Consider the following 915,060-nt stretch of genomic DNA (forward strand, 5'->3'; position numbering starts at 1 on the left):
GATTGCAGCGCGTTGGCGAGTCCGTGCTTCGTCACCAGGAAGTCCACGAAGAGGTCGACCCACTGGCGGAGTGCCGTGAGCGGGGAGTCGGCACCGGCCAGCAGGCTCGGGCCGGCCTCGGCGCATGCCTCGACCTGGTGGCGGTAGACGGCGACGACGAGATCCGCCCGGGTCGGGAAGTGGCGGTAGATCGTCCCCATCCCGACGCCCGCTCTGGCCGCGATCTCGCGGATCGGCGCATCCACGCCGGAGGTGACGAACACCGCGGCGGCGGCGGTGAGCAGCGTCTGACGGTTGCGCTGCGCGTCGGCCCGCTTGCCTCGGGCCGGCACCTCCCCGGAGGGGCTTGTCGTGGGCACCACGCTCTCCTTCCGGCCGCCGTTGACAAAACGGAACACCGCTCCGTATATTAATCGGAACGTCGCTCCGTTTTCAGTGTAGCTGAATCGGACGCTCCCGACCGCCTCCCCCGCCGCTGTCCGAAGAGACCGGCGGCAAAGGCCATTGAAGGGACCTACGCAGCATGAACGCATCGGCTCACCCCACCGACACCCTCAGCTCACCCACTCCGGTCCTCTCGGTCGCCCCGGTGGTGCTGCCGGCTCCCGGCCGGGTCGTGGACCTGGAACTGCGCGTCTCCGCGCCCGTGACCGGGAGCGAGCTGCCGGTCATCCTCCTCTCCCACGGCCAGGGCTACTCGAACCACCTCTCCTCGCTCAACGGCTACGCCCCCCTCGTCAACTTCTGGGCGGCGCACGGCTTCGTCGTGATCCAGCCCACCCATCTGAGCTCCAGGACGCTGACCCTGGATCCCGCCACCCCCGGCGCACCGCTGTTCTGGCGATCGCGCGCCGAGGACATGAAGCTCGTCCTCGACCGGCTCGACGCGATCGAGGCCGCCGTCCCGCAGCTCCGCGGGCGCCTGGACCACAGCAAGGTCGCCGTTGCCGGGCACTCGATGGGCGGGCACACCGCGAGCCTGCTGCTGGGCGCCCGGCTCACCGATCCACAGGACGGAACGGAGGTGAACCTGGCCGAACCCCGGATCAAGGCCGGTGTGCTGCTTGCCGCGCCCGGCCGGGGCGGCGATGCCCTCACCGAGTCCGTGGCCGAGAATCTCTCCTTCTTCGTGACCACGGACTTCTCCGCGATGACGACGCCCACACTGGTCGTCGCCGGTGACAAGGACGCCTCTGCCCACCTGACGGTCCGGGGCCCGGACTGGCACGCCGATCCGTACGTCCTCTCCCCCGGCCCCAAGGCCCTGCTCACCCTGTTCGATGCGGAGCACGGGCTCGGCGGGGTCTCCGGATACGACGTCGCCGAGACCACGGACGAGAACCCCGAGCGCGTGGCCGCGGTCCAGCGGCTCACCTGGGCCTATCTCCGCACCGAGCTCTACCCCGGGGATTCCGCCTGGAAGACGGCGTGCGACGAGCTGACGGCCGGCCCCGACCCGCTCGGCCGCGTCGAATCCAAATGAACGGCCACGGCACGAAGCCGTCAGTGGCCGGACAGCGCGGCGCTGAGTGCGGCGTCGAGCTGGGCGGCGGTCGCATCGACATCGGGTCGGTCCGCGGTGAGCCAGGCGTGGACGGACGACTGGAGAACCTGGGTGAACGCGCCGTAGTACGGGGTCCGGGGCCGCTGGACCGCGCCCTGCAGCGCCTTGAGCACGGTCGCCCGGTACGCGGCTCTGTCCTGCGTCGACGGGGTGCGCGCCGGGTCCTCGCCCGCCGTCGCCGCGCGGTGCAACGTCTCGGCGACCTTCGGCCAGCAAGGGCGGGCGCTTCCGTCGTAGGCGGAGACGCGGGTGGCGGCGAACCCGGCGTCGAGCAGGCAGCTTTCGCTTTCCGGGGAGGTCAGGAAGTCGATCAGCGCGCGGGCGTGCGCCGCGCGCGGGGAGTCCGCCGTGACAGCGAGGTTCTGGCCGCCCAGGACCGCATTCCCGGGCAGGCGCGTCACGCCGTACGAGGTGGGCGGCAGCAGCGCGGCCAGTGAACCGTAGCCGTACGGCCAGAAACGCAGGAAAGCCGTCTGGCCCGCGCCGAACTGGGTGAGGCTGGCGCTCTCGTCCGAGGACCTTGCCGCGGGCAGTACGTGCCCCACGCGGGCACCGAGTTCGACGAGCCCGGCCTTGAGCTGCTGCTGGTCCGCCGTGTAATGCCCCTCTTCGTCGGTGAGATGGACACCCACCGACTCGAACGCCTCGATGACGTTGACGGTCAGCCCTTCGTACGCGGCGAGCTGGGTGGTCCAGCCGCCGAGGTACCCGCTCTTGCGGGGGCCGGAGGGCGAGGCACTGTCGAGCTCCTCGATGATGGCGCCGAGGGTGGACCACTGCCATGTCGACACGGCCGACGGGGACAGGTCCACCCCGGCCTGCCGCAGGTAGTCGGGCCGGTAGAAGAGCAGTCCGACGTCGCTGTTGAAGGGTTCGGCGTAGGTACGGCCCTTCCAGTCGGCGGTCTTGGCGACCTGCCCGATCAGGTCCGGGTCCTTGGCCTCCGTCGCGGGGACGGCCCGGATCAGACCGGCCGCCGCGAACTCCGGTATCCAGGTGATGTCCAGGTTCACCACGTCGTAGTGGGCGCTGCCGGACTGCAGCGCGCCGAGCAGCTGGCTGCGCTGCTGATCGGCGGCGCCCGGCAGTTCGACCAGCTCGGCCTGGAGGTCGGCGGAACCCGCGTGCCGCCGATTCCACTCCTCGATGAGGTGCTGGCGCACCCCGCCGGATCCGGTCACGTCCAGACCTGAGGCGACGACGATCGGACCGCTCGCCCCCACGGCGTCGTCGTCGGGCGGCGGTCCTGGTGATCCTCCGGACGAGCAGGCGGCGGCCGCACAGACGAGTAGGGGAAGGAGTGCGGCGAGGGCGCGCCGCCCGGTCCGGCTCATTCGGCGTCTCCTGTCCCGGTCTTCGCGACCTCGGCCGGCAGCTCCGTCGCGAGTTCGACGGCCGGGTCCAAACAGCGGCCACCGGTGGCCGCCGTGATCTGCTGGTTGAGCGGGACCGCGGTGCAACCGCCGCTGTGCAGCGAGACGGTGACGACGCGGCTGGGGGCGCCGGCCACCGCGTCCTGGACCAGCGATGTCAACGCGGCGGGCGGGATGCCCGTCGAGTCCTCGTCGTCCGTGATGAGGACGATCAGCTGGGGCCGGTCGCCGTCCTTCGCCCGGCCGCGCAGTTCGGCCAGTGCCTCGTGCAGCGCGAGGTCCGGTCTGGCGTCCTGGGGGACGGTTCCGGCCTCCGCCACCTTTGCTTCGGCGGCTTTCCGGTCGTGGGTGCCGAACGACAGCAGCTCGCGATGGTGCGCGCTGCCGTCCTCCACGACGGACCAGACCCCGTACTCGTCCTTCGCCCCCAGCGAGCGCAGCGACCGGGCGAGCAGATCCTTGGCGCGGCCCGGGCCGGTCCAGAAACCGTCCATGGACGAGGAGCTGTCGAGCAGGTACAGGACACGGCCGGGACCCAGCGCCTGGCGATACCTCTGCAAGGTCTTGTCGAGCGCGGCGGTGGAGACCTCCGGCGCGACCGACGGCAGGAGGTCGGTGCGGACGGCACGGGAGTTGGCGGGGTCGGTGAGCAGCGATCCGGGGCCGGGGGTGGCGGGATGCCCGTCGCTGACGCCGCGATAGCCGTCGCCGGTGAAGAGTTTCTGGGCGTCGGGCCGTGTCAGCCAGGTGTAGAGATCTCGTACCGCCTGGGCCCGCTCGTCGCTGTGCCGGTCGGCGCCCTTCCATGTGACGTGGATGAACGGCAGATCGGCCATGGGCAGGTCGGCGGGATAGTTGGCGATCCGCTTCGACAGCGTGGCGGACGTGCACGTGGGGTGTCCGGGGTCGGCCGGTCCGAGGTTGAACTGGGCCATGGTCTGCTCGGGGACCAGCACGGCGGCCCGGTCCTCCAGGGCGTTGTTCGTCCCCCGCGCCAGGGCGCACATCAGGTCGTGGGCCGTCGAGGGGGACGGGCTGAGCGCCTGCACCATGCCCTGCTCGATCTCCGCGGGGGACTGTCCCGAGCCGCCGAGCGATGTGTACAGCGCGACCGTGCCGAGCAGTGCGGCGTCGGTGTACTCGGGGTCGGGGCGCAGCAGCGCCGCCTGGGACTGGGGCGCGCGCAGATGGCCGATGATCGCGCTGAGCGCCGTGCCGGTCTGGTCGGCGGCCGGCAGCGAGACGGTCCCGGGGACGGCGAGCACCAGCGGGGAGTAAGCGACCGGGCCGAGCCGGTCCAGGGTGACGGCCTGTCTGCCTGCCTCCCTGGCGCGCTCCCAGGTGCTGCTCGCACCCGGAATCCAGATGTCGGGCTGCGCCCCGAGGTCGCGCTGCGGGCGCAGGCAGTCGCCGGTCGCGGGACAGATGGCGGGCGGGGACTGCCAGACCGCGGAGTTGCGGAAAGCCGTGACGGCGTCCGTGCCCTTCCCCGCGTACACCGTGATGCCGACCGCCCGGCAGCCCCCGGGCCGTTGGAGGTACGCGTCGACGGCCTTCTGGACGGTGGGCAGCGCGTCCGGGTCGGCGAGCAGTCGCAGCTCCGTCGGGGGCGCGCAGGCAGCCGCCTGACCGGAGGTGAGGGCGTACACACCGCCCGCGGCGGCCAGGGCGAGAACCGTGAGGACGACGGCCGCGGTGCGGGTGAACGCACGGTTCTTCAGCCGGTGCCTCAATCGACCGCCGGACCGGGCAGGCGCCGGGACCGGAGGCGGGCCCTGCACCGGCGGCGGGGTGGCCGGGGGCGCAGCTGCCGGGAGATTCGCGGACGCGGCGTGGGAGAGCACCACGTCGTCACCGCGGCGGCGCTCGTCAGGGAGCCAGCGGTGTTCGTCCACCGCGCGGACCGGTTCCATCGCCTCCCGGACGGCGGCCACCAGTCCGGTGAAGGTGACCATCGGCTGCCCGGGAATGCCGTTGGTCAGCAGCCGGTGCACTTCACGGGTGAAGGGGGTGCCGTCCGCCGGACTGCCCTCGGGGATCTCCACCCCGGCCTCGGCGGCGGTGAGCACCGCGAAGTTCTGTTCGCCGTCCGGGGTGAAGTCGCGCAGGGCGTTGCCCGCGTAACAGCAGTCCAGGATGACGACGACCCAGTCGGCCTTGGCGTGGATGAGCGAGCCCATGACGTCGTGCTGCCAGGAGATGGCGTCCACGAAGGGGTGCTCACGGTTATGGGTGACGCGCGAGCCGCTGACCATCAGGTGCAGGTCCGTACCGTTGCTGCGGACCAGGCCGTGCCCCGCGAAGTAGACCAGCAGCAGTCCCTCGGCCTGGTCCCTGGCATCCGAGAGCGCGGCCCGGAACGCGGTATGGCCCAACTCCCCCTCGGGCACGATGAGATCACCCGGATCCAGTACCCCGGTGTCTCCGGCCGTGAGCGCCTGCCGCATCAACTGCACACTGCGCGCAACGGGAAGCAGCGGAGGCAGGTGCTCGTAGGTGTCGACGCCGAGCAGTACGGCACGGTGCCGTTTTCCGCCGGCCCCAGCGTCGTTCCCCCGGCCGCGCGGATCGTACGGCGGCACAGCGGCTACGCCTCCTCCACCTCGTCGGTCGCACCGGAGGTATCAGGATTCTGGTCGCTGTCCAGGCGGATCTCCCGGCCGGGGCCGAGGTCGCCGCCGTCCAGGGTGACACGGGGCTCCTCACGACGGTCCGCGAGCCGGCGGCGGTTGCGTACCCAGGTCAGCACGGACCGCCAGGCGCTCTCGGCGACCGGGCGCACGGCCTCGGCGACCACGACCAGGATGATGTCCTGCAGGATCTCGCCCGCCATGGAGTCGCGCTGGTCACGGGAGGCTCTTCGCACGACGGTGAACTCGCCCCGGTCACGGGCCTCCTTGAGGGAGGAGGACGTGTCCAGCCACTCCTGGAGCGCTTCGAGGTCGAGGTGCCGGTTATGGGTACCGGTGACGCTGATGCGCAGTTCCGTCCGCTCCGCGCCGCCGGAACCGTCCGCGTCACGGGAACCGTCCGCGTCACGGGAACCGTCCGCGATACCGTCTGCCATTGCTCTGCCTCCGTCGGGCGCCGTTGCCCATCACCGCAGTGCCGCTCCCTGCCGAAGTGCCCATTCTTTCATGGTCGTTGGCGCCCGGTGGGGGATTGCCGAGGATCCCGGTCACCGCCGGAGACTGTGCGCGCACCGTACGGAGCGCAACCGTCTGTGGCAGCGGGTATGCGAGGGGGTCGCGGGATGGTGCCTGAGGAACCGGAACCGGCGCCGCGGCGGCGGCTCTCGGTTCGGCCCGCGCCGACACTCCACTGCTCCTGGTCACCGCTGTCGCGCTCGGCTGTCTGATCCCGCTGTGGTACCGGTCCACCGTGGTCGCCGTCGACGAATGGGCCGCAGCCGTACGCGCCCTGGTCAACGTCGGGCGCAAGCCGCTCGCGGAATCGCTCGGGCTGGCGCCGCCCTCCGGCCTCGAGGCGGAGCGCACCATGTGGGGGCTGGTCACCAAGCTCTCCCGGCTGCCCTGCAACGAACGCCGCGCCGCCCTGGACCCCTACCGGAGCGGCGGCGGCCCCGGCGCATGACCGGCATCCCGCCGGTCACCCGAGGAGTGGCTGGGGGCAGCCGGTTCGCGGCGACGCCGAGCCGAAGTGCAATCTGCGGGTTGCACGTCATGAGATGTCGTGCAACCCTGGAGTTGCAAGTCAATGGCAGCGATGCAGCGATGAACGGAGTCACCTCATGAGCGAGGACCGGATCGAGCGCGAAACCCTGATCTCGGCACCACTGGGGCGCGTCTGGTCGCTGGTGGCACAACCTGGTTTCTGGGTGGCCGACAAGGCGAGCCTGCCCGGCACCGTGGCCAAGGAAGGTGAGTCGATGGTGGCGAAGAACTCCGAGCACGGCGACTTCCCGGTCCGGGTGGAGAAGGTCCAGCCGCCGACTTACCTGGCGTACCGCTGGACCAGCGCTTTTCCCGGAGAGGAACTGCGCGAGGACAACAGCACCCTTGTGGAGTTCACCCTCACCACGGAAGGCGACCAGACACGGCTGCGCGTCGTCGAGAGCGGGTTCGCGACGCTCGCCGGGTCCGAGGAGCTGCGCAGTGAGAACCACAAGGACCACAGCCAGGGCTGGCCCCTGGAACTCGACGCGCTCAAGAAGCGCGCCGAAGAGCCCTCCGCATGACAGAAGGACCTCCCGGCGCCGCCGAGGTCGTCGACAGCGTCCTCGGGGCGCTGGCCGACCCGACACGGCGGCAGCTGCTCGATCTGCTCGCCGCGCGAGGAGAGGCCACCGCGACGACGCTCGCCGAACGCCTTCCCGTCTCACGGCAGGCCGTGGTCAAGCACCTCGCCGTCCTCGACGCCGCCGGGCTGGTTTCCGGCGGCCGCGTCGGACGCGAGGTGCGGTACACGGTGCGGCCGGCCGCGCTCAACGCGACGGCGCGGTGGATGTCCGCGCTCGCGGCCGACTGGGACCACCGGCTGGCGAACATCAAGCGCGTCGCAGAAGCAGCGGAACGGGATGCGGATTCGGCACGACCCGACTGACGCGGACGACGCCCTCTGTTGTCCGTCGGTCAGTTGTCGACCTGTTGCCCGTCGATCAGCGGTCGACGTTCCGGTAGTGCGTCGTCAACCGTCCGTCGTCGTCCAGGACATGGAAGGCGAGGGCGGGCGGCTGGTCCAGGTGGACGTGGTCCTGGGGGTGCGACCGGTGCTCCCAGGGGAGGCGCAGCGTGGAGACGACTCCTGGTGCCACCAGTACCGGGCGCCCGGCGAAGGTGGTCGCCGCCGGTGTGTGGGCGTGCCCGCACAGGAACGCCGTGATGCCGGGGTGCCGGTCCGTCAGCGCGGCCAGCCGCTCTGCACCGAACTGGCGGATGCCGTCGACGAAGGGGACGTGCAAGGTGGTCGGTGGGTGGTGGAACCCCACCAGGACCGGCACCCCGTCCGGGGTCAGGGTCAGGGTCTCCTCCAGCCACGCCAGCGTCCCGTCGTCCAGGAAGCCCTCGTCCTTGCCGGGCACCGAGGAGTCGCACAGGGCGATGACGACACCGGCGGCGCGGCTCACCTGGTTGACCGGTGCCGCCGAGCCGGGTTGCCCGAGCAGGTGCTGCCGGAACGCGGTGCGCTCGTCGTGGTTTCCGGGGCAGACCATGACGGGGTGCCGGGAGGTCAGCAGCCGGCGGGCCTGCTCGTACTCGGCGGGCAGGGCATGGTCGGCGATGTCCCCGGTGACCAGGACCGCATCGAGGTCGTACGGCAGCTCCTCGAGATAGTCCATGACAGCCCTGGTGCGCTCGACGCTCCGCTGTCCGCTGTCGATGTGGATATCGCTGAGGTGGGCGATCACGATCACGGCTGTGGTCCCTTCGTCGCTGCGTACCGGAGAGGAACGAGAACGGCCAGGGGGTGCTGGCCGGCCCGCCCCTCGAACCTAGAGCGCCATCGGACCAGGAATAAGATCCGGTCTCATGCCGAATTCTTGGTCCAGTTCCCGGCTCGATCTGCACATCGACCTCGACGCCGCCGGTGGGCGGCGCGCCGGCCTGGAGTCGGCTCTCCGGACGGCGATCCGGCAGGGGCGGCTGCCCGCCGGGGCGCTCCTGCCGTCGACCCGCGGGCTGGCCCAGGAACTCGGGATCGCCCGGGGCACCGTCAGCGCCGCCTACGACCAACTGGTCGAGGAGGGCCACCTGACCACCCGCCCGGGATCGGGCACCATCGTCGCCGACACGCCGCACCACACCCCGGCCCCCCACGCGCCCCGAACCGGCGCCCACGGCCCCCGCCACGACCTCCGCCCCGGGCTCCCCCGACATCAGCGCCTTCCCCACCCGGGCCTGGCTCGCCGCCACCCGCCGGGTTCTGACCCACGCCCGCCCCGACGTCTTCGGCGCCGGCGACCCGCAGGGCCGGATCGAACTCCGTAGCGCGCTCGCCGAGTACCTGGGGCGCACCCGTGGGGTGATCACCACCCCGGAGCGCATCGTGATCACCTCCGGGTACTACCAGGGCCTGGGTCTGCTCTGCCGGGTGCTGGCCGCGTCCGGCATCACCACCGCGGCCGTCGAGGACCCGGGCCACAACGTCTTCCGCGCAGTCGTGCAGCGCGCCGGGCTCGCCACTCTCCCGCTGCGCGTCGATGCCCACGGCGCCCGCGTGGAGGCGCTGACATCGCACATCGGGGCCGCGGTTCTCACCCCCTCGCACCAGTACCCGACCGGCGTCCCGCTGCATCCCGGCCGCCGCCAGCAGCTGTGCGGATGGGCCCGCTCCACCGGTGGTCTGATCGTGGAGGACGACTACGACGGTGAGTACCGCTACGACCGCCAACCCATCGGCGCCCTCCAGGGCATCGCCCCCGACCAGGTCGTCCACTGCGGTACCGCGTCCAAGACCCTCGGGCCCGCGCTCCGCCTGGCCTGGATCGTCCTACCGCCCCATCTCGTGTCACCGGTGGTGCGGGCCAAACAGGAAGCCGACCTGTACACCGAGACGCTCGGCCAACTCGTCCTGGCCGACCTGATCACCACCCACGCCTACGACCGCCACGTCCGGGCCACCCGGCTGCGCTACCGGCGCCGACGCGAACTCCTCCTCGACCGGCTGACCGCCACCCCCGGCCTCACGGCCCACGGCGTCCCGGCCGGCCTGCACACCCTCCTCACCCTCCCGTCCGAGGGCCCCACCGAACACGAGCTCCTGACCCACTGCGCCCGCCACGGCCTCGCCCTGCGCGGGCTCACCGAACTCCACCACGAACCGGCCGACCGCCCCCAGGGCCTCCTGATCGGCTTCGCCGCCCCGTCCGAACACACCTACCCGGCCGCCCTCGACGCCCTGTTCACCCACCTGACCACGAGTCGTGGTTCCAGCTGACCCACCGCGTCGGTGAGAGTGCCGCCGGTATCCTGCACGGCATGATCAACTCATCCGCGAGCCTTGACGATGCCGAAGTCGCGATAGCCGCGGCACGCGCCGGCGCGGACGTGGTGCGTGACATGTACGGCCAACGGCTCACCCGCGTCGACAAGGGCGCCGGGGACTTTGCCACCGCCGCCGACATCGAGGCCGAGAAGGCGATTCTCCACGTCATCCGGTCCGCCCGACCCGAGGACGCGGTACTGGGCGAGGAAGGCGGGCAGCAGGGGGCCGCCGAGGCTGCGCGCCAGTGGCTGGTTGATCCCTTGTGCGGGACGCTGAACTACGCCGTCGGCAACATGCTGGTGGCCGTCAACGTGGCGCTGCGTGACGGGGCGGCCGCGGTGGCCGATCCGTTCAGTGGCGAGGTCTTCTTCACCGACGGTGAGACGGCCAGGGTGCGGCACGACGGCGCCGATGTGCGGCTGGCGCCCACGTCCGCCACGCAGTTGGTGGACGTCAACCTGGATCCGCCGTTCCCGAGCGCGCCCGGCTTCCGGGCCGTGGACCTGCTGGCCCACGCCGGGTTCGTCGAGCGGTTCCGGCCGCGGGTCGTGTCCACGACGCTGGCGCTGGCCTGGGTCGTCGCCGGCAAGCGTGCCGCGTACGTCACCGATGGCGGCGACCTGTCGGGGAGCGTGCACTTCGCCGCCGGCATCGCTCTGTGCCGTGCCGCCGGTTGTGTGGTCACCGGGATCGACGGCGCCCCGATCGGTGAGGCGGGCCGCGGACTTGTCGTGGCTGCCGACGCCGGGACCCACGGGCTGCTGATGTCGATGATCCGGAGCCGGGCCGGGGATGCCGGGCAGCGTCCCACCGGCCGGCCGGAGGCCGGGTCATGAGTGTCCACCGCACGCCGTCAGGGTCCGGCCGAGCCCCGACGCCGCAAGCCGCTCCCCCATTCGACCCTGAACTGAGCGTCGCACTGGCCGCCTTGGGCAAGGGGCCGAGGGAGCCGGTCACTCCGGACAATCTTGCGGCCCGGCAGGAGCGGGATGCCGTGACCCGGCCCAGACCGACGGCCGAGGACCTGCGCGCCGACGGCCGTTTCGAGGTGACCGAGTTCTCCGTGCCGGGACCGCCGGACGGACCGGACGTCACGCTCGTGAGCGCGCGGCCGTCCGGACTCGTCGGACCCCTGCCGCTGCTGTACTACCTGCACGGCGGCGCGATGGTCATGGGCAACGCGTGGTCCGTGCTTCCACGGATTCTCCGCGAGTGGGCACTCCCGCTGGAGCTGGCCGTCATCTCGGTGGAGTACCGGTTGGCGCCCATGACGCGCTACCCGGGACCGCTGGAGGACTGCTACGCCGGCCTCGTCTGGGCAGCCGCGCACGCGGCAGAACTGGACATCGACGCGGACCGCATCATCATCGGAGGGAAGAGCGCCGGCGGCGGACTCGCCGCGGCCCTCGCCCTGCTGGCCCGTGACCGGAGCGGCCCCGGGGCACTCGGACAACTGCTGCTGTCCCCGATGCTCGACGACCGCGGCAGCACCTTCTCCAGCCATCAGATGACGGGCCTGGGCGTATGGGACCTCACCTCCAACGCGACCGTGTGGAAGGCGCTGCTGGGTGACCGCTACGGCGCCGCGGACCTGCCGCCCTACGCGGCCCCCTCCCGCGCCACGGACCTCTCCGGACTCCCCCCGGCCTATGTCGAGGTCGGCTCGGCCGAGATGTTCCGGGACGAGGACGTGGCGTACGCGAATGCGATCTGGCAGGCCGGCGGCCAGGCCGAACTGCATGTATGGCCCGGCGCCTACCACGGCTTCGACGGCTTGGCACCGCGAGCGGCCCTCAGTCAGGACGCCCGCAACGCCCGCACCCGCTGGCTCCAGCGTCTTCTCACGCAGTCCGGCACGAGAAACCCGCGGTCAGGGGCGTAACCGGAGGGTGCGGGAACCTCCGGTGGCACGGTTGGACCGAGCGGTTGACCATGGAAGAGGAGCCGGCTGGACGATTCGACTGGATCGGCACGCGAAGGACCCCGGTTCGCAGTCCCGGAACGTCGGACAACGGAGGTTCTGATGACAGCCCAGCCGTCGGGTGGAGTACCCCGCACCAGCGGGCGAACGGACCACGCCAGGGCGCCGGCACCGCGAGGAGCGGCGTTCGCCGGGGTGGTCCTGGCGATCAGCGGCGTCCTCGGCATTCTGCAGGGTGCCTCCGCCATCGCGAAGAACGACCCCTACACAGCGGTCGTCAACTACGCCTACGGGTTCAATGTCACCGCCTGGGGATGGATCCACCTGCTCTTCGGCGCGGCTCTCGTCGTGGTCGGCCTGTGCCTGCTGATCGGGATGCCATGGGCCAAGGGCGCCGGTGTGCTCCTCGCGGCCACGACCATGGCGCTGCAGTTCATCTTCCTGCCGTACTACCCGGTATGGGCGCTGGTTGCGATCGCACTGGATGTCCTCGTGCTGTGGGCGCTGCTCGTCTACTCGAACGAAACCGCCGGCTGACGAGCTGGGCCTTGTGCCGGTAGACGATCAGGTAGGGCACATTGCCCTCTGTGTGGGCGAAGACACCGACCCCGCCGAAGTCCGCGATCGGTACTGACCACTACTGGTGCAGGTCGGCCCGTGGGCGGGATCCCGTCGGGCGTAGGCCACTTGAACCGGGCGGGTCGATGGAGGCGGGCTTCCGCCTGTCCCGGACCGGTTCCATGATCTCGATGTAGCCGCCCTCCGGGGTTCTGACGATCCGTCCGGTCTCGCGGCCGTGCGCGGCCTCGTCGCCTGCTCGCTCCAGCAGTCCGAGGCAGAACCAGCGGGTGAGAACGAACGCGAGTACCGGTCCGGCCAGAACGGCTACCCGGAAGAACTGGGTGACGTCGTTGAGGGACAGATGGAAGTGGACAGCGATCTGGTCGTTGGCAGCGGCAGCCCACAGGAGTCCGTAGAAGGCGAGGGCCCCCGCCCCGACCGCCGTGCGGGTCGCCGCGTCGCGGGGGCGATCCAGCTCGTCGTGCAGTTCCCTGTCACCGGTCAGACGACGTTCGATCAGCGGGTACGCCGCCAGGAAGGTGAAGAACGCGCCGGGGATGATCAGCGCGGGCACCAGCACCGCGAGGGTCAGCGTGCGGCCCGCCACCTCGAACTCCCAGCCCGGCATGAGCCGCACCGCGCCGTCCAGGAAGCCCAGGTACCAGTCCGGAACCGCCCCCGCGGTGATCTCTCCGGGACGATAAGGGCCGAGCAGCCAGATCGGGTTGATCTGGGCAAGTGCGCCGAGCAGCACCAGCACCCCGCAGGTTCCGAAGAACAGCGCCGGTCCGGCGGTCACCGGGAGCGGCCCCAGCCACCGAGGACGGCGGGTGGCTGCCGCCGGCAGCCGGGGGTGGCCGTGCTTCCGCACGAGCCGGTGCCGCAGGACGAACAGGCCGATGATCGCGACCGGCAGCACCACCGCGTGCAGCCAGTAGAAGCGGGGAATGATGGCCTCGCCCGGGAACTCGCCGTCGAACAGCCAGAAGGTCAGACGGGTTCCGATCAGCGGGATCGACTGGAGGATGCCCTGGACGAGCCCCAGGCTGCCGCCGGACAGCATGTCGTCCGGCAGGATCGTGCCGGTCAGTCCGGTTGCCATGGCCAGCACGAGCAGCATCACCCAGATCGACCAGAGCGGCAGGCGTGGCCTGCGGAACGCCCCGGTGAAGAACATGCGAACCAGCTTGAGGCAGATCGCGGCGACGAATATCAGCGTGGCCCAGTGGTGCACCTGCCGCAGCAGGAGGCCGCCGCGCACCTCGAGACTGAGGCGAAGGGTCGACGCGTAGGCGTGGCTCACGACCACCCCGTGCAGCGGGCGGTAGGAACCTTCGTAGCGACTGCGCGCCATGTCCGGCCGGTAGAACAGGGCCAGAAGGATGCCGGTGACGACGAGTACGACGAACGTGTAGGCGGCGATCTTGCCGAACAGCGTCGACCAGGGGTCCGCCGGTGTACGCCGCCGCGACCACCGCCGCGCCGGCCCGGCCGGGGATACCGCAGCGAGCAGTCTCGTCATGGTGCGTCCTCCGGCGGGTGTCCGCTTGCCCATGCCAGCGCCCTCCTTGGCGGTCGCCGGGCGCCGGCCTCCCGGTCGGCAGCGTCGGCTGTTTTCATGCCTGCGCTACTAAGACACCGGGGGACGAAGAAATGTGACACGACGGCCCGTGAGAAATTCTCGAGTTCTCACGGGCCGATGTCGTGGGTGGCGCGGGGGCTCACTACCGTTCCTGGTGCCGCCCGAAGACCCCGGCCTTCATGGCGTGGGCAGGACGCTGTTCAGCGGCCTTCGCAGGGCGCTGCGGTTGCCGCGCCAAGCGTGCAGGAGGTGGGCGCCGAGGCGGTCCTCCAGGAACTTCGTGCTCTCGATACCGAAGGCGATGTCGGCTTCGAGCTGGGGTTCATCGGCCAGCAGACCGCCGATCACGTCGCGGCGCACGATTTGTTCGTGGACGGCGTCGGCTTCGACGTGCTCGTCGTAGAACCGTTCCGCGGCCGGTCCCGCCCCCGTTCGCCGCATCGCCTGGGCCAGGCGGCGGGAGCCCGGTGACGAGGTCGCCTCGACCGCGGCGAAGTGACCTACCAGAGCTCCGCGCAGGCTTCGGTGCAGGCCGAACAGCGACATCTGGTTGACCGTCGCGAGTGCCTCGGCGGGGGCCGCGTCGAGGTAGCGCCCGTATCCGATGTCCAGGGAGAGGTCCTCCATGAGATCGGCATAGAGCCGGGCATGGAGGTCCTGCGCGCGGCCGGCGCCGAACTCGTCGAACTCGACGGCGGCCATCGCTGCCTTGGCACGGCCGTACAACCGGGGAAGCACCCAGGCGTGCGGGTCCGCCTCCTTGAGGTGGTAGAGGGAGCGCAGGGCCGCGTACTCCCGCAGGTTCTCCAGCGAGCCCTCGCGCTGCAGATGGTGGCTGACCCCGGCATCCTCGTGGTCTGCGACGACAGGCTCGACCAGGAGGGCGGCCAACGCTTCCTCCAGGCTGGATGCGGAACGGACCTGGCAGCGAAGGGATTCGAGGAAACGCTGTTCGAGCACGCGCCGGAACTCCAGCAGTTCCGGGTCCCATTCCCGCTCATCGTCCACGCCCGCGAAGCCCTGGTAGTGCAGTTCGTACAGGACGTAGAGGGCGAGTTGCAGATCGTCGCCATAGGGATCCGCCCGCACGGTCTCCGTACCGGCCGCCAGAGGTCGCCCCCCGGCCAACGCCGCGATCACCGCATGGGACAGTTCACCTCGCCCTACCGGCAGGACGGGCCGCACGCTCCGCGACTCCTGATAGGCGGTCATCGCCCGACCCCGCCGGCGGCGGGTTCAGCCGCACCCTCTTGGTCGACCTTCTCGTCCGGCCTGGTGCGGCGCCGGTGACTGGTGTCGCACCAGGGGTAGATCCGGCTGCGCCGACAGGTACAGATCGCGGCGACGAAACGATGTGACGTGGAGACGCTGCCGTCGTCCGCGACGACCTCCACCGGCCCCTCCACCAGGAGTGGTCCTTCCGGGTCGACGGTGATGCGGCGGGGCCGTTCAGGCGTGTTCGGCACGGATGATCACCAGCTCTTCCCGGTCCTGGCTGTCGGCTATCAGTCCCCGTTCGCGCAGCCACGGCAACCGGGAACGCAGCACCGGCCCGAAGGGCACGAGCGCGCGCTCGCTCACCGTTGCCCGCATTCCCGCCAGCGACAGGCGCCGCAAGGTGGCCTCGGTGCCGCACAGATCCGAATGCACCAGGAGCAGCACGCCCTGGGGACGCACGACAGCGGGTGCCACGTCGCAGATGCGGTCCACAAGGGCCCGGCCGTCGCCCCCGGCGTCCCAGGAGCGCGCCTGCCCGCGCCCGGGCGGCAGCCCGCTGGGAGCGGGCACGTAGGGAGGGTTGCTGAGCACGATGTCGTAGGAGCGTCGGGATACCGACGCTGTGAGATCTCCACGCCGGACGGTGACCCGCTGTCGGCAGAGGAAGGCGTTCAGCCGTGCGGTGATCACCGCACGCCAGGCGATGTCGACAGCCGTGACACGCCCGCCCAGTTGTGCGGCCCGCACCGCGAGCGCCCCACTGCCCGTGCCCAGATCCAGGACGTCGCTGCCAGGGCGCATCTCTTCCTGGTCCAGCGCCGCCATCAGGAACTGTGTGTCGTACTGGGGGACGTAGACGCCCGGCAGGGTCAGCATGCGTGCAGGAGGGCCCTGGGCCGGCCGTGGCATTTCGACAGTCATGAATATCCTCCGCTCAGGGAGACCACGAGAGCGAAATCCAACTCGCCATCAACTCTCCGCGCACTCATCCCGGACCGCCATGGGAGCCATGACACTCCGTGACGATATGGTGCGCTCGTGCTACGGCGGGGCTCGTGGCCACCGTGATTCCCGGCGCGGAACCCGCGCGGAACCGGCGCGGGGCGGGCCGCCGCCGATCCGGGAGGTTCTCATCCCGGGTACGACGGGAAGGCTCCCCGTGGAGAGGGTGTTCCGTGACGCGGTCCTCGACGTGCGGAGGAGCACCGGCACTGCCCTGTCGGCAGGGCCCGCTCGGCTACCCAAGGGAGTGATCACCATGAGCGTCGCAGAAGAGTCCAACGGCCGGATACGGCAGATGCGAACAAAGGCGCAGGAGCTGGAACAGGCCGCGGAGCGGGCCACTGATCCGGAGCACCGCCAGCGGCTGAAGGACAAGGCCCGTCGGCTGAAGGATCAGAGCGAGCAGGAAAGCAGCATCGCCCGCAGGGACAGCGACCCGATGATGTAGCGCAAGAACAGCGCCTTGCGGCGGCGGCCCCGGACGCGCGGCCACTTCGCCGAAGGCCAGTTCGGTCGGCGGCGTGACGAGCCGGGCTCCCGCCGCGAGGACCTTGTCGACCGCCTCCTGGGCGTCCATGGTGCAGATTCGCAGGCGCGACGGCACGACGAACTCGTTCGTAACGAACATGTTCGTTACATGGTCGGGTGACCCCGCGAACCCCCGCACCCCGCAGCCGCCGCGAGCGGCCCGCCAAGCCCGCCCTCACCTACGAAGGCATCGTCGAGACCGCGGTCCGTCTGATGGAAGCCGAAGGGCTGCAGCGCGTCACGATGCGACGTCTTGCCCAGGAGCTCGACACCGGCCCTGCGTCGCTCTACGTGTACGTGGCCAACACCGCCGAGCCGCACGCGGCGATCCTGGACGAACTGCTGGGCTCCGTGGACCTCTCGCCCACTGCCGGCGAAGGCGATGGCGATGGCGACTGGCGCGACCGGCTGACGCAGGTGCTGATCTCCTACACCCGCGTGCTTCTCGAGAATTCCGCGCTGGCCCACTCCGCCCTGGTCGCCCGGCCCTCAGGCAGCAATAACCTGGCCCTGGTCGAGGCCATCCTCACCCTGCTGCACGAAGGCCGGGTGCCCGGACCGCAGGCCGCCTGGGGAGTGGACGTGCTGCTCCAGACAGCCACTGCCACCGCCGCCGAACACTCCACCCGAGCCCACGCCGTCGACAGCGCGGACGAACACAACGCCCTGGTCACCGCAGTGCGGGGGGCCTCCCCGGGCACGCATCCGCGCATTGCCGCACTTGCCGACGACCTCGTCTCCGGAACCCCGGAACAGCGCCTCACCTGGATCTTCCACTCCGTCATCAACGGCACCCTCACCACGGAGCGGCCCGCGCCCTGACCGGCCCGACCGTCCGGCCTCACCCCTCCCCCGAAGAGAATCGAGCTCCGCCATGAGCACCCCTCCGCACCACCCCATCGCCATCATCGGCGCCGGTCTCGGTGGCCTCCCCCTCGCCCGTGTCCTGCACGTCCACGGCATCGAAACGGCCGTCTTCGACCTCGAAGCCTCCTCCCGGACCCGCGCCCAGGGCGGCATGCTCGACATCCACGAGGAGACCGGACAGGCCGCATTGCACGCCGCGCACCTGCACGACGCGTTCCTCGCCAAAGTCCACCGGGGCGGCGAGGCCACACGCGTCTTCGACAAGAACGCCCGCCTCCGGCGCGACGAGGCGGACAACGGCACGAACGGCCGGCCCGAGATCGACCGCGGCGACCTTCGCGACCTGCTGCTCGGCTCCCTCCCGGCGGGCACCGTCCGCTGGGGCACCAAGGTCGCCTCGACCCGCTCCCTGGGCGACGGGCGGCACGAGGTCACCCTCGCCGACGGAACCCTGTTCACCACCGGCCTGCTCATCGGCGCCGACGGCGCCTGGTCCCGCACCCGCCACCTGCTCTCCGACGCGACCCCCGCGTACACCGGGATCTCCTTCGTCGAGGTGGACCTCCTGGACGCCGACGCCCGCCACCCCGGGGCCGCGCAGCTGATCGGCGGCGGCATGTTCTTCGCGCTGGGCGACGACAAGGGCTTCCTCGGTCACCGGGAGACCGACGGCAGCCTGCACATCTACACCGCGCTGCGTGCCGCCGAGGACTGGCTGTCGACCATCGACTTCACCGACACGGCCCCCGCCAAAGCAGCCGTGCTGGAACACTTCGCCGACTGGGCACCCGAGCTGCGACAGCTGGTCGCCGACGCGGACGGCTCACTGATCCCCCGGCTGATCCATGCCCTGCCCATCGGCCACCACTGGAAGCGGGTGCCGGGAGTGACCCCGCTCGGCGACGCGGCCCACCTGATGTCGCCGTTCGCCGGCGAAGGAGCCAACCTCGCCATGATCGACGGCGCGGATCTGGGGCGCTTCCTGGCCGCACATCCGGACGACGTCGAGACAGCTCTCGCCGCCTACGAGGAGGTCCTCTTCCCCCGCAGCGAAGAGACGGCTCAGCAGTCCGCGGAAGGCCTGGACGTCATCTTCAACGACCGCGCCCCGCAGCCGCTGGTGGACATGTTCGCCTCTTTCGACGTACGGACGGCATGAGCGCCGCCGGTCGCGCCGCCCCGCGGAACCCGTGCCCGGCGATGGCCGGTCCCCGCTCGTAGAGAAGTCGGCGGCGTGGCCCCGTCCGCCGTGGCAGTGTGGTGTCGTGACCATCGAGGTGCGCCCGGCTTCGGCCTTCGACGATGTCCGCGCCGTGATCGGCCCGAAGTCGCCGACAGCGAACGTCTGCTGGTGCCTGAGCTACCGGATTCCGTCCAAGCTCAACAGCGAGCTGCGCGGGCCCGCGCGCGGTGAGTACGTCGCCGAGCTGTGCCGGGCCGAACCCCCGCCCGGTGTCCTCGCCTATGACGATGACGAGCCGGTCGGCTGGGCCGCCGTGGCACCGCGCTCCGACACCTCCTTCGCGCGCAACCGCAAGATCCCGCACGTCGACGAACTGCCGGTCTGGGCGCTGTGGTGCGTCCGGGTCCGCCCCGGCCACCGGAAGAAGGGGATCTCGCACTCCCTCATCGCCGGCGCGGTCGAGTTCGCCCGCGCCCACGGCGCACCGGCTATCGAGGCATACCCTCTCGACAACGGGGATGCCAGGGTCGACCTGACCATGGCGTACGCGGGGATCCGGAAGAACTTCGAACGCGCGGGATTCGCCCACGCCGCCGACACCACCTCGGTACTGGCCGGCCATCCCCGGATCCTGATGCGGCTCGACCTGCGCTGACACGACACGCTCGGCGTCCTCGACGCCGGGCGTGGGTAGGACACCCACCTGGTGACGACCCCCGTACGTCACCAGGTGGGTAGCTTGTGTGTGCTGTGCCGTGCTGAGCCGTGGACGCGGCGCCGTTCAGGGCGGGCCGGGACCACGCCGGCGACGCCCGGACGAGAGGTCGCCCCCTCGCTCGGTTCGTCGAATCGAAGTTATCTTGATTCAATGAACGGATCAAGTGGTTAAGGTTTTCCTGTCCACGACAACCAGCAGCCGGGGAGCAGCTGAATGCCTTCGCGTCACTTCGACGGCCGCCGCGTCCGCGCGGTGCGCCGTGCTGCCGATCTGACGCAGAGCCAGGTCGCGAAGGCCCTCGGCATAGCCGATCCGACCGTGGCCAGTTGGGAGACCGAACAGTCCTCCCCGGACGGGGACAAGCTGCCCTCCCTGGCCACCGCCCTCAGGGCGGATCTGGACGAGCTGTTCCCGCGTGAGGGGCTGCCCGATCTCGCCGACCTGCGGTGCGATGCCGGCTACTCCCAGTACCAGACCAAGGACATCCTGGGGACCAAGAGCGCCGGGCCCGTCGCCAACGCCGAACGGGGCGTACGCCGCCTTCAGACGGCCTTCGCCGAGGCCCTGGCCGCCGCGTACGGGGTGAGCGTCCAGGAGTTGCTGGCGGCACAGGAACGGTCCTTCGGCAACGACGCCCCCCTCCCCCAGCCGCCGTCGGACGATCGTCGCCGCGACCCGCGCACCCTGTCCGAGAAGATCAGCTTCATGGTCGAGCACACGTACCAGGGTGGGCAGACACCGCCCACCGACGCGGAGATCGCCCGGGTCATCAACGCGCAGGCCGGCAGCACGGTGGTCTCGGAGAGCAGCGTGCGCGACCTGCGCACCGGCGCCCGCACGGACGCGTCACCGCAGATCCTGGACGGCCTCGCGGCGGCCTATCACGCTCCGCCGCAGTTCTTCCGGCCCGACGACGAAGCCGTGCGCGAGCTCGCCGCGAACCTGGAGCTGATCGCCTCGTTCCGGTGCGGCGAAGTCGGCAACATGGCGACACGCGGTGGCGGGGGTGCCCTGAACACCCGGCTGGTGTCCTTCCTCAACGATCTGCTGGACGACATCGAGGACGGCAAACTGCCGGGCGTGGGCACCGACACGGATCTGGACTGACCCGCCGGGCCGACAACGGAAGGGGGGTGACACGGACCCCCGTGGCACCACCCCCTCCGGAATCCGGCCACCGGTCAGACGCTGACCTCCAGGTACGCCACGCCGCCCTCGGTGCGGGCGCGCAGGGCACTCTGCAGGAGGCCGAGCAGGTGCGGCGGAGCCACAGCCGGATCGATGTCATCCGTGGGGAAGAAGGCGTGCTCGCTGAGTTCGCTCTCCTGGACGGTGATCGCCGCCTGCTGTTCGGGGCTGAGTTCCCCACCGTCGAAGACGAAGAGCACCTGCTCGCCGCGGCCGGGGACGGTGATCCAGGCGGTGGCGAGCAGCGGCCCGAGCTCCACGTCGATGCCGAGTTCTTCCCGGCCCTCCCGTACCGCCGCGATTGCCGGGGTCTCGCCCTGCTCGACGTGCCCGCCGGGCAGGTTCCAGAACGGCTTGTAGGTCGGGTTCACGAACAGGGCGTGCCCGTGCTCGTTGAAGCACAGCAGACCAGCGGAAACGGTGGGGCGGGCGTTGTTGTCGGTCATGTCGGTGCTGTTCACGCTTTCTCTGACGGTCGGAAGGTCGGCTACACGGTCACGTCGGTCTGGAGCAGGTCCCGGGCGGTCTCCGGGTCGGTCCGGCCGTAGGCCGCCTGGGCCCGCACGAACCGTTCCACCTGGATGTCGAAGTCGTCATCGGCGGGAGGTACGTCGACCGGAGCGCTGTGGGCCACCGCACCGGAGGCCATGGCAACCAGCGCGCTCTTGATCCAGTAGGCGTCGGCGACGGCGCGGGCCTCGTCCTCGGTGTGGCCCTGACCGTCGGCGAGTGCCTTGGCCCGCGTGTACAGACCCGGCGACGCGTAGTGGCTCAAGGTGCGCTGCACGTCGCTGATCTCCGTGATGTAGCGCTCCAGCAGCAGGTAGGGCGGCGGGGAGAGCTTCATGAGGTCCCGGGCCCGGTTCAGACGCGCGGCGAAGCGGTGGCCGGGCAGCAGGTTGCTGGGGGCGCGGAGAACGACCGAGGGGACGGCCAGGGCCAGTTCGCGCCACAGGGGGTAGAGCGCGGTCAGCGTCCGCTTCGCCCTCCTGCGGTCGATGACGGACTGGGTGGCCGGCGCGATCGCGCCCAGGACCCACAGCAGGAACACCAGGTACAGCACGGTGTCCGTCACGTTCTCCTGCAGGTCGACGAAGCTCATGGAGACCGTGTGGACCGTGATGAACGCGCAGTAGGCGGTGCGCAGGAAGGCGTACAGCACGGCCAGGGCCATCGCGACGGCCATCATCGTCAGGCCGATCCTGAGCGTCCAGCGCTGCGCCCGGCGGGCGGAACTGCCCCACTGGTAGGCGCAGACCGCGGCTGCCGCGGCCGTGTAGAGGTAGAACAGGCCCATGTAGAGCGCCAGTCCCACCTCACCGGCATGGCGGGCCATGAAGTACGGGCTCTCGGTGCGCGTGCGGTCCAGGACGATGAAGAACACCGCGGCCATGACCAGCATGGTTGCTATGGAAGCTCTGGTGGCGATGCGGTGCACGGCCGCGGTGATGCGGACGCGTCGCAGGACGGCGCCGTCGGACGCGGCTACGTCGCCGTCGACCGCCGTGACGTATCGGAGCAGCACACAGATACCGGCGATCGTGATGACGTGCTTGAGCAGGGTCGCGAGGTCGACGACACCGAGACGGTCGATGACGGCCCTGCCCAGGCCGGTGCGCAGCAGCCACGCGACGGCGAGCGCCGCGAACGCGCCCCACAGCGACCGTTCCCGGGACTGCCCGCGCAGTGCGGCCGGTACCCGCCACACCGCCTGGAAGAGCAGCAGAGCGATGATTGCGTAAGCGATGACGTCAGTCATGAGGCAGCACCTTCTTGCGGCGCGGGCCCGCGATGGGCCGCGACAGGCTTTCGTCGAGATTTCGCAGGGTCACGTCACCGGTGATCCGGGCGTGCCGGGTCTCGTGATGCAGCAGATCAGCCAGCGTTTCGGCCCGGGCCTCGGCGTGCGTGGCATAGCCGCTGCGGGCCATGACCTGACCGGTGGACAGCAGCCTGTCGATCATTTCCGGGGGCATGCCGGGGAAGAGCAGCGTGAGCTGCTCCCGCTCCGCGCCGGAGCCGTCCTCGCACCACAGATGGCACAGCTCATGGAAGATGATCTTTTTTCGGTGGAACTTCGTCGTCCCCTGCACGTGCAGAATCAGGTCCAGCGGACGCTGACGGTGCTTCACCCACAGGCCGCAGGCTCCGGTCTGGCCCGGCACATCTGCGGGCAACTCGACCAGGCGGATCTCACGGCCGCGCTCCGCCTCGATGTTCTTGATGAACCCGGCCACGGTGAAGGGGTCCGGCACCGGCATCTCCCGCAGGATGCGACGGCACTCCCGGCGCAGCGCGCCCGGCGCCATGGGATCGCGGCGATGCCACCGCATGGCTGCTCCTCCTCGCATGTGCCGTGGGCAGGAGTGGTCGGATCCTGTCGGCGGGCACGCTCAGGTCGCAGCGGCCGTTCGGTTCGCCTGTTCGAGCAGTAACGGTACGCCACCCCACGGACACCCCACGCACCGGCCGCCCTTGCGGCGACTCGGGGATGCGACCCGTCGCGTTCAGATCTTCGGGAAGGCCGGTGCGATCCCCAGCGCGGCGGCGATCGCCCGCCAGACGGCGTCCAGCGCGCTGTCGGAGGTTACCTTCGGATCGCTGAGCATGAGGCGGATGCCGTAGCCGTCGCACAGGGCGAGGACGTGGGTGCTGAGCGCGGCGACGTCGGTGTCGGTGAATTCGCCCGCCTGGATTCCCCGGTTCAACGCGCCGGAGACCCACTCCTGGAGCTGGTCGTACAGGTCGACGGCGAACCGCTGCGTCTCCTCGTCGCGCAGCGCCCGCACCCACAGTTCCCGCCACAGCCGCCAGTCCTGGCGCAGCTCGGGGTCCATGGGGAGCAGACTCCGCACGATGCGGGCCAGGATGACCGACGGTGCCACCGAGTCCGCGTCACGCTCGAGGTCCACAGTGGTGGTGGCGAACGAATGGGTCAGGGCGGACGCCTTTCCGAGCGCGAGTGCGGCCAGGGCGCCGGCGAGCGCCTGCGTACCGGAGACGCAGACGCCGCACTGGCGCGTGCTCTGCGCGGCGAGGAAACCGGCGGCGTCCGCCGCCGCTCCGACCGGGCAGTCCTCTGGGAACAGGAACCGGATCGCGCCGCAGCCGAGCGCCGTGCCCGCTGCCGCGAGTTCGTCGTGGTCGAGCCGCAGGTCCTGCCAGCCGTCGCCGTACAGCCCGCCGAACAGGCCGCCCCAGCCCCGGGCCGCCAGGTCACCGCCTCGCCGGCCCGGGGAGCGCGCGGGCCGCTGAGCCCTGACTCGCCTTCTGAGCGCCGGGTGAACGGGAAACGAACGTTCGTCGCTCAAGGGCGGGTATCCCGCGCGGATGTCGTTCCCGGGCCGTCATCGGCTCCTAAGCTCACGCATGGCCGGCGCCGAAAGCCGCCCTCTACCCGCCGCCAGGAAAAGGTCACTCCCCATGCAACTGCGAAGCGCCGTCGCCACTTCGCCCGTGGGGCTGCAGCCGGAATCGCAGAGAGCGCCGTCGGCCAGGGGGACCGCCGACCGGCTCGCGCGACTGGTGCGGGCGAGCTGGTTCTGGCCGGTCGCCGTCGCGGCCGGCTACGTCGGGCAGGTGGTCTTCCGGCTGGCACTCGTCACCGGCCAGAACTATCCGACGGTGGGCCCCGACGAGCACATGTACCTCGTTCTGGCGCGGCTCCTGGCGGGCGGCTCCGCGACCGAGATCCCCAGCGACATGGTGATCCCCGGCGGCTACCCGCTGTTGATCTCGCCGGCACTGCGGATCACCCACGATCCCGTCCACGCGTACCACCTCGTCCTGGGGATCAACGCGCTGCTGAGCTGCCTGGTACTGCCGCTTGCCTACGTCGCGCTGCGAAAGCTGGACGTACCGCGTCCGGTGTCGTACGTGCTGGCGACCGTGGTGGTGATGCTGCCTCCGGTGGTCTTCTACTCGCAGTTCGCACTGGCCGACACACCGCTCCCGGCGCTGGTCCTGGCCTGGCTGATCGGTGTTCACGGGCTGCTCTCGGAGGGTCCGTTCCGCCGCAGGTGCGGCTCGGGGATCCTCGCCGGAAGCGCGGCCGGATTCAGCATGATGGTCCACGACCGTGGTGGTGTGGTCGTCGCGCTCACGTGCCTGGTGCTGCTGGTGGCCTTCGCGCGGAACTGGGCGCCGCGCCCGGCGACCGCCGCGGCGCTGTCGGCCCTCGCGCTCATGTACGCCACGCAGCGGGAGTTGGACCGGTGGCTGCTGTCCCGCCTCGACGGCACCCACCCCAGCCAGGTGGGAAACGCCGTATGGCAGACGCTGCGCACCCCGGAGCTGTACCAGCGCACCGTCATGCGGTGGATCGGTCACACCTGGTACTTCGTCACCTCGACCTGGGGCATGGGCGCCCTGGGGCTGGTTGTCTGCTGCGCCTGCCTGGCCGGCACCAAGGCACCGCGCGCGGACCGCGTGGTCGCCTTCCTGACCGTGGCACTGCTGCTCGGCGTATCGCTGGCCGCCGCGGCCGCCCTGCCCACGGACCGCCGTATCGACACGATCGTCAACGCCCGCTATCTGTCACCCCTGGTTCCGGCACTGTTCCTGGCCGGCACCGTTGCTCTCCACCGGATCAAGGGCCGCAGAGCGCTCGTTCGGGCCACGGTGGCGGCGATCGCGCTGACCGTGGCGCTCACCGCGGCGCTGACCGTCCTCGCGGGAGATCGCTTCCACAAGCTGAACTTCATTCTGTGGGCCCTTCCGGACACCACGTTCCTGTCCAGTCGCTGGTCCGGCGACTGGGGTGCCTTCTCGGTGCCGTTGACCACCGCGACAGCCCTGGCGGTCTTCACCGCCACCGTCCTGCTGAGAGGGTTGCTGAGCACTCGGCGTCCCGCTGTGGCGATGATCGCGGTCGGCATGGCGCTGACGCTGTTCGCCGGATGGGCGACGGTGACGATCGCCCAGCACGTCTCCCGGCCGACTGCCGCACACGGGTACCCGGACGCCACCGGCTTCATGGAACAGGCACGGATCCGGCCGGGCGACCGGCTGGTGATGGATCTGGGCCTGGGATGGCGCACCCGGTTCACGATGGCGTACATGGTTCTCGACGGCCGGGTCTGGACGCGCGACCTGACCGGCCCCGACACCCCGCCGGACGGCGCGAACGTCGCCGTGACGACCGTTCGCACGGCGTCCGCCCCCGCTACGGACAGCTGGCCGAAGGCTCCATCGGGCTGGCATGTCGCGGTGGTGATCCCTCAGCGCGACCTGGTCATCTGGCGCCGCGACGGCTGACCCTCCACTCGTCCGCCCCACCGATGGCCGTTCAGCTCCGGGGGTAACCGGGTAGTCAGCCGTCCATGAGACGTTTCGAGGGATACGGAGCACTGATCACGGGTGCGGGCCGCGGCATCGGCGCGGCCACCGCCCGCCGGCTGGCCGATGAGGGCGCACAGGTGCTGGTCACCGATCTGGAGGGGGACCGTGCCGAGAAGGTGGCGGCCGGGATCCGGGAGTCCGCAGGCTTGGCCGAGGCGCTGCCCTGCGACGTGGCCGACCGCGCCTCGGTCGAGGCGGCCGTCGCCTACGCGGTCCGGCGCTTCGGCACGCTGGACGTGCTGGTCAACAACGCCTGCGCCTGCCACCCGGACGCCCCGTTCTTCGAGGACGAGACGGACGAGGCCTGGCACCAGGACCTCGACATCACCCTCACCGGCGCCTATCGCTGCGCCCGCGCGGCCCTCCCCCACCTCGCGGCCGCCCCCGACCGCCGGGGCGCGATCGTCAGCATCGGATCGGTCAACGGCGAGCAGGATTTCGGCAACCACGCCTACAGCGCGGCCAAGGCGGGCCTGGCCAGCCTGACCCGCACCCTCGCCGGTCACGCGGCACCCCGTGGCGTCCGTGTGAACCTGGTCGTCCCCGGCACGGTCCACACCGAGGCCTGGGCGGGGCGCGAGTCCGCCTTGCGGGCCGTCGCCCCCCACTACCCGCTCGGCAGGGTCGGTCTGCCCGATGACATCGCGGCCGCTGTAGCGTTCCTGGCGTCCTCGGACGCCGCCTGGATCACGGGCGTGACGCTCCCGGTCGACGGGGGCATCCTCATCGGCCAAGTGGGCCTGCGCCGCGCGCTGAGCGGGGAATGACAGGTCCGCGAGATGGACGTGGCCGGCCGAAATCCAGTTTCGTTGAACGGGTGTGGTGATGATTGACGTGATCGTGGTCGGCGCCGGGCCGACCGGTTTGATGCTGGCCTGCGAGTTGCGGCTGCACGGCGTGCATGTGGTCGTGCTGGAGAAGTTGACCGAGCCGACCAAGGAGTCCCGCGGACAGGGCCTGCACACGCGCAGCGTCGAGATCATGGACCAGCGCGGCCTTCTGGACCGGTTTCGCGCGGTCAGTGAGACGTTCCAGGCCGGCGGTCTCTTCGGCGGCATCATGAAGCCGTGGCCGCACGGGCTGGACACGGCACACCCGTACGGCCTGGCTACTCCGCAGCCGGTCAGCGAGCGGCTGCTCAGCGAGCGTGCCGTCGAACTCGGCACCGACATCCGACGCGGTTGCGAAGTGGTCGGGCTGAGCCAGGACGAGGACGGCGTGACCGTCGAGATGGCCGGTCGGGGCGCGCACCTTCGCTCGCGCTACGTCGTCGGGTGCGACGGCGGCCGCAGCGCGGTGCGCAAGCTGCTCGGCGTCGGTTTCCCCGGCGAGCCCGCCACGATCGAGACGCTGATCGGTCAAATGGAGGTGACCGAGGATCCGGCCACGATCGCCGCCGCCGTCGAGGAGGTCCGCAGGACCCAACTGCGATTCGGTGTCAGCGCCCCCGACGAGGACGGAGTGTGCCGCATTGTCGTGCCCGCCGACGGAGTGTCCGAGGACCGTGCGACCGGTCCGACCCTCGACGAGTTCCAGCAGCAGCTGCGGGCCATCGCCGGCACCGACTTCGGCGTGCACTCGCCGCGTTGGCTCTCCCGGTTCGGCAACGCCACCCGGCAGGCCGAGCGCTACCGGGTCGGCCGGGTGCTGCTGGCCGGCGACGCGGCGCACATCCACCCGCCGGCCGGCGGGCAGGGGATGAATCTCGGCGTGCAGGACGCGTTCAACCTGGGCTGGAAACTGGCTGCCGCGGCCAACGGCTGGGCTCCGGAGGATCTGTTGGACAGCTATCACACCGAACGGCACCCGGTGGGCGCCCGCGTGCTGAACAACACCCGCGCGGGGATCACGCTCCTGGGGACCGATCCGGGTACAACCGCGTTGCGGGAGCTGTTCGGGAAGCTGATGGACTTCGAGGAGGTGAACCGGTACGTGACCGGGCTCATCACCGCCGTCGACATCCGCTACGACTTCGGCGAGGGCCACGAACTGCTCGGCCGCCGGATGCGGGACGTCGAGCTGAAGCAGGGGCGCCTGTACGAGCTGATGCACGACGGCCGCGGGCTGCTGCTCGACCGGACCGGCCGGCTCTCGGTGGCGGGCTGGGCGGATCGGGTCGACCACGTGGTCGACGTCAGCGAGGAACTGGACGTGCCTGCGGTGCTGTTGCGGCCCGACGGCCATGTGGCGTGGGTCGGAGACGATCAGCAGGCTCTGCTCGGCCCGCTGGCCGAATGGTTCGGCACCGCCGCCGACTGAGCGACCGGTTGCGGCTCGATGGAAAGTGGGCCGGCCGCTCGACGAGCGGCCGCTGAACGCCGTCGGCCGGAGGCGCGTGGGGCATCCTCGGCCCGAAGTCCAGCGCGGCCCTGGCCAACACCCGGTGAGCGAAACGGTAGTGGTGCGCCCGTCACCCGATGCGCAGCGTCGCGGCGGCCTTGTAGGTGCGCAGGACCGGCGCGGTCTCGATCCGTGCGATCGCGTCCAACGCCACCTTGCGGGTCAGGTAGTGGTGCAGTTCCTCCGCGTCCCGGCACAGCGCGTGCGCGACCAGGTTCGTCGGTCCGGTCGTCGCCGCGACCACCGCCAGCTCCCGGTGTCCGGCCAGCTCGGTGGCGACCGCGTCCAGCTGCGAAGGGGCGACCTGCATCCAGAGAAACGCCGAGACGGTCACGCCCAGCAGCGACGGGTCGATGTCCACGTCGAAGAACAGCGCGCCGCGAGACCGCAGTTCGGCAAGCCGGCGGGACACCGTGGACGCCGTCGAACCGGTCGCCGCGGCCAGCTCGGCGTAGCTGAGGCGGGCGTCGTCGCGTAGCGCGTCCAGCAGGAGGCGGTCCGCGTCGGTGAGCAGATACGCGGGGTCCTCCGATGCGGTTCCCGTCGTGCTCGTGTCCCTGCCCGGCCCTGTTCCGGTGGCGCTTTCTGCGCGCAGTCGTGCCTGCTGGGCGGCGTCGAGGGTGTCGACGCGTCCGCGCCACGCGGTCGGTCCGCCGAGGTAGGTGTGCAACAGGTAGTGCGCGGACACGGCGGTGATCCCGGCGGTGCGCGGGATGTCGCGCAGCAGCAGCGCGTGCGCGTCGGGGCCGGTGGGCGTGGTGTGGATGATCGCGACGATCTCGGTGCCACCCGAGGTCAGCCGCACCCACGACGTGTCGGGGCGGCGGGCGAGCGCGACCGCGATGTCGTGCGCGGTGCGCGTCGCGGCGGTCAGCCGCACGAACCACTGGTGCGTGCCGGAGCTGCGCGGCGCGGGCAGCGCGACCACGCGAAGGCCCGCTCGTGCGGACAGCCGGCGGTAACGGCGCACCACGGTCTGGGTGGAGGAGCCGAGGATGTCGGCGACGAGCGTGAACGACGCCCGTGCGTCCACTTGCAGGGCATGGATCAGGCCACGATCCAGATCGTCCAGTACGAGCATATTCACCACGCTAGCCCACCTCGATGGCAGTAATCAGCGAATCCTGCCGCAGGAATGGAACCCAGCACTGGACGAGCGGGACCTTGGTCACAGGTCGCCCGCTCGGCGGGCCCCACACCCCAAGCCGCACACCGCACATCCAGGGGGAGACTCATGTCCCACAACACCGGCCACAGCACGCCGATCGACACCGACCCGAATCAGCCGGCGGGCGGGTCCGCGGCGCCGCCCGCATACCGATGGCGGTGGCCCGCGTTGGCCGCGCTGCTGGTCGCCGAGGCGATGAACCTGCTGGACGCCACGATCGTTCAGGTCGCGGGCCCGGTCATCCACACCGATCTGGGCGGCTCGGCCGCCGCCATCCCGTGGTTCAGCGCCTCCTACACGCTCATGTTCGCGCTCGGGCTGCTGACCGGCGCCCGGCTCGGTGACATCGCGGGACGCCGCCGTGTCTTCCGCATCGGCGTCGCGGCGTTCGCCGTCACGTCCCTGGCGTGCGCGCTCGCGCCGACGGCCGAGACGCTGATCGGGCTGCGCGCGCTGCAGGGCGCCGCGGCGGCGCTGGTCATCCCGCAGACGTTCGGTCTGATCCGGGCGATGTTCGACGGTGACGAACTGCCCAAGGCGCTGGGCACGATCGGCCCGGTCATGGGCCTGTCGGCGGTCCTGGGCCCGGTGCTCGGCGGGGTCCTGACGCACGCCGACCTGTTCGGCTCGTCGTGGCGCGCATGCCTGCTGGTCAACCTCCCCCTCGCCGTCGTCGTCCTGGTCGTCGCACGGCGGCTGCGCGAGGACCGCGCGCCGGTCCGGCCACGGCTGGACCCGGTGGGGACGGCGCTGGCGATGGCCGGCACCGCACTGGTGGTGTGCCCGATGGCGACCGGCACGCCGGGACCGGCGGGTTGGGCGGCGGCGGGCGCGGGTGCGGCCGTCCTGGTGCTGTTCGTCGCCCACCAGCGCCGCACCGCGCGCCGCGGGCGGGCTCCGCTGATCGAACCGGCTCTGCTGCGCGGCCGCGCGTTCCCCGCCGCGCTGGCCACGTCCACGCTGTTCTTCGCGGTCATGAACGGCGTCATGATCACCGTGGTCCTGCATCTGGAACTGGGCCTGCACCGCGGCCCGCTCACCGCGGGTCTGACCCTGCTGCCGTGGTCCGCCGGACTGGCCGCCGGGTCGTGGGCCGCGGGCGCATACCTCGTGCCGCGACTGGGGACCCGTGTCATGCACGCCGGGATCGCCGCCCTCGCCGTCGGGCTCGCCGCCGCGGTCCTCGCCTACCGCTCCGCCGCGCCCGACGTGTATCCGACGGCGCTGCCGTTCGCGCTCGTCGTCGCGGGCCTGGGCACCGGTCTGTTCACCCCGCCGTTCTTCACCACCGCGCTGCGCGGTATCGGCCCCCAGGAGACCGGCTCGGCGGCCGGGCTCCTCAACGCCGTCCAGCAACTCGGCGGCACGCTCGGCGTCGCGGTGATCGGCGGCGTCTACCTCGCCGGAGACGGCACCCCGCGCGGCGCCGCTCAGGCCGCGCTCGGCACGGCCGGGGCGATCCTGGTGGCGACCGCGATCGCCGCGGCCGCAATGACGGCACGGCCCCAGGATCGGGACCGGGACCGGACGTGAAACCGACAGGCGTGACGCGATGGGCCGCCGGTGCCGCTCCCCCGGTCGACCGCTACGGGCGGCGGCCCCCCGCGGACACCAGCGGGGCCGTTGCCAGGTCCAGAAGTCCGGTGTTGACGTTGGCCAAGTGACGGTCGATTTCCTCATCGGTCGCGAGGCCGGCCGCCACGAGCTGACCGCGGATCTGCCGCAGGTCGAAGCCGCCGGCGGGTGGCGGGTCGGCCGCGACGTCGTGGCGCAGTACCTCGACGACGTCGCCGGCGATGCCTTGGGCCCAGGACACGTCGATGTCGGTGGCGACGACCGTTCCGCCGGGCCCGACCCGCCCGGCGAGCCCGGCGGCAACGGAGGGGCCACCGGCACCGATTCCTCATCGCCTTTCGCCGGTGCCGGCGCGTGCCGCCTGGTCGTCAGCATGCCGACCGCACCACGGTCAGCGGTTGTCGCCGCCCTCGGCCACCCAGCGTCCCAAGGAGACCAGCGTGGTCTCCACGCTGTCCGCCATACGCGCGAGCAGCGTCTCGAGGTCTGCGCGATTGCTGCCCAGCACCGGGTCCAGGCCCAGCAATTGCCAGGTCTGCTCCGCCACGGTGCCGGTGCCGAGCGGACGGAACGTCCAGCACCACCGAACGAGCCCGTCCACGACGAAGGCGAACGTGTCGCCGGGCTCGGCCCGCACCACCTGCGAGCGGCTGGTCCACTCCCGATCGCCGCGCCGGTTGCGTCCCGTGAACCAGGCGCCGGCCTGTGGGCCGGCGCCGTCGTCATAGCGCACGTCGCTCACGTTCGGACTCCAGGCGCTGATCATCGACACGTCGCTCACCAGGTCGTAGACCTCCGGTGGGGTGGCCGCGATCCAGGCCTTCCTGCTGAAGTGGAAGTCCTCGGGGTTGAGGTGTTCGAGGGTGTTCTGGTTCGGGGTGGTCATGGAATCTCCCTTGGCGCTGGGGGCCCGGCGACTGCCGGACCCCCAGCTGTGACGGATCGTCAGCAGTGCGGCTGAATGCGCGCGGTGAGCAGGTTGGGGTCCTGCTGAGTGAGGTAAGCGGCCGAGGTCACGTACACGGTGTCACCGCGTACGGCGACGGCCGTGGGGTTCTGCAGGCCGTCCTGAGCACTGAGCACGATGGTGTGAGTACCGTCGGGCTCCACCAGGGCGACCTGGTCGGACTGGTCGAGGGCGGCGAGAATCCGGTCGCTGCGCCCGATGAAGGCGAAGTCGTCGATTCCGGGCAGCTGATCGGCCATGATCTCGGCAGGACCCGCCGTGCCGTTCTTCTTCAGCGGGAAGCGGAGCACGGTGCCCTTGTCCATGTTGGACGCCCAGACGGCGCCGTTGTGCACCTTCAGGCCGTTGGCGCCGAGGAAGCCGGTCGAGGCCAGCTCATTGCCGCTCGCCCAGACCGTCGCGTCACCACCGCTGGTCGGTACGCGCCAGATGACACCACGGACCGAGTCGGTGACGTAGAGCCTGCGGTCGTCCAGAGCCAGCCCGTTGGGCAGGCCGTCGGCCGGCAGCGCGGCGATCCGCTCAGGGGTGCCGCCCGGGGTGAGCCGCCAGACACCGGTGAGATCGCTGGTGCCGGTGGCGTACAGGAAGTACAGCGTGCCGTGTGCGTCCCTGACCAGGCCGGTGACCAGCGGAAAGCCAAGAACCGGAGTGTGCACGCCGCCGTCGGCCGGTGCGGGCAGGGTTGCCAGCACACGGACCGCGCCGTGGCGGGTGACCTGGGCTATCTGGCGAGCGGCGGAGAACGACACGTCGACGCTGCCGTTCGGTTCCCAGGCGATGTTCTCCGGCATCTGGCCGCCGGCCAGATCGAAGTGCTGAGCGATCCGGGCGTGGGACAACGGCGCTGTGGCCGCTGTCGCCGAGCCGGGCCAGCCGACGGAGAGGGAGGCCACCGCGATGGCGGCGACCAGGATGTTCCTTGCGAACTTCTTCGACACGTTCTTCCCTGCGTCGTGGGTGGTGTTGCAGGTCTGCCCTGCACCAGGCCTCACTGTGGGTGCGGTCGGCAGTGGGCAACCAGCCCCGGCTCTGCCTATCCCTGGCTGGGGCAGGCTGCTTGTGGCGTAGGCGCCGCATACTCGGGGCCATGGACGCACACGGACAGCTCGGCACCTTCCTGCAGGCGCGTCGGGCCCAGCTGCAACCGCAGGACGTCGGCCTGCCGACCTACGGCGACCGCCGCCGGGTTCCGGGCCTGCGACGTGAGGAACTGGCGCTTCTGGCGGGCGTGAGCTCCTCCTACTACACGCGTCTGGAGCAAGGGGCCTCCTGCCACGCCTCCGTGGAGGTGCTGGACGCCATCGCCCGCGCGCTGCGCCTGGAGGAGACGGAGCGGCTTCACCTGCGTGACCTGGCCACTGCCTGCCGACACCGGCGCACGGTCCGCCGCCCTCCCGCCGAGCGGCTCGCCCCGGCCGTCCGCGACCTGGTGAGTGCCCTGGACGAAGTACCCGTCGTCGTCACCGGGCGCCGCAGTGACGTGCTGGCCTGGAACACGCTGGGACACGCACTGCTGGCCGGGCATGTGGACCCGACCGGTCCCGAGCGCCCGGCGGACCGTCCGAACATGGCGCGGCTGGTCTTCCTGGACGCTCACATCCGCGAGCTGTACGTCGACTGGCCGGCGAAGGCCCGAGCCGTGGTCGGCAATCTCCGGCTGGTGGCGGGACGGCATCCGCAGGACACCCGGCTCACCTCGCTCATCGGTGAGCTGACCACGCGGAGCACCGAGTTCGCGGGCATGTGGGCCGACCACCGGGTGCGCGCCTGCGACACCGCCGAGTACGAGCTACGGCATCCGCTGGTCGGCACCCTGACGGTCAGACAGCAGACCCTGACCGGGGCATCCGAACCCGAGCAGTCCGTGGTCATGGTCACCACCGCCCCGGCTCGGCCTCCCAGGCCGCCCTGAAGCTCCTCGCCCAGGCCACCGCGGCCGAAGCCAGGGAAGTACCCTCACGGCGAAGCGCCCTCGCGAGCTACCGGCCGGATCCGGACGCCAACAGGTTGGACCCGTAGCCGATTCCGAACTCCCGAAACCAGGCCCCCCACCTGGGTCCGGGTCAGCCCTCCGAGGCCAGGCGGTCCAGCCACTCGCTCAGGAGATGCTGTTCCCCGCTGCTGAGGGTCGTCTGTTCGGGGAGCGCGGCGCGCAGGGCGCGGGCGGCGCCGGCTGGGCCGGCGTCCTGCACGGCCGGCTCCTGGTTGGTCACGGCGGCGACCACGGACTCCCGCAGGGTGGTCAACAGAGCGGGATTGCGCCGGTCTTCGGGCAGGGAGAGCCACGTCAGAACAGCTCCGCGTGCCGTGGCGTGGATGAGTGTGGCCGCGAGTTCCTCATCGACGCGCAGCCAGCCGCCGGCGGCGAGCCGGCGGATCCGGCCCATGAGGATCTCCATACCGGCCTTGAAGGCGGCCGACGTGGCTCTGGTGGGCTCGCTGTACATCAGCGTGTACAGCGCGGGATTGTCCAGACCGAACTCCACCGCCAGGTCCCAGCCGGACCGCAGGTCCTCGATGAGGTCCGGCGGATCGGGGTCGACGTGCTTGGTCGCGAGGAACGCGGCGAAGCCGTGCTCGGCCACCGCCTCGAGCAGCCCGTCCTTGTCGCCGAACAGCCGATAGATGGCCGGTGGCTGCAAGCCTGCCGCGACCGCGACCGCGCGGGTGGTGACCGCGTCGCGGCCCTCGCGCGCCAGCAGGTCGGCGGCGGCCTCGATGACCCGCTGCCGGGGCTCCGCTGCGGCTGCGGTGTCGGGTTCGACGGCGGGAGCGCTGTTCCGGGCGCGTGGAGGCGGTGGCATATATCAACGATACACCACTGATGGTTCCGTCGTTATTATCAGTGATACGCTCAGTGTGATTCCACTGGAACCACATCACACTGGGAGTGCATCATGATCATCGTGACCGGAGCCACCGGACAGCTCGGCCGTCAGATCGTCGAGAGGCTGTTGACGCGCGTGCCGGCGGCCCGGATCGGCGTCAGCGTCCGCGATCCGCAGAAGGCACAGACGTTCGCCGACCAAGGGGTACGGGTACGGCACGGCAGCTTCACCGACGCCGACAGCCTCGCCCACGCCTTCGAGGGCGCCACCCAGGTACTGATCGTCTCCGTCGACAAGATGGGAGAGGAGGCCGTGCGGCAGCACCGCGCCGCGATAGACGGGGCCGTCGCGGCCGGTGCCCGCCGCATCCTCTACACCAGCCACATGGGCGCCGGCGCCGGATCGCAGTTCCAGCCCTGCCGCGACCACGCCGCCACCGAGGAAGCACTGCGCGCCTCCGGCGTGCCGTTCACCTCGCTGCGCAACGGCTTCTACACCGCCAATGCGTTGCAGTTCCTCGGCCAGGCGCTGGAATCCGGCCGCGTCGAACTCCCGGCGGACGGGCCGGTCAGCTGGACCGCGCACGCCGACCTCGCCGACGCGGCCGCCGCGATCCTGGCTGACGAAGGCTGCTTCGACGGCCCGACGCCGCCGCTCACCGCGGCCCAGGCGCTCACCTTCGACGACATCGCCGGCATCGCCACCGATGGCACGGGCCGCACCTTCACCAGGATCACCGCGACCGATGACCAGTTCCGGGAGCAGTTGTCGGGGCACGGCGTCCCCGCCGAGGCGGCGGACCAACTCCTGGGCGTCTTCACCGCCAGCCGCGCCGGCGAATTCGCCGCCGTCGACCCCACATTGGCCACCTTGCTCGGCCGCGAACCCGTCGCCCTGAGCACGGTCCTGCACGAGCAACTGGCCGCCACCGCGCGCTGAGCGCTTCGACGGCCAACGCGAGCCCCTCCGGGTCAGCTCGTGGCCGGGACGGATCCGTCCAGGCCGCCAACGTTGATCGTGCAACTGTTATCGACCGGAAATCTTGTGGCTCATCGCGAGCACCGGGGCACGTCGGTCGGCGACCCCGCCACCGCGCTCTCGCCGCCCGAGCCCTCCTCGGGGCCCGACGTCGTACTCTGCGCTACGAACCCGACTCCCCAGGTTCGCTCTTGGTCCGATCGTCTGAGGTGGACACCATGGGACCGCTCCTCCCCCGGCTTCCGGCCCACTTCTGGACGGTTCCGTACGTGGGCTCCCGCTTCCCGGGATCGACGGCCGTCGCCCGCGAGCCCGGCCTCGCGGCCGGCGCCAACTGCCAGTTGTTCGCCTACGAGGTACTCCGGCACTTCGGCCTGACCCCGCCTGCGCTGCGCTCCAGCGACCTCTGGGACGACACGGAATCCACCGTGCGCGCCCAGATCGTCAAACCGCTCGACCTGCTCCTCTTCAACGGGACCGACGATCCCTACGGCGCCCACGTCGGCGTCTGGATGGACGAGGACACGGTCCTGCACCTCTGCGCGGAGGTCGGCCGTCCGGCCGTTTGGAGCCTGGCCGACTTCGCGGCCCGGGAGCGCTACCGAATCCTCATCGGGGCCAAGTCGGTGACCGCCCCGCACCGCGCTTGAGACCGCTGCACGGCGTTCTTGATGCGACGCGCCGGCAATCGTCGTCGAGTCGGCAAGACACCGTCACCAAGCTGTGAAGGTTCTGCGGGAGGGTTGTTCTCAGCCAAGCGCACACTCGCGCTTCTCATCGGGGGGAACACCACATGAGCACCGTTCGCAGAGCCGCCGTCGTCCTCGTCGCCGTATCCGCGCTGGCTCTGACCGCCTGTGGGCCCAGCGACGACGACGCGGCGGGTGGAGCCGACGGGCCCAGCGCGAGCCCGACGAAGGCCGCGAGCCCGACGAAGCCCGCGACGCCGTCCAAGCCGGCGAAGCCCGTTGCGTCCCCGAGCAAGGGCTCGACCGGCGGCGGCTCGTCGTCCGACCCCGATTACGACGTCTTCCCGTGCAGCACGCACGACCTCAAGTTCACCGCGACCCTGGCGGAGCCCACGACCAGCAGCTACCTGCTGAAGATCACCAACAAGGGCACCAAGGCCTGCAAGGCACTCGGTCACCCGAGCGTGACCTTCGGCGAGCTGGACGGGCAGGCCAACCAGCGCGGCACGGCCCCCGCCATCGAGAAGGCGATCCGGCTCGAGCCGGGCAAGTCCGCCTACGCCGGGCTCATGGGCGGCGCGAACGACGGCAAGGGCAAGACCGTCAACTCGATCGCGATGACCATGGACACCGAGTCGGATGTGGCACAGACGCCGCTCAAGGCAGCGACTCCCAAGCTGTACGTCTCACCCAAGAACTCCGTGACCGCGTGGATGGACAACGCGGAGGACGCGCTCAGTCTGTAAGCACGCCGCGCTCAGGGAAACTCTGTGCGGCGGTGGATTCCACGAGCGGCCGCACCCAACAGCACGCGGCCGGAGCCCCCCGTTGGGGCTCCGGCCGCCGGCCTTCGCGCTGACCGGTCCCGGCCAGGCAGTCCCGACTATCCGAACTGGCCGGGCTGGTAGTCGCCGGCGGGCTGCTGGACGAGCACGTTCACGCGGTTGTAGGCGTTGATGAGGGCGATGAGGCACACCAGTGCGGCGAGCTGGTCCTCGTCGAAGTGCTTGGCGGCATTCGCCCACGCGTCGTCCGGCACGCCTCCGGCCGCGTCGGCGATGCGGGTGCCCTGCTCCGTCAGCTCCAGGGCGGCGCGCTCGGCATCAGTGAACACCTTCGCCTCCCTCCAGGCCGCGACCAGGTTGAGACGGGTCGAGGTCTCCCCGGCGTGCGTGGCGTCCTTGGTGTGCATGTCGGTGCAGAAACCGCAGCCATTGATCTGACTGGCACGGATCTTCACCAGTTCCTGCGTCGCGCCCGGCAGCGTCGAGTCCGAGATCGCCTTGCCGGCCGAGTTGATGTACTTGAAGAACTTGGCCGCGCCCGGGTTGCCGTAAAGGTTCAAGCGAGCATCCATGATGCACTCCTATGCCGTTCCTGCTGGTGACAACTACTTGACGGATCAGCTCGGCCGGATGTGACAGGGCCGAACGTGACGTGCGTCACTTACCTTGTGCGCGGCGAGGGGGCGGCGATGACAGGGGGCCGGCATGCGGTTCAGAGCGCCTGGAGCTGAGTGAGCCAGAGCAGGGTGTCGGTATTGACCCAGTACTCCACGAACTTGCCGTCCTGCATGCGGAGCGTGTCGGTGCCGGTGAAGGTCACCACCGTTCCGGGTTTGGCCTTGGCCCCGGGGAAGCCGCCGGCATAGGTGCCCGTGGCCTTCCAACGCACGGAACCGTAGCGGCCGTCGACCAGCGGGCCGACCTCCGTGGTGAAGCGCAGATCCGGGAACGCCGCGCGCGTCTGCGTGATCCAGTTCACCAGGCCGTCGACGCCTCTGATGGAACTGCCGTCACCGCCGTCGAGCAGGGCGGCGTGCACCCGGAGGCGAGGAGAGATGATGCGCGGCGCCTGTGCGAGATCGCCGTTCCAGAGGCGCAGCCATGCGTCGAGCATCACCTGTGGCTTGTTCGCGGCCCCCCGGTGGTCCTGGGCGGAGACGGTCCGCTCGGCCGCGGTTGTCGGCGAGCTGTCCGCGGCGGCGGCCGTGGCGGTGAAGGCCAGCGCGGCGACCGCCGCGGGTATGAGCAGCCGCGCCCGGCGGAGCCTGGTGGTGGAGATGTGCGTGCGGGTCGGCGTGGTGGTCATGGCGGTTCCTCGCGTTCTCTCTTGGGTCTGCAGGGACGGCGGCGTGCGATCAGTGGCGGCGGACCGGATGCGTCAGGGGTTCAGCACGATCTTTCCGGCGACGGTGCCGGATTCGGCCAGCCGCATCGCGTCGGCGGCCCGGGAGAGGGGCAGTTGGGCGGCGATCTGAGCGGTGATGTCGCCGCGCTGCAGGGCGGCGAAGACCTGAGTGAGGTCGGTGTGCAGCCGGGCCCGGAACCGGTTCTTGGACAGGGCCCGGCCGGCCCAGACGTTGAAGAAGTAGGCGCGGCGGCGGTTCGGCAGCGCGTTCCACAGCCACACCCGGCCGAGCAGCTTGAGCACGGGCCACTGCTTGGATCCCTCGTCGTCCCGGGTGGAGGCACTGCCGTAGGCGACCAGCGTGCCGCCGGGTGCGAGAAGGCTCCAGGAGTCGACAACGCTGCGGCCGCCGATGTGGTCGAAGACGGCGTCGACCCCGCCGGGAGCGAGTGCGCGGACCCGCGTCGCGACGTCCTGGTCGCGGTAGTCGATGGGGGTGACGCCGCGTTCCCGCAGGGCGTCGTGGTGGCGCGCGGAGGCCGTACCGATCACCTTCACGCCTGCGGCGAGGGCGAGTTGGACCAGGACCGAGCCGACACCGCCGTTGGCGCCGTGCACCAGGACGGTCTGTCCTGAGCGGATGCGTGCCGTGCGGTGCAGCATCTGCCAGGCGGTGATGCCGTTGACCACCACGGTCTCCGCCTCCGCCGCGTCGATCCCGTCGGGCACCGGCACCGCGTCCGCCGCGTCGACGAGCACGTGACTGGCCCAGCCGCCGACCTTGACCAGTGCGGCCACCCGGGTGCCGGCCAGGCCCGGCTCGACGCCTTCGCCGGTCGCGAGGACGGTGCCGACCAGGTCGTAACCGGGCACGAACGGGAAGGGAGGCTGGTCGTAGTACCGGCCGCGGCGCATCTGCTGCTCGGCGAAGGAGATCCCGGTGGCCTCCATCCGGATCAGGACCTGGCCCGGACCCACGGTGGGGACGGCTCCGTGCCGGATCTGCAGCCCTTCCGGCTCGACCTTGCCCGGCAGCACTACTTCGACGAGTCCCTGAGCGTTCATGACGACCTCCACTGCGCTTCGGTTGGTTACGCTGTTTCGCGTTCGTTAGAAGTTGTAACGCAGATCGAGAGGGAACGTCAAGAGCTTTCATGATAGGTTCTAACTAAACATTGAACATATAACCTCGGCAGACAGTGCGGACGGTGGCAGGCATGACGGAAACGAGCACGACGACCCCGCGCGAGCGCTACCGCGCCCAAGTGCGTGCGGACATCAAGAAGCACGCGTGGGAACAGATCGCCACGTCAGGCGCGACCGCGCTCTCGCTCAACGCGATCTCCAAACAGATGGGCATGAGCGGACCCGCGCTCTACCGGTACTTCGCCAGCCGCGACGAGCTGATCACCGAGCTCATCCGGGACGCGTACCAAAGCCTCGCGGACACCCTCCGCACGGCCTCCCGCCCCGGCCCCGACGCGGCCACGCTGGCCCAGGTCCTCCGCGGATGGGCGCTCGACGACCCCCACCGGTACTTCCTCATCTACGGCACACCCGTGCCGGGCTACCACGCGCCCGACGACATCACCGCGATCGCGGCTCTCACGATGACGATGGTGCTCGACGCCGTCAGCGCGCTGCCCGCGAACGGCCCCGCGACCTCGTTCGACACGCACCTCGAAGAGCACCGGCAGTGGGCCGACGGCCACCCCGCCCCCGCCGCCGCCCTCCACCGCGGCATGAGGTTCTGGACGCGGCTGCACGGCGTCCTGTCCCTCGAACTCGCCGGCCACTTCACCGGAATGGGATTCGACCCCGCGCTGCTCTACGCCGCCGAGCTGGACGACCTGCTGAACCGCTGAGCACGCCTCCTACCGGCGCGGTCCCGAGCAGAGCGATCCGGTGCGCTGCTCAGTGGGACGACGCGGCGATCCGTACCCGGTCGCTGTCGTCGTCGGAGAGGAACGACGCCAGCGCCTGCCCCTGTTCGGCGACGGCGGTGCGGTCCGCTCGGGCGAAGCGGCCCAGCGGGGTGACGACCACGGTGCCGGCCTCGACGCCCCAGGTCGCTGCGGCCCGGCCGTCGACCAGGACGACGCGAGCGCCGGTGACCGACAAGCCGCGATGGACGTCATCGATGATCCGGCTGCGGTCGTGGTAGCCGAGGATCACGTTGTCGAACGCCGGCAGGAACCGTACCGGGGCCGGTGTGCCGGGATCGGGGAAACGGCACCGACGCGGCGCCCCCGTGGTCAAATGAGTGATCATTTCACTCAGGGGGCAGCTCGATGACCACGTTGCGGACGGATGCCACCGCATCCGCACCCGGCCTGCTCCTGCGCCCCTGGAACGACGGTGACGTCACCTCCCGCGACGCGAACCGAGCACGAGACCGCCCGCAAGAGCGGACCAGCTCACAACGAACGGACACCCCGTGCCCCAGTACCGGCGCCGACGTACCCCCGCCACAGTGGCGCTGCTCCTGAGCGTGCTTGCCCTGGCCTCCTGCTCCGCCGGCCCTGACAAGCCCGCAACTCCCATACCAGCGGCCACCAGCACCGGTGCAGGGACAACCTCGACTCCCCCGGATTCACCGGCCCAGCAGCCGGCCGATCCGGGCACCGCCTCATCGGAACCACAGGCCGAGAAGGTTCGCGACGCCTTCGCGGGACTCCAAGCCACCTTCCAGGACGGCTGCACGCCAGGGAACTGCGCCTACTTCCTGGGCCGCGTGAACGACGAACTCACCCGCATGGAAAAGGCCATGAAGGCGGACCCCCAGGGCCCCGGCCATTTCACCGCACCGCTCGCCCGGACCAAGGAACTCTGGGACACGCTGGGCACGGACCGCTCCTACGCCAACCTCAAGAAGCACCAGGCCCTCCTCCTGGCCACCCGCGACAAGATCAACACCTGGATGCAGGGCCACCCCGAGGACTACCGATAACCCCACTTCCCCACCATCCGGCGGCCCTTCTCAGCGCGGCGCTCCGACCAGTAGGTTCGTTCCCAAGTGTGAGTCGGCAGGTCCTGGACCGGGCGCGACTCCCAACGTCGACTCCAGGGGGATCCCATGCAGCAGCACCATCTCCGACCGGACGGTCTGCCACCGGTCAACGGGTACAGCCACGCCGTCTCTTTCAGCGGGCGCATGGTCGTCATCTCCGGTCAGGTGCCGCTGGACGGGAAGGGGCAACTGGTCGGGGACGGCGACCCGGAGGCCCAGGTACGGCAGGTTTTCGAGAACCTCAGGACGGCTCTCGCTGCGGCCGGCGCCGATATGGAGCAGCTCGTCAAGCTGACGTACTTCTTGACCGATCTCGCGGACCTGGACGTTGTGAGGCGGGTGCGTGACGAGTACATCTCGCTGGAGAATCCGCCGGCCAGCTCGCTGGTACAGGTCAGCGGTCTGGTGAATCCGGCATTCCGGGTCGAGATCGAGGCACTGGCGGCGGCCTGATCAGGCGGGGCCGCCGAGGTTGAGGCCCAGCGCCTGCGACCCTTCCTCGCCACAAGGGCACGCACAACGGGACAGGCCGGCCCGACGCCCTTGGCGCCTGGCCGGCCTGTCCGGTGGTGCGTGCCCCTCACGTGCCGAGCCTTCGGCTCGACGGCCCTCCGCTCGACCGGACCGGTTAGTCCGTGCCGAACTCCATCGCGGCGCGGTCCAGCATCTCGTCGTCGTCGGAGACCTCGCCGCGGGAGGCGATGGCCTCGGCGCCGCCCTCCGGCATGCTGCCGATCAGCCCGGTCGCGGCCGCCTGGGCGGCACCGATGGCGGGATTCGCCGTACCGATCAGACCGAGCGCGGCGTACTGCTCCAGCTTGGCGCGCGAGTCGGCGATGTCGAGGTTACGCATGGTGAGCTGGCCGATCCGGTCCACCGGGCCGAACGCGGAGTCCTCGGTGCGCTCCATGGACAGCTTGTCCGGGTGGTAACTGAACGCCGGTCCCGTGGTGTTGAGGATCGAGTAGTCCTCACCGCGCCGCAGTCGCAGCGTCACCTCACCGGTGACGGCCGTGCCGACCCAGCGTTGCAGGGACTCACGCACCATCAGCGCCTGCGGGTCCAGCCAGCGGCCCTCGTACATCAGCCGGCCGAGGCGCCGTCCCTCGTTGTGGTACTGGGCGACGGTGTCCTCGTTGTGGATCGCGTTCACGAGGCGCTCGTACGCCGCGTGCAGCAGCGCCATGCCGGGCGCCTCGTAGATACCGCGGCTCTTGGCCTCGATGATCCGGTTCTCGATCTGGTCCGACATACCCATGCCGTGCCGGCCGCCGATGGCGTTCGCCTCCATGACCAGGTCGACAGCGGAGGTGAACTCCTTGCCGTTGACCGTCACCGGGCGGCCCTGGTCGAAGCCGATCGTCACGTCCTCGGTGGCGATCTCGACCGTCGGGTCCCAGAACCGCACGCCCATGATGGGCTCCACGGTCTCCACACCGGTGTCCAGGTGCTCCAGCGTCTTGGCCTCGTGGGTGGCACCCCAGATGTTGGCGTCGGTGGAGTACGCCTTCTCCGTGCTGTCGCGGTAGGGCAGGTCGTGGGCGACGAGCCACTCCGACATTTCCTTACGACCGCCGAGCTCGGTCACGAAGTCCGCGTCCAGCCAGGGCTTGTAGATCCGCAGGTGCGGGTTGGCGAGCAGGCCGTAGCGGTAGAACCGCTCGATGTCATTGCCCTTGAAGGTCGAGCCGTCGCCCCAGATCTGCACGTTGTCGTCGAGCATCGCCCGGACCAGGAGCGTGCCCGTGACGGCGCGGCCCAGCGGCGTGGTGTTGAAGTAGGCACGCCCGCCCGAGCGGATGTGGAACGCCCCGCAGGTGAGCGCGGCCAGGCCCTCCTCGACCAGCGCGGCGCGGCAGTCGACCAGGCGCGCGATCTCGGCACCGTAGGTCTTCGCACGACCGGGCACCGAGGCGATGTCCGGCTCGTCGTACTGACCGATGTCGGCGGTATAGGTGCAGGGGACGGCGCCCCTGTCGCGCATCCACGCGACCGCGACCGAGGTATCGAGGCCGCCCGAGAAGGCGATGCCGACGCGCTCGCCGGCGGGGAGAGAGGTGAGGACCTTAGACATAGGAAGATTATGCATCATCACGCATGGTCATGCAAGAACGGCCAGGATCCCGTCTCCCCAACCGGTGTGGTGGCGGGCCGGCGGGCCGGCGGGCCGGCCATGGGGGTCGGACGAAGATCACCTTCGCAACATTCCCCGCGGGGCGCACGCCCGACCCGAGGGCCGGCGCTCGCCAGGCGCGACCTGGGAGGCAACCGCACAATGGGAAACTGAGCCGAGGAGTGATCATGGTTGTTTCCGGTGCCACGAACGGCGGCAGAAGCAAGAATCTCGTTCTCACAGCGATGATTTTCGCTGTGGCGATGACGTTCATCGACCAGACCATCGTGTCCATCGCGGTGCCCGAGATCCAGAGCGAACTGGGGCTGACCAGCACCGGGGTGCAATGGGCCGTCAACGCCTATCTGCTCTCCCTCGCGGCGCTGTTCGCCTTCGGCGGCCGGCTGGCGGACACTCTGGGCCACCGCAAGATGGTCGTGCTCGGCGTGATCATCTTCGCCGGTGCGTCGGCCATGTGCGGGCTCACGCCGAAGGGCGGGGCGGCCCAGGCGTGGATCGTCGTCTTCCGGGCCCTGCAGGCCGCGGGCGGAGCGATCATGTTCCCTGCCGCGCTCGCGATCGTCGTCCAGACGTTCCCGCTGCGCGAGCGCGGGCGCGCGCTCGCGTTGTTCTTCGGCATCGCCGGCGGGCTGACGGCCATCGGGCCGATCCTGGGCGGATACCTCACCGAATGGACCTGGCGGGCGATCTTCTGGGTCAACATTCCGGTGGCGCTGATCGCCCTCCTGCTGATCCTGTGGTCCCGCCCGCAGACCGATCACCGCCCGGCGCCGATGGACTACCGCGGCCTGGTGCTGATCGCGAGCGGTGTGGCCCTGAGCGTGTTCGGCTTCCAGCAGGCGCCTATCTGGGGCTGGGGCAATCCCGGCATCTGGCTGTGCATCGTCGGTGGCGCCGCACTGCTGGTGATCTTCGTCCAGGTGGAGCGTCGGACCGAGTCGCCGCTGATGCAGGTGCGGATCTTCCGCATCCGGGCGTTCCTGGTGGAGAACCTCGTTCTGGGCATCTCGATGCTGGTGTTCGTCCCGGTGTTCTTCTTCGCCAGTGAGTACGCCCAGATCTCGCTGGGAGAGTCGTCGCAGCAGACGGGTCTGTACCTGCTCTACTTCTTCCTCGGCTTCGCGGTCGCCGCACAGCTCGGCGGGCGGATGCTGGACCGGGGCGGCGCCAAGCGCCCGGTGGTCCTGGGGTGCGTGCTGGCCGCTGTCGGCTTCTACTGGTGGGCCGGAAAGGTCGTCGACCTGCACTTCGGCTCGCAGGTGTGGAGCGTGGTCCTGGCGGGCGCGGGCATGGGATTCATGCTCGGCCCGGCCAGTACGGACGCGGTGAACCGCGCATCACGCCTTTCGTACGGCGAGGCGACCGGCATCACGCAGACCGTGCGGAACTACGCCGCCAGCCTGGGCCTCGCCATCCTCGGCACGACCCAGGTCTCCCAGTTCCGCTCGCACATCACGTCCTCCCTCGTCGCGCAGGGCACGCCGCACGATCAGGCGACGGCGCTAGCAACGAAGTACTCGCAGTCCCAGGGCCCGGGCACCGGAACCATCCCGGCCTTCATCCGTCTGGACTTCGCCTACTCCATTCGCACGGTCCTCTACTCCATGTCCGAGATCATGGCCGTCGCGGCAGTCGTCGCCATCCTGGGTCTGCAGCGCGGCCTGCAGCACGACCCGGACGAGGACGTGGCGGCCACGGAGACCTCGAAGACGCCACTGTCCTGACGAACCGCACGGGCGCGGTTCCGGGATGTCTCGTATCGGCGGTGCTGGCAATTCAGTGACCTAGCTTGCTAGCATACTCATGTGGGAGACGAGGATGTGAAGCAGTTCAACGTGTACCTGCCCATCGGGTTGATCAAGCAGGTCAAGCACCGCGCCATCGAGTCGGAGCTGTCGCTGTCGGCGCTGGTGGCCGAGGCACTGCGCGCCTACCTCGATGGCCCCGATCCACGGCAAGAGCGACCGCCCGACAAGGAGAGCTGACATGACGACCGAAGGCATCGAAGCCGTGTTCATCGAGACCCACAACTGGGGCAGGTCGGCGAAGTTCTTCCAGGGACTGGGCTACGAGTTGGACTTCGAGACGGATCACAACTCCGGCCAGCTGCGCAACGGCGACGGTCCCTACCTGTTCATCGCCGAGGTCCCCCAGGACAAGGAGCCCGAGACGCGGCTCGTGCTGAAGGTGCCCGACGCGGAGGCGTTCCAGCCCGCCCCCGGTGTCGAGGTGGTCACCCCGTTCGAGGACACCCACTTCGGGACCAGGGAGATGACCGTCCGCGACCCCGACGGGCGCCTGTGGAGCCTCCAGGCCCCGGCCCAGCAGTGATCATGGGACACGGAGCGGGAGTGCGTCATGGCTGACGAACAGACGGCGGCGCCGGACAGCACGGCAGTGCGGGTGGCCTTGTGGCGGGCCCTGCACGTCCAGGTCGATCCGCCGCCTCATGTCCTGGAGGACGAGATCGGCCTGCAGTTGGCCGACCCCGGAGACGGGTGGCGCCACCGCGGGGACATGGACGCCGACGCGACCAGCTGGTTCCGGGCGTCGATCGTGGCCCGGGCCCGCTTCATCGAGGATCTGGTCGTCGAGCAGGCCGGCAACGGCGTCGGGCAGTACATCGTCCTGGGTGCCGGCCTGGACACCTTCGCCCAGCGCCGGCCGGAGATAGCCTCCCGCTTGCGGGTGTTCGAGGTCGACCGGCCCGAGCCCCAGGCCTGGAAGCGCCGACGTCTGACCGAGCTCGGCTTCGGCGTCCCGGACTGGCTGCGACTCGTGCCGTTCGACTTCGAGGCGGGCGGGTCATGGTGGGACCGGCTGACAGCCGCCGGATTCGACCCGGACCAACCCGCGGTGGTCGCCTCCACCGGAGTCGCCCTGTACCTGACGAAGGAGGCGAACGCGGCCACGCTGCGCCGGCTCGCGTCGCTCGCCCCGGGCTCCACGCTGGCCATGACGTTCCAACTGCCCCTGGAGCTCCTCGAAGAGGAGAACCGCCCAGGACTCCAGGTTGCGGTGAACGGGGCCAGAGCTGCCGGGACGCCGTTCCTCAGCTTCTACGCGCCGCAGGAAATGCTGGCGCTGGCCCATGACTCCGGATTCACCGAAGCCCGGCACGTGTCGGCGTCCCAGCTCAACCAGCGGTACTTCGCCGGCCGGGAAGACGGCCTTCACACGTCGAGCGGGGAGGAGCTGCTGGTGGCGACCACCTGACCCGGCCCCTGACCCTTACCCTTCTCAGCCGGGGCCGGGGCCGGAGCCGGGGCCGGAGCCCGGTCCCAGGTGCCTCAGGCGGTCCGGTCCCGGACGGCCGAGGCAGTCCCCATGCGCCGATCCGAGGGCCACCGATAATGGATGCATGGGTGTCCGGCACTGGTCGGGGAACCGCCTGCTGGTGGAGCCATGGAGCCGCTGCCTGGTGGCGATTCCACTCGCGCTGATCTTCGTGATCACCGTGGTGGACCTCCAGGCTCCGACGGAAGTCCATCTGGGCCCGCTGCTGGTGATCGCCCCCGCCCTCACCGCCTCCCTGGCCGGGGCCCGGCTCACCGCGGTGGCCGGGGTCCTCGCGGTGGCCGCTCAGATCGTCATCGCCGTGTTCCACGGCGGACTGACCACTACGAACCACATCGCCCAGCTCATCGCCCTGACGGCCCTTTCCACCCTGGTGGTCTTCCTCCGCCACATTCGCGAGCGGCAGGAACGTGCGCTGGTCCAGGCGCGCTCGGTGGCGGAGACAGCGCAGCGGGTTCTCCTGCGGCCCCCGCCACGCCGGGTCGGGCCCTTGCGGATCGCGTGGCTGTATCTGTCCGCCGAGGAGGAGACGGAGATCGGGGGCGACCTGTTCGCCGTCGCCCGCGCCGGACATGCCGCGACCCGGGTGGTGATCGGCGATGTCCGAGGCAGCGGTCTGGCCGCCATCGGTGAGGCGTCACTGGTGCTCGGTGCCTTCCGTGAGGGAGCCCACCGCTACGGCACCCTGCCCGAGCTGGTGGCCGTCCTCGAGGACAGCGTGTACCGCAACGTGGACGACGTCGCGGACACCGAGCACGATCCCGGCGAGCACTTCATCACCTGCCTGGTCCTGGAGATCCCCGACGAAGGACCGCAGGGCGAGATGATCAACTGCGGGCATCCCCCGCCGCTGCTGCTGCACGGCGGGCAGGTCACCGCGATGTACGCCCGCCACTCAGCACCCCCGCTGGGCATGTGCGAACCGCCGGTCCCGGTCCACCCCACCGACCCCTTGACCTTCGAGGCCGGCGACATCCTCGTCCTGTACACCGACGGGGTGATCGAGGCCCGCTCACCGGCCGGAGCGTTCTATCCGCTCGCCGAACGCGTCGCCTCCTTCCCCGCCGGCAGCCCCGACGCACTGTTGGACCGCATCCATCGCGATCTGCTCAGCCACGTCGGCGGTAACCCCCTCGACGACGCGGCCATCCTGGTCATCGAACACACCGCGTCCCACCACCCCCACTTCGCCCCCGGAAGCATCAACGGCTTCTCCAGGCTGCATCCCGGCGAGACACGTCGGCCCCAGCCCCAGTCCCAGCCTCCGGTGAGCTAGGCCGAGTTCGTCCGTTCCACCGGCGCAGCGGGGACACGGGGACGCGGGGACGCGGCCGGAACCCGTAACCGGGCGCCAAGAAGACGGCCGAGACGCGTCGGGAGCACCAACACTTTACCTACGCCTGATGGCATGCTCCGGTCACATCTGCCAAGATTCCCGCAGTTGTCGTCCTGACCCCAGAGGTGACAGCCGCAATCCCATCTCAGCGATGGTGCAAGCTCTGCGCACAGCCCGCGGCTTCCCTCCGGCGAACCCAAGCCGGCCGGGCGGCCACCGAGCAGGCCGGAATCCCGGCCGCCTCAAAGGAGTTTCGTGTGAGACCCTCCCCCCACAAGGCCCTCACCGCGACCGCATTCGCCGTCGCCGCGTTGGCCGCCGCTTCGTTCCCCGCCACGCCGGCAGCCGCCGCGCCGCCCACGGCTCAGCCGGCCGCCGCCTGCACTCCGGCCCAGGTGGTCACCAACGGCGGCTTCGAAAGCGGTACTTCGCCCTGGACCCAGTCGCAGACCAGCGTGATCACCAACCGCGCCGGCGAGACCGCCCACGGCGGCACCCACTTCGCCTGGCTGAACGGTGTCGGCAGTACACACACCGACACCCTCTCCCAGAGCGTCACGATCCCTGCCGGATGCAGCACCGCCACCCTCACCTTCTGGCTGCACATCGACACCGCCGAGACGACCTCGTCCACCAAGTACGACAAGCTGACGGCGAAGATCGGCACCACGACGCTGGCGACGTACTCGAACCTCGACAAGAACACCGGCTACGCGCAGAAGTCCTTCGACGTGTCGGCGTTCGCGGGCCAGACCGTGAGCGTCGCCTTCACCGGCACGGAGGACTCCAGCCTCCAGACGAGCTTCGTCGTCGACGACGTCGCCCTCGACACCTCCGGCGGCACCACCCCGCCCGCGGACTCCACCCGCACCCCGGCCTCGCCCTCGTACACCGTCAGCCTGAGCAGCAACACGAGCGGCACCGTCTGGACCGGTCACGAGAGCGCGACCTTCACCAACGCCTCCTCCACTGCGTTGAGCGAGGTGTACCTGAGGCTGTGGGACAACTACCACGGCACCTGCTCCGCCATGCCGATCACGGTCAGCAACGTCACCGGTGGCACCGCCGGCGCGCTCTCGGTGGCCTGCACGGCCCTCAAGATCGACCTGCCGGCGCCCCTGACCCAGGGTCAGACCGCCACGATCGGCTTCGACCTGGGCATCACCGTGCCCAGCGGCGCCGACCGTTTCGGGCACGACGGTGCCTTCAACATGATCGGCAACGCCCTGCCCGTACTCGCGGTCAAGGACGGAGCCGGCTGGCACCTGGACCCGTACACCAACAACGGGGAGTCGTTCTACTCGCTGGCCGCGGACTTCAAGGTGACCCTGGACCACCCGAGCACCCTGCTGGCACCGGCCACCGGCGCCTCGGTCGACACCCCCGGTTCGAGCGGGCGCACTATCACCACGGCGACCGCGTCCAAGGTCCGTGACTTCGCCTGGGCGGCGGGCCCGTTCAGCAAGATCTCCGGCACCTCCGCCGCCGGCACCCCGATCAACATCTACTCCGTCTCCGGCATCAGCTCGGCCAACTCGCAGTCGATGCTCACCACCGCGAAGAACGCCGTGGACGCCCACGCGGGCCGGTTCGGCGCCTACCCGTACGGCGAGCTGGACGCGGTGATCGACAACAACTTCTGGTTCGGCGGCATGGAGTACCCCGGGTTCGTCCTCGACCTGGTCAGCACCACCGCGCTCACCCACGAGATCGGCCACCAGTGGTTCTACGGCATCGTCGGCGACGACGAGTACAACAGCCCCTGGCTGGATGAGGCGTTCACCGACTACGCCACCGACCTGGCACAGAACCTGACCGGCACGAACTGCTGGAACAGCGTCTCCTGGGCCTCGACGGCGGAGAAGATCACCAACTCGATGGCCTACTGGGACGCCCATTCGTCCCGGTACTCCACCGTCGTCTACGGCTACGGCAAGTGCGCCCTGCACGACCTGCGGCGCACCCTCGGCGACAGCGTCATGAGCAAGCTCCTCAAGGACTACGCCACGTCGCACTGGTACGGCGTCTCGACCACGGCCGAGTTCAAGGCGGCCGCCCAGGCGGCCACCGCCACGGACCTGACCTCGTTCTGGACCCAGCACCGCATCGACGGCTGACCTGACATCGGTTCGCCGCGGCGGGCGCCACCCAGGCGTCCCCGCGGCGACCCGGCCACCTCGACACCCACCTCACCGCACCGTGACAGCGGGATCACCGCCGTCCCGGGGCCGCTCCGGCCGCCTCGACGATCACCTCGGCGATACGCGCGGGCTGTTCCACCAGCGCCATGTGCCCCGCGTCCGGCACCGTGACCATCGTGATCCGGGGGCAGGCTCGCAGCCCCCGGAGCTCCTCGTCCGTGAGCCCGATGTCGTCGCGGTCACCTCGCACGACCCACGCCGACGCCCCTGAGTCGCACAGACGGGCCACCAGGGACCCGTGCCGGTCCAGGTACGCGAAATAGCTCCGCACGATCCGACGGCAGAATCCCGGATCGTTCCTGCCCATGGCGGCCGCCAATGCCTCCGCACGGTCCGGCGCGAACTCGCCTTTCATCGCCCTCGGCAGCAGCTTCACCATCGCGGCCCACAGCAGCGTCCGCACTCCCGGCACCCGGCCCAGCCGATCCATCATCCGGATGAACGTCGCCTCGTCGCCGCTGGAGAACGTCGGTGACAGCAGCACCACCGGCCCGGCGAACACCCCGGCCGCCACCATCTCGATGGCCACGTTCGCCCCCAGGCTGTGTCCGACCAGCACATCACAGCCGGCCTCGGCGGCGAACTCCCCCATCAGCCGCGCGTAGTTCTCCATCGTGAGGTCCTTCGGCGGCGGGGTGCGCCCGAACCCCGGCAGCGTCACCGCGACCATGCCGAGGCCGGCCTCCGCCATCCCGGGGTCCGCCATCACATCCGCGTAGAACTCCGTGGTGCACAACCCACCTGGGAGCAGGAGCAGCCGGTGCTCGGCCTCATCCGGGCCGGCCCTCCTGATGTCCCAACCCGCGTGCCCACTCTGCGTGCTCATGTGGCACAGCCTGAGGCCCCCGCCAGGGCCGGGCCATCATCTGCCCCGGACACGGCGTGTCGCCGGGACTCCGTTGAGGTCATCAGTTCGCGAGGCGAGGAACTGATCAACTGACCAGCGGCTGACGCGCCCGGAGGCACACACCCGAACGTCGATTTGCCGAAGTGGCAACAACCCTCGCTTCGGCCGCGCCGTTCTCGGCATGCTGGTGACGCAATCTTCGCGCAGATGGGTGGGAGCGAGGAGTTCTACGTCTCCTACTTCCAGCAGGCCGGGCGCGCCGAAGCCGAGATCGAGCCCGACGTGCGCGGCTGGCTCACCGGCTTCTACGCCGCCATGTCCGCCGACACCATGCCCGCGCCCGACGCGCCGGACCCGCACTTCGTCCACCCCGGTGGGACGCTCCGAGACCGGTTTCCGGCCGGATCGCGGCCCGGCTGGCTCAGCGAGCGGGACCTCGACGTGTACGCGGGGGAATTCGAGCGGACCGGCATGACGGGAGCGCTCAACCGCTACCGGAACATGGACCGGGACTGGAAGGACCTCGCCTCCTTCGACGGCGCGCCCATCACCCAGCCGTCGCTGTTCGCCGGAGGCGGCCTGGACGCCTCCACCACCTGGATGAGCGAGGCGATCAAGGCGTATCCCACCACGCTGCCCGGCCTGCTCTCCTCGCACATCCTCGACGACTGCGGCCACTGGATCCAGCAGGAGCGCCCCGCCGAGATCAACCGGCTCCTGACCGACTGGCTCGCCGCCCTCCCCGTCTGAAGCCCCCGGGGCGTGACGAAACAGGCTGACCGGACCGATCAGGAATCGAGAAGCGCCGGTCAACGAGGCCACCTAGTGTGCCGGTCAAGGGCGATGCCGGGGCTTCCCGTCCGTCCCCCTTGCCCGGCACATCCCGGGTCACTGTGACCCACGGCTTCAGGAGCGACGATGACCGACTCTTCCACTCAGGGAATCAAGACCGTGCTGCACCCCGTGTCCGACCTGGCGAAGGCCAAGGCGGTCTACGCCGCGCTGCTCGGTGTGGAGCCGACCTCCGACGCGCCCTACTACGTCGGCTTCGAGGCGGCGGGCCAGCACATCGGTCTCGTGCCGGGCGGCGGGCCGCAGGCCGCGACCGCACCGGTGTCCTACTGGCACGTGCAGGACATCGAGGCGAAGCTGGCCGAGGTGACCGCCGCGGGTGCCACCGTGAAGGAGGCCGCGCACGACGTCGGTGGCGGCCGCCTCGTGGCCACCTTCACCGACCCCGACGGCAACGTCCTCGGGCTGCTCCAGGACAGCTGAGTTCCGGCTCCACGAGCCACGGGGGCGTGGATACTTGGGTACTTGCGCCCCCGGCCGGGCTGGTCGGATCGAGCCAGGCGACGCCGACGGAGACCGCGAGAGCGGCCCGCCTCACAGATGGAGACACGAACAGCATGGCCAAGAGGACGGACAAGCAGTCGCCTGCGCCGCACGTCGCCGACAGCCACGACCTGATCCGCGTGCACGGTGCGCGCGTGAACAACCTCAAGGACGTCAGCATCGAGATCCCGAAGCGCCGGCTGACGGTGTTCACCGGTGTCTCCGGCTCGGGCAAGAGCTCGCTGGTGTTCAACACGATCGCCGCGGAGTCGCAGCGGCTGATCAACGAGACCTACAGCGCCTTCGTGCAGGGCTTCATGCCGACGCTGGCACGGCCGGAGGTCGACGTCCTCGACGGGCTGACCACAGCGATCATCGTCGACCAGCAGCGGATGGGGGCCGACCCCCGTTCCACCGTCGGCACCGCCACCGACGCCAACGCGATGCTGCGCATCCTCTTCAGCCGGCTCGGGAAGCCGCACATCGGCCCGCCCAGCGCGTACGCCTTCAACGTCCCCTCGGTCCGGGCCAGCGGTGCCATCACCGTCGAGCGCGGTGCCAAGAAGGCCGTGAAGGCAACCTTCAACCGCACCGGCGGCATGTGTACCCGCTGCGAGGGCCGGGGCAGCGTCTCCGACATCGACCTGACCCAGCTCTACGACGACTCCAAGTCGATCGCCGAGGGCGCGTTCACCATCCCCGGCTGGAAGTCCGACAGCTTCTGGACCGTGCGGGTCTATGCCGAGTCGGGCCTCCTCGACCCGAACAAGCCGATCCGCAAGTTCACCAAGAAGGAGATGCAGGACTTCCTCTACCGGGAGCCGACCAAGGTGAAGGTCGAGGGCGTCAACCTCACCTACGAGGGGCTGATCCCCAAGATCCAGAAGTCGTTCCTGTCCAAGGACAAGGAAGCGCTGCAACCGCACATCCGGGCGTTCGTGGACCGGGCGGTCACGTTCACCGTCTGCCCCGAGTGCGACGGCACCCGGCTGAGCGAAGGGGCCCGGTCGTCGAAGATCAAGCGGATCAGCATCGCCGACGCCTGCGCGATGCAGATCAGCGACCTGGCCGAATGGGTCCGCGGCCTCAAGGAGCCGTCGGTGGCGCCGCTGCTCACCGCGCTGGGGCAGACCCTCGACTCGTTCGTGGAGATCGGCCTCGGCTATCTCGCGCTCGACCGGCCGGCGGGCACCCTGTCGGGCGGCGAGGCGCAGCGCGTCAAGATGATCCGCCACCTCGGCTCCTCGCTCACCGACACCACGTACGTCTTCGACGAGCCCACCGCGGGCCTGCACCCCCATGACATCCAGCGGATGAACGACCTGCTGCTGCGGCTGCGGGACAAGGGCAACACGGTGCTCGTCGTGGAGCACAAGCCGGAGACGATCGTGGTCGCCGACCACGTCGTCGACCTCGGCCCCGGCGCCGGTACGGCGGGCGGCACCGTCTGCTTCGAGGGCACCGTCGAGGGGCTGCGCACCAGCGGCACCATCACCGGCCGGCATTTCGACGACCGGTCCGCCCTCCGGGAGTCGGTGCGGAAGCCCACCGGCACGCTGGAGATCCGCGGCGCGACGGCGAACAACCTGCGGAAGGTCGACGTCGACATCCCGCTCGGGGTGCTGGTCGTCGTCACCGGCGTCGCCGGCTCCGGCAAGAGCTCGCTCGTGCACGGGTCGATCCCGGCCGGTGAGGGTGTGGTGGCGATCGGCCAGGGCGCGATCCGCGGCTCGCGACGCAGCAATCCGGCGACGTACACCGGGCTGCTCGACCCGATCCGCTCGGCGTTCGCCAAGGCCAACGGCGTGAAGCCGGCCCTGTTCAGCGCCAACTCCGAGGGCGCCTGCCCCGGCTGCAACGGTGCCGGTGTCATCTACACCGACCTGGCGATGATGGCCGGTGTCGCCACCACCTGTGAGGAGTGCGAGGGCAAGCGGTACCAGGCGTCGGTGCTCGAGTACCACCTCGGCGGCCGCGACATCAGCGAGGTGCTGGCGATGCCGGTGACCGAGGCCGAGGAGTTCTTCGGCTCCGGCGAGGCGCACACCCCCGCCGCGCACCGGATCCTCGACCGGCTCTCCGATGTCGGGCTGGGCTATCTCAGCCTGGGGCAGCCGCTCACCACGCTGTCCGGCGGCGAGCGGCAGCGGCTCAAGCTGGCCACCCACATGGCGGAGAAGGGTGGTGTCTACGTCCTCGACGAGCCGACCACCGGCCTGCACCTCGCCGACGTGGAGCAGCTGCTCGGCCTGCTCGACCGTCTCGTCGACTCCGGTAAGTCGGTCATCGTCGTCGAGCACCACCAGGCGGTCATGGCGCACGCCGACTGGATCGTCGACCTCGGCCCGGGCGCCGGGCACGACGGCGGCCGGATCGTCTTCGAGGGCACACCGGCCGACCTCGTGGCCGCCCGCTCCACCCTCACCGGCGAGCACCTCGCGGCGTACATCGGGGCCTGACCGGGGCCCTCGCGGACACGTGGTCTGTGGCACGATCGTTCATGTGACCAGCAGACCCACCGCGGCGCAGCGGCTGCGCGACCTCGCGCTGCTGCGCCGCGTCCGTGACCGGATCGACCGCGAGTACGCGCAGCCGCTGGACGTCCTGGCGCTCGCCCGCGGCGTGAACCTGTCGGCCGGGCACCTCAGCCGCGAGTTCCGGCTCGCCTACGGCGAGTCTCCCTACTCCTATCTGATGACGCGGCGTATCGAGCGGGCGATGGCGCTGCTGCGGCGGGGCGACCTCAGTGTCACCGAGGTCTGTTTCGCGGTCGGCTGCTCGTCGCTGGGCACCTTCAGCACGCGGTTCACCGAGTTGGTCGGTGTGCCGCCCAGCACCTACCGGCGCGATGCGGCGCGCGCGACGGCGGGGATGCCGTCGTGCGTGGTGAAGCAGGTGACCCGGCCCATCCGGAATCGGGAAGCGGGCTCCGCGGACCGCAGCTAGCGTGACTGCCATGGACATCACGATTCACTCGAGCTTCCTCCCGCACGACGACCCGGACGCGTCCCTGGCGTTCTATCGCGACCTCCTCGGCTTCGAGGTCCGCAACGATGTCGGATACTCCGGGATGCGCTGGATCACGGTCGGCCCGGTCGGCCAGCCCGGTACGTCCATCGTGCTGCACCCACCGGCCGCCGACCCGGGCATCACCGACGACGAGCGCCGCACCATCACCGAGATGATGGCCAAGGGCACCTACGCCATCATCACGCTGGCCACCCCCGACCTCGACGCCACCTTCGAGCGGCTGCAGGCCGGCGCCGAGATCATCCAGGAGCCCACCGAGCAGCCGTACGGCGTGCGCGACTGCGCGATCCGCGATCCTGCGGGCAACCTGATCCGCATCAACGAGATCCGCTGAGCCGTCCGGCCATCTCCGCCATGACACGGCCCGCAGAGGAAGCGGACAGGTCCTAGTCGAGCCGGGAGACCTGGTAGTGGCTGATGAGCCAGCCCTCCTCCGAGCGCTTCACCAGGACACCGAGGTTGACGCTGATGGTGGCCCGGTCGGTGAACGCGAAGTCGACACTCAGGTAACCGAGGACGAGGTCGTCGGCGGGGTGTCTGCTCTCAAGAATCCGGTAGGCGGCCGTCATCCCGATGGGCTGGGACTCGTAGTAGTCGGCGATGCCCGGCCTTCCGACGCTGTAGGGGTGCAGCCCCTGGAAGATCGCGTCGTCGGTGAACTGGGCGGCGACCTGCTGCGGTTCGTGCCGGTCGACGGCGTCCTTCCACCGGTCGAGGACGCCGCGCAGGATCGCTTCACTCTCTGTCGTGCTGTTCATCAGGGCTCTCCTCTCGAGGGAAGCGAGTCAGTGGCCGGCGCTGACGCCGCCGTCGACGTGGAGGATCTCGCCGGTGACGAACGGGGCGTTCTCCAAGTAGATCACCGCGTCGACGATGTCGCCCGGCTCGCCCAGCCGGCCGACCGGCTGCAGCGCGGCGAGGCCCGCATAGGACTCCTCCGGGTGCATGGAGGTCCTGATGGTGCCCGGTGAGACGGCGTTGGCACGGATGTTGCGCGTCGCGTACTCGATGGCGAGGGACTTGGTGGCGGACTGCAGGCCGCCCTTGGTCAGCGAGGCGAGCACGGAAGGCACGTTGGCGTCGGCGTTGTCGACCAGGCTGGTGGTGATGTTGACGATGTGGCCGCTTCCCTGGACGAGCATGTGCTCGACGGCCAGCTGGGTGATGCGGAAGAAGCCGACGAGGTTCACACCGGTCACGGCGGCGTAGTCCTCCTGGGTGTATTCGGTGAAGGGCTTGGCCGTGAACAGCCCGGCGTTGTTGACGAGGGTGTCGATGCGGCCGAACCGCTCGACACCGGCGGCGATGACGCGTTCTGCGGTGGCGGTGTCGGCGATGTCGCCCTGGACGCTCAAAATGCCAGCGTCGGTGGAGGGAGCGATCGTGCGCGAGGTGGCGACGACGGCGTAGCCGAGCTTGCGGTAGGCGTCGACGAGTCCGGCACCGATGCCCTGCGAGGCGCCGGTGATGACTGCGACCTTCTGGTCGTGCGTGCTCATGATGACCTTCTCCGCGATGAGGTGGGATTCCTCGACCCGATCGTACTAGCCGACCGGTCGACTATTTGGAGCGTAGGTGGGTCGGCGAGAAGGAGTCAAAGGTCCACGCGGCCCAGGCCAGGACCGGTTTTCTCCCTCCTGATAGGCGCAGCCTTCCAGCGCATGTCAGGAGGGACAGCTCCCGCGAAGCCGAGGCGCTCAGAGGCGCGACTAGGGCGTGTTGCGAAAGTCCCGCCTGGCCCACGGGGCGAACGGCGCTACTTTCGAAACACGCCCTGGTGCCGGTGCGGGTCTCCCTCGGGCAGCCAGGCGTCCTCGGTGCGGATGCCGAGGTCGCCCACGCCGTCGCAGAGGGCGTCGATGAGGGCGAGAACCGCGGGGCGGTCCTCGCGCTCGCGCCGGACCAGGGACCATGTCCAGTAGATCTCCGGGGTGACGACCGGGCGTTGGACCAGGTCGGGCGGCAGCGCGGTGGTCTGGCCCTTGGGGCAGTTGATGACCGGACGGCCGCTGCGGCGGACGTGGTCGAAGAACGCGGGCCCGGTGATGCCGCCGTCGGAGATGCGCACCGCACGGGCCCCGGTGTCCCGGGCCAGTAGCTCGGCATAGATGTTCCAGGACCACCAGGCGGTCATGTCGTCGTCGAGGAGGACGACGGTGTCACGGGCGTCCACGGTGCTCGTGTCGTCACCGGTTGCGACGGCGTAGAGCCGGTCGGCGCCGATGAGCCGGGCGCTCAGGCCACGTTGTTCGAGGTCATCGGTTCGCACCCAGCACACCGCGAGATCCAGACTGCCGTCGGCGACCCGGGCGGCCTGGGTGTGCGACGGCGCGATCCACGCGTCGATGTGGAGCTGGGCCACCGCGGCGGCACGGCCGGTCAGATCGGGCGGGAGCCAGTTGACGTAGCCGAGCCGTACCGGTTCGGAGCCGGACAGCTGACCTGCGCGCCGCTGGAGGTCCGTGGCGCGCGTTCCAGCAGGGCGCGGGTGTGCGGGAGCAGGGCCGAACCGGCCGGGGTGAGGGACACCGAGCGGCGGTCGCGGTCGAACAGCCGCACCCCCAGGTCCCGTTCGAGGGTCTTGATCTGCTGCGACAGGGAGGGGCCGGCGATCAGCAGACGCTCGGCGGCCCGGCCGAAGTTCAGCTCCTCGGCGACCGCTAGGAAGTACCGCAATTGGCGCAGCTCCATGCCCGTCATGCTACGCCGGTGGGAGTCCAGGCCTCCCAGCAGGGAGGCCGCCGGTTATGGCGGTGCCCTGGTGGCTGACGGAGGACATGGACATGGACATGCGAAAGTTCCTCGTCGAGATCACCACCACCATCCCCGAGGGCACCGGTCAGGACGAGGTCGACCGGCGGCGCGCCGCCGAGGCCGTTCGCGCCCGGGAACTGGCCGCCACCGGCAACCTGGCGCGGCTGTGGCGCCCGGTCGGCGAGCTGCGCAGCGTCGGGATCTGGCGGGCCGCCGACGAGGACGAGCTCCACGAGAAGGTGCTCGGCACTCTGCCCCTGCGCCCGTGGATGACTCTCACCGTCACCGCGCTCGAGCCTCACCCCAACGACCCGGGCCGGACAGACGCCACACGGTGACGGGCCTGGCTCGGGCGCCGCCGCATTGCGCAGCGGTTTCCCCGCACGACCCGGTGCTGGTACGACATGCCGCCCCCGTAAGACTTTCGCAACGGTGAAACCGGCGCGGACCCGGGCAGACTCGGTGGGTGAGGGAGCGCAGCAGCGGCCGGCGGGCCGTTCTCGCCCCTGATGCCAGGCCGGCCCTCCGGCGACGTACCGCCAGCGAAGCCACCGATGCTTCTGATGTGGAGCCCGTCATGACCACTCCGCGGGACCTGTTGATCATCACCATGGACGTCACGTCCAGCCGTCCCGTCGAGCAGGGCGAACTTTCGCTGGCGCTCGCGGGAGCCGAGCTGATCGACCTTGTCGACGCCGAGGTCATCGCCTTGGACGGGGAGCGCATCCTGCCCGGCCCGCAGCGGACCTTGGACGATCGCCTGTTGGACGATGCGGCCTCGTCGCTCACCCTTCAGGAGCCGTACGAGACCGTCGAGGACTGGCTGTGGCGCCGGGGCCGTGGCCTCGCCACGACCTACCGCGCTGTCCTGGAGGCCGAAGGCGATGTCGCCCGGCCGCGCCATCACTGGATTCCCCTCAGAACCGGCCCGGCGGCACTGACCGACTCACCCGCCCGTCGCCACGCGGCCGAGCGCTGGACGTCGGGCGAGCCCGTCCTCGCCGGCCTCGCGGCGGCCGTGGGCATCCAGGACAAGCCGACCGAGGAGATCGCCGACCTCACCGACGACGCGGTCGTGACGGTGCTGGCCGCCGTCCACGGCGCGGCGACGGAGCTGGAAGGCGTACGGCAACGGCGGCGCGTCGAAGAGGCGGCCTTCGACAACATCTGGCGCGGCCAGTGACGGCGTCACGGGCGGACAGCGAGCCACGCCCCGACCCCCGCCCCGGCACCTCCGGCCGCGGGCATCAGATGCCGGCCATGGACTCCTGCGGCGCACGGGCGCCGAGCAGGGCCAGGCAGTTCGCCCACAGGGGGCCGAGCCGGTGGGTGTTGTTGTAGAGCTTGGCGAACAGCACCTGCCCCTCGAGCTGGGCGACCACCGACCGTGCGGCTTCCCGGGTGTCGATCACGGTGACCTCCTTGCGCTCGAGAGCCTCGGCGATGACCGAGGCGACCATCCCGACCTGAGCGTCGAAGATCTCCTGCAGTCGCGCGCGGATGGCCTCGGTCTGGTTGCTCATCTCCAGCGTGAGATTGCCGAACAGGCAGCCTGAGACGGTGCCGCAGCTCTGCTGCCCGGCGAGCTGGCCGGCCTCCGTCTCCTCGAAGAGCCGGCGCAGCCGTTGCAGTGGTTCTGCGGCGCTGTTCAGGATGCGCGTCCAGGTCGCCTGCCGGCTCGCCCAGTGCTCGTCGAGCACGGCCAGGGCGAGCGCTTCCTTGGATTCGAAGAAGTAGTAGAAACTGCCCTTGGGCACGCCGGCCGTCTTGCAGATCTCGGCCACGCCCAAGGCCGAGTAGCCGCGCAGCTCGATGAGCGATTGTGCGGCACCGAGGATCTTCTCCCTGGCGTCGCTGGTCCGTCCCATACAGCGAGTGTACGACCGGTCGACTATCTCTTACTAGACCGGTCGGCGATGCCGGGCTCGTCCGCGCGCAGCGCTCTGACAGCCGCCTCCACCTGCCGCAACGGCTCGGGGCCGACCGCCTGCAGCACCACCGTGTCGGCTCCCGCCGCCCACGCACCCGGGCGGCGGCCCCGGCGGCAGGGCCGGTCGCGGCGAACACCTGCTCGACCGGACGGCCCAGCCACTCGGCGTGACCCGCCAGTGCCGGGCCGACCGTGGCCTGAAGCAGTGCCGGATCGCCCTCGACGCGGAGGAACGCGAACACGGTCAGACTCTGCTGGGCATCGGTCTGCCTCCCTTTCTCCATGTGCCCGAGTGCGGCCACCAGGTCGGCGGGACCATGCCCTTCCGCGATGATCGCGCCGTCCGCGACCCGCCCCGCGAGCTCCAGCGAACGTGGCCGGACCACCCCTGCCACCACCGGCGGCACCACCGCGGGCGGATGCACCAGCCGCGCCGCGTCCAGCCGGACCTCCCGGCCGCCGACGCTCACCTCCTCGCCGCGCAGCAGTCCGCGCACGGCCGTCGCCGTCTCCTCCAGCAGCGCCAGCGGGCTGCGCGGTGCGACCCCGACCTTCACCATCCACTCGCGCACCCCATGGCCGACCCCCGCCGTGAAATGATCGGATGGAGCTAGTCTCCGATGAACCACAGATAGCTGCCCGGCGTTGCCGCACACACCGCGAGCAGCTCCGCGAGGTCCTGCAGAGCAGCCCTCTGAGGCCCGTCTGCGCACTCCTGCAACAGGACGGCGACTTCCCGGAGCGCGACCTCCGCCTCCTGCTCGTTGAACAGCGTGTCGCCGTAGGGGTCCACCCAGGCCAGCTTGCCCGGACCAGTCGGGTCGTACGGGCCCAGCGCCCGCGCCAACGCTTCGCCGTGCTCGTGGGACCGTCGAAGAACAGTGGTCCTGGACGACTTGCCCCCCGGAGGCCGCCCGGAGTGCAGTTGCAACTCGATCCCCATGATCGCCCCCTGAAGGTCGTACAACGGCGCCTGTCGGGCAACCTCTGGTCCACCGCCGGAGTCCGGACGACGGCCAGGGTACCGCTGACCCCGTCGCCAACTGCCCGTTGTCACGCTGGTGACGACAGGCGGTTCCGGCGAATCCCAGCTCCATCAGCTCTCCGCGAGCAGGATCACCCAGTCGTCCGGCGTGAAGCGCACGCGTTGTCGCTTGTCGGGGTTGATCCGGACCCCGTACGTCGGACCCGTCGCGGCCTGCGCGCGCAACCGGTCGTGGACCGCGGCGACCACGATGGCGTCGCCGGTTCCGGGTGTGAGCGCGTTGAGGGCGAGAAGGGTGGGTGCTGCGGGACACGAGGTTGTCGAACCGGTACTGCAGGCGCCGCCACGGCGACGCTGTGTACTGCACCACGCACCCCCTGCAGGAGACAGCGCCACTGTCCGCCGACGACCCGCCGTCGTGCAGGTCACGTTGGAGAAGTCCGGCCGTTGGACTGCCCGAAGGCCGTCCCCCTCACCCGGAGGTATGAACCGGGTGCCCAAGGGGTGTGAACGGGCATCCGAGTACCGCCGGCCGGCTCGTCGACCAGTGTCTCCGGATCCGCCGGGAACGACAGCCCAACGTTTAAGCGGGGAAAGCGGGGTATCCGGTCAACAGGGGCAACGCGGCGGCCGGCAAGGGCGGCTGCGGCCCATCGTTCGTCACAGGGAAGAGGAATCTCGCATGTACATAGGTCTCGGTACCGTCGTGCTTATCGTGATCGTCGTCGCTGTCGTGATGTTCCTGCGGCGCGGCTGATCCCACCACACCGGGCGTGTACGTGCGCGCCCGCGGAGTACGCTCCGCGGGCCGTCCGGCCGTCCGACTCACCCCGGATCCGGCAGGCCGGCCGGTGCCGGCTGCTAGAATGACCGTGTTGGCCTTCGGCGGCGCCCAGTGCGCGCGCCCGGAGGCTTTTTTCATGCCTTCTGACACCTCCGCGCCCACGGCGCCTGCCACCACCAGCTATCTCGCACTGCTCCGCAACGGCGAGTTCGCCGGCCTCTACGTCAGCTTCACCTTGTCGGTCGCCGCGAGCACCGTGTCGGGCTTCGCGCTCGGCACCCTGGTCGACCAGCAAACCCGCTCCCCGTTCCTGACCGCCGTCAGCATGTACGGCGCCACCTTCGCGACCGTGTTCGGTGCGCTGACGCTGATGTCGGTCGCGGACGGCCGCCGACCCCGCCGGACCCTCGTCGCGCTCCAGTGCCTCTCCCTCCTGGGTGTTGCCTCGCAGGCCGTACCGGGGCTGCCACTGGCCGCCCGGTTCGCCCTGCTCCTGGTGCTCGGGTTCTTCCAGTCCCTCGGGACCGGCACGCGGATGGGGCTGCTCGCCGAGGTCGTGCCGACCTCCGCCTACGCGCCGGCCCGTTCCCTGATGAACATCACCTCGGGTGGCATGGCCGTCCTCGGCTACGCCCTGGGCGCCGTCCTTGTGCGATACCTGAGCCCGCAAGGGGTCTTCGCGGTCGCCGCGGTCCTGACCGGACTCGGTCTGGCCGTGGTGGCGACGACCGTCCGGGAACACTCGATCCGGCTGACCCGCCGCCCCGGACTGCGCCAGACCTGGACGACCAACGCCGCGCTCTTCTCCCGCCCCGGGCGGCGGGCGCTGCTGGTGAACCTGTGGGTTCCCAACGGCCTGATCGTCGGCTGCGAGGCCCTGTTCATCTCCTACGACCCGGACCACGCCGGCACCCTCCTGGCCGCCGGATCGGCCGGCATGCTCCTCGGGGACCTGACCGTCGGACGCCTCCTCACCGCCGGGCAGCGACGCCGATACGCCTTCCCCCTGCGACTGCTGCTCGCCGTCCCCTACCTGCTGTTCGCGATCGACCCGCCCGTTCTGGTCGCGGCAGCGGCGGTGTTCCTCGCCGGCACAGGATTCGCCGCCACTCTGCCCCTGCAGGAACAGCTGCTCGCGCTGACCCCTGATCCCGTCCGCGGCCAGGTCCAGGGCGTTGAATCCGCCGGGCGGATGACGTGGCAGGGCATCGGTGCGGCGATCGCCGGTGGCGTCGCCCAGCACCTCGCCGCCGGCCCCACGATCGCCGCCATCGCCGCGGTCTCCGTTGTCGTCACCGTTGTCTCCCGGCCGTTCATGGTTGGTGACCGCAGTCGCGGCCGCAAGCACGGCGAGGCGTCGTGCGAGCCGCGTCCCTCGAACGGCTGAGCGGACGCAAGCCGGGCCCTGGGCCCGGTCGGCCCTCCCGTGCTGCGGAGAAGCCTCCGGAGAGGAAGGATGGAGGTCCCGCCGCCAGGAGACGTCATGGGACGCACCACCATCCGACGATCCGGGCTCCGTGCGCCCGGGCCACCTCCCCCGCCCGAACCGGGGCTCGCGGGCCCGGTTCCCCGGGGGCCGGGAGCGCCATGAGTTCTCCCCGGAGCGGCGTGGACGTCGTCACCGAGGCCCTGGCGGAGCTGCACGGCCGCTACGGGTCCCTGTCCGACGGCCGGGTCGCCGACTACATCCCGCAGCTGGCCTTCGCGGACCGTGACTGTTTCGGGCTGGCGCTGATGAGCATGGAAGGCCACGGCTACCGCGCCGGACGGTGCGGCGTGTCGTTCACGCTCCAGTCCTTGACGAAGCCCTTCGTCCTCGCCCTCGCGCTGGCAGAGCTGGGTCCCGACGATGTGGGGCGCAGTGTCGGAGCCGAGCCCAGTGGTGAGGCGTTCAACGCCATCAGCCTCGACGCGGTGACGGGCCGGCCCGCGAACCCGATGATCAATGCCGGTGCCATCGCGGTCACGGCCCTGGTCCCGGCCACCGGCCCCGCCGAGCGGTTCTCGCGGATCCTGGAGTGTCTCGGACGGTTCGCCGGCCGCACCCTGTACGTGGACGAGGACGTCTACCGTTCCGAGGTCGAGACGGGTCACCGCAATCGGGCGCTGGCGTATCTGATGCGCGGTACCGGCGTGCTGCGGGGTGATCCGGTCCAGGCGGTCGACACCTACTTCCGGCAGTGCTCGGTCCGGGCCACGGTGACCGACCTGGCGGTGATGGGAGCCACGCTGGCCAACGGGGGCACGAACCCGGTGACGGGAGAGCGTGTCGTTCCCGAGCCGGTGGCCCTTCAGGTGTTGTCGGTGATGGCCATGTGCGGGATGTACGACGCCGCCGGGAGTTGGATGCTGCACGTGGGACTACCGGCCAAGAGCGGAGTCTCCGGAGGGCTGGTCGCCGTCAGTCCGGCCCGCTTCGGGATCGCCCTCCACAGCCCGCCGCTGGATGCTGCCGGCAATCCCGTCCGGGGCGTCGCGGCGCTCCGGGAGCTGTCCGAGCGCTTCGGGCTCCACCTGATGCACAACGCCGCGCCGGGCGCCCCGACCGTGATGCTCTCGACGACCACGAGCGGCGGGCGGATCGCCCTGATCGCGGCTCAGGGCAAGCTGGACTTCACCGCGGCCGAGCGGGTGCTGTTCGCCCTGGAGCAGCGGAGGGTGGGCGCGCCGGGCGGGGTCGTCCTCGACCTCGAACGCGTCACCGGCATGGACACCACGGCCAAGGCGATGCTGGAGCGCGCGCTGACACTGCTCATCGAGGGCGGGCACGATGTGACCGTGGTCGGGGACCTACCCTTCAGGGCCCGGGGTACCTGGAGGCGGTCGACGGACCGCGCACAGGCCCTCGCGGACGCCGAGCACGCACTGACCGCTGCCCACGACCCGAACCCGGACCCCGGCCGGCACACCGGCTAGTACGCCGGCACATGCACGGACACCCGCACCGGGCTCTGCCGCCCACGGACACCCGCAAGGAAGAGGCCGATGACGACAACGGCTCACGCGACCGTGCAGCACGAGGACCAGCGGGTACGCGTCACCCGCTGGGACTTCGAGCCGGGCACCCGCACCGGGCACCACGTCCACGCGTACGACTACGTCGTCGTCCCGGTGGTCGACGGCCGGATCAGCGCGCTGTCACCCGACGGATCGGCGATCGAGTCACAGCTGCGGGCGGGAGAGTCGTACGCCCGCCCCGCCGGCACCGAGCACGATGTCGTCAACGCCGGCGGCGCATGGCTGGCCTTCGTCGAGATCGAACTCAAGGACCCCGCCCGGCCCACTCCGCCGCCGGCGCCCTGACTTCTGCCGAGCGGCGTGCCTCGGTCGTCCGGCGGCGGGGGTGTGCGGGGGTGAGGAACTGACGGTCAGCGCAATGGGGCGAGAGAGCGGGCGAGGTCCAGCCAGCGCTCCAATGTCCCGGCGGCCGCGCCGGAGTCGATCGCCTGGCGGGCCTCCTGCAAACCGGCGGCGAACGCGTCGTGCAGGCCGAGTTCTGTCATGTTCCGGTGGGCGGCCAGAGCTCCGGCGGCGTTGGCCAGTACGGCGTCGCGGACCGGTCCGGTCCCACCGTTGATGACCCGGTGGACCGCGAGCGCATTGTACGCGGCGTCGCCGCCGCGCAGTGCGTCCTGCCCGCTGCGGGCAAGTCCGAAGTCCGCGGTGTCCAGACGCTCTTGGCGGACACGGTGTGCGCGCCGTCTCCGCCCGTACCGACGATGTCCACGACGTCGGAGCCGTCCACCGGAATCGGGATGACGCGCTCCATCAGGGCGTCGACCAGTCCGTGGACCTCCTCGGCGCACTCGCCCTTCGCGCGCAGGGCAACCAGGAAGCCGGCGAGCTGCGCCGGCTCTGCGGCATCGTCCATCACCTGTCGCATGGCCCAGCGGGTGTCGTCCGCGCTCAGGTTCTCGCCGCGCAGGAGTACGGCCAGCATCTGCCGCCAGGAGCGGTCGGGGTCGGTCACGGGGCTCCCCTTGATACGGGCGCGGCCGGGAGCGTCGGTCCGCGCGTTGTCCCCCGGCACACTGGCTCTGACGTCCTCGGTGGGTTCATTCGGCCCGTCGTGGCCATGGCCTGCCGTGGCCCGCGATCTCAGACCACCTCACAGGCTCGGTCGAAGTCGGCCGACGCGGTCGTAGCGAGGTCGGACGTAGCGGGCCACGCCTGGGACGAGCAGTCGACGACCCGGTCGGGGCGGGTCACGGTGTGCCCCAGGCGCGCCACGAGTTCGCTGCCCACCTTCGGCCGCGGGACGTCCTGCGGCACGAAGAGGACGGAGACCTGCAGGTGCGGCGGCTCCGCGAACCAGCGCCGCCTGCCCGCCCAGACGAAGGGCGAGAGGTGGTGATTGGCGGTGGCCAGACCGAGGCGGGCCACGTTCTTGGCCCGGGGCACCACACCGTGCAGGTCCTTCGGGGCTTCCAGGCCCACCCCGTGCGAGGTACCGCCCGTGACGACCACCAGACAGCCGTCGGAGGGCACCTTGCCCTGCAGGAAACCGAAGCGCTCTCCCTTCACGACCGGCCTGACCTCCAGGACCGACGCGCGGAATTGAGTGGCCTCCTGGTCGCCCAGCCACAGCTGGGTCCCGATGCGGGCGCGGATGCGCGTGTGGGGGAACTGCCTCTGCACCTGGTCGAGTTCCCCGGCCTCCAGATGGCTGACGAACATGGTGTGCAAGGGCAGGCCCGCGGCGCGGAGTTGCTCCATGCACGCCATGACCTCCCCGGCGGCGTCCGGGCCGCCGATCCGGTTCAGCGGCAGGTGGATGGCGAACCCCTCCAGAATGACGTCCTCGAGAGCGGACCGCAGCAGGTGCAGGTCGTGCACACTGACGCCCGGCGACTTCATGCTGCTCACCACCTCGACGACGACACGGGCTCCCCTCAGACCGCGCAGGCTCTCGACGCAGGACACCGACCTGATCACCCGCCCCGGCAGCGCGGGGGCCTGCTCACCGCGCCAGGACGGCGACAGGACCAGAACCCGTCCGCTGTAGACGTCCTTCATCCGGGTTGCCTCGTAGGTCGTACCGACGGCGATGACGTCCGCCTTCAGGCGCTTGGCCTCCTCGGCCAGCGCCTCGTGGCCGAAGCCGAATCCGTTGCCCCTGACGACCGGGACCATCCCGGGGAACTGCCGGGTCACCACATCCTGATGCGCCCTCCAGCGCACGGGGTCGACGTAGAGCGTGAGCGCCATGACCGGTGACCTCCCTCTCCCGACTGCGCGACGCGCAGCAGTGAAACTGTCGGCAAGTACGGGCACCGTCCGACGTCCGTTCAGAACCGGCCGGAATGCAGCGAGAAACGGCCCGCCGTGCCTGCGGTGGACTCCCCTGCCGCTACGAGGCGATGGGACGATCGGAGAGGTGGGCGAGCTCGGTGAAGAAGGCGCGGTAGAGGGGCTCGTCGGTGGTGGGGAGGTCGACGGTGATCAGCAGACGCCGGGAACTCGTCGTGCTGGCGTAGATCGGTTCGTCGAGCTGCTCGACATTGCCGAAATGCAGCCGGGTCACGCCGCCCTTGCGCGCCTCGGCACGCACCTTCACCCAGCTCAGCGGGGACCGGTACGACCCGATGATGTGATTGCGCCGGAACACCTCGAAGATGCCGTGGTCGACCCGCAGATGCACGTCACCGTGCTCGAAGACCCTTGATTCCATGTCAGCCCATCCGTCGGTCGGCGAGCGTGGCCACGTCGGTGAAGTACGTGCGGAACAACATCTCGTCGTCGGGCGGCACCTGGACCGCCGGCGAACTGGCGAACCTGAAGGCGAGCCGGTCGGTGCCGTAGAGCGCAGCGCTCGGATCGCGGACGACACCGAAGAGCAACTGACCGGGTTTCTCCGGCTTCTTGTAGTGGACCAGGGCCCCGAGCCAGCGCAGCGGAACCCGGAACGTGTGCTCGGCGGAGGCCAGGTTGAAGAGCTCGAACACCCCCCGGTCCACGCGCAGGTGCAAATCCCCGTAGTCGAACGTGAGCGGATCCATGCCGGAGAAGGTATCGCGGGGCCCTGCGGTTGCGCGCAGCGGACCGAACGGGCGTCTCCTGCCGGTGTGGCACGGCGCGGCACGGCGCGGCGCGGAGGCGGCCGCCTCGGCCTGGGCGCCGCTCCGGGTGCACCGGCCCTCTGGCCGGACGCCCACACGGGCTCGAATCTGCTGGACGCTGCCCACCGTCCCGGCCCTGCCACCAGAAGCTCTCTTCGGGCGGCAGGGCCGAGACCGGTGGGAATCCGGTCGTCCGGTCAGTACTGCTCGGTCTCCTGGAACCCGGTGTTCCCGTCCTCGTCGGCGCTGAAAGCGTCGGCGGCGGCGGTCGGGTCGAACCCGGGCGGGCTGTCCCTCAGGGTCAGACCCATACCGGCCAGCTTCATCTTGACCTCGACGATCGACTTCCCGCCGAAGTTGCGGATGTCGAGCAGGTCCGCCTCGGAACGCGCCGTGAGCTCGCCCACCGAGTGGACGCCCTCACGCTTGAGACAGTTGTACGAGCGGACGGTGAGATCCAGCTCCTCGATCGGCAGCGCCAGATCGGCGGCCAGGGCCGCAACCGTCGGGGACGGGCCCATGTCGATGCCCTCGGCATCGGCATTGAGCTCGCTGGCCAGGCCGAACAGCTCGACCAGGGTCTTGCCGGCCGACGCCAGGGCGTCACGCGGCAGCACCGCCTGCTTGGTCTCGATGTCGACGATCAGCTTGTCGAAGTCGGTGCGCTGCTCGACACGGGTCGCCTCCACCGTGCAGGTGGCCTTGAGCACCGGGCTGTAGATGGAGTCGACCGGGATACGGCCGATCTCCTGGCCCTGCTGCTTGTTCTGGACGGCGGAGACGTAGCCGCGACCACGCTCGACGGTCAGCTCCACCTCCAGCTTGCCCTGGGCGTTCAGGGTGGCCAGCACCAGGTCGGGATTGTGCACCGTGACACCGGCCGGAGGCGTGATGTCGGCGGCGGTCACGACACCCGGGCCCTGCTTGCGCAGGTACATCACCACCGGCTCGTCCTCCTCCGAGGACACCACGAGCTGCTTGATGTTCAGGACGATGTCGGTCACGTCCTCCTTGACGCCCGGCACGGTGGTGAACTCATGGAGAACGCCATCGATGCGGATACTGGTGACAGCGGCACCGGGGATCGACGACAACAGCGCCCGGCGCAGCGAGTTCCCCAGGGTGTAGCCGAATCCCGGCTCCAGCGGTTCGATGACGAACCGTGAACGCCACACCTCGACGACCTCTTCGGTCAACGACGGACGCTGAGCGATCAGCACAGGAAAAATCCTCCATACTCCGGCGCCCCGACGTGGCGCCACCACCCGTGACTTTACTGGCGTCAGCGCTCCGCCGAGCCGCGCCGTGCTGGCGTCGGCGGCTCCGGAAGGTTTATCCCTCTTCTTCCGGCTTCTTCCGGCCAGGCGCTCGGGACGGCCGCCAGGCTCCGGACCGGCCATGTAAGGGCCGCCAGGACTCGAATGTCGGTGCGATACGGCAGGGTGGTCGGGTGAGGCGGTCGGGGTCGAACCGCACGACGGGCTGAGGGAGGCCGCGGAACTCCGCGCGGCCGCGGCCGGCAACGCCGCCCGGTTCGTCGCGGGTGACGCGGTGGCGCTGCCGCTCGACGATGCCGGCACCGATGTGGTGTGGTGCGAGCGCGTCTTCCAGCACCTCACCGAGCCCGCGAAGGCGGTCGGGGAGATCGTCCGCGTCCTGCGGCCGGGCGGGCGCGTCGTCCTGCTCGACACGGACTGGGCGACCGCGCTCCTGCACCCCGGCGACCCCGAGGTCGTCGCCGCGCTGATGCGCCGCGCGCTGACGGCCTCCGCGAATCCGCACGCCGGACGGCAACTCGTCGGCCAACTGGCCACGGCGGGGCTGGAGATCACCGACGTCGGCTCCCAGGCACTGATCCAGAGCAACACCAAGGTCAACTGGCAGCTCATCCGCATGCTCGGCGAGTCCGCGCTGCGCGAGGAGCTGATCTCCGAGCAGCAGCGGGACGCGCTGTACGCCGATCTCACCGCAGCTGCCGATGAGGGCGCGCTGCACATGTCCGTGACCATGTTCGGAGTGGCCGCGAGGCTTCCGTCCTCGTGATCCGAACCCGGCGGGCCGACGGGCCCGCCGGTGATCCCGCCGGCCGCTCTCCGGATCAACGGCGCCATCAACCGTCGCTCCTGCCGGCCACCCCCGCTCCTACCGCGGCTCTTGCGAAGCCGCGCCTTTCCCTTGACCTTCCGCATTGCCAGCCCGGCCGCGCCGATGATCAGCGCGGTCGGCAACTGCGTAAGGATTCCCTGCACCACGTAGTTCATTTTCTGGCCGCGTGCAGGCAACCCTGTTGAGCCTCTCGGACGAGTCCAGCCAGGTGAATGAACGGCGCGCGGACTGCGGCAACGAGTGGGCCCGTACGGAGGAGTACCGGGCCATCGTCCTCGGCCGCCAACTCAGCGGTGAACGGGCGCACCGAGAAGCATTGGAGCGCCGGCTGCGGCAGTACGAAGGCGGCCGGTAACCACCTGGCGACCAATACGCCCGCCAGGCCCGCGTCCTCGTCAGGCGGCCGCCGGCCGGGCGTCGAGGACGTGCTCGGCGAGCCGTCGGGCGGAGGCCGCGGGATGCGTTGCGGGGCGGGTGACCCCCGCCGCCAGTGCGCCGTCGATGAGCAGCAGAAGCTCGCCGGCCGCAGCCACGGGCCGCGGGTGTCCGAGCGCGAGGAGCTCGTGCTCCAGGAGCTGCTGCACCCGCATGCGGTACGCACGAGTGATGGCGTGTCCCGGGTGGTCGGGGTCGGTCAGGGCGAGATCGGCGGCGAGATAGCGGCAGCCGCGGAAGTCGGGCCGGTCAATGGCGGCGGCGATGCCGTCGAAGACGCCCAGCAGACGGGTACGAGGGTCATCGCCCGCCGCCTCGATGGCCTGGTGGTAGGCGGCCTCGTCCTCGGCAGTGCTCCGCCGCAGGACCTCGGCGATCAGTCCGTCCTTGCCGCCGAAGTGCTCGTAGAGGGAGCGCCGGGCCACGTTCGCCTCCTTCAGCAGTGCGTCGACGCCCACGGCCATGCCTTGGCTGTAGGTCAGCCGCTGGGCGGCTTCCAGGAGGCGTTCGCGAGGTCCCGGTGCGGTGCGAGTCGTCATAAGTGCCAGCCTGCCACCCATTGACGAGTAGATCAACCGGTCTATATGGTCCGGGTAGATCAATCGTTCTACTTCTGAGGGGTTACGGCATGTCGTTCCGCACCACCGCCGAAGTCATCGACCGCCTCAACCACTCCTTCATCCACCACGACGGGTCCGTACTCGCCGACCTGATCGACGACCACTGCGTGATGGAGGCCAACCAGCCGGCCCCCGACGGCGCCCGCTACGAAGGCCGCGCCGCATGCCTGGAGTTCTGGCAGACCGTCGCCGAGGACCGCACCACCCAGTTCGAGCCCGAAGACGTCGTCATCGCCGGTGAACGGGCGACGATCCGCTGGCGCTACCGCTTCGGCGACGGACCGGCCGACTCCGTCCGCGGCGTCAACCTCATGCACGTACGGAACGGCCTGATCGTCGAGGCCCTCGGCTACAGCAAGACCACCGGCGACGTACCACTCGCCGTCGACGGGCTCGACGGGCCCGCCGCACTCGACCGACTCGCCGGCTGAGCCCCACCTGCCGACGACCGGGACCGACAGACCGAGACCGACAGCTGAGCTCCGCAAGCCACAGAACGAATGGATGGATGGAGAACACCATGCGCAGTTACCACGTGAACAGCGGGGCCGGCATAGAAGGCCTGTCGATCAAGGAGCACGCGGACCCGGTCCCCGGCACCGGACAGGTCCTGGTGGCCGTCAAGGCCGTCTCGCTGAGCAACCGCGAGCTGATGGTGTTGCGAGGCAACTACGTCCTACCGGTGAAACCGGACGTGATCCCGGTGTCGGACGGTGCCGGCGAAGTCGTGGCGCTCGGTCCGGGAGTACACGGAGTGAAGATCGGCGACCGCGTCGCGGCGACGCTCTTCCCGAGCTGGCAGGACGGCCCGTTCGGCCTTCAGCATCTGCCACAGCGCGGCGGCTCCCTCGACGGCATGCTCACCGAGCTCGCGCTGATCAGCGAGGACTCACTCGTCCCGGTCCCCGATCACCTCTCCTACCAGGAAGCGGCGGCACTCCCCTGTGTCGGGGTCACCGCCTGGAACGCGCTGACAGGTGACGGCATCGGCCTGCGGGCGGGCGAGACCCTGGTGACCCAGGGGTCGGGCGGCGTGTCGCTGTTCGCGCTCCAGTTCGCCAAGGCACTCGGAGCCCGCGTGATCGCGACGACGAGCAGCCCGGACAAGGCGCGGCGCCTCATCGAACTCGGCGCGGACGAGGTCATCGACTACCGGTCCACGCCCGACTGGGCCTCCAAGGTCGTGGAGCTGACCGGCGGCCGGGGCGCCGACCGCGTGGTCGACGTGGCGGGCCTGTTGGAGCAGTCGCTCAAGGCGGTGGCGGTGGCGGGTCACGTCGCCTGCGTGGGCTTCGTCTCCGGCACGGCACAACCCCTGGACCCCGGCGTACTGTTCGCCTCCGGCGCCGTCCTGCGGACCGTGGCCGTCGGCAGCCGCAACCAGTTCCTCGCGATGAACCGCGCACTGCAGGTCAACCGGATCCATCCGGTCATCGACCGGGAGTTCACCTTCGAGGAAGCCCCCGACGCCTACCGGTTCTACGCCTCGGGCAAGGCCTTCGGCAAGGTCGTCATCACTCTTTGAGACAACCCGCGACAACCTGACGCCAACCGCACTCACCTCCCGGCAACGGGAGGTGAGTGCGGTGCGTCCGCGTGTGCGTCCGGGTGCTCGAAATTCTTCTCATGAGGAGGTAGAACAAGGCCTCTTGGGGCAGGCGACGCACACAACACCGATCGAGGAGGCCCCCATGCCCATCACCTTCCGCAAGTCGTTCCGGATCTTCCCCGGCGTCCGCCTCAACGTGAACCGCAAGTCGCTCTCCCTGACCCTCGGTTCGAAGGGCGGCCATCGCACCTGGTCGACCACCGGCAGAAGGACCACGTCCACGGACCTCCCGGGTCCCTTCGGCTACCGCCACACCGACACGCGCGACTGAACCGGGCGGCGCGGCGGCGTTCGCCGGCGCGGTGACCACGCAGGGTCAGAGCTCGTGAGCTCGTTCGTGACGGGGTTCGTACAGCCCGACCTCGCCACCTCCGGGCAGTTGCAGAATGCTCATCAGACCCCAGCCCTGGTCGGTCACCGGCTGGATGAACGTGACGCCCTTCGCCGTCAGTTCCTCCACGCTGGCGGTGACGTCGTCGCACATCAGGAAGAGCTCGTGGCGCTCCGGGCCGTCGGTGGGGTGCACGGCGATTTCGGCGGGCGGCAGCTTGAAGATGAGCCATCCGCCGCCCGCATCCACGTGCGGATAACCCAGCACATCGCGGAAGAACACGCGATCGGCTTCGGCATCCCGGCTGTAGATCACCACATGAACACCATTGATCATGATCAGATCCTCACTTGGCGGCCTTCGCTGCCGCCTTCATTTCCTGCTTGTGTGCCCGTACTTTCGCCAGTGACTCCGGTCCGGTGATGTCGGCGGCGGACCGGTAGACCCCGGCGGGCCCGTACTTGCCCGCCGCCTCCCGCCACCCCTTCGGCCGTACGCCCAGCCGCTTGCCCAGCAGTGCCAGGAAGATCTGCGCTTTCTGCTCCCCGAAGCCGGGCAGCGCCTTCAGCCGCCCCAACAGCTCCGCGCCCGTATCCGCGCCCGTCCACACGGACGAGGCGTCCCCCTCGTAGTGCTCGACCAGGTACGCGCACAGCTGCCGGACCCGTTTCGCCATCGATCCCGGATAACGGTGCACGGCCGGCTTCTCCGACAGCAGCGCCGCGAAGGCGTCCGGGTCGTACGCGGCAATGGCATGCGCGTCCAGGTCATCGGCCCCCAGCCGCTGGGCGATGGTGTACGGCCCCGAGAAGGCCCACTCCATCGGCACCTGCTGGTCCAGCAGCATGCCGACCAGCGCCGCCAGCGGACTGCGGCCGAGCAGCTCGTCGGCCTCCGGCTGCTGGGCCAGCCGCATCGTGATCTCCATATCTCCAGCTTCGCCCCCACCCGGGCATTCCGCACGGTCGGCGCACCGGGCAAGCCCAGGGGCGGCGGCAGGCGGGGACTGTTTTCCCCCCGGGGCCGGCCGGTGTCAGGGCCGGCCGGCCCCGGAGTGCGGGCGCCGCACACCGTCGGGCGCGCCGGGTCCGGTGGTCGGTGTCAGTTCTTCGACAGCCGCAGGAAGCGGATTCCCGGCATCGGGAGCATGACGGTGACCGTGTCGGTCCCGTGCTCGGATGCGGTCAGTCCGGCCAATTTCTCGGTGGTCAGCTCGTCCGCGGCGCGCAGCGTCCGCCACTGGGCCTCGTCCGGCCATTCGCCGCCGCCGAGGCCGTCCCAGACCTTGCGGATTTTCGCGTGGTTCTCGTCCAGTCGGCGGGAATCGACGGTGTAGCGGGCGCCCGGCGTCAGTCCGGCAGACCCGCAGCATCCCTGCCCGCAGAACCGGCGGGATAAGGTTCCGGGCATGAGAAACACACGTTCAACAGGGCCGGCGGGCTTCAAGTAGCCCGCCAGGAGATACCTGGCGGTTGCTGCGAACGGAGCCCCGTGGCACGCACCGCCCACCACCACGTTCCCCTGCACCACAGCGGGAAGTCACCCGACTGCCGGCCTGAACACCCGTGGCGTTCCGTGGTTCTCCACGACCTCAGGTACAGCGCCCGCACCTTCAGCGATGCGACGCATGAGTCCAGAAGGCCCCACCCGCGCATGGTCCGGCGCACGGTGGAGGTCTACTCGTGGGCTCGAAGCTGTCGGGACCCTTCCGTCGCTCGGTGGTCCGCGGAGGAGGAACGCCGGGCACGACAGCGGCTGCGAGCCCAAGTAGGGACTCTCCTGGGACTGGTGAACTCCACCACCGGCGAACTCGCACTCGACGCCGCGGATGCGGTGGACATACCGCCGGCGCGTCACCGGCGCAGCTCTCTCTGGCTCGCATAGCCGGCAGTCCATGTGCCCTTTTCGGCCCGACCAGTTGGGTGCTCTCCCAGGAACACGCCTGGGAGAGGCCGGCGACGACCGGTTCGGGCCGGCCTCGGCCGAGTGGGCCGAGGGGGCTGGTGATCTGGTGGAGCTGGGTGAGCTGGGTTGATCAGTACGCGGAGTTCACGTTGTCGATCGAACCGTAGCGGTGCGCCGCGTAGTTGGCGGCGGCGGTGATGTTGGCGACCGGGTCGGTGAGGCGATTGGCGGTGCCGGCGACGTGGTAGGTGTCGAAGGTCGGCTGGATCACCTGGAGCAGGCCCTTGGACGGGATGCCGTTGATCGCGTTGATGTCCCAGTCGTTGACGGCGTTCGGGTTGCCGCTGGACTCGCGCATGATGTTGCGGTGCAGGCCGGAGTAGCTACCCGGGATGCCCTTGGACTTCATGATGGCCAGCGACTCGCGGATCCAACCGTCCAGGTTGTTCGAGTACTTCGGGGCAGACACGGCAACCGGCTTGCGCACGGTCGACCGGTTAGCGGCCGGCTTGGCCTTGTGCTGGGCGGCGGCGACCGGCTTGGCCTTCGCGGGTCCCTTGGTGAGGTCGCGCGAGGCGTCCTTCGCAGCGGCGGGCTTGCCGACGTAGGCCGGGTAGGAGCTGACAGCCGCTCCCTTGGTGAGCGCCTGGACCTTGGTGCCGGCCTGGCCGTCGGCGGAGACCTTCGCGACGTTGATGGCGGGGAGCGCGGAGGTGCTCTGGGTGGCGGTGCCGGCGAGGGCGAGGGCCGTGGTGCAGCCGGCGGCGGTGAGCGCGACAGCGGAGATCTTGAAGCGCTTGGAGGGGCGGAAGGTGCGCAGGGAGGAGAGCTGAGTGGGTGCGGGCATGCGGTATGAACCTCTTCCAGACGGGATCAGGGGACGGCCGGCCGTAGCGGCGGCGTGCGGAGCAGGTGGCGGGCCCGGTCTCGCTGATGTGTCGAGAGGGCGCTGCGCTCATGTTCGTGCTGCTCGAACCATGGTTAACGCGGCCCGCCGGCGATGGCAAAGACCTCGCTTACTACCCGTCTTAGTAAGCAGAGCCGAAAGGCACCCGTCGGGGCTGTGCGCGGCCCGAAAGGGAAGGGAAATACGTCCACTAAGCGGCTTCGGACGTGACGTAGGTCCTGTGCCCGGGCTCACTCGATGCGGGGTTTCCAGGCCACCGAAACAGCCTCTATTCGGCGATGGCCTGCCCTCGCCCGCCCATCCCGATCCCCTTTGATCCAGGCATTGCGTACGCCGGGCGCGAAAGATCCGGCCGGCTCAAGGCCGGCCCCTTCTGTTTTTCGGGACCGGACAGCCGGCCAGCCGGTCGGACCGAACAAAGACGAGTAATAGGAGGAGCGATAGCGGGGCGACGTGACTTTCGGTGCCCACTGGCTCACTCATGCGGACGGGCTGTCCCCGGCGCGGTGGCGCACTCCGGGAAACAGCCCGCGATCAGGGAAGGTCTCTCACCAGGGAAGAGTCCCCTCGGCGTCGAAATACCCGCCGGTCGGGCCGTCAGGGCTCAGCTGGGCCATGCGCACGATGATCTCGGCGCCCTGCTCAACGCTCTGAATGCCGCTGTGCGCATTCAGGTCGGTCTTGGTGAAGCCGGGCTCCACTGCATTGATCCGCATGTCCGGGAACGCCTTCGCGTACTGCACCGTGATCATGTTGACCGTGGCTTTCGACGCCGGATAGGCCACGCCCGGGTAGGCGTGCGTCGGGGTTCCCGGGGTGGTGACCAGGGAAAGCGAGGCCAGGCCGCTGCTGACGTTGACCATGACCGGGGCGGCGGAACGCTGCAGCAGCGGGAGAAAAGCGTGGATGACGCGCACCGTGCCGAAGACGTTCGTTTCGAATGTCTTCCGCATCACGTCCGCGGTCAGACCCAATGCATCGATCACGACGGTGCCGTCCCGCATTTCCTCCTGGATACCGGCGTTGTTGATCAGTACGTCCAGCCCTCCGTCGGCCTCGACGGCCTTCACCGCGGCCTGCACGGACGCGTCGTCGGTGACGTCGAGCTGCATCGCGCGCGCACCGAGCTGCTCGGCGGCCCGGCGGCCGCGTTCGGCGTCCCGGCTGCCGAGGTAGACGGTGTGTCCCGCGGCGATGAGCCGGCGGGCGGCCTCGAAGCCGAGACCCTTGTTCGCTCCGGTGATCAGTGTTGTTGTCATGCCTCCACGCTGCGGCACAGCCGCACGGGCGAGCCAGGAGTCCCGTTTTCCTGGGACTCCCAGTACCAGGACGATCCGGGCCGGGCGGTGCACAGTGGGGTTCATGGCGACCACGGAGTTCGGGCACACGTTGCGGCGCTGGCGCGACCGGGTCTCCCCGGAGGCGGCAGGGCTGGCGGCCGGCGGCCATCGGCGCGCGGCCGGGCTGCGCCGGGAGGAGCTCGCCCTGCTGGCCGGGGTCTCGGTCGACTACGTCACCCGCCTCGAACAGGGCCGGGCGACCAACCCTTCGGAACAGGTCGTCGAGGCCCTGGGCCGGGCGCTGCGCCTGTCCGTGGCCGAGCGCGAGCATCTGTTCCACGCCGCCGGGCTGGTGCCACCGGGCCAGGGCACGGTGCCCGCCTACATCACACCCAGCGTCCAGCGGATGCTGGACCGGCTGACCGGGACGCCCGTCGCGGTCTCGGACGCGGCGTGGACCCTGCTGCTCGCCAACCCTCTGTACGTGGCCTTGATGGGCGAGCTGCACGGCAACGAGCGCAACGCGGTGTGGCGCACCTTCCTCGGCCCGCCCGGCCGCGTCCGCCACACACCGCAGTCCCAGCGCGCACTCGAAATCGCGCAGGTCACGGCGTTGCGGGCGACCGCGGGCCGGTATCCGGCGGACCTACGGGTACGGCGGCTGGTCGCGGAGCTGCGCGCGAAGAGTGACCGGTTCGCCGAGCTGTGGGACGGCGGAGCCGTCGGCCGGCACGAGGCCGCGCGCAAGACCATCGATCACCCGCAGGTGGGTGCCCTGACGCTCGACTGCGACATCCTCAGCGTCGCGGGAAGCGATCTGCGCATCATGATCTACACCGCCGAGCCCGGCACCCCGGACGCCGAACGCCTTGCCCTCCTCGCCGTGCTCGGCACCCAGACACTCACCGGATAGCGGCTCCGCACCGGTCCTCACCCGCCCCCACCGGCCTTTCGGCGGACGCGGCGTCAGAAACGTATGTCCGGCGCCTGGAGGACGATACGCAGGAGCTCGTCGGCACGCTCGGCGTCGACTTCGTGGCGTAGCCAGACGTTCTGCTTGGGGTCGGCGGCCGGATCCTCGCTGACCGTCACCCAGAGCAGCAGGCCCCACAGCACCGTGAGGGAATGCCCGGCCATTTGAGCGCCGAAGCCCACCGGGACGGCGACGCCGATGCGCGGCGGCGGGGTGCCGTCGAAGTCGGGCGGGGCGAAGTCCGAGACGTCGTGGCCGGCGAGGACCAGCGGTGTTCCGGTGACCTGGAGCCAGTGCACCTCGATGCCCTCGCCGATCCGGTCGAGCGCGACCGACAGCCAGCCGCGCACCGTCGCCTCCGGGTCGGGGAGCCAGCTCAGCGGGCCGTCGGGGTCGGTCGCGCGGCGCAGGTCGTTCTGCGGGGGCCCGAAGTTCTCGTTCTCCACGGGCCCTTCGAGCTCGTTACCGTCACGGTCCACCCGCCACCAGCGGCGGATCGACTCCCGTGGCGCCCAGGTCTCCGACGAGTACTCCCCCGCGACCTCGTAGATCCAGCGGGACCCGTCGTCGTCATCACCGCCGGGCATGGGTGCGTCCTGCGGCCCCACCGGCCGCAGCGCCCCCTGGGGCCGGGTGTCCTGCGACATCGACTGAGGGCGTGCGTCCTGGGGCCCGTCCTGCGGTGTGTCCCGTGGTGCGTCCTGCGGTGTGTCCAGCGGCCGTGTGTCCGCAGGCCGTCCCTTGCGCCCGAAGATCCCCATTCTCCGTCCTCCCCCTCGACCCGTGCGGTTGTGCGACATCCTTCCCCGGGCGGGGGGCGGTCAGGCGGGAAACGAGACTTTCCGCCTGGCGCCGTCGAGATCAACTCCGGGTACACGGACCCCGGTTGCCGACGTATCAGCGACGGTAGGCGTCGATCAGCGCGAAGGTGGCTGCCGGCTGCTCCAGCTGCGGCAGGTGACCTGCTTCGGGGATGATCTGGAGCCGGCCGTTGCCGAAGGCTTCGGCGTACGCCTCGCCGTAGGCAGGGGTGACGACGCGGTCGCTCTCTCCCCAGAGCAGAAGCGTGGGGACGTCGACGCGCCGCAGGCGGCGGAGCAGTTTGGGGTCGTGCATGTAGGGGTCGCCCGCGAGTTCGCGCATGGTGGCCATGTTGGCCTGCTGAAGCGCGAGTCGCTCGGCTGGGACGTCGGCGGGGTCGACGTAGAAGCGGTCCGAGTCGTGCCAGGCGTATTCGGCGACGCCGGCGGCGTCGAGCGCGAAGAAGTCGACTATCGGCTCGGCTTCGACGTGCACTCCGGCGGCGTCGATCAGGACCAGTCCGGTGATGAGTCCCGCGGTGTCGCGCACGGCCATTTCGGCGGCGGTCCAGCCGCCGAGCGAGGAGCCGATGACGAGCACGTCGCGGAGCTTGAGGTCCTGGAGGCAGTGCAGGTAGGCGAGGGCGAGATCGTCGATACCGGTCAGCCACGCGGGGCGAGGGGCACCGTTCCAGCCGGGGTGGGTGGGCGTGATGGTGTGCATGGTCGGTGCGAGGTGGTCCGCGAGTCCGGCGACCGTGGCCGGCCCCCCGCCACCGTGCAGGATCAGGCAGGGGCGGCCGGAGCCGGCCTCGGCGAGGGTGATGGACAGGTCGGGGTACACGGCAACCGTGTGGTTCGTTGGCATGCTCTCACTCTAACTAAGGATGTTTATATAAACAAGCTTGGTCATGCTCTAGACTGAGTCCATGCCCGATGAACTGCAGGTCCTTGGAAGAGCGGTGAAGCAGGCCCAGTACAAGCAGCACCGGGCACTCGAGAGCCGGCTCGCCGCCGCCGGTACGACGCTGGCCCAGTGGGACGCCCTCCGCGCGATCAGCCGCACGCCCGGAGCCGCGGCCCGGCCACTGGCCGCGGCGACGTTCCAGAGCGAGCAGGCGTTCGGGACGCTCGCCGGCCGGCTGGCGGCCCTCGGCCTGATCGAGCGCAGGCCGGGCCACGGCCGGCGCATCGAGCACTACCTCACCCCCGCCGGCGAAGAGACCCTGGCGGCAGGGCATCGGATCGCCGACGAAGTCCTCGCCACGTGCTTCGCCGCCCTGTCCCCCACCGACCGCACCACCCTGCTCGACCTGCTGGGGCGCATCGACAGCGATCCGGGCGCGTAGCCCCAGCCGCTCCACGGACGCCGGACGGCCGACGCCTCGAACCGACGCCTCGACCGGTCACTGCCGATCAGCCGTCCTGGTCCGGCAGTTCGAGGGTGGCGACGGCTCCGTGCGGGTCGGCGTTGGCCAGGGTGAGGCGGGCACCGATGACGCGCGCCTGGCCGAGGGCGATGGTGAGGCCGAGCCCGTGGCCGTGCCCGCGCTCCGCGGCTCCTGTACGGAAGCGCTGTGGTCCGTGGGCGATGAGCTCCGGGGGGAAGCCGGGACCCTGGTCGCGTACGACGATCGTCGTGCCGTCGACCGTGACCTCGACCGGCGGTCCACCGTGCCGGTGCGCGTTGAGGATCAGGTTGGTGACGATCCGGTCGAGGCGGCGCGGATCGGTCGCGGTGACCGGATCACCCGTCACCGAGACCCGCGTCTCCAAACCCGTACGTCGCAGGGAATCGGTCACCAGCTCGCCGAGCGGCACCGGTTGGGCGTCCGCCCGCTCCGCTCCCGCGTCCAGCCGGGAGATCTCCAGGAGGTCGTCCACCAGGGCGCGGAGCACCTGGACGCGGTCGCGCACCAGGTCGGTGGGCTCGCTCTCCGGGAGGAGGGAGGCGGAGGTGACGAGGCCGGTGAGCGGGGTGCGCAGTTCATGGGCGACGTCCGCGGTGAAGCGCTGTTCGCCACGCAGCCGTTCCCGCAGGGCATCCGCCATGAGGTCGACGGCCGAGGAGATCTCGCTGATCTCGTCATGACCGCGGCCCGCGGTCCGCGCGTCGAGGTCGCCGCGCTTGATGCGGCGGGCGGTGCCGGCGATGCGGCGCAGCCGGCGCAGCAGCAGTTCGGCGGCGAGGAGTGTGAGGGGCACGACGACGGCGAGCATGGCCAGGGCCGCGTACCGCATGTGCCGGTCGAGTGCCTCCAGGCTGCGCTGCTCGGCGCCCATGTCCACGCTGACGGCCAGCAGCGTGCCGTTGACGCGGCTTCCGGCCCACATCGCGTACCCCCGGAGCGGGTGCCGGGTGTCGTACCAGATGACCGGGCCTGCACCGGAACCGATCCGGTCCCGCAGCTCGTCCGGTACTTCGTCACCCATCCGGTAGTAGGCGCCCGTCGCCGGATGGCTCTGCGGGGGCTGCCCGGCCCGGAACGCGGTCTCGGCCTTGCCCAGGTCCTCCACGGCGCCGGCGCGCGCGATGCCCAGGGAGCGGTTCTGGGTTGTCTGGTGCACCAGGATCCCGATGCCCAGCGCCATCGCGCAGGCCGCCGCGGCGACCTTCCAGCGCAGGGATCGCGGATCGGCGAAGCGTCGCAGCGCACTGCGAACGGGGGCGGGGTCGGAAAGGGTGTCGGGGGCGGCGGGGTCCGTCGTCTGTCTCATGTCAGCGCCGGAACTTGTAGCCGAAGCCGCGGACGGTCTCGATGTGATCGGCGCCGATCTTCTTGCGCAGCCGCTGTACCGCGAGGTCGACCACCCGGATGTCGCCGTCCCAGCCGTAGTCCCACACCTCGCGCAGCAGGGTCTGCCGTTGCAGAGCGACGCCCGGCGCGGCCACGAACTCCAGGAGCAGCCGCAGTTCGGTGGGTGTGAGGGCGAGCGGACGGCCGTCGACGTGCACGTCCAGGCCGCGGGTGTTCACGGTGAGATTCCGGAAGGTGAGGACGCTGTCGTCGACGGACCGGTCGTCGCTCGTGGGGTGACCGGTGAAAGTGGCCCGGCGCAGCAGGGTGCGGATCCGCGCCACCAGGACGGTGGTGTCGACGGGTTTGACGATGTAGTCGTCGGCGCCCGCCTCCAGTCCCGCCACCACGTCCATCGAGTCGCCGCGGGCGGACATCATCAGGATGGGCGCCTGGCTCGTCTCGCGGATCCTGCGGCACAGTCCGATGCCGTCGAGGTGCGGCAGCATGATGTCGAGGAGCAACAGGTCGTGCTCCCCGTCCCGGAACATCTCCAGGCCCGTCAGGCCGTCAGGAGCCGCCGACACCTCGTATCCGTAGCGGTCCAGCGCCATACCGACGGACCTGCGGATCGATTCGTCGTCCTCCACCAGCAGAACACGCACCGTGGCAGGGGAGCCGCCGTGGTGTCCCGCCGGTGTGCTGTCGCGCTGTCGCATCACGTCACCTGAAGATCGATTCGTGCCGGGCGGCCTGCCCGCGCGCTCATCCAGCCGGTCAAGGCTCTGCGTCCGGCACCGCGCGGATTTGTGTCAGCCACGTATCAGAGGTGGTTCCGCCCCCCTGGCCGCTCCGCTCGTCGCCCCGGAGGAGCCGGCTGCCCGCACTTCCGGCGGCCGGCACGGCGTCGCGTCACATCAGCGTTATTCGAAAGGTCGTTCCCTTACCCGGTCTGTCCGGGTTACTGTGCTTCTCTCACCATGATCACCAGCGAGGGAGGGCGCGCGGACCATGGACAACCGCAAGACAGCAGGGCGCCCCGGCCGACCGCCGGGCGCCCCGGGCAACTACGACGGACTCACCACCCGGCAGGCCGACATCGTCGCCACCATCCGCGACTTCATCGACAGCACCGGCTACCCGCCGTCGATGCGGGAGATCGGCCAGGCCGTGGGCCTGTCGAGTACCTCTTCGGTCGCCCATCAGCTGATGGTGCTGGAGCGCAAAGGCGCCCTGCGCAGAGACCCCCACACACCACGCGCCTACGTGCTCCCGGAGGACTCCCGCACCACGCGGCCGGCCGGCCGTACGGCGACCGCACGCGTGCCGCTCATCGGCAGGATCGCGGCCGGGATTCCGATCACCGCGCAGGAGGACATCCAGGACGTGCTCGATCTGCCCCGGCTCCTGGTGGGCGAGGGGGAGCTGTTCGCCCTGGAAGTCGTCGGCGACTCCATGATCGACGCGGCCATCGTCACCGGGGACTGGGTCACCGTCCGCCGTCAGAGCTCGGCCGCCAGCGGCGACATCGTCGCCGCGATGATCGACGGCGAAGCCACCGTCAAGCGGTTCAAGCGCGACGAGGCCGGGCACGCGTGGCTCCATCCCCACAACGACGCCTACTCCCCCATCGCGGGCGACGACGCGACGATCCTCGGCCGCGTGGTGGCCGTGATGCGCCGTATGTAGTGCCGCAGTTGCGCCTGCACCCGCACCGCGTCGATCGTCCGCCGAGCTGGACGCGGTCTGTCCGGTCTCCGGCTGTCGGTGCCCTCCCCTAGGGTCGTCCCCGTGACCGAATCCTCCTACCTCGCCGCGGTCCGGGAGTCGTACAACACCGTCGCCGCCGACTACGCGGAGATCGTCAAGACCCCGGCGGAGCTCGATCCGTTGTCCCGCGCCATGCTGACCGCGTTCGCCGAAGTCGCGCGGGCGGCCGGCCTCGGGCCGGTCGCGGACCTCGGATGCGGCCCGGGCAAGGTCACGGCGCACCTGGCGGAGCTGGGAGTGCCCGCCTTCGGTCTCGACCTCTCCCCGAAGATGATCGAGCTCGCCCGGCAGGCATACCCGAGGCTGCAGTTCACGGTGGGGTCGATGACCGCGCTGCCCGTCCGGGATCACGAGCTCGGCGGCATCCTGGCCTACTACTCCACCCATCACACGCCACCGGCGTTGCTGCCCGTCGTGTTCGCCGAGTTCCGGCGCACACTCGCGCCCGGCGGCCGGCTGATGGTGGCCGGCCATGTGGGCGAGGACGAGGAGCTACGGCCGACGCGGGCGTACGGAGGCCATCCGGTGTCCTACGCCTCCCACTTGCTGCCGCCGGATCGGATCGCCGCGCTGCTGGGCCGGGCCGGACTCGACGTCACCGCACGCCTGGTGCAGGAGCTGATGCAGGGGTGAAGCGGACGATCGCGACCTTCATGGCCAAGACCCGAATGATCGAGGGCGGCGCCTTCGGTCTCCGACCTGCGGACGCCGCCCACCGTTGGCGCAAACCCCGCGGGAGGCGGCCCGTGTCACGTGCCGTTGGTGCGGGCCTCGTACGCGGTGATCATGTCCTGAACGGCAGCGGGGCCGGGGGCGATGCCGACCCAGGCTCCGGCGTCGGTCCACATCTGGACCGGGTCGGCGCCGGTGCTGTGGGTGCTGCCGCTGACGATGACGTACGGGCCATACCGGTCGACCGTGTCGGGCTCGATCTCGCGTATCGGGGCGGGCGACAGCACCTCAAGAGCTTCCACCCGCAGCCGCAGCACGCCGTCGGGGCTCCCGCCGGGCAGCATCAGCACGCCCTCGACCCGCAGCAGGTCGCCCTCTTCCAGATCCTCCAGGGCGGTCCTGACCAGGGCGGGATCCGTCACCAGGCACGGGAGCACCATCTCGTCCGCCGCGTGGTCGGTGGGCGAGTGGATCAGCCGGAACGCCGCCGTCGCCCCGTACTCGTCACCGGGCGCCGGGACGGGGGCGTCTTCGATATAGCCGTCGAGCACCAGGGCGACGGGTTCCAGCGCGCCCATCAGCGGCCGGTGGTGGTAGCGGCGACCGGGGTCGGGGTCGTCATGGTCTCTCCGATGGATCAGTGGCCCGGTGCTGGGTCGACGGTCAGGCAGCGCGCGAGTACGAGGCTGTCAGCCCCCATTATCCCAGCGCCACCGGTGTACCTCTGCCAGCCCTGCCCCACGCAGCTGTTGGCGGCGATCTTCAGCGGGCGCGGATGGTGCCGCGAGGTCGGCGGGGGAGGCCGGATACGACGGGATAGTCGCTGGTGGCAGCCGTGCCGATGGGTCGGCGTTGGCCGGTCGCCGTCCATGACATCGGCGGCGGAATCCGGCGACCCGGCCTGCACTCCCGGCCGTCAGGGGCTCGGCGGGGCGGCGTTGATGGTGCGGAGGTAGTGGATGACGTGACGGCGGCGGGCTGCGACGAGGCGCTCCCGCAGCTCGGCGTCCAGGCGCTGCCGGGCGGCCGGGTCCGCCGACCACCACAGGTCAGCGGGGTCCGGGCGGGCACCCAGCCGGGCGCGGACGCACCGGCACGGGTTGATGAACTCACGGAAGGCGTCCTGTGGATCAGGGAGCCAGCGCGCCACCCAGTCACCGACCGCGGCATCGTGGTGTTCTTCGGCCAATTCTCTCACGCGTTCGGCCTGTTCGAACAGGCGCAGTTCCCAGAGCATCGCGCAGTGCGAGCAGCCCGGCACCGGTTCCGCATCGGCTTGTACGAGATCGTCGACGGCCTCCCGCAACGGCGCGGGCAGGGTGCGGCCGTCGCCAGGACCGGCGAGCGGGCTGGCACCGGCGGGAGCGGGATCCGTCCAGGTGACCGCGATCCGCCCGTGCTCCAGGACCTGGGTGTCGCCCTGGCGGTCCTCGGCGAGGAGGCGGACGAGGAAGAGCACCCGTTCCTCCGGCGCGTCTCCGACCGCCGGTCCCGCCGGATCCTGTGCCCAGGTGAGGTGGTACTCCAGCGCACCCGCGGTGGGCCACGGGGGCAGCAGGTAGCGGTGCTCGCGCGGTTCGTCCGGCAGTACCACGGCTTGAACGTCTTCGAGGGGATGTTCCGCCGAGGACGTGCGGAGCCGCATCGAGGTGAGAGGGCAGGCGTAGCGGCGCACCTGCAGGATGTAGGCCGGTGCGGGGGCGGAGAGGAGATCGGCCGGAGGGGTCACGGCGATCACAGCGTGCCCTTCACGGACGCCTGCGGTCAGCTCGGCCTCGTAGTGCAGCGTGAGTTGGCCGGTGGAGTTGAACACGATCACTGCTGGCACGCCCCCTCGAACGACGCGGTCCGCGAACTGCCTCTGCCCGCACCCCTGCCGACACACCGCAGATCGATTCTGCCCTCTACAGAGCCCTCGTGGGGCCGGGTGGACGCGCACGCCGGCTGCCGTCGCCGACGAGGGTCCGGGCCGGCGCGCGACGGTCGGACGCGCCGGCCCGGCGGGGTGGGCTCAGACGCGCCGGGTCCGCGGTGCGCCCGTCACCGACATCACCAGCGAGTACAACGTCGTGGTCGCGGTGATGAACAGCCGGTTGTTCTTGGGGCCGCCGAAGGCGATGTTGGAGACCGCCTCGGGGACCGCGATCCTGCCGATCAGCGTCCCGTCCGGGTCGTAGCAGTGCACTCCGCCGTCCATGGCCGCGGCCCACAGACGGCCCTCGCCGTCGAAGCGGATGTTGTCGAAGCGGCTGATGCCGTCGGTCGCCTCGGCGAAGACCTTGCCGTCCGAGAGGGTGCCGTTCTCGCGGACGTCGAACACGCGGATCTGGCCCGCGCGGGTGTCGGAGACGTACAGCTGCCGTTCGTCGAGCGAGAAGACGAGACCGTTCGGGCCGCCGAAGCCGTCGGCGACCAGGCGGACCTCCCCGGTCACCGGGTCCACCCGGTAGACGTTGCACGCACCGATCTCGCTGTCCGCCCGGTGGCCCTCGTAGTCGCTGGTGATGCCGAAGTCGGGGTCGGAGAACCAGATCGAGTCGTCGGATTTCACGGTCGCGTCGTTCGGGCTGTTCAGCCGCTTGCCCTCGAAGCGCTCCGCGAGGACGGTCAGCGTCCCGTCCGGCTCGGTCCGGCTGACACGGCGGTTGCCTTGCTCACAGCTGATCAGGCGGCCCTGGCGGTCGAGCGTGTTGCCGTTGCTGTGGCCGGCCGGCGAGCGGAAGAGGCTGATCGCGCCCGTCGCCTCGTCCCAGCGCAGCATGCGGTCGTTGGGGATGTCGCTCCAGATCAGCTGCCGCCAGGCGGGCAGATAGAGCGGGCCCTCGGCCCAACGGCAGTCCTCGTACAGCTTCTCGAGCCGTTCGTCGCCGTTCGCACAGCGTCCGGTGCGGAAGCGATCATCCAGAATCTCGTATATCGACGGGCGGGCGATAGAAGACATGATCACACCTTTGAGGCTTGAGACCGAACTACATCCTGTCTCGTATGAATATCGCAGAATGAGGTATGGTGGCAAGCGTGGATGACATTGATCGTGAACTCGTCGCACTGCTCCAGCAGGACGCCACGCAGGCCTATGCCGCCCTCGGCAAGGCCGTCGGCCTGTCGGCCGGCGCCGCGCACGAGCGGGTGCGGAAACTGCGCGAGCGCGGCATCATCCGGCGGACGACGGTGGACGTGGACCCGGCGGCCCTCGGGCAGGGTGTGCTCGCCTTCGTCATGGTCGAGTCGTCGGCCTGGATGGGCGAGTCGGGCGCGGCGTTCGCCGCCATCGCCGAGATCCAGGAGGCGCACATCATCGCGGGCAGCGCCTCGGTGCTGGTGAAGGTGCGCACCGCCACCACGGTGCACCTCCAGGACGTGCTCCGACGGCTCTACGCCATCGAAGGCGTCAGCGGCACCCAGGCCACGGTCTCGCTGGAGACCTTCTTCGAGCGGCCGGTCTCACCGCTGGTGAACTGACGGCCGCCGAAGGGCCTCAGACGTGTTCGGGAACGATCTCAGGCGTGTTCGGGAACGATGCGGTGCAGGCCCTTGCGGTCGTAGTAGCCGGTCATGGCGAACCCGAAGGCCAGGGCCGCGATCGAGCCGACCGCGATCATGATCCACGCACGCGTGAGTCCGGCGTCGGCCTGGGCGCCGAAATACATGATCGCCCTTACACCGTCGGCGAGTTGCCGCATGGGTTCGAACTCGGACAGCACGCGGTAGAAGCTGGGGAGCGCCTGCAGTGGAATGGTCGCGCCCGAGGACGGCAGGGCCAGCGCGATGAACACGAACATGCTGACCAGCTGTCCGATCCCACCGAAGGCGGCAAGCAGGGCCTGGACCCCGAGCCCCACCGCGGCGGTCGCGCAGAACGAGAAGACCCACAGCAGCGGCAGATGGGACGCGTCCATACCCAGGATCACCACCGTCGCCAGCATGATCAGACTCGACGTCAGCGCGGAGAGCCCCAGCGACATCACACACGTGACGATGAACGTCCGGGTCCGGGTGATCGGCACGGTGGGCCGCTGGGTGCGCACCGGCCCGAGCTCGCTGGCCGCGTAACCGAGGGCGACGTCGACACTGTTGCTGATCACGCTCGCCCCGAGGAACCCGGACAGGACCAGGAGCAGGGTGTAGTAGAAGGCGGTCAGGCCCAGCCCGCTGTGCGAGCCGATGGCATGCCCGACCGAGACCTTGACCGTCACGGGGTCCTGCAGGAGAAGCCGTTCGGCGTTGGTCATCGCGCCGCCCCCGGGGCGCGGCCGCTCGATGAGCGACGCGCCGAGCTGCGCCGATGCCGCGTGCGCCGTCTGCTGGGAGATGGAACTCGCCAGTGAGGAGGCCAGACTGCCTGCCCCTGGGTTGGTCAGCACCGACATCGTCGGCCGGGCCGGCTGCTGCCCGGTCGGTGCCCCCAGCGCGCCGACGGCCGCGGTGAAGCCGTCCGGCACCTCGAGGACGCCGTAGAGCTTCCCGGAGGCGAGTCCGTCCCGGGCGCCCGCCGCGTCGAGCTGCCGCCACGACGCCTGCTGCTGCGACTTGGCCGCTTCGGCGATCCCGTCGGTGACCTGCCGGCCCAGGTTCATCGGCTGCCCCGCCACCACGGCGCCCCGGTCGGCGTTGACCAGGCCGATGGGCATGTGGTGCAGATTGCCGCTGGGGTCGAGGATGCCGCCCATGTAGACCAGGGAGAGCAGCAGGGCGACGAGCCCGATGATGGTCGCCGGGAAGGCCCAGATCTTGGGATTCCCCACGACCTGCCGCACGGTCGCGCCGGTGGTGCGCTGATTCGCTGGCATCGCTCTCCATCGGTAGCAGTCCTGGTGCCATCCGAGGGGAGAGTATCCCTTTATAGGGTGCTTTGGTCCGCTTCTGACGTCCCGTCGATCAAGTTCCGTGACACGACGTCGGAGGAGCACCCCGCCCGGGTGAGGCGGGGTCCGTCACAGCCTGATCGTCACAACCTGGTCGTCACCGCCTCGAGACCGCCCTCCTGAAGCAGTTGCCACATATGACGGCGGCGCAGCTTGCCGCTGGTGGTGCGCTTGAGCAGCCCGCGGCGGCCGGCGACGAGGGTGAGGGCGGGCTCGGGACCGAGTTCGGCCCGCAGCATCTCGGTCACCTTCTCCGTCCAGGGGCCGGGGGCGGCTTCCACGAAGACGGCGACCCCGGCCCGGCCGCGATCGTTGAGAGCCACCACCGCCGCGCGGTCCCGGTCCAGCCCGGCGGCCGCCGCGACCTTCGCGTCGAGGTCGTCGACGTAGACGCTGCGCCCGCGGAGTTTCAGGCTGTCGCCCATCCGGCCCAGGACGAAGAGCTGGCCGTCGTGCAGGAAACCGGCGTCCGCGGTGCGGAGTTCACCCTCGAGGAAGCGGGTGGAATCCGGACCGCCCTCCCGTCCCGCGTGATAACCCGGCGCCACCGAGGCGCCGGACACGGCGATCTCCCCGAGATGGCCTGCCGGGACCGGGGCGCCGTCCTCGTCGAGGATCCGGACGGCGACGCCGTCCCCGTCCTGGGGGAAGCCGTGGCCGACCAGCCAGCCGGAGCCCGGCTCGACCTCCCCGTCACCCAAGCGGGCGGTGTCTTCGACGGTCACCTCCCGGCCCATCCGCAGCGCGGCCCAGTCGGGACGCACGATCACGAGCGGTGCCGCGGCGCCCGTCACCGCGAGCGTGTTCTCGGCCAGGCCGTAGGACGGCACATACGCGTCCGGGGAGAACCCGGCCGGTGCGGCGAACCGGGCGAAGGCGGAGAGCGCCGCCGGGTCGACCGCCTCGGCGCCGACGCAGACACTGCGCCAGCCGGACAGGTCCAGTTCGTCCAGCCGCCGCGGCCGGACACGCCGGGCCGCGTAGGCGAACGCGAACGACGGCGCCGCCGAGTGCGCCGCCCGGCCGGGCGCGAAGCAGTCCAGCCAGCGGGCCGGGTCGCGGATGAACTGGTCCGGGCGCATCAGCCACAGGTCGCTCTGCGAGGCGACCGGGAAGAGGCAGCAGCCGATCAGGCCCATGTCGTGGTGGAGCGGCAGCCAGGAGGCGAATCCGTCGCCGTCCTTCCATCCGATCAGACGGCTCTGCAGGGCACGGTTCGCCGTGAGGTTCCGCCAGGAGACCCGCACCCCGCGTGGCCGGCCGGTGGAGCCCGAGGTGAACTGGAGCAGGGCGATGGACTCGGCGGGCGGAGCCACCGGCCGGTGCGCCTCGGATCCGGGCCCTTCGGGTACGACCCCATCGGGTACGGCCTCGGCTGTGATCTCCTGCGGCGTCCACGGCCGGCCGGGAAGCCCCGCCCGGGTCATCGCGCGGGCGGCCAGATCACCGAACTCCCCGCTCGCGATCACCAGGGCGGGTGCGGCCTGTTCCAGGACGGCGACGATGTGCTCGACGTACGCGTCATCGGTCTGGAACGAGGGCGGTGGCAGCGGGGAGATCGTCGCGCCGACCGCCCAGACGCCGAAGAGCGCGGCCAGGCAGGGCAGGCCGGTGGGCATCAGCAGGCACACGACGTCACCGGGGCGGACGCCGGCCGACCGCATCCCGGCGGCGGCCCGGCGGGCGGCGGCCGCGAGCTCCGGATAGGGGACGTAGGTCCAGCCGCCCGAGTCGTCGGCCAAGCGCACACCCCGCCCGGCGTGAGGGTCGGTCAGCCAGGCGGTGAGCGGCGGGAGGACGGCCACGGCTAGCCCCCGACCCGGCCGGTCTCCGCCGGCGCGGACCTGCCCGGACGAGGCACGAAGCGCCCCGTCATCGCGACGTACCTCCGGTACTCCGGCCCGAACTCCGACCCGCTGAGCCGTTGTTCCTCCTGAGCGGCCGTCGCATTGAGCGCGGCGAACCCGTAGCAGAACAGCGCCAGAGTGATCACGTGCGGGAAGAGCACGGCCCCGCTGAGGAACGCCAGGAGGAACGCGGCGTAGAACGGGTGCCGGATCATGCCGTAGGCACCGTGGGTGACGATGTGGCGCGGGTCGTCGTTCTCCTGGTGCCACAGCGCGACGGGGATCCGGTGGGTGCCCAGGGTCAGGAAGATCAGGGCGATCGAGACGGCGTTCAGCGCCACCGCCACAAGAGTCAGCCCCGTGCGCCAGGAGTCCGGGGTGATCGGTTCCCAGCCGAGAGCCGTGGACCCGGCGACGAACAGCGGGCTGAGGCCGAAGGGCAGCGCTGTCAGCCACCACTTCAGGTTGAAGCGGCCGTCGGACCGGAAGAAGACTCTGGGGAGCGCTCCGATGACGGCGAAGTTCAGCAGGAGGAGGAAGAGGGCGGGTTTGTCCACGGGTTAGGTGTCCTTTCGAAGAACAGCACAGGGGCACAAGGGCAGATAGGGATCGGGTTCACGCGCGGCCCGACGGCTCCGAGGCGTCCGAGGGTTCGGGCGCTCTTGCGGATGCGGATGCGGATGCGGTGGCCGGGGTCGGGCGCCGGCCCGGCAGCCACCAGTTCCACCGGCCCATCAGCCGCATGGCGGCGGGCACGACGATGAGCCGGATGACGGTGGCGTCCAGGGCGATCGCCAGTGCGAGACCGAGGCCGAGCTGCTGGATCGGCATGATGCCGGTCAGCGCGAAGGCCCCGAACACCGCGACCATCAGCAGTGCGGCCCCGGAGATCAGAGGCGCGGTGCGGGCCATTCCGGTGGCCACGGCAGTCGTGTTGTCCGCGCCCGCGTCGTGCTCCTCGCGGATGCGGCGGAGCAGGAAGACCTCGTAGTCGGTACTGAGACTGAACAGGATCGCCAGCAGCAGGATCGGGACGAAGTTCTGGAGATGGTCCGACTGGTCGAAGCCGAAGAGGGCGGCGCCCAGGCCACGTTGGAAGACCAGGACCAGCACACCGTAGGTTGCGCCGAGCGACAGCATGTTGATCGCGATGGCCTTCACCGGGAGCAGCAGGGACCGGAAGGTGACCAGCAGCATCAGGTAGAGGACCGCCAGCATCACCGCGACGACCTCGGGCAGGGCGTCCCCGATCGCCGTGTTGGCGTCGGCGCCTTCGGCGGTCTCGCCGCCGACCACCGCATGCAGGCCGGGGGCATTGGTCCCGGCCGCGGCCGAGCGGACGGCAGCCAGCAGCGCGCGGGACCGGTCGGCGGAGGCGTAGTCGTCCCCGACGACCTCCAGCACGATCGTCCGGCGGTCGGCGGAGACGTAGTGGTCGACGGTGCCGCGGGCGTCGCCGGGCAGCCGCGAGAACACCGCCGGGTCCAGCCCCGCCAGCGGGCGCTGGGGACTGACGGTGCGCAGGACGTCCAGCGGGGAGCTGACCGCGGTGACGTGGGGCAGCCGGAGAAGCTGCTCCTGGAGCGCGGTGACCCTCCCGGCGTCGGGTGACGCGGACAGCGCGGTCCGCGAGGTGATGACGATCTGGTGGGGTGAGGCCCTGCCCGGCCCGAACTGCTCCCGCACGGCGTCGAACCCCTGGCGGACGGGGGACGAGGCGGGCGCGATCCGCGCGTCGGGGGTGAAGGTGTGCAGGTCCATCGAGGGGACGGCCAGCGCCAGCAGGGCGGCGCTCGCCAGCGTCAGGAACAGCACGGGGCGGCGCATGATCTGGCGCGCCACACTCCCCCAGCGGTGCCCCCGTTCCCCCGCCGTCCGGCGATGCTCCCCCGTCGACCGGCCCTTCTCCCCTGATGTGCGCCGCTGCATGGGCAGCCGCCCCCACAGGATGCGGTCGCCGATCAGGTGCAGGACGACGGGCAGGACCACGACGCTCGCCAGGGTGGCGAAGGCGACCACGACGACGATGCCCAGCGCGATGGACCGTATGACGTTGAGGTCCACCAGGAAGAGGCTGGACATGGCGAGAACGACGATCAGCCCCGAGAAGAGGACGGTTCGTCCGCTGGTGCGCAGGGCTGTCGCCAGCGCTGTGGTGCGATCGCGTCCCGCGGTCAGCTCGTCGACGTACCGGGAGATGATGAAGAGCGAGTAGTCGACACTGACCCCGAGGCCGATCATGGTCGCCGCGTTCTGGACGAAGATCGACAGTTCGATGTGCGCGGCGAGTACGGACATCACCCCGAAGGTCAGGACGATCGCGGTCACCGAGACCACGAACGAGACCACGGCCGCGACGACACCGCGATAGAGCAGCAGCAGGATGAGCAGCACCAGCGGGAAGGTGATGAGCTCGGCCTTCTGCAGACCTTCCGCGCTCAGCTTGTTGATCTCGCCCCAGAACGTTCCGGCGCTGACCATCGACACCCGCAGCCCTTGGGGCGCGTAGCGGTGGTCGATCTCCTGCTGCACATCCGGCAGGACGCGACGGGCCGTCCCGTCGTCCAGCGCCAGCCCGACCATGGTGACGGCGGTCCGGCGGTCCTTGCCCACGAACTCCTGCCGGGAGTGTCCGGACAGGGTGAGCCAGCCGTAACTGCCCGTCGTCTCCAGCCGCTTGTCAGCGGTGACCTCTCGCATGACCTGGCTCATCCGCCGGTCGAACTCCGGGCTGCCGGCGACGTTCCGTTCGTCCGTCACGACCAGCGTGAGGTTGCTGGCGCCGCGGTCGGCGAATCCCGACCGCATCGACTGCACCGCCTTCGACGAGTCCGATCCGGGTACGTACCACCCGCCGCCGCTCAGCCGGTCGGCCAGCGGCAGCGCCGCGATGGCGGCGGCGACGAGCGCCACCAGCCAGAGGGCCAGCAGGGGTCCGCGGAACCGGTGGAGGGCTTGGCTCAGACGCTGCGACATGGCGCACTCCGGTGGGTCGGATGGTCAGGAGGGTTCGGGCGGGTGGGGCGGGCGAGCGGGGGCCGCCTGCGTGCCGGCCGGAGAAGTACGCGGTTGCTCCGGGTCAGGGCTGCGCGCCCACGAGCCCCGCCAGTTGCCCCAGGGTGGTCACCTCCCGCAGGTCGGCCTGGGTGAACAGCGCGTCGAACTCCTCCTGCAGGTCGACGGCCATCTCGACGAGCAGGAAGCTGTCGGCGGCGAGGTCCCGCAGGTTCGTCTCGGGCGTCAGGGTGTCGACGGGAACGGAAAGCGTCGCGCTGATGCGGTGGGCGACGTCCTCGAAGGTGACGGAGGGCACGGTTGAGGTCCTTACGGAGGTGATCGGGGGACGGTGGAAGGCCGCGGCCACGGCCACGGACAGCCGGGCATCACCGAACCGGGCGGCGGTGTAGCCGAAGGCGGTGTCGTGCGGCGGACGCCGCCGGGCACGGCCGGAGCCGGCCGCGGGGTCGTCGGTGGTGTAGTCGAGAAGGACGGTGTGCCGGTTGGCCGGATCTGCCTTGTACAGCGCCTCCTTGACCGTCCACAGCCGTACGTGTTCTGCGGCGCGGGCGCTCTCGGGAACGGTGTCGAGCCAGGAGCGTTCGCGTTCGTCGAGAAAGAAGCGCGCGGTCTCCCGGCGCGCGTCGCGGGCCGTTTCGAGATCGACCCCGACCCCCACCACACCCCCGGCCGGAACCGCCAGACCCGCGGCCACGGCTGCTCCCCCGATGTGGGAGAGCGACAGACGGCGGTGCGGAAAGGCGTAGGCGGTCGTGTCGGCCGGCAGCCCCAGTACCCCGAGCAGGGTGCGCAGGGCATGCCGGGAGATCAGCCACTGCTCCCGCTGCACCCGGCCGGTGAGTGCGGCGAACCGCGCGCTCTCCGGCCCGGTCAGCGCGGCGGGAGCCAGCGGTCGCCGGGTCCATACGGCAAGCACCGTCGTTCCGCCTCGGACCGGGTTCGCCGCGGGGCTGGTCACGGCGTGCCCTCGGCGAAGGGCGGATCTTCGAAGGGCAGCTCGGGGCCGCCCAGGAACGAGATGCGTTCGCCGTACTCCGCGAGGGTCTTCGCGTAGACCTCCTCGTCGGCCGCGGTGAAGCGAGCCAGGGTGGAGTCGATGTACTCCTGGCCGTACCGGCCCGCCATCTCCTCCAGGGCGTCCCTGACGTACTTCACGTGCCAGCGCTCGTCCTCCATGATCGTCTCGATGGTCCGCCGGACCCGCGGATGGGTGTCCCCGGCCCGCAGATGGCGGCGGTACTGGGCGATCACCCGCTTCTCGAAGACCTGGGTGACCGCCATGACCTCCATGAGGTTGGCGGGCAGGCCGACGGCCTCCAGATACTGGTCCTGGTAACTGCCGGACAACTTCGTCGCCGGGTGACCGAGGTCTTCGATGCAACGGGTCCAGTACTTCGCGTGGTTGGCCTCGTCGGCGAAGTGGTGGGTCACGTTCGCCTGGAGCGGGCCGCCGCGCAGGGTGCGGGCGACCCGGCCGAAGAACAGGGCACCGTTGATCTCGGACGAGCGGTAGTAGCTCAGCAGCCACAGGTCGTTCTCGGAAAGGGTCACGATGTCTCCTCGGGCCGGCGGCCCCACTTCGAGGTGACCAGCCGGGTGCAGGTGGCCTCGGTCAGCGCGTACGGATCGGGGGCCGCGTACGCGGGCCAGGCCGCGCGCAGCGCTTCGTTGCGGAACGTCTTCGGCAGATAGAGCTGGGCGGCGAAGGGTGAGACCGACGCGAGTGACTGGTGGAGCGGCCCGGCGCGCAGCCCGGTGGCGGCGTGCAGCAGGTCGTCGAAGCTCTCCCGGTCGCAGGGGACGGGCCGGATCAGGCCCCGCCGCCGGAATCCCGAGTCTCGTTCGAAGACGCTGAAGGCGAGGTCGACGAGCTCCCCGAGGGTCGGCGTCCGCGCCGGGTCGGGGCAGACGTGGTAGACACCGTCGGCGACCGCGGGATCGAGCAGGCGGGTGACCGCGGAGACGGTGAAGGCGGCCGTCGCGAGGGAGAGCGGGGTCTTCTCGTCCCCCGGCAGCAGCGACAGCAGCCCGTAGTGGAAGAGCTTGAGCGTGTTGTGGAAGACGTTGTACTGCGTGACGTGCCCGCTGTCGTCGTCGGCGATGACCGTGGGCAGCCGCAGTACGGAGACCGGCATCTCCCCTGCCGCGCCCAGGAGTTGTTCCTCGGCCGCCCACTTCGACCACTCGTAGTGGTTGACGAAGCCGGCGTCCGGGAGCCGCTCCTCCGCGATGTCGCCCTGATGGCTGCCTGCGGCGTACAGCGTGGACAGCAGGGCGAACCGCTGCAGGTTCTCGCACCGTCCCGCGAAGGCCCGCAGCCGAACGGCGCCCGCCACGTTGATGTCGGCGGCGATATCGCGCTCGACGTTGAAGCGGGTGACGGCTGCCCCGTGGACGATGCGGGTGACCACACCCGGATCGACGTCGGACAGCAGGCTGTCGTGGCGGACGTCCGCCGCCACACACCGGGTACGCCCTGCGGCGTCCGGTCCCAGTTCCTCCGCCAGCCGCTCCCACTTGCTGTCGAGTTCGATTGCGGAGGCGGCACGGACGGCCAGGATCAGGTCGTCGTCCCCGTCGTCGAGCAGTGCGGCGGCAAGCCGGCGGCCCAGGTAGCCGTCCGCGCCGGTGATGACCGTGGTTCCCCTCACTCCGCCCCTCCCCGCAGCTTCGCCAGGACCGTCGTCGCCGCGTCCTCCAGGGCGGGCCAGGAAGCGGGGTCGAGGCCGTGGCGGTCGGTGAGGGCGAACAGCCAGCGTTCGAGGCCGAAGGCGAGGCAGCTGCTGTCGCCGGCCCGGCCGTCGCGGGTGATGCCGAAGCCGGACCCGAAGTGGTCGTGGTGCCGGTTGACCGAGGCGATGGCCAGGTCACCGCCGTACGTGGCCTCGTACTTCACCGGCTGGACGCGCTGCAGCAGATGGCGCGGGTTGTCCTCGGGCCGGAAGAACGGGTCGGTCGCCGTGAGCCACTCCAGGTCCAGGTCGATCAGCCCGAAGAACAGGTCGAGGGCGGTCCTGGCCCGGTCGAGGAAGGCGACCGTCTCGGCGGCGGTGCCGACGCAGACGATCTCCCGCATCGTGAAGCTGCTCAGCCGCCGCAGCGGCACGTAGTGCGTCTCCTGCCGGAAACAGATGTTACGTGTCGTCAGGTACAGCGCCTGGTCGAGCACTTCGCCCTGATGGCCGCTGTAGAGGTGATAGCAGGCCGCAGGGGTCAGGACCTCGGTGACCGGTGAGAGCCCGGACAGTTCGACCCGCCCGTCCTCGTCCATGACGGGGCCGGTGAGGAAGGCGTCGATGTTCGGCTCCTCGGGGCTCAGCCGGGCCACGAAGGTCGCCTGGTGCGGGAAGGAGCGGAGGTAGCCGACCTGCTGCAGCCGTTCGGCGGGCAGTGACGCGGGGTGCCGCTCCTCCTCCGCGTCCCAGAGGGAGGCGAGCCGCACGAAGGCGCGGTCGCACTCCTCGGCGAGCCGCAACAGCGGGCCGCGCAGGGCCGCCTGCCCGGACGGCTGCCAGGAAAGGCCGATACCGTGCAGAGCGGCGAGCCGTTCGGAGCCGGCCGCGCCCGCTGCCGCGCGCTTCACGGCGTCACCCCCGCTCCGCCGAACCGGTCCACCATCGTGTGGATGTCACGGAAGTCCCCGGGCCGCAGGTCCTCCACTTCGATCGGTGCGGCGCGCAGCCGTTCCAGGAGCAGCAGGAGTTCCGGCAGGTGCACGGACCTCAGATGCCGCTCCTCGAACAGCGGCGTCCGGTCCGTCAGGCCGTCGGCGGACAACTCGGGGGCCTTGGTGAGGACCCAGGACCTGAGCAGGTCCCGGATCTCCTGGTCAGAACGCATCGGCCGGCTCCTTGTCGAGAATCCCCGCCTCGGTGAGGAAGGACAGCACCTTTGTCGACACCGCACGCCGGTGGGCACGCTGCGCCGGTGCGGACCAGGCCCGCTCGGCGACCTCCCAGGGATCGTCGAGCCCGGCGTCGGCGTAGACGTCGGGGTTGTAGTACTCGCGCCAGCTGACGACGAAGAACTGCTCCAGCTGACGGCGCAGGTCGGCCACCGTGTCGTCGCCCCATGAGGGGACGCAGGCTCCCCACAGCGCGGTGACCAGCTGACGGCCGAAGACCAGGTGCCGTGATTCCTCGACGTGATGGTTGTCGTTGATGAACCGCGCCACGGGGTGCAACCGGGCGTCCCGGGCCTGGACCCAGTTGTAGCGGTCCACGATCTCCTCGAAGATCATGGTCTTGGCGAAGAAGAGGAAGTCCTCGACGCTCTGCGAACGGGTCTCCTCCAGTGCGAACTGACGGCTCCGGTACACCTTCGCGTACCGGGTGCAGAAGCCGCCGAAGTAGATGCTGTGCTTGTTCTCCTCGTCGAGGAAGTGGTGCAGATACTCCGAGACGTCCACCAGGTCCTTGCGGTACAGCCGCTGCGCCAGGCCCTGCATCAGGCCCTTCTCGCCGTGGATGTTGAGGCTGTAGAAGTTGACGGCCTCGTGAAAGGCCAGCCGCCGCCTGGCGGGCTCGTCGAGCGTGTCCCACAACGGGGTGCCGTACAGGCTCACGTACTCCGGTGAGCTGAACCAGTCATCCTCGGGCCGGACCTCCGCCGGCCACTGCCGCAGCGTGATGTAGGGGTTCTGGTAGGAGCGCTTCGAGAGGTGGCTGAGCCTGCTCACGGTGTCACCGAGCGAGGCGATGGCCTCGGCGAGCCGGGGCTTCGGAGCATTCGCTGTACTACTCACACTGTCCTCATCTGACGTGTCGTGTCGGTTCGCGTACCGGTGGCAGGCGGTCCGGGCGGATCCGCCCGGACGCTGCGGCCGCGGGCGTTGCGGCCGCGGACGCTCCTCCGGCTCACGCTGCGAAGGACTCGGTGGCCTGCAGGATCACGCACTGCCAGTTCAGACCGAATCCGGCCATGACGAGCGCGACGTACTGACCGGGCCGCAGCCGGCCGGAAGCGATGAGTTCCGCGAGGTTGATGATGTTGTCGGCGGAGATGACGTGCCCCACGTCCCGCATGGACGAGAAGAAGACCTTCCCGGCGTCCACCCCGAGCAGCCGGGCCAGGATCTGCCAGGCCTTGTCGTTGGTGTTCTGGGTGACGACCCAGTCGAGGTCCGCGGCCGACAGCCCGGCGCGGGTCAGGGTCTCGCGCACCAGCCGGTGGGTGTACGCGAAGTACATGCCGACCGTCTCGTCGTCATCCGCCTGTCCGAGGCCGCCGTTGGTGATCTGGTGTGCTGTCACCAGGCGGAACGCGGCGGGTTCCCGGCTGACGACGCACGCTGCGGCGCCGTCGGAGATGAGGTTGTAGGCCTGCTCGTAACGGGCTCCCTCCGGGAAGCGGTCGGCCGTCACGCACAGCACCCGCTCCCAGTCCTCCTCGGCCCGGAGCATCGCCCCGGCCAGCCGCAGGGAGCCCAGCATCGCCGTGCACGCCTGCTGGTTGAGCCCGATGACGACGGCCTTCCCGAGCCCGAAGTCGGCCTGCAGCCGGCCGGCGGGAAAGTCCATGAGGTGCTTCACGTCCCGGCTGCGCTCCCACGCGGCCGGGTCTCCGGCGTTGCCGTTGCCGGGCAGGCACGTCGCGTAGACGATCGCGTCCACGTCGCCCAGCCGGCCGGAGTCGGCGAGTTGCGCGGTGACGTTCCTCGCCAGGTCGTAGGCGCCGGTCGTCGGTTCACAGACGTGGTGCCAGCGGAAACCGGCCGACTCCAGGTCCTGCGCCGAGGACATCAGGTGCCCCGCGGCGCCGGTCTCGCTGACATGGGCTTTGCGTTCGCCCAGTGCGTGGACGAACGAGTCGACGAATACGTCGGTCACAGCATCTCTCCCAGCAGGCACTCGGGGACCATGGGCCGTGCCGGGGTCCTTGCCGTCTGCCGCGTTGCGGACGGGACCGTCGGCCCGAGAGGGTCGGCCGCTCATCTGGAAGCCGGGCCATGAACCGGCGGTGAAGCCGGCCACGTGTGCGTGTTCCCCCGCCTCCAGGGTCGCGTGCGCCGATGCCGGAGTCGATGGCCGCCTGCTGCGGATTTCCGCGACCCGGCTGTGCGCCGAGCACAACGCACCAGGTCAGGAGCGGTTCACCAGATCGGAAAGGTCAGGAGCGGCGCATCGCGTCCGGGCGCTCAGGGGCAGCGCACGGCCACCAGTGCCATCCGGCAGGCGAGTTGGTGCCGGTCGTCGTCGAGCATGCTGCCGGTGAGCGTCTCGATGCGGCGCAGCCGGTTGAGCACGGTGTTGCGATGGCAGTGCAGCTCGTCGGCGGCCCTGGCTGCCGAGCAGCCGCCGCGGAACCAGGCGTCCAGGGTCGCGAGCAGCAGGTCGCGTTCCTCCTGAGGGCAGTCGAGCAGCCTTCCGAAGGTGTGGCGGGCCAGCCGCTGGGCGACGTGCGGACTGGTCACCACGAGGGCTTCCAGCAGGTGGTCGTCGAAGGCAGCGACGCCATCGGTGGCCGCGGGCAGGGTCTGCAGTGCGGTCTCGGCGCAGTGGTAGGCGGTGGCGATGTCGGAGAGACTGTCGACCTCGCAGGAGATTCCCACCCGCCGGCCCACGCCGGACGAGAGCGCTTCGACCAGCCGCCCCAGCGAGGTGCTGCCCAGTTCCAGCAGTCCGATGTGCCGGTCGGTGCGCCTGCGCCAGACGGCCAGGACCGTATGGGAGGGCAGGGCGTGACGCAGCGCGCGCGGCGTCCCGCTCCCGAAGCCGTCGGCGTCGTGTTGCCCGTTCGGCGCCGTCTCGTCGGCCATGGTGATCACGACGAACCGGCCGCGCGCGGGAAGGCCGAGAGTCACCTGCGCCTCGGCCGCGACCACCGGCTCGACGCCGCGGCCCTCGATCAGCGCGTCGATCACCGTCTCACGGCGTGCGCTGCTGCGGCGCTGGGCGTCGGCCTCCGCCACGCGGTGCCCCTCGACGAAAGCCTGCGAGTAGCTGTCGAGCGCATCCCACACGGGGCCGCTCTCGTCGAGGAGCCGCTGCAGCACTTCCGGGGACAGCGCCCGGGCCTCGTCGAACAGCTTCTCCCAGAGCAGTTGGGTGGCCAGCCGGTGGACGCGGAGCAGGGACTCGACCGACACGCCTTCCTGGGCGCGGTAGTGTCCCCACGCCATCGGGACGGCCAGCGGATTGCTGTCGGCGGGCGGCTTCCCCGCGAGGATCCGCAGGAACCCGAGGACGTTCTCGTGGAGGGAACGGCGTATTTCGGACCCTGGTACGAGCTCCAGATGCCGTACTCCCCTGCCCACGGTCAGTTCCATGAGCTCTTCCACCAGGTGGGGAAGCTGTCGCAGCAGACCCTCGGCGAGGCCGCGCACCACCGGGGTGGGGCCGCTCCTGTCCCCCTGCGGAGAAGGGAGCCGCAGTATCTCCCCCTGACCTCCGGCCGGGGTGGCGCCGTGGACGGCGCTCTGCACGGCGCTCCGGGCGGATGCGAAATCCGCGTCGACGGCCGGATGCGCGCGGCCCGGTAACTCCTCCAGCCGGCCGTCCCGGGTCCTGCCCGGCGGTCCCGCCGCGATCCGGACTTCCGGGGAGCCGGACGCCTCCGGCGCGGCCGTGTCCCGCGAGCCGGGATACGACCTGTGCCCCAAGTGCTGCTTCCCCACGGACGCGGTACCCCTGGTGGACATCGACATGGCCCTTCCGGTCGTTCAGCGGACGGCGACGGCGCCTTCGCGCACGCGCCTCGGACGACTGCCGGCCGGCGGGCCCGGTCGCGCGATGCTCGGCGCGGCGCCCACCAGGGCTGCACCGCCGTGCCCACCAGCGGCGGCCGGGATCACCGGGCCGCTGACCGCTTTGTCGGGAAACGCAACGGGGGCACAAGGCTGTACGGCGTCCGGCCGGGCGGTTCCCACCCCCGGACGCCCGAGCAGTCTCGCAGCATGTTTATCACCCTCTGGAACAACCAAGTTACCGAACGGTATCGAACCAGCCGCATCCTGCGGCGCGATGCGCTACGTTCAACTGACGCCCGGTGCGCGTGGGGTGACGTTCCCTCCGCCGATCGCACTCACGCCACTCCGCGGTCGCGGTTTCGGCGGAGCATAAGGATTCCTAAAGCCGACCTCATGTTCCTGTGAAGGTTCCGCCGCCGAAATGTCGCCGGGATTCGGTTTCCAGAGGTCTAGACCTCCAGTGCAATGTCACTGCAATACCGAGGCGCAGCAGAGACTCCTCGTCCGTGACCGTGCGTCAGTTCGGCCATTCGGCGCCCCATCGGCACCTTTCGCCCCTCCTATAGCAACGAAATCCGTGTGGATGAACGGGCGTTCGATGTGGCAGTGTCCCGCCGCAACGCAGTCCAGACCCAAGGATGGGATGAACTTGTTGCAGCTCAATGATCGAGGCGAGCACCGGCGCCGCTCGGCGGCCAAGAGACGGACGCTCCTCGCCATCGCGCTGGCCTCCGCCACGCTCGTCGCCGGTGGCGTCACCGCACTCGCCACCACGGGCGGCATCGGCGGCACGACCCAGCAGGTGGACTCCGCATCCCCGCAGGCGCTGGACGACGTTCCGCCCGACGAGCCGCGCAAGGGCATGGTGTACAAGGGCCTGGAAGCCGCCCCCGAGGACAGTGCGTGTGTCGGCGGCTTCGAGGTCGAGGGCGTCAAGCAGTGCACGCACGGCCCCGACTCACCGCCCAAGGGCGTGGACATCACCAAGGACACGCCTCCTGCCGTCAAGGCGGCCGTGGTGTCCTCCATACCCAAGGCCGGTGGCGGCAAGGCCCCGGGCGGCGCCGAGTTGCTCTCGGACGTGCCCGCGACGCTGGACGCCGCCCACCCCGGCAAGGCCATCGCCTCGGCGCCGCCCGCCTCGACGGGCACCACGGGAACCGCCGCCAAGAGCGCCGCGGCGCAGGACGCGGCGTCGGCCGTGATCTGTGACGGCGACGGGTCGACCGGCAACCGCGTCCAGGTCGTCTACGCGCACGGCCCCGGCGCGAACCGGTTCGCCGAGTACCTTCCCTCGTTCAAGAAATGGGCGCACGACTCCGACGTCATCTACAACGCGAGCGCGACGGAGACCGGCGGTGTGCGGCACATCCGCTACGTCACCGAGTCCGACTGCACCGTCGCGGTACTCAACCTCGAAGTGCCGGCTTCCGCGATGCAGGACTTCAGCGCCACCAACCAGGCGCTGGCGGCCCAGGGCCTGAACCGCCGCGACCGCAAGTACATGATCTTCGCGGACTCCAACGTCTACTGCGGCATCGGCAGCTTCGCGGGCGACGAGCGTCCCGGCCCGGAGAACTCCAGCAACTTCGGCCCCTCCTACGGCCGGACGGACTCCGGCTGCTGGGGAGGTTCGACGCCCGCCCACGAACTCGGCCACAACCTCGGCGCGGTCAACAACAGCGCCCCGCACACCAGCCGTGGCGGCCACTGCGTGGACGAGTGGGACATCATGTGCTACTCGGACACGCCGTACTACCCGCAGATGCAGATCCACTGCCCGAACCGCAGCAGCGACGACCGGCTCGACTGCAATCACGACGACTACTTCAACACCAACCCGCAGCCGGGCAGCTATCTGACGACGCACTGGAACATCGCCAACAACCAGTTCCTGCTCAGCAACGGCGGCAGCAACCCCAATCCCAACCCGACGCCGAGCCCGACGCCTTCCCCCACCAGGACGACCGGGCCGACGCCGAACCCGACCACCACGACGCCCGACCCGAACCCGACGACCGGTCCTGATGTCGTCGTGAGCCAGGTGACGCAGAACTCCGCGGTGCTCACCTGGAAGCCGGCCTCCGGCGCCACCGGGTACGACCTGCTGCTGGACCAGAAGGCCATCGGCAACGTCAAGGCCACCACCGTGCGCGTGGTCAGCCTGAAGCCCGGCACGCAGTACAAGGTCGCCGTAGCCGTGCACGGCGCGGACGGCAAGGTCTCCGCGCCCGGTCGCCAGGCGGCGTTCCGTACCCAGCCGGCCGGCGGAACCACGGCCGGCCCGGTCGAGCCCGGCAAGCGCTACCTGATGCTGAACAGCTTCACCGGACAGGCCGCCGACATGTACGGCGCCTCCCGTGCCAACGGTGCGGTGCTCATCGGCTACCAGCGCCACGGCTACACCAACCAGCAGTGGCTGTTCGAGAACGTCGGCGGCGGTTACGTCCGGGTCAAGTCCGCGGTCTCCGGCAAGTGCCTGCAGATCGGCGGGAAGCCGGTCGCGGGTCAGTGGATCGCCCAGCAGCCGTGCGGCACCGCCGCGTCGCAAGCGTGGAAGATCACTGCCAACGCCACCGGCTACACGCTCGGCGTCAAGGGCTCCCCGCTCGTCCTCGGCGTGAGCAACCGCGACTACTACGGCGGGGCGTTGCTGGAACTGCAGCAGCCCGGCAACCAGGCCTGGCAGCGCTGGACGTTCCAGCAGTCCACGTCCTGACGACGGCCGGAACCACATGAACTGACGGGCCCGCCCCACCGGGCGGGCCCGTCGGCACTCCTGTGGGCCCTCCCGCCGCCCGTCCCGCCGTGTCTCCCGATCCTCCCGAAAGCCGGTCCCCGATGCCCCTCCCGTCCCTCCGCCTGCTCCGGCCGCTCACGGCCGCACTGCTGATCGCCCTCACCACCCTGCTGTCGCTGCTGCCCACGGGCCCGGCGTCCGCCCACGGGGACACCATCCACCTGGAGATCACCGGCAATGCGGAGGGCCGCCTGACGGTCACGGCCACCTGGGACGAGGACCACCACCCCGTGGACGAGAAGGTCGCCGCGACGCTGCAGGCGACGGCGGCGGACGGCCGGCAGGTCGGGCCGTGGGCCCTCACCCCGCTGGACATGGCGCAGGGCACCTACACCGTCGCCGTACCGCTGCCGCCCGGCACCTGGCAGATCGCGGCGGAGTCCGCGTTCCCGGCCATCGGCGCCGGTAGGACCACCCTCAAGGTCACAGCCGTTCCGGGCCGCCCGGCGCCCAGCACGTCCGCCACCACGCCTGCTCCGCCGGTCTCCGCCTCCGCAGCCCCGGCCCCCGGCCACCCCACCGCGGCCGCCGGCACCGGCGATGACGGATCGTCGTCCGCCCTGCTGACAGCGGCCATCGCCGCAGCGGTCATCGCGGCGGTCATCGCCGCCCTCCTGATCACCCGTCGTCGCCGATCGGGTCCCCAGGAGTAACAACGGGAACCTGTCTGGCGGGACGAGGCATCAGACAGGTTGCAGCGAAGGCGTTGCAGGCGAGGCGTTGAAGCGCTTCGACTGAACTCTGGACACCAGCTTGGGCCGCGTCTAGTGTCGATACGCGGCAGCTGTCACAGGACAGGGTCGCGAATGTTGTCGAAGCGCTTCAATCGATAGGTTGTCCTGTGCAACCCCTTCGCCCTCGTCGGATGGAGACCCTCCATGGCCACGCTCGCCGAGGTCGCCCGGCACGCCGGTGTCTCCGCCAGCACGGTGTCGTACGTTCTCAGCGGCAAGCGCTCGATCTCGGAGGGGACCCGCGACCGCGTCGAGCGCAGCATCCAGGAACTCGGCTACCACCCCAACGCGGGAGCCAGGGCGCTCGCCAGCAACCGGTCGCACATCGTGGCGCTCATGGTGCCGCTGCGGACGGACATGTACGTGCCGGTGATGATGGAGATCGCCATCGCCGTGGCCACCACGGCACGTCAGTACGGCCATGACGTGCTGCTGCTGACCGGCGAGGAGGGCCCCGCCGCCGTGCGACGGGTGATCGGGAGCGGGCTGGCGGACGCCATGATCGTGATGGATGTCGAGCTGGAGGACGAACGCGTCCCGCTGCTGCGGGATTCGGTCCACCCGTCGGTCCTGATCGGGCTGCCGGCCGATCCCTCCGGACTGACCTGCGTCGACCTGGACTTCACCGCCACCGGAGAACTGTGCGGGGATCATCTCGCCGACCTCGGGTACCGCGACATCGCGGTGATCGGCGAGGCTCCCGCGGTCTACCAGCGGCACACCGGATTCGCCGAGCGCACGATGGAGGGGTTGCGCCGGCGCGCCCGTGAGCGGGACCTGCGGCTCATCCACCGCCCCTGCGACGGCAGCTACGAGTCCACCGCCGGGGTCCTGTCGCGCATCTTCGAGGAGCGGCCCCGCACCAGCGCCCTCGTGGTGCAGAACGAGTCGTCCGTCGGCCCCCTGCTCAGCCTGCTCCAGCAGCAGGGCCGGGCGGTCCCCGAGGACGTGTCGGTGATCGCGATCTGTCCCGACCAGGTCGCCGAGCAGGCTTCCGTACGGCTCACGTCGGTGGCCATCCCCGCCCAGGACATGGGGCGCCGGGCCGTCGAGCTGGTGATGGGCAAGCTGGAGGGCCGCGAGCCGCGACCGCTCACGCTGCTCCCGCCGCAGCTCACCGTGCGCGGCAGCACCGGGCCCGCACCCGCCGTCTGAGATCTTCCACTCTCCTCCCGGGTCCCGCAGCCCACGGCGCCGGACCGCGATGCCGCACGCCCTGAGATCCCTCGCGCTCTGAAGGAGACCCCACCGTGAGTCAGACTCCGCCCGCCGTGTCCCTCGCCCAGTCCTCACCCACGGCCGGCACGTTCAGCGAACGCGCGGGCGGCCTGGAGTGGACCGGACGCCAGGAGACACTGCGCGTCGAAGCCTGGGGCCCGGACGCGATAAGGGTACGGGCCCGGCTCGGCGGCCCGCTGCTCGACGATCTGCCCGGAGCCCTCCTGGACGAGCCGCCGTCCGCCCCGTCCGTGGCTATCAAGATCGAGGACGGCCACGCACTGCTGGTCAACGGCGCGATCACCGCGACCGTCGACGCGGAGGGCATGCTGCGCTTCCTGCGCACCGACAGCGGCGAGGAACTCCTCGCCGAGGAGCGGGCGCACTTCTGGTGGCCAGGACCGCGGCTGCGCACCGCGACCGGCAACGGCTACCACCGCATCGAGCAGCGCTTCCGCGCCTACGACGGTGAGCGGTTGTACGGGCTGGGCCAGCACCAGCACGGCCTGCTCGACCAGAAGGGCGCCGTCATCGACCTGGTGCAGCGCAACTCCGAGGTGACGATCCCCGTCCTCACCTCCAGCCGGGGATACACCTTCCTGTGGAACAATCCGGCGATCGGCCGCGTCGAACTGGCCGCCACCGGCACCCGCTGGGTCGCCGACAGCGCACGGCAGACCGACTACTGGATCACGGCGGGAGTTCCGGCCGCCGCGCAGCGCCGCTACACCGCGGTCACCGGCCGCACCCCGATGCTCCCCGAATGGGCCGCCGGTTTCTGGCAGTGCAAACTGCGTTACCGCACCCAGGACGAACTGCTCGGCGTCGCCCGCGAGTACCGGCGGCGCGGCCTGCCGCTCGCCGTGATCGTCTGCGACTTCTTCCACTGGACGCACCTGGGCGAGTGGAAGTTCGACCCCGCCGAGTGGCCGGACCCCGCCGCGATGACCCGCGAACTCGCCGAGATGGGCGTGCAGCTGGCCGTCTCCGTCTGGCCGTCCGTCTCGCCGCTCAGCGAGACCCACCAGCCGATGGAGCAGGCCGGGCACTTCATCGGCACCGAGTACGGTCCGATGGCGCATGCCGACTGGCCGGACAAACAGGTCGCGGAGCCGGTCCAGGTGGCCTTCTACGACGCCACCAATCCGCATGCCCGTGCATACGTGTGGCAGCGGATCAAGGACAACTACCTCACCCCTTACGGCATCAAGGCGTTCTGGCTGGACGCCTGCGAGCCCGAGCTCAAGCCCGGACACGCCGCCAACCTCCGCTACCACGCGGGCCCCGGCCTGGAGGTCGGCAACCTGTATCCGCGCGAGAACTCCCGCACCTTCCACGAGGGCCTGCTCGCGGCCGGGGACGAGGAGGTGGTGACCCTCAACCGTTCCGCGTGGGCCGGCAGCCAGCGCTACGGCGCCGCCCTGTGGTCGGGCGACATCGGCACCGACTTCCCCACACTGCGCGACCAGGTGACGGCCGGACTGCATGTCGCGCTGTCCGGCATCCCCTGGTGGAACACTGACATCGGCGGCTTCCACGGCGGCGACCCGGACGACGGCGCCTACCGGGAGGTGCTGGTGCGCTGGTTCCAGTACGGCGCCTTCAGCCCGCTCTTCCGGCTGCACGGCTTCCGCGACCCCGGCATGCCGCTCGGACCCGACATGACCGGCGGCCCCAACGAGGTCTGGTCGTACGGCGAGGAGGCGTACGGGATCCTCACCGGCTACCTGCGGTTGCGTGAGCGCCTCAAGCCGTACCTGCTGGCGCAGATGCGCACCGCGCACGAGGACGGCGTCCCGCCGATGCGCCCGCTGTTCCTGGAATTCCCCGAGGACGAGACGGCCTGGGGCGTCGGTGACGCCTTCCTCCTCGGTCCCGACCTGCTGGTCGCCCCCGTGCTGGAGGCGGGTGCGCGCGAGCGCACCGTGTACCTCCCGCGCGGCGCGCGGTGGACCGATGCCTGGACCGGCGACGCGTACGAGGGCGGGCGGTCCGTGACGGTGCCCGCACCCCTGGAACGCATTCCGCTCTTCCTGCGGGACGGGGCGGAGCTCCCGATTCGCCCGTAGGGCCGCAGCGCAGCGCCCCCGGCGGTCGGGCCGGGGGCGTTCTCGCGTCCGCGGGATCAGCGGGATCAGCTGGATCAGCGGGAGAAGTCCAGCCGGTCCAGGCGTACCGGGCCGCGCAGACTCAGGTGCAGGTCGTGGACGCCTGCCGGAACGGCGTCGAGCGGTACCCGCACGTCCGCGTAGGCGTAACGACTGCCGGTCACCGGCACGTCGACGGTCGCCAGCGCCGTGCCGTCGCCCAGGCGCAGTTCGAGCGATGCCCCGCTCGGAGCGGCCTCTTCCCGGGAGACCCGCACCACCACCGTGTCCGGCCCCTCCCTGCCGAAGTCGCAGCCGCGGAAGAGCAGCCAGCCCGGCTCCGTACCGCCCGGAGTGACCGCGTCGCCGCGCTCCTTCGACCGATCGACCAGCACCACGCCGCCCTGCTCGTCGAAGTCCGCGCCCGCGAGGCCGCGCCCGCGCACCTGGCGCGGGGCGGGTGGCTCGCCACCGACCGTGAGGATGCGCGTCACGCGGATGTCGGCACTGGACGCGCCGGCCTGGATCTCGTACGCGCCCGGGCCGACGGTCCACAGCCCGTGGGCCACGTCCCAGAAGCCGAGCCGGTCGAGCGGCACGGTGAAGGCGAGGGTGCCGGACTCACCGGGCGGCAGGGACAGCCGGCCGTACCCGATGAGGGTGCGGGCGGGCCGCCGCACCCCGGTGTCGGGCGCCCCGGCGTACAGCTGGACGGTCTCGGTGCCGGCGGTACGGCCGGTGTTGGTGACCGTGAGCGTGCCGGAGACCATGTCGCCCTCGAGTGACAGGTCCAGTTCGCGGTAGTCGAAGGACGCGTACGACAGCCCGTGGCCGAAGGGGTAGAGGGGCGTTCCCCGGAAGTAGAGGTAGGTGGCGCCCGCGCTGATGATGTCGTAGTCGAGCAGGTCCGGCAGGTGCTCGTCGGCGGCGTACCAGGTCTGGGGCAGGCGTCCGGACGGGGAGACGTCGCCGAACAGCACGCGGGCGAGGGCGGTGCCCGCCGACTGGCCGCCGTGCGCGGTCCACAGCAGCGCGGGAAGCGCGGCATCGGCCTCAGCGACGGCGTAGGGGTAGCTGGAGGTCAGGGCCAGGACCGTGCGCGGGTTGGCGGCGTGGGCGGCGCGCCAGAGGGCGTCCTGCCGCTCCGGCAGGGCCAGCGTCCGGCGGTCCTCGGTCTCACGGCCGTTGATGTGCGGGTCGTTGCCCGCCACGACGATCACGGTGTCGGCGGCGCCAGCGGCGTGCGCCACCTCCTCCAGGCCGCGCCTGGTGATCTCCACTGTGAACGCGGTGCCCTGGTCGGCAACCTTCAGCCCGTCGGCGGTGACTTGGATGTACCGGCCCGTACCCGGGTGTTCGAGGAGGTGAGCGTCGCCGTGCTGCTCCAGCCTGAACGTCTCCTGCACGATCCAGCCGCCGGGCTGGTCGGCGGCGGCGCGCACACAGCCGTCCTCGGCAACGGTCAGGTGGCGGCCGGAGGGCGCCCGCAGCGTCAGCAGGCCCTCGCCCCACTCCGTCAGGGTCAGTTCGGTGGGCCGGTCGCCAAGGCGCACGGGCGGCAGGTCCGTGCGGCCGGTGAGGTGTGCCGGGTTCAGGGAGGCCTCGCCCGCGCGGGAGGCGACGTCCGCGGCGGGCTCCGGCACCTGCACCCAGCCGTCGGCCGTCCGCAACCGGACCCGGTCCGCGCCCTCGGCGAAGATCACCCGGTCGGCGCCCAGGCGCTCGCGCAACGCGTCCACCAGCGAGGCGCGCCGGATCAGGCTGCCGCTGTACCAGTCCGTCTTCACCTCGTCGGCGAGCGGGCCGACCACCGCGACCGTTCGCGTACCGCTCCCGTCCAGCGGCAGCAGCCCGTCGTTCTTGAGCAGCACCACGTCGGCCTCCGCCGCCCGCAGCGCGAGCGCGCGATGGGCAGGGGTGTCGTAGGAGCTCAGGTCGGTGGCCGCGTACGGACCCCGGTCCGGGTCGAACTCACCGAGCCGGACGCGCAGGGCCAGCAGCCGGCGTACCGCGGTGTCGATGTCCTTCTGGTCGATCAGGCCGCGCCGCAGCGCACCGTTCAGCCTGTCGGTGATCTTCGACGAGTCCTGGTCGTGGTCGGTGAAGCTGTCCACTCCGGCGCGCAGCGCGGCGGCCGTCGCCTCCTCGTGCGAGTCGAAGTAGTGCTCGGAGTCGACCAGGTTCGACGGGGCGCCGGCATCAGAGCAGACGATGAGATCCTGGCCGGTCCACCGGCGCAGCTGCTCGTCGAGCAGCGGGGAGACGTGGTTCGGGCGGCCGTTGACCAGGTTGTACGCGGGCATCACTCCGGCGACGGTGCCCGCCTCGATGGGTCCGCGGAAGGCGGGCAGGTCGTATTCGTGCAGCACGCGGGGGCGCACGGAGGAGGAAGTGGTGTCGCGGGCGGTCTCGTTGTTGTGCGCCAGCCAGTGCTTGAGGACCGGCGCGGTGCGCCAGTGGTCCGGGTCGTCGCCCCGCAGCCCGGAGGTGTAGGCGGTGGCGAGATCGGAGGTGAGTCGCGGGTCCTCCGAGTACCCCTCCTCGTTGCGGCCCCATCGCGGGTCCCGCAGCAGGTTGACAGTCGGCGCCCAGACGTTGAGCCCCACGCGGGAGTCGCGCGAGCGCATCGCCCGCACCTCGGTGCCGACGGCCTCCCCGACCGCGCGCACCAGCTCCGCGTCCCAGCTCGCACCGAGACCGACGGCCTGGGGGAACACGGTGGCCGGGCCGCTCCAGGCGACGCCGTGCAGCGCTTCCTGTCCGGTACGGAAGGCGTCCAGGCCCAGCCGCGGCACCGCGGGGGCGAACTGGTGCAGCATCGCGATCCGCTCGTCGGGTGTGAGCCGTCCGATCAGGTCCTCGACCCTGTCGGCCAGGGGGAGTCGCGGATCGCGGAACGGCAGGTCGTCGGTGGTCACACAGGCCCCTTCGAGTGGAACAGGCGCGGAACGACTATGGGCTTCGAAGCGCTTCGATGCTGGTGTGAGGGGTCGGCACTGTCAAGGCATACGACGGTAACGGCCCAAAGTCCCCAGTCCCTTGCCGGTGCGGTCGGCGATTCCGCGCACTGCGGACTCTTGCGCGGCCCGCCACACACACTTAACCTCATCGCAACATCGAAGCGCTTCGACCGATGGTTCCCCATCTTCTGCCAGACCCCATTGAGATGCCGGCCGGCGTGCTCCGCCACGTGTCCTGGTGCCGCCACGAAGGGTTGACGCAATGCCGAACTCCCAGGCCCCGGCTCCGGCCGAACCAGCCACTCCCAGCCGGAGAACCTTCCTCACCGGCGCGATAGCCGTAGCCGCGATCACCGCGGGCGGCCCCCTGTTCACCGCGTGCTCGTCCTCGAAGAGCACGAGCAACAAGGGAAGCGTCGCCACCGGCGACGCGCTGAAGAAGGTGCTGCCCGCCTACATACCCTCGACGCTGGTCGCCCCGGACATCCCCGGCGTGAACGGCTCGAGCCCCGGCTTCACCAAGCTCCCCGACCCGCTGGTCGTCTCGGTCAAGGCCAAACCCGGCAAGGGAAGCACCTTCAAGGCGATGACCCCGATCTGGGGGACCGTCCCGAAGAAGGACAACGCCTACTACAAGGCGGTCGACGAAGCGCTCGGAGCCACGGTGGAGTTCGACCCGCTGGACGGCACCACCTACCAGGAGAAGATCGGCGCGGTGCTCGCGTCGAGCGGCATCCCCGACCTGGTCACCATCCCCGGCTGGAACATGCAGGGCCAGATCCGCAACGCCATCGAGAACAGGTTCGCCGATCTGGGCCCGTACCTGTCCGGTGACGCCGTCAAGAAGTACCCGAACCTCGCGGCCATCCCCACCGGCGCCTGGCAGATGGCGGTCTTCGGCGGCAAACTGCGCGGCCTGCCCAACTCCGGCGGCGTGCTCGGCAACGCGATCTTCTACCGCAAGGACCTCGTCGACGCCGCCGGCGTGGCGCTGCCGAAGACGGCGGACGAGATCGTCTCCTTCGGCAAGTCGGTCACCGACGCGAAGAACAAGCGGTGGGCCTTCGACGACCTGTGGACATGCATCCAGAAGCTCTACGGCGTCCTCCCGGACGCGCCGCACTACTGGCAGCTCAAGGACGGCAAGCTCGTCCACAAGATAGAGACCCAGGAGTACCGCGAAGCGCTCGCCTTCGCCCGCAAGCTCCACGACCAGAAACTGGTCCACCCCGACGCCGACGCGGGCAAGGACGGCGACGCGAAGATCCGCTTCACCTCCGGCCAGACCGTCATGTACCAGGACGGCACCGGCGGCTGGTACGGCATGGTCTCGGAACAGTCCAAGCAGAACCCGAAGTTCGACATGCAGGCGCTGGACTACTTCGCGGCCGACGGCGGTACCCCGCTGCTGTGGCAGGACGACCAGGCCGGGATCTTCAGCTTCCTCAACAGGAACCTCCCCAAGGAGAAGATCGAGGAACTGCTCGCGATAGCCGACTACGCGGCCGCCCCGTTCGGCTCGAAGGAGTTCCAGCTCGTCAACTACGGCGTCGAGGGCACGCACTACCACCTCAAGGACGGCGCCCCGGCCTTCACCGACCAGGGCGTCCAGGAGGCCCAGCCCGCCACGCTCTACTTCCTCGCCGCCCCGCCGCCCTCCATCGCGCACCCCGACCAGCCGCAGATGGTCAAGGACTACGCGGGCTGGATGGCACGCCAGGCACCCCATCTGAAGAAGCCGATGTTCTACGGCATGCAGGTCGTCGAACCCACCCGCTACGCCTCCCTCTACACGGGCTTCGACGACCTGCAGAAGGACATCCGGCGCGGCCGCAAGCCCGTCAGCGCCGTCGAGGACGCCGTCAGCACCTGGAAGAAGAGCGGCGGCGAGCAGTTGCGCGCCTTCTACCAGGACATCCTCGACAAGAACGGCAGCGGGGCGTGAGGACGAGGGTCCGTGTCGCCGCGGGGCTGCCCCGGCACCCCGGCACCGACGGCACGGCCCGGCAGGAGCACGCCGCCCCGGCGGCGGCTCCGACGCCGAAGCCGCCCGCCCCCGGCATCACCCGCCGGCAGCGCTTCCGGCGCGACCGCACCCTGCTGCTGATGACGGTGCCGGCCGTCGTCCTGCTGCTGATCTTCAACTACGTGCCGCTGCTCGGCAACGTGGTGGCGTTCCAGGAGTACGACGTCTACGGCGCCGGCATCACCGGCAGCCCCTTCGTCGGCTTCGAGAACTTCCAGCGGCTCTTCGAGGACTACCGCTTCTGGGAGGTGATCGGCAACACCCTCAGCATCACCTTCACCCAGCTGATCCTCTTCTTCCCGATCCCCATCGCGCTGGCCCTGCTGCTTAACAGCGTCTTCAACGACCGCGTCCGCGCCTGGGTTCAGGGGATCGTGTACCTGCCGCACTTCTTCTCCTGGGTGCTGGTCATCACCGTCTTCCAGCAGATGTTCGGCGGCGCCGGACTCATCGCCCAGCACCTGCGGCAGCACGGCGTGGACGGCTTCGACCTGATGACGAACCCGGGGCTGTTCAAGTTCCTCGTGACCTGGCAGGCGGTCTGGAAGGACGCGGGCTGGGGCGTGATCGTCTTCCTCGCCGCGCTGAGCGCCGTCAACCCGGACCTGTACGAGGCCGCCGCCGTCGACGGCGCCAACCGCTGGCGCCGCATGTGGCACATCACGCTGCCCGCGCTGCGCCCGGTGATCGCACTGCTGCTGGTGCTGCGCGTCGGCGACTCGCTCAACGCGGGCTTCGAGCAGATCCTCCTCCAGCGGGACGCGGTCGGACCCGGTGCCTCGGAGATCCTCGACACCTACGTCTGGTGGACGGGCATCAAGACCGGCGACTTCGGCTACGCGGCCGCCGCCGGAATCTTCAAGGGCGTGTTCAGCGTGCTCCTCGTGCTGCTCGCCAACCGGGCCGCCCACTTGCTGGGCGAGCAGGGGGTGTACTCCAAGAAATGACCGCCATACTCACCGACCCGGACAGCCGGGGCGCCACGCCCCTGGAGAAGATCGACAGGACCGGCGGACGACCGGTGTGGGAGGAGCAACCCAGCGCGATCGGCCAGGGGATCAAGGGGCTCTCCCTCGTCGTCGTCTGCCTGTCCATCCTGGCGCCGCTGTGGGTGGTGGTCGTCACCAGCCTGTCCGACAGCAGGAACATCACCGAGGCCGGCGGCCTGGTGCTCTGGCCCAAGACGATCACCTTCCGGTCGTACACCGAACTGCTGAGCGGCGGGATCGTCACCCGCGCCGCCCTGGTCAGCATCGTGGTCACGCTGGTCGGCACGGCGTTCAGCATGGCGGTCTCCATCCTGTGCGCCTACGGGCTGTCCCGTACCGGCTCCTTCGCCCACCGCCCGATCCTGATGACGCTGATGCTGACCATGTTCTTCGGCGCCGGACTGATCCCCACCTACCTGCTGGTGACCGGTATCGGACTCCAGGACAGCTACTGGTCGATGATCCTGCCCAGCGCGATCAGCGTCTTCAACATCCTGGTCCTACGCTCCTTCTTCATGGGCGTGGCACCGGAACTCATCGACAGCGCCCGCATCGACGGGGCCGGCGAGTGGCGGATCCTGTTCCGGATCATCATGCCGCTGTCCCGAGCGGTGATCGCCGTCGTCTCGCTCTTCTACGCGGTCGGCTACTGGAGCCAGTGGTTCAACGCCAGCATCTACATCAACGACAGCGAGAAGTACCCGTTGCAGATGATCCTGCGGCAGATCGTGCTGAAGCAGGAAGTCCCGCCCGGCGCCATGGGACAGGCGGTCAGCAGCGGCGCGATCTCCAGCCTGTCGGTGCAGATGGCGGTGATGGTACTGGCGCTGGTGCCCGTCGCCGTGCTCTCGCCGTTCGTCCAGAAGCACTTCCACAAGGGCATGCTCATCGGCGCCGTCAAGGGCTGACGCCCCGTCCGACCCTCCGCTCACTCCCCCAGCACAGTGAGGTCTTCGTCATGCCCCTGCCCAGCCGACGCGGTGTGCTGCTCGGATCGGTCGCCGGTGCGGCCGCCGCCGCCCTGCCCGCGGTCCCGGCCCGTGCCGCGCAGCCCGACACACACCCGGCACGGCCCCACCGCTGGCGCACCGTGGCCATCGGCGGCGCCGGCTTCGTGACCGGCGTGCTGTTCCACCCGGCCGTGCGCGGCCTCGCCTACGCCCGCACCGACATCGGCGGCGCCTACCGGTGGGAGGAGCGCACCGCGCGGTGGACCGCGCTGAACGACTCGCTGGGCTGGGACGACTGGAACCTCCTCGGCGTCGAAGCGATGGCCGTCGACCCGTCGCACCCCGACCGCCTGTACCTGGCGGTCGGTACCTATGCGCAGTCATGGGCCTCCCCCGGCGCCGTACTGCGGTCCGACGACCGGGGCGCCACCTGGTCGCGCACGGATCTCACGGTGCGGCTCGGCGCCAACGAGGACGGGCGGGGAACGGGCGAACGCCTCCTCGTCGACCCGCGGAACAGCAGTGTGCTGTGGCTGGGGACCCGGCACGACGGACTGTGGAAGTCGTCCGACCGCGGCGCGAGCTGGGCCCGCGCCGAAGCCTTCCCCGGCGCGCCCTCCGCCACCGGGCAGGGCGTCACCTTCCTCGCCGCGGCCGGACGCGTCCTCTACGCGGGCTGGGGCGACGGAGGCAGCGCGCTGTACCGGACGACCGACGGCATGACCTGGGAAGCCGTACCCGGTCAGCCCACCGGGGCCAACGTCCGTACCCCACAGCGCGCTGTCCACTCCTGCGGCATTCTGTACGTCACCTACGCCGACGCTCCCGGGCCCAACGGCATGGCCGACGGCTCGGTGTGGAGGCTCGACACCGCCGCGGGCACCTGGCGCGACATCACTCCGGTGCAGCCCGCCGAGGGAGACCGGTTCGGCTATGCGGGCCTGGCCGCCGACGCCCGCCGCCCCGGCACGGTGATCGCTTCCACCAACAACCGCTGGGGTTCGGTCGACACCCTGTTCCGCACCACCGACGGCGGTCTGACCTGGACTTCGCTCAAGGACACCGCCGTCCTCGACGTAACCGGAACACCGTATCTCCGGTGGGGCGAGGCCGCGCCGAAGTTCGGCTGGTGGATCCAGACCGTCGGCATCGACCCGCACGACTCCCGCCACGTCGTCTACGGCACCGGCGCCACCGTGTTCGGCACCCGCGACCTGGTCCATTGGGCCCCGCAGATCCGCGGGCTGGAGGAGACCGCCGTCACCAAGCTCATCTCCCCTCCTACCGGAGCCGCCCACCTGCTGTCCGCTCTCGGCGACATCGGCGGCTTCTACCACGACTCCCTCGACTTCTCCCCCGCCGCCGGCATGTACACCGGCCCCGTCTTCGGCTCAACCACCGGCCTGGACCAGGCGGCGCTCAAGCCCTCGTACGTGGTCCGCACCGGCTGGTCGTCGACCCGGAACGGCGCCTACTCCGAGGACGGCGGCCGCAGTTGGACGCCTTTCGCCGCCCAGCCCGAGCAGGCCGCGAGCGCGCCCGGCCCCGTCTGCGTCAGCGCCGACGGCCGCACGCTGCTGTGGTCGCTGATCCACTGGAGCGGCACCACCTATCCGACGCAGCGTTCCACCGACGACGGCGCCCACTGGACCGAGGTGGGCACCTTCCCCCAGGGCGCCACCCCGGTGGCCGACCCCGTCGACCCGGCCCGCTGCTACGCCTACGACACCGGCTCCGGGACGCTGTTCGTCTCCACGGACGCCAGCGCGGTCTTCACAGCCGCCGCCACCGGACTGCCCGCCGGCGACACCCAGTACCGCATCGGCGCCGCTCCCGGACGCTGCGGCGATCTGTGGCTGTCGGCCAAGGACAGCGGTCTGCTGCGGTCCACCGACGGCGGCGCCACCTTCGTGCGCGTCCCGGGCGTGGAGGCCTCCTACACCCTCGGATTCGGCAGGTCCCTCACCCCGCGGGGATATCCGGCGCTCTTCCACGTCGCCCGGATCAACGGGGTCACGGGTGTCTTCCGCTCCGACGACGCGGGCGCCAGCTGGCTGCGGATCAACGATGACGCCCACCAGTGGGGCTGGACCGGACAGACGATCACCGGCGACCCCCGTATCCACGGCCGTGTCTACCTCGGCACCAACGGCCGCGGCATCCAGTACGCAGACGCCCTCTGACCTCCCGACGAAGCGAGTGTCCTCCATGCCCGATCTGAACGACGCCGCCCGCGGCCGGATCCTGTTCGGCGGCGACTACAACCCCGAGCAATGGCCCGAAGAGGTGTGGCAGGAGGACGTCCGCCTGATGCGTGACGCGGGGGTCAACACCGCGACCGTCGGGGTCTTCTCCTGGGCGCGACTCGAACCCCGCCCGGGAGCACGCGACTTCAGCTGGCTCGACCGCGTGCTGGACCTGCTGGACGCGAACGGCATCGGCGCGGTGCTGGCCACCCCCACCGCCTCGCCGCCGCCCTGGATGGGTGCCCGTCACCCCGAGACGCTGCCCCGCTCCGAGGACGGCTCGGTGATCTGGTACGGGTCGCGCAACCAGTTCTGCGCGAGCTCGCCCGTCTACCGCGACTGCGCCCGCCGGATCACCGAGGACCTCGCCGAGCGCTACCGCGATCACCCGGCACTGCGGATGTGGCACATCAACAACGAGTACTGCACCAGTTGCTGGTGCGACGAGACCGCCCGCCACTTCCGCCGCTGGCTGAGCGCGCGTTACGGATCGCTGGAAGCCCTCAACGAAGCCTGGGGCACCGCCTTCTGGAGCCAGCGCTATGACTCCTGGGAGGAGATCGTCCCGCCGCGCAAGGTCCAGTACATCGTCAACCCGACCCAGGGCCTGGACTTCCGCCGCTTCACCTCCGACGCGCTGCTGGAGTGCTTCACCGCAGAACGGGACATCGTCGCCCGGCACAGCCCCGGGGTACCGGTCACCACCAATTTCATGCCGATGTGGATCGGCCAGGACGGCTGGACCTGGGCGAGCCGCGAGGACGTCGTCTCGGTCGACATCTACCCGGATCCCAAGGACCCGCACGGCGGTGCGTACGGCGCGATGGTCCAGGACCTGACCCGCTCGCAGGCCGACGGCCCGTGGATGCTCATGGAACAGGCGGCGGGCCCGGTCAACTGGCGGGGGGTAAACCACCCCAAACCGCCCGGCCTGATGCGGCTGTGGTCGCTGCAGGCCGTCGCGCGCGGCGCCGACGCCGTGTGCTTCTTCCAGTGGCGGCAGTCCCGCCAGGGCAGCGAGAAGTTCCACTCCGGGATGCTCACGCACACCGGTGCGGGCGGCCGCACCTTCCAGGAGGTCAAGGGCCTCGGCGCGGACCTGGTCCGGCTGGCGGCCGCCGTGGGCGGCCGCGTCGAGTCGCAGGCCGCGATCCTGCACGACTGGAACGCCTGGTGGGCCGGCCAGCAGCCCGGCCGCCCCTCCACCCGTCTCGACTACGAGCAGGTCCTGCGCTCCTGGCACCAGGCGCTGTGGGAGAGCGGAATCACCACCGACTTCGCCCACCCCGAGACGGATCTGAGCCACTACCCGCTCCTGCTCGTCCCCCACCTCTACCTGCTCACCGATGCCGCCCTGGACAACCTGGCCGGCTACGTCCGCGGGGGCGGCACCCTGGTCTGCGGCTTCTTCACCGGAGTCGCCGACCAGGACGACCGCATCCGTGCCGGCGGCGTGGACGTCCGGCTGCGCGAACTCCTCGGCCTGGCCGCGGTCCACGAATGGTGGCCGCTCGACGACGGGGAGACGGTCACCCTCGAGGACGCCGCCCTGGGCACCTTCCTCGGCACGCTCTGGTCGGAAGACCTCGAAGTCTCCACCGCGCACCCGGTGGCCGTCCACAAAGGCGGCGTCCTGGACGGCCGCCCCGCCGTGACCCGCCACCCCTACGGAGACGGCACCGCCTGGTACGTGTCGGTCCTCCCCGAACCCGCGGCGCTGCGGGCCCTCCTCACCCGCGCCGCCGACGAGCCCGGTGTAAGGCCCCCACTGCCTGCCCTCCCCACAGCAGTGGAGGCCGTACACCGCGGCGACCTGCTCTTCCTCCTCAACCACGGGCGGCACCCGGCCACGGTGCCCGTCCCGGGCGCCCACACCGACCTGCTCACCGGCCGCGACCTCACGGACGAGATCCACCTCGACCGTTACGGCGTCGCCGTCCTGCGGCGGGCCGGATCGTGACCGCGATCCGCCGGCGCGGCAACTGGGATCCGCTCCCCGCCGCCCGCTGGGAGGACGCCTTCCTCACCGGCAACGGACGGCACGGTGCGATGGTGCACGGCGACCCGGCCGACGAGCAGGTGGTCGTCAACCACCACCTGCTCGTCCGGCCCAACGGCGCCGAGGACCGCCGCGCGCCGCACCTGGCCGACGGACTGGAGCGACTGCGCGACGACATCCTGGCGGGGCGCGCCGCCGAAGCCGTCCACCGCACCGTCGGCGACCGGCCCCTGCAGTGGGTCCGCCCCTTCCACCCCGCCTTCGCCGTCCGCGTCCGGCGACCGCGCACACCAATCACCGGCTACCGCCGCGCGATCGACTACCGCACCGGCACCGTCCGCACCACCTGGACCCAGGACGGCGGCCGCTGGACCGCCGAATGCTTCGTCTCGCGCGCCGACGACGTGATCGTCCATCGCCTCACCCCGCCCCCGTACGGCACGATCACCGCGGAGATCCGCCACGACGTACGGCTGCCCGGAGCCCCTGACGAGCTCCACGTGCAGAGCACCGCCGCCGACTGCGGAGAGCGGGTGGCCGAGGCGCTGATCTCCACCTCCGTGCGCTACCCGCACAGCGACCTCGGGTACTCCGGCTGGACCCGGGTCATCGCTCGCGCGGGCACACTGCGCACGTCGGGCGGCACGACGTCCGCCGAAGGCTGCACGGAGCTCACCCTCCTCACCCGCGTCGCCCCCTGGAGCGCCCCCGGCGCGCCCGCGGCGCGGCGGTCCTTTGAGTCGCTGTTCGCCCGCCACCGGCCCCTCCACCAGGAACCGTACGACCGCGTGGAGCTCGATCTCGACGCCCCGGAGGGGCATCGCGCGCTGCCCGCCTCGACGCTGCTCGCCGATCCCGTGGCACACCGACTCGCGCTGCTGGAGCGGCTGTTCGACGCGGGCCGCCACCATCTGCTGTCCTCCTCGGGCCTGCTGCCGCCCCGCCTCACCGGGATCTGGACCGGTGACTGGGAGACGGCCTGGCAGGGCGCGTTCACCTGCGACGCCAACCTCAATCTGCAGATGTCCTCCGCCGCGGTGGCGGCACTGCCGGAGGTCTCCCTCGCCCTGGCCGCACTCATCCGCTCGCAGCTCGACGACTGGCGCGACAACGCGACCCGCCTCTTCGGCACGCGTGGCATCGTCGCCCCCGCCCACAGCGACGGCCTGTCCGGTCGCGCCTACCACTACTCCGACGCCTATCCGCTGCATCTGTGGACCGCCGGAGCCGACTGGCTACTGCACCCACTCCTGGACCACGCCGCCGTCACCGGCGACCGCTTCTTCGCGCACGAGGTCCTCGCCCCGCTGCTCGCCGAGACCGCCGCGTTCTACGAGGACTTCCTGACCCGCACCGGCCCCGGCGGAGCGCTCGTCCTCGTCCCCTCCTACTCCCCGGAGAACACCCCGGCCGGCGCCGACAGCCCCGTCACGGCCAACGCCACCATGGATATCGCTGCCGCCCGGCACGCTCTGCGAGCCACCGGTGAGCCCGCGCACGCCGCGCTCGCCGACCGGCTGCCGCCCTACCGGACCAACCGTGACGGCGCACTCGCGGAATGGTCCTGGCCGGGCGATCCGGAGCGTGCCCCAGACGCCTACGACCACCGGCACATCAGCCACCTCTACCCCGTGTGGCCGCTCGACGAGATCAACCCGTGCGACACCCCCGAACTGGCCCGGGCGGCACGCCGCGCCCTCGAACTGCGAGGCGCCGAGAACGACTCCGCCCACGGCCACCTGCACACGGCGCTCGTCGCGGCCCGGCTCGGGGACGCACAGCGCGTGGCGGGCGCCCTGCTCTCCGTGCTCGACCAGGACTTCTTCCACGCCGGCCTGATGAGCTCGCATTACCCGGGACGCGCGGTGTACAACGCCGACGCGGCGCACACCCTGCCCTCCGTGCTCATCGAGGCGCTGCTGCACTCGACCCGCGACCGCCTCGTGCTCCTTCCCGCGCTGCCGGTCTTCCTCCCCACCGGCACCCTGCGCGGCATCCGCACCCGCTGCGGCGTCACCGTCACCGAGCTGTCCTGGTCGGTGCCCGCCCGCCGGCTGCGGGTCGTCCTGCGGGCGGCCACCGACCTCACGGTGCGCCTGCAGACCGGAGCCGACGGTAAGCCGCACCCCCACCGTCTCCCCGCCGACCGGGACCTGGTCCTGAACCTCCCCTCGGCGGGGGTTCCCCCACCAACCCCCCACTCAGCAAGGGAGTCCCCCCATGCGCAGAACCGCGCGCCCGTTCCTGAGGACGACGCTACTGACGCCGATCCTGGCGTTCCTCGCCGTCCTCGGCCTGCTCGCCGCGCCCGCCCAGGCCGCCACCTGGTCGTCCTCCGACCAGTGGGCCACCTGGTCCAACGGTGGCTACACCCTCTACAACGACGTCTGGGGCGGCGGAGCCGGCGCCCAGACCATCTGGGCCAACTCGTACAGCAACTGGGGTGTCTGGGCGAACCATCCCAACACCGGCGGCATCAAGTCCTACCCCAACGTCACCAAGTACGTCGGGAAGCCGCTGTCCTCGCTCTCCAGCGTGAAGAGCAGCTTCAACGTCACGGTCCCGAGCACTGGCGCGTACGAGACCGCGTACGACGTGTGGGACTCCGCCAACGCCTACGAGATCATGCTCTGGATGAACAGGACCGGCGCGGTCGGACCCCTCGGGACCTCCCAGGGCAACATAACGCTCGGCGGCCACACCTGGACCGTCTACAAGGGCAGCAACGGCTCCAACGCGGTCTTCTCCTTCGTCCGCACCGGCAACACCGGCTCCGGCACGGTCGACATCCTCGCCATCCTCAACTGGATCAAGAACACCAAGGGTTGGTTCTCCAACATCACCCTCGGCAACGTCCAGTTCGGCTACGAGATCACCTCGTCCTCCGGCGGCCTGAACTTCAACACCAACAGCTACAGCGTCACCTCGTCCTGATGGTCGCCACGCGGCCGAGCCTGCACAGGCTCCGCCGCGTGGCCGGCGGTGCGCAAGCCGCGTCAGACCTCCAGTTCGGCCTCGATCTTCTTGAGTTGATGCCTGGCCATCGCCAGGTTGGCCCGCCCCTTGTCCAGGGCCAGGTAGAGGAAGAGGCCGTTCTTGCCGCGCCCCTTGATCAGCCGGATCAGGTGGTACTGGCCGCCGAGGGTGATGAGGATGTCCTCGATCTCGTCCTTGAGGCCGAGCATCTCCATGGTGCGCACCTTGGCGCGCACCACGTCGGTGTTCCCGGCGGCGGCGACCGTCAGGTCGAGGTCCTTGCCGCCGCCCAGAGTGCCCAGTGCCATGCCGCTGGTGTAGTCGACGAGGGCGACACCCAGCGTGCCCTCGATCGATGTCGTCGCTTCCTTGAGGCAGATCTCGATGTTCGCCATGAGCGGGTACTTCCTTCCGGTCTTTCGGTGGTGTGCGGTAGGTGACGCGTCGGAACGGTGGTGCGGTCAGGTGGTCTCGGGCCGGATCAGCGTGCCGTCGGTCAGTTCGGCGATGCGGGCACTGCACCGGCGGGCCTCCAAATGGAGTCGGCCCACGTTGGCGTCCGTCCCTGCCCATGCGGTCAGAACGACGGAGACGCCCGCCGCATAGGTGGCGACATAGCCCTGCTCACCCCGGACCAGCAGCTCCCGGAACGCGCCCCGGTCGGTCCCGTCCGCCAGGCGGAGGGCGACCGAGAGCACGGCCGCGCTGAGCGCCGCGACGGTCTCGGACTCCGGGGTGGCAAGGTCCTGGGCCAGCACCAGACCGTCGGTACTCGCCGCGAGTACGCCGGTGAGATGCGGAACGCGGGCCCGTAACCTTCGGAGCTCTTCCAGGACATCGGCTTCCGTCGCCATCAGCTGTCTCCTCTCGGCGCGCTGTCTCATTGCGCGTCTCATGACGGCGTTGCCGGTGCCTCATGGGCGGGCCGGAAGATCACAGGGTTGCCTCCAATGCGTCACGCAGTCGGCGCAGCAGGGATATGTCGGGGTCCGCGGACAGGTCCGCGACCCAGGCCGGGATGGGGGAAGGCTCGGCCGCCGCCGCTCTGCGGGGGGTCCGCAGGTGCCCGGCGGCGGCCAGCCGGCGCACGTCGACGAGGGTGTGGAAGGCGGGACGGCCCAGCAGCCGGGCCATCGCGAACGGGGTCCGTATGCCGTCCGCCAGATCGAGGACGGCGCGCTGCCGCCGGGTGACCGCGGGGTTGTCGGCCGCCCGGTCGCGGACGACGGGCGCGCTGTCGACCTCGGGGTGCGGCCAGATCCGGTCCAGCAGCTCCTGCCGCCGCCGGGTCTCACGCTCGACGACTTCGGCGCGCAGCGGGCGCACGGGCCCGAACCAGTGGGTGGCTCCGTAGCGGAAGCGGGTCGGGCCGGTTCTGGGGGCGAGCGCGAAGAACGCGGCGTCGAAGACCGCACCGAGATGGCAGATCTCCAACTCCCCGCTGGTGAGCAGATTGCTCTCGACGAGGCTGCGCCCGACCCGGCACCGTGCCCCTGCCCGGTCGATCGTCTCCTGCCACTCCGCCGAGGAGAGCCGGCGGCGGGCGAGCAGCAGAACGTCGACGCCGGGTGCGGCGGGACTCTCGGCGTGGACGACCTCTCCGTCGAGAAGATAGACCGTGCCCGTCTCCCGCAGCAGGGCACCGGTGGCCCGGTCTCCGGCCATGCGGACGAGCATCGAGGGGTTCAGCGCTCTCATCCGAGCACCAGACGCTCGGCCAGTCCCTGGAGCCGGATCCGGGCAAGGGCGAGATTCCCCTCGTCGCGGTCGAGCCAGAGATGGAAGAACACGCTGCTGTCGAAGGTGGTGTCGACGAAGCGCAGCAGGTGATAGCTGGTGAGGGTCGTGACGATGACGTCCTCGACGGGCGATCCCTTGGCGGCCTCGGCGTCCCCGTGGTTCCCAGCCGTTGCGAAGGCGGTGTGTTCGGCGGCCATCCGGGCCAGTTCGGCCGTCTCGACCGCCGTGGTCTCGTAGTCGTTCGTGGGGGATACACCGAGAGTGCCGAGTGCCAGTCCCGTGGTCCACTCGACGACGGCGGCTCCCCGTGCACCGGGCAGACCCATCGCTTCGAGTAAGCACTCATCGATTCCGGGCACGCGGATTCCCTCTCGGTTCGCGGCAGTTGAGGACCTCAGCCGCACTGCGGTGACCGTGAGACTACGCACGGCGATGCGCCGGATGCGGACGTAAGATGATTTCCCGCGAAAACACGCAGCGTTGGACTATGCTCCGCCCTTGCCAGGTGCATAGTCGGTCGCGGGCGGGCCGGTCGTGTCGGCCCGCCCGGCGATCAAAAGTGCTGTCCCGCTACAGCCGCCCTGCGCCCGCGCCGCAGTCGACGATGTGCGGAACCGCGGTGGGGCTGTCGACGCGGGTGCGCAGGGTGGGAGTCCAGCCCGCGTCACCGGCGATGACCGTGGTGGGGTGGCTGGCGTTGAACGCGCCGAGAAGGTCGGTTTCCTTGCCGTTGACGGCGTTGCGCTCCTCCGTCATCGCGGTGCCCTTCCAGTACGCGATGACCCGGTCGGCGCCGACCGACCCGGGCAGCGTGAACGCGTTGGCCTCCGCGACGAGTTGGGACCGGTAGCCGGCTCCGAGGCTGTAGACGTATTCCTGGCCCGGCGTTACGACGTAGTGGTTGTTGTAGGCGTCGACCTGTCCGAAGCGGACCCGCGGCGCTCGTTCGGTGATGCCCTGGAGAAGGTTGTGGTGAAGGGTCACGCGCAGCTTGCCTTCGTCGGTGGCACCGGCGCTGTCGCTGTTGCCGAAGAGCAGCGTCTTGTCGTGGTCGGTGAAGGCGTTCCAGGAGGCGGTGACGAGGTCGGCGCCTTTGACGATGTCGAGTTCACCGTCGTGCTGCTGGTAGATCCGTCCGAAGTAGAACGGCTGGGCGGCGTCGGGGCGGCGGCCGTCGGTGAACGTGTTGTGGTCGATCCAGACGTGGGTGGCGCCGTAGACGACGAGGTTGTCGTACTCGGAGTTCCAGTTGCCGGTGGCGCCGTCGGTGGGGTCCCACTGGGGGAAGCAGTCGAAGGCGTCCTCGAAGGTGAGATTGCGGACGATGACGTTGTCCGCGTTCTTGATCTGAAGATCGAGGGCGAGCAGCCCGGCGTGGTTGCCGAGGCCCACGATGGTGGTGTTGGAGCCGACCGCGAGCTCGACCCGCGCGGCCTGACGGGCGGCGGAGGCGCCGCGGGCGTCCTCCTGCGCACCGGCGGGCAGGGTGCCGGTGCCCCAGGTGGCCGGGTCGTACGCAGCGAGGTAGGAGTCGAGGGAGTAGCCGTCGGTGGCGTAGTCCGCGCAGGTCAGCGGCTGCCCGGCGTCGTCGGTGTTGCCGTCGATGGTGCCCTTGACCTGGATGATCTTGGGCGTGGCGTCGCCGCCGTGGAGAGCGGCGGCGAGCTGTGCGCGGGTGCTGACGGTGAACGTGTGGGCGGCGTCGGCCACCGCGCCGCCGGTGGTCCCGGTGCCCGAGGACGCCCAGCCGTCCCCTGCGGGCAGTACGGCACGGGCGGGTGACGTGGGGTGGGCGGCCTGCGCGGGCACGGCCAGCGCCAGCGAGGCGCAGCCGATCAGTGCGGCAATTACATGGGCATGACACATTCTTCTCATTGCGGCTCCCGCTGAAAGGAAGTGAACGGGTGGAAGGACCAGGTGCGGTGAAGGGGGTGGGGCCGCTGCGGGGCGGCGGTCGGAGCGTCCGCCCCGCCGCGGACGTCAGCTCTTGTGCTTCTTGTAGTCCGCCTGCGCGGCGTTGAGCTTGTCCGCGAGCTTGTCGGCGAAGTCCTTGGCCGAGGTCTTGCCGAGCAGCAGCTTCTGGAAGTCCGGCTCGGAGTCGGCCTTGGTGATGCTGTTCCAGTCCGGCAGGTAGTAGGGGAACTGCACGATCTTGGTCTTGGGGTCGTTGAGTGAGTCCATCGCGGCTTTGGTCGGCTTGGCGTCAGTGATCCACTTGTCCCCCGCGGTGCCGGTGTTGGCCGGGATTGCGCCCGCCGACTCGTTCCAGAGGCTGTTCATCTCGGCGGAGGCGGCGAACTCGATGAACTTCCAGGCGGCGGCCTTGTTCGTGCCTGACTTGAACAGCCCGAGCCCGTCGACCGGGTTGGACACGACCGTCCGCACCCCGCCGTCGGTGGACGGCGGCAACGGGATGCCGTCGATCCTGTCCTTCCCGAACGCCTTCACATGGTCGGTGTACGAACCGAGGTTGTGCTGCAGCATCCCGATGCTGCCCTGGTCGAACTCGGCGACCATCTTCACGAAGTCGTTGTTGAGATCGGCCTCGGGAGTCGCCTTCTTGTACAGGCCGGCGTACTTCTCCAACGCGGCGATGTTCCTGGGGTCGTTGACCGTGGTCCGGTCGCCGTTCCAGAAGGTGTCGATCCCCGACTGGGCGTACATCATCTCCAGCGCCTGCGCGATCGAGCCCTTCCCACCGCGCAACGTGAAGCCGAACTTGTTGCTCTCGACGTCCGTCAGCTTGTCCGCCGCCGCGTACAGACCAGCCCAGGTGGTGGGCGGCTGCAGGCCGGCGGCGGTGAACAGATCCGTGCGGTACCACAGCGTGCCCTGGTTGGCGGAGGTCGGCACCTCATAGAGCTGCTTGGCATCGCCACCGGCAGCCAGAACGCTGGTGACCATGCCGGTGACGAGCTTGCCCTTCAGAGCGCTGCCGTCGATCCGGTCGGTGAGCGGCTCCAGGGCGTTCTGCGCGACCATGTTGGCCAGATACGCCGTGCCCACGCCGCCCACGTCGGGCAGCCCACCGCCCGCGATGGCGGTGTCGTACTTCTTCTGCACATCGGCGATCGGGATGCCGACGTACTCGACCTTGATGTCCGGGTTCTTCTTCTCGAAAGCGGCGATGATCTGCTTCCAGACGGCGGTGCGCACACCACCATTGTTGTCCCAGAAGACGATCTTCCCCTGGCCCTTGCCCTCGTCACCGGACTTGGTGCCGGAGTCGCCGCACGCGGTGGCGGTGAGTGCGAGGGTGGCGATGAGCGCAGTGGCGGCGATCAGACGGGATCTGCGGTGTGGGTTCGTCGGTTCTGACATGGCGGCTCTTTCGGTTGTGGGATTCAGTCGTGGGCTGCGGTTGTGGAATTCAGGGGGCGGGTTACAGGGAGCTGGGTTTGGAGAGATCGATGCGGGAAGCCGGTCATCGCGCGGGCCAGAGCCGCGGCCTCGTCACGGCCGAGCCGCCCGTCCGCGATACCGGTCACGATGCGCCGGGTGACGGTGGCCGCCGCCGGCATCGTCAGCCGCCCCCGCGCGGCGAGCGAGGAGCCGACGCCGGGGTACTCGTCGGTGCGCACGAACCACGGATCCGGTCCGCTGAACACCAGCGTCCAGTCGTCGCCGGCGAGCGCGAGCCAGTCGGCCGGGCGGCCGTGCACCGCCTCCTCACCGTCCGCATCCGCGCTGAAGACCCGCGGGAGGCGGCCGTTCTTCGGTGCCCGCCAGAAGAAGCCGCCGTATCCCGCGCCGGGCCGGCCGTTGGTGGTCGGGCTGCCGATGCTCAGCGGACGGCCGGTGGTGTTGGTGAGCATGAAGGCGAAGTCGAGTACCCAGGCGGTGTCGTCGATCTGCCGGACGCCGACGGTGCGCCGCTCGTACAGCAGCTCACGATCGTCGGCCGTCCAGGACAGTTCCTCGGCGAAGCCGGCGGCCGTCCGCCGGAGCCAACCGCCATGCCGCTGCACACCGTGGTTGTCCAGCCCGGTGGGTCCCCGGCCGCGGACGAAGGTCCGGCCGCCCCAGAAGTTGCGGCCTTCCACGTCCGGGACCGCGACGCTCACCCCCAGATGGTGACGGTGGTCCTCGGGCATCAGCTCGGTGACCGCCACTCCGCCCAGGGTTCGGACCGGGTGCAGATACGGGCGCGGGGACAACTCCTGTTCCAGTTCGGGCCGGTGGACATAGCGGCCGACGACGCGGCCGCCGCACCGCAGTACGAGGGGAGGTGTCATCAGCAGCGCACCTCCCGGGACTGCTGCGATACGGCCCAGGGCGCGCCGAGTTCCGAGAAGAGCGCGAGCCTCTGCGCGGCGGCTTCGACCAGGCCGTCGACACCCGGGACCACACGCCGCTGGGAGCGCTCCCCCGCAACGGCACGCCACAGGCGGCCGGGGACCGGCACCGGATCGGCGGCGGTACGGATCGCCTCGACGACCTTCATGAAAGCGCCCGTGGCGCGCGGCGGGACGAGCAGTTCCTCGCTGTGCGCGATGTGGGCCAACAGGTTCTCCAGCAGGTCGGTACGCGCGAAGACGCGCTCCTCGGGGCCGCGGGAGGCACGCTGCAGCAGCACTCGGTCCTGCTTATACCAGAAGGTGATGCGGCCCCTTGTGCCGTGCACGGCGATGTACGGTTCGGCGGCGGTCTCGGCGCACAGCGTGGCGGCGACGGTGACCCGGGTGCCGCGCGCGGTCCTGATCCGGACGCAGGAGGTGTCATCGGACTCGATGTCGTTGGCGCGGAAGAGTTCGGTCTCGATCGCGGCCACATCTGTGGCACGATCACTGCCGTCCAGCCGCAGTGCGGTGGCCACGGCGTGCGCCAGCGGGTTGGTGAGCACGCCGTCGACCACGTCGACACCCCGTAGGGTGCGGCGCCCCGACCAGGCGGCACGTGCGAAGTACTGCTCGTCACGCACCCAGTTGCCTGCCGCTCCGATACCCCGTACGCGGCCGATCGCGCCGTCGGCGATCAGTTCGCGCACCGCGGTCACGCCCTGCGAACCGAGCGACTGGAAGCCGACCTGGCAGGCCCTGCCACTCGCTTCGAGACCGGCGACCAGTCGTTCGTACTCGGCGTACGACGGCGTCGGGGGCTTCTCCAGCAGCACGTGCGCGCCATGGGCGGCGGCGGTCAGTGCCAGGTCGGCATGGGTGTGGATCGGTGTGCAGACGATCGCGACGACGGCGCCCGTCCGGTCGATCAGCTCCCCCAGGTCGGCTCCTTGCGCCGGAGTGCCGAGACCGGCCAGCCGGTCCTTCTCCGGCGGCCGCACGTCGCACACCCCGGCCAGCCGTACGGTCCCGGCGGCGGTGAGTCTGCGCAGGTTGTCCAGATGCCAGTGCCCGTGGCCGTGCGCGCCGGCCAGTACGACGGGTATCGCCCGTATGCCGTTCACCCCTTGACCGCGCCGGCGCTGAAGCCTGTGATCAGCCACTTCTGGATGAAGGCGAAGACGATCACGACCGGCACGGCGGCCACGACGCCGCCCGCGGCCAGCGCTCCGAGATCGACGCTGTCGGCGCCGATCAGGGTGTTGAGGCCGACCGGGATCGTCTGCTTGTCCTGCGAGCTGAGGAACATCAGCGCGAACAGGAAGTGGTTCCAGCTGTGGACGAACGCGAAGGAGCCGACCGCGATCAGACCGGGCCGCAGCACCGGCAGCACCACCGCGCAGAACCCCCGGAAGCGCGAGCAGCCGTCCACCCAGGCGGCCTCCTCCAGCGCCATGGGTACGTTCTTGATGAAGCCGCTGATCAGGATGATGGACAGCGGCAGTTGGAACACGGTCTCCGCGATGATCACGCTCCACAGTGAGTTGATCAGCTGCAGGTTCCTGAAGATCTCGAAGAGCGGGACGAGCATCAGCGCGCCGGGGATGAACTGCGAACACAACAGCCCCAGCATGAAGGCGCTCTTGCCCCGGAACCGGAAGCGGGCGAGCGCGTAGCCGCCGCACAGCGCCACCACAGTGGTGGTGATCAGGGTGGCGACACCGACCAGCATGCTGTTCTGGAAGTACATGCCGAACGACCGCTCGTTCCACACCTTCGCGAAGTGCTCGCCCGTGGCGGGCCAGGGCACCAGCGACGTCGACCCTGCCGGCCGCACCGCGAACAGCAGCATCCAGTAGAACGGGACGAGCGTGAACAGCAGGTACAGGCCGAGCGGCAGATAGATCTGCCAGCGAGGCGTGCCGTCGTCCACCGCGCGGCGCCGCCGCCGGGCGGTACGCGGCGGAGTGATACCAGCGGGAGGCACCGCTCGGATGCCCTTCTCCGCGAGTGCGGCGGTCATGTGCGGTCGCCTCCGAACTTGCTCAGGCGCAGATAGAGGATCGAGCAGAAGAGGAGGATCACGAAGGCGACGGTGGTCAGCGCCGACGCGTAGCCGAAGTCGTGTCCGTCGACTCCGGTGTTGGCGACGTACAGCGGCAGCGTGGTGGTCTGGCCGGCCGGTCCGCCGCCGGTGAGGGTGTACAGGAGGTCGACGTTGTTGAACTCCCAGACCCCGCGCAGCAGCGTCGACAGGACGATCGCGTCCCTCAGGTGCGGCAGGGTGATGTGGAGGAGCTTCCGGTACCGGTTCGCGCCGTCGACCAAGGCCGCCTCGTACAGCTCCTTGGGGATGGACTGGAGGTCGGCGAGGATGAGGATCGCGAAGAAGGGGACGCCGCGCCAGAGTTCGGCAAGGACCGCCGCCCAGAACACGGTGCCGGTGTCGGAGAGCACCGAGGTGCCGTAGGTGCCGATCCCGGCGTCGGCGAGATAGCGGCTGAACCCGGTGGACGGGTTGTAGAGCAGCATCCAGATGGTGGTCGTCAGAACGCCGGAGACCGCCCAGGGTGAGAAGACCAGGGCGCGGGCGATGCCCCGGCCGATGAAGGTCTGGTTGACCAGCAGTGCCAGCACCAGTCCGAGGGCGAGTTGCAGACCCACCTCGACGACGACCCATCGGGCGCTGAAGGCCAGGCTCTGCCAGAACAGCGGGTCGTCGGTGAAGATCCTGGTGAAGTTGGAGAAACCGGCGAAGCCGTTCCGCCAGGGCTTGGTGACGTTGTAGTCCTGCAGGCTGTAGTAGAGAACGCTGATCATCGGGTAGGCGATGAACCCGAGCATCAGCAAGGCTGCCGGGGCTATCAGCAGATACGGGAGGCGCCGGTCGCGCCGCCGGGATGGTTTCGCCACGGCGATGGCCATGACTGGGACTCCTTCACTACGGGGTAAGCGCTTGCTGAATGGTGTGCGGCGTCCCGGACGGCGAACGTCAGGGGCAGTTGCGATGCGGAAGGGGGCTGCGGCGGGCGCTCAGCCCGCGTAGGGCTCGGGCACTTCGCCGGGCCTGGCCAGGAAACGGAAGTCGCAGCCGGTGTCGGCCTGGGTGATCTGTTCCTGGTAGAGGGCGCCGTAGCCGCGTGAGAAGCGGGGCGGTGGCGGCTGCCACTCTGCGCGGCGGCGCTCCAACTCGGGTTCGTCCAGCTCCAGGTGGAGCCGTCGGGCCTCCACGTCGAGGGTGATCAGATCACCGGTGCGGACGAGCGCGAGCGGGCCGCCGACGTACGACTCGGGTGCGATGTGCAGCACGCAGGCCCCGTAACTGGTGCCGCTCATCCGGGCGTCGGAGATCCGGACCATGTCCCGCACGCCCTCTTTGAGAAGGTGATCGGGAATCGGCAGCATCCCGTACTCGGGCATCCCGGGGCCGCCGAGCGGGCCGGAGCCGCGCAGGACCAGGACGCTGTCGGCGGTGATGCCCAGCCCCGGGTCGTTGATGGTGGACTGCATCGCCCGGTAGTCGTCGAAGACCACGGCCGGGCCGGTGTGCTTGAGCAGCTGGGGATCGGCGGCGATGTGCTTGATGACGGCGCCGTCGGGACAGAGGTTGCCGCGCAGCACCGCGAGCCCGCCTTCGTCCGCCAGCGGGTTGCCACGGGGACGGATGACGTCCGGGTTGTGGACGAGCGCGCCCGCGAGCTGCTCGCGCAGCGTGGGGTGGGCCACCGTCGGGCGCTCCAGATGCAGTACGTCCGTCAGCTGTGCGAGGAAGCCGGGCAGGCCGCCGGCGAAATGGAAGTCCTCCATCAGATACCGGCCGCCCGGGCGCAGGTTCGCCAGCACCGGTACTGTGCGGGCGATGCGGTCGAAGTCGTCGAGGGTCAGTTCGACACCGGAGCGGCCGGCCATCGCGATCAGATGGATCACGGCATTGGTGGAGCCGCCCAGGGCGAGGACGGTGGCGACCGCGTCCTCGTAGGCGTCACGGGTGAGAATCCGCGACAGCCTCAGGTCCTGCCACACCAGCTCGACGATGCGCGCTCCCGAGGCGGCCGCCATCCGCTCGTGACCCGAGTCGACCGCGGGGATCGAGGACGCGCCGGGCATCGTGACACCCAGCGCCTCGGCGGCCGCCGTCAGCGTCGAGGCGGTGCCCATCGTCATGCAGTGGCCGGGGGAACGCGCGAGCCCGTTCTCCAGTTCTGCCAATTCGCCGTCGCCGATCAGCCCGGCGCGCCGGTCGTCCCAGTACTTCCACATGTCCGTGCCGGAGCCCAGCACTTCATTGCGCCAGTGTCCCGGCAGCATGGGTCCGGCCGGGACGAAGACGGCCGGCAGGTCCATGCTGGCCGCGCCCATCAGCAGCGCCGGGGTGGACTTGTCGCAGCCGCCCATCAGGACGGCGCCGTCCACCGGGTACGAGCGCAGCAGTTCCTCGGTCTCCATGGCGAGGAGGTTGCGGTAGAGCATCGGCGTCGGCTTCTGGAAGGTCTCCGAGAGCGTGGACACTGGGAACTCCAGTGGGAAACCGCCCGCCTGCCACACCCCGCGCTTGACCGCCTGAGCACGTTCCCGCAGGTGGGAGTGGCAGGGGTTGATGTCGGACCAGGTGTTGAGAATCGCGATCACCGGCTTGCCGAGGTGCTCCTCGGGGAGATAGCCGAGTTGCCGGGTGCGGGCCCGGTGGCTGAACGAGCGCAGCCCGTCCGTGCCGTACCACCGGTGGCTGCGCAGCTCATCGGGAGACTTCCTCATAGCGCCCAGTCCTTGATGAGCGCCGCGACCTCGGCGCGCTGCGCGTCGGGCAGCTGACGGCTCGGCGGCCGCACCTCGCGGCGGCACAGGCCGAGTGCGGCGAGCGCCTCCTTGACGACGGTGACGTTGTTGGCGGACTGCTGCGCGGCGCGCAGGTCCTCGAAGGGGCGGATCTGTTCCCAGACCTTCATCGCTCCCGGATGGTCCCCGGCGCGCAGGGCCGTCAGCATGCCCAGCGACACGGACGGGGCGACGTTGACCAGGCCGGAGGTGAAACCGGTGGCGCCCATCGCCCAGTAGGCGGGCGCGTACAGCTCCGCGAGCCCTGCCACCCAGACGAAGCGGTCGAGCCCGGCGTCGCGCGCGAAGGCCGCGAAGCGGGCGGCGTCCGGCACCGCGTACTTCGCGCCGATCACGTTGGGGCACAGGTCGCCGAGCAGTGCCATCCGGTCGCCGCCGAGGAGCGGGTTGCGGATGTAGGGCACTACACCCAGTTCGGGGACGGACTCGGCGATGGCCCGGTGGTAGTCCACCCACCCGTCGGGCGAGACATAGGGATGGACGGGCTGGTGCACCATCACCATCCGCGCACCGTGGTCACGCGCGTGCCGGGCGGCGGCGACGGCGGTCGGCACGTCGTGGCCGACACCCACCAGGACGACGGCCGGTCGCTGCGCGGTCTCGGCGAGCGTGTCCTCGACGACCGTGAGGCGCTCCTCGGGGGCCAGCGCGTAGAACTCGCCGGTGTTCCCGTTGGGCGTGAGCGTCCGGACGCCGCCGTCCAGCAGCCTGCGCAGCAGAAGCCGGTACGCGGTCCGGTCGATCGCACCGTCGGCGTCGAACGGGGTCACCGGAATCGCGACGACATCGGCGAGCGCGGCCCGCAGCGCGGCACGGTCCATCGGTTCGGAGCGGGGCGTCGGTTCGGAGCGGGGCGTCGGTTCGGAGCGGGGCGTCGGTTCGGAGCGGTCCATCAGGCGCCCGTCTCTTCGTGGTCGGGGAACGCGCGGCGGACGAAGTCCGAGATGTGGGCGTGCAGCAGCCCGGCCGCGCCGTCCGCGTCGCCGGCGAGCGCCGTCCGGAGGATCTCCTGGTGCTCGCGGGCCTCCTGCTCCCAGGAGGGGGAGGCCGCCCAGGCGACGGTCGACACCAGGGCCGCCTGGTCACGCACCTCGTCGAGCATCCGCGTCAGGAGCGGGTTGCCGCAGGGCAGATAGAGCGCCCGGTGGAAGTCACGGTTGGCGAGGCTCCGGTCGGCCCGGTCCTCCGCGCCCTCGGCCCGTACGAGCGCGTCCCGCGCCGCCGCGAGCGACTCCTTCCTGACGATGCTGCGGCGCAGCGCCTCGGGCTCCAGCAGCAGCCGCACGTCGTAGATCTCCCGCGCCATGGCCGCATCCACGGTCCGCACCGTGACGCCCTTGTACTGGCTCATCACGACGAGCCCGGTACCGGCCAGCGTCTTGAGCGCCTCGCGCACGGGGGTCTTCGAGACACCGAACTGCGCCGCCAGATCGGCCTCGACGAGTGGCTGTCCAGGACTCAACTGCCCGGTGAGGATGCCGTGCTTGATCGCCTCCAGCACGTACTGCGTCCGGGAGGGGATCGGGGCGGGAGCAAAGGTCATGTGCGCTCTCAGATCTCAGGTATCGCGTCTCATATATGACGTACGAAGTACGACGCGATGAAAGGTAGAGCCGCGCCGGAGGTCCGTCAATGCTTTGAACAGAACTGATCCCGCACCCGGGCGTCGGCCGGCCGGGGAAGGCCGGCCGACGCCGCGCTGACGTTCGGCCGGTCAGCCGATGGTGAGTTGGGTGACCGAGTTGGCGGGGAAAGTGCGGGTGAAGGTGGCTCCCAGGCCGGTCACCGCGGTCGTGACCGGGGCGACGTGCCGGGGGTCGGTGATGGTGTTGGTGTCGGACGGATGGGCGGAGGTCAGCGTGACGGCGGTGCCGGTGGTCGGGACGGCCGCGCCGGCGCCCGTCAGGCGGACGGTGATCGACTGCGGATTGCCGCCCGGGTTCACGACCGTGACGTAGTACTTCCCGGTGCTGGACGAGCGGCTGACCACCTGGTTGACGGTGCTGGTGCCGCTGTACGAGGCGGCCAGGATCTGGTCGCCGTGGGCGGCGGCCATCATCTGCTGGACGTAGGCGCTGGGAGAGCTGTAGCTGGTCGAGGCGTCGAAGGCGATCAGGTTGGTGTTCCACTGCACGCTGTTCACATTGGCCAGCAGCGGGGCGTACGCCTCCATCGCCACCACATCGGAATTGCGCTGCAGATTGGTGAGCCAGGAGGCGTCACCGATCGCGCCCGCCAGTGTCGGGGTCGGCCGGCCGACCTGGGAGGCCCACTCCCCCTCGAACACCTTCGGGCCGCTCCGCGAGTAGGTGTCGTAGGCGTTGGCGTTCGCGTTGAACCAGCCGGGCGAGCGGTAGTTGTGCAGGTCCAGGACATCGGGAGTGCGCGCGGAGACGGCGGTGGTGGCGATCAGCTTGAGCGCCGGGTAGGCGGCCCTGATGGCATCGTGGAACTGTGCGTAGCGGCCGTTGGCGCCGTCGTAACTGCCGGTGGTGTCGAACCAGTCCTCGTTGCCGACCTCGACGTACTGGAGGGAGAACGGCGCGGGATGCCCGTCGGCGGCGCGCCTGGCACCCCACTTCGTCGTCACGTCGCCGGTGATGTACTGGATCTCGTCCAGGGCGTCCTGGACGTACGGGGTGAGCTGGTCCAGCGGGACGACGTCGTGCTGCAGGGAGTAGCCGGCGTAGACCCCGAGGACGGGCCGGGCGCCGAGGTCCTCGCACCACTCGAGGTATTCCAGTAGGCCGAGGCCGTCCGTGGACCAGTAGCCCCAAGGGTCCTGGTGGCCCGGCCGGCTCTCGGTCGCGCCGAGGGTCTTCTTCCAGTCGAAGCGTTCGGCGACCGTGTTGCCCTCGAGGTAGTTGCCGCCCGGCAGCCGGATGAAGGAGGGCTTGAGGGCCTTCATCCTCTCCATCAGATCGACCCGCAGGCCGTTGGGGCGGTTGTTGTAGGTGGGCGGGAAGAGCGAGACGTTGCTCAGCCACAAGGTGGCTCCCGTCGCGCTCTCCGAGGAGAGCACGAAGCGGTTGGTGGAGCTGGTGGGAGCGCCGGCCGCGGTCTTCAGGGTGACGGTGTACTTCTTCCAGCCGCTCGTCAGGGCGGGGATGGTGGCCGTCGCGTACGGCGTGCCCGCGGTGCTCTCCAGGGAGAGCTTGAGCGGACCGGTGAAGCCGGGGGCGGCCTTGGCGTACAGCGAGGCGGTGTAGATGGTGGACGGCTTGACGGGGATGCCCCAGAAGCCGCCGTTGGCGACCCCGGCCCGGTTGCCGGCCGTGGCCTTGGCCAGGGAGACCTTCAGCGAGCGGGTCAGCGCGGTGTTGAGCGGGTTCGCCGTGTCCAGCGCGATGCTCGCCGAGCCGACGGTGGAGCTGACGGCGGACCACGAGTCCGGGTTGCTACTGGCCATCAGGGAGCGGTTCTGCAGCAGTTCGCCGTACAGGCCGCCCTCGCCCGAGTGGTTGATGTCCTCGGTCATCAGGCCGAAGAAGTCACTGGGCAGTGCGTGCGCGGCGGTGCCCGCGTCGACGGAGAGGGTGCCGTTGCCCTGGCCGAGGATCGTCTCCAGCTCGGGAGCGGTGACCGGATGGTCGTGGATCACCACGTCGTCGATGGTGGCGTCGGCGAAGTCGGCCGGGTTGCCGTTGAACCTGCCGCGGCCGACCGCTGTGCCCGCGGACGCCTTCCACGGAGTGGCGTAGGCGACCGTGGACTGCAGGATGCCGTTGACGTACAGCCTCAGTTGACCGGACGCGTTGTCGCTGACGCCGGTGAGGTGGTACCAGGTGCCGGTGCTGGGCGCGGCCGTCGCGTCGGCGTGGCGCGCGGTGGCCGTGGAGCTGTCCGACGCCAACCGAGTGAAGGCGAACTTTCCGGTGTCGCCCCGCAGTTGTAGATAGAAGCCGGAGACGGCGGTCCCGTCCGCGCTCACGAAGGTCTGATACCCGGTGAGGGTGTTGAGCTTGACCCAGGCCGAGACCGAGAACGGCTGCGAGGTGTCCGTCGCGGCGGTGGCGGCGGTCGCGGACGAGGCGGCGGTCCCGTTGGACCGCAGCGCATGGCCACCGGTCCTGCCGGTGGTCCACGCGGCCGTCGCGCCCAGGGTGAGGGGGTGGCCGTGGCCGGAGTCGTCCGCGGCGGTGGTTCCGGTGCCCGCTTCGAACGCCCAGTGCGCGCGCTGGTCCAGTGCGGTCACCGCGGACGCGGCGAGCGCCCCCGTGTAGAACCGCAGGTCGTCCACGCCTCCGTTGAGGAAGTCCACCGGAGTGCCGGCGTATTTGCCGCGACCGACCACCGCGTGCCCGGCGGCCTTCCACGGGGCGGTGTACGCGACGGTCGTCTGCAACGTGCCGTTGACGTAGAGCGCGAGCGTGCCGGCCGCGGCGTCCTGGACCCCGGTGAGGTGGTACCAGGTACCGACGGCCGGAGTGTCGACGGCGGCTGCGACGGCGGCCGCCCCGGGGGTGTCGGAGGGCAGCCGGGCGAAGGCGAACGTCCCGGTGTCGCCACGCAGTCCGAGGTAGAAGCCGCTGACCTCACTGCCGTCGATGCTGACGGCGGTCTGGTAACCGTCGGTGTTATTGAGCTTCACCCAGGCGGAGACACTGAACGAGGCGGAGGTGTCGACGATCGGGGCACCGAGGTCGATGGTGCCGGTGCCGGTGCCGTTCGTCGCGACGCTCCCGGCTCCCACCTGTCCAGCCACGTGGGTGGCTCCGGCCCCGAGGCTGCCCGGGTGGGCGCCACTCGAGTCGTCGGCCGCCGTGCTGCCGGTGGCCTCGTCCAGGGCCCAGTGTCCGGCGAGGGCGGTGTCGGCTGCCGCGGGGGTGGCCGCGAGGGGGACGAACGCGACGGTGAGGAGCGCCGCGCTCGTGGCGAGGACGGCAGCGGTACGCAGCCGTTGCCGGTGATGGCGGCGTGGCAGAAGGGATCTGGTGAAGTGCATGGGTCTCCCTTGAACGGTGGGGAAGGGTGGATTCCATGGCGCGGGACGTGCTGGTGGGGTCTGGGCCCGACGGGGTGGCGGGCGGATGTTCGTCCCCGTGCCGCACGACCGCGCGGGCCAGGACCGCGCGGCCGTGCGGCCACTCGTCGTCCGGCCGCTCAAGCGCGCTGACGAAATGTCAGGCGCGTCGGCGGGACGTCATCAGGCGCTGCAGCAGGACGAAGGCGAACAGCAGCGTGCCGACCGCGATCTTCGTCCACCAGGAGCTGAGCGTGCCTTCAAAGGTGATGATGGTCTTGATGACGCCGAGGACGAGGACGCCCAGCAGGGTGCCCAGGACGTAGCCGGAGCCGCCGGCCAGGATCGTCCCGCCGATCACCACGGCGGCGATCGCGTCGAGCTCCGTGCCGACCAGGTGCAGGCTGTACCCGGACAGCGTGTAGAGCGTGAACAGCACTCCGCCCAGGGCCGAGCACAGCCCGCTGACGGTGTAGGCGCGGATCACCGTCCGGCCGACCGGGACCCCCATCAGCAGCGCCGACTGGGCGTTGCCGCCGACCGCGTACACCGCGCGGCCGAACCCCGTGTAGTGCAGCGTCAGGAACGCGACGGCGACGACGGCCAGCGCGATGACCACCGACCAGGAGATGAACACGCCGCCGGGGAAGGTGACATGGGACTGCGCCAGGGTGGTGAAGACCGGGTCGTCGATCGGGATCGCGTTGGTGCTGATCAGGTAGCACAGGCCCCGGGCGAAGAACATCCCGGCCAGTGTCGCGATGAAGGGCTGCACCTCGAAGTGGTGGATGGCGTAGCCCATGGCGCCACCGATCAGGCCGCCGGCCGCCAGGACCAGTGGGATGACCAGGGCCGGCGGCCATCCGTGCTGCTCGACGAGCGTGGCGCACAGCATCGTGGAGAGCGCGGCGACGGCTCCGACCGAGAGATCGATGCCGCCGGTGAGGATCACGAACGTCATGCCGACGGCGATGACCAGCAGGAACGCGTTGTCCACGAAGAGGTTGGCGATGGTCTGGCCGGCCAGGAAGTCCAGGTAGCGGTAGTTGCCCGCTTCGAGGGTCAGCGCGAACAGGACTGCGGTGGCCATGACCGGGACGTAGTCGCGGTGCTGGGCCAGAAGGGTGCGGACGCCGCGCCCGGCGGCGGGGGACTGGGTCGTACTCATAGGGTGGTCGCCTCCTTCGGGTTCTGGGCGGCGCCGGCCGGTGTGCTGCTCCGGGAGCTGCCGGTGCTCGTCGCGGTGCCGGCCGCAGGTGCGCCGACGCCCGTGTCCGAGCGGCGGGGCAGTTTGCGCGACAGCACCTTGGCGCGGAACGCCGGGGACTGCAGCAGACAGACCGCCATGACGACCAGCGCCTTGAACACCAGCGTCGACTCGGGCGGCACCCCGACGGTGTAGACCGTGGTGGAGAGCGTCTGGATGACGAGGGCGCCGATGGCGGTCCCGCCGAGGTGGAAACGGCCCCCGGTGAGTGAGGTCCCGCCGATGACCACGGCGAGGATCGCGTCGAGCTCGATCCACAGGCCCGCGTTGTTCCCGTCGGCGGCGGCCACGTTGGAGCTGACCATCAGTCCGGCGCCGGCCGCGCACAGCGCACAGAACGCGTAGACCGCGATCGTGAGGCCGCGGGCCCGGATGCCGACCAGCCGGCTGGCCTCCCGGTTTCCGCCGACCGATTCGAGCAGCAGCCCGAGTGCGGTGCGCCGGACGACGAGGCCGGTCAGTACGAGCACCGCCGCGGCGATCACCACGGAGAGGGGGAGACCGAGTTCGTACCCGCCCCCGATCAGGTGGTAGGGCTCGCTGTTGACGGTGACGATCCGGCCGCTGGTGATCATCTGTGCGACGCCGCGCCCCGCCACCATCAGGATCAGGGTGGCGATGATCGGCTGCATGCCGATCCCGGCGACCAGCACGCCGTTCCACACCCCCAGAGCGACGCACACGCCGAGCGCCAGCAGTACCGCGACGACGACACCACCCACACTCTGCTGGTCGGCGAGGTCGCTGATGTTCAGGCAGGCGACGGCTCCGGAGATGGCGACCACGGCGCCGACCGACAGGTCGATCCCGCCGATGGCGATGACCAGGGTCATACCGAGGGCGACCAGCAGCAGCGGGGAGCCGAGCCGCAGGATGTCGACAAGACTGCCGAAGAGATGGCCGTCACGGATCTGGATCGAGAAGAAGTCGGGGGTATAGGCGACGTTGGTCACCAGCAGGGCGGCCAGCAGCGCGAGAGGCCAGAACAGCCGGTGGCCGGCCAGCCTGGCGACGGTGGGCGGCATCAGTGGGTCCCTCCGGTCGCGATGGTCTCCATCAGCCGGTCCAGGGTGAGTTCGGCGGTGTTGGGCAGGGTCGCCACGAGCTCGCGGTCGCGCAGAACCGCGACGGTGTCGGACAGGCTCAGCACCTCTTCGAGTTCGGCGGAGACATAGACGACCGCCATGCCGTCCGCCGCGAGTGAGGCCACCAGGCGCTGGATCTCTGCCTTGGCACCGATGTCGATGCCCCGGGTCGGTTCGTCGAGGATCAGCAGTTTCGGTTCGGTGATCAGCCAGCGGGCGAGCAGCACCTTCTGCTGATTGCCGCCGCTCAGATTGCGGACGACCGCCTCCGGGTCGGCCGGGTGGATGTGCAGCGCCGATATCCAGTGCGTTACCAGCTCCTCCGTCCGGCGGGCGGGGAGCGCTCTGACCCAGCCGCGGGCGGCCTGCAGGGCCAGGACGATGTTCTCCCGGACCGTCAGATCGGGGATGATGCCCTCGCGCCTGCGGTTCTCCGAACAGAACGCGATGCCCCGCCGGCTGGCGGCGCGCGGGCTGCGCAGGGTGGCGGTCCGGCCGTCGACGGTGAGCCTCCCGGTGTCGGCGCGGTCCGCGCCGGCCAGCAGCCGGGCGGTCTCCGAGCGCCCCGCGCCGAGCAGCCCGGCCAGGCCCAGTACCTCCCCCGGGCGCACAGCGAGGTCGAACGGAGCGATGGCGCCCTTACGTCCGAGTCCGTGCGCCTCGGCGAACGGGGTCCCGGCCGGGCGCTCGCGGTCGCCCCGTCCCCGGTCGGTGAGTTCACCGAGTTCCTGCCCGAGCATCGCCGACACCAGCTCGATCTGCGGCAGGCGCGCGGTGCGGTACTCACCGACGAGACGGCCGTCACGCAGCACGGTGATCCGGTCGGAGACGTCGTAGACCTGGTCCAGGAAGTGCGTCACGAACAGGATCGCCACGCCCTCGCCGCGCAGCCGGCGGATCACCGTGAACAGCTGGGCCACCTCCTCGCGGTCCAGGCTGGAGGTGGGTTCGTCGAGGATCAGCACCTTCGCCCGGATGTCCACGGCGCGGGCGATGGCGACCATCTGCTGCAGGGCGAGCGGGAGGGTGTCCAGCGGTGCGCGGACGTCGATCTCCAGGTCGAGCCCGGACAGCAGGTCACGGGCCCGCCGGCGCAGTTCCGACCACATGATGCGGCCGAGCCTGCGGGGCTCGCGGCCGAGGAAGATGTTCTCCGCGACCGACAGGTTGGGGCAGAGGTTGACCTCCTGGTACACGGTGCTGATCCCGGCCTGCTGCGCCTGTAGCGGCCCGGCGAACCGGACCGGGACACCGTCCAGCGTGACGGTCCCGGCTTCGGCCTCGTGCACTCCGGTCAGCACCTTGATGAGGGTGGACTTCCCGGCGCCGTTCTCGCCCATCAGGGCGTGCACCTCACCGGGATACAGGTCGAGGCCGACTCCGGAAAGGGCCCGGACGCCGGCGAACTCCTTGGTGATGCCGGTCATCCGGAGGACGGGTTGAGCGGGGTTGAGCTGCGGCGTCGACATGGGAGCTCCTCTCCTCGGGCCGCTGGTCGGCTCCGGCCGGGTCCGGGGCGCCCGCCTGGGGCGCCCCCGTCCCGGATCGCCGGAGCAGTACTGGCAGATCAGTACTGGCGGTTGGGGAGTTCGGCAGCTGCCTTGTCCTTGGTGAAGACGCCTTCCTTGGACTCGACCCGGGCCGGCACCTCGGCCTTGTCCTTGAGCTTCCGCACGAGATCCATGACCTGCGGGCCGATCAGCGGATTGCACTCGACGACGACCTCGATCTTGCCGTCGACCATCGCCTGGAAGGCGTCCTTGACCCCGTCGATCGAGACGATGCGGATGTCCTTGCCGGGCTTGAGACCCGCCTCCTCGATCGCCTGGATGGCGCCCATCGCCATGTCGTCGTTGTGCGCGAAGAGGATGTTGATGTCCTTGTGCGCCTTCAGGAAGGCCGTCATGACCTCCTTGCCCTTGGCCCGGGTGAAGTCACCGGTCTGGTCCGCGACCAGCTTGAACCGGGGGTCCTTCAGGACCAGGTCCTCGAACCCCTTCTTGCGGTCGATCGCCGGGGCGGAGCCGGTGGTGCCTTCGAGCTCCGCTATGTTCACCGTGCCGGTCCCGCTCTTCTCCGCGTCGACCAGCCACTGGCCGGCGGCGGTCCCCTCCTTGACGAAATCCGACCCGATGAAGGTCTTGTAGAGGGTCTTGTCCTGGGTGTCGATCGCCCGGTCGGTGAGTATCACCGGGATGCCGGCGGCCTTGGCTTCCTTCAGTACGGTGTCCCAGCCCGTGACGACCACCGGTGAGAAGCCGATGACGTCCACCTTCTGCTGGATGAAGGTGCGGATCGCGGCGATCTGGTTCTCCTGCTTCTGCTGCGCGTCGGAGAACTTGAGCTCGAAGCCGGCGGCCTTCGCCGCGTCCTGGATGGACTTGGTGTTGGCGGCACGCCAGCCGCTCTCGGATCCGACCTGGGAGAATCCGAAGACCAGCTTCTTGGCGCCGTTCGCGTCCGTGCCGCTGCCGGCGGGTGCCTTCTTGCCCGCCCCGCCGCAGGCGGCGAGGGACATGCACAGCGCGACGGCCAGAAGGGTCGCGGCGGTCTTGCGCGTACGGGGTCTTGCTGGGGTGGTGGCAGTGAGGGACATCGTGCACTCTCCTTTGAGGCGGGAAAAACCCTGCGATGTATGACCTGGGTGGTACGCCTGCGATGTCGGCCGAAGCCGCTCAGAAACCTCGCGCCAGACGGTGGTACGCCTGGTTCCAGCGGATCTCCTTGGTGAACTGGCGGATCGTGGTCTCCGCGTCGATGACCAGGAGTTCCGCTCCGGCCATCTCCGAAAAGTCCTCGAGCTCCTCCGTGCCGACGGCGCTGGAGAGCACGGTGTGGTGCGGGCCGCCGGCCGTGAGCCACGCCTCGGTCGAGGTCCGCAGGTCGGGCTGCGGCTTCCACACCGCGTGCGCCACGGGGAGATTCGGCAGCGGCTCGGCGGCGGTGACCACGTCGATCTCGTTGGCGACCAGCCGGAACCGGTCCCCCATGTCGGCGAGGCCGACGACCACCGCCGGGCCCGGGGCGGCTTCGAAGACCAGCCGGACCGGGTCCTCCCGGCCGCCGATGCCCAAGGGATGGATCTCGCACGAGGGGACCTCGGCGGCGATCGACGGACAGACCTCGAGCATGTGCGCGCCGAGGATGACCTCCTGCCCCGCCTCCAGGTGGTACGTGTAGTCCTCCATGAACGAGGTCCCTCCGGGCAGACCGGCGGACATCGCCTTCAGCGTGCGCAGCAGCGCCGCGGTCTTCCAGTCCCCCTCGCCGCCGAAGCCATAGCCGTCCGCCATCAGGCGCTGCACGGCCAGACCGGGCAGCTGGCGCAGCCCTCCGAGGTCCTCGAAGTTGGTGGTGAACGCCTGGAAACCGCCGTCGGTGAGGAACTCGCGCATGCCGAGTTCGATCCGCGCCGCGTACCGCAGCGCGTCGTGCCGCTCCGCTCCTGAGCGCAGCTCAGGCGCGACCCGGTAGGTCTCCTGGTACTCCTTGGTCAGCTCGGTGACATCAGCGTCGGTCACCGCGTCGACCACGGCGACCAGGTCGTTGACGCCGTAGGTGTTGACCGAGACGCCGAACCGCAGCTGCGCCTCGACCTTGTCGCCCTCGGTGACCGCGACGTCCCGCATGTTGTCGCCGAACCGTGCCACCCGCAGGCTGCGCAGCGCCGCATGACCGACCGCGGCACGGGCCCAGGACCCGATCCGCAGGGCCACCGACGGGTCGCTGACGTGCCCGGCGACTGTCTTGCGGGCCACCCCGAGACGGGACTGGATGTACCCGAACTCACGGTCCCCGTGCGCCGCTTGGTTGAGGTTCATGAAGTCCATGTCGATGGAGCCCCACGGCAGCGCCCTGTTGGCCTGGGTGTGCAGGTGCAGCATCGGCTTGCGGAGGGCGTCGAGGCCGGCGATCCACATCTTGGCCGGGGAGAACGTGTGCATCCAGGCGACCACCCCGACGCAGTCGTCGGCGGCGTTGGCGTCGAGGCAGACCCGCCGGATCGCTTCCGCGTCGGTGAGTACAGGCAGCCACACCACCCGGACCGCTATGTCCGGGCCGTCGTTGAGTGCCTCGGCGATCTGCTGGGACTGTTCGGCGACCTGCCGGAGGGTGTCCTGCCCGTAGAGTCCCTGGCTTCCGGTGAGGAACCAGACTTCGCGGCCTTCGAGCGACTTCATTCCTGGACTCCTTCGCGGCCGGCGGGCTGCTGGCCGTATACGTTCTGATAGCGGTCGTAGAGCGAGTCGATGTCCGGTGCGGCGATGCCCACCGGTTCCCCGAGCTGTCGGGAGATGTGAACGGTGCGGGCCACGTCCTCGCACATCACGGCCGCCTTGACGGCTGCCTTCGCGTCCTTGCCGATGGTGAACACGCCGTGGCTCTGCATCAGCACGGCGGGCGATCGGTGGCCCTTGAGGGTGGCGACGATGCCCTGGCCGATCGAGTCGTCGCCGATCAGCGCGAACGGGCCGACGGGTATCTCCGCGCCGAACTCGTCCGCCATCGCGGTGACGACGCAGGGCACCGCCTCACCGCGGGCCGCCCAGCCGGTGGCGTACGTGGAGTGCGTGTGCACCACGCCCCCCACCTCGGGCATGTTGCGGTAGACGTAGGCGTGGGCGGCGGTGTCCGAGGACGGGTTGTGCGTACCTTCGACGACCTGGCCGTACAGATCGCAGACGATCATGTTCTCGGGGGTCAGGTCCTCGTAGGAGACACCGCTGGGTTTGATGACCATCAGGTCGTGTCCCGGCACGCGGGCCGAGACGTTTCCGGCGGTCCACACCACGAGCCGGTACCGGACGAGTTCCTGGTGCAGGTCGCTGACCTGCTGCCGAATCAGCTGGATCGCGGCGGCGGTCGCGGGGTCGATCGTGGGGTCGGTCATGATGGCGGCCTTCCGTACGGGTCAGTTGGCGACAGAGGTGCTGGTCTCGTTGCGCAACTCGCGCAGTCGGTGCAGCACGCCCCTGTGCTCGCCGCCGAGCAGGTCGTGCAGGGCGAGGTACTCGGCGAACAGCCGGTCGTACGCGTCGGCGCGGGCCGCGTCCGGGAGGTACTGGTCCCGGTGCACGCGCCCCATCTGCTCGGCCGCGGCCTGCACGTTCTCGTACGCCCCGGCCGCCACCGCCGCGTGGATGGCGGAGCCCAGCGCCGGCGCCTGCTCGGAGGCGGCGACGCTCAGCGGACGGCGCAGCACGTCCGCGTAGATCTGCATCAGCAGCGCGTTCCTGGTGAGGCCTCCGGCCACCGTGAAGCGGGTGACGGGGACGCCGGACTTCTCGAAGGCCTCGACGATGACCCGGGTGCCGAAGGCGGTCGACTCGAGCAGCGCGCGGTAGATGTCCGGCGGTCGGGTGGCCAGCGTGGCACCGACCAGCACTCCGGAGAGCCGGTGGTCGACCAGCACCGAGCGGTTGCCGTTCCACCAGTCGAGCGCCACCAGGCCGTGCCCGCCGACCGGTTGACCGGCGGCCAGCCGGGTCAGGTGCTCGTGCAGGCTGATGCCTTCGGCGGCGGCCTGCGCGTGGTAGATCGGCGGGACGCCGTGCTCGACGAACCAGCCGAAGATGTCGCCGACGCCGCTCTGCCCGGCCTCGAATCCCCACAGGCCCTCGACCACTCCCCCGTCGACCACCCCGCACATGCCGGGGACCTCGGCCACCTGCTCGCCGTTGAGGATGTGGCAGGTGGAAGTGCCCATGACGGCGAGCAGCTCGCCGGGTCCGGCCGACCGCGCCGCCGGGGCGGTGACATGGGCGTCCACGTTGCCGACCGCGACGGCGATGCCTTCGGGCAGTCCCGTCCAGGCGGCGGCCCGGGCCGTCAGGCCGCCGGCCCGGCCGCCCAGCGGGGAGAGCGGGTGCTCCAGCCTGGTCCGCGCGAAGTCCGCGAAGCCGGGGTTGAGAGCGGCCAGGTACCCGGTCGACGGGTAGCCACCGTTCTGGTGGATCCCCTTGTATCCGGCCGTACAGGTGTTGCGGGTCTCGACGCCGGTGAGCTGCCAGACGATCCAGTCCGCCGCCTCGATCCAGCGGTCCGTGCGTCCGTAGGTGTCCGGGTCCTCCTCCAGCACCTGGAGGGCCTTGGCATACTGCCACTCGGAGGAGATCAGACCGCCGTAACGGGCGATCCAGTCCTCACCGCGCTCATGGGCCAGCGCGGTGATCCGGTCGGCCTGGGGCTGGGCCGCATGGTGCTTCCATAGCTTCGGCCAGGCGTGCGGCCGGGATCCCAGCTCCGGACGGAGGCAGAGCGGGGTGCCGTCGGCGCTGGTGGGAAGGCAGGTGGAGGCCGTGAAGTCGGTGCCGATGCCGATCACCGTGGCGGGGTCGATCCCGGCGGCGGCGATGGCCTCGGGGACGGCTCGCCGGATCACGTCCAGCCAGTCCTCGGGATGCTGGAGCGCCCAGTCCGGTGGAAGCGGGGCGTCGGTACCGGGCAACCGGTCGTCGATCACCGCGTGTGCGTACGCATGGACGGCGCTGCCGACTTCGGCACCGTCCGAGACGCGGATGACGACGGCGCGGCCGGAGAGCGTGCCGTAGTCGATCCCCAGGACATAGCCGGGCCGAGAGGAATTGTTAGCGTTAACACTCATGGGTCGCGCTTTCCGTTCAAGATGGTGGAGCCGTGGGGTACAACGAGTGGGGCTGGTCTCCGACGCGCAGCCGACCACCCCGGAATGTTGCACCGAGGTTACCGACCCCCAGAGTGTGAGCGTTAACAAGAGGTGGCGTCAATGCTCCGCGCTGGTCACAAATCGACAACGGCCGGGGTTCCGCGACGGCTCCGGTTCAGCCATCGGGCATCTCCGGCGAAGAAATCTCCTGATCGGCGGCAACCTTCCGGGCAGCCGTGGCAACTGAAGAGCCGAACCCTCACTTCGCACCGGAGGAACGACTTCACGTGTCTGCCCCCTTGCACCGCCGCAAGCCGTCCCGACGCCTGATGGCACTGATCGGCGTCGCCTCCCTGGCGGCCGCCGGCCTCGCCGTCGTGCCCCTGACCACGGGCGCCGGCGCCGCCGCCGTCGACCTCGCGCATGCGGCCCTGCCCGCCGACGACGGCTGGGCCGCCACCGGCTCGGGCACCACCGGCGGCCAGACCGCCGACACCGCTCACACCTTCACCGTCTCCACCAGGGCCCAACTGGCCAAGGCTCTCAAGGCCGGCCCCATCGGCGCGCCACGGATCATCCAGGTCAAGGGCGTCGTCGACGCCAACACCGACGACTCGGGCAAGACCCTCGGCTGCGCGGACTACGCCGCCGGCACCGGCTACTCGCTCAGCGCCTACCTCAAGGCCTACGACCCGGCGACCTGGGGCCGCGGCAAACTGCCCACCGGCCAGCAGGAGTCGGCACGCGACGCGGCGCAGGACCGGCAGGCCGCGCGCGTGGTCCTGACCGTCCCCTCCCGCACCACGATCGTCGGCGTGCCCGGCTCGGGTGCGGCGATCGTCGGCGGCAGCCTCCAGGTGAAGAACGCGGACAACGTCATCATCCGCAACCTCAACCTCACCGACACTCGTGACTGCTTCCCCCAGTGGGACCCGACCGACGGCTCGACCGGGAACTGGAACTCCCAGTACGACGCGGTCACGGTGCGCGGCTCCACGCACGTGTGGGCCGACCACAACACCTTCGGCGACGGCCCGCACTACGACAGGGCGAACCCGTCCTACTTCGGGCGCGAGTACCAGGTCCACGACGGCGCCCTGGACATCACCAACGCCTCCGACCTCGTCACCGTCGAGTACAACCGGTTCGCCAACCACGACAAGACCATGCTCATCGGCAGCAGCGACAAGGACACCAGGCTGCGGGTGACGCTCCACCACAACGTCTTCCAGGGCATCGTCCAGCGCGCCCCGCTCGCCCGGGTCGGCCAGATACACCTGTACGACAACTACTACGACACGGCGACGCTCAACAACTACACCCACGGCTACAGCGTCAACGCACGCGCCAAGGCCCAGGTCGTCGCCCAGAACAACTACTGGGCCCTGTCCGGCGACCGGAAGGCCTCACAACTGCTCAGCGGGGACGGGACCGGCTCGGTGGCGGGCAGCGGCAACCTGGTCAACGGCACCGTGACCGACCTCGTCGCCGCATACAACGCCGAGCACTCCGCCAAGAAGATCAAGACGTCCGTGAACTGGACACCCAAGCTGACGGCGGGCCTGGAGCCCGCCGCCGGGCTGCCCGCCGCACTCGCCAAGAAGGCGGGCGCGGGCGTCATCACCGCCGCAGGCGGCACCTCCTGACTCCGCACCGGACGTCCCGTACCCCTGGGGCCCGTCGTCGACCAGCGGTTGCTAAGCTGCCGCCTCCCTGTATGTGAACGCTCACATTCCTGGAGAGGTCGCAACGGACATGCTTCTCGAGGACGCATCTGCCGAGTTCCACGACTTCTTCGAGCGCCACTACGCCGAGCTCGCCCGCCTCGCCCATCTCCTGACGGGCGAGGCGGACGCGGCGGACGACCTCGCCGCGGACGCGCTGACCGCGCTCTGGCACCGCTGGGACCGCGTGCGACAGGCCGACCACCCCGTCGCCTACGCCCGGGGTGTGGTGTCGAACATGGCGCGCAACCGCATCCGCGGCGCGGTCCGTGAGCGCCGCCGCGTCGCGTTGTTCTGGAGCCGGCACGGCGACGGTGCGGAGGACCCGGACGTCGCGGCCGTCCTGGACGTCCGCACGGCGCTCGGCCGGCTCCCCTTCCGCAAACGCGCGTGCGTGGTGCTGCGGCACGCCTTCGACCTCTCGGAGAAGGACACCGCGCTCGCCCTGGGGATATCGGTCGGTACGGTGAAGAGCCAGACCTCCAAGGGCCTGGCGGAGCTGGAACGCACCCTCAGCGGACAGGCCGCCGAGGAACTCGCGGGGAGGAGGAACTGATGGACGACATAGGCAACCAGCTGCGGCGGGCCGCCGCTGCCCATCAACCGGATCGCGCGCGCATGCTCGCCCGCGTTCAGCGCGGCATGCTCTCCTCGTCCGCCACCGATACCGCCGACTTCGACTCTCCCGGTGCCCGCACCGCACGGCACCGCAACCGGATCGCCCAGTCCTGGCCGAAGGTCGTGCTCACCACACTCGCGACCGCCGCGACCCTGGCCGTCGGAGGGTTCGCCGTCGGTGCCGTCGTCCACGGTCATGAACCGCGGCAGGAGTCCGCCGCAGGCCCCGGGACATCGCTGGCACCCGGTTCCCCGTCCCCGCACGCCGCCGGCCCCGGTCAGCAGGACCCCACCACACCGCCGCCCGCCGGGACCGGCCGCCCATCGGCGCCGCCCACCACACCCGGACCCGGCCACACGTCCGCAACGCCGCCGAGCCGTCCGCACACCGAGGACGGACCCCTGTGGGCGGACGGATCCGTCGATCCCCACAGCAACAGCTTCTGGGCCCAGAGCAACGTCACCCTCAAGGCGCGGAAGCCCCTCACCGCGCTGAGCGTGGAGCTCCGCATCGCCCAGACCGGCGGTGTCCACAGCGCCGGCAGCTGGCAGACGCTGCCCGCCGCCGACTTCACCCTCTCCGTACGGGAGGAGGGCGACGCGCTCATCTACCGCTGGACCCTCAGAGCGGGCAGAACCGTCCCCGCGGGACAGCACGTCTTCGCCGGCCAGTACGACCACACCGCGGGGGGTCGGAACGCCAGGGCCGACAGCTACCGGGTGAACGCCGGCACGTCGGACGCGAAACCCGCGGTCTGGGGCGACTTCGCCCGCAGCACCTGAGCGGCAGCGGGAGGCAAGAGAGCCCGTCGGCGGGACGCCCGCCCTCGGGGCGGCATCCGCGCCTTAGAAGGCGCGGCAACCTTTTCGCCTGCGGTGGTGACTGGTGGGTGCGACAACCACCAACCGCCCCCAGGTAGATGAGGTCACGAAAACCACTCAGCACACAACACGCCACCGCCGGCGCCGGGGCGCCGTACAGGCGGCGGCCGCCCCCGCGGCGCCCTGCGATGCGAAACGGTGACCCTCGGGCCCTTGACGCCCATTCTGTTAGCGTTAACACTCTTGTAACGCCAGGCCAGCGACATGGTCGGGCCGGGCACCGGCGGGCTTGTCAGCAGCCACCGGGCCCCTGTCGGCCGAGCCCGATCCGTGCGCGACCCCCGCGCCGTCATCGCACCCCGCCATCCACGGGGACTCGACCGGTCCGAGGACACCGGGGTCACGCGGAGGCCGTACGCGAATCTCGCTGACCGCGGCACATCACTGGAGGAAGTGTGCGGAAAATATCGACAGGCCTCGCCCTGGTTGCGCTAACAATGGTGTTGGCCGCCTGCGGACAAGCCGCCAACGGCGTCGGCCCCCACGCAAAACACGCTGATGCCAAGGGCGGCCTGGTGGGTATCGCGATGCCCACCAAATCCTCGGAACGCTGGATCAACGACGGCGCCAACATGGTGAAGCAGTTCCAGGCCAAGGGGTACAAGACCGATCTCCAGTACGGCGACAACGTCGTGGAGAACCAGGTGTCCCAGATCGAGAACATGATCACCAAGGGCGCCCGGCTGCTGGTCATCGCCGCGGTCGACGGCTCGTCGCTCACCGATGTGCTGCAGAAGGCCGCCGACGCCGACATCCCGGTGATCTCCTACGACCGGCTCATCCTCGGCACCAAGAACGTCGACTACTACGCGACCTTCGACAACTACAAGGTCGGTGTCCTCCAGGGCACCTATATCGCCGACAAGCTCGGCCTCAAGGACGGCAAGGGGCCGTTCAACGTCGAGCTGTTCGGCGGCTCACCGGACGACAACAACTCCCCGTTCTTCTTCCAGGGCGCGATGAGTGTGCTCAAGCCGTACATGGCCGACAAGAAGCTCGTCGTCCGCAGCGGCCAGACCAACTTCAACCAGGTCGCCACCCTGCGCTGGGACGGCGGACTCGCGCAGTCCCGGATGGACAACCTGCTCAGCAAGTCCTACACGACGGCCCGGGTCGACGCTGTGCTCTCCCCCTACGACGGCATCTCGATCGGTATCCTCTCCTCGCTCAAGGGCGTCGGTTACGGCGAGCCGGGTAAGGAACTGCCCATCGTCACCGGGCAGGACGCCGAGCTGGCGTCGGTGAAGTCCATCCTGGCCGGCGAGCAGACCCAGACCGTGTCCAAGGACACCCGCGCCCTCGCCAAGGTGGCCGTGCAGATGGGCGACGCGCTGCTCAGCGGCGGCAAGCCCCAGGTCAACGACACCAAGCAGTACAACAACGGCGCCAAGGTCGTGCCGGCCTTCCTGCTGCAGCCGGTCAGTGTCGACAAGGACAACTACCGCAAGGTGCTGGTCGACAGCGGGCAGCTTTCCGCCGCTCAGCTCAAGTAGGGCGCCCTGGGCCGCTGTTTCCCACCGGCCGCCGAACTTCCCCGACCCGACCCGTCCCCGACCCGAACGGATGCCCATCATGGCCGGACCCGTCCTGGAGATGCGTTCGATCAGCAAGTCCTTCCCCGGCGTCAAAGCGCTCTCCGACGTCAATCTGAGCGTCGCACCCGGCGAAGTCCACGCCGTCTGCGGCGAGAACGGCGCCGGCAAGTCCACTCTGATGAAGGTGCTCAGCGGGGTGTACCCGCACGGCACGTACGAGGGCGACATCCTCTTCGAGGGTGAGCCGTGCGCGTTCAAGGACATCCGGGCGAGCGAGCAGCACGGCATCGTGATCATCCACCAGGAACTCGCCCTGGTGCCCTACCTCTCCATCGCGGAGAACATCTTCCTCGGCAACGAGCACGCCTCGCGCGGCATCATCAGCTGGCACCGCACCCTCACCCACGCGAAGAAGCTGCTCCAGCGGGTCGGTCTGCACGAGAACCCGCAGACCCGGATCGCGGACATCGGGGTGGGCAAACAGCAGTTGGTCGAGATCGCCAAGGCCCTCGCCAAGGAGGTCAAGCTCCTGATCCTGGACGAGCCGACAGCCGCGCTGAACGACGAGGACAGCCGCAAGCTGCTCGATCTCATCCTCGAACTCAAGGCGCAGGGGATCTCCTGCATCATCATCTCGCACAAGCTCAACGAGATCGCCCGCGTCGCCGACTCCGTCACCATCCTGCGGGACGGCCGGACCATCGAGACCGTCGCCGTCGGCACCGAGGGCATCTCCGAGGACCGCATCATCCGGGGTATGGTCGGCCGCGACCTCGACCACCGCTACCCCGAGCGCACTCCCGACATCGGCGACGTCGCATTCGCCATCGAGGACTGGACCGTCCTCCATCCGATCGACCACCAGCGCAAGGTGGTCGACGACGTCTCGGTTCATGTGCGGCGCGGCGAGATCGTGGGCGTCGCCGGCCTGATGGGCGCAGGCCGCACCGAGCTCGCGATGAGCGTCTTCGGCCGCTCCTACGGCCGCTACACCGGCGGCCGGGTGCTGTTGAACGGGGTGGAGATCAGGACGCGTACGGTTCCGGAGGCTATCGGGCACGGCCTCGCGTACGTCACCGAGGACCGCAAGCAGCTCGGGCTCAACCTGACCGAGGACATCAGCCGCAACATCTCGCTGAGCGCGCTCGGCAAGGTCTCCCGGCACGGCTGGGTCAACGAGCACGAGGAGATGCGGGTCGCGGAGAAGTTCCGCGCGTCGATGAACATCAAGGCGCCCTCGGTCTTCGCGGAGACCGGCAAGCTCAGCGGCGGCAACCAGCAGAAGGTCGTCCTCAGCAAGTGGATCTTCTCCGAGCCCGACGTGCTGATCCTCGACGAGCCCACCCGAGGCATCGACGTCGGCGCGAAGGCCGAGATCTACTCGGTGATCGCCGATCTGGCCGCTCAGGGCAAGGCGGTGCTGGTCATCTCCTCGGAGCTGCCCGAGCTGCTCGGCCTGTGCGACCGCATCTACACGATGGCCGAGGGCCGGCTCACCGGCGAGGTGGACCGCACCGACGCCACCCAGGAATCACTCATGCGCCTCATGACCGTGAGCGCGGCAACCCAGAACGAGCAGGTGTGACGCATGGCCCAGACACAGACCTCCGGTATCGAGGCGAGCACACCCACCGACGGTAAGCCGAGCGGCCCCACGGGCTCCGGCGGCGGGGTGGGACAGCAGCTGGTCCAGGCTCTGCGCGGCAACATCCGCCAGTACGGCATGCTGGTCGCGCTGGCGCTGATCATCCTGCTCTTCCAGATCTGGACCGACGGCACGCTCCTCAAGCCGCTCAACGTCACCAACCTGATCCAGCAGAACAGCTACATCCTGATCCTGGCCATCGGCATGATGATCGTCATCATCGCGGGCCACATCGACCTGTCGGTCGGCTCGCTCGCCGCCTTCGTCGGCGCGGCGGCCGCGGTGATGATGGTCAAACACCAGGTGCCCTGGCCGGTGGCGCTCGTCGCCGCACTGCTGATCGGCGCGGTCGCCGGCGCCTGGCAGGGGTTCTGGATCGCCTACGTGGGCATCCCGTCCTTCATCGTCACGCTGGCAGGCATGCTGCTGTTCCGCGGCGGCACGCAGATCCTGCTCCAGGGCCAGTCGGTGGCCCCGTTCCCGCGCGGTTTCCAGAAGATCAGCAGCGGTTTCATGCCGGAGGTCGGCCCGTACACCGACTACCACAACCTGACGCTGCTGCTCGGGATCGGAGTGCTCGCGATCGCGGTGCTCCAGGAGGTCCGCGGCCGACGGCAGGCCGCCGCCTTCGGGCTCGAACTGCTTCCGCTGGGCTTCTTCCTCGCCAAGCTGGCCGCCATCACCGCCGCGGTGACCGTGTTCACCCTGCTGCTCGCCAGCTATCACGGCTTCCCGATCGTCCTGCTCATCCTGGGCGCCCTGCTGGTCGGCTTCGGCTATCTGATGCGCAACTCGATCCTCGGCCGTCACACCTACGCGATCGGCGGGAACGAACCGGCCGCCCGGCTGTCCGGCGTGAAGAGCAAGCGCGTCGTCTTCCTGGCCTTCGTGAACATGGGCGTCCTGGCCGCGCTGGCCGGCATGGTCTTCGCCGCCCGGCTCAACGCCGGTACGCCGCAGGCCGGTATCAACTTCGAACTGGAGGCGATCGCGGCGGCCTTCATCGGCGGCGCCTCGGCCGCCGGCGGCGTCGGCACCGTCCTCGGCGCGATCATCGGCGGGCTGGTGCTCGGCGTGCTCAACAACGGCATGTCGCTGGTGGGCATAGGCACCGACTACCAGCAGGTCATCAAGGGCCTGGTGCTGTTGGCGGCCGTCGGCTTCGACGTCTACAACAAGCGCAAGGTCGGCTCCTGACCCGACCCCTTCGCCCCGCGGTACGCCGCCGGCCCCCGGAGCTGATCCCGGGGCCGGCGGCGTATCGGGGTCGGCCGGGTGGCCGGGCCGTTCAGACCACCGGGGTCGTCGTGCTGCCGCGCACGATGAGCTGCGGTTCGATCACATGGTGCGGGATGGCCGTACGGTCGCGGTCGCCGCCCTCGATCCGGTCCAGGAGCAGCCGGATGCTGGCCCGGCCGACCGCGGCGAAGTCCTGCCGGACGGTGGTCAGCGGAGGTGCGAAGAACTCCGCCTCGGGGATGTCGTCGAATCCGGCGATCGCCACGTCCACGGGGATCCGCACTCCGGCCTCCCGGAAGGCGCGCATGATGCCCAGTGCCATCTGGTCGTTGGCGGCGAACACCGCCGTCAGGTCGGAGCCGCTGGCTCCCCGGCGCCCGACGCGGCCGGCGAGTTCCTGGCCGGCACGGTAGCCGGAGAGCGGGCTCCAGTCGCCGATCAGCGGCGGTGGCACGTCGGCGCCCGCCTCGTGCAGGGCCGCACGCCAGCCCGCCATGCGGGCCGCCGCCTCCAGCCAGTCCTGCGGTCCGGCCACGTGCCAGACGGTGCGATGGCCGCACCCCAGCAGATGGTCGGTGACCAGCCGGGCACCGAGGTTCTGGTCCACCGACACACTGGGAATCTCCAGGTCGTGGCCGCCCTCGACGGTCACCACCGGGAAGGGGTGCCGCAGCTCGAAGAGCGCGGCCGCCGCCTCGCGCTGCGGGGTGATGACCACGGCCCCCTCGACGCCCCATTCACCGAGGTGCTTCAGCGCCTCGGTGAGGCTGAGCCGGCTGAGCGCCCGCCCGCTCACCGTCGAGACCATGTACCCCTCGGCCCGGGCCGACTCCGCCAGCCCCGCGACCGTGCTGGCCGGGCCGAACAGCGTGGTGTCCGCCGCGACCACGCCGAGCGTGCGGGTGCGACGGGTGGCCAGGGCCCGCGCGGTGGAGTTACGGCGGTACCCCAGCTCGTCGATCGCCTTCTGCACCCCCGCCCGCGTCACCTCGCGCACGTTCGGATGGCCGCTGAGCACCCGGGAGACGGTCTGGTGCGAGACCCCCGCCAGTTGGGCGACGTCCGCCATGGTGGGGAGACGGGTCTCTTCGGCAGGCCGCGGCACAGACCCTCCTGGAGCTGACACGATACGAGCGGGTGTAATTGTTAACGATAACAAAGTTGTCGGATCAGGAAGACAAGCGATGACGACAAGCACGCCGACCAACTGGGCCGGCAATGTCACTTTCACGGCCCGCCAGGTGCACAGCCCGACCTCGGTCGAGGAGCTGCGGCACCTCGTGGCCTCGGCGGAGAGCATCCGCGCGCTCGGGACCGGACACTCCTTCAACCTCGTCGCGGACACCGACGGTGATCTCGTGCGCCTGGACGGCCTGCCGCCACGGATCGACATCGACCGCCGCGCGTCGACCGTGACCGTCGCGGGCGGACTACGGTACGCGCAGGTCGCCCAGCGGCTGCACCAGGAGGGCTTCGCCCTGGCGAACATGGCGTCGCTGCCGCAGATCTCGGTCGCGGGCGCCGTCGCCACCGGCACGCACGGCTCGGGCAACGGCCTGCGCGGCCTGGCCTCGGCGGTGGCAGGGCTGCGCCTGGTCGGTCCCGGCGGCCGGCTGACCGAGCTGCGCCGGGAGAATCCGCGGGACCGGCTGCCCGGCGCCGTGATCGGGCTGGGCGCCCTCGGCATCGTCACCGATGTCACCCTGGACATCGAGCCGACCTACGACGTCGCGCAGTGGGTCTACGACGGGCTCTCGCTGGAACGGCTGTCGGACGGTTTCGACGAGGTCTCCGGCGCCGGCCACAGCGTCAGCGTGTTCACCGACTGGCACGCGGACACCGCCCAGGTCTGGCTCAAAACGCGGACGGACCAGCCGGGCGCCGGGCACCCCGGCGAGCGGTGGCTGGGAGCCCGGCACGCCGACGGCCCGCGCCACCCGATCCCCACCATGCCGGGCACCTGGTGCACCGTGCAGTCGGGCGTCCCCGGACCCTGGCATGAACGGCTCCCCCACTTCCGTCCCGACTTCACGCCGAGCAGCGGCGCGGAGCTGCAGTCCGAGCTGATCCTCCCCCGCGCGGCGGCCCGCGAAGCCTTCGCGGCGCTGCGCGACCTCGGCAACCGCATACGGCCCTGCCTGCAGATCGCGGAGGTCCGCACCGTCGCGGCGGACGATCTCTGGCTCAGCCCCGCCTATCGGCAGGACTCGGTCGCCCTGCACTTCACCTGGCACGAGGAGACAGCGGCGATCCTGCCGGTCCTGGCCGCCGTCGAGAACCGGCTCGTACCGCTCGGTGCCCGGCCCCACTGGGGGAAACTGACCACCCTCGCACCGGAGGACGTCATCGCCCGCTACGAACGGGCCGCTGATTTCGAACGGTTGATGGCCCTGCACGATCCCGCCGGGGTCTTCCGCAACACCTTCGTGGACGACCTGTTCCCCCGCCGGTCGTAGCCCGCTCCGCCCTCCCCCGGGCGAGCCGTGGCGCCCGGCGGGAAGGGGGGGTCCGATTCAGCGGGACGGGGCCGGGCCCGTGCTCCGGCGCAGCACCATTTCCGGTGGCACCAGGATGTGGTGCCGGGAGTGGCCGGCGCCGGTCAGCTCCTCCACCAGAAGCTCCAGCGCGCGGCGGCCCAGCTCGCCGAAGTCCTGGCGCACGGTGGTCAGGGGCGGGGAGAAGTAGGCGGCCTCGGAGATGTCGTCGAACCCGACGACGCTGATGTCGCCGGGGATCGCGCGGCCCGACTCGTGGAGCGCTCGGAGCAGCCCCAGTGCCATGTGGTCGTTGGCGCAGAACACCGCCGTGACCGCGGGGTCCGCCGCGAGCCCCAGCCCCGCCTCGTATCCCGAGCGGGCACTCCAGTCCCCGCTCCGCACCGGAGGCACCGGCGCTCCCGCCGCCTTGAGCGCCTTGCGCCAGCCGTCCTGGCGGGCCGTGGTCTCCAACCAGCCGGGCGGGCCCGCGACATGGTGCACCGTGGTGTGCCCGAGGTCGAGCAGGTGCCGGGTGGCGGCCAGCGCGCCGGACTCGTTGTCGATCGCCACCACCGGTACGCGGGACTCGCTGCCGGACCCGACCGCGACCACCGGCACAACGGTCGACAGCTTCCCGATCGCGCTCACCGCCGACGTCTGCGGCGCGATCACCGCGATGCCCTCCACGCCCTGGTCACGAAGCCGGTCCACCGCTTCCTGCACCGAGCGGCTGTCCAGGGACCGCAGACTCGCCACACTGACGAAGTAGCCCGCGCTGCGCGCCGCCTGCTCGATCCCGTCCAGCATCGAGGCCGGGCCGTAGAGCACACTGCCGAAACTCACGACACCGAGCGTCTGGGAGCGCCGGGTGACCAGGGCCCGCGCCGCCGAATTGGGCCGGTAGTCCAGCTGCCGGATCGCGGCGAGCACCCGGTCCCGGGTCTCCTCGCGTACGTGCGAGGCCCCATTGAGGACCCGCGACACGGTCTGATGGGACACGCCCGCGACCCGCGCCACATCCGCCATCACCGGCGGACGCGCATCAGGATCCATCCGTCCGCTTCCCACGTGTCGGCCCTCTCATCGGCGAGTACCTGCGGCTGCACGCCCTGGGGCGACCTTCGCACGGGCATGGGGAAGAGTCTATTTGTTCACGATCACAGAACAAGGCACGGCCCGTCGGCGGCCCCAGAGTGACGGCCTGCTTCGTCGGCCGCTGCGCAACGGCCTAGGTCAGGACCATCCAGCGGCGGCCGTCCAGCAACTCTCGGGCCGCGTCGAGGTGGCCGGCGTGGCAGGCGGTTTCTGTGATGACGTGCAGCAGGACGTCCCGGAGGGTGTGGAGGTGGGGTTCGCCGAAGAGGTGGTGGGGCCACCAGGCCAGGGGTGCGTCCGCGGCCGTGCCGGTGATGACCGCGTTCGCGAGGTCCGTCTCCCGGCGGTACTGCTGGAGGACGTCGGCGGCCGCGGTGTCGGGTCCCACCACCCACGCGTCGTCGATCTCGTCCAGGCTGCGGATGACGTCCTTGTCCCCGGTGAGGACGGCACGGAACCAGAATCGCTCGACGTCCAGGGCGAGATGTTGGACGAGCCCCAGGCAGTTCCATCCCGACGGCAGCACGACGCGGCGCAGCGCGTCCGCGTCCAGCCCGTCGAGGATTCCCAGAACGTGCCGTCGCTGTCCGTCCAGGGACGTCAGGAGTGCCCTGATCTCGGCATCCGGTGTCGGTTCCTGAGTCACTGCGCTCTCTCCCGGATATGGCCGCCGGTCCCGGTGGCCGCCGGTCCCGGCAGCTTCTGTCGGTTACAGCTCCAGAGGATCTCCGAAGCGGCGGTGCCGTGTACAGGGGGTGGCGGCAGACGTGACGAAGCTGCCGCGCCCGGACTCCGCTGTGCTCCGCTCGCGCGGCCTCAGGGCGGCAGCCCGATGGGCGATCGCCCGGCTGGGGCGCGCGGCACCTCGCGACACCTCCCCCGCATAGAGACACGAGAGCAGACACGGAGCCGGCAGGCCAGCAGATTCGGTGGCTGCGGCGGCCGGCCGCTCTCCTACCGGCGGACTCAGTGGTGCGAGCGGCTGACCGCCCAGCCCGCGAGGCCGGCAGCCAGGCTCAGCGCGGCGCCGACCGTCAGCCTCCGGGGCCAGCGGACAGTGCCACCCGGCGACTCACCCGACTCCCCCGGCTCCGCCTCGCGCTCGCCGGCCCCGCCGTCCCCTTCGAAAGGTGAGTCGGTCGACGTCAGCCGGGCCACCACGTACTCCGGGAGCGCTTCCCAGCGCACCGCACCGCCCTGCGTCCGCGCGGCGGCGAACGCCGCCGACGGGTGGGGCGCCCGCGAGCCGTCGCCGCTCTCCCAGAACTCCCGGAACCGCTGCCGGCAGCGGCGGCGGCCCTCGTCCAGCACGCCGGCACCCGTCGTCGGATCGAAGCGCCGGACGCGCTCCACCACCCCGTCGATCACGGGAATCCGCCGGCCGTGCTCGTCCCGTAGCGGTGCTCCAGGCTGTCCCGCGCTGCCCTCCAACTCGCCCAGCTGGACCCGGAACATCAGCACGAAGTCACCGGCGGCCGTGCCGCGCACGACCCGGTATCTGCCATGGCCCGGCGGTGTGGGTTCACCCCCCGCAAGGTCGTACAACAGGCCCGCCAGATCGGCCTCGCAGAGGAACTGCGGGGCCACGACCACCCGGTAGGTCGTCACGTGGCCGCGGCTGATCAGGAACGGCCAGAACTCCTCAGCTGAGGACCGTGCCGTCATTCTCCGGACTCCTCTCGAAGGCCTGCAGCTCCTCGACGAGCCGGTGCAGGACGAACTGCGCCGCGGCGGCGTCATCGGTGACCGCGTTGACGCTCCGCTTGCGGAAGGACCTCTGCAGACGGCGGGCCTTGCGCAGTTCACTGGGCGGAATGTTCACGGCGTTCGCGACCGCGCCCGTGCCGGAGGACAGGAAAGCGGCGATCAGGTGCACGGGCACCTGGATGCCACGGGTCGCCAGCACCGTCGACACGGGGGCCGCCACCGTCGAGGCGACGACCCGGGTGAAGTCGGCGAACCAACCCCGCCACTGACCCCGCGCCTCCCGCCGCGCCCGCTCCTGATCCGCTTTCGCGGCATCGTAGGCGCGCGCGACGAGGTCGGGAAGCACCGCCGCGAAGGCCACGTCCACGTTGAGCGGCCTCGGCCGGGCGTTGGCCCGCTTGTGCATCCCGCCGTCGGCGCCGAGGACCGCGAACTCACGGCCCACGGAGCTGACGGGTATCAGCCGCATCCGGCCCGGCGGGACCGGCATCCCCCTGATGTGCCAGTCGCTCCTGCTCGTGGCCAGCACCGCGAAGTCCGGGTGCTCCATGAGGCGTTCGCGGATCTGTCGCAGCGAGTAGTGACCCGCCAGCAGATCCCACTTGGTGATGACGAAGTGGATCGGGCCGTCGCAGTCCTGCATGAGCGAGAACACCTGCGTCATGTCCCGGTCCAGGAACTCCCCGTTGCCGCGCATGAGCTTCAGGACCTTGCGCCCGTCCAGCAGGCCCAGCAGGGCATCGGCGTTCCGCAGCGTCTCCTCCAGCCGGTCCTGCTCGGTGCTCCCCGACTGGGGATCGGTGAGCCGGTCGCCGGCGTAGTCGATGTAGCGGACCTTCAACGCGGTGTACGTGCCGTGCTGGCTCTTCACCTTGCACGAGAACGTCCACTCGGGAAAGACGTTGCCGTCGGTGGGAAGCGGCCACTCCCCCGGGCCCGCGACCTCGTTGTAGATCTGGCCGAGCTTGTACTCCTGCTGCCGGCTCTCCGGCTTCAAATAGCATTTGAGCCGCGGATGTTCGAGCTTCAGCATGTGCCACAGCGCCGCGAGATAGACCGTCTTGCCCGCCCCTGACGGCCCCAGCGTGACAATCGTGTACATCGTCGGCTCTTCCATCGCATCCCCCGAAAGCCTTGTGCCGGGCGCCGCCTTCCCCGGACCGCGTCCCCGGACCGCGTCCCCGGACCGCGTCCTCAGCCTTCCCTCGGGACCCTGCTGTGACACCGGTTGCACCGATTGCACCGCTCCGCGCGACAGCGGGCCCAGTGCCGCTACCATGATCATCTCGGATCAACCGAGCTCAATCTCTGGGGGAATCTTGCGTTTCCAGCACACCATCGTGGCGGGCGCCGCGGCTCTCGCCGCCCTGATCGTCCCGCTCGCCGCGACGCCCGCCGCAGCCGCCACGCCGACCACCTCGGACACCGTGGGCGACAACTCGTTCTCCGGGCGCATGGACATCGGGTGGCGGATCCAGCCGTACCGACTGGACCCCATTCAGATCACCTTGAAGGACACGGCGACGGACGGCTACGCCATCGGCACCCGGCTGATCACGTACGGTGAGAACGGCAAGATCACCTGGAAGATGCGGACCATCCCGTCGGGCCAGGACACCGCCTCCTGGACGACGTACGCCGCTCCGGGCGGTTACATCAACTACGCCTACTTCGAGGTCTGCAAGATCAAGGTGAGCACGGGTGTCATCTCGTCCTGCTGGTCCTCGAAGGTGATGAACGCCCCCTTCGACGACTCCTCGATGAGTCACTTCCAGGGCTGAGCAGCGCGACTGCCATCACGGCGGAGGGGGCACCCGATCATCCGGGCGCCCCCTCCGCCGCCCCTGCGGGCGTCAGTTCACCGCACAGGAGACGCCGTCCCTCCGCCCGCGAACCCGGGTGACGGCGGCCGTACGCCCCGGCCTGCTATGGACGCTTCCTCATGACGGCGCGCTGTCGGTGAGCCTGCGCAGGGAGGCCACCAGTTGGTCCACCTCCTCGGATGTGTTGTAGAGCGCGAGTGAAGCGCGCGCCGCGGTTTCGAGGCCGTAGTGGGCCAGCGCGGGCTGAGCGCAGTGGTGGCCCGCGCGGATGGCGATACCGTCGCGGTCCAACCAGTCGGCCACCGTGGCCGGGTCCTGGCCCGCGAGCGTGAAGGTCAGGACGGCGATCCTGTCGGGTGCGGCGCCCACCGTCTCGAGGCCGGGGACCATGGACAGAGCCTGTTGCGCGTAGGACATCAGCCCTTGCTCGTAGGCGGCGACCGCGCCCCGGTCGAAGGAGGTCAGCCAGTTCAGCGCGGCCAACAGCCCGACCACCCCGGAGATGTGGCCGGTGCCGGCCTCCAGCCGTTGCGGAACGGGCGCGTAGGTGGTGTGGGCGAAGCTGACCGAGTCGATCATGTTGCCGCCGCCCTGCCACGGCGGCATGCTCTCCAGCACTTCCGGCTTCCCGTACAGCACCCCGATGCCCGTGGGAGCGAAGATCTTGTGGCCGGAGAACACATAGAAGTCGGCATCCATCTCCTGGACGTCGACCGGGAAATGGGCGACCGCCTGTGCCCCGTCCACCAGCACCTTGGCGCCGTAGCGGTGTGCCAGCGCCGTCATCTCCCGCACCGGCGGAACGGTACCCAGTACGTTCGACGCATGGCTGATCGCCACGAGCTGGGTCCGCGACGAGAGCAGGTCGGCATAGGCGGTCCGGTCGATCTGCCCGTCAGGTCCGAGGGGGACCGGAACCACTCGGGCCCGGGTCTCCTTGGCGATGAGCTGCCAGGGCACGATGTCCGAGTGGTGCTCCAGGACCGGCACCAGGATGTCGTCCCCCGGCCCGAGGTTGGCTCGCCCCCAGCTCTGCGCGACGAGGTTGATCGCCTCAGTGGTGCCGCGGACGAACACGATGTTCTCCGGAGAGGCCGCACCCAGGAACTCGGCGACCGCGGCCCGGCCCGCCTCGTACGCCTCGGTGGCCTCGCGCGCCAGGGTGTGCGCACCGCGGTGGATGTTGGAGTTGGTCGCGCTGTAGTAGGCGGCGAGGGCTTCGATCACCTGGCGCGGTTTCTGCGTCGTGGCGGCGTTGTCGAGCCAGACCAGCGGATGGCCGTTGACGAGACGCTGCAGTATCGGGAAGTCCTTCCGAGCCGTCTCGGGAGAGAAGCCACCGCTCTGCCGGCCCATTGACGATCCCGGAGCCGCTCCCGGAACCAGAGCCGGAGCCGGAGCGGTAGATGCGCCAGGGACCACGCTCGGGGTTGAGCCCGGGGCCATGTTCGGGACCGCGTTCGGGGTGAGGCCGCCCGGGGTGAGGCCGCCCGGGGCCGCGCGCTCCGTAACGTCAGGAGTAGTCATGGTAGTTGTGCGCCTCGACGTTCCGGAGGACGGCGGTGGCGTCCTCCACCAGCACCGCGGTGTTGAAGTAGGCCGTCATCAGATACGAGGTGATGCCCTTCTGGTCGACGCCCATGTTCCGCATGGACAGCGCCGGTTCGACCTCGTCCTGCACCTTCGTCGGCCGCAGCCCCACCACGCCCTGCTCGGCCTCGCCCACCCGCATCAGCAGGATCGAGGTGGTGCTGGCGCCGTTGTGACCCGTGAACCCCACCTTGTCGGAGGGGAGCAGCGGTACTCCCCGCCACGTCAGCAGGGGGCTGCCGAATCTGCTGTCCGTCACCGGGGGCACACCCCGCCGCGTACATTCCCGTCCGAAGGCGGCTATCGCCCTGGGGTGCGCGACGAAGAAGCCGGGCTGCTTCCAGACCTTCGCCAGCAGCTCGTCCAGGTCATCGGGTGTCGGCGATCCGGTCCGCGACTGCACCCGCTGCCCCGGTGCGACCGTGTTGAGCAGCCCGAACTCCGGGTGGTTCAGCATCGACGACTCCTGGCGCTCCCGCAGCGCCTGGATGGTCAGATTGGCCTGGGCGCGGGTCTGGTCGATGGGCCCGTTGTAGAGATCGGCGACGCGGGTGTGCACCCGCAGCACCGTCTGCGCGAGGCTCATGTGGTACTCCCGCGGAGTGTCCTCGTAGTCGACGAACGTGCCCGGGAGTTCCGGTTCTCCGACGTGGCCGGAGGTGAGATCCACCGGCACCTCGGAGCCCGGCACCGGCATGTCCCCGGCGAGGTAAGCGTCGAGTGCCGTCTGCAGGTCTTCGCTGCGGGTGGTCAGTCCGGCCAGCGCGCTGCGGTCGGCGCAGAGCGCGACCCCGGGGGTGAGGGCCTTGACCCGGTAGGGCATCGGCTCGGCACGGGTCCAGGCGTCGAGGTCGAAGAGCTGGCCGTCCCCGATCACTTCGAGCAGTGCGTCCTCGCCGTATCGGCCCGTCACGCGCTTCTCGGCCCGGCCCTCGACGAGCACCCATATCTGATCGGAGGCATCGCCCTCCGAGGCCAGTAACTGTCCGGACTCGAAGCCGACCTCGGTGAAGGCGGCGGCCAGTTCGGTGAGGAGCGCTTCGTCGGTGTCGCGCAGGTACGGCACCTCCCGCAGGTCCTCCGGGACGATGTGGTGGGTGCCGTCCTCGCTGTAGCTGCTGATCAGGTCGTCGCCCAGGACGAAGGTCCGACGGCGGTTGACCCGGTAGACACCCGATTCGACGTCCACCCAGGGCAGTGCGCGCAGCAGATAGCGCGGGGTGATGCCGCGCATCTGCGGGCTGGTCTTGGTGGCGGTGGCCAGCTGCCGTGCCGCGTCCGGACCGAGACTGAGTCGATCGTTCACAAAAACCTCCTCGAAGACGGGCGTCATATCCGGGATGTGGCCAGTGATGACGCCGGAACGAGGTGATCGTGGTCTCCGGCATCCGCTGAGAACAAGGCGGCATTGTTCGTATCAGGCCAGAAATATGCGACTCACGAAACGTGCACCCTCGCGGCCTCGGAAATCCCAGCTGAGCGCACGGTTCCGGCGCCCATACATGACGTAATTTTTTCCCTTATTGAAGCTTTGTGATACCCAAAGAAGCACTTGGGGGGAATTTCGCTCACTTGGGTGCCTAGGGGGCTCTGGCGATGGCTCTACGGGGCCTCCGGCGGACACCCTGTCTCCCGCTCGCCGGGATCCGCCGGAAGTGTGACAGTGGAGAGATGAGCTGGGCGTCATGGACAACCACAGGTGTCTTCGCCGGGCGTGGCGGGGTGCGCACCGACGAGGTCGGAATCCTGACGGGCGACCTCACCGTGCACACCACCTGGACCGGTGGTGAGGCACGTGTCGCCGTGCAGTACAGCGGCTCATCGGACTGGTTCACGATGACCGGCAGCCCCATCCCCTGCCCGTCGGAGGCAGAGAGCCGGACCCTGCACGAGGAAGTGGTCCACGCGGTGCGTGCGGGCACGGCCGCCACCGTTCCACCCCACTGAACGCCGGTCTCCGCAACACGGACGCGCGCCTCTCCGGAAGCCGACGGGAGACGGGGGCGGGACCGGCCGTCGGCCAGACCCCGGCGCGCCGAGGGCCGGCGCCGCGATCCGGACCGGTGGGCGTGTCCACGTCGCGGTCGGACGGTTGCTCATGCCCGGCCGGCGTACGGTCCCGCACCCGGCCCTGCGCCATGACGGTGCGGTCGGTGACCACGATGAGCAGCCGCAGGGCGCTGACGATGACCATGATCAGGGCGATCACGTGCAGACCGTGATCGTCAACGTTGGTGTGGCTTCCCGCCCACCGGCTGGGCGATCGCGCTGGCGAGGTACAGCATGGAGACCAGGACCTCGGTCCGCCCCACCGAGACGTGGACGGCGGCCGCGATCGGCACCAGCGCGGTCGCGATGAGCGAGCTGTTGATCGCGTTGATCGCCGATCCCGTGTACAGCGGCGTCACGAACCGCCAGGAGAACGCGTTCGCGGTGCGGGAAGCGTCCCCCGGCGAACGCCTTGAACCTGGCGCGTCCTCCGAGCCCGGCGCACTCTGCGCGGGAATCACAGACTCTCGCCCAACCGCTCGATCAGCGGCGCCGCCGCCATCAGGGTCTTCAACTCCGCCCGGGTGAACCCACCGGCGACGAGTGCCTTCGCCAGTTGCTCGGACCGGGCGCTGCGCCTGTCCCGGAGCGACCGCTGCCCGGCCTTGGTCATCGACATGACCACGCGGCGCCCGTCGGAGGGATCGGGGCGCCGCTCCACCAGGTCGCGCTCCTCGAGCCCGGCGAGCGTGACTCCCATCGCCTGCGGAGTGATCTGCTCGACCCTGGCCAGGTCGCTCGTCGTGGCCGATCCGGCCCGCTCCAGGCGCGACAGGGCCGACACTTCGGGAAGGGTGAGTTCGCCCTGGACGGGCTGGCGTAGCCGTCGCACTAACAGACCGAGGCTCATCTGCAACGCCGAACCGACCGCACTCACATCAAGATCATTCACCATAGTAGGAAGTCTAACTTTCACAGTTGAGACTTTCAATCCAGCTTTCATAAATAGCCGGAACCCGGACAGACGACCTCCTCGCGAAGCGGCGTTTCGCCGCGTACGGCGGTACATCGGGCAACCAGCGCGCATCGCCGCTATTCGATTCGGAAACGCTGCACTCCCCGCTGCCCCACGCGTCACAAATGGATAACTGATCGTGCGTCAATACCCATACGAACTACGGGCCTTGGCCAGGTCGCCTATTCTCCTGTCAATGCTGCTGCGCACCATTGAGGCGGGCGACCGGGGGGATCATGTCGAGGCTGTACGGGGGGACGGTCTTGCTGGAAACCGTGGTGCCCTCGCTGGTCGGGCTCAAGCCGAGCGGCACGGGGCGCATCGACCCACCACGCCGGGGTCATCCGCTGCTGATCAGATGCGTCGGCGGGCGGGGCTCGGGCAAGAGCGCCACTCTTGCGGCCCTCGCGGAACAGTACGCACAGCGCATACCCCAGGCACACGCGGATCTCGCGGCGATCGATTTCGGCCAACCGGGACTCGCCGCATTGGCCGAGGACACCACGGCGAATGCCTCCCGTACGTCTGATCTGCTCTTCTATCTCAATTTCCGGCTGAGCCGGAAACCCGCGGAATTCGGCAAGAAGATGTCTTTCCCCCGGCTGACGCAGGGACTCCTCGCGGTGAGCGGGTGGCAGGCGGAGAGCGCCGACAACCCCGGGCACGCGGTACGGCCGGAGGAACTGGCCGCAGCGAAGCGGCGGCTCGCGGAACTGCTCAGAGCGAGCCAGCCCGACCAGCAAAGGCGCAGGGACAAGGCCGCGGCCTGGGTCGACGAGGTCATCCAGGCGGTCGGCCCGCTGCCGCTGCCCGCGGGGATGGACGCGATGGTGCGGGCCCTGCTGCGGATCGTCGCCGCCGAGCTGTTCAGCCCGCGCGCGCACCGGGGCGGTCTGACGTGGTGGGCGAGCCGACAGGTGGCGCAGCAGGGCGATGCCCACGACCAGCTGACGGAACTGGCGATGAAGTTCCGCGGTGACGCGGAGGACCGGCAGCTGGCCGAACGGTTCCTGATCGCCGCGCTGCTTGCGGACATCGCGGACCACTACGGCTTCCTGCAGGTGGCCAACGGCGTGCCGCGTCCGCTGCTGCTCCTGGACAACGTCCACAGCCCGCTGGGCCGGGTGTTCCTGGACGAGCTGGTGCGGGTGTGGCACGAGGAGGCGGCCGGGTCCCGCAGGGTGATGCGGCCGGTCGTCGTCGCCACGGCGTTGCAGGAGGTCGCGCCGGTGCGGGACGACGACACAGCGCCGTCGACACGGCGCGTGATCCGGTCCTTCTGGCAGGAGGACCGGCCGAACGCGGCGGCCGACTGGATCGTGCCGCTGCGGCTGGCGCAACTGGATCTCGACGAGGTCAAGGACATGTTCGAGGAGGACCACCCGCCACCGGGTGCCGCCCGGCTCATCCTGCGCCTCAGCGGCGGGCGGGCGGGCGTCGCCCACCGTCTGGTCCAGGCCGTCGCGCGACGTGTCCGGCTGCGCGAGGACATCAGCCTCGTGGGGCTCCTCGACATTCCGGCCGCCGCCGACCCGGGACCGTCCGTGAACGGCAGGCTGCTGGAGGGGTTGATCCCGGACGAGGTGGCCCGCGAGCGGCTCACCTACTACGCGCCGGCGCTGGACGACACGGCCGCGTACCGGCTCAGCACGGTCTACCCGCCGCAGGACCCGGGCGGTGTCCCGGTCCAGGAGGCGCTGGCCCATCTGCGCGACAACCAGTGGTCCCACGTGCCCTGGGCCGGTGTCGAGGGACCGTTCGTCGGCGACGCCCCCCTGCGGCTTCTGCTGCTGCACGAACTGAGTGCCCGCACCGGCCGGGTCCCCGGCGCCGAGCCGTGGAAGACCATCCACCGGCGCTGCCGGTCCCTGTACGACCCGTACGACCAGGGCGGTGCCGCCCATCGCCCCGACACGCGCTATCTGCACCACTCGCTCGCGCTGGGCGAGACGGACCTCGTCGTGCGCTGTCTGCACCGGCGGTTCACCGAGCAGGACGCCACGGGGTGGCTGTCCGCCCTGAACCTCGTCTGCGCGGCACCCGCTCCCCCGGACACCCTGCCCGCCCCCGCCGACGACACCGTGCCGTGTCCGGGCTGCGCGGCCGAAGCCGATCATCCCGTCCACCAGGCCGTCCGGCTCCTCGTGAACCAGCTGTGGCACCTGTCCCAGCCGCTGTCGATCCCCACGGCTGCCGCGATCAACAGCATCGGGCTGCAACTGCTCACCCTCGCCCAGAACAGCGGGCCGGAGGCTCAGAAGATCTTCTTCCGTGCCCATGAGGAGTGGCCGCAAGAACTGCACCACTGGACCCAGGCGCCCAACCTGCAGACCTACGGAGTGTCCGGCACATGAAGCTACTGCCCGACGGAAGGCTCTACCGCGCCCTGGTACTCGGTGCCGCGGCCGTCGTACTCGGCCTGGGCGGCTACTTCCTCGTGGCCTGGCTGGTGACGGATGACACGGGTTGCGCGCACGGCGTCGAGAAGCGCGGCACGAAGAGCGAATGCACCGGGGTCACCGACGGAGGCTTCCACTTCACCGAAGCGCTGGCTCCGGTCTTCGGGCGCATCAAGGCCGAGAACGACAGCATCGCCGACAAGTCGCCGGCCACCGTCGCCCTGATGATCCCGATGATCTCCGACAACCCGGCCGAGCAGCACGAGTTCACCGAGCAGGTCCAGGGCGCCTATCTCGCCCAGTACCGCGCCAACCACCAGGCCAACGGGCAGCGGCCGCCCATCCGGCTGCTGCTCGCGAACCCGGGCCGCAACTACGAGTTCTGGGAGCCGGTGGCCCAGCAGCTCGCCGACGCCGCCGCCTCACCGACCGAGAACCTCCGCGCCGTCACGGGCATCAACATCAGCCTCAAGGAGACCGAGAAGGCCATCGCCTTCCTCACCGCGGGCAAGGGCATTCCGGTGGTCGCCGGGCCCATGACCGCGGACGACATCATGAACAGCGCCGCCCGCCCGCACGCCTACCCCGGCCTGGCCCGCGTGGCGCCCAGCAACTCCGACCAGGCAGCCGCCCTGGGCTCCTTCGGATCGGACATCAAACCCGCCGAGACCATGGTGGTGGAGGACGTCCGGCAGGACGACAACTACCTCACGACCCTGCGCCAGGCCTTCGAGAAGCTCGCCAAGGGCGCACCGCACGCTCCGGAGACCTTCCGGTCACCCGCCGACTTCAACGACGAGGGCAACCTCTCCAACGACTTCCACCAGATGGTCCCGGACATCTGCTCCTCCGACGCCAAGACCATCTACTTCGCCGGGCGTCCGGTGCAGCTGCGGCAGTTCCTCATCGAGCTCGGACGCCGCAACTGCGCCAAGCACTACACGGTCATCAGCGGTTCGCACGCCTCCACCCTGACCGTGGACACCAAGTTCCAGGACCAGTGGGGCTCGCTCACCGCGGGCTCCGGAATCACCGTCCGCTATGCCGCCCTCGCGCACCCCGACTCCTGGAGCGGCGACGGTCCCGAGACGCCGGGCGGCTCCAGGAGGGCGTACAAGGAACTCGCCGATCTCGCCACGCTGTTCGGCAACACCTCGGCCACCGGCATCGGCCGGACCTCGCTTTCGGACTCGCGCACCATCATCACGTACGACTCCGTCACCACGGCCATCAGCGGCATCCGCAACGACACCGTGGGCAAGGTGGAGATGCCCACCCTGGACGAGGTGGCCAACAGCTGGCTCCGGCTGCACGGCGGCAACCGCGTCAACGGCGCCGGCGGCTGGATCTGCCTGGACCAGTACGGCAACCCCTACAACAAGGCGGTCGCCATCGTGCATCTGGACCCGGTGACCAAGTCCGCCGCCTTCGACCGGCTGGCCTGGCCCGCCGGTCGCGCCCCGGACGCCAACTGCTCGATCCGCACCGGCGGCTGAGCGGTCCTGCCGAGCAGTCCACGGCTCCGGGCGGGGGCCGTGAGCGCCATGCGGGATCAGAGCGCGCGGCTGAACTCCAGCCGGCCTGCGAAGTTCTCGTACCCGGCGCTCCGGAACGCCTTGGCCATGGCCACATTGGCCCGGTCGCAGTCGCCACGGATCTCGGTCGCGCCGTTCGCCGCGAGAATGCGGGTGCTCCGGCTGACGACCGAGGCCGCGTACCCCTTGCCCCGGTGGGCCGGTGTGACGCCGACGAATCCGATCACCGGCACGCTGGGGTTCTCGGCCGGCAGGCTGACCACGGCAGGAGTGCCGTCCGCGGCGTAGCCGACCTCCCACCACTCCGGTTCGTGCCGCAGCCCGGAGGTCTCCTCGAAGAGCAGCTCGGCCGCGGGCCGCAGCCCGTGTTTCGCCACGTCGGCTGCCAGGCGCGCATCAGCGGTGTCCGCGAGGAGCTCCTCCAGTGCGTCGATGAACGGCTCCCGGCCGATGACGGCGAGCGAACGGAAGTCCAGCCGGTCGTCATCCGCGGGCAGCTCCCCGGAAAGCGTGCGGCGAAAGCGCAGCCCGTCACGGATGAGCTCGAACCCCGCGCCCCGCAGGAGCTCCTCCCGGCGCTGGGGGTCGCGCTGGAACTGCGGGGCCTGGGCGGGCGAGTCCAGGACGTGTTCCAGTTCGGTCGCTCCGAGCTCCCTGGCCTGCGCGGCCACCGCGTCGAGCAGTGCCGTGCCTGTCTCGGGTGAGCCCTCAGGCGCTTCGAACAGCACCATCGCGAGGGGGACTTCGTGGCCCGGTATGGTCCACAGCACCGCGCTGCCGGCCGGCTGCCCGTCGCCGCCCTCGGCGACCAGGCACCACTGCGGCCGCGTGCACCCGCTGTCGAGGAGCCCGCCGAGATACTCGCGGGTCGCGGCGTTACGCTCGGCATCACCGGGATGCTCGACCAGGGCGGGGAGTTCATCGGCGCGGGCGATGCGAATGAGCGTCACAGGGAGCCTTGTCCGTTCGGGGGCGCGGTGGGCGGCGCGGTGATCGATGCCGCCCGGCGAACCTATAGCGCGCAACCGGTCCCGGACCACCTTCTTTCGCGCGATGTTGGGGCTGCGGCCACTCCCGCGTTCACCCGCGCTGTCACGCTGCGCCCGTGGACGTCACGACATTGGCTCGCGCGCTGCTGGAACCGATACCGGCCCACCGGGCGGCGGGGCTCGAAGTCCTGCGCGCCGCCGACGGCGCCGCCGAGGTCGCCATGGTGACGCTGCCGGAGATGACGAGCGTCATCGGTTCCCTGCACTCCAGCGGTCTCATCACGCTCGTCGACGCCGCGGGGCTGGCGGCGATCATCGCCGCGTGCGAGGCCGCGGACGATTTCCAGCACGTCGTTCCGCTCGGGGCGACCGCGTCACTCGACTTCCGGGCGCCGGCCCGCGGCAAGCTCCTGGCGTCCTGCCGGCTCGACGCCGAGGCCCGCCGTGTGCTGCGACCGGTGCTGTCGGGCAAGGCGACCCGGGCCCGCATCACCACCGTCGCCGACGTCACCGATGCGGCGGGAACCCTGGTGTGCCGGGGCACGTTCAGCTGGAGCATCCGCCGCAGTCCCACAACGGGCTGACAGGGATCGGTGACTCCGACCCGGGCCGCCCGGCCCGGCAGCGCTCCGCCACCCGCCGCCGCGCACGGCTTCGCCTACGACATCCGCACCAGGGTCTGGACCGACCTCGGCGACCACTTGATCGCCCACCTCCAGGTCAGCGGACACACCGCCGCCGGCACGGACGGCCACACCGCCGACCAGCTCGCCGTGCTCGCCAAGCACCGCTGGCAGCGCAGCTTCTACGCCTGACGACCGGTGACCGACAGGTCCTGTCGGGCGATGCTCCCGGTGGTGGGGGCGCCCGGCCCTATTCGCTGAGCCCCACGACGCCCCAGCCCCGCCGGGCGGCCTCGGCGAGGACGCGGCCCCAGTCCTCCAACAGGTCGGTGAACGCGTCGAAGTCGCCGACCCAGGCCTCGGGGGCGGCGGCATGCTCGGAGAAGGCCGCGCGCAACCCGCCGAGCCTGGGCCGTACCTGCTCCCAGGTCACGGCCAGCTCCCGCACGCTCTCCGGTGACCGGGCGAGCAGCAGGCCATAGGTGATGCCCGGGTCGTCGGGGAAGAACCCCGGATCCGTGTGCTGCGCCGCACCGTCCGGCCCCTCCCAGATCAAGCCGAGCAGCAGGGCGTCCAACCCGGTCCGCAGCAGTGGATCGGCATGGTCACGCACGGACTCCCACCGCTGCCCCGCCCAGAAGTGCGCCTTGAACGAGCCGCAGGTGCGCCGGAACTCATGGACGGCGAAGAAGGCAGCGTCGGGCCCGCCCGGCCGCACCCAGTCGCCCTCGACCGCCGGCGCCCCGTGGTCCCACAGCCCTGTCTCGTCGGCGTACCAGCCATCCCTCAACCGCGACAACCGCTCCTGGGGCGGCGCCTCCCCCAGCCATGACCAGGCGGCGATCATCACGTTGATGTCCAGTCCCATACCGGGCGAGACTACCGATCGCACGTACCCGGGCCGCCCTGCCGGCACTCAGCAACGCGCCTGAAGCTCTCAGGTGACGTCCCCGTAGAGCCGGAAGATCCGCGGCCCGGCCTCGCCGCGGTCCCGTTCACGGAGCAACGACCAGCAGCGGGCGACGAGTTCTCTGGCCTGGCTGCCGGCCCAAGGCTGCGGCAACAGCTCCGGTGGGAGCAGCGGGTCGGGTTCCATGGCGCGGGTGAACTCCGCGGCGATCTCCACCGCGATGGTGAGCAGTTCGGGTGCGGTGAGTTCCACCGGGTCGTTGAGACGCTCCAGCCGGGGCCTGGCCACCGCGCCGAGGCGGTGGTAGCGGTCGGCGATGGTCTGCTGGGGCCAGAGTTCACGGGCGAGTGCGACGGGTTCCCGCAGGTCGCCCCTGCGCAGGTCGTTCGAGGTGAGAAAGGTGACGCGGTCGAGCACGCCGAGGCGGCGGGCTTCGTCCTCGACGTAGGGCTCCCACGCGTTCGCGCTGACGTACAGGCCGCCCTGCAGGACCGCTCCGCCCAGGCGCAGGAGCGCTTCCCGCAGGGCGTCCCTGGCCGTACGGGACGCTTCGGGTACCGCGAAGGCGGCCAGGTGCCAGGTGCCGCCCCAGGGCGCGAGCCCGGCGTCCTGCTGGAAGGCGTAGCGGACGAACTCGATGTCGGGTGCGATCGCGCGGACGGTGTCGGCGGTGGCCCGCAGCAGTGCCTTGCGGCCACGGCCTTCGTGGGTGAAGGCGCCCTCGGCGACGAGCCGCTTGATGCACAGCCGTACCTGTTGGTCGCTCATGGCGAGTGCGCCGGCGACGTCGTACAGTTCGCCGGCGTCCACGGTGCCGTCCTCGCGGAGCAACGCGTCGACGAGCATGCGGGTCGGGACCTCGACGGGTCCGGCCGCCCCGGCGTCGGGCGGGGGCCCGGTGCGGTGCGACGGGGACGGCGGCGGCTGATGATCGGTCACGGTGTCCCATCCTGACAGGCCGGGACGGCGCGCAGCATGGTGGCCACGGAGCCGAAGCCGAGGAGCGAGCGCAAGTAGGGTGTGTGTTCGGTCCGGACGACCGAGAAGCTCCGCCGCTCGTACAGTTCCCTGGCGCGCGGATTGGTGTCGATCACGTCCAGCCTGATCTCGCGGCAGCCGCGCTCCGCCGCCACTGCGGCCACCTCCTCGATGAGGAGGCTGCCGACGCCCCGGCTTCTGACCTGGGAGTCCACGGCGATGCCGTCCATGACGAGCTGACCGGAGTCCGTGGGCCGGCGTTCGAACAGGGCGAGGATCAGCACCCCCCTGAGGCCCTTGAGGACGCCGTATGCGCGCAGGACGTCCCAGGCCGTTCCCCCGGTGAGCGCCCGGCCGCCGTGCTGATAGCCGGCGAGACCCACGAGCCGCCCGTCGAGGTACGCGCACACGGCACGGTCGGCGTTCAGGTGGTCCGCGATGAACCGCACCGCCCGGTCCTGCGGGTTCAGCGCGGGGCCGAGCTTGCGGCCGAACGCTTCCCAGTACAGCTCGGCCGCCCGCCGCTCCGAGCCGGCGGCAACCCCCCGCCGGACCACGATTCCTGTCCGCGCATCAGCTCCCATGTCGTCCCCGCACCCCTGTCGTCATCGTCATCGCCGACCCTCTGTATCTATCATCCTTCTCACGATCGTATCTTATGCGATAGTTATGATCTCGTTCGATACCCAGGAGGCAATTCATGCGGTCAGGGAACACGCCCCCACGTCGACGGCTGCGCGCAGCCGTCTGGTCGCTCGTCGCGGTGCTGCTGGTGGCCGCGGGTCTCGGCGGCGTGGTGCTGTGGCAGAACTCCTACGACATGGACGAGCACCGTGTCGTCGTCCGCCAGGGCGGCCATACGCTCAGCGGCGTCCTCAGCACGCCCCGGGACGGCCGCACCCGGCACGGGCTGGTCGTGTTCGTCCACGGCGACGGTCCCGTCGATGCCACCCACGAAGGCGGGTACGAACCCCTGTGGGAGGCGTACGCGCGCAGCGGCTACGCCTCCCTGTCCTGGGACAAGCCCGGCGTCGGCGGCACGCCCGGGGACTGGCTCGGCCAGTCGATGGACGACCGGGCGGACGAGGCCGCGGCCGCCATCGCCTGGGCCCGCTCCCGTCCGGACATCGACACCGGGCGGATCGGGCTGTGGGGTGCCAGCCAGGCCGGCTGGGTGCTCCCGAAGATCGCCGCGCGGACAGCCGTGGCCTTCGTCATCGCCCTCTCCCCCGCGATCAACTGGCTGCGGCAGGGCCGCTTCAACCTCCTCGCCGAACTGCGCGCGGAAGGCGCCACCCCCGCGCGCATCCAGCGGGAGACCGTCAGGAGCGACACCACACGCCGCCTGCTGGAACGGCGGGCGACCTTCGAGGAGTACGTGCGGACCATGGGCGGCCCGGACGCGATGACCGCCGGCCGCTGGGGGTTCATCACCAGGAACTACACCTCGGACGCGACAGCCGATCTGCCCGCACTGCGCGGCATACCGGTGCTGCTCGCCCTCGCGGGCCAGGACGTCAATGTGGACACCGCCGACACGGAGTCCGTCTACCGCGCCGTGCTGGCGCCCGCCGGCCGGCTCACCGTCCAGCACTACGCCGACGCGAATCACTCGCTGGTCAAGCACTCCGTCGAGGAGTCGGACCTCAGGATCACCCTCACCGCCCTCTTCGCCCCGCGATCCCTCTTCGCGGACGGCTTCCTCGACGACCAACGGCAGTTCCTGCGGGAGCTCCGCGCCCCCGGCGGGACGGCCCGGTGATCCGCGCCTCCCGCCGGTCGCGGCCGTGTCTCACGCGGGATGTTCCGAGCAGAGGCAGCTGACGCCCTTCTCGATCCACTCCTGACCGGCCCAGTCCGGGTGCCGCTCGATCATCAGCGCCGATATCTCGTCGATGATCGTCTGCTCGCCGACGGCGGAATCGCGGCGGATCCACGTCTCGTCGCGCAGGAGCCGCAGATAGTCGCGGACGTCCGCCAGCAGTTGCGGCCCGCCGACGTCACCGTGACCGGGAACCACGACCTTCGCGCCCTCGGCGGCCAGCCGCTGCATCACGGCAAGCCAGCGGGTGCCCGAGACGTCGGCGTCGTACGGCGGGAACCACGGGAAGATGGCGAACTGGCCGGCCTCCACGAGGTCGCCCGTGAACAGGACATCGGCGTCCGGCACTCTCACCACCTGATCCCCCTTGCTGTGCGCCCGCCCGGTGGCCCGCAGCTGGACCACCCGGCCTCCCAGGTCCAGGTCGTACGCCTCGTCGTAGACGACATCGGGTTCCACCGGTTCGACTCCCCGCAGCCGGCGCGCCACCGGCTCCCCGAGCCCCTTGAACATCTCCAGATAGCCGGCGCCCTTCACCTTCAGGTCCTCGGCCTGGGCCCGGTTGACCAGGAACGTCGCCTCGCCGGCGAAGACCTGTGCCCCGAAGGAGTGCTCGGGGTGGAAGTGCGTCGTGGTCAGGAACAGCCGGCGGCCCCTGGCGTAGTCCGCCGCGAACTCCAGCACCTTCGCGGCATTGGCGGGGCCCAGGCCCGTCTCGACGACCAGAACGGATTCCTGACCGCCGATGATGCCGATGTTCGGGACGAGCTGGACCCGCCGATCCGGGATGACCACCAGGTCACGGGCGAGTTCCCGCACCTCCGTGACCTGTACGACGGGGTCCTGCAGGACGTGTTCGGCCATCGTGGCTCCTGGGTCTTGTCGGCGATCGAACCGAGCCGGCAGTGCCGTGACGACACCCGGCGGTCCGTCCGGTGCCTGTCGTGGCAGGCCCCGTGGTCCCAGTCAGCCGCGGGATGCGCCAGGTGTCCAAGACCGATTCCTGCCCGCCGATACTGAGCGGGTATCGTTGCTGTTCATGGACTTGCGGACGCTGCGCTACTTCGTGGCGGTCGCCGAAGAGCTCCACTTCGGCCGGGCCGCCGCACGACTGCACATGACCCAGCCACCCCTGAGCCGGGCCGTCCAGCAACTGGAGTCCGATCTCGGCTGCGCACTGCTGCACCGCACCCCCACCGGTGTCTCGCTCACCGACGCCGGGGCCGTGCTCTACGACGAGACACGCACCCTGCTGTCCCAGGTCGAACAGCTCCGTAACCGGGTAGCGGCCGCGGGCGGCACCGCCACCCTCACCATCGGGACCCTCGCCGACAGCGCCGAACAGGTCGACACCCGGCTGGCCGCCGCCTACCGGAAACGCCACCCCAGCGCCCGGGTCCGCATCCGCGAGGCCGACTTCACCGACCCGACCGCCGGACTGCGGGCCGGCCTGGTGGACGTGGCCCTGACCCGGGCACCCTTCGACGACACCGGCATCACGGTCCGCGTGCTGCGCTCCGACCCTGTCGGCGTGGTCCTGCGAACCGACGACCCGCTCGCCGACCGTGAGAGCCTGCGACCGGACGATCTCGCGGACCGGCGATGGTTCCAGCTGCCCGAAGGGACCGATCCCGCGTGGCGGGCCTTCTGGAACGGCCCGCCGGCCACCGCCCACCGACGGGACGGGACGGTCGTGCGCACCGTGCACGAGTGCCTGCAGTCCGTCCTGTGGGACGGCGCCGTGGGACTGGCGCCACTCGCCCACGCCCTCCCCGAGGGCCTGACCTCCGTGCCCTTGATCGACATGCCGTCCAGCGATCTCGTCATCGCCTGGAACAGCAGCGACACCAACCCGTTGATCCGCTCCTTCGTCCACCTCGCCGCAACCGTCTACCGACCGGCCTGAACCGCAAACTGCCGTCGGCAGGCAACTCGGCCCGGCTACTCCCGGCCGCTCCCTTGATCGATCGCGAACGCGATGATCATGCAGCGGGCTTTCGCTTGCGTCCCCCATGGAACGTGCTGGTCTTCCGGCAACGGCGGGGGTCGCGTGCTCCGTTGCGGTGAGATGCCGTTCTCGTCCGTGCAAAGTCGGCGTGTTGGGGCGGTTTTCGTGGTGAATGTGTGGTGTTGATCGTGGGGTATGTGCCGCAACCCGTGCGGCACTTCCTCCACAAGGAGTTGTTGATGTCGCGTTTCACCAAGGCCACTACGGTCATCGCCGTCATGGGATCCGCCCTGTTCGCCGGTGCGGGCATGGCCTCCGCCGACGCGGGTGCGCACGGGGCGGCCGTCGGTTCGCCCGGTGTCCTGTCCGGCAATCTGATCCAGGTGCCCGTGCACATCCCGGTCAACCTCTGTGGCAACACGGTCAACGTGATCGGTCTGCTGAACCCCGCGTTCGGCAACACCTGTGAGAACTCCTCGGATCACCACATGACCGGCGACGACGGCCGCGGCGGCGACACCCACGGCCGCCCGCAGGGCACCCACCACGAGAGCGGACAGCAGGGCAGCAAGGGTCACGGCGGCAAGGACGACTGCGACCACTGATTCGCGGCCTGCTCGACGGTGTGCCGGACATCCCCCCGAGGAAGGTTCGGCTCGCCACAGGGCACACGCTGATCAGAAGATGCCGATGGGCCCGCCGGACGACCGCCGGACCCATCGGCATCGGCATTCCCGCGCATCCTCTGCATGAGGCGCTGTCCGCCGCGGCTCCCCAAAAAAGCGACGTCGGCACGGAAATCAGGCGTCCGCCAACGCCGCCACCACCGACGCACGCGCGGCACGGCTGCCCGGCAGCAGGGCCGCACACAGGCTCGCCCCCGTGGCGATCAGCGCATACGCGACCAGCTTCGCGATCGGGACGCTGAGTACGGCGCCGCCCTGGCTGTGGCCGATGAGATGCTCGAACGCCCCGGCGAACGACACCCCGAGCAGCAGCCCGATGAGGGTGCCCAGCAGGGCCGTCAGCACGGCCTCCACCCAGAGCATCTTCATCATCCCGCCGCGCGAGAGCCCCAGGGCGCGCAGCAGTGCGGACTCCCGGGAGCGTTCCACGGCTGACAGGGAAAGGGTGTTGGCGATGCCGAGGACGGCTATCACGATCGCCATGGCCAGCATCACGGTGAACAGGGTCAGGGTCGACTGCGCACTGCCGGACAGGTCCGATTTCTTCTCCGCGAGACTGCCGATGTGGAGCAGCTGGAGCGCGGAGACGACGTCCTGGACGGCCGTGCGCGATTCGACGATGTTCACGCCTTCCCTGGCCAGGATCCGCACTTGGCTGTCACCGGCGGGTGCGAAGCCGCGGAGGAAGTCGTCGCGGGGCAGGAGGACGTCGAACCAGTCGATTCCGTGCCCGGTGTAGACCTGGTAGATCAGGGTGAGCCGGGCCGCGACCGTGCCGGCCCGCGGGGTCGCGACCTTCACCGTGTCACCGAGCTTCAGGTGCAGCGTGGCGGCGAGCTCGTTGGAGACGGCGGCCGTGCCGGCGGTGAAGTCGGCGAGGGAGCCGTTGCGCACGTTCGGCCGGAAGAGCGAGCCGTAGGCGCTCGATTCGACGGCACCCACATCCGACGGCCGCCCGTTCACATCGGTCTTCGTACCGTCGACCGCGGCGACATGGGCCAGTTGAGGTTTCTTGCGCAGCTCCGCCGCCACGGCGAACGGCACACTCTGGTCGGAACCGGCGAGCGGGTCGACCGAGTAGTCGTAAGGATTGTGGGACTCGATCCACTGCGACTGGGTGACCATGGCCGAATCCTGGATCACGGTGAACAGACTCATCAGCATGACGCCGACGGAGAGCGCCGCCATCGTCGTCGCGGTCCGCCGCGGGTTGCGCCGCGCATTGGCGGCCGCCAGTTTCGCCGGGGTGCCGAGCAATTTGGCCGGCAGCCAGCCCAGGATCCGCGTCAGTGGTCCCACGACGTCCGGCCCGATCGCCAGGACCGCGAGGAAGACCAACGCGCACCCCGTACCGATCACCTTGATGCCGGCGTAAAGATCCGTCGAGCGGGTGCCGATCGCGATGACGGCCATCCCTGTGAAGCCCAGCACGGTCGCCGTCCAGAGCCGCAACGCGCCGACCCGGCCGTGGGAAGCAGTCGTGTCCGGCTGTTGGCGTACGGCGGATATCGGCGCCACCGTCGTCGCGGCGCGCGCCGGTACCGCCGCGGCGACCACCGTCACGACGATCCCGGCTGTCAGGGCGGCGACAACCGTGGTGCTGTGCACCACGACACCGCCCGCGGGCACCGTGGCGGTGGACAGGGCACTGACCACGGACCGCAGCCCCGCCGCTATGCCGATCCCCGCGAAGAGTCCCGCCACCGAGGCGAGCAACCCGACCACCGCCGCCTCCAGCAGGGTGCTGACGAACACCTGGTTCCGGGTCGCGCCCACACAGCGCAGCAACGCCAGTTGCCGCATCCGCTGGGTGACCAGGATCGTGAACGTGTTGTAGATGACGAACGCCGCGACGAGCAGGGCCGTGACGCTGAAGACCAGGAGGATCTGCGGGAGGTTTCCGGCGATCTTCGCGCGGTGCAGCAGCGTGGCCCGGGTGAACTGCTGCCCGGTCAGGACCGAGAGGTCGGCGGACGGACCGAGCACCGCACGGATGCGCTCTGCCAGTTGGGACTGCGAGACCCCGGCGGCGGCACGTACATCGATCTGGTCGTAGCCGGTATGCCCGGTGACGGACAATGCCACGCCGGGCTGCAGGCCCACGACCGTGAAGCCGTTGGCCCGGTTGTCCACCCCGAACTCCATGACCCCGACCAGCCGGAACCGCCGCACCTGCTGATCGTGCGCGACGACCTGAACATCCTGACCGATCGTCAGATGCCGTTCCGCGACGGTGTCCTTGTCGACCACCGCCTCATCGGGCCGGTGCGGCGGTGTTCCCTCGACGACCGTGCCGCCGCTGAGTGCGACGTCGTCCGGGATCGCCAGCGCGCTGCCGGCGATCCCGTCGGTCGTCATCACCTGCCCGTCGATGTCCCGCATCGGTGCCGGCGCCTTGAGCCGCCCGGCCACCGCGGCCACCCCGTCGACACGGCGCACGGCGTTCAGCACTTCCGGGGTGAGGACCGTGACACCGGGCTGTGCCGCGAGCCGCTGCTTCGCGGCGTCCGACGGTTGCACGGCCGCGTCCACGTTCTCCGCGGCACGGGCGTAGCTGTGGTCGAAAACCTGATGGATCGAGTCGGTCATCATGAACGTGCCCGCGATGAACGCGACCCCGAGCACTATCGACACCGATGACAGCAACAGCCGTACTTTGTACGCCCTGAGTCCGGCCAACGTCACACGCAGCACAGCTACCCACCCCCGTGGTTCGGGAGCGTCGGCCGCTCCCGTCCCACCAGGGTAACCGGGCCCCACTCACCCCAGAGCGTCGAGCAGTTCCCGCTCCCGCTCGCTGCTCAACCCGGCCCGGCGCGGCCGGTCCAGACCCTCCTGGCGCTCCCAGCGCAAGGTGTCCGCCAGCAGCTCGGCCCGAGGCCGGTGTCGCAGGCCGGCCGCGCTCGCCGCGTCGCCGTTGCGAGCGCTGAAGCCGAGCCAGTCCTGGTCGGTCATCCACATCGCGAGTGACTCCGGACCCATGAACTCGCCGACCTTCTGCGCGAGCAGCCAGCCGGGATCGGCTTTCACCACCCGGCCGGTGTGCCCGCCGATCTCCCGTGACAGCGCGATCCACTCCCCGAAGGGCACGATCGGTCCGACCGCGTTGTACGTCCCGGTCGTCCTCTTCTCCGCGCAGTCGAGCAGCCATGCCGCGAGGTCCCGGGCGTCGACCGCCTGCGTCGGGATCCCGGGGGAATCGGGTACGAGCATCGGAGCCAACGGTTCGCGGGCCGCCCGCCCGACCCAGTACCCGGTGCGGCCGCTGTGGTCACCGGGGCCGCCGATCAGTCCTGCCCGGGCGATGAGGAGCCGGCCCCCCACCGCGGCCGTCGAGGCCTGCTCGCACGCCACCTTGGCTTCCCCGTACTCCTCACGCCCGACTTCGTCCCCCTCGGCAGCCGGGAGCAACTCGGCCGACTCGTCCGCGTCCGGCTGCGCATGCGACGCGTACGCACTGACCGACGACACGTACGACCAGTGCCCCGCCCGCTCGCCGAGTGCCGTCAGCGCCCCACGGACGAAGCCCGGCTGCCAGGACACCTCGACCACGGCGTCCCAGTCCTGGCCCGCCAGAATCTCGTAGGCCGACGCGTCGCGCCGGTCCGCGGCCACCAGGGTCGCGCCCTCGGCGACTTGGCCGCTCTCCCCGCGGGCCAGGCACGTCACCCGGTGCCCACGCTCCAGCGCCAGTCGCGAGACCTCGCGCCCCAGCCATGCCGTTCCACCCAATACCAGGATCTCCATCCGCCCACTCAAACACCGACGGCGACCCCGCGCGCCCCCACTTCACCGACAGCTGAGAGGTTCGCCGAGAGCGGAGCGGCCCTCGTAGCGAGGTCCCGGGCGGGGCGGAGTCCGCTGTGGCTCGGGCGGGTGACACGCGGCGCAATCACCGCGCAACAAGCTCCCGATAGGAGAGGCTTATCCCGTTCGTCCCCTGTTGCGGGGGTCATCACTGTGGGATCCGGGCTGTGCCGGCCTGATCCGACAACCTGTCGAGAGGACCGCGGATGTCAGTGTTCAAGCGCCGGATCGCCGCCGGAATCGGTGCCATCGCCCTCATCGGGGGCGGGTTGCTCACCCTGGCCCCCGCCGCCGACGCGGCATCGAGCGCACCGGTGGTGTGCGACACGAGCAGCGCGGTGAGCAAGAAGACCGCACACAACGGAAACATGATCATCGAGCTGCGCTACAACGCGTCCACCCGCTGCGCGTGGGGTCGGATCAGCCGGTCGAAGCTGGGCAACCAGGTGTGGGTGGACCGGTCGTCCAACGGCGGAGCGACGTGGACGGGCCCGATGGGGATGACGTACCTGCGGTCCGGCACAGGCACGTTCACACCCGCCTTCAACGACGCCGGTTACGTCATGAGGGCCTGCGGCTACAACGGCACGGTCATCTGCACCGGCTGGTACTAGGGCACCGGACTGGAGTCCCCCGGGCCCCTCAGTGACCTGCGGGGTGTTCCGTGGCCGCCCCGTCGAGGATCTCCCGGTCCCGGCCGGCCCGGGAGCGGTCCTGGTCCGAGGCGTGGGTGATGTCGAGGAAGACGTGGTCGGCCGTCGGCCACTTCTCCCGCATCTCGCTCTTGATCCGCCCGGAGATCTCCTCGACCTCCTCGCTGTCCAGCCCGCCCACCAGGTCCACCCGCGCGGCGACCAGTGTGGAGTCCATGCCCAGCCGCATGGTCAGCAGCGAGGTGACGGCGTCGATCTCGGGCTGTTCTGCCAGGAAGGACCGTATCCGCAGTTGCAGCCCGGGATCGACGGCCTCACCGATCAGCTGCCCTCGGGCGTCCTTGCCGAGCCGGTAGGCGACGTAGATGAGCAGAACGCCGATGGCCAGGGACGCGCCGGCCTCCCACTGCACCTGCCCGGTGGCCATGTGCAGCGCCATTCCGGCGATGGCCAGCAACACACCGATCACGGCGGTGCCGTCCTCGGCCATGACTGTCCGCAGCGCCGGATCGTCGGCCACCCGGATCTGCTGCAGCAGGCCCCGGCCCGCCTCGCGGGCCTGCCCGCGCACCTGCAGCAGCGCCTTCGCCAGCGACGCCCCCTCGGCGAGCAGCGCGACGACCAGGACGCCGAGTCCCACCAGATAGCCGGAACGGCTCTCCTCACCGCTCGAATGCAGCGCTTCGACACCCTGGAAGACCGAGAAGCAGCCACCCATCGTGAAGATTCCGACCGCGGCGAGCAGCGACCAGAAGAACCGGTCCTTGCCGTAGCCGAACGGGTGCTCGTTGTCCGGGGCACGCTTGCTGCGCTTGAGCGAGGCCAGCAGGAAGACCTCGTTCATGCTGTCCGCCACCGAGTGGGCGGCCTCGGACAGCAGGGCGGGAGATCCCGCGAAGAGCCCTCCGACGGCCTTGGCGACGGCGATGACCAGATTGGCACCGAGCGCCATGATGATCGTGACCTTGGTTTTGCTGTCCTCTTCCGACCGGGACCCGGCCGCTTTCTCGGACTGCTGTGTCATCAGCGGACTGCCCTCCCGATCGCTACTGTCGGCTTCGCCTACCCGTACCGACCGATGGAACACCCGCACACCCGGCTCCGTCCGGTGACGCGCCGTCACCGGTCGGAGACCCACGGGAGCCGCGTCAGGGCGGTCCGAGCCAGGTCCGCAGCGCCCACCACCAGTGCAGGGTGTCCATGACGGCCGCCCGGCTCTCCACGGTGACGGCCTCCAGCGACGTCCCGACGGTTTCCTCGAAGCGGGTGAGCCGGTAGCGGATGGTGTTCGGGTGGACGTGCAGGGCCGTCGCGGTGCGGTCGAAGCGCTGCCCGTGATCGAGGTAGGCGAGCACGGTCGCCGCGAGTTGCCGGTGGAAGGAATCCGCCGGGTCGAGGGCTCCGAGGAGGGTCCGGCTCAGTAGGTCCGCCATGGCCGGCTGGGTGGACAGCGCGCTCTGCCCGGCGAGGTCGGTGACGTGGTGCAGGCCGCGCAGGCCGAGCTCTTCCGCGGCTCCAAGAGCGTTCAGGCACAGTGCGTACAGGGGGCGGATCCGGTCCAGCGGGGCCTGCGGTGCGACCACCACCAGCGCCTGGGCGTCGGGCGGTCCGGACGCGGGGAGCCGGCCGGCGATTCCGGTCAGCTTGCCGTCGACCAGGCCGAACAGGCCGGGGTTGGTCGCGAGCTGCCGCTCCATAGCGCGGGCGCGCAGCGGGTCGGTCACATCCGACACGACACAGTGGTACTGCCCGTGCGGTTGCAGCCCGGTCTCGGCCAGCTCGTCGGCGGTCAGCGTGCGGGCGTCGTCGAGCAGCAGCCGGCGCAACACCTGGGTGCGGGCGTCGCGCGCCGTACGGGCCAGCTCCAACTCGGCATCGTGGTAGCCGGTGATGACGTGAATCTCCAGCGCGCCGGTGTAGCGGTCCGACTCCAGCAGAACCTCCAGCATGAGCTCCGCGGGCACGCCTGCCGCCCGGGCCCGTTCCATGGCGATCTGCACCGCGCGGCTGCGGCCCGCCTGGACGCCGCGCAGCAGGGCGGTGATCGGCACGCCCTGCGCGGCCCGGTCGGCACCCAGCAGGGCGGCCGCCTCGAAGTCCGGATCGACATCCGGCCGGACCTGGGGGTGGATCTCGGGGCCGGAGTCGGGTCCGAGCTCCGGTCCGCGTTCCGGTCCGCGTTCCGGATCGCCGGGTTGCCCGGGTCGTACGAATGCGGCCAGCCCGGCAGCCAGCATCACCTCGACGTGCCGCCGGTTCTCCGCGGGCGGAAGCCTGGCCACCTCAGCGGACTCGGCACGCGCCGCCGCGACGACCTCGTCGACGACGGCCGGGTCGCCTGCCATGGCCCGGAACACCGCGGTGAGAGCGCTACGACCCGGTTCAGCCACCACGTCTTACCGCCTCCGCCCGGTATCCAGGGACGCTTGGTGCCGATTCACAACCGAAGGCCAGGTCATTGGGGACCGCTGCCTATCGGTGGTGCGAGCCGCCTTGGTTTCCTTTGGACTACCGAAAAGTAACACCGGTGTGCCGTGCTGGAGACCCCGCCGTCCGGCACGGCGCCGCGCCGTCTCCGCCCGGGCCGCTGTGAACTCCCGGTCATCCAGCCCCCGTTCGATGCATCCGACCCCCGGAGTTTCCATGACCGCAGTCAAGCGCCCGAGGACTTCCCTCGTGCTGCTCGCCGCAACCCTGGCCCTCGCCGCCCTGTGCACCGCTCCGGCCGGCGCCGAGCCCAGAGCCGCCGACCCCCTCAAGGAGGTGCTGTTCGTCGGCAACAACTGGGACGGCACCGCCGATGTGGTCCGCTCCACCGGCACGTTCGCGAAGGTCGGGCACATCAACGTGATCCCCGACAAGGTCCAGCGGCTCACCGAGATCTACCTCAACCCGGTACGGCTCGCCATCTACCTCGCCATCCAGCAAGGCCCCGGCGAGGGCCACGACCAGTACGTCGACGACATGTACACAACGCCGGACGGAAAGTCCGTGGTCGTCTCCCGACCCAGCTTCGGGGACGTGGTCTCGCTCGACCTCGCCACGGGGAAGGTCAACTGGCGCTACGGGGTCGCTGGTTACCGATCCGACCACATGGCGCTCTCCCCCGACGGCCGCCGCGTCGTCGTCTCCGCCTCCCTGGCGAACGCAGCCTTTGTGATCGACATCCAGACCGGCCGGCAGCTCGGCTCGTTCCCGACCGGCGACAAGCCGCACGAGAACGTCTTCACCGAGGACGGAAAGTATCTGTGGAACATGTCGATCGGTGAGGTCCAGACGAACCTCGACGCCCCACTGTGGGACTGGACCAAGGGCGACCGGCACATCACCGTCGTCGACGGCGCCACCTACCGGCCGATCCGGACCATCGACATGCGGGCCCGCCTCAACGCGTTCGGCCGCTCGGACCTCTCCAATGCCGTCCGCCCGGTGGCGTTCTCCCCGGACTGGTCGAAGCTGTACTTCCAGGTGTCCTTCTTCAACGGCTTCGTCGAGTACTCGGTCGCCACGGACACGATCACCCGGGTCAAGACCCTGCCGGAGAACCCGGCCACCGATCCGGACCGGACCACCTGGCCCAACGACTCCCGCGACCACGGCCTGTCGATGAGTCCGGACGGTGCCAAGCTCTGCGTCGCCGGCACCGTGGACGACTACGCGACGGTCGTCGACCGGACGACACTGCAGGAGGGCCCGCTCATTCCGGCGTCGAAACCGTACTGGGCCACGCTGAGCGGGGACGGCAAGTCCTGCATCATCTCCGAGAGCGGAGCGAACCAGATCACCGCGATCGACTTCGCCACCGGACAGAAGATCCTCTCCGTCCCCGTCGGCTACCACCCGCAGCGCGTCCGCCTCGGCCACGTGGCCGCCGACTGGACCGGACCGGCCACCGGCTGACGGTACGGGACGACGATGCGGCGGAGGTGGCTGCCGCGGGTCGGTCACTCCGGGGCGAGGTTGGCGGCGAGGGTGAGGAAGAGGTGGAGGTTCGCGACGTCGCCGACCGGGTCACTGGACCAGGGGGTGGCTGCTCCCGTCCTCATGACATGAACCCTGCCTGCGGTGACGCGGCATTCCTGGACATGGGACCAGGGCAGCTGGCCCTTGGCACGGGCGCCCAGGCCCGTGCGGGAGAGCGTGAACGAACCGAAGTTCACGGTCCCGCCCTCGAGGACCGCTTCGAGGGCTGCCTGGCCCTGGGCGCGGACCACGGCGTTCTGCATCCACGGCCCCCAGGTCTGGGGGCCGTCGTAGAACTCGGTGATCGTCGCGCTCGTCCTGCCCGGGCCGACCGCGGAGTAGGTGTAGGTGGTGGGGCCGGGAACACCGTTGATGAACGTCTGGGTGATGTTCTGGTAGAGCCGGACGGACTCCCAGCGGAGGGCGACGATGCCGTCGCCGAACTGCGGGTGGACGATGAGTCCGTGCTCGAACAAGTGCAGACGCTTCGCCGCCTGTCTGCGGCTGAAGTTCGGCAGCCGGCTCAACCACCAGTAGTACAGCAGGCCCGGGATCACGAACATCGCCAGGAGGTTGACGGTCGCGAAGAGGTGGAGCGCAACGAGCCCCTTGCCGATCGGCTTGGGGGTGAACGAGCCCTGCAGCGCGCCGAGATGATGCTGCGCTGCCAGTTCGCGGGCTTCGGGCGGCAGAGTGTTCGCTGCTGTCATGGACGTCTTCTTCGATCGCTCAGGGATCATCGCTGTTTCCGCGCGATCAGTTGGGCCAGCAGCCGGGTGCGGGGAATGATCCGGTCGACCACGACGTGTTCGGAGTCCGCGTGGGCGCCGCTGCCGACACCGCCGAGGCCGTCCAGCGTGGGGCAGCCCACGCCCGCGGTGTAATTGCCGTCCGACGCACCGCCGACGGCGATCCCCCGCAGTGGCTCCTGACCCAGTTCCGTGGTGACTCTCGCGGCGAGGGCGAACAGCTCGGCTGACGACTCCGGTTCCATGGGTGGTCGTCTCCTGCCGCCCAGCACCTCCAGCCGCGCCCCGTCCGTTCTGGCGGTCAGCCCCCGCATCAGAGCGTCCGTCCGGTCCTGCGCCTCCGGACTCGGCACCCGGACGTCCACCGATATCTTCGCGAGCGCGGGCACCGTGTTCAGGGTGCTGCCGGCCGAGAGGAGCGTGGGCGTGATGGTCGCGGCTCCCAGGGCGGAGCCGGCATTACTCACGCCGGACCCATTGACGGAGGCCGCCAAGTCAGCGATGGCCAGGACCTGGTGGGCCGCCTCGACCGCGGCGTTGACTCCCTTGTGCGGCTCCCGACCGGCGTGCGCGGCCTTGCCGTGCACCACCACCTCGTAGCGTGACGTGCCCTTGCGGGCCGTCTTCAGCGCACCCTGTTCCTTCGCGGAAGCCTCCAGGACGAACGCGGCCGCGCACCCACGCGCGGACTGCTCGATCAGCTCCCGCGAGGTCGGCGATCCCACTTCCTCGTCGCCGTTGACCAGCACGCACACACCCTCCAGGGACGGCAGCGACGCCAATGCGTGGAACATCTGCACCAGCCCTGCCTTCATGTCCAGGACCCCCGGCCCCTGGCCAACCCGTCCACCACCGACCAGGGATGGCTTCGCAGCGACCCCGTCGGCCACACCGTGTCGTGATGCCCCACCAGCAGCACCCGCGGCGTGCCGAACACCCATCGCAGGTGTGTCACGCCCTCGATCACGATCCGCTCCGGCTCGACGCCCAGCAGCCGTGCGCCCAGCGCGCCGACCACTTCGGCGCTGCGGGCCAGAGCCGCATGGTCGGCGGAGAAGGACTCACAGACGACGAGTTCCTCCAGGTCGGCCAGCATCGCCGTCAGCTCGGTCACCGCTCCCGCGGTCACCGGCCCGGCTCCATCTCGACCCGCAGTAACAACAGCACGCTGCCTCCTCGGATGTGATCTCAGGAGTGGCGGTATCGCTGCGTTCCGGTCCGACGGACGCGACCACGGCCACGGATGTGACGTTAGGACGGGGCAAGGCATTCCACCAGCGACTACAATGCATCGCAGCCATGCATGGGGGGAATGTGTTTGAGATCGACGCACTGCGTCTGCTTGTCACCGTCGCCGACACGGGGTCGTTCACCCAGGCCGCGGTCCGGCTCAGCTACACACAATCCGCGGTGTCCCGCCGGATCGCCACGCTCGAACAGCGGGCGGGCGGGCCGCTGTTCGAGCGGCTCCCCCGTGGTGTACGGCTGAACCCCGCAGGCCACGCGCTGCATCGCCACGCAGTGGACGTGCTCGATCGCCTGGCGCGGGCGGAACGGGAGGTCGCCGCCATCCACGCGGGGCACGGCGGGACGCTGCGTGTTGGTGCGTTCGCGACCGCGAACATCTCCCTGGTGCCCGCCGCCCTGCGGGCGTTCCATCAGGCACGGCCCGACATCGAAGTCATCGCCGTGGAAGGCCGCAGCAACGCGTTGGTGCAGCGCCTCGCGGACGGAGCTCTCGACCTTGCCGTGGTCAGCGACTACCCGTCCGGCCTCCCGACGGCCGAGGGCGTTACGACGACCCAACTGCTGCAGGACGAGCTGCTCGTCGTTCTCCCCCGCGAGCACCGGCTGGCCGCGACCGCGACGATCGACCTGCGCGACCTGCGCGACGAGACGTGGCTCCAGGACCCACCCGCCGGCCGGCCCACCCTCCTCGACGACGCCTGTGCCCGGGCGGGTTTCACTCCCCGGAAGCTCATCAGAATCGCCGAGTGGACCGGGAAGTTCGGCTACGCCGCCGCCGGCCTGGGCGTCGCGCTGGTCCCTGCGCTGGCCGCGTGGGCAGTCCCGGCCGAACTCGTACTGCGCCCGCTCGACAGCCCTCTCCCCCGCCGGACCATCCACACCGCGCTACCCGCCGCCCCGCTGCCCGCGGCGCTCACCCTGCGGGATCAGCTGCACGAGATCGCGGGCGGAGCCGCCACCCGCTGAGAGCCGCCCGACCGGACGTCGGAGGCCCCGCGTCAGAGCCCCTGGTCAGCGGCCGCCGCGCTGGGTGACCCGGCCCAGCGCGTCCGCGAGCAGGAAGGCCGACCGGTGAGCGTCCGTTACCGTCACACGGATGAGCAACGCCTTGGTCTTCGGGTCGTGGTCGACATCGATGTGCCAGGTGCCGGCGTCGCTGATCCCGAGCGTGGTGCGCGCCTCGTGGACCAGGCCGGGGAGCCGTTCGTACGGCAGGGTCCGCAGGTCGATGGGTGGGTGAGCAGCGGTCGCATCAGCCGGGCCGACGCCGCGGGCCGACATCCGGTGGTCCTCGATGGTGAATTCGACGGCCATCGGCGAGTGGGCCGCGATCATCGCGTCGGCGGTACGGCGCATCCGTCCGTCCTGCAGCATCGACTCCGAGGTCTGTGCGGTCGTCGTGCTCGACGAGGAGGTGGTCGTGGAGGACGAAGAGCTGCCCGTTCCAGCGGACTTCACCCCGTCCCCGCCCTCATCGCGGAACAGTTCCGCGCGGAACAGCAGAACGACGATCGCCGCACCGATGAGAATCCCCGCGACGCCGATCAGGCAGCACGAACCCCACTTGGTCGGATCCTTCACCAGACTGGACTCGGGCGCGGAGTCGAGCAACGCCTCCGCCGCCCTGGCCGCCCACTCCTGGTCCGGTTCGGTGATGATCCTGACAGCCCATGGTTCGTCGGCGGGGTATTCGACCACCACGATGCCGCGCGGCCGGTAGTCGGGAACGTCGACCAGGTTGATCGGCTGGGAGAACTCGACCCGGTAGGCGGCCCGGTCGTCCGGCGCCACCGTCAGGACGAACCTGATCGGAACGTCCGCCGACTCACCGCTGGTGGCGCGCCGGCTCTCGATCATGGCCAGCGCCCGGCGCTTCTCCTGAGGTGGCGTCCGCGCACGCTTCAACCGCCCCGCGACGGTCATGACCACGACCGTCAGAACGAGGAGCCCGCCGCCGACACACCACAGGGCCACGTTCCCGATCACGATCCCGACGACGACGCACGCCACCGCGGCACCGGCCACCCCGGCGGCCAGGAATCCGCGGACCAGGGCGACCGGTCCTGCGCGATGGGGACCGGGGGTTTCAGTGATCGTCACGGAGCGATTGTGCCGTGAACCGGCATACACCGAAAGATCTTTCCGCGGACCGCCGGCAGAACAGTCGATTTCCTCCCGGCAACCGCATCGACCGCATCGAACGAATCGGCCGCATCGACGGTACCGACCGCACGGCAACGCAGCGAACGGAAAGGCTAGGCAAGCGTGAGGACATGGCGCGTGGAGAATTCCGCACAGATTCCCTCGCCGTCCGGGCCGTACACGAACTCGGCCAGAAAGGGATTGCGGTTGGCGGTGGCCAGCGGCAGCCACGCCAACAGGTTGCCATAGCCCCCGCAGACCGCCTCCCCGCCGTCACCACCGTGAACGGCGGTCACATCACTGCTCAGTTCCGTGCGGTAGACGTCGTAGGCGATGCGCAGCCCGAAGGCGCTCAGCTCATGCTGGGGTCCGGTGCCGTCCTCGTACGGCGTCCGGTCGAGGGAGCACTCGTCGCCCCACCGGAACAGCGTGGCCGCCCCTGCTCCGCAGGCGTACTCCCACTCGTCGGCGCTCGGCATCCGCGCACCGCTCTCCGCGAGCAGGGCCGGCATGTCGGCAGGCAGCTCGGTGAGATCCACGTCCTCGACGCTCATGAGCACCGTGGCCAACGTGACGGTCCGCCGCGGACCGACCAGCTCGGCGAGATGCGCCTTCAGGTCCGATCCGTAGCCGAAGCCCTCTTCCAAGCTCTCCGCGTAGTCGGCGAGTTGCCCCGCAGTCGGCTGCCAGGCGTCGACGTCGAATCCGAGCGTCACTTCGCCGCCGGGTATCAGGGCGAACTCCCGCCCGTCCTTCTCGATGCGGGCGCGGTGCCACGGCGCGCCAAGGTGCTCGACGGCGCCGACCAGGGACACGCGGCCGCCGACCCGGTCGGCGGCCAGCTGCGCGAAACATCGGGCGGCCGGCAGGTCGAGCGACCGCCACTGGTCAAGAGTGAGATCGGCGAGAGACATGTGACGCAGTCTCACACGGACCACTGACACAGCCCCCGCCAGGCCGGCCGGACCCCCGTTGCGCTGCTGATTCCGCATCGTTCAGTAGGTTCGCAATTCATGTCCGGGACACCGGACCTTTCGTCCGGAGACTTCTGCGGCCGACGTCACCGTCGTAGAGTTGCCCAATTCCCAGCCAGGAATCCGGGCGAGGATTTCTCACCCCATATGCATTGCTATGGAGTTGATGTGCGCAGCATGCTGTCGTCGACGACAATCCCCGGGAAAGCGGCGATCCGCCGTCCGACGCGTCCGGGAAGGTTCCGCCGGTCCGCGCTCGCAAGTGTCCTCAGCGCGGCGGCTCTGGTGATGATGGTCCCCACCGACGCGAGCGCCTCCATCCTCCAGTCGCTGCCGCAGAACGCCGACGGTCTCGAGCAGTCCTTCTCCCCGGCCTTCGACTACGACGGGGACGGCTGCTACGCGACCGCCGCCATCGGCACCGACGGCACCCTCAACCCCGGCCTGAAACCGGGCGGGGATGTGAACGGCCACTGCCACGACTACCCCCAGCTGGCGAACTCCAACACGTACTCGCGCGAGAAGTGCAACAACGGCTGGTGCGCGGTCGTGTACGCCGGCTACTTCGAGAAGGACCAGGCCACCCTCGGACCCGCGGCCATCGGACACCGGCACGACTGGGAACACGTCGTGGTGTGGATCAACGACAACCAGGTCCAGTACGTCTCGACGTCGCAGCACAGCGGCTGGAAGTGGTATCCGCGCTCGTCGGTGCGCTTCGACGGCACCCACCCGAAGGTCGTCTACAACAAGGACGGCGCCTCGACCCACTTCTACCGCCTCGCGAACAACAACGACGAGCCGCCGGAGAACGTCACCGGTGGCTGGTTCTATCCGCGCCTCGTCGGCTGGAACGGCTACCCGACGGGTCTGCGCGACAAGCTCATGAACGCGAACTTCGGCGCTGCCACGATCAAGATTTCGGACAGCACCTTCAACGACGCCCTCAACAACTCCAAGCCTGCCGGCATCCCGTTCGACCCCTACGCCTGACATCGATCGGCCGTCCGGTGGCGTAGGTCCGACGGCTGCGCGCGCTGCGCAGGTGTTCGACTCTTTTCGGTTGATTCTCGGCCACATTCCCCCGGCACGGTAGCCGTGCGTAGAGCGCTCGCGTACGTTCAGTTCTCGTTGCACATGGCCAGCAGCGACAGCGGGGGTCCGGCCGTCGTCCCGTGGGGGGAACGACGGCTGGACCTCCGGTTCTCTCTTCGCGCCCACCCGCCTCTCCGGCGACGGTCCCACGCCACGCTTGCGGCGCGGACGACCAGGCGCTTTAATAAATGAACGTGCATTTACTAACTGGAGGGGGTCATGGTGACAGGACGCCCTCGCGGAGTGGATGACGCGGTGATTCTTCGTACGACGGCCGAGGTGGTCGGCCGGGTGGGTCCCGCGGGGCTCACTCTGGCGGTCGTGGCCCGGGAGGTGGGGATGGTCCCCGCCACGCTCGTGCAGCGGTTCGGTTCCAAGCGCGGTCTGCTGCTGGCGCTCGCCGAGCAGTCCGCGAAGGACGCCGGAGCACTCTTCGGACGCACGCGATCCGAGCACGAGCCGGCCCTCGATGCCCTCGTGACGCTGACGGTGGAGTCGATGGCCCCCATGGCCTCGCCCGAGATGTACGCCAACCACCTGGCCTTTCTGTGCATCGACCTGACCGATCCGCAGTTCCACCAGCACGCCCTGGCCGTTCACCAGGCCCAGGGGCAGGCGGTGGAGAGCCTGCTGGCGGAAGCGGTGTCCACCGGCGCGCTGCGCGCGGGAACGGACACCGTCGCTCTGGCCCGGTCCGTACAGGCAGCCACCGCCGGCACGGGCCTGATGTGGGCGCTCGACCGCCAGGGCACCCTCGCCCAGCGGCTCCGGCAAGGGATCGACGCCGCGCTCTCGCCCCACCTCCAGCCACCCGACCGGTCAATCCTGGAGAAGCAGTGAACAACGATGAGATCCGGCCACTGACCGGCAAAGTGGCCCTGGTCGCCGGAGGCACCCGGGGCGGTGGGCGGGGTGTCGCCGTCGCCCTCGGCGCCGCGGGCGCGACGGTGTACGTCACCGGCCGCAGCAGCGCGGCCGGACCCTCCGACCTGGACCGGCCGGAGACCATCGAGGCCACCGCGCAGGCGGTCACCGCCGCCGGAGGCCTCGGCATCCCGGTGCGCACCGACCACAGCCGGCCGGCGGAGGTCCGCGCCCTGGTCGACCGGATCGCGGCCGAGCAGAGCGGGCAGTTGGACATCCTGGTCAACTCCGTGTGGGGCGGCGATCCGCTCACCGACTGGGAACACCCGCTGTGGGAGCAGGACCTGGACACCGGGATCCGGCTGCTGCGGCAGGCGGTCGAGACGCACGTGATCACCAGCCGTTTCGCCCTGCCGCTGATGGTCGCCCGCAAGAGCGGCCTGGTGGTGGAAGTCACCGACGGCAACACCGCCCGCTATCGCGGATCGTTCTTCTACGATCTGGCGAAGTCCTCCGTGATCCGCCTCGCCGTCGCGCAGGCGGCCGAACTGAAACCGCACGGCGTCGCCGCGGTCGCGATCACGCCCGGCTTCCTGCGCTCGGAGGCCATGCTGGAGACCTTCGGCGTCACCGAGGACAACTGGCGCGACGGGGTGGCCAAGGACCCGAACTTCGCACACTCCGAGACCCCGGCCTATCTGGGACGGGCGATCGCCGCACTGGCCGCCGACCCCGGCATCATGACCAAGAGCGGTCGGGCGCTGGCCACCTGGGGCCTGTACGAGGAGTACGGATTCACCGACGCGGACGGCACACAGCCGGACTTCGCCGCCCACTGGGCCGCGTCCCTGGAGAAGGAGTACGGGCCGCTCGGAGAGCCGCTCTGACAGCACCGGGTGGCCATAACGGCGTCCGCCGAGCAGTTCTCCGTCCATGGATATGAACTCCGTGCGATACGCGGCGAGTTCATACGGCCGCGAAGCAGTCCGGCCGAAACCGGGGGAAGCACAGCTCCCGGCACGCTTCTCTTCTCCAATGATGAAGCCCTGAACTGCAGCGATGAACTCTACGCGCGGAGACTGTCGTTGACGGCGCAACGAGGCCGTGCTATTCAGATCTGGCGCCACGTTGGACTAGACCTAGTTCACGTTCTTGAACAAGCGCTGGAAGGCCCCCCACATGAAACTTCGTTCCAAAGTCCTCGCTCTGGCGACCGCAGCGGGCATAGCCGGCACGCTCGGCCTGCTGGGCGCCAACGCCGACGCGGCGTCCCCCTCCGTCGCGCCCGGTGGCAACTTCAACCTGTCCGTATGGCAGTTGCAGGAGCCGGTCGGCTCCCCCGGCTCGCCGACCACCATCTCGTCGTCCCGGCTCCAGGGCCCGAACGGGTTCCAGGACTCGTACTTCTACACCGACACCCGCGACGGGGCCATGACCTTCTGGGCGCCGGAGAAGGGCGTCACCACCCCCAACTCCAACTACGCCCGCTCCGAACTCCGTGAGATGAACGCCAACGGCAGCTCCGCGAACTGGTCGCTCAGCGGCGCCCACAAGCTCAACGCGACGCTGCGCGTGGTGTCCGTGACGTCGAACGTCTGCGTCGGACAGATCCACCTCGGCACCGGCGGATCCTCCACGAAGCCGCTGATCGAGCTCTACTACCACTCCAACGGCGACATCGTCGCGGGCCTCGAGAACTCGCCCTCCGGCGGCCAGACGCCGCACACCGTCGGCCACGTGGCGGTCGGCAAGACGTGGAGCTACACGATCGCCGTCTCCGGCGGTCACACGATCGACCTGACGGTCAACGGCAGCACGACGCACTACGCGATCCCGTCGTCCTTCAACCCGTACAAGCAGTACTTCAAGGCCGGCTCGTACAACCAGTCGTCCTCCGACAGCACCACCAAGGGCGCGCGAGTCGCCTTCTACGGGCTGACCGTCTCCCACAGCTGAGCGGTCCCCGCAGAGCACACGGAAGGCCCGGTGCCCAGGCGCATTCCCCTGGGTCGTTGCCCCACGCAACGCGGCACCGGGCCTTTCGCGGGTGCACGGAGGCGGGCCTGACCGGATCACGCCGCTCGGCCCGCGGCACCGTGGACGGGCAATCCCGCGCTCACCTACGGTAGCGACGACACCGGGGAGGGCGACGTGACGGTCAGGATCATCCGCGGCGCGGGCAGGTACGCCTGTCCGGAGGACTACTGGGCGCTGTACGACGACGCCGGCTTCAACGAGGGGAACAGATCCGGCGAGATCCTGATCTCCGACCAGAGCATCGCCGATCTCCAGGACCACGGCTTCAACGACCGCGCCTCGTCGATCGTGAACCACACGCGGTACTACGTCGGCTGCTTCGACCATGCGGACTACGGGGGCCGGGAGATCGGCCTGGACCCGGGGCAGGGCCTGACCGGTGTCAGGAGAAGCGGGTCAAGGGGTGCGGGCCTCCTCGACGACTGTCCGATCGAGGACCTGAACGACGCGGTCTCCTCTGTGCGGCTCGAGGAACCCGCCCCGCAGCTCGCCTCGCTCACCGCCGGGATCTACACCCTGGCCAACGTCAACAGCGGCAAGGCACTCGACGTGGTGAACGCCGCCTCGGCCTCCGGCGCCAACGTCCAGCAGTACCAACCCAACGGTTCCAAGGCCCAGTTGTGGCGGATCAACCCGCTCGGCGATGGCGTCCACATCGTGATCAGCGCCAACAGCGGCAAGGCTCTGGACGTGAGCGGCGCCGGCACGCACAACGGCGCCAACGTCCAGCAGTGGGAGGCCAACGGCTCCAACGCCCAGAAGTGGCTGATCCACCGACTGGCGTGCGGCAGCTACACCCTGACGAACGTCAACAGCGGCAAGGTCCTCGACGTCGACAACGCCAGCACGGCCAACCACGCCAACGTCCAGCAGTGGGAGAGCAACCAGACCGACGCCCAGAAGTGGCTGCTGAACAGGGTCGGCTGACGGCCTAGAAGGCCGGCGGACCCTGTTCGATGCGGCGCAGCACCGGTGCGAGCCGGTCGAGTTCATCGCTGGTCTGGAGCTGACGTTCGTCCCACCAGGTGGCACCGGCGTCGAGCAGCGGCCCGATCAGGTCGTGCGCCTTGGCGCTGTCGGCGGGGCTGGCGCCACCGAGGACGAACTCGAAGGGCACCTCGTGCCGGTCCTCGCGATGCCGCCGGACATAGGCGACCAGGTCCACGACCTCCTCGACATGCGGTACGTGGCCGTGTTTGGCGGAGGTGAACAGCGGAACCGCGCCGTCCCAGCGGGCGGCCCGCCGCATCGGCGGACGGTTCGGCCAGAATCCGGCGATCCAGACGGGCGGGCGGGGGCGTTGCACCGTGGCGGGGAGCAGGGTCACGTCCCGCACTTCGTAGTGCTTCCCGTGATGGTTCACCGGGTCGCCCGACCAGTAGCGCCCCAGCAGGTCCAGTCCCTCGTCCAGCCGCTCGGCCAGCACGACCGGGTCGGTCGGCTCGCCGAAGCTGCCGTACTCGTCCTCGATCGGCCCGCCCAGTCCCGCACCGAAGATCACCCGTCCGCCGCTGAGTGCGTCCAGGGTGGCCACCTGACGGGCGAGCTGCTGGGGACGCCGGCGCGCCACCGGAGTGACCAGCGTGCCCAGTTTGATCCGGGAGGTCGCCAACGCCGCGGCGGTGAGCAGCATCCATGGATCCCCGAAGGCCTGGCCGCGTCGCTGGATCTTGTCGTGGACCACGTGATCCCAGACGAACAGCCCGTCCCAGCCCGCCTGCTCAGCCGCTGCGGCAACCGTCGCCACCGCCCTTGCGTCGGCGAAGTCCCCGAAGTTCGGAATGTTGATCGAGAAGCGCATCCCCGCATCCTGCCCCCTCGCGGCAGGCGCGGCAATCATGCCGCCCGAGGTCTCACGATCAGTCGCGGGTGGGATCGGCGGGCCGCGGGAGCGGGGGCGCGAAGGTCACATCCGAGGCGTGGGCGATGACCTCGGCCTCGTTGCCGAGGGCCCATTCGGCGACCCGTGACACCGTGGCGGCCGGGATCCCGTCGCTGATTCCGGGTGCCGCCGGGATGTCCTGCGTCGCGTGGGCGTCGTGCGGCAGAACGACCCGGTATCCCAGCGCCAGAGCCGTGCGGGCCGTCGCCTGGACGCACATCTCGGACATCACCCCGCAGACGGCGAGCGCGTGCACCCCCGATGCGGTCAACAGGGTGCCCAGTGACGTTCCGTTGAAGCCATCGTCCTTGGGCTTGCGGATCACGACTTCCGCGGGGCCGGCCTCGATGGGGTGGTGGAGTTCCCAGCCGGGCGTGTGGGGCTCGTCCTCCGCTCCGGCCGGACCGTCGTTCTGGAGATGGACGATGAGCGCACCGCTCTTCCGGGCCCGTGCGATCAGATCCGTCGTCCGGTCCACGAGCCGGTCCGCCGCGGGCACCGCCCCCGCACCGGAGACGAAGGCCGACTGGACGTCGACGACGATCAGGCTCTGGACGGGAGGTACACGATTGCTCATGGCGCCCATCATGACCGGGGACGTTGCGCACCTCCACCGGATTCCGAGCGGCCTGCGGCGCCGGGCTCGGGGCGGCGGACCGGTAAATCATGTGCGGACCCGGTAACCGGTTGACAAGGTGGGATCATGACCTCTCAGCACGACCCCGTCGCCGGCTCCGCCATCCCGTCCCAGGACACGGAGCCCCCGGGCACAGAGCCTCAGGGCACGGACTGGACCACCACGCCCGTCACCGCGGACCTCGTCCGCGGCGCGCTCGAGCTGGAGTTCACCGAGCACGGGGTGCTGCCGCACCGGCTGCCCGCGCGGACCCGCGCGCAGTGCTCCGACGGGCAGCTGGCCATGGTGGAGGCGCAGCCTTCCGGCGTTCGGCTGGTTTTCCGCACCCGGGCCACCGCGGTCGAGCTGGACACCCTCCGCACCAAGATGGCCTACCAGGGCGCCCCGCCACGTCCGGACGGCGTGTACGACCTGCTCGTCGATGGCCGCCTCGCCGGGCAGGCCGGTGTGACCGGCGGCAATGTGCTGCTGGTGGACATGACCACCGGGTCGGTGGAGAACCGGCCAGGACCGGTCGGCACCGTCCGGTTCCCCGGTCTGCCCGACCGGATGAAGAACGTCGAGATCTGGCTGCCCTACAACGAGATCACCCAGCTGGTGGCGCTGCGCACGGACGCCCCGGTGGAGGCGGCGGAGGAGGACGGCCGTGTGTGGTTGCACCACGGCAGTTCGATCAGCCATGGTTCCGACGCCGCGAGCCCCACCACGACCTGGCCGGCGCTGGCCGCCTCCCTCGGTGGCGTGGCGCTGATCAACCTCGGTCTGGGCGGCAGCGCGCTGCTCGATCCGTTCACCGCCCGCGCCCTGCGGGACACCCCGGCGGACCTCATCAGCGTCAAGATCGGCATCAACCTGGTCAACACCGACGTGATGCGGCTGCGCGCCTTCACCCCGGCCGTGCACGGTTTCCTCGACACCATCCGCGAGGGGCATCCCACCGTTCCGCTGCTGGTCGTCTCCCCCGTCCTGTGCCCCATCCACGAGGACACTCCCGGCCCCAGCGCACCCGACTTCAGCAACCTGAGTGAAGGGAAGATCCGGTTCCTGGCCGCGGGCGACCCGGCGGAACGCGCCGCGGGGAAGCTGACGCTCAACGTCATCCGGGACGAACTGGCCCGTGTCGTGAAGCAGCGGTCGGCCGACGATCCGAACCTGCACTACCTCGACGGCCGTGAACTCTACGGTGAGGCGGACTTCGCCGAGCTGCCGCTGCCCGACCAGCTCCACCCGGACGCGGCCACGCACCGCCGCATGGGCGACCGCTTCGGCGCCCTGGCCTTCGGCGCCGGCCGGCCGTTCGCCGCCGAGCGTGCCTGAGACGTTCGCCCCGCACCGGAGGGTGCACGGGGCAGCAACGGAATGCACGGGTCGCCGTGCGAAGATCCATGGACCGCGCACGATCGCCGAGGAGGACGAGAATGTTCGCGATATCGCTGGGTGACGGAGCCGAACTGCGGCCGCTGGAACCTTGGCGGGCCGAGGAGTTCCTCGCCCACATGGACCGCGGCCGCGAATACATCGGCCAGCACGTCGGGCTCCCCGACGTGACCGCCGACCTCGACTCGGCGCGGAACTGGCTCCAGTCGTACGCGGACAAGACCGCCGCCGACGCCGGACGGCTGTACGGCATCTGGCTCGACGGGCTCCTCGTGGGCGGCGTCCTGTTCCGGGTCTTCGACGCGAAGGCCGAGACCTGCGAGGCCGGTTGCTGGCTGGAGCCGGCCGCCGCCGGCCGCGGGCTGGTCACCCGCGCGGTGCGTGTGATCATCGACTGGGCGGTCGAGGAGCGCGGAATTCACCGGGTGGAGTGGCTGGTGTCCTCGAAGAACACACCGAGCATCAACGTGGCCAAGCGGCTCGGCATGAGCCGGGACGGGGTCCAGCGCGAGAGTTCCCTCTATCGGGGCATCCGGCAGGACACCGAGATCTGGTCGGTGCTCGCCCCCGAGTGGCGTGCCGCGCGTGCCGCCGATCCCTCCCGGTCCCAGGCCTGACGCCGCCGCCCGATCGGGGCCACGACCTGCGTACTGGCCGGGCGGAGAACGCCCGGCCAGTACGTACGCCATCCCGCTACGGACCGGTCGAGCGCCTCAGTACTGCTCCGCCACCCAGTCGTACCAGTCATCCATCCCCTCACCCGTCGTCGCCGACACCGTCAGCACCCGCACCTTCGGATTCACCGACCGCGCGTACTCCGCGCAGCGGTCGACGTCGAAGTCGACGTAGGGCAGCAGATCGATCTTGTTGATGATGACCAGATCCGCGGCGGCGAACATGTACGGGTATTTCAGTGGCTTGTCCGTGCCCTCGGTGACCGAGATGATGACGACCTTGCTGCGCTCACCCAGGTCGAACATCGCGGGACACACCAGGTTGCCCACGTTCTCCACCAGGATCAGCGAACCGGGGGCGGGAGACAGGGACCCGAGGGCGGTGTGCATCATCTCCGCGTCGAGATGGCATCCCGCACCGGTGTTCACCTGAACCACCGCGCATCCGGCCCGCTTGATCCGGTCGGCGTCGAGCGTGGTCTCCTGGTCGCCCTCGATGACCGACACCGCACGTCTGCCCGCGAGATCACCGATCGTTCGTTCCAGCAGCGTGGTCTTTCCGGCTCCCGGTGAACTCATCAGATTCACCGCCACGATCCCCTGGCCGGCCAGCCAGTCGCGGTTGCGCGACGCGACATCCTCGTTCTTGGCGAGCACCCTCTGCTCAAGGGTGATCGTCTCGCCGTTCACCGGATGGCTGTGCCCGCCCCCGGTACCGCCGTCGGCGTGGCAGCCACAAGTACCGCACATACGTCAGCCCACTTTCATCGAGATGATCTGGAGCTCCTGACCCGAGGTGATGTCCACGTCGGCGCTGCCGCACGGACACAGGAGGATCAGATCGGCCAGGGTGAATTCGGTGTCACATGCACGGCAGTGTCCAGCGCCGGCGGGCTGGTCGATCTCGAGGCGCGCGCCCTCGGCCACTGTTCCCGCGGTGACCAGATCGAAGCAGAAACGCATCGCGTCGGCCACCACCGCGGTCAGCATTCCCACCCGGACGGTCACCACCCGTACCGGCCGCCCGGCAGCGCGTTCACATACCGCGTCGACGACGCTCTGCGTGATCGACAATTCATGCATCAGCGCCTCGCTCCAGCGTCACCGTCTAATGGCACATTCCGTGACCGGCCGGATCGCATACGACCGGTGGCCTCTCGCGCGTGAATCACTCGTTCGGCCCAATACGAGCCACGGATGATTGTCGATAAGCCCGCGGCCATCGAGCGGATTCCCGTGTTGACAGCGCGCTCTGACGGAGTCTAGATGGTACCAATGTGAGCGACACCACACGTGCGATCCGAAGGCGATCCCCGTAGCACGGCGGATCTGCCTCCGGCCCCGGAAGGCGGCGGCATTATGCCGACAGAGGCTGCAATAAAAGCGGAAGAAACATTGATCCATGTTCTGTGGATCAATGCGGGTCTCAGCTGTGACGGCGATTCAGTGGCACTGACCGCCGCCACCCAGCCCAGCATCGAGGAGATCGCCCTCGGCGCCCTGCCCGGCCTCCCCCAGGTGGCCGTGCACTGGCCGCTCATCGATTTCGAATGCGGCCCCACCGGCGGCGCCGACGACTTCCTCGAGTGGTTCTTCAAGGCCGACAGAGGCGAACTGGAACCGTTCGTGCTGGTCGTCGAGGGGTCGATCCCCAACGAACAGCTGCACGACGAGGGCTACTGGTCGGGCTTCGGCAACGATCCCGCCACCGGTCAGCCGATGACCACCAGTGAGTGGCTCGACCGGCTGGCCCCGAAGGCCACCGCCATCGTCGCGGTCGGCACCTGCGCGACCTACGGCGGCATCCACGCCATGGCGGGCAATCCGACCGGGGCCATGGGAGTGCCGGACTATCTGGGCTGGGACTGGAAGTCCAAGGCCGGAATCCCGATCGTGTGTGTCCCCGGCTGCCCCATCCAGCCGGACAACCTTTCGGAAACCCTGACGTATCTGCTGTACATGGCCACCGACCAGGCCCCGATGATTCCCCTCGACGACGCACTGCGTCCGGCCTGGCTGTTCGGCCAGACCGTGCACGAGGGCTGCGACCGGGCCGGCTACTACGAGCAGGGCGACTTCGCGACCGAATACGGTTCGCCGAAATGCATCGTCAAGCTCGGCTGCTGGGGCCCCACCGTGAAATGCAACGTGCCGAAGCGCGGCTGGATGAACGGTATCGGCGGCTGCCCCAACGTCGGTGGAATCTGTATCGGCTGCACCATGCCGGGATTCCCGGACAAGTTCATGCCGTTCATGGACGAGCCCCCCGGCGGAAAGCTCTCCACGAACACCGTCGGACTGTACGGCGCGACCATGCGGCGGCTGCGCCACATCACGACGCACACGCTCGACCGGGAGCCCAAGTGGCGCAAGCCCGGAAAAGACCTCACGACCGGTGCCACCCGCACTTGGTGACCCACCGCAACAGACAGAAAGATGAGGCGGCGCAATGACCGCGACGCAACGCAAGGGTGGCAGCGGGACCCAGGGCAAGGACGGCCTGGTGGAGATGGCGTGGGACCCCATCACCCGCATCGTCGGCAGCCTGGGCATCTACACGAAGATCGACTTCAAGCAGCGCGTGGTCGCGGAATGCCACAGCACGAGCTCCATCTTCCGCGGCTACTCGGTCTTCATGAAGGGCAAGGACCCTCGCGACGCGCACTTCATCACCAGCCGGATCTGCGGGATCTGCGGTGACAACCACGCCACGTGTTCCTGTTACGCGCAGAACATGGCGTACGGGGTGAAGCCGCCGCACCTCGGCGAATGGATCGTCAACCTCGGCGAAGCCGCGGAGTACATGTTCGACCACAACATCTTCCAGGAGAACCTGGTGGGGGTCGACTACTGCGAGAAGATGGTCGCCGAGACCAACCCCGGAGTGCTGGAGAAGGCCAATCGGACCGACTCCCCGCACGCGGAAGCCCATGGGTACAAGACCATCGGCGACATCATGCGCTCGCTCAACCCGTTCACCGGTGAGTTCTACCGTGAGGCACTCCAGGTGAGCCGGATGACCCGGGAGATGTTCTGTCTGATGGAGGGCCGCCACGTGCACCCCTCCACGCTCTATCCCGGCGGTGTGGGCACCGTCGCGACGATCCAGCTGATGACCGACTACATCACCCGGCTCCAGCGGTACGTCGAGTTCATGAAGAAGGTCGTGCCCATGCACGACGATCTCTTCGACTTCTTCTACGAGGCGCTGCCCGGGTACGAGATGGTCGGCAACCGCCGCATCCTGCTCGGCTGCTGGGGCTCCTTCCAGGATCCCGAACACTGCAACTTCGAGTACAAGGACATGACCGACTGGGGCCGGAAGATGTACGTGACCCCGGGCGTCGTCGTCGACGGCAAACTGGTCACCACCGACCTGGTCGAGATCAACCTCGGCATCCGCATCCTGCTCGGCTCGTCGTACTACAACGACTGGGAAGAGCAGGAGATGTTCGTGACCCACGACCCGCTCGGCAATCCGGTCGACCGCCGGCACCCGTGGAACCAGCACACCAACCCGCAGCCGCAGAAGCGGGACCTGGGCGACAAGTACAGCTGGGTGATGTCACCGCGGTGGTTCGACGGCAAGGACTATCTCGCCCTCGACACCGGTGGCGGACCGCTGGCCCGGCTGTGGACCACGGCGCTGGCCGGGCTGGTCGACATCGGCTACATCAAGGCCACCGGCCACAGCGTGCAGATCAATCTCCCCAAGACAGCGCTCAAGGGTCCGGTGGAGCTGGAATGGCGCATCCCGCAGTGGAGCAACACCATCGAGCGCAACCGGGCGCGCACCTACTTCCAGGCGTACGCGGCCGCCTGCGCGCTGCACTTCGCGGAGAAGGCGCTCGTGGAGATCCGCGCGGGACGCACCAAGACCTGGGAGAAGTTCGAGGTCCCGGAAGAGGCGGTCGGCTGCGGGTTCACCGAGGCGGTGCGCGGCGTCCTCTCGCATCACCTGGTGATCCGCGACGGCAAGATCGCCAACTACCACCCGTACCCGCCGACTCCGTGGAACGCGAGCCCGCGCGACTCCTACGGCACACCGGGACCCTACGAGGACGCGGTGCAGGGCCAGCCGATCTTCGAGGAGAACGACCGGGAGAACTTCAAGGGCATCGACATCATGCGCACGGTGCGCAGCTTCGACCCCTGTCTGCCGTGCGGCGTGCACATGTACCTCGGCGAGGGCAAGAAGATCGAGCGGCTGCACTCCCCCACCCAGTCCGCGGGCAGTGAATGACGTGGCGGAGCACAGCGCGTCCCCCGCGCCCGAAGTGACAACGGCCGGCTCCGCGCCGTCCGCCTCCGCGCCGTCCGACTGGCGGGTGACCGGTGAGCGCATCGACACCCTGATCGCCGCCAGTGCGTCCGGGGGTGCCATCGCGCGCGAACGCAGCGAGGAACTGGTCCGGCTCGTCACCGATTTCTACGGTGCCGGGCTGGAACGGCTGCTCGACCTGCTGTACGAGCAGGGTCGTCTCAGCGGCGACGTCCTGGCCTCCTTCGCCGCGGACGAGCTGGTGACGAGTCTGCTGCTCGTGCACGGCCTGCACCCGTACAGCGTGGAGACGCGCGTCGAGCAGGCGCTGGAGAGCGTACGGCCCTATCTGGGCTCGCACGGCGGCGACGTGGAGCTGCTCGGTGTGTCCGACGACGGCGTGGTCCGGCTGCGGCTGCTCGGCAGCTGCGACGGCTGCCCGTCCTCCTCGGCCACCCTCAAGCTCGCCGTGCAGGGCGCCGTCGAGGCGGCAGCTCCGGAGATCATCACGATCGAGGTCGAGACCACCACGGACGGGGAGTCCGGAGCCTCCGGGCCGATGGTCCCGGTCGAGGCGCTGTTCTCCCGCCTCCACGAGACGGTTCCCGCTCCTGACGACTCCGGCTCGTCCTGGGAGCTCGTCCCCGAACTGGCCGGCCTCGAACCCGGTGCCGTCACCCGGTTCACCGCCGGGCTCGTCCCGGTGCTGGCCTGCCGTATCGGCTCGGACCTCTTCGCCTTCCGGGACCGCTGTGCCCGGTGCGACCGGCCGCTGGAGGGCGCCGTACTGGCCCGGCGGCTGGGCGGCGCCTCCGATGACGGGGTGCTGCGGTGCCCCGCCTGCCTTGCGCACTACGACGTGCGGCGGGCCGGTGCCTGCGTCGAGGCGGCGGACCTGCACCTGGACCCGCTGCCGCTGCTCGCGGACGGCGCGACCGTCTCGCTCGCCGTACCCACCCCGGCGGCGACATGATCAGCGGAAGCCGCTCGACGTCACCCGTGGCCTCCCTGCTCCGGGTGACGCGCAACCGCCCGCAACCGGTTGCCGGGGAACGCTGCGAGATGTGCGCGGAGTCGATCGACCCGGGTCACTCGCATGTGGTGAACCTGGAGAGCCGGGCCCTGATGTGCAGTTGCCGGGCCTGCTACCTGCTGTTCAGCGATCAGGACGCGCATCTGCGCTATCGCGCGGTCCCCGAGCGGTATCTGTCCTTCGACGGTCCGACCGTCGACGAACGGACCTGGGACTCCCTGCAGATCCCGGTCGGGCTGGCCTTCCTGTTCCGCAATTCCGTCCAGGGCCGCACCATCGCGTTCTATCCGGGCCCCGCGGGCGCCACCGAGTCCGAACTGCCGCTGGACGCCTGGGACACCATCGTCGAGGCCAACCCCGAACTGGACGTCCTGCTCCCCGATGTGGAGGCACTGCTGGTGCGCCGCGGGGACGGCTCCGGCGGGTCCTGTCATCTGGTGCCCATCGACGCCTGTTACGAACTGGTCGGCAGGCTGCGGACCCTGTGGCGCGGCTTCGACGGCGGCCGCGAGGCGCACGACGCGATGGACGCGTTCTTCGCCCACGTGGCGGAGCGCAGCCGGCCCGCGACCCTGGACGACCGGTCGTGACCGGCCTCGGCTTCTCCGTGCTCGACGTCGTCGCCGAGCCGTACGCCGTCGCGCCGCAACTCACCGCGCGGCTGCGGATCGAGGAGGACAGCGGCGAGCGGATCCACGCGATCGTGCTGCGCTGCCAGGTCCGCATCGAGCCGCAGCGACGGCATTACGACGCCACCGAACAGGACGGGCTGCGCGGGCTGTTCGGCGATCGGGAGCGCTGGTCCGACACCCTCAAGCCCTTCCTCTGGATGCAGTGCAACACGACGGTGCAGGGGTTCACCGGTACCACCGAGGTCGACCTCGCCCTGCCCTGCACGTACGACTTCGACGTGATCGGCTCCCGCTATCTGCACGCACTCGGCGAGGGCTCGGTGCCGCTGACGCTGCTCTTCTCCGGCACGGTGTTCACCAAGGGGACCGCAGGGTTCGGCGTACGGCAGGTGCCCTGGGACTGCGAGGCCCGCCATCAGATGCCGGTCACGGTGTGGCGGCAGATGATCGCGTCCTACTTCCCGAACTCCGGCTGGATCAGATTGGACCAGGACGTGCTCGACCGCATCGCCGACTTCCGCGCCCGGCGCGGGCTGATCAGTTGGGACGAGACCGTGCACACCCTGCTGGCCGACATCGGCGAGGTGGTCCTGTGAACGCGCTGAGCCCCGCCGGCCCGGTGAGCCTCGACCACGTCCGCACGATCGCCGACGCGGTGCTCTACGAGGGATATCTGCTCTACCCGTACCGGGCGAGTTCGCACAAGAACCGGTCACGCTGGCAGTTCGGAGTCCTCGGGCCGCCGTCCGCGTCCGCGGCGAGCTTCAGTGAGGACCCGGGCATGGAGATGCAGTGCCTCCTCACGGCCCCGCACGAGCCGCCCGGTGGCGTCACGATCCATCTGCGCTTCCTCCAGCTGCAGGTCCGCGAGGTGCAACGGCGCGACGAGGACGGCGGCTACACCCCGGTCGAGCAGCTCACCGTGGACGGCGTGTCGGTGCTGAGCTGGGACGAGGCGGTGGAGCGGGAAGTCATCCTGCCCGCACTCGCCTGGAACGAGGAACTCGATCAACTGCACCGCATCACCGGCGGATCGGAGACCGAACCGCTGACGGATCCGAACGGCGCCGAGGTGGGCCGCATCGTGCGACGCCGCGAACCACTGGCGGCCCGGATCCGTACCCGCTGGACGGCCGACGACGGGTTCGTACGGCTGTCGGTGTCGGTGGACAACGAGCACCCGGACACGGCCGCCGACAAGGACGCCGCGATCCGCGCGTCACTGATCGGCTCGCATCTGCTCCTGCAGGCGCACGGGGCCGGGTTCGTCTCGCTGCTCGAACCCCCCGACGAGGCGGCCGGTGCGGCCGGCCGCTGTCAGCAGCGGCGGTGCTGGCCGGTGCTGGCGGGACCGAGCGGGACCACCGACACCGTGCTGGGCGCGCCCATCATCCTGTACGACCACCCTGAGGTGGCGGAACAGAGCGCGGGCGCCCTGTTCGACTCCACCGAGATCGACGAGATCCTGACGCTGCGCGTGATGACCATGACGGACGAGGAGAAGGCGGAGGCCCGGGCCACCGACCCCCGGGCGCGGGAGATCATCGATCGTTGCGACGGCATGTCGCCCGCGGACCTGCAACAGCTCCACGGCCTGCTCCGCGATCCGCATGCGCCGCAGGCGGGTCCCGCCGGTCCTTCTCCTGCCGACACGCCGAGACCCTTCGACGCCGATCCCTTCGACACCGGTGGCGTCCCGTGGTGGGATCCCGCGACCGACGCCGCGGTGCAGCCCGAGTCCGACGCGGTCGTCATCAACGGCGTCCGGGTGGCCAAGGGCAGCCTCGTCCGGGTGCACCCGTCCCGCCGCGCGGACGCGCAGGACCTGTTCTTCGCCGGCCAGGTGGCGCGGGTGACCGCGGTGCTCTCGGATGTCGACGGAGCGGTGCATGTCGCCCTGGTCCTCGTGGACGATCCGGCGTCGGACCTGCACGACTGGTACGGCCGTTACTTCTACTTCGCCCCCGACGAGCTGGAGCCCCTGGCCGTCGAGAGCTCCAAGGAACACCGAGAGGAGACCCCATGAGAACCCTGGGCGTGATCACCACAGGCGTGGCCGCGGCCGTGGCGCTGGTCGCCGTGGCTGTGGGAGTGAAGTCGATCCCCGACATCCGCCGGTATCTGAGAATGCGTTCGATGTGAGCGAGGGAGCAGGTCCTGACGTGGCCGGCGGTGTGCTGGTCGCGGGCGTCGGCAATCTCTTTCTCGGCGATGACGGCTTCGGACCCGAGGTGGTGCGCCGACTGGCCGGACCCGGCGGCCTCCCGTCACGGGTCCAGGTGGTCGACTACGGGATCCGCGGTATGCATCTCGCCTATGACCTGCTCAACGGGTACGACGCCCTGGTGCTGGTCGACACCTACCCCGGGGGCGGTCCTCCCGGGGAGGTGACGGTGCTGGAGATCACCGCGGAGCACCTCGGTACGGGTGAATTCGACGCGCATGGCATGAATCCGGTGTCAGTTCTGGCAAATCTGGATCAATTGGGCGGTACTCTTCCCGTCACCTACCTCGTGGGCTGCACTCCCGCCGGAATCGACGAAGGCATCGGGCTCAGTGAGGCTGTCTGCGCCGCGGTACCCGACGCGATCGAGGCGGTGCATCAGCTGATCCGTCGTCTGCTGCCGCCCGAACCCACCGAGACCGTCCCGTCCGCCGTTCCCCGGAGGTCCTGATCATGTGCCTTGGCATTCCTGGTCAAGTGGTGGAGATCGTGGACGGGTTTGCCGGGCAGCTCGCACTGGTCGATGTGGAGGGCGCACAGCGGCGGATCAACATCGGCATGCTCGACGAAGCCCCCGACCCCGGCGACTGGGTCCTGCTGCACATGGGCTTCGCGATGGAGATCATCGACCAGGACAAGGCCCGCGAGGCGCTCTCGGGTCTGGAGATGATGGGGCAGGCCCGCACCCGCCGGGTCCGGCGCAGGTTCGAGGTGCGCGGTGTCGTCCAGGGTGTGGGGTTCCGGCCCTTCGTCTACGTCACCGCCTCGGAGCTGGCCCTCGCCGGCTCGGTGGCGAACACCAGCGCCGGCGTGGTCGTCGAGGTCGAGGGCGACGCGGAGGCGGTGGCGGAGTTCGGGCGGCGGCTGTGCACGGACGCCCCTCCGCTCGCCATCGTGGAGAGCGTGCGGGATTCCGAGCGGCCGACACGTGGCGGTACGGAGTTCACCATCGAGGACTCCAGCGACGGCGGCCGCGCCCGTACGCTCGTCTCCCCCGATGTCGCCACCTGCCAGGAGTGCCTGACCGAGCTCAGTGACCCGGCGAATCGCCGGTACCGCCATCCGTTCATCACGTGCACCCACTGCGGCCCCCGGTTCACGATCGTCACCGGTACCCCGTACGACCGGGCCGCCACGACCATGGCGGCGTTCGACATGTGCGATGACTGCCGGGCGGAGTACGACGATCCGGCGGACCGCCGGTTCCACGCCCAGCCGATCGCCTGTCACACCTGCGGACCCCGGCTCGAACTGGTCCGCAAGGACGACGGTCGCCCGGAGCACGGCGAGGACGCCCTGCGCGCCGCACGGGAACTGCTCGCCGACGGCAGGATCCTCGCGATCAAGGGGCTCGGCGGCTACCACCTCGCGTGCGACGCCCGCAACGACGCGGCCGTCGCCGAGCTGCGACGCCGTAAGCAGCGCGGTGGCAAGCCGTTCGCGGTCATGGTCGCCGGTCCCGGGGTCGCCGAACAGCTGGTGACGATGACCGGGGAGGAGCGGGAGCTGCTCTCCGGCATCCGTAAGCCGATCGTGCTCCTGCCGCGGCTCCGGGCGGAGCCGGCGGCCGGCGTGTCCGACGCTGTGGCGCCGGGCAACCCCGACCTCGGACTGCTGCTGCCCTACACCCCGTTGCACGTTCTGCTCTTCGGGGTCGGGGACGACCGGCCGGGCCCGGACGCGCTGGTGATGACCTCCGCGAATCTGTCCGGCGAGCCCATCGTCACCGACGACGCGGAAGCCCTCGCCACCCTGGCTCCGCTGGTCGACGGCTGGCTGCGGCACGACCGGGCCATCCATGTCCCGTGCGACGACTCGGTCAGCCGGTTCGTCGCGGGTGCGGAGCTCCCGATCCGCAGATCCCGCGGCTACGCGCCGCTGCCCCTCGCCCTGCCGTTCGACGTACCGCCGACACTCGCGGTCGGCGCGGACCTGAAGAACACCTGCGCGCTCGGGGAAGGCCGCTACGCCTGGGTCAGTCAGCACATCGGCGACATGGACGACCTGTCCACCGTCGAAGCACTGACCAGGACCGAGAGACACCTCGAACGCCTCACCGGCGTCGAGCCCCGTCAGCTGGTGGCCGACCGGCATCCCGACTACCGGTCCGGCGTCTGGGCCCGCACCCACGCGAACGGCAGGCCGGTGCGGACGGTGCAGCACCACCACGCGCACATCGCGTCCGTGATGGGCGAGCACGGGCTCGGCGCCGGCGAGAGCGTGATCGGGGTCGCCTTCGACGGCACCGGCCACGGAACCGACGGGGCCGTCTGGGGCGGCGAGGTACTGATCGCCGACTACACGTCGTTCCGCAGGGCGGCGCACCTCGGCTACGTGCCCCTGGCGGGCGGCGACGCCAGTGTGCTGCGCCCCTACCGGATGGCGCTCGCCCACCTCCGCGCCGCCGGGGTCGCCTGGGACGACGACCTGCCGGCCGTCGCCGCCTGCCCCGTCAGGGAGCGCGACGTCCTGGCTCACCAGTTGGAGAGCGGGTTCGGCTGTGTGCCCACCTCGAGCATGGGCCGGCTCTTCGACGCCGTCGCCTCGCTGGCCGGTGTCCGGCATCAGGTGGAGTACGAGGCCGAAGCCGCCATCGAGCTGGAGGGCCTGGCCCGCGCCTCAGCGGCGGACGGCGACGGGACGGCGAGCCGCTACGCCTTCGCCGTCCGGTCCGCGAACGCCACGTATCCAGCCGTCGCCGACCCGGGGCCGGTGATCCGCGCGGTGGTGCACGACGTCCGCGCCGGGATCTCCCCGGAACACATCGCCGCCCGCTTCCACGCCGCCGTCGCCGTACTCGTCGTCGACCTCGCGGAGATCTGCCGTGCGCAGTCCGGCCTGGAGGTGGTGGCGCTCGGTGGCGGTGTCTTCCAGAACGCCGTGCTGCTGGAGGAGGCGCAGCGCATGCTGACCGGCCGGGGGTTCACCGTCCTGCGGCCCCGGCTGCTCCCCCCGAACGACGGTGGCATCGCCCTCGGCCAGCTGCTGATCGCCGCGTCGGGCTGACCCCCGGGGCCCGGACGCATCCACCGGGCTCCCCACGGATACCCAGGGATTCAGGAATTCAGGATTCACAGAGAAGAGGGACCATGTGTCTGGCAGTTCCGGGGCGTGTCCTCAGTACCGCCGAAGTCGACGGCACCTTGATGGCCCAGGTCGATTTCGGCGGGGTGCGCAAAGAGGTGTGCCTGCAGTACGTCCCCGACGTGACGATCGGTGAGTACGTCGTCGTGCATGTCGGGTTCGCCATCCAGCGCCTCGACGAACGGTCGGCGCAGGACACGCTGGCCAACTTCGAGCGGCTCGGAATCCTGGCGGAGGAATTCGGCGACGGGTTCGAACTCGCGGCCAAGCACAAGGAAACCCCAGAAGGAGCCGGCAGATGAAGTATCTCGACGAGTTCAGCGACCCTGACCTGGCGAAGAAACTCCTGGACCAGATCCATGCCGCCACCACCCGGCAGTGGGCCATGATGGAGGTCTGCGGGGGCCAGACCCATTCGATCATCCGGCACGGCATCGACCAACTGCTGCCCGAGGGCGTCGAGTTGATCCATGGGCCGGGTTGCCCCGTCTGTGTGACACCGCTGGAGATCATCGACCGCGCTCTGGCCATCGCCGCCCGCCCGGGAGTCATCTTCTGCTCCTTCGGCGACATGCTGCGCGTGCCGGGCAGCAGCCAGGACCTGTTCTCCGTCAAGAGCGCCGGCGGCGACGTCCGGGTCGTTTACTCGCCGCTGGACGCGCTGAAACTGGCCCGCGAGAACCCGGACCGGGAAGTCGTCTTCTTCGGGATCGGCTTCGAGACGACCGCGCCGGCCAACGCGATGACCGTGTACCAGGCCAAGCGACTGGGGGTGCGGAACTTCTCCCTGCTGGTCTCCCATGTCCTGGTGCCGCCGGCCATCGCGGCCATCATGGAGTCCTCCACCTGCCGGGTGCAGGCCTTCCTCGCCGCCGGGCATGTGTGCAGCGTGATGGGCACCTCCGAATACCCGCCGCTGGCGGAGAAGTACCAGGTCCCCATCGTGGTCACCGGCTTCGAGCCGCTGGACATCCTCGAAGGCATCCGCCGGACGGTCATCCAGCTCGAAGCGGGCCGCCACGAACTGGAGAACGCCTACCCCCGCGCGGTACGCGACGAGGGCAACCTCCCCGCCATGGAGATGCTGCGCGATGTGTTCGAGGTGACCGACCGGACCTGGCGGGGCATCGGGATGATCCCCCAGAGCGGCTGGAAACTCTCCGGGAAGTACCGCGAGTTCGATGCCGAGCTCCGGTTCGACGTGACCGGCATCCATACCGCCGAGTCGGCACTGTGCAGGTCGGGCGAGGTCCTGCAGGGCCTGATCAAGCCGCACGAGTGCGCGGCGTTCGGCAAGGAGTGCACCCCGCGCAACCCGCTGGGCGCGACGATGGTGTCGTCCGAGGGCGCCTGTGCCGCGTACTACACCTACCGCCGACTGGAACTGGTCGATGCCAAGTGACTGATGCGATGCAACGCGTGGGCGACCTCGATTTCGAGAGCTGGGTCTGCCCCGTCCCGCTGCGGGACACCCCGACCGTCGTGATGGGGCACGGGGGCGGCGGGGTGATGTCCGGGGAACTGATCGAGCATCTGTTCCTACCCGCATACGGCACGGCGGCGGCAGCGGAGCTGGGTGACTCGGCCGTCCTGTCCATCGGCGGCACCCGGCTCGCCTTCTCCACGGACTCGTTCGTGGTGAAGCCGATGTTCTTCCCCGGCGGGTCGATCGGTGACCTGGCGGTGAACGGAACCGTCAACGACCTGGCGATGGCGGGCGCGACGCCGCTGTTCCTCTCCACCGCCTTCATCCTCCAGGAGGGCACCGAACTGAGCGAACTCGGCCGGATCGCCGAGGCGATGGGAACGGCCGCGCGGGCCGCGGGCGTCCGCCTGGTCACCGGGGACACCAAGGTCGTCGACAGTGCCAGCGGTGACGGCGTCTACATCAACACCGCGGGTATCGGGGTGATCGCCGACGGGGTCGACATCGACCCGCGTCGCGCGCGGCCCGGCGACGCCGTGCTCATCAGCGGCGACATCGGGGTGCACGGCGTGGCGGTGATGAGCTGCCGCGAGGGCCTGGAGTTCGGCACCACCGTCGAAAGCGACACCGCCCCCCTGCACGGCCTGGTCGCCGGCATGATCGCCACGGGCGCGGATCTGCACGTCCTGCGTGACCCGACCCGCGGCGGGGTCGCGGCCTCGCTGAACGAGATCGCCCGTGCGTCGGCGGTCGGCATCGACCTCGTGGAGCGGGACCTGCCCGTCCCGCAGACGGTGCGGGACGCCTGCAGTCTCCTCGGGCTCGATCCGCTGCAGGTGGCGAACGAGGGCAAGCTGCTCGCCATCGTGCCCGCCGAATGGGCGGATCAGGTGCTGGAGGCGCTGCGGGCACACCCGCTGGGCCGGTCGGCGCGCCGGATCGGCACCTGTGTACCGGATCACCCCGGGATGGTGGTCGCCAGGACCGGACTGGGCGGAACCCGGGTGATCGGCCTTCCCATCGGCGAGCAGCTCCCGAGGATCTGCTGAATGAGCGCCCGGGGCGCGCTCCTCTTCGCGCGATACGCCTACCCGCCCAACGAGCTCGGCTACTGCGGTCCGGCCGATGCGTCCGCCCTGCTCGATTCCGGCGCGACCGCCGGAATCGAGCGGCGGGCGCGGCAGTTCGAGGGCGCCTGGTGCTACCTCGAATTCCTCGCGGAAGCGGCAGGAATTCCTGACCCGCTCGACGAGCGGGTGGTCGAGGCCTACTGGATCGGCAACGACCTGCTGGAGCAGGCCGGTTCCGCGGCACTGGTGGACCGCATGCTGGACCGGTTCCGTGGCCAGATCGGCGGCACCTGGCGCGAGGCGGCACACCGCGCCCTCGCCCACCACAGCTTCCAGGTCTTCGACGTCTACCCGTGGGCGCATCTGCTCCGCACGACCGACAACCTGACCGCTCTGACCGTTCTCGATCAATGCCGCATCCGCACCGGGATCGTCCTGGACGTCGCCGGTGAGTCGGCGACCGTCACGTCCAGCCCGCTGAGCTGGAGCGGGACGGCGGTGGAGACCGGGCCGCAGCGGCAGGAGGTGGTCCGCTGGTCGACCGGCGGCAGGACGCTGCTCGACGGGCTCTCCCCCGGCGACCGGGTCGCCCTGCACTGGGACTGGGTGTGCGACGTGCTCACCGAGGACCAGGTCGCCCGCGTCGAGTCCCTGGAAGCCCGACAACGCAACGCGCACAGCAGCATGGCGCGGTGAGGGCGGAACCGGGCGGGCGACGGGGCCATATGGCGCCGTCGTTCGGGTGACCTTACGGACGCGCGTCGGTCGTGAGTGCGGGCCGGCGCGCAAGGATTTCCGGTCAGGGTCCCTCCCCCCGGGACTCGCTGGAGGTCACCATGAACATCCTGCTGCTCGCCAGTGCGTTCAACAGCTTGACGCAGCGCGTGTACGTCGAACTGTCGGACCGGGGCCACACCGTGGCGGTGGAACTCTCCTGCGAGGAAGAGGTTCTGCTCGATGCGCTGGAACGGCACCGGCCCGCGCTGATCGTGGCGCCGATGCTCAGGGAGGCGATCCCGGAGCAGGTGTGGTCCGCGCACACCTGCCTGATCGTGCACCCGGGCCCGCTGGGCGACCGTGGGCCGTCCTCGCTCGACTGGGCCGTGCAGGAAGGCCTCGACCAGTGGGGCGTGACCGTTCTGCGCGCCAACGCCGAGATGGACGCCGGGGACGTATGGGCTTCGGTGTCCTGTTCGCTTCCCGCGGTGGGCAAGAGCGATCTGTACCGCAACGAGGTCTCCGACGCGGCGCTCGAAGCCGTGCTGCTGGCCGTGGAACGCTTCGCCTCGGGCACGTTCGTCCCCCGCTCGCAGAACAGCCCGGACGAGCGGATCACCGTCACCGCCCGGCCCTACCTGCGCCAGGAGACCCGGCGTATCGACTGGGACGCGGACAGCACCGAGACGGTGGCCCGCAAGCTGCGGTCGGCCGACTCGCAGCCAGGGGTCCTCGATGATCTCCTCGGCGCTCAGTGGTTCCTGCACGGCGGCCACCCCGAGGACGCCCTGACAGGCGCCCCCGGCGAGGTACTGGCCACCCGCGCGGGCGCGATCTGCCGCGGGACCCGCGACGGCGCCGTGTGGATCCCGCGGCTGCGACCTCGCCGTGTTCCGGGGCAGCCGCCGACGTTCTCGCTCCCCGCGGCCACCGCTCTGGGGGAACGGCTGCCGCCGGTGCCGGAACTGCCCTTCCCCCTCGACGGCGCACCCGACGGCAGCCGCACCTGGACCGACATCCACTACCGCGAGGACGGGGAGGCCGGATTCCTCGGATTCTCGTTCCCCGGCGGCGCGATGAGCACGACCCACTGTGAACGTCTGCTCGCCGCCTACCGCTACGCGTGCACACGGCCGACGTCGGTGCTGGTCCTGGGGGGCGGCCGGGACTTCTTCTCCAACGGCATCCATCTCAACGTCATCGAGGCCGCACCCGATCCGGCCGCGGAGTCCTGGGCCAACATCAACGCGATCGACGACGTGGTCCAGGCGATCCTGACCACCACGGACCGTTTGGTGATCTCCGCGCTGGGCGGCAACGCGGCGGCGGGCGGGGTGATGCTGGCCCTGGCCGCGGACGAGGTCTGGTGCAGGACCGGCGTCGTACTCAACCCGCACTACCGGCGGATGGGACTGTACGGCTCGGAGTACTGGACGTACTCCCTGCCGCGCCGGGTCGGCGCCTCGGTCGCCGAGCAGCTCACCGAGCGGGCGGTGCCGGTCAGCGCCGCGACCGGGCAGCGGCTCGGGCTGGTGGACCGGCTGTTCGACACCGGCCCGGGGGAATTCGCCGGGCAGGTCGGCGAATTCGCCGTGCGGCTGGCCTCCATGCCCTCGACCCCTGGCCGGATCGCGGTGAAGAAGGCGGAGCGCGAGGCCTCGGAGGCCGCCAAGCCGCTGGCCGCGTATCGCGAGGAAGAGCTCAGCCGGATGCGGCAGATCTTCGACGACCCCGGCCGGCCGTACCACGCCCTCCGCCGGGCCTTCGTCCACAAGACGTAACGCCGCCTACGCCCCGCCCTGGTGGAAGACGTCCAGGGCGGCCAGCTCGTCCTCGGACAGGCGCAGCGCGCCCGCGGCCACGTTCTCGGCGACGTGGTCCGGGTTTCCGGTGCCCGGGATGGCCAGCACATGCGGACCGCGGTGCAGCGTCCACGCGAGCCGGACCTGCGCCGCGCTCGCCCCGTGGGCGCGCGCCACGGCGAGCACCGCCTCGCCGTCGGCGCCGCTCGCACCGGCCTCGCGCCCGGCGCCGGCGATCGAGTAGAACGGCACGAACGCGACGCCCTGCTCACCGCACACCCGCACGAACTCGTCCTGGTCGGGCCGTACACCGAGGCCGTACAGGTTCTGTACGCACACCACCGGCGCGATGGCCTGGGCCTCGGCGAGGTGTTCGGGGCGCACGTTGGACAGGCCCAGGTGACGGATGAGCCCGGCGTCGCGCAGCCGGGCCAGTGCGCCGAAGCGATCGGCGATGGAATCCGTGCCGACGATCCGCAGGTTCACCACGTCGAGGTGGTCACGGCCGAGCTGGCGCAGGTTCTCCTCGACCTGGCCGCGGAGTCGCTCAGGTGTGGCGTGCGGCTGCCACACACCCGACGCGTCCCGGCTCGGTCCGACCTTGGTGGTGATGACGAGATCGTCCGGATAGGGGGCCAGCGCCTGGTTGATCAGCTCGTTGGCGGAGCGCAACGGCGAGAAGTAGAACGCGGCGGTGTCGATGTGGTTCACCCCGAGCTCAACCGCGCGGCGCAGCACGCCGATCGCGCGGCCGCGATCGCTGGGGGCGGCACCGGCCTCGAACGCCGCACCGTTCTGCGTCAGACGCATCGCGCCGAAGCCGATCCGGTTGACGGTGAGGTCACCGAGCTCCCACGTGCCCCCGGCCGTTGGCGGCGTCATGGTCGTTGCGGTCATCGTCTGTGAGGTCATGCCGGGATGATGACCGCCCGGTAAGCTGCCGACCACTGATTAAGGTATGTCTGAATCATGGGAGCGGCCGTGTTGGCGGAGCTGGCGTTTTCCGCGAGCGATCTGGCGCAGATGCGCTTCTCCATCTCACCGATGTGGGAGGCCGGAACGAGCTTCCGGCTGCTGCGCACCGGCTCCACGCATCCGGTGCACCAGCCCTGGATCGACCAGGTCAGGCCCCGGGTGGCGGCCGCCGGACTGGACCGGGGCTGGCTCGCCGAGCTGATCCAGCCCACTGGCTACGTTCCCGACTTCCTCAACCCGGCACCTGTAGGACCGGCCCCCACGCTGGCGGAGGAGCTGGCCGGCGTCCTGGCCGCACCGGTCGACCGGGTGCGCCAGGAAATTGAGCGCATCCAGGATGACCAGGGGTCCCTCGGCCCCCGGCTGCGGGCCCTGTACGCCGAACCGCAGGCCCGCATGGTCCGGGTCGCGGAAGAGATCGAGACCTATTGGGAAGTGGCGCTCGCCCCCTACTGGGCACGGATCCGGGCCGTGCTCGACGCCGATGTCTTCCACCGGGCCCGGCAGGTCGCCGAACACGGCGTGGGCCGTCTCTTCAACGATCTTCACACGTCCGTGAGTTGGGACGAGAACGCGCTACGACTGGCTCGCCGGCAGCGGACGCTGTCCCGGCAGACCGCCGGGGCGGGACTGCTACTGATTCCCTCGGCCTTCACCGGCCCCGGCCTGCTCACCCGGGTCACACCGCCGGAGCCGCCACAACTGGCCTACCCGGCGCGCGGCATCGGCTCGCTGTGGGAGTCCCGGCCCATCCCCCGGACCGACGCCCTCGCCGCCGTACTCGGCCGCTCGCGGACCCTGCTGCTGACCGAACTGGAGACTCCGGCCTCCACCACCGAACTGGCCCGCCGCACGGGGCTCACCGCACCCGCGGCGTCCCAGCACCTCACCGCCCTGCGCGACGCGGGACTGGTCAGCGCCCACCGGGCCGGCCGCTCGGTGCTCTACGCCCGCACGTCCGTGGCAGAAGCCGTCCTCGCCGCCGCCCCGTAGATCCGGAGCCCTCAGGCGACTGCCGCCCCGTGGATCCGGAGCACTCGGACGACCGGCACCCCGTAGATCCCGATCCTCAGGTGACCGGCGCGCTCAGCCACGCGCCGATGCCGGCCAACGCGCCGGGGCCGTAGTCGGAGCCGACGTCCTGGACCAGATCGGCGATCGAGACGTCCCGCAACGCCGCCCGCCAGGCCGCGTCCGCCCCGGCCATCGCGCGGGCGATCGCGCAGGGCGCGGTGCACTGCTCGGCCAGGGTGGGCAGCGGACCCCGCTGGCGGATCTCCGTGCAGGTGAAGGCCTGCTCAGGACCGTCCACGGCTTCGACCACATCGAGCACGGTGATCGAGGCGGGTTCCCGGGTGAGCACGTAGCCGCCCGCCTTGCCCTGTACGGAACGTACGAGACCGGCACGGGAAAGTGCCTGCAGCTGCTTGGCCAGATAGCTCGCCGACACGTCGTGCAGCTCCGCCAGCCGGGTCGCGGGCACGGGCTCCTCGGCCGTCGTGAGCACGACGCAGCAATGCAGGGCCCACTCGACTCCGCCGGACATCTTCATTCGGCCACCCGGGCGCCGTCAAGGGCGATGTCCTCACCGACAAGGACGCCCATCTCGCCCCCACCCGCTACGCCGACCGGCTCTCCTGAGCCACTCGCGCCCTCCCCTGCTCGCGGCCGGCGTCGTTCGAGGTCAGCCCGTGCGCGTCCAGCCAGCGGCCGATCGCCCTGCCGATCGCGTCGGGCTGGTCCTCGGGGGCGTGGTGCCCGGCCGGGCCGCAGTGCTCGATCTCCAGGGCGGCGATGTTCTCCCGGCTCCAGGCGATCATGTCCTCGCCGATCAGCAGGGTGGGTGAGGAGTCGAAGGTCAGGAGCAGCTTGGGGACGTCGGCGCTGTCGGCGAGCCAGATGTCGTAGTCGGTGATGCGGGCCACGACATCGGCCGGTCCGCCGTCGATCGGCATCATGCGCGGCCAGGCCAGCAGGGGGCGGCGGCTGCGCGGGGTCGGGTAGGGCGCCCGATAGGGCTGGACGTCCGCCTCACTGAGCGGGTTCAGGACGCCGCCCTTGAAGGCGGTCTCGATGAAGATGTTCTCCTCGAGCACCAGTTGCTCGCCGACTCCGGGAGTGCGGAACGCCTCGAACCGGGAGCGCGCGGGGGGCGGCATCTCCTCGGAGGACAGCGGCTTGAGCATGGTCTCCAGCAGGGCGACACCGCGCACCCGTGCCGGGTGCCGGGCGGCCCGGTCCAGGGCCAGGGCGCCGCCCCAGTCGTGGCCGACCAGAACGACCTCGCGCAGATCCAGCGCCTCGAACCAGGCGTCCAGGTAGCGGGCCTGGTCGGCGAAGCTGTAGTCGATGTCGGGCTTGCCCGAGGCGCCCATGCCGATCAGGTCCGGCGCCAGGGCACGGGCCTGCCCGGCGATGTGCGGGGTCACGTTGCGCCACAGGTGCGAGGAGGTCGGGTTGCCGTGCAGGAACACCACGGGCAGGCCGCCTTCGCCGCTTTCGGCGTAGGCGATGTGGGAATCGATGACGTTGACGGTGGCCATGGGACGACGCTATACCGTTAGTGCCACTAACGTAAAGGGGAGGAGAAGTGGCCCCGAACGGTGCGGGCACGGTGACCGGCCGCGAAAAGCGGTCGGTCACCGGTGCCCAGGTCATACGGCCGGACGGCCTCGTCAGTGCGCGAACTGGAACCAGTTCAGATTGACCAGGTCGCCGGAACCACTGGTGGTGAACGTGACGTAGACGGCGTGGACCCCCGTCGCCGACCCGGTCAGGGCGGTCGTTCTGCTCGTCCAGTTCTGCCACCCGCCCGTGCTGCTGACCGGCACGCTCGCGATCACCGGACCCGTCGTGCTGTCGAGCCGGTACTGCACCGTGCCCGTGACTCCCGCACCCGAGGCCAGCCGTGTGGTGACGGAGGCCGCGCCGGTCGCGCCGAAGTCGAGACTGCCGTAGTTGATCCAGTCGCCGGCCGCGATGTAGCCGACATCGGTGCCGCCGCCGGTGTCGGTGCAGGCCTCGCTCTGCGTACCCGACTGGGAGGCGAAAGCCTCCGCCTGCGTCAGCTGGTACGCGCTCGGCGCCGGAACGGCACCGTAGGTGAGACCGAAGCCGTACGGGAACAGCGCGGGCTTGCCGTCACCGTCGTTGATCGGCTGCTGGCTCGCGGACTGCATCCAGGTGTCGGGCAGCTTGCCGGTGGGCGCGTAGTCGCCGAAGAGCACATCCGAGACGCCGTTGCCCTCGGTTCCCGGCAGCCATGCCTCGACGAGCGCGTTCCAGTTCGGCAGCTGGCCCGCGAGATCCATCGGCCGTCCCGAGACGATCACGACGACGACCGGGACTCCCGTCGCCCGCAGTTTGGCGATGGTGTTCAGGTCGGCGGTGCTCAGGCCCATGCCACCCGGGCGGTCACCGGCCCCCTCGGCGTACGGGGTCTCGCCGACGACGGCGATCGCGACCTTGTACGAGCTGTCGATCCCGGTACCGGCCTGGTTGTAGGTGACGGTGCTGCCGGTGCCCGCCTGGGCACGGATGCCCTGCAGGATCGTCGTACCCGTCGTCGTCGCACCGCTTGCGCCCTGCCATGAGATCGTCCAGCCGCCGCTCTGGTTGCCGATGTTGTCGGCGTTCGAGCCGGCCACGAAGATCTTGTTGTTCGTCTTCGCCAGGGGCAGGACGTTGCCGGCGTTCTTCAGCAGCACCTGGGACTCACGGACGGCCTGGCGGGCGGTGGCCCGGTGCGCCGCGTTGCCGACGGTCGAGGTGTAGCCGCGATCGGTCAGCGGGTGCTCGAACAGACCCAGCTCGAACTTCTTGGTCAGGATGCGGCGGTTCGCGTCGTCGATTCTCGACATGGGCACGCGCCCGGCCTGCACCTCGCCGCGCAGCATGCTGATGAACGACTTCCAGGCGGTGGGCACCATGACCATGTCGATCCCGGCGTTGACCGCCTGGGCGACCTCTGCCGCGGTGAACCCCGCCTGGCCGTCGATCTGGTCGATGCCGTTCCAGTCCGACACGACGAACCCGGAGAAGCCCAGCTCGCCCTTGAGCAACGTCGTGATCAGGTACTGGTTGCCGTGGTCCTTGACCCCGTTCCAGCTGTTGTACGAGATCATGACCGAGCCGACACCCTTCTGCACCGCGGCCTGGAACGGCGGCAGGTGGATCGCCCGCAGCTCGGCCTCGCTGATCTGGGTGTTGCCCTGGTCGGTGCCGTTGGTCGTACCGCCGTCGCCGATGAAGTGCTTCGCCGTTGCGAGCACCGACGCCGCGCCGCCGAGCGCGCCACCCTGCAGACCGGTGATGTAGGTGCTCATGGACGTGGCGATCTCCGGCTTCTCGCCGAACGATTCGTAGGTGCGGCCCCACCGGTCGTTACGCGCCACGCAGAGGCAGGGTGAGAAGTCCCAGTCGATGCCGGTGCCCGAGACCTCCTCGGCCGTCGCACGTCCGATCTGCTGCACGAGAGCCGGGTCGCGGGTCGCGCCCAGTCCGATGTTGTGCGGGAAGATCGTGGCGCCGGCCACGTTGTTGTGACCGTGCACCGCGTCCACGCCGTAGATCAGTGGGATGCCGAGGCGGCTGGCCACCGACGCGTTCTGGAAGCCGTCGTACATGTCGGCCCAGCTCGTCGCGTTGTTCGGCGACGGGGCCGAGCCACCGCCGGACAGCAGCGAGCCGAGGGAGTAGTTGGTGATGTCGGCGTTGCTGACGCTCGCCCGCTCGGCCTGGGTCATCTGGCCGATCTTCTCGTCCAGCGTCATCGTCGCCAGCAGTTTGCTGACGCGGGTCGCGACGGGAAGGGAAGGGTCCGGGTAGGGCTCATGCGCCGAGGCGCCTTGCGGAACGGCGAGGATGGTGGCCACCAGCGCGAACGTGACCGCGACCGGAACCCGGTGACGCAGCGCCGACATCATCCTGGATCTGCGTAACCCGCCCGTTGCATACGTCAATTCGGGTCTTCCTCCACTTTTGCCGTTCACCATACGGATCGTGGTTCAGCTGCCCGTAAGCCGCCCGCAACAGAATTGCGTCTGCGAGGAACGCGGTCAATGGTTCAGACCTTGAAGTGCGGAGCGGAATCAGGCCATTCGGACGACGCCAGGAGCCACCGGACGCGACCCGCGGTCGCGCCTCAGGGTCACGGGGCCGCTCCGGCGTCTACGCTACGGTCGGCGGATTCACGTACAGCGGCAGTGCACCGCGGAAAGAGGGCGAGGACTGCGATGCCGGTCGGCAGATCCGACGGTCTGGGCAGAGCGCTGGAGGCAGCGGAGGCCGCGCCTCCGGTGGAGTCCGTCGATGTCATCGCCTCGGCACTGCGCGAGCAGCTCGGCGCCCGTTCGGTCTCCTTCCTGATCACCGACTTCACGGGCGGTTCCGTGGTGCGGCTCGGGGCCGTGGACAGCATCGACGTCGACCGTCCCGCCGACCCGATCGCCGTGCCGGGTACCGTGTACGAAGAGGTGATCAGGACCCAGCGCCCACGTGTGGAGCAGCTGGGCGACGGAATCTGGACCCGGGTGATCGCGCCGGTGACCAACCGGGGAGACGCCATCGGCCTCCTGGAGCTGTACCTTCCCGGTCACCCGGGCTCCGAGGTCATACAGGAGATCAGCCAGAGCGCGCACGCCCTCGCCTACATCATCATCGCGAACCGTCCGTTCACCGACCTGTACCAGTGGGGCCGGCGCACCACCCCGCTGAGCCTGGCCGCCGAGATCCAGCACCGGCTCCTTCCCGCGTCACTGGCGTGCGAGGCAGCGCAGTTCTCCGTGGCCGGCGCCCTGGAACCGGCCGAGTTCGTCGGCGGGGACACCTTCGACTACGTCATGGACCGCGACTACGTGCAGCTGTCGGTCACCGACGCGATGGGCCACGACGTACAGGCGGCACTGCTGGCCACCCTCCTGGTCGGCGCCCTGCGCCGGGCCCGCCGACAGGGCGCGGACCTTGCCGAGCAGGCGCGACAGGCCGACCGGGCCGTGGTCGAGCACAGCGGCGGCCGCTACGTCACCGGACAACTGCTGCGCATCAGTCTGCTCGACGGGCGCAACGAGTTCATCAACGCCGGCCACCCCTGGCCGCTGCGCCTGCGCAACGGCAAGGTCGAACAGCTGCAGCCGGTCGTGGACATGCCTTTCGGGTTCCAGAACCCTCACACCTACACCATGCAGTCCCTGGACATCCGGGCGGGCGACCGGCTGGTGATGCTCACCGACGGGGTGATGGAACGCAGTGCCACCGACATCGACCTCCCCGAGCTCATCGAACGTACCCAGGACCTCCACCCCCGCGAGGCCGCCCGCATCCTGATCGAACACGTCATCCACGCCCACGATGGGCATCTGGAGGACGACGCGACGGTCATGTGCCTGGACTGGCGCGGCATCGGCGACACCCTGCGCGACGCCGATCACGGCGCCGACCTCGGCGAGGCCTCCCCGGTCGCCGGCCCGTCCCGCTAGCCCCCAGGAGCTGGGGCACTGACGGGAAAGCCATCGGGAGCGTGGCCGGTCGTGTACCCCGCACGGCCGGCACGCTGCCTCCGGCCGCCCTCAGGGCGATCGCAGGTGTCTGCCCTGGCTCAGGTAGGTGTAGATCTCCCACGACGCCGTGGTGGCGACGGAGAGGGTGAACGAGAGGGGCAGGCCGAACGGTGTGACATCGGCGGGACGGACGGCGCTCAACCGGCTGGCGTCGAGGGCCTGCTCGTCCATTGAGTTCTCACCGCTGCGCAGGATCTGGGTGCGGACTTCCTCCACCGCCGCCAGGGCATGGCTCCCGATGGGTACGTCGTCCTGCTGTTCACCGTCCGACGGCGCGATGAGCCGGCTCGACGGGATCGACAGGGCCGCGCGCAACCGGCCGAGCATGGGTTCCTGGCAGAGCTGGTGAACGGTGTCCGCGTCGAGTGGCGGTTTTTTGCTCACCAGCCGGTCCAGAAGCGTGATGCTCAGTACCGCGTACGCACTGGCGTAGCGCCAGATGAGGGCTTCCACCTGGCGCTCGTACTCCAGCGCGGCCTCGCCGAGCTCGTTCAGGGCGCGCGGGTGGTACTGAAAGCCCATCCCCCTTACGTAGTCCTCGACGACGGCGGCCGACTCGCGCAGATGCAGGACATGGGACAACGCCGAACCCCGCTCACGCTCCAGATGGGTACAAGCGTTGTGCAGTGAGCGCAAGGCCTCCGCCTCGGTCTCGCTCAGCGGTGACAATTTCGTCCCGGATAATCCGGTCAATGGGAAATGCATGAAGCCCCCCTGCTCCCGCGGTCCCGACGACACCACGGTACCCGCGGTCCGGGCAGCGCGGCATCGTCGGATCCCTCGAGGACCACGGGTACGGCCGGGAACTACACCGCCGGGGCCCACTCGGGGTCGCGGCCGGTGAACGCGAGCAACTTCTGCGCGGCGGTCGCCCCCTCCGGGGCCGGAAGGGCGGGCCCGAACTTGTGGAAGTTGTCCCGGATGAAATCGACGATCAGATCGGCGATCACCTGCAGTCCCTCTGCCAGGTCAGCCGTGAGCGGCAGGTCCTGGCCCGTGGCCTTGGCGATGTCCCAGGCGTGAACAGCGGCATCCAGTGCGGCCGTCCCGGTTCCCTGCCACGCGGGGATCGGGCCGAAGGGTGTCGGTACGTTCTCGGCGTCCCGACCGACCGAGACCCAGGCGGCGGTCGCCGCGGCCAGCACCTCGTCGAGCTGCCCGACCGGGTCGGCGCCGAGCGCGTCCTCCGGCTCGAAGGGGTCTGCCGGCGGGCCCACTTCGGCGATCTGCATGACGAGCGCCTGCTGGTCGAGCCGTGCGTGGTTGAGGACCTGACGAACCGTCCATTCGGCGCAGGGAGTCGGGTTCCCCCAGGCGTCCTCCGGCACTCCGAGCACGGCCGTGCGCAGGTAACTGTGTGCCTCGGCAAGCAGCTTGAATCCGTCGACGGAAGTCATGTCATGCCCCTTCGGATCAGCATTGGGATCTAGGGATCGCACACTAGCCGGGCCGGGCCGACGTGTCAGGAGACTTCGTTCGACCGCGCGGCGCGCACCGGGAGCCGGATCCCGGAGAATCGCGGTTGCCGCCTTTGTCCGTTCGATGATGGACTGAGCCGATGGATCACGAAGCGGTACTCGCCCTGTTCGACCGGCAGATGCGACGGGACGCGCGGCCGGACGATCCCGCTGCGCGGATCGAGCGGACCGGCGACGTGGTGCGACAGGTCGGCGCCGGGAACGAGGACTGGAACGGCGTCGTCTGGTCCGATCTCGACGGGACCACGGCGGACGAGGCGATCGCGGCACAGGTCCGGCACTTCACCACGCTGGGGCGCGAGTTCGAATGGAAACTGTACGGCCATGACCGACCCGGTGACCTTCCCGGGCGGCTGCTGGCTGCGGGGTTCTCCCCCGAGTCCGAGGAGACCGTGATGGTCGCCCGGACCGACGACCTCTCCACCGTCGTCGCACTACCGGAGGGGATCCGGTTGCGGCCGGTCACCGATGCGCCCGGCGTGGATCTCGCGGCAGACGTCCACGAACAGGCCTTCGGGACGAGCGCCGACCGGCTTCGGCACCGCCTGCACTCCCAGCTGGCGGGAAGGCCCGAGACCTTCAGCATGGTCCTCGCGATGGCCGGTGACCTGCCGGTGTGCGCCGCGCGGATGGAACTGCATCCGGGCACCGACTTCGCCGGGCTCTGGGGCGGGGGCACGGTGGCCGCGTGGCGGGGCCGGGGCATCTACCGGGCGCTGGTCGCCCATCGGGCCCACATCGCCGCCGAGCTCGGCTATCGCTATCTGCAGGTCGATGCCTCCGACCAGAGCCGCCCGATCCTGCGGAACCTCGGGTTCACGGCCCTGACCACCACCACGCCGTACGTGTACCAGCCTTAGCGGTCACCGGATCGCGGTCCCGCGCCGGACTACGGAGGCCGACGGACTACGGGAGGTCGACGGACTCCCCCAGCGGGATGCGCGCATAGTCGGTCCCGCCCTTCGTGGCCATCCACCAGTCGAAGCTCTCCAGGCCGATGGCGCTCAGATGGGCTTCGTGGATGGGGAACGCGCGCGCCGGCGCCACCGCCCGGGCGAACTCGACGGCCTCGGCGAGTTTCACCCACGGGCCGGAAATCGGCACCAGCAGGGTGTCGACCGCTTCCGCGGGGACGAACATCGAGTCCCCCGGGTGGTAGAGGCCGTCGACGATGAAGCCGATGTTGGTGCAGCCGGGCAGACCGTCGACGATCTCGGCGTGCTCGCCGCCGACGGCGCGCACACTGAATCCGGCCGCGGTGAAGGTGTCCCCGACGGCGACTCCGGTCACGCCGGCCCCGAGGCTCGCGGCCAGGGCGGCGTGGGTGTGGACGGTCAGCTCAGGGTTGCTCTCACGGGCCGCTTTGAGCTTGTCGACGTCGATGTGGTCCTCGTGCTCATGGGTGATGAGCACGGCCGTGGCGCCGGTCAGTGCCTCCCCCTCGGACAAGGTGCCCGGGTCGATCACGAGCACTCGGTCACCGATTTCGAGGCGCACACAGGCGTGGCCGTATTTCGTCAGACGCATCTGATCAACTTACTGGCAGGTGGGGCGCGGGATCCAGGGACTTCCGGACGCCCGAGGTGCGCATCGCCCGGCGAAGGCGCAGCCTGGATGCATGGACCCGGGCGCGCGGCTCGCGACGCCGTCGGTCATCGTGTGGGATGTCCACCATGCCGACAGGCCCTTCCGTCGTGTCTGGATCAACAAGGTGAACGTCGGCAAGGCGTACTCCGTCGCGGATGTCGTCGAGTTCGCCCGGCGCGCGGGTTTCGACGACCTGGACACCGCGGACGAGTCACAGGTGAGCTGGCGCGGGGGCGGCTCGGAGGAGTGGGGCTAGGTGTATTGACCCGCAGGGTTGTTTGCGCGGGTGATGGGTGGGTTTCCGCCGAGTGCGGTGTGGCCGCGGTGGTGGTTGTAGGTGTGGAGGAAGTCTGGCAGAGCGGCTGTTCGCTCGTCGTTGCTGGTGTAGGGCCGTAGGTAGGCCCATTCGTCGGCGAGGGTGCGGTTGAAGCGCTCGACTTTGCCGTTGGTCTGAGGTCGGTAGGGGCGGGTGAGTTTTCCGGTCGCGCCGAGGTCGGCCAGGACGGCCTTCCAGGCCAGGCCCTTGCGGTAGGACCAGGCGTTGTCGGTCAGAACCCGTTCGATCCGGTCGATGCCGTGCTGGTGGAAGAACGCGGCCGCGCGGGCCAGAAAGCCCGCGCAGGTCGCGACTTTCTCGTCGGGGTGGATCTCGCTGTAAGCCAGGCGTGAGTGGTCGTCGACGGCGGAGTGGACGTAGTCGAAGCCCATGCCGCGGATGGGTCGCCCAGCCTCACGGCCCCGGACCTTGTGACCGCCGCCGTCGGGAATCCGGCCGAGCTTCTTGACATCGATGTGGATGAGTTCGCCGGGCCGTTCGCGTTCGTAGCGGCGGATGAGGGTGCCGGTGGGCCGGTCGAGCCACGCGAGGCGGTGCAGGTGGTGACGGGTCAGGATCCGGTGGACGGTCGAGGCGGGCAGGCCCAGGATCGGTCCGATCCGGGCCGGTCCCAGCTTGCGGGCCTGCCGCAGTGCACACACCCTCGCCTCGACCGCGGCCGGCGTGCGGTGCGGGGTCGTGTGCGGGCGGCTGGAGCGGTCGTGCAGCCCCGCCTCGCCCTCCGCGCGCCACCGGCGGACCCACTTGTGGGCCGTGGCCCGCGAGATCCCCATCTCCGCCGCGACATGAGCGACCGGACGGCCGGATACGACACGTTCGATGAGAAGCCGTCTGCCATGAACGGTCAGCCGGGCATTACGGTGGGACACGAAGACCTCCGAGTGGTGCAGTCCTAGACAGCTCCACCACACCGGAGGTCTTCGCCATGTTCAAGACCCACCACTGTCAACAACGCTCGTGATCAATACAGCTAGGTCCTGTCCGGCCTTGGTGCTGCACCGTAGGCCGGAGGGTTGGGGCGCGCCTACGGAGTGGCTGAGTATTCGGACCGATGTCCGATTTCCGTCCGTGTTCCTCTCCCACGTGCCCTGACCGGGTGTTCCTCCGCAGACGGCCCACGGACTCAACCCGCGTGCACCCGTTCCGCGGACAGTCCCGAACGCGCCGTGCATCGGCGAACCATGCCCCGGCGATGCTCACCGACCCGGTGGCCCGCGCCGCGTCCACCACCGCGACCGCCGCTGCCGTCACCGCCTGCGCCGCCGCCTGACCCTCCGCCGCATCAGGTGGTCGAACCGTGTCGGTCGCCGTCGCCAACGCGCGGCTGCGACCGACACGGCACCATTTCAGGCGGTCACGCCGGAAGCGCGTGCACGCCGGAACGGGCGACGCGGAACCCCACGTCGTCGACCTGGAAGGTCGGGTGGCTGCGGCGGCGCGCGGAGGCGCGGCAGCTCCAGTGCTCGTCGAACCAGCCACCGCCGCGAAGCACGCGGTACGTGCCGTAGACCTCGGGGTCGTAGACGTCCCAGCACCAGTCCCAGACATTGCCGAGCATGTCGTGGAGTCCCCACGGGTTGGGCTGTTTACCGCCCACGTCATGGACCCGCTCGTCCGAGTTGCCGCGGTACCAGGCGATCTCGTCGAACGGACCGTAACGGGGTCCTTCCGTACCCGCGCGGCAGGCGTGTTCCCACTCGGCCTCGGTCGGCAGCCGGTAACCGTCGGCGGATGCGTCCCATTCGATGCCCTCGCCGTCGGCGTGGAGGTGGTAGGCGGGGGTGAAACCGTCGCGCTGGGACAGGGCGTTGCAGAACCGGACCGCGTCCCACCAGGAGACGCTCTCGACGGGCAGCCGGTCACCCTGGGCGGCGCTCGGACGCCGGTCGGTGATCTCTGCGTACAGCGCCTGGGTGACGGGGAACGCCGCCAGCTCGTACGGCGCGACCTCCACCGACCAACTGCGCTGTGTCCGCCGGTCCGACAGCGTCACCCGTCCCGGCGGGATGGCGACCAACTCGGTTCCTGCACTCGGGTCCATGGTCAGGTGATCTTACGGGACGCCGTCCTCGCCGATCGGACGGCACCGGCTCCGGGCCGACCTGATCACCTCCCGCTGTTCAGGTCGAAGAGCGGGACGCCGCCGCACGCCGTCTGGCGCACAGCCCCATGGGCGCGCTTATGGTGAGCCGTCATATGCGTACGACCGGAGGGGAACTGATGGTGCGTAGGACCCGAGTCATCCGAAACGCCGCCGCGTCCGTGGCAGCGCTGCTGCTCTGCGGCGGGCTGGCCCCGTCGGCGTCCGCCACGGGCGGCCCGGCACGGCCGAACCCGGCCGCCGTCCAGCTCGACGCGTACTGGAGCCCGGCCCGGATGGCGGACGCGCTGCGCGGCGAACCGGGCAACGGTCCCGGGACCGGCTCGTCGACCCATAGCGTCTCCCCCACCGTGGACGGGCCCCGGCCGGGTGAGTACATTCCGCCCAGCCGGAGCTTCGACGGCATTCCCCAGGCGGGCACCTTCTTCTGGACCGACGCCACCGGTACCGGACGTACCTGCAGCGGATCCGTGGTGCGCAGTCCCGGGCGTGACCTGGTACTCAGTGCCGGACACTGTCTGAAGGGCTACTCCGGCACCTCCCCCCGGCGCAACCTGGCCTTCGTGCCGCAGTACCACGACGGGCTCAAGCCGTTCGGTGTCTTCCCCGTCGCGAGCAACGGCGTCTACGTCGCGCAGCAGTACTACGACCTGGGCGAGCACGCGGGAGCCGCGTACGACTTCGGCTTCGCGGTCACCGAGCCCAACCAGGACGGGACGCGACTGCAGGACGCGGTGGGCGGGGTGCGGCTGCTCACCGGGACCGGGTACTACCACGCCCCGGTACGGATGATCGGGTATCCGGCGGGTGCGACCAAGCCGCTGCAGTGCTGGAGCTGGACCACCAAGTGGGTCAGCGATGATCCGGCCGACCCCGGTACCTTCCCGCGCATCGCGTGCGACGCGTTCGTGGGCGGAACCAGCGGCGGGCCGATGCTGGTGCCGTGGCCGGGCGGCTGGGCGGTGATCGGGGTCATCGGCGGTTACCACACCGGCGGCAACACCCCCAAGGTCTCCTACAGCGCCTACTTCGGCGCCGCGACCCAGGACCTCTACCGCGCGGCGATCACCGGCACCCCGCCCGCCGGCCCGGCCTCCTGAGGACTCAGCGCTTCAGCGCCGGGAGATGACGGCACAGGGCCTCGGGAAAGGCCGGGCTCATCCGCAGAACGCCCGCGCATCCGGCTGCATCGGAAGTGCCCAGGGCGTGCCATCCGTCGGGCGCGGCCCGGAAGGACCACCGGGTGGTCAGCGCACTCTCGGTGCAGCCCGAGGACACGTCACCGCAGGCGGGTCCCATACGGGTGGAGAGTTCGAGGACGAGCCAGTGGCCGTCGCAGCCGAGGTCGTCCCAGTAGGTGTGCTGCGGGGTGTCGGCGGTGAGCATCGCCTGCTGGTACGAGGCGCTCGTGCAGCCGGTGGGTGCCGGATCGCAGCCGAGCTTGCCGCACTTGCGCAGGGCCGGGCGGGTGGCGCCGGACAGGGTGAAGACGTCGGAGCTGTTGACCATGACCCGGTGCCCGACGACGGACACCGGCAGCCGAACGGACGTCAGCGCCCGCTCGTCGTGCGTACATCCCGAGCGACGGTCCATGCTGCTGGACTCGAAGATCACCTTCACATAGATGACGCCGTTCTCCACGGTGTCGACGGCGGCCTTGAGCCCGCGGGTGCAGTTCGTCCCGGCCGGCACCTGGACATCCAGCTGGAGGGTACGGTCGTCGGCGGCGACGCTCACCCCGTTCACGGCCATCGGGGCCGCCAGCGTCCAGGAAATGGGGGATTCCGCGGTGGAAGGTTCTCGTGTGCTGGTCGCGCCGCCGTCGGCGCGCATCGTGCCGCAGCCACTCAGCAACCAGCACATTACTATGAGGACCCCTGCGAGAGCGATGCTCGAGGGCCCTGTCGACGACCAACTCGACGGCCTGCCGCGCGACACTCGTCCTCATCCGCTGATCGTTCCGATGGTCAGTGCGGCCGCTGCTCTGTCGAGCGTCTGCGGATGGCCGTAGAGGCCCGGCAGGCCGCCCGAGTGCAGGAAGACCGTGCGGTGTCCGGGGACGATGTCGCCGTCCCGGACCGCCGCGATCAGGCCGGCCATCGCCCGTCCCGTGTAGATGGGATCGAGCACCATGCCTTCGGTCCTGGCGGCCAGCAGCAGGGCTTCCATGACCTCATCGGTCAGTGTGCCGTAGCCGTCGCCGACCTGGTCGAGCCGTACCCGCAGGGTCCCCGGCGCACAGCGTTCCCCGCTCAGTCCTGAGACGAGCTCGGCCACGGTGCCGGACGGATCCGCGACGGCGCCGCAGTGGACGCCCAGCACTCGCGCGGAGCCCAGGGAATCGACGAGGCCGGCCATCGTGCCGCCGGAGCCGAGTGCGGTGACGACGGTCGACAGGTCGGGGGCCTGTGCGAGGAGTTCGCGCCCGCATTCGACGTAGCCGCGCGCACCCACCACGCTGGAACCCCCGAAGGGGATGAGTGCCGGAACGGCGCCCCTCCCCCGCAATTTCTCGGCCACCTGCTCGGCCGCGGCCTTGAGCGCCTCGGCGCCGACATCACCGGCCCATACGACGGTCGCGCCGAACAGGGCGTCGAGTACGAGGTTGCCGGACCCCGGCGATCGGGGTGTGCCGACGAGGACGAGGACGGCGTCGAGCCCCAGCCTGGCGGCGGCAGCCGCGGTCAGCCGCGCGTGGTTGCTCTGCGGAGCGCCCGTGGTCACCAGCACCGTCGCCCCGGCGTCGTGTGCCGCGCCGCAGAGCCACTCCAGCTTGCGCACCTTGTTCCCGCCGCCGCCCAGGCCGATGAGATCGTCCCGTTTGACCCACAGGTCGTCCGGGCCGAGGCCCAGTGCGGCGGCCAGCCGCGGCATGGGTTCGAGCGGGGTGGGCCACGTAGCCAGCACGGCCCGCGAGGCGTTACCGCTGCCCGATGTCATCATGCTGTCCTTCGTTCGCGGTGCCGTCCTGCGCTCGTGCCGGACATCCTGCCACGGCGACGATCACCCCGTCCGAACGGCGGTAGCCGGGCCGCCGGCGGAGCACCCCGAGCTGCCGGCCCGCCTCACGAACTGAGCGCTCCACCGACGAACGGTGGCGCGCCGGAACGTGGTTCGGTGCTGCCACATGTGGAAGGTCGGTGCCGCGTTCTCGTCCTGGGCGGGGACGCCCCGGCGGTAGAGGAGCACGCTGATGAGCAGCCCGGCGGCGAAGAAGCCCGCCGACCACCAGTAGGCGGTGGAGTAGCTCTCCAGCAAGGCCTGTCCGCGCACTGCCGGGTCGGCGGGGTTCCTGCCGGCGAGGTAGCCGGTGGCGGCGCTGGCGGCGAGGGTGTTGAGCAATGCGGTACCGATAGAGCCGCCGATCTGCTGCATGGCGTTGACGGCGGCGGAGGCGACTCCGGCATCGTGTGCGGCGACACCCGAGGTGGCAAGACTCATCGCCGGTGCCATCACCAGACCGATGCCGAGCCCGAGGACGACGAGCGGGGGCAGGATGTGGGCGGCGTAGGTGCTGTCCATGCTCAGAGGGCCCGGTGGCTGGCTAGGCTGCCTGCTATGAATACGGCCATGACCGACGACGGGGCCGCCGAGCCCGTCGTCCTCGACGTGACGGAACTGGCGTCCGATCCGGAGCGGGACGCCCGGTTCGCCGAGTCGGCCCATCGGATTCTGGCCGATCTCGTCCGTGGAGGTGCCGCACTCGGCTGGGTCGAACCTCCGTCGCGCGACGAAGTGGCCGAACTCCTCCATCACGTGGTCGCCGCGGTGCACGCCGGTGACGGGGCACTGCGTGCGGCCTATCTCGGCCATCGGCTCGTCGGGTTGGGGTACTGGCTGCGCTACGTGCGACCGACCCACCGGCCGCACGCCGACCTGGAGAAGCTCGCGGTGGATGCAGCCGCCCACGGCCGTGGCGTCGGCCGGACGCTGACCGCCGCCCTGATCTCCGACGCCCGGCGGGCGGGAATCGAGGTCCTCACCCTGGACGCCCGCGGCGACAACAGCGGTGCCCTGCACCTCTACCGGTCGCTGGGCTTCACGGAGTACGGCCGCCTCCCTGGCTTCGTCGCCGTCGGTGAACGCCGCTACGACAAGGTCTTCTACATGCTGGACCTCCGCCACCGCAGCTGAGGCTCCTGCCCGCTCGACCTGTCATGCGCCGGGGTGGCGCCGCCTGTGTCGCTCGCGGCTACCGGCTATTTCTTCGGCGACGGAGCCGGTTGCGGGCCGGCCAGTTGCTGGCTGAGCCAGCCGATCGCTGCCGGGTACTCGCTGATCCAGGTGCCGTAGTTGTGACCACCGGTCGCGAGCAGCATGGTCTTCACCCGCACCTTGCTGCCCTGAGCCGCACGGACGAACTGCTCGATGGAGGCCGGCGGGCTGTCGCGGTCCTGCGCCGAGGTCGCGAGGAAGATCCCCACGTCCGCTCCGGAGCCCGCGACCAGGTGGGTCGGGCTGTTGCGCTCCCGCAGGGCCGGGTCGGGCAGGACGGACGGGTCGCCGGTCAGCGGGTCGGGATCGAGCGCGGCGCCGGCGCCGAACACCCGTGGGTACTGCAGCGGGAGCTTCGCGGCGCAGTAACCGCCGGTGGAGAACCCCATCACCCCCCAGCCGTGGGGACCGGGCACCGTACGGAACTTCTCCCGCAGCAACTCAGGGACGTCCGCCGCGAGCCAGGTGGCGACCTTGCGGTCCGGCGCATCGCTGCAGTCCGTATCGACGCTGCCCGGGTTGATCACCGGCATGGCCAGGATGAACGGATGTGACTGGTGGGCGTCCACCATCTTCTGGAAGGCGTCGGGCATACCGCCGTGCTCCAGCCACGACTGAGGTGATCCCGGCACTCCGTGCAGCAGCATCAGGACGGGGAAGCGGGTGGAGCGGAACGTGGGATCGTCGTACTGCGGAGGGGTCCAGACGATGACCTGCCCGGAGAGTTTGGAGTGCGTTCCATGGAAGTAGGTGTCCAGAATCCCGTTGTCGCTGCGGTTGAACTGGGCGCGGGTCACGGGCGGGCCGGGCATCGCGATGGTGTTGCTGTTGTCGGGGGTGCCGAGCAGGTCGTCCCAGGACGAGTAGAGGCCGTAGCTGTTGTTCATCCATACGGCCACCACCGAGATCGCGGTGAGCTGGCACAGCAGAATCATGACCAGCCGGGTGAGTGCCCGCACCAGGCGCGGTCCGGGAATCCTCGCCCACAGGAGCATCGTGCCGATGACCATCAGCAGCGTCACGATGATGAGCACGACCCAGAACGATGTCCCCGTCAGACTCACGTCAAGCCCTCCTGCCCTGGTGCGCCGGCGCGATGCTGCAACCGCCGGTCCGGTCCCCCTGATCCGGGTTCCGGTGCTCGTTGTCAACGTCTCACACGCATCCGGCAGACGGCTGTGCGGCATGCCCGAACCTGGCCGGGCATACCGCACTTGGGGGCGCGCTCGCGCCGTCGCTCGCCTGTCCGACCAGATCCGAGCCTGGCCGATCCGAGCCGACCTTGCGCTACCGCCCGGCAACCGGCCGGTAGGTGCACACGTGCACGCCCGCGTCACTGATGGCGGTGGACACCAACTCGAGCGTGCGCAGTACACCGTCGTCAAGGAAGATCTTCTTACCTCCGCCGAGAAGCACCGGCATGATCATGAGGCGGAGTTCGTCGATCAGGCCCTCACCCAGAAGGGTGCGCGCGAGCGTCGGGCTCCCCATGACCAGCAGGTCGCCACCCTCGGCGTCCCGCAGCTCCCGGATACGGGAGACCGCCTGATCGCCGGGGATGAGTGTGGTGTTGCTCCATGTCAGGTCGTCGTCCTTGAGCGTCCCGGACACGACGTGCTTCGGAATGGCATTCATCTGATCGGCGAACGGGTCGCCCGCCCGCTCGGGCCACGCCGCGGCCATGGTCTGCCACGTGCTGCGCCCGAACAGCAGCGCCTCAGCCTTGGTCAACGCGTCGGAGAAGGCACCCCCCACCACCTCCGGATCGAAGAACGGGTGCGACCAGCCGCCGTGCGCGAACCCGCCGTCGGTGTCCTCCTCGGGACCGCCGGGCGCCTGTACGACGCCGTCCAGGCTCATGAACTCACTGATGACGATGCGCATGGGACTCGCTCCTCTTCCTCGCTCCGGGTGTACGGCAATGAAGACTGCGGCGCCGCTCCGGAATCATCGCTCCCATCGGGACCATGTTGATCCCTCGCCACACGACAGAGTCAGGTCCCTTGCCATGAGAGAGTGGGCGTTTCGGATTTGCCGGGCATTCTCCCGCCAGCCCGGCACCAGAAGGGCGAACGGATGAGCGCGCGTTTCGAGGAGATCGACTGGCAGCCCACGCCGATGGGCGACATCAGTCTGCGGCGCCGACGTGACCCTGTGTCCGGCGAGGAGGTGTACGAGGTGAAGCTCGGCGACGAGTTCCTGATGTCCAGCCTCTTCACCGCGGGCGAGATCGCGCTCACCCGGCTCGGACTCGCACCCCTTCCGGACGACGCCCAACTGGATGTCGTCGTGGGCGGCCTCGGCCTCGGGTACACCGCTCGGGCGGCGCTGGACGACCCGCGGGTGCGTTCACTCATCGTCGTCGACACGCTCGGCGAGGTGATCGACTGGCACCGGCGCGGCTTGGTCCCGCTGGGTGCCGGGCTGGCATCCGACCCCCGCTGCCGTCTGGTCCAGGGCGACTTCTTCGCGATGGTCGGCGACTCCACCGGCCTGGACCCCCGCACACCGGACCGCCGCTTCCACGCCATCCTGCTGGACGTCGACCACTCACCGCGCCACGTCCTGCACCCGCGGCACGCGGCGCTCTACCGGCCTGCCGGACTGCGTTCCCTCGCCAATCGGCTCCACCCCGACGGTGTCTTCGCCCTCTGGTCGAACGACCCGCCGGACGAGGAGTTCAACTCCGTCCTCGCGGAGGTCTTCGCGGAACCGGAGGCCCACGTCGTCCACTTCGACAATCCGCTGCAGGAAGGAACGGCGACCAACACCATCTACGTGGCGAGGAAAGCGCAGCAGTAGACCGAAGGGGTCGAAGGTTCGCGTCGGTGGGACTGCCGGCAGTCCCGCGGGGCGGACCGAAGTGCGTGCCGCGCCGATATCGGCTGGCTGTCCGGACACCGGCCTGTCATCGTCCAGGGATGTCCGGTCAGCAGCATCACCAAGCCGTGGCGTCGGTTCCCTACGTCCGCGGCGCCCTGGAGACACACATCACGGTGGCATGCCCGGCTGCCGGGACCGGGATCGCCCGGCTGGCGGACTGGGCCGCGTACCGCGGATTGAGTTTCGCCCATATCGTGCTCGCCCGTGGCCGGACCCGCTCCCAGCCCATGCTGAACCTCCGGGGCGAGGGATCGGCCACGGAACACGTGGAGAACGCCACCGGCGTCGCGTCCGAACTGGCGGCGGACGGCTACCGGGCCGTCCGGATCAAGACGGAGGCCGTCCCCTGGGCCGCCGGGGTGCCGCAGGACGACGTCGCGGCCGCCGCTCTCGAACCCGACCTGTACTTCGAGCACCATGTGAAGTTGCTGCTTCCCACCCGGCACGACCGGCTGCTGCTGGAGCGGCTGGCCCGCCCCCACATCGCGCACGTCTCATGGAACGCCCGACGTGTTCGCGAGGACGGCCTGGAGGAGCGCTTCATCACTCAGCGGTGCCGGGGCGTCGGTCGAGGCACTGCCGAACGGCGGCTGACCGCGCTGCTCCACGATCTGAACGCAGCCGACTCCCATGTGCTCGAGGTGGAGCGGGAGTTCGTCCTGCACGACACCAACCTCTCTCTGGACGACGGTTGGATATCTCAGGAGGTCTCACGTTGATGTCACCGACGGACAGCGCCGACGACTGGGCACAGCTGCGGGGCAGCCCTGTCGATATTCCGCACTCCCCTCTCGACGAGGAGACCCGGCTCCGCGGGGACTTCCCCCGAACCTTGCTGGCGTCGCCCGACGGAATGAGCCAGTCGTTGGTCTTCGAGCCCGCTCTGAAGCAGTTCTCCAACGCGTACCGGGCGGGCGAGCCGCGGTTCGCGGACGAGGAGGCGGGGCGGATCTGGCATCAGGCGCGCAGGACCGTGCTCGATGTCGTGCTCGCCTCGATCGCGAACGGTCCCTGGACACAGCATCTGGTGCTGCGCGGCAGCGTGTTGATGGCCACGTGGTTCAAGGAAGCGGCCCGCGACCCGGGCGACCTGGACTTCGTCGTCGTCCCTCAGGACTGGCGGCTGGACGAACCGCGCACCACGGAACTGTTCTTCGGAATCGCGCGGGACGCGGCGGCCGCCGGCGCCGACAGCGCCGTCCGCATCCATGCGGACAGCATGATCACCGAGGAGATCTGGACCTACGACCGGGTGCCCGGTCGTCGCATGCTCCTGCCCTGGACGGCGCCCGGATGCGCCGGCGGGACCGTTCAGCTCGACCTGGTGTTCAACGAGACCCTGCCGGCCCCGGCGGAGCTCACCGAGCTCCTGCCGCTGGGAGACGGTCCCGGCTGCCGTCTCTGGGCCGCGTCGCCGGCTCTGTCACTTGCGTGGAAGCTCCTGTGGCTCATCACCGACCTCCACCCGCAGGGCAAGGACCTGTACGACGCCGTGTTGCTGGCCGAGAGCGCTCCTCCGCCGTACGAACTGGTTCGGAACACCTTCGTCCTGACCGGCGTCGAGGGATTGCGGCCTCCCAGCTCCTCGTGGACCGAGACACTGGCCGTCGAGCAGGGCTGGGAGCACTTCACGGCCGAGTATGCACAGGTGGCGGGAACCGCCGCGGAGTACCGGGACCGGCTCCTGCGGGCTCTGACGCCGTTGCTCACCGCCTCGGAACCACCCGGCGAGGACACGTACGACCGATGGGTCCGCTGGCTGGGACCACTGATCGAGTCGACCCGTGCGACCGCCGGCAACGACCCTGCGCCGGCCCTCGGGCACCTCGCGGGAGGCGGCTGGGACGGCCTGATGGCGGCTGTCGTGATCGTGCGGGAGGTCGCCGGGCGGCAGGCACTCGACCTTGAAGGGGCCCTGCATGCGGTCCTGGACAGTGGTGACAGCTGGCGGACCTGGCGGGAGAGGCCCGAATGGTGGCCCGACGTTCTCGACCGACTGAGCTGAGCGCGCCGGCCGCGGCGGGGTCGCCGAGCACCAGCGCCACGGGTTCGGCGCGGTCCGCCTGACCATGGAGGGTGACCGTTTCGCCCCCGCGCGGCGCCGGCGACGATAGGCGCCCAGGCCGGGCGAACCGTTCGCCAACCAGGCCGGACCTTGCGCGAGAACCAGCGTTCTCCTAAGCTGCGAAGTGAGGAGAACGCTGGTTCTCCCATGGGAAGGGATACATCATGTCCGAGCAGAGGCCGCCACTGCCGCCGTTCACCGCCGAGAGCGCCCAGCAGAAAGTAAGGGCCGCCGAGGACGCCTGGAACAGCCGTGATCCGGAGCGGGTCTCGCTCGGGTACACCGAGGATTCCGAGTGGCGCAATCGCGACGTGTTCATCACCGGCCGGGCCGAGATCGTGGAGTTCCTGCGCGCCAAGTGGGAGCGGGAGCTGGACTACCGGCTCCGCAAGGAACTCTGGGCCTACACCGACCACCGCATCGCGGTGCGCTTCGAGTACGAATGGCACACCGACCAGGGCCAGTGGTACCGCAGTTACGGCAATGAGAACTGGGACTTCGACGAGAACGGCCTGATGCGGCGCCGCTACGCGAGCATCAACGACCTCGCCATCACCGCCGACGAGCGCCGCATCTCTCTCTGACGCCGCCCGCCCGGACGGCCTTCACCGTCCGAGGAGGGCCCCGCCGAGCCCCGGCGGGGCCACTCGCCGTCGCCGGTCAGGCGGGGCGGGGGCCGCCGGTGGATTCGAGGATGATGCGCACCGCGTCCTTTGCCTGGCGGGCGGGCTGGGGAGAGCCGGAGATCGCGGCCGTGGTGATGGCGCCCTCGGCCAGCAGGGCGACGTGATCGGCGACCCAGGCCGGTTCGCCGGCGGCGGCCACGAGATCGGCGAGATACCGCCGGAAGGCGTCCTTGTGGGCGCGGGCGATGGCGGCCACTTCCGGCGAGGTCGCGCCGAGTTCACCGAACGAGTTGATGAAGGCGCAACCGCGGAAGTCCGGCTCGTCGAACCAGTCGTGGAGCCAGTCGAAGACCGCCAGCAGGCTCTCGCGCGGCGACGGCCGGGCATCGGCGTACTCGGCCAGCCGGCGCCGCCAGGCCTCGTCCCGCCGCCGCAGGTACGCCTCGACCAGGTCCCCCTTGGAGGGGTACAGCTGATACAGGCGCTTCAGGGAGACACCGGAGGTGGACCGGATCTCGTCCATCCCCACCAGCTGGATCCCGCGGTCGTAGAACAGCGCCTCGGCCGCGTCCAGGACACGCGCCTCGGCCAGCTCGGGACTCAGCACTTCCACCCATCTCCCCGCATATCGAGAACCATCGTTCTCCTATGGTAGCAACAACCCGGGAGACCTCCGGAAATACCGGCAGGCGGCGCAATCCGTTCCCGCCCCGCCCTCCCGTGGCCGGGAATCGACAGGGTCACGTCATTGAACGACCGCCATGGCCCGACCACCCCGGAGGTGACGCCCCATCAATCGGAGAATCCTCAGCAATTCACCGCCCCTCATGGTGTGTTGATACAAGGCGACGTCATGTCCCATTCATGTTCATCTCGCGAACCGGATCCCCCGTTGACACTCTCCGTGGCCGGGCACTAACTTCTCGCATTGTCGCCACACCAGGAGCACAAGGCTCCCCGGGACTAGCGACACCGAAGGACGCTCTCCAGTTGACGACAGCGACCGAAATCTTCGAGATTCAGTCCTGCACACCGGTTGCGACAGCGGCCGAAGTCTTCGAGGTGCAGCCCTACACCTCCCACTGCCAGGTGATCCGCGCCGAGGGCGACCATGCCGTTATCGGTGTGTCGCCGGGAAACAGTTACTTCTCTGCGCAGCGCATCACGGATCTCGCCCGATGGGGCATCGACAACTTCCGGCAGGTCGATTTCGTCTATACCGACCTCCATGTCGCCGAGATGTACGAGGCATCCGGCTATACGCCCGATGATGCCCGGCGCAAAGCCGTCAAGAATCTGCGCGGCGTGCGGGCCAAGGTGACCAATGCCGTGGAAGCCGCCTCCTACGGGGGGAGGCTCAGAGCCCACGCCATGTCGGATTTCCTGGACATCCCGGCCTACCGGAGAATCCACGACCGCCTCTGGGCTCTTCTGGACACCGATCCGGAGTTCCGCAGGACCTGCGACACGCTCGTGGACTCGTTCCTCACGTCCAAAGTCCTGGACGGGAAGGCCAGCACCGAGCGGCAGCGCGAAGTATGCCTCAAGTACGTATGCGCGGAGGCCCCCTTGTTCCTGGACACCCCCGCCATCCTGGAGGTTCCCTCCTCCCTCAACTGCTACCACCAGCTCCTGCCGATGGCCGAACTTCTCTACTCGCGCGGATTCGGACTGCGAGCCTCCCGCAACCAGGGCCATGCCATCGTCACACCCGCACAAGGAGACCCCGATGTCCGTTGAGACGCTGCTCGACCCGCAGGCCGGGACGCTGCTCGACTTCCCGTTCTCCTGGCGCGGCGATCAACTGCCGCACGAGATCGACGCCTTGCGCAAGGAGCCCGTCAAGCGGGTCCGGACGATCGCCGGCGACGAGGCGTGGCTGGTCTCCTCCCATGCCCTGTGCAAGCAGGTGCTGGAGGACACCCGGTTCAGCCTCAAGGACACCTCGATGCCGGGTGCGCCGAGGCAGTACGCCCTGACGATCCCGCCCGAGGTCGTCAACAACATGGGCAACATCACGGGGGCGGGGCTTCGCAAAGCGGTGCTCAAGGCCATCAACCCGAAGGCCGACGGCCTGCTGGACTGGATGCGTTCGCACGCGGCCGGGCTGGTCGACGGGCTGCGGGCGCAGGGCGCTCCGGTGGATCTGCGGGCGCAGTTCTCCAATCCGTACTCGGAGGCGATGCACTGCCGCATCCTGGGCATTCCGCAGGCCGACGCTCCCCGGCTGGCCGCGAGTCTGGACATCGCGTTCATGAACTCCGCCTGCCCCGTCAGCGGTGCGAAGCTCAACTGGGACCGCGACATGGCGTACATGGTGGAGCGCCTGGACGACCCGGCGACGACCGGGCTGATGGCCGATATCGCCGCGCTGCGCAAGGACCCGGAGTACGACCACCTCACGGACGAGATGCTCGCCACGGTCGGCGTGACGATGTTCGGCGCGGGGGTGATCTCGACCTCGGCGTTCCTGACGATGGCGGTGTTCTCCCTCATCCAGCACCCCGAGACCTGGGCCGAACTGCGCGAGGACCCCAGCAGGATCCCTGCGGCGGTCGACGAGTTGCTGCGGATCAACCTGTCGATCGGTGACGGTCTGCCGCGGCTGGCCCTCGAGGACGTCCTGCTCGGGGATGTGGAGGTCAAGAAGGGCGAACTGGTCCTGGTGCTCGTCGAAGGCGCCAACTTCGACCCCGAGGTGTTCGCCGATCCGCACCGACTGGATCTCGGCCGTGAGAACACCGCGGCGCATCTGTCGTTCGGCGGCGGCCAGCACTACTGCCCGGCCACCGCGCTGGGCAAGAAGCACACCGAGATCGCCCTGGAAGTCCTGCTGGAGCGGATGCCGGACCTGCAGCTCGCCGTCCCCGTCGAACAGCTCGTATGGCGGACCGGGTTCATGAAGCGGATGCCCGAGCGGCTCCCCGTCATGTGGTAGCAGCCGACGGTCCTCGCCCGTCCTGGAAGAGCCGGGGCGGGCGAGAACCTCTTTACAGTGGCGCTCCTTACTGACACGGTCGGGCCATCGCCGGGTTCAATTGGGGGGCACGGCGGTCGCTGACGTGTCTGGGGGGACCGTTGTGCCGTTTCTGACCTCGCGTTTGCCGTGGCTGCTCCGCCGGCGCTCGCGGTGGCTGATCCTGACGTCGCTCACCGCGGTCGCCGCCGCGTTCGTGCCGTTCCTGGCGGCGGGCGGGCCTGCCGTCGCGGACGGCCGTCCCGCCGTCCCCGTGGTGGGCGGTACGGCTCCGCCACCCGCTCCGCACCACGGTGTCGCACCGGCGTCCGCCATGGTGCCGATCGCTCCGGTCCTGTCCAGGGCCGGCTGGACGGCGGCCGCGAGCGACGAGGAGACGGTCGGGGAGAACGGGCGGGCGGCCAACGTCCTGGACGGCGACGCCGCCACGTTGTGGCACAGCAAGTGGACGGCGCCCGCCACCGCGCTGCCGCACAGCCTCACCATCGACATGCACCGCACCGCCGTGGTGTCCGCACTCGTCTACCGGCCGCGCAGCAGCGGTGCCAACGGCCGGGTCGGGGTCTATGCCATCGCGCTCAGCGCGGACGGGCTGACGTGGACGCGGCCCGTGGCCACCGGCACCCTGCCCGACGACGGCACCATCAAGACGCTGAACTTCGCCGCCCAGGGAACCAGGTTCGTCCGGCTGACCGCCTCGACGGAGGCCGGAAACCGTGGCCCGTGGACCTCGGCCTCCGAGATCAACCTGCTGGGCGATCCCGGTCTGCCCGCCTCCGTCGTCGAACTTCCCGTCACGGGCTGGACGGCCACGGCCAGCGACGAGGAGACCGCCGCGCAGAACAACCGCGCCGGCAACGTCCTGGACGGCGACGCCACCACCCTGTGGCACAGCAAGTGGTCCGGCACTCCGACCGCGCTGCCGCACTCCATCACGCTGGACATGCACGCCAACCAGCGGGTCTCCGCACTGAGTTACACGCCGCGCGTCTCGGGGGCCAACGGCCGGATCGGCGCCTACACCGTGACCGCCGGTCTCGACGGGGTCACCTTCGGGGCTCCGCTGGCCACCGGGACGTGGAAGGACGACGACACGGTCAAGAGCGCCACCTTCACGGCGCCGACCACCGCCAGGTTCGTGCGTCTGACCGCCACCAGCGAGGCGGGCGGCCGCGGACCGTGGTCCTCCGCGGCCGAGATCCGCCTCAGCGGGCCCGCGGACCCGGCCGTCGCGGGCCTGTGGAGCCCGGTCACCGGCTTCCCGCTCGTACCGGTGGCCACCGCGCTGCTGCCGAACAACAAGCTGCTCGCCTGGTCGGCGTACGCCACCGACCGCTTCGGCGGCAGCAACGGCTACACCCAGACCGCCATCATGGATCTCACCACCGGCCAGGTCACCCAGCGGCGCGTCGACAACACCGGTCACGACATGTTCTGCCCCGGCATCGCGATGCTCGCCGACGGCCGGGTGATGGTCACCGGTGGCAGCAACGCCGCCCGCGCCAGCATCTACGACCCCCGCACCGATACCTGGAACGCGACCGCGGACATGAACATCCCCCGCGGCTACCAGGCCATGACGCTGCTCTCCAACGGCGACGCCTTCGTCATCGGCGGATCCTGGAACGGCGGCCAGGGAGGCAAGGACGGCGAGGTCTGGTCCGCCGCGACCGGCAGCTGGCGCAAACTCCCCGGCGTACCGGTCACGACCACGATGACGGCGGACCCCGCCGGGCCCTACCGGGCCGACAACCACCAGTGGCTGTACGGCACGTCCAACGGCCGGGTGCTCCAGCTCGGGCCCGGCAAGCAGCTCAACTGGATCGACACCACCGGCAAAGGCACCATCACCCCGGCCGGCGTGCGCGCCGACAGCCCGGACGCGATGAACGGCAACGCCGTCGCCTACGACATCGGCAAGCTCCTCACGCTCGGCGGTGCCACCGCGTACGAGAACGTCAACGCCACCAACCGCGCCTACACCGTAGATCTCACCGCCGGCCCGCAGCCCGTCAGCGCCCGCACCGGCGACATGGCCTTCGCCCGCTCCTTCAGCAACAGCGTCGTCATGCCGGACGGCAAGGTCGCCGTCTTCGGCGGCCAGTCCCGGCCCGTTCCCTTCTCCGACGCCACCTCGGCCATGACCCCGGAGATCTGGAACCCGGCCACCGGCGCCTTCACCCGCATGGCGACGATGGCCGTACCCCGCAACTACCACAGCGTCGCTAACCTGCTCCCCGACGGCCGGATCTTCTCCGGCGGCGGCGGACTGTGCGGCGACTGCGCCACCAACCACTTCGACGGGGCGATCTTCACCCCGCCGTATCTCCTCAACCCCGACGGCACGCAACGGCCGCGGCCGGCCATCACCAACACCCCGCCCGCGACAGCCGGCTACGGCGCCATGCTGACCGTCACGACCAGCACGCCGGTCACGGCCTTCGCCCTCGTCCGCACCGGAGCGGCCACCCACTCCACGGACAACGACCAACGACGTGTGCCACTGACGTCCCATCAGGTATCGGCAGGGCTCTACGAACTGTCCGTCCCCACCGACCCCGGCGTGGCACTGCCCGGCACCTATCTGCTGTTCGCCCTGAACGCCGCCGGAGTACCCAGCATCGCCAAGACCATCACCATCGGCTGACGGGACCGGACCGACCGCTGGGGGCACCCGGCGGCCGGCCCCGTGCCGGCTACAACCAGCCGCGCTTGGCCGCCTGCAGGCCGGCCTGGAAGCGGGTCTTCGCGTCCAGTGCGTCCATCAGGTGGGCCACGCGGCGGGTCATCGTCCGCTGGGTGATGCCGAGCGCGCGGGTGATCGTGGCGTCCTTCATGCCGGCCGCCAGCATGGACAGCAGCTCGTGGTCCGCGGGAGCCAGTCCCCCTGCCGCGCCCTTCTTGTCGACCGCCAGCGGGGTCGCCCGTTCCCACAGCAGGTCGAAACAGGTGACCAGGGCCGTCAGGAGCGGAGAGGGGTGGACGAACAGGGCCGCCATCGACTCGGTCGCCTCGAAGTTCAGCGGGATCATCGCGGCGCGCCGGTCCGCGATGAGCATCTTCATCCGCACCGCCGGCAGGCTCCGGGCCTGCTCACCCGCGTCGATGCAGTCCTGGACGAAGTGCATGCGCCCTTCGAGCGACACCGAGTCGTAGATCACCCGGCAGCTGATCCCGCGCCGCAGCAGCTGGAATTCGATCGGGTTGAACGTCGGGCTGCTGAAGTACGGAGGGCAGTCGATGACCTGCATCTCCTCCGCCGAGCCGAGCTGCATCTGCTCGACGCGGTTCAGCTGCGCCTCACGGCCCTCCACCAGTTCGACCAGCTCGCTGGGGTGGCCCGCGTCGGCGCCCTGGAACCGCAGGGCGAGCGAGCGGACGTGCGCGCGGAGCTCTTCCAGTTCCTGCTGCCGACGGGAAGCGAGTGAGCCGACGGCCGCTTCGGGAGGTGACGCGACGTAGCGCACGGGTGAGCCCGTCAGCCGGGTGATCAGGCCGGCGTCCGCCAGGCGGCCCAGGGCCGGACGGATGCGGGCCGCGGTCGAGCCGTCCAGTACGGCCAGCTGTGCGGCGGTGCTGCGGGGTGCGGAGAGAAGATGCAGGTAGAGGGCGCTTTCGACCTCGCCGAGCCCCACGGGCGCCAGGAAACCGTCGGACACCGGACCCCCAAATGGGTGCGTCTACTTATGGTCAATGTCTACTATCCGGCATTCCCCTCAGGAAGAGGTCGGTTTACGGTGGGTTTCAGCCAGTCCGTTCGAACCACTGGACCGGCCTCCCCAGCGGCAACATTCCGAAACGGCCCCGCTCGGCCTACGGACACGTCACCCGGGTTCGATGCCGCCCCACCGGAAGGATCCGCGCTGTGCCGGTCTCCATCCAGTCCCAGCTCCGCCAACGCATCTTCACCGTGCCCACCGTCGCGCTGTCGGTGCCCACCGCCCGGCGCCGCGCCCGGGCGCACTTCGCAGCGTGGGATCTGGACGTGGAGCACCCGGTGGTGGAGACGGCCCTGTTCATCCTGACCGAACTGCTCACCAACAGCGTTCAGCACACCGCGCACCGGTCGCCGACCGCCGACATCATCCTGGCGCTGGGCCCGCGCAGTCTCATCGTCGCCGTGCACGACCGCCATCCCCACTGCCCCCGCCCGACTCCCGAACCACATGCCGACGGAAGCGGCGGCTGGGGACTGCGGCTGGTGGCGGAGCTCGCCGCCGAGGCTCTGGGCAGTACCCACACGCACACCGACGCCGACGAGCAGGGGAAGACGCTCCTCGTCCGGCTGCCCCGCCCCGACCGGACCCTGCCGTGCACCCGTGACGTCCGCGTCGACGTTGCCGTCGGTTCAGGCGGCGGAACGGCGGAACGAGGACCGGTAGCCGTACGGAGTCACGCCGACGACCCGTTTGAATCGCTCGCGGAACGCGGTCGGTGACCCGAAACCCGCTTGCGTCGCGATCCGTTCCACCGCGTAGTCGGTGGTCTCCAGCAGGAACTGTGCCCGGCGCACGCGTGCTCGCAGCAGCCACTGCAGCGGCGTGGTGCCGGTCTGCTCCCGGAACCGCCGGCTGAAGGTCCGCTCACTCATCCCACCGCATGCCGCCATGGCTTCCAGGGTGATGTCCTGTCCGAGGTTGTCCTCGATCCAGGAGAGCACCGGTTCCAGGAGCGATCCCCGCGGTACGGGTGGCTGCTCGTGGACGATGAACTGGGCCTGACCGCCTTCCCGTTCCAGCGGCACGACCGCCAGCCGGGCGGCGTCGGCCGCCACGGCGGAACCCAGGTCCCGGCGGATCATGTACAGGCACAGGTCCAGGCCGGCCGCCGCTCCGGCGGAGGTGAGGAGCCGGCCGTTGTCGACGTACAGGACATCGGGCTGCACGTCGACGAGAGGAAACAGCTCGGCGAACCGGTCCGCCGCCACCCAGTGGGTCGTCGCGCGCAGTCCGTCCAGCAGGCCTGTCGCCGCGAGGATGAAAGCGCCGCTGCAGATCGAGGCGATGCGGGTGCCCGCAGCGGCCGCGGCGCGCAGCGCGTCGAGAACCTCGGGCCCCGGCGGCGGGGCGTCTTCCGAGCAGCCCGGGACGATGATCGTGTCCGCGTCCGCCAGCGCCTCCAGACCCCAGGGAACGCGCAGGGTGAACGTCTCGCTGGCCACCTCCGGCGTGGCGCCGCAGACCCGCACGCGGTACGGGCGGCGCCCGTCGGGAAGGCGGGTACGCCCGAACACCTCGATGGGCGTCGCCATGTCGAACGGCACCACCTGATCCAGGACAAGGACTGCGACCGTATGCATGCAGTACACGATAGATGAGTTCTCGCCACAGGATTCAAGCAGTGGTCAAGTTCTTCTACCGTGGGATTGAGCATGTCAGGAGCGTGGCGAGAACCCGTTGGCATTTGTCGTTCCAGCCCATGGGAAGCCTCCGGCGGTCCGCCTAGCGTGTGGTGCGGCACCGCTGAGAAGGACGAAGGAGAGACCGCCCGTGCTTGCCCAGATCGTGTTGTTCGCTGCAGACCGGCCTGCCCGGTCCGATGGAGGAGGCACTGCGTCGCGAGGACACCATCGTCGCGACGGTCTGCGGCGGTTCGCTGATCCTGGCCCTGGCCGGCCTGATCGAAGGCCGTCACGCGACCACCCACCATCTGGGCCTCGAACTGCTGGAGGCCACCGGAACCCGGCCCGTACAGACCCGGGTCGTCGACGACGGAGACCTCGTCACCGGGGCCGGCGTCACGTCCGGTCTCGATCTCGCCCTGTACCTCCTCGATCGCGAGATCGACCCGCGCGTCGCCCACAGCGTGGAGCGGCTCTTCGCCCACGAGCGACGCGGCGTCGTCTGGTCCACCCGCGGACAGGCCCCCGCTCTCGCCCTCCGAACCACCCTTTCCCACTCCGCGACCGAAAGCGCATCTGCAACGTGACTGCCGAAGGCATCGGGAATCCGACGATCGACACCCCACTGGGCAAACAACATGTCAGGACGGAAGGGGTCCTGCGGCCGGACGGGTCCTGGCACGGAACGGCCCGCGACCGGCGATCCGGCGAAGAGGTACCGCTGACCGACATCGCCGTCGACGGCGGCAGGTTGACGTGGAAGCAATCCATCCCCAAGCCCTTGCGGCTCCACCTCGTGTACGCCCTTGTCGTCGACGGCGACCGGCTCACCGGCAAGGCCAAGGCAGGACGTCTGCCCGCCGCCACGGTGACCGGTGAGCGGGCGGACGCAGCAGAGCCGGAGCCCGGCGTCCTGTCATGACGAAATTCCTCCTCGCCGTCCACGTCCTGGTCGCCATCGTTGCGATCGGTCCGGTGACCGTCGCCGCCAGCATGCTGCCCGCCGCGGCTCGCCGTGCCCAGGCGGCGGGCCCGGACGCGCCGTCCATCGCCACGGTCCGGCTCCTGCACCGCATCTGCCGCGTGTACGCCGCGATCGCGCTGGCGGTCCCGGTCTTCGGGTTCGCCACCGCCAGCAGCATGGGTGTCCTCGGCGACACCTGGCTCATCGTCTCCATCGTGCTCACCGCGGTGGCCGCCGGCGTCCTGGCGCTCCTGGTGCTGCCGCGCCAGGACGCCCTGCTGACCCAGCTCGACGAGGGGTCGCCACCCGTCGACCGCAGCGCGACAGCGCGGCTGGCGATGTTCACCGGGATCTTCAACCTGCTGTGGGCCGCGGTGACCGTCCTGATGATCGTCCGCCCCGGTTCCACCACAGGAGCATGACCATGAACCGCACCCGGCAGCCGCTGCGCGTCTCCGCCGCCGTCGAACTGGCCTCCCTCGTGATCCTGTTGGCCAATCTGTTCACCGCGCACCTGCCCGCGATCTCGTCGCTGGCCGGCCCTGTCCACGGCTGCGCCTATCTGTTCACCATCGTCGCCGGCGCCCGTGACCCGGACAGAACCCCGCGCACCACGGCCCTGACACTGATCCCCGGCATCGGCGGCCTCCTCGCCCTGCGCCGGCTGGGCATCCGGCCCACGCGCCCGACCCCTTCCGAGCTAACGGATACAAGCCCATCCAGCCATTTGCCATGAGCGGGCATCCGTGGCATTGTACTAATGGATGGAGCTTTTTCTATCCATTAGTACCGGTGAGTGCTCCCACGGAAGGCGTTCACGATGTCCCAGCTCCCGCAGACCGGCGCAGCCGCCAGGACAACTCCCACGACCGCCCCCACCGGATTCCACGACGGAGAACTCGCGGTCCAGCGCCGCGCCGGATCGCTCGGCGCGGCCGCCCGGCTGTCGGGCATGCTCGCGCCACCGGACCTCACCGGGGGTGCGAGCCGCTTCCTGGAAGCGCGTGACCTGGCCGTCCTCACCGCCCGGGACCACGACGGAACGCTGTGGACCTCACCCCTGCGCGGCGCCCCGGGCTTTCTCGACGGCCACGACACGACCCTGCGGGTCCACGCGCTGCCCTCGCCGGGCGATCCGCTGGCCGCACCGGGGCCGGCACCCGCGCAGCCGGTCGGCCTCGTCGCGATCGACTTCGCGAACCGTCGCAGGCTGCGCGTCAACGGCACCCTGGACGCCCTCGACGACACCGGCTTCACCGTGTCGGTCGACCAGGCGTACGGCAACTGCCCGCAGTACATCCAGCAGCGCCGTCTCCGCCCTGGATCCGGAGCGGGCTCCGGGGCGGGGACGGGCACGGACGGACGCCACACGACCCTGGACGCCGACGACCTGCGGTTGATCGAACGGGCCGACACGTTCTTCCTGGGCACCACCCATCCGACCCGCGGTGCGGACGCCTCCCACCGCGGTGGCTCGCCCGGCTTCGTCCGTGTCCGGCCCGACGGACTGTGGTGGCCGGACTACCCGGGCAACAACATGTTCAACAGCCTGGGCAACCTCGCCGTCGACGACACCGCCGCCCTGCTGTTCGTGGACTTCGCCACCGGCGCCACCCTTCACCTCTCCGGCTCGGCCGAGGTCCGGTGGGCGGAACCGGGCACTCCCGGAGACGACGGCGGGACCGGACGCCGGGTGCAGTTCACCCCGCACCACATCGTGACCGGCGAAGCCCCGCTGCGGGCCGACGCCTTCAGCGCCTATCCGCGCAATCCGCGGCTCACCGCCTGACCTGCGCCGTGGCAACCCGCTGCAGAGCCTCCTCGGGCGGATACTGGTCGCGCCCTGACGCCGCCTCGTCCGAGGAGCCGCAAATGGCCACGCCTCCCGCCCGCCCCGCTGCCGGTCCTGTCGGACGCCGGTCGCTGTTGTGGGGCGCGTCGTCCGTACTGGTGTGGGCGACGGGGTGTTCGAACGGCACGACGGCGCCGTCGTCCACCGGCACCTCGCGCAGCTCCGGGCCGCAGACACCGTCCACCACAGCCACACCGTCCACCTCGACCACATCGACCACCGCGACCGCCGCGACCGCCGCACCCGCGTCGTCCGCCGCGACGTCCGTACGTCCCAGCGCGACGCTGCCCGTAGCCGCGCCCTGGCGGCCGGGTCCGGGCGAGATCGAACCCGCGGCCAAACGGAGTGCCGTGGCGCTGATCGAGGCGCTCGGATCGTGGCGGGCCGGGCAGGCCGGGGAGCGCCGGGCCGCGGCGCGGGCCGCCGCGCTGGGCATTCCCGCCGCGCTCGCGGGCCAACTCGCGTCGCAGGCCGGCAGCCTGCTGGGATCGGGGGACGAAGCGAGTCTGCAGGTGATCGACGCGCAGTACGGCGGCCTCCTGGCCGACACCGCGAGCGTCCTGGTGGTGTGCCGCCAGTGGAGCAGGAACGGCACCGGAGCCGTCATCAACGGCGGCACCACGGTGGACGTACGGCTGAGCCGGACGGGCTCCGGCTGGAGCGTCACCGCGCTGCACCCGGCGGTCGCGGAGCCTGCCGCCACGTCACCGAGCGCGGCGACGCGCGCGGTGCTGGCCCGCTCGACCATCGAACTGCCGCCCGCGTCGGCCGCTGACATCCGCAGCGGCACCGTGCACGACAGCGTGCTCCAGGCGATGCTGCGGCTGGCCGACACCTACCGGATGTCGGTGAGCGTGGTGCGGTCCGGCCATCCGCTGGACGTGTTCGGCACCAGCCGTCCCAGTGACCATCCGGTCGGCAGGGCCTTCGACGTCTGGCGCATCGACGGCCACCCGGTGGTCGACCCGGCCACCCCACGCGCACTGATCACCGCGTTCATGCGGGCCGCCGCGGCGGCGGGCTCGTACAACGTCGGCGGGCCCGTGCTGCTGTCGGGAGGTGTGACGTCGAATCAGTTCTTCTCCGACGACACGCATCACGACCATGTGCACATCGGCTTCTCGTCATGACGTTTCACCGTCGTCCTGTGCGAAGTCGTCGCCCTCGTCCGCCTGCGCGTTGGCCCGCTTCGTGACGACGGCGGCGGCCATCAGCACACTGCCGACGAAGGCCACCGCGACCACCCACGGCCGGTCGAAACGGTGGCCGGTGGCGTGGTCCAGGGCGTAACGGCCCGCCCCCGCGATACCTACCGTGGCGGCGGTGAACCCGAGGAACGCGGGGTATTCGAACCCGCCGCCCTGGGCGAAGAATCCGGCCGGCGCGTGGACCGCCACGGCACCCGCCATGGCACCCGCCGCTGCCGCCCCGGCGGCGGGGGTGCCCAGGCCCAGTGCGAGCAGCGCTCCACCGCCCGCCTCACCGAGACCGGCGGCGAGCGCGCTCTCCCGGCCGGGCGTGAACCCCATGTGCTCCATCGCGGCCGCGGTCCCGTCCAGGCCCCCTCCGCCGAACCAGCCGAACAGCTTCTGCGTCCCGTGGGCCATCAGCACCGCCCCGGTGCCGACCCGGAGGGTGAGCAGACCGAGGTCCCGTCGGTTGATGCACGTCATCGCTGTCTCCAGGTGGGTGGCTGCGCTCGAACGGCTACGGACATACGTCTCCACTGTCCGTGTCACGAGCCGTGTCCGCCCACGGCCATGGGCCATCCGGGCTCCGTCATGCGCTGGGCTTGGCGCGGACGTGCATGCGCTCCCCCTGCCTCCCGAAGAGGCTGAGGATCTCCACGGGCCGCCCGTCCGCGCTGCCGAACCAGTGGGGCAGCCGGGTGTCCCACTCGGCGACCTCGCCGGGGCCGAGGACCAGATCGTGCTCGGCGAGGACGAGCCGTAGCCGGCCGTCCAGCACATACAGCCACTCATAGCCCTCGTGCGTACGGAGAACCGGCTCGGCACCCCGGTCGGGGATGACCATCTTGTACGCCTGAAGGCGGCCCGGACTCCGGGACAGGGCTACGGACGTACCGCCGTTGGGCAAGGCACGGGGGGTCAACCGCACCCGGGGATCACCCACTTCGGGAGCGCCGACCAGCTCGTCCAGAGCCACGTGGTAGGCGCCGGCGAGCGGCAGCAGCAGTTCCAGGCTGGGGCGGCGCTGTCCGGACTCCAGCCGGGAAAGGGTGCTCTTGGAGATGCCGGTCGCCTCGGCGAGCGCGGCCAGGGTCAGGCCGTGCTCGGCGCGCAGCCGTCTGAGCCGGGGTGCGACCTCGTCGAGGACCGCTTGGTGGGGCGGCGGGGTGTCCATGCGGGCATTCCATCCCGCTGTCCCGGAATTGGCAACAAGAGTTGCCGCTGCGTTCCCGGCAGGTGCACGCTCCTCGCCATGAACCCACACAGCGCCTCCGGCCACACACACGCCCACGCCCACGGGCACCACCACACCGACATCGACTGGGAGGTCATGGCCGCCCAGCTGGAGACCAGCGGCGAGTTGCAGCTCCCGGTCCTCCGGCGGATCGCGGCCGTTCTGAGCGAGCGGCTCGGGCCGGAGAAGGAGGTCCGGCGCGTCCTCGACATCGGCAGCGGACCGGGCGTGATGACCTGTGTGCTCGCCGAGACCTTCGCGAACGCCGAGGTGGTCGCCGTGGACGGCACACCCGGGCTGCTGGACCGTGCCCTGGCCCGTGCCGGGCGGCTCGGCCTCGGCGGCCGGGTGGCCGTCCGGCACGCGGAGCTTCCCGAAGGTCTGGACGGTGGTGACGAGCACGGGGAGGGCGGACTCGGCACCGCGGACGTGATCTGGAGCAGCAAGGCCGTGCACCACCTCGGCGATCAGCAGGGCGCGCTGGACGCGCTTGCCGGGCTGCTGCGGCCCGGCGGGCTGCTCGCCGTGGCGGAGGGCGGCCTGCCGGCGCGTTTCCTCCCGCGCGACATCGGCATCGGCCGGCCGGGTCTCCAGGCCCGGCTCGACGCCGCCCAGGAGCAGTGGTTCGAGACGATGCGGGCCGAGTTGCCCGGCAGCATCTCCGTGGCCGAGGACTGGCCCGCGATGCTCGGCCGCGCCGGGCTCGTCCGCACCGGCGGTTTCACGTCGCTGCTCGACCTGCCGGCACCTCTCGGCGAGGCGGCCCGCACCTTCCTGCACACGCATCTGAACCGGCTGCGGGAATCGATGAGTGACCACCTGGACGCGGACGACCGCTCGACGCTCGACGTGCTGATCGATCCCCAGGCACCGGAAGGCATCCTGCGCCGGCCGGACGCCTTCCTGCTCTCCGCCACCACGGTCTTCACGGGCGTGCGCCCTGCTGCCTGACCTTGCCGGGCCTACCGAGTGCGCGAGTTCGCGAGTTCACGAGTCACCAGGAGACGGAGTTCACCGTGAAAATCATCAGTGCGGGACCAGACGCGACAGCGGCCGGGCATACGGTGCCGACGCCTTCGGTCAGGTGGGCGCTCGCCGGGCTCTCGCTGTCCATGTTGCTGTCCTCGCTCGGCACCAGCGTCGCCAATGTCGCCCTGCCGACACTGGCGCAGGCATTCACCGCCTCGTTCCAGCAGGTCCAGTGGATCGTCCTCGCGTATCTGCTGGCCATCACCACCGTGATCGTCAGCGTCGGACGGCTCGGTGACCTCATCGGCCGCCGACGGCTGCTGCTGGGCGGAATCCTCCTGTTCACGGCGGCCTCGGTGCTGTGCGGTCTCGCGCCCACGCTCTGGTCGCTGATCGCCGCCCGGGCGGCGCAGGGGCTCGGAGCGGCCATCATGATGGCGCTCACCATGGCGTTCGTCGGTGAGACGGTGCCGAAAGCACGAACCGGCAGCGCCATGGGGCTGCTCGGAACGATGTCCGCGGTCGGCACCGCCCTCGGTCCGTCGCTGGGCGGCGCTCTGATCGCGGGACCCGGCTGGCGGGCGATCTTCCTTGTCAACGCACCGCTGGGCATCCTGGCTCTCCTCCTCGCGCACCGTCATCTGCCCGTCGACCGGCAGAGACCCAGGACCGACCGGGCGGCCTTCGACCGGGTGGGAACGCTGCTGCTCGCGCTGACCCTCGCGGCCTATGCGCTCGCCATGACCATGGGGCGCGGAAGTTTCGGTTCGCTCAACGTGGCTCTGCTGGTGGCTGCCGCCATCGGTGTCGGTCTCTTCGTCCGCGCGGAGACCACGGCGGCATCACCTCTGATCCGCTTGGCGATGTTCCGCGATCCCGCGCTGAGCGCGAGCCTCGCCATGAGTACGCTCGTCTCGACGGTCATGATGGCCACGCTGGTGGTCGGGCCGTTCTATCTCGCCCGTGCGCTCGGGCTCCATGAGGCACTGGTCGGACTGGTGCTGTCCGTCGGTCCGCTGGTCGCCGCGCTCACCGGAGTACCCGCCGGCCGGATCGCGGACCGTTTCGGCGCCCACCGTATGACCGTCCTCGGACTCGTCGCCATGACGGCCGGCTCGTTGATCCTGTCCCTCACACCGGCGGGCCTCGGCATCGCCGGCTACCTCGTCCCCATCGTCGTCATCACCGCCGGCTACGCGGTGTTCCAGACGGCCAACAACACCGCCGTCATGACAGATGTCCCGCCGGACCGGCGGGGCGTCATCTCCGGCATGCTCAATCTCTCGCGCAATCTCGGTCTCATCACCGGCGCCTCCGTCATGGGCGCCGTGTTCGCCCTCGCGGCGGCGACGAACGACATCACCACAGCGGCCCCCGACGCCGTTGCCACCGGTATGCGGATCACGTTCGCGGTGGCGGCGGCCCTGATCGCCGGCGCACTCGTCATCGCAGTGGGAGGCCGCGCGCTCACCCGGCGGATCTCCCCCGCGGAGGACCCGGTCAGATGATCGCCGCACCGCGGCCCACGAGCAGGGCCACGTCCAGCGCCGCCACCACGACGGCCGCGGCGAAGGCCGCCCGCTCCCACTGACGGCCCACCACCGATCCGGCAACGGCGACGAGTACGGCGGCGAGAAGTGCCGCCGCGCTCCGAGCGCCGGGTGGACCGGGGGGTCCGAGGACCAGCAGCGCGGTCGCGGCCACCAACGGCAGCGGGAGCAACAGGCGGGTGGCGGAGGTGCCCAGTCGCTGCGGCCACCCCCGGACACCGGCCGCGAGGTCGTCGCGGATGTCCGGCAGTACATCGCCCAAGTGGGCGCCCACTCCCAACAGCGCTCCCGCGCAGACGAGCCACCAGGCCGGCCACGGGTGCCCCGGCAGGCTCAGCGCAACGAAGGCCGGCAGGCTCGCGAAGCCCGCCGCGTAGGGCAGCCAGGACCAGGCCGTCGACTTGAGGCGCAGGTCGTACGCCCAGGCTGCGGCGACCCCCGCCAGATGGACGGTCCCCGCGAGCGGACCGCAGGCGAGCGACAGCGGCACGCACAGGGCCAGGGCGCACCACGCGGCCGTCCACACGGTCCTGACGCCGACCGCGCCGGCCGCGATCGGCTTGTCGCGGCGGCCGGCGGCGATGTCACGGCGCGCGTCGAACGCGTCGTTGCACCAGCCCACCGACAACTGGCCGGTCAGGACGGCCGCGGCGATCAGCGCGGTGCTCACGGCGTTGTGGCCCGCGGCCCGGGCCAGGACGGTCAACAGCACCGTGACAGCCGCCGTCGGCCCGGGGTGGCAGGACCCCGCGAGGGCCCGCGCCCGGAACCACGTCGAGCCGGTGCCCCCTCCGCCCCGACGGGCGGAGGGGGCACCGGCGGTCGGCTGCTCGGGGGTGGCCATGGGGCGATCCTAGGCACCTCCGGCCGTGTCGCAGCGTGTCCTGGCGATCACCGGGTGTTGAATGCCTGTCCCGGGCGAAGTTCCCGAGCAGGCCCCGCCCCCACGTCGGGAGTCCCATGACCCGTATCGCAGCCGTTCACGGCGCCCTGGCGCCCCACCGTCACGAGCAGGCCGAGATCACGGACATAGTGGCGCGCACCTGTCTGCCAGCGAACTCCGACCGCCGGGTGCTGGACCGGCTCCATCAGGGATCCCAGGTCCGTTCGCGCCATATGACGCTGCCGCTCGACCGGTACGCGGAACTCGACGGCTTCGGCGCCGCCAACGACGCCTTCATCGCCGGGGCCACGACGCTGGGCTCCCAGGTGATCCGCGGGGCGCTGCGCACGGCGGGGCTCGTCCCCTCCGACGTCGATCTCCTGATGTTCACCTCGGTCACCGGGATCGCCACCCCGTCGATCGACGCACGGCTCGTCGGACGGCTCGGACTGCGCGAGGACGTCAAGCGCATGCCGCTGTTCGGCCTCGGCTGTGTCGGGGGAGCCGCCGGACTGGCCCGGGTGCACGACTACCTGCTCGGGCGGCCGGACCACGTGGCGGTGCTGCTGTCGGTCGAGCTCTGCTCGCTCACCTTCCAGCGCAACGACGACTCCATGGCCAACCTGGTGGCGACGGCCCTGTTCGGCGACGGCGCCGCCGCCGTCGTGGCCTGCGGCGCCGAGCGCGCCGCCGAGCCGTCCGCCGGGGCGCCCGTACCGTCGGGGCCGACGATCGTGGCGACCCGCAGCCGGCTGTACCCCGACACCGAACAGGTCATGGGCTGGAGCATCACCAACTCCGGTTTCAAGGTCGTGCTGGATCCCGCCGTCCCCGACGTGGTGCGCCGCCACCTCGCGGACGACGTCACGGGATTCCTGAGCGAGCACGGGCTGAAACCGAAGGACGTGACCACCTGGGTGTGCCACCCGGGTGGGCCCAGGGTTCTGGAGGCGGTCTCGGAGAGCCTCGAACTACGGGACGGGGCGCTGGACGTGACGTGGCGGCACCTGGCCGCCGTCGGGAACCTCTCCTCGTCGTCGGTCCTGCACGTACTGCGCGATACCTGGGCGGAGAGCCGCCCAGCGGCGGGCGCCCCGGGGCTGCTGTTGGCGATGGGGCCCGGTTTCTGCTGCGAACTGGTGCTGCTGCGCTGGTAGGTCGGAGGACTGCATGATCTGGTACGCACTGTTGGTGGCGGCGGTCGCCGCCGAGCGGATCGCCGAACTCGTCGTCGCCCGGCGCAACGAGCGGTGGAGCATGTCCCGCGGCGCGGTCGTGGCAGGACAGGGTCACTACCCGGCCATGGTCGCCCTGCACACCGCGCTCCTCGCGGGGTGCCTGATCGAGGCGGGGCTCGCCGACCGCCCCTTCGTACCCGCCCTGGGATGGCCGATGCTGGCCGTGGTGGTGGCGGCACAAGGCCTTCGGTGGTGGTGCATCAGCACCCTGGGGCCACGCTGGAACACCCGCGTGATCGTCATTCCCGGGATGCCGTTGGTGACCGGCGGGCCCTACCGGTGGCTCGGCCACCCCAACTACGTCGCCGTCGTCGCCGAAGGCCTGGCCCTTCCCCTGGCGCACACCGCCTGGGTCACCGCCGTCGCCTTCACCGTCCTGAACGCCGCGCTGCTCGCCGTGCGGGTCCGCTGCGAGAACGAGGCCCTGGCCGGGGCCGCCGGACCGCGGCCCGAACCGGCCGGAGTGCCGGGATCCGCCGGCCTGGACGCGACGGCGTGATCGACCTCCTGGTGGCCGGTGGAGGGCCCGCGGGGCTGGCCGCCGCCATGCACGCCGCTCTCGCCGGGATGCGCGCCGTCGTCGTGGAGCCCAGGACCGCTCCCGTGGACAAGGCCTGCGGGGAAGGCGTCATGCCGGGCGGTGTCGCCGCCTTGCGGGCGCTGGGCATCGACGTCGCCGGCCGCGAACTGCGCGGTATCCGCTACCTCGACGCCACCCGCCGGGCCGAGGCCGGTTTCCGTGACGGCACCGGGCTCGGGATCCGCCGCACCACCCTCCACGCGGCACTGCACCAACGCGCCCGGGATCTCGGGGTGGAGATGGTGACCGGCAAGGTGTCCGAGGTGCGCCAGTCGGCGGACCAGGTGGTCGCCGCGGGGATGACAGCACGGTGGCTGATCGCCGCCGATGGACTGCACTCCCCCGTGCGCCGCGGCCTGGGGTTGGCCCTTCCGGATCGCGCGGAGGGACGGTACGGGCTGCGCCGGCACTACCGGGTGGAACCGTGGACGGACTTCGTCGAGGTGCACTGGTCCTCGCACGGCGAGGCCTACGTGACGCCGGTCGCCGACGACCTGGTGGGCGTGGCCGTACTGAGCCGGAGCCGGCGCGGTTACGACGACCAGCTCGCCGCCTTTCCCGCGCTGTCCGCGCGGCTTCGGGACGCCGCCGCGACCGCGGTGCGCGGCGCCGGGCCGCTGCGCCAGCGGGTACGCCGCCGGGTCGCCGGCCGGGTTCTGCTCGTCGGCGATGCCGCGGGATACACCGATGCGCTCACCGGCGAGGGCATCGCACTGGGTCTGCAGAGCGCCGAGGCCGCGGTGCGGAGTCTGCTCGGCGGACGGCCGGAAGCGTACGAGGCGGCATGGACGCGGCTGACACGGCGCCACCGCCTCCTGACCGGTGCGCTGCTGACGGCCGGCCGCCACCCGCGCACCGCGCGCCTCGTCGTCCCGGCCGCCTCCCGCCTGCCCGCCGTCTTCTCCGCCGCGGTGCACGTGCTGCGGTAGGTCGCTTCGTCGAAGTCCCGTCCGAACGCCCCTGGCTCACAGCTCCAGAGTGATCGTCCGGATCCCGGCCGCGGGTTCCGCGGACTGCACCAGCCGGGCGAACGCGCCGAGCAGCCGCAGCAGTTCCGCGCCGTAGCCCAGGAGGCCGTCGGTCTGGCTCAACCCGTCGACCAGCAGGACGCTCTCGCGCACGCCGTCCGCACCCACGGAGGACCTGAGGACGCACTCCCAGAACCACATCTTGTCCGCGCTGGTCAGCACCACTGTTTCCACATCCGCGACACCCGTGTGGGCGTACCGCAGATACGGCAGCCGGTTCCCGTCCCGGGTGAGGAACGCCGGCCGGCGCATCGAGTAGACCCTGTTGTTCCGGCGGGAGGCCGCCCGCATCCCGTGGGTCCAGGTGCGTTCTCTGACCACCAGCCAGGTCTGGGCCGCTGCCAGGCAGTCCATCAGCGAATCCCCGTGACCGCGGACGCAGAGCGCGACCGGAAGCGAGGTTCCTGGTCGCAGTGGGACCACGCCGAGGGGCAGGTCCGGATTCCAGGTGGGCCGGAACACGGCCTGGCGATCGGGATCGGAGCGGTCGACGCCGCAGTCCTCCAGATACCCGACGAGGGTCTGCACCGTCCGCGGGCACACGACGCGGCCGCGGTCCGCGATGCGCCACAACAGACAGACCGTGGCGCGGAAGGTGCGCCGGCGGCCCAGCTCCGACTCCTGCGGGAGTTCGATGACGAGTTCGTCGCTGTCCATGCCGGGCAGGCCGCCGACCAGGCGCAGCCGCGCGGCCGGTCCCGGACGGCCGCCGTCCAGGTCCACCGCGCAGAGGCCCTGGTCCGTGCCCGGCCCGGATTCGACCGGCAGCCCGCACGCGTGCAGCAGCGTCACGAGCGGTTCCCGCTCCGTCGCCGGGACGGGGATGCGGACTCCGTCCCGGAACGCGCTCGGCAGCGGCATCACGTAGTCGTCGGCGAACGGTGAGGCGTCGTGGAAGAGCGTCGGCGCCCGCAGCGCCTGCGACTCGACCAGGCCGTCGAGCCGGGGCGGCCCGTCGGTGAGGCGCAGCGGCGGGCCGTCGGAAAGGGTCTGCGCGTGCGCGGAGCGGACCCAGGCGAACAGGTCTGCGTTGACCAGGGCATCCTCCCTGGTCCGGCAGGACGGCACGGCGAGCCGCACGCCGGCCGCCTCCGGAGTGGCCTGGAGCGACCAGTCGCCGGTGAACCCGCCGACCGGGTCGACCGCGCCCAGCACGAACCTGCAGCCGCCCTCGACCCCGCCCTCGACACGGAGCAGGGACCGCAGGCTCTTGCCCGCCACCTCGCCCGTGTTGACCTTGCCGCCCGCCGCGGCCCAGGTGGAGGTGGCGTCCTCGACGTCGATCTGGGTCAGCGTGTGGAGCGCCGCCAGGGTGAGCAGATCGGCCCGGTCGACAGCGGGCCAGTCGGACGGCAGCTTCAGCCAGTTGCCCGTTGGTGCGAGGTCGGCTTCGATGAGTCGCTTGGTGGCCCGCGCGGCGAAGATCCCCATGTCCTCGCCTACCAGTCCTGTGACGGCGACGGCCGGTCGTCCGAGGGCGGATCCGTGGGACGTGGGGCCACGGGCGCCTGTCCTGCGGGGCGGCCCCCGCCCTCCGTCTGCACCGAACGGCCCAGCGCGCTGCCCATCAGATAGAGCAGTGCGGCGACGGGAACCACGAAGACCGCGACCGGGAACGTAAAGGTCCCGGACGTCTGCTGCGCGACGTAGATGCCGTAGCCGAGGAAGAACGCCCCTCCGGCAAAGGACCAGAACCGGTCCGTCATCGATGAGCCCGGTATGAACAACGCGCTGAGGATCAGTAGGACCCCCGAGAGAACCGAGAAAACCTCGTAGGCCCCCCACTGCATGACACGCCCCCTCCCGAGCCCCCCTGGCGCGAACCGCTGTCAGCGAGGCCGGCTGGAGGGCTTGGGGCCAGCGTAGGGTTCAGCGCCGAATGATGTACCACCAATCGGTAAAACCATGGCCAATACGGAGTTAGCGCCCGTCAGCGGGACATCGCGTCCCTGCCCCGGCATCGAACGGCGGGCGCACGGGGGTCCGGGTGGACCCGTGTGAGAGACGGCACGCTTGCCCGGATGCCCGCTCGGACCGGGTCCCGGATGTCTAGGGTGTGGATCATGAGTACACACTTTGACGTCGTGGTCCTCGGCGCCGGCCCGGGCGGATACACCGCCGCCGTCCGCGCGACCCAGCTCGGACTGCGCGCGGCGGTCATCGAGGAGAAGTACTGGGGCGGGGTGTGCCTGAACGTCGGTTGTATCCCGTCGAAGGCGCTGCTGCGCAACGCCGAACTGGCGCACATCTTCACCCATGAGGCGAAGACCTTCGGCATCAAGGTCGAGGGCAAGGTCAGCTTCGACTACCGGGAGGCGTACCTGCGCAGCCGGAAGGTCGCCGACGGCCGCGTCGCGGGCGTGCACTATCTGATGAAGAAGAACGGCATCACCGAGTACGACGGGCGGGGCACCTTCGTCGACGACCACACGCTGCAGGTGGCGCTGCGGGCGGGTGGGACCGAGACGGTGACGTTCGATCACTGCGTCGTCGCGGCCGGGGCCACGACGCGACTGCTGCCGGGCACCTCGCTGAGCGACCGGGTCGTGACCTACGAGGAGCAGATCCTCACCGACACGCTGCCGGAGAGCATCGTCATCGCCGGGGCCGGCGCGATCGGCGTCGAGTTCGCGTATGTGCTGCACAACTACGGGGTGAAGGTCACGATCGTCGAGTTCCTCGACCGGGTCGTGCCGCTGGAGGACGCCGAGATCTCCGCCGAGCTCGCCAAGCGCTACCGGCGGCTGGGCATCGAGATCCTGACGTCCACCCGTGTCGAGTCCATCGACGACAGCGACCCGGCGGCCAAGGTGCGGGTCACCGTCACCCGCGACGGGCAGCAGCAGATCCTGGAGGCCGACAAGGTCCTGCAGGCGATCGGCTTCGCGCCGCGCGTCACCGGCTACGGCCTGGAGGCCACCGGTGTACGGCTGACCGAGCGCGGCGCGATCGACGTGGACGCCCGCGGCCGCACGAACGTGCCGCACATCTTCGCGATCGGCGACGTCACCGCGAAGCTGATGCTGGCGCACGCGGCGGAGTCGATGGCGGTGATCGCGGTCGAGACCATCGCCGGCGCCGAGACCATGGAACTCGACTTCACCATGATTCCGCGGGCCACCTACTGCCAGCCGCAGATCGCCAGCTTCGGCTGGACCGAGGCCCAGGCCCGGGAGAAGGGCTTCGACGTCAACGTGGTGAAGTTCCCCTTCACCGCGAACGGCAAGGCCCACGGTCTCGGCGACCCGGTCGGCTTCGTGAAGGTGATCAGCGACCGGACGCACGGCGAGCTGCTCGGCGCGCACCTGATCGGTCCCGAAGTCACCGAGCTGCTGCCGGAGCTGACCTTGGCGCAGCAGTGGGATCTCACGGTCCACGAGGTGGCGCGCAACGTGCACGCCCACCCGACGCTGGGCGAGGCGGTCAAGGAGGCCATCCACGGCCTGGCAGGGCACATGATCAACTTCTGATCGCGGCGGTCGCGGAGGGTCCGGCGGGGCGGGCCGGGCTTCCGCGACACCCGGTCAGCTGCGGCCGAACGGCGTAGCGCGGCTCCACTCCGCGCGCTTCGCCGCCGGGTGGCGCACGATGAGATCGTGATGACGGTACTGCTCATGGAGCACGACAGCGACACGTCCAGCGACATGCGCTCTGCGATCCACGCCAACCGGCACTTCCGCGTCATCGCGCACGGGACGGACGACGCCACCGTGCTGGCGCTGGCACGGACCCTGCTGACCGACGTCGTGATCATCGACGCCCGGCTCGACGGCATCGACCCGCTCGCCCTGTGCCAGGAGCTCCGCGCCCTGAGCCCGCCACCGGCGGTCGTGATCGTCGCCGCCCATCTCACCGGCGCCGAACCCGCCCACCACCTTGCCGCGAAGGGTTCCGTCCATCTGCTGCGCGGCTCCGAGCCGTCCGACGTCGTGAACGCCCTGCGGGCGATCGGCGTCCGCCGGAGCAACTGCGATCCCGACGCTCTGTAGACCCCGGCAACCACTTGCCGCGGGCGTCACGGGGCGATGAGGATGGGGCCATGCCCACTTTCACCGCCCCCGACGGGACAGAGCTCGCCTATCACGTCGTGGGGGAGGGCGAACCGCTGCTCTGTCTGCCGGGTGGACCGATGCGTGCGTCCGCGTACCTCGGTGATCTCGGCGGACTGTCGAAGCTGCGCCGGCTGATCATGCTCGACGCGCGCGGCACCGGCGACTCCGCTGTCCCTGCCGATCCGGCCACCTACCGCTGCGACCGGCAGGTCGTCGATGTCGAGGCCTTCCGCGACCATCTCGGCCTGGAACGCGTCGACCTTCTCGCGCACTCGGCAGCCGGCGACCTGGCCATCCTCTATGCCGCCCGGCACCCGCGGCGCGTCCGTAGCCTCACTCTGATCACCGCCCGTGCTCGCGCCCTCGGCGTCGACTTCACGGAAGAGCACCGCCGGGAAGCCGCCGCCCTGCGCAGCGCCGAGCCGTGGTTCCCGGCCGCGCACGAGGCCTACGAACGGGTCTGGGCCGGGTCCGCGACCGACGCCGACTGGGACGCCGTCAGCCCGTTCTTCTACGGCCGTTGGGACACCGCCGCTCAGGTGCACGCCGCAGCCGAGGTGGAGCAGAGCAATGACGACGCCGCGGACCGTTACGCCTCCGCCGGCGCCTTCGACCCTGCCGCGACCCGCGCCGCCATCGCCGCGTCGGACGCGAGGGTCCTTCTCCTCGCAGGCGAACGGGACAGCGGTCCGCTCCCCCGTGTCGCCGCGGACATCGCGGAGTTGTTCCCCCGGGCCGAAGTGGCCGTCCAACCGGCCGCCGGCCACTTCCCCTGGCTGGACGACCCGCAGCGCTTCACTTCGACCGTCGAAACGTTCCTGGCCCAGGGGTGTGTCGCGCCGACCCGCTGAACACGATCGGGGGGCCGTCGGCGCCGGTGACCGTGTATGCGACGGTCCCGGCGGACCGTTCGATCGTCTTCACGCCGGCCGGTGCGACGTAGCGACCGCGCCGGGTTCCATGATCACGCGGCCGCCGTTGCTCCCCGGACAGTGCCAGGCGGCACACTCCGTACCGCCGCTGACGAAGCGGACCTTCTCCCACTCCGCGGACATCTCCATCGGCGAACGCCTTCGCGATCCGCTGTTCCCGCAGTTGGACGATCGCCTGGACGAGCAGGTCGTCGGCTCCGTCGAAGTGGTGGAGCAGCACCTTGTGGGTGGCCCCGGCCGCTCGCGCGGCACGGCGCAGCGAGAAGTCCACGAGTCCGTTGACCGCGAGGTCCTCGGTGACGCTGTCGAGCAGTTCCTGGCGTCTGGCCTCGCCGCGCGGCGAGCCCGCCGATCGCCGGTAGCCCGTTCGTTCCGGTGAGCCGTCGTCAGCAGTGGCGTTCACAGCGACAGTTTCCACGATCTCCGGCGGCCGCAGCGGTCCGCGGCACCGGCCGCCGGGCACGGCGGCAGCTTCCGATTACGCAGTGGACGCGCGCCGCCGACCCCAAGTCACAGCTGGGTGATCGGCGAGAAGTTACCAATAAGTATGGCGTGACTTCACAAGCTGGTAACAGTAGAACTTGTTCCCATTCGACCGAGAGTGAGGAACGTCACATGAGCGACTCTACCATGCGCGGTAACGGTTCTGGGGGCGTTTCACGCCGTCGGTTCATCGCAGGAACAGGTTCTATTCTGGGAGCCGTGACGCTCTCCGCGCGCGTCACCGCAGCCCAGGCAGCTGCCGCCCCCGCGGCTGCCGTGATCGACAACGGCGCCCACGTTCCGGTTCTGGTGATCGGGACCGGCTACGGCGGCTCCGTAGCCGCCCTACGTCTCGCGCAGGCGGGCGTCAACGTACAGATGGTCGAGATGGGCATGGCCTGGGACACGCCAGGCTCGGACGGCAAGATCTTCTGCAACACGACCTCGCCGGACAACCGCTCCTACTGGCTGCGCACCAAGACCAAACAGCCCCTCAGCAACTTCTTCGGCATTCCGATCGACAAGAGCATCCCCCGCTACACCGGGATCCTGGACGCCGAGGACTTCAGCGGCATCACCGTCTACCAGGGCCGCGGCGTCGGCGGCGGTTCGCTGGTCAACGGCGGTATGGCCGTCACCCCGAAGCGCGAGAACTTCGGCGCCATCCTCCCGTCCGTGAACGCCGACGAGATGTACAACACCTACTACCCGCGCGCCAACGCCGGGCTCGGCGTCGGCACCATCGACCCGGCCTGGTTCGACACGACCGACTGCTACCAGTACGCCCGGGTCGGCCGCAAGCAGGCCCAGCGCTCCGGCTTCCCGTTCGTCTTCGTGCCGGACGTATACGACTGGGACTACATGAAGCAGGAGGCGGCGGGCACCGCGACCAAGTCGGCGCTGGTGGGCGAGATCCTGTACGGCAACAACTACGGCAAGAAGTCGCTCCAGAAGACGTACATCGCACAGATCAAGGCGACCGGCAAGGTCACCATCTCGCCACTGCACAAGGTCACCTCGGTCTCCCCGGCCTCCGGCGGCGGCTACACGGTCCTCATCGACCAGATCAACACCAACGGCGACACCACCGTCACCAAGACCGTGACAGCGGACAAGGTGTTCTTCGCGGCGGGCAGCGTCGGCACCAGCAAGCTGCTGACCAAGCTGAAGGCCACCGGCGCACTGCCCAACCTCAACAGCGAGATCGGCAAGGGCTGGGGCGACAACGGCAACGTGATGTGCGGCCGAGCCAACCACATCTGGGACCCGACCGGCTCGCTCCAGGCGACCATCCCCTGCGGAGGCATCGACAACTGGGCCGCCGGCGGCGCGTTCGCCGAGGTCGCGCCGCTGCCCACCGGGATCGAGACGTTCGCGTCGTTCTATCTGTCGATCACCAAGAACCCGAACCGCGGCACGTTCACCTGGAACGCCGGCGCCAACCGGGTCGACCTGGACTGGCAGACCGCCTGGAAGCAGCCGTCCATCGACATGGCCAAGACGATCTTCGACAAGATCAACGCGAAAGAGGGGACGATCTACCGGACCGACCTGTTCGGCGTCTACAAGATCTGGAACGACACCCTCACGTACCACCCGCTCGGCGGCGCGGTGCTGAACAAGGCCACCGACAACTACGGCCGGCTGTACGGCTACTCCGGCCTGTACGTCATCGACGGCGCGCTGATCCCCGGCAACACCAGCGTCAACCCGTTCGTCACCATCACGGCACTCGCCGAACGCAATATCGAGAAGATCATCGCCACCGACCTGTAGGTCCAGTGGCGACAGCCTGATGCGCCGGCCTGATGCGACCGGCCGGCGCGACGGCCAACTGCGGCGGCCGACCTCGTAGGAGACGACGGAAGGTGCCTCCTACGGGGGGAGCCCGAACCCGGGGCCCGGCCGGTCGTACCGGGCGGCCCCGGAACACCTCAACCCGTGGGCAGCACGCACACCGCGTCGAGGCCCAGTACGTGGTTGAGCCGGCCGAACGCCAGCCAGGAGCCGATGCTCATGCTCAGCTCCACGATCTCGACCTGGGTGTAGTGCGCGGTCATCCGGTCCCAGAACTCGTCGTCGAGGCCGTGGTGGTCCAGGGCGTAGCGCTCGGCGTACTCGGCGGCGAGGCGGGTGCGGTCGTCGAACGCGTCGGTGGTGCGCCATTCGGTGACCGCGTCGGGGAACTCCTCCTCGACCTTCTCGCCGTCCCGGTCGGTGCGCCAGTCGAGGCAGAACAGGCACCCGTTGATCTGCGCGATCCGCAGCCTGGCGGCCTCGAACTCGCGCAGTCCCAGGGTCGTGTGGGCGTACACCGACAGCGAGAAGTTCGCGGCGGCCATCCCGATGCCGGGGACCATGTCGCCCCACACGTACCCGATCGGCTCCTGGCCCTCGGGGATGTCGATGTTCATCGTTGCTTCCTTCCGAGTTTGCCGACTGCGGGACGCAGCGGGACGTCGAGTGCGTCGTAGAGTCCGGGCTCCGCGTCCACGAGCCAGTCGATGGCGCCCACCAGCCGGCCGACCGCGGTGGCGTTCCCGCCCGCGGACCGGTTCTCGCCCTCGTCACTTGCCTCGATGGTGACCTCGATACGCGGCCGGCCCTCGATGATCACCCGGTGTGCGCCGGTGCCGTCGGGCGGCGTCGGCCAGTCCGGTGCGCAGGACGGGTGGATACGGGTGACGTGCTCGATGACGATGCGGGCCTCGCCCTCGACGATGCCCTGTACCTCGAACCGCACCGCGCCCTGGGTGCCGGCTTCGAACTCGCCCATCGTCCTGGTGGTCACGGTGGTCTCGAGCGGCCGCCGGGCCATCGTCTCGCGGATCTCGTCGAGTTCGACGCCGAGCGCCCGGGCCATCATCCGTATCTGACCGCCCCACACCATGGTGGGGATCGTCTCCATCAGCATCAGCGGCTCGTAGTCCATCGGCTGGCCCATGCCGACGAGGTACCGGACGGATTCCGGCTGCTCGTAGGTGGAGTAGTCGAAGATCTCCTGACAGCGGATCACATCGACGGTGGTGCCGAGTCCACTGATCAACAGGGGCAGTACGTCGTTGCCCCAGCCCGGGTCGACCCCGGAGGCGAACAGCGAGCCGCCGCCCTCCGCGATGGCGGCCAGCACCGGTTCGCGGAACTCCGCCGGGGCGTTGCGGTGGTCGTAGAGCGGGTACAGCGCTGGGCTGACGACCACGGCCCCGGCCCGGAGCGCCCTGACGATGTCGGCGAGTGCCTCGTCGGGACGGATGTCACCGGATGCCGCGTACACCACTGCTCGGGGACCGGCGGCCAGCACCGCGTCGATGTCATCGGTCGCCGCGACACCCAACGGGTAGTCGAGCCCGCTGAGATCGCCCGCGTCACGGCCGACCTTCTCGGGGTTGTGGACAAGCACGTTCACGAGTTTCAGCGCCGGGTGAGCCTCGACGGCACGGACGGCAGCGCGCCCGACATTTCCGGTGCCCCAGACAACCGTGGAAATCATGCGGCGGAGGGTAGCAAGGGCCATCAACAGTTCATAGGGTCACGCGATCCCGGCCGTGATCAGTACTCCTGCGGCGGCGGCCTGCGGTGCGCGCCCTCCGGGGTGAAGGTGAACGTGTCGGAAAACGGGCCGTCGCCACCGTCGGCGCGGCGCACCGCCATCACGACGGGCTGGCCGTACATCGGCGCACCCCCCGGCGGGTTTCCCGGCCGGGTCCCGTTCCAGAGGTGGAAGAAGACCATCGGATCCCCGGGGCGCTCGGTGGCGTAGCCCAGCGTCTTCGGGAACTGCGGATTCGTACCGCCGATGAGCAGCGAGGGCGGCCCGAACGACTCGACCACATCGGTGAACCACTTGTTCTCCGAGCACCAGCCGGGCACCTCGCCGAGCAGCGCCTGGTACTCCTCGGGCGTGAGCGCCCGGTCCAGCTCCAGCCAGCCGTTGCGATGGGCGAACTCGGCGTAGACGGAGGCCGCGGCCTTCTGGTCGCGGTGGTCCGGCAGCATAAGGGCGAATCCGCCGATGACACCGGTTGCCTGGAACGCCCCACTCGCCCGCAGCGCCTCGTTCTCATCCCCCCAGGCCTGTTCGCGGTTGTCCACGAAGGCCAGGTGATCGATGAGGGTCCGCAGGGCGATCTCCCCGCCGAACATCTCCGGCCGGGGCAGGGCGGCGTTCAGCCGTCCGACCAGGTACGCGCGGATCTCTTCCCCGGAGCGCGGGGCCGTGATCGTGGCACCGGTGGTGGCATCGGTTGGCTTCATGTCCGAAGTTTCCCAGATGAACGGGGTGCGTGATCACGGCGACGTGCCCGGGGGTCGGACAGGCATGGGCCGTCAGCCGTCGTCCCCGGTGGGGGCGAGCCGGTTCACGACGCGTTCTCCGATACCGGCGAACGCGTCGATCTGCTCGGGGTCCAGCAGATCGATGAAGTGTCTGCGCACGGACTCCACATGCAACGGCGCGGCCTGGTCGAGCGTCAGCAAGCCGTCCTCGGTCAGCGCGACGATCGCGCCGCGGCCGTCGGTGTCGCATTCCTCGCGCACCACCAGACCCCGCTTCTCCATCCGCGCCAGATGGTGCGAGAGACGGCTGCGCGACCAGAGCATGTGGTCGGCGAGGTCGCTGATCCGCCGCCGGTGGCGGGGGCCGGCGCCGAGGGAGGACAGCACGTCGTAGTCGGGCTCCGAGAGGCCGCTGTCCTGCCCGAGATCACGAGCGAGCTGGGCGTTGAGCAGCAGGAACATCCTTCGGTACGCCTGCCATGCCCGTTGTTCACGGTCGGTCAGCCAGCGGGGTTCCTCGGTCATCGCCCCAGCCTACCGGGCCATGGTTGACGTGTCATCTACTTGCCTCTAGCGTTATGCGTGACACGTCAACTACTTGGGAGGCACCGTGACCCGGCTGCACATCATCTCCGCCAGTACCCGACCCACCTCCTCGGGCCGCGCCCTCGCCCGCTGGGTCACCGAACTCGCCACCGCCCAGGGCCCGTTCGACTCCACCCTGATCGACCTGGGCGAGGTCGCCCTGCCGTTCCTGGACGAACCCGGCCTGCCGTCCGACGGTCACTACGTGCACCAGCACACCAAGGACTGGAGCGCGGTGATCGGCGCCGCCGAGTGCTTCGTCTTCGTCTTGCCGATGTACAACGGCGGCTTCACCGCCCCCCTCAAGAACGCCATCGACTCCCTCTACCAGGAGTGGCAGGGCAAACCGGTGGGACTCATCAGCTACAGCACTGGAGCGTCGGGCGGCGCCCCGGCCGTCGAGATGATCCGGCCGGTCCTCTCACGTGTGGGCCTCCGCCCCGCCGCGCACACGCTCTCGATCCCGGCCATCGAGGACCACCTCGACGAAGCGGGCCACTTCCGGGCCGCTCCCGGCCTCACGGGCGAGGCGCGGGCGGTCCTGGCCGGGGTGGCGCGGCTGGTCGGCCCGCAGAAACGGGAACACGCGGTGGCCTGAGCCGCTCCCATCACGGACCACTGACTACTGGAGCGACTCCAGGATGGTGGCGTTGGCGAGTCCGCCGGCCTCGCACATCGTCTGCAGGGCGTACCGCGCGCCGCGCTGTCCCATGGCGTTGACGAGCGTGGTCATGAGTCGGGTGCCGCTGGCGCCGAGCGGGTGGCCGAGTGCGATGGCGCCACCGTTGACGTTCACCTTGGCGGGGTCGGCTCCGGTCTCCTGGAGCCAGGCCAGGACCACACTCGCGAAGGCCTCGTTGACCTCGAACAGATCGATGTCGTCCAGTCCGAGTCCGGCCCGGCGCAGCACTTCCTCTGTGGCGGGGACGACTCCGGTCAGCATCATGAGCGGGTCCGAGCCCGTGACGGCGAAACTGTGCAGCCGGGCCTTGGGCCGCAGCCCCAGCTTGGCGGCCGTTTCGCTGGACGTGATCAGGACGGCGGAGGCGCCGTCGTTGACCGGGCTGCTGTTTCCGGCCGTCACCGACCAGTTGATCTGCGGGTACCGCTCGGCGAAGGCGGGGTCGGCGAACGACGGGCGGAGGCCGGCGAGCACCTCCGGCGTGGTGCCGGGACGGACGGATTCGTCGGTGTCGACCACACCGGCATCCGTGGTCACGGGGGCGATTTCGGCGACGAAGCGACCGTCCGCGTGGGCGGCGGCCGCGCGGCGGTGGGACGTGGTGGCGAAGTCGTCCATCCGATCGCGGGTGATGGACCACTTGGCGGCGATCAGCTCGGCGCTGATGCCCTGCGGGACGAGCCCGTCGGGGTAGCGGGCCGCGATCCCCGGGCCGAACGGGTCGGCGCCCGCCGGGACGTTGGACCACATCGGCACCCGGCTCATCGACTCGACGCCACACGCCACGACCAGGTCGTAGGCCCCGGCGATGACTCCCTGGGCCGCGAAGTGGACGGCCTGCTGCGAGGAGCCGCACTGACGGTCCACCGTGGTCGCCGGCACGGAGTCCGGGAACCCGGCCGACAGCCAGGCGTAACGAGTGGTGTTCATGGCCTGCTCACCCACCTGGTCGACACAGCCGCCGACCACGTCGTCGACGAGCGCCGGATCCATGCCGGCCCGGTCGATGAGGGTGCGCAGGGTGTGGGCGAGCAGCTCGACCGGGTGCACGCCGGCGAGCGTGCCCGTCGGCCGGCCCTTTCCGATCGGGGTACGGACGGCTTCGACGATGACGGCGTCGCGCATGGCGGTCGCCTCCTCAACTCTCGAAAGCTCTCGCAGCTCTCGAACGCGATCAGTAAGTTGGAAAACTGGATTCACCATAGCGCCGTAGGTTGGATATGCAAACCCACCTGGTCTACGGTGGAGGTATGACCACATCGCGCCCCTGCTCGATCGCCGACGCGCTCGGCATGATCGGCGAGAAGTACTCCCTGCTGGTGCTGCGCGAGGTCTTCTTCGGCGTCCGGCGCTTCGATGCCATCGCGCGTAACACCGGAGCCCCGCGCGACATCCTCGCCGCCCGGCTGCGCCGCCTGGTGGAGGTGGGAGTCCTGGAGAAGAGCCTCTACAACGAGCGGCCGCCCCGGTTCGAGTACGTCGCGACCGCGGCCGGCCGCGACCTGCGCCCGGTGCTCCTCATGCTGATGCACTGGGGCGACCAGCATCTGACGGATCTGCCGCCGACCGTCTTCGAGCACTCCTGCGGCGCCGACCTCGATCCCGCCGTCGTCTGCCGCGACTGCGGCGAGGAGGTCCGCAGCACGGACCTCACTGCCCGGTTCCAGGTCCCGGGCTGGAGCACCGAGGGCGCAGCCTGATCCACACCCCGTACGGGCCGGCTTCCGCGACCGCGGGGGCTGGCCCGTGCACGTACTGTTCCGGCCAACGTGCGGCGGCGTCCGGGCGTGGTCCACTGCGCTGAGCGCCCGCTGGACTGGCGGGAGGCGAGCCCATCCGGATATTGGTCTAGTCCTATCTTGGTCCAGACCATTGACATGCTACCTGCTCAAGGGATCCCATACTCAAAGCCGCCCCGCACCAAGGGAATTGGCGGCCACCCCCCTCACAGCTTGGACAAGCATGAGAAGCATGCGCTCCCTCCGCGCGGTCCTCACCGCGACCGTCACCGCTGTGGCCGCCGTTGGCCTGGCCGCGCTCAGCGGCGGCACGGCTCAGGCGGCCACCCCCCTGCCGGCCCACGTCTTCGCCCCCTACTTCGAGGCATGGACCGGCGAGAGCCCCGCCGCCCTGGCCGCCCAGTCCGGTGCGAAGCACCTGACGATGGCGTTCATCCAGGCGGCGACCAAGGGCTCCTGCACGGTGTACTGGAACGGCGACAGCGGGATGCCGATCGCCGCCGCCAACTTCGGCGCCGACATCAAGACCATTCAGGGCAGGGGCGGGGACGTCATCCCCTCGTTCGGCGGCTACACCGCGGACAGCACCGGCACCGAGATCGCCGACAGCTGTACCGACGTCAACCAGATCGCCGCCGCGTACGAGAAGGTCATCACGACCTACGACATCTCGCGGCTCGACATGGACGTCGAGGTCGACTCGCTGGACAACACCGCGGGCATCGACCGGCGGAACAAGGCCATCAAGCTCGTCCAGGACTGGGCGGCGGCCAACGGCCGCAAGGTCGAGGTCTCCTACACGCTCCCGACGACCACCAGCGGCCTCGGCGCGACCGGGCTCGCGGTGCTGCAGAACGCCGTCGCCAACGGCGCGCGGGTCGACGTCGCGAACCTCATGACGTTCGACTACTACGACAACGCCACCCACAACATGGCGAACGACACCCAGACCGCCGCAACGGGCCTGTACAACCAGCTCGGGCAGCTCTATCCCGGTAAGACCTCCGCCCAGCGCTGGGCCATGGTCGGCATCACCGAGATGCCGGGCGTCGACGACTTCGGGCCGGCCGAGACCTTCACGGTGGCCAACGCCACCCAGGTCTACAATTGGGCGGTCTCCAAGGGCGTCAACACCCTCTCGTTCTGGGCACTGCAGCGTGACAACGGCGGCTGCCCGGGCGGCGCGGCCGCCGACAACTGCTCCGGTATCCAGCAGAACACCTGGGACTTCACCCACATCTTCGCGCCCTTCACCAGCGGAACCACGACCCCGACCAACGACTTCTCGGTGACGGCCACCCCCGCCTCCGGGTCCGTGGTCGCGGGCAGCTCGGCCACCAGCAGCGTGAAGACCGCGGTGACGGCGGGCCAGGCGCAGACGGTCGGCCTCACCGTCAGCGGAGCCCCCGCAGGCGTCACCGCCTCGCTGAGTCCCACCTCGGTGACGGCGGGCGGCTCCTCGACGCTCACCCTCGCCACGACCGCGGCGACCATATCGGGTTCCTACACCATCAGCGTCACCGGCTCGGGTACCTCCGGCAGCCACACGGCGACCTACACCCTGACCGTCACCGGCGGGACGGGCCACCAGTGCACCGCCGCCGCCTGGGCGAGCGGCGCCGTGTACACCAACGGCATGCAGGTCTCCCACAAGGGCCACACCTGGAAGGCCAAGTGGTGGACCACGGGCGAGGAGCCCGGCACCACCGGTGAGTGGGGCGTCTGGCAGGACCTCGGCGCCTGCTGACCCGACCCTGAGCCACCCACTCCCACGCGGTGCTGCCCGGCGGATGTCACATCCCGCCGGGCAGCACCGCGTCCGCGTCCCCGGAGCTCAACCCTTCCGGCCCCGAGGCCCGTTATCGGTTGACGCCCGGCGACGCGTGCGATTCTCTGTTCCGATGCCCAACCTCCGCATCGAGCAGGTCGACGGCGAGGCCGCCGTCAAGGACTGGCAGCACGTCCACAACCTGATCATCCCGACCGACCCCCTGTCCCTCGACGACGTGCGCGAACGCGTGCGGCGCAACCGGTTGGACGTCGCGTATCTCGGCGACGTTCTGGTGGGTTGCTCGACGGTGCGCCCGCCCACGGACGACACCTCGACGGCCACGTTGATCGCCCGGGTGCTGCCCGCTCACCGCGGGCAGGGGTTCGGCGGCGAGATCTATGCGGAGGGGCTGGCACAAGCGCGGAAGCTGGGCGCCGAGGTGATCGAGACGATCGTCCTGGCATCCAACACGGACGGGCTGCGGTTCGCGCTGGCGCACGGATTCGTCGAATTCGAGAGGTACGTGCTGCCGGGCGACACCATCGCCTACATCACGCTGCGGCTGGCCTGAGCAGGCGTCAATGCTTTCGGGCGCACGGCCCGGCTTCGGCGGAGTGGTCCGTTCCGGCCCGGGCAACCGGCTCCGTTCACGCCACCGAGCGCCGTCGACGGAGTCGGCCTACAACAGAGACATGAGGACAGACGAGCTTCCCGACGGATACGGCAACGTCAGCATCGAGGCGGCCGACGAAGCGACGGTCTCCGCGATCGAGGAACTGCTGCGCCTGCACTTCCGTGCGGGTCCCGCGGTGCGTTACAGCGAGTACCACGCCATCTCGGTCCCCCACCGCGCGGTGCACCACCTCACGCTGACGCTCGACACCCGGCTCTCCACGCAGCCGTGACCGGATCCCGGGTCATGCCGGGGCTTGCGCCGGCGCGGTGTGTGAACAGAATCAGCAGGTGCAGATCCTGTCGTTCCCCGAAGAGGCCACTCCGTCCGAGCTGCGGGTCCAGGTGCTGGAGATCCAGCACCAGGCATGGCCGCCCGGGAAGGGCCGGCCGGTCCCTGACGAGGCGCCGACCCATGATCCGGCGCTTCGTCCGCTGTCGATGCTCCTCGTGGAGGACGGCACGGTGTTGTCCGCGCTGGACATCCTGTCCAAGGAGATCGTCCACGCCGGGCGGCGCTATGCCGTGGGCGGGCTGAGCACCGTGGTGACGCGCCAGGACACACGTGGTCACGGATATGGCCGACAGCTGGTGGCCGCCGCCCGGGAGGCGATGCCCGCACGAGACCTGGACCTGGGGTTGTTCACCTGCGACCGGCCGCTCCAGACGTTCTACGAGAGCGCCGGCTGGCAGCTGCTTCCCGGGGCCGTGCTCATCGGGGGAACGCCGCAGACTCCCTTTCCGAGCGACCAGCCGGGCTTCGGCAAGGTCACCATGGCGGACTTCTTCTCCACCGCGGGACGCGAGGGGCGGGAGGCGTTCGCCCACGCCCGTATCGAGCTGTATCCGGGCGAGATCGACAAGCTCTGGTGACGATCCCCCGGATCGGCCGGAGGCACGCATGCGGGCTATGCGGCACATCAGGCGCACACTGGAACCATGCCCCTACCCGCAACGCACCAATGCCGTACCTGTTCCACCGACGCCACCGACGGAGCGACGCTGCACGAGGACCTCGTCGTGGGCGCTCCCCTGTCCATGGAAGCACTCGACGAGGCACAGCGCCTGGACCGGTTCGCCCGCAAGTACGCCCATGACGGCTGCCGGGTGACGGAAGTCCGCCAGGTCCCTTCCAGTAGCACCAGCGGCTACGCATGGTCCGTCCGCTTCCTCGATCAGGCCTGAGAAAGCCTCCGGCCCACCCCGGACCGGTCGACTCCGTACCCGGTCCATCCCGAACCCGGTCCTCCTCGTACCCGGTCCACCCCGTACCGGCCCGGCCTTCGCACGGTCCGGCCGGTGGCGCGGGTTTTCGACGTCATGACGGCTGCCGGGCCTGCCGGACACGGGCGTGAAGATGCATGTCATGCCAACCGTCGGCGTGCAGCGCCGCTCCGCGACGGGTTCCCTCCTCCTCGAAACCGGCCTTGACCGCCACCCGGCATGACGCCTGATTGGCGGTCGAGTGTTCCAGCTCGATGCGGTGGAACCCGCCCTCCCCCAGCGCCCAACGCGTCAGCGCCGTGACCGCGCGAGGGCACAATCCATGACCGCGTGCCGACGGCACCGTCCAGTAGGCGAGTTCGGCCTTGCCGTCCGCCAAGGACAGGGACTTCAGGGCCATACGGCCCAGCAGCGCGTCACTCGCGGCATCGACGATCGCCCAGTGCCCTTCCGTCTCGTCCCGCCAACCGCTCCGCCACCCTCTGATCCACTCCCGCGCCTCGTCCACGGAATCCGCTCTCCGCACATGCCAGCGCTGGATCGCCGGATCCTGGAACGCCTCCCGCACGGCCTCGGCGTCGGACAGCAGCCAGGGGCGGAGCGACGCATCGGCTCCGACCGGCAGAACAGGCTGGCCGGAGGCGGCGAGAGCACCGGTGGATATCGCGGGAGCGACCAGGAAGGGCATGGGCGGCATCCTTCCAGCGCCGTGCGCGGTGCACAGGACCCGGCGCCGAATCCACCGAAGGCGCAGCCACCGAATCGGCGGAGATCCCTCAGCAGGCCCTTGCGATCCGCCGCCCGGTCACGGCATCACGGCCGGCCCGCCCCCGGTACCCCGACCTCGATGCTCAGCACCTGACCGCTGCCGGGAGCCACCAGTTCTGACATGCCCCGCCACTCCGCCGCCACCACGAACAGCGTCGTCCCGTCCTGTCCGCCGAGCGCGCAGGCGAAGCCGCCGCGGTCCAGCTCGACGACCTGCAGCACCTCACCGCCTTCGGCGACGCGTACGCACCGCTTGTTGGGCACGTCGGCGTACCAGACCGCGCCCTCGGCGTCGGTGCAGATGCCGTCGGGGGTGCCCTCGCCGAGGTCGGCCCAGACGCGCCGGCCGGACAGCCCGCCGTCGGCGCCGATGGCGAAGGCCACCAGGCTGTGCCGGTACGAGTCCGCGACGATCAGGGTGGAGTTGTCGGGGGTCACCGCCATCCCGTTGGGGAACAGGATGTCGTCGGCCACCTGGCGCACCGATCCGTCCGCCGCCGCCAGATATACGAATCCGGGCCTGACCGCCTCGCCGGCCATCGGGTCGAAGCCGGCGCGGTTGACGTAGGCGTTGCCGCGGCCGTCCACCACGATGTCGTTCCATCCCGGCATGCCCAGTTCCGCGTGGACGACCAGCGACTCATCACGCTCCCGGCGCAGCAGCCGTCCGTCGAGGGACGAGACGATCACCAGCCGGCCGTCCGGGAGCCAGTCCGTACACAGCGGCAGCGACTTCACCCGGGCGATCACCTCGCTGCGGCCCTGGAGGTCCACGGCGACGACCTCGCCCGCGGACCAGTCGGAGAAGTACAACCGGTCACCGTGCCAGCGCGGCGACTCGAGCAGCCCCCGCCCGGAAAGCAACGTCCGCATCTCGTTCATCCGTCTCACAGCCCTTCTGCCGCGCCGACACAGCCTGCCGGCGTCCCACCCTCTGTACGAACGGGGCCCGGCCATATCGACACCCCCGACAAGTCTGGTGCGGCGCTCGCGTCACCGGCCGTAGCGTCAGGGCATGAGCAGCTTCGCGACGCACCGGCGGCGGGTCCATGACGAGGGTCTGTCCGCGCGCGTCCGGCACTCGCATCTGCGCCATTGCCTCCAGAACTTCGCGCCCTACGGCTTCCGGGCCACGTACCACCATCTGAGCTGGAGCGCCCGGATACCCAGGGAGCCGGAGAGGGATCCGGGATCGCTCGTAAGGGCTGTCGAGGAACTGCATCTGGCCCGGCAGCTCTGGCTCGCCGACGAGCGCGCCTACGCTTCCCGGCGGCGGCATGAAAAGGCGCGGGGCGAACGGCAGCCGGTCGACGCCGGCAGCTGGCGGGGCGGGCGATCCCGGCCGGGAATCCTCGTCCACTGCCCCGACCCGGTGCGGCACCCCACCGAGGCGCTGCCCGTCGTGGTCGAACGGGTCCTGCGTTCATCCGTGCGGCGCGACGGCGACCGGATCCCCGCGTGCCGTGTGTGTGGAACGAGGAACGGCACCACGGCATGGCATGACGGCGGCTACTGGGTGCACCAGCTCTGCGCCGTCTGCGGAGCAGGTCTGGCGAGCACGCGAGCGCCCTAGTACTGCAACGGCGTTTGGCGTGACTGGTGGCCAGGGCCGTCGTTGATTTGACTATGGGTGGGGAACTCAGTGACATCAGGACGTGGGCGGCCGGTCTGGGCGAGTTGCACGAGCGGTTTGTGCACCGATTTGCCCGGTCGGAGCCGCGGGAGTCGGCGCTGGCTTATATGCAGGGGCTGATCGCTCCGTTGGAGCGGAAGAACGGCTGGACGCTCGCGGAGGAGGCCGGGCACGCGGCCCCCGATCGCATGCACCGGCTGTTGAACCGGTGCGACTGGGACGCCGATGAAGTCCTCGACGACGTCCGCGACTACGTCGTGGAACATCTCGGCGACCCGGACGCGGTGCTGATCGTGGACGACACCGGGTTTCTGAAAAAGGGCGTCCGCTCGGCCGGAGTCCAGCGCCAATATTCCGGAACCGCCGGGCGAACAGAAAATTGTCAGGTGGGTGTCTTCCTCGCCTATGCCGGCGCCCGGGGCCGCACGCTGATCGACCGCCGCCTGTATCTGCCCACGTCATGGACCGATGACCGCGAACGCTGCCGGGCCGCGGGGATCGAGGACACGGTCGCCTTCGAGACGAAAGTGGTGACCGCCAAGGCCATGGTCCGCCGGGCGATCACCGACAACATCCCGTTCCGGTGGGTGACGGCGGATGCCGCCTACGGCTTCTCCAAAGGCTGGCGGACCGAGCTCGAGCAGGCCGATGTCTTCCACGTCATGGCCACCACCCGCCACGACACCGTCGTCACCCGCTGGGCTATGGACCACCCGGTCCACGACCTGTTTCCCTCACTGCCCCGACAGAAGTGGAAACGCCGTTCGTGCGGCAACGGCGCCCACGGGCCCCGGATCTACGACTGGGCGAGGGTCGAAGTCCGTCCTTGGCATCGTGAAGACCTTACACTGGGTCATCGCCCGCCGCAGCGTGAGCCGACCACAGGAGATCTCCTACTACATCGCCTACTGCCCGGCCGAGACCACACTCGATGAGCTGATCCGCGTCGTAAGCAGCCGGTGGGCTGTTGAAGAGTGCTTCCAAACCGCGAAGCAGGAATGCGGCCTGGACGACTACCAGGTCCGCCGCTACCCCGGCTGGCACCGCCACATCACCCTCGCTATGGCCGCCCACGCCTGCCTGACCGTCCTGCGGGCCCGCGCCCTCGATACGGAGAAAGCAGAAACGGATCCTCCCAGCTCATCCCCTGACCCTGCCCGAAATCCGGCGACTGACCACCCGCCTGACACGGCCCCGAGCCCACCTCACCGACCACGTCCTGCACTGGTCACACTGGCGCCGCCGCCGACAATTCCAAGCCCGCTTCAGCCACTACAAACGACGCGGCACACACACCACCAGAAACTGCCCACACATCAGAACAAAGACCGTTGCAGTACTAGCCCGACCCGATCACGCACCGTTACCTTCGATCGGTCGTGGACGCTCCCCCGGCCAGGTCCTCGCCGGGCCGACCCCAGGCCGCGCGGGTACCGTTCAAGATGTGTTCAGTTCCCGTGCAGGACGACACGCGGATGTTTGGCGCCATCCAGCCGGGACGCCATGAGCTGGGCGCTCATGGCGGTCGACCCGACGAGCGGGGCTTCCCTGCTCGCGGCCTTCGGCGCGCTGGCCGTGCTGGTGGTGGTCTTCGCCGAATCGGGTCTGCTGGTGGTCGGCTTCTTCCTGCCCGGGGACACCCTGCTCTTCCCCGCCGGAGTGCTCTGCGCCGGCGGCGTCGAATCGGGTCCGCACCTGTCCCTGTGGCAGGTGCTCCTCTGCGCGGCCGTCGGGTCGGTCGCCGGCGCGCAGGTCGGCTTCCTCCTGGGGCGGCACGGCGGCCGTGCGGCGCTGGCCCGCGGCCGGAACGAACGGCTGAAGTCGGCGGTGACCCGCTCGGACGAACTGCTGCGCCGCTACGGATACCGCAAGGTGATCGTGATCGGCCGCTTCATCCCCGTGGTCCGTACGGTGCTGAGCCCCCTGGCGGGCGCGCTGAACGTGCCGGTGCGCACGTTCACCCTCTGGCAGATCGTCGGAGGGCTGGCCTGGTCGCAGAGCCTCGTGCTGGCCGGCTACTGGCTGGGGAACGCCGTACCGGGCATCGAGCGGTACCTGCTGCTGATCGTCGCGTTGATCGTCGCCGTCTCGCTCCTTCCGCTGCTGTTCGAGGCCCGTGGACGTTCCCGGTCCCGGTGACCGGTCCCGACGACCGGTCGCGGTGACCCGCCGTGGTGACCTGTCGCAGCCCGGCCCACGGCGCCGCCACGCCACGAAGGTGAAGATCGCTGCGGTCCGCCGACGGTGCCCGGCTCGGCACGGGGTCTGTCGAATCTGTTGACAGTGTTCGGGCATTGGAAGAAACTCCCCCCGGGAGAGCGCTCTCCAGCACCCTTGGCGTCATTGCCCGAACCCATAACAGCCCGCAGTAGCAAGCCGAACCAGCCCACAGCCGCCGCACCGTCGTCGGGCTCATGACGGCGTGGCGGTGGCAAGAGGCAGCACACCCCACCCCACGGAGATGTGCATGAGCCTCCTGTCTCTCCTCCTCCAACACCTCGCACGGCGTCGACGACTGATCGCGGTGTTACTCGCGGCAGTCCTCGCGACCGGTGGCGCTCTCGGCGCCATGAACGTCACCGCGAACGCGGCCACCACCCTGCTGTCGCAGGGCAAGCCCGCGACCGCGTCCTCGACGGAGAACGCGGGCACCCCGGCATCGGCGGCGGTCGACGGCGACGCCGGAACCCGCTGGTCCAGCGCGGCCACCGACCCGCAGTGGCTGCAGGTCGACCTCGGCTCCACCCAGGACATCACCCAGGTCGCCCTGACCTGGGAGACGGCGTACGCCACGGGCTTCCGGATCCAGGTCTCCGACACCGGAACCGGCAACTGGACCACCGTCTACGCCACCGCTGCCGGCGGCGGAGGAACCCAGAACCTCACCGTCAGCGGGGCCGGCCGCTACGTCCGGATGTACGGCACGGCGCGCGCCACCGGATACGGCTACTCCCTGTGGGAGTTCGCGGTCCACACCGGCGGCTCCGGAGGCCCCGGCGATCCGGGCGACCCGGGCGGCGCGGTCATCTCCGCGTACAAGCAGGTCTCGGCCTCCTCATGGGAAGGTGCCAACGCTCCAGCGGCGGCGCTGGACGGGCGCACCAACACCCGTTGGTCCAGCCTGTACACCGACAGCCAGTGGCTGCAGGTCGACCTCGGCGGCCGGGCCACGGTCACCGGTGTCTCGCTGAACTGGGAGTCCGCCTACGCCACGGGTTACCACCTCGACGTGTCCGACGACGCCACCACCTGGTCGCCCCTCTACAGCACCACCAGCGGCAAGGGCGGCGTCGAGAACCTCACCGTCAACGGCAAGGGCCGCTACGTCCGGCTGACCGGCACCGCTCGGGCCACCGGCTACGGCTACTCCCTGTGGGAGTTCCAGGTCCTGGGCACCGTCGACACGTCCACCGCCACCCCGCCCCTGCTCTCCGGACCCACCAAGGCACCGGCCACGGTGAACCAGTTCGCGCTGTCGGCACCCGCGGACAAGGCCATGGTCACGAACACCCGCAGGCCGGCGCTCTCCTGGGCCGGCGTCGCGGGGACCGCCCACTACGAGGTCTGGCTCAACATCAGCCGCACCGACTACGACTTCGCGGCCCCGGGCAACCTGCTCGACCTCTACACCAAGGTCGCCGAACCCACCGGCACGACGTACACCCCGGCCTGGGACATCAGCGACCGGTGGACCTACAAGTGGTACGTCGTCGCGGTGAGCGGCTCCGGCGCGCGCACCACCTCCGACATCCGCACCTTCAGCCTCTACCTGCCCGACATCGAGACCGTGAACGACGGCGTCGCCATCGTCAACGGTGCCCGGGACCTCAACAAGAACGGCACCATCGAGCCGTACGAGGACTGGCGGCAGCCGATCACCACCCGGACCGCCGATCTCCTGGGCCGGATGACGCTGGAGGAGAAGGCCTTCCAGATGTTCTACAACGTCCAGTCCTACCCGATGTCGGGCTGGCACTTCGGACCCGCCCAACCGGCCGACCTGAACAACGTACTGATCTCCACGGCAGCCACCCGGCTGGGCATCCCGCCCGTGTCCGCGGGCGACACCACCGCCGGCTACCAGACCACGTACCCGCTGCAGAGTGCGCTGGCCGCGGGCAAGGACTATCCACTCGACTACCGACTGGGGGACATGCAGCGCAAGGAGGAGCTGGAGGTCGGCGCGCGCGGCACGCTCTCACCGCTCGCCGAGGTCGGCACCAAGGTGCTCTACCCGCGCATCCAGGAGGGCGGCGGCGAGAACGCCGACGTCGCGGCGGCCCAACTGCGGGCACAGGTAGCCGGGTTGCAGGGCGGCCCGGAACTCAACCCCGGCTCCGTCCTCGCCACCGTCAAGCACTGGCCCGGCGAAGGCGCGGGCGGCGAGGCCGGCATCGTCTACGACGCGGTGACGATCAAGTACCACATGATCCCGTTCCGGGCCGCGATCGAAGCCGGCGCGGTCAACATCATGCCGGGGTACGCGGGCAGCTCCTATCTCGACCCGGGCGGCTCCGGCGCCGGCGACAGCGCCAAGATCCTCAACTACCTGCGGCAGAACATCGGTTACACCGGTCTGATCACCACGGACTGGCTGCCCTCCGGCGCGTGGGTGAACGCGGCCAACGCCGGGTCCGACGTGATGGGCGGCGCCGACCCGGGCGCCGTCGGGTTCACCATGGCCGGCTTCGAAGCCCAGGTACCGCTCGCGCGGATCAACGACGCGGTGACCCGGATCCTGCGGCTGAAGTTCGAACTCGGCATCTTCGACCACCCCTACGGCGACCCGGTCAACGGCCCCTACCGGTTCCACCAGCCGTCCTACACCGCCCTCGCCAACCAGGCCGCGCGCGAGTCCAACACCCTGCTCAAGAACAACGGCGTGCTCCCGGTCAAGCTCAACGCGGGCGACAACATCGTCGTCGCCGGCGCCCGCGCCACCGACGGCGCCGCGTGCTGCATCTGGTCCAGCTACTTCCACCCCGACTACGGCTCACTCACCCCGCTGGAGGCCATCCGGGCCAGGGCCGCCAAGTCCGGGGTCAACGTCTACCAGGACACCGGCCCCTCCCCCAAGCTCGCCGTCGTAGCCGTCGGAGAGCCGTCCTACACCCACGCCACCGCGTGGGTGGACACCCAGCCCTATCTGCCGCCGGATCAGCTCGCCGTCATCCAGAACTTCAAGAACCAGGGGATTCCGGTGGTGGTCGTCCTGACGCTGCCCCGGCCGATCGTGATCAGCGACTGGAACGGTCTGGCGGACGCCATCGTGGTGACCTATCGCGGTGGTGAGGAGACCGGTCCGGCGACGGCCGGTCTCCTCTTCGGGGACTACACCCCCAGGGGGAAGCTGCCCTGGCAGCTGCCCCGGAGCCTGGACCAGGTCCTCAAGCCCGGCGGCACCGACACGGTCGCGGACGCGAACGAGAGCTGGGACCTGCCCTACGACCTCGGCGCCACGGACGCCCAACGCGCCGAGATCCGAGCGAAGATCAACGCCGGACAACCGGTACCGACCACGTACGGAAACCCGCTCTATCCCTACGGCGCCGGACTGACCGGCTGGAATTAGCACAGAACCGCGACGGCCGTACCGCTCCCTGCGGTGCGGCCGTCGCGGTGTGCCGATCGCAGCCGGCCTACTCCTCGATGGCACCGCCGATCCGCCGCAGATGCCGGCGGAAGGTGAGTGAGGGATCGTCGGCGCGGCGCGCCAGGTACTCGTCGAAGTTCGTCTGCCGGCGCAGTGTCTCGCCCGCGCGGATCCGGCGGGCCTGTTCCCGTTCGGTCCGCCAGATGGCGTGCGCCGTCGTCAGCACTTCCTCGGCACGGTCCGCGGCGACGAACAACACGCCGTCGGCGTCACCGAACACGATGTCGGCGTCCGACACCACATGCGGCCCGAACCGCGCGGTGACCAACGCCTCGGGCTCCCGCTCGTCCAGCCGTACCGGACCGGGCGGGTAGCTGCCGTAGCTGAACACCGGCAACCCGATCTCGGCCAGCTCCGGTGTGTCGCGGTGCAGCCCCCACACCACCAGGCCCGCCAGCCCGGCCGCTTCGGCCTCCAGCACCGCGAGGTCACCGACACAGGCCTCGTCCGACCGGCCACCGTTGTCGATGACCAGCACGTCACCTTCGGCCGCCTGACCGAACGCCTCAAGGAACACATCCACACTGCCGTAATGCCGAACCGGCAGCGCCCGTCCCGCGATGCGGTGTCCCGGGACCACGGCACCGATCCCCGGTGGTGCGACACGCAACGGCACATCGGTGCGGACGCAGGCATCGGCCACCAGCGGCGTGGACAGGTCGGCGAAAGCCTTCAACATGACGTTTCTCCCTGGCTCGGACCCGCCCACGGTACGCGGCGCCCGTAGGCAGAGGGGGCCCGGTTCCGGTCGGTGACGCGGGCCCGCGGTGCTGCCCGGGCCGTCCCATTTCTCGGCCGCCGGAGTTATGACACACCCATCATGACAGGTCAGAGGGCATTTTCGTAGGACGAACAGCACGTCCCGGGAACCTTGTCCGGCCCCCTCGAAAACTCCCACAATCGCCCTCATGAATCACTCCGAGAACGTCGATCACGAATCGGTCCTACGAGCACGCGCGATCCTGCTCGGCTCCGGCAGAATCGGCCTTCACGAGGAGATCCGGGCGTACCGAGTGCTCGCCCAAGTGGGACCGCTGACCTATCTGCCGAAGCTGGCCCGGGCACTTCTGATGCTCAGTCACCAGGAGTTCCGGAACCAGCCGGAGATCCGGCTGAACCTGACCGCTGAGGCACTCGCCGCCGTGCGCAAGCTGGACGCGTCGGAACCGAAGCGAACCGAGCTGCTGATCGACACCCTGAACGACTACCAGAGGCAGCTGTACACGCTCGGCCGGCGGGCGGAGGGCTTCGCCGTTCGCGAGGAGATGGCTCTGACCGGACGCCGGGCGTTCGAGGACGGCAAGGTGGCCAGCCCCGTGTTCGGGTGCGCGCCCCTGGCAGCCGGGCTGGCCGAGGAGGGCCGCCACCTCGAGGCGGCACAGCTGTACGGGGAGATGCTGGAGGCCCTTCGGTCGGCCGACGATGCCTCGGGCAGCGGACTCTGGTGGTCCATGGTCGAGTGGTCGGCCGAGCTGGACGCGGCCGGTCTGCACGATGCGGCGATCGATGCGTTCACCGAACTCTCGGCCGCCACCCGCGGAGAACTGGAAGGCGTCCGCACGTCGCTGTCCATCAGGTTGTGGGAGCTGGTCCATCTCTCCCAGATGCTCGACGCCCGGGCGCGGCGCGACGAGGCCCGCGCAGCGCGAGGTGAAATCGGCACGCTGCTCGCCGAGTTGGCGGCGAGCGGCGAACGGAAGAGCTGGGGCAACATCCTCGACCGGTGGACGGTCCTGTTGGGCCTGTCGGGACGAGCGGACGAACAGCCGGCTCCGGGCCGGCCGGCACCGCCGTTCGGCTCCCTCGACTGGTCGCCCGACATCAGGCACGCGTACGTCGAGGGGCGGGCCACGCTGGAGGAGGAAGTCGCCGTCCTCACTCCCCTGGCCGAACGCGATCCGCACCGCCACCTGGCTGAACTGGTCACCGTTCAGCGCAGGTTGACCATCCGGTCGGCGCTCCACCAGCAGTGGCATCACTACCGGTTCCTGGAGAACCTGCGGCCGCTGTTCGACGAGGGAGTGGTACTGGCCCGCCGGTCGGCCGGGCTGGGCGAGGACCATGGCCCTGCCGTTCTCGCCAGAGCCCTGACCGACCGGTCGACCCTGCTCGTCGCGGGCCAGCAGTACGTCGAGGCGTACGACGACTTCCAGGAGGCCGCCGCCCTGCTGGGATGAGCTCCGCGGGGTGAATCACCGGCTCGATCGCGCTCGCTGATGCTGGATCGCGCTCGGTGAGGCGGATTCAGTCGTAGTCCGGGTAGTCCCATTCCAGATCGATGTCCGCCGAGGGCGCGACGGCACGGACCGCCTCCGTGACGTCGCGCTCGAAGGTGGCACTCCACTGCCCGAAGCGTCTGACGCTCAACGGACCGTCCTCACTCGTCACCTTGACCCAGTGCGGACTCAGGAAGACGCCGACCCTCACCTCCTTCTCGATCGAGTGGTCCCGCAGGACCGTTCTCAGCGCGGTCTCCACGGCGTCGGCCTCGTCGGAGGAGGAGAGGTCGTTGATGTGCAGCGAGAGGTGAATGTTCACGGACATACGCTGGACCCTACTGCGGGTCGCGGAGGCCGAACAAAGCCCGGTCCCGCGTCCGTTGCACCGTCGGTATCAGGACGCCGGTTTCACGGGGAAGCGGATGATGGGCCGCATCGCGTCCGGGGCCGTCCGGTTCGGGTTCGACAGTTAGATCTCGTGGTGGTGGCCGGCCACGGTGTGACCGCCGGTGTCGGGGAACGAGCGGAGCCGGTCGATCGTCCCGGTCTGTGCCGCAGTTGCTTCACGCTCAGCCGGCACAGTCGGGCGAAGCGGCCGATGGTCAGTAGTTCGTCCTGCACGGCACCATCGTGGACCCTCCCCCGTGGGGAGGGTCCAGTCACCGCGGGCGCGGACTGCCGTCAGTCCGTGGTGTGCGGGCGGGTGAGGCCCAGGTCGTAGGCGAAGATGACGGCTTGGATCCTGTCGCGGGCGCCGATCTTCGCGAGCACCCGTCCGACGTGGGTCTTCACGGTGGACTCCGCCAGCACCAGCCGCTCGGCGATCTCCGCGTTGGTCCAGCCCCGCCCGATGGCGACCAGGATCTCCCGTTCGCGTCCGGTGAGGGTGCGCAGCTTGGGATCGTCCTGCGGCTCGTGGTCCTGGAGGTGGCCGGGCAGATGGTGGGCGTAGGCGTCGAGCAGGCGCCGGGTGAGGGCCGGGGCGATGACGGCGTCGCCCGCGGCGACCGCCCGGATGCCCGCCAGCAGTTCTTCGGGGCGCGCGTCCTTGAGGAGGAAGCCGCTGGCGCCGGCGCGCAGCGCGGTGTGGGCGTATTCGTCCAGGTCGAAGGTGGTCATGACCAGGACGCGGGAGCGTCCGCCGGTGGCGACGATGCGGCGGGTCGCCTCGATACCGTCCATGCCGGGCATCCGTACGTCCATGAGGACGACGTCGGGGCGCAGTTCGGCGGCCTGGCGTACGGCGTCGGCTCCGTGCGCGGCTTCCCCGACCACGTCGGTGTCCGGGACGGATTCCAGCAGCATGCGGAAGCCCAGACGCTGCATGGGCTGGTCGTCCACGATGAGGACGGTGGTCATGAGGTCTCCGGGAGGACGGTGGTCATGAGGACTCTCCGATGAGGACGGTGGTCACGAGGTCTCTCCCGGGGGGCCGGTGAGCGGGGTGAGGTCGAGGGTGACCTGTACGCTCCACCCTCCGCCGGGCCGTGGTCCGGCGATGATGCTCCCGCCGTACAGCGCTGCGCGTTCGGCCATGCCCGCCAGGCCGTGCCCCTCCTGGTTCTCCGGTGCGGGCCGTCCGGTCCCGGTGGGCGGACCGGTGTCGTCGGCGGTGATGCGCAGCTGTGCGCCGTCGACGGTGAGGGCGAGTTGCACCTGGGTTTCGGCACCGGCGTGCCGGAGCGAGTTGGTGAGCGCCTCCTGGACGATCCGGTAGGCCGTCAGCTGCACACCGCGGTCCAGGGCGTCCAGCTCTCCGATCGTGCGGTAGCGGACCTTGGGGCCGGCGGCACGGATACGCGCGCACAGGGCGTCGATGTCCGCGATGCCGGGCTGCGGACTGAGCTCGGGAGCGTCCGTCCGATCGCGCAGCACACCGAGCATGCGCCTTAGTTCTCCCAGGGCCTGACGGCCGGTCTCGCCGATGAGTTCCAGCGCTTCCTTGCCCCGCTCAGGAGCGATGAGAGCCGCGTACGCACCACCGTCGGCAAGCGTGATCATGACGGACAGGTTGTGTCCGACGATGTCGTGCATCTCGCGTGCCACCCGGGTGCGTTCGCCGGCGGCGGCCAGTTTGCTGCGCTGGTCCCGTTCGATCTCCAGGCGGGCCGCGCGCTCGCGCAGGCCGGCGAGCTGGGACCGGCGGATGCGCACCGCAAGGCCCAGGGCCAGCGCCGCGGTCACCGCGCTGAACAGGAAGAACAGCGCGTCCCCCACGGACACCGCCTCCGAGACGCGCACCGACACCAGCCCCAGAACGCCGGCCATGGCCGCGCAGGCCCAGGGCAGATGCCGCAGTCGCCCGTGCAGTGCCAGGCTGTACAGGGCGATGAGCAGCGCCACGTCGGCGCGCAGCCAGGCCCCCAGCAGCCACTGGATCAGGAACACGGCCAGCACGGCGGCGAACGTCGCCGACGGCATACGGCGCCGCCACAGCAGGGGCACCACCAGCCCGGCCTGCAGGGCCAGCACCCCGGCCACCGGCAGGTGTGTGAACCTCACGGCCATCTCGTGCCGGTCGCCGTCGTGCACCAGGTCCGCCGCGCCGAACAGCAGGAATACTCCGACCGCCACGGCCGTGTCCAGCACCCATGGGCGCCGCAGGTCGGCCGCGCGCAGGCGCTGGACGACCCGGTTCAGCGCGATCACCAGCGGGTGTCCCCACAGCAGATCGGGTTCCGCGGGCGGGAGCGGGCGCGCGGAGGGGTCAGCTCCGGCGGGGATGTCGGTGGTCACGGGGGTCACCTGCCCATCGTGGGCCAACGGCGTCGGCACGGCACCCGAGCTGTCCGGGCGACGCGCCGACGCCGTGATCCCGGGTCGTCGGTTTCGGCAGTGTCAGGCGTCGGTGCGCATCAGGCGCCAGGAGGCCCCTGCCATCGCCAGTCCGGTCCAGGCCAGGAAGACCAGCAGTCCGGCCGTTGGAGTCAGAGTGTGTGCCTCATGGTGCAGGGCGAACATCGATGCTCCGGCCTCGCTGGGCAGATAGGGCCTCACGTGGTCCTGCCAGGAGCTGGGCAGCAGCGAGATGAGTCCGGGGACCAGCATCAGCGAACCGACCAGGACCGAGATACCGCCGGCCACCGATCGCAGCAGCGCGCCCAGGGCCGTTCCCAGAACACCGATCAGACCGAGGTAGAGACCGGCCGCCAGCAGGCTGCGCACCACACCCGGGTCCGAGATCGAGAGGGCCGCAGGCGTTCCCGAGACGATTCCGCTGCCGAAGAGGAAGGCGACGAACGCTCCCACGGTGCCGACCACCAGGGCGACCGCGCCGAAGACGGCCGACTTGGACCAGAGCACCGGCAGCCGGCGCGGTACCGCGGCCAGCGTGGAGCGGATCATGCCGGTGGAGTACTCGCCCGCGGTCACCAGCACGCCCAGCACACCGAGTGCCAACTGCGCGAAGTTCGTGCCGAACAGGGACAGGCTCACCGCGGTGGAGCTGGCGAAGTCGCCGTCCATGTGCCGGCCGGAGGTGATCCTGGACTTGAACTGCCACGAGGCGATCAGGCCGAAGGCCACCAGGAACAGCAGGCCCAGGCCCAGGGTGATCCAGGTGGAGCGCAGGGACCACAGCTTGGCCCACTCCGAGCGCAGCACGCGCCGCGCGGTCACCCGGTAGACCGGACGGCCGCCCTGCACGGGGCTCGGGACGGGGGTGCGGGTCGACGTGATGGTGCTCATGCTGCGCTCCCGGAGGTCTCGGTGGTGCCGTGGTACTCGACCGCGTCCCGTGTCAGTTCCATGAACGCCTCCTCCAGGGACAGCGCCTTCGCGGTGAGCTGGAACAGCGCGATGCCGGCCTCGGCGGCCTTCAGTCCGATCGCGCGGGCCTCCATGCCCGTCACCTGGAGTTCCTCGGAGCCGACCCGGCCGGTGATCTCGATGCCGGGTCCCGCCAGGACCTCGCGCAGCCGGGCGGGATCCGCCGTGGCGACCTGCACCGTGTCCCCGCCAGCCTGGCTGATCAGTTCCTCGACGGTGGTGTCGGCCAGCATCCGGCCCCGTCCGACGACGATCAGATGGTCCGCGACCAGGGCCATCTCGCTCATCAGGTGCGAGGACACGAACACCGTGCGGCCCTCACTCGCCAGCCCCGTGAGCAGATTGCGGATCCACAGCACGCCCTCGGGGTCCAGCCCGTTGACCGGCTCGTCGAGCATGACGGTGGCCGGATCGCCGAGCAGCGCGGCCGCGATGCCCAGCCGCTGGCCCATCCCCAGGGAGAAGGCCCCGGCGCGCTTCTTCGCCACCGAGTCCAGACCCGTCATCCCGATGACCTCCTCCACCCGGCGGCGCGGAATGCCATGGGTGTACGCCTGGGCCATCAGGTGGTCGAACGCCGACCGGCCCGGGTGGATCGACTTCGCCTCCAGCAGGGCCCCTACCTCCTGCAGCGGGGCGGTGTGCTCGGCGTAGCGGCGGCCGTTGACGGTGACCGTGCCGTGGGTGGGGGCGTCCAGACCGACGATCATCCGCATCGTGGTCGACTTGCCCGCGCCATTGGGTCCGAGGAACCCGGTGACGGTGCCGGGCCTGACCGTGAAGTCCAGCCGGTCGACCGCCGTCGTCTCCCCGTACCTCTTCGTCAGCTGCTGCGCCTCGATCATCGCGTCTTCCCTCGCTCAGGGGCGCCGGTCCTGCCCGACCGCCTCACCAGCAACGCTAGAAGCCGCGGACCCCGGAACCGTGGTACCCCGGACTGATCCACAAACGGACGGTAGTACCCCGGTACCACCCCCGCCTGCACTTCACAACCTATCGGTTGTGAAAATAGCTGGTTGTGGGTACGGTCGAGGTATGGCAGTCGTCGAAGACGAATTGAGCCTGGTGTTCTCGGCGCTGGCCGATCCCACCAGGCGCGCGATCCTGGAGCAGCTGGCACGCGGCGACGCGACGGTGAACGAGCTCGCCGAGCCGTTCGCGATGACGCAGCAGGCGGTCTCGAAGCACCTGAGAGTGCTCGAGCGCGCCCGGCTCATCTCACGGACCCGCAGCGCGCAGTCACGGCCGTGCGCTCTGGAGACGGTGCGCCTCGACACGGCCGCCGACTGGATCACACGGCACCGGCAGGTCTGGGCCGACCGTCATGATCGTCTCGACGAGCATCTGGCGGCGCTTCGGACCCAGCGGCGCGACGACGAAGGGACGCCACAATGACCGCGACAGGTGAGCTCACGTATCGGCGCGTGCACCGGGCGTCGCCCGAGTTGCTGTTCGACTGCATGACCATGCCGGAGCACCTCACTCACTTCTGGGGGCCGACCGGTACGACCACCCCGGTCGGCAACATCGTCATCGATCCGCGGCCGGGCGGGGTCTTCGAGACCACCATCGTCAGCGATACCGACGGCAGCACGCACACCATGCGGGCGGTCTTCGTCGAGGTCCGCCGGCCCGAGCGCCTGGTGTGGATCGAGGCGGATGTCGAGGGCGGCATGCGCACCACGATCTCCTTCGTCGATCTGAAGGACGGGCGCACCGAGGTGGTGACCCATCAGACCAACGTGCCGGCCGCGTACCTCAGTGCAGAGGCGAGAGCCGGTTTCAGCACCAGCCTCGACCGCCTCGACGTCTACCTGGCCGGTCTCGACCCCGAGCAGGGACAGCAGGAGTAAGGAGCACGTCATGTCTGTACTCACATCAGCCGACGGCACCGAGATCGCCTATGAGCACACCGGCAGCGGGCCGGCGCTCGTCCTCGTCGACGGCGCCATGTGCCACCGCGCCGCGGGGCCGATGCGGCCGCTCGCCGCGCTGCTGCGGGAGAGCTTCACCGTCCACACGTACGACCGTCGTGGCCGGGGCGACAGCTCGGACACCACCCCGTACGCGGTCGCCCGCGAGATCGAGGACCTGCAGGCCGTCATCGCGCGGGCCGGTGGCCGGGCGTACGTCTACGGAATCTCCTCCGGTGCGGCGCTCACTCTGGCGGCTGCGGCGGCCGGCTCCGGGATCGCCAGGATGGCGCTCTACGAACCCCCGTTCATGGCTGAGAGCGAAGACGGCACCCGGATCAAGAGGTACACCGAGCAGCTCCACGAGTTGCTCGACGCCGGGCGCAAGGGCGACGCCGTGGCGCTGTTCATGACGCACGTCGGTATGCCCGCGCAGGCCGTGGACGGTATGCGGTCGCAGCCGGGGTGGGCCCCGTTGGAGGCGATCGCGCCGACGCTCGCCTACGACGACGAGGTGCTCGGCGACGGCCACGTGCCGCGCGCCCTGGCATCGACGATCGTCATTCCCGCGCTGGTCCTCGCCGGTGGCGCCAGCCCGGAGGGCCTGCAGCAGGCGGCGAAGGCCACCGCGGACGCCCTCCCGACCGCCGGGCACCGGACGCTCGACGGCCAGACGCACGACGTGGCCCCGGACGCGCTCGCCCCGGTGCTGGCCGAGTTCTTCGGCGCCTGACGACACGACGGGAGCGGCGCAGGGCTCCGGGAACGACCCACGTCACGTCATGGCATGTCAGCCTGGGTCGGCGGGTCGGCGCCCTCCCTGGTGCAGGTCAGAGCGGCCGAGCGGGTGGCCAGGCGGAGGGCTCGGAGGACGTCCTGGTACGGGTCGGTGGTGGAGGTCGCGGTGCGGAGTCGCGTCCGCGGCGCGGATGCGTCGGGCTGCCCGGCCGTTCCTCCCGCGCCGAGCAGCCCGGCCCGGAGCAGGCCGCTAAGGAGTCCCGACATGAAGGCGTCGCCGGCTCCCACGGTGTCGACGACCTCGACCGACGGCGCCGGCAGTGCGTACCGGCCCTGTCGCCACCAGACCTGTGAGCCGCCTGCGCCGAAGGTGAGGACCACGAGTGAGGGTCCGCTTCGCGACCAGCGGAGGGCCACTTCGTGGATGTCCTGCCCGGGGTAGAGCCAGGCCAGATCTTCCTGACTGGCCTTCACCACATCACTGACCGAGACCAGGTGCTCGACCCGAGGACGCTCGTCGTCGGGCTTTCCGAGCAGTGCGGGCCTAAGGTTCGGGTCGTACGAGACGGTGGACGTGTCCCGTGCGGCCTCGACGGCGGCGAGCACCTGATCGGCACCTGGCGCGAGCGCCGTGGCGATCGATCCGGTGTGCAGGTGGCCCGCCGTACCGGAGCGGGCGGTCTCCAGGGCCTTGGGAGGCAGCTCCCACGAGATGTCGAAGGTGTACTCGGCCGCCCCGGCCGCATCGAGACGGGCGGCGGCCGTCGACGTCGGGACATCGAGGACGGACCCGTCCGTGAGCACCACCCCGCTTCGGCCCAGATGGGTCCGCAGCACCTGGCCGAAGGGATCGCGGCCGATCCGGGTGGCGAGCCGGACCGGGTGGCCGAGCCGGGCCAGGCCCAGCGCCACGTTCGCCGGGCTGCCGCCCGGACGGCAGCGCCGCGACCCGTCCGGGCCGGTGAGGATGTCGGTGAGTGCCTCGCCGATGACGAGCGTCGGCGTTTCGGATGCCGGAGTTTCCGGCGTCGGCAGGGGCGGTGGCATGGACAGCTCCGGGGAAGAGGGTTCGTCTGGGGGCGGTCGGAACGACGTCCTGGTCAGGGAGTGACCAGGATCTTCCGGCCCTTGCCGTCCCGGAACTGCTGGAGGGCCGCGGCGTAGTCGGTCAGCGGCAGCCGGTCGCTGATGAAGACCTGCGGGTCGAGGACACCGGCGGCGAACAGCCGGGCAGCGCGTTCATAGCTGTGGAGGACCGCCATGGAGCCGGTGATGGTGATCTCCTGGTTGTAGATCCGGTACGGCTCGATCGTGGCGCGCGCCGCGTAGTCCGCCACGCCGAACTGGAGGTACGTACCGCCCTTGCCGACGCGGCCGATGGCTTCCTGGATGGCCTTGGCGTTTCCGGTGGCGTCGATGACGACGTCCCAGCCGCGGGGTCGCTCGATCTCGTCGGCGGAGGTGACGGCATGGGTGCAGCCCAGGGTCCGGGCGGTTTCCAGCCGGTCGGGGTTGATGTCGACGATGTCGACGGTGGCGGCGCCGGTGCGCTTGGCGAGCTCCATCATCATCAGGCCCATGGTGCCGGATCCGTAGATCAGGACGTTGGTGGCCAGTTGGCTGCGGAGGATGTCGTAGCCGCGGACGGCGCAGGAGAGGGGTTCGATCAGCGCGGCGTCCTCGGTGCGGATGTGCTCGGGCAGTTTCACGCAGTTGGCGACGGGGGCGAGGGCGTACTCGGCCGCGCCTCCGGGGTTGGTGACGCCGATCGCGGCCCACCGTTCGCAGAGGTTGTTGCGCCCGATACGGCAGTAGTGGCATTCGTGGCAGTACAGGGAAGGGTCGACGGCGACCTGGTCGCCGAGCGCCACCTCGTGGACCTGGCTGCCGACGGCGACGATCTCTCCGGCGAACTCATGCCCGGGGGTGATCGGCAGGGTGGGTGCGAACTCGCCCTGCAGGATGTGCAGATCGGTGCCGCACAGGCCGACGGCGGCGACGCGGACCACCACGTCCCGGGGGCCGGGGGACGGATCCTCGACGTTCTCGATCGCGACGACGCCGGGGGCGCTGATGACGGCTGCTTTCACTTGACTGCTCCAAGGGACAGGCCCTGGACGAGTTTGTCCTGGGCGGCGAAGCCGGCGATGAGTACGGGCAGGGAGACGCAGACGGCGGCGGCGCACACCTTCGCCAGGAACAGGCCCTGGCTGGTGACGAACCCGGTGAGGAAGACCGGTGCGGTCCCCGCCACGACACCGGTCAGCACCCGGGCGAACAGCAGCTCGTTCCAGCTGAAGATGAAGGAGATCAGCGCGGTGGCCGCGATACCGGGCGCGGCGACCGGGGCCACGATCCGCAGGAGGATGGTCAGCAGCCCCGCTCCGTCGATGGAGGCCGCTTCCAGGATCTCCTTGGGGACTTCCGCGAGGAAGGAGCGCATCATCCATACCGCGATCGGCAGGTTCATCGAGGTGTAGAGGATGACCAGCAGCCAGATGTTGTCGAGCATGCCGGCGTGCTGGGCGATGAGGTACACGGGCAGCAGCCCGGCCACCGTGGGGAGCATCTTGGTGGACAGGAAGAAGAACATCACGTCGGTCCACTTGCGGACCGGCTTGATGGACAGCGCATAGGCGGCGGGCACGGCCAGGACCAGCACCAGGACGGTGGAGGCGATGCTCGCCGTCAGCGAGTTGATCAGCGGGGGCCAGGGGCTGACCCCCGTGCTCTCGCCGAAGAACTCGCGGAAGCCCTGGAGGGTGAGGCCCGCGCCGATGTTGGGCGGGTTGGTCGCGGCGGCCGGTTCGCTGTGCAGCGAGGTGAGCAGCATCCAGCCGAACGGCAGGAAGAACAGCAGACCGCAGACCCAGGCCAGCAGACCCCAGATGCTGCCTCGATGGCGGAACGGGCCGGTGCGGCGGCTCGGCCGGCCGGCCGGGGCGGTGGTCGAGGTGCTCGTCATGACGTCTCCTCTCGGAACAGGGACGAGACGGTGCGCAGGGCGAAGGTGGCGATGAGGATCGAGCAGGCGACGACGATGACGCCCTGCGCGGACGCCAGGCCGTAGTCATGGGCCTGGTAGAAGGTCTGGTAGACGGAGTAGGGCAGGTTGGCGGTGCCCAGGCCGCCGGAGGTGAGGGTGAAGACCGCGTCGAAGTTCTGGACGACGTAGATGCTGCCGAGCAGCGAGGCCAGTTCCAGGTAGCGGCGCAGGTGGGGGAAGGTCAGATAGCGGAAGACCTGCCACGTGCCGGCGCCGTCGACGCGGGCGGCCTCGACGATGTCCAGCGGTCGGCTCTGCAGGCCGGCGAGCAGGATCAGCATCATGAACGGTGTCCACTGCCAGGCCAGTGAGGCTTCGACGGCTATCAGGGGGTTGGTGGACAGCCAGTCGAACTGCGGGGCGTCGGAGCTGCCGAACAGGCTCCAGATCCAGGTCAGAGTGCCGTTGATCAGCCCGTAGGAGGCGTTGTACAGGGCGTGCTTCCACAGCAGGGCGGAACCCACCGGCACTACGAGGAAGGGGGTGATGAGCATCGTGCGGACGATGCCGCGACCGCGGAACTGCCGGTCGAGCAGCAGGGCCAGCCCCAGGCCGAACAGCAGGCTCACCAGGACCACCGAGGCCGTCAGGATCACGGTGGTGGTGATGGACGAGCGCAGCGTCGGATCGGTCAGTGCGGTCCGGTAGTTGGCCAGGCCGCCGAAGCCCCGGTTGTCGGGGTCGAGGGCGTTCCAGCGCATGAACGAGATGCCCAGGGTGCCCAGGAACGGCAGCTGGGTGACCACGATCAGGAAGACCAGCGCCGGGAGCAGCGGTGCCCGGCGGGCCCAGGCGCCACGCGGCCGGTTGGCGGGACGGGTCGACGACTCCCGCACTCCCTGGCGCAGGAGTCGCGGGCGTTTTGCGGTCAGGGGGACGGTCATGGTGTCTCTCCGCTTCGCGCGGGTGGCCTCCCGACCCGCGGAGGGCGGCGGGTCGGGAGTGGGTCGGCGAGGGTGGGTCGGCGGGCGGTTCCGCGGGTGCGGAGCCCGGTCACTGGCCGGCGTGTTTGGCGGCGACCGTCTCGGCCCGGGACTGGCTGGTCCTCAGGGCGCTCTCGACGCTGCTCCGGCCGGCGATGGCGGAGCTGATCTCCTGGGATACCTGGGTTCCGAGATCGGTGAACTCGGGGATGCCGACGAACTGGATGCCGGGGGCGGGTCGTGGCTGTACACCGGGGTTCAGGGGGTCGGCGTTGGTCAGCGCGGTCTTGGTGGCCGCCGCGAACGCCGATGCGGCGGTGAGGTACTGGGCGTTGGTGTAGGTCGAGGTGCGCTTGCCGGCCGGGACCTTGGACCAGCCCAGCTTGGTGCCGACGAGGTTCTCGTAGTTCTTGCCCGACGCCCAGGAGATGAACTTCCATGCGTCGTCCTGGTGCTTGCTGGCCTTCTGCAGACCCCAGGCCCAGGTGTAGAGCCAGCCCGAGCTCTTCGTCCGGTCGACCGGCGCGGGCACGTAACCCATCTTCCCGGCGACCGGTGAGCCCGTGCCGTCCAGCAGGCCGGCGGCCGAGGTGGCGTCGTACCACATGGCGACCTTGCCCTGCTCCATGTTGTTCAGGCACTCGGTGAAGCCGGCCTGCGGGGCGCCCGCCTCACCGTGCGCACGCACCAGGTCGACATAGAACTTCGTCGCCTTGGTGAACTCCGGACTGTTGACCTGGGCCTTCCAGTCCTTGTCGAACCAGGTGCCGCCCATGGTGTTCACGAGCGTGGTCAACGGCGCGATCAGCTCACCCCATCCGGGCTGGCCACGCAGGCAGATGCCCTTCATGCCGGGCTGCGCCCCGTCGGCCTTCGCCGCCAGGTCCGCGACCTGGGTCCAGGTCGGGTTGGCGGGCATCGTCAGGTTCTTGGCGGCGAAGACGTCCTTGCGGTACATCAGGAACGACGACTCGCCGTAGAACGGCTCGGCGTAGATCTGTCCGCCCGAGGTCAGGGACTCCTGGATGCTGGGCAGGATGTCGCTCTGCTCGAAGGCGGTGTCGGCCTTGGACTGGGCGGTCAGCGGTGACAGCCAGCCGTTCTTGGCGTAGATCGGGGTCTCGTAGTTGCTGATGGTCGCCACGTCGTACTGTCCGGCCTGGCTGGCGAAGTCCTGACTGATCTTGTCCCGGACGTCGTTCTCCGGCAGCACGGTGAAATTGACCTTGATGCCGGTGGACTTGGTGAAGTTGTCCGCGGTCAGCTTCTGCAGATCAACCATCTGCGGGTTGTTGACCATCAGCACGTTGATGGAGTGCGCCTGGGAACCGCCGCCCCCGCCGCCGGCGCCCGAACAGGCGGCGAGCAGGCTGGTGCAGAGGACCACGGCGACCGTCGCGACGGTGCGCGGCGTGTTCTTCGGTCTTGTCGTCACGCTGGATCCCTTCGTTGGTGATCCGGCCGGGTGGGACCGGGTGTCAGCTGATTTCGCCCACGCCACAGCTGCCCGCGGCCGGGGGCCGCGGATCGAGGGGGTGGAAGGGCCGTCGGGTCAGACGCGGATGACCTGAGGCCCCAGGAGGGTGTAGCGGTGCGCTTCCGCGCTGGACAGTCCGGTGTCGGTGACGATGGCCTCGAAGTCGGCGACCTCCGCGAACCGGCAGAAGCTGCTCGCCCCGAACTTGCCGTGGTGCCCCAGGAAGATCCGTCTGCGGGAGACCTCGATCGCCTTGGCCTTGACGTCCGCGACGACGGGGTCGGGCGTTGTGAGCCCGAACTCCCGGGAGATCCCGTTCGAGCCCATGAACGCCAGGTCGATGACGAAGCCCGAGAGCATGGCGCAGGCCCAGGAGCCCACGGTGGCGAGCGTCCGGGCGCGGACCCGGCCGCCGAGGAGGAGGACGGTGGTGTTGTCCGACTCGGCGACCGCCGCGGCCGTCGACAGCGATGCGGTCACCACGGTCAGGGGCTGGTCGGTGGGCAGCAGTGCGGCGAGGATCTGCGGTGTGTAGCCCTCGTCCACAAAGATCGTTTCTGCGCCGTCGAGGAGCTTGACGCCTTCCGCGGCGATCCGCCGTTTGCTCTCGACGTGCAGCGTGACGCGCTGGGCCAGATTGGTCTCGAAACCCGCGCTCTCGACGGGGTAGGCACCGCCATGGGTGCGGCGGACCAGTCCCCTGCGCTCCAGCGCGCTCAGGTCCCGCCGGATGGTCTCCGGGGCGACCCTGAAGTCGGCGGCCGCGACAGCGACCTCGACGCGGCCCGCCTGGCGCGCCAGAGCCAGCAGCCGGTGATGCCTCTCTTCCGACCTCAACACCGCCACCCGCCCTTCTCCGCCCGTTCGGGCATCCGGGGCCCGAATGGGCCCGTCCATGAGTTATACCGTCGCGGCGGAGCCGTGCGCCGCCCCGTTCCGGATCGGACGTTGCCCGATCTCGCCCGGATCGCGATCCATGAATGCGCAGGCCAGCGGCGTCCACCGGATCAACTGCCGCGGCCCGGATGCCCGGCTGCCGCCGATGAGCTGCCGAAACCGGTGGTTCCGGAGTGGCTGGCGGCCGACGCCTTCGGCCCGCACGTCCTGGACACCCTGGACAACGGCGGCGGGACCGGGACGACCTGCTGGATCGAACCGGCCTGGAAGATGCTGCTGTCGAACAAGGCGCTGCTCGCGATCCTGTGGGAGCTGAACCCCGGCCATCCGAACCTGCTGCCCGCTTACCTGGACGGACCGCGTGAGCTCGCGACCGGCCCGGGGTACGTGATGAAGCCGCTGCTGGGCCGTGAAGGCGCGGGGGTCACCCTGCACGAGCCGGGCACGCCGCCGGCCGTACCCGACGAGGCGTCCTGCTTCCAGGAGCTGGCACCGCTGCCCGACTTCGACGGCAATCGCGTCGTGCTGGGCGCGTGGGTGGTCGAGGACGAGGCGGCCGGGCTCGGCATCCGCGAATCGGTGGGGCCCGTCACGGACGAGTACGCGCGCTTCGTGCCGCACATCATCGAGTGACAACCGGACGGCCGCCCCGCATGGCGGGCGACTACGTCCGGACGGTGTCCTTCGCACCGGACGTCCGCGCGGCCGCCTCGTTCCACCGGGTGCGCTCGGCGGCCGGCTCGTAGCGGCGCAGTGGCTGGGTGGCCCGCAGCAGGGACCGGATGTCCGCGAGGCCGCCCCCGATCACTCCCGCGGCCCGCGCCTGCACCAGGACGTTGCCCAGCGCCGCCGCCTCGGCGGGACCGGCCACGACCGGCAGCCCGCAGGCGTCCGCCGTCAGTTGGCAGAGCAGCTCGTTGCGCGCGCCGCCGCCGACGATGTGGACGACGTCGACATGCCGTCCAGACAGGCGCTGGGCGTCCTCGATCGCCGAGCGGTGCGCCAGCGCGAGGGAGTCCAGGATGCAGCGCACCGTCTCCGCCTGATCACGCGGTACCGGCTGCCCGGTCCTGCGGCAGGACTCGGCGATACGGTCCGGCATGCTGTCCGGGGCGAGGAATGCCGGGTCCGCGGCGTCCACGACCGAGCGCAGCGGCGGGACCTGCGCGGCCTGGGCCAGCAGCCGGCCGAGGTCGTGCGGAAGGCCCGCGGCCAGCCAGCTGCGAAGGCACTCCTGCAGCAGCCAAAGGCCCATGATGTTGCGCAGATAGCGGACGGTGCCGTCGACGCCCAGTTCGTTGGTGAAGTTCGCGGCGCGCGAGTCCTCGGTGAGGACCGGTGCGTCCAGTTCCACGCCGGCCAGCGACCACGTGCCGCAGGAGATGTACGCGAAGCGCTCGGTGTCCGCCGGCACCCCGGCGACCGCCGACGCGGTGTCGTGCGAGCCGACCGTCACCACCGGCACCGGGTGCTCAAGGCCGGTAGCCTCCAGGACCTCCGGCAGCAGCTCGCCGGCCGGGTCGCCTGGCCTGCGCAGCGGCGGGAAGAGCGACAGGTCGATCCCGAGCCGCCCGGCCAGTGCGTACGCCCAGTCGCCGGTGCGCGGGTCCAGGAGCTGGGTGGTGGAGGCGTTGGTCAGCTCCGTGCCGGCAACACCGGTGAGCCAGTACGACATGAGGTCCGGCATCAGCAGCAGCCGCGCGGCGGCGTCCAGTTGAGGCGTCCCCTGTGCCGCGGCCAGCTGGTAGAGGGTGTTGAACGGTGCGTGCTGCACACCCGTGGCCGCGTACAGCTCCGCCTGCGGCACGGTCCGCCGGATCCGTTCCGGCACGCCCTCGGTCCGGGCGTCGCGGTAGTGGACGGGGTTGCCGAGCAGCGAACCGTCGGCTGCCAGCAGCCCGTAGTCCACGGCCCAGGTGTCGATGCCGACGGACGTCACCGGGCCCGCCGTCCGCAGACCGTCGAGGACCCCGCGGTACAGCGCCAGCACGTCCCAATGCAGGGTGCCGCCGACGCGGACCGGGAGGTTGGGGAAGCGGTGGACCTCGTCCAGGCCGACCGAACGCGCGGTCACCCGGCCGACGATGACGCGCCCGCTGGAAGCGCCGAGATCGACGGCGGCGAAGGCACGGGGGTCGCTCGGTGGCATGAAGAGCCTCACAGGAAGGGATGGGAACGGGGAGGATCCCGCCGGCCGGCGGGGGTCACCGCCGGCCGGGACCCGCTAGCGCAGGAACGCGGCTGCCACTCCGGCGTCGACGGGGATGTGCAGGCCCGTCGTATGACTGAGGTCCCCGCCGGCCAGCGCGAAGACGGCGTTGGCCACGTGCTCGGGCAGCACCTCGCGCTTGAGCAGGGTGCGCTGGGCGTAGAACGCGCCGAGGTTCTCCTCGCTCACCCCGTACACTGCGGCGCGCTGGGCGCCCCAGCCGCCCGCGAAGATCCCGGAGCCCTGGACCACCCCGTCGGGGTTGATGCCGTTCACCCGGATGCCGTGCTCCCCCAGCTCGGCGGCGAGCAGCCGCACCTGGTGGGCCTGGTCGGCCTTGGTGGCACCGTAGGCGATGTTGTTGGGGCCGGCGAAGACCCCGTTCTTGCTGGAGATGTAGACGATGTCACCGCCCAGACCCTGCTGGATCATGATCCGTGCGGCCTCGCGCGAGGCGAGGAAGGATCCGCGGGCCATGATCGCGTGCTGCAGGTCCCAGTCCGCGGCGGTGGTCTCCAGCAGCGGCTTGGAGATGGAGATACCCGCGTTGTTGACCACCAGGTCCACTCCGCCGAAGGCGAGGACCGCCGCGTCGAACGCCGCCCGGATCTCTTCCTCGGAGGTGACGTCGGCCGGCACCGCGACCGCGCGGTCCGCCCCGCCGAGCTCTTCGACGACGGCCGCCGCACTGGTCGCGTTGATGTCCGCCACGACCACGCAGGCTCCCTCGGCGGCGAGCCGGTGGGCGATCGCCCTGCCGATGCCGGAACCGGCGCCGGTCACCAGCGCGATCCGGGTCGCGAGCGGCTGCGCCGGGGGCATCCGGCGCAGTTTCGCCTCCTCCAGTTCCCAGTACTCGATACGGAACTTCTCGGACTCCTCGATCGGCAGGTACGACGAGACCGCCTCGGCGCCGCGCATGACGTTGATCGCGTTGAGGTAGAACTCCCCCGCGACGCGCGCGGTCTGCTTGTCCTTGCCGTAGGAGAACATCCCGACGCCCGGGACCAGGACGATCGCCGGATCAGCGCCGCGCATCGGCGGCGAGTCGGGCGTCGCGTGCCGTGCGTAGTAGGCGGCGTACTCCTCGCGGTACTCGGTGTGCAGCTGCCGCAGCCGCCGCACCGCTTCGTCGAGCGGCGCGTCGCCGGGCAGGTCCAGCACCAGCGGGCGGACCTTGGTGCGCAGGAAGTGGTCGGGGCAGGAGGTGCCGAGCGCGGCCAGCCGCGGGTGTTCGGTGCGCGAGAGGAAGTCGAGCACCGCCTCGGAGTCGCTGAAGTGGCCGATCTGCGGACGGTCGGCGGAGGCGACGGACCGCAGGACGGGGGCCAGTGCGGCCGCTCTGGCCCGGCGTTCCGCCGAGGGCAGCGGCTCGTAGCCGGGCAGGACCGGTCCGAACGGTGTGCTCCTGCCGCGCCGGTCGAGGAACTCGGCGGCGGTGCGGATGATGTCGAGGGAGTTCCGCTCGCACTCCTGCGAGGTCGCACCCCAGGCGGTGATGCCATGGCCGCCGAGTACGCAGCCGACGGCCTGCGGGTTCGCGTCCCTGACGGCGGCGATGTCCAGGCCCAGTTGGAATCCCGGGCGGCGCCACGGCACCCAGGCCACCCGGTCGCCGAAGCACTCCTTGGTCAGCGCCTCGCCGTCGGCGGCACAGGCGAGCGCGATACCGGAGTCCGGGTGCAGATGATCGACGTGCTCGGCGCCGACCAGGGCGTGCATCGCGGTGTCGATGGAGGGCGCCGCCCCGCCCTTGCCATGCAGGCAGTAGTCGAAGGCGGCCACCATCTCGTCCTCGCGGTCGACGCCCGGATAGACGTCCACGAGGGCGCGCAGCCGGTCGAGCCGCAGCGCGGCGAGCCCCGACGCCCGCAGGGTGCCCAGGTCGCCCCCGGAGCCCTTGACCCACATCAGCTCGGTGTCCTGCCCGGTCACCGGGTCGGTGGCGGTGCCCTTGGCGGACGTGTTGCCGCCCGCGTAGTTGGTGTTGCGGGGATCGGCGCCGAGCCGGTGGCTGCGCGCCAGCAGCTCCGCCGCCTGCGGGTGCAGTTCTGCGGTCATCGTGGAATCCCTTGCGGATGGGAGCGGAAGCGGGAATCGGTGGCGGCAATCGTCCGAGGCGTCACGCCCCCCAGCCCGCCTGGGTCCCGCCGACCCGCTCCGCGACGATGTGATCGGCCCAGCCGGACCGCTTGTAGGCGGCGATCGGGTCCGGGTCGATGCCCTGCTCCTCGCGGACCTCGCGCAGCAGCGGACGGACGTCGGTGTTGTACGCGTCCATCAGCACGGCGTTCGCCTCCAGCACCTCACCGGCCTGCTGGGCGGCGCGCAGTGCGACGGGGTCGACCAACAGCGCCTTGGCGGTGGCTTCCTGCACATTCATCACCGACCGGATGATCGCCGGGATCTTCGCCTCGATGTTGTGGCACTGGTCGAGCATGAAGGCCACTCCGGTCTCGGCCGCGAGCCCCCCGCCGCGCACCACTTCGTACATGATCCGGAAGAGCTGGAACGGGTCCGCCGCGCCGGCCATCAGGTCGTCGTCGGCGTAGAAGCGCGAGTTGAAGTCGAAGCCGCCGAGCTTCCCCTCCCGCAGCAGCGTCGCCACGATGAACTCGATGTTGGTGCCGGGGGCGTGGTGGCCGGTGTCGACGACGACCTGCGCCTTGGGGCCGAGCTTGAGGCAGTGGGCGTACGCGGTGCCCCAGTCCGGCACGTCCGTGGCGTAGAAGGCGGGCTCGAAGAGCTTGTACTCCAACAGCATCCGCTGGTCGTCGCCGAGCCGCTCGTAGACCTCGGTCAGCGCGTCGCCCAGCCGACCCTGGCGATCGGCGATATCGTCCTGTCCGGGGTAGTTCGTCCCGTCGGAGAACCACAGTTTCAGATCGCGCGAGCCGGTGGCGTCCATGATGTCGACGCATTCCAGCAGATGGTCGGTGGCCTTGCGCCGGATCTTGGGATCGGGGTGGGTGACTGAACCGAGTTTGTAGTCGTCGTCCTGGAAGACATTGGAGTTGATCACCCCGAGCCGTACACCCCGCCCGGCCGCGTGGGCCGCCAGCGCCGGGTAGTCGTCGGTCCTGTCCCAGGGGATGTGCAGCGCCACCGAGGGCGCGGCCGCGGTGAATTCGTGGACGCGCGCCGCGTCGTCGATCTTCTCCTGCGGGGTGCGGGGCACGCCCGCCTGCGCGAACACCTTGAAGCGCGTGCCGGAGTTGCCGTACGCCCAGGACGGCGTCTCGATGGACTGGGCCTTCAGCGCGGCCTTCACCGTGGACAGGTCGGTCATGTTCATCGCTCCCGCCATGAATCGTTTCACTGAGGGGAAGCTAGGTGCCCGAAGAGGGAGTGTCAACCTCCTGGTTACGGGAGTTCAACCGACTGCGGACACCGGAGCGGAAAACTTGAAACGAAAGCATTGACGCGTCATGTCGCACTGGCCTAACGTCCGTGCAACTCAGTTGAAACCTTTCATGTGAGGCCCCACCATGGACCAGCCGAAGTCGGCGGAACGGCCCGTACTCTCGCTGGAGGACGCCAGCAAGTCCTTCGGTGCGGTCCGGGCTCTGCAGGGTGTGTCCCTGGCCCTCTTCGCCGGGGAGGCGCACGCGCTCGCCGGTGAGAACGGGGCCGGGAAGTCCACCCTGATCAAAGTGCTCGCGGGAGTGCACCGTCCCGATGCCGGGCGGGTGCTGGTGGACGGCGAGCCCGTCACCTTCCACGGACCCTCCGACGCCCGGGACGCCGGCATCGCGGTCATCTACCAGGAACCGACGCTCTTTCCCGATCTCACCGTCGCCGAGAACATCTTCATGGGCCGCCAACCGCGCCGCTCCTTCGGCCGGGTCGACCACCGGTCGGTGCGGGACGCGACGCAGGCCCTCATCGAACGGCTGGGGGTCGATCTCGACCCCGGGCAGCTCTGCCGCGGCCTGTCCATCGCCGACCAGCAGCTCGTCGAGATCGCCAAGGCGCTCTCCTTCGACGCCCGGGTCCTGATCATGGACGAACCCACCGCGGCCCTGACCGGAGCCGAAGTGGCCCGGCTGTTCGGCGTGGTGCGGACGCTGCGCGAACAGGGCACGGCCGTGCTGTTCATCTCGCACCGGCTGGAGGAGATCTTCGCCCTCTGCCAGCGCGTCACCACCCTGCGGGACGGCCGGCTGATCTCCAGCGATCCGGTCGACGGCCTGACCGAGGACGACCTGGTACGCCGGATGGTCGGCCGTGATCTGGACGAGCTCTACCCCAAACAGCCCGCGCGGATCGGCGAAACGGCCCTGGCCGTGCGCCGGCTCACCCGGGAGGGCGTCTTCACCGATGTCTCGTTCGACGTCCGCCGCGGCGAGATCGTCGCACTGGCCGGGCTGGTGGGCGCCGGCCGCAGCGAGGTCGTGCGCGCCGTCTTCGGCGTCGACCGCGCCGACGCGGGCGACGTGCACGTGGCCGGGAACAAGCTGCCGGCCGGCTCGCCCACGGCCGCGATGGCCGCCGGTGTCGCCCTGGTGCCGGAGGACCGGCGCCAACAGGGCCTGGTGATGGAGCTGTCCATCGAACGGAACATCGGTCTGACCGGACTCGACCGGCTCGGCCGCGGCGGCCTGGTCCGCAGAACCCTGGAGCGCGGCCGGGCGGCGGACTGGGCGGTGCGGCTCCAGTTGAAGTACAACCGGCTCTCCGACCCGGTCGGCGTGCTCTCCGGCGGCAACCAGCAGAAGGTCGTGCTGGCCAAGTGGCTGGCCACCGAACCCGGTGTACTGATCGTCGACGAACCGACCCGGGGCATCGACATCGGCACCAAGGCCGAGGTCCACCGGCTGCTGTCCTCGCTCGCCGCGGAAGGACTCGCCGTCCTCATGGTCTCCTCCGACCTGCCGGAGGTCCTCGCCATGGCGGACCGGGTGCTGGTCATGCACGAAGGACGCATCACCGCGGAACTCCCGCGCGCACTGGCCACCGAGGAATCGGTCATGGCCGCGGCCACCGGCCGGACCGCCGGCGGAGAGAAGGCAGCCTGATGACAGCGACAGTGGAACAGCCCACGGCGCCGCCCGGCGCGCGCAAGGTGACGGCGCGTTCGCTCACCGAGACCGTCTTCCGGGCCCGGGAGATCAGCATCGCCGGGTGTCTGGTGCTGCTCGTCCTCGGCACCTGGGCGGCCAACCACCGCTTCCTGTCGGAGCAGGGCATCAAGGACCTGCTCCTCAACGCGTCGATCCTGATCCTGCTGGCAGTCGGCCAGTCGGTCGTGGTCCTCACCCGCAACATCGACCTCTCGGTCGGCTCGGTGGTGGGACTGTCCGCCTTCGCCTGCGGGAAGTTCGTCTCCGGCACCGACCGCAACGCCGTTCTGGCCCTGCTGCTCGGCATCGGCGTCGGCGCGCTCTGCGGCCTCGTCAGCGGACTGCTGGTCAGCTTCGGGCGGGTGCCGGCGCTCGTGGTCACGCTGGGGATGCTCTACATCATCCAGGGCACCGACTACTGGTGGGCGCACGGTCAGCAGATCAACGCCGCCGACGTCCCCGCCTCCGTCCTCGACCTGGGCAGCGGCAGCGTCCTCGGCGTCCCGTACCTGGCGCTGATCGCCGTCGCCGTACTCGCCGCCGCCTCCTACTACCTGCGGTCCTACCGCAGCGGCCGGGAGCTGTACGCCATCGGCTCCAGCCCGGAGGCCGCCCGGCTCGCGGGCATCCCGATCCGCCGCCGGATCCTGGCCGCCTACGTCTTCTCCGGCGCGGTCGCGGGCTTCGCCGGCGCCCTGTGGCTGGCCCGCTTCGGCACCGTCGTCGCCGACAACGCCCACGGCTGGGAACTGACGGTGGTCAGTGCGGTGGTGGTCGGCGGCGTCGCCATCACCGGCGGCACCGGCAGCGTCTGGGGCGCGGCGCTCGGCGCGCTGCTCCTCACCACCGTCGGCAGCGTCCTGGTCGTCCTGAAGGTCGACTCCTTCTGGCAGAGCGCCATCACCGGAGCCCTGCTGCTCGCGGCCATCAGCGTCGACCGGATCGTGACCCTGCGCATGACCAGCGCCCTGAGGAAGAGGAACGCGCGCCATGTCCACCAAGTCTGACCTGAGCCGGTTCCTGCGCTGGGACGTCGCGGTCGGCATCCTGCTCGTGGCCGTCTTCGCCACCGGAGCCGGTACCACCGAGGGGTTCGCCACCACCGGCAACCTGTCCTTCGCCCTCAACGACATCGCCGAGGTCGCGATCATCGCGCTGCCGATGACGCTGCTGGTGGTGGCGGGCGAGATCGATCTGTCGGTCGCCTCCATGCTGGGGCTGGCCAGCGCGGTCAGCGGCAAACTGTGGGAATCGGGCTGGGCGTTCGAAACCATCGTTCCGGTGGTCCTGGCCATCGGCGTCCTCGGCGGTCTGCTCAACGGCTGGCTCGTCACCCGGGTCGGACTGCCGTCGCTGGCCGTCACCATCGGCACGCTGACGCTCTACCGGGGCCTGGCGTCGGTGGCGCTGGGCAGCAACGCGGTCACCGACTTCCCCGAGACGTACGCCCGGTGGACGTCGGACACCAACACCGTGCTCGGGATCCTGCCCTACCCCTTCGCCCTGTTCATCGTCCTGGCGGCCGTCACCGGTGTGGTGCTGCACGCCACCGGGTTCGGCCGCTCCCTGTTCGCCACCGGCGCCCAGGAGGAGGCCGCCTACTTCTCCGGCATCCGGGTCAAGCGGATCAAGCTGCTGCTGTTCGTCCTCACCGGACTGCTGTCGGCCTTCGCGGGCATCGTCTTCACCCTGCGCTACGGCAGCGCCCGTGCCGACAACGGCCAGGGCTTCGAGATGCTCGTCATCGCCTCCGTGCTGCTGGGGGGCGTCGACTTCGACGGCGGCAAGGGCACACTCGGCGGCGCCATCGCCGGAGTGCTGCTGATCGGCCTGCTCAAGAACCTGCTCATCCTCAATGACGTGGCCAACGAGGTCCAGGTGATCGTCACCGGACTCCTGCTGGTGGCCTCGGTACTGACCCCGCGGGTGATCGCCGCGGCACTCGAACGGCGCCACCGGCGCGCAGCCGCAGCTGTCTGACGGCGCGCACCGCCCCCTCCGCACCACCGTCACCCGACGAACTCCCCGAGGAATTCCCCGAAGAAGGGCTTCGCCATGTCCCTCCCCACCACCGTCCCGGTGCGCGCGCTCACCGCGGTGACCGCCGTCTGCGCTCTCGCCCTCACCGCGACCGCCTGCGGTGGCACGACGAAGAAGTCCAGCTCCGACCAGGGCCCGGCCACGGCCGCGACGGCCTCCGCCGACCCCGCTGCCGCGCTCAAGAAGGGTCTGAAACTCGCCTTCCTGCCCAAGCAGATCAACAACCCCTACGAGACGATCGTCGACAACTCCGGTATCGCGACGGCGAAGGAGATCGGCAGCACCGCCAAGGAGGTCGGCCCCTCCGACGCCAGCGCGTCCTCGCAGGTCTCCTACATCAACACGCTCATCCAGCAGCAGCAGGACGCGATCCTGCTGGCGGCCAACGACCCCAACGCGGTCTGCGGTCCGCTCAAGCAGGCGATGACCAAGGGCATCAAGGTCGTGGCGTACGACTCCGACACCGCCAAGGACTGCCGGCAGCTGTTCATCAACCAGGCGAGCTCCGAGCAGATCGGCCGCAGCCTGGTGCAGAACCTCGGCAAGCAGCTCGGCTTGCAGGGGAAGATCGCGATCCTGTCCGCCACCCAGAACGCCACGAACCAGAACACCTGGATCGAGTTCATGAAGAAGGAGCTGGCGCTGCCGGCGTACAAGGGGATGGAGCTGGTGAAGGTCGCCTACGGGGACGACGACGACCAGAAGTCCTTCCAGCAGACCCAGGGACTGCTGCAGGCCTACCCGGATCTGAAGGGCATCATCGCGCCGACCACCGTCGGCATCGCGGCGTCCGCCCGCTACATCAGCTCCTCGTCCTACAAGGGCAAGGTCGTGGTGAACGGGCTGGGCACCCCCAACCAGATGCGCAAGTACGTCAAGGACGGCACCGTCGCGCAGTTCTCCCTGTGGGACCCCAAGAAGCTCGGCCGACTCGCCGCGTACGCCGCAGCCGCGCTGTGCTCCGGTCAGATCACCGGCGCGGAGGGGCAGACGTTCAAGGCCGGTGACCTGGGCAGCTTCACCGTCGGCAAGAACGGTGAGGTCATCCTCGGCAAGCCCACCGTCTTCGACACGTCCAACATCGACGGCTTCGACTTCTGAGCGTGACCCGCATCCCGGCCCGCCGCCCGCCGGCGGCGCGGCCGGCCGTCGACGGCGAAAGGCCCGGGAACATGCGGCGTGTCTGCTTCCTGCTTCAGGTCCGCCAGGACCGGATCGACGCATACCGCCGCCGGCACGAAGCCGTGTGGCCGGAGATGACCGCCGCGCTGTCCGCCACCGGCTGGCACAACTACTCCCTCTTCCTCCGCGAGGACGGGCTGCTGGTGGGCTATCTGGAGACCGAGGACTTCGCCGCGGCGCAGAGCGCGATGGCCGCCACCGAGGTCAACACCCGCTGGCAGACGGAGATGGCCGAGTTCTTCGAAGCCCCCGACGACGACCGGCCCGACCGGGCCATACGCCCCCTCACCGAGATATTCCACCTCATGTGACGGCCGGCGACCCGGCCGGCCCGCTCCCCGGCCGACCCCACGAACGGAGACATCCGCCATGACCCGCACCCCCGCCACCGCGCGCAGGCCGAAGATCGGTCTCGTGGCGGGGGGACTGGGCGCCTACTGGCCCCAGTTCCCCGACCTGCTCCCCCAGTTGCGCCGCTCCGCCGCACGCGTCACCGAACGCATGAAGGACTTCGACGCCGATGTCGTCGACGTCGGGTTCATCTCGGACGCACAGGAGGGCGCGGTGGCCGCGGAGAAGCTGCGTGCCGCCGGATGCGACCTGATCGTCGGATTCCTCACCACGTACATGACCGCCACGATGCTGGCGCCGGTGGCCCAGCGCTCGGGCGCTCCGGTCCTGCTGATCAATCTGCAGCCGACCGAGGCGATGGACCACGCCACGTTCGACACCGGTCAGTGGCTGGCGTACTGCGGCGCCTGCCCGCTGCCCGAGATGGCCAACTCCTTCGAGCGGGCCGGCGTCCCGTTCCGCTCCGTCTCCGGCTATCTGGAGGACGACCGGGCCTGGGCCCGGATCGGCCGGTGGATCCGGGCGGCCGGGGTGCGATCGGTGCTGCGCAACGGCCGGCACGGCCTGATGGGCCACCTGTACCCGGGCATGTACGACGTCTCGACCGACCTGGCCATGGTCTCGGGCAACCTCGGCGGCCATGTGGAGGTGCTGGAGTTCGACGATCTGCGGGTGCGGGTGGACGACGTCACCGACGCGGAGGTCGCCGACAAGCTCGCCGAGGCCAGGGAGACCTTCGCGTTCGACGATTCCGTCGTCGCGGACGATGTGGAGTGGGCGGCCCGGGTGTCGGTCGGACTCGACCGGCTGGTGACCGACTTCGACCTCGACAGCCTCGCGTACTACCACCGGGGTCTGGCCGGGGAGATCCACGAGCGGCTGGGCGCCGGCATGATCCTCGGCGCGTCGCTGCTCACCGCGCGTGGTGTGCCGGCGGCGGGCGAGTACGAGTTGCGTACGTCGCTGGCGATGCTGATCGCCGACCGGCTCGGCGCGGGCGGATCCTTCACCGAGCTGCAGGCGCTCAACTTCCGGGACGGCGTGGTGGAGATGGGCCACGACGGGCCCGCGCACCTCGGCATCAGCCGGCACCGGCCGCTCCTGCGCGGCCTGGGTGTCTTCCACGGCAAGCGCGGCTGGGGCGTGTCCGTCGAGTTCGACGTTCGGCACGGCCCGGTCACCCTGGTCGGTCTCGGCCAGACCCGCGACGGCCGCTACAAGCTGGTCACCTCGCAGGGCGAGGTGGTCGGCGGCCCGCTGCTGAAGATCGGCAACACCACGTCCCGGGTGGACTTCGGCACCGATCCCGGCGAGTGGACCGACGCCTGGAGCGCCACGGGCGTCGCCCATCACTGGGCACTGGCCACCGGTCACATCGTGCCCGAACTGCGCGCGGTGGCCGACCTCACGGGCCTGGAACTGGTCGAGGTCTCTTGACCGGGGAACGTTCGCTCTCCCGCCGCGCGGACGGCGCCGGCGGACCCGGCCGGCTTCCCGGCCGCGCGCCGGGCAGCCGGGTGAAGCGCAGCGCGATCGGCATCAAGGACGTCGCCGAGCAGTCGGGGGTCTCGCTCGGCACGGTCTCGAACGTCCTCAACCGGCCGGACACAGTGTCGGAACCCACCCGGCGGCGGGTGCTCGCGGTGATCGAGCGGCTCGGGTACGTCCGCAGTGAGACGGCCCGCCAGTTGCGGGCCGGTCGCAGCAGAATGCTCGCCCTCCTGGTGCTGGACCTGGCCAATCCGTTCTTCGTCGAGCTGGCCCGTGGCGCCCAGCAGGCCGCCCGCGAGGCGGGACTCGCCGTCATGGTGTGCACCAGTGCGGGCGATCCGGCGCAGGAGGCCGAGTACCTGGGCATGTTCGCCGAACAGCGGGTGCGCGGTGTGCTGGTCACTCCCACCGACGGCACCGGCCAGGATCTGCGGGCGCTGCGGAGCCGCGGCATATCCTTCGTCGTCGCCGACCGGGAATGGGCCGGTGACGAGGCGTGCTCGGTGTCGGTCGACGACGTGGCAGGCGGCCGGCTCGCCGTACGGCATCTGCTCGCGTCGGGCCACCGCCGGATCGTCTACGTCAGCGGTTCCCCGCGCCTGGCCCAGTCCCGGGACCGGCATCAGGGCGCACTGTCCGCCCTCGACGAGGCGCGGGTCGCGCGGGAGACGCTGACGGTGGTCGAGGCGGAGCGGTTCGACGTCGCCTCCGGCCGGGCGGCGGGCGCCCGGCTGCTGGCCGCCGCGGACCGCCCGTCCGCCGTGTTCTGCGCGAACGACCTGCTGGCTCTGGGCGTGCTGCAGACCCTGTTCGCGGCCGGGATCCGGGTGCCGGACGACATGGCGCTCGTCGGCTACGACGACATCGAGTTCGCCGCGGGCGCCGCCGTCCCGCTCAGCTCCGTGCGCCAGCCCTCGTTCCGCATCGGCCGCACCGCCGCGGAACTGCTGATCGAGGAGACGGACGGGCGCCCCGACGCACACGAGCATCAGAAGATCGTCTTCCAGCCGGAGCTGGTCGTCAGGGCATCGTCGCTCGGTGTCCGCGGCGGAGGCTGATCACACAAGATGTGCGTAGCATGAGACCGCGGCCGCGGAGAGCCGCGGGAGACGGTGGTTCGGAGCTCGTGGCGCGCATGATGGGCATCAAGGACGTGGCACGGCAGGCCGGGGTCTCCGTCGGCACCGTGTCGAACGTGATCAACCGCCCGGACATGGTCTCCGAGCAGACCCGCACCCGGGTGCTCGAGGTGATAGACCAACTCGGCTATGTGCGCAGCGAGTCGGCCCGCCAGCTGCGCGCCGGCCACAGCCGCATCATCGCCCTGCTGGTCCTGGACATGGCCAATCCCTTCTTCGTCGACGTCGCGTCGGGCGCCGAGCGGGCCGCCCGCGAGGCCGGACTCGGCGTCATGCTCTGCAACAGCGCCGGCAGCGCGACCGAGGAAGCGGAGTACCTGAGCCTGTTCGCCGAGCACCGCGTACGCGGAGTGCTGGTCACCCCCGCCGACGCCACGGGGCGCAACCTCGACGCGTTCCGGCGCCATGACATCCCCTTCGTCTTCGTCGACCGCGTCGTGCCCAGCGCGTCGGCGTGCTCGGTGTCGGTCGACGACATCGCCGGCGGGCGGCTGGCCGCCGGCCATCTGCTGGACCAGGGCCACCGGCGGCTCGTCTACGTCAGCGGACCCATGCATCTGACCCAGTGCCGTGACCGGCGGACCGGGGCCCTCGACGCGCTGGCCGCGGCGGGACTCCCCCCGGAGGCGCTGTCCCACATCGAGACGGACCGGCTGGACGTCGCCGCGGGGCGGGACGCGGGCGCGCGGCTGCTGGGCATGGCCGGCCGCCCCACCGCGGTGTTCTGCGCGAACGACCTGCTCGCCCTGGGCGTGCTGCAGGCGCTGTACGCGGCGGGGGTCGCCGTGCCGCAGGAGCTCGCGCTCGTCGGCTACGACGACATCGAGTTCGCGGCGGCGGCCGCGGTCCCGCTGACCTCGGTGCGCCAGCCCGCCCACCGCATGGGCCGGACCGCCGCCGAGCTGCTCATCGCGGAGACCGGCGACCACGCCGGCGAGCACCGGCACCATCAGATCGTGCTGCAGCCGGAGCTGGTGGTCCGGGGTTCGACACTGGGCAAGCAGCGCTGAAGGCGTAGGAACCTCCCTGCCGGGCCGGCCTCACCCGCGCCGCTCCCGCCTCCCGCCTAGGTCGTACCGGGTGGGTCTGACAGACCTACCCTGGGCCCCGGAAAGCGCTCCGGGCGCGGCAATACTTGAGTCATGGGTCTGGACCACAATGTCGAACTGGGTGAGTTCCTCCGTTCCCGCAGGGCCCGGCTGGGCCCTGGGGACGCGGGGGTCGCCGTCAATGGATCCGCCCGCCGGGTGCCCGGGCTGCGCCGGGAGGAGCTGGCCCGGCTGGCCGGGGTCAGCACCGACTACTACGCGCGGCTGGAGCAGGGGCGGCACCGCAACGTCTCCGCGAGCGTCCTGGACTCCGTCTCCCGCGCGCTGCGGCTCAACGAGGTGGAGCACATCTACCTCATACAGCTCGCCCGTCCGCAGCCACGCGCCGCACGGCGTCCGACGGCCCGCCCCCAGCGGGTCCGGCCGGGGCTGCACCGGATGCTGGAGACGCTGGACGGACTGACGCCGGCCTTCATCGTCGGCCGCGGGATGCAGGTGCTGGCCAGCAACCGGCTGGCCCGCTCGCTGATCTCCGATTTCGAGGCGCTGCCGCACCGGGAGCGGAATCTGGCCCGGTTCATCTTCCTCGACGAGTCCGCCCGGCAGCTGTACCCGGACTGGGAGCAGATCGCCGCGGAGACCGCCGCGGTGCTGCGTCTCGACGCTGGGCGCAACTGCGAGGACCGGGCCTTCTGCGAGCTGATCGGCGAGCTCGCGGTCAAGAGCGAGGAGTTCCGTACGGCGTGGGCGGCACACGACGTGAGCCGCCGCTCGCACGGAACCAAGCGCTACCGGCACCCCCAGGTCGGGGAGATCACCGTCGCGTACGAGGCCCTCAGCCCGCCGGGCGACACGGACCAGACCCTCTTCGTCTACACCACCGAGTCAGGTTCGCCCTCCGAGACCGCGCTGCAGTTGCTGGCCAACCTCACCGCGTCCCTGACCTCACCGAGTCCGGCCGCGCCACGGCCCGTGCTCACCGATCCCGACGATTTCCTGGAGATCCACGCACGATGACGACCACCGTCCCCGCTTACGCCGCTCCCGCTGCCGACGCACCGCTGGAGCGCACCACGATTCCCCGACGCGCCGTGCGTGAGCACGACGTGCTGATCGACATCAAGTTCGCCGGCATCTGCCACTCCGACATCCACCAGGCCCGGGACGAGTGGGGTGGCGCGAAGTTCCCCATGGTGCCGGGCCACGAGATCGCCGGCATCGTCACCGAGGTCGGCCCGGGCGTCACCAAGTACGCCGTGGGTGACCGGGTCGGCGTGGGCTGCTTCGTCGACTCCTGCCGGGAGTGCGAGAACTGCCTGGCCGGTGACGAGCAGTACTGCCTGAACGGCGGCACCGGCACCTACAACGCCACCGGCCGGGACGGCGAGCCCACCTACGGCGGCTACAGCACCCACATCGTCGTGGACGAGCACTTCGTCCTGCGCATCCCGGAGGGCGTCGAGCTCGATGTCGCCGCTCCGCTGCTGTGCGCCGGGATCACCCTCTACTCACCGCTGAAGCACTGGAACGCCGGCCCCGGCAAGAAGGTCGCCATCGTCGGCATGGGCGGCCTCGGTCACATGGGCGTGAAGATCGCCGCCGCTCTGGGCGCCGAGGTCACCGTTCTGAGCCAGAGCCTGCGCAAGCAGGACGACGCGAAGAGGTTCGGCGCCGAGCACTACTACGCCACCAGCGACGAGTCGACGTTCGAGCAGCTCGCCGGGACGTTCGACCTGATCGTGAACACCGTCTCGGCCAATCTCGACCTGGACGCCTACCTCGGGCTGCTGCGGGTGGACGGCACCCTGGTCAATGTGGGCGCGCCCGAGCACCCGGTCTCGCTGAACGTGTTCTCGCTGATCGGGGGCCGGCGCAGCCTGGCCGGCTCGATGATCGGCGGCATCCGGCAGACCCAGGAGATGCTGGACTTCTGCGCCGAGCACGGCCTGGGCGCCGAGATCGAGGTGATCTCCGCCGACCGGATCAACGAGGCGTACGAACGCGTCGTCGCCAGCGACGTCCGGTACCGCTTCGTCATCGACACGGCCACCATCTGACGGCAGCCCCGGGCTGCCGAAAGGCCCTGCCCTCCCGCGGAAGCGGGGTGGCAGGGCCTTCGGCGTCGACGCCCGGACATCAGTCCGGGTGTCGTGCCCGGTCAGCGCTTCGCGTACTCCGCCTCCCGGACGGCGGCCTTGCGCAGCTCGGGGACGCTGCCGGTCACCACGACGGACTCCGTGGTCACCGTTCCCCGACGCGGTATCGCCAGTCCCAGCAGCGCGAGCGCCCCGAGGGCCATCACGGCGATCCCGTACTCCCGGGTCGTCGGCAGCAGTCCCCCGCCGTGCACGACCAGGAAGCCGCCGATGACCGCGGGCAGTCCCATGGCCAGGTACGACAGCACGTAGATGGTGGAGAGCAGCCCGGACCGCTCGTGCGGCGCGGCCAGCGGGACGATGGTGCGGATCGCGCCCTGGAAGCCGCCGCCGAAGCCGACGCCCGCGATGACCGTTCCGATGAAGAAGCCGGTAGCGGAGTTGTGGTCGATCGCGAGCAGGGTGAGGCCGACGCCCACGATGAGGGCCACGGTGCCGAGCAGCATGACCCGGCCCGGGGCGGCGTTGCGGAGCAGCAGCACCGACACCGCGCCGCTGCCGGCCAGGGCGAACAGCGCCAGGCCGCCGAGCAGCAGGGAGTCGGAACCGACCACGCTGCGGATGACCGCCGGGATGACGGAGCCGTAGAGCCCGGCCAGTGCCCAGACCGCGACCAGGACCGGGGCGGCCACCAGCAGCGGTCCGCGTGCCGCCTTCGGGACACCGAAGCGGGGCCGCAGCGAGGCGAGCGCGCCCGGCTTGGGCTCGGAGGTCTCGCGCATGAGGGCGACACCGATTCCCTGCAGGACGAACACGGCGAGGAGGGTCAGGTAGACGAGGTGGGTGGGCTCGGGCAGGAACTGGACCAGCAGCCCGGAGGCGAGCGCCCCGGTGGCGGTGCCGGTCATGGGGGCGATCGCGTTGGCGATGGTGCCCTTGACCTTGTCGAGGTCGAGCATCCCCGCGCCGACCGCGCCGACGGCCGCGCCGGTCGACAGGCCCTGGACGACCCGGGCGATCATCAGCTCGGGCACCCCGCCCGCCGTGGTGAGCACGACCATCGCCACGACCTGCAGCACGATCGCCGCGAGCAGCACCGGACGGCGTCCGATGTGGTCCGACAGCGACCCGACGGTGAGCAGTGCGGCGAGCACGGCGAGGGCGTAGATACCGAAGACCATGGTCGTGGTGATCGGCGAGAAGCCCCATTCGCCCTGGTAGACGGCGTAGAGGGGGGTGGGAGCGCTGGAGGCGGCGAGGAAGGCCACCACGATCGACGCCTGGAGGTAGAAGGCGGCACCCGAGCCGAGCCGCCGGCTTCTGCGGACGAAGGGGTCGGTCACGGGGAACGTCGGCGGCAAGGACATCGGCTGGCTTCTTTCGCCTAGCGGGAGCCGGTCCGATCAGACCGGTCTGTCTAGTGGCCCTTACGGTAGACAGACCGGTCTGGTACTGTCAAGTCATGGCTACGAAAGCGATCGCAGACCGGCCCGCCGCCCCGGGGCGCCCCACCGCACGTGAGCGTCTGCTGGCCGCCGCCAACGAGCTCTTCTACGAGGAGGGCATCCATGTCGTCGGCATCGACCGGGTGATCGAACGCGCCGGCGTCGCCAAAGCGACCCTCTACAGCGCGTACGGGAACAAGGACGGGCTCATCAGCGCCTATCTGGCCGGCCGGCACGAGATCCGCCGCCGCCGGGTGACCGCTGCCGTCGACCGCCACGAAGCGCCGCGGGAGAAGCTGCTCGCCGTCTTCGACGCACTCGGCGAGGCGTTCGCCGAGCCGAACTACCGCGGCTGCGCCTTCCTCAACGCCAGCGCGGAGGTCGGCCCCGACAGCCCGGTCATGCAGGCCACCGACACGTACCGCGGCTGGGTCCGCTCACTGTTCACCGACCTCTCCCGGGCCGCCGGCGCGCCCGATCCGGAGCAGCTGGCGAGCCGGCTGGTGCTGCTCTACGACGGCGCGGGCGTCGCCGCCAGGATGGACCGCAACCCCGGTGCCGCCGACATGGCGAAGACGGTCGCCGCCACACTCATCGACGCGGCGACCGCGCAGCACTAAGGCCTCGCGTTCCGGGGCAGGTCAAGCCGTCACACACCAGCGACCGCGCAGCGAAGAGGGGCGGGCCTCCTGGGAGGTCCGCCCCTCGGTCACACACTGACGGGTGTCAGCCGATCTGCGCGCCGTACTCGGTGAGTGCGGCCGTCACCGGCTGGAAGAACGTCTCCCCGCCGTTGGTGCAGTCACCGCTGCCGCCGGAGGTGAGGCCGACCGCGGTGTCGCCGGAGAAGAGCGCGCCGCCGCTGTCGCCGGGCTCGGCGCAGACGTTGGTCTGGATCAGTCCGGTGACCGACCCTTCCTGGTAGTTGACGGTGGCGTCGAGTCCGGTGACCGTGCCGTCGTGCACCTGGGTGGTGCTGCCGCTGCGCTGCACCGTCTGGCCGACCGTCGGATCGCCGGCCTTGGTGATCGCCTGCGTGCTGCCGTTGTACAGGTCCACCGAGCTCGGGTGGGCCACGCTCGTGTCGGTGTACTTGACCAGCGCGAAGTCATGGCCGGGGAAGGTGGCGGCCTCGACGTTGCCGATCTCCTGGCCGCCGGACGAGCCGGACCAGCTCTTGAACGCCACACCGCAGTGACCCGCGGTCAGGAAGTACGGCTGCCCGTCCTTCACCACGTTGAAGCCGAGGGAGCAGCGCGCACCATCGGCGAAGATCGCGTCCCCGCCGGCGACGAACGGCTTGAAGCGGCCCGCCGAGCGGTGCAGTTGCGCGGTGCCGCCGAGCGCCTTGACGCTCTTGGTGAGGCTGTCGAGCTGCGCACCCTTCACGGTGCTGTCGGCGGTCACCACCACCTGGTTAGTGCGGGGGTCGATGGACCATGCGGTGCCCGGGATACGCGGCTGCGCCCGCAGGGTCTCTGCCGAGCGGTGCAGTTCGGCCATGGTGTGCTGGACGGTCCGGGCAACTGCTCCCGCGTCCTTCACCTTCTGGTCCGCGGTGGCGTCAAGAACGTTGACGACGAGCTGCTTGGTCTTCGCGTCGTAGTACGAACCCGCGGTGCGGTCACCCAGCCGGGAGGTGAGGTCGCCCGCGAGCTGAGCCGCGGCGGCGGGGGCAAATGCCTGGGGGGACGGTGCGGTCGGCTGGGCGGCGTTGGCGTGGGGAAGGAGAACGCCCGCTGCGACGACGGCGGCGGCGCTCGCCCCGGCGATCGCGATACGACGCCTGGTTATCCGACGGTGCTTCAACTCAGTGCCTCCTGTGGGGGGTGGGCCCGCCGGGTCAACGGTGGGCCCGCAGGATGTGCGGTCACGAACGGGCGGAACAGCAAGGTCTGCCCGTCCGTGCCAGTTGGTGCGGCTGAGTATCCCGATACCGGCCAGTACCCTGCAAGGTCATGATCAAGCCCCGCCTGCACATCTGTGAACAGGGCGGAGATACCTCGCAACCCTCGCCATTGACGGCCCCGATCGGGGTTTCCGGACCACGGTGCGACGACCTGTGCGCCCGGGGTGAGGACTACACCTGTCCGAGAACCGACGCTCGAATTCCGTTTGTGGAGCCCGGTTTCTCCCGGTACGTACAGGCGCGGAACGCGCCGTTCACGCCGCCCGTGCGCAGTCAGCCCCCTGGTCTTTGTTCTTCCTCATGGATCAGTTCAACGAGTTGTCCCGTAGAGGTTTTGTCAAAGCCGGAGTGGGCGGACTGGGGGTCGCCGCCCTGTCGCTCCCCGCGGGGAACGCCCTCGCTTCCCCCTGCTGACTCCCACCACCGGGCCGTCCGCGGACGCCGCCGGGATCCGGACCCTCCATTTCATCGGCCGGCACCAACGCCTCGGTGACCGCCTCCCCCGCCGGCGACCGGCTGATCGTCGAGGTCCAGGGGGGCGGTCGCGGCCGGACGCACGGCCGGGCCCCGGCTGTTCACGACCGGTGAACTGCTCGACGGCAGCCGGGTCGCCTACAGCATGAGCCGGGCGCACCGCACCGAGGCCGGGGTGAAGCGCTCCCTGCTGCTCGGAGCACGCGTTCCATCTGTAGCGGGCCGGCGGTCACCAGTGGTTCATGCCGCTGGTGACCGCCCGCCGCGGCCCGCGTCCGTGCGGCTTGGACGCGGGCCGTGGCTTCGAGGGCAGGGCTCCGTTCAGAAGGCTTTGTTCAGTTCAGCAGGCGCCGAGGTCCTGCCAGACGCCCCACTGGCCGGTGGTGCCGGGCTCCTCTCCGGTGGTCCACCACTTGGCCCGCCAGTTGTGGCTCTTCCAGCTGACCTGGTTGCCGCCGACGTAGATGGCGTTCGGGTCCCAGGTCGTACCGGTGCAGCCGCCGCCCCCGCCGGTGACCGTCAGCGAGTAGGTGGTGCTGTGGGTGGCGGTGCCCGTGCCGGTGACGGTCACGGTGTAGGTGCCCGCGGTCACCGACGCTCCGACGGCCACGGTCATGGTCGCGGAGGAACCGGACTGCACGGAGGCCGGGGCGAACGAGACGTTCACACCGGTCGGAGCGCCGGACGCCGTCAGGTTGACGGTCTGGGCGCTGCCGCTGGTGGTGGCGGTGGAGACCGTCGCGGTGGTGGTGCCGCCCGGCTGGACGCTGCCGGAGACGGGGTTCACCGCGACCGAGAAGTCGTTGGCCGGGGTCGTGGTGCCGACCGCGGTCTTCCACAGCGTGTAGGCGACTCCGTCGGCACTGCGGTCGAGTGCCGTCGCGTTGATGTTGGCGGTGGTGTCACAGGACTGGTGGTAGCAGGAGTCGTACGACCGGTTGGCCGTGCCGCCCCACTTGGTGGCCTGGGCCGCGGTCTTGATGGCGTCGGCGCCCGTGGCGTAGGCCGAGGTGGGAATGCCCGCCTGCTGGAAGGAGTAGTCGTCGGACCGTCCCTGGCCCTCGATGTTCTCCTCCGGACGGAGGTTCAGCGAGTCCCAGTACTCCTTCATCGGGGCCGCCGCGGACGAGGTGATGTTGTTGATGAAGTAGCCGGCGTTGGTGGAGCCGACCATGTCGAGGTTGTAGTACGCCTTGATGGCGCCGCGCTGGGCGGAGCCGAGCTGACTCACATAGAACTGCGAGCCCTGCATGCCCTGTTCCTCGCCGTTCCACCAGGCGAAGCGGGCGTGCTTGGCCATCGTCGGGTTCTGCTGGGCCAGGACGAGGGCGTTCTCCAGCAGGGAGGACGAGCCGGAGCCGTTGTCGTTGATGCCGGGACCGGCCGACACGCTGTCCAGGTGCGCGCCGAACATGATGACCTGGTCGGTGGGCCCGCCCGGCCAGTCCGCGATCAGGTTGTTCCCGCGGTTGGTGCAGCCGGTGCAGGACTGCTCGGTGACGCTGTAGCCGGCCGCCTGCAGCTTGCCCTTGACGTAGGCCAGCGACGCCGTGTAGCCGCCGGTGCCGGCCTGCCGGGTGCCGCCGTTCTGCTGGGCGATCGTGTACAGCTGCGCCAGGTGCGCCTGGACGTTCGCCACGCTGATGTCCGGCGCTGTGCCGCCGGGATCGGTCCCGCCAGGAGTGACGGTGAGGGTGTACTGAGCGGTGTGGCTCTGGGTTCCGCTGCCGGTCACGGTGATGACGTACGAGCCCACCGCGACCGCCGACCCGACGGTGACCTTCATCGTCGAGGAGGCGCCGGACTGCACCGAGGCCGGGGTGAACCCGACCGTCACACCGGTCGGGGCGCCGGACGCCGTCAGGTTCACGGTCTGCGTGCTGCCCGAGGTGATGGTGGTGTTGACCGTGACGTTGGCCGAAGCACCCTGCTGCACCGACCCGGCGGTCGGGCTCAGCGACATCGAGTAGTCACTGTTGCCGCTGGGAGTACAGGTGGGTTCGCCGCTCTGCGCGGGGATGGTGATGGCGTCCCAGGCGGCCTTGGTCCTGGTGTACAGCACACAGCTGGGGTCGAGGTTCTTGGCCGCGGTCAGGGTCGTGGTGCGGTACCGCTTGTAGGTCATACCGCTGGTCTTGAGCAGCATCCCGCCGTAGAAGACCTTGCCGGCCTGCTGGATGCCGACGCCGGTGACGGTGGAGTTGTTGCAGGTCGGACTGGTCGGCTTGCCGCCGCCGGGGTTCGAGCCCTCGGCCAGCAGATAGAACCAGTGGTTCAGCGGGCCGGCCGCCGCGTGCTCCTCGGTGCTGGGTATCGAGGAGCTGTAACAGTTCGGGTCGCCGAGCTGGGAGGGGTTGTACATGATGCGGATCGGACCGCTGCCGGTGAGGTTGATCTTCTCGCCGACGGTGTAGTCGGGGTTGTCGTACGGTGCCGGCTCATTGGTGTACGCCTCGGTGAGGGCGCCCATGATGTCGCCGGTCGCCTCGCCGAGACCCGACTCGTTGTTGGCTCCGCCGGGGGTGTACTGGTCGATGCCGTGGCCGAACTCATGGCCCACGACGTCGATCGCGCCGATCCACTGGTTGGCCGTGTTGTGGCCGATGGAGACGGACGAGCCGTCCCAGTAGGCGTTGACGTCGTTGAGGCCGACCTTCACCGGCCAGCTGCCGCCGTTGCCGTTGTGACCGTTGCGGCCGAGCCAGTCCCGCAGCATGTCCCACTCGTGCTGCGCCGCCCACATGACGTCGACGCAGCCGGTCTCCTTCGAGGTGGCGCTGCCGGTGCCCCAGGAGTCGGTGGACTTGGTGAAGACGCCGCCGGTGGTGTAGTCGGCGCAGGTCAGGCCGGGGCGTCCCGGGTCGCGCAGTGAGTAACTGCCGCCCGAGTTGGTGGTCGCGATGGTCAGCGGGTTCGGGCCGTTCCACTGGCTGTTGCCGGTGCCGGCCTTGACATCGTCGTAGCTGTCGAGCACCGATCCGGTGGTCGCGTTCACGTAGACGTGCAGATGACTGGGGGCCTTCGCGGTGCGGCCGGTGAGCACCGTCTCCCAGGCCAGCTGGTCGCTGCCGTCCTTGACGCGCACCACGAGGCGGTGCGAGTCGACCTTGTCCACCGTGGCCAGCGCGCGGCGTGCGGTGGTCTCGGCGGTGGTGGCCGGGACCGTCGGTGTGGTCGGGACGTTGATCCGTGTCGAGTCGGCGGACCGGGTGGCCTGCACCCGGCCCTGGCCGTCGGCCAGGACCACCGCGTCCCCGCCGACCACCGGCAGGCCACGGTAGGTGCGCTCGTAGGCGACCGAGTAGAGGCCGTTGACCCAGGGCGTCACCTGACGCCGTTCGTAGCTCTCGCCCGGCCCGTTCATCAGCGTGTCGAAGCCGCTGGCGGCGGCCCGGTCGGCCGCCGACACCGCCAGCGCCAGCGGCCCTGGGGAGACGGTCGGGGCGGGGGCCGCGGCGGCCGGCGGGCCGCTGATGGCGACCATCATCCCGGCGAGGACGGCCAGGGTTGTCCCGGCCGTCACTGCTCTGTGTTTCATCGGAGGCTCCTTGACTAGGGGCATGCCTCGACCACGAAGTCGCCACTCAGCGGCAGGACGATCGGCCCGGACCGGTGAGCGAGGGGCGAGACTTTCGCGTTTCGAGTGAGCGAGCGAAACGTTCACATCGCGCCATGACCCCGTCAATGGACTAGTCCAACTCCGGCAACATCCGGCAACTTCTGGCAACCCGCGAGCTCGATCGCACCGCTCATCGGACACCGAACGGATGACGGAAGAGGGGTCGCCGAAGGCAGACGCCCCCGTCAACACTCAGACGCGGTAGGGCAGTTGCTCCAGCAGACTCCGTGCCTCCCGGGCGCCGGGGTATCGCGTCGTCAGCCTCGTCCGCAGTCCGTCGAGCTCGCGGTTCACACTCGTCCGGTCCGCGGCGACCGCCTCCGGGAGCACCGACGCGGCGGCTGCCACGGCGGCGTCCAGCTGTCCGGAGCACACGAACGCGTCGGCCAGTCGCAGCGTGAGCAGCAGAACGGTCGGCCGGTGCGTGGCGGGCAGACAGCTGAGCGACGCCTCGGTGGCCTTGACGGCCTGCCGGGCGACCCACAGATCCCCGGTGATCGCGGCGGCATCGCGCAGCGTCCCGCCGATCGACGCCTCCACCTGTAAGCGGCCCGTGGCGCCGGCGAGCCAGGGCGCCTCGAGGAAGTCCCGCCCGTCGAGGCGGTCCAGCGCCCGGCGGGAGAGCACGACGCGCTTGCGGCACTCCGCGAGGTCGCCGCCCAGCGCCCGCGCCCGCGCCTGGTGCAGATGCGACATGGCCACCATCCAGACCCGGCGCGGGTCCACCGCCTCCAACTCCTGTGCGTAGGCCAGCGCGGACGCGCCGTCCCCGTCGAGCCGGACCAGGGTGCAGACGTCGCACAGCAAGGTAGCCCGGGCCACCACGTCATCGGCGACGTCCGCCCAGGTCAGGCCGCGCGCGAACCAAGCCATCCCGAGGATGCGCTGCCCTCGCTCCACCCGGAGCCAGCCCGCGATCTGCGCGCATTCGGCGGCGAGCCGCAACTGCGGCACCGGCAGCGTCCCGTGCCGGTTCAGCGTCTCGGCCCACCGCACCACGACGCGCAGCACCCGCTCGACCGAGCCGACGGTTTCGGTGGAGACGCTCTCCAGGCCGTCCTGGGTGTACCCGACGATCAGGGCGGTCAGAGCGTGCATGGCGTCGGCGTCCGTGCCGGGCCACATCGCCGTCCGGCCGTGGTCGCCGTCGGCGGCGGTCAGGAGCGTGAGCGCGTCGGCGAGCGGTGGCACCTCGCAGTCGCCACCACCGTGCAGCGGGCAGGACACCAGCCGGGTGGGCCAGTGGTGGACGGGCTGCGGCGGGGCCGGGTCGGCGGCTCCTTGGGGCGTGGTCGAGAACAGTGTCGCGGGCAGCATCGGCACGGCGTGGTGGACGTCCGGCCGGCCGGCGAGGATCGCGAGGAGTTCGCCCCGGCTTCCCAGTAACGAGTCGAGCCGCAGCGGCAACCCGGCGGGCGGCTCCCGCACGCCGCCCTCCAACTTGCTGATCAGCGTGTGGTGATACCCGACCCGCAGCGCCAGTTGACGCTGGGTCAGCCCGGCCGACCTGCGCAGCGTGCGCAGCCGTCGCCCGAACTCCGCCCACGACTGCCGCGCTGCGACCGTGTCGGCGCTCATGGACCCTCCCGGCCGGAAGTCGTCGTACCGCCACTGCCGTCCCCGACACCGGCGTACACCGATCGGCGCTGGATCCTACTAGAAGATTGCGTTCGTCGACGTCGCGAATTCCGGCCGCGGGCGGTCATGACGGGGGTCAGGAGAGGCCGGCGATGAGTTCCTCGCGGCCGGCGACGCCGGTCTTGCGGTAGATGGCCTTCATATGGTCGTTGACCGTGTGGTGGGACAGCTCCGGACGGCGGGCGATGTGCTTGACCGGCAGGCCTTCCAGCACCTGCTCGACCACCGCCTGTTCCCGGGAGGTGACCCCGTACCAGGCGGAGACCGCCGGGAGCAGCGGGGCGGCCAAGGCGGACCGGATCGTGACCGCCACGTCCCGGGCTGCCGATCCTGATGCTCGCGATCATCTTCGGGCTCTCCAGCGACTACGAAGTGTTCGTCGTGCCCCGTATCGCCTCGACATCGAGGGCGACCGTCTCCAGCACCAGCACCAGCACGGGCCGAGCGGCCCCGCCAGGACCCCTGACGAGCAGCCTGTCCGAGGCCGGGCGGTGCCGGGGTTCCGGGCCCGATCGGCCATGGTCGATGATGTCGGCCATGACCAGCCCACGAAGAAGAGCAGAGATGTTCATCGGCCCCGAGCACGACCTCCGGTTCCGCGCTCCCGCCACCGGTGACGAGCGACGCATGCTCGTCGATTTCCTCACGTCGCAGCGCACGACGCTGGAGCTGAAGTGCGCGGGCCTGGACGCCGAGTTGTCCCGTCGTTCCGTGGAACCGTCCACGCTCTCGCTGCTCGGCCTCCTCCGCCATCTCGCAGATGTGGAACGCCGTTGGTTCCGGGTGGTCCTGGCCGGGCAGGACGTGCCGCTCCGCTTCTCGTCGCAGGACAACCCCGACCAGGACTTCGACGGCGCGGTGCCGGATCCCGCGGTCGCCGCCGCGGCCTGGGAGGCCTGGCGCGCCGAGGTGACGTTCGCCGACGCCTTCGTCGCCGATGCGCCCGACCTCGACATCGAGGGCGACGACGCGTGGCGCGGGACGGTGTCCCTGCGCTGGGTCCTCGTCCACATGGTCGAGGAGTACGCCCGGCACAACGGCCACGCCGACCTGCTCCGTGAGCGGATCGACGGAGCGCGGGGGATCTGAAGGCGAGCCGCTCCGGCTCCCGTCCGCCCGCCCCCGGAGCCGGCGGGAGCCATGGTGGCGCGATACGGGGGCTTGTCAGTTCCCGTCGGGTGCGGCGGTCGCCGCGGCGGTGGCCAGCGGGATGGGTTCCTCGGAGACCCAGGGCATGACCCAGGCGGCGTCCTCGTTGGTGATCCCGGTGTCACAGACGTCGCAGTAGCTTCCGTCGGCGGTGGGCAGGCCGCACGGCAGGTGCACGATCCGCACGGCGATCGTGGGCTCCGCGGGATTCGCGTAGGTGTGGCCCCAGGCGGCGAGTGCTTCCAGGACGGGGCGCAGGGCGACCCCCGCCTGTGTGATCCGGTAGTGCGAGCGGATCCGGTTGCCGTCCTCGTAGGGCTCCTTGGTGAGAACCCCGGCATCGACCAGCTTGCCCAGCCGGTTGGACAGGATGTTGTCCGCGATTCCCAGGCCGGTACGGAACTGCTCGAAGCGCGTCGCGCCGAGCGTGGCGTTCCGCATGATCAGCAGCGTCCAGCGGTCACCGAAGATGCCGGCGGCGCGTCCCAGCGGGCAGGGCCCGGAGGCGAGATCTGCGCTGTTCATGTCGGGTTCCCTCTTCACTTGCTCTACGACTTGCAGCTTGCAAGCCACAAGCCCCCATGTTAGCTTCCTTTATGCAAGCTTGCAATTTGCAAGCTTGGTCCGAGGCTCCATGAGAAGAGTTCCGTCATGAACATCTCCGAACAGACTGCCCTGGTCACCGGCGCCAATCGCGGCCTCGGCCGGCTTCTGGCCACCGAGCTCGTGGCCCGCGGCGCCACCGTCTACGCCGGAGCGCGCAACCCCGACACCATCGACGTGCCCGGCGTGATTCCGATCAGCCTCGACGTCACCGACCCCGAGTCCGTCGCGGCAGCCGCCAAGACGGCCGGCGCGGTGACCCTGCTCATCAACAACGCGGGGTCCTCCACCGGGGCCGACCTGCTCACCGGCGACCTCGGTGACCTGCAGCTGGAAATCGATACGCACTATTTCGGTTCCCTGTCGATGATCCGCGCCTTCGCACCGGGGATCACGGCCAACGGCGGCGGGACGATCCTGAACATCCTGTCCGTCCTGTCGTGGATCTCCCTGCCCACCGTCGGCGGGTACTCGGCCGCGAAGTCGGCCGCCTGGTCGATGACCAACACCCTCCGGGTCCAGCTCGCCGAGCAGAACATCCGGGTCGCCGGACTCCACGTCGGATTCATGGACACCGACATGGCCGCGCAGGTCACCGCTCCGAAGATGGACCCCGCCGCTGTCGCCGCCCTCGCGATCGACGGCATCGAAGCCGACGCGTACGAGATCCTCGCCGACGACCTCAGCCGACAGGTGCAAGCGGGCTTCGCCGGGGGCGTGGGCGCCCTCTACCCGGCCCTGACCTGATCCACCCGGCCCGCGACACGAAGCGCGAACGGACGGCAAGCGGGTGCCCCCGCCCGGCGCGCACGATGCCCGGGCGCGCGAACAACGCCGGACTCACGTACCTGCTGGGCGGGGGCGGTTCGGGTCGTCCCGCGGCATTCCGTCCCCGGGCAGGGAGTGCGGGCAACCCCTGAGCAGCTGGCGAGGCGTCAGCCCGCTGCCCGGAAGTTCTGGTTCACGCGATCAGTTGTGCATCGCGGAGAAGCGCCAGGCCTGACCGTTGAATCCACCGCAGGTGGACTGGTCGAGAGGCTGACCGCTGTTGGTCATACCCCAGGCCGCCGTCAGGCACAGGCCGCTGGAGCGGTTCCTGAGCCGGTAGCTGTCGTTGCCGAGCGACTCGGCCACCCACACCTGCGCGTCGTTGTTGGAACAGTACGACTGGACGACCAGGGCATGGTTGGCCGGGCCCTGCGGGGTGACGCACTGACCGGTCGAACGGACCCGGAGGAAGTAGGCGCTGGTGCCCGCCCAGCCCGACGAGAACTGCTTGTTGTACTTGTTGTCGCACGGAAACTGGATCAGGCCGGCGCCGGGCTGCGTGGAGTTGTTGCCCACCGCGGCGCACATGCCGGAGTTCAGATTGGTCAGCTTGTTGAAGAAGCCGTTGTCGGGGCTGTCCGCCTGGGCGGAGTTGGCAGCGCCGAGCGACAGGAGCGCCGCGGAGGAGAGTGCGGCTAAGACCCTGGTCACGTGTCTCACGAAAGACCCCAGTTCCTGATACCGGATGGATGACAGGGCATGCCCGTGCACCGGTGAGCGAACACCCGGCGCCGAATATGCGATCACCCACGGTGCCCGACCGTGCGCCGTCCGTCCAGGGGCGATTCGGCCCACTCAAGCGCCGTTCCACGACGGCGTTCCGGCGCGCGGTTCCGCCCGCGCCGCGAGCGGGCCGCTACTCCGGCCCCATCACCGGGTGCGGACTGTAGTCCGCCTCCAGACGCGCCATGTGCGTCGGTGAAAGGGTGACGTCCAGTGCCGCAACGGCGTCCTGGAGGTGGGCGAGCTTGGTCGCACCGACGATCGGGGCGCTCACACCCTCCTTGTTCAGCAGCCAGGCGAGGGCAACCCGGGCCGGTGGCACACCGAGCTCGGAGGCGACGGCACGGAGCGTGTCGACGACGTCGAAGTCGGCTTCCGTGTAGAGCTGGTCGGCGAGCGGATCGGCGCCGCCGCGGGTGGTGGTGCGCTCGCCGCCGCGCCCCCGGCCACCCGCGAGGAGTCCGCGCGCGAGCGGGCTGTACGGCAGGACGCCGACGCCCTGGTCGAGGCAGAGCGGGATCATCTCCCGTTCCTCCTCGCGGTAGACGAGGTTGTAGTGGTTCTGCATGGACACGAAGCGCGTGCCGCCCGCGAGCACGGCGGTGTGCTGCGCCTTGGCGAACTGCCATGCGTACATGCTCGATGCGCCGATGTAGCGGACCTTCCCGGCCCGTACGACGGTGTCGAGCGCGTCCATCGTCTCCTCGATGGTCGTCTCCTGATCCCAGCGATGGATCTGGTAGAGGTCGATGTGGTCGGTGCCGAGACGGCGCAGGGAGCCGTCCACCGAGGCGAGGATGTGTTTGCGCGACAGACCCCGGTCGCCCGGTTTCTCGCTCATCGGGTAGTACACCTTGGTGGCGAGGACGTAGTCGTCGCGGTCGTCGAAGAGCCGCGCGAGCAGCCGTCCGGTGACCTCTTCACTGGCGCCCCGGTCGTACATGTCGGCGGTGTCGAACAACGTCACGCCCTGCTCCACCGCATGCCGCACGATCGGCTCCGCCTCCTCCTCGGAGAGGTGCCAGGCACGCCGGCTGGTGTCGCCGTAACTCATCATGCCGAGACCCAGCCGGGACACGACGAGCCCTGAAGCACCCAGGCGGGTGTATTGCATCGCATTTCTCCTTCAGAACCGCTGGGATAACGCACCGGTTCGGATCGGCTCGGGTTCCCGGACCGATTCAACGCCGAACGGGCCCGGATTCCCATCCGAATAAACGGTTCCGCCGGTCCGCCCCATCAGGCACCATCAACCGATGGGCATGTCGGACACACTCCCCGACCGGGATCGGAAGCCAGGACGGTGAATCCCACGATCAGAACCGCGGCCATCGGCACGGAGCGTCTGGAACTGCTGCCCCTCCTCGTGGATCACGCCGGGGAGATGGCCGCCACGCTGGCCGACCCGGCCCTGCACACTTTCATCGGTGGCGCCCCGGACACTCCGCAGGACCTGCGGGCCCGCTACGAACGCATGGTCGCCGGCGCACCCGACCCTGCGGTCTCGTGGTGCAACTGGGTGATCCGGCTGCGCGAGGAGACCTCCCTGGCAGGCACGGTCCAGGCGACGATCGGCCCTTCCGGAGACGGCCTGACCGCCGAGATCGCCTGGGTCGTCGGCACCCCGTGGCAAGGGCGCGGCATCGCCACGGAGGCGGCGCTGGGCCTGGTCGGCTGGCTGGAGCGCCAACCCGTGGACACCCTCGTCGCCCATGTCCATCCGGACCACCGGGCGTCGGCCGCCGTCGCCGCCGCCTGCGGACTGGCGCCCACCGGCCAATGGCACGACGGCGAGATCAGGTGGCAGCGAAACCTGCGGTGAGGCCTTCGGGCCACGGCTGTGCCGGCCTCACGCAGCAGTGTTGGCACCCCTTCGACTGCGCCCCGCATCGCGCGCGTCCGCCCGCTGTGCTCCGTGCGTGCTTCTGTCCATCGGTCCGCCGAGCGGTGATGCGGACCGGAGGTGGGCAGGTCTAGATGCTTCCGGGCCTTCGCACGGCATCAGCGAGTGCCGTGCGCGGTCCGAACCGTCGAACCGTCGAAGGACGCCGCCATGACTCGCGCCATACTCACCTGCCGCACGACGCCGCACACCCACCCCGCAGACGCCTGGGCGGTGCGGCGATGAGGAGGTGGTTACGACGGCCACGACCCGTCGAGAGGGTCGTGTCCGACAGCGAACAGCTGCTGTTCGGCGGGGCACTGCACTACGACTACGGATGGGCCCGGCACGATTTCACGATGCTGGAGCAGTCGGCGCTGTCCATGGCCCGCTCGGCACCGCGGCTGGTGGGCAGCACCGTCCGGCTGGCCTGGCGGGCCGACCGGACCGCCATGCTGACGATGGTCCTCGCCGAGATCTACCAGGGTGCGGCTCATGCCGTCGGTCTGCTCGTCACCAACGAGGTGCTGCAGTCGCTGTTCGGGAGCGGGGACACGGTCGCGCGGGTGCGCGCGGCGGTGCCGGCGCTGATCGTGGGCATGGTCATCGCCGTGACCAGCGCGGTGGCGGCGTCGCTGTCGACGGCCAGCACCGGCCGGCTGGAGCCGAAGGTCGAGCGGCTGGCCACCCAGGAGTATCTGCGGCACGCCGAGCGGGTGGAACTGGAAGCCGTCGAGGACGGGGCGTTCCGCAAGCTGCTGGACTCCGCGCAGTTCGGCGCCCAGTCCTCCCGCCAGATGATCAGCGCCATGGTGGCGACGCTGAACGGCACGTTCTCCCTGGTCGCCGCGGCCGGGGTGCTCACCGTGCTGCACCCGGTGCTCCTGTTCCTGCTGATGCTGATCGCGGCGCCGCGCGGGTGGGGCGCGCTGCATGTGGCCCAGCGCCGCTACGCCTCCACCATGGCCTGGATCGAGCACGAGCGTGCCGCCCGGGTCATCGGAGAGTCGATCACCGGCCGCAGCGCCGCCCAGGAGACCCGCGTGCACGGCGTCGGGAGCTTCCTGCTGCGGCACTTCGGCCAGATGGCCAGAACCGCGGAGACGGAGCAGACGCGGCTGGCCAAGGAGAAGGCCGCCACCGAGCTCCTGGCCGCCTCCCTGTCGGGCGCCGCGTCGTTGCTGGCGTACGTCACGCTGGCGTGGCTGCTGCTGTCGGGCCGGATGAGCATGGCGGTCGCCGGTACCGCGGTCATGGCGGTACGGACCGGATCGGCGAATCTCGGTCAACCGGCTCCATGAGGAGTCCCTGTACGCCGGTGACCTGGAGCGGTACATCGTGGAGGCGACCGCCCGCGCCATTCCCGTCGGCGGCGTTCCGGTACCCGGGCACCCGGCCGAGATCCGCTTCGAGCACGTCACCTACCACTATCCGGATCGTGAGCGGCCCGCCCTGGACGACATCTCGCTCACCCTTTCCGCCGGCACCGTGGTGGCGCTGGTGGGAACGAACGGATCCGGCAAGAGCACGCTGGTGAAGCTGCTCGCCGGCCTCCACAAGGCCCAGGCCGGCCGGATCCTGTGGGACAAGGTCGATCTGGCGGAGGCCGACCGGGACCAGGTCTTCTCGCACATCGCGCTGCTCGACCAGTCCTTCGCGAGGTGGCCCTTCACCGCGGAGACCAATCTGGCGATCGGCAAGCCCGCTCGGGTCCCTGAGCCTGAGCAGCTGGCCGCGGCGGCCGCGTTCTCCGGCGCGGACGCGGTCATCAACGCCCTCCCCCACGGCATGAAGACCCTCCTGGCCCTGCAGTTCCGCGGCGGATCGGAACTGTCCGGCGGCCAGTGGCAGACCATCGGGCTCAGCCGTACCCGGTATCGCGACGCGTCTCTGATCATCGTCGACGAGCCGACCTCGGCGCTGGATCCTGAGGCGGAGATCGCCTGCTTCGAGAAGATCCGCCGGCTCCGCTCGCCGACCACCACGGTCGTCCTGGTGACGCACCGCATGGCAGCCGTCCAGCACGCCGACCTGATCTACGTCCTCCACGAGGGCCTCCTGGTGGAACAGGGCACCCACCAGGAACTCCTGGCCGACAAGGCCGGTCGTTACCACCGCATGTTCCAGTCCCAGGCGGACCAGTACATCTCCGGCACCGACGGAACCGTCCCCGGCCAGCAGAACCACCCGGCCACGGCCGACCAGCAGGGCCCGGTCGATCGCTGAGTCGGGTGCCGTGGACCGATGGCCTGGAGGGGCGTGGCGGATCGCCGTGGGAAGATCCAGGTAGGTCGGCAGTGAGCCGGTCCAGTGAAGGGGCGCCCTCGCATGGCAGCAGGATTTTCGGACTGGAAAGTCAAGAAGCAGTATTCGGCGAATGACCGGGTGTCGTATTTGGGAAAGGAATACCGCTGCCTGGCCACACACACCTCGAATTCGGCGTGGAATCCCAAAGCGGCCGTCACGAAATGGCAGGAATACAAGCCGTAGCCTCCGCATTGCCGTCCCCGACGGGGAGCAGCGACGGGCTGCGGTCGCGTGCCGCCTGCGGCGGTCGTAGCGTCGAAGTATCGCTCACCGTTGGGAGTACGCCATGTCCGAGCGCGCGGGCTTCGAGCTCACCTTCACCAACCCTCTTCCGGTGGACGGCGCACCCGCCCAGCAGGTCGTCGAGGTCTTCGCGACGACCGCGATCGGGTCGGGCGGATATCCGATCTATGTCGACGCAAGCAAGATCATCCGCGCCGAGATCAGCGATGCGGGCCAGGTCCGCATGATCGCGAGCGGTGGCGGACAGCGCCCGCAGTCCCCCTCCGCGGTCCATCGTCTGCCGCCGGCCGACGACCGATAAGGTCAGGCCGCCGGACGAGGCGACCTGGGCGATCCGGAACGCGGCGGCGGTCGCCGACCTGGTGACCGGCCGACAACGCTGTTCACCCTGCCGAGTCCCCATCTGCACCCGCGACCGCGTCCATGGCCTCGGACAGCCTTTCCAGGACGCGAAGCGTCGCCGCGAAATCCTCCGGGCCGAGTTCGTCGGCCAGTCGCGCGGCCACGTCCGCGTGAGCCGGGCCGATCCGCTGCACCGCGGCTCGTCCCTGCTCGGTCGGGCGCAGCAGTTTCGCCGTGCGGTGGGCCGGATTCGGCACGTACTCGGCGAGGCCCTTGCCGGCCAGCAGGTCGGCGATGCGCTGAACACCCTGCCGGGTCACGCCCATCGCCCTGGCGATACCGGAGACCGGCAGCGGCTCGCGCAGCACGGCGCCCAGCACCTGCCACCATGCCGCGGTCAGGCCCACCGGCCGGGCCATCCGTTCGGAGACCTCGAGGAACTGGCCGTTGAGCCGGAAGACGGCCAGCGCCGTCCCGGACAGCAGCTCGCCGTCCTTCACGATCCGGCCGCCATCAGCACGGGGAACGCGCTCGGGTCGGAGTGCGCGAACAGCCGGTACCAGGCGTCCAGGACGTGCGGCTCGTAGAGGTCGAGCCTGGCGAAGATCTCGCGGGCGAACGCGACCGGTTCGGTCGGCCCGGCCGTGATCAGGTCGCCGGTCGTCACCGCCGGCGCTTCCAGGTAGCGGTCGCCGCCCTTGTAGCCGGTCGCGGCGAGGTACTCGGCCGCGGCGCTGGTGTGTTCACGGTCGTCGAGCAGCCCTTCACGGGCCAGACCGGCGGTCGCACCGCAGATCGCGGCGACGGGGACACCGGCCGCGAGGAAATCACGCGCCGCGCGCCCGAAGGCGGCGAGATCGTCCGACAGGTCCCACAGGCCGGCGCCCGGCAGGATGAGCAGCGCGGCCTCCTGCGGCGAGATCCCGGCCAGCGCGACGTCGGGGACGATCCGCACACCTCCCGCTGTGGTCACCGGCTCCGTGCTCGTACCCACCGTCCGCACCTGGTACCGGCCGGGCCGGCGCTGCCACTGCGTGCTGTTGATGTGCGCGATCGCATGCCCGACCTCCCAGTCGGACCATGTGTCGTACACCGCCACGTACACCGTCTTCGTCTCGTGCTCTCTCGTCTCCATACGCAACATGTTGTCATATCGACAGCATGTTGTCGAGTGCTGGCCCCCGCTGGCCCCGCTGTCGTGTCCGCTGCCTGTCGTGACACGGCGCACCCCTGCCGCCCACTTCGGTCCACGTCAGAACGCGTGCGGTTCCCGGAGTGAACCGCCGTGGCCCGCCAGGGAGATGGCGCGGCCGTCGAGAAGCTGGAGCCCCAGCGGCGTCACCGAGTGCAGTTGGTGCTTTCCTTCGCGTCTGCTGACGATCAGCCCCGCGTCACGCAGCACGGCGAGTTGCTGGCTGGCGGTGGGCACCGACACCCTGATCGCCGCCGAGAGATGCGTGGTGGACCGGCAGTTGCCGACGGCGACCGATGCCAGGAGCGCGGCCCGGGTCCGTCCCAGCAGGCCCGCCAGGTTCTCCGCGGACACGTCCTGCGCCGGGCCGGCGGACCGGTCCACCGGATAGACGAGAGTCGGCGGCAACCCCGGGTCCGCCAGAGTGACGGGTTCGCGCCGGCAGAAGAAGGACGGCACGAGCCGCAGGCCACGGCCCTGCAGATGGAGGTCCTTGTCGACGGGGTAGCGGACCCGCAGGACCGGCGACTCCCATTGCGCCATCGGACGCAGACTGTCGAGCAGTCCTTCCGTACCGCCCGTCATCAACGCCCTGGCCCGCAGCGCGATGTCCGCGCTCACCGTCGAGGAGAGCCGCTCCCAGACGGGGGCGATGAGCGTCTTCTCATAGGTGACCAGAGCCCATTTCAGAGCGGCCAGCGCGCCGGCACCGGCATGCGCGAGATCCGCCAGGAAGGGAGATGTCGCCGGTGTGGCCGCACCGAGCATCTGCAGTTCCGCGGTGATGCGGCGTTGCGGTGTCGAGAGCACCCGGTCGACCGAGGTGGCCAGATCGGGCGACGAGATCGCGGGAGTCAGGAAGTCGGGGAAGTACGGGCCCAGCGGGACCAGCGTCCGCAGCATGGAGGCGGCCCGGTGCGCCGCCCCGTGCCGCTGCATCTCACCGGCCGACGAGCGGCGCCAGGCGCCGAACGTTCCGGCACCGCCGCGGTCCTGCAGGCGGCAGATACTGCAGACGATCTCCCAGAGCGGATCAGGATGCTGGACCAGCGTTATCCGCTGGAGGTCCTCCGTCGTGAAATGAATGCGCAGCATAGGGTCCCCCCGGAATCCCGTACGGGGCCGCCGCCCCAGGGGCGCAGCAAGCCCGTTGCCGACGTTGCTCACGGCCCCACCGGCGTCCGCTGTCAGCGCCCGCCTTGGCGCCCGCCGGACCCGCACTCGGACTGCGGCGACGCGGATCAGGCCGAGGTGAACAGTACGTCCCGCAGGGCCGCGTCAGGCCGCACAGGCGGCGAAACGGCTCAATCCTTCCCCTGGCCGGCATCGATCGGCGGCGATCCGGCCGGTCAGAGCAACCGCAGCACTTCGGGTGTCCTGCCACCCTCCGTCATGATGTCCACCAGCCAGTCGAAGACCGTCCTGCCCTGTTCCGCCTCGGCGCGCTCCAGGTCCCGTTGGACCAGCTCCCGGTTGGTGGGGTGGCAGCGCCCCAGCCGGATGCGGAGCTGCCGCACGGTCTCCGGGTAGCCGAGGGCCTGCCGGGAGAGCTGGTGGTCGCGCCACTCGATGACGAAGTCGTCGTCATCGGGTGTTCCGAACCCACCGCGCAGGCAGTCGTTGAACGCGTCGAGGTTGCGGCCGAAGTACCCGCCGGGGCCGTTCACCGCCTCGCCGATCAGCTGCCAGAAGCGCTCCAGGTCCGTGACCTCGCCGCCGTCGATCACATAGCTCACCGTCATGGGCCGAGCATACGAAACCTCTCGTGCGGCCGGCTCCCGCGGGGGAACTCCGGTCGGATAATCAGCCGCAATGCCGGCGGGATTTTTCGACACCGAATCCAAAACCTTTTCCAGAATTCCTTTCATGGGACCCGCGTGGAATACTCCACGCCAGCCGTGGATCACTGATGGGTCGTCACCCCGACCGGCCCCTGCCGAATTGCGGGCGCGAGCGCCGCCACTCCTGTGCGGCCCTGCGACGCCGCCGCTGCCATCGCCACCGTCGCGCTCCGAAAGGCCGATCGATGACTCCGCTCAGCCGCCGTACCTTCCTGTCGGCCACCGCCGCCGGCGCGGCCACCATGGTCGGTCTCGCCCAGGACGCGGCCGCGGCCCCCACCGGCACCGTGGCCGACGTGAAGCACGTGGTCATCCTGATGCAGGAGAACCGCTCCTTCGACCACTACTTCGGAACCCTGAACGGCGTCCGCGGCTTCGATGACAAGCAGGCCCTGCAGTTCCCCGGCGGCGGCGACGTCTTCCGCCAGCCCGACCCGGCCCGCACCGACGGCGGCGTCATGCTCCCGTACCGGATGGACACGTCGAAGTACAACGCGCAGAACGCCGCCGGCCTCCCGCACGACTTCTCCACCGGGCACCAGGCCGTCAACAACGGCGCGATGAACGCCTGGATCGCCGCCAAGGGCGAGCGCACCATGGGCTACTTCACCCGCGCGGACATCCCGTACCAGTACGCGCTGGCCGACGCGTTCACCCTCTGCGACGCGTACTTCTGTTCGCTGGCCGGCCCCACGATCCCGAACCGGCTCTATCTGTGGAGCGGCACCTCAGGACCGGGCCGGGACGGCACCACCGGTCCCTGGACCGACAACACGGCGAGCGCCGACAATCCCGTCACCGACTGGACGACCTATGCGGAACGGCTGGAGGCCGCCAAGGTCAGCTGGCGCGTCTACCACAATCCGACCGAGGACGATCTGACCGGGGACTACGGCGACAACGCCCTCGCGTACTTCAAGCAGTTCCACACCTACGCCAAGAACGATCCGCGGTACATCAACGCGATGACGAAGTTCGATCTCACCGTCTTCGACCAGCACTGCAAGGACGGCTCGCTGCCCACCGTCTCCTGGCTGGTCGCGCCGTACGTGTACTGCGAACACCCCACCGCGAGTCCGGACTACGGCGCCTGGTGGGTCAACTCCGCCCTGCAGTCGCTGATGTCGAATCCGCAGCTGTGGAAGGAGACCGTGTTCCTGGTGATGTACGACGAGAACGACGGCTACTTCGACCACATGATCCCGCCTACCCCCGAGCCCGGCACCCCTGAGGAGTTCGCCCAGGGCCGGCCGGTCGGGCTGGGCAGCCGGGTGCCGCTGTGGGTGGTCTCCCCCTGGTCGCGTGGCGGGTACGTCAATTCCCAGGTCTCCGACCACACCTCCGTACTGCGCTTCCTGGAGAAGGTGACGGGTGTCCAGGAGCCGAACATCAGCGCCTGGCGCCGGACCGTGTGCGGCGACCTCACCAGTTGCTTCGACTTCACCACACCGGACTACAGCATCCCCGAACTGCCCGACACCGTCGCGCTGATGGCCAAGGCCGACGCCGGAACGCAACTCCCCGCCGTCGCCCTGCCCGCCCCCGGCACCCAGTACGTACCCGCGCAGGAGACCGCGGCGCGGCCGCATCGCCGACTGCCCTACGCCCCGGGCGCCGAAGTCGCGGTCGACCGCGCGACCGGTGTACTGACCTGCACCATGACCAACGCCGGTGCGGCCGGCTTCCACTACACCGTCTACCCGAACATCACGTACACCTTCGCCGGCACCCCGTTCACGGTCGCCCCGGGCGCCTCGAAGACCTACACGTGGGTCACGTCGGAGGCCGACGCACGCTACGACTTCACCGTGCACGGCCCCGACGGCTTCGTCCGCCGCTTCGCCGGAACGGTCGTCCCCGCCGGCCGGAACGACGCCGCGGTGCCGTCGGTGACGGCGTCCCTCGGCACATCCCTCAGCCTGAACCTCGTCAACGACGGACTGACCGGAGTCTCCTTCGCCATCACCCCGAACGACTACGCCGGCACCGCGCAGACCGTTACGGTGGCCCCCAACTCCCGCACCACCCTCACCTGGCCGCTGGACGGCGGCCGCTACGACGTCACTGTCACGGCCGGCACCGGCACCGGGCTCGTCCAGCGGTACGCCGGAACCGTGCACTGACGCGACGCAGCCGCCGGACCCGCGGCTCCGGGCTGATCGGAAAGTCACCTGAGGGTGCCGGGGAATGCCTCCGTCACGGGCTTCGGCGGAGGCGTGGGCGACCGGGTGCGCGGGGTCGGGGGTGAGGGGCGCCAGGCCCCCGGCGCGGGCCCGCAGAGCATCCCCTGGCGCCTCCGCAAAACCCCATCTGACCTGGCCTTTCACCGTCTTCTGGCATAGGATTGCCCTTCGCGAAAGGGGGTCCGGATGGACCGGAACATACGCACGGTCGACGACGTTCTGCAGCTCCTGGACGGCCTGTTCGCGCCCGGGGCCGATCGCTGGACGGCCGGCGCGGCCGACTGGTGGGACGGCTTCTACGCGGACCGCTCCAGGCCGGTGCCGTTCTTCGTCGCGAGGCCGGACGAGAGCCTGGCCTCCTACCTCGACCGGGGCCTGATCGCTCCGGGCCGCGCCCTCGATCTGGGCTGCGGCCCTGGCCGTAACGCCCTCCACCTCGCCTCGCTGGGCTTCGAGGTGGACGCCGTCGACCTCTCCCCCGCCGCCATCACGTGGGCCGAGGACCGCGCCCGCGAGGCAGGGGCCGACATCCGGTTCCACTGCGCCGACGCCTTCGCCCTCACGGATGCCGAACTGAACGGCCCGTACGACCTCATCCACGACTCGGGCTGTTTCCACCACCTGCCGCCCCACCGCCGCATCAGCTACCTCGCCCTCCTCGACCGTGCCCTCGCCCCCGGCGGACATCTCGCCCTGACGTGCTTCGCGGCCGGCGAGGCCGGCATGGGCTCCGAACTCCCCGACACGGACTTCTACCGCGAATCCGGCCTCCAGGGCGGACTCGCCTACACCCCGGAGTCCCTGCGCTGGATCTTCTCCGACCTGACGGAGATCGAACTGCGCCGCATGCACGACGAACCGCCGGAGTCCGCGTACTTCGGCGAGCCCTTCCTGTGGACGGCCCTGTTCCGCCGCGACACCGGGGCCCGGTAGTCCGGCCGGCAGCCCGGACCGGATTGCCCTGTCCGAACATCGCCCTCGGCCTGAGGGCGGGCGGGCCCTAGGCTCAGGCGCATGCCGATACCGAACTGCTACGCGTGCGCCAAGGAGTCCGGGTTCGACGACCTGCCGCCGCGCGAGCGCATCGTCGCCGACGAGCACTGGCGCGTGGTCCACGCACTCGACACCGCGCTGCCCGGCTGGCTGGTGCTCCTGCCCCGCCGCCACGTCACCGCGGTGCACGAGCTCACCGACGCGGAGGCCGCCGCCCTCGGAAGCTGGCAGGTCAGGCTCTCCCGGGCCCTGCACCGGGTGACGGGGTGCGCGAAGACCTACGTCGTACAGTTCGCCGAGGCCGAGGGCTTCGCGCACGTCCACTTCCACATCGTGCCGCGGATGCCGGACCTGCCCCGGGAACTGCGTGGCCCCCACGTGTTCGGCCTGCTCCAACGCCCTGAGCGGGAGTGTGTGCCGGCCGACCAGGCCGACGGGATCGCCCACGCCCTCCGTCGTGAACTCACCTCGTGACCAGCCATCATGACCAGCACCCCGGGTCACCCGTCAGCGGAGGAGACAACCCCATGCGCATACCGCGATTCCCTGAGGCCGCAGCGACCGGCACGGTGACCATCCGGGTGCCCCCGACCGAGGCGTACCGCATCATCAGCGATCCACCTGTCATGATCCGCTTCGCCGAGGAGGCGCACCGCGCCCGTTGGCTGAACGGCGCGGGGACCCCGGCCGTCGGCGCACGCTTCCAGGGCTACAACCGGAACGGTCTCCGGCGCTGGGCGACCACGTGCCGCATCACGGACGCCGACCCCGCACGGCGCTTCGCCTACGAGGTGACGGCGCCGCTCAGGATCCCCATCTCCCGCTGGCAGTACGACATCGAACCCAGCGCCGAGGGCTGTACCGTCACCGAGACCAACTGGCTGCGGGTCCCGCTGTGGTTCATCCCCTTCGCCATCGTGATCACCGGCGTGTTCGACCGTATCGGCGCCAACAACTCCAACATCACCACCACGCTGCAGCGCCTCAAGGCACACCTGGAGTCAGCCCCGGTCTCCTGAGGGATCCGGGCCTTCATCCGGGACGGTCGGCCTGGAGCGGTTCGCCGGGGTTCATGAGGTGGCGGTCGTCCGGAGCGTGGCCACCAGCCCCGGGCCGAACTCCGCGAGCAGCAGCCCGGACGCGGCCATCAGCAGGACGCCGGACCCGGCGAGTGTCCAGCGGAAGCCCCGCGTTCCGATCCGGTGCCGGGCGCGGGCGATGACGAGGGCCAGCGACGCCTTGCTACCCACCAGCAGGAGGTAGAACCCGAACAGGAACGACCCGGCCTCCAGGGACCCGTGCCGCCAGGCCGCGACGAGCAACGGCGCGCCCGTGGTGAGCCAGAACATCCACGGGTGCGGGCTGAGGAGGTTGGCCAGCGCCCCCTGCCACAGGGCCCGCTTCGCCTGGTCCCCGGCATCCGACCCGTCACGGCTGGGCAGTTGCGCGGTCCGGGCCTCGCGCAGCGTGGACAGCGCCAGGTACAGGAGGAAGAACCCTCCGACGACGCCGCCCATGGAGATCGCCGCGTCCGGCAACATGGCCAGTACCGTCACGGCCGACACGATCACCGGCAGGTCGGTGAGGAGCGGAACGGCGGCGACCCTCAACCCGATCCCCAGACCGCCCCGCAGCGTCCCGGTCAGCACCAGCGCCAGCAGCGGTCCCGGGCTGATGCCGGCGCTGAAACCCAGAGCGATCCCCAAAGCGAGCTCTCGCACAGCGCTATGTCTCCTCGAGATCGTGCGGCGTCGTCGTGCGGCCGCCCCGTGCCCGGTCGCCCCCGTCGCCAAGGTAGCGGGTCGGCCGTGGCGCGCCGGACGGTCCCGCCGTCACTCCCACAGCCGGTCGGCGGCCGCGCGCACCGCTTCCCCCCTGAGCAGCGGCGCGAAGGCCAGCCAGACCAGCAGGCCGGTGCCGGCGCCGGCCAGCAGCCCCGCGACGGTGTCGCTGAGCCACTGCGCGTGCAGCCAGGTACGGCTCCACATCATCGCGGCGACATAGGAGCCGCCGATCAGCCACCACCAGCGCCGCGCGCGGGGCCGGAACGCTACCACCGCGACCGCGATCACCAGCGTCGTCGCGGTGAAGACCTCCCCGGAGGGGAACGAGCCGCTGTTCACCAGAACCCACGGCCGGGGCGGACGCGGCCGGTCGACCACCTGCTTCAGCGGCAGAATCACCAGGATGTTCGCGAGTACGGCGGATGTGAAGACGAAGATCGCGGACCTCCAACGCCCGTACACACACAGACAGCCGATCAGGCCGAGGGGGAAGACGAGGCCCAACGGCCCGCCCAGCCGGTCGAGATCGCGGGCCAGGTCGGAGGCCGTACCCGTACGCTCCCCGGTCATCCACACCAGCCAGCGGTCGTCGAGACCTTCGAAGAACGGGGGCCGGTCACCGCGGAGCATCAGTCCGATGCCCGCGGCCAGCGACAGCAGGGTGATGCCCGCAACCAGAGCGCCCCGGGGCGGGATGGCGGGGAGATGGTGCCGAAGCGGCGCCACCGGTGGTGGTGGCGGTGGATCGGACAGGTGAGTCGCGTTCTGCATGATCGGCCTTTCACGGTCGGCTCACCGGGCGGACGGGCCCGGGGCACGTGGCGAGGGGACGGACGGCTGTACGCAGTGCTGTGCTCAGGGGTCCGCGCAGGATGTGCGCAGGGGGTATCGCCGCCGCGCGGCCGGCTCGTGGCGGCCCCCGGTGCGGAGCGAAGGGATGCGGAGCGGGCGGGTTCGGGGCGGTGCGGGCCGAGGGTGTCCCCGCGCGTTCGCGTCTGGGGAGCACCCGGCTCCCGGGCGGTCTCGCGCCGCCGGTAGGCATTGCGCATTTTTGACCGTCGCAACGAAGACGATACACATCGAAGCGCTTCCCGCCGACCCCGAGGCGGTACGAGATCCGCCCCCATCCGACCGGGGAGCGTGGAATCCCAGGCCCGCCCGGGCCGAGAGTGCGGATTCTCGGGCCCACCCCAGCACAGCGGCTCACGTCTGCACAGTGCCGCGACCGGATTAGTTACACGTGAATATCTTCCGGCCCAACCGATCATCACGATCCGTATCGCGGTTCGGAAACAGATCTGGTGCGGGAAGCGGAAGGGTGCTACACAGTGCTTACCGCGTTGGATAACACGTGTAACCAATCATGGCGATGACGTGTCCGCACCGCCCGGGTCACCCCGCCACCACCGCTCGAACCCGGGCCCCTTTCCCTCCCCCGCTCCCGATCCACGCCACCGCTCCGTCCCTCAAGGAGTCGACATGTACGCCCTCAGCATCCGCCGCGCCCCGGCCGCGGCCCTCGGACTCCGGAGGACGCATTGACCGCGACCGAAGTGCTCCAGCCGCCCACCCGCCCGGCACCGGAGACGCCACGACACCGTGGACTCCTGACACTGCTGCTGGTGGCCAACGCATCCATGCTGGCTGTGTACATGGGTGTCGGCGCGGTTCTGCTGCCGACCCAGATCGAGTCGATCGATCCCGCCCACAAGGTCGCCATCCTGGGCGTGGTGGGCGGCATCAGCGCGGTCTTCGCCACCGCGTTCAACCCGATCGCCGGCGCGTTGTCGGACCGGACCGGCCGACGCAACCCCTGGATCCTGGGCGGCGCCTTCGCCTCGCTCGCGGGCCTCGCGTTCATCGGCAGTGTGCACACCGCGCTGCTGGTGGGCATCGGATGGTGCTTGGTGCAGGCGACGATGAACGTCTACCAGGCCGCGGTCACCGCCGTGGTGCCCGACCGCATTCCCGCCGCCCGCCGCGGAACGGCGTCCGCACTCGTCGGGCTGGCGCTGCCGATCGGCGGCACGGTCGGCGTGCTGATCGGCTCACAGACCGCACACCATCTGCGCACCGGCTACCTGGTGTTCGGGGTGCTCGTCGCCGGCGCCGCGGTCCTGCTGACGACGCTCTGCCGCGATGTGCCCCGGCGCGAGCCCGCACCGGCCGTACCGCGCCGCGAACAGCTGGCCGCGTTCCTGTCGGCGCTGTCCCATCACGACTTCCGCTGGGCCTTCATCGGCCGGGCCCTGATGGTGCTCGGATACTTCTCGGTCGCCGGATACCAGCTGTACATCCTGGACGATCACATCGCGCTGCCCGCCGGTCTGGAACCGGCCACGGCGATGGCGATCCTCACCCCGGTCTCGATGGTCGCGATGGCCGTCTCGACCGTGGTCGGCGGTCTGCTCTCCGACCGCTGGAACCGGCGCAAGGTGTTCGTCGCCGTCTCGGCCACCCTCGCGGGACTGGTCATGGCCGTCCCCGTGATCAGCCCCACCTGGACCGGGATGATCGTCTTCAGCGCGCTCAACGGTCTGGCCTTCGGCTGCTTCATGGCGGTGGACACCGCTCTCGTCACGCTCGTCCTGCCCAGGGCGGAGGACGCCGCCCGGGACATGGGCGTGCTCAACATCGCCAACGCCGGGCCGCAGATCATCGCCCCGTTCGTCGCGTCCGCGATCGTCACCACCCTCGGCGGCTATACCCCGCTGTTCCTGGTCGGCGGCGCCCTGTCGCTGCTGGGCGCGCTGGCGATCCTCCCGATCCGCAGCGTCCGCTGACCGGCTGACCCGGCTGCCACCGCTCACTCCGGCATCCACGGCATCACCCCTGTTCCCGGTATCCGCGTCGTCCGCCGGATCCGGAGACCTGATCCGACAAGAACTCCGGCGGGTCGCGGACCGTCCACCGGTCCGCCACCCGCCGGTCCCACCGCTGCCCCGACTCAAAGGAGCAACACCGTGAGACGTCAGCACGTGCTGTCCTCGGCCGCCCTGCTGTTGTGCTTGTCCGCCGCCTCTGTGACACTGCCCGCGGCCGCGGCCCAACCCGCCGCGCCCTCCGGCCCGCTGCGCATCCTGCTCACCAACGACGACGGCTACAACGCGCCCGGTATCCGGGCCGAGTACGACCGGCTGACCGCCGCCGGCCATCAGGTCACCATCGTCGCCCCGCTGCAGAACCAGAGCGGCGCCGGAACGAAGATGATGAGCGCGACCAGCGTCGTGGTGCAGCACCCCGAGGCCCAGGTGTGGGCCGTGGACGGCACCCCGGGCGACGCGGTGGCCTTCGGGCTCTCCCAGGTGTTCGCCGACCGGGCCCCCGACCTGGTGATCTCGGGCACCAACTTCGGGACCAACGTGGCGGGCTTCGCCACCCACTCCGGCACCGTCGGAGGCGCCATCGCCGCCCTGGAACGGGGCATCCCCGCCATCGCGGTGAGCACCGGCAGTTTCTCCGTGCCCGCCCCCGGGCCCACCCTCAACGCCATGCGCGTCACCGCCGACTTCACCGTCAAGCTCATCGACCGGCTCCAGGCCCGCGCGAAGTCCGGGCACCTGCTGCCCGACGGTGTCGGTCTGAACGTCAACCACCCCATCGTCGGCACGGACGGCACCGGCACCGCGCGCGGTGTCTCCCTCACCTTCCAGGACGCCCAGACGGTGCTCACCCCGCACTACGCCGACGCGGGCGACGGCACGTGGAAGGTCACGGTCTCCTTCGACCCGCTCACTCCCGCGAAGGGCTCCGACGTGGCGGCGGTCAACGCCGACAAGGTCTCCATCGCCCCCATGAACGCCGACTGGAACAGCGGCCCGGCCGACTTCGCGGCGGCCACCGCCCTGCTCGCCGGGCTGCGCCCGTGACCGACCACGCCGCAAGATCCGGGCCCCGCTCCCGACGGCCCCTCCGTCTCGTGGTTCTGTTCGCGCTGGCCGCCCTGTTCCTCCAAGCGCTGCCCGCCTCCGCCGCGCCGTCCGCCAAGGGGTCCGCGAGCCCGCCGGTGGTGGCGGTCTCCGACGGCATCCTGCGGGGGCAGGTCCATGACGGGGCGCAGGAGTTCCTCGGCATTCCCTATGCGGCGCCGCCCGTCGGCAACCTGCGGTTCCAGGCGCCGGAGCGGCCGGCCCGGTGGAACGGGGTACGGGACGCGACGACGCAGGCACCCGCGTGTCTGCAGTTCTCACCGTTCGGGCTGCGGGACCCGCAGGCCGTCAGCGAGAACTGCCTCTACCTCGACGTGTACCGCCCTCGGGACGCCCGTCCGGGTGCGAACCTGCCGGTGCTCTTCTGGATGCACGGGGGCGGCTACAGCCAGGGCACCGGGACCCAGTTCGGTGGCCGCACCATGGCCGACCTCACCCATACCGTGGTGGTCAGCATCAACTACCGGCTCGGCCAGCTCGGTTACCTGGCACTGCCGGAGCTCGCGCGGCAGAACGCGCTGCGCTCCGGGTCCTGGGGCCTCATGGACCAGCTCGCGGCCCTGCAGTGGACCAAGCAGAACATCGCGGCGTTCGGCGGTGCACCGGGCAACATCACGATCTCCGGGCAGTCCGCGGGCAGCGGTTCGGTCTGCTCGCTGCTCGCCGCACCGCGGGCGGCCGGGCTGTACTCCCGCGCCGTCCTGCAGAGCGGTCCGTGCACGCTGCTGGCCGCACCGGACCGTGCCCAGGCGGAGACCGCGGCCCGGACCTACGCCACCGCGGCCGGCTGCCCCGACCCGAAGGTGAGCGCCGGCTGTCTGCGGGCCGCCCCGGCGGACCGGCTGACGGCGGCCGCCGTCACGCTGCCGACGAGCGGGCCCGCGTTCGGTGATCTCCTGCTGCCCGCGCAGCCCTCCGAGGCGATCGCCGCCGGGGCCTGGAACAAGGTGCCGGTCCTGATCGGCAGCAACCGCTCCGAGAGCAGGCTCTTCGTCGCGCTGACCCAGCCGTATCTGACCGCGCAGCAGTACACGGACCAGATCACGGCGACGTACGGGCCGGCGGCGTCACAGGTGCTGGCACGCTATCCGCTGGCCGGATACGCCAGCCCGTACCTCGCGATGTCCGCGCTGCTCACCGACTCCACCTTCGCCTGCCACACCTACTGGACGGCCGACACCTTCGCCGGACAGGTGCCCACGTACGTCTACGAGTTCGACGACCCGGACTCACCGACGCTGTACGGGGCGCAGGTCCCGGGAGTCGACATGGCCAACGCGCACAGCGCGGAACTCGCCTACCTCTACGACTTCACCATGGGCGACCGCCCGCTGACCGGTGCCCAGGTCGGCCTCGCCGACCGCATGAAGCGCTACTGGGCCGCGTTCGCCCGCTCCGGCAACCCCGGCGTGGCCGGACAGACCCCGTGGCCGGCGGCCGGCCCCCGGCACACGGTCCTCACCCTCAACCCCGTGGCCGACCGTACGTCCACCGCTTTCGCGGCGGATCACCAGTGCGGGTTCTGGGCCGGGGCGACCGCGCAGGGCACGAGCCCGGCCCGGAGGTCGCTCCGCTGACCGGCTGAAGCGCCGACCGGACGCACCGCCGACCCGAACCCCGTGCGGGTCGGGTCGGCGGTGCGATGGTCGGCCACCCCGGCGGATCGCGTCAGGTGACGACGGCGACCACGCGTACCGGAAGGTCCGTGTCGTCCTGGATCGCACCCAGCAGGAAGACGCGCCGGCCGGCGCGCCACGCCCGGTGGGCGATGTAGTCCAGACCGCCGGTCGCGTCCTCGTCCGCGTCCCCGCTCTCGTCGACAGCGGTGAATCCGGTGGCGGCGAGCGGTGCCTCCGCCTCGTTCACCAGACCGGCCAGTGCCGCCTCGTACGCGGCGTCCAGATCGTCCGCGTCGGCGTCCGGGTCCCAGTCGTCGGCATCTCCGTCCTCGTCGCCGTCGACGTCCCGCAGCCACAGGCTGAACTCGACCCGTGCGTCAGGACCGTCCCCCTGGATCCCGGCCACCAACTCGCCGCGCTCCCAGTGCCGGGCGAAGGACTCCCCCGCGAACTGCCGATTCACGGCCCACCCGGCTGCCCCGAGCGCGTCGGCGGCGGTCTCGCCGGAGAGTTCGCCGGCGTCGCGAAGCCGGTCGAGGACTGCGAGAACCTCGTTCATCTGTTCATTCCCATCGCAGGAACATGGAAGATCTTCAGTCTCTGCCATCAGCGAAGTGCTCCGGGAACTTCCCGCTGAGAAGCTCCGGGAAGGGGGCGGCGCCCTGCGGGCTGGAGATGGCGTACCGCAGTCCGTTGCCGCCGAGCGCGTCGTTGAGGTCGAGCAGTTTCTCCGCCTGACTGGTGATCTTGCTCTCGTCGTCGTGCGTGTGCGCGGGGTTGTACTGCGAGGACGCCCACTGGTTCTCGTTGCCGGTCCACTTGCTCTCGACCATGAACCCGTTGGCGTCCGGTCCCCCGTCCACATGGATCTTGCGGTCGCCGAGCTTCCGGACCTGCTCGTAGTCGGTGTGCGTGACGAACCGCTGGTACTGGAACGACACCCGCTTGAGCATCTTGTCCCATGATGGCGCTCGATGGTCAGCGGAAGGAGCCCCGGCAGCCGGACATCGGTCGCGGACATCAGCATCTCGCCGGTCACGAGATCGATAGGGTCGCCGCCCTTGCACTTGCCGGCCATGGTTGGCCTTCTCCAGGGCGTTGTCGACGCTGCCGCGCAGGCCTTTGAGCCCGTCCAGCCCCCGTTCGCCCAGACCGCCCGCGCACCGAGCGCAGTGCCGAGGACACGTCGTCCGCGAAGTCACCGAGCTTGCGGGCCAGTTCCTTCACTTCGTACGGGTCCCCGGGCACCGGATCGCGGTCCAGGTCCAGCACATGCCAATCCGTCGGACGATTCGCCACCGTCCAACCCCCATTTGCGGACGGCTTCAGTCGGGCTGTTTCACCGTCGACCGAAAAGGGGGGTCGAACCGATTCGCCTTCCAGGGAGGGACGTTGGCAGCGGAGATCCGGGACCGGTCGAGCCGCCGGACGAGGGAGGGTCTAATCGGTTTGCCAGTGCCCCGGCGACCCACCATGATCGTGCACATGTACGACAGTAGGGACGACCTCATGAACGACCATCACCGGAAGGGCGGCCACCGCCCGTCCCGATGAGCGCCGCGGCACGGCCCCGTGAGGCGGCCGGCCCGCGCGCCCTGAGTCGTCACGCACCTTTTCCCGCCGTCAGGCAGCACCCCGGCGGGTCGAGGAAGCTCGCCGACCACTCAGGAGGAGAACGATGACCACCGAACTGGCCAAGGCCTGGGAGCTCTTCGACTCCGGCGACCCGCAGGGCGCGATGCGGACCCTCCGGTTCGCGGCGGACGCACTGCCGTCGGCCGAGATCGCACCACTCGTCGAGAAGCTGGCCCAGGGAGTCGGGTTCGCCGACCTCGCCGCGGCCTCGGCCGCTCTGACCGCCGACCCGGCCGGGGCCGGAGCGCTCTACGAGTTCGGCTATGCCTGCATCGGACGCGGTGTCTCCCACCTCGCCGTGCCGGCCCTCCGGGAGGCCCTGCGCCTCGCACTGGCTCCTCGCCGCGGCCTCCTCGGCCGGGCGCGCCGCACCCCCGCGCCACGGCAGGTCCTGCTGGAGCTGGCCGTCGCCCTGGAGGACGAGCAGCGGCACGCCGAGGCGGTCGGCCTCCTCCAGGAGCACGACGGGCTGACGGAGGACTGGCCGGACCGCTATCTGCTGGTGCACAACGCACTGATGGATGGTCAGGTCGACCTCGGCCGCCAGGTGTTCGGCGCGCTCGGGGACCCTGACGAGACCTGGCGGCCGGCCGCCGAACGTATCCGCCACCTCCTCGCCCGCGCCACCGTCGCCACCCCCGTCGACCGCCAGGACCTGCGCGGATGGCACTACACCCTCACCGGCGGCCTGCTCACCACCGTGTCGCCCGCCGGCTTCCACCAGGGGATGACCGGCCGCTGGGCCTATCTGCAGGACGACTTCGGAGCGTGCCGCCACGGGTTGGAGCGACTGCGCGCCGTGCTGGCGGCCATGGACCGGAAGCCCGCGTCCGTCGCACTGCTGCCGGACCGCGGCAGCCGTGCCCTCGGCCTGGCGGCGGCCCGGATCCTCGGCCTGCCCACCGCACCGTACCGGCCGGGTACCGCGGACACCCTGGTCGTGGCGTACGACCTGAACGAGTGCGACCAGGAGCTGGTCGCGCAGTTGCACGACCGCGCGCCGGGTGAGGTCCTGTACGAGCACGCGACCTGCTGGACGGATCCTCCCGCGGTCCCGGCCGATGTCTCCACCCTGCTGGTGCAGACCGTGATCGCCCCCTGGGCGTCCCGGATGCGGTTCACCGAGGACGGGGAGCGCGACGACATCCCGGCCGACGAGCGCTCGGCCGAGGAGCTGGCCGACGCGATCTGCGCCGCGGACCCGGAGCCCGACGCGGGCGACGACGATGCCCCGGCCGACCCCGACGAGCTGCTCGTGGCGTTCGCCGTACGGGTGAACGCCACCTGGCTCACGGGAGCCCGGGACCGTGTCCGCTCCTCCGGACCGGTTCCCAGCTCGCGTTTCGCCTGATCACGACCGGTCCTGGTGCCGGGGATCGGTCCCCGGATCCAGGACCGGTGGGTTGGTCCGGTCCGGGACCGGGTAGCTGAGTCGGGCGTCCGCTTCCCGGAGGGAGGAGGCCCACCGGCCCCGTACACCGGCCGCTCACCGCACCCAGCCGGCAAGGAGCCAGCGTGACCGCGAAGCCCCTCCTCCTCATCGATGTGGACGGCCCCCTCAACCCGTTCGCCGCGCGGCCCCACCAGCGACCGGACGGCTACACCACGCACCGGATGCGACCCGCCGGCTGGGACCTGCCCTGGCAGAAGCCGCTACGGGTGTGGCTCAATGCCGCCCACGGCCCGCTGCTGATGGCGCTGCCGTTCGACCTGGTGTGGGCGACGACGTGGGGCGCGCAGGCCAACCGCTGGATCGGTCCGCGCCTCGGCCTGCCGGAACTCCCCGCCATCGACTGGCCGGAGCTGCACGCCCGACGCGACGACGGCACCTACTTCAAGACCCACGACATCGTCAGGTACGCCGCCGGCCGGCCCTTCGCCTGGATCGACGACGAGATCCGGCCCCCGGACCGCGAGTACGTCACCGCCCACCACTCCGCGCCGTCCCTGCTCCTCCGCATCGAACCGAGCCTCGGACTGCTCGCGGCGGACTTCGACGCACTCGCCGACTGGGCGCGTGAACTATCCGGAGGAGCGCCGGGTAGCCCGGAGTGAACGTGCTGAACGCCCTCTGACCTCGACGTCGGAGGAACGGAGGATGACAGGACTGTCGCGGAATCTTGTCTTCACCATGAATATGTCGGCACCTGTCTCGGTCCGTGGATTGACGCGCCAGTGGTCTATACCTTTGCGGGTAGGGTGATCACTGGATCGTCCATCACGCGCCCGTGGGGGGACACTTGACCGTCGACCATCTGCCTCAACCACCGTCGGATCACGAGCTCTACTGGTACTTCGGACCACAGCGCCGGTGGGTACTGATCTGCACCTCACTCGCCTTCGTGTTCACTGCGGCGACCATGTTCACCTTCGCGCTGCGAACCCCGGCCCTGTGGGCCTTCCTTGCCGTGCTCGTGCTCAACCTGGTGGCGCTGGCGCTCTCGTCGGTCAATAGCCTGCGCCAGCGGCGGTTGACCAGGCACTCGCACGAAGTGCTGACCAAGGCCTGGCAGCCGGCCGAACTGCCGGACGTCGACCTCTATCTGCCGACCTGCGGTGAGCCGCTCGCCGTCCTGGAGAACGCCTACCAGGCTGTCGCGGCCGTCGACTGGGCCGGGGCGCTGACCGTCTGGGTGCTGGACGACGCGGACCGTTCCGAAGTGGCCGCTCTGGCGGCCGCACACGGCTACCGGTACGTCGTCCGGCCGGACCGGGGGCACCTCAAGAAGGCCGGCAACCTCAATCACGCGCTGACGGTGAGCACCGGGCAGTACATCGCCATCCTGGACGCGGACTTCGCTCCCAGGCCGGACTTCCTGCACCATCTGGTGCCGTACTTCGCCGACCCCGGCATCGGCATCGTCCAGAGCCCGCAGTGCTTCGACACCGACGAGTCGATGGACTGGATCCAGCGCGCCGCGGGCTCCGCCCAGGAGTGGTTCTTCCGGTGGATCCAGCCCTCGCGGGACGCCAGTGACGCGGCCATCTGCTGCGGCAGCAACGCCGTCTACCGGCGCACCGCGATCGACGCGGCCGGCGGCTTCGCCAAGCTCGACCACAGCGAGGACCTGTACACCGGACTCGCCCTCTACGAGCAGGGGTTCCGTACCCTCTACGTCCCGGTGCTGGTCGCCAAGGGCACCTCGCCGGACAACCTCTCGTCCTTCGTCAACCAGCAGTACCGCTGGGCGATGGGCAACCTGCACCTGATCAAGAACTCCGACCTCAAGCGCATGGGCGCGCCCTGGCGGATGCGTCTGTGCTTCTACGAGGGCATCGTCGGCTATCTGACCGCCGCGGTGAACACGTTCGCCGCGCCGCTGCCGCCGCTGGTGATGATGTTCTGGTACCCGGACCAGATCCGCCCCTGGCACGTCCTGCCGCTGCTCGCGCCGCTGTGGCTCTGGCATGTGCTGCTGCCCCGGATCAGCCACACCCGGTGGCGGGTCGAGGTCATCCGCGCCAACGTCCTGACGAGCGTCGCCGCCGCGGCCGCGTTCCTGCACACGCTGCGCGGCCACAGCGCCGCCTGGGTCCCGACCGGCGTCGGCCGGGTGAAGCCCAGCGGCATGGCCCGCAAAGTGGTGCTGGTCTCGCTCGCCTGGCTCTGCGGTTCCATCGGCGCGGCCGCGGCCGGACTCGCCCTGTCCGTCGCACGCAACGGCTGGTGGCCCAACTGGGGTCTCGGCCTGTACCTCCTGGTCCAGTGCCAGATCGGCCTCCCGCTGGTCCGTGATCTGATCGCCGAACTGCGGCCGGCGAAGACCGAATCCAAGGCCGTACGAGCCGCTCGGCCGGTCCGCCTCGGCATGCTGCCCCGGCGCTGGCCCGAAGCACTGGCCGCCACCTCACTTCTCCTGCTCACCGCGCTGCTCGCCTCCGGATGGGTCACTCCCATGCTTCCCTGGCTGAGCTGAAAGGCCATCACACCCATGCCTTCCACCACGCTTCCGGACCGACATCCGGAAACCGCCGACCGCGCCGGCCGTCCGACACCCGGGGCGGGCTCCGCTGGAAACCGATTCCGGAAAGCCGGAACGACCGGGTCCAGGCCACCCGCTCCCGGCTTCCGCCCCGACATCGAGGGCCTGCGCGCCGCGGCGGTCCTCGCGGTGCTCGCCTTCCACGCCGAACTGCCCGGGCTGACCGGCGGGTTCGTCGGTGTGGACATCTTCTTCGTCATCTCCGGCTATCTGATCACCGGGCTGCTGATCCGTGAGGCGGCCACGACCGGCCGCATCCGCCTCGGGGAGTTCTTCTCCCGCCGGGCCCGCAGACTGCTGCCCTCGGCGGCGGTGGTCCTCGGCGCGACCGCGCTGGCCGCCGCCTGGCTCACCGTCCCGCTGCGCCGTACCGACCTGGAGTACGACGTACTGGCCGCCGCACTGTCGACCGCCAACTGGCGCTTCGTCTCCCAGCAGACCGACTATCTGGCCGCGGGACGCGATCCGAGCCCGCTGCTCCACTTCTGGTCGCTCGCCGTGGAGGAGCAGTTCTATCTGTTCTGGGGTCCACTGCTCGCCCTGATCGTCTTCGCGGTGCTCAGGACGTCCCGCCGGGGTCGGGCCGTGCGGTCGGCCGTGTTCGCGGTCACCGCACTGCTGACGCTCGGCTCGTTCCTCCTGGCACTGCACTGGACGCACACCTCCGTCTCCCTGGCATACCTCGGAACGCCGTCCCGCGCTTGGCAGTTCGGGGTCGGGGCGCTGCTGGCACTGACCCCGTGGCACCGGTTGCGCGGACTGTCAGCGATACGTCCGGTGTGCGGGTGGGCCGGAGCCGCGGCCATCGTGTGGTGCGTGGTGCGCTACGACGGCGGGACGCCGTACCCCGGATACGCCGCGCTCGTGCCGACGCTCGCCACCGCCGCGGTCATCCTGGCGGGGACCGGCGACGCGGACGCGACGGACGGCGCGACCGCGTACGGCGTGGGCCGGATCCTGCGCGGCCGGATACCGCGGGCGATCGGCCGCCTCTCCTACACCCTCTACCTGTGGCACTGGCCGGTGCTCGTCCTCGCTGAGGCCCGGCTGGGAACGCTCGGCTGGCCCGCCAGGGCTGCGCTGACCATGGCGTCCGCACTGCCCGCCTTCGCGACCATGCGCTGGATCGAACAGCCGCTGCGCCGCAGCAGGACCGTCTCCGAATTCCCGCGGCGCGGACTCGCGCTGGGGGTCGCCGCGGTCGTCCTGCCGGTGGTCCTGGCGCTGGTGGTCGGAACCGGAACGCTGAATCTGCTCGCGTCGGCTCCGGAGTTCGACCTGAAGGGACTGCCGCCGGGCGCGGCCGACGGCAGGTCGCTGCTGCTGCGGACCGGTACCCCGCTCAAGGACGGCCCGCCGGTACCGGGCGCCGTCCAGGCCCGTAAGGACTTCCCGCCGGACGGCGGGTGCGAGGTGGCACCCACCGCGACCACCAGCCCGCCCTGCCTGTTCGGCGCGACCGCGAGCCCGGACCGGATCGTCCTGCTCGGCGACTCGCACGCCGGCCAGTGGTTCTCCCCGTTGCTGGGCATCGCGGCCCAACGCGGGTGGGTGTTGCAGGAACTGGTGAAGCAGGGCTGCCCGCTGCCACAACTGACGCTGAGGAACCCACAGTTGGGCCGGACGTACACCGAGTGCGACACCTGGCGCGCGGACAGCCTGTCCCGGCTGCGCCAGGGTCCGAAGCCCAGACTCGTCGTCGTCGCGTCCCTCAACCGCTACACCGACGACCAGCAGCTCCTCACGGCGGGCTGGGAGAAGACCCTGTCGCCGCTGCGCGCCCTCGGGGTGCCCATCGTCTACATCCAGGACACCCCGATCCCCGGGACGGACATCCCCGCCTGCGTCTCCGGACACACCAAGGACCCGGACGCCTGCGCATTCGACCGTGCCACCGCGCAGTGGCCCGATCCGCTCGCGGCATCGATCGCGGCCGGCCGGCTGCCGGGCGTGCGGGCCGTCGAGATGAACTCCGTGCTGTGCCCCGGAGCGGGTGCCAAATGCCCGGCGGTACTGGAACGGATCCTGCTGTACCGGGACGACGCGCATCTGACCAACGTCGCCGCGACCGTACTGGCGCCCCGGCTGGAGCGGCTGCTGACGGACGCGGGAGCCCTCCCCGACCGCGACGCGGTGCCGTCCGGCCGGTGGACCCAGCTCCTCAGGGACGACTTCGACGGACCGTCCGGCAGCCGCCCGTCGGCCGCGAAGTGGCAGTACGACCTCGGCACCTGCTATCCCGGCTGCCCGGCCGCGCAATGGGGAACCGGGGAGATCGAGACCATGACCGATTCGACGGACAACGTCCGGCTGGACGGGAAGGGCTCGCTGGAGATCGTGCCCCGGCTGCGGAACGGCCGCTGGTCCTCGGGCCGCATCGAGTCCAAGCGCTCCGACTACGCCCCACCGCCCGGCGGCGTCCTGCGGATCGAGGCATCGATCGCGCTGCCCGACGTCACCGGACCGGCAGCGGCCGGCTATTGGCCGGCGTTCTGGACCCTGGGCTCCGGACTGCGCAACGGCTACACCGGCTGGCCCGCGATCGGTGAGCTCGACGTCATGGAGAACGTCAACGGCCGTGACTCCGTCTTCGGGACGATGCACTGCGGCACGCTCGAAGGCGGCCCCTGCAAGGAGCCCCAGGGACTGGGATCGGGGGACCGGTCCTGCCCCGACTGCCGGACGGGGTTCCACTCCTACGCGGTCGAGGTCGACCTCACCGCCGGTGCGGAACAGGTGCGCTGGTACCTGGACGGACGCGAGTACCACAAGGTCACGGCGGCCCAGATGGATCCCAGGACCTGGGACGACGCCGTGCACCACGGGTTGTTCCTGATCCTGAACGTGGCCGTCGGCGGCAATCTCCCCGCCGCGTTGGGCGCCCCCGCAGGGCCCACCACCGAACCGGGCCATCCGATGCGCGTGCAGTACGTCGCCGTCTCGGCCCGGGGAGCCGCCCGCTCCTGACCGTTGTGTTGTCCGCCGGCCCGCACGGTCACCACCGTGCGGGCCGGCGGATTTCTCCTCAAGGACGCCTCCGGGGTGCAACTCGCCGAAGCCGTCCGCATCGTGTCCGCCGGGGAGGCCTTGCTTTCCCCCGGCATCACCATGCGCCTCATCGCCGAGTTCTCCCGCCAGGGCGGCACCTCGCGGCCGCCCGCGCAGGTGCGGATCGCCGAACTCACCGCGCGTGAGACCGAAGTGCTGGCGCTGGTGGCCCAGGGGCTGTCCAACGCGGAGGTGGCGAAGGCGCTGGTCCTCGCCGAGCAGACCATCAAGACCCATATGGGCCGCATCCTGCAGAAGCTACGGCTCCGCGACCGCACGCAGGCGGCCGTCTTCGCCTACGAGACAGGTCTGGTGACCCCGGGCCGCACCCACCTCTGACCCCCGCCGTCGCGAACGGCGAAGGGTCAGCTGCGGGAGGTCCGTCGGAGGCCGTCGGAGCAGGTCAGCTGGGGAACATTCCGGCGGTGGCGTTGACCCAGGTGCCGGTGATGGAGATCCCGGCGTCGGAGGCGAGGAACGTCGCCAGCGCGGCGATGTCCGCGATCCGCGGCGAGCGCTTCGTCATCCGCATGCTGTCCAGATGTCCGACCAGCCCCTGCACGGCGGCCTCGTCCATACCGGTCGCGCCCGCTGCGGCGAGCTTCTCCGGCGTCAGGCTGTCAGCGACACCGGCGGTCCAGATCCCGCAGACACGGACTCCGGACGGACCGATCTCCTGGGCGAACTGGCGGATCAGCGCGTCCAGCGCGCCGTCGGCAGCGGCGGTGCCGCCCATCATCGGGCTGCCGTTGGCCGACCCGCTGTTCAGCGACAGGATCACGCCCGAGCCCTGCGGCACCATACGGCGGGCGGCCGCCCGCGCCGTGATGAACTGGCAGGCGATGCCCTGCACGACCGGCCGGGTGTAGTCCTCGAGCGTCATGTCCATGAGCGGCACGCCCTGGAAGTCTCCCCTGGGCACGAGGTTGACGGAGATGTCCAGCCGGCCGGCCCGCTCGACGACCGAGGCCGCGTGAGCCTCGACGGCCAGTTCGTCACGGGCGTCGAGCACGTCGTACTCGGCGCCGACCTCGGCGGCGGCCTTCTTCAGCGTCGCCTCGGTACGGCCGACGATGAACACCCGCGCGCCGGCCTCCGCGTATGCCTTGGCAACTCCCGAGCCCAGCGAGCCGGCTCCCCCGTAGACGACCGCGACCTTGTTCTTCAGCATGGTTCTCATTCCCTCGATCAGGGGCGCTCCGTGCGCCCGTCACCCCGTACGACGTACCCGACGCGGAAACTCATCGGTCGCTGCCTCATCGGTCGCCGTCTCATCCCCCGCCGTCTTGTCAGAGGGTCATCGGCAGCCCGAACGCGGTGAACAGGTGCGGCTCGAACGTGGTGATCTCGGCGATCCGCCCCTCCTCCACCCGCAGGACGTCGATCAGCTGGGCCCGGAAGACGCTGGTGCCGGGCCGCTGCAGATAGCCGGCGACCGCGAGCTGGCCGTTGGCGTGCACGGGCAGGTGCCTCCAGTACCCGGCGAACATCGGCGACGCCGGATCCAGGTTCGGCCGGACGAACGCGAAGAGCGCCTCGCGGGTGGTGAACCAGAAGGGGTTCGGGGGCATGGTGAGCACCGCGTCCGCGCGCACCAGCTCGGTCATCGCATCGATGTCGCAGCGGGCGGCGGCCTCCATGTAGCCCTGCAGCAGCGCCATGTCCTCGGCGCTCGGCTCCGCCGCCGTCCAGTCCTCGCGCCGCCCCGGCAGCGCCTCGCGCAGCGCGGACCTGCCCCGCTGGACGGCGCTGTTCGCCGAGGCCAGGCTGCCGCCCAGCAGGTCGGCGGTCTCCTGGGCGGACCAGCCGGCGATGTCACGCAGGATCACGGCCGCCCGCTGCCGTGGCGGAAGCTGCTGGATCGCGGTCAGGAAGACCAGCTCCAGGGTCTCGCTCGCCACCGCCTGCTCGTCCGGCTCGTGCTGGGGTGCGGGTGTCTCGGGCAACTGATCGTCGGGGAAGGGCTGGAGCCACGGCAGTCGCGGCGGCGGAGGCCCGTCACCGGAGTCCATGCCCGGCACGGGCTCGTACGTGGTCGGGCGCCGGTTGTGCTTGCGCAGGAAGTCCAGACAGGCGTTGGTGGCGATCCGGTAGAGCCAGGCCCGTGGATTGCCCACGTCGGCGAGCGTCTCGCGGGCCCGCCAGGCCCGCAGGAACGCCTCCTGGGTGAGGTCCTCCGCCTCGTCGTACGAACCGAGCAGGCGGTAGCAGTGCACCCGCAGCTCCCGCCGGTGCTCCTCGGTGAGCGTGGCGAAGCCCTCCTCGTCGAGAATCGTCACGCGGCCGGGTGTGACGTTTTCCGCGGCTGTGGCGGAAGTCGCCGGTGTTGTCGGTGCCGGTGTTGCCGGTGCCGGTGTTGCCGGTGCCGGTGTCGTCGGTGCCGGTGGCGTCGGTGCCGGTGTTGCCGGTGCCGGTGTCGAGAACTCCTCGCGCGCCTGGCGGGCCAGCCGCCGGAGCTGTGCGAAGCGGGCCGAGAGCGACTCGACGTCGGCGTGGAACGCGAGTGCGGGAGCCAGCCGCAGCCGCCGCACCCGGTCCCCGATATCCGTGACCAGCTCCCCGGCCGGGACCCCGGCCGGCTGCCGCCGCTCCCGGTAGGCGCGCTGCCGGCACGCCTGGGAGCAGTACACCGCGGCCCTTCCGGACCGCCCACCGGCCTCGATCGGCGCTCCGCAGATCTGACACTTCCCCGTCATGCCTCACACCCTAGAGGCCTACCCCCACACCCTCACCGGACTTCACCGCGCCCGATCGAAACCGCCCCGGGCGTCATCCGGGCGGGTGCGCCCTCTAGGGTGCTGGGATGATCTCGCAGGGATATCTCTCCGACCTCTTCTCGCTGGACGGCCGCGTCGCCGTGGTGACCGGCGGAAGTTCCGGCATCGGCCGGGCCGTCACCGGGGCACTGGCCCGCGCGGGGGCGAGCGTCGTGATCGTGGCGCGCCGGGAGAAGGAGCTGGCGGACACGGTCGGTGAGCTGGCTGCCGACGACTGCCGGGCGGCCTGGGTGAGCGCGGACCTGAGTACCGGCGACGGAGTCCGCACGGCGGCCGACGAGGCAGCCGCGGTCTTCGGGGAGCCCGACATCCTCGTCAACTGCGCCGGGATCAACCTGCGGCCGCCGATGAGCGAGCTGGACGACGCGGTGTGGGACACCACGATGGCGGTGAACCTCAAGGCTCCCTTCCTACTGGGACAGCGGTTCGGTCCCGGGATGGCCGAGCGGGGCTTCGGGCGGATCATCCACATCACCTCGCAGCAGGCCCACCGGGCGTTCGTCCAGAGCGGCGCCTACGGCGTCTCCAAGGGGGCGCTGGAGTCGCTGGCCCGGTCGCAGGCCGAGGCGTGGTCGCCGTTCGGCGTCACGTGCAACACGCTCGTGCCGGGGTTCGTGATGACGCCGCTCAACGAACGGCTGTCGTCGGACCCCGAGAAGGTCGCGGCGCTGGCTGCCCGCACGATGGTGGGGCGCAACGGCCTGGCCGAGGACTTCGCGGGCGCCGCGGTGTTCCTGGCGAGCCGCGCCTCCGCCTACGTCACCGGGCAGTCGATCTTCGTCGACGGCGGTCTCTCCGTGCACTGAGCCCGGAGCCGGAACAGGAAACAGGAAGCGGCGCCGGAGCCGGGTCGGGACGCGGTGGTGAACGGGCCGGAACCGCTCCCCGACCCGTTCACCACCCGATCGACGGTCCCCGGTCGCGGTCAGATCCAGCCGTCGAGCGACGCCATGAAGCCGGCGAAGTCGTCACGGTGGATGCAGTGCCCGGCACCCTTGACCGTACGGATCTCGAACCCGTTGGCCAGCAGTTCCTCGGCGGTCTCCGGGCTGATGCACAAGCTGGGATCGGCCAGCTGCACCAGCGACGGCACGACGGCGCTCGCGGGCAGGTATCCGAGGGCGGTGCCCTTCTCGGTGAGCGCGAAGAAGTCACGGTCGAAGAGGGCGAAGCCCGCCAGCTCGGCCGCGACGTCGGCGTCCGACCAGCGCGGATTCATCGTGCGCACGCTGTCGCCGGTCGCGTTCGCGACCATGGCCAGCATGAACGCCGACGCGTTCGGCGGCATGTTCTCCAGCCGGAAGCCCGGGTCCGAGTAGACCGCGCGGGCCGGCCGCAGCCGGTCGGCGGCGAGGGCGAGGGACAGACCGCCGAGCGAGTGGCCGATGGCGACGTCCGCGCCGGTCGGCAGGTTCTCCACCAGGTCGTCGGCCAGCAGCTCGGGCCGGTACTCGCCCCGCGGGCTGAGGCCGTGTCCGCGCAGGTCAGGAGCGATGACGCGGTAGCCGCGGGCGATCAGGTCGTCCTCCACGGCGTGCCAGGTGCGGTAGTCCGACATGCCGCCGTGGATCAGCAGCGCGACCTTGTCGCCGTCACCGCGTTCATGGACGTTGAGCTTCATGATTCTCCTGCCCCGGGCCGTCCCGCGACCCCCTGAGTTACACGTGTAAGCGCACGCTACACCCGACCCCTCCTCCCGCATACGCCGCCTTCCGGCCCTTCGGACGATTTCCAGCAGATCCTGGGCCACCCGCAGATCAGTGGGTCCGGCCGCCCAGCAGCCCGGCCAGCACCTCGGCCTCGCTGATCTCCGGGCGCTTGGTCGCCGTGAGCAGCGTCAGCGGACGGCCCTCGGATTCGGGACAGGTACGCGTCTTCGGCCAGGACCCGCGCGACAACCCCTCGGTGCCGGCCGACATCGGCTTCGTCGCGCTGGCCGCCCTGCTGCTGTATCTCGCGGTCCGCCGCATCAGCCGCGTCGCCTGATCAGGCGTCAGGATCGGACACCGCGAGCAGGGGCCGAGGGACCCCCGGATCGTACGGAGCGACCGGCGGTCCCTCCGCACGGGCGCTCGGACAACGCGCCGCGTCAGGCCCGCTCGTAGCGCAGCAGGACGACTCCGTTACCGAAGGCCTGGGTCTCCACGAGCCGGAGACTCCGCAGGGTGTCCGAGTCCCGGAACAGGGGGTTGCCCTTGCCGATGAGGACCGGATGGACGTAGATGCGGTACTCGTCGACCAGGTCCAGCTTCAGGAACGTCTCCGCGAGATCGGCCCCGCCCACAACCAGGTCTCCGCCGGGCTGCGCCTTGAGTGCCTGGATGTCGTCGGCGACGACCTCCCGCACGATCGTGGTGTTCCAGTCCGCCCGCTCCAGGGTCCGGGAGTACACGATCTTCGGCATGTCCCGCCAGATCCCGGCGAAGTCCACCATGGTCTCGCCGGCCGCGGGGTCCTGGTCCGCGGTCGGCCAGAACTCGGCCATCAGCTGATAGGTGACCCGGCCGCTCAGGAAGGCGCCCATCACCCTGAGCCGGTCGTTGAGGTCGCGGTGCAGTTCCTCGTCGACCTGATGCCAGTCGATCTCGCGGTTCGGCCCCTCGAAGTAGCCGTCGAGGGAGACCGACATCATCAGAACGACTTTTCTCATCGAGGTCCTCGCACCGGCGTCGTCAGGGCAGTAGCGTTCGCGGCACCGGCTTCCGGCGAGCACGGCACCGCCGAGCCGACTGTACGCCGCGCCCTCTCAGACTTCGTTGTTCCACATGCGGAACATGCTGCGTTTCCCGCGCTGGTCGAAGGTCACGGTCCAGAGGTTGGAGAAGGTGCCGAGTTCCGTCGATCATGCGGTTCCACTCGTCGACCTTCAGGGCGCCGAGGGTCGACAGCGGGATGACGCCCGCGTTGTTGACCAGCACGTCGACCCGACCGTGCTGCTCGTGCGCGGCCCGGACGAACGATCGCATGCTCTCCAGGCTGGTCACGTCCAGCTCATGATGGCCGGCGAACGCGCTGGCCGACGCTCTGCTCTCCCCGCAGACCGACCTCGTGACATGATCCGCTCGCTCTCCCACGATCCTGCCGCCCGCGAACTCTTCGCCGACTGGCAGACCGTCGCGAGGGACGCCGTCGATGCGCTGCGGCTTGCCGCGGGATACGACCGGAACGACCCCGCGATCGCCGCCGTCGTCGATGAGCTCCTCGCCGACAGCGAGGAGTTCGCCGCGCTGGGGCACCACCACAACGTCGGCCGCCTGGGCAGCAAGAGCAAGGTCTTCAACCATCCGGACGTCGGCCGGATCGAGCTGACGTACCAGAGCTTCGACGTCCAGAGTGCGCCCGGACAGTATCTGCTGGTCGGCACCGCCGAGCCGGGCAGTGCGAACGCCGACTCCCTCGCCCTCCTCGGTTCGCTGCACGCCGTCGGCCGCACCGGCCCGCCGCGGCCGAACAGCGGCTGAGCCGACCCGGAACTCGATCACCCGTACGAGGGGCGTGCCGGTGCGTCATGCACACGGCGCGTCGTGCACTCGGTGGGGTGAAGGGCGGCCGAGGGGGATTGCCTGTCCGGTACGAGGTCGTTGGTCGGGGCGTGACAGCGATCCAGGAGGCCGGGGTTCCTACCGGCCGGCGGCGGAGGACAGGCGGCAGCACGGCCGAAGAATCGGTTCTTCGTGTGAACGGGCCTCCGATCTTTGCCGCGCTCGCCCTGCAGTGGCACCAGGCCGGGCGCATAGTGCCCGGCCAGCACGACCGCGAGTGGTCCGCACTGGTGGCCGCCGCACCGGGAGCTGGTGGTCACTGACCCGAGCGGGGTGCCGGACTTCCCCCCGGCATCCCGCAAACGGTCCGGGCCGGACCGGGCCCCCGACAGCCCCCGGATCTGCGGCTGCGCCCGGACACCGATAATGGCCCCATGCAAAGCCGCCTCGCCCCGCCCGCCTGGCTGGTCAGGACACTCACCCCGCAGACCGCACCCATCCCTTGGCCCGCCGTCTGCCGCGCCGGCATCGCCATGGCGGCGCCGCTCGCCGTGGGTCTGGCCGCCGGACAGCCGGCGTACGGGGCGCTGGTGTCGATGGGAGCCCTGTCCGGGGTCATCGGCGACACCGCCGACGCCTATCGCATGCGGGTCTTCAACATCGCCGTGCCACAACTCTTCGGCACCCTCGGCGTCATGCTCGGCACCATCGTCTTCGGTCACGGCTGGTTCGCGGTCGGCGCGCTCACACTGATCGCGCTCGTCTCCGGGATGATGTCGACCATCGGCGCGGTGGCCTCCGTCTCGGGGTTGCTGCTTCTGCTGAACTCGGTGATCGGGGCCGGGCTCCCGTTGCCGGGGCCGTGGTGGAAGGCCCCGCTGCTGCTCGCCTGCGGCGGCCTGTTCGTCCTGTTCCTCGCCCTGCTCGCCTGGCCGTTCCGCAGACAGGAACCCGAGCGAGCCGCCGTCGCCGCCGCCTACCGCGCGGTGGCCGATCTTCTCGAAGCGGCGGGCAAGGACACCTACGATGCCAAGCGGCAGGCGGTCACCCAGGCCCTCAACACGTCGTACGACCTGATCCTCGCCCGGCGCGCCCGCGCCCACGGTCGCAGCGGCCCGTTCGTACGGCTGCTGTCCGCGCTCAACGTGCTGATCCCGCTCGTCGAGGCGGCGCCCGCCGCCCATCTGCACGGCGCACCACTGCCCGCCGGAATCCCCGCTGCCGTACGGGACCTGGCCGACGCGGTCGAGACGGGCACCACGGGGAAGCCGGACCTCGGGGCACCCGAAGCGGACGGACCCGCCCGCCCGTCACCCGGCCACCGCCCATCGGCAGGTGCTGCGCAGGCGCCTTCCGAACTGGCCGTCGACGTCGCGCTCCGCCACGCGGCCACCGTCGTGTACGAGACGGGTCCCGACCCGTACAACGTCGACGACCGCCTCGGCCTCCCGGCCGCGCTGCGCATCAGGGCCCGCCGTGCGACGCGCAATGTGCTGCTCTCCGAGGGGTCCTGGCGGTACGGTCTGCGGCTCGCGCTCTGCATCGGCATCGCGCAGAGCCTGGTCTCACTGATCGCCGTGCCCCGCTCCTACTGGGTCGCGCTCACCGTCACCTTCGTCCTCAAGCCCGACTTCGGCTCGGTCTTCTCCCGCGCCGTGCTGCGCGCACTCGGTACGGCGGTGGGCCTGGTCACCGCGGCGGCCGTGCTGAGCCAGGTGCCGCGCGGCTGGTGGGACGTGCCGGTGGTCGTGCTGCTCGCGGCGCTGATCCCGGCCGCGTCGGCGAAGGGATACGCCTACCAGACGGCGGCCATCACCCCGGTGATCCTGCTGCTCTCCGACGTTCTCAACCACCAGGGATTCGCCCTGGTGGTCCCGCGCCTCGTCGACAGCCTCATCGGATGCGGCATCGCGCTGATCGCCGGCTATCTGCTGTGGCCCGAGAGCTGGCAGACCCGTATCGGGGACCGGCTCGCCAGTGCCGTCGACGACACCGCGCACTATGTCGAGACCGCCTTCGGACCGGCCACCGACCATGCCTCACGCACCCGGCAGCGCCGCCGCCTCTACCGTGATCTGTCCACCGTGCGCACGGAGTTCCAGCGCGCCCTGACCGAACCGCCGCCCACCGGCACCCGGGCCGCCGCCTGGTGGCCGCTGGTCGTCGCCGTCGAGCGGATCGTCGACGCGACGACCGCCGCCCGGGTCCGCGTCAACCACGGGGCACCGGACCCCGCGCCGGCCGAGGTCGAAGCCGTCGCGTTCCACCTGCGGGAGCTGGCGGTCGGCGTACGGAGCTCGGACCGGCTGGTCGAGGTCCGCGCCGACCTGGCGGGGGACGAGGAGGGGGTCCTCGCCCCGCTCCGCCAGGAGGTGAGCGCCGCGCGGGCGATCACCTCCCCCGACGCCTGACAGCGCGGTCACACGACTGCGCCGACAGGTGCCGGGGGGTGGCGACTGCCGGGATCAGGATGACTTGATCATGTCGGCGCACTTCTCGCCGATCATCATCGTCGTGATGCACGGGTTGACCGCCGGCAGGAAGGGCATCACCGAGGCGTCCGCCACCCGCAGCCCGGTGACACCCTTCACCCGCAGCTGCGGGTCGAGCGGCGACTCGGGGTCGTCGACCGCGCCCATCCGTACGGTGCCCGCCGGGTGGTAGACCGTGTTGTGGGTCTTGCGGATGTAGTCCAGCAGTTCCTCGTCGGACTTGGCCGCGGGACCGGGGGCCAGTTCCGCACCGGCCCAGTCGGCCATCGGGGACTGCGCGACGATCTCCCGCGCGAGACGCAGCCCGTGGGTCATCACCCGCACGTCGTGCTCGTCGGTGAAGTACCGCGGGTCGACCCGCGGCTTGTCCCGGAAATCGCGGGTCCGCAGCCGGACGGTGCCCATCGAGCGGGCCCGGGAGACGTTCGGGGTGAGACAGAAGGCGTTCTCGGAGGTCGGGTAACCGTAGCGGTAGGTGTTCAGGTCGAACGGCACCTGCCCGTAGTGGAACATCAGGTCCGGCCGGTCCAGGCCCTCCTGGGTGTCGGTGAAGATGCCGATCTCCCACCACTGGGTGGACGTGGCGACCATGGGCTGCTTCGCCTCCCACATGACCAGGCCCTCCGGGTGGTCCTGGAGGTGGGAGCCGACTCCCGGGGAATCGGCGAGGACGTCCACACCGGAGTCCTTGAGATGCCCGGCCGGACCGATGCCCGACAGCATCAGCAGCTTGGGCGAGTCGATGGCCCCACAGGCGACGATCACCTCGCGCCGCGCCCCGACCTCCAGCGAGTGGATGGTGTCGGGCGCCAGGTACTCCACCCCCGTGCAGCGCTTGTCGGCGTCGAACAGCAGCCGCTTGGCCTGCAGGCCGGTGCGCACCTCGAGGTTGGGCCGCTTGCCGAGGATCGGGTGCAGATAGGACACCGACGCGGAGGACCGGGTGCCGTCCTCACGGGCGTTGATCTGGAACCAGTGCGCACCGCGCACCACGGTAGTGCCGGTGTTGAACGGTGTGGTGGGGATACCGGCCGCCGCACAGGCCTCCAGCAGCGCCGTACCGCACGGGTCGTTCGGCGGGACGCTGCGGATGGTGACCGGGCCGGAGCGGCCGTGGTGGTCGCCGGGCGCGTCGTTGGTCTCCAGCCGCCGGTAGAGCGGGAAGCAGTCCGCGGCGCTCCAGCCGGTGCAGCCCAGCGCGCCCCATTCGTCGAGGTCCTCCGCCGGTGCCCAGAAGGCGATGCAGGAGTTGTGCGAGGAGCAGCCGCCCAGCACCTTCGCGCGGGCGTGGCGCATGAAGCTGTTGCCGTTCTCCTGCGGCTCCACCGGGTAGTCCCAGTCGTAGCCGGACTCCAGCAGCCCCATCCACTTGTCGAGTCGCAGGATGTTGTCGTCACCGACGTCGGAAGGTCCGGCCTCCAGGACGCAGACGCTGACGCTCGGGTCCTCGGTCAGCCGGGCTGCCACCACGGCGCCTGCCGTTCCGCCACCGACCACAACATAGTCGAACTCGTCCATGTCAGTTCTTCCTCGTTTCCCAGTGCGTGCTCACGGTGCGGTCCCACGGTCCGGTCGTGCGGCCCGTGTCAGGGCCCGCCGTGGACCGGTGCGGGCTCCGCGCCGAAGGCGTGTTCGGCGAGAACGCCGGTCTTCTTGCGCTGCACGAACCAGTAGTAGACGAAGCCGCCGAGGGCGACAGCTCCGACGAACAGGACACCGCCCCACCGCAGGTACCAGTGCTGGGGGCCGGTGGCGTTGTAGACCTCGGCGCGCGGCCACAGCAGGTTGACGGTCATCGCGGTGCCCCAGAGCACGGCCAGGATGTTGACCGGCAGGCCCCAGCGGCCGAGCGAGAAGTGGTCGGTCGACGGTGTCCACTTCCTGCGCAGCCGCTGCACCAGCATGGGCATGGTGACCAGCAGATACGCGACGTAGATCATGATGATGGCGATGCTGGTGACCACCGAGAAGATCTGCGGCTGGTTGATGTTGACGACCAGGATGGCGATCGCCAGGATCCCGATCACACAGGTGGCCAGCACCGGCGTCTGGAACCGGTGGTGGAGCTTGGCCAGCTTGTGGCCGGCCGGCAGGTTGTTGTCCCGGGCCATCGCGAAGGCCAGCCGCAGCCCCGCGGTCTGCACGGACAGCGCGCACACGGTGATGGCGATGACCACGCACCACAGCACGGCCTGGCCCATCGTTTCGCCGAGCACGGCCTTCACCACGTACTGGAGCCCGTCCACGGACAGCTCCTTCGCGTGCAGATCAGGGGTGGACAGCAGCGCGAAGAGCAGGATCAGCCCGCCGAGGATGAAGGAGGCGATGAGGGCTCGCAGGATGGCCCGCGGAGCGTTTCTGGCCGGGTCGATCGACTCCTCGCCGAGCGAGGAGGCGGTATCGAAGCCGTACATCACGTACGCCGAGGCGAGCGAGGCGGTCAGGAACGCGCCGAAGTAGCCGAGCGTCTGCCCCTGCCCGAGGCCTTCGGTCGTCATGATGGCGCTCGGGCCGCGGGTGATGTGTGCGGCGAGCAGGATCACCAGGACGACCGCGGCGATCAGCTCGATGAACACCCCGGTGGAGTTGATGGTGGCCATCAGCTTCACTCCGAAGGCGTTCACCACGGTGGTGAAGATGATCAGGATCGTGCCCAGCAGCACGGCGTTGGCAGCCGCGTCGTACTTTCCGGTGCCGTCGCCGATGATCTGGAACCAGCTGGAGATCTGCGGGAGCGTCAGCTGGTAGGCGAGGGCCACGGCGGCCAGCGACACCACGGTCGCGACCGTCATCATCCACCCCGCCAGCCAGCCGATGTGCGGGCCGCCGGTCTGCTTGGCCCAGTTGTAGACCGAGCCCGCGACGGGGAAGCGCGCGGCGAGTTCGCAGAAGCACAGCGCCACCATCAGCTGTCCGATGAAGACCATCGGCCAGGACCACCAGTAGGCAGGCCCGCCGAAGCTGACACCGAAGTAGAACAGCTGGAAGGTACCGGTCAGGATGGAGATGTAGCTGATGCCGGCGGCGAAGGTGTGGAAGTTGCCGAGCGTGCGCTTGAGTCCGGGCTTGTAGCCGAGCTCGGTGAGCGCCGCGTCGTTGTCGATCTCGCCCCTCACCGGCTCGGGGGCCGGGCCGGGGGCGCTCATTCGAACCACCGCTGCGGGCGCGCCGCGGTGTTGCGCCAGATGTGCTTGGCCTCCTGGTACTCGGCCAGTCCGGCCGGGCCCAGTTCACGGCCGACGCCGGACTGCTTCATACCGCCCCATTCGGCCTGTGGCACATAGGGATGGAAGTCGTTGATCCATACGGTTCCGACGCGCAGTCGGGCGGCCACCCGGTGCGCACGTTCGCCGTCCTGCGTCCAGACCGCTCCGGCCAGTCCGTAGACGGTGTCGTTGGCGAGCGCGACCGCCTCGGCCTCGTCGCGGAACCGCTCGACCGTCAGCACCGGGCCGAACGATTCGTCGCGGACCACGGACATGCCCGGGGTGCACTCGTCCAGCACGGTCGGCGGGTAGTAGTAGCCGTTGGCCAGCTCCGGGTCCTCGGGCCGCGCACCGCCGCAGCGGAGCACCGCCCCTTCCGCCAGGCCGGCCGCGACATACGCCTCCACCTTGTCGCGGTGCGCGGCGGAGATCAGCGGGCCGGTGCGGGCGTCCTTGTCGAAGGGGCCGCCGAGCCGGATCTCCTGGGCCCGTCGCACCAGCTCGTCCACGAATCTGTCGTGCAGCTCGTCCTGTACCAGCAGTCTGGCGCCGGCCGAGCAGACCTGCCCGGAGTGCAGGAACACCGCCATCAGGGCGAAGTCGACCGCGGTGTCGAACTCGGCGTCGGCGAAGACGATGTTGGGGTTCTTGCCGCCCAGTTCCAGGGCGATCTTCTTCACGGTGGGCGCGGCGGCGGCCATGATGTGCCGCCCGGTGACCAGCCCGCCGGTGAAGGACACCAGGTCGACGCGCTCGTCCGTACTGAGCGGCGCTCCCGCGACGGCCCCGGCGCCGAGCACCAGGTTGGCGACGCCGTCGGGCAGCCCGGCCTCCTTGAGCAGCCCCATCAGGAGGATGGCGGTGTGCGGGGTCAGCTCGCTGGGCTTGAGCACGAAGGTGTTGCCGGCCGCGAGCGCGGGGGCCACCTTCCACGCGGTCTGCAGCAGCGGGTAGTTCCACGGGGTGATCAGGGAACAGACGCCGACCGGCTCGTGCACCACCCTGCTGTCCGTCTCCGGGTTACCGGTGTCGATGACCCGGTCGGTGCCGCCCGAGGCGGCCAGATTGCCGAAGTACCGGAAGCAGTTGGCGATGTCGTCCATGTCGTACTCGCTCTCGACCAGCCGTTTCCCGGTGTCCAGGGATTCGGCGCGGGCGAAGGCGGCCTTGTCGCGCTCGAGCAGGTCGGCGACGCGCAGCAGCAGCCGGCCGCGCTGGGCGGCCGGTGTACCGGGCCAGGGCCCGTTGTCGAACGCCTCGCGTGCGGCGCCCACCGCGGCGGCGGCGTCCTTGGGACCCGCCTCGTCGACGGTGGCGACCAGCTTGCCGTCCGCCGGACAACGGATCTCCCGCACCTGCCGGTCGGAGGCGGCGGTCCACTGGCCGCCGATGAACAGCTCCGGCATGAAGGCTCCTGCAGTTTGTGTTGGGCTGTGCGGTCTTGTGACGGTCTGTTATCCGACACTAAGGCGACCGTCCGGCGTCCGCAGCACACGAGCGGCCAACCGGACGGCATCCCTCCGCGCATCTGTCCGCAAATCCGGAAACCATGCGTAACCCGTGCGGCCTAATCCTCCGTCACCATGGGGCGGGCATACGGAGGCTCCGCCGCAGGTCAGTGCGGCGGAGTCCGGCAGTGCTGGTGGTGCGGGACCTCGGCCCCGGTTTCGGACGGGGCCACGGCTTCGGGCGGGTCCACGCGTTCAAACGGGTCCGCGCGTTCAGACGTGTTGCGGGGCTTCGTCCTTCAGGCTTCCGCGGACCATCTCGCGCAGCTCCGGGGTGTCCGCGTGTCCGTGGACCGACGCGGCGTGCTCGGACGCCGCACGTACGACCTCTTCCTCCTCGCCGGCGATGGTCAGCGTGCAACCGGATTCGCTGGGCATGTCCCGGCAGTCGGCGACCTTACGCATGACAAACCTCCAGTCCGCCCGGGCCGCCGTACCGCCGGCCTGTGGGCACTGGAGCCGAAAGCCATGGGGGCAGGCGCTGGGCTTTATACACCAAATATAGGTATTCCTCACGAAGAACACCAGGTTGCGGACCGTCTCAGGAGTCGAGCCAGTGCCGCCGGCCGAGACTGATGACCCGCAGCTGGCGGCGTGCGGTGGAGGTGATGCGCTCCTCGTCCTCCGGCGTCGCCTCCAGGAACTGGGACGCGGTCGTCACCATGTGGTCCACATAGAGCTCCGCGAGCATCCGCACGTCATCGTCCGTCCAGCCGTCGGAGACGGGCTGAAGGGCGAGGCCGGCGGCCACCTCGTCGGCGAAGTGCGTCAGCTGGGTGGCGATCGCCTCGCGCACCGGACGGACGCCGCCGTGCCGCTCACGGGCGATGAAGCGGATGTGCGGCCGGTGGTCGAGGACATGGCCGGCGATGATCTCCACCGTGCGGTCGATCAGCCGGTCCGGATCCCGCTGCTCGGCCATCGCCGCCTGGATCGCCGAATGCAGGCTGCCGAGCGACTCCTCGACCAGGGCGACCCCGAGATCCGACAGGTCCTGGAAGTGCCGGTAGAACGCGGTGGGCGAGACGCCCACTGCCCGGGTGACCTCGCGCAGCCCGAGACTGCTCAGATTCTGGTGCTCCAGCAGGCCCAGCGCGGCATCGAGAAGGGCCTGCCGGGTCTGCTGCTTACGGGCCTGTCGGACGCCGAGGGTGTGACTCATGTCATTCAGTAAACATCTGTTCTCCGAAATTTGCCAGGGTAGACTCTCACTCAGTGAACAGTTGTTACCCGAATTTCCCAACTCCCCAAGGAGGGACCGCAGATGAGCCTCGTCGTACTCCTCATGGCCATGGGCATCCTGATGGGCGCCGCCGCCCACACCTCGCTCTCGGTCTTCACCATCGCGTCGGCCCTGATCGTCGCCTGGCTGCTGGCCTTCGGCGTCCGCGAGGGCATCGCCCGCGTCCGGAACCACCGCTGACCAGCAGAACCACCCGGTTCCACACCAACCAGCAAGGGGGAAACACCATGAACGCCATCAACACCCAGCTCGCCTCGCCCGCCACGCACTCGACCCGGGAGCGCAAGGACGCCGACGGCATGGCCGTCGCCTCGTTCCTGCTCGGCCTGCCCGGCCTGCTCGTCCTCAACCTCGTACTCGGCCCCTGCGCCATCGCGCTGGCCTGCACCGCACTCGCCAAGGGCACCCAGCGCCGCGGCCGCGCCCTGCTCGGCCTGGCCCTCGGCGTCGCCGACCTCGGCATCCTGCTGGTCATGACGATCGCCAACCACGGCGTGCTCTGGCAGTTCTGACAAACGACCCGGCTGCCGACGACCTGGCGGCCGACCCCCCGGCGGCCGATATACCGGCGGCCCATGACCAGCGACTCCAGGACTCCCTGGCCCCGTTCCTCAGGGGCCGGGTCGGCAGTCCGGAGAGCTGAACTCCGCACCGGCCGGACCCGGCGCTCGACGAGACCGTCGCGCCGTGTCGAACGGGTTCGAATCCTTCGTGCACACATCTAGGCCGTACCGACTGGTCGGTACTACCCTCTGGCCACGCCCTCCGAAGGCGCTCCGCTCGGCACATCCGTATCCAGGAGGAGCCGCATGGCCACGCCCCCGTCGTTGCACGACGACGCCAACGCCGTCCCCGAACCGTCCGCCAGACCCCGGCCCGGCCTCGCCGCCCGCCTGTGGCACCGCGACCTCGCGCACTATCCCGCCACCGGCCGCCGTATGGGGTACCTGGCGATCGTCGTCGTGACCACCGTCGTCCTGTACTACATGCTGTACATCCAGTACGCGGTCGCCACTTCGATCATCGCGCACTTCCACATGACCTACAGCTACTTCATCTGGGTCTCGGTCGTCGGCAACGCGGTGGGAGCCTTCGCATCACTGGCCGCCGGCCTCGCGGACCGCTGGGGGCGGGCCAACATGGTCGTCTACGGGCTGCTGATCGCCGCGCTGCTCGTCCTGTTCGGGCTGCCCAACGCCTCCTCCAAGGGCATGTACCTGGTGCTCTTCACCTGTGTGAGCTTCATCGAGGGTGTCGTCCTGGTCGCCACCCCCGCGCTCATCCGTGACTTCTCCCCGCAGCTCGGGCGGGCCACCGCCATGGGGTACTGGACGATGGGCCCGGTGATCGGCAGCCTCGTCGTCACCACGGTCACCAGTCACACCCTGGACACAGCCAGCTGGCAGGACGAACTGCGGTACTCCGGCGCCTCCGGACTCGTCGTCTTCGTCATCGCGCTGTTCGCACTGCGCGAGCTCTCGCCCGCGCTCCGCGACCAGATCATGGTCAGCCTGCGCGACCGCGCCCTGGTCGAGGCCCGCGCCAAGGGCATGGACCCGCAGGCCGTCCAGCAGGGGCACTGGCGCCAGATGCTCCGGCTGGACGTCGTCGGCTCGGCGTTCGCCATCAGCGTCTACCTGCTGCTGTACTTCGCCGCGGTCGGGAACTTCGTCGTCTTCTTCGCGACCGTCTTCGGCTACACCGAGCAGCGCGCCAACGCGGTGGCCAACTGGTACTGGGCCGCGAACGCCGTCGCCCTGGTGGTGGCCGGCCTGCTGTCGGACCGGCTCCGGGTCCGCAAGCCGTTCATGGTCGTCGGGGCGCTGGGCTCGATCATGGTCACCGCCGCGTTCGCGATGCGTGCCACGCATCCGGGCACCGACTACTACACGTTCGCCTGGCTGTTCATCGGCATCGGCGCCTTCGCCGGGTTCGCCTACGCACCGTGGATGGCGAGCTTCACCGAGACGGTGGAGAGGCACAACCCGGCCGCCACGGCCACCGGCCTGGCCATCTGGGGCTGGATCATCCGGGCCGTCGTCGCGGTCTCCGCCGCCTTCATCCCGGTCCTCGTCACGGCCGTCACCCCGCTGGTCGACCACGGTGCCGAAGTACAGGCGGCCCAGGTCCAGGCGGGCCCGGCCCTCGCCGTGGTCGGCGCGCACCAGGAGCTGTTCGCCGAACTCGGTAAGTTCCCGCCGACCGCCATCCCGCCGGACCTCACAGCACGCGCGGTGAAGGAGGTCGGACCCGCCGACCTCGCGGTGGTCCAGAAGGCGCAACCCCAGCTGCAGTTGCTGCAGGAGTACGGCCCCAAGGTCCAGAAGGCCGCCAAGGACGGCCCCGGCCAGTGGCGCACCTGGTGGTGGGTGTGCGTCGGCGGCCAGGTGCTCTTCCTTCCGTTCATCTTCGTGATGTCCGGACGATGGAGCCCCAAGAAGGCCAGGGAGGACGCCGAGGAGCACCAGCTCGCCGTCGACCGCGAAATGGAAGCCCTCACAGCAGAACGCGCCTGACAGCACCGGCTTCCGTCGGTCCTGAACTCAGTGGTCTCGCCCGCGTCACCGGGAATCCGGTGGCGCGGGCGTTCACTGTCCCGGCCTCCAGCCAGTAGACGTCGAGCGACACAGCATCGCCGTACGCGTGCTCCAGCCGCACGCACTCGCAGCCAGGCGTGCACCGGCCCCGGTCAGTGGACCCGTCGGTAGCTCGCGCCGTCCCTGGTCCGGGCCAGCAGGCCGCCCTCCACCAGATAGCGCCGCAGCGCCGAGCTGTCTTCGTGCACCGTGTGCAGTGCCTCGTTGACCTCTCGCTCGGTGTACTCCCGGTCCCGCTCGAACAGGGTTTCCGTGAGATGGACGAGCAGTTGCTCGCGGCGGGCGGTCTTGCGCGGGATCGCTACCAGTCTCCCGTGGGAGAACAGGCCGGCCACCCCTTGTGACGTGCTCGGATCGTTGTCGGACATGACCGGAAGCCTCCCCCACCCGCCGACCGCCCGGCAAAGTGTTTTCGGGGGCGGCGGGTGGAGGGCCGGATCAACCGGCGTCAGGCTGGTCCGGTCGCATCAGCATTCACCGCGCCATACGAGACTCGTGATGGTGACTCCCGGGGCGAATCCGCGGATCGCGTACTCACCGGGACCGGGGTTGTAGTGCAGGCAGCGGTCCCAGGTCTTGCCGTCGAAGGTCCAGGTGGCCTGAATACGGCCCGGGCAATCCTTTCCATCTCCGTCGATCCCCAGGTCGCTCAGGCGCGCGCGGACGTATGGACGCGGAGGTAGTCGACCTCGTAGGACATGGCCGTCACGTCCGCCTCCGGCGCCGGGTGGTAGCGGCCGCCGCAGACCGAGAGGTTCACGATCAGGTAGGCATGCCAGTTGCGGCCCACGCCCTTCCCGTCGGCGAAGACCCGCGTTCCGTTGACCCACCAGACGACGGATCTCGCACGGAACTCGACCTTCAGATCGACCCAGGCACCGGGATGGATCGACGCGTCGGTGTAGGAGCGGTGGGCGCCCCTGACATGGTTCGACAATTCCAGCAGATCCGGATTGTCGGGGTGGTATTCGAATACGTCGATCTCGTTTCCACCGTCCCGCCACGTCCAGATCGCCGGCCAGGCCCCGATCGCCTCGGGCAGCCTGACCCGGGTCTCCAGAATGTCGCCGGTACGGAGGGTGAATTCCTCCGCACTGCCTTCGGTGGTCAGCAGGCCCGTGTTCCAGTTGCCGTCGGGACGGCGGGTCGCCCGGAACGATCCGCTGCGGCAGTAGTCGGCATCGGGCACGAGGTGATCGAGCTTGTCGTCTCCCGGATTCACCGGCCCGCCGTCCGGATACGCCCACGAATGCCCGGCGACCCACTGCTCCTGCGAGGAGAAGTCGGCCGTGAACCGGAGGTTCCCCTCCGTGGAGCGGGTGTTCCCCTCCATCGGCGGCGGTCCGCCGGGAGCGGGAACGGAATGCTTGGGCCCGAGCTTGTTGGTGAGCCATTCCAGGAGCACCGATCCGCGCTGGTTCACGGTGTCCCTCCTATCGAAATCGAAACTCGAAACTCGAAAACGGAGGCCGTCGTCCGACCCCGGTTGATTCATACGGCGACGGAACAGGACGGAAGGGAAAGCGGGATCGGTCTTTCAACTGGTGTTCATGCTAGGGGAATCATTCCCCGACGCGCCCGGAACGACGCGCGGCACCACCCGTACGATACGACCCGCGTCGGCGGCGTCACGTCCTGCGAATCGGTGCTCGATCCGCCCCGGCGCCACGGTGTCGACATGCTGATCACCAGGACGGTCGTCGACACGCCATGTCTCTCTCCCCCATTCCCGGCACGGCGGGAGGGTGGCTCCTCCACATGTCCGGTGCGGCGCGGCGCTCCTACGGTTTGCGCAACCCATCACCTCTGCGGGAGCCGGTCACCATGCGTTTGCGTACATCGCGCACCACGAGCAGCAGATTCCTCCGGGGGCTGTCCCTGTTGGCCGTCGGCGCGGTGCTGGCCGGGTGCAGTGCCGCGGGAACGGCCGGCGGTCCGGCCGCGGACGGCGCGGATTCCGCCGCCGTCAAAGTGGGACTCGTCTACTCCCGCAGCGGGCCGCTCGCGGCCTACGGGAAGCAGTACCGGGAAGGCTTCACCGCGGGCCTCGCCTATGCCACGCACGGCACCGGCAAGGTCGGCGGCCACTCCGTCGAGGTCACCGAGCAGGACGACGCGGGCGATCCGGCCAAGGCCGTCGCCGAGGCCAAGAGCCTGCTCGGCAAGGGCGTCAGGATCCTGGCGGGGACGACGGACTCGGGAGTGGCCCTGCAGATGGCGCCGCTGGCGGCGCAGAACCACGTTCTGTTCATCAGCGGTCCCGCGGCCACCGACGCGGTGACCGGGATCAACAAGTACACCTTCCGCTCGGGGCGCCAGTCCTACCAGGACATCCTCACCGCCGGCTCGCTGCTCGGGGACTCCCGGGGCAAGAAGGTGACGGTGCTGGCGCAGAACTCCGCGTTCGGTCAGGCCAACGTGGCGGCCGTGAAAGCCGTGTTGGGTGCGGGCGGTGCCCGCGTCGGCTCCGTGCTCGCGCCGCCCGGCGCGGGTGACCTCACGCCGTTCGCCCAGCAGGTGAAGGCCGGCAAGCCGGATCTCGTCTTCGTGGCGTGGGCCGGCGCCTCCGCCCCGGCGCTGTGGACGGCGTTGAACCAGCAGGGAGTTCTGGACGCCGCGAAGGTGGTGACCGGGCTGGCCGGCACCGCCTCGTACCCGGTGTTCGGTCCCGCCGGTGGCAAAGTGTCGTTCCTGGCCCACTACTTCCCCGGCGCGGCCGCCAACCCGGTGGAGACCGCGATGCTCGACGGCATCACGAAGGCGGGCGGAACGCCCGACCTGTTCAGTCCCGACGGCTTCACGGCGGCCCAGATGATCGTGCACGCCATCGAGGCGGGCAGCGCCACCGACACCGCCGCGATGGCGAAGGCGCTGGAGGACTGGACGTTCAACGGGCCCAAGGGCAGCGAGCGGATCCGCGCCCAGGACCACGCGCTGCTGCAGCCGATGTTCACCGCGCAGCTGACGGGGCCGACCGCGGCCGCCAGGCCGCACCTGCTCACGACCCTGCCGATGGCGGCGGTCACGCCCCCGGCCAAGCCGATGGCGGGCTGATCCCAGTGCACTCCACGATCCCCGCACCACTGGGCGCCGACGCGGGGCACGGCACACTCCCCGCTCCGGTGCTCCGGCTCCAGGACGTCGGCTGGACCGTGGGCGGCGCCACCATCGTCCAGGACGTCTCCTTCGACGTGCGCGAGGGCGAGTTCCTCGCCTTCATAGGCCCCAACGGGGCCGGCAAAACCTCGCTGTTCAACCTCATCAGCGGTCTCGTCCCGGCCACCGAGGGCACCATCGAGCTCGACGGTGCCGACATCACCGCCGAGTCCGTGCCGGCGAGGGCCCGGCGCGGGCTCGGCCGTACCTTCCAGACCTCCAGCCTGTGGCCCGCGATGACGGTGGCCGACCACATACGGCTGGCGGCGCAGGCGGCCACCGGAGGCTCCTACCGGATCTGGCGGCGCGCGGCGCGCTACGGGCGGCAGGTCGACGCGGTGCTGGAGCGCACCGGTCTGGCGGAGCGCGCCGAGTCACCGGCGGCGAGCCTGTCGCACGGCGGGAAACGCCAACTCGAGCTGGCGGTGCTGCTGGTCGGGGAACCGCGGCTGATGCTCCTGGACGAGCCGATGGCCGGGGTCAGCGCCGAGGAGGTCCCGGCGCTGACCGACCTGATCCGTTCCCTGCACCGTGACGAGGGGCGCACCGTCCTCATGGTCGAACACCATATGGAGGTGCTGCTGGGCCTGGCCGACCGGCTCGCGGTGCTGCACCACGGCACCCTCCTGGCGCTGGACACCCCGCAAGCGGTGATGGCCGACGCCACCGTGCAGCAGGCCTACCTCGGGGAGGCGCTGTGAACGGATCCGAGACCCCTTTGCTGACGGTGCGTGAGCTGCGGGTCGTCATCGGCGGCAGGCACATCCTGCACGGCGTCGACCTCGATGTCGCCGCCGCCGGGGTGACCGCCCTGCTGGGCCGCAACGGCGCGGGCAAGACCACCACGGTGCGCGGCATCCTCGGACTCGTCCCGCGCACCGGCAGCGTCCTGCTCGACGGCGAGCAGACGATCCGGCTGGCCACCCACACGCTGGTCCGCCGCGGCATCGGCTACGCACCCGAGGACCGCGGGGTGTTCGCCGGTCTCACCGTCGCGGAGAACCTGCGGCTCGCCGAGCGGCGCGGCGCCGGCGAACCGGCCTACGGCCTGGTGCACGAGCTCTTCCCGGAACTGAGGCAGCGTGCCCGGCAGCCGGCCGGCACCCTCTCCGGCGGACAGCAGCAGATGGTCGCGATCGGACGCACCCTGCTCAACGGGAACCGGCTGATCATCGCCGACGAGCCGACCAAGGGCCTCGCGCCCAAGGTCGTCACCGAGGTGGCCCAGGTGCTGGAGCGCGCGGCGCAGGCCGTACCCGTCCTGCTCGTGGAGCAGAACCTCGCCATGGTGCGCCGGCTCGCCGAGCACTGCGTCGTACTGGCGGACGGCCGCACGTCGTACCGCGGCCCCGCCGCCCAACTGCTGGCCGACGCCGACGCCATGCGCCGTCTCCTGGGCGTCGGACGGCACGGCGCGGCACCGGCCGGGGCCGTGCGCACCGAGGAGGGCGGCGTCTGATGTCCACCGTCGTGCTGCTCGCACTCACCGGACTCGGGCTGGGGGCGCTGTACTTCCTCGTCGCGTCGGGGCTGTCCCTCATCTTCGGTCTGATGGACGTCCTGAACTTCGCCCACGGCGCGCTGCTGTCGATCGGCGCCTACGGCACCTGGTGGGCCGCGTCCGGTCATCTTCCGGCAGCCGGGTCCGGCGGATTCGGGTTCGTCCTGGCCGTCGCCTTCGGGACCGCCACGGGGGCCCTGGCAGCCGTGCTCCTCGAACTGGCCCTGATCCGGCCGCTGTACGCGCGTCCCCGTGAACAGGTCCTCGCGACCGTCGGCGTCGGACTCGCGGTTCCGGCGCTGCTCTCGGCGATCTGGGGGGCCGACGCCCGCCCCTTCCCCGGACCGCGGGCGCTGTCGGGCACCTTCGGACTGCTGGGCGCCCAGATCCCCGTCAACCGCCTGGTCCTGACGGGCGCCGCCGTGGTCGTGCTCGCCGCCCTGAAACTCTTCCTCGGCGGCACCCGGCACGGTCTGGTCGTCCGCGCGGGAGTGGAGGACCGGGCCATGGTCACCGCACTGGGCATCGACGTCCGCAGAGCGTTCACGCTGGTCTTCGCCATCGGTGGAGCCGCGGCCGCGTTGGCGGGCGCCCTCGGCGGTCTGTACTTCGGTTCCGTCGACCCCGGCCAGGGCACCTCGCTGCTCATCTTCGCCTTCGTCGTGGTCGTGATGGGCGGCATGGGCTCGATCACCGGCGCCGCGCTGGCCTCGGTCGCCGTCGGCCTCGTCCAGCAGTTCGCCAACTACTACACCACCGCGGGACTCGGCGACCTCGCCGTCGTCGTGCTGCTCGCCGCGCTGCTCCTCGCCCGGCCGCGCGGCCTCACCGGGAGACTCGCGTGACCACCACGACCCAGCCGAAGGACCCCGTTCGCGAGCACTGCGACACCGCTGCCGGCCATGGCCGACGCGGCCGGCACCTCATCCGCTGGTGGCCGGCCGGCCTGTTGCTCGCGCTGCTCGCCGCACCGTACAGCGCACTGCCCCTGCCGGGGTTGCTGGACGGTCCGATCGGCAGCCCCGGCAGTCTCCAACTGCTGGCCCTGTGCCTGGTCTTCGGGGGCCTGGCCACCGGATACGACCTGCTGCTGGGCCGTACGGGACTGCTCTCCTTCGGCCATGCCCTGTACTTCGCCGCAGGCGGTTACGCCACCAATACGATCATGCTGGAGGCCGGGCTGCCGTTCGTCACCTCGGCACTCCTGGCGCTGCTCTTCGGCACGGCGCTGGCCGCGCTGCTGGGAGCGGTCGGGCTGCGGGTGAGCGGCATCGGCTTCTCCATGGTGACGCTGGCGTTCGCCCAGGCCGGGTCGATCCTCGTCGCACGCGACCCGGGCGGCCTGACCGGCGGGGAGGAGGGGCGGGCCGTCCCGGCGAACCGGCTGCCCGCCTCCCTGGTGGGCATCGAACACACCGTCAATCTGTACTGGATCGCCCTGGCCTACCTGGTCGTCACGCTCGCCGCCGTCCACTGCGCGGTGCGTTCGCCCACCGGCCGGGTCTGGGAGGGCATCAAGGAGAACGAGCGCCGGGTGGAGGTGCTCGGGCTGCGGCCCTACGGCTTCAAGCTCGTGGCGTTCACCCTGTCCGGCGCCCTGGCGGCGCTCGGCGGCATCGTCTATCTGCTGCTCACCGGCGGTGCCACCCCGCAGACCACCACGTCGAACTTCACGTTGTCGCTCCTGGTGATGGTGGTGCTGGGCGGCTCCGGATCGCGCTGGGGACCGCTCGTCGGCGGGGTCCTCTACACCTGGGCCGACCACCGCCTCGGCGACCTGGCCGGGTCCGGCGCGGTGGCCGGCCTCCCCGCGGTGCTGCGGGTCCCGCTCTCCCAGCCGCTGTTCCTGCTCGGCACCGTCTTCGTCGCGGTCGTGTACCTGCTGCCCGGCGGTGTGGTGCGGCTGCCGGAACGGGCCCGCGTCACCTGGTCCTCACGAGCCACCGGGCGCACCATGACAGAAGCCGAGCCCGCCGAACGGAAAGAGATCCCCGCGTCATGACGCAGAATCCCACCCCAGCCGTCGAGGCGGAAACGTTCGAGGAGTTCACCGTCGCCGTGGAAGGAGGGGAACTCGCCGTACTGCGCTGGCCGGCCGCCGTGCCCGACGCGCCGGTGGTGATGGCGCTGCACGGGATCACCGGCAACGCCCTGTCCTGGGCGCGCGTCGCCCATCATCTGGCGGGCCGCGTCACCCTGCTCGCCCCCGATCTGCGCGGGCGGGCGGGCAGTGCCGCGCTGCCGGGACCGTACGGGATCGCCCGCCACGCCGATGACGCGGCAGCCCTGATGGCGGCGGTCGGTGCGCCCCGCGTGGTGCTGGCCGGACACTCCATGGGCGCCTTCGTCGCGGCCGTGGCCGCGGTACGCCACCCGGACCGGTTCCCCTCCCTGCTGCTGGTGGACGGCGCGGTGGGCTTTCCGGCACCGCTGGAACTGGCACCCGACGAGCTGATCACGGCGGTCATCGGACCGGCCATGAGCCGTCTGTCGATGACCTTCCCGGACCGCGACACCTACCGGTCGTTCTGGCAGGCGCATCCGGCGTTCGGCGCGTCCTGGGAGCCCTGGGTGGACGCCTACGTCCAGCGCGATCTGGTGGGGCAGGAGCCGGAACTGCGGTCCTCCTGCCGGATCGAGGCGGTCCGCACCGACGGTGTCGACCTGTTCTCCGAGGACGTCCTGGCCGCCGTTCACCAGCTGCCCGGCCAGGCCCGGCTGTTGTGGGCCGAGCGCGGTCTGATGGACGAGCCGCAGGGGCTGTACGACGAGGAGCGGCTGGCCGCGGCCGGCCTGGACCACCCGAACGTCACCCCGCTGAAGCTGGCGGGCACCAACCACTACACCATCCTCATCGGGGACGAAGGCGCCAGGACGGTGGCCCGACACCTCGTGGAACTGGCAGGTTCGTCATGACCGCACCCCGCCTGCGCGGCATCTTCCGACGCCTCACCCTGATCGTCGTTCTCGGGCTTCTCACCGCAGGACTGACGAGCGTGCCGGCTGCCGCGGCGGCCGGCACGTATCAGCAGGTCACCGGCTTCGGCTCCAATCCCGGCAATCTGACGATGTACCAGTACACGCCGGCGAACCTGCCCGCCGGCGCCCCGCTGGTCGTCGCCCTCCACGGCTGTACGCAGACCGCGAGCGACTACCACACGCACTCGGGCTGGCAGAAGTACGCCGACCTGTGGGGCTTCGCCGTGGTCTACCCGCAGACCGGCACGGCCAACAACGTCCTGTCGTGCTTCAGTTGGTTCGACGCGACGAAGGACACCCGCGGGCGCGGTGAGGCCGCCTCGGTGCTCCAGATGGTGAACCACGCCGCGGCGCAGCTCGGTTCCGACAGCCACCGGGTCTTCATCACCGGTCTGTCCGCGGGCGCCGGCATGGCGGCCGATCTGCTCGCCGACTACCCCGAGGTGTTCGCGGGCGGCTCCGTCGACTCCGGGCTGCCCGCCCAGTGCGCCACCACCCAGGCCGCGGCTTCCTCCTGCCAGAACGCCGCCCAGAACCTCACGCCCGCCCAGTGGGGCGACAAGGTCCGCGGCTCCTTCCCCGGGTACACCGGATCGTGGCCGCGCGTCGCGATCTGGCAGGGCACGTCCGACACCACCGTCCGACCGGTGAACGCCACCGAGCTGCGTGACCAGTGGACCGACGTCTGGAGCATCGGCCAGACCGCGTCCAGCACCCGGAACCTGCCCGGCGGCACCACGCTGAGCACCTACAACGACAGCGCGGGCAAAGCCGCCGTGGCGCTGTACTCGATCTCCGGCATGGGCCACGGTCTCGCCGTGCAACCGGGATCCGGCACCGATCAGTGCGGTACCGCCGGCGCCTACTTCCTCGACACCGTCTGCTCCAGCTACTACACGGCCACGTTCTGGGGCCTGGACAGCTCCCCCGGCGGTCCCGGCTCCCTGCCCGCTCCCACCGGTGTCCGGGTCACCGGGTCCACCGGCACCTCCGCGTCACTGGCCTGGAACGCGGTCGACGGCGCGGCCTCGTACACCGTCCGGCGCAACGGTGCCGTCGTGGGATCCACCGCATCGGCGTCGTACACCGACACCGGGCTGTCCGCCGGCACCGCCTACGGCTACACGGTCACCGCGGTCGACTCCGCGGGCGCCGCCGGTGCCGCCTCGGCGACGGTCACAGCGACGACCACCGGGGCCGCGCCCCGGTGCTTCACCACCGACAACTACCACCAGGTCGCGGCCGGGCGCGCCCACCAGAGCGGTGGCTACGCCTATGCCAACGGCTCCGGCCAGAACATGGGCCTGGACAACGTCTTCACCACCCACACCCTCCAGGAGGCCCCGACCGGCTACTTCGTCATCGCCGACGCCGGCTGCCCCGCGTGAAGCCCCGGATCGGCCGCATCGGCCCGACCGCCCCGGCTCAGCCGGACGCTCGGGCGAGCAGGCCCGTGAGCAGCACCTCGAGCAGTTGGCGGAGGGTGTCGGTGAAGTCCAGCCGCATCGCCGCCGGCTCGGGATCGGTCTCGTAGACGGCGAGCATCGCGGCTGACGGCTGCGAGTGGGTCCACGTCGCGCCGGTCACCATGACGGTGGCACCGGCGAACCGTACGGCGTCGTGCTCTGCGAGCTCGGGCACCCGCTCCCGCACCATCCGGGCCAGCTCACCCACGTTGGTGATCGCGCTGCGCTTGTACTCCGCGGTGACCTTCGGAGAGACGTTGCGTTCGAGCACGCCGGCCTGCGCGCGCACCAACCTCCAGACGGCGGGCGCGACCCTGGGCCGCGACAAGCCGAAGCGCTCGCTGCTCAACAGCCTCGCCATCCTGCCGTCGCAGGGCGTCGAACAGGGCGCCGAGCCGCTGCTGTACGCCGCCACCAGCCCGGACGCCACTCCCGCCGCCTACTACGGACCGGGCGGACGATTCGGACTGGTCGGCCCCACCACCACCGCACGCACCACCCGCCGGGCCCTCGACACCACGGCCAACGCCCGGCTGTGGGCGGAAGCCGAACGCCTCACCGGCGTCACCCTGCCCGCCCTCGCCGCATGACGACCGCGACCCGGTGACTACCGTGCGGGCGGGCCGCGACCCGGCCGGTTCGTCACCGCGGCCCGGTCTGCGATCGCTGGGTCTCCTCCCCGGCCACGGCTCCACGATCACGCCCCCGCCGCCATTCGGCACCCGCACGCTCCGCGGCCGACGACGGGCGGACCGCGGGCACCGGTGGTATCCAGTCCACCGTGGATGAACAACGTGATGTGAACGGCCCGTCCCAGATGTCCCGGCAGCCGCGGCTGCTGTCGACCTCATGCGGCAACTGCTCGTGCTGCGGAGAGGGCGCCTGCGTCAGAGGCCCGGACAACGGCTGCCCGGTGAATCTGGAGAGTGTGACGTCCTGCCCCTGTCTGACGGAGTGACCCGTTCGGCCCAGCGGCCGGATCCCGGTCAGGATGGTCAGCCGCGCAGCGGGAACGTCTCCGCGTCGTGCCAGTGGGCGCCGTCCCAGACGACCAGCTGCACCGCGGTGACGCGGGTCGTGAAGGGAAGCCCGGCCGTCAGATCGGCCTCGATCGTGTCGAACACGCCCGGATCCGGGCTGTAGGCGACGGTCAGATGCGGTGCCGCGTCGGCGTACCGGCCTCCGTACGGTTGCGCCTCCGGCCAGCGGTCGGCGACGCCACGGGTGAGCGCCCGGAGGGGGCCGTCCGGCTCGGGGACGAGATGGAGCATCGCGGGGAAGCGTCCGCAGCGACGGAAGGCCAACTCGAACGGGGCGTGAGCGCCCAGTGACTCCCCCAGGGCCTCGGCGACGGAACCATCGATCCGCGGGTGGTCCAGGAACGGGTAGAGCACCGACACGTGCGCCGGGACCCCGGTCCCCGCGGCGGGGTCGAACCGCCGCCGCCACTCCCCCACCAGAGGTTCCGCCTCCGGAACCTTGATGACCAACGCCGTACGGCCCGCCGGATGCCGCGCACTGCCTTCTGACGCCATTGCTCCGGTCACGGTCCCGTCGATCGTTCTGCGGTCACTGCCCAGGAGGCTACCGCAGCCGCCGCCAACCACTCCCCGGCAGCGGCTCGTTGGAGAACCGCTCCGACCTCGCGCACTATTGGTCCAGACCTTGACAGGTCCAGACCAATCGGGTTGAGTGCAGGGCTATCCCCACTCGATCCCCCACTAGGAGTGGCCCCGTGTCAAGAAAACGGATCATGGCGTTCCTCACCGCTCTGATCGTCGCGGTCGGACTGGCGGTCCTCGTACCGCTGGCGTCCACCGCTTCCGCCGCGCAGTGTACGACCGCGTGGAACTCCTCCACGGTGTACACCGGCGGACTGTCCGCGTCCTACAACGGTCACAACTGGTCCGCGAAGTGGTGGACCCAGAACGAGACACCCGGCAACGCGGCGGTCTGGGCCGACCAGGGAGCCTGCGGCAGCTCGGGTGGCTCCGGCGGCACCACCGGCGGCACCGGATCGTGCGACTACCCCGCGTGGGTCGCGGGCCGGGCCTACGTCACCGGTGACGTCGTCAAGTACACCGACGGCAACGCGTACCGCGCCGAGCACGACAATCCCGGCTACGACCCGGTCATCAGCACCTGGTACTGGGAGCCGTACACCTGCGGCGGATCGCCGACCACACCGCCCAGCCAGGGCGGCTTCCCGGTCAGCGAGTCCCAGTTCAACCAGATGTTCCCGAGCCGCAACTCGTTCTACTCCTACAGCGGCCTGACCGCGGCCCTCAGCGCCTACCCCGGCTTCGCCAACACCGGGAGCGACACCGTCAAGCGGCAGGAAGCCGCCGCGTTCCTGGCCAACGTCAACCACGAGACCGGCGGACTCGTCTACATCGTCGAGCAGAACACCGCCAACTACCCCCACTACTGCGACGCGAGCCAGTCCTACGGCTGCCCCGCCGGCCAGGCCGCGTACTACGGCCGCGGTCCGATCCAGCTGAGCTGGAACTTCAACTACAAGGCCGCGGGCGACGCACTCGGCATCGATCTGCTCCACAACCCCAACCTCGTCCAGAACGACTCGTCCGTCGCCTGGAAGACCGGCCTGTGGTACTGGAACACCCAGAGCGGCCCCGGCACCATGACCCCGCACAACGCCATGGTGAACGGCGCCGGCTTCGGCGAGACCATCCGTAGCATCAACGGAAGCATCGAATGCAACGGCGGCAACCCCGCCCAGGTGCAGAGCCGGATCGACGCCTACCAGCGCTTCGTCCAGATCCTCGGTGTCCCGGCAGGCAACAACCTGAGCTGCTGAGTCCCGTTCCTCCGGACGGAACGGCTCACGGACCCGGCAACCTGACTGCCGGGTCCGTGAGCCGTTCGTCCGTTGTGAGGTGTTCGGTCCTCCGTTGTCAGCAGGTGGGCAGGGAGTCGTCCCAGGCCGGTCCCTTGATGTAGATGTTGCTGATCCAGCCCTGCTGGTCCGCCAGCCGGCTCCAGCCGTCGTTGGTGTAGCCGTCGGCGGTGACGCTCTCGCTGTGCTTCTGGCACACCACGGTCACCTGGGTCGGCCCCGCCAGCGTGGCGACCACCCCGGACCCGGAGGCGGCGTCCTGGTGGACGCGCACATTGGCGCCCCAGGTCGTCCGGGTGTTTCCGTGGGTCTCGCCACCCGGACTGCCCGGATCACCGTCGCAGGCCGGTACGCCGTCGAGCCAGGCGGCACCCTTGACATAGATGTTGGAGATCCACGCCTGGCGGTCGGCGAGATGGCTCCAGCCGTCGTTGGTGATGCCCTCGGCCGTCACCGACTGGCCGTGCACCTGGCAGTCGATCGTCACCGCCGTCGGGCCGGGAAGCAGGTCCGCCCGCGCACTCGTGGCCGTCGGAGCGGTGTGCAGGTAGACATTGGTCCCCCACGTCATGTGATCACCGCCCACGGCCCCGCCGCTGCCGCCCCCGCAGGTGGGGACGTCGACCAGCCATGCGGCGCCCTTGACGAAGATGTTCGACACCCATCCGTTGTAGTTGGGCAGGAAGCTCCACGCGTCGTTGGTGATGCCCGACGCCGTCACCGACTCGGCGTGCTTCTGGCAGGAGATGCCGATGTCCGTCGGACCGGCCAGCGTGGTCACCAGCCGGCCGGAGGCCGACGGGATCGCCCGGATGTTGACATGGGTGCCCCAGGTGGAATGGGCACCGCCGCCCGGCGACGAACCGTCGCAGGCCGGGATGTTGGGGAGCCAGGCCGGTCCGCGGACATAGATGTTGGAGACCCAGCTGCCGCCGATGTCGGGCAGATGCGACCAGACGTCGTTGGTGTAACCCTCGGCCGTGACCGACTGGGCGTGCTTCTGGCAGTCGATACGGATCGCCGTCGGACCGCTGAGCGTGGTGTACACCGGGCCCGACGTCGACGGTGTGGTGTGCGTGCGGACGTCCGTGCCCCAGGTGGAGTTGGGACCGCCGACGCCTCCGCCGCCCCCGCTGCCGGAGCCCGACGGCCGGACCGCGCCCATGTAGTCGTGGTGGTTGGACATGGGTGACACCCGGATCTTCTCGTTGGACTGCGGGGCCTCGGCGATCAGCCCGGTGCCCAGATAGATCGCGGTGTGATGGATGTTCGCGGAGGTGCCGAAGTAGACGATGTCCCCGGCCCGCAACACACTCTCACCCATGGGAGGACCGAACCGCACCGACCACGGCGCACGGTACGCCGAGTCCGCCGTACGGTCACCGATGATGTCGTACCCGGCGGCCTTGTAGTAGGCGAAGCGGACGTATCCCGAGCAGTCGAAGCCCTTGCGGTACGGGTCGTTGGCACTGCGGACGGGGTCGGACTGGTCGACCGAGCCGAATGTCGCCTGCGGCGGAGAGACGCTGTGCCCGCCGCCCCAGGTGTACCAGGTGTCCTGCGCGATGACGGAGCAGGCGGCCGCGATGGCGGCGGCGCCCATCGGGTCGGTGTCGGTGTGCGGTGCGCACGGGGTGTTGGGGTTGGGGTCCGATCCGCCCGATGCGGCGAAGCTGACCGCGGTGGACACCGCCTTGGCCGCCATACGGTTCGCCGTCGCGCCGTGGTCTCCGGCGCCGTACTGGGTGTGCGCGGGAAGGCTGTACGCGAACTGCTGCGCCAGGTCGTCCGTGCTGGGCGGACCCGGGCGGTTGCAGACGTGGTCGTCGGTGCGGCACACGTCGAAGTACCGGCCGTCGCCGATGAATCCGGCGAAGGCTCCCGGAACATTCAGCCGCCCCAGCAGCCCGCCGTCGGCGACGGCGGCCGTGCCGGTGCTGAAGTCAGGGTTGATGGTGAGCATCGCACCGGCCTGGGCCATGCCGATCTGGCCGTTGTTGCGGCTGGGGTCGGCGACCGTGAGCACGGCGCCTATGGTGTCCGCGTGGGACTGCACGACGGGCAGCTGCAGCGCCGACTTCACGACGTGCGCGCCCATCGAATAGCCCAGCAGGATCAGATGGGGATGGTTGGCGCACCCCGCGTAGAAGTTGACCTCGCTGGCCAGCCGGTCACGGCCGATGCCCAGCCCCGTCCAGTAGTCCGGCAGGCCGCCGGGCCACGGGCGGGAGATCAGTGACGCCGGGTACTTGAGGTTACGGACCTTGATCGCCTGGTCCTGGACGCCCTTGTCGTGCAGGGACTGGACGATCCCCGCGATGAACCAGCTGTTGACTCCGCTGGAACCCCACTCCATCCCCGCGCCCTGGTGCGTGGTGTCCTCCTCGGTGCCGTACGCCGAGATCACCACCCAACTGGGCCCGCAGACCGGGTCCCCCGGATCAGGATTCGGATAGTCGGCACGGGCGTCCGGGGCCGCGCCGAGCGTCGTGGTCGCCACCATCGCCAGCAGGACGGAGAGGAGCAGAAGCCACCGTGGCAGCCTCGGCCTGGTAGTCACATTCACTGTATGAGAGACCTTTCCTGCGCTGCCGTTTCTGCACTGCCGCGGCATCGGCCGAAGGGACGCGGGGAACATCACCGCGAAGACCGTTGCCGGTGCACCATCACCTTGCCGGTGCGGGGACAGCATGCGGCGGGGCGGGCGGACGGGCAATCATTTCGAGCACAGGCTAAACGGGCCCTGCGGGAGCGGACTGTCGACCAGGCCCGGCGTTCCCCCGCCCAACAGCCGGAGGCCCAGCGGGGTCGCCGTGTGCAGAACGTACTTGCCGTCACGGCGGCTGGCCACGAGCCCGCCGTCCCGCAGTACCCCGATCTGGTAGCTGACGCTGGGCAGGGTGACGCCGACGGCTTCGGCCACCTCGGAGGTGGTCCGGGCGTTCCGGTTGGCCACCTCGGCCAGTACCGCTGCCCGGGTCCTGCCCAGCAGGCGCACCAGTCCCTGTTCCGTCGCGCCCTCTCCGTCGAGCGGCACCTTCGCCACCGGATAGACGAGCACCGGCGTCAGGCCCGGGTCCGCGAGAGCCGTCGGCCGGCCCCAGCAGAAGTACGAGGGCACCAGCAGCAGCCCACGCCCCGCCAGGTGCAGGTCGCGGTCGACCGGGTAATCCACTTCCAGCGTCGGGGAGTTCCATCGCGCCAGCGGGCGCAGTCCTTCCAGCAGCGCCTGGGTGCCGCCTCCCAGCAGAGTGCTCGCCCGCCGGCCGATATCGTTGTCAACGGCGGTCCGGATACGCGGCCAGAAGGGCTGCAACAGCGCCCGGTGGTAGGTGGCGAGCGCTTTGGTGAGCGGGACGAGCCCGTCGGCTCCCGGCCGGCCCATCGTGGTGGCCCAGACCGGGACCGGACGGGACTCGGCAAGCCGCGTCAATTCGCGGTTCAGTTGTCCTCGGGGAGTGCCGCGCACCTGGTCCAGGCCGGCGAACAGTTCGCCGCCGGTATTGCTCGGTGTGAGAAAGTCCGGAATGTAGCCCGAAGCGGGGATCAATAACCGCAGCAGATGCAGCGCCCCCTTCACGACGGGATCTCTGCGCAGCCGTTCATATGCCGTGCCGCGCCAATGGCCGAAATCAAGCGGTCCCTGTCTGGTCTGCAGACGACAGATACTGCACACCAGTTCCCACAGCGGGTCGGGATGCTGGGCAATTCGAATGTTCTGCAGGTCGTGGGGGGTGAAGTGAACGCGGAGCATGCAGCCTCTTTCGCTCGCAGGCCCAATGCGGGTCGCGGCCGTACCGGTTCGGCGCGGCCATGGGTAAAGACCCGCACCAGCTCTCCAAGGTTGCCCCCTGCCCCGACTTCGCGCGGGGACAGGAGGCGGAACGCGGCAGACCTCGCCCGCAATTCCTCTTTATCGTTGCTCAAGGAGACCGTGTGAGGAGTCCGAGACCGGCGGCCACCGAACTCACCCGGGAGAACGTGGAGTAGGCGGTATCCGGGGTGCAGTATTTGTTGCCGCTGCTCACGATACCGATAACGCGGCCACCGGCGATCAGTGGTCCACCGGAGTCCCCGGCGCAGACGCTCTCCGGCACGGCACTTCGGGGAAGCCCGCAGATCTTCACGGCCGAGGTGGAGGACCACGGGCCGCAGTCACTCATCGGCGCCAGCTTGAGCGTCGCCTCCTTCAGCCGGCGACCCGCGGCGGCCGCATCGCTGTTCGCCACGGCGGTCTCCGTTCCTGTCCGCCCCCAGCCCAGGACCGTGGCCGGGCGCCCGTAGCCGTAAAGGGCGGAATCCGCGGGCCGGGCCACCGGAACGGTCCTGTACGGCAGCGCCCTGTCGAGCGTGACGACCGCGGCGTCGTAATCACCCGCGAAACCCTGGTAGTCCGGGTGGACCTTCACCTTCACCGCGTGCCGGACCTGCCCCTTCGTGGTGCCCAGGTCGGTACGCCCGCCGATGAAGCGCAGGCCGGTCACGTCCATGGCGTCGAAGCAGTGTGCCGCGCTGAGCACCTTGGCGGGAGCGATCAGTGCCCCGGTGCAGAGCTCCTGGTGGTCCGGAGTCTCGATCGCGATCAGATAGGGGTACGTGTCGGTCGTGGCGGGCTTGCCGCCGAGCACCGCCGAGGCCGAACCCGACAGGGTGACGACGAGTCCCGCCGCGGCCATGCCGGCCACCGCGAGACGCACTAAAGCCTTCATCGAATCTCCTGGAAGTGTCTCCGGCTACTGGATCACTGAGACGAGACCGCGAGACGCCTGGTTGCACCCCGGCCGGACAGCGGCGTCATCATGTCCGGATCCGGCTGGCCCGTGCCCCTTGCGGATGCGAGCCTGAGCAGGTGACTACGTATTCCGCTGTACGGACCACGGGGATCTACTGCCGGCCGGGTTGCGGGGCCAAGCCGCACGCCGAGAACGTCCGCACCTTCGAACTGGCGGGAGCCGCGGAGGCGGCCGGCTACCGGGCCTGTCTGCGCTGCCGCCCCTATCGTGTCGCCGGCACCGTCGCCGACGACACTCCCGAACTCGTCTGCCGGGCCGTCCAGCTCATCATCGGCGGCACGTTGGACGAGGCCAACGAGGCGGCGCTGGGCGCCCGGCTCGGCGTGTCCGCGCGCCATCTGCGGCGGATGTTCCACGACCACCTCGGGGTGACACCGGACCAGTTCGCCCGCTCACGGCGTGCGCACTTCGCCCGGCGGCTGCTCGACGACTCCGACCTGTCGATCGCCGAGGTCGCCTTCGCTTCGGGGTTCGGCAGCCTGCGCCAGTTCAACCGGGCGATCCGGGAGGTGTTCCGCTCCGCGCCGAGCGATCTGCGGGACCGGCGGCGGCGCGGAGACCGGCTCACCGCCGACGGCGGACTCGTCCTGCGCATGCCGTTCACCGCTCCTTACGACTGGGACGCCACCCTCGATTTCCTCGCCGAACGAGCGGTCCCCGGTGTCGAGTCGATCGAGTCGGGCCGGTACCGGCGGACCATCGCGCTCGACGGGGCGCCCGGGATGCTCGAGATCGGGCCAGGAGGCTCCGATCACCTCCGACTGCGAGCGCACCTGCCCTACTGGGAGGGCGTCATCCATGTCGTGGAACGGGCGGCCCGGCTCGTGGGTATCGACGCCGACCCGGTCCTCCCGTCGGCGCAGCTCATCGCCGACACCGCACTCGGTCCACTGATCACCTCCCGCCCGGGGGTACGTGTCCCGGGAGCGTGGGGACCGTTCGAGGTCGCCGTGCACGCGGTGCTCCGCCAGGAGTTGCCTGCGCAGCGGGCCCGCGCCGCGCTCGGCGCGCTGGCCCGCGCCTACGGGCCGCCCGTCGACGGACTCGGACACGGGCTCACCCACGCCTTCCCGTCGGCTGGGACCCTCGCGGACGTGCCCCCGGACGCGTACGGACTGCCGGACGGAGCCGGCGGGACCGTCAGTGCCCTGGCACGGGCGGTGGTCTCCGGGTCCGTCCACCTCGACGGCGGCGAACCACTGGCGGAACTCGTGGCATCGCTGGTCACGGTCCCGGGCCTCGGCGCCGCCGCCGCGCACCATGTCGCCCTGCGCCTCGGCGCACGCGACGCGTTCCCGGCGGGAGACCCGGACGTACGGCGAGCGGTGCAACAGCTCGCATCCTCACTCGAAGTATCCGATTCACCCGGCTCACCCGACTCGTCCGCTGATCTCGATGCCGTCTCCGCGCCCTGGCGTCCGTGGCGGGCGCTGGCGACGGTCCACCTTCTCGTCGGGGACCGCCACCAGGCACCACGCACCGCCCCGTCCGACAGCCGCTGAAGCGGACCGTCAGCGCAGCAGGTCGTTGAGCTCCCCGTAACCCATCGCCGCTTCGAGCGAGACGTAGGTGCCGGAACCGAGCAACTCCCTCGCCGCGTCCGCCGCCAGACCGTAGGCGGCCTGGGCGACGGCCGAACCCACACTGATGCGTGCGACACCGAGCGCCGCGAGTTCCGCGACGGTCGGCGCCCCCGGGTGCGCCATCACATTGATCGGCAGCGGCCCGTCGACGAGTGCGCGTATCGCCTCGGGATCGATGAGGCCGGGAACGAAGAGCAGGTCCGCTCCGGCCGCGGCGTACCGCTCGGCGCGGGCCAGGGTGGCTGCGAGCCGTTCGCTCGGCGCACCGACTCCGGCGAGGTAGGTGTCCGTCCGGGCGTTGATGCACAGATCGACGTCCGCGGCCCGCGCGCTGTCCCGGGCGGCGGCGAGCCGATCGGCCTGTGCGGCCGGGTCGAGGAGCGGCTCGCCCCGTACACCGGGGCTGTCCTCGATGTTGACGCCCACGGCACCCGTGGCGAGGACCGCGGTGATGGTCGACGCCACCTCCTGCGGGGTCGCGCCGTATCCCGCCTCGATGTCGGCGGTCACCGGAACGGAGACCGCGGCGACGATGCGCCGCAGGGCGTCGAGAGCGGCGGCGCGGCTCATGCCGCCCCCGTCCGGCACTCCCACCGCCCACGACACCCCCGCGCTCGTGGTGGCGATCGCGGTGGCACCGGCCGCCTCGATCGCCACCGCCGAGCCCGGGTCCCACGCGTTGGGCAACACCAGCGGGGGTTGAGCGTGCAGGGCGCGCAGGACACGCGCCTGTTCCTTCTGATCGAGCGCCTTCACGGGGCCCTCCTGGTTCCACGGGTTCGGGCGGGCCGAACGACCCTCTACCAGGTAAGACTCTCCCGGTCCGCCATCACCGGTCTGGCCATATCCGGTCACGCGCCCGCCGTGCTCAGGGGCGCGCCCGGCGCTACGGGTGGTACAGCGCGCGAGCCCGCCCGGCGTCGGCCGGACCGTCCTCAGGGATCCGCAGGAAGTACCGCAACTGCCAGGCCTGGCTAGCGCGGGCCTGGCGGTTGACCGCGGTGGCCCAGGGCGGGTAGACGCGGAAAGCCCGTTTCCCGCCCACGCCGTTCCTGGAGACGACGTCCCGTTCGCCGAGCACTTCCCTCGGAAACACGAACTGCCCGAAGTGCTGATCCTCGCGGGAACTGACCACGAGGAGGTCGGCCGCGTCCGTGGAGTCGAACGGCTGGATGGGCCCCTCCGGGGACCGCTTCCACACGGTGACGAACTGCCCGATCTTCGTCGGGGTTGTCCTGGCCACCCGGAACCGCACGGAGGCGCCGTCCAGCGTGAACTCGTGCGCACCGTAGTCGGCACTCTCCGGCTCGGGTACCGGCCGGGAGCAGACGAACCCGTTGACGTCGTACACCCATGTCTTCGCCGCGAGCAGATCGCTGTGGAGCGGCCCGGCGGACGAGGTCCACGGCTCGGGACCGGTGCTCGTCCCAGGGCCGGTGCTCATCCCTGATCTCCGGTTTCGGCGTCGCCGGCGGTGGGCCCGCCGGCCTGCGGTTCCAGGGTGCGCATGAACATCTCCATCGTGAGGTCGGGTGCGTCTCCGAACCTAGCCGAGGGCACTGTCAACGGGTCGGAGCGGCCGCCGGGGTCCCGGGGAAGCGGCCGGCGCACGACGGCTCGCCGCCCCCGTCGGCTGGCCACCGCCGCCTTCGCCCGTCACACCCGGTCGATCCGCCACCCGTCCCGCACCCTGGACCCGGCGGCCGACCCCTTCCCCCTGCGGCTGACCGACGACGTCCATCTGTGCGGGCACAGCTCCTCGCACACCGCGGGAGCCGACGCGTATCTCCTGCAACGCCCGTCCGGGCAACTGATGATGGTCGACACCCCGCGCTGGAACAGCGGGCCGGCCGCGCGGTACGAGGCGCGGGGCCCCGTCACCGATGTGCTGCTGACCCACCGCGACCACGCGGCACACGGCCGGCGGTACGCCGACCGGTTCGGCGGCCGGCTGTGGATCCATGAGGGCGACCTCGACGCCTCCCCGGACGCCGATCACGTCATCCGGGGCAGGGTCGGGGTGTCGGGGGTCACCGTCCGCGTATACCCAAAATTTAGCGACTTGTCAGTGCCGCCTGGCAGGATCAGTGTGCTCGGTCCACGAGCGCTACGGGGGATGTACGGGGGATGGGGACAGCATGACGGAATTCCTATGGCCACGGGGGGCGGACGCGGAGGACACCGCCGCGTTCGAGGCCTGGCTCGACGCGCGGGGTTGGGAGATCGACCCGACCATGTTCATGGCCGGAGTCGGCGGTCCTGCGGTCCAGGTGCGCCGGATCGGCGAGACGTGGCAGGACGGGGACGACGGGCTGCTGATCCTGCCGGGCGAGTCCGTGACGTTCGACGCCTGGCGGATGAGCGTCATACGGACGACCGGTATGGGCATGCTCTGCCGCAGCTCGTAGGCCGTGTCTTCAACGTCCCGGATCGCCCGGCCGTCGCGGGGGACGCGCGGCCGGGCGGATCCGGTGTGCCGGTGGGCGGTCGGGGATGTGCGGTCGGTGGCGGTCGGGTTGAGGGCTTGACCTCAAGCGCGCTCCAAGTGACAGGGTTCGCGACGTTCCCCCACTTCCTCGCACCCCTGCGGAGCACTCATGCGTTTTCGTACTCTGGGCCGCCGTCCCGACGCCACTCCCGGCCCCGGTGTCAGCACCCTGTGCCTGGGCGCCATGCCCTTCGGAACCCATGTCGACGAGGCCACGGCCTTCGCGATCCTGGACCGTTTCGTGGAGCGCGGCGGCACCTTCGTCGACACAGCCAACTGCTACTCGTTCTGGGAGGACGGCGGGCGCGGCGGTGAGAGCGAAGAGCTGGTCGGCCGGTGGATGACCGCGCGCGGCAACCGGGACCGGATCGTGCTCGCCACCAAGGTCGGCGCCCAACCGACAGGTCCCGGCGACTGGCCGGGCAACGCCGAGGGGCTCTCGGCGAAGGCCATCCGTGGTGGCGTCGAAGGCAGTCTGCGCCGACTGGGCACCGACCGCGTCGACGTGCTCTACGGCCACATCGAGGACCGCGCGACGCCACTGGCCGAGACCGTCGGAGCATTCGGTGAACTGGTCGCCGAGGGGACCGTCGGCATCCTGGGCGTCAGCAACCAGGTCACCTGGCGCATCGAACGCGCCCGGACCCTCGCACGCGAACACGGCCTGGCCGGATACTCCTGCATCCAGCAGCAGTACACCTATCTGCGCCCCAAGCCCGGCGCGGCCTTCGGAACGAAGGAGCACGTCACCCCCGAACTGCTCGACTACGTCCGCGCCGAACCCGACCTGACGCTCCTCGCGTACACCCCGCTGCTCTCCGGCGCCTACACCGACCCCGCCAAGTCCGTGCCCGAGCAGTTCGACCACCCCGGCGCCGCCGCCCAGCTCACCGCGGTGCGCGAGGTCGCCGCGGAAACCGGGGCCACGGCCGGGCAGGTCGTCCTCGCCTGGCTGCTCGGCGGCGAGCTGCCGATCATCCCCATCATCGGCGCCAGTTCCACCGCCCAGCTCGACGAATCCCTCGACGCACCGGACCTCGACCTCACCCCGTCCCAGCGCGACCGTCTCGACCAGGCCTGAGATCACGTCACACCATGGCACCACTGCGGCAGTTGGGGTTGCCGGGACCCTTGCACCGCTTTCCTCGTCGAGATTTTGCCGAATCCATACCGGGCGGCTTTTCTCGCGAGCGAGAGCCCGACCCGGGTGCGGCCCTGGTCGGTGCAGCGGTCGAATTTTTGCCGGGCCGCCGTCCGCGTCTCCCGCCGGTCTTCAATTCTCGCCGTACGACGGGCAGTTCCATGGCCCGCGGACGCGAACCCTCGTTCTCGGGGATCCCGCCACCAGAGCTCACCGGGTGACGAACCCACGCCCCCGGCGGCGGGTGACACCGCGCCCCCGGGCTTCGAATTGAGGGCGGACACGCCTTGACGATCCATGCGTCCCTGCATTTCGAATACCGGTCATTCATAAAGGGTTCGACACAGCCGGACGACGTCTCCCTCCAGGCTTCACATCAGGCCGTATAAACGCCTGTTGCCCCATCGCGTAACCCTGCCACAGACTGAAGGAGTCAACCGGAAGGCCTGAAACACCCCTGGGAGGAGGCAGTCCAATGGAGCTCAACATCCGAGTAATCGCCCAGTGCGTATCACCCGTGCGCTGGGTCCACGTCCGGGCGGCGATCACCATCATCGTGATCGTTGTCCTGGTTCTCTTCGGGCACGGCGAGACGTCGATGTTTGACGCCCTCGCTCGCCGTCCCTGAAGTATCCGCAGTACAGCAGCATCCGCAGTCCTTTGGAGGGGCTCGGTCGCCCACCGGCGGCCGGCCCTTTCGTCATGTCCTGGGCCCGCTCGGCCGGCTGTGCCCGCCGACCGCCCGGGCGACACCTTTTCCCGCCATTGCCATCCAGCTAAAGGACGGCAGGCACAAAGAAACGTTCGTGCCGGTCAAATGGAAAGGACGCGCCGGAAAAGAGCGCTCTCAGAATCGGAGGGGTGCGTGACGGGAAGTTCATCGACCTCGGCCCAGGCATGGAACCGATAGGGATCGTCGACCGTCCCGATACACCAATCGAGCCGCCGGCCCAGCAGCGCCATCGCCACGACGGCGCTCAGGGAGAGTTCGAGGCAGGCGGCCCGTCCGGGGAATCGGCGTGCCACGGCCTCGACCGCGATCACCGCCCACAGCGCCTGCTCCTCGGTGGCGGCCGCCCGGCACCATCGCTGCCGTGCCCCGACCAACGCGACGGTCAGCCGGAACGGGAGTCGTAGCAGCAGCAGCGCGATGGCGAACGCCAGTTGGGGAAGCCCCCGATGGGACGGTCGCCGCGGTGCGGTGCGTGCGACCGGGAACTTCTCGGCCCGCTCCCCCGGACCCGGCCACTCGCCCGGACCCGGTCGCTCGCCCGGCTCCCCGGACACCACCAGCCCACGCGCGGCCAGCCCGGCGGCCAGCTCCTCCGCGTCCGACCGGACCTGGGTGCGCCGCTCCCGTGGGTAGCGGTGTGCCATGGCGTCGACGGCGGAATCGAAGTCGCCGGTGCGCTGCCACTCCTGCCAGAGCGTGTGCGCGGTGGAGTTCAGCGCGTACCACTGCCCCGAGTGCGCGTTCAGCAGAACGCTGCCGCCGTGCGGGGAGACGCTGTCATGGATGTGCGCGGGAATGTACAGGTCCGGCATGGGTGCCATCTCCTCAGGAAGGTGGGTCGGTCCGCAGGGGGCGTCGGTCCAGACCCCGTAGCCACAGTTCGGCACTCAGCAGCCGGTTCAGCGCGGGCAGCGGCGCCCGGATCCCCATCAACACCCGGTCGAGCGAGCCGATCACGGCCCCCTGGTCGATGATCCCGAGGTCCGCCAGCCGCGAGCCGGTGAGCAGCGATCTGATCTCCTTCGCGTGCAGCCGCGCGCCCTGGTAGTCCTCGGCCGTGTAGTTCCCCTTGCCGCGCCTCGTCAGCACGGGCTCCGGCACCAGACCGGCCAGCGCGGCTCCGAGCAGTGGCTTGACAGCGCGGGGGTCGGCCCGGTGGTACGACGGCAGTCCCGTGCACGCCCTGACCACGTCGTTGTCGAGGAACGGGGCGTGCGGCCACACCTCGAACTCACGCGCCGTGTCCGACAGTTGCTGTTGGACGGTGGCCGCGATACGGAGTTCGGTGAGAGCCGTCCGGTCGCCCACTCCGACGCCCGGTGTCACCGTCTCGGTCCGTGCGCGGCTTCTGGCCAGCTCGGCCAGCTCGCCCCGCATGGCCCCGGTCAGCCAGCCGGCCTCGGATCCCGGGTCCGGCCACCAGGCGATGGTGTCCAGCCACTGCGGGATTCCCTCCGCCGGCCGTTCCAGTCGGTCGGCCAGCCGTTGCAGCGCTCCGGCCGGAGAGGTTCGTGACAGGCGCAGCGCGCGGGCGGCCACCGCCGTGGGCGCTTCGCGGCGGGCTTTCGCCACATCGCGGCAGTGCCGCCCGAAGGTGCGCGGTCCGCCCTGGCGTGCGAGGTCCGCCAGATAGCCGGCGGCCGGTACGAGGAGGGCGTCGCCGCCCTCGCCACCGAGGTGGATCGCGCTGCCTCCTGCGGCGATGCCCGCGAGCCGGACCCGGAGCCGGGCGCTGTTCACCGCGGCCGCCTCGGGCTGGCCGGCCGGGCGCACCTGATCCAGCCCGTGGTAGGTGAGGGTCTGCCGGGAGCCGGGAAGAACGGTCAGCTCCAGCCGCCCGTCGAGCCGGGCGAACCGCTCGGCATGCTCGAGATCGCCGGCGGGGGCGTCCGGGTGGTGATAGACGAAGACGGGGAGCGGAGTACGCGTCCGGTGTGCGGCGAGGAAGGCGAGGGAGGTGGAGTCCAGACCGCCGCTGAAATCCGCGGTCAGCCGCTCCCCCAGATCCACGCGTGCGCCGACCGCGGCCGTCAGTGCCGCCCTCAGCGCTTCGGCGCCGTCCGCGAGCGACACGTGGCGGTCAGGGATCAGCGGATCGTAGGTCCATGTCTCCGGATGTCCCGCGGCGTCGATCCGCAGCGCCTGGCCGCCACCGAGCCGGTGTACACCGTCGAGGACGGAGCGCTCCCCGAACAGGGGGTCGGCGGTGGGGCACAGGATCTGGGCCGCCAGGGTGGCGCGGTCGGGCCGTGCGGGGATTCCCGCCGCCGCTGCCGCGATGGCGGGTCGGGAGCCGAAGGCCACCCGCCCGGGTACGGGGCAGTAGTACAGGGGGAATTGGCCGGCCAGATCGGTGAACGCGAGGAGTCCGTCGTCCCGCGCCATGATGACGAGGTAGCTGCCGGGCCACCGGATGAGGGCTTCCCACCGGTCGCTCTCCACCGCCTGGACGAGTCCCGCCGTGAGCTGTCGGTCGTCGGCGAAACACTGCCCCAACGTGACGAGGCCGGCCCCCTTGTAGGTCACCCCTCGTAACTCGCCCGATCGCCACCGGCCCCAGGACCACAGGGAGGACAGCCCCGGCCAGACCCTGCTCATCCCGTGCGCCGGGAAGTCCGCGTCCACGGATTGCGGGACGGCGGCGGGTACGGGAAATGTGCCGGCCACGTACGGCGCACACTGTGCGGGCAAACGGGTCAGCAGGGTCATCGCGCGTCCCGGGTCGGAATGTGCTGCGATTTCACCGGGCCCTACCAATAATACTGTGAGTTGGCGTCCGCATTGCCGCTGGAGGAACTCCCCAGGGTCAGTTCCCGTACATGGCCAAGATCGGCGAGGAGCGGGGCCTCGTAGACTGCGGGCCCGCTGTCCTCGGCTGACCTCGGAGAACCCGGTCCGCACTGGACACAGAGGTCATCGGAACACTCGTTCCGCGAAAGGAAAGACATCATGTCTCCACAATGGGTCGGCAGTCATCAGTTCGCCGCGTAGCCCCGGACCGTTGGACGTCGGGGAACACCGTACGGCAAGATGAAACTCTACCTGGACTGATGCATCATCAGTTGCCTGATTCCGCCAACGCTGCACGCGGCTTGTCGCACATCCAGTCGAGGAGTGCCACGTCAGGAACGGCACGGCCTTCGGTTCCGAATAGCGCGGGAAACGGTACGGATCGCGAGTCGATGACATGGGCTCAATTAATTGAACCGGCCGGCCGACGGATTTCCCGTTCCGACTTCAAATCGATCCCGCCTGTCAGCTCTTCTCGATCTCCTCGTCCGAGAGGATCGAGCTGAGCCCGAGGACCAGCGCGCCCAGCGCCTCGGCCCGCTGCTTCAGGTTGCTGAGCCGCAGCTCGAAGTCGGTCGACGGGTCCACGGCGCCCGACAGCGCGAACCGCTCCAGGGCCTCCCTGCAGGGCTTCAGGACCAGATCCTTGGCCGCGGCGAGCTGGCCGCCGAGCACGATGACGTCGGGGTTGAAGAGATTGCAGAGTTGCGCGAGCGCCCTGCCGAGCAGCCGCCCCGCGTCCTGCAGGGCACGCACGCACACGGCGTCGTTGGCATGTGCCTTGGCGATGAGCGCCGCGAGGGAGCCGGGCAGGTCCGCCGAGTTCCCCAACTGCGACTTCCTGACCTGGTCGATGAGGTACTCGGCGCCGATGATGGTCTCCAGGCAACCGCGGCCGCCGCACTGACAGATCACCCCGTGCGGATCCATGGTCAGATGGCCGAGCTCGCCGGCGATACCGCTGCGGCCCCGCAGCAGGTTGCCGCCGACGATGAGACCGGAGCCGATCCCGGTCGACGCCTTCACGTAGACGACGGTCTCCAGGTGGTCGCTCCCGCCGTAGGTCTGCTCCGCGAGAGCGCCGAGGTTGGCGTCGTTGTCCATCACCACACGGACCCCGAGCGCCCTGGCCAGCTCTATCGCCGGGTCGCCCCCCTCACCACTCCAGGGAGGCAGCACCGGGGCGGCGAACGTCCCGCTCCGGGGATCGATCATCCGGGGCACGGCGATGCCCACGGAGATGATGTCGTCCGACGTGCGGCCCGTCTCCGCCACCGCTTCCTCGATCATCCCCTTGACGAGCGGAATCACGTGCGCGAGGCCGCGGTTGGCCCCGTCGGTGCTCTGCTGCACCTTGACCCGGTCGTACTGCTCGTCGACCCGCCGGGCGATCACGGTGACGTGGTTGAAGCCCAGGTCGACCCCGACGGCGACATTGACCGCGCCCTGCAGGCAGACCCGGACTCCGCGGCCCCCCTTGCCCTGGGCGGCCGAGTTGCGCTCCATCCGGACGATGCCGTCCTTCTCCAGGTCGCGCACGGCGGTGGAGACCGTGGCCTGGGACAGGATCGTGCGACGCGCAATACCGGCCTGCGTATCCGGTTTGATCATGATGGCGAGGATGATCCGCTTGCGGTTGCTGTCGCGGTGACTCACGGCGGGACGGAGGTGCGCACGTAAGTCAAGCATGGAGTCCCCCGACGACCAGCAGTGATGATTACAACGAAGTTGAAGGCAATAATAATGTCAGGTGTATCTTCAATTCAATTGATTCACCACATCGAATCCAAGTGTTCCAAAATATCGAACATGTACACCCGGAAGTCGATCAGCCTCTTCCGATCTTGGCCGTAAACCGATCCCTCCGACGAGTGTTCCGGCGGTCCTCCAGCGGAACTTGAGGGGTGGCCCGGCGCCTCCCGAGACGGATTCCAGCACCGCGCGAGTCACCGGTGACAGACCTGGACGGCCCGCCTCGCGCGGTAATCCCGCGAGTCCCCCGGCCCCACACCCAACGATCTCCGTGCTCGACATGAATGCCCTTCAGCGGGGCGATGTACTGCTCCAGGCCGCCGTCGCCGAAGCCGCTCCCGGCGAGAGTGCCATGGCCCGCGGCAGGGTCGACCTGCTGCTCGAACTCGACGACGACACCCTGTTCACCCTGACCAAGGTCGCGGTGACCTTCCTCATGCGGATCCATCGGGCGGAGGGCCAGGAACGGACCGCGCTCCCGGACGACGGGACCGGCCCGAACGACTCCGCCCGGAGTTACACCATCGGGCTGCTCAACGCCTGGTCCGCCCGCGAGGGCAAGTCCGTCAAGTCGCTCTTCGCCACCGCGGCCGCGGATCCGCAACGCCGGGAGGAGATCCGCCGCGATCCGTTCGACTTCGCGATCGAGCGGGCACTGGAACTGGCCACCAAGCACGTCGGCCCGCACACGCTCGTACGGCAGTTGTGCAAGTCCATCGCGCGGGAAGACCGCTCGATGGCCCAGGACTGGCCCTGAGCCGACCGCGGGGCCGCGCACTACCACGGCCCCGCACCCACCTCCGGCTCCTCCTTGGCGCCGCCGGCGCCGTCACCGAGCGGCAGCCGCACCGTGAACTCGCTCCGGCCCGGCCGGCTGCGGGCGGTGACCGTGCCGTCGTGCGCCTCGACCACGGCGGCGACGATGGCCAGGCCCAGGCCCGCACCGCTGCCCGCGCCGGGGCGCCGCCGGTCGGCCCGCGCGAAACGTTCGAAGAGCGTCGCGCGCACCGCCTCCGGCACCCCCGGGCCGTTGTCCGCGACTCTCACCTCGACCGTCCCATCGCCTGACGGTACGGTCCGCAGCCGCACCGCGACCTCGGTCCCGTCCGGGGTGTGGATGCGGGCGTTGGCCAGCAGGTTCGCCACCACCTGCTGCAGCCGGTGGGCGTCGCCGGGGACGGTGACGGGCTCCTCCGGCAGATCGAGCACCCAGCGGTGACCGGGGCCGGCGGCCCGTGCGTCGTCCACCGCGTCCAGCACCAGCCGCGTCAGGTCCACCGGCCGGCGCTCCAGCGGCCGGCCGGCGTCCAGCCGGGCGAGCAGCAGCAGGTCGTCGACCATCACGCCCATCCGCGCGGACTCCGCGGCCACCCGCTCCAGCGACCGCCGTACCTCGGCCGGCACCGGGCCCGGGTGGCGCAGCGCCAGTTCCGCGTGGCCGCGCACCGACGCGACGGGGGTGCGCAGTTCATGGCTGGCGTCGGCCGCGAACCGGCGCAGCCGTTCCTCGCTCGTGTGCCGCTTGGACAGGGCGTCGCCGACATGGCCGAGCATGAGGTTGAAGGCGGTGGCCACCTGTCCCGCCTCGCTGCGCGGATCCGCGTCCGGGACCCGCAGCGGCAGGGCGACCTCGCCGCTGTCCAGCGGCAGCCGCGTCACGGCCGTGGCGGTCGCGGCGACCCTGCGCAACGGCCGCAGCGACCAGCGCACCCACAGCGCCCCGGCCACACCGGTCACCACCAGGGCGCCGCCGAAGACGGCCGCCTCGACCAGTTCGAGCCGGTGCACGGTCTCCTCGACGCCGTGCAGGGGCAGACCGGTGATGAGCACGTCCTGGTCGTCGCCGGCCAGGGCCCTGACCCGGTAGCGGTGCAGGGCCGACAGCCTGATGTCGTGGGCATGGCCGTCGACCGGAACGGCCGCCAGTTCCGCCTTGTCGGCCGCGTTGAGCTCCACCGTGGTGTCGGTGCCGGAGCGCACCACAGCGGCGTCGGTGACCACTCCCGCGAGCAGCCGGGCGCCGAAGGTGCCGGGCGACTGGCGGCGGGTGTCGGCGTGGTTGTCCGCGTCGGGTTCGCCGTGCTCCCCCGCGTGCTCCAGGCTCGCCGGGAACTGGCCGCCCGCGTCGCTGAGCTGCTGGTCGAGGCGCTCGGTGAGAAAGCCCCGCAGCGCGAGCACCGCCGCGACGCCGACGGCGGCGCAGCTGACCGCGAGCAGCACCACCAGCCCGCAGGTCAGCCGGGCGCGCAGCGAGTGCGGGCGGATCACGGGGTGCCCGGCTTGAGGACGTATCCGGCGCCCCGCACCGTGTGGATCATCGGAACGCGTCCGACGTCGATCTTCTTGCGCAGATAGCTGATGTAGAGCTCCACGATGTGGGCCTGGCCGCCGAAGTCGTACGACCAGACGTGGTCCAGGATCTGCGCCTTGCTCAGCACCCGGCGGGGGTTGCGCAGCAGATACCGCAGCAGCTCGAACTCGGTCGGCGACAGCTCGACGGTCTGCCCGTCCCGGGTCACCTCCCGCGCCTCCTCGTCCATGACCAGGTCGCCGACGCTCAGCAGCGCGCCCTCGGGCCGCCGCCGGGTCATGCCCGCGCGGCGCAGCAGCCCGCGCAGCCGGGCCAGTACCTCTTCGAGGCTGAACGGTTTGGTGACGTAGTCGTCGCCGCCCGCGGTGAGGCCGGCGATCCGGTCCTCGACGGCATCGCGCGCGGTCAGGAACAGCACACAGATCCCGGGCTGCCGGTCCCGCAGTCCGCGCAGCACGGACAGCCCGTCGAAGTCCGGCAGCATGATGTCGAGGACGACGGCGTCGGGCTGGAAGTCCCGGGCCGCGGTGAGCGCCGAGGCCCCGTCGGCGGCGGTCCGCACCTGCCAGCCCTCGTAGTGCAGGACCCCGGCGAGGACCTCGAGCAGGTCCGGCTCGTCGTCCACGACGAGGACCCGGACCGGGGTGCCGTCCGGGCGGGTCAGGGAGGGCAGCGGGGGTGCGGCGGGAGGGATGTCCATGGTCCGTCCAGCATGCCGCCCCAACCTCTGAGTTTCCCATGAGACCCGCCCCGGGCCTCCGGTTCAGAGCTGATTCAGAGGTTGCGGCGGCACAGTGGGCCGTCAGCCGACGAAAGGGGACATCGTGGCGACCACCTACGGCCACCGGGCGGCCCGGCGCCGGTCCGCGCCGCCCGGGCCACCCGCGCCGCGCGGCCGCCGCTCACCGGCCCGCTTCATCCTTTCCCTGGTCGGGGCGGGTGCGGTCACGGTGCTGGCGCTGTGGTGGCTGGACACCGCCTCGGTCGTCGGGCCGGCAGGCTGGCTGATCGGCGCGGGCCGGATCGCCGGCCTCCTCACCGGCTACGGCTGCGCCGTCCTGGTCGCCCTCATGGCCAGGGTGCCCGCCCTGGAACGCGGGGTGGGCAGCGACCGGGTGGCCCGCTGGCACGCGATGGCCGGCCGCTACACCGTCTGTCTGCTGCTGGCCCACATCGTCCTGATCATCTGGGGCTACGCGCTGCAGGCCCGCACGAGCGTGGTGCGGGAGACCACGACCGTGGTGCTGGACTATCCGGAGATGCTCAAGGGGACGGCGGGTGCGCTGATCCTCGTCGCCGTCGGCGTCTTCTCCGCGCGTGCCGTACGCCGCCGGGTCAGCTACGAGACCTGGTACTACCTGCACGTCATGACCTATCTCGCGCTCTTCCTCGCCTTCGGCCACCAACTCGCCCTCGGCGCCGATTTCGCCGGGAACGCGGCGGCCCGGAACGCCTGGTACGCGCTGTACCTCGGGGTCGCTGCGCTGGTGGTGTGGTTCCGCGTTCTCGTCCCCGTCCGGTTGAACGTGCGGCACCGGCTGCGGGTCGCGGCGGTCGTACGCGAGGCGCCCGGCGTCGTCTCCGTCCTGATCCAGGGGCGCCGGCTGGACGGACTGCGCGCCGAGCCGGGCCAGTTCCTGCGCTGGCGGTTCCTCACCGGCGGACTGTGGTGGACCTCCAGTCCGTACTCGCTGTCGGCCGCCCCCCGCCCGGACCAGCTGCGCATCACCGTCAAGGCCGCCGGTGCCCACAGCGCGGCGCTGGCCCTGCTCCGGCCCGGCACCCGGGTCTGGGCGGAGGGCCCGTACGGGGCGCTGACCTCCGCCCGCCGGACCCGTTCCAAGGTGCTGCTGCTCGCCGGCGGGGTGGGTGTCACCCCGCTGCGCGCGCTGTTCGAGACGCTCCCCGCCCGCCCCGGCGAGCTGACCCTGCTGTACCGGGCCCGCACACCAGGGGACCTGGCCCTGCGGTCGGAGCTGGAGTCGATAGCGCAGTCCCGCGGAGCCCGCCTGTACTACGCCGTCAACGCGGCCGACGGCACCCGCGCCGCGATCACCGTCACCGGCCTGCGGACGATACTGCCCGACATCGCACAGCACGACGTGTACCTGTGCGGGCCGGAAGGCATGGCGCAGGAGTCGTACGACGCACTGCGCGCGGCCGGTGTGCCCGCCGGCCGCATCCACCACGAATCCTTCGAGCTGTGAGCGCCATGCGAACCCATCCCCTGCGCCGCATCGTGCTGAGCGCGGCAGCCACCGTGACCGGCGTCGTCCTCCTGCTGTCGCTGAAACCGCACGCGCAACACCAGTCGGTGGCGCAACAGAACCCGAACCAGGGACCCTCCCCCACAGCGGCAGGGTCCGCCCCGTCGGCGTCGGCGGGTTCGACGTCCGGCGGGGTCCGGACCGTCGACGGGGACACCATCCAGACGCGGTTCGGGCCGGTACAGGTGCGGATCACCCTGACCGGGTCGAAGATCACCGCGGTCACCGTGCTCCAGGTACCCGACGAGAACGGCCGGGACCAGGAGGTCGCCGAGTTCTCCGTTCCGCAGCTCACCCAGGAGGCCCTCGACGCCCAGAGCGCGGGCATCGACACCGTCTCCGGCGCGACGTACACCAGCGAGGGGTACATCCGCTCCCTGCAGAGCGCGTTGGACAGATCCGGTGGCTGACACCCCGGATCGGCTGCGGCACGTGGAGCACGTGATGGGCACCGTGTTCTCGTTCGACGTCCGTGGTGACACGGGTCCGCGCACCCGTACCGCGCTGGCCGCCGCCACCGCCTGGCTGCACCACGTGGACGAGGAGTTCTCGCCCTACCGGACCGGCAGCCAGGTCAGCCGGCTGGCCCGCGGCGAGCTCACCCCCGACGAGTGCTCGGCGGAGGTACGGGAGGTGCTGCGGCTGTGTGCGGACGCAGAGTGGCTCAGCGGCGGCTGGTTCAGCGCCCGGTACGCGGGAGGGATCGATCCGACCGGTCTCGTCAAGGGGTGGGCCGTGGAGCGGGCGGCCGCGATGCTGCACTCCGCGGGTGCGCCCGCCGTCTGCGTCAACGGCGGCGGCGATGTGCAGCTGCACGGCGGACCCTGGCGGGTGGGGGTGGCGGACCCGCTGCGGCCCGGTGCCGTGGTGACCGTCGTCGAGGCCCGGCACACACTGGCCGTGGCCACCTCCGGCCCCGCCGAACGCGGCTGCCACATCCTCGACCCGCACACCGGCGCACCCCCGGCCGATGCCCTCGCCTCGGTCACGGTGGTCGCCCGCGGCCTGACCGACGCCGATGCCTGGGCCACCGCCGCCTGCGCAATGGGCGCGGACCGGGCCCGCGGGTGGCTGGAGGACCTGCCGGGAGCGGAGGCCTTCGCGGTCACGTCCGAGGGTGGTACGTGGCAGACCAGTGGCTTCGCGCGGACCCACTCCGGCGCGAACACGGCCCGGGAAACGCTGAAGGGCCCGGCCGCTGGTCGCGGCCGGGCCCTTCCGTACCCCTTGTCAGCTGGTGTAGTAGCCGGTCAGGTCGGCCAGCAGGTGGACATTGCCCAGGAGGTTGTAAAAGTCGACCTTCCCGTTCACCACCGGAACCACGACCAGGTTCGGAATCGTCTGCTTCGCCACGAAGTTGAGATTCGAAACCCCCGGCCGCGGCTGCCCGTCCGGATAGACACTCACGAAGCCACCGGAGGTCGGCGCGACCGCCGTCACGTTCAGGACGACCGCCGTCACACCCGTGGCCGGCAGCCCCGCGCGTCCGGCGATCTGCAGGGTGATGGTGCCGCCGGGGCCGACGGGGGCGTGGATGCCTCCGGTGCCGGAGCGGGTGTCGAGCACGCGGGTGGGTCCCGCGGTGTTGAACACCGATCCTGTGGAGGTGTAGTAGCCGGTGAGGTCGGCCAGCAGGTCAACGGTGCCCAGGAGGTTGTAGAAGTCGACCTTCCCGTTCACCACCGGAACCACGACCAGGTTCGGAATCGTCTGCTTCGCCACGAAGTTGAGGTTCGAGACGCCCGGCCGGGGCTGCCCGTCCGGATAGACGCTCACGAAGCCACCGGAGGTCGGCGCGACCGCCGTCACGTTCAGGACGACCGCCGTGACTCCGGTGGCCGGCACGGCACCGACGCCCGCGACCTGCAGGGCGATGCTCGCCCCCGGACCCACCGGAGCCTTCGCCGCACCCAGCCCCGACCGCGTGTCGAGCACCCGCGTCGGACCGGCGCTGTTGAAGCGGGAGCCGGTGGTCGAGGTGGAGTAGTAGCCGGTGAGGTCGGCCAGCAGGTTGACGTTGCCGGCGAGGTTGTAGAAGTCGATCTTTCCGTTGATCACCGGAACCACGACGAGGTTCGCGATGGTCTGCTGCGGCGAGAAGTTGAGGTTCGAGACGCCCGGCCGGGGCTGCCCGTCCGGATAGACGCTCACGAAGCCACCGGAGGTCGGCGCGACCGCCGTCACGTTCAGGACGACCGCCGTGACTCCGGTGGCCGGCACGGCACCGACGCCCGCGACCTGCAGGGCGATGCTCGCCCCCGGACCCACCGGAGCCTTCGCCGCACCCAGCCCCGACCGCGTGTCGAGCACCCGCGTCGGACCGGTCGGCGTGTACGTGCCCGTCGGGGGCTTGGCCGCCTCGACGGTGGTGACATCACTCGCCTTCACGAAGGCGATGCGGTGGTTGTAGCGGATCGGGTAGTACGTCGTCGTGCCGACGACCAGGGTGTGGTCCCCGGGCGCGTCCATGTTGACGTTCTGCGCGTAGAAGAAGTCGCTCGCGATCGGCGCGTCGGCGACATAGGCCTGGCCGGCCGGCATGGTGTAGCTGGTCGCCACGACCTGCTGCTTGGGGTCCTTGCCGACGGCGGAGAGGACGGCCGGGTACGCGGACTCCTCCGGGTAGGAGCGGCCGTAGACCGGTACGGCGGCGCTGCCGGCGGGGGTGACGACCTTCTGCGCGGTGCGGCTGTTGGCGACGGCGTTCTGTCCGCCGGGGTTGAAGAACCACGCCTTCTGGCCCGCGTACCAGATCGCCGTCCAGTCGCCCTGGACATCGGCGACGATGAAGGTCTGGCCGGAGACCGCCTTGTCCGTCCAGTCGGCTCCCTGGATGGTCCCCGTGGCCCCCTTCTTGGCGACGAGAGCGTCCTTGATCAAGGCCGCGGAAGCGGACGGGGAGGTCCGCAGATAGACGAAGTTCGCCGGACGTGCCGGGCACGGGCTCGTGGACGTCTTGCCGTCGCAACCGGTCACCACGGGCTGGTTCGCCGTGGTGAAGGGCGGAGCGATGGTGATCTCCCCGCCGACGATCGGAGCGCCGTTGCCGCCGAGCGGGGCGCCGAGCAGATCCATGTAGTGCGACCAGTCCCAGTACGTACCGGGGTCGTAGTGCATGCCCGCCACGTAGTCGTCCGTCGGGCCGGTGACATCGTCGTGGCCGATGATGTGCTGCCGGTCGAGCGGGATGTTGAAGCGGGCCGCCAGGTAGCGCACGAGTGCCGCCGAGGACTCGTACTGCGCCTCGGTGTACCAGCTCGCGTTCGTGAGGGCGAAGCCCTCGTGCTCGACGCCGAGGCTGTGCATGTTCAGCACCTTGCTGCCGGCGTGCCACGCCTCGTCCTTGGTGGGCACCACCTGTGACACCAGGCCGTCCTTCGCGCGGACCAGGTAGTTCGCGCTGACGTAGGAGGTCGGGTTCTGGAAGATGTTGACGGCGGAGCTGTAGTCGCTCTCGGTGTCATGGATGACGATGTAGCGGATCGTCTGGCCGTCGGCCGGCCGGTTGGCCTTGTCGTAGTTGCCGTAGACGGCCGGGTCCGCGGCGTTCGTCCCCTGGTAGGCGGCCGGGACGACGTCGCACACCAGACCCGAGGGGCACTCCGCCGCGGCGGCGGCCAGCGTGACCTGCTGGCCGTCCGCGTTGGTGCGGGTGGCGCCGGTGCGGATGGTCGCGAAGACCCGGTCGGCGAACTGGTTCGCGGCGGCGGTGTCCGGGGACTGGGTGTAGCGCGCGACGGCGTCGTACCACTGGCCCGGGTCGGCGGCGAGCTTCCCGTGCGCCTGCTTCTCGTAGGAGGCGAGCAGGGCCGCACCGCCGCGGACGCTCTCCCGCGGATCGGTGCGGAGCGCCTTGGCGGGCTCGTCGATCAGCGCGGCGGCGGCGTCCAGGGTGTGCAGCGCCGGATCCGACGTCCGGACGGAGCCGACGGCGGCGAGCGCCGCCTTGTCCGGACGGAACCGCTGTGCGGCGCTTGCGCCGCCTTCGCCCCGCTGGTTCAGATCCGCGCGGCGCTCGCTGTCGGTGCGGGCCGGTACGGCCGACGCGTCGACCTGCGTGAGGCCCATGACATTGAAGTTGCCCGTGGCGCTCGGTGCGCCCTGGTGCGATTCCCAGCGCGTCTGGTGGTACGACACGGCGAGCAGCACGCTCTCGGGTACCTGGAACTCCGCGGCGGCGGCGCTGAAGTCCGCCTGCAACGCACGCGACGCACCGGCGGGCGAGGCCGCCTGCCCGTGGCCTGCCGGGGATGCGGAGGCGTACGCTCCGACCGCCAGCGCCGAGACCGCGACCGCCGCGGTGATACCGGTGACTACCCGCGACCGTGACCGGCCGTGTCTTCCCCGCACTGGCATGCTCCCACTGTGTAAGTAACGTCCGGGCGATTCCGGGCCGGGCCGAGCGACAAGGTCTCAGGCCCGGGGACGACTCGCCTTCCGCGCCGACGCTAGCAGGCGGCCGGCAACGTGAGCGGCGGGCGTCGCCCCATGTCCGTTTTCGGGGTGGAGCGGCCGACCGGACTCCCGGAATCCGCCGGGTGGGGGCCGTGTCAGGTGCAGATGCATCTCACTCTGTGGCAGCGGGGACAGACGACACGTCTCCTGACGTCAACGGCCGGCTCCGGTTCCATAACGCGCTCCTGACTCTCCAGCACCGCCACGGCTGTGCCCGGCAGGCTCGTTGTGCTCACTCCTTTAGACGCTTGAGCAGCGGTCTGGGTTCGCCTTTGACGCAACTTCGTGACAGCGCTTGCTCGATGGGCCGCCGTACGCCCGCTCTTGGGAGCCCTCGTCCGAGTTGTACCCCCACTCAGGTTTCGCACAGTGAAGGCGCGGTGGCCGTCGGAATGCTCACGACGGCCACCGTCCGTGCCCGGAACCCTTCCTTCAGCGACTTGGTGACGCTGCGTCGACAATGAGTTCACGGGGTTGTCCGGTCCCGTCGGACGGGACGGCCCAGACGTCGGAGCCGCCCTTGCCCCGCGATCTGGCGTACATGACGGTGTGCTCGTCGAACCACGCGGCCTGGTCGTCGATGCTCGCCGTCTCGGCGAGCGGGGTCTCCAGCATCGTCGCCAGGTCGAGCACGTGGAGCCGCCAGGGCCGCGCCGCGTCGGAGTAGACCCGCTTCTTGAACACCACCCGGGTGCCGTCCGGCGACAGGGAAGGGCACTCGGCGTTCTCACGCAGCGTGTGCGCCTCCCACTTCCCGTAGTCGCCCTGGACGAGGTACGTCTTCCCCTTCGTCGTCACGGTCGCGTAGAAGCGGTTGTCGTCCGCCGCGAAGGTCACCCCCCAGAAGTTGACGTCGGACGCGCGGTAGCGGCGGCCGTCGATGAACAACGGGATGTCCTCGATGTTCAGCACCGCGTAGCCGGTACGGGTATCGAGGATTCCGGTCCAGGTGGAGAAGCCGCCCGTGTTGTAGGAGTCCCCCTGGACGAACACCGTCCAGGAGACCATGCGCCCGCTGGGCGAGACCCGGGCGCGGTTGGGGATGCCCGACAGCTTCACCCGGCGGACCTCGCGCAGTTGACGGTCGACGATCAGCGCGTACGTCCTGGGCACGGCGCCGGTGCTGGTGACGAGGCAGACGCCGGTGCCCGCCGCGCTGTAGAACCGCTCGCAGCCCAGCCCGCTGACCGTACGGGGAGCGCCGGCCGTGTCGGCCGGCACGGCCGCGATGTTGCCGTGGCCGGCCCCGGGAGCGGTGTTCCGGAACAGCAGTTGGCCGGGGCGGGCGGTGTCGATCGGCTCGCCGTGGACGGCGGGGACCGCCTCGCGCTTTGCCGCGTGGACGCTGTAGCCGACCCCGAGCCCGGCCAGCACCAGCAGGGCGACCACCGGTGCGAGCAGCCGGAAGCGGGCGTGCTGCCGGAATGCGGTCATGCGATCGTCTCCTCGTCGTACGCCCGGGCGTTGGGTGATGCGGTGCCAGGTGCACGGTCGTCGGGTGCTTCGGTGCCGCCGGAGGAGTCGGTGTCGTCGGTCCGGGCGTCGTCCGTCGGGAAGCCGAACCTGGCCACCAGGAGGCACACCGCCAGCCCGGTCGCCATCACCGCGAGCCCGGTGCGCGGACCCCATGCCGTCCAGGCAGCGCCGAGGATGATCGAGGACACCACCCGGGCACCCGCCTGACCGGTCTGCAGCAGTGCCATCCCGCTCGTCCGCAGCCCGGCGGGCAGCATCGGTCCTGCCGCGGCCATCAGCACGCCGTCGGTCGCGGCGTAGAACACCCCGTGCAGCAGGAGCGCCGGGATGAGGACGAAGAGTCCGCCGGCGGGTCCGAGCAGCATCGCGTACGCGCCGAGCAGCGCCACATGGCCGCCGAGGAACATCCGGAACCTGCCGGTACGGTCCGCCATCCGGCCGAGCGGCACGGCGAGCAGGAGGTAGGCGCCGGTGGTGCCGAGCGGCAGCAGCGGGAAGTACTCCGGGGCGATCCCCAACCGCCGTTGCAGCAGCAGGTAGATGAAGGAGTCGCTGACCGTGACGAGACCCAGGGCGGCGGTCAGGACGCAGGTGCGGCGGAACGCGGCCGCGCGCAGCAGTCCGAACGCGGCGCGCAGCGCGGGCTCCCGCCGGTCCGGGGGTGGATCCTGCCGGTCCCGGACGAGTGAGACGAGCAGCACCACACCGAGCGCGGCGACGCAGAAGCTGACGACGAACACCGCGTCGTAGGCGGTGCCGGTCGCGGCGAGGACCGCGAAGGCCGCGAGCGGGCCGATGAAGGCGCCGACGGTGTCCATCGCCCGGTGCACACCGAAGGCGAGTCCGAGGGCCTGCGGTGGCGTACTGAGGGAGATGAGCGCGTCCCGAGGGGCGGTGCGCAGGCCCTTGCCCGCCCGGTCGGCGGCCACCACCGCGCCGAGGGCGCCCACCGAGCTCCCCGCGGCCAGCAGGCCGAGTTTGCACACCGCCGACAGCCCGTAGCCGATCCCGGCGACCAGTTTGCGGCGCTGACGGCGGTCGGCGAGATGGCCGCCGACCAGCCGTACGAGGACGGTGGCGCCGGAGTACAGGCTGTCGAACATGCCGAACGCGAGCGGGCTCAGGCCCAGTTGGAGGACCAGGTAGAGCGGCAGTACCGCACTGACCATCTCCGAGGAGACATCGGTGACCATGCTGACGGCGCCGAGTGCGACCACGTTGGCGGGGACCGTACGCAGCAGCCCGGCCCGGCGCCCCGGGCGGAGGCCCGGGGCGCCGTCGGCGGCACTGGTGCTGCTGCTCGCCGAGATGTACATCGGCTACTTCCACCCGCTGATGTCGAGCAGTACGCCGTAGCCGGTGACGTTGTACTGGACGATCACGTACAGATGGCGCCCGGTCGCGTCGAAGACGCCACCGGTGAACGAGCCCATCGGATCGTTGACGGTCGCCACCCGGATACAGCCGTCGCTCTGCAGGTCGGGGTCGGACCCGTCCGGCAGACAACTCCACAGGTCGTTGCCGTGGAAGCCCTGCAGATCGCTCTCGGTGTCACCGTCCTCGTGCACGACCCAGGTGCCGCGGCCCGGCCGGAAGGCCAGGTTGTCGGGCATGTTGACCGCCGGACTGCCCGGGACGAACAACTGGATCTGCGGGATCGCCGCGTTGGTGGTGGCGGCGGCCACCGTCCCGTCGGTCAGGCACACCGACTCGCCCCAGTTCTGCGCCTCGTCCTCGTTTCCCGTCTCGTTGACGCAGGCGCGGACCTGCCCGGCGGCGAGCGCGGTCCCGTCCAGGTCCATGTCCTCCGGCCGGTACAGGCCGGTCAGATGGAGCGCGGCGGTGGCTCCGGTCAGGTCGGGGTCGGTGCGGTCGGGGACGGGGATCCAGGCGCCCTGGCCGGTCTGGGTGCCCTGCCCGTAGTCCCGGCCGCCTTCGTACCGGCCCAGTCGGAGCCCGTAGACCCGGCCGGACGCGAACGGCGACTCGCTCAGCCGGTGGATGGGGCCGACGCCCGCCGCCCGCGGCTTGTCCGGTACGAACTTGAACAGCGCGCCGCCGGGCGCGCCCTTGTCGGGACGGTTCTCGTCGGCGTAGTAGAGCAGGCCGTTGGGCAGCACCGAGATGCCCTCGTAGGACATCCGGCCGACGCCGGGCCGGACGGTGAGGTTCGCCGCCCCGGTGCCGCCGCTGAAGCGGCCGGTGGACCGGTCGAGCGTCACTCCGGTGGTGTGCAGCGGGTCGATCAGCTCGTAGAGCCGGCCGCCCTCGGGGCCGCCACCGGTCTCCTCCCCGATGACGATCGTTCCCCAGGCGGTGCGCCGCACGGGGTCGCAAGCCTCGGTGCCGGTCAGGATCGTCTGGGACCTGCCGGTCGCCAGCTCCGTGCGCAGCAGTCCCGGCTTGTCCGGGTCGCTCTCGTTGCAGCTGATGAGCCATCGCGGGTCGGAGTCGCTGGGCCACAGCGCGCCCTGATCGGTCGTCAGCGGCAGCCGGGCGTTGACCACTCGCGTGTGCAGGCTCTTGGCGAGGGTGACCAGTCGCTCCGGGTGGGCCAGCGCCTCCGCCTTGCTGATGGCCCGGTTCGACGAGTGCGCCAGGTCGCCGGTGACGCCGTGCGGATTGCCGCGGCCGGCGGCTTCGGCCCGGTCCGGCACGGAGCCGGCGAAGATCGCACCGGCTCCGGCCGTCAGGGCCACCATGGCGGCGGCGAGCGCCGTCAGGTGTCGTTTCACGAGTTGTCTCCTTGTTCCACGGCGTTCGCCGTGCGTTGAGCGCGAGCGTGGGTCGGTGGCGGGTGACGGGACCTGTCAGTGGCAGGTGACGGGACCGAAGGTGTCGAGCACCGAGCCGTTGTCGCGGATCAGCTGCCCGGTGTACGTGGTCGGAGTGAGGGTCAGCTTCAGGACGGCCTTGACGTCGGTGATCCGCTTCTGGCTGTTGGGCTGCGCGCTCTCGAAGCCGTAGCTGTCGGCGCCGCCGGTGCCCACGATCAGTTCCCGTACGCCCGCCGGGTCGGCGCCGCCCGTCGCGTTCTGCGGTGCGAAGCGCTCGTAGAGGTGGTCGTGGCCGTTCAGGATGAGGTCGGCGCCGTGGGCGCGCAGGATCTGCCAGACGGGCTTGCTGACCATGTCGGCCTGCGGCCCGGAGCTGTACAGCGGGCGGTGCCAGTACGCGGCGACGCAGCCGTTGGTGTTCTTGGTGAGGTCCGCCTCCAGCCACTTGCCCTGCGCGGAGGTGGCGGACATGGAGGTCTCGGTGTCGAGCGCCACGAAGTGCCAGCCGCCCCGGTCCCAGCTGTAGTAGGTCTTGCCGTCGGGGGTGGCGCGGCTGCCGAAGTACCCCTTGTAGCCGGCCGCCGGGGTGCTGTCGTCGTACTCGTGGTTGCCGGTCGACGGATGGGTCTTGTTGAGGAACCGGCCCCAGGTCGTCCCGTAGTACTTCTTGAAGTCGCTGAGGCTGCCGGTGTCGTACTGGTTGTCCCCGAGGGTGAGGACCTCGTCGGGATTGATGGCCTCGACGCGCTTGGCGGTGTTCTCCGCCCCGCAGTTGTTGCCCGCGGCGCAGCCGGGATCGGCGATGTCACCCGCGGCGACGACCGTGAACGAGGTCGAGCTCTGACCGGGTGTGCCGGTCACCGGTGCGCTCGCGGCGGAGACGTTGCCCGCCGCGTCCACGGCGTTGACGGTGTAGGTGTAGGCCGTCCCCTGGGTGCGGCCGGTATCGGTGTACGTGGTGCCGGTCGCGGTCGCGACGACCGCGCCGTCCCGTGTCACCTGGTAGCCGGTGACACCGACGTCGTCGGTGGACGCGTCCCAGGCGAGGGAGACGGACGTGGCGGTCGTGCCGGTGACGCGCGGGTTCCCGGGCGCGGTCGGCGCGGTGGTGTCCGGGCCGCCGGCCGGGCCGTACACCTCGAACTCCTTGAGGGAGTACCCGTATGCGGTGCCGCGGGCGGTGCCGTACACGCGGACGTAGCGGCCGGCGGTGGCGGCCGGCAGGGCCACCTCGTCGATGCCGCCGTCACCGGTGGTCGTCGAGTACGCCTTGGTCCAGGCGGAGCCGTCGGGCGAGACCTCGACGCGGTACGCCTTGCCGTAGGCGGCCTCCCAGTCGAGGTGTACGCGGGTGAGGGTGTGGGCGGCGCCGAGGTCGACGCGGATCCACTGCGGGTCGAGCCCCTCCTCGCTGGCCCAGCGGGTGGCGGTGTTGCCGTCCACCGCCTTGGCCGCGTTGAGGGACGAGCTCTCGTCGGACGACGAGAGGGCCGGCCTGCCGCGGGACAGCAGCACGTCGCCGGCCGCGAATCCGGACGACGAGGCCGACAGGGTGATGAGCAGGGCGAGAGCCGCCACCAGGCCGTACAGACGGCGATGGCGGGCGGGCAGGAGCAAGGACACGACTGCCTCCGGGCGTGGGAGATTGATCGCGGAGCCCGGCTGCACCGGGACATCGCGAGGCCCACGGCCGGGGCAGATCTCTCACTGAGCGCGTCACATCCGGGGATGCCGCGCCAAGCCGCGTGCAGCGAGAGTGGCAAAGGTCCCGGTGGCCGTCAATAGACGTTAGTAAAGTTTCCTAACTTGTAATTCCGAGCAACTCTCCGTTCACTCCCCTCACATCGCCTCCGCGGCCGGCTCGACCTTCACAAGCCCCGGTGCCGCCTGCGAAACTGGGCGCCGACACCTGAGGAGCGTCCGATCCATGCTGGAACTCGAACCGGAGCCGGGCGACTTCACCGCCTTCTGCCGCGAGATTCACGGGTACGAGCCCTTTCCCTGGCAGACGGCACTGGTGGACCGGGTGGTGAAGGACGGCTGGCCGCGCGCCGTCTCGGTGCCGACCGGACTCGGCAAGACCTGCGTCCTCGACCTCGCGGTGTTCACTGCGGCCTTGGAGCGCGGCCGGCCCGTCAACGGCGCGGGCCCTTCCCGGGCACCGCTGCGGATCTTCTACGTCGTGGACCGGCGGTTGGCCGCCGACGAGGTGTACGACCACGCGGCGCGGCTCGCCCGGGCGCTGCGGTCGGCGCTGTCGGATCCGTACGCCGACCGACCGGCAGCACCGACGGTTCCGGTGGTACCCACGGTCCCGGTGGGCACGGCCACCGGACGGGTCGCGCGGGCGCTGTGGCGCGAGGGCGACACCGATGTGCTGGAGGCGACCCGGATGCGGGGCGGGGTGACCTGGTCCGCGAACTGGGTGGAGCGCCCGGACCGGCTCGCCGTGGTGGTCGGCACGATCGACCAGGTGGGCAGCCGCCTGCTCTTCCGCGGCTCCGGCACCGGCACCCGGCGCCGGTCGATCGACGCCGCCCTGACCGGCACCGACTCACTGATCGTCCTCGACGAGGCGCACGGGTCCGAGGAGTTCGCGGCCGGAGTCCGCGCCGCCTTCGCGCTGGACGGGACGCCCGGGGAACTGCGCCCCGTCCTGGTGACCATGTCGGCGGTCGCCGGGCTTGGGAGCGCCGAAGCGCACGGCATCACCGGTGACGACGAGCGTCATCCGGTGGCGGGTCCGCGGCTGCGGTCGGCCAAGCGGCTCCATCCCGTCGAGGTCGGCACGGACGCGGATAGCCGGGATCGGTCGATGGCCGCCTCCCTCGCCGCGTGGGCGCAGCGGCCGGCCGCCGACGGCCAGGTCGTCGGGGTCGTCTGCAACACGCTCGGTCGGGCCCGGGCCGTCCTGGAGCTGCTGCCCGGCGAGAAGGTGCTGCTGACGGGGCGGAGCCGCGCCCTGGACCGGGAGTATCTGCGGGGCCGGTGGCACGACCGGACGAAGGCCGGCCACGAGTCCCGCGACGGCGGCCCGTTCCATGTGGTGACCACCCAGACCGTCGAGGTCGGCACCGATCTCGACTTCGACGCGCTGGTCACCGAAGCGGCCCCGCTCCCGGCGCTGATCCAGCGGCTGGGCCGGCTCAACCGCGTCGGGCGGCGCACCGACGCCCGCGCCGTCGTGGTCCACGGCACAGCGGACGTGCCCGGGCCGCACAGGGACGCGAGCGACGCCACCTGGCGCCTGCTGACCGGGCTCTGCCCGCCGGTCGTCACCGGCCCCGGCGAGACCCCCGAGCTCACCGGCCCCGGGCCGGCCGTCTCCCCCGCCGCGCTGCGCCGGTTGACGGCCGGCCTCGATGCCACGGAGTGGCAGGCGATGCGCGGATCCCCGCCGGTCAGAACTCCCGTGCACGCGGCAGCGCTGGACGCCTGGGTGCGCACCGAACCGGCGCCGGACGCCGACGAGCCGGTCGCCCCGTATCTGCACGGCATCGGCGCGGACGCCCGCCCTGTCGTCAGCGTCGCGTGGCGGACCCGCGAGGCGGGCCTGACCGCCGAGGAATGGCGCAATACGGTGAACCTGTTCCCGCCGGCCGCCGAGGAGAGCATCGAACTGCCGCTGCACGCCGTACGGCGGTGGCTGACCGGCAGCCCGGACGCCGCCGCGATCTCCGACGACGACGCGTTTCCCGGGCCGGGCGAGGAGCCCTCGGACGGCCCGTCAGAGGGCGGGTCCGGTTTGGAGATCCTCCGGTACCGGTTCGACGCGGCAATCGCGATCGTCACGCCCGACGACATCGAGGCCGACGATCTCATCGTCCTGCCGACGGAATTCGGCGGGTGTGACGCGTACGGCTGGAACCCCGCCTCCACCGATCCGGTCGTTGACATCGCGGACCTGGTGGGCGGCGGGGACGGCCGGGCCGGCGTCCGGATCGGCCCGGACCTGGCCACCGCCGTGCGTGTCCACGACCCCCCGCTCGCCTCCCGGGTGGACCAGCTGGTCACGGACATCGCCGCCGACACCGCACCCTTCACCGCCGAACAGCAGGCCCGCTACCGCGGCCGGTTCGCCGAGCTCGCAGGCAGCGCGCCCGGCGACGTCCCGCACCTCAGGGTGTTCAGCGCCCTGGCCCGCGGAGGCCGCCTCCTCACCGTCAACGGCCTCCGGTTGTTCGTCGCCGGCCAGGCCCCCCTCAACGGACCCTCCACGGCCGGTCTGCCGCAGACCCTCGCCGAACACCAGGCCGAGGTGTCCGCGGCCGCCGGACTGTACGCCCGCAACCTTCACCTGGACGGCCGTACGGTCGCCGCCGTCGCCCTCGCGGCCGCCCTGCACGACGAGGGCAAACGGGATCCGCGCTTCCAGACGATGCTGCACGGCGGGGACGAGGACGCCGCCCTCGCCGCACCGGAGCCGCTCGCCAAGTCCGGTACGGACCCGGCCGACCGGGCCGGGTCCGGGACGGCCCGGCGGGCCTCCGGCTATCCGCAGGGGATGCGGCACGAAGCGCTCTCGGCCCGCATCGCCGCACTGCACGCGGCCGGCCGCGACGACATCGACACGGACCTGGTCATCCATCTGGTCGCGTCCCACCACGGGTTCGCCCGGCCGCTGCTCCCGCCGGTCGTCGACCCGGACCCCCGGCACCTCCGTCTGACCATCGCGGGCCAGGAGGTGGTCCTGGGCACCGCCGAGACCGTGGACCGGGCGGGGCCCGCCCGGTTCGAAGCCCTCAACCGCAGGTACGGGCGCTGGGGGCTGGCCCGCCTGGAGGCGCTGGTCCGGCTCGCCGACGTCTACTGCTCCATCCAGCGGGAGATCTGACGGAGCCTAGAACAGCTTCTGGCCGGTGGACCGCCACCGCTCTCCGAACGGCTCGGCCAGCCCGTCCTGGGCCAGCACCTTGAGGTGCTTGAGGATGGTGCGCGACTGGTAGCCGACGGCCGTGCACAGCTCCTCGACCGTGATCCCGCCGTCCCCGGCGGACTGCACCTCCTGCCAGGTACGCGCCGCATGATGACCGAGACCGCCGTCCGGCACCGGATCGGAGGCTCTGGGTACGTCCGGCTTCGCGGACTTCGCGGACTTCGCGGTCTGCGGGGCCTGGGCCACCGGGGAGGTCTCCGGGATGCGCGTGCCGCCCTGCTCCGCATCGGGAACCACCCGTCCGGCGGCCGGGGTCCGGGGCGCCGCCGGCGGCCGCGCGGGGCCGGCCGGACGGGGGTTGCGGTTGACCGTCCGGTGCCTACGGCCCTTTTGGTGCTTGCTCATCGTGTCGTCCTGTTCTGAGGGATACCACTGGCGTGGAAATGTGGTGTGGGCCTCTCACCTCAGGAAACGATCACAACGACAGCAGGTCACCCCCGGCCTTCGCCGCCCTGACGAGTCGTCCGCCGGCCGGCCGCGACCCGTGCCCGTGTCAGGCGGGGGCGTAGCCGCGGGTGGCGGCCCATTGGTGGGTGAGGTCGGCGAACGCGCGGGCGGCGGCGCTCTCGTAGGCGGTCTCGCGGCGCAGCAGGGTGACCGTTCGGGCGGGCAGCGGTGGAGCCAGGGCGACGGGGTGCAGATGGGGGTGGTCGCGGGTGATGGCGTCAGGCAGCACCGTGGCCAGTGGTGTGTGCCGGACGATCTCGGTGAGCGCGTTGACGGAGTCCGCCTCCATGGCGACGTGCGGCTGCACCTGGTGCGCGGCGAGATACGCGTCGATGTGGCCGCGGGTGACGAAGCCGCTGGTGAGCAGCGCCAGAGGGTGACCGTGAAGTTTCCCCACCGGCAACGGGCGCTTCCGGCCGGCGTAGGGATGGGCGGTGCCGACGACGAGGCTCAGGGTCTCGGTGAAGAGCGCGGTGGCCTCGATGCCCGGCAGGTGTTGGCCGCTGAAGCCGATGCCCAGGTCGAGCTCGTCGGCCAGCAGCCGGGCTTCGACACGGTCCTGGGCGTCCTCCTGGATGTCCAGGGTGATGCCGGGGTGGCGGGTGTAGAAGTCCCCGGTCAGCGGGCCGACGAGGTAGGCGGTGAAGGTCGGGGTCATGGCCAGCCGCAGGGTGCCGGACGAGAGGTCCTGGACGTCCAGAACTGCGCGTTCCGCGGCGGCCAGGTCGCGCAGGGCGCGGCGGGCGTAGTGGACGTAGGTCCGGCCGGCGTCGGTCAGCCGGACGGTGCGCCCGGTCCGGTCCAGCAGCTGCACCTTCAAGGAGCGTTCCAGCTGCTTGATCTGCTGGGAGAGCGTCGGCTGGGAGATGTGCAGGGCCTCGGCCGCGCGCGTGAAGTTGGCGTGTTCGGCGACGGCGAGCAGATAGCGCAGATGCCGTAGTTCCAAGGCCGCCTCCCGCTATAGATGACAGCAATCGCTGTCATGACTTCTCCGTCTTGGACACTATAGGCACTGGTCACGCAGGGTGGAGCACGTCGGCCTCCACCGACACCCTCACCGAAGAGAGTGACCATGCGCGATATCGCCGAGGGAGTCCAGCGCTTCCAGCGGGACGTCTTCCCCGCCCGGGCGGGGCTCTTCGAGCACCTCGCCGCCACCCATCGGCCGACCGCCCTGTTCATCGGCTGTTCCGACGCCAGGGTGGTCCCCGAGCTGATCACCCAGCGCGAGCCGGGTGAGCTGTTCGTCATCAGGACCGCCGGCAACCTCGTCCCCGCCCGCGGCGCCGGCGCGGACGGTGTGGCGGCCAGCATCGAGTACGCCATCGGTGTCCTGGGCGTCAGCGACATCATCGTCTGCGGCCATTCCGCCTGCGGTGCGATGACCGCGCTCGCCGAGGGCCGGGACCTGACCGCGCTGCCCGCCATCGCCGACTGGCTGCGGTACGCCGACGCCTCCCCGGCCCGCGCGGCCGCGGCGGACGGCGGGGACGCGGTCGCCGCCCTGATCCGCGACAACGTCCTCACGCAACTCGCGCATCTCGCCACTCATCCCAGCGTCGCCCGCGCACTGGACCGGCACACGGTCACCCTGCACGGCTGGGTCTACGACATCGGCACCGGTGCCGTCGAGGAACTCGACACCGCGAGCGGCCGCTTCACCGCACTCGCCGGCTGACGACCCCGTCGGCCGGCCATCACTCACACCGCACTCCGGAAGGAACTCCCATGATCCAGGCCCAGTTCGACCCGCAGGCCCGCGAGCAGCTCGCGATCCAGGTCGTCGACGCCAAGATGCGCAAGGACCTCAGCTGGCAGGAGCTGGCCGATGTCACCGGTCTGTCGGTGGCCTTCGTGACGGCCGCGCTGCTCGGCCAGCATCCGCTGCCGGCCGAAGCCGCCGACGCCGTCACCGGGCTCCTCGGCCTGGACGAGGACGCCTCCCTGCTGCTGCAGACGATCCCCTTGCGCGGCTCCGCCCCGGGCGGCGTCCCCACCGATCCGACGATCTACCGCTTCCACGAGATGCTCCAGGTCTACGGCACCACGCTCAAGGCGCTGATCCACGAGCAGTTCGGCGACGGCATCATCAGCGCGATCAACTTCCGGCTCGATGTGCGGAAGGTCGAGGACCCCGACGGCGGCTCCCGGGCCGTCATCACCCTCGACGGCAAGTACCTGCCGACGAAGCCGTTCTGATCCGGCCCCGGCCCGCCGGACCGGGGCGCCGCGCGGGACTCAGGCCGCGGCGGGGTACGGCCGGTCGCGCCGGGCGTCGTGCAGGACCGATCCCCACCACAACAGCTGGTCCAGCAGCACCTTCGCGGCGGCGTCGGGTCCCTCGGGCTCCAGCAGGGTGCCGTCCGGGCCGAAGAGCAGGTAGTAGCGGGGGAAGGAGACGTAGTCGCGGACCGTGTGAGCCTGCAGTTCGTTGAACACCTGCCGCAGCTGCTCGATGGCCAGCAGGCCGCCGCTCCCGCCGCTGTAGCCCACGAACCCGATCGGCTTGGCCTGCCACTGGGTGTAGTGCCAGTCGATCGCGGCCTTCAGCGAAGCCGGGAAACTGCGGTTGTAGTCGGGGGTCACCACGACGATCGCGTCGGCCTCCCCGAGCCGACGGGTGAGCTCCGCCATCTCGGCGGGCCGCGGGAGGGCCGGCTCCATCGCCGGTGGCACGGGCGGCAGTTCGAGCGGCAGCGGCGTATCGGCGAGATCGATGAGATCCACCTTGAACCGGCCGTGGAGCGCGGCTTGTTCGAAGAACCAGTTCGCCACCACGGGGCCGAACCGGCCTTCCCTGACGCTGCCGATGAGCACTGCGAGGTTGAGGGTCTGCTGGGTCCGGGTGTCGGTCGGTGCGGACATGTCGGTGCTCCCTGTCGTACGTCGTGAGGTGACCGAGCGGGTCACGGCTCCCAACCTGCCCGGCCGGCGGCCGGGCAGGAAGGCCGGGCCGAGGCTGGTAGCGACAGGGCCACGATCCCGGCGGCCGCGCCTGTTACGTTCGACGGGTGAGCGACAACGAGTTGGGCCTGTTCCTGCGCGTCCGCCGCGAGGGCGTCGCGCCCGGCGAAGTGGGGCTGCCCACCGGACCGCGCCGCCGCACCCCGGGGCTGCGCCGCTCCGAACTGGCGATGCTCGCGGGCGTCAGCGTCGAGTACGTGACCCGGCTCGAGCAGGGGCGCGACCGGCGGCCGTCCCCGCCGGTGCTCTCCGCGCTGGCCGACGCGCTCCGGCTGACCGCGAACGAACGCATCCACCTGTACCGGCTCACCAAGGGTGCCGAGGCCGGCTTCACCTGCCTGGCCGGTGCGCCGCCCGCCCGTACCGTGCGTCCTTCCGTGCAGGCACTGCTCGACCGTCTGGAGCCCGCTCCCGCCGTGCTGCTCAACCGGCTGAGCGACATCCTCGCCTGGACCTCGGGGTACGAGCGGCTGACCGGGCCCCTCGGCCTGCTGGACGGGGCTCCCCCGAACCTGGCCCGCTTCGTCTTCGCCGACGACCGGGCACGTACCGCGTATCCCGACTGGGAGCTCGTCGCCGACCAGCAGGTGGCCGCCCTCAAACAGGGTCCGTTCCGGGCGGACCCGCATGTCGCCGCGCTCGCCGACGAACTGACCGTCACCGCGGGGACCGTCTTCAGCGATCGTGTGGAGAGCCTGCCGGGCCTCCCGCGGTCCAACGGCGTCGAACGGCTGGTCCACCCCGAAGCGGGCGAACTGCGCCTGGCCTACGAGACACTCGACCTGGCCGCCGACGACGCCCAGCGCCTTGTCGTCCACCTCCCGGCGGACGACGCCACCTCCGCCGCCCTCGACCGCCTCACCGGCCGCCGGCCGGGCGCACTGCGCGCGGTCTCCGGCTGAGAACCGACCGAGGACCGACCGGAGTCAGGGTCGGCAACCTGCTGCCGTCAGCCGGACACCCGGGCGGAGTCGCTCTCCTCCATCACCTTGTAACCGGCGACCGAGGGCCAGCGGACGGTCAGCACGACGGACTCCTCCTCCGCGTACCAGGAGTGGTCGACGCCCCGGCCCCACACCACGTAGTCACCCTGCTCGGCGAGGAGCACACTCCGCCCGGGAAGCTCCACCCGGAACCGGCCCTTGATGAGGACCAGCAGAGCGGTACGTTCCTCCGCGGTGACCCAGACCGCCCGCTCGTCACCCGGCGGGTGGATGCCCCACTTGATCTCGACGTCCTCGCTGTGCCGGGGATCGGACCCGTCCTTGAAGTGACCGAGCAACCAGCCCTTGTCCAGTGCGGCGTCGACGCCCGCATTGCCCACATACACGCTGTCGTTCATGATTCCCGACGGTAGCAGCCGGCCGTTTCCGGCGCGGAAGCGGCCCTTGCGGGGGTTTACGCCGAACCGGTCGATGTCCCCGGTGATCGGCCTGACGGAGCGTAGCGGGGCGACGGCGGGGATAGGGAAGTGTCATGCGCACTCTGACGACACTCGCCCTCACATCCGCTCTTGTCCTCACCGCGGCCCCGGCCGCACTCGCCGGATCCGCCACGCCCGCCTCGCCCGCCGGACCCGCCGCACCCGCCGCACCCGAGAAGGTGCGTGCGTGCGCACCGGGGGACCTCTCCTTCACCGTCCATATGCTGCCGCCGATCGCGAGTGCGGTGGCGCTCGTGAGCGTGCAGAACCGGAGCGCGAGCAGATGCACCGTCAACCGCTTCCCGACGGTGACGTTCGGCGGCCTCGACGGTGAGGCCCGCACCGTCCCGGATTCGGCCGACGGCCCACGGGTCATCGCCGCACGCCGGAGCCAGTTCGCGGCGGTCAGGACCGACGACCGCAGCGCCCCGGCCCGGTACGCCCCGACCCTCACGGTGGCCGCCGACCCCGCGCACAGCGGGCTCACCTTCACGGCCGCCGGGATCGGCGCCCCGACTCCGGGCATCGCGGTCTACGACCCGGTCACCACCCTGTGGCACAACACCCGGGACGAAGCGCTGGCGGCCCTCGGGAACTGATGCGGCCGGCCCGCCGGTGACGATCCGGTTGCGGTGCCGGAGGTCGCGTTTCCGGTCCCCGGGCGAGTCGTTTGCGTGGGTATGCAGCACATGGAGAAGGAGGACCGGACGCCGCTCGTCGTCCGGTGGCTCAGCGCATACGGACCGGACGGCGCGGCGGACGAGGGCCTGTGGGGCGGGCGGCGCCACGAACCCCTGCCGCGGGTGGATCCGGCCGGGCGGGCGCGCGGGGCGATGGTCGGCTTCGCGGTCGTCACGGTCGCGGCGGCAGTGGCGTCGGTGCTCATCGGCTGAGCACCGACGCGGCCGTCCGCCGGAAGGGCGTCCGGTTGCTCCCGCATTGGCATTCCCGGCCGGCACACAGCGCACAATTTCAGAAATCGCATTGCCGGTCTTGCAAATGGCTTAAAGAAAACTTAAGGCCACTCCACATAAACCCGTGCAACGTCTTCGACACCGATCTGCGCTTCCTGGCGCACAACCGCGCGGAAAGACCATCTGGGCCGAGCAGCCGTTCCCCGCCGGCCCGTAGACCAGGACGCGACGACCCGACCCCGACGGGCGGACCCTGATGGGCGGACCCGGTCGGGGAGGCGGGCGGGCCCTGTCAGGGAACGGGCACGCCTTGTCGCGGAAACGTCATGACGCGGTCCACCAGCGTGTCCGGGAGCCCCTGGAGGCGGCGGTACGACGGCGGCGCTTGCTGCGGCCGCCGCTGCCCTGGGCCGCGGCGAGTCCGAAGGTCACCTCGATGTGTGCGCCGCCCAGCCCGCCCCGGGAGATGTCCACCGCTCCGCGCGTCACGGCGGCGGCCCGGTGGGCGATGTCCAGTCCGAGGCCGGTGGAGACCGTACTGACCCCGCGGGCCACGGCACCGCCCGGATCCGGGATGCCGGGACCGGCGTCCTCGACCACGAGCGTCACACTCTGCGCACCACGCTCCAGGCGCACCGCGAACGCGGTGCCCGGCGCCGTGTGCCGGAACACATTGCCGACCAGGGCGTCGAAGACGGCCGCGAGGTCGTCCTCGGGCAGGTCGATCAGTGCCTCTTCAAGGGTGATGTCCACATGGAACGGCCGGTGTTGCTGCTCGGCCAGAACGGCCCAGAAGGCGGCTTTGCGGCGGATCACCGCGGCTGCCGCGCAGCCCTCCGCGGGCGGACCCGAGGCGGGTGTCCGGCCAGGGGTGGCGGCCCCCGAGAGCGGTCGCAGGCCCCATCCCATCGGTCCCACGGCGAGTGGTGTGCGGGCGGCGGTGATGATCGAGTGCAGTTCGGCGTCGAGGTGGTGGATCGCGGCGGCGATCCGTTCCGCGTCGGCGGTCGGCCCCATGCGGTCGGCGGTGAGGCGCAGTGCGGTCAGCGGTGTCCGCAGCCGGTGGGAGAGGTCCGCGACGAGTTCACGTTCGACGGCGAGCAGCTCCAGCATGCGATCGGCCATGGCGTTGAAGGCCAGCCCCGCCTCGTACAACTCGGGCGGTCCCATCGGGTCCACCCGGACGTTGAGGTCGCCGCGGCCCAGGGCGTGGGTGGCGCGGGACAGCTGGTGCGAGGAGCGCACCACGCGGGCGGCGAGCCGGTCCGCGACGAGGGTGGAGCCGGCCACCAGGGCCACCGCGAGCAGCGTGATGGCCCCCCAGGAGGCGGCCACCCCCCGGTTGAGCCGGTCCGAGGGGACGAACTCCTCGATCACCGCAACCCGCCCGGGACCCAGGACGACCGGCTGGAGGTAGACCCAGCCGCCCGGCCGGTTCTGGGCGATCGCCTCGCCGTCACGGGCGGCTCGCTGGAGCAGGGCGGCGGGCGCGTGCGTCGGTCCGACGACCTGTCCGGCCGGCAGGTGGACGCTCAGGTCCTCGCCAGGGGCCAGCACGGAGATGGCCTGGCGCAGGTCGGGGATGTCGTCGGTCAGGGCCAGCACCGGGGCGAGCGCGGCGGCCTGCTGTTCGGCGGCGGTGATCGCCTGGTTGCGGGCCTCCGAGCGCACCAGCAGGGCGAGGGGTATCAGGAAGGACAGGGCCACCATGGAAGTGACCGCCAGCGCCACCCCTGCCAGGGCGCGTCTCACGGTGGCGTCACCAGCTTGATGCCGACACCACGCACCGTGTGCAGGTACCGCGGACGTATCGCCCGTTCACCGAGTTTGCGGCGCAGTGCGGACAGATGCACATCGATCGTCGCATCGTCGACATAGGACTCGCGCCACACCTCGGTGAGGATCTTGCGCTTGGAGACGACGCAGCCGGCGTTGCCGGCCAGGTAGGCGAGAAGATCGAACTCACGCCGGGTGAGATGCAGTTCCCGGCCGCCGAGATGCGCGGTGCGGGCCATGGCGTCCACCCGCAGCTCACCGACCACCATCGGGCCCTGCGTCGCGGTCGGGCCTTCGTGCAGACCTCCGGGGACCGAGGCGACGGCCCGGCCGACGCGTCGCAGGACCGCGGTCAGCCGGGCGGTCAACTGTCCGCTGGAGAAGGGCTTGACGAGATAGTCGTCGGCGCCCGCGTTCAGCAGCCGGACGATCTCGGCGTCGTCGTCCCGGGCGGTGACCACGAGCACCGGTACCTGGGAGATGCCACGGATCATGCGCAGCGCGTCACTTCCGTCCAGATCCGGCAGTCCCAGGTCCAGGATGACGGCGTCGAGGGGCCCTTGAGTCACCTCTCTCAGTCCGCTGAATCCATCGGCGGCACTGCGCACCACATGGCCGTCACCGGTCAGGATCTCGATCAGTGCCGCGCGTATGGCGGGGTCGTCTTCCACGACAAGGACGCTGGCCATGCGGCACACCGTAACGGATCAGCCATGATGGTGCCGTGCCCCGTCCGCTGCGCTACCTCATGATCTGGCTGTGCTGCACGGCTCTGACCGTGACCGCCGCCTTCCTGGCCGTGCGCTTTGTGGTGCATTCGACCGCTCCGCTACCGCCGACCGCGCATGCGCTGCCGACGGTCTTCAGCACGCCGTCCCCCACACCCGGCCTGCTCATTCCCGCCACTTCGGCGCCGAGCACCCCGCTCACTCCCACCCCGCGCAAGACCCCGACGGTGACGCCGTCCACCAAGCCGCCCACCACGCGGCCTCCGACGACCGCTCCGGTGAACGGGCGCAACACGTCGAACACCTGCAAGGGCGGCGTGGGGGTGCACAGCATGCAGTCGGTGGGCGGCCGGGTGACGTTCAACATGGGCGCCGACGCGATCTGCCTGGTCTCCGCGGTGCCGTCGCCGGGCTTCACCACGAGCACGGACCAGGACGCACCGGACACCCTGACCGTGACCTTCTCCAGTGCGAACCACCGTTCGGAGACCACGGGGACCATCCACCCGCAGCCACAGGCGGTCACCCGCGAAGTCTCCTGGTAACCGCGGACGGTTGCTTCGAGGCGGCTCCGGCCGCCCGGAACCGAGCGGAACCTGTGGGCAACCTTAGGAGAATCTAAGGTTCCCGTCGCGGTGTGTGACACCGGCCGGAAAGCGCCTAGGTTCGGTCTCGCCCGGTCACTCAGCAGCACCCCTCGACCGGTCGTGACACATCCCGGCGCGGGGCATCCCCCTGTGCTCCGCGCCGGCCCCCGCCTCCGATCCCCCGAGGTCTTCCACACATGAGCTCGCACCGCCGCGCCGATCTGCCCAGCGCCCCCTCGCCGCAGCACCGCGCACCGCGGCAGCCCCGACTGCGCAAAGCCGTCATGGGCGCGGCCGTGATCGCCGCACTGGGCGGCGGGACGGCCTTCGCCTGCATAGGCGGCGGCTCCGGCCACGCCCCAGGACAGCCCACCGCTGCGACCCCCACCGCAGCGGTGGGCACACACGCCGCAAAGCCACTTTCCGGCCCACGTCTCCCGTGACGCACCCCGCCCGGCCGACCGCGAAGCCGACCCCCCACGCCCTCGCGTCACACCACCCCGCCCCGGCCGGCGCCGACCCCGACGAAGCCCGCCCCCACCACGTCCGCCCCGTCGACCCCACCGGTCTCCGGCGACGCGGTGCAGCAGGTGCTGGCCAAGGTCAACCAGGCCAGGGCCGCCCAGGGACTGCCCGCGTACACCCTTCTCGAAGGGCTGAACCGCAGTGCGGCGGCGCACAACAAGGTGATGTCCGCCGGCTGTGGACTGTCCCACCAGTGCCCCGGCGAGCCCGCGTTCGGCGACCGCGAGCGGGCGCAGGGCGTGCAGTGGATGTCGGCGGGAGAGAACATCGGCGAGGGCGGACCGGTCGCCGACACCCAGCAGGCCATAGCCAAGATGGCACTCGGACTCACGCAGAGCATGCTCGACGAGCGACCGCCGAACGACGGCCACCGCCGCAACATGCTGAGCTCCTCGTTCACCCATATCGGTATCGCGGTATTCCGGGACAGTTCAGGAACTGTCTGGCTCACCCAGGACTTCTCCAACTGAGCTTTCCGCACCATGCTCCGCAATGGGGAAGACGACGTATCGGCGGATATGCGCCGTCGCGCGCACGCCTCCCCGTCGCGGCGGAACCGCACAGCGACCGCTGCCCTGGCAGCGGTCGCTGTCGCGGCTTTCTTGCTCCTGCGAACAATTCGGCAGCCGGCCCTGACAACTTCCTAAAAAGTGTCGGCGAAGCTGACCGGCATGATGAGCGCATGGAAGCGATCGACAGCCACCCGGCCGCAGATGTGGCAGTCCGCCGCACTGGCCACCATCACGTTCTCGGTCCTGTCCGTGGTGACCGGTTGCGTCGGTGGCGAAGCGGGCGGCGTCAGGGAGTCACGGGTGGTCCTGGCACCTGACGCACCCGACGCGGCCGACTCCGCTGCGGCGGCTGACGCGGCCGGCGCCCCCGCCGGTTCAGTGACCGCCGTGACGGTCACGCGAGTGGTCGCGCCCGAAACGGCGGCGTGGGGCGGCGGCGTCGCCCGGTACCCGTCCCGCTGACGCCGGACCATCGGCCGCCGCTTCCATGACGGGGTGCGGTGGCAGTCGCAGCGTGAAGACCGTGGACTCGCCGGGAACGCTGCGCGCGGTCACGGTGCCGCCATGGGCGTGCGCGAGCTGGCGGACGATGGCCAGCCCCAGTCCACTGCCGCCGGTGCGGCGGCTGCGGGACTTCTCCACCCGCCAGAACCGGTCGAAGATGTTGGCCAGGTCCTCCGGCGCGATCCCGGAACCGGTGTCGGTGACATCGATCGTGACCATGCCGTCGGCCCGGTGGGCGTGCAGCGAGACGCTCCCGCCCGACGGGGTGTGGCGCAGCGCGTTGGAGACCAGGTTGCCCAGGGCCTGGCGCAGCCGGACGGGGTCGGCGCTCAGTTGCGGATCCCCCTCCACGGAGGCGGCGATGCTCACCCCGGCGACCTGAGCGTGGGCGCGGTTCGCGTCGGCGACCTGCTGCAGGAGATCACCCAGCCGCACCGGTTCGGGGTGCAGCCGCAGGGTGCCGGCATCGGCGGACGCGAGGTCCTGCAGGTCGTCGATGATGTGCTGCAGGAGCAGCGCCTCGTCGTGGAGGGACGACAGCAGCCGCTGGTCGGGCACGACGATGCCGTCCTTGGCGACCTCCAGCCAGCCGCGGATGTTGGTCAGCGGGGTCCGCAGCTCATGGGCGATGTCACTGACCATCGCCTTGCGCTGGGTCTCGGTGCGTTCCCTGCGCTCTGACAGGTCGTTGAAGGCCGCGGCGAGGAATCCGGTCTCGTCGCTGGTGGTGACCGGGACGCGGGTGTGCCGTTCTATGGGCTCCTGCGCGGCGTTGGTCAGGGCACGCAGCGGCCGGACCAGCCGGGTGGCGATCAGGGCCGTCACGGTGACGGTGAGGAGCAGGACGAGTCCGGTCACGCCGGCGATGCGGGTGGTGTTGGCCCGTGACAGGTCGAAGCGCGGCCGGCCGGCGCCGGCGCCGGTGTCGCTGACGAAGAGCTGCGCGGCCGGGGCGACGAAGGTGCGCAGTTGCTCCCGGCGGCTGGCGTCGATGCAGTCCTGCAGCACCTGGTAGTCCGACGGTACCTTGACGCCCTTGCCCCAGGTGAAGTCGGACGACAGGCTCACATATCCCGCGACGGTGGATCCCTGCCGGGCCAGACAGGCGTTCACCAGGATGTCGAGGCCGCTCAGGGCCCGCTGTTCGGTGGCGGTGGGCCGGCTCAGCCCCGCCAGACCGCAGTCGTCGTAGGCGTAATCGTCGAGCTTCGTCTGGCCGTCGCGGGACACCTGCACGGTGGGCCGGCCGCCGGGGCTGTCGGCCACCTTCCCCACCCACCCCTCGTCGCGCAGGCACGCCAGCACCTTGCCGGCGAACTGCGTCAGCAGCGCGTGCTCGGCGGCGGGCAGCCGGTACGGGCCGACCGCGCGCGGATCGATGCGTGACACCGGCTGCGTTCCGCTCTGCCCCTGGAGCGGGGTGTCGGTCCGCAGGGCGTCGATGACGGCGAAGGCCCGCGGCGGCAGTTCCGGACCCTTCGGCGCGGAGTCGGCGAGCACATGGCGGTCCTGGTCGGTGAGCGCGACGCGGCGGCCCGTCGCCCGGGCCAGCCGGTCGATCGTCGGCTGGACGCCGGCCCATGCCTTGTGCCCGGCGGCGTAGCCGGTCAGCGTGTCGTGGATCATCGCGTCGTCGGACAGGATCTGGCCCTGTTCCTGCTGGATGGCCCGGGTGGTGGTCTGCACCGCGAGCCACGCGGTGGCGACGATCGAGCAGACGGCGATCAGCATCGAGGTGACCAGCAGCCGGGCCAGCAGGCTCTTGCGCAGCGGAACGTTACGGGCCACGGCGGCCTCCGGTCAGTTTGTATCCGACGCCGAACACGGTCACCAGGCGCACCGGCTTGCGCGGATCGATCTCGATCTTCTTGCGCAGGTTGAGGATGTGGACGTCGATGGCGCGCTCGGAGATGGCGCGCTCGTACCCCCGGACGCACTCCAGCAGCTGACCGCGGGTGAAGACCCGGTCCGGTTCGGCGGCCAGCGCCAGCAGGATCTCGAACTCCCCGGGTGTGCAGACCACCGGCTCCCCCGCGCAGCTCACCGCCCGCCGGGCGGGGTCCACCGCCAGGGTGTCGACCCACAGGACACCGTCGGCCGCCACCGGGGGCCGTTGGACGCGCCGCAGCAGGGCGTGGATGCGGGCCATCAGCTCGCGCGGGCTGTAGGGCTTGGTCATGTAGTCGTCCGCGCCCAGCTCCAGGCCGAGCAGCAGATCGTCCTCATGGGAGCGGGCGGTGAGCATCAGCACCGGCAGATCGCTGCCGGGCCGCAGGATTCTGCACACGCCCAGGCCGTCGATCTCCGGCAGCATCCAGTCCAGGACGAGCAGGTCGGGCCGGCTGCGCAGCACCTCGTCGACGGCGGACCGGCCGTCGTGGACGACGGTCGCGGTGTGACCGTGCGCCTCCACGCACCGGCGTACCAGCTCCGCCTGCATTTCGTCGTCTTCCGCGACCAGAATATGTGCGCACACCCCTGGGATGTTAAGCGCACTGGTGTTCGCCGATGCCGCGGTGAGATGTATGCCGCACCCTGACACTTTCCTCATATCCCGCTGCGATGATTCGCCGTCCGGAATTGAGGCAGTCCCTCAGCTACGCCGGGCCACCACCAGCCGGCAGTGCGGGCTGCCGTCCGGGCGGCGGCCGAACTCCTCCAGCGGGAGCAGTTCCACGGTGAACCCGGCCCCGACCAGATCGTCCCGCACTCCCCGCAGCGGGAAGGTCCGGTAGTACATGACGAACGGCGGACGCCACAGCGCGTTGCGCACCCGCATGACCGCGTCGAATCCGTACAGCGCCCAGTACAGCGGGGAACGGACCGGCAGCGGAGCGCCGAGGGGGAAGGCGAACACCCCGCCGGACCGCAACGAGCGGTGCACCTCGGCGAACAGACCCGGCCGCTCGGCGGGCAGGAAGTGTCCGAACGCGCCGAAACTCACGGCCAGATCGAACGCCGCTGTGAACGGCAGCGCCCGCGCATCCGCCCGTACCCAGTCCACCGCGGGCTTGCCCTCCACCGGGACGGCCTGCCCGGCGGCGGCCAGCATCCCGGCGCTGAAGTCGACCCCGGTGACCCGCTCCTCGCACAGTTCCCGCAGCACCCCGACCCCGGCGCCCGTACCGCAGCAGACGTCGAGCCCCGTCCCGAACGGCCCGAGCGGGCGCAGTGCGCCGGTCACCGCGTCCAGGAAGGGCTCGGGTGTGCGGAAGGGGGTGTGGTCGAACTTCGGCGCCAGCAGGTCGTAGCCGCGCTCGATCGACGAGAGCGCCTGCACGGTCAGTTCGCGGAGCGTGGGTCCTTCGGAGGTGAACACCGCCCCCAGCGTAGTCAGCCGCGCTCCCCCGGGCCCGGAGCGCGGGCGGGCTCAGGCGGTCCGTTCGCCGGGTTCCGGGGCGGGGCCGGGGTAGTCGCGCGGGATCAGGGTCGGGTTGACGTTGTCGAGCACCGTGTCGCGGTCGACGACGACGCGGGCCACATCGCTCCGGCTCGGCACCTCGTACATCACGTTGAGCAGGACCTCTTCGAGGATCGAGCGGGCCGCCCGGGCGCCGGTGCGGCGCAGCAGGGCCTGCTCCGCGACGGCGGCGACGGCGTCCTCGGTGAACTCCAGCTCGACGCCGTCGAGCTCGAAGAGCTTCTGGTACTGCTTGATGAGCGCGTTGCGGGGCTCGGTCAGGATCCGGGTCAGCGCCGCCACGTCCAGCGGCTGGACGGTCGACACCATGGGCAGCCGGCCGACGATCTCCGGGATGAGCCCGAACTGCACCAGGTCCGCGGGCATGACGTCGGCGAAGGCGTCCTCGTTCCGCTTCCGCCGCTCCTCCGTGCTGCGCACCTCGGCGCCGAATCCGATGCCCGAACGGCTGGCGCGCTGCTCGATGATCCGCTCCAGGCCGGCGAACGCGCCACCGACGATGAACAGCACGTTGCTCGTGTCGAACGCGATGAACTCCTGGCGCGGCTGCTTGCGGCCACCCTGCGGCGGCACGCTCGCGGTGGTGCCCTCCAGCAGCTTCAGCAGCGCCTGCTGGACGCCCTCGCCGGAGACGTCCCGGGTGATCGACGGCCCGTCGCTCTTTCGGGCGATCTTGTCGATCTCATCGATGTAGATGATGCCGCGCTCGGCCTTCCGGACGTCGTGGTCGGCGGCCTGGATCAGCTTGAGCAGGATGTTCTCGACGTCCTCCCCGACGTAGCCGGCCTCGGTGAGGGCGGTGGCGTCCGCGATCGCGAACGGGACGTCGAGCATCCGGGCCAGCGTCTGGACGAGGTACGTCTTGCCGCAGCCGGTCGGGCCCATCAGCAGGATGTTGGACTTGCCGAGTTCGACGGTCTCGTCCTTCGCACCGCGCTTCCCGCTCCCGCCGGTCTGCGGACGGACCCGCTTGTAGTGGTTGTAGACCGCCACCGACAGCACCTTCTTGGCGCTCTCCTGCCCGATGACGTAGCCGTCGAGGAAGGCGTGGATCTCGCGCGGTGTCGGAAGTTCGAGCGAGCCGGCCTCGGGGGGCCCGCCGGTCTCCTCCACGATGAGTTCATTGCAGAGCTCGACGCACTCGTCGCAGATGCAGATGTCGGCCGGTCCCGCGATGAGCTTGCCGACCTGCTTCTGGCTCTTCCCGCAGAACGTACATTTCAGCAGGTCACCGCCGTCACCGATGCGTGCCACGCGGAAGTGTCTCCTCAAACGGTTGTGCCGGTCGAACGGCCCTGGAGGCAAGGACTCGGGAGTCGGGACGGCCACTCGAATGCTGTGACCATATGACGCCACCATTTGAATGGTCAAGGTATCTTGAGCCGCGACGGACGCAACGCGGAAGCGCGAAGGCAAGAGTGAGGGCGATGGGCCGGCCCAGCAGGGTGGAGCTGCAGGAGCGCAACCGCGCCAAGGTACTGACCGCGGCCCGGGACGAGTTCGCCGAGCACGGTTTCCGGGACGCCAAGGTGGACCGGATCGCCGGGCGCGCCGGTCTGACCCGTGGCGCCGTCTACTCCAACTTCCCCAGCAAACGCGCGCTGTACTTCTCGGTCCTGGCGGCCCTCGCCGAGCGCACCCCCGGACCGCCGCACCCCGAGCCCGGGCACACCGCCCCCGAGGCGCTCGGCACGCTCGCCCGCGCCTGGGTCGCACGCCTCCCGCTCGCGGACACCGACGAGCCGCACGGCCCGGCCCGGCTCGGGATGTACGTGATGCCCGAGATCCTCGCCGAGGAGCGCATCCGGCGGCCGTTCGCCCAGCTGATGAAGCTGGACGCGCTGCTGCTCGGGCTGGCGCTGGAGGGCCTCCGGCCGCCCGGAGCGCCGGACGGCAGTCTGGTGCGGGTCGCGGAAGCCGTGCTGACGACCCTGCACGGCGCCGGCCAGATGGCCGCGGCCGCGCCCGGATTCGTCGAACCGTTCAACGTCGTCAGTGCCTGCGCGCAACTGGCGGGCCTCGACCTCAACGGCTGGTGGCCGCCGCCGCACGTGATCACCCAGGCGTGGCCGACCGACGAGCCGTGGTCCCCGCCGCCCACGCTCGACGCGGTGCACGGCGGACCCGCCCGGCTCACGGACGACGGCGTGGTCGCGATCCTGGGGCTGCACCGGCTCGAGGCGGTGGAGGAGGCGGTACGGGCGGCGCCGCCCGGAGCGACGGTCACGGCCGTCCTGGTCACCGGGGACCCCGACGAACTGGCACCGCTGGCGCGGCTGGCCGTCGCGGACCTCTGCGGCTGTCTGCGCCAGGCGTTCCCGCCGTCGGCCTGGCCGCGCCTCCAGGTGGTCTTCGACGAGTCGGGCGCCCTCGCCGCGGCGGCCGGCGTGCCCGCCGTCAGTGACGGAACCGAGGTCGCCGTCCGCATCCGGGCGAGCCGGATCACGGCCCGCGCCGACGGCCGCGGCGCCTGCCACGCGACCGCGTCGGCCCCCGATCCCCGACTACCTTCGGCGCAGACGAAAGAGGACGCGGAATGACCGCCGAACGCATCGGCCCGCCCGCCGCAGGAGGGCGTCGACGGGACCGTCGGGCGTGAGGGCGCGGGCGGAACCGACTCCGGGGCAGTGCCCTCAACGGCGTCAGGGAGCGAAGCGGCGCACATAGCGGCGTTGCCAGGGCGTTTCCACGGCGTGGGCGTCGTAGTGGCGGCGGACGTAGGCGACGGCCTCGCCGGGCGGGACTCCGTCGAGGACGGCGAGGCACGCCAGGGCCGTTCCGGTGCGTCCCCGGCCGCCGCCGCAGGCGAGTTCGACGCGTTCGCCGCCGGCCCGGGCCAGCGCCTCGGCGAGGACGGACCGGGCCTCCGCGTCGTCGCCGGGCAGCCGGAAGTCCGGCCAGCGCAGCCAGCGCGCTTCCCACGGCACTTCGGGCGGCCGCTTGCCGAGCAGATGGACCGCGAAGTCGGGTACCGGTCCGGCCGGCAGCGGCCGGCGCAGGGCACGGCCGCGCACCAGGCGCCCGGAGGGCAGCCGGAGAACGCCGGCGTCGGTGGTGCTCCAGGCGTTCGTCACACGCTCACCGTAGTCATCGGTCCGCGCCGGGTGCCGAGATTTTCCTTGAGGTGGCGATGAGTTCGGATCTTCGCCGGCGTCTACCCCCATCAGACGCACCGCACGGAGCGACAACGGAGGAAGTACCACCATGCGAAAGATCATCAACGCCACCTATGTGACCCTCGACGGCGACATGTCGAACATGCAGGACTGGCACTTCGACTTCTTCGGCGACGAAGCCACCAAGGCCGCCCAGGCCCAGCTCTTCGGCAGCGACGCGCTGATCATGGGGCGGAAGACCTACGACGGGTTCGCCCCCGCGTGGTCCTCGCGCGCGGGAGCCGATGAGTTCGCCGACCGGATGAACGGCATCCGGAAGCACGTCGTGTCGTCCACGCTGAAGGACCCCAGCTGGGAGAACACCAGCGTGATCAGTGGTGATGTGGTCGCCGAGGTGCGGAAACTCAAGGAGGAGCCGGGCGGGAACATCCTGCAGTACGGCTTCGGCTCCGTGACCCGGTTGCTGCTGGAGAACGGGCTGCTCGACGAGTTCCGGGTGTGGCTCCACCCCGTCCTGTCCGGCAAGGCCACCTCCGAGCAACTGCTGTACCGCGACGCGCTGCAGACCAGGTTCACCCTGAACAGCACCGAGGTGCACAGCACCGGGATGGTCATCCTCAGCTACCTCCCGGTGCGCCCGGCGTAGTGCCCCCGAGGGGGCGGGGGCACCACGACCATGGTCGCTGTCGGCGACTTCCTACGCGCCGAGGGCGGCCCCGGACTGCTCCAGCACCGGTCCGGACACCGGGGACACCGGTTCCGGCCGGGAGCGCAGCAGGAGGAAGACGGCCACGGCGGTGACGGCCATGACCACCGCGCCGCAGCGGACCGCGAGATGGAGGGCGTCCACGAAGGACGCGTCCATCGTGCGGTGCAGTGCCGGGGGCAGGCCCGAGCCGCGGACGAGTCCGCCCGCGCCGTCACCCGTGACCGAGGCGACGATGTCGTGACGTGCCTGCGGCGGGGTGCCGGCGGACTCCAGACGGTGGGTCAGGCCGGAGGCCAGCCGGCTGGTCAGCACCGCGCCCAGGACGGCCACGCCGACGACACCGCCGAGTTCGCGGACGGTGTTGAGCGCCGCGGAGGCCATGCCCGCCGCGGACGGCGCGACGCGGCGCAGTACCGCGATGGAGGCGGGGGCGAAGCTCAAGCCCATGCCGAAGCCCATCAGCGGCAGCACCCAAAGGTACTGCGGGTACCGGGCGCCGGATCCGTACAGGGAGAGCCCCGCGAGGGCCACCGCACACAGCGTCAGACCGGCGACGAGGGGTGGCCGGACCCCGTAGCGCATGGCGAGCCTGCCGGACAGCGGCGACGCGATCATGATCATGGCGGTGCACGGCAGCGCCGCCACCCCTGAGCCGGTGGGCGCCCAGCCCAGCACGTTCTGCAGGTACAGCGGCAGGAAGAACATGACGCCGAACATGCCGAAGCTGACCGTGAACGCGGCCAGCGCCGCCCCGGCCAGCACCCGGTCCGCGAAGAACCGCAGATCCATCATGGGTTCGGCGGCCCGCAGTTCCACGACGCCGAACAGCAGCAGTGCCCCCGCCCCGGCCGCGGCGGCGCCCAGCGTGACCGGGTCGGTCCAGCCGCGGCTGGGACCCTCGACGAGGGCGTAGACGAGTCCGCCCAGTCCGACGGCGGCGAGCAGCTGTCCCGGCAGGTCGAGCCGCGCGGTGCGGGTGAGGTACTCGGGCAGTACGCGGCTGCCCAGGAGCAGTGCGGCCCCGCCGATGGGGACGTTGATCCAGAAGACGCTGGCCCAGCCGAAGGCGTCGACCATCGGGCCGCCGATGACCGGCCCCAGGGCGAGACCGATGGCGGAGATGCCGGACCACAGGCCGATGGCGCGGGTGCGTTCCCGCTCGTCCTCGAAGGTGTGCCGCAGGATCGAGAGGCTGCCCGGGGTGAGCAGCGCGGCGCCCAGTCCCTGTGTCATGCGCGCCGCGATGAGCAGTCCAGTGGTGCCGGAGAGCGCGGCGAACGCCGAGCCGGCGGTGAACAGGGCGAGGCCGGCGAGGTATATCCGCCGCCGCCCGTAGCGGTCGCCGAGGGTGCCACCGGTGAGCAGCAGGGCGGCGAAGACGAGGCTGTAGCCCTCCACGACCCATTGCAGGCCGCTCACCCCGGCATGGAGTTCCTGTCCGATCCGGGGCAGAGCGGTGTTCACCACGACGTTGTCGAGCATGGCCATGAACATCGTGGCGCACAGGGTGGCGAGCACCAGGTACTTGCGTCGGGAGCTGAGCTCCGCCATGGGGTCCCCTAACAGTGTTAGTCGATCTCTAACACCGTTAGATTGCCCCTAACGGTGTTAGATGACAAGTGGATATCCGCGGTACCGGCGGACACGGAGGAGGCGACCGATGAGGACAGACCGCGCGAAGGCGCCCGGCCAGCAGCCGCCGCTGACCCAGGAAGCGCTGGTGGGAGCAGCCCTGCTGGTGCTGGAGCGGGACGGCCTCGACGCCCTGTCCATGCGCAGGGTGGCGGCCGAACTCGGGGTGCAGGCGCCCTCGCTCTACTGGCACGTCCGCAACAAGGAGCAGCTGCTGGACCTGCTGGCCGACGCCCTGGTGGCCGACGCCGTGCCCCCGCCGCGGGTGGGCGACTGGCGCGAGCAGTTGCGCGCGTACTGCCATCTGCACCGCCGGCACCTGCTCGGCAAGCGCGACGCCGCCCGGGTCGTCGCCGGGCGCTTCAACCTCGGCCCGAGCCTCCTCGTCATCCTGGAGGACCAGCTGGACCGGCTCCGGGAGGCCGGATTCCCCGCTGCCGATGCCGCTCTGACCAGCTACCTGCTCGGCAACTACGTGGCGGGTTTCGTGCTCCAGGAGCAGTCCCCCCTCTCGGCCGCCGAGGCCGTCGGGCAGGCCACCCGGACCGAGGTCGTCAACGCCGCCCGCGAGCATCTCCAGCAGCTCCCCGCCGACCGGTTCCCCCATCTGGTGGCCCTCGCCGCGGATCTGTCGGAGCCCGACATGGAAGCCCGTTTCGCCTTCGGACTGGAACGCATCCTCGACGGGCTGGCCACCCTGCTGGAGCCGGAGCCCGGCACGCGGTGACGACGGCGGCCGGCGCCGTACGGTCCACGGGACCGGTTCCCTCGGTCCGGCGGTCCCTGGGTCGGCCGTTCGGCCCAATACGGCGTGTTGCCGGGAGCGGGGCCGCGCGCCCTGTGCGCACAGTGGCATCCGCGCATCAGGACTGCGCGACCACGCGGCCGAAACCGCAGGCGTGAAAGGCAGACCCGCCATGTCCTTGCGTGCGGACACCTCCGACCCGGTTCCCTCCTTCGACCACATGCCCGAGATCGACGTCGTGGCCGCGCAGGAGTCCGGGCCCGGGGCCGGCCCGGACGACATCTGGGGGATTCCGGTCGCGGAGGGCGGCGAACTGCCCGCCGACGTGGGACTGACCCCGGCGGCCGCAGCGGCGGCCGGTTTCACCGGGCGCGTCGGACAGACACTGGTGTGCGCGCACGCGCAGGGCACGCCCGTGGTGCTCTACGGCATCGGCGACCCGCAGGCCGCCGACCCCGCCTCGCTGCGTGACGCGGCAGCCGCGTTCGCCCTGGCCGCCGGGCGCTCCGCGCGGCTGACGCTGCTCACCCCGGTCGGCGCGGGCGTGGACAGCCTGGTCGCGGCGCAGGCGCTGGTCGAGGGCGCGCTGCTGGCCCGCTACACCTTCGAGCCGCTCAAGAGCGACACCGGGACCGTCCCCGTCATGAGCCTGACGCTCGTGGTGCCCGCGCATGACACCGATGCCGCCGACCGCGGGGCCCAGCGCGGCGGGCTCCTGGCGAAGGCGACCCTGCTGGCCAGGGATCTGGCCAACTCCCCGCCGAACCTGCTCACCGCCACCCGGCTGGCCGACTGCGCGACGCGCGTCGGCGCCCTGAGCGGTCTGGACGTCGAGGTCTTCGACCAGGACGCGCTGCGGGAGTTGGGCTGCGGCGGGCTGCTGGGGGTCAACGCGGGCAGCACGGAACCGGCCCGCATGATCAAGCTGACCTACCGGCCCCCGTCCGGCGGCCCCGAGGTGCCCCGGCTCGCGCTGGTCGGCAAGGGCATCACGTACGACTCGGGCGGCATCAGCCTCAAGCCCGCCGACGCGGTGCACGCCACGATGAAGAACGACATGTCCGGTGCGGGAGCGATCCTGGCGGCCATGTCGGTGCTGTCCGCACTGCACTGCCCCACCTTCGTGACCGGCTATCTGATGTGCACGGACAACATGCCCTCGGGGTCCGCGACCAAGCTCGGCGATGTGCTCACCCTGCGCGGCGGCACGACCGTCGAGGTGCTGAACACCGACGCCGAGGGGCGGCTGGTGATGGCCGACGCCCTGGTCCTGGCCACCGAGGAGCCCACCGACGCCATCGTCGACATCGCCACCCTCACCGGCGCGAGCCTGCGGGCGCTCGGCCCGCAGATCGCCGCGGTGTTCGGCAACGCGCAACCGCTGGTGGACCAGGTGCTGGAAGCGGCCCGGCGCACGGACGAGCCCGTCTGGCAGCTGCCCCTGGCCCGGCGCTACCGCGGCGAACTGGACTCGGACGTCGCCGACATCAAGAACATGGGCGGACCCAACGGCGGGGCGATCCACGCGGCCCTGTTCCTCGAGGAGTTCGTCGCGGGCCGCGCCTGGGCGCACATCGACATCGCCGGCACGGCCCAGAACGACACCGCCTCGTCCTGGCGTCCCCGCGGCTGCACCGGCTTCGGCGCACGACTGCTGACCGAACTCGCACTCGGCTTCACCCGGGAACCCGAGGACTCCTGAACCGCGTTGTCGGGGTAGCGCCGTCCGGCCGCGGGGGTCTCATTGACACGCTCTGTTCGGCGTGCCTAGCTTACGGCCGGAGCACCTCCGGCGGACGCGAGGCCCGCACGGGCAGAAGGACGATGGTGAGCGGTATGTACGCAGGTCCGGGGATGGCCGCGTGGCGACGCCACGGCCGGGCCTCGGCGTTCCTGCGACGGCACATCGATCTGCGGCGGGTCAGCAGCGCCCTCTGTCGGGGCTGAAGTCCGGGCCGAACACCGTCCCGCGAACCGCCCCGCAGCAGCAGAAACAGCACCGTGCCAGAACGGAGAGTCCCCACCACCATGCCCACAGGTCTCCATCCTCCGCACCACTCCGGGCAGGACGCGGCCGCGCCGCCGCACGTCCTGGACAACCCCGCGTGGGCCGCACTGACCGGCCCGCACCGCCACCTCGCCGAGATCATCGGGGCCGCCGCCCGCTATCAGCCCGACGTGTCGCCGTTCGTGGCGCTCGCCGACGCCGAGGATCCACGCGGCTGGAAGGACCTGGCCGAGCTGGTGGAGCCGGGCCTCACCATCGCCGTCACGGGAACCGCGGCCGTTCCAGAGGACTGGGAGACCGTCGACTCCGGGTACGGGGTGCAACTCGTCGACACCGCGCTGCGCGCCGAGGCGGAACCGGAAGCGGTGCGGTTGAGCCCCGCCGATGTTCCGGAGATGCTGGATCTCGTCGCGCTCACCAGGCCGGGCCCGTTCCTGCCCCGCACCATCGAGCTCGGTGCCTACTACGGGATCCGCCGGGACGGCAGGCTCGTCGCGATGGCCGGGGAGCGGATGCGGATCCCCGGCTGGACGGAGATCAGCGCCGTGTGCACCGACCCGGACCATCGCGGGTCCGGGCTGGCGACGCGGCTGATCCGCCATGCCGCAGCCGGTATCCGCGACCGGGGGGACACCCCGTTCCTGCATGCGGCGGAGTCCAACACCGGTGCCGTCCGGCTGTACGAATCGATCGGCTTCACCGTGCGCCGCAGAACGCTCTTCACCTTCGTCCGGGTCCCGGACACCGCGTGACGCCGCCCCGAGCGACCGCCGGGTCAGGGCCCCAGCGGCATCGTGTAGGTGGTTGTCCTGCCCGGCTCGTCTCCCGTTCCTCTCCAGCTCCTCGACCAGAAGTGTGAGATACCGATGCCCAAGGCCTATGTGTTCTCCCGGTTCGGCGGTCCCGAGACCGAGTCCTTCGCCGACGTGCCGCGGCCGGTGCCCGGCGCCGGCCAACTCCTGGTGGCGGTACGGGCGGCCGGGGTCAATCCCGTCGACTGGAAGCGCAGGACGGGATACGTCCAGGCCAACGCGCCGGCGGTGAAGCTGCCCGCGGTGCTGGGCGGTGAGGTGTCCGGTGTGGTGGAGCAGGTGGGCGACGGCGTCGACGGAGACGCGGTCGGGGACGCCGTGTTCGGCAATCCCCTCACCGGCGGGTATGCCGAGTACACGCTGCTGCCGGTGGCGAGCACCGCGCACAAGCCCGCCGGGGTCACCTGGGCCGACGCCGCGACACTGCCGGTCGCCGTGGCCACCGCGTACGACGGCGTGCAGCAGCTCGATCTGCCGGCCGGCTCGATGCTGGTGATCAACGGTGTCGGCGGCGGAGTGGGCAGCGCCGCCGCGCAGATCGCCACGCACCGGGGTCTGCGGGTGGTCGGCACCGCGAGCGCGGCGAAGAAGGAGTTCGTCGAGGCCCTCGGTGTCGTGCACGTCGAGTCGGGACCCGGTGTGGCGGACCGGGTGCGCGCGGCGGCGCCCGATGGTGTCGACGCGGTCTTCGACCTGGTCGGGGGCGATTCCCTGGAGGAGGTGGCCGCGCTGCTGGCGGACCCCGCGACGCTGATCAGCGGTCCTGACAAGGTGAACGTCGTCAAGCTCGGCGGGTCGACGGTAGCGAGGAAGCGGAACACCGAAGTGCTGGACGCCGTCGCGACGTTGGTCGCCGAAGGCGTCCTCGACCCGTTCGTGACCCGGACCTTTCCCTTCGAGCAGGCCGGCCAGGCGCTGCGCACCGTGGAGGAGGGCCACACCCGGGGCAAGGTCGTGATCGAGGTCTCGCGGTAGACCGGGGGCGGGGCGCCCGGCGGGCATTGCGCCGGGCAATAGCCGCGGGATGGCGTCGATATGAGGTGACGAGGCCACCGGCCGTTCGAACCGGAGAGAGGCGATGACGATGCGGACAGCACCCGGTCGTGTCGTCGTCGGCACTCTCGGCCCCCGCGGGCCCGTCGTCCATCTGTACGGACGCCAGAACATCGATCCGCAGCGGATCGCCGGCTCCCTCTGTTGTCACTGATCTGACTCCCTGCTGACGCTCACGCCCTCGGGGCGGTGCGTCCTCATCCGGTCGATCAGGAAGGCAACCGCCGCCCTGGGCGGCCGAGGCCTTCTCCGATCTGGAGACCGACGTACGCCAGTCCGTGGCGCGCATCAGGTCCAGCGCCTTCATCCCGCACACCGACCGGGTGCGCGGCTTCGTCTTCGACGTGGTCACCGGCAAGCTCGACAAGGTCGTCGCCCAGCGCGACACGGCCGCGGCACAGTCGGGTTGAGGGGTCACGGCCGACGGGTCGTGGCCCCTCATCGGCGTGCTGCCTATGTGCTGCGGTCACAGGATGATCGCCTGTCTGGCTGACCGTTGCGCGGCGGCACACGATGGTGGGGCCGGACGGCCCCCGACCCGCCGAGGCCGCACCCGCCGTCCCGCCCGTCCCTGCCCGCCGCGCCGCAGAGCGCCGCCGGGGCCCGGCGGGTTCACCTGGCTCCGGATCCCCGCTCGAAAAGGCTGTGATTCCCTTGAGCCGCACTTCCGGCGCACCCGCTGAGCCGGCCGCCGCGCCCGAGACCTACGACTGGCTGCGCTATGCCGGCGTGTTCGTGCTGCTGTTCCTGTTCGGGACCGAGACGTTCCTGGTCTCCCCGCTGCTTCCGACCATCGCGGGCGACATCGGCGTCAGCGAGGCGGCCGCCGCCTCCAGCGTCACCGCCTACGTACTCGTCTACGCCGTCTGCGCGCCGTTCCTCGGCCTGCTCAGCGACCGGATCGGGCGACGGCAGACGCTGCTCGCCGGCACCGCGCTGTTCATCGTGTCCAACGCCGCTGCCGCGCTCTCGACCGGGCTGGCCCCGCTCGTGCTCTCGCGGGCGGTCGCGGGGCTGGCCGCCGCGGCGGCGGGGCCCGCGATCTGGGCGCACATCGCCGAGACGGCCCCTGACCGCTTCCGCGGCCGGGCGCTCGGGCTGGGCATGGCGCTGTTCTCCTGCGGCCAGGTCGTCGGTGTTCCCCTGGGTAGTGCGCTGGCCGGGATCGCCGGATGGCGTTCGGCCTTCGTGGCGCTGGCGATCGGCACCGCGGCGGCGCTGCCGCTGCTCCTGCGCCAGGTCGCCGCGACCCCGCGCCCGGCAGCGGCGATCGGCGCGGTCAGGGCCGTACTGGCCGGCTGGACGGACCCGGCACTGCGCAAGGCCCTGCTGGTCAACACCGTTTTCCACGCGGCCAACCTCGGGGCGTACACCTTCCTCGGGGCCCTGCTGGTCCACCGGTTCGATCTGACGGTGGCCGAACTCGGCCTGGTCGGGATCCTGGTCGGCGTGGGCAGTGTGACCGGCTCGCTCGCCGCCGGACGCCTCGGTGACCGGGCGCGGGCAGCAGGCAGGTCCCATCTGCCGCTGCTCGGGCTGTGGGGCGTGCTGCTCGCCGTGGGGGTCGCCCTCTCCGCCGGCGGTCCCGGCCTGATCGCGGCGCTCGTCGGCGTGACGGTCTGGTTCGTGGCCAGCGGCGGCTTCGTGACCGATCAGCAGACCCTGGCGGGCACGGTCGCACCGGAGCTGCGCGCCACCTCCAGCGCATGGCTGACCTCGACGATGTACGCCGGAACGGGCGTGGGGGCCTGGGCCGTCGGAGCCTTCGGGGACGTCTCGACCGGCACGCTGGTCATCGGCGTGGGTCTCGCGCTGCTCAGCGCGCTGGGAGGTCTGGCGGTCAGTCACGGCCTGCGCACGCCGGCGGACACCGGTCAGGCCGCTGGTCAACGGTCCGACGGTGTCGAGGAGGCCGCCGAAAGCGTCTGACGTGGGCAGCGAAGTGGGGGAAGGGCCGCGGCCCTTCCCCCACTCCTTTTGCGTCTCAGCCGGCGTGTCGTTCGGGCAGTCCGGTGACCGCACGCAGCGGGCGTTCGGTCAGCGCCGTCATACGGGAGTGGTCCTCGGCGGTGCGCGGGGTGAAGAGCAGCACCAGTGCCGAGGGGTCGTCCACCGGGTGGAAGGACGACAGCGCCAGCTGGATCCGGCCGATGCCCGGGGGTTCGACGACGACGGTACGCGTGGTCAGCTCCGCCACCGAGTGGCAGCCCCACCAGTGGCGCAACTGTGGGGCGTCCTCGTCCAGGTGCCGGTAGACCTCCCCGGTACGGGGGTCGGACAGGGAGGTGCCGGCCTGGGCGCGGAAGTGTTGGAAGACGTTCATCGCCAGCGGCTCCCAGTCGTGCAGCACGGTGCGCAGCTGCCGGCCCGCGACCATCAGCCACATCAGGTTGCGGCGGTCGGCGGGCACCGCCTCCGGAGCTCCCCACAGCGCGCTCCACGCGGTGTTCCATCCGAGCAGGTCGAAGTGCCGGTCCAGCAGCACGGCCGGGCTGGTGGGCCAGGAGTCCAGCACCGGCTGCATGGTCGACGCGAGGTCCCCGGATCCGTTCCGGTCCAGCGGACCGGCCGGTTCGTGGTGACCGGCCAGCCGCATGGCGTGCCGCAGCCCCGCCGGATCCAGCCGCAGTGCGCGGGCGACCGCCTCCAGCACCTGCCGGGAGGCGGTCACCCGGCCCTGTTCCAGCCAGGTGTACCAGGCCAGTCCCACTCCGGACAGCGACGCGACCTCCTCGCGCCGCAACCCCGGTGTGCGGCGGCGGGAGTTGGCGGTCAGCCCCACGTCGGACGGCTGGAGCAGTTCGCGGTGGGCTCGCAGGAAGGCGCCGAGTTCCTGGCTGGGGAGGGGGGTGGACATCGGAGGTGACTCCTCGGCCGGCGGGGTCGGTGACGGTGCTTCCAGACTAGGCGTCAATCACGTGGCTGGAGTTTCCACAGTCGTACGGGCATGTTGCTGACCCAGCCGCGTTCACCCTGCCGTCGCCAGGCGGCGTCGCCGACCGCCCGGAAGAACTCCGCACGTTGCGTGGGCGGGACGAGACGGCTGTAGTAGTCGCCGAAGGTGGCGGCGTGGAAGTGGCTGTACTGGCCCGCGTCCTCGATGTGCACCACGGCGTCGCGGTCGAGGACCGACTCGACCCGGAAGTACCGCTCCAGGAGCCCGGCCAGGTCCTCGACCGTCCGGGTCCGGGTGGCGATGGGCAGCACCGCGCCGCCCGCCTCCCCCTCCCCCGCCGCGAACACCGCCGGCACGGCGTCCCGTTCGGCGCCGAGGGCCACCAGGGCGTCACGGACGAGGTCGTCCTCGCCGCCGAGGCCGTGCTCGTCCCGCGCCGGATGGTAGGTCGTCAGCAGGAAGTGCCCGCCGGGGGCGAGGTGGTCGCCGACCCAGGCCAGGATGCGGTCCTCGTCGGGGTACAGCCAGTGCAACACCGACGTCATGGTGACCACGTCCGGCCGGTACTCCAGCGGGGCGGGCACGGTCAGATCGGCCTGGTGCAGCGCGACCCGGTCACCGTACGGGCGCAGGTGTTCGGCCGCCTCGGCGATGCGGTGCTCGGACCGTTCCAGGCCGACCGCGAGCCGCAGTGACGGCTGGCGGTCGAGGGCGGAGCGCAGCAACTGGCCGATGCCGCTGCCGAGGTCGAGCAGCACCTCGGGCTCGCCCGGCACCTGGTCGAGCACCCAGTCACGGTCGTGGACCTGCCGGAGCCTGCTGGCGTCCGCGTAACCGGACAGCGTCCGGGCCTGGATCTCGACGGCTGACGCGGTCACGACTGGACCTCCGGGGAAGTGGTGGGTCCGGCGATGAGCCGCCGCAGGCGCTCGCGCACGCTGCTCTGGTCGTAGCGCCGGTACAGGTTGATGCGGTTGCGGGCCAGGTCTCCCCGGTGGACGAACTCGTAGAGGTCCTGGCGCTGGCCGAAGCCGTCACCGGTCAGTTCCCAGGCGAGCCGGAAGAGCCGGGACTTGTGTTCGGCGTCGATACCGCGCCCGCGCATGTAGCGGTCGAGGTGCGGCCGGAGCCGTGGGTTGGCCAGATCGTTCGCCGTCGGCTGCATCAGCAGCCCGGAGGCGCCGATGCCGCGCACGATGTCGACCGCCTTGCCCGCCACTTCGGCGGACCACACCCGGCTGGCCGCGGTGTCTCCGGGCGCCAGCAGGCCGCTGTCGGTGACCGTGGCACGGGCTTCGGCGGCGTCCAGGAAGTACTCGGTGAGTTCGGCGTAACCGGCCAGCGTTCCCAGGTCCTCCTGGATGTTCCGGAAGCCGTCCACACCGATGCTCTCGGCCACGAGGGTCGCGGTGGCCAGCAGGGTGCGCAGCCGCTCGCGGTAGCGGACGTGCCCGATATAGGCGCTCCAGGCGTTGATCCGGCCCAGGCCGGTCCTGGCCAGCTCGCTCTCGCGCAGCAGGAACACCCGGTCCCAGGGCACCAGGACGTCGTCGAAGAACAGCATGGCGTCCTGCTCGTCGAAGCGGGCGCCGAGCGGATGGGCGTGTCCCCACGGGCTGCTGCCGAGGGGTTCGCGGCACAGGGTCACCAGGCCGGGTGTGTTCAGCGGCAGGGCGAACCAGACGACGAACTGTTCACCGCGGCGCTGGGCGAACGACGCCGACAGGTAGACCAGCACCTCGTGCGCCAGCGGGGCCAGGGTGGTCAGCTGCTTGGCGCCGCGTACGACGATGCCCCGCTCGTTCTCCGACAGCACGCGCAGCGCGAGATCGGGATCGTCCACCGGGTCGGCGGACCGGTCGATCTGCGGATCGCCCAGCGCGTGCGAGAGCACCAGGTCGTTGCGGGAGGTGTGGTGGTACCAGGCCTCGGCGTTGGTGCCGAATCCGGTGCGCGCCTTCTCCAGCTGGTGGCGGAAGTCGTAGAGGCCGACCGCGATGGAGGCCATGAAGGCGGGCGAGCGACCGTGCTGGCCGAGGGATTCGGCGTGCCAGAACTCGGCACTGCGCCGCTGCACGCGCAGTTCCTCCACGGTGCGCGGCGGCTGGTAGGCGCGGGCCAGGCGCTGCCCGGTGGCCGGGTCCTGCCAGGTGAGCAGGTCCTGGTGGTCGGGATGGTGCTGGAGGTCGAGCAGCCGGCCTATCTCGTCGGCGGCGGGCTTGAACGCCGGATGGCCGGCCGGGTCGCTGATGCGCTTCCCGTCGAGATAGAGCTCACGGCCGTCGTCGAGCTCGGCCCGGTACCGGTCGGCGGTGAGCAGGCCCCGTCCGGTGTCGGTGGTGTCCAGCAGGGTCATGCGTGCACTCCAGTCGGGGTGATCGGTTGGCGGTCGAGGGAGCGGTACCGTCCGTCGTGGTAGAGCAGCGGCTCACCGTCACCGGTGTCCGCGGCGACGGCCTGCCCGACGAGGATCGCGTGGTCGCCGCCGGGCAGGACGCTGTGCAGCCGGCAGTCGAACCAGGCCAGGCAGTGCTCCAGGACGGGTGCGCCGGTGATCTCCGTCCGCATCGGCGCGGTGGTGAAGAAGCCGAGGGCGCGGCCGGCGCCCGGGGCGGCGAACCGCCGGGCGATGTGCTCCTGTTCCCGGCTCAGCGCGCTCACGGCGAACCGGCCGCTGCCGCGGACGGCGTCCACCAGCGGGCTGCGCCGGTCCACCGCGACGCTGACCAGCAGGGGTTCGAGGGACAGCGTGCACAGCGAGGAGACGGTCTTGGCGAAGACCTCCTCGCCCCATTGGGTGGTCAGGACGCCGACTCCGGTGGTCCAGTGCCGGGCCGCGGCGCGGAAGGAGTCCGCTCCGAGGGCCGGTTCGGTCCGCGGGCGGCCGGACGGGGCCTGCGCGCGGGCGGAGGGACTCGTGGGGCTCATCGCAGCCCCACGCGGTAGGCCCGCAGCCATTCGTCGACCTGGATCAGGTGGTCGAGGCCGCCGATCGGGTTGGGAGCCGTTCGAGGGCTGGGCAGCGGACGTCCTTCGGCGAGCGCGCGGCGCACCACGTCCCGGTCCACCAGGTCGAAGACCGGCGCCTGCGGATCGGCCAGCAGTTCGTGCGCGCGGGCGGTGAGCACCTCGCTGTAGCGGACCGCGGGGGTCGACGGGTAGCCGCTCTTCGGGCGGTCCGTCACCTGGGGTGGCAGCAGATCGCGGACGGCGTCGCGGAGCAGCCCCTTGGAGCGCCCGCCGGGGGACTTGAGGTGCCACGGCACGTTCCACAGGTACTCCACCAGCCGGTGGTCGCAGAACGGCACCCGCACCTCCAGGCCCACCGACATGCTCACCCGGTCCACCCGGTCCAGCAGCGGCGGGAGCCAGCGGGTCAGCGCGAGATGGAAGACCTCCCGCAGCCGCCGGTCCGGTCCGGTCTCGCCGTCCAGCCGCGGCACTTCGGCCAGCAACCGCCGGTCCGCCTCGGCGGTGTACTCGTCGGGGCGTACCTCGGCGCGGACCTCGGGGCGCAGCAGCGCGGCCGGGGTGGTGCGGCCGTGCAGCCAGGGGAAGGTGTCGGCGGCGAGCGCCCGCGCGTCGTGGAAGTAGGGGTAGCCGCCGAAGATCTCGTCGGCGGCCTCGCCGGAGAGCGCCACCGTGGAGTGCCGCCGCACCTCGCGGAACAGCAGGTGCAGCGAGGCGTCCATCTCCCCCCAGCCGGGCCGGTCCCGGGCGCGCAGGACGGCGTCGCGGGCGTCGAGCATGTCGTCGTCGGGGACCACGACGGAGGTGTGCCGGGTGCCGATGTGCTCGGCGGCGGCCTGGACGTACGGGGCGTCCAGGGTGGTGCGCCAGGCGTCCGGGGTGCGTTCCTCGCTGCCGGGGAAGTCCACCGAGAAGCTGGTGACCTTGCCCTGGCCGGCCCGTTCGCGGGCGCCAGCGGCCAGCGCGGTGATGGCGCTGGAGTCCACGCCTCCCGACAGCAGGGTGCACAGCGGGACGTCACTGAGCAGCTGGCGCTCGACGCTGTCGGCGAGGAGCGCGCGGACCGTCTCCCGGGTGGTCGCCGGGTCGTCGGTGTGCGGCTGTGACTCCAGCGCCCAGTAGGCCGACTGCCGGGTCGCGGACCTGCCGACCGTCACCACGGTGCCGGGGCGCACTTCGTGCAGACCGCGGAAGAGTCCGTGGCCCGCCGTCGGCGCGGCCGGGAGGGCGAAGAGTTCGGCGATGCCCTCGGCGTCCAGTTCGGCCCGGAAGAGCGGGTTGGCCAGGACGGCCTTGGGCTCGGAGCCGAACAGCACCCCGCTGCGGTGGGCGTGCCAGTACAGCGGCTTGATCCCCAGGTGGTCGCGGACCAGCAGCAGTTCCTCGCGGCGGGTGTCCCACAGCGCGTACGCGAAGATGCCGTTGAACCTGCGGGGTGCCTGGTCACCCCACTGCACGTGCGCCCGCAGCACGACCTCGGTGTCCGACGCGGTGCGGAACTCGTGCCCGAGGGCCCGCAGTTCGGCGCGCAGCTCGCGGTAGTTGTAGAGCTCGCCGTTGTAGCTGATGACGGCGCGCGGAAGGGGGAGGTCCCGCAGCGGCTGCACACCGCCGTCGAGATCGATCACCGAGAGCCTGCGGTGCCCGAGTGCGGCGTACTTGGAGAGCCAGACACCGTCGGCGTCCGGTCCCCGGCACGCCAGGGTCTCGGTCATGGCCCGCACGGTCCGCTCCCTGGTACGCAGGTCGGTCTCCCAGTCGACCCATCCCGTGATCCCGCACATCACGCCTCCCGCGCGTTGACGGGGAGGGTGACGTCGCCGGCCGGGGCGTCGGCCTCCCAGCGGCAGCCGTGCCCGGTGGGTCCGCTGCGCAGCCGGTGCGAGGGACGGTAGCCCTTGGCCCGGATGTTGGCGGACAGCGCCTCCGTGCAGTAGGTGCACGGCGAGGCCAGCGTGAGGCGCACTCCACTGCGGCGGGCCCGCTCGCGGTAGTCCCAGATCGCGCAGTGGGTGATGGTCAGCGCCGCGTGGTCGGGGCCTTCGGGTGCGTCGGAGTCGAACTCGTAGTCGGAACCATAGAGTTCGGCCTGCCGGGCGATGCGGTGGATCGGGTCGGCGGCGCCCCGTCCGTGGTCGGGCTCGACCGTGCGGTGCACCTCGGCGTTGGCACCGGCCCACCCGGCGAGCGACTCCTCGCCGTACCGGGTGACGAGGAATCGCTCCATCAGGGCCTGGCCGCGGAAGAACACCCGTTGCCAGGCTGCCGAGTCGGTGTCCCGCGCATCGGGCAGATCGGCGAAGAGTTCGGCCTGCAGCGCGAACCAGTCGGTCAGATGGAGATGGTCGCCGCGCGCCGCCAGGAACGAGGTGAGTCCGGCCTCGGCCTCGTGCAGGCGCTGGCGCCACAGGGCCGAGCGCTCGTCCTCGGGCATCGACCGGTACGCGGGGCGGTACGGGGCCGGGTAGGGGAGGTCGTACGGGCCGCCGGCCGCCGGGAGCGTGCTGCCGTCCGCGGAGCGCGACTCCCCCAGTACCGCGGTGCGCGGTCCGGGGACGGTCCCGGCGCCCGCGCCGCGTGGAGTGGGTTCCTGGGGTCCGGTCCGTGCGATGGCTGCCTCGGGCACATCGCTCATCAGGGTCTCCTTCTACAGGTTCTACGGGGACGGGTCGTGCGGGACCCGGGACCCCGGGCTGTGCGGCCGTCGCGGGTCGGGGGGTACGGACCCGGGATGCGGACCCGGGGTGCGGGTCGCGGCGGTCTCGGTCGTCGGCAACGCTACGGAGCGGCACCCCGTGGCCAGAAGCCCCGAACGGAGCGGGCCGGGGCGACCTACGGAGCCCACGGCTGCTCCTAAGGTCGCCCCGCTCCGGCCGGGCCCGGACATGCCGAAGGCGGGCACCCCGCACGGGTGCCCGCCTTCGGCAGTGGTACGGCCGCCGCTCCGGTACCGGAGCGGCGGCAGTCGATCAGCCGGCCAGGCCGTGCCGGTGCGCGTAGACCGCCGCACGCAGCCGGTCGGACTGGCCGATCTTGCGCATCGCCTGGGTCAGGTGCTTCTTGACAGTGGCCTCGGCCAGCGCGAGCTCGCGCCCGATCTCGGCATTGCCCAGGCCCCGGGCCAGCTGGGAGAGCACGTCGTGCTCCCGGTCCGTCAGTCCGCAGTGCTGCGGCGGTGACTCAGCGGCGTGCCCGGCCAGGCTGGCCAGGTGCACCCGGGCCGACGGCGGGGCGGGCAGGAAGACCGCGCCGCCCGCGGCGGCGGTCGCCACCGCGCTGATGATGCGGTCCTCCGGCAGGTCCAGCGGGAAGCAGCCGTTCGCCCCGGTCAGCAGCATCCGGCTGGCCTCCGCCGTGCTCTCCGCCCGGCGCAGCAGCAGCACCCGCGCGTCGGGCGCCCCGTCGGCGCCGCGCAGTTCGACCACGGCGGCGAGGTCGTCGGCGAGTGTCGCGCCGCCGCCCAGCAGGATGACGTCGGGCTGTACTCGTCGCACGCCCTCCACGGCGCGCAGCGGGTCACCGGTGCTGCTGCCCACCACGGTCATCCCCGGCACGCTGGCCAGGACGCTGCGCAGTCCGGCGCTGGCCACCGGGTGCCGCTCCACCAGGAACACCCGGGTGGTGTCGGAGGCCCGGTCCGCGGCCACGGTGCACAGCGGATGCCCGCAGGAGCAGGCCGGTTCGGCGGCGGGGCGGCGTACCGGACCGCCGCCGGCGGAGAACGCGTCGGGCTCGGCCAGCAGTTGGTGTCCGGCGATGAGGTCCAGCGGATTGTCGATCTCGATGTGCAGCGCGTCCGTCGTGGCCGGCCGGGCCGGGGCGGACGGGCCCCGCCGCCCGGACTGCCGCCGGTTGCGTCCGGAGCACGGGTCGGCGAGTTCGGTCAGCGTTCCCATCGGGAACCTCCGGACCGGCGTGGCGGGTTGACGGTACGGGCGGGCTGTCCGGCCCGGCCGGCTGGTCGACGGGTCAGGTCGCGGATGTCGTGCGGCATGGCGGTGCGGTCCCCTCGGAGGTGACGGAGCCGGTCCCTGGCGGGACGACGCGGCGATAGGACGCGGGTTCCGCCCTGTTCCATGACGGTTCCGTGGTCCCGGGAACGTCACTGACGGATCATCAGAGGGGCGGCTGGCCGCTGCTGGAGGAGGGGCGCTGCCGGGCAGCCAGGGGCTGGGCGGTCAGCGCCGGGCGCCGGGGCGACATGTCTCGTCGAAGCACCTGCGGTGCCACGAGCCGCAGATGCCGACCAAGGTGAAGTCGGTGCGCCGGATAGCCATGCGCGCAGGGTAATTCCGAACGCGAGTACGGGTCAAGGTCGGTCCACGACCCGTGCCGCGGGGCAGCGTGCTGATCCGCACCCCGGATCCTATGACCACAGGTAACCGCATGAACGCCTGGCTGGCTGCCGCCCGGCCGGCTGAGCCACCTTCTTCCCATCGGCCGGAGTGACCGGCCCTGGAAGGACCACGCTCATGCCAGCCCCTGCCCGTCTCCCCGTCGCCCGGCCGCCGGGCGCCCCGCTCCGGCCGGTGCCCGCATGAGACGGTTCCTGATCCGGCGGCTGCTGCTCGCGGTGCCCACCCTCGTCGGTGTGACGCTGGTGGTCTTCGCCACCGTGGCCCTGGTGCCCGGCGACCCGGTCAGCGCGTTCCTGGGCCCCGGGGCTCCGCCGCAGGCGCACCAGGAGCTGACCGACCGTCTCGGCCTGGACCGGCCGCTGCCCGTGCAGTACGCCGACTGGCTGACACACGCGCTGCACGGCGACCTCGGCACGTCGATCGCCGGCCAGCGCCCCGTCGACCAACTGCTGCTGCCGGCAATGGGCCAGACCCTGATCCTGTCGGCTGCGGCGTTCACGCTGGTCCTCGTCGGCGGAATCGTGCTCGGTGCCGTCAGCGCCCTGCGGCCCCGCGGTCCGCTCGGCAGGGTGTCGGGCGCGCTGAGCACCGTGTCGGTCTCCGCCCCGCAGTACTCGGTGGCGCTGCTGCTGATCGCCGTCTTCGCGGTGCGGCTCGGCTGCCTGCCGGCCGGCGGTACGCATGACGTCTTCGGCGACGGCGGCCTGCCGGACCTGCTGCGCCATCTGATCCTGCCCGCCGTGGCGGCCGCCCTGGTGCCGCTCGGCCTCACCGCCAAGGTGTTCCGGGCCGCGCTCGGTTCGGTCCTCGCGGGGGATCTCGCCGACAGTCTGCGGGCCCGCGGGCTGAGCCGTACGGCCGTGCTGCGGCACTGCGTGCACAACGCCTCCCCCGCGCTGCTCACCATCGGCGGCCTCCAACTGGCCTATCTGCTGGAGGGCGTGGTCTTCGTGGAGACGCTCTTCGCCTGGCCCGGCCTCGGACATCTGCTCTACGACGCCCTCACCGCACGCGACCTGCCCCTCATCCAGGGCGGCGTCCTGGTGGTCGCGGTGGCCTTCGTCGGCGTCAACATCCTGGTCGACATCGCCCACGCCTGGATCGACCCGCGCGTCCGGAGCCCCCGATGACCGTGCTCCGTACCGGTACCTCCGCCCGAGGGCGGCTCCCCTTCCGAGCCCTGCGGGCCGCCGCACTGCGACGTGACGCCGGGCTGCTGCTGCCCGCCGCACTCGCCGCGCTGCTGCTCCTGGTGGCCGTCGCCGCACCGCTGATCGCCCCGTACGACCCGGTCGCCGGATCACTGCGGGTGCGCCTGCTCGACCCCGGCAGCCCCGGCCATCTCCTGGGGACCGACGGGCAGGGCCGCGACGTGCTCAGCCGGCTCGTCTGGGCCGCCCGCCCCTCCCTGATCGGCGGGTTCGTCCCGGTGGCGATCGCCGCGACGGCAGGCACCGCGCTGGGCATCGCCGCCGGGCTCGGCGGCCGGGTCACCGAACAGGCGCTGCTGCGGTCGCTCGACGTCCTGTACGCCTTCCCGGGCATCCTGCTGGCGATGACCATCGCCACCCTGATGCCGGCGGGCCTCGGCGCGACCGTGCTCTCGCTGTCGGTGGTGCTCACCCCGGCGGTGGCCCGGGTCGCCCATACCGAGGTGGCGCGGATCCGCACCGCCGAATACCTGGAGGCGGCCAGGGTCAGCGGAGCCGGCCGCACGCTCGTCGCCGTACGCCAGGTCCTGCCGGTCGTCGCGCCGGTGATCCTGGCCTACGCCTCGTCCCTGATCGGGCTGTCCGTGGTGTACGCGGCCGGGCTCTCCTTCCTCGGCCTCGGCGTCCCGCCACCCACCGCCGAATGGGGAGCGATGCTGGATGACTTGCGTCCCAGCCTGCTGACCCACCCCGGTGTCGCCGTCCTTCCCGCGCTCACCATCCTCATCGTCTCGGTGGTCTGCAACACCCTCGGCGAGGCCCTGCGGCGCCGCATCGGCGACACGGGTGACCTCGCCGCGGAGGCGGTCCGATGACCCCGCACGCGCCGCCGGCGACCGGCCGACCCGGGCTGCTCGTCGAGGAGTTGTCCGTCGACCACCCGGGCCGGGACTCCCCCGTGCACGCCGTGGACGCCGTGTCGCTCTCCGTCGAACCGGGCGGTGCGCTGGTGCTGCTCGGTGAGTCGGGCAGCGGCAAGACCACACTCGCCAGGACCGTGCTCGGGCTGCCCGGCCGGAACGCCCGGGTCACCGGCCGGATACGACTCGGCGGGACCGATCTGCGCGCGCTGACCGAGCGGGAGTTCTCCCGGGTGCGGGGCAGCCGGATCGGCTATGTGCCGCAGGATCCCACCGGTTCGCTCGATCCGCTGCGCCGCATCGGTCCGCAGATCACCGAAGTCCTGCGCCGGCACCGCGTGGTCACCACCCGCCGCGCGGCCCGGGACGCCGTACCCGGGCTGCTGACCACGGCGGGGATCCCGGAGCCGGAGCGCATCGCGCGCAGCTTTCCGCATGAGCTCTCCGGCGGGCTGCGCCAGCGTGCGGCCATCGCTCTCGCGGTCGCCTGCGAGCCCGAACTGCTGATCGCCGATGAGCCGACCACCGCGCTCGACGCGCTGGTCCGATCGCAGATCCTGGATCTGTTCGGCAGTCTGCGCAGCAGGCACGGTATCGCGGTACTGCTGGTCACCCACGACCTGTCGGTGGCCCGGCGGGTGGGCGGACAGGTGGCGGTGATGCGCGCCGGGCGCATCGTCGAGTCCGGCCCCGCCGGCCAGGTGCTCTCCCGGCCGGCGCACTCCTTCACCGCCGAACTCGTCGCGGCCCGGGCGGGGGCACGCCGATGAGCGTCAGCGCGGGGACCGGCCACGAGGACACTCCCCTGCTTCATCTCACCGACGTCACCAAGCGCTACCCGGGCGGGCGGCTCGCGCTGGGAGGGGTCAGTCTGGGCGTCGGGCGCGGCGAGACGGTCGGCCTGGTCGGCGAGTCCGGCTCGGGCAAGTCCACCCTCGCCCGACTGGCGCTGGGGCTGCTCGCCCCCGACACCGGTTCGGTCCGCTTCGCCGGCCACGACCCCCACCGGCTCCGCGGCCGGAGCGCACGTGCGGTACGCGGACGGCTGCAGTTCGTTCCGCAGAATCCCGGCGGCTCGCTCAACCCCGGCCTGCGGGCCGGGGAGGCGGTGGCGTTCCCGCTGGGCCTGCACGGCGTCCCGCGACGGGACCGGCCGCAGGCGGTGGCCGCCCTCTTCCAGCAGGTCGGGCTCGACCCGGGGCTGGCCCGGCGGTACCCGCGCGAACTGTCCGGCGGTCAGCTGCAGAGGGTGGCCATCGCGCGCGCCCTGGCCCCCGGCCCGGAGCTGCTGGTCTGTGACGAGCCCACCTCGGCGCTGGACCGCACCGTTCAGGCACAGGTCCTGGACCTGCTGGTGGAGCTCCAGGACCGCACCGGTATCGGGTGTCTGTTCATCTCCCACGACCTCGCGGTCGTCCGGCACCTCGCCGACCGGGTGCTGGTCCTACGGCACGGACAGGTGGTGGAGGAGGGGCCGGTCGCCGACCTGTGGCGGGCGCCCCGCCATCCCTACACCCGCGCTCTGCTCGCCGCCGCAGGCGACGAACCGGCCGATCTCCCCTGACCGTTCGGGCCGCCCCCGCCCGATCCATTTCCTTGTACCCGTCGACACCGACATCTCCACCGACCCCGAGGACTCACGATGACGCACCACCACGCCACGCCACGCTTCCGGCGCAGAACCGGGGCCCTGCTGACCGCGGGACTGCTGCTCGCGGCTGCCGGCTGCGGATCGGCGGCCACCACGACGGGTTCGGACGGTCCGGGTGCCTCCGACACCAACGGCCGGGGCGGCACACTCGTCATCGGCGCGACCGGCAAGCTGCCCAACCCCGACACCGTCATCGGCGGCGCCGGATTCGAGGGCAAGCGCCTGGTCGGCTTCCAGCTGTACGAGGGCCTCACCCGTTACGACCTGTCCAGGACCGACGCGCCCCCGGAGATCACCGGCGCGCTCGCGGAGTCCTGGAAGGTCGCGGCCGATGCCAGGACCTGGACCTTCACCCTGCGCAAGGGCGTGAAGTTCCAGGACGGCACCCCCTTCGACGCCGACTCGGTCGTCTTCAACCTCGACCGGTACCTCGACAAGCACAACGCGCAGTGCACCGACGCGCTCGGCGCCGCCGCGCAGGAGTACGCCGGGGACATCGCCACGTACCGCAAGGTCGACGCCGACCACGTCGAACTGGTCACCACCGCGCCCAACGGACACTTCCCCGAGGACCTCGCCCATGTCCTGATCGCGAGCCCCACCGCCGTACGGAAGTACGGAACGGCCGACTTCGGGCAGCACCCGGTCGGCACCGGGCCCTTCGCGTTCAGCTCCCAGACCGCCGGGCAGGAGATCGACCTGGTCGCCTACAAGGGGTACTGGCGCGGTGCGCCGAAGCTCGACCGGCTGGTGATCAAGTCGCTCCCGGACGTCGCCGCCCGTACCGCGGCGCTGCGCTCCGGCGGCGTCAACTGGATCGAGTACCCCAACCCCGACGACATCGACAGCCTCAAGGCCGACGGGGTGCAGCTCGTCACCAACAGCTACGACCACCTGTGGTACTGGATCCTGGACACGTCGAGAGCACCGTGGAACGACCCGCGGGTCCGGCAGGCGGCCAACTTCGCCATCGACCGCAAGGCGATCGCCGGCAAGCTGCTGCACGGTACCGCCGACCCGGCCTACCAGGCCGCGCCCCGGGCCACCTTCGCCTTCGACCCGGCCGGCGACGCGTACTCCTACGACCCGGCCAAGGCCAGGCAGTTGCTGGCCGAGGCGGGCAAGGCGGGCGGCTTCAGCACCACCGTCACCGTTCCGACCGGCGGCTCGGGCAACCTGCTGCCGGTGCCGATCAGCGAGGCGATCCAGCACGACCTCGCCGCCGTCGGCATCAAGGTGCAGCTCCGCACCACCGACTGGTCGACCCTGATCAGCGCCGAGGCCAAGGGCCAGGTCGCGCTCGGCTCGGACGCGATCGCGCAGTCCACCACCCTGTTCCAGTCCGAGGCGCTGCTGCCGCTCTTCATCGGCAGCAAGAGCCCCTTCTGGACGGGCCACTACACCAACGCGCGGGTGGACACCCTGCTCGCGTCCGCGTCGGCCTCGACGGACCAGGCCAAGCGGCGGGCCGACTACCGGCAGGCGCTGGATCTGGTGACCAAGGACGCGCCGTGGCTCTTCGTGGTGAACGACCGCAATCCGCGGGCGCTGTCACCCAAGGTCCGCGGTCTGGTGCAGCCGCAGTCATGGTTCCTGGACCTGACGACGGTCTGGGTCCGCAAGTAGCCCGGCGCTTCCCGCCGTTCACCCGCCACGAGAGGACCGTCGCCCCCATGACCGCCCCGCACGACCTGCCTCCGCGCCTCGCGGCGGCCCCACCGCGGTGGGGCATCACCCTGCCGCTGCCGGGGCTCACCATCGACCGGCACCGCTTCATCGTCGAACGGCTCCCGGACCTCGGCTACACCGACGTCTGGAGCGCCGAGGGCGGCGGGACCGACGCCTTCACCCCGCTGGCCGCGGCAGCCGCCTGGTCCTCGTCGCTGCGCATCGGCACCGGCATCGTCCCGGTGCACACCCGCGGTCCCGCGGTACTCGCCCAGACCGCCGCGACCCTCGCCCAACTCGCCCCCGGACGGGTGCTCCTGGGGATCGGCGCCTCCGTACCGGCCCATGTCACGGACATCAACGGCATCCCGTTCGACGAACCGTTCAAACGCACCCGGGACGTCCTGCGGTTCGTCACCCGTGCGCTGCGCGGCGAACACGTCTCCGGGGACTTCGACACCTTCTCCATCACCGGTTTCCAGCTGCCGCACCCGCCGGCCGCCCCGGTCAAGGTCATCCTGGGCGCGCTGCGTCCTGGCATGCTGCGGCTGGGGTTCACCGAGGGGGACGGGGCGATCACCAATCTGCTCTTCCCCGAGGACGTCCCCACCGTGCTGAACGCGGTCGGGCCGCAGCCGGCCGGCAAGGAGCTGGTGGTGAAGGTGTTCGTGTGCCCCACCGAGGACACCGACTACGCCCACCGCGCCACCCGCCCCTTCCTTGCGTGGATCCTCAACCGCGAGCCGTACCGCAAGTTCCACGAGTGGCTCGGGCACGGCGAGTTGCTGCGGGAGTCGCACGAACGGTGGGAGGCCGGCGATCCCGAGGGCGCCCAGAAGTCGCTGCCGGACGAGGTCGTGGACGGTCTGTTCATCAGCGGATCGCCCGAGGAGTGCCGGGAGCGGATTCTGCGGTACCACATCCCGGGGGTGACCACGATCCAGCTGTACGTCTCGCTGCCGCCGGAGGTCTTCGTCAGCCGCGCCAAGCTGCTCGACACGCTGGCCCGGCTGGGACCCGCCGCCGGATGAGCGGTGTCTGGTCCGTGGGGGTACGGGTGTGGCTCCGCACGGTCTAGGAGCCGGCGAGGCTGCCCCAGTGCTTCAGCAGCTCCGCCACTTCGCGGGTCCGGGGATGTTCCGCGCCCTGGACCCGCGTCATGTCGGCCAGCAGGGTCGTCAGACGGGTCCTCGCCCCGGCGCGGTCGCCCGCCCTGTCCTGCAGTTCGGCACTCTGCTGCCGGGTTCGCAGCGCCCGGGGATGGTCGGCGCCCAGGATCCGGTCGATGAGCGGCTGGAGACCGGCCAGTTCGGTCACGGCGTCGGCCGGGCGGCCGGTGAGGCCGCTCCAGAAGGCGAGGTTGACGCGGCAGGTGAGGGTCGTCGGATGGTCGGCCCCGAGCGCGCGTTCCGCGTCGTGCGCGGCGGCGGCGAACTCCTCGACCGCCTGCTCGGGGCTGCCTGCCAGGCCCCGCCAGTAGGCGAGGTTGTGCCGGGCGACGAGGGTGTCGTGGTGGAGTGGTCCGGCGGCCGTGCACAGGGCGTCGACGGCCTTGAGGTGCATCTCGACCGCCGCGTCGGGGTCTCCCGCCTCCCCGATCCACCGTCCCAGGTCGGTGAGGGCACCGAGGGTGGCCGGGTCGCCGAGGCCCCGTTCCCGCTCCAGGTCCTCGGCGACCGCGGCGTAGGCGTCACGCGCGGCGACCGCGTCGCCCGCGAGCCCCCGGCACATGGCGGCGTAGCCGCGGGCGTCGAGAGTGAGCGCGGCGCCCGGCCCGAGCGCGCGGGCCGCGTCGGCGGCGAGGGTGGTGAAGGCCTCCGACGCCTCGCCGACCGCGCCCGACTCCATCAGGAAGCGGGCTTCGTGCAGCCGCACGGACAGCGTGTCGGGATCCGCCGCGCCGAGGTTCCGTTCGGCCTCGCTCCGGATCGCGGTCAGCTCGGCGTGGGCGGCGGTGGCGTTGCCGCGGTCACCGACGGCCTGGGCGACCTGCGAGCGGAGGAACAGGACGTCCCGGTGCCCCTCCCCCAGCCGGGCCCGTGCCCGGACCAGTAGTTCGGAGCAGGTGTCCCGGGCGGCGGCGGCCCGGCCCAGACCGGTCAGATGGGGACCGGTACGGCGCAGCACGGGATGCATCCGGCCCTCCCGGAACAGGTCGCCGGCCGTCAGCCGGAGCGCCTCCACATTGCGGTACAGAGCGGCCGCGAGGTCGGGACGGATCTCCCGCGACGCCCAGACCTCTTCCAGTGCGTCCGCCGCCGCGGCGGCCAGGGCCGGCCGGTCACCGGCAGGTACGGTCTCCCGCGCGGCGCGCTGCACCAGGGCGTGCGCCTCGACCGTGGCGGGGCCGCGTTCGCTGTCGTGGGTGACCAGGCTCAGCCGGTGCAGGGCGCGCAGCGCGAGGAGGACGTCCCGTTCCCGCGGCCGGTCCTGCTCCTTGCCGATCCAGCGCCGGGCGGCGCCGGTGTGCAGCACCACCTCGGGTATGCCGCCGGGAGCCAGCATCGCCACCAGTTCCAGCGCCGCGCGGACCGTCCCGGGGTGGGCCAGCGTCTCGGCGCGTTCGAGGGCCGGCCGGAAGGTGCTGGACACCGTCCCGCCGTGTTCGTCGGCCGGGGACGAGGAGGGGAACAGGTCCGCCAGCGTCTCCTGCTGGTCGTCGAGGAGCCGCCGGTACTGCGCGAGGCTCAAGCCTGTGTCGATGACGAACGCCGCCGCCTGGGACAGCGCCAGCGGGAAGCAGCCCAACGCCTCGGCGAGGGACTCCACTCCGGTGTCGTCCTGCGGTCCCGTGATGCTGTCGGAGGCCGGGGACGACGAAGGGCCTGGAGCCGCGCTGAGGCGGGCACGCAGACATCCCGCGGCTTCCTCTGGGGTGAACATCCCGACCCGGATGATCCGGGCGGACGGCCGGATCACCGACGCGTCGCGGCGGCGGGTGGTGACGACGCTCGTCCCGTGGTCGCCGACGGGCCAGATCCCCGCCAGTTCCGCCGGGTCGTCGACGTCGTCCAGCACCACGAGCCACGGCCGGGTGGTCGTACGCAGCCAGCCGACGAACAGGTCCGCCTCCGCCTCCTCGTCCCATCCCCGGTCCCCGCCACCGGCGTCCCGGGCGCCGGCGGCACCCTCGCCGGCCATCACCCGCCAGGCGCGGGCACAGGCCGTCAGTGCCGACTGACGGGACGACGCGGGAACCCAGACCGCCAACTGGCCGCGCTGCCGGGCGCGGTGGAAGGCGGCCGCCGCCAGCTGCGACTTGCCGACCCCCGCCCGCCCCGGTGAACACGACCTGGCGGACCTGACCCTCCTCGATGGCGGAGTCCAGCGCGCCGGCCAGGTCCGGGCGCTCCCGCAGGGCCGCCGCGTCGCTCGGCGGACGGCCGACGGCAAGGCCGCGCGCCGCTCCCGCCGGGCCCGGTTCCGTTCCGGCACTTGATTCCGCGGCGCCGTTCCGGGCAGGGGAGCGTTCCTCGTAGGCGGCGCGCCACAGCCGTTCCCACTGCGCGATGGACAGCCGGGGAGCCGGTCCCGGCCCGGTTCTGGCCACCGCGGTCTCGACGGCGCGGACCACGGCCACGACGACGTCGAAGTCCCGTGGCACCGACCGGCCGCCGAGCCACTCCCCCAGCCGCCGGGCGTTGACCTCGACCCTGCGCCCCGACGGCAGCGCCGTGCGGCCGGCGCGGCGCGCCAGTGTCTCGTCCGACACGTCGGGCAACTCCCGGCGCAGACGCGCCAGCGCCTCCGCGAACGCCGCCCGTGCCTCCCCGGATCCGCGCCCGGTCACCGCCGCCACCCCCGCCCCCGCTCCCCGCGCCGCACCGGCCGATGTGAGTCCTGTGGGCCCACTGCCGCGTCGAGGTTCCCAGTCTGCCGTCCGGAGCGGCTGTTCGGCCGGTGTTCCCGGAGCGGGCCGCACCGGGGACCGGCTGTTTTCTCGGCGACCCCACTCCGACCTGGCACGACGTGAGTTGCGGCGCGGACGAACCCGCGACGGGGCCGCGCGGCCGTGGCTACGTTCGACCCATGCCGCAGGGACAGCGCGGCACTCTTCAGTGAGGAGCGGAAATGACGCAGCAGCAGACGCGCGGCCCCCTTGGCCGGTGGAAGGCGTTGATCTTGTTCGGGGTGGTGTGCAACGCCATAGGCCTCTTCACCCACGTGCCGGTGTGGACGCTACTGGGAGCGCCCACCGCCTTGGTCGGCGTGATCGGCCTGTTCGCGGCGCGGCGTCCGCGGACCTGAGCGGACCTGAGCGGATCTGAGAGGACCTGACCGGGGGGCTAAGGGGCCGGTTCGGGGGCCGGCATGTGCTCCAGCAGGTCGAAGTGCAGCCGGAGTTCGGGGAGCCGGAGGATCCGCAGCGTCGGCGGGTGGGTGCAGAGCAGTCGGAGCCGGCCGTCACGGGCGACCGCCCGGCTGCGGGCGCGCACCAGGGTCGTTATGCCGCTGCCGTCGAGGAAGTCCACCTGCCGCAGATCGATGAGCAGGTCAGGGTGGACGCCCTCGGTCAGGTCGTCCAGGAAGCGGGTGAGGTCGGGGGCGGTCAGAAGGTCGATCTCGCCGCGAAGCGGCACCACGGTGCAATCCCCGTGGGTACGGGTGTGATCCGGTGAGAACACGGGCAGGGTGGACTCTTCCACGACGGCTCCCTCAGCTACGGGACGATCGTGCGGGGGTACCGACAGGGTCAGGGTCGACGCGAGTCACCGTACGGGCACCCGGCGCGATCCGGACCTGTTTCACGGAACAGCTGCGTCCTGACCCCCAACAGTGCTAGGGGTCGGGTCCGTGCTCCGCCGGATCGGCATCGATCGCACCGCGACCACCCGCTGTGCCGGCTGCGCTCCGGCGGTGGTCAGCAAGGGGCGGACCGGGGAATCTCCGGGGCCGGCGGTTCGTTGGCGGAGTGGGAGCCAGAGGGTTCCCATCTGTGCCGAGCCGAGTCCGGGGTCGCCATGAACGCACGTCATGAACGAGCGGGTCATTCCAACGGGCAGGGCCTCGACGGGCAGCGTCCCGCCGAAGACCCGGCCGAGGGGCGGGCCGCCCGCTTCGGGCAGCTTCCCGAGCGCATAGCGCCGGAGCAGATGGTCGAGGAGAGCCCGTCGGATCCGCCGAACGACCCCCAGTTCGGCCGCAACCCCGACAACGACTGGCTGATCCGCTACTGCGCCTGACGCAAGGGAGCCGGGAAGAGGTCCGATCCGGTCCCGGTCCGGTCACTGTTACGGCAGGGAGCCGGTCCTCGTCGGCAGTTCGATGGACCGGGTCTCCTCGACCACCGGGTAGCCCGCGCTGGTGTACAGGCTCATCGCCACCTCGTTCCCACCGAACACGTTGAACATCAGGGCGGAGTCGCCGGCCTCGACGGTGGCCCGCTCCCCCACGGCCATCGCGGCCCTGCCGTACCCCTTGCCGCGGTGTTCCTCGTCGACCTCCAGCGAGAAGCCGAAGGTCACCCCCGGCATGTGGTGGTGCTTCAGCCACCCGGTGCCGATCCGGGCTCCCGCGTGCTCCAGGACCAGGATGGAATGGTCCTCGGTGTCCAGGCCTTCGGGGATCAGTTCCGTGTAAGCCCTGTCGGCCTTCTTGCGGGCCTCGTCAGGGGTCGTGGCACCGGACCGGACGATATCGGCGGCGAAGGCCGCGTTCTCGGCCGCCAGCCACCCCGGATACTCGGCCGGTGTCATCGGCCGGGCGGTGACCCCGTCGAACGGCGTCGCCGCGGCGGCGATGACGCGCATTCTGAGCTGGCCCCGCACTGGGTAATCGGCGAAGAGTACGTCCGGCTCGACGAGCCGCACGGCGACCCGCGTCGCGCCCTGCCGCCCGCACCATCCCTCGGCCCAGGTCCTGGCGGCCCGTTCATGGCCCTGCCCGGCGTGGGCCGCGTCGACCCAGAGGTCGCCGATGCGGCCGGTGGGGGTGTCCGCTTCCATCGTCACCGCGACGAAGCCCACTCCGGTACCGGCCGAGAGGATCTCGGCGACGGTCCACTCGGCGATGCCGTCGCGCAGCCGTCCGAGGCTGAACTCCGCCGCCTCCTCGGGATACCCCACGGCACCGTACGCGGCGCGGAGCCGTCGTTCGAAGCCCGGCTGCCAGGTAGATGTATCGACAAGAACACTGAATTCCGTCACTCCGCCACTCTAGTGAACGGGGCTGACGCACCGTCGGGCCGGGCGCACGGCGCGGTGTTCGCTTTGGTGTTCGCTGCAGTGTTCACTGCGGTGTTCACTGTGGTGTTCGCCCACGCCGTACGCCCCCGCGGTCAGCCGATGCGGGAGAGCTTGTCGGGATTGGTCACGAAGTAGATGCCCTGCACCTGAGCACTGTCCGGGACCAGTTCGACGACCAGCACCGCGAAGGGCGATCCGGCGCGGAACAGCACCGCCGACGGGTCCCCGTTGATCCACTCGTAGCGGATGTCCAGGCCGCGTCCGACGCTGCCGGCGCGGGTGGACAGCAGCTTGGCCACCGTGTCGCGGCCGTGGACCGGCCGCAGTCCCGCGGCCGTGGCCTTGCCTCCGCCGTCGGCCCACAGCGTCACATCGGGCGCCAGCAGTTCGAGCAGGGCCCGCAGGTCACCGCCGGACACCGCCGCGGCGAACCGCTCGGTCACCTGCTGCCGCAGCCGCGGGTCGGCCCGGTAGCGGGGACGCCGGGCGTGCACGTGTTCACGGGCACGGTGCGCGAGCTGGCGGACCGCCGCGGGACTGCGGTCGAGGATGTCCGCGGTCTCGGTGTGGGCGTAGCCGAACAGCTCGTGCAGGACGAACACCGCGCGTTCCAGCGGGGTCAGGGTCTCCAGGACGACCAGCAGCGCCATCGACACCGACTCGGTGCGTTCGGCCACATCAGCGCCGTCACCGGTGGCCGTCGCGTCGGTGAGTGGCGTGATCAGCGGCTCGGGGAGCCACGGGCCGATGTACGTCTCACGCCGCCGGCTGATCACGGCCTGGCGCGCGAGCGCCTTGTTCACCGCGATCCGCACCAGGTACGGGCGCGGGACGAGGACCGGCTCCGCGCCGGGCGCTCCGACTCTGGACGTCCACGCCAGCCAGGTCTCCTGCAGGACGTCCTCGGTGTCGGCGACGCTGCCGAGCATGTCGTAGACGATCGAGAACAGCAGCTCACGGTGGCCGACGAACACCCCCGTGGCATCGTCCGCCGCCGTTTCGCGGGCACGGTCGGCGGGCGGGGTGTCGGACATCGTGGGCCTCCTGTCGCTGGTGCGACCTGAGAGCGGTACGGATGGCCGGAGTGTGACATCCGCACCGGGATTGTGGTCCACGTCTCATCGCGGCGCCGGCAAGTCCCACACCCGGTGGGCCGGTGCATCAGCCCCGCTGCTGGGGATCACGGCCGAAGAACGCCGCGAGGCGGTCGTACACCGGGGCGTCCGGGCGGGCGGTCACCTCCGGGCCGAAGGCCTCGGGGCCGCCTTCCTCGCCCCGGAACTCCGGGCGCAGCGCGCCCCGGGCCCAGCCGAGTGCCGCCTCGCCCACCTCGGGGTCGAGGGTGACCGGCCGGCCCAGCGCCTTCGCCAGGTCCCATGCGTGGACGGCGAACTCGGTGATCTGCTGGTCGACGGGAAACCTGGCGGGTACCTCGCCCATGCCGGGGAGCTCAATCGTGCCGGTGAGATCGCCGGCCCGCGCCCAGGTCCCGAGGAGCGCCGCGGAGCCGTCGGAGAAGGCCTCGGCCCGCCCGCTGCCCGTGCCCTGCCCCGACTCGCCCGCCGTGGGAGTACCGCCGCCGGCCCGTTTCGTGAACTGCTCCAGATCGTCGATGAGGTGATCGACCAATGCGGCGACGGTCCAGGCGCGGCAAGGGGTCGGCAGCGGCAGCTGGTCATCGGTGACCGAGGCGACGAGCGCGCCGGCCTGGTCCAGGGAGCGGGAGAGCAGCGCGAGGGGTTCGGCGGACGGCGTCATCGGCATTCCTCGGGTTCTGGAGCGCCGGACGGGGCCGCCGCGCTCCGAGCCGGCGTGAAGGACCGGCTCAATATCGCATCCGGATCATGAACCCGGGGCGGACGACACGATCCGCGGACCGGCGACGGCGGGACGCCGCGCACGGACACAGGTACCGCATCGGCTGCGCTCCGCGCCAACTGCGTTCTCCTTCAACGGCGTTCCCCCGAGCGGGCATCGAGCGGGGCGCCGAGGAAGCAGGGCGTGATCTCCCCAGGAGGGGGGTACGCGACGAGCGACCATTGTCACCCACGAGACCCGGGAGTGTGCCGTGGATTCTTCCCGCCTGTCGATGAGCGCCGTCGTGCGCGTGGTCTGCCCGCGGTGTCACCGCACCAAGTGCATCTGCGCGAAGCGGAGGCAGTGGTCCCACTGACCGGCCTCCCCCGGCGGGCCGCCGGCGGCGTCAGTCCGTGACGCCGATGGCCCCCGCCGGGCAGCACGCGACCGCTTCCTCGACAGCGGATTCCTCGCTCTCGGGTGGGCCGGCCAGCAGAAGAACCCGGCCGTCGTCGTCCGCCTGGTCGAAGACGTCGGGGGCGGTCAGGACGCAGAGGCCCGAGCTGCAGCACAGGGCGCGGTCGACGGTGACACGCACCGGGTACTCCTTCACGATGTCGTGATGGGGAGGGACGGCTGGTTCACGGCGGGGGCCGGGCTCACCAGACGACGGGCAGGTGGAAGAGTCCGAACACCGCCATGGTGTGGCGGAACGACAGCTCCCCGGCGGGAACGCCGATCCGCAGTCCCGGAAGTCTCCGTACGATGCCGGTGAGGGCGATCTGGAGTTCCAGGCGGGCCAGCGGCTGTCCCAGGCACTGGTGGACGCCGAAGCCGAAGGCCAGATGCCGGCGGCCGGGACGCCCCACGTCGAGCCGGTCCGGCTCGGGGAAGGCCCGTTCGTCGCGGTTGGCCGCGGCCAGTGGGACGAGCACACCCTCACCCGCCCGGACGGTGACGTCACCGAGCTCCGTCTTCGGCGTCGGGCAGGCCTTCTGGCGCACCGTCGGACATCCCCAGCGCGGAACGCCGGAGTTGGGCCCGATCCGGGAGGAGTGCGAACGGACGGCGCGCGCCGGCATCGGCGACGAGGCCTACGAGCGGGCCTTCCGGCGCGGCGCCTCCGCGAACCTCCAGGCCGCGCCGGCCTCCGTACTGGACGCCGCCTCCCCGATCGAGGCCTGATCCGGCCCGCTCGCGGATGAATCGGGCGCCGGTCAGTGTCGTCCGGGCCGGCGCGGGCTCCCCACCCACCCCCTGGGCCACACCCGTCCGGGCCCCCTGACCGTCCGCGGCAGCCACCCGCCGAAGGCCCAAAAGCCCCAGTTCAGGACGGTGGGGACGGACAAGGAGGGCAAGGTCACAGTCGTGGGCCTGCCCTGCCTTTAGCGGCTGCCCTAGCCTTTCCTCATGACGGTCCTGCCTGATCCCGGACTCCCCTTGGCCGACGAGTTCCCCGACGCTTCCCGCGAGCAGTGGCAACGCCTTGTCGAAGGCGTTCTCACCAAAGCGGGTACAGCGGTCCCGGGTACCCCGGCCGAGGAAACGCTGTCCACCATGCTCCAGGACGGCATCGCCACCCGTCCGCTGTACACCGCGCAGGACAGCGCCGCGGATCCCGGCTATCCCGGCTTCCCGCCGTTCACCCGCGCCGGACGGCCGGAGGGCACCGCGGGCACCGGGTGGGACGTGCGCCAGCGGCATGCCCGGCCCGATCCGAAGCGCACCAACGAGGCGGTGCTCGCGGACCTGGAGAACGGCGTCACCTCACTGTGGCTGCTGGTCGGCGGCACCGGCATGCCGGTGTCCGGGATCCCGGCGGCCCTCGAGGGCGTCTATCTCGACCTGGCGCCGGTCGTTCTGGACGCCGGCCCCGAGTTCGAGGCCGCCGCCGCGGAGTTGCTGCGCCTCTACGGGACGCGCGGGGTGCCCGCGCACTCGGCGCTCGGCAACCTCGGCGCGGACCCGCTGGGGCTGGCGGCCCGTACCGGACAGCACTCCGCCCTCGACGCGCAGTCGGCGGCCGCCGCCGCGCTCGCCGCCCGGTGCGACCGTGAGTACCCCGGACTGCGGGCCCTGACGGTGGACGCGCTGCCCTACCACGGGGCCGGTGCCTCGGCCGCGCAGGAACTGGGCTGTTCCATCGCCACCGGCGTCGCCTATCTGCGGGCGCTGACCGCCGCGGGACTGACCGTCGACGCGGCCTGCGCCCAGCTGGAATTCCGTTACGCGGCGACCGCCGACCAGTTCCTGACCATCGCCAAGCTGCGCGCCGCGCGGCGGCTGTGGGCCCGGGTGGCCCAGGCCAGCGGGGCGGCCTCCACCGCGGGGGCGCAGCGCCAGCACGCGGTGACCTCGCCGGTGATGATGACCCGGCGCGACCCGTGGGTGAACATGCTGCGCACCACCGTCGCCTGTGTGGCGGCCGGTGTGGGCGGCGCCGACACCGTCACCGTGCTGCCCTTCGACGACGCGCTCGGCCTGCCGGACGACTTCGCCCGGCGGATCGCCCGCAACACCTCGTCGATCCTGATGGAGGAGTCGCACCTGGCCCGGGTCATCGACCCGGCGGGCGGCTCCTGGTACGTGGAGCAGCTGACGGACGAGCTGGCGCATGCCGCGTGGTCCTGGTTCCAGGAGATCGAACGTGCCGGGGGCCAGGCGGCGGCGCTGCGGTCCGGTCTGGTCGCCGAACGCCTGTCGGGCACCTGGGAGCAGCGGTCCGCGGACCTCGCGCACCGCCGCGAGCCGATCACGGGTGTCAGCGAGTTCCCGAATCTGTCCGAGCAGTCGGTGGAGCGCGAGGCCGCGCCCGATCCGGCCGGGGTCGCCGAAGGGGACGGCGGCGGACTGCCGACGGTCCGGCGCGACGACGCCTTCGAGGCGCTGCGGGCCCGCTCCGACGCCCATCTGGCCGCCACCGGTTCCCGGCCGCGGGCCTTCCTGGCCGCGCTGGGCCCGGCCGCGGCGCACACCGCCCGCGCGAGCTTCGCCGCCAACCTCTTCCAGGCGGGCGGCATCGAGACCGTCCAGGACCCGGTGACGGTCGACGCGGCGTCGGTCGCCGAGGCGTTCGCGCGCAGCGGCGCCACCGTGGCCTGTCTGTGCTCCAGCGACAAGCTCTACGCCGAGCAGGCCGTGGACACGGCGGCCGCCCTGGTCTCGGCCGGCGCACTGCGGGTGTTCCTCGCGGGCCGCCCTGGCGAGCAGCGTGAAACGTATCTTCGGGCCGGAGTCGACGAGTTCGTCTTCGCGGGCGGCGACGCGGTCGCCGTCCTCGCCTCCGTCCTCGACCGCATGGGAGTGGCGTGATGCAGGGCAGCACGGGGCAGCCGGGACCGATCCCGGACTTCGCGGACATCGGCCTGGAGCCGGACGGCCCGGCGGATGCCGCCCCCGGTGGCGGCATCACCGGTGACCAGTGGCGGGCGGCCGTGCGGGAAAGCACGGGCAAGGACGACGAGGACCTGCTCTGGCAGACCCCGGAGGGCATCGCCGTCAAGCCGCTCTACACCTCCGACGACCTGGCCGGGCTCGACTTCCTGGAGACCTATCCGGGGATCGCGCCGTATCTGCGCGGACCGTACCCGACCATGTACGTCAACCAGCCGTGGACGATCCGGCAGTACGCCGGCTTCTCCACCGCCGAGGAGTCCAACGCCTTCTACCGGCGCAACCTCGCGGCCGGGCAGAAGGGGCTGTCGATCGCCTTCGACCTGCCCACCCACCGCGGCTACGACAGCGACCATCCGCGGGTCACGGGCGATGTCGGCATGGCGGGCGTGGCCATCGACTCCATCTACGACATGCGGCAGTTGTTCGACGGGATCCCGCTGGACCGGATGAGCGTGTCGATGACGATGAACGGCGCGGTGCTGCCGGTCCTCGCCCTCTACATCGTCGCGGCCGAGGAACAGGGTGTGCCCCCGGAGAAGCTCGCGGGGACCATCCAGAACGACATCCTCAAGGAGTTCATGGTCCGCAACACCTACATCTACCCGCCGCAGCCGTCGATGCGGGTGATCTCCGACATCTTCGCGTACACCTCGCAGAAGATGCCGCGCTACAACTCCATCTCCATCTCCGGCTACCACATCCAGGAGGCCGGGGCCACGGCCGACCTGGAGCTGGCCTACACACTGGCCGACGGTGTCGAGTACCTGCGCGCCGGGCTGGCGGTCGGTCTTGACGTGGACGCGTTCGCACCGCGGCTGTCGTTCTTCTGGGCCATCGGCATGAACTTCTTCATGGAGATCGCCAAGCTGCGCGCGGCCCGGCTGCTGTGGGCCAAGCTCGTCAAGGGCTTCGATCCCAAGAACCCCAAGTCGCTGTCGCTGCGCACCCATTCCCAGACCTCGGGCTGGTCGCTGACCGCGCAGGACGTGTTCAACAACGTGCCGCGCACGTGTGTGGAGGCCATGGCCGCCACCCAGGGCCACACCCAGTCGCTGCACACCAACGCGCTGGACGAGGCGCTGGCGCTGCCCACCGACTTCTCCGCGCGCATCGCCCGCAACACCCAGCTGTTCCTGCAGCAGGAGTCGGGCACCTGCCGGGTCATCGACCCGTGGGGCGGCAGCGCGTACGTCGAGAAGCTCACCCACGATCTCGCCCGGCGCGCCTGGCAGCACATCGAAGAGGTCGAGGCCGCGGGCGGCATGGCGAAGGCCATCGACGCGGGCATTCCGAAGCTGCGCGTCGAGGAGGCCGCTGCCCGTACCCAGGCCCGTATCGACTCCGGGCGGCAGGCGCTGATCGGCGTCAACAAGTACCGCGTCGGCACGGACGAGAAGATCGACGTCCTCAAGGTCGACAACTCCTCGGTCCGCACCCAGCAGATCGAGAAGCTGCGGCGGCTGCGCGCGGAGCGCGACGAGGGCGCCTGCCAGGACGCGCTGCGCGCGCTGACCGCGGCCGCCCGGGACGGCAACCGGCCCGGCGGCGGCCTGGAGGGCAACCTGCTCGCGCTCGCGGTGAACGCGGCGCGCGCCAAGGCGACCGTCGGAGAGATCTCGAACGCATTGGAGGAGGTGTACGGGCGGCACGTCGGCCAGATCCGTACCATCACCGGTGTGTACCGGGACGAGGCAGGAACGTCACCCGGCGTGGAGCGCACCCGCAAGCTGGCGGACGCGTTCGCCGAGGCCGAGGGCCGCCGCCCGCGCATCCTGGTCGCCAAGATGGGCCAGGACGGCCATGACCGCGGCCAGAAGGTGATCGCCACCGCCTTCGCCGACCTCGGATTCGACGTCGACGTCGGCGCGCTGTTCCAGACGCCGGCCGAAGTGGCCCGGCAGGCGGTCGAGGCGGACGTCCACATCGTCGGTGTCTCCTCGCTCGCGGCCGGCCATCTGACGCTGGTGCCGGCGCTGCGCGAGCAGCTCGCCGAGGCCGGCCGGGAGGACATCACGATCGTCGTCGGCGGCGTCATCCCGCCGCAGGACATCGAGACCCTCCACCAGGCGGGCGCGGCGGCGGTGTTCCCGCCCGGCACGGTGATCCCGGACGCGGCGTACGACCTGCTGAACACCCTCGCCGCCGCTCTCGGCCACGAGTTGTGAGCCGATGGCACCCACGATCGACATCGACGGCTACATCAAGGGCGTCCTCGACGGGTCGCGGCCGCACATCGCCCGTGCGATCACCCTCGTCGAGTCCACCCGCCCCGCCCACCGCGAGCTGGCCCAGCGGCTGCTGACCGAGCTGCTCCCGCACTCGGGAACGGCGCGCCGGGTCGGCATCAGCGGGGTGCCCGGCGTGGGCAAGTCCACGTTCATCGACGCGCTCGGCACCCTGCTCACCGGCCTCGGCCACCGGGTCGCGGTCCTCGCCGTCGACCCGTCCTCGACCAGGACCGGTGGCTCCATCCTGGGCGACAAGACCCGGATGGAGCGGCTGGCGGTGGACCCGGCGGCCTTCGTGCGGCCCTCCCCCACCTCCGGCACGCTGGGCGGCGTGACCAGGGCCACCCGTGAGTCGATCATCGTCATGGAGGCGGCGGGCTACGACGTGGTGCTCGTCGAGACCGTCGGGGTCGGCCAGTCCGAGACCGCCGTGGCCAACATGGTCGACTCCTTCCTGCTGCTCACCCTTGCCCGCACCGGCGACCAGCTGCAGGGCATCAAGAAGGGTGTCCTGGAACTCGCCGACATCGTCGCCGTCAACAAGGCCGACGGTCCGCACGAGCGCGAGGCGGCCTCCGCCGCCCGGGAACTGGCCGGCGCACTGCGGCTGCTGCAGCCGCTGGACGCGGGCTGGACGCCGCCCGTGCTCACCTGCAGCGCGCGGGAGAACAGCGGACTCGACGCGGTCTGGGAGCGCCTCGAACAGCACCGGCGCGTGCTGCGTACCGATGGCCGGCTGGAGGCCAAGCGGCGGGACCAGCAGATCGAATGGACCTGGTCCATGGTCCGCGACCAGCTCCTCGCCCGGGTGCGCGAGCACCCCGACGTCCGTGGTCTCGCGCCCGTGGTGGAACGGCAGGTCCGCGAAGGCACCCTCACCGCGACGCTCGCCGCCGAACGCCTGCTCGCCGCCTTCCAGCCGCCGGACGCCGGCTGACCGCTCCGGCGGGTGTCAGGCGCAGCCGGCGGTCCGGGACAGCTCGTCCTCGTCCACGTACAGCAGCGGCCGGTTGTTCCTGGCCAGCCACTGCCGGTACGTGGTCGCCGCGGCGGCCGCCTCCCGGTAGGCCGCCACCAGATCGGCGTAGAGCGCTTCGACCTCGGCGGTTCCCACCCCACCGGCGGCACCTTCGGGCAACGCCCGGGACGCCATGAAGAGTTCGACCGCTATCGGGTCGCCGCGCAGCGGCCGGATGGCCATGCCGTGCCGGGGCTGCGAAGTCGGCTGGCAGGGGGCGACCGCCTCACCGGCGGCGACCATGTCGGCGGCGGTCAGATAGTCCCCGTACGCCACTCGCGGCGTGAACCCCGATGCGCGCAGGGCCCGTTGTACACCGTCCCACTCACCGTCCACGCTCGGGTCGACCATCCAGCGGTCGCCGGCGACGTCGGACAGCGAGACCACGCTCTGGCGCGCCGCCGGATGGTGCGCGTGCAGGGCGATGAACTGCGGTTCCCGCGCGACGAGGACCCGCCGTTCGAGACCGTCCGGGATCCGTAGCGGCGCACCCTCGACCTCGTGGACGAAGGCGACGTCGAGCTGGTTCAGGGCGACCATCTGCAGCAGGGCGTTGGCCGACACGTCCACCCGGATCGTGGTGTCCGAGTCCGGCAGCCGGGCGTGCACCCTGCTCACCCATCCGGCCATGGCGCGGCTCGCCGTGCCGCCGATCCGCAGATGCGGTCCCGCGGCCCTGACCACCGCCGCCTGTGTCTCGGCCACCAGCGTGTTCATCTCGGCGACGAGCGGCCGCGCCCGGCACAGGACCGTGCGCCCCAGCGGCGTCGGGCGGCTGCCCGTGCGCTCCCGGGAGAACAGCTGTCCGCCGAGGGCGCTCTCGATCCGTCGGAGCTGTGTCGTCAAGGACGGCTGGGTCATCCCCAGCTGCCGCGCCGCCTTGCGCACACTGCCGGTATCGGCGATGGCGCACAGTGCGCGAAGGTGCCTCACCTCGAGCTCCATGAGCGGAGGATATGGCGGGATCCGCACGTCGCACCAGGGTCCCGAACCGCAGCAATACCCGTCTTTCGCGTACGAGTTGGCCACCCGGTACCGGGGATGTTCCCGGCCTATCGGCCCCTGACATCATCCCCGGCGGCGCGCTTCTCCCGCACACTCACCGGCAACAGCAGTTCATCCCCCAGCCCCGGTCGCCGTTCCCCCCAATGCAGCTGTACCCGACAGCGACCGACGGCTTCTCGGAGGAGAAGGAGACCCCCCATGCGATACCCCAAGGTGCTGCTCGCGGCAGCGCTGGGCATCGGCCTCGCTGCGAGTCTGGGCACTGTGCCCGCCATCGCCGCCGCCCCCCAGGCGGACCAGTCCGCGGCCCAGGCCTCGGCGTCCTACGCCACCTACGCCGGTTCGAACGAGAACGCGGCCGCCAACAAGGCGTTCTTCGACGCCGTCCAGCGGTCCGTCGCGGCCAAGCGCGCGGCCAACCCCGGCCTGCAGACCGTCACCCTCATCTACAGCACCGGCAACGCGCCGTCGTTCAGGTCCCAGATATCGCGCAGCGCGCAGATCTGGAACTCCGCGGAGAAGAACGTGAAGCTCCAGGAAGGCAGCAACGCGGACTTCGCGTACTACGAGGGCAACTCCAGCCAGGGCTCGTACGCCAGCACCGACGGCCACGGGAACGGCTACATCTTCCTGGACTACCGGCAGAACCAGCAGTACGACTCGATCCGTGTCGTCGCCCATGAGACCGGGCACGTGCTCGGCCTCCCGGACCACTACTCGGGTCCGTGCAGCGAGCTGATGTCGGGCGGCGGCCCCGGCACCTCCTGCCGTAACGAGGTTCCGAACGCGACCGAACGCGCCCGTGTGGACCGGCTCTGGGTCAACGGCCTGGCGGCCGGGACCGTGGCGCGCCGCTAGGGCATGTCCCTGGTCCGTTCCGCCTGATGGCCCGAGGTCCCCGCACCGCACGGTGCGGGGACCTTCCGGCGCCCGGCGCCCTGGGTCACGGACCGGCCGGGCGACGGTGCACCCAGGCGAGGACGACGACGGAGGCGACAGCGGCGAAGGCGCACCAGGTGGAGATGAACTCCAGCCGCCACACCACCGCGCGCATCAACGCACCGGCCGCGACGAGCCCGCCGAGCAGCCGCAGCAACCGGTCGCCACTGAGAAGCAGCGAACCGATGGTGGCGACGAGATAGCCCGCGATGATCAGCGACGACTGCGGCAGGTCGAGACCGTAGCCGACGGTGTGGCCGCGGACGTCGGCGGTCACGGTCCGGGTGGTGAGGACTACGCGAGCGTCACGGCGGTGACGAGCCCGACGAGGGCCGGGATCATCAGCAGCCGCCGTGCGCTCCTGGGCGCGGCGAGCAGCACCCCGAACGGCACCCACACCGGCAGCAGCGGCAGGGCGATGACGGCCCAGGCCGTGGTGGCCGGCCCCGCGCCGCCGTCGGAGCGCCAGACGACGGACTCGATGATCTGATGGGCTCCGAGGATCAGCGGCAGCGCCGCGATCGGCAGATCGCGGGCCCGCCGCACCCGCGCCACGCAGGCCACCCCGATCGCGGCGATACCGGTACCCACCACGAGGTCGGCTGTCGCGCTCCAGCACATGAGGTCACCCGGGGATCGGAGGGGACGGCGGATCCAGGTACAACGATCTCCACCGTACGACCCCCGCGCCGCCGCAACGGTCAGGCGGCGCCCAGCCGGTTGATGTCCTTGCTGTACAGAATGTGTTCGCCGGCGCCCTTGAGGGCGACCACGGCGAGCATGGCCCGTCCCAGGTGCTCGGTCGTCGTGGTGTGTCCTGGTGCCAGCCTGCGCAGCACCGGGTAGAGCCAGGACGTCAGGGAGTACGCCACCCGGTACCAGCGGGTCCTGGACTTCTCCCCGTTCAGGGGCTGGATCCAGGCGGGACAGAACATGTACGCGTGGAAGTCCAGGGCGAGCAGTTCGTTCTCGGTCCTGCCCTTCACCCGGGCCCACGCCGAGCGGCCCCGCTCGGTGCTGTCGGTGCCCTCTCCCGAGACGTAGGTGAAGGTCAGGGACGGGTTGCGCGCGGCGAGCGGGGTCGCGGCCGCGAGGGTGCAGTCATGCGTGATCCGCACGTACTCCTCCTGGCTCCGCCCGCCCGACGAGACACCCAGGCAGAAGAAGCACGCGTCGAGGCCGGCGAACTCGTCCTCGATCGCGGAGAAGTCGGTGAAGTCCCGGTGGATCACCTCACGGACCTTCGGGTGGCTCCGGCCGAGCGGCGCACGGCCCACCACCAGGACGCTCTCGACCCGGTCGTCCAGCACGCACTCGCGCAGGACCCCCTGGCCGACCATGCCGGACGCACCGAAGATGACTACGTTCACGTGCGTGTCCTCGCGATGTCGGCATGCGGATGGGCAGGGCCGTGGGTCGGCTCGGGCAGGGTACCCCGAAGCCGGTTCCCATCGGCGGACGGCGGCGCTGTAGTCCTTTCCCCCGTCAGCCCGCTACCGCGACCGCCAGGGCCGCTTGGCATTCGGCGAGTTGGCATTCGATGGCGTCGCGGTCGGCGCCGGGCAGGTCGAGCGCGTGCCGGTAGTCCGCGATGGCGGCCCGCCAGCTGCCGGCCGCCTGGTGGGCGAAGCCGCGGTTGTACAGGAGATCGGCGTCGTCCCCGGTCACCGCCAGGGCGCGGGTCAGGTCGTCGACGGCCGCGGCGTGGTCGCCGGCCTCGTAGTGCAGGACGGCACGGTTGGCCAGGGCCGCCGAACGCAGCGGGTCGGCGGCGAGTGCCTCGTCGAAGGCGCGCAGGGCTTCGTCCGCGTCGTCCTGTTCCATGGCGATCAGGCCCCGCGTGCACAGCAGGTCCGGTTCACCCGGGTGGAGTTCGAGGCCCTGCGCGAGCTGGACGGAGGCGAGTTCCGTGTCGCCCTCGTCGATGAGCAGGGAGACGAGGTTGACCCGGGCGGCGAGATAGTCGGGTTCGAGCTCCAGGACGTAGCGCAGGTCGCCGATCGCGCCGTCGGTGTCACCGGCGGCCGCGCGGGCGTCGGCCCGGTTGTAGTACAGCTCGTGGATGGGCGGGGTGAGGGTGGCGGCCTGGTCGTAGTCGGCGAGCGCCGCTTCCAGGTCGCCCCGCTTGTACTGCAGTGCGGCGCGGTCGCAGTAGTACTCGGGGTAGTACGGGTCGAGCGCGAGGACGCCGTTGAAGTCCTCCAGCGCCTCGTCCAGCCGGCCGAGGGCCACGTTGACCTGGGCCCGGTTGTGCAGCAGCACGGAGCGGTGCAGCGACTGCCTGCCCGGCTCCAGCTCGCGGTCCAGCCGGGCCAGCCCCTCGGTGACCAGCCGCAGGGCGGTCTCGGGGTTGCCCCGGCGCAGTTCGACCAGGGCCAGTCCGTTCTCGTGGAAGACGGTGTGGAAAGCGCGGTCGGCGGGATCCGGCAGCTGCTTGGCGATGGCGATGGAGTTGTTGACGTACTGCTTCGCCAGGTCCGAGTCCTGACGCTCGGCGGGGTGGATCCGCGTGTACAACATGGACAGGGCGTAACTGGAGACCATGTGCACCACCGGGTCGGTGTACCGGCCGCGCAGCTCTCGGTAGATCACCTCGGCTTCCTCCGTACGCCCCAGCGCGCCCAGCGCCTGGGCCGTCTTGCCGCCGGCCACGCAGTACAGCCGCTCCTGTGCCACCGGGTCGAAGCTGTCGCGTCCTTGGCCGCCGAGTTCGATGGCCGCGTCGTAGTAGCCCATCCGGAGGCAGTAGTCGGCGGCGGTCAGCAGGTCGCGGCACTCGTCATCGGTCCGTCCGCCCGCGTGCGCGCGGTGGTAGGGGATGGCGCCGAGCCGCAGGCTCCAGTCGTCCTCCTCCTCGAGTTCGACGGCGCGGACACGGTGCAGTCCGGAGCGCAGCCGCGGATCGGCGTTCCGGTAGGCGGCCACCTCCGCCGGGATGTCGCTGGTGCCGTCGGAGATGATGTACGCCTGGAGGAGTTCGTTCTGCACGCGGGTGTCGGGCGCCGCGGGTGCGGCCGGCAGCTCGGTACGCCGCGCCTGGCGGTCCAGGGCCTGCGCCAGCCCGTCGGGGAGGTCCGGGGAGGCGCTGGTGCCGACCGCGATCGTGAGGACCTCGGTCCGGGCACGGCGCAGCAGGACCGTGATCAGTTCCTGGTCGGTCGGGTCGGCGGCGTGCAGGTTGTCGAACAGGACCAGTTGCGGCCGGCCCGCCGTCGTACCGGCCTCCTGGGCCCACGCGTTGAGGAACTCGGTGAGTCCATGGGCGATCCTGCGGGTGCGCAGGGGTGAGTAGTACCGGGTCCGCTCGGTCGGCGACGCGAGGGACGTCAGTGTCTGCGGTGGCGCGTCGACGAGGTCCTTGAGTTCGGGCGCGACCGAGAGGATCTCGATGGCATGCCGGGCGACCAGCGCGGGCCTGGTCTTGAGCACCTCGGGCACGATGGCGCGCAGCAGGCTGCCTGCCGCGGTGTACGGTCCGCGCAGCCGCCGGTGGCAGTCGACGGTGGTCAGGTGCCCGGCGGCGGCGAGTGCTTCGGCGGTCGCGGCCCGCACCCTGCGGTCGGGTCCGCTGAGCCAGCTGTGGCGGGGCGTCTGGCGGTTGCTGCTCATGTGGTGCGTTCCTCTCTGCGGGCGCTCTTCCTGGCCGGCAGGAGGAACGGCAAGACGAATTGCGCGAGGATCACGGTGACGGAGCCGATGGAGTCCCAGAAGGCGAGGCCGGTGCCGCCGTCGCCGGTCAGCCCGGCGGCCACCCGGGTCACGAACTCCACCAGCGCCGGGATGATGGCGAGGGCCGCCCAGCCGAAGAGGAGGATGACGCCGCCGATCATCGCGGGGGCGTACCAGCGCGCCACCGCGGCGTCGCGCGGTGACCAGGGCCCGGCGTCGGCCGGCCTGGGGCGGACTCCGGGCACCCACCGCCATTGCCTGCGCAGCCGGGCGGTCGCCGCTTCGTGCAGGTCCGTGCAGCCCAGCACCGTCGTCACCATGTAGTAGAGGTCGGTGCGCAGGAAGAAGAAGAACTGCCAGGCGATCCTGAACAGGGTGGGGAAGGCGAACGCCAGGGCGACACGGCCCGGCCAGGACAGCCCGCCGTTGGCCGCGTCGGCTGCGGCGCCCACCGTCAGGGCCGAGAAGAGCAGGACGTCGGCGAGGACCCCGGCGGTGAAGGGCAGATAGCGGCGCCGGCTCGGTACGCCGAGCAGGCCGTCGAGATGGGTCTCCAGGACGAGGAAGTACATCCGCCGGCCCACGGTCATCCGGGATCCGACCCCGAGCCGGCGGGCGGCCAGGACATGGAACAGCTCGTGCCACAGCAGACCCGGTATCTGGCCCAGCAGCAGCACGAGTTGGGTGAGGAGCAGGGAGTCCGCCAGGAAGATCGCGTGGGGGTGCGGGCGCGCCTGCGGTTCGCGGACCATCGCGACGACGCCGGCGGCGGTCAGCACGGCGAAGACGATCCAGGCCGGGGGCGAGAACAGCCATCGGCCCAGCCGCTGGTGGCGCACCGTGCCCAGGCGTGCGGTGTCCTCGCCCTCCGAGCGGACGAAGCCGCAGTCGTCGAGGGTGCTGAGGAAGTCCGTGATGTCGACCGGTTCGCCGTAGGTCTCCTGGTACCAGCGGGCGGCGGCGGTGGTCTCCATGCCGTCCATGAGGCGTCGCAGCAGTTCGGCGCCGTCCGCCGGGAACGTCACGTAGGACTCGATGTCCGGGCGCCCCACAGTGACCTCGTCGCGTTCGGTCACGAAGGTGAGCTCATGGAATTCCGGGTACGGTGCTGTCATCACGCGTCTCCTGCAACGGCCTGAGCCCGCGCGCGGGAGGGCTTCCCGCACACGGGCCAACAGCGGAACTCAGATCAGCACCAGGGCCAGGTCCCGTACTGGGACGAAGCCGAGGTCAGCTTGACCGGGCCGTTCTTGCGGACAGTGATCTTCTTCATGACATCACCTCCTCAGGCGGAAGGTGATGACCGTGCTCGGCAACACTGCAGAAACACTCAGGTCCTGCGGGACCCCCAGCTCAGCACGGTGTACGCGGCCGATTACGGCCCGTCATCCGGACGTCGTCCGTCAGTCGAGCGGCAGGACATAGCAGACGAAGCCGTGGTAACGCGTCACCCTGTCGTACAGCGCCCGGGCCTGCGCGTTGTCCTGCCGGGTGTGCCAGTACAGCCGCGGCACAGCACGTTCCCGCGCCGCCTCGGCCACCTGCTCGATGAGTGCCCGCCCCGCCCCGAGGCCCCGCGCCGCCTCGTCGACGAACAGGTCCTGCAGATAACAGGCGCCGGCCGACCAGACGTTGGCGTGGAACAGGTAGTGGGCGATGCCCACGACCTCGCCGTCCAGACGCGCGGCGATCCCGTACAGCTCCCCGCCGTTGATCAGTCGCTGCCATGTCTCCTCGTACCCCGCGTCGGGCACGGTCGTCCCGTAGAACGCCATGTAACCGCGCGCCAGTACTTCCCACTTCACGCGGTCCCAGGGACGCAGGGGACTGATTTCCAACATGGCGCCATCCTGGCACGGGCGGGTGGCCCGGGACCTCGGGCCCGGGTCACCGTGCACGCGGCCGCCGACGCCGTCGTCGAGCGCATCAATCCGGCGGTGGGTGTGGTGGAGGCGGTCGAGGCGGGCACCTGCGCCCTGGACACCGGTGCCGACACGGTGGAGACGCTGGGCGTGTACCTGGGCATGCTGGGCTACGACTTCGACGTGACCGGCCCGCCGGAGCTCCTGGCCCATCTGCGCGAACTGGCCGTCCGCTACGCCCGGTCCGCCCCGGCGGAGTGAGCGGTCGGAGCCTCAGGAGCCCAGGGCCTCGCGGCCGTGCGGGGTGGTCCAGCCGGACAGGTCCGGGCCCTTGGGCACGATGCGGGACGGGTTCAGCTGCTCGTGGGTGGCGTAGTAGTGCCGCTTGATCTGGTCGAAGTCGACGGTGTCGCCGAAGCCGGGGGTCTGGAAGAGGTCGCGGGCGTAGGCCCACAGCACCGGGTTCTCGGTGAGTTTGTTCCGGTTGCACTTGAAGTGGTTGTGGTACACCGCGTCGAAGCGCACCAGCGTGGTGAAGAACCGCACGTCCGCCTCGGTGATGCGGTCGCCGACCAGGTACCGCTGTCCCGCCAGCCGCTCGGTGAGCACGTCCAGCCGGCTGAACAGGGCGTCGTAGGCTTGCTCGTACGCCTCCTGCGAGGAGGCGAAACCGCAGCGGTACACACCGTTGTTGACATCACGGAACAGGTCGGCGGCGACCTCGTCGATCTCGGGACGGAGGTGCGGCGGATAGAGGTCGGGCGCTCCCGGCCGGTGGTACGCGGTCCATTCGGTCTCGAGGTCGAGGGTGATCCGCGGGTAGTCGTTGCTGACGACCGTCCCGGTCTCCGTGTCGACGAGGGACGGGACGGTGACGCGGCCCTCGAAGGCCGGATCCGTCCGCAGGTACGCCTCGGACAGGAAGCCGATCCCGAGCACCGGATCGCGGTCGCCCTCGTCCAGGGTGAAGCGCCACCCCCGCTCGTCACGGATCGGATCGACCACGCCCAGGCTGATCGCGTCCTCCAGGCCGAGCAGCCGCCGCACGATGATCGCGCGGTGCGCCCATGGGCAGGCGAGCGAGACGATCAGCCGGTAGCGGCCCGCCTCCGGCACCCGCCCGCCGGTGCCGTCGGCGGTGATCCGATCGGTGAAGCGGTTCGCCTGCCGGGTGAACTCGCCCTTGGTGCCCGTCTCCCGCGCGAACTGTGCAGCCATGTCTCCGACCCTACCCAGTGCACCGCGAGGCTGCCACGCCTCAGCCCGCGGCGCGGAACGCCCGGCCCGCCTCGGTCGCGACGGCTCCGCTGCGGAAGAGGCCGCTGCTGGGGGCGGTGTCCGAGGCCGGGAGGCCGAACCAGGCGTAACGCTGCACATAGGGCAGTGCCGCCAGCATGGCGGTGGAGGCGGTGACGAAGGAGGCCTGCTGCTGCGGGGTGGGGAACCTGGTGCCGTGCGAGAAGTCGATCAGGGCGTACTCGGTGAGCCAGATCGGCTTGTGGTACCGGTCGTGGACGGCCTGCAGATACGACTTCAGCCGGCTGACGGCGGCGGGGGTGGAGAAGTCCCCGCCGTACCAGTGCAGCGCGATGAAGTCGACGCGGTAGCCCCGGGCGGCGGCCCCGGACATGAAGCGGTCGAGCCAGCCACCGGCGGTGTCACCGCCGTAGGCCACGGCCGGGCTGCCGACCGTCCGGCCGGCCGCGCTGAGCCGGGGCCACAGGGACAGCGCCTGCTCCACCGTCATGTTGGACTGCGCTGCCATGTCGGGTTCGTTGAAGCCCAGCAGGTAGGGGCTCTCGGCGCGGGCCTGCGCCAGGGCGGCGTCGGTGACGGACGCGGCGCCCCAGATCATCGGGACGAAGCCGGCGGTGCCGGACCCCGCGACCCCCTGATGCCGGGTGGACCAGGTGTAGTACCAGCTCGCGCCGGACTGCGTCAGCGCCTGGTCCACCCCCGGAAACGTCCAGACGCCCACGCCCTTCTTCGCCGAGCGCGCGACGGGGACGGTGGCCGCCGGGACCGGGTGCCGGGACGGGGTCACGGTCGGGGTGGGTGTGGGTGTACGGGAGGGGGTGGGCGTCGTGGACGGTATGCCGGACGGTGCCGCGGCCTGCGGGGTGACGGCTGCGGACGTGGACACCGTCGGCGCGGGCGCGGCGTCGGCGGCGAGCGGGCCCGGAGGGGCCGCGGTCAGATGAGTGGCGACCAGGACGCCCGCGACGATGACCGCCGCGGCCGCGAGCGCCGCCGCGCCGGCGACGGGAGGGCGCCGGAACACCGACCTCGCGCCGCGCGGCGGCCGGGAGTGCGCGGCCCGCGCCCTTCCGGGCGCACCGCTCAGGCCGGACGGATGCGGAACGGCGGTGTGCGGCACGGCCGCGTGCGGGACGGCCGTGTGCGGGACGGCCGTGTGCGGGACGGCCGTGTGCGGCGCCGCCGCCGGGAGCACCTGCGCGACCAGGCCGGCCGGTGGCACCAGCAGCGGCAGCCCGCCGAGCAGCCGGTTCATCGGCAGCAGTTCGCCGATCTGTCCGCCGCAGGCGGCGCAGCCGCGTACGTGCCGGGCCAGCCGCTTGCGCCACAGCGGGCTCGGCGTTCCGTCCCAGTCACGGGTGAGGGCGGCCAGTTCCGTGCAGCTGCCCGGATGCCCGACGTGGTGGAGCGCGCGCACCACCGAGCGGGCGGTCTCCATCTGTTCCTTCATCCGCTGGACGCGTACCGCGGCATGGCGCCCCGACAGGCCGAGGGCGAGGGTCAGTTCGGCCCGGTCGAGTTCACCTGTCTGTTCCAGCCACCACAGGGCGAGCAGTTCCTGGTCGTCGCCGTCGAGCCAGCGGGTGGCCTCGGCCACCTCCCGGCGCTGGTCGGTGAGGCGCAGCCGCAGGATCGTGAGCGCGGCGAAGTCGGAGCCGGGATCGGGCAGTTGCTCAGCGGCCTCCAGATCGGCCCGGCGATGGCGCGCGGCACGGTGCTGCTGCTCCAGGTCACGCACCTGATGGACGGCGATGGCGACCATCCAGGAGCGGAAGGACCGCGGATCCCGCAGATCGGGCAGCCCGCGCACGATCCGCAGCAGCGTTTCCTGGACCACGTCGTCGACGTCGCTGTGTCCGTTCAGCGCCCGTCCGACGATGTTGTAGACGAGCGGGACGCAGTCGGCGAGCAGCTCGTCCAGCGCCCGCCGGTCGCCGCCCCGGGCCGCGATCACCGTGCCGGTGTCCGGTCCGCCGCTCCGCTCGGTTCCTCGCATCGCGCTGTGCTCCCTGTCGTTCGCCCGTTGCCCCGCCCCCGCGCGCCGTCCGCCGGGATCGGCACTTGTCCGCCGTTCAGGAGACTCCCGCACGGCGACGGGACAACAGAAAACGCCGGGGTTCCCGAACCGGGGGCGCTGCCGCCCCAGTGTGCGGCAGGGAGCACCGGCGGTCACGCCCTGGGTCGGTCGCCCGGCATGTAGTGCTGCGGCAGGTGCCGTTCATCGGCCGGCGGGAGGTTGCGGAGCGGAGTGTGCACGGTGGGTGCGCCCAGCGGCAGCCGGCCGCTCTCCCGCCGCCAGCCGGCCCGCGCCCGGGGGTGGAAGCGGCGCTCGTGCGGCACAAGCCGCATGCCCCGGTTCACGAGATGTCCGAGGGCACGGAGTCTGCGCTCGTCGCGCGGCGTCCAGTCGTAGCCGAGCCGCTCCCGTACGGCCTGCGGATACATGCCGACCGTCATCCAGAGGGTCAGCCGGGCGAGGGGTATCCGGGCCACGTCCCACACCGGAACCGGCAGCAGACGCAGGGCGGGTGGTCTGGTGACCGCGCCCAGGTCGAGGACCTGCCGGGTGGGCTCGTTGTCCTCCAGCACCTCGGCGCACATGTGGCTCCAGTACGCCTGGAAGTCCTCCCAGGTCGCGGGAACGGGCTTCATGCTCACCCCGTACAGCGCGTACCAGCGCACATGTTCGTCGAAGAGCTGCCGTCGCTGCGCCTCGGTGAGCCCGCCGCCGAAGTACTCCGCGACATGCATGGTCAGGACGAAGAACGTCGCGTGCGCCCAGTAGAACGTGCCGGGGTTGAGTGCGTGGTACGGGCGGCCGGAGCGGTCCACGCCCTTGATCGTGTCGTGGTAGCCGCGGACGGTCCGCGCGGTCTCGGCGGCGCGCGGGCCGTCGTAGACGACGCCGCCGATCGGATAGAGCGAGCGGTACAGCCGCTCCCAGCGCTCCTCGAAGAAGCGCGAGTGCTCGGCGACTCCGGCGCCGAGTTCGGGGTGCATGTTCTGCATCGAGCCTGCCCAAGGGGCGAGCAGCAGGGAGCGCCAGTCTCCGAAGTACTTCCAGGTGAGTGATTCCGGTCCGAGCGGTAAGACGTCCGACACGGTGCACCTCCAACTGATGACGGGTGTCATCAGAATAGGATGCCCAGATTAGAATGTGCGGACGGGTGTCGTCAACACAGCTACGAGGAGACCCTGTTGAGCGATCGCACCTGGGGCGGCAGCACGCTGGCCGCCCGCCGTGAGACGCGCCGCGAGACGCTGCTCGCGACCGCCCTGAGCCTCGCCGGCGAGGACGGCAGCGCGGCCGTGACCGTCCGTTCCGTCTGCCGCCGCGCGAAGTTGACCGACCGCTACTTCTACGAGAGCTTCGCCGACCGCGACGCGCTGCTGCTCGCCGCCTTCGAGCGCGTCGCCACCGAGGCCCGCGCCACGCTCGCGGACGCCGTCGCCCGCACCTCGCCGGAACCGGAGGCCCGTGCCCGCGCCGCCGTCGAGGCGTTCGTCGCGCTCGTCCTGGACCACCCGCACAAGGGGCGGCTGCTCCTCCTCGAACCGTTCGCCGATCCCGTCCTGGGCGAGCACAGCCACCGATGGATGCCGTCCTTCACCGACCTCATCGACGGCCAGCTCGCGGACGGCACGGACGACTCCGGCCGCCGGATGACCGCCTACGCCCTGGTCGGCGGCCTGGCCAACCTGTTCGCCGGCCACCTCCGCGGCACTCTGGACGTCTCGCGCGAACGCCTCGTCGACCACAGCGTCCAACTGGTCCTCGCCGCCCACGCGGCGACCACCCGGCCGGACCGCACCGGCGCGCGATCCGCCAAGCTCTGACGGCGGTCCGCTATCCCGTCGTGCAGGCGACGGACAGCCGGCCCGCCGCGTCCGCGAGGGGCTTCACATCCGGGCCCTTACCGTCCTTGGCACGCTCCCTCGCGCTGCCGAGCGCGGCGGACAGATCGTCGAAGGCCTTGCGGACCTCCACATGGACGCTGTTGCCCCCGACCTCCTGGAGGTCCTTCTCCAGCTTGGACAGGGACGCGGAGGTGTCCTGGCGGCGGCTCTGCTCCGACACTTGGCCGATATTGGTGGCCGTCGACTGCAGGTCCTGCACATCCCCGGCGATCCGGGCGGCGATCTTGGCGCAGTCGAGCGCCTTGTCCATGCCGCCGCAGGCTGCCACCACGGGGACGGCCAGGAGCAGGGCGAGTACGGCGGCCCATGGGCGCGTCAACCTCTGGGGCATGTGCGGGACTCCTCACCGAGGGGCACGGCGGACTGCCCCCACCACTCTTGCACCGCTCACCTCGAACGGTACTCAAGTGCGCTGCCCCGACCGGCCGGAACGGGACACCGGACCGGTGCCCCTCCAGCGGCCGGGGCACCGGCTCAGGCAACCACCTCGGCGAGGAGCTCGTCCTCGGAACTGCCGCGCTTCCAGTAGCCGGTGAAGGTGATCGCCCGCCGGTCGAACCCGCGCTCGGAGACGAGATGGCGGCGCAGCGCCTTGACCGTCCCCGACTCCCCCGCGATCCAGGCGTACCGCGTGCTCCCGGGCAGTTCCGCCGCGCGCACCGCCTCCAGGACCGGAGGCGCGGCGTCGCCGATGAGCCAGGTCACCACGGTGTCGGCCCGGCTGGGCAGTTCGCGGCGGTCGTCCGCGTGCGGGATCTCGATCCAGACCTTCGCGGGCAGGTCGGGCGGCAGCCAGGCCAGGATGCCGGCGACGGCCGGCAGGGCGGTGGCGTCGGCCGTGAGCAGGACCGCGTCGGTACCGGGCGGCGGCCGGAAGTCGATGCCCCCGTTGTCCTCCTCGACCGCGCCGAGGATGGTGACCCGGTCGCCGGGGCGGGCGGCCTGCGCCCAGCGGGAGGCAGGACCGATGTCGCCGTGCAGCGCGAAGTCGACGTCCAGTTCGGCGGGCCGGCCGTCCGGCTCCCCCGCGTCGCGCAGTTCGGCGACGGTGTAGGTGCGCATGAGGCCGCGGACCTCGGGGTCGAGGGCACGCCAGGCCGTGAACCAGTCGGGGTCGGACGGGTCGGGCATGACCGGGGCGTCCTGGCCGCGCTGCGGCAGGAACAGCTTGAACCGCTGGTCCCGGCCGCCGGAGGCGAGCAGGGCCAGGTCGGTGCCGCCGAAGGTGACCCGCACGAAGTCGGGTGCGCGCCGGGCCGTCCGCAGGACCCGCAGCGCGAAGAACCGGAAGGGCAGTTCGCTCATGCGACCTTCACCGCCTTCTCGACCGCGGCGGCCAGCCGCTCGATCAGCGGGGCCGCGCCGGCGTAGGAGAAGCGCGGTTCACTGGCCCACGGGGTGATCTGGCCGGCCTTGACGGCGGGGAGCTGGGCCCAGGTGGGCTTCGCGGCGAGGTCCTTGGGCTGGAGCGCGGCCGTGCGGTCGTCGAGCAGGATCAGGTCGGCGGGGTACTTGTCGGCGTTCTCCCAGCTGAGGTTCTCGAAGAAGCCGCCGGTGACCTTGCCGGGCGTGATGATGTCCACGCCGAGGGAGCGGAAGTAGCTCAGGTCCGCGTAGACGCCGGGCGTGGAGACGTACAGCAGGTCGGCGCTGCCGGAGGCGGCGAGGACCTTGAGGCCGCCCTTGGCCTTGGCCGCGCGGCGCAGGGTCTCGGCGGCCTTCTCGAAACGGGCCTTGGCGTCGGTGACCTTCGCGGCCTTCAGGTCGGCGCCGAGGGACGCGGCGAGTTCGGCGTAGCGCCGGATCGGCTCGGTGAGGCTGACACCGGCGACGGTGAAGGCGACGCTCGGCGCCAGCGAGAGGATCTTCTTCTTGCTGTCGTCCGGCACGTACCACAGGGCGTCGGGCTGGTACATGTTGGTGACCAGCAGGTCGGGAGCAAGAGCCGCGTACTTCTCGACGTTGAACTCGCCCCAGGCGTTGCCCAGGACGGTCACCTTGGCGACATCGAGGTCGCCGGCCTGGGGATCGGCCTTGCCGTCCTTGAGCTTGGTGGGGCCGAAGACCCCGACGCACTCGACACCGAAGTCGTGCAGGGCGGCCGCGGCCGCGGTGAAGGCCACCACGCGCGCGGGGGTGCCGGCCGACTTGGCCGTCGCACCGCGGTCGTCCCGGAAGCTCCACGGTCCCTTGGCCCGGTCCGGCTCCGAGGTCGTTCTCCCGCCGCCGCCCCCGCAGGCGGCGACGAGCGCGCCCAGGCCGAGGGCGCCGCCCGCGGTGAGCAGGGCGCGGCGGGAGGGGGACGCGGAGCGGGGGGTGTGCATGGCGAGCGCTTCTCTCTCGGGGAGGTGATGTGAGGGTAGGCTAACCTAACTGCATGTTGGCAGACAGTCCCGCCCACGCACCGGCGGCCGAGAGAGCCGCCCCCCGGCGGCATGACGCGACCCGCGCCGCGGGGCTGCTCGCAGCGACCGGCGTCCTGGTGCTGATCGCGGTCGCGAGCGTCGCGACCGGCGCCAAACCGATCCCGCTCGACCAGGTCTGGCACGGGCTGTTCCACAGCACCGGCACGAGCACCGATGTCGTCGTCCGCGAACTGCGGGTGCCGCGCACCCTGCTCGGGCTGCTGGTCGGCGCCGGGCTCGGACTGGCGGGCGCCATCATGCAGGCGCTGACCCGCAACCCGCTGGCCGACCCCGGGCTGCTCGGCGTCAACGCCGGGGCCTCGGCCGCCGTCGTCTCGGCCATCAGCTTCCTGGGCGTCACCTCGCTGACGGGGTACGTCTGGTTCGCCTTCCTCGGCGCCGCTGCCGTATCGGTCCTGGTGTACGCGCTCGGCGGCAGCCGGGGAGCGACCCCGGTGCGGCTGGCACTGGCCGGCACCGCCCTCACCGCCGCGCTCTACGGCTACGTCAACGCCGTCGAACTGCTGGACACCGCGGCCCTGGACACCATGCGCTTCTGGACGGTCGGTTCGCTCGCGTCCGCGACCATGACCGTCGTCGCCCAGGTCGCGCCGTTCATCGGCGCCGGAGTGCTGCTCGCCCTCGCCCTGGCCCGCCCGCTCAACGCGATCGCACTCGGCGACGACACCGCACGGGCCCTGGGCACCTCGCTGACCCGGACCCGTGTGCTGGCGATGGCCGCCATCACCCTGCTGTGCGGGGCCGCGACCGCCGCCTGCGGGCCGATCGTCTTCATCGGTCTGATGGTGCCGCACATCGTCCGCTCGATCACCGGCCCCGACCTGCGCTGGACGCTTCCGTACGCCGCGATCCTGTCGCCCGTCCTGCTGCTCGGCGCGGACATCGCCGGCCGGCTGGTCGCACGCCCCGGCGAGCTGCAGGCCGGCATCATCACCGCCCTGATCGGCGGGCCCGTCTTCATCCACCTTGTACGCCGCCGAAGGATGGCCCAGCTGTGAGAGGTTCCGTACTGCGCTCCCGGGGCGGGCTGTCGGTCCGCCTCGACACCCGGGCCGCCGGTGTCGTCCTGCTGCTCGCCGTCCTGGCGGCGGCACTCGCGGTGGCGCTCATCGGCACCGGGGACTACCCGATGTCACCCGGTGAGGTGCTCAGCACCCTGACCGGGGGCGGCACCGCCGCCCAGGAGTTCATCGTCAACGATGTACGGCTGCCGCGCGTCCTGGTCGGGCTGCTCGTCGGCGCGGCCCTGGGCATCGCCGGTGCGGTGTTCCAGAGCGTCTCCCGCAATCCGCTCGGCAGTCCCGACGTGATCGGTCTCGGCCAGGGCGCCGCGGCCGGCGCGCTCACCGTCATCGTGCTCTTCCACGGCGGAACGTACTCCGTCACGGGCGGGGCCTTCGCCGGGGCGCTGGTCACCGGGACCGCCGTCTATCTGCTGGCGTGGAAACGCGGCATCCACGGGTACCGCCTCGTCCTCGTCGGAATCGGCGCGGCGGCCGTGCTCGGCGCGGTCAACGGCTATCTGCTCACCCGGGCCGACTACGTCGACGCCGCCCGCGCCGTCGTCTGGCTGACCGGGTCGCTCGACGGCCGGGACTGGACGCAGGTCTGGCCGCTGCTCATCACCTGCGCGGTCCTCGTCCCGCTGGTGCTCGGCCGCGGCCGGGCGCTGCGCATGATCGAGCTGGGCGACGACGCCGCGTACGCGCTGGGGGTCCGGGTGGAACGCACCCGGCTGGTGCTGATGTCCGCCGCCGTCCTGCTCACCGCGGCCGCCACCGCCGCCGCGGGTCCGGTCGCCTTCGTCGCCCTCACCTCGCCGCAGCTCGCCCGCCGGCTCACCCGCTCCGCCGGCCCCAACCTCCTGGCTGCCGCCTGCATGGGCGCCGCGCTGCTGGTCGGCGCCGACTGGGCGGCCCAGCGGCTGTTCGGCGACCGCCTGCTGCCGGCCGGCGTGGTCACCGGGATGCTCGGCGGCGGCTATCTGCTGTGGCTGCTGGTCACCGAACGCAAGGCGGGCCGGATATGACACCCGCGAAGAACACCGACAACCGTCCCGCCGGGAAGGACCCCATGCAGCACCGTGCCGGAGCCCCGCGGCTCACCGCCGAGGGCCTCACCCTCGCCTACGACGAGCGCGTCATCGCCGAGGACCTCTCGGTCGCGATCCCCGACGGCTCCTTCACCGTCATCGTCGGCCCGAACGCCTGCGGCAAGTCGACCCTGTTGCGCGCCCTGTCGCGGATGCTCAGGCCCACGGCGGGTTCCGTGCTGCTCGACGGGCAGGCGATCGGATCGCTCCCCGCGAAGAAGGCCGCACGGATCCTCGGGCTGCTCCCCCAGACCTCGGTCGCGCCCGACGGCATCACCGTCGCCGACCTCGTCGCGCGCGGCCGCTATCCACACCAGGGGCTGTTGCGCCAGTGGTCGCGGGACGACGAACGGATCGTCGACGAGTCGATGGCCGCCACCGCCGTCGGCGACCTCGCCGACCGCTATGTCGACGAGCTCTCCGGCGGGCAGCGCCAGCGCGTCTGGATCGCCATGGCGCTCGCCCAGCAGACCCCGCTGCTGCTGCTCGACGAGCCGACGACGTACCTCGACATCCAGCACCAGATCGAGATCCTCGACCTCTGCGCCGATCTGCACGAGCAGCAGGGCCGCACCCTCGTCGCCGTCCTCCACGACCTCAACCACGCCGCCCGGTACGCCACGCACCTCATCGCGCTGCGGGACGGAAAGGTCGTGGCCGAGGGCGCACCGCGGGACATCGTGACCGCGGACCTGGTGGAACGGGTCTTCGGGCTGCGCTGCCAGGTCATCGGCGACCCCGAGACCGGCACCCCGCTCGTCGTCCCCACCGCGCGCCGCACCCGTACGGCGGGTGCGGCGCCCGTGGCGGTGAGCGGCTGAGGCGGGGCCCGGTCAGGGTGAGGTCACTCGTCCGCGACCCAGCTGCCGTGGAAGCCGAGCGGCACCCGTGCCGGCAGATGGATGCGGGCGAGCGGCTTCCCGGTGAAGTCCTGCGCGGACAGGATCACCAGGTCGGACGCTCCGCGGTCCGGGTTGTGCACATACGCCAGCGTGTAGCCGTCGTCCTCGGCCGCCGTCGGGTGCGGATCGCAGCCGTGCCGGGAGACGAAGACCGCCTCACCGGCCGCGGCGTCCTTCGGCAGCCGGTGCACCTGTGAGGTGCCGCGGACCAGGTCCTGCTTGATCAGCGCGTTGCTGAACGACTCGTCGGGCGGGACGCCGTCGACCGTCTCGTAGGCCGTGAACATCGCGGCGGCCGCCGCCGAGTAGCCGTACCGGTGCCGCCGGGAGACCATCGTCTCGTTGACCCGGGGGAACTCCTGCGGGCGGTCGTCGAGTCGGGCGAACCGCACCTGGCCGTGCGCCAGGTCGATGGTCCACCGGTTCAGTGACGGGGTGGTGAACGACGAGGGACCGTCGGAGCCCCGCCCGTCGACGTAGAAGGGGGCCGGGTAGGTGGTGATGTCCACGACCACCGAGTCGCCCTCGTCGTAGGCGTTGAGGGTGTGCGAGTGGAAGTAGGGCGGCACCTCGAACCAGCGGATCCGCCCGCCGTCGCGCGGCAGCACCCCGACCCGTGACGGATGGTTGTCGTTCCAGATGTACGGCACCAGCTTGCCCGCCTCCGCGGCCACCGGGTCGAACGTGACGGGGATGTCGAAGATGATCACGTACTTCCTGGTGAGCGCGAAGTCGTGCATCATCGGGCTGTCCGCCACCGGGATCCGGGTGGTCCTGACCACCCGTCCCGCATGGTCGACCACGAGGTGCCGGATGTGGTCCCACGTCGGGTAGTAGGTGACGGCGTGCAGCTCACCGGCGTGGGCGTCGTACTTGGTGTGCGCGGTGTACGGGCCGTTCAACGTCCCGCCGAAGTCGTACGTGCCGACGGTGTTGAGTTCCTCGTCGAGCTCGTAGGGCAGCGGCCCGCTCTCCTGCAGCGCCAGCACGCGGCCCTTGTGCGCGATGACATGGGTGTTGTTCGCGAAGTCGTTCTCCGGAACCGGACCGTGGTACGGCTCGCCCAGCTTCTTGGCCACACCGGACGAACGGATCCAGCGGTTGCGGTACCACTCGGCTCGGCCGTCGCGCAGCCGGACGCCGTGCACCATGCCCTCGCCGAGCATGAAGTGATGCGCCCGGGGGTCCTCGAGACCGAGTACGTTCGGGCCGTTCCGCAGATAGCGGCCGTTCAGTTCACGGGGGACGCGGCCGGTGACCGGCAGGTCGAACGCCGTCACCTCCTTCGTCACCGGTGCGAAGGCCCCCTGGAGGAACGGGAAGCTGCTGCCGCCACCCGCCCCTGCCCTCGTCGCCGCGCCGGCCGACGTCAGCCCGGCGGACCCGCCGCCGACCAGCTGTGCCGCGAAACCCCCCGCCGCCACGATCGCCGCGCTGCGTACTACGTCCCGTCGAGTGTGACCCTTCATCGCTGGACTCCCCGTGCTCGCTCGTACTTGCTGACATGCACGAGTCTGCGACAGGAAGACGGCCAGGTCAGTGGGGTTGGGCACCCGGCGATGGTGGTGCCGGACCCCCTATCGGCGCGTGGGGTCCGAGCCCCGCGTCAGGCGGCGGGCAGGCGCCGGCCCGGACGGCGGAAGTGCTCGTACGGCGGGTGCGCCTTGAAGCAGATGTCGAACTGCATGCGGTGGACCGACGGGTCCGGCCGCAACTCCCAACTGAGCATGGAGACCAGGACCGAGTGGCCTTTGGGAACGTTCTCCTCCCGCAGCCCCCGTCCCGCCGCGAACTCGAACTGGGTGGAGGCCGAGGCGAGGACGTCCCGGCTGCCGGTCAGGAAGAGGGTGCTCGCGTGCACGGCGGGACGCAGCCAGTCCCGGTTCTCGTCGTCGTTCCTCCGCTCCAGCCAGGTGGCGTGGTCGCGGTTGGTCCGGGCCTCGTCGGTGCGCACGGTGACCGGTCTGCCGTTGACCAGCCTGCGCCGCAGCTCGGGCCACTTCGTGACGCGCAGTCCCAGCGAGTGATGGACCAGGACCAGGTCGACCCGGCCGCCGCAGCTCTCGATGAGGTTCTCGTACTCCCCCAGGGGCGTGCCTTTGCGCAGCGGCACATGCACGATCGTGCGGGGCGAGTACGCCGCGAACGAGAACAGCGCCGCGAGCCGCGCCAGCCCCTCATGGTCACCGATCAGACAGCCGTACCCGTCCGGATTGCCGAGCGCCGTGTGCCGCAGCGGTTCCCACGGCTGGACGACGCGGTACTCCACCGGCCCGATCCGGGGCCGGAACTCCCGCACCTTCAGCTGCATCCGTGGTCTCCCATGAGCCCAGACCGGCGCCCGGCGGCAATTCTCCGCAAGGCGATTTCGGCAGGATGTCGGCGACGACGTCCGAGGACGACCGCATGACATCGGCGATGAACCGGCGCCGCGGCAGCCCGAGATCGCGCAGCGCCGACCCGTGGTCCCAGGCGACGACGACGGTGGCACCGAGCAGCAGCAGCCGCCAGCCGGTCATCACGAGGACGCGCAGCGCCCCGGGCAGTACGCCGAGCGCCTCCCGCAGCCGCAGACAGTGGAACGGGACGTGCCGCCGCTCGTCCGCCAGGATCCGCGCCGCGACCTCGCCGACCAGCGGGTCCCCGGCGCCTTCGCTGACGGCCCGGTAGTACCGCAGGGCCACGACCTCGGCGATCATCAGGACCAGCAACTCAAGTCTCAGGCCGAGCAGTCTGCGCAGCCGGACGAAGACCGAGTCGCTCCAGTGGGCCGCGATGGTCGGCATCCCGCCCGCGCCGAGCAGCAGCGCCAGCAGTCGCGCGTGGTTCTGCTCCTCCGCCACGAACAGCCGGACCGCAGCGGCGTAGTCGCGGTCCCCGGCCTCGTCGGCCTTGCGGATCAGATTCGCTCCGTCGCCGTCCTCGCCGACCTGGAAGCGCTGCAGGCTGCGCGCGAGCGGCCCCGGCAGGCTCGCGCCGGCCGCCCAGTCCGGTTCGCCCTGTGCGCGCCGGCGCTCGATTTCGGCCTCGAATCCCCGTGTCCAGCCGGCGAATGTGGTCACGCTCATGCTGCCCCCGCTCATGCGTCATCTCCGGTGCGATGACGAGGAACATAACATTGAACGTGTTCAAATCCTATGGCGGACCGAACCCGGCACGCAGGAGGCATGACGCGGAGGCGGGCGTCGGCCGCAAAGGCGCGGGCGGGTGGACCACACCCCCGTGTTGGTCCCCCCGCCGGCCTGCCGACCCTTCCCCCGCTGTCCTGAAACGGTTGCTCGGTCGGCGGTGCCCAGCCTCATGGAGGGGGGTGGAGGCCGCAACTCCTTCCATCACGTTCGAAGTGAGGGCGCGGCGGAGCCCCGGTCGTCGGTCGACGACCGGGGCTCGGAAGGACGGTTGATCAGGTGCCGTAGACCTCGAATTCGTAGATCCGGGCCGCGGTGTCGGTGTTCTGGGTGGGCGTGATGACGGCGAGACGGGCGTAGCGGGCGGTGGCGGTGAAGGGGTTGCTGGTGACGTCGGAGGTGTTGCCGCGCACCTGGGCCACCGGGGTCCAGGTGGTGCCGTCCGTGGAGACCTGCAGATCGAAGTCCTTGGTGTCCCAGCCCGCCGACTCCCCGCCGGCGCCGGCGTGCCGCACGGTGATCGAGCTCAGCGCGTGCGATCCGCCGAGGTCGACCTGGAGGGTCTTGGTTCCGGCGGCGCCCGAGCACCACTTGTCGGTGTTGCCTCCGGAGACGCTGCCGTTGACCGCCTTGTCAGGTGTCTCGGTGGTGTTGCAGGAGGCGGACCCGGTGGCGGGCCGGTTCAGCGCCAGGTTGGCCGGGCCGCTGCTGCCGCCCCCGTAGACCTCGAGTTCGTAGATCCGCACGGCGGTGGCTCCGCTGTTGCCGGGTGTGGTGACGGCGAGTTTGACGTAGCGGGCCTGCCGGGCGGCGATGGTGTTGTACGTCCTGCTGGACCGGGAACCGGTGACGGTCGTCGCGGTGGACCACGTCGTGCCGTCGGTGCTGGTCTGGATCTGGTAGGCACCGGTGTTCCAGGCGGTGTTCTCGCCGCCCAGTCCGGCGTGCTTGAGGACGAACGAGGAGACCGTCTGCACGGAACCGAGGTCGACCTGCATCGCCGGGCTCGTCGAGTTCGTGCACCACTTGCTGTTGTTCTTCAGCGTGCCGTCGACGGCCTTGTCCGCCGACTCCGCCGCCGCGCAGGGGGTCGAGGCGGTGGTCACCGGCTTGCCCTGGGCGAGATTCGCACCCAGTTCGGGAGCGGCCGGGACCGAGGTCCCGCCGTCCTGGAAGGACGGCGGCGCGTCGTTGGCGCCGGTGCCCCAGGTGGCGCTCGGCGTTCCGCCCATCGTGTAGTTCAGCGTCCCGCCGCCCGCCACGTCCGGGTAGCGCAGGTAATTGTGGCTGGTGGACGTGCCGTTGACGCTCAGGCCCTGGACGTAGTTCCCGGAGCCCGAGGAGTTGATGGTGATGTCCCCGGCGGCCCGCTGGATCGTGATGGAGGGGAACGTCGGGCCGTGCACGGCGAGCGTGTCGGCGCCGGGGGTGGCCGGGTACATGCCGAGCGCCGCCCAGACGTACCAGGCGGAGGTCGCACCCAGGTCGTCGTTGCCGGGCAGTCCGCCCGGTCCGGTGGTGAACGACTCGGTCATCACCTTGCGCACCGCGTCCGAGGCGCCGGACGGGTGCCGGGCGTAGTCGTACGCCCACGGCACACCGTGTTCCGGCTCGTTGCCGATGTAGTAGTACGGCCGGCTCTGCCCGGCGTTGACCTCGGTGAAGTGGTGGTCCAGTCGCTGCACGGCGGTCTGCCGGCCACCCATCGAGTTGATGAGGTCGGCGAAGTCGTAGGTGACCATCCAGGTGTACTGGGCCGCGTTGCCCTCGGTGAAGGTGGACTGGCTGGCCGGGTCGAGGGGCCAGGGCCAGCTGCCGTCACTGTTGCGCGGGTGCACGAAACCCGACTCGGTGTTGAACGTGTTGCGCCACCACTGGGCGCGCGTCATGTGTGTGTTGTAGCTCGTCGTGTTGCCCAGCGACTTGGCGAACTGCGCCGTCGCGAAGTCGGAGGCCGAGTACTCCAGCGAGTCCGACGGGTCACCGTTGATGTAGTGCAGGCTGGTGAACGTGGACTGCCGGCCGCGGATCGCGGTGCCCTGGGTGGTACCGCCGTTGGAGGACTTCTCCATCAGTGTCAGCGCGGCGGCGGTGTCGAAGTCACGGGCGCCGAAGGCGTACATGCTGCTCACGATGATGGGTCCTGGATCGCCCGTCATCACGAAGTCCTCGTTCGTCTGCTGCGACCATTTGGGCAGCAGGCCGCCCTGCTGGCCGTCGAGGACCATGGACTTGGCGATGTCACTCGCCTCGGTCGGCGCGATCAGCGCGATGAGGGCCGCCCAGGAGCGGTAGATGTCCCAGCCGGAGTAGTTCTGGTAGACCGGGTGGGCGGAGTTGTGCACCGCCCCGTCGAAGCCGCGGTAGTCACCGTTGACGTCACTGGAGATGTTCGGGCTCTGGAAGACGTGGTAGAGCGAGGTGTAGAACTTCTGCAGCTCGGTGGCGCCGCCGCTGGAGACCTGGACCCGGTTGAGGATCTGGTTCCAGGAGGTGTCCGCCGCGGTGCGTACGGCGTTGAAGTCCCAGCCGTTGTTCTCCGTGGTGAGGTTGGTCTTCGCGTTCGCGACGCTGACGTAGGACAGGGCGACCTTGAACTGGACGTTCTGACTGGCCGTGGTGTCGAAGGTGACATAGGCGCCGGTGTTGGTGCCGTTGGCGCTCGCCGAGCCCGCGGTGACCGTGCCGCCGCTCCAGGTGCCGAAGCCGGTGGGGGCCTTGTCGAAGCGGATGTCGAAGAAGATCTGGTACGTCTTCGACGAGCCGCAGAAGCCGCCCGCGGTGACGCTGCCGCTGACCTCCGAGCCGCTGATCTGGACCGAGCCGCTGCGGTTGCCGGTGGCGCTGCGGCTGGTGTTGATCAACAGCCGGGAGGTGGTGCCGGCCGGGTAGACGAGCTTGCCCATGCCGGTGCGCGTGGTCGCGGTCAGCTCGACGTTGGTGGCGTACTTGTCCAGCCGGTTCTTGTAGTAGCCGGGCGCGGCGGCCTCGTTCGCCTTCGTGTAGCCGGACGCGTAGCTGGTCCAGCTGGTGCCGGGTGAGGCGCCGAGCGCTCCGGTGACCGGGAGCATCGGGAGGTCCTCGTTGTTCGAGCAGCCCGCACCGTCGAAGTGGGTGGCGCTGAAGTCCTCGATGGTGGTGTCCGAGGCGCGGTAGCCGGACGGTGAGGCGGTCGGGGTGTCCGGGCTCAGCTGGACGCCGCCGAACGGGACCACGGCGCCCGGATAGGTGCTTCCGCCGGCGCCGCCCGGCACCGGGTTGGGCGCGGTGCTGTCGTCGGTGCCGATGAACGGGTCGACGTACTGGGTCGGGTTGGACACGGCGGCGTGCGCCGGGGGCGAGGCGAACGCGACCGCGCCGACCGCGGTCAGCAGCAGGCAGGAGAAGGCCACACCGAGTCTCAGCAGCGGGGTCGCCCGTTCGGGTGGTGGATTGACGCCCGGGGCAGCACAGTGCCGGACGGAATGCGATCGGAGCACGGAGAACCACCTTGTCGTGGGGGAGGCCGCTCGCCGCGGGGCCAGCGTCCTGAAGGCACGGAGGATGCTCGAAGTGCATGTGAACGTTATCAATCGAAACAGGATTCTTGACGTGTCCCTGATTCCCTGTCAAGAGTGCTCACTGCGCCGCGAATCGCGAGATTGTCCGGACCTGGGCGGCTAAATCGCACCTGTGCGCAGAGTATTGACACGACATCAGGCCACCCCCACAATCCGGGAATCGCTGAGAACGTTACCAAGGCCCGGGGAGGCTTCTCGATGACAGAACCACTCCTGGAGGCGCGGGGGGTGACCAAGCACTTCGGTCATGTCCAGGCTCTCCAGGGCGCTGATTTCACCGCGTGGCCCGGCGAAGTCGTCGCACTCATCGGCGACAACGGCGCCGGGAAGAGCACTCTGGTCAAGACCTTGTCCGGCACCATCAGACCGGACGGCGGGCAGATCCTGGTGGACGGCGCGCCGGTGCGGCTGACCAGCCCGCTGGACGCCCGGCGGTACGGCATCGAGACCGTGTACCAGGACCTGGCGCTCGCCCCGGACCTGGACGCGGCGGCCAATCTGCATCTGGGCCGGGAGCTGTTCCGCGGCGGTCTGCTCGGACGGCTCCATGTGCTCGACCGGGCGGCGATGCGCCGGTCGGCCGTCGCGGCCTTCGCCGAACTCGGGGTCGATCTGCAGGATGTGGGCGTCCCCGTGGCGTCCCTGTCGGGCGGTCAGCGCCAGTCGGTCGCGGTGGCTAGGGCGGTCGCCTTCGCCAATCGGATCATCTTCATGGACGAACCCACCGCCGCACTCGGTGTGGTGCAGCGGGGGCGGGTGCTCGACACCATCAGGCTGGTCCGGGACCGCGGTATTGCCGTCGTCCTGATCAGCCACAACATGCCCGAGGTGCTGTCGGTCGCCGACCGCGTCGAGGTGCTGCGGCTCGGCCGCCGGGTGGCGCGGTTCACCGCCGCGCAGTCGTCGGTCGAGGAGCTGGTCGGCGCCATGACCGGGGCACTGGACCCGGCGTCGAACGGTGGCGCAGCGTGAAGTCGGAGACGGCGGGACAGGACATGACGGATACAGGAAAGCCGCGGCTGGAGAAGACGGGAGCCGGGGAGCCGGCGCCCACCGGGTCCCCGATACCGGCCGGGGACGGCTCGCCCGTGCCCGCGGAGGAAGGCTCGCCCGTGCCCCCGAGGCCGCGGTTCACCGTGCCGGGTTGGGCGAAGCGCATCGCGGCGGTCAACGAGGCCTGGACGTTCGGCGTCCTGGTCCTCCTGGTCGCCTTCTTCACCATCGCCGCGCCGGGCACCTTCCTCACCCAGTACGACATCACCCAGATAGCCACCAACGCCGCCATCTACCTGGTGCTCGGCGTCGGCATGACCTTCGTCATCATCGTGGCCGGGATCGATCTGTCGGTCGGCTCGGTCCTCGTGCTGGCCGCTGTGCTGTCCGGCGAGTACACCGTGCACCACGGCGGCGCCGAGTCGGGCTGGGGCACCATCACGGTCGCCGCGCTGATAGCCCTGGCCACCGGGCTGGTGTGGGGCGCGGTCCAGGGGCTGTTGGTGGCCAAGGCCAAGGTGCCGCCGCTGATCGTCACCCTCGGCGGCTTCGGCGCGGCCCTGGGGCTCGCCCAGATCATCACCGGCGGGCAGGACCTGACCGGGGCCGTGTCGGGCAAGCTGCAGCACAGCATCGGGTTCGGCAAGCTCTTCGGGCAGATCCCCTGGCTGGTGGTCATCGCGTTCGGCACCACGGTCCTGTTCGGCCTGGTGCTCGCCTACACCCGGTTCGGCCGCTACACGTACGCGATCGGCTCCAACGCGGAGGGCGCGCGCCGGGTCGGCATCGCGGTGGACCGGCATCTCGTCCTGGTCTACGCCCTGGCCGGACTGCTGGCCGGGCTCGGCAGCGTGATGTGGCTGGCCTACTTCGGCACCACGTCCATCGCCGGCCACTCCACCGACAACCTCAAGGTCATCACCGCGGTCGTGCTCGGCGGCGCCAGTCTCTTCGGCGGGCGCGGTTCGGTGCTCGGCACGGTGATCGGTGTCTTCATCCCGGCGGTCCTGACCACCGGCCTGATCATCATCGGCGTCCAGCAGTACTGGCAGGACGTCGCCATCGGCGTGGTCCTGGTCCTCGCCGTCTACCTCGACCAGTTCCGCAGGCGCAGCCGCGACCGCGGCTGACCGCGGTCCCCGCGCACTCCCCCTCCCCTGCTCCCCCTCGGGCCGCACCCTCACAGAAGGATCTCCGCCATGCACAGAGCCACGAAGTTCGCCGGATGCTGCGCGGTGCTGGCCGTGTTGGCCACCACCGCCGGCTGCAGCAGCGACGACAACGGGTCATCCGGCTCCGGGAAGAAGACCATCCAGCTGATCACCGGAGTCAAGAGCGACCCCTTCTACATCACGATGGCGTGCGCCGCCCAGGCCGAGGCCGCGAAGGTCGGCGTGGACCTCAAGACCAACGGCTCGGCGCAGTGGGACGTTGCGGTGCAGCGGCCGATCATCGACTCGGTCGCCGCCACCCACCCGGACGGCCTGCTGATATCCCCGGTGGACAGCACCGCGCTGACCCCCTCGCTCCAGCAGATCCAGGGCGCGGGCACCAAGGTCGTACTCGTCGACACCTCGGTCACCGAGGCCTCGGTGGGCGTCTCGCGGATCTCCTCCGACAACGAGGCCGGCGGCAAAGCCGCGGCGAAGGCCCTCGCGCAGCTGATGGGCGACAAGGGCTCGGCCATCGTGATCAGTGTCAAGCCCGGGGTCTCCACCACCGATGCCCGGATCAAGGGCTTCACCGAGGAGATGCAGAGCAACCACACCGGGATCACGCTGCTTCCGGTGCTGTACGACAACGACCTGCCGGCCACGGCCGCGTCGCAGATCCAGGCGACCCTCGCCGCGCACCCCGACCTCGGCGGCGTCTTCGCGGGCAACACCAACACCGCCCAGGGCGTGTCCACCGGACTGCAGGCCGCCGGAAAGCAGGGCAAGGTCAAGGTCGCCGCGTTCGACGCGGAACCCGACGAGATCACCGCGCTCAAGAACGGCACCCTGGACGTCCTGGTCGCGCAGGACCCGGGCGGCATCGGCACCCAGGGCGTCGATCAGGCGCTGGCCGCGATCCAGGGCAAGAAGGTGACCGCGCAGATCGGAACTCCCATGGTCGCCATCACCAAGGAGAACATGACCGATCCCGCCATCACCAAGTACTTCTACAAGTCCGCCTGCTGATTCCCGGGCCGGCGGCGGGACCTGGGGGTTCACCCGGTCCCGCCCCCGGTCCCGGCGGCATGGGTGGGTAACGTTGGCGCCGCCGGTGCCCGGACCGCACGCGGGGAGTGCGGAGGGTCCCGCCGGCCATCAACCACGCGTCGGATTCCGGCACCGCACCGGAACCCGTCGATGAGGAGGCCCGTGAAGCGCCCGACGATGAAGGACGTGGCCCGCGCCGCGGGAGTCAGTCCGATGACGGTCTCCCGTGTCATATCCGGCGAGTCGGCCGTGTCCCCGGACACCACGGCCCGAGTCGAGCAGGCGGTGCGGAAGCTGGGGTACCAGCGCAACGACAACGCGCGGAACCTGCGGTCGAAGAACCTGGGGACGTCCACCATCGGTCTGGTGGTGGACGATCTGGCGAACCCGTTCTACGCCCTGATGGCGCGGTCCGTGGAGGACGAGGCGCACCGGCGCGGCTATCTGGTCCTGGTCGGCAGCACCAACGACGAGCCGCGCCGGGAGCAGGAGGTCGTCGCGGCGTTCTGCGCCCGGCAGGTCGACGGGCTGATCCTCGTGCCGACCATCGGCAGTCACGGGTTCCTCAAGCAGCCCATGGAGGGCGGCACCCGGGTCGTCTGTGTCGACCGGCCCGCCAAGGGACTGGCGGTCGACACCGTCACCGTCGACAACCGCGCCGGGGCGAACCGGGCCGTCACCCATCTGCTGGACCACGGGCACACCCGGATCGCCTATCTCGGTGACCGGTTCGGCATCTGGACCCAGCGCGAGCGCTACGCGGGTTATCAGGAGGCCCTGGCGGCCCGGGGGGTGACGGAGGATCCCGAACTGGTGCGGCACGAACTGCGCTCCCAGCCCGACGCGGCCGCGGCGCTGGCGGAGTTGCGCGCCCTGCGCCACCCGCCGACCGCGCTGTTCACCAGCAACGACCTCATCACCATCGGTGTCATGGACGGTCTCGGCCAGGCCGAGGGCGGTCTGTTCGACCGGATCGCGATCGTCGGCTTCGACGACTTCCCGCTCGCCGAGCGGCTGAGCCCGCCGCTGACGGTGGTGAGCCAGGACCCGGTGGCGCTCGGCAGCACCGCGGCGAACCTGCTCTTCTCGCGGATCGACGGCGACCGCTCGGCGCCGCGTTCGGTGATCCTGCTGACCCGTTTCATCGTCCGCGGCTCCGGCGAGACTCCGGCCGCCGGGCGCAGGCCCGTCTGACATACCGGGTGTGGGCCGTACCTCACCGAGGCACGGCCCACACCGGTCCGCCGCCGGGCCCCCACCCGGATGACGGACGATCAGGCGGCGCATGCCCGGAACGCGGTGCGCTGTGCGCGCTCGCTCGGGCTGATGACACGCACGTCTGGTCCAGACATCTCCGACCCTACGAGCCGAGCCGCAGCAAGTCCATGACTTGACGCAAAACATCGATCGTTGCCCGCAAGGTTGAGAACCGGCCATACGCCGATGCATCGCCCTGCCACCAACTCGATCCCGCCGCGACGCCGTTCCGCCGCGCGGCGCCCCACGCACAGCCCTTGACGCCGGCCCGGGCCGTCCCCTAAGAATACGAACGCGACACGCGTTCATGTTTTGTGCCGGTGCTCGCAGGACGAGGCCGGGCCGGGGTGACGGCCGCCGACGCCGTCCTGCAACTGGCCTTCAGGACCGACCCCCTCGGCGATCCCGCGATGCTCGCCTCGGCCAAGCGGATCGTCACGCTCTATCTCTCCGATGTGGTCACCGACCCGGCGTATCTGCGCGCCTGAGAACCGGGTCCAGGTCGCGCGCCGCGTACGCGACGCCGGGACCGGACCCGGAACCGACAGCGGTCAGGGCTCGTGCGTGTAGAAGATGTAGTACGAGGCAGCCGCGGCCGCCGCCCCGAAGAAGATGCCCATGCCGACGCACCTGAGGATGCTCTCGTCGGTCAGGCTGTGCAGGAATCCGACCGAGCAGCCGGTCAGCGTCCCGTAGGCGGCGGCACGCAGCTCGCGCGGCAGCGCCTTCTGCGTTCTGCCGAGCAGGAAGCACAGCACGGCCAACGCGAGACCGGCCACCACACCGAGCCCGATGTCACCGGCGGTGAGCCCCTCGCCCCCGCGCGCGATGAAGACCGCCCAGACGCCGTAGATCACGCCCAGCGTCACGGGCAGTGCCACCCCGAGCGAGCCCTGGTGCCGTACCGGCACGGTTGTGGAAGCGGCCATGACGGAACTCCTTCCGCTGTCTCCCTCCAGGTCACACCCGCACGCCCCGCACGGCAAGTGGATCAACGACCACCCCCGGCGCGACTGCCCTGACGGGCCCGCGGGAGTCCGGGAACCGCTAGGTGGCGGCCGGCGCGGTGGCGTGCAGGGGGTTGTGCTCCCGGCCGCCCGAATGGCGGTTCCGCCAGACAGTGAAGACCGTCACGGCCACCGTGCTCCAGGCGATGAGCACCAGGTACGGGAAGACGAACTGGTGCCCCGCGAAGTAGATGGCGTTGTGCTGGGCGTTCACCGAGGCGCCCGGCGGCAGCCACCGGCCGATGTGCCCCAGCGGGGACGGCAGCAGCGGCCAGGACACCGCGCCGCCCGACGACGGGTTGCCGAGCAGCACCATCAGGCCCCAGGTCGGGATCATCGCCCACCGCCCGACGAGCGTGTTGAACATGGTGAAGACCATGCCCGAGGTGAACATCGTCAGTGCCAGGATCAGCCAGGACTGCGCGAACGGCAGGTCCAGCACGCCCAGCGGCCAGTCCACCACCGCGCAGATGACGAATCCGCCGAGGGCCGAGTACAGGGCGGTGAACGCGATCCGCTCCCCCGCGTTGAGCGCCCTGGCGTGCACACTCAGCTGGATCGCCCCGACGAAGCCGATGATGACGGCGGCCAGCGAGATGTAGAACAGCGCGAGCCCCTGCGGGTCGGTGGACTGCAGCGGTCTGATGTCCCGCACCGTCACCGGGGTCCCCAGCACGGCACCGACCTTCGGCGCGGCGGCCGTCAGCAGCCGGGAGACCGACGCACCGGCCGCACCGGACGTATCGAGCCGCACCGCCGCAGGTCGGAGCTCGATGATCGCGAAGGCCTTCTGGTCTTCGATGGCCCCGACCGCCTGGTCGTAGGTCGCATAACGCCGTACGACGAGCGAGGCGCCGAGTGCCTTCTCCATGCCGGCCACGAACGCCTCGCCCTTGTCGGAGTTCCCCGTCACCGCCGTGGGAATCCGGTGCGGAGTCGGGTTGGCCATCGCCTAGCAATAAGACCCCCGGCGAAGAGCCCGGCCGCCGCCGCCACGATGAAGACCAGCACCACAGCAGGAAGAAACGGCGACCGCTTGAACGCCCTCCACCCCTCAGAAAGAGAACGCGCCCTACCCTGCGCACCGTGCTCGGCTTCCATACCGCCACGCTAGGCGCGACCGCAGCCCACGCACCCGCTGGAGTGGGCCAAGCGGGACTCACCGGTGCGCGGATCGAACGGACCCGCGCACCGGTCACGCGGCACCGGACGCAGAGCGGCGGCTGACTGCTGATGGGATCGGCTCCCGCCGACCGAGCGGGCGGCGCGGCGGCGATCGAGGAGACCGGCTTCGAGCTGGGCAACGTGCTCGGCATCGTCTTCCTCGGAAGCCTGGCCACGGTTTTCCACCACGGCAATCTCGTGGTCCCGGCCGGTGTCCCGGAGAGCGTGGCGGAGACCGCCAAGGACTCGCTGGGCGAGGCGGTCGTGGCCGCCGGACAACTCGGCGGGCCGGAGGGCACCGCGCTCACGGAAGCCGCCAGGACCGCGTTCACGGACGCCTTCGACACCACCGGATGGATCGCCGCCGCGGTCCTCATCGTGTCGGCTGCCGCGGTGATGGTTCTGGCGCCCGCCACCAGATTCCGCGGCGGCCACTGAGGCAGCCGCTGAACGGGCCCGGCCCCGGCCCGACCGGCTCCGCGCTGGGCCGTTCGGGTCACCGCGGCCGGGTGAGGTGCGCCGCACGGGCGACCCGGCCACCGCAGCCGATTGACCACCGGCCTCCCTGGTACCCCTCCTCCCATGCGACCTTCTCGAAGCACGGCCCACCGCCTCGGGGCGGTGGCACTGACCGCCGCGCTTCTCGGCGGCTGGCCCCAGGCGACCGCGTCCGCCGCGCCGGAACCGTCCCTCGACGCCACCGTCGAGGCCGTCCCCATGGAGAAGCTGGTCGACACCTACCGCGCCGGCTGCCCGGTGGGACCGGACGACCTGCGGCTGATCCGGATGAACTACTGGGGCTACGACGGGACGGTGCATGCCGGCGAACTGATCGTCCACAAGAACGTCGTCGATCCCGTGGTGGCCGTCTTCACCAAGGCGTTCGCGGCGCGTTTCCCCATCGCGCGGATGCAGGTGATGGCCGACTTCCACGGCGACGACGAGGCCGCGATGCGGGCCGACAACACCTCGGCCTTCAACTGCCGCCAGGTCACCGGGGATCCGGGGACGGAGTCGCAGCACTCCTACGGCGACGCCATCGACATCAACACCGTCGAGAACCCCTATGTCGACGTCAACGGCCAGGTCCACCCCAGCGACGCGGCCGAGTTCCTGAACCGCGACCGGTCCGTACCGGGGATAATCCGGCCGGGCGATGTCGTGCACAGCGCCATGCAGGCCATCGGCTGGCAGTGGGGCGGCCGCTGGGACAACCCCGACTACCAGCACTTCTCCCGGAACGGCCGAAGCCTGTGACCGGCCGGGGTCGAGCGACGCATGAGGACCTGACCCGTCACCTGGCCCGGGCCGGGACGGCCGCGGCCGGTTCTTCGCCGATGACCTGTACGTCGCTGTCGCACAGCACCTGACGGCATCCGTCGCACAGCAGCCCCGGCGCGAAGTCCGCGCCGCAGCCCAGGTGGGTGGAGAGCAGGGCCGGTCCCTCGGGGGCCAGGAACCAATGCTGGCCCCAGTCGATCAGGGTCATCACGACGGGGAAGAAGGCGCGGCCCTTCGCGGTGAGCCGGTACGAGCCGCGGCCCGGTTCGCCCGGCAGGGCCTCCAGCACGCCCAGCGCGCAGAAGGTCCGCAGCCGGTCGGCGATCATCGCCGGCGGGGCGCCGAGCCGCTGCTGGAACTCGCCGAAGCGGTGCGCGCCGAGGAACGCCGCGCCGAGCAGCCCGACCGACCAGCGGTTGCCGATCAGGGACATCGTCTCGGGGAACAGCCCGGCACCGCCCTCCGCGCCCGCGGCGCTGCGCCGCCGGGTGGCGCCCGACGGGATGGAGCGTCCGGCGGCTCCGCTCGGGCCGAGAACGCTGCTCACGTCGCGCGGACGCACCGGCTGCTCGCAGCCGCCGCACACCATGACGGGTTCCATGTGCTGCCCGCAGCCGCGATGCCGCATCCACGGCAGCCGCTCGCTGTGGGCGTCGACCCAGCGGTACTCCCAGCCCCAGATCGAGACCAGCACCGGCCGGATCTCCCGCCCGCGCGGCGTCAGCTGGTACGCGTAACGGACCGGCCGCTGCTGGTACGCATCGCGCACCAGCAGCCCCATGTCGGTCAGCCGGGCGAGCCGGGCGGTCAGCACCGCGTTGGAGATCGGCAGCCGGTCGTGCCAGTCCTGGTACCGGCGGACGCCCTGCAGCGCGTAGCGGAGGATCAGCAGCGTCCACTCGTCGCCCAGCAGGCCGAGTGCCACCGCGATCGCGTTCTGCCCGCCGGGCGGCAGCTCGGTCGGTGCGGCGTCGTCCACTCGGCTCCTTCCGCGTTCGCGTTACAGCATTCTCTTCCCGTCGTGCCAGCCCGGCAGCGCGGAGCCGGCCGCCCACGTCGAGTGCGTTCCGCTGGAGATCCGTTCCGGCAGCCGCACCCGGGCGATCGGCCCGTCGGTGAGGCGCGCCGCGTCGAAGACGAGGCACTCGGAACGATCGGCGTTCACGTCCGTCGTCAGCGTAACAAGGTAGCCGTCGTCCTCCGCGGTCGCGCCGGGGCGCGGGGCCATCGCCGTCTCGCTGCCGTACACGCCCTCGGGCAGCGCGTACCGCTCCTCGCTCCCGGTGTGCAGATCGTGCTTGACGATGCCGTCGAAGAGGAACCAGCCGGGACGCTGGGTGGCGGCGTACGTGTAGCGGTACGGCTGTCCGCCGAGGTTCGGGTTGATCATCCCGAACTCGGTGAAACGCTCGCTGAGCCGCTCCTCCTTCACCTGCCCCGTCACCAGGTTGAGCCGCCAGCGGTGCAGCCGGGTCTCCATCCGCTCCAGCGCCAGGAACCGGAACATCCGCTGGTAGACGCCCTCCCCGCGGGGGTCGGCCGGTTCGGGGCAGCCCTGGTGGAAGCCGTCGATGACGATCTCGTCGCCGTCCTCGTAGGCGTTGGCGAAGTGCAGGACGTACGTCGGGTCGGCCTCGAACCAGCGGACCTCGGTGCCGTACCGGGGGACGACCCCGAAGCGGCTCGGCAGGTCGCGGTGGAAGCGGGAGGCGTACTTGCCCTGGGCGATCAGGGCCGGGTCCCAGAACAGCGGGAAATCGTTGAGGATCGCGTAGTTCTCGGTGAACGCCATGTCGTGCGGCAGGCGAGGGCCGGGCAGCGGGACGTCGGTGAGGTGCTTGAGGCGGTTGTCCGGGCCGACCACCCCGTAGCGCAGATAGGGCGCCTCGGTGGCGTAGCTGAAGAAGAGCAGTTCGCCCGTCAGCTCGTCGACCTTGGTGTGCGCGGAGACGCCCCAGTCCGGTGCCCAGGGCGACTTGCCGATGGTCTCCAGGGTGAGCGGGTCCAGCCGGTAGAGGTCCCCGCACTGCCAGAAACTGCTCAGGGCCTGGCCGGCGTGGACGACGATGTCGGTGCTGGAGGCGTCCTTCATCCGGGTGCGCGCACCCCAGCCGTCGGCGCGCAGCGACAGCGCGGGCCGCTCGGCGATGCCCGCCCACAGCGCCTTCCCTGCCTCCTGTTCGGCCGCGAAGCCGTCGGTGCGCACGAAGCGGTTGCGGTAGAAGGCCTTTCCGTCCCGGAAGCCCACCACATGGATCATGCCGTCGCCGTCGAAGGGGTGGTACAGCGAGATCGCGGGGTGCACGGGGTTCTCGGTGTTGCGCAGATAGACGCCTTCGAGGTCGGCCGGGATCTCACCGGTCACCTCCAGATCGTCCGCCCGCCACTCGGTCGTCTGCGGCCGCCAGGGTCCGGTGCGGTACGGGTGGTCGTCGTCCTCCGGCAGCGTCGACAGGGCGCGCCCGACGATCTCAACGTCCATGGGTTTCCTCCCCTTCCACGACGAAGCCGACCGTGGTGGTCGTGCTCCCGCCGATGTTGAGTGTGGCGAAGCGCCGTGCTCCGTCGACCTGGTAGCCGCCGGCCCGGCCGGTGACCTGAAGGCTCGCGTCGAGCAGCATCCGAACGCCGGTGGCGCCCACCGGGTGGCCGCCGCCGATCAGTCCGCCGCTCGGGTTGACCGGAATGCGGCCGCCGATCTCGAGGTCGCCGTTCTCGACGGCCTGCCAGCTCTGTCCGGGCGCGGTGATGCCGCAGTGGTCGATCGCCATGTACTCGGACATGGCGAAGCAGTCGTGCGTCTCCAGCCCGTCGACCTGGTCGATGCCACCGATTCCGGCCCGGCCGAAGGCGTCGAGCACCGTCCGGCGCACATGCGGGAGGACGTACGGCTCCCCCGCGCTGCGGTCGGTCTTCTGTCGCAGCGGCAGTCCGGCCGTGCGGTGTCCCCATCCCGCGATTCTGGCGGGCTTCCGCGCGCGCCGCCCGGCGGGCGCGTGGTCCGCGAGCCAGCGGTCCGAGACCAGGACGACGCCCGCGCCGCCGTCGGTCATCTGGCTGCACTCCTGGCGGCGCACCCGGCCCTCGATGACGGGATTGGCGTGGTCGTCGGCGGTGAAGCTCGCCTCGGTGAGCTTCCAGTCGCGGGTCTGCGCCTTGGGGTTGGTTCGCCCGTTGCGGTAGTTGAGCTCGGCGATCGCCCGCAGATGGGCGTCGTCCAGGCCGTACCGCGCCGCGTACTCGTCGGCGAGCGCGGAGAACATGTACGGCCACATGAAGGTCGCGTCCTGGCCCTCGTGCCCGGTCCAGGCCGCCGCGCCCAGGTGGCGGGCCGCCTCGTCGCCGGGCACCGTCTTCTCCAACTCCACGCCGATGACGAGCGCGCAGTCGTAGCGGCCCGACTCCAGATCGGCCATGGCGGAGAGCACCGCGATCCCGCCGGAGGCGCAGGCCGCCTCATGGCGCGAGGCGGGCACACCCCACAGCCGGTCCTCCACGGTCGCGGGCATCCCGCCGAGCTGGCCCTGGCCGGTGAAGAGCTGGCCGAAGGCGTTGCCGACGTGGATGACGCCGATGTCCTCGGGCTCCACTTCCGCGTCCGCCAGTGTCCCGTCGACCACCTCCCGCACCAGATCGGAGAACTCCAGCCCGGCCCGCGCCCAGTTGCGGGCGAAATCCGTCTGATGACCGCCCAGCACCCATGTGTTCATCCGTCACCTCCGATGCGATGCTACAACTAACAGAGTCACTCGGAGAAGGGACCGCGATGGACGACGTCTACGTGCTCGACTACGTACGCACCCCACGGGGCAAGGGCTCCCCGCGCGGCGCGCTGCACGGCATCAGCCCCGTCGAGCTCACCGTGGGCCTGCAACACGCCCTCACCGACCGGGGGCTGGATCCCGCGCTGGTCGAGGACGTCGTCATCGGCACCGCGTCCCAGGTGGACGAACAGGGCGCGAACCTCGCCAGAACCGCGACGCTGCTCGCCGGCTGGGGCGACAGCGTTCCCGGCGGCACCGTCAACCGCTTCTGCGCCTCGGGTATCGACGCGGTCGCCCAGACCGCCGCCCGGATCCGGGCCGGCGATCTGCGGACCGCGGTGGCCGGCGGGGTGGAGAGCACCTCCCGGGTCCCGATGTTCAGCGACCGCGGCCCGCTGTTCTGCGACCCCGACACCATCCGGCGGGTGGGCTCGGTCCACATGGGCATCGCCGCCGACCTCAACGCGACCCTCGACGGCTGGACCCGCGCCGAACTCGACGCCTACGGGCTGGAGACCCAGCGCAAAGCCGCCGCCGCGTGGGAGGCCGGGCACTTCGACGCGAGCGTCGTCCCGACCGGCGGCCTGAAGCACGACGAACTGATCCGCCCGGCCACCACGCCGGAGTCCCTGACCGCGCTGGAACCCGCGTTCGCGGTGCTCGGGGCGGAGGGACAGGACGCCCTCGCACTGGCCGCCCACCCCGAGGCCCGCCGGATCGAGCACCTGCACACCGTCGGCACGTCACCGGCCCTCGCCGACGGCGCCGCCCTGCTCCTGCTGGGCGGCGCGGACTCCGGACGGCGCCCCCGCGCCCGCATCGTCGCCTCCGCCACCGCCGCCACCGACCCGGTGATCATGCTGACGGCCGGGCAGACCGCCGTGGAGCGGGTCATCGCCAAGGCGGGCCTGCGCCCCGCCGACATCGACGTCTTCGAGTTCGCCGAGGCGTTCGCCGCGCTCTGCCTGCGGTTCCGCCGCGATCTCGACGCGGGCCCCGACCGGCTCAACCCCAACGGCGGGACCATCGCCATGGGGCACGCCTTCGGCGCCACCGGAGCCGTCATGATCGGCGGCTGCGTCGAGGAACTGGAGCGCCGGGCGGGCCGGTACGGCGTCGCCGCGGTCAGCGGCGCCGCCGGCCTCGGCGTGGCGGTTCTGCTGGAACGCGTCCCGTAGCGCGGCGGCGGACAAACTGCCGGCCGGCGTCCGCCGCCGGTCAGAGGCTGTCGCGCAACACCCGTTTGAGCACCTTGCCGACGGGGTTGCGCGGCAGTGCGTCGCGCAGCTCCAGCCGTTCGGGCAGTTTGTACGAGGCGATGTGCCGCTCCTTGAGGTAGCCGACCAGGTCGTCCAGCACGAGCGGCGACCGGGCGACGACCACGGCGCAGGCCTTCTCGCCCAGCACCTCGTCGGGATAGCCGACAACCGCGACCTCGGCCACCGCCGGATGCCCGGCGAGGAGCTGTTCCAGCTCCGCGGGGGCGATGTTCATCCCGCCGCGGATCACCACGTCCTTCGCCCGGTCGACGTACTTCAGGAACTGCCCGCGGTCGCCCGCGATCTCGAAGAGGTCGCCCGTCTTGAGATAGCCTTGGTCGTCGAAGGGGCTCGGCAGGTCCGTGCCGCCCAGATAGCCCGCGAAGACCTGCGGGCTCTTGATCCGCAACTCCCCCGGCCGGCCCGGCTCCTCGATGTCCTCACCGGTGGCGGCATCGACGATCCGCACCTTCGTCCAGGCGGCGCCACGGGTGGACCACTCGACGCCGGGCACCCCGTACCGGGGGAAGAAGCGCGCCCGCTCCTCCGGATCCGGCACGTCGTACGGGTCGGTGAGCATCCCCGTGCCCTCGTTCGACCCGAAGAAGTTGATGACGCCGATCCCGTACCGCTCCTGCCAGCCGCGCACCATCGCCGGGGAGAGCGGCGCCGAGCCGGAGCCGATCCGGGTGAGCGAGGAGATGTCGGTGCTCGCGAGGAGTTCGTCCCTGGCGAGCAGCATGGTCAGCAGCGCCGGCGGCGCGACGGTGTAGGTGACGTGCTCCTCGGCGATCTGCCGGAGGAACACCGGCAGATCGAAGGGGTGGTGCTGGACGAGGACGCACCCGATCCGGAGCCACGGCAGGAACAGCCCGGCGAAACCGGCCATGTTGACCATCGGGAAGGGATTCAGCAACACGTCGTCCGCGGTCATCCTCGGCGCTTCCAGACACGTCCAGGCGATGGCCAGCCAGTCGTTGTGGCAGCGCGGGACGCCCTTCGGGGTGCTCTCGGTGCCCGAGGTCCAGCAGATGGTGACGCAGTCGTTGGGATCGACGGGGTGCTCGCGGGTGTACGCCGCGACGTCGGCCGGGTCGTACGGTGACCGCAGTTCGGCGTCGAGCGATATCGCCCCGGGTGGTACGTGATGACTGGCCGCGTCGGCTGCGTTGGACGCTCCGTACGCGAACAACAGCCGCAGCTGTGGCAGCCGGTCGCGCAGAGCGTCGACCTCCGCGGCGATCTCCCGCTCGCCGACCCGCACCGCCGTGATGAACGCCGTGAACTCCGCCAGCCCGCCCAGCTGCACCGTCTCGTGCTCGCGGTACTGCACCGGCAGCGGGGAGACGATCACGCCGATCCGCCAGCAGGCGAGATAGACGCACACCAGCTCGACGATGTTGGGCAGTTGCACCCCCACGACATCGCCCTGGCCGACGCCGTGCCGCAGCAGTACGGCCGCGAACCGGTCCACGTCCGCGTCGAGTTCGGCCCAGCTCAGCCTGCGGACCGGCATGCCCACCAGGTCCGCCTTGTTCAGCGGGTCGACCAGTGCGAGCCGGCCGGGATGCGTGCGTACACGTTCACGCAGCAGCGAGTCCGTGGTCTCGCCGTCCCACCAGCCCGCCCGGGTGTACTCGGCGACCCGTTCGGCCGGATGCAGCTTCCGTGCCCCCATGATGTCTCTCCCCTCCACCGATCGGCCGGTCCACCCGTGCGCCCGTCCACCCGTGCGCCGGTGTACCCGTGTGCTGGTCTACCGGTCCCGCAACAGGGCGAGCGTCCGCTCGCCTCCCGGGTCGGCGTCCGTGCTCGACGCGACGACCGCGACCTCGTCCACCCCTGCCGCCGCGTACTCCGCGAGCCTGGCCCGTACCGCTCCCAGATCGCCGACCAGCCCGACCGCCGCGGTCAGTTCGGCCGGCACCGCCGCGAGCAGCTCCCGCGGATGCGGCCGTGACCGCGCGAACTCCACGACGTCACCGAAGCCCGCCTCGATGAACATCTCGGCGTAGCCGGGCGCCGCGAGATAGCCGACCACCCCGCGCCGCAGTTGCTCCACCGCCTCCGGGGACGGATCGACGGCGGCTGTCACCCAGGCGGCCACCCGCGGCGACGGACGTCCCAGCGCCTCGGCCTCCTCCCGCATCCGTCCGACCAGCTTCGCCGCCGACGCCGGAGTCAGGAGGTTCAGCACCATCCGGTCGGCGAACGCGGCCGCCGTGCGGACCGCCGCGGGGCCGAAGGCGGCCACCGTCAGCTGTGACTTGGGGGCAGGCAGCCGCAGCCGGTAGCCGCTGGTGCGCACGACCTCCCCCTCCGAGGTGGTCCGCTCCCCGTTCAGCAGCTGTCGCAGCGCCGTCGCCGACTCCCGCAGCGCCACCCCGCTGCGCCGGTGCGAACGGCCGTGCCACTGCTCGACGACGACCGGGCTGGAACTGCCGATCGCCACGTCCACCCGCCGCCCGGTGAGGGCCGCCACCGAGGCGGCCCCGCGCGCGATCGTCATCGGGTCCCGTACGGCCACGGCGAGCGGGCCGACGGTCAGCGGGATGCTCCCGGTCCGCAGGCCAACGGCGGTGGCGAGGGCGAACACGTCATAGGTGGCCATCTCACCGAGCCACAGCTCCTCGTATCCGTTCCGCTCGGCGGCGGCCGCAGTGAGCAGCGCCTCCTCCGGCGGCCGGTCCTGCCAATAGCCCAGCGACACCGACAACTTCACGTGCTTCAGCCTCCCCGACCGCAGCCCACGAACCCCACGAATCCACGCTACGCCGACGCTACAATAAGCAGAGTGACCAGACCACCCCTCCCGCGGCGCCGAACACCGCGGCGGGCTGCGACGGATCGGTCGGCGTGGCGGGACAACCATCGGGACCCGGGGTCCGTCCTACTCGGCAGTACTCCCTGAAGACCGAGGCCATCACCCATGCCCTTCGCCCGCGCGACCGTCACGACCCTGCTCAGCGCGACACTGCTCCTGACCGCCGCACCGTACGCCCTCGCGGACTCCGGCATGTCGCTCTCCGTCGATCCGACCTCCAGCCGCCAGCGCGGCCGGGAGGTCACGTTCACCGTCGCCGCCGACGAGGCGGACCTGAGTCACGGCAAGGGGACGTTCACCCTGGAGTCCCGCGCCTTCGTCAAACCGGTCGGCGTCGCGAAGGAGCGGTTCCACGACGGCAAGGGCGGCCAGTTGTACGCGAAGACCATGGCCATGGTGCCCTGCGACATCGAACCCGGCCCCTACACCGTGGAGTTGAAGGCCGGGGCGGGCAGCCAGGCCGCGGCCGCCATGACGTTGACGGTCGTGCCCGAGATGGATCCCGGGAACCGGTCGTTCTGCGAGGACCCGTCAGCGAGCTACGACTCGGTCGCCGACCGGACCAGCGAGGCGGCGGCCGACGACAACGTGGGCCATGACGGCATCGGCGTCGGCACCGTCGTCGCCGGCGGCGTGGGCATCGGCCTCGTCAGCTCCCTCCTGACCGGCTTCGCCCTCACCCGATGGCAGCGCAAGGCGGGACGCCCGCAGGCCTGACACTCAGCACGTACCGCAGTGGCGGCGGGAGCACCCGCTGCGATGCGATGTAAAGAATCGTAGACATCGTGTCAGCTCTGCCATACATTCATGCCATGTCATACGACGAGAAGAACGCCTGGGTCTACGCCCTGGTCGCGATCGGCGGCTACGCGGGCTACCTGGTGGTCATCCTCGGCAGGGCGCAGGGCGTCCCACTCACCTCGGTCGCCTACGTCATGCCGATGATCCTGGCCATCAGTGCCGCGACAGCCGCATCGATCGTGGGTCACATCGTGATCGCCGCCGCCCGGCCCAAGGAGGCCGGCAGGACCGACCAACGGGACAAGGAGATCCACCGGCACGGCGAGTACGTCGGCGGAATGGTGCTCGCGGTGGGCGTGATCGTCCCGCTCGGCCTGGCGATGGCGGAGATCGACTACTTCTGGATCGCCAATGCGATCTACCTGGCGTTCGTGCTCTCCGCGCTCTGCGGAACCGCGGTGAAGCTCGTCACCTACCGCCGGGGGTTCTAGCCGTGGGAAAGCCGACCAAGGTCACCAATGACATCCGGCGCCTGCGGTTCGTGAACGCCGAGATGACCCAGGCGGACCTGGCGGACCGCATCGGCGTCACCCGGCAGACCGTCATCGCGATCGAGCAGGGCCGCTACTCGCCCTCACTCGAGATGGCGTTCCAGATCGCACGTGCCTTCAAAGTGCCGCTCGGCGAAGTGTTCCAGTACCCGGACAACGATCCGGACGACGAAGGAGACACACCATGAAGGCTGTTGTCCAGGACACCTATGGGTCGGCCGATGTCCTGGAGCTCAGGGACATCGACCCGCCCGTGGTCGGCGACGAGGAGGTCCGGCTGCGCGTGCTCGCCGCGAGTGCCGGCATCGGGGACTGGCACGTCATGACCGGCAGGCCGTACCTGATCCGGCTCTTCGGTTTCGGACTGCGCAGACCCAGGGCCCGCGTCCGCGGCATCGACGTGGCGGGGATCGTCGAGGAGGTCGGTGGGAACGTGACCCGGTTCCAGCCGGGCGACGAGGTCTTCGGCACCTGCGACGGCTCCTTCGCCGAGTACGCGTGCGCCCGGCAGGACCGCATCACGTCCAAGCCGGCGAACCTCAGCGCGGAACAGGCCGCGGCCGTACCCGGCTCCGGAGTCGCCGCCCTGCAGGCCCTTCGCGACCAGGGGCAGCTCCAGCCGGGCCAGAAGGTCCTGGTCATCGGCGCCGGTGGGGGCGTGGGGACGTTCTCGGTACAGCTGGCCAAGGCGTTCGGAGCACACGTCACGGGTGTGTGCAGCACGACCAAGGTCGACCTCGTCCTCTCCCTCGGAGCTGACGACGTCATCGACTACACACAGGACGACTTCGCGGACGGCACGCGGCACTACGACCTCATCCTCGACACCGCGGGGAACCGCCCCCTGTCGCTGCTCCGGCGCGCTCTCACTCCTGCGGGAACGCTCGTCGTCGTCGGAGCCGAGGGCGGCGGGCGATGGCTGCAGGGCACGGACCGCCAGCTCCGGGCGATGCTGCTGTCCCCGCTCCTGCGCCAGAAGCTGCGCGGGCTCATGTCCGTGCAGCGCGAGAAGGACCTGCGGTACCTGGCGGAGCTCTTGGAGGCCGGCAAGCTCACTCCGGTCATCGGCAGGACGTACCCGCTGAGCGGGGTCCCCGACGCCATGCGGTATCTGGAGGAGGGGCACACTCGCGGCAAGGTCGTCATCACCCTCTGAGCCCGACGCCGGGAGAAGCTGACGACCTGACTGCCATGGCCCGGTACCTCTCCTCAAGTCCCAGGACCCGCATAGGCGTTCGCTCGTCCCAACAGCACGGCAACCGCCCCGATTCCGGCGTGACGCAGGTCACATCAAGCCAAGAGGTTTGGTCCCGGCGGACCGGGGCAGCCAAGTGTTCAGAGGCCCCCCTTACCTCGCAGTCCCGGCCCGGCCAGCTCTCCCCCCCTGCTGGCCGGGTCGAGCTGTCTCCGCAGCCGGCCGGCAGGGTCCGCGCACCTCGTCAGGGCACCCGCTGGCCCTTGCCCAGGGCCACTATCCCGCCGGCGGAGACGGTGAAGTGCCGGGCGTCGTGTTCGGGGTTCACGCCGATGGTGGCTCCGGCGGGGACGACGACGTTCTTGTCGAGGATCGCGCGGCGGACGACGGCGCCGCGGCCGACGCGTACGCCCTCCAGCAGGACGGACTCCTGGACGACGGCGCCCTGCTCAACGATGACGCCGGGAGCCAGCACGGATCCGGTGACCTGGCCGCTGATGATGCAGCCCGTGCTGACCATCGACTCGCCCGCGATCCCGCCGGCGACGAACTTCGCCGGTGGCCGCTGGGCCTGGTTGGTGAAGATGGGCCACTGCCGGTTGTAGAGGTTGAAGACCGGTCGGATCGATATGAGGTCCATGTGTGCTTCGTAGTAGGCGTCGAGTGTTCCCACGTCACGCCAGTAACCGTGGTCCCGGTCCGTCTCACCCGGCACTTCGTTGTCGTCGAAGTCGTAGACCTGCGCCTGGCCGCGCTCGGTGAGCAGCGGGAGGATGCTGCCGCCCATGTCGTGCACGGAGTTCTCGTCCTCGGCGTCGTGCTGGAGCGCGTCGATGAGGACCTTGGTGGAGAAGATGTAGTTGCCCATCGAGGCGAAGACCCGGTCCGGGTCGTCCGCGAGGCCGGGCGGATCGGCGGGCTTCTCCAGGAAGCCGTCGATGCGTGAGCTGCGGTCCGCCGTGGTGATGATGCCGAACGCGGAGGCCTGCTCACGCGGCACGCGGATGCCGGCGACCGTCACGCCCGCGCCGGCGTCCATGTGCCGGTCGAGCATCTGCCGCGGATCCATGCGGTAGACGTGGTCGGCGCCGAAGACCACGATGTAGTCGGGCTGCTCGTCGTGCACGAGGTTGAGCGACTGGTAGATGGCGTCGGCGCTGCCGAGGTACCAGCGGGGGCCGAGGCGCTGCTGTGCCGGGACGGGTGTGACGTAGTCGCCCAGCAGACCGGTCATCCGCCAGGTGGTCGACACATGCCGGTCCAGGGAGTGCGATTTGTACTGCGTGAGCACGCAGATGCGGTGGATTCCCCCATTCACCAGGTTCGACAGGACGAAGTCCACCAGCCGGTAGACCCCGCCGAATGGCACCGCGGGCTTGGCCCGGTCCGCGGTCAGCGGCATCAGCCGCTTGCCTTCGCCCCCTGCGAGGACGATGCCCAGCACGTTCGGTCGTCCGCTCACCCTGACCCCCTTCGTCTCCGGCTGCCCGCTGGCAGCCGGTCACTCCAGTACCGACTCGTAGACCTCCACGGTCCTGCGTGCCACCGCGTCCCAGCCGAATTCCGTCACGGCCCGCTGCCGCCCCGCCTCCCCCATCGCCCGCGCCCGGCCGCCGTCGCCGACGACCTCGTTGACGGCGGCCGCCAGCGCGGCCTCGAAGCCGCGCGGATCGGCTTCCTCGTACGGCACCAGCAGCCCCGTACGGCCGTGCTCGACCACCTCCGGGATACCGCCGACGGCAGAGGCGACCACCGCCGTACCGCACGCCATGGCCTCCAGATTGACGATGCCGAGCGGTTCGTAGACCGACGGGCAGACGAACACCGCCGCGTGGGTGAGGAGTTGGACGACGTCGGGGCGGGGCAGCATCTGCGGGATCCACACGACATCGCCGCGCCGCTCCCGCAGCTCGGTGACCAGGGAGCGGAACTCCGCGTCCAGCTCCGGGGTGTCGGGCGATCCCGCGCACAGCACGACCTGGGTGCCGGGGGCGAACTCGCGCGCCGCGCGCACCAGGTGCGGTACGCCCTTCTGCCGGGTGATCCGGCCGACGAACAGGACGAACGGCCGGGCCGGGTCGATGCCGAGGCGCTCCAGGACGTCGACCCGGGGGTCGGGCCGGTACAGGGCGGTGTCGATGCCGTTGTGCACCACGTGGACCCGGCCGGGATCCACCCGCGGATAGCAGGCGAGCACGTCGGCGCGCATGCCGTGAGACACCGCGATCACCGCGTCCGCCGCCTCGGCGGCGGTGCGCTCGGCCCAGCTGGAGACCGCGTAGCCGCCGCCCAGTTGCTCCGCCTTCCAGGGGCGCAGCGGCTCCAGGGAGTGGGCGGTCATCACATGCGGGATGCCGTGGAGCAGTTTGGCGAGGTGGCCCGCCATGTTGGCGTACCAGGTGTGCGAGTGGGCGAGGTCGATGTCCGTCACGGCGGCCGCGATGGAGAGGTCCACCGACAGCGTCCGGAGCGCGTTGTTGGCCCCGTCCAGTCCGGCGGCCGCCCGGTGCCGCACGAGGCCCGAGGCCTTGTCCGCGACCTCATCACCAGGTCGGGTGGCGACGCTCCAGCTGTGGACGGTGAGATCGACGAGGCCGCGCAGTTCCCGCGCGAGGAACTCGGCGTGCACCCCGGCTCCGCCGTACACGTCCGGCGGATATTCGCGCGTTAACAGCCCGACCTTCACCGTGTCCCACCTCTCCGCTGATCACCCGGTGTCCTGGGCGTTGCCGTCCCGGCCCGCTCCGCTCCGGCATCAGCGGGGCCGGCCCGGGATGCGGCGATCGGCGCAGGCCTCGTAGCCCTCTTCTGTACCGGATCGTCAGGCGGCAAACGTCACGGGGTCCGCCGGCAGGCGGCCGCGGGCGGCTTGTCCCGCGACACGGCAATGGTCCGGGGGCCCGTGGAGTGCGCCCTCTCGCGCCGGGCACGGAGAATGGGAACAATGCCGAACGACGCGGAACGCCTGCCACCACGGGCACAGGCCCACGGTGGCGGGGCGGCCCCGCACCCGGAGGAGAGAGCCAGATGCCGCACGAGCGCGCCGGACAGCCCGCACAGCCCGCCGACCTGGTCGACGTGGCCCGGCTGGTGACCGCGTACTACACGCTCCGACCCGACCCCGGCGAGGTGGGCCAGCGGGTCGCGTTCGGGACCTCGGGCCACCGTGGTTCGTCGCTGGCGGTCGCGTTCAACGAGGACCACATCGCGGCCACCAGCCAGGCGATCAGTGAGTACCGGTCAGGCCAGGGGACCGACGGGCCGCTCTTCCTGGGGGCGGACACGCACGCGCTGTCCGAGCCGGCGCGGGCCACCGCGCTCGAGGTGTTCGCCGCCAACGACGTCACGGTGCTGATCGACAGCGCGGACGGGTACACCCCCACCCCGGCGGTCTCGCACGCCGTCCTGGTCCACAACCGCGGCCGCACCTCGGGGTTGGCGGACGGGGTGGTCGTCACGCCCTCGCACAATCCGCCGGCCGACGGCGGCTTCAAGTACAACCCGCCGAACGGCGGTCCCGCCGGCTCGGAGGCCACGTCCTGGATCCAGGACCGGGCGAACGAACTCATCGCGGGCGGCCTCAAGGACGTCCGGCGGATCCCCTACGCCCGCGCGCTCGCCGCCGGCACCACGGGCCGCTACGACTTCCTCACGCACTACACCGACGACCTGCCCGCCGTGGTGGACCTGGAGGCCGTCCGGGCGGCCGGCGTGCGGATCGGCGCGGACCCGCTCGGCGGCGCGTCGGTCGCGTACTGGGGCCGGATCGCCGAGCGCCACGGGCTGGATCTGACGGTCGTCAATCCGGACTCCGACCCGACATGGCGCTTCATGACGCTGGACTGGGACGGCAGGATCCGGATGGACTGCTCGTCACCGTACGCCATGGCCTCGCTCATCCGGCGGCGCGACGACTTCCAGGTGTCCACCGGCAATGACGCGGACGCCGACCGGCACGGCATCGTGACCCCGGACGCCGGCCTGATGAACCCCAACCACTACCTCGCCGTCGCCATCTCTTACCTGTACGAGCACCGCGGGCAGTGGCCGTCGGACGCCCGAATCGGCAAGACCCTGGTCTCCTCGTCGATGATCGACAAGGTGGCGGCAGGCCTCGGCCGGAAGCTGGTGGAGGTACCGGTCGGCTTCAAGTGGTTCGTGGACGGGCTGCTGGACGGCTCGTTGGGCTTCGGCGGCGAGGAGTCCGCCGGCGCGTCCTTCCTGCGCCGCGACGGATCGGTGTGGACCACCGACAAGGACGGCATCCTGCTCGCGCTGCTCGCGGCGGAGATCATCGCGGTCACCGGCCGCAGCCCGTCGCAGCACTACGCCGACCTCACCGCACGCTTCGGCGAGCCCGCCTACGCCCGGATCGACGCGCCGGCGACGCGTGAGCAGAAGGCCGTCCTCGCCTCGCTCTCCCCCGAGCAGGTCCCGGCGGGCGAACTGGCCGGTGAGCCGGTCACGTCGGTCCTCACCGCGGCGCCCGGCAACGGCGCGTCGCTGGGCGGACTCAAGGTCTCCTCCGACAACGCCTGGTTCGCCGCCCGGCCGTCCGGCACCGAGGACGTGTACAAGATCTACGCGGAGTCCTTCCACGGTCCTGAACACCTCGCCAAGGTGCAGGAGGAGGCGAAGGCCATCGTGTCCAAGGCGCTGGACGACGCCTCCGGAAAGGCCTGACGCGCACCCACCCTCACAACGCACCCACGCACAGCAGCAGTGACGCGCACCCGTCCTGTGACCGGAGTCGACCACCGCCGGTGCTCATCCACCGGCTGACGAAGGGAACATTCCTTGAGCGGCAGCGGACTGTCTCAGGAACGGCTCGACCGGATGCGCGACGTCATGTCCGGCTACGTCGAACGCGGTGACGTACCCGGACTCGTGACGCTGGTGCACCGGCGCGGTGAGACCCGGGTCGAGGCGCTCGGCACGATGGCGGCCGGTGGCACCGTCCCGATGCACCGCGACACGATCTTCCGGATCGCGTCGCTGACCAAACCCATCACCGCGGCCGCCGCGATGATCCTGGTGGAGGAGTGCAAGCTGCGGCTGGACGAGCCGGTGGACCGGCTGCTGCCGGAACTCGCCGACCGCAGGGTGCTCCAGCGGCTCGAAGGGCCGCTCGACGACACCGTTCCGGCACGCCGGCCGATCACCCTGCGGGATCTGCTGACGTTCCGGCTGGGGATCGGAGCGGTGCTGGCGCCCCGGGGGACCCACCCGATCCAGCGGGCGATGGACGAGGCCGGCCTCTCCCCCAGTCCGAACCCGCCGGCGATCGGTCCCGACGAGTGGATGAAACGGCTCGGCGCACTGCCGCTGGTCCATCAGCCGGGCGAGCGGTGGATGTACCACACGGGTTCCGAAGTGCTGGGGGTGCTGATCGCGCGCGCCGCCGATCAGTCGTTCGCGTCCTTCCTCAGTGACCGGATCCTCGATCCGCTCGGCATGCGGGACACCTCGTTCCAGGTGCCGGCGGAGAAGCTGGACCGGCTGCCGCCGAGTTACCGGGCCCGTCCCGGAACCGGCGAACTCGTGCTCCAGGACGATCCCGCCGACAGCCGCTGGGGCCGCCCGGTGGCGTTCCCGTCCGGTGGTGGCGGGCTCGTCTCGACGGCCGACGACTACGTGGCCTTCTGCCGGATGATGCTGGACCGGGGGCGGCACGGCGGTGGACGGGTGCTGTCCCGGCCCTCGGTCGAACTCATGACCAGCAACCACTTGGCACCGGAGCAGCGGCCCGGAACCCGCAGCTTCCTCGGTCCCGACGAGGGCTGGGGTTTCGGTGTCTCCGTCTCCGTCCGGCGCTTCGATCTGGCGACGACCCCGGGCCGGTTCGGGTGGAACGGCGGCACGGGCACCTCCGCCTACACGGACCCGGGGGAGGACCTGGTCGGCATTCTGCTGACCCAGCGCCACATGGACTCCACCACTCCTCCCGCTGTCTTCCAGGACTTCTGGACCTCGGCGTACCGGGCGATCGACGACTGAGCCGCGGGGTCGTCACCCCGCAGCCGCGCCGGCCCTCCGCTTGCTCACTCAGTACCTGGCCGACGTGGGCAGCCGGAGACCTACTGGGTGACGGGCTCACTCTGCTGCGGGGCCTCGACGGCCGCGGTGATGGTGGTGCCGGCCGGGACGGACTCGTAGTAGACCGAACGGGACTGCTTGGAGCGCAGGGCCGCGGACTTGCGGACCAGGCCCTCGAGCGCGGTACGCACGCTCATGATGGTGACGGAGCGCTCCGGCGTCGAGATGGCCGTGGCGACCTCCGCCGCCGAGGCCGGGCCGCCCTGCTTGACCAGGTAGTTCTCGACGACCTTCACGAGCTTGTCGGCCTTGGGGGCGGCCGCCTTGCTGTCGGCCGCCTTCGGCGCGGCGGTCTTCGCGGTGGCGGTCTTCGCCGGCTTCGCGGTCGTGGACTTGGCCGTGGCGGCCTTCGTCGCGGCGGCCTTCGCCGGCTTCGCGGTGGCGGTCTTGGCCGGGGTGGCCTTCGCGGTCGCGGTCTTGGCGGGCGCCGCCGCCTTGGTGGCGTGCGCGGCCTCGGCCACGGCGCTCTTCGCGTCGGTCTTGCGGCCGCGGCCGGCCCGGCCCTGGGTCGGGACCGACTTGCGCGCGGTACGGCGCCTGGCGCCGGGCACCTTCGCCGACTTCGCGTGCGGTGCGACGTGCGCTTCCGGCTCGCTCTTCTGCGGTTCGGCCTGCTCGGAGACGGAGTGCTGCTTCTTCGCGCCGACGGCGCTCTGCATGCTCAGCAGCATCTCGCGGTCCTGGACGAGGACCTCCAGCTCCTTCTGGAGCACGTCGATCTGCGCGAGAACGCGGTCGCGGTCACCTTCGTTCTGCCGCAGATCGGCGGCGACGCGGGCTTCGTACTCGCCCTGCAGACTCTGGCTCTTGGACATGACGTCCGACATGGACACCACTCGCCTTTCGTTGCTCACTTCGCGTCATTGATGACCGTGATGGTAGCCATCAACGTATGAGGGGATATTCGAAACGGACGCTCACATCACGTCCCCGTGGTCCGGGCCGGACCGAGCTGCGCCGACATCCGTATGAGTAAGACCATCCCAGTCAACGTCCGCGAAAGCCAACTCGGTTCCCCGGATCCCGTCCGGGAGGTTACATCTTTCGGGCGCGGGAGGATAGGAGCAGCGTCCCCCGTTGACCTGGAAGTGTGGCGGCCCGGACGGCGAATTCCTTTCGCCCCGCCGGGAGTTGCCTCACTCGGCCGGGTACCGTCCGGCCGGTCCCGCGGCCCCCCGCGTTCGTGCTGCGCGGGAGAAACTCGGCGAACAGTTCGAGTTCGCTCCCGCTGTCCCGGAGGCGGATCAGCGCTTCCCGCACTTGTCTTCCCGGACCGTTGACGCCCTCTCCGGCAGGGCGCGATCCTGGAGTGACGCGAGTGACGCGAGTGAAAGGACACATCGTGTTCGAGCGTTTGCACAACTTATAGAGCGGCGAAAGGGCCGGGTGCCGAGGAGCGACACCTTCGGGTATCACGACCCGGACAACGGGCACCGGCCGTACGGCGGGGCGGATATCGATCCGGCCCCGGACGCGGCTCGCCGCACCAATCCGGACCGGAACACCCGGCCGCGGCAGGAGTTGTTCGGCCGGGACGGGCAAGAAGCCGCCTATGAGACCAAGCGACGAAGTGGCCGCGCGGCGTATCGGCGTGCTGCTCGTGATGCAGGGCGCGCTGTTGACGGGCTTCGGCCTGCTGCTCACGCGGTGGCTGGTGAAGGTTCCGCCGTTCACCGCGGAGGACGGGATCAACCGCGCCTTCGCCGCGCACCGGTCGGCGGGCTGGAACAGCGCCACGTACTGGCTGTCCCAGCTGGGCAACACCCATGCCGTCGTGCTGATGACGGCGGTGTCGGTGGCCCTGCTCCTGTTGCCGGTGTACGGGCGGCTCCAGCGCGAAGCGCTGTTCCTGGGCGCCGCGGTGGCCCTGCAGTCGCTCGTCTTCCTCATGGTGACCGCGGTCATCGACCGGGCCCGTCCGGACGTGGCACACCTGGATGCCGCCCCGCCGACGTCCAGTTTCCCCTCCGGGCACACCGGTGCCGCGACGGCGCTGTACGGCGGTCTGGCCGTTCTCGTCCTCATCCGCTTCCGCGGAAACTGGCGCTTCGTGCCGGCCGCGGTCCTGTTCAGCGTTCCCGTGCTGGTCGCGGTGGCGCGCCTGTACCGGGGGATGCACCATCCCACCGATGTGCTCTTCGGTCTGCTCAACGGGGCCGGAATCCTGCTGATCATGGGGCGTTCACTGCTGCCGGCGCGCGCCCGGCCGCAGGTGCCGGGGCAGGCTGAGCACATCACCTCTGCGGGTGCGACGGCCGTCACGCGGTACGGGCGGCGGGCGGCCGTGGTGGTGAATCCGACCGTCGTGGACGACGCGCTGCACGACGCGATCCGCCGCACGCTGGGTCGGTACGGCTTCCAGGACGTCTCCTGGCACGGGACGACCGAGGACGACCCGGGGAACGGCGCCGTACGGCGGGCCGCGCTCAGGAAACCCGACCTGATCGTCGTGTGCGGCGGTGACGGCACGGTGATGGCCTGTGCCGACGGCCTGGCGCACAGCGGCATCCCGACCGCGGTCCTGCCCTGCGGCACCGGCAACCTGCTGGCGCGCAACCTCGGTTATCCGGTCGATCCCCTCGCCGCTCTCGTCGCCGCGCTGGAGGGCACCACCCACGCCATCGACCTCGGGACCGCCGACGGCGACGGCATCTCCGGAGCCCGGTTCGCCGCCATGGCCGGCGCCGGGTTCGACGCCGCCGTGGTCGGGGACGCCTCCTCCCGGATGAAGGCGGGCATCGGCTGGGCCGCCTATCTGGTGTCCGGGGTGCGCCATCTGCGCGACCCCGGGATGCGGCTGACCCTGCGACTCGACGACGGACCGGAGCTCGGCCGCCGGGCACGGATGGTGCTGGTGGGCAACGTCGGCACGCTGCAGGGCGGTGTGCCGCTGCTCCCGGACGCGCGGCCGGACGACGGGGTGTTCGACGTCGTGCTGCTCAACCCGGCGGGACCGCTCGGCTGGCTGCGCGCCGCCGCCCATGTGCTGAGCCGGCCGCACCACGACAGGACACCCCTGCCGCCGGGCCGCGGTGGACGGTTCGCCGACGGCGCGCTGGAGTACTTCACCGCACGGCGCATCGAGATGACCTTCGAACGTCCCCAGGAACGGGAGTTGGACGGTGAACCGGTCGGTCCCGGCGTACGGCTGGTGATGGAGGTCGATCCGGGCGCCCTGCTGATGCAGTTGCCGGCGACCTCACCCACGGCATCGTCATCGGCGCCGGCGGGCACCGAGGAACCGGCAGTCCTGACAGGAGTACACGATGGGTACGGCAACGCGCGTTCCGCAGACCCGCGACATCACGGGCGACGAACTCTCGGGCGATGATGCCTGGGCCACCCTGCGCCGCTACGGCGGATGGAAACTGGCCCGCGACGCCTTTCTGCGGTTCCGGTACGCCGACGGGTTCAGCCACGCGCGGGCGCTGGCCCTGCAGACGGTCCTGTCGCTGGTGCCGTTCGCCATCGCCGTCGTCGGGCTGTCCACCGTGCTGCACGCCGAAGGCGTCGGGCGGGTGGCCGAACTCACCGTGCTGCGCATGTCGAGCGGCCCGAGCTCCGATGTCGTGAGGAACGCCCTCACCGACAGCCGCCGGCACGCCGACGAGGGCGGACAGCTGGCACTGTGGTTCGGTCTGCTGTTCGCCCTGGTGAACGTCACCACCGCGATGAGCCAGATCGAACGCGGCGCCAACCGCATCTACGGCGTGGAGCGCGACCGGCCCTTCCACCTCAAGTACCGGCGCGGGGTGCTGATGATGCTGCTCGCCGGACTGCCCCTGGGCCTGGGCTCCATCCTCATGGTCGGCGGCGCCGACATCGCCGGAGCGGCGGCCCAGGTGTACCACTGGACGCCGGACCAGACGACGGCCTGGAACCTGCTGCGCCGGCCGGTGGGCATCCTTCTCGCGCTGTTCTCCGCCTCGGTCGTCTTCCGCAGTTCGCCGCGCCGCCGGCAGCCCGGCTACACCTGGCTGGCCTTCGGTGCGGCCGTCTATCTGGCGCTGTGGACCCTGCTGACCTGGCTGCTCAGCCTGTACGTCGAGTTCAGCAGCTCGTTCAACTCCGTGTACGGCCCGCTGAGCGCCTTCATCTCGCTGCTGCTGTGGTCCTACCTCACGGCGATAGCGCTCTTCATGGGCATCGCGTTCGCCGCCCAGCTGGAGGCGGTCCGCGCCCGCGTCAAGGAGCCGGTTCTCCAGGATCCGGGGGTCTGAGCGGTGCGGCTCCGCAACCCGGACAGGTCGGTGACTCGGCCCGCGATGATGATTCTCCGCCGGAACGGGTAGCCGTCACCAGCATGAGGGCACTGTCGCGATTTCCCGGAAACCTGATCCGCCGGCTGCGCGGCCCGGACGAGCGCCTCGGCGTACGGCTGCTGCTCACGGCGGCGGTGTGCGCCGTCGCGACCGTACCGTTCGCCTTCGTTCTGGTCCTCGTGGAGGCCCACTGGGGTCCCCTGCACCGCGCCGACCGGAGTGCGGCCGAGAACCTGCACCGGGCGGCGCTGGACCACCCGGCATGGGTGACAGTGCTGCGCTTCCTCACCAACGGGCTGTGGTCGCCCACCGTCATGCGGCTGCTGGTGGCCGCTGTCGTGGTGTGGCTGCTGTACCGCCGCGCCTGGCGACTGGCCGCCTGGGCCGCCGTCACGGCCGCCCTCAGCTCCATGGTGGGGGTGATGGTCAAGACGGCCGTGGAACGCGCCCGCCCGCAACTGCCGGACCCGGTGGCCCACGCCCCCGGCTATTCGTTCCCCTCCGGCCACGCCATGACCGCCACGACGTCCTGCGGAGTGCTGCTGCTCGTCCTGCTGCCGCTGGTCCCCCGCGGCCTGCGCGCGCTGCCATGGGCGGCGGCGGTGATCTCCGTGGTGGGTGTCGGCTACACCCGGGTCGCGCTCGGCGTGCACTGGGCGAGCGACGTGGTGGGCGGCTGGCTGCTCGGGCTGGCCGTACTCGCCGCCACCACCGCCGCGTTCCAGGCCTGGCGCCAGGAGGCGGGTCTCGCCCACACCTCACCGGCCCAGGGTCTGGAACCCGAACTGGACACCCCGCACACCGCGCCCGAACCGGCCCTCCACCTCGGCCACCACCCCACGGACGAGAACCCGTCCCCTACGGATACGAAGGAGGACGACTCACGTCCGTGAGGGCGGTCGGCCGACCGGCGAACCTCAGAACCTCAGAACCTCAGAACAGGGTGTCGGCGAACCGGTCGACCTGGTCGGTGTCCGGGGACCAGCAGTAGAGGATCACTTCGTCGGCGCCGAGGTCGGTGTACGTACGCACCGCGGCCTTGATCTCCTTCGGATCGCCCAGCAGTCCGTCGGCGAAATGGGAGGCGTCGCCGAGGAACGCGTAGTAGTGGCCGACGTTCTTGCGGGCTTCCGCGACCACCGCGTCCGGGCCGATGGCGACGTTGAGCTGGGCCACCAGCCGGGGCGCCGACGTACGCCCGGCGTCGCGCCAGGCCTGTTCCGCCTGGCGGAACAGGCGGTCGGTGAAGTGCGGTGACGGCGCGGCGCCGAGGAAGCCGTCACCCCAGCGGGCGGCGCGGGCGATCGCGGCGGGGGTGAAGCCGCCGAAGAGCACTTCGGGGCCGCCGGGTGTCACGGGCGCGGGTCCGATCGGTCCCACACCGTCGCCGTAGGGCTCGCCCGCCCAGACGCGGCGCAGTACCGCCATCTGCTCGTCGAGCCGGCGGCCGCGCCGGTGGACGTCGACTCCGGTGGCAAGGTAGTCGTCCTCGCGTCCGCCGATCCCGATGCCGAGGGTGAAGCGGCCGCCCGAGAGGTGGTCGAGGGTGGCGGTCTGCTTCGCCAGCAGTGCGGTCCGGTGCAGAGGTGCGAGCAGTACCTCGGTCTGTACGCGGATGCGGTGGGTGGCGCCCGCGAGGGCGGCCAGGGTGATGAGTGGTTCGGGGTTGTCGTGGACCAGCCGGTCCAGCAGTCCGAGGGTGGTGAAGGGGCCGGCGTCGGCACGACGGGCCCAACTCAGCAGCCGACCGGGATCGTCGACGGGAAGACCGAGACCGATGTTCATGTGTGACTCCTCAAGAAGGGCAGACGAAATCGATGCCGCCCCTCCGTGATCTCGCACGAACGATACGTGCGGGCGCGCTCCCGTTTGCGGCGTACCTCCAGGGAGCGGTGCTCGGAGTCCAGCCATCCTAGAGCAAGCCGCGAGGGACGAGTGGGGTCTTGGGACGGGATCAGGACACCGCGGCGGGTCCCGGCGCCCAGTGGGCGCGCTCGCATAGGGTCACGTGGTGGCTTTGATCAGGATCGAGCGCTCCTCCCCACTGCCCGTCGACGAGGTGTGGCGGCGGCTCACCCGCTGGGAGCGGCACGCGGCCCATGTGCCGCTGACCAGGATCACCGTCACCACCCCGCCGCCCACGCGGCTGGGCACCGTGTTCGTGGCGCGGTCCGGCCTGGGGCCTGTCGGGTTCGACGACCCCATGGAGATCGTGCGCTGGGAACCGCCCGCGCCTGGTGGCACCGGCCGTTGCCGGCTGGAGAAGCGCGGCACGGTCGTCGTGGGGTGGGCCGAGATCGAAGTGGCCGCGCGGGACACCGGATCGCGGATCGTGTGGACCGAGGATCTGCGGGTACGGGGACTGCCGCGGCTGTTCGACGGTCTGACCGTCCGGTCCGGCCGGCTGATGTTCGGCCGGGCGATCTCCGGACTGCTCGCGGAGGCATAGCCCCGGCGTGCCGGGGCGCCCGGTCGCGACGACGAAGAGAAGGACATCGGTGATGGACGAACGGCTGGTCGTGGTCGGCAGTCTCAACATGGACCTCTCGGTCACGGTGCCGCGTCTCCCCCGGCCGGGCGAGACGGTCTCCGGCGCCGATGTCGTCCGCGGACCCGGCGGGAAGGGCGGCAACCAGGCGGTCGCCGCGGCGCGGCTCGGCGCACGGGTCCGGATGGTCGGGCTGCTCGGGGACGATGCCCATGGCGTGGAACTGCGGGCGGCCCTGACGGCGGAGGGGATCGACGACAGCGCGGTGGGCACCCTCCCGGACACCGCTTCCGGACTGGCGCTGATCGTGGTGCAGCACGACGGCGAGAACACCATCACCCTCTCCCCCGGCGCCAACCACCACCTGGACGAAGCCACGTTGCGGAGCCTCACGGAAGGCCTCGTCGCGAACAGCGCCGACACCGTCCTGCTCCAGCTCGAAGTGCCGCTGCCCACCGTGCTGGCCGCGGCCCGCGAGGCGCGCGCCGCCGGGGCGCTGACCGTGCTCAACGCCGCTCCGCTGCCCGGTCCCGGCCCGCTGCCGGCCGAACTGCTGCGTGCGGTCGATGTCCTCATCGTCAATGAGACCGAGGCCGCCGGACTGCTCGGCCTCCCCGACGTACCGTCCGGCGGCCGGGACGAGGATTGGACGGCGCGCGCGGACCAGCTCCGTCGGCTGGGGCCCGGGACCGTCGTGGTCACGCTCGGCGCGGCCGGCGCGGTCGCCGCCGATGCCCGGGGTCCGCTCACCGAACCGGGCTTCCCGGTCGACGCGGTGGACGCCGTCGGTGCGGGCGACGCCTTCTGTGCCCAACTGGCCATCGCTCTCGGTCTCGGCAGCCCGCTCGCCGAGTCCGTCCGCCGGGCCTGTGCGGCCGGCGCCGTGGCCGCCACCCGGCGCGGCGCGCAGAACGCGCTGCCCACCCGGGCCGAAGTCGACTCGCTGCTCGCGGCAACTCCCTGATGATCGCGCGGCAAGGCAACGGTTTAGCCTGGGAGCGACCCGAGTCGGGTGGTCCCGAGTGAAGGAAGAACATGAACGGCGTCACCGGATTCACCAGCGTTTCCCCGACCACGCTCGCCGACGTCCTGGGCCGTGAGCAGGTCATGGACATCGGCATCCGCCCGCTGTGGCCCTCTCCGCGGATTGCCGGCCCGGCGTTCACCGTACGGTGCCCTCCCGGCGACAACCTGATGCTGCACGCGGCCATCCACCGCGCGGAGCCCGGCTCGGTCATCGTCGTCGAAGCGGGTGACGTGGACTACGCGCTCGCCGGCGGCAACGTCTGCGCCGTCGCCCAGCGCCGGGGGATCGCGGCGTTCGTGCTCGACGGTGTGATCCGTGACCTCGCCGAGGTGCGCGAGATGGGCTTTCCCGTCTTCGCCAGGGGCGTCATCCCCATTCCCGGGACCAAGAAGGCCGTTGCGCCGCTCAACGGCACGGTGCGGTGCGGCGGCGTGAACGTGAGCGCCGGCGACATCGTGGTCGCCGACGAGGAAGGCATCGTCGTCACTCCCGGCGCCCGTCAGGAGCAGGTGCTCGCCGACGCCCGCACCAAGATGGCCAAGGAGGCCGGCGAATCCCTCGATGCCTGGGAAGCGGCGCATCGTGCCCGCATCGACGCGATCCTGGCCGAGAAGGGCTTCACCGGCTGACCGAGGCCGTTCGGCTCAGGGGGCGTCGTGCCGCGGCGCGCCTCGTGCGGTCCGGTCCGGTTGGTGTGCGCGGTGCTTCCGGTGCCAGTGGGGGCGGTGCACGGAGACGGCCGTGGCCCGGCGCGTCAGGGCTCCGAGTCCGATCAGTGTGACCGTCCAGGTGCCGACGAAGGTGTAGATCAGCGTCGGTGCGTCGGCGCGTACCGCTTCGATCAGCAGGATCAGGGATCCGGCGGCCAGTCCGCCGAGCAGCGCCACCAGCCAGCGGACCGGCGGGCGTCGCACCCTGCGGTAGGCAGGGGCGACCCAACTGGCCAGCCGGCGCAGGAGTCGGCCTTCACGGCGGAAGTTGACCTCCATACTGCTGAGGATCCGGCGTTCCTCGTCGGTGAGTTCTACAGCTCCCATCGTGTGGGTCCCTCCCCCGTGCGGCTGAACGGACTGATGGCGCGGCGGTCCGCACCGTGCTTCCCGGGGGTTGGAGGGGCGGCGCGCTCGGCTGCCGACGCGGCCGCTCCGGGAAGATCGGGAACCTCGACCAGGGCAGGTAAGTCCGGTGTGAGCTGTGAGTGTTCGTCAGCGTCCATGAGGTGTCTCCGCGATGTCTGGCCCCCGGGCGGAGGCCGCCTCCTGCGCTCCTTCGTCAACGCCGGCCGCGCTTCCGGCCGGACGATACTCCGTGCTCCGCACCGTGCTGTCGTACACCCTCGTGGGTGGCAGGTCTCCGGCCGGTTCAGCTCCGCACGGGGGCGGAGGTCCGCCGGCCGGCCGGAGAACTCTGTACTGAAGCCGCTTCCCCCGGCGCGGGGAGGCAAAACGCCCGGCGCGTGACAGGGCTCCCGTGGTCCACGTGGACCCGAGCGCGCCCCTCGACGCGCCGCGGACGGGCGGGAGTTCGGGCCGTCAGAGGCCCGACTTCTCCTGAGGGATGCGTTCCAGCAGCCCGCGCAGGTCGTCCGCGTGCTCCTCCTCCTGCGCGAGGAGCTCCTCGAACACCCGGCGGGTGGTCGGGTCGCCGTTGCCGAGCCACTGGGCGATCTCCGTGTAGGAGGCGATGGCGACCCGTTCCGCCACCAGATCCTCCTTGATCATGTCGATCAGCCCGAGGCTCGCGTCGTACTCGGCGTGCGACCGCTTGGTGAGGGTGTCCGGGTCGAAGTCCGGCTCCCCGCCCAGCTGGACGATCCGCTGGGCCAGCTTGTCCGCGTGCGCCTGCTCCTCCTGGGCGTGCTCCAGGAACTCGGCGGCGACGGGCTCGGAGTACAGCCCGGTGGCCGTGAAGTAGTGCCGCTTGTAGCGGAGCGTGCACACGATCTCGGTGGCCAGTGCCTCGTTCAGCACCTGGATGACCCGTTGCAGGTCAGCGCCGTAGGCATCCGTCACCGGACCCTTCTCGATCTCCTTGCGTGCCCGGCTCCGGAGCGTTTCGATGTCGGTCAGGAACTCCGCCATGTCGTACTACCGTCCTTCGTGATCTGCGGCCAAGACGAACGGGAGACCCGTCCACGCGCTGCGCGTACCCGGCCGTCCCGCCCGGTACGCCCTCCCCGGCCGGAGATCAGCCACCCGGCCCCGGCGTTGCCGGTGGCAGCGGGTCATCCGGCCGAATCCGGCTCCCCCCCGCGCGAACCGCACACCCGGTCGCACCGACGGCGTTCGGCCCGTGCAGACGCCCCAGGACGGGGTAGCAGACCGGCATGGGCTCGGAGTCTGTTCCCGGTACCCGCCGCACCGCGCACTCCGGCTCGGACGGTCCGTCGTCCCGCCGGGGGCCGAAGCCTGCCCGGGTGGCGCGCCGGATCTGGCGGCGGGGCGTGGAGATAGAGCTGATGCAGCGGTCGATGGGCTTCGCCGCACTCGGCCTGGTGACGCTGATTCCGCTGCTGATCGTCGTGGCGGCGGCGCTGGGGCACAACGGCCAGGGGTTCGTGGCGTGGGTGCGGGACGCACTGGGGGTGACGGGCGGATCCGCGCGCGCGGTGGAGAGCCTGTTCAGCAGCCCGGCGCGGGTGCTGAGTACGACGACCGCGCTCAGCCTCGGGTCCCTGGCGGTCTTCGGGCTGTCGTTCATCGCCGCCATCCAGACCGCCTACGAACGCATCTGGGACCTGCCGTCCGCACCCTGGCACGCCACCTGGCGGCGGGCGCTGGCTCTCGCGCTCCTGGTCGGCTACCTGCTGACGGCCGAGTACGCCGACCACGTCCTGCAGGACACTCCGCTGCAGCCCCTCATCCGCATCGTGGTGACGGGAGTCGGGGGCGTGGCGTTCTTCTGGTGGATCCAGCACTTCCTGCTGTGCGGCCGCATCGGCCGGCGGCTCCTGCTGCCCGGCGCCCTGCTGACCGTGGGCGGGCTGGTCGGTCTCCGGTTCTTCTCCATCACCGTCTTCTCGCCGCTGATCGCCGGCAGCGCGGTCTCGTACGGGCCCATCGGCACCGTCCTGATCGTCCAGTCCTGGCTCATCGGCATCGGATTCGTGATCTATGCGGGAGCGCTGGCTGGGCAGGGGCTGTACGAGCGCAAGCGTCCTCAGTGACGTGACCGTGCCACCATCCGACCGGTTGGGAGAGGACGACAGTGGAGCGTTGGCAGTACGGCTTTCTGTACATCGGGTACTACGGGCCCCCGGGGGCGGAAAAGGTCTACGAACTGGTGGTCACCGGCGAAGGCGCGGAGATCGTCGCGCTGGAGGACTCGACGCTGCAGACCCCCGCCCTGATCCTGGCCCGGCTCGACCGGCTGGGCGGCGAGGGCTGGCTGCTCGAGGCCCGCGGCGATGCCGAGTACAGCGCACAGGGGATGGCACCGGCCTGGATGCTCGACAAGGTCAGGGAGCTGGATCCCGGGGGCGAGATGGGGACGTACTCCATCTACACGATGCGGCGGACGCTGGACTGACCGCTGTCAGCCGATGCTGCACTTGCGGGCGGTCAGCGGCGGCCCGTCCACCGCGCAGTGCATACGCGGCGCGGGCTGCTCCTCCTCCCCCTCCTCCTGCGGCGCTGCCGGCGCCTCGGCGGGCGGCGGAGGTGGGGTGCGGATCGTGATGGCGGCCAGCGCGGCGCCCGCGGCGAGCAGCGCCGCCGCGATGACCAGCGACTGGTGGAATCCGTGCGAGAACGCCTCGGGGTCGTCGTAGCTGCGGCCCGTCAGTCCGGTGACGGCGGGCAGCGCGGCGACGGCGATGAGGCCGGCGGCGCGGGCGACCGCGTTGTTGACCCCCGACGCCACGCCGGCGTGCTCGGCGCCGACGGCGTCCAGGACGGTGGCGGTGAGCGGGGCGACCAGGACGGCCAGGCCGAAGCCCAGCACCACGACGGCGGGCAGCACGTCCTGGACGTAGTCGGCGTCCGGCCCGATGCGGAACATCAGCAGGATCGCGGCCGCGCAGATCAGCGGTCCGATCGTCATCGGCAGCCGGGGCCCGATGCGCTGCGACAGCCGGCCGAAGCGCGCGGAGAGCAGGAGCATCATGATCGTGATCGGCAGCATCGCCGTCCCGGCGGCGATCGGCGAGAATCCGGAGACGACCTGCAACTGGACGGCGAGCAGGAAGAACACTCCGCCGAACGCCCCGTAGACGGCGAACGTGACTCCGTTCGCGGCGCTGAACTGGCGTGAGGAGAACATGCTCAGCGGCAGCATCGGGTGCGCCTGGCGTGCCTCCGCGACGAGGAAGCCGGCCAGGGCGGCGATGCCGAGCGCACCGCTGACGAGCACCGTCGGCGACCCGGCTCCGTGCTCCGGGGCGGCGATGATCGCGTAGGTGACGCCGGCCAGTCCGACACAGCTCAGGGCCGCGCCGAGCACGTCGATCCGGCCGGTGGCAGCCGGATCGCGGGTCTCGGGGACGTGCCGCCGCGAGATGAGGACGACGGCGACGGCGAGCGGGGCGTTGATGAGGAACACCCAGCGCCAGGAAGCGGCCTGGACGAGCCAGCCGCCGAGGAACGGGCCGATCGCGGTCGCGACACCGCCGAAGGCGGACCAGGAGCCGATCGCCCGCGCCCGGTCCTCCGGGTGGAAGGACGCCTGGATCATGGCCAGGCTGCCGGGCATCAGCAGCGCTCCCCCGACGCCCTGCAGCGCTCGTGCGGCGAGCAGCAGGCCGGATGAGGGCGCCAGCCCGCACAGCAGGGAAGCGGCGGCGAACCACAGGACGCCGACGTTGAAGACCCGGCGCCGGCCGTACCGGTCGCCCAGCGCTCCGCCGAGCAGGATGAGTGAGGCGAGTGCGACGGTGTACGCGGTGACCGCCCATTGCAGGGTGCCGAATCCTGCGCCGAAGTCACGGCCGATCGCCGGCAGGGCGATGTTGACGACGGTGGCGTCGATGCCGGCGAGCGCCGACCCGAGGATCGAGGCGACGAGCACCCACCGCCCGGCGGCGGAGCGGACGCGGATCTCCCCGGCCGTCCCGGTCCCGCCGGGTTTCCCGGCCACGCCCGCCTGCCCGGCCTCGTCCGTCTTCCGGCGGGCCGCCCGCGACAACGAGAACATGGCAGGGCCTACCGTTCTGATCCGGGCAGCCGGAGCGATACGCCGCCGGTGGCGGGTGCGGGCGCGCGGTCCAGGAACTCGATCGGGTTCGTGGTGATCGCCTCCCAGGTCAGCGCTGCGCGATCCGGTGGGCCGGGGGCCCGGCCGGCACGGTTCACGCTAGGTGCGCCGATCTCCTACGGCAAGCGGTCCGGGAGCCCGGACGGCGACCACGCGGCGCCCCGTGGCCGCCGGTCGTGCGACGTCAGGCGTCGATGTCCCGGAGGCGTTCCATCTCGCGCCGGTCGCGCTTGGTGGGGCGTCCCGCCCCGCGGTCGCGGTGGCCGATCGCCAGGAGGTCCGCACGGGCGGGCGGCGGCGGGCTGTTGTCGACGAAGCACTCCGCGGCGACGGGCGCCCCGACGCGCTTGCGCACGATGCGCGAGACGACCACGATTCGCTCGGCACCCTCCCCGCGCAGCCGTACCTCGTCCCCGGCCCGCACCGTGTGGGCCGGTTTCACCCGCTCACCGTTGACCTTGACGTGGCCGGCGCGGCACGCCGCGGCGGCCATCGACCGGGTCTTCGTCAGCCGTACGGACCAGATCCAACTGTCGACCCGTACGGTCCCCTCGTCTGCAGCCATGACACGACCTTAAAGCCGGCGCGGCCCGGCGTGGCCAGGATGGGGTCAGCTGCCGCCGACGGCCCCGCTCTCCAGGGGTACCTGCCGCAGTCCGGCACGGCGTCCGGTCGCACGGGAGGTCCGGCCGGACGGGACCGCCGCGCGCCACAGCCGTACACACGACAGCAGCGTCGCGGCCGCCAGCAGGCTGTTGCGCGCCAAGAGGACGGCAACGCCCTGCCAGGAGCTGTTCAGCACCGCGCCGAAGAACAGCGGGAAGTCCACGGCGGTGACGGCGGTGGCGAGGAGCAGCAGTACCGCCACCGGGCGCTGGGTGGTGCCGCGCACCGTCAGGCACACCGCGGCGAGGGCGATCAGCCAGATCAGGTACTGCGGGCTGATCACCCGGCTGGTGGAGGTGAACAGCAGCACCGCCGTCAGGGCCGCGTCGTAGACGGTGGCCTCGCTCCAGACCCTGGCCCGCCAGCGCCACAGCAGCAGCCATCCGAACGCCACCGCGGTCAGCAGCAGGGAGCCGCGGGCGACGCTGGAGACGTAGGGGCCGAGGAACTCGAACGAGCCGTAGTGCATCCTGACGCGGCCGGGCCAGCCGCCCAGCCGGGCCAGGTGCAGCAGGGTGCCGCCCATCGACTCGACCTCGACGCCCCGGTTGCCCTGCGAGGACAGGAATCCGAACGTCCCGCGGAAGCCCAGCGCCAGCACCGTCAGCAGCACCGCCGCGGACCCCAGCACCGCGCTCCAGGCCTGGCGGGTGGACCGGCCCCTGGGGGTGCCGAGCACGATCAGCGCCGGCCACACCTTGATCATCGCGGCGAGCCCGGCGAGAGTGCCGCCGAGCCACGGCCGCCGGCCGATGACCAGCAGGGAGAGCACGGCCAGCGCGGTGACCGCCACATCGAACCGCGCGAAGGGCAGTGCCAGCAGCAGGGGCAGACCGCCGGCCCACAGCCAGGCGCCGGCCGCGCTGCCGGACCCGCCGGCCGGACCGCCACTGCGCGCGGCGCGCACCAGGGCCAGCACCACCACGGCGTCGGCCAGCACCATCAGTGCGACGAATCCCTGCAGGTACGACACCACGGGCAGCAGACGGGGCGCGAGCATGACCAGCCCCGCGCCCGGTGGGTACTGCCAGGTGACGTCCCCGGCCGGGAACGATCCGGCCGCCAGTTCGCCGGCCCAGCGCGTGTACAGCCAGTGCACCTCTTCCGCGATGTCCCCGCGCCCGGTGCGCAGCATGGCCAGCATCACCAGCCGCGAGGCCACCCAGTAGGCCGCAAGCGGCCACCAGCGGGACCCGATGCCGAATCCAGCAGGCGCCGTACGCTCCCGGTCCGTTTCGCACGCACATCCCGTGCACTCGGCCTCACCGCACGACGCCACCCGAACCTCCACAGTCCACGCCACCCGCCAACCACACCACCTCCGACGCTAAAACATCACAAAAGCTGCCAAAATGACCAACACGCTGAAATCGTTCACCAAAGCTCAGCCTGCTCAGCGGCTCAGCCGGGCAGGCCCTGCTCCGCCACCAGGTCTTCCAGGAGCGCGACGGCCCGGTCGGCGCCCGGCAGGGCGGCGATCTCGTCCCGCAGTCCTTCGGCGGCCAGCCGGTAGGACGCGTCCGCCAGTACCTCGACGACCGCCTCGCGGACGTGGTCCGGGGTGGCCGACACGGCGTCGAGCACGCGGGAGACGCCCAGCGCGGCACAACGGGCCGCGTTCTGGGGCTGGTCGGCGCCCATCGGGATCAGCACCGACGGCAGACCGTACGCCAGCGCGCCGATCACGCTCCCGGACCCGCCGTGCGAGACGACCACGTCGCAGTGCGGCAGAAGCGCCGCCTGCGGGACGAAGCGCTCGATGCGCACATGGCCGGGCTGCGGTCCGAGTTCCGCGGGGTCGATGTCCTTGCCGACCGTCACGACCACATTGACCGGCAGATCCCGCAGCCCCTTCAGCACCCGCGCGAAGAGGTCCCCCGACTCCACGTTGAACACGGTGCCGAGGGTGAAGTAGACGGTCGGAGCGTCGTCCAGTTCCCCGATCCACTTCGGCACGGCCTCCTCCGCCACCGCGTCGAGGCCGCGCGGCCGGAGCGCCTGCCCGGTGGGCGGCAGCGGGAAGTCCGGGTGCCGGAAGCCGGGCGGGAAGGGCGCCAGGACGAGGTGGCGGCCGAGCATCTCCAGCCCGGGGTCGGCGGGCAGGCCGTGCTCGGCGCGCAACTCGTTGAGCGGCTCCGCGATCAGGTGGTGCCGGACGAACGAGCCCTCGGCTATGACGAGCACGCGCGCGTACGGCAGCCCCAGGCGCTCGGCCACGACCACACTGCCGAAGTCCATCTCCTCGCACACCAGCAGATCGGGCTCCCACGCGGCATACAGGTCGACCCCGCTCGCCGCGCGCTCACGCGCCATCCGGCCGGCGAAGGCGTCCCGCAGGACCTGGTCCTCGCGCTCGGTACTGACCGCGAGGAGCGGACGCCGCTCCGCCTGCCATTCGCGGCCGGTGTCCTCCTCCAGGACGTCGAATCCCGCCGCCGCCACCGTCCTGGCCATGCTGGGACGGCAGGTGAACACGACGGTGTGGCCGGCCTCCCGTGCGGCGTCCGCGATCGGGATCAGCGGTTCGAAGTGGCCGTTCCCTCCGACGAAGGTGAACAGAATGCGCACGGTGGCGTCCCCTCTCGCTCGCGAAGGTCGACATCATGCCATCGTTCCGCGAGCGGGAGACGGGGGACGGTCCACGACCGGACAGCGGGCTCGGCCCAGGGCGAGCCGCGCTACTCGGCGGGATCGGGCTCCACCAGCAGCCGGGCTGATCGGCCGCACCCGGGCCGCGCTGCTGACCGGCCTGACGGAACCCGCCTCGACCTCCGCGCTCGCCCACCGCCATGCCTCGCGGGCGGCACCGTATCGGAGCACCTGTCGGTGCTGCGGGACGCGGGCTTCGTCGTCGGCGAGCGCCTCCGGCACGAGATCCGCCACCGCCGCACGGAACTCGGCCACGCGGTGGCGGAGCGCGGGCACGGCGCCGGGTAGCGCACTGAGGCGGCGGCGACCGCCGTCAGGACGTGGGGCGCTCGTAGAGTCGGTCGAGCCGGTGGTCGAGGGCGACCAGGTCCGGATGCCGGGCGACGAAGCGCTTGCCGCGCTCCCGTTCCCGGACCGCGTCGCGGACGCTGCGCCGGGCGGCCCGGTGGAGCGCCGCGGCGAACCGGGCGGCCGGTTGCCCGGCGGCGGCCAGCTCAGCGGCCACGGCACGGAACTCCGCGTCGACCTCGGCGAGATGGGGACCGCGCCGGTCGGCCGCGTCCTCGACCGCGATCCGGGCCTCGGCCCGGTCGATGCCCAGTCGTGCGGCAAGCCGGAACGCGATCGTGTCCAGAACACGCTGCTGCTCGGGCGTCATGGATCCAGTGTTGCGCACGGAACGCCGTCGCGATAGCGTGCCGGGCCCCCTCGTCCGGAGGCAGATCCGCACGTCAGTCCTGGGGCTCGCCGTCCGGCGGGTCGATCCGGCGGGACTCCTCGGCACGGCGGCGCAGGGTGTTGCGACGATATCCGGCCACGGCGATCAACAGGCCCGCGGCAAGGCTGACGCCGACCCACAGGCCGAGCCACTCCAGAGCCGTGATCACCAGCGCCGCCACCTCCTTGTCTCGCCGGCTGCGCGGGGCAGATGGCGGCGGGTGAGGCGAACCCGTCAATACAACGCATTGCTACCGGATCATGCCGAACCGCTCTTACCGGAGTGTCCCAGCCCGTCGGCGTCCGGGAGGACAACTTCCCGCAACGGTCACTCCTCCGGGGGAGGTTGCTCTCAAACCTCCACACCGTATTCCGCTCCCGAGCGCTCCTCCTCGTAGCGTTCCCGCAGTTGGCCGGCATAGCGGCGCAGGCTGTCGGGGCTCAACGGCTGACCGCCGCGGCCGGAGACGTTGTAGCGGACGAAGAGACTCTTCGCGAGATCGTCGAAGGTCGGGTACTGGCCCAGGGCGTCGGTCAGTTCGACGAACGCGGCGTAAATGGTGTCGAGGCGCGAGGCGGCGCCGGCGGGACCCGCGGGCGCCGCGGCCGGCTGCTCTCGCGCGGCCACCGGTTCCGGCTCGGGCGCCGTGCGGTCGTCCGGCGCCGGGTACGCGCCGAGCTCGCCGGACTCGTCCGTGGGCAGCACCGGGACCGGGGTGAACCAGAGGTTCTCGTATCCGTCGCTCCCGTCGTCCTCCGCCGGCTGTCCGGGGTGGGCCCGGCCGTCGACGCTGTCCGGGCCGGGGGCGGCGGACTGCTCATGGCGCGTGGCTCCGGCGTCCTCGCCCTCTGCGGCGGCCTCAGCGGTGGCGCCGTCCGGTCCCCCGGGGCCGGCGGTGACGGCGGGCACGGTGGGAAGGGTGATGCCGGCGGCGGCGAGGCCGAGGGTGGCGGTTTCGGCGAGGGGGATGCCGTAGCGGGCCAGCCGCAGCGGCATGAGGGCTTCGATGGGTGCTTTGCGGCGCCAGGCGCGGCCGTAGCGGGCTTGGAGGCGGGCCTGGTAGACGAGGCGGTCCTGCTCGAGGCGGATGACCTGGTCGTAGGAGCGCAGCTCCCACAGTTTCATGCGGCGCCACAGCTTGAAGGTGGGGAAGGGGGCGAGCAGCCAGCGGGTGAGGCGGACCGACTCCATGTGCTTGTCGGCCGTCAGGTCCGCGACCCGGCCCACCGCGTGCCGGGCGGCCTCGACGCAGACGACGAACAGCACCGGGATGATGCCGTGCATGCCGACCCCGACCGGGTCGGGCCAGGCGGCCGCGCCGTTGAACGCGATGGTCGCGGCGGTCAGCAGCCACGCGGTCTGGCGCAGCAGCGGGAACGGGATCCGCATCCACGTCAGCAGCAGATCCAGCGCCAGCAGCACCACGATCCCGGCGTCCACCCCGATCGGGAAGACGTTCGCGAACCAGCCGAAGCCCTTGTTCTGCGCGAGCTCCCGCACCGCGGCATACGATCCCGCGAAACCGATCGCGGCGATCACCACCGCACCGGCGACGACCACACCGACAAGAATCCGGTGCGTCCGGGTCAAACGTATCGCGGGCACCCGCGACCCCTCCTGTAGGTGTCGTACATCAGTTCAGCGGTGCCCAGAGTCTCATGGGCCGAGCCCGCCGGAAGTGACACCCCTCGAACACCCCTGACATGAGACCGGCTCCCGCACCGCCGAGGGCGGTGCGGGAGCCGGTCACGGTGTCCGCGGAGAAGCGCCGTTACCGGGCGACGGACAGCGACAGCCCGAACCTGCCGCCCGTGTCCGTCCACCAGTGGCGCAGGTCGAGCCCGGAGGCGTCGAGCTCCTCGCGCAGGCCCTCCTCGCGGAACTTCGCGGAGATCTCGGTGCGCATCTCCTCGCCCGGCTCGAAGGTGACCGCGAGGTCGAGCTCGGGGATCTTCACCGTCAGGTGGGAGCGGGCCCGCAACCGCATCTCGATCCACTCGTGTTGCCGGTCCCACAGAGCGATGTGGTCGAACTCACCCGGGTCGAAGTCGGCGCCGAGTTCGCGGTTGATGACGTGCAGCACGTTCTTGTTGAACTCCGCGGTCACCCCGGCCGCGTCGTCGTAGGCGGCGACGAGGGTGGCCTCGTCCTTCACCAGGTCCGTGCCGATCAGCAGCGCGTCGCCGGGGGCGAGTCCGGCGCGGACCGCGGCCAGGAAGCGGGCGCGTTCGGCGGGCAGCAGATTGCCGAGGGTGCCACCGAGGAAGGCCACCAGCCGCGGCCCCTCGGCCCCGGGCACCCGCAGGTCGCCCAGGAAGTCGCCGATGAGGGCGTCGACACGTAGCCCGGGGTACTCCTTGAGCAGCGCTTCCCCGGCCTGTTGCAGGGCCGCCTCACTGACGTCCACGGGTGTGTACGTCTTCAGCGTCCCGGCGGCGAGCAGCGCGTCGAGGAGCAGCCGGGTCTTGTCGGACGATCCGGAGCCGAGCTCGATGAGGGTGGCCGCTCCCGTGGCGGCGGCTATCTCCTGCGCTCTGGTCTGCAGGATCTCCCGTTCCGCCCGGGTCGGGTAGTACTCCGGGAGCCGGGTGATCTCCTCGAAGAGCTCGCTGCCGCGGGCGTCGTAGAACCACTTGGGCGGCAGCCACTTGGGGTCGGCGGTGAGCCCTTCGCGTACGTCGGCGCGCAGGGCGTCGGCGGTGGCGTCGGCGGGCAGGCGGCGGGTGAGCGTGAAGGTACTCAACGGTTCGGCTCCTTGAGCGTCGTGAGCTGGATCTCGTCGGGGGTGGCGACGAGCAGGGTCCGGTCGGGGACCCTGACCCAGGTGTCCTCGTCGTCGTGGGGTTCCGAGACGACGAGGACCGAACGGCCCGGCTCGTGGCGGTAGTAGAGGGTGTCGCCCCAGGTGGTGGCGGCGATGACGGCACCGTCGGTGAGAAGGAGGTTGAGGCGCCCCCGGTCGTGCGGGGCGAGGTCGGCGATGGTGCCGGCGAGAGCGTCGCCCGGCGGCTCCCCGGCCCGCAGCCGGTGCAGTGCCAGGGCCCAGACGAACGCGGAGTCGCAGCGCGCGTCCAGGGAGAGCAGTTCCGCGGCGGAGAGCCGCGCGGCGGCGGGCTCCAGGGTCGCGGGCCAGCCGGTGAGCGCCCCGTTGTGGCTGAAGAGCCATCGGTCGGCGGCGAACGGCGCCGCGGCGTTCTCTCCCGCCGCACCGCCCTCGGTCGCGGAGCGGACGGCGGCCAGCAGCGCGCCGGTGCTGATGACGCGGGCGAGGTCGGGGAAGGAGGCGTCGGCCCAGATCGGTCCTTCGCGGCGGTAGCGGGCGGGCACCGGATCGCGGTCCGCGTACCAGCCGACGCCGAATCCGTCGGCGTTGACCGTTCCGTGGCGCTGCTCGCGGGGCGCCCAGGACTGCCGGTACAGACTGTGCTCCGGCTCGGTGAGCACGGTGCGCAGCGCGACGGGCGGCCCGAGATAGGCCAGATGCCGGCACATCAGCGGCTGTCCTGGGAGCGGGCGGTGCGGAAGCCGGAGAAGATCTGCCGGCGTACGGGGTGGTCCCAGTTGCGGAAGGTGCCGCGGCAGGCGACCTGGTCGACGGCGAACGCTCCGCCACGCAGCACCTTGTAGTCGCCGCCGTAGAAGACCTCGCTGTACTCCGGGTAGGGCCACGCGGCGAATCCGGGATAGGCCAGGAAGTCGCTGCCGGTCCACTCCCAGACGTCGCCGATGAGCTGGCGCACTCCGAGCGGGGAGGCTCCGGCGGGGTAGCTGCCGGCGGGGGCGGGCCGCAGGTGCCGCTGGCCGAGGTTGGCGTGTTCCGGTGCCGGGTCCTCGTCCCCCCACGGGTAGCGCCGGGAGCGGCCGGTGGCCGGGTCGTGGCGGGCGGCCTTCTCCCACTCGGCCTCGGTGGGCAGCCGGCGGCCGGCCCAGCGGGCGTAGGCGTCGGCCTCGTACCAGGACACGTGCAGGACGGGCTCGTCCGCGGGCACCGGTTCGGTGACGCCGAAGTGCCGGCGCAGCCACTGGCCGCCTTCCCGGCTCCAGTACAGCGGGGCGAACAGCCCGGCCCGCTGCCGGTGCTCCCAGCCGGGACCGGTCCACCAGCGCGGGTCGTCGTAGCCGCCGTCCGCGATGAACTCCAGGTAGGCGCCGTTGGTGACCGGCGTGGTGTCGATGTGGAAGGCGTCGACCTGGACGCTGTGGGCGGGGCGTTCGTTGTCCAGCGCCCAGGGTTCCGCGGAGGTGCCCATGGTGAACGGTCCGCCGGGCACCAGGACCTCGCGCGGCAGCGTCGCGGCGTCGGCGGGCGCGGCGGGCGGCGACGGGGCGCTGAGGACGGCGGGGCCGGTGCGCAGCTGATGGGTGATCAGCATGGTCTCGTCGTGCTGCTGCTCGTGCTGGGCGACCATGCCGAAGGCGAATCCCGCGACGAGGAGGCCGCTGCCGTGCAGCGGGGTCTTCTCGATGAGGTCCATGACCCGGCCGCGGACCTCGTGGTTGTACCCGCGGGCCTCACCGGGCGGCAGCAGGGGCAGCCGGGGCCGTTCCGCGCGGGGGTGCTCGAACGCGTCGTAGAGCGAGTTGATCTCACTGGGGAAGATCGGCTCGTGGCCGCCGACGGTGCGCAGCAGCCACAGCTCCTCCTGGTTGCCGATGTGTGCGAGGTCCCAGACCAGGGGTGACATCAGCGGTGAGTGCTGGGCGGTGAGGTCCGGGTCGTCGACGCATTCGGTCAGGGTCCGGGTGCGGGCGCGCGCGGTCGTCAGGGCCGCCGCGATGCGGGCGCGCAGCGCGTCCTCGTCCGGTCCGGGGGCGGTGCTGTCGTTCACGCGCGGTCCTCCTTGGTCGGCGTGCCGGTCCGGGCCGGCGGGCGGCCGGACGCGGAGCGGACCTGGTCGATCAGGTCGTCGGCGGGACATCGGCCGCGCGCGATGTAGCGCTCGGCGAATTCGGTGACGGTGGCCTGGACGTGCGCGGGTGCGCCGATCCGTGGCAGCGCGTCGAGGGCGGCCCGGAAGCAGGCGTCGGCAGCCCTGCGCAGGGCCGGGTCGGTCAGGCCGCGGCGGGCCGCGCGGACCCACAACGGGTTGCGCGGGGCGGGCGGGCCGCCCACGCCCAGCGGCAGCAGGGCCTGCAGCGCCGCCTGGTGGGCGACGGGGTCGTCGAACAGGGCGGTGACCACGGCCAGTGGCACGATCCAGCCGTCCTCGCCGGACTGCGCGTCGATCATGCGCAGTTCCAGGTGGCCCTGCGGGCGGACGGGCGGGAACAGGGTGGTCAGGTGGTAGCGCAGATCGTCGAGGGTGGGTGCGGAGCCGGCCGGGCCGCCGTTCCCGATCCAGTCACGGAAGGTGAGTTCGGTGGGTGCGGTCCAGGGCAGGCCGTCCTCCTGCCGGATGCACATCACCGGCGCGTCGAGGGCGTACCGGGCCCAGGCGGCGCGGGGTTCACGGTCCAGCGGCGGGGCGAGGGTGCGGGCGGTGTCCATCAGCGACCACACGGCCTGCCGGGTGGACCGCCAGCCGCTGGGGAGGCCCTGCCGCAGCGGTGAGTTGGCGAACGCGGCGACCAGGACGGGGCCGAGCAGATGGGCCAGCCGCCAGCGGGAACGGATGCCGTGCGGGCCGGGGCTGTCGGTGCCCGCGTCCACGCAGACCTGCACGGAGGCGGTGCTGCACATCATGGAACGGCCGGCGGTGCCCGCCCGGTCGAAGTACTCCTCCATCGCGACATAGCGCGGGAGGTCCAGGATGCGGCGCGGTGTGCGGTAGGGATCGTGGCCGTGGCCTGCGGCGACGAGGCCCCGCGCCTTGAGATGGCCGCGGACGGCGGCCAGGTCGGCCGAGGTCTCCTCGACGCACTGCGCGAGGGAGTCGGCGGGGCGGGAGCTGAGTTCTATCTGGCCGCCCGGCTCACGGGTGAGCCCGGCGTTCAGCGGAAGCTGTTCCAGGCCGCTGACGGCGTCTGCCAGCCGGCCGGGGTCGATGTGCAGGGCCGGGTCGTGCGCGTCATGCAGAAACCACTCGAGCTCGGTACCGATCCTGGTCGGTGGGCCGGTCTTGAAACAGATGCCGTGGATGAACAGCTCGGCCTCTGCCTCGGTGACCGGTCCGGCGGAACCGGGCTGCCGCCGGGCCGGTCGCCTGGCGGTGCCTGCCATGTCATGGCGCATGGTGATGTCTCCCATCGGGCCGTTGTAACGGCCGCTAACCAATGTGCCTCACTACGGCCGATCGCGCTCACTTTTTCTTATGGTTTGTTCGAATATGTTCACTTTTTGGCCGGTGTTCTCTTGCGTCACATGCCCCCCGCATGCGTCACCGGTCCCCCGACCGCATTCCCGGCCGCTTTTCGGCGAAACGGGCGATCCGGTCGGCCGCCTCGGCGAGCGCCGGCTCCGGCAGCGCGAAGTTCAGGCGTGCGTAGCCCTCCCCCGCCGCCCCGAACGTGGCGCCGTCCGTCAACTCCACCCCGCACGCGGCCAGCAGCACCTCGCGGATCCCGGCATGCGGCGCGACACCCTGCGGCAGGGCGCCGCCGAAAGCCGCTCCGCGCAGCCACAGCAGGAAGGACGCCTCCGGCACGCATGCGACCGCTCCGGGAACCGCGTCCGCCAACCGGGTGACGATCAGGTCCCGCCGGTCCGTCAGCCCGGCAGTGAGTGAACGCAGCCACGGCTCGCCGTGTTCCAGCGCGACCTCCTGGGCGAGCGCCCCGAGCAGTCGGCCGCCCTCGAAGAAGCCCCATCCCTCCAGCGTGGCGACGACACGTCGCCGCAGGTCGGCGTCGGGCACGAGGAGGAACGCGTCCGCCAGGCCGCTGACGTTGAACGCCTTGCCCACCGAGTGGACGACGACGGTGTGCCGCGCGAACTCCCCGGCGGCGTGGACGGCGGTGATGTGCCGGTGCCCGGGATGCACGATCTCGCAGTGCACCTCGTCGCTGATCAGCAGCCCACCGCAGTCGGCCGCCGCCGCGGCGAGCGCATGCAGTTCCGCGGCGTCCCAGACCCGACCGGTGGGATTGTGCGGGCTGCTCAGCGCCACCACGGCGCCCGGTTCCCGGCGGCACGCGTCGGCGAACCCGTCCACGGCCAGCCGGTATCCGCCGCCCGTCCGGTCGAACGGGATCTCCCGTACGGACCGGCCCGCGGCACCGGCGACGGCCGAGAAGCCGCCGTACTCGGGCGTCGGCGTCAGCACCGGGCCGCGCGGCGCCGGGCCGGCCGCGGCCGCGTCGAGCAGCACGCGTACCGCGGTGCGGGGACCGAACGGCAGCAGCACCACCCAGTCGGGGTCGATCGCGGCCGCGTGGCGGCGGGCGTACCAGCGTGCGACCAGCTCCCGGGCGGCGGGATCGGCCCGGGTGTACCCCAGCGCGCGATGGTCCAGCCGGTCCCGGAGCGCCGTGTAGAGGGCCGGAAATCCCGGCAGGTCCATATCGGCCACGCCCAGCGGGATCCGCCCGGCGTCCTGCTCCACGCCCGCGGTCAGCCACTTCACGCTCCGGGTGCCCGTCCGGTCCAGCCCGCGTCCGCCGTCCATCGGTCTCCCTGTCGTCGCCGCCGACCAGCCCGTCCGTCCCTGCCTACCCGTCCAGTCGAAGTAAACAGCGAAAATCGCTTGCCCCTCCGATCCGGAGGAGTAATTTTGATTACATGATTACAGCGAAGGATCGTGAAGCGGTACGCGGCTGGTTCGCCGGGCGCCTGCCGGAAGGACTGTTCACCGAGCTCCTGGACGTCACCGTCGACCGGGAGGAGATCACCGTCGTCGGCCGGATCCCCGAGCCCGAACTGGCCGCCGGCGTCTCACAGGCGGAGCGGGACGCGGCCCAGGAGGGACGCATCGCGGAGTTCCGCGGGCGCACCCGCGGCGCCCGCATGGAGGTGGCCCGGGAGGCCGAGGAGAAGTACGGGCGCAAGGTGTCGTGGGGTGTGCAGTGCGCGGACACCCGCAGCTGGTACACCACGGTCGCCGCGCCGGTCATGACGCGGCTGCGCCAGCCCGAGCGCCAGGTGCTCGACACGCTGATCGCCGGGGGCGTGGCCCGCAGCCGCAGCGACGCGCTGGCCTGGTGCGTACGGCTGGTCCAGCGCAACGCCGACGAGTGGCTCGGCGACCTGCGCGGCTCCCTGGAGCACGTCGAGCAGGTGCGCGCACAGGGGCCCGACACCGACTGACACCCGTCCGCCGCGGACCGACACCCCTTCGTGCCGGCGCCGTCCCGCCACCGCGGGACCGCGTCGGCACGCGCATGTCTCCCAGGCGCCGTTGACACGGCCTGCCCGGCTCCTTAAATTCAGGGGAACCGCATTGGTAAAGTTCCTTAACTTAAAACTCGGCACCCCTGCCCAGGCGCGAACCCCCCACGAGCCACTGGGAGATCCAGCGTGTTCCTCCGTCCGGCACCACACCATCGACGGCAGGCCACCGCGGCGGCACTCGCCGTCCTCGGTCTCGCCCTCGCCCTCGTCCTCCCCGCCAACGCAGCTCCCCCTGTCCCCGCCGCCGCCCGCCCGGCGGCACCGGTCACCGCGACCGCGTCGGGGCCGGGCTCGGCGACCGCCCTCACCGGCTACGCCATCCAGTCGTCCGCCAAGGTCGCCGACCCCCCACCGCGGTCTCCACGCCCGGCTACCCGGCCGCCGGCTGGTTCCCGGCCGGTCCGCGCTCCACCGTGCTCGCGGCACTGCTCGCCACCGGCCGCTACGCGGACCCGTTCTACTCGCAGAACCTCAAGAAGATCCCCACCGCGGACTTCGCCGTCCCGTGGTGGTACCGCTCCGACTTCACCGTCAGCGACACGTCCGCGCGCACCTATCTCGACTTCAGCGGCGTCGTCTCCGCCGCCGACGTGTACGTCAACGGCGTCCGGATCGCCACCAAGGACGCGGTGTCGGGCGCCTACACCCGGCATGAGCTGGATGTCACCGCGCAGGTCACGGCGGGTACCAACACCGTCGCCTTCCTCGTCCAGCCGAACGATCCGCGGAAGAACCTGACCATGGGGTGGATCGACTGGCTCCAGCCGCCGCCCGACGAGAACATGGGCCTGGTCCGGGACGTCCTGGTGCGCCGCGGCGGACCGGTGGCGCTGCGGGACGCGCATGTGGTCACCGCGCTGGCGCTGCCGTCCCTCGGCTCGGCCGACCTGACCGTGAAGGCACAGGTCCGCAACGACTCGGCGGACCCGGTCACCACGACCGTGTCCGGCACGATCGGCGCCATCACCTTCAGCCAGAACGTCAGCCTCGCGGCACACCAGACGAAAGCCGTCGCCTTCGCGCCGTCCGGCTACCCCCAACTGCGGCTGAACCAGCCGGCGGTGTGGTGGCCGGCCGGCCTGGGCGCCCAGGCGATGTACGACCTGCAGCTGACCGCCACCGTCTCGGGCACCGCCTCGGACAGCGCCCAGGAGCGCTTCGGCATCCGGGACGTCAAGGCACCGGTGGACGGCAACGGCGCGCGCCAGTACTCCGTCAACGGCCGCAAGCTGCTCATCAAGGGCGGCGGCTGGTCACCCGACGTGTTCCTGCGCTGGGACCGCACGTACACCGAGGACCGGCTGCGGTACGCGCTGGATCTGGGCCTCAACACCATCCGGCTCGAAGGCCATATCGAACCGGACGAGTTCTTAGACCTCGCCGACCGGTACGGCATCCTGACGATGCCCGGCTGGGAGTGCTGCGACAAGTGGGAGGGCAACGTCAACGGCGGCGAGCCCGGCGACAAGTGGACCGCGGCCGACTACCCCGTCGCCAAGGCGTCCATGGCCGGTGAGGCCGCCCGGCTGCGCGACCACCCCAGCGTCATCTCGTTCCTCATCGGCAGCGACTTCGCCCCGGACGCCACCATCGAGAAGGGGTACGTCGACGCTCTGAAGGCCGCCGACTGGCCGACACCCGTGGTCGCGGCCGCCTCCGCCAACTCCGCGCCGCTGTCGGGTCCGTCCGGCATGAAGATGAGCGGGCCCTACGACTGGGTGCCGCCCAACTACTGGTACGCCAAACGTGAGGGCGGCGCCACCGGCTTCAACTCCGAGACCAGCGCCGGTCCCGACATCCCCACCATGGACACACTGCGCCGCACGCTGTCCCCCGCCGAACTCGAAACCCTCTGGAAGGACCCCACCGCCCCGCAGTACCACCGCTCGCCCTCGTCGACCTTCAAGGACCTCAAGCTCTTTGGCAACGCGCTGACCGGCCGCTACGGCAAGCCGACCGGCCTGGACGACTACGTCCGCAAGGCGCAGCTGGCCCAGTACGAGGCCGTACGCGCCCAGTTCGAGTCCTACGGCCGCAACGCCTCCGACAGCTCCCAGCCGGCCACCGGAGTCATCTACTGGATGTTCAACAGCGGCTGGACCTCACTGCACTGGCAGCTCGTCGACCGCTATCTCGACCAGGGCGGCGCCTACTTCGGCGCCAAGAAGGCCAACGAACCGCTGCACGTCCAGTACTCGTACGACTCCCGCTCGGTGGTCCTGGTCAACAACCGGCACGCGCCCGCGTCCGGACTGACCGCCCGGGTGAGCCTGTACAACACCGACGGGACCATGAAGTACGACAGGACCAGTACCGGACTGACCGTCGGCGGCGACGGCGCCAAGACCACCGCACTCACCGTGCCGGCCACGGTCAGCGGGCTGTCCACCACCTATCTGGCCAAGCTGGTGCTGACGGACTCCTCGGGCGCCGAGGTCAGCCGCAACGTGTACTGGCTCTCCACCCGGCAGGACGTCCTGGACTGGAACAACACTGACTGGTACTACACCCCCACGACCGCCTACGCCGACCTCAAGGGACTCAGCTCCCTGGCCCCGGCCACCGTCACCGCGACGGCACGGACCACCGCAGGAAGCGACGGTACGTCCACGACCGCGGTCACCCTCAGCAACACGGGCACGGGCAAGGCGCCCGCGCTGCTGACCGACGTCCATCTGGTGGACGGCGCCGGCGCCCCGGTGCTGCCGGTGACCTGGTCCGACAACGAGGTGAGTCTCTGGCCCGGCGAGTCGGTGACGCTCACCGCCTCGTACCGGACCGCGGACCTGCACGGCTCGGCGCCCCGCGTGCGGGTCTCGGGCTGGAACACCGCCACCGCCACCGTCCCCGCGAACCGGTAGTCCCCGCGAACCGGTAGCCGCCGCTACGCACGGATGCCGGCCCGGCCGCTGGTCACAGCGGCCGGGCGCGGCATCGTGGGCTTACGGGTAGCTGACGAGGTCGGCGACGTTGCTGCCGAGTTGGACGGGCCGCCGGTGGAGTTGATGACGTGGTTGATGGTTCCGGTGCCGCCCAGGGAGACGGTCACCATGTTGTGGAACTTCACACCCGAGGTGTTCGGTACTTCGAAGGAGTGTTCCTCGACGACCGCGGGATTGCTGCTGAAATAGCAGTAGCTGCCGAATCCCCATGCCTCATGGCTGGTGACCGAGTCCCCGACCTTGTAGGCGGCGTAGCCTCTGGTGCCGCCGTTCATCCAGGCCGCCTGGTTGGGCGGATCGTAGGGAAGCTCGTTCTGGTAGAAGTACGTGCGGCCGCCGTTGCCGTTCCAGATGGTCTGGTACTGCTGGTAGTGCTCGACGAACAGCCCGTACATCGTGACGTTGTTGCCGTTCACCACCAGGCCGGTGGCCGCGGTGTTGGACGTCCATCCGACGCCGCTGCCGTGGTCGGCCCGCCACAGCCACATGTGGTCGCCGATGACGTTGGAGCTGTTGACCACCAGGCTCTGGGTGGCCTTCCCGACGCCCGCGCCGCCGATGCGGAAGAACACGTCGTGCAGGGAGGTCGGGTCGGCCGAGTGGCTCTGGCTCGAGCCGGCCGGGCCGACCTGCATGAGCGTCGCGGAGTTCACCGAACCGGCGTCGATCAGCAGTCCGGCCATCTTCACTCCGTCGACGTCCGCGACCGACATCGCGGTCACGCCGTTGTCCGGGACGAGCGTGGCGAGGCCCAGGCCGAGGACGACGGTGTCAGGACGGGTCACCCTGATCGTGTCGTTGAGGTGGTAGACGCCCGGGGTGAAGAGCAGGTCCTTGCCCTGCGCGAGGGCCCCGTTGATGTCGGCCGAGGTCGCGCCCTGCTTGACGATGAAGAACTGGCTGATGGGCAGCGAGGAGCCGGCGGCCGTGCCGTTGGCCCACGTGGTGCCCTGCGAGTTCGACCGCAGCGCGGGGACGAACACCTGGTAGGCGCCCGACGCGTCGATGTAGAGGAACGGCTTCTCCCGCGTGACCGGGGTCTGGTTCACGGTGGTGTAGGGCGGGTTGGGGAAGGTGTTGGCGGGCGCGTTGGTGTCGCCCACGAAGACCATGTTCCAGTTGGATCCGGTCCAGCTGCCCCACTGGCTGTTCCGTGACAGCCACTGCTGCTGCGAACCGGAGCGCACCTGGCCGTCGACCTTGGAGTCGGCCATGAAGCCGCCGCTGGACCAGCCGCCGTCGTCCAGTGCGAGATTGCCGCGCACATGCATACGCCGGTACGGCGCGGCCTGCGAGACGGCCCACCGGTCGGTGCCCGAGGTGGGGTTGACGGAGAGGTTCTCGGCGGAGCGCCAGAAGTTCTGGGTGGCGTTGCCCTGGAACCAGTCGGCTTCCGCGTGCACACCGCCGTTGATGGTGACCGCGTCGGGCGACAGGCCGAGACCGGCAACCTGCGTGTAGAAGCCGACGTTGACGTCGGCGTTGTAGGTGCCCGGCTTGAACAGCAGCGCGAAGCGGTTGGCGCCGAACTGGTTGGTCTCCTGCTGGCTGAAGACGGTGTTCAGCCGGCTCTGGATCGTCGACGCGGACATCGACGGGTCGAAGACGGAGACGTTCGGGCCCAGGTCGGGGGTGCCGGGCGGGTTGTCCGGCGGGGTGCCGGTCACCGGGGTCACCTGGAAGGACTGGGCCGTGGTGCCGTTGCAGGCCCACTGCTGCAGCTGGACGCTGTTGGCGGTCGAGGCGCTCGGCACATCCAGGCACTTGCCGCTGTTGCGGCTGACGAAGTGGTACGAGCCGCCGGTCTCCTCGACCGGCAGCCACTGCTGGTTGTTGCCGCCGCCGTAGGTCCACAGGTGGATCAGGCCGCCGTCGGCGGTGGAGACATCGGCGACGTCCCACACCTGGGCGGCGTTGCCCTGGCTGTTGACCCGGACGTAGCCGTCACTGGTGGCCTGGAACTGCCACTGCTGCGCGGCGGTGCCGTTGCAGGTGTACTGCTGCACGGCGGTGCCGTTGGCCGTCGAGGCGGCGCGGGCGTCCGCGCACAGGCCGCTGTTCTTGTTGGCGACGATGACCGGCCCGGTGGGCAGGGCCGCCGCCGACGCCTTGCCGGCCGGCGCCAGGAGCGTCCAACAGGTCAGGGCGAGGACGACGAACGCCAGCGCCAGGGGTGCCGCTCTTCGGGCGGTGAGCGGATGGTTCGAGTGTCGTGCGGTCACGGAGTACTCCTGTCGTTGTGGGGTGCGGCGGTCATCAGCTGGGGAGCACCCACTGCTGATTGGCCGACCCCGCGCAGTCCCACAGCTGGAGGCGCGTGCCGTTGGCCGAGCTCTGCCCGGTGGCGTCGAGGCAGCGGCCCGAGGCGGGGTTCACCAGCGTGTTGCCGGAGCGGGTCCACTTCTGGGCACCGCCGCCGGAGCAGTCCCACAGCTGGATCTTCGTGCCGTTGGCGGTGCCCTGGCCGGTGGCGTCCATGCACTTGCCCAGCGCCTTCAGGGAGCCGTCAGCTGAGACGGTCCAGTTCTGGGCGCCGGTGCCGTTGCAGTCGTAGACCTGTACGGCGGTGCCGTTGGCCGAACTCGCGGCCGCCACGTCGACGCACTTGCCGGCGATGCCGGTGATCCGCCCGGTGGGCTCGGTCCCGCCGCCACCGTTGTTGCCGGTGATCGCGTTGAAGGTGCGGGCGAACTGGTACGGGCTCTGCGAGGTGCCGCTGCAGCTGTCGGACAGGGTGCCGTTGCTGGCACAGGCCTTGTCACGGCCCAGTGCCCAGAAGGACAGCTCCTGGATGCCGTGGCTTGCGGCGAAGGTCTCCAGCGAGGTGGCGTTGGCGGTGGTGAAGACCTCGTTGGTCGAGTCGTTCACCCCGATCATGGGGGTGTTGCCCTCCATGGCCCACAGCTGGTCGGAGGTCTTGGTGTTCCAGATCTGGCCGAGTTGGCCGTGCAGGGCGGTGGCGGCGTTGATGGCGGCCTGGCCCATGTCCATCGAGGGCCCGTAGTCCATCGTCATGATGTTGACGACGCTGACGTTGAGGCCGCGGCTCTTCGCGTTGTTCAGCAGGCTGATGGAGTTCGACTCCAGCCCGGTCGGGTTGACCGGGAGTGTGTAGTCGACGGCGAGGGTGCGGCCGGCCGCCGCGTACTGCTGCTGCAGCGCGGCGAGCGCCTGGTTGCGGCGGTCGTTGGCGGCGGTGTCGTTGAGCGCCCCGCCTTCGATGTCCAGGTCGATCCGGGTCAGGTTGAGGGTGTCGACGACGCGCTTGTACTGCGCCTGCAGCGTGGAGACCGACGTACACGCCTGGCCGAGTTCGGTTCCGGCGGCGCCGCCGAAGGAGGCGATGACATCGCCGCCGGAGGCGCGCAGGCTGTTGATCGCGTTGGTCCAACCGGCGTCACCGATATCGGTGTTGCCGTTGAACGTCGCGTTGCACCCGCCGCCGATGACGAAGGCGAGCGTGAAGTACTTGAGACCGGTGGCGGCCTGCGCACTGGCCATCGCCGAGGGCGAGTTCCAGGTCTCGACGTAAGGAGCCGCGTAGTGCGCGGGGAATCCGGGTCCGGGGTTGGCGGCGGCGTTCGCGGCCGGGCTGCTGCCGAGCAGCAGCCCCCCCCGGACATGATCGGGATCGCTGCGGCGACCAGGGTTTTCTTCAGGCGTGACCAGGGCATGGCTGTCCTTCGGAACGTGCGCCGGGAAGCGCGTGGGGGTGCCCGCCGCCCCAGGGGTGGCGGAGTCCTGACCGGTGGTGCGCAGGCCGCGGCACGCCCCGGTGTGGTGCGGCTCCGGGCGTGTCGTGGCCGGTGGTGCGACCGGTGCACGGCCGGTGCGCGGCCGTGCATCAGCTGTGGTGGGACGAGCCGCCGGTGATCTGGTGGGGGGGGTCGGCGGCGGCCGCCGGAGAAGGCCGCGTAAGGAAGTTGCGGAAGCGCGGCTTCTTTTATCACCACTTAGTTCAAGTGGTGATTGAACTCGCGTGATCATGGTCGCGTCAAGGGTCTGGACCAATCAAATGGAACTCTCCCCACCACGGCCTTTCCGCTGCCGCCGCGCCCGCGCGACAGGTGGTGGCCGTACCCGGGCCGTTGGGTGAAGATGACTTCTGGACGCCCACCCCCTGCAGACAGGCCCTCTCATGAGCCCTTCCCCTCAGTCATCCGGGACCACGAGGTACGACGTCATCGTGATCGGCGCGGGCCCGGTGGGCGAGAACCTCGCGGACCGCACCCGCGCCGCGGGCCTCACCACCGTCGTCGTGGAGAGCGAACTCATCGGCGGCGAATGCTCCTACTGGGCCTGCATGCCCAGCAAGGCGCTGCTGCGCCCGGTGGCCGCGCTGGCGGGCGCCCGCGGCGTCGCCGGTTCCCGCGAAGCGGTGAGCGGCGGTCTCGACGCCGCCGCGGTGCTGGCCCGGCGCGACAGTTTCGCCTCACACTGGAAGGACGACGGACAGGCCGCCTGGCTGAAATCCGTCGATGTCGACCTGGTACGCGGCGAAGGGCGGCTCGACGGGCCGCGCCAGGTCGTCGTCCGCGCACCCGACGGAACGGAGCGGACGCTGACCGCCCGGCACGCGGTCGCGGTCTGCACCGGCAGCCGCGCCGTCCTGCCGGAGCTGCCCGGCCTCGACGCGGCACACCCGTGGACGAGCCGGGAGGCCACGTCCTCGCCGGCCGTGCCCGGCCGGCTGGTCGTGGTGGGCGGCGGCGTGGTCGGCGTCGAGATGGCAACGGCCTGGCGGGCGCTGGGCTCCGAGGTCACCCTGCTGGTGCGCGGCGCCCAACTGCTGCCCAGGATGGAACCGTTCGCAGGCGAGTCCGTCGCGACATCACTCACCGAGGCGGGAGCCGTCGTCCGCACCGGAGTCGACGTGGCGGCCGTCCGCCGGGAGTCGCCGTCCGCACCGGTGACGGTGATCCTGGAGGGCGGGGAGGAGATCGAGGCGGACGAGGTCCTCTTCGCCACCGGCCGCGCCCCGCGGACGGACGGACTCGGCCTGGAGACCGTCGGGCTCACCGATGGATCATGGCTGGAAGTCGACGACTCCTGCCGGGTCACCGCCGTCGACGGCGGCTGGCTGTACGCGGTCGGCGACGTCAACCACCGCGCGCTGCTGACCCACCAGGGCAAGTACCAGGCGCGGATCGCGGGCGCCGCCATCGGCGACCTGGCGGCCGGCCGGCCGCTGGACACCTCACCGTGGGGCCCGCACACGGCGACCGCCGATGTCGCGGCGGTGCCGCAAGTGGTGTTCACCGAACCCGAGATCGCCTCCGTCGGCCTGACCTCCCAGGAGGCCGAACGCGCCGGGCGCCGGATCCGCGTCATCGACCACGACCTCGGCCAGGTCGCCGGCGCGTCCCTCTACGCGGACGGCTACCGCGGCCAGGCCCGCATCGTCATCGACCTGGACCGCGGCCACCTCATCGGCGCCACCTTCACCGGCCCCGGCGTCAGCGAACTGCTGCAGTCCGCCACCATGGCCGTCGCGGGCGAGATCCCCATGGACCGCCTCTGGCACGCCGTCCCCGCCTACCCGACGATCAGCGAGGTCTGGCTGCGCCTGCTGGAGGCCTACCGGCAGTAGCCCGCTCAGCGGGCGGCCCTGGCCGCGCGTGCCTGACCGCCCGAGGAGGCGTTCGGAGCGGGTTCCGGCGCGGGCGCGGCCCTGACGGCCCGGGCCGTCAGGCGGGCGCGCCGAACCAGTCCAGGCAGACGACCAATGCGTCGTCGTCGCCCTGGGACGAGCCGCGGTGTGTGGTGAGTTCCCTCAGTACGGCCCGCGGCACATCGGCCGCGGGCAGGAGCCGTGTGGCCAGCAGCGCGCGGGCCAGTGCCCGGTCGCCGTACGCCTCACCGCCGGCATTGGTGACGGCGTGCACCCCGTCGCTGACGAACAGCAGCCGGTCGCCGGGCAGCGCCTGGATCGACTCGGGTTCGTAGTGGGTGCCGTCGAACATGCCCAGCGGGAGCTGGGCGTCGAACGTCAGGGGCCGTACCGTTCCGTCCCGCAGCACGAACGCCCTCGGTGATCCCGCGTCGATGATCTCCACCAGACCGGTGGCCAGCTCGAACCGCAGCAGCAGGCACGCCAGGTGCCAGGTGCCGCGGTGCTGGCCGTACACCGCCTGGTCGGCGAGCGCGGCCTGGTCGGCCAGCGGGAGTCCGGCGCGCCGGGCGTTGCGCAGCGCGCCCACACCCAGGCTGGTGAGCAGCGCGGCGTTGATGCCGTCGCCCATCCCGTTGGTGATCGACAGGGTGAGCGCGTCGGGCGAGGCGGACCAGTCGAAGTTGTCCCCGAAGGTGTCGTACGCCGGCTCCAGCTGCGCTCCGAGGGCGAACTCGGGACGGGTGCAGGAGCGGGCGGGCAGCAGCTGCCACTGCATCTCGGCGGCGAGGGTGAGCCGGTCCAGCCGGCGCGCCTGGACGTAGAGGTCGGTGTCGCGCTCGGCGACCACCACCTCGCGGGCGAGCAGCCCGGCGATCTCCAGCAGTTCCGCGGTGGCGGCCGGGTCCGGCGGCTGCGCGAACATGACACTCAGCACGCCGAGCCGGTCACCGCGCGCGGTGACCGGCAGGTGCAGGACACTGCGGCCGTCCCGCCGCTCGGCGTACGGTTCCTGCGAGCCGAAGGCCCGGCCCGCGCCCGATCCGTCCACCGGCAGCGGCGGTACGCCGTGCGGCGGGACCGTCATCGCCTGCAGATGGCCCAGGCCGTAGTCGGCCATCAACAGCTCCGCGTCCAGGGCGTCGTGGCAGCGGGCCAGGACCGGCCGCAGGGCGTCGAGCAGGGCGGGAGGTGTCGCGTCGCGCAGGGCGCGCTCGGAGTCCTGGAGTGCGTTCACTGGTGGCCGGCCACGCCTTCGGTCGTTGGGGCGGTACTCACCGGCGGGAGCCGGAAAGCTGACAGTTGGGGTCGGACAGTGCGAAGGTGAAGGCTATGCACTCCTCCCGATCCGCAACCCACCTCGAGGAGGCGGCAGGCGCCGCCTCGGAGATCACTGAGCTTCTCGAGGTGTTGTGGGGCCGTGGACGTGACGATTCCGCGGCTCCGGTGTCCGCCTCGCAGCTGCGTGTGCTGTTCATACTCGCGGACAACGAGGGCATCAATCTCCGCACCCTGTCCGAGGCGCTGGGCTCGGCCCCGCCGTCCGTCAGCAGACTCTGCGACCGGCTGCAGGCCGTCGGATACCTGGAGCGCGATCCCAATCCGGCGAGCCGGCGCGAGGTCCGGCTGCGGCTCAGCGGACGCGGCGTGAAGTTCCTCGACGAGTTGCGGGCCCGCCGCCGCGAGCAGCTGTCGCAGGTGCTGGCCACGATGGAGCCGGCCGCGCGGACGGACCTGCTGAGCGGGTTGCGCGCGTTCCGGGACGCCGCCGCTTCCGAGGCGTCCCCGCTCCCGGCGCACACGGTCGCCGCGCACATCGCGTAAGCGCCGTCCACGGCGCGTGGGCTGTTCACCGCAGTGACGTTCACCGCAGCCGGAATCCGATGATGCAGGTGTCGTCGTCGGTGTCGGAGTTGCTGTGGGTGAGCAGCCGGTCGAGGTCCTCCTCCAGGTCGCCGGTGGGCGGCCCGGCATCGCGCAGCAGCTGCTCCAGGGACTGGTTGACGGTACGGTCCCGGCGTTCCAACAACCCGTCGGTGTAGAGCAGCAGGGTGTCACCCGGCTCCAGGACGACCGTCTCCTCCGCGTAGCTCGCCTCGGCGACGGCGCCGAGCAGGATGCCGGCGGGCAGCGGCAGCACCGTGGACCGCGCGCCGCGGACCAGGACCGGCGGCGGGTGCCCGGCCCGGGCCCAGCGGACGACCCGGGTCGACGGGTCGTAGAGCCCGCAGACCACGGTGGCGGTGACGTGTTCGGTGAGCCGGTGGGCGACGGTGTTGAGCCAGCCCAGCATCCGGCCGGGTCCCGCACCGGTCGCGGCCAGACCGCGCAGGGCGTTGCGCAGCACGACCATGCCGGTGGCGGCGTCGATGCCGTGCCCCGCGATGTCACCGACCACCAGCAGCACCTGCTTGCTGGGCAGCACGACGGCGTCGTACCAGTCACCGCCGACCAGGTGGCCCTTCTCCGCGGGCCGGTAACGGACGGCGACCTGCAGCCCGGACGCGTCGATGGGCGCGGGGGCCGCCGGCATGATGGCGCGCTGGAGCTGCAGGGCGAGCAGATCGCGTTCGCCGGCCCGCTGCTCGGAGTCGGCGAGCTGGTTGCGGGTGGCCGCCAGGGCGACCTCCGTCCAGTGCTGCGCGGAGACGTCCTGGTAGGCGCCGTGCACGGTCATCGGGCCGCCTTCCGGGCCGGCCGCCGGTTCCGCGACCACCCGGATGTACCGGACGACTCCGTCGGGGCGCAGCAGCCGGAAGGCCGTCGACGCGGAACCGCGCTGGTGCAGCACCTCCCGCAGAAACCTTCCGATGATGTCGGCGTCGTCGGGGTGGGCGTGGTGGCGCAGCCGTTCCAGCGGGATCGGCGCGGAGTCCGGCGGCAGCCCGTAGATGTCGAACAGCTGGCTGTTCCAGATGACCTCGCCGGTGGCCGGGGTCTCCTCGAAACCGCCGATCCGGCCGAGGCGCTGGGTGTGCTCGACCAGTGCCGCCAGCCGGGTCGCCTCGTTGTGGGTGCGCCAGCTCACCAGCAGGGCGTCACCGTACCGTCCGATGCCCAGCGCGGCGGTCGGGTGCGGCGCCGTGCTCTCGGCGGCGGCCGGCAGCACCGTCCGCTTGGTGCGGAACGGCTCGCCGGTGCTGTGGACGCGCAGCGCCCGCTCGTACAGGCCGCCGTCCGCGGCCGCGAGCGGGTAGGCCTCCAGCAGTGGTCGTCCGGTGATGTCGGCCCGCGGGCGGCCGGCGAAGTCCGTGAAGTGCTCGTTGGTGTACGTGATCCGGAAGTCGCAGACCTGACCCTGGTCGTCCAGCAGCGGTTGGAGGACCAGCGCCGGGTCCAGGAGACCTTCGGCGAGGCCGCCGAGCCGGGCGGCGCTGTCGGCCCGGACCGGTTCGCCGCCGGGTGCGGCGGTGCCGGTCCCCTCCAGCGTGTGGGCGCACAGTCCGGCAAGGGCGGTGAGCTGGCGGTGGACGGCGCGCGGCAGCGGTGTGCCGGGCTCCGGCCAGCACACCTCCAGGACGCCGACCGTGCGGCCGGCCCGCTGCGCGGGGATCAGCGCCCGGGCGCCGGCACCGCTGCCGGACAGGCCGATGGACGCGGCCGACGCCGGCGGGGCGCCGTGCCACAGCGTCCGCCCCGACAGCAGCGCCTGCTGGGCGAGCGTCCCGACGCGCGGCGGCACGTAGCGCCAGCGGACGGCCTCCGCCGCGGGGAATCCCGCGCTGCCGGCGAGGGTGAGCGAACCGTCCTGGTCGGCCTGCCACACCGCGGCGGCGGTGGCGCCCAGCGGCTCCAGCGCGTGGACGAGAAGTGACTGCGCGACCGTCTGCGCGTCGGTGCCGCTGAGCGCTCCGGCCTCCGCGATCCGCAGCCGGACGGAAACGGGAGGCGCCGCCCGGTCGGCGCCGTCGTCCGGTGCCGGGACGGCCCGCGACAACGGGTCGTGCGCCGCTTCGTTGACGATGTCGGCGGCCAGCTCGGCGGTCGGCAGCCCGGCGCGGGCGGCGAGTTCCTCCAGGTGCCTGGCGGCCTCGGCGGGTCCGTCCACGCCGCGTTCGACCAGGATGCCCTTCGCCACGTCGAGCAGCCCCTGCGTGGCGGCCGCGCTCTCCTGCGCGTCGAGCCTGCGGCGCAGCCGTTCCACGACCGCCGCCAGCCGTTCCACACCGGACCCGCCCGTGCCGGTCCCCGCGAGCGGTCCGGGGGGCACCGGCCGCTCGGTGTCCGGCGCGGATTCGGGGGTGGGGTCGTTCACGGGCGCGGGTCCTTCGGGTCGGGAGAGCGGTTCCGGCCGGGCGTCCGCCGCCGGATGCGGTGTCGACGGCCCAGGTGGTGCGGGTGAGGTGGGTGGCGTGGGTGGCGGGTGCCGGCTGCGCTACCGCAGCCAGCGCCGTATACAGGCCACCAGGGCTGCGGAGTCCACCGGTTTGGTGACGTAGTCGTTGGCGCCGGAGGCCAGGCTCTTCTCCCGGTCCCCGTGCATGGCCTTGGCGGTCACCGCGATGATCGGCAGATCGGCGTAGTGGGGCATCGCGCGGATCGCGGCGGTGGCCGCGTACCCGTCCATCTCCGGCATCATCACATCCATCAGGATCAGGTCGATGCCGGGGTTCAGGTCCAGGGCGTCGATGCCCTTGCGACCGTCCTCCGCGTGCAGGACCCGGACCCCGTGGAGTTCGAGCATGCTGGTGAGCGCGAAGACATTGCGGGTGTCGTCGTCGATGACCAGGATCGTCCGGCCGTCGAGTCCGACGGCGGCGGCGCCGCGGGCGGTCTCCCGCGGCCGGTAGGACTTCAGGTGGCGGGCGATGCGCTCCCGCAGTTCGTCCAGTCCTGAGAGCACTTCCAGCGGACGGGTGCGGGCCCGCTCGGCGATCTGCCGTTCCCGCTCGGGGTCGAGCCGCCGGGTGGGGTGGACGAGGACCGGTACCTCGCGCAGCGCCGGTTCGCTCATGATCGCGTCGAGCGAGCGCAGACCGGCCTCGCCGTTCGCGTCGAGTCCGAGCACCACGCAGTCGTACGGCTCGGTGGCGAGCGCCTCCACGGCCTCCGCCGCCCCCGCGGCGCTGCGCAGCCGGACCCGGCCGCGCGGATCGGCCGGACCGCGGCCGTGGTCGAGTTCCGCGACGACGCTCTCGGCGACGAGCGAGAGCAGTCCGCGGGGCTGGTCCTCGATGACGAGCAGCCGGCGCCGCTCGGTCTCCCGCTCCCCCTCGCGGTCATGGCCGCGGTTGCGGTTCTGGTCCCGTTCCCGGTCCGGTTCCGGGGACGACAGGACGAGCGGTTCGGCTGTCGCGTCGCCGGTCGCCGCCGCGTGCAGCGCGGCGAAGTCGGGCTGGGCGACGGGCAGATGGAAGGTGAAGACGCTGCCCTCGCCGGGGACGCTGGCCGCCTGGATGGAACCACCGAGCAACTGGGCGATCTCCCGGCTGATGGACAGGCCCAGGCCGGTGCCGCCGTAGCGGCGGCTGGTGGTGCCGTCGGCCTGCTGGAACGCCCCGAAGATCGCTTCGAGCTGTTGTTCCGCGATCCCGATCCCGGTGTCGCGGACCTCCAGGGCCAGCATGGGCCCCTGGGAGAGCGCCGCCGCCGGGAGGTCGCCGGGCGGGGCCACGAAGACGCGCAGCGCGACCTCGCCCGCTTCGGTGAACTTCACGGCATTGGACATCAGATTGCCCAGCACCTGCCGCAGCCGGGCGTCGTCGGTGAGGACCTCCATCGGCGTACCGGACGCCACCTCGACCCGGAACTCCAGGCCCTTCTGCGAGGTCAGCGGACGGAAGGTGGACTCCACGTAGTCCACGAGCTGGCGCAGCGGCACCCATTCGGGGGCGACGTCCATCCGGCCCGCCTCGACCTTGGACAGGTCGAGGATGTCGTTGATCAGCTGGAGGAGGTCGGATCCGGCGGAGTGGATGACGCCGGCGTACTCGACCTGCTTGGGCGTGAGGTTGTGGTGCGGGTTCTGGGCGAGCAACTGGGCCAGCACCAGCAGGCTGTTGAGCGGGGTGCGCAGCTCGTGGCTCATGTTGGCGAGGAACTCGGACTTGTACTTGGAGGCGAGCGCGAGCTGCTGGGCGCGCTCCTCCAGCTCCTGGCGGGCCTGCTCGATCTCCAGGTTCTTGGTCTCGATGTCGCGGTTCTGGGTCGCCAGCAGCGCCGCCTTCTCCTCCAGTTCGGCATTGGAGCTCTGCAGCTCCTCCTGCCTGACCTGCAGTTCGCTGGAACGGGCCTGCAACTCGGCGGCGAGCCGCTGCGACTCGCCGAGCAGCTCGTCGGTGCGGGCGTTGGCCACGATGGTGTTGACGTTGGCGCCGATGGTCTCCATCAGCTGGTCCAGGAAGTCCCGGTGGATCTGGGTGAAGCGGTGCACCGAGGCGAGCTCGATGACGCCCAGCACCTGGCCCTCGACGACGATCGGCAGCACGATCAGGCTGGCGGGCGGCGTGTGGCCGAGCCCGGAGGAGATCACATAGCCGGCCGGGATGTCGTCGACGGCGATGGTGCGGCGGCTGCGGGCCGCCTGTCCGACGAGGGACTGGCCGAGCTTGAACCTGCTGGGCCGGTCCTGCGATCCGGTACCGGACGGATAGCCGTAGGAGCAGATCAGCTGCAGCTCGGTGCCCTCGGGGGCGTCCTCGGCGAGGTAGAACGCGCCGTACTGCGCGGCGACGAGCGGCGTCAGCTCGTCCATGATCAGTTCGGCGACGACGCCCAGGTCCCGGCGGCCCTGCATGAGGCCGGAGATCCGCGCGAGGTTCGACTTGAGCCAGTCCTGCTCCTGGTTGGCCCGGGTCGTCTCGCGCAGCGACTCCACCATCGAGTTGATGTTGTCCTTGAGGTCGGCGACCTCGCCGGAGGCGTCCACCGAGATCGACCGGGTCAGGTCGCCCTCCGCGACGGCACCGGTGACCTCGGCGATGGCGCGGACCTGCCGCGTGAGGTTCCCGGCCAGCTCGTTGACGTTCTCCGTGAGCCGCTTCCAGGTGCCCGAGACGCCCTCGACCTCGGCCTGGCCGCCGAGCCGGCCCTCGCTGCCCACCTCGCGGGCGACGCGGGTGACCTCGGCCGCGAACGACGACAGCTGGTCGACCATCGTGTTGATCGTGGTCTTGAGCTCGAGGATCTCACCGCGCGCGTCCACGTCGATCTTGCGGGTGAGGTCGCCCCGGGCGACGGCCGTGGTCACCTGCGCGATGTTGCGGACCTGGCTCGTGAGGTTGTTCGCCATGGAGTTGACGTTGTCGGTCAGGTCCTTCCAGGTGCCGGCCACGTTCGGCACCCTGGCCTGTCCGCCGAGCATGCCCTCGGTGCCGACCTCGCGGGCGACCCGGGTCACCTCGTCGGCGAAGGCGGACAGCGTGCCGACCATGGTGTTGATCGCCTCGGCGAGCGCGGCGACCTCTCCCTTGGCCTCGACACTGATCTTCTGCGACAGATCGCCCTTGGCGACGGCCGTCGAGACCTGGGCGATCGAGCGGACCTGGGTGGTGAGATTGCCCGCCATGACGTTGACGGAGTCGGTGAGGTCCTTCCAGGTGCCGGACACGCCCGGTACGACCGCCTGGCCGCCGAGCCGGCCGTCGCTGCCGACCTCGCGGGCCACCCGGGTCACTTCGGAGGTGAAGAGCGACAGCTGGTCGACCATCCCGTTGAAGACGGTGGCGATCTCGCCGAGCAGCGCCGTGTCACCGGGCAGCCGGGTACCGAAGTCGCCGTCACGGACGGCGGTGAGGCCGGCGAGCAGCCGCCGGAGCTCCGCCTCGCCGACCGGTCCGCCGCGGTCGGCGGAGTCCGCCGTGTGGTCCGGGGCCCGGTCGTCCGTGCGGTTCTGCGCACCGCCTGACCGGCCGCGCGGTGGTTTCACCCGTGCGTCCGCATCCACCATGTCGCCCATGTCAGTCCCCATCCCGCCATCACGTCGTCACCGCATGTCGAGCGGGTGCCCGAGGCTCTTCCATCTTCATTGCCACATGACAAATGTTGCCTTGCACTTCGCAGGCTAGCCCAGCATCCCGCCTTCCCGCGCCACACGCCAGAACTTCTTCCACGGCCGCCGCGCGAGGCAGGGGTCGCAGGGGTGCGATCCTTTGGTACGGGGCGGGCAGACTCCCCATCGAGCACAATGCATCCTTGAGGGCGGAAGCCGCGGTGTGGTCGCGGACGGGGCCGCTGTCGATGGAGGGGTAGTGGAGATGAGCGCGATACCGCAGGACACGACCCGCCGCGGCGAGTTCGCGCATCCGGCGCTCCTCTACCGCGGCAGCGACGCCTACCTTGCCGGAACCGTGCCCTTCATCACCGAGGGACTCGACCGGGGCGAGCCGGTCGCCGTCGCCGTTCCCGGCCCGAATCTGGCCCTGCTCGAGAAGGCGCTCGACGACCGCGCCGGCGAGGTGAGCCTGCTCGACATGACACGGGCCGGCCGGAATCCGGGCCGGATCATCCCCGGCGTGCTGCGGGCCTTCGCCGACGCCCACCCCGGCCGCCGGGTGCGGATCATCGGCGAGCCGATCTGGCAGGGGCGCTCAGCCACCGAGTACCCGGCCTGCGTCCAGCACGAGGCACTGATCAACCTCGCCTTCGCCGACCGCGACGTCACGATCCTGTGCCCCTACGACGTCGACGGGCTCAGCCCGGACGTCCTGGCCGACGCCGCGGCCACCCACCCGGTCCTCATCGACGACGCGGGCAGCGTCCGCAGCCCGGACTACGCCCCCACCTACATCGTCGCGAAGTGGAACCTGCCGCTGCCCGAGGCCCCGGACGGCGCGCTGACGCTGGCCTTCGACAACGCGACCCTGACCGAGCCCCGGCTCGCCGCGTCCCGGTACGCCGTCGGCGCCGGCCTGGACCTGGGCCGGATCCCGGACGTGGAGCTGGCCGTCAACGAACTGGCCACCAACACCATCCTGCACGGCGGCGGCTCCGGCACTCTGCGGCTGTGGACCGAGGACGGCCACCTCGTCTGCGAGCTGCGCGACCGCGGACACCTCACCGATCCGCTCGTCGGCCGAATCCCGGTCGTGCGCGCCACCCCCGGCGGCCGCGGGATGCTGCTCGTCAACCACCTCGCCGACCTGCTGCGGATGCACACGACGGCGGCCGGCACGACGCTGCGCGTGTACTTCGCCCTCACCGCGTAGGGCCGCCGGTCCGCTCAGCAGGCCGTGCAGGGCCGTCGGTGCCGTCAGCAGGACTGCCGCGGCCGGCTCAGCACGCCGGTGGGGCCGCTCGCGCACTGTCCGCGAGCGGCCCCACCGCCGGTCCTCACACCTTCTGCCGGATCACTCCTGGATCAGCAGCTGACCGCGCAGCCGCGTCAGGGTCCGGGTGAGCAGCCGCGAGACGTGCATCTGCGAGATCCCCAGCTCCGCGCCGATCTCCGCCTGGGTCATCTCGGCGCCGAACCGCATGTTCAGGATGCGGCGGTCGCGGGGGGCGAGCTCGGCCAGCAGCGGTTTGAGGGACTGGAGGTTCTCCACGAACTCCAGCGCGGGGTCGAGGTCGCCGAGCCGGTCGGCCAGCACGCCTTCGCCGCTGCCCTCCTCCTCGCCCGCGGGGATGTCGATGGACCCGGCCACGTAGCCGTTGCTGGCCAGCTGGCCCTCGGTGACCTCCGCGGGAGTCAGGTCGAGCAGCGCCGCCAGCTCGTCGGTGGTGGGCGCGCGGTCCAGCCGGCCGGCCAGCTCCTCGGTGGCCTTGGCCAGCTCCAGGCGCAGTTCCTGCAGCCGCCGCGGTACGTGCACGGCCCAGCTGGTGTCCCGGAAGAAGCGCTTGATCTCGCCGGTGATGTACGGAATGGCGAACGTGGTGAACTCCACCTCGCGCGACAGGTCGAACCGGTCGATCGCCTTGATCAGGCCGATCGTCCCGACCTGCACGATGTCCTCGCGCGGCTCGGACCGGTTGCGGAACCGCCCGGCGGCGAAGTTCACCAGCGATATGTTCAGCTCGATGAGGGTGCTACGGGCGTACTGGTATTCGTGGGTGCCCTCATCGAGCTCCCGCAGCCGGTCGAAGAACAGCTTCGACAGCTGCCGCGCGTCCTTGGGTGCGAGCTTTCCCGGGCACTCCACCCGCGGCAGTTCCACCCGGTCCACGTCCGCCTCCGGCAACCGCACAGCGGTCGGGGAGGTCCTCGTCACTACCGAGCCCGCCATGTCGTCCTCCTCAGGAAGTCCACACCGTCGAGGCCTCGTATACCCCGGCGCTCCGGGCACACACGTGACGGTTCCGGCGGGACCTCAGGCCTCCAGGACGCCGGTGCCGAGCAGGGAGAACAGCAGGACCCCGATGATGATGCGGTAGACCACGAAGAGGTTGAACGAGTGCTTGGCGACGTACTTCAGCAGCCAGGCGATCGACGCGTAGGCGACCACGAACGACACCAGCGTGCCCACGACGAGAGAAATCGTGTCGACACCACCGCCGGTGGCGTCCTTGAGCTCGTAGAGTCCCGCGCCGGTGAGCGCCGGGATCGACAGGAAGAACGAGAGCCGGGTCGCGGCCAGCCGGTCCAGGTCGCGGATCAGGCCGGTGGAGATCGTGGCGCCGGAGCGGGAGAAGCCGGGGAAGAGCAGCGCGAGGATCTGGGAGGAGCCGACGATCATGGCGTCCTTGAGGGTGATCTCGTCCTCCCCGCGCTTGAACCTGGCCATCTGTTCGGCCACCCACATCACGATGCTGCCGCCGATCAGCGAGCCGGCCACCACCCACAGCGAGGCGAGCGGGCCGTCGATGAGCGGCTTGGCGAGGAGGCCGACGACGACGATCGGGATCGTGGCGTAGATGACCCACCAGGCGAACTTGTAGTCGTGGCTGTCGCGTTCGCTCTTGTTGGCGATGCCGCGTCCCCAGGCGCTCGCGAACCGCACGATGTCGCGGAAGAAATAGACCAGGACGGCCGCGATGGCCCCGACCTGGATGACCGCCGTGAAGCCGACCACCGCCTTGTCGTCCACCGGGATGTTCATCAGCCCCTCGGTGATCTTGAGGTGGCCGGTGGAGGACACCGGGAGGAATTCGGTGACCCCTTCCACCACTCCGAGAATGGCGGCTTGGCCGACGCCGATCGCGCTCATTGGTCCCGTCCCTGGAAATTGCGTCGAATGACCGGCTTGGCGGCGCCGTTGTCAACGAGGGCCCTCATGGGCACACCCAACGTCTACAGAATTGTAGACGTTGGGTGTGACTGTAGACGACGGCCCGCCGACCGGGCAGGCCGGGACCAGGGTAGCGAGGGTGCTACGTGATCGAGAAGTCGTCCCCGTAGACGTTGCCCTGGGCGTACCAGCCGTGCAGGTACACGGTGACCGTTCCGGAGGCGCCGGTGGTGAAGGGGACGGTGAGCTTGGTCCAGCCGCCGGAGGACGTCCAGGTGCTCGCCGAAGCACCGCCGCTCACCCCGAGGTAGGCGTAACTGCCCTGCACCCACCCGGACAGTGTGTAGCTGTGGTTCGGCGCCAGGGCGACGCTCTGCCCGCACTGGCCGGTCTGGCCCGACGTGGGCGCCACCAGCAGCGCGTGGGTGCCGGCGTGCGCAGGAGTGGCGACGACCGCTCCCCCGGGCTGGCAGGTCCACGGGGTCAGACTCCCGCTCTCCAGACCGCCGTTGACCAGCACACCCGATCCGCCGGGACCGGTGACGGTGAGGGCGTACGTCGTCGAGTGGCTGCCGGACGCCGCCGAGCCGGTGACCGTCACCGCGTACGTTCCGGCCGCCGCCGTGCCGGAGGCGGTGGCCGTCAGGGTCGCGGACCCGCCGGCGGTGACCGAGGCGGGGCTGACGCCCACCGTCACACCCGCGGGGGCGCCGGACGCCGTCAGGTTGACGGTCTGCGCCGAGCCGGCCGTGACGGCGGTCTTCACCGTCGCGGTCAGCGAGGCGCCGGGGTCCACCGATCCGGCGGCGGGTGCGGTGGTGACCGAGAAGTCATTGGTGACCGGGCCTCCGCCGCCGGTGAACGGCGCGAAGGCGTGGCTGAAGAACCAGGTGCTCTGCGCGATGCCCGAGCAGGAGTCCGATCCCCCGGTGCCGGGGCAGCCGCCGTTGTCGCGCTGGAGTGCCCAGAAGGACAGCGAGGCGATGCCCTTGGAGACGGCCCAGTTGTAGACGGTCGCCGCGTCGGCGGTCCGGAACGTCTCGGCGGGGCCGAAGTCGTCGATGCCGGGCATCTCCGTGATGCCGACCATCCCCCACAGCTGCGCGTCGCTCTTCGCGGGGTAGAGCGTGCCCAGTTGACCGCGCAGGCCGGTGGTGGCGGTCTGGGTGTCGGTCGCCATCTGGTGGGAGGCGCCGTCGTAGTAGTCGAACGTCATCAGGTTCACGACGTCGATGCGGGCGTTGTTCGTCACGGCGTTGCGCAGGACGGCCAGTCCGCTGGAGGCCAGTCCGCTGGTAGTGGTCGGCAGCGTGTAGGAGAACTGGACGGTGCGCCCGTTCGCCGCCGCCCAGTCCTCGACCAGCTTGATCGCCTTGTTCCGGCGGTCGATGCCGGCGGTGTTGGTGAGCGAGTTGTCCTCGATGTCGAGGTCGATCCGCGTCACGTCGTAGGTGGTGATGACGTTCTCGAAGGCGGCGGCGATGGAGTTGACGTTCGTGCAGCTGTCCGCCAGCTCGGTGCCGGTGTTGTCCGCGGTGTAACCGCCGAAGGACGGGATGACGTCACCGCCGGCCGCCCGCATGGTCGCGATGTCGGCGCCGAAGCTGGACTGGGCGATCGGCATGCCCGTGTCGCCGTTCCAGTACGGCGTGCAGGAACCCTTCGACGGCGTCTGGATGAACGCCATCGTCAGGTACTTCGCACCGGACTGCGCGGACAGCGCCGACATGCTGTCGCCGTTGTACGCCTCGAAGTACGGCGCGAAGACATGGGTGGGGATCGGGGTCGCGGCATGCGCGGCGGTGCCGCCCGCGACCACCAGGCCGAGGGACGCGGCGGCCGTGGCCAGTGCGGTCAGCAGTACCCGGACGGATCTTGGTCGTCTCATGAACGCTCCCACAGAATGAGCCGGCGAATGGGGGGATACGCGGTGCGGTGTCACGAGGAGAGCCGAGCAGTGCCCATGATTGGACTAGACCAACGGACTGTCAAGGCTCTTTACCATTCGCCCGCGACCGTCTCCCCCAGCAGGCCGAGTGCCACCAACTGCCATGTGGCGAGGGACCGTTCAGCGATCTTGAGGCTTTCCGGTGGGCGGGCCCCGGGCGCACCCTTCCCGCCGGATCCGCGCCCATGAGACCGGGATGCCCCCTACCCCGCGGCCCGATCCGGGAGCAGCATCGACAGTGTGGCGGGATCAGCGGATCTGGCAGCCTGTGACGAGTGCGGCCGTACCGATCGGACGGTCCGCGACCTCGGCCTGCGCGCGCCCCTGGCCCTGTGCGACAGCTGCTTCCGTGCCCTGCTGGACGTACGGGCGCGCCGTCAACCGCTGCCGCTGTCACGGATTCTGGACGATGTACGGCATCGCTCCCCGGGACACGGGTAGGCGCCGTAGGGCCGGGAACCACTCGGCGCACCACGGGTCGTCCCGTCATCGGGTCGTCCGATCGTCGAGGCGGTCTCGTGGGAATCGAGAACCAGGCCGAGAGCACTCCCGACAGGACCGAACGCCGTCCCGTCGGGCACCTCGTGCCACTCACCCAAGGAGTACGACCATGCTGATGGCCCATCCCGCTGTCCTGCGCGACTTACTGGAGCGCTACGAGGCGCTCGCCGCGCAGGTCCGGGGCGACTCGGCCGGGTCGCTGGACCACCGCCGGCTCGAGGACACCGCCTACACCCTGTGCGTGATCACCGGTGTCCGTACGGTCGGCCGGGCGGTCGAGTCCGCCAGGCAACGGCTCGCCGCGGACTCCGGGCCGTCCTCCGCGCCGCAGGCCGTGGCCTCGTAGTTCCGGGTGCCGCGGGGCCGTCACAATGAGGGGGTGACACGGAACAGCGCACGCCCTTCAGTGACGGCCCGGCCCGCCTCGCCCTGCCCCTGCGGACTGGACGCGTCCTACCGCGACTGCTGCGGCAGGCTCCACAGCGGCCAGGCCGCGGCTCCCACCGCGGAGCGGCTGATGCGCTCGCGCTTCAGCGCGTTCGCCGTCCGCGATGCCGCGTACCTGCTCAGGACGTGGCACACCACCACCCGGCCGTCCGGCATCGAGTTCGAGCCGGATCAGCAGTGGACCCGGCTGGAGATCGTCGGGACGACGGACGGCAGCGCCTTCCACACCGAGGGCACGGTGGAGTTCCGCGCCCACTACCGACTGCACGGCCACACGGACTCGCAGCACGAAGTGAGCCGCTTCGTCCGCGAGAACGCGCTCTGGGTCTATCTGGGCGAGGCCACCGCCTAGCGTTCCGCAGTGCGGCCACGCCGCGTGCCGCTCACGGTATGAGGTCGCCGAGCAGCTCGGCGAACTCCTCCGGGGCGATCACCCTGATCCCGAGTTCCGCCGCCTTGGCCCTCTTGGAACCCGCCTTCTCCCCCGCCACCAGCAGACTGGTCTTCTTCGACACGCTCGACGACGCCCTGCCGCCCGCACTCTCGATCAGCTCGTTCATCGCCGTACGGGACAGCTCCGCCAGCGCACCGGTCATGCTGCCGGTGACCACGACCGTCAGGTCCGCCAGCGGGCCGGCCGGAACGGCCTCCTGCGGCTCCGCCGCGCCGTCGGCGTCGCCGTCACCGGGCATCCGCGCCGGCACTCCGGGCTCGGTCATGTTCACCCCGGCGGCCGTCAGCCTGTCGATGAGCGGGGCCAGTTCGGCGATCTGGGCGACGACGACCCTGGCCTTCTCGGCGCCGATGCCGGCAACGGCCTCCAGCGCGGCGGCGTCCGCCGCCCGGATGGCCTCCATCGTGCCGAAGTGCCGGGCGATCCGCCGGGAGATGCTGCGGCCGGTGCCGAGGACGCCGAGCGCGCAGAACACCCGGTTCAGCGGCCGGTCCTTGGCGGCCGCGATCGTCGCCAGCAGTTTGTCGGCGCTCACCTCGCCCATCCGGTCCAGCGCCAGCACCTGCTCGCGATCGAGGGTGAACACGTCGGCGAAGTCGGTGACCTGACCGGACTCCACCAACTGCGTCACGAGCTTGTGCCCCATCCCGTCGATGTCGAGGCAGTCCCGTGCCACCGCGTAGCGGATCGAGGCGAGCTGCCCGCACTCCCGGCCGCGCACACAGCGCCAGCGCTCCTGGGTGGTGTCGATGTCGGAGGCGCAGCGGGGGCATTCGGTGGGGAAGTCGATCGGCGTCTCCGCCCCGGTGCGGAGCTGGACCACCGGGGCCTCGATGCGCGGGATGATGTCGCCGGCCTTGTAGACGGTGACCTGGTCGCCGATCCGCAGGTCCCGGCGGGTGATGTCGGCCGGGTTGTGCAGCGTCGCGTAGGTGACGGTGCTGCCGTCGATCTCGACGGGTTCGAGCACGGCGCGCGGCGCGATGACACCGGTCCTGCCGACGTTCCATTCCACGGCGAGCAGCCGGGTGACGCGCTCCACGGCGGGCAGCTTGTAGGCGATCGCCCAGCGCGGGGCCCGGGAGCTGAAGCCGGCCTTCTCCTGGTCGGCCGGGTTGTCCGCCTTGATCGCCACTCCGTCGATGCCGAACGGCAGCGCGGCCCGCAGCGCGGCGATCTCCTCGACGCGGCTCTGGACCTCCTCGATCGAGGCACAGGTGCGCAGCCCCACGGGAGTGGCCGCGGTGGTCTGCACACCCGCCTCCGCGACGATCTCCATGACACGGCTGTGGGCCAGCGCCGCGAGTTCCGCCGAACCGTCCTCCAGCGGCAGTCCCGAGTAGGCCCAGAACGTCATCTCGATGACGTACGGCCGTTCCTTCGCCCGCAGGGTGCCGGCCGCACCGTTGCGGGGGTTGGCGAACGGGGTGGCACCGAACTCGGCGCGTACGAGGTTGGCCTGCTCGAACTGCTCGGTGGTGAGCAGCACTTCACCGCGGACCTCGAACGTCACCGGGGTGTCGAGCCGGTCCGGCAGTCCGGCGATGGTCCCGATGGCGTGCGAGACGTCCTCGCCATAACTGCCGTCGCCACGGGTGACCAGCTGGACCAGGCGGCCCTCCCGGTAGCGCGCGGCGACGGCGACCCCGTCCAGCTTCGGTTCGACCGCGTAGCCGCCTGTCACCGGTCCGCCGAGCCGCTTGGCCAGGGAGTCCGCCCAGGCCGAGAGTTCGGCACCGTCGAAGACGTTGTCCAGTGACATCATCCGCGCCGAATGTTCCACCTCACCGGCCGGCACCGCGCCGCCCGCGACCTTGCCGGTCGGCGACGCCGGCACGATCTCGGCGGGGTGCTCGGCCTCATAGGCCGCGATCGCCCGCGCCAACCGGTCGTACGTGGCATCGTCGAGGCGGGAGTCCCCGCCGCTGTAATAGGCGGCGGACGCTTCGGTGGCCTCGGTGACGGCCCGCGCGTACGACTCGGCGTCGGCCAGCTGGGCCGTGGTGATCTCGGTCATGAGGACATCGTGCCGCCCGCCACTGACAATGCGCCGTGGCGGCGTGGAAGAGTGGTTTCCATGAGCCCCACGAACCCCGTCGAACCCGCGGAACCGGATGGACCCGCGGAACCGGCGGGACCGGCCGGCCGCGACGGCTCCGCCGGACCGCCCGACACCGTCGCCGAGCCGGAGGGCGGCGAGTCCGCCTGCTGGCTCGACCGCGTCTGCCCGCAGTGCGACGCGGTGTCCGACGGACCCCCGCCGGCCCGCTGTCCGCGATGCGGCGCCGGGCTGCGTGGCTAGGCTGCCCTAGAGCGCGTCGCCCGCGGGTCCGAGGGTGATGACGGCCGCACTGCCCTCGGACCGCACGGCCCCGACCTCGCTACCCGTCCCCGACACGAAGACCGCGTCGAAGCGGTCGAGCCGGCCGTCCTCAGAAGCGACGGCGGGGACGAGAGCGGGGTCGGCGAAGAACCCGACGTCGTCGGTCAGGGCGACGAGGAGCACGGAACCGTTCACGGGGACCTGGGCCGTGTGCGTGCCGTCCACGATCCCGACCGTTGCCGCCGCCCGTCCGCGCCGGATCATCACATTGAGATTGACGATGGGGCCGCCCGTCAGCCGGCAGTCGGTGACGGCGTCGCCGGGGAACGCGAACGGGCGCAGCGGACGGATCGGCGGGTGGATGGCACCGTCGATCGTCAGCACCATTCCCGGGCCGTCGACCACGGTGATGATCCTGTCGACATCCGGGAGGGCCGAGTACGGCCCGTCCCCCACGACATCGGCGAGGCTCACCCGCCAGCCGAAGTCGGCCAGGCCCGCGTGCGCCGGGTCCACCGTGATCTCACGCGTCACGCCGCCACCGTTGCTCCAGGGCGTCGGCACACGGTCACCGGCCCGCAGAATCCGCGCTTCCATGCCGTTGATCGTCGCGGCGCGGCCCTCTCGCGTCAAATGGTCCGCCGCCGCGTAATCGCCCCAACCCGCGCATCCCACACATCTGCGGATATCCACCCCCACCTGCGATTTCCCTGAATGCAAACGGTGTTGCCGGGTAGGGGCGGCCCTCATGTGGCGTCACGCACCAGGTGACGCACGTGACCGAAGGGACCATCCATGTCGCAGCGCAGCGCCTTCTCCCGCAGAGGATTCCTGCTCGGGACCACCACCTTGACGGGTATGGCGGTGGTACCGGGGCTGCTCACGGCGTGCAGCCGCACCGAGACCGGAACAGGAGCGCCGAAGGGCGAGGGCGACCTGTTGGCGAAGCTCAGGAAGCAGGGATACGTGCGGGTCGGGTTCGCCGGCGAGGCGCCGTACGGGTTCAAGGACGGCACCGCGCTGGCCGGTGAGGCCCCGACCCTGCACAAGGAGATCTTCACCGCGCTCGGGGTGGCCGACCTCCGTCCCACCCTCACGGACTTCGGCGCCCTCATCCCCGGACTGGCGGCGGACCGTTTCGACGTGGTGAGCGCCGGGATGGCGATCACACCGGAGCGGTGCGACAAGGTCATCTTCTCGGAACCGGAGTTCATCTCCCCCACCGCGCTGATGGTGCGCAAGGGCAATCCCAAGGGCCTGAGCGACCTCGCCTCGTGCGCCGCGAAGGGCGCCACCGTAGGAGTGCTGACAGCGGCGGTCGAGGCCGGGTACGCCGCCGGGGCCGGGGTCGGGGACTCCAAGGTCAAGTCGCTGGCCAAGCAGCAGGACGGGCTCGACGCGCTGGTCGCGGGACGGATCGACGCGTTCGCCCTGACCGGGATATCCCTGCGCTGGCTGGCCAAGACCAACAAGGGCGCGGACGTCGAGGTGCTCGAACCGTTCGTGCCGGAGCTGAAGGGCAAGAAGCAGTACAGCCCCGGCGGCGCCGTCTTCCGGCAGAACGCCACCACACTGCGGGACGCGTTCAACGGCCAGTTGAAGAAGATCACCGGCGACCCCGAGCACTATGTCGCGCTGATCGGGAAGTACGGCTTCACCAAGCAGGAGGTACCGCCGGCCACCCTGCGGACAGCCGACCTGTGCAAGGCGTGATGGGCACACCTGATGAGCGAATTCCTCACACAGTTCTCCCGGTCCCTGCCGAGTGTGTGGCAGGGCGTCTCCGTCACCCTCCAGGCCACCGTGCTCAGCGCGCTGCTGGCCCTCGTCCTCGCCTTCGTCCTCGGCTTCATGTCCCGCTCGGACCAGCTTCTCGTCCGGGGTCTGTCGCGGGTGGTCGTCGAGTTCCTCCGCGGCACCTCCCTGTACGTCCAGCTGTTCTGGCTGTTCTTCGCGCTGCCGATCCTCGGGTTCAAGCTTGAGCCGCTGGCCTGCGCCGTCGTGGCCTTCGGTCTCAACTACGGCGCCTACGGCTCCGAAGTGGTGCGCGGCGCGCTGAACGCCGTACCCCAGGCGCAGTGGGAGGCGGCCGTCGCGCTCAACCTGAGCCCCTGGCAGCGGATGCGCCGGGTGATCCTGCCCCAGGCCTGGGTCCAGATGATCCCGCCCTTCAACAACCTGCTCATCCAGCTGCTCAAGAGCACACCGCTGCTGTCGTTGATCACCATCTCCGATCTGACGTTCCAGATGGACCAGTTGCGCTCGACGACGGGCAACACCGCGGCCGCGTACGTGACGCTCCTGGTCATCTACTTCGTGCTCGCCTACGCGCTGACGCTGCTGATGAACGCCCTGGAGGCAGTGGCCAAGGCCCGGCTGGGCCAGGGCAGCGGACTGCGCCACGTCCTCAAGCCGCCGTCCGCCGGCATCACGGATCCCGACGGCCGCGCCGCAAGGGCGGGTGGTGTGTGATGTGGGACTGGAACACCGCCCGAGAGGGACTGCCCGTGGTCCTGCACGGCTTCGGGATCACCCTGCTCGCCACGGTGCTCGGATCCGTCGTCGCCATGGTGCTCGGGCTGCTGATCGCCGTGCTCCGCCGCGCCCCGACCCGATGGGTCACCGTGCCCGTCCGCATCGTCGTGGAGTTCGTACGCTCCACCCCGGTGATGATCCAGCTGTTCGCCGTCTGGGTGCTCGTGCCCGGCCTGGATCCGCTGACCATCGGCATCGCCGTCCTCGGCATCCACTACGCGATGTACACCTCCGAGGTGTACCGCGCCGGAATCGACGCCGTACCCCAGGGGCAGTGGGAGGCGGCCGTCGCGCTCTCGCTGCCGCGCGGCCGGGTGTGGCGCGCGGTGATCCTGCCGCAGGCCGTCCGCAAGGTCGTTCCGGCACTGGGCAACTACGTGATCTCCATGTTCAAGGAGACGCCGTTCCTCTCGGTGATCACCGTGCAGGAGATGGTCCACGAGGCGAACGAATACGGCAGCGTCCACTTCGCCTATCTGGAGGCCTTCACCCTCGCCGCCGCGATCTTCCTCGTGGCGAGCTACCCGACCTCGATGCTGATGAGAAGACTGGAGAAGCGCCTTGCTCAGTGACACCGACCCCAAGGAAGAGACCGGCCCCGGCAGCCACGCCGAGGCCGTGGACGACGCGCTCACCAACAAGGGCGACGCTCTCCGCAACGATTCCCCGGCCAACGATTCCCCGGTCGCGGACATGGTCCGCTTCGACCAGGTGGTGAAGCGGTTCGGCGACCACACGGTCCTGGACCAGCTCGACTTCGGGCTGCGACGAGGTGAGCGGGTGACGCTCATCGGGCCGAGCGGCTCCGGCAAGACCACCATCCTGCGGCTGCTCATGACCCTCGAACGCGTCACCGAAGGCACCATTCATGTCGACGGGGAGCCCTTCTCCCACATGCCGGGCGGCCGGGACGGACTGGTGCCCGCCAACGAGAAGTACCTCCGCGAACGCCGGCGCCGGATCGGCATGGTCTTCCAGCAGTTCAACCTGTTCCCCAACATGAAGGTGCTGGAGAACGTCACCGAGGCGCCGGTCCACGTCCTCGGCCTCAGCCGCGACGAGGCCGCGGAACGCGGCCGCGAACTGCTGGACCTGGTGGGCCTCGCCGACAAGTGCGACGCCCATCCGACCCAGCTCTCCGGCGGCCAGCAGCAACGCGTCGCCATCGCCCGCGCGCTCGCCATGCGGCCCGACATCCTCCTCCTCGACGAGGTGACGTCCGCGCTCGACCCGGAGCTCGTGGCAGGTGTGCTCGACGTCCTGCGGGACATCGCCCTGAGCACCGACATCACCATGCTGTGCGTGACGCACGAGATGGGCTTCGCCCGCGATGTCTCCGACCGGGTGATGATGTTCGACCACGGCCATGTCCTCGAAGTCGGGCCCCCGGACCAGCTGTTCGAGGCCCCGGAACACACCCGCACCCGCGAATTCCTCAGCGCGGTCCTCTGAAGGACACCCTGCCCCTCTGAGGGGGTGCACCGCGCCGTGGCCGGGCACGCCACCCCGCCCCGCCTCGGTTTCGGGGCGGGGTGGGACGTCGTGACGGCATCACGGCGTCTGACGGCGCCTGGGAGGCGGATGCGCGAACGCCCGCTGAAACGCCGCTTCTCGAATCCGCTCACACCGGGCCGGGCGTGCACGGACGGTGCCTCTGCCGCACCCCTTTCGCCTTCTGTACGGGAGGATCGGGACTGCCTCGAGCTTCCCCCTTCCGGGCCCGCGCGTCACCGTGCGAACACCGTGCGCCGGCGCGCGCCGTTCGCACGGGGCGTGAAAACGGGGCGTGAAAGCGAGCGCCGTCCCGGGGCCGCTCGCGAGGTCGCCAGTGGGGCGCGGGGAACCGGCTTGGGCCACCGGCCAGGGCCTGCAGCACAATGGGTCGATGACTGAGGGAATCGATGCGGCGACCGCTCACGCCTGGGCCGCGCTCGGCGGTCCGGCGGAGCTGGTCGAGGGGGTGTCGTACATCGCGTCACGCGGTGTTCTGCCGTCCCGGCTTCCGGTGCGGGAGCTGGCGCGCGCGACGGTGGGGGTGTGCTCGCTGGCGGCCGCGGAGCTGTTCGCGCGCCGCGCCGGGGGATCCGTACCGGAGGTGCGGGTGGACGAGGGGGCGGTGGCCACCGCCTTCGTCAGTGAACGGCATCTGCGGATCGACGGCCGGAAGCCGACGTCGTTCGCCCCGCTGTCCGGCTTCTGGCCGGCGGCCGACGGCTGGGTCAGGACCCACGCCAACTACCCGCACCACCGCGCCCGGCTGCTGGCCACACTGGAGATCCCGGACGAGGGCGACGACGGCGCACTGGCACAGCGGCTCGCGGACCGGCTGCTGACCCGTCCCGCCCGATGGATCCAGGAGACGGTTCAGGCGGAGGGTGGGCTGGCCGTGGCCGTCGGCATGGCGGAGGGCAGCCGAGCGGAACTCCCCCTCGTCGAGTCCCGTCGGACCGGGGACGGCGCGGCCGCCACCCTGCGGGCCGCGGCGCTGCCGGCCGCCGGCGTCAGGGTGCTCGACCTGACCAGGGTCATCGCCGGACCGGTGGCCACCCGCACGCTGGCGCTGCTCGGCGCGGATGTGCTGCGCGTCGATTCCCCCCGGCTCCCGGAACATCCGGACGCCCACGCCGATACGGGTTTCGGCAAGCGCTCGACGCTGCTGGACCTCGATGTACCCAAGGACCGGCTGCTGTTCGAGGAACTGCTCTCCTCGGCCGATGTCGTGATCACCGGCTACCGGCCGGGCGCCCTGGACCGCCACGGTCTCGCTCCGCGGGCACTGCTGGAGCGGCGGCCCGGACTGATCGTCGCCCAGCTCTGCGCCTGGGGCTGGGAAGGGCCGTGGGCCGGACGCCGCGGCTTCGACAGCCTGGTCCAGGCCGCCTGCGGCATCGCCGGGATCGAGTCCGCACCTGACGGACACCCCGGAGTGCTCCCTGCCCAGGCCTTGGACCACGGCACCGGATATCTGCTCGCCGCCGCGGTGCTGCGCGCGCTCACCGACCGTCAGGACACCGGCGGAGGCCGGCAGCTGCGGTTCTCCCTGGCGGGAACCGCCTCCTGGCTGAGGCACGGTATCCGCCCCGCCGCCACCGACGGTGCGGCCTACGACCCGGGCTCCTGGCTGGCCGAAACGCCCTCCCCGTACGGCCGCCTCCAGTACGCCCGTCCCCCGGTCGGCTACGCCGGCGGCCCCGGCGACTGGACCCGTCCGCCCACGTTGTGGGGCACCGACAGCCCCGGCTGGATCTGATCTCAGCCACCCGACCCGTCCGTCAGCTCCCACCACCGACGAAAGGATTCCCGTGGCCCTTCCTCCGGCCGCCGACCGGTCCGGCGCGCTCGCGCCCGCGCTGGATTCGATGACCCTGCTCGCCGCGGCAGTGATCGTTCACGATGTCGGGAAGCGGCGGGTGGTGCTGCTGCAACGCGGTCCTGGGGCGAAGTACTGTCAGGGCAAATGGGATCTTCCCATCGGCAAGAGCGATCCGGGGGAACCCGTCACCGACACGGCAGCCCGTGAACTGCGGGAGGAGACAGGCCTCGTGGTCGACCCGGCGGCGCTCCGCGTCGCCCATGTCATCCACGGCGCCTGGGGCGTCGAATCCCCCAACGGCTTTCTCACCGTTGTCTTCACCACGCAGAACTGGTCGGGAGAGCCCGTCAACAGCGAGCCGGAGAAGCACTCCGCGGTCCGCTGGTTCGACATCGACGCCCTCCCCGGGAGATGGTGCCCAGCACGGGTCACGCACTGCGCTGCGTCCTCGACGACGGCCCGCGAATCTCGCTGCACGGCTGGCAGGACGGTACTCCGGGATAGCGGGTGTCATGAATCTGCGCGCACCCCTCCGACCTGGTCCGTCGTGAACGTCCGCGCGAATGCGGGGCGTACGGACGGCGACTCGCAGGTGGCCGGTTCGGGATCCGCGGGGATGGATACGTTGCACCACGCGCAACACGCGTTGCGGCGGTCGGCGGACTCTGCTCCCCTGGAGCACCGCACAGCAGCGGACCGGCAACGCAGTATCGGGAGGTGTGTCGCGTGGAGGTCAACGCAGGCATGGGCAGGCGGGGTCTGCTCGCCGCCGCGGCGGCGGCTGCCGCCACGGCGGGACTGGGGTGCGCCCCAGGGGCGACCGCGCGGACGGAGCTGCCTGCGCCCAAGGCGCAGAAACCTTCCGCCGCCGGGACCAAACCGCTCTATCTCGGCGTCTACACCTCGGTGAGCGGAGGCGGCAAGGGCGTCGCACTGACGGCCTACGAGCCCTCGACGGGTGCGATCACGTCCACCGGAGTGGTGACCGGAGTCGCGGATCCGTCCTTCCTGGCCTTCGGCCCGTCCACCGGCACGCTGTACACGGTCAACGAGCGCTCACCCGGCGCCGTGACCGCGATAGCCCTGCGCGGCGGCAGCAACGGCGCACCGAAGGTGCTCGGGTCGCGGCCCACCGGCGGCGACGGACCGTGTCATCTGTCCGTTCACCCGGGCAGCCGATACCTGCTCAGCGCGAACTACGACTCGGGCAGCGTCGCCGTGCACCCGATAGGCCAGGACGGGAAGCTGGGCGCGCGGACCGCGCTCTTACGGCACAGCAGCCCACCGCCGGGACCCGGGCAGGACGGGCCGCACGCCCACCAGATCATCACGTCGCCGGACGGCCGCTTCGTCCTCGCCGTCGACCTCGGCAACGACACCGTGTACACGTACCAGCTCGACGAGACGGCCGGCACACTGCACCAGGTCTCCTTCGCCGCGCTGCGCCCCGGCGCCGGACCGCGGTCGCTGACCTTCCACCCCGGCGGCACGTTCGCGTACCTGGCGAACGAGCTGGACAACACCGTCGTGGTCTGCGCGTACAACGCCGCGACCGGGAAGCTGACCCCCGGCGCGCCCCAGTCCACCGGGACCGGGAGCGTCAAGAGCTACCCGGCGCAGCTGCTGGTGACCGCCGACGGGGCGTTCGCGTACCTCGCCAACCGCGGCCACAACAGCATCACCCGCTATGCCGTCGAGTCCGTCGGCGCGACCCTGCGCCTACTGGACACGGTGCCGGTGGGCGGCGACTTCCCGCGGCACATCGCCTTCGACCCGACGGGCCGGCTGCTCTTCGCCGCCAACCAGAAGTCCAACACGGTCACCGTCCTGAATGTCGACACCAAGACCGGGAAACTGACTCTGGCCGGAAAGCCGTTCGCCGCTCCTGGGGTGGTGTGCGTACTGCCGTCGCTGTAGTCCCCCATACCGCCGGAGTTGCCACCGGGCTCATCGGCGGCGCTCCAACTCCCCCGTAAGCGGGGGCCCTCGACCCGGAAGCGCATCGCGCTTCCGGGTCGAACTTCTTGACATGTCCTGTCAGTACCGCTGTGATGTGGTTGCTTTCGTTCGACCCCGTTGAATTGTGCGCCATTTACCCCCGCATGGAGCCGCACATGCAGCCCGAACGTCACACCATCAGACAGCGTTTGGCGGCCCTGGCCGCCTCCCTGGCCCTCATCACGGGAGGTGGAGTGCTCGCCGCCACCGCCGCCGTGACCGTGCAACTGGCCACGGCGGCACCCGCCGCGGCCGTCGACAACGGCCTCGCACTGACCCCGCAGATGGGATTCAACAACTGGAACTCCACCCACTGCCGGGCGGAGTTCAACGAGACGATGGTCAAGGGCATCGCCGACATCTTCGTCTCGCAGGGCCTGAAGAGCGCCGGTTACAGCTATGTCAACATCGACGACTGCTGGGCGCTGCCCAACCGTGACGGCGCCGGAAACCTCGTCCCCGATCCGGCACGCTTCCCCAACGGCATCAAGGCCGTCGCCGACTACGTGCACTCCAAGGGGCTCAAGTTCGGCCTCTACTCCAGTGCCGGGACCAAGACCTGCGACACCCTCGGCTTCCCCGGCGGCCTCGGCCACGAGCAGCAGGACGCCAACCTGTGGGCGTCCTGGGGTGTCGACTACCTCAAGTACGACAACTGCAACAACACCGGTGCGGACGCCCAGACCCGGTACAAGGCCATGGGCGACGCCCTCAAGGCCACCGGCCGCCCGATCCTCTACAGCATCTGTGAATGGGGCTCCAACCAGCCCTGGAACTGGGCCGCGAACGTCGGCAACTCCTGGCGCACCACCGGCGACATCAGCGACTCCTGGTCCAGCATGATCGGCATCGCCCACCAGAACCAGTCGCTCGCCCCGTACGCCAAGCCGGGCGCCTGGAACGACCCGGACATGCTCGAGGTCGGCAACGGCGGGATGACGGACACCGAGTACCGCACCCACTTCAGCCTCTGGTCGCAGATGGCCGCTCCCCTGCTGATCGGCAGCGATCTGCGCAGCGCGAGCGCCGCGACGCTCGCCATCCTCAAGAACACCGACGTCATCGCCGTCGACCAGGACAGCCTCGGCAAGCAGGGCACCGTGGTGTCCAGCTCCGGCGGCAAGGTCGTGATGACCAAGGCGCTGGCCGGTGGCGACCGGTCGGTGACGCTGACCAACGAGAACGGGTCGGCGCAGACGATCTCGACGACCGCCGAGGCGGCCGGTATCGGCGGCGCGTCCTCGTACGCGCTCAAGGACCTGTGGTCCAAGCAGACCAGTTCCACCACCGGCACCATCAGCGCCTCGGTGCCCGCGCACGGCACCGTGATGTTCCGGGTGACACCCGGCAGCCCCGTCCCGCCGCCGACCGGGATCAACCAGCTCAGCGATCTGCCCTGGACGTCCGCCACCAACGGCTGGGGCCCGGTCGAACGGGACCACAGCAACGGCGAACAGGCCGCCGGTGACGGACGCACCCTCACCATCAACGGCACCACCTACGCCAAGGGCCTGGGCACCCACGCCCCCAGCGAGATCAGCTACTACCTGGGCGGCAGCTGCCGTTCGGTCAACGTCGATGTGGGCGTGGACGACGAGGTGTCCAGTCCGGGCACGGTGATCTTCCAGCTCTACAAGGACGGCACCAAGGTCGCCGACAGCGGCGTGCGGTCGGCCAGTGACGGTCCCAAGCATCTGACCGCCGATCTGACCGGCGGAAGCCAGTTGAAGCTGGTCGTCACCGACGGCGGCGACGGCATCAACTACGACCACGCCGACTGGGCCGACGCCAAGCTGGCCTGCGGCAACGGCCCGGCGGCCGGCACCAGCGCACTCAGTGACCTCAACTGGACGTCGGCGGCCAACGGCTGGGGCCCGGTCGAGCGCGATCACAGCAACGGTGAACAGCCCGCGGGCGACGGACGCACCCTCACGATCAACGGAGCCACCTACGCCAAGGGCCTGGGCACCCACGCCGCCAGCGCCGTCACCTACTACCTGGGCGGCACCTGCACATCCCTGACCACGGATGTGGGGGTGGACGACGAGTCCGCTACCAACGGATCGGTGGTCTTCCAGATCTTCCGGGACGGCACCAAGGTCGCCGACAGCGGTCTGGTCACCGTCAGCGATGCCGCGAAGCATCTGACGGCCGATCTCACCGGCGGTCTCGAGCTGAAGCTCGTCGTCACCGACGGCGGCAACGGCAACACCTCCGATCACGCCGACTGGGCACTTCCCCGCCTCACCTGCGGCTGATCCCGGCACCGGCACGACCGGCCGGACGGACGTGATCCGTTCGACCGCGGTGACCTGAACCACCAGGGCCTGCCCGGCCTCCGGAGTGCGACCGGGCAGGCTCTACCATCTGCGCAACACGGTGATCGCGTTCCGCCGCCGGGCGGCGCCGACGCCGAGGCCAAGGGAGCGCACATGTCCAAGCAGCCCGCAGTCGGTACGCCGGCCCCCGACTTCACCCTGCCCGGGCTCGTCCTCGGTCAGGGCGACGCCGACGCGGAACGGGCCGACTACGCGCTCGCCGGACAGCGCGGCAACCCGCTGCTCCTGGTCTTCTACCCCGGCGACGACACGGCCGTGTGCACCAAGCAGCTGTGCTCCTACACCTCCGACCTGGATCGTTTCACCGGCCTGGGCGCCACCGTGTGGGGCATCAGCCCGCAGGACCTGGACAGCCACGAGTCCTTCGCCCGTAAGCACCGGCTCGGCTTCCCGCTGCTGGCCGACACCGACCGCACCGTGGCCAAGGCCTACGGCATAGCCGTCCCCGGACTCGGTCTGCGCCGCTCGGTCTTCCTGCTCGACGGCGAGGGCAACGTGCGTTGGAAGCACGTCGCGCTGGCCGGTCTCACCTTCGTCACCACCGATGTACTGGCGGAGCAGCTCGCCGCGGTGCAGGCCGGCTGAGCGCCGGCGGGCACGTCCGCCGAACGCCGGACACGGCGCCGGACCGTACTCCATAATCGAACACGCTCCCGTGCAACCACCGGCTGCGTACAGGCGTCCACCCATCAACCGGTAGCTCCGCGGAAATCCCGTGCCGGAGCCCGTCCGATTCGACGAGGTGCGCCCGACAATGTCCGACCCACGAGACCCCAGACGGTCAGAACCCGAGTGGTCCCTTCCCGGCTACCGCGCGCTGCGCGTCCTGGGAGAGGGCGGCAGCGGCAAAGTGGTGCACGCGGTCGATGAGCGCAGCGGCGCCGAGGTCGCGATCAAGTACCTCAACGAGGAGAGCCGGGCGCGGCCCGGCCTCCTCCGCAGCTTCCGCGACGAGGCCCAGCTCCTGCGGCAGCTGGACTCCCCGCACGTGGTGCGCGTCCACGACTACGTGGAGACCGCCGAAGGCGCGGCGATCGTCATGGAGCTCATCGAGGGCGTATCGCTGGGGGCGATGCTGCGGGCGAACGGCGCCGCCGTTCCCGAAGCGGCCCTGTCGGTGCTGAAGGGGTCGCTGCTCGGTCTGGCGGCGGCCCACGCGGCCGGGGTCGTGCACCGCGACTACAAGCCCGGCAACGTGATGGTCTCGAACCACGGCGTCTCCACGCTGGTGGACTTCGGCATCGCGGTCCGGCAGGGCGCCGACGCCCCGAGCGCCGGCACACCGCCCTACATGGCACCCGAGCAGTGGCGCGGTGAGCCGGCGTCACCCGCCACCGATGTCTACGCGGCGACGGCGACGTTCTTCGAATGCCTCACCGGTGAGCGCCCGTACACCGGGGCGACCATGGCGGAGCTGGCGGTCCAGCACATCACCGCGCCGATTCCGGAGCACCGCGCGCCCGAGGAACTGCGGGCACTGATCGGGCACGGGCTCGCCAAGAGCGCCGAAGAACGACCGGTGAGCGCCGCCGCCTTCCTCACCGAACTCGAAGCGGCGGCCGGCGCCGCCTACGGCCCGGACTGGGAGCGCCGCGGACGCCGGGCGCTCGTCGCGATCGTCGCGCTGCTCGCCGCCCTGCTGCCGAGCGCCCTCGGCGACGCCACCGCGCCCCCGCCGCCGACCCCGCCCACCCCGCCCGCTCCTGGCGCCGGCGCGGGCCTGCCGTTCGGCGGCGGCAAGCCGCGACGGCTGCCGCGCGGACGCGTCGCCGCGCTGGTGGGCGGCAGCGTCGCCCTGCTGGCCCTCGCGACGGCCGGCACGGTCGTCGCCCTCGCCGGCACCGGCAAGGCCCCGCACCACACCGACGGCCTCTCGGCTCCGCCCTCCGTCACCACACAGCTCACCGGAACCAGCGAGCCACCCGGCACCACGCCGCCGGGCGGCGCGACGGTCGGCCCGAGCCTCACACCGACGACATCAGCGTCGACGTCCACCACGCCGACACCGACGGACAGCACGACGGGCCTGACGACCCCGCCCACGACACCGCCGACGACCGCACCGCCGGACCCGCCGACGACGGTTCCGACGACGGCGTCGACCACTACGTCGAAGCCGCCGCCCCCGGTGGTCAAATCCGCCTCGGTCGACACGTTCGTGGCTACCCGTGGGTCGAACGCGACAGCCTCGTTCTCCATCGGCAAGGGCAGCACCGGCACCTTCACCATCACGTTGACGTGGTACGACGCGGACAGCAAAGGCAACCCCGTAGCGACGGACGGACCCTCCGAGACGTTCACGTTCAACGGGGAGTACAGCTTCAGCAGGCCCCACACCTTCGACGGCCTCAACTGCAACCGAATGTGGGGTGTGCGGATCTCGACGAAGCCTGCCGCCGCTGAACAGAGCACCGCCTACCGGTCCATCCCGCGGGGTGCCTGCACTCCCCCACCCGTGGGCTGACCGCCCAGCGCGAGCGTTACGGCACTGGGTTGCGCGAGTCGTAGCGCGCAAATCTCGGCTGCAGGGCCGCCAGCGTGATGACGACCGCGATGCACGCCAGCCCCCCGCCCACGATGGCGGTGCCCGGGGAGAAGAGTTCGGCGGCCGATCCGGCGAGGAAGTCGCCCAGGCGGGGGCCGCCCGCGACGACGACGATGAAGACGCCCTGGAGGCGGCCGCGCATGTCGTCGGGGGCTGCGGCCTGGAGCATGGTGTTGCGGAAGACCATGGAGATGGTGTCGGCGCATCCGGCCAGTGCGAGGAAGACGAGTCCGAGCCACAGGTTGCGGGTGAGGCCGAAGACGGCGACGGCCGCGCCCCAGCAGGCGACCGAGACCAGGACGGCGAGGCCCTGGCGGTGGATGCGGCCGAGCCAGCCGGAGAAGAGGCCGCCGAGCAGCGCGCCGACGGCCGGGGCGGCGATGAGCAGGCCTACGGTCTTGGCGTCGCCCGCGAACCAGATGACGGCGATGGCCGGGAAGAGCACGCGCGGCTGAGCGAGCACCATCGCGGCCATGTCGGTGAAGAACGTCATCCGCAGATTGGGCCGGCCGGCCAGGAAGCGCAGTCCGTCCAGCACCGAGACCCATCCGCGACGGGTGCCTGCGGCCGTCGACGCGTCGCGTTCCGGGGTCATCGAGGGCAGGCGCCACATGGCGTAGAGGGAGGCGGAGAAGGTGACCACGTCGATCAGGTAAGCGGCCTGGTAGCCCCACAGGCCGACGAAGACGCCGCCGAGCATGGGCCCCGCCATCGTGCCCAGGCCACCGGCGAGCGAGGCCAGGGCGTTGGCGGCGGGTAGCTGCTCCGGCGGGAGCAGGCGCGGGATCATCGAGGAGCGGGCCGGGGAGTTCAGGGCGAAGCAGACGGACTGCAGGGCGACGATCGCGTACAGCAGCCCGACCTGTCGCAGGTCGAGCAGGGCGGCGCCCGCCAGGACACCGGACAGGACGGTCGCGCCGAGGGCGCTGGCCAGCCCGAGCTTGCGGCGGTCCACGGCGTCGGCGATGGCGCCGCCGTAGAGCCCGAATATGACGAGCGGGACCAGGGAGCAGAGGCCCACCAGCCCTACCGAGAAGCTGGACCCGGTGATCGCGTAGACCTGCAGGGAGACCGCCATCGCGGTCATCTGCTGGCCGATCCAGGAGACCATGTTGCCGAACCACAGCCGGCGGAAGTGCGGGGACTCGCGCAGCGGCGTCAGATCCGCGAACACACGACCGGCGGTACGGCGGGATATCCCGGCGGGTGGCGGGGTGGCGGCCGTGCCTGATGCGGTCTCCCGGGGTTCCCGGGGTTCCGCCGAATCGTCGGATCGCTTGCTTCGGAGCACCCGGCACGGTAACAACCGCTCTCCCGGCCCCTGAGCGGCGGGGTCGGACACCTCACGGGTGCCCAGGGCCCGCAACCCTTGAGGAGCCCTTGAGTGGCGCGCATGTGGACTGGGGTTCTCTTAGGGGTGACCCAGAGAGGAAATCGGCTGGTCGGAACCGTTCGGCGGGCTTACTCTGAGCGGAACGAACAAGCTCATAGGGCAGCAACCAGCGCCCAGAGCCTGTCCCGGGAAGCGTCCAGTCACCATGGCCGCCCTTCCGGCTCCGCACCAGGCGCCACCGCGTCCGCACCCGCTCGATACATATGCCCCACCGGGTGTCCGATGCCCGGTCGTAGGCCGCGTCGGCGCATCCGGTTCACTCGAAATGAATGGAGTGCGCGGTGACACCCGAGAAGACCAAGCAGCGCAACCAGGCCACGCCGGGACTAGGTGAATGGCCTCCGCCGCTGAAGGAAGTGCGAAACCTCGACGTCTGGGCCCGGTCCGCGCCGATCAAGCTGGCGGGCTACGAGGACGACGTGGCCGAGTCGCACATCCTGCGGAGCATCGACTAGATCTACTGGATCGACCGGATCGACGAGTTCGACCTGGCGGACGGACAGCCGCGGTCGCAGGTGGCGTGGGAGCGGATCCCACGCCACCGCCGCATGTGTGGGGCCAGGAGCGGGCACGGAGCGCGACGCGGGCCCGGGACGCAAGCAGGCCCGGGACGGCAGCGGATCCCGGACGGAATCAGGTCCGGGACGGCAGCGGATCCGGGACGGCAGCAGGTCCGGAACAAAAAGGAGCCCCGGCCAGGACGGGGGGACCGGGCCGGGGCAACACGGGGGAAAGGGGCGGTTTCGCGCCACCCTTCGGACTTAGTTTAACACTCAATGAGTGATGTTCGACTCCACTGTTTCCTGCAATTCCGCCGCCTGCGGTTCCCCCGCTTCCCGCTCCGGGGGGATCTACGCTCCGACGCCGGGCTGGAACACCCGGGCGGCCGGGGCGTAGTCGAACGGCGGCTCGGGAGCCGGCACCGCCGGCTCGGCCGTGCGCACCGCCTCCAGCGCGCGCGGCGCGGCGTGCAGACCGCCGAGGGCCTCGCAGAGCTTCCGGGCGTCGACCGGCAGGTCCCGCCGCCAGGCCATCGCCACGACCGGCGAGAACAGCGCCATCCCGGCCCCCAGCGAGCTGTGCACCGAGAGCCGCACCAGCGTGCCGGCGCCGTACGGCAGCAGGTCGAAGCCGTACTCGGGGACCTGCGTGCCCAGCGGGCTCCACATGCGCTGGCCCCGGAACACGATGTGCCGGCAGGGCTCGTAGCCCGCGCACACCAGCCGGTGCTCCCGGTGCCGTCCGGGATAGCGGTAGCGGTACTCGGCGTTCGCGCCCGGCGGCACGGCATCCCCATCGACCCCGGCCACACCCGAGCTCCACAGCGAAAGATTCCGGGCGTCGGCAAGGAAGTCGAAGACCTCTGCGGCCGGCCTCGACACGATCACGCTTGTGGTCACCCTCGGCATCGCAAACCTCCCCGTTGCCGGCCGTGCCGGCTTTGGCTGTTGGCTCAGAGATGCGGGCGGCACGTCGGCGGCCCGGGAGCCACAGGACTGCAGGTTCTCTCTGGGACTCCTCACCGAAATCCTGCATCCCAAAAGCCCGCGTGTCGTGGCAATGCGGCCATTCGGGTGATCAAGGAAGCGGGGGCGCCGAACGGGGCCGTAAGGCGAGGGCTAGCCTTCGAGACGTGGTGGACAAGGAACCCGCGCCGTTCGAGCGCGGAACGGACGGACCCAAGGTCATCGTCGTCGGAGCGGACGGCTCCGATTCCTCGTGGCGGGCGGTGTCCTACGCCGCCGGCCTGGCGCGGCGGCAGAACGCGCTGCTCGCCGTCGTCTATGTACAGCCGGTCATCGTCACCGGCACACTCCTCGGCGCCCCGGTGGCCGAGGTCACCACCGAGGTCGCCGACGAGCTGATGGCCGAGATCCGCCGGTCGGCGGAGCGGCTCCAGGGGATATTCGCCGTGCGCTGGGAATTCCACACCTTCCGCGGCGACCCCTACAACGGGCTGGTCACCGCGGCGGACTCACTCAAGGCCGACGCGGTGGTGGTCGGCGCCTCCGAGCACGCCGGACACCGCATCGTCGGTTCGGTCGCCATCCGGCTGGTCAAGGCCGGACGCTGGCCGGTCACCGTAGTGCCGTAGCCGCCACCGGTGCGTACTTGTAGCCCACCCGGCGGACGGTCACGATGCTGCCGCGGTGCTCGGCACCGAGCTTGCGGCGCAGCCGCGCCACATGCACGTCGACGGTACGGCCGTCGCCCACGTGACCGTAGCCCCAGACCGTGGTGACGAGCTGGTCGCGGGAGTGCACGCGGTGCGGGTTGGCGACGAGATGGGCGAGGAGTTCGAACTCCAGGTAGGTCAGGTCGAGCGGACGGCCGTCCACCGCCGCCGTACGGCGCTCGGCGTCGATCCGTACCCGGGCGCCGGGTTCGTGCGCCGGTTCGGGGACCGCCTCCACCGCGACCGGTCCCACTTCCGCGGGAACCAGGACCAGGTAGCCGACCATCCGCTGCTGGCCGGGAGCGGTCGGCAGTACGTGGCCGGGCGCCGGCATCCAGGTGGCACCGGGCGGCAGGAAGTCGGGGGCGGGCGGGACCTCGTCGGGCCGTACGGCACGCAGCCGCGAGCGCAGCGGGGTGGTGGTCCCGCCGGACCGCTGCTGGGAGAGGCTGACGGCAGGGAGGTTCAGGGACTGGGTGTTCGACATGGGTTCGGCTCTTTCGCGCGAGGGGTCGTTGGCTGGACGACGTATTGCGCGGTACCGGAATCCGTACTGCTGACGGCGACGGCCGGAGGCCGTGGTCCGCAGGTCAGCGGGGAGTGCGGGTCCGCGCGGTGATCGCGCGGCAACACTCTCGGTCGAAGTGGCGTCCCTGCCGGGACGGCCAGAAGGGCTCGAGGTCGGTGCGACCTGTCGCGATGTCAGTGTGGCTGGCCATGGGCCCTATTGAACCAGAAGCCACGCCCCGCGCGGCAGGGGGATGCCAGCGGAACGTGGATTCCGGTCATTTCGGGGCCACTACGGGGTCGCTACGGGTGTGTCACACGGCCTCGCGCGGCTCCACGCGCCTCGCAGGACCTCACATGGGCAGCGGAGCCGGGTCGGGCACCGGCTCCGGATGCGGTGTCGGCTCGGGCTGCGGCAGGGGTTCGGGCGACGGCAGCGGCGGGCCGGGCGGCATGGGACCCGGGCCGGGCTGCGGCACCGGGCGCGGCACCGGGTCCGGCTGAACGGGGTCCGGGGGCTGCGGCGTCGGTTGCGGATCGGGCACCGGGGGAACGCTCGCCCGGATGACGGTCCGGTCGGGACAGTCCATGGACTTCTCCTTCGCGTCGTGTCGTTGTATCGCTCTGTCGGTTTGTCGTCGTTACCGACGCAGCCGCTGCCCGCGCCTACCCAACGGCTGGGACGCTACGCACGCGTACGCCCGCCCCGTCGACAGGGAAAGCCGGTTCTCCGGCGTTTCCACCTATCCTCTGGATCATGACCTGGTTGCGCGCGCTGAAGGAGACCGGGCGCTCCGGGTTGAGCGTAGAGCGGACCAGGCTCGAACCCCTGGTGGCCGTCCGTGGTGCGGCCGGGGTCGCGATCGTGATCGCGCTGTCCCTCTGGCTGTCCTCCCCCGCCGTGGCCGCGTCGTCGGCGTTCGGCGCCTTCGCCGCGGGCACCGCCACCTTCCAGCGCAGCTGGCGGTCCCGCCCGGTGCTCTCCCTCGCCGCGGGCACCGGCCTCGCCGTCAGCACCTTCGTGGGCTACCTGGCCGCTTCCCATCTCGTTGTCTTCGTCCTGCTGCTGGCCGTGTGGGCCTTCCTGGCCGGGATGGCGTGGTCGCTCGGCCCGACATCCGGCATCGTCGCGGCGCTGACCGTCGCCGTCATGATGGTCGTCGTCACGCTGCCCACGTCCGTCAAGGACGCCCTGGGACATGCCCTGGTGATCGCCTTGGGCGGGCTGGTGCAGGCGGCGCTCATCCTGCTCTTCCCCATCCGCCGCTGGGGGAGGCAACGGGACGCTCTCGCGGACGCGTTCGCCGCCGAGGCGGCCTACGCCCGGCGGCTGCGCCAGGATCCGCACGCCCCGTTCGATCCCGAACCGCTGATGACGGCCCGCAGCGCGGCCGCGGTGACACCGTGGCAGGCCCGGCGCCGTCCGGAGGAGCTGCACGGCAAGCGGGCGCTGGCGGAGCGGATCCGGCCGGTGCTGGCATCGCTCGCCGACCCCGCGGTCGGCGCCGCGGAGGAGGGCCCGGAACGGGATCGGGCGCGTGAGCTGCTGGCGGCGGCCGCCACCGTGCTGGACGCGGTGGCCCGCGCGATCCGGCACGCGAAACCGGTGAAGCTGCCGAAGGAGGTCGACGCCTTCCTCGAAATCCCCGAGCCGGAGGCAGAACTGACCGGCTCGGCCCGCCGGGCCGCCGCCCGGCTGATCAGCCTGCTCGCCGCCGCTGTGGAGAGCGCCAACGGCTCGGGCCCCTCCGACACCACCGAGTCCGCACACCTGCTGCGCCCCACACTGCCGCGGCTCGTACCGCTGGCCGCGCGGGCCATGCGCCATGAGATGCGCTGGAAGTCGGCGGTGTTCCGGCACGCGGTGCGGCTGTCCGCGGTCGCCGCGACGGGTTACCTGATCGGCGCGGCGCTGCCGCTGGGCCATGGCTACTGGGCGCCGATGGCCTCGGTCATGATCATGCGTCCGGACTTCTCCCAGACCTACGCGCGCGGCGTGGCCCGCTTCGTCGGGACGCTGGTGGGAGTGACCGTCGCCACCGGAGTGATGCAGGCGGCGTCTCCGGGCGTCTATCTCTGCGCGGCCCTCGCCGTGGTGTGCATCGCCCTGATGTACCTGCTGATGCGCACCGGCTACATCGTTGCGCAGGCCTGTGTCTCGGCCTACGCGGTCCTGCTGCTGGGCATGGGCGGCAGCCTGTGGACCCAGACGGTTCCCGAACGTGTCCTGCTGACGCTGCTCGGCGGGGTGCTGGCGATGGCCGCCTATGCCGTGTTCCCCGCCTGGGAGACCCCGCGGCTGCGCGACCGGCTCGCGGAGCGGCTGGAGGCCACGGCCGGCTACACGGCCGCGGTCCTGGAGGGTTTCGCGGATCCGGCGAAACGGCGCTCCTCGACGGTCCGGGAGGCGCTGCTCGACGCCCGCGCGGCCAGCGCCACCTGGGACCAGGCCGTCGCACGCGCCGACGCCGAACCCGTCCGGCACCGCGGGCTGTCCCGGCGGGCCGCGCAGGACGCCGACACGGTCCTCTCCGCGATGGGCCGGGTGGGCATGCTGATGGAGGCCCATCTGCCCGGCCGGGACGCCGACCCCGTACCGTCCGCAGCGGAGTTCGCCCGCGTACTCCGCGAGGCCGTCGCCGAATCCGCGCAGGCGGTCCGCGACGGTGCGCCGCCGCGCTGGGACGCGGTCCGGGCCGTCCTCGACGGCTGGCAGGGCGACACCACCCGGGAACGCATGGTCCGCCGCGGCGCGGAACTGCAGATGGAGACACTCGACGAGTTCGAGGAGGCGTTGCGCTCCCGCTCCGGCACCCGGCCCCCGCCCCTGTGACGCGGATCCGGCTCCCCCGCGGCGGGTTGGTCCGTAAGGTGAGCGGATGGCCGTCCAGAACTGGAAGTTCGTCCTCGCGGCGGTGTCCGCGCTGCTCTCGCTCAGCGCCGTCGTGCTGGTCCTCCCGGCGCTGACAGGCGCCGTCGGCTGGACCTCCGTCATCGTCGCGGGCGCCCTTGCCGCGGTGACGGGAACGGTGGCCCTGCTGTCCGACGGCGGCGAACGCCACAGCTGAGGCCGGTCCAGGGCTGGTTGCGCAAGATCGTCCGGCCAGGGTGTGATGGGACCATGGACTCTCGCACCCTGTACCTGTTCGGCTCGGCCGCCCCGCCCGTTTTCGACATAGCCCGGGTGATCGACGACGCGCAGGCCGACGGCTGGGACGTGTGTCTGGGCCTCACCCCCACCGCGGCCCACTGGCTCGGCGACCACCTCGACGGCCTCGCCGCACTGACCGGTCACCCGGTGCGGTCGCAGTACAAACTCCCGGGCGAACCGGACGTCTGGCCGCCCGCCGACGTGATCCTCTTCGCACCGGCCACGTTCAACACCATCAACCAGTGGGCTCTCGGGATCACCAACCACTTCGTGGTGGGCGTCGCCGCCGAGGCCCTGGGCAAGGGCATCCCCACGGTGGCCATGCCCTGCCTGAACTCCGCCATCGTCCAGCACCCGCAATTCGAGCGGTCCCTGGGCGAGTTGCGACTGGCCGGCGTGACGGTCCTGCATGGCGAAGGCGGCTTCGTCCCGAACCGCCCGGACGAGGACCAGCCGTCCGCGTACCCCTGGCACCTGGCCCTGGCAGCCGCAAGGAACGTCGCCCCCGCCATCCGCTGACCCATCGGCCGGGCCGGGGGCAGCGCTCGTGGGTCCCGCACACCAGGCACTCATCGACGCCGAAGCCGGCTGCGTGAAGGGCGCCCGGCATCGTAAGGGACACGAATTGCCGCTCCATCCCATGGCGACGCACCGTAGCGCTACGGGCACGCGACCACCGTGCAGCACCAGGGGGACCCATGCGCATCCGCACCATCGCCGTTACCGCCGCCGTCATCATCAGCACCGCGGCGCTCAGCGCCTGCGACCCCAAGGCCACCGCGCCGGCCGGTGCCCCGGCCCCGTCCGGCGCGGCATCCGTCCCGTCCGCCTCAGCGGCATCGTCCGCCGCGGCTCCCGCGAAGACGGCGACCGTCCCCGTCTTCATCGGCATGGGGCTCCAGTCGGCGCAGGACGCCGCCCAGGCCGCCGGATTCGCCGGCCTCACCTCGCATGACGCCCTCGGCCGCGCGCGCCACCAGATCCTTGACCGGGATTGGCGGGTCTGCTCGCAGAACCACGCGGCGGGGAAGAGCATCCCCGTCGACACCACCCTCGACTTCGGGGCGGTCAAGCTCGAGGAGAAGTGCCCCGGCACCGACCGGACGCCGCCGAAGGAGGCCGGGGCGACCATGCCGGACTTCGTCGGCAAGTCCGTGAAGGCGGCGCACCAGGCTCTTCCTTCCAACGCATCCGTCGACTCCAAGGACGCCACCCAAGGACGCTTGATCATCATCGAGAGCAACTGGCAGGTGTGCACCCAGACGCCGGCGGCCGGCGCCGCGCTCAACGGACAGCCGGTGATGTTCACGGCGGTGAAGTTCGGTGAGTCCTGTCCATAGGAATCCGGCCCATGGACAGGTGGACGAACAGCCGCGTCCCCTTCGCCAGGGTGAAGGGGACGCGGCCATGGGAAGTGGATCGGCGTCAGCGGATCGGCATGCCCGACAGGGTGCGGGCGATGACCAGGCGCTGGATCTCGCTCGTGCCTTCGAAAATGGTGTAGATCGCGGCATCCCGGTGCATGCGCTCGACCGGGTATTCGCGGGTGTAGCCGTTGCCGCCGAGGATCTGCATGGCCTGGGCGGTGACGGTCTTGGCGGTCTCGCCGGCGTAGAGCTTGGACATGGAGCCCTCGGCCGAGGTGAAGGGCCGGCCGGCCGCGGCCATCCAGGAGGCGCGCCAGACCAGGAGGCGGGCGGCGTCGATCTGGGTGCGCATGTCGGCGAGTTGGAAGGCGATGCCCTGGTTGTCGATGATCGGGCGGCCGAACTGCACGCGGGTCTTCGCGTAGTCGAGGGCGACCTCGTAGGCGGCGCGGGCGATGCCGACCGCCTGGGCGCCGACGGCCGGGCGGGAGGCCTCGAAGGTGGCCATCGCGGCGTTCTTGACCCGCTCGCCGCCGGTCTTGGCGCGCTCGTGGGCGCGGGCGAGGCGCTCGTCGAGCTTCGCCTTGCCGCCCAGGAGGCATTCGCCGGGGATGCGGCAGTCCTCGAGGACGACCTCGGCGGTGTGCGACGCGCGGATGCCGTGCTTCTTGAACTTCTGGCCCTGGGACAGGCCGGGGGTGTTCGGCGGGACGATGAACGAGGCGTGGCCCTTGGAGCCGAGCTCGGGGTCGACGACCGCGACGACGACGTGGACGGCCGCGATGCCGCCGTTGGTCGCCCAGGTCTTGGTGCCGTTGAGCACCCATTCGTCCTTGGCCTCGTCGTAGACCGCGCGGGTGCGCATCGCGGAGACGTCGGATCCCGCGTCGGGCTCCGAGGAGCAGAAGGCGGCCACCTTGACGTCGTTGACGTCGCCGTACATCTGCGGGACCCAGGTGCCGATCTGCTCCTCGGTACCGTTGGCCAGGACGCCGACGGCGGCCAGTCCGGTGCCGACGATGGACAGGCCGATGCCCGCGTCGCCCCAGAACAGCTCCTCCATGGCCATGGGGATGCCGAGGCCGGTGGGGTCGAAGAACTGCTGGGCGTAGAAGTCGAGGGAGTAGAGACCGATCTTGGCGGCCTCCTGGATGACCGGCCAGGGCGTCTCTTCGCGCTCGTCCCACTTCGCGGCCGCCGGGCGCATCACGTCGGCCGCGAAGCCGTGGATCCAGTCGCGCACGGACTTCTGGTCGTCGTTGAGCTCGAGCGTGAAGTCGCCCATGTCCCCTCCACCTGGTTGTTACTTGCGGTAACATCAGTCTGTTACCCGTGAGTAGGGGCTGTCAACTCCCCGCCGTGAACCCGGCTGCCCCGACCGGGGTGTTACGTTGCGCAGAGTGCACGAAATCGAACAGACAGGGAGTACCGGGTGGACACCGGCCAGCGGCAGGGCCAGCGGACGGCGACGGAGCGACGGCGTAAAGAGCTGCTCGAGGCCGCCGACCGCGTCGTACTGCGGGACGGACCCGAAGCCTCCATGAACGCCATCGCCGCCGAGGCCGGAATCACCAAGCCGATTCTCTATCGTCACTTCGGCGACAAGAGCGGCCTGTACCGGGCGCTCGCCCAGCGGCACACCGACGCGCTGCTCGCCTCGCTGCGCGCCGCCCTCGACTCCGGCAACGACCGCCGCGACCGGGTCGAGGCCACGCTGCACGCCTATCTCGCCGCGATCGAGACCCGCCCCCAGGTGTACCGCTTCCTGATGCACCCGGCCGAGGCACCGGGCGACGGGGAGAAGGGCTTCGACGGCGGCCGGCACTCCTCCTCGCTGCTGCGGCGGATGGGCGAGGACCTGGCCGAGGTGATCGCCGAGCGGCTCGACCTGGGCCCGCAGAGCCAGGAGTTGGCACGGGTCTGGGGTCACGGCATCGTCGGCATGATGCACGCGGCGGGCGACTGGTGGCTCAGCGAACGCCCGGTCTCACGCGACCAGTTGGTCAGCCACCTCGCCGACCTGCTCTGGGGACGGCTGGCCGCGGCCGGCGACCGGGCGGGCAGCCCGGGGCTGTAGAACCCGGAATCCCGCCGGGCAGGCCCCAGGGCCTGTCGTCCGGATCTCCGCGACGCCGCGGAGATCCGGACGACAGGCCCTACCTAGTTCTGCCGCGCCCAGGGCGCCCGGCGCGCGGCCCGCAGGGCGCGGCGGCGGCGCAGCCCGCCGAGGCGGTCGGTGAACAGGCCGCCGTCGAGGTGGTCGCACTCGTGCTGCAGACAGCGGGCGAAGAAGCCGGTGCCGGCGATCCGCACCGGCTCACCGCGGACGTCGAAGCCCTCCACGACCGCGTGGTCGTGGCGGGTGGTGCCCGCGTTGATGCCCGGCAGCGACAGACATCCCTCGGAACCCGTGACGGTGACGCCGTCCACCTCCGCCAACCGCGGGTTGACGACATGTCCCAGGTGCCGCACGTCCTCGTCGTCGGGGCAGTCGTAGACGAACACCCGCAGGGCCGTACCGATCTGGTTGGCGGCCAGCCCGACGCCGTCGGCGGAGTACATGGTGGCGAACATGTCCTCGACGAGACGGGCCAGTTCGGCGTCGAACGCGGTGACCTCGGCGCACGGCGCATGGAGCACCGGGTCGCCGATCAGACGCATCGGACGGATGGTGCCGGTACTGCCGGGGATGGTGCCGCGTCGCATGCCGGCAAGCGTAGAGCCTGTACGTGGCGGGGCGGACAGTGCGGGGGCCGCGCGGGAATGTAGATAGGCTGCTCCGAGACCGAGGCCTCCCGGGTGTTGGATCGGCGTGGAGGGGCGGACACTCGGCCACCGCGAGGCTTGTGCAGGTGTGGGGGCCGGACGCGAGGAGGATGTTAGACGATGGCAGGCAACTCGGAGCCACTGACTCCGCGGGCCAAGCTGGCCGTGACGGCGGGCAAGGCGGCTGCGGCGGTGTCCCGTGCGGCGGGTCGCGGCAGCGGATCGGTGATCGGCGGACGGGTGGCCCTGAGGGTCGACCCCGATCTGCTGGCCCGGCTGGCAGGGCACCTCGATGTCGTGCTGGTGTCCGCCACCAACGGCAAGACGACGACGACCCGGCTGCTCGCGGAGGCGCTGCGGGCCAACGGCCCGGTGGTCTCCAACGCTCTGGGCGCGAACATGCCGGCCGGTATCACCTCGGCGCTCGCCGGCGGCGCGGACGCCCGCTACGGCGTGATCGAGGTCGACGAGAAGTACCTGGCCGGCGTCGCCCGTGATGTCGCCCCCAAGGCCATCGCCCTGCTGAACCTCTCCCGCGACCAGCTCGACCGCGCGGCCGAGACCCGCATGCTCGCCGAGCACTGGCGCGAGGGCCTGTCCGGTACGGACGCCATCGTCATCGCCAACGCCGACGACCCGCTGATCACCTGGGCCGCCTCCTCCTGCCCCACCGTGGTGTGGGTCGCAGCCGGCCAGGAGTGGAAGGACGACGCCTGGTCGTGCCCGTCGTGCGGCGGCGTGCTCCAGCGCCCCTCCGACGACTGGTTCTGCGGTGACTGCGGCTTCCGCCGTCCCACGCCGACCTGGGCGCTCTCCGGCGACCACGTCATCGACCCGTACGGCGCGGCCTGGCCGATCCGCCTGCAACTGCCGGGACGGGCCAATAAGTCCAACGCGGCCGTGTCCGCCGCGGCCGCGGCCGCCTTCGGGGTGGAGCCGAAGGTCGCGCTGGAGCGGATGTACGCGGTGCAGGCGGTGGCCGGACGTTACGACGTCGTCACCTACCTGGAGCGCGAGCTGCGGCTGCTGCTGGCGAAGAACCCGGCCGGCTGGCTGGAGACGTTCTCCCTCATCGACGGCCCGCCCACCCCGGTGATCCTGTCCGTCAACGCCCGCGGCGCGGACGGCACCGACACCTCCTGGCTGTGGGACGTGGACTACACCCGGCTCGCCGGGCACCCGATCTACGTCATCGGCGACCGCAAGCTGGACCTCGCGGTCCGCCTGGAGGTCGCGGGACTGGACTTCCGCGTCTGCGCGGACGTCGACGAGGCGGTGCGCTCCGCGCCCCCCGGCCGGATCGAGACCATCGCCAACTACACGGCCTTCCAGGACCTGCGCCGCCGCGTCGGCAACTGACCCGGACAAGGAGAAGCAAGCATGAGCGATTCCAGCCTTCGCCTGGTGTGGGTCTACCCGGACCTGCTGAGCACCTACGGCGACCAGGGCAACGCCCTGGTCGTGGAGCGGCGTGCCCGCCAGCGCCGCCTCAACGTCAGCCGGATCGACGTCCGGTCCGACCAGCCCATCCCCACCTCCGGGGACATCTATCTGATCGGCGGCGGTGAGGACCGCCCGCAGCGCCTCGCCGCGGAGCGGCTGCGCCGCGACGGCGGACTGAACCGCGCGGTCGCCAACGGCGCGATCGTCTTCTCCGTGTGCGCCGGCTACCAGATCCTCGGCCATGAGTTCGTGAACGACCTGGGCCGCCCCGAGGCCGGCCTGGGGCTGCTCGACGTCGTCAGCGTGCGCGGTGACGGCGAGCGCTGCGTCGGCGACGTCCTGGCCGACATCGACCCGCGGCTCGGCCTGCCGCCGCTGACGGGTTTCGAGAACCACCAGGGCATCACCCACGTCGGCCCGAGCGCGCGCCCGCTGGCGACCGTCCGGTACGGCAAGGGCAACGGGACCGGCGACGGGACCGAGGGCGCGTACAACGACACCGTCTTCGGCACGTACATGCACGGCCCGGTCATGGCCCGCAATCCGCAGATCGCCGACCTGCTGCTGAAGCTGGCGCTGGACGTGAACGCCCTGCCGCCGGTCGACGACCAGTGGTACGAGGCGCTGCGCACGGAGCGGATCGCGGCGGCGGGCCAGCCCGCCTGAGGCGGTGAGCGGTGTCCGCAGTGCGGGCGGCTGTGCGCCGTCCGCCTGCGGCTGGCTAAGGTAACGGGGGTTCCATCCGGACGACGGGGTCCGGCCGTCCGTTTGGAAATCGCGGGAGTGCGAGAGCAATGCGTATTGGTGTGCTGACGAGCGGCGGAGACTGCCCCGGACTCAATGCCGTCATCCGGTCGGTGGTGCACCGCGCCGTGGTCGACCACGGCGATGAGGTCATCGGGTTCCACGACGGCTGGAAGGGCCTGCTGGAGTGCGACTACCGCAAGCTGGACCTGGACGCCGTCAGCGGCATCCTGGCCCGCGGTGGAACGATCCTGGGCTCGTCCCGGGTGCAGCCCGCGCATCTGCGCGGTGGCGTGGAGCAGGCCAGGGGCCACGTACGGGACCTGGGCCTGGACGCGATCATCCCGATCGGCGGTGAGGGCACCCTCAAGGCGGCCAAGCTGCTGTCGGACGCCGGCCTGCCGATCGTGGGCGTGCCCAAGACGATCGACAACGACATCGCGTCGACGGACGTCACCTTCGGGTTCGACACGGCCGTCATGGTCGCCACCGAGGCCCTCGACCGCCTCAAGACCACCGCCGAATCGCACCAGCGGGTGCTGATCGTCGAGGTCATGGGCCGGCACACCGGCTGGATCGCCCTGCACTCGGGCATGGCGGCCGGCGCGCACGCCATCGTGGTGCCGGAGCGGCCCTTCGACATCGGCGAGCTGGCCGATCTGGTCGGCAAGCGGTTCGCGGCGGGCAAGAAGTTCGCGATCGTCGTGGTCTCCGAGGGTGCCAAGCCGCGTGAGGGCTCGATGGAGTTCTCGTCCGGTGCCAAGGACATCTACGGCCACGAGCGGTTCACCGGAGTCGCCACCCAGCTGTCGGTGGAGCTGGAGCAGCGCCTCGGCAAGGAGGCGCGGCCGGTGATCCTGGGCCATGTGCAGCGCGGTGGCACGCCCACCGCCTACGACCGGGTGCTCGCCACCCGGTTCGGCTGGCACGCGGTGGAGGCCGTCCACAACGGTGACTTCGGGATGATGACGGCGCTGCGCGGCACCGACATCAAGCTGGTGCCGCTGGCCGAGGCCGTCGAGCACCTCAAGACCGTGCCGGCCGAGCGCTACATCGAGGCCGAGTGCGTCCTGTAGCCGGGCCCGTCCGCCTTCCGGTGGACGCTGTGCCGGGCTGCCGCCCGCTTCCGACGTAACGGGGCCGCCCCCGGCCGCATCACCGGCCGGGGGCGGCTCTAGTCTGGTGCGGGCGCACGGGTCGAATCGGCACAATGCCGGACGGCGCGGGCGGGGCAGTCGGCACGAACAGGAGAGAGTGACCCATGGACCACGGCGGACACGGCATGCCGATGGACTTGCCGCCGTTCACCCTCGGTCGGGGGCTGGAGTTCAGCGGCGACCCGGTGTTCCTGGCAGGCTGCCTGCTGGCGCTCGGGCTGTACGGGTGGGGCGTGGTGCGGCTGTGGCGGCGCGGCGACCGCTGGCCGGCCGGCCGGATCGTGGCCTTCGTGCTGGGCGTACTGACCGTGGCCTCGGTGATGTGCACCGCGATGAACGACTACGGCATGGTCATGTTCAGCGTGCACATGGTGCAGCACATGGTCATCAGCATGCTCTCCCCCATCCTGCTGCTGCTGGGCGCTCCGGTGACGCTGGCCCTGCGGGCGCTGCCGGCAACCGCGCACGGACGCGGCCGCAAGGGGCCGCGTGAGCTGCTGGTGGTCTTCCTGCACAGCCGGTACATGCGGCTCGTCACCCATCCCGCGTTCACGATCCCGCTGTTCATCGCGAGCCTGTACGCGGTGTACTTCTCGCCGCTCTTCGACTTCCTGATGGGCAGCAGGCTGGGACACATCGCGATGATGACCCACTTCCTCGCCGTCGGCCTGGTCTTTTTCTGGCCGATCATGGGCGTGGACCCGGGGCCGCACCGCCCCAGCCACATCATGCGGATGCTGGAGCTGTTCGCGGGAATGCCGTTCCACGCGTTCTTCGGCATCGCCCTGATGATGGGCACCGAACCGATGGTGACCACGTTCCTGCATCCCCCGGCGTCCCTCGGGGTAGATCCATTGCAGGACCAGAGCGCGGCGGGCGGCATCGCCTGGGCGTTCAGCGAGATCCCGTCGGTCCTCGTGCTGGTGGCGCTGCTGTTCCAGTGGTACACCTCCGATCAACGGCAGGCGCGGCGGTCGGATCGCGCGGCCGACCGGGACGGGGACGCGGAGCTGGTGGCGTACAACGCCTATTTGGCATCCTTGGATGCTCGCGGTCGCGGCTGAAACAGCTGACCAAAGGGAGGCGCGAGATGGGGGACCAGGTGCGGATATCGGGCGGAGCGCTGGAGCTGCCGGGCGGAGTGACGGTGCGGTTCATGCGCACGTTGCGGCTGCCCGAGACCGGGACGCATCCGCTGCCGCCGGGGATCGGCACGTTTCCGCTGCGCCGGGTGGCGGACTATCCGGACCGGGCGCCCGCCGAGTGGCTGACCCGCGGCGGTGTGGTGCTGCCGGTCTACCAGCGCGAGGCGATGTGGCTGAGTTTCTCCTCGCCGGTGCCGGCCGCGCTCCAGGTGGGCGTGGGCAAGGTGTGTGCGGTCTCGGGGCAGCCGTGGAGCGATCGGCTGTCACAGGATCCGCAGAACTACGTGGTGCTGCCCCGGCAGCCCTGGCTGGACGGCATCAACTCCGGATCCGGCACGATCCGGCAGTTCGTGGCGGTTCCGCTGGGCCTGGGGGCGACGGTGGAGGGCCAGGTCTCCGGCGAGGAGGTCTGGGGCGGGGTGCAGCTGCAGGTCTTCGAGCTGCGGGACGAGCCGCTCGCGGTCTGGCGCGCCGAGCAGGAGCGGCGCGCGGTCGCCACCCGCGGGCCCTGGGGCGTCGCCGCCGAGGAGGACGAGGGAATGCCGCCCATGGCGGGCTACGGCGCGGCGATGCCGATGGAGGCCATGGCCGCCCCTGCCGCACCATCGATGGGCCTGGGCGCGGGCGGCCGGATGCGCCAGGAGGTGTACCGCGACGAGCGGCTGCCGGGCGACTGGCGGCCGACCCCGTCGGGCCGGGTCTTCGTCCATCTGGCGACCGCCCCGCAGTGGCGGCAGATCACCGGCGAGGCGCCGCCGCCGTCCCCGGTGGACCGGGCGGCCTACAACGCGGCGGGCCTGCCCTGGTTCGACTACTACGACGCGGACGCCGCCGATCTGGCGGCCGCGGCACCACTGGCGGACGTGAAGCCGGTGGGCGACTGGCTGGGCGACGACCAGCAGCCGTGGGCGCCGGTCCAGCCCGGCCAGGTGAAGAAACTCAAGGACGACGGCCAGGTGACCGACGGCGACTGGTAGCGCCGGAGGCGGCGGCCGGTCACCATGGAGACCGGGCCGCCACCGGGCGGGTCGTCCTGGGATTCTCGGGGAGGAGGGCCTCATGCCGACACCCGCGAAGGCGATGGCGGTGTGCACCGCGGCATCTCTGGTGGCCGTGTCCGCCTATACGGTGGCGCTGGGCGCGAACGGCTGGCTGTGGTTCGCCTGGGTGCTGCTCGGGCTGTGCACCGCCGCGGTGTTCGCCATCCGGCTCCCCCGCTGACCTCTGGGCGCACTCCGCGGCCACCCGGTTCACCCGAAGGGCCCCGCGCCCCGGCACCGCCGATACCGGTACTCTCGCGCCCCGCCCGTATCAGCACTACTGTGCCTGGTCACCGGGGTGCGGGCGCTCCCCGGCGTGGAGGGGGGAAACGGGCCGCGTGTTCTACCACGTGCTCAAATACGTGATCCTTGGGCCGTTGCTGCGGCTGCTGTTCCGGCCGCGGATCGAGGGGCTGGAGCACATTCCGGACGACGGTGCCGCGATCGTCGCGGGCAACCATCTGTCGTTCTCCGACCACTTCCTGATGCCGGCGATCCTGCCGCGCCGGATCACCTTCCTGGCCAAGGCCGAGTACTTCACCGGCGCCGGGCTGAAGGGCCGGCTGACCGCCGCGTTCTTCCGCGGGGTGGGCCAGATCCCGGTGGACCGGGCGGGCGGCAAGGCCTCGCAGGCGGCGCTGAAGTCCGGGCTCGCGGTGCTGCGGCGGGGCCAGCTGCTGGGCATCTATCCGGAGGGCACCCGGTCGCACGACGGCCGGCTGTACAAGGGGCGTACCGGGGTCGCGGCGATGGCGATCACGGCTCAGGTACCGGTGATCCCGTGCGCGATGGTGGGCACCTTCGAACTGCAGCCGCCCGGCCGCAAGCTCCCCCGGCTGGGCCGGGTCACGATCCGCTTCGGCACGCCTCTGGAGTTCAGCCGGTTCGAGGGCATGGAGGGCGAGCGGTACGTGGTGCGGTCGGCGACCGACGAGATCATGTACGCGATCCTGGCGATGTCCGGGCAGGAGTACGTCGACCGCTACGCGAACGAGGTCAAGGCCGAGCAGGCACGCGGCGTCGCGGCGCTGCTGCGCCGGCCGCCGGGAAAGGGCGAACCGCGCGACGAGCCGCCGTCGCCGCGCTAGCGCCCGTCCCGCCAGGGGTACTTGTAAGTGCGCATGACCCGGACATGGCCGAACACGGACCGGCCGGTGATGTGCACCACGGGGCCGTCCTCGTCCCAGTCCTCCTTGGTCCTGTCGTGTCCGCCGAGCTGGGAGCGCTTGCCGAACAGGGCGGTCCCGGTGTCGTAGACCCGCGCGTTGTCGGGGACCAGGATCTCCACCTTGCCGCAGAACGAACCGGCCTCGATGACGACTTCACGGCGGGTGAACACCGCCTGCCGCAGGTCGATCACGACGGCGCCGAACCGGGCGCGCGCGACGGTGTGCGGCGGGACCGGCCACTGGCCGCCGCGCCGGATCTTGCTGAAGAGGGCGTCGACGGGATCCGTGTCGGTGGGGGCGACCAGGTGCGCGCCCGCCGCCGGCTCCGGCAGATCGCCGGTGATCGGGGCGAGTTCACCGCGGGTGCGCGCCGAGTACGTGGCTTCGAGCCGCTCGGCGTGCTCGTCCGTGGTGAGCCGGCCGGTCGCGAGCGCGTCGGCGAGAATCGCGGCGGTCTGGTCGCGCTCCTGGTCCGACGCGCGCACGTCGATGTCGGCGGAGCGGGGCTCCGCTGGGGTGTCGGACACCGGGCAACCTCCTGATCGGACGCGGACCAGACTTACGCTATATCGCGACTGTCGCGTTCGCAAGGTCCGCGTCGGGCGACGGGCCGGAGCCGAACCCGGTCCACGACCGGGCCCGCAGGAGGTAAACCGCTGGCTCCGCCGCAGGTGAGGGCCATAGGGTCGGGAGCCGTGAACACCAACAGAACAAGGCGCGCGGCATGAGCGCCCGGCTGCGCGGCATCGCCCGGCACACCCAGGAGATCGTCGCGGCGGGCCGGTATCCGGCGCCCAGCGGCCGGGACGTTTCGATCGCCGCCGGCGTCGCCCGCGCGGTCTCCGGGACCCGGCTGTTCGGGCCCGAGCCGGTGGACGTGCCTCCGCCGTCCGCTCCGCCGGCGGCCACCGCCTTCGGCGTGACCGGTGAGAGCAGCCTCCAGGCCGCGCGCCGGCTGAGGGCGGCCTCGGACGGGCCCGTCGCCGTCCTCAACTTCTCCTCGGCCCGCAACCCGGGCGGCGGTTACCTCAACGGCGCCCAGGCGCAGGAGGAATCACTGTGCCGCGCGTCGGCCCTCTACACGTGCGTGGTGAGCACACCGGACTTCTACGCCGTCCACCGTGCCGACCGCGACCCCTTCTACACGGACCGGGTCATCCACTCCCCCGCCGTACCGGTCTTCCGCGACGACCGCGGCGCGCTGCTGGAGGAGCCGTACGAGGCGGGCTTCCTGACCTCTCCCGCGCCGAACGCCGGGGTGATCACCCGCAATCTCCCCGACCGGGTGGACCTGATCCCGCGGGCGCTGCTGACGCGCGCGGAGCGCGTCCTGGAGGTCGCCGCCGCCCAGGGCTACCGGCGGCTGGTGCTGGGCGCCTGGGGCTGTGGGGTCTTCCAGTGCGATCCGGCGCAGGTCGCGGACGCCTTCCACCGCCATCTGACCGGCTCCGGGCGCTTCGCCGGCCGGTTCGACGAGGTCGTCTTCCCGGTGCTGGACCGGCGCGAGGACTCCCCCACCCGCGCCGCATTCGCCGCGAGGTTTAATGAGTCATGACCGACACCGAGGACACGGCGGAAACGAACGAGCACGGGACGTACAACGGGCTGATCGCACTGCTCGACGAGCACGGTGCGGTCTACCGGACCATCGACCACGCGCCGCAGGGTGCCACCGAGCTGGTCAGCGAGCTGCGGGGCAACGCGCTGGCGCAGGCGGCGAAATGCATCATCGTCATGGTCAAGCTCGGCAAGAAGACCACCAAGTACGTGCTCGCCGTCGTGCCCGGTGACCGGCGGCTGGACCTCGGCGCGGTGAAGGCGCTGTTCGGCGGGACGTACATCTCGTTCGCGCCGAAGGAGACCGCCGAGCGGCTGGCCGGGAGTGTCAGCGGCACCGTGCTGCCGTTCTCGTTCGACGAGAAGCTGGAGCTCATCGTGGACCCGGCGCTGCTGCACCACGATGAGATCTTCTTCAACGCGGCCCGGCTGGACCGTTCCCTGGCGCTCTCGGCCAAGGACTACGCGGAGATCGCCGCGCCGCGCGTCGAATCCATCACGGAGGCACCGGCCGTCCCGGGCGGGAAGCGCAATATCGACACCGTCATGGACGCCGTCCCCGAGAAGTGGTTGCCGCACGTCCTGGCCCAGGTGAACGACTACGACGTCAAGGTCGCCAACGTCGAGGGCGAGTTCTCCGAGCACCGGCACGCGGACACCGACGAGTTCTTCCTCGTCCTCGCCGGCCGGCTGCGGCTGGAACTGCCGGACGGAACCGTCGAGCTGGGCCCGCACGAGGTGTTCACCGTGCCGCGCGGCACCCTGCACAAGCCGGTGGCCGAGCCGGGGACCCGGATCCTGATGTTCGAACCGCGGGGCACCGTCAACACCGGTGACGGCAACGAGGGAACGACCGGCGTCGTCCTGCCCTGACCATCCGTCCCCCGCGCCGCGCACCGTCCCACGCCCGGTCCCCGCGCCGCCTCCCGCAGCGGTCCCACAGCCGCTTCTCGCGGTGCGGGACCGGCCCGTCGGGGGCTCTCAACGGCTGCCCGCCCCGGCGTCGCCCCGGCCGTGCAGGAACAGGGCGCGGCTCAGGCAGCCCACGGCCACCGTGCACGCCGCCGTACGCACCATGTTGAGCGCGATCCAGGTGTTCTCGAACTTGGCGCGCACCGCGGCCAGATCGCGGATGTGCGCGGGGTCGCCGGCCTTCGCGAGCTCGTCGTTGAGCGGGATGTTCGCACCCATCGTGACGAGGAGCGCCACGACGTACAGCGCCACCGACGCCAGCACCCAGCCGAACACGGCGCGCCGCCCCAACCGCCGCTGCTGGAAGGCCGCGACGCCCGTCAGCACCAGGGCGCCGAAGAACGCGAGGAAGAACACCGGGTTCTCGATGGCCACGTTGATGTTCTGCATCGCGCCGATGAATGTCCGGTCGTCACCGCGGCCCAGGCCCGGCATCACCGCGACGTCGAAGCTGAAGAAGACACCCGCCATGAGTGCCGTGGCGACGGTGGCGGCGCCCAGCACCGGACCGGCCGCGCTCTTGCGGGCGGGGACCGGAAGCGCCGGGTGGTGCAGCGGAGCCTGGGGCGTCGGGTGGATGTTCGGGGCGCCGTTGGTGTGGTGGGCAGCACTCATCGCTTCGCTTCTCCCTGCGGGGTGTCGGACGGCTACGTTCGGCTGGTTGCTCATGGCTCCAGTCAAGTCCCCGGCGGGACTGCGGACCATCGCTCAGACGCGCACCCGCATAAGCAACCGTCCACGCGCGGGCGCGTGGACGGTTGCCGTCACCCCAGGATCCGCTACGAGGCGGTCGTCCCGTACACCTGCATCTCGTAGAGGGAGTAGCCGTAAGCGGTGCCCCGGGCAGTGCCGTTCACCCGGACGTAGCGGCCGGTGCCGGTGAGCCCGGTCAGGTCGTCGGTGGCACCGTTGCCGGTGGTGGTGGAGTAGATCGTCGTCCAGGTCGTACCGTCAGGGGAGGTCTGGATCGTGTACGCCTTGCCGTACGCGGCCTCCCAGAGGAGCTTGACGTGGCTGACGTTCGCCGTGGCGCCCAGATCGACGCGCAGCCACTGCGGGTCGGTGCCTTCCTTGCTGGCCCACCGGGTGGCGGTGAGGTTGCCGTCGAAGGCGGCCGCCGCCGCGAAGGATGTCGATTCGACCGAGGAGGCCGTCGCCGTCCGGCCCTGGGACAGCAGCACCGGGCCGCCGCCGGGAGCGGTGACGGTCAGTGCGTAACCCGCCGAGTGCGCGGCCGATGCCGAGGTTCCGGTGACCGTGAGCGCCGCGGAGCCGGAGGTGGCAGCGGCGTTGGCCGACACCGTCATCACCGAAGTGCCACCCGCGGTCACCGTCGAGGGCGCGAAGCTCACACTGACACCCGACGGAGCGCCGGTGGCGGAGAGCGTCACCGGCTCCGCCGTACCGGAGGCCACCGGCACGGACACCGTCGAGGTCGTGGACGCTCCCGCGTTGACCGAACCCGCCGCCGGGTTCAGCGACAGCGAGAAGTCGTTGGTGGTGGAACCGGCTGTGAAGGCCCACTGGCTCGCGGTGCCGGAGCAGCTGCCGGCGACCACCTTGGCGCTCGAGGTCCGGAAGCACTTCTGCCCGGTCTGCATGTCGGAGATGGTGCCGTTGGGGTTGACCGACCACTGCTGAGTCGGGCCGCCGGTGCAGGTGTTGAGGACGATGTTGCTGCCGGACGTCGCCGCGCAGAGGTTGTTGATCACCATGAAGGCGCCGTGGAAGGTGAAGCGCTGGGCCGCCGAGCCGTTGCAGGCGGCGGTCTTGAGGGCGGTGCCGGGAGTGGAGCTGTTACCGGGATCCTCCATGCACTGCGCGTTCGAGCCGTTCTTGTACTGGCCGATCGTGGTGTTGGGCTGGGCGCCGCCGTAGCACTTGCCGGTGCTGGTGTTGAAGATCGGCGTCGGGTCGTAGGGCTCGTTGGCGCCGGGGTTGACGACGACCGGTTCCATCGTCGGCGTGCTGTCCGCGTTGTAGTGCGTCAACGCGTCCTCACAGTCGATGGCGTTCATCGCGTTGCCGCCCTTGCCGCCCAGCCACAGGTCGATGTGGTGCAGGCCGGGGCCGCCGTTGGGCCCCTCCTCGCTCCAGTCCGCCTCGCACTCCTGACAGCTGTCCTCCATGATGAAGTACTTCCTGACCCGCTCGACCCACACCTTCGTGCCGGCCGGGAGCTCCGCCTTGGAGGTCGCGAAGGTGATCGGATCCGCGAACGTGCCGGTACCGCCGGCCGTGTCGTGGATCTGCGGGTACGAGATGTCGCCGCCGGGCGGTGTGTTGTCGTACCAGCCGTAGAACGTCAGGAACGTCTGTTGCGTCGTGGCCGCGGGGGCCGCGGAACTCGGCGCCGCGTTCACCAGTCCGGCGAACGCCGAGATGAGGACGAGACAGGCGGTCGCGAAGAACGCGACAAGAGCACGCCGACTCATGGTGCGGCTCATGGTGCCTCCGTTGCCAGGGGGATCCAGCAGGGTCACCGCAGAGTCGGTCCGAGCACCGGCGCAAGTCAATAGTCTGTTAGGAAAGTTATCTAACAATCACTCGGTGTCCGCTGGGGACACCCAGCGGAATCAACTGGCCCGGCCCCGCCCCGTGATGACATCCTGACCGCGTGAACGGACCGGAGATCGACATCATTTTCGCCCCTGAGCTGCACCTCTTCGTCCCCGCGGAACGGCGTCAGGGCCCGAGCACGGTCGTCACCGACGGCACCTCGACGCTCGGCCATGTCGTCGAATCGCTCGGCGTCCCGCTCACCGAAGCGGGGCTGCTGCTCGTCGACGGCAGCGCGGTGCCCGTCTCGCACATCCCCGACGCGGGCGAGACCGTTCACGTCCAGGCGGTCGAGCGCCCCCAGCACGTGCCGGGGGCGCCCCTGCGGTTCCTGCTCGACGTCCACCTCGGCACTCTCGCGCGGCGACTGCGCCTGCTGGGCGTCGACGCCGCCTACGAGAACGAGGACATCGGCGACCCCGCGCTGGCCACGCTCTCCGCGAAGGAGCAGCGCGTCATGCTCTCCCGCGACCGGGGGCTGCTCCGGCGGCGGGAGATCTGGGCCGGGGCGTACATCTACAGCGACCGCCCCGAGGATCAACTCCGCGACGTCCTGCAGCGCTTCGCGCCCGCGCTCACCCCGTGGTCCCGGTGCGTGGCCTGCAACGGCCCGCTAGCCAACGCCGACAAGGAGTCGGTCCAGGACCAGCTGCGGCACGGCACGCAGCGCTCGTACGACGTCTTCGCGCAGTGCGCCGCCTGCGAGCGGGTGTACTGGCGGGGTGCGCACCACGCCCGCCTGGAGGCGATCGTCGAGGAGGCACTGCGCGAGTTCGGCGGCGCGGCCGCCCGAGACCGGCGCTTCGCCTAGGGCGTGTTGCGAAAGTCCCGCCTGGCCCACGACGCCTGGCACGCGCACTCGCCGCGTTGTCGGGCTCGTCCACCTACGTCCAGTACGAGGACGACCCTCCGCCATGCGAGCGCACCCACCAGACGCCGTGGGCCACGCCCTCCGGGCGAACGCCGCTCCTTCCGAAACACGCCCTAGTCGGCCACGCCCCTGACCGCGATGACCTTGTCGATGTGCACGCGTACGAGGAGTTCACCCGGGACGCCGTTGCGGGCGCCGTACACCTCGGCCTGCTCGGGGCCCATGTAGCGATGGGCGATACGGGTCGCCCAGTCGCGGACCTCCGGCAGCTCCTCGCTGATCCGGGCCTTGCCCTCGATGACCACGAACGAGAACGGCGGACGGTCGTCGTCGACGCAGATGCTCACCCGGCCGTCACGGGCGAGGTTGCGGCCCTTGACGGTCGCCTTGCCGGTGTTGAGGACCAGGTCGTCCCCATCGAGGAGGAACCAGACCGGCGCGAGGTGCGGGCGCCCGTCGGCGCGGACGGTGGCGAGCTTGCCGGTACGGGTTCCCTCGCTGATGAATGCGCGCCATTCGGCGTCGATCATGGTGGCCATGCCACCCATGGTGCCCGAAGGGGGCCGGCTCCCGGCACAGGACGCCCCGGCGTCGGGTTCCCGGCAGATCCTGCCCGATGGATTGGAGAGCGCTCTCCAGCGCACTGAGTCGGGACGTGGGCCCGAGATCTCAGGCGGACTGCCGGATGACGAGGGTCGGTTCGAAGATGACGGAGGTGATGCGCTGCTGTGGTGTGGTGATGCGGTCCAGGAGGAGACGGGCCATTTCACCTGCCATGTCTTCCACGGGCTGGCGAATGGTGGTGAGTGCGGGGCGTGACGCGGTGGCGGCGCTGCTGTCGTCGAAGCCGATGACCTTGACGTCGTCGGGAACGTGGCGGCCGTGGTCGCGCAGAACGAGCAGGGCGCCCTGGGCCATCAGGTCGTTGGCGGCGAAGACCCCGTCGAGGCGGGGATGTTCGGCCAGCAGGCGTTCCATCGCGGCCTCGCCGCTGCCCTGGGTGAAGTTGCCCTCCGCGCACGGCACATAGGGGAAGCCGTGGCGGGCCATCGCCTCGCGGAAGCCGGTCAGCCGGTCCTGACTGGCCGGGACGTCCAGCGGACCGGAGATCGTCACCACCTCCCGGCAGCCGCGCTCCACCAGCCGGTCGGCCGCCAGCCGGGCCCCGTCCTGATGCGCGACATCGACATAGCTGATCGGGATCGGCCGGGCCGGCCGGGCGAACAGCACCGCGGGCACCCCCGCCTCGGTGATCTGCTCCGGCAGCGGGTCGCCCGCATGCGTGGACACCACCATCGCCCCGTCGGCGTTGCCCTGCCGCAGATACGCCACCACCTGGTCGCGCGCCGTGCCGGTCTCGGCCAGCATCAGCACCGGATGCATTCCCAACGGCCGCAAGAACCCCACCACACCACTGACCACCCGGCCGAAGAAGGGGTCGACGAACACCTCGCTCCGCACCGCGTCGTCCGGCCCGGGACCGCCCGCACCGGACACCACCAGCGCGATGGCCCCGGTACGCCGGGTCACGAGCGACCGGGCCGCGGTGTTGGGCACGTAGCCGGTCGCGGCGATGGCCTGGCGGACCGTCTCCTGGATGGCCGGGTCGACATTGCGGGTCCCGTTGATGACCCGGGAGACCGTCGCACGCGAGACACCCGCCACGCGGGCCACATCCTCCAGCGTGGGAGGTCCCGAAAGTGCCGGTCGGAGGACTTCGCTCATGTCGGTCTTTATAGCACGCCCGGGAGAGCGCTCTCCAGGAGTCACCACCCGGGAGCCGTCAGCGTATCGAACACCGCACCCCACCGCCCCCGCCTCGGCGCATTGGGACCTCCTCGCGCCGCATGCCGCGTCGATCTTGCACCGCCGCCGCACGGCTGGCAGGGTCGGCAGTCGGTGAACCATGGACACGGGGGCTGGAAACGGTGAGCGGTTCGCAGTGGCCGGCAGCGGTCGAAGAGGGCCTGTACCGCGTGCGCAACGTGGGCAGCGGCCTGTTGCTGGAGGTCGCCGACGGCCGCAGGAACAGCGGCGCCAACGTCCAGCAGGGCGTGGAGAACGGAACCGACGCGCAGCTCTGGCGGGTGCTCCCGATCCACGAAGGCAGCGCGCTCTACCACCTCGAGAACGTCCGGAGCGGCAAACGGCTCGACGTGGCGGGCGCCGCCACCGAGAACGGGGTGAACGTCCAGCAGTGGCGGCCCAACAACTTCGGCGCCCAGGAATGGCTGATCGAGCAGCACCTCGACGCACCCGGCACCGTCACCCTCGTGAGCGGCATCAGCGGCAAGACGCTGGAGGTCGCCGACGGCAGCAAGGAGGACGGCGCGAACGTTCAGCAGTGGGAGGACCAGGACGTCGCCTCCCAGTGGTGGACGCTGGAGCCGCAGTAACCTCCGGGATCTTCGATCACACAAAGTGAACGATCGTCGCTTTGAGCGAGTTCCCGGATCGGGAATGTGCGGGCGGTGGGTCGCGTTGAGACGAGCAGATACCGAATGACAATGACAATCATTACGTTCGGTGTCCTGGAGACCACCGCATTGGAAGGGAATTCCATGGCACGCAATGACGCCCGTCCGGTCATCACTCTGCGTTCGACGGCCGGCACCGGTCAGAGCTACGTCACGCGCAAGAACCGTCGCAACAACCCCGACCGTCTGGTGCTGCGCAAGTACGACCCGGCCGCCGGACAGCACGTCCTCTTCCGCGAGGAGCGCTGACCGCACGGATCAGCCGGATCACGCGAACACCGCGGATCAGGCCGCGCGCATCCCGCCGGCAACGAGGACCGGCCGCCCCACCCGTTCCGCACAACGGAAGGTATCTCCCATGAAGTTCGGCATCCACCCCGTCTCCCGCCCGGTCGTCTTCCGCGACCGTTCAGCGGACTTCGCATTCCTGACGCGTTCGACCGCGGGCAGTGACAAGACCGTGGAGTGGGAGGACGGCAGCACCTACCCCGTCGTCGACGTGGAGACGTCCTCGGCGAGCCACCCGTTCTACACGGGCACGTCCCGCGTGCTGGACACCGCGGGCCGCGTCGAGCGCTTCGAGCGCCGGTACGGTTCGCCCTCGTCCGGCGCGGGCTCCGCGAAGTAAGCACCACGCACCCACGAGGGGGCGGTACCGCCGGTATTCCTGGCGGTACCGCCCCCTCCCCCGTTCGCGGTTCCCTCCGCGGGTCCCTTGCGCGGTCCCTACTTCCGCGGCGCACCGCGGTACGTGCCGAAGAACCACCGGTTTCCCTCGGGGTCACGCGCGGCGAAGTCACGTGACCCGTAGTCGGTATCGGTCAGTTCCATGATGATCTCGGCTCCGGCCGCTCGGGCGCGGTCGTACAGCGCGTCGGGCTCATCGGTGACGACGTAGGCGCCGAAGGTGCCCGGCACCAGGGCGACATGGTCCGCCGCGCCGTCCTCGGGGACGCTGCCGAGCATGATGCCGCCGCCCGGCGGCCAGTCGAGCTGGGCATGGTCGACGCGGTCGCCCTCGCCATACACGACGGTCTCCTCGAAGCCGAACGCCTCGACCAGGAACCGGATCAGCGCGCGCGCATCACGGGCGCGCAGACTGGGCCACACCTGGGGCGCGGGCTCCTTGCCGTCCGTGGCGGCGGTGGTGTCGGTCGTCTCGGTGGCATCGGTGCTCTCGGTGGCGTCCATGCGGGCCGGACCTCCTCGGGTCGGTGCTGCGGCGGAGCGGCTTCAGTGCTGGACGGCCCCGCTGTCCTCGTCCGATGTCCACTCTGCCGCCGAGGGGGCGGCGAAGGCTTGGACGTTTCGGAACTCCTCGGCCAGCCAGCGGCTCGGCGCGCAGCCGGCCAGGGAGCGGAACTCGCGCGCGAGGTGCGCCTGGTCGAAGTAGCCGCAGTCGGCCGCGAGATCCGCCAGACCGTTCGGAGTGCCGGGAGCGTACGTATCCGGCAGGCCGTCGCGACCGTCCAGGACGTCGCGTCCCCGGCCGCAGGCCCGGACGACCAGCAGCCGCCGCGCCCGGTCGAAACGGATGACCCGGGCCGCGGCCTTGGGGCTCAGTCCGATCTCGGTGTGGAACCGGCCGGCCAGATGCCTGCCGCTCCAGCCCACGTCCTTCGCGAGCGCCGACGCGGACAGCGCGCCCCCGGAGCGCAGCAACAGGTCCCAGGCGCGGACCACTTGTGGCGGGACAGCGGATTCCGGGCGCGCGTACCGCCACAGGATCCGGTCGAGGACGGCGAATCGCTGCCGCCAGTCGGGGGCGTCGCGCAGCCGGGCCCGTACCTCGTCGGCGAGCCGTCCCAGGACGGCGTCGGCCGGGATGTCGGCATTGGCGAGTTCACCCGCGGGGAGATGCAGCAGGGCGCGCGCGCCGAGCGGGCTGAGCGCCACCTGGATACCGGACTGCCGTCCGCCGTGGGTGATCAGCGCCGACGTGGTGTGCAGGCCGCCGAGCAGTGCGTCGTAGCGGCCGGGCGGCTGCCGTGGGTCGGGGTGCACTTCCACGGTCAGCGGGTCGTCGAGGGTGAAGATCAACGTCAGGAAGGGCGAGGGCATGCCGCGGTGCCGCGTGGGCGGGACACCGTCCTGCCGGTAACCGCAGTACCCCGCGATGTAGGGCCGCAGGGCGGGCGCGGGCAGGCACTGGACCGCCTCGTCGATCACGCCGGAGGGCGCGGTTGCCGTACGACCACTGTCCACCTGACCAGTATCGGCCGGACGGGACACGGATGCGCGATGGACGGCGGTTCAGGCGCTGCGGGTGTTCTTGCCGGCTGCGGTCTTCGCGGCGGTCTTCTTCGCCGGCTTCGCCGCGGTCTTCTTGGCGGTCGCCTTCGTGGCCGTCCCGCCCGCCGATTTCGTCGCCGTGGTCTTCTTCGCCGTGGTCTTCTTCGCGGTGGACTTCTTGGTGTCGCTGCTCTTGGGTGGCGATTTCTGCGCCGGGGCCGCGCGCTTGGCGGCGGTCTTCTTCGCCGGCTTCTTGATGGGCGTGACGGTCGCGTCGGTGGCGTTGTCGGGGCGGGTGCTCCTGGCCTGGGCGACGCTGGCCTCCAGGGCGGCCATCAGGTCGACGACCTTGCCGCCGCCTCCGGTTCCGTCGGCCGCGGACGGTGCTTCGCCGCCCTCGACCTTCGCACTGACGAGGGCCTGTACGGCTTCGGCGTAGTTGTCCGTGTACTCCTCCAGGTCGGCTTGGCCAAGGGCGTTGATGAGGGTGTCCGCGAGGTCGAGTTCGGCGTCGGTGATGTTCACCTTGCCGGTCGGGGCGGCCTCGGACGTCGACTTGACCTCGTCGGGCCAGCGCAGGGTCTGCAGGATCAGCACGTCGTCGTGGGCGCGCACCAGTGCGAGGTGCTCGCTGTTGTGCATCGCGAGCTTGCCGACGGCCGCCTTGCCGGACCGCTGGAGCGCTTCGCGCATCAGGACGTAGGCCTTGTTGGCGGTGGCATCGGCCGGGGCGAGGAAGTAGGGCGTGTCCAGCTTCAGGAAGTCGACGCTGTCGGCATCGAGGAACCCGCTCACCTCGATGGTCTTGGCCGTGGGGAGCGGCAGGGCCTTCAACTCGTCGTCGGAGATCTCGATCAGCTGATCGTCGGCCGTCTCGTACGCCCTGCCGATCTCGGCCTGGGTGAGGACCTGCTCGTCGAGTGCACAGACCTTCTGGAGACGCACCCGCCCGTGGTCGGCTGTATGGATCTGCCGGAAGCCGAGCTTGTGACTGCTGACGGCCGAGCCGAGCTTGACGGGTACGGCGACCAGGCCGAATGACAGAGTGCCGCTCCAGAGCGATCTCATCGTTTTATCCCTAAATGTGAGAGATTTCATACTATGCCGATCACGGAGATCGAGGGTCGCGAGCTGTCCCTCACCCACTTGGAGCGGATCCTGTATCCGCGGACCGGCACGACCAAGGGCGAACTGGTGCACTACTACGCCACCGTCGCCCCCGTCCTGCTGCCTCACCTGCGCGGCCGGCCCCTGTCGCTCCTGCGCGCCCCCAGCGGGGTGGACGCCACGTCGTTCTTCGCCAAGAGACCGCCGTCAGGTACCCCCAGCTGGGTGACGACGTCGGTCACCGAGCGCAGCGGCGGCGAGGAGATGGAGCAGGTGCAGATCAACGACCTCGCCACCCTCGTGTGGGCGGCGAACCTGGCGTGCATCGAGCTGCACGTCCCGCAGTGGAGGGCCGCCGCGCCCGGAACGGCGGACCGGCTCGTGTTCGACCTGGACCCCGGCGAGGACCGCACCGTGGTCGACTGCTGCGCCGTCGCCCTCCTGCTGCGTGAGCGGATGCGCGCCGACGGCATCGAGTCCTGGGCGAAGACGTCGGGCTCCAAGGGCCTGCATCTGTACGCGCCGCTGACCGGTGCCTCGCCCGAGCAGGCCGCGGCCTACGCCAAGGCGCTCGCGAAGGAGCTGGAGGCGGACCATCCCGACCAGGTGGTGTCGAGGATGACCAAGAATCTGCGCACCGAGAAGATCTTCATCGACTGGTCGCAGAACTCGGCGAAGAAGACCACCGCCGCCCCGTACACCGTCCGCGCCCGCGCCACGCCCACCGTGTCCACGCCCGTGTCGTGGGACGAGATCGAGGAGTGCGACGATCCGGAGCAGCTCACGTTCACCATCGCCGACGTCCCCGACCGGGTGGCCGAACACGGAGACCTGTTCGCTCCGCTCCTGGAGCGCAAGCGGGCCGGGAAGCTGCCGTCATGACGCGGCCCTCATGAGGCGGCCCTTGTGAACCGTCCGGATCCGGTCGTCGTGCGTCCGCAGGTCGACGTGATGCGCCCCCGCACGGAAGCCGGCATCCCGGCCGAGGACGCGCTGCCCGGCGGAGTGCAGTACAGCGTCAAGCTGGACGGATTCCGCACCGTCGCGTTCGCCCTCGGTGGCCGCACGGTCCTGCAGACCCGCTCCGGGCGCGACATCGCCGCCGAGTTCCCCGGCCTCGCCACCACCCTCACCCAGGCGTTGCCCGCCGGGCTCGTGCTCGACGGTGAGATCTGCGCCTGGGCCGACGGGAAGTTCGCCTTCACCGAGTTGCTGCGCCCCGACGCGCAGCGCCGTGCGGCGGGCATCGTCGTGGCGTACGTCGCTTTCGACTGCCTCGCCGTTCCCGGCAGCGACATCCGGGACCTGCCGCTCGCCGACCGCTGGAAGCTGCTGCGCACGGCGTTGCGCGACCTGGCACCGCAGGTGCAGACCGTGCTGGCGACTACGGACCGCGCCGTGGCGCTGGACTGGTACGAGACCCTGGTGCCGCACGGCGTGGAGGGCCTGGTCTGCAAGGGGCTCGGCTCCGCCTACCGGCCCGGCGCCAGGCCGGGGTGGATCAAGGTGCGGCACGCCGAGACCGTCGACGCCCGGCTGGTCGGCGTCATCGGCTCGGAACGGCGCCCCGACTCGGTGCTGGTCGAGTTCGACGACGCGACCCGCGCGCAGACCTCACCCCGTCTCGACCCGGTCACCGCAGGGCGGATCGCGGCGGCGGTCGCCGGCCTGCTCGGTCCGGAGGTCCGGGACGAGGACGGATCGCCCCTGCGACCGGTGCGCGAGGGCCCGTTGGTCGAGGTCCGTGTGCGCACGGGACGGCAGGCGACCGTACGGTTCGTCCGGATCCGGGACGACGACGCCGTCTGACGGGTGCCCGTCCTCGATGGCGCACGCCCGCAGAGCTATGCCTTTTGCTCGCGGAGCTGTTCCTTGTGGTCGCGCCAGCGGTCCATCATCGAATGCAGTTCCTTCTGCAGGAAGGCGAAGAACTCCGCGGTCTCCTCGAGGCGGGAGCCGGCCTGGGTGCCGGAGCCGAGCGCCTCGACACCGGCGCGCAGGGTGTGCTCCCACCGGCCGATGATCGCGTCCCGGCGGCCGCCAGGGCCGCACCGTCGAAACCGGCACCCTCGGTGAACTGCGCCATCTCACCCGCACCGCGATCTCCGCCGAACTCGACGGCTCCCCGCACGGGTTGGCGGACCTGCCCGGAGTGCACGGCCTGGACATCCGGGGCCACCGGGTCAGCCTGCAGGTCGACACCGATCAACTCGACGCCGTTCTGCGGCAGCTCGGCGAGTCCGGGGTACGCGGTCTGACCAGTCGGCCGCCGACCCTCGAAGAGCTCTTCCTGCGCCACTACCAGGCCGTGCCGGACGCGGTGTCCCGATGAGCGCCACCGACGTCGGTGTCCGGGTGGGCAGCGGGGGCAGCGTCACCGGCACCGGTGTGCTGACCCGGCTGGCGCTGCGCCGGGACCGGATCATGATCCCGGTCTGGGTCTACGCCCTGACCGCCGCGGTGCTCAGCACCTGCCTCTCCCTGGGCACGTTGTACGGCACGCTCAAGGAGCGGACGGACTTCGCCCGCAGCATGAACGTCAACAGTTCCCTGCGGGCGCTGTACGGACCGGCGTTCAGCGGGGAGAGCATCGGTGCGCTCACCGCTTGGCGGATGGGGTGTATCGGTGCCGCGCTCACCGGTCTGATGAGCATCCTCATCGTGGTCCGGCACACCCGCGAGGAGGAGGAGAGCGGCCGCCAGGAACTGCTCAGCTCCGGCGTGGTGGGACGGCGTGCCCCGCTCACCGCGGGACTGCTGACCGCTCTGACGGCAAGTGCCGCCCTCGCGCTGATCGTCGCCACCGCACTGTCGGTGCTCGGCCAGTCGGTCGCCGGATCGGCCGCCCTGGGCCTCGCCCTCGCGGGCAGCGGGCTGATGTTCGCGGGCGTCGCGGCGGTCACCGCCCAGCTCACCGCGAGCGCTCGGGTCGCCAAGGGGCTTGCCGGGGCTCGCGTTCCTGCTCCGCGCCGCCGGCGACGCGGCGGCGGACGCCGCGTCACCCCTCGTGTGGGCCTCGCCGCTCGGCTGGACCGAGAACCTCCGGCCGTTCGCCGGGGACCGGTGGTGGGTGCTCGGGCTCGTCGCCGCCTTCACCGCGGTGATGACCGGGGCCGCCTACGTCCTGGTGGCGAGACGTGACCTGGGCGCAGGGCTGCTCCCGGCCCGCCCCGGGCCGGCCGAGGGCGCGGCGGCACTGAACGGCCCGTTCGCCCTCGCCTGGCGGCTGCAGCGCGGCGCCCTGTACAGCTGGGCCGCCGGATTCGCCGTCGCGGGAGCGCTCTACGGCTCGGTGGGCAACTCGATCTCCGGCATCGTCGAGGACAACGCGCAGCTGGGGGACATGGTCCGCCGGATGGGAGGACCCGGAGCCCTGACCGACTCCTTCTTCGCCACCGCCATGGGACTGCTCGGGATGCTCGCCGCGGCCTACGCCGTGCAGAGCACACTGCGGCTGCGCTCGGAGGAGACCGGCCGACTGGCGGAACCCCTGCTGGCCAACGCCGTCGGCCGCGTGCGCTGGGCCTGCAGCCACCTGGTGTTCCCCGCCCTCGGCACGCTCGTGCTGCTCGCGGTCGGCGGACTGTCCGCGGGGCTGGCCTACGGCGCCACCATCGGCGACATCAGCGGGCAGCTGCCCACGCTGACCGGAGCGGCGCTTGCCCAGGCTCCGGCGGTGTGGGTCACCGCGGCACTGACCCTGGTGCTCTTCGGCTGGCTGCCGGAGGCCTCCGCGGCGGCTTGGGGAGTCTTCGCCGCCCTTCTCCTGTGCGGGCAGCTCGGTCCCGTGCTGCCCCAGCTGATGCTGGATCTCTCACCGTTCACCCACCTGCCCAAGGCGCCGGGCGGACCGCAGACGGCGGCGCCTTACGTATGGCTCGTCCTCGTCGCTGCCGTGGCGGCGGCCGTGGGTCTGACCGGTTTCCGCCGCCGTGACCTCGCCGGCGATTGAGAGGAGTGAAGGGAGTGAACGCAATACGCCACAAGAGATGCGCCGGGCCGCTCGAACGCGCAGCCTAGGGATATGGATCCAGAAGCGCAGCAGGTCGTCGTCTACCCGCTGGAGAACGGCACACGGCGGGTGACGATCGGCGGGACGCCGGTCGGCCGCGCGTACTCGCTCCCGGACATCGTGGAGTTCCTGCGCCGGGCCGGTCTGGACGACGTGGAGGTCGAGGACCATCCGCTCATCGACTGGCGTGGTGGCGGGCCCGAGGTGCAGGCCCGGCCCGAGTGACCGCTGGGGCGCTCTGCCCGGTTTCCGTCCCCGGCCCGGTGAAGACCGCTGCTAGAAGGGCAGTTTGGCCAGCGCCTCGGATCCCCGGTAGCCCTCGGGCACGCCCTCGGCGAAGATGACGTCCATCTCGATGTTGTCGGTCCTGAACGGGAGGATCGCCTGATAGGCCTCCGAGTCGTACCAGGCGCGGGCCTTGGCCCGGTCGGGGAACTCGATGATGATCAGGCCGCCGGTCCAGCTGCCCTCCAGGACCTCCCGCTCGCCGTCGTGCACGAGGAACCGGCCGCCGAAGGGGTCCATGGTGTCGGAGACGTGGCGCAGGTACTCCGCGATCTCCGGACTCGGGTTGACGATCTTGCGGACATAGGCGACGGCGTAGGTGGACATCGATCCTCCAGGGATGCGGTTGCTCCGGCTGTCACAGGTGCCGCTTCCGGCCCCTGCTGCTGAGCCCGACACTACGATCGGCCGCGCCCTGCGGAATCCGTCATCCTTAGGTACTTCCCGACACCCGTCGGCCCGCGCGTCCCCGCCGCGGGGCGTGGCTCTACCCTGAGCTGGTGCGCCACTTGATCAAATCCCCCGCCGCCGAAACCCCTGCCGCCGAGACCTGCGCGGTGCCCCCGCAGCGGTCCGTCACAGCAGCCGGTCCTGTCCGTGGAGCGGCCCGTACGAGGCTGGAGGCCACGGCGCGCATCGTCACCGATGTCCTGCAGCCCCGCAACGTCCTGCTCGCCGGTCTGGTCGGCGTCGGGACGGCCGCGGGGGGCAACGTGAGCGGTGCGGCGTGGGGGCTGTTCGCGGCACTGTGCGCCGGGGTCATTCCGGCCGCTTACATCGAGTGGGAGCGCAAGCGCGGCACCTGGGGCGACCGGCATGTCGTGGACCGTACGCAGCGGGCACCGATCTTCGCCGTCATCCTCGGCTCCATCGGGGTCGGTTCCGCGGTGATGCTGCTGGCCCACGCGCCGGCCGACATCCTCATCGCGATGGTCTCGCTGTGGGCGGTGACCGTCGTCCTGCTGGCCGTGAACACGTTCTGGAAGATCAGCGTGGACTCGGCGGTGGCCTCCGGCGTCGTCGCGCTGCTGGCCGCCGTCGCCTCGCCCTGGTGGCTCCTCGGCTACGTCCTGGTCGCCGCCGTGTGCTGGTCGCGCGTCGCGCTGACCTACCATTCCGTCGCCCAGACCGTGGCCGGCGCGTCGGTCGGCGCGGCGAGCGCCGCGATGTTCGTACTGCTGTAGACGCAGCCGATCCGCCGGGCGCACCGACCGCCGCGGTGGCTAGACGACCTTCACATTCAGCGCGTGCGGGCCCTTGGGGCCGTCGCCGAGCTCGTACTCCACCGCTTTGTCGTCGGCGACGTTGCCCTCGATGTTCTTGCCGTGGACGAAGACGTCAGGGCCGCCGTCGGCCGGGGTGATGAAACCGAAGCCCTTCCCCGGGTTGAACCACTTGATCTTGCCGTTGAGCTTCGCCATCGATGTGCCTTCGCCTCGCCTGGATGATCCAGCCAAGTTACCCGCTCCGCCGGGGTCCCCCGCGACACGCGGGCGTCCGCCCGCCCGCCGGCCTGCCCGATTCGTCGTATCGCCCCACGCGGACCTGCGCCGTGGAAGGATTCCGGTCCATCGGCGCTCAGGGGGCGACATGGATGCCAGCAGCAGGAATGTGCACGTCGATTTCGACGGTGAGCAGGTGACGATCCAGCGGCCCGGCCTGCTCAGCAAGCGGGTGGAGCGGCTTCCGGTCGCCCGGATCGGAGCCGTCCGCTGGAAGGCCGCCGGCTGGACCGGCTACGGGAGCATCCGCTTCATCCTGCTGGGCGGAAACACGGGAGGCACCGGCAGCGGCCCTGCTCCGAGAACCGACTCTTCGGTGTCCTTCGGCAAGGAGCAGCAGGCGGACTTCGAGGTGCTGTGCAGGGCCGTCGAGGCCGCGATCGGCAAGCAGTCCCGGGCCCCCAGAACGCCCGCCGCGCCGCCGCCCGTCTCACTGGCGGACGAGTTGGAGCGGCTCGCGGGTCTGATGAAGCGCGGCCTGCTGACCCGGCCGGAGTTCGAGCGGGCGAAACGCAAACTGCTCCGCTGACCTGGCCCGTCACGGCTCCCGGAAACGCCTCGCCCCGGTCCACGAGGACCGGCGCGAGGCGTTTCCGACCGAGCCGGGAGACCTAGGAAGCAGCGGGCACGGGAACGGCGTGCGGAGTGCACACGACGTCGTGACCGTCGAGCTTGCCCTTGATCAGGTAGTCGTCCACCCGGCTGTTGATGCACGGGTTGACCAGACCGGTGACGCCGTGCGAGCCGGCGCCGTTCTCCGTGATGAGCTCCGAGCCCTGCAGACGCCGGTGCATCTCGAGCGCCCCGGTGTACGGCGTGGCCGCGTCACGGGTGCTCTGCACGATGAGGACACCGGGCAGCCCGCGGTGCGACCGCACGTCGACCGGGGTCTGCTGCTTGACGCCCCAGGTGGCGCACGGCAGGTTCATCCAGGCGTTGGACCAGGTCAGGAAGGGGTAGTTCTTGTGGAGCTCCGTGTTGTCACGGTCCCACTTCTTCCAGCTGGTCGGCCACTTGGTGTCGGTGCACTCCACCGCGGTGTACACCGCGGTGCCGTTCTCCGACGAGATGTTGCCCGCGGTGTCGGACATGTCCGGTCCCGCGGCACCGACGAGCGCCTGGGTGTCACCCGCGCGGTACTTGCTCCACACGCCCGCGACACTGGCCCACGACGAGTCGTAGTACGCAGCGCCCTGGAAGAAGCCGAGCAGCTCGGCCGGGCCGACGACCCCGCCGATCGGGTTCGCCTTGGCGGCGGCGCGCAGGGCTTCCCATTGCGTCTGCACCTTCGCCGGGGTGTCACCGATGTGGTAGACGGAGTCGTACTTGGCGACCCACGCCTTCCAGTCGTCCCAGCGACCCTGGAAGGCCACGTCCTGGTCCAGGTTGTTCTGGTACCAGACCTGGTCGTCGTCCGGGTTGACCACACTGTCGATGATCATGCGGCGCACGTGGGTCGGGAAGAGCGTGGCGTACACACCACCGAGGTAGGTGCCGTAGGAGACGCCGATGTAGTTCAGCTTCTTCTCGTGCAGGGCGGCGCGCACCACGTCGATGTCGCGGGCCGTGTTGGCCGTCGTCATCTGCGAGAGCATCTGCGCGCCGGTGCGCTCCAGGCAGCCCTTGGCGTACGCGGCGGCGAGCTTGCGCTGCGCGAGCTTGTCCGCCTCACCGCTGGGCACCGGGTCGGCCTTGGGGGCCTTCACGTACTCCTGCGGGTCCTGGCAGGAGATCGGCGCCGAGTGGCCGACGCCGCGCGGGTCGAAGCCCACGAAGTCGTACGCCTTGGCGGTGTTCACCCACAGCGCCGACTTGTTGGTGATCCGGAGCGGGAACCGCATACCCGAACCGCCGGGGCCGCCGGGGTTGTAGAGCAGTGCGCCCTGGCGCTCGGCCGGGGTGCCGGTGCTGCCGGCCCGGTCGACCGCGATCTTGATGGTCTTGCCGAACGGCTTGGCGTAGTCCACCGGAACGGTGACGTAGCCGCATTGGACAGGGGCCGGGAAGCCCCAGTCGGCCGGACACGTGGCCCAGTCGATGCCCTTCTCGGCCGCACGGGCGGCCGCGATCTGCACGCCGATGGACTCGGCGAGTCCGCTCGGCCGGTGCTGGCCGGTGGGCCGCTTGTCTCCGGCGGTGGCCGCCGGAGCGGCGGCTATGGCGCCCGCTATGAGGGCGCCGGTGGAGACGAGCACAACAGTGCGTCTCAAGGAAATTCCTCCCCCTACTGACCCGCGACTTGTGGCCACGGTGATCACAGAGATTCGAAAGGATCCTTTCGGCTGTGAGGTGGCTGTGAACAGGTCACACCGGCGATTCTTTACCAACCCGTGACATGGTGTGCGACCTGGCGGCCTCGGCGAGCCCGCGGATGTAGGGATGCGGCACCGAGCCGTCCCCCGCGAGTTCCGGCTGGAAGAGCGTGGCCAGGAAGAAGGGGTGCCCCGGCAGTTCGGCGATCCTCGGCTGCCCGTCGGTGTCATGTCCGGTGAACCGCAGCCCGTGCTCCCGCAGTCGCGGCAGCAGGTCGGTCACCGGCCCGTAGTCGCAGTGGAAGCGCTCCTGCGTCCCGCGGCTGCCGAGCAGCCGTTCGGCGAGCGAGCCGGGCGTGGTGTGCACCGCTCCCTCATGGCCCACGAGGGAGCAGGCGAGCGGCGCGATGAGCAGATCACCGTCCCCGTCGGGGTTGTTCTCCGCGTGCCGGGCGTCGCCGAGGCCGCAGACGGTGCGGGCGAACTCCAGCAGCGCGTGCTGGAAGCCACCGCAGGTCCCGAGGAACGGGATGCCGTTCTCCCTGGCCGTGCGGACGGCCGCCAGCGCGCCCGCCTCACTGCGGTACGGGCTGCCGGGCAGCAGCCAGATGGCGTCGAAGCCGGCCACGGCGCCAGGCCGGGCGGCCTCCTCCGTCGGGATCCAGTACGCGTCGGCCGGCAGCCCATGACGCTCGCGCAGCGCGTCCAGCAGGACAGGGACCCGTTGGTGGGAGCGGACGGACGGAGAGCGGTCGCCGACCAGGGCGATCCGCGGGGCGGGGTACGGGGCGGGGTGCGCGGCAGGAACGGCGGCAGTGGCGGCGATATCCGCAGGTTCGGTGGTCATGGAGTTCATCCTGCGACCGGCCGGGCATCACGTCCAACGATGATGAGTGGTCCCCCCATCAGTGATACTGATGCTCATGGATCCGCATCTGCTGCGCACCTTCACGACCGTCGTCCGGCTCGCGTCGTTCTCCGCCGCCGCACGGGAACTGGGCTACACCCAGTCCGCCGTCTCGCAGCACATCGCCGCCCTGGAGTCCGATCTCGGGGTGGAACTGCTGGGCCGCCGGCCGGTGGCGCCCACCGAGGCGGGCACCCGGCTGCTGGAGCACGCGGGTCCGCTGCTGCTGCGGATGGCGGCGGCCCGCGCCGAGGTGGTGCGGGCGGCGCACTTCCCCGCGGCGCGGCTGGTGCTCGGCGCGTCCCCGCTGGCGTTCGGCGACCGTACGGCACTCGCTCTCGCCCGGCTCCGGGCCGCGGCGCCGCGCACCGACGTGACCGTACGGCTGCTGGAGCGGGCCGGAGTCGTCGCCGGGGTGGCCTGCGGTGACATCGATCTCGGCCTGGTGGACGGCGCGGCGGCGCCCAGCGATCCGCTGCGGCTGCCCGACGCCGGTCCGCTGCACACGGCCGGCGTCGGCGAGGAGCCGCTGGCCGTCCTTCTGCCGGACGGTCATCCGCTGGCCGCACGGGACGGCCTGCGGCTGACCGACCTGATCGACGCGCTGTGGCTGGACGCCCCGGACGCCGCGATCCCGCTGGGTGAACTGCGCGCGGCGTGCGGCAACGGCTTCCGCCCCGGGCCGCGTTACAACGGCACGGACGTGCGGGCCGTGCTCGCCCTGGTGCGGGCCGGGCACGGACTGGCGCTGCTGCCGGCGTCGGTCGCCGGGGCCGGCGGCGTGCCGTTGTCCGCTCCGCGGCTGGTGCACCGCACGGAGTCGCTGCACCGGGGTGACCCGGGCCCGGCGGCGCTGCACCTGACGGAACTGCTCAGCGCGTCGGAGTGAGTGCGACCTGGCAGGGGCGCCCATGCGGGAGGGTCAACTCGCGGGCGCGGTCAGCTCCACCCGTAGCGCTCCGTCAGCCGTCCCACCACGCGGTCGAAGCGCGGACGGTCCAGCGCGCAGGCCTCCCGGCGCATCCCGTCGGGGTGCACGCGCAGCACGCGGTCGAGGTCGACCCAGGACTCGCGGCCGGCCGCGTCCCAGGAACCGGTGCCGATCGGCACCCATTCGCGGTCCTCGTCATGGCGCTTGCTGGACAGCTGGACCGCCAGCAGCGTGCCGGCCGACTCGCGGGCCACCACCAGCACCGGCCGGTCCTTGCCGCGGCCGTCGTTCTCCTCGAACGGCACCCATGTCCAGACGATTTCGCCGGGATCCGGGTCGCCGTCGCGGTCGGGCGCGTACGTCGTGCGTACCGGTCCGACCTCGTGGGGCTGTGCCTCGCGCGTCGCGGTCGGGCCTTCGCGGCCGGGGGACGGGGCCGGTACCGCTGCGTCGTTGATCGAAGTGCTCATCCGGCCACGCTAACGCGTCCTGCCGCGGCCGTCTTCGGGTGATGGGCACCGGAACCGTCACCGTTCGGCATCACCGTGCGTATCGCCGTGTCGAGCAGCCGGCGCAGGCACAACGCGTCGGGTGCCACGGCCGTGACCAGGACGGCGGGGCCGGCGAGCGGGGTGCTGACGGCCTGGCCGCTGTCCGGGTCCGCCGCGAGGATTGCGGCTGTCGGCGGCTCATCGCCGAAGTCGGGTGACACGACGAGCAGTTGGCCGACGGCACGGTACCGGTACAGGACCGCAGGACCGTCCCAGCCCGGGATGCCGGGACCGAACGACAGCTCCTGGTCCAGCAGGGGCTCCCCGGCGCGGTGGACGGTCAGCCGGGTGGTGAGCCGCCCCGGCCGCTCCCCCGCGCGGCCGAGGACCTGCTCGTCGCGGTAGACGAGCCGGGCGTCCGCCGCGAGCTCGACACGAGTGGTCATCCGCAGGTCGCTGCCCGCGGCCGCGATGACCTGCTCGGGCAACCAGCGCAGGACCGCGTCCTCGCCGACGTCCAACCGCACGTCGTACGTGGCGGGTTCACCGGACGTGCCCGGCAGCGAGATGGTCGCGGCCGCGCTGGTCACCGTCAGCTCGGCGCCCGCGCCCACCTCGGCGGACAGCTCCAGCCGGTCGCCACCCAGCGGGGCGCTCATCGCGCCGATGACCGTGACCTGGGCGCCGCGGCCGGTGGCCCGGGTGCGGCGCAGCGCGAACGGACCGTCGCCGGCGAGCACCGGCAGGGCGGTTCCGCCGCGCCCGTCGGCCACGGCGGTGATGCGGGCGGCGGCGCGGACTCCACCGGCGCGCAACCCGCCCGCGACAGCGGCGGTCATGCCCGGTCCGCGGTCCAGGCGGCGAGCCGCTCGCGGATCCAGTCGGCGACCGGGGCGATACCGCCCTCGGCGGTCAGCGCGGTGAAGACGACCGGGAGGTCGCCGCGCTGGGCCGCGGCGTCGCGCGCCATGACGCCGAGGTCGGCGCCCACCAGCGGGGCGAGGTCGGTCTTGTTGATGACCAGCAGGTCCGAGGTGGTCACGCCGGGCCCGCCCTTGCGCGGGATCTTGTCGCCGCCCGCGACGTCGATGACGAAGATCTGCGCGTCCACCAGTCCCTTGGAGAACGTGGCCGTGAGGTTGTCGCCGCCCGACTCGACCAGGACGAGGTCCAGCGGCCCGACCGCGTCCTCCAGGTCCTCGACGGCTTCGAGGTTGGCGGAGATGTCGTCACGGATCGCGGTGTGCGGGCAGGCGCCGGTCTCCACGGCGCTGATGCGCTCGGGGGGCAGGACCGCGTTGCGCAGCAGGAACTCCGCGTCCTCGCGGGTGTAGATGTCGTTGGTGACGACCGCGATGGACAGCTCGTCGCGCAACCGGCGGCAGAGCGCGGCGACGGTGGCGGTCTTGCCGGAGCCGACCGGTCCGCCGAGGCCGACCCGCAGGGCCCGGCGGGTGCCGTCGGGGCGCCGGGCGGGGGTGCCGTAGGTGTAGCGCTCGGGATAGGTGTCCGGGTGGTCGAGGTGCATGGTCGGCTCCGGGGTCGGTCGGACGGCGGTGGACGGTCGGGAGGTTCGCGGTCGTCCCGGGGTCAGGAGGCGAAGAGGCGGACGGGCCAGGCGGCGTGCTGCTCGGCGTGGATGTCGAGCAGCGGGGCGGACGCGGCGGGCAGCGCTTGGAGACCCTCCGTCGCGGCGCGGACGGCGGCCAGGGCGGCACGTTCGGCCACGGCGTCGAGTTCGGGAGCGAGGCGGGCCAGGACGGCGCCGACGGAGAAGGGGTCGAGACCGAGCAGCCGGACGGCGGCGGTGGTCGGGCCGGTGACGGATTCGTAGGCCGCCACGTGCGCCGCGTCCAGTGGGGTCAGGCCCGCGGCGCGGGCGGTGACGCCGAGCACGATCGGCTGATGGGCGCCGCGCGGCCGGGCGGCGGCGAGCCGGTCGAGTTCCGCGGCGGGCCAGGCGGCCCGCGCGGCGCGCATCAGTTGCCGGCCGAGTTTGCGGGCGGTGGCGCGCAGTACGGGTGACGGGGTGCGGGCGTCGGCCGCGGCGTCGAGCAGCAGCGGATCGAGGCCGGTGGTGGCCGCCGCGGCGAGCGCGGCGGCCACCAGCCCCGAGGTGTGCAGCCGGCCCCGGCAGAAGGCGGCGAGACTGGCCGGGTCATGGATGAGACCCGCCGTGACGGCTGCCTCGCCGCCTCCGGAGTGGGCGTGGCCGCCGGCCGGGAACCGTCCGTCGGCCAGCATCAGCAGCGCGGCCCTGGCGGCGGGGGCCGGTGCCGTCGCGGTCACCGTGGCACTCGGCGTCATCAGAAGAGGAAGTAACGCTGGGCCATGGGCAGTTCGGCAGCGGGTGCCGGTTCGACGACCTCGCCGTCGATGCGCACGGTGAAGGTGTCGGGGTCGACCTCGACCCGCGGCAGGGCGTCGTTCTCCCGCATGTCGGCCTTGGTCAGCGCCCGGGTGCTGCGGATCGGCAGGAACCGCTTGCCCAGGCCGAGCCGGTCCGGGAGGCCGTCGTCGAGCGCGGTCTGCGTGGTGAAGTTGAAGGAGTTGGCGGCCGGTGCCCGTCCGACGGCGCCGAACATCGGCCGCGGCAGCACTGGTTGGGGGGTGGGAATGGAGGCGTTGGCGTCGCCCATCTGCGCGTAGGCGATCTGGCCGCCCTTGATGACGAGCAGCGGCTTGACGCCGAAGAACGCCGGTTCCCACAGGACGAGGTCGGCGAGCTTCCCGGTCTCGACGGAGCCGATCTCCTGGTCCAGGCCCTGCGCCACCGCCGGGTTGATGGTGTATTTGGCGACATAGCGACGAGCCCGGTGGTTGTCGGCGCGCCCGTCCCCGGGCAGTGATCCGCGGCGCTTCTTCATCACGTGCGCGGTCTGCCAGGTCCGCAGCACGACCTCGCCGACCCGTCCCATGGCCTGGGAGTCGGAGCTGATGATGCTGATCGCGCCGAGGTCGTGCAGGAAGTCCTCGGCGGCGATGGTCGAGGGCCGGATGCGCGATTCGGCGAAGGCGAGGTCCTCGGGGACGGCCGGGTTGAGGTGATGGCAGACCATCAGCATGTCGAGGTGCTCCTCGACGGTGTTGACGGTGTGCGGCCGGGTGGGATTGGTCGAGGACGGCAGGACGTTGGGCCGGGAGACGACGGTGATGATGTCGGGTGCGTGCCCGCCGCCCGCGCCTTCCGTGTGGTAAGCGTGGATGCCGCGGCCCGCGATGGCGGCGAGGGTGTCCTCGACGAAGCCGGCCTCGTTCAGGGTGTCGGTGTGGATGGCGAGCTGGGCTCCGGTGGCGTCGCACACCGTCAGACAGGCGTCGATCGCGGCCGGGGTCGCCCCCCAGTCCTCATGGATCTTGAATCCCACCGCTCCGCCGCGCAGTTGGCTGTACATCGCCTCGGACGACACGGTGTTGCCCTTGCCGAGCAGTCCGATGTTGACCGGATACGCCTCCAGCGCCGCGAACATCCGGGCCAGGTGCCAGGGTCCGGGGGTGATGGTGGTCGCCCTGGTGCCCTCGGCGGGGCCGGTGCCGCCGCCGACGATGGTCGTCACCCCGGCGGACAACGCCTGGTCGACGACGGTCGGCGAGATGAAGTGGACATGCGCGTCGACCGCTCCGGCGGTGAGGATCCTGCCGTTGCCCGCGATGATCTCGGTCTCGGGTCCGATGACCAGGTCCGGATGCACACCGTCCATCGTCTCGGGGTTCCCGGCCTTGCCGATCGCGGCGATACGGCCGTCCCGGATCCCGATGTCCGCCTTGACGACGCCCCAGTGGTCCAGGACGACCGCGCCGGTGATGACGGTGTCGGGGGTGCCTTCCGCGCGGGTCGCCCGGGACTGGCCCATGGACTCGCGGATCACCTTCCCGCCGCCGAAGACCGCCTCGTCGCCGGAGCCGGCCGGGCCGCCGGACAGATCGCGTTCGACCTCGATCAGCAGGTCGGTGTCGGCGAGCCGGATCCGGTCGCCCGCCGTCGGGCCGAACAGGTCGGCGTATACGGCTCGGGTGAGTTCAGCCATCGAGGGCTCCCGCGGTCTCGCCGCGCAGCCCGGCGACGATGCGCGCACCGCCGATGGGCACCAGCTCCACCGCGACCGGGATACCGGGCTCGAAGCGCACGGCGGTGCCGGCGGCGATGGACAGCCGCAGGCCGTGCGCGGCCGCGCGGTCGAAGTCCAGACCGGGGTTGGTCTCGGCGAAGTGGTAGTGGGAGCCGACCTGGACCGGACGGTCGGCGGTGTTGAGCACCGTCAGCCGGGTGACGGGCTTTCCCTCGTTGAGCGGTACGGGCTCGTCGGCGTGGAGGATCTCTCCGGGAATCATCGGTGGGCCTCCTCGTCAGACGATCGGGTCGTGCACGGTGACCAGCTTGGTCCCGTCGGGGAAGGTGGCCTCGACCTGCACGTCCGGGATCATCTCGGGGATGCCGTCCATGACGTCGGTCCGGCTCAGCACCGTGCGGCCCGAGGCCATCAACTCGGCGACGCTGCGGCCGTCGCGGGCACCTTCGAGGATGTGCGCGGTGATCAGCGCGATGGACTCGGGGTGGTTGAGCCGCAGACCGCGCGCGCGGCGCCGGTCCGCCACATCGGCGGCGACGTGAATGAGCAGGCGCTCCTGCTCATGGGGGGTCAGTTGCACGGCCACACCTCACAGTCGATCGGGTGCGGAACGGTAGTTCGGCGGCGTTTCACCCGCGTTAACTCACGTTACGCGCAGTGCCCAGGTCGGAGCCGGCACCATGGTTCGGGCGGCCTGCCGTGTCGTGGGTCCCTGGAGCGTCTTTGCGGTTCCTTTGCAACGCCTTTGCCTGGCTTCGTCCGTTCACCGGAACTTCCTGTCCGGTTATCGCCCTTGACGCCTCATCCGGGACCGCCGGATCATCATGTCCGCATCAAAGAGACTTCTGGCCAGAAGACGCTCCTGCGCGCCGTGGTCGACGCCGCGGCGTGCCTCGTTCGTTCCGCGCCCCCACCACGGAAAACGGAGCACCACGTGTCCACAAGACTGACGCTGCGCCATGCCCTGACCGCCATCGGCGCGGTCACCGCGCTCTCGGCGGCCCTCATCGGCGCATCGCCCGCGGCCACTGCCGCGGCCCCGGCCTCCCCCGCGCCGACCGTCGCCGCACCGGACATCCCGGTCGCGAACGTCAAGGCGCACCTGACCCAACTGCAGTCCATCGCCACCGCGAACAGCGGCAACCGCGCCCACGGACGGCCCGGCTACAAGGCCTCACTCGACTACGTCAAGGGCAAGCTGGACGCGGCCGGCTACACCACGACGATCCAGCAGTTCACCAGCAGCGGCGCCACCGGCTGGAACCTCATAGCCGACTGGCCGGGCGGCGACGCCAACCATGTGGTGATGAGCGGTGCGCACCTGGACTCCGTCACCGCGGGACCCGGTATCAACGACGACGGGTCGGGCACCGCGGGCACCCTGGAGGTCGCCCTCGCCGTCTCGCGCGCCGGCCTGCAGCCCACCAAGCACCTGCGGTTCGGCTGGTTCGGCGCCGAGGAGCTGGGGATGATCGGCTCCAAGTACTACGTCAACAACCTGCCGGCCGCCGAGCGGTCGAAGATCGACGCCTATCTCAACTTCGACATGATCGGCTCGCCCAACCCCGGGTACTTCGTCTACGACGACAACGGGCCGCTCGAGACGGTCTTCAAGGACTTCTTCGCCACCAGGGGCATCCCGACCGAGATCGAGACCGAGGGTGACGGCCGTTCCGACCACGCCCCGTTCAAGAGCGCGGGTGTGCCGGTCGGCGGGCTGTTCAGCGGCGCGGACTACACCAAGACCGCGGCACAGGCACAGAAGTGGGGCGGCACCTCGGGCCAGGCGTTCGACGCCTGCTACCACCGCTCGTGCGACACCTCCGCCAACCTCAACGACAGCGCGCTGGACAACAACAGCGACGCCATCGCCTACGCGGTCTGGAACCTGAGCACCGGGACCACGACACCGCCGACCGGCACGGTCTTCGAAAACACCACGGACGTCGCCATCCCGGACGCGGGCGCGGCCGTCACCTCGTCGGTCACCGTCAGCGGTATCGCGGGCAACGCGCCCAGTGCCCTGCAGGTAGGCGTCGACATCGTCCACACCTACCGCGGCGACCTCGTCATCGACCTGGTCGCCCCCGACGGCAGCACCTACCGCCTGAAGAACTCCAGCGGCTCGGACTCCGCCGACAACGTCGTGACCACGTACACCGCCAACGCCTCCAGCGAGGTCGCCAACGGCGTCTGGAAGCTCAAGGTCCAGGACGTCGCCCGCGTCGACACCGGCTACATCAACAGCTGGAAGCTGACCTTCTGACGCACTGAGCGCGCGCTGCACGGGCGCGCGAGCGCACACCGCACCACCTGTACGACGACCGCTCCGACCGTCTCATTCGCGGCCCGGACGCCGATCTCCGGCGTCCGGGCCGCGGTGTTCCGCGGCGATGCCGAAGCGGCGGCGTTCGCCCGTGGCGGACGCCCGGGAGCCGAACGAGGAGACCGTGCTGATCACCGGCTCCTCGGTCGCCGCATCAAGATCGCGCAGTCGCTGCAGGTCAGCGGCGGAGACCAGAGCAACGAGCGGCTTGCCGTGGCGCGTCAGCACCACCTGCTCACCGCCGTAGACAACGCGGTTGATCAGTTCCGCGAGCTCCGCACGCGCTTGTGTCACCGGTACTTCATGGGCCATGCTCCCCATCATATCGAGATGTACGTCCTGTACATTTTTTACATGGAGGTGCCGCCATGATCCGACCCACCGCCCGCTACGTCCTGCCCGAGTTCACCGAACGCACCAGCTCCGGGACCCGCACCATGGACCCGTACTCCAAGCTGCTGCAGGAACGCGTCGTCATCCTCGGGACCCAGATCGACGACACCTCCGCCAACGACGTCATGGCGCAGTTCATCCATCTGGAGAGCTCGGCACCCGGGCAGGACATCTCGCTGTACATCAACTCCCCCGGCGGCTCGTTCACCGCCATGACCGCGATCTACGACACGATGCAGTTCGTCACCTGCGACGTGTCCACGGTCTGCATCGGCCAGGCGGCCTCGGCCGCCGCCGTGCTGCTCGCCGCCGGCGCCCCCGGCAAGCGCATGATCACTCCGGGCGCACGGGTCCTCATCCACCAGCCGTCGTTCGGGCAGGCAGTGCAGGGCACCATCGCGGACCTGGAGATCCAGGCCCGGGAACTGCTGCGCACCCGGGAGAAGTTGGAGGAGCTGCTGGTGCGCCACACCGGACAGGAGCCCGAGCGGGTCAGCGCCGACATCGAGCGCGACATGATCCTCGACGCCACGCAGGCGCTGGCCTACGGCATCGTCGACCGCGTCACCCTCAGCCGGAAGACCAACGGCACCGCACACGGCATCCGGTGACACCGGTGGTGCCGGAACTGCCGCCGCTGCCGGCCCTGACGCGCTCCGAGGGCGAACTCGTCGACCGCTATCTGGAGATCGTGGACCTGCTGGGACGGATCAACCCGTCCCGCTCCCGCGACACCTACGGCGCGCTGCGCGCCGCCCAGGCCTTGGTCGGCAGGGCGACGGCGCTGCGCGAGGCGCTGGCGGTGATGCACGACCGCGGCGAGACCGAGGTGCACACCGGCACGCTGGGCAGGGCGCTGCGCGTCCTGGACGGTGAGCGGCGGACGTCCCTGGTGGTCGTCCCGCCTCCGCCGGGCCACTGAACGGCCCATCGGGGGCGACATCCGGCCGCACGTTCGGAGTAGTCACCCTTGCGCGTGACGGGTGGATGTTGCAGCACCGACTTGCGACGTCCGCCCGTCACGGTCGGTGCTTCCGCCCCAGGTCAACCGGCGTGCGCCAGGGCGGAAACGGCAGCGGTCGGCGTTCCGTCCACCCAAATAGGTGATTGGTGACGAGAATCACATAAAGCCGTTTGTGTACCGATCCGAGCGCATTCGTGAGTCATGCTCCCTTCGACGACAAGACCCCGCCGCCGTGGTGGGGCGGTCCGAGCGGACGCCCAATCCTGCCGCCGCCCGGATGCCCGGTCGACACTGCAACGGCAGGAACGGAGGACCCAGGCACGACGGGGCCGGCCCAGCGGTATCCAGGCCGTCCCCTTGGGGTGAAGCCGCGTCAGCGGCCGGGATTCTTCGCCTGCCCGAACCCGACAGGTCATCCTTCGCAAGCGGACGACGAAGGGTTTCGCATGGCCACGTTCGGCATGTCCACACGTCTGTCCCGTTTGGGGGCCGCCTCGGTCCTCACCGCCGCCGCTGTCGCGGTCCCCGCCCTGTTGCCGGCCACCGCCACCCACGCCGACGCGGCCACCGCCTCCGCCAAGGCCCTGAGCGTCGCGGCGTCGAAGAAGGGCTCTCCGTACCAGTACGGCGCCGCGGGGCCGAACCGTTTCGACTGCTCCGGACTCACTCTGTACTCGTTCAACAAAGCCGGCAAGAAGCTGCCCCGCACCACCGGCGCCCAGTACAACAGCACCAAGCACATCGCGGCTTCAAGCCGCCAGGCCGGCGACCTGGTGTTCTTCCACACCGGCAGCAGCGTCTACCACGTGGGCATCTACGCCGGCAGCGGCAAGATCTGGCACGCCCCCAAGACGGGCACCCGGGTCCGGCTGGAGAAGATCTGGACCGGCAGTGTCTGGTACGGGCGGGTCCGCTGACGCACCGCGGGGCCCGGCCGTCCGGGCCCCGCTCGGCCGTTGGGCGACGCGGGCGGAGCGGCGGAGCGGGCGGATAATCCCGGCAAGGACGCCTGCCGGACGGATATGTTGACCCCGCTCGGGACCAACCCTCCGGCCGGGAGCCGTATATGACCTATCTCAACCCCGTCCACCACATCACCTTCGACGCCGCCGATCCGTACCGTCTCGCCGTGTTCTGGTCCGAGTTGACCGGCTACGTACTGGAGGACTCCGACCCGGGTGACTCCGAGGTGCTCATCGATCCGGGCCAACCGGGTGTCCCCGGAATGCTGTTCATCCGGGTGCCCGAAGGCAAGTCGGCCAAGAACCGGGTGCACCTGGACATCCAGCCGCCCACCGGTACCCGCGACGAGACGGTCGCGCGGCTGACCGGGCTGGGCGCGACAGTGGTCAGTGACCAGCGGAGGCCGGACGGAACGGGATGGGTGTACATGGCCGACCCGGAGGGCAACGAGTTCTGCGTCGAGCGCAGCGCCCCCGAACGCGCCCGGGCGGCGGCCGGGACGACCCAGGCGGCTGAAGCACCTCAGGCATGAGCCTGCCGCGGATCCTGGCCGATGTGGAGAAGGGCGTCCTGCCCGCCCCGGACGGCGGGGTGACCCTCGTGCCGCAGCCCTCGGAGCGCGACGCCGGAGTCTTCTCCTTCGCCGCGCACGCCGTCGTGTTCACCGATACCGACCACGACTGGATGCGCGGTCTGCTGACCCCCGGCGATCTCGCCGCGCCGCTCAGCCCGGCGTTCCTGGACGCCCTGGGCCGGCGCGTCGGCCGGCGGGTGGAGAACATCGACATGATGGTGCTCGCCCAGCCGCTGCCGGGGCCGCCGGATCTGCGACTGGAGCCGGCGACCGACCGCGCCCATCCGCGGATCGTCCGGGCGCTGCAGCGCCGTGACGACGTACGGGCCTGGACGACACCTGGCGGCACCGTGCTGATCGGCCGCGGCGTCGGCGGCCGCTGGGAAGCGGCCCTGGAGGTCGACCCCGGCGCGCGCGGAACGGGCCTGGGCCGCCGCCTCGCCCGCGCCGCCCGCCACCTGGTGCCCGGCGGCCGTCCGCTGTGGGCCCAGATCGCCCCGGGAAACGCCTCCAGCGTGCGCGCCTTCCTGGCCGCCGGATACGTCCCGGTGGGTGCGGAGGCGCTACTGGTCGCGGACCACGGCTGACGTTCCCGGGCCGGGCTCCCACACCTCGATCACGGCACACCGGTCGCGGCGCCCCGATCACGGCACACCGCTCGCGGCCACACCGGTCACTGCACCGGGACCGCCCAGGGGAGCATGATCCAGACGGTCTTGCCGCCGTCCGGCGTGGGGGTCACCGAGAGCCGGCCGCCGGACTCCGCGGTGAGATGGCGGATGATGACCATGCCGCGCCCGTTGTCCTGCTGGACGGCGGCCGGCAGCCGCTGCGGCCAGCGCGGATGGCTGTCGGTGACCCCGATCCGCAGGTGTTCGGACCGCTCCAGCTGGACGTCCACGGTGAAGGTGGGTGACTGGCCGAGGGTGTGCAGCACGGCGTTGGTGGCGAGTTCGGAGACGATCAGCCGGACAGCGTCGACTGCGGGCGCGTTCTCGGGCATCCCCCAGTCCGCCAGCAGCCCGCAGACGTACCGGCGGGCCGTGGTGACCGAGGCGGGGTCGCTCGGCAGGGTGACGGATGCTTCCTGGAGGTCTGCCATGGCGACGCTGTCCCTTTCCCGCCGTGCCCCGAGACTCCGTCGTGCGGTCTGCCCGCAGGGAGCCGCGGACGGCTACTTCGCGCCAGAGTGCCACCTATGGTGCCGCTATTGCGGCCGATCCACAGCGATATGCATATATCTGTCGCTCAAAGCGGTGAACCCTGCTACGCGAGAACGTATTCAGGCGCAGACTGTCGCACTGGTGACGGTCTGAAAAGTTCCTTCAGGAAGGGCGGCGCGCGATGCAACGGATCCCCGCGGTACGACGCCGAAAGCTCGGAGCGGAACTCCGGCGGCAACGCGATCTGGCCGGGATGACGAGCGGCGAGGCCGCCCGCAGGGCCGGCTGGCACCAGCCGAAGGTGAGCCGTATCGAGACCGGCCGCAGCAGCGCGCGGCCGGAGGACGTGGCCTGTCTGCTGGACATCTACGGGGTCCGCGACCGTGAACTGCGCGACCTGTTGGCGACCTTGGCCGGGAAGGGTACCCAGCGCGGCTGGTGGCACGACTTCCGCGACGTACTGCCCCCGGAGTACCGCGACTTCATCAGTCTGGAAACCGGCGCCGGCCGGGCGCGCACCATGGAGAACAGCGTGGTGCCCGGCCTGCTGCAGACCCCGGCGTACGCCCGCGCGCTCACCCGCTCGGTCCTCCCGCAGCTCGGGGCACGGGAGGTCGACGCCCTGGTCGAGGTGCGGACGGCCCGGCAGGCCGTGCTGGAGCAGGATTCCCCGCTGGAGCTGCACGCTCTGCTCGACGAGGCGGTGCTGCGGCGCAATGTCGGCGGAGCACAGGTCATGGGGGCGCAGTTGCGACACCTCGCGGAAGCCGCCAGGATGCCGCGGATACGGCTGCAGGTTCTGCCCTTCGCCGCGGGCGGCCACATAGGTGTTACGGGATCTTTCGTAATCTTCTCCTTCCCGCTCATTGCCGATCTGGACGTTGTTGTTATCGACCATTTGACGAGTAGTCTCTATGTGGATCGACAAGAGGATCTCAGGGCCTACAGCGCCGCGTTCGACCGATTGCGCTCCCACGCCCTGTCGTACGACGACTCATTGGCGTTCATTTCCGGGATCGGCTCCGGGAACGACTCCTGGATCGGCTCCGGGAACAGCAAAGGCGCGTAAGGAGGCACCATATGCCGGTACTGCCTCGGTACGTTTCCTCCAGCACAACTCCTTGTGCGACGCGGTGGCAACGCAGCAGCTACAGCACCGCGGCCAACAATTGCGTCGAAACGGCCCGGTTGTCCGCAGGACAGCTGGCCGTGCGCGACTCCAAGAACCCCGAGGGACCGGTGCTGCTGTTCGCGCCGGCCGCCTGGGACGACTTCGTACGGGCGCTACGCGCCGGTGAGTTCGCCGGACCGGGCTGAGTCGCGAGGCGCGGTGCGCACGATCACCCCGACCGCCTCGGCGATCTGCTGATCCGTCAGATCGCCGCGGGCGGTCAGCCGCAGCCGCGAGATGCCGTCGGGCACCGACGGCGGGCGGAAGCACCCCACCGCCAGGCCTGCGTTCCTGCAGTCCGCCGCCCACTGGAGCGCCTCCCCGGCCGACGGGGCACGCACCGCGACCACACAGGCGTCCGGCCGGGCCGACCGCAGCCCCGCCGCGGTCAGCCGGTCGTACAGCTGCAGGGCCACCGCACGGGCCCGCTCCGCGCGCTCCGGCTCACCGCGCAGCAGGCGCAGCGCGCCGAGCGCCGCGCCCGCCGCGGCGGGCGCGAGCCCGGTGTCGAAGATGAAGGTGCGGGCGGCGTTCACCAGGTGCTCGATCACCCGGGCCGGGCCGAGCACCACTCCGCCCTGGCTGCCGAGCGATTTCGACAGCGTGGCGGTGACGACCACGTCCGGCGCGCCGGCCAGGCCCGCCGCCCAGGCCGCGCCCCGGCCGCCCTCGCCCAGGACGCCCAGTCCGTGGGCGTCGTCCACGAGCAGTGCCGCGCCGTGCTCGCGGCAGGCGGCGGCCAGTCCGGTGAGCGGGGCCGCGTCGCCGTCGACGGAGAAGACCGAGTCGGAGACGACGACGGCGGGCCCGTCGTGCGCGTCCAGCGCCTTGCGCACCGCTTCCGTGTCGCGGTGCGCGACGACCTCGGTGTCGGCGCGCGACAGCCGGCAGCCGTCGATCAGCGAGGCGTGGTTGGAGGTGTCGGAGACGATGAGCGTGCCGGGCCCGGTCAGCGCGGTGACAGCGGCCAGGTTCGCGGCGTAGCCGGAGGCGAAGACCAGGGCGGCCTCGAACCCGCAGAATTCGGCGAGCTCCGCCTCCAGTTCGGTGTGCAGCTCGGTGGTGCCGGTGACCAGCCGGGAACCGGTGGAGCCCGCGCCCCACTGCAGGCAGGCGTCGGCCCCGGCCCGGGTGACCTGGGGGTGCCGGGCCAGTCCGAGGTAGTCGTTGCCCGCCAGGTCCAGCAGTGTCGACTCCGCCTGCCGCGGTCGCAGGGTGCGGACGAGGCCGGCCTCGCGGCGCCGCTCGGCGTGGGCGTCGATCCAGTCGAACGGGTCGCGGCTCATCGGGGTCCCTGGGGTCGGCGGGGCGGGCTCTGGCGGGTCCGCCGGGGGGTCCGGCGGTGCGGTGCGGAGGTGCGGGTGGGCCTGGCAGCAACGTACTGGTCGGGCCGCCCGGACAGGGTGTGGCGATACACACACCTATAGCCACCCCTGTTGTGCGGTCCATCATTGGCTCTCGGCCCCTCGGTGGGCCAGGATCGCCCCTATGGATCTGCTGAACACGCTGGTGGACAAGGGGCTGCGCCGAGAGCTGCCCACCCGGGATGAGGCGCTTGCCGTACTGGCGACCTCCGACGATGACCTGCTCGATGTGGTGACCGCGGCCGGCAAGGTGCGGCGCCAGTGGTTCGGGCGCCGTGTGAAGCTCAACTACCTGGTCAACCTCAAGTCCGGGCTGTGCCCGGAGGACTGCTCGTACTGCTCGCAGCGGCTCGGCTCCACGGCCGGGATCCTGAAGTACACCTGGCTCAAGCCGCACGAGGCGGCGGCCGCCGCGACGGCCGGTGTCGCGGGCGGGGCCAAGCGGGTGTGCCTGGTGGCCAGCGGGCGCGGTCCCACGGACCGCGATGTGGACCGGGTCTCCCGGACCATCGAGGCGATCAAGGAGGAGAACGAGGGCATCGAGGTGTGTGCGTGCCTGGGCCTGCTCTCCGCCGGTCAGGCGGACCGGCTGCGCGAGGCCGGCGCGGACGCGTACAACCACAACCTGAACACCTCCGAGGCGACGTACGGGGGCATCACCACCACGCACACCTACGCCGACCGGGTGGACACCGTGCAGCAGGCACAGGCGGCCGGGCTGTCCGCGTGCTCCGGTCTGATCGCGGGCATGGGCGAGTCCGACGCCGACCTCGTGGACGTGGTGTTCGCGCTGCGTGAGCTGGACCCGGACTCGGTGCCGGTCAACTTCCTGATCCCGTTCGAGGGCACCCCGCTGGCCGAGGAGTGGAACCTCACCCCGCAGCGCGCCCTGCGGATCCTGGCGATGGTGCGGTTCGTCTGCCCCGACGTGGAGGTCCGGCTCGCCGGCGGCCGCGAGGTGCACCTGCGCTCCCTGCAGCCGCTCGCGCTGCACCTGGTGAACTCGATCTTCCTGGGCGACTATCTGACCAGCGAGGGCCAGGCCGGCCAGGCCGACCTCGACATGATCGCCGACGCCGGCTTCGAGGTGGAGGGCGCGGGTACGGTCACGCTCCCCCAGCACCGCGCGGACGTGGCGCACGCCGGCGGCGGCTGCGGCTCGCACGAAGCGGGCGGCGGCTGCGGCTCGCAGAACGAGGACGCGGGCTGCGGTTCGCACGCCGACGGCGGCGGCTGCGGTCCCTGTGGCGGCGCGGCGCAGGGCGCACCCGAGCCGGTGGCGGAGCCCGCGGGCGCACCGGACCAGGAGCCGGTCCCGGCGGGTGCCGCCCGCACCGGACTGGTCGCCGTCCGCCGGCGCGGAGCGGGAACGGACCTGCCGCCCAATGCCTGAGCCTCTCATCACGCCGCCGGCTCCGGTGGCGCTGACCCCCGATGCGCTGCTGGCGCTGGACCGGGAGCACGTCTGGCATCCCTACGGGCCGATGCCCGGCCGTCAGGAGCCGCTGATCGTCGCATCGGCGTCCGGGGTCCGGCTGCGGCTGGCCGCCCCGGCGGAGGGCAGGACCGAGCTGATCGACGGCATGGCGTCCTGGTGGTCGGCGATCCACGGCTACAACCACCCGGTCCTCAACGAGGCCGCGCGCGGCCAGCTCGACCGGTTCAGCCATGTGATGTTCGGCGGGCTCACCCACGAGCCCGCCGTCCGCCTCGCGGCGCGACTGGTGGAGATCACCCCGGAGCCGCTGCGCCATGTCTTCCTCACCGACTCCGGCTCGGTGTCGGTCGAGGTCGCGGTCAAGATGTGCCTGCAGTACTGGCGTTCGCTGGGCCGGCCGGCCAAGCAGCGGCTGCTGACCTGGCGCGGCGGCTACCACGGGGACACCTGGCAGCCGATGTCGGTGTGCGACCCCGACGGCGGGATGCACGAACTGTGGTCGGGGGCGCTCCCCCGGCAGGTCTTCGCCGACGCGCCGCCGTCCGGTTTCGTCGCCGAGCCCGACCCGCGTTACGTGGCCCATCTGCGGGAGCTGATCGGCCGTCACGCCGATGAGCTGGCGGCGGTGATCGTCGAGCCGGTGGTACAGGGCGCCGGCGGGATGAAGTTCCACTCCCCCGCCTATCTGCGGGTGCTGCGCGAGGCGTGCGACGAGCACGACGTGCTGCTGGTCTTCGACGAGATCGCCACCGGCTTCGGCCGCACCGGCGCTCTCTTCGCGGCGGAGCACGCCGGGATCTCGCCCGACGTGATGTGTCTGGGCAAGGCGCTGACCGGCGGTTATCTGACGATGGCGGCGACGCTGTGCACCACCCGGGTCGCCGACGGCATCTCGCGCGGCGAGGTCCCGGTTCTCGCGCACGGCCCGACGTTCATGGGCAACCCGCTCGCGGCGGCCGTCGCGTGTGCCTCGATCGACCTGCTGCTGTCGCAGGACTGGGCGGGCGAGGTCAAACGCATCGAGGCCGGACTGCTCGACGGACTGGCGCCCGCCGCCGCGCTGCCGGGCGTACGGGACGTCCGCGTGCTCGGGGCGATCGGGGTCGTCCAGCTCGACCATCAGATCGACATGGCCGCGGCCACCCGGGCCGCGGTGGGGGCGGGTGTGTGGCTGCGCCCGTTCCGTGATCTGGTGTACATCATGCCGCCCTACGTCACCGGGGACGAGGACGTGGCGCGGATCTGTGCGGCGGTCCTGGCGGCCGCGCGCGCGGGCTGACAACCGGGGGCGGACAGCGCGGGGCGGACGGCGCGGAGCGGTCGGCGCGCCGTCCGGCATCGACACGAGGAGGAAGCGGTCACATGGCGGTACTGGCGGTCACGGGGACGGGCACGGAGATCGGGAAGACGGTGGTGACCGCGGCGGTCGCCGCGGCCGCACTGGCGCAGGGGCTGAGCGTCGCCGTGCTCAAACCCGCCCAGACGGGCCTGGCGGAGGGTGAGCCGGGTGACGCGGCCGAGGTGGCGCGGCTGGCCGGCGGGGTCACCGCGGTCGAACTCGCCCGCTACCCGGAACCGTTGGCGCCCGCGACCGCGGCCCGGCGGGCAGGACTGCACCCGGTGCGTCCGACCGAGATCGCCGAGGCGGCCGCGAAGCTGTCCGCCGTGCACGACGTGGTGCTGATCGAGGGCGCGGGCGGACTGCTGGTGCGCTTCGACGACGGCGGCTCGACCCTGGCCGATGTGGCGAAGCTGCTCGGCGCCGCCGTACTCGTGGTGGTGCCCGCCGGTCTCGGCACGCTCAACACGGCCGCGCTGACGACGGAGGCGCTGGCCGCGCGGGACCTGCGGTGCGCCGGACTCATCGTCGGCAGCTGGCCGGCCGAACCGGACCTGGCGGCCCGCTGCAATCTGACCGACCTCCCGGAGTCGGCGGGGGTGCCGCTGCTCGGGGCGGTCCCGGCCGGTGCGAGCACCCTCACCCCGGAGGAGTTCCGAGCCGCCGCGCCGGGCTGGCTGGCCCCGCAGCTCGGCGGTGTCTGGGACGCCGAGGAGTTCACCCGGACCGAGGGACGCGGCTAGGGCGTGTTGCGAAGTCCCGTCCGGCTATCCGGCTATCCGCCCCAGCCGCGCAGCTCGTCCGCGATCCGGCCGACGCCGGCGGAGCCGTCCTTGACCAGCCGGGCCAGATCGCGGACCTGCTCCGGTGAGGTGGTGACCTTGAGTCCGCTGGCGACGAGGTAGGCGTACGCGACCGCCGAGGCGAACATCGCGTTGGACCGCTCCAGGGCGGGGACGTGCACGAGTATCTGCAGCAGTGCGGCGGCGCGGTCGTGCGGGTCGGGGTAGACGGGGGTGCCGAAGATCTCCGCCTGGTGCCGGCTCACCGCCGCGAGCAGCGCGCCCCAGTCGGTGACCTGTGGGTCGCCCGGGGTGTTGTGCTCGGCGACCATGAGCAGCCAGGCCAGGTCGATACGCAGGCTCAACGGCTGCCTTCGCGCTCCGTGCCGAACTCCTCCGCGAACACCGACTCGTAGCTCTTCATGAAGTCGGCCGCGGCCTCGACGAAGGTGCGTCCGCGTTCACCCGCGTCCTGCTGGACGAGCTCTTCGATGTACCGGTTCACGCTGATGCCCCGGCGCGAAGCCCGGTCCCGGGCCGTTTCGGCGGTGGACTCTTCCACCCGCACGTTCAACTGGGTCTTGGCCATACCTACAAGCTAGCGCCGATCCGCTAGTAGCGGCAAGTGGGCCACGGCGGATCCCGCCGGCCGGCGGCTACCTCAGCGGCTTGGTCCAGCGCCGCCACGGCTCCTCGGGGCCATAGCCGGCCGCCTTCCAAGCGTGGTGCGCCAGCTCGTTGCGCTGCAGGACCATCGCGTCCGCCCGCCGCCCGCCCAGCGCGACGAAGCGTTCCTCCGTCGCCGCCAGCAGCGCCGCGGCGATCCCCTGGCGCCGGGCGCCGGGGTGCACGGCCAGCCGGTAGATATGGCACCGCCAGCCGTCGAATCCGGAGATCACCGACCCCAGGAGCACACCGTCGCGTTCGGCCAGGAGCAGCGCCTCCGGGTCCCGGGCGATCAGCCGGGCCACGCCCTGCTCGTCGTCACTGATGCTGGCGCCCTCGGCCGCCACCTGCCAGAAGCCGAGTACGGCCGCGATGTCCGAGGGGGCCGCCGCGCGGATGTGAAGGTCGTTCATGCGGCGCAGTCAAACAGCCGGCTCGCCCCCGCGGCCAGTGGTTTCCGTCCCGTCAGCCCGGAAGCGGACGGGACGGAGACCACTCGCGGGTCATGCCACGCCCAGCCAGCTCTCGGCGCCGAAGGAGCCCTTGATGTCGGAGGCGATGGTCTCGTGGTTCACCAGGAACCCCAGCTCGAAGACGGTGGTCTTCTCCGGCCCGCGGACCCGCATGCGCACCGGGCTGTCGCCCGGGTGGGCGCGCAGGATCCGCTTGAGCTCGTTGATCGTCGGCTGGTTGAGCTTGTGGGCCCGCATGAACAGCTGGACGGGAGGCTTGCCGCCGTACTCGGCCGACGAGATGTCCAGCTCCATCAGTTCCTGACCGGCGATGTTGATCGTTCCGTCGCGGTCGTTGATCCGTCCGGTCACCGCGACCACGGTGTCCGGGATCAGGGCGTGCTGCACGAGCTGGTAAGAGGCGGGGAAGAAGCAGATCTCCATGTTCGCGTCACGGTCGGCGAGGTGCACGATCGCCCACGCGTTGCCCTGCTTCGTCATCCGCCGCTCGACGGTGGTGATCAGCCCCGCGAGTTTCACCACGCCCTGGGTCTGCCCGGAGGCGACCAGATCGGCGATGGAGGTGTCGCGGTTGCGGGCGAGGATGTGCTCGGCCCCGTCCAGCGGGTGCGCCGAGACGTACAGGCCCAGCATCTCGCGCTCGGTCGACAGCAGCTGCTTGCGCGGCCACTCGTCCTCGCCGATCTTGAAGTCCAGACCGAAGCCGCTGCCGCCGCCGTCGTCCCCGCTGTCGAGCGCGCCGAACAGGTCGTCCTGCCCGTACGCCTCGGCCTTCTTGACCGGGATGATCGCGTCGATGGCGTCCTCGTGGACCGCGGACAGTCCCTTGCGGGTGTGTCCGAGCGAGTCGAAGGCGCCGGCCTTGATCAGGGATTCCACGGCGCGCTTGTTGAGCGTGGTGATCTCGGCCTTGTCGAGGAAGTCGCTGAACGCCGTGTACTTGCCCTTGGACTTGCGGGAGGCGACCAGCGACTCGATGACGTTGGTGCCCACGTTGCGCACGGACTTCAGACCGAACCGGACGTCGTCGCCGACGGCGGTGAAGTCGGCGGTGGACTCGTTCACGTCCGGGGGCAGCACCCTGACGCCCATCTTGCGGGCGTCGGCCAGGTAGATGGCGGCCTTGTCCTTGTCGTCGTCCACCGAGGTGAGCAGCGCCGCCATGTACTCGGCGGGGTAGTTCGCCTTGAGGTAGGCGGTCCAGTACGAGACGAGTCCGTAGCCGGCGGTGTGCGACTTGTTGAAGGCGTAGCCGGAGAACGGGAGCATGACGTCCCACAGCGCCTTGATGGACTCCTCGCTGTAGCCGTTGGTCTGCATGCCGCCGTGGAACTTCTCCCACTCGGCCGCCAGCACCTCGGGCTTCTTCTTGCCCATCGCGCGGCGCAGCAGGTCGGCGCCGCCGAGGCTGTAGCCGGCCAGCTCCCGGGCGATGGCCATGATCTGCTCCTGGTACACGAGCAGATGGAACGTGGTGCCCAGGATCGGGTCGAGCGCTTCGCGCAGCTCGGGGTGGATCGGTTCGATCTCCTGGCGGCCGTTCTTGCGGTGCGCGTAGTTGGTGTGCGCGTTGGCGGCCATCGGGCCCGGCCGGTACAGGGCGAGGACGGCGGCGATGTCCTCGAACCGGGTGGGCTCCATCAGCTTCAGCAGGGCGCGCATGGCGCCGCCGTCGAGCTGGAAGACGCCCAGGGTGTCGCCGCGGGCCATCAGTTCGTAGGTGGTGGCGTCGTCCAGCGGGATGGTCTCGGTCTTGAGGTCCACCCCCCGGTTCTCCTTCACGATCTTCAGGGCGTGATGGATGATGCCCAGGTTCCGGAGACCCAGGAAGTCCATCTTGACCAGCCCCATGTTTTCGCAACTGGGGTAGTCGAAGCCCGTGATGATCACGCCGTCCTTGTCCCGGCGGTGCATCGGGATCAGGTCCAGCAGGGGTGTCTTCGAGAGGATCACCGCGGCCGCGTGCACACCGGTGCCGCGGACCAGGCCCTCGATGCCCTTCGCGGTGTCGATGACGCGCTTGACGTCCGGCTCGTTCTCGTACATCTGCCGGATCTCGCCCGCCTCGCCGTAGCGGGGGTGCGAGGGGTCGAACATGCCGGTGAGCGGGACGCCCTTGCCCATCACGTCGGCGGGCATCGCCTTGGTGATGCGGTCGCCCATCGCGAAGGGGTAGCCCAGGACCCGGGAGGAGTCCTTGACCGCGGCCTTGGCCTTGATGGTGCCGAACGTGTTGACCTGGGCGGTGTACTCCTCCCCGTACTTCTCGGTGACGTAGCGCACCATCCGGTCGCGCTGGCGGTCGTCGAAGTCGAGGTCGACGTCGGGCGGGTTGATGCGCTCGGGGTTCAGGAACCGCTCGAACAGCAGCCCGTGCTCCAGGGGGCACAGCTCGGTGATGCGGGTGGCGTACGCGACGATGGAACCGGTCGCGGAGCCACGGCCGGGGCCGACGGGCACGTCGTTGTCACGGGCGTACTTGCAGATGTCGGCGACGACGAGGAAGTAGCTGGAGAACCCCATCGGACCGATGATCTTCATCTCGGTCTCGAAGCGCTCCATGACGGCGTCCGGGATGGGGTCGCCGTACCGCATCGCCAGGCCGCGCATGCACTCCTTGCGCAGCCAGGACTCCTGGTCCTCGCCCTCGGGCACCACGAACTGCGGCATCTGGTTGACCTCGGCGAAGACCTCGTCGTAGTCCTGGATGCGCTCGGCGATCAGCAGCGTGTTGTCGCACGCCTCGGGCAGTTCGGAGAACAGCTCCCGCATCTCGGCCGCGGTCTTGATGTAGTAGCCGGTCCCGTTGAACCGGAAGCGGCCCGGGTCGTCCTTGTTCTTGCCGACGCCGACGCACAGCAGAGTGTCGTGCGAGTCGGCCTCGCTCTCGTGCACGTAGTGCGAGTCGTTGGTCGCCAGGAGCGGGATCTTCAGCTCCTTGGCGATCTTGAGGAGGTCCTCGCGGACGTTGCGCTCGAGGTCCAGGCCGTGGTCCATCAGCTCCAGGAAGTAGTTCTCCCGCCCGAACATGTCCTGGAAGTCGGAGGCCGCCTGGAGGGCCGCGTCGAACTGGCCGAGCCGGATCCGGGTCTGGATCTCGCCCGACGGGCAGCCCGTGGTCGCGATGATCCCCGAGGCGTGCTGGGAGATCAGTTCGCGGTCCATACGGGGCTTGCCGTAGAAGCCCTCGAAGCTCGCGAGCGAGGAGAGCCGGAAGAGGTTCCGCAGCCCCTGCGCGTGCTCGGCCCACATCGTCATGTGGGTGAAGCGGCCGCCGCCGCTGACGTCCTTGCTGCCCTCGCCGTCGTCCGAGACGGCCCGCTGCCCGCCTGGGCCCCAGAACTCCGGCTTCCGGTTGCGCCGCGAGGACGGCGCCACATAGGCCTCGATGCCGATGATCGGCTTGACCGGGCCCTTCTTCGCCACCTGGAAGAACTCGTACGCGCCGAACATGTTGCCGTGGTCCGACATCGCCACGGCCGGCATCCCCTCCTCCTCGATCTTCTTGAAGAGGATGGGCAGCTTCTGCGCGCCGTCGAGAAGCGAGAACTGGGTGTGATTGTGCAGGTGGACAAAGCTGTCGGACACCGGGCAGGCACCTCCGGGGCGGGTCGCGGGAAGCCTCCACCCTATCCCTCGGCACCCTCACCGGAAGCCTCCTCGCGGCCCTTCCCACATGATCGAAAACGGCGTGAAACAGTGACCTGGGGCGATCACGGAACGAGTTCGCGCAACACCGTGGGGTAGCCCGCGCGTGGCGTCGGGAGCGACCCGCCGGGCGCTCCGGAGGCCCCGCGCCACGCCGCGCCTTTGCCTTTCCTTTACTATGAGCGTGATCGAGTCCTCCGACGGAACGACCTCCAGGAAAGGTGTGAGCGTCCCTCCATGGACGAACCTCCCAGTAGCCGGCGCCGTGCGGACCGACCACCTCTGCCCGATCATGGGACGGAGGTGACCCGATGACCGAAGTGCTCCTCCTGGTGGTCGCTCTGCTGCTCACCCTCGCCTGCGGTGTCTTCGTCGCGGCCGAGTTCTCGCTCACGACGATCGAACGCGGTGAGCTGGAACGTGCGGAGCAGGCCGGTGAGCGCGGCGCCTCCGCCGCACTGCAGGCCGTCCGCACCCTGACGCTCCAGCTGTCCGGCGCGCAGTTGGGGATCACGGTCACCGGCCTGGTGATCGGCATGCTCTCCAAGGGCTCGATCACCGAATTGCTCACCGGCCCGATGCGGGCCGCCGGGCTGCCGGACTCCGCGGCCTCCTCCGCCGCGCTGGTGCTGGGCACCGCGCTGTCGACCGTGATGCTGATGGTCGTCGGCGAACTCGTCCCGAAGAACTGGGCGATCTCCCGGCCGCTGCCGGTGGCCAAGGCCGTCGCCGCCCCGCAGCGCGCCTTCACCGCCGCGTTCGGCCCGCTGATCCGGCATCTGAACAACACCGCCAACCGGATGCTGCGCCGGATGGGGCTGGAGCCCGCGGAGGAGCTGGCCTCCGCGCGCGGTCCGCAGGAGCTGGTGGCGCTGGCCCGGCACTCCGCCAAGGCCGGCACGCTCGAGGCCGACACCGCCGAGCTGTTCGTCCGCACCCTGAACCTGTCGGAACTCACCGCGGAGAACGTGATGACCCCGCGCGTCCAGGTCACCGCGCTCGACTCGCGGGCCACCGCCGAGGACGTCGCCGACGCGACCCGCGCCACCGGCCTGTCCCGCTTCCCCGTCTACCGCGGCACCCTCGACTCCGTCATCGGCACCGCCCACATCAAGGACGTACTGGCCGTTCCCGCCGGGCGCCGCCCGCGCTTCCCGGTCACCTCGCTGCTGCGCGAACCGCTGCTGGTGCCCGAATCGCTGACCGTCGACCGGCTGCTGGACCGGCTCGGCGGCAAGCAGTCCATGGCGGTCGTCATCGACGAGTACGGCGGCACGGCCGGTGTGGTCACCCTGGAGGACATCGTCGAGGAGGTCGTCGGCGAGGTCCGCGACGAGCACGACCCGCACGAGCTGTCCGACCTCACCTTCACCGGCGAGGACGCCGACGGCCGGCGGACCTACGACGCGGACGGCGCGACCCGCACCGACGACCAGCTGGAGGAGATCGGCCTGCACGCGCCCGAAGGCCCGTACGAGACCCTCGCCGGACTCGTCGCCCAGCGCCTCGGCCGGATCCCGGCCACCGGCGACACCGTCGAACTCGACGGCTGGCGGCTGGAGGTCACCGAGGCGGCCGGCCGGCGCGCCTCGCGCGTCCGGATCGTCGCACCGCCCGCCTCCGACAGCCCGTCGGCACCGAACGGGGAGAGCACCCGATGACCGTCCTGCAACTCCTCATCGGCGCCCTGACCCTCGTCGTCAACGCCTTCTTCGTCGGCGCCGAGTTCGCGATGATCTCCGTACGCCGCAGCCAGATCGAATCGCGCGCAGACGAAGGGGACCGGCGCGCCCGCAGCGTCATCTGGGGCCTGGAGCATCTGTCCCCGCTGCTCGCCGCCGCCCAGCTCGGCATCACGGTCTGCACCCTGGTGCTCGGCATCGTCGCGGAACCGGCCATCGCGCATCTGCTGGAACCGGTCTTCCACGCCGTCAACGTGCCCGACGCGCTCATCCACCCGATCGCCTTCGTGATCGCCCTGGCCGTCGCCACCTATCTCCACATGCTCATCGGCGAGATGGTCCCCAAGAACATCGCCCTGGCCGCACCCGCGCGCAGCGCGCTCGCACTCGGCCCGCCGCTGGTCACCTTCACCCGGGCGCTGCGGCCGGTGATCTTCACCATCAACGCCTTCGCGAACACCCTGCTGAGGCTGTTGCGGGTGGAGACCAAGGACGAGGTCGCGGCGGTCTTCTCCGACGCCCAGCTGTCCCGCATGGTGACCGACGCCGGTCTGGCGGGACTGCTGGACTCGCGGGCCACCGAACGGCTGCAGGACGCCCTGGAGCTGGGCCGCCGGCCCGTCGGCGAGGTCGCGCTGCCGACCGACCGCGTCGTCCGGGCCCCGCTCGGCATCACTCCCGAGGATCTGGAGCAGCTGTCCGCCCGCTCCGGCTTCTCGCGCTTCCCGGTGGCGGAGGGCGACGGCCGGGTGCTGGGCTATCTGCACGTCAAGGACGCCCTGTTCACCGAGCCGCGGGACCGGCCCTTCCCCCGTACGGCGCTGCGCCCGATCACCACGGTCAGCGCGGCCAGCCCCCTCGACGACGTCCTCACCGCCATGCGCGCCGGCCGGGCCCACCTCGCCTCGGTCGTCGACGAGCAGAGCCGCAGCATCGGCTTCGTCACCATGGCCGACGTCCTCAAGGAACTGGTCGGCCCGGCCGCGACCGGCAGGGACGCGGACCAGCCCGGTTCACCGGGTCCGGCCGGGGCCGCCCCCGCTTCCCGCTGACGGATGCCGCGCCGCCCGAAATGATTCCGGGCAAAAAATTACCCCGGACGTATTGACGTCCGGGGTAATTCCTTGCGTATATTAGGTGTTTCATGTCTTCGCGCGTCAAAACAGCGCGGAGAAGTCTTATGCGCACACCGTACCGCGTCAGGAGCTGAATTGTCAACCGAGGAATTGCAGAAAGAACAGCAATTCGTCTCACGGCTCTACGAGCGCCTCGACACGCTCCGGGAGCAGGCCGAGGCCGCACTCCAGGCATCCTTTACCCAGGTGGGCAAGGGTCTCCAGGCCCGCCTCGAACGCGATGTGATCGCCACCGAGCGGACCGACCGGCTCTCCGGGCTGAATTCCGTGGAGTCCGGGCTCTGCTTCGGGCGAATCGACTTCGCCGATGGCATACGCCATCACATCGGCCGTATCGGAATCCGGCAGGACGACGCCGACCGGACCCCGCTCGTCGTGGACTGGCGGGCCCCCGTCGCACGTCCTTTCTATCTCGCCACCGGGCATTCCCCGATGGGCCTGCGCCGTCGCCGGCACCTCACCACCGTCGGCCGCACCGTCACCGCACTGCACGACGAGGTCCTGGACCTCACCGACGCGGTGCGCACGGGACACGAGGACCCGCGCGGGGACGCCGTGCTCCTCGCCGCGCTCGGGGCCGCCCGCACGGGCCGGATGGCCGACATCGTGCAGACCATCCAGGCCGAGCAGGACGAGATCATCCGCGCCCCGCACCGGGGCGTGCTCGTCGTCGAGGGCGGGCCCGGCACCGGCAAGACCGCCGTCGCGCTGCACCGCGCGGCGTATCTGCTCTACGCGTACCGCGAGCAGCTGGCCCGCCGCGCGGTGCTGATCGTCGGGCCCAACCCGGCCTTCCTCGGCTATATCGGCGAGGTGCTGCCGTCACTCGGCGAGACCGGTGTGCTGCTGTCGACCGTGGGAGAGCTCTTCCCCGGCGTCGCCGCCACGGGGACGGACGGCCCCGGGGCCGCCGCCGTCAAAGGGCGGGCCGGCATGGCCGATGTCCTCGCGAAGGTGCTGCGCGACCGGCAGACCGTCCCCGACCCGGCCCTTCCCATCCAGCACGAGCGCGAGACGCTGCTGCTGGAGCGGGCCGTCGCCGAGGACGCCCGGCACTGCGCGCGCCAGACCCGGCTGCCGCACAACCTGGCCCGCGCCCACTTCGGCCGCTTCGTCCTCGACGCGCTCACCGCACAGCTCGCCGACCGGCTGGGCACGGACCCGTACGACGGGGAGAACTTCCTCGACCCGGCGGAGGTCGAGCAGCTGGGCCGCGAGCTCAACGACAACCCCGCGGTGCACGCCGCCATCGACGCGTACTGGCCCTACCTCACCCCGCAGCAGCTGGTCGGGGGCTTCCTCGCCGATCCGGTCCAGCTGCCGGACGCGGACGCCGAGTTGATCCGCCGCACCGGCGGCGGCTGGACCGTCGGCGACATCCCGCTGCTGGACGAGGCCGCCGAGCTGCTCGGCGAGGACGACCGGGCAGCACGGGCCGCGGCGGCGCGGGAGCGCGGCGAGCAGGTGGCCTACGCCCAGGGGGTACTGGAACTGTCCTACGGCTCGCGCTCCTTCGAGTTCGAGGACGGGGAGTCCGAGGTGCTGACCGCCCACGACCTCATCGACGCCGAGCGCTTCGCCGACCGGCACGAGGAGACCGACCGCCGCAGCGCCGCGGAACGCGCCGCCGCCGACCGTACCTGGGCCTTCGGCCACATCATCGTGGACGAGGCGCAGGAGCTGTCCGCCATGGCGTGGCGGCTGCTGATGCGCCGCTGCCCGACGCGTTCGCTGACCCTGGTCGGCGACCCCGCCCAGACCGGCGATCCGGCGGGCTGCGACTCCTGGCGGCAGATCCTGGACCCGTACGTCGGGGACCGCTGGAGCCATGTGCGGCTGGGCGTCAACTACCGCACGCCCGCCGAGATCATGGAGCTGGCGGCCGGGGTGGCGAGGGCCGCCGACCCGTCGTACGAGCCGCCGCGCTCGGTGCGTTCGACAGGAGTACGGCCCCGGGTGTGCGTCACGGACGACCTCGTCCGTACGGTCGCGGAGGCCGCCTCCCTGGAGACCCCGGACGACGGCCGGCTCGCGGTGATCGCGCCGCGGGCACTGCACGAGGCACTGGCCGGGAAGCTCCCGGGGGTGATGGCGGGCGAGGAGCCCGATCTGACGCAGTCGCTCGTGCTGCTCGAACCCCGGCAGGCCAAGGGGCTGGAGTTCGACTCGGTGATCGTCGTCGAGCCGGCGCTCATCGTCTCCGGTTCCGCGCGCGGAGCCAGCGATCTCTATGTCGCCCTGACCCGTGCCACCCGGTCACTGGCCGTGGTGCACACCGGCAGCCTTCCGGAGGGCCTGGAGGAGTGACCGCCCGGAAGCGGGGTCGGCCGGGACGTCAGGACGGCAGCCCGGCCAGCAGGGCGTCGGTGGCCGGGCGGAGCAGCCGCGCACCGTCCTCGGTGGCTTCCAGTCCGATGACCAGGGCGAGGCAGATGTCGGCGGCGTCGGCCGGGTCGGGCGGACCCGTGCCCGCTTCGGCGAACACCCCGATCAGCAGGGCGCGCAGGTCGGCGGTGAAGCCGTGGCAGATGTCGCCGAACAGCCGGGCTTTCTCGTCGAGCAGTTCGGCGGTGTGCGGGGAGTCCCCGGCGAGTTCCAGCACCAGGTCGAGTTTGGCCGCCAGGATGCCGCGGATCCGTTCCGGGGCCGGGGCGTCGGCGGCCGCCGCCCGCCGGGCCCGCTCGAGCGCCCGGATGTGCAGGCGCTCGGCGAGCCGGCGGAAGGCGTCGTCCTTGCCGCGGACGTACTGGTAGACCGCCGACCGGGACACCTCCATCGTGGAGGCGATGTCGTCCATGGTGGTGCGCCGTACGCCGTACCTGGTCAGGCAGGTGTAGGTGGCGTCGAGCACCTCGGTCAGCCGGTCGGTGGGCATCGTACGGTCAGCCCAGGGCCTTGAGGAGCTCGGCGGCGAGCGGCACGGACGAGGCCGGGTTCTGACCGGTGATCAGGTTGCGGTCGACGACCACGTACGGCGCCCACGCGTCGCTCTCCTGGAAGTCCGCGCCGATCTCGACGAGCCGGTCCTGGAGCAGCCACTTCGCCTTGTCGGCGAAGCCCGCCTGGGTCTCCTCGACGTTGGTGAAGCCGGTCAGCCGGTAGCCGGCGAACGGCGAGGTGCCGTCGGGGCGGGTGGCGGCGAGCAGCGCGGCAGGGGCGTGGCAGACCACACCGAGCGGCTTGCCGGAGTCCAGGGCGGCGGTCAGCAGCCGGCCCGAGTCGGCGTTGACGGCCAGGTCCTCCATCGGGCCGTGGCCGCCCGGGTAGAAGACCGCGTCGTAGTCGGCCAGTTCGACCTCCTCGAGCTTGACGGGCTTCTTCAGGGCGGTCATCGCGGCGAGCTCGGCGACGATCGCGTCGGCCGCCTCCTGGCCGCCGTTCACCTCCGGCGCGAGGCTTCCCCGGTCGACCGTGGGGACGACTCCGCCGGGGGTGGCGATCACGATCTCGTGGCCGGCACCGGTGAAGGCACGGTAGGGAGCCACGGCCTCCTCGGCCCAGAATCCGGTGGGGTGCTTGGTGCCGTCGGCCAGCGTCCAGTGGTCGGCGCCGGTCATCACGAACAGGATCTTTGCCATGTCACATCTCTCGGTGGGGGCGACGGTCCGACATTCCGTACGTGGAGTGTCAGATCGCTGTCGATCTCGAACGTAGGCCGCCGATCCATCGAAATCCAATAGAATCACCACCATGAGCCATAGGAATCCCGATGGATCGGAGCTACCAGGACCGGGGCCCGTACCCCCTCCCCTGGACCTCACCCTGCTGCGGACCTTCCTGGCCGTGCACCGTGCCGGCTCCTTCACCGCGGGAGCGAGGCTGCTCGGCCTGTCGCAGCCGACGGTGACCGCCCAGGTGCGGGCCCTGGAGGAGCGCCTGGGGCGCCAGCTCTTCGACCGGCTGCCGCGCGGCGTCGCGTCCACAGCGGTCGCCGACCAGCTGGCGGCGGATGTCTCGGCACCGCTGGACGCCCTCGCGGGGATCACCGGCCGGGACCACTCGGACCGGCGGATACCCGCAGAGCCGGTGCATCTGGCCGGGCCCGCCGAGCTGCTCTGCCTCCGGGCGCTCCCGGCGCTGGCTCCGCTGACCGGCGAGGGAGTGCGGCTGCGGATCACCACCGGCCTCACCGACGACCTGCTGGAAGGGCTCCGCGCCGGCCGCTACGACCTCGTCATCTCGACGGTCCGGCCGCGCGGCCGCAGCGTCACCGCCGTCCCGCTCATGGACGAGGAGTTCGTCCTCGTCGCGGCACCCTCCTGGGCGGAGCGGATCGGCTCCGGCGCCGTCGCGGCCGAGGGACCGGCCGCGCTGCGCGCCGCTCCGCTGATCACCTACGCGGAGGACCTGCCGATCGCCCGCCGCTACTGGCGCCATGTGTTCGGCACCCGGCTGTCCGCCCAGGCCGCCATCACCGTCCCGGATCTTCGCGGCGTTCTCGCCGCGGTCGTCGCGGGAGCCGGTGTCACCGTCCTGCCGCGCTACCTCTGCGCCGCCGAACTCGCCTCCGGTGCCCTCGTCGCACTCCTCGAACCCGAGGACCCGCCCATCAACACCGCCTACCTCGCCCAGCGCCCCGGGGCCGGCGAACTCCCGCATGTCGCGCTGGTCCGCGACCAGCTGCTGCGGGCGGGGCGTACCTGGTAGTCACCCAGCAAAGATTGGATGACTTCGCACGTCATGTGCGGGCGAACAGTGGGGAATTGCCGTGGAGCGGCGTGTATCCGGCAACTTCTCTTGACGGTTGTCGTCAACCACCACTAGACATCGGATGAAAGCTTCGCGTTCTGTCATAGCCCTGCCATCGTTCTGTCCTGCGAATGAGCCCTGTCCCCGCATCAACGGAGATGCCCATGAGCCGCTCAGCACGCACCCTCCACCTGGCACTCGCCTTCGTGGTCGCCCTGGTCACAGCCATCAGCCTGACCGGCGGCCCGGCCACCGCCGCCGCGACCCCCACCGCCGCGCCGGCCACCGCCGGCCCCGGCACCAACTACGCCTACGACGACCCCTTCACCAGCGCCCGCACCCAGTGGTGGCGCGACGACCACTTCGGCATGTTCATCCACTACGGCGCCTACTCCCAGCTCCAGGGGACGTACACCCGCCCGGACGGCTCGGCCTGCCGGGACGCCGAGTGGATCGAGCGCGACTGCGCCATACCCAAGGCGCAGTACGAGGACATCGCCGCACAGTTCAACCCGGCGTCCTTCGACGCGAACGCGATCGTGAAACTGGCCAAGGACGCGGGCCAGCGCTACATCGTGCAGACCGCCAAGCACCACGAGGGCTACGCGATGTGGCCGACAAAGGTCAACACCTGGAATCTGCGCGACCACTCGTCGTTCAGCAAGAGCCGCGACATCCTGGCCGAGATGAAGGCCGCCGCCGACTCCCAGGGCATCAAGTTCGGTCTGTACTACTCGATCTGGGACTGGCACAACCCGAACTTCACGGCCGACTTCCCGCAGTACAAGAAGGACATGTACGCCCAGCTCAAGGAGCTCGTCGACAACTACCACCCGGCGGTGCTGTGGTTCGACGGCGAGTGGGCGACCGACAACCCGACGAACCCGTGGTCGACCGCCGACGGCGAGGCGCTGCAGACCTATCTGCACGGCCTGGACCCCAACCTGGTGATCAACAACCGGGTCGACAAGCGCCGGGTCGTGGACGGCGACTACGGCACTCCGGAGCAGGAGATCCCCCCGGCCCCGGTCGGCGGGCAGCTCTGGGAGTCCTGCATGACCCTCAATGACCACTGGGGGTACGCCGGTTACGACACCAACTGGAAGTCCGCGACCACACTGACCCGTAACGTCGTCGACATCGCCTCGCGCGGCGGCAACTACCTCCTCAACATCGGCCCGGACAAGACCGGCGCGGTGCCCTCGGGCGCGGTCGACCGGCTGCGCTCGATGGGCTCCTGGCTCTCCGCCAACGGGCAGGGCGCCGCGGTGTACGGCGCGGGCGCGGCCAGGAACGTGGCCACTCCCGCCTGGGGAGCCGTGGCCTCGGCACCGGGCAACAAGCTGGAGGCGTCGGTCTACACCTGGCCGGGCGCCGGCAAGCCGCTGCATCTGAAGGCCACCGCGCCGCTGACCATCACCGGGGCGCGGGTGCTGGGCAGCAGCCAGCAGGTCACCGTGAAGGCCGCGGGTGACGGCTACGACATCACACCGTCGGGAGCGGCGGTCAACGCGACCGCCACCGTCATCGAGCTGACCTACGCCCCGCCGCAGCCGGCGAACGGTACCGGCACCGGGCTGACCGCACAGTACTGGGACAACACCTCGTTCAGCGGGGCGCCGAAGGTGACGCGGACCGACCGGACGATCAACTTCGCCTGGCGCTACCTCGGTTCACCGGACCCGGCCGTCCCGACCGACAACTTCGCGGCACGGTGGACCGGCTCCGTCCAGCCCCGCTACAGCGAGACGTACACCTTCCTGACCGTCTCCGACGACACGGTGCAGGTCTGGGTCGACGGCAAGCAGATCATCAGCAACACGACACCGCACGATGCCGCCGTCAACACCGGCACCGTGACCCTGCAGGCCGGAAAGAAGCACTCGATCCGTATCGACTTCACCGAGCGCACCGGCGAGGCGGCCATGAAGCTGCTCTGGTACGCGCCCGACGAGGCACAGCGCATCGTGCCGGCAGGTCAGCTCTACCCGTCCTGACCGCACGACCGGGTGCGGCGGGCACCATACCGGTGGCCGCCGCACCCGTCCCGCTCAGTCCTTCGGCGGAATGAACGGGGTACCGGTGCGCGAGGAGACGGCGAGGGTGTGGACCTTGCCGTCGGCACCGATCTCGATGACGGGTACGGCCTTGTCCGTCGGAGAGCCGTCGTTGGCGAAGGAGATGTACCCGCTCGCCCCCATCACCGCGTCGACCCCGTGCAGCGACTGCCAGATCTGGATCATCTGCGAGCCGGTCACCCGGCCATTGGCTCCCGGGGAGCGCCCCACCGTACGGGCACCCTTGACCGCCGCACTGACCGCGTCGTAGCCCATCATCGCCTGGCCGTCGTCGAGCCCCTCCAGCGGGAACGTCGCATGGTAGTAGCCGTGCTTGCCGAGAACGGCGACGTCGTCCCGCACCGCGGCCGAGTACGCGTCGGGGCGCCTCTCCCAGGCCTCGGGGTGGGCGAGACCGGTGTACAGCAGCCGGACGGTGCCACTGCGCAGGGTTTCCTTGATCTCGTCGAAACCGGCGGCCTGGGCGGCCTGCGAGGCATCGTCGCCGGAGAGCACGATGAGCTTGCGGGCGGAGCACGGCCGGTTCTTGAGCGGCGCGAGGAAGCTCGGCAGGTTCACCCCGCGCCCGGCGAAGTAGATGACATCGGGCTTGACCGCGCACAGGTTCGCCATCCGGGTCGCGAACGCGGTGGCGACACCTTCCTGCGAGGAGTCGTACTGCTCGACCTGGCCGACCAGCCGCTCCTCCGGGAAGGCCGCCAGGAACGCCTTGCCGAGGGTGCGGCTGTACTGGTCGTCCGGCCGGGCGTCCTGTATCACCATCACCTTCAGCGCGGAGTACGGCGGCTGCTTCAGGAACGAGGCGGCGGCCGCCGCCTCGTCGGTGTTGGTCGGGGCGGCGCGCACCAGTCCCGGAATCCCGGCGAGCGTGTCGGCGGAGAGGACGGAGCCGACCGCGCCGAGCTGCAGCCCGCCGGAGTCCGTGTTGCCCGTCACCTTCCCTATCATCCGCGCGGTCGCGTCCGTGCTGGTGCCGAGCCCCGCGACGGCCACGATGTGCTGCGGGCCCACCCGGCTGCGGATCTCCTCCAGCGTGGCGTCCCGCTGCTCGTCGGTACTGCCGCAGTTGGCCAGCAGCAGCCGGATACGGGGGACGTCGCCTCCGCCGAGCGTGTTGTTCTTCTCGTACAGGGCCGCGTACGCGCCCTGGATCTCGTGCCGTACGGAGTCCGGGGTGTTGGTGTCCTTGGGGCCGGGGACCAGGGACATGAGGTAGACGATGCTGACGAAGGAACGGTTGTCCTGGTCGACCGCGGCGTTCTGCGTGTGGATCAGGTCGGAGACCGCCGCCAGGTTGTCGGAGAAGTGGAACGAGCCGTCCGTCACCCCGACGCAGCTGCGGTCGGCCCCGACGTGTCTGACCCCGTCGGCGCACGAGGTGTCCTCCGGCCACAGCGTCCAGGTGAGCGTGCCACCGACGAGTGCGAGCACCAGCACGGCCAGCACCACGTTCCACGGCCACCGCATCCACAGATGACGGCCGGTCACCCAATGGCCCCGGGTCGACATCACGCGCTCCTCCTCAGCAGGGATCGATCGGACGGACCGGCTTCGGTCCTCAGTCGGTGAACCGGGCGGCCTCGTCCAACAGCGTGTCGGTGTCGGCGTCCGCCGCCAGCGCCAGCTGCCGGAACATGGCGCTGATCTTGTAGTTGAGTTCGGGGCGGCCCGGTGGCAGCCGGTTGCGGGGATCGCCCGCGAGCCACAGCGCGGCCGCCAGCTCGGCCAGCGGACGGCCGGTGACCGGATCGGCGTACGCGGCCGGCGCGTGCTCACGGGCCAGCTGTCCCGCGTTGTGCGACGGCTGATCGTCCGTGAGCTGCGCGCGGTGCATCGGCGCCGCGGTGACGTGATAGAGCTCGCGCAGCCAGGGCACCGCGTCGGCGGCACCGAAGCCACGCGCGAAATGCATGACCACCGTGTCGAGTTCGTTGAGTGCGAGCCGGTGGTAGAGGGCGTCCAGCGGACGGCTGAGCCGCTCGTGCCACGCACACAGCGCCTGGTGCGCGTGCTGCCAGGCGGCCGGTCCGCCTACCGGAGCCGGCCGCCCGGCGAGTTCCTCCAGCAGCAGCAGTCGCAGCCACGGGTGCAGGACCGGGCGCTCCTCGGGGGCACCGGGCGCCACCAGATAGCCGGACGGGCCGCGTCCACCGCGGGTGTTGGCGTCCTCGGGGATGGGCGCGAACAGCCACAGCTGGTTGCGCAGTTCCAGCATCACGGTGTCCCGGGCGTGCTCGGACAGCTCGTTGAGCAGCCCGGAGTTGACGGCCGCCGCCGGGGTCCTGGCGGCGGCGACCGGTACGGCGGCGGCCCGCTGGTCGGTGGTCAGCCCGTCGAGCAGGTAGTCGCGGACGACGGCGCCGAGCGGCGGCCTGCGCACCGGATCGCCGCCGTCCCCGGGCACCGGGGTGTCCAGCAGGCCGTACAGATCTCGGTCGGAGACGCCCGCCGCGAGCAGCCCGCCGATGGCGGTGTGCACCTGCTGGACGCTCCAGGGGTGGCCGTAGGTGAGCCGGTGCACCAGCGGGGTGGCACGGGCCAGCCGGGTGGCGTGCACGGGATGGCGTCCCGCCTCGAGCGACACCTCGACCTCGTACAGGTCGCGCAGTCGCACCGGATACCACCAGTCGGCGGGCGGGGCGTCGGTGCGCGGCCGCCAGTCGGCGTACGAGGCGCGGTCGGCGACCTGGATGTACGGGTCGCCGGGCCGTCCGTCGGCGGGGCCGGGCACCGCGCGGGTGGTGGCACTCGTCGCCACGATCAGCAGCGGGTCGTACCTGCCCGGCTGCGACACCGCGTGCTCGGCGCGCAGCCGTACCAGCAGGTCCAGGAAGCGGGTGCCGTGGCTGTGGTCGATGTTGTCGAGCAACACCAGGCAGTTGTGGTCCCGGCGCGCGTGCCCGTACGCGGCGCGCAGATCGGCGAGGAACGCCTCGCACAGCCGCCGGTCCACCGCCTCCCGGTGTTCCTCCGCCGTGCTGCGGCTGTGCAGGTTCAGCTCGACCAGTTCGTCCATCGCGGTGGGCGGCCCGAGCGAGCCGTACCAGTGGTACGTCTGGTTGAGGAAGGTGCGGGTCGGCATGTACTCGAACCCGCGCAGCAGCACACCGATGATCAGGTCGGTGCCGGGGATCGGCGACAGGCCGAGCGAGTCGACGATCGAGCTGATCCCCTCGCCGGCGTCGACCGCGGCGCCGCGGCTGCGGGCCTGGCGTAACGCCTTGCGCAGTTCACGGGTGGCCTGTTCCCGGTCGGTCAGCGACAGTTCGGGCTGCACGGCGAGCAGCCCGAGCAGCAGCCGCGGGAAACGCAGCGGCTTGATACCGGTGTGCTTGCGCGCCAGCAGGAACGCCAGATGCACGGCCACCTCGTACGGCCGCTGTTCGTCCGCCGCCGCGAAGTCGACCCGGGCGGCGGGGGCCCCGCGCGTCACCGCCTCGAAGTGGTCGAGCGCGAACGTCTTGCCACTGCCGGGCCGTCCCAGCAGGGCGATCAGCGGCAGTGCGCGGTCCTGTGCCCGGGGCGGCCGTGACCAGCATTCATGCACCAATGCGTCGATCTCGCCCAGCCCAGGGGGCGGCGCCTGCACCATGCCCGTCCCCCTCGCGGTGCGCGTGATCGCGGAGACAGCATCGTGCCATGAAGAGCCTTGCGGGGCATGGGCTTTGACCGTTCCCGGACACACCCAGTGTCCATCCGGGCACGGCGAGTACGGCAGGGGGCCCGGCAGTCGTCACTGCCGGGCCCCCTGCCGTACGTCTACCTGTGCGGGTACTCGTTGGTCACCTCGTGCGTCACGGCTACCAGCGGTACCAGCGGCCACGGCTGCCGGATGCCCCGGTACCGCGCATCACGAAGCCGAGCAGCCAGACCACCAGGACGATCACCGCGACCCACCAGAGGATCTTCAGGGCGAATCCGGCGCCGAAAAGAATCAGCGCGAGCAGTAGGACCAGAAGCAGTGGACCCATGGTTATCAACCTCCTGACCAGCGCATGCCCCCAGGTGAACCGCTCATGCTTCCGGATTTCCGACCCCTCTCGGAGAAGCCGTGGGCCCTTGGCAGGCATGGGATGCGGGATCCCGGGCAGACGGAGTGTCGTCGGGACCGGCGAACGCGAATCACAGGGAGATACGACCTCATGGGCGCAGCAGCCAGGGCACAAGGCATATCGCGCACCGCCGTCGCGCCGGGTACGGCGCCGGAAACGGTGCCGGAGCTGCCCTGGGTGGAGGACGCCGGCAAGGTCGCCCCGACCGACGCACGGGCGCTCTCGAAGATCTTCTTCGATCAGCTGCAGGTGCTCGAAGAGGGCACACACGAGTACCAGTACGCGCGGAACACCCTGATCGAGCTGAACATGGCCCTGGTGAAGTTCGCCGCCCGGCGCTTCCGCAACCGGTCCGAGCCCTTCGAGGACATCGTCCAGGTCGGGACCATCGGGCTGATCAAGGCCATCGACCGCTTCGACCTGTCACGCGAGGTGGAGTTCCCCACCTTCGCGGTGCCGTACATCATCGGTGAGATCAAGCGGTTCTTCCGCGACACCAGTTGGGCCGTGCACGTTCCGCGCCGGCTGCAGGAACTGCGGCTGTCGCTGGCGAAGGCCATCGACGAGCTGTCCGCCGGGCTGGACCGCTCCCCCACCACCGCCGAGCTGGCCGCCCATCTGGACCTGACGACCGACGAGGTCGTCGACGGCCTGATGGCCAGCAACGGCTACACCGCCGGATCGCTGGACATGCCCGCCTCCGAGGACGATGAGCGGGGCGGCGGCCTCGCCGACCTGATCGGCGATCTCGACCCCGCCATGGCGGGCGTCGAGAACCTGCAGACGCTCAAGCCGCTGGTGGCGCAGCTCAACGAGCGCGACCGCCGCATCCTGCAGATGCGCTTCGGCGACGAGTTGACGCAGGCCCAGATCGGCGCGGAGCTCGGTGTCTCGCAGATGCACGTCTCCCGGCTGCTCAGCTCGGTGCTGGCCAGGCTGCGCGAGGGCATGCTCGCCGGCACCTGCTGAGCCGGGTGCCGCCGGAACATGTCCTTCCGGGCCGCGTCCGTCGCCGACCCGGCCGGCCGAACTCGTGACGCCGGCGCCCCGATGTCGCTCTAGAGTGATCCGATGGGACTCACACACCTCGGCGGGACCGCTGTCGGACGACGCGTCATATCGCTCAGGTCCCGCTCGCGGCGGGCCGCCGCGGTGGCCGCGATCACCGTATGGGCCGTCACCGGCACCCTGCTCGGGTCGGTACCGGCCCACGGTGCGGCCACTCCCCCGCCCCGCTTCCCGGTGCCGGTGACGGTCGGTTCCGCCCACCAGGTGATCAGCGTGCAGGCCCACGGTTCGTACGCGACCGTCATCGCCTGGCAGCAGACCGGCGCCATCTGGATCAAGAAGTACGTGACCACCGCGGCGCGGGTCGGCTCGCACGGCATCACCGACGGCGCCACGCGCAAGCAGGGTACGTACACGACACCCACCGGCACCTACACCCTCACCCAGGGCTTCGGCGTCGACGCCAACCCCGGCACCCGGATGCCGTACCACCGGGTCACCGCGGCGGACTGGTGGGTGGAGGACCCGGACTCCCGCTACTACAACCGGATGCGCCAGGCCGCGCAGGGCGGCTTCCCGCTGACGGAGGCCGGCGACCACGGCAGCGAGCACCTCGTCAACTACCCCGTGCAGTACCGGAATGCGCTGGTGATCAACTTCAACACCAACCCCGCGGTTCCGGGCCGCGGCGCCGGGATCTTCCTGCACGCGCTCGGTCCGAAGGCCGGGCCCACCGCGGGCTGTGTCGCGATTCCGCAGAGCGTCCTCACCAATGTGCTGCGCTGGGCCGACCCGGCGCAGCACCCGGTGATCGCGATCGGGTGACCGGCGGCCTGCTCTGCCGACCGGCGGTTTGCTACTGGCAGGTATAGGTCGGTGTCCCCAGGGTAGGAGAGGCCTCAGTGTTCGGGCCCGCGGGCCATCACGGCGGCAGGAGCGACATGATCGGGATCAAACGGCGTACGCCGGCCATGCCGCCGCCGGTGCAGGCCGCCACCCACCACCGGGCCGCGCACTACGACGGCTCGGTCGGCAGCATCGGCGCCGCCCGCCGGCTGACGGCCGACTTCCTGCACCAGCTCGCCGCCGAGTGGTACGCCCCGGTCGGCGCGGAACAGATGCAGGACATCCTGCTGGTGGTCAGCGAGCTGGCCACCAACGCGGAGCGGCATTCCGGCGGCCCCTACCTGGTGGAGCTGGCCGGCGACGCCGAGTCCGTCCACGTCACCGTGTGGGACAGCGGCAGCACCCTGCCGCGGGTCTTCGCCCCCGATCCGCTGCGGATCGGCGGGCACGGCATGGAGATCGTGCTGCGGCTCTGCGACGGTCTGACGATGGAACTCGTACCGGTGGGCAAGCGCGTCAGCGCCCGGTTCGACCTCACGTAGGCCTGCGTCCCCTCGCCCTGGCACCGCCGGGCCTTCCGGGTCGGCACGGACGGGCGATGAGATGTTGCCGCCCCGATCACCCGAGGAGAGGCTGAGCTCGACGTCACCAGGTCTCCGTGAGCGCGGGCGTGACCGCGCCGGGCGTGGTGGACGGAAGGAGCGAGTCCTATGAGGGTCATGCTGAGGGCGCATCTGGACACCCAGGCCGGGAACGCGGCGTTCAAGAGCGGCAGGCTGGGACAGGTCATGGAGCAGCTGTCGGAACTCCTCAAGCCCGAGGCGGCCTATTTCGGCCCCAGCGAGGGCGACCGGTCGTGCACCTTCGTCTTCGACATGACGGACAGTTCGCTGCTGCCCTCCATCGCGGAACCGCTCTTCGAGGAACTCGGCGCGAGGATCGAGATCCAGCCGGTGATGAACAGCGAGGACCTGCAGAAGGGGCTTGCCGCGGTACGGAAGGGCTGAGCACCCGGGCGGCCGCCCGGACCGGTCCGGGCGGCTCGGGGGCGATGCTCGCGCCTACTGCCCGCGGCGGCGCCGGTAGTAGGAGAGCGTGACCACGCCGAGCAGCGGACCCCACAGCAGCAGGGGCGCGTAGCAGGCGTCCATCACCACGAGGGCGAGTCCCGTCGGCGCTCGCTCCGCGCCTCCGAAGCCCTTCGCGTTGGGGATCAACAGCAGCATCAGGGCGATCGAGCCGAGCGCGGCCGGGATCACCGCCGCGAGCGGCGGGACCCGCCGGCCTCCGACGACCGGGATCCAGCGCGGAACCGTCTCGCCCCAGGGCCTGACCAGTCCCAGGGTGAGCATCGTCAGTCCTTCGATGCCCAGGCCCATCACGACGCACACGACGCTGAACCAGCCGGGGGCTCCCAGGCCGGTGGTGTCGAAGCCCACCGGGATGCCGAACCCCATCGTGATCCGCCATATCCCGGACGGGACGGCGGTGAGCGCCGCGACCTGCGCGGCGACGACCACCCATCGGGCGGGAAGCGGGCTGCGGCGGACGGCTGCGGGAATCTCGTGAGTGACCATGTGACCAGGCTGTCCCGACGGCCGCCGCACCGGATCATGCCCGGGAACGGACCCCGTCCCCCGCGCGGGGGACGGGCGCCTCGTACCCGGCGTCAGGCGGAGGGGCCGGCGCTTCCGGTGGGAGCACCGGAGGGGCGCTGCGGGAGCAGGACCCGGCAGGTCTGGTAGGCCTGGGCCGTCTTGGGGTCCGAGGTGTTGAAGCCGCGCGGGCCGCCGCTGCCCGGGGACGCGGAGGGCAGCACGACGCCGTGGTCCTTCAGACAGCTGGTGAAGGCCTTCATCGCGGTGCTGTCGCCGCCGAAACCGCCCCGGTTCCCGCCCTGGCCGCCGGGTCTTCGGTCGCAGGGACGCGCAGGCCTGCATCGCCTGCTGCCGGGCCGGATCGGCGGAAGCGCCGCCACCCCCGAAGCCGCCGAAACCGCCACCGGGCCGGCGGCTGCCCCCGCCGGCTCCCGGCGTGCCCTTGCCGCCTCCCGGCCGCGCGCTGCCGCTCGGCCGCGTCGGCAGGGTGACGCCGTGCTGCGCGAGGCACTGGCGGTAGGCGTCCATCCGGGCCGCCCCGGACGCCGACCCGGAGGCGGACGGCTAGGCCGCGGCGCTCGAAGCGGCCGAGGAGGAGCAGGCGGCGAGCAGCAGGACGCCGGAGGCGAGAACGGCGGCCGCCGCGGCGGCCCGGAGGGCCGGTCGCGCGGTGGACGGCCGGGCGGTGGACGGCCCGTCGGTGGTCCAGGTCATGGCCGTTGTCTCCTCGGAGCGTTGGACGGGGTCGGTGGTCTGCGACGTCAGGTCGGGCGCGGGCCGGGGACCCGCGGTGCCGGCGGCCCATGACTGAACCGCACGCAGGTGGGGGCTGCCAGGGGACTGGCTGTGAGTTCCCTGGCAGTCGGCGTCGCTGCGGGGCCGGGGAAGCGCGGATCGCGGTCCGTTCGGTGGGCTATCGTCCCTATCGCGCGGTATGCGGTCGTTCGGGCTCCCAGGGAACTCCCAGACTTCTCCCAGGAATTCAAAGGTGCGGACGGCCAGGATGTGCCGCCATGAAGGTGCTCCCACGACGGCGCAGGGCCGTCCTGATCAACTCGGCGCTCGGCGTTGTGGTCCTCGCGGGTGCCGGTGGCGCCTACGCGACGGTGAACAGCGGCAGCGACACCCCCGCACGGGCCGGCACGCGGACGGTGACGGTCGCCAAGGGCACGGTGCTGGCGACGGTCTCCGGTTCCGGGTCGCTCACCTCGCCCAGCGACGCCGGGGTGAACTTCACCACCGGCGGCCAGCTCACCGAGGTCGACGTCAAACCCGGCGACAAGATACCCAAGGGCAAGGTGCTAGCCAAGGTGGACGCGACAGCGGCCGAAGAGGCACTCGCCCAGGACCAGGCGTCGCTGATCGCGGCGCGGGCCGACCTCACCAAGGTGGAGGAGGGCCAGCCGAGTTCCACCACGACGGGTTCCGGCGGTGGGTCGCCCAGCGGGTCCTCCGGCGGCTCGGGCCGCTCCCAGGGCAACGCGACCCGACACCGGCCCCCACCCCGACGCCCACCGTGGATCCGGCCCAGCTCGCCCAGGCCCAGGCCCAGCTCACCCAGGCGCAGAACACCGTGGACGCGGCGCAGCGCGCGGTCGACGGAACGGTGCTGAGGTCCCCGGTCGACGGCACCGTGGCCTCGGTGTCCGGCAAGACCGGACAGTCGGTGTCCGGCACGGGCAACTCCACGGCGGGCGGCCCGTCCGGCAGTTCCGGGTCGGGATCCGGGTCGGGATCCGGGTCGGGGAGCAGCAGCGCCACCGGTTCGTCGACCACGCCCACCGGCTTCGTCGTGATCACCAATCCGACCGGTATGCAGGTGACGGCCAACTTCTCGGAGTCCGACACCCTCAAGCTGAAGCCCGGCCAGACGGCCACGGTCACCCTCAACGCCGAGTCGGGCACGGTGCTCAACGCCAAGGTGCTCTCGGTCAGTTCGCTGCCCGTGAGCAGCGGGTCAGGCTCGAGCGGCGGCAGCGGTTCGGGAAGCGCCGTGCAGTACGCGGCGACCCTCTCCATCACCAGCCCGACCGAGGGCCTGCGCACCGGGCTCAGCGCCAACATCCAGGTCGTGACGAGCGAGGCCTCCGGGGCGCTGTACGTGCCGACGGCGGCGGTGTCCGGCACCGGCGCGAACCGCACAGTGACGGTGGTCAGGCCTGACGGCAGCACCCAGCGGACGAGCGTGACGGTCGGTGTGGAGGGCGACACCGAGGACCAGATCGCCTCCGGCCTCACCGAGGGCGAGCAGGTCCAGATCACCACCGTCTCCTCGTCGGGGACCAGCGGTTTCCCGAGCGGCGCGTTCCCCGGCGGTCTCGGCGGTGCCGGGCGGACCCGCACCGGCGGCGCCACCGGCGGTGGCGGTACCGGTGGCGGCGGTACCGGTGGCGGCGGGTTCCGCACCGGCGGCGGGGGTGGCCGCGGATGACCCCGGCTCTGGGGCTCCGGCTGCGCCGCCGCGAGGCGGCGGCGGGCGGGCCCGACCCACGTGCGGACGGCCCCTGGGGGCCCGCGCCGGTGATCGAGGTGCGGTCGCTGCTCAAGACGTACGGGCACGGCGACGCGGTCGTGCGCGCGCTCGGCGGCCCGCCGGACCCGGACAGCGGCACGGCGCCCGGCGTCGACCTCGTCGTGCGACAGGGCGACAGGGCGACATGGTGGCCGTGATGGGCAGTTCGGGGTCGGGCAAGTCGACGCTGATGAACATCCTCGGCTGTCTGGACGTGCCCACCTCCGGCCGGTACCTGCTGGACGGGATCGACGTGGGCGGCCTGGACGAGCACCAGCTCTCGCTGGTCCGCAACCGCAAGATCGGGTTCGTCTTCCAGTCCTTCAACCTGGTGCCGCGTACGTCCGCGCTCGCGCAGGTGGAACTGCCGTTGGCGTACGCCGGGGTGAAGACGGCCGAGCGGCGCCGCCGCGCGGTGGCGGCCCTGGAGCTGGTGGGTCTCGCCGACCGGATGGACCACCGCCCCAATGAGCTGTCCGGCGGGCAGCAGCAGCGGGTGGCGGTGGCGCGGGCGCTGGTCACGGCGCCGGCGATGCTGCTGGCGGACGAGCCCACCGGAAACCTGGACAGCCACAGCACCGAGGAGGTGCTCGCCATCGTCGACCGGCTCAACGCCTCGGGGCGCACCGTCGTGCTGATCACTCACGAGGACGAGGTCGCCCGGCACGCCAAGCGGGTGCTGCGGCTGGTCGACGGCCAGGTCGTGGAGGACGTACGGCAGGCGCCGGCGGACGGTCCGCCGCCCGCGCTGCGGGATCCCGCCGCCTTCGCGGCCGCCGCCCCGCACGCACCGCACGCACCGAACTCCTCGTCTTCCTCGCGGGCGCTGACCGGCGGAGGCAGCCGGTGAACCCGTTCGAGACGCTGCGCTTCGCCTTCGGCGGACTCGCAGCGAACAAGGTGCGGTCCGCGCTGACCATGCTCGGGGTGCTGATCGGGGTGGCCGCGGTCATCCTGCTGCTCGCGGTGGGCAACGGCTCCTCGCAGGCGGTGAAGGACTCCATCGAGAAGCTGGGCACCAACTCCCTGACCATCTCGTCGGGCGCCGGATTCGGCGGCGGGCGCTCCTCGTCGACCGTGAAACCGCTGACGGTCGCCGACGCCAAGGCACTCGCCGACCCCGCCCAGGCACCCAGCATCCAGGCCGTCGCGCCGGAGGTCACCACCTCCCAGACGGCGCTGTACCAGGGCACCTCGCACACGGTCGGCCAGGTCGTGGGCACCTACCCGGCGTACTTCGAAGCCTCGAACAGCAAGGTCGTCAAGGGCGACTACTTCAGCGCCGACGATGTGCTCAACTCCCGCAAGGTGGCGGTGATCGGTGCCACCACGGCGACCGACCTGTTCGGGACCGCCAGCCCGATCGGCAGGTCGGTGGTGCTCGGCGGCACACCGTTCACCGTGGTCGGGGAGCTGGCGGCCAAGGGCGGCACCGGATTCCAGGACCCGGACGACGTCGTGATCGCCCCCCTGACGACCGTGCAGAACGCGTTCACCGGCTTCGGCTCGCTGAACCAGATCCTGGTCGAGGCGAAGTCGGCCGACGCCACGACCCCGGCGCAGAACGAGATCACCGCCGTACTGATGGGGCAGCACGGCCTCAAGGACCCGTCGGCGCTCGACTTCCGGGTGAGCAGCCAGGAGTCGCTGCTGACCACCCAGGCGTCGACCAACAAGACCTTCACGGTGCTGCTGGGTGCGGTGGCCGCGATCTCGCTGCTGGTCGGCGGGATCGGCATCACCAACATCATGCTGGTGACGGTGACCGAGCGGACCCGGGAGATCGGGATCCGCAAGGCGATCGGCGCCCCGCGGGGCGTCATCCTGGGGCAGTTCCTGGCCGAGTCGACACTGCTGTCGCTGGTCGGCGGCGGGCTCGGGGTGGCGGTGGGGCTCATCGGCTCCCACTTCACGATCGTCGGCATCAAACCGGTGGTCATCCCGGAGTCGGTCGTCGGCGCGTTCGCCATCGCCGTGGCGATCGGGCTGTTCTTCGGCAGCTACCCGGCCAACCGCGCCGCGAGCCTGCGGCCCATCGAGGCCCTGCGGCACGAGTGAGACGGCGGGTGCGACGCCTTCCCGGCGACGATCACTCCCCCGCTCGCCCACCCCGCCTCGATCATTCCCCCTCGACAGCACGGACAGGAGAAGCGGACATGGCCCGACGCCGCACCGATCTCGTGAAGGCCGACGCCCAGGATCCGGCGCCGTCCGACACCTACACCGAGTACGACCCCGGCTTCAGCGACCCGGACGGCACCACCCGTCTGCCGGTGGTCCCCGGCACCTCGGCAGCGGAGCCCTACGGTTTCGCGGAGGCGGGCCGGGCGGAGATCCTCGAGAGCTCCGGTGGCCGGCCGGCGGCCCGGCTCGGGGCCCGGGCTGACGCCCGAGCAGGCGGCCCGGGTCTTCGAGCGCTTCTACCGGGTGGACGCCTCCCGCAGCCGCCAGGAAGGCGGCGGCGCCGGGCTGGGCCTCGCGATCGCCTCCGCGCTGGTGTCGGCCCATCACGGCGAGGTGGAACTGGTGACCTCCCCCGGCGAGGGAGCCGTCTTCCGGGTGCTGCTGCCCTCTGCCGCGGAGCTGTGAGGGCCGCACCCGTACGACGGCCGGCCCGCGGCGGCCGGCTTCCGGCTACTGGACGTCGAACTCGTTGCCCTCCGGGTCGGCCATGGTGACGTGGCTGCCCCCCGGCTCGGACACGACGTTCAGTACGGTGGCGCCGAGCGCTTCCAGCCGCTTGACCTCCGCCTCGCGGGCCTCCGCACCGACGTGCAGGTCGATGTGCAGCCGGTTCTTGCCCTGTTTGGGCTCCGGGACGCCCTGGAAGAGCACCCGCCGGTCCAGGCCCATGCCGGTGGCGGCATCGAACGGGTCCTCCGGGTGGCGCACGGCCGCCAGCGTCGACCAGCCCCGGCGCCCTTCGGTATCGATCAGATCGGCCTCGGCGATCGCGCCGACGCCCAGCAGCCGCTCGATGAGCGCGGTGTGGTCCTCGACCTCGTAGCCCAGTGCCTGTGCCCAGAAACCGGCGAGCCGGTGGGGGTCGGCGCAGTCGATGACGAGTTTCCAGTGCAAGGCCATACGTTCCTCCTTGAGTGGGCGGACCAGGACATGTCCGGTCCCGCTTCGATGTAACCAGTTATGGGATGCGGTGACCGGCCGACGGGCTCACCCTGTCCCGGCTGCGGCATCGGGAGACTGCCAGGCCGCGGCACAGAGCGAGTTCTGCGCCACTTCTGCGTACAGCGCGGCGCCCAGCCAGGCACGGGCGAAGTGGGTCGTGTCGGCCGGGAGCAGACGGCCGAAGGGGTCGCGGGCGCGTTCGGTGGCGGCCTGTTGCAGTGCGGCCAAGAGGTCGGCGGCGGTGGGGAGGGCGGAACGGCGCAGGCGGTGGGCGTCGGACGACAGCGATCCGGGAACGGCGAGAAAGCGCCGCCCTGCCGCGACGGCCTGTTCGAGACGCCGGCGCAGGAGATGGAGCGGAGCCCGGTCCAGCGGTTCGGCGCCGGGGCCGGGCCCGGTCGGCTGCGGTGGCAGGGTGGGGAGGTCGGCGCGCTGGAGGCGGTCCAGGCCCATGTCGATGCGGCGTTCGGGATCGGCGGGGTGCGCGATCGCCAGCAGGTGCAGCCGGGGCTGGGGCGCCGGGACGAGGCGGCCGACGATCCGCAGTCGCGCACCGGGGAGCGCTGCCAGCATCCGGAGGTTGTCCCGGTGGGCCAGTGCGGGGTGGTCATGGGCCGCGGTGAGCCGGAGCGTCAGATCGTCGCACGCGGCGAGTAGGCAGTCCCCGCCGGTCTCGCGGGCTGCTCCCAGGATCGTGACGTCGAGGAAGAGCAGATCGGCGCCCGCGTGCGAGGTCTCCGCGCCGGGGGCGCGTGCGCGGAGGGCGCGGGCGACCTGCTCGGCGGCCGGTACCGCCCACAGCGCCCCGAGGGGTTCCGCCGTCCAGGCGGCTCCCGCCGCCCGCACCGCCTTGACCGCCGCGCCCGCGCCGAGCCGGCCGGTCGGCGAGACGGTGGCCCCCGACAGGGCGAGCCCCGCGTGGGAGAGCTCCCGGTGGGTGAGGGCGGTGTCGCCGAGCCGCACGGTGCGGTCGGCCGCGGCGGCGGCCCGGCCGGGGCCGCCGGGTGCGATGTCCGAGACGGTGTAGAGCCGGCCATCGGCGGCCGCGGCCCAGGTGGTGGCGCCGGCGTAACCGCCCGCGGTGATCAGCGGTTCGGTGAACAGCCCGTACAACCGCAGGGATCCGTCGGGCACATAGGCCTGCCGGGCGGTACCGCGCAGGGCGGCCAGTTCGGAGTCCTTCGCGTCGGGCAACCGGTGGGCGGTGGCCAGCAGTTCCCGTACCGCGGCGGTCAGGTCCCCCAGCCGGTGTGCCGGGTCGGCGGAGCGCGCGGCGCGCAGCCCGTTGACGACCGAGACGGCCGCCGCGGCCGGGCGGGGCAGCCCACCGAGCCGGGCCGCGTGGGCCGCCCGCAGCAACTCGGCCTGCAGGACGGCCCCGGCACCCTCGATACCCGCGTCGAGAACGGCGGCCCCGGCCGCCCACAGGGCGCCGGCGGCAGCCCGTTGCTCGGGCGTCGCAACGTCCTCGGTAGCGGCTTCCGGGGCCGGAGCGGCCCCGCTGTCCGTGGCCGTGTCCTTGGGCGAAGGCGCCGGTTCGTCGTCGGCCACGGGCGCCGCGGACGCGACGGCCGCGCGGTGTAGACAGTCCGGGGCGAGCAGACAACCGCAGCGGATCCCGCCCTGGGTGGTTACCACCCCGGCGGGGGCGTGGAGTTCCAGGCTGATCTCGTCGTCGACCGCGATCCGTACCGTGTCGCCGTCACGGACGGCGGGCCTGGCCGCGATCTTGACCGCGGCGGCGTCGAGGCGTTTGCGCAGCCGGGGCGAGAGGGCGCCGACGATCTCGGCGGTCACGGCGGGTGCGACGGCGGGGAGGTCCTGGCTCATGCGATCTTCTCCCCTACCCAGCGGGCGAGTTCGAGCGGGCTGAGGGCGGCGACCGGCATACCGGCGGCGACGAGCTGGCCGGCTACACCGGTCGAGTACCGGGGACGTCCGGCGTCGTCCAGGCTCGCGCAGCCGAGTACATGGCAGCCGGCCCCGACGAGGGAACGGACTTCGGAGAGCAGTCCGCCGAGCGGATAGCCCTCCTCGAAGTCGCTGATCACGACGACGAGGGTGCGGGACGGCACGGTCACCAGCGTGCGCGCGTGGCGCAGTCCGGCGGCGATGTGGGTGCCGCCGCCGACGCGGACCTCGAGGAGCAGCGAGAGGGGATCGTGCACCTGGTCGGTGAGGTCGATGACCTCGGTGGAGAAGGCCAGGAAGTGGGTGGACAGGGTGGGTACTCCGGCGAGCACCGCGGCTGTGAGGGCCGACCAGATGGTGGAGGACTCCATCGAGCCCGACACATCGGTGACCAGGACCAGCCGCCAGTCGGCGGCACGCCGCGCGCGGGAGCGGAAGACGGGCCGCTCGGGGATGACCTGGACGCTGCCGTCGGGTGCCCGGCGTGCGGTCGCGAGGTTGGCGCGCAGGGTGCGCGCCAGATCGAGCCGTCCGCCGGGGCGCCGGCTGGGGCGGGGCAGCGTCATGCCGGTCATGGCGGGCCGCAGTCGGGTGGCGAGTTGCCGGGTGAGTTGCTCGACGAGCCGGCGCACCAGCGGGCGGAGCGCACCCAGCCGGGCCTCGGGCAGCCCGCCGGCGTGCTGCAGGACGGTCTTGAGCAGATCCACGGAGGGCCGGACACTGCTGGGATCGAGTTCGGTCAGTACATCGCGGCGCCCGGACGCGGCCGCCGCCGCGAGCACTTCCTCGCGGATGCCGGGACCGAACAGCACGGCCAGTTCCTCGGACCATTCCCGGACCCCCGGGTACGGGGTCTGGCGGCCACCGCGGTTGCCCCCGGCACTGCCCGTGAGGTCACCGCGCGAGCCCTCGCCGCGACCGCTGCCGTACAGCTCGTCCAGGGCGGTGGCCAACGGCGCCGCTGACGGCGGCAGTTGATCGGTGCGGCGGCCGAGTACCAGCCGCCATCGGTCGGCCGGGGCCAGGATCCGGTCCTCGGCGGCAGGAAGCGGCGGCGACGGGGCGGCTGGGGCTGCCGGATCCGCCGCCCCGGCCGGGTCGGAGGGTTCGGCGGCTTCGGCCGGTTCGGTGACGGGCGGGGCCGGGAGCGCGGCGGGCAGCAGACCCAGCCGGCCCAGCGTCTCGCGGGCGGTGAGATCGGCCCGGGTCCACCGCGCCAGCGCGGCCGGGTCGATGCCGTCCGTGTCGGTGATGTGGCCCGTGTCGTCCCCGAGTCGTGCCTCCACGGTCGTCAGCAACCGGTCGCGGGCGGCCGGGCTGAGGGTGTCGAAGCCGCCGCGCAGCGCGGGCAGACGGTCCAGGAAGGCGCTGTCGCCGAGGTCCGTGATCCGGCCCAGCAGCGGGTCCAGGACGGGTGCCATGGTCTCCAGGAGCGGGCCCGCCGCGGTGAGCAGGCCGGTGAGACGGGCGGTCAGGGCGCCCCGGCAACCGGCGTCCGCGGCCGCGTCGACCCAGGACGCGGCGCGGGTGCCGAAGGCGTGCGCGTCCTCGTGTCCGAGCAGAACGCGTACGGCTCCGGCCGCGGCGGACATGAGCGGTGAGCCGTCGGCGGCCAGCCGGGTGAGGGAGTCGGTGAGCCGGATGCCGCCGAAAGCGTCCGCGCGGTGGGCGAGTTCGAGCAGCGCGCGGGCGTCCGCCGGATCGTCGGAACCGGTGAGGCCGTCGACCTGGCGGACCGCGGCGGCGGTCAGCAGTTCGTTGACCGCCGTGGCTCGCTCACCGCGATCCGCGTCCACGCTGAGTCCGGCGACGTGGCCGGCCCTGATGCGGTCCAGCAGCGCGAGTGCGGTGAGCAGTTGGGGCAGTGTGCCGGTGGCGGGCACGCCCTGGCCCAGCTCCTCGAGCCGTTCGTCCGCCAGCCCGGGCAGGCCGCACGAGGCCGCCTCCGCCAGACCGTCGATGGTCTGGTCGGCGGTGGGGCCGCCCGCGTCGTGTTCTGCGCGGCGGCGTTCGCGCAGCAGCCCCTCGGCGGCCTGGCCCGGGGTGACGCCGCGGACACCGGCAGCGGCCAGCATGGCGGCGGTGGCCGGCGTCCAGCGCACCTCCCACCGGGTGGTGACGGCGTCGCTGCCGCCCGCACCCGTCACGGCCGTCGCCGAGGCGTAGGGGATGCCGCAGACCGTCAGCCGGCGCAGCAGCAGTTCCCGGCGGCGGTCGAGGTCCGAGCGCAGCGGGTCCAGCCGCAGATCGCGGGCGGCTGTGGTCCCCGCGTCGCCGGGGCCCGGCAGGCCCAGGCGGGCGACCTCCTCCTCGACGGCCGGTGCCAGACCGCTGCGCGGCGCGTCGGGGGCGGGCCGGCCGGAGCGGGTGCCGACCAGGACCCGTTCCAGCGCTCGGGCGACAGCGCGCCCCCGCCCGAGGGGCTCGCCCTGGGTGAGCACCGTCTGCACGGCCTCGATCAGCTCCCCGCGGCCGGGCGCGGGCAGACCGCGCAGCCTCGCGAGGTCGCCCGCCAGCCGCACGATCTCGCGGGCGTCCGCCGGGCCCGACGGGTGGTCCTGCGCGCGCAGTTCGGCGCAGATCCGCACCGCGGTCCCGAGGAGTGCCTCGTCGATCGCGGCCGGGCTGCCCGCCGCCCGCAGGACGAGGTGCTGCCATTCGGGGTCGCGGATGCCGGCCGGATAGCCGGACCGCTCGTCCAGCAGCGGGTAGGTGTACGGAATGAGCGACGCCGTCCACGCCGGGCCGTCGGGGGCCGGGTCGGCCGACGGGACCGGTTCGGTGTCCGGGCTCAGCAGCGCCGGGGTGTGGAAGGCGCCCACGACGACCGCGGCCCGGCGGCCGGCGGCCAGGACCTCGTCGATCCGGGCTCGCATCCACCGCTCGCGGGCCAGGTCCGACGCCTCCACTCCGCCGCCCCGTTCGGCGTCGTGCCGCAGCGCCCAGCCGGTGAGCAGGGCGGCGCGGCGCAGCGCCTCGGGTGCGGAGCCGGGTGCGGCGGCCTCCACGAGGCGGTCCCAGAGATCCTCTCCGGGACGCCCGGTGAGCCGGGCGTTCAGCGCGTCCCGCAGCCCGGGCCCCTCGCCGTCGGAGCTGCCCCGGCCGCCCGGCGCGCGGCGTTCGTGCCAGGCCGGGTCGGACAGCGGCAGGTCGCACGCGATGACGGGAACGCCGTGGCCCGCGGCCCAGCGCAGGGCGGCGAGCTCGGGAGAGAAGTCGGCGAACGGATAGAAGGCGGGGCCGCGCCCGTCCCCGCCGCCGGCGGCGGGGACGGCGGCCAGCGCGACCGGAGCCAGGGTGTCGGCATGGGCGAGCCAGGGCAGCCACTCCTGCAGGTCCGCGGGCAGCTCGACGAGCAGCACCTCCGGCCTTGCGGCGTCCAGCAGTTCCGGCATGACGGCGGCGAGCGACGGCGCGTGATGGCGGACGCCGATGAGGTACGGGGCGGCGGGGCCGGTCATGGCCGCTACCGCCTCGTCCGGAGTCATGGACGGTGTCAGGGGCGGAGTCATGGGCGGCGGCACGAAATCGGTCGTGGGCGGAACGGTCATGGCGTCAGCTCTCCAGGACCGAGCGCAGGTCCCACAGCGTGCGCCAGGTCGCGGAGCCCTGCTCGGCCCGGCGGCGCACCGCGCCGTCCCAGTAACCCAGCAACCGGGCGGCGTCCGCCGGATCGTCCTTGCGGACGACGCCGAGCAGATGGCCCGGGAGCAGGGACAGCACGTCGCGGTCGCCGGGGAAGTACGCGGCGGCCAGGGCGAGCGAACCGGCCACCGACACGGCCTCCGCGGTGCTCATCACGGTGGAGGGGCGTTCGACCTCCCAGCCCTCGGCCGACCGCCCGTCCCGCAGATCGCGGAAGGCCGTCACGAGGGCTTCGAGGATCGCGTCGTCCACTTGGAAGGGGGCGCCGGCCCGCGTGACGGCCGCGTGGGCCTGGCGGCGCACCAGGGCCGTCTCGGCGTCGAGATCGCCGATGGGGCCGACGGTCTCGAAGTTGAAGCGGCGTTTGAGGGCGGCGGACATCTCGGAGACGCCCTTGTCGCGGAGGTTGGCGGTCGCGATGAGCGTGAAGCCGGGTGCGGCGTGCGCGAGGGCGTCCTCACCGCCGGCCAGCTCCGGGACGGCGATGCGCCGTTCGGACAGCAGCGAGACCAGCGCGTCCTGGACCTCCGGCAGGCAGCGGGTGATCTCCTCGACCCGGGCGACGGCGCCGCGGGTCATGGCGGTGAGCACCGGGGACGGCACCAGGGCCTGCCGGGTGGGGCCCTGGGCCAGCAGCAGCGCGTAGTTCCAGCCGTACTTGAGCTGGTCCTCGGTGGTGCCCGCGGTGCCCTGCACCACCAGGCCGCTGGTGCCGCACACGGCTGCCGAGAGCAGCTCGGAGAGCATGGACTTGGCGGTGCCGGGCTCGCCGACGAGCAGCAGCCCGCGCTCTCCGGCGAGGGTGACGACGCAGCGTTCCACCAGAGCGCGGTCGCCGACGAACTTCTGCTCGACGACCAGTCGGCGCGGGAGCCCTTCGGGCGCCGCGGCGCTCTCCGGCAGCTGCAGGGACTCGCCGTTGCTGCCCATCACGAAGGTGACGACGGCGCGCGGGGTCAGCCGCCAGGAGGGCGGCCGGGGGCCGCTGTCGTAGGCGGCGAGGAAGGCCAGTTCGGTGGCGTGGCGGTCTTCGGGCGGGCTGACCTGGCGGCCCGGCGCTGCGGAGGATGCGGTCTCGGTGCGGATGTCGGTGCGGATGTCGGTGGTCATCGACGGCGGCCCTTCCGGGTGGCACGGGTGGTGAGTTCTTCGAAGGCGGGGGCGTCGCCGTCCTTCACGCGCCCCCAGGCGAGGGCGAACAGGGCGGGCACCGACAACAGCGGCACGGCCCGTACGTGATCGCGCAGCGGGTAGAGCCCTTCCTTCCAGGTCTCCACCGGCAGGGCGGACGACTTGAATTCGTGCCAGCCGCAGGGCAGGAACAGGGTCCGGCCCGCGCGGGACCGCTTGGCCTCCAGGACCAGGTCGGTGGCGGCGAGTTCGGCCCGTGCCTTCTTCAGCCGGGCGGGCTTCCAGCCGGTCCACCGGGCGCAGTCGCGGTCCGTCGGGTCGGGCAGGGCCAGCAGCTGCAGATAGATCACGGCCGCGTCCTCGCTCAGCGCGTGGGCGGCGGCCACCTCGGCGACCAGTCCCGGCACCGACCGGGTGGGGTCCTGCGCGTGTCCGGTGAAGTCGTCGGGTCCGGTTCCGGCGTTGACGGCCTGCTCCAGGTCGCTGCCGAACAGCGCCCGCACCGAGGCGAGCGTGCTGATCCGCCCGGAGCCGAGAAGCCCTTCGAGCAGCCCGAAGACGGGATCGTCGGCGCCGGTGATGCCTGCCGTGCGCACCAGGGTCATCTCGTTGTCGCCGTACCAGGGGCGCAGCACGAGGCTCTCCCCGACGCGGGTGAGACCGTCCGGTCCCGCTCCGCCGGTCGCGGGCAGGCCGTACGCCGTGCGCAGCGCGGCAGCGGTCGGGGTGCCCTTCTCGGTCCACTCCACGTCCAGGTCGAGGACGAGTCCGGGGTCGGTCAGCCGCCGGCGAACGGCGGCGAGTCCGGCGGGCAGATGGGCGCGCAGCGGGTGTCCGTACGGCAGCCCGTAGGCGAGCCCGCTGAGGGCGGCGACGGCACCGGTGAGGTCTCCCCGGCTGGGGAGGGCGGAGGGATCGTCGGGGACGAGATCGCCGTCCTTGTCGCGGCGCATGGCGGTGGTGCGGCTCAGCCACGCGGTCCGCGCGGGGTTGAGGACGGCCTCCGCCGCGTCCGTGCCGACGCCGTGCAGCACGTCCGCCAGATCCTCCGGCAGCCGGACCAGCGACCCCAGGCGCTCGGCCCAGACCCGGGCCGCTGCCTCGATGTCCGGTCCTGTCGCCCACAGTCCGGCCGGGTCTGCCGGGAGCAGTGCGTCCAGCAGCGCCAGCCGGTTGGCACGGCCGAGCGAGTTCAGCCGGTGGTTCGCCCGTTCCGCCTGGCGGGTCTTGAGGCCGATCAGGGAGAGCCCGGCCGTCTCCATCTCGCCGGTGCCGGCCGCGACCAGCAGGGCCGCCTGGACGGGCTCGATGCCGGTGGCGGTGTCGAGCGCGACGGCCGCCTCGGGCCGCCACGGGACGGCGCCCCGCTCACGGACGAGTCGGATCAGCGGCAGCAGGCGCTCGTGCGGGAACGCCGGCTCGTGGCGCTGCTCCTCGTGGAGGGTGAAGTCGGCGATCCGGCCGAACGTCCCCTCCGGGTCGTGGTCGAGGGCGAGCCAGTGCACGCGGCCGTTGCCCCGGTTGACGTTCTGCCGGCCGAGGATCACCACGGTGCGGCCACCGCGGCGCAGCACCTGGCCGACCCGTTCCCGCTTGGTGCCCTCCTCGCACAGGACGACCTGGCGCAGGGCGCCCGAGGGGTCGGCGAGAGGGCCGGTGGAGACCGCTTCGAGCAGCGTGAGCAGCGCCTCCCGGTGCTCGTCGGAGGTGCCGGGGGAAGCCGCGCGGTAGGCGAGCTGCCGCAGGGTGTCCAGGAAGGGCAGCCAGACCATCCCGACAGCGGGCACCGTGTGGGCCTCGCCGCTCCAGCCGTCGCCGAGGACCGGCAGCGGGGTGGGTTCGGGCAGCAGCCTGCCGTCGGCGGGCTTCCCCGACAGGACGTGATTGACCGACAGGATCTGCTGGAGGGCGGTCCACTCCTCGCCCTGTCCCCACCGCATGTAGCCACCGGGCGTGGCGATGCCGGCGGTGGCGGCCCGCAGCGTCGTGTCGTCGCCGTGTGGGGGCCGGTGCTGGGCGTACATGCCCTCGGTCTCCGGTGTCTTCGGCTGCTTGGGCTGCACGGGTGCGACGAACGAGGCGGTGGCGAGCACATGGTTGACGGCGGCCCGCACGATCGCGGTCACTCCCGTGAGCAACCGCGGGTCGGACAGCGCGGGAAGTGCCGCGGCGACGGCCGTCCTGGCCACTTCGTCCGCGGACGGACCGGTGTACTTCTCCTGTCCTGCGGCCGCGGCACGGCGCTCCGCCAGAGCGGTGATGGCCGCGCTGAGCAGGGACGCGATCTCCGCGTCGGTGACCGCGCGCAGACCTGCCGAGCCCTGCTCGTCGCGCGGGCGCAGAGCGTGCCAGAACGCCGGCGGCGGAACGTATCCGGTGCCTGCCGCGTACTCCCCGCCCTGGTCGGAGACGGCGACGGAGCCCAGCACACCCGTGTCGGATGTGGCGTCCGCCGGGTGGAGCTGGATCATGTTGCCGACCAGGGCGGCGACGGGGCCCGCTCCGCCCGGCAGTCGCAGCACGCCCAGCGGTACGGGGTGGTGGCCCTGGCCCGGGGCCACGGGAAGGGTGACGGTGCGCCCGTCGGGTGTTCCGGCGGTGACCCGCCGCTCGTGGTCGCGGCCCTCGGTCCGTACCCAGCGGCCCAGGACGGTGCCGTCGGTGCCGAACGGCGTGTTCTCCAGGCCGGGGAGCAACGGCAGGACCTCGCAGTCCGCGGGCGAGAGCCGGGCGTCCTCCCGGATCCCGGACTGCAGGAAAGCGGGCAGCGAGGCGCGTCCGTGCGTGCCGCCGGCCGGATCGTACTCGACCCAGATGTGCTCGCGGCCCTGCTTGCCCTGGCGCCAGTGTCCGGTCCCGTCGCCCAGCACGGGCCGGGAGGACGGCAGGGTCGTGTCACCCGCGTGCAGGGTCCGGCCGCCGGTGGCGCGGCCGCCGCCGGGCAACGGCAGCGACGGGGTGCCGGCCGACTGCGCGTTCCACCAGTACGGCAGCTGCTCTCCGCCGAGCGTGAACACCTCGGAGGGGCGGGCCGACCAGTAGGCGCGCTGTTTGCTGTCCTCCTGCCAGATGACGAGCAGTTCGCCGTCCGTGTAGCGGAAGTGCGGGCGCCGCCATTGGTCGAGGTCGGCCGGGAGGCGCAGCTCGTGTTCCAGCAGCACCCCTTCGGGGCCGACGACGACGGCCCGGTGCCGGTTCGCGACGATGAGAGCGGGCCACGCCTCGGCGACCACGATCCAGTGGTTCTGGTCGGCCTGACCGGCGTTGAGCTGTTGGTAGGCCTCTTCCAGGGCCGGCCAGCCCAGTTCGTCCACGACGCCCGCGCGCAGGGTGGCGGCGAGGATCGGGGCCAGGTCGTGTCCGGCGACCTGGGCGACGGCCAAGGCGTTGACCTGGGCGGCCACCGGGCGGAACGGTGCGATCCGGCTGAGTGCCGCGCGCGAGCCGGGCAGTCCGGTCGCTCCGGTGAACTCCTCGGCGCGGTCCCGGAGCCAGTCGTGGAGCACGTCGCTCAGGACCGGGTGGCCGGCGATCGCTTCGAGCACGGAGGTCTCCGCCCGGTGACCGTTGAGGCCGCTCAGGGCGTCGTACAGCAGCTCGCGGAAACGGGGGCGGCCCGCGACGGCGGTCAGGTCGCGGCGGCCGGGCACGTCGTCGGAGAGCCAGCCCTCCAGCGGGAGATGGACCGAGGCGCCAGGGGCCGGCTCGGTGAGCGGAATACCCCAGGTCAGGCAGCCGTCGAGCAGGTCGAGGTCGGCGCCCGCGTGCCAGCGCCCCTGGAAGAGGTCGACCGGACGTCCGTCGGAGCGCAGCCGGGCGGCCATCCGCTCCACGAGCGCGAGTGTGGCCGGGCACCGCTGGGAGCTGGACGAACCGTGCTTGCGGTGCAGGGCCCAGCGGCTGAGCCAGTCCGCCGGATCGGCGCCCGCCGTACCGGTCTCCTCGGTGAGCAGGGTGTCGGCGCCCGTCTCGGCGAGCAGCGCGAGCCAGGACTCGTCGGCGGACCGGCCGCTCCCGAGGCCGGTCGGCATGATCTCCAGCAGCCGGGCCCGGACGGCGGGTTCACCGGTGGCGAGCACCACGAGGGTGGCGCGGTAGGCGGTCCAGAACGATGCGGGTGCGCGGACGATGCTGGGTGAGGCGAGCAGATCGGCGACGAACGCCGACTCCTCGGTCACCCGGTCGAGACCCGCGGCCTTGATGAGCCCGCGGGCGTCCTGCGGCAGGGCGGCGTACGGCGGCATCCCGGCCGCACACCGTTCGACGGCCAGCTGACGGAACTGCGCCCACGCCTCGGCCGGGTCGAGCCGCCGGGAGAGGTCCTGGACATGGTCCTTGAGCGCCTTCACGGTCAGCGCGCCGGCGAAGGCGAACTCCAGGAAGACCGCCCGCTGCCGGTCCTCGTCGACCGCGAGGCCGTGGACGCGCTCGGCGGCACGGGCCTTGCCGAAGAGGGTCGCGGCGTAGGTGCTGTTGTCGTGCTGGAGGAAGACCCGGGCGGCCTGCTCGTAGAACGTCGGCAGGAAGTGCGGTACGGCCCGGCCGAGCCGGGTGGCGAGAGCTTCGAAGCCGTCCTTCGCCGCGCCGGCACGGGACTTGGCCTGGCGGGCGAGCCGCTCCATGTCCTTGACGAGGGCGAGGGCGTGGTGGCCGTTGGCGGGGTCGTTGACCAGCGCCCAGGCGGGGAAGCCCAGCGTCTCGCGGCGGACCTGTCCCACCTCGGGGGCATCGGGTTCACGGACGAGCCCGAGGAAGTCCAGCGCCAGATCCTCGGCCTCGCCGAGGGTGCCCGCCACCAGGCGCACCACGCGCCGGTCGTCGAGCGCCGGGTGTGTGTAGGTGCGGGCGGTGAGCGCGTCGGCGTCGTCACGGGTGACGGTGCCGGGGCGCAGGATCGCGCCGGCGTCGAGCAGCGCCGCGGCCCGGGTGATGTCGTCGGTCTTCATGCCGCCTGCTCCTCGTCCTCGATGTCGCGTCCCGCGTACAGGGCCGCCGCCATGCGCATGCCTTCCGACCAGGCGACCGGGCCGACCTGGCCGGCCGTCAACGCCCGTCCCGCACCGTCGGTCCAGGTCAGCGAGCCGGTCTCGGTCTGCTCGTAGCTCTCGTAGTCGCCGATCCAGATCCGCGCCTCGACGGTTCTGCCGTCCTCGACCACCGGGCAGACCGCCTGGCCGCCGCGCGCCCGGTACCCGAGCTGGGTGGCACGGCCGTGCAGGAACCGCAGTTCCTTGAAGGTGCCGCCCGCGTAGTCGTCGACCGAGGCGGTCTCCGCGTCCAGACCCGCCGGGCGGCGCCACACCTCGCGGAAGAGCTGCTGCACCCGCTGGTTCACGGTGAGCTCGACCGCGAACTCCCGGAGTTCTTCGAGGTCTTCCAGCAGCACGGGGTGCGGTATGCGGACCAGCTCGGGGCTGATGCGCACGGTGTCACCGTCCAGGTCCACCAGACCGAGGCCCCGGACGGGGTCGGCGTCCCGCAGGAACCCGGCGACGTCGCCGTTCTCCCCCATGACGACGAGGTCGCGCAGGGCCGACCGCCAGGCGGTGTCCTGCCACACCTGGGCGACGGCGGCGACCGGGACGGGCAGCGAGCGCACCATCCACCGCTCCACGTCGGCGACGCACTGCCGTTCGTGCCGGTCCAGCCACTCCACCAGCTGGCGCAGTCCGACCACGGCCGGATCGTCGGCCAGCTTCGGCGGTACCGTCTTCAGCCGGCGCCCCGCCGCGTTGCGGCAGACCACTTTCCCGTCGTCGAGGGCGACTTCGTAGTCGCCGGCCGGAACCCACCCCATGTGCTGTCTCCTTGGTCAGACGGCCTGTTCCGGGGCATGGCACACCTATGGCACACCGCACGCCACACCCCCGGTCGCAGCGCCGCCGCGATCACGTTGGTGCGACTCTAGGGGGAGGCTCGGACAATGCCTCCGGCAGCACCGGCGGGCCTGTGGACAACCGGATCGCGAGGGGTTCAGACGGTGCGTCCGGTGCCCTCCGGGGCGGTGAAGTCCCAGCTGAGCAACAGGATGGCGAGGTCGTCCAGATGCCGTCCGGCGTCCAGTTTCCGGGTGACGGTGGTCAGATGGTCCACCAGCGCCCGCCCGGTCGTCCGCGGTGCGCTGTCGATGATCGACAGCAGGCCGTCGGTCCCCAGGCGTTCGTGCCCGGGCCCGCTGTGTCCCTCCACCAGACCGTCGGTGTGCAGCAGCAGCGAGGCGGCGGCCGGGAGTTCGGTCCGGGTGGTGTGCCGGCCGCCGCCGGGACCGATGCCCAGGGCGACGCCCGGCCGGGACGGCAGCGGGCGGGCCGTGCCGTGCTGGACGAGGAGCGGTTCGTCGTGACCGGCCAGCGTGACATCGATCCGGCAGGCGTCCGGGTGGAGCGAGATCATCGCGACGGTGGCGAACATCGCGGAGTAGGGGCGTTCCGCGACGAGGACCTGCTCCATCAGGGCCAGCAGGCCGGACTCGCGGCGCTGGGACCGTACGTGGTGCAGTTCGGTGCGCGCCCGGTCGCGGGCGGCCTCCAGGTCCTTCTCCAGGTGGGAGGTGCTGACGCGGATGGCGTTGAAGTCCTGCCGGCCCTCGTCCGCCCGCTCGGTGGCCAGGGCCACCGGGGCGCCGGCCGGCGCGGTGGCCACCGGCCGGCCGAACCGGGACTGCCAGGTCTCGGCGCGCGCGAGCACCTCGTCCAGGTCGGCGACCGTTGACCGGTCACCGGCCAGCAGGGTCCGCAACTGCGCGGTGGCGTCCTTCTGTTGTCGCAGGCCCTGTTGTCGCAGGCCCGAGCGGTAGGGCTCCAGGAAGCCCGGTTCCCCGGTCAGCCCGTAGCCGCGCGCCCCCGTCTCCTGGTTGACCAGCGCGCTTTCCAGCCGCACCGAGGCCACCAGCGCCGGGGTGCTGCCGTCCACCAGCCGGTCCGAGATCGCCGTGGAGCGGGCGAAGACCCACACCCCGGTCGCCGCGAGGACGGCGAGGACCACGAGCGCGGCGCAGGCGCCCGCCGTCAGCCAGCGCCGCGTCGTCCAGTCCGCGGTGGGACCGCCGGCCCGGCCGGCCCCAGCCGCTCCGGAGCGTGGGTGCTCGGCCGGATCCTCGTGGCTGCGCGCCCCTGCACGGCCTGTCACTGCGACTCCTCGATCACCCCGCCCCGCCGCGGCAGCGGCAGGGCCAACCGCTCCCGCCCCGGGGTACAGCCGCGCCATCGTACCCAGCGCGCCGACCATGATTGTCGCCTCATCGACACGACCGTAGGGTGGGCGCATGCGCCGCGAGGAGTCCACCGTCCAACTCGGCCATGCCCAGTTGACGGCACCGGCCGAGCAGGGCGGGACGGCACTCCCCCACCGGCCGGCCACGGAGACCCTCCGCCGCGGGCACCCCCTCAGTTCCGTCCCGCCGACCTCCGCAGGAGCGAACCCGTGAACGCCCTCGCCTCTCCCCGCTCCTACAGCATCCTGCTCGTCGAGGACGACGCCGCCGATGCGATGCTCATCGAGGAAGCCCTCGCAGAAAAGGGGATGACCCGGGCCATCGCCCGCGCCAACGACGGTGTCGCCGCACTGGAACACCTGCGGGACCCGGCCAACGACCGCCCCGATCTCATCGTGCTGGATCTGAACATGCCCCGGATGAACGGCCGCGAACTGCTGGCCGTCCTCAAGGACGACCCGTCTCTGGCCACCATCCCCGTGGTCGTCCTGACGACCTCGTCCACGCCGGACGACATCGCGGACGCCTACCAGCACCACGCCAACGCGTACGTCACCAAGCCGGTCAACCTCGACGACTTCCTGCACTCCGTGCGGGGCATCGACGCCTTCTTCCTCGAGATCGCCACCCACGTGCCCCGCGACTGAGAAGGAGGCAGCACCCGCGGGCCTCCCGTAGCGGAAACACCGCGCCTGCCGGTCCAGACACCATTCCCACCTCGTATACACGAGGAACAGGAGCGCTTTTAGGTTGCATCTACGATTCTCCGGACGGACGATTGGGCAGGACGTTGTGAGCAGCCGCCGCGTGCACCGCCCGGAGGGGGAATCGGATGAGCCGACCCAGTACGCCGCAGCGCGCCGCGCCGCCGCGCACCCGGTCCTTCCTCCTGCGCGGCGAGGTGCACCGGCCGGCCACCCTGACCGTCGCCGATCTGCGGAACGGCTGGGAGCAGCACCGGGCCGACGTGGTCTTCGACTGCGCGACGAACGGGCCGCAGCACCACCGCTTCGAGGAGCCGCTGCTGCGGGAGGTCGTCACCGCCGCGGAGCCCGCCTTCGACGCCCGGCGGCGTAAGGACCGCTCGCGTTTCCTGCTGACGGTCACCGGCGGGGACGGGCACCACACGGTGCTGTCCTGGGCGGAGATCGACGCCGACTTCGGGGACACGCCCATCCTGCTGGCCACGCTCCTGGACGGCGGGGCGCTGGACGAGTCCGGCAGCCAGCTGGTGGTGCCCTCCGACCGCTGCGGGGCCCGCTACATCAGCGACATCAGCAGCGTATGGGTCGGGGCCTGCCCGCCTCCCGGCGCATCCGCGGCCACGGGATAGGGCCGGGTGTCGCCGGAGAACGGCGCCGGACCCCGCGACGGGGCCGCCGCGCAGAACGACAAGGCCACCCAGGCGTGGGACGAATTCCTGCGGGCCGACATCATCGAGGAGCCGGGCGTGGCCTACGCCGCCGCGCTCCTGGGGCCGGACGGGCGATATCTGCACACCGCGTCGGCGTCGGCCGGGGACGACGGGTCGGGGTACTTCCGCCAGGAGGACGCCGCAGCCGCCCTGTCCGTGCGGGACGCGGCCCGCGGCGGACCCCCGGTCGCCGAGCCCTTCGCCCTGAGCGGGCGCCGGGTGACGATCGGCCCGATCGCCGGTGACGCCGACCTGTGGGCGACGCCGCTGATCTGCGAGCGCACCGGCCTCAATGTCGGGGTCATGGGCGGCACCCCGAGGGGATATGTGGTCGTCGCCCTCTGCCATCCCATGAGTGACGACATTCCCGTGCCGGGCGTCTACGGCGCGGAGATCTCCACCTGGAGTGTTTTCCAGAGCCGGATCGGACTGGCGCTTCTCACCGCCTGACCACCGCCATTGGACCTTTCACTAAGGGCGGGGCAGTTGCCATGGAGATTCGCATCATGAATTGCAAATGCCAGGGAATTGCCCCTAACGTGTCGCACATGCAGTCCTACACGATGGGTCAGGCGGCGCGCCTGCTGGGTGTGAGCCCGGATACCGCGCGCCGCTGGGCGGACGCCGGCCGGGTGACGACCCACCGCGACGAGGGCGGCCGCCGACTGATCGACGGCCGGGACCTGGCCGCGTTCTCCATCGAGATCGCCCAGACAGGCACCGGTGAGGAGGACACCTCCTGCATCTCCGCCCGCAACGCGTTCCCCGGCATCGTCACCGCGGTCAAGCTCGGCGACGTCGCCGCACAGGTGGAGATCCAGGCCGGTCCGCATCGGCTGGTGTCGCTGCTGACCCGTGAAGCCGTCGAGGAACTCGGCCTGGAGGTCGGCATGCGGGCCACCGCCCGTGTGAAGTCCACCAGCGTGCACATCGACCGCACCTGACCCACCGCTCCAACCAGCGGCGTCGTCCGTCCCCGACGCGGCCTCCACCAACCGCTCGGGCGACACCGGTCGGCCCGAACAGCCACGTCACCAGGGAGTTCAACCCTCATGTCCTTTGCCTTCGACAGACGCCGCGCCGCTGCCGCGATCGTGACCGCCGCCCTGTTCGTTCCGCTCGTGGCGGCCTGCGGCAGTGACGACAAGAAGGACGCCGGTTCCACGGCGACCCCGTCCGCCAGCACCTCCGGAGCGCCCAAGGCCGCGCTGACGGTGCTCGCCGCCTCCTCGCTGACCGATGTGTTCAAGACCGCCGGCGCCGCGTACGAGAAGAGCCACCCGGGCACGACGGTGAAGTTCTCCTTCGCCGGCTCGCAGGAACTCGCCGCGCAGGTCAAGCAGGGCGCGCCGGCCGACGCCCTGGTGACCGCGGACACCAGGACCATGGACGGCCTGAAGTCCGACACCGGCACCCCGGCCATCATCGCCAAGAACCGCCTGGTGATCGCCACCGGTGAGGGCAACCCGCTGAAGATCACGGCCCTCAAGGACCTGGCCGACACCAAGTTCAAGGTCGTCCTCGCCGCGCCCACCGTCCCGGTCGGCCGGTACAGCAAGCAGGTCCTGGACGCGCAGAAGATCGTGGTCAAGCCGGTCTCGCAGGAGCCGAACGTCCGCGCCGTCCTGAGCAAGGTCGAGCTCGGCGAGGCCGACGCCGGCATCGTCTACGCGACGGACGCCGCGACCGCCACGAACAAGGTCGACGCCATCGAGATCCCCGACGCGCAGAACGCCGTCGCCTCGTACCCGGCCGCTACCTTGAAGACCACGAAGAACAGCGAGGCCGCCGCCGCGTTCGTGGCATGGCTGAGCACCCCCGAGGCGCAGAAGATCCTGCAGGCGGCGGGCTTCCAGCAGCCGTAGTCCTGTGCGGGAAGCGGCAGCTCCCCCTGTCGTGAGGGCTGTCCGGATCGGGGGACCGGACAGCCCTGTCACTGCCTTCGCCTGCCCCGATCCCAGGAACCGCCGATGAGACGCATCCGCAGCCGAGCACGCGGCGCGCGCACCCCGGTCGCGCTGGCGCTGCCCGCACTGATCGCGATCGCGTTCCTGCTGATGCCGCTGGTCGGCATCCTGTCTCGCACCAACTGGGGTGCTATCGGGACCGATCTGACCAGCCCTGACGTCACCACCGCGCTGAGGCTGTCACTGCTGGTGTCGTTCTGGGCGCTGGGCCTGTCGCTCGTGCTCGGGGTGCCACTGGCATGGCTGCTGGCCCGGGTCGACTTCCCCGGCAAGTCGCTGGTGCGCTCCCTCGTACTGCTGCCGATGGTGCTGCCGCCCACCGTGGGCGGTGTCGCGCTGCTGCTCGGCTTCGGGCGGCGGGGGCTGCTCGGGCCGTGGCTGGAGAACACGTTCGGGATCGTGCTGCCGTTCCACACCTCCGGGGCGGTGGTCGCGGCGACCTTCGTGGCGATGCCGTTCCTGGTCATCAGCCTGGAAGGGACCCTGGCGGGGCTGCGCCCCAGCTACGAGGAGACCGCCGCCTCACTGGGCGCCCCGCCGGTGCGGGTGTTCTTCACCGTCACGCTGCCCATGGTCGCCCCCGGCCTGGTGGCGGGCGCAGCGCTGACCTGGGCGCGCGCCCTGGGCGAGTTCGGCGCGACCATCACCTTCGCGGGCAACCTCCCCGGCACCACCCAGACCCTGCCCCTCGAGGTCTACCTGCTGCTGCAGGACTCGCCCGAAGCGGCCACGTCCGTCTCCCTGCTGCTGCTCGTCATCGCCATGGCCGTACTGATCGCGCTGCGCGGCCGCTGGGCCGGCGGGGCGGTGACCCGGGAGAGCAGCTCCAAGCGACCCGTGGACGACGGCCCACCGCCGGCCGATCCGTTGACGGACTCCCCCGCAGCGCCGAATCTCCTCAAGGGCGGATCTCCGGCGGACGGTTCCCCCTCGGACGGAACTCCCGGCCCGAAGTCCTCCGCCGCACCGGACCGTTGGTCGCTGCACACCGACGTCACCGGGTTCAACCAGCTGACCCTGGACGCGGAGCCCGGCACCACCATCGCCATCGTCGGTCCCAACGGCGCCGGGAAGACCACGCTGCTGCGCGCCCTGCTCGGCCTCACCCCCCGCGCGCACGCCGAACTGCGCCTCGGCAGCACCGACGTCACCGACCTGCCACCGCACAAGCGCGGTGTCGCGTGGGTTCCGCAGGACGGCGCGCTGTTCCCGCATCTGACGGCGCTGTCCAACACCGCCTACGGTCTGCGCACCCATCACGTCCCGCGCGCCGAGGCGCGCCGCACCGCCCAGCAGTGGCTCGACCGGCTCGGCGTCGGCCATCTCGCCCACCGCAGGCCCGCGCAGCTCTCCGGCGGCCAGGCCCAACGCGTCGCCCTCGCCCGCGCACTCGCCGCCCGGCCCCGGCTGCTGCTGCTCGACGAACCGCTGGCCGCCCTCGACCAGACCACCCGTGCCCATGTCCGGCACACGCTGCGCACCCACCTCGACGGCTTCGGCGGCGTCTGTCTGATCGTCACTCACGACCCCGTCGAGGCGGTCGCCCTCGCCGACCGGGTGCTCGTCCTCGAAGACGGCCGCGCCCTCCAGGACGCGTCGCCCACCGACGTCACCCGCCACCCCCGCTCCCCCTGGGTGGCCCGGATGCTCGGCCGCAACGCGTGGCCCGGTACGGCGACCGCCAGCGGCCTCGCGCTGGCCGGCGGCGGACAGCTCGTCGTCGCCGACACCCTCACCGAAGGGGCACGGGCGCTGGCGATCATCGCGCCGGAGGCGGTCTCCGTGCACCGTGACCGACCCGCCGGCAGCCCCCGCAACGTCTGGCCCGGCACGATCCGCGAGATCACCTCCTCCGGCAGCCGGCTGCGCCTTCTCATCACCTCCGACCAGGCACCCGATCTCGTCGCCGAGATCACCCACCAGGCCGCCGCCGAACTGGGCCTCACCGACGGGACCTCGGTCTGGACGAGCGTCAAGGCCACCGAGGTCACCCTCGTCACCCTCTGAGGCCGACCGCGCCGCCCGGCAGTGCCCTGCATGACGGATAAACTGCGACGCCGTCCCCCGCCGGACCCACCGCGGCACGGCGGGCCCACCAGCCCCGCGAGGGAAGCGAACGGCGAACGTGACACGACATGTGCTCATCCTGGGCGGCACCACGGAAGCGCGCCGGCTCGCGGCGGCGCTGGCCGCCGATCCCGCGCTGCGGGTGACCAGCTCGCTGGCGGGGCGGGTGGCCGAACCACGGCTGCCCGCCGGCGAGGTACGGATCGGCGGGTTCGGCGGCACCGAGGCGCTGGGCCGCTGGCTGGCCGAGCACGCGGTGGACGCGCTGATCGACGCCACCCACCCGTTCGCCGGCACCATCAGCTTCCACGCCGCGGAGGCGGCGGCGTCCGCCCGGGTCCCGCTGCTCGCGTTGCGGCGGCCCGGCTGGGTGGCGGGCCCGGACGACCACTGGCATCCCGCGGAATCCCTGGCCGAGGCCGCCGCGCTGCTCCCGGGACTGGGCCGGCGGATCTTCCTGACCACCGGCCGGTCGGGGCTGGCCGCCTTCGCCGGAACGACCGGTCTGTGGTTCCTCGTCCGCTCGGTCGACGCCCCGGGGCCACCGCTTCCGGAGCACTCCGAAGTCCTGCTCGACCGGGGGCCCTTCACCCTCGAAGGGGAGACGGAACTGCTGCGCCGCCACCGCATCGACGTCCTCGTCACCAAGGACAGCGGCGGACCGGCCACCGCGGCGAAGCTCACCGCCGCCCGCGAGGCCGGCATTCCGGTCGTCGTCGTCCGCCGCCCGCCGGTGCCCGGCGGGGTGCCCGTGGCGGCGACCACGGAGGAAGCGGCCGCGTGGCTGCGCGCCGTACTGATGTAGCCCGCAGCCGGGTCAGGCGTCGTCCCGGTCGCCGGCGGGCGTCCTGCGCAGCAGATAGGTGTCCATGATCCAGCCCTTGCGGGCACGGGCTTCGGCGCGCAGCGTCTGGATGCGCTCCGAGACGTCGGGCAGCCGTCCCGCGACGAGGATCTCGTCCGGTGTGCCCAGGTACGCGCCCCAGTAGATCGTGACGTCGTCACCGCCGTCCGGAAGGTGCGCGAAGGCCTGGTGCGCGTCGAGCATGACGACGACGTCGTCGGCGCCCTCGGGGAAGCCCGCGGCCAGCTGCCTGCCGGTGGTGATCTGCACGGGCCGCGCGGGCCGGTTCAGCCCGGTCCGGTGCTTGGCGGCCAGCGCCGCGACGCTGCTGATGCCGGGGATCACCTCGTAGTCGAACGCGACCGTCCCCCGGCCGAGCACGTCCTCCAGGATGCCCAGAGTGCTGTCGTACAGGGCGGGGTCGCCCCACACCAGGAAGGCGCCGCACTCGTCGTCCGCCAGCTCCGAGGTGATGAAGTGCTCGTAGATGTCGGCCCGGCGATGGCGCCAGTCACCGACGGCCGACGCGTAGACCGGTGACGGCGCCGTACGGTCCCGGTCCGGGTCCTGGGCCGACACCAGCCGGTGCGGACGCGTCACATGCTGTTCGATGATGTCGTGGCGCAGCTGGACCAGGTCCGACTTCTCCTCGCCCTTGTCCAGGACGAAGAACACGTCGGCCTGATTGAGCGCCTTGACCGCCTGCAGCGTCAGATGGTCCGGGTCGCCCGCGCCGATACCGATGACAAAGATCTTCCTCACGGCATCGAGTCTGCACCATGCGGTCGGGGCGTGACGCCGCCGGGGGCGGCCTGCGGGCTGCCGCCCCCGGCGGGCCGGGGGTCAGAACGCGGTCAGGGTGAAGACGACCTTGTCACCGGTCCTGATACGGAACTGGCAGCCGCCCACGGGGGTCGGCGTGCCGTTGACGGAGATGTTCCGGTACTCACTGGCACCCGCCGTGCCGGCGGCTGTGCGACTGACCGCGTAGTCGTCGAACGAGGGGTACCAGGTGCCGTCCCAGGAGAAGTGCGCCCGTCTCGCCGCGTCGTCGAGCGCCGCGGTCGGGGTCGCGACCCGGCTCGGGCTCACCGTCCGGTGGCTGAACAATGCTGACCCGGCCGCCCTTTTGGCCATAGGCTGGACGGTGCAGCTGGTTCGCCCTGTCCGCCAGACAGGTGCGTCGTAAGAGGGAACCCGGTGGAATTCCGGGACTGCCCCGCAGCGGTGAGTGGGAACGACCGCCGTCATACGCACTGGGACCCGAGCCGGGATCTGGGAAGCGACGGCCAGTAGGTGTCTCGTGTCCGTACGAGACGTGCCCGCGAGTCCGAAGACCTGCCACTGCCCGCGCGCCCCCAACGGCGCACGGTGATTCCGGAGACCTCGAGGGCGGGTCGGAGTACACATCAGACGGGCACGTGCGGCGTTCCGGCGCTTCAGTGACGTGATCCCGTCCGGTCTGTGTTCCCTTCGCGCCGTCGATTCTCCCGGGGTCCTATGGGAGACACTCGCGAAGGAGAGTTCCATGACCAGCACGTCCGCCACCGCACGTTCCACCGTGCACGGCTACCCCCGGCAGGGCCGGAACCGGGAGCTGAAGAAGGCGATCGAGGGCTACTGGAAGCGCGACGTCAGCGCCGACGCCCTGCGGGACGCCGCCGCCGCGCTGCGCCGCACCAACTGGCGGCAGCTCGCGGACGCCGGCATCCAGGAGGTCCCGACCGGCGACTTCTCGTACTACGACCACGTCCTGGACACCAGCGTCATGGTCGGCGCGATTCCCGCACGGCACCGCGCCGCGGTCGCCGCCGACGCCCTGGACGGCTACTTCGCCATGGCCCGCGGCACGCAGGACGTCGCGCCGCTCGAGATGACCAAGTGGTTCGACACCAACTACCACTACCTGGTGCCCGAACTGGGCCCGGACACCGTCTTCAGCGCCGACTCCACCAAGCAGGTCGCCGAGCTGAAGGAAGCACTCGCGCTCGGCCTCACCGCGCGCCCGGTGCTCGTCGGTCCGATCACCTATCTGCTGCTCGCCAAGCCCGCCCCCGGCGTCGCGGCGGACTTCGAACCGCTGACGCTCCTCGACCGGCTGCTGCCGGTGTACGCCGAGGTGCTCGGCGATCTGCTCGCCGCCGGAGCCGAGTGGGTGCAGCTCGACGAGCCGGCCCTGGTCCAGGACCGCACCCCGGGTGAACTCAACGCCGCCGCACGCACCTACCGAGTGCTGGGCGGTCTCACCGACCGGCCGAAACTGCTGGTCGCGTCCTACTTCGACCGGCTGGGCGAGGCCCTGCCGATCCTCGCCAAGGCGCCCATCGACGGGCTGGCGCTGGACTTCACCGGTCCCGCCGCGGGCAACCTCGACGACCTCGCGGCCGTCGGCGGGCTGCCCGGCAAGCGCCTGCTGGCGGGCGTCGTCAACGGCCGCAACACCTGGATCAACGACTACGAGAAGTCGCTGTCCGTCCTCGGCACGCTCCTCGGGCTGGCCGAACGGGTCGACGTCGCCTCCTCCTGCTCCCTGCTGCACGTCCCGCTGGACGCCACGGCCGAGCGCGACATCGACCCGCAGATCGCCCGCTGGCTGGCCTTCGCCCGGCAGAAGACCACCGAGATCGTCACCCTGGCGCGCGGGCTCTCCCAGGGCACCGACACGATCGCGGCCGAACTCGCCGCCAACCGCGCCGACCTGGCGTCCCGGGCCGGTTCCGCCCTCACCAACGACCCGGCGGTCAGGACCCGCGCCGCGGCCGTCACCGACAGCGACGCCCGCCGCTCCCAGTCCTACGAGGAGCGGGCCGCTGCCCAGCGCGCCCACCTCGGGCTGCCGCTGCTGCCGACGACCACGATCGGCTCGTTCCCGCAGACCACCGAACTGCGCACCGCACGGGCCGATCTGCGGGCGGGGCGCATCGACACCGCCGCGTACGACGCCCGTATCGAGACCGAGATCCGCGAGGTCCTCTCCTTCCAGGAGAAGGCCGGCATCGACGTCCTGGTGCACGGCGAGCCCGAACGCAACGACATGGTGCAGTACTTCGCGGAGCAGCTGACCGGCTACCTCGCCACCCAGCACGGCTGGGTCCAGTCCTACGGGACCCGTTACGTCCGGCCGCCGATCCTCGCCGGGGACATCTCCCGCCCCGAGCCGATGACGGTCCGCTGGACACGGTTCGCCCAGTCCCTCACCGCCCGCCCGGTCAAGGGCATGCTCACCGGGCCCGTCACCATGCTGGCCTGGTCCTTCGTCCGTGACGACCAGCCGCTCGGCGACACCGCCCGCCAGGTCGCGCTCGCCCTGCGCGACGAGGTCAACGATCTGGAGGCGGCGGGCAGTTCGGTGATCCAGGTGGACGAGCCCGCGCTGCGCGAGACGCTGCCGCTGCGCGCCGACGGGCATGCCGAGTACCTCGGCTGGGCGACCGAGGCCTTCCGTCTCACCGCCGGCGGGGTCCGTCCGGACACCCAGATCCACACCCACATGTGCTACGCGGAGTTCGGTGACATCCTCCAGGCCATCGACGATCTCGACGCCGACGTCATCAGCCTGGAGGCCGCCCGCTCTCACATGCAGGTCGCGGGCGAACTGGCCACCGCCGGTTATCCGCGCGAGGTCGGTCCGGGTGTCTACGACATCCACTCCCCCAGGATCCCCAGCGCGGCGGAGGCGGCGGCCCTGCTCCGCAAGGGCCTTGAGGCGATTCCCGCCGAGCGGCTGTGGGTCAACCCGGACTGCGGTCTGAAGACCCGCGGCTGGCCGGAGGTCAGAACCTCCCTGGAGAACCTCGTCACCGCCGCCCGCGAGGTCCGGAGCACGCTGCCCGGCGCGTCCTCCTGACGCGGCCGTGGCCGGGCCGGGCACCCCTGGTGTCCGGCCCGGCCACGCGCTAGCGCAGTGCCTCCCGCCGGTCCGTGAGGGACCGTCCCGGTTCATCCTTTCGGGTTAAGCAAGGAATGTTTGTCCCGGGCCGCATCCGGAGGGGCGCTCTGATGGGGGCGCGGCGCCGCGCCGACCGTCGTGGACGCGGCACGGGACAGCGATCGAACGAGGTGCGGGGGAATGGGCTCTGTTGCTCTGGGCGTCTGGCTGCTCACCGCCTCCCTGGGGGCGTACCTGTTCACGATCTGGCTGCGCCACGGTGGCCTGCGGCAGCGCGAGGCCGGCATCACCCGGTTACCGGTCTCGCTGATCCTGGGGCACATCCTGCTGGCCGTGGTCGGCCTGGCCGCGTGGACGGTCTTCCTCTTCGGCGACCTGATGGCCTCCGCGTGGGCGGCTTGCGGCGTCGTGCTCGTCGTGGCGTCCCTGGGCCTGATGATGCTGTTCCGCTGGCTTCCCAGCCCCGGGCGCCATGCGCACGCCGAGCGGACCGCCGAGCGGCACTTTCCCGTGACGGCGGTCGTCGCCCACGGCATCTGCGCGGTCGTCACCGTCCTGCTGGTGCTGGCGGTGGCGGTCCACTCGGCCTGAGCGCCGGAGCCGGGCCGGGCGGGCCGGCCGGCCCGCCGTAGATCGCCCGTAATGCGAACCCTGTCCTCTGCGTAGATCCTGAAGGTGTTGTCCATCACGCGAGGAGGTCCGACATGTCCATGCTCGACAAGATCAAAGGCATGCTCAAGGGTCACGAGGATCAGGCGAAGCAGGGTGTCGAGAAGGCCGGCGACGTCGTCGACCAGAAGACCCAGAACAAGTACAGCGGCCAGGTCGACATGGCTCAGGAGAAACTGAACGAGCAGATCGGCGGCACGCGTCCGCCCACCGACGAGGCGGGCAAGTAGCCGGCCGGCGCACCTGTCAGCGACCGGCGACCACGCTCCAGGTCACCCGGGGCGGGTGAACCGAGGCGCACAGGGGCAGGCCGAAGCCGTCGGTCAGTCCCAGGTCCGCCCGGAGGCAGCCGCCTCCGGCGCGGGCGGCCGCCAGGTTCTCGGCCGGAATGTCGCCCAGGTGGAGCTTGGCCCGGCGGAACATCGCGAACGCTCCGCCGGGCGGCTGTTCGCCCCACATCAGATAGAGGAACCGGCCGCCGCGGCGGCCCTGGACATGGGGCCCGCGGAAGTCGGCCGTTCCGTCCGGCGCGGTGAGCAGGGTGACGGCGGTCTCGAAGACCACCTCAGCGGCGTCCGCCGACACCACGGCGTCCGGTACCGACCCCCGCTGGATCCCGACGTGGACGTCCTTGTGGTCGCCACAGGCGGCCCCGGGCAGCTCCCGGCCCACGATCCGCACGAGTACCTCTGCCATCGCCTCAGCCCTCAGTCCTCGGCCCTCACCGGATCCTCGTCCGTGCGTCCCGGACACGACGTGTCCACCGTACGGCGAGCCACTGACAGACCCCGGAAGGTACGCCCCGTGAACCCCGACTCCGGGTCCCCGCCGTCGCCTCCCGTCGAACCGCCCCGGCGGCACCGGTCACACACCTCGGCGTGGCTGGTGGCCGCGGGCCTCATCGTCGGCGCGGTGGGGAGTCACAGCGCTGCGGCGGCCCCGCGCCCGGCCGTCACGGGTACCGCCCCGACCGGCGCGGGTACCGCCCTGGCCGGCACGGACCGGCGGGCCCAGCAGGTCGTGGGGATCGTCAACGTGGAACGCCTGAAACACGGTTGCGGGCCTGTCACGGCGAACGGGAAACTCGCGGCGGCCGCCCAGGCGCACTCCGACGACATGGCCGCCCGTGACTACTACGAGCACGCGACACCCGACGGCAAGGACCCCGGCGCCCGGCTGACCTCCGCCGGGTACCCGTGGACGCGGTGGGGCGAGAACATCGCCAAGGGCGCCAAGGACCCGCGGGCGGCCATGGCCGCGTGGATGAAGAGCGCCGCCCACCGTTCCACCATTCTGAACTGCGCGTTCAAGGAGATCGGGGTCGGCGTGAGCATGCGCCCGAACGGTCCATGGTGGACCCAGGACTTCGCCGCCCGCTGACCGGGGCCGGCACCCCCGGAGCGACGCCCCCCGGCTGTCCCCCGACCGCCCCCGGGCCGCTCTCCGCGCGCGGTGGCGGTGACCCGTGCTTAGCGTGGGACGTAGAGCAGCCCAACGAAGGGACGACTCATCATGAGCGACAGCACAGCGCGGACCAAGCCCGAACCGGATCGCCCCAACCCCGGGAGCAAGACGCCAGCGCGCGGCGATGCGGGATCACGCGGCCGGACCACCATCGCCGACGGCGTGGTGGAGAAGATCGCCGGTCTGGCCGCCCGCGATGTCGTGGGCGTGCACGCCCTGGGCACCGGCTTCTCCCGTACCTTCGGTGCCGTGCGCGACCGGGTGCCGGGCAGCGCCAAGTCCGTCACCCGCGGGGTGAAAGCGGAGGTCGGCGAGACGCAGACCGCTCTCGACCTCGACCTCGTCGTCGACTACGGCGTGTCCATCGTCGATGTCGCCAACGCGGTGCGGGAGAACGTGATCGCCGCGGTCGAGCGGATGACCGGGCTCGAGGTCGTCGAGGTCAACATCGCGATCGGCGACGTCAAGCTGCCGGACGAAGAGGACGACGAGGACGAGCGGGAGCAGCGGGTCCAGTGAGCGGCGGACCGGCGCGGGAGACGGTGGGCGGACGATGAACACGGCACTGGTCGGCCTGGGCGTGGGAATGGCCCTGGCGTTCGCCGGGTGGTTCGGCGGGTTCGGTGCGTTCCTGCTTGTGGCGGCGCTCGGCGCCATCGGCTTCGTGGCAGGGAAGTTCATCGACGGAGACCTCGATCCCGACGAGTTCTTCCGGAGCCGCAGCAGCGACCGCAGCCGCGACCGCAGCGGCACTGGTACCAGCAGCCGCACCCGCGACCGGGACGGCGACCGCCTGCGCTGAACGGTTCGGTACGGGCCGGCGCCGAGGGGTTCCCCGGCGCTGTCCCGGCCGGCACGCGCTCTCAACCCCAGCCGCGAACCTTACGGAACGTGCGCACGGCCGGACCTGCGTCCGGAGGCGCACCGTCCCTTACGCCCTCGGCAATGTGCTGGTCACCTTGCGGGGGTCCGGCTTCGCCATGCTCAATCACTGACAAACCGCGAGGCGCCGCGGATCGGGTCCGGTAACTGCGAGTTCGCGCCAATACCTGGCGTACTGACGAGTAATGCTCGCGACAGGTATAGACCAATGATAAATATGGGGAACGGATCTCACATGTGCGATCACCATGCGTCACTCCCGATGGGAAGGGATCACCCGCTGTGCCCCGTTCCTCCCGCTCCGCCCCGCCCGCACGTCCGCTCTACCAGCGGATCGCCGACCAGCTCCAGGCCGAGCTCGACAAGGGCCGCATAGCCCCGGGAGACCGACTGCCCGCCGAGCGTCTGCTGGCCGACCGCTTCGGCGTCAACCGGCAGACCGTACGCCAGGCCCTGCAGCTCCTGCGCGACCGCCGCATGGTCACCACCGGACGCAGAGGCACCCGCGCCGCGGTCGTCCCGGTTGCGCTGCCGGGCCAGTTGATCGATACGGCGCCCGTCACGCCCGAAGGGATCGACGACGACTTCGGCGTTCTGCGCACCGCGCCCGCCCCGGTCGACATCTCCTGCCTGCTCGGCCTCACCCCCGGCACCCCCACCCTCGTCCACCAGCGGGTCGAGCAGGCGCCCGGGGCCCAGTTGGCGAACGCGACGTCGTACTTCTCACCGGTCGCGCTCGCCGAGATACCGCGACTGGCCGAGCACCGCCGCGCCTCGCCCGAGCCGCACCGCGGCAACCTGCGCGGCCTGTACCAGTGGATGATCGACGCCGATCTGCGCCCCCACCGGCGCGACACCATCGATCTCACCCCGGTCCACAACCCCCGGCCCGCCGCCCCGGACCAGGCGAAGCTGACCATTCGCCGGACCATCGCGGATCAGCACGGCCGCGTCCTGGAAGTCACCGACCTCCAGTTGCCACCCGGCCCGGCCCAACTCGTCTATGAGTTCGCCCTGCCCGGCACCTGACCGGCGGGCACCACGAGCTCCGTCCCGGACGCCCTCCGCAGGGGCCCCGACCCGCTCGGACCTCCCCGTATGCGACCCACCGGGTCCCCGAGGATAGGCCGCCGCCGGCATGAGGACTATGGTCAATATCCCAGGACCACTACGACGAAGGGGCAGTCGGCAATGGCGCAGGACGAGGCCGTTATCGGCTGCACGGGGGAGCTTCTTATCGCCACGCGTGGATCCGCCGGACCCGGCGAGATCCTGGTGCGCGTCAGAGGAGGAACCGAGACCTTCCTCGCCTGGTCCGAGGAGCCCCTGCCGCGCGGGACGACCGTGCTCGTCATCGAGTCCCGCGGGACCCGGCAGGTCGGCGTCATCGAGTGGGCAGATCCCCTGGATGCGTTGGGCGGCGTCACCGACGCCCCTTAAAGGAGACGAAATGTTCGGTTATCGCGTTCCCGCCCCCGACGAGGCGATGCTGATTTCAGGCGGCAGGCGGGGACTGGAAGGTGCGCCGTTCCGCGTGGTGACCGGCCACGGAAAGTTCGTGCTCCCCGTCTTCCGCAAGACCCGCTTCCTCACCCTGGCGATGTGCGAGGCCGAGGTCGCCGAGACCTGTGTGACCAAGCAGGGCATCGCGCTCACGGTCCGGGCCGTGATCGCCTTCAAGGTCGGCAACGACAGGGAGAGCATTGTCAACGCCGGCCAGCGGTTCCTTTCCGACCAGGACCAGATGTCGGTACTGACCGGCCGGATCTTCGCCGGTCATCTGCGCTCCATCATCGGCTCGATGACGGTCGAGGAGATCGTCACCGAACGGCAGAAGCTCGCCACCGAGGTGCTGGAGACCTCCAAGACCGAGATGGCGAAGATCGGGCTGACCGTCGACTCGCTGCAGATCCAGTCGATCGACGACGGCAACACCGGATACATCGCCGCGATGGCCGCACCGCACAAGGCGGCCATCCAGCGGCAGGCCCAGATCGCCCAGGCACAGGCCACCCAGGCCTCGGTCGAGGCGGAGCAGGTGGCCGCACGGAACCAGGCCGAGTACGCCCGGCAGACCGCCGTGGTGAAGGCCGAGTACTCGGCCCAGGTGGACCGCGCGCAGGCGGAGTCCGCGCAGGCCGGCCCGCTGGCGATGGCCCACGCGCAGCAGGAAGTGCTCATCGCCCAGACCGAACTGGCGCACCGCCAGGCCGAACTCAGGCAGCAGCAGCTGCGGGCCGAGATCGTGAAGCCCGCCGAGGCCGAGGCCGAGCGGATCAAGGTGCTGGCGATCGCCGAGGCCGAGCGGATGAAGATCCAGGCCGAGGCCGCGGCCTCGTACGACCGGGTGGCACTGGACCGGATGCTGATCGACCAGCTGCCGCTGATCGTCAAGGAGGCCGCCGGCGGCCTCGCCGGGGCCAATGTCAACGTCCTCAACGGCGCCGACGGCCTCAGTGAGATCGCGGCGGGACTGGTCGGCCAGGGGCTGACCATCCTGGACTCGGTTCGGAAGAACCTGAGCGGTTCCACCGAGTACCCCCGTCCGGGCAAGGACAACGGCCTGCTCGAGCTGCAGGGTTACCTGAAGCCGGCCGCCGGGCCCACGGAACCGGTGAAGCCGAAGCCCACAGACAAGGACACAGAGAAGGACACCGGCCGGGACAAGCCGACCGACGGCCCGATCACGATCGACTAGCGCCCGGGAGGCAGCGCGCCACCGGCGCGGCCGGAGCTCCACGAAGGGACCGGCGGACAGGGGTTGGGCCCCCGTCCGCCGGTCCCTTCGGCATGTCCGGCACGGCAGGACGGTCGGGTGCGCTACGCCAACAGCGGGAACGGAACGGCGTACGCGGCTGCCGGTGGCCCTGACCGGGAAGAAGGACCGAGCGGTCCGCCGTCCTCCGCCCGACCGGCTGCGGTGGCCACTCCCCCAGGCGGCAACGGCCGCTGTCACCGCGGCACGTCACCGCACGTGTCACCGAGCACGTGTCAGCACACACGCGTCGTCGCACAGGCAAGAAAGGTCCGGCCCATGCTCCGCGCCACCTCGCGCCTGCCCGCCGGTCCATCCGGCTCCCGCGGTCACTCCCGGCCCGGGCGCCGCTTACGTACGGCGGTCGTGGTGACCGCCGTCTGGAGCGCCCTGCTCGTCGTGGCGGCGCCGGGGAGCGCCGACGCCGATCCGGGCCTGCGGCTCTCGAACGCGGCACATCTGGCGCCCGGCGTGCGGTACGAGACGTTCTCGGTGACCGCGTCCCACGGAACCGCGCACGGCCACCTCCTGACGGTCGATCTGGACGACGCGCGCGTGAAGATCGAGCTGCTGCGGCCCGGCACGAGTGGCGCGGTGACCGGCATCCGGGCACCGGTGTCCCGGCTGGCCGACGCGCGCGGCGCGGTCGCCGCCGTCAACGGCGACTTCTTCGACATCACCGAGGTCGAGCATCCGGGCGTGCGGCCGACCGGTTCCACCGTAGGCCCGGCCGTCGCGGACGGACGACCGCTCAAGGCCGCTGTTCCGGACGGCCAGCGCTACGGGCCCGCGCTGGTGCCGGGAGCCACCGACGAGGACGTGCTGGGCATCGGAGCCGACGGGGCTGCCCGGCTGGACCGGCTGCGGCTGCGGGGCGCCGTCGTCACCCCGGCCGGGACCTGGGAGCTCGCCGGCTTCAACCAGTACGCACTGCCCGTGGATGGCATCGGTGCGTACACCTCCGCCTGGGGACCCGCCTCTCGCGCACGGGCCAGCTGCGGAACCAACGACGTTCGCGCCGCCGCCTGCGGCACCGACCCCTACGAAGTGACGGTGCACCACGGTCGCGTCACCTCGGCCTCGGCCACCCTGGGCGAAGGCGTCGTCCCGCGCGGGTCGGTCGTCCTGGTGGGGCGCGAGGCCGGCGCCCGCGCACTGCGCCGGCTGCGGATCGGTGACCCCGTACCCGTCCGGCACCGCCTCCGGGCCACCGGAAGCGTCCCGTTGGCCTTCGCGATCGGCGGGTATCCGGTGCTGCGCGGCGGCGTCCCGCTCGACGGCCTCGACGAGACCGCCGCCGCCACCCGGACCGCCGCCGGCTTCAGCGGCCAAGGCCGCCGGTTGTACCTGCTGGCCCTGGACAGCGGCGCCGAGCACGACGACGGACTGACCCTCGGCGAACTGGCCCGCCTGCTACGCGCCCTCGGAGCCGACGGCGCCGTCGATCTCGACGGAGGTGGCTCGTCCACCCTCGTCACCCGGCCCCCGGGCGCCGCGCACAGCACGGTGCGGAACCATCCGTCCGGCGTGCCCGAACGCCCGGTGCCGAACGGGATCGGCGTGATCTCCTCCGCGTGACGCCACCGCCCTACCGCACAGACACGCTCACGCCCCGTGGTGCTCCGGACCGTGGTGCGGATGCGGCGGCGGGGGGCCGGTCGGCGGGGGCGGGATCGAGCCGAGACCGGGGGCGGGTTCGGGCCACACCAGCAGGACGGGACAGGGCGCGTGGTCGACGACGAAACGGCCGTCGCGCCCCAGACTGCGCGGCCCCAGCCGGTGGAGGTCGCCGTCCCGCGCACAGATCAGCAGTTCGGCGCCCTCCGCCGCCCGGACCACCTCCCGAGCGATGCGCCCGTGGACCTGCAGCCGGGCCGCGGGCCGGCCGAGCCGGTCGGCCGCCGCTTCCAGGAGTTCGGCGCCGGCCGTCGCGGACAGCGCCTCCAGATAGTCGCCCGGATCGCGCTCGCGGTGACCGCGGCCGAGCAGACCGGCGAACGCGCCGTGCGCGGCGGCCTCGACGTCGTCACCGGTGACATGGAGCAGGGTGAGTTCGGCCGTGTCCGGAACGTGTGAGCGGGCGGCGTCCACGGTCGCCTGCCAAGCGCCCTCGGTGATCCAAATAATCGTGGTCACGGGTCGTCGGGCCTCCGGTCGTCGGACTTCCGGTCGTCTGCGGCGCCACTCACAGTGCCACAGCGACGGCCGGCTCAGCGGGAGCGGCGTCCCTTAGCCTGTAAGGGCTATGGCGCACGCCGGGCGGTGAGCGGAGTGTCGGAGTATGCAGATGAAGCAGATGACCAGGAACCCATGGCTCTTGCTCGCCCTGCCGATCATTCCGCTGGTGGCCCTGCTGCGACGGTTCCGGCGCCGGGTGCGGCCGGGCGGCGGCGGTCCCGGCGGTCCGCCGCCCGCCGGCGTCCGCGAACCACGCCGGCCGAAGCCGTCCCTCCCCGCGGCGGCGCTCTCCCGCTCGGAGCCGGGTGCGTGAACCCCCCGATCGGTGACGACGCGCCCGCGGAACACGTCGACGTGCTGATCGTCGGTGCCGGCCTGTCCGGGATCGGCGCCGCCTGCCATCTCCGGCGGGAGACCCCGAACAGGACGTTCGCGATCCTGGAGGCCCGCGAGGCGATCGGTGGCACCTGGGACCTGTTCCGCTACCCCGGCGTCCGGTCGGACTCCGACATGCAGACGCTGGGGTACACGTTCCGGCCCTGGACCGGCGCCAAGGCGATCGCCGACGGGGACGCGATCCGCGAGTACGTCCGCGACACCGCCCGCGAGCACGGAGTGGACGGCGCGATCCGCTTCCGCCACCGCGCGGTGCGCGCGGAATGGTCCTCGGAACAGGCGCTGTGGACCGTGCACGTCCTCCGCACCGGCACCGGCGACACGGTCCGGATGACGTGCGCGTTCCTGTTCGTCTGCTCCGGCTACTACCGCTACGACCAGGGCTACACACCGGACTTCCCCGGCACCGGGGACTTCACCGGCACGATCGTGCACCCCCAGCACTGGCCGGCGGATCTCGACTACGCGGGCAAGCGCGTCGTGGTCATCGGCAGCGGCGCCACCGCCGTCACCCTCGTGCCGTCGATGGCGACCACGGCCGGGCACGTGACGATGCTGCAGCGCTCACCGAGCTATGTGCTGTCCATGCCGTCCCGCGACGCCCTCGCCGACCGGCTGCGCCGGCTGCTCCCCGCGAAGGCCGCCCACCCGGCCATCAAATGGAAGAACGTCCTGCTGGCCACCCTGAGCTTCCAGCTCAGCCGCCGTGCGCCCCGGCTGCTCAAGGCCGTACTGCGCAAGGGCGTACGGAAGCAGCTCCCGCTCGGCTACGACATCGACACGCACTTCGCCCCGCGCTACAACCCGTGGGACCAGCGACTGTGCCTCGTCCCGGACGGCGACCTGTTCAAGGCCGTCAGCGACGGCCGGGCGTCGATCGTGACGGACCGCATCGAGACCTTCACCGAGAACGGCCTGCGCCTGGAGTCCGGCGCCGAGCTCGACGCGGACGTCGTCGTCACCGCGACCGGACTCAACCTGCTGGCCATCGGCGGCATGACACTGGCCGTCGACGGCACGGAGATCGACCTCGCCGGAACCGTCGCGTACAAGGGCATGATGCTCTCCGGCGTACCGAACTTCGCCCTCGCCCTCGGCTACACCAACGCCTCCTGGACGCTCAAGTGCGACCTGGTCAGCCAGTACGTGTGCCGGTTGCTCAACCACATGGCCGCGCACGGATACCGGGCCTGCACCCCGCTGGCCCCGGAGCCGTCGCTGCCCCTGGAGCCCCTCATCGACCTGCGGTCCGGCTATGTGCGGCGCAGCGCAGCCGCGCTGCCCAAGCAGGGCCCGACCGCGCCCTGGCGGCTGTACCAGAACTACCCGCGCGACATCCTGATGCTGCGGCACGGCCCGCTGGAGGACGCGGGCGTCCGGTTCAGCCGCCTGCCGGCCACCGAGCCCCTGGCTCAGAAACTCCCGTAGTTGACCTGCCAGGTCGGCAGGCCCATCCGGCGCCAGATCGCCACGACCCGGTCGCGGTCGTCCAGGCTGACGCGCACGTTGTAGCGGTCGCGGACGTGCGCGTCGAACAGCTCGGCCTTGACGATGTCGTCGCGGCGCGTGTCACCGGCGTGCCGCATCCACAGCTCGTCGCAGGGCACGTCGTGTGCCGCGATCCAGGCCTCGGTCTGGGCGCGGAACTCCTCACCGCGGCCGGACAGCAGCACGATCCGGTCGCCGTTCGCCTTCTGGAAGGCGACGAGGGCGTCGCGCACCGAGGTGTTCAGGCCGTCCTGCTCGCAGCGGCTGAAGTCGTACGGGTTGCGGTTCTGGTTGATCGCGAGGGTGCCGTCGATGTCGCACATCACCGCGTCGGGCAGGGTCGTGTCCGCGGTGTAGAGCTGGACGGCGGGTGTGTCGTTCATCCAGGCGTCGGTGAGCCGCCAGCCGCCTCGGGTGGACTTGGCGTGCTTGTCGGCCAGGATGCGGATGATCTCCTCACCCACGGGGTTGGCGCGGGCCGCGTCGCGGCGCAGGCACTCCTCGATCGGCACATCGGTGAAGTCGTGCACGACGAAGACCGCCAGGCCGCCGACGGCGGCCTTGAGCCGCTTGGGGATGTTCGGGGTCAGATGGGTGTTGTCGACGACGACGTCGAAACCGGCGGCGACCGTCTCCCGCACGGCGGCGTCCTGGATGGCGAGGACGGTCTGCTCGTGCTCGTGCGACCACTGCCGGCCGCCGCCACTGCCGCCGTCACCGAGCATGACCCGCAGGTCGTCGAGGTTGACACGCCGGACGAGGCCTTCGGAGTCGGCGCACAGCTTGCGGGCGGCGGTGGTCTTCCCGGAGGCGGGCAGACCGGTCATGACGTGCACGGTGGGCATCGGGTTCAGCCTTCTTCGTCGTTCGCGAAAGGGTCGGAGGGGCCAGGCTTGATCGCCCGCCAGAACTGTAGATCGACGTTCTGTCCGTCGAGCAGCTGGAACATGGTGCCGCGCACCGTCCGGTCGCTGATCCGCTGGATGGCGCGGGCGAACGCGGCCCGGTCGTGGCCGAGCGGCGCGAGGGCCGCGAACTCCTCCCGGGCGCTCGCGGCCAGCGCTTCGGCCTGTGCCTCGAGACCTTCCACGATGCCGCGCACCCAGGCGTCGAACTCGTCCGGGACCTGTTCCAGCAGCGCGTCGAGCGGACCGGTGCCGCTCGCCGCGTAGGCGGCCAGTTCCTGCGGCCGGCAGCCGAGGATCTGGGTGAGCCGCTTGGGGTCGCGGTCGGCGAACCGCTGGATGCCGAGGCTGCGCCAGATGTCCCGTTCGGTGACACCGGTGATGACCTTGTGCAGCCGCACGTAGTCCGCGGTCTTGGCCTTCGTCCGCACCCCGGAGGCGAACCGCAGGACGTATCCCTCGGCGTCCGTTCCGGTGACCTCCTGACCGTCGATCCGGATGTTGTCGGCCGTCATCTCGAGCAGCCGGGCCAGCTCGGGCGCGGGCCAGCTACGGACCACGGAGCCGATCGGCCGCCACTCCACCGCGGCCTCGCCGAGGACGCGCTCGGTGCCGTCGTGCGCGTACGCCGCGAGCAGCACGAGGTCGCGCCGCTCGCCGTAGTTCACGACGATGCGGTTCTCCGGGTACAGGATCTCGACGAGGTAGGTGCTCCGCGGGTCGAGCGCGCCGGTGTCGGCGGCCCGCAGCCGCCGCGTCGCCCAGGTGGCCTGTTCCGACGTGAACGAGCCCTTGGAGGCGACGTGCCAGCGCTCGTCGTAGTGGAAGACGATGCCGAGCGATCCGTCGACCTTGTCGTACACCTCGAACGGCTCGACGGGCAGTGCCGGCGCGTACGGCAGCCCGAGCCCGTGCTCCCCGACGTTGAAGAACTTCTCGAACGGCCACGCCACGATCGCACCGGTCTCGTCGTCGGCCACCAGACCGCGGCAGCGGGTGGTGACGGCGTTCCAGGCGCGCTCGTACTGGCAGGTGCGCGTGTAGGTGTAGATCGAGAGGGGCAGTTCGGGGTGCTGCTTGCGCGAGACGTGTCCCGACTCGATGGCCGCGACGAGGTCTTCGGGCTTGACGAGGGTTTCGAGGTCGGTCACGGCTGCTCCTGGTCGGGTCATGGGGTGTCTGATGCAGCGTGACCGGTATCGCTGGTTCGTGCGATCGAATTATTGATCATCATCGGTCGCGCAGCGGACACCGCCCGGTGGCGGGTAGGATCGCCCGCGCCATGCAGATGAATGCCACGTACACCAGTTTTGTCGCGGTCGGCGACTCCTTCACCGAGGGAATGTCCGACGCCCTCCCGGACGGTTCGTACCGGGGATGGGCCGACCTGGTCGCCGGGCGCCTCGCCGCCCGTGCCCCCGGTTTCCGGTACGCCAACCTCGCGGTGCGGGGCAAGCTCATCCGGCAGATCGCGGACGAGCAGGTGGACACCGCCGCCGCGATGCGCCCCGACCTCGTCACGCTGGTCGGCGGGCTCAACGACACCTTGCGGCCCAAGTGCGACGTCGACGCGGTCTGCGCGCTGCTGGAGCAGTCCGTCGAGAAGCTGGCGCCCGACTGCGGGCAGCTCGTCCTCATGCGCAGCCCGATCCGCCGGGGACCCGTCGCGGCCCGCTTCCTGCCGCGTATGGAGCAGCTCTTCGCGTTCCTCGACGCCCTCGCGGAACGGCACGGCGCGATCGTGGTCGACCTCTACGAGTCGGGGGTGCTCGGCGATCCGCAGATGTGGGCCGACGACCGGCTGCATCTGAACGCCGAGGGCCACCGCCGGGTGGCGGAGGCGGTCTGGCAGGCGCTCGGCCACGAGCCGGAGTCGGACTGGACGGAGCTGCTGCCGCCCGCCGTGCCGCCGGGCTGGGTGACGCGGCGCGGCGCCGACCTGCGCTTCACGCGCGAGCACCTGGTGCCGTGGATCGGCCGGCGGCTGACCGGCCGCTCCTCGGGCGACGGTATGCCGCCCAAGCGCGGCGAGCTGCTCCCGTACCCGGGCGACCAGGGCTGACCAGCGCCGACACGGTCTTCCTGCGGCCGATCCGGCCGGGGCGCTGGCCTGCGCCGACGCGCAGTAGACTCTCTGCACGTGACTGCTAAGCCTCGTATCCCGAACGTCCTGGCCGGCCGCTACGCCTCCGCGGAGCTCGCCACCTTGTGGTCCCCCGAGCAGAAGGTGGTGCTGGAGCGCCGTCTGTGGCTCGCCGTCCTGCGGGCGCAGAAGGACCTCGGTATCGAGGTGCCCGAGCAGGCGCTCGCCGATTACGAGCGGGTGCTGGAGCAGGTCGACCTCGCCTCCATCGCCGAGCGCGAGAAGATCACCCGGCACGATGTGAAGGCCCGCATCGAGGAGTTCAACGCTCTCGCCGGGCACGAGCAGGTCCACAAGGGCATGACGTCGCGCGACCTCACCGAGAACGTCGAGCAGCTGCAGATCCGGCTGTCGCTGGAGCACGTCCGCGACCGCACGGTCGCGGTGCTGACCCGGCTGGGGAAGCTCGCGGCCGAGTACGCCGAGCTGGTCATGGCCGGCCGTTCGCACAATGTCGCCGCGCAGACCACCACCCTGGGCAAGCGCTTCGCGACGACCGCGGACGAGCTGCTGGTGGCCTTCGAGCGGGTCGAGGACCTGCTGGGCCGCTACCCGCTGCGCGGTATCAAGGGCCCGGTCGGCACCTCGCAGGACATGCTGGACCTGCTGGGCGGCGACACCGCCAAGCTCGCCGAGCTGGAGGACCGGATCGCCGGTCACCTGGGCTTCTCGCGGGCCTTCACCTCCGTCGGCCAGGTCTACCCGCGCTCGCTGGACTACGACGCGGTGACCGCGCTGGTGCAGCTGGCCGCGGCCCCCTCGTCGCTGGCCAAGACGATCCGGCTGATGGCCGGGCACGAGCTGGTCACCGAGGGCTTCAAGCCCGGTCAGGTCGGCTCGTCCGCGATGCCGCACAAGATGAACACCCGATCCTGCGAGCGCGTCAACGGCCTCGCGGTGATCCTGCGCGGCTACGCCTCGATGGTCGGCGAGCTGGCGGGCGACCAGTGGAACGAGGGCGACGTGTCCTGCTCGGTGGTGCGCCGGGTCGCGCTGCCGGACGCGTTCTTCGCCTTCGACGGTCTGCTGGAGACGTTCCTGACGGTGCTGGACGAGTTCGGCGCCTTCCCGGCTGTCATCGCCCGTGAGCTGGACCGCTACCTGCCGTTCCTGGCCACCACGAAGGTGCTGATGGGCGCGGTGCGCGCGGGTGTGGGGCGCGAGATCGCGCACGAGGTCATCAAGGAGCACGCGGTGGCCTCCGCGCTCGCGATGCGTGAGAAGGGCGCCGAGCGCAACGAGCTGCTGGACCGGCTCGCCGAGGACGAGCGGATGCCGCTGGACCGGGCGCAGCTGGACGCGCTGATGGCCGACCGGCTGTCGTTCACCGGTGCCGCCGCCGGACAGGTCGCGGCCGTCGTGCAGCGGATCGCCGAGGTCGCCGAGCGGCACCCGAAGGCGGCCGCTTACGCGCCCGGAGCGATCCTCTGACGCCGGAGGAACTCGAAGCCGCCCGCGACCGCACCATCGAGGATGTGGTCGCGGGCGGCCTGCGTGTGCTGTTCTGCGGGATCAATCCGGGGCTGCTGTCCGCGGCGACCGGCCATCACTTCGCCCGGCCGGGCAACCGGTTCTGGCCGGTGCTGTACGCCTCGGGCTTCACTCCCCGGCTGCTCCTCCCCGCCGAGCAGCGGGAGCTGCTCTCGTACGGGCTCGGCATCACCAATGTCGCGGCGCGGGCCACGGCGCGGGCCGACGAGCTGAGCGCCGCGGAGATGGTGGAGGGCGGCCGGATCCTCGACGCCAAGGTGCGGCTGCTGGAGCCGGCGTGGCTGGCGGTGGCCGGTATCACCGCCTACCGGGTGGCCTTCGGCGAGAAGGACGCCCGGATCGGTCCGCAGGAGCGGACCATCGGCAGGACCCGGATCTGGGCGCTGCCGAACCCCAGCGGCCTCAACGCCCACTGGACGGCCGCGGCCATGGCGGAGGAGTTCGGACGGCTGCGCGCGGCCGCCGACGACCCGGATCCGGGCGCCCGCTAGGGACTTGGGGAGGCTCCGGAGATGCTCCGGCGGCGACCGGCGCGGCGCCGGCTGCAACGGCACTCGCCGCGCGGCCGCTGGCCAGGTACGATCCGCCCACATACACGCGCTGGCTGGGAGGACATACGTTGGGGCGGCTCACCGGCGGGGATCCATCCCTGCTGCGACGGATCAATTCCGCGGTGGTCCTCCACGCGCTGCGCGGGTCCCAGACCCCCACTCTCACCGAGCTGGTGCACAGCACCGGCCTCTCCCGGCCGACCGTCGAGGGCGTCATCGAGGGGCTGACGGAGTCCCGGCTGGTGGTGGAGGCCCCGGCCGAGCCCGGTGACGCCCGCAAGCAGGGCCGGCCGGCCCGCCGCTTCCGGTTCCACGCCGAGGCGGGCCATCTGCTGGGCATCGAGATCGGCGCGCACCAGGTGCGTGCGGTGCTGTCCGACCTCAGCGGCCAGCTGCTGGGCTCGCTGGGCCATGACGTGGCGGAGGCGGCTTCCGCGGACGACCGGCTGGACCGGGTCCGCGGCACTGTCGCCGAGCTGCTGCGCAAGTGCGGGGTGGCGCGCAGCACGCTGTGGGCGGTCGGGGTCGGCAGCCCCGGCATCGTCGAGGCCGACGGCGCGGTGCGGTTGAGCACGGCGCTGCCGGGCTGGACGGGTCTGCCGCTCGGCGAGCGGCTGCAGCGGTCGTTCCGCTGTCCGGTGCTGGTGGAGAACGACGCGAATGTCGCGGCCGTCGCCGAGCACTGGAAGGGCGTCGGCATGGGGACCGACGACATGGTCTTCGTGCTGGCCGGGCTGAGCCCGGGTGCCGGTTCGCTGATCGGCGGCCGGCTGCACCGCGGCTTCGGCGGTGCGGCGGGCGAGATCGGGGCGCTGCACCTGCTGGGGCAGGAGGTGACACCGGAGCATCTGCTGTCGACCACCGGGACGCCGCTGCACCCGCTGGACGAGTCGGCTGTCGCCCGGGTCTTCGCGCTCGCCAAGGGCGGCGATGTGCAGGCCAAGGAGGCCGTGGACCGGTATCTGCGGCGGCTGGTGCACGATGTGGCGGCCCTGGTGCTCGCTCTCGACCCCGAGCTGGTCGTGATCGGCGGCTGGGCGGCGGGCCTGGACGGCGTCCTGGAGCCGCTGCGCGACCAGCTGGCGCGCTACTGTCTGCGGCCGCCCGAGGTGACGCTGTCGGCGCTGGGCCAGGAGGCCATCGCGACCGGGGCGCTGCGGCTGGCGCTGGACCACGTCGAGGAGCAGTTGTTCGCCGTCGAGCAGACCTCACTCCCCCGGCGCTGAGCCGAAAGCACCCTCCCGACCGACAGCACATGAGCACCGGAACCCCCAGGGTTCCGGTGCTCATGTGCGTACGACGATGTGTGCTCAGGACGCCTGGCGGCGCTCCTGCTCCTCGTGGGGGGTGACCTCCACGGTGCCGGTGTCACCGAAGGTGAGCCGGCAGGTGTCCGCGCGGTAGGTGGAGATCGCGACGGCGGCGACCTGGCCGGCCGCGAAGTAACGCGTGGTGACGACGAGGACCGGGGCACCGGGCAGCCGGTCGAGCTGCTTGGCGTCCTCGGCTCGGGCCGAGCCCAGCTCCACGGCGCGGTCCTCGCCCTCCAGGTCCAGCCGCTGCAGCTCCCGCAGCACGGCGGGCGCGTGGCTCGCCGGGGTCAGCAGACCGGGCAGTCCGGGGACCGACTCGGCGGGAACGTAGAGCAGTTCGGTGGCGACCGGCTGGCCGTTCATGACGCGTTCGCGCCGGATGGTGTGCACCGGGACCCCGCCGGCGCTGTCGAAGAGACGGGCGACGGCGGCCGGGGCGACGGCCTCGGCACAGCCGACCGTGCGCCAGGTGTCGTTGCCGATACCGGGCCAGGCGTTGTCCGTCGGACCGACGGCCACACCCATGCGGGGCGGGGCGACGGTGGTGCCGACACCACGGCGGCGCTGCAGCCGGCCTTCCAGCTCGAGCTGCTCCAGGGCCTGGCGGAGCGTGGCCCGCGCGACACCGAAACGGGCGGCGAGGTCACGCTCGTTGGGCAGGATCTCGCCCACCGAGAACTCGGAGTCGAGCGCGTCATTGAGCACGGTCTTCAGGTGCCAGTACTTCGGCTCCTGAACCTCCTGCGTCGCCTCGAGCTGCGTGGTCCCCACCCTGTCCTCACAATCGCTGGGGCCCTGTGCGGGCCTTGTTCAGCCTTGTTTCGGAACCCCTATTTATTAAAGGTCCTTGCACTACTAAGGCGACGATAGGGCGGGCCTCCCCCTTGGTCAAGACCAATCATCGTTCCGGTCCCTGACCAGGGACGCCTCGTACGCATGACGTTCACGCGATGTTGATGCCGCGCCACAGGGGCGCCGGCCGGTCACGGAGCGTCGGCTCCCCACGCATCAGATACCACCCGACCGGCCGTGCCGATGTCCAGGCGGGGCGGCGGGGGCGGAGCCACAATGAGGCCGGGCCGCCACAGCGGTGGCGGCCGGTGCGGGAACGAAGGGGAACCGGATGCGTTACGCGGTACTGGGTACGGGCGAGGTCGGCCGGACGCTCGCGGGCAAGCTCGTCGCGCTGGGCCACGAGGTGACGCTGGGCTCGCGTACGAAGGACAACGCGGCGGCGCTGGCCTGGGCGCAGGAGGCCGGTCCCGGTGGGCACAACGGGACGTTCGCGGATGCGGCGGCCTTCGGCGAGGTCGTCGTCAACGCCACCGGGGGCATGGTGTCGCTGCAGGCACTGGAGGCGGCGGGTGCGGCGAACCTCGCGGGGAAGCTGCTGGTCGACGTCGCCAATCCGCTGGCGTTCGCGGACGGCGAAGTGGTCCTGGACCCGGTGGGTTCGGACAGTCTGGGCGAGCGGATCCAGCGGGCGTTTCCGGAGGCCCGGGTGGTGAAGACGCTCAACACGGTCAACTCGGCGGTGATGGTGGATCCTTCGCGGGTGCCGGGTGAGCATGTGCTGTTCCTGAGCGGGGAGGACGCGGCGGCGAAGGATCAGACGGCCGCGCTGCTGGCGGAGTTCGGCTGGCCGCGCGAGCGGGTCGTGGACCTCGGCGGCATCACGTCGGCACGCGGTACCGAGGCCTATCTGCTGCTGTGGGTGAAGGCCATGGGCGCCCTGGGGCACGCCGACTTCAACGTCACACTGCAGCGGGCCGGTTGACCGCTGTCCCGCCCTCCACCGGGGAGGGAGGGGCCCCGACCGAGACGGGGGCGCCCGGTCGGGGCTGCTGGCCGGGCCGGCAGCGAACACCGGCCCGTATCCAGTGAACTCACGGTGCCCCATAGGAGTTCCCGGGCTTCCCCGATACCCTTCCTGACGTCATGTCTATCAACGGTCAGGAGCGCTCCATGCCCCGAACCGCCTCCCTCGTCGAGGTCTCCCCCGCCGGTCTCCCGCCCGTTCTCGTCGCCTACGAGCGCCGCGGCGAGGGAGAGCCGCTGGTGCTGCTGCACGGCATCGGGCACCACCTGCAGGCATGGGACCCGGTGGCCGGTCTGCTCGCCGCCGAGCGGGACGTCATCGCCGTGGACCTGCCCGGCTTCGGCCAGTCCCCCGCTCAGCACGCGTCGGTCCCCAGCGACCTGCCGACGGCCGTCGCCGCGCTCGACGCCTTCTTCACCGCGCTCGGGCTCGACCGCCCGCATGTGGCGGGCAACTCCCTCGGCGGGCTCGTCGCCCTGCACCTGGGCCGCGAGCGGCTGGTGCGCAGTGTGACGGCGCTGTCCCCGGCCGGATTCTGGACCGAGTCGGAACGGCGCTACGCCTTCACGGTGCTGGGGGCGATGCGGCGCGGCGCCCTGCTGCTGCCGCCGACCACCGTGCAGCGGATGGCCCGCAGCACGGCCGGCCGCGCCGCGCTCACCAGCGCGATCTACTCCCGCCCCGGACAGCGCTCGCCGGAGGCCGTGGTGGCCGAGACGCGTGCCATGCGGGAGGCCGCCGGATTCGAGGCCACGCTGGCGGCGGGCCGGGCCGGCGTCGTCTTCAGCGACGACATCCCCGATGTCCCGGTGACCATCGCCTGGGGCACCCAGGACCGCGTCCTGCTGCGTCGCCAGGGGATCCGTGCCAAGCGCACCATCCCCGGCGCCCGGCTGATCCGGCTGCCCGGCTGCCCGGCTGCGGCCATGTGCCGATGAACGACGACCCGGAACTGGTGGCCCGGGTCATCCTCGACGGCTCGCGCTGACCGCCGTCCGGGCCTCTGCCGCCCCGCCCGTCAGGGCTCCGGTCCGTTCCCCCGGCGCGCGCCGGGCGAGCATTCCGGAGCCCACCGCGACACCCGCCGCGACCAGCAGGCTGCCCGCCAGCCGCCCCGGCCCGAAGGTGCCCACGCCGACCAGCGGCGCGGTCAGCGCCGCGGAGACCGGGATCAGCCCGGAGAAGAGCGTGGCGCGTTCGGCGCCGATCCGCTGCATCCCGGCGTACCAGCAGATGAAGCCGATGACGGTCGCCACGACGGCCTGCCAGCCCAGCGCCACCGCCTCGCCCGTGTCGGGCAGCCGCAGCGCGGCCCGCCCGTCGAGCAGCAGTCCGAGGAGTCCGGCCTCGACGGCGGCGAAGCCGCAGACGCAGGTCGACAGCAGTCGTGGACCCAGCGGTCCGACCAGCGGTGCGGCGACCACCGCGAAGGCGACCTCCCCGGCCAGCGCCGCCACCGACCACACCAGCCCGGCCGTGTCCGAGCCGCCCCATCCCTGGACGGCGAAGGCCCCGCCCGCGACGAGCAGCGCACCGGCCAGCACCGCGCGGGAGGGACGCCGGCCGGCCAGCAGCGGCACGAGTACCGCCACGACGATCGGCGCGCAGCCCACCAGGACGCCGGGCACCGCGGGTTCCGCGCTGCCCTCGGCGGCGAGCACCGCGAGGTTGAAGCCGACCATGCCGGTCGCGGCGAGCACCGCGAGCCGCAGCCACTGCCGCCCGGTGAGCGCACGCAGCCGGACGGCCGTGTCACTGGTGCTTCTGAGCGTGAGCAGGGCGAGCAGTACGAAGGCGATGCCGTACCGCAGCGCCTGGCCTCCGGCGTGCGGGTAGTCGACGAGTGCGCCGTTGGCGGTGAAGGAGCCGCCGACCAGGACACAGGCGAGGGCGGCCAGGAGCGCTCCACGGCGCTGGAATGAGTTCATGCGATGACGCTATGAAGAGAACCGGTCCGGATTAAGGTCCAATCCCATGGCAGCTTCGAGGACCACTTCCGACGACGGCGACGGTGACGGAGCGGGCGGGACCGCCGCCTGGGAGCTGCTGCTCCCTTCGGCGGCCGCCCCGGCGCGCAGCCGTGGCCGCGCGCTGCAGGGGGCGCTGCGCGACGCGGTGCGGTCGGGCCGGCTGACGCCCGGCACCCAACTGCCGTCGAGCCGGGAGCTGGCCGCCGATCTGCGGGTGTCGCGCGGGCTGGTGACGGACGCGTACACGCAGCTGACCGCGGAGGGGTATCTGAGCGGCCGGCAGGGCTCCGGGACGTGGGTGACCAGTGCGTGCGCGGGTCCCGTGGCGCCCGCCCCCGGACCGTTCGCGGCGGACGACCGGGGCGGCCCCACGGACTTCCGGCCGGGGCTGCCGGATCTGTCGCTCTTCCCGCGCGCCGCCTGGTCGGCCGCCCACCGCAGGGTGCTGACGCGGCTGCCGCACCGGGCGTTCGGCTACCCCGATCCCCGCGGGCTGCCCGAACTGCGGGCCGCGCTCACCGATCTGCTGGCCCGCCGCCGTGGGGTCGCGGTGGAACCGGACCGGGTCGTGGTGTGCTCCGGGGTGGCGCAGGCGCACACCCTGATCGGCCTGGTCCTGCGGGACCGCGGGGAGCGCCGGGTGGCGGTGGAGGATCCGGGCAGCCCCGAACACACGGCGCTGTTCGCGGCGGCGGGGCTGGCGGCAGTGCCGGTGCCGGTGGACTGTGACGGCCTGGACCCGGCGGCGCTGGCCGCCACCGGGGTGCGGGCGGCCGTGGTCACCCCGGCCCACCAGTTCCCTTCGGGGGTGGCGTACACGGCCCGGCGGCGCGGTGAACTCGCCGACTGGGCCCGGGAGAGCGGCGGACTGCTGATCGAGGACGACTACGACGGGGACTTCCGCTACGACCGGGCGCCCGTCGGCGCCCTCCAGGGCCTGGCCCCCGGCCGGGTCGCCTACACCGGATCCGTCAGCAAATCGCTGGCTCCCGGACTGCGGCTGGGCTGGCTGGTCGCACCGGCGGAGCTCGCGGCCGAGGTCGCGGCACGCAAGCGGACGATGGACCTCGGCAATCCGGTGACCGAGCAGGCCGTCCTGGCGGAGTTCATCTCCGGCGGCCACTACGACCGGCAGTTGCGGCGCTGCCAGCGCCTGTACCGCATCCGCCGCAACACCCTGGCCGAGGCGCTGGAACGGCACTTCCCCGGGGCGCGGGTCAGCGGCATCGCGGCCGGACTGCATGTGATCGCGGCCCTGCCCGCGCGCTACGGACCCGAGCCGCGCTTCCTGGCGGCGGCCGCGGCGGCGGGTGTCGCGGTACGGCCGCTGTCCGACTACACCGTGCGCGGCGGCGGTGCGGACGACGGCCGGGTGCGCCTCGTCATGGGGTACGCGCACCTGTCGCCGGCGGACATCGAACGGTCGGTCGCCCTGCTGGCCGGGGGGCTTTGATCTCGAATCGGCAACGGCAGGTTTAACTTCTCGATACCCCCCTCTGTCGCAGTCGTCCCACTTGATAGATATGACGCAGCGCGTTCCTGTCGGTCGATAGGCGCTCCACCCCCTTTTGGCCTTCGTCCTGTTGAGAGGTACGCCCATGCCTCCGCGCCCCCGCGCGGCGGTCCTGCCCCTGGTCGCGGTCTTCGCCGCCGGGTATCTCGCCGCCTATCTGCTGCCCACCATCGTCGGGCACCTCGGTTCCTCCCCCGGTGGCCTCGGCCTGAGCAGCGCCCATGCGGGCGCTGTCGGCAGCGCACTGCTGCTCTCGTCGGCCGGTGCCGGACTGACCCTCGCCTCCCGCGTGGACCGCCTGGGGCCCGTCCGCCTCGCCCGCGCCGGCCTGCTGCTCATGGTGGCGGGCTTCGCCCTCGCCGCCGGCACGTCCCACGTTCCGCTGGTGGTCGCCGGCTGCGTCATCGGCGGCTTCGGCTCCGGGACGGCGACCGCGGTCGCCGCCGTCGGGATCGCCGCCCGCCAGGACCCGCACCGCGCCTCGGTACTGGGCCTGTTGACCACCTCGGCGACGGCCGGCGCGCTGTACCTGGTGCTGCCGCGACTCGGTGGCGGCCACGCGCTGCCGTTCGCCGCCATCGCCTGCGCCGCCGCGCTGGCGCTGCCCGCGGCCGGGCGGCTGCCGGCCGCACCGGACCGGGTGGCGTCACCGCGCCCCGACGCCGGCGTCCCGGCCCGGCTGCCGCACCGCCGCGCCGGCGCCGTGCTGGCCGTCGCCATGCTGTGCTGGTCGATGGCGCAGAACGCCCTGTGGGGCGTGAGCGGACGCATCGGCCTCGACCGGGCCGGACTCTCCGAGGCCGCGCTCGGCCTGGTCTTCGCCGTCGCCCTCGGTGGCGGTCTGGCCGGAGTCGGCGCGGCGGGCGCGCTCGGCTCCCGGCTCGGCCGCGCCGTCCCGATCGGTGTGGGCACCGCGGTCATCGCCACCTGTGTCGCGGTGAGCGCCTCGGCCGGCGGAGCCGTGCCGTTCGCGACCGGCGAGGTGCTCTGGAACACCGTCTACCCCGTGGTGCTCTCCTACCTGATCGGCCTGGCCGCCTCACTCGACGGGCAGGGCCGCTGGGCCGTGCTGGCCGGTTCCGCCTCCAACCTCGGCGTCGCGTGCGGACCGCTGGCCGGGACGCTGCTCGCCGGTCATGCCGGCTACCCGGTCATGGGCGCCGTACTGGCCTGCGTGCTGTTCGCCACCGCCGTGCCGCTCACCGCGGTCGCACTGCACAGCGGCGGCCGCGTCCTGCTGCCGGGCACCGTCCGTCGGCGCGGCGGCGCGGCCGCGGCGGCTGTCGCGGGCGCGGCCGGCGCCCCTGCGGGGGCCGTGCCAGAACTGGGCGGCACCGAACTGGTGGTGACCGATATCGAGGTCGCCCCGATGCCCGTGCCGGAAGCGGTACTCGTCCCGCCGGCGGCCGCGCCACCGGCCCTCCGCGAGGAACCGGCGGCGCAGCTCACCTCGGTCTAGCGCACGGCCGTGCGCGTCAGGAGTTGGACCACTGGCGGGTCGACAGGACCAGGCGGTAGCCGTCCGCGTCCTCGATCGTGACGCCCCACTGGTCCCAGTACGGGTTGTGCGCGGGCACGCGGGTGCCGCCGTGCTCCAGCAGGCGGGCGAGGAGGTCGGCCGAGACCTCGCCGTCGAGGTAGACGACGAGCAGGTCCTCGGCCGTCGGCCGGGGCTCGACCGGCTGTCCGGGGTCGTGCACCAGCTCCAGGTGCCAGGCCGCGTCCGGCCAGCCGGCCATCAGCAGGGAGTGGTCGCCGGGGGTGCCGTCCCCTTCATGGCGGTAGAGCACATCGAGGCCGAGACCGCCGATCCAGAAGCGTTCGGCCGCCGCCAGATCCTTCGACGGCCGCGCGATGCGGACGTGTGCCGTGCCGTTGGCTGCCATGAAACCCCCTGCCCTGGGGCCGCCACCCGCGGCGACCCGATATCGAGGAACCTACCGGGCCGTTGATCATCCGCGCGATCGGCCCCGGGCCCAAGGGATCAGGGAGCGGGATCCGCGTCCGGCTGCTTCGTGCGGTCGAGGACGGACCCGGCTTCGGCACGCCGCCGTTCGGCCGTCTCGCCCTCCTCGTCGCCGTAGTCGGCGAGCACCGCCCGCGCCCGGTCCGCGGCGGCGTCGGGCCGGCCGAGGTCGGCCTCGATCCAGGCCGCGACCAGCTGTGCGGCGGAGCGGCCGTCGCGGGACCCGTAGGTCGCGGCGGCCCGCCCGGTGTGCACGAGTGCCTCCTCGTAGGCCGCGCGGGCGGAGCCGTCGGTGTCCGTGTCCCCGGGTTCGGCGGGGCAGCCGCGGGCCAGGAGTTGGCCGGTCTGGAGGTGGGTGTCGGCGAGGTCGGCCCGCAGCATGTCCCGCTCGTGCTCGTCGGTGGCCGCGGCGAGCGCAGCGGCGGCGGTCTCTGCGGCGGACTCCATCGCCCGGCGGGCGGCGGGCAGCCCCGGCCGGCCCTCGCGCAGCTCGATCCACGCGCGGGCGCGCAGTGCGCGCACCACCAACGGGGTCCGCCCGAGGGCGCGCCACAGCTGTTCCGCGCGCTCGTACGCCTGGACGGCCTGGTCGTCGAGCCCGGCGCGGTTGAGGGCGTCGGCGGCGAGGTGGGCGAGATTCGCGTGGTCCTGCTGTTCCTCCCAGTCCTTGGCGATCTCCGCGGCGAGCAGGAACTGCTCGGCGGCCGCGCGGGGTTCGTCCAGCTGCAGCAGGCATTCGCCCAGCCACCACCGGGCCTGAACGACCCGGCCCTCGTGGTGCGCCGCGCGCAGGTCGGGCAGCGCGGTCTCCAGGACGGCGGCCGCTTCGGCGGCGCGGCCGAGGCGGTTCAGCGCCCCACCGAGCACGAGCCGGGCCCAGCCGCCGGTGTCGTCGCCGTCCCCCGCCTCGTCGGCCCAGTGCGCGCCTTCCAGCGCGTGGTCGGCGGCCTCGTCGTCCTGGCCGGTGTCGGCGAGCGCCTGGGCGAGGACGGTGTGCAGATGGGCGTGGTGCGCGGGGGTGAGGAACTCGGTGCCGAGGTCGAGCGCGGAGCGGGCCGCGCGGGCGGCGGTGTGCGGATCGCCGTGGTTCAGGGCGAGCTCGGAGAGCATCGCCTCGCCCTCGACGGCGAGCCAGGGGCGTCCGGCCTCCTGGTGCAGTGCGGAGGCCCGGGTGAACGCCTCGGCCGCGCCCCGGACATCGCCGCGGCCGGCGACGAGCCGGCCGAGCAGGCAGGTCGCGTCGGCGATCCGGCCGAGGACGCGGTCCTCGTCACGGTGGGCCTCGGCCAGGACCAGGATGTCGGAGACCTCGGCCTCCACGGCGGCCGCGGCCGCCTGGGGGTCGGCGGCCTGTCCGACCGTTCCCAGCCTGATCCGGGCGCGCAACAGGAGCGCGCCGGTGAGCTGGCGGGTGGTGGCCCGCTCCTTGGCGTGCAGCTCCCTGAGCTGTTCGCAGGCGGCGTCGGCCGCGGCGAGGGCGGGCCGCACGGTTCCGGCGAGCGCCATGGCGTAGGCGGCGCGGCCGCGGCACGCGGCGGCTTCCCCGTACTCCCCGGCCGCCTCGAAGTCCGCCGCGGCCGCGGTCAGCAGCGCGAGCGCGGCCGGCGGGTCGTCGAGGCTGTCCATGCCGGCGTGGTCGGCGACTTCGGCGTGGGCCATCGGGTCCAGCGGGGTCCCGGTGCGGTCGGCGGCGCGGCCGACCGCGGCCCACGCCGCGTGGGCAGCCTCGCGCTGCTCCCTGCTGAGCTCGCGGGCGCGGGCGATCAGCTCCGTGAGGTCGTCACTCCGGTCCGCGGCAGCGTCTGCGGACGGCACTGCGGGCGCCGCGGCCGGTGCCGTTTCCGGCAGGCGCGCGGCGCGCACCCCGAGCGGCAGCCGGTCGAGCAGCGGGGTGCCGGCGAGGCGTTCCGCCACCCAGGTGCTGACGGTGTCCGTGCCGTTGCGCTCGTCGAAGCCGCGGGCGAGGCCGGCGATGGCGGCTTCGGTGCGGGTGAGGAGTTCGGCCGCGGTGCGCGTCGTCGCCCCGGGCGCGGGGACGGGACGGTCGCCGTGGCCGAGCGCGGTGAGCCGGCGCAGCAGGACGGCGGCGGCTCCCAGGAAGTGCAGCCGGGACAGGGGCGTTCCGTCGCCCTCCAGGTGCGCGGTGTGTTCGGCGAGGATCTCCAGGCCGCGTGCCTCGTTGCCGGTCAGTGCGCAGAACTCGATGTGCCTGCCGATGGAGGGCAGCAGGCTCTCGTTGCCCCGGGCCAGCCGGTAGCCGCGCAGATGGTTCCCGCGGGCCTCGTCGGTGCGCCCGAGCCGGACCAGGGGCAGCAGGGACAGCGACAGGATGCGGTGTGGTTCCTCCTGGCAGTTGTGCTCGCCCGCCAGCACCGGCGCCCAGGCGGCGACGGCGCGTTCGTCCTCGCCCCGGTCGGCGTGCCACTCGCCCTCGTCGTTGAGTTCGCAGGCCCGGCAGTCGCTCATGATGTCGCGGTCGGCGGCGGTCCAGGCGGCCAGCGAGCGGATGGCTGTGGCCGTGTCGCCGGTGTGCCGGGCCAGGCTGTACTCGGCGGCGTGTACGGGCCGCTGCGAGTAGCCGCCCAGGGCGTAGCGGCGGCCCATCTCCACCAGCCACCGTCGGATGGGCTCCAGCGGGATGTCGGAGTAGCCGATCATGCCGGTGCTCACCCATTTGAAGCGCCAGTGCAGCTGGTGGACGGCGCGCTCGCCGAAGTCCTCCGGGTGCTCGTCCCACATCCGCAGCAGTCGGGAGAACGGCACGAACATCTTGGCGCGCTCGGTGCTGTACTCGTAGGCGCTGACGAGATCGAAGAGCGCGTCCAGCAGCAGCGGCCGGTCGCCGGTGGTCTCGGCGAGCGCCACCAGTTCCTCGGCGCGGGCGTTGCGCACGGTGCCGTTGCGGGCGGAGCGGTTCTCCTCCAGCGCCCGGTGGATCTCGTGGACGGCCGCCGTCATCGGCTCTCCTCCTGGCCTTCGGGGTGCGTGGCCCACTGCAGCAGGTCCAGGAACGCACGGTTGATCAGTGCCGAGTCGGCCGGGCGCAGCGGGCGCTGGGCCAGCATCAGGGCCTGTCCGTACAGCGCCTCGGTGGCGGTGCCGGCGAGTTCGGGGTCGTCGAGGGCGCTGATCCGGCGGACCAGCGGGTTGTGGTGGTTGAGGACGAGCCGGGCACGTGGCGCGGAGCCGCGCAGCGAGCCCAGGATGCCGGCCCACAGCCCGTCCGCCTGGGTCTCCTCCTCGGCGCGGGCGCGTTCGAACCGGGCGGCGCGGTCGTCGAGGTGCAGGGCGGGGACGGTCAGCGGGTGGAAGGTGCGCAGCACGACGTCGCAGCCCAGGGCGTCGAGCCGGGTGCGCGCAGCGGTGAGGAACCCGGCCAGCGCGAGCTCCTCCGCGGGGTCGACGGCGTCCAGGTGTGCGGTGACGGTGTCGGCGTCGAGTTCCGCGACGGCGGTGCCCGGCCGTACCCGCGGCAGCAGTTCGACGAGGTCGGCGTCGTAGGTGTAGCCGCCGTTGACAACCCCGATGCCCTGGGCCGACGCGATGGGCGCGACCTGCCGGTACTCCTCGACGGTGCGGGTGAAGTGCACGACCGGGTGGCGCCGGGCGAACTCCTCGAGCGACAGCCGTCCGTCGGTGGTCTCGAACGGCAGCCACGGCAGCATGACGCCGAACATCTCCGGGTCGTGCCGGGCCAGCGACTTCACCCCGAGGTGGTGCACGGACAGGAACTGCCCGAGCTGTTCGGGGTCTCCCGCGGCGAGCGCGGTCAGCCACTCGCGGATGCGTCCGCCGAGGGCGTCGCGGACGGCGGCCAGGGTCTCGTCGGCGTACAGGCTCTCGCGGGACGCGGTGGGGCGCAGGCTGTCGGTGTCGATGACGCACCGGACGAAGAACGCCCAGTCCGGCAGCAGGTCGTCCGCCCGTTCGGTGAGCAGCATGCCCTTGAGGTGGACGCGGTGGCCCGCGCGCCGGGCGGGGCTGACGGCCTCCGGCAGCACGTAGGCGACACCGCGGACGCCGGCGAGCGGCACGTCCAGGTCGATGGCGTCCAGCGGGGTGAAGCCGAACTGCTCGTGGCAGTGCCGGGCCAGCGCGATCCGCCGGGCGGCCGGGCTGGAGTGCGGGCGTTCCCACACCGCGGGCAGATCGGTGACCGGTTCGTCCCCGACGCGGACGTCGTAGGGCAGCAGCGAGCCGAAGTCCCGGGCGAGGGCGATGACGCGGGCGGGTTCCAGCCACTCGGCGGCTCCGGGCCGGGCGCTGAGGTACACCGTGGTGCCGGGTTCGGTGCGCGCGTCCGACGGCAGGGTGCGGACGGTGTAGGAGCCGTCGTCGCGGGCCGTCCACTCCACCGGCGGGGCGTCGGGGGTGCGGGCGGAACGGCTGACGACGCGGATCTCCCCGGCGACGACGAAGCACGCGAGCAGTCCGATGCCGAACTGGCCGAGGAATTCGGCGCGCGCCGACTCCAGGCCGTCGCGCTTGGAGCTGCGGCCGATGGTGGCCAGCAGGGTGTGGACGTCGCTCTCGGTGAGACCGATGCCGCTGTCCTCGACCCGCAGCCGGCCCTCCCCGGCGTACAGCCGCACCCGAGCGGGCGCGTCCGGCTGTTCGGCACGACGCGCCGTGATCGCGTCAACGGCGTTCTGCAGCAGTTCCCGCAGGTAGACCTTGGGGCTGGAGTAGAGGTGGTGGGAGAGCAGGTCCACCAGTCCGCGGAGATCGACCTGGAAGGTGTGCGGTATGTGATCAGCAGTCATCGTCTCAGCCGTACAGGGGATGAATTCCGGCCATCGTAGGGCGCTGCCCCGGTGTTGACCATGGGTTTCGGTGCGCGGTCCGGTCCGCCCCGGGCGCCGTGTTCACCGGCCGTTCGACCGGACGGCATCCGGGACCAGTAGGAACGGGGACGACGCAGGGGCAGCCGAGCAGCAGGAGTCGCACATGTCGCAGATGCCGAACACAGCACACCGGGAACAGGGTTCGCCGCAGTCGCGGCCTTCGGCCACCGGGGTGGACCGCCGGACGGTCCTCGGCGGCGGCCTGGCCGCGGCAGGAGCGCTGCTCGTTCCCGCCGTGACGGCGGCGCCCGCGCTGGCCCTGTCGGGACGGCCGGCCGCGCCGTGGGGTGTGCAGAGCGGCGATGTCACGGCCACGTCCGGTCTGGTGTGGGTACGGGCGGACCGGCCGGCCCGGATGGTCGTGGAGACGTCGGTCAGCGGCACCTTCCGCGACGCGCGCCGCTGGCAGGGCCCGCTGCTGGGTCCTGACACCGACTTCACCGGCACGACCTCGCTGCGTGGGCTGCCGTCCGGCGAACAGATCCATTACCGGGTGCTGCTGGCCGATCCGGACGGCCACCGGCGTACCGGCGCACCCATGGACGGCACCTTCCGCACCCCGTCGGCACGGCGCCGCGACGATGTGCGCTTCCTGTGGTCGGGAGACCTCGCCGGGCAGGGCTGGGGCATCAACCCGGACATCGGCGGCTACCGCATCTACGAGGCGATGGGCCGGCTCGACCCGGACTTCTTCCTGTGCAGCGGGGACAACATCTACGCCGACGGCCCGATCGCGCCCACCGCGGCGCTGCCCGACGGCCGGGTCTACCGCAACCTCACCACCCCGGAGAAGTCCAAGGTCGCCGAGACGCTCGCGGAGTTCCGCGGCGCCTTCCGCTACAACCTGCTCGACGACAAGCTGCGCGCCTTCAACGCCCGGGTGCCCTCGGTCATCCAGTGGGACGACCACGAGGTGCGCAACAACTGGTACCCGGGCGAGATCATGGACGACGCGCGGTACGCCCAGAAGAGCGTGGACGTGCTGGCGGCCCGCTCCCGTCGCGCGTTCTCCGAGTACTTCCCGATCTCGACGCTGCGGCCGAACGCCGACGGGCGCGTCCAGCGGGTGCAGCACCACGGCCCGCTGCTGGACGTCTTCGTGCTGGACATGCGCACCTACCGCAACGCCAACTCCCCCGACACCCAGACGCAGGACGAGCAGGGCATCCTCGGGCGGGCGCAGCTGGAGTGGCTGAAGCGGGAGCTGTCCCGGTCCCGCGCGGTGTGGAAGGTGATCGCCGCCGACATGCCGCTGGGCCTGGTGGTGCCGGACACCACGGAGGGCAAGCCGAACATCGAGGCGGTCGCGCAGGGCGATCCGGGTGCCCCGCTCGGACGTGAGTTGCAGATCGCCGAGCTGCTGCGGTTCGTCAAGCACCGGCGGATCACCGGCACGGTGTGGCTGACGGCCGATGTGCACCACACGTCCGCGCAGCACTACCAGCCGTCCCGCGCGGCGTTCACGGACTTCGCGCCGTTCTGGGAGTTCGTCTCCGGCCCACTGAACGCCGGCGCATTCCCGGCCAGCGCACTGGACGGCACCTTCGGTCCCGAGCGGGTCTTCGTCAAGGCGCCCGAGCGCGCCAACGTCTCGCCCGCCGAGGGGTACCAGTTCTTCGGTCAGGTCGACATCGACGGGCAGTCGGGCGAGCTGACGGTGCGGCTGCGTGAGCAGGACGGCACGGTGCTGTTCACCAAGGTGCTGCAGCCCGGCCGCGTCGGCCAGTAGGGCACCCGGCCCGCCGCGTCCGCGGTTTTGCCGTCTGCCGGTCGCGGGACACCGCCCGGCAGGCGGCAAAACCGTTGAAAGCGCAAATTAACCACCAGGAATCACCCTTAACCCACCGGTCATAGAACGTTCGTGATCACGCAACACATGTTCGACATGGTGTTCTCATGCCTCAGCTGACTCCGTCGAACCCACGCCCCTCCCGCGCCCACCGCCACCACTGGCGGCGCGACCTGGTGGAACTCGCCGCCCTCTTCACCGCGGTGGCCACCGCGGACCTGGTGTCCAATGTGGTGGTGCACGGTCCGGAGGGGCCCGTCCTGCTGGCCGCCTCGGCCGTCGCACTGCTGGCGACGGCCGGATTCCACACATGGTGGGCACGCCGCCACAGTCATGCGCCCCCCGGACCGGCTCCGGCGGACCGGGCCGACGAACCGGGCCCGGCGACGCTGTGGCGGCTGCGCACCACGGTGCGCGACACCCCCGGCAGCCTGGGCTCGGTGTGCATGGCGCTGGCCGACGCCGGCGTCGACATCCTGACGCTGCAGACCCACCCGCTGGCCGACGGCACGGTCGACGAGTTCCTGCTCCGGGCACCTGGATCGGTACCGGCCCTCGCGCTGTCCCAGGTCGTCGGGGCGGCCGGCGGACGCGACACCTGGACGGAGCGGGCCGACGCCCACGACCTGGTGGACACCCCCACCAGGATGCTCACGCTCGCCACCCGCACCGCCCTGGACGCCGCGGAGCTGCCGCTCGCCCTGCGCCAGCTCTTCGGCCGGTGCACGATCCGCTCGGTCCCGGCCGCGAAGGACGGCACCCCGGCACCGGAGGACTCCCTGACCGAGACCGTGATGACGCTGCGCGACCCGTCCGGCGGCACGATCACCGTCGAGCGGGCATACCTGCCGTTCACCCCGACCGAGTTCGCCAGGGCGCGGGCCCTGGTGGAACTCGACTCGCGGCTGGGCGTCCGGATGCCGGAGAGCAAGGACGTGCTGACGCTGCCGGAGGGCAACGAGATCACGATCCGCCGGGCCGGCCCCGAGGACCTGCCCGCGGCCCGCGCCATGCACGACCGCTGCTCCCCGGAGACGCTCGCGCAGCGCTATCACGGCCCGGTCCCCGACGCGGACCGCTATCTGAAGCACCTGCTCAGCCCGCGCTTCGGCCGGACGCTGGCCGTCGAGACGGCGTCGGGCCGGCTGGTCGCGCTGGCGCACCTGCTGTGGGACGGCGACGAGAACGAGGTCGCCCTGCTGGTCGAGGACGACTGGCAGCGCCGCGGCATCGGCGCGGAACTGCTGCGCAAGCTCGTCGGCCACGCCGTCGAGGCGGGCCGGGGCAGCGTCTACGCCGTGACGCAGGCGAACAACACCGGCATGGTGGCGACCATGCGCGATCTGGGACTCCCGCTGGACTACCAGGTCGAGGACGGCACGCTGGTGATCACCGCGACGCTGACACCGTCGGGCGTGCCGTCCTCGCCGAAGGTCACGAGCCGGAACTGACCGACTCGGCGAGGACCGAGGCCCGCAGCGCGCCGTCGAGGTCGCGCCACAGGTCCTCGACGTCCTCCAGGCCGACCGACATCCGCAGCAGCCGGTCACTGACGCCCGCCGCCCGGCGGTCCCGCTCGTCGACGACGCGGTGGCTGATCGAGGCCGGGTGCTGGATGAGGGTGTCGACACTGCCGAGGCTGACCGCCGGGGTGATCAGCCGGACCGCGGCGATCACCTCGTGCGGGTCGCCGTGCACCTCGAACGCGACCATGGCGCCGCCGATCCGCGGGTAGTGCACCGCCGCCACCCGCGGGTCGGCGGCCAGCCGCCCGGCGAGCACTTCGGCGCTCTGCGAGGCGGCGCGCATCCGTACCGGCAGCGTCGACAGCCCGCGCAGCAGCAGATAGCCGGCCAGCGGGTGCAGGACGCCGCCGGTGGCGAACCGGACCTTGCGCAGCAGCCGGGCGAACTCCTCGTCGCAGGCCACCACCCCGCCGAGCACATCGCCGTGACCGCCGAGGTACTTGGTCGCGCTGTGCAGCACGATGCTCGCGCCGAGCTCGGCGGGGCGCTGCAGCACCGGCGTCGCGAAGGTGTTGTCCGCGAGCAGCGGCACCGTTCCGCAGGCGTGCGCTATCGCCCGCAGGTCCAGTTCGGCGAGGGTCGGGTTGGCGGGGGTCTCGACCAGGACCAGCCCGGTGTCGGGCCGGATCGCTTCGGCGATGCCCGCCGGGTCCACCCAGGTCACCTCGGTGCCCAGCAGCCCGCCGGACAGCAGATGGTCACTGCACCCGTACAGCGGGCGGACCGCGACGACGTGCCGCAGGCCCAGGGAGCCGCGCGCCAGCAGGCAGGCGGTCAGGGCGGCCATGCCACTGGCGAAGGCGACCGCGTCGTCGGTGCCTTCGAGCCGGGCCAGGGCGGTCTCGAAGCGGCTGACGGTCGGATTGTCCAGCCGGCCGTAGACGGGCGGGCCCTCCAGCCGGGCGCCGGTGGCGGCGAACACATCGAGCCGGGCGGCCTCGCCCCGGCTGTCGTACGACGGGTACGTGGTCGACAGATCCAGGGGTACGGCGTGCACGCCGAGCCCGGCGAGGTCCTCGCGGCCGGCGTGCACCGCTTCGGTGGCCAGAGAACGAGGCGGTGCCACAGTGTGTTGTTCCATGCCCAGAGCCTGAACAATCGGCGCCCATCGGTGACCGCATCCCGTGCTACGTTCGGCCGATGACCGATTCCGTCACTTTGGATCCGATCGATCTCGAGATTCTCCGGGTCCTGCAGAACGATTCCCGGACCACCAACCGCGATCTCGCGACGGCGGTCGGCGTCGCCCCGTCCACCTGTCTGGACCGCGTGGCACGGCTGCGCCGTACCGGAGTGATCCTCGGCCATGAACTGCGACTGGATCCCGCCAAGCTCGGACGCGGCCTCGAGGCGCTGCTGTCGGTGCAGGTACGGCCGCACCGCAGGGAGCTGATCAGCCCGTTCGTGGCCCGGATCCGCGCCCTCCCCGAGACGCGGGCGCTGTTCCACCTCACCGGCCCCGACGACTACCTCGTCCATGTCGCGGTGACCGGTACGTCCGATCTGCAGCGGCTGGTGATCGACGAGTTCACCTCGCGCCGCGAGGTCGCCCGGGTGGAGACCCGGCTGATCTTCCAGCAGTGGGACTGCGGCCCCCTGCTGCCGCCCGTCCCGGGCGCCTGACCGCCGGGCCGCGGGCTCTGGACGGCGGCGCCGGCAGCGCGGCCGCCCGCCGACAGGTACGTAGCCAAGAAGAATGATGACGCGGCGGGCCCGTTCGTACGAGGATGGCCGTATGTCCACGAATACCAGCAGCCCGCTGCCCCGCCAGGTGGCCGACGCGTACGTCGACCACCTCATCGAACTCGACCCGATCATGGGTACCTACCTCGGCATCGCGCAGAGCAATTCCTTTCTGCCCGACTACTCCCCCGCCGGGACGAGCGCCGTCGCCGACCTCGCCCGCACCACGCTGGACCTGCTGACCCAGGCCGAGGCGCAGCCGGGCGCGGACACCGACGCGGAGCGGCGCTGCGCCCGGCTGCTGCGCGAGCGGCTCAACGCCGAACTCGCCGTGCACGAGGCCGCGGAAGGGCTGCGCGCGGTCAGCAACATCCACTCGCCGCTGCACTCGATGCGCGAGGTCTTCAGCGTCACCCCCGCCGAGACCACGGAGGACTGGACCGCGATCGCCGCCCGGCTGCGCGCCGTCCCGGCCGCACTGGAGGGCTACCGCGCCTCGCTCGCCGGAGGCCTCGACCGCAAGCTCCCGGCCGGCCCCCTCCAGGTGACGACCGTCATCGGCCAGCTGACCGGCTGGATCGGCACCGACAGCAGCTACTTCGGGACGATTGCCGCGCCGGGCCCCGAGGAGCTGCGCGGTGAGCTCGACGCTGCCGCCGCCGGGGCCACCGAAGCCCTCGTGGCGCTGCGCGACTGGCTGCGCGACACCTACGCCCCGAGCGTCGAGGGCGCGCCGGAGACCGTCGGCCGCGAGCGCTACGCCCGCTGGTCGCGGTACTGGAACGGCACCGACCTCGATCTCGACGAGGCCTACGCGTACGGCTGGTCCGAGTACCACCGCATCCACGAGGAGATGAAGACCGAGGCCGAGAAGATCCTGCCGGGCGCGGCGACCCCTTGGGAGGCCCTGGCCCACCTGGAGGAGCACGGCACCCGCATCGAGGGCGTCGAGGAGGTCAGGACCTGGCTCCAGTCGCTGATGGACGAGGCCATCGAGGCTCTGGACGGCACGCACTTCGAGCTGGCCGACCGCGTCAAGCGCGTCGAGTCTCGGATCGCCCCGCCCGGCGGCGCCGCGGCCCCTTATTACCTGCAGCCGTCGGAGGATTTCTCCCGCCCGGGCACGACCTGGCTGCCGACGATGGGCCAGACCAGCTTCCCCGTCTACGACCTGGTCTCCACCTGGTACCACGAGGGCGTTCCCGGCCATCACCTGCAGCTCGCCCAGTGGACGCACGTCGCGGAATCCCTCTCCCGCTACCAGGCGACCGTCGGTCTGGTCAGCGCGAACTGCGAGGGCTGGGCGCTGTACGCCGAGCGCCTCATGGACGAGCTGGGCTTCCTCACCGACCCCGAGCGCCGGCTGGGCTACCTCGACGCGCAGATGATGCGCTCGACCCGCATCATCGTCGACATCGGTATGCACCTGGAGCTGGAGATCCCCGCCCACTCCCCGTTCCACCCCGGCGAGCGCTGGACGCCGGAGCTGGGCCGGGAGTTCTTCGGTCTGCACAGCGGCCGCCCCGCCGACTTCGTCGACAGCGAGCTGATCCGCTACCTGGGCATGCCCGGCCAGGCCATCGGCTACAAGCTCGGTGAGCGCGCCTGGCTGACCGGCCGCGAGGCCGCCCGCAAGGCCCACGGCGACGCCTTCGACGCCAAGGCCTGGCACATGGCCGCCCTCTCCCAGGGCTCCCTGGGCCTCGACGACCTGGTCACCGAGCTCTCGGCCCTGTAGGAACACGGCGGGGCCCCGGCCTCGCAAACGTTTCCGTGCGGGCGGCGGCGGATCTCCTCCGCAGCCGTCCGCACGGAGCTGCCTCGGGCGCCGCCGGATGTGGCCGTCCACGGCCGGTCTAGGCTGCCCGTATGGGGGCCACCATCATCTTCTGCGCGGATCCGCTGAATCCGCGGCGACCGGACGCCCACTTCGCACCCGAGGCGCGGGCCGCGCGGGAACTGGGTCTGACCGTCGCGCTGCTCGACCATGACGCGCTGCTCGCCGGAGATCCGGCGGCTGCCGTCGCCCGGGTCCCGCGGGGCACCGGACCCGCGTGGTACCGCGGCTGGATGATCCCCGGGGACCACTACAGCAACCTGGCGCAGGCGCTCGACGCACGCGGCTGCACCCTGCTGACGGAACCGGACCGCTTTCGCGCCGCGCATGAACTGCCCGGTTGGTACGGCACGTTCGAGGAGCTGACGCCGCGCAGCGTCTGGCTGCCCGTCGACGCCGGCCGGCCGCCGGACACGGCGGCGCTGGCCGCCCTCACCGCACCACTGGGCGGCGGCCCCGGCATCGTGAAGGACTTCGTCAAGTCCCGCAAGCACGAGTGGGACGAGGCCTGTTACGTCCCCGACCTCGCGGACACCGAGCGGCTCGCGGCCGTCACCGCCTGCTTCGTCGAGCGGCAGGGCGACTTCCTCGCGGGCGGAGTCGTCGTCCGGGCCTTCGAGCAGTTCACGGACACCGGTGAGGCACGGGTGTGGTGGCTGGACGCGCAACCGGTCCTCGTCACCGCACACCCCGACACCCCGCAACTCCGCCCACGGCCGGCACTGGACCGGGTACAGCCGCTGGTGGCCGCCCTCGGCTGCCGCTTCGTCACCACCGACCTCGCACTGCGGGCCGACGGGCAGTGGCGGGTGATCGAGGTCGGGGACGGCCAGGTCAGCGATCTGCCGCCGGACGCGGACCCTGGGGCTCTGGCCGGAAAACTCACCTCCGTCCGAGGGCCCCGAGGGATACTCTGCAGATCCTTTGCCTTCTCCGACAGGACGGTCCCGATCCATGACCCTGCGCACCTCCCATCATGACGGCCGACAGGTGCTCGAATCCGGCCGGGTGACCCTGCGCGAACAGCTGCCCGCCGACTGCGCACAGCTGGCCGAGGGCAAGCCCGCCGAGCTCGTCTGGATCGACGGCATACCCGGCGAGGGCACGACGAGCGCCGCCGGGATGACGGTCCAGGCGGACGCGGCCGGAGTGTTCCAGCCCGGCTGGGGAGTGTTCGCGATCCAGCGGTCCGAGGACGGCATGGCGATCGGCGGCATCGGCTTCCACGGCCCGCCCACCGACGGCGTCGCCGAGATCGGCTACGACCTCTCGATCTCCGCCCGCGGCGCCGGCTGGGCCACCGACGCCCTGCTGGCCCTCGCGGAATGGGCCCTCACCCGCCCCGGCGTCCGCGTCCTCCTCGCGACCACCGAACCGGACAACATCCCGTCCCAACGGGTCCTGGAACGAGCGGGTTTCACTCGCGTGGCGGACCACGGGAACCTGCACGCATTCGAACTGGTCGGCCCGGCGGTCTGACCGGCCCCATCCTGCGCACGTCCGCAGCGACGACCCCGACACGTCCGGCGATCGCCGCACGGCCGGTCAGCAGCCGCAGGTGTCGGCGCCGGTCGGGGCGGTGAGGGGGTCCGCTTCGTGGCGGGCTTCGCCCTCGAAGGTCTCGAAGGCGTAGCCCTCGCGGATCCAGTACTCCATGCCGCCGAGCATCTCCTTGACCCGGTAGCCGAGGGTTGCCAGGGCGTGGGCGGCGCGGGTCGCGCCGTTGCAGCCGGGGCCCCAGCAGTACACGACGACCGGGACCGAGCGGTCCAGGAACTCCGCGGCGAGCTGCGGGATCTGGGCGGTCGGAAGATGGACGGCGCCCGGTACGTGGCCCTGGTCCCAGGATTCGGTGCTGCGGGAGTCGACGACCACGAATCCGGGGTGCTCGGCCTGCAGACCGGCCGCGACGTCGGAGACGTCGGCGTGGAAGGCGAGGCCGGCGGCGAAGTAGGCGGCCGCGTCGGCGGGGGCGGCCGGGGGGACGCGGAGGACGGGGTTCTCGGAAACGATCAGCTGTGTCATGGCTGGAAATCTACGGAACCCGGGCGGGACCGTGAAGTGAGATTCCCCGGTGGTTTTCTTGCACGGCCGGGATTTCCCCTGCTATTCATCGGTCATGACCAGTGAATCCCTCGACGCCACCGACTGGCGCATCCTGGAAGCCCTGCAGCGCGACGGCCGGGCCAGTTACGCCGAGCTGGCGCGGGCGGTCGCGATGTCGCCCAGCGCGGTGACCGAGCGGGTCCGCCGGCTGGAGGAGTCCGGGGTGATCACCGGTTATTCGGCGGTCATCGACCACGACCGGGTCGGTCTGCCCATCCTGGCCCTGGTGCGGCTGCGCTATCCGACCGGCAACTACAAGCCGTTCCACGACCTGCTGGCGTCGACGCCGGAGATCCTGGAGGCGCACCACGTCACGGGCGACGACTGCTTCGTCATGAAGGTGGCGGCCCGCTCGATGCGGCATCTGGAGGAGACCGCCGGCCGGATCTCAGGCCTCGGATCGGTCACCACCAGCATCGTCTACTCCTCGCCGCTGTCCCGCCGCCCGCTCACGTTGTGACGGGGGTGACGGCGCCGCGAGCGGTGCCGCGCCCGGACGGCCCCTGGGCGACCGTGGAGCCCGACTGTCCCTTGACGACGCGCAGCTGGGCGGGGATGCGCTGCCGCAGATCGGCGACGTGGCTGACGATACCGACGGCGCGGTCCCGTTCCCGCAGCGCGTCCAGGACGTCCAGCACCTCGTCCAGGGTCTGCTCGTCGAGGCTGCCGAAGCCCTCGTCGATGAAGAGGGTGTCCAGCCGGGTGCCGCCCGCCTCGTCGGTGACGACGTCCGCGAGGCCGAGCGCCAGCGCCAGGGAGGCGGAGAAGGTCTCGCCCCCCGACAGGGTCGCGGTGTCGCGCTCGGTGCCCGTCCAGGCGTCGACGGCCATCAGGCCCAGCCCGGACCGGGAGCGGCCCGCGCTCCTGGCGTCGCTGTGGACGAGGGTGTAGCGCCCCGACGACATGCGCTGCAGCCGGACGCTGGCCGCCGCGGCGACCTGTTCCAGCCGGGCGGCCAGCACGTAGGTCTCCAGTTCCATCTTCAGCTGGTTCTCGGTGGAGGTGCCGGCCGACAGGTCCGCCAGCCGCCGGATCCGGGCGTACTCGGCGCGGGCCGGGGCGAGTTCAGCGGCCTTCGCGGCGGCCTGCGCCCCCAGCCGGTCGAGGTCGGCGCCGCGCGTCTGCGCGGCGGCGTGCGCGGCGGCCGCCTCCCGCAGCCGGGCGGTCGTGGCGTCGACGGCCGCCCGCGCCCGCGCGGGATCGGCGGCCGGCAGTGCGGCGGCGGCCGCGAGTCCGGGCGCCGCCAGATCGGCGGTGACGGCGGCCTCCTCGTCGCGCCACTGCGCCACGAGGTGCTCCAGCCGCAGCCGCCGGTCGGGCGCGTAGAGCGCGCGGGCCGCGTCGGCGGGGGTGTCGAACCCGGCGCGGAACGCCGCGTCGGACAGTGCCGCGTCGGCCTCCTTCAGCCGCTGGGCCCCGTCGTGCTCCCGGTCGACAGCCTGCGCCGCCGTGGTCAGCAGATCGACGCGCCGGGCCAGTTGCGATCTGCGGGCGGCCACGGTCGCGAAGCCGCCGCGCGCCCGCGACAGCTGCTCGGCGATCCGCTCGTACTGCTCGTCGAGCTCCTCGCGCCGCGAGGTCCGCGCAGCGGCCCGGCTCAGCGCCTCGTGCCGCTCCGCGGTCCTGCGGTCGCGTTCCCGTTCGGCCTCGCCGAGCGCCTCACGGGCGGCGTGGGTGTCGGCGGCGGCGCGCACCGCGAGCACGTATTCGCCGTCCAACGCGGTGTACGCGGCGGCCAGTTCGTCCACCGGGGTGTCGCCGGCCGCCGCCAGGGCGGCGTCCCGCCCGGCCCGCGCGCGGCTCAGCTCGTCCTGCACGGCGCTCTGCGCGGCGGACGCGCTCTGGTAGGCGGCGTAGGCGGCGTCCTCGTCCTCGCGGGTGACCTGCCGGTCGGAGGGACGGGCCGGCTCGGGGTGCTCGGCGGAGCCGCACACCCGGCAGTTCTCGCCGGGCACCAGGGCGGCGGCCAGTTCCGCGGCGATACCGGAGATCCGCCCTTCGCGGGCGTCCTGCCAGGCCTCGCGGGTGTCGGCAGCCCGGTCCCGGGCGGCGCGGTGCCGGTCCTCGGCCACGGTCAGGGCGTGGGCGTAACGGTCACGCTCCCGGGCCGCGTCGAGGCGGCGGCGGGCCTGGTCGCGTTCGGCGTCCAGCGTTCCGGCGCGGGCCGCGGCGGCCTGGGCGTCGTCGACGCGCCGCTGCAGACGCAGCCGTTCCGGCTCCCAGCCCTCCAGCCAGCCGTCGGTCTCCTGTACGGCCTCGCCGTCGCCGCGCGCCTCGGCCTCCAACCGGTCGCGGCGGACGGCCAGTTCCGCGGCGCGCCGCTCCAGCTCCCCCGCCTCGGTGAGCGATCCGAGCTCCTCGCGCAGCTGGTTGGCGGTCGCGGTGAGCTGTTCGGCGGCCGCCTCGGCGAGGTCGGCGGGGAGCTCCGCCCGCGCACTGCACCGGGCGGCGAGCGCCTGCTGGTGCTGTGTGGCGGCCTTCTCCCGCAGTTCCAGGGCCGATTCGACGCCGGAGGCGCGGTGCGCCCGCTCCAGCCGGGCGCGCTGTTCATCACGTTCCGACCGGGCCCCGGCGATGCCGTCGGCCCGGCGGCGGGCGGCGGCGTGGCGCTGCTGCAGCCCGTACAGCTCCTGGACGGCGGCGGCCTCGTCGCGGGCCCGGAGGTGTGCCTGTTCGGCCAGCTCCAGCGCGCTCACCGCGATGGCGTGGCGCTCGCGCGCGGTGGAGCGCAGTACGGCCGCCCACTGCAGGATGGGCGCGGCCAGGTCGGAGTGGACGGCCGGTGCGCGCGCCGGAACGTTTTCGGGCAGCCAGTCGTCCAGCGGCTCGGCCCCCGGTCCCGCCGCCTGGGCGAGGCGTCCGGCGAGGTTGTCCAGCTCCTGGTCGCCGGTCTGGATCCGCTGTTCGGCGGCGCGGCGGCGCTCCTTGAGCCACTCCTCGACGGCCTTGAAGCGACGGGTGTCGAAGAGCCGGCCCAGCAGGGCGCCGCGTTCGGCGGCGGTGGCCCGCAGGAAGTTGGCGAACTCGCCCTGCGGCAGCAGCACCACCTGGCAGAACTGCTCCCGGCTCATCCCGATCAGCTGCTTGAGTTCCTCACCGATCTCCTGGTGGGACTTGGAGAGCGCGCGCCACTCGCCGTCGCTGCGCTCCCGCAGCAACGTGACGGCCTTCTCCTGGGTCGTCCCGGAGCCGCGCTTCTTCGGGCGCTGCTGCTCGGGCCGCCGGGTGATCTCCAAGTGCCTTCCGCCAACGTGCAGTTCGAGCACCACCTCGGTGCCGAGGGCGGCGTCGGCGTGGTCGCTGCGCAGCCGGTTGGCCGGCCGGCTGCCGGGGACCTCGCCGTACAGGGCGAAGCAGACGCCGTCGAGGATGGAGGTCTTCCCCGCCCCGGTCGCGCCGTGCAGGAGGAACAGTCCGGCCGAGGACAGTTCGTCGAAGTCGACGCTCTCGGTGCCCGCGAAGGGGCCGAAGGCGGTGAGGTCGAGCCGGTGCAGCCGCATTGCTTACGTTTCCGTCCTTGCGTGGTGCGCGCGTACCGCGTCCAGGGCCTCGCGCAGTACCGTCCGTTCCCGCCCGTCGGGGCCCGAGCCCCGGACGTGGGCCACGAAGTCCTCGGCGATCTGCTGGTCGGTGCGGCCGCGCAGCCGCTGGGCGTAGGAGACCGCCGGGTCGGCGCCGGAGTTCTCGGGGTCGAAGGCGAGGCTGAGCACGTGCAGGAAGCGCTTGGCCAGGGCCGCCATCGGTTCCGGCGGGCGCAGCGCGTCGGTGAGGGTGGCCTCGACCCAGGCGTCCTCGTGCCGCTCCAGCGCCGGATCGGCGAGCAGGTCGTCCAGGTGGCCGCGGATCCGGGCGATCGGGCGCGGCACCGGGCAGTCGACGCGCTCGGCGCTCACGGCGCCGTCCTGGTCGAGGTCGACCAGCCACATGCTCTTGCGGTGCCGCTCCTCGGAGAAGGAGTACGCCAGCGGCGAGCCGGAGTACCGGACCCGTTCGGTGATCGTCTGGCAGCCGTGCAGATGGCCGAGCGCCACATAGTCGACGCCCGCGAAGATCTCGGCGGGCACGGCCTCCACCCCGCCCGCCGTGATGTCGCGCTCGCTGTCGCTCGGCGCGCCTCCGGTGACGAAGGCGTGCGCCAGCACCACCGAGCGGGTACCGGCCGGGCGGGTGGCGAGATCGGCGCGCACCCGGTCCATGGCCGCGCCCAGCACGGCGGTGTGGTCGGCCCGCTCGGCGTCGAATTCCGCACGGACCAGCGCAGGTTCGAGGTAGGGCAGCCCGTACAGCACGGTGTCACCGGCGGCGCCCGGCAGGACGACGGGGATCGCGCAGCCCGCCGGGTCGGTGCGCAGGTGGATGCCGGCGCGGCCCATGAGGCCTGCGCCGACGCCCAGCCGCCGGGCCGAATCGTGGTTCCCGGAGATCATCACCGTCGGGACGCCGAGGTCGGCGAGCCGGTGCAGGGCGTCGTCGAAGAGCTCGACGGCGGACAGCGGCGGCACCGCCCGGTCGTAGATGTCCCCGGCGACGAGCACCACGTCGACGGCCTCGGCGCGGACCGTGCTGACGAGATGGTCGAGGAAGGCCGCCTGGGCGGCGAGCAGGCTCTCACGGTGGAACGAACGTCCCAGATGCCAGTCGGAAGTGTGCAGAAGTCTCACTGGGGTGCTCCGACCTGCACGTTTATCGCTCCTCCACCCCGGTACCCGCACCGAATCAGCGTGGGGTCCCGCTGTCGGCACCGACCACGCTAGCGCCCGGACGCCCCCCATCCATCACGGACCTCGGTTTGTCATCGGTTCCGGGGCCGGACGGCGGGCGGTATTGCCGTGCTCCGGTCCGTTACGAAACGATCACGCCAGGGGCGGACCACTTCCGAACGCGCCCCGCCGCCGACGCCCTTGGAGTGAGAAGTGCCGACATTCGAGATCACGGCCGCGAGCGCCGCCGACATCGGGCTGATGGCGGACTGGGCCGCCGCGGAGGGCTGGAACCCGGGCCGCACCGACGGCTCCGCCTTCTTCGCGGCCGATCCGCACGGTTTCCTGATCGGCCGCCTCGACGGCGAACCGGTCGCCTGTGTCTCGGTCGTCCGGTACGGCACCGATTTCGGCTTCCTCGGCTTCTACATCACCCAGCCGTCGCTGCGCGGCCAGGGTTATGGCATCCAGCTCTGGCGCGCCGGCATGGCGCGGCTCGCCGGGCGCAACGTCGGGCTCGACGGGGTGATTGCCCAGCAGGAGAACTACCGCAAGTCCGGATTCCGCTCCGCCTGGAACAACATCCGCTACGAAGGCACTCCGGCCGCGGACACCCCGGCGCCGGCGGGCGTCACCCTGGTCGACGCCCGCACCCTGCCCTTCGATCAACTCGCCGCCTACGACCGCCGTTTCTTCCCGGCGCCGCGCGACAGTTTCCTGGCCACCTGGATCGCCGCGGCCCAGCGCACCCCGCTGGCCGCGGTGCGCGACGGGGAGCTGCAGGGGCTCGCCGTGCTGCGCGCGTGCCGCGAGGCCTCGCGCATCGGTCCGGTCCACGCGGACTCGCCGGAGGTGGCGGGCGCGCTGGTCGGCGCGCTGGCGGCGACCGTGCCGGGCGAGCCGGTGTCGATCGACGTGCCCGACATCAACAAGCCGGCGGTGCACCTGATGGAACGGCTCGGCCTGGCGCCGTCCTTCGAGACCGCCCGGATGTACACCGGTCCGCTGCCGGAGACCGATCAGGCCGGGATGTACGGCGTCACCAGCCTCGAACTGGGCTGACGGTTCCCGGACCAGATCTACCGGGCCTGGACGTCGACGAATTCGGTGCCGCCGGCCTCCACCGTGGCGGCACCGGAGGTGCTGTCGGCGACCCAGGAGCGGAACGCCGCCACCTCGGACTCCGGCAGCGCGATGTCGATGCGCACATCGGCGCCGTACCGCACGCCGCGCACCGTGCGCCCGGCCGACCGCAGGTCGTTCTCCAGCTTGCCCGCCCGCTGGTGGTCGGCCGCGACCGTCAGCAGCGCGAGGCGCTGCCGTTCGACGGTGCCCAGTTCGTCGAGCGCGGCGGACACGGCGCCGCCGTAGGCGCGTACCAGCCCGCCCGCGCCGAGCTGGACCCCGCCGTAGTAGCGGGTGACGACGGCGACGACATCGCGCACCTCGCGGCGCAGCAGCACCTGCAGCATGGGGGTGCCCGCGGTTCCGCCGGGTTCGCCGTCGTCGCCGGCCTTGTGGATGCGGCCCTCGGCGCCGATGACGTAGGCGAAGCAGTTGTGGGTCGCGCTCGGGTGCTCCTTGCGGATCTTCTGGATGAACGCCTGCGCGGCCTGCTCGCTGCCCGCGGGCGCCAGCGCGCACAGGAAGCGCGAGCGCTTGATCTCGCTCTCGTGCACGCCCTCGCGCCCTACCGTCAGATACCGGTCCACCATCCGGCCACCCTATGCCGCCGGCCGGGAATGGGCCGGGCCGGTCGCTCGTTGACCAGGCACGACGAGCGGGACACCCTCTGGAGGACGACGTGTACGGCGATGCTGCGACGGTACGGAAGATCCTGACCGGGCTGGGTGACACCTGGGCGGTGGTCGGTCTGTCGAACAACGAGGCACGGGCCGCCTACGGGGTCGCGCGGGTGCTCCAGCGCTTCGGCAAGCGGATCGTTCCCGTCCACCCCAAGGCCGAGACCGTGCACGGCGAGCAGGGGTACGCCTCGCTCGCCGACATTCCGTTCCCGGTCGACGTGGTCGACGTCTTCGTCAACTCCGAGCTGGCGGGCGCGGTCGCCGACGAGGCGGTGGCGGCCGGCGCGAAGGCCGTGTGGTTCCAGCTCGGGGTGATCGACGAGGCCGCGTTCGAGCGGACGCGGGCGGCCGGCGCGGAGATGGTCATGGACCGCTGCCCGGCGATCGAGATTCCCCGCCTCGGCTGACGCGCGATACCGGGTCACGGCGCCTACGGTGGCGGGGTGAGCAAGGACCGCAAGCCTCCGCCGCCCTTCGGGCTCGATGAGAAGACCTACGCCGACCTGTGGTTCTACGCCCTGCCGGTGCTCGGCTTCGTGCTGGCCTTCGGGGTCTTCGCGCTGCTGCTCGGTGTGCTGCCCGACCACTGGTGGGGTGAGGTGCTGGCGGCCGTGGTCGCGGTGGGCGCCGGGGTGATCGTGGTGCGGGCGGGCCGGCGGCTGCACCGGTCCCTGCACCCGGCGGACGAGGACCGGTCCGACGGGCCGCCGGACCGGCGCTGACCGCAGCCGATCAGATACCGAGGCCCTCCAGGACGACGGCGCCCGGCAGTGCGGCGAGTACCTTGCCCGGCACGATCAGCTTGCCGCGCCGGGCGCCGCTGCCGATCACCAGGTACGGGGCGTCGACGACGGCCGCGTCGATGAGCAGCGGCCAGTCGCCGGGCAGGCCGACGGGGGTGATGCCGCCGTACTCCATGCCGGTGGCGCCGGTCGCGGCGTCCATGGGGGCGAACGAGGCCTTGCGGGCGCCGAGATGGCGCCGGACCACGCCGTTGACGTCGACGCGGGTGGTGGAGAGCACCAGGCACGCGGCGAGCGTGACGTCCTGACCGCGCTTGCCCGCGACGACCACGCAGTTCGCCGAGGCGTCCACGAGGTCGGCGCCGTACGTCTCGACGAAGACGGCGGTGTCGGCCTTCTCGGGGTCGGTGTCGACATGGAGCATGTCGGCGGTCACCGCGGCGGCCACCGGAGCCGGGAGCAGGTCGAGCCGTTCGGTGGCGGGGTGGGCTTCGTCGAAATTGCCGATCGGTGCGCGCATACCGGGAAACGTAACAGGCGCTACCGGGGCGGCGGGACGGCGATCGCGAGCGTCATCTCGGCCGGGACCGCACCCGCGTTGTGGTAGCCGTGCGGCACATGGGCGTCGAAGCTCGCGGTGGTCCCGGAGGGGACGCGGTACTCCTGGCCTTCGACGACGAGCGTCAGCTCGCCCGCGTCCACCCGGATCAGTTCGGCGCTGCCGGGCGGGTGGGCGTCGGAGTCGTGACCCTCGCCGGGCATGAGCCGCCAGGACCACAGTTCCAGCGGGCCGGGCGCCTCGGTGCCGGCCTGGAGCGTGCCGTAGCTGCCGGCCGGGGTGCTCCACAGCGGTACGGCGCGGTCGGCCGGGACCAGCCGGACCTGGGGGCTGTCGGCGTAGTCCAGGAGGTTGGCGATGCTGATGCCGACGGCGTCGGCGATCCGCACCACGGTGCCGATGCTGGGGTTGGTCCTGGCCTGCTCGATCTGAATGATCATGCCCCGGCTGACGCCCGCGCGGGCGGCGAGCGCGTCCAGGCTGTATCCGCGCTCCAGCCGCAGCCGTTTGACGTTGCGGGCGAGCGACTGGGCGACGATTTCGAGGTCCGGCACGCTTCCGTCCAATATTATGAATGACAGAGTTCACTTGAGTGCACTACGGTGTGCTGTACCAACACGTTCATCACACTGTACTGCGGGGGAAGTCCCATGACAGCGGTTCTCGCGCTCGCCACCAGCCTGCTCTGGGGGCTCGCCGACTTCGGCGGCGGGCTGCTCACCCGCCGGCTGCCGGCGCTGGTCGTGGTCGTCGCCTCGCAGATCGCCGCCGCGCTCGTCCTCGGCGTCATCGTCGTGGCGACCGGGGCGTGGAGCGAGATCGGCCCGCAGCTCTGGTACGCCGTCGCCGCCGGCGTCGTCGGTCCTGTCGCGATGATCTGCTTCTACAAGGCCCTCGCCCAGGGCCCGATGGGCGTGGTCTCCCCGCTGGCCACCGTCGGCGTCGTGATACCGCTCGGCGTCGGACTGACGCTCGGCGAACGCCCTGGACTGCTGCAGTACGGCGGGATCGCGGTGGCCGTCGTCGGCGTCGTCCTGGCCGGCGGCCCGCAGCTGCGCGGCGCGCCCGTGCAGCGGCAGACGGTGCTGCTCACCCTCGTCGCCGCCTTCGGCTTCGGCTCGGTGTTCGCGCTCATCGCCGAGGCGTCCTCGACGCTCACCGGACTGTTCCTGGCGCTCTTCGTCCAGCGGGTCTGCAACTCGCTGGTCGGCGGCGCCGCGCTGGCCGTGGCCGTCCGGCGTGACCCGGCCGCCGCACCGGAGGGCGGCATGGCCGTGGTGTGGTCCGCCATGCCGGCGCTCACCCTGGTCGGCCTCGCGGACGTCGCGGCGAACGGCACGTACTCGCTGGCCGCCCAGCACGGCCCGGTCACCGTCGCCGCGGTACTCGCCTCGCTCTACCCGGTGGTGACGGCGCTCGCCGCCCGGGGCTTCCTCAAGGAACGGCTGCTCGCGATCCAGGCCGCGGGCGCGGGACTCGCGATGGCCGGGACGATCCTGCTCGCGGCGGGATAGCCGGGCCGCGAGCGGGCCTCAAACCGCCGGATCCGGCGCCCGGTCGGCCCGGCCGTCGAGCGTCTTCGGCCCGTCCTCGACGCCGGCCAGCGCCATCAGCTGCTCGGGGGTGATCCCCTCGGGTATCGGCACCGGCGGCGGTGTCCGCAGCGGCGGCTGCCAGCCGGCCTCGGGGTCCCAGCGGCGGACGATCCTGGCGGGAGCGCCCGCGACCACCGCGTGATCGGGCACGTCACCGCGCACCACCGCGCCGGCCGCGACCACCACATTGCGGCCCAGCCGGGCCCCGGGCAGGATCACCGCTCCCGTGCCGAGCCAGCTGCCGGACCCGATCTCGACGGGCGCCGAGCGCGGCCACTGCTTGCCGACCGGTTCGTGGGGGTCGTCGTAGGAGTGGTTGTCGCTGGTGACGTACACATAGGGCCCGGCGAAGATGTTGTCGCCGAAGACCACCGGCGCCGAGGCCACCACGTGGCTGCCGCGGCCGAGCACCACGCCGTTGCCGAGCCGCAGGACCGGGTCGGGGCCGAGGTCCAGGTCCGGCATCATGCCGGCGGTGAGGGTCACCTGCTCGCCCACCACGCAGTGCTCCCCGATCTCGATCCACTGCTCGCCGAACACCGTGCCCAGCGGGAACGCCAGCCGCGAGCCCGTGCCGAAGCTGCGGAAGCGGTAGGGACCGGGGCGCTGCGCGGTCACCGCGCCCGCGTTCTGCACCCACCGCCATCCGCGGTGGACCAGGCGCGAGGCGGTGCGGCGGCGCCAGGCCGCCCAGGAGGAGAACACGTTCTCGTTCTTCGGCACGGGATCACCGTATACGGTGCCGCCCGCCGGTGAAGTCCTGGATGTGAGGCCGGATGTAAAGAGGGGATCCGGCCGTACGGGGGGAGCCGGGCGGACCGCCGCGGCTCCCCCGGATCTCAGCGCCCGGCGGAGCCGGTCATCGCGGCGAGTACGGAGCTCCGGTCCTCGCCGGGCCGCTCGTCCAGCGCGGTGGCCAGCCGGCCGGACCCGTAGTGCCAGCGGTGGTCGAGGTCGGGGTGCACCCGGTCGACGAGCCGGATCTCGCTGTCGCTGCCGAGGAGCCGTTTCAGCTCTGCGGCCAGCTCGGGCCAGCCGACATGTCCGCTCACCGCGTTGGCCACACCGTGCACCGGGGTGGCCAGGCAGTCGGTGACCGCGCGCGCCAGGGCGGCGGCGTGCACCCACGGGGCGCCGTACCAGTCGTGGCCGGCGGTGCCGGGCCGCGGCAGGTCGATCGGTTCCCCGGCGAGGGCCGCCTGGTAGAGCAGCCCGGTCGCGCCCCAGCGCAGCTGGTCGCGCAACCGGTCGTGCGGACCCCAGACGATGGGCGAGCGCACGACGCTCGCCCCGCCCCGGCCGTCGGTGCCCGCCGCCCGCATGAGCAGCTGCTCGCAGTCGAGCTTCGCCTGCCCGTACGCGCTCAGCGGCTGTGCGGGCGCCGATTCCTCGGCCACCCGCGGGCCGGTGGGCCGGCCGTAGGCGTCCACGCTGCTGACGAAGACGAACGGGCCCCGGTTCCAGGCCCCCACCATCGCGGCCATCGCCGCCACGTCCACCTCGGGACGGGTGAAGGTGCAGGCGGCGTGGATCACCGCGTCCGCCCTTCCGACGGCGGCGCGCAGCCCGTCCAGGTCGGTCAGATCGCCCTCGACGACCTCCACGCCCTCCCCCGCGACCAGGTGCGCCGACTCCGGCCGGGACAGCGCCAGCACCGGCCTTCCCCGGGCGGCCAGTTCGCGCAGGACGAAGGCGCCGACACCACCGGTGCCGCCGGTCACCAGGACCGTACCCTCACGGGTCCGCCGGGCGCGGGCCGCCGGTGCGCCGGTCGCGGCGGCCAGCCGTTCCCGTTCCGTCTCCCGCGCGTCCAGCAGCGCCGCGATCGCTCGCGGAGTGCGGTGCTCCATCACGTCCAGGCCGGTCAGCGGCAGCTTGAGTCCGGTGCGCAGCCGCTCGGCGAGCTGTACGGCGATCAGCGAGTGGCCGCCGAGTACGAAGAAGTCGTCGTCAGGGCCAGGGGCGCGGCCCAGCAGCGCCGTGAACGCCACCGTCACCGCTTCGGCGCGAACGCCGCTCGGTACGGGGGCAGCCGGGGCGCCGGGCAGCCGGGCCGTGTCCAGGGTGCCGTCGGCGGTGCGGGGCATCGCGTCCAGCAGGGTCACCGCCGCCGGGACGAGTTCACGGCCGAGACCGGCCCGCAGATACGAGCGGAGTTCGACGGGCGAGGGCCCGCCGGTCCCGCGCAGGACGGCGTACGCCAGCAGCGGTCCGCCGGCCGGGTCCGGCACAGCGGCGTCGGCCACCAACGGGTGGGCGCGCAGCAGCACTTCGGCCGGATGGCCGTCAGTGGGCGGGGTTTCGGCGGCCGGGAGAACCGGCGGCCGGCCGGGCAGCCGGGACAGCCGGAGCTCCGGGTCGGCGGCGACCGCGGCCAGCAGTCCGGCGAAGTCGTCCGCCAGCCGCTCGCCCGCCGCATCGCCGAGGGCGGCCCGGCCGTACTGGACCAGGCCGGTGGGACGGTCGGTGTCGGACAGGCCGAACGACAGGTCGAACTTGGCCTCGCCGAGCGCCACGTCGACCGGTTCCGCGGCCAGACCGGGCAGCCGGAGCGCGGTGGGCTCGCCCAGCACATCGGCGGTGACCCGGACCAGCGGTGTGCCGTCGGCGTCCCGGGCGGCGGCGCCGAGCCGCTCCAGGACCAGGTCGAACGGCACGTCACGGTACTGCTGTGCCTCCAGCAGCGCGTCCCGCACCCGGTCCACCAGCGTCCCGAACTCCGGGTCGCCGGACAGATCCACCCGGATGGGCAGGGTGTTGACGCACAGCCCGACGAGGCCACGCATGGCCGAGCCCTCGCGGTGGGTGCCGGCGCAGCCGATCACCAGGTCGTCCTCGCCGGTGAAGCGGTGCAGTGCGGCGAAGGCGGCAGTAAAGGCCACGGTGAACAGCGTGGCCCGATGCCCCAGACCCAGCTCGCGCAGAGCGGGCAGCACCCGCTCGTCCAGCGGCACGTTGCGCACGGCGGCGGGCCGCTCGGTCAGGTCGGCCGCGGGCCGCGCGGGGCGGGGCAGCCGCAGTGGGACGGCACCCGACAGCCGGCGCGTCCAGTGCGCGAGCCCTTCGTCGAGCCGGCCGGCCGCCGCGTGCTCGCGGACCGCGAAGTCGGCGTACTGCGGCGGCCGTGTCAGCTCGCACGGGATCCCACCGGTGGCCGCCGCGTACAGCTCGGCCAGTTCGGCGGCGACGGTCTCCAACGACCCTCCGTCGATGCTGATGTGATGGAACGTCAGCAACACGGTGTGGTCCTGCGGCCCGTGGCGCAGCGCCAGGGCGCGCGGCAGGGGACCGGCCGCGAGGTCGAAGGGGCGGCGCGCCTCCTCGGTCAGGGCGGCCAGGCCGTCACCGACGGCGTCGATCACCGGCACGACGATCGCGTCCGGTACGGGAAGCGTCTCCTGGTACGGCTCGTCGCCGTGCTGCCCGTAGCGCGTGCGCAGGATGTCGTGGCGCTGGACGAGCGTGGTCAGCGCGCTGCCCAGGGCGGCCAGATCGAGCGGTCCGCGCAGCCGGGTGGCGAACGGCACGCTGTACAGCGAGCCGCCCTGGCCGAGCCGGTCCATCAGCCACATGCGGCGCTGGGCGTGGGACAGCGGTGTGGGCCCCTGGTCACGGGTGGTGGCGGGCGCCGGGTCGGCCGGGCGGGCGTTCTTCCGGGCGCGGGCCCGGCGCAGCAACTCCTCCTGCAGGGCGGCCGAACTGGGGTGGGTGTCAGTGGCCATCGGTGTCCTCCGGCGCGTCGGGGTGGAGATCGCTGTGGTTGGCCAGCAGGGCGCGTTCGACGAGCGCGGCGTGGCCGGCCACGGTGGGTGCGGCGAAGAAGTCGGGCAGCGACAGCGTCACTCCCAGTTCCTCGCGCAGGTCGTCCGTGACGATCAGCGCGAGGAGGGAGTGGCCGCCGTAGGCGATGAAGTCGGCGTCCGCCCGGGCCACTTCGCAGCCCAGCGCATGGCTCCACACATCGGCGACGGCCTGCTGGAGCGGGGTCAGCGGCTCCGCACGGTCCTCGGTGACGGTGACGCCGCGCAGGTCGGCGAGGGCTCGGCGGTCGACCTTGCCGGACACCGTCAGCGGGAGCCGTTCCACGAAGGTCAGCTCGTCCGGGACGAGGTGCGCGGGCAGCTGTTCGGCGAGCCGGGTCCGCAGGGTCTCGGCGCGGGGCACCGGGCCGGGCGCCGCCACCACGAACGCGGCCAGCCGGGCGTCGTCCTCGGCGGGCCGCCGTACGGTGACGGCGGCGTCGTCCACCTCCGGCTGCTCGCGCAGCAGGTGCTCGATCTCGCCCGGTTCGATCCGGAAGCCGCGCACCTTGACCTGGTCGTCGGCGCGGCCGTGGAAGTCCAGCACGCCGTCCTGACGGCACGAGACCAGATCGCCCGTGCGGTAGAGCCGGCCCAGCGACGCGTGCTCCACGAACCGCTCGGCGGTCAGTTCCGGTCGTCCCGCGTAGCCGTTCGCGAGCCGGCTGCCGCCGATCCACAGCTCACCGCGTTCCCCGTCCGCGACCGGCCGGCCCGCCGCGTCCAGCACATGGGCCGTGGCGCCCGCGCACGGGCGGCCGATCGGCACCGGGCCGTCGCAGTCCGCGTCGGTGACGCGATGGGTGGTGGCGAACGTCGTCGTCTCGGTCGGACCGTAGCCGTTGACCAGCTCCAGCCAGGGGAACGCGCGCAGCACCGCGCGGGCCTGCTGGGCGGCCATCGCCTCACCGCCCACGACGACGGTGCGGAGCACCGAGAACAGCCGGGAGCGGCGGGCTGCGAGCTGGTGGAACAGCGCGGTGGTGAAGAACGCGACGGTCACGCCGTACCGCTCGACGTGCTGCGCGAGGTCCTCGAACGACGGCCGCTCGGTGGTGCACACCACGACGGAGGCGCCGTTGGCGAGAGCCGCCCACACCTCGAAGGTCGAGGCGTCGAACGTCGTCGGCGAGTGGAACAGCACCCGGTCCCGCGCGGTGACGGTCACGTACCGCGGGTCGGCGACCAGTTCGGCGATGCCGCCGTGCGTGACGGTCACACCCTTGGGCAGGCCGGTGGAACCCGAGGTGAACAGGACGAGCGCCGTCGCGTCCGGGCCGGTGTCGGCGGCGGGTATCTCCTCGCCGGACAACAGCGGGTCCTCGGGCAGCGCCAGGGTCACTCCGGTGCCGGCCGCCGATGCCAGCAGCTTGCTGTCGCCGACGGTCAGGGTCGTCCCGGAGTCGGCGAGCATCGCCTCGATACGGGGGCGCGGGTGCGCCGGGTCGAGCGGTACGCAGGCCGCGCCCACCCACCACAGCGCGAGCTGGGTGACCAGGGTGCGGGCCGAGCGCGGCATCAGCAGCGCCACCCGGTCACCGGGGCGCACCCCGTAGGCGTGCAGGTGCGCGGCCAGACATCGGGCGGAGGTCACGAGCTGCCGGTACGTCAGTGTGGTGTCGCCGTCGACCACCGCCAGGGCGTGCGGGGTCCGTTCGGCGTGCCGGGCCACCAGGGCGGGCAGGGCGGTCACGGGGTTGTCCTTCCGGTCGTCGGAGATCTCCCGGACGTCGGAGATCTCCCGGGTGTCGGGGATCTTCCGGGTGTCGGGGATCCGCGGGGAGGAGGGCGTCATCTCAGACCACCGCCGGTGACGCGGTCGCACGGCGCTTGTCGAGTACGGCGGCCACCGCGCGGAGGTCCGGCTGGCGCAGCACCTCGGGAGCGCGCAGCCTCGTGCCCGTCTCGCGCTCGATGGCGGCCAGCAGCCGGGCCGCGATGATCGATGTGCCGCCCACCGAGGTGAAGTTGTCCTCCAGCGCGGCGTCCGGCCGGTCGAGCAGGTCGCGGACCACCCGCAGGACGAGCTGTTCGCTGTCCGTCGCGGTGCCGTCCGGAAGGGCGCTGCCGGAGGTCGCGGCGCCCGCGGCGGCCTCGGCCGTCTCACCGGCGAGCAGCGCGGCGCGGTCCACCTTTCCGTTGGCGTCCAGCGGGAAGGCCTCGACGATCCGTACGGTCGAGGGGACCGCCTGTTCGGGCAGCCAGACCCGGACCGCAGACAGCAGGGCGTCCGTGGTCGGGGCGGCGCCGGCCGACGGCAGGACGAACACCACCAGCCGGGTGCGGCCGTCGGCGGAGCGAGGCGCGGTCACGACCGCGCTGCGCACCGCCGGGTCCTGCTCGAACGCGGCCTCCACCTCGGCCGGTTCGATCCGCACACCGCTGATCTTCACCTGGTCGTCGAGCCGGCCGAGGAACTCCAACTGCCCGTCGTCCAGCATCCGCACCCGGTCCCCGGTGCGGTAGAAACGGTCCGCGCCCGGTGCGTCCAGCCCTTCGGGCGGGGCGGTGAAGCGCCGGGCGGTGAGCTCCGGGTCCAGATAGCCGATCGCCAGACAGGCGCCGCCGATGAGCAGTTCACCCGTCTCACCGCGGGCGGCGATGCGACCGTCCTGGCCCGCGACGACCACCGTGGTGCCGGGGAGCGGGGAGCCGATCGGCGGCGCGGCCGCGTCGTCCGGCTCGGCGTCGGTGGCCCGCATGGCGTGCGTGGTGGTGATGACGGTGGCCTCGGCCGGCCCGTAGGCGTTGTGAACGGTGGCGGTCACGTCCGGGCCGGGCCGGCGGCGCATCCGGTCGCCGCCGACGACGAGATGACGCAGCCGCAGACCCCGCGGCCAGGGCCGGTCCAGCACCGGCTCCGCCATGGGGGTGGCCGCGACGCAGACGGTCACCCCGGCGTCGCGCCACCAGTCCGTGAGCTCGGCCGGGTCCCAGCGGACCGCGTCGGGAGCGGGCACCAGCGCGGCACCCGAGGTCAGTCCGGCCCACAGCTCCAGTACATGCGGGTCGAACGCGACGCCGATCAGCAGGGACTGACGGTCCCCGGGGGCCAGGCCGGTCTCGGCGCGGTACCAGTCCAGCAGGGTGGCCAGGGCGGGCTCCGCCACCGCGAGCGCCTTCGGGCGGCCGGTGGAACCGGAGGTCAGGACGGCGTAGAACGCCTCCGGCGGTGCCGGGCGGGCGGCGGCCGCGGGCGGGGCGAAGGCGGCGACGACCGTGGCCGCGGCGTTCGTCCCCTCGACGGGCAGCGGCAGTTCGATCCGCTCGGCGGCCCGGTGGCCGGCCGGCAGTACGGCGGGGTCGCCCATCAGGCAGACCACCGCGACGTCCTCGGTGACCGCGCCGATGCGGCGCTCTCCGGGGCGGGGTCCCAGCGGCAGATACACCGCGCCGAGCCGGGCCAGCGCGACCGCGGTGACGGCCAGCGCGGCCGAACGGTCGAGGCAGACCCCGACGATGTCGCCGGGACGCACCCGGCCGTCGAGTGCGCGGACGAGTTCATCGGCCGCCTCGTCCAGCTGCCGGTAGCTCCAGGTGTGGCCGCCGTCGACCACTGCGGGCGCCTGCGGGGAGCGGCGTACCCAGTCCTCGTAGCGGGAGAGCACGCCGGAGGCGGCGGTCGCGGGGAGAGCCGCGCCGTGGGCCACGCTCGGCCGGGCGGTCAGCGTGTCGGTGGTCATGTCGGTGATCAGGGTGTTCGTCATCACGACTCCTTCGGCGTGGATGCGGCGGCGGACGCGGCGACGGGCGAGGGGGTGAGCAGACCCAGGGCGCGGGCCTGGTCGGCCAGGACCGGGTTGCGGAACAGCAGCCGCAGTGGCGGCCGTTCACCGAGCCGCGGTTCCAGCCAGGCCGCCAGATGCGCGGCGAGCACGGAGTGCCCGCCGATCTGGAAGAAGTGCGAGGACGCGGTGAACCGGCGGTGGCCCAGCACCTCGCTCCATCCCTCGGCGAGCAGCTCCAGCGCCGGGTCGGCGGCGAACGCGGCCGGGTCCAGGTCAGGGGCGGCCTCGTCCGCCGGAGCCGTGGGCTCCAGCGCGGCGGCCAGCCGGGCCAGGGCGACCCGGTCGGGCTTGCCGCCGGCCAGCTTCGGCATGGTGTCCAGCCGCGCCCAGCGGCCGGGGACGAGCGCGCCCGGCAGCCGGTGGCTCAGCTCGATGTGCAGCGCCTGCTCGTCCCACGGCTCCCGTTCGTCGGCGCTCTCCAGGAAGCCGACCAGCCGGGGTCCACCGGCCGCCTCACGATCGAGGACGACGGCGCAGGACCGGCCGCCGAGCACGGCGGAGGCGGCGGCCTCCACCTCCTCCAACTCGATGCGGTAGCCGCGCAGTTTGATCTGGTTGTCCCGCCGTCCGAGGAAGTGCAGCAGCCCGTCGAGGCCCCGGTAGCCGAGGTCGCCGGTGAGATAGACCCGCTCGCCGCCCAGCGCCGGGATCGTCATGAACCGTGCCGCGGTCGCTTCCGGGTTGCCGACGTAGCCCTCGGCGAGGCCTGCTCCGGCGATGGCCAGTTCACCGACCGCGCCGGCCGGCAGCGGACGGAGTGCCGTGTCCAGGACGTGGATCCGCTCGCCGGGCAGTTCGGTGCCGAGGGGGATCTCGGCGCCGTCCGCCAGGTTCTCGCGGGTGATCTCGTGCACGGTGGAGCTGATCGCCGCCTCGGTCACGCCGTAGACGTTGAGTACGGCGGCGTCGGTGTCGGCCAGGAACGAGCGCATCGCGTCGGCCGGGATGCGCTCACCGCCGAGCACCAGCAGCCGCGGCGCCCAGCGGCGGTCGCGCAGCGCGGGCCGCAACTCCTCACGCGTGGCGAGGAAGTAGCTGGTGGGCAGGTTGGCGACGGTGACCCGGGCGGCCGCCAGCAGCTCGGCCAGCTCCGCCCCGGTGGGCACTTCCCGCTCCGGTACGACCAGGCAGGCGCCGGCGTACAGCGACGGAAGGACCTCTTCGAGGGCCACGTCGAACGACGGCTGGGCGAAGAGCAGCACCCGGTCACCGGCCGCCAGCGCGAACCGGTCGGCGGCACCGGTCAGATGGTTCTCCAGCGCGGCCCTGCCCACGGCCACGGGCTTGGGGATGCCGGTGGATCCGGAGGTGTGGATGATGTACGCCGCATCGGGCACCACTGCGGCCGGGCGCGCGGCCGGGTAGGAGCCGGCGTCGAGCGCGGTCACCGGGAGGCCGGCGGGCAGCGTCACCCCGGCGGCGGCGGAGGTGAGCACGAGCGCGGGACCCAGCCGGTTCAGCAGCAGTTCCAGCCGGGATTCCGGGTCGGACGGGGAGAGCGGGCAGTACACCGCGCCGGTCCGCAGACAGGCCAGCAGGGCCACCACCGAGTCGGCGCCGCGCGGCAGCACGACGGCGACCGGCCGGCCGGCCGTCACGCCCGCCGCCAGCATCCGCCGCGCGACGGCGGCGACCTGCTCGTCGAGGTCCCCGTAGGTCAGCCGGCGGGCGCCGATCAGCAGCGCGGGCAGCGACGGGTCGTGGGCGGCGGCCGGGTCGAGCGGATCCCGGCCGGGGGACGCGGCGGGCCCGACCGGCACCGGTACGACGGCGGGTGCCGGGAGCGCGAGGTCCGCGAGCACGGTGCCGGGATTGTCGAGATAGGCGCGCAGCAGGTCCAGGAAGCGCTCGGTGAGCAGCTTCGCGGTGTCCTCGCCGAAGAGGTCGGCGTCGTAGTCCCAGACCAGGGTCATGCCGCGCGCGCCGTGCCGGGGGCTCACTCCGCGCCGGTCGTCCGGGAGCAGCACGACGTCGAGGTCGAAGCGGGTGGTGCCGGTGTTGAATCCCTCGAAGAGCGTGACGTCCAGACCAGGCACGTCGATCTCCGGCAGTGCGGCGTCGTGCGCGCTGAACATGACGCTGAACAGCGGGTTGTCCGCGCCCGAGGTGTGCAGGCCCAGCGCGCGCGTCAGCTCCTGGACCGGCACCTCCTGGTGCGGCAGGGCACGGAAGAGGGTGTCGGTCACCTCGTCCATGGTGTCCTCGGCCGGGGCCGCCGGGTCCAGGCGCAGCCGCAGCGGGATCGTGTTGACGAACATGCCCACGGCGTTCTCGAAGCCGCGCGGGCGGTTGCCGACGGCGGTGCCGACGACCATTTGTTCGCGGCCGCTGTGCCGGCGCAGCAGTTCGGCGAAGAGCCCGAGCAGCGTGGAGAACGGGGTCAGCCCGCGCTCCAGGGTGTGTGCGCGCAGCCGTTCCGTCAGGTCCGCGCCGATCGACTGGCGCAGCTGCCCGCCGTGGTGCCGGCGCCGGGCGCCGGGCCGGGCCAGACCGGGCAACGGCATGTCGAAGGAGGCGTCGCGCAGTTCGGCCGCCCAGTACTCCAGGCTCGACCGCCGCTCCGCCGTAGCCCGGTCGTCGTCCGCGTCGAGGGAGCGCACATGGTCGACGTAGGACGTGGCGGGCGGCAGGGCGGTCGGCTCACCGAGGACGTGGGCGCGGTAGACGGTGAAGACGTCGCCCAGCAGGATCGCGAAGGAGTGCCCGTCGTGGATCAGGTGGTGCTCGACATGGATGAGCCGGTGCTGGTCGTCGGCGAGCCGGGCCAGCGTCCAGCGCAGCAGCGGCGCCTCGTAGGTGTCGAGCGGGGTCTCCGCCTCCGTGCGGATCAGCCGCGCGAACGCGGCCTCCGGGTCGGCCTCCCCGGTCAGGTCCACGGTGCGCAGCCGCGGCTCGCAGAGGTCGGCGTCGCGCTGCACGGGCATCGCGCCGGGGACCGCCACGAGTTCCAGCCGCAGTCCGGGGTGGCGGTCGAGGGCCGCGGCCAGTCCGCGGCGCAGCGCCTCGGTGTCCAGCGTGCCCCACAGGTCGAGGGAGGCGGTGAAGTTGTAGGCGCGGCTGCCGGGCTGCACTTGTTCGTGCAGCCAGACGATCTCCTGCGACGGAGAGAGGGGGAGCATCGGCGATCCCTGGGGTTGTCGGGTCGGGGTCTTCGGGTGGGGGCGGAGGCACGGTCGTGCTTCCGCCCGCAGTTCACCGGCCGGTCCGCGGATCACGCGGGCCGGCCGTACTGGTTCAGGGCGTGCTGGTTCAGGGCGTGCTGGTTCGGGGCGTACTGGTTCGGGGCGTCCTGGTTCAGGGCGTCCTCAAGGCGTCGCAGCCCTACGGCGTGACGGGTGGGACCGCGTGACGTGGCGCGCCGCTTCGGCTGCGGCTGCCGCGGAGGCGAGTGCTGCTGTGGCCGTGGCTGTGGCCGTGGGTCAGCTGACGGGGACGTCGGCCCGGACGGGGGCGCGTACCGAGTCGCGGAAGGCGGCGAACCCGTCCTGGGCCGCGGCGTCGTCGAGCACCGTGCGGTCCCACACCATCCGGATGTGGAGTTCGGATCCGTGGGTGACGGAGACCGCGAACGGGGCGCGCACCTGCCGGCCGTCGATGTGGACCTCACGGCCCTCCACCCCGCCGAGCCGCAACGCGGGACGGCGCCGGGCGTCGTCCACCGTCAGCAGTCCGTCCAGCCGGCCGGACCACTGGGAACCGGCCGAGCGGGCGGCGTGCACCACTTCGTCGAAGGGGGTGTCGGCCCGGTCCAGGTCGTCCCACCACTGGGTGGCCGTCTCGTCCGGGGCGTGCGGGACGTCGACCGTCGCGGCCGGGAAGACCACGGTGTTGAGGAAGCAGCCGAGCACCGGCGGTGCGCCGGCCGGGCGGCCGCCCCACGGGTAGCCGATCGGCGGCACGTGGCCGGGCCCGTACAGCACCCGGGCCGTGGCCCGGCAGGCGTCGAGCAGGGCGGGGAACGGTACGCCGGAAGCGGGTGCGGGCAGCCGCAGTTCGGCGGCACCGGTGGGCAGGGTGCCGGGGGCGGGTGTCCGCGGCGGGAGCTGCGGGGCCCGTTCGTGCACCACGCGCAGCCGGTCGCCCCAGTACTCCAGCGCGGCGGCGGACCCCGCGCGCTGCTCGGCATCGAGCTGCAGCTGGACCGCCTCGCGGTAGGCGGCGAGTTCCGCGGCCGCTTCGGCGGGCTCAGGTCCCGCGGATCCCGGCTCGTCACGGTAGGCGGCGGTCAGTTCCTCGACGATGCGTGTGAGGGACTGACCGTCGCACGCGGTGTGGTCCAGGACGACGGCGAGCACCTCGTCCCCTGCGCCCGGCCCGTCCTGGACCAGATACAGCCGCAGCGGCGAGCCCTGCCCGGTCCAGCCGGCCAGGACCCGGCGCAGCGCGGCGGCCGCGTCCTCGCCGGGGGCGCGGACGACGTGTTCCACCGGTACGTCGGGGTCCGTCAGACGGAGCACGGGGGTGCCGCGCAGCACGTCCGGGCGGGCACGCAGCACAGGGTGCAGGGCGGCGAGCCGGTTCGCGGCCGCGCGCAGCCGCACCGGATCCACCGTTCCGCTCGGGAAGGCGAAGAACATCGGGACGATGTCGGCCCGTCCCGAGGGGTCCATGGAGCGCACGAGCACGAAGCGCCGCTGGGCTCCGGTGACGGGCAGGAGGGAGGTACCGCCGTCGTCGGCGGCAATGCGCTGGTAGCGGGCCAGGTACTGGCCCGTGATGGTTCGGGGCACGTGATCCTCTCTGACGTGGCAGGGCGGTTCGGGACGTGGACGTTTCGGGCGTGGAGGGGCCGCGGCGTGGCAGGGCCGGGCGATGGAGCTCGGGTCCGGCCGGACGCCCGGCCGGGTCAGCTGACGGAAGCGGACTCGGTACGGCCGCCCGAACCGCCGGAGCCACCCGCGACGGCGTCCTCGAGGTCGTCCGGAGCGGCCGGCAGATCACGCATCCGGCGCAGCGGGGACAGCAGCAGCCGCAGCGGTACGACGAGGAAGCCGACCGCGCAGATCCACAGGGCGGCGCGCGCCCCGAAGCCGTCGGCCACGGCTCCGCCCACCAGGGCCCCGAGTGGCAGCGTGCCCCACACCAGGAAACGCAGCGTGGCGTTCATCCGGCCCAGGAGCCGTGGCGGGCAGAGCGTCTGACGGAAGCTCACCTGGGCGACGTTGTAGACGACCGCGCCGAAGGAGACCGCACCGGAACCGACGGCGAACAGGACGGCGGCGGCTCCCCGGCCGGACAGCGGCCACAGCAGCGCGAACGGGCCGGTCACCAGGGCGGACAGCCAGATGATGCGGGCCTGGCCGAGCCTCGCGGCGAGCCTGCCGGCGCAGAGCGCACCGGCGAGCCCGCCGGCGGCGGACGCGGAGAGCATCAGACCGATGGCGGCCGGCTGCAGGCCGATCACCCGTACCAGGAAGATGGTCTGAGTGGCCATCAGCATCGCGGTGAAGAAGTTGCTGAGGCCGGTGCTGGTCGCGATGACGCGCAGCAGCCGGTGGCCGAGCACGAAGCGCAGTCCCTCACCGATCTCCTTGCGCAGTGACGCGCCCGGCACCGATTCCGGCTTGCTCTCCGGCTTGTCGATGCGCGACAGGAACAGTGCCGAGACGACGTAGCCGATCGCGTCGGCCCCGATCGCCAGATGCGCCCCGACGAGCTGCACCAGCCCGCCGCCGAGGCCGGGACCGGTGACCTGGGCGGAGGAGCGGACCGTCTCCAGCGCTCCGTTGGCCGCCATCAGCTGCTCCCTGGGCAGGAGTTCGGGCAGATAGCTCTGGTCGGCCACATCGAAGAAGACCGTCGCCGCGCCGGTGACCAGGGCGACGATGTACAGCTGCACCATCGTCAGGACGTCGGCGACCGCGGCCAGCGGGACACTCGCCATGGCGAGCGCCCGCACCATGTCGGCGCGGATCATCAGCGACCGCTTGCGCATCCGGTCGACCAGCGCCCCTGCGGGCAGGCCGATCAGCAGGAACGCGGCGGTCTCCGCGGCGGTGAGCAGCCCCACCTGGAACGCGGGCGCCTTGAGTTCGAGGACCGCCACCAGGGGCAGCGCGACCAGGGTGACCTGGGCACCGACCTGGCCGGCCGCGGCGCCGGCGAGCAGCAGACGGAAGTCGCGCATGCGTAGCGGACCGCTCGACGCGGTTCGGGGTAAAGGGGACATGTGCCAGACCTTCACCGCAAACGCCGTCAACAGTCAAAGCGCAAAGAACACTTTCGGTCGAATCTTTTGCACTACCTCCACCAAATCAGCAAATCTTCCGTCAGATCCGGGCAACCTCGGGATGAACTATGCGCGTTGGGGCCCTGCGACAAGAGGATCCGACAGTCCCCGCACGGCCGGGGCCGGACGATCACCGGCAACGCGCCAGGAATCGCACCTCTGACCGAAAACAGTCCCTGTGCTGCTTCGATGCCTTATGCACCTACCGACCCGCCGCCGGGACCGACCCGTCGTATACGGTGCTGCTCGACAGCCAAGGCGCGGACGCGAGGGCGGATTCCATGGCGGAGCGGGCACTGATAGCCGATGTGGCGGGGCGCAAGCCCCAGGTGGATCCGGCGGCGTTCACCGCGCCCACCTCGGTCGTCGTCGGCGACGTCACGATGGCGGCCGGCTCCAGCGCCTGGTACCACGCGGTCCTGCGCGGCGACTGCGAGTCGATCAGCATCGGCGCCGACAGCAACATCCAGGACAACTGCTCGGTGCACGCGGACCCCGGGTTCCCCGTCGTGGTCGGCGAGCGGGTCTCGGTGGGGCACAACGCGGTGCTGCACGGCTGCACCGTCGAGGACGACGTACTGATCGGCATGGGCGCCACCGTCCTGAACGGCGCGCACATCGGGACCGGCTCGCTGGTCGCCGCGGCCGCGCTCGTACCGCAGGGGATGCGGGTACCGCCGGGGTCGCTGGTGGCCGGGGTCCCGGCCAAGGTCCGGCGTGAGCTGACCGCGGAGGAGCGGGAGTCCGTGCTGCTCAACGCCGCGGGTTATGTCGAGCTGTCCCGCGCCCACCGGGCGGCCTTCGAACCGGCCGCGGAAGGACCGGGCGAAGAAGCGCCGGCCGACAAGGCCTGAGCAGCCATGGGCCCGGTCCGCCGGGTCACTCGCGTGATCACTCGCCGGTGGGGGCCACCACGGCTTCGGCCGCGCCTTCCACCGGCGTTCCCGGCGTCGCCGCTGCGTCCGCCTCCGGCGTCGCCGCCGGGGTGTGGGCCTTGGCACGCCGCTGGACGAAGAGGAACGAGCCGATCCCGAACAGCACGGCCGCCGCCAGTCCGAAGTAGCCGAACCGCTTGATCCACGGTTCCGCCACCACGCCGACGTTGTAGATGACGGCGGTGGTGCCGCCCGCCCAGACGACGCCGCCGAGGGCGTTCGCGATGAGGAACTTCCAGTACGGCATCTTCAGGACGCCCGCCAGCGGGCCGGCGAAGATCCGCAGCAGCGCGACGAAGCGGCCGACGAAGACCGCCCACATGCCCCAGCGCTCGAACGACCGCTCGGCGGTGGCGACATGGCCGGGTGAGAAGTGTTTGGGGAACTTCCGGCCGAGCTTGTCCAGCAGCGGTTTGCCGCCCTTGCGGCCGATCGAATAGCCGATGGAGTCACCGATCACCGCGCCCGCGATCGCGCAGGCGCCGACGATCCACGGGTTGATCGTGCCCTGCGAGGCCATCAGTGACGCGGTGACGAGGACGATCTCGCCGGGGAGCGGGATGCCCAGGCTCTCGATCCCGATGACCAGCCCCACCACCAGGTAGACGGCGAGCGGCGGAATCGTCTCGATCCATTCCTGCACGTGCACTGCCGAGTCCTCCCCTGGACACCATCCGGACCGTGTGCCATGGCCCACGTCAGTGAAGCCTAACCGAACCGTTCCGCACGCCAGTACGGCCGGCGGACCGCTCCCCCGCCCGCTCTCACCACAGGTCGGGGTCGGCCATGAGCCGCTCCTTCGCGCGGCCCGCCAGCGCGGGATCCGGCTCCGGGGCCAGGTCGGAGTGCTTGACGGACCAGGCCGCCACATACGGGCACAGCGGTACGACGTCCCGGCCCTCCGCGGCGGCCAGCTCGTACAGCGCCCCGGCGAGCGCGCCCGCGATGCCCTCCCCCTGGTGCCCCGGCTCGACCACCGTGTGCACGGCGACCAGCGCGCTCCCGCCACCGGTCCCGTCGTCCTCCAGCACGAAATAGTTGATCCGGCCGATCAGTTCGTCCCCGGCCCATGCCCCCAGGCGGCCCACCGCCCGGTCGTCACGAATATCCATGTCCTCCATCATGCGCGACGGGGCGCCGGGTGCGCGGTACCGGCGGGCCGGACGGCGGCGGGGCCGAAACGGGCACGGGCGCGGTCGGCGGCGGCCTCGATCAGCCGGGACTTGTCGTCGCCCGGTTCCAGGCTCAGCTGCCGGGCGGTCAGCTCCTCCGCCAGCAGGCCGTCGGCACGCAGCGAAAGAGTACGGACCCGGGCCCGCTGCAGGCCGAGCGCGTCATAGAGCTGGTAGGCGGTGGTCCGCAGCGCCGCGCTGTGCCCCGACGACTCGTGCAGGGTCCGGGTGCGGGTCGTCGTCGAACGGTCGGCGTAGCGGACGGTGAGGGTCAGGGAGCGGGCCGCCTGGCGTTCGGTGCGCAGCCGGGCGCCGAGTTCCTCGGTGAGCGACAGCAGCGCCCGGCGGTGCCGCACCGGATCCAGCTCGTCCTGTCCGAAGCGCCGCTCACCGCCGATGGAGCGGGCGGGGGCGCCCCGGACGACCGGGGTCGGGTCGATACCGCGTGCCCTGTCGTACAGCCGCCGGCCCGCGGTCGCGCCCAGTGCGCGCTGCAGGGTGCCCAGCGGGGTGGCGGCGATGCGTCCGACGGTGTCCAGTCCGTAGCCGGCCAGGGTTTTCGCGGAGGCGGGTCCGATGCCGTCCAGCGCGGCGGCCGGCTTGTTCCGCAGGAACTCCTCGACGGCCGGCCGGTCACCGCTCAGCACCCGGACCGCGCGGGCGGGGCCGTCCGCGGCGGCCATCCGGGCCAGCAGCGGGTTGGGTCCGACGCCGATCGTGGAGTCGACGCCGTGCAGGGCCAGGGCCCGCACCCGGATGAGATGGGCGAGGCCGGCGGCGTCCCGGTCGAAGTACCGCAGCGCGCTGCGGACATCGGCGAGGGCCGCGTCCGGAGGCAGCGCCTGGACGACCGGGGTGATGCCGCGGAGCAGGTCGAGGAGCATCTCGTAGACGTCCTCGTGCGGCACGGAACCGGCGGCCGCGTGAAGGTGGACATAGAGGATGTGCGGCGCGGGGCGGGCCGCCCGATCCGCTGGGTGACCGGACGCGTGATCCGCTGAGTGCTCGCTCATCCGGCGCTCCCCTGGCTGGAGTGCCACAGCTTTCTGCTGGGGGCGGTGCGGTCGCCGGGCGGCTGGAGGTCGGCCCAGGGGTGCAGCTCGGCGCCGGTCTCGTGCCGGATGCGCCGGCCGCCGACCGGATCGGCTGCGGCCGCGCCGGGGCGTACCGCCGGGTCCGCGGTCGACCCGGCGGTGGCATCAGTCGCCGGTGCGGTCGTCGGATGGGCCGATGGCTCCGCGAGGCGGGCCGCGACCGCCACGAGGCCGCCGTCCTGGTGGAGGTCCGCGAGTTCCGCGAGGTCCCAGGCGGCGGAGCCGACGACGCCGAAGGCGCGTTTCCCCCGCCGCTGGAGGGTGCCGCGGACCAGCAGCAGACCGGAGTGGAACACCGTGTGCGCGGCCTGCTGGTGGCTGTCCTCGAAGAACGCCAGGTCCACGAGGCCCGACCCGTCGTCGAGCGTCACGAAGATGATCCGTTTCCCGGACGCGATCGGCGGTGTCTGGGTGGAGGCCCTGATGCCCGCGACGAGCACGGTCTCGCCGTGCCGCACCTCGTGCAGCCGCCGGGCCGGCGTCGTGTCCAGTTCCTCCAGCAGCGCGTGGTGGTGCTCCATCAGATGCTGGGTGGTGTCCATGCCCAGCACCTCCAGTTCGGCGCCGGTCCGCTCGCCGGCGTTCATGTCGGGCAGGCCGGCCGGGACCGCGGACTCCTGAGCGGCGAGCGCGAGCTGTCCCCCGGGTACGGCGGCGCGTCCCTGCCGGTGCAGTTCGGAGACCTGGAGCAGCAGGTCGCGGCGGGTGAGCCCGGCGGCCAGCGCGTCGAGCGCTCCGACCTGGACGAGACGTTCCAGCACCGGACGGGACGGCCTCGCCCGCTCCCACAGGTCCGCCGGTGAGGAGTAGGGCTGCCCGGCCTCGATCCGCCCGGCCTCGGCCTCCGACATGCCGCCTACTTCGGAGAGGGCGAGCCGCACCCCCCACTTATCAGACTTCAGTTCGATTACATAGGCGGAGCACGACGCGTTCACATCCAGCGGCAGGATCGGCACGCCATGCCGGCGCGCGTCCGCCAGGATCACCCGCTTCGGCCACATCCCCGGATCGTGTTCCAGCAGCCCGGCGTAGAGCGCCGCCGCGAAGTGCGCCTTCAGCCACGCCGACTGCAGCGCCGGAACGGCGAACGCGGCGGCGTGGGCGCGCGCGAAACCGTAGGCGCCGAACGCCTCCAGGATCCCCCAGACCTCGGCCAGCACCGCCGGCGCGTAGCCGTGCGCCGCCGCTTCGCGGTGGAACCACTTCCGCACCTTCGGCCGCCGGACGGGGTCGGCCAGACAGCGCCGCGCCTCCTCCGCCAGATCGGGCTCGCAGCGGGTCAGCACGGCGATGATGCCGATGATCTGCTCGTGCCAGATCGTCACCCCGAAGGTGTCCCGGAGCACCGGCTCCAGATCCTGGTGCGGATACCGCGGCGGCCGGGTGCTGTGCCGGGCGGCGATGTACTGCTCCGGCATGCCCCCGGCGACCGGTCCGGGACGGAACAGGCTGATGTCGGCGACGATGTCGTCGACGGTGGTCGGCTGCAGTCTGGCCAGCAGGTCACGCTGGCCGGGCGATTCGAGCTGGAACATGCCGAGGGTGTCCGAGGCGCAGATCAGCTCGAACGCCGCCGGGTCGTCCGGCGGCACCTGGGCGCGGTCCTCCAGGTCGATGTCCCGGCCGGTGGCCCGCCGGATCTCGGCCGTGGCGTGCGCCATCGCCGACCACATGCGCACGCCGAGGATGTCGAGCTTCAGCAGGCCCATCGCCTCGACGTCCTCCTTGTCGAACTGGCTCATCGGGAGCGCCTCACCGCTGGTCGGCACCACCGGGGTGCGGTCCAGCAGGGACGCGTTCGACAGCAGGACGCCGCACGGGTGCATCGCCACCCCGCGCGGCAGCCCGTCCAGCGCCTCGACCAGCTCCCACAGCGGGCCGTACCGGTCCGCGTGGGCGGCGACCTCCCGCAGTTCCGGCAGTTCGGCCAGCGCCGCCCGCACATCGCGGGCCCGGATGTGCGGGAACGACTTCGCCAGCCGGTCGATCTCCCACGGCGGCAGGGACAGCGCGGCCCCGGTGTCCCGGATCGCGTGCCGGGCGCGGTACGTCTCCGGCATCGCGACGGTCGCGATCCGCGCGGGGCCGAAGCGGCCGATCACCGCGCGGTAGACGTCGAGCCGGCGGGCCGACTCGGTGTCGAGGTCGATGTCCGGCAGGGAGTTGCGGCGCAGCGACATAAACCGTTCGAAGACCAGATGGTGTTCGAGCGGGTCGACGTGGGAGATGCCCAGCGCGTAGTTGACCATCGACCCGGCGCCGCTGCCCCGGGCCGCGACCCTGATCCCCAGGTCCCGGGCGTCGGAGACCACGGCGGCGGCGGTCAGGAAATACGTCTCGAAACCGAGTGTGCCGATGATCGTCAGTTCCGCGTCCAGCCGGCGCCGGGCGTCCGGCGCGTGCTCCAGGCCACGCTGGGCCAGGCCGGCCTCGGCGCGCTCGCGCAGCACCCGGACGGCCGTCGCCGCGGTCGCCCCGGCCAGCTCGGGTTCCGGGAAGTGCGGCCTGCCCATGCCCAGATCGCCCTTCGGGTCGATCCGGCACGCGTCCGCCGTCTCCCGCGTCACCGCCAGCAGCCGGGCGGCGCCACCGCGCCCGCGCCCGGCGGCCCCGGCGATCCGTTCCGCGACCCGCGCCATGTCCTGCGGGCTCTTCAGCCAGCGCTGTCCCGAGTCCAGCCGGCGGCGGTCGATCGGCCGCAGCAGCCGGGCCGCGTCCAGTACATCGGCCACCCGGTGCTGCGCGGGATCCGCGTAGCGGACCGCGTTGGTGACGACGGCGGGGATGCCCAGCCGGTCGGCCAGCCCCACCGTGTGGGCGGCGAGCCGCAGGGATCCGGGTCCCGCGCCGGGGATCCCGTGGTCCACGGCCTCGAGCCGCAGGTCCTCGCCGAACCGCTCGCGCCACGGGGCGAGCAGTCGCTCCGCGATGTCCGGGCGGCCCGCGGACAGTGCCCTTACCGGCTCGGAGGCCGGTCCCAGCAGCACCGTCAGACCGTCGGCCGACTGCCGTTCAAGGTCCGCCCAGCGCAGCAGCGGGCGGTCGCCGCCCGCATGCGCGGCGCTGACCAGCCGGCACAGCGCGGCCCAGCCGGCCGCGTTCCGCGCCAGCAGGACGATCCGGGGCGCCGACTCGTCGATGTACGCGCCACCGCGCACCGGGGTGCGCCGCCGGGCCGGGGCCGTCCCGGGAGCCGAGCCGGGGACGGAAAGGGGAGGGGCGGATTCGACCGCGAGGTCCACGCCGAAGACCGGGCGCACACCGCCCGCGGTGCATGCCGCCGCGAACCGTACGAGGCCCGCGACAGTGTCCCGGTCGGTCAGTGCGAGGGCGTCCATCGCGTGCCACGCGGCGCGCTCGGCGAGGGCCCCGGGGTGGCTGGCCCCGTAGCGGAGGGAGAAACCGCTCGCGGTGTGGAGGTGCGTAAACGACATACACGCCTCCTGCCGCTCATGTGCCCCCTGCCCCCGGTCCGACCCTCGGACCTGCCTCTTCACCATAAACCACAGATCGAATCTTTGTTCGATAAGCGAGAGTGGAGGGAGGTGACAAGACCCACCCGAGGTCCGCCGGCGGCCCGGATGACGCACTCAGGGCGCGACCGGATGGACCGGCCGCGCCCTGGGAAACGTGCGGCGGACATGGCCGCCCGGGTGGATCAGCGGTTGAGGCGCAGCGTCCAGATGATGCTCATCTCGCCGGTGACCGCGCCGTCCTCACGGCGGATCGTGACGCGGACGGGGAACTCCGGGCGCTCGCCCGCGTCGAGTTCGGCGACGACGTCCGCGACGGGGCGGCCGAGCTCGGCGGTGGCCGTGACCGGGCCCATCGCGAGCTTCGCGTACGCGATCTCCGCGCGGACCGCGAGCGGCACGGCGCGGGAGAGCTGGTCGCCGAAGGCGCTCAGGACGATCGCGCCACTGGCGGACTCGGCCAGGGTGAACATGGCGCCGGCGTGCGGGCCGCCGACGTGGTTGTGGAAGTCGGGCTGGTCGGGCAGCGTGACGACGGCACGCTCCGCGCTGGTCTCCCCGAACTGCAGGTTCAGGGTGCGGACCATGGGCACAGTGGCCGCAAGCAGTTCGCCGGTCGAAGGCAGGGTCTCGGACATGCCTGGATGTTACCAGCGAGTAGCAACCCTGCCCAGGGCATCCGTGGGCCTGTCAGCAGAAATTACTGACCAGTAACGAGGGGCGGCGTGGAACCGGAAGCCCTCACCCCCTAGTGTTTCTGGCCATGTGGCCAGGAGAGCAGCAGCCCGGGGGACAGCAGTACCCACAGCAGAACCCACAGGGGCAGTACCCGCAGGACCCGAATCAGCAACCGCCGTACCAGGCGCCGTCGCCCTACCAGACGCCGTCCCCGTACCAGACACCCGGCTACGGCTACCCGCAGCAGCCGCCGCAGCAACAGCCGCCGCAGGGGCAGTACCAGCAGCCCGGACAGCCGCCCGGCCCGCCGCCGCAGTGGGGACCGCCCACCATGCCCGGCAGCCCCGGCCCCGGCGGCCCACAGCCCGGCAACCGCAAGAACATGACGATCGCCGTGTCGATCATCGCCGCCGTGGCGGTGATCGCGGCCGTGGTCATCGGCGGCGTCTACCTGTCGGGGGACGACAAGAAGGACACCGCCGCCGACCCGGGCAAGAGCCCGAGCGTCTCGCAGAGCGCCACGCCGACCCCGACCCCCACCCCCTCGAACACCACGGCGGCGGGCACCGGCGGGACCGGCGACGACTCGCGCGGCGATCCGAACGCCGTCGAGATCAAGCCCGTGGTCCCGGGCTGGCAGGTCGTCCGGCGCACCGAACGCAACGTCGCCTTCGACGTGCCGGCGAACTGGACGCTGGCCAGCGAGGGCACCCTCATCGGCTTCGAGGACAAGGGCAAGCCCGCCGTCACCATGGGCGCGCCCGCCTTCTACAAAGAGAATTGGTGCGACAAGGACGAGCGCGCCGCGGTCGGGACCAAGGGCGCCAACGGCGCCAAGAGCGTCCAGGAGGCCGCCGAGGTCCAGGCCGAGTCGTGGGCGTACTGGGGATACCAGGAGGATGGCAAGGTCACCGTCGCCAAGACGGCCGCCAAGCCGTTCAGCAACTCGCACGGCATCACGGGCTTCTCCTCCTCCGCCACCGCGAAGAACGTGCCCAAGAAGAACAAGTGCACGTCCGACGGTGTCGTCTACACGGTCGCCTGGGTGGACTCCACCAAGGCCCTGACCGTGTGGGTGCTGTACGCCGACCGGGGCGCGGGCGTCACCGACGGCCTGCCGGACGCGACCATCACCACCATCATGGGCAGCATCCGCGAGCTGAAGAAGAAGTGACCGCCGACGGCGGTGGGCCGGGCGGGCCCACCGCCGAAATCCGGTGGCACCGCGGCGGACGGGCCGCGATAGTCGCCGGGTGACTCCCGACGCCGCGCTCCGGTCCCCCGGCCGCCCGCCCCGACTGCCCTCCTGGGCCGGGCGCGACTTCCGGCTGCTCACCGCGGCGTCGATCATCACCAGCCTCGGCAACTCCGGGGCCCTGATAGCGGCCGCCTTCGCGGTCATCGAGTCCGGCGGCAGCGCCACCGACGTCGGCCTCGTGGCCGCCGCACGCACCCTCCCGCTGGTGGTCTTCCTGCTCATCGGCGGAGCGCTGGCCGACCGGCTGCCCCGCAACCAGGTGATGGTCGCGGCCAACGTGCTCAACTCCGCCTCCCAGGCGGTCTTCGCCACCCTGATCATCTCGGGGCACGCGCAGCTGTGGCAGATGGCCGCGCTCACCGCGGTCGGCGGCACCGCGCACGCGTTCTTCGCCCCCGCCTCCGAGGGCATGCTGCTGGCGACCGTCGACCCGGCCCACGCCAACAAGGCGTTCTCGGTCTTCCGGGTGGGCATGAACGGCGCGAACATCGGCGGCGCGGCGCTCGGCGGCGCCTTGGTCGCCGCCATCGGCCCCGGCTGGGTCCTCGCCGTCGACGCGGCGGCCTTCGCGGTCGCGGCGGCGCTGCGCTCGTTCCTCACCGGCACCGCGAACCTGCGCGCCGAGGCCGGCGGGGGCATGCTGCGCGATCTGCGCGACGGCTGGCGGGAGTTCGCCTCACGGCGCTGGCTGTGGGGCATCGTCCTGCAGTTCTCCGTCGTCAACGCCGTCTTCACCGCCTCCGAGGCGGTCTACGGGCCGCTCGTCTCGAACGAACGGCTGGGCGGCGCAGGCCCCTGGGGCCTGGCACTGGCGGCGTTCGGCGCGGGCACGGTGAGCGGCGGTGTGCTGATGATGCGCTGGAAGCCGCGCCGCATGCTGCTGGCCGGCACGCTCGCCGTCTTCCCGATGGCACTGCCGCCCGCCGCCCTGGCCCTGGTGGTGCCCGCCGCCGGGCTGGCGGCGCTGATGTTCGTGACCGGCGTCGCGATCGAGGTCTTCGCCGTCGGCTGGATGCTCGCCCTGCACCAGGAGATCCCCGGCGACAAACTGTCGCGGGTCTCCTCGTACGACTGGTTCGGCTCGGTCGCGATGATCCCGGTCGCCACGGCGCTCGCCGGACCCGTCATGAACGCGGTCGGCCGCTCCGCCGCCCTGTGGGGGTGTTCCGGTCTCATCGTGCTGCTCACCGCCGCGGTGCTCCTCCTGCCCGAGGTCCGCCGGCTGACCCGCCGCGAGCCCGCAGCCGTCACCGGGACTGCGCCGGAACAGCCCGCCGAACCGGCTCAGCCGACGGTGAAGGCGCCGTCCGGCGGCTCTGGCGACGGCACCGCCGTGGCGTCGTAGACCGGGGACGCCCCGGCCGCGAGCCGGGCCAGGGCCTTCCCGTCGACCACCCGGGCGGGAAACGCGTCGGCCGCCGCCAGCCGGGCGAGCCGGTCCAGCGGGAGCGGGCCGTGCGAACCGAGCAGCACCGCGTTGCCGAAGCGCCGGCCGCGCAGCATCCCCGGCTCCGCGATCACGCAGAAGTGCTCGAAGACCTCGCGCACGGTGGCGATCTGCGAACCGAGGAACGCGAACGGCGCGGCGTCGGCGAGGTTGGCCAGATACAGGCCGCCCTCCGCACGCACCACGGACGCGGCCGACCGCAGGAACTCCACCGACGTCAGATGCGCCGGCACCCGCGAGCCGCCGAACACGTCCGCCACCAGGACATCGGCGCTGTCCGGCGCCGCCCGCTCGAGCCAGCCGCGCGCGTCGTCGGTGTGCACGACGACCGCCGGATCGTCCAGCGGCAGATGTTCCGACACCAGCGCCACGAGTCCCCGGTCGGCCTCCACCACGTCCTGCCGCGATCCGGGACGGGTCACGGACAGCCGGCGCGGCAGGGTCAGCGCACCCCCGCCGAGATGCACCACGTCCAGCGGCCGGCCCTCGTCGAAGACCGCGTCCACGGCGTGGGCGAGCCGACGCACGTACTCGAACTCCAGGTACACCGGGTCGTCGAGGTCCACGTACGACTGGGGCGCGCCGTCCACGGTGAGCAGCCAGGCCCGCGCCCGGTCCACATCGGGCAGCAGCTTGGCGGTGCCGAAGTCCACGGCACGGGTCACCGGTATCGGTTCTGGATCCACCGCGTCATTGTCCCAAGCCGGACAGGTCAGCCGCACCACACGGCGCGGACCTGCTCGGCGTGCGCGGCGCTCTGGGCGCGGCCGGCCCGCGCGGCGCCGGCCCGCCGCGCCGGATCGAGCACGTTGCGTCCGAACGCGGTCCGCGACGCCTGGTCCGGGGTGATCAGCACCACCTGGGCGCCGGCCGCCGTCAGCTCGGCGGTCTGCGTCCGGGGCGCCGGGACGGGGCCGCCGCCACGGGCCACCGGCGCGAGGACCACCACCCGCTCGTAGCCCGCCGCGAGATCGGCGTTGGCGCTGGACCGCACGCCGCCGTCGATCCAGCGCCGCCCTCCCGCGGTGATCGGCGGCCAGACGCCGGGCACGGCGCAGCTCGCGCTCACCGCGTCGACGACCCCGATGCCCGCGGCACTGTCGAAGACGGTGAACTCGCCGTTCTCCGCGTCGACCGCGGTGACCAGCAGCCGCTGTTCCGGCCAGTCGTGCGAGACCAGCCGCCCGGCGATGGCGGCCCGCCGCTCCGACTCGGGGGCGGTGCGGGCGGTACGCGCGATGTGGCCCATGCGCAGGAGGTAGCCCTGGACGTCGTGCGAGCGCGCCGCGGCCCAGACGTACCGGGAGATGAGCCGGCGGCTTATCCGGGCGACGGTCTCCCCCCGCGGATCGACGAGTTGGCGCTCGTACAGCTCCTCGACCCCGAGCCGGCCGGAGGTGAGCTGCGCCCCGACGATGGATCCGGCGGAGGTGCCGACCACCAGATCGGCCGTGCCGAGATCCACCCCGGCCGCCGCGAGACCGGCGATCATGCCGATCTCCCACCCGACGCCGGTCAGTCCGCCGCTGCCCAGTACGAGCGCTGTGCCCTTCATGCCCAGGATCCTCTCGCCACGGGCCGCGGCCGATGCGCTCCCGGGAACAGGTGTGAGGAGCAGTGTGCCGTGTGCGTCACGCGACGAACAGACGACGGGCCGTGTCCCCCGCACCGGATGGTGCGGGGGACACGGATCGGGACGGCTCCGGCGACCGTTACCGGTTAGCCGTCGATGGCGGTAACGGTCCCCGCGCCGACCGTCCGGCCGCCCTCGCGGATCGCGAAGCCGAGCCCGACCTCGAGCGGTACGGGCCTGCCCAGCTCCACCGTCATCTCGGCGGTGTCGCCCGGCAGCGCCATCCCGGCAACACCGAGGTCCACGTCGCCGACCACGTCCGCGGTGCGGATGTAGAACTGCGGCCGGTAGCCGGTAGAGACCGGGGTACGGCGCCCACCCTCGGCGGCCGGCACCACGTACACCCGCGCGGTGAAGCGCGTGCTCTGCGTCACGCTGCCCGGCGCCGCCACGATGTGGCCACGCCGCACGACGTCCCGCTGCACCCCGCGCAGCAGCAGCGCCACGTTGTCGCCCGCCTGCGCGGACTCCATCGGCTTGCCGAAGGTCTCCAGACCGGTCACGACCGAGGCCGTGTCCGCGCCGAGCACCTCGACGCGGTCGCCGACCCGCACGGTCCCCCGCTCGACGGCGCCCGTGACGACCGTGCCCCGACCGGTGATGGTCAGCACGTTCTCCACCGAGAGCAGGAACGGCGCGTCGGTGTAGCGCACCGGCATCGGCACCTGGGTGTCGACGGCGTCCAGCAACTCACCGACCGCCGCCGTCCACCGCGGGTCGCCCTCCAGCGCCCGCAGCCCCGACACCCGCACCACCGCGGCCGACTCCCCCGGATATCCGTGCGCGCTGAGCAGGTCGCGCACCTCCAGCTCGACCAGGTCGGTCAGCTCGGGGTCACCGGCGTCGGCCTTGTTGAGGGCCACGACGATGTGCTCGACCCCCACCTGCCGGGCGAGCAGTACGTGCTCGGCGGTCTGCGGCATGACGCCGTCGAGCGCCGAGACGACCAGGATCGCCCCGTCGAGCTGCGCCGCACCGGTGATCATGTTCTTCACGTAGTCGGCGTGCCCGGGCATGTCGACGTGCGCGTAGTGCCGGGTGGCGGTCTCGTACTCGACGTGCGAGATGGTGATCGTGATCCCGCGGGCGGCCTCCTCCGGCGCCCGGTCGATCCGGTCGAACGGTACGAAGGTGCCGGTCCCCCGGTCGGCGAGCACCTTGGTGATCGCGGCCGTCAGCGTCGTCTTGCCGTGGTCGACGTGGCCCATCGTGCCGATGTTGAGGTGCGGCTTGGTGCGCACGTATGCCGTCTTGGACATGGTTGGTTCGCTTCTTCCTCGGAATTCTGCGCGCGGCGGCACGACGGCATGGTCGGGTGGCTCGGCCGGGCGGCCTGGCCTGGTGACCGGATGACGTGGTGATCGCGCACGGGAACGCGGGGACCCCCTGGGCCGGACCGACCCTCCCCCTGCGGGGTCCGCCGGAATGTCCGGGGAGGGTCAGCTTCGGGCGCCGTCGAGGAATGAAGCGAGGGCAGCCTCCAGCGCGTCCGCGACTGCGGACGTATCTGCGAAGGCATACCGGTTCATGGCGTTGATGATCCGTCACCCGGCGGCCCGGCGTCGAACGGTTTTCCGCCTGCGGGGACGGTGCGGGAACCCTGCGGGGACGGTGCGGGACCGTGCGGGAACCCTGCGGGGACCCCCGCTCGCTCCGCACGTTCACCGGTCTCGGTTAGGCTCCCTGGATGCTCGACCGCCTCCCGACGTCCGACGGCCCCGCCGTACGGTGCACCCGTGCGCTGCTCTCGCCGTGGGCGCGGCTGGCCCTGCTGGTCGCGCTGCTGACGGGTGCGGCCACGGCCGTGCTGGTCTGGCAGCCGCAGCACCTGGTCATGGACGGCTGGCCCCAGCTGTCGGGCGGCGGCGCGGTGGTGCTCTTCGCGGCCGCGTACGGGGTGTGCGCGTTCGCCTTCGTGCCCCGCCCGCTGCTCAACGTCGCGGCCGGCGCGCTGTTCGGGACGCAGGCCGGGCTGCTCTCCTCACTGGCCGGCACCGTACTGGGCGCCGGGCTGTCCTTCTGTCTGGGCCGGGTGCTCGGCCGCGACGCGCTCAGACCCCTGCTGCGCGGGCGCCTGATCACCTCGGTGGACCGGCAGTTGAGCCGGCACGGCTTCCGCAGCATGCTCGCGATCCGACTCTTCCCCGGTGTGCCCTTCGCCGCCGCCAACTACTCGGCGGCCGTCTCGCACATGCGCCTGGGCCCGTTCCTGCTCGCCACCGCGATCGGCAGTATCCCCAACACGGCCGCCTACGTCATAGCGGGCAGCCGCGCGTCGTCACCGACCTCACCGGCCTTCCTGCTGGCCATGGGGTTCATCGCGGTGACCGGCCTGGGTGCCGTCCTGGTCGCCGTCCGGGCCCGCCGTACCCAGAGCTCCAGGTCGGCCGCCTGACCTTCCTGCACCGGCCGATGTCCAGCACAGGCTGCCGTCCCAGCCGTTCCAGCTGTTCCGGCACCGGCTGACGCTTCAGCACGGACCGACGTTCCGGCACCGGCGAACGTGTCCCACGCGGACCGACGTCCCGGCACCGCTCTCCACCGCCCGACGACCTGATCGTCATGGGCCTGGTCCTCGGCGTCACCGACCGCCTCGCCGCCCGCGGCGGCCCCGCCGACCAGGGCGGTCGGCACCGCGCCGCACCGCCCCGCAAGACGCTGCGCGACCTCACCACCCGCGACGGCCTGGTCTACGGCCTCTGCCAGGCGATGGCCCTGATCCCGGGCGTCTCCCGCTCCGGCGCCACCATCAGCGGCGGCCTCTTCCTCGGCTACACCCGCGAGGCCGCGGCCCGGTACTCCTTCCTGCTCGCCATCCCCGCGGTCCTGGCGTCCGGGGTCTTCGAGCTCAAGGACGTCGGTGGTGACTCACATCTCTCCTGGGGACCGACGATCCTCGCCACCGTCATCGCGTTCGGCGTCGGATACGCCGTCATCGCCTGGTTCATGCGGTACATCTCCACCAAGAGCTTCATGCCCTTCGTGATCTACCGCGTCGTGCTCGGCGTCGTGCTCTTCGCACTGGTGGGAGCCGGTGTGCTGGACGTCAAGGCCGCCGCGTTCGAGTAACCGGATCCGTGAGGTCCGCGCCGCACGGGCCCCGGCCCGGGCCACCGGCCGCGGGGCGCCGCTCCGACCGGGCGACCTTCCGCAGCGTGACCATTCGCACACGCAATTCCTGCTGGATTGGTCGGAGCGGCCACCGGCGCACCGTAACCTGATCGGTATGCATGCAACACCTGTGGCCGAGGCGAACGACGCCCTCCGCGCCTACCTTCACGCGCACGGTTCCCGTGCCTGGACCCCGGCCGAGCTCGCCGAGCTCGAACGCCTGCGGTCCGCGTTCCTGGCAGCGCAGCGCGCCCATTACCGGAAAGCCGCGTAGCGACTGACCCTCCTGCCGGGCCGCCGTCCACCGGCCGCCCCGCACCCGACGACCGTCCCGCCGCCCACACCGCCAGCCGGTGTGGGCGGCTTCTGTCTGCGGGGCCTACGCGATGGGACAGCCCGCGGGCGTCAACACACCCCACATCGACAACCTCTGGTACACCGGCGATCCCACCTCCGTCCTCGGCGGACAGGACGGAGAGGAGAAATAGGACGGAAGGCGCACCCGGCGCCGGCCCCTTTGACGGGCCCCGCAGATCCGGCACATCCTTGACGGGTGCCGCTCGTTGAGCTGGCCATGGGAGGTCTGGACCACGAGGACCGCAGGACCTTCTCCGATCACGAGCCTCCGTACGCCGGAAGTTGGGGAGTCCACATGACCGACGAGAAGAGCGGCCCGGGCCCCCGGGTCCTGGCGGACGACGCGCTCTCCGCGCTGCTCGCCACGCATCAGTTCGGGGTCCTGGCCACCAACAAGCGCAGCGGGCACCCGCATCTGACGACCATGCTCTACCACTGGGATCCCGAGTCCCAGATCGTCCGCTTCTCGACCACCGCCGACCGCGTCAAGGTGCGCCAGCTCAGGAACGATTCACGGGCCGCGCTGCACGTCTCCAGCGAGGACCACTGGTCGTTCGCCGTCGCGGAGGGCGAGGCCGAGGTCTCGGAGATCACGACCGAGGCGGGCGATGCCGTCGGGCGCGAGCTGCTCGCCATGCTGCCGGCCTCGGCCCGTCCGGCGGACGAGGGGCCGTTCCTCGCACAGCTCGTAGCGGAGCAGCGGCTCGTCATCCGGCTCAAGGTCGACCGGCTCTACGGCACCGCTCTCGACGTGACCGGATAGGACGGGCCTGAGCCTCGTCCGAGGCAGGCAGTGCGGCGTGGGGCCTACCAGCGTTCCGGGTGGCTGAGCGCGGGCGGCAGCTTCGTTCCGGCGTCCCCGCGCGCCGCGTCCAGTTGGGACTGGATGAGGAAGATGGCCCCGGTGAGGTCGGCGCCGCGCAGGTCCGCGTCCCGGAAGTCGGCGCCGATCACGTCGGCCGTCCGCAGATCGGCGCCCGAGAGGTCGGCCCCGATGAGATACGCCCCGCGCAGGTTGGCGCCCCTCAGGTCGGCGCCCTTGAGCCGGGCGCCGATGAGGTCGGCTCCTCTGCGGTCCTTCTTCTTGCCCCGGACCTCGGCACGCACGAGTTCGCTGGCCCGCAGCAGCAGGGCGTTCACGTCGCTGCGGTGGGCCGGAACGTCCAGCTCCACGAGGAGCTCGGGGTTGTACCGGGTGAGGCGTTCGGTCTCCTCCAGCGCGGCCCCGAGCTCCGCGTGCAGCGAGCGGGCCGGCCGCAGCGTCAGCGCCTCGGTCAGGTACCAGAGCAGCTCATGCAGATCCCGCATGACGGGGAAGACCTGGAACATCTGCTTCGCCGTGCGCGGTGCCTGCCGCCAGTCCTGGCCACCGAAGGTGACCTGCGAGACCTTCTGCCCGGCGCCGAAGCAGTCGTAGACGGTGCAGCCCCGGAAGCCCTTGTCCCTGAGGCGGGTGTGCATGCCGCAGCGGAAGTCCTGCTGCAGGTTGGGGCAGGCCTGGCCGGCGTTCTTGTTGATCGCGAAGTCGACGGAGGCGGAGAACGCCGGCACGACGCAGCACAGCGCGAAGCAGCTCCCGCAGTCGGCGCGCAGAGCGGCCGGCCCGCCACCGGGGCCGGCCTCCGGCCCCGAACCGGGCTCCGGCTCGGCCTGTGTACGTTCGCGGTTCTCAGACAACGTGCTCGGTCTCCTGGTACGCAGCGGCGGTGCCGACCGCGGCCGCCAGCACGGTGGCTGCGTCTCCGCATCGCTGAACGACTGGGTCCGGCACTCTCACCTCGCACATTATCCGACCTCGTCCCGCACAGCCGCCTCCACCGAGAACGCTCGGATCACTTCGCCCGGAGGCCGTAGGCGACCTCGTACGCGTACTGCCACGTCCTGGGACCGGTGAGCCCGTCGGCCGGGCCCAGGACGGAGAGGTAGTGCTGCTGCAGCGCCTTGACCTTGATCAGGTCCAGCTGGGACATGGTGCGGCTGGGGCCGACCTTGTACGGCGGCCCCCAGTCGCCGCGCTGCAGCCACGTCTGCAGCTGCAGGGCGTAGTCGCTGCTCGCCCCCAGTACGAAGTACTGCCGCCCGGGAAACGCGGGCGCTCCCGGTGTCGACGGTGGTGTCCAGTGGTACGAGGCGACGGCCTTGCCGCCGCGGTGATCGCTGGGGTCGGCGGTGGGCGGGCACACGCCGTCCGGGAAACGCGGGGCGAAGTACCCGACGACGCGGGACGAACGGCGGGCGGTGGTGTGCGACCAGACACCGTTGCCCTGCCCGTTGTCGGCGGCACCCTCCTTGATCGAGTTACCGCCCTTGGTGCGGATGTTGACGGCGTCGAAGCCCGTCACGATCTCGGTGTGGGCGCCGTTGCCGAGGTTCACCCAGGCACCGATGCTCGGATACTCGCTCCACTGGCCGCGCTGCTGCGCCCAGGCGGTGAAGGCCGAGACGTTGTCGACCTTGGGCACGATCGCGTCGAGCCCCATGTCGTGGTACATGTCCCATTCCCACATGACGCACCAGGAGTACCCGTCCTCGCCGAACTCCACCCCGAATTCGGTGTGGTTGTCCCAGCCGTCGCGACTGTTCCAACCTTCGTAGGTCCGCTCCGGGACCGCCATGACGTGGTCCATCAGCCGATTCCACTGCGCTGCTGCCATCTCGCTCCTACGAACTACGAGCCGAACATACGTACTTGTGCGCGACAGAAATTCGAACGGTGCACCGGATCCGGCGATCACCACTCCACGAATTAACGCGCCACCCACAGATCCTGCCCAGAAGGTCCCGCTGCACAATCCCAGATCGACGGCATCGATTTCCCGCCCTCCGGCGAATATCGTTCCCTCGCAGCCGCCGTGGTGTTAACTGGAATGTTGGGCCAGGGGTCGGTTGCAGGTTCTAGGCAGAGACGTTCCAGGTCGAGACGATCGAACTCAGATCGGTCAGGGAACCGATGCGCCAGTCGGCCACCCGGACCGTCTCCGGATCGTCCGCCCACAGATGTCCCCACGGCCCGCGCCGCAGATGCGCGACCCGCAGTCCGGCGTGCTTCGCCGGGAAGACGTCGTTGGCCGGATGGTCCCCGACATAGACGATCTCGTGCGGCTCGGCCTGCGCCAACTCGACGACCCGGGCGAAGAATTCCGGGCTGGGCTTGGCGACACCCCACTCCTCGGACGTCGCGATCACGTCGGCAGGCAGGTCCAGACCGCGCAACAGCTCACCGGCGCACGCCGATTGGTTACCCGCGACCAGCACCCGGATGCCGAGCTTCCGCAACCCGCCCAGCGCCGGACGCACATCCGGGTAGAGATCGGATTCGTCGAGGAACTCGCCGCGGCCAGCGGTCCGGCGGGCAGCGTGGGCGGCCGGGAGATCGAGCCCGGGACGAATGAGCCGCAACGCGTCCGCGTTGTCGCGGCCTTGGGACACAACGGCGCCGACCAGGGCGGACATCGTATGCCGCGGAATTCCGAGCCAGTCGGCCCATGACTCCCAGTACCGGGTATCACTGATGAGAGTCTCGCCGATATCGAACACCATTGCCTCGATCACCTTGTCAGCGTACGAGGGTTCCGGCCGGGCCCGGAATGCCGCGCCGTTCCGAGGTCGCATATGCCGTTCCTGGCAGCTGGATTCCGATCGCCGCTGAGGACCCATAGTCTTATCGCATGCGCGGCACACTCTCGACCCATGCGAATGATCGACTGCGCGCCTATGTCCAGGCGCACGGCGACCGATCCTGGACACCCGCCGAACTCACGGAACTCGCCCGCCTCCGGGACGCCTATCTGACGGCGCGCCGCGCCGAACGCGCGAACGCCGCGTAACCAGCGCTCCCGGCCATCCATTTCCCGTCCATCCGCCCAGCCCATCCATCTGAACCGTCGGACCGTCGGACCCATGGAAAGGCCACGGTCCACCCTGCCTTGATCCGGTCTGTCTTGGTGCACCCTGTCTTGGGTCCACCCTGTCCTGGTCCGCCCCCACTACTCCCCCGGGCGTAGATCGGGTGCCTTCGGCCGGACGACGACACCCGGACGGCCGCTCGGGATTCTTGGGGTATGGAAACCCATCGCGGACCCGTCAAGATCACCCTCGCCCTGCTGGTCCTGATGGCGGCGTCGATTCCCGTACAGATAGCAGCGGGCGCGGACTACCCGGTCGTGCCGCCCGGCGCCGTCATTCCGGTGGTCGCGGCCGGGCTGCTGGCCTGGCGTCCGCGCCTCTGGACCGCCGCGATCGCGACGGCCGTCGGCCTGTTCATCGGCATCGGATCGTTCACGACGCCGAACACGGGCGATCACCTCGGGTCGGGCAACGGCCTCCTCATCGCCTCGACGGTGGTGCAGCTCGCCGCTCTGCTGGGCATCGTCATAGCCGGCGCCGTCTCCGTACTGCGGATGAGCCGCCGCACGGAGTCCACGGTCCGCTTCTGACATCGCGCCCTGTCTCCCGGCTCGCCCTGTCTCCCAGCTCACCCGGCCTCCGGCCCACCCGGCCCCCTCCCACGTTCCGCCAGGAGTTGTCCCATGCACGCTCGAGCGGCAGTGCCCCAGCCCGACCCTGCGACGCGCACGAACCCGCCGGGAGCGACCGGAGCGCCGCCCGCGATGCGGCGGGGAGAAGGGTGGCGGGTGGCGAGGAGGAGCGAACGGCTCTGTTACGTGACCGGCGCCGTTCTCATCGTCTCCGGGCTGGTGCACCTGGGGGTGTTCGCCGTCGACGGGGGTCCGTGGGAGGGGCCGGTCTCCTGGCGGAAGCCCTTCACCTTCGGGCTCTCCTTCGGTCTGACGCTGATCGCGATCACCTGCGTGACGTCGTATCTGCGGATGGCCGCACGCACCCGCGCCGTGCTGCTCACCCTGTTCGCGGCCGACTGCGTACTGGAGGTCGGCGGCATCACGCTCCAGGCGTGGCGCGGCGTGCCGTCGCACTTCAACATGAAGTCACCTTTCAACACCTCGGTGTCCATGTCCCTCGCCGTCGGCGGCGCGCTGCTCGTCGTCATCCTCTCCGCGTTCGCGGTCGTCTCGTTCACCCGACGCCCCGAGGGGCCGACCGGTATGCCGCTCGCGCTGCGCACCGGTTTCGCCATCCTGCTCATCGGACTCCTGTCGGGCGCGGCGATGATCGCGCGCGGCGTCGTCCTGACCCGCACCGGCCACCAGGCAGCCGGCTACCGCAGCACCGCGTCCGTCAAGCCGCTGCACGGCGTCAGCCTGCACGCCATCCTGGTTCTCCCGGCGCTGGCCTGGCTGTTGTCGCTGACTTCCTGGAGTCCGACCGCCCGGTACCGGGCGGTCGTCACGGCAGCGGGCTGCTACGCCGCGGCCGTCGCCGGCGCGCTGGTGTGGGCGGTCCTGAAGTACTGACGGGAGGGCGGAACACGAAAGGGTGGAGAGCGGACGTCGCCGCGCGCCCTACGGCACCAGCACCCACCGGCCCCGTACTCCGCCCTCCGACATCCGCGCGTGCGCCTCGGCCGCGCGCTCCAGCGGCAGCACCCCCGCGACGCGCGGGGTGAGCGCGCCCGTCTCCGCGAGCCGGGCCAGTTCGGCGAGCCGCGCGCCGTCCGCCCGCACCCATACGTCGCGGACATTGATTCCGCGCAGAGGCACCGGCGCGGCGCCCGCGTTGACGGAGGCGAACGCGCCGCCGCCACGCACCGCGTCCAGGGCATCGGCCCGCAGCATCGCCGCGTCCAGTGCGGCGTCGGCCCCGCCCGGTACCAACTCCCTGACCCGGTCGGCCAGTTCTGGTCCCCGTTCGGCGAAGTACGCGGCCCCCAGCGCCCGGACCGAGAATTCGTCCGCCGCACCCGCGACCGCGACGACCCGCAGCCCCCGGAGTGCCGCCAACTCGACGGCGTACCCGCCCAGGGCCCCGGCCGCCCCGGTGACCAGCAGTGTTCCGCCGGATGTCAGACCGAGCGCGCCGAGCACGTCGAGCGCCAGATCCGCGGTCAGTGCGTTGAGCGGCAGGGTCGCCGCGGCCTCGGGCGGAATCCCGGCGGGAGCGGAGGCGACGGCGTCCGCGTCGAGGACGACGAACTCCGCCTGGGCGCCGGTGCGGACGTCCAGCCGGTCCTGGAGTCCGATGACCCGGTCGCCGGGCGCGAACGCCGTCACGCCGGGGCCCACGGCGTCGACCGTCCCGGCAACGTCCCAGCCGAGGCCGAAGGTCGGCCGGGCACCGACGAGCCCGGCGGCGACCGGCGCCCCGGCCGACACGAGGAGATCGACGGGATTGACGGCGGCGGCCTCGACCGCGATCCGCAGCTGCCCGGCGCCGACCTTTGGCACCGGCGCGTCGACGACCTCAAGCGTCCCGTGAGAGCCACCGGAACCGCCGGAACCATCGGAGCCGTCGGAGCCGTCGGTAAATCGGGCGATCAGTGCGCGCACGGCGAACCTCCGTAGATCAATGACGAGGAAACGGCCCGCGCAGGGCCTCGATCACCAACCTAGAGAGAGCTACTCTCCTTCAGGAAGTACGCACTTGTGAGTGCCCAACGCACCCTGAGGGACGCACCATGCCGACACGAACCGCCGCCGAGGTCCGGGCCGAGGCCCGGCAGGAGTACGACGCCTACCTCGCCACCTGCCCGGCGCGGCGGCTGCTCGACCGCATCAGCGACAAGTGGGTCAGCCTGCTGCTCAGCGCACTCGCCGACGGCCCGATGCGGTACGGCGATCTCGCGCGCCGTGTCGCGGGCGTCAGCCAGAAGATGCTCACCCAGACGCTGCGCGCCCTCGAACGCGACGGTCTCGTCAGCCGGACCGTCACGCCGACCGTGCCGATCCGCGTCGACTACGAACTGACACCACTCGGTGAGACTCTGCTGCCCGTGATGCGCGCGGTGAAGGACTGGGCCGAGCAGCACATCGAGGCGGTCGACGCGGCGCGCGAGTCCTACGACAGCCGTGCCGACGCCTGACGAACCACGGGGCGGATCAGTGCGGGAGCGCGGCGGATCGGGTGCCGGACAGCGGTGACGTCGGCAGGTCGCGGGTACTGCGCACCGGCGAGAAGACCAGGATCAGACCGGCGAGCGGGACCCCTGCCGTCGTGATCCACATGGCGGCACGGAGGCCGAGTACGGTACCCAGCGTGCCGCCGAGCAGCGCCCCCAGCGGGATCGTACCGAAGTTGATGAACGACGTGCTAGCGGTGAGTCGGCCGAGCAGCTCCGGCGGGCAATAGCTCTGCTGGAAGCCCGCTTTGATGACATTGCCCGCCACCACCCCGGCGGAGACGCAGAAGCCGCCCGCCACGTAGAGCAGCACCCCCGCACCGCCGACGGTGAGCGGGATGAGCAGCGCGAACACCGCGAACCCCAGCTCGAACAGCAGCGTGGCGCGCGCCGTACCGACACGGGCGGCGACCCGGCGGGCGGCGAACGCACCGGCGACCCCACCGCTGCCGGCGGCCGCGATCAGCGCGCCGACCGTACCGGAGCCCACGCCGACCTCCCGCACCAGGAAGACCACCAGGATCGACTGGAAGCCCATCAGCGCGAGGTTGGAGGTCGCTCCGAAGAGCGTCAGGCTGCGGATCCAGGGATCGCGGGTGGCCAGCCGAAGCCCCTCCCCGACCTCCTTGAGCAGCGCCCTGGGCGGACGTTCGGTCCTGACGGGGCGCGGTTCGCGGTGCCGGATGCCCGACAGGCAGAGCAGCGAGACGAGAAACGTCGCGGCGTTGGCGAACATCCCGTTGACCGCGCCCGCCAACTGGGCGATCAGACCGCCGGATCCGAGACCCGCGATCTGCGCGGCCGACGCACTCCCGTGCAGCTTGGCGTTGCCTTCGGGTTGGTCGGCCGGCGCCAGGATGCTGGGAAGGTAGGCCGTGTAGGCGGTCTGGAAGAAGACCACGGCCGTACCCGTCAGCAGGGCGACGGCGAGCAGCAGCCCGATGCTCAGCGCACCGGACCATGCGGCGACCGGGATGCTGAGGTAGAGGAGCAGGGAGACCGCCGCCGCTATGAGCATGATCGGGCGGCGCCGCATCCGGTCCACCCAGACGCCGACGGGAAGGCCGATGATCAGCCATGGAAGCCAGGTGGCGGCTGTCAGCACGCCGACCTGGAAGGTGGTGGCGTGCAGCGTGGTGACGGCGACGAGTGGCATCGTCACTCCGGTGACGGACGCGCCGAACTTGCCGGCCGTCTCACCGCACCACAGCAGCCGGAAGTCGCGGTGCCGGCGCAGCAGCCCACCGCGTATGCCGTCGTCGGAGCGCGTGGTGCCGTCCGAATGAAGCTCGTCGTCCGGGCGCGTGTCTTCGTCGGAGCGCCTGTTTTCGCGCAGACCGTTGTCCGTGCCCTGGTTCATGCGCCGCCACGCTCCTTGCGGGGGAACGACTGGAGCTGAACGATGACGGGCAGCGCGTCCTCGCCGCGCTCCGCGTCGGGAGCCGGGGTGTGCCGGTCGATGACGGACATCAACTCCGCGTTGAGCACGGACAGCTGAGCAGGCGTCAGCCGCAGATCGGACCGGTCGACGACCGTGCCGATGCCCTGCCATGGGCCCTCCCAGTCGTCGGCGAGGTAGTCGGCGACCCGGGAGAACGTCTGCTGGATCAGTTCGTGCATGTAGACGGAGAGCGCGCCCCGGGTGTCGGGGTCGTAGCGGAACTGCGTGGTGTCGAGCGTGCGCCGCTCCTTGACCGCCTGCCACCAGCGCTCGCGCTTGGTGCCCCGCCCCACCACCTCCTCGATGAAACCGTGCTCGGCGAGCTGACGCAGATGCCAGCTGACGGTGCCGGTGTTCTCACCCAGCCGTTCGGCGAGCCCGGTCGACGTGGCGGGCCCGTCGAGGTTCAGCAGTTCGAGCATCCGCATGCGCAGCGGATGCGCGAGCCCGCGAAGGCTGCGGGCGTCGATGTGCCGGACGGTCTTCTCCGGATCGGACGCGGATTCGGAAGGGGACCCGGACTCGGGCGCGGCCTCGGACGGGTGCGATGGACGTGCGGATTCATCGGCCATGGCCGCAATCATAGGTTGCAGAGGCTTCTCTGCAAAGGGATATCTGCAGAGAAGCCTCTGCCTATTTGCTCAGCCGTGCTCCCCGCGGCACCGGCCGTTCGCAAGGCCGACTACCGGGCCACCGCCCCTGGCGTCATCAGCACCATGGGGTCCCCGGTCACGGCGTCGAGCACGGTCCGGGTGCCCAGTGGGCGCGACAAGCGGAACTGCACGGGCGTCACTCGCAGATCCGCGTTGCACATCGTGCCCTTGGGCAACTGCCCGACACGGCCGATGAGGACGACGACGTCCTTCGTCTCGTACACCTGGCCGGGCAGGGCCTTCACGCACGACCCGTGCGACACCCCGACGTTGAGGACGAGGCCGTCGGACGAGAGTCCGTTCCAGCCCCCCGCCGAGCTCACACCGTCGATGCGAGGCGCTGGACGGTCCGACCGCGGCGGCTGATCGGGGGCCACGGCCGGATAGGCGAACGGCTGAGCGTAGCCCTCGATCGTGAACTCCCAGACGGGGAGGGTGGCCCGGCCGCGACTCGTCGCCAGCGTTCGGGTGGCCGCCTTGACTCCGGTCACCCGCAGCCGCCCGTTGCAATCCGCTCCCTGACACGCCGACTTGTTCCGCACGATCCCGTCGAATACCTGACGCGCCGACAACAACGGTCGCTTCGCCGACGATCCGTCCGGCCACGTCACCGTTCCCTCCGGGCCGTCGGGCCCGGACGCCGGGAGCTGCGTGGCGAGGTCGAGGTGCCCGCTGGCGAACGCGGCCTTGTCCTCCCCGCTGCGGAACGCGTCCGGCGGAAGCCACTCCGCCTGGTCGAGCGGTCGGTATCCCTCGCGCCACGCGCGTTCCGCCGCCGATCCCGCCCAGGCCTTGGCCACTTCGGCCGCCCTCCGCGCGCCCGCTCCGTCCGGACGCCCGGCGCCCTCGGTCACCAGCACGTCCTTGCCGGCGGGCGCGTCCGACGCCGTCCGCACCCCCTCGGGGCCACACCCCGCGACCGTGAGAGACACACCTAACAACAGAGCTGAACTGACAAGAGCGGCACGGCTGCGCATGACGGTTCCTCCATGACCACGCCCCGGCGGCGTATCCCTTCGACGTGAGTCGGGTAACGGCGGTTCCAGGTACCGTGGGCCGACAGGAACGGATCATGGGGTTCGTAGCCAGTGATGTGACGATGCGGGGGTAGCGCCGTGACGGCGGACGTTGATGTGGTGACCGAGCTCGGCTACGGGACCAGTGGCCGGCGCATGGATGTCCACTGTCCCGCGCCCTCGTCGTCGGCTGCACCCGTGGTGCTGCTCTGGCACGGTCGCGGCCCCGATGAACGGGACGTGCTCGCGCCGCTCGCCCGGAGCGCCGCGCGGCTCGGAGTCGTCACCTTCGTACCGGACTGGCGTCCCGACGCTCCTGACGGCGGCCGGACGCAGTTGGCCGAATCGGTGGCGTTCGTGCGCGAGAACGCGGCCCGCTTCGGCGGGGACGCGGAGCGGATGGTTCTGGCGGGCTGGTCGCTGGGCGCCAACGCCGTACTGGGCGTCGCCCTCAACCCCGCCGCGCTCGACGGCTGGCGGCCGCGAGCCGTCGTGGGCATCGCCGGCGGGTACCGCTCCGCGGCGCCGACCACGGGCACCGTCCCGATCGAGGACGCATCCCGGGCCGGTGACCCGGTGCCGCCGATTCCGGTCCACCTGGTGCACGGCACCACCGATCCGATCACGGACATCGAGCAGTCACGTGAGCTGCGCGACGCGCTGGAGGAACGCGGCTGGCCGGCGCCGCTCGAAGAGCTCGCGACCGACCACGCCGGCATCGTCCTGACCGAGTACAGCGTGGAACACCAGCGCTGCCTGCCCAGTACGGCCGCTCACGCCGTCGATGCCGGAACGCGGACCGCCCACCTGCTGGCCCGCGCCGCCGGGATCGCCGTCTCCTGATCCCCTGGCTATTGGCTACTGGCTACTGGCCCCAGACTCCCGAGACGCAGTCAGGGGACCATGGTGAGCCCGGCGGCGGCACCGCCACGGCTCAGGACCATGGTGCGGATGTGATCACGAGCCCTGAGGTAGTCGGCGCGGTGCGGGTTCTGGCGCAGCACGTCATTGAGGGTCACGACGCGGTACGGCGCTCCGAGGTCCATCAGTTGCGGAATGAACTCTGCCTTGCGCACGGTCCACCGCTGTCCGGCCGTCGCGGGCGGGGCGAAGGTGAACCGGGCGATGGACCCCATGTTGCCGCGCGGGTCCTGCTTGTCGTCGTAGTTGAACATCTCCCCGGCGACCTGGTCGCCCATCCCGTAGACGACCCAGGTGCCGTTGACCTTCTCGTACGCCTGCGGAATGTGGGCATGGGTGCCCAGGATCAGATCGATGTCCGGGCGCCCGCCGGTCCGCGCCGCGGTGAGCTGCTTGGCGACGGTCAGCTGCATCTCGTCCGGATCGTCCTGCCACTCGGTTCCCCAGTGCAGACTCACCAGCACCACGTCCGCCCCGGCCTTCCGGGCGGCCCGCGCGTCGGCGATGATCCGGTCGGGATCGATGAGATTGACCGCCCACGGGTGACCCTCGGGCTGCGGGAACCCGTTGGTGTCGTAGGTATAGGCGAGCTGCGCGACGGTGGCACTCCCCGCCTTCAGCAGCGCCGGCTTGCCGGCCTCGGCGGCGGTACGGGCCGATCCGGCGTGCCGGACCCCGACCGCGTCCATGGCGTCGAGCGTGTGCTGCACCCCGTCCGCACCGTCGTCCAGCGTGTGGTTGGAGGCCGTGGAGCAGGAGTCGTACCCGGTGTCCTTGAGCGCCTGGGCGACCTGCGGCGGCGACTTGAACGTCGGATAGCCGGTGAAGGGACCGTCCTTCCCGCCGTACACGGTCTCCATATGACAGACCGCCAAATCTGCCGTGCTGACCACCGGCTTCACGCCCGCGAGCATCTTGTGGAAGTCGTAGCCGTGTCCTCCGGCATCCTTCTGCGCCTGACGGATGATCACCGCATGGGGCAGGACGTCCCCGGAGGCGACAAGCGTGAACCCCTTGAGCTGCGACGCGGCACCGGACGAGCCCGCCTGCCCGACATCCCCCTTCGATACCGGCCCGGCCTGCGGCCCGGCAGCACCGCCACAGGCACTGACAGCAACGGTTCCGAGCAGAGCGGCGGCCATGGCCAGTGCCCCGTGTCGTGTGCGGATCGTCATCGACGCGACTCCATCATCAGGAAATCCGACTGTCGTTTGATCCCACCACGCATCTGTGGGATCTGCGACAGCAGTCACCCATGGGAGGCAACCGCGTCAGCCCAACCGGGCTACGGGCGATCCATGTGACGCACGCTCAGCCGCCGGCACCTGGCCAGTCCTCGAACCGGATCCGGGAGATCTCCAGGATCTCCCCGAGCGCACCCCACTCGTCCTTCCCCAACCGCGACAACGGCTGCAGCTTCCGCACCTCAGGATGACCGTCGACCAGCACCGCCTCGGACACCGCCGCATGCACGACCCGCCCGAACACCACCGTCGAGTCCCCCATCCGCAGCATGCTGTGCATCTCGCACTCCAACGCCACCGGCGACGCCGCCACCCGCGGCGGCTTCACCCGCAGACTCGGCTCCCGAGCGATCCCCACCGCATCGAACTCACTCACCCCGGCCGGAAAGTCCGTCGCCGTCGCATTGATCTGCTCGAAGAGATGCTCCGGCGCAAAGTTCACAACGAACTCCCCCGTCCCCTCGATATTGCGCAACGAGTCCTTCCGCCCGACCGACGTGAACTGCACGATCGGCGGACTGACACAGGCCACGGTGAAGAAGCTGTGCGGCGCGAGATTGTCGGTCAGGCCGTCCGGGCTGACGGTCGACACCCAAGCGATCGGCCGAGGCACAACCACCGAGGTCAGGAGCTTGTAGAAGGCGGTCCGGTCCACGACTGCAGGATCAAGGTCGATGCGCATGCCAGCCAGTATCCATACAACGCAGCCGTGAACCTCAACCCTGGATCACGGCGCGGCCAAGCCCCTGTGTTCGACGGAAAGTGCCCGGTGTCGGAACGACACGAGCACCCGGAGCCGAACCGCTATATCCACATTGTTCCCCTGGGACGACTTCGAGATTCCCTCGCAGGCCTGCAAGGGTAGCGTCACCCTCAACCTGTACGACCAGTTGTCCGCGTACGTGCCCAAGCGCCCCGGCGCGTACCTTCGCATCTCCTCGGACCGGTTCGGCCTGGAGGCGGGCGTCGACCGCCAGAGCGAGGACGCCGCCGACACACGCGGCCATCTGCGTTGGGGGAAATTCGCGAAGGTCTACAAGGAGAACGACACCTCGGCCTTCAAGAAGCGCAAGGTCGTGCGGGAGGACGGCACGATCGACTGGATCGTCATTCGCCCCCAGTTCCGCCAGCTCCTGGCCGACCTCGCCAGCGGTGTCATCGACGGCACAACCTTGAGTTGTGGGGCGGTGGGTTCCCTCGATCAGGTGTCATCCCTCTGAGGACGACGTCATCGGTTCCTTTCCAGGCGGTGCTCGGCGCTCTCATCGGCGAAGACGCAGAGCTGGCTGATGTTCTCGCGATAGCTATCTGGCGTGCCGTGGTGCTCCTTGCGGGGCGGTCCGTCGATCCACTGATGCCAGAGGCCGTCCGCGGTCAGGAACCGGGCTGCTTGGTCGGCACGGAGCTTGGCGTCGAGGTGGAGGAGCGCGCCCATGGCGGTCGGCTGGTCGTAGTAGAGGTCGGGGCGTCGCAGGTAGCGATCGAGGTAGGCAGCCAGCAGATCCGCGTCGGCGGGAGTCGCGAACGTGGCGAAGGTGACGCAGTAGGCCGAGCCTGCGAAGCAGACCTCGCTGGCGAGCAGCATTTCGCCGAGGCGTTCGCGGAACTCAGTTCTGCGGGCGACGGCGATGAGCCAGGCGGCGGTTTTGCGTTCGCGCCACGTGCCTTCAAGCAGGATGGTCAGCTCGCGGGGCGTGATATCGCCGGCGGCTTCGCCGAGCTCCCGTGTGAACTTGGTGCGTTCAGGCTCGGTCATGCGCGTGAGAGGGCCGCCGAGTTTGAGGTAGCGCCGGTTTGGCCTGACGTAGCGGTGGACAAGAGCGAGCAGCTCGGGGTCCTCGTTGGGGTAACGCATAGCCGCATCCTGTCCTGGGCGAAGCCGCTCGACCAGTGTTTTTCTCAGTCGCACTGGTCAGTCGTGTGGTTCGCCGAGGTCGTCGAGGAGGCTGGTGATGCGGTCGGCGACGCGCTGGTGGCGATCAATCTCCCGCTCCCATCCGCGGTCCGTTGCGTCCGTGATCAGTTGCCGCTCGACGCAGAGGCGTTCACGCAGGCGTGTCGCATACTGGGGTGTGGTGACGAACTTCGCGCAGCTGAGGTAGAGGTCGCACTCGCAAGGGCCCTCCTGGGGCAAGCGAAGGCAGCGTCCAAGCTCGAGTTCAGTCTTGTAAAAGTTGGTCTTGAGCCAGTCCAGCGCGTCCTGGTCGAGTTGCCCGGAACGCAGGGTGTCGGCGAGGGGGCCGGCGATGGTGGCGCCGGGCTGGAGCACGGCCTGGTAGTCGGCCAGGACGGTGGGGTCGGAGATGTGCGTGTAGGTCATCGACATGCCGGGGCTCTTGTGGCCGAGGACCTTCATGATGGTCTGGACCCGAGCACCCTTCTCGGCGAGTTGGGTGCCACGGCCGCGTCCGCTCTGGGCGATCTCGCGCCCGACGCCGTTCTGCGGGTCTGCCCCGTCTACCTCGCCGGTCGCGGGGACACCGCACAGATCTACGAGACCTTGTCCGCGCACCGTTGGGCCACAGCAGCCACCGACAGCGGCCGAATGTTCACCAGCCCACGCCAGCACGCCCAGATCGCCCGCCTGCCGGAGGGCAGTTATCGCGAGTGGAAGGCCGTGAAGTACCGCGAGCCGTTCGGCATGCCGCTCTGGTCAGCAACCTTCAGCCGCAATACCCCAGCCGAGATCACTGCCGCCTTCGCTACCGCCCTCGCCAAGGGACTGCCCAGTCGTCATCGGGACTTCCTGTCCGGCGGCACCCACTACCAGTCCCCGAACAGCCCCGCCCGCGTGCTGGCCGTCCGTGGATGGGAGACCACAGACGCCGCCCGGCACCTGTACCAGACCTCCCGGACGAACACGCGGCCTTCGTCCTGCGCAAGAACCACCTCGACGCATACGCCGAGCTCGAAGGAGCCGAACCTGCCCAGTGGGCGATGTACGGCGGCCTCGACCAGGCAAACCCTGAGAGCTGGCATGCCAGCTTCACCAGCGCCACCCCCCCTGCACCTGGTGCGGGCAGCCGTAGTGGCCCTCACCAGCGCAGACCCGGTCGAACGCACCAGGGGTGAGATCCCCGAACGGCACCTGCCGTGCGTCGATGCCCAACCCGTCGAAGAGGCACCCGACCCGCGCCGGTCATCCGCCCTAGCTATAAAACTGCCGGACGTTGGTTACACATGGGTCTCCGACCTTGACGGAGATCTGCCATGCCCCCTTCACCGCAACAGCAGCAGGACCGCCAAGCTCAGCACCGCCTGGCGGTCCTGCGACACGCCGAAGAAGTCACAGGAAACGTTGCGCTGACCTGCCGCTACTACGGCATCAGCCGCTCCTGCTTCTACAAGTGGCAGCGCCGCTACCAGGACGAAGGTCTCAACGGCCTGCGCGACCGCTCCAGCAAACCGCACCACTGCCCTCACGCCACCGAGGCCGACGTCGTCAACAAGATCGTCTACTTGCGGCAGCATTACCACTTCGGTCCGATGAAGATCAAGATGTACCTCAAGCGCTACCACGACGTCGATATCGCCTGCTCAGCCGTCTACCGCATCCTCAAGAAGCTCGGGATGAGCCGGCTGCCGGCCTCCCAACGCTACAAACGGCACGACAAGCGCTACACCCGATACGAGAAGCAGCTACCCGGCAACCGAGTCCAGATCGACGTGAAGTTCATCGAACCGCTCGGCCTCCCTGAGCAGGCCCCGGCCACAGCGCCGGTAACCGGGACTCTTCCGAAACGGCGGCGCCGGGCGAAGTTCTACCAGTTCACCGCCATCGATGACTGCACCCGGCTGCGGGTCCTGCGTATCTACCCACGGTGCGACCAGAAGACCGCCGTCCAGTTCCTCGACTACGTCCTCGAGCGCCTGCCGTTCCGCGTCGAGGTCATCCAGACCGACAACGGCGCAGAGTTCCAGTCCGCCTTCCACTGGAACGCCCTCGATAAAGGCATCGCCCACAGCTACATCAAACCCGCATCACCCCACCTCAACGGCAAGGTCGAACGCTCCCACCGCATCGACGCCGAGGAGTTCTACCGAATGCTCGACGGCGTCGTCATCGACGACACAGGCGTCTTCAACGACAAGCTGCGAGAGCGGGAGGACTACTACAACTACCACCGCCCCCACGGCGCCCTCGGCGGCCAGACACCCTACGAACGCCTCAAGCAGAAGACTCAGGCCCCGGTGTAACCAAGCTCCGGCAGTTGCACACCTAGCTCGCACCCCGAACGCCCCAGGGCCCCGTGTGGCCGAACTCGCAGCATCGGCCGCCGCCGCGAGTCTGCCCCTGCCCGCACCGTCACGCCGCCACTGACCACGTCCTTTACGGAGATGTCATGTCCGATCAGCAGGACTCTGAGCGGTGGCGCGAGTACCACGTCACCCCCCGCTACCTCGCCGGATCGACGTTCACTGGTGGTCCCGCCTTGCGGCCCCTGCTCGACCTGGGTTGGAAGCTGAATCACGATGATCTGGGCAACGTGTATGTCAACGCCCCGGACCAAACCGTCCGCCTGAGTTACCTGCCCGAAGGCGATGATGACGCCCTGTGGAAGATCACGGCGTTCTCCGATCCCTTCGCGATGCCGCGCTGGTTGGTCACCTACCAGGACAGCACCCCGACCGAGATCGTCGCCGGGTTCACCACCGCGCTCGCCGCCGCCTACACCGAGGGGCCCGACGCCTACCTCTACTACGGCAACAGCACGCTGGCCGCGCTCGATGTGGGCACACGGCTGGCAGCGGCAGGCTGGAGCCACCACTTCGGCACGACCGACGTGTCCTTTCGCTCCCGGACGGCTTGGCCGAGGTGCACCTACGCCGCAGCCAACTCGACCACACAGCCGAGATGACCGGTCGCCAAGAGCGGTGGCTCACCAAGACTTCCGGCAAGAAGAAGCCCCTTCCCGAGGACCTGAAGTTGCTGGATGCCGACCTGGCCATGGCCGCTGGCATGATCACCGACCATGCGGCCGCCAGCCTGCGCGACGGCCGCTGGGTGGACCTGATCGCGAACCTGGCCGAGGCCAACCGGCGTGCCCAGATCAACCTGCACGAAGCGGTCGAGAAGGCGCTCGCCCACGGTCAGAGCTTCGAGTCTCTGGCAGGTGGATCCCATCTGTCGGCCGAGTATCTGCAGGAGGCGTACGAGCAGTTCGACCGTGCAGCGGTGGCACGATCTGGTCCCGACAAGGACGGCAGGGAGCCCTGGCGGGTCCTGGGCTGAGGGCCGTACCGTCGAAAGGCGACCGCACCCAGCCCCCTGGGCTGCGGTCGCCTGTGTCGTACCGCATGCTCAGACGGCCAACAGCAAGGCGAGCGGGATATCCCGCCCGGGCTTCTCCGGCCGCTTACAGGCCGATCCCCTCGGTCGCGGCATCGTCCCGCTTCTCACCCTCGTCCACGTACTCCCAGAACACCGGGGAGTTGGCGGACCAGAGATTCAGCCGTGCGTCGCAACTGCTGCGGGCGTATCGAGCACCGGGCCCGGGGCATCGTCAGCGGTGATCGAAAGCACCTTTGCCCGGTGGGGGATCCCGCTAGGGTGGCTTCCCGTGGAAGCAGTGAGCGGGGCGCTGATCGGGGGCCGGTACCAGCTTGTCGAGCTGATCGGTCAGGGCGGTATGGGCCGGGTGTGGCGGGGGCGGGACAAGGCTCTCGAGCGGGACGTGGCAGTGAAGGAGGTGCTGCTCCCGCAGGGCCTCAGCAGTGGGGAGCGCGACCACTTCCTCCAGCGCGTGGCGCGCGAGGCGCGCGCCGCGGCGAGGCTCAACCACCCCGGGATCATCACCGTGCACGACGTGGTCGAGCACGAGGGCGCGCCCGTCATCGTCATGGAACTCGTCACCGGTACGTCGCTGGCGGCGCTGATCGCCCAGGACGGCGCGCTGCCGGTTCAGCGGGTCGCCGAGATCGGCGCGGCGATGCTGAAGGCGCTCCAACTGGCCCACGCGGCGGGCATCATCCATCGTGACCTCAAGCCGGACAACGTTCTGTTGATGGGCGACAGGGTGATCATCACCGACTTCGGCATCGCGCACATGGCCGACGCGACCACAGCCCTCACCCGCACCGGCGCGGTCATCGGCACCCCGGCCTACATGTCCCCCGAGCAGCTGGAAGGCAAGCCGCCGGCCCCCGCAGGTGACCTGTGGTCGCTGGGCGCAACGCTCTACAGCGCCGTCGAGGGCGCACCGGCATTCCACGGGGACACCTTCAGTGCGCTCGTCATAGCCGTCGTCACCAAGGAACCGCGCCCGCCGGTGCGAGCGGGCGCGCTGCAGCCGCTGCTTGCCGCGCTGATGACGAAGGACCCGGCCCGCCGTCCCACGGCCGAGCAGGCGCTTTCCGCGCTCGACGAGGTGGCACGAACGGGAGCAGCCGTGCTTGCTCCGATCCCGACACCGACACCGACCGCGGTCGTGTCTTCGGCGGCGCCTGCGCCCGCCGGGGCGTGGCTCCCTCCGCAGCCGTCCCACGCACCGTCGGTCGGCGGCCGGCCGCCGGCCCAGTCCTTGCGGCCCGCCGGCCCTGGCCTCCACTTCCAGCCGACGGCCGCCGCCGGAGCACCGACCGGGGCCCGGGCAGGCTCGGCGGTCAGCCCCTTCGGGGCGGTGGTGCTGCGTTTCATCGGCTGCATGGCGCTGTTGTGGGCCATCGGCTCCGTACTGCCGTGGAACTATCTCGACACGGTGCCGTCGGAGTTCCTGCCCACGGTTCTGGCGATCACCGGCGCGTTCTCACTCATCAACGCGGTGCCCCGGCCCCGGTGGCACCCGGCAGTGGCCTGGCTGGTCTTCGTCCTGTTCGATCTGGCCCTTTACTTCGCCGTCAAGCAAGTTGTCGTGCCGGCGCTGTTCCACGGCGAGACAGAAACCGGCTTGAGCGAGGTCCCGAGCGAGATGGTGATCAACCTGCTGCTCTACGGCACCGGCGCCTGGCTCCTGTGGTGGAAGATCCCCGGCAGCCGCTCCACCTGACGAAGGACTGGCCGACGGGTCGACAGGTCGGCGGACAGAGCCGTCCCGTGGGTCTCCTGGATTCAGCCGGCACGGCTTACAGCGTGGGGGTCAGGAAAGCGTCCTCCAAGCCCCATTTCTCGAGCAATCTGGAGTAGCTCCCGTTGTTGTAGACGACGACAAGGGCGTCCAGCAGAGTGTTGCTGAGCTCGGTATCTCTCAGTCGGACCGCCATGCCGGCAGGGCCGACGGCGAGCTGCTCGCCGGCGATCTCGGTCGTGCTGCCGGGGCCCTTGGCGGCGTGGGCGGCCGACGGGAAGTCGGTGATCGCGGCGTCCGCCCTGCCTTCGTGCACAGCCGCCAGGGCCGCCGAGGCGTCGGCGAACTGCATGAGCGTGGCGCAGGACGGGCGGTTGTTCCGGAGGAGTTCCGCGCCGGTGCTGCCGCCGATGACGGCAATATTGCCGCACGCTGTAGAGAGTGACCTGACGTTCCGGGGGTTGTCCTTGGGCACACTGATCGACGACCCGAAGCTGAGGTAATTGACGAAGGTGACGGACTTGCGACGCTCTTCAGTGGCGCCCTTCGTCATGACGACGTCGTATCGCCCCTCGGTGACCCCGGAGATCAGCTGGGCAGAAGGGGCCTGCAGGAACCGGAACGACACTCTGAGCTGCGCGCCGAGGAGCTGGGCGAGATCGGTGTCGAAGCCGACGAGCCTGCCCTGCGAGGTGAAGGCGAACGGAGGCTGTGCGGGATCCACTCCGACCACGATGAAGCCTCTGGCCTGGATCGATGCCGGCAGCTGCTGGTGAAGCCGGTAGGAGTCCTCGGGGTCCCGGGGGGCGGAGTCGCCGATGGGCGACAGGGACAAGCCGACCGCGACGCAGGCCGCGGTGGCGACACTTGCCAGCATCACGACGACGGACCGACGACCGGGACGCCTGTGCGCGGGACCCGGGGCCAGGACCACGGTGGGCAAGATGTCGCGGCCCGTGGCCTCCGGCCCGACCCGGACCCGGCCCCGGCCCCGGCCCCGGACCGCGGCTGGCGCAGGAAGCTGCCGTGCGGGTTCCGCAAGGGGCAGCGACATCCCCAGGATCGCGGCGACGCAACGACGGACGACGCTGTAGCCGCCGTGCGGCCGGGGCCCTGCCGTGGCGGCGCCCCGGTGGTTCCGGCCCAACACGGCGGCGGCCGTGCGCTTGCCGGTACTTCCCCTGCTTCCCTCGGCCGTCAAGGAGTGCGCTCCTGCCGCGGTCCCTCGTCCGGGACACCGGCCAGCTGTGGACGATCCGGCTCAAGGGCCGTCCGCTGCGGCCCGGCGACCGCGTCGTTGACGCTCTGCACCTGGCCCAACTGCGTCAGCAGGGCGGGGGCGGAGAGCCCGACCGCGACCGCCGCGTAGGCGCCGGTGATCTGCCCCGTCAGCCCGAACATCGCGGCGCAGGCGGCGCCCAGCACCATGTGACAGGCGATCGCGACCGCATCGGGCACCGGGTCGAAGTACTCGGCGAAACGGGGCAGGGGGCGTGGCACGACCTCGGGCGTCGGGTCGAGGACCGGATCGGGGCTGAGTTCGGAAGAGGCCTTGCGCTGCTCGCGGCGCGCGGTCTGCCAGGCGATCGTCTGGCTGTACGCGTCGACCAGGCCGCGCAGCGATCCGCCACCGGCGCCCAGCGTGATCAGTAAGGTCGTGTCCACTCAGCCCCCTCGCGGAATTTTCCACTTCCCGCTCCATTGAGGACATTAGGGGTTCGCGGGGTGCACCAAAGCGACATGGTGAAATATCTCCGGACTTGCCTGGCCGGCCGCGCCGCCGGCGTCGGAGGAGCTCAGCCGTGCGGCGAGAACCGGTCCCGATCGGCCCGTCCACGGCCGACCCCGCCCGAAGCGGCGACCGATCCGCAGCAGGATCGGGTGGGGCGGTAACGCCTGGATGACACCCATCGTGCTAACCGACTGACCAGCAGACATAACGCAGCGTCAAGTCTCGGCCAGCGCCCGCGAGTTAAATGCGGATTGGCGTCCGTGGAGGCGAGTTGTCGACTGGAAAGGGTTGACTCCCCAAGCTGGTCTAGTCCAATGTTGTGCCCAGGGTCCGTGCGCGTGTTCATCCTCGCGAGGGGTGCGGTCCGCCGCCCTCCGACCGCCATGAGCTCCGCGGGCCCATGAAGGTAGTGAAACCAACACGCCCGCAGCGAGCTGCCTGTCGGCAGCCAATCCTGGATTCGCTGTGCCCTCGATCCGCCCCGCCACCGAAGATCCGAGCCTGGAAGGACCGCATGACCGAGTCCGACCGATACCACCTCCACCCCTCCCGCAGGGCATCGCGCGCACTTGCCCCAAGAAAGCCGTCCAGGCGGCGGTCCGGGACCTTGCGCAGGTGTCTGCCTCCGCAGGGAACGAGAGCATGTCGCGTCCTGGCGGCGAGCGGAATCCGAGGGGCTGGACCACCGGCCCGGACGGCCGGAGCCACGAGCACCGGAGCCACGGGCATCGGCCGGGTGCAGCGATGAGCAGCACGGGACCGGCCCCGATCAGCGCAGCTCTGCGTGCCGCCCTCGCCACCGCGTCCGAGGACCGGATCATCTACGACCTCGCCGGGATCGGCGAGCGGTACAGGTCCCTGACCGAGGAACTGCCGGGTGTCGACATCCGGTTCGCCATGAAGGCGTGCCCCGTCGACGAGGTGTTGGCCCATCTGGTGGCCCAGGGTGCCGGCTTCGACGCCGCGAGCCCCAACGAGATCGCCCAGGCGGTCAGGACCGGCCTGCCGCCGGGTCGGATCCACTACGGCAACACCGTCAAGTCCGACCGGAACATCGCGGAGGCGTACCGCCTGGGTGTCAGGGACTTCGCCACGGACAGCCTGGAGGACGTTGCCGCAATCGCAGCCCACGCTCCCGGCGCCCGGGTGTTCTGCCGGCTGGCCACCACCGGGGAGGGTGCGCTCTGGGGGCTCAGCCGGAAGTTCGGTTGCTCAGCCGACGATGCGGTGCTCGTCCTGGAAGCCGCGCGGGCGGCCGGCCTGACGCCGGCCGGCCTGTCGGTGCACGTCGGCTCGCAGCAGATGACGTCCGGCGCCTGGCGGGAAGCCTTCGATCACCTCGGCGACCTGCTGGTGAGCCTGCGGCAGAGCGGCATCGTGCTGGACCACGTCAACCTCGGCGGCGGCCTGCCCGCCCTCGGCTATCTGGACCGGCGGGGCAACCCGCTCGACCCGCCGCTGGACAAGATGTTCGTGGTGATCCGGGAGGGCATGCAGCGGCTGCGGGAGATCTCGGGCTCCGAGCTGGACTTCGTCATGGAGCCGGGCCGCTACCTGGTCGCCGACCAGGGCGCGATCAAGGCGCACGTCCTGCGCCTGACGTCGCGCCGGCAGCTCGACGGCGGCCGCGAGTACTGGCTCTACCTGAACTGCGGGAAGTTCAACGGCCTCTACGAGATGGACGAGCTGCAGTACCGGCTGGTCTTTCCGTCCCACCCGGACGGGGAGTACGTTCCGGCCGTCGTCGCGGGCCCCAGCTGTGACAGCGACGACGCCTACGCCCAGGAACACAGTCGTGTCCAGGTGCCGAGGGCGGTCGCCTCCGGAGATCCGGTGTGGATCCTCTCCAGCGGCGCCTACGCGACCAGTTACATGACCCAGGGGTTCAACGGCTTCGATCCGCTGCCGTGCGGTTGGACGTCCGGTGAGCCCGAAAGACCCGCGGCGAGGGATGACGAGGCGAGTCCGCGGTGACGGACGACGAGGCGAGTCCGCCGGCCTGATCCCCCGCGGGCACGCTCGCACTGTTCGCCGTCACCGGCGCGGAGTGCGCGTGCCCTACACCCACCTGACCCACCCGGTTTCTGGAGTTCATACATGCCCGCCCCCGATCAGCATCTTCACCGAGCCGCCTCCCGCCGCCCGTATTTCAGTGCGGACGGTGAGACGTACCTGGCGCCGACCCCGCTCAGGGACCTCCGTAAGGAGCAGCCCCTGCGCGTGCTCTCCGAAGCGGACTTCGCCTTCTGGCGGACCTACGGGTATGTCGTGGTCAAGGAGGCGATCCCCGCCGAGTCCGCCGGCCGCCTGCTGGACTTCGCCTGGGACTTCCAGGGCCTCGACCCGCACCGTCCGGACAGCTGGTACGAGCAGCGGCCCTACCGTGACGAGCTGGACCGCCATCTGCACGTCTACGGCTTCGTCGAGGCGTACCACCACCAGCTGATCTGGGACAGCCGGCAGACCCAGCGCGTCTACGACGCCTTCGCCGACGTGTGGGACTGCGAGGAGCTCTGGGTCACCCTCGACCGTCTCAACCTCAACCCGCCCAACATCAAGAACCGCGACCGCGCGCTCATCGAACCCACCGAAGAGGGCTTCGACATCGAACTCCACTGGGACATCGACAGCACGCTCGGTGTCATACCGCAGCGGGTCCAGGGCATCATCGCGCTCACCGACACCCAGCCGGACCACGGCGGCTTCCAGTGCAACCCCGAGCTGTTCCGCCGGTTCGACGAGTGGAAGCTCGGCCAGCCGGCCGGCCGCGATCCGATCCGGCCCGCCGTCGACCGGGACGAATACCCCGTGGTCCGACCGGAGTTGTCCGTCGGCGACCTGCTGATCTGGAACGGCGCCCTGGCGCACGGCGTCGCCCGCAACACCTCAGAACGCGGCGTCCGGGCGGTCCAGTACGTCTCGATGATGCCCGCCCTGGAGGAGAGCGAGCAGATACGCCGCTCCCGGATCAGCTCCTGGGAGACCCTCAGCACTCCGGACTGGAACGGAACCCTGGTCGGCGACGCCGTCACGCACGAGTCGCTCCGGTACAAGGCCGCCGAACTCAACGAACTCGGAGAGAAGCTGCTGGGCCTCACCTCCTGGCACGGAACCTCCGGGCACGCAACGTCAGATCGCGAAACCTCAGGGCACGGAACCTCAGGTCACGGAACCGCCCGGCACGGAGCGGAGTCCGCACAGTGAGTCGTCGTACCGCTCTGCGCAGGATCTGCCTGACCCTTCCCACCAACCGGGCCTGCACCCCGGCCATCGCCGACGTCGGCGAGGAGGCCGCCTACGCCGCCGGGGAGTTCGGCGTCGAGGTCCACCTGCTGATCCTCGACTCCTCCGAGGTCTCGACGTTCGCCGATCACGCCAAGGCCGTCGACGAGCTCCCCGCGGTGCCGAACGTGATCGTGCACCACCTCGACGAGGGGCGGCAGCGTGACTTCCTGCGGGAGGTGATCGAGCGCTCCGGTCATGCCGAACCCGAGCTGCTGCTCGACCTGATGCTGCCGGACGCCGTCTCCTACGGAGCCTGCACCAACCGGGCCTTCCTGCTCGCCGCCGCACTCGGCTGCGAGTCGATCCACCGCCGGGACTCGGACAGCGGCTACCAGTCCCTGGACGGCAAGCCGGTCTTCCCGGTCCACCACGAGCTGCTCTCACTCGGGAGAACGGGAACCGACGCGGCCGACGGCGTCACCGAGAACACTCTGGACCCGGTGCACGGCCGGAAGCCGGTATCGATGGTCGGTGGCTCGTTCGTGGGCGAACTGTCGGTCGACGTCAGCGAGATCAAGGAGGCCGACCCCGGGATCTACCACGACGTGGTCAGCCTGTGGGCGCCGCCCGAGTGGCCGGCGGAGGAGGTTCAGGGCCTGGTCCAGGAGTCGTTCATCGGCGCCGGCACCGAGCCGTTCAGCGTCGACCGGTCGGTGCTGGACGTCCCGGACATCTGGCGGTTGGACATGTGCAACATCGGCTTCGACCGCGAGCTGTACGAGCGCGTCCCGCTGCCGCCCGCGACCGACACCATCGGCAGTGACTACTTCCTGCTGCACGTCGTCCGCCACGCCCCGCTGCCCGCGGTCGTGCACAACCGCCACATCGTCAACTTCTACACCGCGGAGCGGCGGACCGGCAGCGGATTCACCGCCTACCAGATGCGGTTCGTGAAGTTCCTGCTGTCGATGCTCTACCTCCATCCCGTCTACTTCGACCTCGAGGAAGCCGGTCCGGCACTGCTCGACCCGCAGCACCATGTGCGGGCCGACACGATCGCCGGCTTCGTGCGGCGATCCACCAGCGAGGACCGTGCGGAGAACATCCGGCGGCTGGATGTCATCGACCGCCGCTACCGTCAACTCGGCGGCAGGTACGCCGAGTTCGCCGATCATCTGATGCCGCTGCGGCAGGACCTGCTCGACCGGGCCCAGATCGACATGGAGCACTTCGCGCTGTTGATCGACGCGTGGCGTCCACTGGTGGCGGCGAGCAGGGCCATCGCTCCATCCAACGGTCCATCCATCGGAAGGGCCTGACGAGTGGCCGACGACACCATCCGCCTCCGCCGGCTGGCAGACACCGACTGGGACGAGGTCGTGGCGCTGGAAGCGCGCGCCTACGCCGAGAGCGGTCTGTCCGAAGGACGGGAGGTGCTGCGGTCCAGGGGCCGCGTATCACCCGCCACCTGCTTCGTACTGGAGCACGACGGGCAGTTCGGGGGCTATCTGCTGGCCCTCCCCTACCCGCCGGGCCAGTGCCCGGACCTCACGTCGGCAGAAGCATCCGACCACAAGTCGGCGAATCTGCACGCGCACGACTTCGTGATCACCGAGGCGCTCCGCGCCAGGGGCCTGTCACCGCACTTCGTGCGCCAGATCGAGCAGGAGGCGCGGTCGCAGGGATTCGACCGGATCTCCATGGTGGCCGTCCAGCGCAGCCATGTCCTCTGGCGTCGCCTCGGCTACGCCGCCCACGCGGAGGTCGGCCTCCCCGAGAGCTACGGCACGGAGGCCGTCTACATGTCCAAAGCGCTGTAGAGCGCGCCCAGGACCGGGACAGAAGTACCCAGCGGATCCGCCGCGCGGATCACCATCGTCGGACGAAGTAGGCTGATTCACTCATGATTCGCATGCACGACCCCTTCCGCAGAGCGCAGTTGGCCATCGCGGCGCTGTTCCTCTTTCTCGGGTTCCAGTACGCCACCTGGGTCTCACGGCTGCCCGCGCTGAAGACGGACCTCGACCTGAGCGCGGCGCAGGTCGGCCTGCTGCTGATGGCAGGTGGTGCGGGGGCGGTGATCTCGTTCCCGCTGGTTCCGCCGGCGATGAAGCGGCTGGGCTCCCGGCTGGTGTCGCTGCTGTCCGCCCTCGCCCTGGGCCTGATCCTGCTGGTCCTGGCCGTGACGCCGAACTACCCGGTCACCCTGCTGGTCATCTGCCTCGACGGCGTGGCGGTGGGCTTCCTCAACGTCGCGATGAACGCGCAGGGAGCCGCGCTCGAAGTCCAGTACGGGCGGACCGTGATGGCCAGGTTCCATGCCACGTTCAGCGCGGGCTCGCTCTCCGCGGCGCTGCTCGCCGTCGGCGTGAACCTGTTCACCTCGTCCTTGGCGGTGCACTTCACGGCGGCCGCCCTGCTGTTGCTGCTCGCGGTGGGCCTGACGCAGTCCGGGCTGCTGCCGCAGGACCAGCAGCCGGACGCCACGCCGGAGAAGGCGGCGGAGCAGGCGGCGGACTCCGCGTCGGAGCAAGAGGAGCAGCCGAAGCGCCGGCTGGTCCTGCCGACCCGGGTGACCATCTGGATGGGCCTCGCCATGGTGTTCGGCACCGTGACCGAAGGTGCGATGAACGACTGGTCCTCCCTCTACCTGAAGGACATCGCCGAGGCGGGACCGAAGGTGACACCGCTGGGGATCGCCGTGGTCTCCGGAATGATGGTGCTCGCCCGGATCTTCGCCGACGGCTGGCGCGCCCGCTGGGGCGACGGACGGATCGTCGTGGCCGGCAGCGCACTTGCGGGCGCCGGCCTGGCGGTCGCCCTGCTGGCCGGCGGTGTGCTCCCCGCGCTCCTGGGGTTCGCCTGCGTGGGCCTGGGCGTCGCGGCCGTCACACCGTGCGTCTACGTCGCCGCGGCCCGGCAGGGGCCGGACGCGTTGGCCCTGGTCGCCGCGATGGGGACGATCGGCCTGCTGGCCGGACCGCCCGTGATCGGCTTCATCGCGAGCGGCAGCAGTCTGACGTGGGGCATGGGCGCCATCGCGGTCTCAGCGGCACTGGTCTCCCTGTGCGCCACCCGGATCCGCTGGTCCGCCTTGGTCCCCGCCTGACCGGCTCCCACCGCGCGGCCCGGCACTGCGACCCTGCGACATCGTCGAAGCCGCCTCTCAATCACCCTCCGGGCAGCGGGCATCCGCTGCCCGGAGGCGTCCCGCCAGCGTGTGCGCACCCCCTCCGGAATCCGCCACGGTCTTCAGCTGCCGGTCGAGGTCCGCACGGGCGGTCAAGGACATCACCCATCCGAGCGGAGCCTGGGCTCCGGGGCCCCGGACATTCGCGAAGCGCAGGTAGTTGCGGCAGCCGAAGGCCTCGTAGACACGCTGGCGGGCGTTCGCGTCCTTGGTGGCGGCGGCCTGCCGCAGGCTCTGGACAGGGACCGACAACTCATGGGGGCGTCCGGGCGCCGCCGTTGCGGCCACGCTGTTGTAGCCGTTGTCGATCTGTACGAACACCAGCCTGACCTTGTGGGCCGGCGGTGCGCTCAACGGGCAGGCAGCGGGCTTCCTCTGGTGGTACACCATCGCGTTGCCGCAGTCCACCAGCTCCTTGAGCTCCTGATGGAGGTCGATGGCCGTCAGGCTGCCGGTGCCCTCCACGTAGCCGCCGTCGACCACCGACATCGAGGCATCCGTCCCACATTTTCCGGCGGTGAGCCGGCCGGAAGGAGTGATGTACGGAAAGCGTGCCGACAGCATCGCCGCGGTGGAGCGGTTGATCTCCTGCGGGGCGCAGAGGAATCCACCTCGGACATCGATGAGGGTGGGCCCGCCATCGTTCCGCTCGCCGGGACTCAGGTCGCTGGAGCTGGTTTCCTCAGGGCGCCGGGTGCAGGAGGTCGGACCGATCGGCCGGTCGAAGGCCCCCAGCTGGACGGGGGCCGTGAGGACCCGGCAACCGCTCTCGACGGCCGTGCCGTTGAGGAGGGCGAGCGGGGTCCAGGCGGTCCCCGGCTGCTGCCAGGTGGCGTAGAAGGAGCCTGCCAGCTCCCCCTGGCTGCGCTCCCAGGACTCCTCCATCACGGCAGCCCGGTCCTTGCCGGGGAATCCGATGAACGAGCGCGGCAGGTCCACGAACGTCATCCAGGCCAGCGCCCCGGAGAGGTGGTCGGTGCCGAAGACCCGCTCGTGACTGTGGGGGTCGGCCTTCCGGGGGCGGGACAGCCAGGAGACCGCGCCGAGGCTTCCGCCGGAGATGCCGCTGACCGCGAACACCGGCGCGCGGCCGTCCGTCCGGGCGCACCCGGAGCCCTTGGGCGGCTCGACCGGCGTCGGCGGGAACAGCTTGTCCAGAACCCCGCTCGTCCAGTACGCGGCGCGGATGCCGCCGCCGGACGCGGCAACGACCACCAGCGGCAGACGGCCTGCCTGCGGGGCGTTCGCGCAGTTGGCGGCCAGCCACTTCTCGAACTGTCCGGCCAATTCCCGCGAGGGGGCCAGCGGGGCCCTGCTTTCTCTCACCCGCACATCGTGGTTGCCCGTCGTGTCGAGGACTGCGGCGAGCACGAACCAGGCGAGGAGGAGGGTGAAGGCCGGAGTGCGGGACAGGCCGAGGGCCCGGAACCCGGCCACCGGCGTGTTCAGCTCCGCCCAGCGCTGCATTTCGTTCAGCACGACCAGCGCGAGACTCAGGAAGAGTGTCACGACCGCGAGGGGTCCGACATGGGAGGGCAGGAACCCGCTCCGTCCCCAGGTCAGCGTGGAGAGGCACACCACCGCGAAGACCGCGCACCCTCCAGCGAGCAGGAAGTACAGTCCTGACCGGCCGTTGCCCGCGTCAGGCGGTTGGGCCCAGCCTTGGTTTCCGCCCTCGAACCCGTTCAGGATGCTCGGCATCGCGATGCCGAGCACGACGCTCCCCGCGCCGACCACGATCAGCGCGATCGCGGCAGAGCGGCGCGGGCCGACCACCGCGGTGGCCACGGCCGCCCGAACGGCGAACACCCCGAGAACGACGAACGGTAGTGCAGCAACGCGGCGGGCCGTTCGCCGCAGTGCGTCCCGCCGTTCGCCTTCGGGGATCCCGGCCCGGTCGTCCGCGTCCGCTCTCGCGGCGGTGAGCCCGGGCTCACCGCCGCTGGGCCGCCGCAGCCTCGCACCCGCCAGCAGAGACAGGACGAAGACCAACCCGAGCAGGGCTGCCGGGGCCCACAGCCTGTGCCAACTCGCCCCCAGGAGCAAGCCCAGACAGGCCAGGGCGAAGGCAAGGACCAGGATGGTCAGCTGGCGCACGGGCGGCCGGCCCTCGTCATCGGTCAGGACAGTGCGGTGCACGCTGCGCCAGAGCAGCAGCGAGAAGACGAGTACGGCCACCGGAGTCCACACCGCGGTGCCACAGTGATCCAGCAGGCCGAGCAGGGCGTCCTGCACCTGGTCGGTGCCCGCCCCGGTCAACAGGATCAGCAGGACGGCCGTGACGGCCAACTGGAGGCGGACCGGGACCACGTCCTTCCAGCGATACCAGCCCCGGCAGACCCTGCTGTGGACGGTCAACATCGCCAGGAGCAGCACCGCCAGGAAGACGGCCGCCCACTTGACGATCGCCGCGAAGCCCGCGATGTCGTTGAGGAGATCGATACGGTATGGGGTCAACGACTTGAGGGACAGCGCGAACTGACAGGCGTCCTCGACGAGTTCCGATCCCACCAGTAGCGCCACCAGCACCCACAGCCATGGACGGGCGGTGGCCCTTTCCAGTGCGGTGGCCGTCGAGACGTTCGCATCGGCGACAGAGGGCGGGATCCGCCGCAGATACGACATGACCCGGACGAACAAGAACGTGTACAGAGCAACCAGGCAAAGGTCCAGGACGACATACGTCCGCATCAGCAGCCGGGCCTTGGCACCGAAGGGACCCGCCTTGATGTGGTCGTGCGCCGAGGCGTTCTCGAAGGCCTTCACGCACTCGCTCACCCGGTCGAACGGACCCGGATCGCCGTTCGCTGCGCGGGCGGTGGCGGCGTCCTCCGCGTTCGGGATGTCCTGGGTCCACACGCACCAGGCCGTCCGCCGGTCGTTGCGTACGTCTCCGGACAGGGTGTCGATCCGGAATTGCGAGCCCAAGGTGGCCGCCGGATAGCCGGGCGCCTCGATCCTCCCGAGAGCACTGTCCAGCTGGAGCACCGCGACGATGAGCAGGAGCAGGAGAACCACCGCGCCGGGCAGCCACCCCCTTCGCCACGCGGCCCGAATCCAGGTGAACAGGGCCATGGGCACCTCTTGGTCGTCGTCGCGCTCGGCTGTCCGATGGCCTCAGTCTGGCGGCGAAAACGGTGGAATCAAGGATGAAACACCGAGAGACGTCACGGACGTGGCGCGGTCTCGCTGTGGTCCTCGTGCGCGGTAGCGCGTCCACCCGATCTGCGCGGTGCGCGCAGTGCGTGGAGTCCGGCGGCGGCTGTGCCGAGGCACAGTGCGGTGGCGCTGTACGCCAGTGACGTGCGGACGCCGATGACGGCGCCCAGGAGGCCGACGGTGAAGCCGCTGCCGGCGCGCAGGCCGTTCGCGGACATGCCGTAGACGCCGAGGACCCGGCCGCGGTCGGCGGCCGGTGCGAGCAGTTGAACGACGGTCTGGCCGATCGACATCGAGGCGAGGTTGGCGACGCCGCCGACCAACAGGAGCGCCAGGGCGAGGGGGTAGCTGGTGGTGAGCGCGAAGAGGATGCTGGTCACGCTGTAGAGGACGGTGCTGAGGACGGCGGCGGCCACACGGGGCCTGACCCAGCCGGTGGCTTCCAGCACGATGCCGCCGATGACGCCGCCGGCGCCGTTGGCGAAGAGCAGGACACCGTAGGCGGTGCCCGCGCCGCCGGCCCCCAGGTCGTGGGCGAAGATCGGCATTGAGGACTGTATGGACGAGCCGACGAAGAACGAGCCCAGGCCGGCCAGGATGATCATGCTGACCAGGGTGGGGTTGGATCCGACTTCCCGGAGTACACGCAGTGATTCGAGGGCTCCGACCCGGGGGCGGCTGTGCCGGTCCCGGGTGTGGCCGGTGAACTTGGTGCGGAAGAGGAAGAGCGTGAGCGGCAGGTAGAAGGCGATGTTGGCGAAGATGCCGGCGGTCGGGCCGAGCCCCAGCAGCAACGCCGACCCGATCACCGGCCCGAACAGCACACCCAGGCTGCGGAACGTCGCGTTCAGGCGCACCGCACTGGGCAGTTCCGACGGGCCGACGAAGTCGTGGAGCATCAACTGCTCGCCCGGACCCCACAGTGATCCGGCCAGGCCGTGCAGGACGAGCAGCACGCACGCCTCCCACATGTGCAGCGTGCCGGTGAGGAACAGGATTCCCCAGGCGGCGGAGACGCCCATGAAGACCACCTGGGCCACCTGGATGACGCGGCGGCAGTCGTAGCGGTCGGCCAGCGAGCCGAACCACATCGAGAGCAGCAGGAACGGCACCCAGTGGCTGATCACCTGAAAGCCGGTCAGCGCCGGTGAGTGGAACGTCTGCCAGAGCACCCAGTACGTGATGACGTGTTCGATGTTGTCGGCCATCATCGCCAGCATCGAGCCGAGGAGGTAGGGCCGGCAGTCACGGTTGCGCAGGGCGGCGAACCGGCGGGACGTGTTCGCCGGGGGTGGTGGTGCCGCGACCGATGGTGCTGCAAGCGACGGTACGGCGAGCTCCGCGTCGGGCGCGGTCGCTTCCCGCTCGGATATGTGGGTGGAGATTCCGCAGGCGGCACACATCCTCGGTCTCCTCCTCTCGGGATCGGCCCACCGCGGGATCGCGGCGGAACGGGTGAGCGCCGCGATCACCCGGTGAGCGGGTCGGCCTGTACGGGGCCCGGGTCGGCCTGTGCAGGGGCCGGGTTCGGCCTGTACGGGGCCCGGTTCGGCGGATTCCGTTGGCCGGGACCATGATCCGTCCCGTGGGACGTGATGATGACAGCGGGGTACCGCCGGCGGCTATCGGCCCGGTGGTTGTCCGCTCAACCGCCGTTCAGAGGCGGCAGCTGATCTCCATGCCGTCCTCGACGGGGAAGGTCACGCTCTGGTAGCCGTTCGCCGGCGTGCGCACGTACTCCAGGTACGGGCCCAGGGCGGGCAGGTCGACGTCATCGGCCACGACGAGGGTGCCGGGCTTCAAGTGCGGTTCCAGTAGCCCCAGTACGGGAAGACAGAGGTCCTTCCAGCCGTCGAGCAGGACGAAGTCGGCGGGGACGCCGAGCCGGCCGAGGGTGTCGCGGGCGTCGCCCTCCAGCACGGTCACCACGTCCTCCAGGCCGGTCCCGGAGAAGGTGAGGCGAGCTGCCGCGATCTTGGCCTCGCTCAGTTCCGTGGTGACGACGCGCCCGGTGCCGTTGTCCCGGACTGCGGCCGCCAAGTACAGCGTGGAGATCCCGAAGGACATGCCGAACTCGACGACGGTGGCCGGCCGGATCGCCCTGACCAGGTTGTAGAGCAGTTGGCCACCCGCTGCGGAGATCGGCATGTAGACCTCGGCCACGGCGTCGGCGTGCTCCTGCGGTGTCGGCCATCCGCGGTCGCCGTGCCGCCCGGCCATGATGCGGGCCACGGTCGCGTCGTCCTGCGCCGCCTCCGCGAACATCCGGCGCAGGGCGGCCTCGACACGGGGGTCGGTAAGGGTGCTGGTGTGCGTCATGGTTCTAGGCTAGACGCACCGTTGCGTTGCGTCTAGGGCGGAGTCTATCCTGGGGCGAAGCACAGGCGGCACAGCAGGCTCGGCAGAAACCGCCGAGGAGAGCACCGCCGAGGAGGACACCGTCGTGACGAGCAGTGGCGTGGCGGGCAGTGACCTGACGGGCCGAGTCGCAAAGGGCGCCGCAGCGGACAGCTCCGTCGGCACCGCGGGCCGGGGCCACCACGGGAACCGTCACGGGAGGAGCGCGAAGGCCCGGCAGTCGGTACTGGAAGCGGTCGACGACCTGCTCGCCGAGAAGGGGTTCGCGGGCGTCACGGTGGAAGGCATCGCGGCGCGTGCCGGCGTGGCCAAGCAAACGATCTACCGCTGGTGGAACACCAAGACCGACATCCTCATGGAGGCTTTCCTCCAGGACGTGACCGAGGAACCCGCCCCGCCGGACCACGGCGACGTCGCCCGCGATCTGCGCGACCACCTGAGCTGGCTCGCCGCTTTCCTCAGCCGGTCCGATTCCGGAGCCGTCCTCAAGGCACTGATGGCCCAGGCACAACTCGACCCGGTCTTCGCCGCCGACCTCCAGGACCGGTACCTGGACGAACAGCGCCGCCGCGACCGCCTCCCCCTGGACCGCGCCGTGGACCGCGGCGACCTGCCCGCCGGCCTGGACGTCGCAGCCGAGACGGACCAAATCGTGGGCCCCGTCTACTACCGCTTCCTGGTGACCGGCGAACCGATCGACCGCGCCTTCACCGACCGGCTCGTGGACGCCTTCCTTCACCGCGCGCACTGACTCTGCGCGCACTGACACCGCGCGCACTGACACCGCGCGCACTGAGCGGACCGCGCGGACAGCACGGGCTGAGGCCGCAGAACACAGCCTCCGCTAGACGGTTCCCGACCCCCGACCCCCTTGCGGACAGGGGTCACGGGGCGGCCAGTTGGCTTCCCTCAGCGCCGCGATCGCGTGCAGGGTCTCATCGGTGCAGGCGGCCAACAGGCCCCGGGGAGCGCGGACGCTCCACAGATTTCCCGAGCGGGGTTCGGCTCTACCCAGAGGGAGCGGACGCGTGATGTCGGTGACGTCCTGGATGACCACCGCACCGTCGGACCGTGCGGCACTGTAGCTGCGGCCCATGCACTTGAGAACCGTGGGCCGCGAGGTGATCTCATCGAGCCCCAGGCTGCGCATCCCTGACTCGGCTTTCGCTCCAGGAACCAGACCCAGCATCACGCCGCCTCCATTACCTTGTGTGATCGACTGGTACCTCATAGTAGTCGCCACGAATTGGCCGGACGCATCCCCCGCGTGCTCGCCCGTCCACGACGCCTGCGCGTGAGTCCACGCCCAGGCCCGTGGTGACCGACCCTCAGGTGGAGAGCCGATCCGACGCGTTGCCCCTGGCGAGTGCTTCGTTCGCCGCGCCCACGGCCGCCTCCCGGTCGGCAGGAACCAGGCCGGTGCGAGTACGGCGATCCAGGAGGTCGGACGCGTCCAGTGCTCCTTCGTGGAGCACCGCCCAGACCAACTCGGCTGCTGTGACGGTGTGGCCGGGGGCGACGGGGGTGCGGAGTTCGGGTTCAGCGGCGCCCAGGGCGTGGACCGCCGGTGCCTCGATTCCGTAGCGCTCGATCAGGCGGGCGGGGGCGTCGAGCGTCGTCAGGGTTCGCGGCGGCGCCGCTCCGACCAGCGGAATGGATGCGGTGCGGCACGGTCCGGCGGCGAGGCGGCGGGTGGTGACGGCGGCGTCCACCGCGTCCTGGGCCATCCGCCGGTACGTGGTGAGCTTGCCGCCGACGATCGTCGTGACGCCCTGGGGCGAGGTCAGCACCGCGTGTCGGCGGGAGATGTCGGCGGTGCGATCCGGTCCGTGGGAGCCCGGCTCCGAGGTGGTGATGTCGAGCAGCGGACGCAGGCCGGCGAACGCGCCCACGACATGCGTACGGTCGAGGGACACCTCGAGAGCTGATCCCAGGACGTCGAGCAGGAAGCCGATGTCCGTCTCGGGCACGTCCGGGACATCCGGGACCGGTCCCTCGATGGGCTCGTCGGTCAGTCCGACGTAGACGCGTCCGTCGCCCTGCGGCAGCACGAGGGCGAAGCGGTTGCTCTCGCCGGGAATCGGGATGTGCATCCCGGCGGTCATCATGCCGAGGTCCTGGGATCGCAGCACGAGATGGGTTCCGCGGGACGGGCGCAGTCGTACCTCCTCGACGAGACCGCCTGCCCATACTCCTGCCGCGTTGATCACGGCGCGGGCCCGTATCTGCGTTTCCTCACCGGTCAGTTCGTCCCGCACCCTGGCTCCGGCGCCGGTGAGCTCCAGCGCACGGACACGGGTCAGGATCCTTGCGCCGCGGGTCGCGGCGGTGCGGGCGAGAGCGGTCACCAACCGGGCGTCGTCACTCAGTTGGCCGTCCCAGGACAGAAGTCCGCCCCGCAGCCCGGACTGGCGCAGAGCGGGGGCGAGATGCCGGGTCTCCACCGCGGACAGATGGCGGGGGGCGGGCAGGGCGCGGCGGGAGGTGCCGGCCGACGCGCGGAGCAGGTCACCCGCTCTGAATCCGGCCCAGGTCAGTGCGGCCTGCTGCCGTGTGACCAACGGTGTCAGCGGCAGAACGAAGGGCTGGGCGTGGACGAGGTGCGGGGCGGTGCGCTCCATCAGCACCCCCCGCTCGACCGCGCTTTCGTAGGCCACGTCCAGCTGGCCGGAGGCGAGGTAACGCAGGCCGCCGTGGATCAGCTTCGAGCTCCACCGGGATGTCCCGAAAGCGAGGTCGTGGGCGTCGATCGCGGCCACCGACAGGCCGCGGGACGCTGCGTCGAGGGCGACGCCGGCGCCGGTCGCACCGAGCCCGACGACCAGGACGTCGACTTTCATGCCGTCGGCGACCTCGGCCAGTTCCCGGGACCGGCGCCCGGCGTTCAGGGAGGAGGAGGCTCGGGCCGGACGGGGCAGCGGGTGGGAGCTCATGGCGTGAGGGTCCTCTCCAGGATCGTCCGCAGTTCATCGTCGAAAGCTGCCGCGGTCAGGTCGGGGTCGGTCTCGTCGGACATCGTGCGCAACGAAAGTGTGAAGGCCTGGGCGATGAGCAGCAGGGAACGGGCCTGCCGGACCGGGTGGTCCGCACGGACGGATCCGTCGGCGTGCCCTTCCCGCAGGGCCGCGACGAGGAGCTCCAGCAGTGCGTCCTGACTGGCCCCCCGGCGGTCGAGCACATACGGGAGCAGCAGTTCGGGATCGACGTCGATGATCTTGTGGAAGAGCGGATGGGCGCGGAACGCCCGTACGCCGGCCGTCAGGCCGTCGACCAGCCGCACGAGGGTGGGAGCCGAGGGGTCGTGCCCGGGCAGGGCGTCCGTTGCGACGGCGACCCACTCGCGGGTCATCAGGTCGCCCACGAGTGTCCGTACGTCCGGCCACTTGCGGTACAGCGTCATACGCGAGACCCCGGCACGCCGGGCCACGTCGGTCAGGGTGGTCCGGCGAACGCCGACGGCCAGAACGCAGTCGCGTGCCGCGTCGAGTACAGCGCTGCTGTCCGAGTGCTTGTGACGAATGGGCGTCATCTGTCACAGTGTAATGCCAGCGGGGGCCGAGGAACACAGCGCCCGCGGATCCGATCGGTAAGGAAGCACTGATGGTGGACATGTTGTGGAGTGGCTGGGGCGACCCGGCCAAGGCGGCACCGCTGCCCGACTCAGCGCTCGGCCTGCTGCGAGACCTGCTCGGCGTCAAGCCTCGAAGCACCGAGGCAACCGTGCTCGGCGACATCGTCGTGCCGGAGTCCGGCCTCGGTGCCGAGGCCCGCCGGGCTCTCGCCGACTGCCTCGGCGACCCGGCCCAGCTGCGGACCGACGCGGAGACCCGGATCCGGCACACCCGTGGCAAGTCCACCCCCGACCTCCTGCGGATCCGCGCCGGCGAGGTCGACGACCTACCGGATGCCGTGCTGCTGCCGGGATCCCACCAGGACGTCCTCGACGTTCTGCGGGTCTGCGCCGAGCACGGCGTGGCGGTGGTCCCCTTCGGCGGCGGCACATCGGTGGTCGGTGGACTTGCTCCCACCGGACCGGGCCCCTTCGTCGCGCTGGACCTGCGCCGCCTGGACGGCCTGGTCTCCGTCGACGAGGTCTCCCGCACCGCGACCCTGCAGTCCGGGCTCCGCGCACCGCAGGCGGAGGCACTGCTCGCCGCACACGGCTTCACCCTGGGGCATTTCCCGCAGTCCTACGAGTGGGCGACCATCGGTGGATTCGCCGCGGCCCGCTCCAGCGGGCAGGCGTCGGCCGGCTACGGCCGGTTCGACGAGATGGTGCTGGGCCTGACGGTGGCCACGCCTGAAGGCACCCTGGAAGTGGGCCGTGCGCCCCGGTCCGCCGCCGGCCCGGACCTCCGCCAGCTGATCCTGGGTTCCGAGGGCGCGTTCGGCGTCATCACCTCGGTGACCGTACGCATCCGACCGGTCCCCGTGGTCAAGGTGTACGAGGGCTGGAGATTCGCCACCTTCGAGGCCGGCGCAACCGCACTGCGCCGACTCGCCCAGGACGGCCCGCTGCCCACCGTGCTGCGCCTCTCGGACGAGACGGAGACGCTGGTCGGACTGGCTCAGCCGGACAGCATCGGCGGACAGCCGGCCGCCCCCCAGCCCGCCGGCGTCATGGCCGTCGCCGGGTACGAGGGCACCGCCGAGGACACGGAGAACAGGCGCGCCCAGGCAGCCGCCGTCCTGCGCTCCTGCGGAGGCGAACTCGTGGACGCGGCCGGCGAGAAGTGGGCCCATGGCCGCTACTCCGCGCCCTACCTCCGCGACTCGCTGCTCGACGCGGGTGCGTTCGCCGAGACCCTGGAGACCGCGGCCTTCTGGTCCCGCATCCCGGCCCTCTACGAAGCCGTGCGCAAGGCGCTCAACGACACCCTGACCGCGGCGGGAACCCCGCCGCTCGTCATGTGCCACATCTCCCACGTCTACGAGACCGGCGCGTCCCTCTACTTCACCGTGGTCTCGGCCCAGGGCGAGGATCCGGTCGCCCACTGGGCACCGGCCAAGCGCGCCGCCAACGACGCCATCCTCACGGCCGGCGGCACCATCACTCACCACCACGGCGTGGGGACCGATCATCGCGACTGGTACACCCAGGAGATCGGCCCGCTCGGGGTGCACGTCCTGCAGGCCGTCAAGGCGGCCCTCGACCCCGCGGGCATCCTCAACCCCGGCATCCTGCTTCCCATCCGCTGACTGGTCACTCATGCCTTTCGGAGGCACTCTCATGCGACAGTTCACAGCGGTCGTCAACCCCACCGCCGGGGGCGCCACCGGAACAGCAGCCCTGCTCCCGCTGGCCCGCCTGCTCCGGCAAGCGGGAGCGCAGCTCGACACGCAGTACAGCCACAGCTTGGAACACGCGCGGGAAATCGCGCTGAAGGCAGCCGAGCAGGGGCACATCGTCCTCGCCGTCGGCGGCGACGGAATAGTGGGCTGCGTCGGCGGCGCCCTCAGCGGCACCGACGCCGTCCTCGGAATCGTCCCCGCCGGCCGCGGAAACGACTTCGCACGAGCCCTCGGTCTTCCCAACGAGCCCCCGGCGCTGGCCAAACTGCTCCTGAAGGGCACACCGCGCCGCATCGACACGATCGCGGTCGAGTCGGCGGCCCACACCAGAACCGTCGTCCTGGGCAGCGTCTACGCGGGCGTCGACGCGCTGGCCAACCGTCACGCCAACACCTCACGCCTCCTGCGGGGTTCCGCCTCCTACTACGCGGGCGGCCTGCGCGCGGTGGCCACCTGGTGGGCTGCCGACTTCAGCATCACCGTGGACGGCGTCTCCCGCGAGCGACGCGGCTACACGGTCGTGGCGGCCAACTCCGCCTACTACGGCTTCGGCCGCCTCATCGCCCCGGACGCGCGCCTCGACGACGGGCTGCTGGACGTCGTCATCATCCGCGAAGCGCCCAAGCGCCTCTTCTTCACCATCATGAACGAACTCAAGACCGGCGCGCACATCAACCGCCCCGAGATCGAGGTCCTCCGTGGCAAGGAAGTCCGCATCGTGGCGGACCGCGAAATCCCCTTCGGCGCGGACGGCGAGGTCGACAACATCCTCCCCATGACGGCAAGGGTTCAGCCCGGGGCGCTTCGCGTCCTGTGCTGATGCGTCGCTGACGCACCGTGCGGGGCGCTCGCACCGATGCGTTCGGCCGGGGCCGGTACGGCCCCGGCCGAACGCATCGGTGCGAGCTCCTGCGATCCAGGGCGGTCGGCGGAGCAGGAGGCACTCACCTGCGCTGAGCCAAACCCGGGTACGTGACGACGAGACCGTCGGCGTCCAGAGTGAGATCCGCCCGGTACGTGCCCGAGGCGTAGCGCACGCGGTTCGCGCCGAGGTGGGTGTAGGTCTGTCGGTTGGGCTGGACCGTGAGGTCCGGGACACGGATCCAGGCCATCAGGAAGTCCTGCTCGCCCGGGACGCGGTGCAGGGCATGGCGCAGCACCGGCATGGTGTTGGTCAGCGGGGACAGGCCGAGGTCGCAGTCGAGCGCGCTGCCCAGGTCGGGCGCCGGTTCACCGTTCACCGTCCATCGTCCGTCCTGGGTGCCACGCAGGTCCAACTCGACGGTCCTGCTCGCCATTTCGGAGGTGGCCCGCAGTCGGCGGGTCACGAAGTCTTCCGTGGTGTCGAGTTCGTACGTGATCCAGTAGGGCTCGGGCACTGTGCCGACCACGCGGCCACGTGCCCGCAGTGAGGTGTCGTCGACCTCGATCCACGCTGTCTCGTAACCGTCGCTCTCGCTGACCGCCCAGGTCAGGACATGAGATGTGGTCATCGTTCCATGCTAGCGAGAGGCGGTGACGGCCTGCCGGTCGTCAGGGTGTCGAGGCGGGCCGCTGCCGCGTCCAGGACGAGGTCCAGGGTTTTGGTGTAGGCGCTGCGGCCCATTTCGGCCTGCAGCAGGCGCGTGGTGGCGGCGATGTGGGGGTGGGTGGTGCTCGGCAGGGAGGCGTAGGTCCGCTCCCAGACCTGCCGCTCGGCCTCCCGGGCCTGCGGCGGGAGCGCGGCGCTGGCGGCGTCCAGGGCCGCGTAGGCCAGGCCTGTGTCGACGAAGGTGTGGTACATCCGGACCGCCTCGGGGTCCGGGAAACCGCCGCGGCGCAGTACGCCCAGGATCGACTCGATGGCGAAGGCCTCGTGCGGCCGTCCGGTGACCCGGTAGGCCGCCAGCATCGCGGCCTGCGGGTGCTCGAGATAGGCGGAGTGGATCCGCAGGCCCAGTTCGCGCAGGTCGGCGCGCCAGTCGCCGACCGGGGCCCAGCCGGCGAAGGCCTGGCCGATCAGCTCGTCGGCGACGGCGAGCAGCAGGTCGTCGGTGTTGCGGAAGTACCGGTAGAGCGCGCTGGGGTCCGCGCCCAGTGCCGCGCCCAGCCGCCGTACGGTCAGCGCGGCCGATCCGTGCTGGCGGATCAGCCGCAGCGCGGTCTCGACGATCAGTGCTTCGGACAGCACCGTGCCCTGCTTCGTGGGGCGGCGGCGCGGCCGCGCGGTCCCGGGGATCTGCCGGTCGGTCATGGCCGGAGCTTATGTCAACACCATTGACGTGTTAAGAGCCCGCAGGATTGCATGTCGCTCCAACCCAGTCCCGAGCGAAGCGGTGGCCCGATGGCAACAGACATGAGACGGTCGCTCGGCGTACTGGACGGCGTGGTCATCGCCGCGTCCACCACCGCCGCGACCACCAGCATCGGCCTCGGGATGGGGCTGCTCACCGGGATCGTCGGCTTGCATCTGCCGATCATCATGCTGCTCGCCTTCCTGCCGATCCTGGGGATCGCCGCGGCCTACTCCCGGCTCAACCGGGTCGAGCCCAACTGCGGCAACAGCTACGTCTGGGTCGGCCGCTCGGTCAGCCCCTGGCTGGGGTTCCTCTCCGGCTGGGTGAACGTCGTCGGAACCGTCGTCTTCCTCGCCTACACCACGACCGTGACCGGATCGGCCCTGATCCAGCTCGCCGGCCAGGCGGGACTGCACCGCCTGGCCGGACTGACCCTGAATCCCGACAGCACGCTGCAATCGACGCTGCTCGGGATGACGGTGCTGGTGGCCGCCACGCTCGCCGCCGTCACCGGGGCCGACGTCGCCGCGCGCTTGCAGCGCCATCTCCTGGGCTTCGAGTACTTGGTGCTGCTGGGCTTCTGCGGGTACGGCCTCTTCGCCGGCACCCAGCCGTTCAGCCTCGACTGGTTCAACCCCTTCACGATCCCCTCGCTCGCCGCGCTGGCCCAGGGCATGGTGGTGGCGGTGTTCTGCTACTGGGGCTTCGACGCCGCCTTCAGCGTCAGCGAGGAGGTGCGCGACCCGCGTGACGCCTCCCGCAGCGGCCTGATCACGGTGTTCACCATGCTCGGTCTGTTCCTTCTCGGCGCGGTGGCCTTCCAGCGGGTCCTCTCCTCCGGCCAGCTCGTCGACAACGGTGCGCAGGGGCTGACCTACTTCGGCAACCAGCTGGCCCACCAGCCGCTCGCGGCACTGCCCCTGGTCGCGCTGACCTTCTCCGCCGTGGCCTCGCTGCAGGCCGGAGTGATCCCCACGGTGCGCGGGCTGTTCGCCATGGGCCGCGACCGCACCGTCGGCCCGGTCTGGACCCGCATCCACCCGAAGTACGGGACGCCCGCGGCGGGAACGCTGCTCCTCGGTGCGATCGCCGCCGTGGTCGCGGCGCTCTCCCTGGTCATCCCGAAGGTCAGCGAGCTGATCAGCGCCTCGGTCAGTGCCATCGGCATCGTCGTCGCGCTCTCCTACGGTCTGACCGCCGTCGCCGCCGCCGTGCGCTTCCGCGGGCTGCTGCGCAACACCCTCTGGGAGGGCGTGCGGGCGGTCGTGCTGCCGGTGCTCAGCGCACTGGTCCTGTTCGCCCTCGCCGGGTACATGTGCTGGGGGTACGCCACCTCAGCCGACCACTTCGCACTGCGGGCGGACAACGGCTGGTTCCTGCTGCAGATGCCGGTGCTGATGATCCTCTCCGGGCTGCTGGTCGCCGGCTGGGCCAAGTGGGGCCGCAAGTCGCCCTACTTCGCCGCCGGCCAGGCCACCGATGCCGGCGCGGCGGACCTGCTCTCCGCCGAGCCCACCACGGTCCCAACCTCCGCGACCATCTGAACCACCCACCCGACGACCTGACGCCCTCCGCCCCACCGAAACGACATATGGAGCAGTCCATGACCCACGCCGCAGACCTCGTCTTCACCGGCGGCCCCGCCCTCACCACGGATCCGGCCCGCAGCCGCGCCACGACCGTGGCCGTCCGCGGCGGGCGCATCGTCGCCGTCGGGCACGACGAAGTGCGCGAACTGGTCGGTCCGAAGACCGAGGTGGTGGACCTCGCCGGGCGGCTGCTGATCCCCGGTTTCCAGGACGCCCACGTCCACGCGGTCTACGCGGGCGTCGAGCTGGGCGAGTGCGATCTGACGGGCACCACCAGCCTTGCCGAGTACCAGCGCCGGATCGCGGCCTACGCCGAGGCGTACCCGGAGCGAGAATGGATCACCGGCAGCGGCTGGTCCCTGGAGAGTTTCGAGGGCGGGGTGCCGACCCGCCACCTCATCGACGCCGTCGTCGCCGACCGGCCGGTGTTCCTCTTCAACCGCGACCATCACGGTGCGTGGGCCAACACCCGCGCCCTGGAGCTCGCCGGGCTCACCGCCGACAGCGCCGACCCCTCCGACGGCCGGATCGAGCGCGAGGCCGACGGCGCCCCCGGCGGCATGCTGCAGGAGGGGGCGACCGGGCTCGTCGCGCGCCTGGTCCCGAAGACCACCGCGGCCGACCGCCTCGCCGGACTGCTCCGCGCCCAGCAGGTGCTGCACGGCCTCGGCATCACCAGTTGGCAGGACGCCATCCTCGGCGTCTTCAACGGCCAGCCCGACCCCTCCGACGCCTACTTCACCGCCGCCACCGACGGCCGTCTCACCGCCCGCGTCAACGGCGCCCTGTGGTGGGACCGTTCACGTGGCGCGGAGCAGATCGCCGAGCTGGTCGAGCGTCGCGAGCAGCTGCGTGCCGGGCGCTTCAGGGCCGATTCGGTGAAGATCATGCTGGACGGCATCACCGAGAACTTCACGGCCGCGATGACGGCGCCCTATCTGGACTCCTGCGGCTGCGCCACCGCCAACAGCGGCCTCAGCTTCGTCGACCCGGCGGCGCTGCGCGACCATGTCGTGGAGCTGGACGCCCTGGGCTTCCAGGTCCACTTCCACGCGTTGGGCGACCGCGCCGTGCGCGAGGCGCTGGACGCCGTCGAGGCGGCCCTCGCCGCCAACGGCCGCCGCGACAACCGGCACCACCTCGCCCATCTGCAGGTGGTCCACCCCGACGACGTCCCGCGCTTCGCCCGCCTCGGCGCGGTCGCCAACCTGCAGCCGCTCTGGGCCACCCACGAACCGCAGATGGACGAGCTCACCATCCCGTTCCTGGGAGGTGAACTGGCCTCCTGGCAGTACCCGTTCGGCGACCTGCTGCGGGCCGGTGCCACGCTGGCGGCCGGCAGCGACTGGCCGGTGAGCAGCCCCGACCCGATGCAGGGCATCCATGTCGCGGTCAACCGCGTCGGCCACGGCGAGGACCGCCCGGCCTTCCTGCCCGGGCAGCGTCTCGACCTGGGCACCGCGCTGACGGCGTACACAGCGGGTTCCGCCTACGTGAACCACCTGGACGACACGGGCACGATCCGCGTCGGCGCGCTGGCCGACCTGGTGGTCCTGGACCGTGATCCCTTCGACGGCCCGCCGGAGGCCATCGGTGACACCACCGTGGCACTGACCTATGTCGGCGGCGAGCGCGTCCACGCGGCGCCGAACGCCCGCTGACGGACCGACGGCCGGGTGACCGGCCGTCTTTCGGGGAGCACTTGCGGTGCTGCGCTCAGCCCTTGCTCGATCCCAGGGACAGGCCCGCGATGAACTGCTTCTGCAGCAGGACGTAGACCACCAGGGTGGGCACGGCCGCGATCAGTGCCGCGGCCGCGATCAGGTTCTGATCGCTGACGAACTGGCCCTGCAGGTTGGCCAGTGCGGAGGTGACCGGTCGTTTGTCACCCGACGACATCAGGGTGATCGCCCAGAAGAAGTCGTTGTAGATCCAGGTGGTCAGCAAGGTGGCGAGGGCTGCCAGCGCGGGGCGGCACAGCGGCACGGTGAGCTTCCAGAACCGGGTCCACAGGCCGGCGCCGTCGACCAGCGCCGCCTCGTACATCTCCTCCGGGATCGACTTCATGTAGTTGCTCAGCACGAAGACGCAGAAGCCCTGCTGGAACGCCACGTTGATGAGGATCAGGCCGAAGGCCGAGTTGTACAGCAGACCGCTCTCGCTGAGGAATTCCGGCAGCGGGACCTTCAGGAAGAGCCGGTACAGGGGGGTGATGATGACCTGCTGCGGGAGCAGGTTTCCCGCGGTGAACAGGATGAGCAGGGCGACGTTCAGCTTCACGTTGACCCGGGTCAGTATGAAGGCGACCCCGGTGGAGAGCGCGAGGGCGACCACCACCGCCGGAACCGTGATCAGCACCGAGTTCAGGAAGTAGTGCAGCATGTCCGACTGCGTCCACGCCTGCGAGAAGTTCTTCAGCGTGAGGTGGTGCGGCAGTGAGACATAGCCGTACTTCTGCGTCTCGGCGTACGGCCGCAGCGCGATGTACAGGGCGAACAGTATCGGGAGCAGCCACAGCACCGAGGCGCTGACGAGGAACAGCTGAGCGCTGACCTGCCCCCAGGGGCGGGACTTCGGCCGTTCGCCGGAGCTCTGCTGCGCTGTGACGCGGGGCAGGGTGTCGGTGGTCATGGGGTGTCCTCACGGCGGAACGTCTGGAACAGGAAGATGCTGATCGGGACCAGTGAGATCACCAGGAGCACCACGCCCAGCGCCGATCCGAAGCCCACCCGCTGGGTCTCGCCGACGATGTTGGAGGTGACCAGCACCGAGAGCAGTTCCAGGCCGTTGATTCCCTTGTTGGTGATGTAGACGAGGTCGAACGCGCGCAGCGACTCGATGACGGTGACGACCATGATGACGATGTTGATCGGCTTCATCACCGGGAAGACCACGCGCCAGAACGTCTGCCAGGCGTTGGCCCCGTCGACCTTGGCGGCCTCCCGCAGCGTCGGGTCCACCGCCTTGAGTCCGGCGAGGTACAGGACCATCACATAGCCGGACTGACGCCACGTCGCCTCGACCAGGACGGCCCAGAGGTTGAGGTGTGGATCGCCGAGCCAGTCGATGGCGTTGCTGTCGCCGTTGCGTCCGATGACCGTGTTGATCAGCCCGAAGTTCTGGGAGTACATGAACTCCCAGATGATGCCGATCAGCGCGAGGGAGAGCATCACGGGGAGGAAGAGGATGCTCTGGTACATCCGGCTGCCCTTGATGCCGTAGTCGATGACGACGGCGAACAGCATGCCCAGCGGGGTCGCGAAGAGGATGAAGACGGCCAGCCAGATGAGGTTGTGCTGGACGGCGGGCCAGAACTCGGGGTAGATCGTGGCGGCCTGGTGGTAGTTCTGCACCCCGTACAGGCAGCCGTTGTTCATGATCGAGGGCACGTTGGGCAGGCACGACTTGGTGCCGAGGCTGCCGACGCCGTTCCACTTGGTGAACGACAGCAGGACGGTGCCCAGTGCCGGGAACCAGATGAAGACCAGTTCTATCAGCAGCGGGATGCCGAGGAGCAGTGCGACGACGAGCTTGTCGCGTCCGGAGAGTTTGCGCACGCCGCCCCGGCGGCGCTGCTTCGCCGCCGGGGGTCGCGCTTGGGTGGTCGTCATGAGGTGTAGATGGCCTTTGCCTGGCTCTCCGCGCTCTTCTGCAACGAGGCGATGTTGCCGGAACTCGGGTCGGCGATGAACTTCTGGATGATGGAGATCATCGCGTTGGACATGGCGGGGTCCGCGTCGCGGTCCATGTACTGGGCGACGGCCTTGCACTTGGCGATCTCGGCGACCGACTTCGTCTGGATCGCGTTGTAGGACGGCACCTTCAGTCCGGTGGCCAGGCCGACGTCCCACTGGTCGGTCTTGAGGAACTCGGCTTCGGCCGCGCCGGTGCCGATGTACTCCAGGATCTTCTTGGCGGCGACGGTGTTCTTGGCCTTCTTGCTGAGCATGAAGCCGTCGGTGGGCGCGTCCATGTAGTCCGTGCCGTAGGCCGGGTTGATCTCGGGGAAGACGAAGAAGTCCAGGTCGTCGAGGTTCGCCTTGTCGGTGACGTACTGCGCGGCGACCTGGTTGGTGCCCTGGAACATCATGCCGGCCTGCTTGGTCTCCAGGGCCTTGGCGGCGTCCTGCCAGATCCGGCCGTTGGCGCCGCTCTGTACGTACGGCATGAGCTGGGCCCAGTGATCGAACACCTGGGTCACCCCCGGGTCGGTCCAGGGGATCTCGTGCTTCATCAGCTTCATGTGGTAGTCGTAGCCGTTGATCCTCATGTTGAGGATGTCGAAGGTGCCCAGCGCGGGCCAGCCGTCCTTGTCGGCGAAGGCGATCGGGATCATGCCGTCGGTCTTCATCTTCTTGGCCAGGGCGAGGTACTGGTCCCAGTTGGTGGGGACGGTGTAGCCCTTCGCGCTGAACACGCTCTTGTTGTAGAAGACCACCCAGGGGTAGTTGTACATCGGCACCAGGTACTGGTGGCCGTCCAGACCGGTCGACAGCTTCTTGGCGGCGGGGCCGAAGTTGCCGCCGATCTTCTCCCAGACGTCGTCGATCGGCAGCGCGAGGCCCTGGGCCGCGAAGTACTGCATGCGGTAGCCGGCGAACCAGGTGAACAGGTCGTCCGGCGTGCCCTGCAGATAGCTGGTGATGTTGGTCTGGAAGGTGTTGTGGTCGACCGTGTTGATCTTGATCGGTGAACCGGACGCCTTGGTGGCCGCGCCCGCCAGCGCCGCGAACGCGGTCTTCGCTGCGGGGTCCGAGTAGTTGGAGCCGAAGGTCACCTGACCCCCGGCCGAACCGCTGTCGCTCGGTGTGGACGAGGAGCTGTCACAGGCCGAGAGCAGTCCGCCCGCGACGGAGAGACCTGCGATGCCGGCCATTCCCCTGAGCAGGGTGCGGCGACTCGGCGATGACCCCGGATTGTTGCTGCCCGGCGAGCCGACATCCGACATGGTGCCTCCATGGGTGGTCTGTGGTCTGCGGTCTGCTGTGGTCTGCGGTCACGATGCGGTGCATGGGATGCGGTGCGGCGAAGAGACGGAAGGGGGGTCCCGCTGGGGACCTCCTAGCACCTGATGGTTTCGAACAAAATTCAACAGGATTAACCGGGACCTCGCTCGCAGGGGTAGTTCTACGCCCCCTTACCCAGGGGCGTCAACGCTCCGACCCGGTGGTGTTGTGGGACCGTGATGTAGCGGTACGAGCCGCTCCGGACTGCGGAAATCGACATCCGGCCTTCCCCGGAGCACTCACGGGGGACGGGAAAGGGGGTCAGGACACGCCCTGACCGGTCAAACAAGTTCACATACGTTGCTTCAAGATGCACCATGGATCGCGGTCGCCACCCCTGGGCATCCGGGCCGGCCAGGGCGCACGGCCGATGTGTCGAGGCCGGACCCGTCTTCCGCCGACGTTCCGGCAGGGCGATCCGGCCTTCCTCAGGAGCGGGCCATCGTTGCGTTCGTCCGTTACCCAAGGGCGTCACGCCGAGCACGACCCCGGCACGGAGCCGGCCGCCGAACGCGGCACCCCGGAGGGCACGCCGACGGCACCTCGGCCCCGGTCCGCGCCGCCGCCACCCGTGGAGAGCCCGCACCGGGCCGGGACCCCCGGCTTCCGCCCTCGGCGCCGCCCGTTGAGTTCCGCAGCATTTTGTTGGAACATGAGCAAAGCGCACCCGAGATCGGTGGTACCGATCGGGTGCGCTTCCCTGGCTCAGTGCGATGCCGGCCGATGGCTAACTCGGTGCGGGGTCAGGCGATGGTCCAGTGCTGCCGCGGCAGATCGGTGTCCGTCTGCTGGGTGACCGTGCCACCGTCGGAGGTCGACGAGGTCGTCAGCAGGAGTCCGCTGTGGACGTTGGTGATCGAGTAGGCGCCGGAGGCCAGCTTCGTCACCCGCCATTTCTGGTTGGCACCGCCGGTGCAGGTCCACTGGACCACTGCCGTGCCCGGTGCCGTGGCGCCTCCGTCGTCGTCGGCGCACAGGTTGGAGTGGGCGTTGACGAGGGTGTAGGAGCCGTCGGACTGCTGGGTGAAGACCCAGTTCTGGTTCTTTCCGCCGTTCAGCGACCAGGTGTCGAGCTGGACGCCGGGCTCCGTGTGCCAGTCGGGATCATCGAGAGCCTTGCCGGACACGGAGATGGTGTGCGTGCCGTTCAGGTTGCTCGCGGCCGTGGTGGCGGTCAGGGTCAGGACCTGCTCGGCGGCGGTACGGGAGCCGCCGACCGGGTTGCCCGTGCCGTTGGTCCAGGTGCGGGCCGGGGTGGTCTCGGCGAGCCGGCCGGTGTCGGACGACATGCCGAGGACGAGACCGCTGTACCGGTTGACGATGCGGTATGTGCCGGTCTGCGCGCCCGCGGAGTTCACGTTCTTGATGAGGAACCACTGCTGGCCGACGGTGGGACCGCCGGACCCCACCGTGGTGGCGGTCGGCTTGGTGGCCCAGGCACGGTTGGCCGTCGCAGCGGAGTTCACCCCGAGCAGTTGGCCGGTGGCGGCGTTGGTGATGCGGTAGGAGCCGTCGCCGTTGCCGGTGAAGCTCCACGATTCGAGACTTGACCCGGTCGCGGCCGTGACCGAGGTGGTGGCCGAGCTGCCGGTGGCCTGGGCGAGGACGCGGCCGGACCCGCTGCCGATCGTGTAGGTCTTCGCCGGGTCGACCGGTGACGGTGCCGGGGCGGACGAGTCGATCGTGAGGTTGACGTACTCGCCGGAAGCGCCGCCGGAGCATCCGAAGGAGCAGTACGAGCGGAAGTTCTTGCCGACGATCGTCGAACTGGTCCTGTTCGCGCTGTCCAGGAACCACCGGTACCACGAGGCGGTGTGGTGGCTGCCGGTGTCGCCGATCAGCGTCCACTTCTGGGTGGAGAGGTCGTCGGTGGCGTAGATCTGCTGTGGGGCGTTGCCACTCTGGTCGACCGCCTGCGGTTCACCGATGTACAGGCCCAGATAGGCGTTGTAGGTGATGTCCATGACGAACAGCGGCGAGGTCGGCGGCATCTTGCCTGCCGCGACCTGCTGGTCCACGGTGCCGGTGTTGGCCGGATCGTACTCGGCCGACGCGGGGGTGTATCCGGTGCCGCCGGCGGAGGTCACCGGCACCTCGTTGCTCTCCAGGCCGCCCTGTCCGGGCTGCGACCAGGAGCCGTTGTACCACTTCTGCCAGGAGCCGGGCGCCATCTTGGACGAGATGGGAGCGCGGGCGGCATGGGCGTAGAACGCCTTCCAGCCGCCGTTCTTGTCCACGATGCGCGAGCCGTAGGTGATGTAGAAGTAGCCGGACGCCGTGTCGACGAAGAGCCGCTGGTCGCCGTCACCGTAGTCGTACGTCTGGTTCGGGAAGGCCGTGGTGTCGGCCCGTGCGGTGCTGTACGGCGAGGTGATCGCGTGGCCCAGGATGTTCCAGACCTTGCCCTGGTTCGTCGAGCGCGCGTAGTCGATCGCGTCGTAGTGCAGGCCGTCGCCGAACGGCTGCGGGGTGAACTCGTTGTGCACCAGGCCGTACCAGTCACCGGTGTCCGGATCGACCCACACCCCGGTCAGGTCGCAGTAGTTCTTCTGCGCGTACCCCGAGCCCGAGGGCGCGGCGGTCGCCGTCACTCCGGTCGGGCTGTTGTTGCAGCGCCAGGTCGTGTCGTTGTTCTTGTCGCTGGAGTTGGCCGGGTTCACCGCGTTGCTGATAGCACTCGACCGCGAGGCGTCGTCGAAGTTCGTACCGGTGAAGAAGTCCCAGTAGCGGGGGTCCGTGGCACCGTACAGGGCGGCGGACTGCTGGAAGTAGAACGCGCCGTCCTTGTCGATGTAGGGGACCGCGGAGGTGTCGGTCGGATGGGCGTAGGAGGCCTTCGAGCCGACGGAGACCGTGTACGTGGCGCCGGGCGGGAGCGCCGACGCCGTTCCCGGTGCGAGCAGGCCGGCGGTGAGCAGCGGGAGGGTCACGGCGAGCGCCGCGAGGACTCTTCGGGGACGGGACACAGATAGTCCTTTCCGTCCGGGTGTGCTGGTCCGGCGGTGGGGGCCGGATCAGGGCAAGCGGGGGGTCGCCCTGATCCCACCGCCTGCGCGAGCCGGAGTACATGTGTTTTTGTTCGCCTCCACTTGGGTTTTCCTCACCGGGTGGGCCCCGTTCATCACGGAATGCCCCAGCACGGGCCCCGGTCAGGTGACCGGGACGGGCGGGGCCGGTTCCACCCGGAGGTGCGCCGTCCCGGAGCGCACGGCCCAGCCGAACACGGCGAGCGCGACGGCACCGACCACGATCGTGTCGTACGGCGCGGGCAGCCGGCCCGAGCCGCCGAAGGTGCCCAGCCAGGACAGCAACGTCAGCGCGGCCAGCTGGCAGACCAGCCAGGCGCCGTCCCGCAGCTCCTCGCGCACCGGCCGCCCGGCGGCGTCGCGGCGCAGCAGCAGGAACAGCGGCACACCGGCGAGAACCAGCGGCAGCGCGAGGCGCAGATCGTGCCAGCCCGACCAGTAGACGAATTCGGTGGCCACCACGAAGCTGATCGGCGCGATCCAGCGCACCCCGGGTACCTGGCCGTCCTTGCGGGTCACCCCCTGCTCCCTGTCCCGCGCCCGGAACACGGCGACGGCGACCGCGGACGCCGCGTAGATGAGCAGATACATGTCGCCCATCACGCTGACGATGTCCTGCCAGCCGCCGAACGGCAGCATGAACAGGACGATCACGACGAGGTTGAGCAGCAGCGCCCGGTGGGCCATGCCGGAGCGGGCGTCGATCCGCATGAAGAAGCGCGGCAGCAGGCCGTTCTTGGCCAGGGCGTAGGTGTGCCGGGCGTCGATCGCGACCCCGACGTAGGCCGAGCCGCCGGGCGAGACCACCGCGTCGGCGTAGAGCAGGGTGGCCAGCCAGTGCAGGTTGAGCACCAGGGCGAGCTGCCCGAACGGTGACTCGAAGTTCACGCCCTGCCATCCGTGGCCGAGCAGCGAGTCCGGCACCGTGAAGAGGAAGGCGAGCTGCAGTCCCAGGTAGACCAGCACGGCCAGCCCGATGCCGGTGAGTACCGCGCCCGGCACATTGCGCCGGGGGTTGCGGGCCTCGCCGGAGAAGTCGAGCGGCGCCTGGAAGCCGTTGACGGAGTACACGATGCCGCCGCTGGCGAGCGCGGTCAGACAGGCCGCGTAGCCGTACGGTGCGAAGCCGCCGTGGTCGGTGAGCCGCCCGGAGTGCGTGCCGGAGAGGAACAGCGCCACCACGGTGACGACGGGCACGACGACCTTGAACAGCGACACCAGGTTGTTCAGCCGCGCGAAGGTGCGTACCGCGAACCAGTTGAGCGCGGTCAGCAGGATGCTCAGTCCCGAGGCCACGGCCAGGCCGGACGCGGTCAGCCGGCCGTTGTCGTAGAGGCCGGGGAGGTAGTGCGCGGCGTACTGCATGATCGCGCTGATCTCCGCCGCCGTGCCGCCGACCGACAGCAGGACCGACCAGCCGATCACGGTGCCCACCAGCCGGCCGCTCGCGTAGAGCGGCCAGCGCACGGTTCCGCCGCCCTCGGGGCGGGTGGCGCCGAGCTCCACCATCACCAGCGCCACCAGGCCGCACAGCACGCCCGCCGCGACCCAGGACAGCAACGAGGCGGGCCCTGCGGTCTGCGCGGCGAACATGGCCGCGAACAGCCAGCCGGAGCCGAGGATGTTGGAGAACCCGATCGCCGCCAGGCTCCAGAACCCGAGCTCCTTGCGGAGCCGGCGTTCCTCGCTCAGTACCGTGGGGGCGTCCGGAGCACGCTGCGGCTCGCTCTGCGGCACGTGCACCGCACCTCCTCATGGGACGGGGAACGCTGGGTTCCCCAGCGTGTCACGCCGGGCGCCGCGGACCGCAGAGGAGCGCTCCCCGGCGGGCGCGTGGCTCGTTCAGCGCATCTGACGGCGCACCAGCTCATGGAACATGCCGCCGGTGTCGGCGAGGAGTTCCGCGGGTGGACCCTGCTGGAGGACCCGGCCCTCCGACATGACGATCACGCGGTCGGCGTCCATGACGGTGGACAGCCGGTGGGCGATGACGACGCGTGTCGAGCGCAGTTTGCGGGTGCTCTCGGTCACGACGCGCTGGGTCTCGTTGTCGAGGGCGCTGGTGGCTTCGTCGAAGAACAGGATGCGCGGGTGGCGGATCAGGGCCTGGGCGATCATCAGGCGCTGCCGCTGGCCGCCGGAGACGGTGCCGCCGCCGTCGGAGAGGACGGTGTGCATGCCCATCGGCATGGCCTTGATGTCCTCGGTCAGGCCCGCCATCGCGGCCGCCTCCCAGGCCTCTTCCAGGGAGAACGTCTCGGAACCGCAGATGCAGTCCAGGATCGAGCCGGTGAACGGCTGCGCGTTCTGCAGGACGACCCCGCACTGGCGGCGCACGGCCGCCGGGTCGAGGGCCGTCAGGTCCTGACCGTCGTAGAGCACGCTGCCGGAGACCGGCCGGTCGAATCCGATGAGCAGCCGGAGCAGCGTCGACTTGCCGCAGCCGCTGGACCCGACGATCGCGACGAACTCGCCCGGCAGGATCCGGAACGACACGTTGTCGAGCACCAGTGGCGCGTCGTCGGCGTACCGGAACGACAGCTGCTTGACCTCGATCTCGCCGGACAGGACGCCCGGCTGTATGGTGCCGCCGCCGACCTCGGGCACCTCGTCGAGCAGCGGTTTGATCTGCTCGAACAGCGGCAGGACGGAGACGGCGGAGATGAGTGCGCCGGTCAGCTGGGTCACCGACGTCAGCAGCATCGTCACTGCGGTGTTGAAGGTGAGGAAGCTGCTGGCCGACAGGGTCCCGCGGGCCGGACCTGCGAGCAGCATGAACATGATGAGGGTGCAGAGCGGCAGATAGACCGCGCTGACGACCGTGATCAGGTTCTTGATCCGGCCCACGCGCTGCTGCAGCTCGCGGCTGCGGGCGAACTCGCGGGCCCAGGACGCGTAGGCGAAGCTCTCCGCCGCGGCGACACGCAGTTTGGGCAGTCCGCGCAGCGTCTGGAACGCCTGGTTGTTGAGCTTGTTGCCGAGCACGATCAGCCGGCGCTGCCACCGCAGTTGCCACAGCCCCAGGCCGAGGAACACCGCGCCGATCACGGTGAGCATCGCCATCGCCAGCAGGGCCAGCATGGGGCTGTACCAGAGCAGCAGAGCGAGGTTCACGGCGCCGACGGTGCCCGCCTGCACGGCCACCGAGTTGATGCCGGACAGCACGCGGCGGATGGCACTGATGCCCATGGCGGCGCTGGCCAGCTCTCCGGTGGAGCGCCCGGCGAAGAACTTCGTCGGCAGGCGCAGCAGCCGGTCCCAGACGGCCGGCTGGAGTGTGGACTCGATGCGCCCTTCCATGCGCAGGATGGAGATGTTCTCCAGCAGCATGAAGGCGGCCGAGACGATGGTGGTGGCGACGATCGCCAGCGAGGTCTGGACGATGAGGCTGTTCTCGGCGTTCGGTACGTAGACGCCGAGCACCTGTCCCGTCGCGATGGGCACCAGCGCGCCCAGTCCGACCGCGACCAGACCGCCCAGGATCAGGTTGCGCAGGTCAGCCCGGGTGCCGCGCAGACTGAAGCGGAGCAGCCGCCAGGCGGCTATGGGCTGGTCGGGCAGCGGACGGTAGAACATGACGGCGCGGGGCTGGAACGCGGCCGCGGCCGCGCCCCCGCCCGTACTCCCGATGCGCGTCCGCTCGCCGGTGACCGGATCCACCGCCTCGTATCTGCCGCGCCGCCACAGCAGCGCGACCGGGGCGCCCGTACCGGCCCGGTGGCCCAGCAGGGGGCCGGAGTTCTCCCGCCACCAGCGGCCGTCGAGTCGGACCGTGCGGGTGCGGAAGCCCGAGCTCACCGCGATGCGCTCGACCGGGCTCGACCGTCCGTTCGCCGAGCCGCCCTCCACGGGCGCCGAGACGGTGATCCCGGCCGCGTCGGCGACTCTGCGGCAGGCGGCGAGTGTGGCGTCGTCGGTGCCCTCGGCCGGGTGGGACGGGGCCCTGCCTCCCGGCCTGTCGATGGAGGCCAGCAGCGCCTGGTCCGCCTGCGCGCGCACCGTCCGGCCGGCCTCGATGCCGGCCGCTGTCCGGTTCTCATGGGCGCGCTCGATGCGTTCGATCCAGCGGTCCAGCGCGAACAGCAGCCGGGACTGCTGATTGACCACCCGCTGCCACATCGCACCGTCGATGAGCAGGTCGGCGGCCGCCTCGCTGCTGAACGCGGCGCCGTACTGCACGCTGCCGGGGGCCACCGGCATCCACAGGATGTTGTCGTCGGCCGCTTCGTACTCCGCGGCCGGCTCCGCCGTTCCCGGTCCATGGCCCGGCTGACCGTCGTGGGGCGCCTCGAACAGGACGCGCAGGCTGCGTCCGACCCCGCGGGCGAACGCGTCCTCCAGCGGGCTGAGGGGCACTTCGTAGCCGCTGTACGCCTGCTGGTTCGGGTATCCGGCGTACCCGGGCCCGAACAGTTCCCGCAGCTGGATCCGGCGCAGTTCGCACCCTTGCAGGGGCCGTCCGACGAGGGTGTGGCGCGGGCCTTCCGCCGGTCCGAGCACCAGGGTTCCCGTTTCGAGCCGGCCGAGGAAGTGCCAGTGCCCCTGGTTTCCGGCGTCGACCGCGAACAGGTCCATCGCCCCGCCCACGACGAGCCACAGCACATGGGGCCCCTCCAGGCTCATGCTGCGGGCGCCGGCGCAGTCGACGGGCTGTCCCAGACCGCCGAGGGCACCGACCACCACATCGCCGGGCACGGCGCCCGGCACGGCGTCGGCGATCACGGGGTGCTGGACGGATGTCATCTCAGTGCTCCCTGACGAGCTCGGCGTACGGCCCCCCGGCCGCGACCAGGTCCTCGTGCCGACCGCGCTCCACGACCGTGCCGTGGTCGAGCACGACGATCTCGTCGCTGTCGCGCACCGTGCTCAGCCGGTGCGCGATCACCACGCAGGCACAGCCCCGCCGCCGCAGATTGTCGATGATCACCTGCTCGGTCTCGGCGTCCAGGGCGCTGGTCACCTCGTCGAGGACCAGGACGCTGGGGCGGCGGACCAGGGCCCGGGCGATCTCCAGCCGCTGCCGCTGGCCTCCGGAGAAGTTGCGGCCGTCCTGCTCGACCCGGCTGTGGATGCCGCCGGGACGCCGGGCGACCGTGTCGTGGATGGCGGCGTCCTTGAGCGCGGCGATGACGTCGTCGTCCGGTATCGACGGATCCCACAGCGCGACGTTGTCCCGGACGGTGCCCTCGAAGAGGAAGACGTCCTGATCGACGAAGGAGACCGAGGCGGACAGCGCGCTGCGGGAGATCTCGTCGAGCCGCTGCCCGTCGATGCGGATCGCGCCCTCCCACGGGTTGTAGAGACCCGAGATCAGCCGGGACACCGTGGACTTGCCGCTGCCGGAGCCGCCGACCAGCGCGACCTGCCGGCCGGGGCCGACCGACAGCGAGAAGTCGGTGAGCAGCGGTTTGTCGAGCGGGCTGTAGCCGAAGGTGACGTTCTCCAGTGTCACGTGCCCCTTGAGCCTGCGGGTGCTCGCGGCCGGCTCGCTGCGGGAGTACAGGCCGTCCACCGGGAAGCTCTCGACGTCCTTGAGCCGGGCCACGTCGGCCGCGAAGTCCTGGATCCGGCCGGCCACCCCGTTGAGCCGGGTGACCGGTGCGGTGAAGCTGGTCACCAGCGCCTGGAAGGCGACGAGCAGACCGATGGAGATGTGGCCCTCCACCGCCCGCAGCCCGCCGATCCACAGGATCAGTGCGCTGTTGAGCGCCGCGAGGGTGGGCGCGACGACGGCGAGTACCGCGCTGGGCACGCCGAGCCGCTGCTGCCCGTCCAGGGTCGTGGCGTGCTGGCCGGCCCAGCGGCGGAAGTAGCCGTTCTCGGCGCCGGTCGCCTTCATCGTCTCGATGAGCTGGAGCCCGCCGTACGAGGTGTTGGTCAGCCGGGCGCTGTCGGCACGCAGCTTCTGCGTACCGGTGGCGCGGATCCGTACCACCACGCGCATCGCCGCGACGTTGAGCAGCGCGATCAGCACGCCGACGACCGTCAGTTGCGGATCGTAGGTCCACAGCAGGACCGCGTAGAGCACCACGACCACGGCATCCACCCCGGCGGCGGCGAGGTCCCTGGCCAGGGTCTCGGCCACCGTGTCGTTGGACTGCAGGCGCTGGACGAGGTCGGCCGGGTTGCGCTGGGCGAAGAACGTGACCGGCAGCCTGAGCAGATGCCGCATGAACCGGGCGCTGCCGAAGGTGGACGAGATGATGCGGCCGCGCAGCAGGTTCGCCTGCTGAACGGCGGTCAGCACGACGGTCAGCACGACCATGGCAGCCATCGACCCGAAGAGCACCGGCAGCAGCGACGTCTGATTGCCGAACAGGAACAGGTCGATGTACGTACGGCTGAGGGCCGGCGCCGACGCTCCGACGACGACGAGCAGGAAGCTGGCGATCAGCGCTGCCGCCATCGTGCCCGTGGTGCCGCGCAACCGGGCCGGCAGGGCGCTCATCACCCCGGGCTTGCGGCCGCCGCGGCGGAACCTGCCGCCGGGCTCGAAGGTCAGCACGACGCCGGTGAAGCTGGAGTCGAACTCCTCCCACGACACGAAACGGCGGCCCCGGGCCGGATCGTTGAGGTGGATCCCCCGGCGGCCGAACCGCCGTCCCATCCCGTCGAAGACGACGAAGTGGTTGAACTCCCAGAACAGGACGGCCGGCGCCCGCACCTCCGCGAGGGCGGCGGGCTCCATCTGCATGCCCTTGGCGTCCAGACCGTACCTGCGGGCCGCCTTCAGCACGTTGCTGGCCCGGGAGCCGTCACGGGACACACCGCAGGCGATGCGGAGTTCTTCGAGAGGGACGTGCCGGCCGTGGTGGCCGAGCACCATGGCGAGCGAGGCGGCACCGCACTCCACGGCTTCCATCTGCAGAACGGTGGGACTGCGGACGGGTTTCCGGCTCTTCGGCCTCCTCGGCCTCCTCGACTTCTGCTGCTTCCGCGGATTGGGCGCCGGCGTCGGTCCCGGCGCACGCATCGGCTCGGGGCGGTGCCGACCGCGGCCTGCCGGGGTCGGGCGGTGCTGCGCGCTCACGGAAGGACCCAATCGATCGGATGCTGCGCGGTCAGGTGGATGGCGCCGCTGACCAATGTCGTGGAATCGATCGGGTACGGCGGTCCGTGCGCCGACGACCAGGTGAAGCCGGATGTGGTGCCGGCCGACCGTTCCAGCTGGACCATGACCGCCACCGGCGGGCCCTGCGCCGAGAACTGCTCGCCCAGCTGGCGGTCCCCGAGGAAGTTGCTGATCTGCTGCCGGGTCTCGGGAATCCGGCCGATCGCCAGAACGCGGCCCCGCAGTACACCGAACCGCTGCGCCGGCACCGACTGGACGGTCAGCTCCACCGAAGCGCCCACCGGGATCGTCGGCGCGCTGCCGCCCGGCGCGTACAACACCGCCACCAGTGGGTCGTCGGGCCTGTCCATGTGCTCCACCGTCGCCAGGTCCGCGCCGGTGGCGACGACGGCGCCGGTCCTGGCCATGATCGCGGTCACCCGGCCCGCCGCCACCGTGCGAACGGTCTCGGCCTTCCGGTCCGTGCGTACGGTCAGCAACGGAGCGCCCGCCGGCAGCGTGTCGCCCTCTTTGGCGAGGGTGGCGGTGATCTGGCCGGCGACCGGACTCTGCAGAAGGTAACTGCCTTCCGCATGCGTCAGGATTCCGGGTGCGTTCAGCTTGGACGACACCGTGCCCGTCACCGCCCAGAAGCAGCCGACGGCCATGACGACCGCTGTGACGGTCAGCACGAGCCAGCCCTGCGGCCGAGCGAGAAGCACCGGTACGTCGAGGTCCTCTGGCGATTGCAGCTTGGACAGCGCCTTTTGGCGGAACTGCACGGAAGTATTCCTTCAACTGCATTCGGGTGCGGCATTCATAGGCCCCGGAACGAGGGGTTCCGGGGCCTATGTCCAGCCTTACGATGCGTCAGAAGCACCGCTGGGCCGGGTCTTGCTGACGCTATGACGTCTCGTGGCGAACCTGACGGTCAGAGACCGGCGGCCAGACCGTTGACCTGCGCCGGGAGAAGACCGGTGACCGTCGAGAGCGGCAGCGAGACCGGCAGGACCGACTCGACGGTGCCCACGATGGAGCTGGCCGACAGACCGTCGACGCCGACACCGACACCGACGCCGACACCGCCGGAGACGTTGTCCAGGTCGCTGTCGGCAATTTCGCGGGTCTCGACCTGGGGGGTGAAGTCGTTGCGCATGACTTGCGGTTCCCTTCATAGCGGTGGGGGGTTCATGAATAGTGTCGGCCGGTTCGGCGGAAAGCCGGTCCGGCCGGTTCAACGGTCGTCCGATGCCCGAATAATTCGGAAATCCGTTTCGCAACTCCCGTATGTCGCAAGACACAACCACGTCAACGCGCCGCCGGGCCACCTTGCCCGTCACAGTGTTTCGGTCGGCGTTTCGGTACCGCGAGACGTGCACCGACGGCATTGCCCACCGAATGCCGACGACTTCTTCACATGCCGGAAACGGGCCATTCGCACGGGCCGGTCCTGCCGTCGATCCTGAACGGACATATCCGCGTTTAGGGTTCGGCGCCCGTCCGGAGCGGCGTGATCCCGCCGGGCCGCTGTGCGTTTTCCGCGTGCGCGCTGTGCAGGATCACCGGGGGCGGCGGGGTGTCACGGATGGTCGCCGCCGGTTCACCGGGAGTCGGCGAGTGCCGTGGGCATGCCCTGCAGGACCGCGGGAAGCCGGTCGCGTCCGCCGATGCCGAGTTTCCGGTAGGCGTTGGTGAGATGGATCTCGACGGTGCGCTGCCCCACCGACAGGACCTCGGCGAGCTCCCGGTTGGACTTGCCCTCGGCGGCGAGCATGGCGGTACGCAGTTCGGCGGCCGTCAGCGCGGCGACTCCGTCCGTGTGCGAGGACTTCGGCGGGCGGCCGCCCGACGCGGACAACTCGATACGGGAGCGGGTCGCCAGGTCCTCGCAGCCGCACTCCTCCGCCAGGTCGAGCGCGGCACGCAGCGCCCGTCTGGCCGGCACCGGACGCTTGTCGCGGCTGAGGGCCGTGCCGTACTCGGCCAGGGACCGTGCGAGCTCGAACCGGTCGGCGGAGCGCTGCAGAACGGAGACCGACTCCTCCAGCGCGGCCAGCCCCTGCGGCCCGCCGACAGCGGCCCCCAGCGTCCGGAGCGCGACCCCCAGCGGACCGGGCGCACCCCATCGGCGGGCCAGTTCGACCGCCTCCGTGGCCTTGCGGCGCGCCCCGGCGGTCTCACCGAGCATCAGCAGGGCCGCCGCGCTCTCGGTCTGCCACGCTGCGACGGCGGGGTTCAGCACGTTCCAGGACGGCAGCCGGCGGCCGGCGGCCAGCAGGTCCCGGAGCCCCTCGGCCGGGTGTCCCGCGACGGCCCGCAGCCGGCCCCGGGCGAGCAACAGGGCGGTGCCGCCCCAGGTCTTCGGCAGATCGCCGCACAGGTCCGACAGTTCGACCAGGCTCTCCGCCTCGTCGTACGCGCCCAGGTCGACCAGGATCTCCACCCGCCGGGCCAGGAGTTCCACCGCCGCGCCCGTTCGCCGTGGTGCCCCGCAGCCGATGAGCATCTCGAACGCGATCCGGGCATCCTCGGCCGCGGCGGGCAGCCGGCCGAGCCGGTGGGCGACGACACCGCGCAGCGACCGGGCCGCGGCGAGGGCGGGCCGGTGCTGCCAGCGTTCGGCGTGACCGACCATCGCGTCGCAGAATTCGTGGGCCTCCTCGGCCCGGCCGGCCTGGGCCAGCACCAGGACGCTGCGCAGGATGGGCCGCATCGCGTCGGGGGTGAGGGGCAGGACCATCAACGCCTGCTGGGCGAGGGCCACGGCGCGGGAGCGGGACCTGCCCGCCCACCCGGTCCGCAGGGCGAGCAGGCTCAGATAGCGCCCGTCGGCCGCACCGCCCTGGGGGGCCGGCCTGGGCAGACGGTGCAGTTGCCTGGCCGCCGACTCGGCGGTCGCCTCGCAGTCGAACCGCAGCTCCACCGAGCAGAGCGCCATGTCGGTGGAGCCGGAACCCGCCTGCGTGCGGACGAGTTCGACGGCGGCCTCGTGGCGTCCTGTCATGGCGAGCAGCTCCGCCAGCTCCCGCACCACACCCGGCCGGCCCTCCGGCTCGGCCGGAGGGGAGGAGACCGCGGTCAGATGGCGGATCGCCGCGCCGAAGTCCAGATACCCCTCGGCCCGGCCCAGCGCCCTCAGGAGCGGTACGCGGTCCTCGTCCGGGACCGGCTCGCCCAGCGCCCTGGTCAGATACGCGACGGCCATGTCGGGCTCGCCCCGGCCGAGGGCGGATTCGGCGGCATCGCGCAGCACGGCGACCACCCACGGTTCGGCCGGTGCGGGGGTCGCCATGAGCTGTTCGACCACCCGGTCCTCCGGGGCGCCGGTGTCCCGCAGGATCCGGGCCGCCGCGCCACGCAGGGTCCGCAGTTCCGCGAACGGCAGGTGCTGGATCACCGTGCCGCGCAGCAGCGGCTGCGCGAAGGACAGGAACCGGTCCTCCACACGCAGCAGTCCCGCCCGCCCGAGCGCCGTCGTGACCTCCATGACCACCGGCGGCTCGACACCGCAGACGGCGGCGACGCGGCTCACGTCCGCATCGTCGCCGAGGACGGCGACGGCTCTGGCGACATCGAGCGCGTACGGCGATATTCGGCGCAGCCGGGCGTGCAGCCGGGAGGCGAGCCGGGGTACCGCGATATCGCCGAGCACGGCTGCCGGGCCGGCGGTGGGCGTGACCGCCCGGTCCTTCAGGACCTCGGTCAGCTCGGTCACGCACAGCGGGTTGCCGCCGGTCTCGCGCAGGAACGAGGCGACGAACGACGCGTCCGGCGGGGCGGCCAGGGCGCGTTCGACGAGCGTCGCCACGGCCGGGGCGCCGAGACTCGCCGGGTGCAGCTCCACCGTGCTGACGGCCAGCAGCTCGTCGAGGGCCGCGGCATCCGTGCAGGGCTCACCGGGGCATACCGTCAGCAGCACCGCGATCCGGGCATGTTCGACACGTTGCGGGAGGGTGCTCAGCCAGCGCAGCGACTGCCGGTCCAGCCACTGCAGGTCGTCCACCGCCACGAGTACCGGAGCCCGGGACGCCAGATGCGCGAGCCCACGGTGCAGGGCGTAGAGCTCGGTCAGCGACGCCTCGCCCGCGGGCCTGGTGACCGGCAGCTCCCGGGCCCGGGACACGGAGCCGGCACAGGTGACCAGGCCGGCTTCCACGAGGTCCGGCAGCACGGGCTCGAACAGTCTGCTCACCAGTCCGAAGGACAGGTCGCGTTCGGCCGAGCTGCCCCGGGCGGTCAGCACGGTGAAGCCGCTCCGCCGGGCGCGGCGGACCGCGTCGTCGAGCAGAGCCGTCTTCCCCGTCCCGGCACCGGCGCTGACCACCACTACGCGGCCGGCCTCTTCGGCCGCTCCGGCCAGCATCGCCTCGACCTCGGCGATCTCCGTGTCGCGGCCGACCGGACCTGACGTGGCCGTGTTCATGGACTACCCATTTCCTGCGGCCGGGCGTCATGACGCGGACGTGCCGACGAGCGGGCCCGGCAGGGACGGCGTGCCGCGTCGGCGCTCACGCCGTGCGGCTCCCGCCCCGCCGGGGGACGACTGCCTCCTGCTCTGCCCGGTCGGCCACGCCGTCACCCCCGGCCCTGCTCGTTTGAGGGACCAACCTGGTGCGGACGTTCCTCGTCGGGTCTTCGGCAGTTGAGAGCGAGCATCCCGACCGCGGCCGGCCATCCATGGGAGCACGACGGACGATCGCCGGGTCGCGCCATGTTCACACACCGCACATCAGAGGGGACGGATCGGATCGGGCGAGGCCCGGCGGGCCACTGTAGTGGTCCCGGGATCCCGCGGGAGCCGGCGGCCGGAATCGGGCCGTCCGGTTCGGTCGGGCCCCCAGACCGTATCGGCCATCGTTCGGGTTCGCCATGCCTCAAGTGTTCGATCGGGACACCGCGAGCGGGCTACCGCTCCCCCGCACCCGACCCACAGCCCCCATCAGGCCGATGGGCGGACCGACTTCGGGCCCGCGCTCACGTCGTCGCCCGTTCCGGCCGCCGGAGCAGATAGACGGCCGCGGTCGAGACCAGGACCGCCATGCACGCGATGAACACCAGCCCCGCACCCTCCAGACCGATCGGACCGGTCAGCACCCCCACCCCGATCACCGGCACCGAGATACCCGCGTACGCCACCACGAACAGCGTCGAGATCACCGACGCGCGCCGGTCGGCGGGAGACGCCGCGGCCACCGCGGACAGCGCCCCGCGGAACGCCAGCCCCTGCCCGGCACCACCGACGATCGCGCTCAGCGCCACGAGCAGGAGCAGGTCCCACCGCAACGCGCCGGCGAGCAGCGCCAGCCCGGCGAAGAGCCCGGCGCAGCCCAGCGGCAGCGATCGCTCCACCCCGACCCGGCCGACCGCGAGCTGACCTGCGGTCGACGAGAAGAAGGCCAGCGCGACGACCAGCCCGCTCACTGCGTGGTTGTCCACGCCCAGGGACTGCGAGAGGAAAGCGGGGCTGACCGATGTGAACACCCCGAACAGGGCGAACCCCACGAACGAGGCGATCGCCGCCGGCCCGAACACCGCGCGCACCTGTTGCGGCAGTCCCGGCCGCTGCGGCCGTACAGCGGCCAGCGGTCGCCGCTCCCGTACGGTCTCGGGAAGGCGCAGCAGCGCGGCCGCCGAGACCGCCACCAGCAGGAGGTGCACGATGAACGGCAGGTACAGCGGCCAGGCGGCGTACTGCGCGAGCACTCCGGCGAGCAGCGGGCCGCAGCCGAGTCCACCCATATTGGCGGCCGTCGCCACGAACGTGGCCCGGGAGGTGCCACCCTCCGGTGCCAGCTCCATCACGTAGGCCGTGGCGGCCCCGGTGAACAGGCCGGCGGAGAGTCCCGAGAACAGCCGGCCGGCATAGAGCCAGCCCAGCCCCACGGCGCACAGGAAGGAGACGGCGCTCGCCACCGCGAATCCCAGGCCCGCCAGCAGCACCGGCCGCCGGCCCACGACGTCCGAGGCATTGCCCGCCAGCAGCAGCACACCGATGACCCCGAGGGCGTAGACGGCGTACACGACCGTCACCGTCAGCTCGGAGAACCCGAACTTCTCCTGGTAGAGACCGTAGAGAGGGGTCGGCAACGTGGTGCCGGCCATGCACACGGCGAACACCGCCCCGCCGAGGAAACACAGGCGCCACCCTTGGCGATCACCGACCATGCCACCGACGGTAACCGCGCGCCCCGCCCCGGGCCTGCGCGGCAAGACCGACACGCCGCGCCGCCGCACCACTCGGCGGTTGTCAAAGAGTGAGTGGTCGTGAGTCCCGTGCGGACCGGCCGCGTAGGACCACGTAGCAACCGTCGACGGTGTTGCGGGGCAGCACCGTGCCGGATACCCGTGGGCGTTCTTCGTGATCCAGCTGGAGGTCAGCGAGATGAGCCACCGACAGGCGAACAAGCGGTCCGAAATCATCGCCGGCACCGCGGCGGCCGTTCTCGCGGCGACCGTGATCCTGCTCCCCAACGCCGACGCGAGCACCGACCGGCCGCACTCCCCCGCGCCCGCTTCCTCCGGGACGGCCAGTCGCCCGGGAGGCCTAGCCCCGGATGCGGGGACGGTGGCCCGGCCTGCCAATGGTAGGTAGCGGCAGGCTGGCCGCACTTGCCTTTGGAGCGCTATGAGCACCCCGCCCGCGACGCCCATGCCCGATCCGCGGGCAGCCGACCGGACGGGGGGCTCGCGCGCCGGACGGATCGTGAAGAGCACCCTCTCGATCGTGCTGATCACGCTCACCTGCATCCTCGTGCCGGTCTCACTGATCGCCGTCTGGGTCCACGACATCGCGCTGGACACCGACCGGTACGTCTCCACGGTCGCCCCGCTCGCGGAGAACCCGGCGATCCAGGACGCCGCCGTGAACCGGATCGGCGAGGCCGTGGGCGTCCGGGTCGACGGCAAGCAGGTCGCCTCCGACCTGGCCGCCTGGCTGGAATCCCAGGGCCTGCCGCCCCGCGCCGGCGATGCTCTCAAGGCGCTCGGTCCCAAGATCGACGACGCCGCACAGCAGGTCGTCGAAAAAGTGGCGGGCAAGTTCGTGCGGAGCGACAAGTTCGCCACCATCTGGACCAACACCAACCGGCGTGCCCACTCCTCCATCGTGCACGCCCTCACCGGCGAAGGGCGCGGTGCGGTCGGCGTCGACGACGGCACCGTCACCCTTGATGTCGGCGCCGCCGTGGACAGCGTCAAGCAGGAACTCGTCGACTCCGGCCTCGCACCGGCTGCGAAGATCCCCGACGTCGACAAGCAGATGGTGCTCCTGCAGTCCGACAAGATCGCCAAGGTCCGCGGTGCGGCCCATCTGCTCGACGTCGTCGGGAACTGGCTGCCCGTGCTCACCGCCCTGCTCGGCACCGCCGGGGTGCTGCTCGCCCGCCGACGCCGCCGCGCACTGGTGACCGTCATGCTCGGCGCCGCCGGCATCTGCCTGATCTTCGCCATCGGCCTCGCCGCCGCCCGGCACTACTACCTCGACCACCTGCCCGCACAGGTCCAGTCCCCCGCGGCCGCAGCGGTCTTCGACACCCTCCTGCACTTCCTGAAGGTCAGCATCCGCACCGCGCTGGTCCTCGGCGTGGTCGTCGCGCTCGGTGCCTACCTGTCCGGCATGGGGCGGCTGCCGCGTGCCGTCCGTGGCGCGGCCGAACGCACAGCGGACTCCGCCGCGCGCTGGGGCGCCGCCCACGGAGTGCGTACCGGCCAGGCCGGCACCTTCACGGTGCGCTACCGGAAGTGGCTCACCACCGGCGTGCTGCTGCTGCTCGCGCTGATCTTCGCCCTCTGGAACCACCCCACGGTGCTCACCGTCCTGCTGCTGGTGCTCATCCTCCTCGCCGTACTCGCCGTACTCGCCCTGCTGGCCGCGACCGGCCGCACCACCGGCGCGCGCCCGGACGACGCCGGGCATCGAGCAGGCTGAGTCCGTCCCACGCCTGGCCCGACCACTGGCCCGAAGCCTGGCCCGACCACTGGCCCGAAGCCTGGCAGTCCTTCCGGAGGAACGAACAGATCACCCGACTCGCATCTGTGGCGCCAAGGCCGAGTCGTACATCGCCCCGGACAACGACACCCCGATCCGCCGCACCGACCGCGCGGGCCGGCGCTGCCACTGGATCCTGGAGATCCATCTGATCGACGAGCAGCACGGTTTCGGCGGTTTCTACGAGCAGCTGCTCGACCTGGCGTGACGCCGGTGGTCCTCCCTCATGCGCCGGTCGATGCGTCGTGGCTCGTGCGGTGCAGGCGCAGCGGAATCGGGGTGGGGCGCAGGGCCAGGCCGGGGACCGGGCGGACAGGGGAGCCGGGCAGGGGGTTCAGGTGCCACCGGTCGATGACGGTTGCCAGGGTGAGGGTGGCCTCGGTGAGTCCGAAGTCGTTGCCGATGCACTGCCGGGCGCCGGCGGAGAAGGGGATGTACGCCCCGCGCGGCAACCGGCTCGCGGGGGTGGTGAGCCAGCGGTCGGGGTCGAACCGCTCGGGGTCGGGGAACAGTCCTTCCTGACGGTGCATCTGATAGGGGCTGAAGATCACCGTGGTACCCCTGGGAAGGACCGTGTCGCCGAGTCGGCTGTCCTGAGTCACATTGCGGGTGAAGAGCCAGCCTGGCGGGTACAGACGCAGCGCCTCGGAGATGACGCGGCCGGTCAGCTCCAGCCGCGGCAGGTCGTGCCACTCGGCCGCTCTGCCGCGCAGGACGGTGTGGACCTCGGCGCGTACGCGCTCCTGGATCCCGGGGTTGCCGGCCAGGAGGTGGCAGGCCCAGGCCATGGTCGATCCGGTGGTGTCGATGCCCGCCATGAGGAAGGACATGACCTGGTCATGGATCTCGGACAGGGCCAGGCCGTCCGTGCCGTCCTCGTCCGAGCCATCCCGGTCCCCGTCCCTGTCGTCGTCCCTGGCCTCCAACAGCAGGGACAGCATGTCCTCGTGGCGCTGGCCGCGTCGGCGGTAGTCGCTGATGATCCCGTCGATCGTCGCGTTCAGTGTGGCCTGGGCCCGCGCGCAGCGCCGGCTCCACGGGGCCAGCTGCCTGCCGAGCGGCGCGAACATGTTCCAGAACCCGGCTTTGACGATGATGTCGATGCACCGCACCATCTCCGCGATCGCCGCTTCGTCCGGCCCGGCGGCGAACAGCGTCGCGGTGGCCACCCGCGCCGAGTTCGCGTGCATGCACGAGAAGGCGTCGATGGTCTGCCCGTCCGTCCATGAGCGGGTCATGGTGTCGATGTGCCCGGTCATCGTCGCGGCGTAGGCCGGCAGGCGATCGCGCCGGAAGGCGGGCTGCAGCAGGCGTCGCTGGCGCCGGTGAGCCTGGTGGGGACAGGTCACCAGGCCCTCTCCCAGAGTGCGCTTGCTCTGCTCGTAGATCGGTCCGGCCTTGTCGAAGGTCCGGTCGTCCATCAGCACCCGGTGCACCAGGTCCGGATGGCACACGACCAGGCCGTGCCACGGACCGATGCCGATGCGGACCAGGTCCGCGTGGGCGGACAGCGAGGTCAGGAACGCCAGCGGATCCTTCATGATGCGCGGCGCGTGGCCCAGGAGCCACCACCTGCCGGGCGCCGTGCCCGTCGTGTAGGCCTTCGCCTCCTGGTGCCCGCCGTGTGCCGCGCCGGTCACGCGAGCACGCGGCGGGCCGGAGCCGGCGACATTGCCGTCCGCGGTGCCGCGTGCTCGGCACTGCGGGTCCGGGGGGCGGTGCGGTGGTGCTGGGACATACGGTTCCTCGCGGCGGGAGCCTTCGGACCGACTGCGGATCGGTCGGACGAGGTGAGAACTCTCCAAGGAAACCGAAGTTACGTCGCCGGGCCGCAGAGCACTCGAAGGAGGAGGAACCCCTGACGGTTCACATCACGAGGGGCAGCAACGGTCCGTCGGCCTTAGTGAGTTCGCGCAGCCGTGGGATGTCCCGCCAGGAGAGGCCGAGAACGCGCGCCGCGTACCGGAAGGTGACGCAGCCGGCTCCCGGTGCGGACTGCCAGAGCATGTACAGGACTTGGTCCCTGCTGGTGGGTACGGGGACCGCTCGCGAGGCGGGCGCGGTGGCCGAAAGGCGTTCGGCAGCCTCGCGTTCGCGGGCCAGTTCCGAGAAGCCGCACGTCCGCAGAGCGAGGCGTTCCGCGTCCTCCAGGCTTCCTGGCTGTTCCTGGTACAGGGCCCGGGCCAGCGGGTTGTGGGCGAGCGCCTGGTCCAGGGTGAGGTGGTGGACCTGCCCGCTCGCCGGGGTGAGCCGGACCTCGGCGCCCACCGTCCGTACCGTGCCGCGCCGGCCGGTGGCCGCCGCGGCGAACAGGGCGGAGGCTTCCGAGGGATGCCAGGCGAGTGCCGCTGCCGCGGCCCGGACGTCCTGGTCCGTCGGCGTCAGGTGTCCGCCGGTGAGCCGAGGGAGGAGAACCCCTTCCGGGATCTCACCGTCCAGGCCGGGACCCGCGACATGGACGCTCGCCGTGACCCCGGCGGTGGCGCAGGCGGCCAGCGTCAGTGCGTCGGGAAGCGGGCTCTGCAGAGTGGGTTCGTCGCCGTGGGTGAGGATGTCGCCTCCGATGTCCACGATCCTGACCTGCCCGCAGCCGGAGGCGTCGGCCGCACGGCGGATCTGCCGGGCGAGTCCCGGCACCCCCTGGTACGGATCGAGCAGGAGGAGCGACGGACCGAGGCTCTCCGACAGGCGCGGCAGGGTGGAGCCGGCCGGTGGAACGGCGGTCGTCCGCCCGGTGAACCGGTGTCCGCCGGCGCTCTCTCCCCACCCGGTGAAGGCGGCCGGCCCCAGCGGGCCGGGCGTGGGGTCGACCTCGAGCCGTTCCCATGCGTAGGTCGCGATGACCGCGTGCGGGTCGCGGGAGGTGGCGGCGTGCACGATGGCGGTGCCGACGGGATCTCCGCCGCCTCCCGCGGCGATCAGCAGGTCGCTCAAGCGGACTTCTCCCGCTGCTCGTTCTTCTCCTGCAAGTTCTCCTGCGTGGTGACGCCGGTGATCCGCACGGGAGTGCCCATGTTCTTCTTCGCGCGGCTGTTCCTGTCGTGGAGGTTCTCGAAGTGCTCGCGGTCGAGTTCGATGACCCGGTCGGAGAAGAACGACCACGACAGGATGTCGCGGTACTTGAACCCCTTGGGCGTGAGCTGGATCCTGCGCGGTCCGACACGGTGGATCAGCCCGTTGGCCTCCGCCGCCTCCAGGACGGGGTCGATGCGGTCGCGCAGCCCGGCGAGCCCGATGGCGTCCAACTCGCCCAGATCCAGGTCGAAGCTGTCCAGGACCAGCCGCTTGCGGACGATCTCCTCCGGGGTCAGCGCGAACCCGGTGGTCGGCACCAGGGAGTGGTTCCTGGCCTGCGTGATGTAGTCGGCGACCTCACTCATCGACGGCTTGACCGAACCGGTCATGTAGTCGAGCACGCCGGTGTAGGAGCGGGCTCCCACCCCGAGCCCGAGCAGCGGCACCCCGTGGAACGTCAGCACCTTCTGCACATAGCCGCCCCGGCCCGGTGTCTTGTACCGGACGGAGCCTTCCTGCACATAGCCGTGCTCGGTGAAGACCTCGCGGGCGTAGTCGTAGCGGTCGTACAGTTCCGGCTTCCACATGTATTGGTAGGCGCCGGTCCTCGAGAACCAGGCGTCGGGCCGCACCGTGAGGAAGTAGGTGCTGATCGTGGTGGGCGCCAGCGCCGCGAGCTCGTCGACCGAGTGCCGCCAGCTCTCGTCGGTCTGTCCGGCGAACCCCATGATGAGGTCCGTGGACAGGTCCGGCAGCCCCTTGTCCTGGACGATCCGGATCGCCTCGCGGATCACGTCCTGCCCGGCCTGGCCGCGCCCGGCCTCGCGGATCTCCTGGGGCACCAGCGACTGGATGCCGATGTTCGCCCGGGTCAGCCCGAGGCGTATCAGCCCCTCGAAGCCGTCCGGGTCGGCGACGATCGAGTCCGGCGTGGCCTCGACGGCGACCTCTTCGACGGTGCTGCGCCAGTTGGGGTAGACCTCGGCGATCGTGGCGAATATCTGCTCGAAGTGCCGCAGGGACAGCAGCGCTGGGGTGCCGCCGCCGATGTAGACGGTCCGCAGGCGGCGCGCCTGGATGATCTCGGCGTGGTCACGGATCTGGGTGCACAGCGCGTCGGTATAGGCGTCGTAGAGGTCCTGATCGGTGGAGATAACGGTGTAGAGATTGCAGAAGCCGCATTTGTAGCGGCAGAAGGGCACGTGCAGGTACAGATTGAGCTCGGGTACCTGATATTTCGTCAGATCCTGTGCCCACAGTTCCTGTAGATCCCACTGGCCGGGAGCCAGCGGGCGATAGGTGGACCGCGGCGGATAGGAGTAGTTGTAGGGCGGAATCACACCTTGGGCTATGCAGTCGGCGAGCTGGTCGGTCGGATTGCTCACGGATTCCCTCTCCTGGGCGTGAGGTCATCGAAGTTGACCTTGTGCGCTCCACTCCACCTCACCGGCGACCGGTTCCTCCATAGGCGGCATGGCCCAACTTGGCCTGCCCTACTGGCGAGTTGTTCATAGGTATCTCCAACAACCCCGGTCGGACGAGCACGATCTTTCGGACGACGTCCCGATGGACCGCCGGACCGCATCCCGGTTTTAGTGGTCCAATGCACCGCACCTGGGGGAACGCCACAGCAAAGATCTTCGTCGTCGAGCCGCTCGGCAGTTCCGGCCGCTTTCTCACCGCGGCCGCCCGGGACCTCGGCGCGGTCGTCCACGCGGGTACGCACAAGGACATCTACGACAGCTACCCGGCCGGTCTGCGCGCGGAGCTCGCGGGTGTCTGCCGCACCGATCTCGCCGACCCCGACCGCGCCCTGGACGAGATGGAGGCCTACTGCCGGGCCGAGGGCGTCGACGCGGTGGCCGCCTGCTGGGAGTTGCTCACTCCGCTCGCCACCCGGCTCGCGCACCGCCTCGGCCTCCCCGGCAACGACCCCGACCGGGCCGCGGCATCCCGGAACAAGATCGCCATGGCCGCCGCGCTGGAACACGCCGGCGTCTCCGTTCCCCGCACCGTCGTCGCCGGGACCGGCGACGAGGCACTCGACCTCATCGGCGCCGCGGATCTCGCCTTCCCTCTGGTGATCAAACCGGCCGAGCAGGGCGGTTCCTGGGGCGTGAGCGTCGTCGGGGGTCCTGACGAGGTCCGGGCGGCCGTCGACGCCGCCCAGCAGTACACCGTCGCGGCCCCGCACGGCCTGTCGCTCGACCCCCGCGTCATCGTGCAGGAGTACGTCGACGGCCCCGAGTACAGCGCCGACACGGTCGTCCAGGACGGCCGGCCGTTCCCGTTGCCGGTGGTCCGCAAGCACACCACCGTGGACGCGTATCGGATCGAGATCGGGCACACCTGCCCCGCACCGCTCCCCCACGCCGCCGCGCACGAGATCCAGGCCGTCGCCGCCCGCGCCGCGCTCGCGGTGGGGATACGCAACGGCGTCGCCCACACCGAACTGAAGGTTCCCCCCGGGAGCGGCCGCCCCGTCGTCATCGAGACGGGGGCACGGCTGCCCGGCGGGAACATCTGCGAAGTGGTGGAGCACGCCACCGGCATCAGCGAGGCCCGGGCCTATCTGCGCGTGGTCCTCGGCCAGGCCCCGGAGACGACGGCCCTGCGGGATGCCGCCTGCGCGATCCGTTTCCTCGTCCCGCCCCGAGCGGGCATTCTGCGCACCCTGCGCACCGCCGACCTCCCAGGTGTGTACAGCGAGTTCACCGTACGACCCGGCGATCCGCTGCGCGCCCCGGTCGACAACTCCTGCCGGATCGGCCATGTCATCGCGACAGCCCCGAACTCCGCCCAGGCCGAACTGCTGGCCGACCGGGCGATATCCCAGACGACTATCGAGGTGGCCTGACCCGTGCACAAGATCGCGTTCCTGCGCTCCGTCGACATCCAGCGCGCCGACCCCTACATCCAGCAGGCCGTCCGCGAACTGACCGCCGACGGCATCGAATCCCGGCTGTTTTACACCCACGGCACGTGCGGCCCGGCCGACTTCCCCGCCGGGGGTGAGCACCTCGACCCCGCGGTGACACCCCTGGAACTGGCCGACGCCGTGAGCGCGTGGGGAGCGGACACCGCCGTCTCCGTCTCGCTGCCCTGCGAGAACGCATTGCGCGACGCGACCGCCAAAGCATTCCTGGACGCACGCGGCATCCCCACCGTGATGACCCCGCTGGCCGCCACCTGGCTGCTCTGCGACAAGTGGGAGACGAAGCAGGCCCTCATCGCCGCAGGACTCGATGTCGCCCGAGGGATCCGGGCGGACAGCGATCTGACGGCCGGGCGCGGTCTGCCCGTGCCCGCCTACCGTCAGAGCCTGCTCGTCGCCGCCGGTGAGATCGGCTACCCGCTGCTCTCCAAACCGCTGTGGGACTCCACCAGCATGGGCATCCGCTTCCTTCCGGACCGCGCCGCGCTCGACGCCTATCTCGCCGACCCGCCCCCGGTCAGCGCCGTGCTGGAGGAGTGTCTGACCGGCGAGCTGTGTTCCGTCGACATCGTCGGCGCGCCCGGGAACTACAGCGTCCTGCCGTTGTGCTGGACCGGACAGGCAGGCGGCGGGGCCGCGTTCACCTTCGCCGACCTACGCTGGTGCGGACCGCGCCCGCAGGCGGACGCCGACTTCGCCCCGGTCGCCGAGCGTCTCGTCGGGCTGTGCGAGAGCCTCGGCGTGTACGGCTCGGTCAACGTCGACATGATCCACGTCAACGGCCGCTACGTCGTCCTGGAGATCAATCCGCGCATCGGCGGAGCCACCACCTTGTCCTGCGCCGCCTCCGGCACCAACACCTTCGCGACGCTCGCCGACATGGCACGCGGCCGGTACCCGGACGCCGCGCGACCCGACACCCGGCGCAAGCGCTGGGCGATCGAGTTCCTGGCCGACCGGCCCGTCGGACAGGCGGCGGACGAACTCCGCGACCGCCTCGGCCTGGTCACCGCGCACGAGTTGGTCATCGACGGCACCAGCCACGGCGACATCGTCACCTTCACCTGTGAGGAAGGTGACGAGCAGCGCACCGTCAAGGAACTCGACACGATCAACTCCCACTCGGGCATCCTCGCCCCCGTCATGATGGGCAAGGTCCGCGCTCTGCTGTGCGGCCTGTGACCGGAGCGACCGGCCGCCGTGCGGGCCGCGGCCGGGCCGCCCGGATCGCCGGTGTCGCCGGTCTGCCCGAGCTGCGCGGACGAGGCCGGTTCGTCGTCGCCCACGTCATCGACTCCATCGGCAACGGGCTGCTGCTGCCGCTGGGGCTGCTGTTCTTCATCACCGTCCGGCACATCCCGGCCGCGACGGCGGGCGCGGCGGCGAGCACGGGCCAGTTGGCCGCCCTCCCGCTCACCGCCCTCGCGGGCCGGATCATGGACCGCGCCGGGCCGAAGTACCTCGCCGTCGCCTCCAATCTGGTCTGCGCGGCGGGCTTCGGCGGCTTTCTCGTCGCGGAACGGCCGTGGCAGATCGCGGCCGCGTACTTCACGGTCCAGGCGGGCATCAACGGCTACTACACCAGCCAGCGGTCGCTGACCCTGCTGGTGGCGGCGGGGGACGAACCGCGTACCTGGTTCGCGTTCACCTCCTCGCTGCGCAACACGGGTCTCGCCGCCGGAGCCGCGATCGCCGCCGCGGCCCTCGCCCTGTGGGGCACCGGAGCACTGACCGCTCTGGTGGTCGCCGACGCGGCGAGCTACTGCCTCGCCGCCACCTTGTTCGCGACCCTCAACGTGGCGTCCGGACGCCCCAACGCACCTCCTGGACGCACGACATGGTCCATCGACCGCCGCTACCTGGCCCTGGTCCTGTGCAACCTGCCCTACGTGTTCGCCCAGGCGATCCTGTCGGTCCTGCTCGCGCTCTACGCCACGAGCGCTCTACGGCTGTCCGCCTGGTCCGCCAGCGTGCTGCTGCTCGTCAACACCGTGGCCGTCGCCCTCACCGCGACAGCGGTGACCGCACACCTGGCCCCGCGCGCCGCCCGGCACGCGGTCTCCGTCGCCTACGCCGTGCTCGCCCTGTCGATGGCCGCGTTCGCCGCACCGGCCCTGCCGGGCCTGCGCCCACTGGCCTGGCCCGCGCTGGCGGTCGGCATCGTGCTGTTCACCGTCGGGGAGATCCTCTGCTCACCGGCCATGGCGGAACTGTCCACCACGCTCGGTCCGGCGGCCGCCCGGGGATCCCACCAGGCGCTGTTCCAGATGTCGTGGTCCGTCGGCGGCGCGGCGGCGCCCGTGCTCTTCACCGTGCTGCTGCACCGTTCGTCGCTGTTGCCGTGGGCCTTCGAGGCGATCCTCTGCGTCCTCGCCGCCCTGGCCGTCCTCCCGTTGGTCCCCTCGGGGTCAGCGTTCCCGTCCAGCCGCCCCCGTCGAAAGCGCACTCGGTGAACCTCGAATCCGTCCCCACGCTGGCCGCCGTCCCCGCCGCCGAGTGGGACCACCTCGCCCGCGACACGAGCTTCTACCTCTCCCACCGCTGGCTGGCGGGCGAGGAGACCGACCCCAGCGCGACCTGCACCTACCTCCTCGTCCGGGACCCGCACGGCCGGCTGACCGCCGCCGCCCCCCTGTACCTGGTGCACGACGAGCCCAATACCAACTACCGGCCGGAGCACCATCTGGACGTGGGGCAGGACGAAGCTCCGCGCGTCATCGCCGGAGCCAGGCGCGGGTACCACAACGCCCCTTTGCTGGCCCCCGGGTTGGACGACCGGCAACGTGCCGGCTGCCTGACGATGCTGCGCGACGCCGCACGTGAGCACGCCGCCCGGCAGAGCACCTGGCACTGGTGGCCCTACCTCACCGACCGGGCCGCCACGGAACTCGGCGATGCCTATGGCACGGCGCCGCGCCGGATCGAGGACGACGCCACCATCTCGCTGCCCGGCACGGGCTTCGACGACTACCTCGCCGCGCTCCCGGCCAAGCGGCGCAGCGGCATCCGCGGCGAACGCCGCGCGTTCGACGCCCGGGCCCTGACCGTGCGCACCGAACCGCTCGCGAACTGCGTGGACGACGCCGGACGGCTGCTGGCGATCCTGCAGTGCCGCCACGGCCATGTCACCGACACCGCGGCCATGACCGGCGTCATGCGCCGCCAGGCCCAGGCCATGGGCGAGGACGCCCAGGTCACCGCGGCCTACGACGGCGCGACCATGGTCGCCTTCTCCCTCGTCTACCACTTCGGGAACACCGCGTGGCTGCGGGCCGTCGGCCATGATCCCCAGCACACCGGGGACGCGTTCGAGTACTTCAACCTCGCCTACTACCTGCCGATCGAGGACGCGTACCGGCACGGCTGCACACATCTCCACGCCGGGATGAAGTCCCTGGCCGCCAAGCGCGCCCGTGGAGCACACACGTCGCCGCTGTGGGCGCTGGCCGACCCGCCACGCTGACCGGGGATCCCTGGACGCGGCTGTCCGTACGGAAGGACCTCTGCCGGACCGTCGCGCGACGGTCCGGCAGAGGGGCAGTGAGGGCCTGAGTGATCAGACGCGGTCGGCGGCGATGAGGAGGTACTGGAAACTGCCGTCCTTGTAGGCGGTGAGGAACGGGTCCTCGATGCCGGTGACCAGCGACGACTTGGCGCGCAGCTCCCAGTACGGGATCGTCGCGGAGGTGAGGTCCACGACGCTGATCGGGACGAGGCGGTTGGCCGCCATCTCCTTGAAGTACGTGCTGCGGGGGTGGATGTCGCAGATGTAGTGCGCGTTGATCTGACTCACCGCCCGGGAGGGCAGTCCATAGGTGTCGTTGTAGCAGCCGGTGATGGTGACGTACCGCCCGCCGCGTGCCAGCAGCCGGGAGTGCTCGGCGAACAGCTGCGCCAGATCGACGTACATGGTGCTCTCGTTGTTCCAGATCCCGCGGAAGGTACCCGAGTCGAAGCCGGTGCTCAGCATGTTCTTGAGGTGGAACCGCACCTTGTCGTCCACACCCCGCTTGACGGCCTGGTCGTTGGCGAAGTCGACCTGGGACTGGGAGATGGACACCCCGTCGACGGAGCACCCGAACCGCTGGTTCGCCACGATGCTGCCCCCGCCGCGGCCCGATCCGGCGTCCAGCAGCCGGTCCTCGGGACCGATCGCGCCGAACTGGTCGAGCAGGAACTCGGTCTGGTTGCACTCCAGTCGGTGGAGTTCCTTGGTGACCAGGTTCTCGCGCATGTCCTCCGACGCGTCGAGGACCGACCAGTCGACGTCACCGATCCCGTAGTGGTGGTGATAGATGCCGTCCACGTCGCCCAGGCGCAGGTTGACCGGGTTCTTCTCAGCGTTCCAGTAGGCGGCGACGGACCGCTGGTAAGGGCTGGTGTTGAGGAGAGGGGCGGGGGCGGTGATGTGGTCGATGGTCATGTGCGGGCTTGCTCCTTTGATCGTCAGGTCACTTCAGGGGCTGAGCTCAAGGTCTGGGCTCAGCGGCTCGGCTCAGGGGCCGGGCAGGCTGGGCAGGACGCATGCGGGAGTGCGGCGTCGTTCGTCGGGGCGGGTTCCGCTCTCAGGGCGAGGTGGCATACCGGCCGCCGACGTGGCCGGCGTGCCATTCGTGGTTGCCGCCCATCCAGTTCGAGAGCCCGGCCACGTACCGGGCGGCGACCGGATGAGCCGTGAGCGCGGCGGCCTCGGTCTCGAACGCGCGCACCAGCTCGTTGTGCACTTCGATGGCCTTCGTGAAGGCGTCCTCGATCGCGCAGTCCTCCTCCTCCGCGATGACGGTCGGCAGGCTGTAGTGGAAGCGGCCCGACGCCTGTTCCTTGCGCAGGGAGTACAGGTCGTTGAGGACCGTGGACGCGGTGGAGGCGAGCGCGGTCGCGCGCTGCACGGACGGCAGGGCGAACAGCTCCGCGGGCAGTTCGTAACCGCCGATCGCGTCCGTGATCGCCAGGCACGGGCGGAAGGAGTTGAGCTGGCGCTGCACCAGGTACTCCCATACCCGGGGGGTGCGTTCCTCCTGGACGCAGGCGGCTTCGGCCTCGTAGCCGAGGTACAGGCTGGCGATCTCATGGCGGTACCGGTGGGACTGTGCGGGGGTGGCGAGCTGGGTGAAGGACTCCATGGCCGAGTGCATGGCGCGCAGCGCCGGATGCGCGGCCAGGGCCGCCCGCCAGTCGGCGTCGTAGGGGGCGGGCATGTGGCTGGGGTCGATCGCGGACTGGGCGACCGCGAGACGGGCGCCGAGACCGTCGGGTGTGCCGCCCAACTCGGGTTCGCAGAAGTAGTCGTCCACCGCGTTCTCGCCGGCCAGGAGCTTGGCGGCGGTCAGAAGGTGGCCGGTGGTGGGGGCGTCGGGGTGGCACAGCACGACGGAACGGCCCGGGTCGAACTTCAGCAGACCGGCGCGCAGGTCCGGGGACCGGAACAGGTCCACGTCGTCGGCCCATTGGAGAAGTTGCTCATTGATCAGGTCGGCGAGCGTTCGGTCGTCGCGGACCGCGGGCGGGCAGTGCAGGCCCTCGATCCGCGCAGGTGCAGGTGCCGACGTAGGCGTTGGGGCCGGGGCCAGTGCGGGTGGCTGTGCCGTCGCCGGTGCCGGGTGGGGTTGGCGCCGTTGCCGGTGGCTGTGCCGGGCGGGCCGGGGGGTGGGGCGGACGTGCGAAGCGGCTGGCGGCGCTTCCCAGACCGGTCGGCCCGGCGAGGACTCGTTCCAGCGCTTCGGCCGGGGGCTGACCCCGGCCGGTGGTGGTCATTGCGTGGCTCTCCCTGCCTGACGTGGCGATAGGTTCGATGCCGTTCACGCGCCACGCCGGAATCCTTCGCGGTAACCCAATGAATAAGTTGATTCTGAGCCATGTGGGCGCAGCGCCTGGGCTGAATCATTACCGTCATGGCTGCATCTGACACTCACTCGATCGAGTGATAGCGCGGCGGAGGAAGATCAGCAATACTTCAACCGGCGAGTTCCCCTGCAATCAAGAGAGTTGGGCCGAAGACGGCACCAGGTCGGCCGCCGGCCCCGGCGACAGGAATTCCTCCGAGTCACCATGGCATACGCATTCAGGAACTGACGCCGTACTTCGTGTGGAAAAGCAATCCACGGACATAAAAGAACGCCACGGCAAAGGACTCCATCCATGTCGATCGAAGCCCGTCCGGAATCCGCGCCCGCTCAGGGAAACAGCCCTTCCCATACGAGCCTTGATACGGCTGCTGCCCGGAATCTGGCGACCACCACCAAGTCCGCACCTCAGATGGCGGGAATCTCCTCCCGCTGGCTGCTGCGCATGCTGCCCTGGGTAGAAGTCACGGCCGGCACCTACCGGGTCAACCGCCGGCTGACCTACTCCGTCGGCGACGGCAAGGTGACCTTCGTCAAAACCGGATCACAAGTACGGGTCGTCCCCGCCGAACTCGGCGAACTCGCCCTGCTGCGCTCCTTCGAGGACACCGCGGTCCTCACCGCGCTCGCCGACCGCTTCACCCAGCGCGAGTTCGCCCCCGGCGAGCTCCTGGCCGAAGCCGGCCAGCCCGTCGACACCCTGTTCCTCCTCGCCCACGGCAAGGTCGAAAAGCTCAGCGAGGGCGAATTCGGCGAGCAGAATCGTCTCGGCGTCCTCGCCGACGGCGCCCACTTCGGCGAACAGGGCCTGCTCGACCCGGAAACACCCTGGGACTTCACCGCCCGCGCCGCGACCACCACCACCGTGCTGGCACTGTCCCGACAGGACTTCCAGACCCTCGCCGACCAGTCCCCCGCCCTGCGCGCCCACATCGAGGCCTACCGCGCCATCCCCCGCCAACGCGTCAACAAGCGCGGCGAGGCCGCCATCGAACTGGCCTCCGGACACAAGGGCGAAGCGGACCTGCCGAGCACGTTCGTCGACTACGAAGTCGCACCCCGCGAATACGAGCTGAGCGTCGCCCAGACCGTACTGCGCGTCCACAGCCGCGTCGCGGACCTCTACAACGAACCGATGAACCAGATCGAGCAGCAGCTCAAACTCACCATCGAAGCCCTGCGCGAACGCCAGGAACACGAACTCATCAACAACCGCGAGTTCGGACTGCTGCACGCGGCCGACTACGACCAGCGGATCCAGCCGCACGCCGGCCCCCCGCTCCCCGACGACCTCGACGAACTCATCAGCCGCCGCCGCGGCACCCGCTTCCTGCTCGCCCACCCCCGCACCATCGCCGCCATCGGCCGCGAATGGACCCGCAAAGGCCTCTACCCCGGCAACGCCGAAGTCGACGGCAGCAGCGTGCTCGCCTGGCGCGGCGTGCCCATCCTCAGCTGCGGAAAGATCCCGATCAGTGAGGCCCGCACCAGCTCGATCATCGCGGTGCGTACCGGGGAGGACAACCAGGGCGTCATCGGCCTGCGCCAGACCGGCATCCCCGACGAGTACGAACCCGGACTCAATGTGCGGTTCATGGGGCTGAGCGAGAAGGCCATCATCAGCTACCTCGTCAGCACCTACTACTCCGCCGCGGTACTCGTCCCCGACGCCCTCGGCATCCTGGAGAACGTCAACATCGCCAACTGGCGCTGAGGACTGTCCCGGTGGCCGGGCCCGCCCGTCACACGGGCCCGGTCACGCCTCCGGTACCGAGAAGCAGAGGAGTTTGCCTGAGCTGCTCACGTAGAGGTGGTCGTCGACGGGGAACGCCGCCCAGTAGCCGGATCCGCCGCTGACCGGGTAGTGCCAGACCTGTTTTCCGGTGCCGGCGTGGAAACCGTAGAGGCCTCCCGGTGCCGCGGCGAGGAAGAGGCCGCGTGCGGAGCCCAGGAACTGGAGTGTGCCGAGGCCGGAGCCCGCGGTCCAGCGGGGTGCTCCGGTCAGCGCGTCGACGGCGTGCAGGGTCGAGTCGAGGTAGCAGACGGTCGCGCCGGACCGGTCGTAGCCCCGGTTTCCGCGGGCGGCCGTCTGCACACTCCACAGGGTCTTTCCCGTCGACGGGTCGAAGGCCGCGAGCAGTCCGCTGACCGCTCCCGAGGCATCGGTGCCCGGGTAGCAGTACAGAGTTCCCTGGTGCAGCTCCAAGGACCCGTCATAGGCGAGGATTTGGCTGTTCGTGGGCGGCAGGCTGGTGGCGCGGCTCCAGAGGGTGGCGCCGTCGGCGGGCTTGAGGGCGAGCAGGTTCATGGCGCCGTCGAGGGCGTAGAGCACATCGCCCTCGGACGGCGGGTAGAGGGCGACGAGGTCCTTCGCCCACAGCCGGGCGCCTGTGTCCGGAGCGACGGTGGTGTATCCGCGGAGACTCGCGGTCGTGGACGTCTGCGAGGTGCTGCCCCAGAGGACCAGGCCGCCCGCCCGGGTGGTGCCGGTGACCGCGATGCCGTCACCTTCCGGCGACTTCCACCGCTCGGCGCCGGTCGACGCGTCGAGGCCCTGGAAGTGCCCGCTGTCGACCATGGCCACGAGCAGCGAACCATTGGCGAACTCCAGGTGCGGTGCGCCGGTCGCGGTCGCGGGCCGTTCCCACAGCTGTTTCCCGGACCGGACGTCGAGCGCGTGGATCTTTCCGTCGGTCCGTACCGTGTAGACGTGTCTGTCGTCCGCGATGGCGGCCGTGTTCTGGCCGCTCAGGTCCTTCCAGAGCGCGTTGCCGGTGCTCCGGTCGTAGCAGGCGCCCGAGGTCTTCCCGGCGCAGAGCAGCGCGGACGGCGTGACCGCCCGCAGGGCCATGTCGGGCTGCGGGAGGTCCGCGCTCCAGGACAGTTCGGGAGTGGCGGTCGCGCCCCGGCCGCCTGAGCGGAGCAGCAGCGCGGTGCCTCCGGCGGCCGCGGCCACGGCGAGCACCCCGCCGCCGGCCAGCAGCCGGCGCCTGCTGAACAGGGGCGCCCTCACCGCTTCGTGGAGGTACCGCTCCGACGCGTTCACCTGCAGCTCGACCGCGCCGAGCCAGCCCGCGGTGGTCACCGTACGCAGCCACACCTGCAGTTGCCCGACGGGTGGGCGCCGGGCCGGGTCCTTGTCGAGGCAGGCGGTGAGGATGCCGAGCAGTGCGTAGGGCACGCCCTCCAGCCGTGGTTCCTCGTGGGATGTGCGGTAGAGCAGCGCGTGCGCCGCGCCGGTACCGAAGGGCGGGGCTCCGGTACCGGCGAAGGCCAGCACGCTGCCGAGCGAGAACACATCGCTGGCGGGCGTGAGTTCGGCTCCCGTCGACTGCTCCGGCGACATGTAGCCGGGCGACCCGATGATCTGGCCGTCCGCGGTGAGCACGGTCCCGTCGACGGCCCGGCTGATGCCGAAGTCGATGACCCGGGGCCCGTCGCGGGCCAGCAGGATGTTGGACGGCTTGAGGTCGCGGTGGATCAGCCCCACGCGGTGGATGGCGGCCAGCGCCTCGGCCAGCCCGGCGCCGAGCACGCGCAGGGTGGCTTCCGGCATGGGCCCATGGGCCTGGATCGCTTCGCTGAGCGAGGGGCCGGGGATGTACTCGGTGGCCAGCCAGGGCTGCGGTCCTTCGGGGTCGGCGTCGACGACGGGCGCGGTGAAGGCGCCGCCGACCGCGCGGGCGGCGTCCACCTCTGCCGTGAAGCGCCGCCGGAAGCCGGGATCGGAGGTCAGCTCGGGACGGACGACCTTGACGGCGACGGCGCGCCCGCTGCGCGAGGCGGCCAGGTACACCCGGCCCATGCCGCCCGCGCCGAGTTCCCGGATCACCCGGTACGGCCCGATGTGCGGGGCGGAGCCGGGGGCCGGGGTGGCCGGCGTGGCCATCGGGCTGGTCATGAGGTGTCGCTCCGGAACGCGTAGAGGGTGGTGTCGGACGCGGCGTAGACGGTGCTGCCGACGGCCTGCAGCAACCACGCGTTCTTGCTCGCGGATTCGGCGCCGGAGGGCTGGTGCGCCCAGAGCAGCTTGCCGTCGGAGGCGCGCAGGACGAGGAAGCCCGGGGTGTCGCCTGCGGCGAACAGCGGGACCGCCACCAGGGACGTGGAGACGGCGGGGCCCGGGTTCAGCGAGTTCTGCGGGTCGAGGGTCAGCGGACTCGCGGTGTGCCACACCTGGTCGCCGCTGCCCGTGTCGAGGGCGAAGACGGTGCCCTGGCCCTCGGCGACCACGTAGGCCCGCTGTCCCAGGACCGTGGTGGGGTTGAGCGTGGTCGTCGAGTTGACTGCGGTCCACAGGCGGTGGCCGTCCGAAGCGCGGAACGCCTGCACCTTGACGCTGGTGAGGAGCAGTGCCTTACCGTCGCTGGCCAGGCCCGGGTAGTCGCCGGGCCTGACGACGTCACGGACCGTCCACCGCACCGCGCCGCTCCGCAGATCCACTCCGTGGACGTCACTGCCGTCGTGCAGAAAGCAGCCGACCCCGTCGGAGTAGGCGTGGAAGTCGCTGCCCTTCACCTTGTGGGACCACAGCAGCTTCCCGGTGACGAGGTCCACGGCGCGCACCTGGTAGGCCCTGTCGCCGCTGGTTCCGATCAGGGCGACCGAGCGGGCGACGAAGAAGACGTCGTGAATGGAGTCGGCGTAGGAGTCCCCGTCCTCCGGCCCGGTGACCGCGTGGGTGAACCGCAGGGTGCCGCCGCCGTCCACGCCGAGCAGATGGCCGCGCTCGCCGCCCCAGGCCGAGGCGAACAGCGTCGATCCCCGCACGCCGAGCCACTCGAGCTTGCCGGAGACGTCGGACGGCACCCGGGGGTCGGCCGTCCAGCGCTTCTGTCCGGTCGCGGAGTCGTAGCCGGTCGCGGTGGTCTTGTCCCAGTGCACGAGGGTGCCCCCGAGGAGCTCCAGGTGCGCGCCGGCCTGCAGTTGCTGCAGCGGCATCGACCACTGCGGCTTCGGTCCCGCCGCCACCTTGGCGCCGGGCCGGATCGTGGTGCCCGCGCTGCCGGGGGCGCCGCCCGGGGAGCGGCCGGGCTTCGACCTCCGGTCGATCAGGGCCGTGGCGCTCGCGGCGGCCACGGCGGTGCCGCCGGCGGCGATCCACAGGAAGCGGCGGCGGCTCGGCCCGCCCGGGGCCGCCGTGTCCGGCGGGCCGACGGGGATCGGAGGCACGGCCAGCAGGGCGGCGGCGCTCGCTTCCCGTGCGGCGATGTCCGCCAGCAGGCCCGGGGTGAGCAGTGAGGAGGGTTCGACCGGACCCAGTGCGGTCAGCAGCGCGGTGACGGACGGCCTGCGGGCGGGCTCCTTGTCCAGACAGGCCGCGACCAGGGGACGCAGAGCGTCGGGTACCCCGTCCAGTCGCGCCGGGGCGTGGACGGCCCGGTAGAGGATCCCGGGCGTGCTCCCGGTGCCGAAGGGACCCCCGCCGGTGGCCGCGAACGCCAGGACGCAGCCGAGGGAGAAGACATCGGCCGCCGGTCCGGTCTCGCGGCTCGACGCGATCTGCTCCGGAGCCATGAATCCGGGCGTTCCCATCACAGCGTTCGTCCGGGTCACCTGGGTCGCCTCCGCCACCCGGCTGATCCCGAAGTCGATGACACGGGGCCCGTCGTGGGCCAGGAGCACGTTCCCCGGTTTGAGGTCGCGGTGGACGATGCCGGCGGCGTGGATCGTCAGCAGCGCCTCGGCGAGTCCGGCGCCGAGGGTCCGCAGGGCCGGCTCGGGCAGCGGGCCGAAGCGCGCCACGGCGTCGTGCAGGGACGGCGCGGGGATGTAGGCGGTGGCCAGCCACGGCTGCTCGGCGCCCGCGTCGGCGTCGAGCACCGGCGGGGTGAAGAACCCGCTCACCTTCCGGGCGGCGTCGGCCTCGCGCCGGAAGCGCCCGCGGAAGTCCGGCGCCTCGGTGTACTCGGGCCGGATCACCTTCAGCGCGACCAGCCGCGATCCCGGCGACCTGGCCAGGAAGACCCTGCCCATACCGCCCTCGCCCAGGAGTTGGAGGACCTCGTAGGGGCCGATCCGGCCTGGGCTCTGCGACTGCGGTTGCCGCTGTTCCTGCCCCTGTTCCTGGATGGTGGTGCGCTGTCGCGGGGCGGTGGGGTCGTTGGCGCCGTACGCCGGTGTCTGCACGGTGTCGTGACGGCGGGTCAGCTGAGGGAGCCGAGTACGTCGCGGGCGGCGGCGACGGCGGCGTCCTCGGACTGTTGCTGGCGTGGGCCGGAGTCCGAGGTGTCATAGCCGAAACTCACGGAGAACGCGGCGTTGCCCTCGTGGACGATCACCGTTGCCTCTGCCAGGCCCCCCATGTCCTTGTCGACGGCGTGGACGACGTAGGCCTCTTCGCCGAGACCGGTGAGCGACCGGGAATCGGTGGTCGTGCGCATGTCCTTCAGGGCGTTGAGAGCGGTCGACTTGTCCATGTCGTACATGCCCTTCGCTCCGGGGCTGACCGTGAGGTGCACCCGCAGATGCAGCAGCCGGCCGCCGGAACCGGAGGGAGTGTCCCAGCTCGGCATCTTGGTGATCATCGCTGCCATGGTCGTGTTGTCGAACTGCGACGGCTTGCACTCGGTTCCGGGCGCGATGCTCGCGATGGTGGCCTCCTTGATCAGCCGGCACCCATCGGGGACGTGGGTGAACGTCCGTCCCGCCGGGGCCTGCGACGGAAGCTTGCCGCCGCCCGGGGCACCGGACGGACTCCCCGACGCGGCGTTCTTGTCATCGCCCCCGGATGTGGCGATGATCACGCCGACGATCGCGGCCACGACGAGCACGGCGCCGCCGATCAGCCAGGGCTTCCCACTCCCGCCCGGCCGCCCCCCGTTCGGCGGTCCGTACTGCGGCGGGGTCGGCGGGAGGTGCTGCGACCAGGCCGAGGGCGCGCCCGGCGGCTGGGCCGGGACCGGCGGCGGCAGCTGCCCGGGGGCTGCGCCGCCGGTCCCCAGCCCGGCCCCCCCCGGCATCCCCTGCCCTCCCGGCATCCCCTGCCCTGCCGGCGTCCCCTGCCCGAGCGGCTGGGTGGGGTCGGTCCGGTAAGGGCCCTGCCGGGGGTCCATGGGGTTCTGCGGGGTCTCACTCACGGGGCAGTTCGCTTTCCGTCCGGTTCTCGGCATAGGGAACGGCGCAGGCCAGTCCCGTGGGCCGGGTCCGGGACGAAGGCGCACCGGTACCCCACGCACTTGCCAAAGTCTTCCGCGAGGCGCTGCAATGCTGATGAAATCTTGCTGAATCGGGGGACGCGGAGGACTACGGGGTGGGCGCAGATTCAACGGGGTGGCTACAGATCGACCTGCTCGGGCCGGTCAGAGCCACCAGGGGCGACGCACCGCTCGAACTCGGTCCGGTACGGCGGCAGGAAGTGCTGGCCGCGCTGGTCCTGCGGCCGGGCACCCTCGTCACCCACCAGCAGCTGCTCGACGACGTCTGGGGGGCCGATCCTCCGGGAACGGGCCATCGGGTCCTGCCGAGTTACGTCTATCCGCTGCGGAAGCTGCTGGACACGCGGGATGCCGGTCCTGCCGAGTCGTTGATCCGCAGCGAGCGCGGCGGCTACCGCTTCGTGGCCGGCGGGGCACGGAGGGACGTCGACGAACTGGCCGAGCGGGCCGGCGGCGCCCGGCGCGCGCAGGCCGCCGGCGATCCCGCGGCCGCCCTCGACAACTTCGCCCTGGCTCTCGGGTTGTTCCGCGGCGAGCCGCTGACCGGTCTGCTGGGGCCGTTCGCGGACGCCGAACGGCAGCGGCTGGCGCAGCACCGGCGCACGCTCGAACGGGAGCGGCTGGAGTGTCTGGTGCTGCTCGGCCGGTACACGGACGCCCTGGACGGCCTCGTGGTGCCGGCCGCGGCCCGGCCGTACGACGAACCGCTCGCCGCGCTGCGGATGCGCGCGCTGTACGGCAGCGACCGGCAGGTCGAGGCGCTGGCCGTCTACGGGGAGACACGGGACCGGCTCCTCGACGAGCTGGGGGTGGAGCCCGGCGAGGAACTGCGTCGGGTGCACCAGGGCGTCCTGCGCCGGGACGACGGGCTGCTGCTCGGCCGGGTGGTGCGGCAGCGCGCGGCCGGGTCGGCGCCCGCGCGCCCCGCGCCGCAGCGGAACGAACTGCCCGGGGACACCGCCTGCCTGGTCGGCCGCGAGGCCGAACTCGCCCTGCTCACCGCGCCCGCGTCCGCCGGGGCCGTGTCCGTGGCGGCCGTGGACGGCACGGCGGGTGTCGGCAAGACCGCGCTGGTGGTCCGCGCCGCCTGGACGCTCCGCGACCAGTACCCGGACGGCTGCCTGTTCGTGGACCTGCACGCGTACGGCACCGGCCAGGAGAGCACAGGACCGCAGCGGACGCTGCACCGGCTGCTGCGCGCGGTCGGGAGCGCCGACGGTGAACTGCCGGACGAGCTGGACGAGCTGGTGACGGCCTGGCGTGCGGCGACGAGTTCGCTGCGGCTGCTGCTGGTCGTGGACGACGCTCCCAGCGCCGAGCTGGTGCGCCCGCTGCTGCCCGCCGGGCCGGGCAGCAGGGTGCTGGTGGTGGGCCGGCAGCGGCTGTCCGGGCTCGACGCCGACCTGCGGCTCACCGTGGAGCCGCTCGGCACGGGCGAGGGGGTCGCGCTGCTCCGGCACCTCCTCGGTGAGGCGCGCGCGGACCGGGAGCCGGAGGCCGCGCGGGAACTCGCCCGGCGCTGCGGCGGTCTGCCGCTGGCGCTGCGGATCACCGGGGCCCGGCTGCAGAACCGCCGGTCCTGGACGCTGGCCCACCTGGTGGACCGGCTGTCGGACGACGAGCGCCGCCTCGGTGAACTGCGGGCCGAGGACCGCAGCGTGGAGGCGGCCTTCCGGATGTCCTACGACCAGCTCGCGCCCGGGCTGCAGCGCGGTTTCCGCGCGCTGGGACTGTCGCCGACGGCCGGGTTCGACGCGCTCACCCCGGCCGTCATGCTGGGCTGCTCCCGCGAGGACGCCGAGGACGTCCTGGAGCAACTGGTCGACGCGAGTCTGCTGCAGCAGCCGCGGCCGGGCCGCTACCGGCTGCACGACCTGGTGCGGGACCACACGCTGCGGCTCGCCGCCGCGGAGCCCGAGGAGTCCGCGGCCGCCCGCTCCGCCGTGCTGCACCTCTACACGGCCGCCGGCCGGATCGCCAGCGACTGGGGCCCCGAGGGCTTCCCGACGGGACCGGACGTCACCGGCTCGCCGTTCGCCGACTGGCAGGCCGCCGCTGCCTGGTTGGACGCCGCGGCCTGCCAACTGGTCGATGTGGTGGCCTGCGCGGTGACCGCCGGGGAGGCCGACCACGCCTGCTGGATCGCCGAGGGCCTGGTCGACCATCTGGTCCGCCAGGGGCGCTACCACGAGTGCCGGTCGGCCCTGGAACTCGCGCTGACCTGCGCGGACACGGCCGATGACCGGCGGATGCCCTCCTCCCTGCGGAGCTGTATGGGCATCGTCGACATCTACCAGGGGCGGTTCCGGCAGGCGCACGCCTGGTTCACCGACGCACTGCGCATCGCCCGCCGCCTGGGCGATCTGCGGGAACAGGCGCGGGCGCTGGCCGGGATGGGCGCCTCGGAGCGGTCGCTGGACCGCACCGGGGAGGCGGTCGCCCACCTGAGTGAGGTGGTGGAGCTGGCGGCCCGGCTCGACGACGACTGGCTGGGCGGGATGTCGACCTGCAACCTCGGCGCCATCCACCACCATCAGGGGCGCTACGAGGACGCGCTCGCGTACTTCGCCACCTCCCTCGCGTTCGCCGAGAAGATCGACCGGCCCAGGATGATCAGCAAGACCCTGTGTCATGCCGCCGAGGTCCATCTCGACCTCGGACGGCACGCGGAGGCCAGAGGCCTGCTCCGGCGGGCGGCCGAACTGGCCCGGGAGGTCGGGGACCTGCCGCTGCGCGCGGTGAGCCTGTCGCGGCTCGGCGCCGCGGAGCACGGCGAGGGCGATCTGCCCTCGGCCGTCGCCCTCCACCACGAAGCCCTCTCCACCCTCAACGAGCACACCAGCACGGCGCTGGAGATGGAGGTCCGCAGCCGCCTCGGGAGCACCTACGCGGCAGCGGGCCGCCGCACCGAGGCGGAGCAGCAGTTCCGGACCGCCCTCGCCCTGGCCGGGGCCATGGACCACCCCCGGGAACACGGCATGGCCCTGGCCGGCCTGCGGGACTGCTGAACGGCGGGGCGTCAGGGGGCCGGGCGTCAGGAGGTCGGGGCGGCGCCCCCGGGGACCAGGCCGTCGGCGACCAGGCCGGCGAGGACCGCCTGGCCCAGGGCCTGTACGGCGGACTGGGGACGGACCATCACCGTGAACTCCTTGACCCGGCCGGCCTCGTCGAACTGGAGCATGTCGATGCCGTGGATCTCCTTGCCGTCCACGGTGGCCCGGAAGACGAGGATCTCCGACGGGGCCTCTGCGCCGTCGGTACTGGTCTCGGCCGTGCCGTCGAACCGTCCGACGTAGCGGAAGTCCTCGAAGGTGCGCAGCAGCACGCCGAAGAGCCCCAACACCATGGCCTTGCCCTCGAAGGGCGTGAACTTCACCGGGCTGTAGAAGCGGATGTCGTCGGTGAACAGGTCGTCCAGTGCGGCGAGATCGCGCTTCTCCACGGCGGTACGGAAGCGTTCGGCAGTCTCCATGACCCCTCCAGATACGCAGGTGCCCCGAGCTCGGATACTCAAGGATATGACTAATCATGTTCTTGGGTAGAATGCGGTGCCGGACGGAGAAAGGGAAGGGCGGCTTCGATGGCTTTGCGACATGCCGTGCTGGCGGCGCTGCTGGACGGCGAGTACAGCGGATACCAGCTGGCGAAGGCGTTCGACATCGGCGTCGGGAACTTCTGGCACGCCCTGCCCCAGCAGCTCTACGCCGAGCTGACGAAGCTGGAGAAGGAAGGACTGGTCGCGGGCCGGCAGGTGGTCCAGGAGTCCCGGCCCAACAAGCGCATGTTCCACGTCACCGACGCCGGCCTCGCCGAACTGGAGGCCTTCGCCGCGGCCCCGTCCAAGCCCTCGGTGATCCGCGACGACCTCCTCGTCAAGGTCCAGGCCGTCGACCGCGTCGGCACCGCGCCCGTGCTCGAACAGCTCCAGGAGCGCGCCGCCGCGGCCGAGGCCAAGATCGAGCTCCTCGGCAAACTGCTGCACCAGCTGCGCGGCGACGCCGACGAGGAGGAGTTCCTGCGCCACGGCGAGCGGATCGGGCCCTATCTGACCTGCCTGCGCGGCCTGGCCTTCGAGCAGGACCACCGGGACTGGTGCCTGCGGATCGCAGCCGTGCTGCGGGATAGGGGGCTTGAGACTGGTAGGCGCGCATGTTGAGGTGCCGCGTATTCCACCGGGCATGGCTTTGGCTGGTCACTCTGGGTGGTGAGGTCGGTGTTCGTGGTCTCGCCCTGGACAGGTAGGTTCACCGGTGACGTGTTCGAAGGGGAGATCACCGGTGGACGTTGTGGCGATCATGGAAGCACTGGCTGAGCAGGGCATCACAGTGCTGTTCAAGGCTGACGCCGAGCGGATGGCAGAGCGGCGCAAGCCCTGGACATTCGTGGCCAGCGGTGCCCCTTTGCGTGACGACATCCTCGTACGAACCGATGCAGCCTCAGTGGAGCAGTGTCTCGAAGCCTGCCTGCCGCGCCTGCGCGAGCTGGGCTTTTCGCTGCCCGAGTGACGAGAGTGGTCTGCCGGGACACGACGGACGGCTCACCGCGTGTGGTCACCGGGGGCGTATCGGCTCCAGGTGCCGCCGGCCTCGGTGACGAGCCTGGTGGCCGTCTTGTCGTGGTAGCCGAGGGCCTTGGCGATGACGGGCGCCGGGGCCTGGAGGACGAGGTGCCGGATGGCGGAGGTGCGGGCTCGTTGGGCAGGGACACCGAGGTCACGCAGGGGGCCGAGCAAGCTGGCCGGGTTCATTGGCTGGCCCGGGCGGCGGCCGGGGAAGAGCCAGTGGGTGGAGAGATTCACCGCGGACGTGCGGCCCGGGAGCGAGTGGAGGTAGGCCCGAACGAGATCGGCGACCGGCTCGGGCAGGGGCGAGGGCGGGTCCCCGAGCCGGAGGTGGACCTGCTGGCCGTCGTCCAGGATGTCATCGGTCGTCAGGCGGACGATGCGGGTCAGGGGCTGGGCGAACAGCAGGACAAGACTGGCCGCGACCCGGATTCTCAGCGGCGCGGCATCGCTGCCGAGGACGCGGCGCAGGGCGGCCAACCGCTGTTGCTGGCCCATGGGTTGTGGGTTGGTCGTCGCACGGTAGGGGATGGCCAGCCGCGGCATGCGGCGCGTGTCCATGCACCAACGCAGGAAGGGTTGCGCCGCGCGGCGGGTGGCGTAGTTCTCGCTGTGCCAGGCGTCGAGATCGGCTTGGGTTGCCGTCGCCAGCGTGCGGTCCCGGCGGGCGAGCCAGGTGAGGAAGGCGTCGGCCTGGGTGGTCTGCTGACGGTGTTCGCTGACGGTGCTGACGCTCAGCGGGCCGGCGTCGGCCTTGGACCGCAGCTTGCGGAGCTGGTGCCAGTGGGCGAAGTGCCTCAGGAGATGCTCGTGTTCGGGGTCCGTGGTCGCCGAGAGGCGCTCAGCCAGCCAGCGTTGGAAGAGCAGGAGCCGGCGGTCCTGCCGGGCTAGAACGCCGCATTCCATGAGCAGGTCGCGCAGGTAGGCGGCGGTCCGCCAGTTCGGCACCTGCTGGATCGCCTCGTGAGTGAGTGCGATGTTGCCGGTGGCGAGGTCCCGCAGCAGCGCGGGGACCTGCGGGTTGTTCAGCCAGACGAGGCGGCCCTTGGGCCGGTCCATCCCGACCAGCAGGTCGTGCAGCGGGAGCAGGCGCGGGTCGGGGTGGCCGGTGCCGTCGTCCAAGATGCCGGTGAGCCGGCTGGAGAGGGTGCAGCGTTCGCAGAGCCGGCCACCCAGGAGGAGGCCCTCGAAGTCGCAGCGGTTGCAGAAGAAGTCGCGGGTGATGCCGGCGCAGCCCCGGCAGAGCGGCTGGCCCTGATCGTTGCGACCGGGCAGAAGCCGGTCGGTGGAGCATCCGGGGCAACGGCCCCGGACGTGCATGGCCCGCTCCAGGCAGGTGCGGCAGATCGGTCCGTCGGACCAGTTAGCGGACTTCGCTGCCCGTCGACCGCAGCGGGCGCAGTCGCGCAGGTGCCAGCGTTCGTACTGTTCGGGCGTCATGCCGGTCACCCCTCGTCGGTGAGCCGGACCCGTGTCGGTCGGCGGGCGGCGAGGTTGATCGGTGCGTCCTGTCCGGCAGTGCGGCGGAGGCGGACGTTCTCGGCGGAGGTGGGGATCAGGTCGCTGGCGGTGCAGTCGAGGATGTCGCAGAGCGCGGCGAGCACCGGCAGGGATAGCCGCTCGGGGGTGCCGGAGACGAGGCGGTGGATCTGGGAGGCGGACAGGGTGATCCCGCGTTCGGCCAGGTGCGGCATGAGTTCGGGGACGGTGAACATGCCGCGGGCGGCCATCAGCTCGCGCAGGCGCCAGCGGTAGGTGATCTGGCGGGGCATTACGAAGTCCTTCCCGGCCGCATCGCGGCCTCAACGGTGGCGTCCAGGGCCCGGCGCAGGGTGCGGGTGCGGAAGTCGGAGGAGACACAGGTGTAGATCGCGGTGGTGGAGGCGTACTCATGGCCGACCTGCTGCTGGACGAACAGCGGATCGTAGCCGTCTTCGATCAAGTGGGTGATGTACGACCTGCGCAGCGAGTGGAACTCCAGCGCCGGGTTCAGGCCGAGCGCGTCACGGTAGGCGGCGAAGCGGGAGTCCAGCCGCTGGAGCCCGATCCGCAGCCCCCGCTCGGAGGGCCACAGCGCAGGTCCGTGGGCGTGCCGCATGCCGGGCCGAACCTCGGTGACCCACTCCTCGATGACGACCGGCGTCCACTGCCAGACGGTCAGCACGCTGCGGCGCTTGGGCGGTGAGCCCTTCTTTGCCTTCCCGTGGCGCACCATCAAGGTGCCGTAGTCACCGAACTCCCGGCCGTGCGGGTTGGGGCCGAAGTCGACCTCGTCGAGCATGCGGGTTTCGTTGCGGCGCAGGCCGTAGCCGTAGGCCGTCTTGAACAGCGCCGCGTCCCGGAACGCCGGCAGCCAGCCCTTGCGGCCCTTGCCCCGGACGCGCACCACCTGCTCGTCGGCGTACTCGAAGAACGCCTCCAGCTCTGGCCGGGTGAAGGCGCGGCGCTCCGGCTCACCCTCGCCTTCGTCGGCGTGGACCGCCGCGTTCCAGTCGTGGACCACCTGGACCGGGTGGGTCCCGAAGCGCAGCAGGCACTCCTCCGCCCAGCTGTACGCCGGGCTAGTCACGAAGTCGCAGAACTGCCGTACCGCGCCCTGGTAGTTGCGCACCGTTGAGCGCGCGCAGCCCCGCACCGAGCGGAGGTCCACCGACCATTCCTCGACGTGCTGGGGCGCCCACTCCCACGGCAGCCCATCCGCGTGCCGGGCGAACGCGCGCACCGTCCGCTCCTGGTCGCTGACGTAGCCGAACGACAGGTTCCTGGCCAACTGCTGGTTGCGCCAGCCAGCCAGCATCGCCTCGAAGACCTGCTCCTCCGGGCGCAACAGCGGCAGGCCGTCGACCAGGTGCAGCCGTGCCGACCCCGGCACCAGGGTGTCCCCACCCATCCGATCACTCTCCGTCCATCGCATTCGACGCGAGAATCTCGCATCTGATGCGACTGGAGAGCGTTTTCCCAGATCAGTCCCTCGAAGGAGTGAAGACGACGGCCAGCGACGGCCCGGTCCGGTACGGTCCGACAGAGGCTCCCGGCCCATCGTCCGGCCAAGGTCAGCGCCCGGACCCGGGATCGCGAGGCAGCGGTCCAGGTCCGGAGTCGCCAGTTCGCATCAGCTGCAATTGGCGTCGGTAGGAACATCCATGTCAGATCGTGCGCTAAGCCATCTCCGAGCCGATTGGCCTTTTGACCTGGGATGATTGCTTGCCGGAGCCTTCGTGGGTCGCTGTTGTCGATCTTCGGAGAGTTGTTGTGGCGGTCGAGTTTCTGTCGGGTGAGCAGGCTGGGTACGGGGCGTTTGTCGGGGTACCGTCCCGTTCGGAGTTGGAGCGGTACTTCTTCTTGGACGACGCGGACCGGGAGGCGGTGCAGGCCAAGCGGCGTGCGCACAATCGGCTCGGGTACGCGGTCCAGCTCACGAGCGTGCGGTACTTGGGCCGGTTCCTGCCGGACCCGCGGCAGGTGCCGGCGGAGGTGGCCGAGTACCTGGCCGAGCAGTTGGAGATCGCGGATTCGTCGTGCCTGAAGGAGTACGGCGAGCGGGACGGGACGGCCCGCAGCCATGCCGGGGAGATCCAGGAGGCCGGGGGCTGGCGTGACTTCGCCGAGGTCTCAGCGGAGCTGAGTAAGTGGCTGGACGCGCGGGCCTGGACGACCGGGGACGGGCCGAAGGCGTTGTTCGACGCAGCGGCCGGGTGGTTGCGCGAGCGCAGGGTGCTCCTTCCCGGGGCGAGCCGCTTGTCACGGCTGGTGGGCAATGTCCGGGAGACGGCGAACCAGCGGCTGTGGGACACGCTCTACGGGCTGCTGACCACCGGCCAGCGGGCGGTGCTGGACTCGCTCCTGACAGTTCCTGCCGGTTCGCGGGTCTCGGAGCTGGACCGGCTGCGGCGCGGGCCGGTGCGGGTGTCGGGCCCGCAGATGAAGTGGTCCTTGGACCGGGCGGAGGAGATTGCCGACCTGGGCATGGGCGTGCTGGACGTGTCGGGGATACCGCCACGCCGACTGGCGGAACTGTCGCGGTACGGCGTGGACGGCAAGGCCACGCTGCTCAAGCGACACAACGACGCGCGACGCCTGGCAACGCTGCTGGCCACCGCGGTGCACCTGACGACGAGGGCAGTCGATGACGCCCTGGACCTGCTGGAGGTGCTGATCGCCACGAAGCTGCTGGCCAAGGCCGAGCGGGAGACAGCCAAGGAGAAGATGAAGACCCTGCCGAAGGTCGAGCGGGCCGGGGCGAAGCTGGCGACCGCGTTCCAGGTCGTCTTCGACACCACCTCCGAGCAGGTCGACACCGACACCGGGGAGATCAAGGCGCCGAAGGTGGAGACGCTGGCGGCGATGTGGGAGCAGATCGAGGCGGTGGTGCCGCGCAGCGAGCTGGCCGCCGCGATCGCCGCGCTGTTCGAGCTGACGCCCCCGTTGGACTCCGATGCGGACCAGGCGTGGCGGGCGATGCTGGTCACCCGGTTCGGCACGGTGCGGCCATTCCTGAAGCTTCTGGTGAAGGTGGTCGACTTCGGAGCGACCCCGGAGGGCGCCCCGGTGCTGGCCGCGCTGAAGGCGCTGCCGGAGTTGATGGGCCGTAAGAAGGTTGGCCCGGCCGAGATCGACACCGAGCTGCTGGCCGGGTCGTGGCGGCGTCTGGTGCTGGCCGCGCCGGGCCTGGAGCCGGGGTGTGTGGACTGGAAGGGGTACGTGTTCTGCGTGCTGGAGCAGTTCCACCGGATGCTGCGGCGGCGGGAGATCTTCGCGAAGAACTCCGCCAAGTGGGGTGACCCGCGGGCGAAGCTGCTGGCCGGTGAGGCATGGGAGCAGGCCAAGCCCACCGTCCTGGCGTCTTTGGGCCTGCCGGCGGGGGCGGGGGAGCACCTGGCGGTGCGGGCCGCGCTGCTGGACGGCACCTACCGGGAGGTGGCCGGGCGCCTGCCGGACAACGCGCAGATCTCCTTCGACGACGACGGCCGCCTGCACTTCGCCGCGCTGGAGCCGGAGCCCGAACCGGCTTCCCTGCGCGATCTGCGGGCGGCAGTGAACGCGATGCTGCCCCGCGTGGACCTGCCGGAGGTGCTGCTGGAGGTGTTCTCCTGGACCGGCGCCGACCAGGCGTTCACCTCGGTCACCGGCGGCGAGGCCCGGCTGAAGGACCTGCCCGTGACGATCGCCGGGCTGCTGGTCGCGCACGGCTGCAACGTCGGCTACACACCCGTGATCAGCGGCATCGACGCGTTGAAGTACGGGCGGCTGTCCCACGTTGACCAGACGTATCTGCGGCTGGCGACGTACCGGGCCGCCAACGCCACCTTGATTCAGGCCCAGGCCGCGATCGGTCTTGCCGGGGCGTGGGGTGGCGGTCTGGTCGCCTCGGTCGACGGGATGCGGTTCGTGGTGCCGGTGCCGTCGGTCTACGCCCGCCCGAACCCAAAATTCTTCGGGCGGCGGGGCGGTGCCACCTGGCTCAACATGATCAATGACCAGGCGGCGGGTCTGGGCGGGAAGGTGGTGGCCGGCACTCCGCGTGACTCGCTGTATGTGCTGGACGTGCTCTACGACCGTGACGGCGGCAAGCGTCCCGACATGATCGTTACCGATACCGCTTCGTACTCCGACATTGTCTTTGGCCTGCTGACCTTGGCGGGGTTCACCTACGCGCCGCAGTTGGCGGACCTGCCGGACCAGAAGATGTGGCGCATCGACCGCGCGGCCGACTACGGCGCGTTCCAGGACGCGGCCCGCGGCCGGGTCGATCTGATCCGCGTCGAGCGGCATTGGGAGGACATCCTGCGGATCATCGGCTCCATCCATACCGGGGCGGTACGGGCCTACGACGTGATCCGGATGCTGTCGCGAGACGGCCGGCCGACCCCGCTGGGCGACGCGATCGCGCACTACGGGCGGATCGCCAAGACCCTGCACATCCTGCGGCTGGCCGATGAGCCGGCCTACCGGCGGAAGATCAAGGTGCAGGCCAACCTCCAGGAGGGCCGCCACGCGCTCGCCCGGAAGATCTTTCACGGCAAGGCCGGGCAGCTCTACCAGCGCTACCAGGACGGCATGGAGGACCAGATCGGCGCGCTGGGACTCGTCCTCAACGCCCTGGTGCTGTTCAACACCCGATACATGGACGCCGCCGTCACCCAGCTCCGCAACGACGGCTTCGACGTCCGCGACGAGGACGTCGCCCGCCTCTCGCCCTTCGTCCGCCACCACATCAACATGCTGGGCCGCTACTCCTTCTCCCTGCCCGACCTGCCCGGGGGCCTGCGGCCGTTGCGCGACCCGGACGTCATGGAGGAGTAGGAGACCGGGTGGCGGGCGCGCCCCGGCCAGGGGTCAGGGCCGGGGTTCGGCGGCCGGGGTGAGGATGGTGCAGATGTCACCCTGGCTACAGGTGCCGGGGTCGGTCCGGGCCGCTCGGCGGGCGAGGCCGCGCAGGGCCTCGCGGGTCGCCCGAAGCTCGACGAGGCGGCGTTCGATCTCACTCAGGTGCTGGTCGATGAGCTCCGTGACCCGGCCGCAGGGGGCCTGTCCGCTGTCGCGCAGGGACAGGACCGAGCGGATCTCGGCGAGCGTGAGCCCGGCGCCCTGGGCGTCGCGGATGAACGTGAGGCGGGTGACGGCCTCGGCGGGGTAGTCGCGGTAGCCGCCCGGTGTGCGGGGCGGAGCGGGCATCAGGCCGGCCTGCTCGTAGTAGCGGATGGTCTTGGTGGTCAGTCCGCTTGCCCTGGCGAGGTCCCCGATGCGCATGCCTGAAGGCTAATCCCTTGACCTTCCAGCGCACTGGAAGGTCTACGGTCAGCCACACAGGCTATGAACTGGGAGGACACCACCATGCAGATCACGGTGCTGACGGTTCCGGACTGCCCGAACGGGCCGGTCATCGAGGAGCGGATCACCGCCGCGCTGTCCGGGCGGGACGCGAAGGTGGAACGGGTCGAGGTCCGCGAGCAAGACGACGCGGCCCGCTGGGGCATGACCGGCTCCCCGACCGTCCTCATCGACGGCGTCGACCCCTTCGCGCCGGCGGGCGCGGTGCCGAGCGTGTCGTGCCGGATCTACCGGGACGCCGACGGCGCGGCGGACGGGGCGCCCAGCGTGGAGGAACTGCGCCAGGCACTGGCCGGCGCGGCCTCTGCCGTCGGGACCGCGAGCGAGGACTGCTGCGACGCGGACGTGCTCGACGTGATCGGACGGGGCGGCCGCGGTCGCCTGGCCCCGGCTGAAGGCGGGCTGCGGGCCGTCCACCAGGCCGTGCTGCGGCACTTCGCCGACACCGGCCGCCCGCCCGCGGCCGCCGATCTGGAGCCGGTCGCGTCCACCGCCGGACGCACCGCGCAGGACGTGCTGGCGGAGCTGGCCCGGGAGGACTTCCTGACCCTGGAGGAGGCCGGGCAGATCCGGGCCGCCTATCCGTTCTCCGCCGTACCCACCCCGCACCGGGTCCGGATCGCCGGCGGTACCGAGGTGTGGTCGATGTGCGCGGTCGACGCCCTCGGCATCGCCGCGATGCTCGGCCGGGACACGGTGATCTCCTCGCAGGACCCGGTGACCGGCGCCCCGGTCACCGTCACCTCAGTGAACGGGGCAACGCAGTGGGAGCCGCGCGGGGCCGTGGTGTTCATCGGCCGCCGTGACGGCTCCGGGCCCGCCGCCGCCCTGTGCTGCGACGCCCTGAACTTCTTCGCCGGCGAAGCCTCCGCCCGGACCTGGGCGAAGGAGCACCCGGACGTGCCCGGCCACATCGTCGCCCAGGACGAGGCCGAAGACATCGGACGGCAGACCTTCGGGCCGCTGCTGCCGTCCTGACGGCGCTGAGCCGGAGCGCGTACAGCGCAGGGCCGCCGCCGGGCACCGGGCCGAGGTACTCGTGCCCGACCATGTGGCACCAGGCCGCAGGTCCAGCGGCGCGGCCGGGTCGGTGGCGATGACGTGCACAAGCGTGCCCGGCTCAGCGCCGTCGATCCGCTTGCGCAGCCGCAGCAGAAGGGTGACGCACAGCAGGCCGGTGCCGTCGACGGTGATGCCGGGAGCCGGTACCGGGGCGGCCATCACCGCGGCAGGGTCTGGGTGACGCGCCACAGCCGCCGGGGCAGGCCGCCCTCCTCGAAGGCGTGCACCTCCCCCAACTGCCAGCCGTCGGCGAGGGCGTCGACCAGGTCGCGGGGGAAGAAGTGCACCGCGAAGCCGCCGTGCTCCCAGATGTCGTCACCGTGTCCGGCGCCCGCGCCGTAGTGGGCGTCGCCGGTGTGCCGCACGGTGTAGACGAACACCCCGCCGGGCCGCAGCACCCGGCGCACCTCAGCGACCAGGGCGTGGAGTTCCTTGGTGGACAGGGCCATACACAGCAGCATGTGCGCGAACACCGCGTCGACCGAGGAGTCCGGCAGCGGCAGCGACTCGCGCACGTCGTGCACCGCGGTCGTCACCCGCTCCGAGACGCCCTGGGAACGGGCGGCGTCCCGCAGCTGGTCCAGGCCGGTCGGGCTGAAGTCGGTGGCCTGGACGGTGAAGCCCTCACGGGCGAAGTAGAGGGCGTCGCGGCCGTGCCCGGCCCCCAGCTCCAGCACGTCGCTCGCCCCGGCCGTACGGAGCACATCGGCGGCGTGGACGGCCGGCTCGGACGGCTGTTCGCCGTACATGCCGGGGTGCTCGCCATACGTCTGCTGCCAGTGCTCCCGCTGGGCCTCGGCCAGCTCCCGTTCGTGCTCCGTCACGTCAATGCCCTTCCCGCTGCCCGGCCGGTACCGGAACCTCACCGGGCCAGCCTAAATCCACGGCATGAGGCCGCAGCGGGGCGCCGTAAACGGCGGCTGTGACGGGCAGCCCGCGCAGCAGTCAGTGGCTGCGCGGCGCGTACATGATCACGGCCATGCCCGCGAGGCACACCAGGGCGCCAATGACGTCGAAGCGGTCGGGACGGTAGCCGTCGGCGACCATGCCCCAGGCGATCGACCCAGCCACGAAGATCCCGCCGTACGCGGCAAGGATGCGCCCGAAGTTGTCGTCGGACTGGAAGGTGGCCACCACCCCGTACAGGCCCAGCGCGATGACGCCGGCACCGATCCAGACCCAGCCCTTGTGCTCGCGGATGCCCTGCCAGACCAGCCAGGCGCCGCCGATCTCGAAGAGGGCGGCGACGGCGAACAGGGCAAGGGAACGAGCGATGGTCATACCGCCTGACCCTACTGGCGGCCCGCGCTCGTGATCTTCAGCGGGTCGTTGGACGACTTGCAGCCGCATCCGCTCTCACCTGCGGTCTTAGGCGCGCAGGAGCAGGAACCACGACGCTGGGAGAGCCACCAGGTTCCGGCGGCGAGCACGGCCAGGACCACGGCAAGGGCGGGCAGCCAGCCCACCACCACCCCGGCGCCGGCGCCGACGACGCCCGCCGCGATCAGGACGGGCAGCGCGCAGCACGCCACACAGGCCAGGGCGGCCAGGCCCCCGAGTGCTTTCGGCGTGCGGTGGGGGCGGGGGTCAGCAGCAGGGTCCGGCATGGCGGTTCTCCTCGGCGAGGTCGGTAAAGGGGATGGGGCAGCAGGCACTGGAGGCGCAGAGGGTCAGGTCGTCGCAGCCCGCCGCGACGGCCGCGGCCAGGGCGGTGCGGATGATCGTCAGGTCGGCGATCTTCGCGTCGACCTCGACGAGCTTCGCCGCGGCCCGATCCTGGAGACCCGCGACGGGACGGCCGTGCCGGTGGCTGCCGGCCTCCAGAAGTTCGGCGACCTCCTCCAGCGTGAATCCGAGCCGCTGGGCGGCCTTGATCACCCGCAGCGCGGTCACCGCGTCCTCGTCGTACAGGCGGTGGCCGCCGTTGCTGCGTTCCGGCTCGGCCAGCAGGCCGCGCCGCTCGTAGTAGCGCAGGGTCTGGATGTTCACCCCGGCCGCCTCGGCGACCTGCCCGCTGCGCAGGCCCGCGCTCACCCCTGCACCCGGTCGGCCGTCCGCGTGGCAAGGGCGTCCAGGACCGCCTCGTGCTCCGCGTCCACCGCGATGTCCAGGCCGATCAGGTCCTCACCGGGGATGGTGGTGAAGGTGAAGAACGAGCAGCAGCCGCTCTCGCGCGCCACCAGGTCCCGGATCCGCTCCTCGGTGCCCGGCCCGGCGGCCAGGTCAAGGCGCAGCCGCAGCGGCTGGGGCCTGGACACCTTGGTCAGCCGCTCGGAGAACAGCGCGTCCCACTCCGCGACTCGTAGGGGCTGCTCCTCGGTGGGCAGCGTGCAGGACTGCGGCACCCACGCCAGATCGCTCATCGCTCTCACTCCCGTCGTCACGTCCCCGGGGCGGGGACACCTCTGACGGTAAACCTGTACCTCGGTACCGGTTGCAAGTGCGGGGACGGCCCGTCAGCGCCGTGCGTTCCCGGGGGCCAGCAGGCTGGTCAGCTCGGCAATGGCCTCCGGGGAGGGCTTGAAGTAGCGGCGAACGTTCTCCGGTTTCTTGTGCCGCGACTTCGCCATCAGCATCAGCAGACTCGCCCCGGCCTCGCCGAGGTGGGTCAGGGAGGAGTGCCGGTACTCGTGCAGGTCCCATCCCGTACCCGGCCCGCGGACGGCCGTGTGCTCGTCCAGCAGCGCGCGGGCCTGCCCGTACGACAACCGCGCGAAGCCGGTGTCCGGGCAGACGTCGCGGGCGCTGACGACCTTCCCCGGCCCCGGGCGGCGGTGGGTGACGAACACCGGGCCACGCGTGCGGCCCTTCAGCAGCCGCGGTAGCAGCCGGGCGGTCCCTGCGTCCCAGTAGACCGTCTCCAGCAAGAAGTCCTCGCGCGCCTGGCCCCGACGGCGTGACTTCGACTTCGCCCCCTTGGCCTTGACCGGGCAGCGGCGGCCGGCGAAGTCCAGGTCTTCGATGTTCACGCCCAGGATCTCCTCCGAACGCCCCGCGGTCTCGTAGAGCATCCGCCACAGCGTCTTCTCGCGCAGATGCACCTCCCGGCGTGCGATCAGCCGGTCGACCGCCATGTGCGAGCGGGCCGGGGTCTCGGAGTCCGGCACCGCCAGCCGCTTGGCCCAGGCCGGAACGCCGGGACCGTCGTAGCCGCGCTCCCGGCACCAGCCGAGCCAGGACAGCACCCCAGCCCGGCGGGAGTTCCAGGTGTTGACCGCGGTGGTGCCCCAGAGCAGTTCGAGCGTCTCGCCGATCTCGTCATCCGCGACCGACGCCAGCGGCCGGCCCTCACCGAGCCGTTCGGCGGTCTTGCCCACCCCGATCCCGTAGTTCCGGACCGTGTTCGGGTTGCCGAACGAGTCGAGGAACGCGTCGGCCGCCGCCCGGACGGTCAACGCCTTCCCGGTCGACAGCTGTACAACGGTCGGCACCGCTTCCCCCTTGCCGCAGATAACAGGGCTGCTTCACGTAGCGGCCGGAGAACGTCACCGCAGGTGACGGACCAAGTTACCGCAGATATTGGGGTGTTATCTGTGGGAAGACTTCAGGTCGCCTTCGCTGCCCATGCTCTGCCAGCCGCCCACCAGGCGCGACGAGGGCTTAGCGCACGATCTGACATGGATGTTCCTCAACCCCCGATAGGGAGTCGACCCATGCCGAACGGTGAATACCTGCGCTACGTCGCGCTGGGTGACAGTCAGACCGAAGGGCTCGGCGACGGGGACGACACCGTCGGCCTGCGGGGCTTCGCCGACCGGTTCGCGGAGCACCTCAGGGCCGTCAACCCCGGCCTTCAGTACGCGAATCTGGCCGTACGAGGACGCGTCGCCGGCCAGGTCCGCGCCGAACAGCTGGAGCCCGCCCTGGCTCTGCGCCCCGACCTGGCCACCGTGGTCGCCGGGGTCAACGACCTGCTCAGGCCCCGGTTCGACGCCGCGGAGGTGGCCGGGCAGCTGGAGGAGATGTTCGCCGCGCTCACCGCCGCCGGAGCCCGCGTGGTCACCCTCACCTTCCCCGACATCGGGAAGATCGCACCGCTCGCCCGGCCCCTCGCGTCCCGCGTCCTCGACCTCAACGACCGGATCCGCACCGCGGCCGCCCGGCACGGCGTCTCGGTCGCCGAAACCGCCGCGCCTCCCGTCACCACCGACCCGCGCATGTGGACCGTGGACCGGCTCCACGCCAGCCCCCTCGGCCACGAGCGGATCGCAGCGGCCATCGCCGACGCCGTCCGGCTGCCGGGCAGCAGCGACGCGTGGACCCACCCGCTGCCGCCCCAGGCGGCCCCCACCCGGCGGCAGACCGCGGCGGCCGAACTGCGCTGGGCGACCGCGTTCCTCGGCCCCTGGCCCGGACGCCGGCTGCGCGGCCGGTCCTCCGGCGACGGCCGCACGGCGAAACGCCCCCGGCTGCTGCCGCTGAGCGCCCCGCACGACGCCCCGGCGGACACCGGCCGACGCGAAGCGCCCTCGGACCCGGCCTAGGCCGGGTCTGGCAAATCCCTCCCCCAGCTACGGCTGGGAGGTGCCCCCAGCCCGGGGCGCCTGGCACGCACGCTCTTCGGGCGGACGCCGGTATTTGTCAGACCCGGCCTAGCGCCTTTGGGTTGCGGACCTGCGGGGAAGCGGTCCATTGTGGAAATGCGTGGGGTGTGCTTCTTTGACCGGAGGCGGCCGTTATGGGTGTACCTGTTGTCCCTCCCCCTCCCGCGGCCCGGCCTCCGTCGGGACCTGGATCGACGGAGAAGGGGCTCAAGGACGGCGCGCTGGGGCTGTTCTCCAGCATGGTGATCGGCCTGGCCTCGACGGCGCCCGCCTATAGTCTCGCGGCGACCCTCGGGGTCATCGTCGCGGTCGTCGGGTTCCAGTCACCGATCGTGATCATCCTGGCCTTCATCCCGATGTTCCTGATCGCCTACGCGTACAAGCAGCTCAACGAGGCGGACCCGGACTGCGGCACCACCTTCACCTGGGCCTCCAGGGCCTTCGGCCCGCGGACCGGCTGGATGGGCGGCTGGGGCATCATCGCCGCCGACATCATCGTCATGGCGAATCTGGCCCAGATCGCCGGGGCCTACGGCTTCCAGCTCATCGGCGCCGACGGGCTGGCCCAGAACACCACGTGGGTCACCGTGGTCGGCGTGCTGTGGATCGCCGTGATGACGCTGATCTGCTACATCGGCATCGAGCTCTCGGCCAACCTGCAGAAGGTGCTGCTCACCATCGAGATCGTGGTGCTCTTCCTGCTGGCCATCACCGCGCTGGTCAAGGTGTACGGGGGAACGGCGTCGAGCGTGGCGACGGAGATCTCGTGGTCGTGGTTCAACCCCGCCAAGATCGACTCGCTGGACGCCCTCACCAAGGGCATCCTCGCCGGAATCTTCATCTACTGGGGCTGGGACACGGCCGTGTCGGTCAACGAGGAGACCAAGGACCGCGGCCGCACCCCGGGCCGGGCCGCGGTCATGTCCACCGTCATCCTGCTGCTCGTCTACGTCGTGGTCACCGTGTCCGCGCAGGCCTTCGCCGGGGTCGGGGACAAGGGCATCGGGCTCGCCAACCCCGACAACTCCGGGGACGTGCTGTCCAGCCTCGGGAACGAGGTCTTCGGTACCGGGGGCTGGGGCGGCTTCGCCACCAAACTCCTGATCTTCATGGTGCTCACCTCGGCCGCGGCCTCCACCCAGACCACCATCCTGCCGACGGCGCGCACCACGCTCTCGATGGCCGCGTTCAAGGCGATCCCGGACCGGTTCGCCCGGATGCACCCCCGGTTCCTCACCCCGACCTGGTCGACGGTGGGCATGGGACTGGCCTCCATCGCCTTCTACGTGATGCTGACCCGCGTCAGTGAGAACGTGCTGGCCGACTCCATCGGTTCGGTGGGCCTGATGATCGCCTTCTACTACGGGCTCACCGGGTTCGCCTGTGTCTGGTACTACCGCAAGGTGCTGACCCGGAGCCCGCGCGATCTGTGGGGCAAGGGGATCATGCCGGGGATCGGCGGCGTCCTGTTGCTGTACTTCTTCATCAACGCCTGCGTGGTGTACTCCGCCTCGGACTACGGCAGCACCTCGTGGACCCTGCCGTTCCCGCCGCACTGGACGTTCGGCGGAGTCTTCGTCACCGGTATCGGCGCGCTGGTGCTCGGCGGCATTCTGATGCTCGTCTACCGGGTGATCCGCCCCGCGTTCTTCCGCAAGGAGACCATCGCCGTCTCCGCCCATCAACCCGGCGACGGTCCCCTCCCGGAGCGGGAACCGCGGTAGGGATTCCGCCGATCGGCGCCGGCCCGGCAGGACAGCGGTCCGGCTGTCCAGGAGCCGTGGCCGGGCCTTGTGGGGCACGGTTCACCCAGTGGTTCGCCTGCCGCCACGCACCGTACGAACGGAATTGGCGAGAACTCGCCCAACCGTTCTCGGGGGTCTTCGCGCGGCTTTCCGGCACTTTACCTGCGTAAAATTGGCCGCCCTTGAACCGGCTCCGGGCGCAGGCTAGTGTTGCCCTCAAGTGCCACTTGAACACAGCTCGCCTCAAAGACATGACTCGCGCGAAGTACCTGAGCAGTAGGCGTCAGGAAAACGCTAATGCGTTCTCCCGCCCGCCACACCGCCGACCCGCCGAAGCTGTTCACGGGAGGAGCAAGCCTGAGAGATGAGCGGAATTCAATATTCCGAATTGACGTCCTCCAGTGCCGCCGGCCACCCCTCCCGACCTTCACAGACTCTGCACAGGCCCTGCACGGCCCCTCGGGCGCGGGCGGCCCTCCCGGAGAGGGACTCCCCGGGGACGCGGGGCTCATATTCGGCCGCCCGGGCGATGACGACAGCACCGGCCGGCCCTCCTTTCCCCTTGCCTTCATCAGTGGTATCCGCACGCATTGACACGCCATCCCATACCGGCTCTCCTGCCGGTTCATCAACCGGTTTACACGAGGTGCCAGCTCCGAATGAAGAAGCACTTGACCAGTCTTCGGGCATATCTTGAGGAACTGCGGGAAATAGGCGACTTACGCGAAATCGACGACGAGGTGAGTACCGAACTCGAGGCCGGCGCGGTGATCCGTTACGCCGTGGAGAACCAACTGCCCGCCCCCCTGTTCAACCGGCTCGCCGGACACCCGCCGGGCTATCGGATCCTCGGAGCACCGGGAGCACTGAGCTCGCTGCCCGAGGCACGCTGGGCACGGGTCGCGCTGTCGCTGGGGCTGGAGCCCGGGACCCATCCGCTGGCCATCGTGGACCAGCTCACGGCCGCGCTCGACGCCGAACCCATCCCGCCGGTGGAGATCACCGACGCACCCTGCCAGCAGAACGTGCTGCTCGGCGACGAGGCCACGCTGGACGCGTTCCCGGTGCCGCTGGTGCACGCGGGCGACGCCGGGCGCTACCTCAACACCTGGGGCGTCATCATCGTGCGCAGCCCGGACGGCTCGTGGACCAACTGGGCCATCACGCGGGTGATGGCGGCCGACAGCCGGACGCTGGTCGTCATGATCAACCCGCCGCAGGACATCGGGAAGATCTACGCGATGTGGAAGGAGCGCGGCGAACCCATGCCCGCCGCGCTGGTCCAGGGCAGCGAACCGGCGATCCCGTTCGCGGGCGGGATGGCGCTGCCCTCCGGCCGTGACGAGTCCGGGTACCTCGGCGGCTACTTCGGCGAACCGCTGGAGGTGACGCGCTGCCGCACCGTCGATCTGCAGGTGCCGGCCTCCGCGGAGATCGTCGTCGAGGGCCATGTCTCGCTCGACGAGACCCTGCCGGAGGGGCCGATGGGCGAGTTCTTCGGCTACATATCCGGGCAGCCCCGACAGCGGCCGGTCTTCCATATCTCCGCGATCACCCACCGGGACGACCCGATCCTGCCGGTGGTCTCGGCGGGCAAGCCGGTCGAGGAGGTCCACACCGTGGTGGGCCCCACGCACGCCGCCGAGGTGCTGCGCAATCTGCGCGGTGCCGGGCTGCCGGTGACCGCCGCGTGGCTGATCCCGGAAGGCTCGTGCACGCTCGCCGCGATCACCGTGCCGCGCGGCTGGCGGCAGTGGGGCGGCGGCATCCACACCACGACCCGCATGCTGACCCGGGCCATCGCGAATGTGGTGCTCCGGCCCAAGGTGGGTTTCTGGATCACCCGGATCCTGGTGCTCGACGACGACCTCGACCCCACCGATCTGCGCGATCTGGCCTGGGGGTTCGCCACCCGCTGCCATCCGGTGCAGGGGCAGGTCCTCATCGAGGACCAGCTGTTCACCCCGCTGCACATCATCTACTCCGCCGCCGAGATGCAGAGCCTGAGCGGCCCGAAGATGGCGTACGACTGCCTGCTCTCCCCGGACGCGGACAAGCGGCCCGTGAGCACCGCCTTCGAGCAGAACTTCCCCGAGCACATCAAGCGGCGGGCGCGCGCCCTGTGGGACCGGCCGGGCAGCTGACCGGTCCCGCGACGGCTGGCCGCCGCACCGGAAACCGGCCCGCCCGACCGGCCGCTGCCACGAACAGCCCCTCGCCGTATCGATCCGATCTGGAGACCGGGACACCATGAACCTTTCCGACCAGCTCACCGCCACCGTGGCCGACGAACTGGCGCAGTGCGGGGTCACGGAGGCGGTGATCTCCCCCGGACTGCACTCGGGGCTGCTCGCCTCCGCCCTGTACCGGCACCCGGGCCTGCGGCTGCACGTACGGATCGACGAACGCTCCGCCGGATTCCTCGCGCTCGGGCTCGCCCGGGCCAGTGGCCGCCCGGTCGCGGTCGCCTGCACCTCCGGCACCGCGGCGGCCAACCTGCACCCGGCGGTCCTCGAGGCGCGGCACGCCCGGGTGCCGCTCGTCGTGATCACCACCGACCGCAAACCGGTCTGGCGCGGCACGGGCGCCAACCAGACGACCGACCAGGTGCGGATGTTCGGCACCTCGACCGGGTTCTTCGCCGAGCTGGAGTCCGTCCCCGGCGACGAGGCGACCACCGGGTACTGGCGTTCGGTGCTCTCCCGTACCGTCGCGGCCGCGGCCGGAGGGCCCGTCCAGCTCAATCTGATGCTGCCCGACCCGCTGGAGAACACCGCCGACGCCGAGGCCGGTCGGGCGGGCGTCGCGAACCAGGAACCGCGCCCGAGGATACGCGTGGTGCGCAGCCTGCCCGAACCGCAGGCGCTGGAGGTCCCGGCGCGCGGGGTGGTCGTGGTCGGCGACGCCGCGGTGGACCCGGCCGGCGCCGTGGCCTTCGCCGAGCAGGCCGGCTGGCCGCTGCTGGCCGAACCGCAGAGCGGTGCCCGCCAGGGCGGCAACGCGATCACGACGTACGGCTATCTGCTGTCGCACCCCGGGTTCCGCGCCGTGGCGCACCCCGAGGCGGTGGTCGCCGTCGGCCGGGCCGGGGTGAACCTGGCACTGCTCAACTACCTCGGCTCCGTCAAGGAGTTGATCGTCGTGGATCCGGCGGAGGACTGGGCCGATCCGGCGCGCACCGCGACCAAGGTGATCTCCCGGCTCGGGAAGCCCGTGCAGGAGAAGACGGATCCGGACTGGCTGCGGCTGTGGCGGGACGCGGACAAGGCGGCCCTGGAGGCGCTCGACAGCACGCTCGACGCGGGCGGGGTCACCGAGCCCCGGATCGCCCGTGACCTGGCGGCCGCGCTGCCACCCGGATCGCTGCTGTTCGCCGCGTCCAGCATGCCGGTACGCGATGTCGAGCGGACCCTGCGGCCGCGCGGCGATCTGCGCGTCCTGGCCAACCGGGGGCTGAGCGGGATCGACGGGGCGGTGTCCAGCGCGATCGGCGCCGCACTGGCCCATGAGGCCGAGACGTCGGGGCGCGCGTACGCCCTGCTGGGTGACCTGTCCCTGCTGCACGACCAGAACGGGCTGATCACCGGGGCGGCTCCGGCCCGGCCGGACCTGGTGATCGTCGTGGTCAACAACAACGGCGGCGGGATCTTCTCGATGACCCCGCAGAGCGAACCCATCGACGGCTTCGAGACGTTCTTCGGCACGCCGCACAACGTGCGGCTCGACGCCGTCGCCCGCGCCGCCGACTGGCCGTACACCAGAGCCGGTTCGATGACGGAGCTGCTGGACGCGGTCCGGGCGCCAGGCCCCCGGCTCGTCGAGGTCGTCACCGACCGGCGGGGCAACGCCGAGTTCCACCGCTTCCTGGCGGGCGCCGTCGGCCAGGCGATCAGCGAGTCGCTGACCGGTCCCGCACCCGAGGCGGAGTGAAGGCGGGGCTGCCATGAGGAACCTGCGCGGCAACCCGTGGGCCACGCTGATCGTCATCTCGCTCGGCTACTTCATGACGCTGCTCGACCTGACGATCGTCAACATCGCCATCCCGGACGTGGTCGATGACCTGGGTGCCTCGCTCGATCAGATCCTGTGGGTCATCAACGGCTACACCCTGGTGCTCGCGGCGCTGCTGATCACCGCGGGACGCATCGGCGACCTGTGGGGCCCGCGCAGCACCTTCGCGGCCGGCGTCGTCCTGTTCACGCTCGCCTCGATGGCTTGCGGGTTCGCCACCGATCCGGGTCAGCTGATCGCGTTCCGGGCGGTGCAGGGGCTGGGGGCGGCGATCCTGATGCCGCAGACCCTGACCATCCTCACCCACAGCTTCCCGCCCGAGCGGCGCGGTACCGCCTTCGGGATCTGGGGCGCGGTGGCGGGCATCGCCGCGATCGCCGGGCCGACGGTGGGCGGTCTGCTCGTCACCGCGTTCGGCTGGCGGTGGATCTTCTTCATCAATCTGCCGATCGCGATCGTCGTGCTGGCCGGAACGTTCGCGGTCGTCACCGAGGTCCGCGAGAGCAGATCGCGCCGGCTCGACCCGCTCGGCGTGCTGCTGATCACGCTGGCGCTGCTGGCGCTCTGCTACGGGCTGGTCGAGGGGCAGCGCTACGACTGGGGAACGGTGGTCTCGTTCATCAGCATTCCGCTGGTGCTCGGCGTCGGAGTGGTACTCCTCGCCGTCTTCCTCGGGTTGCAAGCCCGCTCGCAGGAACGGGATCCGCTGATCCCGTTCGCCCTGTTCCGGGACCGCGACTACGCGCTGATGAACGTCGTCGGCGGTGCGGTCAACATCGGCATGCTCGGCTTCCTGCTGCTCTTCAACCTCTATCTGCAGTCGGTGGCCGGGATGAGCGCGCTGCGGGCGGGGCTCACCCTGGCGCCCGCCGCGATGGTGTCGATGGTCCTGGCGCCGTTGGCGGGGCGGCTGACCGACCGGATCGACGGCCGCTACATCCTGGTCTCCGGGCTGCTGCTGTTCGCGGCCGGGATGGGGTGGATGGCCGCGATCGCCCAACCGGACTCCCGCTGGTACCACTTCCTGCCCCCGCTGCTCGTCGCCGGAGCCGGCATGGGCGGGACGTTCGCGCCGATGCCGACCATCGCGATGCGCGGGGTACGGCCCGAACTCAGCGGGGCGGCCTCCGGGGTCTTCAACTCCAACCGGCAGTTCGGCGCGGTCATCGGCACCGCGGCGGTCGGTGCGCTGCTGCAGAACCGGCTCGTCGCGTCGATCGGCGACCAGGCGAACAGCCGCTCCCTGGCGCTGCCGGAGCAGTACCGCGCCTCCTTCATGTCGGGGCTGCGCTCCACCGCCGAACGCGGCCTCGAAGTCGGGGCGGGCAGCGCACCCGGGCCGCCGGCCGGGGTGCCCGCCGAGTTGGCCGGTCAACTCAGGGAGGCCGGGCGACAGGCCCTGGCCCACGGATTCATCGACGCGATGCACGCGACGATCGCCCTGCCCGTGGCCGTGACCGCGCTCGCCGCCCTCACCTGTCTGGCCGTCAAGAGGCCGGCCGTAAGGCCCGCCGTCGAAAAGGAAGACCGAAAGAAAGCGATGACGCAATGAGTGGCAATGACCGGACGCACGGCCCGGTGGACGAGGAATCGACGTCGGATCAGGAAAGGGCGGCCGCGAGCCGCACACTGCTCGGTGCGCTCACCGGATCCTGGGTGGCACAGGCCTGTTATACGGCCGCGGTGCTCGGAATTTCCGACGTCCTGGCCGAAGGCCCCAAAGCGGCGGCGGAGATAGCCGCGGAATGCGATGCGCATCCGGACGGGGTGCACCGCATTCTGCGGGCGCTCGCCTCGGTCGGGATCTTCGAACAGGACGAGCAGGACAGGTTCTCGCTCACTCCGGTCTCCGCCCTGCTCCGCTCGGATGTGCCCAACTCGATGCGGAACAGCGCGATCATGCTCGGCGAGGAGGTGTTCCGCTCGTTCGGCGCGCTCGTGCACGCCGTACGCACCGGAACGCCCGCCTTCGACGAGGTGCACGGCATGCCGATGTACACGTATCTGCAGGAGCACAAGGAGGTCGCCCGCACCTTCAACGCGGCGCTGGGCAGCCGCGGCGCGGTGCCCGCCGCGTTCGCGCAGTGCTCACTCGACGGTGTCCGCACGGTCGTGGACATCGGCGGCGGCAACGGGAACCTGCTGGCCGAGGTGCTCACGGACCGCCCGGAACTGCACGGAGTGCTTCTCGAACTGCCCGAGGCGGTGAGCCAGGCCCGGCAGCGGCTGGAAGCAGCGGGCCTCACCGACCGGACGACGCTCGTGGAGGGCAGCTTCTTCGAGGAGGTCCCCACCGGCGGCGACCTCTATCTGCTCTCCCGCTGTCTGCACAACTGGACCGACGAGAAGGCCCTGGCCATTCTGCGCACCACCCGCGCGGCCCTGCCGGCAGGCGGCCGCCTGGTGATCCTGGAGAAGATCATCCCCTCAGGACCCGGCCCCAGCCAGGCCAAGGTGTACGACCTGCTGATGCTGGCGATGGTCGAGGGCCGCAACAGGACGGGACCGGAGTACCGCGCGCTCGCCGAGAAAGCGGGCTTCGAGGTCACCGCCGTCCATCCGGCCCCGGCCACCGACCCCAACGGGGAAGGCGCCATCGAGGTCATTGCCGTCTGACGCGTGAGGAGTACTGCCCGTGATGTCCTGAGAAACCCACCGGAACTCACCGCAATTCATCGATCGCCGAACCGCCGCCCGCACCGCGGCGGCTTCCGCGTTTTCCTCCCGGCGCAGAAAGCCAGGACTTCCGGACGGTGACACCGTGAGTTGGAAAAGATATTACCCGCATCCGAACCAAGTACTGAGAGACTGCAACTCGTGACCCAAGAACGCGCGTTATTGCACGTCAGGGATTTCGAAGAAGAGGCTCGCCGGCGCCTTTCCCCGCCGGTGTGGGACTATCTGGCCGGAGGCAGCGGCGATGAATCCGCCGTCCATGCCAACCAGGCCGTACTCGACCGGCTGGGACTGCATCCTCGGGTCCTCACCGGTACCGCCGGGCCCGACCTCGGCACCACTTTGCTGGGACGCCCGCTGCGGGTGCCGCTCGGAGTGGCGCCGATGGCGCACCACCGGCTGTTCCACCCCGAGGGCGAGGTGGCCACCGCCCAGGGGGCGGGTTCCGCCGGCGCCCTGTTCATCGCCAGCATCTTCGCCAACCGGACACTGCAGGAGATGGCCGGCGCGGCGTCCGGACCGCTGTGGCTGCAGCTGTACTGGCTGCGCCGCCGCGACCAGTTGGAGAAGCTCGTCGCGAGCGCCGAGGAGGCCGGATTCGGCGCGCTGGTGCTCACGGTGGACGCCCCGGTGGTCGCCCGCAGACCGCGGGACCTGCGCAACGCGTTCTCGGTCCCCGCGGACGTACGTGCGGTCAACCTGGACTCCTCGGTCATGACCACCACCCATCGCGCCGTCGCCGGTACGTCGGCGCTCGCGGCACACTCCGCCGAGCAGTTCGACACCTCGGTGGGCTGGGCCGACCTGGCCTGGCTGCGCGGGCGCACCAAACTGCCGCTGCTCCTCAAGGGCGTACTGACCGCCCAGGACGCCCGGCTCGCGGTCGAGCACGGCATGGACGGCGTCGTCGTCTCCAACCACGGCGGCCGCCAACTGCCCGGCGCCGTCACGGCGGTGGCGGCGCTGCCCGAGATCGCCGCCGAAGTGCGCGGACGGTGCGCGGTGCTCGTGGACGGCGCCTTCCGCCACGGCTCCGATGTCCTCAAAGCGCTGGCGCTGGGCGCCGACACCGTCCTGATCGGACGGCCCGCGCTGTGGGGTCTCACCTGCGGCGGGTCCACCGGAGTGGCGGCGGTACTCGGCCTGCTGCGCGACGAACTGGCCGAGGCGATGCTGCTCTGCGGTCTGCCGGAACTCAACCTGGTCGACCGGACGCTGCTCCATCCGCACGACCGGCCGCCCGGCGGCCGTCCCGCCTAGGAACAGCGCCATCCGCCAGCGGACCAGTACTTTCACAACGGGGGAACACCGTGCACATCAGCAGTGACTCGACCGAACTTCTCGTCCAGCGCCGGGAGGCCATGGGCCTCACTCAGGAGGACCTGGCCCGGCGTACCGGGCTGAGCGTCCGCATGATCAGTGACCTGGAACGCGGGAGGACCCGCAAACCCCATCCCCGCTCCCTGCAACTCCTCACCACCGCACTGGAGTTAGATCCGAGCGACATGGCGCGGCTCGCCTCCGGGCGAGCCCCCGACGGGGACCCCGCGGCGGTGCCCGGGCCGCCCGGCAAGCCCGTCGCCCAGGTGGTGGTCCCGCAGCAGATACCCATGGCGGCCCGCCACTTCGCCGGCCGGGACCGCGAGCTGCGCTCGCTCACCGCGCTGCTCGAACACCAGGGCCGGCACGCCGGTCTCGCCGTGATCGACGGCCCGCTGGGGGTGGGCAAGACCGCCCTCGCCGTGCGCTGGGCCCATCAGCACGCCGACCGCTTTCCGGACGGCCAGCTCTATGTGAACCTGCGCGGCAGCACGCCCGCCCGGCTGGGGCCGGACGAGGCGATCGCGGACTTCCTCGACTCGCTCGGCGTGCAGCCGGACCAGGTGCCCGCCGGGCTGCCCGCGCGGTCGGCGCTGCTGCGGAGCCTGCTGGCCGGCAAGCGGATGCTGCTGGTGCTGGACGACGCGCAGTCCGCGGAACAGGTGTCGCCGCTGCTGCCGGGCGCCGCGGGGTGTCTGACGCTGGTGACCAGCCGCCGCAAGCTCGTCAGCCTGGTGGCTCATCACGGGGCGCACCCGGTCAGCCTCGATGTGCTCTCCTTCCAGGACGCCCGGGCCTCGCTGGAGGTGCTGCTCGGCCACAGCAGGGTGGTGGCCGAGGAGGAGGCGACGGCCGAGTTGATCAAAATCTGCCGCCGCTCCCCCCTCGCGCTGAGTACGGCCGGCGCGCACGCCGCCCTGCACCCGTCCATGCGGATCACCACCCTGGTCGCGCAACTGCCCGTCCAGCCAGGCCCGCACCTTCCCGGCGTGGAGCTCTTCTGACCCCCGCCCTCCGACCTCGAGCCACCGATCCCGCCGTCGCGCCCGGCCGTACGGTCAGACGGGGGTGAGCAGCGACCCGAACGCCGAGGCGAGCCAGGGCTTCCGTCCCCCGGCGACGATCCGGCCGCGCAGCACCTGACCCCACTGTCCGACCCGGCCGTAGCCCATCAGCACGAAGGCCGCCGGGTCGGCGGTGATCCGGCAGTCCGCGCGGGCGCCCGCCGGGGTCACCTCGGCCGTCCCGTCGTCCACCGCGAACCGGTATCCCGGGCCGCCGCGGAAGCGCAGCTCGTACGCGATGTGCATCCCGGCGGCCCGCTTCCGGTCGACGTACTCCGGGGCCATGGCGAGCACGCCCTCGACGATCAGCAGCGCGTCCCGGCGGTCCACCGGCCAGGGCGTCCGCCGGGCGCGGGCGATGTCCAGGCCGTGGACGACCTGTTCGCCGAGCAGGGTCGCCGCCATCACCGGCACGGTCATGTGCAGGCCGTTGGTGGTGAGGACGGGTTCGTCCGGGCGGCGGCGGCCGGCCGCCGCACCGAAGTCGGCGGCCGCCGACTCCAGCAGGTCCGCGAGCACCTTCGGGTCCCGCTCGGGGAACCCGGCGAGCAGATGGGTATTGGCGGCGGCGTTCAGCTCGCCCGGGGTCACTCCCGGCCCGGTGGGCAGGACGTCCAGCACGGTGCGGGCGTCCAGTTCGCCGCCGGCGAAGCCCGCGTAGTGCTGGAGCTCCACGACGAGATGGGCGGCGGTCTCACCGATGGTCCACGCCAGGCCCGGCACGGGCGCGCCGGGCTCCGGCACGGTCCGCAGCAGCGCGGCCGTGCGGGCCGCGGCCCGCCGCAGGTCTTCCGGGGTCGTGGTGAAGTCGGGGAACATCCGCGTCACCACACCCGCAGCCGGCGCAGCAGCGCCGCCTGCTCCGGATCGCCGTACGCGGTGACGTCCAGTTCCTCCCAGCTGCCGCGCTGGGTGATCCAGCGGACGAACGAGGTGGTGTCGCCGGCGACCCGCAGCGTCCGGCCGCCGGCCCCCAGCTTGATGGTGCGGCCGCCGGGCCCGTCGAGCACCAGGTCGGCCGAGCCCGAGAGCCCGGCGAGCAGCTCCCGGTTCTGCTGCGGCAGGGCCGCCTCGATCCAGTCGATCGCGGCCGTGAGCCGCAGCTCGTCGGAGGGTGGCGGCGTCCCGGTCAGCGGGCCGCGCGGAGCGAACAGGTCGGCGCGGATGTGGGTGTAGTGGTCGAAGGCGAAGGCGTTGGGCAGCAGCGCCGCCGGATGCGTCCCGAGGTCACCGAGGTCCAGCTGCCGGTCGACGGCCGCGAGGCGCTCCAGCGCCCCGATGGCCTGGGTGCTGACCGACGCGTAGTCCCGTACGACCTGGGCGGCCGACCAGGAGCGCCGGAACTCCACATGGACGTCCTGCGCCCGCTCGGTCGCGAGGCCCGCGGTGTCGGGCAGCGTCCCCGGAGCGACCACCGAGGTGAACAGTGCGCCCATGTGCGCCACGACATCCTGTACGGACCAGCCGGGGCAGCCGCTCTCCGTCTTCCAGTCCGCCTCGCACAGGCCCGCGCAGAGATCGAGAAGTGCGCTGCGGTCCGCCCATAATGCCTCTGTCGCTTGCGTCGGCACGTCGTCCTCCTGGTGGGATTCAGCGGGAGTCATGTGAAGTTCCGTCGCTGCTGGCTGAAGTGACGTGACCTCAATGATGGCTGTCAGGCACGGACTTCCGCGAGGATGCCGTCCCACAGCCGGACCCGGGCGTCGAGTGCCCCGTTGATGGCCTCCTCGCACTCCGCCCACTTGTCCTGGTCGTCGCCGCACAGGTCGGCGAGCATCTGCATGGCCATCGGGGTGTGTTCCTCGCCGTCCACCTCGATGTGCCGTTCCAGATAGTCGACAAAGGAACCGAGCCGGTTGCCCTGGTCGCGGTTGACGGCGACCACCTTGTCGAACATGTCCGGAATCAGATCCTCGCGGCCGAAGGCGAAGGCCGCCGCCTGGCAGTGCACCGGGGAGTTCTCGATGAACTCCCAGGTCTTCGTGGCGAATTCGATGGACGAGGCGGGCGCGCCCGCCTCCTTCAGGGACGGCAGCACCGGCTTGCCCTCGCGCAGCAGCGCCACCAGGGAGTCGATCGGCCCGGTGTCGGCGCCCGCCTCGGCCATGCCCTGCAGATAGAGCTCGAAGTGGCTGATGAAGCCCTCGCCGATCTCGTCGCTCTCCTCGACCAGCACGATGTCGTTGATGAGCCGCCGGCTCGCGGCCGGGCCGCTCGGGATCCACGGCACGGAGACGCAGGTCAGGTTCCGCTGCAGCGACTTCAGCAGGGACATGAAGTCCCAGACGGCGAAGACGTGGTGCTCCATGAACGTGACCACCGCGCCCAGGCTGTCCAGGCTGTGGTAGACGGGGTGGCCGACCACCCGGCTGCGGGCGCCTTCCACGGCCTGCTCAAGGCGGGCGATGCCGGGGTTGTCGATTTCCCAGTCGTAGCGTGACATCTGTTCCTCCAGAGTGGGACAACTCGTGAGACCGCCGGGACTCTTGGGTTCCCGGAGCATGTGGGCGCCGGGGATCCGGGCTCTTCCGGATCCACGGATTCAGCTGAACAGCGCGCCGGGCCAGGCGACGTCCGCACCGTGCGTGTACGCCTCGGCCGCCGAGCGCAGGAACCGGTCGGGGCCGCCCTCACCGCGCCGCACCGACTCGATCACCCGGCCGTCCGGCACGTCGCGGAGCGTGCGCTGCACTCCCCGCACCAGCACGGGGTGCGGGCTGCTCTCCACGAACCGCAGATGGCCGTCGTCCGCCGCGGCGCGCACCGCGGACTCGAAGCGCACCGTGCGGCGCAGGTTCCGGAACCAGTAGTCGGCATCCAGTTCGGTGCCGTCGATACGGCCCGCGGCCACCGACGAGTAGTAGGGGATCCGGCCGGGGCCGGGGGCCACGCCGGCGATGCCGGCGAGCAGCTCGTCGCGGATCTCATCGATCTGCGGCGAGTGGGAGGGGTAGTCGACCTTCACCATCCGGGCCCGGACGCCTTCCTCCGCGCACCGCTGGACCAGTTCCTCCAGGGCGGGCACATCGCCGGAGACGACCAGGTTGCCGGGGCCGTTCTCGGCGGCGAGCGCCAGCCGCGCCGAGTGCTCCGCCACGTACCGCTCGACCCACTCGTACGGCATCGGCACCGAGAGCATCCCGCCGCGCCCGGTCAGCTTCCGCAGGACGCGCCCGCGCATCACCACGATGCGTACGGCGTCCTGGAGGCTGAGGATCCCGGCGACGTGCGCGGCGGCGATCTCGCCCTGCGAGTGACCGATCACGGCCGTCGGGACGACACCGTACGACTCCCACTGCGCGGCCAGCGACACCATCATCGCGAACAGCGCGGGCTGCACCACGTCGACCCGTTCAAAACCCGGCGCGCCCTCCGCGCCCGCCATGGCGTCGAGGAGGTTCCAGTCGTTCCACCGGCCCAGTTCGGCGGCCACGGCGTCGAGCCGGTCGTGGAAGACCTCCGACCGCGCGTACAGCTCCGTCGCCATGCCCGGCCACTGGGAGCCCTGGCCGGGGAAGACGAAGGCCGTTCCGGCGCCGGTAACGGCCTGTCCGGTGACGAGGTGGTCGGCGGGCCGGCCGGCGGCCAGCGCGGACAGGCCGTCGAGCAGCCCGGCCTGGTCCTCCGCGAGCACCACGGCGCGGTGCGGCCCGGCGGGGCTGCCGGCCAGACCGCGCGCCGCCTGGGCCGGGGACACCCCCGGGTCGGCGGTGAGCTTCGCGACGAGCTCGCGGGCCAGTGCGCCGAGCGCGTCGGGCGACTGGGCGCCGAGCGGACAGGGAACGGTGCGGGTGGCGTGCAAGGGGTCCTCCCCCGGTCGTCTGCGGTTTCCAAGAGCTGACGTGACGTGATCCGGTCCGACGTGACCTGTTGCGGCCTGACGTGATCCGGTCCGACGTGACCTGCGGTGTCAGTGGCCCATGCCGAGTCCGCCGTCCACCGGCAGCAGGGCCCCCGTGATGTAGCCGGCGGCATCCGACGCGAGGAACGTGACGGCCGCCGCGACCTCCTCCGGCCGCCCGTAGCGGCCCGCCGGGATCTGGGCGAGCGCCTCCCGGCGGACCTTCTCCGGCAGGTCCGCGTTGATGTCGGTGGGGATGAAACCGGGCAGTACCACGTTGGCGGTGATCGCCCGGGAGCCCAGCTCGCGCGCGACGGCCCGTGCCAGCCCGCCCAGACCGGCCTTGCTCGCCGCGTAGTTGGCCTGCCCGGGAGCCCCGCGCACGGCGGCCACCGAGGAGATGAGCACGATCCGTCCCCAGCCGCCGCGCACCATGCCGCGCGCGGCCCGCCGGGCGACCCGGTAGGCGCCGGTGAGGTTGGTGTCCACGACCCGGGTGAACTGCTCCTCGCGCATCCGCAGCAGCAGGACGTCGTCGATGATCCCGGCGTTGGAGACCAGTACCTCGACCGGCCCGTGGGCGCGCTCGGCCGCGTCGAAGGCCGCGTCGATCTGCCCGGAGTCGGTCACATCGCACCGCACGGCCAACAGCTTTCCGTCCGGCGGCGGGGATTCGCGACAGGTCACCGCGACCCGGTCGCCCTGCGCCAGGAAGGCGTTGGCGACCGCCAGACCGATACCGCGATTGCCCCCGGTGACCAGGACCGACCGGCTCATCTGCTGTCTCCTCTCCGCTCGTCGTTCATGGCTGGGCGTAGGACGGGACCGGGCTCGGGACGGGACCGCGCGCAGGACGCGGCTAGGCGTAGGAAGGGACCGCGACCGGTGGCGGCGCGGGGGCCGCGGCCGGCTGGGCCGTCATGATGCGGGCGCGGCCTTCCCCGCCGCGGTCCAGCAGCCCGGCCAGCGCCCTCGGCGGGGATCCGGGCGGAGCGCCCGCGACCTCCCGCAACTGGACCAGGGCGGCGGTGAGTTCGGTGATCAGCGGCTCCAGTGCCGCCGCGACCGCACTCGCGTTGCTGCCGAGGATGTCGCTCCACAGTCCGGTCTCGCCCGCGGCGATCCTGGTCGCGTCCCGGATCCCCGCCCCGCACAGTTCGACCACTTCCTGCGGAGCCGCGCCCACCGCCGAGGCCAGTGCGCTCGCTACCACGTGCGGCGCGTGCGAGGTCGTCGCGACCGCCCGGTCGTGCTCGGCGCGGCCCATCACCACCAGCCGCGCCCCGCACGCCTCGACCAGCGCGAGGGCCGCGGACAGTGCGGCTGTCCCGGTGTGCCGGTCCGGGGTGAGCACCCAGGGCCGGCCCGTGAAGAGCCCGGCGCGCGCCGCGTACGGTCCCGGCCGCTCGCTCCCCGCCATGGGGTGGCCGCCGACGAAGGCGTCCAGCGCACAGCCCGCCGCCGTGGCGGCCCGGTGCACGGACTCCTTGGCGCTGGCCACGTCCGTGTAGCAGCGGGCCAGGCCGCGGGACTGCCACTCGCGCAGCACCGGAGCGACCGCGCCCGGCGGCACCGCGATCACCGCCAGGTCGGCGGGTTCCGGTGGTGCGCCCTCGTACCCCCGGCAGCGTTCCGCGGCCACCGTCTGGGTCACCGGGTCACGGTCGATGACATGCACCCGCACCCCGCACCCGTGCAGATCCATACCGATCGAGGTGCCGATCAGCCCGCCGCCCACCACCGCCACCGTTCGCATCGGCGGCTCAGCGTCCCGTGCCGGAACGCCAGACGACCGGGCAGAACGCGGGGTCGGAGTAGTCGGGTTCGCCCGCGGGCGTACGGCGGACGAGGACGTCGTGGTTGTACTCGACCGGTGAGCCGTCGGACAGCTGGAACGGCCGGTGCTGGTTGGCGCCGTCCTGCAGATGCAGCGAGATCGCCCGGCGCGGCCGGTCGCTGAGGTTGGGTCCGCTGCCGTGGTACGTCCGGCAGTGGTGGAAGCTCACATGGCCCTTGGGGATCTCCATCGGGACCTTGGTGACCTGGGTGCTGTTGTACGTGGCGTTCTCGGCCAGCATCCGGTCCAGTTCCGAGCGGTCGCGTTCGGCGAAGTGTCGGGTGGCACTGTCGACGACGGCGGCCTCGCGCCAGCGGTGGCTCCCGTCGATCATCGTGATGGTGCCCATCCCGGTTCCGCAGTCGTGGAACGGGATGAAGGCGGTGAGCATGCGCTCCGAAGTGCAGGTGGCCCAGTAGTGCTTGTCGAAGTGCCAGGGCACCAGGTTGGTGCGCTCGTCGGGCCGCGGCGGCTTGTAGATCATCGTGGCCTGGAAGACCCGGATCTCGTCGGCCTCGGCGAGCCGGGCCGCGACCGCCCCGAGCAGCGGCTTGCGCAGGATCGCCGCGATCCGGTCGTCCTCGTAGTGGATGTAGTCGTTGTGCCGCTGGACCGGCCCGTCCTCGGGGGTCCAGTACGCCAGCCTGGCCGGCCGGACCGGCAGCGTGCGGTCCCGGTGGCCCGCGTAGTACCGGTCGCTCGCCGAGGTCAGTACGTCGATCTCGTCGTCGGTGAACAGCTTGCGCGACAGATACCAGCCGCGCTCGGCGTACTGCCGTACTTCGTCGTCCGTCGGCAGCAGTGCCGCTTCCTTGTCGGTGAGCTTGAATTCCGTCTGTCCCGCGTCCATGAACTGCCTTCCCCGCTGTCCTGTTCTCCCGCTCGGATCCGCGGCGCTCAGACTGCCGCGGCGCTCGAACCGTCACGTTCCACGGCCTCGTAGAGCGCCCTGATGTTGCCGCTGCCGAAGCTGCGCGCCCCGCGCCGCTCGATGACCTCCATGAAGTAGGTGCGCCGCACGTGCATGGACTGGGTGAAGATCTGCAGGATCTCGCCCCAGTGGTCCCGGTCGATCAGGACGTTGGTGCGGCGCAGTTCCGCCGCGTCGACCGTGGTGGCCCCGACCCGTCCCGCGACGCCGTCGTAGTAGCCGTCCGGGGTGGCCAGGAAGCGGGCTCCGCGCTGCTGCAGCCGGTCCACGGCGGTGAAGATGTCCGGCGCCAGGAAGGCCAGGTGCTGCACTCCGGCGCCGCCGTGCCGGCCGATGAAGTCGTCGATCTGGCCGGGCCTGCGGGTGGTGTCGGGCTCCAGGATCGTGAAGGTGACGCCGCCCGAAGGGGACTGCACCACCTTGGAGTTCATCGCCTGCTCGCCCACCTCGATGTGCTCCTCGAAGACCTGGGCGAAGCCGAAGGCCTTCTCGTAGTGGGCGACCGTCCGGTCCAGCTCCCCGGCCGGCACGCACACCGCGACGTGGTCGATCAGCTCGAACAGCGACTCCCCGTCCTCCGGGTCCGGGGCCAGGGTCTGCATCCGGCCCGGCAGGAACGCGTCCGGGTCGCCGTGCCGTTCCACGAAGCGGTGGACGACATCGCCGAACCCTGCGACCTCGGCGACCACCACCCGGGCTCCGGCGTCCGCGTACACGGCCGGCTCCCGCACGGGGGCCGCGCCCTGCTCGACGGCGGCGTGGAACTCGGCCCTGGCGTCATCGGTGCCGAAGGCGATCACCGCCGCACCGTCGCCGTGCCGGCTGACGTATCCGGCCGCCTCGGCGGTCGCGGTGAGCGCCGAGGTGAGCACGAGGCGGACCCCGCCCTGGCGCAGCAGCAGCGAGCGGTGCCCGGTGAGGCCGGTCTCCGGGCCGCCCTCGGCGCACAGCCGGAAGCCGAAGGCACCGCAGAGATAGAAGGACGACTGCTGGGCGTCGCCCACGAAGAACTCGACGTGGTCAATACCTGCGATCATGGGTGTGGATCTCCCTTGGACGGAACGTTCCGGCAGGGCGCGTTCGCGCGTGCGTTCAGGCCGGATCCGGGTCGGTGCGACGCACGGTCGCGCGGAAGCGGCAGACCTCCGAGCCGCTGGTCATGCACTCGCTGCGGCTGTCCTCGACGGTGAGCCCCATGCCCTCGAACCAGCCGGCCCGCATCTCCAGGCAGGGGCACCGGTAGCTGTCGAAGGACCGGGCGGCCTTGAGCATCTTCAGCGCGAAGTGCTCGGTGACCACGGTCTCGAAGGTGTCGGGACCAACCGCGTGGTGCTGGTAGTTGGTCATGTCCTCGGGCCACATGACCCGGGGGATCTCCTTGAACCGGTCGACGAACTCGTCCATCGGCAGCTTCTCGAAGTCGACGTCGTGCCGGGCGGTGTACCAGCGGGCGACGCGGCGGGCCACGAAGAGCATCGCCTCCGCGTTGATCTCGTTGGCGGCCTCCTGCCCGTACCGCTTCATCACTCCCTGGTACCAGCGGGCGTCGTGCAGCCACCAGAACTTGTGCAGCGGCAGGTCGCCTGCCCGCTCAGCCATCGCTGCGCGTTCCGTCGGCGAGGCGCCGGCCCCGGGTGGTGGGGGTGCCGATGGCCAGCGAGATGTTGTGGCCGCCGAACCCGAAGGAGTTGGAGAGCGCCGCCCGCACCTCGGTCCGGTACGCCTTTCCGCGCACGTGGTTGAGCTCGCAGCCCCGGCCGACCTGGTCCAAATTGAACGTCGGCGGCAGCGTGCCGTGCGCGACGGCCAGCACGGTGGCGGCGGCCTCGAACGCCCCGGAGGCGCCCATCAGATGGCCGGTGACCGACTTGGTGGAGCTGACCGGCGGGGTCTCGTCGCCGAACACCGCCCGGATCGCCCGCGCCTCGGCGATGTCGCCGAGCCCGGTGCTGGTGGCGTGCGCGTTGACGTAACCGATGTCCTCGGGCCGCAGCCCGGCCCGCGCGACGGCCTTCCGCATGCAGGCCGCGGCGCCCGAGCCGTCCGGACGGGGCTTGGTCACGTGGTACCCGTCGGTGGTCGCGCCCCAGCCGATGACGTCGGCGTATCCGGCGGCGCCGCGGGCGTCCGCGTGCTCCGCCCGCTCCAGGATGAACATCGCGGCGCCCTCGCCGAGCACATAGCCGTTGCGGTCCTGGTCGAACGGCCGGCTCGCCTTCGTCGGGTCGTCGTAACCGTTCGCCAGCGAACGGGCGTTGACGAAGGCGGCCGCGACCGTGGGATGCAGCGGCGCGTCGGAGCCGCCGCACACCACCACGTCCGCCTCACCCTCGCGGATCAGCCGGAACGCCTCGGCGACGGCCTGGCCGCCGCCCGCACAGGCGGTGGACAGCAGCAGGCTGTAGCCGCGGATGCCGTACTTGATGGCGATCCGGGCGGCCGACATGTTGGGGATCATCCCCGGGCACAGATACGGGCTGACCGCGCTGCGGCCGCGCTCGCGGCGCGCCGCGGCCTGCTCCTCGTACGTCCGCAGCGGTCCGCCGGCGGTGGAGGTGATCACCGCGACCCGCTCCGGGTCCGCGTTCTCGCCGACCCGCAGCCCGGAGTCCGCCATCGCCTGCTCCGCCGCGGCGAGCGCGAGGATCAGGAAGCGGTCGACGCCCGGGTCGATCGGCGGCTTCAGCACCTCGGCCGGGTCGATGTCGGGTGCCTGTGAGACCACCTCGACCAGGGACTGCTCCCCCAGTTCCGGGGTGGGCCGGGAGAGCTGCGAGCGCCCCTCGCACAGGGCGTCGAAGGTGTCCACGAGGTCCCGCCCCAGGGAACTGACCACACCGATGCCGGTGACGACCACACCCGATTCCGACCGTACGCTCATACCGTCTCAACTCCCTGCTCGATCACGGGCATTGCCTTCGCCTGGCTGTAGCGCTCGCGCAGAATGACCTTGCGGACCTTGCCGGTCGGCCCGTGCGGGATGTCCTCGTCGTCGACCACCACGACGCTCCGTACGGTGGCCGCGACATGCTCGTCGAGCGCGGCCCGCACCTGCTCGTCCAGATCCCCTGGCGCCTTCGCGCCGGGGAGGATACTCACCAGCACCTCGGTGGTCACCGCACCGTCCGGGCCCGGCACCGCGATGACGGTGCAGTCGGACACCTCCGGGCAGCGGGCCAGGATCTGTTCCTCCGACTGCGCGGTGTGCAGATAGCGCCCGCCGGACAGCGCGACCGTGTCCACGACCCGGTCGACGTGGTAGTAGTAGCCGGCCTCGTCCCGGTAGACGAGGTCCCCGGTGAGGAAGTAGCCGGCCCTGCGGGTGCGGTAGGTGGTGGCCGAGTCGTTCCAGTACCCCGGCGACACGGTGGGGGCGTTCACGCCCAGCTCACCGATCCGGCCGGGCGGCAGCGGCTCGCCCAGCTCGTCGAGGACGGCCACCTCGGCGAACGCGTGCGGCTTGCCGATGCACCGGTTGTAGCGGTCGGTCTCGGCGGTGTGCGTGATGAAGAACATCGAGTGGCCCATCTCGCTGGAGCCCAGGCCGTCCATGAAGGTGGCGCCCTCCTTGCGGGCGATCCCGCCGCCGCGCTGGGCGACCAGCCGGTGGCCGACCGCGACCAGCTTCCTGATGTGCGCCTCGTGCGCGGCGTCCCCGGTGTTCCACCACATCTGCACGCTGTCCAGGTCGTACGCGCCCAGGTCCCGGTTGACCAGCTGCGGCCAGGTGGCCGCGAAACCGAAGACGCACGACGGCTTCCAGCGGTCCACCGCTTCCAGGACCTTCAGACCGTCCTGCTCCGACACGAGCATCAACTCGGTGCCGCTGCACAGCGCCAGCGTCACCGCGATCACCATCGCCGCGTGGTTGGCGGGCAGAGCGCTGAGCATCCGGTCGATGGTGCGCGGCTTGGGCAGCGAAAGCCGGTGCCGGGAGGCGGCGAACAGACTGGCGTGGGTGGCGATCACCGGCTTGGGCAGCCCGGTGGTCCCGGAGGAGTGGGTGATGACGGCGGCGTCGGTGGGGTGGAAGCGGTACTGGCCGGGAGCCAGGGCCGGGTCGCCGGTGCCGATCCCGGCGATGTCACCGAGCAGCAGGCCGGGGAACTCCCCGTCGCCGAGGCGTTCGCGGTGCGCGGCGTCGGTGAGCAGCGCGCGGGGCGCCACCTTCCCGATGTAGGCGCGGGCCGTGGTCCCGTCCATGTTCGCGTTGAGCAGCGCCGGGATGGCCCCGATCCTGGTCAGCGCGAGATAGGCGAGCACATGGTCGGCCGCGGTGGAGACGAACACCGCGACCGCGTCGCGTGGCTGCACCCCCCACGCGTGCAGCCACGCCGCGCGGGCGGCGACGGCACGCTCCAGGTCGGGCAGCGTCAGCCGCTGCCAGGCCGGGTGCCCGTCGACCTCGGAGTCGAAGGTCAGCGCCGACTCGGCGGACTCCCCGGCGCGGGCGACCAGGGTGCTGAGCACATTGCCGACGCCCAGCTCCTGGTCGGCCGCGAGTTGCGCTCGCAATTGTCGGACGGTCATGTGGCTTTCTCCCTGTGAGGGTCGAACAGGAGGGGCTGGACAGGGTGATAGGGGCTCTGCGGGGAGCGCCGGCGGGCCGTTCGTGACCGGGCCGGACCGGCGCGCTAGGCGGCCTGGAGGCGGCTCGCCGACTCCTCCGCGATCTGATCGATCGTCATCATCGCGAAGCGCTCGGACTCGTCCTCGTCGATCTGCACCCCGAAGCGGTCTTCCAACTGCATCACGAGGTCGGCCACGCCCAGGGAGTCGAGGTCGATGCCGGCGGGCCCCAGCGAGCTCGACCCGCTGACCGTCTCCGGGTCGTACTTCATCTTGATCAGGGCCGAGATGAGGAACTGGCGAATGTCGTCCTTCACTGGTGTACTGCCTCTCATGTCTGCGCGCCCGGCGATGGATCCGAACGCGGTCACTGTGGTGCTGGCCCCGGCCTGCGGGGACCGGCGGGACGCCGCCCGGCGACTGCTGCTACGGGTCGCGGACGAGCTGCTCGGGGCGCCGGCTGCGGCGCGCATCGAGCGCGACGGACTGGGCCGCCCGTATCTCACCCGGGCGGACGGGGCGGAACTTCAGGTGAGCATCAGCCACTGCGACGACGTCGTCGCCGTGGCCCTCACCCGGTCCGGACGGATCGGTGTGGATGTGGAGTCGGTACGAACGCTGCCAGCCCTACGGCTGGCCGGGCGCTACTTCGACCCTGCCGAGGCACAGTGGCTCGCGGACCGCCCCGCGGCCGGCCGCACCCCCGACTTCCTCCGCCTGTGGACGGCGAAGGAGGCGCTGGGCAAGGCACTCGGCGTGGGGCTGCGGGGCGGCGGACTGCGGCGGCGGGTGCCGCCGGAGCTGCTGGCGGACGCGGACGAGCTGGCGCCGCTGCCGGACGGTCCTGACCTGTCGCTCGCCCTGCCGCCCGCCCCGTACGGCCTGGTCGTGGCGGTGGCGGCGCAGGGATCCCCGGCCGGAGTGCCTCTGCGGCTCTACGGATCGGGCCACGCGGGGTGCCGGCCCTGGCCCGTTGGCGGCGGCTCATGACGGGGCCGCCGCGCCGAGCCGGGAGGCGTTGAGCGTCGCGGCGTTGCGGATCGGCTTGCCACTGCTGGTCCGCGGGAGCGCCGGTAGCACGTAGACGGCGCGAGGCCGCTTGTAACCTGCGAGTCGCTGTCTCAGATACGCCTCGATCCCGGCCGCACCGGTGCCTCCGCCGTCCAGTGCCACGAACGCCTGGATCGCACCGTCGTGGACGACCACGGCCTCGGTCACGCCGGGCGCACCGGCCAGTGTCTGTTCGACCTCGTTGAGGTCGACCTTGAGCCCGCCGACCGACACCTGGGAGTCGAGTCTGCCGAGGACGGTCACCCGTCCCGTGGACGTGTCGACCGTCCCGGCGTCCCGGGTGTGCAGCCAGCCGTCCGACCACCGGCTCGGGTCGGGGTCGCCGAGATAGGGCGACGCCGGCTGTCGCAGCATCAGTTCACCGTTCTCGACGCGGAGTTCATGACCGGGTGCGGGCAGCAGTGCCGGACGGTGCTCACCGAGGACGTCGACGGCCATCACTCCGGCCTCGGTCATCCCGTACATCGTGCCGATGCGTACCCCGTACCGCTGCGCGAAGGAGTTCCACAGCGCGTCGCCGACCAACTCGCCGCCGGTGATGACGCGTCGGAACAGCGGCAACGCGGGCGGGTCGGCGACCCGGGCGAGCAGGTCTACCTGGGAGGGCACCCCGATGAGCACGGTGGGTGCGGTCGCCTCGACGAGGGTGCGCAGGATGCCGTCCTTGCCGGTGTGCCGGGGTATGACCATCTCGGCGCCGGTGTGCAGGCTGTTGAGGAGGCCACCGACCAGGCCGAGCACGTTGGTCATCGACGCGAGCATCACCACCTGGTGGCCGGCGCCCGGGAAACCGTCGATCCGGGTGTAGCGCTCGACCTCGGCCACCAGGTCCGCGGCCGTGCGGCCGATGACCTTGGAGGGACCGGTGGAGCCCGAGCTGAACTGGATGAGCGCGTGCCCGGTCCCGGGCGCACGGCCGCCCTCCAGCGGCCTGATCACGCTGCGGGTGTCCTGGAAGCCGCGCATCATGCCGGTGGCCGGTTCGGCCGGCTCCACGATGAACTGCGGAGCCAGCCGCTCGACACAGGAATTCACTTCGAATTCGGTGAACCGGTGGTCCACCAGAATCGCCTGCGCACCGCATTTCCAGACGGCCAGCACATGGGCGATGTATTCAAGCGAAGGAGGCAGATGAACAGCGACGGAACCCCCGGTGTGCAGCCCGGAGTCCCGCAATTGCTGCTGCCGTTCCGACACCAGCTTCCGCAGCCGGCCACGATCGATGGATTCTCCGAGCCGGAGCACCGGCTCATCGGCCGGACCGGCGAGAAACAGCTCGTCAACGTCCACGCGGACTTCCCATTCACCTGACTGGACAGCCACCTGATGCGGTCGCCTCAGGACGCTTCAAGCTTCGCTCAAGCGGTTCCGGCAGTCCATGCGTTACAGCTGCGGTTGCCGGAGCAGTACCGGCAGAATTCCCCTCAGCCGACGGCGGAAATGCTGGTCGCCACCGAGTGGTGAACAGCCGCGGATTCCGACTCCGCGACGAATTCGGCGAATCGCCGAACGCCCTCGTCGACAAGCTCGGGTGGCACCGCGCTGCACGACAGCCGCAGCCTGCGCACACCGCCACCGCCGATGTAGAACGGGCTCATGGGCGTCCACAGCACCTGGTGCCGCCCCGCGGACCGCTCAAGGGCCCGCTCGTCCGCGTCGAAGGGCACGGACAGCACCACGAAGAAACCGCCCTCGGGCCGGTTCCAGTCGATGCCCCGTGCGGTGCGCTCCGGTTCGGGGAAGTGCCGGTCGAGCGCGTCGAGCAGCCGCGCCATGTTCTCCCGGTAGAAGGCGGCCGCGGCCAGCGACGCCGTCCGCATCCGGTACCCGTGCCGCACCAGGAGCCCGCCGATCACAGCCTGGCTGAGCGCCGGGGTGTTGACGGTCGTCATACTCTTGACCTTCGCGAGCTGGTCGGCGAGCAGCGTGCTCCCGCCGGGTCCCTCGACGCGCTGGTCGGCGACGACATAGCCGACCCTGGCCCCGGGGAACCCGGTCTTGGCCAGCGAGCCGAGGTAGATCACCCGGCGGTCGGTGTCCAGCGCCTTGAGGGTGGGCCGGGTGCTCTCCGCGTCGGCCCGGAACATCCCGTACGGATTGTCCTCCAGGACCAGCAGCCCCTCCTCCCCCGCCGCCGCCAGGAGTTCCCGGCGGGCCCGCACGGTCATGCAGACGCCGGACGGGTTGGCGAAGTCCGGCACGAGGTACAGGGCGCGCGGCCGCAGCCCCTGCGCGCGGGCCCGGCGGGCCGCGTCCACCACGTCGGCGGCGTCGATCCCGTGCTCGCCCTCCGGGACCGGGAAGAGCGGGATGTCGAGCAGCCGGGCCGCACCGCTGATGCCGACGTAGCAAGGCGAGGGCGCGAGCAGCACGTCGTCCGGCCCGGCGCACAGGGCCCGCAGCACCAGCAGCATCCCTTCCTGGGCTCCGACGGTCACCACGATCGCCTCGGGCGGGACGTCGATGCCCTCGTCCTCGGCGAGCGAGCGCGCGATCGGCTCCCGGATGATGCCCGCGGTGGGCCCGTACTGCATGAGCAGAGTGTTGATCTGCGGCTCGCTGAGTCCCCGGTCCCGTCGCAGATGGTCGGTATAGGCGGTGAGGCAGTCGGTGATGACGCCGGGGTCGAGCAGCGGGTCGTAGGGGCGGCCCGGCGCGAACGAGATGGCCTCGGGGTAGCGCGAGACCACCTCGTTGAGGAAGTTCATCGCGTCGAGCACCGGGTCGCGGAGCGAACCGTGCAGATCCTCGATCCGCAGCGCGGTGTCTCCGGCGGGAGTCGGCGAGGTCATACGCGCACCTCCGCGAGCCGCTCGGCCAGGAACGCGGCCGCCTCGTCCTGGGCGGTGGTGGCGGCATCCAACTCCCCCGGCATCGCGAAGAATCCATGGATCATGCCGTCGTACCGGCTCAGCGCCACCGGCACCCCGGCGGCGGCGAGGCATTCTGCGTACTGCTCGCCCTCGTCCCGCAGCGGGTCGTACTCCGCCGTGATCACCAGCGCGGGCGGCAGCCCGCCGAGGTCCCCGGCGCGCAGCGGTGACGCGTACGGGTCCGCACCGTGCGCCGGATCGGCCAGGTAGTGCCGCCAGTACCAGTCCACCGAACGGTGGTTGAAGAACACCGTGTCCTGGTTCTCGCGCCGCGACGCGGTGTCGGCGAGATGGTCGGTGTTGGGGTACACCAGCAACTGGGCGGCGATCGGCGGGCCTCCGTGGTCGCGCAGGTGCAGCGCCAGGGCGGCGGCGAGGTTGGCGCCCGCGCTGTCACCGCCCAGCGCGAGCCGCGAACCGTCGCCGCCGTGCGCGTCGGCGTGCCCGGTGATCCATTCGACGGCGGCCCGGCAGTCGTACAGCGCGGCGGGGAACTTGTGCTCCGGGGCGAGCCGGTAGCCCACCGTCACCACGACGCACCCTGCCGCGTTGGCGAGCCTGCGGCAGATCGCGTCACAGGTGTCGAGCGTGCCGAGGGTCCAGCCGCCGCCGAAGAAGTAGCAGAGCACGGGGAGCGGGCGGCCGTCGGACTCCGGCCGGTACACCCGGACGGGCAGCAGCCCGCCGGGCCCCGGGATCTCGGCGTCGAGGACGCTCCCGACGGGCTCCGGGACCCCGCCGGCGGACCGGGCGGCGGCCAGGTCGGCCGCACGCGCTTCGGCGAGATCCAGTGTGTACAGGGGCCGGGTCCCGGCGGCGACGAGGCGCGCGCGCAGGGTCTCCACTTGGGGATGGAGCGACACATGCCCTCCTGAAGGAGCGGACGAGACGGATGAGCGAGCGGACGGTGGTCCCGCGGAAAGCCGCTCTCCAGCACACCCGTTCACCACGGGTGGTGTCCACGCGTCCGGTCGGCGCTTTGGCAGCAGTTTCCGCCGCCGCCCGCAGCGCTGGGGACCGGGAACGCGGTGAAGTGACGTGACCAGTCCGTTTGTTCCTCGCACGCGAAGTGCTCCCGCCGGCTCCGCACGCCGGGGTACGGTGCGGTCGGGGGACGGGGGCGCGATGGCATCGACGCACTGGCTGACACCGCGGATCGCGGCGGCGCTGAGCCGCCCGCGGTTCCGGGCCCGCCGCCACGGCCGGCCTCCCAGCGCGCCGCTCGACGTCCCTGACGCCACCGACTCGCCGTCACACGACCCGGCCCCGCCGGAACCGGAACCGCACGACGCGATCCCTCCCGCCCCGGACCTCCTCGAGAGGGACGCTCGGCTGTTTCCCGCCGCGGAACCCTTCGGCGGTGCCGTCCGGGACGCGCTCGGCCCGGTGCTGTTCGACGACGGGGTCATCGAACTCCTCGCGCACTGCGGCACCGCCAGGAAGGTCCGCCCCACGGAGGACTGGCTGCGCGAGACCCGGTATCTGCTGACCGGGGCGCCCACCGGACCGCGTGCGCTCGCCGGGATGCTGGAGGCCGCGTGCACTGTGCCGGAGCACGACGCCGTCGGACCCCTGCTCACCGGAGTGGCCTGGGCGGCCTGCACATCGGGCGACCCCGTCGCGGTCCTGGCCCTCGGGACGGCGGTGCGCCGGCGGGAGCCGGCCGTCGCGCCGCCAGCCGCGCTGGGTGCGCGTAAAAGCCTGCGGTCCGGTGGGTGACGGGGGGGGCGCGCGGGACGGTGGGCGGTGCGACGCATCGGGTACGCCCGGGGGTGGCTCAGCCGCCGTGCCCCGCGTGCTCCGGTGCCGCCTGGATCGTTCCGCCGAGCGTCGCACGCAGGCCCTTCAGGGCCTCCTGGGACTGGGCCGTGACGATCCAGCGGGTCCCGACGAGGTAGATGCCGCCGTACGCCTGGGCCTCGGTCAGCCAGTCGCGCTGGCCGGTTTCCGCGGCGAAGGTGAGCATGCGGAACTCGCCCTGCCCGGTGCGGCACGAACCCTGTCGCAGTTCCGTCGCGACCACGCTGATTTCGGCCTTGCAGCCGAGAACAGCGGCGATCTGCTGTATCGAAGCGGGGCCGGCGACCGCCGGTACGGTGGTGGGAACTGCTGCCGCCGTGCTTTTCGTGTGCGCATTCCCGGCGCAGCCGCTCAGCAGGACCACACACAGCGCCGCGACGACACGTCCCAGTCGCAAATTCGGCACATCAACCCCATTGATTCGGTCGGAATTACGGAATTCCGTCGTTCCGCGACTCTGCTTCTTCTCCCCGTGCGGGGCGGGTGCCCGCACGGGGAGGCCGGGGCCCGGTGGCCGGGCCCGGTCCTCCCCGTGCGGATGGGCGCCGGGGAGGACGGTGCTAGGAACCCGCGCCGGCCTTCTTGCCACCCTGGGTGACCGCGAACCACAGACCCATCTTGCCCTGGCCGTTGATGTCACCGGGCTTCTCGTCCCCGGTGAACCAGTAGACGGGCCAGCAGTCGATGGCGAGCTGCTTCGTTCCGTCGGGCCGGGTGACGGTGCCGACCAGCTTGGACGCCACTCCGCGCACCTTGGTCTTGTCGACGGGCTTGGCGGGCTTCCAGGTGTTCAGGCAGGCGTCGAGGCAGGCGAACTTCATCGGCCAGGCGCTGTCCTTGTTGAAGCGGTAGAGCGTCCGCATCTTGCCGTCGACGATGATCTTGCCCAGTTCGTCGTTGTCGGTGACCGACAGCTGCACGTCGCTGACCTGGCTCTGGGTCTGGCTGGGGCCGGGGGCGGGGGCAGCGGCCTGCTGTCCGGCCTTCTTGCCGTCGGGCGCCAGCGCGTTCCACGTACCGCCGACCCCGTGGCCCTTGGTGTCGCCGGCCTGGGTGTCCATGGCGTAGCGGTACACCGGCCAGCCCGCGAGGGTCAGTTGGCGGCTGCCGTCGGTCCTGATGACCTCACCCAGCAGCTCGGGCTTGATGCCCGCGGAGGCGGTGGCGTCGTCCGCCGGCACGGCGGGCCAGGTGATGGCGCAGGCGCCGTCACAGTTGGACTTGGGCGGCTGGGCGGTGTCCTTGTCGAACCGGTAGAGGGTGAACCCCTTGCTGTCGGTGACGATCGGCCCCAGCTTCCCGTCGCTGCGCACCGCCAGCTCCTTGGCCGGCTCGCCCTTCTTCGCGCCCGCCTGGGCGTCGGTGCCGTATCCGCCCGTACTGCTGGCACCGTAATCCGAGCCGTATCCGGTCCCGATGTCCTTGCTGTCTCCAGCGGGCTGGACATTGGTTCCCTGGGCGTTGTTGCCCTTTTCGCTGCTGCCGCATCCTGCCGTCAGCAGAAGTACCACGGTGGCCGCTCCAGCGAATGCCGCTCGACGCCTGTTTACCATGACTGCTCCTTCGCATTCGGTCCGGCGGCTTCGCTCGCCGTTGCTCATGGATACGGGGAGACCCTGGTGGGTGTTCAGCCGAATCAAAACTTGTCACATCAGAGCAAGAACCGAGAGATTCAACGCTGCGTAGACGCAGGGCATTTGCCCACGTGACGACGGGAATTGCCGTCGTGGGGCGGGCGGTCGAGCCCGCCCGCCGGACGGGTCTAGGGCGTGTGGCGAAAGTCCCGCCTGGCCCACGACGCCTGGCACGCGCCCTAGTCCTGGATGCGCAGCGCGAGGGCGGGGCAGCGGCGTATCGCGCGCAGCGCCTTCGGGCGCAGCCGCCCGGGCAGTTCCATCGACGCCTTCTCCGGATAGCCGTCGGCGCCGAGCTGGATGATCTCGGGGAGAACGTCCATGCAGAGCCCGTGCCCCTGGCAGCGCGTCCAGTCCACGAGCAGCCGCTCGGTGCTCTCTTCTGCGGCCGGCGCCGCGGCGGTCTCGTCGGCGCGCAGCGGGAGGGTCCCCAGGACCGGCCGGCCGCAGCCGCTGCCGAGCGCGTGGTCGTAGAACTCGTCCGGGAACGTGGCGAGCGCCGACTCCACGAAGTTCGACGTCCCGTCGGGGTGGCTGCAGGCGCCGCGGCGCCTGACCGATTGCATACGGGCCTGGACGGCGTCGAGCGCGGCCTGGCCGCCTCCGCGGACGGCCAGTTCGAGGGTGTCGGCGAGCGCCGGCAGCCCCAGCACGCAGGGCCCGCACTGACCTGCGGATTCCCCGGCCATCCAACGGGTGACCCGCAACACCTCACCGGCCGGGCAGGTGTCGTCGGGCAGCGGCAGCACCGCTCCGGCTCCGAGCACCGCGCCGAACGAGACCAGGGATTCGCGGGATATCTCCGCCGCCTTCGCGGAGTACGGGTCCAGCCACTTGCCGTGATAGCCGCCGACCAGCACACCCTGACCGGGGCCGAGCCCGCACAGTTCCAGGATGTACGACAGCGGGACACCGGTCGGTGTCTCCATCACCGTGGCCCCGGCGACGGTCAGCAGCAGCGTGCCCGGCTCCGTCGGCAGGCCCACCGAGCGGTAGCCCAGTGCGCCGACCCGTGCCGCGAGGGCGAGCTGGGCGTATGTCTCGGTGTTGGACAGCAGGGTGGGCAGACCGCCCAGGCCCCGGTCGCTCGTCCGGATGGAGCGCCCCGAGGGCAGCGCGGGACCGCCGCTCAGCCCGCTGACGTGAGCGGAACTCTCGCCCGTCACGAAACGCTCGGGGAGCAGCGTCACCCGGAGCTTGAGGCCGACCGGGCCGCGTTCGTAGATGGCGTCCCGAACGGACTGCTCGACGTCGGTCCTGGTCACCCCGACGACGACCTCCTCGGCGTTCAGCGCCGCGGCGGCCAGCAGTGCTCCGTCGATCACCAGATGCGGGGAGTGCAGCAGCAGCGCCGTGTCCTTGAGGCAGCTGGGCTCGCCCTCGCTGCCGTTGACGACGACGGCCGTACGGCCGTCCCGGCTCTCGGCCGCCCGGGTCACCGACTTCAGTTTCCGGGCGAACGGGAAGCCCGCTCCCCCGCGGCCGCGCAGGTCGATGTCCTCGGCGAGCGCCAGCAGTTCCTCCGGCCGCAGCCGGGGCAGCGAGCCGTGCACGGCCAGATGGGTGACACGGTCCAGCCGCGGCACCTCGTCCAGTCCGGCGAGCACCCGGGGCGGTCCGACACAACCGATGGCCGGGCGGGGGCCGTTCACGGCCGCCATCCAGCAGTGCTGTCGACCCGCCCGCCGGAGCGGTCCATGGTGCCCGTGTCCTGGCGGGGCACGTAGAGAGCGGCCCTCGGTGGGCGGTCCGGCTCACGCGGTGGGACGACCCGGTAGGCGGCGGCCGTCACGGCCTGCGCTCCGGCGGCCGTTCGCTTCTGCCGGGTCCTGAGCCGCACGGTGAGGACCACGACGATGCCGAGCAGGCACAGGATGTAGGACACCGTCACCCAGGTGCTCGCGGGCCGGCCGGCTTTCAGACCGTGCAGCAGCGACGCGCCCCAGGCCGGATAGGCGCCCATGTGCAGGGCCCGCCACCAGCGCGAGCGCGTGCCGGAGGCGAACGCGCTGCGTACCGCGCCGGTCACCGCCACGGTCAGGAACAGATACCCGGCGAGGGTGCCGAGCCCGATCAGCAGGGGCTGGCGGCCGTCGGTGAAGGGCACGGCCGCGGCACCCGCGCTGGTCTCCTGTCGTTGCACCTTCACCCAGATGTGCAGGGCGAGGAAACCGAGTCCGCTGCTCGCCAGACCCCGGTGCACCCCCTGGGCGAGGAGCCGGTGACTGGAGTGCAGCAGCAGCCGGTCGGTGGATGCCAGACCCCACAGCACGGTGGCGGTGAGCGACACCAGCGAGAGCACTCCCGCTCCGAAGTCCAGGAAGTCCAGCGGCCTGCTGAACGCGCCCGCGTTGCCCGCGACGGCCAACGCGATGAGGATCGCCAGGACGAGCGTGACGATGGTGACCGGGCGCCGGCTGCCGGCTCCGGACAGCAAAGGAGGCCGGCGGACGGCTCGCCGTCCGCCGGCGGCCGCTCCGGCACTCATTCTCCTTCGGTGCGACCGCCCCGACTGGCGCGGTCCGTGCGAGCGGGGGAACTGCATGGGGGACAAGGGCATAGGGAAAGCCTCCCGAGCGGGGGGTACCGAGCACTGCAAGTCGCACCCGGAGCCCAGGGGGTTGATATCGGCGCTGCCTGGCGGCAGCTGGTGGGACCCGGGGCAGCACAGGCCCGCACGGGGATATGAGGAGCCGGAACCCGCCGCAACACAACGGCGGTCGGACCGGCTCCGGTGCGGATTCTCGGAGGGATCGCCTCCACAGCCGACGAGCAGTGACCCGGGGTGCAGCAGCATCGCTCAACTTCCCAGCATCTCCACAAGATTTATCGCATCGTGACAAGTTCCTGCTTCCCCGTCGTCGTCACGGTGTGCAACTGCGGAAGATGCTCAACCAAGTGCTTCCGGTTCCGGCCGGACCGGGTCTAAACCGGCCCGGCCGCACCCTGGTGGTAAAGACCCGGTAAAACTCCGGGACCATCGGCGGGAAGCAACCTCTAGGAGGGCGCAGGAGGACCCTCAACTCCTCCGCCGGACAAGGACGACGGCGATGGAGGCAACCTCCGCAAGACCTGTCCTCCCCCCAGGCAGGTCTTACCCCGGCATGAACGAGGTAGAGATGTGCGAACTTCTTAACCGCATCTGGTCCCTCCCCCGTGGCGAATGGACTCGCGTTCTGCGCAAGGAACTCCCGTCACTGGCAGATGAGATGGTCGAGGCGCTTCGGCATGAAATTCCCGGCTTCGCCGACCTTCTCCAGGACATGGGCCGCGAAACGGTCAGGCAGGGGCTCGAAGAAGCCCTGCTGACGGCTCTCGGCTACCGGAAGCCACCGAAGGACGAAGACATCCCCCAGGAGCTGCCCACCACCGCGGCACCCCTCGACCGGTCACGCCAGGACCTGTTCAACGCACTGACCGGTGCCACCGAGGTACCGGACGCAGTCCTCCCGGAACTGGCCCGCAGGGCCGGCTGGCCACTGCCCGACACCGTCCGGGCCGTCGCCGTCAGTTCCCCCGGCGAGGCCCATCAACTGGCGGCGACCCTGGACGACTGCCTGGTCGGCATGGGCGGCGACGGACCGTGCCTGCTGATACCGAGCCCCGACCCGGACACCCGCGGCGCACTGGAGGCCGCCCTGCGCGGCCGCTCCACCGCCGTCGGACACTCCGTCCCGGTCCGTGACGCCGCATCGTCACTGCGCTGGGCACGACGCCTGCTGACCCTGACCCCCGCCCCCGGAGGACCCGACGCCCGGCCCGTCTTCGTCGACGACCACCTCTCCACCCTGCTGTTGCTCCAGGACGAACCGCTGGCCAAGGCATTGGCGGCCCGCTGGCTGCGGCCGCTGGCAGGACTGACACCACGCCAGAGCGAACGGCTGGAAGTGACCCTGCTGGCCTGGCTCGAAGGCGGCGGCGCACCGGAGGCGGCGAAAGCCCTGAGTGTGCACCCCCAAACGGTGCGATACCGCATGCGTCAACTGGAGAAGCTGTTCGGACAGGGACTGCGTGACCCACGCACCCGCTTCGAACTGGAGATGGCCCTGCGCAGCCGCCGGCTGATGGCGGAGATAGGACGGCGCGGCTCCCGGGTCACCCGAAGGGCGCGCACCGTCGCGGTGGGCTTCCGCCCACTGGTCGTCGCACGGGAAGCACGCGTCAACGGCCTCTGACCCACCCGGGCCGGCCGGCCCGCCCCGGCGGATCACGGAAAACATCCGTGATCCGCCGCAGGCGCGTCACAACCCGGCAGGGACCGCCGCGCGCATCGTCGCGTTGAGGTCGAGCAGCTCGGTGTAGGCCCGCGAACAGGAATCACAGTCCGCCAGATGCCGCGCCAGCTCACGGCTGCGGACAGCGCCGCTGCGCCGTATCGCCGCACCGATCATGGCACTGAAGTGCCGGCACCGGTCGTCGCCCACACTGTCCACATGTGCGTGCAAATAGGCCTCGCGCAGCCCCTCGCGGGCCCGGAACGCCAACGACGTGACACCACTCGGAGTGATGCCCAGCAGCGCGGCGACCTCCGGCAGGGAATCGTTCTCCACGAGCGTGTGCCACAGAACGGCCTGCCAGCGCTCGGGCAGCGTGTTGAAACTGCGGACGAGCAACTGGCGGTCCTCGCTGGCCAGCAGATGCTGCTGCGGATCGGTACCGGCCGCCGACTGCTGCCACCACGACTCGAAGTCCGCCGTCAGCAGCGCCTTGCGGTCACCCGCACCCCACTCGATGGCCGTATGACGCACGACCGTCAGCAGATACGGCCGCCAGGCCCCCAGCGGGCCGCCCCCCGAACGCACCGCCTGGAACGTACGGATGAACGCCTCCGACACCAGGTCCTCGGCGTCGTGCGAATCGCGGCAGCACCGGTGCGCGTACGCGAGCGCGGCCTCGCGGTGCCGGCGGTAGAGGATGTCACCCGCGGCCGGGTTGGCGGTGCCTGAGCCGTAGCCGTCCTTGAGCTGCCGGGTGAGCTCCTCGTCGGAGGGCACGGCGTCCTGCGCCACCGTGCGTTCCCGGTCGTTCGCGGCTTCGCGAGAGCCCAGCACTGCCACCTCGCACAATCGAGCGACTACGGAGTTGTTTCCGGATTCGGCCCCGGCTCCGTAGTCGTGTTCCGTGGGACGTGCGCCGAACCGTACGCGTTCCACAGCCGCCGCACAGGTCGGTCGGCAGGATTGTGGCACGACATGGCGGTGGCCCCGGAGTCGGCTCCGGGGCCATCGCCCGTCTCGGGGCCGGGCGGGGGCATGGGGAGCGCCCAGCCCCGAGGGTTCTAGCGGAGGAAACCGCTCCGGGCCGGCCCGGAGACGCTCCCTCCCGCTACCATCAGCACCTGCGGCCGCTGTTCACGCAGTTCACCGCCTGCCGCATCAGCCGGTCCGACATCGCCTCGACGAAGTCACCGTGGTCCGTCACCGGCTTGTGCAGCTGCTCGGGGAAACTGTCCACGGCGATCCGCGCGCCCTGCGGGACGCTGTAGGTGACCCGCTCCACCAGCTGCGGAATCGCCTTGAACCCCTTGCCGCACGCACCGTTGCGGTCCGCGAAGGCGACATGGGTCCGGTGGTTGGCACTGTCGATGTTCTTGCCGTCCCAGCAGCTCTGGAAGGTGAAGGTACGCACCACGTCACTGCCCTTCGGGCAGATCGGGTACTTGTCCTTCAGCTGGCGGTTCTCGAACCCGGTGCAGCTCCACGAAGCGTTCGCGTTGGCCGTGCCGTTCGTGAAGGCCTTGGCGTCGCCCGTGATGATCCGCAGGAAACGCGGCATCGCGGTCACCCGGCTGACGGCGCTGCCGTCGAAGCGGATCGTGGTGGTCTTCGGCTGCAGGATCGTACCGACGTTGGCGTCCTGGCCACCGCCCGGCGCGTTCACGTCCGGACCCTGGCCGGCGTTCTGCACGCGCAGCACGGGCCAGTAGTAGGCCGACTGGTCCCCGTTGCTGCACGTCGTGCCGGCCGCCGCGAGGGAGTCGTTGGTGGAGAACGCGTCCGTGGTCTTGTTGCCCACGTAGTCGTGCATGTGGTGGGCGCCGTTGCTCACACCCGGTGCCACGATGACATTGTCCGGATTGAGGTGCTTGTTCGCGTTGACGCCGCACTTCGAGGTGAAGGAACCGGTGGACGCACCGGCACGGGCACGGGGCTTCACCACGTTCGGCGGGACCTTGGTGATGTCGACGAAGTCCGCCTTCGACGGGCCCTTGCCCTGCTTCTTGCTCTGATCCTGCACAGCCTGGTTCTGAACGGCCTGACCCTGCCCGTCCTGCTGGCCCTGAACGGCAACGGCGTCATCCTGACCGCCGCCCCCGGTGTCACCGGGCTTCACATCCGTGGCCTTCATCTCACAGGCACTCAACTCGTCCAGCCCGGCGGGCGGCTGGGCCACCTGGGAGATCGCGTCGTCGATCTTCGCGATCGTGCCGCTGCGCTTCTGCTGCAGCTCACTGAGCGACGTGTCCTTGTTCCACTGCCCGGCGGAGAGCTGCTTGTACGAGTCCGCGACCTGCGCGTCGAGCTGCGCCAGATTCTTGTCGACCTCCGGCTTGGCCTGGTCGGGAACGTCACGCAGCCGGTCCCCCACATCGGGACAGGCGATCGTGGCCGCCCCCACCTGCTCGGTCTTCGCCGAATCCTGCCGCGAGTTGCCGGCGGAGGCGTTGGCGGCGACGAAAGCGACCCCGCCCGCGCCCAACACCAGCGCGGTGATCACCGCGACGGTCTTGTTCGTCAGGCGGGAGCGTTTATGGTCCTTTTTGCTCATGAGATCACTTCACTTCACTTCGTTGTTCCGGAGTCGAAGCGGAAGCCGTGACGGTGACCACTGGCTTCCCGGAGGGCGAGGCCCCGTCAGCGAGCGCGCCGAAATCGACGAGCCCGGTTTCCTCGAGAACCGAGATGTGGTCCAGGACCACGGTGTTGGCTCTGGTGGCCAGGGACCGGACCATGGAGTTACGGGTCTGCCCCCGAACCTGCGCCACGAGCGCGAACACCTTCCCGTGCGCGCGGCGCAGAAGATTGGCGAACAGCCGGTCGTACTGGGCCCCCGTGGCGGCATCCATCTGGGCGAGCCAGCCCTGCTGGTCCGAGTTCGGCTGGTTGGGCAGATCGATATGGAGCGCCTGGCCCACCTGCAGCACGCGCGCGTCCAACTCGGTATGCCCGTCGATGAGATGCAGCCCCGCGGTCCTGACCGATTCCTGCGTGCCGCGCTGCTGCGCCTGGTGGCCGGCGGGGCCCTCCCACAGCCCGGCGAGCCGGACCTTCCGGACGAAGTCCCGGTCGAGCGGGGTCAGCGGTCCGTACTGCGTGTTCACGACCCCGAGGCCGTCGTCCGTGATCGGAGGAGCGGCCACCGCGGAATTCTGACCGCCGAACTTCTGCATGGGGATCAGCAGCGCCACGAGCGTCACCGCGAGGGCACCGATGACGAGGACGGTTCCCGTGGTGTACCGGAAACCGACGGACGCGCCGAGGGCGGATCGCCGGACGAATGTCCGCACAGTGCCTCCTTGCGCTTTGCCGGGAGGGGGATGTCGGCGCAGAGGATCCGCACCGACATGCGGCGGGCACCGCCTTCCCGGGTGCCACCGGACGCTAGTGCCGGATGTGGCACTCCTGTTGAGGGATCATCACCATTGGATAAACATCGGAGCCCTACCCGGAATCCCTGGTACCGTTCCGTACCCGCATATGACCGGCCCGCGGCCTCGGCGCAACCATGCCCGGAACGCCGCGGACCGGTGGGAACAGCGATCGCGAGGATCGCCCTTCCCACCGGCCGGCAGTCGTACTCGGCTTCGGCGCTCAGCTCTGTGTGTAGGTGAAGTGCGGAGTGTCGTACTGGGGACCGTTCTTCTCGTAGGTGAACCAGTAGGTGATGACGCTGCCCGCGGAAAGCTGACTGACCGTCTGCGTCCAGGTACCCCCGCTGTTCGCCATCCGGAAGTTCTGCTGACCCGCCCCGTTGACCAGATAGTGCACGTCCACGTACTGCGCGGCCGTGGTCGGCGTGAAGGAGATCCGCGCCTGAGTGGCATTGATCCGGGTGGCGCTCGCCGAGTAGTCGGGTGACGAGGTGCCGCCCGTGGTACCACCGGTCGTCGTCCCGCCGGTGGTCGTCCCACCGGTCGTCGTCCCACCATTGGTCGTGCCACCGTTCGTGGTACCACCGCCGTTGGTCTGGTAGACACCGAACCAGTCGATACTCATACCGGCGCCCGAGGTGATGTCCGCCGAGGGCGAGGTGCAGCCACAGACCTTGTTCGGGTACGAACCGCCGATCGCCACATCGAAGATGGCGAAGAACCCGTGGTCGACGGCCGCCTGCCAGGTAGCCGTCGACACCTGGTTCTGATTGACCTGATAGGTCAGACCGCCGTCCAGGTAGAACCGCAGCTGCTCGGCAGCGGTGTCGGTACGGTCCACGATCACCGAGTACGTGTGGAACCCGGTCTGGCAGCCGCCGCACGCCTGCAGCCCACTGCTGATGCCGTCCGGGTCATGGCACTCGCCGGCCCAGACACCGCAGTGGAAGGTGGTCGAGTGCTGACTCAGCGCGTTGACGTCCTCCATGATGTCCAGCTCGCCGATGTTCGGCCAGTTGGTCGCACCCACCGGGCGGGCCGCGGCGCCCATCGCCCAGAACGCCGGCCAATAGCCCAGTCCGTGTGCCGGGTTGGGCTGCTGGATGGAAGCGCTGATCTGCAGCTGACCGCCGGCCGGGGCGGCGAAGTCGGTGCGCTGGGTCTCGATCCGGCCGGAGGTCCAGTGTCCGCCGGCGTCCTTGATCGGCTTGATCACCAGATGGCCCGCACCGTCCTGGTAGACGTTTGCCGTTGAATCGGTCGCCGTCTCCAGTTCACCGGTCCCCCAGTTCGGCGCCGCACCCGGGTAGTTGTAGTTGGTACCGATGTCGTAGAGCCAGTTGGCCCTGTTGAGACCGCTGCCCGACGCGCCGCTGAAGTCATCGCTGAAGACCGTGGTCCAGCCGGCCGGAGGCGCCGGCGCCGCGGCGGCCGACCCGCCCGATAGGGACAGACCCAGGGTGCCGGCGACCAGCATGAGCAGAGCACTGAAGACAGTGAGCGGAACACGCCGCATACGGCGCGCGGCGCTCGACGCGGTTTCGGGCGGGACGTTTTTCCTCATGGGCGGTCGTGGCCTTTCTGCAGAGCTCCGAGACGTACGCGATGTACGAGAGGTGCGGATGGGTTCCGGGGAGGCGACGTCAGCTGAAGGGATCGAGGATGAGTGATGCCTGCTGCGGGCTGCCGTCGTGCACCAGCGACTCGTGGTGGCCGACGTCGTCGAAGGCGAACGCGTACGCGTTCCCGTCGGCCATCTGCGCGTGGATGAAGCGCGCGTAGTGGTTGGTCACCGCGTCCTGGTAGAAGTTCGCGGAACTCGCGTCGGGCTGACCGGTGTTGACCAGCAGTGTCGAGCGGTTGAATCCCGCGCACAGCGTGCGGGAGATCGGGCCGCGCACCAGGTCGTTGGGGGCGTCCAGGAGCTTGTAGCAGCCGAAGACGCTGTCGGCGTCGGGCTTCTGGAAGCTGGTGACGACCGCCCCTGAGGTGTTGGTGAAGTTCATGACGTTCCCCGACACCCGGCCGAAGTACTTCGTGTTCGGCTGGTCGGCGAAGGGCGTCACGGTGAGCGTCGAGGTGGAGTACTTCTGCCACACCCGGTTGATGTAGTCGTCGAGGACGCCGTTGGACAGCGCACCGGACTCGATGCCGTGCCCCGGCGCCAGCGCCCGCAGGACCGAACCGTCCGGCGCCGTCTGGATCAGCCCGCCCCAGCCACCGGACTGGCCGCGCAGCGCGTTGAGGACCGCGTTGTATCCGCCGGGCTTCAGATGGCCCGTGGTCTGGCCGGCCCCGGTGGTGGACTGCACCGCGACCGCGTAAGGCGCGGAGAACATGTCCACCTGAGTGCTGTTGATCCACAGCCCGCTGTCGTTGAGCGTGTACTCCGACCAGTTGAACAGGATGTTGCGGTTCGGGTCGCTCGGATTCTGTACCGCGGGCTGCACCAGACCGCCGGTGGTCAGTTTGAACGCCAGCTTCTGGCCGTAGGAGAAGTAGACCCGGCCGGAGAACTTCGGGATCTGGATCGTCACCGACTGCCCGGAGGCGGGGCCGGGGATCGACGCGTCAGGGGCGGGGGTCGGCGGATTGCCGCCCGCCGGCCAGGCGTGGAACCCGCCGTTGGCGTCCGCCCAGCCCTGCTGACCGCTCGACAGCTGGGTGCCCAGGTCGTAGATGTAGACGCTGCCACCGCGCCCCGAGTTGTTGGTGATCTTCAGCGGTATGGTCCCGGGCACCGGCTGCCCGCCACCGCCGCCACCCGTGGTGCCGCCGGTCGTTCCGCCGCCGCCCTGGGTGTAGGTGAACTGGGGGGTGTCGTACTGCGGTCCGCCCTTCTCGTAGGTGAACCAGTAGGTGAGGACCGAGCCCGTCGAGAGCTGGTCGACGGTGCGGGTCCAACTGCCCCCGCTGTTGGTCATCCGGAAGTTCTGCTGGCCGGCGCCGTTCACCTGGTAGTGCACATCGACGTACAGCGCGGTCGTCGTGGGGGTGAAGGTGATCCGCGCCTGAGTGGAACCGGTAGCGGTGACGCTCTGGGTGTAGTCGGACGGTCCGGCCGCCGCGTTCCCCGCGACGGCGGTGAGACCGAACAGTCCCGCGAGCACCAGGACGACGGCGGAGGCGAGTGCGGTGGCGCTGCGGCTCCAGCGCCGTCGGGGCCGATCAAGGCGCGGAAGTGGGGTTCTGCGCATCGGAAAACTGGTATCCCTTCTTCTGTTCACGAAGCGAAAGGGAAGTACTGGTCCGGGCAGGGCCTCGGCGTGAAGTCGACTTGAGCGGGTTCGCCCCAACTGGCCTTGCTGGTGGGGTAGGTGGCAACATGCGGCAGGCGCGGTTGCCAGCGATCATGTGAGTGTCTACGTCCCATGATCCTTGCTGGAAGACCGTGCCTGCTCTCGCTGAATCATCTCCCATGCCCGCCGGGCTTGACCAGCTCACCGCCTCGCCGTCTCTGGCGGCTCAGGAGTGTCCCGGCCTGCTGGTCTGTCTCGCGAGGGTGACTGATCCCCGTGATCCACGGGGCCGGTTGCATCCTCTGGTCGGCGTGCTCGCCATCTGTGCGGCCGCGGTGCTCACTGGTGCGACCTCTCTGCTGGCGATCAGCGAGTGGGCGGCCGACGCACCGCAACTGGTCCTGGCTCGGCTCGGTGCCCGTCGCGACCCTTTCACCGGCCGTCACCAGGCCCCGTGCGAGACCACGATCCGCCGGGTCCTGACCCAGGTCGACGGCGATGTGCTGGATCGGGCCGTCGGCGGTTGGCTGTCTTCCCGGCTCCCGCAGAGCGCCGGGAAGTTGCTGCGGGCGATCGCGGTGGACGGCAAGTCCCTGCGCGGAGCCGCCCGCGCGCACGGCCGGAAGATCCACCTCCTGTCCGCCGTCGACCACGCAACCTCCGTCGTCCTGGGGCAGGTTGATGTCGAGAACAAGACAAATGAGATCACATGCTTCCAGCCCCTGCTGGACGACATCGATCTGCGCGGGGCGGTCGTGACCAGCGATGCGATGCACACCCAGCGCGAGCACGCCGAGTACCTGACCGGCCGGGGAGCCCACTACATCGTGATCGTCAAGGGCAACCAGAAGAAGCTCCGCAAGCAGATGAAGTCCCTCCCCTGGAAGCAGATCCCGCTACAGAACCGCACTACCGAGAAGGGACACGGCCGAGGCGAGATCCGCCGCATCAAGGTCTGCACCGTCGCCGGCCTGCTCTTTCCCGGAGCAGCCCAGGCCATCGAGCTCAAACGTCGGCGGGTGAACCGCAAGACCGGGAAGATCAGCATCAAGACGGTGTACGCGGTTACCAGCCTGAACGCCGGACAGGCCAACCCGACCGAGCTCGCGGCCCTGATCCGCGGGCACTGGTCGGTGGAAGCTCTGCATCACGTGCGAGACACCACCTTCGCCGAGGACGCATCGCAACTACGGTCGGGCAACGCGCCCCGCGCCATGGCCACCTGGCGCAACCTCGCCATCGGAGCACTCCGCCTCATCGGCCGACAATGCATCGCCGCCGCCCTCCGGAGAAACGCCCGCGACGCCACCCGACCGCTGCACATTCTGGACATTCCATGATCGCGAACCGGTCATACCGACTTCACGCCGAAGCCCTGCTGGTCCGGGCAGGTCGCGCTTTCACCTCACAGCCGAAGGCAAGCGATCATCCCCAGGGATGCCTTCGAACCAGCGAGATGAGAGCGCTCTCACCCAACAGGATCGTGTTGGATTCTTAGCGCACGACGTGTTCGCGTCAAGAAGTTGAACAAGATCTACTTAACGACCAGGACATATACCGGTGATGAGGGGCGCCCCCTCCTCCGCCGGCGCTTTGGGCTTTTCGTCGGCGACGGGAAAACAAGCCACAGGGCTTGTTATTAATCGAACGACGGCCCTACCGACCGCGCTCCCGCCGGCCGAGCAGTTCGAGGGCCGCTTGGACGGTGCCGAGCAGCGTCTCCACGTCCGCTCCGCCGCGCGAGCGCAGGTTCACGCCGTAGGCGAGCAGCGCCAGCGTCTCGGCGGCGGCGTCCGGGGAGACGCCCGGGGCGAGCTGCCCCTGACGCCGGGCCGTCTCGAGTTCCGCGCACAGCGCGTCCCGCAGCAGCCGGTGGTGTTCGTCGAGCAGGGCGCGGACGGCGGGGTCGCTGCCCTCGGGGCCGATATGGGCGTTGACGACCATGCAGCCCCATCCGGCGTACTCACCGGAGCAGCGGGCCTCGATCAGACCGGCGAAGAAGTCCCGCACGGCGGGCAGGCCCCGCCCGTCCTCCGCCAGTTCGCGGAACGCCGGCTGCGCGCGATGCAGCAGATAGCGGCGCAGGGCGGCGAGATAGAGCTCCCGCTTGTCGCCGAAGGTGGTGTACAGACTGGACCGGCTGAGCCCCGTCGCGGTGGCGACGGCCTGGATCGACGCCTTGTCCGAGCCGTGCTGCCAGAACAGCCGCTCGACGCGCTCCAGCGCCGTGTCCGGATCGAAGTGCTTGATGTCGGGCATCACTCACCGCTCCCGAGTACTTGGAATGGTGATTCCAAGATAACCCTTGACGTGCGAACCGACCCGCCATCATCCTGGAACGAGTGTTCCAAGATGTTCGGGATGTGTTCCGCACTCCCCTGCACAGAGAGAGGACGGCGATCGTGAGCCTCCAGGATGAGCTGCGCGACCTGCGCGACCTGTACGAGAACGGACCCCGGAAACTCCCCGCCGAGCTGCTCGAGGTCATGGACCGGGGCGGGTCCGAGCTCGCCGCGTCCGGCCTGGCGGAGCGCGCCCTGGGCCCGGGTGCGCGGGCTCCTCGGTTCACCCTTCCGGCAGCCACCGGGGAGCAGATCGCGCTGGACGCGCTGCTCGCCGAAGGACCCGTGGTCCTCACCTTCTACCGCGGCGCCTGGTGCCCGTACTGCAATCTCGCCCTGCGCTCCCTGCAACTGCACCAGGACGCCGTCACCGCCCGCGGCGCCCGCCTGGTGGCCGTCTCCCCGCAGATCCCGGACGAGACCCTCTCCATCACCGAGAAGGAGCAACTCACCTTCGACGTTCTCAGCGACATCGGCTCCGACGTCGCACACCGGTTCGGCATCGCGTTCGACCTCTCCGGCGAACTGGGCGAGGTGTACGACCGGTTCGGTTTCGAGCTCCAGCGGGTCAACGGCGGCCATGCCCGCACCCTGCCGCTGCCCGCCACCTACGTCATCGACCGCTCCGGCGTCATCCGCTGGGCCTTCGTCAGGTCCGACTACACCGTGCGCGCCGAACCCGCCGACATCCTGGCCGCACTCGACACGCTGGACACGCTCGGCTGAACGCGCTCTTCCCGGGCGGTCGACTATGAGTGGCGGGGCCTGATGATCACCCATAGCTTCGAACCGGCGGGCGCACGCTCTGTACGGGCGAGGAATGCGGTGCCGCTGTCGAACGTCCCTCGGATCCGTCGCCGAGCCCGGCGCTGTTACGGGAGGACCATCCTGGAGAGCGGGTTCCGGTCATGGCTACGCGACGGTTTCATCAACTGGTGGGTACTGCTGTCGGCGTCGCCGCCGTAGGGCTGGCGGCGGCGCCGCCCGTACAGGCGGAGAGCGTACTTCTCGTCAGCAAGGGTCAGTCGATCCAAGAGGCGGTGAACCGGGCGAAACCCGGGGACACGGTCCTCGTGCTGCCGGGCACGTACCAGGAGAGCGTTCAGGTCACGATCCCGAATCTGACGATCCGCGGGTCCGGCGACCGGACGCTGATCACCCCTCCGGCCGTACCGGGCGGCAACACCTGCGCCGCGGGCGGCTACGGGATCTGCGTCACCGGAACGGCGGACCAGCCGGTCACCGGTGTGACCGTCGAGTCGCTCGCGGTCTCCGGGTTCACGAAGCACGCGATCAACGCGTCCGACACCGACGGACTGAGCGTGCGTTTCGTGCTCGCCCAGGACAACGGCCAGTACGGCATCAGCGTCGAGAAGTCGACCCGCGCCCGGCTGTCCATGAACCGGGCACGGAACAACGGGCAGGCCGGCATCTTCATGGCGAACCTGACCAGCGGCGAAGGCGGCGCCATGGACACCCAGAGCGCGATGATCAGCGGCAATGACGTCTCCGGGAACCGGATCGGCGTCGTCGCACGGCGGGTCCGCAATCTGACGGTCGAGAACAACACGATGACCGGCAACTGCGGTGGCGTCTTCGTCGTGGGGGACGAGGGGACGCCGAGGGCCGGAGCGATCGGCATCCGTCTCAACAAGGTGGTGGCGAACAACAAGTTCTGCCCGGCGAACAGCCGGCTGCCGGTCATCCAGGGCTCCGGAATCGTCCTGACCGGCGTGGAGAACACGACCGTGGAGCTGAACAGGATCATCGACAACGTCGGGACCTCACCGCTGTCCGGCGGCGTCGTGCTGTTCCCGAGCTTCGCGGGCGGTCCCAACTCCGGCAACACCGTCAAGGACAACACGGCGCTCCGCAACGGTCCGGCCGACCTGTCCGACCGGGACACCGGCCTCGGCAACACCTTCAACGGAAACCACTGTCTGGTCTCAGCTCCGGTGGGCCGCTGCTGACCGAGTGGTCCGCCGCGCCGCGTCCGACACCCTTCCGATCCCCAGGAGAGGCAGCCCCATGACGACCACCCCTTCCACCGCACCCGTCCCCGCGGCACCCGCATCCGCATCCGCCATCACCCCGCACGCCGGCATGCGCCTGCGGGAACTCGTGTTCGGCGCCGCCTGCGCCGCGGCCGTCCGCGCCGCGGCCCGGCTGCGGGTCGCGGATGCCCTGGGCGACACCCCCGCGACGGTCGAGGAACTGGCCCAGGAGGTCAACGCCGAGCCCAAGCCGCTGCGCCGGCTGCTCCGTGCGCTGTCGTGCTACGGGCTGTTCGCGGAGACGGAGGACGGCCGCTTCACGCACACCGAGATGTCGCGGCTGCTGCGCGAGGACTCCCCCGACAGCCTCCGGTACATCTCGCTGTGGTGCACGGAGCCGTGGACCTGGGACGCGTGGCCGCTGCTCGACGACGCGGTCCGGTCCGGCAAGGACGTCTTCCCCGAGCTGTACGGCAAGAACTTCTTCGACTACCTGCACACCGACGCGAGCGAGTCGGCCGTGGTGTTCGACCGGGCGATGTCGTCGTCCAGCAGGCAGTCCGCAGAGGACCTCGCCGAGTTCGTCGACCTCACCGGGGTGTCGAGCGTCGCGGACATCGGCGGCGGCCAGGGGCTGGCGCTCGCCTGTCTGCTGGAGCGGAACCCGGAGCTGAGCGGGACCCTGCTCGACCTCCCCAAGGTGATCACGAACGCGGACCCGCGGCTGCGGGACGGCGGCCCGCTGGCCGGGCG

At 71.0% G+C, this 915,060-nt stretch carries 825 protein-coding genes, 38 pseudogenes and 2 riboswitches (2 of these 865 only partly in view); of the genes and pseudogenes, 430 read left to right on the top strand and 433 right to left on the bottom strand.

Annotated features, from left to right (window positions below):
* Positions 1–359, bottom strand: partial view of a TetR/AcrR family transcriptional regulator gene (locus C8250_RS03180; RefSeq protein ID WP_138352296.1) — the 5' portion only. It extends 238 nt beyond the left edge of the window; 359 of the gene's 597 nt are visible here — the first part of the coding sequence; it begins with the start codon at positions 357–359; its stop codon lies off the left edge, out of view.
* A gap of 164 nt (positions 360–523) precedes the next feature.
* On the opposite strand from C8250_RS03180, the gene C8250_RS03185 reads away from it, so the two are divergent.
* Entirely contained in the window at positions 524–1,483 is a 960-nt protein-coding gene (locus C8250_RS03185) for a chlorophyllase (RefSeq protein ID WP_138352295.1), read from the top strand.
* A gap of 20 nt (positions 1,484–1,503) precedes the next feature.
* Here C8250_RS03185 and C8250_RS03190 read toward each other — a convergent pair whose 3' ends face one another.
* The 3 genes from C8250_RS03190 to C8250_RS03200 are packed head-to-tail and all read right to left on the bottom strand — an operon-like array spanning position 1,504 to position 6,004.
* Positions 1,504–2,898, bottom strand: a complete 1,395-nt coding sequence (locus tag C8250_RS03190) for an extracellular solute-binding protein (protein ID WP_138352294.1) — start codon at positions 2,896–2,898, stop codon at positions 1,504–1,506.
* Positions 2,895–5,519: a VWA domain-containing protein gene (locus C8250_RS03195; protein ID WP_138352293.1), complete on the bottom strand. Its 2,625-nt coding sequence runs from the start codon at positions 5,517–5,519 to the stop codon at positions 2,895–2,897. Before C8250_RS03195 ends, C8250_RS03190 begins: the two co-directional genes overlap by 4 nt.
* 5 nt (positions 5,520–5,524) lie before the next feature.
* Positions 5,525–6,004 (bottom strand): hypothetical protein, encoded by a 480-nt coding sequence (locus C8250_RS03200; RefSeq protein WP_138352292.1) that lies wholly within the window; start codon positions 6,002–6,004, stop codon positions 5,525–5,527.
* A 314-nt stretch (positions 6,005–6,318) separates the two neighbouring features.
* On the opposite strand from C8250_RS03200, the gene C8250_RS03205 reads away from it, so the two are divergent.
* From C8250_RS03205 to C8250_RS03215, 3 genes are all read left to right on the top strand, one after another.
* Positions 6,319–6,531, top strand: coding sequence for a hypothetical protein (locus C8250_RS03205; RefSeq protein ID WP_187144714.1), 213 nt, complete (start codon positions 6,319–6,321; stop codon positions 6,529–6,531).
* Between the two features lie 157 nt (positions 6,532–6,688).
* A complete protein-coding gene (locus tag C8250_RS03210) occupies positions 6,689–7,135 on the top strand; it encodes an SRPBCC domain-containing protein (RefSeq protein WP_138352291.1) in 447 nt (148 codons plus the stop codon).
* Positions 7,132–7,500 (top strand): metalloregulator ArsR/SmtB family transcription factor, encoded by a 369-nt coding sequence (locus C8250_RS03215; RefSeq protein WP_138352290.1) that lies wholly within the window; start codon positions 7,132–7,134, stop codon positions 7,498–7,500. The genes C8250_RS03210 and C8250_RS03215 overlap by 4 nt, the downstream gene beginning before the upstream one ends.
* Before the next feature lie 55 nt (positions 7,501–7,555).
* On the opposite strand, the gene C8250_RS03220 is transcribed toward C8250_RS03215, so the two are convergent.
* On the bottom strand, positions 7,556–8,311 hold the full coding sequence (locus C8250_RS03220) for a metallophosphoesterase (protein ID WP_138352289.1): 756 nt from the start codon (positions 8,309–8,311) through the stop codon (positions 7,556–7,558).
* Between the two features lie 115 nt (positions 8,312–8,426).
* Between C8250_RS03220 and C8250_RS03225 the strand changes: the two are divergent.
* From C8250_RS03225 to C8250_RS03240, 4 genes and pseudogenes are all read left to right on the top strand, one after another.
* Positions 8,427–9,834, top strand: a pseudogene (locus C8250_RS03225) (PLP-dependent aminotransferase family protein).
* Between the two features lie 41 nt (positions 9,835–9,875).
* Positions 9,876–10,718 carry an inositol monophosphatase family protein gene (locus tag C8250_RS03230; RefSeq protein ID WP_138354662.1) on the top strand — a complete coding sequence of 281 codons (843 nt, stop codon included), beginning with the start codon at positions 9,876–9,878 and terminating at the stop codon, positions 10,716–10,718.
* Positions 10,715–11,764: an alpha/beta hydrolase fold domain-containing protein gene (locus tag C8250_RS03235; protein WP_138354661.1), complete on the top strand. Its 1,050-nt coding sequence runs from the start codon at positions 10,715–10,717 to the stop codon at positions 11,762–11,764. Before C8250_RS03230 ends, C8250_RS03235 begins: the two co-directional genes overlap by 4 nt.
* 141 nt (positions 11,765–11,905) lie before the next feature.
* Entirely contained in the window at positions 11,906–12,340 is a 435-nt protein-coding gene (locus C8250_RS03240) for a hypothetical protein (RefSeq protein ID WP_138354660.1), read from the top strand.
* Positions 12,341–12,440: 100 nt separating this feature from the next.
* Here the strand turns inward: C8250_RS03240 and C8250_RS03245 are convergent, their stop codons facing one another.
* The 4 genes from C8250_RS03245 to C8250_RS03260 all read right to left on the bottom strand — a co-directional run bounded on the left by C8250_RS03245 (position 12,441) and on the right by C8250_RS03260 (position 16,040).
* Positions 12,441–13,886: a cytochrome b N-terminal domain-containing protein gene (locus C8250_RS03245; RefSeq protein WP_187144715.1), complete on the bottom strand. Its 1,446-nt coding sequence runs from the start codon at positions 13,884–13,886 to the stop codon at positions 12,441–12,443.
* 237 nt (positions 13,887–14,123) lie between these two features.
* The gene (locus C8250_RS03250) at positions 14,124–15,158 is read right to left on the bottom strand and encodes an iron-containing redox enzyme family protein (protein WP_138354658.1); all 1,035 of its coding nucleotides are present in this window, start codon (positions 15,156–15,158) and stop codon (positions 14,124–14,126) included.
* Entirely contained in the window at positions 15,155–15,412 is a 258-nt protein-coding gene (locus C8250_RS03255; protein ID WP_138354657.1) for a CDGSH iron-sulfur domain-containing protein, read from the bottom strand. The genes C8250_RS03250 and C8250_RS03255 overlap by 4 nt, the downstream gene beginning before the upstream one ends.
* Positions 15,396–16,040 carry a HemK2/MTQ2 family protein methyltransferase gene (locus C8250_RS03260; protein WP_306664977.1) on the bottom strand — a complete coding sequence of 215 codons (645 nt, stop codon included), beginning with the start codon at positions 16,038–16,040 and terminating at the stop codon, positions 15,396–15,398. Before C8250_RS03260 ends, C8250_RS03255 begins: the two co-directional genes overlap by 17 nt.
* A gap of 382 nt (positions 16,041–16,422) precedes the next feature.
* Between C8250_RS03260 and C8250_RS03265 the strand changes: the two genes are divergently transcribed.
* The 5 genes from C8250_RS03265 (at position 16,423) to C8250_RS03285 (ending at position 20,569) form a co-directional block, all read left to right on the top strand.
* The gene (locus tag C8250_RS03265) at positions 16,423–16,614 is read left to right on the top strand and encodes a DUF6381 family protein (RefSeq protein WP_138354655.1); all 192 of its coding nucleotides are present in this window, start codon (positions 16,423–16,425) and stop codon (positions 16,612–16,614) included.
* A 197-nt stretch (positions 16,615–16,811) separates the two neighbouring features.
* A complete protein-coding gene (locus C8250_RS03270) occupies positions 16,812–17,516 on the top strand; it encodes a TetR/AcrR family transcriptional regulator (protein ID WP_138354654.1) in 705 nt (234 codons plus the stop codon).
* Positions 17,517–17,568: 52 nt separating this feature from the next.
* Entirely contained in the window at positions 17,569–18,720 is a 1,152-nt protein-coding gene (locus C8250_RS03275) for an NAD(P)/FAD-dependent oxidoreductase (RefSeq protein ID WP_138354653.1), read from the top strand.
* A gap of 106 nt (positions 18,721–18,826) precedes the next feature.
* A complete protein-coding gene (locus C8250_RS03280) occupies positions 18,827–19,399 on the top strand; it encodes a GNAT family N-acetyltransferase (protein WP_138354652.1) in 573 nt (190 codons plus the stop codon).
* A gap of 276 nt (positions 19,400–19,675) precedes the next feature.
* Positions 19,676–20,569, top strand: a complete 894-nt coding sequence (locus C8250_RS03285; protein ID WP_138354651.1) for a helix-turn-helix transcriptional regulator — start codon at positions 19,676–19,678, stop codon at positions 20,567–20,569.
* A 74-nt stretch (positions 20,570–20,643) separates the two neighbouring features.
* On the opposite strand, the gene C8250_RS03290 is transcribed toward C8250_RS03285, so the two are convergent.
* From C8250_RS03290 to C8250_RS43305, 4 genes are all read right to left on the bottom strand, one after another.
* Entirely contained in the window at positions 20,644–21,111 is a 468-nt protein-coding gene (locus C8250_RS03290; protein WP_244808955.1) for an NUDIX hydrolase, read from the bottom strand.
* Between the two features lie 26 nt (positions 21,112–21,137).
* Entirely contained in the window at positions 21,138–22,409 is a 1,272-nt protein-coding gene (locus C8250_RS03295) for an MAB_1171c family putative transporter (RefSeq protein ID WP_138354650.1), read from the bottom strand.
* Positions 22,402–22,959, bottom strand: a complete 558-nt coding sequence (locus C8250_RS03300) for a hypothetical protein (RefSeq protein WP_138354649.1) — start codon at positions 22,957–22,959, stop codon at positions 22,402–22,404. The genes C8250_RS03295 and C8250_RS03300 overlap by 8 nt, the downstream gene beginning before the upstream one ends.
* A gap of 198 nt (positions 22,960–23,157) precedes the next feature.
* Positions 23,158–23,961 (bottom strand): TetR family transcriptional regulator C-terminal domain-containing protein, encoded by an 804-nt coding sequence (locus tag C8250_RS43305; protein ID WP_232485266.1) that lies wholly within the window; start codon positions 23,959–23,961, stop codon positions 23,158–23,160.
* A gap of 112 nt (positions 23,962–24,073) precedes the next feature.
* Between C8250_RS43305 and C8250_RS03310 the strand changes: the two genes are divergently transcribed.
* The 3 genes from C8250_RS03310 (at position 24,074) to rox (ending at position 28,249) form a co-directional block, all read left to right on the top strand.
* A complete protein-coding gene (locus tag C8250_RS03310) occupies positions 24,074–25,906 on the top strand; it encodes a phospholipid carrier-dependent glycosyltransferase (protein ID WP_187144716.1) in 1,833 nt (610 codons plus the stop codon).
* Between the two features lie 65 nt (positions 25,907–25,971).
* The gene (locus C8250_RS03315; RefSeq protein WP_138354646.1) at positions 25,972–26,757 is read left to right on the top strand and encodes an SDR family NAD(P)-dependent oxidoreductase; all 786 of its coding nucleotides are present in this window, start codon (positions 25,972–25,974) and stop codon (positions 26,755–26,757) included.
* Between the two features lie 58 nt (positions 26,758–26,815).
* Positions 26,816–28,249, top strand: a complete 1,434-nt coding sequence (rox, locus tag C8250_RS03320) for a rifampin monooxygenase (RefSeq protein WP_138354645.1) — start codon at positions 26,816–26,818, stop codon at positions 28,247–28,249.
* 151 nt (positions 28,250–28,400) lie between these two features.
* Here rox and C8250_RS03325 read toward each other — a convergent pair whose 3' ends face one another.
* Complete coding sequence (locus C8250_RS03325) at positions 28,401–29,411, bottom strand: Lrp/AsnC family transcriptional regulator (RefSeq protein ID WP_138354644.1); 1,011 nt, start codon at positions 29,409–29,411, stop codon at positions 28,401–28,403.
* Between the two features lie 153 nt (positions 29,412–29,564).
* On the opposite strand from C8250_RS03325, the gene C8250_RS03330 reads away from it, so the two are divergent.
* Positions 29,565–31,031 (top strand): MFS transporter, encoded by a 1,467-nt coding sequence (locus tag C8250_RS03330; RefSeq protein ID WP_138354643.1) that lies wholly within the window; start codon positions 29,565–29,567, stop codon positions 31,029–31,031.
* Between the two features lie 52 nt (positions 31,032–31,083).
* On the opposite strand, the pseudogene C8250_RS03335 reads toward C8250_RS03330, so the two are convergent.
* From C8250_RS03335 to C8250_RS03345, 3 genes and pseudogenes are all read right to left on the bottom strand, one after another.
* Positions 31,084–31,398: pseudogene (locus C8250_RS03335) on the bottom strand (hypothetical protein); the annotation flags it as partial.
* A gap of 66 nt (positions 31,399–31,464) precedes the next feature.
* A complete protein-coding gene (locus C8250_RS03340; RefSeq protein WP_138354642.1) occupies positions 31,465–31,959 on the bottom strand; it encodes an SRPBCC family protein in 495 nt (164 codons plus the stop codon).
* A 59-nt stretch (positions 31,960–32,018) separates the two neighbouring features.
* The gene (locus C8250_RS03345; protein ID WP_138354641.1) at positions 32,019–32,981 is read right to left on the bottom strand and encodes a hypothetical protein; all 963 of its coding nucleotides are present in this window, start codon (positions 32,979–32,981) and stop codon (positions 32,019–32,021) included.
* 149 nt (positions 32,982–33,130) lie between these two features.
* Between C8250_RS03345 and C8250_RS03350 the strand changes: the two genes are divergently transcribed.
* Positions 33,131–33,955: a helix-turn-helix transcriptional regulator gene (locus C8250_RS03350; protein ID WP_187144717.1), complete on the top strand. Its 825-nt coding sequence runs from the start codon at positions 33,131–33,133 to the stop codon at positions 33,953–33,955.
* Positions 33,956–34,106: 151 nt separating this feature from the next.
* On the opposite strand, the gene C8250_RS03355 is transcribed toward C8250_RS03350, so the two are convergent.
* Positions 34,107–34,847 carry a TetR/AcrR family transcriptional regulator gene (locus C8250_RS03355; protein ID WP_138354640.1) on the bottom strand — a complete coding sequence of 247 codons (741 nt, stop codon included), beginning with the start codon at positions 34,845–34,847 and terminating at the stop codon, positions 34,107–34,109.
* A gap of 93 nt (positions 34,848–34,940) precedes the next feature.
* Between C8250_RS03355 and C8250_RS03360 the strand changes: the two genes are divergently transcribed.
* The 3 genes from C8250_RS03360 to C8250_RS03370 all read left to right on the top strand — a co-directional run bounded on the left by C8250_RS03360 (position 34,941) and on the right by C8250_RS03370 (position 37,284).
* A complete protein-coding gene (locus C8250_RS03360; RefSeq protein ID WP_138354639.1) occupies positions 34,941–35,810 on the top strand; it encodes an NAD(P)H-binding protein in 870 nt (289 codons plus the stop codon).
* Positions 35,811–36,067: 257 nt separating this feature from the next.
* Positions 36,068–36,499 carry a hydrolase gene (locus C8250_RS03365; protein ID WP_138354638.1) on the top strand — a complete coding sequence of 144 codons (432 nt, stop codon included), beginning with the start codon at positions 36,068–36,070 and terminating at the stop codon, positions 36,497–36,499.
* Positions 36,500–36,642: 143 nt separating this feature from the next.
* Positions 36,643–37,284, top strand: coding sequence for a DUF4232 domain-containing protein (locus C8250_RS03370; RefSeq protein WP_138354637.1), 642 nt, complete (start codon positions 36,643–36,645; stop codon positions 37,282–37,284).
* Positions 37,285–37,421: 137 nt separating this feature from the next.
* Here C8250_RS03370 and C8250_RS03375 read toward each other — a convergent pair whose 3' ends face one another.
* The 3 genes from C8250_RS03375 to C8250_RS03385 all read right to left on the bottom strand — a co-directional run bounded on the left by C8250_RS03375 (position 37,422) and on the right by C8250_RS03385 (position 39,733).
* Positions 37,422–37,895, bottom strand: coding sequence for a carboxymuconolactone decarboxylase family protein (locus C8250_RS03375; RefSeq protein WP_138354636.1), 474 nt, complete (start codon positions 37,893–37,895; stop codon positions 37,422–37,424).
* Between the two features lie 140 nt (positions 37,896–38,035).
* Positions 38,036–38,629 carry an ester cyclase gene (locus tag C8250_RS03380; protein WP_198357712.1) on the bottom strand — a complete coding sequence of 198 codons (594 nt, stop codon included), beginning with the start codon at positions 38,627–38,629 and terminating at the stop codon, positions 38,036–38,038.
* A gap of 72 nt (positions 38,630–38,701) precedes the next feature.
* Positions 38,702–39,733, bottom strand: a complete 1,032-nt coding sequence (locus C8250_RS03385) for a medium chain dehydrogenase/reductase family protein (protein WP_138354635.1) — start codon at positions 39,731–39,733, stop codon at positions 38,702–38,704.
* Positions 39,734–39,885: 152 nt separating this feature from the next.
* On the opposite strand from C8250_RS03385, the gene C8250_RS03390 reads away from it, so the two are divergent.
* On the top strand, positions 39,886–40,533 hold the full coding sequence (locus C8250_RS03390; RefSeq protein WP_138354634.1) for a TetR/AcrR family transcriptional regulator: 648 nt from the start codon (positions 39,886–39,888) through the stop codon (positions 40,531–40,533).
* 49 nt (positions 40,534–40,582) lie between these two features.
* On the opposite strand, the pseudogene C8250_RS03395 reads toward C8250_RS03390, so the two are convergent.
* A pseudogene (locus C8250_RS03395) lies at positions 40,583–40,894 on the bottom strand (crosslink repair DNA glycosylase YcaQ family protein); the annotation flags it as partial.
* 508 nt (positions 40,895–41,402) lie between these two features.
* On the opposite strand from C8250_RS03395, the gene C8250_RS43310 reads away from it, so the two are divergent.
* Complete coding sequence (locus tag C8250_RS43310; RefSeq protein WP_239069452.1) at positions 41,403–41,618, top strand: hypothetical protein; 216 nt, start codon at positions 41,403–41,405, stop codon at positions 41,616–41,618.
* A gap of 126 nt (positions 41,619–41,744) precedes the next feature.
* Complete coding sequence (locus tag C8250_RS03405; protein ID WP_138354632.1) at positions 41,745–42,131, top strand: RidA family protein; 387 nt, start codon at positions 41,745–41,747, stop codon at positions 42,129–42,131.
* A gap of 175 nt (positions 42,132–42,306) precedes the next feature.
* Here C8250_RS03405 and argG read toward each other — a convergent pair whose 3' ends face one another.
* On the bottom strand, positions 42,307–43,752 hold the full coding sequence (gene argG, locus C8250_RS03410; protein WP_138354631.1) for an argininosuccinate synthase: 1,446 nt from the start codon (positions 43,750–43,752) through the stop codon (positions 42,307–42,309).
* A gap of 284 nt (positions 43,753–44,036) precedes the next feature.
* Between argG and C8250_RS03415 the strand changes: the two genes are divergently transcribed.
* The 6 genes from C8250_RS03415 (at position 44,037) to C8250_RS03440 (ending at position 50,562) form a co-directional block, all read left to right on the top strand.
* A complete protein-coding gene (locus C8250_RS03415) occupies positions 44,037–45,536 on the top strand; it encodes an MFS transporter (protein ID WP_274599394.1) in 1,500 nt (499 codons plus the stop codon).
* Positions 45,537–45,617: 81 nt separating this feature from the next.
* On the top strand, positions 45,618–45,797 hold the full coding sequence (locus tag C8250_RS03420) for a CopG family transcriptional regulator (protein WP_138354629.1): 180 nt from the start codon (positions 45,618–45,620) through the stop codon (positions 45,795–45,797).
* Between the two features lies 1 nt (position 45,798).
* Positions 45,799–46,143 carry a VOC family protein gene (locus tag C8250_RS03425; RefSeq protein WP_138354628.1) on the top strand — a complete coding sequence of 115 codons (345 nt, stop codon included), beginning with the start codon at positions 45,799–45,801 and terminating at the stop codon, positions 46,141–46,143.
* A gap of 27 nt (positions 46,144–46,170) precedes the next feature.
* Complete coding sequence (locus tag C8250_RS03430; protein ID WP_138354627.1) at positions 46,171–47,028, top strand: class I SAM-dependent methyltransferase; 858 nt, start codon at positions 46,171–46,173, stop codon at positions 47,026–47,028.
* A 145-nt stretch (positions 47,029–47,173) separates the two neighbouring features.
* Positions 47,174–48,385 (top strand): PP2C family protein-serine/threonine phosphatase, encoded by a 1,212-nt coding sequence (locus C8250_RS03435; RefSeq protein ID WP_138354626.1) that lies wholly within the window; start codon positions 47,174–47,176, stop codon positions 48,383–48,385.
* A 317-nt stretch (positions 48,386–48,702) separates the two neighbouring features.
* On the top strand, positions 48,703–50,562 hold the full coding sequence (locus C8250_RS03440) for a M1 family metallopeptidase (protein WP_138354625.1): 1,860 nt from the start codon (positions 48,703–48,705) through the stop codon (positions 50,560–50,562).
* Between the two features lie 94 nt (positions 50,563–50,656).
* Here the strand turns inward: C8250_RS03440 and C8250_RS03445 are convergent, their stop codons facing one another.
* Complete coding sequence (locus C8250_RS03445) at positions 50,657–51,472, bottom strand: alpha/beta hydrolase (protein ID WP_138354624.1); 816 nt, start codon at positions 51,470–51,472, stop codon at positions 50,657–50,659.
* Positions 51,473–51,688: 216 nt separating this feature from the next.
* On the opposite strand from C8250_RS03445, the pseudogene C8250_RS03450 reads away from it, so the two are divergent.
* From C8250_RS03450 to C8250_RS03470, 5 genes and pseudogenes are all read left to right on the top strand, one after another.
* Positions 51,689–52,243 (top strand): annotated as a pseudogene (locus C8250_RS03450) (alpha/beta hydrolase); the annotation flags it as partial.
* A gap of 168 nt (positions 52,244–52,411) precedes the next feature.
* On the top strand, positions 52,412–52,768 hold the full coding sequence (locus C8250_RS03455; protein WP_138354623.1) for a VOC family protein: 357 nt from the start codon (positions 52,412–52,414) through the stop codon (positions 52,766–52,768).
* 134 nt (positions 52,769–52,902) lie between these two features.
* The gene (locus tag C8250_RS03460) at positions 52,903–55,287 is read left to right on the top strand and encodes an excinuclease ABC subunit UvrA (RefSeq protein ID WP_138354622.1); all 2,385 of its coding nucleotides are present in this window, start codon (positions 52,903–52,905) and stop codon (positions 55,285–55,287) included.
* 43 nt (positions 55,288–55,330) lie between these two features.
* Positions 55,331–55,774, top strand: a complete 444-nt coding sequence (locus C8250_RS03465; protein WP_138354621.1) for a helix-turn-helix transcriptional regulator — start codon at positions 55,331–55,333, stop codon at positions 55,772–55,774.
* 10 nt (positions 55,775–55,784) lie between these two features.
* Positions 55,785–56,192 (top strand): VOC family protein, encoded by a 408-nt coding sequence (locus C8250_RS03470; protein ID WP_138354620.1) that lies wholly within the window; start codon positions 55,785–55,787, stop codon positions 56,190–56,192.
* Positions 56,193–56,244: 52 nt separating this feature from the next.
* Here C8250_RS03470 and C8250_RS03475 read toward each other — a convergent pair whose 3' ends face one another.
* The 3 genes and pseudogenes from C8250_RS03475 to C8250_RS44435 form a co-directional block, all read right to left on the bottom strand.
* Entirely contained in the window at positions 56,245–56,616 is a 372-nt protein-coding gene (locus C8250_RS03475) for a nuclear transport factor 2 family protein (RefSeq protein ID WP_138354619.1), read from the bottom strand.
* A gap of 27 nt (positions 56,617–56,643) precedes the next feature.
* Positions 56,644–57,357: an SDR family oxidoreductase gene (locus C8250_RS03480; protein WP_138354618.1), complete on the bottom strand. Its 714-nt coding sequence runs from the start codon at positions 57,355–57,357 to the stop codon at positions 56,644–56,646.
* 257 nt (positions 57,358–57,614) lie between these two features.
* Positions 57,615–58,549: pseudogene (locus C8250_RS44435) on the bottom strand (LysR family transcriptional regulator).
* A gap of 98 nt (positions 58,550–58,647) precedes the next feature.
* On the opposite strand from C8250_RS44435, the gene C8250_RS03490 reads away from it, so the two are divergent.
* Together C8250_RS03490 and C8250_RS03495 are read left to right on the top strand one after the other, a co-directional pair.
* Positions 58,648–58,950 (top strand): muconolactone Delta-isomerase family protein, encoded by a 303-nt coding sequence (locus C8250_RS03490; RefSeq protein ID WP_138354671.1) that lies wholly within the window; start codon positions 58,648–58,650, stop codon positions 58,948–58,950.
* Between the two features lie 239 nt (positions 58,951–59,189).
* Positions 59,190–59,795: a GPP34 family phosphoprotein gene (locus tag C8250_RS03495; RefSeq protein WP_138354617.1), complete on the top strand. Its 606-nt coding sequence runs from the start codon at positions 59,190–59,192 to the stop codon at positions 59,793–59,795.
* 64 nt (positions 59,796–59,859) lie between these two features.
* On the opposite strand, the gene C8250_RS03500 is transcribed toward C8250_RS03495, so the two are convergent.
* The 4 genes and pseudogenes from C8250_RS03500 to C8250_RS03515 form a co-directional block, all read right to left on the bottom strand.
* Positions 59,860–60,480 carry a TetR/AcrR family transcriptional regulator gene (locus C8250_RS03500; RefSeq protein WP_138354616.1) on the bottom strand — a complete coding sequence of 207 codons (621 nt, stop codon included), beginning with the start codon at positions 60,478–60,480 and terminating at the stop codon, positions 59,860–59,862.
* 310 nt (positions 60,481–60,790) lie between these two features.
* Positions 60,791–61,102 (bottom strand): annotated as a pseudogene (locus C8250_RS43325) (LLM class flavin-dependent oxidoreductase); the annotation flags it as partial.
* Between the two features lie 50 nt (positions 61,103–61,152).
* Positions 61,153–61,485 (bottom strand): hypothetical protein, encoded by a 333-nt coding sequence (locus C8250_RS03510; RefSeq protein ID WP_138354615.1) that lies wholly within the window; start codon positions 61,483–61,485, stop codon positions 61,153–61,155.
* 153 nt (positions 61,486–61,638) lie between these two features.
* Entirely contained in the window at positions 61,639–61,776 is a 138-nt protein-coding gene (locus C8250_RS03515; RefSeq protein WP_187144718.1) for a hypothetical protein, read from the bottom strand.
* A 671-nt stretch (positions 61,777–62,447) separates the two neighbouring features.
* Between C8250_RS03515 and C8250_RS03520 the strand changes: the two genes are divergently transcribed.
* The 3 genes from C8250_RS03520 (at position 62,448) to C8250_RS03530 (ending at position 65,614) form a co-directional block, all read left to right on the top strand.
* Positions 62,448–63,698 (top strand): MFS transporter, encoded by a 1,251-nt coding sequence (locus C8250_RS03520; protein WP_138354614.1) that lies wholly within the window; start codon positions 62,448–62,450, stop codon positions 63,696–63,698.
* Between the two features lie 200 nt (positions 63,699–63,898).
* Positions 63,899–65,227 (top strand): glutaminase A, encoded by a 1,329-nt coding sequence (gene glsA, locus C8250_RS03525; protein ID WP_138354613.1) that lies wholly within the window; start codon positions 63,899–63,901, stop codon positions 65,225–65,227.
* A 69-nt stretch (positions 65,228–65,296) separates the two neighbouring features.
* Positions 65,297–65,614: a cupin domain-containing protein gene (locus C8250_RS03530; protein WP_138354612.1), complete on the top strand. Its 318-nt coding sequence runs from the start codon at positions 65,297–65,299 to the stop codon at positions 65,612–65,614.
* A gap of 65 nt (positions 65,615–65,679) precedes the next feature.
* On the opposite strand, the pseudogene C8250_RS03535 reads toward C8250_RS03530, so the two are convergent.
* The 5 genes and pseudogenes from C8250_RS03535 to C8250_RS03555 all read right to left on the bottom strand — a co-directional run bounded on the left by C8250_RS03535 (position 65,680) and on the right by C8250_RS03555 (position 69,590).
* A pseudogene (locus C8250_RS03535) lies at positions 65,680–66,251 on the bottom strand (hypothetical protein).
* A gap of 158 nt (positions 66,252–66,409) precedes the next feature.
* A complete protein-coding gene (locus C8250_RS03540) occupies positions 66,410–67,519 on the bottom strand; it encodes an alanine racemase (protein ID WP_138354611.1) in 1,110 nt (369 codons plus the stop codon).
* 142 nt (positions 67,520–67,661) lie between these two features.
* Positions 67,662–67,982, bottom strand: a complete 321-nt coding sequence (locus C8250_RS03545) for a hypothetical protein (protein ID WP_138354610.1) — start codon at positions 67,980–67,982, stop codon at positions 67,662–67,664.
* A gap of 1 nt (position 67,983) precedes the next feature.
* Entirely contained in the window at positions 67,984–68,310 is a 327-nt protein-coding gene (locus C8250_RS03550) for a hypothetical protein (protein ID WP_138354609.1), read from the bottom strand.
* A gap of 257 nt (positions 68,311–68,567) precedes the next feature.
* Positions 68,568–69,590, bottom strand: a complete 1,023-nt coding sequence (locus C8250_RS03555; RefSeq protein WP_138354608.1) for a DNA-directed RNA polymerase subunit alpha — start codon at positions 69,588–69,590, stop codon at positions 68,568–68,570.
* Between the two features lie 238 nt (positions 69,591–69,828).
* Between C8250_RS03555 and C8250_RS03560 the strand changes: the two are divergent.
* Positions 69,829–70,413, top strand: a pseudogene (locus C8250_RS03560) (methyltransferase domain-containing protein); the annotation flags it as partial.
* A 229-nt stretch (positions 70,414–70,642) separates the two neighbouring features.
* A complete protein-coding gene (locus C8250_RS03565; protein WP_138354606.1) occupies positions 70,643–70,831 on the top strand; it encodes a hypothetical protein in 189 nt (62 codons plus the stop codon).
* A gap of 40 nt (positions 70,832–70,871) precedes the next feature.
* Here the strand turns inward: C8250_RS03565 and C8250_RS03570 are convergent, their stop codons facing one another.
* Complete coding sequence (locus tag C8250_RS03570) at positions 70,872–71,450, bottom strand: TetR/AcrR family transcriptional regulator (RefSeq protein ID WP_138354605.1); 579 nt, start codon at positions 71,448–71,450, stop codon at positions 70,872–70,874.
* Positions 71,451–71,539: 89 nt separating this feature from the next.
* Here C8250_RS03570 and C8250_RS03575 point away from each other — a divergent pair, with 89 nt between their 5' ends.
* From C8250_RS03575 to C8250_RS03585, 3 genes are all read left to right on the top strand, one after another.
* Complete coding sequence (locus C8250_RS03575; protein WP_138354604.1) at positions 71,540–71,962, top strand: nuclear transport factor 2 family protein; 423 nt, start codon at positions 71,540–71,542, stop codon at positions 71,960–71,962.
* Between the two features lie 89 nt (positions 71,963–72,051).
* The gene (locus C8250_RS03580; RefSeq protein WP_138354603.1) at positions 72,052–73,056 is read left to right on the top strand and encodes an NAD(P)-dependent alcohol dehydrogenase; all 1,005 of its coding nucleotides are present in this window, start codon (positions 72,052–72,054) and stop codon (positions 73,054–73,056) included.
* Between the two features lie 166 nt (positions 73,057–73,222).
* Positions 73,223–73,411: a DUF4236 domain-containing protein gene (locus tag C8250_RS03585; protein ID WP_138354602.1), complete on the top strand. Its 189-nt coding sequence runs from the start codon at positions 73,223–73,225 to the stop codon at positions 73,409–73,411.
* Positions 73,412–73,456: 45 nt separating this feature from the next.
* On the opposite strand, the gene C8250_RS03590 is transcribed toward C8250_RS03585, so the two are convergent.
* The 5 genes from C8250_RS03590 to C8250_RS03610 form a co-directional block, all read right to left on the bottom strand.
* Entirely contained in the window at positions 73,457–73,789 is a 333-nt protein-coding gene (locus C8250_RS03590) for a VOC family protein (RefSeq protein WP_244808958.1), read from the bottom strand.
* Between the two features lie 28 nt (positions 73,790–73,817).
* Entirely contained in the window at positions 73,818–74,399 is a 582-nt protein-coding gene (locus tag C8250_RS03595; protein ID WP_138354600.1) for an HhH-GPD-type base excision DNA repair protein, read from the bottom strand.
* A gap of 173 nt (positions 74,400–74,572) precedes the next feature.
* Positions 74,573–74,881 carry a hypothetical protein gene (locus C8250_RS03600; protein ID WP_138354599.1) on the bottom strand — a complete coding sequence of 103 codons (309 nt, stop codon included), beginning with the start codon at positions 74,879–74,881 and terminating at the stop codon, positions 74,573–74,575.
* A 625-nt stretch (positions 74,882–75,506) separates the two neighbouring features.
* Complete coding sequence (locus C8250_RS03605) at positions 75,507–76,223, bottom strand: transglycosylase SLT domain-containing protein (RefSeq protein WP_138354598.1); 717 nt, start codon at positions 76,221–76,223, stop codon at positions 75,507–75,509.
* A gap of 608 nt (positions 76,224–76,831) precedes the next feature.
* Positions 76,832–77,542, bottom strand: coding sequence for an SDR family NAD(P)-dependent oxidoreductase (locus C8250_RS03610; protein WP_138354597.1), 711 nt, complete (start codon positions 77,540–77,542; stop codon positions 76,832–76,834).
* A 103-nt stretch (positions 77,543–77,645) separates the two neighbouring features.
* Between C8250_RS03610 and C8250_RS03615 the strand changes: the two genes are divergently transcribed.
* Positions 77,646–78,476, top strand: a complete 831-nt coding sequence (locus tag C8250_RS03615; RefSeq protein ID WP_138354596.1) for a helix-turn-helix transcriptional regulator — start codon at positions 77,646–77,648, stop codon at positions 78,474–78,476.
* 53 nt (positions 78,477–78,529) lie between these two features.
* Here C8250_RS03615 and C8250_RS03620 read toward each other — a convergent pair whose 3' ends face one another.
* A complete protein-coding gene (locus C8250_RS03620) occupies positions 78,530–79,183 on the bottom strand; it encodes a hypothetical protein (protein WP_138354595.1) in 654 nt (217 codons plus the stop codon).
* A gap of 250 nt (positions 79,184–79,433) precedes the next feature.
* The gene (locus C8250_RS03625; RefSeq protein ID WP_138354594.1) at positions 79,434–80,204 is read right to left on the bottom strand and encodes an alpha/beta hydrolase; all 771 of its coding nucleotides are present in this window, start codon (positions 80,202–80,204) and stop codon (positions 79,434–79,436) included.
* Between the two features lie 61 nt (positions 80,205–80,265).
* Between C8250_RS03625 and C8250_RS03630 the strand changes: the two genes are divergently transcribed.
* Positions 80,266–80,685 carry a MarR family winged helix-turn-helix transcriptional regulator gene (locus tag C8250_RS03630; RefSeq protein WP_138354593.1) on the top strand — a complete coding sequence of 140 codons (420 nt, stop codon included), beginning with the start codon at positions 80,266–80,268 and terminating at the stop codon, positions 80,683–80,685.
* Between the two features lie 67 nt (positions 80,686–80,752).
* On the opposite strand, the gene C8250_RS03635 is transcribed toward C8250_RS03630, so the two are convergent.
* Positions 80,753–81,928 carry a HAMP domain-containing sensor histidine kinase gene (locus C8250_RS03635; RefSeq protein WP_232485361.1) on the bottom strand — a complete coding sequence of 392 codons (1,176 nt, stop codon included), beginning with the start codon at positions 81,926–81,928 and terminating at the stop codon, positions 80,753–80,755.
* A 127-nt stretch (positions 81,929–82,055) separates the two neighbouring features.
* Positions 82,056–82,793 (bottom strand): two-component system response regulator CseB, encoded by a 738-nt coding sequence (cseB, locus tag C8250_RS03640; RefSeq protein ID WP_138354591.1) that lies wholly within the window; start codon positions 82,791–82,793, stop codon positions 82,056–82,058.
* Between the two features lie 292 nt (positions 82,794–83,085).
* Between cseB and lexA the strand changes: the two genes are divergently transcribed.
* A complete protein-coding gene (lexA, locus tag C8250_RS03645; protein ID WP_138354590.1) occupies positions 83,086–83,763 on the top strand; it encodes a transcriptional repressor LexA in 678 nt (225 codons plus the stop codon).
* Between the two features lie 102 nt (positions 83,764–83,865).
* Positions 83,866–84,477, top strand: a complete 612-nt coding sequence (locus C8250_RS03650; RefSeq protein ID WP_138354589.1) for a class I SAM-dependent methyltransferase — start codon at positions 83,866–83,868, stop codon at positions 84,475–84,477.
* 116 nt (positions 84,478–84,593) lie between these two features.
* On the opposite strand, the gene C8250_RS03655 is transcribed toward C8250_RS03650, so the two are convergent.
* The 3 genes from C8250_RS03655 to C8250_RS03665 all read right to left on the bottom strand — a co-directional run bounded on the left by C8250_RS03655 (position 84,594) and on the right by C8250_RS03665 (position 87,457).
* Positions 84,594–85,094 carry a hypothetical protein gene (locus tag C8250_RS03655; protein ID WP_232485348.1) on the bottom strand — a complete coding sequence of 167 codons (501 nt, stop codon included), beginning with the start codon at positions 85,092–85,094 and terminating at the stop codon, positions 84,594–84,596.
* A 338-nt stretch (positions 85,095–85,432) separates the two neighbouring features.
* Complete coding sequence (locus C8250_RS03660; protein ID WP_138354588.1) at positions 85,433–86,344, bottom strand: hypothetical protein; 912 nt, start codon at positions 86,342–86,344, stop codon at positions 85,433–85,435.
* A 183-nt stretch (positions 86,345–86,527) separates the two neighbouring features.
* Entirely contained in the window at positions 86,528–87,457 is a 930-nt protein-coding gene (locus C8250_RS03665) for an SMP-30/gluconolactonase/LRE family protein (RefSeq protein ID WP_138354587.1), read from the bottom strand.
* 77 nt (positions 87,458–87,534) lie between these two features.
* Here C8250_RS03665 and C8250_RS03670 point away from each other — a divergent pair, with 77 nt between their 5' ends.
* Positions 87,535–87,978 carry an Lrp/AsnC family transcriptional regulator gene (locus tag C8250_RS03670; RefSeq protein ID WP_138354586.1) on the top strand — a complete coding sequence of 148 codons (444 nt, stop codon included), beginning with the start codon at positions 87,535–87,537 and terminating at the stop codon, positions 87,976–87,978.
* A gap of 38 nt (positions 87,979–88,016) precedes the next feature.
* Here C8250_RS03670 and C8250_RS03675 read toward each other — a convergent pair whose 3' ends face one another.
* The 12 genes from C8250_RS03675 to C8250_RS03730 form a co-directional block, all read right to left on the bottom strand.
* Positions 88,017–89,306 (bottom strand): DUF3533 domain-containing protein, encoded by a 1,290-nt coding sequence (locus C8250_RS03675; RefSeq protein ID WP_138354585.1) that lies wholly within the window; start codon positions 89,304–89,306, stop codon positions 88,017–88,019.
* Between the two features lie 158 nt (positions 89,307–89,464).
* Positions 89,465–91,123: an AMP-binding protein gene (locus C8250_RS03680; RefSeq protein ID WP_203218419.1), complete on the bottom strand. Its 1,659-nt coding sequence runs from the start codon at positions 91,121–91,123 to the stop codon at positions 89,465–89,467.
* A gap of 65 nt (positions 91,124–91,188) precedes the next feature.
* Complete coding sequence (locus C8250_RS03685; RefSeq protein ID WP_138354583.1) at positions 91,189–91,785, bottom strand: isoprenylcysteine carboxylmethyltransferase family protein; 597 nt, start codon at positions 91,783–91,785, stop codon at positions 91,189–91,191.
* A 58-nt stretch (positions 91,786–91,843) separates the two neighbouring features.
* Positions 91,844–94,204, bottom strand: a complete 2,361-nt coding sequence (locus C8250_RS03690) for an MMPL family transporter (protein WP_138354582.1) — start codon at positions 94,202–94,204, stop codon at positions 91,844–91,846.
* Positions 94,205–94,307: 103 nt separating this feature from the next.
* Positions 94,308–95,204 (bottom strand): 4'-phosphopantetheinyl transferase superfamily protein, encoded by an 897-nt coding sequence (locus tag C8250_RS03695; RefSeq protein ID WP_187144719.1) that lies wholly within the window; start codon positions 95,202–95,204, stop codon positions 94,308–94,310.
* Entirely contained in the window at positions 95,201–95,797 is a 597-nt protein-coding gene (locus C8250_RS03700) for a ferritin-like domain-containing protein (protein WP_138354581.1), read from the bottom strand. The genes C8250_RS03695 and C8250_RS03700 overlap by 4 nt, the downstream gene beginning before the upstream one ends.
* Entirely contained in the window at positions 95,794–96,897 is a 1,104-nt protein-coding gene (locus C8250_RS03705) for an SDR family oxidoreductase (protein WP_138354580.1), read from the bottom strand. The genes C8250_RS03700 and C8250_RS03705 overlap by 4 nt, the downstream gene beginning before the upstream one ends.
* Positions 96,894–97,829, bottom strand: a complete 936-nt coding sequence (locus C8250_RS03710) for a hypothetical protein (RefSeq protein ID WP_138354579.1) — start codon at positions 97,827–97,829, stop codon at positions 96,894–96,896. The genes C8250_RS03705 and C8250_RS03710 overlap by 4 nt, the downstream gene beginning before the upstream one ends.
* Positions 97,826–98,086 carry a hypothetical protein gene (locus C8250_RS03715; RefSeq protein WP_138354578.1) on the bottom strand — a complete coding sequence of 87 codons (261 nt, stop codon included), beginning with the start codon at positions 98,084–98,086 and terminating at the stop codon, positions 97,826–97,828. The genes C8250_RS03710 and C8250_RS03715 overlap by 4 nt, the downstream gene beginning before the upstream one ends.
* Complete coding sequence (locus C8250_RS03720) at positions 98,076–98,990, bottom strand: diiron oxygenase (protein WP_138354577.1); 915 nt, start codon at positions 98,988–98,990, stop codon at positions 98,076–98,078. The genes C8250_RS03715 and C8250_RS03720 overlap by 11 nt, the downstream gene beginning before the upstream one ends.
* Positions 98,991–99,102: 112 nt before the next feature.
* Positions 99,103–100,074 carry a 3-oxoacyl-[acyl-carrier-protein] synthase III C-terminal domain-containing protein gene (locus C8250_RS03725; protein WP_164292524.1) on the bottom strand — a complete coding sequence of 324 codons (972 nt, stop codon included), beginning with the start codon at positions 100,072–100,074 and terminating at the stop codon, positions 99,103–99,105.
* A 308-nt stretch (positions 100,075–100,382) separates the two neighbouring features.
* Complete coding sequence (locus C8250_RS03730; RefSeq protein WP_187144720.1) at positions 100,383–101,885, bottom strand: PucR family transcriptional regulator; 1,503 nt, start codon at positions 101,883–101,885, stop codon at positions 100,383–100,385.
* Positions 101,886–102,576: 691 nt separating this feature from the next.
* Here C8250_RS03730 and C8250_RS03735 point away from each other — a divergent pair.
* The 4 genes from C8250_RS03735 (at position 102,577) to C8250_RS03750 (ending at position 108,754) form a co-directional block, all read left to right on the top strand.
* Positions 102,577–104,652: an RICIN domain-containing protein gene (locus tag C8250_RS03735; protein ID WP_232485350.1), complete on the top strand. Its 2,076-nt coding sequence runs from the start codon at positions 102,577–102,579 to the stop codon at positions 104,650–104,652.
* A gap of 122 nt (positions 104,653–104,774) precedes the next feature.
* Positions 104,775–105,386 (top strand): hypothetical protein, encoded by a 612-nt coding sequence (locus tag C8250_RS03740; RefSeq protein WP_138354574.1) that lies wholly within the window; start codon positions 104,775–104,777, stop codon positions 105,384–105,386.
* Positions 105,387–105,611: 225 nt separating this feature from the next.
* Entirely contained in the window at positions 105,612–106,622 is a 1,011-nt protein-coding gene (locus tag C8250_RS03745; protein ID WP_138354573.1) for a LacI family DNA-binding transcriptional regulator, read from the top strand.
* A gap of 95 nt (positions 106,623–106,717) precedes the next feature.
* Positions 106,718–108,754 (top strand): TIM-barrel domain-containing protein, encoded by a 2,037-nt coding sequence (locus C8250_RS03750; RefSeq protein WP_138354572.1) that lies wholly within the window; start codon positions 106,718–106,720, stop codon positions 108,752–108,754.
* A 74-nt stretch (positions 108,755–108,828) separates the two neighbouring features.
* On the opposite strand, the gene C8250_RS03755 is transcribed toward C8250_RS03750, so the two are convergent.
* Positions 108,829–111,690 carry a glycoside hydrolase family 3 C-terminal domain-containing protein gene (locus C8250_RS03755; protein ID WP_244808959.1) on the bottom strand — a complete coding sequence of 954 codons (2,862 nt, stop codon included), beginning with the start codon at positions 111,688–111,690 and terminating at the stop codon, positions 108,829–108,831.
* Positions 111,691–112,066: 376 nt separating this feature from the next.
* Between C8250_RS03755 and C8250_RS03760 the strand changes: the two genes are divergently transcribed.
* The 6 genes and pseudogenes from C8250_RS03760 to C8250_RS44720 all read left to right on the top strand — a co-directional run.
* Positions 112,067–113,677, top strand: coding sequence for an extracellular solute-binding protein (locus tag C8250_RS03760; protein WP_138354665.1), 1,611 nt, complete (start codon positions 112,067–112,069; stop codon positions 113,675–113,677).
* The gene (locus C8250_RS03765; RefSeq protein WP_138354571.1) at positions 113,674–114,705 is read left to right on the top strand and encodes an ABC transporter permease subunit; all 1,032 of its coding nucleotides are present in this window, start codon (positions 113,674–113,676) and stop codon (positions 114,703–114,705) included. The genes C8250_RS03760 and C8250_RS03765 overlap by 4 nt, the downstream gene beginning before the upstream one ends.
* Complete coding sequence (locus C8250_RS03770) at positions 114,702–115,655, top strand: carbohydrate ABC transporter permease (protein ID WP_138354570.1); 954 nt, start codon at positions 114,702–114,704, stop codon at positions 115,653–115,655. The genes C8250_RS03765 and C8250_RS03770 overlap by 4 nt, the downstream gene beginning before the upstream one ends.
* Positions 115,656–115,705: 50 nt before the next feature.
* The gene (locus C8250_RS03775; protein WP_138354569.1) at positions 115,706–117,880 is read left to right on the top strand and encodes a sialidase family protein; all 2,175 of its coding nucleotides are present in this window, start codon (positions 115,706–115,708) and stop codon (positions 117,878–117,880) included.
* A gap of 25 nt (positions 117,881–117,905) precedes the next feature.
* Positions 117,906–119,903, top strand: coding sequence for a beta-galactosidase (locus C8250_RS03780; RefSeq protein WP_138354568.1), 1,998 nt, complete (start codon positions 117,906–117,908; stop codon positions 119,901–119,903).
* Positions 119,904–119,992: 89 nt separating this feature from the next.
* Positions 119,993–120,574, top strand: a pseudogene (locus C8250_RS44720) (glycoside hydrolase N-terminal domain-containing protein); the annotation flags it as partial.
* A gap of 603 nt (positions 120,575–121,177) precedes the next feature.
* On the opposite strand, the gene C8250_RS44725 reads toward C8250_RS44720, so the two are convergent.
* The gene (locus C8250_RS44725; protein WP_346268718.1) at positions 121,178–122,068 is read right to left on the bottom strand and encodes a hypothetical protein; all 891 of its coding nucleotides are present in this window, start codon (positions 122,066–122,068) and stop codon (positions 121,178–121,180) included.
* A gap of 94 nt (positions 122,069–122,162) precedes the next feature.
* On the opposite strand from C8250_RS44725, the gene C8250_RS03790 reads away from it, so the two are divergent.
* Positions 122,163–122,876, top strand: coding sequence for a hypothetical protein (locus tag C8250_RS03790; protein ID WP_138351596.1), 714 nt, complete (start codon positions 122,163–122,165; stop codon positions 122,874–122,876).
* 62 nt (positions 122,877–122,938) lie between these two features.
* Here C8250_RS03790 and C8250_RS03795 read toward each other — a convergent pair whose 3' ends face one another.
* From C8250_RS03795 to araB, 21 genes are all read right to left on the bottom strand, one after another.
* The gene (locus C8250_RS03795) at positions 122,939–123,313 is read right to left on the bottom strand and encodes a hypothetical protein (RefSeq protein WP_138351595.1); all 375 of its coding nucleotides are present in this window, start codon (positions 123,311–123,313) and stop codon (positions 122,939–122,941) included.
* A 66-nt stretch (positions 123,314–123,379) separates the two neighbouring features.
* Positions 123,380–123,814 (bottom strand): roadblock/LC7 domain-containing protein, encoded by a 435-nt coding sequence (locus C8250_RS03800; protein WP_138351594.1) that lies wholly within the window; start codon positions 123,812–123,814, stop codon positions 123,380–123,382.
* Positions 123,815–123,851: 37 nt separating this feature from the next.
* The gene (locus tag C8250_RS03805; protein WP_138351593.1) at positions 123,852–124,616 is read right to left on the bottom strand and encodes a transcriptional regulator; all 765 of its coding nucleotides are present in this window, start codon (positions 124,614–124,616) and stop codon (positions 123,852–123,854) included.
* Positions 124,613–125,017, bottom strand: a complete 405-nt coding sequence (locus C8250_RS03810; RefSeq protein ID WP_138351592.1) for a hypothetical protein — start codon at positions 125,015–125,017, stop codon at positions 124,613–124,615. The genes C8250_RS03805 and C8250_RS03810 overlap by 4 nt, the downstream gene beginning before the upstream one ends.
* 211 nt (positions 125,018–125,228) lie before the next feature.
* Entirely contained in the window at positions 125,229–126,533 is a 1,305-nt protein-coding gene (locus tag C8250_RS03815; protein WP_138351591.1) for a pectate lyase, read from the bottom strand.
* A gap of 105 nt (positions 126,534–126,638) precedes the next feature.
* Positions 126,639–127,979, bottom strand: coding sequence for a sugar ABC transporter substrate-binding protein (locus C8250_RS03820; RefSeq protein ID WP_138351590.1), 1,341 nt, complete (start codon positions 127,977–127,979; stop codon positions 126,639–126,641).
* 23 nt (positions 127,980–128,002) lie between these two features.
* Positions 128,003–128,893, bottom strand: a complete 891-nt coding sequence (locus C8250_RS03825) for a PmoA family protein (protein ID WP_138351589.1) — start codon at positions 128,891–128,893, stop codon at positions 128,003–128,005.
* Entirely contained in the window at positions 128,893–130,050 is a 1,158-nt protein-coding gene (locus C8250_RS03830) for a Gfo/Idh/MocA family oxidoreductase (RefSeq protein ID WP_138351635.1), read from the bottom strand. Before C8250_RS03830 ends, C8250_RS03825 begins: the two co-directional genes overlap by 1 nt.
* A 5-nt stretch (positions 130,051–130,055) precedes the next feature.
* On the bottom strand, positions 130,056–130,958 hold the full coding sequence (locus C8250_RS03835; RefSeq protein WP_138351588.1) for a carbohydrate ABC transporter permease: 903 nt from the start codon (positions 130,956–130,958) through the stop codon (positions 130,056–130,058).
* The gene (locus tag C8250_RS03840; protein ID WP_138351587.1) at positions 130,955–131,860 is read right to left on the bottom strand and encodes a sugar ABC transporter permease; all 906 of its coding nucleotides are present in this window, start codon (positions 131,858–131,860) and stop codon (positions 130,955–130,957) included. Before C8250_RS03840 ends, C8250_RS03835 begins: the two co-directional genes overlap by 4 nt.
* A gap of 108 nt (positions 131,861–131,968) precedes the next feature.
* The gene (araD, locus tag C8250_RS03845; RefSeq protein ID WP_138351586.1) at positions 131,969–133,690 is read right to left on the bottom strand and encodes an L-arabinonate dehydratase; all 1,722 of its coding nucleotides are present in this window, start codon (positions 133,688–133,690) and stop codon (positions 131,969–131,971) included.
* Positions 133,687–134,592 carry a dihydrodipicolinate synthase family protein gene (locus C8250_RS03850; protein ID WP_138351634.1) on the bottom strand — a complete coding sequence of 302 codons (906 nt, stop codon included), beginning with the start codon at positions 134,590–134,592 and terminating at the stop codon, positions 133,687–133,689. Before C8250_RS03850 ends, araD begins: the two co-directional genes overlap by 4 nt.
* A 71-nt stretch (positions 134,593–134,663) precedes the next feature.
* Complete coding sequence (locus tag C8250_RS03855) at positions 134,664–135,314, bottom strand: GntR family transcriptional regulator (protein WP_138351585.1); 651 nt, start codon at positions 135,312–135,314, stop codon at positions 134,664–134,666.
* A gap of 171 nt (positions 135,315–135,485) precedes the next feature.
* Positions 135,486–138,716, bottom strand: a complete 3,231-nt coding sequence (locus C8250_RS03860; protein ID WP_138351584.1) for a LamG-like jellyroll fold domain-containing protein — start codon at positions 138,714–138,716, stop codon at positions 135,486–135,488.
* A gap of 178 nt (positions 138,717–138,894) precedes the next feature.
* Positions 138,895–139,902 (bottom strand): galactofuranose ABC transporter, permease protein YjfF, encoded by a 1,008-nt coding sequence (yjfF, locus tag C8250_RS03865; RefSeq protein WP_138351583.1) that lies wholly within the window; start codon positions 139,900–139,902, stop codon positions 138,895–138,897.
* Entirely contained in the window at positions 139,899–141,026 is a 1,128-nt protein-coding gene (locus tag C8250_RS03870) for an ABC transporter permease (protein WP_138351582.1), read from the bottom strand. Before C8250_RS03870 ends, yjfF begins: the two co-directional genes overlap by 4 nt.
* Positions 141,026–142,555, bottom strand: a complete 1,530-nt coding sequence (locus C8250_RS03875) for a sugar ABC transporter ATP-binding protein (protein WP_138351581.1) — start codon at positions 142,553–142,555, stop codon at positions 141,026–141,028. The genes C8250_RS03870 and C8250_RS03875 overlap by 1 nt, the downstream gene beginning before the upstream one ends.
* 98 nt (positions 142,556–142,653) lie before the next feature.
* Positions 142,654–143,604 (bottom strand): ABC transporter substrate-binding protein, encoded by a 951-nt coding sequence (locus tag C8250_RS03880; RefSeq protein WP_138351633.1) that lies wholly within the window; start codon positions 143,602–143,604, stop codon positions 142,654–142,656.
* Positions 143,605–143,761: 157 nt separating this feature from the next.
* The gene (gene araA, locus C8250_RS03885) at positions 143,762–145,267 is read right to left on the bottom strand and encodes an L-arabinose isomerase (protein ID WP_138351580.1); all 1,506 of its coding nucleotides are present in this window, start codon (positions 145,265–145,267) and stop codon (positions 143,762–143,764) included.
* A complete protein-coding gene (locus tag C8250_RS03890; protein ID WP_138351579.1) occupies positions 145,264–145,977 on the bottom strand; it encodes an L-ribulose-5-phosphate 4-epimerase in 714 nt (237 codons plus the stop codon). Before C8250_RS03890 ends, araA begins: the two co-directional genes overlap by 4 nt.
* 21 nt (positions 145,978–145,998) lie before the next feature.
* Positions 145,999–147,690: a ribulokinase gene (gene araB, locus C8250_RS03895; protein WP_138351578.1), complete on the bottom strand. Its 1,692-nt coding sequence runs from the start codon at positions 147,688–147,690 to the stop codon at positions 145,999–146,001.
* A 308-nt stretch (positions 147,691–147,998) separates the two neighbouring features.
* On the opposite strand from araB, the gene C8250_RS03900 reads away from it, so the two are divergent.
* The 6 genes from C8250_RS03900 to mmsB all read left to right on the top strand — a co-directional run bounded on the left by C8250_RS03900 (position 147,999) and on the right by mmsB (position 155,312).
* Entirely contained in the window at positions 147,999–149,357 is a 1,359-nt protein-coding gene (locus C8250_RS03900; RefSeq protein ID WP_244808960.1) for a polysaccharide lyase family 1 protein, read from the top strand.
* Positions 149,358–149,466: 109 nt separating this feature from the next.
* Positions 149,467–149,991: a SigE family RNA polymerase sigma factor gene (locus C8250_RS03905; protein WP_138351577.1), complete on the top strand. Its 525-nt coding sequence runs from the start codon at positions 149,467–149,469 to the stop codon at positions 149,989–149,991.
* The gene (locus C8250_RS03910; protein ID WP_244808961.1) at positions 149,991–150,836 is read left to right on the top strand and encodes a hypothetical protein; all 846 of its coding nucleotides are present in this window, start codon (positions 149,991–149,993) and stop codon (positions 150,834–150,836) included. Before C8250_RS03905 ends, C8250_RS03910 begins: the two co-directional genes overlap by 1 nt.
* 536 nt (positions 150,837–151,372) lie before the next feature.
* Positions 151,373–152,428 carry a multiple monosaccharide ABC transporter substrate-binding protein gene (gene chvE, locus C8250_RS03915; RefSeq protein WP_138351576.1) on the top strand — a complete coding sequence of 352 codons (1,056 nt, stop codon included), beginning with the start codon at positions 151,373–151,375 and terminating at the stop codon, positions 152,426–152,428.
* A 79-nt stretch (positions 152,429–152,507) separates the two neighbouring features.
* Positions 152,508–154,055 (top strand): multiple monosaccharide ABC transporter ATP-binding protein, encoded by a 1,548-nt coding sequence (mmsA, locus tag C8250_RS03920; protein WP_138351575.1) that lies wholly within the window; start codon positions 152,508–152,510, stop codon positions 154,053–154,055.
* Positions 154,056–154,058: 3 nt separating this feature from the next.
* Entirely contained in the window at positions 154,059–155,312 is a 1,254-nt protein-coding gene (mmsB, locus tag C8250_RS03925) for a multiple monosaccharide ABC transporter permease (protein ID WP_138351574.1), read from the top strand.
* 91 nt (positions 155,313–155,403) lie between these two features.
* On the opposite strand, the gene C8250_RS03930 is transcribed toward mmsB, so the two are convergent.
* Positions 155,404–156,423, bottom strand: coding sequence for a LacI family DNA-binding transcriptional regulator (locus C8250_RS03930; RefSeq protein ID WP_187145241.1), 1,020 nt, complete (start codon positions 156,421–156,423; stop codon positions 155,404–155,406).
* Between the two features lie 115 nt (positions 156,424–156,538).
* Between C8250_RS03930 and C8250_RS03935 the strand changes: the two genes are divergently transcribed.
* Positions 156,539–157,810 (top strand): FAD-binding protein, encoded by a 1,272-nt coding sequence (locus tag C8250_RS03935; protein WP_138351572.1) that lies wholly within the window; start codon positions 156,539–156,541, stop codon positions 157,808–157,810.
* Between the two features lie 57 nt (positions 157,811–157,867).
* Here C8250_RS03935 and C8250_RS03940 read toward each other — a convergent pair whose 3' ends face one another.
* From C8250_RS03940 to C8250_RS03955, 4 genes are all read right to left on the bottom strand, one after another.
* Complete coding sequence (locus tag C8250_RS03940; RefSeq protein ID WP_232485352.1) at positions 157,868–158,884, bottom strand: LacI family DNA-binding transcriptional regulator; 1,017 nt, start codon at positions 158,882–158,884, stop codon at positions 157,868–157,870.
* Positions 158,885–159,059: 175 nt separating this feature from the next.
* Positions 159,060–159,572, bottom strand: coding sequence for a DinB family protein (locus tag C8250_RS03945; RefSeq protein ID WP_138351571.1), 513 nt, complete (start codon positions 159,570–159,572; stop codon positions 159,060–159,062).
* Between the two features lie 320 nt (positions 159,573–159,892).
* Positions 159,893–160,591 carry a hypothetical protein gene (locus C8250_RS03950; RefSeq protein WP_138351570.1) on the bottom strand — a complete coding sequence of 233 codons (699 nt, stop codon included), beginning with the start codon at positions 160,589–160,591 and terminating at the stop codon, positions 159,893–159,895.
* On the bottom strand, positions 160,569–161,735 hold the full coding sequence (locus tag C8250_RS03955) for a hypothetical protein (RefSeq protein ID WP_138351569.1): 1,167 nt from the start codon (positions 161,733–161,735) through the stop codon (positions 160,569–160,571). The genes C8250_RS03950 and C8250_RS03955 overlap by 23 nt, the downstream gene beginning before the upstream one ends.
* A 217-nt stretch (positions 161,736–161,952) precedes the next feature.
* On the opposite strand from C8250_RS03955, the gene C8250_RS03960 reads away from it, so the two are divergent.
* Positions 161,953–162,414 (top strand): hypothetical protein, encoded by a 462-nt coding sequence (locus C8250_RS03960; RefSeq protein WP_138351568.1) that lies wholly within the window; start codon positions 161,953–161,955, stop codon positions 162,412–162,414.
* 159 nt (positions 162,415–162,573) lie between these two features.
* Here C8250_RS03960 and C8250_RS03965 read toward each other — a convergent pair whose 3' ends face one another.
* Complete coding sequence (locus tag C8250_RS03965) at positions 162,574–163,902, bottom strand: cysteine desulfurase (RefSeq protein WP_244809785.1); 1,329 nt, start codon at positions 163,900–163,902, stop codon at positions 162,574–162,576.
* Between the two features lie 67 nt (positions 163,903–163,969).
* Positions 163,970–165,352 (bottom strand): family 2B encapsulin nanocompartment shell protein, encoded by a 1,383-nt coding sequence (locus tag C8250_RS03970; RefSeq protein ID WP_138351566.1) that lies wholly within the window; start codon positions 165,350–165,352, stop codon positions 163,970–163,972.
* Positions 165,353–165,717: 365 nt separating this feature from the next.
* Between C8250_RS03970 and C8250_RS03975 the strand changes: the two genes are divergently transcribed.
* Complete coding sequence (locus tag C8250_RS03975) at positions 165,718–165,993, top strand: hypothetical protein (RefSeq protein ID WP_138351565.1); 276 nt, start codon at positions 165,718–165,720, stop codon at positions 165,991–165,993.
* A 278-nt stretch (positions 165,994–166,271) separates the two neighbouring features.
* On the opposite strand, the gene C8250_RS03980 is transcribed toward C8250_RS03975, so the two are convergent.
* Complete coding sequence (locus tag C8250_RS03980; protein WP_198357851.1) at positions 166,272–166,454, bottom strand: hypothetical protein; 183 nt, start codon at positions 166,452–166,454, stop codon at positions 166,272–166,274.
* Between the two features lie 98 nt (positions 166,455–166,552).
* Positions 166,553–166,990, bottom strand: a complete 438-nt coding sequence (locus tag C8250_RS03985) for a MarR family transcriptional regulator (RefSeq protein ID WP_138351564.1) — start codon at positions 166,988–166,990, stop codon at positions 166,553–166,555.
* Positions 166,991–167,313: 323 nt separating this feature from the next.
* Here C8250_RS03985 and C8250_RS03990 point away from each other — a divergent pair, with 323 nt between their 5' ends.
* Positions 167,314–169,404 (top strand): hypothetical protein, encoded by a 2,091-nt coding sequence (locus C8250_RS03990; protein ID WP_138351563.1) that lies wholly within the window; start codon positions 167,314–167,316, stop codon positions 169,402–169,404.
* A complete protein-coding gene (locus C8250_RS03995) occupies positions 169,401–170,945 on the top strand; it encodes an ABC transporter substrate-binding protein (protein ID WP_138351562.1) in 1,545 nt (514 codons plus the stop codon). Before C8250_RS03990 ends, C8250_RS03995 begins: the two co-directional genes overlap by 4 nt.
* 56 nt (positions 170,946–171,001) lie before the next feature.
* Here C8250_RS03995 and C8250_RS04000 read toward each other — a convergent pair whose 3' ends face one another.
* Complete coding sequence (locus C8250_RS04000; RefSeq protein WP_138351561.1) at positions 171,002–171,934, bottom strand: GNAT family N-acetyltransferase; 933 nt, start codon at positions 171,932–171,934, stop codon at positions 171,002–171,004.
* A gap of 155 nt (positions 171,935–172,089) precedes the next feature.
* Here C8250_RS04000 and C8250_RS04005 point away from each other — a divergent pair, with 155 nt between their 5' ends.
* Both C8250_RS04005 and C8250_RS04010 read left to right on the top strand, forming a co-directional pair.
* A complete protein-coding gene (locus C8250_RS04005) occupies positions 172,090–172,557 on the top strand; it encodes a DUF4442 domain-containing protein (RefSeq protein WP_138351560.1) in 468 nt (155 codons plus the stop codon).
* 9 nt (positions 172,558–172,566) lie between these two features.
* Positions 172,567–172,788, top strand: coding sequence for a hypothetical protein (locus C8250_RS04010; RefSeq protein ID WP_138351559.1), 222 nt, complete (start codon positions 172,567–172,569; stop codon positions 172,786–172,788).
* Between the two features lie 58 nt (positions 172,789–172,846).
* Here the strand turns inward: C8250_RS04010 and C8250_RS04015 are convergent, their stop codons facing one another.
* The 3 genes from C8250_RS04015 to C8250_RS04025 form a co-directional block, all read right to left on the bottom strand.
* Positions 172,847–173,464: a hypothetical protein gene (locus C8250_RS04015; protein WP_138351558.1), complete on the bottom strand. Its 618-nt coding sequence runs from the start codon at positions 173,462–173,464 to the stop codon at positions 172,847–172,849.
* Positions 173,465–173,533: 69 nt separating this feature from the next.
* Positions 173,534–174,352, bottom strand: a complete 819-nt coding sequence (locus tag C8250_RS04020) for a PaaX family transcriptional regulator C-terminal domain-containing protein (RefSeq protein WP_138351629.1) — start codon at positions 174,350–174,352, stop codon at positions 173,534–173,536.
* Positions 174,353–174,441: 89 nt separating this feature from the next.
* Entirely contained in the window at positions 174,442–175,068 is a 627-nt protein-coding gene (locus tag C8250_RS04025) for a GNAT family N-acetyltransferase (protein ID WP_138351557.1), read from the bottom strand.
* A 116-nt stretch (positions 175,069–175,184) separates the two neighbouring features.
* Between C8250_RS04025 and C8250_RS04030 the strand changes: the two genes are divergently transcribed.
* Complete coding sequence (locus C8250_RS04030) at positions 175,185–176,246, top strand: alpha/beta hydrolase (RefSeq protein ID WP_138351556.1); 1,062 nt, start codon at positions 175,185–175,187, stop codon at positions 176,244–176,246.
* 30 nt (positions 176,247–176,276) lie between these two features.
* Here C8250_RS04030 and C8250_RS04035 read toward each other — a convergent pair whose 3' ends face one another.
* Positions 176,277–177,170 (bottom strand): MBL fold metallo-hydrolase, encoded by an 894-nt coding sequence (locus C8250_RS04035; RefSeq protein ID WP_138351555.1) that lies wholly within the window; start codon positions 177,168–177,170, stop codon positions 176,277–176,279.
* Positions 177,171–177,345: 175 nt separating this feature from the next.
* On the opposite strand from C8250_RS04035, the gene C8250_RS04040 reads away from it, so the two are divergent.
* Together C8250_RS04040 and C8250_RS04045 are read left to right on the top strand one after the other, a co-directional pair.
* On the top strand, positions 177,346–178,212 hold the full coding sequence (locus C8250_RS04040) for a LysR substrate-binding domain-containing protein (protein WP_138351554.1): 867 nt from the start codon (positions 177,346–177,348) through the stop codon (positions 178,210–178,212).
* 281 nt (positions 178,213–178,493) lie between these two features.
* Positions 178,494–178,859, top strand: a complete 366-nt coding sequence (locus C8250_RS04045; RefSeq protein ID WP_138351553.1) for a chaplin — start codon at positions 178,494–178,496, stop codon at positions 178,857–178,859.
* A 195-nt stretch (positions 178,860–179,054) separates the two neighbouring features.
* On the opposite strand, the gene C8250_RS04050 is transcribed toward C8250_RS04045, so the two are convergent.
* Together C8250_RS04050 and C8250_RS04055 are read right to left on the bottom strand one after the other, a co-directional pair.
* A complete protein-coding gene (locus C8250_RS04050; protein ID WP_198357853.1) occupies positions 179,055–181,586 on the bottom strand; it encodes an FtsX-like permease family protein in 2,532 nt (843 codons plus the stop codon).
* Between the two features lie 114 nt (positions 181,587–181,700).
* Positions 181,701–182,687 carry an NAD-dependent epimerase/dehydratase family protein gene (locus tag C8250_RS04055; RefSeq protein WP_138351551.1) on the bottom strand — a complete coding sequence of 329 codons (987 nt, stop codon included), beginning with the start codon at positions 182,685–182,687 and terminating at the stop codon, positions 181,701–181,703.
* Between the two features lie 266 nt (positions 182,688–182,953).
* Between C8250_RS04055 and C8250_RS04060 the strand changes: the two genes are divergently transcribed.
* Positions 182,954–183,361, top strand: a complete 408-nt coding sequence (locus C8250_RS04060) for a DUF2690 domain-containing protein (protein ID WP_138351550.1) — start codon at positions 182,954–182,956, stop codon at positions 183,359–183,361.
* Positions 183,362–183,389: 28 nt separating this feature from the next.
* On the opposite strand, the gene C8250_RS04065 is transcribed toward C8250_RS04060, so the two are convergent.
* Together C8250_RS04065 and C8250_RS04070 are read right to left on the bottom strand one after the other, a co-directional pair.
* Complete coding sequence (locus tag C8250_RS04065) at positions 183,390–184,424, bottom strand: cation diffusion facilitator family transporter (RefSeq protein WP_138351549.1); 1,035 nt, start codon at positions 184,422–184,424, stop codon at positions 183,390–183,392.
* 124 nt (positions 184,425–184,548) lie between these two features.
* Positions 184,549–185,793 (bottom strand): helix-turn-helix domain-containing protein, encoded by a 1,245-nt coding sequence (locus C8250_RS04070; protein WP_203218420.1) that lies wholly within the window; start codon positions 185,791–185,793, stop codon positions 184,549–184,551.
* Positions 185,794–186,043: 250 nt separating this feature from the next.
* Between C8250_RS04070 and C8250_RS04075 the strand changes: the two genes are divergently transcribed.
* Positions 186,044–187,300: a YncE family protein gene (locus C8250_RS04075; RefSeq protein ID WP_138351547.1), complete on the top strand. Its 1,257-nt coding sequence runs from the start codon at positions 186,044–186,046 to the stop codon at positions 187,298–187,300.
* Positions 187,301–187,344: 44 nt separating this feature from the next.
* On the opposite strand, the gene C8250_RS04080 is transcribed toward C8250_RS04075, so the two are convergent.
* Positions 187,345–188,073 carry a DUF6585 family protein gene (locus tag C8250_RS04080; protein ID WP_138351546.1) on the bottom strand — a complete coding sequence of 243 codons (729 nt, stop codon included), beginning with the start codon at positions 188,071–188,073 and terminating at the stop codon, positions 187,345–187,347.
* Positions 188,074–188,099: 26 nt separating this feature from the next.
* A pseudogene (locus C8250_RS04085) lies at positions 188,100–189,208 on the bottom strand (M20 family metallopeptidase).
* Positions 189,209–189,426: 218 nt separating this feature from the next.
* Between C8250_RS04085 and C8250_RS04090 the strand changes: the two are divergent.
* The gene (locus C8250_RS04090) at positions 189,427–190,326 is read left to right on the top strand and encodes a LysR family transcriptional regulator (protein WP_138351545.1); all 900 of its coding nucleotides are present in this window, start codon (positions 189,427–189,429) and stop codon (positions 190,324–190,326) included.
* Positions 190,327–190,371: 45 nt separating this feature from the next.
* On the opposite strand, the gene C8250_RS04095 is transcribed toward C8250_RS04090, so the two are convergent.
* Positions 190,372–191,460, bottom strand: a complete 1,089-nt coding sequence (locus tag C8250_RS04095) for a hypothetical protein (protein WP_244808962.1) — start codon at positions 191,458–191,460, stop codon at positions 190,372–190,374.
* A gap of 155 nt (positions 191,461–191,615) precedes the next feature.
* Positions 191,616–192,416, bottom strand: coding sequence for a hypothetical protein (locus C8250_RS04100; RefSeq protein WP_138351544.1), 801 nt, complete (start codon positions 192,414–192,416; stop codon positions 191,616–191,618).
* A gap of 348 nt (positions 192,417–192,764) precedes the next feature.
* Here C8250_RS04100 and C8250_RS04105 point away from each other — a divergent pair, with 348 nt between their 5' ends.
* From C8250_RS04105 to C8250_RS04125, 5 genes are all read left to right on the top strand, one after another.
* A complete protein-coding gene (locus C8250_RS04105) occupies positions 192,765–193,469 on the top strand; it encodes an NPP1 family protein (RefSeq protein ID WP_232485374.1) in 705 nt (234 codons plus the stop codon).
* Positions 193,470–193,826: 357 nt separating this feature from the next.
* Positions 193,827–194,411: a helix-turn-helix domain-containing protein gene (locus C8250_RS04110; RefSeq protein WP_244808963.1), complete on the top strand. Its 585-nt coding sequence runs from the start codon at positions 193,827–193,829 to the stop codon at positions 194,409–194,411.
* Complete coding sequence (locus tag C8250_RS04115) at positions 194,408–195,322, top strand: SDR family oxidoreductase (protein WP_138351542.1); 915 nt, start codon at positions 194,408–194,410, stop codon at positions 195,320–195,322. The genes C8250_RS04110 and C8250_RS04115 overlap by 4 nt, the downstream gene beginning before the upstream one ends.
* A 292-nt stretch (positions 195,323–195,614) precedes the next feature.
* Positions 195,615–196,391, top strand: coding sequence for a polysaccharide lyase family 7 protein (locus C8250_RS04120; RefSeq protein ID WP_138351541.1), 777 nt, complete (start codon positions 195,615–195,617; stop codon positions 196,389–196,391).
* 195 nt (positions 196,392–196,586) lie between these two features.
* Entirely contained in the window at positions 196,587–197,399 is an 813-nt protein-coding gene (locus C8250_RS04125) for an RICIN domain-containing protein (protein WP_138351540.1), read from the top strand.
* 4 nt (positions 197,400–197,403) lie between these two features.
* On the opposite strand, the gene C8250_RS04130 is transcribed toward C8250_RS04125, so the two are convergent.
* Both C8250_RS04130 and C8250_RS04135 read right to left on the bottom strand, forming a co-directional pair.
* A complete protein-coding gene (locus C8250_RS04130; protein ID WP_138351539.1) occupies positions 197,404–198,273 on the bottom strand; it encodes an LLM class flavin-dependent oxidoreductase in 870 nt (289 codons plus the stop codon).
* 58 nt (positions 198,274–198,331) lie between these two features.
* Entirely contained in the window at positions 198,332–198,931 is a 600-nt protein-coding gene (locus tag C8250_RS04135) for an isochorismatase family protein (RefSeq protein WP_138351538.1), read from the bottom strand.
* 126 nt (positions 198,932–199,057) lie between these two features.
* Between C8250_RS04135 and C8250_RS04140 the strand changes: the two genes are divergently transcribed.
* Positions 199,058–200,308: a GDSL-type esterase/lipase family protein gene (locus C8250_RS04140; RefSeq protein WP_138351537.1), complete on the top strand. Its 1,251-nt coding sequence runs from the start codon at positions 199,058–199,060 to the stop codon at positions 200,306–200,308.
* A 101-nt stretch (positions 200,309–200,409) separates the two neighbouring features.
* Complete coding sequence (locus tag C8250_RS04145) at positions 200,410–200,985, top strand: GNAT family protein (RefSeq protein ID WP_138351536.1); 576 nt, start codon at positions 200,410–200,412, stop codon at positions 200,983–200,985.
* Positions 200,986–201,081: 96 nt separating this feature from the next.
* Here C8250_RS04145 and hypB read toward each other — a convergent pair whose 3' ends face one another.
* Entirely contained in the window at positions 201,082–201,732 is a 651-nt protein-coding gene (gene hypB / locus C8250_RS04150) for a hydrogenase nickel incorporation protein HypB (protein WP_244808964.1), read from the bottom strand.
* Between the two features lie 63 nt (positions 201,733–201,795).
* Positions 201,796–202,125, bottom strand: a complete 330-nt coding sequence (locus C8250_RS04155) for a hydrogenase maturation nickel metallochaperone HypA (protein ID WP_138351534.1) — start codon at positions 202,123–202,125, stop codon at positions 201,796–201,798.
* Positions 202,126–202,401: 276 nt separating this feature from the next.
* Between C8250_RS04155 and C8250_RS04160 the strand changes: the two genes are divergently transcribed.
* The 13 genes from C8250_RS04160 to C8250_RS04220 all read left to right on the top strand — a co-directional run bounded on the left by C8250_RS04160 (position 202,402) and on the right by C8250_RS04220 (position 217,270).
* On the top strand, positions 202,402–203,457 hold the full coding sequence (locus C8250_RS04160; protein WP_138351533.1) for a hydrogenase expression protein HypE: 1,056 nt from the start codon (positions 202,402–202,404) through the stop codon (positions 203,455–203,457).
* 34 nt (positions 203,458–203,491) lie between these two features.
* A complete protein-coding gene (locus tag C8250_RS04165) occupies positions 203,492–205,285 on the top strand; it encodes a nickel-dependent hydrogenase large subunit (protein ID WP_138351532.1) in 1,794 nt (597 codons plus the stop codon).
* A gap of 1 nt (position 205,286) precedes the next feature.
* The gene (locus C8250_RS04170) at positions 205,287–206,276 is read left to right on the top strand and encodes a NifU family protein (RefSeq protein ID WP_198357854.1); all 990 of its coding nucleotides are present in this window, start codon (positions 205,287–205,289) and stop codon (positions 206,274–206,276) included.
* Entirely contained in the window at positions 206,273–206,926 is a 654-nt protein-coding gene (locus C8250_RS04175) for a DUF5947 family protein (RefSeq protein WP_138351531.1), read from the top strand. Before C8250_RS04170 ends, C8250_RS04175 begins: the two co-directional genes overlap by 4 nt.
* Positions 206,923–207,564, top strand: a complete 642-nt coding sequence (locus tag C8250_RS04180) for a DUF6084 family protein (RefSeq protein WP_138351530.1) — start codon at positions 206,923–206,925, stop codon at positions 207,562–207,564. The genes C8250_RS04175 and C8250_RS04180 overlap by 4 nt, the downstream gene beginning before the upstream one ends.
* Positions 207,561–208,994 carry a hypothetical protein gene (locus C8250_RS43330; RefSeq protein ID WP_232485356.1) on the top strand — a complete coding sequence of 478 codons (1,434 nt, stop codon included), beginning with the start codon at positions 207,561–207,563 and terminating at the stop codon, positions 208,992–208,994. The genes C8250_RS04180 and C8250_RS43330 overlap by 4 nt, the downstream gene beginning before the upstream one ends.
* 112 nt (positions 208,995–209,106) lie before the next feature.
* Positions 209,107–209,643 carry a hydrogenase maturation protease gene (locus C8250_RS04190; RefSeq protein ID WP_244808965.1) on the top strand — a complete coding sequence of 179 codons (537 nt, stop codon included), beginning with the start codon at positions 209,107–209,109 and terminating at the stop codon, positions 209,641–209,643.
* Between the two features lie 2 nt (positions 209,644–209,645).
* Positions 209,646–212,198 carry a carbamoyltransferase HypF gene (gene hypF, locus C8250_RS04195; RefSeq protein WP_138351529.1) on the top strand — a complete coding sequence of 851 codons (2,553 nt, stop codon included), beginning with the start codon at positions 209,646–209,648 and terminating at the stop codon, positions 212,196–212,198.
* A gap of 83 nt (positions 212,199–212,281) precedes the next feature.
* Positions 212,282–212,578, top strand: a complete 297-nt coding sequence (locus C8250_RS04200; protein WP_138351528.1) for a HypC/HybG/HupF family hydrogenase formation chaperone — start codon at positions 212,282–212,284, stop codon at positions 212,576–212,578.
* Positions 212,575–213,678, top strand: coding sequence for a hydrogenase formation protein HypD (gene hypD / locus C8250_RS04205; protein WP_138351527.1), 1,104 nt, complete (start codon positions 212,575–212,577; stop codon positions 213,676–213,678). The genes C8250_RS04200 and hypD overlap by 4 nt, the downstream gene beginning before the upstream one ends.
* A gap of 8 nt (positions 213,679–213,686) precedes the next feature.
* Positions 213,687–214,751: a hydrogenase expression/formation protein HypE gene (hypE, locus tag C8250_RS04210; protein ID WP_138351526.1), complete on the top strand. Its 1,065-nt coding sequence runs from the start codon at positions 213,687–213,689 to the stop codon at positions 214,749–214,751.
* On the top strand, positions 214,752–215,468 hold the full coding sequence (locus C8250_RS04215; RefSeq protein WP_138351525.1) for a DUF6390 family protein: 717 nt from the start codon (positions 214,752–214,754) through the stop codon (positions 215,466–215,468).
* A gap of 140 nt (positions 215,469–215,608) precedes the next feature.
* Positions 215,609–217,270, top strand: coding sequence for a hydrogenase maturation protein (locus C8250_RS04220; RefSeq protein ID WP_138351524.1), 1,662 nt, complete (start codon positions 215,609–215,611; stop codon positions 217,268–217,270).
* Between the two features lie 6 nt (positions 217,271–217,276).
* Here the strand turns inward: C8250_RS04220 and C8250_RS04225 are convergent, their stop codons facing one another.
* Positions 217,277–218,203: an oxidoreductase gene (locus C8250_RS04225; RefSeq protein ID WP_138351523.1), complete on the bottom strand. Its 927-nt coding sequence runs from the start codon at positions 218,201–218,203 to the stop codon at positions 217,277–217,279.
* A 57-nt stretch (positions 218,204–218,260) separates the two neighbouring features.
* Between C8250_RS04225 and C8250_RS04230 the strand changes: the two genes are divergently transcribed.
* A complete protein-coding gene (locus C8250_RS04230) occupies positions 218,261–219,259 on the top strand; it encodes a DUF5937 family protein (RefSeq protein WP_239069444.1) in 999 nt (332 codons plus the stop codon).
* Positions 219,260–219,335: 76 nt separating this feature from the next.
* Here the strand turns inward: C8250_RS04230 and C8250_RS04235 are convergent, their stop codons facing one another.
* A complete protein-coding gene (locus tag C8250_RS04235) occupies positions 219,336–219,818 on the bottom strand; it encodes an Rrf2 family transcriptional regulator (RefSeq protein WP_138351522.1) in 483 nt (160 codons plus the stop codon).
* An 11-nt stretch (positions 219,819–219,829) separates the two neighbouring features.
* Here C8250_RS04235 and C8250_RS43335 point away from each other — a divergent pair.
* Positions 219,830–219,907 (top strand): annotated as a pseudogene (locus C8250_RS43335) (LysR family transcriptional regulator); the annotation flags it as partial.
* On the opposite strand, the gene C8250_RS04240 reads toward C8250_RS43335, so the two are convergent.
* Both C8250_RS04240 and C8250_RS04245 read right to left on the bottom strand, forming a co-directional pair.
* Positions 219,886–220,809 carry a haloalkane dehalogenase gene (locus tag C8250_RS04240; RefSeq protein WP_138351521.1) on the bottom strand — a complete coding sequence of 308 codons (924 nt, stop codon included), beginning with the start codon at positions 220,807–220,809 and terminating at the stop codon, positions 219,886–219,888. The pseudogene C8250_RS43335 and the gene C8250_RS04240 overlap by 22 nt on opposite strands.
* Positions 220,810–220,941: 132 nt before the next feature.
* A complete protein-coding gene (locus C8250_RS04245; protein ID WP_203218422.1) occupies positions 220,942–223,191 on the bottom strand; it encodes a glycoside hydrolase family 3 N-terminal domain-containing protein in 2,250 nt (749 codons plus the stop codon).
* 309 nt (positions 223,192–223,500) lie between these two features.
* Here C8250_RS04245 and C8250_RS04250 point away from each other — a divergent pair, with 309 nt between their 5' ends.
* Positions 223,501–224,742: a SpoIIE family protein phosphatase gene (locus tag C8250_RS04250; protein ID WP_138351519.1), complete on the top strand. Its 1,242-nt coding sequence runs from the start codon at positions 223,501–223,503 to the stop codon at positions 224,740–224,742.
* A gap of 90 nt (positions 224,743–224,832) precedes the next feature.
* On the opposite strand, the gene C8250_RS04255 is transcribed toward C8250_RS04250, so the two are convergent.
* Positions 224,833–225,528 carry a hypothetical protein gene (locus tag C8250_RS04255; protein ID WP_138351518.1) on the bottom strand — a complete coding sequence of 232 codons (696 nt, stop codon included), beginning with the start codon at positions 225,526–225,528 and terminating at the stop codon, positions 224,833–224,835.
* A 101-nt stretch (positions 225,529–225,629) separates the two neighbouring features.
* Entirely contained in the window at positions 225,630–226,220 is a 591-nt protein-coding gene (locus C8250_RS04260; protein WP_138351517.1) for a TIGR03086 family metal-binding protein, read from the bottom strand.
* Between the two features lie 161 nt (positions 226,221–226,381).
* Between C8250_RS04260 and C8250_RS04265 the strand changes: the two genes are divergently transcribed.
* Entirely contained in the window at positions 226,382–227,161 is a 780-nt protein-coding gene (locus C8250_RS04265) for a GNAT family N-acetyltransferase (RefSeq protein ID WP_138351516.1), read from the top strand.
* 46 nt (positions 227,162–227,207) lie between these two features.
* On the opposite strand, the gene C8250_RS04270 is transcribed toward C8250_RS04265, so the two are convergent.
* Positions 227,208–227,828: an MBL fold metallo-hydrolase gene (locus C8250_RS04270; protein WP_138351515.1), complete on the bottom strand. Its 621-nt coding sequence runs from the start codon at positions 227,826–227,828 to the stop codon at positions 227,208–227,210.
* A 91-nt stretch (positions 227,829–227,919) separates the two neighbouring features.
* Here C8250_RS04270 and C8250_RS04275 point away from each other — a divergent pair, with 91 nt between their 5' ends.
* On the top strand, positions 227,920–228,144 hold the full coding sequence (locus C8250_RS04275) for a hypothetical protein (RefSeq protein WP_203671839.1): 225 nt from the start codon (positions 227,920–227,922) through the stop codon (positions 228,142–228,144).
* Here the strand turns inward: C8250_RS04275 and C8250_RS04280 are convergent.
* Complete coding sequence (locus tag C8250_RS04280; RefSeq protein ID WP_138351514.1) at positions 228,141–229,094, bottom strand: IS481 family transposase; 954 nt, start codon at positions 229,092–229,094, stop codon at positions 228,141–228,143. The genes C8250_RS04275 and C8250_RS04280 overlap by 4 nt on opposite strands.
* 263 nt (positions 229,095–229,357) lie before the next feature.
* Between C8250_RS04280 and C8250_RS04285 the strand changes: the two genes are divergently transcribed.
* Positions 229,358–229,495, top strand: coding sequence for a hypothetical protein (locus C8250_RS04285; RefSeq protein WP_187144722.1), 138 nt, complete (start codon positions 229,358–229,360; stop codon positions 229,493–229,495).
* Between the two features lie 84 nt (positions 229,496–229,579).
* On the opposite strand, the gene C8250_RS04290 is transcribed toward C8250_RS04285, so the two are convergent.
* On the bottom strand, positions 229,580–230,266 hold the full coding sequence (locus tag C8250_RS04290; protein WP_138351513.1) for an SUMF1/EgtB/PvdO family nonheme iron enzyme: 687 nt from the start codon (positions 230,264–230,266) through the stop codon (positions 229,580–229,582).
* Positions 230,267–230,421: 155 nt separating this feature from the next.
* On the opposite strand from C8250_RS04290, the gene C8250_RS04295 reads away from it, so the two are divergent.
* Positions 230,422–231,426 (top strand): hypothetical protein, encoded by a 1,005-nt coding sequence (locus tag C8250_RS04295; protein WP_244808967.1) that lies wholly within the window; start codon positions 230,422–230,424, stop codon positions 231,424–231,426.
* A gap of 4 nt (positions 231,427–231,430) precedes the next feature.
* Here the strand turns inward: C8250_RS04295 and C8250_RS04300 are convergent, their stop codons facing one another.
* The 3 genes and pseudogenes from C8250_RS04300 to C8250_RS04310 form a co-directional block, all read right to left on the bottom strand.
* Entirely contained in the window at positions 231,431–232,189 is a 759-nt protein-coding gene (locus tag C8250_RS04300) for a hypothetical protein (RefSeq protein WP_138351512.1), read from the bottom strand.
* 81 nt (positions 232,190–232,270) lie between these two features.
* Positions 232,271–233,266, bottom strand: coding sequence for a pyridoxal-phosphate dependent enzyme (locus C8250_RS04305; protein WP_138351620.1), 996 nt, complete (start codon positions 233,264–233,266; stop codon positions 232,271–232,273).
* A 186-nt stretch (positions 233,267–233,452) separates the two neighbouring features.
* Positions 233,453–233,854: pseudogene (locus tag C8250_RS04310) on the bottom strand (MFS transporter); the annotation flags it as partial.
* A gap of 42 nt (positions 233,855–233,896) precedes the next feature.
* Here C8250_RS04310 and C8250_RS04315 point away from each other — a divergent pair.
* A complete protein-coding gene (locus C8250_RS04315) occupies positions 233,897–234,460 on the top strand; it encodes an N-acetyltransferase (protein WP_138351511.1) in 564 nt (187 codons plus the stop codon).
* A 65-nt stretch (positions 234,461–234,525) separates the two neighbouring features.
* Here C8250_RS04315 and C8250_RS04320 read toward each other — a convergent pair whose 3' ends face one another.
* Positions 234,526–235,605 carry an alpha/beta hydrolase-fold protein gene (locus C8250_RS04320; RefSeq protein WP_138351510.1) on the bottom strand — a complete coding sequence of 360 codons (1,080 nt, stop codon included), beginning with the start codon at positions 235,603–235,605 and terminating at the stop codon, positions 234,526–234,528.
* A 223-nt stretch (positions 235,606–235,828) separates the two neighbouring features.
* The gene (locus C8250_RS04325; protein WP_138351509.1) at positions 235,829–236,425 is read right to left on the bottom strand and encodes a dihydrofolate reductase family protein; all 597 of its coding nucleotides are present in this window, start codon (positions 236,423–236,425) and stop codon (positions 235,829–235,831) included.
* Between the two features lie 192 nt (positions 236,426–236,617).
* Between C8250_RS04325 and C8250_RS04330 the strand changes: the two genes are divergently transcribed.
* The 4 genes from C8250_RS04330 (at position 236,618) to C8250_RS04345 (ending at position 240,073) form a co-directional block, all read left to right on the top strand.
* The gene (locus C8250_RS04330) at positions 236,618–237,343 is read left to right on the top strand and encodes a spermidine synthase (RefSeq protein WP_138351508.1); all 726 of its coding nucleotides are present in this window, start codon (positions 236,618–236,620) and stop codon (positions 237,341–237,343) included.
* A gap of 119 nt (positions 237,344–237,462) precedes the next feature.
* Entirely contained in the window at positions 237,463–238,143 is a 681-nt protein-coding gene (locus C8250_RS04335) for a hypothetical protein (RefSeq protein WP_187144723.1), read from the top strand.
* On the top strand, positions 238,143–239,429 hold the full coding sequence (locus C8250_RS04340) for a nucleotidyl transferase AbiEii/AbiGii toxin family protein (protein ID WP_138351507.1): 1,287 nt from the start codon (positions 238,143–238,145) through the stop codon (positions 239,427–239,429). The genes C8250_RS04335 and C8250_RS04340 overlap by 1 nt, the downstream gene beginning before the upstream one ends.
* A gap of 224 nt (positions 239,430–239,653) precedes the next feature.
* Entirely contained in the window at positions 239,654–240,073 is a 420-nt protein-coding gene (locus C8250_RS04345) for a nuclear transport factor 2 family protein (RefSeq protein ID WP_138351506.1), read from the top strand.
* A gap of 76 nt (positions 240,074–240,149) precedes the next feature.
* On the opposite strand, the gene C8250_RS04350 is transcribed toward C8250_RS04345, so the two are convergent.
* Positions 240,150–240,722 carry a TetR/AcrR family transcriptional regulator gene (locus C8250_RS04350; protein WP_138351619.1) on the bottom strand — a complete coding sequence of 191 codons (573 nt, stop codon included), beginning with the start codon at positions 240,720–240,722 and terminating at the stop codon, positions 240,150–240,152.
* A 383-nt stretch (positions 240,723–241,105) separates the two neighbouring features.
* Here C8250_RS04350 and C8250_RS04355 point away from each other — a divergent pair, with 383 nt between their 5' ends.
* From C8250_RS04355 to C8250_RS04365, 3 genes are all read left to right on the top strand, one after another.
* Entirely contained in the window at positions 241,106–241,855 is a 750-nt protein-coding gene (locus C8250_RS04355; RefSeq protein WP_232485381.1) for a tRNA-dependent cyclodipeptide synthase, read from the top strand.
* On the top strand, positions 241,845–243,053 hold the full coding sequence (locus C8250_RS04360) for a cytochrome P450 (protein ID WP_138351504.1): 1,209 nt from the start codon (positions 241,845–241,847) through the stop codon (positions 243,051–243,053). The genes C8250_RS04355 and C8250_RS04360 overlap by 11 nt, the downstream gene beginning before the upstream one ends.
* A 142-nt stretch (positions 243,054–243,195) precedes the next feature.
* Complete coding sequence (locus tag C8250_RS04365; protein ID WP_244808968.1) at positions 243,196–245,739, top strand: discoidin domain-containing protein; 2,544 nt, start codon at positions 243,196–243,198, stop codon at positions 245,737–245,739.
* A gap of 49 nt (positions 245,740–245,788) precedes the next feature.
* Here C8250_RS04365 and C8250_RS04370 read toward each other — a convergent pair whose 3' ends face one another.
* Positions 245,789–246,751, bottom strand: coding sequence for a helix-turn-helix domain-containing protein (locus C8250_RS04370; RefSeq protein WP_138351503.1), 963 nt, complete (start codon positions 246,749–246,751; stop codon positions 245,789–245,791).
* A 206-nt stretch (positions 246,752–246,957) separates the two neighbouring features.
* Between C8250_RS04370 and C8250_RS04375 the strand changes: the two genes are divergently transcribed.
* On the top strand, positions 246,958–247,530 hold the full coding sequence (locus C8250_RS04375; RefSeq protein WP_164292601.1) for an ATP-binding protein: 573 nt from the start codon (positions 246,958–246,960) through the stop codon (positions 247,528–247,530).
* On the opposite strand, the gene C8250_RS04380 is transcribed toward C8250_RS04375, so the two are convergent.
* Positions 247,441–248,391, bottom strand: coding sequence for a helix-turn-helix domain-containing protein (locus tag C8250_RS04380; protein WP_138351501.1), 951 nt, complete (start codon positions 248,389–248,391; stop codon positions 247,441–247,443). The genes C8250_RS04375 and C8250_RS04380 overlap by 90 nt on opposite strands.
* 212 nt (positions 248,392–248,603) lie before the next feature.
* On the opposite strand from C8250_RS04380, the pseudogene C8250_RS04385 reads away from it, so the two are divergent.
* The 5 genes and pseudogenes from C8250_RS04385 to C8250_RS04405 all read left to right on the top strand — a co-directional run.
* Positions 248,604–249,020 (top strand): annotated as a pseudogene (locus C8250_RS04385) (DJ-1/PfpI family protein); the annotation flags it as partial.
* A complete protein-coding gene (locus tag C8250_RS04390) occupies positions 249,017–249,355 on the top strand; it encodes a hypothetical protein (protein WP_138351500.1) in 339 nt (112 codons plus the stop codon). The pseudogene C8250_RS04385 and the gene C8250_RS04390, both read left to right, overlap by 4 nt.
* Positions 249,352–249,819, top strand: coding sequence for a DUF2269 family protein (locus C8250_RS04395; protein ID WP_138351499.1), 468 nt, complete (start codon positions 249,352–249,354; stop codon positions 249,817–249,819). The genes C8250_RS04390 and C8250_RS04395 overlap by 4 nt, the downstream gene beginning before the upstream one ends.
* Positions 249,820–249,821: 2 nt before the next feature.
* Positions 249,822–250,133, top strand: coding sequence for a DUF3817 domain-containing protein (locus C8250_RS04400; protein WP_138351498.1), 312 nt, complete (start codon positions 249,822–249,824; stop codon positions 250,131–250,133).
* Between the two features lie 84 nt (positions 250,134–250,217).
* Positions 250,218–251,186: a pyridoxamine 5'-phosphate oxidase family protein gene (locus tag C8250_RS04405; protein ID WP_138351497.1), complete on the top strand. Its 969-nt coding sequence runs from the start codon at positions 250,218–250,220 to the stop codon at positions 251,184–251,186.
* Here C8250_RS04405 and C8250_RS04410 read toward each other — a convergent pair.
* On the bottom strand, positions 251,176–251,589 hold the full coding sequence (locus tag C8250_RS04410; RefSeq protein ID WP_138351496.1) for a hypothetical protein: 414 nt from the start codon (positions 251,587–251,589) through the stop codon (positions 251,176–251,178). The genes C8250_RS04405 and C8250_RS04410 overlap by 11 nt on opposite strands.
* 10 nt (positions 251,590–251,599) lie before the next feature.
* On the opposite strand from C8250_RS04410, the gene C8250_RS04415 reads away from it, so the two are divergent.
* Positions 251,600–252,379, top strand: a complete 780-nt coding sequence (locus tag C8250_RS04415) for a hypothetical protein (protein WP_244808969.1) — start codon at positions 251,600–251,602, stop codon at positions 252,377–252,379.
* Here C8250_RS04415 and C8250_RS04420 read toward each other — a convergent pair.
* Together C8250_RS04420 and C8250_RS04425 are read right to left on the bottom strand one after the other, a co-directional pair.
* Positions 252,374–252,922 (bottom strand): DoxX family membrane protein, encoded by a 549-nt coding sequence (locus C8250_RS04420; protein WP_138351495.1) that lies wholly within the window; start codon positions 252,920–252,922, stop codon positions 252,374–252,376. The two genes, C8250_RS04415 and C8250_RS04420, sit on opposite strands and share 6 nt — an antisense overlap.
* Positions 252,923–253,028: 106 nt before the next feature.
* Positions 253,029–253,613, bottom strand: a complete 585-nt coding sequence (locus tag C8250_RS04425) for an XRE family transcriptional regulator (protein WP_138351494.1) — start codon at positions 253,611–253,613, stop codon at positions 253,029–253,031.
* 78 nt (positions 253,614–253,691) lie between these two features.
* Here C8250_RS04425 and C8250_RS04430 point away from each other — a divergent pair, with 78 nt between their 5' ends.
* Both C8250_RS04430 and C8250_RS04435 read left to right on the top strand, forming a co-directional pair.
* Entirely contained in the window at positions 253,692–254,624 is a 933-nt protein-coding gene (locus tag C8250_RS04430) for a class I SAM-dependent methyltransferase (protein WP_138351493.1), read from the top strand.
* Positions 254,625–254,689: 65 nt separating this feature from the next.
* On the top strand, positions 254,690–256,150 hold the full coding sequence (locus C8250_RS04435; protein WP_198357901.1) for an MFS transporter: 1,461 nt from the start codon (positions 254,690–254,692) through the stop codon (positions 256,148–256,150).
* Here the strand turns inward: C8250_RS04435 and C8250_RS04440 are convergent.
* Positions 256,143–257,036: a UbiA family prenyltransferase gene (locus C8250_RS04440; protein ID WP_138351492.1), complete on the bottom strand. Its 894-nt coding sequence runs from the start codon at positions 257,034–257,036 to the stop codon at positions 256,143–256,145. The genes C8250_RS04435 and C8250_RS04440 overlap by 8 nt on opposite strands.
* 116 nt (positions 257,037–257,152) lie before the next feature.
* On the opposite strand from C8250_RS04440, the gene C8250_RS04445 reads away from it, so the two are divergent.
* The 3 genes from C8250_RS04445 to C8250_RS04455 are packed head-to-tail and all read left to right on the top strand — an operon-like array spanning position 257,153 to position 259,822.
* Positions 257,153–258,232 (top strand): 3-oxoacyl-[acyl-carrier-protein] synthase III C-terminal domain-containing protein, encoded by a 1,080-nt coding sequence (locus C8250_RS04445; RefSeq protein WP_138351491.1) that lies wholly within the window; start codon positions 257,153–257,155, stop codon positions 258,230–258,232.
* Positions 258,233–258,245: 13 nt separating this feature from the next.
* A complete protein-coding gene (locus tag C8250_RS04450; RefSeq protein ID WP_138351490.1) occupies positions 258,246–258,812 on the top strand; it encodes an isoprenylcysteine carboxyl methyltransferase family protein in 567 nt (188 codons plus the stop codon).
* Positions 258,809–259,822: an NAD(P)/FAD-dependent oxidoreductase gene (locus C8250_RS04455; protein ID WP_138351489.1), complete on the top strand. Its 1,014-nt coding sequence runs from the start codon at positions 258,809–258,811 to the stop codon at positions 259,820–259,822. Before C8250_RS04450 ends, C8250_RS04455 begins: the two co-directional genes overlap by 4 nt.
* 36 nt (positions 259,823–259,858) lie before the next feature.
* Here C8250_RS04455 and C8250_RS04460 read toward each other — a convergent pair whose 3' ends face one another.
* A complete protein-coding gene (locus C8250_RS04460) occupies positions 259,859–261,352 on the bottom strand; it encodes a hypothetical protein (RefSeq protein WP_138351488.1) in 1,494 nt (497 codons plus the stop codon).
* A gap of 8 nt (positions 261,353–261,360) precedes the next feature.
* Positions 261,361–261,627: a hypothetical protein gene (locus C8250_RS04465; protein WP_187144724.1), complete on the bottom strand. Its 267-nt coding sequence runs from the start codon at positions 261,625–261,627 to the stop codon at positions 261,361–261,363.
* Positions 261,628–261,984: 357 nt separating this feature from the next.
* On the opposite strand from C8250_RS04465, the gene lpdA reads away from it, so the two are divergent.
* The 3 genes from lpdA to C8250_RS04480 all read left to right on the top strand — a co-directional run bounded on the left by lpdA (position 261,985) and on the right by C8250_RS04480 (position 264,824).
* The gene (lpdA, locus tag C8250_RS04470) at positions 261,985–263,391 is read left to right on the top strand and encodes a dihydrolipoyl dehydrogenase (protein ID WP_138351487.1); all 1,407 of its coding nucleotides are present in this window, start codon (positions 261,985–261,987) and stop codon (positions 263,389–263,391) included.
* A gap of 129 nt (positions 263,392–263,520) precedes the next feature.
* Positions 263,521–263,910, top strand: a complete 390-nt coding sequence (locus C8250_RS04475; protein ID WP_138351486.1) for a response regulator — start codon at positions 263,521–263,523, stop codon at positions 263,908–263,910.
* 50 nt (positions 263,911–263,960) lie between these two features.
* Positions 263,961–264,824 (top strand): alpha/beta hydrolase, encoded by an 864-nt coding sequence (locus C8250_RS04480; protein WP_138351485.1) that lies wholly within the window; start codon positions 263,961–263,963, stop codon positions 264,822–264,824.
* On the opposite strand, the gene C8250_RS42915 is transcribed toward C8250_RS04480, so the two are convergent.
* Complete coding sequence (locus C8250_RS42915) at positions 264,769–265,308, bottom strand: hypothetical protein (protein ID WP_203218423.1); 540 nt, start codon at positions 265,306–265,308, stop codon at positions 264,769–264,771. The genes C8250_RS04480 and C8250_RS42915 overlap by 56 nt on opposite strands.
* 212 nt (positions 265,309–265,520) lie before the next feature.
* On the opposite strand from C8250_RS42915, the gene C8250_RS04490 reads away from it, so the two are divergent.
* Positions 265,521–267,164 carry a GMC oxidoreductase gene (locus tag C8250_RS04490; protein ID WP_138351484.1) on the top strand — a complete coding sequence of 548 codons (1,644 nt, stop codon included), beginning with the start codon at positions 265,521–265,523 and terminating at the stop codon, positions 267,162–267,164.
* Between the two features lie 158 nt (positions 267,165–267,322).
* On the opposite strand, the gene C8250_RS04495 is transcribed toward C8250_RS04490, so the two are convergent.
* The 4 genes from C8250_RS04495 to C8250_RS04510 form a co-directional block, all read right to left on the bottom strand.
* On the bottom strand, positions 267,323–267,802 hold the full coding sequence (locus C8250_RS04495) for a carboxymuconolactone decarboxylase family protein (protein ID WP_138351483.1): 480 nt from the start codon (positions 267,800–267,802) through the stop codon (positions 267,323–267,325).
* Complete coding sequence (locus C8250_RS04500; RefSeq protein ID WP_138351482.1) at positions 267,799–268,878, bottom strand: dihydrodipicolinate reductase; 1,080 nt, start codon at positions 268,876–268,878, stop codon at positions 267,799–267,801. The genes C8250_RS04495 and C8250_RS04500 overlap by 4 nt, the downstream gene beginning before the upstream one ends.
* Positions 268,879–268,937: 59 nt before the next feature.
* The gene (locus tag C8250_RS04505) at positions 268,938–269,642 is read right to left on the bottom strand and encodes a hypothetical protein (protein ID WP_138351481.1); all 705 of its coding nucleotides are present in this window, start codon (positions 269,640–269,642) and stop codon (positions 268,938–268,940) included.
* A gap of 72 nt (positions 269,643–269,714) precedes the next feature.
* The gene (locus C8250_RS04510; protein ID WP_138351480.1) at positions 269,715–270,188 is read right to left on the bottom strand and encodes a MarR family transcriptional regulator; all 474 of its coding nucleotides are present in this window, start codon (positions 270,186–270,188) and stop codon (positions 269,715–269,717) included.
* Between the two features lie 85 nt (positions 270,189–270,273).
* Here C8250_RS04510 and C8250_RS04515 point away from each other — a divergent pair, with 85 nt between their 5' ends.
* Positions 270,274–270,846 carry an NAD(P)H-dependent oxidoreductase gene (locus C8250_RS04515; protein ID WP_138351479.1) on the top strand — a complete coding sequence of 191 codons (573 nt, stop codon included), beginning with the start codon at positions 270,274–270,276 and terminating at the stop codon, positions 270,844–270,846.
* A gap of 24 nt (positions 270,847–270,870) precedes the next feature.
* Here C8250_RS04515 and C8250_RS04520 read toward each other — a convergent pair whose 3' ends face one another.
* On the bottom strand, positions 270,871–272,055 hold the full coding sequence (locus C8250_RS04520; protein WP_138351478.1) for a thiolase family protein: 1,185 nt from the start codon (positions 272,053–272,055) through the stop codon (positions 270,871–270,873).
* Positions 272,056–272,180: 125 nt separating this feature from the next.
* Here C8250_RS04520 and C8250_RS04525 point away from each other — a divergent pair, with 125 nt between their 5' ends.
* The 6 genes from C8250_RS04525 (at position 272,181) to C8250_RS04550 (ending at position 276,297) form a co-directional block, all read left to right on the top strand.
* Entirely contained in the window at positions 272,181–272,630 is a 450-nt protein-coding gene (locus tag C8250_RS04525; protein ID WP_138351477.1) for a helix-turn-helix domain-containing protein, read from the top strand.
* Between the two features lie 262 nt (positions 272,631–272,892).
* Positions 272,893–274,416, top strand: coding sequence for a chitinase (locus C8250_RS04530; RefSeq protein WP_138351476.1), 1,524 nt, complete (start codon positions 272,893–272,895; stop codon positions 274,414–274,416).
* Between the two features lie 154 nt (positions 274,417–274,570).
* Positions 274,571–275,011, top strand: coding sequence for a GNAT family N-acetyltransferase (locus C8250_RS04535; RefSeq protein ID WP_138351475.1), 441 nt, complete (start codon positions 274,571–274,573; stop codon positions 275,009–275,011).
* Positions 275,012–275,132: 121 nt separating this feature from the next.
* A complete protein-coding gene (locus C8250_RS04540; RefSeq protein ID WP_138351474.1) occupies positions 275,133–275,345 on the top strand; it encodes a hypothetical protein in 213 nt (70 codons plus the stop codon).
* A 58-nt stretch (positions 275,346–275,403) separates the two neighbouring features.
* Complete coding sequence (locus tag C8250_RS04545; protein WP_138351473.1) at positions 275,404–275,985, top strand: GNAT family N-acetyltransferase; 582 nt, start codon at positions 275,404–275,406, stop codon at positions 275,983–275,985.
* 66 nt (positions 275,986–276,051) lie between these two features.
* Complete coding sequence (locus C8250_RS04550) at positions 276,052–276,297, top strand: hypothetical protein (RefSeq protein ID WP_138351472.1); 246 nt, start codon at positions 276,052–276,054, stop codon at positions 276,295–276,297.
* A gap of 133 nt (positions 276,298–276,430) precedes the next feature.
* Here the strand turns inward: C8250_RS04550 and C8250_RS04555 are convergent, their stop codons facing one another.
* Positions 276,431–277,024 (bottom strand): GNAT family N-acetyltransferase, encoded by a 594-nt coding sequence (locus tag C8250_RS04555; RefSeq protein WP_138351471.1) that lies wholly within the window; start codon positions 277,022–277,024, stop codon positions 276,431–276,433.
* Between the two features lie 125 nt (positions 277,025–277,149).
* Positions 277,150–277,977: an SMP-30/gluconolactonase/LRE family protein gene (locus tag C8250_RS04560; protein ID WP_232485380.1), complete on the bottom strand. Its 828-nt coding sequence runs from the start codon at positions 277,975–277,977 to the stop codon at positions 277,150–277,152.
* 142 nt (positions 277,978–278,119) lie between these two features.
* On the opposite strand from C8250_RS04560, the gene C8250_RS04565 reads away from it, so the two are divergent.
* The 4 genes and pseudogenes from C8250_RS04565 to C8250_RS04580 all read left to right on the top strand — a co-directional run bounded on the left by C8250_RS04565 (position 278,120) and on the right by C8250_RS04580 (position 284,309).
* Positions 278,120–278,677, top strand: a complete 558-nt coding sequence (locus tag C8250_RS04565) for a hypothetical protein (protein ID WP_138351469.1) — start codon at positions 278,120–278,122, stop codon at positions 278,675–278,677.
* 53 nt (positions 278,678–278,730) lie between these two features.
* A pseudogene (locus C8250_RS04570) lies at positions 278,731–279,883 on the top strand (IS701 family transposase); the annotation flags it as partial.
* A 357-nt stretch (positions 279,884–280,240) separates the two neighbouring features.
* Positions 280,241–280,876 (top strand): DedA family protein, encoded by a 636-nt coding sequence (locus C8250_RS04575; RefSeq protein ID WP_138351467.1) that lies wholly within the window; start codon positions 280,241–280,243, stop codon positions 280,874–280,876.
* Between the two features lie 328 nt (positions 280,877–281,204).
* A complete protein-coding gene (locus tag C8250_RS04580; RefSeq protein ID WP_138351466.1) occupies positions 281,205–284,309 on the top strand; it encodes a discoidin domain-containing protein in 3,105 nt (1,034 codons plus the stop codon).
* Positions 284,310–284,376: 67 nt separating this feature from the next.
* On the opposite strand, the gene C8250_RS04585 is transcribed toward C8250_RS04580, so the two are convergent.
* Positions 284,377–285,069, bottom strand: a complete 693-nt coding sequence (locus C8250_RS04585; protein ID WP_138351465.1) for an RraA family protein — start codon at positions 285,067–285,069, stop codon at positions 284,377–284,379.
* A gap of 229 nt (positions 285,070–285,298) precedes the next feature.
* On the opposite strand from C8250_RS04585, the gene C8250_RS04590 reads away from it, so the two are divergent.
* Positions 285,299–286,567: a hypothetical protein gene (locus C8250_RS04590; protein ID WP_138351464.1), complete on the top strand. Its 1,269-nt coding sequence runs from the start codon at positions 285,299–285,301 to the stop codon at positions 286,565–286,567.
* 67 nt (positions 286,568–286,634) lie between these two features.
* On the opposite strand, the gene C8250_RS04595 is transcribed toward C8250_RS04590, so the two are convergent.
* The 5 genes from C8250_RS04595 to C8250_RS04615 all read right to left on the bottom strand — a co-directional run bounded on the left by C8250_RS04595 (position 286,635) and on the right by C8250_RS04615 (position 291,222).
* Complete coding sequence (locus C8250_RS04595) at positions 286,635–286,934, bottom strand: hypothetical protein (protein WP_138351463.1); 300 nt, start codon at positions 286,932–286,934, stop codon at positions 286,635–286,637.
* 356 nt (positions 286,935–287,290) lie between these two features.
* Positions 287,291–287,968, bottom strand: a complete 678-nt coding sequence (locus tag C8250_RS04600) for a response regulator transcription factor (protein WP_138351462.1) — start codon at positions 287,966–287,968, stop codon at positions 287,291–287,293.
* 51 nt (positions 287,969–288,019) lie between these two features.
* Positions 288,020–289,279, bottom strand: a complete 1,260-nt coding sequence (locus tag C8250_RS04605) for a histidine kinase (protein ID WP_232485397.1) — start codon at positions 289,277–289,279, stop codon at positions 288,020–288,022.
* 168 nt (positions 289,280–289,447) lie between these two features.
* On the bottom strand, positions 289,448–290,296 hold the full coding sequence (locus tag C8250_RS04610; RefSeq protein ID WP_138351461.1) for an ABC transporter permease: 849 nt from the start codon (positions 290,294–290,296) through the stop codon (positions 289,448–289,450).
* A complete protein-coding gene (locus tag C8250_RS04615) occupies positions 290,293–291,222 on the bottom strand; it encodes an ATP-binding cassette domain-containing protein (protein WP_138351460.1) in 930 nt (309 codons plus the stop codon). The genes C8250_RS04610 and C8250_RS04615 overlap by 4 nt, the downstream gene beginning before the upstream one ends.
* Before the next feature lie 190 nt (positions 291,223–291,412).
* Here C8250_RS04615 and C8250_RS04620 point away from each other — a divergent pair, with 190 nt between their 5' ends.
* From C8250_RS04620 to C8250_RS04630, 3 genes are read left to right on the top strand one after another with little or no spacing between them, the layout of a single operon-like run.
* Complete coding sequence (locus C8250_RS04620) at positions 291,413–291,772, top strand: metalloregulator ArsR/SmtB family transcription factor (RefSeq protein ID WP_138351459.1); 360 nt, start codon at positions 291,413–291,415, stop codon at positions 291,770–291,772.
* Positions 291,769–292,230 carry an SRPBCC domain-containing protein gene (locus C8250_RS04625; RefSeq protein ID WP_138351458.1) on the top strand — a complete coding sequence of 154 codons (462 nt, stop codon included), beginning with the start codon at positions 291,769–291,771 and terminating at the stop codon, positions 292,228–292,230. Before C8250_RS04620 ends, C8250_RS04625 begins: the two co-directional genes overlap by 4 nt.
* Before the next feature lie 10 nt (positions 292,231–292,240).
* Positions 292,241–293,023 carry an alpha/beta hydrolase gene (locus C8250_RS04630; RefSeq protein ID WP_138351457.1) on the top strand — a complete coding sequence of 261 codons (783 nt, stop codon included), beginning with the start codon at positions 292,241–292,243 and terminating at the stop codon, positions 293,021–293,023.
* 47 nt (positions 293,024–293,070) lie between these two features.
* Here the strand turns inward: C8250_RS04630 and C8250_RS04635 are convergent, their stop codons facing one another.
* The 6 genes from C8250_RS04635 to C8250_RS04660 form a co-directional block, all read right to left on the bottom strand.
* The gene (locus C8250_RS04635) at positions 293,071–294,075 is read right to left on the bottom strand and encodes a carbohydrate kinase (protein WP_138351456.1); all 1,005 of its coding nucleotides are present in this window, start codon (positions 294,073–294,075) and stop codon (positions 293,071–293,073) included.
* A gap of 53 nt (positions 294,076–294,128) precedes the next feature.
* Entirely contained in the window at positions 294,129–295,118 is a 990-nt protein-coding gene (locus C8250_RS04640; RefSeq protein WP_138351455.1) for a zinc-dependent alcohol dehydrogenase family protein, read from the bottom strand.
* Positions 295,115–295,993 carry a carbohydrate ABC transporter permease gene (locus C8250_RS04645; protein WP_138351454.1) on the bottom strand — a complete coding sequence of 293 codons (879 nt, stop codon included), beginning with the start codon at positions 295,991–295,993 and terminating at the stop codon, positions 295,115–295,117. Before C8250_RS04645 ends, C8250_RS04640 begins: the two co-directional genes overlap by 4 nt.
* Entirely contained in the window at positions 295,990–296,958 is a 969-nt protein-coding gene (locus C8250_RS04650; RefSeq protein WP_138351453.1) for a sugar ABC transporter permease, read from the bottom strand. Before C8250_RS04650 ends, C8250_RS04645 begins: the two co-directional genes overlap by 4 nt.
* A gap of 109 nt (positions 296,959–297,067) precedes the next feature.
* On the bottom strand, positions 297,068–298,432 hold the full coding sequence (locus tag C8250_RS04655) for a sugar ABC transporter substrate-binding protein (RefSeq protein WP_138351452.1): 1,365 nt from the start codon (positions 298,430–298,432) through the stop codon (positions 297,068–297,070).
* Positions 298,433–298,549: 117 nt separating this feature from the next.
* Complete coding sequence (locus tag C8250_RS04660; RefSeq protein ID WP_187145247.1) at positions 298,550–299,311, bottom strand: DeoR/GlpR family DNA-binding transcription regulator; 762 nt, start codon at positions 299,309–299,311, stop codon at positions 298,550–298,552.
* Between the two features lie 136 nt (positions 299,312–299,447).
* Between C8250_RS04660 and C8250_RS04665 the strand changes: the two are divergent.
* Positions 299,448–300,004: pseudogene (locus C8250_RS04665) on the top strand (glutathionylspermidine synthase family protein); the annotation flags it as partial.
* 31 nt (positions 300,005–300,035) lie between these two features.
* On the opposite strand, the gene C8250_RS04670 reads toward C8250_RS04665, so the two are convergent.
* The 3 genes from C8250_RS04670 to rhaI all read right to left on the bottom strand — a co-directional run bounded on the left by C8250_RS04670 (position 300,036) and on the right by rhaI (position 304,869).
* Positions 300,036–301,520, bottom strand: a complete 1,485-nt coding sequence (locus C8250_RS04670) for a rhamnulokinase family protein (protein ID WP_138351451.1) — start codon at positions 301,518–301,520, stop codon at positions 300,036–300,038.
* Between the two features lie 75 nt (positions 301,521–301,595).
* Positions 301,596–303,641, bottom strand: a complete 2,046-nt coding sequence (locus C8250_RS04675) for a bifunctional aldolase/short-chain dehydrogenase (protein WP_138351450.1) — start codon at positions 303,639–303,641, stop codon at positions 301,596–301,598.
* 61 nt (positions 303,642–303,702) lie between these two features.
* Positions 303,703–304,869 (bottom strand): L-rhamnose isomerase, encoded by a 1,167-nt coding sequence (gene rhaI, locus C8250_RS04680; RefSeq protein ID WP_138351449.1) that lies wholly within the window; start codon positions 304,867–304,869, stop codon positions 303,703–303,705.
* Positions 304,870–305,068: 199 nt separating this feature from the next.
* Here rhaI and C8250_RS04685 point away from each other — a divergent pair, with 199 nt between their 5' ends.
* The 10 genes from C8250_RS04685 to C8250_RS04730 all read left to right on the top strand — a co-directional run bounded on the left by C8250_RS04685 (position 305,069) and on the right by C8250_RS04730 (position 315,952).
* Complete coding sequence (locus C8250_RS04685) at positions 305,069–306,598, top strand: sugar ABC transporter ATP-binding protein (protein WP_138351448.1); 1,530 nt, start codon at positions 305,069–305,071, stop codon at positions 306,596–306,598.
* Positions 306,598–307,650, top strand: coding sequence for an ABC transporter permease (locus C8250_RS04690; protein ID WP_138351447.1), 1,053 nt, complete (start codon positions 306,598–306,600; stop codon positions 307,648–307,650). The genes C8250_RS04685 and C8250_RS04690 overlap by 1 nt, the downstream gene beginning before the upstream one ends.
* Positions 307,634–308,623 carry an ABC transporter permease gene (locus C8250_RS04695; protein ID WP_138351446.1) on the top strand — a complete coding sequence of 330 codons (990 nt, stop codon included), beginning with the start codon at positions 307,634–307,636 and terminating at the stop codon, positions 308,621–308,623. The genes C8250_RS04690 and C8250_RS04695 overlap by 17 nt, the downstream gene beginning before the upstream one ends.
* Before the next feature lie 75 nt (positions 308,624–308,698).
* Positions 308,699–309,784 carry a rhamnose ABC transporter substrate-binding protein gene (gene rhaS, locus C8250_RS04700; protein WP_138351445.1) on the top strand — a complete coding sequence of 362 codons (1,086 nt, stop codon included), beginning with the start codon at positions 308,699–308,701 and terminating at the stop codon, positions 309,782–309,784.
* A gap of 71 nt (positions 309,785–309,855) precedes the next feature.
* Positions 309,856–310,176, top strand: a complete 321-nt coding sequence (locus C8250_RS04705; RefSeq protein WP_138351611.1) for an L-rhamnose mutarotase — start codon at positions 309,856–309,858, stop codon at positions 310,174–310,176.
* A 58-nt stretch (positions 310,177–310,234) separates the two neighbouring features.
* A complete protein-coding gene (locus tag C8250_RS04710; protein WP_138351444.1) occupies positions 310,235–311,653 on the top strand; it encodes an L-fucose/L-arabinose isomerase family protein in 1,419 nt (472 codons plus the stop codon).
* Between the two features lie 80 nt (positions 311,654–311,733).
* Entirely contained in the window at positions 311,734–312,765 is a 1,032-nt protein-coding gene (locus tag C8250_RS04715; RefSeq protein ID WP_138351610.1) for a LacI family DNA-binding transcriptional regulator, read from the top strand.
* Positions 312,766–312,842: 77 nt separating this feature from the next.
* Entirely contained in the window at positions 312,843–313,856 is a 1,014-nt protein-coding gene (locus C8250_RS04720; RefSeq protein ID WP_138351609.1) for a LacI family DNA-binding transcriptional regulator, read from the top strand.
* Positions 313,857–313,988: 132 nt separating this feature from the next.
* Entirely contained in the window at positions 313,989–314,912 is a 924-nt protein-coding gene (locus C8250_RS04725; protein WP_198357885.1) for a helix-turn-helix transcriptional regulator, read from the top strand.
* A complete protein-coding gene (locus tag C8250_RS04730) occupies positions 314,909–315,952 on the top strand; it encodes an NAD(P)-dependent alcohol dehydrogenase (protein ID WP_138351443.1) in 1,044 nt (347 codons plus the stop codon). The genes C8250_RS04725 and C8250_RS04730 overlap by 4 nt, the downstream gene beginning before the upstream one ends.
* Before the next feature lie 101 nt (positions 315,953–316,053).
* Here C8250_RS04730 and C8250_RS04735 read toward each other — a convergent pair whose 3' ends face one another.
* The gene (locus C8250_RS04735; protein ID WP_187144725.1) at positions 316,054–317,358 is read right to left on the bottom strand and encodes an MFS transporter; all 1,305 of its coding nucleotides are present in this window, start codon (positions 317,356–317,358) and stop codon (positions 316,054–316,056) included.
* Between the two features lie 95 nt (positions 317,359–317,453).
* Between C8250_RS04735 and C8250_RS04740 the strand changes: the two genes are divergently transcribed.
* Complete coding sequence (locus C8250_RS04740) at positions 317,454–318,056, top strand: TetR/AcrR family transcriptional regulator (protein ID WP_138351442.1); 603 nt, start codon at positions 317,454–317,456, stop codon at positions 318,054–318,056.
* Between the two features lie 106 nt (positions 318,057–318,162).
* Here the strand turns inward: C8250_RS04740 and C8250_RS04745 are convergent, their stop codons facing one another.
* The 4 genes from C8250_RS04745 to C8250_RS04760 form a co-directional block, all read right to left on the bottom strand.
* Positions 318,163–319,245: a S1 family peptidase gene (locus tag C8250_RS04745; RefSeq protein WP_138351441.1), complete on the bottom strand. Its 1,083-nt coding sequence runs from the start codon at positions 319,243–319,245 to the stop codon at positions 318,163–318,165.
* 914 nt (positions 319,246–320,159) lie between these two features.
* Positions 320,160–323,357 carry a M28 family peptidase gene (locus C8250_RS04750; protein WP_187144726.1) on the bottom strand — a complete coding sequence of 1,066 codons (3,198 nt, stop codon included), beginning with the start codon at positions 323,355–323,357 and terminating at the stop codon, positions 320,160–320,162.
* A gap of 273 nt (positions 323,358–323,630) precedes the next feature.
* A complete protein-coding gene (locus C8250_RS04755) occupies positions 323,631–325,016 on the bottom strand; it encodes a helix-turn-helix transcriptional regulator (RefSeq protein WP_138351440.1) in 1,386 nt (461 codons plus the stop codon).
* A gap of 136 nt (positions 325,017–325,152) precedes the next feature.
* Entirely contained in the window at positions 325,153–325,389 is a 237-nt protein-coding gene (locus tag C8250_RS04760) for a helix-turn-helix transcriptional regulator (RefSeq protein ID WP_138351439.1), read from the bottom strand.
* Between the two features lie 215 nt (positions 325,390–325,604).
* Here C8250_RS04760 and C8250_RS04765 point away from each other — a divergent pair, with 215 nt between their 5' ends.
* A complete protein-coding gene (locus C8250_RS04765) occupies positions 325,605–326,165 on the top strand; it encodes a DinB family protein (protein WP_138351605.1) in 561 nt (186 codons plus the stop codon).
* 75 nt (positions 326,166–326,240) lie between these two features.
* Here the strand turns inward: C8250_RS04765 and C8250_RS04770 are convergent, their stop codons facing one another.
* Positions 326,241–326,750, bottom strand: a complete 510-nt coding sequence (locus C8250_RS04770; RefSeq protein WP_138351438.1) for a helix-turn-helix domain-containing protein — start codon at positions 326,748–326,750, stop codon at positions 326,241–326,243.
* A 126-nt stretch (positions 326,751–326,876) separates the two neighbouring features.
* Between C8250_RS04770 and C8250_RS04775 the strand changes: the two genes are divergently transcribed.
* Positions 326,877–327,575, top strand: coding sequence for an SDR family oxidoreductase (locus C8250_RS04775; RefSeq protein ID WP_138351437.1), 699 nt, complete (start codon positions 326,877–326,879; stop codon positions 327,573–327,575).
* A 222-nt stretch (positions 327,576–327,797) separates the two neighbouring features.
* Here the strand turns inward: C8250_RS04775 and C8250_RS04780 are convergent, their stop codons facing one another.
* Positions 327,798–328,307 (bottom strand): RICIN domain-containing protein, encoded by a 510-nt coding sequence (locus C8250_RS04780; protein ID WP_138351436.1) that lies wholly within the window; start codon positions 328,305–328,307, stop codon positions 327,798–327,800.
* Between the two features lie 205 nt (positions 328,308–328,512).
* Positions 328,513–329,493: an aldo/keto reductase gene (locus C8250_RS04785; protein ID WP_138351435.1), complete on the bottom strand. Its 981-nt coding sequence runs from the start codon at positions 329,491–329,493 to the stop codon at positions 328,513–328,515.
* 189 nt (positions 329,494–329,682) lie between these two features.
* On the opposite strand from C8250_RS04785, the gene C8250_RS04790 reads away from it, so the two are divergent.
* The 5 genes from C8250_RS04790 (at position 329,683) to C8250_RS04805 (ending at position 333,112) form a co-directional block, all read left to right on the top strand.
* Positions 329,683–330,201, top strand: a complete 519-nt coding sequence (locus tag C8250_RS04790; RefSeq protein WP_244808970.1) for a GNAT family N-acetyltransferase — start codon at positions 329,683–329,685, stop codon at positions 330,199–330,201.
* Between the two features lie 344 nt (positions 330,202–330,545).
* Entirely contained in the window at positions 330,546–331,562 is a 1,017-nt protein-coding gene (locus tag C8250_RS44730; protein ID WP_346268719.1) for a hypothetical protein, read from the top strand.
* A 37-nt stretch (positions 331,563–331,599) separates the two neighbouring features.
* A complete protein-coding gene (locus C8250_RS44735; protein WP_307811477.1) occupies positions 331,600–332,487 on the top strand; it encodes an ATP-binding cassette domain-containing protein in 888 nt (295 codons plus the stop codon).
* 102 nt (positions 332,488–332,589) lie between these two features.
* Positions 332,590–332,751, top strand: coding sequence for a carbohydrate-binding protein (locus C8250_RS04800; protein ID WP_138351434.1), 162 nt, complete (start codon positions 332,590–332,592; stop codon positions 332,749–332,751).
* A 103-nt stretch (positions 332,752–332,854) separates the two neighbouring features.
* Positions 332,855–333,112: a DUF6296 family protein gene (locus tag C8250_RS04805; protein ID WP_138351433.1), complete on the top strand. Its 258-nt coding sequence runs from the start codon at positions 332,855–332,857 to the stop codon at positions 333,110–333,112.
* 82 nt (positions 333,113–333,194) lie between these two features.
* Here C8250_RS04805 and C8250_RS04810 read toward each other — a convergent pair whose 3' ends face one another.
* The 4 genes from C8250_RS04810 to C8250_RS04825 all read right to left on the bottom strand — a co-directional run bounded on the left by C8250_RS04810 (position 333,195) and on the right by C8250_RS04825 (position 336,087).
* Complete coding sequence (locus C8250_RS04810; protein WP_138351432.1) at positions 333,195–333,656, bottom strand: MarR family winged helix-turn-helix transcriptional regulator; 462 nt, start codon at positions 333,654–333,656, stop codon at positions 333,195–333,197.
* The gene (locus C8250_RS04815; RefSeq protein WP_138351431.1) at positions 333,650–334,288 is read right to left on the bottom strand and encodes a DJ-1/PfpI family protein; all 639 of its coding nucleotides are present in this window, start codon (positions 334,286–334,288) and stop codon (positions 333,650–333,652) included. The genes C8250_RS04810 and C8250_RS04815 overlap by 7 nt, the downstream gene beginning before the upstream one ends.
* Positions 334,289–334,405: 117 nt before the next feature.
* Positions 334,406–335,440, bottom strand: coding sequence for a helix-turn-helix domain-containing protein (locus tag C8250_RS04820; protein WP_138351430.1), 1,035 nt, complete (start codon positions 335,438–335,440; stop codon positions 334,406–334,408).
* Between the two features lie 254 nt (positions 335,441–335,694).
* The gene (locus C8250_RS04825) at positions 335,695–336,087 is read right to left on the bottom strand and encodes a barstar family protein (protein ID WP_138351429.1); all 393 of its coding nucleotides are present in this window, start codon (positions 336,085–336,087) and stop codon (positions 335,695–335,697) included.
* Between the two features lie 284 nt (positions 336,088–336,371).
* Here C8250_RS04825 and C8250_RS04830 point away from each other — a divergent pair, with 284 nt between their 5' ends.
* The 4 genes from C8250_RS04830 (at position 336,372) to C8250_RS04845 (ending at position 340,381) form a co-directional block, all read left to right on the top strand.
* Positions 336,372–338,309: a phospholipase C, phosphocholine-specific gene (locus tag C8250_RS04830; RefSeq protein WP_138351428.1), complete on the top strand. Its 1,938-nt coding sequence runs from the start codon at positions 336,372–336,374 to the stop codon at positions 338,307–338,309.
* Positions 338,310–338,555: 246 nt separating this feature from the next.
* Entirely contained in the window at positions 338,556–339,302 is a 747-nt protein-coding gene (locus tag C8250_RS04835) for a class I SAM-dependent methyltransferase (RefSeq protein ID WP_138351427.1), read from the top strand.
* 81 nt (positions 339,303–339,383) lie between these two features.
* Positions 339,384–339,836 (top strand): HIT family protein, encoded by a 453-nt coding sequence (locus tag C8250_RS04840; RefSeq protein ID WP_138351426.1) that lies wholly within the window; start codon positions 339,384–339,386, stop codon positions 339,834–339,836.
* A gap of 53 nt (positions 339,837–339,889) precedes the next feature.
* Positions 339,890–340,381, top strand: a complete 492-nt coding sequence (locus C8250_RS04845; protein WP_138351425.1) for an SRPBCC family protein — start codon at positions 339,890–339,892, stop codon at positions 340,379–340,381.
* A 51-nt stretch (positions 340,382–340,432) separates the two neighbouring features.
* Here C8250_RS04845 and C8250_RS04850 read toward each other — a convergent pair whose 3' ends face one another.
* Together C8250_RS04850 and C8250_RS04855 are read right to left on the bottom strand one after the other, a co-directional pair.
* A complete protein-coding gene (locus tag C8250_RS04850; protein WP_187144727.1) occupies positions 340,433–341,083 on the bottom strand; it encodes a LysE family transporter in 651 nt (216 codons plus the stop codon).
* A 111-nt stretch (positions 341,084–341,194) separates the two neighbouring features.
* Complete coding sequence (locus C8250_RS04855; RefSeq protein ID WP_138351423.1) at positions 341,195–341,917, bottom strand: phosphatase PAP2 family protein; 723 nt, start codon at positions 341,915–341,917, stop codon at positions 341,195–341,197.
* Positions 341,918–342,768: 851 nt separating this feature from the next.
* Between C8250_RS04855 and C8250_RS04860 the strand changes: the two genes are divergently transcribed.
* The 3 genes from C8250_RS04860 (at position 342,769) to C8250_RS04870 (ending at position 346,652) form a co-directional block, all read left to right on the top strand.
* A complete protein-coding gene (locus tag C8250_RS04860; RefSeq protein ID WP_244808971.1) occupies positions 342,769–343,929 on the top strand; it encodes an MFS transporter in 1,161 nt (386 codons plus the stop codon).
* A gap of 180 nt (positions 343,930–344,109) precedes the next feature.
* Positions 344,110–345,015 (top strand): 5'/3'-nucleotidase SurE, encoded by a 906-nt coding sequence (gene surE / locus C8250_RS04865; protein WP_187144728.1) that lies wholly within the window; start codon positions 344,110–344,112, stop codon positions 345,013–345,015.
* A 50-nt stretch (positions 345,016–345,065) separates the two neighbouring features.
* Positions 345,066–346,652 (top strand): carboxylesterase family protein, encoded by a 1,587-nt coding sequence (locus tag C8250_RS04870; protein WP_187144729.1) that lies wholly within the window; start codon positions 345,066–345,068, stop codon positions 346,650–346,652.
* A 91-nt stretch (positions 346,653–346,743) separates the two neighbouring features.
* Here the strand turns inward: C8250_RS04870 and C8250_RS04875 are convergent, their stop codons facing one another.
* Together C8250_RS04875 and C8250_RS04880 are read right to left on the bottom strand one after the other, a co-directional pair.
* Complete coding sequence (locus C8250_RS04875; protein WP_138351420.1) at positions 346,744–347,253, bottom strand: hypothetical protein; 510 nt, start codon at positions 347,251–347,253, stop codon at positions 346,744–346,746.
* Between the two features lie 34 nt (positions 347,254–347,287).
* Positions 347,288–347,647, bottom strand: a complete 360-nt coding sequence (locus C8250_RS04880) for a hypothetical protein (protein ID WP_138351419.1) — start codon at positions 347,645–347,647, stop codon at positions 347,288–347,290.
* 725 nt (positions 347,648–348,372) lie between these two features.
* Here C8250_RS04880 and C8250_RS04885 point away from each other — a divergent pair.
* The 5 genes and pseudogenes from C8250_RS04885 to C8250_RS04905 all read left to right on the top strand — a co-directional run.
* Complete coding sequence (locus tag C8250_RS04885) at positions 348,373–349,680, top strand: hypothetical protein (protein WP_138351417.1); 1,308 nt, start codon at positions 348,373–348,375, stop codon at positions 349,678–349,680.
* Between the two features lie 164 nt (positions 349,681–349,844).
* Positions 349,845–350,384 (top strand): hypothetical protein, encoded by a 540-nt coding sequence (locus tag C8250_RS04890; protein WP_138351416.1) that lies wholly within the window; start codon positions 349,845–349,847, stop codon positions 350,382–350,384.
* Positions 350,385–350,569: 185 nt separating this feature from the next.
* Complete coding sequence (locus tag C8250_RS04895; protein ID WP_187145249.1) at positions 350,570–352,246, top strand: cellulose synthase catalytic subunit; 1,677 nt, start codon at positions 350,570–350,572, stop codon at positions 352,244–352,246.
* Positions 352,247–352,261: 15 nt separating this feature from the next.
* Positions 352,262–355,279, top strand: coding sequence for an acyltransferase family protein (locus tag C8250_RS04900; protein WP_138351415.1), 3,018 nt, complete (start codon positions 352,262–352,264; stop codon positions 355,277–355,279).
* Positions 355,280–355,315: 36 nt separating this feature from the next.
* Positions 355,316–355,699: pseudogene (locus C8250_RS04905) on the top strand (response regulator transcription factor); the annotation flags it as partial.
* A gap of 64 nt (positions 355,700–355,763) precedes the next feature.
* Here the strand turns inward: C8250_RS04905 and C8250_RS04910 are convergent.
* Together C8250_RS04910 and C8250_RS04915 are read right to left on the bottom strand one after the other, a co-directional pair.
* Positions 355,764–356,531, bottom strand: a complete 768-nt coding sequence (locus C8250_RS04910) for an SDR family oxidoreductase (protein WP_198357877.1) — start codon at positions 356,529–356,531, stop codon at positions 355,764–355,766.
* A 118-nt stretch (positions 356,532–356,649) separates the two neighbouring features.
* Positions 356,650–358,056, bottom strand: coding sequence for an RNA polymerase subunit sigma-70 (locus C8250_RS04915; protein WP_138351413.1), 1,407 nt, complete (start codon positions 358,054–358,056; stop codon positions 356,650–356,652).
* 107 nt (positions 358,057–358,163) lie between these two features.
* Between C8250_RS04915 and C8250_RS04920 the strand changes: the two genes are divergently transcribed.
* Entirely contained in the window at positions 358,164–358,943 is a 780-nt protein-coding gene (locus tag C8250_RS04920; protein WP_138351412.1) for an SDR family oxidoreductase, read from the top strand.
* 119 nt (positions 358,944–359,062) lie between these two features.
* Here C8250_RS04920 and C8250_RS04925 read toward each other — a convergent pair whose 3' ends face one another.
* Positions 359,063–359,758, bottom strand: coding sequence for an alpha/beta hydrolase (locus C8250_RS04925; protein ID WP_138351411.1), 696 nt, complete (start codon positions 359,756–359,758; stop codon positions 359,063–359,065).
* A 206-nt stretch (positions 359,759–359,964) separates the two neighbouring features.
* On the opposite strand from C8250_RS04925, the gene C8250_RS04930 reads away from it, so the two are divergent.
* Complete coding sequence (locus C8250_RS04930) at positions 359,965–360,123, top strand: hypothetical protein (RefSeq protein WP_164292671.1); 159 nt, start codon at positions 359,965–359,967, stop codon at positions 360,121–360,123.
* Positions 360,124–360,226: 103 nt separating this feature from the next.
* On the opposite strand, the gene C8250_RS04935 is transcribed toward C8250_RS04930, so the two are convergent.
* On the bottom strand, positions 360,227–360,787 hold the full coding sequence (locus C8250_RS04935) for a dihydrofolate reductase family protein (RefSeq protein ID WP_138351410.1): 561 nt from the start codon (positions 360,785–360,787) through the stop codon (positions 360,227–360,229).
* 187 nt (positions 360,788–360,974) lie between these two features.
* Positions 360,975–361,127: pseudogene (locus tag C8250_RS43340) on the bottom strand (SDR family NAD(P)-dependent oxidoreductase); the annotation flags it as partial.
* A 63-nt stretch (positions 361,128–361,190) separates the two neighbouring features.
* On the opposite strand from C8250_RS43340, the gene C8250_RS43345 reads away from it, so the two are divergent.
* Complete coding sequence (locus tag C8250_RS43345) at positions 361,191–361,598, top strand: hypothetical protein (RefSeq protein ID WP_244808972.1); 408 nt, start codon at positions 361,191–361,193, stop codon at positions 361,596–361,598.
* Between the two features lie 455 nt (positions 361,599–362,053).
* Positions 362,054–364,030 (top strand): FUSC family protein, encoded by a 1,977-nt coding sequence (locus C8250_RS04945; protein ID WP_138351409.1) that lies wholly within the window; start codon positions 362,054–362,056, stop codon positions 364,028–364,030.
* A gap of 54 nt (positions 364,031–364,084) precedes the next feature.
* On the opposite strand, the gene C8250_RS04950 is transcribed toward C8250_RS04945, so the two are convergent.
* The 5 genes from C8250_RS04950 to C8250_RS04970 all read right to left on the bottom strand — a co-directional run bounded on the left by C8250_RS04950 (position 364,085) and on the right by C8250_RS04970 (position 369,987).
* The gene (locus tag C8250_RS04950; protein WP_138351408.1) at positions 364,085–365,629 is read right to left on the bottom strand and encodes a GMC oxidoreductase; all 1,545 of its coding nucleotides are present in this window, start codon (positions 365,627–365,629) and stop codon (positions 364,085–364,087) included.
* 68 nt (positions 365,630–365,697) lie between these two features.
* Positions 365,698–367,257, bottom strand: a complete 1,560-nt coding sequence (locus C8250_RS04955) for an APC family permease (RefSeq protein ID WP_138351407.1) — start codon at positions 367,255–367,257, stop codon at positions 365,698–365,700.
* Positions 367,254–368,723, bottom strand: coding sequence for an aldehyde dehydrogenase family protein (locus C8250_RS04960; protein ID WP_138351406.1), 1,470 nt, complete (start codon positions 368,721–368,723; stop codon positions 367,254–367,256). The genes C8250_RS04955 and C8250_RS04960 overlap by 4 nt, the downstream gene beginning before the upstream one ends.
* Before the next feature lie 315 nt (positions 368,724–369,038).
* A complete protein-coding gene (locus C8250_RS04965; RefSeq protein ID WP_138351405.1) occupies positions 369,039–369,230 on the bottom strand; it encodes a DUF1059 domain-containing protein in 192 nt (63 codons plus the stop codon).
* Positions 369,231–369,366: 136 nt separating this feature from the next.
* Positions 369,367–369,987 (bottom strand): TetR family transcriptional regulator, encoded by a 621-nt coding sequence (locus tag C8250_RS04970; protein ID WP_138351404.1) that lies wholly within the window; start codon positions 369,985–369,987, stop codon positions 369,367–369,369.
* A gap of 102 nt (positions 369,988–370,089) precedes the next feature.
* Here C8250_RS04970 and C8250_RS04975 point away from each other — a divergent pair, with 102 nt between their 5' ends.
* The 3 genes from C8250_RS04975 (at position 370,090) to C8250_RS04985 (ending at position 372,584) form a co-directional block, all read left to right on the top strand.
* The gene (locus tag C8250_RS04975; protein ID WP_187144730.1) at positions 370,090–370,248 is read left to right on the top strand and encodes a hypothetical protein; all 159 of its coding nucleotides are present in this window, start codon (positions 370,090–370,092) and stop codon (positions 370,246–370,248) included.
* Positions 370,249–370,295: 47 nt separating this feature from the next.
* Entirely contained in the window at positions 370,296–370,580 is a 285-nt protein-coding gene (locus tag C8250_RS04980) for a DUF4190 domain-containing protein (RefSeq protein WP_138351403.1), read from the top strand.
* 297 nt (positions 370,581–370,877) lie between these two features.
* A complete protein-coding gene (locus C8250_RS04985) occupies positions 370,878–372,584 on the top strand; it encodes an MFS transporter (protein WP_138351402.1) in 1,707 nt (568 codons plus the stop codon).
* Between the two features lie 173 nt (positions 372,585–372,757).
* Here C8250_RS04985 and C8250_RS04990 read toward each other — a convergent pair whose 3' ends face one another.
* Positions 372,758–373,033 (bottom strand): DUF2087 domain-containing protein, encoded by a 276-nt coding sequence (locus C8250_RS04990; RefSeq protein WP_138351401.1) that lies wholly within the window; start codon positions 373,031–373,033, stop codon positions 372,758–372,760.
* Positions 373,034–373,314: 281 nt separating this feature from the next.
* Positions 373,315–373,998, bottom strand: coding sequence for a family 16 glycosylhydrolase (locus tag C8250_RS04995; RefSeq protein ID WP_138351601.1), 684 nt, complete (start codon positions 373,996–373,998; stop codon positions 373,315–373,317).
* 491 nt (positions 373,999–374,489) lie between these two features.
* On the opposite strand from C8250_RS04995, the gene C8250_RS05000 reads away from it, so the two are divergent.
* The 7 genes from C8250_RS05000 to C8250_RS05030 are packed head-to-tail and all read left to right on the top strand — an operon-like array spanning position 374,490 to position 381,689.
* Positions 374,490–375,719 carry a substrate-binding domain-containing protein gene (locus C8250_RS05000; RefSeq protein WP_138351400.1) on the top strand — a complete coding sequence of 410 codons (1,230 nt, stop codon included), beginning with the start codon at positions 374,490–374,492 and terminating at the stop codon, positions 375,717–375,719.
* Between the two features lie 5 nt (positions 375,720–375,724).
* A complete protein-coding gene (locus tag C8250_RS05005) occupies positions 375,725–376,522 on the top strand; it encodes an ABC transporter ATP-binding protein (protein ID WP_244808973.1) in 798 nt (265 codons plus the stop codon).
* On the top strand, positions 376,519–377,280 hold the full coding sequence (locus C8250_RS05010; RefSeq protein WP_138351399.1) for an ATP-binding cassette domain-containing protein: 762 nt from the start codon (positions 376,519–376,521) through the stop codon (positions 377,278–377,280). The genes C8250_RS05005 and C8250_RS05010 overlap by 4 nt, the downstream gene beginning before the upstream one ends.
* Positions 377,280–378,167 (top strand): branched-chain amino acid ABC transporter permease, encoded by an 888-nt coding sequence (locus C8250_RS05015; protein WP_138351398.1) that lies wholly within the window; start codon positions 377,280–377,282, stop codon positions 378,165–378,167. The genes C8250_RS05010 and C8250_RS05015 overlap by 1 nt, the downstream gene beginning before the upstream one ends.
* The gene (locus C8250_RS05020; RefSeq protein WP_138351397.1) at positions 378,164–379,324 is read left to right on the top strand and encodes a branched-chain amino acid ABC transporter permease; all 1,161 of its coding nucleotides are present in this window, start codon (positions 378,164–378,166) and stop codon (positions 379,322–379,324) included. Before C8250_RS05015 ends, C8250_RS05020 begins: the two co-directional genes overlap by 4 nt.
* Positions 379,321–380,238, top strand: coding sequence for an alpha/beta hydrolase (locus C8250_RS05025; RefSeq protein WP_138351396.1), 918 nt, complete (start codon positions 379,321–379,323; stop codon positions 380,236–380,238). The genes C8250_RS05020 and C8250_RS05025 overlap by 4 nt, the downstream gene beginning before the upstream one ends.
* On the top strand, positions 380,235–381,689 hold the full coding sequence (locus tag C8250_RS05030) for a PHB depolymerase family esterase (protein WP_138351395.1): 1,455 nt from the start codon (positions 380,235–380,237) through the stop codon (positions 381,687–381,689). Before C8250_RS05025 ends, C8250_RS05030 begins: the two co-directional genes overlap by 4 nt.
* A gap of 37 nt (positions 381,690–381,726) precedes the next feature.
* On the opposite strand, the gene C8250_RS05035 is transcribed toward C8250_RS05030, so the two are convergent.
* Complete coding sequence (locus C8250_RS05035) at positions 381,727–382,038, bottom strand: hypothetical protein (protein WP_138351394.1); 312 nt, start codon at positions 382,036–382,038, stop codon at positions 381,727–381,729.
* On the opposite strand from C8250_RS05035, the gene C8250_RS05040 reads away from it, so the two are divergent.
* Positions 382,025–382,357 (top strand): hypothetical protein, encoded by a 333-nt coding sequence (locus C8250_RS05040; RefSeq protein ID WP_232485407.1) that lies wholly within the window; start codon positions 382,025–382,027, stop codon positions 382,355–382,357. The two genes, C8250_RS05035 and C8250_RS05040, sit on opposite strands and share 14 nt — an antisense overlap.
* Positions 382,358–382,762: 405 nt before the next feature.
* Here C8250_RS05040 and C8250_RS05045 read toward each other — a convergent pair whose 3' ends face one another.
* The gene (locus C8250_RS05045; protein WP_138351393.1) at positions 382,763–383,302 is read right to left on the bottom strand and encodes a 2'-5' RNA ligase family protein; all 540 of its coding nucleotides are present in this window, start codon (positions 383,300–383,302) and stop codon (positions 382,763–382,765) included.
* 218 nt (positions 383,303–383,520) lie between these two features.
* Between C8250_RS05045 and C8250_RS05050 the strand changes: the two genes are divergently transcribed.
* On the top strand, positions 383,521–384,585 hold the full coding sequence (locus C8250_RS05050; RefSeq protein ID WP_244809787.1) for a glycoside hydrolase family 19 protein: 1,065 nt from the start codon (positions 383,521–383,523) through the stop codon (positions 384,583–384,585).
* Positions 384,586–384,682: 97 nt separating this feature from the next.
* On the opposite strand, the gene C8250_RS05055 is transcribed toward C8250_RS05050, so the two are convergent.
* From C8250_RS05055 to C8250_RS05065, 3 genes are all read right to left on the bottom strand, one after another.
* Positions 384,683–387,184: an NlpC/P60 family protein gene (locus C8250_RS05055; RefSeq protein ID WP_187144732.1), complete on the bottom strand. Its 2,502-nt coding sequence runs from the start codon at positions 387,182–387,184 to the stop codon at positions 384,683–384,685.
* Between the two features lie 156 nt (positions 387,185–387,340).
* Positions 387,341–388,378, bottom strand: a complete 1,038-nt coding sequence (locus C8250_RS05060) for a winged helix-turn-helix domain-containing protein (RefSeq protein ID WP_138351390.1) — start codon at positions 388,376–388,378, stop codon at positions 387,341–387,343.
* Between the two features lie 169 nt (positions 388,379–388,547).
* Positions 388,548–389,333 (bottom strand): serine protease, encoded by a 786-nt coding sequence (locus C8250_RS05065; RefSeq protein WP_138351389.1) that lies wholly within the window; start codon positions 389,331–389,333, stop codon positions 388,548–388,550.
* 140 nt (positions 389,334–389,473) lie between these two features.
* Here C8250_RS05065 and C8250_RS05070 point away from each other — a divergent pair, with 140 nt between their 5' ends.
* Positions 389,474–390,919, top strand: coding sequence for an AlkA N-terminal domain-containing protein (locus C8250_RS05070; RefSeq protein WP_138351388.1), 1,446 nt, complete (start codon positions 389,474–389,476; stop codon positions 390,917–390,919).
* Between the two features lie 9 nt (positions 390,920–390,928).
* Here C8250_RS05070 and C8250_RS05075 read toward each other — a convergent pair whose 3' ends face one another.
* Positions 390,929–391,756 carry an isocitrate lyase/phosphoenolpyruvate mutase family protein gene (locus C8250_RS05075; protein WP_138351387.1) on the bottom strand — a complete coding sequence of 276 codons (828 nt, stop codon included), beginning with the start codon at positions 391,754–391,756 and terminating at the stop codon, positions 390,929–390,931.
* A gap of 130 nt (positions 391,757–391,886) precedes the next feature.
* The gene (locus C8250_RS05080) at positions 391,887–392,444 is read right to left on the bottom strand and encodes a MepB family protein (RefSeq protein WP_138351386.1); all 558 of its coding nucleotides are present in this window, start codon (positions 392,442–392,444) and stop codon (positions 391,887–391,889) included.
* Positions 392,445–392,627: 183 nt separating this feature from the next.
* On the opposite strand from C8250_RS05080, the pseudogene C8250_RS43350 reads away from it, so the two are divergent.
* The 4 genes and pseudogenes from C8250_RS43350 to C8250_RS05095 all read left to right on the top strand — a co-directional run.
* Positions 392,628–393,011 (top strand): annotated as a pseudogene (locus tag C8250_RS43350) (MBL fold metallo-hydrolase); the annotation flags it as partial.
* A gap of 127 nt (positions 393,012–393,138) precedes the next feature.
* Positions 393,139–393,408 carry a hypothetical protein gene (locus C8250_RS05085; protein ID WP_187144733.1) on the top strand — a complete coding sequence of 90 codons (270 nt, stop codon included), beginning with the start codon at positions 393,139–393,141 and terminating at the stop codon, positions 393,406–393,408.
* Positions 393,409–393,597: 189 nt separating this feature from the next.
* Entirely contained in the window at positions 393,598–394,569 is a 972-nt protein-coding gene (locus C8250_RS05090) for an aldo/keto reductase (protein WP_138351385.1), read from the top strand.
* Positions 394,570–395,104: 535 nt separating this feature from the next.
* On the top strand, positions 395,105–395,257 hold the full coding sequence (locus C8250_RS05095; RefSeq protein WP_164292695.1) for a hypothetical protein: 153 nt from the start codon (positions 395,105–395,107) through the stop codon (positions 395,255–395,257).
* 185 nt (positions 395,258–395,442) lie between these two features.
* Here C8250_RS05095 and C8250_RS05100 read toward each other — a convergent pair whose 3' ends face one another.
* The 3 genes from C8250_RS05100 to C8250_RS05115 form a co-directional block, all read right to left on the bottom strand.
* A complete protein-coding gene (locus tag C8250_RS05100) occupies positions 395,443–396,174 on the bottom strand; it encodes a lasso peptide biosynthesis B2 protein (protein ID WP_187144734.1) in 732 nt (243 codons plus the stop codon).
* Between the two features lie 13 nt (positions 396,175–396,187).
* Positions 396,188–398,071, bottom strand: coding sequence for an albusnodin/ikarugamycin family macrolactam cyclase (locus C8250_RS05105; protein WP_138351383.1), 1,884 nt, complete (start codon positions 398,069–398,071; stop codon positions 396,188–396,190).
* 546 nt (positions 398,072–398,617) lie between these two features.
* Positions 398,618–399,808 carry an ROK family transcriptional regulator gene (locus tag C8250_RS05115; RefSeq protein WP_198359529.1) on the bottom strand — a complete coding sequence of 397 codons (1,191 nt, stop codon included), beginning with the start codon at positions 399,806–399,808 and terminating at the stop codon, positions 398,618–398,620.
* Positions 399,809–400,184: 376 nt separating this feature from the next.
* On the opposite strand from C8250_RS05115, the gene C8250_RS05120 reads away from it, so the two are divergent.
* Positions 400,185–400,661 carry a hypothetical protein gene (locus C8250_RS05120; RefSeq protein WP_138351381.1) on the top strand — a complete coding sequence of 159 codons (477 nt, stop codon included), beginning with the start codon at positions 400,185–400,187 and terminating at the stop codon, positions 400,659–400,661.
* Between the two features lie 20 nt (positions 400,662–400,681).
* Here the strand turns inward: C8250_RS05120 and C8250_RS05125 are convergent, their stop codons facing one another.
* Entirely contained in the window at positions 400,682–402,172 is a 1,491-nt protein-coding gene (locus tag C8250_RS05125; protein ID WP_244808974.1) for a HAMP domain-containing sensor histidine kinase, read from the bottom strand.
* Positions 402,169–402,915: a response regulator transcription factor gene (locus C8250_RS05130; protein ID WP_138351380.1), complete on the bottom strand. Its 747-nt coding sequence runs from the start codon at positions 402,913–402,915 to the stop codon at positions 402,169–402,171. Before C8250_RS05130 ends, C8250_RS05125 begins: the two co-directional genes overlap by 4 nt.
* 124 nt (positions 402,916–403,039) lie before the next feature.
* Between C8250_RS05130 and C8250_RS05135 the strand changes: the two genes are divergently transcribed.
* The 3 genes and pseudogenes from C8250_RS05135 to C8250_RS05145 form a co-directional block, all read left to right on the top strand.
* Positions 403,040–404,422, top strand: a complete 1,383-nt coding sequence (locus tag C8250_RS05135) for a ferredoxin reductase family protein (RefSeq protein ID WP_138351379.1) — start codon at positions 403,040–403,042, stop codon at positions 404,420–404,422.
* 5 nt (positions 404,423–404,427) lie between these two features.
* Entirely contained in the window at positions 404,428–404,892 is a 465-nt protein-coding gene (locus C8250_RS05140) for an FMN-binding protein (RefSeq protein WP_138351597.1), read from the top strand.
* Between the two features lie 34 nt (positions 404,893–404,926).
* A pseudogene (locus C8250_RS05145) lies at positions 404,927–405,631 on the top strand (FAD:protein FMN transferase); the annotation flags it as partial.
* 81 nt (positions 405,632–405,712) lie between these two features.
* Here the strand turns inward: C8250_RS05145 and C8250_RS05150 are convergent.
* From C8250_RS05150 to C8250_RS05170, 5 genes are all read right to left on the bottom strand, one after another.
* Positions 405,713–408,838 (bottom strand): peptidoglycan recognition family protein, encoded by a 3,126-nt coding sequence (locus tag C8250_RS05150; RefSeq protein WP_187144735.1) that lies wholly within the window; start codon positions 408,836–408,838, stop codon positions 405,713–405,715.
* 531 nt (positions 408,839–409,369) lie between these two features.
* Positions 409,370–410,371: a hypothetical protein gene (locus C8250_RS05155; RefSeq protein ID WP_138351375.1), complete on the bottom strand. Its 1,002-nt coding sequence runs from the start codon at positions 410,369–410,371 to the stop codon at positions 409,370–409,372.
* Positions 410,368–411,729 carry an MFS transporter gene (locus C8250_RS05160; protein ID WP_138351374.1) on the bottom strand — a complete coding sequence of 454 codons (1,362 nt, stop codon included), beginning with the start codon at positions 411,727–411,729 and terminating at the stop codon, positions 410,368–410,370. The genes C8250_RS05155 and C8250_RS05160 overlap by 4 nt, the downstream gene beginning before the upstream one ends.
* A gap of 3 nt (positions 411,730–411,732) precedes the next feature.
* A complete protein-coding gene (locus C8250_RS05165) occupies positions 411,733–413,148 on the bottom strand; it encodes an alkaline phosphatase PhoX (RefSeq protein WP_138351373.1) in 1,416 nt (471 codons plus the stop codon).
* 75 nt (positions 413,149–413,223) lie between these two features.
* Positions 413,224–414,813, bottom strand: a complete 1,590-nt coding sequence (locus C8250_RS05170; RefSeq protein WP_244808975.1) for a discoidin domain-containing protein — start codon at positions 414,811–414,813, stop codon at positions 413,224–413,226.
* A gap of 304 nt (positions 414,814–415,117) precedes the next feature.
* On the opposite strand from C8250_RS05170, the gene cas3u reads away from it, so the two are divergent.
* Positions 415,118–418,024 carry a type I-U CRISPR-associated helicase/endonuclease Cas3 gene (gene cas3u, locus C8250_RS05175; RefSeq protein ID WP_138351372.1) on the top strand — a complete coding sequence of 969 codons (2,907 nt, stop codon included), beginning with the start codon at positions 415,118–415,120 and terminating at the stop codon, positions 418,022–418,024.
* Positions 418,025–418,030: 6 nt separating this feature from the next.
* On the opposite strand, the gene C8250_RS05180 is transcribed toward cas3u, so the two are convergent.
* Positions 418,031–418,471, bottom strand: coding sequence for a hypothetical protein (locus C8250_RS05180; protein WP_138351371.1), 441 nt, complete (start codon positions 418,469–418,471; stop codon positions 418,031–418,033).
* A gap of 148 nt (positions 418,472–418,619) precedes the next feature.
* A complete protein-coding gene (cynR, locus tag C8250_RS05185; RefSeq protein WP_138351370.1) occupies positions 418,620–419,519 on the bottom strand; it encodes a transcriptional regulator CynR in 900 nt (299 codons plus the stop codon).
* A gap of 126 nt (positions 419,520–419,645) precedes the next feature.
* On the opposite strand from cynR, the gene C8250_RS05190 reads away from it, so the two are divergent.
* Positions 419,646–420,251 carry a carbonic anhydrase gene (locus C8250_RS05190; protein WP_138351369.1) on the top strand — a complete coding sequence of 202 codons (606 nt, stop codon included), beginning with the start codon at positions 419,646–419,648 and terminating at the stop codon, positions 420,249–420,251.
* Positions 420,252–420,301: 50 nt separating this feature from the next.
* The gene (gene cynS, locus C8250_RS05195; RefSeq protein WP_138351368.1) at positions 420,302–420,772 is read left to right on the top strand and encodes a cyanase; all 471 of its coding nucleotides are present in this window, start codon (positions 420,302–420,304) and stop codon (positions 420,770–420,772) included.
* Between the two features lie 39 nt (positions 420,773–420,811).
* On the opposite strand, the gene C8250_RS05200 is transcribed toward cynS, so the two are convergent.
* The gene (locus tag C8250_RS05200) at positions 420,812–421,438 is read right to left on the bottom strand and encodes an NAD(P)H-dependent oxidoreductase (RefSeq protein WP_138351367.1); all 627 of its coding nucleotides are present in this window, start codon (positions 421,436–421,438) and stop codon (positions 420,812–420,814) included.
* Between the two features lie 146 nt (positions 421,439–421,584).
* Here C8250_RS05200 and C8250_RS05205 point away from each other — a divergent pair, with 146 nt between their 5' ends.
* Positions 421,585–422,439, top strand: a complete 855-nt coding sequence (locus C8250_RS05205; RefSeq protein ID WP_138351366.1) for a helix-turn-helix transcriptional regulator — start codon at positions 421,585–421,587, stop codon at positions 422,437–422,439.
* A 47-nt stretch (positions 422,440–422,486) separates the two neighbouring features.
* Here the strand turns inward: C8250_RS05205 and C8250_RS05210 are convergent, their stop codons facing one another.
* The gene (locus C8250_RS05210; RefSeq protein ID WP_138351365.1) at positions 422,487–422,879 is read right to left on the bottom strand and encodes a signal peptidase I; all 393 of its coding nucleotides are present in this window, start codon (positions 422,877–422,879) and stop codon (positions 422,487–422,489) included.
* Positions 422,880–423,013: 134 nt separating this feature from the next.
* On the opposite strand from C8250_RS05210, the gene C8250_RS05215 reads away from it, so the two are divergent.
* Together C8250_RS05215 and C8250_RS05220 are read left to right on the top strand one after the other, a co-directional pair.
* Positions 423,014–423,559: a DUF4232 domain-containing protein gene (locus tag C8250_RS05215; RefSeq protein ID WP_138351364.1), complete on the top strand. Its 546-nt coding sequence runs from the start codon at positions 423,014–423,016 to the stop codon at positions 423,557–423,559.
* Between the two features lie 75 nt (positions 423,560–423,634).
* The gene (locus C8250_RS05220; RefSeq protein ID WP_138351363.1) at positions 423,635–423,853 is read left to right on the top strand and encodes a hypothetical protein; all 219 of its coding nucleotides are present in this window, start codon (positions 423,635–423,637) and stop codon (positions 423,851–423,853) included.
* Between the two features lie 345 nt (positions 423,854–424,198).
* Here the strand turns inward: C8250_RS05220 and C8250_RS05225 are convergent, their stop codons facing one another.
* A complete protein-coding gene (locus tag C8250_RS05225) occupies positions 424,199–425,626 on the bottom strand; it encodes a HAMP domain-containing sensor histidine kinase (protein ID WP_138351362.1) in 1,428 nt (475 codons plus the stop codon).
* A complete protein-coding gene (locus C8250_RS05230) occupies positions 425,623–426,339 on the bottom strand; it encodes a response regulator transcription factor (protein ID WP_138351361.1) in 717 nt (238 codons plus the stop codon). Before C8250_RS05230 ends, C8250_RS05225 begins: the two co-directional genes overlap by 4 nt.
* Before the next feature lie 35 nt (positions 426,340–426,374).
* Between C8250_RS05230 and C8250_RS43355 the strand changes: the two genes are divergently transcribed.
* The 3 genes from C8250_RS43355 (at position 426,375) to C8250_RS05245 (ending at position 427,960) form a co-directional block, all read left to right on the top strand.
* Positions 426,375–426,923, top strand: a complete 549-nt coding sequence (locus C8250_RS43355) for a hypothetical protein (protein WP_232486087.1) — start codon at positions 426,375–426,377, stop codon at positions 426,921–426,923.
* Positions 426,924–427,162: 239 nt separating this feature from the next.
* A complete protein-coding gene (locus tag C8250_RS05240; protein WP_187144736.1) occupies positions 427,163–427,408 on the top strand; it encodes a hypothetical protein in 246 nt (81 codons plus the stop codon).
* A 138-nt stretch (positions 427,409–427,546) separates the two neighbouring features.
* The gene (locus C8250_RS05245) at positions 427,547–427,960 is read left to right on the top strand and encodes a CAP domain-containing protein (protein WP_187144737.1); all 414 of its coding nucleotides are present in this window, start codon (positions 427,547–427,549) and stop codon (positions 427,958–427,960) included.
* Between the two features lie 417 nt (positions 427,961–428,377).
* Here the strand turns inward: C8250_RS05245 and C8250_RS05250 are convergent, their stop codons facing one another.
* The 4 genes from C8250_RS05250 to clpX form a co-directional block, all read right to left on the bottom strand.
* Positions 428,378–430,294, bottom strand: coding sequence for a HAMP domain-containing sensor histidine kinase (locus tag C8250_RS05250; protein ID WP_138359087.1), 1,917 nt, complete (start codon positions 430,292–430,294; stop codon positions 428,378–428,380).
* Positions 430,284–430,982: a response regulator transcription factor gene (locus C8250_RS05255; protein ID WP_138359089.1), complete on the bottom strand. Its 699-nt coding sequence runs from the start codon at positions 430,980–430,982 to the stop codon at positions 430,284–430,286. Before C8250_RS05255 ends, C8250_RS05250 begins: the two co-directional genes overlap by 11 nt.
* 117 nt (positions 430,983–431,099) lie before the next feature.
* Entirely contained in the window at positions 431,100–431,825 is a 726-nt protein-coding gene (locus C8250_RS05260) for a class I SAM-dependent methyltransferase (RefSeq protein WP_138359091.1), read from the bottom strand.
* Positions 431,826–431,876: 51 nt separating this feature from the next.
* Positions 431,877–433,181 carry an ATP-dependent Clp protease ATP-binding subunit ClpX gene (gene clpX / locus C8250_RS05265; protein ID WP_138359093.1) on the bottom strand — a complete coding sequence of 435 codons (1,305 nt, stop codon included), beginning with the start codon at positions 433,179–433,181 and terminating at the stop codon, positions 431,877–431,879.
* Between the two features lie 173 nt (positions 433,182–433,354).
* Between clpX and C8250_RS05270 the strand changes: the two genes are divergently transcribed.
* Entirely contained in the window at positions 433,355–434,467 is a 1,113-nt protein-coding gene (locus C8250_RS05270; protein ID WP_138359095.1) for a TetR/AcrR family transcriptional regulator, read from the top strand.
* A gap of 102 nt (positions 434,468–434,569) precedes the next feature.
* Here C8250_RS05270 and C8250_RS05275 read toward each other — a convergent pair whose 3' ends face one another.
* A complete protein-coding gene (locus tag C8250_RS05275) occupies positions 434,570–435,001 on the bottom strand; it encodes a protein phosphatase (RefSeq protein WP_138359097.1) in 432 nt (143 codons plus the stop codon).
* A gap of 130 nt (positions 435,002–435,131) precedes the next feature.
* On the opposite strand from C8250_RS05275, the gene C8250_RS05280 reads away from it, so the two are divergent.
* Positions 435,132–435,689 carry a dihydrofolate reductase family protein gene (locus C8250_RS05280; RefSeq protein WP_138359099.1) on the top strand — a complete coding sequence of 186 codons (558 nt, stop codon included), beginning with the start codon at positions 435,132–435,134 and terminating at the stop codon, positions 435,687–435,689.
* Between the two features lie 51 nt (positions 435,690–435,740).
* Here the strand turns inward: C8250_RS05280 and C8250_RS05285 are convergent, their stop codons facing one another.
* Positions 435,741–437,303 carry an MFS transporter gene (locus tag C8250_RS05285; RefSeq protein WP_138359101.1) on the bottom strand — a complete coding sequence of 521 codons (1,563 nt, stop codon included), beginning with the start codon at positions 437,301–437,303 and terminating at the stop codon, positions 435,741–435,743.
* Between the two features lie 109 nt (positions 437,304–437,412).
* Between C8250_RS05285 and C8250_RS05290 the strand changes: the two genes are divergently transcribed.
* The 7 genes and pseudogenes from C8250_RS05290 to C8250_RS05315 all read left to right on the top strand — a co-directional run bounded on the left by C8250_RS05290 (position 437,413) and on the right by C8250_RS05315 (position 443,931).
* Positions 437,413–438,111, top strand: a complete 699-nt coding sequence (locus C8250_RS05290; protein ID WP_164292727.1) for a TetR/AcrR family transcriptional regulator — start codon at positions 437,413–437,415, stop codon at positions 438,109–438,111.
* Between the two features lie 190 nt (positions 438,112–438,301).
* Positions 438,302–439,831 (top strand): leucyl aminopeptidase, encoded by a 1,530-nt coding sequence (locus C8250_RS05295; protein WP_138359105.1) that lies wholly within the window; start codon positions 438,302–438,304, stop codon positions 439,829–439,831.
* 326 nt (positions 439,832–440,157) lie between these two features.
* A complete protein-coding gene (locus tag C8250_RS05300; protein WP_138359107.1) occupies positions 440,158–440,889 on the top strand; it encodes a GNAT family N-acetyltransferase in 732 nt (243 codons plus the stop codon).
* A 114-nt stretch (positions 440,890–441,003) separates the two neighbouring features.
* On the top strand, positions 441,004–441,924 hold the full coding sequence (locus C8250_RS05305; protein WP_138359109.1) for an NADP-dependent oxidoreductase: 921 nt from the start codon (positions 441,004–441,006) through the stop codon (positions 441,922–441,924).
* Positions 441,925–442,027: 103 nt separating this feature from the next.
* Positions 442,028–442,156, top strand: coding sequence for a hypothetical protein (locus C8250_RS44440; RefSeq protein ID WP_269288963.1), 129 nt, complete (start codon positions 442,028–442,030; stop codon positions 442,154–442,156).
* Between the two features lie 64 nt (positions 442,157–442,220).
* Positions 442,221–442,412: pseudogene (locus C8250_RS05310) on the top strand (hypothetical protein); the annotation flags it as partial.
* A 244-nt stretch (positions 442,413–442,656) separates the two neighbouring features.
* On the top strand, positions 442,657–443,931 hold the full coding sequence (locus C8250_RS05315; protein WP_187144739.1) for an MFS transporter: 1,275 nt from the start codon (positions 442,657–442,659) through the stop codon (positions 443,929–443,931).
* Between the two features lie 55 nt (positions 443,932–443,986).
* Here C8250_RS05315 and C8250_RS05320 read toward each other — a convergent pair whose 3' ends face one another.
* From C8250_RS05320 to C8250_RS05350, 7 genes are all read right to left on the bottom strand, one after another.
* Positions 443,987–444,859 (bottom strand): helix-turn-helix transcriptional regulator, encoded by an 873-nt coding sequence (locus C8250_RS05320; protein ID WP_138353481.1) that lies wholly within the window; start codon positions 444,857–444,859, stop codon positions 443,987–443,989.
* A gap of 53 nt (positions 444,860–444,912) precedes the next feature.
* Positions 444,913–445,776: a class I SAM-dependent methyltransferase gene (locus C8250_RS05325; protein WP_138353480.1), complete on the bottom strand. Its 864-nt coding sequence runs from the start codon at positions 445,774–445,776 to the stop codon at positions 444,913–444,915.
* Positions 445,773–447,254, bottom strand: coding sequence for a 4-hydroxyphenylacetate 3-hydroxylase N-terminal domain-containing protein (locus C8250_RS05330; protein WP_138353479.1), 1,482 nt, complete (start codon positions 447,252–447,254; stop codon positions 445,773–445,775). Before C8250_RS05330 ends, C8250_RS05325 begins: the two co-directional genes overlap by 4 nt.
* The gene (locus C8250_RS05335) at positions 447,251–447,826 is read right to left on the bottom strand and encodes a flavin reductase family protein (protein WP_187144740.1); all 576 of its coding nucleotides are present in this window, start codon (positions 447,824–447,826) and stop codon (positions 447,251–447,253) included. The genes C8250_RS05330 and C8250_RS05335 overlap by 4 nt, the downstream gene beginning before the upstream one ends.
* Positions 447,823–449,652 carry an asparagine synthase (glutamine-hydrolyzing) gene (gene asnB / locus C8250_RS05340; protein ID WP_138353477.1) on the bottom strand — a complete coding sequence of 610 codons (1,830 nt, stop codon included), beginning with the start codon at positions 449,650–449,652 and terminating at the stop codon, positions 447,823–447,825. The genes C8250_RS05335 and asnB overlap by 4 nt, the downstream gene beginning before the upstream one ends.
* Positions 449,652–450,503 (bottom strand): hypothetical protein, encoded by an 852-nt coding sequence (locus C8250_RS05345; protein WP_138353476.1) that lies wholly within the window; start codon positions 450,501–450,503, stop codon positions 449,652–449,654. The genes asnB and C8250_RS05345 overlap by 1 nt, the downstream gene beginning before the upstream one ends.
* A 334-nt stretch (positions 450,504–450,837) precedes the next feature.
* Positions 450,838–451,764, bottom strand: a complete 927-nt coding sequence (locus tag C8250_RS05350; RefSeq protein WP_138353475.1) for a response regulator transcription factor — start codon at positions 451,762–451,764, stop codon at positions 450,838–450,840.
* Between the two features lie 641 nt (positions 451,765–452,405).
* Here C8250_RS05350 and C8250_RS05355 point away from each other — a divergent pair.
* From C8250_RS05355 to C8250_RS05375, 6 genes are all read left to right on the top strand, one after another.
* Complete coding sequence (locus C8250_RS05355; protein ID WP_138353474.1) at positions 452,406–453,356, top strand: ABC transporter permease; 951 nt, start codon at positions 452,406–452,408, stop codon at positions 453,354–453,356.
* Entirely contained in the window at positions 453,353–454,252 is a 900-nt protein-coding gene (locus C8250_RS05360) for an ABC transporter permease (RefSeq protein ID WP_138353473.1), read from the top strand. Before C8250_RS05355 ends, C8250_RS05360 begins: the two co-directional genes overlap by 4 nt.
* Entirely contained in the window at positions 454,249–455,067 is an 819-nt protein-coding gene (locus C8250_RS42920) for an ABC transporter ATP-binding protein (protein WP_203218424.1), read from the top strand. Before C8250_RS05360 ends, C8250_RS42920 begins: the two co-directional genes overlap by 4 nt.
* Complete coding sequence (locus tag C8250_RS42925) at positions 455,064–455,861, top strand: ABC transporter ATP-binding protein (protein ID WP_198359122.1); 798 nt, start codon at positions 455,064–455,066, stop codon at positions 455,859–455,861. Before C8250_RS42920 ends, C8250_RS42925 begins: the two co-directional genes overlap by 4 nt.
* A 78-nt stretch (positions 455,862–455,939) precedes the next feature.
* Positions 455,940–457,574, top strand: a complete 1,635-nt coding sequence (locus C8250_RS05370) for an ABC transporter substrate-binding protein (protein ID WP_138353472.1) — start codon at positions 455,940–455,942, stop codon at positions 457,572–457,574.
* Positions 457,575–457,621: 47 nt separating this feature from the next.
* Entirely contained in the window at positions 457,622–458,647 is a 1,026-nt protein-coding gene (locus tag C8250_RS05375; RefSeq protein WP_138353471.1) for an LLM class F420-dependent oxidoreductase, read from the top strand.
* Positions 458,648–458,690: 43 nt separating this feature from the next.
* On the opposite strand, the gene C8250_RS05380 is transcribed toward C8250_RS05375, so the two are convergent.
* Positions 458,691–460,826 carry a tetratricopeptide repeat protein gene (locus C8250_RS05380; protein WP_138353470.1) on the bottom strand — a complete coding sequence of 712 codons (2,136 nt, stop codon included), beginning with the start codon at positions 460,824–460,826 and terminating at the stop codon, positions 458,691–458,693.
* 49 nt (positions 460,827–460,875) lie between these two features.
* On the opposite strand from C8250_RS05380, the gene C8250_RS43065 reads away from it, so the two are divergent.
* Both C8250_RS43065 and C8250_RS05385 read left to right on the top strand, forming a co-directional pair.
* A complete protein-coding gene (locus C8250_RS43065) occupies positions 460,876–461,055 on the top strand; it encodes a hypothetical protein (protein WP_198359123.1) in 180 nt (59 codons plus the stop codon).
* A gap of 632 nt (positions 461,056–461,687) precedes the next feature.
* Positions 461,688–461,864 carry a hypothetical protein gene (locus C8250_RS05385; RefSeq protein WP_164292744.1) on the top strand — a complete coding sequence of 59 codons (177 nt, stop codon included), beginning with the start codon at positions 461,688–461,690 and terminating at the stop codon, positions 461,862–461,864.
* A 38-nt stretch (positions 461,865–461,902) separates the two neighbouring features.
* On the opposite strand, the gene C8250_RS05390 is transcribed toward C8250_RS05385, so the two are convergent.
* A complete protein-coding gene (locus tag C8250_RS05390; protein ID WP_244808976.1) occupies positions 461,903–462,262 on the bottom strand; it encodes an STAS domain-containing protein in 360 nt (119 codons plus the stop codon).
* 315 nt (positions 462,263–462,577) lie between these two features.
* Here C8250_RS05390 and C8250_RS05395 point away from each other — a divergent pair, with 315 nt between their 5' ends.
* Entirely contained in the window at positions 462,578–462,799 is a 222-nt protein-coding gene (locus C8250_RS05395) for a hypothetical protein (RefSeq protein ID WP_138353469.1), read from the top strand.
* A gap of 48 nt (positions 462,800–462,847) precedes the next feature.
* Here the strand turns inward: C8250_RS05395 and C8250_RS05400 are convergent, their stop codons facing one another.
* From C8250_RS05400 to C8250_RS05420, 5 genes are all read right to left on the bottom strand, one after another.
* Positions 462,848–463,762, bottom strand: coding sequence for a GNAT family N-acetyltransferase (locus tag C8250_RS05400; RefSeq protein ID WP_138353468.1), 915 nt, complete (start codon positions 463,760–463,762; stop codon positions 462,848–462,850).
* Between the two features lie 131 nt (positions 463,763–463,893).
* Positions 463,894–464,835: a sigma-70 family RNA polymerase sigma factor gene (locus C8250_RS05405; protein WP_138353467.1), complete on the bottom strand. Its 942-nt coding sequence runs from the start codon at positions 464,833–464,835 to the stop codon at positions 463,894–463,896.
* A 127-nt stretch (positions 464,836–464,962) separates the two neighbouring features.
* Positions 464,963–465,559: a TIGR03086 family metal-binding protein gene (locus tag C8250_RS05410; protein WP_232485997.1), complete on the bottom strand. Its 597-nt coding sequence runs from the start codon at positions 465,557–465,559 to the stop codon at positions 464,963–464,965.
* A 445-nt stretch (positions 465,560–466,004) separates the two neighbouring features.
* A complete protein-coding gene (locus C8250_RS05415; RefSeq protein WP_138353465.1) occupies positions 466,005–466,196 on the bottom strand; it encodes a ferredoxin in 192 nt (63 codons plus the stop codon).
* Between the two features lie 61 nt (positions 466,197–466,257).
* Positions 466,258–466,533: a cytochrome P450 gene (locus C8250_RS05420; RefSeq protein WP_244808977.1), complete on the bottom strand. Its 276-nt coding sequence runs from the start codon at positions 466,531–466,533 to the stop codon at positions 466,258–466,260.
* A 31-nt stretch (positions 466,534–466,564) separates the two neighbouring features.
* On the opposite strand from C8250_RS05420, the pseudogene C8250_RS43360 reads away from it, so the two are divergent.
* From C8250_RS43360 to meaB, 4 genes and pseudogenes are all read left to right on the top strand, one after another.
* Positions 466,565–466,783 (top strand): annotated as a pseudogene (locus C8250_RS43360) (hypothetical protein); the annotation flags it as partial.
* Positions 466,784–467,008: 225 nt separating this feature from the next.
* Entirely contained in the window at positions 467,009–468,910 is a 1,902-nt protein-coding gene (locus C8250_RS05425; RefSeq protein WP_138353463.1) for a methylmalonyl-CoA mutase family protein, read from the top strand.
* On the top strand, positions 468,910–471,159 hold the full coding sequence (gene scpA, locus C8250_RS05430) for a methylmalonyl-CoA mutase (protein ID WP_138353462.1): 2,250 nt from the start codon (positions 468,910–468,912) through the stop codon (positions 471,157–471,159). The genes C8250_RS05425 and scpA overlap by 1 nt, the downstream gene beginning before the upstream one ends.
* Positions 471,160–471,163: 4 nt before the next feature.
* A complete protein-coding gene (gene meaB, locus C8250_RS05435; RefSeq protein ID WP_138353461.1) occupies positions 471,164–472,159 on the top strand; it encodes a methylmalonyl Co-A mutase-associated GTPase MeaB in 996 nt (331 codons plus the stop codon).
* 15 nt (positions 472,160–472,174) lie between these two features.
* Here meaB and C8250_RS05440 read toward each other — a convergent pair whose 3' ends face one another.
* Positions 472,175–473,185 carry a LysR family transcriptional regulator gene (locus tag C8250_RS05440; RefSeq protein WP_138353460.1) on the bottom strand — a complete coding sequence of 337 codons (1,011 nt, stop codon included), beginning with the start codon at positions 473,183–473,185 and terminating at the stop codon, positions 472,175–472,177.
* Positions 473,186–473,443: 258 nt separating this feature from the next.
* Between C8250_RS05440 and snpA the strand changes: the two genes are divergently transcribed.
* Positions 473,444–474,103, top strand: coding sequence for a snapalysin (snpA, locus tag C8250_RS05445; RefSeq protein WP_138353459.1), 660 nt, complete (start codon positions 473,444–473,446; stop codon positions 474,101–474,103).
* 85 nt (positions 474,104–474,188) lie between these two features.
* Here snpA and C8250_RS05450 read toward each other — a convergent pair.
* The 5 genes and pseudogenes from C8250_RS05450 to C8250_RS05470 form a co-directional block, all read right to left on the bottom strand.
* A pseudogene (locus tag C8250_RS05450) lies at positions 474,189–474,805 on the bottom strand (DUF6629 family protein).
* An 80-nt stretch (positions 474,806–474,885) separates the two neighbouring features.
* Positions 474,886–475,554, bottom strand: a complete 669-nt coding sequence (locus C8250_RS05455) for an NAD-dependent epimerase/dehydratase family protein (protein WP_138353458.1) — start codon at positions 475,552–475,554, stop codon at positions 474,886–474,888.
* Positions 475,555–475,669: 115 nt separating this feature from the next.
* Positions 475,670–477,793, bottom strand: coding sequence for a tetratricopeptide repeat protein (locus C8250_RS05460; RefSeq protein WP_187144741.1), 2,124 nt, complete (start codon positions 477,791–477,793; stop codon positions 475,670–475,672).
* Positions 477,790–478,968, bottom strand: coding sequence for a hypothetical protein (locus C8250_RS05465; RefSeq protein ID WP_187144742.1), 1,179 nt, complete (start codon positions 478,966–478,968; stop codon positions 477,790–477,792). The genes C8250_RS05460 and C8250_RS05465 overlap by 4 nt, the downstream gene beginning before the upstream one ends.
* 288 nt (positions 478,969–479,256) lie before the next feature.
* Positions 479,257–479,694 (bottom strand): GNAT family N-acetyltransferase, encoded by a 438-nt coding sequence (locus tag C8250_RS05470; RefSeq protein ID WP_138353456.1) that lies wholly within the window; start codon positions 479,692–479,694, stop codon positions 479,257–479,259.
* Between the two features lie 51 nt (positions 479,695–479,745).
* Between C8250_RS05470 and C8250_RS05475 the strand changes: the two genes are divergently transcribed.
* Positions 479,746–479,976 carry a hypothetical protein gene (locus tag C8250_RS05475; RefSeq protein ID WP_232485998.1) on the top strand — a complete coding sequence of 77 codons (231 nt, stop codon included), beginning with the start codon at positions 479,746–479,748 and terminating at the stop codon, positions 479,974–479,976.
* Between the two features lie 12 nt (positions 479,977–479,988).
* Here the strand turns inward: C8250_RS05475 and C8250_RS05480 are convergent, their stop codons facing one another.
* The 3 genes from C8250_RS05480 to C8250_RS05490 all read right to left on the bottom strand — a co-directional run bounded on the left by C8250_RS05480 (position 479,989) and on the right by C8250_RS05490 (position 484,074).
* Complete coding sequence (locus tag C8250_RS05480) at positions 479,989–480,933, bottom strand: glutathione S-transferase C-terminal domain-containing protein (RefSeq protein WP_138353455.1); 945 nt, start codon at positions 480,931–480,933, stop codon at positions 479,989–479,991.
* A gap of 40 nt (positions 480,934–480,973) precedes the next feature.
* Positions 480,974–482,968, bottom strand: a complete 1,995-nt coding sequence (locus tag C8250_RS05485) for a sigma-70 family RNA polymerase sigma factor (RefSeq protein ID WP_138353454.1) — start codon at positions 482,966–482,968, stop codon at positions 480,974–480,976.
* A 173-nt stretch (positions 482,969–483,141) separates the two neighbouring features.
* Entirely contained in the window at positions 483,142–484,074 is a 933-nt protein-coding gene (locus C8250_RS05490; protein WP_244808978.1) for an oxygenase MpaB family protein, read from the bottom strand.
* A gap of 96 nt (positions 484,075–484,170) precedes the next feature.
* Between C8250_RS05490 and C8250_RS05495 the strand changes: the two genes are divergently transcribed.
* Positions 484,171–484,809, top strand: coding sequence for a TetR/AcrR family transcriptional regulator (locus C8250_RS05495; RefSeq protein WP_138353452.1), 639 nt, complete (start codon positions 484,171–484,173; stop codon positions 484,807–484,809).
* Positions 484,810–484,819: 10 nt separating this feature from the next.
* Here C8250_RS05495 and C8250_RS05500 read toward each other — a convergent pair whose 3' ends face one another.
* From C8250_RS05500 to C8250_RS05510, 3 genes are all read right to left on the bottom strand, one after another.
* Positions 484,820–485,221 (bottom strand): hypothetical protein, encoded by a 402-nt coding sequence (locus tag C8250_RS05500; RefSeq protein ID WP_138353451.1) that lies wholly within the window; start codon positions 485,219–485,221, stop codon positions 484,820–484,822.
* A 143-nt stretch (positions 485,222–485,364) separates the two neighbouring features.
* Complete coding sequence (locus C8250_RS05505; protein WP_138353450.1) at positions 485,365–486,195, bottom strand: siderophore-interacting protein; 831 nt, start codon at positions 486,193–486,195, stop codon at positions 485,365–485,367.
* Entirely contained in the window at positions 486,192–487,214 is a 1,023-nt protein-coding gene (locus C8250_RS05510) for an ABC transporter substrate-binding protein (RefSeq protein WP_138353449.1), read from the bottom strand. Before C8250_RS05510 ends, C8250_RS05505 begins: the two co-directional genes overlap by 4 nt.
* A 53-nt stretch (positions 487,215–487,267) precedes the next feature.
* On the opposite strand from C8250_RS05510, the gene C8250_RS05515 reads away from it, so the two are divergent.
* Genes C8250_RS05515 through C8250_RS05525 form a run of 3 tightly spaced genes read left to right on the top strand, consistent with a single transcriptional unit; the run spans position 487,268 to position 490,229 of the window.
* Positions 487,268–488,314, top strand: coding sequence for an iron chelate uptake ABC transporter family permease subunit (locus C8250_RS05515; protein ID WP_138353448.1), 1,047 nt, complete (start codon positions 487,268–487,270; stop codon positions 488,312–488,314).
* Positions 488,311–489,345 carry an iron chelate uptake ABC transporter family permease subunit gene (locus C8250_RS05520; protein WP_138353447.1) on the top strand — a complete coding sequence of 345 codons (1,035 nt, stop codon included), beginning with the start codon at positions 488,311–488,313 and terminating at the stop codon, positions 489,343–489,345. Before C8250_RS05515 ends, C8250_RS05520 begins: the two co-directional genes overlap by 4 nt.
* Positions 489,346–489,389: 44 nt before the next feature.
* Positions 489,390–490,229, top strand: a complete 840-nt coding sequence (locus tag C8250_RS05525; protein WP_138353492.1) for an ABC transporter ATP-binding protein — start codon at positions 489,390–489,392, stop codon at positions 490,227–490,229.
* Positions 490,230–490,252: 23 nt separating this feature from the next.
* Here C8250_RS05525 and C8250_RS05530 read toward each other — a convergent pair whose 3' ends face one another.
* The 4 genes and pseudogenes from C8250_RS05530 to C8250_RS05545 form a co-directional block, all read right to left on the bottom strand.
* Positions 490,253–491,779 carry a carotenoid oxygenase family protein gene (locus C8250_RS05530; RefSeq protein ID WP_138353446.1) on the bottom strand — a complete coding sequence of 509 codons (1,527 nt, stop codon included), beginning with the start codon at positions 491,777–491,779 and terminating at the stop codon, positions 490,253–490,255.
* 137 nt (positions 491,780–491,916) lie between these two features.
* On the bottom strand, positions 491,917–492,579 hold the full coding sequence (locus C8250_RS05535; RefSeq protein WP_307811575.1) for a hypothetical protein: 663 nt from the start codon (positions 492,577–492,579) through the stop codon (positions 491,917–491,919).
* Between the two features lie 103 nt (positions 492,580–492,682).
* Positions 492,683–493,378, bottom strand: a pseudogene (locus C8250_RS05540) (ferritin-like domain-containing protein); the annotation flags it as partial.
* A 335-nt stretch (positions 493,379–493,713) separates the two neighbouring features.
* Positions 493,714–496,917, bottom strand: coding sequence for a GH92 family glycosyl hydrolase (locus tag C8250_RS05545; protein ID WP_198358978.1), 3,204 nt, complete (start codon positions 496,915–496,917; stop codon positions 493,714–493,716).
* 279 nt (positions 496,918–497,196) lie between these two features.
* On the opposite strand from C8250_RS05545, the gene C8250_RS05550 reads away from it, so the two are divergent.
* The 5 genes from C8250_RS05550 to C8250_RS05570 all read left to right on the top strand — a co-directional run bounded on the left by C8250_RS05550 (position 497,197) and on the right by C8250_RS05570 (position 501,937).
* Positions 497,197–497,970, top strand: coding sequence for an ATP-binding cassette domain-containing protein (locus C8250_RS05550; RefSeq protein ID WP_138353444.1), 774 nt, complete (start codon positions 497,197–497,199; stop codon positions 497,968–497,970).
* A 23-nt stretch (positions 497,971–497,993) separates the two neighbouring features.
* Positions 497,994–499,121 carry an ABC transporter permease gene (locus C8250_RS05555; protein ID WP_138353443.1) on the top strand — a complete coding sequence of 376 codons (1,128 nt, stop codon included), beginning with the start codon at positions 497,994–497,996 and terminating at the stop codon, positions 499,119–499,121.
* A gap of 69 nt (positions 499,122–499,190) precedes the next feature.
* A complete protein-coding gene (locus C8250_RS05560) occupies positions 499,191–500,171 on the top strand; it encodes an ABC transporter substrate-binding protein (protein ID WP_138353442.1) in 981 nt (326 codons plus the stop codon).
* Positions 500,172–500,354: 183 nt separating this feature from the next.
* Positions 500,355–501,386, top strand: a complete 1,032-nt coding sequence (locus tag C8250_RS05565; RefSeq protein WP_244808979.1) for a LacI family DNA-binding transcriptional regulator — start codon at positions 500,355–500,357, stop codon at positions 501,384–501,386.
* A 383-nt stretch (positions 501,387–501,769) separates the two neighbouring features.
* On the top strand, positions 501,770–501,937 hold the full coding sequence (locus tag C8250_RS05570; RefSeq protein WP_187144744.1) for a hypothetical protein: 168 nt from the start codon (positions 501,770–501,772) through the stop codon (positions 501,935–501,937).
* Between the two features lie 63 nt (positions 501,938–502,000).
* On the opposite strand, the gene C8250_RS05575 is transcribed toward C8250_RS05570, so the two are convergent.
* Positions 502,001–502,378, bottom strand: a complete 378-nt coding sequence (locus C8250_RS05575; protein WP_232486000.1) for a hypothetical protein — start codon at positions 502,376–502,378, stop codon at positions 502,001–502,003.
* Positions 502,379–502,496: 118 nt separating this feature from the next.
* Positions 502,497–503,557 (bottom strand): annotated as a pseudogene (locus C8250_RS05580) (ABC transporter permease).
* Between the two features lie 132 nt (positions 503,558–503,689).
* On the opposite strand from C8250_RS05580, the gene C8250_RS05585 reads away from it, so the two are divergent.
* A complete protein-coding gene (locus tag C8250_RS05585; RefSeq protein WP_138353441.1) occupies positions 503,690–504,058 on the top strand; it encodes a hypothetical protein in 369 nt (122 codons plus the stop codon).
* Between the two features lie 144 nt (positions 504,059–504,202).
* On the top strand, positions 504,203–504,877 hold the full coding sequence (locus C8250_RS05590) for a M15 family metallopeptidase (RefSeq protein WP_138353440.1): 675 nt from the start codon (positions 504,203–504,205) through the stop codon (positions 504,875–504,877).
* 37 nt (positions 504,878–504,914) lie between these two features.
* Here the strand turns inward: C8250_RS05590 and C8250_RS05595 are convergent, their stop codons facing one another.
* The 3 genes from C8250_RS05595 to C8250_RS05605 are packed head-to-tail and all read right to left on the bottom strand — an operon-like array spanning position 504,915 to position 508,611.
* The gene (locus tag C8250_RS05595; protein ID WP_138353439.1) at positions 504,915–505,880 is read right to left on the bottom strand and encodes a helix-turn-helix domain-containing protein; all 966 of its coding nucleotides are present in this window, start codon (positions 505,878–505,880) and stop codon (positions 504,915–504,917) included.
* Positions 505,881–505,901: 21 nt separating this feature from the next.
* The gene (locus C8250_RS05600; RefSeq protein WP_138353438.1) at positions 505,902–507,383 is read right to left on the bottom strand and encodes a carotenoid oxygenase family protein; all 1,482 of its coding nucleotides are present in this window, start codon (positions 507,381–507,383) and stop codon (positions 505,902–505,904) included.
* Positions 507,373–508,611 (bottom strand): acetyl-CoA acetyltransferase, encoded by a 1,239-nt coding sequence (locus C8250_RS05605; protein WP_138353437.1) that lies wholly within the window; start codon positions 508,609–508,611, stop codon positions 507,373–507,375. The genes C8250_RS05600 and C8250_RS05605 overlap by 11 nt, the downstream gene beginning before the upstream one ends.
* A 56-nt stretch (positions 508,612–508,667) precedes the next feature.
* Between C8250_RS05605 and C8250_RS05610 the strand changes: the two genes are divergently transcribed.
* On the top strand, positions 508,668–509,843 hold the full coding sequence (locus C8250_RS05610) for an acetyl-CoA C-acyltransferase (protein WP_138353436.1): 1,176 nt from the start codon (positions 508,668–508,670) through the stop codon (positions 509,841–509,843).
* 40 nt (positions 509,844–509,883) lie between these two features.
* On the opposite strand, the gene C8250_RS05615 is transcribed toward C8250_RS05610, so the two are convergent.
* Together C8250_RS05615 and C8250_RS05620 are read right to left on the bottom strand one after the other, a co-directional pair.
* Positions 509,884–511,602 (bottom strand): class I adenylate-forming enzyme family protein, encoded by a 1,719-nt coding sequence (locus tag C8250_RS05615; protein ID WP_138353435.1) that lies wholly within the window; start codon positions 511,600–511,602, stop codon positions 509,884–509,886.
* Between the two features lie 78 nt (positions 511,603–511,680).
* On the bottom strand, positions 511,681–512,646 hold the full coding sequence (locus C8250_RS05620) for an LLM class F420-dependent oxidoreductase (RefSeq protein WP_244808980.1): 966 nt from the start codon (positions 512,644–512,646) through the stop codon (positions 511,681–511,683).
* Positions 512,647–512,853: 207 nt separating this feature from the next.
* Between C8250_RS05620 and C8250_RS05625 the strand changes: the two genes are divergently transcribed.
* The 4 genes from C8250_RS05625 to C8250_RS05640 all read left to right on the top strand — a co-directional run bounded on the left by C8250_RS05625 (position 512,854) and on the right by C8250_RS05640 (position 515,196).
* Positions 512,854–513,465, top strand: coding sequence for a hypothetical protein (locus C8250_RS05625; RefSeq protein WP_138353433.1), 612 nt, complete (start codon positions 512,854–512,856; stop codon positions 513,463–513,465).
* A gap of 95 nt (positions 513,466–513,560) precedes the next feature.
* On the top strand, positions 513,561–513,980 hold the full coding sequence (locus C8250_RS05630; protein ID WP_138353432.1) for a hypothetical protein: 420 nt from the start codon (positions 513,561–513,563) through the stop codon (positions 513,978–513,980).
* A 2-nt stretch (positions 513,981–513,982) separates the two neighbouring features.
* Positions 513,983–514,228 carry a helix-turn-helix transcriptional regulator gene (locus C8250_RS05635; RefSeq protein WP_244808981.1) on the top strand — a complete coding sequence of 82 codons (246 nt, stop codon included), beginning with the start codon at positions 513,983–513,985 and terminating at the stop codon, positions 514,226–514,228.
* Positions 514,225–515,196, top strand: a complete 972-nt coding sequence (locus C8250_RS05640) for an NAD(P)-dependent alcohol dehydrogenase (protein WP_138353430.1) — start codon at positions 514,225–514,227, stop codon at positions 515,194–515,196. Before C8250_RS05635 ends, C8250_RS05640 begins: the two co-directional genes overlap by 4 nt.
* A gap of 283 nt (positions 515,197–515,479) precedes the next feature.
* Here C8250_RS05640 and glgC read toward each other — a convergent pair whose 3' ends face one another.
* Both glgC and glgA read right to left on the bottom strand, forming a co-directional pair.
* The gene (gene glgC, locus C8250_RS05645) at positions 515,480–516,697 is read right to left on the bottom strand and encodes a glucose-1-phosphate adenylyltransferase (protein ID WP_138353429.1); all 1,218 of its coding nucleotides are present in this window, start codon (positions 516,695–516,697) and stop codon (positions 515,480–515,482) included.
* Positions 516,698–516,736: 39 nt separating this feature from the next.
* Positions 516,737–517,921 carry a glycogen synthase gene (gene glgA / locus C8250_RS05650; protein ID WP_138353428.1) on the bottom strand — a complete coding sequence of 395 codons (1,185 nt, stop codon included), beginning with the start codon at positions 517,919–517,921 and terminating at the stop codon, positions 516,737–516,739.
* 341 nt (positions 517,922–518,262) lie between these two features.
* Here glgA and pgm point away from each other — a divergent pair, with 341 nt between their 5' ends.
* Positions 518,263–519,918, top strand: a complete 1,656-nt coding sequence (pgm, locus tag C8250_RS05655; protein ID WP_138353427.1) for a phosphoglucomutase (alpha-D-glucose-1,6-bisphosphate-dependent) — start codon at positions 518,263–518,265, stop codon at positions 519,916–519,918.
* 114 nt (positions 519,919–520,032) lie between these two features.
* Positions 520,033–521,232: a serine hydrolase domain-containing protein gene (locus tag C8250_RS05660; RefSeq protein ID WP_232486001.1), complete on the top strand. Its 1,200-nt coding sequence runs from the start codon at positions 520,033–520,035 to the stop codon at positions 521,230–521,232.
* Between the two features lie 80 nt (positions 521,233–521,312).
* Here C8250_RS05660 and C8250_RS05665 read toward each other — a convergent pair whose 3' ends face one another.
* Positions 521,313–522,158, bottom strand: coding sequence for a hypothetical protein (locus C8250_RS05665; protein ID WP_138353426.1), 846 nt, complete (start codon positions 522,156–522,158; stop codon positions 521,313–521,315).
* A gap of 725 nt (positions 522,159–522,883) precedes the next feature.
* Here C8250_RS05665 and C8250_RS05670 point away from each other — a divergent pair.
* The 3 genes from C8250_RS05670 to C8250_RS05680 all read left to right on the top strand — a co-directional run bounded on the left by C8250_RS05670 (position 522,884) and on the right by C8250_RS05680 (position 526,486).
* Positions 522,884–524,662, top strand: a complete 1,779-nt coding sequence (locus C8250_RS05670) for a diacylglycerol kinase family protein (protein ID WP_138353425.1) — start codon at positions 522,884–522,886, stop codon at positions 524,660–524,662.
* Positions 524,598–525,551, top strand: coding sequence for a YihY/virulence factor BrkB family protein (locus C8250_RS05675; protein WP_138353424.1), 954 nt, complete (start codon positions 524,598–524,600; stop codon positions 525,549–525,551). Before C8250_RS05670 ends, C8250_RS05675 begins: the two co-directional genes overlap by 65 nt.
* An 83-nt stretch (positions 525,552–525,634) precedes the next feature.
* A complete protein-coding gene (locus tag C8250_RS05680; protein WP_138353423.1) occupies positions 525,635–526,486 on the top strand; it encodes a phosphatase PAP2 family protein in 852 nt (283 codons plus the stop codon).
* A gap of 40 nt (positions 526,487–526,526) precedes the next feature.
* On the opposite strand, the gene C8250_RS05685 is transcribed toward C8250_RS05680, so the two are convergent.
* Entirely contained in the window at positions 526,527–527,378 is an 852-nt protein-coding gene (locus tag C8250_RS05685; protein WP_138353422.1) for an LLM class flavin-dependent oxidoreductase, read from the bottom strand.
* A gap of 226 nt (positions 527,379–527,604) precedes the next feature.
* Between C8250_RS05685 and C8250_RS05690 the strand changes: the two genes are divergently transcribed.
* From C8250_RS05690 to C8250_RS05700, 3 genes are all read left to right on the top strand, one after another.
* A complete protein-coding gene (locus C8250_RS05690) occupies positions 527,605–528,042 on the top strand; it encodes an SRPBCC family protein (RefSeq protein ID WP_138353421.1) in 438 nt (145 codons plus the stop codon).
* A gap of 52 nt (positions 528,043–528,094) precedes the next feature.
* On the top strand, positions 528,095–529,045 hold the full coding sequence (locus tag C8250_RS05695; RefSeq protein WP_232486002.1) for a ribokinase: 951 nt from the start codon (positions 528,095–528,097) through the stop codon (positions 529,043–529,045).
* A gap of 71 nt (positions 529,046–529,116) precedes the next feature.
* On the top strand, positions 529,117–529,737 hold the full coding sequence (locus C8250_RS05700) for an RraA family protein (protein WP_138353419.1): 621 nt from the start codon (positions 529,117–529,119) through the stop codon (positions 529,735–529,737).
* Between the two features lie 15 nt (positions 529,738–529,752).
* Here the strand turns inward: C8250_RS05700 and C8250_RS05705 are convergent, their stop codons facing one another.
* Together C8250_RS05705 and C8250_RS05710 are read right to left on the bottom strand one after the other, a co-directional pair.
* On the bottom strand, positions 529,753–530,145 hold the full coding sequence (locus tag C8250_RS05705) for a hypothetical protein (RefSeq protein ID WP_138353418.1): 393 nt from the start codon (positions 530,143–530,145) through the stop codon (positions 529,753–529,755).
* 495 nt (positions 530,146–530,640) lie between these two features.
* Positions 530,641–531,189, bottom strand: a complete 549-nt coding sequence (locus C8250_RS05710) for a DUF892 family protein (RefSeq protein WP_138353417.1) — start codon at positions 531,187–531,189, stop codon at positions 530,641–530,643.
* A gap of 335 nt (positions 531,190–531,524) precedes the next feature.
* Here C8250_RS05710 and C8250_RS05715 point away from each other — a divergent pair, with 335 nt between their 5' ends.
* Both C8250_RS05715 and C8250_RS05720 read left to right on the top strand, forming a co-directional pair.
* On the top strand, positions 531,525–532,274 hold the full coding sequence (locus tag C8250_RS05715; RefSeq protein ID WP_244808982.1) for a YhjD/YihY/BrkB family envelope integrity protein: 750 nt from the start codon (positions 531,525–531,527) through the stop codon (positions 532,272–532,274).
* Positions 532,275–532,315: 41 nt separating this feature from the next.
* On the top strand, positions 532,316–532,636 hold the full coding sequence (locus C8250_RS05720; RefSeq protein WP_138353415.1) for a hypothetical protein: 321 nt from the start codon (positions 532,316–532,318) through the stop codon (positions 532,634–532,636).
* 6 nt (positions 532,637–532,642) lie between these two features.
* On the opposite strand, the gene C8250_RS05725 is transcribed toward C8250_RS05720, so the two are convergent.
* The 12 genes from C8250_RS05725 to C8250_RS05780 all read right to left on the bottom strand — a co-directional run bounded on the left by C8250_RS05725 (position 532,643) and on the right by C8250_RS05780 (position 545,875).
* The gene (locus C8250_RS05725) at positions 532,643–534,238 is read right to left on the bottom strand and encodes an MFS transporter (protein WP_138353414.1); all 1,596 of its coding nucleotides are present in this window, start codon (positions 534,236–534,238) and stop codon (positions 532,643–532,645) included.
* 244 nt (positions 534,239–534,482) lie between these two features.
* Entirely contained in the window at positions 534,483–534,863 is a 381-nt protein-coding gene (locus tag C8250_RS05730; RefSeq protein ID WP_138353413.1) for an RNA-binding S4 domain-containing protein, read from the bottom strand.
* A 45-nt stretch (positions 534,864–534,908) separates the two neighbouring features.
* The gene (locus C8250_RS05735) at positions 534,909–536,126 is read right to left on the bottom strand and encodes a glycosyltransferase family 87 protein (RefSeq protein ID WP_244808983.1); all 1,218 of its coding nucleotides are present in this window, start codon (positions 536,124–536,126) and stop codon (positions 534,909–534,911) included.
* Positions 536,127–536,365: 239 nt separating this feature from the next.
* The gene (locus C8250_RS05740) at positions 536,366–537,532 is read right to left on the bottom strand and encodes a glycosyltransferase (RefSeq protein WP_138353412.1); all 1,167 of its coding nucleotides are present in this window, start codon (positions 537,530–537,532) and stop codon (positions 536,366–536,368) included.
* A 394-nt stretch (positions 537,533–537,926) separates the two neighbouring features.
* Positions 537,927–538,271, bottom strand: a complete 345-nt coding sequence (locus C8250_RS05745; RefSeq protein ID WP_138353411.1) for a hypothetical protein — start codon at positions 538,269–538,271, stop codon at positions 537,927–537,929.
* A gap of 73 nt (positions 538,272–538,344) precedes the next feature.
* On the bottom strand, positions 538,345–538,500 hold the full coding sequence (locus C8250_RS05750; protein ID WP_187144745.1) for a hypothetical protein: 156 nt from the start codon (positions 538,498–538,500) through the stop codon (positions 538,345–538,347).
* 182 nt (positions 538,501–538,682) lie between these two features.
* Entirely contained in the window at positions 538,683–539,936 is a 1,254-nt protein-coding gene (locus C8250_RS05755; protein ID WP_138353410.1) for a DUF2637 domain-containing protein, read from the bottom strand.
* Positions 539,937–540,102: 166 nt separating this feature from the next.
* Positions 540,103–541,074 (bottom strand): L-histidine N(alpha)-methyltransferase, encoded by a 972-nt coding sequence (gene egtD / locus C8250_RS05760; protein WP_138353409.1) that lies wholly within the window; start codon positions 541,072–541,074, stop codon positions 540,103–540,105.
* Positions 541,071–541,823, bottom strand: a complete 753-nt coding sequence (gene egtC, locus C8250_RS05765) for an ergothioneine biosynthesis protein EgtC (protein WP_138353408.1) — start codon at positions 541,821–541,823, stop codon at positions 541,071–541,073. The genes egtD and egtC overlap by 4 nt, the downstream gene beginning before the upstream one ends.
* On the bottom strand, positions 541,823–543,160 hold the full coding sequence (gene egtB, locus C8250_RS05770) for an ergothioneine biosynthesis protein EgtB (protein ID WP_244808984.1): 1,338 nt from the start codon (positions 543,158–543,160) through the stop codon (positions 541,823–541,825). The genes egtC and egtB overlap by 1 nt, the downstream gene beginning before the upstream one ends.
* Positions 543,157–544,491 carry an ergothioneine biosynthesis glutamate--cysteine ligase EgtA gene (gene egtA / locus C8250_RS05775; protein WP_138353486.1) on the bottom strand — a complete coding sequence of 445 codons (1,335 nt, stop codon included), beginning with the start codon at positions 544,489–544,491 and terminating at the stop codon, positions 543,157–543,159. The genes egtB and egtA overlap by 4 nt, the downstream gene beginning before the upstream one ends.
* Positions 544,492–544,648: 157 nt before the next feature.
* The gene (locus tag C8250_RS05780) at positions 544,649–545,875 is read right to left on the bottom strand and encodes an aminotransferase class I/II-fold pyridoxal phosphate-dependent enzyme (RefSeq protein ID WP_138353406.1); all 1,227 of its coding nucleotides are present in this window, start codon (positions 545,873–545,875) and stop codon (positions 544,649–544,651) included.
* A 113-nt stretch (positions 545,876–545,988) separates the two neighbouring features.
* On the opposite strand from C8250_RS05780, the gene C8250_RS05785 reads away from it, so the two are divergent.
* Both C8250_RS05785 and C8250_RS05790 read left to right on the top strand, forming a co-directional pair.
* Positions 545,989–546,513 carry a hypothetical protein gene (locus tag C8250_RS05785; protein WP_138353405.1) on the top strand — a complete coding sequence of 175 codons (525 nt, stop codon included), beginning with the start codon at positions 545,989–545,991 and terminating at the stop codon, positions 546,511–546,513.
* 210 nt (positions 546,514–546,723) lie between these two features.
* A pseudogene (locus tag C8250_RS05790) lies at positions 546,724–549,458 on the top strand (exo-beta-D-glucosaminidase).
* An 81-nt stretch (positions 549,459–549,539) separates the two neighbouring features.
* Here C8250_RS05790 and C8250_RS05795 read toward each other — a convergent pair.
* Both C8250_RS05795 and C8250_RS05800 read right to left on the bottom strand, forming a co-directional pair.
* A pseudogene (locus C8250_RS05795) lies at positions 549,540–551,704 on the bottom strand (RICIN domain-containing protein).
* 91 nt (positions 551,705–551,795) lie between these two features.
* Positions 551,796–553,040: a ricin-type beta-trefoil lectin domain protein gene (locus tag C8250_RS05800; RefSeq protein WP_244808985.1), complete on the bottom strand. Its 1,245-nt coding sequence runs from the start codon at positions 553,038–553,040 to the stop codon at positions 551,796–551,798.
* A gap of 637 nt (positions 553,041–553,677) precedes the next feature.
* Here C8250_RS05800 and C8250_RS05805 point away from each other — a divergent pair.
* Positions 553,678–555,129, top strand: coding sequence for an NAD(P)/FAD-dependent oxidoreductase (locus tag C8250_RS05805; protein ID WP_138353403.1), 1,452 nt, complete (start codon positions 553,678–553,680; stop codon positions 555,127–555,129).
* Positions 555,130–555,226: 97 nt separating this feature from the next.
* Here the strand turns inward: C8250_RS05805 and C8250_RS05810 are convergent, their stop codons facing one another.
* Positions 555,227–556,387, bottom strand: a complete 1,161-nt coding sequence (locus C8250_RS05810) for a PP2C family protein-serine/threonine phosphatase (protein WP_138353402.1) — start codon at positions 556,385–556,387, stop codon at positions 555,227–555,229.
* Positions 556,388–556,482: 95 nt separating this feature from the next.
* Between C8250_RS05810 and C8250_RS05815 the strand changes: the two genes are divergently transcribed.
* The gene (locus tag C8250_RS05815) at positions 556,483–556,974 is read left to right on the top strand and encodes a MarR family transcriptional regulator (protein WP_138353401.1); all 492 of its coding nucleotides are present in this window, start codon (positions 556,483–556,485) and stop codon (positions 556,972–556,974) included.
* Between the two features lie 40 nt (positions 556,975–557,014).
* Here C8250_RS05815 and C8250_RS05820 read toward each other — a convergent pair whose 3' ends face one another.
* Positions 557,015–559,405, bottom strand: coding sequence for a SpoIIE family protein phosphatase (locus C8250_RS05820; RefSeq protein WP_244808986.1), 2,391 nt, complete (start codon positions 559,403–559,405; stop codon positions 557,015–557,017).
* A gap of 120 nt (positions 559,406–559,525) precedes the next feature.
* Positions 559,526–563,047, bottom strand: coding sequence for a HAMP domain-containing protein (locus C8250_RS05825; protein WP_232486185.1), 3,522 nt, complete (start codon positions 563,045–563,047; stop codon positions 559,526–559,528).
* A gap of 298 nt (positions 563,048–563,345) precedes the next feature.
* On the opposite strand from C8250_RS05825, the gene C8250_RS05830 reads away from it, so the two are divergent.
* Entirely contained in the window at positions 563,346–564,296 is a 951-nt protein-coding gene (locus tag C8250_RS05830; protein ID WP_138353399.1) for an anti-sigma factor RsbA family regulatory protein, read from the top strand.
* 141 nt (positions 564,297–564,437) lie between these two features.
* Here the strand turns inward: C8250_RS05830 and C8250_RS05835 are convergent, their stop codons facing one another.
* The 3 genes from C8250_RS05835 to C8250_RS05845 form a co-directional block, all read right to left on the bottom strand.
* Positions 564,438–565,313: a SigB/SigF/SigG family RNA polymerase sigma factor gene (locus tag C8250_RS05835; protein WP_138353398.1), complete on the bottom strand. Its 876-nt coding sequence runs from the start codon at positions 565,311–565,313 to the stop codon at positions 564,438–564,440.
* A gap of 84 nt (positions 565,314–565,397) precedes the next feature.
* Complete coding sequence (locus tag C8250_RS05840; RefSeq protein ID WP_138353397.1) at positions 565,398–566,234, bottom strand: undecaprenyl-diphosphate phosphatase; 837 nt, start codon at positions 566,232–566,234, stop codon at positions 565,398–565,400.
* Between the two features lie 163 nt (positions 566,235–566,397).
* Positions 566,398–568,143: a glycosyl hydrolase family 18 protein gene (locus C8250_RS05845; RefSeq protein WP_138353396.1), complete on the bottom strand. Its 1,746-nt coding sequence runs from the start codon at positions 568,141–568,143 to the stop codon at positions 566,398–566,400.
* Between the two features lie 670 nt (positions 568,144–568,813).
* Between C8250_RS05845 and C8250_RS05850 the strand changes: the two genes are divergently transcribed.
* Together C8250_RS05850 and C8250_RS05855 are read left to right on the top strand one after the other, a co-directional pair.
* Positions 568,814–569,050 (top strand): DUF5133 domain-containing protein, encoded by a 237-nt coding sequence (locus C8250_RS05850; protein WP_138353395.1) that lies wholly within the window; start codon positions 568,814–568,816, stop codon positions 569,048–569,050.
* A gap of 33 nt (positions 569,051–569,083) precedes the next feature.
* Positions 569,084–569,503 carry a YchJ family metal-binding protein gene (locus C8250_RS05855; protein ID WP_138353394.1) on the top strand — a complete coding sequence of 140 codons (420 nt, stop codon included), beginning with the start codon at positions 569,084–569,086 and terminating at the stop codon, positions 569,501–569,503.
* Between the two features lie 31 nt (positions 569,504–569,534).
* Here the strand turns inward: C8250_RS05855 and ligA are convergent, their stop codons facing one another.
* Entirely contained in the window at positions 569,535–571,622 is a 2,088-nt protein-coding gene (gene ligA, locus C8250_RS05860) for an NAD-dependent DNA ligase LigA (protein ID WP_138353393.1), read from the bottom strand.
* Between the two features lie 60 nt (positions 571,623–571,682).
* Here ligA and C8250_RS05865 point away from each other — a divergent pair, with 60 nt between their 5' ends.
* Positions 571,683–571,907, top strand: coding sequence for a hypothetical protein (locus C8250_RS05865; RefSeq protein ID WP_138353392.1), 225 nt, complete (start codon positions 571,683–571,685; stop codon positions 571,905–571,907).
* Between the two features lie 6 nt (positions 571,908–571,913).
* Here the strand turns inward: C8250_RS05865 and C8250_RS05870 are convergent, their stop codons facing one another.
* Positions 571,914–572,525, bottom strand: a complete 612-nt coding sequence (locus C8250_RS05870; RefSeq protein WP_138353391.1) for a HutD family protein — start codon at positions 572,523–572,525, stop codon at positions 571,914–571,916.
* A 198-nt stretch (positions 572,526–572,723) separates the two neighbouring features.
* Between C8250_RS05870 and ehuB the strand changes: the two genes are divergently transcribed.
* The 11 genes and pseudogenes from ehuB to C8250_RS05920 all read left to right on the top strand — a co-directional run bounded on the left by ehuB (position 572,724) and on the right by C8250_RS05920 (position 584,577).
* Positions 572,724–573,641 (top strand): ectoine/hydroxyectoine ABC transporter substrate-binding protein EhuB, encoded by a 918-nt coding sequence (gene ehuB, locus C8250_RS05875; RefSeq protein WP_138353390.1) that lies wholly within the window; start codon positions 572,724–572,726, stop codon positions 573,639–573,641.
* 12 nt (positions 573,642–573,653) lie between these two features.
* On the top strand, positions 573,654–574,400 hold the full coding sequence (gene ehuC / locus C8250_RS05880) for an ectoine/hydroxyectoine ABC transporter permease subunit EhuC (protein ID WP_138353389.1): 747 nt from the start codon (positions 573,654–573,656) through the stop codon (positions 574,398–574,400).
* Positions 574,400–575,035, top strand: a complete 636-nt coding sequence (gene ehuD / locus C8250_RS05885; RefSeq protein WP_138353388.1) for an ectoine/hydroxyectoine ABC transporter permease subunit EhuD — start codon at positions 574,400–574,402, stop codon at positions 575,033–575,035. Before ehuC ends, ehuD begins: the two co-directional genes overlap by 1 nt.
* Positions 575,036–575,156: 121 nt before the next feature.
* Positions 575,157–575,915, top strand: coding sequence for an ectoine/hydroxyectoine ABC transporter ATP-binding protein EhuA (gene ehuA, locus C8250_RS05890; RefSeq protein WP_138353484.1), 759 nt, complete (start codon positions 575,157–575,159; stop codon positions 575,913–575,915).
* A 433-nt stretch (positions 575,916–576,348) separates the two neighbouring features.
* On the top strand, positions 576,349–577,713 hold the full coding sequence (locus C8250_RS05895; RefSeq protein WP_138353387.1) for a CoA transferase: 1,365 nt from the start codon (positions 576,349–576,351) through the stop codon (positions 577,711–577,713).
* A 109-nt stretch (positions 577,714–577,822) separates the two neighbouring features.
* Positions 577,823–578,280 (top strand): annotated as a pseudogene (locus C8250_RS05900) (NUDIX domain-containing protein).
* A 222-nt stretch (positions 578,281–578,502) separates the two neighbouring features.
* On the top strand, positions 578,503–579,693 hold the full coding sequence (locus C8250_RS05905; protein WP_244808987.1) for a lactonase family protein: 1,191 nt from the start codon (positions 578,503–578,505) through the stop codon (positions 579,691–579,693).
* A gap of 197 nt (positions 579,694–579,890) precedes the next feature.
* A pseudogene (locus C8250_RS05910) lies at positions 579,891–581,576 on the top strand (NPCBM/NEW2 domain-containing protein); the annotation flags it as partial.
* A 33-nt stretch (positions 581,577–581,609) separates the two neighbouring features.
* Positions 581,610–582,032: pseudogene (locus tag C8250_RS43365) on the top strand (NPCBM/NEW2 domain-containing protein); the annotation flags it as partial.
* Between the two features lie 174 nt (positions 582,033–582,206).
* The gene (locus C8250_RS05915) at positions 582,207–582,698 is read left to right on the top strand and encodes a peroxiredoxin (protein WP_138353385.1); all 492 of its coding nucleotides are present in this window, start codon (positions 582,207–582,209) and stop codon (positions 582,696–582,698) included.
* Between the two features lie 169 nt (positions 582,699–582,867).
* Complete coding sequence (locus C8250_RS05920) at positions 582,868–584,577, top strand: serine/threonine-protein kinase (protein WP_187144746.1); 1,710 nt, start codon at positions 582,868–582,870, stop codon at positions 584,575–584,577.
* Between the two features lie 16 nt (positions 584,578–584,593).
* Here the strand turns inward: C8250_RS05920 and C8250_RS05925 are convergent, their stop codons facing one another.
* Complete coding sequence (locus C8250_RS05925) at positions 584,594–585,856, bottom strand: MFS transporter (RefSeq protein ID WP_187145255.1); 1,263 nt, start codon at positions 585,854–585,856, stop codon at positions 584,594–584,596.
* 476 nt (positions 585,857–586,332) lie between these two features.
* Here C8250_RS05925 and C8250_RS05930 point away from each other — a divergent pair, with 476 nt between their 5' ends.
* Entirely contained in the window at positions 586,333–586,506 is a 174-nt protein-coding gene (locus C8250_RS05930; RefSeq protein WP_244808988.1) for a hypothetical protein, read from the top strand.
* 396 nt (positions 586,507–586,902) lie between these two features.
* Here the strand turns inward: C8250_RS05930 and C8250_RS05935 are convergent, their stop codons facing one another.
* Positions 586,903–587,460 (bottom strand): SRPBCC family protein, encoded by a 558-nt coding sequence (locus C8250_RS05935; protein WP_138354556.1) that lies wholly within the window; start codon positions 587,458–587,460, stop codon positions 586,903–586,905.
* Between the two features lie 224 nt (positions 587,461–587,684).
* Between C8250_RS05935 and C8250_RS05940 the strand changes: the two genes are divergently transcribed.
* On the top strand, positions 587,685–588,146 hold the full coding sequence (locus tag C8250_RS05940; RefSeq protein ID WP_138354555.1) for a universal stress protein: 462 nt from the start codon (positions 587,685–587,687) through the stop codon (positions 588,144–588,146).
* Here the strand turns inward: C8250_RS05940 and C8250_RS05945 are convergent.
* On the bottom strand, positions 588,130–588,714 hold the full coding sequence (locus tag C8250_RS05945) for a winged helix-turn-helix domain-containing protein (protein ID WP_138354554.1): 585 nt from the start codon (positions 588,712–588,714) through the stop codon (positions 588,130–588,132). The genes C8250_RS05940 and C8250_RS05945 overlap by 17 nt on opposite strands.
* A 373-nt stretch (positions 588,715–589,087) precedes the next feature.
* Positions 589,088–589,324 (bottom strand): hypothetical protein, encoded by a 237-nt coding sequence (locus C8250_RS05950; RefSeq protein WP_138354553.1) that lies wholly within the window; start codon positions 589,322–589,324, stop codon positions 589,088–589,090.
* A gap of 167 nt (positions 589,325–589,491) precedes the next feature.
* Here C8250_RS05950 and C8250_RS05955 point away from each other — a divergent pair, with 167 nt between their 5' ends.
* The 4 genes from C8250_RS05955 (at position 589,492) to C8250_RS05970 (ending at position 593,225) form a co-directional block, all read left to right on the top strand.
* Positions 589,492–591,567: an FUSC family protein gene (locus C8250_RS05955; RefSeq protein ID WP_138354552.1), complete on the top strand. Its 2,076-nt coding sequence runs from the start codon at positions 589,492–589,494 to the stop codon at positions 591,565–591,567.
* A gap of 46 nt (positions 591,568–591,613) precedes the next feature.
* Positions 591,614–591,802 (top strand): hypothetical protein, encoded by a 189-nt coding sequence (locus C8250_RS05960; RefSeq protein ID WP_138354551.1) that lies wholly within the window; start codon positions 591,614–591,616, stop codon positions 591,800–591,802.
* Between the two features lie 53 nt (positions 591,803–591,855).
* Positions 591,856–592,404: a flavoprotein gene (locus C8250_RS05965; RefSeq protein ID WP_138354550.1), complete on the top strand. Its 549-nt coding sequence runs from the start codon at positions 591,856–591,858 to the stop codon at positions 592,402–592,404.
* Positions 592,405–592,583: 179 nt separating this feature from the next.
* Positions 592,584–593,225, top strand: a complete 642-nt coding sequence (locus tag C8250_RS05970; protein WP_138354549.1) for a hypothetical protein — start codon at positions 592,584–592,586, stop codon at positions 593,223–593,225.
* Positions 593,226–593,310: 85 nt separating this feature from the next.
* On the opposite strand, the gene C8250_RS05975 is transcribed toward C8250_RS05970, so the two are convergent.
* Positions 593,311–594,537, bottom strand: a complete 1,227-nt coding sequence (locus C8250_RS05975) for an acyl-CoA dehydrogenase family protein (RefSeq protein ID WP_138354548.1) — start codon at positions 594,535–594,537, stop codon at positions 593,311–593,313.
* A gap of 147 nt (positions 594,538–594,684) precedes the next feature.
* Here C8250_RS05975 and C8250_RS05980 point away from each other — a divergent pair, with 147 nt between their 5' ends.
* On the top strand, positions 594,685–595,329 hold the full coding sequence (locus C8250_RS05980) for a TetR family transcriptional regulator (RefSeq protein ID WP_138354547.1): 645 nt from the start codon (positions 594,685–594,687) through the stop codon (positions 595,327–595,329).
* Between the two features lie 83 nt (positions 595,330–595,412).
* On the opposite strand, the gene def is transcribed toward C8250_RS05980, so the two are convergent.
* Positions 595,413–595,958: a peptide deformylase gene (gene def, locus C8250_RS05985; RefSeq protein WP_138354546.1), complete on the bottom strand. Its 546-nt coding sequence runs from the start codon at positions 595,956–595,958 to the stop codon at positions 595,413–595,415.
* A 180-nt stretch (positions 595,959–596,138) separates the two neighbouring features.
* Between def and C8250_RS05990 the strand changes: the two genes are divergently transcribed.
* The 7 genes from C8250_RS05990 to C8250_RS06020 all read left to right on the top strand — a co-directional run bounded on the left by C8250_RS05990 (position 596,139) and on the right by C8250_RS06020 (position 602,635).
* Complete coding sequence (locus tag C8250_RS05990; RefSeq protein ID WP_138354545.1) at positions 596,139–597,377, top strand: MurT ligase domain-containing protein; 1,239 nt, start codon at positions 596,139–596,141, stop codon at positions 597,375–597,377.
* Positions 597,378–597,398: 21 nt separating this feature from the next.
* Positions 597,399–598,127, top strand: a complete 729-nt coding sequence (locus C8250_RS05995; protein WP_138354544.1) for a glutamine amidotransferase — start codon at positions 597,399–597,401, stop codon at positions 598,125–598,127.
* Between the two features lie 128 nt (positions 598,128–598,255).
* Positions 598,256–599,281 carry a 6-phosphofructokinase gene (locus C8250_RS06000; protein WP_138354543.1) on the top strand — a complete coding sequence of 342 codons (1,026 nt, stop codon included), beginning with the start codon at positions 598,256–598,258 and terminating at the stop codon, positions 599,279–599,281.
* A 185-nt stretch (positions 599,282–599,466) separates the two neighbouring features.
* Positions 599,467–600,426 (top strand): cytochrome c oxidase assembly protein, encoded by a 960-nt coding sequence (locus tag C8250_RS06005; protein WP_138354542.1) that lies wholly within the window; start codon positions 599,467–599,469, stop codon positions 600,424–600,426.
* Between the two features lie 26 nt (positions 600,427–600,452).
* On the top strand, positions 600,453–601,484 hold the full coding sequence (locus C8250_RS06010; RefSeq protein WP_138354541.1) for a hypothetical protein: 1,032 nt from the start codon (positions 600,453–600,455) through the stop codon (positions 601,482–601,484).
* 82 nt (positions 601,485–601,566) lie between these two features.
* Positions 601,567–601,728, top strand: a complete 162-nt coding sequence (locus tag C8250_RS06015) for a hypothetical protein (RefSeq protein WP_187144749.1) — start codon at positions 601,567–601,569, stop codon at positions 601,726–601,728.
* Positions 601,729–601,885: 157 nt separating this feature from the next.
* Positions 601,886–602,635 carry a lysophospholipid acyltransferase family protein gene (locus C8250_RS06020; RefSeq protein WP_138354540.1) on the top strand — a complete coding sequence of 250 codons (750 nt, stop codon included), beginning with the start codon at positions 601,886–601,888 and terminating at the stop codon, positions 602,633–602,635.
* Here C8250_RS06020 and C8250_RS06025 read toward each other — a convergent pair.
* Positions 602,632–603,243, bottom strand: a complete 612-nt coding sequence (locus C8250_RS06025; RefSeq protein ID WP_138354539.1) for a DUF1707 domain-containing protein — start codon at positions 603,241–603,243, stop codon at positions 602,632–602,634. The two genes, C8250_RS06020 and C8250_RS06025, sit on opposite strands and share 4 nt — an antisense overlap.
* Before the next feature lie 197 nt (positions 603,244–603,440).
* On the opposite strand from C8250_RS06025, the gene C8250_RS06030 reads away from it, so the two are divergent.
* The 3 genes and pseudogenes from C8250_RS06030 to C8250_RS06040 all read left to right on the top strand — a co-directional run bounded on the left by C8250_RS06030 (position 603,441) and on the right by C8250_RS06040 (position 605,146).
* Positions 603,441–604,271 (top strand): TIGR02452 family protein, encoded by an 831-nt coding sequence (locus tag C8250_RS06030; protein ID WP_138354538.1) that lies wholly within the window; start codon positions 603,441–603,443, stop codon positions 604,269–604,271.
* A pseudogene (locus tag C8250_RS06035) lies at positions 604,268–604,771 on the top strand (YbaK/EbsC family protein); the annotation flags it as partial. The gene C8250_RS06030 and the pseudogene C8250_RS06035, both read left to right, overlap by 4 nt.
* A 48-nt stretch (positions 604,772–604,819) precedes the next feature.
* Positions 604,820–605,146: a cupin domain-containing protein gene (locus tag C8250_RS06040; RefSeq protein ID WP_138354567.1), complete on the top strand. Its 327-nt coding sequence runs from the start codon at positions 604,820–604,822 to the stop codon at positions 605,144–605,146.
* Between the two features lie 108 nt (positions 605,147–605,254).
* Here C8250_RS06040 and C8250_RS06045 read toward each other — a convergent pair whose 3' ends face one another.
* Positions 605,255–605,860 carry an anthrone oxygenase family protein gene (locus C8250_RS06045; RefSeq protein WP_138354537.1) on the bottom strand — a complete coding sequence of 202 codons (606 nt, stop codon included), beginning with the start codon at positions 605,858–605,860 and terminating at the stop codon, positions 605,255–605,257.
* 164 nt (positions 605,861–606,024) lie between these two features.
* Positions 606,025–607,692 (bottom strand): discoidin domain-containing protein, encoded by a 1,668-nt coding sequence (locus C8250_RS44740; RefSeq protein ID WP_198358553.1) that lies wholly within the window; start codon positions 607,690–607,692, stop codon positions 606,025–606,027.
* Between the two features lie 170 nt (positions 607,693–607,862).
* Between C8250_RS44740 and C8250_RS06055 the strand changes: the two genes are divergently transcribed.
* The gene (locus C8250_RS06055) at positions 607,863–608,615 is read left to right on the top strand and encodes a Mut7-C RNAse domain-containing protein (protein WP_138354536.1); all 753 of its coding nucleotides are present in this window, start codon (positions 607,863–607,865) and stop codon (positions 608,613–608,615) included.
* Between the two features lie 173 nt (positions 608,616–608,788).
* Here the strand turns inward: C8250_RS06055 and C8250_RS06060 are convergent, their stop codons facing one another.
* Together C8250_RS06060 and C8250_RS06065 are read right to left on the bottom strand one after the other, a co-directional pair.
* Positions 608,789–609,214: a PPOX class F420-dependent oxidoreductase gene (locus tag C8250_RS06060; protein WP_138354535.1), complete on the bottom strand. Its 426-nt coding sequence runs from the start codon at positions 609,212–609,214 to the stop codon at positions 608,789–608,791.
* A gap of 130 nt (positions 609,215–609,344) precedes the next feature.
* Positions 609,345–610,400 (bottom strand): LacI family DNA-binding transcriptional regulator, encoded by a 1,056-nt coding sequence (locus tag C8250_RS06065; protein WP_138354534.1) that lies wholly within the window; start codon positions 610,398–610,400, stop codon positions 609,345–609,347.
* A gap of 203 nt (positions 610,401–610,603) precedes the next feature.
* On the opposite strand from C8250_RS06065, the gene C8250_RS06070 reads away from it, so the two are divergent.
* From C8250_RS06070 to C8250_RS06080, 3 genes are all read left to right on the top strand, one after another.
* On the top strand, positions 610,604–611,071 hold the full coding sequence (locus C8250_RS06070) for an RICIN domain-containing protein (protein ID WP_244808989.1): 468 nt from the start codon (positions 610,604–610,606) through the stop codon (positions 611,069–611,071).
* 165 nt (positions 611,072–611,236) lie between these two features.
* Positions 611,237–611,401 (top strand): 50S ribosomal protein L33, encoded by a 165-nt coding sequence (gene rpmG, locus C8250_RS06075; protein ID WP_138354532.1) that lies wholly within the window; start codon positions 611,237–611,239, stop codon positions 611,399–611,401.
* A gap of 109 nt (positions 611,402–611,510) precedes the next feature.
* A complete protein-coding gene (locus C8250_RS06080; RefSeq protein WP_138354531.1) occupies positions 611,511–611,780 on the top strand; it encodes a type B 50S ribosomal protein L31 in 270 nt (89 codons plus the stop codon).
* A gap of 98 nt (positions 611,781–611,878) precedes the next feature.
* Here C8250_RS06080 and C8250_RS06085 read toward each other — a convergent pair whose 3' ends face one another.
* From C8250_RS06085 to C8250_RS06095, 3 genes are read right to left on the bottom strand one after another with little or no spacing between them, the layout of a single operon-like run.
* Positions 611,879–612,343: a VOC family protein gene (locus C8250_RS06085; protein WP_138354530.1), complete on the bottom strand. Its 465-nt coding sequence runs from the start codon at positions 612,341–612,343 to the stop codon at positions 611,879–611,881.
* A 42-nt stretch (positions 612,344–612,385) separates the two neighbouring features.
* Entirely contained in the window at positions 612,386–613,357 is a 972-nt protein-coding gene (locus tag C8250_RS06090; protein ID WP_244808990.1) for a helix-turn-helix domain-containing protein, read from the bottom strand.
* 48 nt (positions 613,358–613,405) lie between these two features.
* Positions 613,406–614,452: a Ku protein gene (locus C8250_RS06095; RefSeq protein ID WP_138354529.1), complete on the bottom strand. Its 1,047-nt coding sequence runs from the start codon at positions 614,450–614,452 to the stop codon at positions 613,406–613,408.
* Positions 614,453–614,485: 33 nt separating this feature from the next.
* Between C8250_RS06095 and ligD the strand changes: the two genes are divergently transcribed.
* From ligD to C8250_RS06120, 6 genes and pseudogenes are all read left to right on the top strand, one after another.
* Entirely contained in the window at positions 614,486–615,373 is an 888-nt protein-coding gene (ligD, locus tag C8250_RS06100; RefSeq protein WP_138354528.1) for a non-homologous end-joining DNA ligase, read from the top strand.
* Between the two features lie 24 nt (positions 615,374–615,397).
* Entirely contained in the window at positions 615,398–616,300 is a 903-nt protein-coding gene (locus tag C8250_RS06105) for a DNA ligase (protein WP_244808991.1), read from the top strand.
* Between the two features lie 229 nt (positions 616,301–616,529).
* A pseudogene (locus C8250_RS06110) lies at positions 616,530–616,823 on the top strand (DUF4162 domain-containing protein); the annotation flags it as partial.
* Positions 616,820–617,632 carry an ABC transporter permease gene (locus C8250_RS44745; RefSeq protein WP_346268720.1) on the top strand — a complete coding sequence of 271 codons (813 nt, stop codon included), beginning with the start codon at positions 616,820–616,822 and terminating at the stop codon, positions 617,630–617,632. The pseudogene C8250_RS06110 and the gene C8250_RS44745, both read left to right, overlap by 4 nt.
* Complete coding sequence (locus tag C8250_RS44750; RefSeq protein WP_306665036.1) at positions 617,562–618,443, top strand: hypothetical protein; 882 nt, start codon at positions 617,562–617,564, stop codon at positions 618,441–618,443. Before C8250_RS44745 ends, C8250_RS44750 begins: the two co-directional genes overlap by 71 nt.
* A 72-nt stretch (positions 618,444–618,515) precedes the next feature.
* A complete protein-coding gene (locus C8250_RS06120; protein WP_138354526.1) occupies positions 618,516–618,728 on the top strand; it encodes a hypothetical protein in 213 nt (70 codons plus the stop codon).
* A gap of 51 nt (positions 618,729–618,779) precedes the next feature.
* Here the strand turns inward: C8250_RS06120 and C8250_RS06125 are convergent, their stop codons facing one another.
* Positions 618,780–619,115, bottom strand: a complete 336-nt coding sequence (locus C8250_RS06125) for a DUF1330 domain-containing protein (RefSeq protein WP_138354525.1) — start codon at positions 619,113–619,115, stop codon at positions 618,780–618,782.
* 290 nt (positions 619,116–619,405) lie between these two features.
* Here C8250_RS06125 and C8250_RS06130 point away from each other — a divergent pair, with 290 nt between their 5' ends.
* Positions 619,406–619,972 (top strand): hypothetical protein, encoded by a 567-nt coding sequence (locus C8250_RS06130; protein WP_138354564.1) that lies wholly within the window; start codon positions 619,406–619,408, stop codon positions 619,970–619,972.
* Positions 619,973–620,011: 39 nt separating this feature from the next.
* Here the strand turns inward: C8250_RS06130 and C8250_RS06135 are convergent, their stop codons facing one another.
* Complete coding sequence (locus C8250_RS06135; RefSeq protein WP_138354524.1) at positions 620,012–620,209, bottom strand: cold shock domain-containing protein; 198 nt, start codon at positions 620,207–620,209, stop codon at positions 620,012–620,014.
* Between the two features lie 169 nt (positions 620,210–620,378).
* On the opposite strand from C8250_RS06135, the gene C8250_RS06140 reads away from it, so the two are divergent.
* Positions 620,379–620,819 (top strand): SHOCT domain-containing protein, encoded by a 441-nt coding sequence (locus tag C8250_RS06140; protein ID WP_138354523.1) that lies wholly within the window; start codon positions 620,379–620,381, stop codon positions 620,817–620,819.
* An 82-nt stretch (positions 620,820–620,901) separates the two neighbouring features.
* Here C8250_RS06140 and C8250_RS06145 read toward each other — a convergent pair whose 3' ends face one another.
* Together C8250_RS06145 and C8250_RS06150 are read right to left on the bottom strand one after the other, a co-directional pair.
* Positions 620,902–622,500, bottom strand: coding sequence for an alpha/beta hydrolase (locus tag C8250_RS06145; RefSeq protein ID WP_138354522.1), 1,599 nt, complete (start codon positions 622,498–622,500; stop codon positions 620,902–620,904).
* 94 nt (positions 622,501–622,594) lie between these two features.
* Positions 622,595–623,389 carry a hypothetical protein gene (locus tag C8250_RS06150; RefSeq protein ID WP_138354521.1) on the bottom strand — a complete coding sequence of 265 codons (795 nt, stop codon included), beginning with the start codon at positions 623,387–623,389 and terminating at the stop codon, positions 622,595–622,597.
* Between the two features lie 76 nt (positions 623,390–623,465).
* Here C8250_RS06150 and C8250_RS06155 point away from each other — a divergent pair, with 76 nt between their 5' ends.
* Positions 623,466–624,338 carry a LysR family transcriptional regulator gene (locus C8250_RS06155; RefSeq protein ID WP_138354520.1) on the top strand — a complete coding sequence of 291 codons (873 nt, stop codon included), beginning with the start codon at positions 623,466–623,468 and terminating at the stop codon, positions 624,336–624,338.
* 50 nt (positions 624,339–624,388) lie between these two features.
* Here the strand turns inward: C8250_RS06155 and C8250_RS06160 are convergent, their stop codons facing one another.
* The 7 genes from C8250_RS06160 to C8250_RS06190 form a co-directional block, all read right to left on the bottom strand.
* Entirely contained in the window at positions 624,389–624,850 is a 462-nt protein-coding gene (locus tag C8250_RS06160) for a type II toxin-antitoxin system PemK/MazF family toxin (protein ID WP_138354519.1), read from the bottom strand.
* Positions 624,847–625,710, bottom strand: coding sequence for an urease accessory protein UreD (locus C8250_RS06165; RefSeq protein ID WP_138354518.1), 864 nt, complete (start codon positions 625,708–625,710; stop codon positions 624,847–624,849). The genes C8250_RS06160 and C8250_RS06165 overlap by 4 nt, the downstream gene beginning before the upstream one ends.
* Positions 625,707–626,399, bottom strand: coding sequence for an urease accessory protein UreG (gene ureG, locus C8250_RS06170; protein ID WP_138354517.1), 693 nt, complete (start codon positions 626,397–626,399; stop codon positions 625,707–625,709). Before ureG ends, C8250_RS06165 begins: the two co-directional genes overlap by 4 nt.
* A gap of 62 nt (positions 626,400–626,461) precedes the next feature.
* A complete protein-coding gene (locus tag C8250_RS06175) occupies positions 626,462–627,178 on the bottom strand; it encodes an urease accessory UreF family protein (protein WP_138354516.1) in 717 nt (238 codons plus the stop codon).
* Entirely contained in the window at positions 627,178–628,899 is a 1,722-nt protein-coding gene (locus tag C8250_RS06180; RefSeq protein ID WP_138354515.1) for an urease subunit alpha, read from the bottom strand. The genes C8250_RS06175 and C8250_RS06180 overlap by 1 nt, the downstream gene beginning before the upstream one ends.
* The gene (locus C8250_RS06185; RefSeq protein WP_138354514.1) at positions 628,892–629,203 is read right to left on the bottom strand and encodes an urease subunit beta; all 312 of its coding nucleotides are present in this window, start codon (positions 629,201–629,203) and stop codon (positions 628,892–628,894) included. The genes C8250_RS06180 and C8250_RS06185 overlap by 8 nt, the downstream gene beginning before the upstream one ends.
* A 15-nt stretch (positions 629,204–629,218) precedes the next feature.
* Complete coding sequence (locus tag C8250_RS06190) at positions 629,219–629,521, bottom strand: urease subunit gamma (protein ID WP_138354513.1); 303 nt, start codon at positions 629,519–629,521, stop codon at positions 629,219–629,221.
* A gap of 354 nt (positions 629,522–629,875) precedes the next feature.
* Here C8250_RS06190 and C8250_RS06195 point away from each other — a divergent pair, with 354 nt between their 5' ends.
* On the top strand, positions 629,876–631,207 hold the full coding sequence (locus C8250_RS06195) for a M28 family metallopeptidase (RefSeq protein ID WP_244808992.1): 1,332 nt from the start codon (positions 629,876–629,878) through the stop codon (positions 631,205–631,207).
* Positions 631,208–631,279: 72 nt separating this feature from the next.
* Here C8250_RS06195 and C8250_RS06200 read toward each other — a convergent pair whose 3' ends face one another.
* On the bottom strand, positions 631,280–631,579 hold the full coding sequence (locus C8250_RS06200; RefSeq protein ID WP_138354512.1) for a type II toxin-antitoxin system Phd/YefM family antitoxin: 300 nt from the start codon (positions 631,577–631,579) through the stop codon (positions 631,280–631,282).
* A gap of 56 nt (positions 631,580–631,635) precedes the next feature.
* On the opposite strand from C8250_RS06200, the gene C8250_RS06205 reads away from it, so the two are divergent.
* The 5 genes from C8250_RS06205 to C8250_RS06225 all read left to right on the top strand — a co-directional run bounded on the left by C8250_RS06205 (position 631,636) and on the right by C8250_RS06225 (position 634,748).
* A complete protein-coding gene (locus C8250_RS06205) occupies positions 631,636–632,271 on the top strand; it encodes an ATP-dependent Clp protease proteolytic subunit (protein ID WP_138354511.1) in 636 nt (211 codons plus the stop codon).
* A 5-nt stretch (positions 632,272–632,276) separates the two neighbouring features.
* Complete coding sequence (locus C8250_RS06210) at positions 632,277–632,582, top strand: hypothetical protein (RefSeq protein ID WP_138354562.1); 306 nt, start codon at positions 632,277–632,279, stop codon at positions 632,580–632,582.
* 321 nt (positions 632,583–632,903) lie between these two features.
* Positions 632,904–633,067, top strand: a riboswitch (cyclic di-AMP (ydaO/yuaA leader).
* Positions 633,068–633,070: 3 nt separating this feature from the next.
* A complete protein-coding gene (locus C8250_RS06215; protein ID WP_244808993.1) occupies positions 633,071–633,541 on the top strand; it encodes an NlpC/P60 family protein in 471 nt (156 codons plus the stop codon).
* 149 nt (positions 633,542–633,690) lie between these two features.
* Positions 633,691–634,119 (top strand): VOC family protein, encoded by a 429-nt coding sequence (locus tag C8250_RS06220; protein WP_138354509.1) that lies wholly within the window; start codon positions 633,691–633,693, stop codon positions 634,117–634,119.
* Entirely contained in the window at positions 634,116–634,748 is a 633-nt protein-coding gene (locus C8250_RS06225; RefSeq protein ID WP_138354508.1) for a GNAT family N-acetyltransferase, read from the top strand. Before C8250_RS06220 ends, C8250_RS06225 begins: the two co-directional genes overlap by 4 nt.
* A gap of 86 nt (positions 634,749–634,834) precedes the next feature.
* Here C8250_RS06225 and C8250_RS06230 read toward each other — a convergent pair whose 3' ends face one another.
* Positions 634,835–635,263 (bottom strand): ATP-binding protein, encoded by a 429-nt coding sequence (locus tag C8250_RS06230; protein WP_138354507.1) that lies wholly within the window; start codon positions 635,261–635,263, stop codon positions 634,835–634,837.
* 242 nt (positions 635,264–635,505) lie between these two features.
* On the opposite strand from C8250_RS06230, the gene C8250_RS06235 reads away from it, so the two are divergent.
* Positions 635,506–636,393, top strand: coding sequence for a helix-turn-helix transcriptional regulator (locus C8250_RS06235; RefSeq protein ID WP_138354506.1), 888 nt, complete (start codon positions 635,506–635,508; stop codon positions 636,391–636,393).
* An 11-nt stretch (positions 636,394–636,404) separates the two neighbouring features.
* Complete coding sequence (locus C8250_RS06240; RefSeq protein WP_138354505.1) at positions 636,405–636,641, top strand: DUF397 domain-containing protein; 237 nt, start codon at positions 636,405–636,407, stop codon at positions 636,639–636,641.
* Here the strand turns inward: C8250_RS06240 and C8250_RS06245 are convergent.
* Complete coding sequence (locus tag C8250_RS06245; RefSeq protein ID WP_138354504.1) at positions 636,609–637,781, bottom strand: 8-amino-7-oxononanoate synthase; 1,173 nt, start codon at positions 637,779–637,781, stop codon at positions 636,609–636,611. The two genes, C8250_RS06240 and C8250_RS06245, sit on opposite strands and share 33 nt — an antisense overlap.
* A gap of 202 nt (positions 637,782–637,983) precedes the next feature.
* On the opposite strand from C8250_RS06245, the gene bioB reads away from it, so the two are divergent.
* From bioB to bioD, 3 genes are all read left to right on the top strand, one after another.
* On the top strand, positions 637,984–639,252 hold the full coding sequence (bioB, locus tag C8250_RS06250; protein WP_138354503.1) for a biotin synthase BioB: 1,269 nt from the start codon (positions 637,984–637,986) through the stop codon (positions 639,250–639,252).
* A complete protein-coding gene (locus C8250_RS06255) occupies positions 639,245–640,576 on the top strand; it encodes an adenosylmethionine--8-amino-7-oxononanoate transaminase (protein ID WP_138354502.1) in 1,332 nt (443 codons plus the stop codon). Before bioB ends, C8250_RS06255 begins: the two co-directional genes overlap by 8 nt.
* 83 nt (positions 640,577–640,659) lie before the next feature.
* Positions 640,660–641,379 carry a dethiobiotin synthase gene (bioD, locus tag C8250_RS06260; protein ID WP_138354501.1) on the top strand — a complete coding sequence of 240 codons (720 nt, stop codon included), beginning with the start codon at positions 640,660–640,662 and terminating at the stop codon, positions 641,377–641,379.
* Between the two features lie 32 nt (positions 641,380–641,411).
* On the opposite strand, the gene C8250_RS06265 is transcribed toward bioD, so the two are convergent.
* From C8250_RS06265 to dnaE (C8250_RS06280), 4 genes are all read right to left on the bottom strand, one after another.
* On the bottom strand, positions 641,412–641,783 hold the full coding sequence (locus C8250_RS06265) for a fic family toxin-antitoxin system, toxin component (protein ID WP_138354500.1): 372 nt from the start codon (positions 641,781–641,783) through the stop codon (positions 641,412–641,414).
* Positions 641,780–642,007 (bottom strand): antitoxin, encoded by a 228-nt coding sequence (locus C8250_RS06270; protein WP_138354499.1) that lies wholly within the window; start codon positions 642,005–642,007, stop codon positions 641,780–641,782. Before C8250_RS06270 ends, C8250_RS06265 begins: the two co-directional genes overlap by 4 nt.
* Before the next feature lie 67 nt (positions 642,008–642,074).
* On the bottom strand, positions 642,075–642,497 hold the full coding sequence (locus C8250_RS06275) for a GNAT family N-acetyltransferase (protein WP_138354498.1): 423 nt from the start codon (positions 642,495–642,497) through the stop codon (positions 642,075–642,077).
* A gap of 90 nt (positions 642,498–642,587) precedes the next feature.
* A complete protein-coding gene (gene dnaE / locus C8250_RS06280; protein WP_138354497.1) occupies positions 642,588–646,145 on the bottom strand; it encodes a DNA polymerase III subunit alpha in 3,558 nt (1,185 codons plus the stop codon).
* A gap of 371 nt (positions 646,146–646,516) precedes the next feature.
* Between dnaE (C8250_RS06280) and C8250_RS06285 the strand changes: the two genes are divergently transcribed.
* The 3 genes from C8250_RS06285 to C8250_RS06295 all read left to right on the top strand — a co-directional run bounded on the left by C8250_RS06285 (position 646,517) and on the right by C8250_RS06295 (position 651,330).
* Positions 646,517–647,866, top strand: coding sequence for a hemolysin family protein (locus C8250_RS06285; protein ID WP_138354496.1), 1,350 nt, complete (start codon positions 646,517–646,519; stop codon positions 647,864–647,866).
* A complete protein-coding gene (locus C8250_RS06290; protein ID WP_138354495.1) occupies positions 647,863–648,939 on the top strand; it encodes a hemolysin family protein in 1,077 nt (358 codons plus the stop codon). The genes C8250_RS06285 and C8250_RS06290 overlap by 4 nt, the downstream gene beginning before the upstream one ends.
* 159 nt (positions 648,940–649,098) lie before the next feature.
* Positions 649,099–651,330: an AAA family ATPase gene (locus tag C8250_RS06295; RefSeq protein ID WP_232485791.1), complete on the top strand. Its 2,232-nt coding sequence runs from the start codon at positions 649,099–649,101 to the stop codon at positions 651,328–651,330.
* A gap of 28 nt (positions 651,331–651,358) precedes the next feature.
* On the opposite strand, the gene C8250_RS06300 is transcribed toward C8250_RS06295, so the two are convergent.
* Together C8250_RS06300 and C8250_RS06305 are read right to left on the bottom strand one after the other, a co-directional pair.
* Entirely contained in the window at positions 651,359–651,898 is a 540-nt protein-coding gene (locus tag C8250_RS06300; protein WP_138354494.1) for a TetR/AcrR family transcriptional regulator, read from the bottom strand.
* A 7-nt stretch (positions 651,899–651,905) separates the two neighbouring features.
* A complete protein-coding gene (locus tag C8250_RS06305) occupies positions 651,906–652,601 on the bottom strand; it encodes a type 1 glutamine amidotransferase domain-containing protein (protein WP_138354493.1) in 696 nt (231 codons plus the stop codon).
* Positions 652,602–652,713: 112 nt separating this feature from the next.
* On the opposite strand from C8250_RS06305, the gene C8250_RS06310 reads away from it, so the two are divergent.
* Positions 652,714–653,670, top strand: coding sequence for a LysR family transcriptional regulator (locus tag C8250_RS06310; RefSeq protein ID WP_138354492.1), 957 nt, complete (start codon positions 652,714–652,716; stop codon positions 653,668–653,670).
* A 206-nt stretch (positions 653,671–653,876) separates the two neighbouring features.
* Entirely contained in the window at positions 653,877–655,709 is a 1,833-nt protein-coding gene (locus C8250_RS06315) for an alpha-L-fucosidase (RefSeq protein ID WP_138354491.1), read from the top strand.
* 54 nt (positions 655,710–655,763) lie between these two features.
* On the opposite strand, the gene C8250_RS06320 is transcribed toward C8250_RS06315, so the two are convergent.
* The 3 genes from C8250_RS06320 to C8250_RS06330 form a co-directional block, all read right to left on the bottom strand.
* Positions 655,764–657,299: an amino acid ABC transporter substrate-binding protein gene (locus tag C8250_RS06320; RefSeq protein ID WP_138354490.1), complete on the bottom strand. Its 1,536-nt coding sequence runs from the start codon at positions 657,297–657,299 to the stop codon at positions 655,764–655,766.
* A 49-nt stretch (positions 657,300–657,348) separates the two neighbouring features.
* On the bottom strand, positions 657,349–659,382 hold the full coding sequence (locus C8250_RS06325; RefSeq protein WP_138354489.1) for a hypothetical protein: 2,034 nt from the start codon (positions 659,380–659,382) through the stop codon (positions 657,349–657,351).
* A gap of 208 nt (positions 659,383–659,590) precedes the next feature.
* The gene (locus C8250_RS06330) at positions 659,591–659,761 is read right to left on the bottom strand and encodes a hydrophobic protein (protein ID WP_138354488.1); all 171 of its coding nucleotides are present in this window, start codon (positions 659,759–659,761) and stop codon (positions 659,591–659,593) included.
* Between the two features lie 171 nt (positions 659,762–659,932).
* On the opposite strand from C8250_RS06330, the gene C8250_RS06335 reads away from it, so the two are divergent.
* The 4 genes from C8250_RS06335 (at position 659,933) to C8250_RS06350 (ending at position 662,703) form a co-directional block, all read left to right on the top strand.
* On the top strand, positions 659,933–660,811 hold the full coding sequence (locus C8250_RS06335) for an RNA polymerase sigma factor SigF (RefSeq protein WP_138354487.1): 879 nt from the start codon (positions 659,933–659,935) through the stop codon (positions 660,809–660,811).
* Positions 660,812–660,913: 102 nt separating this feature from the next.
* Positions 660,914–661,675: a L,D-transpeptidase family protein gene (locus C8250_RS06340; protein ID WP_138354486.1), complete on the top strand. Its 762-nt coding sequence runs from the start codon at positions 660,914–660,916 to the stop codon at positions 661,673–661,675.
* Between the two features lie 116 nt (positions 661,676–661,791).
* The gene (locus C8250_RS06345; RefSeq protein ID WP_138354485.1) at positions 661,792–662,238 is read left to right on the top strand and encodes an ATP-binding protein; all 447 of its coding nucleotides are present in this window, start codon (positions 661,792–661,794) and stop codon (positions 662,236–662,238) included.
* A 168-nt stretch (positions 662,239–662,406) separates the two neighbouring features.
* Positions 662,407–662,703 carry a DUF3303 family protein gene (locus C8250_RS06350; protein WP_187144750.1) on the top strand — a complete coding sequence of 99 codons (297 nt, stop codon included), beginning with the start codon at positions 662,407–662,409 and terminating at the stop codon, positions 662,701–662,703.
* Between the two features lie 54 nt (positions 662,704–662,757).
* Here the strand turns inward: C8250_RS06350 and C8250_RS06355 are convergent, their stop codons facing one another.
* The 3 genes from C8250_RS06355 to C8250_RS06365 all read right to left on the bottom strand — a co-directional run bounded on the left by C8250_RS06355 (position 662,758) and on the right by C8250_RS06365 (position 664,008).
* Positions 662,758–663,273 carry a hypothetical protein gene (locus tag C8250_RS06355; RefSeq protein ID WP_138354484.1) on the bottom strand — a complete coding sequence of 172 codons (516 nt, stop codon included), beginning with the start codon at positions 663,271–663,273 and terminating at the stop codon, positions 662,758–662,760.
* Between the two features lie 92 nt (positions 663,274–663,365).
* Complete coding sequence (locus tag C8250_RS06360; protein ID WP_138354483.1) at positions 663,366–663,554, bottom strand: hypothetical protein; 189 nt, start codon at positions 663,552–663,554, stop codon at positions 663,366–663,368.
* Positions 663,555–663,858: 304 nt separating this feature from the next.
* Positions 663,859–664,008, bottom strand: coding sequence for a hypothetical protein (locus C8250_RS06365; protein ID WP_187144751.1), 150 nt, complete (start codon positions 664,006–664,008; stop codon positions 663,859–663,861).
* 299 nt (positions 664,009–664,307) lie between these two features.
* Here C8250_RS06365 and C8250_RS06370 point away from each other — a divergent pair, with 299 nt between their 5' ends.
* From C8250_RS06370 to C8250_RS43380, 6 genes and pseudogenes are all read left to right on the top strand, one after another.
* Positions 664,308–664,907: a peptidoglycan DD-metalloendopeptidase family protein gene (locus C8250_RS06370; RefSeq protein WP_138354482.1), complete on the top strand. Its 600-nt coding sequence runs from the start codon at positions 664,308–664,310 to the stop codon at positions 664,905–664,907.
* Positions 664,811–665,725 (top strand): HlyD family efflux transporter periplasmic adaptor subunit, encoded by a 915-nt coding sequence (locus tag C8250_RS06375; RefSeq protein ID WP_138354481.1) that lies wholly within the window; start codon positions 664,811–664,813, stop codon positions 665,723–665,725. The genes C8250_RS06370 and C8250_RS06375 overlap by 97 nt, the downstream gene beginning before the upstream one ends.
* Positions 665,722–665,964, top strand: a complete 243-nt coding sequence (locus C8250_RS06380) for a hypothetical protein (RefSeq protein ID WP_187144752.1) — start codon at positions 665,722–665,724, stop codon at positions 665,962–665,964. Before C8250_RS06375 ends, C8250_RS06380 begins: the two co-directional genes overlap by 4 nt.
* The gene (locus C8250_RS06385; RefSeq protein ID WP_232485792.1) at positions 665,964–666,656 is read left to right on the top strand and encodes an ABC transporter ATP-binding protein; all 693 of its coding nucleotides are present in this window, start codon (positions 665,964–665,966) and stop codon (positions 666,654–666,656) included. Before C8250_RS06380 ends, C8250_RS06385 begins: the two co-directional genes overlap by 1 nt.
* Complete coding sequence (locus C8250_RS06390; RefSeq protein WP_138354480.1) at positions 666,653–667,864, top strand: ABC transporter permease; 1,212 nt, start codon at positions 666,653–666,655, stop codon at positions 667,862–667,864. The genes C8250_RS06385 and C8250_RS06390 overlap by 4 nt, the downstream gene beginning before the upstream one ends.
* A 315-nt stretch (positions 667,865–668,179) precedes the next feature.
* Positions 668,180–668,395: pseudogene (locus C8250_RS43380) on the top strand (sensor histidine kinase); the annotation flags it as partial.
* A 45-nt stretch (positions 668,396–668,440) separates the two neighbouring features.
* Here the strand turns inward: C8250_RS43380 and C8250_RS06400 are convergent.
* The 7 genes from C8250_RS06400 to C8250_RS06430 all read right to left on the bottom strand — a co-directional run bounded on the left by C8250_RS06400 (position 668,441) and on the right by C8250_RS06430 (position 682,747).
* On the bottom strand, positions 668,441–668,890 hold the full coding sequence (locus tag C8250_RS06400; RefSeq protein WP_138354478.1) for a VOC family protein: 450 nt from the start codon (positions 668,888–668,890) through the stop codon (positions 668,441–668,443).
* A gap of 87 nt (positions 668,891–668,977) precedes the next feature.
* Positions 668,978–670,762 (bottom strand): hypothetical protein, encoded by a 1,785-nt coding sequence (locus C8250_RS06405; RefSeq protein WP_138354477.1) that lies wholly within the window; start codon positions 670,760–670,762, stop codon positions 668,978–668,980.
* Positions 670,759–674,355, bottom strand: coding sequence for a DUF5682 family protein (locus tag C8250_RS06410; RefSeq protein ID WP_232485800.1), 3,597 nt, complete (start codon positions 674,353–674,355; stop codon positions 670,759–670,761). The genes C8250_RS06405 and C8250_RS06410 overlap by 4 nt, the downstream gene beginning before the upstream one ends.
* A 43-nt stretch (positions 674,356–674,398) precedes the next feature.
* Positions 674,399–675,598: an AAA family ATPase gene (locus C8250_RS06415; protein WP_138354476.1), complete on the bottom strand. Its 1,200-nt coding sequence runs from the start codon at positions 675,596–675,598 to the stop codon at positions 674,399–674,401.
* Positions 675,595–680,565 carry a hypothetical protein gene (locus tag C8250_RS06420; protein ID WP_138354475.1) on the bottom strand — a complete coding sequence of 1,657 codons (4,971 nt, stop codon included), beginning with the start codon at positions 680,563–680,565 and terminating at the stop codon, positions 675,595–675,597. Before C8250_RS06420 ends, C8250_RS06415 begins: the two co-directional genes overlap by 4 nt.
* Positions 680,562–681,416 carry a DUF4132 domain-containing protein gene (locus C8250_RS06425; protein ID WP_138354474.1) on the bottom strand — a complete coding sequence of 285 codons (855 nt, stop codon included), beginning with the start codon at positions 681,414–681,416 and terminating at the stop codon, positions 680,562–680,564. The genes C8250_RS06420 and C8250_RS06425 overlap by 4 nt, the downstream gene beginning before the upstream one ends.
* A gap of 176 nt (positions 681,417–681,592) precedes the next feature.
* The gene (locus C8250_RS06430; protein WP_187144754.1) at positions 681,593–682,747 is read right to left on the bottom strand and encodes a SpoIIE family protein phosphatase; all 1,155 of its coding nucleotides are present in this window, start codon (positions 682,745–682,747) and stop codon (positions 681,593–681,595) included.
* 136 nt (positions 682,748–682,883) lie between these two features.
* On the opposite strand from C8250_RS06430, the gene C8250_RS06435 reads away from it, so the two are divergent.
* The 8 genes from C8250_RS06435 (at position 682,884) to C8250_RS06470 (ending at position 689,085) form a co-directional block, all read left to right on the top strand.
* The gene (locus tag C8250_RS06435) at positions 682,884–683,045 is read left to right on the top strand and encodes a hypothetical protein (protein ID WP_187144755.1); all 162 of its coding nucleotides are present in this window, start codon (positions 682,884–682,886) and stop codon (positions 683,043–683,045) included.
* Entirely contained in the window at positions 683,042–683,479 is a 438-nt protein-coding gene (locus C8250_RS06440; RefSeq protein ID WP_138354472.1) for a response regulator, read from the top strand. Before C8250_RS06435 ends, C8250_RS06440 begins: the two co-directional genes overlap by 4 nt.
* 185 nt (positions 683,480–683,664) lie before the next feature.
* Positions 683,665–684,165, top strand: coding sequence for a molybdopterin-dependent oxidoreductase (locus C8250_RS06445; RefSeq protein WP_138354471.1), 501 nt, complete (start codon positions 683,665–683,667; stop codon positions 684,163–684,165).
* A gap of 6 nt (positions 684,166–684,171) precedes the next feature.
* Entirely contained in the window at positions 684,172–684,696 is a 525-nt protein-coding gene (locus tag C8250_RS06450; protein ID WP_138354470.1) for a hypothetical protein, read from the top strand.
* A gap of 98 nt (positions 684,697–684,794) precedes the next feature.
* Positions 684,795–685,190, top strand: coding sequence for a helix-turn-helix transcriptional regulator (locus C8250_RS06455; protein WP_138354469.1), 396 nt, complete (start codon positions 684,795–684,797; stop codon positions 685,188–685,190).
* 108 nt (positions 685,191–685,298) lie between these two features.
* The gene (gene modA, locus C8250_RS06460; protein WP_138354468.1) at positions 685,299–686,111 is read left to right on the top strand and encodes a molybdate ABC transporter substrate-binding protein; all 813 of its coding nucleotides are present in this window, start codon (positions 685,299–685,301) and stop codon (positions 686,109–686,111) included.
* A gap of 105 nt (positions 686,112–686,216) precedes the next feature.
* Positions 686,217–688,220: an ABC transporter permease gene (locus C8250_RS06465; protein ID WP_138354467.1), complete on the top strand. Its 2,004-nt coding sequence runs from the start codon at positions 686,217–686,219 to the stop codon at positions 688,218–688,220.
* A gap of 118 nt (positions 688,221–688,338) precedes the next feature.
* Positions 688,339–689,085 (top strand): cobalt-precorrin-6A reductase, encoded by a 747-nt coding sequence (locus C8250_RS06470; protein WP_138354466.1) that lies wholly within the window; start codon positions 688,339–688,341, stop codon positions 689,083–689,085.
* Positions 689,086–689,097: 12 nt separating this feature from the next.
* Here C8250_RS06470 and cobF read toward each other — a convergent pair whose 3' ends face one another.
* Positions 689,098–689,886: a precorrin-6A synthase (deacetylating) gene (gene cobF / locus C8250_RS06475; RefSeq protein ID WP_138354465.1), complete on the bottom strand. Its 789-nt coding sequence runs from the start codon at positions 689,884–689,886 to the stop codon at positions 689,098–689,100.
* 81 nt (positions 689,887–689,967) lie between these two features.
* Positions 689,968–690,213: pseudogene (locus C8250_RS06480) on the bottom strand (DUF4430 domain-containing protein); the annotation flags it as partial.
* Between the two features lie 65 nt (positions 690,214–690,278).
* A riboswitch (cobalamin riboswitch) is annotated at positions 690,279–690,468 on the top strand.
* A gap of 184 nt (positions 690,469–690,652) precedes the next feature.
* Between C8250_RS06480 and metE the strand changes: the two are divergent.
* The 3 genes from metE (at position 690,653) to C8250_RS06495 (ending at position 693,912) form a co-directional block, all read left to right on the top strand.
* A complete protein-coding gene (gene metE / locus C8250_RS06485; protein WP_138354463.1) occupies positions 690,653–692,971 on the top strand; it encodes a 5-methyltetrahydropteroyltriglutamate--homocysteine S-methyltransferase in 2,319 nt (772 codons plus the stop codon).
* 222 nt (positions 692,972–693,193) lie between these two features.
* Positions 693,194–693,604: a hypothetical protein gene (locus tag C8250_RS06490; RefSeq protein WP_138354462.1), complete on the top strand. Its 411-nt coding sequence runs from the start codon at positions 693,194–693,196 to the stop codon at positions 693,602–693,604.
* Between the two features lie 113 nt (positions 693,605–693,717).
* Entirely contained in the window at positions 693,718–693,912 is a 195-nt protein-coding gene (locus tag C8250_RS06495; protein WP_138354461.1) for an antitoxin, read from the top strand.
* Between the two features lie 16 nt (positions 693,913–693,928).
* Here C8250_RS06495 and C8250_RS06500 read toward each other — a convergent pair whose 3' ends face one another.
* Positions 693,929–694,378 (bottom strand): DUF5990 family protein, encoded by a 450-nt coding sequence (locus C8250_RS06500; protein ID WP_187144756.1) that lies wholly within the window; start codon positions 694,376–694,378, stop codon positions 693,929–693,931.
* Between the two features lie 108 nt (positions 694,379–694,486).
* Between C8250_RS06500 and C8250_RS06505 the strand changes: the two genes are divergently transcribed.
* The 7 genes from C8250_RS06505 to C8250_RS06535 all read left to right on the top strand — a co-directional run bounded on the left by C8250_RS06505 (position 694,487) and on the right by C8250_RS06535 (position 700,361).
* Positions 694,487–695,062 carry a CAP domain-containing protein gene (locus C8250_RS06505; protein ID WP_244808994.1) on the top strand — a complete coding sequence of 192 codons (576 nt, stop codon included), beginning with the start codon at positions 694,487–694,489 and terminating at the stop codon, positions 695,060–695,062.
* A gap of 132 nt (positions 695,063–695,194) precedes the next feature.
* Complete coding sequence (locus C8250_RS06510) at positions 695,195–695,665, top strand: Asp23/Gls24 family envelope stress response protein (protein WP_138354459.1); 471 nt, start codon at positions 695,195–695,197, stop codon at positions 695,663–695,665.
* 34 nt (positions 695,666–695,699) lie between these two features.
* Positions 695,700–695,948, top strand: a complete 249-nt coding sequence (locus C8250_RS06515) for a hypothetical protein (protein WP_138354458.1) — start codon at positions 695,700–695,702, stop codon at positions 695,946–695,948.
* A gap of 362 nt (positions 695,949–696,310) precedes the next feature.
* Positions 696,311–697,057, top strand: a complete 747-nt coding sequence (locus tag C8250_RS06520; RefSeq protein WP_138354457.1) for a GntR family transcriptional regulator — start codon at positions 696,311–696,313, stop codon at positions 697,055–697,057.
* Between the two features lie 162 nt (positions 697,058–697,219).
* Positions 697,220–697,468: a hypothetical protein gene (locus C8250_RS06525; protein ID WP_138354456.1), complete on the top strand. Its 249-nt coding sequence runs from the start codon at positions 697,220–697,222 to the stop codon at positions 697,466–697,468.
* A gap of 10 nt (positions 697,469–697,478) precedes the next feature.
* Positions 697,479–698,726, top strand: a complete 1,248-nt coding sequence (locus C8250_RS06530; protein ID WP_187144757.1) for a flotillin family protein — start codon at positions 697,479–697,481, stop codon at positions 698,724–698,726.
* 426 nt (positions 698,727–699,152) lie between these two features.
* Complete coding sequence (locus C8250_RS06535) at positions 699,153–700,361, top strand: phosphodiester glycosidase family protein (RefSeq protein ID WP_244808995.1); 1,209 nt, start codon at positions 699,153–699,155, stop codon at positions 700,359–700,361.
* A gap of 27 nt (positions 700,362–700,388) precedes the next feature.
* On the opposite strand, the gene C8250_RS06540 is transcribed toward C8250_RS06535, so the two are convergent.
* The gene (locus C8250_RS06540) at positions 700,389–700,919 is read right to left on the bottom strand and encodes a universal stress protein (RefSeq protein ID WP_138357202.1); all 531 of its coding nucleotides are present in this window, start codon (positions 700,917–700,919) and stop codon (positions 700,389–700,391) included.
* Between the two features lie 160 nt (positions 700,920–701,079).
* On the opposite strand from C8250_RS06540, the gene C8250_RS43385 reads away from it, so the two are divergent.
* Positions 701,080–701,274: a hypothetical protein gene (locus C8250_RS43385; RefSeq protein ID WP_232485508.1), complete on the top strand. Its 195-nt coding sequence runs from the start codon at positions 701,080–701,082 to the stop codon at positions 701,272–701,274.
* The gene (locus C8250_RS06545; protein ID WP_244808996.1) at positions 701,271–702,785 is read left to right on the top strand and encodes an NAD(P)/FAD-dependent oxidoreductase; all 1,515 of its coding nucleotides are present in this window, start codon (positions 701,271–701,273) and stop codon (positions 702,783–702,785) included. Before C8250_RS43385 ends, C8250_RS06545 begins: the two co-directional genes overlap by 4 nt.
* Here the strand turns inward: C8250_RS06545 and C8250_RS06550 are convergent.
* The gene (locus C8250_RS06550) at positions 702,770–703,690 is read right to left on the bottom strand and encodes an AAA family ATPase (RefSeq protein WP_138357204.1); all 921 of its coding nucleotides are present in this window, start codon (positions 703,688–703,690) and stop codon (positions 702,770–702,772) included. The genes C8250_RS06545 and C8250_RS06550 overlap by 16 nt on opposite strands.
* Positions 703,691–703,695: 5 nt before the next feature.
* A complete protein-coding gene (locus C8250_RS06555) occupies positions 703,696–704,901 on the bottom strand; it encodes a T4 RnlA family RNA ligase (protein ID WP_244808997.1) in 1,206 nt (401 codons plus the stop codon).
* Between the two features lie 131 nt (positions 704,902–705,032).
* Between C8250_RS06555 and C8250_RS06560 the strand changes: the two genes are divergently transcribed.
* The 4 genes from C8250_RS06560 (at position 705,033) to C8250_RS06575 (ending at position 709,161) form a co-directional block, all read left to right on the top strand.
* On the top strand, positions 705,033–705,812 hold the full coding sequence (locus C8250_RS06560; RefSeq protein WP_138357206.1) for an SGNH/GDSL hydrolase family protein: 780 nt from the start codon (positions 705,033–705,035) through the stop codon (positions 705,810–705,812).
* Between the two features lie 78 nt (positions 705,813–705,890).
* Positions 705,891–707,324, top strand: a complete 1,434-nt coding sequence (gene purB / locus C8250_RS06565) for an adenylosuccinate lyase (protein WP_138357207.1) — start codon at positions 705,891–705,893, stop codon at positions 707,322–707,324.
* Positions 707,321–707,875, top strand: a complete 555-nt coding sequence (gene mug / locus C8250_RS06570; RefSeq protein WP_138357208.1) for a G/U mismatch-specific DNA glycosylase — start codon at positions 707,321–707,323, stop codon at positions 707,873–707,875. Before purB ends, mug begins: the two co-directional genes overlap by 4 nt.
* A 128-nt stretch (positions 707,876–708,003) precedes the next feature.
* Positions 708,004–709,161: an ROK family protein gene (locus C8250_RS06575; protein WP_138357209.1), complete on the top strand. Its 1,158-nt coding sequence runs from the start codon at positions 708,004–708,006 to the stop codon at positions 709,159–709,161.
* 84 nt (positions 709,162–709,245) lie between these two features.
* Here C8250_RS06575 and C8250_RS06580 read toward each other — a convergent pair whose 3' ends face one another.
* The gene (locus C8250_RS06580; RefSeq protein ID WP_138357210.1) at positions 709,246–710,019 is read right to left on the bottom strand and encodes a GntR family transcriptional regulator; all 774 of its coding nucleotides are present in this window, start codon (positions 710,017–710,019) and stop codon (positions 709,246–709,248) included.
* A gap of 352 nt (positions 710,020–710,371) precedes the next feature.
* Between C8250_RS06580 and C8250_RS06585 the strand changes: the two genes are divergently transcribed.
* Entirely contained in the window at positions 710,372–711,025 is a 654-nt protein-coding gene (locus C8250_RS06585) for an NAD(P)-binding domain-containing protein (protein WP_138357211.1), read from the top strand.
* Between the two features lie 188 nt (positions 711,026–711,213).
* Positions 711,214–712,055: pseudogene (locus C8250_RS06590) on the top strand (alpha/beta fold hydrolase).
* Here the strand turns inward: C8250_RS06590 and C8250_RS06595 are convergent.
* Entirely contained in the window at positions 712,033–712,995 is a 963-nt protein-coding gene (locus C8250_RS06595) for a DMT family transporter (protein ID WP_138357212.1), read from the bottom strand. The pseudogene C8250_RS06590 and the gene C8250_RS06595 sit on opposite strands and share 23 nt — an antisense overlap.
* A 46-nt stretch (positions 712,996–713,041) precedes the next feature.
* Here C8250_RS06595 and C8250_RS06600 point away from each other — a divergent pair, with 46 nt between their 5' ends.
* Positions 713,042–714,490 (top strand): PLP-dependent aminotransferase family protein, encoded by a 1,449-nt coding sequence (locus C8250_RS06600; protein ID WP_138357213.1) that lies wholly within the window; start codon positions 713,042–713,044, stop codon positions 714,488–714,490.
* A 145-nt stretch (positions 714,491–714,635) separates the two neighbouring features.
* Positions 714,636–716,009, top strand: a complete 1,374-nt coding sequence (locus C8250_RS06605) for an MFS transporter (protein WP_138357214.1) — start codon at positions 714,636–714,638, stop codon at positions 716,007–716,009.
* A gap of 16 nt (positions 716,010–716,025) precedes the next feature.
* Here C8250_RS06605 and C8250_RS06610 read toward each other — a convergent pair whose 3' ends face one another.
* From C8250_RS06610 to C8250_RS06620, 3 genes are all read right to left on the bottom strand, one after another.
* Complete coding sequence (locus C8250_RS06610; RefSeq protein ID WP_138357215.1) at positions 716,026–716,436, bottom strand: VOC family protein; 411 nt, start codon at positions 716,434–716,436, stop codon at positions 716,026–716,028.
* 98 nt (positions 716,437–716,534) lie between these two features.
* Positions 716,535–719,474, bottom strand: a complete 2,940-nt coding sequence (locus tag C8250_RS06615; RefSeq protein ID WP_138357216.1) for a tetratricopeptide repeat protein — start codon at positions 719,472–719,474, stop codon at positions 716,535–716,537.
* Positions 719,471–721,279: an HSP90 family protein gene (locus C8250_RS06620; RefSeq protein ID WP_138357217.1), complete on the bottom strand. Its 1,809-nt coding sequence runs from the start codon at positions 721,277–721,279 to the stop codon at positions 719,471–719,473. The genes C8250_RS06615 and C8250_RS06620 overlap by 4 nt, the downstream gene beginning before the upstream one ends.
* Before the next feature lie 184 nt (positions 721,280–721,463).
* Here C8250_RS06620 and C8250_RS06625 point away from each other — a divergent pair, with 184 nt between their 5' ends.
* Both C8250_RS06625 and C8250_RS06630 read left to right on the top strand, forming a co-directional pair.
* A complete protein-coding gene (locus C8250_RS06625; RefSeq protein WP_232485509.1) occupies positions 721,464–723,089 on the top strand; it encodes an alkaline phosphatase D family protein in 1,626 nt (541 codons plus the stop codon).
* Positions 723,090–723,256: 167 nt separating this feature from the next.
* The gene (locus C8250_RS06630) at positions 723,257–724,600 is read left to right on the top strand and encodes a GNAT family N-acetyltransferase (RefSeq protein WP_138357218.1); all 1,344 of its coding nucleotides are present in this window, start codon (positions 723,257–723,259) and stop codon (positions 724,598–724,600) included.
* On the opposite strand, the gene C8250_RS06635 is transcribed toward C8250_RS06630, so the two are convergent.
* Positions 724,584–725,756 carry a PLP-dependent transferase gene (locus C8250_RS06635; RefSeq protein ID WP_138357219.1) on the bottom strand — a complete coding sequence of 391 codons (1,173 nt, stop codon included), beginning with the start codon at positions 725,754–725,756 and terminating at the stop codon, positions 724,584–724,586. The two genes, C8250_RS06630 and C8250_RS06635, sit on opposite strands and share 17 nt — an antisense overlap.
* Positions 725,757–725,815: 59 nt before the next feature.
* Here C8250_RS06635 and C8250_RS06640 point away from each other — a divergent pair, with 59 nt between their 5' ends.
* The 4 genes from C8250_RS06640 to C8250_RS06655 all read left to right on the top strand — a co-directional run bounded on the left by C8250_RS06640 (position 725,816) and on the right by C8250_RS06655 (position 729,674).
* A complete protein-coding gene (locus C8250_RS06640) occupies positions 725,816–726,298 on the top strand; it encodes an Lrp/AsnC family transcriptional regulator (RefSeq protein WP_138357220.1) in 483 nt (160 codons plus the stop codon).
* A gap of 112 nt (positions 726,299–726,410) precedes the next feature.
* Positions 726,411–728,096, top strand: coding sequence for a DUF885 domain-containing protein (locus tag C8250_RS06645; RefSeq protein ID WP_138357221.1), 1,686 nt, complete (start codon positions 726,411–726,413; stop codon positions 728,094–728,096).
* A 131-nt stretch (positions 728,097–728,227) separates the two neighbouring features.
* On the top strand, positions 728,228–729,175 hold the full coding sequence (locus C8250_RS06650) for an ATP-grasp domain-containing protein (RefSeq protein ID WP_187144758.1): 948 nt from the start codon (positions 728,228–728,230) through the stop codon (positions 729,173–729,175).
* Complete coding sequence (locus tag C8250_RS06655; protein ID WP_138357222.1) at positions 729,150–729,674, top strand: GNAT family protein; 525 nt, start codon at positions 729,150–729,152, stop codon at positions 729,672–729,674. Before C8250_RS06650 ends, C8250_RS06655 begins: the two co-directional genes overlap by 26 nt.
* 66 nt (positions 729,675–729,740) lie before the next feature.
* Here the strand turns inward: C8250_RS06655 and C8250_RS06660 are convergent, their stop codons facing one another.
* Positions 729,741–730,220 carry a rhodanese-like domain-containing protein gene (locus C8250_RS06660; RefSeq protein ID WP_187144759.1) on the bottom strand — a complete coding sequence of 160 codons (480 nt, stop codon included), beginning with the start codon at positions 730,218–730,220 and terminating at the stop codon, positions 729,741–729,743.
* A gap of 94 nt (positions 730,221–730,314) precedes the next feature.
* Here C8250_RS06660 and C8250_RS06665 point away from each other — a divergent pair, with 94 nt between their 5' ends.
* Positions 730,315–730,761, top strand: a complete 447-nt coding sequence (locus C8250_RS06665; protein WP_138357223.1) for an Lrp/AsnC family transcriptional regulator — start codon at positions 730,315–730,317, stop codon at positions 730,759–730,761.
* Here the strand turns inward: C8250_RS06665 and C8250_RS06670 are convergent.
* Together C8250_RS06670 and C8250_RS06675 are read right to left on the bottom strand one after the other, a co-directional pair.
* Positions 730,751–733,801 carry an SMC family ATPase gene (locus C8250_RS06670; RefSeq protein ID WP_138357224.1) on the bottom strand — a complete coding sequence of 1,017 codons (3,051 nt, stop codon included), beginning with the start codon at positions 733,799–733,801 and terminating at the stop codon, positions 730,751–730,753. The genes C8250_RS06665 and C8250_RS06670 overlap by 11 nt on opposite strands.
* 3 nt (positions 733,802–733,804) lie before the next feature.
* Positions 733,805–734,962 (bottom strand): exonuclease SbcCD subunit D, encoded by a 1,158-nt coding sequence (locus C8250_RS06675; RefSeq protein WP_138357225.1) that lies wholly within the window; start codon positions 734,960–734,962, stop codon positions 733,805–733,807.
* A 252-nt stretch (positions 734,963–735,214) separates the two neighbouring features.
* On the opposite strand from C8250_RS06675, the gene C8250_RS06680 reads away from it, so the two are divergent.
* Positions 735,215–736,063, top strand: a complete 849-nt coding sequence (locus tag C8250_RS06680) for a GNAT family N-acetyltransferase (protein ID WP_138357226.1) — start codon at positions 735,215–735,217, stop codon at positions 736,061–736,063.
* A 17-nt stretch (positions 736,064–736,080) separates the two neighbouring features.
* Here the strand turns inward: C8250_RS06680 and C8250_RS06685 are convergent, their stop codons facing one another.
* Positions 736,081–736,716: a YigZ family protein gene (locus C8250_RS06685; protein ID WP_138357227.1), complete on the bottom strand. Its 636-nt coding sequence runs from the start codon at positions 736,714–736,716 to the stop codon at positions 736,081–736,083.
* 89 nt (positions 736,717–736,805) lie between these two features.
* On the opposite strand from C8250_RS06685, the gene C8250_RS06690 reads away from it, so the two are divergent.
* Together C8250_RS06690 and C8250_RS06695 are read left to right on the top strand one after the other, a co-directional pair.
* Positions 736,806–737,213 (top strand): CoA-binding protein, encoded by a 408-nt coding sequence (locus C8250_RS06690; RefSeq protein WP_138357228.1) that lies wholly within the window; start codon positions 736,806–736,808, stop codon positions 737,211–737,213.
* Positions 737,214–737,249: 36 nt separating this feature from the next.
* Positions 737,250–737,528, top strand: a complete 279-nt coding sequence (locus C8250_RS06695) for a hypothetical protein (protein ID WP_138357229.1) — start codon at positions 737,250–737,252, stop codon at positions 737,526–737,528.
* Positions 737,529–737,538: 10 nt separating this feature from the next.
* On the opposite strand, the gene C8250_RS06700 is transcribed toward C8250_RS06695, so the two are convergent.
* On the bottom strand, positions 737,539–738,069 hold the full coding sequence (locus C8250_RS06700) for a YbaK/EbsC family protein (RefSeq protein WP_138357230.1): 531 nt from the start codon (positions 738,067–738,069) through the stop codon (positions 737,539–737,541).
* A 20-nt stretch (positions 738,070–738,089) separates the two neighbouring features.
* Complete coding sequence (locus C8250_RS06705) at positions 738,090–738,662, bottom strand: XRE family transcriptional regulator (RefSeq protein WP_138357231.1); 573 nt, start codon at positions 738,660–738,662, stop codon at positions 738,090–738,092.
* A gap of 96 nt (positions 738,663–738,758) precedes the next feature.
* Here C8250_RS06705 and C8250_RS06710 point away from each other — a divergent pair, with 96 nt between their 5' ends.
* Positions 738,759–739,622 carry a DMT family transporter gene (locus C8250_RS06710; RefSeq protein WP_138357232.1) on the top strand — a complete coding sequence of 288 codons (864 nt, stop codon included), beginning with the start codon at positions 738,759–738,761 and terminating at the stop codon, positions 739,620–739,622.
* Positions 739,623–739,640: 18 nt separating this feature from the next.
* On the opposite strand, the gene C8250_RS06715 is transcribed toward C8250_RS06710, so the two are convergent.
* The 7 genes from C8250_RS06715 to C8250_RS06745 all read right to left on the bottom strand — a co-directional run bounded on the left by C8250_RS06715 (position 739,641) and on the right by C8250_RS06745 (position 753,460).
* Positions 739,641–740,426, bottom strand: a complete 786-nt coding sequence (locus C8250_RS06715; RefSeq protein ID WP_138357233.1) for an acyltransferase — start codon at positions 740,424–740,426, stop codon at positions 739,641–739,643.
* 116 nt (positions 740,427–740,542) lie between these two features.
* Entirely contained in the window at positions 740,543–743,425 is a 2,883-nt protein-coding gene (locus C8250_RS06720) for a condensation domain-containing protein (RefSeq protein ID WP_138357234.1), read from the bottom strand.
* Positions 743,415–745,298 carry a non-ribosomal peptide synthetase gene (locus C8250_RS06725; RefSeq protein ID WP_138357235.1) on the bottom strand — a complete coding sequence of 628 codons (1,884 nt, stop codon included), beginning with the start codon at positions 745,296–745,298 and terminating at the stop codon, positions 743,415–743,417. Before C8250_RS06725 ends, C8250_RS06720 begins: the two co-directional genes overlap by 11 nt.
* A gap of 1 nt (position 745,299) precedes the next feature.
* Positions 745,300–747,210, bottom strand: a complete 1,911-nt coding sequence (locus C8250_RS06730; RefSeq protein ID WP_232485510.1) for a non-ribosomal peptide synthetase — start codon at positions 747,208–747,210, stop codon at positions 745,300–745,302.
* On the bottom strand, positions 747,210–750,410 hold the full coding sequence (locus C8250_RS06735) for a non-ribosomal peptide synthetase (protein ID WP_138357236.1): 3,201 nt from the start codon (positions 750,408–750,410) through the stop codon (positions 747,210–747,212). Before C8250_RS06735 ends, C8250_RS06730 begins: the two co-directional genes overlap by 1 nt.
* A gap of 300 nt (positions 750,411–750,710) precedes the next feature.
* Entirely contained in the window at positions 750,711–752,021 is a 1,311-nt protein-coding gene (locus C8250_RS06740) for a non-ribosomal peptide synthetase (protein WP_187144760.1), read from the bottom strand.
* 116 nt (positions 752,022–752,137) lie between these two features.
* Positions 752,138–753,460, bottom strand: coding sequence for an MFS transporter (locus tag C8250_RS06745; protein ID WP_138355452.1), 1,323 nt, complete (start codon positions 753,458–753,460; stop codon positions 752,138–752,140).
* A 341-nt stretch (positions 753,461–753,801) separates the two neighbouring features.
* Here C8250_RS06745 and C8250_RS06750 point away from each other — a divergent pair, with 341 nt between their 5' ends.
* On the top strand, positions 753,802–754,374 hold the full coding sequence (locus C8250_RS06750; protein ID WP_138355453.1) for a gamma carbonic anhydrase family protein: 573 nt from the start codon (positions 753,802–753,804) through the stop codon (positions 754,372–754,374).
* Positions 754,375–754,411: 37 nt separating this feature from the next.
* On the opposite strand, the gene C8250_RS06755 is transcribed toward C8250_RS06750, so the two are convergent.
* The 5 genes from C8250_RS06755 to C8250_RS06775 all read right to left on the bottom strand — a co-directional run bounded on the left by C8250_RS06755 (position 754,412) and on the right by C8250_RS06775 (position 760,832).
* The gene (locus C8250_RS06755; protein ID WP_138355454.1) at positions 754,412–755,104 is read right to left on the bottom strand and encodes a DedA family protein; all 693 of its coding nucleotides are present in this window, start codon (positions 755,102–755,104) and stop codon (positions 754,412–754,414) included.
* A 115-nt stretch (positions 755,105–755,219) separates the two neighbouring features.
* Positions 755,220–755,576, bottom strand: coding sequence for a GNAT family N-acetyltransferase (locus tag C8250_RS06760; RefSeq protein WP_138355515.1), 357 nt, complete (start codon positions 755,574–755,576; stop codon positions 755,220–755,222).
* A complete protein-coding gene (locus C8250_RS06765; RefSeq protein WP_138355455.1) occupies positions 755,576–756,640 on the bottom strand; it encodes a hypothetical protein in 1,065 nt (354 codons plus the stop codon). The genes C8250_RS06760 and C8250_RS06765 overlap by 1 nt, the downstream gene beginning before the upstream one ends.
* Positions 756,637–760,155, bottom strand: a complete 3,519-nt coding sequence (dnaE, locus tag C8250_RS06770; RefSeq protein WP_138355456.1) for a DNA polymerase III subunit alpha — start codon at positions 760,153–760,155, stop codon at positions 756,637–756,639. Before dnaE (C8250_RS06770) ends, C8250_RS06765 begins: the two co-directional genes overlap by 4 nt.
* Before the next feature lie 224 nt (positions 760,156–760,379).
* On the bottom strand, positions 760,380–760,832 hold the full coding sequence (locus tag C8250_RS06775) for a DUF4442 domain-containing protein (RefSeq protein ID WP_138355457.1): 453 nt from the start codon (positions 760,830–760,832) through the stop codon (positions 760,380–760,382).
* Positions 760,833–760,957: 125 nt separating this feature from the next.
* Between C8250_RS06775 and C8250_RS06780 the strand changes: the two genes are divergently transcribed.
* Positions 760,958–762,046 (top strand): hypothetical protein, encoded by a 1,089-nt coding sequence (locus tag C8250_RS06780; RefSeq protein ID WP_138355458.1) that lies wholly within the window; start codon positions 760,958–760,960, stop codon positions 762,044–762,046.
* A 79-nt stretch (positions 762,047–762,125) separates the two neighbouring features.
* Complete coding sequence (locus C8250_RS06785; protein ID WP_244808999.1) at positions 762,126–763,475, top strand: MFS transporter; 1,350 nt, start codon at positions 762,126–762,128, stop codon at positions 763,473–763,475.
* Here C8250_RS06785 and C8250_RS06790 read toward each other — a convergent pair.
* The 3 genes from C8250_RS06790 to tuf all read right to left on the bottom strand — a co-directional run bounded on the left by C8250_RS06790 (position 763,415) and on the right by tuf (position 766,469).
* The gene (locus C8250_RS06790; protein ID WP_138355459.1) at positions 763,415–764,263 is read right to left on the bottom strand and encodes a fused MFS/spermidine synthase; all 849 of its coding nucleotides are present in this window, start codon (positions 764,261–764,263) and stop codon (positions 763,415–763,417) included. The genes C8250_RS06785 and C8250_RS06790 overlap by 61 nt on opposite strands.
* 26 nt (positions 764,264–764,289) lie before the next feature.
* Positions 764,290–765,132: a patatin-like phospholipase family protein gene (locus tag C8250_RS06795; protein WP_138355460.1), complete on the bottom strand. Its 843-nt coding sequence runs from the start codon at positions 765,130–765,132 to the stop codon at positions 764,290–764,292.
* A gap of 164 nt (positions 765,133–765,296) precedes the next feature.
* Positions 765,297–766,469: an elongation factor Tu gene (gene tuf / locus C8250_RS06800; RefSeq protein WP_138355461.1), complete on the bottom strand. Its 1,173-nt coding sequence runs from the start codon at positions 766,467–766,469 to the stop codon at positions 765,297–765,299.
* A gap of 428 nt (positions 766,470–766,897) precedes the next feature.
* On the opposite strand from tuf, the gene C8250_RS06805 reads away from it, so the two are divergent.
* The 4 genes and pseudogenes from C8250_RS06805 (at position 766,898) to C8250_RS06820 (ending at position 769,441) form a co-directional block, all read left to right on the top strand.
* The gene (locus tag C8250_RS06805; RefSeq protein ID WP_138355462.1) at positions 766,898–767,605 is read left to right on the top strand and encodes a TVP38/TMEM64 family protein; all 708 of its coding nucleotides are present in this window, start codon (positions 766,898–766,900) and stop codon (positions 767,603–767,605) included.
* Between the two features lie 158 nt (positions 767,606–767,763).
* Positions 767,764–768,279, top strand: a pseudogene (locus C8250_RS06810) (undecaprenyl-diphosphate phosphatase); the annotation flags it as partial.
* A gap of 157 nt (positions 768,280–768,436) precedes the next feature.
* Positions 768,437–768,595 (top strand): hypothetical protein, encoded by a 159-nt coding sequence (locus C8250_RS06815; RefSeq protein WP_187144761.1) that lies wholly within the window; start codon positions 768,437–768,439, stop codon positions 768,593–768,595.
* Positions 768,596–768,973: 378 nt separating this feature from the next.
* Positions 768,974–769,441 carry a PPOX class F420-dependent oxidoreductase gene (locus C8250_RS06820; protein ID WP_138355517.1) on the top strand — a complete coding sequence of 156 codons (468 nt, stop codon included), beginning with the start codon at positions 768,974–768,976 and terminating at the stop codon, positions 769,439–769,441.
* A 44-nt stretch (positions 769,442–769,485) separates the two neighbouring features.
* Here C8250_RS06820 and C8250_RS06825 read toward each other — a convergent pair whose 3' ends face one another.
* The 3 genes from C8250_RS06825 to C8250_RS06835 form a co-directional block, all read right to left on the bottom strand.
* Positions 769,486–770,271, bottom strand: a complete 786-nt coding sequence (locus C8250_RS06825) for a pentapeptide repeat-containing protein (RefSeq protein WP_232485521.1) — start codon at positions 770,269–770,271, stop codon at positions 769,486–769,488.
* Between the two features lie 239 nt (positions 770,272–770,510).
* Positions 770,511–771,332 carry a hypothetical protein gene (locus tag C8250_RS06830; protein WP_138355465.1) on the bottom strand — a complete coding sequence of 274 codons (822 nt, stop codon included), beginning with the start codon at positions 771,330–771,332 and terminating at the stop codon, positions 770,511–770,513.
* Positions 771,333–771,573: 241 nt separating this feature from the next.
* Complete coding sequence (locus tag C8250_RS06835) at positions 771,574–772,230, bottom strand: HAD family hydrolase (RefSeq protein ID WP_244809000.1); 657 nt, start codon at positions 772,228–772,230, stop codon at positions 771,574–771,576.
* Between the two features lie 116 nt (positions 772,231–772,346).
* Between C8250_RS06835 and C8250_RS06840 the strand changes: the two genes are divergently transcribed.
* The 3 genes from C8250_RS06840 to C8250_RS06850 all read left to right on the top strand — a co-directional run bounded on the left by C8250_RS06840 (position 772,347) and on the right by C8250_RS06850 (position 774,050).
* A complete protein-coding gene (locus C8250_RS06840; protein WP_164297396.1) occupies positions 772,347–772,505 on the top strand; it encodes a hypothetical protein in 159 nt (52 codons plus the stop codon).
* Positions 772,506–772,739: 234 nt separating this feature from the next.
* Positions 772,740–773,114 carry a hypothetical protein gene (locus C8250_RS06845; RefSeq protein WP_138355466.1) on the top strand — a complete coding sequence of 125 codons (375 nt, stop codon included), beginning with the start codon at positions 772,740–772,742 and terminating at the stop codon, positions 773,112–773,114.
* Between the two features lie 174 nt (positions 773,115–773,288).
* On the top strand, positions 773,289–774,050 hold the full coding sequence (locus C8250_RS06850; RefSeq protein WP_138355519.1) for a hypothetical protein: 762 nt from the start codon (positions 773,289–773,291) through the stop codon (positions 774,048–774,050).
* 48 nt (positions 774,051–774,098) lie between these two features.
* On the opposite strand, the gene C8250_RS06855 is transcribed toward C8250_RS06850, so the two are convergent.
* Entirely contained in the window at positions 774,099–774,980 is an 882-nt protein-coding gene (locus C8250_RS06855; RefSeq protein WP_244809789.1) for an NADP-dependent oxidoreductase, read from the bottom strand.
* Between the two features lie 230 nt (positions 774,981–775,210).
* Here C8250_RS06855 and C8250_RS06860 point away from each other — a divergent pair, with 230 nt between their 5' ends.
* On the top strand, positions 775,211–775,615 hold the full coding sequence (locus tag C8250_RS06860; protein WP_138355467.1) for a helix-turn-helix domain-containing protein: 405 nt from the start codon (positions 775,211–775,213) through the stop codon (positions 775,613–775,615).
* 16 nt (positions 775,616–775,631) lie between these two features.
* Here C8250_RS06860 and C8250_RS06865 read toward each other — a convergent pair whose 3' ends face one another.
* From C8250_RS06865 to C8250_RS06875, 3 genes are all read right to left on the bottom strand, one after another.
* Positions 775,632–777,011 carry an MFS transporter gene (locus C8250_RS06865; RefSeq protein WP_138355468.1) on the bottom strand — a complete coding sequence of 460 codons (1,380 nt, stop codon included), beginning with the start codon at positions 777,009–777,011 and terminating at the stop codon, positions 775,632–775,634.
* Complete coding sequence (locus C8250_RS06870) at positions 777,008–777,664, bottom strand: helix-turn-helix domain-containing protein (RefSeq protein ID WP_138355469.1); 657 nt, start codon at positions 777,662–777,664, stop codon at positions 777,008–777,010. Before C8250_RS06870 ends, C8250_RS06865 begins: the two co-directional genes overlap by 4 nt.
* Before the next feature lie 110 nt (positions 777,665–777,774).
* Positions 777,775–778,677, bottom strand: coding sequence for a hypothetical protein (locus C8250_RS06875; RefSeq protein WP_138355470.1), 903 nt, complete (start codon positions 778,675–778,677; stop codon positions 777,775–777,777).
* Between the two features lie 183 nt (positions 778,678–778,860).
* Between C8250_RS06875 and C8250_RS06880 the strand changes: the two genes are divergently transcribed.
* Positions 778,861–779,604 carry a carboxylesterase family protein gene (locus C8250_RS06880; protein ID WP_244809001.1) on the top strand — a complete coding sequence of 248 codons (744 nt, stop codon included), beginning with the start codon at positions 778,861–778,863 and terminating at the stop codon, positions 779,602–779,604.
* 50 nt (positions 779,605–779,654) lie between these two features.
* Here C8250_RS06880 and C8250_RS06885 read toward each other — a convergent pair whose 3' ends face one another.
* Together C8250_RS06885 and C8250_RS06890 are read right to left on the bottom strand one after the other, a co-directional pair.
* Positions 779,655–780,857: a CapA family protein gene (locus C8250_RS06885; RefSeq protein WP_138355471.1), complete on the bottom strand. Its 1,203-nt coding sequence runs from the start codon at positions 780,855–780,857 to the stop codon at positions 779,655–779,657.
* A gap of 136 nt (positions 780,858–780,993) precedes the next feature.
* Positions 780,994–781,608: a flavin reductase family protein gene (locus C8250_RS06890; RefSeq protein ID WP_138355472.1), complete on the bottom strand. Its 615-nt coding sequence runs from the start codon at positions 781,606–781,608 to the stop codon at positions 780,994–780,996.
* Positions 781,609–781,741: 133 nt separating this feature from the next.
* Between C8250_RS06890 and C8250_RS06895 the strand changes: the two genes are divergently transcribed.
* The gene (locus C8250_RS06895) at positions 781,742–782,146 is read left to right on the top strand and encodes a hypothetical protein (RefSeq protein ID WP_138355473.1); all 405 of its coding nucleotides are present in this window, start codon (positions 781,742–781,744) and stop codon (positions 782,144–782,146) included.
* An 8-nt stretch (positions 782,147–782,154) separates the two neighbouring features.
* On the opposite strand, the gene C8250_RS06900 is transcribed toward C8250_RS06895, so the two are convergent.
* Entirely contained in the window at positions 782,155–782,781 is a 627-nt protein-coding gene (locus C8250_RS06900; RefSeq protein ID WP_138355474.1) for a DUF6000 family protein, read from the bottom strand.
* A 57-nt stretch (positions 782,782–782,838) separates the two neighbouring features.
* Positions 782,839–783,252: a hypothetical protein gene (locus C8250_RS06905; protein ID WP_138355475.1), complete on the bottom strand. Its 414-nt coding sequence runs from the start codon at positions 783,250–783,252 to the stop codon at positions 782,839–782,841.
* 12 nt (positions 783,253–783,264) lie between these two features.
* On the opposite strand from C8250_RS06905, the gene C8250_RS06910 reads away from it, so the two are divergent.
* The 5 genes from C8250_RS06910 (at position 783,265) to C8250_RS06930 (ending at position 787,912) form a co-directional block, all read left to right on the top strand.
* Positions 783,265–784,233, top strand: coding sequence for a DUF317 domain-containing protein (locus C8250_RS06910; protein WP_138355476.1), 969 nt, complete (start codon positions 783,265–783,267; stop codon positions 784,231–784,233).
* Positions 784,137–785,123 carry an IS481 family transposase gene (locus C8250_RS06915; protein WP_138355477.1) on the top strand — a complete coding sequence of 329 codons (987 nt, stop codon included), beginning with the start codon at positions 784,137–784,139 and terminating at the stop codon, positions 785,121–785,123. The genes C8250_RS06910 and C8250_RS06915 overlap by 97 nt, the downstream gene beginning before the upstream one ends.
* A gap of 146 nt (positions 785,124–785,269) precedes the next feature.
* Positions 785,270–785,785 carry a DUF317 domain-containing protein gene (locus C8250_RS06920; protein WP_138355478.1) on the top strand — a complete coding sequence of 172 codons (516 nt, stop codon included), beginning with the start codon at positions 785,270–785,272 and terminating at the stop codon, positions 785,783–785,785.
* A complete protein-coding gene (locus tag C8250_RS06925; RefSeq protein ID WP_138355479.1) occupies positions 785,782–786,159 on the top strand; it encodes a hypothetical protein in 378 nt (125 codons plus the stop codon). The genes C8250_RS06920 and C8250_RS06925 overlap by 4 nt, the downstream gene beginning before the upstream one ends.
* Positions 786,160–786,487: 328 nt before the next feature.
* Positions 786,488–787,912, top strand: a complete 1,425-nt coding sequence (locus C8250_RS06930; protein WP_138355480.1) for a serine/threonine-protein kinase — start codon at positions 786,488–786,490, stop codon at positions 787,910–787,912.
* 76 nt (positions 787,913–787,988) lie between these two features.
* On the opposite strand, the gene C8250_RS06935 is transcribed toward C8250_RS06930, so the two are convergent.
* Together C8250_RS06935 and C8250_RS06940 are read right to left on the bottom strand one after the other, a co-directional pair.
* Positions 787,989–788,807 (bottom strand): transporter substrate-binding domain-containing protein, encoded by an 819-nt coding sequence (locus tag C8250_RS06935; RefSeq protein ID WP_187144762.1) that lies wholly within the window; start codon positions 788,805–788,807, stop codon positions 787,989–787,991.
* A 320-nt stretch (positions 788,808–789,127) separates the two neighbouring features.
* Positions 789,128–789,595 carry a hypothetical protein gene (locus tag C8250_RS06940; RefSeq protein ID WP_138355482.1) on the bottom strand — a complete coding sequence of 156 codons (468 nt, stop codon included), beginning with the start codon at positions 789,593–789,595 and terminating at the stop codon, positions 789,128–789,130.
* 811 nt (positions 789,596–790,406) lie between these two features.
* On the opposite strand from C8250_RS06940, the gene C8250_RS06945 reads away from it, so the two are divergent.
* The 5 genes from C8250_RS06945 (at position 790,407) to C8250_RS06965 (ending at position 795,996) form a co-directional block, all read left to right on the top strand.
* Positions 790,407–791,636, top strand: a complete 1,230-nt coding sequence (locus C8250_RS06945; protein ID WP_138355483.1) for a type III PLP-dependent enzyme — start codon at positions 790,407–790,409, stop codon at positions 791,634–791,636.
* Between the two features lie 123 nt (positions 791,637–791,759).
* On the top strand, positions 791,760–792,866 hold the full coding sequence (locus C8250_RS06950; protein WP_138355484.1) for a phytanoyl-CoA dioxygenase family protein: 1,107 nt from the start codon (positions 791,760–791,762) through the stop codon (positions 792,864–792,866).
* 14 nt (positions 792,867–792,880) lie between these two features.
* A complete protein-coding gene (locus C8250_RS06955) occupies positions 792,881–794,206 on the top strand; it encodes a DUF6271 family protein (protein ID WP_138355522.1) in 1,326 nt (441 codons plus the stop codon).
* 3 nt (positions 794,207–794,209) lie between these two features.
* Positions 794,210–794,707, top strand: a complete 498-nt coding sequence (locus C8250_RS06960; protein WP_138355485.1) for a GNAT family N-acetyltransferase — start codon at positions 794,210–794,212, stop codon at positions 794,705–794,707.
* Between the two features lie 83 nt (positions 794,708–794,790).
* The gene (locus tag C8250_RS06965) at positions 794,791–795,996 is read left to right on the top strand and encodes an MFS transporter (RefSeq protein ID WP_138355486.1); all 1,206 of its coding nucleotides are present in this window, start codon (positions 794,791–794,793) and stop codon (positions 795,994–795,996) included.
* A 57-nt stretch (positions 795,997–796,053) separates the two neighbouring features.
* Here the strand turns inward: C8250_RS06965 and C8250_RS06970 are convergent, their stop codons facing one another.
* The 3 genes from C8250_RS06970 to C8250_RS06980 form a co-directional block, all read right to left on the bottom strand.
* The gene (locus tag C8250_RS06970) at positions 796,054–799,152 is read right to left on the bottom strand and encodes a hypothetical protein (RefSeq protein WP_138355487.1); all 3,099 of its coding nucleotides are present in this window, start codon (positions 799,150–799,152) and stop codon (positions 796,054–796,056) included.
* A gap of 92 nt (positions 799,153–799,244) precedes the next feature.
* Positions 799,245–800,639 (bottom strand): MFS transporter, encoded by a 1,395-nt coding sequence (locus tag C8250_RS06975; RefSeq protein WP_138355488.1) that lies wholly within the window; start codon positions 800,637–800,639, stop codon positions 799,245–799,247.
* 253 nt (positions 800,640–800,892) lie between these two features.
* Positions 800,893–801,555, bottom strand: coding sequence for a class I SAM-dependent methyltransferase (locus tag C8250_RS06980; protein ID WP_138355489.1), 663 nt, complete (start codon positions 801,553–801,555; stop codon positions 800,893–800,895).
* A gap of 124 nt (positions 801,556–801,679) precedes the next feature.
* Between C8250_RS06980 and C8250_RS06985 the strand changes: the two genes are divergently transcribed.
* On the top strand, positions 801,680–802,345 hold the full coding sequence (locus tag C8250_RS06985; protein WP_244809002.1) for a TetR/AcrR family transcriptional regulator: 666 nt from the start codon (positions 801,680–801,682) through the stop codon (positions 802,343–802,345).
* 577 nt (positions 802,346–802,922) lie between these two features.
* On the opposite strand, the gene C8250_RS06990 is transcribed toward C8250_RS06985, so the two are convergent.
* Positions 802,923–804,527 (bottom strand): glycerol-3-phosphate dehydrogenase/oxidase, encoded by a 1,605-nt coding sequence (locus tag C8250_RS06990; protein ID WP_138355490.1) that lies wholly within the window; start codon positions 804,525–804,527, stop codon positions 802,923–802,925.
* Entirely contained in the window at positions 804,524–805,123 is a 600-nt protein-coding gene (locus C8250_RS06995; protein ID WP_138355491.1) for a TetR/AcrR family transcriptional regulator, read from the bottom strand. The genes C8250_RS06990 and C8250_RS06995 overlap by 4 nt, the downstream gene beginning before the upstream one ends.
* A gap of 74 nt (positions 805,124–805,197) precedes the next feature.
* Between C8250_RS06995 and C8250_RS07000 the strand changes: the two genes are divergently transcribed.
* The gene (locus C8250_RS07000; protein WP_138355524.1) at positions 805,198–806,793 is read left to right on the top strand and encodes an FAD-binding oxidoreductase; all 1,596 of its coding nucleotides are present in this window, start codon (positions 805,198–805,200) and stop codon (positions 806,791–806,793) included.
* A 31-nt stretch (positions 806,794–806,824) separates the two neighbouring features.
* On the top strand, positions 806,825–807,706 hold the full coding sequence (locus C8250_RS07005; RefSeq protein WP_138355492.1) for a YegS/Rv2252/BmrU family lipid kinase: 882 nt from the start codon (positions 806,825–806,827) through the stop codon (positions 807,704–807,706).
* 124 nt (positions 807,707–807,830) lie between these two features.
* Here the strand turns inward: C8250_RS07005 and C8250_RS07010 are convergent, their stop codons facing one another.
* Entirely contained in the window at positions 807,831–808,379 is a 549-nt protein-coding gene (locus tag C8250_RS07010; RefSeq protein ID WP_138355493.1) for a putative glycolipid-binding domain-containing protein, read from the bottom strand.
* Entirely contained in the window at positions 808,376–809,119 is a 744-nt protein-coding gene (locus tag C8250_RS07015; RefSeq protein WP_138355494.1) for a TetR/AcrR family transcriptional regulator, read from the bottom strand. The genes C8250_RS07010 and C8250_RS07015 overlap by 4 nt, the downstream gene beginning before the upstream one ends.
* Before the next feature lie 102 nt (positions 809,120–809,221).
* Between C8250_RS07015 and C8250_RS07020 the strand changes: the two genes are divergently transcribed.
* Positions 809,222–810,706 carry an APC family permease gene (locus C8250_RS07020; RefSeq protein WP_203218425.1) on the top strand — a complete coding sequence of 495 codons (1,485 nt, stop codon included), beginning with the start codon at positions 809,222–809,224 and terminating at the stop codon, positions 810,704–810,706.
* A gap of 59 nt (positions 810,707–810,765) precedes the next feature.
* Positions 810,766–812,412, top strand: a complete 1,647-nt coding sequence (locus C8250_RS07025; RefSeq protein ID WP_138355496.1) for an amidohydrolase — start codon at positions 810,766–810,768, stop codon at positions 812,410–812,412.
* 55 nt (positions 812,413–812,467) lie between these two features.
* On the opposite strand, the gene C8250_RS07030 is transcribed toward C8250_RS07025, so the two are convergent.
* From C8250_RS07030 to C8250_RS07080, 11 genes are all read right to left on the bottom strand, one after another.
* Positions 812,468–813,382, bottom strand: a complete 915-nt coding sequence (locus C8250_RS07030; RefSeq protein ID WP_138355497.1) for a carbohydrate ABC transporter permease — start codon at positions 813,380–813,382, stop codon at positions 812,468–812,470.
* Entirely contained in the window at positions 813,379–814,362 is a 984-nt protein-coding gene (locus tag C8250_RS07035) for a sugar ABC transporter permease (protein WP_138355498.1), read from the bottom strand. Before C8250_RS07035 ends, C8250_RS07030 begins: the two co-directional genes overlap by 4 nt.
* Positions 814,359–815,627: an extracellular solute-binding protein gene (locus C8250_RS07040; RefSeq protein ID WP_232485512.1), complete on the bottom strand. Its 1,269-nt coding sequence runs from the start codon at positions 815,625–815,627 to the stop codon at positions 814,359–814,361. The genes C8250_RS07035 and C8250_RS07040 overlap by 4 nt, the downstream gene beginning before the upstream one ends.
* Before the next feature lie 873 nt (positions 815,628–816,500).
* On the bottom strand, positions 816,501–818,723 hold the full coding sequence (locus C8250_RS07045; RefSeq protein WP_138355500.1) for an RICIN domain-containing protein: 2,223 nt from the start codon (positions 818,721–818,723) through the stop codon (positions 816,501–816,503).
* A gap of 183 nt (positions 818,724–818,906) precedes the next feature.
* Positions 818,907–820,520, bottom strand: coding sequence for an APC family permease (locus C8250_RS07050; RefSeq protein WP_138355525.1), 1,614 nt, complete (start codon positions 820,518–820,520; stop codon positions 818,907–818,909).
* Between the two features lie 105 nt (positions 820,521–820,625).
* Positions 820,626–823,526, bottom strand: coding sequence for an NHLP bacteriocin export ABC transporter permease/ATPase subunit (locus C8250_RS07055; RefSeq protein WP_138355501.1), 2,901 nt, complete (start codon positions 823,524–823,526; stop codon positions 820,626–820,628).
* Position 823,527: 1 nt separating this feature from the next.
* Positions 823,528–825,756, bottom strand: coding sequence for an NHLP family bacteriocin export ABC transporter peptidase/permease/ATPase subunit (locus C8250_RS07060; RefSeq protein WP_138355526.1), 2,229 nt, complete (start codon positions 825,754–825,756; stop codon positions 823,528–823,530).
* A gap of 53 nt (positions 825,757–825,809) precedes the next feature.
* Positions 825,810–826,616, bottom strand: a complete 807-nt coding sequence (locus C8250_RS07065) for an HlyD family efflux transporter periplasmic adaptor subunit (protein WP_138355502.1) — start codon at positions 826,614–826,616, stop codon at positions 825,810–825,812.
* 149 nt (positions 826,617–826,765) lie between these two features.
* Complete coding sequence (locus tag C8250_RS07070) at positions 826,766–826,990, bottom strand: type A2 lantipeptide (RefSeq protein ID WP_138355503.1); 225 nt, start codon at positions 826,988–826,990, stop codon at positions 826,766–826,768.
* Between the two features lie 444 nt (positions 826,991–827,434).
* Entirely contained in the window at positions 827,435–830,257 is a 2,823-nt protein-coding gene (locus tag C8250_RS07075; RefSeq protein WP_138355504.1) for a LuxR family transcriptional regulator, read from the bottom strand.
* A 551-nt stretch (positions 830,258–830,808) separates the two neighbouring features.
* A complete protein-coding gene (locus tag C8250_RS07080; protein WP_138355505.1) occupies positions 830,809–831,999 on the bottom strand; it encodes an MFS transporter in 1,191 nt (396 codons plus the stop codon).
* A gap of 460 nt (positions 832,000–832,459) precedes the next feature.
* Between C8250_RS07080 and C8250_RS07085 the strand changes: the two genes are divergently transcribed.
* Both C8250_RS07085 and C8250_RS43390 read left to right on the top strand, forming a co-directional pair.
* Positions 832,460–833,761: a hypothetical protein gene (locus C8250_RS07085; protein WP_244809003.1), complete on the top strand. Its 1,302-nt coding sequence runs from the start codon at positions 832,460–832,462 to the stop codon at positions 833,759–833,761.
* Between the two features lie 109 nt (positions 833,762–833,870).
* Positions 833,871–834,029, top strand: a pseudogene (locus tag C8250_RS43390) (aminopeptidase); the annotation flags it as partial.
* A gap of 16 nt (positions 834,030–834,045) precedes the next feature.
* Here C8250_RS43390 and C8250_RS07090 read toward each other — a convergent pair.
* The 3 genes from C8250_RS07090 to C8250_RS07100 form a co-directional block, all read right to left on the bottom strand.
* Positions 834,046–835,461, bottom strand: coding sequence for a cytochrome P450 (locus C8250_RS07090; RefSeq protein ID WP_138355506.1), 1,416 nt, complete (start codon positions 835,459–835,461; stop codon positions 834,046–834,048).
* A 226-nt stretch (positions 835,462–835,687) separates the two neighbouring features.
* Positions 835,688–836,755 (bottom strand): DUF1152 domain-containing protein, encoded by a 1,068-nt coding sequence (locus C8250_RS07095; protein ID WP_138355507.1) that lies wholly within the window; start codon positions 836,753–836,755, stop codon positions 835,688–835,690.
* Positions 836,752–838,221, bottom strand: coding sequence for a radical SAM protein (locus tag C8250_RS07100; protein ID WP_138355508.1), 1,470 nt, complete (start codon positions 838,219–838,221; stop codon positions 836,752–836,754). The genes C8250_RS07095 and C8250_RS07100 overlap by 4 nt, the downstream gene beginning before the upstream one ends.
* 218 nt (positions 838,222–838,439) lie before the next feature.
* Here C8250_RS07100 and C8250_RS07105 point away from each other — a divergent pair, with 218 nt between their 5' ends.
* Genes C8250_RS07105 through C8250_RS07120 form a run of 4 tightly spaced genes read left to right on the top strand, consistent with a single transcriptional unit; the run spans position 838,440 to position 843,234 of the window.
* A complete protein-coding gene (locus C8250_RS07105) occupies positions 838,440–839,693 on the top strand; it encodes an ATP-grasp domain-containing protein (RefSeq protein WP_138355509.1) in 1,254 nt (417 codons plus the stop codon).
* Positions 839,694–839,696: 3 nt separating this feature from the next.
* Positions 839,697–840,953 (top strand): ATP-grasp domain-containing protein, encoded by a 1,257-nt coding sequence (locus tag C8250_RS07110; RefSeq protein ID WP_138355510.1) that lies wholly within the window; start codon positions 839,697–839,699, stop codon positions 840,951–840,953.
* Positions 840,950–842,224 (top strand): MFS transporter, encoded by a 1,275-nt coding sequence (locus C8250_RS07115; RefSeq protein ID WP_138355511.1) that lies wholly within the window; start codon positions 840,950–840,952, stop codon positions 842,222–842,224. The genes C8250_RS07110 and C8250_RS07115 overlap by 4 nt, the downstream gene beginning before the upstream one ends.
* Entirely contained in the window at positions 842,221–843,234 is a 1,014-nt protein-coding gene (locus C8250_RS07120) for a GNAT family N-acetyltransferase (RefSeq protein ID WP_138355512.1), read from the top strand. Before C8250_RS07115 ends, C8250_RS07120 begins: the two co-directional genes overlap by 4 nt.
* Before the next feature lie 93 nt (positions 843,235–843,327).
* Here the strand turns inward: C8250_RS07120 and C8250_RS07125 are convergent, their stop codons facing one another.
* On the bottom strand, positions 843,328–844,194 hold the full coding sequence (locus C8250_RS07125) for a geranyl diphosphate 2-C-methyltransferase (RefSeq protein ID WP_138355513.1): 867 nt from the start codon (positions 844,192–844,194) through the stop codon (positions 843,328–843,330).
* 142 nt (positions 844,195–844,336) lie between these two features.
* Positions 844,337–845,380: pseudogene (locus tag C8250_RS07130) on the bottom strand (family 2 encapsulin nanocompartment cargo protein terpene cyclase); the annotation flags it as partial.
* Positions 845,381–845,909: 529 nt separating this feature from the next.
* On the opposite strand from C8250_RS07130, the gene C8250_RS07135 reads away from it, so the two are divergent.
* Positions 845,910–847,328: a family 2B encapsulin nanocompartment shell protein gene (locus C8250_RS07135; protein ID WP_187144764.1), complete on the top strand. Its 1,419-nt coding sequence runs from the start codon at positions 845,910–845,912 to the stop codon at positions 847,326–847,328.
* Positions 847,329–847,370: 42 nt separating this feature from the next.
* Here the strand turns inward: C8250_RS07135 and C8250_RS07140 are convergent, their stop codons facing one another.
* Genes C8250_RS07140 through C8250_RS07150 form a run of 3 tightly spaced genes read right to left on the bottom strand, consistent with a single transcriptional unit; the run spans position 847,371 to position 852,576 of the window.
* Complete coding sequence (locus tag C8250_RS07140) at positions 847,371–849,515, bottom strand: serine/threonine-protein kinase (protein ID WP_138359445.1); 2,145 nt, start codon at positions 849,513–849,515, stop codon at positions 847,371–847,373.
* Positions 849,512–851,743, bottom strand: a complete 2,232-nt coding sequence (locus C8250_RS07145) for a serine/threonine-protein kinase (RefSeq protein WP_138359447.1) — start codon at positions 851,741–851,743, stop codon at positions 849,512–849,514. The genes C8250_RS07140 and C8250_RS07145 overlap by 4 nt, the downstream gene beginning before the upstream one ends.
* 17 nt (positions 851,744–851,760) lie before the next feature.
* On the bottom strand, positions 851,761–852,576 hold the full coding sequence (locus tag C8250_RS07150; RefSeq protein WP_244809004.1) for a hypothetical protein: 816 nt from the start codon (positions 852,574–852,576) through the stop codon (positions 851,761–851,763).
* A 290-nt stretch (positions 852,577–852,866) separates the two neighbouring features.
* On the opposite strand from C8250_RS07150, the gene C8250_RS07155 reads away from it, so the two are divergent.
* A complete protein-coding gene (locus C8250_RS07155; protein WP_244809005.1) occupies positions 852,867–855,779 on the top strand; it encodes a BTAD domain-containing putative transcriptional regulator in 2,913 nt (970 codons plus the stop codon).
* A gap of 26 nt (positions 855,780–855,805) precedes the next feature.
* Here the strand turns inward: C8250_RS07155 and C8250_RS07160 are convergent, their stop codons facing one another.
* Positions 855,806–856,243, bottom strand: a complete 438-nt coding sequence (locus tag C8250_RS07160; protein ID WP_138357007.1) for a nuclear transport factor 2 family protein — start codon at positions 856,241–856,243, stop codon at positions 855,806–855,808.
* Between the two features lie 108 nt (positions 856,244–856,351).
* Between C8250_RS07160 and C8250_RS07165 the strand changes: the two genes are divergently transcribed.
* Together C8250_RS07165 and C8250_RS07170 are read left to right on the top strand one after the other, a co-directional pair.
* On the top strand, positions 856,352–856,927 hold the full coding sequence (locus tag C8250_RS07165) for a PadR family transcriptional regulator (RefSeq protein ID WP_138357006.1): 576 nt from the start codon (positions 856,352–856,354) through the stop codon (positions 856,925–856,927).
* Positions 856,928–857,048: 121 nt separating this feature from the next.
* Positions 857,049–857,276: a hypothetical protein gene (locus C8250_RS07170; RefSeq protein ID WP_116154021.1), complete on the top strand. Its 228-nt coding sequence runs from the start codon at positions 857,049–857,051 to the stop codon at positions 857,274–857,276.
* Positions 857,277–857,308: 32 nt separating this feature from the next.
* Here the strand turns inward: C8250_RS07170 and C8250_RS07175 are convergent, their stop codons facing one another.
* From C8250_RS07175 to C8250_RS07185, 3 genes are read right to left on the bottom strand one after another with little or no spacing between them, the layout of a single operon-like run.
* Positions 857,309–858,772, bottom strand: coding sequence for a hypothetical protein (locus C8250_RS07175; RefSeq protein ID WP_138357005.1), 1,464 nt, complete (start codon positions 858,770–858,772; stop codon positions 857,309–857,311).
* Positions 858,773–858,777: 5 nt separating this feature from the next.
* Positions 858,778–859,104, bottom strand: a complete 327-nt coding sequence (locus tag C8250_RS07180) for a helix-turn-helix transcriptional regulator (RefSeq protein ID WP_138357004.1) — start codon at positions 859,102–859,104, stop codon at positions 858,778–858,780.
* Positions 859,104–860,222, bottom strand: coding sequence for a site-specific integrase (locus tag C8250_RS07185; RefSeq protein ID WP_138357003.1), 1,119 nt, complete (start codon positions 860,220–860,222; stop codon positions 859,104–859,106). Before C8250_RS07185 ends, C8250_RS07180 begins: the two co-directional genes overlap by 1 nt.
* Before the next feature lie 362 nt (positions 860,223–860,584).
* On the opposite strand from C8250_RS07185, the gene C8250_RS07190 reads away from it, so the two are divergent.
* Complete coding sequence (locus C8250_RS07190) at positions 860,585–863,635, top strand: Tn3 family transposase (protein WP_138357002.1); 3,051 nt, start codon at positions 860,585–860,587, stop codon at positions 863,633–863,635.
* A 33-nt stretch (positions 863,636–863,668) separates the two neighbouring features.
* On the opposite strand, the gene C8250_RS07195 is transcribed toward C8250_RS07190, so the two are convergent.
* Complete coding sequence (locus tag C8250_RS07195) at positions 863,669–864,082, bottom strand: heavy metal-responsive transcriptional regulator (RefSeq protein ID WP_138357001.1); 414 nt, start codon at positions 864,080–864,082, stop codon at positions 863,669–863,671.
* A gap of 63 nt (positions 864,083–864,145) precedes the next feature.
* Here C8250_RS07195 and merB point away from each other — a divergent pair, with 63 nt between their 5' ends.
* A complete protein-coding gene (gene merB / locus C8250_RS07200; RefSeq protein WP_232485636.1) occupies positions 864,146–865,141 on the top strand; it encodes an organomercurial lyase in 996 nt (331 codons plus the stop codon).
* A 242-nt stretch (positions 865,142–865,383) separates the two neighbouring features.
* Here the strand turns inward: merB and C8250_RS07205 are convergent, their stop codons facing one another.
* From C8250_RS07205 to C8250_RS07230, 6 genes are all read right to left on the bottom strand, one after another.
* Positions 865,384–866,049: a class I SAM-dependent methyltransferase gene (locus tag C8250_RS07205; protein ID WP_138357000.1), complete on the bottom strand. Its 666-nt coding sequence runs from the start codon at positions 866,047–866,049 to the stop codon at positions 865,384–865,386.
* 121 nt (positions 866,050–866,170) lie between these two features.
* Complete coding sequence (locus C8250_RS07210) at positions 866,171–866,506, bottom strand: YnfA family protein (protein WP_138356999.1); 336 nt, start codon at positions 866,504–866,506, stop codon at positions 866,171–866,173.
* Positions 866,507–866,517: 11 nt separating this feature from the next.
* Positions 866,518–866,832, bottom strand: a complete 315-nt coding sequence (locus C8250_RS07215; RefSeq protein ID WP_138356998.1) for a hypothetical protein — start codon at positions 866,830–866,832, stop codon at positions 866,518–866,520.
* Positions 866,813–867,259: a MerR family transcriptional regulator gene (locus C8250_RS07220; protein WP_138356997.1), complete on the bottom strand. Its 447-nt coding sequence runs from the start codon at positions 867,257–867,259 to the stop codon at positions 866,813–866,815. Before C8250_RS07220 ends, C8250_RS07215 begins: the two co-directional genes overlap by 20 nt.
* Positions 867,256–867,588 carry a hypothetical protein gene (locus C8250_RS07225; protein ID WP_138356996.1) on the bottom strand — a complete coding sequence of 111 codons (333 nt, stop codon included), beginning with the start codon at positions 867,586–867,588 and terminating at the stop codon, positions 867,256–867,258. The genes C8250_RS07220 and C8250_RS07225 overlap by 4 nt, the downstream gene beginning before the upstream one ends.
* A gap of 93 nt (positions 867,589–867,681) precedes the next feature.
* Complete coding sequence (locus tag C8250_RS07230) at positions 867,682–868,656, bottom strand: site-specific integrase (RefSeq protein WP_138356995.1); 975 nt, start codon at positions 868,654–868,656, stop codon at positions 867,682–867,684.
* A gap of 222 nt (positions 868,657–868,878) precedes the next feature.
* On the opposite strand from C8250_RS07230, the gene C8250_RS07235 reads away from it, so the two are divergent.
* The 8 genes from C8250_RS07235 to C8250_RS07270 all read left to right on the top strand — a co-directional run bounded on the left by C8250_RS07235 (position 868,879) and on the right by C8250_RS07270 (position 880,525).
* Positions 868,879–869,709: an SGNH/GDSL hydrolase family protein gene (locus C8250_RS07235; protein ID WP_138356994.1), complete on the top strand. Its 831-nt coding sequence runs from the start codon at positions 868,879–868,881 to the stop codon at positions 869,707–869,709.
* Positions 869,710–869,903: 194 nt separating this feature from the next.
* Positions 869,904–871,493, top strand: coding sequence for an APC family permease (locus tag C8250_RS07240; RefSeq protein WP_138356993.1), 1,590 nt, complete (start codon positions 869,904–869,906; stop codon positions 871,491–871,493).
* A 680-nt stretch (positions 871,494–872,173) separates the two neighbouring features.
* Positions 872,174–873,658, top strand: a complete 1,485-nt coding sequence (locus C8250_RS07245) for a UbiD family decarboxylase (protein WP_138356992.1) — start codon at positions 872,174–872,176, stop codon at positions 873,656–873,658.
* 106 nt (positions 873,659–873,764) lie between these two features.
* Positions 873,765–875,444, top strand: coding sequence for a 2-succinyl-5-enolpyruvyl-6-hydroxy-3-cyclohexene-1-carboxylic-acid synthase (menD, locus tag C8250_RS07250; RefSeq protein WP_138356991.1), 1,680 nt, complete (start codon positions 873,765–873,767; stop codon positions 875,442–875,444).
* A 13-nt stretch (positions 875,445–875,457) separates the two neighbouring features.
* Entirely contained in the window at positions 875,458–877,077 is a 1,620-nt protein-coding gene (locus tag C8250_RS07255; protein WP_138356990.1) for a DHA2 family efflux MFS transporter permease subunit, read from the top strand.
* Positions 877,074–878,141 (top strand): methyltransferase, encoded by a 1,068-nt coding sequence (locus tag C8250_RS07260; protein WP_138356989.1) that lies wholly within the window; start codon positions 877,074–877,076, stop codon positions 878,139–878,141. Before C8250_RS07255 ends, C8250_RS07260 begins: the two co-directional genes overlap by 4 nt.
* A 201-nt stretch (positions 878,142–878,342) precedes the next feature.
* Positions 878,343–879,461, top strand: a complete 1,119-nt coding sequence (locus C8250_RS07265; protein ID WP_198358278.1) for an alpha-hydroxy acid oxidase — start codon at positions 878,343–878,345, stop codon at positions 879,459–879,461.
* A gap of 50 nt (positions 879,462–879,511) precedes the next feature.
* Positions 879,512–880,525 carry a helix-turn-helix domain-containing protein gene (locus C8250_RS07270; RefSeq protein ID WP_138356988.1) on the top strand — a complete coding sequence of 338 codons (1,014 nt, stop codon included), beginning with the start codon at positions 879,512–879,514 and terminating at the stop codon, positions 880,523–880,525.
* A gap of 54 nt (positions 880,526–880,579) precedes the next feature.
* Here C8250_RS07270 and C8250_RS42930 read toward each other — a convergent pair whose 3' ends face one another.
* From C8250_RS42930 to C8250_RS07330, 12 genes are all read right to left on the bottom strand, one after another.
* Positions 880,580–881,404: a maleylpyruvate isomerase N-terminal domain-containing protein gene (locus C8250_RS42930; RefSeq protein WP_198358279.1), complete on the bottom strand. Its 825-nt coding sequence runs from the start codon at positions 881,402–881,404 to the stop codon at positions 880,580–880,582.
* Positions 881,405–881,409: 5 nt separating this feature from the next.
* Complete coding sequence (locus tag C8250_RS07280; RefSeq protein WP_138356987.1) at positions 881,410–882,189, bottom strand: maleylpyruvate isomerase family mycothiol-dependent enzyme; 780 nt, start codon at positions 882,187–882,189, stop codon at positions 881,410–881,412.
* Positions 882,190–882,239: 50 nt separating this feature from the next.
* Entirely contained in the window at positions 882,240–883,028 is a 789-nt protein-coding gene (locus C8250_RS07285; RefSeq protein ID WP_138356986.1) for a DUF3050 domain-containing protein, read from the bottom strand.
* Positions 883,029–883,127: 99 nt separating this feature from the next.
* Complete coding sequence (locus C8250_RS07290) at positions 883,128–884,387, bottom strand: acyltransferase domain-containing protein (protein ID WP_138356985.1); 1,260 nt, start codon at positions 884,385–884,387, stop codon at positions 883,128–883,130.
* Between the two features lie 108 nt (positions 884,388–884,495).
* Positions 884,496–885,203: a 3-oxoacyl-ACP reductase FabG gene (gene fabG, locus C8250_RS07295; RefSeq protein WP_138356984.1), complete on the bottom strand. Its 708-nt coding sequence runs from the start codon at positions 885,201–885,203 to the stop codon at positions 884,496–884,498.
* Between the two features lie 82 nt (positions 885,204–885,285).
* Entirely contained in the window at positions 885,286–886,182 is an 897-nt protein-coding gene (locus tag C8250_RS07300) for a prephenate dehydrogenase (RefSeq protein ID WP_138356983.1), read from the bottom strand.
* 7 nt (positions 886,183–886,189) lie between these two features.
* On the bottom strand, positions 886,190–887,113 hold the full coding sequence (locus C8250_RS07305; protein WP_138356982.1) for a phytanoyl-CoA dioxygenase family protein: 924 nt from the start codon (positions 887,111–887,113) through the stop codon (positions 886,190–886,192).
* Positions 887,114–887,160: 47 nt separating this feature from the next.
* A complete protein-coding gene (gene hppD, locus C8250_RS07310) occupies positions 887,161–888,231 on the bottom strand; it encodes a 4-hydroxyphenylpyruvate dioxygenase (protein ID WP_138356981.1) in 1,071 nt (356 codons plus the stop codon).
* 55 nt (positions 888,232–888,286) lie between these two features.
* Positions 888,287–888,793 carry an L-2-amino-thiazoline-4-carboxylic acid hydrolase gene (locus tag C8250_RS07315; protein ID WP_138356980.1) on the bottom strand — a complete coding sequence of 169 codons (507 nt, stop codon included), beginning with the start codon at positions 888,791–888,793 and terminating at the stop codon, positions 888,287–888,289.
* Positions 888,786–890,075: a beta-ketoacyl-[acyl-carrier-protein] synthase family protein gene (locus tag C8250_RS07320; protein WP_138356979.1), complete on the bottom strand. Its 1,290-nt coding sequence runs from the start codon at positions 890,073–890,075 to the stop codon at positions 888,786–888,788. Before C8250_RS07320 ends, C8250_RS07315 begins: the two co-directional genes overlap by 8 nt.
* The gene (locus C8250_RS07325; protein ID WP_138356978.1) at positions 890,072–891,724 is read right to left on the bottom strand and encodes a class I adenylate-forming enzyme family protein; all 1,653 of its coding nucleotides are present in this window, start codon (positions 891,722–891,724) and stop codon (positions 890,072–890,074) included. The genes C8250_RS07320 and C8250_RS07325 overlap by 4 nt, the downstream gene beginning before the upstream one ends.
* Positions 891,725–891,828: 104 nt before the next feature.
* Entirely contained in the window at positions 891,829–892,080 is a 252-nt protein-coding gene (locus C8250_RS07330) for a phosphopantetheine-binding protein (RefSeq protein ID WP_164296322.1), read from the bottom strand.
* 16 nt (positions 892,081–892,096) lie between these two features.
* Here C8250_RS07330 and C8250_RS07335 point away from each other — a divergent pair, with 16 nt between their 5' ends.
* Positions 892,097–892,753 (top strand): 4'-phosphopantetheinyl transferase superfamily protein, encoded by a 657-nt coding sequence (locus C8250_RS07335; RefSeq protein WP_198358281.1) that lies wholly within the window; start codon positions 892,097–892,099, stop codon positions 892,751–892,753.
* Here the strand turns inward: C8250_RS07335 and C8250_RS07340 are convergent.
* The 3 genes from C8250_RS07340 to C8250_RS42935 all read right to left on the bottom strand — a co-directional run bounded on the left by C8250_RS07340 (position 892,748) and on the right by C8250_RS42935 (position 896,570).
* Positions 892,748–894,157 (bottom strand): class I adenylate-forming enzyme family protein, encoded by a 1,410-nt coding sequence (locus C8250_RS07340; RefSeq protein ID WP_198358282.1) that lies wholly within the window; start codon positions 894,155–894,157, stop codon positions 892,748–892,750. The genes C8250_RS07335 and C8250_RS07340 overlap by 6 nt on opposite strands.
* 101 nt (positions 894,158–894,258) lie before the next feature.
* Positions 894,259–895,626, bottom strand: coding sequence for a PLP-dependent aminotransferase family protein (locus C8250_RS07345; RefSeq protein ID WP_138356976.1), 1,368 nt, complete (start codon positions 895,624–895,626; stop codon positions 894,259–894,261).
* A complete protein-coding gene (locus C8250_RS42935) occupies positions 895,623–896,570 on the bottom strand; it encodes an alpha/beta hydrolase (RefSeq protein WP_198358284.1) in 948 nt (315 codons plus the stop codon). Before C8250_RS42935 ends, C8250_RS07345 begins: the two co-directional genes overlap by 4 nt.
* A gap of 262 nt (positions 896,571–896,832) precedes the next feature.
* Here C8250_RS42935 and C8250_RS42940 point away from each other — a divergent pair, with 262 nt between their 5' ends.
* A complete protein-coding gene (locus tag C8250_RS42940; protein WP_203218426.1) occupies positions 896,833–897,426 on the top strand; it encodes a hypothetical protein in 594 nt (197 codons plus the stop codon).
* Between the two features lie 58 nt (positions 897,427–897,484).
* Here the strand turns inward: C8250_RS42940 and C8250_RS07360 are convergent, their stop codons facing one another.
* The 4 genes from C8250_RS07360 to C8250_RS07375 form a co-directional block, all read right to left on the bottom strand.
* The gene (locus tag C8250_RS07360; RefSeq protein WP_138356973.1) at positions 897,485–897,904 is read right to left on the bottom strand and encodes a hypothetical protein; all 420 of its coding nucleotides are present in this window, start codon (positions 897,902–897,904) and stop codon (positions 897,485–897,487) included.
* Between the two features lie 163 nt (positions 897,905–898,067).
* The gene (locus C8250_RS07365) at positions 898,068–899,108 is read right to left on the bottom strand and encodes an SCO0930 family lipoprotein (RefSeq protein WP_306665018.1); all 1,041 of its coding nucleotides are present in this window, start codon (positions 899,106–899,108) and stop codon (positions 898,068–898,070) included.
* 212 nt (positions 899,109–899,320) lie between these two features.
* Positions 899,321–900,793, bottom strand: a complete 1,473-nt coding sequence (locus C8250_RS07370) for an NADH-quinone oxidoreductase subunit NuoF family protein (protein WP_244809009.1) — start codon at positions 900,791–900,793, stop codon at positions 899,321–899,323.
* Positions 900,790–901,629, bottom strand: a complete 840-nt coding sequence (locus C8250_RS07375) for a hypothetical protein (protein ID WP_187144766.1) — start codon at positions 901,627–901,629, stop codon at positions 900,790–900,792. Before C8250_RS07375 ends, C8250_RS07370 begins: the two co-directional genes overlap by 4 nt.
* A 616-nt stretch (positions 901,630–902,245) precedes the next feature.
* Between C8250_RS07375 and C8250_RS07380 the strand changes: the two genes are divergently transcribed.
* Positions 902,246–903,316 carry a helix-turn-helix domain-containing protein gene (locus C8250_RS07380; protein WP_232485637.1) on the top strand — a complete coding sequence of 357 codons (1,071 nt, stop codon included), beginning with the start codon at positions 902,246–902,248 and terminating at the stop codon, positions 903,314–903,316.
* Between the two features lie 66 nt (positions 903,317–903,382).
* On the opposite strand, the gene C8250_RS07385 is transcribed toward C8250_RS07380, so the two are convergent.
* The 5 genes and pseudogenes from C8250_RS07385 to C8250_RS07405 all read right to left on the bottom strand — a co-directional run.
* Complete coding sequence (locus C8250_RS07385; protein ID WP_244809010.1) at positions 903,383–904,192, bottom strand: sigma-70 family RNA polymerase sigma factor; 810 nt, start codon at positions 904,190–904,192, stop codon at positions 903,383–903,385.
* Positions 904,193–904,472: 280 nt separating this feature from the next.
* Positions 904,473–905,909 (bottom strand): DUF1996 domain-containing protein, encoded by a 1,437-nt coding sequence (locus tag C8250_RS07390; RefSeq protein WP_138356969.1) that lies wholly within the window; start codon positions 905,907–905,909, stop codon positions 904,473–904,475.
* 4 nt (positions 905,910–905,913) lie between these two features.
* The gene (locus tag C8250_RS07395) at positions 905,914–906,648 is read right to left on the bottom strand and encodes a DUF4142 domain-containing protein (RefSeq protein WP_138356968.1); all 735 of its coding nucleotides are present in this window, start codon (positions 906,646–906,648) and stop codon (positions 905,914–905,916) included.
* A gap of 304 nt (positions 906,649–906,952) precedes the next feature.
* On the bottom strand, positions 906,953–908,296 hold the full coding sequence (locus C8250_RS07400) for a glycoside hydrolase family 16 protein (protein WP_187144767.1): 1,344 nt from the start codon (positions 908,294–908,296) through the stop codon (positions 906,953–906,955).
* Between the two features lie 79 nt (positions 908,297–908,375).
* A pseudogene (locus C8250_RS07405) lies at positions 908,376–909,473 on the bottom strand (glycoside hydrolase family 64 protein); the annotation flags it as partial.
* Between the two features lie 677 nt (positions 909,474–910,150).
* Between C8250_RS07405 and C8250_RS07410 the strand changes: the two are divergent.
* On the top strand, positions 910,151–911,311 hold the full coding sequence (locus C8250_RS07410) for an ISAs1 family transposase (protein ID WP_203673445.1): 1,161 nt from the start codon (positions 910,151–910,153) through the stop codon (positions 911,309–911,311).
* Between the two features lie 316 nt (positions 911,312–911,627).
* On the opposite strand, the gene C8250_RS07415 is transcribed toward C8250_RS07410, so the two are convergent.
* Complete coding sequence (locus C8250_RS07415; protein WP_138356908.1) at positions 911,628–912,230, bottom strand: TetR/AcrR family transcriptional regulator; 603 nt, start codon at positions 912,228–912,230, stop codon at positions 911,628–911,630.
* Between the two features lie 143 nt (positions 912,231–912,373).
* On the opposite strand from C8250_RS07415, the gene C8250_RS07420 reads away from it, so the two are divergent.
* From C8250_RS07420 to C8250_RS07430, 3 genes are all read left to right on the top strand, one after another.
* The gene (locus tag C8250_RS07420) at positions 912,374–913,039 is read left to right on the top strand and encodes a peroxiredoxin-like family protein (RefSeq protein WP_244809012.1); all 666 of its coding nucleotides are present in this window, start codon (positions 912,374–912,376) and stop codon (positions 913,037–913,039) included.
* 209 nt (positions 913,040–913,248) lie between these two features.
* Positions 913,249–914,283, top strand: coding sequence for a right-handed parallel beta-helix repeat-containing protein (locus tag C8250_RS07425; RefSeq protein ID WP_244809013.1), 1,035 nt, complete (start codon positions 913,249–913,251; stop codon positions 914,281–914,283).
* Between the two features lie 133 nt (positions 914,284–914,416).
* Positions 914,417–915,060: the 5' portion of a methyltransferase gene (locus C8250_RS07430; RefSeq protein ID WP_232485651.1), read on the top strand. 352 nt of this gene lie beyond the right edge of the window; the window shows 644 of its 996 coding nt (coding positions 1–644); the start codon lies at positions 914,417–914,419; its stop codon lies off the right edge, out of view.

It is taken from the genome of Streptomyces sp. So13.3, assembly GCF_005860785.2.
GTDB lineage: Bacteria > Actinomycetota > Actinomycetes > Streptomycetales > Streptomycetaceae > Actinacidiphila > Actinacidiphila fildesensis.

Bases quoted from the DNA above. Each gene is read 5' to 3' on its own strand.
- C8250_RS03185 (WP_138352295.1), top strand. From the start codon at position 524: ATGAACGCATCGGCTCACCCCACCGACACCCTCAGCTCACCCACTCCG.
- C8250_RS03190 (WP_138352294.1), bottom strand. From the start codon at position 2,898: ATGAGCCGGACCGGGCGGCGCGCCCTCGCCGCACTCCTTCCCCTACTC.
- C8250_RS03200 (WP_138352292.1), bottom strand. From the start codon at position 6,004: ATGGCAGACGGTATCGCGGACGGTTCCCGTGACGCGGACGGTTCCCGT.
- C8250_RS03210 (WP_138352291.1), top strand. From the start codon at position 6,689: ATGAGCGAGGACCGGATCGAGCGCGAAACCCTGATCTCGGCACCACTG.
- C8250_RS03215 (WP_138352290.1), top strand. From the start codon at position 7,132: ATGACAGAAGGACCTCCCGGCGCCGCCGAGGTCGTCGACAGCGTCCTC.
- C8250_RS03230 (WP_138354662.1), top strand. From the start codon at position 9,876: ATGATCAACTCATCCGCGAGCCTTGACGATGCCGAAGTCGCGATAGCC.
- C8250_RS03235 (WP_138354661.1), top strand. From the start codon at position 10,715: ATGAGTGTCCACCGCACGCCGTCAGGGTCCGGCCGAGCCCCGACGCCG.
- C8250_RS03240 (WP_138354660.1), top strand. From the start codon at position 11,906: ATGACAGCCCAGCCGTCGGGTGGAGTACCCCGCACCAGCGGGCGAACG.
- C8250_RS03245 (WP_187144715.1), bottom strand. From the start codon at position 13,886: ATGACGAGACTGCTCGCTGCGGTATCCCCGGCCGGGCCGGCGCGGCGG.
- C8250_RS03250 (WP_138354658.1), bottom strand. From the start codon at position 15,158: ATGACCGCCTATCAGGAGTCGCGGAGCGTGCGGCCCGTCCTGCCGGTA.
- C8250_RS03260 (WP_306664977.1), bottom strand. From the start codon at position 16,040: ATGCTGACCCTGCCGGGCGTCTACGTCCCCCAGTACGACACACAGTTC.
- C8250_RS03265 (WP_138354655.1), top strand. From the start codon at position 16,423: ATGAGCGTCGCAGAAGAGTCCAACGGCCGGATACGGCAGATGCGAACA.
- C8250_RS03275 (WP_138354653.1), top strand. From the start codon at position 17,569: ATGAGCACCCCTCCGCACCACCCCATCGCCATCATCGGCGCCGGTCTC.
- C8250_RS03285 (WP_138354651.1), top strand. From the start codon at position 19,676: ATGCCTTCGCGTCACTTCGACGGCCGCCGCGTCCGCGCGGTGCGCCGT.
- C8250_RS03295 (WP_138354650.1), bottom strand. From the start codon at position 22,409: ATGACTGACGTCATCGCTTACGCAATCATCGCTCTGCTGCTCTTCCAG.
- C8250_RS03300 (WP_138354649.1), bottom strand. From the start codon at position 22,959: ATGGCGCCGGGCGCGCTGCGCCGGGAGTGCCGTCGCATCCTGCGGGAG.
- C8250_RS03310 (WP_187144716.1), top strand. From the start codon at position 24,074: ATGCAACTGCGAAGCGCCGTCGCCACTTCGCCCGTGGGGCTGCAGCCG.
- C8250_RS03315 (WP_138354646.1), top strand. From the start codon at position 25,972: ATGAGACGTTTCGAGGGATACGGAGCACTGATCACGGGTGCGGGCCGC.
- rox (WP_138354645.1), top strand. From the start codon at position 26,816: ATGATTGACGTGATCGTGGTCGGCGCCGGGCCGACCGGTTTGATGCTG.
- C8250_RS03325 (WP_138354644.1), bottom strand. From the start codon at position 29,411: ATGCTCGTACTGGACGATCTGGATCGTGGCCTGATCCATGCCCTGCAA.
- C8250_RS03330 (WP_138354643.1), top strand. From the start codon at position 29,565: ATGTCCCACAACACCGGCCACAGCACGCCGATCGACACCGACCCGAAT.
- C8250_RS03340 (WP_138354642.1), bottom strand. From the start codon at position 31,959: ATGACCACCCCGAACCAGAACACCCTCGAACACCTCAACCCCGAGGAC.
- C8250_RS03350 (WP_187144717.1), top strand. From the start codon at position 33,131: ATGGACGCACACGGACAGCTCGGCACCTTCCTGCAGGCGCGTCGGGCC.
- C8250_RS03355 (WP_138354640.1), bottom strand. From the start codon at position 34,847: ATGCCACCGCCTCCACGCGCCCGGAACAGCGCTCCCGCCGTCGAACCC.
- C8250_RS03360 (WP_138354639.1), top strand. From the start codon at position 34,941: ATGATCATCGTGACCGGAGCCACCGGACAGCTCGGCCGTCAGATCGTC.
- C8250_RS03365 (WP_138354638.1), top strand. From the start codon at position 36,068: ATGGGACCGCTCCTCCCCCGGCTTCCGGCCCACTTCTGGACGGTTCCG.
- C8250_RS03370 (WP_138354637.1), top strand. From the start codon at position 36,643: ATGAGCACCGTTCGCAGAGCCGCCGTCGTCCTCGTCGCCGTATCCGCG.
- C8250_RS03375 (WP_138354636.1), bottom strand. From the start codon at position 37,895: ATGGATGCTCGCTTGAACCTTTACGGCAACCCGGGCGCGGCCAAGTTC.
- C8250_RS03380 (WP_198357712.1), bottom strand. From the start codon at position 38,629: ATGACCACCACGCCGACCCGCACGCACATCTCCACCACCAGGCTCCGC.
- C8250_RS03385 (WP_138354635.1), bottom strand. From the start codon at position 39,733: ATGAACGCTCAGGGACTCGTCGAAGTAGTGCTGCCGGGCAAGGTCGAG.
- C8250_RS03390 (WP_138354634.1), top strand. From the start codon at position 39,886: ATGACGGAAACGAGCACGACGACCCCGCGCGAGCGCTACCGCGCCCAA.
- C8250_RS03405 (WP_138354632.1), top strand. From the start codon at position 41,745: ATGCAGCAGCACCATCTCCGACCGGACGGTCTGCCACCGGTCAACGGG.
- argG (WP_138354631.1), bottom strand. From the start codon at position 43,752: ATGTCTAAGGTCCTCACCTCTCTCCCCGCCGGCGAGCGCGTCGGCATC.
- C8250_RS03415 (WP_274599394.1), top strand. From the start codon at position 44,037: ATGATTTTCGCTGTGGCGATGACGTTCATCGACCAGACCATCGTGTCC.
- C8250_RS03425 (WP_138354628.1), top strand. From the start codon at position 45,799: ATGACGACCGAAGGCATCGAAGCCGTGTTCATCGAGACCCACAACTGG.
- C8250_RS03430 (WP_138354627.1), top strand. From the start codon at position 46,171: ATGGCTGACGAACAGACGGCGGCGCCGGACAGCACGGCAGTGCGGGTG.
- C8250_RS03435 (WP_138354626.1), top strand. From the start codon at position 47,174: ATGGGTGTCCGGCACTGGTCGGGGAACCGCCTGCTGGTGGAGCCATGG.
- C8250_RS03445 (WP_138354624.1), bottom strand. From the start codon at position 51,472: ATGAGCACGCAGAGTGGGCACGCGGGTTGGGACATCAGGAGGGCCGGC.
- C8250_RS03455 (WP_138354623.1), top strand. From the start codon at position 52,412: ATGACCGACTCTTCCACTCAGGGAATCAAGACCGTGCTGCACCCCGTG.
- C8250_RS03460 (WP_138354622.1), top strand. From the start codon at position 52,903: ATGGCCAAGAGGACGGACAAGCAGTCGCCTGCGCCGCACGTCGCCGAC.
- C8250_RS03470 (WP_138354620.1), top strand. From the start codon at position 55,785: ATGGACATCACGATTCACTCGAGCTTCCTCCCGCACGACGACCCGGAC.
- C8250_RS03475 (WP_138354619.1), bottom strand. From the start codon at position 56,616: ATGAACAGCACGACAGAGAGTGAAGCGATCCTGCGCGGCGTCCTCGAC.
- C8250_RS03480 (WP_138354618.1), bottom strand. From the start codon at position 57,357: ATGAGCACGCACGACCAGAAGGTCGCAGTCATCACCGGCGCCTCGCAG.
- C8250_RS03490 (WP_138354671.1), top strand. From the start codon at position 58,648: ATGCGAAAGTTCCTCGTCGAGATCACCACCACCATCCCCGAGGGCACC.
- C8250_RS03495 (WP_138354617.1), top strand. From the start codon at position 59,190: ATGACCACTCCGCGGGACCTGTTGATCATCACCATGGACGTCACGTCC.
- C8250_RS03500 (WP_138354616.1), bottom strand. From the start codon at position 60,480: ATGGGACGGACCAGCGACGCCAGGGAGAAGATCCTCGGTGCCGCACAA.
- C8250_RS03510 (WP_138354615.1), bottom strand. From the start codon at position 61,485: ATGGGGATCGAGTTGCAACTGCACTCCGGGCGGCCTCCGGGGGGCAAG.
- C8250_RS03520 (WP_138354614.1), top strand. From the start codon at position 62,448: ATGCCTTCTGACACCTCCGCGCCCACGGCGCCTGCCACCACCAGCTAT.
- glsA (WP_138354613.1), top strand. From the start codon at position 63,899: ATGAGTTCTCCCCGGAGCGGCGTGGACGTCGTCACCGAGGCCCTGGCG.
- C8250_RS03530 (WP_138354612.1), top strand. From the start codon at position 65,297: ATGACGACAACGGCTCACGCGACCGTGCAGCACGAGGACCAGCGGGTA.
- C8250_RS03540 (WP_138354611.1), bottom strand. From the start codon at position 67,519: ATGGCGCTCACGCTCTACGTCGACCCCGTGCGCTGGAGGGCGCATCAG.
- C8250_RS03545 (WP_138354610.1), bottom strand. From the start codon at position 67,982: ATGGAATCAAGGGTCTTCGAGCACGGTGACGTGCATCTGCGGGTCGAC.
- C8250_RS03550 (WP_138354609.1), bottom strand. From the start codon at position 68,310: ATGGATCCGCTCACGTTCGACTACGGGGATTTGCACCTGCGCGTGGAC.
- C8250_RS03570 (WP_138354605.1), bottom strand. From the start codon at position 71,450: ATGACGACTCGCACCGCACCGGGACCTCGCGAACGCCTCCTGGAAGCC.
- C8250_RS03575 (WP_138354604.1), top strand. From the start codon at position 71,540: ATGTCGTTCCGCACCACCGCCGAAGTCATCGACCGCCTCAACCACTCC.
- C8250_RS03580 (WP_138354603.1), top strand. From the start codon at position 72,052: ATGCGCAGTTACCACGTGAACAGCGGGGCCGGCATAGAAGGCCTGTCG.
- C8250_RS03585 (WP_138354602.1), top strand. From the start codon at position 73,223: ATGCCCATCACCTTCCGCAAGTCGTTCCGGATCTTCCCCGGCGTCCGC.
- C8250_RS03595 (WP_138354600.1), bottom strand. From the start codon at position 74,399: ATGGAGATCACGATGCGGCTGGCCCAGCAGCCGGAGGCCGACGAGCTG.
- C8250_RS03600 (WP_138354599.1), bottom strand. From the start codon at position 74,881: ATGCCCGGAACCTTATCCCGCCGGTTCTGCGGGCAGGGATGCTGCGGG.
- C8250_RS03605 (WP_138354598.1), bottom strand. From the start codon at position 76,223: ATGCCCGCACCCACTCAGCTCTCCTCCCTGCGCACCTTCCGCCCCTCC.
- C8250_RS03610 (WP_138354597.1), bottom strand. From the start codon at position 77,542: ATGACAACAACACTGATCACCGGAGCGAACAAGGGTCTCGGCTTCGAG.
- C8250_RS03615 (WP_138354596.1), top strand. From the start codon at position 77,646: ATGGCGACCACGGAGTTCGGGCACACGTTGCGGCGCTGGCGCGACCGG.
- C8250_RS03620 (WP_138354595.1), bottom strand. From the start codon at position 79,183: ATGTCGCAGGACACCCGGCCCCAGGGGGCGCTGCGGCCGGTGGGGCCG.
- C8250_RS03625 (WP_138354594.1), bottom strand. From the start codon at position 80,204: ATGCCAACGAACCACACGGTTGCCGTGTACCCCGACCTGTCCATCACC.
- C8250_RS03630 (WP_138354593.1), top strand. From the start codon at position 80,266: ATGCCCGATGAACTGCAGGTCCTTGGAAGAGCGGTGAAGCAGGCCCAG.
- C8250_RS03635 (WP_232485361.1), bottom strand. From the start codon at position 81,928: ATGGCGCTGGGCATCGGGATCCTGGTGCACCAGACAACCCAGAACCGC.
- cseB (WP_138354591.1), bottom strand. From the start codon at position 82,793: ATGCGACAGCGCGACAGCACACCGGCGGGACACCACGGCGGCTCCCCT.
- lexA (WP_138354590.1), top strand. From the start codon at position 83,086: ATGGACAACCGCAAGACAGCAGGGCGCCCCGGCCGACCGCCGGGCGCC.
- C8250_RS03655 (WP_232485348.1), bottom strand. From the start codon at position 85,094: ATGGGCGCGCTGGAACCCGTCGCCCTGGTGCTCGACGGCTATATCGAA.
- C8250_RS03665 (WP_138354587.1), bottom strand. From the start codon at position 87,457: ATGTCTTCTATCGCCCGCCCGTCGATATACGAGATTCTGGATGATCGC.
- C8250_RS03675 (WP_138354585.1), bottom strand. From the start codon at position 89,306: ATGCCAGCGAATCAGCGCACCACCGGCGCGACCGTGCGGCAGGTCGTG.
- C8250_RS03690 (WP_138354582.1), bottom strand. From the start codon at position 94,204: ATGTCGCAGCGTCTGAGCCAAGCCCTCCACCGGTTCCGCGGACCCCTG.
- C8250_RS03715 (WP_138354578.1), bottom strand. From the start codon at position 98,086: ATGCGTTCTGACCAGGAGATCCGGGACCTGCTCAGGTCCTGGGTCCTC.
- C8250_RS03730 (WP_187144720.1), bottom strand. From the start codon at position 101,885: ATGTCCACCAGGGGTACCGCGTCCGTGGGGAAGCAGCACTTGGGGCAC.
- C8250_RS03735 (WP_232485350.1), top strand. From the start codon at position 102,577: ATGAACTTGTTGCAGCTCAATGATCGAGGCGAGCACCGGCGCCGCTCG.
- C8250_RS03740 (WP_138354574.1), top strand. From the start codon at position 104,775: ATGCCCCTCCCGTCCCTCCGCCTGCTCCGGCCGCTCACGGCCGCACTG.
- C8250_RS03745 (WP_138354573.1), top strand. From the start codon at position 105,612: ATGGCCACGCTCGCCGAGGTCGCCCGGCACGCCGGTGTCTCCGCCAGC.
- C8250_RS03770 (WP_138354570.1), top strand. From the start codon at position 114,702: ATGACCGCCATACTCACCGACCCGGACAGCCGGGGCGCCACGCCCCTG.
- C8250_RS03775 (WP_138354569.1), top strand. From the start codon at position 115,706: ATGCCCCTGCCCAGCCGACGCGGTGTGCTGCTCGGATCGGTCGCCGGT.
- C8250_RS03780 (WP_138354568.1), top strand. From the start codon at position 117,906: ATGCCCGATCTGAACGACGCCGCCCGCGGCCGGATCCTGTTCGGCGGC.
- C8250_RS03790 (WP_138351596.1), top strand. From the start codon at position 122,163: ATGCGCAGAACCGCGCGCCCGTTCCTGAGGACGACGCTACTGACGCCG.
- C8250_RS03795 (WP_138351595.1), bottom strand. From the start codon at position 123,313: ATGGCGAACATCGAGATCTGCCTCAAGGAAGCGACGACATCGATCGAG.
- C8250_RS03800 (WP_138351594.1), bottom strand. From the start codon at position 123,814: ATGAGACGCGCAATGAGACAGCGCGCCGAGAGGAGACAGCTGATGGCG.
- C8250_RS03805 (WP_138351593.1), bottom strand. From the start codon at position 124,616: ATGAGAGCGCTGAACCCCTCGATGCTCGTCCGCATGGCCGGAGACCGG.
- C8250_RS03815 (WP_138351591.1), bottom strand. From the start codon at position 126,533: ATGAGAAGAATGTGTCATGCCCATGTAATTGCCGCACTGATCGGCTGC.
- C8250_RS03820 (WP_138351590.1), bottom strand. From the start codon at position 127,979: ATGTCAGAACCGACGAACCCACACCGCAGATCCCGTCTGATCGCCGCC.
- C8250_RS03825 (WP_138351589.1), bottom strand. From the start codon at position 128,893: ATGACACCTCCCCTCGTACTGCGGTGCGGCGGCCGCGTCGTCGGCCGC.
- C8250_RS03835 (WP_138351588.1), bottom strand. From the start codon at position 130,958: ATGACCGCCGCACTCGCGGAGAAGGGCATCCGAGCGGTGCCTCCCGCT.
- C8250_RS03840 (WP_138351587.1), bottom strand. From the start codon at position 131,860: ATGGCCATCGCCGTGGCGAAACCATCCCGGCGGCGCGACCGGCGCCTC.
- araD (WP_138351586.1), bottom strand. From the start codon at position 133,690: ATGAGGAAGTCTCCCGATGAGCTGCGCAGCCACCGGTGGTACGGCACG.
- C8250_RS03850 (WP_138351634.1), bottom strand. From the start codon at position 134,592: ATGGACCGTGCCGCGCTGCGGGCCGCGCTCGCCGATGTCGTCGCGATT.
- C8250_RS03855 (WP_138351585.1), bottom strand. From the start codon at position 135,314: ATGACCTTTGCTCCCGCCCCGATCCCCTCCCGGACGCAGTACGTGCTG.
- C8250_RS03860 (WP_138351584.1), bottom strand. From the start codon at position 138,716: ATGCACTTCACCAGATCCCTTCTGCCACGCCGCCATCACCGGCAACGG.
- yjfF (WP_138351583.1), bottom strand. From the start codon at position 139,902: ATGAGTACGACCCAGTCCCCCGCCGCCGGGCGCGGCGTCCGCACCCTT.
- C8250_RS03870 (WP_138351582.1), bottom strand. From the start codon at position 141,026: ATGCCGCCCACCGTCGCCAGGCTGGCCGGCCACCGGCTGTTCTGGCCT.
- C8250_RS03875 (WP_138351581.1), bottom strand. From the start codon at position 142,555: ATGTCGACGCCGCAGCTCAACCCCGCTCAACCCGTCCTCCGGATGACC.
- C8250_RS03880 (WP_138351633.1), bottom strand. From the start codon at position 143,604: ATGTCCCTCGCCGCCTGCGGCGGGGCGGGCAAGAAGGCACCCGCCGGC.
- araA (WP_138351580.1), bottom strand. From the start codon at position 145,267: ATGAAGTCGCTCGAAGGCCGCGAAGTCTGGTTCCTCACCGGAAGCCAG.
- C8250_RS03890 (WP_138351579.1), bottom strand. From the start codon at position 145,977: ATGACCGACCCCACGATCGACCCCGCGACCGCCGCCGCGATCCAGCTG.
- araB (WP_138351578.1), bottom strand. From the start codon at position 147,690: ATGAGTGTTAACGCTAACAATTCCTCTCGGCCCGGCTATGTCCTGGGG.
- C8250_RS03905 (WP_138351577.1), top strand. From the start codon at position 149,467: ATGCTTCTCGAGGACGCATCTGCCGAGTTCCACGACTTCTTCGAGCGC.
- C8250_RS03910 (WP_244808961.1), top strand. From the start codon at position 149,991: ATGGACGACATAGGCAACCAGCTGCGGCGGGCCGCCGCTGCCCATCAA.
- chvE (WP_138351576.1), top strand. From the start codon at position 151,373: ATGGTGTTGGCCGCCTGCGGACAAGCCGCCAACGGCGTCGGCCCCCAC.
- mmsA (WP_138351575.1), top strand. From the start codon at position 152,508: ATGGCCGGACCCGTCCTGGAGATGCGTTCGATCAGCAAGTCCTTCCCC.
- mmsB (WP_138351574.1), top strand. From the start codon at position 154,059: ATGGCCCAGACACAGACCTCCGGTATCGAGGCGAGCACACCCACCGAC.
- C8250_RS03930 (WP_187145241.1), bottom strand. From the start codon at position 156,423: ATGGCGGACGTCGCCCAACTGGCGGGGGTCTCGCACCAGACCGTCTCC.
- C8250_RS03935 (WP_138351572.1), top strand. From the start codon at position 156,539: ATGACGACAAGCACGCCGACCAACTGGGCCGGCAATGTCACTTTCACG.
- C8250_RS03940 (WP_232485352.1), bottom strand. From the start codon at position 158,884: ATGGATCCTGATGCGCGTCCGCCGGTGATGGCGGATGTGGCGCGGGTC.
- C8250_RS03950 (WP_138351570.1), bottom strand. From the start codon at position 160,591: ATGACGGCACGGTCCTCAGCTGAGGAGTTCTGGCCGTTCCTGATCAGC.
- C8250_RS03955 (WP_138351569.1), bottom strand. From the start codon at position 161,735: ATGTACACGATTGTCACGCTGGGGCCGTCAGGGGCGGGCAAGACGGTC.
- C8250_RS03965 (WP_244809785.1), bottom strand. From the start codon at position 163,902: ATGGCCCCGGGCTCAACCCCGAGCGTGGTCCCTGGCGCATCTACCGCT.
- C8250_RS03975 (WP_138351565.1), top strand. From the start codon at position 165,718: ATGAGCTGGGCGTCATGGACAACCACAGGTGTCTTCGCCGGGCGTGGC.
- C8250_RS03985 (WP_138351564.1), bottom strand. From the start codon at position 166,990: ATGGTGAATGATCTTGATGTGAGTGCGGTCGGTTCGGCGTTGCAGATG.
- C8250_RS03995 (WP_138351562.1), top strand. From the start codon at position 169,401: ATGAAGCTACTGCCCGACGGAAGGCTCTACCGCGCCCTGGTACTCGGT.
- C8250_RS04015 (WP_138351558.1), bottom strand. From the start codon at position 173,464: ATGGGACTGGACATCAACGTGATGATCGCCGCCTGGTCATGGCTGGGG.
- C8250_RS04020 (WP_138351629.1), bottom strand. From the start codon at position 174,352: ATGCTCGTCGACGCGTTGCTCCGCGAGGACGGCACCGTGGACGCCGGC.
- C8250_RS04025 (WP_138351557.1), bottom strand. From the start codon at position 175,068: ATGGGAGCTGATGCGCGGACAGGAATCGTGGTCCGGCGGGGGGTTGCC.
- C8250_RS04030 (WP_138351556.1), top strand. From the start codon at position 175,185: ATGCGGTCAGGGAACACGCCCCCACGTCGACGGCTGCGCGCAGCCGTC.
- C8250_RS04035 (WP_138351555.1), bottom strand. From the start codon at position 177,170: ATGGCCGAACACGTCCTGCAGGACCCCGTCGTACAGGTCACGGAGGTG.
- C8250_RS04040 (WP_138351554.1), top strand. From the start codon at position 177,346: ATGGACTTGCGGACGCTGCGCTACTTCGTGGCGGTCGCCGAAGAGCTC.
- C8250_RS04045 (WP_138351553.1), top strand. From the start codon at position 178,494: ATGTCGCGTTTCACCAAGGCCACTACGGTCATCGCCGTCATGGGATCC.
- C8250_RS04055 (WP_138351551.1), bottom strand. From the start codon at position 182,687: ATGGAGATCCTGGTATTGGGTGGAACGGCATGGCTGGGGCGCGAGGTC.
- C8250_RS04060 (WP_138351550.1), top strand. From the start codon at position 182,954: ATGTCAGTGTTCAAGCGCCGGATCGCCGCCGGAATCGGTGCCATCGCC.
- C8250_RS04065 (WP_138351549.1), bottom strand. From the start codon at position 184,424: ATGACACAGCAGTCCGAGAAAGCGGCCGGGTCCCGGTCGGAAGAGGAC.
- C8250_RS04075 (WP_138351547.1), top strand. From the start codon at position 186,044: ATGACCGCAGTCAAGCGCCCGAGGACTTCCCTCGTGCTGCTCGCCGCA.
- C8250_RS04080 (WP_138351546.1), bottom strand. From the start codon at position 188,073: ATGACAGCAGCGAACACTCTGCCGCCCGAAGCCCGCGAACTGGCAGCG.
- C8250_RS04100 (WP_138351544.1), bottom strand. From the start codon at position 192,416: ATGTCTCTCGCCGATCTCACTCTTGACCAGTGGCGGTCGCTCGACCTG.
- C8250_RS04105 (WP_232485374.1), top strand. From the start codon at position 192,765: ATGATGGTCCCCACCGACGCGAGCGCCTCCATCCTCCAGTCGCTGCCG.
- C8250_RS04120 (WP_138351541.1), top strand. From the start codon at position 195,615: ATGAAACTTCGTTCCAAAGTCCTCGCTCTGGCGACCGCAGCGGGCATA.
- C8250_RS04130 (WP_138351539.1), bottom strand. From the start codon at position 198,273: ATGCGCTTCTCGATCAACATTCCGAACTTCGGGGACTTCGCCGACGCA.
- C8250_RS04135 (WP_138351538.1), bottom strand. From the start codon at position 198,931: ATGAGCAATCGTGTACCTCCCGTCCAGAGCCTGATCGTCGTCGACGTC.
- C8250_RS04140 (WP_138351537.1), top strand. From the start codon at position 199,058: ATGACCTCTCAGCACGACCCCGTCGCCGGCTCCGCCATCCCGTCCCAG.
- C8250_RS04145 (WP_138351536.1), top strand. From the start codon at position 200,410: ATGTTCGCGATATCGCTGGGTGACGGAGCCGAACTGCGGCCGCTGGAA.
- C8250_RS04155 (WP_138351534.1), bottom strand. From the start codon at position 202,125: ATGCATGAATTGTCGATCACGCAGAGCGTCGTCGACGCGGTATGTGAA.
- C8250_RS04160 (WP_138351533.1), top strand. From the start codon at position 202,402: ATGCCGACAGAGGCTGCAATAAAAGCGGAAGAAACATTGATCCATGTT.
- C8250_RS04165 (WP_138351532.1), top strand. From the start codon at position 203,492: ATGACCGCGACGCAACGCAAGGGTGGCAGCGGGACCCAGGGCAAGGAC.
- C8250_RS04175 (WP_138351531.1), top strand. From the start codon at position 206,273: ATGATCAGCGGAAGCCGCTCGACGTCACCCGTGGCCTCCCTGCTCCGG.
- hypF (WP_138351529.1), top strand. From the start codon at position 209,646: ATGTGCCTTGGCATTCCTGGTCAAGTGGTGGAGATCGTGGACGGGTTT.
- C8250_RS04200 (WP_138351528.1), top strand. From the start codon at position 212,282: ATGTGTCTGGCAGTTCCGGGGCGTGTCCTCAGTACCGCCGAAGTCGAC.
- hypD (WP_138351527.1), top strand. From the start codon at position 212,575: ATGAAGTATCTCGACGAGTTCAGCGACCCTGACCTGGCGAAGAAACTC.
- hypE (WP_138351526.1), top strand. From the start codon at position 213,687: ATGCAACGCGTGGGCGACCTCGATTTCGAGAGCTGGGTCTGCCCCGTC.
- C8250_RS04215 (WP_138351525.1), top strand. From the start codon at position 214,752: ATGAGCGCCCGGGGCGCGCTCCTCTTCGCGCGATACGCCTACCCGCCC.
- C8250_RS04220 (WP_138351524.1), top strand. From the start codon at position 215,609: ATGAACATCCTGCTGCTCGCCAGTGCGTTCAACAGCTTGACGCAGCGC.
- C8250_RS04225 (WP_138351523.1), bottom strand. From the start codon at position 218,203: ATGACCTCACAGACGATGACCGCAACGACCATGACGCCGCCAACGGCC.
- C8250_RS04230 (WP_239069444.1), top strand. From the start codon at position 218,261: ATGGGAGCGGCCGTGTTGGCGGAGCTGGCGTTTTCCGCGAGCGATCTG.
- C8250_RS04235 (WP_138351522.1), bottom strand. From the start codon at position 219,818: ATGAAGATGTCCGGCGGAGTCGAGTGGGCCCTGCATTGCTGCGTCGTG.
- C8250_RS04240 (WP_138351521.1), bottom strand. From the start codon at position 220,809: ATGGCCACCGTCAACGTCATCGATTCCCACATCGCCTACGCCGAAAGC.
- C8250_RS04245 (WP_203218422.1), bottom strand. From the start codon at position 223,191: ATGATGTCGGCGCTGCGTCACCGGGTTCCGGTCGCGGTCACGTTCGCG.
- C8250_RS04250 (WP_138351519.1), top strand. From the start codon at position 223,501: ATGCCGGTCGGCAGATCCGACGGTCTGGGCAGAGCGCTGGAGGCAGCG.
- C8250_RS04255 (WP_138351518.1), bottom strand. From the start codon at position 225,528: ATGCATTTCCCATTGACCGGATTATCCGGGACGAAATTGTCACCGCTG.
- C8250_RS04260 (WP_138351517.1), bottom strand. From the start codon at position 226,220: ATGACTTCCGTCGACGGATTCAAGCTGCTTGCCGAGGCACACAGTTAC.
- C8250_RS04265 (WP_138351516.1), top strand. From the start codon at position 226,382: ATGGATCACGAAGCGGTACTCGCCCTGTTCGACCGGCAGATGCGACGG.
- C8250_RS04270 (WP_138351515.1), bottom strand. From the start codon at position 227,828: ATGCGTCTGACGAAATACGGCCACGCCTGTGTGCGCCTCGAAATCGGT.
- C8250_RS04275 (WP_203671839.1), top strand. From the start codon at position 227,920: ATGGACCCGGGCGCGCGGCTCGCGACGCCGTCGGTCATCGTGTGGGAT.
- C8250_RS04290 (WP_138351513.1), bottom strand. From the start codon at position 230,266: ATGGACCCGAGTGCAGGAACCGAGTTGGTCGCCATCCCGCCGGGACGG.
- C8250_RS04295 (WP_244808967.1), top strand. From the start codon at position 230,422: ATGCGTACGACCGGAGGGGAACTGATGGTGCGTAGGACCCGAGTCATC.
- C8250_RS04300 (WP_138351512.1), bottom strand. From the start codon at position 232,189: ATGTGCTGGTTGCTGAGTGGCTGCGGCACGATGCGCGCCGACGGCGGC.
- C8250_RS04305 (WP_138351620.1), bottom strand. From the start codon at position 233,266: ATGACATCGGGCAGCGGTAACGCCTCGCGGGCCGTGCTGGCTACGTGG.
- C8250_RS04315 (WP_138351511.1), top strand. From the start codon at position 233,897: ATGACCGACGACGGGGCCGCCGAGCCCGTCGTCCTCGACGTGACGGAA.
- C8250_RS04325 (WP_138351509.1), bottom strand. From the start codon at position 236,425: ATGCGCATCGTCATCAGTGAGTTCATGAGCCTGGACGGCGTCGTACAG.
- C8250_RS04330 (WP_138351508.1), top strand. From the start codon at position 236,618: ATGAGCGCGCGTTTCGAGGAGATCGACTGGCAGCCCACGCCGATGGGC.
- C8250_RS04335 (WP_187144723.1), top strand. From the start codon at position 237,463: ATGTCCGGTCAGCAGCATCACCAAGCCGTGGCGTCGGTTCCCTACGTC.
- C8250_RS04340 (WP_138351507.1), top strand. From the start codon at position 238,143: ATGTCACCGACGGACAGCGCCGACGACTGGGCACAGCTGCGGGGCAGC.
- C8250_RS04345 (WP_138351506.1), top strand. From the start codon at position 239,654: ATGTCCGAGCAGAGGCCGCCACTGCCGCCGTTCACCGCCGAGAGCGCC.
- C8250_RS04360 (WP_138351504.1), top strand. From the start codon at position 241,845: ATGTCCGTTGAGACGCTGCTCGACCCGCAGGCCGGGACGCTGCTCGAC.
- C8250_RS04380 (WP_138351501.1), bottom strand. From the start codon at position 248,391: ATGCATACGGTCGCAGTCCTTGTCCTGGATCAGGTGGTGCCGTTCGAC.
- C8250_RS04395 (WP_138351499.1), top strand. From the start codon at position 249,352: ATGACGAAATTCCTCCTCGCCGTCCACGTCCTGGTCGCCATCGTTGCG.
- C8250_RS04400 (WP_138351498.1), top strand. From the start codon at position 249,822: ATGAACCGCACCCGGCAGCCGCTGCGCGTCTCCGCCGCCGTCGAACTG.
- C8250_RS04405 (WP_138351497.1), top strand. From the start codon at position 250,218: ATGTCCCAGCTCCCGCAGACCGGCGCAGCCGCCAGGACAACTCCCACG.
- C8250_RS04420 (WP_138351495.1), bottom strand. From the start codon at position 252,922: ATGACGTGCATCAACCGACGGGACCTCGGTCTGCTCACCCTCCGGGTC.
- C8250_RS04425 (WP_138351494.1), bottom strand. From the start codon at position 253,613: ATGGACACCCCGCCGCCCCACCAAGCGGTCCTCGACGAGGTCGCACCC.
- C8250_RS04430 (WP_138351493.1), top strand. From the start codon at position 253,692: ATGAACCCACACAGCGCCTCCGGCCACACACACGCCCACGCCCACGGG.
- C8250_RS04440 (WP_138351492.1), bottom strand. From the start codon at position 257,036: ATGGCCACCCCCGAGCAGCCGACCGCCGGTGCCCCCTCCGCCCGTCGG.
- C8250_RS04445 (WP_138351491.1), top strand. From the start codon at position 257,153: ATGACCCGTATCGCAGCCGTTCACGGCGCCCTGGCGCCCCACCGTCAC.
- C8250_RS04450 (WP_138351490.1), top strand. From the start codon at position 258,246: ATGATCTGGTACGCACTGTTGGTGGCGGCGGTCGCCGCCGAGCGGATC.
- C8250_RS04460 (WP_138351488.1), bottom strand. From the start codon at position 261,352: ATGGGGATCTTCGCCGCGCGGGCCACCAAGCGACTCATCGAAGCCGAC.
- C8250_RS04465 (WP_187144724.1), bottom strand. From the start codon at position 261,627: ATGACGGACCGGTTCTGGTCCTTTGCCGGAGGGGCGTTCTTCCTCGGC.
- lpdA (WP_138351487.1), top strand. From the start codon at position 261,985: ATGAGTACACACTTTGACGTCGTGGTCCTCGGCGCCGGCCCGGGCGGA.
- C8250_RS04475 (WP_138351486.1), top strand. From the start codon at position 263,521: ATGACGGTACTGCTCATGGAGCACGACAGCGACACGTCCAGCGACATG.
- C8250_RS04480 (WP_138351485.1), top strand. From the start codon at position 263,961: ATGCCCACTTTCACCGCCCCCGACGGGACAGAGCTCGCCTATCACGTC.
- C8250_RS04490 (WP_138351484.1), top strand. From the start codon at position 265,521: ATGAGCGACTCTACCATGCGCGGTAACGGTTCTGGGGGCGTTTCACGC.
- C8250_RS04495 (WP_138351483.1), bottom strand. From the start codon at position 267,802: ATGAACATCGACATCCCCGAGGGCCAGGAGCCGATCGGGTACGTGTGG.
- C8250_RS04500 (WP_138351482.1), bottom strand. From the start codon at position 268,878: ATGATTTCCACGGTTGTCTGGGGCACCGGAAATGTCGGGCGCGCTGCC.
- C8250_RS04505 (WP_138351481.1), bottom strand. From the start codon at position 269,642: ATGAAGCCAACCGATGCCACCACCGGTGCCACGATCACGGCCCCGCGC.
- C8250_RS04510 (WP_138351480.1), bottom strand. From the start codon at position 270,188: ATGACCGAGGAACCCCGCTGGCTGACCGACCGTGAACAACGGGCATGG.
- C8250_RS04520 (WP_138351478.1), bottom strand. From the start codon at position 272,055: ATGCGCGACGCCGTCATCGTCGAAGCCGTCCGTACCCCGATCGGAAAG.
- C8250_RS04525 (WP_138351477.1), top strand. From the start codon at position 272,181: ATGACCACATCGCGCCCCTGCTCGATCGCCGACGCGCTCGGCATGATC.
- C8250_RS04530 (WP_138351476.1), top strand. From the start codon at position 272,893: ATGAGAAGCATGCGCTCCCTCCGCGCGGTCCTCACCGCGACCGTCACC.
- C8250_RS04535 (WP_138351475.1), top strand. From the start codon at position 274,571: ATGCCCAACCTCCGCATCGAGCAGGTCGACGGCGAGGCCGCCGTCAAG.
- C8250_RS04540 (WP_138351474.1), top strand. From the start codon at position 275,133: ATGAGGACAGACGAGCTTCCCGACGGATACGGCAACGTCAGCATCGAG.
- C8250_RS04550 (WP_138351472.1), top strand. From the start codon at position 276,052: ATGCCCCTACCCGCAACGCACCAATGCCGTACCTGTTCCACCGACGCC.
- C8250_RS04555 (WP_138351471.1), bottom strand. From the start codon at position 277,024: ATGCCCTTCCTGGTCGCTCCCGCGATATCCACCGGTGCTCTCGCCGCC.
- C8250_RS04560 (WP_232485380.1), bottom strand. From the start codon at position 277,977: ATGCGGACGTTGCTTTCCGGGCGGGGGCTGCTCGAGTCGCCGCGCTGG.
- C8250_RS04565 (WP_138351469.1), top strand. From the start codon at position 278,120: ATGAGCAGCTTCGCGACGCACCGGCGGCGGGTCCATGACGAGGGTCTG.
- C8250_RS04575 (WP_138351467.1), top strand. From the start codon at position 280,241: ATGAGCTGGGCGCTCATGGCGGTCGACCCGACGAGCGGGGCTTCCCTG.
- C8250_RS04580 (WP_138351466.1), top strand. From the start codon at position 281,205: ATGAGCCTCCTGTCTCTCCTCCTCCAACACCTCGCACGGCGTCGACGA.
- C8250_RS04585 (WP_138351465.1), bottom strand. From the start codon at position 285,069: ATGTTGAAGGCTTTCGCCGACCTGTCCACGCCGCTGGTGGCCGATGCC.
- C8250_RS04590 (WP_138351464.1), top strand. From the start codon at position 285,299: ATGAATCACTCCGAGAACGTCGATCACGAATCGGTCCTACGAGCACGC.
- C8250_RS04595 (WP_138351463.1), bottom strand. From the start codon at position 286,934: ATGTCCGTGAACATTCACCTCTCGCTGCACATCAACGACCTCTCCTCC.
- C8250_RS04600 (WP_138351462.1), bottom strand. From the start codon at position 287,968: ATGACCACCGTCCTCATCGTGGACGACCAGCCCATGCAGCGTCTGGGC.
- C8250_RS04610 (WP_138351461.1), bottom strand. From the start codon at position 290,296: ATGAGCACCATCACGTCGACCCGCACCCCCGTCCCGAGCCCCGTGCAG.
- C8250_RS04615 (WP_138351460.1), bottom strand. From the start codon at position 291,222: ATGATCGAGGCGCAGCAGCTGACGAAGAGGTACGGGGAGACGACGGCG.
- C8250_RS04620 (WP_138351459.1), top strand. From the start codon at position 291,413: ATGGCAGTCGTCGAAGACGAATTGAGCCTGGTGTTCTCGGCGCTGGCC.
- C8250_RS04625 (WP_138351458.1), top strand. From the start codon at position 291,769: ATGACCGCGACAGGTGAGCTCACGTATCGGCGCGTGCACCGGGCGTCG.
- C8250_RS04630 (WP_138351457.1), top strand. From the start codon at position 292,241: ATGTCTGTACTCACATCAGCCGACGGCACCGAGATCGCCTATGAGCAC.
- C8250_RS04635 (WP_138351456.1), bottom strand. From the start codon at position 294,075: ATGCCACCGCCCCTGCCGACGCCGGAAACTCCGGCATCCGAAACGCCG.
- C8250_RS04645 (WP_138351454.1), bottom strand. From the start codon at position 295,993: ATGACGAGCACCTCGACCACCGCCCCGGCCGGCCGGCCGAGCCGCCGC.
- C8250_RS04650 (WP_138351453.1), bottom strand. From the start codon at position 296,958: ATGACCGTCCCCCTGACCGCAAAACGCCCGCGACTCCTGCGCCAGGGA.
- C8250_RS04670 (WP_138351451.1), bottom strand. From the start codon at position 301,520: ATGCCACCGAGCGACCCCCGTGCCTTCGCCGCCGTCGATCTCGGCGCT.
- C8250_RS04675 (WP_138351450.1), bottom strand. From the start codon at position 303,641: ATGACCGCAGAACTGCACCCGCAGGCGGCGGAGCTGCTGGCGCGCAGC.
- rhaI (WP_138351449.1), bottom strand. From the start codon at position 304,869: ATGACCGACCTGTCCACGGTGAAGGCCGCGCTGAAGGCCCAGTCCATC.
- C8250_RS04685 (WP_138351448.1), top strand. From the start codon at position 305,069: ATGGACCAGCCGAAGTCGGCGGAACGGCCCGTACTCTCGCTGGAGGAC.
- C8250_RS04690 (WP_138351447.1), top strand. From the start codon at position 306,598: ATGACAGCGACAGTGGAACAGCCCACGGCGCCGCCCGGCGCGCGCAAG.
- C8250_RS04695 (WP_138351446.1), top strand. From the start codon at position 307,634: ATGTCCACCAAGTCTGACCTGAGCCGGTTCCTGCGCTGGGACGTCGCG.
- rhaS (WP_138351445.1), top strand. From the start codon at position 308,699: ATGTCCCTCCCCACCACCGTCCCGGTGCGCGCGCTCACCGCGGTGACC.
- C8250_RS04705 (WP_138351611.1), top strand. From the start codon at position 309,856: ATGCGGCGTGTCTGCTTCCTGCTTCAGGTCCGCCAGGACCGGATCGAC.
- C8250_RS04710 (WP_138351444.1), top strand. From the start codon at position 310,235: ATGACCCGCACCCCCGCCACCGCGCGCAGGCCGAAGATCGGTCTCGTG.
- C8250_RS04720 (WP_138351609.1), top strand. From the start codon at position 312,843: ATGATGGGCATCAAGGACGTGGCACGGCAGGCCGGGGTCTCCGTCGGC.
- C8250_RS04725 (WP_198357885.1), top strand. From the start codon at position 313,989: ATGGGTCTGGACCACAATGTCGAACTGGGTGAGTTCCTCCGTTCCCGC.
- C8250_RS04730 (WP_138351443.1), top strand. From the start codon at position 314,909: ATGACGACCACCGTCCCCGCTTACGCCGCTCCCGCTGCCGACGCACCG.
- C8250_RS04735 (WP_187144725.1), bottom strand. From the start codon at position 317,358: ATGTCCTTGCCGCCGACGTTCCCCGTGACCGACCCCTTCGTCCGCAGA.
- C8250_RS04740 (WP_138351442.1), top strand. From the start codon at position 317,454: ATGGCTACGAAAGCGATCGCAGACCGGCCCGCCGCCCCGGGGCGCCCC.
- C8250_RS04750 (WP_187144726.1), bottom strand. From the start codon at position 323,357: ATGAAACACAGAGCAGTGACGGCCGGGACAACCCTGGCCGTCCTCGCC.
- C8250_RS04755 (WP_138351440.1), bottom strand. From the start codon at position 325,016: ATGAGCGCCGACACGGTCGCAGCGCGGCAGTCGTGGGCGGAGTTCGGG.
- C8250_RS04765 (WP_138351605.1), top strand. From the start codon at position 325,605: ATGTCGGCCATGACCAGCCCACGAAGAAGAGCAGAGATGTTCATCGGC.
- C8250_RS04770 (WP_138351438.1), bottom strand. From the start codon at position 326,750: ATGAACAGCGCAGATCTCGCCTCCGGGCCCTGCCCGCTGGGACGCGCC.
- C8250_RS04775 (WP_138351437.1), top strand. From the start codon at position 326,877: ATGAACATCTCCGAACAGACTGCCCTGGTCACCGGCGCCAATCGCGGC.
- C8250_RS04785 (WP_138351435.1), bottom strand. From the start codon at position 329,493: ATGCAATACACCCGCCTGGGTGCTTCAGGGCTCGTCGTGTCCCGGCTG.
- C8250_RS04800 (WP_138351434.1), top strand. From the start codon at position 332,590: ATGGCAGCAGGATTTTCGGACTGGAAAGTCAAGAAGCAGTATTCGGCG.
- C8250_RS04805 (WP_138351433.1), top strand. From the start codon at position 332,855: ATGTCCGAGCGCGCGGGCTTCGAGCTCACCTTCACCAACCCTCTTCCG.
- C8250_RS04815 (WP_138351431.1), bottom strand. From the start codon at position 334,288: ATGGAGACGAGAGAGCACGAGACGAAGACGGTGTACGTGGCGGTGTAC.
- C8250_RS04820 (WP_138351430.1), bottom strand. From the start codon at position 335,440: ATGCTGCGCATTCATTTCACGACGGAGGACCTCCAGCGGATAACGCTG.
- C8250_RS04825 (WP_138351429.1), bottom strand. From the start codon at position 336,087: ATGACGGTGAGCTATGTGATCGACGGCGGCGAGGTCACGGACCTGGAG.
- C8250_RS04830 (WP_138351428.1), top strand. From the start codon at position 336,372: ATGACTCCGCTCAGCCGCCGTACCTTCCTGTCGGCCACCGCCGCCGGC.
- C8250_RS04835 (WP_138351427.1), top strand. From the start codon at position 338,556: ATGGACCGGAACATACGCACGGTCGACGACGTTCTGCAGCTCCTGGAC.
- C8250_RS04840 (WP_138351426.1), top strand. From the start codon at position 339,384: ATGCCGATACCGAACTGCTACGCGTGCGCCAAGGAGTCCGGGTTCGAC.
- C8250_RS04845 (WP_138351425.1), top strand. From the start codon at position 339,890: ATGCGCATACCGCGATTCCCTGAGGCCGCAGCGACCGGCACGGTGACC.
- C8250_RS04855 (WP_138351423.1), bottom strand. From the start codon at position 341,917: ATGCAGAACGCGACTCACCTGTCCGATCCACCGCCACCACCACCGGTG.
- C8250_RS04875 (WP_138351420.1), bottom strand. From the start codon at position 347,253: ATGAACGAGGTTCTCGCAGTCCTCGACCGGCTTCGCGACGCCGGCGAA.
- C8250_RS04880 (WP_138351419.1), bottom strand. From the start codon at position 347,647: ATGCTCAAGCGGGTGTCGTTCCAGTACCAGCGGTTCGTCACGCACACC.
- C8250_RS04885 (WP_138351417.1), top strand. From the start codon at position 348,373: ATGACCACCGAACTGGCCAAGGCCTGGGAGCTCTTCGACTCCGGCGAC.
- C8250_RS04900 (WP_138351415.1), top strand. From the start codon at position 352,262: ATGCCTTCCACCACGCTTCCGGACCGACATCCGGAAACCGCCGACCGC.
- C8250_RS04910 (WP_198357877.1), bottom strand. From the start codon at position 356,531: ATGCTGAAGAACAAGGTCGCGGTCGTCTACGGGGGAGCCGGCTCGCTG.
- C8250_RS04915 (WP_138351413.1), bottom strand. From the start codon at position 358,056: ATGACGGGGAAGTGTCAGATCTGCGGAGCGCCGATCGAGGCCGGTGGG.
- C8250_RS04920 (WP_138351412.1), top strand. From the start codon at position 358,164: ATGATCTCGCAGGGATATCTCTCCGACCTCTTCTCGCTGGACGGCCGC.
- C8250_RS04925 (WP_138351411.1), bottom strand. From the start codon at position 359,758: ATGAAGCTCAACGTCCATGAACGCGGTGACGGCGACAAGGTCGCGCTG.
- C8250_RS04935 (WP_138351410.1), bottom strand. From the start codon at position 360,787: ATGAGAAAAGTCGTTCTGATGATGTCGGTCTCCCTCGACGGCTACTTC.
- C8250_RS43345 (WP_244808972.1), top strand. From the start codon at position 361,191: ATGATCCGCTCGCTCTCCCACGATCCTGCCGCCCGCGAACTCTTCGCC.
- C8250_RS04945 (WP_138351409.1), top strand. From the start codon at position 362,054: ATGCAAAGCCGCCTCGCCCCGCCCGCCTGGCTGGTCAGGACACTCACC.
- C8250_RS04950 (WP_138351408.1), bottom strand. From the start codon at position 365,629: ATGGACGAGTTCGACTATGTTGTGGTCGGTGGCGGAACGGCAGGCGCC.
- C8250_RS04955 (WP_138351407.1), bottom strand. From the start codon at position 367,257: ATGAGCGCCCCCGGCCCGGCCCCCGAGCCGGTGAGGGGCGAGATCGAC.
- C8250_RS04960 (WP_138351406.1), bottom strand. From the start codon at position 368,723: ATGCCGGAGCTGTTCATCGGCGGCCAGTGGACCGCCGCCTCCGACCGG.
- C8250_RS04965 (WP_138351405.1), bottom strand. From the start codon at position 369,230: ATGCGTAAGGTCGCCGACTGCCGGGACATGCCCAGCGAATCCGGTTGC.
- C8250_RS04970 (WP_138351404.1), bottom strand. From the start codon at position 369,987: ATGAGTCACACCCTCGGCGTCCGACAGGCCCGTAAGCAGCAGACCCGG.
- C8250_RS04975 (WP_187144730.1), top strand. From the start codon at position 370,090: ATGAGCCTCGTCGTACTCCTCATGGCCATGGGCATCCTGATGGGCGCC.
- C8250_RS04980 (WP_138351403.1), top strand. From the start codon at position 370,296: ATGAACGCCATCAACACCCAGCTCGCCTCGCCCGCCACGCACTCGACC.
- C8250_RS04985 (WP_138351402.1), top strand. From the start codon at position 370,878: ATGGCCACGCCCCCGTCGTTGCACGACGACGCCAACGCCGTCCCCGAA.
- C8250_RS04990 (WP_138351401.1), bottom strand. From the start codon at position 373,033: ATGTCCGACAACGATCCGAGCACGTCACAAGGGGTGGCCGGCCTGTTC.
- C8250_RS04995 (WP_138351601.1), bottom strand. From the start codon at position 373,998: ATGGAGGGGAACACCCGCTCCACGGAGGGGAACCTCCGGTTCACGGCC.
- C8250_RS05000 (WP_138351400.1), top strand. From the start codon at position 374,490: ATGCGTTTGCGTACATCGCGCACCACGAGCAGCAGATTCCTCCGGGGG.
- C8250_RS05015 (WP_138351398.1), top strand. From the start codon at position 377,280: ATGTCCACCGTCGTGCTGCTCGCACTCACCGGACTCGGGCTGGGGGCG.
- C8250_RS05025 (WP_138351396.1), top strand. From the start codon at position 379,321: ATGACGCAGAATCCCACCCCAGCCGTCGAGGCGGAAACGTTCGAGGAG.
- C8250_RS05030 (WP_138351395.1), top strand. From the start codon at position 380,235: ATGACCGCACCCCGCCTGCGCGGCATCTTCCGACGCCTCACCCTGATC.
- C8250_RS05045 (WP_138351393.1), bottom strand. From the start codon at position 383,302: ATGGCGTCAGAAGGCAGTGCGCGGCATCCGGCGGGCCGTACGGCGTTG.
- C8250_RS05050 (WP_244809787.1), top strand. From the start codon at position 383,521: ATGGCGTTCCTCACCGCTCTGATCGTCGCGGTCGGACTGGCGGTCCTC.
- C8250_RS05060 (WP_138351390.1), bottom strand. From the start codon at position 388,378: ATGCTCCGCGTTCACTTCACCCCCCACGACCTGCAGAACATTCGAATT.
- C8250_RS05065 (WP_138351389.1), bottom strand. From the start codon at position 389,333: ATGAAGGCTTTAGTGCGTCTCGCGGTGGCCGGCATGGCCGCGGCGGGA.
- C8250_RS05080 (WP_138351386.1), bottom strand. From the start codon at position 392,444: ATGAGCACCGGCCCTGGGACGAGCACCGGTCCCGAGCCGTGGACCTCG.
- C8250_RS05085 (WP_187144733.1), top strand. From the start codon at position 393,139: ATGACGGAATTCCTATGGCCACGGGGGGCGGACGCGGAGGACACCGCC.
- C8250_RS05090 (WP_138351385.1), top strand. From the start codon at position 393,598: ATGCGTTTTCGTACTCTGGGCCGCCGTCCCGACGCCACTCCCGGCCCC.
- C8250_RS05095 (WP_164292695.1), top strand. From the start codon at position 395,105: ATGGAGCTCAACATCCGAGTAATCGCCCAGTGCGTATCACCCGTGCGC.
- C8250_RS05100 (WP_187144734.1), bottom strand. From the start codon at position 396,174: ATGCCGGACCTGTACATTCCCGCGCACATCCATGACAGCGTCTCCCCG.
- C8250_RS05105 (WP_138351383.1), bottom strand. From the start codon at position 398,071: ATGACCCTGCTGACCCGTTTGCCCGCACAGTGTGCGCCGTACGTGGCC.
- C8250_RS05120 (WP_138351381.1), top strand. From the start codon at position 400,185: ATGAATGCCCTTCAGCGGGGCGATGTACTGCTCCAGGCCGCCGTCGCC.
- C8250_RS05130 (WP_138351380.1), bottom strand. From the start codon at position 402,915: ATGGACATCCCTCCCGCCGCACCCCCGCTGCCCTCCCTGACCCGCCCG.
- C8250_RS05140 (WP_138351597.1), top strand. From the start codon at position 404,428: ATGCGAACCCATCCCCTGCGCCGCATCGTGCTGAGCGCGGCAGCCACC.
- C8250_RS05150 (WP_187144735.1), bottom strand. From the start codon at position 408,838: ATGCCAGTGCGGGGAAGACACGGCCGGTCACGGTCGCGGGTAGTCACC.
- C8250_RS05155 (WP_138351375.1), bottom strand. From the start codon at position 410,371: ATGACCGCATTCCGGCAGCACGCCCGCTTCCGGCTGCTCGCACCGGTG.
- C8250_RS05160 (WP_138351374.1), bottom strand. From the start codon at position 411,729: ATGTACATCTCGGCGAGCAGCAGCACCAGTGCCGCCGACGGCGCCCCG.
- cas3u (WP_138351372.1), top strand. From the start codon at position 415,118: ATGCTGGAACTCGAACCGGAGCCGGGCGACTTCACCGCCTTCTGCCGC.
- C8250_RS05180 (WP_138351371.1), bottom strand. From the start codon at position 418,471: ATGAGCAAGCACCAAAAGGGCCGTAGGCACCGGACGGTCAACCGCAAC.
- C8250_RS05190 (WP_138351369.1), top strand. From the start codon at position 419,646: ATGCGCGATATCGCCGAGGGAGTCCAGCGCTTCCAGCGGGACGTCTTC.
- cynS (WP_138351368.1), top strand. From the start codon at position 420,302: ATGATCCAGGCCCAGTTCGACCCGCAGGCCCGCGAGCAGCTCGCGATC.
- C8250_RS05200 (WP_138351367.1), bottom strand. From the start codon at position 421,438: ATGTCCGCACCGACCGACACCCGGACCCAGCAGACCCTCAACCTCGCA.
- C8250_RS05210 (WP_138351365.1), bottom strand. From the start codon at position 422,879: ATGAACGACAGCGTGTATGTGGGCAATGCGGGCGTCGACGCCGCACTG.
- C8250_RS05215 (WP_138351364.1), top strand. From the start codon at position 423,014: ATGCGCACTCTGACGACACTCGCCCTCACATCCGCTCTTGTCCTCACC.
- C8250_RS05230 (WP_138351361.1), bottom strand. From the start codon at position 426,339: ATGGCCAGCGTCCTTGTCGTGGAAGACGACCCCGCCATACGCGCGGCA.
- C8250_RS05240 (WP_187144736.1), top strand. From the start codon at position 427,163: ATGAGCTCGCACCGCCGCGCCGATCTGCCCAGCGCCCCCTCGCCGCAG.
- C8250_RS05270 (WP_138359095.1), top strand. From the start codon at position 433,355: ATGGGCCGGCCCAGCAGGGTGGAGCTGCAGGAGCGCAACCGCGCCAAG.
- C8250_RS05280 (WP_138359099.1), top strand. From the start codon at position 435,132: ATGCGAAAGATCATCAACGCCACCTATGTGACCCTCGACGGCGACATG.
- C8250_RS05285 (WP_138359101.1), bottom strand. From the start codon at position 437,303: ATGGCGGAGCTCAGCTCCCGACGCAAGTACCTGGTGCTCGCCACCCTG.
- C8250_RS05290 (WP_164292727.1), top strand. From the start codon at position 437,413: ATGAGGACAGACCGCGCGAAGGCGCCCGGCCAGCAGCCGCCGCTGACC.
- C8250_RS05295 (WP_138359105.1), top strand. From the start codon at position 438,302: ATGTCCTTGCGTGCGGACACCTCCGACCCGGTTCCCTCCTTCGACCAC.
- C8250_RS05300 (WP_138359107.1), top strand. From the start codon at position 440,158: ATGCCCACAGGTCTCCATCCTCCGCACCACTCCGGGCAGGACGCGGCC.
- C8250_RS05305 (WP_138359109.1), top strand. From the start codon at position 441,004: ATGCCCAAGGCCTATGTGTTCTCCCGGTTCGGCGGTCCCGAGACCGAG.
- C8250_RS44440 (WP_269288963.1), top strand. From the start codon at position 442,028: ATGACGATGCGGACAGCACCCGGTCGTGTCGTCGTCGGCACTCTCGGC.
- C8250_RS05320 (WP_138353481.1), bottom strand. From the start codon at position 444,859: ATGTCCACCCCCCTCCCCAGCCAGGAACTCGGCGCCTTCCTGCGAGCC.
- C8250_RS05330 (WP_138353479.1), bottom strand. From the start codon at position 447,254: ATGACCCTGCTGGACACCACCGACACCGGACGGGGCCTGCTCACCGCC.
- C8250_RS05335 (WP_187144740.1), bottom strand. From the start codon at position 447,826: ATGAGCCCCACGAGTCCCTCCGCCCGCGCGCAGGCCCCGTCCGGCCGC.
- asnB (WP_138353477.1), bottom strand. From the start codon at position 449,652: ATGTGCGGGATCACGGGATGGGTCGACTGGGAGACCGACCTGCGTACC.
- C8250_RS05345 (WP_138353476.1), bottom strand. From the start codon at position 450,503: ATGAGCGATGTGCCCGAGGCAGCCATCGCACGGACCGGACCCCAGGAA.
- C8250_RS05350 (WP_138353475.1), bottom strand. From the start codon at position 451,764: ATGGGAACGCTGACCGAACTCGCCGACCCGTGCTCCGGACGCAACCGG.
- C8250_RS05355 (WP_138353474.1), top strand. From the start codon at position 452,406: ATGAGACGGTTCCTGATCCGGCGGCTGCTGCTCGCGGTGCCCACCCTC.
- C8250_RS05360 (WP_138353473.1), top strand. From the start codon at position 453,353: ATGACCGTGCTCCGTACCGGTACCTCCGCCCGAGGGCGGCTCCCCTTC.
- C8250_RS42920 (WP_203218424.1), top strand. From the start codon at position 454,249: ATGACCCCGCACGCGCCGCCGGCGACCGGCCGACCCGGGCTGCTCGTC.
- C8250_RS42925 (WP_198359122.1), top strand. From the start codon at position 455,064: ATGAGCGTCAGCGCGGGGACCGGCCACGAGGACACTCCCCTGCTTCAT.
- C8250_RS05370 (WP_138353472.1), top strand. From the start codon at position 455,940: ATGACGCACCACCACGCCACGCCACGCTTCCGGCGCAGAACCGGGGCC.
- C8250_RS05375 (WP_138353471.1), top strand. From the start codon at position 457,622: ATGACCGCCCCGCACGACCTGCCTCCGCGCCTCGCGGCGGCCCCACCG.
- C8250_RS05385 (WP_164292744.1), top strand. From the start codon at position 461,688: ATGACGCAGCAGCAGACGCGCGGCCCCCTTGGCCGGTGGAAGGCGTTG.
- C8250_RS05395 (WP_138353469.1), top strand. From the start codon at position 462,578: ATGAACGCACGTCATGAACGAGCGGGTCATTCCAACGGGCAGGGCCTC.
- C8250_RS05405 (WP_138353467.1), bottom strand. From the start codon at position 464,835: ATGTCCGACACCCCGCCCGCCGACCGTGCCCGCGAAACGGCGGCGGAC.
- C8250_RS05410 (WP_232485997.1), bottom strand. From the start codon at position 465,559: ATGACGCCGTCCGCCGAACCCCTCGCGCTGCTCTCCCGCTCCCTGGAC.
- C8250_RS05425 (WP_138353463.1), top strand. From the start codon at position 467,009: ATGACGGTCCTGCCTGATCCCGGACTCCCCTTGGCCGACGAGTTCCCC.
- scpA (WP_138353462.1), top strand. From the start codon at position 468,910: ATGCAGGGCAGCACGGGGCAGCCGGGACCGATCCCGGACTTCGCGGAC.
- meaB (WP_138353461.1), top strand. From the start codon at position 471,164: ATGGCACCCACGATCGACATCGACGGCTACATCAAGGGCGTCCTCGAC.
- C8250_RS05440 (WP_138353460.1), bottom strand. From the start codon at position 473,185: ATGGAGCTCGAGGTGAGGCACCTTCGCGCACTGTGCGCCATCGCCGAT.
- snpA (WP_138353459.1), top strand. From the start codon at position 473,444: ATGCGATACCCCAAGGTGCTGCTCGCGGCAGCGCTGGGCATCGGCCTC.
- C8250_RS05460 (WP_187144741.1), bottom strand. From the start codon at position 477,793: ATGAGCAGCAACCGCCAGACGCCCCGCCACAGCTGGCTCAGCGGACCC.
- C8250_RS05465 (WP_187144742.1), bottom strand. From the start codon at position 478,968: ATGACAGCACCGTACCCGGAATTCCATGAGCTCACCTTCGTGACCGAA.
- C8250_RS05470 (WP_138353456.1), bottom strand. From the start codon at position 479,694: ATGTTGGAAATCAGTCCCCTGCGTCCCTGGGACCGCGTGAAGTGGGAA.
- C8250_RS05480 (WP_138353455.1), bottom strand. From the start codon at position 480,933: ATGGCTGCACAGTTCGCGCGGGAGACGGGCACCAAGGGCGAGTTCACC.
- C8250_RS05485 (WP_138353454.1), bottom strand. From the start codon at position 482,968: ATGCGAGGAACCGAGCGGAGCGGCGGACCGGACACCGGCACGGTGATC.
- C8250_RS05500 (WP_138353451.1), bottom strand. From the start codon at position 485,221: ATGCCCCAGAGGTTGACGCGCCCATGGGCCGCCGTACTCGCCCTGCTC.
- C8250_RS05505 (WP_138353450.1), bottom strand. From the start codon at position 486,195: ATGAGCGAACTGCCCTTCCGGTTCTTCGCGCTGCGGGTCCTGCGGACG.
- C8250_RS05510 (WP_138353449.1), bottom strand. From the start codon at position 487,214: ATGCACACCCCCCGCTCCGCGTCCCCCTCCCGCCGCGCCCTGCTCACC.
- C8250_RS05515 (WP_138353448.1), top strand. From the start codon at position 487,268: ATGTTGGCAGACAGTCCCGCCCACGCACCGGCGGCCGAGAGAGCCGCC.
- C8250_RS05525 (WP_138353492.1), top strand. From the start codon at position 489,390: ATGCAGCACCGTGCCGGAGCCCCGCGGCTCACCGCCGAGGGCCTCACC.
- C8250_RS05530 (WP_138353446.1), bottom strand. From the start codon at position 491,779: ATGAAGGGTCACACTCGACGGGACGTAGTACGCAGCGCGGCGATCGTG.
- C8250_RS05550 (WP_138353444.1), top strand. From the start codon at position 497,197: ATGACAGAACCACTCCTGGAGGCGCGGGGGGTGACCAAGCACTTCGGT.
- C8250_RS05555 (WP_138353443.1), top strand. From the start codon at position 497,994: ATGACGGATACAGGAAAGCCGCGGCTGGAGAAGACGGGAGCCGGGGAG.
- C8250_RS05560 (WP_138353442.1), top strand. From the start codon at position 499,191: ATGCACAGAGCCACGAAGTTCGCCGGATGCTGCGCGGTGCTGGCCGTG.
- C8250_RS05575 (WP_232486000.1), bottom strand. From the start codon at position 502,378: ATGGCCGCTTCCACAACCGTGCCGGTACGGCACCAGGGCTCGCTCGGG.
- C8250_RS05585 (WP_138353441.1), top strand. From the start codon at position 503,690: ATGGGATCGGCTCCCGCCGACCGAGCGGGCGGCGCGGCGGCGATCGAG.
- C8250_RS05590 (WP_138353440.1), top strand. From the start codon at position 504,203: ATGCGACCTTCTCGAAGCACGGCCCACCGCCTCGGGGCGGTGGCACTG.
- C8250_RS05600 (WP_138353438.1), bottom strand. From the start codon at position 507,383: ATGGACGTTGAGATCGTCGGGCGCGCCCTGTCGACGCTGCCGGAGGAC.
- C8250_RS05605 (WP_138353437.1), bottom strand. From the start codon at position 508,611: ATGAACACATGGGTGCTGGGCGGTCATCAGACGGATTTCGCCCGCAAC.
- C8250_RS05610 (WP_138353436.1), top strand. From the start codon at position 508,668: ATGGACGACGTCTACGTGCTCGACTACGTACGCACCCCACGGGGCAAG.
- C8250_RS05615 (WP_138353435.1), bottom strand. From the start codon at position 511,602: ATGGGGGCACGGAAGCTGCATCCGGCCGAACGGGTCGCCGAGTACACC.
- C8250_RS05625 (WP_138353433.1), top strand. From the start codon at position 512,854: ATGCCCTTCGCCCGCGCGACCGTCACGACCCTGCTCAGCGCGACACTG.
- C8250_RS05630 (WP_138353432.1), top strand. From the start codon at position 513,561: ATGTCATACGACGAGAAGAACGCCTGGGTCTACGCCCTGGTCGCGATC.
- C8250_RS05640 (WP_138353430.1), top strand. From the start codon at position 514,225: ATGAAGGCTGTTGTCCAGGACACCTATGGGTCGGCCGATGTCCTGGAG.
- pgm (WP_138353427.1), top strand. From the start codon at position 518,263: ATGCCGCACGAGCGCGCCGGACAGCCCGCACAGCCCGCCGACCTGGTC.
- C8250_RS05665 (WP_138353426.1), bottom strand. From the start codon at position 522,158: ATGTCGGACGTCATGTCCAAGAGCCAGAGTCTGCAGGGCGAGTACGAA.
- C8250_RS05670 (WP_138353425.1), top strand. From the start codon at position 522,884: ATGAGACCAAGCGACGAAGTGGCCGCGCGGCGTATCGGCGTGCTGCTC.
- C8250_RS05675 (WP_138353424.1), top strand. From the start codon at position 524,598: ATGGGTACGGCAACGCGCGTTCCGCAGACCCGCGACATCACGGGCGAC.
- C8250_RS05680 (WP_138353423.1), top strand. From the start codon at position 525,635: ATGAGGGCACTGTCGCGATTTCCCGGAAACCTGATCCGCCGGCTGCGC.
- C8250_RS05685 (WP_138353422.1), bottom strand. From the start codon at position 527,378: ATGAACATCGGTCTCGGTCTTCCCGTCGACGATCCCGGTCGGCTGCTG.
- C8250_RS05695 (WP_232486002.1), top strand. From the start codon at position 528,095: ATGGACGAACGGCTGGTCGTGGTCGGCAGTCTCAACATGGACCTCTCG.
- C8250_RS05700 (WP_138353419.1), top strand. From the start codon at position 529,117: ATGAACGGCGTCACCGGATTCACCAGCGTTTCCCCGACCACGCTCGCC.
- C8250_RS05705 (WP_138353418.1), bottom strand. From the start codon at position 530,145: ATGGGAGCTGTAGAACTCACCGACGAGGAACGCCGGATCCTCAGCAGT.
- C8250_RS05710 (WP_138353417.1), bottom strand. From the start codon at position 531,189: ATGGCGGAGTTCCTGACCGACATCGAAACGCTCCGGAGCCGGGCACGC.
- C8250_RS05725 (WP_138353414.1), bottom strand. From the start codon at position 534,238: ATGTTCTCGTTGTCGCGGGCGGCCCGCCGGAAGACGGACGAGGCCGGG.
- C8250_RS05730 (WP_138353413.1), bottom strand. From the start codon at position 534,863: ATGGCTGCAGACGAGGGGACCGTACGGGTCGACAGTTGGATCTGGTCC.
- C8250_RS05745 (WP_138353411.1), bottom strand. From the start codon at position 538,271: ATGACGCCCGAGCAGCAGCGTGTTCTGGACACGATCGCGTTCCGGCTT.
- egtC (WP_138353408.1), bottom strand. From the start codon at position 541,823: ATGTGCCGGCATCTGGCCTATCTCGGGCCGCCCGTCGCGCTGCGCACC.
- egtA (WP_138353486.1), bottom strand. From the start codon at position 544,491: ATGGCAGGCACCGCCAGGCGACCGGCCCGGCGGCAGCCCGGTTCCGCC.
- C8250_RS05780 (WP_138353406.1), bottom strand. From the start codon at position 545,875: ATGGACGGCGGACGCGGGCTGGACCGGACGGGCACCCGGAGCGTGAAG.
- C8250_RS05785 (WP_138353405.1), top strand. From the start codon at position 545,989: ATGATTACAGCGAAGGATCGTGAAGCGGTACGCGGCTGGTTCGCCGGG.
- C8250_RS05800 (WP_244808985.1), bottom strand. From the start codon at position 553,040: ATGGCCAGTGCGCAGGCCGCCACCGGTCTCAAGTACTTCACGCTCGCC.
- C8250_RS05805 (WP_138353403.1), top strand. From the start codon at position 553,678: ATGAGCCCTTCCCCTCAGTCATCCGGGACCACGAGGTACGACGTCATC.
- C8250_RS05815 (WP_138353401.1), top strand. From the start codon at position 556,483: ATGCACTCCTCCCGATCCGCAACCCACCTCGAGGAGGCGGCAGGCGCC.
- C8250_RS05825 (WP_232486185.1), bottom strand. From the start codon at position 563,047: ATGGGCGACATGGTGGATGCGGACGCACGGGTGAAACCACCGCGCGGC.
- C8250_RS05830 (WP_138353399.1), top strand. From the start codon at position 563,346: ATGAGCGCGATACCGCAGGACACGACCCGCCGCGGCGAGTTCGCGCAT.
- C8250_RS05835 (WP_138353398.1), bottom strand. From the start codon at position 565,313: ATGGCGGGCTCGGTAGTGACGAGGACCTCCCCGACCGCTGTGCGGTTG.
- C8250_RS05840 (WP_138353397.1), bottom strand. From the start codon at position 566,234: ATGAGCGCGATCGGCGTCGGCCAAGCCGCCATTCTCGGAGTGGTGGAA.
- C8250_RS05845 (WP_138353396.1), bottom strand. From the start codon at position 568,143: ATGAGACGACCAAGATCCGTCCGGGTACTGCTGACCGCACTGGCCACG.
- C8250_RS05850 (WP_138353395.1), top strand. From the start codon at position 568,814: ATGCTGATGGCCCATCCCGCTGTCCTGCGCGACTTACTGGAGCGCTAC.
- ligA (WP_138353393.1), bottom strand. From the start codon at position 571,622: ATGACCGAGATCACCACGGCCCAGCTGGCCGACGCCGAGTCGTACGCG.
- C8250_RS05865 (WP_138353392.1), top strand. From the start codon at position 571,683: ATGAGCCCCACGAACCCCGTCGAACCCGCGGAACCGGATGGACCCGCG.
- C8250_RS05870 (WP_138353391.1), bottom strand. From the start codon at position 572,525: ATGGAAGCGCGGATTCTGCGGGCCGGTGACCGTGTGCCGACGCCCTGG.
- ehuB (WP_138353390.1), top strand. From the start codon at position 572,724: ATGTCGCAGCGCAGCGCCTTCTCCCGCAGAGGATTCCTGCTCGGGACC.
- ehuC (WP_138353389.1), top strand. From the start codon at position 573,654: ATGAGCGAATTCCTCACACAGTTCTCCCGGTCCCTGCCGAGTGTGTGG.
- ehuD (WP_138353388.1), top strand. From the start codon at position 574,400: ATGTGGGACTGGAACACCGCCCGAGAGGGACTGCCCGTGGTCCTGCAC.
- ehuA (WP_138353484.1), top strand. From the start codon at position 575,157: ATGGTCCGCTTCGACCAGGTGGTGAAGCGGTTCGGCGACCACACGGTC.
- C8250_RS05895 (WP_138353387.1), top strand. From the start codon at position 576,349: ATGACTGAGGGAATCGATGCGGCGACCGCTCACGCCTGGGCCGCGCTC.
- C8250_RS05915 (WP_138353385.1), top strand. From the start codon at position 582,207: ATGTCCAAGCAGCCCGCAGTCGGTACGCCGGCCCCCGACTTCACCCTG.
- C8250_RS05920 (WP_187144746.1), top strand. From the start codon at position 582,868: ATGTCCGACCCACGAGACCCCAGACGGTCAGAACCCGAGTGGTCCCTT.
- C8250_RS05935 (WP_138354556.1), bottom strand. From the start codon at position 587,460: ATGCCGAGGGTGACCACAAGCGTGATCGTGTCGAGGCCGGCCGCAGAG.
- C8250_RS05945 (WP_138354554.1), bottom strand. From the start codon at position 588,714: ATGTCGAACACCCAGTCCCTGAACCTCCCTGCCGTCAGCCTCTCCCAG.
- C8250_RS05950 (WP_138354553.1), bottom strand. From the start codon at position 589,324: ATGGACTGTCCCGACCGGACCGTCATCCGGGCGAGCGTTCCCCCGGTG.
- C8250_RS05955 (WP_138354552.1), top strand. From the start codon at position 589,492: ATGACCTGGTTGCGCGCGCTGAAGGAGACCGGGCGCTCCGGGTTGAGC.
- C8250_RS05960 (WP_138354551.1), top strand. From the start codon at position 591,614: ATGGCCGTCCAGAACTGGAAGTTCGTCCTCGCGGCGGTGTCCGCGCTG.
- C8250_RS05965 (WP_138354550.1), top strand. From the start codon at position 591,856: ATGGACTCTCGCACCCTGTACCTGTTCGGCTCGGCCGCCCCGCCCGTT.
- C8250_RS05970 (WP_138354549.1), top strand. From the start codon at position 592,584: ATGCGCATCCGCACCATCGCCGTTACCGCCGCCGTCATCATCAGCACC.
- C8250_RS05975 (WP_138354548.1), bottom strand. From the start codon at position 594,537: ATGGGCGACTTCACGCTCGAGCTCAACGACGACCAGAAGTCCGTGCGC.
- def (WP_138354546.1), bottom strand. From the start codon at position 595,958: ATGCGACGCGGCACCATCCCCGGCAGTACCGGCACCATCCGTCCGATG.
- C8250_RS05990 (WP_138354545.1), top strand. From the start codon at position 596,139: ATGGCAGGCAACTCGGAGCCACTGACTCCGCGGGCCAAGCTGGCCGTG.
- C8250_RS05995 (WP_138354544.1), top strand. From the start codon at position 597,399: ATGAGCGATTCCAGCCTTCGCCTGGTGTGGGTCTACCCGGACCTGCTG.
- C8250_RS06000 (WP_138354543.1), top strand. From the start codon at position 598,256: ATGCGTATTGGTGTGCTGACGAGCGGCGGAGACTGCCCCGGACTCAAT.
- C8250_RS06005 (WP_138354542.1), top strand. From the start codon at position 599,467: ATGGACCACGGCGGACACGGCATGCCGATGGACTTGCCGCCGTTCACC.
- C8250_RS06010 (WP_138354541.1), top strand. From the start codon at position 600,453: ATGGGGGACCAGGTGCGGATATCGGGCGGAGCGCTGGAGCTGCCGGGC.
- C8250_RS06015 (WP_187144749.1), top strand. From the start codon at position 601,567: ATGCCGACACCCGCGAAGGCGATGGCGGTGTGCACCGCGGCATCTCTG.
- C8250_RS06030 (WP_138354538.1), top strand. From the start codon at position 603,441: ATGAGCGCCCGGCTGCGCGGCATCGCCCGGCACACCCAGGAGATCGTC.
- C8250_RS06040 (WP_138354567.1), top strand. From the start codon at position 604,820: ATGGACGCCGTCCCCGAGAAGTGGTTGCCGCACGTCCTGGCCCAGGTG.
- C8250_RS06045 (WP_138354537.1), bottom strand. From the start codon at position 605,860: ATGAGTGCTGCCCACCACACCAACGGCGCCCCGAACATCCACCCGACG.
- C8250_RS44740 (WP_198358553.1), bottom strand. From the start codon at position 607,692: ATGAGCCGCACCATGAGTCGGCGTGCTCTTGTCGCGTTCTTCGCGACC.
- C8250_RS06060 (WP_138354535.1), bottom strand. From the start codon at position 609,214: ATGGCCACCATGATCGACGCCGAATGGCGCGCATTCATCAGCGAGGGA.
- C8250_RS06065 (WP_138354534.1), bottom strand. From the start codon at position 610,400: ATGAGCGAAGTCCTCCGACCGGCACTTTCGGGACCTCCCACGCTGGAG.
- rpmG (WP_138354532.1), top strand. From the start codon at position 611,237: ATGGCACGCAATGACGCCCGTCCGGTCATCACTCTGCGTTCGACGGCC.
- C8250_RS06080 (WP_138354531.1), top strand. From the start codon at position 611,511: ATGAAGTTCGGCATCCACCCCGTCTCCCGCCCGGTCGTCTTCCGCGAC.
- C8250_RS06085 (WP_138354530.1), bottom strand. From the start codon at position 612,343: ATGGACGCCACCGAGAGCACCGATGCCACCGAGACGACCGACACCACC.
- C8250_RS06095 (WP_138354529.1), bottom strand. From the start codon at position 614,452: ATGAGATCGCTCTGGAGCGGCACTCTGTCATTCGGCCTGGTCGCCGTA.
- ligD (WP_138354528.1), top strand. From the start codon at position 614,486: ATGCCGATCACGGAGATCGAGGGTCGCGAGCTGTCCCTCACCCACTTG.
- C8250_RS44745 (WP_346268720.1), top strand. From the start codon at position 616,820: ATGAGCGCCACCGACGTCGGTGTCCGGGTGGGCAGCGGGGGCAGCGTC.
- C8250_RS06120 (WP_138354526.1), top strand. From the start codon at position 618,516: ATGGATCCAGAAGCGCAGCAGGTCGTCGTCTACCCGCTGGAGAACGGC.
- C8250_RS06125 (WP_138354525.1), bottom strand. From the start codon at position 619,115: ATGTCCACCTACGCCGTCGCCTATGTCCGCAAGATCGTCAACCCGAGT.
- C8250_RS06135 (WP_138354524.1), bottom strand. From the start codon at position 620,209: ATGGCGAAGCTCAACGGCAAGATCAAGTGGTTCAACCCGGGGAAGGGC.
- C8250_RS06140 (WP_138354523.1), top strand. From the start codon at position 620,379: ATGGATGCCAGCAGCAGGAATGTGCACGTCGATTTCGACGGTGAGCAG.
- C8250_RS06150 (WP_138354521.1), bottom strand. From the start codon at position 623,389: ATGACCACCGAACCTGCGGATATCGCCGCCACTGCCGCCGTTCCTGCC.
- C8250_RS06155 (WP_138354520.1), top strand. From the start codon at position 623,466: ATGGATCCGCATCTGCTGCGCACCTTCACGACCGTCGTCCGGCTCGCG.
- C8250_RS06160 (WP_138354519.1), bottom strand. From the start codon at position 624,850: ATGAGCACTTCGATCAACGACGCAGCGGTACCGGCCCCGTCCCCCGGC.
- C8250_RS06165 (WP_138354518.1), bottom strand. From the start codon at position 625,710: ATGACCGCCGCTGTCGCGGGCGGGTTGCGCGCCGGTGGAGTCCGCGCC.
- ureG (WP_138354517.1), bottom strand. From the start codon at position 626,399: ATGCACCTCGACCACCCGGACACCTATCCCGAGCGCTACACCTACGGC.
- C8250_RS06175 (WP_138354516.1), bottom strand. From the start codon at position 627,178: ATGACGCCGAGTGCCACGGTGACCGCGACGGCACCGGCCCCCGCCGCC.
- C8250_RS06180 (WP_138354515.1), bottom strand. From the start codon at position 628,899: ATGGCTGAACTCACCCGAGCCGTATACGCCGACCTGTTCGGCCCGACG.
- C8250_RS06185 (WP_138354514.1), bottom strand. From the start codon at position 629,203: ATGATTCCCGGAGAGATCCTCCACGCCGACGAGCCCGTACCGCTCAAC.
- C8250_RS06200 (WP_138354512.1), bottom strand. From the start codon at position 631,579: ATGGCCCATGAAGTACCGGTGACACAAGCGCGTGCGGAGCTCGCGGAA.
- C8250_RS06205 (WP_138354511.1), top strand. From the start codon at position 631,636: ATGATCCGACCCACCGCCCGCTACGTCCTGCCCGAGTTCACCGAACGC.
- C8250_RS06215 (WP_244808993.1), top strand. From the start codon at position 633,071: ATGGCCACGTTCGGCATGTCCACACGTCTGTCCCGTTTGGGGGCCGCC.
- C8250_RS06220 (WP_138354509.1), top strand. From the start codon at position 633,691: ATGACCTATCTCAACCCCGTCCACCACATCACCTTCGACGCCGCCGAT.
- C8250_RS06225 (WP_138354508.1), top strand. From the start codon at position 634,116: ATGAGCCTGCCGCGGATCCTGGCCGATGTGGAGAAGGGCGTCCTGCCC.
- C8250_RS06230 (WP_138354507.1), bottom strand. From the start codon at position 635,263: ATGGCAGACCTCCAGGAAGCATCCGTCACCCTGCCGAGCGACCCCGCC.
- C8250_RS06235 (WP_138354506.1), top strand. From the start codon at position 635,506: ATGCAACGGATCCCCGCGGTACGACGCCGAAAGCTCGGAGCGGAACTC.
- C8250_RS06240 (WP_138354505.1), top strand. From the start codon at position 636,405: ATGCCGGTACTGCCTCGGTACGTTTCCTCCAGCACAACTCCTTGTGCG.
- C8250_RS06245 (WP_138354504.1), bottom strand. From the start codon at position 637,781: ATGAGCCGCGACCCGTTCGACTGGATCGACGCCCACGCCGAGCGGCGC.
- bioB (WP_138354503.1), top strand. From the start codon at position 637,984: ATGGATCTGCTGAACACGCTGGTGGACAAGGGGCTGCGCCGAGAGCTG.
- C8250_RS06255 (WP_138354502.1), top strand. From the start codon at position 639,245: ATGCCTGAGCCTCTCATCACGCCGCCGGCTCCGGTGGCGCTGACCCCC.
- bioD (WP_138354501.1), top strand. From the start codon at position 640,660: ATGGCGGTACTGGCGGTCACGGGGACGGGCACGGAGATCGGGAAGACG.
- C8250_RS06270 (WP_138354499.1), bottom strand. From the start codon at position 642,007: ATGGCCAAGACCCAGTTGAACGTGCGGGTGGAAGAGTCCACCGCCGAA.
- C8250_RS06275 (WP_138354498.1), bottom strand. From the start codon at position 642,497: ATGAACGACCTTCACATCCGCGCGGCGGCCCCCTCGGACATCGCGGCC.
- C8250_RS06285 (WP_138354496.1), top strand. From the start codon at position 646,517: ATGACCGAAGTGCTCCTCCTGGTGGTCGCTCTGCTGCTCACCCTCGCC.
- C8250_RS06290 (WP_138354495.1), top strand. From the start codon at position 647,863: ATGACCGTCCTGCAACTCCTCATCGGCGCCCTGACCCTCGTCGTCAAC.
- C8250_RS06300 (WP_138354494.1), bottom strand. From the start codon at position 651,898: ATGCCCACCGACCGGCTGACCGAGGTGCTCGACGCCACCTACACCTGC.
- C8250_RS06305 (WP_138354493.1), bottom strand. From the start codon at position 652,601: ATGGCAAAGATCCTGTTCGTGATGACCGGCGCCGACCACTGGACGCTG.
- C8250_RS06310 (WP_138354492.1), top strand. From the start codon at position 652,714: ATGAGCCATAGGAATCCCGATGGATCGGAGCTACCAGGACCGGGGCCC.
- C8250_RS06315 (WP_138354491.1), top strand. From the start codon at position 653,877: ATGAGCCGCTCAGCACGCACCCTCCACCTGGCACTCGCCTTCGTGGTC.
- C8250_RS06320 (WP_138354490.1), bottom strand. From the start codon at position 657,299: ATGTCGACCCGGGGCCATTGGGTGACCGGCCGTCATCTGTGGATGCGG.
- C8250_RS06325 (WP_138354489.1), bottom strand. From the start codon at position 659,382: ATGGTGCAGGCGCCGCCCCCTGGGCTGGGCGAGATCGACGCATTGGTG.
- C8250_RS06330 (WP_138354488.1), bottom strand. From the start codon at position 659,761: ATGGGTCCACTGCTTCTGGTCCTACTGCTCGCGCTGATTCTTTTCGGC.
- C8250_RS06335 (WP_138354487.1), top strand. From the start codon at position 659,933: ATGGGCGCAGCAGCCAGGGCACAAGGCATATCGCGCACCGCCGTCGCG.
- C8250_RS06340 (WP_138354486.1), top strand. From the start codon at position 660,914: ATGGGACTCACACACCTCGGCGGGACCGCTGTCGGACGACGCGTCATA.
- C8250_RS06345 (WP_138354485.1), top strand. From the start codon at position 661,792: ATGATCGGGATCAAACGGCGTACGCCGGCCATGCCGCCGCCGGTGCAG.
- C8250_RS06350 (WP_187144750.1), top strand. From the start codon at position 662,407: ATGAGGGTCATGCTGAGGGCGCATCTGGACACCCAGGCCGGGAACGCG.
- C8250_RS06355 (WP_138354484.1), bottom strand. From the start codon at position 663,273: ATGGTCACTCACGAGATTCCCGCAGCCGTCCGCCGCAGCCCGCTTCCC.
- C8250_RS06360 (WP_138354483.1), bottom strand. From the start codon at position 663,554: ATGAAGGCCTTCACCAGCTGTCTGAAGGACCACGGCGTCGTGCTGCCC.
- C8250_RS06365 (WP_187144751.1), bottom strand. From the start codon at position 664,008: ATGACCTGGACCACCGACGGGCCGTCCACCGCCCGGCCGTCCACCGCG.
- C8250_RS06370 (WP_138354482.1), top strand. From the start codon at position 664,308: ATGAAGGTGCTCCCACGACGGCGCAGGGCCGTCCTGATCAACTCGGCG.
- C8250_RS06380 (WP_187144752.1), top strand. From the start codon at position 665,722: ATGACCCCGGCTCTGGGGCTCCGGCTGCGCCGCCGCGAGGCGGCGGCG.
- C8250_RS06385 (WP_232485792.1), top strand. From the start codon at position 665,964: ATGGGCAGTTCGGGGTCGGGCAAGTCGACGCTGATGAACATCCTCGGC.
- C8250_RS06400 (WP_138354478.1), bottom strand. From the start codon at position 668,890: ATGGCCTTGCACTGGAAACTCGTCATCGACTGCGCCGACCCCCACCGG.
- C8250_RS06405 (WP_138354477.1), bottom strand. From the start codon at position 670,762: ATGAGCCAGGACCTCCCCGCCGTCGCACCCGCCGTGACCGCCGAGATC.
- C8250_RS06410 (WP_232485800.1), bottom strand. From the start codon at position 674,355: ATGACTCCGCCCCTGACACCGTCCATGACTCCGGACGAGGCGGTAGCG.
- C8250_RS06415 (WP_138354476.1), bottom strand. From the start codon at position 675,598: ATGACCACCGACATCCGCACCGACATCCGCACCGAGACCGCATCCTCC.
- C8250_RS06420 (WP_138354475.1), bottom strand. From the start codon at position 680,565: ATGAAGACCGACGACATCACCCGGGCCGCGGCGCTGCTCGACGCCGGC.
- C8250_RS06425 (WP_138354474.1), bottom strand. From the start codon at position 681,416: ATGGGGTGGGTTCCGGCCGGCGACTACGAAGTCGCCCTCGACGACGGG.
- C8250_RS06435 (WP_187144755.1), top strand. From the start codon at position 682,884: ATGCGCCGCGAGGAGTCCACCGTCCAACTCGGCCATGCCCAGTTGACG.
- C8250_RS06445 (WP_138354471.1), top strand. From the start codon at position 683,665: ATGAGCCGACCCAGTACGCCGCAGCGCGCCGCGCCGCCGCGCACCCGG.
- C8250_RS06455 (WP_138354469.1), top strand. From the start codon at position 684,795: ATGCAGTCCTACACGATGGGTCAGGCGGCGCGCCTGCTGGGTGTGAGC.
- modA (WP_138354468.1), top strand. From the start codon at position 685,299: ATGTCCTTTGCCTTCGACAGACGCCGCGCCGCTGCCGCGATCGTGACC.
- C8250_RS06465 (WP_138354467.1), top strand. From the start codon at position 686,217: ATGAGACGCATCCGCAGCCGAGCACGCGGCGCGCGCACCCCGGTCGCG.
- metE (WP_138354463.1), top strand. From the start codon at position 690,653: ATGACCAGCACGTCCGCCACCGCACGTTCCACCGTGCACGGCTACCCC.
- C8250_RS06490 (WP_138354462.1), top strand. From the start codon at position 693,194: ATGGGCTCTGTTGCTCTGGGCGTCTGGCTGCTCACCGCCTCCCTGGGG.
- C8250_RS06495 (WP_138354461.1), top strand. From the start codon at position 693,718: ATGTCCATGCTCGACAAGATCAAAGGCATGCTCAAGGGTCACGAGGAT.
- C8250_RS06500 (WP_187144756.1), bottom strand. From the start codon at position 694,378: ATGGCAGAGGTACTCGTGCGGATCGTGGGCCGGGAGCTGCCCGGGGCC.
- C8250_RS06510 (WP_138354459.1), top strand. From the start codon at position 695,195: ATGAGCGACAGCACAGCGCGGACCAAGCCCGAACCGGATCGCCCCAAC.
- C8250_RS06515 (WP_138354458.1), top strand. From the start codon at position 695,700: ATGAACACGGCACTGGTCGGCCTGGGCGTGGGAATGGCCCTGGCGTTC.
- C8250_RS06525 (WP_138354456.1), top strand. From the start codon at position 697,220: ATGGCGCAGGACGAGGCCGTTATCGGCTGCACGGGGGAGCTTCTTATC.
- C8250_RS06530 (WP_187144757.1), top strand. From the start codon at position 697,479: ATGTTCGGTTATCGCGTTCCCGCCCCCGACGAGGCGATGCTGATTTCA.
- C8250_RS43385 (WP_232485508.1), top strand. From the start codon at position 701,080: ATGACCAGGAACCCATGGCTCTTGCTCGCCCTGCCGATCATTCCGCTG.
- C8250_RS06550 (WP_138357204.1), bottom strand. From the start codon at position 703,690: ATGCCCACCGTGCACGTCATGACCGGTCTGCCCGCCTCCGGGAAGACC.
- C8250_RS06560 (WP_138357206.1), top strand. From the start codon at position 705,033: ATGCAGATGAATGCCACGTACACCAGTTTTGTCGCGGTCGGCGACTCC.
- C8250_RS06585 (WP_138357211.1), top strand. From the start codon at position 710,372: ATGCGTTACGCGGTACTGGGTACGGGCGAGGTCGGCCGGACGCTCGCG.
- C8250_RS06595 (WP_138357212.1), bottom strand. From the start codon at position 712,995: ATGAACTCATTCCAGCGCCGTGGAGCGCTCCTGGCCGCCCTCGCCTGT.
- C8250_RS06600 (WP_138357213.1), top strand. From the start codon at position 713,042: ATGGCAGCTTCGAGGACCACTTCCGACGACGGCGACGGTGACGGAGCG.
- C8250_RS06605 (WP_138357214.1), top strand. From the start codon at position 714,636: ATGCCTCCGCGCCCCCGCGCGGCGGTCCTGCCCCTGGTCGCGGTCTTC.
- C8250_RS06610 (WP_138357215.1), bottom strand. From the start codon at position 716,436: ATGGCAGCCAACGGCACGGCACACGTCCGCATCGCGCGGCCGTCGAAG.
- C8250_RS06615 (WP_138357216.1), bottom strand. From the start codon at position 719,474: ATGACGGCGGCCGTCCACGAGATCCACCGGGCGCTGGAGGAGAACCGC.
- C8250_RS06620 (WP_138357217.1), bottom strand. From the start codon at position 721,279: ATGACTGCTGATCACATACCGCACACCTTCCAGGTCGATCTCCGCGGA.
- C8250_RS06625 (WP_232485509.1), top strand. From the start codon at position 721,464: ATGTCGCAGATGCCGAACACAGCACACCGGGAACAGGGTTCGCCGCAG.
- C8250_RS06630 (WP_138357218.1), top strand. From the start codon at position 723,257: ATGCCTCAGCTGACTCCGTCGAACCCACGCCCCTCCCGCGCCCACCGC.
- C8250_RS06635 (WP_138357219.1), bottom strand. From the start codon at position 725,756: ATGGAACAACACACTGTGGCACCGCCTCGTTCTCTGGCCACCGAAGCG.
- C8250_RS06640 (WP_138357220.1), top strand. From the start codon at position 725,816: ATGACCGATTCCGTCACTTTGGATCCGATCGATCTCGAGATTCTCCGG.
- C8250_RS06645 (WP_138357221.1), top strand. From the start codon at position 726,411: ATGTCCACGAATACCAGCAGCCCGCTGCCCCGCCAGGTGGCCGACGCG.
- C8250_RS06650 (WP_187144758.1), top strand. From the start codon at position 728,228: ATGGGGGCCACCATCATCTTCTGCGCGGATCCGCTGAATCCGCGGCGA.
- C8250_RS06655 (WP_138357222.1), top strand. From the start codon at position 729,150: ATGACCCTGCGCACCTCCCATCATGACGGCCGACAGGTGCTCGAATCC.
- C8250_RS06660 (WP_187144759.1), bottom strand. From the start codon at position 730,220: ATGACACAGCTGATCGTTTCCGAGAACCCCGTCCTCCGCGTCCCCCCG.
- C8250_RS06665 (WP_138357223.1), top strand. From the start codon at position 730,315: ATGACCAGTGAATCCCTCGACGCCACCGACTGGCGCATCCTGGAAGCC.
- C8250_RS06670 (WP_138357224.1), bottom strand. From the start codon at position 733,801: ATGCGGCTGCACCGGCTCGACCTCACCGCCTTCGGCCCCTTCGCGGGC.
- C8250_RS06685 (WP_138357227.1), bottom strand. From the start codon at position 736,716: ATGGTGGACCGGTATCTGACGGTAGGGCGCGAGGGCGTGCACGAGAGC.
- C8250_RS06700 (WP_138357230.1), bottom strand. From the start codon at position 738,069: ATGCGCGCACCGATCGGCAATTTCGACGAAGCCCACCCCGCCACCGAA.
- C8250_RS06710 (WP_138357232.1), top strand. From the start codon at position 738,759: ATGACAGCGGTTCTCGCGCTCGCCACCAGCCTGCTCTGGGGGCTCGCC.
- C8250_RS06720 (WP_138357234.1), bottom strand. From the start codon at position 743,425: ATGGCCACTGACACCCACCCCAGTTCGGCCGCCCTGCAGGAGGAGTTG.
- C8250_RS06725 (WP_138357235.1), bottom strand. From the start codon at position 745,298: ATGACGCCCTCCTCCCCGCGGATCCCCGACACCCGGAAGATCCCCGAC.
- C8250_RS06730 (WP_232485510.1), bottom strand. From the start codon at position 747,210: ATGACGAACACCCTGATCACCGACATGACCACCGACACGCTGACCGCC.
- C8250_RS06735 (WP_138357236.1), bottom strand. From the start codon at position 750,410: ATGCTCCCCCTCTCTCCGTCGCAGGAGATCGTCTGGCTGCACGAACAA.
- C8250_RS06745 (WP_138355452.1), bottom strand. From the start codon at position 753,460: ATGTCCCCTTTACCCCGAACCGCGTCGAGCGGTCCGCTACGCATGCGC.
- C8250_RS06750 (WP_138355453.1), top strand. From the start codon at position 753,802: ATGGCGGAGCGGGCACTGATAGCCGATGTGGCGGGGCGCAAGCCCCAG.
- C8250_RS06760 (WP_138355515.1), bottom strand. From the start codon at position 755,576: ATGGAGGACATGGATATTCGTGACGACCGGGCGGTGGGCCGCCTGGGG.
- C8250_RS06765 (WP_138355455.1), bottom strand. From the start codon at position 756,640: ATGAGCGAGCACTCAGCGGATCACGCGTCCGGTCACCCAGCGGATCGG.
- dnaE (WP_138355456.1), bottom strand. From the start codon at position 760,155: ATGTCGTTTACGCACCTCCACACCGCGAGCGGTTTCTCCCTCCGCTAC.
- C8250_RS06775 (WP_138355457.1), bottom strand. From the start codon at position 760,832: ATGTCCGAGACCCTGCCTTCGACCGGCGAACTGCTTGCGGCCACTGTG.
- C8250_RS06780 (WP_138355458.1), top strand. From the start codon at position 760,958: ATGTGGCCAGGAGAGCAGCAGCCCGGGGGACAGCAGTACCCACAGCAG.
- C8250_RS06795 (WP_138355460.1), bottom strand. From the start codon at position 765,132: ATGAAGGGCACAGCGCTCGTACTGGGCAGCGGCGGACTGACCGGCGTC.
- tuf (WP_138355461.1), bottom strand. From the start codon at position 766,469: ATGTCCAAGACGGCATACGTGCGCACCAAGCCGCACCTCAACATCGGC.
- C8250_RS06805 (WP_138355462.1), top strand. From the start codon at position 766,898: ATGCTCGACCGCCTCCCGACGTCCGACGGCCCCGCCGTACGGTGCACC.
- C8250_RS06815 (WP_187144761.1), top strand. From the start codon at position 768,437: ATGCATGCAACACCTGTGGCCGAGGCGAACGACGCCCTCCGCGCCTAC.
- C8250_RS06820 (WP_138355517.1), top strand. From the start codon at position 768,974: ATGACCGACGAGAAGAGCGGCCCGGGCCCCCGGGTCCTGGCGGACGAC.
- C8250_RS06830 (WP_138355465.1), bottom strand. From the start codon at position 771,332: ATGGCAGCAGCGCAGTGGAATCGGCTGATGGACCACGTCATGGCGGTC.
- C8250_RS06840 (WP_164297396.1), top strand. From the start codon at position 772,347: ATGCGCGGCACACTCTCGACCCATGCGAATGATCGACTGCGCGCCTAT.
- C8250_RS06845 (WP_138355466.1), top strand. From the start codon at position 772,740: ATGGAAACCCATCGCGGACCCGTCAAGATCACCCTCGCCCTGCTGGTC.
- C8250_RS06850 (WP_138355519.1), top strand. From the start codon at position 773,289: ATGCGGCGGGGAGAAGGGTGGCGGGTGGCGAGGAGGAGCGAACGGCTC.
- C8250_RS06860 (WP_138355467.1), top strand. From the start codon at position 775,211: ATGCCGACACGAACCGCCGCCGAGGTCCGGGCCGAGGCCCGGCAGGAG.
- C8250_RS06865 (WP_138355468.1), bottom strand. From the start codon at position 777,011: ATGAACCAGGGCACGGACAACGGTCTGCGCGAAAACAGGCGCTCCGAC.
- C8250_RS06870 (WP_138355469.1), bottom strand. From the start codon at position 777,664: ATGGCCGATGAATCCGCACGTCCATCGCACCCGTCCGAGGCCGCGCCC.
- C8250_RS06885 (WP_138355471.1), bottom strand. From the start codon at position 780,857: ATGACGATCCGCACACGACACGGGGCACTGGCCATGGCCGCCGCTCTG.
- C8250_RS06890 (WP_138355472.1), bottom strand. From the start codon at position 781,608: ATGCGCATCGACCTTGATCCTGCAGTCGTGGACCGGACCGCCTTCTAC.
- C8250_RS06900 (WP_138355474.1), bottom strand. From the start codon at position 782,781: ATGCGTTACCCCAACGAGGACCCCGAGCTGCTCGCTCTTGTCCACCGC.
- C8250_RS06905 (WP_138355475.1), bottom strand. From the start codon at position 783,252: ATGTCGATGACCTACACGCACATCTCCGACCCCACCGTCCTGGCCGAC.
- C8250_RS06915 (WP_138355477.1), top strand. From the start codon at position 784,137: ATGCCCCCTTCACCGCAACAGCAGCAGGACCGCCAAGCTCAGCACCGC.
- C8250_RS06920 (WP_138355478.1), top strand. From the start codon at position 785,270: ATGTCCGATCAGCAGGACTCTGAGCGGTGGCGCGAGTACCACGTCACC.
- C8250_RS06925 (WP_138355479.1), top strand. From the start codon at position 785,782: ATGACCGGTCGCCAAGAGCGGTGGCTCACCAAGACTTCCGGCAAGAAG.
- C8250_RS06935 (WP_187144762.1), bottom strand. From the start codon at position 788,807: ATGCTGGCAAGTGTCGCCACCGCGGCCTGCGTCGCGGTCGGCTTGTCC.
- C8250_RS06945 (WP_138355483.1), top strand. From the start codon at position 790,407: ATGAGCAGCACGGGACCGGCCCCGATCAGCGCAGCTCTGCGTGCCGCC.
- C8250_RS06950 (WP_138355484.1), top strand. From the start codon at position 791,760: ATGCCCGCCCCCGATCAGCATCTTCACCGAGCCGCCTCCCGCCGCCCG.
- C8250_RS06965 (WP_138355486.1), top strand. From the start codon at position 794,791: ATGATTCGCATGCACGACCCCTTCCGCAGAGCGCAGTTGGCCATCGCG.
- C8250_RS06970 (WP_138355487.1), bottom strand. From the start codon at position 799,152: ATGGCCCTGTTCACCTGGATTCGGGCCGCGTGGCGAAGGGGGTGGCTG.
- C8250_RS06975 (WP_138355488.1), bottom strand. From the start codon at position 800,639: ATGTGTGCCGCCTGCGGAATCTCCACCCACATATCCGAGCGGGAAGCG.
- C8250_RS06980 (WP_138355489.1), bottom strand. From the start codon at position 801,555: ATGACGCACACCAGCACCCTTACCGACCCCCGTGTCGAGGCCGCCCTG.
- C8250_RS06990 (WP_138355490.1), bottom strand. From the start codon at position 804,527: ATGAGCTCCCACCCGCTGCCCCGTCCGGCCCGAGCCTCCTCCTCCCTG.
- C8250_RS06995 (WP_138355491.1), bottom strand. From the start codon at position 805,123: ATGACGCCCATTCGTCACAAGCACTCGGACAGCAGCGCTGTACTCGAC.
- C8250_RS07005 (WP_138355492.1), top strand. From the start codon at position 806,825: ATGCGACAGTTCACAGCGGTCGTCAACCCCACCGCCGGGGGCGCCACC.
- C8250_RS07010 (WP_138355493.1), bottom strand. From the start codon at position 808,379: ATGACCACATCTCATGTCCTGACCTGGGCGGTCAGCGAGAGCGACGGT.
- C8250_RS07015 (WP_138355494.1), bottom strand. From the start codon at position 809,119: ATGACCGACCGGCAGATCCCCGGGACCGCGCGGCCGCGCCGCCGCCCC.
- C8250_RS07020 (WP_203218425.1), top strand. From the start codon at position 809,222: ATGAGACGGTCGCTCGGCGTACTGGACGGCGTGGTCATCGCCGCGTCC.
- C8250_RS07025 (WP_138355496.1), top strand. From the start codon at position 810,766: ATGACCCACGCCGCAGACCTCGTCTTCACCGGCGGCCCCGCCCTCACC.
- C8250_RS07030 (WP_138355497.1), bottom strand. From the start codon at position 813,382: ATGACCACCGACACCCTGCCCCGCGTCACAGCGCAGCAGAGCTCCGGC.
- C8250_RS07035 (WP_138355498.1), bottom strand. From the start codon at position 814,362: ATGACGACCACCCAAGCGCGACCCCCGGCGGCGAAGCAGCGCCGCCGG.
- C8250_RS07040 (WP_232485512.1), bottom strand. From the start codon at position 815,627: ATGGCCGGCATCGCAGGTCTCTCCGTCGCGGGCGGACTGCTCTCGGCC.
- C8250_RS07055 (WP_138355501.1), bottom strand. From the start codon at position 823,526: ATGACATCCGTCCAGCACCCCGTGATCGCCGACGCCGTGCCGGGCGCC.
- C8250_RS07060 (WP_138355526.1), bottom strand. From the start codon at position 825,756: ATGCGTGCGCCGGGACCGACGCCGGCGCCCAATCCGCGGAAGCAGCAG.
- C8250_RS07070 (WP_138355503.1), bottom strand. From the start codon at position 826,990: ATGCGCAACGACTTCACCCCCCAGGTCGAGACCCGCGAAATTGCCGAC.
- C8250_RS07075 (WP_138355504.1), bottom strand. From the start codon at position 830,257: ATGAACACGGCCACGTCAGGTCCGGTCGGCCGCGACACGGAGATCGCC.
- C8250_RS07080 (WP_138355505.1), bottom strand. From the start codon at position 831,999: ATGGTCGGTGATCGCCAAGGGTGGCGCCTGTGTTTCCTCGGCGGGGCG.
- C8250_RS07085 (WP_244809003.1), top strand. From the start codon at position 832,460: ATGAGCACCCCGCCCGCGACGCCCATGCCCGATCCGCGGGCAGCCGAC.
- C8250_RS07105 (WP_138355509.1), top strand. From the start codon at position 838,440: ATGCACCGCACCTGGGGGAACGCCACAGCAAAGATCTTCGTCGTCGAG.
- C8250_RS07125 (WP_138355513.1), bottom strand. From the start codon at position 844,194: ATGACCATCGACCACATCACCGCCCCCGCCCCTCTCCTCAACACCAGC.
- C8250_RS07135 (WP_187144764.1), top strand. From the start codon at position 845,910: ATGTCGATCGAAGCCCGTCCGGAATCCGCGCCCGCTCAGGGAAACAGC.
- C8250_RS07140 (WP_138359445.1), bottom strand. From the start codon at position 849,515: ATGACCAGCCCGATGGCCACGCCGGCCACCCCGGCCCCCGGCTCCGCC.
- C8250_RS07150 (WP_244809004.1), bottom strand. From the start codon at position 852,576: ATGCCGGGGGGGGCCGGGCTGGGGACCGGCGGCGCAGCCCCCGGGCAG.
- C8250_RS07160 (WP_138357007.1), bottom strand. From the start codon at position 856,243: ATGGAGACTGCCGAACGCTTCCGTACCGCCGTGGAGAAGCGCGATCTC.
- C8250_RS07165 (WP_138357006.1), top strand. From the start codon at position 856,352: ATGGCTTTGCGACATGCCGTGCTGGCGGCGCTGCTGGACGGCGAGTAC.
- C8250_RS07175 (WP_138357005.1), bottom strand. From the start codon at position 858,772: ATGACGCCCGAACAGTACGAACGCTGGCACCTGCGCGACTGCGCCCGC.
- C8250_RS07180 (WP_138357004.1), bottom strand. From the start codon at position 859,104: ATGCCCCGCCAGATCACCTACCGCTGGCGCCTGCGCGAGCTGATGGCC.
- C8250_RS07185 (WP_138357003.1), bottom strand. From the start codon at position 860,222: ATGGGTGGGGACACCCTGGTGCCGGGGTCGGCACGGCTGCACCTGGTC.
- C8250_RS07195 (WP_138357001.1), bottom strand. From the start codon at position 864,082: ATGCGCATCGGGGACCTCGCCAGGGCAAGCGGACTGACCACCAAGACC.
- merB (WP_232485636.1), top strand. From the start codon at position 864,146: ATGAACTGGGAGGACACCACCATGCAGATCACGGTGCTGACGGTTCCG.
- C8250_RS07210 (WP_138356999.1), bottom strand. From the start codon at position 866,506: ATGACCATCGCTCGTTCCCTTGCCCTGTTCGCCGTCGCCGCCCTCTTC.
- C8250_RS07215 (WP_138356998.1), bottom strand. From the start codon at position 866,832: ATGCCGGACCCTGCTGCTGACCCCCGCCCCCACCGCACGCCGAAAGCA.
- C8250_RS07225 (WP_138356996.1), bottom strand. From the start codon at position 867,588: ATGAGCGATCTGGCGTGGGTGCCGCAGTCCTGCACGCTGCCCACCGAG.
- C8250_RS07235 (WP_138356994.1), top strand. From the start codon at position 868,879: ATGCCGAACGGTGAATACCTGCGCTACGTCGCGCTGGGTGACAGTCAG.
- C8250_RS07240 (WP_138356993.1), top strand. From the start codon at position 869,904: ATGGGTGTACCTGTTGTCCCTCCCCCTCCCGCGGCCCGGCCTCCGTCG.
- C8250_RS07245 (WP_138356992.1), top strand. From the start codon at position 872,174: ATGAAGAAGCACTTGACCAGTCTTCGGGCATATCTTGAGGAACTGCGG.
- menD (WP_138356991.1), top strand. From the start codon at position 873,765: ATGAACCTTTCCGACCAGCTCACCGCCACCGTGGCCGACGAACTGGCG.
- C8250_RS07255 (WP_138356990.1), top strand. From the start codon at position 875,458: ATGAGGAACCTGCGCGGCAACCCGTGGGCCACGCTGATCGTCATCTCG.
- C8250_RS07260 (WP_138356989.1), top strand. From the start codon at position 877,074: ATGAGTGGCAATGACCGGACGCACGGCCCGGTGGACGAGGAATCGACG.
- C8250_RS42930 (WP_198358279.1), bottom strand. From the start codon at position 881,404: ATGTTCCCCGACTTCACCACGACCCCGGAAGACCTGCGGCGGGCCGCG.
- C8250_RS07280 (WP_138356987.1), bottom strand. From the start codon at position 882,189: ATGACTCCCGCTGAATCCCACCAGGAGGACGACGTGCCGACGCAAGCG.
- C8250_RS07285 (WP_138356986.1), bottom strand. From the start codon at position 883,028: ATGTCACGCTACGACTGGGAAATCGACAACCCCGGCATCGCCCGCCTT.
- fabG (WP_138356984.1), bottom strand. From the start codon at position 885,203: ATGAGCCGGTCGGTCCTGGTCACCGGGGGCAATCGCGGTATCGGTCTG.
- C8250_RS07300 (WP_138356983.1), bottom strand. From the start codon at position 886,182: ATGCGAACGGTGGCGGTGGTGGGCGGCGGGCTGATCGGCACCTCGATC.
- C8250_RS07305 (WP_138356982.1), bottom strand. From the start codon at position 887,113: ATGGACGCGGGACAGACGGAATTCAAGCTCACCGACAAGGAAGCGGCA.
- hppD (WP_138356981.1), bottom strand. From the start codon at position 888,231: ATGATCGCAGGTATTGACCACGTCGAGTTCTTCGTGGGCGACGCCCAG.
- C8250_RS07315 (WP_138356980.1), bottom strand. From the start codon at position 888,793: ATGGCTGAGCGGGCAGGCGACCTGCCGCTGCACAAGTTCTGGTGGCTG.
- C8250_RS07320 (WP_138356979.1), bottom strand. From the start codon at position 890,075: ATGAGCGTACGGTCGGAATCGGGTGTGGTCGTCACCGGCATCGGTGTG.
- C8250_RS07325 (WP_138356978.1), bottom strand. From the start codon at position 891,724: ATGACCGTCCGACAATTGCGAGCGCAACTCGCGGCCGACCAGGAGCTG.
- C8250_RS07335 (WP_198358281.1), top strand. From the start codon at position 892,097: ATGTCTGCGCGCCCGGCGATGGATCCGAACGCGGTCACTGTGGTGCTG.
- C8250_RS07345 (WP_138356976.1), bottom strand. From the start codon at position 895,626: ATGACCTCGCCGACTCCCGCCGGAGACACCGCGCTGCGGATCGAGGAT.
- C8250_RS42940 (WP_203218426.1), top strand. From the start codon at position 896,833: ATGGCATCGACGCACTGGCTGACACCGCGGATCGCGGCGGCGCTGAGC.
- C8250_RS07365 (WP_306665018.1), bottom strand. From the start codon at position 899,108: ATGAGCAACGGCGAGCGAAGCCGCCGGACCGAATGCGAAGGAGCAGTC.
- C8250_RS07375 (WP_187144766.1), bottom strand. From the start codon at position 901,629: ATGAGTGCCGGAGCGGCCGCCGGCGGACGGCGAGCCGTCCGCCGGCCT.
- C8250_RS07380 (WP_232485637.1), top strand. From the start codon at position 902,246: ATGAACGAGGTAGAGATGTGCGAACTTCTTAACCGCATCTGGTCCCTC.
- C8250_RS07390 (WP_138356969.1), bottom strand. From the start codon at position 905,909: ATGAGCAAAAAGGACCATAAACGCTCCCGCCTGACGAACAAGACCGTC.
- C8250_RS07400 (WP_187144767.1), bottom strand. From the start codon at position 908,296: ATGAGGAAAAACGTCCCGCCCGAAACCGCGTCGAGCGCCGCGCGCCGT.
- C8250_RS07410 (WP_203673445.1), top strand. From the start codon at position 910,151: ATGCCCGCCGGGCTTGACCAGCTCACCGCCTCGCCGTCTCTGGCGGCT.
- C8250_RS07415 (WP_138356908.1), bottom strand. From the start codon at position 912,230: ATGCCCGACATCAAGCACTTCGATCCGGACACGGCGCTGGAGCGCGTC.